Annotated in this window: 817 protein-coding genes, 13 tRNA genes, 1 other RNA gene, 5 pseudogenes and 2 riboswitches (1 of these 838 running past the window's edge); of the genes and pseudogenes, 555 read left to right on the forward strand and 281 right to left on the reverse strand. The window is 62.5% G+C overall.

Annotated elements, in window-relative coordinates; all coding sequences use genetic code 11:
- Nucleotides 1-28 precede the first annotated feature (28 nt).
- From KTJ77_RS01795 to KTJ77_RS01815, 5 genes are all read right to left on the reverse strand, one after another.
- Nucleotides 29-463, reverse strand: coding sequence for an iron chaperone (locus KTJ77_RS01795; protein WP_217336807.1), 435 nt, complete (start codon nucleotides 461-463; stop codon nucleotides 29-31).
- Between the two features lie 2 nt (nucleotides 464-465).
- Nucleotides 466-876, reverse strand: coding sequence for a VOC family protein (locus tag KTJ77_RS01800; RefSeq protein WP_217336808.1), 411 nt, complete (start codon nucleotides 874-876; stop codon nucleotides 466-468).
- A 9-nt stretch (nucleotides 877-885) separates the two neighbouring features.
- The gene (locus KTJ77_RS01805) at nucleotides 886-1,311 is read right to left on the reverse strand and encodes a helix-turn-helix transcriptional regulator (RefSeq protein WP_367948798.1); all 426 of its coding nucleotides are present in this window, start codon (nucleotides 1,309-1,311) and stop codon (nucleotides 886-888) included.
- Nucleotides 1,312-1,703: 392 nt separating this feature from the next.
- Nucleotides 1,704-2,951 (reverse strand): isochorismate synthase, encoded by a 1,248-nt coding sequence (locus KTJ77_RS01810; RefSeq protein ID WP_217336809.1) that lies wholly within the window; start codon nucleotides 2,949-2,951, stop codon nucleotides 1,704-1,706.
- Nucleotides 2,952-3,058: 107 nt separating this feature from the next.
- Complete coding sequence (locus KTJ77_RS01815) at nucleotides 3,059-3,451, reverse strand: hypothetical protein (RefSeq protein WP_217336810.1); 393 nt, start codon at nucleotides 3,449-3,451, stop codon at nucleotides 3,059-3,061.
- A 126-nt stretch (nucleotides 3,452-3,577) separates the two neighbouring features.
- Between KTJ77_RS01815 and KTJ77_RS01820 the strand changes: the two genes are divergently transcribed.
- The 4 genes from KTJ77_RS01820 (at nucleotide 3,578) to KTJ77_RS01835 (ending at nucleotide 7,948) form a co-directional block, all read left to right on the forward strand.
- Complete coding sequence (locus tag KTJ77_RS01820) at nucleotides 3,578-4,330, forward strand: demethylmenaquinone methyltransferase (RefSeq protein ID WP_217336811.1); 753 nt, start codon at nucleotides 3,578-3,580, stop codon at nucleotides 4,328-4,330.
- Between the two features lie 9 nt (nucleotides 4,331-4,339).
- Nucleotides 4,340-5,401 (forward strand): polyprenyl synthetase family protein, encoded by a 1,062-nt coding sequence (locus KTJ77_RS01825; protein WP_217336812.1) that lies wholly within the window; start codon nucleotides 4,340-4,342, stop codon nucleotides 5,399-5,401.
- 69 nt (nucleotides 5,402-5,470) lie between these two features.
- Nucleotides 5,471-6,859 carry an FAD-dependent oxidoreductase gene (locus KTJ77_RS01830; protein WP_217336813.1) on the forward strand — a complete coding sequence of 463 codons (1,389 nt, stop codon included), beginning with the start codon at nucleotides 5,471-5,473 and terminating at the stop codon, nucleotides 6,857-6,859.
- A gap of 81 nt (nucleotides 6,860-6,940) precedes the next feature.
- Nucleotides 6,941-7,948 (forward strand): alpha/beta hydrolase, encoded by a 1,008-nt coding sequence (locus tag KTJ77_RS01835; protein ID WP_217336814.1) that lies wholly within the window; start codon nucleotides 6,941-6,943, stop codon nucleotides 7,946-7,948.
- Between the two features lie 155 nt (nucleotides 7,949-8,103).
- Here KTJ77_RS01835 and KTJ77_RS01840 read toward each other — a convergent pair whose 3' ends face one another.
- From KTJ77_RS01840 to hemE, 5 genes are all read right to left on the reverse strand, one after another.
- Nucleotides 8,104-9,447: a glutamate-1-semialdehyde 2,1-aminomutase gene (locus KTJ77_RS01840; RefSeq protein WP_217336815.1), complete on the reverse strand. Its 1,344-nt coding sequence runs from the start codon at nucleotides 9,445-9,447 to the stop codon at nucleotides 8,104-8,106.
- Entirely contained in the window at nucleotides 9,444-10,418 is a 975-nt protein-coding gene (gene hemB, locus KTJ77_RS01845; protein WP_217336816.1) for a porphobilinogen synthase, read from the reverse strand. Before hemB ends, KTJ77_RS01840 begins: the two co-directional genes overlap by 4 nt.
- A 246-nt stretch (nucleotides 10,419-10,664) precedes the next feature.
- A complete protein-coding gene (gene hemC, locus KTJ77_RS01850) occupies nucleotides 10,665-11,570 on the reverse strand; it encodes a hydroxymethylbilane synthase (protein ID WP_217336817.1) in 906 nt (301 codons plus the stop codon).
- 14 nt (nucleotides 11,571-11,584) lie between these two features.
- Nucleotides 11,585-12,820, reverse strand: a complete 1,236-nt coding sequence (locus KTJ77_RS01855; protein ID WP_217336818.1) for an NAD(P)/FAD-dependent oxidoreductase — start codon at nucleotides 12,818-12,820, stop codon at nucleotides 11,585-11,587.
- Nucleotides 12,810-13,865, reverse strand: coding sequence for a uroporphyrinogen decarboxylase (gene hemE, locus KTJ77_RS01860; protein ID WP_217336819.1), 1,056 nt, complete (start codon nucleotides 13,863-13,865; stop codon nucleotides 12,810-12,812). Before hemE ends, KTJ77_RS01855 begins: the two co-directional genes overlap by 11 nt.
- A gap of 74 nt (nucleotides 13,866-13,939) precedes the next feature.
- On the opposite strand from hemE, the gene KTJ77_RS01865 reads away from it, so the two are divergent.
- From KTJ77_RS01865 to rpoC, 3 genes are all read left to right on the forward strand, one after another.
- A complete protein-coding gene (locus KTJ77_RS01865; protein WP_217336820.1) occupies nucleotides 13,940-15,121 on the forward strand; it encodes a glutamyl-tRNA reductase in 1,182 nt (393 codons plus the stop codon).
- Between the two features lie 536 nt (nucleotides 15,122-15,657).
- Nucleotides 15,658-19,152, forward strand: a complete 3,495-nt coding sequence (rpoB, locus tag KTJ77_RS01870; protein WP_217336821.1) for a DNA-directed RNA polymerase subunit beta — start codon at nucleotides 15,658-15,660, stop codon at nucleotides 19,150-19,152.
- A gap of 47 nt (nucleotides 19,153-19,199) precedes the next feature.
- Complete coding sequence (rpoC, locus tag KTJ77_RS01875) at nucleotides 19,200-23,069, forward strand: DNA-directed RNA polymerase subunit beta' (protein WP_217336822.1); 3,870 nt, start codon at nucleotides 19,200-19,202, stop codon at nucleotides 23,067-23,069.
- A 194-nt stretch (nucleotides 23,070-23,263) separates the two neighbouring features.
- Here the strand turns inward: rpoC and KTJ77_RS01880 are convergent, their stop codons facing one another.
- Nucleotides 23,264-23,893 carry a flavin reductase family protein gene (locus tag KTJ77_RS01880; RefSeq protein WP_217336823.1) on the reverse strand — a complete coding sequence of 210 codons (630 nt, stop codon included), beginning with the start codon at nucleotides 23,891-23,893 and terminating at the stop codon, nucleotides 23,264-23,266.
- 62 nt (nucleotides 23,894-23,955) lie between these two features.
- Between KTJ77_RS01880 and KTJ77_RS01885 the strand changes: the two genes are divergently transcribed.
- From KTJ77_RS01885 to eccCa, 14 genes are all read left to right on the forward strand, one after another.
- Entirely contained in the window at nucleotides 23,956-24,120 is a 165-nt protein-coding gene (locus tag KTJ77_RS01885; RefSeq protein ID WP_217336824.1) for a hypothetical protein, read from the forward strand.
- Between the two features lie 119 nt (nucleotides 24,121-24,239).
- Nucleotides 24,240-25,331, forward strand: coding sequence for a glycosyltransferase family 39 protein (locus tag KTJ77_RS01890; protein ID WP_217336825.1), 1,092 nt, complete (start codon nucleotides 24,240-24,242; stop codon nucleotides 25,329-25,331).
- 2 nt (nucleotides 25,332-25,333) lie between these two features.
- On the forward strand, nucleotides 25,334-25,804 hold the full coding sequence (locus tag KTJ77_RS01895; RefSeq protein WP_217336826.1) for a hypothetical protein: 471 nt from the start codon (nucleotides 25,334-25,336) through the stop codon (nucleotides 25,802-25,804).
- Nucleotides 25,805-25,839: 35 nt separating this feature from the next.
- A complete protein-coding gene (locus KTJ77_RS01900; protein ID WP_217336827.1) occupies nucleotides 25,840-26,505 on the forward strand; it encodes a spermidine/putrescine ABC transporter substrate-binding protein in 666 nt (221 codons plus the stop codon).
- Between the two features lie 130 nt (nucleotides 26,506-26,635).
- Complete coding sequence (locus KTJ77_RS01905; protein WP_367948799.1) at nucleotides 26,636-27,745, forward strand: serine/threonine-protein kinase; 1,110 nt, start codon at nucleotides 26,636-26,638, stop codon at nucleotides 27,743-27,745.
- 1 nt (nucleotide 27,746) lies between these two features.
- Nucleotides 27,747-34,130, forward strand: coding sequence for an Ig-like domain-containing protein (locus tag KTJ77_RS01910; RefSeq protein ID WP_217336829.1), 6,384 nt, complete (start codon nucleotides 27,747-27,749; stop codon nucleotides 34,128-34,130).
- Nucleotides 34,131-34,169: 39 nt separating this feature from the next.
- Nucleotides 34,170-35,135: a MoxR family ATPase gene (locus KTJ77_RS01915; protein ID WP_217336830.1), complete on the forward strand. Its 966-nt coding sequence runs from the start codon at nucleotides 34,170-34,172 to the stop codon at nucleotides 35,133-35,135.
- Nucleotides 35,132-36,487 (forward strand): DUF58 domain-containing protein, encoded by a 1,356-nt coding sequence (locus tag KTJ77_RS01920; protein WP_217336831.1) that lies wholly within the window; start codon nucleotides 35,132-35,134, stop codon nucleotides 36,485-36,487. Before KTJ77_RS01915 ends, KTJ77_RS01920 begins: the two co-directional genes overlap by 4 nt.
- Nucleotides 36,484-38,928 (forward strand): transglutaminase domain-containing protein, encoded by a 2,445-nt coding sequence (locus tag KTJ77_RS13660; RefSeq protein WP_217336832.1) that lies wholly within the window; start codon nucleotides 36,484-36,486, stop codon nucleotides 38,926-38,928. Before KTJ77_RS01920 ends, KTJ77_RS13660 begins: the two co-directional genes overlap by 4 nt.
- Nucleotides 38,925-40,586 carry a DUF5684 domain-containing protein gene (locus KTJ77_RS01930; RefSeq protein ID WP_217336833.1) on the forward strand — a complete coding sequence of 554 codons (1,662 nt, stop codon included), beginning with the start codon at nucleotides 38,925-38,927 and terminating at the stop codon, nucleotides 40,584-40,586. Before KTJ77_RS13660 ends, KTJ77_RS01930 begins: the two co-directional genes overlap by 4 nt.
- A complete protein-coding gene (locus KTJ77_RS01935; RefSeq protein ID WP_217336834.1) occupies nucleotides 40,587-41,495 on the forward strand; it encodes a hypothetical protein in 909 nt (302 codons plus the stop codon). It begins immediately after the preceding gene.
- A 161-nt stretch (nucleotides 41,496-41,656) separates the two neighbouring features.
- Entirely contained in the window at nucleotides 41,657-43,027 is a 1,371-nt protein-coding gene (locus tag KTJ77_RS01940) for a hypothetical protein (RefSeq protein WP_217336835.1), read from the forward strand.
- A 32-nt stretch (nucleotides 43,028-43,059) separates the two neighbouring features.
- The gene (locus tag KTJ77_RS01945; protein ID WP_217336836.1) at nucleotides 43,060-44,868 is read left to right on the forward strand and encodes an RDD family protein; all 1,809 of its coding nucleotides are present in this window, start codon (nucleotides 43,060-43,062) and stop codon (nucleotides 44,866-44,868) included.
- A complete protein-coding gene (gene eccCa / locus KTJ77_RS01950; protein ID WP_217336837.1) occupies nucleotides 44,865-48,830 on the forward strand; it encodes a type VII secretion protein EccCa in 3,966 nt (1,321 codons plus the stop codon). The genes KTJ77_RS01945 and eccCa overlap by 4 nt, the downstream gene beginning before the upstream one ends.
- Before the next feature lie 526 nt (nucleotides 48,831-49,356).
- Here eccCa and KTJ77_RS01955 read toward each other — a convergent pair.
- Genes KTJ77_RS01955 through eccD form a run of 3 tightly spaced genes read right to left on the reverse strand, consistent with a single transcriptional unit; the run spans nucleotide 49,357 to nucleotide 53,470 of the window.
- A complete protein-coding gene (locus tag KTJ77_RS01955) occupies nucleotides 49,357-50,802 on the reverse strand; it encodes a S8 family serine peptidase (RefSeq protein WP_217336838.1) in 1,446 nt (481 codons plus the stop codon).
- A complete protein-coding gene (gene eccB, locus KTJ77_RS01960; RefSeq protein ID WP_217336839.1) occupies nucleotides 50,786-52,129 on the reverse strand; it encodes a type VII secretion protein EccB in 1,344 nt (447 codons plus the stop codon). The genes KTJ77_RS01955 and eccB overlap by 17 nt, the downstream gene beginning before the upstream one ends.
- A gap of 3 nt (nucleotides 52,130-52,132) precedes the next feature.
- Nucleotides 52,133-53,470: a type VII secretion integral membrane protein EccD gene (eccD, locus tag KTJ77_RS01965; protein WP_217336840.1), complete on the reverse strand. Its 1,338-nt coding sequence runs from the start codon at nucleotides 53,468-53,470 to the stop codon at nucleotides 52,133-52,135.
- A 271-nt stretch (nucleotides 53,471-53,741) separates the two neighbouring features.
- On the opposite strand from eccD, the gene KTJ77_RS01970 reads away from it, so the two are divergent.
- The 16 genes from KTJ77_RS01970 to rfbB all read left to right on the forward strand — a co-directional run bounded on the left by KTJ77_RS01970 (nucleotide 53,742) and on the right by rfbB (nucleotide 68,168).
- The gene (locus KTJ77_RS01970) at nucleotides 53,742-54,062 is read left to right on the forward strand and encodes a WXG100 family type VII secretion target (protein ID WP_217336841.1); all 321 of its coding nucleotides are present in this window, start codon (nucleotides 53,742-53,744) and stop codon (nucleotides 54,060-54,062) included.
- A 30-nt stretch (nucleotides 54,063-54,092) separates the two neighbouring features.
- Entirely contained in the window at nucleotides 54,093-54,383 is a 291-nt protein-coding gene (locus KTJ77_RS01975; RefSeq protein ID WP_217336842.1) for a WXG100 family type VII secretion target, read from the forward strand.
- Nucleotides 54,384-54,468: 85 nt separating this feature from the next.
- The gene (locus KTJ77_RS01980; protein WP_217336843.1) at nucleotides 54,469-54,939 is read left to right on the forward strand and encodes a hypothetical protein; all 471 of its coding nucleotides are present in this window, start codon (nucleotides 54,469-54,471) and stop codon (nucleotides 54,937-54,939) included.
- Entirely contained in the window at nucleotides 54,939-56,270 is a 1,332-nt protein-coding gene (locus KTJ77_RS01985) for a S8 family serine peptidase (protein ID WP_217336844.1), read from the forward strand. Before KTJ77_RS01980 ends, KTJ77_RS01985 begins: the two co-directional genes overlap by 1 nt.
- A 10-nt stretch (nucleotides 56,271-56,280) precedes the next feature.
- Nucleotides 56,281-57,840 (forward strand): hypothetical protein, encoded by a 1,560-nt coding sequence (locus KTJ77_RS01990; protein ID WP_217336845.1) that lies wholly within the window; start codon nucleotides 56,281-56,283, stop codon nucleotides 57,838-57,840.
- Nucleotides 57,841-57,857: 17 nt separating this feature from the next.
- Nucleotides 57,858-58,163: a hypothetical protein gene (locus KTJ77_RS01995; RefSeq protein WP_217336846.1), complete on the forward strand. Its 306-nt coding sequence runs from the start codon at nucleotides 57,858-57,860 to the stop codon at nucleotides 58,161-58,163.
- Between the two features lie 164 nt (nucleotides 58,164-58,327).
- Nucleotides 58,328-59,494: a S8 family serine peptidase gene (locus KTJ77_RS02000; RefSeq protein ID WP_217336847.1), complete on the forward strand. Its 1,167-nt coding sequence runs from the start codon at nucleotides 58,328-58,330 to the stop codon at nucleotides 59,492-59,494.
- 120 nt (nucleotides 59,495-59,614) lie between these two features.
- Nucleotides 59,615-61,132, forward strand: coding sequence for a hypothetical protein (locus tag KTJ77_RS02005; protein WP_217336848.1), 1,518 nt, complete (start codon nucleotides 59,615-59,617; stop codon nucleotides 61,130-61,132).
- Nucleotides 61,133-61,164: 32 nt separating this feature from the next.
- Complete coding sequence (locus tag KTJ77_RS02010; RefSeq protein WP_217336849.1) at nucleotides 61,165-61,536, forward strand: YbaB/EbfC family nucleoid-associated protein; 372 nt, start codon at nucleotides 61,165-61,167, stop codon at nucleotides 61,534-61,536.
- A complete protein-coding gene (locus KTJ77_RS02015; RefSeq protein ID WP_217336850.1) occupies nucleotides 61,536-61,829 on the forward strand; it encodes a hypothetical protein in 294 nt (97 codons plus the stop codon). The genes KTJ77_RS02010 and KTJ77_RS02015 overlap by 1 nt, the downstream gene beginning before the upstream one ends.
- 15 nt (nucleotides 61,830-61,844) lie before the next feature.
- On the forward strand, nucleotides 61,845-62,294 hold the full coding sequence (locus tag KTJ77_RS02020; protein ID WP_217336851.1) for a hypothetical protein: 450 nt from the start codon (nucleotides 61,845-61,847) through the stop codon (nucleotides 62,292-62,294).
- Nucleotides 62,295-62,660: 366 nt separating this feature from the next.
- Entirely contained in the window at nucleotides 62,661-63,029 is a 369-nt protein-coding gene (gene rpsL, locus KTJ77_RS02025) for a 30S ribosomal protein S12 (protein ID WP_040162881.1), read from the forward strand.
- Nucleotides 63,030-63,034: 5 nt separating this feature from the next.
- The gene (gene rpsG, locus KTJ77_RS02030; RefSeq protein ID WP_147825120.1) at nucleotides 63,035-63,505 is read left to right on the forward strand and encodes a 30S ribosomal protein S7; all 471 of its coding nucleotides are present in this window, start codon (nucleotides 63,035-63,037) and stop codon (nucleotides 63,503-63,505) included.
- A gap of 77 nt (nucleotides 63,506-63,582) precedes the next feature.
- Nucleotides 63,583-65,697 (forward strand): elongation factor G, encoded by a 2,115-nt coding sequence (gene fusA / locus KTJ77_RS02035; RefSeq protein ID WP_367948801.1) that lies wholly within the window; start codon nucleotides 63,583-63,585, stop codon nucleotides 65,695-65,697.
- Between the two features lie 168 nt (nucleotides 65,698-65,865).
- Nucleotides 65,866-67,059, forward strand: a complete 1,194-nt coding sequence (tuf, locus tag KTJ77_RS02040; RefSeq protein ID WP_217336852.1) for an elongation factor Tu — start codon at nucleotides 65,866-65,868, stop codon at nucleotides 67,057-67,059.
- 89 nt (nucleotides 67,060-67,148) lie between these two features.
- The gene (gene rfbB / locus KTJ77_RS02045; RefSeq protein WP_217336853.1) at nucleotides 67,149-68,168 is read left to right on the forward strand and encodes a dTDP-glucose 4,6-dehydratase; all 1,020 of its coding nucleotides are present in this window, start codon (nucleotides 67,149-67,151) and stop codon (nucleotides 68,166-68,168) included.
- A gap of 625 nt (nucleotides 68,169-68,793) precedes the next feature.
- On the opposite strand, the gene KTJ77_RS02050 is transcribed toward rfbB, so the two are convergent.
- Complete coding sequence (locus KTJ77_RS02050) at nucleotides 68,794-70,593, reverse strand: hypothetical protein (protein WP_217336854.1); 1,800 nt, start codon at nucleotides 70,591-70,593, stop codon at nucleotides 68,794-68,796.
- A gap of 154 nt (nucleotides 70,594-70,747) precedes the next feature.
- Between KTJ77_RS02050 and KTJ77_RS02055 the strand changes: the two genes are divergently transcribed.
- The 3 genes from KTJ77_RS02055 (at nucleotide 70,748) to KTJ77_RS02065 (ending at nucleotide 72,751) form a co-directional block, all read left to right on the forward strand.
- Nucleotides 70,748-71,314, forward strand: coding sequence for a VanZ family protein (locus tag KTJ77_RS02055; RefSeq protein WP_217336855.1), 567 nt, complete (start codon nucleotides 70,748-70,750; stop codon nucleotides 71,312-71,314).
- 41 nt (nucleotides 71,315-71,355) lie between these two features.
- A complete protein-coding gene (locus tag KTJ77_RS02060) occupies nucleotides 71,356-72,168 on the forward strand; it encodes an HAD-IIB family hydrolase (protein ID WP_217336856.1) in 813 nt (270 codons plus the stop codon).
- A 76-nt stretch (nucleotides 72,169-72,244) separates the two neighbouring features.
- Nucleotides 72,245-72,751, forward strand: a complete 507-nt coding sequence (locus KTJ77_RS02065; protein ID WP_217336857.1) for a VanZ family protein — start codon at nucleotides 72,245-72,247, stop codon at nucleotides 72,749-72,751.
- 4 nt (nucleotides 72,752-72,755) lie between these two features.
- Here the strand turns inward: KTJ77_RS02065 and KTJ77_RS02070 are convergent, their stop codons facing one another.
- From KTJ77_RS02070 to KTJ77_RS02080, 3 genes are all read right to left on the reverse strand, one after another.
- Nucleotides 72,756-74,237: a sugar transferase gene (locus tag KTJ77_RS02070; protein ID WP_217336858.1), complete on the reverse strand. Its 1,482-nt coding sequence runs from the start codon at nucleotides 74,235-74,237 to the stop codon at nucleotides 72,756-72,758.
- A gap of 22 nt (nucleotides 74,238-74,259) precedes the next feature.
- On the reverse strand, nucleotides 74,260-75,426 hold the full coding sequence (locus tag KTJ77_RS02075) for a nucleotide sugar dehydrogenase (RefSeq protein WP_217336859.1): 1,167 nt from the start codon (nucleotides 75,424-75,426) through the stop codon (nucleotides 74,260-74,262).
- Nucleotides 75,427-75,509: 83 nt separating this feature from the next.
- A complete protein-coding gene (locus KTJ77_RS02080; protein ID WP_217336860.1) occupies nucleotides 75,510-76,892 on the reverse strand; it encodes a hypothetical protein in 1,383 nt (460 codons plus the stop codon).
- Nucleotides 76,893-77,038: 146 nt separating this feature from the next.
- Between KTJ77_RS02080 and KTJ77_RS02085 the strand changes: the two genes are divergently transcribed.
- Nucleotides 77,039-79,363, forward strand: a complete 2,325-nt coding sequence (locus KTJ77_RS02085) for a glycosyltransferase (protein ID WP_367948802.1) — start codon at nucleotides 77,039-77,041, stop codon at nucleotides 79,361-79,363.
- A 15-nt stretch (nucleotides 79,364-79,378) separates the two neighbouring features.
- On the opposite strand, the gene KTJ77_RS02090 is transcribed toward KTJ77_RS02085, so the two are convergent.
- The 3 genes from KTJ77_RS02090 to KTJ77_RS02100 form a co-directional block, all read right to left on the reverse strand.
- Nucleotides 79,379-81,220 (reverse strand): ABC transporter ATP-binding protein, encoded by a 1,842-nt coding sequence (locus tag KTJ77_RS02090; protein WP_367948804.1) that lies wholly within the window; start codon nucleotides 81,218-81,220, stop codon nucleotides 79,379-79,381.
- 76 nt (nucleotides 81,221-81,296) lie between these two features.
- The gene (locus KTJ77_RS02095) at nucleotides 81,297-82,037 is read right to left on the reverse strand and encodes an ABC transporter permease (RefSeq protein WP_217336861.1); all 741 of its coding nucleotides are present in this window, start codon (nucleotides 82,035-82,037) and stop codon (nucleotides 81,297-81,299) included.
- Between the two features lie 538 nt (nucleotides 82,038-82,575).
- Nucleotides 82,576-83,991: a polysaccharide pyruvyl transferase family protein gene (locus KTJ77_RS02100; RefSeq protein ID WP_217336862.1), complete on the reverse strand. Its 1,416-nt coding sequence runs from the start codon at nucleotides 83,989-83,991 to the stop codon at nucleotides 82,576-82,578.
- A 478-nt stretch (nucleotides 83,992-84,469) separates the two neighbouring features.
- Between KTJ77_RS02100 and KTJ77_RS02105 the strand changes: the two genes are divergently transcribed.
- Both KTJ77_RS02105 and KTJ77_RS02110 read left to right on the forward strand, forming a co-directional pair.
- Nucleotides 84,470-85,504: a GSCFA domain-containing protein gene (locus KTJ77_RS02105; RefSeq protein WP_217336863.1), complete on the forward strand. Its 1,035-nt coding sequence runs from the start codon at nucleotides 84,470-84,472 to the stop codon at nucleotides 85,502-85,504.
- Nucleotides 85,494-86,261, forward strand: a complete 768-nt coding sequence (locus KTJ77_RS02110) for a hypothetical protein (RefSeq protein WP_217336864.1) — start codon at nucleotides 85,494-85,496, stop codon at nucleotides 86,259-86,261. The genes KTJ77_RS02105 and KTJ77_RS02110 overlap by 11 nt, the downstream gene beginning before the upstream one ends.
- Before the next feature lie 284 nt (nucleotides 86,262-86,545).
- On the opposite strand, the gene KTJ77_RS02115 is transcribed toward KTJ77_RS02110, so the two are convergent.
- The 4 genes from KTJ77_RS02115 to KTJ77_RS02130 all read right to left on the reverse strand — a co-directional run bounded on the left by KTJ77_RS02115 (nucleotide 86,546) and on the right by KTJ77_RS02130 (nucleotide 95,688).
- Nucleotides 86,546-89,371 carry a glycosyltransferase family 2 protein gene (locus KTJ77_RS02115; RefSeq protein ID WP_217336865.1) on the reverse strand — a complete coding sequence of 942 codons (2,826 nt, stop codon included), beginning with the start codon at nucleotides 89,369-89,371 and terminating at the stop codon, nucleotides 86,546-86,548.
- Entirely contained in the window at nucleotides 89,368-90,405 is a 1,038-nt protein-coding gene (locus tag KTJ77_RS02120) for a glycosyltransferase (RefSeq protein WP_217336866.1), read from the reverse strand. The genes KTJ77_RS02115 and KTJ77_RS02120 overlap by 4 nt, the downstream gene beginning before the upstream one ends.
- Nucleotides 90,406-90,455: 50 nt before the next feature.
- On the reverse strand, nucleotides 90,456-92,045 hold the full coding sequence (locus KTJ77_RS02125) for a polysaccharide pyruvyl transferase family protein (protein WP_302180709.1): 1,590 nt from the start codon (nucleotides 92,043-92,045) through the stop codon (nucleotides 90,456-90,458).
- Nucleotides 92,046-92,316: 271 nt separating this feature from the next.
- Nucleotides 92,317-95,688, reverse strand: a complete 3,372-nt coding sequence (locus KTJ77_RS02130; RefSeq protein WP_217336868.1) for a glycosyltransferase — start codon at nucleotides 95,686-95,688, stop codon at nucleotides 92,317-92,319.
- Between the two features lie 128 nt (nucleotides 95,689-95,816).
- On the opposite strand from KTJ77_RS02130, the gene KTJ77_RS02135 reads away from it, so the two are divergent.
- Both KTJ77_RS02135 and KTJ77_RS02140 read left to right on the forward strand, forming a co-directional pair.
- On the forward strand, nucleotides 95,817-96,887 hold the full coding sequence (locus KTJ77_RS02135; RefSeq protein ID WP_217336869.1) for a hypothetical protein: 1,071 nt from the start codon (nucleotides 95,817-95,819) through the stop codon (nucleotides 96,885-96,887).
- Nucleotides 96,884-97,939 carry a glycosyltransferase gene (locus tag KTJ77_RS02140; RefSeq protein ID WP_217336870.1) on the forward strand — a complete coding sequence of 352 codons (1,056 nt, stop codon included), beginning with the start codon at nucleotides 96,884-96,886 and terminating at the stop codon, nucleotides 97,937-97,939. Before KTJ77_RS02135 ends, KTJ77_RS02140 begins: the two co-directional genes overlap by 4 nt.
- Here the strand turns inward: KTJ77_RS02140 and KTJ77_RS02145 are convergent.
- Together KTJ77_RS02145 and KTJ77_RS02150 are read right to left on the reverse strand one after the other, a co-directional pair.
- A complete protein-coding gene (locus KTJ77_RS02145) occupies nucleotides 97,934-98,902 on the reverse strand; it encodes a glycosyltransferase family 1 protein (protein WP_217336871.1) in 969 nt (322 codons plus the stop codon). The two genes, KTJ77_RS02140 and KTJ77_RS02145, sit on opposite strands and share 6 nt — an antisense overlap.
- Nucleotides 98,899-100,002 (reverse strand): glycosyltransferase, encoded by a 1,104-nt coding sequence (locus tag KTJ77_RS02150; protein ID WP_217336872.1) that lies wholly within the window; start codon nucleotides 100,000-100,002, stop codon nucleotides 98,899-98,901. Before KTJ77_RS02150 ends, KTJ77_RS02145 begins: the two co-directional genes overlap by 4 nt.
- A gap of 418 nt (nucleotides 100,003-100,420) precedes the next feature.
- Here KTJ77_RS02150 and KTJ77_RS02155 point away from each other — a divergent pair, with 418 nt between their 5' ends.
- From KTJ77_RS02155 to KTJ77_RS02330, 37 genes are all read left to right on the forward strand, one after another.
- On the forward strand, nucleotides 100,421-102,331 hold the full coding sequence (locus KTJ77_RS02155) for a DUF4012 domain-containing protein (protein ID WP_217336873.1): 1,911 nt from the start codon (nucleotides 100,421-100,423) through the stop codon (nucleotides 102,329-102,331).
- 95 nt (nucleotides 102,332-102,426) lie between these two features.
- Nucleotides 102,427-102,642 (forward strand): hypothetical protein, encoded by a 216-nt coding sequence (locus tag KTJ77_RS02160; protein ID WP_217336874.1) that lies wholly within the window; start codon nucleotides 102,427-102,429, stop codon nucleotides 102,640-102,642.
- A 692-nt stretch (nucleotides 102,643-103,334) separates the two neighbouring features.
- Nucleotides 103,335-105,194 carry an HNH endonuclease signature motif containing protein gene (locus KTJ77_RS02165; protein WP_217336875.1) on the forward strand — a complete coding sequence of 620 codons (1,860 nt, stop codon included), beginning with the start codon at nucleotides 103,335-103,337 and terminating at the stop codon, nucleotides 105,192-105,194.
- Between the two features lie 931 nt (nucleotides 105,195-106,125).
- Nucleotides 106,126-112,812 carry a VWA domain-containing protein gene (locus KTJ77_RS02170; protein WP_217336876.1) on the forward strand — a complete coding sequence of 2,229 codons (6,687 nt, stop codon included), beginning with the start codon at nucleotides 106,126-106,128 and terminating at the stop codon, nucleotides 112,810-112,812.
- Between the two features lie 402 nt (nucleotides 112,813-113,214).
- Nucleotides 113,215-123,258, forward strand: a complete 10,044-nt coding sequence (locus KTJ77_RS02175; protein ID WP_217336877.1) for a DUF5979 domain-containing protein — start codon at nucleotides 113,215-113,217, stop codon at nucleotides 123,256-123,258.
- A 584-nt stretch (nucleotides 123,259-123,842) separates the two neighbouring features.
- The gene (gene rpsJ, locus KTJ77_RS02180) at nucleotides 123,843-124,151 is read left to right on the forward strand and encodes a 30S ribosomal protein S10 (RefSeq protein WP_040162964.1); all 309 of its coding nucleotides are present in this window, start codon (nucleotides 123,843-123,845) and stop codon (nucleotides 124,149-124,151) included.
- 14 nt (nucleotides 124,152-124,165) lie between these two features.
- Nucleotides 124,166-124,825, forward strand: coding sequence for a 50S ribosomal protein L3 (rplC, locus tag KTJ77_RS02185; protein ID WP_217336878.1), 660 nt, complete (start codon nucleotides 124,166-124,168; stop codon nucleotides 124,823-124,825).
- Between the two features lie 5 nt (nucleotides 124,826-124,830).
- The gene (gene rplD / locus KTJ77_RS02190) at nucleotides 124,831-125,487 is read left to right on the forward strand and encodes a 50S ribosomal protein L4 (RefSeq protein WP_217336879.1); all 657 of its coding nucleotides are present in this window, start codon (nucleotides 124,831-124,833) and stop codon (nucleotides 125,485-125,487) included.
- Nucleotides 125,484-125,780, forward strand: coding sequence for a 50S ribosomal protein L23 (gene rplW / locus KTJ77_RS02195; RefSeq protein WP_217336880.1), 297 nt, complete (start codon nucleotides 125,484-125,486; stop codon nucleotides 125,778-125,780). Before rplD ends, rplW begins: the two co-directional genes overlap by 4 nt.
- 20 nt (nucleotides 125,781-125,800) lie before the next feature.
- Nucleotides 125,801-126,640 carry a 50S ribosomal protein L2 gene (gene rplB / locus KTJ77_RS02200; RefSeq protein ID WP_217336881.1) on the forward strand — a complete coding sequence of 280 codons (840 nt, stop codon included), beginning with the start codon at nucleotides 125,801-125,803 and terminating at the stop codon, nucleotides 126,638-126,640.
- 11 nt (nucleotides 126,641-126,651) lie between these two features.
- Nucleotides 126,652-126,933: a 30S ribosomal protein S19 gene (rpsS, locus tag KTJ77_RS02205; RefSeq protein WP_147825097.1), complete on the forward strand. Its 282-nt coding sequence runs from the start codon at nucleotides 126,652-126,654 to the stop codon at nucleotides 126,931-126,933.
- A 22-nt stretch (nucleotides 126,934-126,955) separates the two neighbouring features.
- Nucleotides 126,956-127,351: a 50S ribosomal protein L22 gene (rplV, locus tag KTJ77_RS02210; RefSeq protein WP_217336882.1), complete on the forward strand. Its 396-nt coding sequence runs from the start codon at nucleotides 126,956-126,958 to the stop codon at nucleotides 127,349-127,351.
- Nucleotides 127,351-128,103 carry a 30S ribosomal protein S3 gene (rpsC, locus tag KTJ77_RS02215; protein ID WP_217336883.1) on the forward strand — a complete coding sequence of 251 codons (753 nt, stop codon included), beginning with the start codon at nucleotides 127,351-127,353 and terminating at the stop codon, nucleotides 128,101-128,103. Before rplV ends, rpsC begins: the two co-directional genes overlap by 1 nt.
- Nucleotides 128,103-128,522, forward strand: coding sequence for a 50S ribosomal protein L16 (gene rplP / locus KTJ77_RS02220; protein WP_217336884.1), 420 nt, complete (start codon nucleotides 128,103-128,105; stop codon nucleotides 128,520-128,522). The genes rpsC and rplP overlap by 1 nt, the downstream gene beginning before the upstream one ends.
- Nucleotides 128,522-128,833, forward strand: coding sequence for a 50S ribosomal protein L29 (gene rpmC, locus KTJ77_RS13530; RefSeq protein ID WP_217336885.1), 312 nt, complete (start codon nucleotides 128,522-128,524; stop codon nucleotides 128,831-128,833). The genes rplP and rpmC overlap by 1 nt, the downstream gene beginning before the upstream one ends.
- Nucleotides 128,833-129,123: a 30S ribosomal protein S17 gene (rpsQ, locus tag KTJ77_RS02230; protein WP_217336886.1), complete on the forward strand. Its 291-nt coding sequence runs from the start codon at nucleotides 128,833-128,835 to the stop codon at nucleotides 129,121-129,123. Before rpmC ends, rpsQ begins: the two co-directional genes overlap by 1 nt.
- Before the next feature lie 35 nt (nucleotides 129,124-129,158).
- Complete coding sequence (gene rplN / locus KTJ77_RS02235; protein ID WP_217336887.1) at nucleotides 129,159-129,527, forward strand: 50S ribosomal protein L14; 369 nt, start codon at nucleotides 129,159-129,161, stop codon at nucleotides 129,525-129,527.
- A 2-nt stretch (nucleotides 129,528-129,529) separates the two neighbouring features.
- Nucleotides 129,530-129,889, forward strand: coding sequence for a 50S ribosomal protein L24 (gene rplX, locus KTJ77_RS02240; protein WP_217336888.1), 360 nt, complete (start codon nucleotides 129,530-129,532; stop codon nucleotides 129,887-129,889).
- Nucleotides 129,889-130,479 carry a 50S ribosomal protein L5 gene (rplE, locus tag KTJ77_RS02245; RefSeq protein WP_217336889.1) on the forward strand — a complete coding sequence of 197 codons (591 nt, stop codon included), beginning with the start codon at nucleotides 129,889-129,891 and terminating at the stop codon, nucleotides 130,477-130,479. The genes rplX and rplE overlap by 1 nt, the downstream gene beginning before the upstream one ends.
- Before the next feature lie 157 nt (nucleotides 130,480-130,636).
- Complete coding sequence (gene rpsH / locus KTJ77_RS02250) at nucleotides 130,637-131,035, forward strand: 30S ribosomal protein S8 (RefSeq protein ID WP_217336890.1); 399 nt, start codon at nucleotides 130,637-130,639, stop codon at nucleotides 131,033-131,035.
- Nucleotides 131,036-131,041: 6 nt separating this feature from the next.
- The gene (gene rplF, locus KTJ77_RS02255; RefSeq protein ID WP_217336891.1) at nucleotides 131,042-131,578 is read left to right on the forward strand and encodes a 50S ribosomal protein L6; all 537 of its coding nucleotides are present in this window, start codon (nucleotides 131,042-131,044) and stop codon (nucleotides 131,576-131,578) included.
- A 2-nt stretch (nucleotides 131,579-131,580) separates the two neighbouring features.
- Complete coding sequence (gene rplR / locus KTJ77_RS02260) at nucleotides 131,581-131,940, forward strand: 50S ribosomal protein L18 (RefSeq protein ID WP_217336892.1); 360 nt, start codon at nucleotides 131,581-131,583, stop codon at nucleotides 131,938-131,940.
- Between the two features lie 20 nt (nucleotides 131,941-131,960).
- Nucleotides 131,961-132,638, forward strand: coding sequence for a 30S ribosomal protein S5 (gene rpsE, locus KTJ77_RS13535; protein WP_367948806.1), 678 nt, complete (start codon nucleotides 131,961-131,963; stop codon nucleotides 132,636-132,638).
- Nucleotides 132,638-132,823 carry a 50S ribosomal protein L30 gene (rpmD, locus tag KTJ77_RS02270; protein WP_147825084.1) on the forward strand — a complete coding sequence of 62 codons (186 nt, stop codon included), beginning with the start codon at nucleotides 132,638-132,640 and terminating at the stop codon, nucleotides 132,821-132,823. Before rpsE ends, rpmD begins: the two co-directional genes overlap by 1 nt.
- Nucleotides 132,823-133,377, forward strand: coding sequence for a 50S ribosomal protein L15 (rplO, locus tag KTJ77_RS02275; RefSeq protein WP_217336894.1), 555 nt, complete (start codon nucleotides 132,823-132,825; stop codon nucleotides 133,375-133,377). Before rpmD ends, rplO begins: the two co-directional genes overlap by 1 nt.
- Before the next feature lie 92 nt (nucleotides 133,378-133,469).
- The gene (gene secY / locus KTJ77_RS02280; protein WP_217336895.1) at nucleotides 133,470-134,807 is read left to right on the forward strand and encodes a preprotein translocase subunit SecY; all 1,338 of its coding nucleotides are present in this window, start codon (nucleotides 133,470-133,472) and stop codon (nucleotides 134,805-134,807) included.
- A complete protein-coding gene (locus KTJ77_RS02285) occupies nucleotides 134,804-135,409 on the forward strand; it encodes an adenylate kinase (RefSeq protein ID WP_217336896.1) in 606 nt (201 codons plus the stop codon). Before secY ends, KTJ77_RS02285 begins: the two co-directional genes overlap by 4 nt.
- A 3-nt stretch (nucleotides 135,410-135,412) precedes the next feature.
- Nucleotides 135,413-136,258, forward strand: a complete 846-nt coding sequence (gene map, locus KTJ77_RS02290) for a type I methionyl aminopeptidase (RefSeq protein WP_217336897.1) — start codon at nucleotides 135,413-135,415, stop codon at nucleotides 136,256-136,258.
- A gap of 8 nt (nucleotides 136,259-136,266) precedes the next feature.
- Nucleotides 136,267-136,968, forward strand: a complete 702-nt coding sequence (locus KTJ77_RS02295; RefSeq protein ID WP_217336898.1) for a thioredoxin domain-containing protein — start codon at nucleotides 136,267-136,269, stop codon at nucleotides 136,966-136,968.
- A gap of 524 nt (nucleotides 136,969-137,492) precedes the next feature.
- Nucleotides 137,493-137,714, forward strand: coding sequence for a translation initiation factor IF-1 (gene infA, locus KTJ77_RS02300; RefSeq protein ID WP_116648310.1), 222 nt, complete (start codon nucleotides 137,493-137,495; stop codon nucleotides 137,712-137,714).
- Between the two features lie 57 nt (nucleotides 137,715-137,771).
- Nucleotides 137,772-137,888 (forward strand): 50S ribosomal protein L36, encoded by a 117-nt coding sequence (gene rpmJ, locus KTJ77_RS02305; RefSeq protein ID WP_071644008.1) that lies wholly within the window; start codon nucleotides 137,772-137,774, stop codon nucleotides 137,886-137,888.
- A 138-nt stretch (nucleotides 137,889-138,026) separates the two neighbouring features.
- Complete coding sequence (gene rpsM / locus KTJ77_RS02310; RefSeq protein ID WP_217336899.1) at nucleotides 138,027-138,404, forward strand: 30S ribosomal protein S13; 378 nt, start codon at nucleotides 138,027-138,029, stop codon at nucleotides 138,402-138,404.
- Nucleotides 138,405-138,431: 27 nt separating this feature from the next.
- Complete coding sequence (gene rpsK, locus KTJ77_RS02315; protein WP_217336900.1) at nucleotides 138,432-138,830, forward strand: 30S ribosomal protein S11; 399 nt, start codon at nucleotides 138,432-138,434, stop codon at nucleotides 138,828-138,830.
- Between the two features lie 117 nt (nucleotides 138,831-138,947).
- Nucleotides 138,948-139,928 (forward strand): DNA-directed RNA polymerase subunit alpha, encoded by a 981-nt coding sequence (locus tag KTJ77_RS02320; RefSeq protein ID WP_217336901.1) that lies wholly within the window; start codon nucleotides 138,948-138,950, stop codon nucleotides 139,926-139,928.
- 43 nt (nucleotides 139,929-139,971) lie between these two features.
- On the forward strand, nucleotides 139,972-140,508 hold the full coding sequence (rplQ, locus tag KTJ77_RS02325) for a 50S ribosomal protein L17 (protein ID WP_217336902.1): 537 nt from the start codon (nucleotides 139,972-139,974) through the stop codon (nucleotides 140,506-140,508).
- A 43-nt stretch (nucleotides 140,509-140,551) separates the two neighbouring features.
- Complete coding sequence (locus tag KTJ77_RS13540) at nucleotides 140,552-140,680, forward strand: hypothetical protein (protein ID WP_302180710.1); 129 nt, start codon at nucleotides 140,552-140,554, stop codon at nucleotides 140,678-140,680.
- 202 nt (nucleotides 140,681-140,882) lie between these two features.
- Nucleotides 140,883-141,914, forward strand: a complete 1,032-nt coding sequence (locus KTJ77_RS02330) for a GNAT family N-acetyltransferase (protein ID WP_217336903.1) — start codon at nucleotides 140,883-140,885, stop codon at nucleotides 141,912-141,914.
- A 54-nt stretch (nucleotides 141,915-141,968) separates the two neighbouring features.
- Here the strand turns inward: KTJ77_RS02330 and KTJ77_RS02335 are convergent, their stop codons facing one another.
- Nucleotides 141,969-142,805, reverse strand: a complete 837-nt coding sequence (locus tag KTJ77_RS02335; RefSeq protein ID WP_217336904.1) for a MaoC/PaaZ C-terminal domain-containing protein — start codon at nucleotides 142,803-142,805, stop codon at nucleotides 141,969-141,971.
- Between the two features lie 195 nt (nucleotides 142,806-143,000).
- On the opposite strand from KTJ77_RS02335, the gene KTJ77_RS02340 reads away from it, so the two are divergent.
- From KTJ77_RS02340 to KTJ77_RS02355, 4 genes are read left to right on the forward strand one after another with little or no spacing between them, the layout of a single operon-like run.
- Nucleotides 143,001-144,161 carry an acyl-CoA dehydrogenase family protein gene (locus KTJ77_RS02340; protein ID WP_217336905.1) on the forward strand — a complete coding sequence of 387 codons (1,161 nt, stop codon included), beginning with the start codon at nucleotides 143,001-143,003 and terminating at the stop codon, nucleotides 144,159-144,161.
- Between the two features lie 5 nt (nucleotides 144,162-144,166).
- Entirely contained in the window at nucleotides 144,167-144,778 is a 612-nt protein-coding gene (locus tag KTJ77_RS02345; RefSeq protein ID WP_217336906.1) for a MaoC family dehydratase N-terminal domain-containing protein, read from the forward strand.
- A 3-nt stretch (nucleotides 144,779-144,781) separates the two neighbouring features.
- On the forward strand, nucleotides 144,782-145,870 hold the full coding sequence (locus KTJ77_RS02350) for an acyl-CoA dehydrogenase family protein (protein ID WP_217336907.1): 1,089 nt from the start codon (nucleotides 144,782-144,784) through the stop codon (nucleotides 145,868-145,870).
- The gene (locus tag KTJ77_RS02355; protein WP_217336908.1) at nucleotides 145,867-146,268 is read left to right on the forward strand and encodes a MaoC family dehydratase; all 402 of its coding nucleotides are present in this window, start codon (nucleotides 145,867-145,869) and stop codon (nucleotides 146,266-146,268) included. Before KTJ77_RS02350 ends, KTJ77_RS02355 begins: the two co-directional genes overlap by 4 nt.
- A 775-nt stretch (nucleotides 146,269-147,043) precedes the next feature.
- Here the strand turns inward: KTJ77_RS02355 and KTJ77_RS02360 are convergent.
- Nucleotides 147,044-147,952 carry an SDR family NAD(P)-dependent oxidoreductase gene (locus tag KTJ77_RS02360; protein ID WP_217336909.1) on the reverse strand — a complete coding sequence of 303 codons (909 nt, stop codon included), beginning with the start codon at nucleotides 147,950-147,952 and terminating at the stop codon, nucleotides 147,044-147,046.
- A gap of 266 nt (nucleotides 147,953-148,218) precedes the next feature.
- Between KTJ77_RS02360 and KTJ77_RS02365 the strand changes: the two genes are divergently transcribed.
- The 10 genes from KTJ77_RS02365 to KTJ77_RS02410 all read left to right on the forward strand — a co-directional run bounded on the left by KTJ77_RS02365 (nucleotide 148,219) and on the right by KTJ77_RS02410 (nucleotide 160,143).
- Nucleotides 148,219-148,641: a Zn-ribbon domain-containing OB-fold protein gene (locus KTJ77_RS02365; protein WP_217336910.1), complete on the forward strand. Its 423-nt coding sequence runs from the start codon at nucleotides 148,219-148,221 to the stop codon at nucleotides 148,639-148,641.
- Nucleotides 148,638-149,822, forward strand: a complete 1,185-nt coding sequence (locus tag KTJ77_RS02370; RefSeq protein WP_217336911.1) for a lipid-transfer protein — start codon at nucleotides 148,638-148,640, stop codon at nucleotides 149,820-149,822. The genes KTJ77_RS02365 and KTJ77_RS02370 overlap by 4 nt, the downstream gene beginning before the upstream one ends.
- Nucleotides 149,822-152,041 (forward strand): acyl-CoA dehydrogenase, encoded by a 2,220-nt coding sequence (locus KTJ77_RS02375; RefSeq protein ID WP_217336912.1) that lies wholly within the window; start codon nucleotides 149,822-149,824, stop codon nucleotides 152,039-152,041. Before KTJ77_RS02370 ends, KTJ77_RS02375 begins: the two co-directional genes overlap by 1 nt.
- Entirely contained in the window at nucleotides 152,038-152,631 is a 594-nt protein-coding gene (locus tag KTJ77_RS02380; RefSeq protein WP_217336913.1) for a PaaI family thioesterase, read from the forward strand. Before KTJ77_RS02375 ends, KTJ77_RS02380 begins: the two co-directional genes overlap by 4 nt.
- A gap of 111 nt (nucleotides 152,632-152,742) precedes the next feature.
- Nucleotides 152,743-154,395 carry an ABC transporter substrate-binding protein gene (locus tag KTJ77_RS02385; RefSeq protein ID WP_217336914.1) on the forward strand — a complete coding sequence of 551 codons (1,653 nt, stop codon included), beginning with the start codon at nucleotides 152,743-152,745 and terminating at the stop codon, nucleotides 154,393-154,395.
- A 77-nt stretch (nucleotides 154,396-154,472) separates the two neighbouring features.
- Entirely contained in the window at nucleotides 154,473-155,429 is a 957-nt protein-coding gene (locus KTJ77_RS02390) for an ABC transporter permease (RefSeq protein ID WP_217336915.1), read from the forward strand.
- Nucleotides 155,422-156,516, forward strand: coding sequence for an ABC transporter permease (locus KTJ77_RS02395; RefSeq protein ID WP_217336916.1), 1,095 nt, complete (start codon nucleotides 155,422-155,424; stop codon nucleotides 156,514-156,516). Before KTJ77_RS02390 ends, KTJ77_RS02395 begins: the two co-directional genes overlap by 8 nt.
- Before the next feature lie 8 nt (nucleotides 156,517-156,524).
- The gene (locus KTJ77_RS02400; protein ID WP_217336917.1) at nucleotides 156,525-157,499 is read left to right on the forward strand and encodes an ABC transporter ATP-binding protein; all 975 of its coding nucleotides are present in this window, start codon (nucleotides 156,525-156,527) and stop codon (nucleotides 157,497-157,499) included.
- A 2-nt stretch (nucleotides 157,500-157,501) separates the two neighbouring features.
- A complete protein-coding gene (locus KTJ77_RS02405) occupies nucleotides 157,502-158,491 on the forward strand; it encodes an ABC transporter ATP-binding protein (RefSeq protein ID WP_217336918.1) in 990 nt (329 codons plus the stop codon).
- Nucleotides 158,488-160,143, forward strand: coding sequence for an AMP-binding protein (locus KTJ77_RS02410; RefSeq protein ID WP_217336919.1), 1,656 nt, complete (start codon nucleotides 158,488-158,490; stop codon nucleotides 160,141-160,143). The genes KTJ77_RS02405 and KTJ77_RS02410 overlap by 4 nt, the downstream gene beginning before the upstream one ends.
- A gap of 72 nt (nucleotides 160,144-160,215) precedes the next feature.
- Here the strand turns inward: KTJ77_RS02410 and KTJ77_RS02415 are convergent, their stop codons facing one another.
- Nucleotides 160,216-161,022, reverse strand: a complete 807-nt coding sequence (locus tag KTJ77_RS02415) for an enoyl-CoA hydratase/isomerase family protein (protein ID WP_217336920.1) — start codon at nucleotides 161,020-161,022, stop codon at nucleotides 160,216-160,218.
- A gap of 40 nt (nucleotides 161,023-161,062) precedes the next feature.
- On the opposite strand from KTJ77_RS02415, the gene KTJ77_RS02420 reads away from it, so the two are divergent.
- The 11 genes from KTJ77_RS02420 to glmM all read left to right on the forward strand — a co-directional run bounded on the left by KTJ77_RS02420 (nucleotide 161,063) and on the right by glmM (nucleotide 174,175).
- On the forward strand, nucleotides 161,063-162,202 hold the full coding sequence (locus KTJ77_RS02420; protein ID WP_217336921.1) for a steroid 3-ketoacyl-CoA thiolase: 1,140 nt from the start codon (nucleotides 161,063-161,065) through the stop codon (nucleotides 162,200-162,202).
- The gene (locus tag KTJ77_RS02425) at nucleotides 162,199-163,011 is read left to right on the forward strand and encodes an SDR family NAD(P)-dependent oxidoreductase (RefSeq protein WP_217336922.1); all 813 of its coding nucleotides are present in this window, start codon (nucleotides 162,199-162,201) and stop codon (nucleotides 163,009-163,011) included. The genes KTJ77_RS02420 and KTJ77_RS02425 overlap by 4 nt, the downstream gene beginning before the upstream one ends.
- Before the next feature lie 17 nt (nucleotides 163,012-163,028).
- Complete coding sequence (locus tag KTJ77_RS02430) at nucleotides 163,029-164,681, forward strand: class I adenylate-forming enzyme family protein (RefSeq protein ID WP_217336923.1); 1,653 nt, start codon at nucleotides 163,029-163,031, stop codon at nucleotides 164,679-164,681.
- Between the two features lie 250 nt (nucleotides 164,682-164,931).
- Nucleotides 164,932-166,548 (forward strand): AMP-binding protein, encoded by a 1,617-nt coding sequence (locus KTJ77_RS02435; RefSeq protein ID WP_217336924.1) that lies wholly within the window; start codon nucleotides 164,932-164,934, stop codon nucleotides 166,546-166,548.
- A gap of 15 nt (nucleotides 166,549-166,563) precedes the next feature.
- Nucleotides 166,564-167,397 (forward strand): IclR family transcriptional regulator, encoded by an 834-nt coding sequence (locus KTJ77_RS02440; protein WP_217336925.1) that lies wholly within the window; start codon nucleotides 166,564-166,566, stop codon nucleotides 167,395-167,397.
- A 23-nt stretch (nucleotides 167,398-167,420) separates the two neighbouring features.
- Nucleotides 167,421-168,263, forward strand: coding sequence for a tRNA pseudouridine(38-40) synthase TruA (gene truA, locus KTJ77_RS02445; protein ID WP_217336926.1), 843 nt, complete (start codon nucleotides 167,421-167,423; stop codon nucleotides 168,261-168,263).
- Between the two features lie 41 nt (nucleotides 168,264-168,304).
- On the forward strand, nucleotides 168,305-169,000 hold the full coding sequence (locus KTJ77_RS02450) for an endonuclease/exonuclease/phosphatase family protein (RefSeq protein WP_217338291.1): 696 nt from the start codon (nucleotides 168,305-168,307) through the stop codon (nucleotides 168,998-169,000).
- A 248-nt stretch (nucleotides 169,001-169,248) separates the two neighbouring features.
- Nucleotides 169,249-171,585: a fibronectin type III domain-containing protein gene (locus tag KTJ77_RS02455; RefSeq protein ID WP_217336927.1), complete on the forward strand. Its 2,337-nt coding sequence runs from the start codon at nucleotides 169,249-169,251 to the stop codon at nucleotides 171,583-171,585.
- 253 nt (nucleotides 171,586-171,838) lie between these two features.
- Nucleotides 171,839-172,285: a 50S ribosomal protein L13 gene (gene rplM, locus KTJ77_RS02460; RefSeq protein ID WP_217336928.1), complete on the forward strand. Its 447-nt coding sequence runs from the start codon at nucleotides 171,839-171,841 to the stop codon at nucleotides 172,283-172,285.
- 25 nt (nucleotides 172,286-172,310) lie between these two features.
- Nucleotides 172,311-172,796 (forward strand): 30S ribosomal protein S9, encoded by a 486-nt coding sequence (gene rpsI, locus KTJ77_RS02465; protein ID WP_147825068.1) that lies wholly within the window; start codon nucleotides 172,311-172,313, stop codon nucleotides 172,794-172,796.
- Between the two features lie 17 nt (nucleotides 172,797-172,813).
- On the forward strand, nucleotides 172,814-174,175 hold the full coding sequence (glmM, locus tag KTJ77_RS02470; RefSeq protein WP_217336929.1) for a phosphoglucosamine mutase: 1,362 nt from the start codon (nucleotides 172,814-172,816) through the stop codon (nucleotides 174,173-174,175).
- A 119-nt stretch (nucleotides 174,176-174,294) separates the two neighbouring features.
- Here glmM and KTJ77_RS02475 read toward each other — a convergent pair whose 3' ends face one another.
- Nucleotides 174,295-175,248 (reverse strand): Ppx/GppA phosphatase family protein, encoded by a 954-nt coding sequence (locus KTJ77_RS02475; protein ID WP_217336930.1) that lies wholly within the window; start codon nucleotides 175,246-175,248, stop codon nucleotides 174,295-174,297.
- 150 nt (nucleotides 175,249-175,398) lie between these two features.
- Between KTJ77_RS02475 and coaA the strand changes: the two genes are divergently transcribed.
- The 9 genes from coaA to KTJ77_RS02520 all read left to right on the forward strand — a co-directional run bounded on the left by coaA (nucleotide 175,399) and on the right by KTJ77_RS02520 (nucleotide 183,026).
- Complete coding sequence (coaA, locus tag KTJ77_RS02480) at nucleotides 175,399-176,346, forward strand: type I pantothenate kinase (protein ID WP_217336931.1); 948 nt, start codon at nucleotides 175,399-175,401, stop codon at nucleotides 176,344-176,346.
- A gap of 125 nt (nucleotides 176,347-176,471) precedes the next feature.
- Nucleotides 176,472-178,322 carry a glutamine--fructose-6-phosphate transaminase (isomerizing) gene (gene glmS, locus KTJ77_RS02485; protein WP_217336932.1) on the forward strand — a complete coding sequence of 617 codons (1,851 nt, stop codon included), beginning with the start codon at nucleotides 176,472-176,474 and terminating at the stop codon, nucleotides 178,320-178,322.
- Between the two features lie 2 nt (nucleotides 178,323-178,324).
- A complete protein-coding gene (locus KTJ77_RS02490) occupies nucleotides 178,325-178,711 on the forward strand; it encodes a holo-ACP synthase (protein ID WP_217336933.1) in 387 nt (128 codons plus the stop codon).
- Nucleotides 178,695-179,819, forward strand: a complete 1,125-nt coding sequence (gene alr, locus KTJ77_RS02495; RefSeq protein WP_217336934.1) for an alanine racemase — start codon at nucleotides 178,695-178,697, stop codon at nucleotides 179,817-179,819. Before KTJ77_RS02490 ends, alr begins: the two co-directional genes overlap by 17 nt.
- A complete protein-coding gene (gene tsaE / locus KTJ77_RS02500; protein ID WP_217336935.1) occupies nucleotides 179,816-180,286 on the forward strand; it encodes a tRNA (adenosine(37)-N6)-threonylcarbamoyltransferase complex ATPase subunit type 1 TsaE in 471 nt (156 codons plus the stop codon). Before alr ends, tsaE begins: the two co-directional genes overlap by 4 nt.
- A gap of 28 nt (nucleotides 180,287-180,314) precedes the next feature.
- On the forward strand, nucleotides 180,315-180,923 hold the full coding sequence (tsaB, locus tag KTJ77_RS02505) for a tRNA (adenosine(37)-N6)-threonylcarbamoyltransferase complex dimerization subunit type 1 TsaB (protein WP_217336936.1): 609 nt from the start codon (nucleotides 180,315-180,317) through the stop codon (nucleotides 180,921-180,923).
- Nucleotides 180,920-181,405, forward strand: a complete 486-nt coding sequence (gene rimI, locus KTJ77_RS02510) for a ribosomal protein S18-alanine N-acetyltransferase (protein ID WP_217336937.1) — start codon at nucleotides 180,920-180,922, stop codon at nucleotides 181,403-181,405. The genes tsaB and rimI overlap by 4 nt, the downstream gene beginning before the upstream one ends.
- Nucleotides 181,402-182,469 (forward strand): tRNA (adenosine(37)-N6)-threonylcarbamoyltransferase complex transferase subunit TsaD, encoded by a 1,068-nt coding sequence (tsaD, locus tag KTJ77_RS02515; protein WP_217336938.1) that lies wholly within the window; start codon nucleotides 181,402-181,404, stop codon nucleotides 182,467-182,469. Before rimI ends, tsaD begins: the two co-directional genes overlap by 4 nt.
- A 29-nt stretch (nucleotides 182,470-182,498) precedes the next feature.
- Nucleotides 182,499-183,026 carry a hypothetical protein gene (locus tag KTJ77_RS02520; protein ID WP_217336939.1) on the forward strand — a complete coding sequence of 176 codons (528 nt, stop codon included), beginning with the start codon at nucleotides 182,499-182,501 and terminating at the stop codon, nucleotides 183,024-183,026.
- 216 nt (nucleotides 183,027-183,242) lie between these two features.
- On the opposite strand, the gene KTJ77_RS02525 is transcribed toward KTJ77_RS02520, so the two are convergent.
- Entirely contained in the window at nucleotides 183,243-184,430 is a 1,188-nt protein-coding gene (locus KTJ77_RS02525; RefSeq protein ID WP_217336940.1) for a class I SAM-dependent methyltransferase, read from the reverse strand.
- Between the two features lie 19 nt (nucleotides 184,431-184,449).
- On the opposite strand from KTJ77_RS02525, the gene KTJ77_RS02530 reads away from it, so the two are divergent.
- The 4 genes from KTJ77_RS02530 to KTJ77_RS02545 all read left to right on the forward strand — a co-directional run bounded on the left by KTJ77_RS02530 (nucleotide 184,450) and on the right by KTJ77_RS02545 (nucleotide 187,693).
- Complete coding sequence (locus KTJ77_RS02530) at nucleotides 184,450-184,596, forward strand: hypothetical protein (RefSeq protein ID WP_217336941.1); 147 nt, start codon at nucleotides 184,450-184,452, stop codon at nucleotides 184,594-184,596.
- A gap of 67 nt (nucleotides 184,597-184,663) precedes the next feature.
- Nucleotides 184,664-184,960, forward strand: coding sequence for a co-chaperone GroES (gene groES / locus KTJ77_RS02535; protein ID WP_217336942.1), 297 nt, complete (start codon nucleotides 184,664-184,666; stop codon nucleotides 184,958-184,960).
- A 366-nt stretch (nucleotides 184,961-185,326) separates the two neighbouring features.
- On the forward strand, nucleotides 185,327-186,256 hold the full coding sequence (gene rarD, locus KTJ77_RS02540) for an EamA family transporter RarD (protein WP_217336943.1): 930 nt from the start codon (nucleotides 185,327-185,329) through the stop codon (nucleotides 186,254-186,256).
- 150 nt (nucleotides 186,257-186,406) lie between these two features.
- Nucleotides 186,407-187,693, forward strand: coding sequence for an ABC transporter substrate-binding protein (locus tag KTJ77_RS02545; RefSeq protein WP_217336944.1), 1,287 nt, complete (start codon nucleotides 186,407-186,409; stop codon nucleotides 187,691-187,693).
- A gap of 303 nt (nucleotides 187,694-187,996) precedes the next feature.
- Here the strand turns inward: KTJ77_RS02545 and KTJ77_RS02550 are convergent, their stop codons facing one another.
- From KTJ77_RS02550 to KTJ77_RS02565, 4 genes are all read right to left on the reverse strand, one after another.
- Nucleotides 187,997-188,749, reverse strand: a complete 753-nt coding sequence (locus KTJ77_RS02550; protein ID WP_217336945.1) for an ABC transporter ATP-binding protein — start codon at nucleotides 188,747-188,749, stop codon at nucleotides 187,997-187,999.
- Nucleotides 188,746-189,627, reverse strand: coding sequence for an ABC transporter ATP-binding protein (locus KTJ77_RS02555; protein ID WP_367948891.1), 882 nt, complete (start codon nucleotides 189,625-189,627; stop codon nucleotides 188,746-188,748). Before KTJ77_RS02555 ends, KTJ77_RS02550 begins: the two co-directional genes overlap by 4 nt.
- 223 nt (nucleotides 189,628-189,850) lie before the next feature.
- The gene (locus KTJ77_RS02560; protein ID WP_217336946.1) at nucleotides 189,851-190,834 is read right to left on the reverse strand and encodes a branched-chain amino acid ABC transporter permease; all 984 of its coding nucleotides are present in this window, start codon (nucleotides 190,832-190,834) and stop codon (nucleotides 189,851-189,853) included.
- 1 nt (nucleotide 190,835) lies between these two features.
- The gene (locus KTJ77_RS02565) at nucleotides 190,836-192,173 is read right to left on the reverse strand and encodes a branched-chain amino acid ABC transporter permease (protein WP_217336947.1); all 1,338 of its coding nucleotides are present in this window, start codon (nucleotides 192,171-192,173) and stop codon (nucleotides 190,836-190,838) included.
- Between the two features lie 407 nt (nucleotides 192,174-192,580).
- Between KTJ77_RS02565 and guaB the strand changes: the two genes are divergently transcribed.
- Both guaB and KTJ77_RS02575 read left to right on the forward strand, forming a co-directional pair.
- Entirely contained in the window at nucleotides 192,581-194,083 is a 1,503-nt protein-coding gene (gene guaB / locus KTJ77_RS02570) for an IMP dehydrogenase (RefSeq protein WP_217336948.1), read from the forward strand.
- 455 nt (nucleotides 194,084-194,538) lie between these two features.
- The gene (locus tag KTJ77_RS02575; RefSeq protein WP_217336949.1) at nucleotides 194,539-196,242 is read left to right on the forward strand and encodes an ATP-binding cassette domain-containing protein; all 1,704 of its coding nucleotides are present in this window, start codon (nucleotides 194,539-194,541) and stop codon (nucleotides 196,240-196,242) included.
- Here the strand turns inward: KTJ77_RS02575 and KTJ77_RS02580 are convergent.
- Nucleotides 196,239-197,111, reverse strand: coding sequence for an EamA family transporter (locus KTJ77_RS02580; RefSeq protein WP_217336950.1), 873 nt, complete (start codon nucleotides 197,109-197,111; stop codon nucleotides 196,239-196,241). The two genes, KTJ77_RS02575 and KTJ77_RS02580, sit on opposite strands and share 4 nt — an antisense overlap.
- Nucleotides 197,112-197,149: 38 nt before the next feature.
- On the opposite strand from KTJ77_RS02580, the gene KTJ77_RS02585 reads away from it, so the two are divergent.
- From KTJ77_RS02585 to KTJ77_RS02615, 7 genes are all read left to right on the forward strand, one after another.
- Complete coding sequence (locus KTJ77_RS02585; RefSeq protein WP_217336951.1) at nucleotides 197,150-197,659, forward strand: MarR family winged helix-turn-helix transcriptional regulator; 510 nt, start codon at nucleotides 197,150-197,152, stop codon at nucleotides 197,657-197,659.
- A 70-nt stretch (nucleotides 197,660-197,729) separates the two neighbouring features.
- The gene (locus KTJ77_RS02590) at nucleotides 197,730-198,035 is read left to right on the forward strand and encodes a DUF2277 domain-containing protein (RefSeq protein WP_217336952.1); all 306 of its coding nucleotides are present in this window, start codon (nucleotides 197,730-197,732) and stop codon (nucleotides 198,033-198,035) included.
- 25 nt (nucleotides 198,036-198,060) lie between these two features.
- Nucleotides 198,061-199,179 carry a GuaB3 family IMP dehydrogenase-related protein gene (locus KTJ77_RS02595; RefSeq protein ID WP_217338293.1) on the forward strand — a complete coding sequence of 373 codons (1,119 nt, stop codon included), beginning with the start codon at nucleotides 198,061-198,063 and terminating at the stop codon, nucleotides 199,177-199,179.
- Nucleotides 199,180-199,998, forward strand: coding sequence for an SURF1 family protein (locus KTJ77_RS02600; protein ID WP_217336953.1), 819 nt, complete (start codon nucleotides 199,180-199,182; stop codon nucleotides 199,996-199,998). It begins immediately after the preceding gene.
- An 81-nt stretch (nucleotides 199,999-200,079) separates the two neighbouring features.
- The gene (locus KTJ77_RS02605) at nucleotides 200,080-200,562 is read left to right on the forward strand and encodes a DUF3817 domain-containing protein (RefSeq protein ID WP_217336954.1); all 483 of its coding nucleotides are present in this window, start codon (nucleotides 200,080-200,082) and stop codon (nucleotides 200,560-200,562) included.
- Entirely contained in the window at nucleotides 200,559-202,139 is a 1,581-nt protein-coding gene (gene guaA, locus KTJ77_RS02610; protein WP_217336955.1) for a glutamine-hydrolyzing GMP synthase, read from the forward strand. Before KTJ77_RS02605 ends, guaA begins: the two co-directional genes overlap by 4 nt.
- Nucleotides 202,140-202,273: 134 nt before the next feature.
- Nucleotides 202,274-203,491 (forward strand): glycosyltransferase, encoded by a 1,218-nt coding sequence (locus KTJ77_RS02615; protein WP_217336956.1) that lies wholly within the window; start codon nucleotides 202,274-202,276, stop codon nucleotides 203,489-203,491.
- A gap of 54 nt (nucleotides 203,492-203,545) precedes the next feature.
- On the opposite strand, the gene KTJ77_RS02620 is transcribed toward KTJ77_RS02615, so the two are convergent.
- Entirely contained in the window at nucleotides 203,546-204,553 is a 1,008-nt protein-coding gene (locus KTJ77_RS02620) for a Bax inhibitor-1/YccA family protein (RefSeq protein WP_217338294.1), read from the reverse strand.
- Nucleotides 204,554-204,687: 134 nt separating this feature from the next.
- Here KTJ77_RS02620 and KTJ77_RS02625 point away from each other — a divergent pair, with 134 nt between their 5' ends.
- On the forward strand, nucleotides 204,688-205,698 hold the full coding sequence (locus KTJ77_RS02625; RefSeq protein ID WP_217336957.1) for a glycerophosphodiester phosphodiesterase family protein: 1,011 nt from the start codon (nucleotides 204,688-204,690) through the stop codon (nucleotides 205,696-205,698).
- A gap of 117 nt (nucleotides 205,699-205,815) precedes the next feature.
- Here the strand turns inward: KTJ77_RS02625 and KTJ77_RS02630 are convergent, their stop codons facing one another.
- Both KTJ77_RS02630 and KTJ77_RS02635 read right to left on the reverse strand, forming a co-directional pair.
- Nucleotides 205,816-206,205 carry a hypothetical protein gene (locus KTJ77_RS02630; protein WP_217336958.1) on the reverse strand — a complete coding sequence of 130 codons (390 nt, stop codon included), beginning with the start codon at nucleotides 206,203-206,205 and terminating at the stop codon, nucleotides 205,816-205,818.
- 11 nt (nucleotides 206,206-206,216) lie between these two features.
- On the reverse strand, nucleotides 206,217-207,827 hold the full coding sequence (locus tag KTJ77_RS02635) for a PspC domain-containing protein (RefSeq protein ID WP_217336959.1): 1,611 nt from the start codon (nucleotides 207,825-207,827) through the stop codon (nucleotides 206,217-206,219).
- A 114-nt stretch (nucleotides 207,828-207,941) separates the two neighbouring features.
- Between KTJ77_RS02635 and KTJ77_RS02640 the strand changes: the two genes are divergently transcribed.
- The 4 genes from KTJ77_RS02640 to KTJ77_RS02655 are packed head-to-tail and all read left to right on the forward strand — an operon-like array spanning nucleotide 207,942 to nucleotide 213,272.
- On the forward strand, nucleotides 207,942-209,150 hold the full coding sequence (locus tag KTJ77_RS02640; protein WP_217336960.1) for an ATP-binding protein: 1,209 nt from the start codon (nucleotides 207,942-207,944) through the stop codon (nucleotides 209,148-209,150).
- Nucleotides 209,147-209,809, forward strand: coding sequence for a response regulator transcription factor (locus tag KTJ77_RS02645; RefSeq protein ID WP_217336961.1), 663 nt, complete (start codon nucleotides 209,147-209,149; stop codon nucleotides 209,807-209,809). Before KTJ77_RS02640 ends, KTJ77_RS02645 begins: the two co-directional genes overlap by 4 nt.
- A gap of 59 nt (nucleotides 209,810-209,868) precedes the next feature.
- On the forward strand, nucleotides 209,869-210,801 hold the full coding sequence (locus KTJ77_RS02650) for a hypothetical protein (protein WP_217336962.1): 933 nt from the start codon (nucleotides 209,869-209,871) through the stop codon (nucleotides 210,799-210,801).
- 41 nt (nucleotides 210,802-210,842) lie between these two features.
- On the forward strand, nucleotides 210,843-213,272 hold the full coding sequence (locus tag KTJ77_RS02655; RefSeq protein WP_217336963.1) for an ATP-dependent helicase: 2,430 nt from the start codon (nucleotides 210,843-210,845) through the stop codon (nucleotides 213,270-213,272).
- Here KTJ77_RS02655 and KTJ77_RS02660 read toward each other — a convergent pair.
- A complete protein-coding gene (locus KTJ77_RS02660) occupies nucleotides 213,269-214,006 on the reverse strand; it encodes a MerR family transcriptional regulator (RefSeq protein WP_217336964.1) in 738 nt (245 codons plus the stop codon). The genes KTJ77_RS02655 and KTJ77_RS02660 overlap by 4 nt on opposite strands.
- Before the next feature lie 353 nt (nucleotides 214,007-214,359).
- Between KTJ77_RS02660 and KTJ77_RS02665 the strand changes: the two genes are divergently transcribed.
- The 6 genes from KTJ77_RS02665 (at nucleotide 214,360) to KTJ77_RS02690 (ending at nucleotide 218,852) form a co-directional block, all read left to right on the forward strand.
- The gene (locus tag KTJ77_RS02665; RefSeq protein WP_217336965.1) at nucleotides 214,360-215,457 is read left to right on the forward strand and encodes an SseB family protein; all 1,098 of its coding nucleotides are present in this window, start codon (nucleotides 214,360-214,362) and stop codon (nucleotides 215,455-215,457) included.
- Nucleotides 215,458-215,507: 50 nt separating this feature from the next.
- On the forward strand, nucleotides 215,508-216,533 hold the full coding sequence (locus tag KTJ77_RS02670) for a DNA polymerase domain-containing protein (RefSeq protein WP_217336966.1): 1,026 nt from the start codon (nucleotides 215,508-215,510) through the stop codon (nucleotides 216,531-216,533).
- Between the two features lie 90 nt (nucleotides 216,534-216,623).
- Entirely contained in the window at nucleotides 216,624-216,992 is a 369-nt protein-coding gene (locus KTJ77_RS02675) for an LPXTG cell wall anchor domain-containing protein (RefSeq protein WP_217336967.1), read from the forward strand.
- A complete protein-coding gene (locus KTJ77_RS02680; protein WP_217336968.1) occupies nucleotides 216,989-217,366 on the forward strand; it encodes a YchJ family metal-binding protein in 378 nt (125 codons plus the stop codon). Before KTJ77_RS02675 ends, KTJ77_RS02680 begins: the two co-directional genes overlap by 4 nt.
- A gap of 79 nt (nucleotides 217,367-217,445) precedes the next feature.
- Nucleotides 217,446-217,910 carry a hypothetical protein gene (locus KTJ77_RS02685; protein ID WP_217336969.1) on the forward strand — a complete coding sequence of 155 codons (465 nt, stop codon included), beginning with the start codon at nucleotides 217,446-217,448 and terminating at the stop codon, nucleotides 217,908-217,910.
- A gap of 27 nt (nucleotides 217,911-217,937) precedes the next feature.
- The gene (locus KTJ77_RS02690) at nucleotides 217,938-218,852 is read left to right on the forward strand and encodes a rhodanese-related sulfurtransferase (protein WP_217336970.1); all 915 of its coding nucleotides are present in this window, start codon (nucleotides 217,938-217,940) and stop codon (nucleotides 218,850-218,852) included.
- 72 nt (nucleotides 218,853-218,924) lie between these two features.
- On the opposite strand, the gene KTJ77_RS02695 is transcribed toward KTJ77_RS02690, so the two are convergent.
- The 3 genes from KTJ77_RS02695 to KTJ77_RS02705 are packed head-to-tail and all read right to left on the reverse strand — an operon-like array spanning nucleotide 218,925 to nucleotide 221,063.
- Nucleotides 218,925-219,974, reverse strand: a complete 1,050-nt coding sequence (locus KTJ77_RS02695; RefSeq protein ID WP_217336971.1) for a class I SAM-dependent methyltransferase — start codon at nucleotides 219,972-219,974, stop codon at nucleotides 218,925-218,927.
- 26 nt (nucleotides 219,975-220,000) lie between these two features.
- Complete coding sequence (locus tag KTJ77_RS02700) at nucleotides 220,001-220,666, reverse strand: TetR/AcrR family transcriptional regulator (RefSeq protein WP_217336972.1); 666 nt, start codon at nucleotides 220,664-220,666, stop codon at nucleotides 220,001-220,003.
- A 22-nt stretch (nucleotides 220,667-220,688) separates the two neighbouring features.
- On the reverse strand, nucleotides 220,689-221,063 hold the full coding sequence (locus tag KTJ77_RS02705; RefSeq protein WP_217336973.1) for a hypothetical protein: 375 nt from the start codon (nucleotides 221,061-221,063) through the stop codon (nucleotides 220,689-220,691).
- Nucleotides 221,064-221,353: 290 nt separating this feature from the next.
- On the opposite strand from KTJ77_RS02705, the gene sucC reads away from it, so the two are divergent.
- Nucleotides 221,354-222,520: an ADP-forming succinate--CoA ligase subunit beta gene (sucC, locus tag KTJ77_RS02710; protein WP_217336974.1), complete on the forward strand. Its 1,167-nt coding sequence runs from the start codon at nucleotides 221,354-221,356 to the stop codon at nucleotides 222,518-222,520.
- A 31-nt stretch (nucleotides 222,521-222,551) separates the two neighbouring features.
- On the forward strand, nucleotides 222,552-223,454 hold the full coding sequence (gene sucD, locus KTJ77_RS02715; protein ID WP_217336975.1) for a succinate--CoA ligase subunit alpha: 903 nt from the start codon (nucleotides 222,552-222,554) through the stop codon (nucleotides 223,452-223,454).
- A 469-nt stretch (nucleotides 223,455-223,923) separates the two neighbouring features.
- Here the strand turns inward: sucD and KTJ77_RS02720 are convergent, their stop codons facing one another.
- Complete coding sequence (locus KTJ77_RS02720; protein ID WP_217336976.1) at nucleotides 223,924-225,321, reverse strand: NCS2 family permease; 1,398 nt, start codon at nucleotides 225,319-225,321, stop codon at nucleotides 223,924-223,926.
- A 57-nt stretch (nucleotides 225,322-225,378) separates the two neighbouring features.
- On the opposite strand from KTJ77_RS02720, the gene KTJ77_RS02725 reads away from it, so the two are divergent.
- The 8 genes from KTJ77_RS02725 to KTJ77_RS02760 all read left to right on the forward strand — a co-directional run bounded on the left by KTJ77_RS02725 (nucleotide 225,379) and on the right by KTJ77_RS02760 (nucleotide 235,856).
- A complete protein-coding gene (locus tag KTJ77_RS02725; protein ID WP_217336977.1) occupies nucleotides 225,379-225,828 on the forward strand; it encodes a nitroreductase family deazaflavin-dependent oxidoreductase in 450 nt (149 codons plus the stop codon).
- Between the two features lie 172 nt (nucleotides 225,829-226,000).
- Nucleotides 226,001-227,404, forward strand: a complete 1,404-nt coding sequence (locus KTJ77_RS02730) for a DUF6350 family protein (RefSeq protein ID WP_217336978.1) — start codon at nucleotides 226,001-226,003, stop codon at nucleotides 227,402-227,404.
- Nucleotides 227,405-227,413: 9 nt separating this feature from the next.
- The gene (gene purN, locus KTJ77_RS02735; RefSeq protein ID WP_217336979.1) at nucleotides 227,414-228,019 is read left to right on the forward strand and encodes a phosphoribosylglycinamide formyltransferase; all 606 of its coding nucleotides are present in this window, start codon (nucleotides 227,414-227,416) and stop codon (nucleotides 228,017-228,019) included.
- A gap of 11 nt (nucleotides 228,020-228,030) precedes the next feature.
- Nucleotides 228,031-229,638 (forward strand): bifunctional phosphoribosylaminoimidazolecarboxamide formyltransferase/IMP cyclohydrolase, encoded by a 1,608-nt coding sequence (gene purH / locus KTJ77_RS02740; RefSeq protein ID WP_217336980.1) that lies wholly within the window; start codon nucleotides 228,031-228,033, stop codon nucleotides 229,636-229,638.
- A 172-nt stretch (nucleotides 229,639-229,810) separates the two neighbouring features.
- Nucleotides 229,811-231,340: an AlkA N-terminal domain-containing protein gene (locus KTJ77_RS02745; RefSeq protein WP_217336981.1), complete on the forward strand. Its 1,530-nt coding sequence runs from the start codon at nucleotides 229,811-229,813 to the stop codon at nucleotides 231,338-231,340.
- Entirely contained in the window at nucleotides 231,337-231,831 is a 495-nt protein-coding gene (locus KTJ77_RS02750) for a methylated-DNA--[protein]-cysteine S-methyltransferase (protein ID WP_217336982.1), read from the forward strand. The genes KTJ77_RS02745 and KTJ77_RS02750 overlap by 4 nt, the downstream gene beginning before the upstream one ends.
- A gap of 405 nt (nucleotides 231,832-232,236) precedes the next feature.
- The gene (locus KTJ77_RS02755) at nucleotides 232,237-234,060 is read left to right on the forward strand and encodes an ABC transporter ATP-binding protein (protein WP_217336983.1); all 1,824 of its coding nucleotides are present in this window, start codon (nucleotides 232,237-232,239) and stop codon (nucleotides 234,058-234,060) included.
- Nucleotides 234,057-235,856, forward strand: coding sequence for an ABC transporter ATP-binding protein (locus tag KTJ77_RS02760; protein ID WP_217336984.1), 1,800 nt, complete (start codon nucleotides 234,057-234,059; stop codon nucleotides 235,854-235,856). The genes KTJ77_RS02755 and KTJ77_RS02760 overlap by 4 nt, the downstream gene beginning before the upstream one ends.
- A 340-nt stretch (nucleotides 235,857-236,196) precedes the next feature.
- Here KTJ77_RS02760 and KTJ77_RS02765 read toward each other — a convergent pair whose 3' ends face one another.
- A complete protein-coding gene (locus KTJ77_RS02765; protein ID WP_217336985.1) occupies nucleotides 236,197-237,045 on the reverse strand; it encodes an endonuclease domain-containing protein in 849 nt (282 codons plus the stop codon).
- A gap of 283 nt (nucleotides 237,046-237,328) precedes the next feature.
- Here KTJ77_RS02765 and KTJ77_RS02770 point away from each other — a divergent pair, with 283 nt between their 5' ends.
- Nucleotides 237,329-238,048: a hypothetical protein gene (locus KTJ77_RS02770; protein WP_217336986.1), complete on the forward strand. Its 720-nt coding sequence runs from the start codon at nucleotides 237,329-237,331 to the stop codon at nucleotides 238,046-238,048.
- Nucleotides 238,049-238,106: 58 nt separating this feature from the next.
- Here KTJ77_RS02770 and KTJ77_RS02775 read toward each other — a convergent pair whose 3' ends face one another.
- Nucleotides 238,107-238,562, reverse strand: coding sequence for a GNAT family N-acetyltransferase (locus KTJ77_RS02775; RefSeq protein ID WP_217336987.1), 456 nt, complete (start codon nucleotides 238,560-238,562; stop codon nucleotides 238,107-238,109).
- A 326-nt stretch (nucleotides 238,563-238,888) separates the two neighbouring features.
- Entirely contained in the window at nucleotides 238,889-240,448 is a 1,560-nt protein-coding gene (locus KTJ77_RS02780) for a L,D-transpeptidase family protein (RefSeq protein WP_217336988.1), read from the reverse strand.
- A 183-nt stretch (nucleotides 240,449-240,631) separates the two neighbouring features.
- Between KTJ77_RS02780 and KTJ77_RS02785 the strand changes: the two genes are divergently transcribed.
- From KTJ77_RS02785 to nagB, 7 genes are all read left to right on the forward strand, one after another.
- Nucleotides 240,632-242,671 (forward strand): family 20 glycosylhydrolase, encoded by a 2,040-nt coding sequence (locus tag KTJ77_RS02785; RefSeq protein WP_217336989.1) that lies wholly within the window; start codon nucleotides 240,632-240,634, stop codon nucleotides 242,669-242,671.
- 78 nt (nucleotides 242,672-242,749) lie between these two features.
- Nucleotides 242,750-243,934: an ROK family transcriptional regulator gene (locus KTJ77_RS02790; RefSeq protein WP_217336990.1), complete on the forward strand. Its 1,185-nt coding sequence runs from the start codon at nucleotides 242,750-242,752 to the stop codon at nucleotides 243,932-243,934.
- Between the two features lie 56 nt (nucleotides 243,935-243,990).
- On the forward strand, nucleotides 243,991-245,271 hold the full coding sequence (locus tag KTJ77_RS02795; RefSeq protein ID WP_217336991.1) for an extracellular solute-binding protein: 1,281 nt from the start codon (nucleotides 243,991-243,993) through the stop codon (nucleotides 245,269-245,271).
- 75 nt (nucleotides 245,272-245,346) lie between these two features.
- Nucleotides 245,347-246,354, forward strand: coding sequence for a carbohydrate ABC transporter permease (locus KTJ77_RS02800; protein ID WP_217336992.1), 1,008 nt, complete (start codon nucleotides 245,347-245,349; stop codon nucleotides 246,352-246,354).
- Nucleotides 246,351-247,274 (forward strand): carbohydrate ABC transporter permease, encoded by a 924-nt coding sequence (locus KTJ77_RS02805; RefSeq protein ID WP_367948807.1) that lies wholly within the window; start codon nucleotides 246,351-246,353, stop codon nucleotides 247,272-247,274. The genes KTJ77_RS02800 and KTJ77_RS02805 overlap by 4 nt, the downstream gene beginning before the upstream one ends.
- On the forward strand, nucleotides 247,274-248,188 hold the full coding sequence (locus KTJ77_RS02810) for an ROK family protein (protein ID WP_217336993.1): 915 nt from the start codon (nucleotides 247,274-247,276) through the stop codon (nucleotides 248,186-248,188). The genes KTJ77_RS02805 and KTJ77_RS02810 overlap by 1 nt, the downstream gene beginning before the upstream one ends.
- A complete protein-coding gene (gene nagB / locus KTJ77_RS02815) occupies nucleotides 248,181-248,960 on the forward strand; it encodes a glucosamine-6-phosphate deaminase (RefSeq protein ID WP_217336994.1) in 780 nt (259 codons plus the stop codon). Before KTJ77_RS02810 ends, nagB begins: the two co-directional genes overlap by 8 nt.
- On the opposite strand, the gene KTJ77_RS02820 is transcribed toward nagB, so the two are convergent.
- The 9 genes and pseudogenes from KTJ77_RS02820 to KTJ77_RS02855 all read right to left on the reverse strand — a co-directional run bounded on the left by KTJ77_RS02820 (nucleotide 248,957) and on the right by KTJ77_RS02855 (nucleotide 257,588).
- Nucleotides 248,957-249,397 carry an NUDIX domain-containing protein gene (locus tag KTJ77_RS02820; RefSeq protein ID WP_217336995.1) on the reverse strand — a complete coding sequence of 147 codons (441 nt, stop codon included), beginning with the start codon at nucleotides 249,395-249,397 and terminating at the stop codon, nucleotides 248,957-248,959. The genes nagB and KTJ77_RS02820 overlap by 4 nt on opposite strands.
- On the reverse strand, nucleotides 249,394-250,755 hold the full coding sequence (locus KTJ77_RS02825; RefSeq protein WP_217336996.1) for an FAD-binding oxidoreductase: 1,362 nt from the start codon (nucleotides 250,753-250,755) through the stop codon (nucleotides 249,394-249,396). Before KTJ77_RS02825 ends, KTJ77_RS02820 begins: the two co-directional genes overlap by 4 nt.
- Nucleotides 250,752-251,117: a YrdB family protein gene (locus KTJ77_RS02830; protein ID WP_217336997.1), complete on the reverse strand. Its 366-nt coding sequence runs from the start codon at nucleotides 251,115-251,117 to the stop codon at nucleotides 250,752-250,754. The genes KTJ77_RS02825 and KTJ77_RS02830 overlap by 4 nt, the downstream gene beginning before the upstream one ends.
- A 9-nt stretch (nucleotides 251,118-251,126) precedes the next feature.
- Nucleotides 251,127-253,058, reverse strand: a complete 1,932-nt coding sequence (locus KTJ77_RS13550) for a sigma-70 family RNA polymerase sigma factor (RefSeq protein WP_217336998.1) — start codon at nucleotides 253,056-253,058, stop codon at nucleotides 251,127-251,129.
- Between the two features lie 460 nt (nucleotides 253,059-253,518).
- Complete coding sequence (locus KTJ77_RS02840; protein ID WP_254367338.1) at nucleotides 253,519-253,953, reverse strand: hypothetical protein; 435 nt, start codon at nucleotides 253,951-253,953, stop codon at nucleotides 253,519-253,521.
- Between the two features lie 111 nt (nucleotides 253,954-254,064).
- A pseudogene (locus KTJ77_RS13665) lies at nucleotides 254,065-254,145 on the reverse strand (zf-HC2 domain-containing protein); the annotation flags it as partial.
- Between the two features lie 25 nt (nucleotides 254,146-254,170).
- Nucleotides 254,171-254,725 carry a sigma-70 family RNA polymerase sigma factor gene (locus KTJ77_RS02845; protein WP_217336999.1) on the reverse strand — a complete coding sequence of 185 codons (555 nt, stop codon included), beginning with the start codon at nucleotides 254,723-254,725 and terminating at the stop codon, nucleotides 254,171-254,173.
- A gap of 167 nt (nucleotides 254,726-254,892) precedes the next feature.
- The gene (gene nagA, locus KTJ77_RS02850; protein WP_217337000.1) at nucleotides 254,893-256,062 is read right to left on the reverse strand and encodes an N-acetylglucosamine-6-phosphate deacetylase; all 1,170 of its coding nucleotides are present in this window, start codon (nucleotides 256,060-256,062) and stop codon (nucleotides 254,893-254,895) included.
- A complete protein-coding gene (locus KTJ77_RS02855; RefSeq protein ID WP_217337001.1) occupies nucleotides 256,047-257,588 on the reverse strand; it encodes a family 20 glycosylhydrolase in 1,542 nt (513 codons plus the stop codon). Before KTJ77_RS02855 ends, nagA begins: the two co-directional genes overlap by 16 nt.
- Nucleotides 257,589-257,644: 56 nt before the next feature.
- Nucleotides 257,645-257,726: riboswitch (ZMP/ZTP riboswitch) on the forward strand.
- A 32-nt stretch (nucleotides 257,727-257,758) separates the two neighbouring features.
- On the opposite strand from KTJ77_RS02855, the gene glyA reads away from it, so the two are divergent.
- Nucleotides 257,759-259,033 (forward strand): serine hydroxymethyltransferase, encoded by a 1,275-nt coding sequence (gene glyA, locus KTJ77_RS02860; RefSeq protein ID WP_217337002.1) that lies wholly within the window; start codon nucleotides 257,759-257,761, stop codon nucleotides 259,031-259,033.
- A 2-nt stretch (nucleotides 259,034-259,035) separates the two neighbouring features.
- Complete coding sequence (locus KTJ77_RS02865) at nucleotides 259,036-259,917, forward strand: bifunctional methylenetetrahydrofolate dehydrogenase/methenyltetrahydrofolate cyclohydrolase (RefSeq protein WP_217337003.1); 882 nt, start codon at nucleotides 259,036-259,038, stop codon at nucleotides 259,915-259,917.
- Between the two features lie 122 nt (nucleotides 259,918-260,039).
- Here KTJ77_RS02865 and KTJ77_RS02870 read toward each other — a convergent pair whose 3' ends face one another.
- A complete protein-coding gene (locus tag KTJ77_RS02870) occupies nucleotides 260,040-260,867 on the reverse strand; it encodes an IclR family transcriptional regulator (protein ID WP_217337004.1) in 828 nt (275 codons plus the stop codon).
- Nucleotides 260,868-261,122: 255 nt separating this feature from the next.
- Here KTJ77_RS02870 and KTJ77_RS02875 point away from each other — a divergent pair, with 255 nt between their 5' ends.
- From KTJ77_RS02875 to KTJ77_RS02910, 8 genes are all read left to right on the forward strand, one after another.
- Nucleotides 261,123-262,130, forward strand: coding sequence for an ABC transporter permease (locus tag KTJ77_RS02875; RefSeq protein WP_217337005.1), 1,008 nt, complete (start codon nucleotides 261,123-261,125; stop codon nucleotides 262,128-262,130).
- On the forward strand, nucleotides 262,123-263,040 hold the full coding sequence (locus KTJ77_RS02880; protein WP_217337006.1) for an ABC transporter permease: 918 nt from the start codon (nucleotides 262,123-262,125) through the stop codon (nucleotides 263,038-263,040). Before KTJ77_RS02875 ends, KTJ77_RS02880 begins: the two co-directional genes overlap by 8 nt.
- A 39-nt stretch (nucleotides 263,041-263,079) precedes the next feature.
- The gene (locus tag KTJ77_RS02885; protein WP_217337007.1) at nucleotides 263,080-264,681 is read left to right on the forward strand and encodes an ABC transporter substrate-binding protein; all 1,602 of its coding nucleotides are present in this window, start codon (nucleotides 263,080-263,082) and stop codon (nucleotides 264,679-264,681) included.
- Between the two features lie 69 nt (nucleotides 264,682-264,750).
- On the forward strand, nucleotides 264,751-266,031 hold the full coding sequence (locus KTJ77_RS02890) for a M20 family metallopeptidase (protein ID WP_217337008.1): 1,281 nt from the start codon (nucleotides 264,751-264,753) through the stop codon (nucleotides 266,029-266,031).
- A gap of 23 nt (nucleotides 266,032-266,054) precedes the next feature.
- A complete protein-coding gene (locus tag KTJ77_RS02895; protein WP_217337009.1) occupies nucleotides 266,055-267,002 on the forward strand; it encodes a DUF1177 domain-containing protein in 948 nt (315 codons plus the stop codon).
- Between the two features lies 1 nt (nucleotide 267,003).
- Nucleotides 267,004-267,843: an ABC transporter ATP-binding protein gene (locus KTJ77_RS02900; RefSeq protein WP_217337010.1), complete on the forward strand. Its 840-nt coding sequence runs from the start codon at nucleotides 267,004-267,006 to the stop codon at nucleotides 267,841-267,843.
- Complete coding sequence (locus KTJ77_RS02905) at nucleotides 267,840-268,685, forward strand: ABC transporter ATP-binding protein (RefSeq protein ID WP_217337011.1); 846 nt, start codon at nucleotides 267,840-267,842, stop codon at nucleotides 268,683-268,685. Before KTJ77_RS02900 ends, KTJ77_RS02905 begins: the two co-directional genes overlap by 4 nt.
- On the forward strand, nucleotides 268,685-269,353 hold the full coding sequence (locus tag KTJ77_RS02910; RefSeq protein ID WP_217337012.1) for an AroM family protein: 669 nt from the start codon (nucleotides 268,685-268,687) through the stop codon (nucleotides 269,351-269,353). The genes KTJ77_RS02905 and KTJ77_RS02910 overlap by 1 nt, the downstream gene beginning before the upstream one ends.
- A 62-nt stretch (nucleotides 269,354-269,415) precedes the next feature.
- Here the strand turns inward: KTJ77_RS02910 and KTJ77_RS02915 are convergent, their stop codons facing one another.
- Nucleotides 269,416-269,970 carry a hypothetical protein gene (locus KTJ77_RS02915; protein ID WP_217337013.1) on the reverse strand — a complete coding sequence of 185 codons (555 nt, stop codon included), beginning with the start codon at nucleotides 269,968-269,970 and terminating at the stop codon, nucleotides 269,416-269,418.
- Nucleotides 269,971-270,123: 153 nt separating this feature from the next.
- Here KTJ77_RS02915 and KTJ77_RS02920 point away from each other — a divergent pair, with 153 nt between their 5' ends.
- Nucleotides 270,124-271,494 carry a short-chain fatty acid transporter gene (locus KTJ77_RS02920; protein WP_254367341.1) on the forward strand — a complete coding sequence of 457 codons (1,371 nt, stop codon included), beginning with the start codon at nucleotides 270,124-270,126 and terminating at the stop codon, nucleotides 271,492-271,494.
- Between the two features lie 69 nt (nucleotides 271,495-271,563).
- On the opposite strand, the gene KTJ77_RS02925 is transcribed toward KTJ77_RS02920, so the two are convergent.
- The 6 genes from KTJ77_RS02925 to KTJ77_RS02950 form a co-directional block, all read right to left on the reverse strand.
- Nucleotides 271,564-272,367 carry an HpcH/HpaI aldolase/citrate lyase family protein gene (locus KTJ77_RS02925; protein WP_217337014.1) on the reverse strand — a complete coding sequence of 268 codons (804 nt, stop codon included), beginning with the start codon at nucleotides 272,365-272,367 and terminating at the stop codon, nucleotides 271,564-271,566.
- Entirely contained in the window at nucleotides 272,352-273,137 is a 786-nt protein-coding gene (gene hpaH, locus KTJ77_RS02930; RefSeq protein ID WP_217337015.1) for a 2-oxo-hept-4-ene-1,7-dioate hydratase, read from the reverse strand. The genes KTJ77_RS02925 and hpaH overlap by 16 nt, the downstream gene beginning before the upstream one ends.
- Nucleotides 273,138-273,542: 405 nt before the next feature.
- Nucleotides 273,543-274,679 (reverse strand): 3,4-dihydroxyphenylacetate 2,3-dioxygenase, encoded by a 1,137-nt coding sequence (hpaD, locus tag KTJ77_RS02935; RefSeq protein WP_217337016.1) that lies wholly within the window; start codon nucleotides 274,677-274,679, stop codon nucleotides 273,543-273,545.
- Between the two features lie 22 nt (nucleotides 274,680-274,701).
- A complete protein-coding gene (gene hpaE, locus KTJ77_RS02940; RefSeq protein WP_217337017.1) occupies nucleotides 274,702-276,198 on the reverse strand; it encodes a 5-carboxymethyl-2-hydroxymuconate semialdehyde dehydrogenase in 1,497 nt (498 codons plus the stop codon).
- 7 nt (nucleotides 276,199-276,205) lie between these two features.
- Complete coding sequence (locus tag KTJ77_RS02945; RefSeq protein ID WP_254367342.1) at nucleotides 276,206-276,901, reverse strand: GntR family transcriptional regulator; 696 nt, start codon at nucleotides 276,899-276,901, stop codon at nucleotides 276,206-276,208.
- Complete coding sequence (locus tag KTJ77_RS02950) at nucleotides 276,891-278,357, reverse strand: fumarylacetoacetate hydrolase family protein (protein WP_217337019.1); 1,467 nt, start codon at nucleotides 278,355-278,357, stop codon at nucleotides 276,891-276,893. Before KTJ77_RS02950 ends, KTJ77_RS02945 begins: the two co-directional genes overlap by 11 nt.
- 155 nt (nucleotides 278,358-278,512) lie before the next feature.
- Between KTJ77_RS02950 and KTJ77_RS02955 the strand changes: the two genes are divergently transcribed.
- Nucleotides 278,513-279,895, forward strand: coding sequence for an MFS transporter (locus tag KTJ77_RS02955; protein ID WP_217337020.1), 1,383 nt, complete (start codon nucleotides 278,513-278,515; stop codon nucleotides 279,893-279,895).
- Between the two features lie 60 nt (nucleotides 279,896-279,955).
- Here the strand turns inward: KTJ77_RS02955 and KTJ77_RS02960 are convergent, their stop codons facing one another.
- From KTJ77_RS02960 to KTJ77_RS02975, 4 genes are all read right to left on the reverse strand, one after another.
- Complete coding sequence (locus tag KTJ77_RS02960; protein ID WP_217337021.1) at nucleotides 279,956-280,474, reverse strand: DUF2165 family protein; 519 nt, start codon at nucleotides 280,472-280,474, stop codon at nucleotides 279,956-279,958.
- Nucleotides 280,471-280,659 carry a DUF4177 domain-containing protein gene (locus tag KTJ77_RS02965; RefSeq protein ID WP_217337022.1) on the reverse strand — a complete coding sequence of 63 codons (189 nt, stop codon included), beginning with the start codon at nucleotides 280,657-280,659 and terminating at the stop codon, nucleotides 280,471-280,473. Before KTJ77_RS02965 ends, KTJ77_RS02960 begins: the two co-directional genes overlap by 4 nt.
- A 67-nt stretch (nucleotides 280,660-280,726) precedes the next feature.
- Nucleotides 280,727-282,403: a thiamine pyrophosphate-binding protein gene (locus KTJ77_RS02970; RefSeq protein WP_217337023.1), complete on the reverse strand. Its 1,677-nt coding sequence runs from the start codon at nucleotides 282,401-282,403 to the stop codon at nucleotides 280,727-280,729.
- A 192-nt stretch (nucleotides 282,404-282,595) separates the two neighbouring features.
- Entirely contained in the window at nucleotides 282,596-283,270 is a 675-nt protein-coding gene (locus tag KTJ77_RS02975) for a hypothetical protein (RefSeq protein ID WP_217337024.1), read from the reverse strand.
- A gap of 381 nt (nucleotides 283,271-283,651) precedes the next feature.
- Between KTJ77_RS02975 and KTJ77_RS02980 the strand changes: the two genes are divergently transcribed.
- The gene (locus KTJ77_RS02980; protein WP_217337025.1) at nucleotides 283,652-285,100 is read left to right on the forward strand and encodes a glyceraldehyde-3-phosphate dehydrogenase; all 1,449 of its coding nucleotides are present in this window, start codon (nucleotides 283,652-283,654) and stop codon (nucleotides 285,098-285,100) included.
- A 105-nt stretch (nucleotides 285,101-285,205) separates the two neighbouring features.
- Nucleotides 285,206-286,243 (forward strand): crosslink repair DNA glycosylase YcaQ family protein, encoded by a 1,038-nt coding sequence (locus KTJ77_RS02985; RefSeq protein WP_217337026.1) that lies wholly within the window; start codon nucleotides 285,206-285,208, stop codon nucleotides 286,241-286,243.
- A 4-nt stretch (nucleotides 286,244-286,247) separates the two neighbouring features.
- Here KTJ77_RS02985 and KTJ77_RS02990 read toward each other — a convergent pair whose 3' ends face one another.
- Genes KTJ77_RS02990 through KTJ77_RS03000 form a run of 3 tightly spaced genes read right to left on the reverse strand, consistent with a single transcriptional unit; the run spans nucleotide 286,248 to nucleotide 290,276 of the window.
- Nucleotides 286,248-287,393, reverse strand: a complete 1,146-nt coding sequence (locus tag KTJ77_RS02990) for an MFS transporter (RefSeq protein WP_217337027.1) — start codon at nucleotides 287,391-287,393, stop codon at nucleotides 286,248-286,250.
- A 38-nt stretch (nucleotides 287,394-287,431) separates the two neighbouring features.
- Complete coding sequence (locus KTJ77_RS02995) at nucleotides 287,432-288,832, reverse strand: DUF2079 domain-containing protein (RefSeq protein ID WP_217337028.1); 1,401 nt, start codon at nucleotides 288,830-288,832, stop codon at nucleotides 287,432-287,434.
- A 7-nt stretch (nucleotides 288,833-288,839) separates the two neighbouring features.
- Entirely contained in the window at nucleotides 288,840-290,276 is a 1,437-nt protein-coding gene (locus KTJ77_RS03000) for a helix-turn-helix domain-containing protein (protein WP_217337029.1), read from the reverse strand.
- A 118-nt stretch (nucleotides 290,277-290,394) separates the two neighbouring features.
- Here KTJ77_RS03000 and KTJ77_RS03005 point away from each other — a divergent pair, with 118 nt between their 5' ends.
- Nucleotides 290,395-292,278, forward strand: coding sequence for a phosphoenolpyruvate carboxykinase (GTP) (locus KTJ77_RS03005; protein ID WP_217337030.1), 1,884 nt, complete (start codon nucleotides 290,395-290,397; stop codon nucleotides 292,276-292,278).
- Nucleotides 292,279-292,630: 352 nt separating this feature from the next.
- Here KTJ77_RS03005 and KTJ77_RS03010 read toward each other — a convergent pair whose 3' ends face one another.
- Complete coding sequence (locus tag KTJ77_RS03010; RefSeq protein ID WP_217337031.1) at nucleotides 292,631-294,040, reverse strand: HNH endonuclease signature motif containing protein; 1,410 nt, start codon at nucleotides 294,038-294,040, stop codon at nucleotides 292,631-292,633.
- Nucleotides 294,041-294,503: 463 nt separating this feature from the next.
- Here KTJ77_RS03010 and KTJ77_RS03015 point away from each other — a divergent pair, with 463 nt between their 5' ends.
- Genes KTJ77_RS03015 through KTJ77_RS03025 form a run of 3 tightly spaced genes read left to right on the forward strand, consistent with a single transcriptional unit; the run spans nucleotide 294,504 to nucleotide 297,135 of the window.
- Nucleotides 294,504-295,445, forward strand: coding sequence for an ATP-binding cassette domain-containing protein (locus tag KTJ77_RS03015; protein WP_217337032.1), 942 nt, complete (start codon nucleotides 294,504-294,506; stop codon nucleotides 295,443-295,445).
- Nucleotides 295,442-296,317 (forward strand): ABC transporter permease, encoded by an 876-nt coding sequence (locus tag KTJ77_RS03020; RefSeq protein WP_217337033.1) that lies wholly within the window; start codon nucleotides 295,442-295,444, stop codon nucleotides 296,315-296,317. The genes KTJ77_RS03015 and KTJ77_RS03020 overlap by 4 nt, the downstream gene beginning before the upstream one ends.
- Nucleotides 296,314-297,135 (forward strand): ABC transporter permease, encoded by an 822-nt coding sequence (locus tag KTJ77_RS03025; RefSeq protein ID WP_217337034.1) that lies wholly within the window; start codon nucleotides 296,314-296,316, stop codon nucleotides 297,133-297,135. The genes KTJ77_RS03020 and KTJ77_RS03025 overlap by 4 nt, the downstream gene beginning before the upstream one ends.
- A 76-nt stretch (nucleotides 297,136-297,211) precedes the next feature.
- Here the strand turns inward: KTJ77_RS03025 and KTJ77_RS03030 are convergent, their stop codons facing one another.
- The 3 genes from KTJ77_RS03030 to ribD all read right to left on the reverse strand — a co-directional run bounded on the left by KTJ77_RS03030 (nucleotide 297,212) and on the right by ribD (nucleotide 301,143).
- Nucleotides 297,212-298,657 carry an MFS transporter gene (locus KTJ77_RS03030; protein WP_217337035.1) on the reverse strand — a complete coding sequence of 482 codons (1,446 nt, stop codon included), beginning with the start codon at nucleotides 298,655-298,657 and terminating at the stop codon, nucleotides 297,212-297,214.
- A gap of 176 nt (nucleotides 298,658-298,833) precedes the next feature.
- Nucleotides 298,834-300,054 carry a GTP cyclohydrolase II gene (gene ribA, locus KTJ77_RS03035; RefSeq protein ID WP_217337036.1) on the reverse strand — a complete coding sequence of 407 codons (1,221 nt, stop codon included), beginning with the start codon at nucleotides 300,052-300,054 and terminating at the stop codon, nucleotides 298,834-298,836.
- 57 nt (nucleotides 300,055-300,111) lie between these two features.
- Nucleotides 300,112-301,143: a bifunctional diaminohydroxyphosphoribosylaminopyrimidine deaminase/5-amino-6-(5-phosphoribosylamino)uracil reductase RibD gene (gene ribD / locus KTJ77_RS03040; RefSeq protein WP_367948808.1), complete on the reverse strand. Its 1,032-nt coding sequence runs from the start codon at nucleotides 301,141-301,143 to the stop codon at nucleotides 300,112-300,114.
- A 249-nt stretch (nucleotides 301,144-301,392) separates the two neighbouring features.
- On the opposite strand from ribD, the gene glpK reads away from it, so the two are divergent.
- Nucleotides 301,393-302,907: a glycerol kinase GlpK gene (glpK, locus tag KTJ77_RS03045; RefSeq protein ID WP_217337037.1), complete on the forward strand. Its 1,515-nt coding sequence runs from the start codon at nucleotides 301,393-301,395 to the stop codon at nucleotides 302,905-302,907.
- A 22-nt stretch (nucleotides 302,908-302,929) separates the two neighbouring features.
- Here glpK and KTJ77_RS03050 read toward each other — a convergent pair whose 3' ends face one another.
- From KTJ77_RS03050 to trpS, 3 genes are all read right to left on the reverse strand, one after another.
- On the reverse strand, nucleotides 302,930-303,802 hold the full coding sequence (locus KTJ77_RS03050) for an Fpg/Nei family DNA glycosylase (protein ID WP_217338299.1): 873 nt from the start codon (nucleotides 303,800-303,802) through the stop codon (nucleotides 302,930-302,932).
- A gap of 134 nt (nucleotides 303,803-303,936) precedes the next feature.
- On the reverse strand, nucleotides 303,937-304,515 hold the full coding sequence (locus tag KTJ77_RS03055; protein ID WP_217337038.1) for a GNAT family N-acetyltransferase: 579 nt from the start codon (nucleotides 304,513-304,515) through the stop codon (nucleotides 303,937-303,939).
- 2 nt (nucleotides 304,516-304,517) lie between these two features.
- Nucleotides 304,518-305,528, reverse strand: coding sequence for a tryptophan--tRNA ligase (gene trpS / locus KTJ77_RS03060; protein ID WP_217337039.1), 1,011 nt, complete (start codon nucleotides 305,526-305,528; stop codon nucleotides 304,518-304,520).
- Between the two features lie 54 nt (nucleotides 305,529-305,582).
- Between trpS and KTJ77_RS03065 the strand changes: the two genes are divergently transcribed.
- A complete protein-coding gene (locus KTJ77_RS03065) occupies nucleotides 305,583-306,068 on the forward strand; it encodes a hypothetical protein (RefSeq protein WP_217337040.1) in 486 nt (161 codons plus the stop codon).
- Nucleotides 306,069-306,181: 113 nt separating this feature from the next.
- On the opposite strand, the gene KTJ77_RS03070 is transcribed toward KTJ77_RS03065, so the two are convergent.
- The 6 genes from KTJ77_RS03070 to sdhC all read right to left on the reverse strand — a co-directional run bounded on the left by KTJ77_RS03070 (nucleotide 306,182) and on the right by sdhC (nucleotide 311,786).
- Nucleotides 306,182-307,021 (reverse strand): exodeoxyribonuclease III, encoded by an 840-nt coding sequence (locus tag KTJ77_RS03070; protein WP_217337041.1) that lies wholly within the window; start codon nucleotides 307,019-307,021, stop codon nucleotides 306,182-306,184.
- 9 nt (nucleotides 307,022-307,030) lie between these two features.
- Nucleotides 307,031-308,218, reverse strand: coding sequence for a YihY/virulence factor BrkB family protein (locus KTJ77_RS03075; protein WP_217337042.1), 1,188 nt, complete (start codon nucleotides 308,216-308,218; stop codon nucleotides 307,031-307,033).
- A 92-nt stretch (nucleotides 308,219-308,310) separates the two neighbouring features.
- Nucleotides 308,311-309,072, reverse strand: a complete 762-nt coding sequence (locus KTJ77_RS03080) for a succinate dehydrogenase iron-sulfur subunit (protein WP_217337043.1) — start codon at nucleotides 309,070-309,072, stop codon at nucleotides 308,311-308,313.
- Nucleotides 309,072-310,871, reverse strand: coding sequence for a succinate dehydrogenase flavoprotein subunit (sdhA, locus tag KTJ77_RS03085; protein WP_217337044.1), 1,800 nt, complete (start codon nucleotides 310,869-310,871; stop codon nucleotides 309,072-309,074). The genes KTJ77_RS03080 and sdhA overlap by 1 nt, the downstream gene beginning before the upstream one ends.
- 19 nt (nucleotides 310,872-310,890) lie before the next feature.
- Complete coding sequence (locus tag KTJ77_RS03090; RefSeq protein WP_217337045.1) at nucleotides 310,891-311,352, reverse strand: succinate dehydrogenase hydrophobic membrane anchor subunit; 462 nt, start codon at nucleotides 311,350-311,352, stop codon at nucleotides 310,891-310,893.
- Nucleotides 311,352-311,786, reverse strand: a complete 435-nt coding sequence (sdhC, locus tag KTJ77_RS03095; RefSeq protein ID WP_217337046.1) for a succinate dehydrogenase, cytochrome b556 subunit — start codon at nucleotides 311,784-311,786, stop codon at nucleotides 311,352-311,354. The genes KTJ77_RS03090 and sdhC overlap by 1 nt, the downstream gene beginning before the upstream one ends.
- 224 nt (nucleotides 311,787-312,010) lie before the next feature.
- Between sdhC and KTJ77_RS03100 the strand changes: the two genes are divergently transcribed.
- From KTJ77_RS03100 to KTJ77_RS03135, 8 genes are all read left to right on the forward strand, one after another.
- Entirely contained in the window at nucleotides 312,011-313,126 is a 1,116-nt protein-coding gene (locus KTJ77_RS03100) for a mannose-1-phosphate guanylyltransferase (protein WP_217337047.1), read from the forward strand.
- Between the two features lie 153 nt (nucleotides 313,127-313,279).
- On the forward strand, nucleotides 313,280-314,398 hold the full coding sequence (locus KTJ77_RS03105; RefSeq protein WP_254367344.1) for a BMP family protein: 1,119 nt from the start codon (nucleotides 313,280-313,282) through the stop codon (nucleotides 314,396-314,398).
- 97 nt (nucleotides 314,399-314,495) lie between these two features.
- Entirely contained in the window at nucleotides 314,496-316,007 is a 1,512-nt protein-coding gene (locus KTJ77_RS03110; RefSeq protein ID WP_217337049.1) for an ABC transporter ATP-binding protein, read from the forward strand.
- Nucleotides 316,004-317,455 carry an ABC transporter permease gene (locus KTJ77_RS03115; protein ID WP_217337050.1) on the forward strand — a complete coding sequence of 484 codons (1,452 nt, stop codon included), beginning with the start codon at nucleotides 316,004-316,006 and terminating at the stop codon, nucleotides 317,453-317,455. The genes KTJ77_RS03110 and KTJ77_RS03115 overlap by 4 nt, the downstream gene beginning before the upstream one ends.
- Nucleotides 317,452-318,717 carry an ABC transporter permease gene (locus tag KTJ77_RS03120; RefSeq protein WP_367948809.1) on the forward strand — a complete coding sequence of 422 codons (1,266 nt, stop codon included), beginning with the start codon at nucleotides 317,452-317,454 and terminating at the stop codon, nucleotides 318,715-318,717. Before KTJ77_RS03115 ends, KTJ77_RS03120 begins: the two co-directional genes overlap by 4 nt.
- 10 nt (nucleotides 318,718-318,727) lie before the next feature.
- Nucleotides 318,728-319,129: a cytidine deaminase gene (locus KTJ77_RS03125; RefSeq protein WP_217337051.1), complete on the forward strand. Its 402-nt coding sequence runs from the start codon at nucleotides 318,728-318,730 to the stop codon at nucleotides 319,127-319,129.
- Nucleotides 319,126-320,418: a thymidine phosphorylase gene (locus KTJ77_RS03130; protein WP_217337052.1), complete on the forward strand. Its 1,293-nt coding sequence runs from the start codon at nucleotides 319,126-319,128 to the stop codon at nucleotides 320,416-320,418. The genes KTJ77_RS03125 and KTJ77_RS03130 overlap by 4 nt, the downstream gene beginning before the upstream one ends.
- Nucleotides 320,419-320,443: 25 nt before the next feature.
- A complete protein-coding gene (locus KTJ77_RS03135; RefSeq protein WP_217337053.1) occupies nucleotides 320,444-321,559 on the forward strand; it encodes an adenosine deaminase in 1,116 nt (371 codons plus the stop codon).
- Between the two features lie 60 nt (nucleotides 321,560-321,619).
- Here the strand turns inward: KTJ77_RS03135 and KTJ77_RS03140 are convergent, their stop codons facing one another.
- The 8 genes from KTJ77_RS03140 to KTJ77_RS03175 all read right to left on the reverse strand — a co-directional run bounded on the left by KTJ77_RS03140 (nucleotide 321,620) and on the right by KTJ77_RS03175 (nucleotide 330,467).
- Nucleotides 321,620-322,573, reverse strand: coding sequence for an SDR family oxidoreductase (locus tag KTJ77_RS03140; protein WP_217337054.1), 954 nt, complete (start codon nucleotides 322,571-322,573; stop codon nucleotides 321,620-321,622).
- Entirely contained in the window at nucleotides 322,570-323,526 is a 957-nt protein-coding gene (locus tag KTJ77_RS03145; RefSeq protein WP_217337055.1) for a bile acid:sodium symporter family protein, read from the reverse strand. Before KTJ77_RS03145 ends, KTJ77_RS03140 begins: the two co-directional genes overlap by 4 nt.
- On the reverse strand, nucleotides 323,523-324,821 hold the full coding sequence (locus KTJ77_RS03150; protein ID WP_367948810.1) for a flavin-containing monooxygenase: 1,299 nt from the start codon (nucleotides 324,819-324,821) through the stop codon (nucleotides 323,523-323,525). Before KTJ77_RS03150 ends, KTJ77_RS03145 begins: the two co-directional genes overlap by 4 nt.
- Before the next feature lie 117 nt (nucleotides 324,822-324,938).
- Nucleotides 324,939-325,667: a TSUP family transporter gene (locus tag KTJ77_RS03155; protein WP_217337056.1), complete on the reverse strand. Its 729-nt coding sequence runs from the start codon at nucleotides 325,665-325,667 to the stop codon at nucleotides 324,939-324,941.
- Nucleotides 325,667-326,284, reverse strand: a complete 618-nt coding sequence (locus KTJ77_RS03160; protein WP_217337057.1) for a GNAT family N-acetyltransferase — start codon at nucleotides 326,282-326,284, stop codon at nucleotides 325,667-325,669. The genes KTJ77_RS03155 and KTJ77_RS03160 overlap by 1 nt, the downstream gene beginning before the upstream one ends.
- Before the next feature lie 35 nt (nucleotides 326,285-326,319).
- Nucleotides 326,320-327,771 carry an MFS transporter gene (locus tag KTJ77_RS03165; RefSeq protein ID WP_217337058.1) on the reverse strand — a complete coding sequence of 484 codons (1,452 nt, stop codon included), beginning with the start codon at nucleotides 327,769-327,771 and terminating at the stop codon, nucleotides 326,320-326,322.
- Nucleotides 327,772-327,966: 195 nt separating this feature from the next.
- A complete protein-coding gene (locus tag KTJ77_RS03170; RefSeq protein WP_367948811.1) occupies nucleotides 327,967-329,637 on the reverse strand; it encodes a phospho-sugar mutase in 1,671 nt (556 codons plus the stop codon).
- The gene (locus KTJ77_RS03175; RefSeq protein ID WP_217337059.1) at nucleotides 329,634-330,467 is read right to left on the reverse strand and encodes a purine-nucleoside phosphorylase; all 834 of its coding nucleotides are present in this window, start codon (nucleotides 330,465-330,467) and stop codon (nucleotides 329,634-329,636) included. Before KTJ77_RS03175 ends, KTJ77_RS03170 begins: the two co-directional genes overlap by 4 nt.
- 115 nt (nucleotides 330,468-330,582) lie before the next feature.
- On the opposite strand from KTJ77_RS03175, the gene KTJ77_RS03180 reads away from it, so the two are divergent.
- Together KTJ77_RS03180 and KTJ77_RS03185 are read left to right on the forward strand one after the other, a co-directional pair.
- The gene (locus KTJ77_RS03180) at nucleotides 330,583-332,034 is read left to right on the forward strand and encodes an NAD(P)H-quinone dehydrogenase (protein WP_217337060.1); all 1,452 of its coding nucleotides are present in this window, start codon (nucleotides 330,583-330,585) and stop codon (nucleotides 332,032-332,034) included.
- Nucleotides 332,035-332,038: 4 nt separating this feature from the next.
- Nucleotides 332,039-332,899, forward strand: coding sequence for a hypothetical protein (locus tag KTJ77_RS03185; RefSeq protein ID WP_217337061.1), 861 nt, complete (start codon nucleotides 332,039-332,041; stop codon nucleotides 332,897-332,899).
- Between the two features lie 71 nt (nucleotides 332,900-332,970).
- Here the strand turns inward: KTJ77_RS03185 and KTJ77_RS03190 are convergent, their stop codons facing one another.
- Together KTJ77_RS03190 and KTJ77_RS03195 are read right to left on the reverse strand one after the other, a co-directional pair.
- Nucleotides 332,971-334,737 carry a biotin carboxylase N-terminal domain-containing protein gene (locus KTJ77_RS03190; RefSeq protein WP_217337062.1) on the reverse strand — a complete coding sequence of 589 codons (1,767 nt, stop codon included), beginning with the start codon at nucleotides 334,735-334,737 and terminating at the stop codon, nucleotides 332,971-332,973.
- A gap of 78 nt (nucleotides 334,738-334,815) precedes the next feature.
- Nucleotides 334,816-335,463 (reverse strand): nucleoside triphosphate pyrophosphatase, encoded by a 648-nt coding sequence (locus KTJ77_RS03195; RefSeq protein WP_217337063.1) that lies wholly within the window; start codon nucleotides 335,461-335,463, stop codon nucleotides 334,816-334,818.
- Nucleotides 335,464-335,544: 81 nt separating this feature from the next.
- Here KTJ77_RS03195 and KTJ77_RS03200 point away from each other — a divergent pair, with 81 nt between their 5' ends.
- The 5 genes from KTJ77_RS03200 (at nucleotide 335,545) to KTJ77_RS03220 (ending at nucleotide 340,584) form a co-directional block, all read left to right on the forward strand.
- Nucleotides 335,545-336,228: a CoA pyrophosphatase gene (locus KTJ77_RS03200; protein WP_217337064.1), complete on the forward strand. Its 684-nt coding sequence runs from the start codon at nucleotides 335,545-335,547 to the stop codon at nucleotides 336,226-336,228.
- A 159-nt stretch (nucleotides 336,229-336,387) separates the two neighbouring features.
- Nucleotides 336,388-337,635: a class I SAM-dependent RNA methyltransferase gene (locus KTJ77_RS03205; protein ID WP_217337065.1), complete on the forward strand. Its 1,248-nt coding sequence runs from the start codon at nucleotides 336,388-336,390 to the stop codon at nucleotides 337,633-337,635.
- A 42-nt stretch (nucleotides 337,636-337,677) separates the two neighbouring features.
- Complete coding sequence (locus KTJ77_RS03210) at nucleotides 337,678-338,352, forward strand: response regulator transcription factor (protein WP_217337066.1); 675 nt, start codon at nucleotides 337,678-337,680, stop codon at nucleotides 338,350-338,352.
- On the forward strand, nucleotides 338,309-339,532 hold the full coding sequence (locus KTJ77_RS03215) for a sensor histidine kinase (RefSeq protein WP_217337067.1): 1,224 nt from the start codon (nucleotides 338,309-338,311) through the stop codon (nucleotides 339,530-339,532). Before KTJ77_RS03210 ends, KTJ77_RS03215 begins: the two co-directional genes overlap by 44 nt.
- Complete coding sequence (locus tag KTJ77_RS03220) at nucleotides 339,529-340,584, forward strand: hypothetical protein (RefSeq protein ID WP_217337068.1); 1,056 nt, start codon at nucleotides 339,529-339,531, stop codon at nucleotides 340,582-340,584. Before KTJ77_RS03215 ends, KTJ77_RS03220 begins: the two co-directional genes overlap by 4 nt.
- Nucleotides 340,585-340,939: 355 nt before the next feature.
- Here the strand turns inward: KTJ77_RS03220 and KTJ77_RS03225 are convergent, their stop codons facing one another.
- Together KTJ77_RS03225 and KTJ77_RS03230 are read right to left on the reverse strand one after the other, a co-directional pair.
- Nucleotides 340,940-341,158 (reverse strand): acyl-CoA carboxylase subunit epsilon, encoded by a 219-nt coding sequence (locus KTJ77_RS03225; RefSeq protein WP_217337069.1) that lies wholly within the window; start codon nucleotides 341,156-341,158, stop codon nucleotides 340,940-340,942.
- Complete coding sequence (locus tag KTJ77_RS03230) at nucleotides 341,155-342,744, reverse strand: acyl-CoA carboxylase subunit beta (protein ID WP_217337070.1); 1,590 nt, start codon at nucleotides 342,742-342,744, stop codon at nucleotides 341,155-341,157. Before KTJ77_RS03230 ends, KTJ77_RS03225 begins: the two co-directional genes overlap by 4 nt.
- Nucleotides 342,745-342,861: 117 nt before the next feature.
- Here KTJ77_RS03230 and KTJ77_RS03235 point away from each other — a divergent pair, with 117 nt between their 5' ends.
- The 24 genes from KTJ77_RS03235 (at nucleotide 342,862) to KTJ77_RS03350 (ending at nucleotide 370,686) form a co-directional block, all read left to right on the forward strand.
- Entirely contained in the window at nucleotides 342,862-343,635 is a 774-nt protein-coding gene (locus KTJ77_RS03235) for a biotin--[acetyl-CoA-carboxylase] ligase (RefSeq protein WP_254367345.1), read from the forward strand.
- 63 nt (nucleotides 343,636-343,698) lie between these two features.
- Nucleotides 343,699-344,244: a PH domain-containing protein gene (locus KTJ77_RS03240; protein ID WP_367948812.1), complete on the forward strand. Its 546-nt coding sequence runs from the start codon at nucleotides 343,699-343,701 to the stop codon at nucleotides 344,242-344,244.
- A gap of 125 nt (nucleotides 344,245-344,369) precedes the next feature.
- Nucleotides 344,370-345,503 (forward strand): 5-(carboxyamino)imidazole ribonucleotide synthase, encoded by a 1,134-nt coding sequence (locus KTJ77_RS03245; RefSeq protein WP_217337072.1) that lies wholly within the window; start codon nucleotides 344,370-344,372, stop codon nucleotides 345,501-345,503.
- A gap of 127 nt (nucleotides 345,504-345,630) precedes the next feature.
- Nucleotides 345,631-346,098, forward strand: a complete 468-nt coding sequence (purE, locus tag KTJ77_RS03250; protein WP_217338304.1) for a 5-(carboxyamino)imidazole ribonucleotide mutase — start codon at nucleotides 345,631-345,633, stop codon at nucleotides 346,096-346,098.
- 44 nt (nucleotides 346,099-346,142) lie between these two features.
- Entirely contained in the window at nucleotides 346,143-347,513 is a 1,371-nt protein-coding gene (locus tag KTJ77_RS03255; RefSeq protein ID WP_254367347.1) for an LCP family protein, read from the forward strand.
- Nucleotides 347,514-347,535: 22 nt separating this feature from the next.
- Nucleotides 347,536-348,636 (forward strand): glycosyltransferase, encoded by a 1,101-nt coding sequence (locus KTJ77_RS03260; protein ID WP_217337073.1) that lies wholly within the window; start codon nucleotides 347,536-347,538, stop codon nucleotides 348,634-348,636.
- A 79-nt stretch (nucleotides 348,637-348,715) separates the two neighbouring features.
- On the forward strand, nucleotides 348,716-351,175 hold the full coding sequence (locus tag KTJ77_RS03265) for a VCBS repeat-containing protein (RefSeq protein WP_217337074.1): 2,460 nt from the start codon (nucleotides 348,716-348,718) through the stop codon (nucleotides 351,173-351,175).
- Nucleotides 351,176-351,264: 89 nt separating this feature from the next.
- Nucleotides 351,265-352,191 (forward strand): ABC transporter permease, encoded by a 927-nt coding sequence (locus tag KTJ77_RS03270; RefSeq protein ID WP_217337075.1) that lies wholly within the window; start codon nucleotides 351,265-351,267, stop codon nucleotides 352,189-352,191.
- A gap of 8 nt (nucleotides 352,192-352,199) precedes the next feature.
- A complete protein-coding gene (locus KTJ77_RS03275) occupies nucleotides 352,200-352,928 on the forward strand; it encodes an ABC transporter ATP-binding protein (RefSeq protein WP_254367348.1) in 729 nt (242 codons plus the stop codon).
- Nucleotides 352,925-354,850, forward strand: coding sequence for a DUF6541 family protein (locus KTJ77_RS03280; protein WP_217337077.1), 1,926 nt, complete (start codon nucleotides 352,925-352,927; stop codon nucleotides 354,848-354,850). The genes KTJ77_RS03275 and KTJ77_RS03280 overlap by 4 nt, the downstream gene beginning before the upstream one ends.
- 32 nt (nucleotides 354,851-354,882) lie before the next feature.
- Nucleotides 354,883-355,614 (forward strand): glycosyltransferase family 2 protein, encoded by a 732-nt coding sequence (locus tag KTJ77_RS03285; RefSeq protein ID WP_217337078.1) that lies wholly within the window; start codon nucleotides 354,883-354,885, stop codon nucleotides 355,612-355,614.
- A gap of 5 nt (nucleotides 355,615-355,619) precedes the next feature.
- A complete protein-coding gene (locus KTJ77_RS03290) occupies nucleotides 355,620-356,000 on the forward strand; it encodes a DUF2304 domain-containing protein (RefSeq protein ID WP_217337079.1) in 381 nt (126 codons plus the stop codon).
- Complete coding sequence (locus KTJ77_RS03295) at nucleotides 355,997-357,220, forward strand: glycosyltransferase family 4 protein (protein ID WP_217337080.1); 1,224 nt, start codon at nucleotides 355,997-355,999, stop codon at nucleotides 357,218-357,220. The genes KTJ77_RS03290 and KTJ77_RS03295 overlap by 4 nt, the downstream gene beginning before the upstream one ends.
- Nucleotides 357,217-357,828: a DapH/DapD/GlmU-related protein gene (locus KTJ77_RS03300; RefSeq protein WP_367948813.1), complete on the forward strand. Its 612-nt coding sequence runs from the start codon at nucleotides 357,217-357,219 to the stop codon at nucleotides 357,826-357,828. The genes KTJ77_RS03295 and KTJ77_RS03300 overlap by 4 nt, the downstream gene beginning before the upstream one ends.
- Nucleotides 357,825-358,922, forward strand: coding sequence for a DegT/DnrJ/EryC1/StrS family aminotransferase (locus tag KTJ77_RS03305; RefSeq protein ID WP_217337081.1), 1,098 nt, complete (start codon nucleotides 357,825-357,827; stop codon nucleotides 358,920-358,922). The genes KTJ77_RS03300 and KTJ77_RS03305 overlap by 4 nt, the downstream gene beginning before the upstream one ends.
- Nucleotides 358,919-359,905 carry a Gfo/Idh/MocA family protein gene (locus tag KTJ77_RS03310; RefSeq protein ID WP_217338307.1) on the forward strand — a complete coding sequence of 329 codons (987 nt, stop codon included), beginning with the start codon at nucleotides 358,919-358,921 and terminating at the stop codon, nucleotides 359,903-359,905. The genes KTJ77_RS03305 and KTJ77_RS03310 overlap by 4 nt, the downstream gene beginning before the upstream one ends.
- Before the next feature lie 112 nt (nucleotides 359,906-360,017).
- Complete coding sequence (locus KTJ77_RS03315) at nucleotides 360,018-361,715, forward strand: ABC transporter ATP-binding protein (RefSeq protein WP_254367350.1); 1,698 nt, start codon at nucleotides 360,018-360,020, stop codon at nucleotides 361,713-361,715.
- Between the two features lie 8 nt (nucleotides 361,716-361,723).
- Nucleotides 361,724-362,803: a glycosyltransferase gene (locus KTJ77_RS03320; RefSeq protein WP_217337083.1), complete on the forward strand. Its 1,080-nt coding sequence runs from the start codon at nucleotides 361,724-361,726 to the stop codon at nucleotides 362,801-362,803.
- Nucleotides 362,800-363,927, forward strand: coding sequence for a glycosyltransferase family 1 protein (locus KTJ77_RS03325; protein WP_217337084.1), 1,128 nt, complete (start codon nucleotides 362,800-362,802; stop codon nucleotides 363,925-363,927). The genes KTJ77_RS03320 and KTJ77_RS03325 overlap by 4 nt, the downstream gene beginning before the upstream one ends.
- 3 nt (nucleotides 363,928-363,930) lie before the next feature.
- Nucleotides 363,931-365,112, forward strand: coding sequence for a hypothetical protein (locus KTJ77_RS03330; protein ID WP_217337085.1), 1,182 nt, complete (start codon nucleotides 363,931-363,933; stop codon nucleotides 365,110-365,112).
- Entirely contained in the window at nucleotides 365,109-366,179 is a 1,071-nt protein-coding gene (locus KTJ77_RS03335) for a glycosyltransferase family A protein (protein ID WP_217337086.1), read from the forward strand. Before KTJ77_RS03330 ends, KTJ77_RS03335 begins: the two co-directional genes overlap by 4 nt.
- Before the next feature lie 72 nt (nucleotides 366,180-366,251).
- Nucleotides 366,252-367,319 (forward strand): non-hydrolyzing UDP-N-acetylglucosamine 2-epimerase, encoded by a 1,068-nt coding sequence (gene wecB / locus KTJ77_RS03340; RefSeq protein ID WP_217337087.1) that lies wholly within the window; start codon nucleotides 366,252-366,254, stop codon nucleotides 367,317-367,319.
- Nucleotides 367,320-367,412: 93 nt separating this feature from the next.
- Nucleotides 367,413-368,705, forward strand: coding sequence for a nucleotide sugar dehydrogenase (locus tag KTJ77_RS03345; protein ID WP_217337088.1), 1,293 nt, complete (start codon nucleotides 367,413-367,415; stop codon nucleotides 368,703-368,705).
- 58 nt (nucleotides 368,706-368,763) lie between these two features.
- Complete coding sequence (locus KTJ77_RS03350) at nucleotides 368,764-370,686, forward strand: DUF6541 family protein (protein ID WP_217337089.1); 1,923 nt, start codon at nucleotides 368,764-368,766, stop codon at nucleotides 370,684-370,686.
- A gap of 17 nt (nucleotides 370,687-370,703) precedes the next feature.
- Here the strand turns inward: KTJ77_RS03350 and KTJ77_RS03355 are convergent, their stop codons facing one another.
- Both KTJ77_RS03355 and KTJ77_RS03360 read right to left on the reverse strand, forming a co-directional pair.
- Nucleotides 370,704-371,669 (reverse strand): glycosyltransferase family 2 protein, encoded by a 966-nt coding sequence (locus KTJ77_RS03355; RefSeq protein WP_217337090.1) that lies wholly within the window; start codon nucleotides 371,667-371,669, stop codon nucleotides 370,704-370,706.
- Nucleotides 371,662-372,105, reverse strand: a complete 444-nt coding sequence (locus KTJ77_RS03360; protein WP_217337091.1) for a GtrA family protein — start codon at nucleotides 372,103-372,105, stop codon at nucleotides 371,662-371,664. Before KTJ77_RS03360 ends, KTJ77_RS03355 begins: the two co-directional genes overlap by 8 nt.
- A 193-nt stretch (nucleotides 372,106-372,298) precedes the next feature.
- On the opposite strand from KTJ77_RS03360, the gene glf reads away from it, so the two are divergent.
- Nucleotides 372,299-373,435: a UDP-galactopyranose mutase gene (glf, locus tag KTJ77_RS03365; RefSeq protein ID WP_217337092.1), complete on the forward strand. Its 1,137-nt coding sequence runs from the start codon at nucleotides 372,299-372,301 to the stop codon at nucleotides 373,433-373,435.
- A 66-nt stretch (nucleotides 373,436-373,501) separates the two neighbouring features.
- On the opposite strand, the gene KTJ77_RS03370 is transcribed toward glf, so the two are convergent.
- Nucleotides 373,502-375,415 (reverse strand): glycosyltransferase, encoded by a 1,914-nt coding sequence (locus KTJ77_RS03370; protein WP_217337093.1) that lies wholly within the window; start codon nucleotides 375,413-375,415, stop codon nucleotides 373,502-373,504.
- A 129-nt stretch (nucleotides 375,416-375,544) separates the two neighbouring features.
- Here KTJ77_RS03370 and KTJ77_RS03375 point away from each other — a divergent pair, with 129 nt between their 5' ends.
- Nucleotides 375,545-376,333, forward strand: a complete 789-nt coding sequence (locus tag KTJ77_RS03375) for an ABC transporter permease (protein ID WP_217337094.1) — start codon at nucleotides 375,545-375,547, stop codon at nucleotides 376,331-376,333.
- Nucleotides 376,333-377,088: an ABC transporter ATP-binding protein gene (locus KTJ77_RS03380; RefSeq protein WP_217337095.1), complete on the forward strand. Its 756-nt coding sequence runs from the start codon at nucleotides 376,333-376,335 to the stop codon at nucleotides 377,086-377,088. The genes KTJ77_RS03375 and KTJ77_RS03380 overlap by 1 nt, the downstream gene beginning before the upstream one ends.
- Nucleotides 377,089-377,129: 41 nt before the next feature.
- On the opposite strand, the gene KTJ77_RS03385 is transcribed toward KTJ77_RS03380, so the two are convergent.
- The 4 genes from KTJ77_RS03385 to KTJ77_RS03400 are packed head-to-tail and all read right to left on the reverse strand — an operon-like array spanning nucleotide 377,130 to nucleotide 381,483.
- Nucleotides 377,130-377,723 carry a hypothetical protein gene (locus tag KTJ77_RS03385; protein WP_217337096.1) on the reverse strand — a complete coding sequence of 198 codons (594 nt, stop codon included), beginning with the start codon at nucleotides 377,721-377,723 and terminating at the stop codon, nucleotides 377,130-377,132.
- A 13-nt stretch (nucleotides 377,724-377,736) separates the two neighbouring features.
- Complete coding sequence (locus tag KTJ77_RS03390) at nucleotides 377,737-378,708, reverse strand: glycosyltransferase family 2 protein (RefSeq protein ID WP_217337097.1); 972 nt, start codon at nucleotides 378,706-378,708, stop codon at nucleotides 377,737-377,739.
- A gap of 40 nt (nucleotides 378,709-378,748) precedes the next feature.
- Nucleotides 378,749-380,050, reverse strand: a complete 1,302-nt coding sequence (locus KTJ77_RS03395) for an O-antigen ligase (RefSeq protein ID WP_217337098.1) — start codon at nucleotides 380,048-380,050, stop codon at nucleotides 378,749-378,751.
- Nucleotides 380,047-381,483 carry an O-antigen ligase gene (locus KTJ77_RS03400; RefSeq protein ID WP_217337099.1) on the reverse strand — a complete coding sequence of 479 codons (1,437 nt, stop codon included), beginning with the start codon at nucleotides 381,481-381,483 and terminating at the stop codon, nucleotides 380,047-380,049. The genes KTJ77_RS03395 and KTJ77_RS03400 overlap by 4 nt, the downstream gene beginning before the upstream one ends.
- A 231-nt stretch (nucleotides 381,484-381,714) precedes the next feature.
- On the opposite strand from KTJ77_RS03400, the gene KTJ77_RS03405 reads away from it, so the two are divergent.
- The 3 genes from KTJ77_RS03405 to KTJ77_RS03415 all read left to right on the forward strand — a co-directional run bounded on the left by KTJ77_RS03405 (nucleotide 381,715) and on the right by KTJ77_RS03415 (nucleotide 386,337).
- Complete coding sequence (locus tag KTJ77_RS03405; RefSeq protein WP_217337100.1) at nucleotides 381,715-382,032, forward strand: WhiB family transcriptional regulator; 318 nt, start codon at nucleotides 381,715-381,717, stop codon at nucleotides 382,030-382,032.
- A 76-nt stretch (nucleotides 382,033-382,108) separates the two neighbouring features.
- Nucleotides 382,109-384,952: a glycosyltransferase gene (locus tag KTJ77_RS03410; RefSeq protein ID WP_217337101.1), complete on the forward strand. Its 2,844-nt coding sequence runs from the start codon at nucleotides 382,109-382,111 to the stop codon at nucleotides 384,950-384,952.
- Entirely contained in the window at nucleotides 384,949-386,337 is a 1,389-nt protein-coding gene (locus KTJ77_RS03415) for a DUF5719 family protein (protein WP_217337102.1), read from the forward strand. The genes KTJ77_RS03410 and KTJ77_RS03415 overlap by 4 nt, the downstream gene beginning before the upstream one ends.
- A gap of 24 nt (nucleotides 386,338-386,361) precedes the next feature.
- Here the strand turns inward: KTJ77_RS03415 and KTJ77_RS03420 are convergent, their stop codons facing one another.
- A complete protein-coding gene (locus KTJ77_RS03420; RefSeq protein WP_217337103.1) occupies nucleotides 386,362-386,784 on the reverse strand; it encodes a hypothetical protein in 423 nt (140 codons plus the stop codon).
- Nucleotides 386,785-386,869: 85 nt separating this feature from the next.
- Here KTJ77_RS03420 and KTJ77_RS03425 point away from each other — a divergent pair, with 85 nt between their 5' ends.
- From KTJ77_RS03425 to KTJ77_RS03435, 4 genes and pseudogenes are all read left to right on the forward strand, one after another.
- On the forward strand, nucleotides 386,870-387,076 hold the full coding sequence (locus KTJ77_RS03425) for a DUF3499 family protein (protein ID WP_217337104.1): 207 nt from the start codon (nucleotides 386,870-386,872) through the stop codon (nucleotides 387,074-387,076).
- A gap of 121 nt (nucleotides 387,077-387,197) precedes the next feature.
- The gene (locus KTJ77_RS13560; RefSeq protein WP_302180711.1) at nucleotides 387,198-387,329 is read left to right on the forward strand and encodes a hypothetical protein; all 132 of its coding nucleotides are present in this window, start codon (nucleotides 387,198-387,200) and stop codon (nucleotides 387,327-387,329) included.
- Between the two features lie 396 nt (nucleotides 387,330-387,725).
- A pseudogene (locus tag KTJ77_RS03430) lies at nucleotides 387,726-388,160 on the forward strand (ABC transporter ATP-binding protein); the annotation flags it as partial.
- A gap of 74 nt (nucleotides 388,161-388,234) precedes the next feature.
- A complete protein-coding gene (locus KTJ77_RS03435; RefSeq protein WP_254367352.1) occupies nucleotides 388,235-389,089 on the forward strand; it encodes an ABC transporter permease in 855 nt (284 codons plus the stop codon).
- Here KTJ77_RS03435 and KTJ77_RS03440 read toward each other — a convergent pair.
- Nucleotides 389,086-389,901 carry an RDD family protein gene (locus tag KTJ77_RS03440; protein ID WP_217337107.1) on the reverse strand — a complete coding sequence of 272 codons (816 nt, stop codon included), beginning with the start codon at nucleotides 389,899-389,901 and terminating at the stop codon, nucleotides 389,086-389,088. The genes KTJ77_RS03435 and KTJ77_RS03440 overlap by 4 nt on opposite strands.
- A 16-nt stretch (nucleotides 389,902-389,917) precedes the next feature.
- Between KTJ77_RS03440 and KTJ77_RS03445 the strand changes: the two genes are divergently transcribed.
- Both KTJ77_RS03445 and KTJ77_RS03450 read left to right on the forward strand, forming a co-directional pair.
- The gene (locus KTJ77_RS03445; RefSeq protein WP_217338308.1) at nucleotides 389,918-390,910 is read left to right on the forward strand and encodes a stage II sporulation protein M; all 993 of its coding nucleotides are present in this window, start codon (nucleotides 389,918-389,920) and stop codon (nucleotides 390,908-390,910) included.
- 78 nt (nucleotides 390,911-390,988) lie between these two features.
- Nucleotides 390,989-393,547, forward strand: coding sequence for a helix-turn-helix transcriptional regulator (locus KTJ77_RS03450; RefSeq protein WP_217337108.1), 2,559 nt, complete (start codon nucleotides 390,989-390,991; stop codon nucleotides 393,545-393,547).
- Nucleotides 393,548-393,559: 12 nt separating this feature from the next.
- On the opposite strand, the gene KTJ77_RS03455 is transcribed toward KTJ77_RS03450, so the two are convergent.
- Complete coding sequence (locus KTJ77_RS03455) at nucleotides 393,560-395,017, reverse strand: NAD(P)/FAD-dependent oxidoreductase (RefSeq protein ID WP_217337109.1); 1,458 nt, start codon at nucleotides 395,015-395,017, stop codon at nucleotides 393,560-393,562.
- A 321-nt stretch (nucleotides 395,018-395,338) separates the two neighbouring features.
- Between KTJ77_RS03455 and KTJ77_RS03460 the strand changes: the two genes are divergently transcribed.
- The 3 genes from KTJ77_RS03460 to KTJ77_RS03470 all read left to right on the forward strand — a co-directional run bounded on the left by KTJ77_RS03460 (nucleotide 395,339) and on the right by KTJ77_RS03470 (nucleotide 402,102).
- Entirely contained in the window at nucleotides 395,339-400,069 is a 4,731-nt protein-coding gene (locus tag KTJ77_RS03460) for a choice-of-anchor G family protein (protein WP_217337110.1), read from the forward strand.
- Nucleotides 400,070-400,141: 72 nt separating this feature from the next.
- Complete coding sequence (locus KTJ77_RS03465; RefSeq protein WP_217337111.1) at nucleotides 400,142-400,897, forward strand: DUF5819 family protein; 756 nt, start codon at nucleotides 400,142-400,144, stop codon at nucleotides 400,895-400,897.
- A complete protein-coding gene (locus KTJ77_RS03470) occupies nucleotides 400,894-402,102 on the forward strand; it encodes an HTTM domain-containing protein (protein WP_367948814.1) in 1,209 nt (402 codons plus the stop codon). Before KTJ77_RS03465 ends, KTJ77_RS03470 begins: the two co-directional genes overlap by 4 nt.
- Nucleotides 402,103-402,157: 55 nt before the next feature.
- Here KTJ77_RS03470 and KTJ77_RS03475 read toward each other — a convergent pair whose 3' ends face one another.
- The 8 genes from KTJ77_RS03475 to KTJ77_RS03510 form a co-directional block, all read right to left on the reverse strand.
- Nucleotides 402,158-402,913 (reverse strand): aquaporin, encoded by a 756-nt coding sequence (locus KTJ77_RS03475; RefSeq protein ID WP_217337112.1) that lies wholly within the window; start codon nucleotides 402,911-402,913, stop codon nucleotides 402,158-402,160.
- A gap of 137 nt (nucleotides 402,914-403,050) precedes the next feature.
- Entirely contained in the window at nucleotides 403,051-404,499 is a 1,449-nt protein-coding gene (locus KTJ77_RS03480; RefSeq protein ID WP_217337113.1) for a catalase, read from the reverse strand.
- Nucleotides 404,496-404,951, reverse strand: coding sequence for a Fur family transcriptional regulator (locus tag KTJ77_RS03485; protein ID WP_217337114.1), 456 nt, complete (start codon nucleotides 404,949-404,951; stop codon nucleotides 404,496-404,498). The genes KTJ77_RS03480 and KTJ77_RS03485 overlap by 4 nt, the downstream gene beginning before the upstream one ends.
- A gap of 59 nt (nucleotides 404,952-405,010) precedes the next feature.
- Nucleotides 405,011-406,318, reverse strand: a complete 1,308-nt coding sequence (locus KTJ77_RS03490) for a DUF58 domain-containing protein (protein WP_217337115.1) — start codon at nucleotides 406,316-406,318, stop codon at nucleotides 405,011-405,013.
- 1 nt (nucleotide 406,319) lies between these two features.
- Complete coding sequence (locus tag KTJ77_RS03495) at nucleotides 406,320-407,306, reverse strand: MoxR family ATPase (RefSeq protein WP_217338310.1); 987 nt, start codon at nucleotides 407,304-407,306, stop codon at nucleotides 406,320-406,322.
- Nucleotides 407,307-407,308: 2 nt separating this feature from the next.
- Nucleotides 407,309-408,505, reverse strand: a complete 1,197-nt coding sequence (locus tag KTJ77_RS03500; RefSeq protein WP_217337116.1) for a DUF4350 domain-containing protein — start codon at nucleotides 408,503-408,505, stop codon at nucleotides 407,309-407,311.
- Nucleotides 408,502-409,164: a DUF4129 domain-containing protein gene (locus KTJ77_RS03505; protein ID WP_217337117.1), complete on the reverse strand. Its 663-nt coding sequence runs from the start codon at nucleotides 409,162-409,164 to the stop codon at nucleotides 408,502-408,504. The genes KTJ77_RS03500 and KTJ77_RS03505 overlap by 4 nt, the downstream gene beginning before the upstream one ends.
- Before the next feature lies 1 nt (nucleotide 409,165).
- The gene (locus tag KTJ77_RS03510; protein WP_217338449.1) at nucleotides 409,166-410,509 is read right to left on the reverse strand and encodes a hypothetical protein; all 1,344 of its coding nucleotides are present in this window, start codon (nucleotides 410,507-410,509) and stop codon (nucleotides 409,166-409,168) included.
- Between the two features lie 125 nt (nucleotides 410,510-410,634).
- Here KTJ77_RS03510 and mtrA point away from each other — a divergent pair, with 125 nt between their 5' ends.
- From mtrA to raiA, 5 genes are all read left to right on the forward strand, one after another.
- Nucleotides 410,635-411,315, forward strand: coding sequence for an MtrAB system response regulator MtrA (gene mtrA / locus KTJ77_RS03515; protein WP_217337118.1), 681 nt, complete (start codon nucleotides 410,635-410,637; stop codon nucleotides 411,313-411,315).
- A gap of 1 nt (nucleotide 411,316) precedes the next feature.
- Nucleotides 411,317-412,999, forward strand: a complete 1,683-nt coding sequence (gene mtrB / locus KTJ77_RS03520; RefSeq protein WP_217338311.1) for an MtrAB system histidine kinase MtrB — start codon at nucleotides 411,317-411,319, stop codon at nucleotides 412,997-412,999.
- Entirely contained in the window at nucleotides 412,999-414,720 is a 1,722-nt protein-coding gene (locus KTJ77_RS03525; RefSeq protein WP_217337119.1) for an LpqB family beta-propeller domain-containing protein, read from the forward strand. Before mtrB ends, KTJ77_RS03525 begins: the two co-directional genes overlap by 1 nt.
- 91 nt (nucleotides 414,721-414,811) lie before the next feature.
- Nucleotides 414,812-415,480: a phosphoribosyltransferase family protein gene (locus KTJ77_RS13670; protein ID WP_217337120.1), complete on the forward strand. Its 669-nt coding sequence runs from the start codon at nucleotides 414,812-414,814 to the stop codon at nucleotides 415,478-415,480.
- Nucleotides 415,481-415,591: 111 nt separating this feature from the next.
- Entirely contained in the window at nucleotides 415,592-416,254 is a 663-nt protein-coding gene (gene raiA, locus KTJ77_RS03535; protein ID WP_217337121.1) for a ribosome-associated translation inhibitor RaiA, read from the forward strand.
- A 136-nt stretch (nucleotides 416,255-416,390) separates the two neighbouring features.
- Here the strand turns inward: raiA and KTJ77_RS03540 are convergent, their stop codons facing one another.
- Nucleotides 416,391-417,707, reverse strand: a complete 1,317-nt coding sequence (locus KTJ77_RS03540; protein WP_217337122.1) for a hypothetical protein — start codon at nucleotides 417,705-417,707, stop codon at nucleotides 416,391-416,393.
- A 67-nt stretch (nucleotides 417,708-417,774) separates the two neighbouring features.
- Nucleotides 417,775-418,341 (reverse strand): PadR family transcriptional regulator, encoded by a 567-nt coding sequence (locus KTJ77_RS03545; protein WP_217337123.1) that lies wholly within the window; start codon nucleotides 418,339-418,341, stop codon nucleotides 417,775-417,777.
- A gap of 178 nt (nucleotides 418,342-418,519) precedes the next feature.
- Here KTJ77_RS03545 and secA point away from each other — a divergent pair, with 178 nt between their 5' ends.
- Together secA and KTJ77_RS03555 are read left to right on the forward strand one after the other, a co-directional pair.
- Nucleotides 418,520-421,303, forward strand: a complete 2,784-nt coding sequence (gene secA, locus KTJ77_RS03550; protein ID WP_217337124.1) for a preprotein translocase subunit SecA — start codon at nucleotides 418,520-418,522, stop codon at nucleotides 421,301-421,303.
- Nucleotides 421,304-421,442: 139 nt separating this feature from the next.
- Entirely contained in the window at nucleotides 421,443-422,669 is a 1,227-nt protein-coding gene (locus KTJ77_RS03555) for a pyridoxal phosphate-dependent aminotransferase (protein WP_217337125.1), read from the forward strand.
- Nucleotides 422,670-422,690: 21 nt separating this feature from the next.
- Here the strand turns inward: KTJ77_RS03555 and KTJ77_RS03560 are convergent, their stop codons facing one another.
- A complete protein-coding gene (locus tag KTJ77_RS03560) occupies nucleotides 422,691-423,134 on the reverse strand; it encodes an Rv3235 family protein (protein ID WP_217337126.1) in 444 nt (147 codons plus the stop codon).
- 124 nt (nucleotides 423,135-423,258) lie between these two features.
- Between KTJ77_RS03560 and KTJ77_RS03565 the strand changes: the two genes are divergently transcribed.
- Nucleotides 423,259-423,858 (forward strand): hypothetical protein, encoded by a 600-nt coding sequence (locus KTJ77_RS03565; RefSeq protein ID WP_217337127.1) that lies wholly within the window; start codon nucleotides 423,259-423,261, stop codon nucleotides 423,856-423,858.
- Nucleotides 423,859-423,884: 26 nt separating this feature from the next.
- On the opposite strand, the gene KTJ77_RS03570 is transcribed toward KTJ77_RS03565, so the two are convergent.
- Complete coding sequence (locus tag KTJ77_RS03570) at nucleotides 423,885-424,163, reverse strand: helix-turn-helix domain-containing protein (RefSeq protein WP_217337128.1); 279 nt, start codon at nucleotides 424,161-424,163, stop codon at nucleotides 423,885-423,887.
- Between the two features lie 99 nt (nucleotides 424,164-424,262).
- Between KTJ77_RS03570 and KTJ77_RS03575 the strand changes: the two genes are divergently transcribed.
- From KTJ77_RS03575 to KTJ77_RS03585, 3 genes are read left to right on the forward strand one after another with little or no spacing between them, the layout of a single operon-like run.
- Entirely contained in the window at nucleotides 424,263-424,865 is a 603-nt protein-coding gene (locus tag KTJ77_RS03575; protein WP_217337129.1) for an SAF domain-containing protein, read from the forward strand.
- Nucleotides 424,866-424,867: 2 nt separating this feature from the next.
- Nucleotides 424,868-426,100, forward strand: coding sequence for a P-loop NTPase (locus KTJ77_RS03580; RefSeq protein ID WP_217337130.1), 1,233 nt, complete (start codon nucleotides 424,868-424,870; stop codon nucleotides 426,098-426,100).
- Nucleotides 426,101-426,104: 4 nt separating this feature from the next.
- A complete protein-coding gene (locus tag KTJ77_RS03585; protein ID WP_217337131.1) occupies nucleotides 426,105-427,592 on the forward strand; it encodes a PAS domain-containing sensor histidine kinase in 1,488 nt (495 codons plus the stop codon).
- Nucleotides 427,593-427,655: 63 nt separating this feature from the next.
- Here the strand turns inward: KTJ77_RS03585 and KTJ77_RS03590 are convergent, their stop codons facing one another.
- Nucleotides 427,656-427,904, reverse strand: coding sequence for a WhiB family transcriptional regulator (locus tag KTJ77_RS03590; RefSeq protein ID WP_121060093.1), 249 nt, complete (start codon nucleotides 427,902-427,904; stop codon nucleotides 427,656-427,658).
- A 240-nt stretch (nucleotides 427,905-428,144) separates the two neighbouring features.
- Between KTJ77_RS03590 and KTJ77_RS03595 the strand changes: the two genes are divergently transcribed.
- Nucleotides 428,145-428,600 carry a histidine kinase gene (locus KTJ77_RS03595; RefSeq protein WP_217337132.1) on the forward strand — a complete coding sequence of 152 codons (456 nt, stop codon included), beginning with the start codon at nucleotides 428,145-428,147 and terminating at the stop codon, nucleotides 428,598-428,600.
- Nucleotides 428,601-428,663: 63 nt separating this feature from the next.
- Complete coding sequence (locus KTJ77_RS03600) at nucleotides 428,664-428,936, forward strand: HPr family phosphocarrier protein (protein ID WP_217337133.1); 273 nt, start codon at nucleotides 428,664-428,666, stop codon at nucleotides 428,934-428,936.
- Here the strand turns inward: KTJ77_RS03600 and KTJ77_RS03605 are convergent.
- A complete protein-coding gene (locus KTJ77_RS03605) occupies nucleotides 428,933-430,855 on the reverse strand; it encodes a transcription antiterminator (protein ID WP_217337134.1) in 1,923 nt (640 codons plus the stop codon). The two genes, KTJ77_RS03600 and KTJ77_RS03605, sit on opposite strands and share 4 nt — an antisense overlap.
- Nucleotides 430,856-430,999: 144 nt before the next feature.
- Between KTJ77_RS03605 and KTJ77_RS03610 the strand changes: the two genes are divergently transcribed.
- From KTJ77_RS03610 to KTJ77_RS03635, 6 genes are all read left to right on the forward strand, one after another.
- Nucleotides 431,000-431,305, forward strand: coding sequence for a hypothetical protein (locus tag KTJ77_RS03610; protein ID WP_217337135.1), 306 nt, complete (start codon nucleotides 431,000-431,002; stop codon nucleotides 431,303-431,305).
- On the forward strand, nucleotides 431,302-431,586 hold the full coding sequence (locus tag KTJ77_RS03615) for an HPr family phosphocarrier protein (RefSeq protein ID WP_217337136.1): 285 nt from the start codon (nucleotides 431,302-431,304) through the stop codon (nucleotides 431,584-431,586). Before KTJ77_RS03610 ends, KTJ77_RS03615 begins: the two co-directional genes overlap by 4 nt.
- Nucleotides 431,583-433,268 carry a phosphoenolpyruvate--protein phosphotransferase gene (gene ptsP, locus KTJ77_RS03620; RefSeq protein WP_217337137.1) on the forward strand — a complete coding sequence of 562 codons (1,686 nt, stop codon included), beginning with the start codon at nucleotides 431,583-431,585 and terminating at the stop codon, nucleotides 433,266-433,268. Before KTJ77_RS03615 ends, ptsP begins: the two co-directional genes overlap by 4 nt.
- On the forward strand, nucleotides 433,265-434,824 hold the full coding sequence (locus KTJ77_RS03625) for a PTS mannitol transporter subunit IICB (RefSeq protein WP_217337138.1): 1,560 nt from the start codon (nucleotides 433,265-433,267) through the stop codon (nucleotides 434,822-434,824). The genes ptsP and KTJ77_RS03625 overlap by 4 nt, the downstream gene beginning before the upstream one ends.
- A 73-nt stretch (nucleotides 434,825-434,897) precedes the next feature.
- Nucleotides 434,898-435,332 carry a PTS sugar transporter subunit IIA gene (locus KTJ77_RS03630; RefSeq protein ID WP_217337139.1) on the forward strand — a complete coding sequence of 145 codons (435 nt, stop codon included), beginning with the start codon at nucleotides 434,898-434,900 and terminating at the stop codon, nucleotides 435,330-435,332.
- Nucleotides 435,329-436,474, forward strand: a complete 1,146-nt coding sequence (locus KTJ77_RS03635; RefSeq protein ID WP_217337140.1) for a mannitol-1-phosphate 5-dehydrogenase — start codon at nucleotides 435,329-435,331, stop codon at nucleotides 436,472-436,474. Before KTJ77_RS03630 ends, KTJ77_RS03635 begins: the two co-directional genes overlap by 4 nt.
- On the opposite strand, the gene bcp is transcribed toward KTJ77_RS03635, so the two are convergent.
- The 3 genes from bcp to aroA are packed head-to-tail and all read right to left on the reverse strand — an operon-like array spanning nucleotide 436,471 to nucleotide 439,397.
- Nucleotides 436,471-436,953 carry a thioredoxin-dependent thiol peroxidase gene (gene bcp, locus KTJ77_RS03640; protein ID WP_217337141.1) on the reverse strand — a complete coding sequence of 161 codons (483 nt, stop codon included), beginning with the start codon at nucleotides 436,951-436,953 and terminating at the stop codon, nucleotides 436,471-436,473. The two genes, KTJ77_RS03635 and bcp, sit on opposite strands and share 4 nt — an antisense overlap.
- A gap of 45 nt (nucleotides 436,954-436,998) precedes the next feature.
- Nucleotides 436,999-438,057 (reverse strand): ribosome small subunit-dependent GTPase A, encoded by a 1,059-nt coding sequence (gene rsgA / locus KTJ77_RS03645; RefSeq protein WP_217337142.1) that lies wholly within the window; start codon nucleotides 438,055-438,057, stop codon nucleotides 436,999-437,001.
- Nucleotides 438,054-439,397: a 3-phosphoshikimate 1-carboxyvinyltransferase gene (gene aroA / locus KTJ77_RS03650; RefSeq protein ID WP_217337143.1), complete on the reverse strand. Its 1,344-nt coding sequence runs from the start codon at nucleotides 439,395-439,397 to the stop codon at nucleotides 438,054-438,056. The genes rsgA and aroA overlap by 4 nt, the downstream gene beginning before the upstream one ends.
- Before the next feature lie 164 nt (nucleotides 439,398-439,561).
- On the opposite strand from aroA, the gene KTJ77_RS03655 reads away from it, so the two are divergent.
- The 5 genes from KTJ77_RS03655 to KTJ77_RS13360 all read left to right on the forward strand — a co-directional run bounded on the left by KTJ77_RS03655 (nucleotide 439,562) and on the right by KTJ77_RS13360 (nucleotide 443,184).
- Nucleotides 439,562-440,227: a sigma-70 family RNA polymerase sigma factor gene (locus KTJ77_RS03655; RefSeq protein WP_367948892.1), complete on the forward strand. Its 666-nt coding sequence runs from the start codon at nucleotides 439,562-439,564 to the stop codon at nucleotides 440,225-440,227.
- Nucleotides 440,220-440,462: a zf-HC2 domain-containing protein gene (locus tag KTJ77_RS03660; RefSeq protein ID WP_217337145.1), complete on the forward strand. Its 243-nt coding sequence runs from the start codon at nucleotides 440,220-440,222 to the stop codon at nucleotides 440,460-440,462. Before KTJ77_RS03655 ends, KTJ77_RS03660 begins: the two co-directional genes overlap by 8 nt.
- 78 nt (nucleotides 440,463-440,540) lie before the next feature.
- Nucleotides 440,541-441,377: an aldo/keto reductase gene (locus KTJ77_RS03665; protein ID WP_217337146.1), complete on the forward strand. Its 837-nt coding sequence runs from the start codon at nucleotides 440,541-440,543 to the stop codon at nucleotides 441,375-441,377.
- 7 nt (nucleotides 441,378-441,384) lie between these two features.
- Nucleotides 441,385-442,200, forward strand: a complete 816-nt coding sequence (locus KTJ77_RS13355) for a thioredoxin domain-containing protein (protein WP_254367354.1) — start codon at nucleotides 441,385-441,387, stop codon at nucleotides 442,198-442,200.
- A gap of 9 nt (nucleotides 442,201-442,209) precedes the next feature.
- Entirely contained in the window at nucleotides 442,210-443,184 is a 975-nt protein-coding gene (locus KTJ77_RS13360; protein WP_254367355.1) for a hypothetical protein, read from the forward strand.
- On the opposite strand, the gene KTJ77_RS03675 is transcribed toward KTJ77_RS13360, so the two are convergent.
- A complete protein-coding gene (locus KTJ77_RS03675) occupies nucleotides 443,181-444,764 on the reverse strand; it encodes a phospholipid carrier-dependent glycosyltransferase (RefSeq protein WP_217337147.1) in 1,584 nt (527 codons plus the stop codon). The genes KTJ77_RS13360 and KTJ77_RS03675 overlap by 4 nt on opposite strands.
- 22 nt (nucleotides 444,765-444,786) lie before the next feature.
- Here KTJ77_RS03675 and rsmI point away from each other — a divergent pair, with 22 nt between their 5' ends.
- From rsmI to KTJ77_RS03690, 3 genes are read left to right on the forward strand one after another with little or no spacing between them, the layout of a single operon-like run.
- The gene (rsmI, locus tag KTJ77_RS03680) at nucleotides 444,787-445,614 is read left to right on the forward strand and encodes a 16S rRNA (cytidine(1402)-2'-O)-methyltransferase (protein WP_217337148.1); all 828 of its coding nucleotides are present in this window, start codon (nucleotides 444,787-444,789) and stop codon (nucleotides 445,612-445,614) included.
- Nucleotides 445,615-445,653: 39 nt separating this feature from the next.
- Nucleotides 445,654-447,228: a methionine--tRNA ligase gene (gene metG / locus KTJ77_RS03685; RefSeq protein WP_217337149.1), complete on the forward strand. Its 1,575-nt coding sequence runs from the start codon at nucleotides 445,654-445,656 to the stop codon at nucleotides 447,226-447,228.
- A 41-nt stretch (nucleotides 447,229-447,269) separates the two neighbouring features.
- Nucleotides 447,270-448,139: a TatD family hydrolase gene (locus KTJ77_RS03690; protein WP_217338312.1), complete on the forward strand. Its 870-nt coding sequence runs from the start codon at nucleotides 447,270-447,272 to the stop codon at nucleotides 448,137-448,139.
- Between the two features lie 35 nt (nucleotides 448,140-448,174).
- Here the strand turns inward: KTJ77_RS03690 and KTJ77_RS03695 are convergent, their stop codons facing one another.
- Nucleotides 448,175-449,461, reverse strand: coding sequence for an MFS transporter (locus KTJ77_RS03695; RefSeq protein WP_217337150.1), 1,287 nt, complete (start codon nucleotides 449,459-449,461; stop codon nucleotides 448,175-448,177).
- 135 nt (nucleotides 449,462-449,596) lie between these two features.
- Between KTJ77_RS03695 and rsmA the strand changes: the two genes are divergently transcribed.
- The 7 genes from rsmA to KTJ77_RS03730 all read left to right on the forward strand — a co-directional run bounded on the left by rsmA (nucleotide 449,597) and on the right by KTJ77_RS03730 (nucleotide 457,303).
- A complete protein-coding gene (gene rsmA, locus KTJ77_RS03700; RefSeq protein WP_217337151.1) occupies nucleotides 449,597-450,454 on the forward strand; it encodes a 16S rRNA (adenine(1518)-N(6)/adenine(1519)-N(6))-dimethyltransferase RsmA in 858 nt (285 codons plus the stop codon).
- A gap of 104 nt (nucleotides 450,455-450,558) precedes the next feature.
- A complete protein-coding gene (locus KTJ77_RS03705; RefSeq protein ID WP_217337152.1) occupies nucleotides 450,559-451,620 on the forward strand; it encodes an aldo/keto reductase in 1,062 nt (353 codons plus the stop codon).
- Nucleotides 451,617-452,555: a 4-(cytidine 5'-diphospho)-2-C-methyl-D-erythritol kinase gene (locus tag KTJ77_RS03710; RefSeq protein ID WP_217337153.1), complete on the forward strand. Its 939-nt coding sequence runs from the start codon at nucleotides 451,617-451,619 to the stop codon at nucleotides 452,553-452,555. Before KTJ77_RS03705 ends, KTJ77_RS03710 begins: the two co-directional genes overlap by 4 nt.
- Before the next feature lie 102 nt (nucleotides 452,556-452,657).
- Entirely contained in the window at nucleotides 452,658-454,463 is a 1,806-nt protein-coding gene (locus tag KTJ77_RS03715; protein WP_217337154.1) for an ABC-F family ATP-binding cassette domain-containing protein, read from the forward strand.
- A 141-nt stretch (nucleotides 454,464-454,604) separates the two neighbouring features.
- Complete coding sequence (locus KTJ77_RS03720) at nucleotides 454,605-455,516, forward strand: MetQ/NlpA family ABC transporter substrate-binding protein (protein ID WP_217337155.1); 912 nt, start codon at nucleotides 454,605-454,607, stop codon at nucleotides 455,514-455,516.
- Between the two features lie 81 nt (nucleotides 455,517-455,597).
- Nucleotides 455,598-456,641, forward strand: a complete 1,044-nt coding sequence (locus tag KTJ77_RS03725) for a methionine ABC transporter ATP-binding protein (RefSeq protein WP_217337156.1) — start codon at nucleotides 455,598-455,600, stop codon at nucleotides 456,639-456,641.
- Nucleotides 456,641-457,303, forward strand: a complete 663-nt coding sequence (locus KTJ77_RS03730; RefSeq protein ID WP_217337157.1) for a methionine ABC transporter permease — start codon at nucleotides 456,641-456,643, stop codon at nucleotides 457,301-457,303. The genes KTJ77_RS03725 and KTJ77_RS03730 overlap by 1 nt, the downstream gene beginning before the upstream one ends.
- Before the next feature lie 161 nt (nucleotides 457,304-457,464).
- Here the strand turns inward: KTJ77_RS03730 and KTJ77_RS03735 are convergent, their stop codons facing one another.
- Nucleotides 457,465-458,442, reverse strand: a complete 978-nt coding sequence (locus KTJ77_RS03735; protein ID WP_217337158.1) for a pseudouridine synthase — start codon at nucleotides 458,440-458,442, stop codon at nucleotides 457,465-457,467.
- A gap of 35 nt (nucleotides 458,443-458,477) precedes the next feature.
- Entirely contained in the window at nucleotides 458,478-458,981 is a 504-nt protein-coding gene (locus tag KTJ77_RS03740) for a MarR family transcriptional regulator (protein ID WP_217337159.1), read from the reverse strand.
- 68 nt (nucleotides 458,982-459,049) lie between these two features.
- On the opposite strand from KTJ77_RS03740, the gene KTJ77_RS03745 reads away from it, so the two are divergent.
- From KTJ77_RS03745 to KTJ77_RS03770, 6 genes are all read left to right on the forward strand, one after another.
- Nucleotides 459,050-459,121 (forward strand) — tRNA-Gln (locus KTJ77_RS03745).
- 1 nt (nucleotide 459,122) lies between these two features.
- On the forward strand, nucleotides 459,123-460,586 hold the full coding sequence (gene glmU / locus KTJ77_RS03750; RefSeq protein ID WP_217337160.1) for a bifunctional UDP-N-acetylglucosamine diphosphorylase/glucosamine-1-phosphate N-acetyltransferase GlmU: 1,464 nt from the start codon (nucleotides 459,123-459,125) through the stop codon (nucleotides 460,584-460,586).
- On the forward strand, nucleotides 460,561-461,595 hold the full coding sequence (locus KTJ77_RS03755; RefSeq protein WP_217337161.1) for a ribose-phosphate diphosphokinase: 1,035 nt from the start codon (nucleotides 460,561-460,563) through the stop codon (nucleotides 461,593-461,595). Before glmU ends, KTJ77_RS03755 begins: the two co-directional genes overlap by 26 nt.
- Before the next feature lie 83 nt (nucleotides 461,596-461,678).
- Nucleotides 461,679-462,191, forward strand: a complete 513-nt coding sequence (locus KTJ77_RS03760) for a hypothetical protein (protein WP_217337162.1) — start codon at nucleotides 461,679-461,681, stop codon at nucleotides 462,189-462,191.
- Nucleotides 462,191-463,048, forward strand: coding sequence for an FAD:protein FMN transferase (locus tag KTJ77_RS03765; protein ID WP_217337163.1), 858 nt, complete (start codon nucleotides 462,191-462,193; stop codon nucleotides 463,046-463,048). The genes KTJ77_RS03760 and KTJ77_RS03765 overlap by 1 nt, the downstream gene beginning before the upstream one ends.
- Nucleotides 463,045-464,583: a ferredoxin--NADP reductase gene (locus tag KTJ77_RS03770; protein WP_217337164.1), complete on the forward strand. Its 1,539-nt coding sequence runs from the start codon at nucleotides 463,045-463,047 to the stop codon at nucleotides 464,581-464,583. Before KTJ77_RS03765 ends, KTJ77_RS03770 begins: the two co-directional genes overlap by 4 nt.
- Here KTJ77_RS03770 and KTJ77_RS03775 read toward each other — a convergent pair.
- Together KTJ77_RS03775 and KTJ77_RS03780 are read right to left on the reverse strand one after the other, a co-directional pair.
- Nucleotides 464,577-466,073 (reverse strand): sensor histidine kinase, encoded by a 1,497-nt coding sequence (locus KTJ77_RS03775; protein ID WP_367948815.1) that lies wholly within the window; start codon nucleotides 466,071-466,073, stop codon nucleotides 464,577-464,579. The genes KTJ77_RS03770 and KTJ77_RS03775 overlap by 7 nt on opposite strands.
- Nucleotides 466,070-466,795, reverse strand: coding sequence for a response regulator transcription factor (locus KTJ77_RS03780; protein WP_217337165.1), 726 nt, complete (start codon nucleotides 466,793-466,795; stop codon nucleotides 466,070-466,072). Before KTJ77_RS03780 ends, KTJ77_RS03775 begins: the two co-directional genes overlap by 4 nt.
- 158 nt (nucleotides 466,796-466,953) lie before the next feature.
- Between KTJ77_RS03780 and KTJ77_RS03785 the strand changes: the two genes are divergently transcribed.
- Nucleotides 466,954-468,273, forward strand: a complete 1,320-nt coding sequence (locus KTJ77_RS03785; RefSeq protein ID WP_217337166.1) for an FAD-binding oxidoreductase — start codon at nucleotides 466,954-466,956, stop codon at nucleotides 468,271-468,273.
- 39 nt (nucleotides 468,274-468,312) lie between these two features.
- On the opposite strand, the gene gndA is transcribed toward KTJ77_RS03785, so the two are convergent.
- Both gndA and KTJ77_RS13565 read right to left on the reverse strand, forming a co-directional pair.
- Complete coding sequence (gene gndA, locus KTJ77_RS03790) at nucleotides 468,313-469,767, reverse strand: NADP-dependent phosphogluconate dehydrogenase (RefSeq protein WP_217337167.1); 1,455 nt, start codon at nucleotides 469,765-469,767, stop codon at nucleotides 468,313-468,315.
- Nucleotides 469,768-469,893: 126 nt separating this feature from the next.
- Nucleotides 469,894-470,016: a hypothetical protein gene (locus KTJ77_RS13565; RefSeq protein ID WP_302180712.1), complete on the reverse strand. Its 123-nt coding sequence runs from the start codon at nucleotides 470,014-470,016 to the stop codon at nucleotides 469,894-469,896.
- Between the two features lie 200 nt (nucleotides 470,017-470,216).
- On the opposite strand from KTJ77_RS13565, the gene KTJ77_RS03795 reads away from it, so the two are divergent.
- Together KTJ77_RS03795 and pth are read left to right on the forward strand one after the other, a co-directional pair.
- Nucleotides 470,217-470,834: a 50S ribosomal protein L25/general stress protein Ctc gene (locus KTJ77_RS03795; protein ID WP_217337168.1), complete on the forward strand. Its 618-nt coding sequence runs from the start codon at nucleotides 470,217-470,219 to the stop codon at nucleotides 470,832-470,834.
- Nucleotides 470,835-470,895: 61 nt separating this feature from the next.
- Nucleotides 470,896-471,480: an aminoacyl-tRNA hydrolase gene (gene pth, locus KTJ77_RS03800; protein ID WP_217337169.1), complete on the forward strand. Its 585-nt coding sequence runs from the start codon at nucleotides 470,896-470,898 to the stop codon at nucleotides 471,478-471,480.
- Between the two features lie 63 nt (nucleotides 471,481-471,543).
- On the opposite strand, the gene KTJ77_RS03805 is transcribed toward pth, so the two are convergent.
- Nucleotides 471,544-472,269 carry a DUF4190 domain-containing protein gene (locus KTJ77_RS03805; RefSeq protein WP_217337170.1) on the reverse strand — a complete coding sequence of 242 codons (726 nt, stop codon included), beginning with the start codon at nucleotides 472,267-472,269 and terminating at the stop codon, nucleotides 471,544-471,546.
- A gap of 139 nt (nucleotides 472,270-472,408) precedes the next feature.
- On the opposite strand from KTJ77_RS03805, the gene mfd reads away from it, so the two are divergent.
- From mfd to hisS, 5 genes are all read left to right on the forward strand, one after another.
- Nucleotides 472,409-475,906: a transcription-repair coupling factor gene (gene mfd, locus KTJ77_RS03810; protein ID WP_367948893.1), complete on the forward strand. Its 3,498-nt coding sequence runs from the start codon at nucleotides 472,409-472,411 to the stop codon at nucleotides 475,904-475,906.
- 38 nt (nucleotides 475,907-475,944) lie between these two features.
- Entirely contained in the window at nucleotides 475,945-476,550 is a 606-nt protein-coding gene (locus KTJ77_RS03815) for a gamma carbonic anhydrase family protein (protein ID WP_217337172.1), read from the forward strand.
- A 79-nt stretch (nucleotides 476,551-476,629) separates the two neighbouring features.
- Nucleotides 476,630-477,790 carry a Na+/H+ antiporter NhaA gene (gene nhaA / locus KTJ77_RS03820; protein WP_217337173.1) on the forward strand — a complete coding sequence of 387 codons (1,161 nt, stop codon included), beginning with the start codon at nucleotides 476,630-476,632 and terminating at the stop codon, nucleotides 477,788-477,790.
- Nucleotides 477,791-477,815: 25 nt separating this feature from the next.
- Nucleotides 477,816-478,412 (forward strand): MazG family protein, encoded by a 597-nt coding sequence (locus tag KTJ77_RS03825; RefSeq protein ID WP_217338314.1) that lies wholly within the window; start codon nucleotides 477,816-477,818, stop codon nucleotides 478,410-478,412.
- Between the two features lie 85 nt (nucleotides 478,413-478,497).
- A complete protein-coding gene (gene hisS, locus KTJ77_RS03830; RefSeq protein ID WP_217338315.1) occupies nucleotides 478,498-479,751 on the forward strand; it encodes a histidine--tRNA ligase in 1,254 nt (417 codons plus the stop codon).
- A gap of 175 nt (nucleotides 479,752-479,926) precedes the next feature.
- Here the strand turns inward: hisS and KTJ77_RS03835 are convergent, their stop codons facing one another.
- Nucleotides 479,927-480,400, reverse strand: coding sequence for a DUF4442 domain-containing protein (locus tag KTJ77_RS03835; protein ID WP_217337174.1), 474 nt, complete (start codon nucleotides 480,398-480,400; stop codon nucleotides 479,927-479,929).
- Nucleotides 480,401-480,501: 101 nt separating this feature from the next.
- Here KTJ77_RS03835 and KTJ77_RS03840 point away from each other — a divergent pair, with 101 nt between their 5' ends.
- From KTJ77_RS03840 to KTJ77_RS03910, 15 genes are all read left to right on the forward strand, one after another.
- On the forward strand, nucleotides 480,502-480,852 hold the full coding sequence (locus KTJ77_RS03840; protein WP_217337175.1) for a GntR family transcriptional regulator: 351 nt from the start codon (nucleotides 480,502-480,504) through the stop codon (nucleotides 480,850-480,852).
- Nucleotides 480,853-480,860: 8 nt separating this feature from the next.
- Entirely contained in the window at nucleotides 480,861-481,859 is a 999-nt protein-coding gene (locus KTJ77_RS03845; protein WP_217337176.1) for a hypothetical protein, read from the forward strand.
- A gap of 47 nt (nucleotides 481,860-481,906) precedes the next feature.
- On the forward strand, nucleotides 481,907-482,917 hold the full coding sequence (locus tag KTJ77_RS03850) for a DUF1648 domain-containing protein (protein WP_217337177.1): 1,011 nt from the start codon (nucleotides 481,907-481,909) through the stop codon (nucleotides 482,915-482,917).
- 31 nt (nucleotides 482,918-482,948) lie between these two features.
- The gene (locus KTJ77_RS03855) at nucleotides 482,949-483,614 is read left to right on the forward strand and encodes an O-methyltransferase (RefSeq protein WP_367948816.1); all 666 of its coding nucleotides are present in this window, start codon (nucleotides 482,949-482,951) and stop codon (nucleotides 483,612-483,614) included.
- A gap of 100 nt (nucleotides 483,615-483,714) precedes the next feature.
- Nucleotides 483,715-484,995 carry a phosphopyruvate hydratase gene (eno, locus tag KTJ77_RS03860; protein ID WP_217337178.1) on the forward strand — a complete coding sequence of 427 codons (1,281 nt, stop codon included), beginning with the start codon at nucleotides 483,715-483,717 and terminating at the stop codon, nucleotides 484,993-484,995.
- 48 nt (nucleotides 484,996-485,043) lie between these two features.
- Entirely contained in the window at nucleotides 485,044-485,649 is a 606-nt protein-coding gene (locus KTJ77_RS03865; RefSeq protein WP_217337179.1) for a septum formation initiator family protein, read from the forward strand.
- A 16-nt stretch (nucleotides 485,650-485,665) separates the two neighbouring features.
- Nucleotides 485,666-486,184, forward strand: coding sequence for a DUF501 domain-containing protein (locus KTJ77_RS03870; RefSeq protein ID WP_367948817.1), 519 nt, complete (start codon nucleotides 485,666-485,668; stop codon nucleotides 486,182-486,184).
- Nucleotides 486,181-487,548: a S8 family serine peptidase gene (locus tag KTJ77_RS03875; RefSeq protein WP_254367357.1), complete on the forward strand. Its 1,368-nt coding sequence runs from the start codon at nucleotides 486,181-486,183 to the stop codon at nucleotides 487,546-487,548. The genes KTJ77_RS03870 and KTJ77_RS03875 overlap by 4 nt, the downstream gene beginning before the upstream one ends.
- On the forward strand, nucleotides 487,541-488,953 hold the full coding sequence (locus tag KTJ77_RS03880) for an NAD(P)/FAD-dependent oxidoreductase (RefSeq protein WP_367948818.1): 1,413 nt from the start codon (nucleotides 487,541-487,543) through the stop codon (nucleotides 488,951-488,953). Before KTJ77_RS03875 ends, KTJ77_RS03880 begins: the two co-directional genes overlap by 8 nt.
- A 79-nt stretch (nucleotides 488,954-489,032) precedes the next feature.
- A tRNA-Leu gene (locus KTJ77_RS03885) sits at nucleotides 489,033-489,105 on the forward strand.
- 56 nt (nucleotides 489,106-489,161) lie between these two features.
- On the forward strand, nucleotides 489,162-489,776 hold the full coding sequence (locus KTJ77_RS03890; protein WP_217337181.1) for a rhomboid family intramembrane serine protease: 615 nt from the start codon (nucleotides 489,162-489,164) through the stop codon (nucleotides 489,774-489,776).
- A gap of 87 nt (nucleotides 489,777-489,863) precedes the next feature.
- Nucleotides 489,864-490,433, forward strand: coding sequence for a hypothetical protein (locus tag KTJ77_RS03895; RefSeq protein ID WP_217337182.1), 570 nt, complete (start codon nucleotides 489,864-489,866; stop codon nucleotides 490,431-490,433).
- A 128-nt stretch (nucleotides 490,434-490,561) separates the two neighbouring features.
- Complete coding sequence (locus KTJ77_RS03900) at nucleotides 490,562-491,776, forward strand: alanine racemase (protein ID WP_217338319.1); 1,215 nt, start codon at nucleotides 490,562-490,564, stop codon at nucleotides 491,774-491,776.
- A complete protein-coding gene (locus KTJ77_RS03905) occupies nucleotides 491,773-493,086 on the forward strand; it encodes a D-arabinono-1,4-lactone oxidase (RefSeq protein WP_217337183.1) in 1,314 nt (437 codons plus the stop codon). The genes KTJ77_RS03900 and KTJ77_RS03905 overlap by 4 nt, the downstream gene beginning before the upstream one ends.
- Before the next feature lie 83 nt (nucleotides 493,087-493,169).
- Nucleotides 493,170-493,739, forward strand: coding sequence for a LemA family protein (locus tag KTJ77_RS03910; protein ID WP_217337184.1), 570 nt, complete (start codon nucleotides 493,170-493,172; stop codon nucleotides 493,737-493,739).
- A gap of 43 nt (nucleotides 493,740-493,782) precedes the next feature.
- Here the strand turns inward: KTJ77_RS03910 and KTJ77_RS03915 are convergent, their stop codons facing one another.
- Nucleotides 493,783-495,018: a winged helix-turn-helix domain-containing protein gene (locus tag KTJ77_RS03915; protein WP_367948819.1), complete on the reverse strand. Its 1,236-nt coding sequence runs from the start codon at nucleotides 495,016-495,018 to the stop codon at nucleotides 493,783-493,785.
- A 44-nt stretch (nucleotides 495,019-495,062) separates the two neighbouring features.
- Here KTJ77_RS03915 and KTJ77_RS03920 point away from each other — a divergent pair, with 44 nt between their 5' ends.
- Entirely contained in the window at nucleotides 495,063-496,238 is a 1,176-nt protein-coding gene (locus KTJ77_RS03920; protein WP_217337185.1) for an AI-2E family transporter, read from the forward strand.
- Nucleotides 496,235-497,464: a threonine ammonia-lyase gene (gene ilvA / locus KTJ77_RS03925; protein ID WP_217337186.1), complete on the forward strand. Its 1,230-nt coding sequence runs from the start codon at nucleotides 496,235-496,237 to the stop codon at nucleotides 497,462-497,464. Before KTJ77_RS03920 ends, ilvA begins: the two co-directional genes overlap by 4 nt.
- Nucleotides 497,465-497,527: 63 nt before the next feature.
- On the opposite strand, the gene greA is transcribed toward ilvA, so the two are convergent.
- Complete coding sequence (gene greA, locus KTJ77_RS03930) at nucleotides 497,528-498,019, reverse strand: transcription elongation factor GreA (RefSeq protein ID WP_217337187.1); 492 nt, start codon at nucleotides 498,017-498,019, stop codon at nucleotides 497,528-497,530.
- A 78-nt stretch (nucleotides 498,020-498,097) separates the two neighbouring features.
- Nucleotides 498,098-498,490: a DUF4307 domain-containing protein gene (locus tag KTJ77_RS03935; protein ID WP_217337188.1), complete on the reverse strand. Its 393-nt coding sequence runs from the start codon at nucleotides 498,488-498,490 to the stop codon at nucleotides 498,098-498,100.
- Between the two features lie 64 nt (nucleotides 498,491-498,554).
- Here KTJ77_RS03935 and KTJ77_RS03940 point away from each other — a divergent pair, with 64 nt between their 5' ends.
- Nucleotides 498,555-498,818, forward strand: coding sequence for a hypothetical protein (locus KTJ77_RS03940; RefSeq protein ID WP_217337189.1), 264 nt, complete (start codon nucleotides 498,555-498,557; stop codon nucleotides 498,816-498,818).
- A 61-nt stretch (nucleotides 498,819-498,879) separates the two neighbouring features.
- Here the strand turns inward: KTJ77_RS03940 and KTJ77_RS03945 are convergent, their stop codons facing one another.
- Entirely contained in the window at nucleotides 498,880-499,608 is a 729-nt protein-coding gene (locus KTJ77_RS03945; RefSeq protein WP_367948820.1) for a hemolysin III family protein, read from the reverse strand.
- A gap of 67 nt (nucleotides 499,609-499,675) precedes the next feature.
- On the opposite strand from KTJ77_RS03945, the gene KTJ77_RS03950 reads away from it, so the two are divergent.
- From KTJ77_RS03950 to KTJ77_RS03960, 3 genes are all read left to right on the forward strand, one after another.
- Nucleotides 499,676-500,461 (forward strand): isoprenyl transferase, encoded by a 786-nt coding sequence (locus KTJ77_RS03950; protein ID WP_217337191.1) that lies wholly within the window; start codon nucleotides 499,676-499,678, stop codon nucleotides 500,459-500,461.
- 39 nt (nucleotides 500,462-500,500) lie between these two features.
- Entirely contained in the window at nucleotides 500,501-501,622 is a 1,122-nt protein-coding gene (locus KTJ77_RS03955) for an aminotransferase class V-fold PLP-dependent enzyme (protein WP_217337192.1), read from the forward strand.
- A 330-nt stretch (nucleotides 501,623-501,952) separates the two neighbouring features.
- A complete protein-coding gene (locus tag KTJ77_RS03960; RefSeq protein ID WP_367948894.1) occupies nucleotides 501,953-503,227 on the forward strand; it encodes a PhoH family protein in 1,275 nt (424 codons plus the stop codon).
- A 217-nt stretch (nucleotides 503,228-503,444) separates the two neighbouring features.
- On the opposite strand, the gene KTJ77_RS03965 is transcribed toward KTJ77_RS03960, so the two are convergent.
- Genes KTJ77_RS03965 through xseA form a run of 7 tightly spaced genes read right to left on the reverse strand, consistent with a single transcriptional unit; the run spans nucleotide 503,445 to nucleotide 510,013 of the window.
- Nucleotides 503,445-504,104, reverse strand: a complete 660-nt coding sequence (locus KTJ77_RS03965) for a response regulator transcription factor (protein WP_217337194.1) — start codon at nucleotides 504,102-504,104, stop codon at nucleotides 503,445-503,447.
- The gene (locus KTJ77_RS13365) at nucleotides 504,101-505,774 is read right to left on the reverse strand and encodes an ATP-binding protein (RefSeq protein WP_254367358.1); all 1,674 of its coding nucleotides are present in this window, start codon (nucleotides 505,772-505,774) and stop codon (nucleotides 504,101-504,103) included. The genes KTJ77_RS03965 and KTJ77_RS13365 overlap by 4 nt, the downstream gene beginning before the upstream one ends.
- A 25-nt stretch (nucleotides 505,775-505,799) precedes the next feature.
- Nucleotides 505,800-507,206: an aspartate ammonia-lyase gene (locus KTJ77_RS03975; RefSeq protein ID WP_217337195.1), complete on the reverse strand. Its 1,407-nt coding sequence runs from the start codon at nucleotides 507,204-507,206 to the stop codon at nucleotides 505,800-505,802.
- An 18-nt stretch (nucleotides 507,207-507,224) separates the two neighbouring features.
- Nucleotides 507,225-507,830, reverse strand: a complete 606-nt coding sequence (locus KTJ77_RS03980) for a carbonic anhydrase (protein ID WP_217338322.1) — start codon at nucleotides 507,828-507,830, stop codon at nucleotides 507,225-507,227.
- Nucleotides 507,831-507,862: 32 nt separating this feature from the next.
- Nucleotides 507,863-508,495: a DUF4245 family protein gene (locus KTJ77_RS03985; protein WP_217337196.1), complete on the reverse strand. Its 633-nt coding sequence runs from the start codon at nucleotides 508,493-508,495 to the stop codon at nucleotides 507,863-507,865.
- Nucleotides 508,495-508,725: an exodeoxyribonuclease VII small subunit gene (locus tag KTJ77_RS03990; RefSeq protein ID WP_254367359.1), complete on the reverse strand. Its 231-nt coding sequence runs from the start codon at nucleotides 508,723-508,725 to the stop codon at nucleotides 508,495-508,497. Before KTJ77_RS03990 ends, KTJ77_RS03985 begins: the two co-directional genes overlap by 1 nt.
- Before the next feature lie 28 nt (nucleotides 508,726-508,753).
- Nucleotides 508,754-510,013, reverse strand: coding sequence for an exodeoxyribonuclease VII large subunit (xseA, locus tag KTJ77_RS03995; RefSeq protein WP_217337198.1), 1,260 nt, complete (start codon nucleotides 510,011-510,013; stop codon nucleotides 508,754-508,756).
- Nucleotides 510,014-510,088: 75 nt separating this feature from the next.
- Between xseA and KTJ77_RS04000 the strand changes: the two genes are divergently transcribed.
- Together KTJ77_RS04000 and KTJ77_RS04005 are read left to right on the forward strand one after the other, a co-directional pair.
- Entirely contained in the window at nucleotides 510,089-511,117 is a 1,029-nt protein-coding gene (locus tag KTJ77_RS04000; protein ID WP_217338323.1) for a 4-hydroxy-3-methylbut-2-enyl diphosphate reductase, read from the forward strand.
- Complete coding sequence (locus KTJ77_RS04005; protein ID WP_217337199.1) at nucleotides 511,117-511,650, forward strand: DUF6264 family protein; 534 nt, start codon at nucleotides 511,117-511,119, stop codon at nucleotides 511,648-511,650. The genes KTJ77_RS04000 and KTJ77_RS04005 overlap by 1 nt, the downstream gene beginning before the upstream one ends.
- Nucleotides 511,651-511,724: 74 nt before the next feature.
- On the opposite strand, the gene fbaA is transcribed toward KTJ77_RS04005, so the two are convergent.
- Nucleotides 511,725-512,753 carry a class II fructose-bisphosphate aldolase gene (gene fbaA / locus KTJ77_RS04010; protein ID WP_217337200.1) on the reverse strand — a complete coding sequence of 343 codons (1,029 nt, stop codon included), beginning with the start codon at nucleotides 512,751-512,753 and terminating at the stop codon, nucleotides 511,725-511,727.
- 188 nt (nucleotides 512,754-512,941) lie between these two features.
- Between fbaA and glpX the strand changes: the two genes are divergently transcribed.
- Nucleotides 512,942-513,934 carry a class II fructose-bisphosphatase gene (glpX, locus tag KTJ77_RS04015; RefSeq protein ID WP_217337201.1) on the forward strand — a complete coding sequence of 331 codons (993 nt, stop codon included), beginning with the start codon at nucleotides 512,942-512,944 and terminating at the stop codon, nucleotides 513,932-513,934.
- Between the two features lie 184 nt (nucleotides 513,935-514,118).
- Nucleotides 514,119-514,316, forward strand: coding sequence for a UDP-N-acetylmuramyl pentapeptide phosphotransferase (locus tag KTJ77_RS04020; RefSeq protein WP_217337202.1), 198 nt, complete (start codon nucleotides 514,119-514,121; stop codon nucleotides 514,314-514,316).
- A gap of 218 nt (nucleotides 514,317-514,534) precedes the next feature.
- Here the strand turns inward: KTJ77_RS04020 and KTJ77_RS13370 are convergent, their stop codons facing one another.
- From KTJ77_RS13370 to KTJ77_RS04040, 5 genes and pseudogenes are all read right to left on the reverse strand, one after another.
- Nucleotides 514,535-515,005, reverse strand: a complete 471-nt coding sequence (locus KTJ77_RS13370; protein ID WP_254367360.1) for an endonuclease domain-containing protein — start codon at nucleotides 515,003-515,005, stop codon at nucleotides 514,535-514,537.
- Nucleotides 515,006-515,218: 213 nt separating this feature from the next.
- Nucleotides 515,219-515,356 (reverse strand): annotated as a pseudogene (locus KTJ77_RS13675) (type IV toxin-antitoxin system AbiEi family antitoxin domain-containing protein); the annotation flags it as partial.
- 128 nt (nucleotides 515,357-515,484) lie between these two features.
- On the reverse strand, nucleotides 515,485-516,684 hold the full coding sequence (locus KTJ77_RS04030; protein WP_217337204.1) for a M20 family metallopeptidase: 1,200 nt from the start codon (nucleotides 516,682-516,684) through the stop codon (nucleotides 515,485-515,487).
- A 173-nt stretch (nucleotides 516,685-516,857) separates the two neighbouring features.
- A complete protein-coding gene (locus KTJ77_RS04035; protein ID WP_217337205.1) occupies nucleotides 516,858-518,186 on the reverse strand; it encodes a DNA recombination protein RmuC in 1,329 nt (442 codons plus the stop codon).
- A gap of 63 nt (nucleotides 518,187-518,249) precedes the next feature.
- The gene (locus KTJ77_RS04040; RefSeq protein ID WP_217337206.1) at nucleotides 518,250-518,849 is read right to left on the reverse strand and encodes a 3'-5' exonuclease; all 600 of its coding nucleotides are present in this window, start codon (nucleotides 518,847-518,849) and stop codon (nucleotides 518,250-518,252) included.
- Between the two features lie 111 nt (nucleotides 518,850-518,960).
- Here KTJ77_RS04040 and KTJ77_RS04045 point away from each other — a divergent pair, with 111 nt between their 5' ends.
- The 3 genes from KTJ77_RS04045 (at nucleotide 518,961) to KTJ77_RS04055 (ending at nucleotide 522,466) form a co-directional block, all read left to right on the forward strand.
- A complete protein-coding gene (locus KTJ77_RS04045; protein WP_217337207.1) occupies nucleotides 518,961-519,704 on the forward strand; it encodes a class I SAM-dependent methyltransferase in 744 nt (247 codons plus the stop codon).
- Nucleotides 519,705-519,790: 86 nt separating this feature from the next.
- Nucleotides 519,791-520,864: a redox-regulated ATPase YchF gene (gene ychF, locus KTJ77_RS04050; protein WP_217337208.1), complete on the forward strand. Its 1,074-nt coding sequence runs from the start codon at nucleotides 519,791-519,793 to the stop codon at nucleotides 520,862-520,864.
- A 402-nt stretch (nucleotides 520,865-521,266) separates the two neighbouring features.
- A complete protein-coding gene (locus KTJ77_RS04055) occupies nucleotides 521,267-522,466 on the forward strand; it encodes an MFS transporter (RefSeq protein ID WP_217337209.1) in 1,200 nt (399 codons plus the stop codon).
- Nucleotides 522,467-522,760: 294 nt separating this feature from the next.
- On the opposite strand, the gene KTJ77_RS04060 is transcribed toward KTJ77_RS04055, so the two are convergent.
- Nucleotides 522,761-522,955 (reverse strand): hypothetical protein, encoded by a 195-nt coding sequence (locus KTJ77_RS04060; protein WP_217337210.1) that lies wholly within the window; start codon nucleotides 522,953-522,955, stop codon nucleotides 522,761-522,763.
- Between the two features lie 555 nt (nucleotides 522,956-523,510).
- Here KTJ77_RS04060 and KTJ77_RS04065 point away from each other — a divergent pair.
- Nucleotides 523,511-524,008: a tetratricopeptide repeat protein gene (locus tag KTJ77_RS04065; RefSeq protein WP_217337211.1), complete on the forward strand. Its 498-nt coding sequence runs from the start codon at nucleotides 523,511-523,513 to the stop codon at nucleotides 524,006-524,008.
- A 172-nt stretch (nucleotides 524,009-524,180) separates the two neighbouring features.
- Here the strand turns inward: KTJ77_RS04065 and KTJ77_RS04070 are convergent, their stop codons facing one another.
- From KTJ77_RS04070 to KTJ77_RS04080, 3 genes are all read right to left on the reverse strand, one after another.
- On the reverse strand, nucleotides 524,181-524,456 hold the full coding sequence (locus tag KTJ77_RS04070) for a tetratricopeptide repeat protein (protein ID WP_217337212.1): 276 nt from the start codon (nucleotides 524,454-524,456) through the stop codon (nucleotides 524,181-524,183).
- 3 nt (nucleotides 524,457-524,459) lie between these two features.
- Complete coding sequence (locus KTJ77_RS04075; RefSeq protein WP_217337213.1) at nucleotides 524,460-524,975, reverse strand: hypothetical protein; 516 nt, start codon at nucleotides 524,973-524,975, stop codon at nucleotides 524,460-524,462.
- 85 nt (nucleotides 524,976-525,060) lie between these two features.
- Complete coding sequence (locus KTJ77_RS04080) at nucleotides 525,061-525,342, reverse strand: cupin domain-containing protein (protein WP_217337214.1); 282 nt, start codon at nucleotides 525,340-525,342, stop codon at nucleotides 525,061-525,063.
- Between the two features lie 303 nt (nucleotides 525,343-525,645).
- On the opposite strand from KTJ77_RS04080, the gene KTJ77_RS04085 reads away from it, so the two are divergent.
- Nucleotides 525,646-526,164, forward strand: coding sequence for a hypothetical protein (locus KTJ77_RS04085; protein WP_217337215.1), 519 nt, complete (start codon nucleotides 525,646-525,648; stop codon nucleotides 526,162-526,164).
- Between the two features lie 63 nt (nucleotides 526,165-526,227).
- The gene (locus tag KTJ77_RS04090; RefSeq protein ID WP_254367362.1) at nucleotides 526,228-526,470 is read left to right on the forward strand and encodes a hypothetical protein; all 243 of its coding nucleotides are present in this window, start codon (nucleotides 526,228-526,230) and stop codon (nucleotides 526,468-526,470) included.
- Between the two features lie 83 nt (nucleotides 526,471-526,553).
- Here KTJ77_RS04090 and KTJ77_RS04095 read toward each other — a convergent pair whose 3' ends face one another.
- Nucleotides 526,554-526,895 carry a YciI family protein gene (locus tag KTJ77_RS04095; protein WP_217337216.1) on the reverse strand — a complete coding sequence of 114 codons (342 nt, stop codon included), beginning with the start codon at nucleotides 526,893-526,895 and terminating at the stop codon, nucleotides 526,554-526,556.
- A gap of 162 nt (nucleotides 526,896-527,057) precedes the next feature.
- On the opposite strand from KTJ77_RS04095, the gene KTJ77_RS04100 reads away from it, so the two are divergent.
- Together KTJ77_RS04100 and KTJ77_RS04105 are read left to right on the forward strand one after the other, a co-directional pair.
- Nucleotides 527,058-528,254, forward strand: a complete 1,197-nt coding sequence (locus KTJ77_RS04100) for an MFS transporter (RefSeq protein WP_217337217.1) — start codon at nucleotides 527,058-527,060, stop codon at nucleotides 528,252-528,254.
- Between the two features lie 110 nt (nucleotides 528,255-528,364).
- Nucleotides 528,365-528,928, forward strand: coding sequence for a HEAT repeat domain-containing protein (locus KTJ77_RS04105; RefSeq protein ID WP_367948821.1), 564 nt, complete (start codon nucleotides 528,365-528,367; stop codon nucleotides 528,926-528,928).
- 4 nt (nucleotides 528,929-528,932) lie between these two features.
- On the opposite strand, the gene arfB is transcribed toward KTJ77_RS04105, so the two are convergent.
- The gene (gene arfB / locus KTJ77_RS04110) at nucleotides 528,933-529,376 is read right to left on the reverse strand and encodes an alternative ribosome rescue aminoacyl-tRNA hydrolase ArfB (RefSeq protein WP_217337218.1); all 444 of its coding nucleotides are present in this window, start codon (nucleotides 529,374-529,376) and stop codon (nucleotides 528,933-528,935) included.
- 54 nt (nucleotides 529,377-529,430) lie between these two features.
- Between arfB and KTJ77_RS04115 the strand changes: the two genes are divergently transcribed.
- The 3 genes from KTJ77_RS04115 (at nucleotide 529,431) to KTJ77_RS04125 (ending at nucleotide 532,253) form a co-directional block, all read left to right on the forward strand.
- Entirely contained in the window at nucleotides 529,431-531,095 is a 1,665-nt protein-coding gene (locus KTJ77_RS04115) for an ABC-F family ATP-binding cassette domain-containing protein (RefSeq protein WP_217337219.1), read from the forward strand.
- Between the two features lie 115 nt (nucleotides 531,096-531,210).
- Nucleotides 531,211-531,696, forward strand: coding sequence for a hypothetical protein (locus tag KTJ77_RS04120; RefSeq protein ID WP_217337220.1), 486 nt, complete (start codon nucleotides 531,211-531,213; stop codon nucleotides 531,694-531,696).
- 38 nt (nucleotides 531,697-531,734) lie between these two features.
- A complete protein-coding gene (locus KTJ77_RS04125) occupies nucleotides 531,735-532,253 on the forward strand; it encodes a hypothetical protein (protein ID WP_217337221.1) in 519 nt (172 codons plus the stop codon).
- Here the strand turns inward: KTJ77_RS04125 and KTJ77_RS13570 are convergent, their stop codons facing one another.
- Complete coding sequence (locus KTJ77_RS13570) at nucleotides 532,254-533,204, reverse strand: NADP-dependent oxidoreductase (RefSeq protein WP_217337222.1); 951 nt, start codon at nucleotides 533,202-533,204, stop codon at nucleotides 532,254-532,256. It abuts the gene before it with no gap.
- Between the two features lie 109 nt (nucleotides 533,205-533,313).
- On the opposite strand from KTJ77_RS13570, the gene KTJ77_RS04135 reads away from it, so the two are divergent.
- Together KTJ77_RS04135 and KTJ77_RS04140 are read left to right on the forward strand one after the other, a co-directional pair.
- On the forward strand, nucleotides 533,314-533,889 hold the full coding sequence (locus KTJ77_RS04135; protein WP_217337223.1) for a hypothetical protein: 576 nt from the start codon (nucleotides 533,314-533,316) through the stop codon (nucleotides 533,887-533,889).
- Between the two features lie 104 nt (nucleotides 533,890-533,993).
- Nucleotides 533,994-535,892, forward strand: a complete 1,899-nt coding sequence (locus KTJ77_RS04140; RefSeq protein ID WP_367948822.1) for a heavy metal translocating P-type ATPase — start codon at nucleotides 533,994-533,996, stop codon at nucleotides 535,890-535,892.
- Nucleotides 535,893-535,895: 3 nt separating this feature from the next.
- Here KTJ77_RS04140 and KTJ77_RS04145 read toward each other — a convergent pair whose 3' ends face one another.
- Nucleotides 535,896-536,534, reverse strand: coding sequence for a 1-acyl-sn-glycerol-3-phosphate acyltransferase (locus KTJ77_RS04145; RefSeq protein WP_217337224.1), 639 nt, complete (start codon nucleotides 536,532-536,534; stop codon nucleotides 535,896-535,898).
- A 122-nt stretch (nucleotides 536,535-536,656) separates the two neighbouring features.
- On the opposite strand from KTJ77_RS04145, the gene KTJ77_RS04150 reads away from it, so the two are divergent.
- Entirely contained in the window at nucleotides 536,657-537,055 is a 399-nt protein-coding gene (locus KTJ77_RS04150) for an MmcQ/YjbR family DNA-binding protein (protein ID WP_217337225.1), read from the forward strand.
- On the opposite strand, the gene KTJ77_RS13575 is transcribed toward KTJ77_RS04150, so the two are convergent.
- On the reverse strand, nucleotides 537,048-537,176 hold the full coding sequence (locus tag KTJ77_RS13575; RefSeq protein ID WP_302180713.1) for a hypothetical protein: 129 nt from the start codon (nucleotides 537,174-537,176) through the stop codon (nucleotides 537,048-537,050). The genes KTJ77_RS04150 and KTJ77_RS13575 overlap by 8 nt on opposite strands.
- Before the next feature lie 257 nt (nucleotides 537,177-537,433).
- Here KTJ77_RS13575 and KTJ77_RS04155 point away from each other — a divergent pair, with 257 nt between their 5' ends.
- From KTJ77_RS04155 to KTJ77_RS04190, 8 genes are all read left to right on the forward strand, one after another.
- Entirely contained in the window at nucleotides 537,434-538,285 is an 852-nt protein-coding gene (locus KTJ77_RS04155; RefSeq protein WP_367948823.1) for a sulfurtransferase, read from the forward strand.
- Between the two features lie 147 nt (nucleotides 538,286-538,432).
- Entirely contained in the window at nucleotides 538,433-540,067 is a 1,635-nt protein-coding gene (locus tag KTJ77_RS04160; RefSeq protein ID WP_217337227.1) for a TIGR04028 family ABC transporter substrate-binding protein, read from the forward strand.
- The gene (locus KTJ77_RS04165; protein WP_217337228.1) at nucleotides 540,067-541,038 is read left to right on the forward strand and encodes an ABC transporter permease; all 972 of its coding nucleotides are present in this window, start codon (nucleotides 540,067-540,069) and stop codon (nucleotides 541,036-541,038) included. The genes KTJ77_RS04160 and KTJ77_RS04165 overlap by 1 nt, the downstream gene beginning before the upstream one ends.
- Entirely contained in the window at nucleotides 541,035-541,946 is a 912-nt protein-coding gene (locus KTJ77_RS04170; protein ID WP_217337229.1) for an ABC transporter permease, read from the forward strand. The genes KTJ77_RS04165 and KTJ77_RS04170 overlap by 4 nt, the downstream gene beginning before the upstream one ends.
- Nucleotides 541,943-543,574: an ABC transporter ATP-binding protein gene (locus KTJ77_RS04175; RefSeq protein ID WP_217337230.1), complete on the forward strand. Its 1,632-nt coding sequence runs from the start codon at nucleotides 541,943-541,945 to the stop codon at nucleotides 543,572-543,574. The genes KTJ77_RS04170 and KTJ77_RS04175 overlap by 4 nt, the downstream gene beginning before the upstream one ends.
- A complete protein-coding gene (locus tag KTJ77_RS04180; RefSeq protein WP_217337231.1) occupies nucleotides 543,571-544,605 on the forward strand; it encodes a putative FMN-dependent luciferase-like monooxygenase in 1,035 nt (344 codons plus the stop codon). The genes KTJ77_RS04175 and KTJ77_RS04180 overlap by 4 nt, the downstream gene beginning before the upstream one ends.
- Nucleotides 544,602-545,189 (forward strand): CMD domain protein, encoded by a 588-nt coding sequence (locus tag KTJ77_RS04185; protein WP_217337232.1) that lies wholly within the window; start codon nucleotides 544,602-544,604, stop codon nucleotides 545,187-545,189. Before KTJ77_RS04180 ends, KTJ77_RS04185 begins: the two co-directional genes overlap by 4 nt.
- Nucleotides 545,186-545,800: an alkylhydroperoxidase domain protein gene (locus tag KTJ77_RS04190; protein ID WP_217337233.1), complete on the forward strand. Its 615-nt coding sequence runs from the start codon at nucleotides 545,186-545,188 to the stop codon at nucleotides 545,798-545,800. The genes KTJ77_RS04185 and KTJ77_RS04190 overlap by 4 nt, the downstream gene beginning before the upstream one ends.
- Before the next feature lie 54 nt (nucleotides 545,801-545,854).
- Here the strand turns inward: KTJ77_RS04190 and KTJ77_RS04195 are convergent, their stop codons facing one another.
- Entirely contained in the window at nucleotides 545,855-547,003 is a 1,149-nt protein-coding gene (locus KTJ77_RS04195; RefSeq protein ID WP_217337234.1) for an AI-2E family transporter, read from the reverse strand.
- A 164-nt stretch (nucleotides 547,004-547,167) separates the two neighbouring features.
- Here KTJ77_RS04195 and KTJ77_RS13580 point away from each other — a divergent pair, with 164 nt between their 5' ends.
- The gene (locus tag KTJ77_RS13580) at nucleotides 547,168-547,293 is read left to right on the forward strand and encodes a hypothetical protein (RefSeq protein ID WP_302180714.1); all 126 of its coding nucleotides are present in this window, start codon (nucleotides 547,168-547,170) and stop codon (nucleotides 547,291-547,293) included.
- 58 nt (nucleotides 547,294-547,351) lie between these two features.
- Here KTJ77_RS13580 and KTJ77_RS04200 read toward each other — a convergent pair whose 3' ends face one another.
- Complete coding sequence (locus KTJ77_RS04200; protein ID WP_217337235.1) at nucleotides 547,352-548,893, reverse strand: MDR family MFS transporter; 1,542 nt, start codon at nucleotides 548,891-548,893, stop codon at nucleotides 547,352-547,354.
- 231 nt (nucleotides 548,894-549,124) lie between these two features.
- On the opposite strand from KTJ77_RS04200, the gene KTJ77_RS04205 reads away from it, so the two are divergent.
- Together KTJ77_RS04205 and KTJ77_RS04210 are read left to right on the forward strand one after the other, a co-directional pair.
- Nucleotides 549,125-549,757 carry a DUF1345 domain-containing protein gene (locus KTJ77_RS04205; protein WP_217338327.1) on the forward strand — a complete coding sequence of 211 codons (633 nt, stop codon included), beginning with the start codon at nucleotides 549,125-549,127 and terminating at the stop codon, nucleotides 549,755-549,757.
- 64 nt (nucleotides 549,758-549,821) lie between these two features.
- Nucleotides 549,822-551,879, forward strand: a complete 2,058-nt coding sequence (locus tag KTJ77_RS04210) for an ABC transporter ATP-binding protein (RefSeq protein WP_217337236.1) — start codon at nucleotides 549,822-549,824, stop codon at nucleotides 551,877-551,879.
- A gap of 77 nt (nucleotides 551,880-551,956) precedes the next feature.
- On the opposite strand, the gene KTJ77_RS04215 is transcribed toward KTJ77_RS04210, so the two are convergent.
- Complete coding sequence (locus KTJ77_RS04215; RefSeq protein ID WP_217337237.1) at nucleotides 551,957-552,940, reverse strand: glycosyltransferase family 2 protein; 984 nt, start codon at nucleotides 552,938-552,940, stop codon at nucleotides 551,957-551,959.
- A gap of 98 nt (nucleotides 552,941-553,038) precedes the next feature.
- Nucleotides 553,039-553,124, forward strand: a riboswitch (glycine riboswitch).
- Nucleotides 553,125-553,257: 133 nt separating this feature from the next.
- Here KTJ77_RS04215 and gcvT point away from each other — a divergent pair.
- From gcvT to gcvP, 3 genes are read left to right on the forward strand one after another with little or no spacing between them, the layout of a single operon-like run.
- A complete protein-coding gene (gene gcvT, locus KTJ77_RS04220; protein WP_217337238.1) occupies nucleotides 553,258-554,364 on the forward strand; it encodes a glycine cleavage system aminomethyltransferase GcvT in 1,107 nt (368 codons plus the stop codon).
- Nucleotides 554,361-554,729, forward strand: a complete 369-nt coding sequence (gcvH, locus tag KTJ77_RS04225) for a glycine cleavage system protein GcvH (RefSeq protein WP_217337239.1) — start codon at nucleotides 554,361-554,363, stop codon at nucleotides 554,727-554,729. The genes gcvT and gcvH overlap by 4 nt, the downstream gene beginning before the upstream one ends.
- Nucleotides 554,726-557,617 (forward strand): aminomethyl-transferring glycine dehydrogenase, encoded by a 2,892-nt coding sequence (gene gcvP / locus KTJ77_RS04230; RefSeq protein ID WP_217338328.1) that lies wholly within the window; start codon nucleotides 554,726-554,728, stop codon nucleotides 557,615-557,617. Before gcvH ends, gcvP begins: the two co-directional genes overlap by 4 nt.
- 182 nt (nucleotides 557,618-557,799) lie before the next feature.
- Here the strand turns inward: gcvP and KTJ77_RS04235 are convergent, their stop codons facing one another.
- Both KTJ77_RS04235 and KTJ77_RS04240 read right to left on the reverse strand, forming a co-directional pair.
- Nucleotides 557,800-558,735: a hypothetical protein gene (locus tag KTJ77_RS04235; protein ID WP_217337240.1), complete on the reverse strand. Its 936-nt coding sequence runs from the start codon at nucleotides 558,733-558,735 to the stop codon at nucleotides 557,800-557,802.
- Between the two features lie 261 nt (nucleotides 558,736-558,996).
- The gene (locus KTJ77_RS04240) at nucleotides 558,997-559,779 is read right to left on the reverse strand and encodes a CPBP family intramembrane glutamic endopeptidase (RefSeq protein ID WP_217337241.1); all 783 of its coding nucleotides are present in this window, start codon (nucleotides 559,777-559,779) and stop codon (nucleotides 558,997-558,999) included.
- 318 nt (nucleotides 559,780-560,097) lie between these two features.
- Between KTJ77_RS04240 and KTJ77_RS04245 the strand changes: the two genes are divergently transcribed.
- From KTJ77_RS04245 to KTJ77_RS04255, 3 genes are all read left to right on the forward strand, one after another.
- Entirely contained in the window at nucleotides 560,098-561,900 is a 1,803-nt protein-coding gene (locus tag KTJ77_RS04245; protein WP_217337242.1) for an ABC transporter family substrate-binding protein, read from the forward strand.
- A 178-nt stretch (nucleotides 561,901-562,078) separates the two neighbouring features.
- Nucleotides 562,079-563,614, forward strand: coding sequence for an ABC transporter permease (locus KTJ77_RS04250; protein ID WP_217337243.1), 1,536 nt, complete (start codon nucleotides 562,079-562,081; stop codon nucleotides 563,612-563,614).
- Complete coding sequence (locus KTJ77_RS04255; protein WP_217337244.1) at nucleotides 563,614-564,711, forward strand: ABC transporter permease; 1,098 nt, start codon at nucleotides 563,614-563,616, stop codon at nucleotides 564,709-564,711. The genes KTJ77_RS04250 and KTJ77_RS04255 overlap by 1 nt, the downstream gene beginning before the upstream one ends.
- 7 nt (nucleotides 564,712-564,718) lie before the next feature.
- Here the strand turns inward: KTJ77_RS04255 and KTJ77_RS04260 are convergent, their stop codons facing one another.
- A complete protein-coding gene (locus KTJ77_RS04260) occupies nucleotides 564,719-565,324 on the reverse strand; it encodes a PH domain-containing protein (protein WP_217337245.1) in 606 nt (201 codons plus the stop codon).
- Nucleotides 565,325-565,362: 38 nt separating this feature from the next.
- On the opposite strand from KTJ77_RS04260, the gene KTJ77_RS04265 reads away from it, so the two are divergent.
- The 8 genes from KTJ77_RS04265 (at nucleotide 565,363) to KTJ77_RS04300 (ending at nucleotide 573,560) form a co-directional block, all read left to right on the forward strand.
- A complete protein-coding gene (locus KTJ77_RS04265) occupies nucleotides 565,363-567,129 on the forward strand; it encodes an ABC transporter ATP-binding protein (protein WP_217337246.1) in 1,767 nt (588 codons plus the stop codon).
- Between the two features lie 131 nt (nucleotides 567,130-567,260).
- A complete protein-coding gene (typA, locus tag KTJ77_RS04270) occupies nucleotides 567,261-569,171 on the forward strand; it encodes a translational GTPase TypA (RefSeq protein ID WP_217337247.1) in 1,911 nt (636 codons plus the stop codon).
- A gap of 72 nt (nucleotides 569,172-569,243) precedes the next feature.
- On the forward strand, nucleotides 569,244-569,951 hold the full coding sequence (locus KTJ77_RS04275; RefSeq protein ID WP_217337248.1) for an AzlC family ABC transporter permease: 708 nt from the start codon (nucleotides 569,244-569,246) through the stop codon (nucleotides 569,949-569,951).
- Nucleotides 569,948-570,262 carry an AzlD domain-containing protein gene (locus KTJ77_RS04280; protein ID WP_217337249.1) on the forward strand — a complete coding sequence of 105 codons (315 nt, stop codon included), beginning with the start codon at nucleotides 569,948-569,950 and terminating at the stop codon, nucleotides 570,260-570,262. Before KTJ77_RS04275 ends, KTJ77_RS04280 begins: the two co-directional genes overlap by 4 nt.
- Nucleotides 570,263-570,302: 40 nt before the next feature.
- A complete protein-coding gene (locus tag KTJ77_RS04285) occupies nucleotides 570,303-570,674 on the forward strand; it encodes a histidinol dehydrogenase (RefSeq protein WP_367948824.1) in 372 nt (123 codons plus the stop codon).
- Between the two features lie 9 nt (nucleotides 570,675-570,683).
- Nucleotides 570,684-571,001, forward strand: a complete 318-nt coding sequence (gene fdxA, locus KTJ77_RS04290; RefSeq protein WP_217337250.1) for a ferredoxin — start codon at nucleotides 570,684-570,686, stop codon at nucleotides 570,999-571,001.
- The gene (gene dapC, locus KTJ77_RS04295) at nucleotides 570,998-572,107 is read left to right on the forward strand and encodes a succinyldiaminopimelate transaminase (RefSeq protein ID WP_217337251.1); all 1,110 of its coding nucleotides are present in this window, start codon (nucleotides 570,998-571,000) and stop codon (nucleotides 572,105-572,107) included. The genes fdxA and dapC overlap by 4 nt, the downstream gene beginning before the upstream one ends.
- A 157-nt stretch (nucleotides 572,108-572,264) precedes the next feature.
- Nucleotides 572,265-573,560, forward strand: a complete 1,296-nt coding sequence (locus tag KTJ77_RS04300; RefSeq protein ID WP_217337252.1) for a citrate synthase — start codon at nucleotides 572,265-572,267, stop codon at nucleotides 573,558-573,560.
- 57 nt (nucleotides 573,561-573,617) lie between these two features.
- On the opposite strand, the gene dapD is transcribed toward KTJ77_RS04300, so the two are convergent.
- Nucleotides 573,618-574,553, reverse strand: a complete 936-nt coding sequence (gene dapD, locus KTJ77_RS04305) for a 2,3,4,5-tetrahydropyridine-2,6-dicarboxylate N-succinyltransferase (RefSeq protein WP_217337253.1) — start codon at nucleotides 574,551-574,553, stop codon at nucleotides 573,618-573,620.
- 57 nt (nucleotides 574,554-574,610) lie between these two features.
- On the opposite strand from dapD, the gene dapE reads away from it, so the two are divergent.
- The 3 genes from dapE (at nucleotide 574,611) to KTJ77_RS04320 (ending at nucleotide 577,127) form a co-directional block, all read left to right on the forward strand.
- Entirely contained in the window at nucleotides 574,611-575,681 is a 1,071-nt protein-coding gene (gene dapE, locus KTJ77_RS04310) for a succinyl-diaminopimelate desuccinylase (RefSeq protein WP_217337254.1), read from the forward strand.
- Nucleotides 575,669-576,880 (forward strand): hypothetical protein, encoded by a 1,212-nt coding sequence (locus tag KTJ77_RS04315; protein ID WP_217337255.1) that lies wholly within the window; start codon nucleotides 575,669-575,671, stop codon nucleotides 576,878-576,880. Before dapE ends, KTJ77_RS04315 begins: the two co-directional genes overlap by 13 nt.
- A 73-nt stretch (nucleotides 576,881-576,953) precedes the next feature.
- A complete protein-coding gene (locus tag KTJ77_RS04320) occupies nucleotides 576,954-577,127 on the forward strand; it encodes a DUF3117 domain-containing protein (RefSeq protein ID WP_147824742.1) in 174 nt (57 codons plus the stop codon).
- 59 nt (nucleotides 577,128-577,186) lie between these two features.
- Here KTJ77_RS04320 and KTJ77_RS04325 read toward each other — a convergent pair whose 3' ends face one another.
- Nucleotides 577,187-577,819 (reverse strand): O-methyltransferase, encoded by a 633-nt coding sequence (locus tag KTJ77_RS04325; protein WP_217337256.1) that lies wholly within the window; start codon nucleotides 577,817-577,819, stop codon nucleotides 577,187-577,189.
- A gap of 70 nt (nucleotides 577,820-577,889) precedes the next feature.
- On the opposite strand from KTJ77_RS04325, the gene KTJ77_RS04330 reads away from it, so the two are divergent.
- Nucleotides 577,890-578,294 (forward strand): twin-arginine translocase TatA/TatE family subunit, encoded by a 405-nt coding sequence (locus tag KTJ77_RS04330; RefSeq protein WP_217337257.1) that lies wholly within the window; start codon nucleotides 577,890-577,892, stop codon nucleotides 578,292-578,294.
- A gap of 82 nt (nucleotides 578,295-578,376) precedes the next feature.
- Here the strand turns inward: KTJ77_RS04330 and KTJ77_RS04335 are convergent, their stop codons facing one another.
- The 4 genes from KTJ77_RS04335 to KTJ77_RS04350 are packed head-to-tail and all read right to left on the reverse strand — an operon-like array spanning nucleotide 578,377 to nucleotide 582,102.
- Nucleotides 578,377-579,150 carry an isocitrate lyase/phosphoenolpyruvate mutase family protein gene (locus KTJ77_RS04335; RefSeq protein ID WP_217337258.1) on the reverse strand — a complete coding sequence of 258 codons (774 nt, stop codon included), beginning with the start codon at nucleotides 579,148-579,150 and terminating at the stop codon, nucleotides 578,377-578,379.
- A 51-nt stretch (nucleotides 579,151-579,201) separates the two neighbouring features.
- Nucleotides 579,202-580,329: an Mrp/NBP35 family ATP-binding protein gene (locus KTJ77_RS04340; protein WP_217337259.1), complete on the reverse strand. Its 1,128-nt coding sequence runs from the start codon at nucleotides 580,327-580,329 to the stop codon at nucleotides 579,202-579,204.
- Entirely contained in the window at nucleotides 580,316-580,843 is a 528-nt protein-coding gene (locus KTJ77_RS04345; RefSeq protein WP_217338330.1) for a DUF1003 domain-containing protein, read from the reverse strand. Before KTJ77_RS04345 ends, KTJ77_RS04340 begins: the two co-directional genes overlap by 14 nt.
- Entirely contained in the window at nucleotides 580,843-582,102 is a 1,260-nt protein-coding gene (locus KTJ77_RS04350) for a CBS domain-containing protein (protein WP_217337260.1), read from the reverse strand. Before KTJ77_RS04350 ends, KTJ77_RS04345 begins: the two co-directional genes overlap by 1 nt.
- A gap of 67 nt (nucleotides 582,103-582,169) precedes the next feature.
- On the opposite strand from KTJ77_RS04350, the gene KTJ77_RS04355 reads away from it, so the two are divergent.
- The 5 genes from KTJ77_RS04355 (at nucleotide 582,170) to KTJ77_RS04375 (ending at nucleotide 586,883) form a co-directional block, all read left to right on the forward strand.
- Nucleotides 582,170-582,793, forward strand: coding sequence for a general stress protein (locus KTJ77_RS04355; RefSeq protein ID WP_217337261.1), 624 nt, complete (start codon nucleotides 582,170-582,172; stop codon nucleotides 582,791-582,793).
- Entirely contained in the window at nucleotides 582,790-583,449 is a 660-nt protein-coding gene (locus tag KTJ77_RS04360) for an alpha/beta family hydrolase (RefSeq protein WP_217337262.1), read from the forward strand. The genes KTJ77_RS04355 and KTJ77_RS04360 overlap by 4 nt, the downstream gene beginning before the upstream one ends.
- Before the next feature lie 268 nt (nucleotides 583,450-583,717).
- On the forward strand, nucleotides 583,718-584,992 hold the full coding sequence (locus KTJ77_RS04365) for a glycine betaine/L-proline ABC transporter ATP-binding protein (protein ID WP_217337263.1): 1,275 nt from the start codon (nucleotides 583,718-583,720) through the stop codon (nucleotides 584,990-584,992).
- The gene (locus tag KTJ77_RS04370; protein ID WP_217337264.1) at nucleotides 584,992-585,882 is read left to right on the forward strand and encodes a proline/glycine betaine ABC transporter permease; all 891 of its coding nucleotides are present in this window, start codon (nucleotides 584,992-584,994) and stop codon (nucleotides 585,880-585,882) included. Before KTJ77_RS04365 ends, KTJ77_RS04370 begins: the two co-directional genes overlap by 1 nt.
- Before the next feature lie 98 nt (nucleotides 585,883-585,980).
- On the forward strand, nucleotides 585,981-586,883 hold the full coding sequence (locus KTJ77_RS04375) for a glycine betaine ABC transporter substrate-binding protein (RefSeq protein ID WP_217337265.1): 903 nt from the start codon (nucleotides 585,981-585,983) through the stop codon (nucleotides 586,881-586,883).
- 61 nt (nucleotides 586,884-586,944) lie between these two features.
- On the opposite strand, the gene KTJ77_RS04380 is transcribed toward KTJ77_RS04375, so the two are convergent.
- Both KTJ77_RS04380 and KTJ77_RS04385 read right to left on the reverse strand, forming a co-directional pair.
- Nucleotides 586,945-588,351: an aminopeptidase P family protein gene (locus KTJ77_RS04380; protein ID WP_217337266.1), complete on the reverse strand. Its 1,407-nt coding sequence runs from the start codon at nucleotides 588,349-588,351 to the stop codon at nucleotides 586,945-586,947.
- A gap of 12 nt (nucleotides 588,352-588,363) precedes the next feature.
- On the reverse strand, nucleotides 588,364-589,404 hold the full coding sequence (locus KTJ77_RS04385; protein WP_217337267.1) for an endonuclease/exonuclease/phosphatase family protein: 1,041 nt from the start codon (nucleotides 589,402-589,404) through the stop codon (nucleotides 588,364-588,366).
- A gap of 74 nt (nucleotides 589,405-589,478) precedes the next feature.
- Here KTJ77_RS04385 and KTJ77_RS04390 point away from each other — a divergent pair, with 74 nt between their 5' ends.
- Nucleotides 589,479-590,345, forward strand: a complete 867-nt coding sequence (locus tag KTJ77_RS04390) for a PHP domain-containing protein (protein ID WP_217337268.1) — start codon at nucleotides 589,479-589,481, stop codon at nucleotides 590,343-590,345.
- A gap of 66 nt (nucleotides 590,346-590,411) precedes the next feature.
- Entirely contained in the window at nucleotides 590,412-591,296 is an 885-nt protein-coding gene (locus KTJ77_RS04395) for a DUF817 domain-containing protein (RefSeq protein WP_217337269.1), read from the forward strand.
- 4 nt (nucleotides 591,297-591,300) lie between these two features.
- Here the strand turns inward: KTJ77_RS04395 and KTJ77_RS04400 are convergent, their stop codons facing one another.
- Nucleotides 591,301-592,749, reverse strand: coding sequence for a DEAD/DEAH box helicase (locus tag KTJ77_RS04400; protein ID WP_217337270.1), 1,449 nt, complete (start codon nucleotides 592,747-592,749; stop codon nucleotides 591,301-591,303).
- 479 nt (nucleotides 592,750-593,228) lie between these two features.
- Between KTJ77_RS04400 and KTJ77_RS04405 the strand changes: the two genes are divergently transcribed.
- Nucleotides 593,229-593,942, forward strand: a complete 714-nt coding sequence (locus tag KTJ77_RS04405; protein WP_217337271.1) for a ferritin-like fold-containing protein — start codon at nucleotides 593,229-593,231, stop codon at nucleotides 593,940-593,942.
- 279 nt (nucleotides 593,943-594,221) lie between these two features.
- Nucleotides 594,222-595,742 (forward strand): HNH endonuclease signature motif containing protein, encoded by a 1,521-nt coding sequence (locus tag KTJ77_RS04410; RefSeq protein ID WP_217337272.1) that lies wholly within the window; start codon nucleotides 594,222-594,224, stop codon nucleotides 595,740-595,742.
- Between the two features lie 243 nt (nucleotides 595,743-595,985).
- On the opposite strand, the gene KTJ77_RS04415 is transcribed toward KTJ77_RS04410, so the two are convergent.
- Nucleotides 595,986-596,210 (reverse strand): DUF3107 domain-containing protein, encoded by a 225-nt coding sequence (locus tag KTJ77_RS04415; protein WP_217338331.1) that lies wholly within the window; start codon nucleotides 596,208-596,210, stop codon nucleotides 595,986-595,988.
- A 329-nt stretch (nucleotides 596,211-596,539) separates the two neighbouring features.
- Here KTJ77_RS04415 and KTJ77_RS04420 point away from each other — a divergent pair, with 329 nt between their 5' ends.
- Together KTJ77_RS04420 and KTJ77_RS04425 are read left to right on the forward strand one after the other, a co-directional pair.
- Nucleotides 596,540-599,785 carry an ATP-dependent DNA helicase gene (locus KTJ77_RS04420; RefSeq protein WP_217337273.1) on the forward strand — a complete coding sequence of 1,082 codons (3,246 nt, stop codon included), beginning with the start codon at nucleotides 596,540-596,542 and terminating at the stop codon, nucleotides 599,783-599,785.
- On the forward strand, nucleotides 599,782-603,180 hold the full coding sequence (locus tag KTJ77_RS04425) for an ATP-dependent DNA helicase (RefSeq protein ID WP_217337274.1): 3,399 nt from the start codon (nucleotides 599,782-599,784) through the stop codon (nucleotides 603,178-603,180). The genes KTJ77_RS04420 and KTJ77_RS04425 overlap by 4 nt, the downstream gene beginning before the upstream one ends.
- Here KTJ77_RS04425 and KTJ77_RS04430 read toward each other — a convergent pair.
- A complete protein-coding gene (locus tag KTJ77_RS04430) occupies nucleotides 603,177-604,568 on the reverse strand; it encodes a phosphotransferase (RefSeq protein ID WP_217337275.1) in 1,392 nt (463 codons plus the stop codon). The genes KTJ77_RS04425 and KTJ77_RS04430 overlap by 4 nt on opposite strands.
- A gap of 62 nt (nucleotides 604,569-604,630) precedes the next feature.
- Between KTJ77_RS04430 and nudC the strand changes: the two genes are divergently transcribed.
- Together nudC and KTJ77_RS04440 are read left to right on the forward strand one after the other, a co-directional pair.
- Nucleotides 604,631-605,518: an NAD(+) diphosphatase gene (gene nudC / locus KTJ77_RS04435; protein ID WP_217337276.1), complete on the forward strand. Its 888-nt coding sequence runs from the start codon at nucleotides 604,631-604,633 to the stop codon at nucleotides 605,516-605,518.
- Nucleotides 605,515-607,221, forward strand: a complete 1,707-nt coding sequence (locus KTJ77_RS04440) for an ATP-dependent helicase (RefSeq protein ID WP_367948825.1) — start codon at nucleotides 605,515-605,517, stop codon at nucleotides 607,219-607,221. Before nudC ends, KTJ77_RS04440 begins: the two co-directional genes overlap by 4 nt.
- Nucleotides 607,222-607,977: 756 nt before the next feature.
- Here KTJ77_RS04440 and KTJ77_RS04445 read toward each other — a convergent pair.
- Nucleotides 607,978-609,426: a zinc-dependent metalloprotease gene (locus KTJ77_RS04445; RefSeq protein WP_367948827.1), complete on the reverse strand. Its 1,449-nt coding sequence runs from the start codon at nucleotides 609,424-609,426 to the stop codon at nucleotides 607,978-607,980.
- A gap of 127 nt (nucleotides 609,427-609,553) precedes the next feature.
- Here KTJ77_RS04445 and KTJ77_RS04450 point away from each other — a divergent pair, with 127 nt between their 5' ends.
- Nucleotides 609,554-610,711, forward strand: coding sequence for a PDZ domain-containing protein (locus tag KTJ77_RS04450; protein ID WP_367948828.1), 1,158 nt, complete (start codon nucleotides 609,554-609,556; stop codon nucleotides 610,709-610,711).
- 128 nt (nucleotides 610,712-610,839) lie between these two features.
- Nucleotides 610,840-613,788, forward strand: coding sequence for a UPF0182 family protein (locus KTJ77_RS04455; protein ID WP_217337279.1), 2,949 nt, complete (start codon nucleotides 610,840-610,842; stop codon nucleotides 613,786-613,788).
- Between the two features lie 444 nt (nucleotides 613,789-614,232).
- On the opposite strand, the gene KTJ77_RS04460 is transcribed toward KTJ77_RS04455, so the two are convergent.
- Nucleotides 614,233-614,306: transfer RNA gene (locus KTJ77_RS04460), tRNA-Met, on the reverse strand.
- Nucleotides 614,307-614,422: 116 nt separating this feature from the next.
- Between KTJ77_RS04460 and KTJ77_RS04465 the strand changes: the two genes are divergently transcribed.
- Nucleotides 614,423-615,220, forward strand: a complete 798-nt coding sequence (locus tag KTJ77_RS04465) for a carbon-nitrogen hydrolase family protein (RefSeq protein ID WP_217337280.1) — start codon at nucleotides 614,423-614,425, stop codon at nucleotides 615,218-615,220.
- Nucleotides 615,221-615,240: 20 nt separating this feature from the next.
- On the opposite strand, the gene KTJ77_RS04470 is transcribed toward KTJ77_RS04465, so the two are convergent.
- Genes KTJ77_RS04470 through KTJ77_RS04480 form a run of 3 tightly spaced genes read right to left on the reverse strand, consistent with a single transcriptional unit; the run spans nucleotide 615,241 to nucleotide 618,375 of the window.
- Complete coding sequence (locus KTJ77_RS04470; protein ID WP_217337281.1) at nucleotides 615,241-616,341, reverse strand: hypothetical protein; 1,101 nt, start codon at nucleotides 616,339-616,341, stop codon at nucleotides 615,241-615,243.
- On the reverse strand, nucleotides 616,338-617,111 hold the full coding sequence (locus tag KTJ77_RS04475) for a hypothetical protein (protein ID WP_217337282.1): 774 nt from the start codon (nucleotides 617,109-617,111) through the stop codon (nucleotides 616,338-616,340). Before KTJ77_RS04475 ends, KTJ77_RS04470 begins: the two co-directional genes overlap by 4 nt.
- Nucleotides 617,112-617,169: 58 nt before the next feature.
- The gene (locus KTJ77_RS04480) at nucleotides 617,170-618,375 is read right to left on the reverse strand and encodes a pyridoxal phosphate-dependent aminotransferase (protein WP_217337283.1); all 1,206 of its coding nucleotides are present in this window, start codon (nucleotides 618,373-618,375) and stop codon (nucleotides 617,170-617,172) included.
- 96 nt (nucleotides 618,376-618,471) lie between these two features.
- Between KTJ77_RS04480 and KTJ77_RS04485 the strand changes: the two genes are divergently transcribed.
- The 3 genes from KTJ77_RS04485 to KTJ77_RS04495 are packed head-to-tail and all read left to right on the forward strand — an operon-like array spanning nucleotide 618,472 to nucleotide 622,785.
- A complete protein-coding gene (locus KTJ77_RS04485; RefSeq protein WP_217337284.1) occupies nucleotides 618,472-620,064 on the forward strand; it encodes a S1C family serine protease in 1,593 nt (530 codons plus the stop codon).
- A 40-nt stretch (nucleotides 620,065-620,104) separates the two neighbouring features.
- Nucleotides 620,105-621,361, forward strand: coding sequence for a CDP-glycerol glycerophosphotransferase family protein (locus KTJ77_RS04490; RefSeq protein WP_217337285.1), 1,257 nt, complete (start codon nucleotides 620,105-620,107; stop codon nucleotides 621,359-621,361).
- Entirely contained in the window at nucleotides 621,358-622,785 is a 1,428-nt protein-coding gene (locus KTJ77_RS04495) for a CDP-glycerol glycerophosphotransferase family protein (protein ID WP_217337286.1), read from the forward strand. Before KTJ77_RS04490 ends, KTJ77_RS04495 begins: the two co-directional genes overlap by 4 nt.
- A 29-nt stretch (nucleotides 622,786-622,814) precedes the next feature.
- Here the strand turns inward: KTJ77_RS04495 and KTJ77_RS04500 are convergent, their stop codons facing one another.
- Nucleotides 622,815-623,843, reverse strand: coding sequence for a glycosyltransferase family 2 protein (locus KTJ77_RS04500; RefSeq protein ID WP_217338333.1), 1,029 nt, complete (start codon nucleotides 623,841-623,843; stop codon nucleotides 622,815-622,817).
- Between the two features lie 115 nt (nucleotides 623,844-623,958).
- On the opposite strand from KTJ77_RS04500, the gene KTJ77_RS04505 reads away from it, so the two are divergent.
- Nucleotides 623,959-625,242 carry a CDP-glycerol glycerophosphotransferase family protein gene (locus KTJ77_RS04505; RefSeq protein WP_217337287.1) on the forward strand — a complete coding sequence of 428 codons (1,284 nt, stop codon included), beginning with the start codon at nucleotides 623,959-623,961 and terminating at the stop codon, nucleotides 625,240-625,242.
- Here the strand turns inward: KTJ77_RS04505 and KTJ77_RS04510 are convergent.
- Nucleotides 625,239-626,204, reverse strand: coding sequence for a hypothetical protein (locus KTJ77_RS04510; RefSeq protein WP_217337288.1), 966 nt, complete (start codon nucleotides 626,202-626,204; stop codon nucleotides 625,239-625,241). The genes KTJ77_RS04505 and KTJ77_RS04510 overlap by 4 nt on opposite strands.
- 21 nt (nucleotides 626,205-626,225) lie before the next feature.
- A complete protein-coding gene (locus tag KTJ77_RS04515; RefSeq protein ID WP_217337289.1) occupies nucleotides 626,226-626,918 on the reverse strand; it encodes a phosphocholine cytidylyltransferase family protein in 693 nt (230 codons plus the stop codon).
- A 345-nt stretch (nucleotides 626,919-627,263) separates the two neighbouring features.
- Here KTJ77_RS04515 and KTJ77_RS04520 point away from each other — a divergent pair, with 345 nt between their 5' ends.
- From KTJ77_RS04520 to KTJ77_RS04530, 3 genes are read left to right on the forward strand one after another with little or no spacing between them, the layout of a single operon-like run.
- Entirely contained in the window at nucleotides 627,264-628,691 is a 1,428-nt protein-coding gene (locus tag KTJ77_RS04520) for an ATP-binding cassette domain-containing protein (RefSeq protein WP_367948829.1), read from the forward strand.
- Complete coding sequence (locus KTJ77_RS04525) at nucleotides 628,667-630,223, forward strand: hypothetical protein (protein ID WP_217337291.1); 1,557 nt, start codon at nucleotides 628,667-628,669, stop codon at nucleotides 630,221-630,223. The genes KTJ77_RS04520 and KTJ77_RS04525 overlap by 25 nt, the downstream gene beginning before the upstream one ends.
- 38 nt (nucleotides 630,224-630,261) lie before the next feature.
- Nucleotides 630,262-630,525 (forward strand): DUF3039 domain-containing protein, encoded by a 264-nt coding sequence (locus KTJ77_RS04530; protein ID WP_217337292.1) that lies wholly within the window; start codon nucleotides 630,262-630,264, stop codon nucleotides 630,523-630,525.
- Between the two features lie 63 nt (nucleotides 630,526-630,588).
- Here KTJ77_RS04530 and KTJ77_RS04535 read toward each other — a convergent pair whose 3' ends face one another.
- Nucleotides 630,589-631,917, reverse strand: coding sequence for a nicotinate phosphoribosyltransferase (locus KTJ77_RS04535; RefSeq protein ID WP_217337293.1), 1,329 nt, complete (start codon nucleotides 631,915-631,917; stop codon nucleotides 630,589-630,591).
- Nucleotides 631,918-631,989: 72 nt separating this feature from the next.
- On the opposite strand from KTJ77_RS04535, the gene murI reads away from it, so the two are divergent.
- The 5 genes from murI to KTJ77_RS04560 all read left to right on the forward strand — a co-directional run bounded on the left by murI (nucleotide 631,990) and on the right by KTJ77_RS04560 (nucleotide 635,570).
- Nucleotides 631,990-632,832 (forward strand): glutamate racemase, encoded by an 843-nt coding sequence (gene murI / locus KTJ77_RS04540; RefSeq protein WP_217337294.1) that lies wholly within the window; start codon nucleotides 631,990-631,992, stop codon nucleotides 632,830-632,832.
- Nucleotides 632,825-633,556, forward strand: coding sequence for a ribonuclease PH (gene rph / locus KTJ77_RS04545; protein ID WP_217337295.1), 732 nt, complete (start codon nucleotides 632,825-632,827; stop codon nucleotides 633,554-633,556). The genes murI and rph overlap by 8 nt, the downstream gene beginning before the upstream one ends.
- Nucleotides 633,553-634,152 (forward strand): RdgB/HAM1 family non-canonical purine NTP pyrophosphatase, encoded by a 600-nt coding sequence (rdgB, locus tag KTJ77_RS04550; protein WP_217337296.1) that lies wholly within the window; start codon nucleotides 633,553-633,555, stop codon nucleotides 634,150-634,152. Before rph ends, rdgB begins: the two co-directional genes overlap by 4 nt.
- A gap of 151 nt (nucleotides 634,153-634,303) precedes the next feature.
- Nucleotides 634,304-635,221: a cation diffusion facilitator family transporter gene (locus KTJ77_RS04555; protein ID WP_217337297.1), complete on the forward strand. Its 918-nt coding sequence runs from the start codon at nucleotides 634,304-634,306 to the stop codon at nucleotides 635,219-635,221.
- Between the two features lie 52 nt (nucleotides 635,222-635,273).
- Nucleotides 635,274-635,570 carry a hypothetical protein gene (locus tag KTJ77_RS04560; RefSeq protein WP_217337298.1) on the forward strand — a complete coding sequence of 99 codons (297 nt, stop codon included), beginning with the start codon at nucleotides 635,274-635,276 and terminating at the stop codon, nucleotides 635,568-635,570.
- 27 nt (nucleotides 635,571-635,597) lie between these two features.
- Here KTJ77_RS04560 and KTJ77_RS04565 read toward each other — a convergent pair whose 3' ends face one another.
- Nucleotides 635,598-638,000, reverse strand: coding sequence for an ATP-dependent DNA ligase (locus KTJ77_RS04565; protein ID WP_217337299.1), 2,403 nt, complete (start codon nucleotides 637,998-638,000; stop codon nucleotides 635,598-635,600).
- A 45-nt stretch (nucleotides 638,001-638,045) separates the two neighbouring features.
- On the opposite strand from KTJ77_RS04565, the gene KTJ77_RS04570 reads away from it, so the two are divergent.
- Entirely contained in the window at nucleotides 638,046-638,870 is an 825-nt protein-coding gene (locus KTJ77_RS04570) for a Ku protein (protein WP_217337300.1), read from the forward strand.
- 75 nt (nucleotides 638,871-638,945) lie between these two features.
- Here KTJ77_RS04570 and KTJ77_RS04575 read toward each other — a convergent pair whose 3' ends face one another.
- Together KTJ77_RS04575 and KTJ77_RS04580 are read right to left on the reverse strand one after the other, a co-directional pair.
- Complete coding sequence (locus tag KTJ77_RS04575; RefSeq protein WP_217337301.1) at nucleotides 638,946-639,677, reverse strand: DedA family protein; 732 nt, start codon at nucleotides 639,675-639,677, stop codon at nucleotides 638,946-638,948.
- Between the two features lie 45 nt (nucleotides 639,678-639,722).
- Nucleotides 639,723-639,804: transfer RNA gene (locus KTJ77_RS04580), tRNA-Leu, on the reverse strand.
- Between the two features lie 132 nt (nucleotides 639,805-639,936).
- On the opposite strand from KTJ77_RS04580, the gene KTJ77_RS04585 reads away from it, so the two are divergent.
- The 7 genes from KTJ77_RS04585 (at nucleotide 639,937) to KTJ77_RS04615 (ending at nucleotide 644,457) form a co-directional block, all read left to right on the forward strand.
- Nucleotides 639,937-641,067 carry a CpaF family protein gene (locus KTJ77_RS04585; RefSeq protein WP_367948831.1) on the forward strand — a complete coding sequence of 377 codons (1,131 nt, stop codon included), beginning with the start codon at nucleotides 639,937-639,939 and terminating at the stop codon, nucleotides 641,065-641,067.
- Nucleotides 641,068-641,101: 34 nt separating this feature from the next.
- Nucleotides 641,102-641,965, forward strand: a complete 864-nt coding sequence (locus tag KTJ77_RS04590; protein ID WP_217337303.1) for a type II secretion system F family protein — start codon at nucleotides 641,102-641,104, stop codon at nucleotides 641,963-641,965.
- Nucleotides 641,962-642,909 carry a type II secretion system F family protein gene (locus tag KTJ77_RS04595; RefSeq protein WP_217337304.1) on the forward strand — a complete coding sequence of 316 codons (948 nt, stop codon included), beginning with the start codon at nucleotides 641,962-641,964 and terminating at the stop codon, nucleotides 642,907-642,909. The genes KTJ77_RS04590 and KTJ77_RS04595 overlap by 4 nt, the downstream gene beginning before the upstream one ends.
- A 124-nt stretch (nucleotides 642,910-643,033) precedes the next feature.
- The gene (locus KTJ77_RS04600; protein WP_217337305.1) at nucleotides 643,034-643,213 is read left to right on the forward strand and encodes a hypothetical protein; all 180 of its coding nucleotides are present in this window, start codon (nucleotides 643,034-643,036) and stop codon (nucleotides 643,211-643,213) included.
- Complete coding sequence (locus KTJ77_RS04605; RefSeq protein ID WP_217337306.1) at nucleotides 643,213-643,587, forward strand: TadE/TadG family type IV pilus assembly protein; 375 nt, start codon at nucleotides 643,213-643,215, stop codon at nucleotides 643,585-643,587. The genes KTJ77_RS04600 and KTJ77_RS04605 overlap by 1 nt, the downstream gene beginning before the upstream one ends.
- Nucleotides 643,559-644,002 carry a TadE/TadG family type IV pilus assembly protein gene (locus KTJ77_RS04610; protein ID WP_217337307.1) on the forward strand — a complete coding sequence of 148 codons (444 nt, stop codon included), beginning with the start codon at nucleotides 643,559-643,561 and terminating at the stop codon, nucleotides 644,000-644,002. Before KTJ77_RS04605 ends, KTJ77_RS04610 begins: the two co-directional genes overlap by 29 nt.
- 44 nt (nucleotides 644,003-644,046) lie before the next feature.
- Complete coding sequence (locus KTJ77_RS04615; protein ID WP_254367364.1) at nucleotides 644,047-644,457, forward strand: hypothetical protein; 411 nt, start codon at nucleotides 644,047-644,049, stop codon at nucleotides 644,455-644,457.
- A gap of 28 nt (nucleotides 644,458-644,485) precedes the next feature.
- Here the strand turns inward: KTJ77_RS04615 and KTJ77_RS04620 are convergent, their stop codons facing one another.
- Nucleotides 644,486-644,770, reverse strand: coding sequence for a hypothetical protein (locus KTJ77_RS04620; protein ID WP_217337308.1), 285 nt, complete (start codon nucleotides 644,768-644,770; stop codon nucleotides 644,486-644,488).
- A gap of 142 nt (nucleotides 644,771-644,912) precedes the next feature.
- On the reverse strand, nucleotides 644,913-646,163 hold the full coding sequence (locus KTJ77_RS04625; protein WP_217338335.1) for an MFS transporter: 1,251 nt from the start codon (nucleotides 646,161-646,163) through the stop codon (nucleotides 644,913-644,915).
- 144 nt (nucleotides 646,164-646,307) lie between these two features.
- Between KTJ77_RS04625 and prfB the strand changes: the two genes are divergently transcribed.
- The 4 genes from prfB to smpB all read left to right on the forward strand — a co-directional run bounded on the left by prfB (nucleotide 646,308) and on the right by smpB (nucleotide 650,124).
- Nucleotides 646,308-647,420 carry a peptide chain release factor 2 gene (gene prfB, locus KTJ77_RS04630; protein WP_217337309.1) on the forward strand — a complete coding sequence of 371 codons (1,113 nt, stop codon included), beginning with the start codon at nucleotides 646,308-646,310 and terminating at the stop codon, nucleotides 647,418-647,420.
- Between the two features lie 105 nt (nucleotides 647,421-647,525).
- The gene (ftsE, locus tag KTJ77_RS04635; protein WP_217337310.1) at nucleotides 647,526-648,644 is read left to right on the forward strand and encodes a cell division ATP-binding protein FtsE; all 1,119 of its coding nucleotides are present in this window, start codon (nucleotides 647,526-647,528) and stop codon (nucleotides 648,642-648,644) included.
- The gene (gene ftsX, locus KTJ77_RS04640) at nucleotides 648,641-649,552 is read left to right on the forward strand and encodes a permease-like cell division protein FtsX (protein WP_217337311.1); all 912 of its coding nucleotides are present in this window, start codon (nucleotides 648,641-648,643) and stop codon (nucleotides 649,550-649,552) included. The genes ftsE and ftsX overlap by 4 nt, the downstream gene beginning before the upstream one ends.
- 95 nt (nucleotides 649,553-649,647) lie before the next feature.
- The gene (smpB, locus tag KTJ77_RS04645) at nucleotides 649,648-650,124 is read left to right on the forward strand and encodes an SsrA-binding protein SmpB (protein WP_217337312.1); all 477 of its coding nucleotides are present in this window, start codon (nucleotides 649,648-649,650) and stop codon (nucleotides 650,122-650,124) included.
- A 45-nt stretch (nucleotides 650,125-650,169) separates the two neighbouring features.
- Here the strand turns inward: smpB and KTJ77_RS04650 are convergent, their stop codons facing one another.
- The 3 genes from KTJ77_RS04650 to KTJ77_RS04660 all read right to left on the reverse strand — a co-directional run bounded on the left by KTJ77_RS04650 (nucleotide 650,170) and on the right by KTJ77_RS04660 (nucleotide 653,802).
- Nucleotides 650,170-651,636, reverse strand: coding sequence for an MFS transporter (locus tag KTJ77_RS04650; RefSeq protein ID WP_217337313.1), 1,467 nt, complete (start codon nucleotides 651,634-651,636; stop codon nucleotides 650,170-650,172).
- A 35-nt stretch (nucleotides 651,637-651,671) separates the two neighbouring features.
- Nucleotides 651,672-653,027 carry a M20/M25/M40 family metallo-hydrolase gene (locus KTJ77_RS04655; protein WP_217337314.1) on the reverse strand — a complete coding sequence of 452 codons (1,356 nt, stop codon included), beginning with the start codon at nucleotides 653,025-653,027 and terminating at the stop codon, nucleotides 651,672-651,674.
- A gap of 106 nt (nucleotides 653,028-653,133) precedes the next feature.
- Nucleotides 653,134-653,802: an SIMPL domain-containing protein gene (locus KTJ77_RS04660; RefSeq protein ID WP_217337315.1), complete on the reverse strand. Its 669-nt coding sequence runs from the start codon at nucleotides 653,800-653,802 to the stop codon at nucleotides 653,134-653,136.
- Nucleotides 653,803-654,035: 233 nt separating this feature from the next.
- Between KTJ77_RS04660 and ssrA the strand changes: the two genes are divergently transcribed.
- Nucleotides 654,036-654,403: a transfer-messenger RNA gene (gene ssrA, locus KTJ77_RS04665) on the forward strand.
- A gap of 383 nt (nucleotides 654,404-654,786) precedes the next feature.
- Here the strand turns inward: ssrA and KTJ77_RS04670 are convergent.
- Complete coding sequence (locus KTJ77_RS04670; RefSeq protein WP_217337316.1) at nucleotides 654,787-655,374, reverse strand: hypothetical protein; 588 nt, start codon at nucleotides 655,372-655,374, stop codon at nucleotides 654,787-654,789.
- Between the two features lie 180 nt (nucleotides 655,375-655,554).
- Here KTJ77_RS04670 and KTJ77_RS04675 point away from each other — a divergent pair, with 180 nt between their 5' ends.
- Both KTJ77_RS04675 and KTJ77_RS04680 read left to right on the forward strand, forming a co-directional pair.
- Entirely contained in the window at nucleotides 655,555-655,971 is a 417-nt protein-coding gene (locus KTJ77_RS04675) for a hypothetical protein (RefSeq protein ID WP_217337317.1), read from the forward strand.
- Nucleotides 655,972-656,018: 47 nt separating this feature from the next.
- Nucleotides 656,019-656,696, forward strand: a complete 678-nt coding sequence (locus KTJ77_RS04680) for a hypothetical protein (RefSeq protein ID WP_217337318.1) — start codon at nucleotides 656,019-656,021, stop codon at nucleotides 656,694-656,696.
- Between the two features lie 32 nt (nucleotides 656,697-656,728).
- Here the strand turns inward: KTJ77_RS04680 and KTJ77_RS04685 are convergent, their stop codons facing one another.
- Nucleotides 656,729-658,717 (reverse strand): BTAD domain-containing putative transcriptional regulator, encoded by a 1,989-nt coding sequence (locus tag KTJ77_RS04685; protein ID WP_217337319.1) that lies wholly within the window; start codon nucleotides 658,715-658,717, stop codon nucleotides 656,729-656,731.
- Between the two features lie 110 nt (nucleotides 658,718-658,827).
- On the opposite strand from KTJ77_RS04685, the gene KTJ77_RS04690 reads away from it, so the two are divergent.
- Nucleotides 658,828-659,370 carry a hypothetical protein gene (locus tag KTJ77_RS04690; RefSeq protein WP_217337320.1) on the forward strand — a complete coding sequence of 181 codons (543 nt, stop codon included), beginning with the start codon at nucleotides 658,828-658,830 and terminating at the stop codon, nucleotides 659,368-659,370.
- Here the strand turns inward: KTJ77_RS04690 and KTJ77_RS04695 are convergent.
- The 3 genes from KTJ77_RS04695 to KTJ77_RS04705 form a co-directional block, all read right to left on the reverse strand.
- Nucleotides 659,367-661,442 (reverse strand): heavy metal translocating P-type ATPase, encoded by a 2,076-nt coding sequence (locus tag KTJ77_RS04695; RefSeq protein ID WP_254367591.1) that lies wholly within the window; start codon nucleotides 661,440-661,442, stop codon nucleotides 659,367-659,369. The two genes, KTJ77_RS04690 and KTJ77_RS04695, sit on opposite strands and share 4 nt — an antisense overlap.
- 249 nt (nucleotides 661,443-661,691) lie before the next feature.
- Nucleotides 661,692-662,261: a hypothetical protein gene (locus KTJ77_RS04700; RefSeq protein ID WP_217337321.1), complete on the reverse strand. Its 570-nt coding sequence runs from the start codon at nucleotides 662,259-662,261 to the stop codon at nucleotides 661,692-661,694.
- The gene (locus KTJ77_RS04705; RefSeq protein ID WP_367948832.1) at nucleotides 662,258-663,079 is read right to left on the reverse strand and encodes an inositol monophosphatase; all 822 of its coding nucleotides are present in this window, start codon (nucleotides 663,077-663,079) and stop codon (nucleotides 662,258-662,260) included. Before KTJ77_RS04705 ends, KTJ77_RS04700 begins: the two co-directional genes overlap by 4 nt.
- A gap of 92 nt (nucleotides 663,080-663,171) precedes the next feature.
- Here KTJ77_RS04705 and KTJ77_RS04710 point away from each other — a divergent pair.
- Both KTJ77_RS04710 and KTJ77_RS04715 read left to right on the forward strand, forming a co-directional pair.
- Nucleotides 663,172-663,244: transfer RNA gene (locus KTJ77_RS04710), tRNA-Lys, on the forward strand.
- Between the two features lie 183 nt (nucleotides 663,245-663,427).
- Nucleotides 663,428-663,503 (forward strand) — tRNA-Lys (locus KTJ77_RS04715).
- A gap of 118 nt (nucleotides 663,504-663,621) precedes the next feature.
- Here the strand turns inward: KTJ77_RS04715 and KTJ77_RS04720 are convergent.
- Together KTJ77_RS04720 and KTJ77_RS04725 are read right to left on the reverse strand one after the other, a co-directional pair.
- Nucleotides 663,622-665,049: a hypothetical protein gene (locus tag KTJ77_RS04720; protein ID WP_217337322.1), complete on the reverse strand. Its 1,428-nt coding sequence runs from the start codon at nucleotides 665,047-665,049 to the stop codon at nucleotides 663,622-663,624.
- Complete coding sequence (locus KTJ77_RS04725; protein ID WP_367948833.1) at nucleotides 665,028-665,648, reverse strand: ATP-binding cassette domain-containing protein; 621 nt, start codon at nucleotides 665,646-665,648, stop codon at nucleotides 665,028-665,030. The genes KTJ77_RS04720 and KTJ77_RS04725 overlap by 22 nt, the downstream gene beginning before the upstream one ends.
- Before the next feature lie 159 nt (nucleotides 665,649-665,807).
- On the opposite strand from KTJ77_RS04725, the gene KTJ77_RS04730 reads away from it, so the two are divergent.
- The 13 genes from KTJ77_RS04730 to KTJ77_RS04790 all read left to right on the forward strand — a co-directional run bounded on the left by KTJ77_RS04730 (nucleotide 665,808) and on the right by KTJ77_RS04790 (nucleotide 678,644).
- The gene (locus KTJ77_RS04730) at nucleotides 665,808-667,082 is read left to right on the forward strand and encodes an alanine racemase (protein WP_217337323.1); all 1,275 of its coding nucleotides are present in this window, start codon (nucleotides 665,808-665,810) and stop codon (nucleotides 667,080-667,082) included.
- Nucleotides 667,082-668,650, forward strand: coding sequence for an amidohydrolase family protein (locus KTJ77_RS04735; RefSeq protein ID WP_217337324.1), 1,569 nt, complete (start codon nucleotides 667,082-667,084; stop codon nucleotides 668,648-668,650). Before KTJ77_RS04730 ends, KTJ77_RS04735 begins: the two co-directional genes overlap by 1 nt.
- A 57-nt stretch (nucleotides 668,651-668,707) precedes the next feature.
- Nucleotides 668,708-669,088 (forward strand): RidA family protein, encoded by a 381-nt coding sequence (locus KTJ77_RS04740; protein ID WP_217337325.1) that lies wholly within the window; start codon nucleotides 668,708-668,710, stop codon nucleotides 669,086-669,088.
- 192 nt (nucleotides 669,089-669,280) lie between these two features.
- Nucleotides 669,281-670,504: a substrate-binding domain-containing protein gene (locus KTJ77_RS04745; protein ID WP_217337326.1), complete on the forward strand. Its 1,224-nt coding sequence runs from the start codon at nucleotides 669,281-669,283 to the stop codon at nucleotides 670,502-670,504.
- 4 nt (nucleotides 670,505-670,508) lie between these two features.
- Nucleotides 670,509-671,273, forward strand: a complete 765-nt coding sequence (locus tag KTJ77_RS04750) for an ABC transporter ATP-binding protein (protein WP_217337327.1) — start codon at nucleotides 670,509-670,511, stop codon at nucleotides 671,271-671,273.
- Nucleotides 671,270-671,992, forward strand: coding sequence for an ABC transporter ATP-binding protein (locus KTJ77_RS04755; protein ID WP_217337328.1), 723 nt, complete (start codon nucleotides 671,270-671,272; stop codon nucleotides 671,990-671,992). The genes KTJ77_RS04750 and KTJ77_RS04755 overlap by 4 nt, the downstream gene beginning before the upstream one ends.
- Entirely contained in the window at nucleotides 671,989-672,867 is an 879-nt protein-coding gene (locus KTJ77_RS04760) for a branched-chain amino acid ABC transporter permease (RefSeq protein WP_217337329.1), read from the forward strand. Before KTJ77_RS04755 ends, KTJ77_RS04760 begins: the two co-directional genes overlap by 4 nt.
- Nucleotides 672,867-673,979, forward strand: coding sequence for a branched-chain amino acid ABC transporter permease (locus KTJ77_RS04765; protein ID WP_217337330.1), 1,113 nt, complete (start codon nucleotides 672,867-672,869; stop codon nucleotides 673,977-673,979). The genes KTJ77_RS04760 and KTJ77_RS04765 overlap by 1 nt, the downstream gene beginning before the upstream one ends.
- The gene (locus KTJ77_RS04770; RefSeq protein WP_217337331.1) at nucleotides 673,979-675,487 is read left to right on the forward strand and encodes a class I adenylate-forming enzyme family protein; all 1,509 of its coding nucleotides are present in this window, start codon (nucleotides 673,979-673,981) and stop codon (nucleotides 675,485-675,487) included. The genes KTJ77_RS04765 and KTJ77_RS04770 overlap by 1 nt, the downstream gene beginning before the upstream one ends.
- A 77-nt stretch (nucleotides 675,488-675,564) precedes the next feature.
- Nucleotides 675,565-676,155, forward strand: coding sequence for a TetR/AcrR family transcriptional regulator (locus tag KTJ77_RS04775; protein ID WP_217338339.1), 591 nt, complete (start codon nucleotides 675,565-675,567; stop codon nucleotides 676,153-676,155).
- Nucleotides 676,148-676,900 (forward strand): 3-hydroxybutyrate dehydrogenase, encoded by a 753-nt coding sequence (locus KTJ77_RS04780; protein ID WP_217337332.1) that lies wholly within the window; start codon nucleotides 676,148-676,150, stop codon nucleotides 676,898-676,900. The genes KTJ77_RS04775 and KTJ77_RS04780 overlap by 8 nt, the downstream gene beginning before the upstream one ends.
- Nucleotides 676,897-677,802, forward strand: coding sequence for an alpha/beta hydrolase (locus tag KTJ77_RS04785; RefSeq protein WP_254367365.1), 906 nt, complete (start codon nucleotides 676,897-676,899; stop codon nucleotides 677,800-677,802). Before KTJ77_RS04780 ends, KTJ77_RS04785 begins: the two co-directional genes overlap by 4 nt.
- 368 nt (nucleotides 677,803-678,170) lie before the next feature.
- Nucleotides 678,171-678,644 carry an SRPBCC domain-containing protein gene (locus KTJ77_RS04790; RefSeq protein ID WP_217337334.1) on the forward strand — a complete coding sequence of 158 codons (474 nt, stop codon included), beginning with the start codon at nucleotides 678,171-678,173 and terminating at the stop codon, nucleotides 678,642-678,644.
- On the opposite strand, the gene KTJ77_RS04795 is transcribed toward KTJ77_RS04790, so the two are convergent.
- Nucleotides 678,641-679,420, reverse strand: coding sequence for an IclR family transcriptional regulator (locus KTJ77_RS04795; RefSeq protein WP_217337335.1), 780 nt, complete (start codon nucleotides 679,418-679,420; stop codon nucleotides 678,641-678,643). The two genes, KTJ77_RS04790 and KTJ77_RS04795, sit on opposite strands and share 4 nt — an antisense overlap.
- A gap of 131 nt (nucleotides 679,421-679,551) precedes the next feature.
- Here KTJ77_RS04795 and KTJ77_RS04800 point away from each other — a divergent pair, with 131 nt between their 5' ends.
- Genes KTJ77_RS04800 through KTJ77_RS04810 form a run of 3 tightly spaced genes read left to right on the forward strand, consistent with a single transcriptional unit; the run spans nucleotide 679,552 to nucleotide 682,160 of the window.
- Nucleotides 679,552-680,322 carry a CoA transferase subunit A gene (locus tag KTJ77_RS04800; RefSeq protein ID WP_217337336.1) on the forward strand — a complete coding sequence of 257 codons (771 nt, stop codon included), beginning with the start codon at nucleotides 679,552-679,554 and terminating at the stop codon, nucleotides 680,320-680,322.
- A gap of 3 nt (nucleotides 680,323-680,325) precedes the next feature.
- The gene (locus KTJ77_RS04805; RefSeq protein ID WP_217337337.1) at nucleotides 680,326-680,979 is read left to right on the forward strand and encodes a CoA transferase subunit B; all 654 of its coding nucleotides are present in this window, start codon (nucleotides 680,326-680,328) and stop codon (nucleotides 680,977-680,979) included.
- Entirely contained in the window at nucleotides 680,976-682,160 is a 1,185-nt protein-coding gene (locus KTJ77_RS04810) for an acetyl-CoA C-acetyltransferase (RefSeq protein ID WP_217337338.1), read from the forward strand. Before KTJ77_RS04805 ends, KTJ77_RS04810 begins: the two co-directional genes overlap by 4 nt.
- 57 nt (nucleotides 682,161-682,217) lie before the next feature.
- Here the strand turns inward: KTJ77_RS04810 and KTJ77_RS04815 are convergent, their stop codons facing one another.
- Complete coding sequence (locus KTJ77_RS04815) at nucleotides 682,218-682,460, reverse strand: hypothetical protein (protein ID WP_217337339.1); 243 nt, start codon at nucleotides 682,458-682,460, stop codon at nucleotides 682,218-682,220.
- Between the two features lie 75 nt (nucleotides 682,461-682,535).
- Between KTJ77_RS04815 and KTJ77_RS04820 the strand changes: the two genes are divergently transcribed.
- The 10 genes from KTJ77_RS04820 to serA all read left to right on the forward strand — a co-directional run bounded on the left by KTJ77_RS04820 (nucleotide 682,536) and on the right by serA (nucleotide 693,433).
- Nucleotides 682,536-683,963, forward strand: a complete 1,428-nt coding sequence (locus KTJ77_RS04820; protein WP_367948834.1) for a trehalose-6-phosphate synthase — start codon at nucleotides 682,536-682,538, stop codon at nucleotides 683,961-683,963.
- 1 nt (nucleotide 683,964) lies between these two features.
- Entirely contained in the window at nucleotides 683,965-684,720 is a 756-nt protein-coding gene (gene otsB / locus KTJ77_RS04825) for a trehalose-phosphatase (protein ID WP_254367366.1), read from the forward strand.
- 185 nt (nucleotides 684,721-684,905) lie between these two features.
- Nucleotides 684,906-686,612 (forward strand): dihydroxy-acid dehydratase, encoded by a 1,707-nt coding sequence (gene ilvD, locus KTJ77_RS04830; protein ID WP_217337341.1) that lies wholly within the window; start codon nucleotides 684,906-684,908, stop codon nucleotides 686,610-686,612.
- Between the two features lie 47 nt (nucleotides 686,613-686,659).
- Nucleotides 686,660-688,462 (forward strand): acetolactate synthase large subunit, encoded by a 1,803-nt coding sequence (locus KTJ77_RS04835; protein WP_217337342.1) that lies wholly within the window; start codon nucleotides 686,660-686,662, stop codon nucleotides 688,460-688,462.
- Nucleotides 688,463-688,464: 2 nt separating this feature from the next.
- Complete coding sequence (ilvN, locus tag KTJ77_RS04840) at nucleotides 688,465-688,974, forward strand: acetolactate synthase small subunit (protein ID WP_217337343.1); 510 nt, start codon at nucleotides 688,465-688,467, stop codon at nucleotides 688,972-688,974.
- A gap of 28 nt (nucleotides 688,975-689,002) precedes the next feature.
- Nucleotides 689,003-690,028 (forward strand): ketol-acid reductoisomerase, encoded by a 1,026-nt coding sequence (gene ilvC / locus KTJ77_RS04845; protein ID WP_217337344.1) that lies wholly within the window; start codon nucleotides 689,003-689,005, stop codon nucleotides 690,026-690,028.
- Between the two features lie 89 nt (nucleotides 690,029-690,117).
- Complete coding sequence (locus KTJ77_RS04850) at nucleotides 690,118-690,846, forward strand: copper homeostasis protein CutC (protein WP_217337345.1); 729 nt, start codon at nucleotides 690,118-690,120, stop codon at nucleotides 690,844-690,846.
- Nucleotides 690,847-690,855: 9 nt separating this feature from the next.
- On the forward strand, nucleotides 690,856-691,311 hold the full coding sequence (locus KTJ77_RS04855) for a hypothetical protein (protein ID WP_217337346.1): 456 nt from the start codon (nucleotides 690,856-690,858) through the stop codon (nucleotides 691,309-691,311).
- Nucleotides 691,308-691,682: a hypothetical protein gene (locus KTJ77_RS04860; protein WP_217337347.1), complete on the forward strand. Its 375-nt coding sequence runs from the start codon at nucleotides 691,308-691,310 to the stop codon at nucleotides 691,680-691,682. The genes KTJ77_RS04855 and KTJ77_RS04860 overlap by 4 nt, the downstream gene beginning before the upstream one ends.
- Before the next feature lie 158 nt (nucleotides 691,683-691,840).
- Entirely contained in the window at nucleotides 691,841-693,433 is a 1,593-nt protein-coding gene (serA, locus tag KTJ77_RS04865; protein ID WP_217337348.1) for a phosphoglycerate dehydrogenase, read from the forward strand.
- Nucleotides 693,434-693,479: 46 nt separating this feature from the next.
- On the opposite strand, the gene KTJ77_RS04870 is transcribed toward serA, so the two are convergent.
- Genes KTJ77_RS04870 through KTJ77_RS04880 form a run of 3 tightly spaced genes read right to left on the reverse strand, consistent with a single transcriptional unit; the run spans nucleotide 693,480 to nucleotide 695,846 of the window.
- Complete coding sequence (locus KTJ77_RS04870; protein WP_367948835.1) at nucleotides 693,480-694,577, reverse strand: sensor histidine kinase; 1,098 nt, start codon at nucleotides 694,575-694,577, stop codon at nucleotides 693,480-693,482.
- Nucleotides 694,570-695,241: a response regulator transcription factor gene (locus tag KTJ77_RS04875; RefSeq protein WP_217337349.1), complete on the reverse strand. Its 672-nt coding sequence runs from the start codon at nucleotides 695,239-695,241 to the stop codon at nucleotides 694,570-694,572. Before KTJ77_RS04875 ends, KTJ77_RS04870 begins: the two co-directional genes overlap by 8 nt.
- Nucleotides 695,242-695,297: 56 nt before the next feature.
- Nucleotides 695,298-695,846, reverse strand: a complete 549-nt coding sequence (locus KTJ77_RS04880; protein ID WP_217337350.1) for a TetR/AcrR family transcriptional regulator — start codon at nucleotides 695,844-695,846, stop codon at nucleotides 695,298-695,300.
- A gap of 72 nt (nucleotides 695,847-695,918) precedes the next feature.
- Between KTJ77_RS04880 and KTJ77_RS04885 the strand changes: the two genes are divergently transcribed.
- The 8 genes from KTJ77_RS04885 to KTJ77_RS04920 all read left to right on the forward strand — a co-directional run bounded on the left by KTJ77_RS04885 (nucleotide 695,919) and on the right by KTJ77_RS04920 (nucleotide 704,635).
- Complete coding sequence (locus KTJ77_RS04885) at nucleotides 695,919-697,460, forward strand: MFS transporter (protein WP_217337351.1); 1,542 nt, start codon at nucleotides 695,919-695,921, stop codon at nucleotides 697,458-697,460.
- A 25-nt stretch (nucleotides 697,461-697,485) separates the two neighbouring features.
- Nucleotides 697,486-698,532: a 3-isopropylmalate dehydrogenase gene (locus KTJ77_RS04890; RefSeq protein WP_217337352.1), complete on the forward strand. Its 1,047-nt coding sequence runs from the start codon at nucleotides 697,486-697,488 to the stop codon at nucleotides 698,530-698,532.
- A 40-nt stretch (nucleotides 698,533-698,572) separates the two neighbouring features.
- Nucleotides 698,573-699,661 (forward strand): branched-chain amino acid aminotransferase, encoded by a 1,089-nt coding sequence (locus KTJ77_RS04895; protein WP_217337353.1) that lies wholly within the window; start codon nucleotides 698,573-698,575, stop codon nucleotides 699,659-699,661.
- Between the two features lie 68 nt (nucleotides 699,662-699,729).
- Nucleotides 699,730-700,497: a fumarylacetoacetate hydrolase family protein gene (locus KTJ77_RS04900; protein WP_217337354.1), complete on the forward strand. Its 768-nt coding sequence runs from the start codon at nucleotides 699,730-699,732 to the stop codon at nucleotides 700,495-700,497.
- Nucleotides 700,494-701,723, forward strand: coding sequence for an MFS transporter (locus tag KTJ77_RS04905; protein ID WP_217337355.1), 1,230 nt, complete (start codon nucleotides 700,494-700,496; stop codon nucleotides 701,721-701,723). The genes KTJ77_RS04900 and KTJ77_RS04905 overlap by 4 nt, the downstream gene beginning before the upstream one ends.
- Nucleotides 701,724-701,935: 212 nt before the next feature.
- Nucleotides 701,936-703,447, forward strand: a complete 1,512-nt coding sequence (gene gltX, locus KTJ77_RS04910; RefSeq protein WP_217337356.1) for a glutamate--tRNA ligase — start codon at nucleotides 701,936-701,938, stop codon at nucleotides 703,445-703,447.
- A gap of 71 nt (nucleotides 703,448-703,518) precedes the next feature.
- Nucleotides 703,519-703,590 (forward strand) — tRNA-Gln (locus tag KTJ77_RS04915).
- A gap of 58 nt (nucleotides 703,591-703,648) precedes the next feature.
- Nucleotides 703,649-704,635 (forward strand): diaminopimelate dehydrogenase, encoded by a 987-nt coding sequence (locus tag KTJ77_RS04920; RefSeq protein WP_217337357.1) that lies wholly within the window; start codon nucleotides 703,649-703,651, stop codon nucleotides 704,633-704,635.
- 6 nt (nucleotides 704,636-704,641) lie between these two features.
- Here the strand turns inward: KTJ77_RS04920 and KTJ77_RS04925 are convergent, their stop codons facing one another.
- Both KTJ77_RS04925 and KTJ77_RS04930 read right to left on the reverse strand, forming a co-directional pair.
- Nucleotides 704,642-705,994: an HNH endonuclease signature motif containing protein gene (locus KTJ77_RS04925; protein WP_217337358.1), complete on the reverse strand. Its 1,353-nt coding sequence runs from the start codon at nucleotides 705,992-705,994 to the stop codon at nucleotides 704,642-704,644.
- 274 nt (nucleotides 705,995-706,268) lie between these two features.
- The gene (locus tag KTJ77_RS04930; protein ID WP_367948836.1) at nucleotides 706,269-707,159 is read right to left on the reverse strand and encodes a site-specific DNA-methyltransferase; all 891 of its coding nucleotides are present in this window, start codon (nucleotides 707,157-707,159) and stop codon (nucleotides 706,269-706,271) included.
- A 67-nt stretch (nucleotides 707,160-707,226) separates the two neighbouring features.
- On the opposite strand from KTJ77_RS04930, the gene KTJ77_RS04935 reads away from it, so the two are divergent.
- Both KTJ77_RS04935 and KTJ77_RS04940 read left to right on the forward strand, forming a co-directional pair.
- Nucleotides 707,227-708,222, forward strand: coding sequence for a hypothetical protein (locus tag KTJ77_RS04935; protein ID WP_217337360.1), 996 nt, complete (start codon nucleotides 707,227-707,229; stop codon nucleotides 708,220-708,222).
- Complete coding sequence (locus KTJ77_RS04940; RefSeq protein WP_217337361.1) at nucleotides 708,222-708,716, forward strand: hypothetical protein; 495 nt, start codon at nucleotides 708,222-708,224, stop codon at nucleotides 708,714-708,716. Before KTJ77_RS04935 ends, KTJ77_RS04940 begins: the two co-directional genes overlap by 1 nt.
- On the opposite strand, the gene KTJ77_RS04945 is transcribed toward KTJ77_RS04940, so the two are convergent.
- Entirely contained in the window at nucleotides 708,676-709,584 is a 909-nt protein-coding gene (locus tag KTJ77_RS04945; protein ID WP_217337362.1) for a phosphotransferase, read from the reverse strand. The two genes, KTJ77_RS04940 and KTJ77_RS04945, sit on opposite strands and share 41 nt — an antisense overlap.
- Entirely contained in the window at nucleotides 709,584-710,222 is a 639-nt protein-coding gene (locus KTJ77_RS04950; RefSeq protein WP_217337363.1) for an MBL fold metallo-hydrolase, read from the reverse strand. The genes KTJ77_RS04945 and KTJ77_RS04950 overlap by 1 nt, the downstream gene beginning before the upstream one ends.
- Before the next feature lie 157 nt (nucleotides 710,223-710,379).
- Here KTJ77_RS04950 and KTJ77_RS04955 point away from each other — a divergent pair.
- A tRNA-Glu gene (locus KTJ77_RS04955) sits at nucleotides 710,380-710,452 on the forward strand.
- A 489-nt stretch (nucleotides 710,453-710,941) separates the two neighbouring features.
- Here the strand turns inward: KTJ77_RS04955 and KTJ77_RS04960 are convergent.
- The 3 genes from KTJ77_RS04960 to KTJ77_RS04970 form a co-directional block, all read right to left on the reverse strand.
- Nucleotides 710,942-711,346 (reverse strand): OsmC family protein, encoded by a 405-nt coding sequence (locus tag KTJ77_RS04960; protein ID WP_217337364.1) that lies wholly within the window; start codon nucleotides 711,344-711,346, stop codon nucleotides 710,942-710,944.
- Nucleotides 711,347-711,583: 237 nt separating this feature from the next.
- The gene (locus KTJ77_RS04965) at nucleotides 711,584-712,714 is read right to left on the reverse strand and encodes a DUF4349 domain-containing protein (RefSeq protein ID WP_217337365.1); all 1,131 of its coding nucleotides are present in this window, start codon (nucleotides 712,712-712,714) and stop codon (nucleotides 711,584-711,586) included.
- Entirely contained in the window at nucleotides 712,711-713,268 is a 558-nt protein-coding gene (locus KTJ77_RS04970; protein ID WP_217337366.1) for a sigma-70 family RNA polymerase sigma factor, read from the reverse strand. Before KTJ77_RS04970 ends, KTJ77_RS04965 begins: the two co-directional genes overlap by 4 nt.
- 324 nt (nucleotides 713,269-713,592) lie before the next feature.
- On the opposite strand from KTJ77_RS04970, the gene KTJ77_RS04975 reads away from it, so the two are divergent.
- Nucleotides 713,593-714,690 (forward strand): TerC family protein, encoded by a 1,098-nt coding sequence (locus tag KTJ77_RS04975; RefSeq protein ID WP_367948895.1) that lies wholly within the window; start codon nucleotides 713,593-713,595, stop codon nucleotides 714,688-714,690.
- Between the two features lie 54 nt (nucleotides 714,691-714,744).
- On the opposite strand, the gene KTJ77_RS04980 is transcribed toward KTJ77_RS04975, so the two are convergent.
- Nucleotides 714,745-716,019, reverse strand: a complete 1,275-nt coding sequence (locus KTJ77_RS04980; RefSeq protein ID WP_217337368.1) for an O-acetylhomoserine aminocarboxypropyltransferase/cysteine synthase family protein — start codon at nucleotides 716,017-716,019, stop codon at nucleotides 714,745-714,747.
- 269 nt (nucleotides 716,020-716,288) lie between these two features.
- On the opposite strand from KTJ77_RS04980, the gene leuC reads away from it, so the two are divergent.
- From leuC to KTJ77_RS05015, 7 genes are read left to right on the forward strand one after another with little or no spacing between them, the layout of a single operon-like run.
- Complete coding sequence (gene leuC / locus KTJ77_RS04985; RefSeq protein WP_217337369.1) at nucleotides 716,289-717,740, forward strand: 3-isopropylmalate dehydratase large subunit; 1,452 nt, start codon at nucleotides 716,289-716,291, stop codon at nucleotides 717,738-717,740.
- Between the two features lie 3 nt (nucleotides 717,741-717,743).
- Nucleotides 717,744-718,355, forward strand: coding sequence for a 3-isopropylmalate dehydratase small subunit (gene leuD / locus KTJ77_RS04990; protein WP_217337370.1), 612 nt, complete (start codon nucleotides 717,744-717,746; stop codon nucleotides 718,353-718,355).
- A gap of 10 nt (nucleotides 718,356-718,365) precedes the next feature.
- A complete protein-coding gene (murA, locus tag KTJ77_RS04995; protein ID WP_217337371.1) occupies nucleotides 718,366-719,727 on the forward strand; it encodes a UDP-N-acetylglucosamine 1-carboxyvinyltransferase in 1,362 nt (453 codons plus the stop codon).
- 9 nt (nucleotides 719,728-719,736) lie between these two features.
- A complete protein-coding gene (locus KTJ77_RS05000; RefSeq protein ID WP_217337372.1) occupies nucleotides 719,737-720,480 on the forward strand; it encodes a 1-acyl-sn-glycerol-3-phosphate acyltransferase in 744 nt (247 codons plus the stop codon).
- The gene (locus KTJ77_RS05005; RefSeq protein WP_217337373.1) at nucleotides 720,470-721,597 is read left to right on the forward strand and encodes an NAD(P)H-dependent glycerol-3-phosphate dehydrogenase; all 1,128 of its coding nucleotides are present in this window, start codon (nucleotides 720,470-720,472) and stop codon (nucleotides 721,595-721,597) included. The genes KTJ77_RS05000 and KTJ77_RS05005 overlap by 11 nt, the downstream gene beginning before the upstream one ends.
- Complete coding sequence (locus KTJ77_RS05010) at nucleotides 721,503-722,597, forward strand: D-alanine--D-alanine ligase family protein (protein ID WP_217337374.1); 1,095 nt, start codon at nucleotides 721,503-721,505, stop codon at nucleotides 722,595-722,597. Before KTJ77_RS05005 ends, KTJ77_RS05010 begins: the two co-directional genes overlap by 95 nt.
- A gap of 3 nt (nucleotides 722,598-722,600) precedes the next feature.
- Nucleotides 722,601-722,924 (forward strand): DUF4190 domain-containing protein, encoded by a 324-nt coding sequence (locus KTJ77_RS05015; protein ID WP_217337375.1) that lies wholly within the window; start codon nucleotides 722,601-722,603, stop codon nucleotides 722,922-722,924.
- A gap of 131 nt (nucleotides 722,925-723,055) precedes the next feature.
- Here KTJ77_RS05015 and KTJ77_RS05020 read toward each other — a convergent pair whose 3' ends face one another.
- Nucleotides 723,056-723,532, reverse strand: a complete 477-nt coding sequence (locus tag KTJ77_RS05020) for a DUF3515 family protein (protein ID WP_217337376.1) — start codon at nucleotides 723,530-723,532, stop codon at nucleotides 723,056-723,058.
- A 31-nt stretch (nucleotides 723,533-723,563) separates the two neighbouring features.
- On the opposite strand from KTJ77_RS05020, the gene thiL reads away from it, so the two are divergent.
- A complete protein-coding gene (gene thiL / locus KTJ77_RS05025) occupies nucleotides 723,564-724,535 on the forward strand; it encodes a thiamine-phosphate kinase (RefSeq protein ID WP_217337377.1) in 972 nt (323 codons plus the stop codon).
- Here thiL and rsmD read toward each other — a convergent pair.
- Nucleotides 724,523-725,080 carry a 16S rRNA (guanine(966)-N(2))-methyltransferase RsmD gene (gene rsmD, locus KTJ77_RS05030; protein WP_217337378.1) on the reverse strand — a complete coding sequence of 186 codons (558 nt, stop codon included), beginning with the start codon at nucleotides 725,078-725,080 and terminating at the stop codon, nucleotides 724,523-724,525. The genes thiL and rsmD overlap by 13 nt on opposite strands.
- 107 nt (nucleotides 725,081-725,187) lie before the next feature.
- Here rsmD and KTJ77_RS05035 point away from each other — a divergent pair, with 107 nt between their 5' ends.
- The 6 genes from KTJ77_RS05035 to mutM all read left to right on the forward strand — a co-directional run bounded on the left by KTJ77_RS05035 (nucleotide 725,188) and on the right by mutM (nucleotide 730,282).
- Nucleotides 725,188-727,329, forward strand: coding sequence for an ATP-dependent DNA helicase RecG (locus tag KTJ77_RS05035; protein WP_217338342.1), 2,142 nt, complete (start codon nucleotides 725,188-725,190; stop codon nucleotides 727,327-727,329).
- Between the two features lie 18 nt (nucleotides 727,330-727,347).
- Nucleotides 727,348-727,845, forward strand: coding sequence for a pantetheine-phosphate adenylyltransferase (gene coaD, locus KTJ77_RS05040; protein ID WP_217337379.1), 498 nt, complete (start codon nucleotides 727,348-727,350; stop codon nucleotides 727,843-727,845).
- A gap of 126 nt (nucleotides 727,846-727,971) precedes the next feature.
- A complete protein-coding gene (locus KTJ77_RS05045) occupies nucleotides 727,972-728,466 on the forward strand; it encodes a DUF177 domain-containing protein (RefSeq protein WP_217338343.1) in 495 nt (164 codons plus the stop codon).
- Between the two features lie 2 nt (nucleotides 728,467-728,468).
- Nucleotides 728,469-728,678 carry a 50S ribosomal protein L32 gene (gene rpmF, locus KTJ77_RS05050; protein WP_105668338.1) on the forward strand — a complete coding sequence of 70 codons (210 nt, stop codon included), beginning with the start codon at nucleotides 728,469-728,471 and terminating at the stop codon, nucleotides 728,676-728,678.
- A 26-nt stretch (nucleotides 728,679-728,704) separates the two neighbouring features.
- Entirely contained in the window at nucleotides 728,705-729,382 is a 678-nt protein-coding gene (rnc, locus tag KTJ77_RS05055) for a ribonuclease III (RefSeq protein WP_254367602.1), read from the forward strand.
- A 9-nt stretch (nucleotides 729,383-729,391) separates the two neighbouring features.
- Complete coding sequence (mutM, locus tag KTJ77_RS05060; RefSeq protein WP_217337381.1) at nucleotides 729,392-730,282, forward strand: bifunctional DNA-formamidopyrimidine glycosylase/DNA-(apurinic or apyrimidinic site) lyase; 891 nt, start codon at nucleotides 729,392-729,394, stop codon at nucleotides 730,280-730,282.
- Nucleotides 730,283-730,288: 6 nt separating this feature from the next.
- Here the strand turns inward: mutM and KTJ77_RS05065 are convergent, their stop codons facing one another.
- Nucleotides 730,289-730,663 (reverse strand): nuclear transport factor 2 family protein, encoded by a 375-nt coding sequence (locus KTJ77_RS05065; RefSeq protein WP_217337382.1) that lies wholly within the window; start codon nucleotides 730,661-730,663, stop codon nucleotides 730,289-730,291.
- 107 nt (nucleotides 730,664-730,770) lie between these two features.
- Here KTJ77_RS05065 and KTJ77_RS13585 point away from each other — a divergent pair, with 107 nt between their 5' ends.
- Complete coding sequence (locus KTJ77_RS13585; protein WP_217338344.1) at nucleotides 730,771-730,890, forward strand: zinc finger domain-containing protein; 120 nt, start codon at nucleotides 730,771-730,773, stop codon at nucleotides 730,888-730,890.
- A 29-nt stretch (nucleotides 730,891-730,919) separates the two neighbouring features.
- Here the strand turns inward: KTJ77_RS13585 and KTJ77_RS05075 are convergent, their stop codons facing one another.
- Both KTJ77_RS05075 and KTJ77_RS05080 read right to left on the reverse strand, forming a co-directional pair.
- Nucleotides 730,920-731,312, reverse strand: a complete 393-nt coding sequence (locus tag KTJ77_RS05075; protein ID WP_217337383.1) for a DUF4260 domain-containing protein — start codon at nucleotides 731,310-731,312, stop codon at nucleotides 730,920-730,922.
- On the reverse strand, nucleotides 731,309-731,938 hold the full coding sequence (locus KTJ77_RS05080) for a TetR/AcrR family transcriptional regulator (protein WP_217337384.1): 630 nt from the start codon (nucleotides 731,936-731,938) through the stop codon (nucleotides 731,309-731,311). Before KTJ77_RS05080 ends, KTJ77_RS05075 begins: the two co-directional genes overlap by 4 nt.
- A gap of 822 nt (nucleotides 731,939-732,760) precedes the next feature.
- Here KTJ77_RS05080 and KTJ77_RS05085 point away from each other — a divergent pair.
- From KTJ77_RS05085 to KTJ77_RS05095, 3 genes and pseudogenes are all read left to right on the forward strand, one after another.
- Nucleotides 732,761-733,342, forward strand: coding sequence for a hypothetical protein (locus KTJ77_RS05085; protein WP_217337385.1), 582 nt, complete (start codon nucleotides 732,761-732,763; stop codon nucleotides 733,340-733,342).
- A gap of 203 nt (nucleotides 733,343-733,545) precedes the next feature.
- Nucleotides 733,546-733,830, forward strand: coding sequence for a hypothetical protein (locus tag KTJ77_RS05090; protein ID WP_217337386.1), 285 nt, complete (start codon nucleotides 733,546-733,548; stop codon nucleotides 733,828-733,830).
- 328 nt (nucleotides 733,831-734,158) lie between these two features.
- A pseudogene (locus tag KTJ77_RS05095) lies at nucleotides 734,159-734,674 on the forward strand (integrase core domain-containing protein); the annotation flags it as partial.
- Nucleotides 734,675-734,737: 63 nt separating this feature from the next.
- On the opposite strand, the gene KTJ77_RS05100 reads toward KTJ77_RS05095, so the two are convergent.
- Both KTJ77_RS05100 and KTJ77_RS05105 read right to left on the reverse strand, forming a co-directional pair.
- Nucleotides 734,738-735,826, reverse strand: a complete 1,089-nt coding sequence (locus KTJ77_RS05100) for a GNAT family N-acetyltransferase (protein ID WP_217337387.1) — start codon at nucleotides 735,824-735,826, stop codon at nucleotides 734,738-734,740.
- A 9-nt stretch (nucleotides 735,827-735,835) separates the two neighbouring features.
- Nucleotides 735,836-736,096: a hypothetical protein gene (locus KTJ77_RS05105; protein WP_217337388.1), complete on the reverse strand. Its 261-nt coding sequence runs from the start codon at nucleotides 736,094-736,096 to the stop codon at nucleotides 735,836-735,838.
- 400 nt (nucleotides 736,097-736,496) lie between these two features.
- On the opposite strand from KTJ77_RS05105, the gene smc reads away from it, so the two are divergent.
- From smc to KTJ77_RS05125, 4 genes are all read left to right on the forward strand, one after another.
- Nucleotides 736,497-740,003, forward strand: coding sequence for a chromosome segregation protein SMC (gene smc, locus KTJ77_RS05110; protein ID WP_217338345.1), 3,507 nt, complete (start codon nucleotides 736,497-736,499; stop codon nucleotides 740,001-740,003).
- A 19-nt stretch (nucleotides 740,004-740,022) separates the two neighbouring features.
- Nucleotides 740,023-740,895 (forward strand): signal recognition particle-docking protein FtsY, encoded by an 873-nt coding sequence (ftsY, locus tag KTJ77_RS05115; protein WP_217337389.1) that lies wholly within the window; start codon nucleotides 740,023-740,025, stop codon nucleotides 740,893-740,895.
- A 101-nt stretch (nucleotides 740,896-740,996) separates the two neighbouring features.
- The gene (locus tag KTJ77_RS05120; RefSeq protein ID WP_217337390.1) at nucleotides 740,997-741,497 is read left to right on the forward strand and encodes a DUF2004 domain-containing protein; all 501 of its coding nucleotides are present in this window, start codon (nucleotides 740,997-740,999) and stop codon (nucleotides 741,495-741,497) included.
- 186 nt (nucleotides 741,498-741,683) lie between these two features.
- Nucleotides 741,684-742,082 carry an HU family DNA-binding protein gene (locus tag KTJ77_RS05125; RefSeq protein WP_217337391.1) on the forward strand — a complete coding sequence of 133 codons (399 nt, stop codon included), beginning with the start codon at nucleotides 741,684-741,686 and terminating at the stop codon, nucleotides 742,080-742,082.
- A 9-nt stretch (nucleotides 742,083-742,091) separates the two neighbouring features.
- Here KTJ77_RS05125 and KTJ77_RS05130 read toward each other — a convergent pair whose 3' ends face one another.
- Nucleotides 742,092-742,616 (reverse strand): DUF5067 domain-containing protein, encoded by a 525-nt coding sequence (locus KTJ77_RS05130; RefSeq protein ID WP_217337392.1) that lies wholly within the window; start codon nucleotides 742,614-742,616, stop codon nucleotides 742,092-742,094.
- A gap of 193 nt (nucleotides 742,617-742,809) precedes the next feature.
- On the opposite strand from KTJ77_RS05130, the gene KTJ77_RS05135 reads away from it, so the two are divergent.
- Nucleotides 742,810-760,272, forward strand: coding sequence for an SdrD B-like domain-containing protein (locus KTJ77_RS05135; RefSeq protein ID WP_217337393.1), 17,463 nt, complete (start codon nucleotides 742,810-742,812; stop codon nucleotides 760,270-760,272).
- Nucleotides 760,269-760,709 carry a hypothetical protein gene (locus KTJ77_RS05140; protein WP_217337394.1) on the forward strand — a complete coding sequence of 147 codons (441 nt, stop codon included), beginning with the start codon at nucleotides 760,269-760,271 and terminating at the stop codon, nucleotides 760,707-760,709. Before KTJ77_RS05135 ends, KTJ77_RS05140 begins: the two co-directional genes overlap by 4 nt.
- Here the strand turns inward: KTJ77_RS05140 and lipA are convergent.
- Both lipA and lipB read right to left on the reverse strand, forming a co-directional pair.
- Nucleotides 760,706-761,692, reverse strand: a complete 987-nt coding sequence (gene lipA / locus KTJ77_RS05145) for a lipoyl synthase (protein WP_217337395.1) — start codon at nucleotides 761,690-761,692, stop codon at nucleotides 760,706-760,708. The two genes, KTJ77_RS05140 and lipA, sit on opposite strands and share 4 nt — an antisense overlap.
- Nucleotides 761,689-762,324, reverse strand: a complete 636-nt coding sequence (lipB, locus tag KTJ77_RS05150) for a lipoyl(octanoyl) transferase LipB (protein ID WP_217337396.1) — start codon at nucleotides 762,322-762,324, stop codon at nucleotides 761,689-761,691. The genes lipA and lipB overlap by 4 nt, the downstream gene beginning before the upstream one ends.
- Nucleotides 762,325-762,455: 131 nt before the next feature.
- Here lipB and KTJ77_RS05155 point away from each other — a divergent pair, with 131 nt between their 5' ends.
- The 6 genes from KTJ77_RS05155 (at nucleotide 762,456) to trmD (ending at nucleotide 766,818) form a co-directional block, all read left to right on the forward strand.
- Nucleotides 762,456-763,037 (forward strand): TetR/AcrR family transcriptional regulator, encoded by a 582-nt coding sequence (locus KTJ77_RS05155; RefSeq protein WP_217337397.1) that lies wholly within the window; start codon nucleotides 762,456-762,458, stop codon nucleotides 763,035-763,037.
- A gap of 55 nt (nucleotides 763,038-763,092) precedes the next feature.
- Entirely contained in the window at nucleotides 763,093-764,649 is a 1,557-nt protein-coding gene (gene ffh / locus KTJ77_RS05160) for a signal recognition particle protein (protein WP_217337398.1), read from the forward strand.
- Nucleotides 764,650-764,859: 210 nt separating this feature from the next.
- Nucleotides 764,860-765,297 (forward strand): 30S ribosomal protein S16, encoded by a 438-nt coding sequence (gene rpsP, locus KTJ77_RS05165; protein WP_217337399.1) that lies wholly within the window; start codon nucleotides 764,860-764,862, stop codon nucleotides 765,295-765,297.
- Nucleotides 765,298-765,302: 5 nt separating this feature from the next.
- Nucleotides 765,303-765,533: an RNA-binding protein gene (locus KTJ77_RS05170; RefSeq protein WP_217337400.1), complete on the forward strand. Its 231-nt coding sequence runs from the start codon at nucleotides 765,303-765,305 to the stop codon at nucleotides 765,531-765,533.
- Nucleotides 765,533-766,126 carry a ribosome maturation factor RimM gene (gene rimM, locus KTJ77_RS05175; protein ID WP_217337401.1) on the forward strand — a complete coding sequence of 198 codons (594 nt, stop codon included), beginning with the start codon at nucleotides 765,533-765,535 and terminating at the stop codon, nucleotides 766,124-766,126. The genes KTJ77_RS05170 and rimM overlap by 1 nt, the downstream gene beginning before the upstream one ends.
- Nucleotides 766,127-766,128: 2 nt before the next feature.
- Nucleotides 766,129-766,818, forward strand: coding sequence for a tRNA (guanosine(37)-N1)-methyltransferase TrmD (trmD, locus tag KTJ77_RS05180; protein ID WP_217337402.1), 690 nt, complete (start codon nucleotides 766,129-766,131; stop codon nucleotides 766,816-766,818).
- Nucleotides 766,819-766,898: 80 nt separating this feature from the next.
- Here the strand turns inward: trmD and map (KTJ77_RS05185) are convergent, their stop codons facing one another.
- A complete protein-coding gene (gene map / locus KTJ77_RS05185) occupies nucleotides 766,899-767,681 on the reverse strand; it encodes a type I methionyl aminopeptidase (RefSeq protein ID WP_217337403.1) in 783 nt (260 codons plus the stop codon).
- Nucleotides 767,682-767,770: 89 nt separating this feature from the next.
- Between map (KTJ77_RS05185) and KTJ77_RS05190 the strand changes: the two genes are divergently transcribed.
- From KTJ77_RS05190 to KTJ77_RS05245, 12 genes are all read left to right on the forward strand, one after another.
- Entirely contained in the window at nucleotides 767,771-768,262 is a 492-nt protein-coding gene (locus tag KTJ77_RS05190) for an MFS transporter permease (protein WP_254367368.1), read from the forward strand.
- Nucleotides 768,263-768,438: 176 nt separating this feature from the next.
- Nucleotides 768,439-768,786 (forward strand): 50S ribosomal protein L19, encoded by a 348-nt coding sequence (gene rplS, locus KTJ77_RS05195; RefSeq protein WP_217337405.1) that lies wholly within the window; start codon nucleotides 768,439-768,441, stop codon nucleotides 768,784-768,786.
- 115 nt (nucleotides 768,787-768,901) lie between these two features.
- Entirely contained in the window at nucleotides 768,902-769,669 is a 768-nt protein-coding gene (lepB, locus tag KTJ77_RS05200; protein ID WP_217337406.1) for a signal peptidase I, read from the forward strand.
- Nucleotides 769,666-770,325, forward strand: coding sequence for a ribonuclease HII (locus tag KTJ77_RS05205; protein ID WP_217337407.1), 660 nt, complete (start codon nucleotides 769,666-769,668; stop codon nucleotides 770,323-770,325). Before lepB ends, KTJ77_RS05205 begins: the two co-directional genes overlap by 4 nt.
- Before the next feature lie 184 nt (nucleotides 770,326-770,509).
- Nucleotides 770,510-770,983: an OsmC family protein gene (locus KTJ77_RS05210; protein ID WP_217337408.1), complete on the forward strand. Its 474-nt coding sequence runs from the start codon at nucleotides 770,510-770,512 to the stop codon at nucleotides 770,981-770,983.
- A gap of 74 nt (nucleotides 770,984-771,057) precedes the next feature.
- Nucleotides 771,058-771,387: a DUF2469 domain-containing protein gene (locus KTJ77_RS05215; RefSeq protein ID WP_217337409.1), complete on the forward strand. Its 330-nt coding sequence runs from the start codon at nucleotides 771,058-771,060 to the stop codon at nucleotides 771,385-771,387.
- 93 nt (nucleotides 771,388-771,480) lie between these two features.
- Nucleotides 771,481-771,843, forward strand: a complete 363-nt coding sequence (locus tag KTJ77_RS05220) for a YraN family protein (protein WP_217337410.1) — start codon at nucleotides 771,481-771,483, stop codon at nucleotides 771,841-771,843.
- Nucleotides 771,840-773,351, forward strand: a complete 1,512-nt coding sequence (locus KTJ77_RS05225; protein WP_217337411.1) for a YifB family Mg chelatase-like AAA ATPase — start codon at nucleotides 771,840-771,842, stop codon at nucleotides 773,349-773,351. Before KTJ77_RS05220 ends, KTJ77_RS05225 begins: the two co-directional genes overlap by 4 nt.
- A complete protein-coding gene (gene dprA / locus KTJ77_RS05230) occupies nucleotides 773,348-774,502 on the forward strand; it encodes a DNA-processing protein DprA (RefSeq protein ID WP_217337412.1) in 1,155 nt (384 codons plus the stop codon). Before KTJ77_RS05225 ends, dprA begins: the two co-directional genes overlap by 4 nt.
- A 253-nt stretch (nucleotides 774,503-774,755) precedes the next feature.
- Nucleotides 774,756-775,712: a hypothetical protein gene (locus KTJ77_RS05235; RefSeq protein ID WP_217337413.1), complete on the forward strand. Its 957-nt coding sequence runs from the start codon at nucleotides 774,756-774,758 to the stop codon at nucleotides 775,710-775,712.
- Between the two features lie 59 nt (nucleotides 775,713-775,771).
- Nucleotides 775,772-776,671, forward strand: coding sequence for a tyrosine recombinase (locus KTJ77_RS05240; protein WP_217337414.1), 900 nt, complete (start codon nucleotides 775,772-775,774; stop codon nucleotides 776,669-776,671).
- Between the two features lie 138 nt (nucleotides 776,672-776,809).
- Entirely contained in the window at nucleotides 776,810-778,276 is a 1,467-nt protein-coding gene (locus KTJ77_RS05245) for an MATE family efflux transporter (protein ID WP_217337415.1), read from the forward strand.
- Here the strand turns inward: KTJ77_RS05245 and KTJ77_RS05250 are convergent.
- The 3 genes from KTJ77_RS05250 to KTJ77_RS05260 are packed head-to-tail and all read right to left on the reverse strand — an operon-like array spanning nucleotide 778,268 to nucleotide 781,094.
- Complete coding sequence (locus KTJ77_RS05250) at nucleotides 778,268-779,020, reverse strand: ABC transporter ATP-binding protein (protein WP_367948837.1); 753 nt, start codon at nucleotides 779,018-779,020, stop codon at nucleotides 778,268-778,270. The two genes, KTJ77_RS05245 and KTJ77_RS05250, sit on opposite strands and share 9 nt — an antisense overlap.
- Nucleotides 779,021-779,040: 20 nt before the next feature.
- Nucleotides 779,041-780,111: a putative F420-0 ABC transporter permease subunit gene (locus tag KTJ77_RS05255; protein ID WP_217337417.1), complete on the reverse strand. Its 1,071-nt coding sequence runs from the start codon at nucleotides 780,109-780,111 to the stop codon at nucleotides 779,041-779,043.
- Nucleotides 780,108-781,094, reverse strand: a complete 987-nt coding sequence (locus KTJ77_RS05260) for a putative F420-0 ABC transporter substrate-binding protein (protein WP_217337418.1) — start codon at nucleotides 781,092-781,094, stop codon at nucleotides 780,108-780,110. The genes KTJ77_RS05255 and KTJ77_RS05260 overlap by 4 nt, the downstream gene beginning before the upstream one ends.
- Nucleotides 781,095-781,319: 225 nt before the next feature.
- Here KTJ77_RS05260 and KTJ77_RS05265 point away from each other — a divergent pair, with 225 nt between their 5' ends.
- The gene (locus KTJ77_RS05265; RefSeq protein WP_217337419.1) at nucleotides 781,320-782,315 is read left to right on the forward strand and encodes a TIGR03557 family F420-dependent LLM class oxidoreductase; all 996 of its coding nucleotides are present in this window, start codon (nucleotides 781,320-781,322) and stop codon (nucleotides 782,313-782,315) included.
- Between the two features lie 54 nt (nucleotides 782,316-782,369).
- Nucleotides 782,370-783,398, forward strand: a complete 1,029-nt coding sequence (gene fgd / locus KTJ77_RS05270) for a glucose-6-phosphate dehydrogenase (coenzyme-F420) (protein WP_217337420.1) — start codon at nucleotides 782,370-782,372, stop codon at nucleotides 783,396-783,398.
- A 51-nt stretch (nucleotides 783,399-783,449) separates the two neighbouring features.
- Here fgd and KTJ77_RS13680 read toward each other — a convergent pair whose 3' ends face one another.
- From KTJ77_RS13680 to KTJ77_RS05285, 4 genes and pseudogenes are all read right to left on the reverse strand, one after another.
- Entirely contained in the window at nucleotides 783,450-783,584 is a 135-nt protein-coding gene (locus KTJ77_RS13680) for a BBE domain-containing protein (protein WP_367948896.1), read from the reverse strand.
- A gap of 742 nt (nucleotides 783,585-784,326) precedes the next feature.
- A pseudogene (locus KTJ77_RS13395) lies at nucleotides 784,327-785,718 on the reverse strand (LLM class flavin-dependent oxidoreductase); the annotation flags it as partial.
- Nucleotides 785,719-785,726: 8 nt separating this feature from the next.
- Nucleotides 785,727-786,644 carry an LLM class flavin-dependent oxidoreductase gene (locus KTJ77_RS05280; RefSeq protein ID WP_217337421.1) on the reverse strand — a complete coding sequence of 306 codons (918 nt, stop codon included), beginning with the start codon at nucleotides 786,642-786,644 and terminating at the stop codon, nucleotides 785,727-785,729.
- Nucleotides 786,645-786,735: 91 nt separating this feature from the next.
- On the reverse strand, nucleotides 786,736-787,290 hold the full coding sequence (locus KTJ77_RS05285; RefSeq protein ID WP_217337422.1) for a M23 family metallopeptidase: 555 nt from the start codon (nucleotides 787,288-787,290) through the stop codon (nucleotides 786,736-786,738).
- 284 nt (nucleotides 787,291-787,574) lie between these two features.
- On the opposite strand from KTJ77_RS05285, the gene rpsB reads away from it, so the two are divergent.
- From rpsB to KTJ77_RS05325, 9 genes are all read left to right on the forward strand, one after another.
- Entirely contained in the window at nucleotides 787,575-788,432 is an 858-nt protein-coding gene (gene rpsB, locus KTJ77_RS05290; RefSeq protein WP_217337423.1) for a 30S ribosomal protein S2, read from the forward strand.
- A gap of 35 nt (nucleotides 788,433-788,467) precedes the next feature.
- A complete protein-coding gene (gene tsf, locus KTJ77_RS05295; RefSeq protein ID WP_217337424.1) occupies nucleotides 788,468-789,295 on the forward strand; it encodes a translation elongation factor Ts in 828 nt (275 codons plus the stop codon).
- A gap of 96 nt (nucleotides 789,296-789,391) precedes the next feature.
- Complete coding sequence (pyrH, locus tag KTJ77_RS05300; RefSeq protein WP_217337425.1) at nucleotides 789,392-790,111, forward strand: UMP kinase; 720 nt, start codon at nucleotides 789,392-789,394, stop codon at nucleotides 790,109-790,111.
- Nucleotides 790,112-790,167: 56 nt separating this feature from the next.
- Nucleotides 790,168-790,722, forward strand: coding sequence for a ribosome recycling factor (gene frr / locus KTJ77_RS05305; protein WP_217337426.1), 555 nt, complete (start codon nucleotides 790,168-790,170; stop codon nucleotides 790,720-790,722).
- Nucleotides 790,723-790,726: 4 nt separating this feature from the next.
- Nucleotides 790,727-791,743, forward strand: coding sequence for a phosphatidate cytidylyltransferase (locus KTJ77_RS05310; RefSeq protein WP_217337427.1), 1,017 nt, complete (start codon nucleotides 790,727-790,729; stop codon nucleotides 791,741-791,743).
- Nucleotides 791,743-792,303, forward strand: coding sequence for a DivIVA domain-containing protein (locus tag KTJ77_RS05315; protein ID WP_217337428.1), 561 nt, complete (start codon nucleotides 791,743-791,745; stop codon nucleotides 792,301-792,303). The genes KTJ77_RS05310 and KTJ77_RS05315 overlap by 1 nt, the downstream gene beginning before the upstream one ends.
- 89 nt (nucleotides 792,304-792,392) lie before the next feature.
- The gene (locus tag KTJ77_RS05320) at nucleotides 792,393-793,043 is read left to right on the forward strand and encodes a transglycosylase SLT domain-containing protein (protein ID WP_367948838.1); all 651 of its coding nucleotides are present in this window, start codon (nucleotides 792,393-792,395) and stop codon (nucleotides 793,041-793,043) included.
- A gap of 9 nt (nucleotides 793,044-793,052) precedes the next feature.
- Nucleotides 793,053-793,337 (forward strand): hypothetical protein, encoded by a 285-nt coding sequence (locus KTJ77_RS13400; protein ID WP_254367369.1) that lies wholly within the window; start codon nucleotides 793,053-793,055, stop codon nucleotides 793,335-793,337.
- Nucleotides 793,334-794,047, forward strand: a complete 714-nt coding sequence (locus KTJ77_RS05325) for an alpha/beta hydrolase (protein WP_217337429.1) — start codon at nucleotides 793,334-793,336, stop codon at nucleotides 794,045-794,047. Before KTJ77_RS13400 ends, KTJ77_RS05325 begins: the two co-directional genes overlap by 4 nt.
- 2 nt (nucleotides 794,048-794,049) lie before the next feature.
- On the opposite strand, the gene KTJ77_RS05330 is transcribed toward KTJ77_RS05325, so the two are convergent.
- Nucleotides 794,050-795,108 (reverse strand): AI-2E family transporter, encoded by a 1,059-nt coding sequence (locus KTJ77_RS05330; RefSeq protein ID WP_217337430.1) that lies wholly within the window; start codon nucleotides 795,106-795,108, stop codon nucleotides 794,050-794,052.
- A 155-nt stretch (nucleotides 795,109-795,263) separates the two neighbouring features.
- Between KTJ77_RS05330 and KTJ77_RS05335 the strand changes: the two genes are divergently transcribed.
- Complete coding sequence (locus tag KTJ77_RS05335) at nucleotides 795,264-797,114, forward strand: glycosyl transferase (protein WP_217337431.1); 1,851 nt, start codon at nucleotides 795,264-795,266, stop codon at nucleotides 797,112-797,114.
- Nucleotides 797,111-798,034, forward strand: coding sequence for a tetratricopeptide repeat protein (locus KTJ77_RS05340; RefSeq protein WP_217337432.1), 924 nt, complete (start codon nucleotides 797,111-797,113; stop codon nucleotides 798,032-798,034). The genes KTJ77_RS05335 and KTJ77_RS05340 overlap by 4 nt, the downstream gene beginning before the upstream one ends.
- 108 nt (nucleotides 798,035-798,142) lie before the next feature.
- Here KTJ77_RS05340 and glgB read toward each other — a convergent pair whose 3' ends face one another.
- The 3 genes from glgB to glgX form a co-directional block, all read right to left on the reverse strand.
- The gene (gene glgB / locus KTJ77_RS05345; protein WP_217337433.1) at nucleotides 798,143-800,281 is read right to left on the reverse strand and encodes a 1,4-alpha-glucan branching protein GlgB; all 2,139 of its coding nucleotides are present in this window, start codon (nucleotides 800,279-800,281) and stop codon (nucleotides 798,143-798,145) included.
- Nucleotides 800,278-802,242, reverse strand: coding sequence for a maltotransferase domain-containing protein (locus KTJ77_RS05350; protein ID WP_367948897.1), 1,965 nt, complete (start codon nucleotides 802,240-802,242; stop codon nucleotides 800,278-800,280). The genes glgB and KTJ77_RS05350 overlap by 4 nt, the downstream gene beginning before the upstream one ends.
- A gap of 181 nt (nucleotides 802,243-802,423) precedes the next feature.
- Nucleotides 802,424-804,496, reverse strand: a complete 2,073-nt coding sequence (gene glgX, locus KTJ77_RS05355) for a glycogen debranching protein GlgX (RefSeq protein WP_217337435.1) — start codon at nucleotides 804,494-804,496, stop codon at nucleotides 802,424-802,426.
- Between the two features lie 91 nt (nucleotides 804,497-804,587).
- Between glgX and KTJ77_RS05360 the strand changes: the two genes are divergently transcribed.
- The 4 genes from KTJ77_RS05360 (at nucleotide 804,588) to KTJ77_RS05375 (ending at nucleotide 813,133) form a co-directional block, all read left to right on the forward strand.
- A complete protein-coding gene (locus KTJ77_RS05360) occupies nucleotides 804,588-805,748 on the forward strand; it encodes a cysteine desulfurase family protein (RefSeq protein WP_217337436.1) in 1,161 nt (386 codons plus the stop codon).
- A gap of 68 nt (nucleotides 805,749-805,816) precedes the next feature.
- Nucleotides 805,817-806,911, forward strand: a complete 1,095-nt coding sequence (mnmA, locus tag KTJ77_RS05365; protein WP_217337437.1) for a tRNA 2-thiouridine(34) synthase MnmA — start codon at nucleotides 805,817-805,819, stop codon at nucleotides 806,909-806,911.
- Nucleotides 806,912-807,037: 126 nt separating this feature from the next.
- Nucleotides 807,038-809,368 carry an NAD-dependent DNA ligase LigA gene (gene ligA, locus KTJ77_RS05370; protein WP_217337438.1) on the forward strand — a complete coding sequence of 777 codons (2,331 nt, stop codon included), beginning with the start codon at nucleotides 807,038-807,040 and terminating at the stop codon, nucleotides 809,366-809,368.
- Between the two features lie 78 nt (nucleotides 809,369-809,446).
- Complete coding sequence (locus tag KTJ77_RS05375; RefSeq protein ID WP_217337439.1) at nucleotides 809,447-813,133, forward strand: hypothetical protein; 3,687 nt, start codon at nucleotides 809,447-809,449, stop codon at nucleotides 813,131-813,133.
- Nucleotides 813,134-813,197: 64 nt separating this feature from the next.
- On the opposite strand, the gene KTJ77_RS05380 is transcribed toward KTJ77_RS05375, so the two are convergent.
- Nucleotides 813,198-814,898, reverse strand: a complete 1,701-nt coding sequence (locus tag KTJ77_RS05380) for a long-chain-fatty-acid--CoA ligase (RefSeq protein WP_217337440.1) — start codon at nucleotides 814,896-814,898, stop codon at nucleotides 813,198-813,200.
- Nucleotides 814,899-814,953: 55 nt separating this feature from the next.
- On the opposite strand from KTJ77_RS05380, the gene gatC reads away from it, so the two are divergent.
- From gatC to KTJ77_RS05410, 6 genes are all read left to right on the forward strand, one after another.
- Entirely contained in the window at nucleotides 814,954-815,253 is a 300-nt protein-coding gene (gatC, locus tag KTJ77_RS05385; protein WP_217337441.1) for an Asp-tRNA(Asn)/Glu-tRNA(Gln) amidotransferase subunit GatC, read from the forward strand.
- Nucleotides 815,250-816,767 carry an Asp-tRNA(Asn)/Glu-tRNA(Gln) amidotransferase subunit GatA gene (gene gatA / locus KTJ77_RS05390; protein ID WP_217337442.1) on the forward strand — a complete coding sequence of 506 codons (1,518 nt, stop codon included), beginning with the start codon at nucleotides 815,250-815,252 and terminating at the stop codon, nucleotides 816,765-816,767. Before gatC ends, gatA begins: the two co-directional genes overlap by 4 nt.
- On the forward strand, nucleotides 816,767-818,284 hold the full coding sequence (gene gatB, locus KTJ77_RS05395) for an Asp-tRNA(Asn)/Glu-tRNA(Gln) amidotransferase subunit GatB (RefSeq protein WP_217337443.1): 1,518 nt from the start codon (nucleotides 816,767-816,769) through the stop codon (nucleotides 818,282-818,284). Before gatA ends, gatB begins: the two co-directional genes overlap by 1 nt.
- Nucleotides 818,285-818,367: 83 nt before the next feature.
- Complete coding sequence (gene dinB / locus KTJ77_RS05400) at nucleotides 818,368-819,624, forward strand: DNA polymerase IV (protein WP_217337444.1); 1,257 nt, start codon at nucleotides 818,368-818,370, stop codon at nucleotides 819,622-819,624.
- 49 nt (nucleotides 819,625-819,673) lie between these two features.
- The gene (locus KTJ77_RS05405; protein WP_217337445.1) at nucleotides 819,674-819,994 is read left to right on the forward strand and encodes a hypothetical protein; all 321 of its coding nucleotides are present in this window, start codon (nucleotides 819,674-819,676) and stop codon (nucleotides 819,992-819,994) included.
- A gap of 16 nt (nucleotides 819,995-820,010) precedes the next feature.
- Nucleotides 820,011-820,553: a hypothetical protein gene (locus tag KTJ77_RS05410; RefSeq protein ID WP_217338347.1), complete on the forward strand. Its 543-nt coding sequence runs from the start codon at nucleotides 820,011-820,013 to the stop codon at nucleotides 820,551-820,553.
- Here the strand turns inward: KTJ77_RS05410 and KTJ77_RS05415 are convergent.
- The 8 genes from KTJ77_RS05415 to KTJ77_RS05450 form a co-directional block, all read right to left on the reverse strand.
- Nucleotides 820,550-821,035 carry a DUF2017 family protein gene (locus KTJ77_RS05415; protein ID WP_217337446.1) on the reverse strand — a complete coding sequence of 162 codons (486 nt, stop codon included), beginning with the start codon at nucleotides 821,033-821,035 and terminating at the stop codon, nucleotides 820,550-820,552. The genes KTJ77_RS05410 and KTJ77_RS05415 overlap by 4 nt on opposite strands.
- Nucleotides 821,032-821,334 carry an ATP-dependent Clp protease adapter ClpS gene (gene clpS / locus KTJ77_RS05420; RefSeq protein WP_254367612.1) on the reverse strand — a complete coding sequence of 101 codons (303 nt, stop codon included), beginning with the start codon at nucleotides 821,332-821,334 and terminating at the stop codon, nucleotides 821,032-821,034. The genes KTJ77_RS05415 and clpS overlap by 4 nt, the downstream gene beginning before the upstream one ends.
- Nucleotides 821,325-821,675: a metallopeptidase family protein gene (locus KTJ77_RS05425; protein ID WP_217337448.1), complete on the reverse strand. Its 351-nt coding sequence runs from the start codon at nucleotides 821,673-821,675 to the stop codon at nucleotides 821,325-821,327. The genes clpS and KTJ77_RS05425 overlap by 10 nt, the downstream gene beginning before the upstream one ends.
- A gap of 67 nt (nucleotides 821,676-821,742) precedes the next feature.
- Nucleotides 821,743-822,369: a LysE family transporter gene (locus KTJ77_RS05430; RefSeq protein WP_217337449.1), complete on the reverse strand. Its 627-nt coding sequence runs from the start codon at nucleotides 822,367-822,369 to the stop codon at nucleotides 821,743-821,745.
- 64 nt (nucleotides 822,370-822,433) lie between these two features.
- A tRNA-His gene (locus tag KTJ77_RS05435) sits at nucleotides 822,434-822,509 on the reverse strand.
- A 39-nt stretch (nucleotides 822,510-822,548) separates the two neighbouring features.
- On the reverse strand, nucleotides 822,549-823,172 hold the full coding sequence (gene orn, locus KTJ77_RS05440) for an oligoribonuclease (protein WP_217337450.1): 624 nt from the start codon (nucleotides 823,170-823,172) through the stop codon (nucleotides 822,549-822,551).
- Between the two features lie 112 nt (nucleotides 823,173-823,284).
- Nucleotides 823,285-823,357 (reverse strand) — tRNA-Arg (locus KTJ77_RS05445).
- Nucleotides 823,358-823,377: 20 nt separating this feature from the next.
- Nucleotides 823,378-823,629, reverse strand: a complete 252-nt coding sequence (locus tag KTJ77_RS05450) for a DNA mismatch repair protein (RefSeq protein WP_217337451.1) — start codon at nucleotides 823,627-823,629, stop codon at nucleotides 823,378-823,380.
- Nucleotides 823,630-823,753: 124 nt separating this feature from the next.
- Here KTJ77_RS05450 and msrA point away from each other — a divergent pair, with 124 nt between their 5' ends.
- The 5 genes from msrA to KTJ77_RS05475 all read left to right on the forward strand — a co-directional run bounded on the left by msrA (nucleotide 823,754) and on the right by KTJ77_RS05475 (nucleotide 827,766).
- Nucleotides 823,754-824,278, forward strand: a complete 525-nt coding sequence (gene msrA, locus KTJ77_RS05455) for a peptide-methionine (S)-S-oxide reductase MsrA (RefSeq protein ID WP_217337452.1) — start codon at nucleotides 823,754-823,756, stop codon at nucleotides 824,276-824,278.
- 146 nt (nucleotides 824,279-824,424) lie between these two features.
- Nucleotides 824,425-824,880 (forward strand): single-stranded DNA-binding protein, encoded by a 456-nt coding sequence (ssb, locus tag KTJ77_RS05460; protein ID WP_217337453.1) that lies wholly within the window; start codon nucleotides 824,425-824,427, stop codon nucleotides 824,878-824,880.
- A gap of 99 nt (nucleotides 824,881-824,979) precedes the next feature.
- Nucleotides 824,980-825,504, forward strand: a complete 525-nt coding sequence (locus tag KTJ77_RS05465; RefSeq protein ID WP_367948839.1) for a hypothetical protein — start codon at nucleotides 824,980-824,982, stop codon at nucleotides 825,502-825,504.
- Nucleotides 825,505-825,611: 107 nt separating this feature from the next.
- A complete protein-coding gene (ettA, locus tag KTJ77_RS05470; RefSeq protein WP_217337454.1) occupies nucleotides 825,612-827,291 on the forward strand; it encodes an energy-dependent translational throttle protein EttA in 1,680 nt (559 codons plus the stop codon).
- Nucleotides 827,284-827,766 carry a thioesterase family protein gene (locus tag KTJ77_RS05475; RefSeq protein ID WP_217337455.1) on the forward strand — a complete coding sequence of 161 codons (483 nt, stop codon included), beginning with the start codon at nucleotides 827,284-827,286 and terminating at the stop codon, nucleotides 827,764-827,766. Before ettA ends, KTJ77_RS05475 begins: the two co-directional genes overlap by 8 nt.
- A 54-nt stretch (nucleotides 827,767-827,820) precedes the next feature.
- Here KTJ77_RS05475 and KTJ77_RS05480 read toward each other — a convergent pair whose 3' ends face one another.
- Nucleotides 827,821-828,690 carry an acyl-CoA thioesterase II gene (locus KTJ77_RS05480; protein WP_254367616.1) on the reverse strand — a complete coding sequence of 290 codons (870 nt, stop codon included), beginning with the start codon at nucleotides 828,688-828,690 and terminating at the stop codon, nucleotides 827,821-827,823.
- 98 nt (nucleotides 828,691-828,788) lie between these two features.
- Between KTJ77_RS05480 and KTJ77_RS05485 the strand changes: the two genes are divergently transcribed.
- Nucleotides 828,789-829,487 (forward strand): hypothetical protein, encoded by a 699-nt coding sequence (locus KTJ77_RS05485; RefSeq protein ID WP_217337457.1) that lies wholly within the window; start codon nucleotides 828,789-828,791, stop codon nucleotides 829,485-829,487.
- Here the strand turns inward: KTJ77_RS05485 and KTJ77_RS05490 are convergent.
- Complete coding sequence (locus KTJ77_RS05490) at nucleotides 829,484-831,154, reverse strand: FAD-binding dehydrogenase (RefSeq protein ID WP_217337458.1); 1,671 nt, start codon at nucleotides 831,152-831,154, stop codon at nucleotides 829,484-829,486. The genes KTJ77_RS05485 and KTJ77_RS05490 overlap by 4 nt on opposite strands.
- Nucleotides 831,155-831,361: 207 nt before the next feature.
- Between KTJ77_RS05490 and tdh the strand changes: the two genes are divergently transcribed.
- Entirely contained in the window at nucleotides 831,362-832,405 is a 1,044-nt protein-coding gene (tdh, locus tag KTJ77_RS05495) for an L-threonine 3-dehydrogenase (RefSeq protein ID WP_217337459.1), read from the forward strand.
- Nucleotides 832,406-832,407: 2 nt separating this feature from the next.
- Complete coding sequence (locus tag KTJ77_RS05500) at nucleotides 832,408-833,592, forward strand: glycine C-acetyltransferase (RefSeq protein WP_217337460.1); 1,185 nt, start codon at nucleotides 832,408-832,410, stop codon at nucleotides 833,590-833,592.
- Nucleotides 833,593-833,652: 60 nt separating this feature from the next.
- Here KTJ77_RS05500 and KTJ77_RS05505 read toward each other — a convergent pair whose 3' ends face one another.
- The 3 genes from KTJ77_RS05505 to pepN form a co-directional block, all read right to left on the reverse strand.
- The gene (locus KTJ77_RS05505) at nucleotides 833,653-834,114 is read right to left on the reverse strand and encodes a globin (protein WP_217337461.1); all 462 of its coding nucleotides are present in this window, start codon (nucleotides 834,112-834,114) and stop codon (nucleotides 833,653-833,655) included.
- Nucleotides 834,111-835,274, reverse strand: coding sequence for a mechanosensitive ion channel family protein (locus KTJ77_RS05510; protein ID WP_217337462.1), 1,164 nt, complete (start codon nucleotides 835,272-835,274; stop codon nucleotides 834,111-834,113). The genes KTJ77_RS05505 and KTJ77_RS05510 overlap by 4 nt, the downstream gene beginning before the upstream one ends.
- A 101-nt stretch (nucleotides 835,275-835,375) precedes the next feature.
- On the reverse strand, nucleotides 835,376-837,922 hold the full coding sequence (gene pepN / locus KTJ77_RS05515; protein WP_217337463.1) for an aminopeptidase N: 2,547 nt from the start codon (nucleotides 837,920-837,922) through the stop codon (nucleotides 835,376-835,378).
- A gap of 167 nt (nucleotides 837,923-838,089) precedes the next feature.
- On the opposite strand from pepN, the gene KTJ77_RS05520 reads away from it, so the two are divergent.
- The 4 genes from KTJ77_RS05520 to KTJ77_RS05535 are packed head-to-tail and all read left to right on the forward strand — an operon-like array spanning nucleotide 838,090 to nucleotide 841,710.
- Nucleotides 838,090-838,575: a ribose-5-phosphate isomerase gene (locus tag KTJ77_RS05520; RefSeq protein ID WP_217337464.1), complete on the forward strand. Its 486-nt coding sequence runs from the start codon at nucleotides 838,090-838,092 to the stop codon at nucleotides 838,573-838,575.
- Entirely contained in the window at nucleotides 838,575-839,576 is a 1,002-nt protein-coding gene (locus KTJ77_RS05525) for an Fpg/Nei family DNA glycosylase (protein WP_217337465.1), read from the forward strand. The genes KTJ77_RS05520 and KTJ77_RS05525 overlap by 1 nt, the downstream gene beginning before the upstream one ends.
- Before the next feature lie 8 nt (nucleotides 839,577-839,584).
- Nucleotides 839,585-840,226 (forward strand): FMN-binding negative transcriptional regulator, encoded by a 642-nt coding sequence (locus KTJ77_RS05530; protein ID WP_217337466.1) that lies wholly within the window; start codon nucleotides 839,585-839,587, stop codon nucleotides 840,224-840,226.
- Nucleotides 840,223-841,710: an amidohydrolase gene (locus KTJ77_RS05535; protein WP_217337467.1), complete on the forward strand. Its 1,488-nt coding sequence runs from the start codon at nucleotides 840,223-840,225 to the stop codon at nucleotides 841,708-841,710. The genes KTJ77_RS05530 and KTJ77_RS05535 overlap by 4 nt, the downstream gene beginning before the upstream one ends.
- A 194-nt stretch (nucleotides 841,711-841,904) precedes the next feature.
- Here the strand turns inward: KTJ77_RS05535 and KTJ77_RS05540 are convergent, their stop codons facing one another.
- Entirely contained in the window at nucleotides 841,905-842,390 is a 486-nt protein-coding gene (locus tag KTJ77_RS05540; protein WP_217337468.1) for a Dps family protein, read from the reverse strand.
- A 137-nt stretch (nucleotides 842,391-842,527) separates the two neighbouring features.
- Entirely contained in the window at nucleotides 842,528-842,953 is a 426-nt protein-coding gene (locus KTJ77_RS05545; protein ID WP_217337469.1) for a DUF1761 domain-containing protein, read from the reverse strand.
- A gap of 105 nt (nucleotides 842,954-843,058) precedes the next feature.
- Here KTJ77_RS05545 and KTJ77_RS05550 point away from each other — a divergent pair, with 105 nt between their 5' ends.
- Nucleotides 843,059-843,598: a gamma carbonic anhydrase family protein gene (locus KTJ77_RS05550; RefSeq protein ID WP_217337470.1), complete on the forward strand. Its 540-nt coding sequence runs from the start codon at nucleotides 843,059-843,061 to the stop codon at nucleotides 843,596-843,598.
- 56 nt (nucleotides 843,599-843,654) lie between these two features.
- Here KTJ77_RS05550 and KTJ77_RS05555 read toward each other — a convergent pair whose 3' ends face one another.
- From KTJ77_RS05555 to KTJ77_RS05565, 3 genes are read right to left on the reverse strand one after another with little or no spacing between them, the layout of a single operon-like run.
- Nucleotides 843,655-844,467 (reverse strand): amino acid ABC transporter ATP-binding protein, encoded by an 813-nt coding sequence (locus KTJ77_RS05555; protein ID WP_217337471.1) that lies wholly within the window; start codon nucleotides 844,465-844,467, stop codon nucleotides 843,655-843,657.
- Nucleotides 844,467-845,282, reverse strand: coding sequence for an amino acid ABC transporter permease (locus tag KTJ77_RS05560; protein WP_217337472.1), 816 nt, complete (start codon nucleotides 845,280-845,282; stop codon nucleotides 844,467-844,469). The genes KTJ77_RS05555 and KTJ77_RS05560 overlap by 1 nt, the downstream gene beginning before the upstream one ends.
- Nucleotides 845,283-845,339: 57 nt before the next feature.
- Nucleotides 845,340-846,164, reverse strand: coding sequence for a transporter substrate-binding domain-containing protein (locus KTJ77_RS05565; RefSeq protein ID WP_254367371.1), 825 nt, complete (start codon nucleotides 846,162-846,164; stop codon nucleotides 845,340-845,342).
- A 223-nt stretch (nucleotides 846,165-846,387) separates the two neighbouring features.
- On the opposite strand from KTJ77_RS05565, the gene KTJ77_RS05570 reads away from it, so the two are divergent.
- Nucleotides 846,388-847,377, forward strand: a complete 990-nt coding sequence (locus KTJ77_RS05570; RefSeq protein ID WP_217337473.1) for a malate dehydrogenase — start codon at nucleotides 846,388-846,390, stop codon at nucleotides 847,375-847,377.
- A 4-nt stretch (nucleotides 847,378-847,381) separates the two neighbouring features.
- On the opposite strand, the gene KTJ77_RS13685 is transcribed toward KTJ77_RS05570, so the two are convergent.
- From KTJ77_RS13685 to KTJ77_RS05580, 3 genes are all read right to left on the reverse strand, one after another.
- The gene (locus tag KTJ77_RS13685) at nucleotides 847,382-848,008 is read right to left on the reverse strand and encodes an AMP-binding protein (protein WP_367948840.1); all 627 of its coding nucleotides are present in this window, start codon (nucleotides 848,006-848,008) and stop codon (nucleotides 847,382-847,384) included.
- Nucleotides 848,005-848,394, reverse strand: a complete 390-nt coding sequence (locus KTJ77_RS13690) for an AMP-binding protein (RefSeq protein WP_367948841.1) — start codon at nucleotides 848,392-848,394, stop codon at nucleotides 848,005-848,007. Before KTJ77_RS13690 ends, KTJ77_RS13685 begins: the two co-directional genes overlap by 4 nt.
- A gap of 184 nt (nucleotides 848,395-848,578) precedes the next feature.
- A complete protein-coding gene (locus KTJ77_RS05580; RefSeq protein ID WP_217337474.1) occupies nucleotides 848,579-851,128 on the reverse strand; it encodes an MMPL family transporter in 2,550 nt (849 codons plus the stop codon).
- A 99-nt stretch (nucleotides 851,129-851,227) separates the two neighbouring features.
- Here KTJ77_RS05580 and KTJ77_RS05585 point away from each other — a divergent pair, with 99 nt between their 5' ends.
- Entirely contained in the window at nucleotides 851,228-851,854 is a 627-nt protein-coding gene (locus tag KTJ77_RS05585; protein ID WP_217337475.1) for a TetR/AcrR family transcriptional regulator, read from the forward strand.
- 486 nt (nucleotides 851,855-852,340) lie between these two features.
- Here KTJ77_RS05585 and KTJ77_RS05590 read toward each other — a convergent pair.
- Nucleotides 852,341-852,414, reverse strand: a tRNA-Gly gene (locus KTJ77_RS05590).
- A gap of 201 nt (nucleotides 852,415-852,615) precedes the next feature.
- Between KTJ77_RS05590 and KTJ77_RS05595 the strand changes: the two genes are divergently transcribed.
- From KTJ77_RS05595 to KTJ77_RS05625, 7 genes are all read left to right on the forward strand, one after another.
- Nucleotides 852,616-852,692: transfer RNA gene (locus KTJ77_RS05595), tRNA-Pro, on the forward strand.
- Nucleotides 852,693-852,757: 65 nt separating this feature from the next.
- Nucleotides 852,758-854,206 carry a trigger factor gene (gene tig / locus KTJ77_RS05600; protein WP_217337476.1) on the forward strand — a complete coding sequence of 483 codons (1,449 nt, stop codon included), beginning with the start codon at nucleotides 852,758-852,760 and terminating at the stop codon, nucleotides 854,204-854,206.
- 72 nt (nucleotides 854,207-854,278) lie between these two features.
- Complete coding sequence (locus KTJ77_RS05605; RefSeq protein WP_217337477.1) at nucleotides 854,279-854,803, forward strand: tetratricopeptide repeat protein; 525 nt, start codon at nucleotides 854,279-854,281, stop codon at nucleotides 854,801-854,803.
- Between the two features lie 42 nt (nucleotides 854,804-854,845).
- The gene (locus KTJ77_RS05610) at nucleotides 854,846-855,430 is read left to right on the forward strand and encodes an ATP-dependent Clp protease proteolytic subunit (protein ID WP_217337478.1); all 585 of its coding nucleotides are present in this window, start codon (nucleotides 854,846-854,848) and stop codon (nucleotides 855,428-855,430) included.
- A gap of 26 nt (nucleotides 855,431-855,456) precedes the next feature.
- Nucleotides 855,457-856,122: an ATP-dependent Clp protease proteolytic subunit gene (locus KTJ77_RS05615; protein WP_217337479.1), complete on the forward strand. Its 666-nt coding sequence runs from the start codon at nucleotides 855,457-855,459 to the stop codon at nucleotides 856,120-856,122.
- A 139-nt stretch (nucleotides 856,123-856,261) separates the two neighbouring features.
- Nucleotides 856,262-857,530: an ATP-dependent Clp protease ATP-binding subunit ClpX gene (gene clpX / locus KTJ77_RS05620; protein ID WP_217337480.1), complete on the forward strand. Its 1,269-nt coding sequence runs from the start codon at nucleotides 856,262-856,264 to the stop codon at nucleotides 857,528-857,530.
- A 4-nt stretch (nucleotides 857,531-857,534) separates the two neighbouring features.
- Entirely contained in the window at nucleotides 857,535-858,764 is a 1,230-nt protein-coding gene (locus KTJ77_RS05625; RefSeq protein ID WP_217337481.1) for a benzoate/H(+) symporter BenE family transporter, read from the forward strand.
- Here the strand turns inward: KTJ77_RS05625 and KTJ77_RS05630 are convergent.
- Both KTJ77_RS05630 and KTJ77_RS05635 read right to left on the reverse strand, forming a co-directional pair.
- The gene (locus KTJ77_RS05630; protein WP_217337482.1) at nucleotides 858,761-859,258 is read right to left on the reverse strand and encodes a GyrI-like domain-containing protein; all 498 of its coding nucleotides are present in this window, start codon (nucleotides 859,256-859,258) and stop codon (nucleotides 858,761-858,763) included. The two genes, KTJ77_RS05625 and KTJ77_RS05630, sit on opposite strands and share 4 nt — an antisense overlap.
- Before the next feature lie 55 nt (nucleotides 859,259-859,313).
- A complete protein-coding gene (locus KTJ77_RS05635; RefSeq protein ID WP_217337483.1) occupies nucleotides 859,314-861,365 on the reverse strand; it encodes a M3 family metallopeptidase in 2,052 nt (683 codons plus the stop codon).
- A 104-nt stretch (nucleotides 861,366-861,469) separates the two neighbouring features.
- Here KTJ77_RS05635 and KTJ77_RS05640 point away from each other — a divergent pair, with 104 nt between their 5' ends.
- From KTJ77_RS05640 to KTJ77_RS05650, 3 genes are read left to right on the forward strand one after another with little or no spacing between them, the layout of a single operon-like run.
- Nucleotides 861,470-862,075: a helix-turn-helix domain-containing protein gene (locus tag KTJ77_RS05640; RefSeq protein WP_217337484.1), complete on the forward strand. Its 606-nt coding sequence runs from the start codon at nucleotides 861,470-861,472 to the stop codon at nucleotides 862,073-862,075.
- Complete coding sequence (locus KTJ77_RS05645; protein ID WP_217337485.1) at nucleotides 862,072-862,269, forward strand: hypothetical protein; 198 nt, start codon at nucleotides 862,072-862,074, stop codon at nucleotides 862,267-862,269. Before KTJ77_RS05640 ends, KTJ77_RS05645 begins: the two co-directional genes overlap by 4 nt.
- Nucleotides 862,266-863,558: an MFS transporter gene (locus tag KTJ77_RS05650; RefSeq protein ID WP_217337486.1), complete on the forward strand. Its 1,293-nt coding sequence runs from the start codon at nucleotides 862,266-862,268 to the stop codon at nucleotides 863,556-863,558. Before KTJ77_RS05645 ends, KTJ77_RS05650 begins: the two co-directional genes overlap by 4 nt.
- A 3-nt stretch (nucleotides 863,559-863,561) precedes the next feature.
- Here the strand turns inward: KTJ77_RS05650 and KTJ77_RS05655 are convergent, their stop codons facing one another.
- From KTJ77_RS05655 to KTJ77_RS05665, 3 genes are all read right to left on the reverse strand, one after another.
- On the reverse strand, nucleotides 863,562-863,777 hold the full coding sequence (locus tag KTJ77_RS05655; RefSeq protein WP_217337487.1) for a hypothetical protein: 216 nt from the start codon (nucleotides 863,775-863,777) through the stop codon (nucleotides 863,562-863,564).
- Entirely contained in the window at nucleotides 863,777-866,371 is a 2,595-nt protein-coding gene (gene valS, locus KTJ77_RS05660) for a valine--tRNA ligase (protein WP_217337488.1), read from the reverse strand. Before valS ends, KTJ77_RS05655 begins: the two co-directional genes overlap by 1 nt.
- A gap of 193 nt (nucleotides 866,372-866,564) precedes the next feature.
- Nucleotides 866,565-867,218: a pentapeptide repeat-containing protein gene (locus KTJ77_RS05665; RefSeq protein WP_217337489.1), complete on the reverse strand. Its 654-nt coding sequence runs from the start codon at nucleotides 867,216-867,218 to the stop codon at nucleotides 866,565-866,567.
- A gap of 54 nt (nucleotides 867,219-867,272) precedes the next feature.
- Between KTJ77_RS05665 and KTJ77_RS05670 the strand changes: the two genes are divergently transcribed.
- From KTJ77_RS05670 to ndk, 9 genes are all read left to right on the forward strand, one after another.
- Nucleotides 867,273-868,040 (forward strand): aspartate dehydrogenase domain-containing protein, encoded by a 768-nt coding sequence (locus KTJ77_RS05670; protein WP_217337490.1) that lies wholly within the window; start codon nucleotides 867,273-867,275, stop codon nucleotides 868,038-868,040.
- A 78-nt stretch (nucleotides 868,041-868,118) separates the two neighbouring features.
- Complete coding sequence (locus KTJ77_RS05675) at nucleotides 868,119-869,738, forward strand: ABC transporter substrate-binding protein (RefSeq protein ID WP_217337491.1); 1,620 nt, start codon at nucleotides 868,119-868,121, stop codon at nucleotides 869,736-869,738.
- Nucleotides 869,739-869,774: 36 nt separating this feature from the next.
- On the forward strand, nucleotides 869,775-870,734 hold the full coding sequence (locus KTJ77_RS05680) for an ABC transporter permease (protein WP_254367372.1): 960 nt from the start codon (nucleotides 869,775-869,777) through the stop codon (nucleotides 870,732-870,734).
- Complete coding sequence (locus KTJ77_RS05685) at nucleotides 870,731-871,543, forward strand: ABC transporter permease (RefSeq protein ID WP_217337492.1); 813 nt, start codon at nucleotides 870,731-870,733, stop codon at nucleotides 871,541-871,543. The genes KTJ77_RS05680 and KTJ77_RS05685 overlap by 4 nt, the downstream gene beginning before the upstream one ends.
- Nucleotides 871,540-873,084 (forward strand): ABC transporter ATP-binding protein, encoded by a 1,545-nt coding sequence (locus KTJ77_RS05690; protein WP_217337493.1) that lies wholly within the window; start codon nucleotides 871,540-871,542, stop codon nucleotides 873,082-873,084. The genes KTJ77_RS05685 and KTJ77_RS05690 overlap by 4 nt, the downstream gene beginning before the upstream one ends.
- Nucleotides 873,085-873,547: 463 nt before the next feature.
- Entirely contained in the window at nucleotides 873,548-876,880 is a 3,333-nt protein-coding gene (gene ileS, locus KTJ77_RS05695; RefSeq protein ID WP_217337494.1) for an isoleucine--tRNA ligase, read from the forward strand.
- Entirely contained in the window at nucleotides 876,877-878,238 is a 1,362-nt protein-coding gene (locus KTJ77_RS05700) for a folylpolyglutamate synthase/dihydrofolate synthase family protein (RefSeq protein WP_217337495.1), read from the forward strand. Before ileS ends, KTJ77_RS05700 begins: the two co-directional genes overlap by 4 nt.
- A complete protein-coding gene (locus KTJ77_RS05705) occupies nucleotides 878,235-878,609 on the forward strand; it encodes a DUF4233 domain-containing protein (protein ID WP_217337496.1) in 375 nt (124 codons plus the stop codon). The genes KTJ77_RS05700 and KTJ77_RS05705 overlap by 4 nt, the downstream gene beginning before the upstream one ends.
- Before the next feature lies 1 nt (nucleotide 878,610).
- A complete protein-coding gene (ndk, locus tag KTJ77_RS05710) occupies nucleotides 878,611-879,027 on the forward strand; it encodes a nucleoside-diphosphate kinase (protein ID WP_217337497.1) in 417 nt (138 codons plus the stop codon).
- 58 nt (nucleotides 879,028-879,085) lie between these two features.
- Here ndk and KTJ77_RS05715 read toward each other — a convergent pair whose 3' ends face one another.
- Entirely contained in the window at nucleotides 879,086-879,679 is a 594-nt protein-coding gene (locus tag KTJ77_RS05715) for a vitamin K epoxide reductase family protein (protein ID WP_217337498.1), read from the reverse strand.
- Between the two features lie 729 nt (nucleotides 879,680-880,408).
- On the opposite strand from KTJ77_RS05715, the gene KTJ77_RS05720 reads away from it, so the two are divergent.
- Complete coding sequence (locus KTJ77_RS05720) at nucleotides 880,409-882,667, forward strand: Rne/Rng family ribonuclease (protein ID WP_254367621.1); 2,259 nt, start codon at nucleotides 880,409-880,411, stop codon at nucleotides 882,665-882,667.
- Between the two features lie 63 nt (nucleotides 882,668-882,730).
- Here KTJ77_RS05720 and KTJ77_RS05725 read toward each other — a convergent pair whose 3' ends face one another.
- Nucleotides 882,731-883,003, reverse strand: a complete 273-nt coding sequence (locus KTJ77_RS05725) for a DUF4031 domain-containing protein (protein ID WP_217337499.1) — start codon at nucleotides 883,001-883,003, stop codon at nucleotides 882,731-882,733.
- 295 nt (nucleotides 883,004-883,298) lie between these two features.
- On the opposite strand from KTJ77_RS05725, the gene rplU reads away from it, so the two are divergent.
- The 10 genes from rplU to KTJ77_RS05775 all read left to right on the forward strand — a co-directional run bounded on the left by rplU (nucleotide 883,299) and on the right by KTJ77_RS05775 (nucleotide 890,269).
- Nucleotides 883,299-883,607 (forward strand): 50S ribosomal protein L21, encoded by a 309-nt coding sequence (rplU, locus tag KTJ77_RS05730; protein WP_217337500.1) that lies wholly within the window; start codon nucleotides 883,299-883,301, stop codon nucleotides 883,605-883,607.
- Between the two features lie 18 nt (nucleotides 883,608-883,625).
- The gene (gene rpmA, locus KTJ77_RS05735) at nucleotides 883,626-883,877 is read left to right on the forward strand and encodes a 50S ribosomal protein L27 (RefSeq protein ID WP_147824485.1); all 252 of its coding nucleotides are present in this window, start codon (nucleotides 883,626-883,628) and stop codon (nucleotides 883,875-883,877) included.
- Nucleotides 883,878-883,940: 63 nt separating this feature from the next.
- Nucleotides 883,941-885,443: a GTPase ObgE gene (gene obgE, locus KTJ77_RS05740; protein WP_217337501.1), complete on the forward strand. Its 1,503-nt coding sequence runs from the start codon at nucleotides 883,941-883,943 to the stop codon at nucleotides 885,441-885,443.
- The gene (proB, locus tag KTJ77_RS05745; protein WP_217337502.1) at nucleotides 885,440-886,267 is read left to right on the forward strand and encodes a glutamate 5-kinase; all 828 of its coding nucleotides are present in this window, start codon (nucleotides 885,440-885,442) and stop codon (nucleotides 886,265-886,267) included. Before obgE ends, proB begins: the two co-directional genes overlap by 4 nt.
- Nucleotides 886,264-887,526 carry a glutamate-5-semialdehyde dehydrogenase gene (locus KTJ77_RS05750; RefSeq protein ID WP_217337503.1) on the forward strand — a complete coding sequence of 421 codons (1,263 nt, stop codon included), beginning with the start codon at nucleotides 886,264-886,266 and terminating at the stop codon, nucleotides 887,524-887,526. The genes proB and KTJ77_RS05750 overlap by 4 nt, the downstream gene beginning before the upstream one ends.
- A gap of 50 nt (nucleotides 887,527-887,576) precedes the next feature.
- Entirely contained in the window at nucleotides 887,577-887,798 is a 222-nt protein-coding gene (locus KTJ77_RS05755; protein ID WP_217337504.1) for a hypothetical protein, read from the forward strand.
- Nucleotides 887,799-887,807: 9 nt separating this feature from the next.
- On the forward strand, nucleotides 887,808-888,404 hold the full coding sequence (gene nadD, locus KTJ77_RS05760; RefSeq protein ID WP_217337505.1) for a nicotinate-nucleotide adenylyltransferase: 597 nt from the start codon (nucleotides 887,808-887,810) through the stop codon (nucleotides 888,402-888,404).
- The gene (locus KTJ77_RS05765; RefSeq protein WP_217337506.1) at nucleotides 888,401-889,756 is read left to right on the forward strand and encodes a hypothetical protein; all 1,356 of its coding nucleotides are present in this window, start codon (nucleotides 888,401-888,403) and stop codon (nucleotides 889,754-889,756) included. Before nadD ends, KTJ77_RS05765 begins: the two co-directional genes overlap by 4 nt.
- The gene (gene rsfS, locus KTJ77_RS05770) at nucleotides 889,756-890,133 is read left to right on the forward strand and encodes a ribosome silencing factor (RefSeq protein ID WP_217337507.1); all 378 of its coding nucleotides are present in this window, start codon (nucleotides 889,756-889,758) and stop codon (nucleotides 890,131-890,133) included. The genes KTJ77_RS05765 and rsfS overlap by 1 nt, the downstream gene beginning before the upstream one ends.
- 63 nt (nucleotides 890,134-890,196) lie before the next feature.
- Nucleotides 890,197-890,269, forward strand: a tRNA-Ala gene (locus KTJ77_RS05775).
- Nucleotides 890,270-890,402: 133 nt separating this feature from the next.
- Here the strand turns inward: KTJ77_RS05775 and KTJ77_RS05780 are convergent.
- From KTJ77_RS05780 to KTJ77_RS05805, 6 genes are all read right to left on the reverse strand, one after another.
- Nucleotides 890,403-891,584: a low temperature requirement protein A gene (locus KTJ77_RS05780; protein ID WP_217337508.1), complete on the reverse strand. Its 1,182-nt coding sequence runs from the start codon at nucleotides 891,582-891,584 to the stop codon at nucleotides 890,403-890,405.
- A 135-nt stretch (nucleotides 891,585-891,719) separates the two neighbouring features.
- Entirely contained in the window at nucleotides 891,720-892,601 is an 882-nt protein-coding gene (locus KTJ77_RS05785) for an SDR family oxidoreductase (RefSeq protein ID WP_217337509.1), read from the reverse strand.
- Nucleotides 892,602-892,669: 68 nt separating this feature from the next.
- Nucleotides 892,670-893,620 (reverse strand): DNA topoisomerase IB, encoded by a 951-nt coding sequence (locus KTJ77_RS05790; protein ID WP_217337510.1) that lies wholly within the window; start codon nucleotides 893,618-893,620, stop codon nucleotides 892,670-892,672.
- A gap of 14 nt (nucleotides 893,621-893,634) precedes the next feature.
- A complete protein-coding gene (locus tag KTJ77_RS05795) occupies nucleotides 893,635-894,156 on the reverse strand; it encodes an FHA domain-containing protein (protein ID WP_254367373.1) in 522 nt (173 codons plus the stop codon).
- A gap of 95 nt (nucleotides 894,157-894,251) precedes the next feature.
- Nucleotides 894,252-894,761 (reverse strand): FHA domain-containing protein, encoded by a 510-nt coding sequence (locus tag KTJ77_RS05800; protein WP_254367374.1) that lies wholly within the window; start codon nucleotides 894,759-894,761, stop codon nucleotides 894,252-894,254.
- 137 nt (nucleotides 894,762-894,898) lie between these two features.
- Complete coding sequence (locus KTJ77_RS05805; protein ID WP_217337511.1) at nucleotides 894,899-896,770, reverse strand: DEAD/DEAH box helicase; 1,872 nt, start codon at nucleotides 896,768-896,770, stop codon at nucleotides 894,899-894,901.
- A gap of 210 nt (nucleotides 896,771-896,980) precedes the next feature.
- Here KTJ77_RS05805 and KTJ77_RS05810 point away from each other — a divergent pair, with 210 nt between their 5' ends.
- Nucleotides 896,981-898,639: a DEAD/DEAH box helicase gene (locus KTJ77_RS05810; protein ID WP_217337512.1), complete on the forward strand. Its 1,659-nt coding sequence runs from the start codon at nucleotides 896,981-896,983 to the stop codon at nucleotides 898,637-898,639.
- Nucleotides 898,640-898,682: 43 nt separating this feature from the next.
- On the opposite strand, the gene KTJ77_RS05815 is transcribed toward KTJ77_RS05810, so the two are convergent.
- The 7 genes from KTJ77_RS05815 to KTJ77_RS05845 all read right to left on the reverse strand — a co-directional run bounded on the left by KTJ77_RS05815 (nucleotide 898,683) and on the right by KTJ77_RS05845 (nucleotide 905,197).
- A complete protein-coding gene (locus KTJ77_RS05815; protein ID WP_217337513.1) occupies nucleotides 898,683-899,351 on the reverse strand; it encodes a DNA alkylation repair protein in 669 nt (222 codons plus the stop codon).
- Nucleotides 899,348-900,148 carry a 3-methyladenine DNA glycosylase gene (locus KTJ77_RS05820; protein ID WP_254367624.1) on the reverse strand — a complete coding sequence of 267 codons (801 nt, stop codon included), beginning with the start codon at nucleotides 900,146-900,148 and terminating at the stop codon, nucleotides 899,348-899,350. Before KTJ77_RS05820 ends, KTJ77_RS05815 begins: the two co-directional genes overlap by 4 nt.
- A gap of 106 nt (nucleotides 900,149-900,254) precedes the next feature.
- A complete protein-coding gene (locus KTJ77_RS05825) occupies nucleotides 900,255-900,887 on the reverse strand; it encodes a YigZ family protein (RefSeq protein ID WP_217337514.1) in 633 nt (210 codons plus the stop codon).
- Between the two features lie 73 nt (nucleotides 900,888-900,960).
- On the reverse strand, nucleotides 900,961-902,628 hold the full coding sequence (locus KTJ77_RS05830) for a cytochrome bc complex cytochrome b subunit (protein ID WP_367948898.1): 1,668 nt from the start codon (nucleotides 902,626-902,628) through the stop codon (nucleotides 900,961-900,963).
- 17 nt (nucleotides 902,629-902,645) lie between these two features.
- Nucleotides 902,646-903,707, reverse strand: a complete 1,062-nt coding sequence (locus KTJ77_RS05835) for a ubiquinol-cytochrome c reductase iron-sulfur subunit (protein WP_217337515.1) — start codon at nucleotides 903,705-903,707, stop codon at nucleotides 902,646-902,648.
- Between the two features lie 38 nt (nucleotides 903,708-903,745).
- Nucleotides 903,746-904,546: a c-type cytochrome gene (locus tag KTJ77_RS05840; RefSeq protein ID WP_217337516.1), complete on the reverse strand. Its 801-nt coding sequence runs from the start codon at nucleotides 904,544-904,546 to the stop codon at nucleotides 903,746-903,748.
- Between the two features lie 21 nt (nucleotides 904,547-904,567).
- Entirely contained in the window at nucleotides 904,568-905,197 is a 630-nt protein-coding gene (locus tag KTJ77_RS05845; protein ID WP_217337517.1) for a heme-copper oxidase subunit III, read from the reverse strand.
- A gap of 195 nt (nucleotides 905,198-905,392) precedes the next feature.
- Here KTJ77_RS05845 and trpD point away from each other — a divergent pair, with 195 nt between their 5' ends.
- On the forward strand, nucleotides 905,393-906,460 hold the full coding sequence (gene trpD, locus KTJ77_RS05850) for an anthranilate phosphoribosyltransferase (protein ID WP_217337518.1): 1,068 nt from the start codon (nucleotides 905,393-905,395) through the stop codon (nucleotides 906,458-906,460).
- Between the two features lie 51 nt (nucleotides 906,461-906,511).
- On the opposite strand, the gene KTJ77_RS05855 is transcribed toward trpD, so the two are convergent.
- A complete protein-coding gene (locus KTJ77_RS05855) occupies nucleotides 906,512-907,435 on the reverse strand; it encodes a 5'-3' exonuclease (RefSeq protein ID WP_254367376.1) in 924 nt (307 codons plus the stop codon).
- A 51-nt stretch (nucleotides 907,436-907,486) separates the two neighbouring features.
- Here KTJ77_RS05855 and KTJ77_RS05860 point away from each other — a divergent pair, with 51 nt between their 5' ends.
- The 5 genes from KTJ77_RS05860 (at nucleotide 907,487) to uvrB (ending at nucleotide 912,940) form a co-directional block, all read left to right on the forward strand.
- Complete coding sequence (locus KTJ77_RS05860) at nucleotides 907,487-907,849, forward strand: TraR/DksA C4-type zinc finger protein (protein WP_254367377.1); 363 nt, start codon at nucleotides 907,487-907,489, stop codon at nucleotides 907,847-907,849.
- A 48-nt stretch (nucleotides 907,850-907,897) separates the two neighbouring features.
- Nucleotides 907,898-908,404: a GNAT family N-acetyltransferase gene (locus KTJ77_RS05865; RefSeq protein ID WP_217337519.1), complete on the forward strand. Its 507-nt coding sequence runs from the start codon at nucleotides 907,898-907,900 to the stop codon at nucleotides 908,402-908,404.
- A 223-nt stretch (nucleotides 908,405-908,627) separates the two neighbouring features.
- Nucleotides 908,628-910,079 (forward strand): 30S ribosomal protein S1, encoded by a 1,452-nt coding sequence (rpsA, locus tag KTJ77_RS05870; protein WP_217337520.1) that lies wholly within the window; start codon nucleotides 908,628-908,630, stop codon nucleotides 910,077-910,079.
- Between the two features lie 113 nt (nucleotides 910,080-910,192).
- Nucleotides 910,193-910,864 carry a dephospho-CoA kinase gene (gene coaE, locus KTJ77_RS05875; RefSeq protein ID WP_217337521.1) on the forward strand — a complete coding sequence of 224 codons (672 nt, stop codon included), beginning with the start codon at nucleotides 910,193-910,195 and terminating at the stop codon, nucleotides 910,862-910,864.
- 9 nt (nucleotides 910,865-910,873) lie between these two features.
- Nucleotides 910,874-912,940 carry an excinuclease ABC subunit UvrB gene (uvrB, locus tag KTJ77_RS05880; protein ID WP_217337522.1) on the forward strand — a complete coding sequence of 689 codons (2,067 nt, stop codon included), beginning with the start codon at nucleotides 910,874-910,876 and terminating at the stop codon, nucleotides 912,938-912,940.
- A gap of 98 nt (nucleotides 912,941-913,038) precedes the next feature.
- On the opposite strand, the gene KTJ77_RS05885 is transcribed toward uvrB, so the two are convergent.
- Nucleotides 913,039-913,266 (reverse strand): hypothetical protein, encoded by a 228-nt coding sequence (locus KTJ77_RS05885; RefSeq protein ID WP_254367378.1) that lies wholly within the window; start codon nucleotides 913,264-913,266, stop codon nucleotides 913,039-913,041.
- Between the two features lie 43 nt (nucleotides 913,267-913,309).
- On the opposite strand from KTJ77_RS05885, the gene KTJ77_RS05890 reads away from it, so the two are divergent.
- From KTJ77_RS05890 to whiA, 6 genes are all read left to right on the forward strand, one after another.
- Nucleotides 913,310-913,765, forward strand: a complete 456-nt coding sequence (locus KTJ77_RS05890) for a MarR family winged helix-turn-helix transcriptional regulator (protein WP_217337524.1) — start codon at nucleotides 913,310-913,312, stop codon at nucleotides 913,763-913,765.
- 176 nt (nucleotides 913,766-913,941) lie between these two features.
- Nucleotides 913,942-916,191, forward strand: coding sequence for a 5'-nucleotidase C-terminal domain-containing protein (locus KTJ77_RS05895; protein WP_217337525.1), 2,250 nt, complete (start codon nucleotides 913,942-913,944; stop codon nucleotides 916,189-916,191).
- 138 nt (nucleotides 916,192-916,329) lie between these two features.
- Nucleotides 916,330-919,314: an excinuclease ABC subunit UvrA gene (gene uvrA, locus KTJ77_RS05900; RefSeq protein ID WP_217337526.1), complete on the forward strand. Its 2,985-nt coding sequence runs from the start codon at nucleotides 916,330-916,332 to the stop codon at nucleotides 919,312-919,314.
- Nucleotides 919,314-921,176 (forward strand): excinuclease ABC subunit UvrC, encoded by a 1,863-nt coding sequence (gene uvrC / locus KTJ77_RS05905; protein ID WP_217337527.1) that lies wholly within the window; start codon nucleotides 919,314-919,316, stop codon nucleotides 921,174-921,176. Before uvrA ends, uvrC begins: the two co-directional genes overlap by 1 nt.
- Nucleotides 921,177-921,202: 26 nt before the next feature.
- Complete coding sequence (rapZ, locus tag KTJ77_RS05910) at nucleotides 921,203-922,075, forward strand: RNase adapter RapZ (RefSeq protein WP_217337528.1); 873 nt, start codon at nucleotides 921,203-921,205, stop codon at nucleotides 922,073-922,075.
- Nucleotides 922,076-922,134: 59 nt separating this feature from the next.
- On the forward strand, nucleotides 922,135-922,746 hold the 5' portion of the coding sequence (gene whiA / locus KTJ77_RS05915; RefSeq protein ID WP_217337529.1) for a DNA-binding protein WhiA. It continues 363 nt past the right edge of the window; 612 of the gene's 975 nt are visible here — the first part of the coding sequence; its start codon is at nucleotides 922,135-922,137; the stop codon falls past the right edge of the window.

The following is a 922,746-nucleotide window of genomic DNA, read 5'->3' on the forward strand; positions in this document are numbered from 1 at the left end:
GTTCCGGTGCCGCTGTCAGCGGATCACCTCAACTGATCGCCTTCTTCACGAGCGCGATGATCTGCTTTTCGACCGCGGGGGTGATGTCGGTGACGGCGTAGCTGGTGGCCCAGAAGGTGCCGTCATCGAGGTTCGTGTTGTCTTGGAATCCGAGCGTCGCGTAGCGGGCCTCGAACTTCGCTGCGGGCTGAAAGAAGATCATGACCTTGCCGTCGCGTGCGTACGCGGGGAAGGAATACCAGGTCTTCGGGTCAAGCTCGGGGGCGTGCTCGGAGACGATCGCGTGGATCTTCTCGGCGAGTGCGCGGTCGGGCTGCGGCATCTCTGCGACTTTGTCGAGGAGATCTTTCAAGCCCGCCTCGCGTTTACCCGCGTTGCGCGCCTGGCGCTTGAGTTCTGCCGCACGTTCTTTCAGCGCTTTCTTCTCGAAGTCGCTCAGGACGTCGCTTGATTTTTCAGCCATGATTAACCTTTCTGCTGCATGCGGATGAGGTTGCCTGCGGGGTCGCGGAACGCGGCGTCACGAACGCCGTAATCCTGATCGATGGGTTCTTGTACGACCTCGGCACCCAGCCCGGCGATGCGCTCGAAGTCAGCATCGAGGTCGTCGCTCGCGAGGTTGATGGAGAAGTAGCTTCCCTTGGCGATCAGTTGCTCGATCATGGCGGCCTCCTCTTCGGTGAGGCCGGTGCCAGACACGGTCGCCGGGTGCAAAACGATGGCGGAATCTTGTCCGGGTGCGCCGACGGTAATCCAACGCATATCGGCGTAGCCGACATCGAGGCGAACCTCGAAACCGAGCACGTCACGGTAAAACGCGAGCGAGGCTTCGGCGTCGGTGTGGGGGAGGAAACTGGTGTGAATGGTGATGCTCATGAGGCCACGCTACGACCGGGTGAGCGGTGCCGCTTCTTGATTCCTGATCGGTCTGCTGACATGTTTTGCGATGCACGGGAGCATGCCAGGAATCACACTCGCCCCGCGCTCGCGGTAGGCGCTCGGTGAGACGCCGACGAGTTCGGTGAAGCGGGTGCTGAAGGTGCCGAGCGAAGACGAACCGACCGCAAAGCAGATCTCGGTGACCGACATTTCGGTCGTGCGCAATAGGCTCATCGCTCGCTCAATGCGGCGCGTCATCAGGTACGAGTAGGGACTCTCGCCGAAGGCCAGCTTGAACTGGCGACTGAAATGCCCCGCGGACATGAGGGCGCCACGCGCGATTTGTTCCACGTCGAGCGGCTGCGCGAAGTCCCGATCGATGCGGTCGCGTGCACGGCGCAACAACACGAGGGTCTCGAGGTCGGCGGTCACGTCGGTAATCGTCGCACGATCCGCCAGCGCTGACCAGTGTCCCCGCGGTATGTGGCGAGCCACTTTCGTCCCAGCCCTGTGGTTCCGCACCCCTGGTTCCGAACCTCTCTGTCCGCACCCGTGGTTCCGCACCTCTCTGTCCGCAACCCTGGTTCTGCGCCTCTGGTTTCGAAACTCCCGGACCGCACACCCGCAAAAGTCCTTTTGTGCACGACCGCCTGTGCCGATGGTAGCGAAATAGGGGCGTGTCGAGGCGTTTTGCGATTTTCATCGTGCAGAACAGGACTGGTTCGTGCAGAGCAAGGCTCGCTCGGACGGAACCAGTGGCCGGAACCATGGGGGCAGAATTATGGGTACGGAATCGGGTGGGCGCTCGTGGGGCGAGCCTTGACCTAGGCGATGGCGTCGATGATGGGGCGGAACTTTACTCGGGTCTCGAGCATTTCCTTCTCGGGGTCGCTACCCGCGACGATGCCGGCGCCAGCGTGGGCGGTGACGCTGATGTGGTCGGCGGTGGTCTCGAACTGGGCGCAGCGCAGGGCGATGGCCCACTCGCCGTCGCCTGTCGCGTCGATCCACCCGACCGGGCCAGCGTAGCGGCGGCGATCGAACGGTTCGATCTCACGAATGACGTCGAGCGCAACCGCCGTTGGCGTGCCAGCCACCGCGGCGGTCGGGTGTAGAGCAGCGACGAGGTCGAGGCTCGACTCGCGCTCACCGAGCGTTGCTTCGATGTCGGTCGCCAGATGCCACACGTTCGGAAGCTTCAACATGAACGGATGCTCGCTCGCGGCCAACGCGGTGGTGTGCGTGGCGAGCGCGGCCGTCACGCTTGCGACGGCGTAACGGTGTTCGTCCTGGTCCTTTTGCGATGTCGCCAGCGCCGTCGCAGCGGCGGTATCGGCATCCGCATCAGCGCCGCGTGAAGCTGTACCCGCGAGCACGCGCGCGGTGAGCGTGCCGTTGGACACGGTGACGAGCGTCTCGGGCGACGCGCCGATTAGGCCATCGACAGCGAAGTTCCAGCAGTCCGGATACCCCGCCTGCAGCGCCCGCGAGAGGCGACGTAAATCTGCGTCGGCAGGAATGGTTCCGACGATGTCGCGCGCCAGCACCACCTTGCCAACGGTTCCGGCGGCGATCGCCGCCAGTCCCTCGCGAACGGCCTGCTGGTAGCCGTCGGGCGTCAACATGCCCGGCCCGAGTGTGGCCGGCCAGTAGTTGCCAAACGCGGTCTCAACGGGCGCGAACGACTCAGCGCCGTCAGGCGTAATCGTGGTCACCCACGCCGCGTCGCCACGCTGGCCGACGATCACACGCGGCACAATCAGCGTGCTCGTCGCCGCGGACTCATCGTCAAACGCGATCGCCCCGAAGGCCACAAGGCCCGAGCCCGCGACACCAACAGCGTCGTCAATGGTGGCGCCAGAAACATAGTCGCGCCACTGCTGGGCGAGATCGCGCGTGCGAGTGGCGCCCGAAGCGGTCAGCGTTGCGGCAACGCCGAATCCGACAAAACCATCGCCGCGCCGCCACCACGCGAGGGGGGTGTCGGGGGAGGTAAACGTGAGAAGCTCATCAACCCGTTCCGTTGGCCGAGAAACGACGCGCACGAGGGGAGGCGGAACCACAGAAGTCACCCATCTAGCCTACCGTTTGGCAGCCACCGGAGCTGGGCAGGTGTGGCCCTGTCTCGCCACGCACGCTTAGCGCGGGGGGCGGCGCCACGCCCGCTAAACGTTGGGCGCTACCGCCACGACGCGATGAGCTCGGTGAGCTCCACGACAAAGTCGGGGGCGTCTTGGCCGCACCGGTACGTCGACAGCGTGTCTGTGGTTCTGTCTGACCACACCCACGACAGATCCGTCGTCGTGCCACCCGTGCAGCCGTCGCTCCGGTCGTCGGTGCTCTCGCCGGCATGGCCCTCCAGCAGTGCCTGGAACTCGGCCAACCGCGCCGGATCCTTTTCCACCTGCTCAGACGAGTCGAAGTTCGGCACCGCTTTGGACTGAGAATGCGTCATCTCGGTGATTGTGGTTCCGGATGGTGGCGTCTGTTGCGCGCACCCGCCGAGAGCCATGGCGCTGACGATCACCAGCGCCGCAAGAATCTTCCGCATGGTGCCCCCTTGCCGTTGCATGGACTCAGCGTAGGGTACGACGGCGGCGCCACAAGATGCGGGCGGTGATGTTCAGCAGCCCTGCTCCCAGCGGCGAAAATCTCGCGCATTCAGGCACACCGGAGGCACACCCCATAGACTCGACGGGTGACTCCAGAGCCCAATCGCGCCGACCTCGGCAAGGACCCCGCCCGCGTCAGCGGCATGTTCGACCAGGTTGCCGCCAACTATGACCGCACCAACTCGGTGTTGAGCCTCGGGCAAGACAAACTCTGGCGCATCGCGACGGTCAAGGCCATTGACCCGCGCCCGGGCCAGAAGATTCTTGACCTCGCCGCTGGCACAGGTGCCTCCTCCGTCGTACTCGCAAAGAGCGGTGCCGAGGTTGTCGCTGGTGATTTCTCGCGCGGCATGATTGCCGAGGGCGAGCGCCGTCACGGTCACATCGCCAACCTCACGTTCGTTGAGGCCGACGCCATGAAGTTGCCGTTTGCCGATGATGAGTTCGACACCGTCACTATTTCTTACGGACTCCGAAACGTTGCGGAACCACGGGTGGCGTTGAAAGAAATGCTGCGGGTTACGAAGCCGGGCGGCATGCTCGTCATCGGTGAGTTCTCGACTCCGAGCAACCCCGTCTTCCGCGCGCTTTACCGTTTCTATAACGACATGATTCTGCCTGTTGTGGCCAGGTTCGTGTCGTCGAATGCCGAGGCGTACGACTATCTCAACGAGTCGATCGCGACGTGGCCCGATCAGAAGAAGTTGTCAGCGTGGATTCGTACCGCGGGATGGGTCAACGTCGCCCACCGCGATCTCACCTTTGGAATCGTCGCGCTGCACCGTGCGACCAAACCGTTCGCCGAACATGACGCGAACGATCCCTCCCGCAACGGGTAGTCTGGACTCGTGACTCCGAGCCCCTCCGCGCCCGGTTCCCGTGTAGCGAACCGCCTTGGCCTGAGCGACCGCATTTTCGTTGGGCCGCGCTCACGAAAGCTTCTCGCCGCTATCGAAGATGGGCTCGACCGCGTCGAGGCTGAGCTCGCCTCCGACCTGCGGATGACCGACCGGCTTGCCGACTCCGCCAGCCGCTACCTGCTCGAAGCCGGCGGAAAACGCCTGCGTCCGATGCTCGTGTTGCTGACTGCTCAGTTGGGTGACGGAACCACGGATGGCGTTATCGATGCCGCCAAAGCTCTCGAGATGACGCACCTGGGTTCGCTCTATCACGACGATGTCATGGACTCATCTGACAAGCGCCGCGGCGTACCCAGCGCCCACCAGGTGTGGGGCAACAACGTTGCGATTCTCACCGGAGACCTGCTGTTTTCGCGCGCGAGCCAGCTGATGTCCAAGCGTGGCGAGCGCGCGATGCAATTGCAGGCTGACACGTTTGAACGCCTTGTCATCGGTCAGATGCACGAGACCGTCGGTCCTGAAGAAGACGATGACGACATCGAGTTTTACCTGCAGGTACTTGCCGACAAGACCGGCTCCCTCATCGCTGCGGCAGCGCAGTGCGGCATCATTTTCTCGAACGCGCCAGAAGAGCTAGAAGCGGCCGTCGTTGAGTTCGGCGAAAAGGTGGGCGTCGCCTTCCAACTGCAAGACGACGTGATCGACCTGTCGGCAGACCCGGAGAAGACCGGGAAGGTTCCGGGAACCGATCTGCGGGCGGGCGTTGTCACGATGCCGTACCTGCTGCTCGCCGCCGCAACGGATGCGGCGTCAGCCGACCTGAAGGCGCGCATTGATTCTGGCGTTGCAGAGATCGCGGCCGGTGCAGACCCAGCAATTCTTGATGCAGCTCTGGAAGAATTGCGTACGCACAACGTCACCAAACAAACCACGGCGCTCGCTCGCCAGTGGTCAGATGAGGCTGTTGCTGCGCTGAGTGTGCTCCCTTCTGGGGCAGTACGCGAGGCACTCACTCGCTTTGCCGACGCTGTTGTGGACCGTTCGGCCTAGTTAAACTCCCGCGGGATGCCCTCCCGCGTCCAGAACTCGTGAGCAGTGCTCACCGCAGGAAGGAACCGAATGACCAAGCTCAGGCTTGCGATCGTGGGCGCTGGCCCCGCTGGCATCTATGCCGCCGATATCTTGCTGAAGGCGGAGCGTAAGTTCGATGTCTCGATCGACCTCTTCGAGGGTCTTCCCGCACCATACGGGCTGGTTCGCTACGGCGTCGCCCCTGACCACCCGCGGATCAAGGGCATCATCAACGCTCTGCGCGACGTGCTTGACCGCGGTGACATTCGCCTGTTCGGCAACGTGCATTTCGGAACCGACATCACGCTCGATGACCTAAAGAAGCATTACAACGCGGTCATCTTCGCGACCGGCGCCGTGCGCGACACGTCGCTCGACATTCCGGGCATCGACGCCGAGGGTTCTTTCGGCGCCGCCGACTTCGTGAGCTGGTTCGACGGGCACCCCGACGTACCGCGCGACTGGACCCTCGACGGCGAATCGGTTGCCGTTATTGGCAACGGTAACGTTGCGCTTGACGTCGCTCGCATGCTGGCAAAGCATGCAGAAGATCTCCTCGTCACCGAGGTTCCGGACAATGTATTCCAGGGGTTGCAGAAGAGCGCCGTCACCGACGTGCACGTCTTCGGACGCCGCGGCCCGACATCGGTGAAGTTCACACCGCTTGAGCTGCGCGAACTCGGCGAGCTACGCGACGTCGACATGGTTGTGTACGACGAAGACTTCGAATATGACGAGGCCGCAAAGACCGCCGTTGCCAGTAACAAGCAGGTCATGGTGATTGACCGTGTGCTGCAGTCATGGCGCAAGCGCCCCGGCGTGAACAACGCAGGAGGCGAGGCGTCGCGCCGTCTGCACCTGCACTTCTACGCGAAACCCATCGAGGTCAAAAAGGACGAAAACGGTCGCGTTTCTGGATTTGTCTATGAGCGCACGCGCCCGGACGGCGAGGGCGGCGTTGTCGGCACGGGCGAGCTGCGTGAGGTTCCTATTCAGCAGCTTTATCGTGCGATCGGCTACTTCGGTTCGCCGCTTGCGGGTGTGCCGTTTGATAAGAAGCACGGTGTGATTCCGAACCACGAGGGCCAGGTGCTGCGCAAGGAGTCCAACGAACGGGTTCCTGGCATGTATGCCACCGGTTGGATCAAACGCGGACCCGTCGGTCTCATCGGCCACACGAAGTCGGATGCGATGGAGACCGTGCGACACCTGATCAACGACCAGGGGTCCTGGTGGCACCCGGAGGATCCGACGGAAGAAGCCGTCACCGCGTTGCTGGAAAGTCGCGGCGTCGCATGGACCGACCTCGACGGCTGGCACCGTCTCGACGCGCACGAAGTGAGCCTCGGCGAACCGCACGAGCGCGCCCGCGTCAAGGTGGTTCCGCGTGATGAGATGGTGACCGTCTCCCGCGACGTCACCCGTCCCACCAAGTAATTTCCTGCGGCGCCTCATTGCGCGCCGTAAACCGAGTGTCGCCCGGAGCATGCTCCGGGCGTTTCTCGTAGGGTCGAAGTCATGTGGGACTGGAAGCCGGATATTCTCGGCGCGCCGTTTGAGCAGACGACGTTGCCGCTGGGTGACGACAACGAAGGCGAGGTTGTCGCTACGTTGGTGCGTTCGCTGGCCGCTCCTGCGACATGGTGGCGCACTCTGTCGGGTGATAGGCGGGCCTTGACCGACATCGACGTGCTCTACGTGCACGGGTGGAGTGACTACTTTTTTCAGCGCAGGCTCGCGAAGTTCTGGAACGAACGGGGCGCAAACTTCTATGCGCTTGACCTGCGCAAGTATGGTCGTTCTTTGCGGCCAGGGCAGACCGCGGGATACGTGTCTGATCTCGGAACCTACGACGAGGACATCGCCGCCGCTCTCGCGGCCATGGGGTGGAAGACTGACCGCGCTCGCGGTGATCGCCGTCTCGTGCTGATGGGGCATTCAACCGGCGGGCTCACCCTGTCACTGTGGGCGGCTCGGCACGCGGGGCTGGCGTCGGCGATCATTTTGAATTCGCCATGGCTTGAACTGCAGATCACCGGTATTACACGGCAGGCCATCGCCGCGTTCGTGCAGCTGACCGCGCGGGTGCGGCCGATGGATGTCGGCCCGCAGCTTGACCTCGGGTTCTACTCCCGGGCGCAACAGGAGGTGGCCCACGAGGAAGATCCGTACGAGATCAATCTCGACTGGCGTCCGGACCGGGCAATGCCGATACACGCGGGCTGGATGAGCGCGATCGTGAATGGCCAGCATGCGGTTGAAGCCGGACTCGGTATCAACGTGCCGGTCTGCGTTTTGCTTTCGCAGCGGACGTGGATCGGCGTGCGCTGGTCAGAGGAAGCGAAGAGCGCAGACACGGTGCTCGTCGTTGATGATATTGCCAAGGCTTCGCTGAAACTGGGTCGCTCGGTCACCGTGGAGCGCATCGACGGCGCCTTGCACGACATCTTTCTGTCGGCAAAGGATGCCCGCGAAGACGCCTACGCCACTCTTGGCCGCTGGGTCGATCACATGCTCGTCGACTAAGGCTCTGGTTCCGGTGTCGTGACAGCCAAGCTTTGTCGCGAGAGCGACACTTTGTCGCGAGAGCGATAGATTTCGCACCGTTTCGTATGGTTCTCACGACATTTTGTCGTTCTCGCGACATCGCGGTGGGGCGTGGCGCCCCCGGTGCCGGGGAACTACGCGGGTTCGGCCTCAGCCGCCGCGCGCGCCGCAGCGGGGAGCGCCTCGATAATCTGCTCGACCGCGGCGTCATCGTGTGCCGCGGTCAGGAACCATGCTTCGAACACGCTGGGTGGTAGCGATACCCCCTGCTCGCGCATCGCGTGGAAGAACGCCGGGTAGCGCCACGACTCCTGGTCACGGGCGTCGTCGTAGTTCGTGATGGTTCCGGATCGGAACGCCACCGAAAACAGGTTGCCCGCGTGCGAAATGAGATGCTCGACGCCCTCGTCCTCGAGCGCTTCGCTGAGCGATGACGCGACAACGGCGGCCGCGTGGTTGACGCGCTCGTAGACCGCGTCGTCAGCGAGACGCAGCGTCGCGATGCCAGCGGCAACGGCGAGCGGGTTTCCACTGAGCGTTCCGGCTTGGTAGACCGGGCCGAGCGGGGCCAAGTGGTCCAAGATTTCCGCACGGCCGCCGAGCCCTGCCAGCGGCATACCGCCACCAATCACCTTGCCGAACGTCACGATGTCAGCGCGCCAGGTAGCGCCGTCGGCCTGCTCAAGACCCCACCATCCGGCGGGGCTGACCCGAAAGCCGGTGAGCACTTCGTCCAGAATCACCAGTGCGCCGTGCGCGTGCGCGGTGTCGACGAGAAACTCGTTGAAGCCATCAGCCGGAACCAAGATGCCCGCGTTTGCGCCGGCGGCTTCGGTGATGATCGCCGCAATCTGGCCCGGATACGCGGCGAAAGCTGCCGCCACCGCCTCGCGATCGTTGTAAGGCAACACCAGCGTTTGCGCGGCGATGGGCGTCGGAACGCCAGCGGAACCAGGGATCGCGAGGGTCGCGAGTCCGGAGCCAGCGTCAGCAAGCAGGCCATCGGAATGACCGTGATAGTGACCGGCGAACTTGATAATGAGGTCTCGCCCCGTGACACCGCGCGCGAGGCGCACCGCCGTCATGGTGGCCTCGGTTCCCGTCGAGACGAGTCGGAGCTTATCGATGGCCCGCGCGCCGTTGACGGTGAGACGGTCAATGACGAGTTCTGCCAGCTCGGCCTCGGCGGGCGTGGACGCGCCAAACGACAGCCCGCGCGCCGCCGCCTGCTGCACCGCCTCAACGACATCGGGGTGTGCGTGCCCGACGAGCGCCGGACCCCACGACGCGACCAGATCCACATAGGCGTTGCCCTCGACATCCCACACATGCGGGCCCTGCGCCTTGACGATCGCGAGCGGAGCGCCACCCACCGACGCGAAGGCGCGCACCGGTGAGTTGACGCCACCGGGGATCACGGCGCGGGCGCGGGCCGCGGCCTGTTCGTTCGTCAGCGGAATGGAGTTCAGCGTGGTCATCGTGCCCACCTTTCTGCGACCTCGGCCGCCCAATACGTCAAGATTGCGTCGGCACCGGCGCGACGAATCGAAATGAGTGACTCATCGATAGCACGCTCGCGGTCGATCCACCCGTTCGCCGCGGCAGCTTCGATCATCGCGTACTCGCCAGACACTTGATACGCCCACACCGGAACCGGTGAGGTGGCCGCCGCATCTGACAGCACGTCCAAATAGGGCAGCGCCGGCTTCACCATCACAATGTCAGCACCCTCGGCAACGTCGAGCGCGACTTCGCGCGCACCTTCGCGACGATTGGCCGGATCCATTTGATACGACTTCCGGTCGCCGACGAGACTCGAATCCACGGCCTCACGGAAGGGGCCGTAAAACGCCGACGCATACTTGGCTGCATAGGCGAGGAGCGCGACGTCGGTGTGCCCGGCCGCATCGAGAGCGGCACGCAGCGCGGCCGTCTGCGCGTCCATCATGCCCGACAGTCCGAGCAGAGCGGAACCAGCTTCCGCCTGCGCGAGGGCCATCGCGATATACCGCTGCAGCGTCGCATCGTTGTCGACACCACCGTGGGCATCAAGCACGCCGCAGTGTCCGTGGTCGGTGAACTCGTCGAGGCACAGGTCGGTCTGCACAACGAGGGCGTCACCCACTTCGCTCGCTGCTATCCGCGTCGCAACCTGCAGGATGCCGTCGGCATCGCTCGCCCCTGTTCCGTCTGCGTCCTTATCGAGGGGAACACCAAACAGCATGACGCCGCCGACGCCCACCTGCGCCGCATGATTCAATGCCGCGCGAAACGAGTCGAGGCTGTGCTGCACGACACCCGGCATCGACGACACCGGTGTGGCCGCCGTCGCACCCTCGCGAATGAACATGGGCAGGATCAGCTGCTCAGGCGTGAGGCGCGTCTCGCTGACGAGACGGCGCCACGCGGGCGTCGCCCGCAACCGACGCGGACGAATCGGAAGAGTCATGAGCTTTCTCCTTGGGGGTGTGGTTGAGGGGCGGGGCGTTGGCCGTTGCGTGGGCCGCGTGAGGCGCCCGGGTAGAAACGGGCAGTGCCTGCGTGCGGTGTTGGATTGAGTGTTGATCGTTGAGCGAGGACGTGGAGCGCATGCGCCGCGCCGTGCCGTGCCGTGCCGCGCCGTGCCGCGCCGTGCCGTGCCGCGCCGGGCCGGGGCGTTTCGTCTCGACGCGCGCTCAACATGCCAGGGGCGGGGTCAGCGGCGCCGCATCGGGGCCAGGTCGGCGGCACCCTGTGCGAGCAACTCGGCCGCCACCACGTCGGCCGCGATTGTCGCCGCATCGGGGTCATCGACGGGCACCGCGTGTGAGGACGACGCCGAGCGCGTGCCATCGAGGCTGTAGACGGTGGCATCGAGAAACAGCAGGCCGTCTTCGATGAATGCGTGGGCGCCGAGGGGTGCAGCGCATCCGGCGTCGAGTCGTGCGAGCAAGCCGCGTTCCGCATCCGCGGCCATGCGTGATTCACGGTGATCGAGCTTCGCAGCGATCGCCTCGTTGCCCGTCGGAACCTCGACCGCAAGCGCCCCCTGGCCCGGGGCGGTCGGCCATGAGCTGAGCGGGAAGTACTCGGTGATGCGGTCGGCGTAGCCCACCCGCTGCAGGCCGGCGGCCGCCAGCACGATCGCGTCGAGACGCCGCTGCGGATCATCGGTGGTGAGGCGCTCCAGACGTGTGTCAACGTTGCCGCGAATGTCGACGAGCGTGATATCTGGGCGCACTGCCAACAGTTGCGCGTTGCGGCGCGGCGACCCGGTTCCGATCTTCGCGCCAGCGGGCAGCTCCGCCAACGTCAGGCCGCTCGCTGAACACAGCACATCACGGGCATCGGCGCGAGGAGGAACAGCGGCAATCGACAACTGCGGAATCTCGACCGTCGGCAGATCCTTATAGGAGTGCACGAGCAGATCGACCTCGCCACGCAACATCGCGTCGCGCAACGCATTGGCGAAGATGCCCTGGCCGCCCACTTCCAGCAGCGAGCGCGTAGAAATGTCGCCCTCGCTCGTGATCAGCACGAGCTCGGCACCAATCTGTTCGGCGATCATGCCCGCCTGCGCGACCGCGAGCTTGGAGGCGCGGGTTCCCAACCGGTACGTCATTGTTTCTTCCTTCATCACGGTGCGGTGAGTATGTCTGTCGCGGTACGCCTGGCGTGAGCGATGACGGCGGCGAGACCCGTGCCCGCCACCGCTTCACCCACCCAGCGCATGGTTCCGCGGTCGCGTTCGGCTAAAGGCGTGGCACGTGCCCAGCGGCGCTCGAGTACGGTGTGCACCACTTCGGGCGCCGAGCCCATCAGTGCGGACGCGTCGTTCACGGCCTTGGCCAACGGTTCTGCTGTCGCGCCGTCGTACGACAGCCGCACGACCTGCCTGCCCGAAAACGCGCGTGACACCCACGACCATTTCGCGCTCACGTGGGTAAGAGCGCGGGCAGAAACATTGCTGGCACCGCGTGTGACGAGCACGCCGGTGCCGCGCGGGGCTTCAGCCCACGCCGGAGCGGATGCCACAACGGTCACCAGCGTCACGTCGCGGGTGCGCGCGCCAGCGGGAGGCGCAGCCATGATGACGTCGCCGCGATGCGTAGCGCCGCCGAAGGCGACGTCGCTGGGGGAGACATCGGTGGCGGTAACGCCGCGATGAATCTCGACGCCGGCAGCTGCGGCGCTCGCGGCCAGCGCGATGGGCAGGGTGTGCATGCCGCCGCGGAGGCTCGCGACAGCGGAACCAGCGGGTGCGGTGCGCCGAATCTCACGAATCGCGCGCGCCAGCGAACGGCTCGAGCGTGACGCAAGGGCCGGGTGCGCCGCCGCGATCGCGAGGTCTTGGGGGTCTGTGGAGTGCACGCCGCGGGTGATCGGGCCGACGAGGAGGTCGGTGACGCGGCTGCCCATGCGTGCGGTGACGAGATCGCCGAACGTGGTGGCGTCGGAACCAATGCGGCGCGGGAGAATCACATCGGCCCAGGCGCGGGCGGCACCGATCACGCCAATCGACGCGCGCACGTCGGCGGCGAAGGGGGAGGAGGGAACGCCCAACAGCCCCGTTGCTGGCAGCGGCGTCGTGGTTCCGTCTTCGCGGTAAATCCACGCGGGTGCGTCCAGCGGCGAGATGATGCGGTCGGTTAAACCCAGCTCATCGATCAGGTCAGACACCGCGCTCGTGCGTGTCGCGAACGACTCCGCTGCGGCATCGAGCTGGTGGGCTTCGACGTCAATCGCCGTGACCTGGCCGCCGGTGCGTTCTTCGCGTTCAATGACGTGCACGCGGCGACCGCCGAGTGCAAGATCGCGCGCCAGAGTGAGGCCCGCGACGCCACCGCCCACGATGAAGATGTCAGAGGGCATGAACGTGCTCGACAATGCGCGTGAGCAGCGCCGGATTCGTGTCGGGCGTCACGCCGTGACCGAGGTTCACAATGTGCGAGCGTGCGGTGCGGCCGCGGGCAACGACGTCGTTCACGTTGTTGCGAATCGCGTCCCATCCGGCGCCGAGCACGGCCGGATCAATATTGCCCTGCACTCCGGCGCGATCGCCGAGCACGGCGGCGGCCTCGTCAAGCGGCGTTCGCCAGTCGATGCCGACGGTGTGCGCGCCGAGGTCAGGAATCAGATCGAGCATGTCGCGCATGCCGAGACCGAAGTGGATGCGCGGAACCTCGAGGTCGTCGAGCGCGGAGAAGATCGCCGCCGAGTGCGGTGCGACGTGCGTCGCCCAGTCGGTGCGCGAGAGGGAACCGGCCCACGAGTCAAACAGCTGCACGACGCTGGCGCCGGCCTCGACCTGCGCGCGCATGAACTGTGCGGTGGCGTCTGCGCACCAGCTCAGCAGCGCACGGAAGGTTGCCGGATCGGCCTTCATCAGGGCGCGAGCGCGCGCCTGGTCTTTCGACGGGCCACCCTCAATGAGGTACGACGCCAGGGTGTACGGCGCGCCACCGAAACCGATGAGCGGCGTGGAGCCGAGTTCGGCCGTGATGATCGCGATCGCCTCACGAATCGGCGTGAAGTCGAGACTGTCGAGCGCGGGGAGTGCGGCGACGTCGGTGGCGGTCCGTACGGGCTTCGCAAACACCGGCCCGCGGCCCGACACGATCTCCACGTCGAGCCCGGCGACGAGCGGCGGAATCACAATGTCGCTGTAGAACACCGCGGCGTCAACATCATGACGCCAGACCGGCTGCAGCGTGATCTCCGCAGCCAATTCGGGCGTGAGGCATGCCTGGAGCATTCCCGTGGTTCCGCGCACCTGGTGATACTCAGGCAGCGACCTCCCCGCCTGGCGCATAAACCAAATCGGAGGTGTGGCTTGCTTCTCGCCGCGGGCGGCAAGAACGACGGGGGCAGACGACGTGCGGCCGTCAACGAGGGGATGCGCAGGTGCAAGGGGCATGTAAAAGAGGGTATCGTCTGATGAAGTTCAGAACATCAGATGATTACCAGGAAAGTCTGTGAGGGTAGGCGATCGTGCTGTTATGTCTCACGGCAAATCACCGCAATACGGAGTTCGATGTGCTCGATCGCGTCGCCCGTTCGGTCGATGCCGCCACCGCTTCCGCCTTCGCCGCGCATGCCGATGTTCGGGGTGCCGTCGTGCTTGCCACGTGCAATCGATTCGAGGCGTACCTCGATGTTTCTGATGACGCCGAAGCGCCCGAGAAAATCGGAACCACGGCGCTGGCTGCGCTGTTGGATGACGGTGCCGAGTTGGCTGCGTCGGTCACCGCGCTCAGCGGCGATGACGCGATTCGACACCTGTTCTCGGTGAGCTCGGGGCTCGAGTCCATGGTGATGGGCGAAGACGAAATTTCTGGTCAGGTGCAGCGTGCGCTGGTCGCGTCGCGTGAGGCGGGAGCCGTCACCGGGCATCTGGAGCAGGTGTTTCAACGAGCGGCCACCGCGAACCGAGCGGTTCGGGCGCGCACTGATTTGGCGGCGTCGGGGCGCACGCTCGTGCGCACGGTGCTCGACATGCTCGAGTTGCGGGTCGCGGACTGGTCGCCGATTCCGGTGCTGATCGTCGGAACCGGATCGTACGCCGCCACCACGATTCAGTCGTTGCGTGCGCGGGGCGCTGAGAACCTGCGGGTGTTTTCGGCGACGGGGCGGGCTGCACGATTTGCCGAGAAGTTTGGTGTGACAGCAGAAGATGACTTGCCCGATGCGATTTCGCGGGCGCGCATCGTGATCACCTGCACGTCGCGGTACACCGTCACGGTCGACCAAATCATCGACGAAAAGAATCGCCTCATCATCGATCTCGGTTTACCCCGCAACGTTGACCCCGCCGTGGGGGAGTTGGCTGGTATCGAACTCATCGACCTCGCCATCATTGGCAAGAATGCCGAGCTGCCTGAGCTCGCTGATGTTGCCCGTGACGTCGTGGGTGCGCATGCCGCGACCTACCTCGCGCACCGCGCCGCGGTTCCGGCGATTGTCGGATACCGCCGCCACATCGCCGACGCGCTCGCGGCAGAACTCACCCGCCTGCCCCATGGTTCCGGGCATTCCGACGACATTGAGCGCGCACTCCGCCACTTCGCTGCCGTCCTGGCGCATGGGCCGTCAGTGCGCGCGCGGGAGTTCGCCGCAGCCGGCCGCCTCGATGAATACGAAGCCGCCCTCCGCATCGTCTTCGACCTGCCGTAGCCGCAGCCTTCGCGTGGTTCCACTTGGGCGAACCCATCACGCCGGTTCGCTCCGTCTCGGTCGCTTCGTCTCGACGCGCCGCGTCCTCGCTCAACCACCGGCGCAAAAAATCCTGTTCTGCACGGTCGAAACGCGGGCTCGACGCGACACGCCGTGTTTTGGCCGTGCAGAACACTTTTGGTCGTGCAGAACAGGGAAAAGTGAGGGCGTGGAACCACGCGGCGGCGCGTCGACGGAGCGAACGGAACCGGAAGTCTGGCGCGGAAAGCCGCGGGCGGAACCATGAGTGCGGCCGCAGAAGCGGGGGTGCGGAACCATATACACCGACACTCAGCAAACCCTCGGCATTGGGGGTGGACATGTCGAATAACGGTGTGTATTGTTGATAGTTGCGCTCACTTCCCCCTGCCCTCATATGGTGGTCGGCAGAATCTGTGTCTCCGTTTGCGAGAACGGTGCAGGTTTTGGGAAGAGATGAGCACCACCCTACGACAAGGAATCACGAGACCCCGCCGGGTCCCCTGGAGGTAATTCCCTTGGCAGCTGCGCGCAACGCATCCACCACCACACCCAAGAACGGACGCGGAGCTTCCCGCCTCTCGTTCGCCAAGATTTCTGACACCCTGACGGTTCCCGACCTGCTTGCTCTGCAGGTCGAATCGTTCGACTGGTTGGTCGGAAACGAGAACTGGAAGGCCCGCGTCGCTGAGGCGCAGGCTGAGGGACGCACCGACGTTCCCGAGATCTCGGGTCTTGAGGAGATCTTCGAGGAGATCAGCCCCATTGAAGACCTGAGCGAGACCATGCAGCTCTCGTTCACGAACCCGTACCTGGAGCCGGAGAAGTACTCGATCGACGAGTGCAAGGAGCGCGGCAAGACGTACGCCGCGCCTCTCTACGTCGAGGCCGAGTTCATGAACCACCAGACCGGTGAGATCAAGACCCAGACGGTCTTCATGGGCGACTTCCCGCTGCAGACCAGCAAGGGTACGTTCATCATCAACGGTACCGAGCGCGTCGTCGTTTCGCAGCTCGTCCGTTCCCCCGGTGTCTACTTCGATCGCACGCCTGACAAGACGAGCGATAAAGATATCTTCTCCGCTCGTATCATCCCGAGCCGTGGTGCATGGCTTGAGTTTGAAATCGACAAGCGCGACCAGGTGGGCGTGCGTGTTGACCGCAAGCGTAAGCAGTCGGTCACCGTATTCCTCAAGGCCCTCGGCCTGACCAGCGAAGACATCCTCGCTGAGTTCGCCGGCTTCGACTCGATCGAAGAGACGCTGTCGAAGGACACGATCCTCACGAAGGAAGATGCGCTCCGCGACATCTACCGCAAGCTTCGTCCGGGCGAGCAGGTTGCTGCTGAAGCTGCCCGCGCGCTGCTCGACAACTTCTACTTCAACGCTAAGCGTTACGACCTGGCAAAGGTTGGTCGCTACAAGATCAACCAGAAGCTCGGCCTGGACACTCCGGCAACCGAGTCGGTACTGACCGTTGAAGACATCGTTGCCACCATCAAGTACCTGGTTCGCCTGCACCACGGCGACACCTCGTACCAGGGTGTTCGCAACGGCAAGCCTGCTGACATCACGCTGGCAACCGACGACATCGACAACTTCGGTAACCGTCGTATCCGCGCCGTCGGCGAGCTCATCCAGAACCAGGTTCGCACCGGTCTTTCCCGCATGGAGCGCGTCGTTCGCGAGCGCATGACCACGCAGGACATCGAGGCCATCACGCCGCAGACGCTCATCAACGTGCGTCCGGTTGTGGCTGCGATCAAGGAGTTCTTCGGAACCTCGCAGCTGTCGCAGTTCATGGACCAGAACAACCCGCTCGCGGGTCTGACGCACAAGCGTCGCCTCTCGGCCCTCGGCCCTGGTGGTCTGTCGCGTGAGCGTGCAGGTGTTGAGGTTCGTGACGTTCACCCGTCCCACTACGGCCGTATGTGCCCGATTGAGACGCCTGAAGGTCCGAACATTGGTCTGATTGGTTCGCTCGCATCGTTCGCGCGCATCAACGCATTCGGTTTCATTGAGACCCCGTACCGTCGTGTTATCGACGGCAAGGTGTCGGCAACGATCGACTACCTCACGGCTGCTGAAGAGCAGGACTACGTGGTGGCACAGGCAAACGCAGTCCTGAAGAAGGACGGCGCGTTCGCTGACGCCCGCGTGCTTGCTCGTTCGGGCCGCGACGGTGAGGTTGACCTCTTCCCGGCTGACGAAATCGGCTACATGGACGTTTCGCCGCGCCAGATGGTGTCGGTTGCAACGTCGCTCATTCCGTTCCTCGAGCACGACGACGCGAACCGCGCCCTGATGGGTGCCAACATGCAGCGTCAGGCTGTGCCGCTGCTTCGCTCCGAGTCGCCGCTCGTCGGTACCGGTATGGAGGGCTTCACCGCTATTGACGCTGGTGACGTTGTTACCGCTGACAAGGCCGGTGTGGTCTCCGAGGTTTCGGCTGACCGCGTTGTCGTTCAGCTCGACGAAGGCGGAACGCAGGAGTACTACCTCCGCAAGTTCGACCGTTCGAACCAGGGCACGTCGTACAACCAGCGTGTGATTGTTTCGCAGGGTGAGCGCATCGAGGCTGGCGAGGTCATCGCTGATGGCCCGGCAACCGAAAACGGTGAGCTCGCACTGGGTAAGAACCTCCTCGTCGGCTTCATGACGTGGGAAGGCTACAACTACGAAGACGCGATCATCCTCAGCCAGGACCTGGTGAAGGACGACACGCTCTCTTCGATTCACATCGAAGAGTACGAAGTTGACGCCCGCGACACGAAGCTCGGTAAGGAAGAGATCACCCGTGACCTTCCGAACGTTTCGCCTGAGCTGCTGAAGGACCTCGACGAGCGCGGCATCATCCGCATCGGTGCCGAGGTTCGCCCCGGTGACATCCTCGTCGGTAAGGTCACGCCGAAGGGCGAGACCGAGCTGTCGGCTGAAGAGCGCCTGCTGCGCGCCATCTTCAACGAGAAGAGCCGCGAAGTTCGCGACACCTCGCTGAAGGTTCCGCACGGTGAGCAGGGCACCATCATCGCGGTGAAGGAATTCAACGCGGAAGATGGCGACGACGAGCTCGGCTCGGGCGTCAACCGCCGCGTCGTGGTCTACATCGCCCAGAAGCGTAAGATCACCGCAGGTGACAAGCTCGCTGGTCGCCACGGAAACAAGGGTGTTATCGCCAAGATTCTCCCCGTGGAAGACATGCCGTTCATGGCTGACGGAACCCCGCTCGACATCGTTCTGAACCCGCTCGGTATTCCGGGTCGAATGAACTTCGGTCAGGTTCTGGAAACCCACCTCGGTTGGATCGCCAGCCGTGGTTGGAAGGTTGAAGGCACCCCCGAGTGGGCAGCGCACCTTCCGGAGCAGGCGTTTGAAGCGGCTCCCGGAACCAAGGTGGCAACGCCGGTGTTCGACGGTGCAGAAGAGCAGGAAATTGCTGGTCTTCTCGACTCCACGTTGCTGAACCGCGACGGTGTTCGCCTGATCGACTCGACCGGTAAGGCTCAGTTGTTCGATGGCCGTTCGGGTGAGCCGTTCCCGGCTCCGATCTCGGTCGGTTACATGTACATCCTGAAGCTGCACCACCTTGTCGATGACAAGATCCACGCGCGTTCGACGGGTCCGTACTCGATGATCACGCAGCAGCCTCTTGGTGGTAAGGCGCAGTTCGGTGGACAGCGCTTCGGTGAGATGGAAGTGTGGGCCCTTGAGGCCTACGGTGCGGCATACGCACTCCAGGAGCTCCTCACGATCAAGTCGGATGACATCCTTGGCCGCGTCAAGGTGTACGAGGCGATCGTTAAGGGTGAGAACATCCAGGAGCCGGGTATCCCCGAGTCCTTCAAGGTCCTCATGAAGGAAATGCAGTCGCTCTGCCTGAACGTCGAGGCTCTCGGCGCAGACGGTCAGCCTGTCAACCTCCGTGAATCGGACGACGAGGCATTCCGCGCAGCGGAAGAGCTCGGCATCAACATTTCGACCCGCTTCGAGTCGGCATCGATCGACGAGATTTAATCTCGCCGACCGTCCACACGATTTAAAGAACCGACACAGGAGAAGACGTGCTCGACGCACCTACTTTTGAAGAGCTTCGCATTGCACTGGCGACCGCTGACGACATCCGTAAGTGGTCGTTCGGTGAGGTCAAGAAGCCCGAAACGATTAACTACCGCACCCTGAAGCCCGAGAAGGACGGTCTGTTCGGTGAGCAGATCTTCGGCCCCTCGCGCGACTGGGAGTGCGCATGTGGCAAGTACAAGCGTGTCCGCTTCAAGGGCATCGTTTGTGAGCGCTGTGGCGTGGAGGTGACCAAGAGCTCCGTTCGTCGTGAGCGGATGGGTCACATCGAGCTGGCAGCGCCTGTCACCCACATCTGGTACTTCAAGGGCGTTCCCTCGCGCTTGGGCTACCTGCTGGACATGGCGCCGAAGGACCTCGAAAAGGTCATCTACTTCGCCGCTTACATGGTCATCTCGGTTGACGAGGATGCTCGTCACCGCGACATGGCAACCCACGAGGGTGGCATCCGTCTCGAAATGAAGACGATCGCCGACCGCCGTGACGCGACGGTCAACGACCGTCTCGCGAAGCTGGAAGAGGAGCTCGCTGCTCTCGAGGCTGAAGGTGCCAAGGCTGACGCCAAGAAGAAGGTCAAGGACGCAGCCGAGAAGGAAATGGCTCTCGTTCGCAAGCGTGCGGACGAGCAGGTCAACCGTCTCGAGCGCGTTTGGGATGAGTTCCGTACCCTCGAGGTCGGTCAGCTCAAGCCCGAAGATGACGTCTTCCAGGAGCTGCAGGACCGCTTCGGTCAGTACTTCGAGGCCTACATGGGCGCGGAGTCGATCCAGAAGCGCCTGGAGGCATTCGACCTGCAGGCTGAGGCTGACAGCCTCCACCTGCAGATCTCCGAGGGCAAGGGTCAGCGCAAGATCCGTGCGATCAAGCGCCTGAAGGTTGTCAACTCGTTCCTGATGACCGGCATGTCGCCTGCCGCCATGGTTCTTGACGTGGTTCCGGTTATTCCGCCTGAGCTTCGCCCGATGGTTCAGCTTGACGGTGGTCGCTTCGCAACGAGTGACCTCAACGACCTGTACCGCCGCGTGATCAACCGCAACAACCGCCTCCGTCGCTTGATCGACCTCGGTGCCCCCGAGATCATCGTCAACAACGAGAAGCGCATGCTGCAGGAAGCTGTCGACGCACTGTTCGACAACGGCCGCCGTGGTCGCCCGGTGACGGGTACCGGTAACCGTGCCCTCAAGTCCCTGAGCGACATGCTCAAGGGTAAGCAGGGTCGTTTCCGTCAGAACCTGCTCGGTAAGCGTGTTGACTACTCGGGCCGTTCGGTCATCATCGTTGGTCCGCAGCTGCAGCTGCACCAGTGTGGTCTGCCCAAGCAGATGGCTCTGGAGCTGTTCAAGCCGTTCGTGATCAAGCGTCTGATCGACCTGAACCACGCTCAGAACATCAAGGCAGCGAAGCGCGCCGTTGAGCGCACCCGCCCCGAGGTGTGGGACGTTCTGGAAGAGATCATTCGTGAGCGCCCGGTCCTGCTGAACCGTGCACCTACGCTGCACCGTCTCGGTATCCAGGCGTTCGAGCCGCAGCTCGTTGAGGGTAAGGCTATTCAGCTGCACCCGCTCGTCTGTGCAGCCTTCAACGCTGACTTCGACGGTGACCAGATGGCTGTTCACCTGCCGCTGTCGGTTGAGGCGCAGGCTGAGGCACGCGTGCTGATGCTCGCATCGAACAACATCCTGAAGCCGTCTGACGGCCGCCCGGTCACCCTGCCTTCGCAGGACATGATCATTGGTCTGCACCACCTGACCACGGTCAAGGCTGGCGCAACCGGTGAAGGCCGCGCGTTCGGTTCGGTTGCCGAGGCGATCCTGGCTAAGGACGAGGGCACCCTCGACCTGCAGGCTAAGGTCCGCATCCGCATCCCGGGCATGACGTTCCTTGAGGGTGAAGCACCCGAGCGCTACGAAGAGCACGGACTGATCGACGCATCGCTCGGTCAGATCATGTTCAACGACACGCTCCCCAAGGGCTACCCGTTCGTTCGCGAGCAGGCAGACAAGGGCAAGCTGAGCCAGATCGTCAATAAGCTCGCCGAGGAATACCCCAAGGTTGAGGTTGCTGCATCGCTTGACCGCATCAAGGACGCCGGTTTCTACTGGGCCACCCGTTCGGGTGTCACCGTGGCGCTGAGCGACGTTCTTACGCCCCCGCGTAAGAAGGAAATTGTTGCGGAATACGAGAAGAAGGCCGCAAAGATCACCGGCCAGTTCGAAAAGGGTCTGTTGACCGATGATGAGCGTAAGAAGGAGCTCATCGAGAACTGGACGAAGGCTACCGACGAGGTTCAGGCCGCTATGCGCGAGAACTTCCCGGAAGACAACACGATCAACCGCATGGTCTCCTCTGGTGCCCGTGGTAACTGGCTGCAGATTCGTAACATCGCCGGTATGCGTGGTCTGGTGAACAACCCGAAGGGTGAGATTATCCCTCGCCCGATCATCTCGTCCTACCGCGAGGGTCTGTCGGTTGCTGAGTACTTCATTGCAACCCACGGTGCTCGTAAGGGTCTGGCTGACACCGCTCTGCGTACCGCAGACTCGGGTTACCTGACGCGTCGTCTTGTCGACGTTTCGCAGGATGTCATCATTCGTGAAGACGACTGTGGCACCTCGAAGGGTCTCGAGTTCGTCATCGCTAAGGCTGACGCAACGGGCACGCTGGTTCGCGATGAGAACGTTGAGAACTCGGTGTTCGCTCGTACCCTGTCGGCTCCGGTTGTCACCGCCGATGGCAAGACCATCGCGGAAGTGGGCGACGACGTGGGTGACGTACTCATCGACCGTCTCGTTGAGGCGGGCGTTGAGACCATCAAGGTTCGCTCGGTTCTGACGTGTGACTCGGCTGTTGGTGTGTGTGCACAGTGCTACGGCCGTTCGCTCGCAACGGGCAAGATCGTTGACATCGGTGAGGCCGTTGGCATCATCGCTGCTCAGTCGATTGGTGAGCCCGGTACCCAGCTGACGATGCGTACCTTCCACACCGGTGGTTCCGCATCTGCTGATGACATCACGCAGGGTCTTCCCCGTGTGCAGGAGCTCTTCGAAGCTCGTACCCCGAAGGGTGCGTCGCCGATTGCTGAGGCAGACGGTCGCATCACGATCGAGGAGACCGAGAAGCAGAAGAAGGTCATCCTGACGCCCGACAACGGCGACGAGCCGGTTGTTTACCCGGTGCTGAAGCGTGCAACGCTTCTCGTCGAAGACGGCCAGCACATTGCTGTCGGTCAGCCGTTGCAGCTCGGCACGCTTGACCCCAAGGAGGTCATGCGTGTTCAGGGCGCTCGCGCCGCGCAGAAGTACCTCGTTGGTGGCGTGCAGGGCGTTTACCGCTCGCAGGGTGTGCCGATTCACGACAAGCACATCGAGGTCATCGTGCGTCAGATGATGCGCAAGGTCACGGTTGTTGACCACGGCGACACCGATCTGCTGCCTGGTGAGCTCGTTGACGCACGTCGTTACCGCGACCTCAACCGTGCGGCCGTCGGCGAGGGCAAGCGCCCCGCATCGGGTCGTCCGGAGCTGATGGGTATCACGAAGGCGTCGCTTGCGACCGAGTCGTGGCTGTCGGCTGCATCGTTCCAGGAGACGACCCGCGTTCTGACGCAGGCCGCCATGGAGGGCAAGAGCGACCCGCTCGTTGGCCTCAAGGAGAACGTCATCATCGGTAAGCTCATCCCGGCTGGTACGGGTCTGTCGAAGTACCGCAACATCACTGTTGAGGCGACGGAAGAGGCAAAGAGCGAGCGCTACCCGAACCGGATCTTCGCATCCGACGGCGCGTACAGCGAAGCTGACCTGAGCTACACGGAGTTCGACGGTTTCTCGACCGACGGATTCACGACGTACAACTAAGCCCTACTGCTTGTAAGGCTGGGGCCCTCACCTTCGGGTGAGGGCCCTTCGTCGTTCCCGGGGTGCGGAACCCCGAGTGCGGAACCCGGGGTGCGGAACCACGAGTGCGGGGCCGGGGTGCGGAACCCGGGGTGCGGAACCACAGACACCGCGGAACCACGCCATCGCACCCGCACAGAAAGTGCGGCGCGGAGTTACATGCCGGGGCGGCGCAGGTCGAAGCGCGTGTCAGCGGCGAGGCCGTAGTAGGCGGAGGGACCGCCTGCGCGCATCACGGGGTTGGCAGCGGTGATGTCGTACACGCCATCACGCACCGTCGCGCGCGCGACGTGCACGCGCACGGCCTGCCCGATCACGAACCAGCTTCCGGCGCTGGCACCATCGCGGTCGAGCAGCGGAACGATCTGCGTCACAACGCATTCAATCGACACCGGACTTGCTGCGACGCGATCAGGTCGCACGACCTCACTCGGCAACGAGTCCACACCGGCCAACTCAAACTCGTCGACGGCAGGCGGAACAACCGCCGACGTTTCATTCATGACCTCAGCGAGTTCGCGGGGCACGAGGTTCCACGTGAACTCACCCGTCGCTTCCGCGTTCGCCAGCGAATCAGACCGCCCGTTTGAGGCGAAACCCAACAGCGCAGGGGAGGCAGCCAGCATCGTGAAGAAGCTGAAGGGTGCGAGGTTGCGGGTGCCATCGGCGGCAACGGTTGACATCCAGCCAATCGGACGCGGCGCAATAAATGACTTGATCGGGTCGTGTGCGAGCGGGTGTCCGGAGGCAGGGTCGTACGAGTAGAAGTCGGAAGCTGAGGACATGACTCCAGCGTAGATGCGAGTGTTGCGCGCAATCTGAGCGCAGGAGGCGTACCGTGTGAGCCATGACACGCGTAGCTGGCCGAAATGCGATCGCCGCATGGGTCGTCGGCGTGCTCTGCAGTGCGATCGTCGTCGCGATCATCGTGGTTTCGATGCCACTGTGGGGAGACCTTGGCGCCATGATCGGCGACTGGTGGGAGTCCAACGCGCCGTTCCGGGCTGAGTAGAACGCCCCACGAACCCGCGAATCTGCCCACTTCCGCGTGTTTTCGCGGCATGCCTCCCGAAAGTGACGAATCGCGGGGCTACTCTGGGCACGCACATTCATGCGCGCAAGGAGATTCTCATGAGCGACAACAAGACCCCTGAGCCGGAATTCGGTGAGCCGGTTGTAGAGCCCACATCCGAGGCCAACGTCGTCGACCGCGCAAACGAAGCGCTCGCAGACGCCCAGGCCGCTCGCGATGAGGTCGCTGGCAACGATGTCGCCGACCCAGCCGATGTGACACGCCCTGACGTGCCTGCCGATGCCGCAGCGCCCGCCGATGAGGCTGCTCCTGCCGCCCCCGCCGACGCTGACAAGCCGGCCGAGGATGACTTGGATTGGGCTGCCCTCGACGACGTGATGGCTACCGAGGCTGCCGCGAAGGCCAACGGAACCACAGAATCCGCCGAAGCAGAAGCAGCGGCAACCGAGACGGACGCCACGGCCGCCAACGCTGCGGAGGCAACCACCCCGGCGAAGCCGGCCTGGTACGACAGCCCCGAGGTTGCCGAGTCCACGGCCAACCTGCCGCAAGAAGTACAGGACGTCACCGAGGTTCCGCTCACGCCGCCTGTCGCCGTTGATGACCCGGTGCTGACGGGCACCGCGCCCGCGCAGCCCATCTTTGTGCAGGCGCCCGAGCCGCCGCTGGTTCGTGGCAACCGCGGAGCTGCCGGCCTCATCGGTCTGCTCGCTGCCGTCGTCTTCGCACTCTTCTACCTCGCCGCTCGACTGCTGTTCAGCGGCATCAACGTGCTCGACACGACGGCACTGCTCGATGAGACACTCGCGCAGCTTGCCAGCTTTGCGTTCTGGGTTCCGGTCGTCGTGTTCTACCTCACCTTCTGGCTGCTCGGCGCCTTCATTAACCGTGGCCGCTGGGCATACTGGGTGATTTTCGGTCTCTTCGTTGGTCTCGCGTCTTACGCCGGCCATGTTCTGGGCGAAGTCATCCAGGCGGGTCCGTGGACCATCTCGCTGAGCCAAGCGGCAACGATCGCGCGCGATCAGCTGGTCGCTCCGGCCGCCATCGTCGCTCTCGTGATCGGCCGTGAACTTCCGGTCTGGTTCGGTGGCTGGATCGCCAAGCGCGGCCGCAAGGTCACCGCATGGAACAACGAAGCCCAGGAAGAGTACGAGCGCACGCTCGAGGCTGGCCCGCAGCTCGACTAATCATGACCACAAACGACGGCCCCCCGAGCCCGCCGAGCTACACGCTCGCGGCGTTGGGGGCCGTCGTTTTTGCGTCGCTCATCATCACAGGCGACGCCATCACGAGCGTTCTCACCGAGACCAACCCGATCGAGGTGCCAAACGCGAGTCCGCTGATTCCGGTGGTGGGTATCGCTGCGGCCGTCGTGGTCTGGGCGATCGTTGTGATTCGTGGCATCAGCCGCCGGGGGAGCATCGGAACCGCGACGATCGCGGCGCTGCTGGCGAGCCTCGCGTATTTGGCCGGGCTGTTCATCTCGAGCTTGGGCTCTGGCATCGCGGCAACCGCGGTCGTCACAGGCATCATCATGAACGGGTACATCCTGGTTGTCGTCATCGCGGGCGTCGTGACGGCAGCCGCCACCCTGGCCCTCAGCCGCGCCAGCGGCAAGACCCCGCAGTGGCCGTGGGAAAACGAGACCGACGACGAATAACGCGGAATGCGGCTGATGGGGCTTACGGTGTGAACGTGGAGCGATCGCTCGAGACTCAGGTGAGTCAGGCCGTTGATGCCTGGCTGGCGTGGCTGCCCCGCTGGCAGCCCGCGACTCATCGCGGCCGCGTGGCCCCCTGTCGTCGCTGCTTTGGCTCACCCATCCTCGCCGCCGCTGGGTTAGGCGCTGACGTTCCGCACGCCGTGCAACACGGCCTCTCGACGCGCATCAAGACGATCGTTGACCGCGCCGTGTCTGCCTACACCGAACGCAATCTGCCCATGCTGCAGGCAGAACTCGACCACCAGGCTGCCCGTAACCGCGCCCGCCGCTACCGGCCGAGCGACGACCTTGACCCGGAGTTTGACGGTCTGCCGCTTGACCCGGAGCCGGAACCCGGTGCTCCCTTCCTCTTCACGATTGCCGGTCTCGCCGACGAAGCCGATCAGGAGGTTCCGGCTCTTCCCGCGCTTTCTGCGGAGGCGAAGCAAGCGCTGCGCCAAGAGGTGGGTCTTGCCGATGACTACGCCAATATGATCGGTCGGGAGATTTGCAGACTGCTCTATCCGCACCGCCTGCGGTTACGTACCGCGATCGCAGAATATGTGGAGCCCCAGATCGAAGCGATGCTCGCAGAGCTGTCGCTGACGCTTGATGCACCGTTTGATCCGGGCGACGGAACCTCGCCGCTGACGCCGTAAAACTGCGAACTGTCAGTACTTTCCCGTCTTCGCGCGCGCCTGCAGGCTGTTACGATTGCTGTCGTTCTTGTGTTTTTGCAGGCGCAAAGAACAACGCTGACCGGAGGGGAGACTGTTGGCCAAGCGAGTCGTGTCTGCTCCACCGGTTCTGGCGGGGCTGACTTTTGTGCGTCCGCTGGGATCGGGCGGTTTTGCCGACGTCTTTTTGTACGAGCAGGCGATGCCGCGGCGCGAGGTCGCCGTGAAGGTGTTGCCAAGCAACGTTGCCGACGCTGAGCTCGTGCGCATGTTTAACGCGGAAGCCGACGTTTTGGCTCGGCTGTCAGCGCACCCGTCGATTGTCACCGTGTACCAGGCCGGGATCTCCGCCGATGGCCGTGCCTACATCGTGATGGAGAACTGCCCAGGCGCGCTCTCGCCGCGCTACCGCACCGAGAAGATTCCGGTTGCCGAGGCCATCTCCATCGGGGTGAAGATGGCGTCAGCGATCGAGACCGCCCACCGTGCCGGTCTCGTGCACCGCGACATCAAACCAGGCAATATTCTCACCACGGCATTCGGTGCTCCGGTGCTCGCCGACTTCGGTATCTCCTCTTCCCTCGCGCGGTCAACGCCCGACGGCATGATGGCGATGAGTGTGCCGTGGACGGCACCAGAGGTGATCGCCGAGCAGACCAGCGGTGACATTCTTTCTGAAGTGTGGAGCCTCGGCGCCACCGTGTATTCCCTCCTCGCCGGGCACAGCCCGTTTGAGAAGACGGAGCCGGGCCAGAACACCCGCGAACAGTTGCGCAAGCGCATTCTCAAGGCGTCGTATGTGCCGATCACGCGCGCCGATGTTCCGCCCGCGCTGCAACAGGTGCTCGAGGGGGCGATGCGCCGAAATCCGCGCGACCGCTTCCAGACCGCGCTCGCGTTTGCCGAAGCACTGCGCGAAGTTGAGCATTCGATGGGGCTCTCCCCGACACCGCTCGAAGTCGCAGACGACGTGTGGGCGGCACCTCCCGTCGACTTCGCCAACGACAGCCCGCGCGATCACGTGCGCGTGCAGGTTGCGACCCCCGTCACCCGCAAGGTGCGTCAGAGCACCGGCATGCGCGGGCATCAACGTTCAGAAGACAGCGAGTTTGTGCCTCTGCGCAATAAGGGCTCGCGCGCAGCGGTGTGGATCGCGGTGGGTGCTGTGGCGCTCATGGCAGCCGGAATCACCGCAGGCATTGTGATTGCGGGCATGTTCTAATATGAAGCGCAGTACAGCAATCGGCTCGATCTCGGCGATCGCCGCTGTCGGCCTCATTGCCGGCATCAGCGTGGTCTGGCCAGGACTCGACGCTCAGGATGCCCCGCCCGCCGAGACCGCCGTGTGGGCGTTGCAGACCGGCGACGGACACCGCTACGCCCGCGTGAACACCGCGGTGGGCGAACTCGATACTGTGCGCCGCGTCACCAACCCCTCCTCGATCGCGCAAACCACCGGTTCCGCCTTCGTCTTCGCAGACGGCAAAGTCGCGCGCATCAACGAGGCCCTGCCCGCAAACCTCGATGACGAAGCGCTGGCCGAAGCCGGCGTCATGCCTGCGGGAACACAGGACGCCATGACGTCAGGCGCCTGGGTCGCGTACCGCACTGATGCGGGGGAGGTCCTCGCTGGCGTCCTCTCCACCGGCCTCGTCGAAGAAGTGTCGCCGTACGTCGGACAAGAAGAGCCGACTCCGGAACCATCAGAAAGTTCTGACAGCGACGACGAAGAAGAAAAAGACTCGGGCCCGGAGTACAAGGCCGACGCGATTGCGTTGAATGAAGACGGCCTCGTGTTCTCCTACTCGCGCGTCGACGGCGCCGTGCTGACGTTTGATTCACGCGAGCGTGAAGTGCTTTCGATCGACCCGGTTGAGGATGCGGGCGATGCCCCGTTGCTGACCGCGGTTGGTTCGGACTGGTTCTTGTATAACCCGGAGACCGACGAGGTCTTCCGATCGGGCAGTGACACGCTCACCGTGGAAACACTCGGCGACGCCGTGCTGTCGCGCTCGATGACGTCAGGCGACACCGCGTACATCGCCGATCAGGGCGGCCTCATTAGCCTGCCTGTTGCCGAGGGCGACGCAGAGCGCCTCGTCGGCGGCGCCGACCGTGATCTCGGTGTGCCTGCCCGCCCCCTGGCCCGCGATGGCGTGGTGTACGCCGCCTGGTTAGGACTTGACTCCGGAACCCTGTGGCGCTCGGGCGAGGGCGAAACTTCCCTCGATTACAACGGCGTCACGCTTGATGAGCAGCGTCGCCCGGCTTTTCTCACCAGTGCCGATGCGATGATCCTCAACGAAACCCGCAAGGGCTGGGTGTGGACGATGCCGGATGGAGCGCTCGTTCCTTCCAGTCAGGACTGGTCGCTGGGTGCCGATGACGCCGATAACACTGTGCCGAGCGACGAACAGGCGACGGTTGTCGTCGACCCGAAGCCGCCCGTTGCTGTCAACGATGCGTTTGGTATTCGCGCGTCGACGCTGACGGCGTTGCCCGTCATCCTCAACGACCACGACCCGAACGAAGACGTGCTCAGCGTTGATCCGTCGAGCATCGTGCAGCCCGACCCGGCTTTCGGGACCGTCGCCCTGACCGATGACGGCGGCCGCCTCGTGGTCAAGACCACGGCAGAAGCTTCTGGCAGTGCGACGTTCAGCTACCGCCTCACCGACGGAACCTCGACCGAGGGCCTGTACTCCAACGTCGCGACCGTCACCCTGACGATCATGGCAGATGAGGCGAACGCTGCGCCGGAATTCTGTGGCGTTGACCGTTGCTTGGCATCGTGGCCGGAACCTGAAGTCTCGCCGGGAGGCACCGTCGCTACGGCAGTGCTGAACGGCTGGGTGGACCCCGATGGCGACCCATTGCTGTTGCTGGCCGTCAACAACCCCTCCGGCATTGGTTCCGCCGCCATCACCCCCACGGGTGAGGTGGTTTACCAGCACCACGATTCGTCGTCGTCAGAGACGACTGATGTAGACCTCGAGGTCATCGTCTCGGATACCCGCGGCGCCACCTCCGCCAAGATTCTGACCGTGCGCGTGGCCCCCGCGCCGAAGCTGCTCGCCGAGTCGTTCACGACGCTCGACGCGTTCGGCAATGACATTTCCATTGACGTTGCCCGCCATGTCACAGGCACGGTCGGCAGGCTCGCGCTCACCGACGTTCGGGTGATGGATAGCGAGAAGGCGACGGTCAGCGCCTCGACGACCGGAACCGGGTTCGACTTCACCGCCCAGGAGCCTGGTACCTACCGGGTGTCGTACACCGTCACCGACGGCCAGTCGACGGCGAGCGCGACGGCACGCATCACGATGCTGGCCGCCGATGCTCCCGCGCAGTTGGCTACCGCCCCTGTCGTGGCCTTCGTACGTCCGCAGGAAGACACCACCGTCAACGTTTTTGACGCGGTCTCCAACCCCACTCGCCGGGTGCTGCTGTTGAACGATGTCGTCGGCGTCGCCGCCACCGGCGCGCGATTGCAGGTAGACACGGTCGCGCAGCAGTATTTGCGAGTCAGCGGAACCACGGCAACGGGCGAAAGCGGAATGCTCGGCAAGGTGACGTACGCCGTTGGCGACGGAACCGAAGACGTCGGCGCGAACATTCAGGGTGAAGCCACCGTCTTCCTGTTGCCGCCAGCGCAGGATGTTGCCCCGATCGCCGTTGATGACGCGGTCGTGGTGCGCGCAGGATCCCAAATCGACATTCCGGTTTTGCTCAACGATGTTGCCGCAGCCGGTGCCGGTATTTCGCTTGACCCGGGCAGTGCAGTCTCCTCGACAGACAAAGCCCTCGCCTTCGCGTCGTCATCGCAAATTCGTTATCTGGCACCGAAGGAGCCGGGCACCTACGGCATCGAATACACGGTGTACACCACCGGTTCGCCTTCGCTTGCCGACACCGCGACTGTGACCGTGACCGTGCTGAGCGAAGACCTGAACCGCGCACCGCGCCCGAAGATGCTTGAGGGCCGTGTGCTCGCGGGCTCAGCCGTCACGATTCCGTTCGACGCGTTTGGTGTCGACCCGGACGGTGACAACGTCGCGCTGGAGAAGATCGTGACGCAGCCGTCGGCCGGCACCGCGTCGATTTCCGCTGACGGTGCCGGAATCACGTACACGAGCGCGCTCGGTAAGCCTGGCCAGTACTCGTTCACCTACAGCGTGGTGGATGCCGCTGGCGAGTCAAGCACGGGGATTGCCCGCGTCGGCGTGCTCAACGACCGTGCGAACCCGAGTCCCATCACATACACCGATTACGTGCAGGTGCAGGCGGGCGAATCGTCGAAGGCGTTCGTCACCCCGCTCGGCAACGACTTTGACCCGACCGGCGGTGTCATGACCGTCACCAGCGTGGTTCCCAACCTCGCTGAGCAGCTCGATGACGGCTCGCCCAACCCGGAGTACGAGCGCTGGAACTCGCAAATTGTCTCGCAGAAAGACAACGTCCTGGAGATTGCGGCCGGCGCTAACCCCGGCACCATGTCGTTCATCTACAGCGTCGAAAGCGCGTCAGGCAACACCGGCCGCGGACTCATCGTCATCAAGGTGGTGCGCGAGCAGGTGCCCTCGTACCCGGTCGTCGCTGACACCGTGCTGACCACGGAAACGCGCGACAAATTCGTCGGCGGCGTCGATGTGCTCACCGGTCGCGTGAACTGGGGTGGTGGCGACATCGCTGGCCTCACGGTTGACCTGTGGGGTAAGCCTTCAGGCGTCAGCATCAGCGGACGTGAGATCCGGGGTGAACTGCCCGAGAAATCGCGCATCATTCCGTTTGAAGTGACCGGAACCACGAGCGATGGCACCGCGGTGACCACCTACGCGTTCCTGCGCGTGCCTGGCAAGAAGGACACTCCGCTGTCACTGCGCGCCAGCGCCGTCGCACAGGTCGTGGAAGAGAAAGCGACCGTGTCATTCAACATGGTCGACCTCGTCGGTGTGCCGCGCGACGCGAAGCTGGAGGTCGACACTGCGGTGGCATCCAGTGGTGCTCGCGCCGAAGGTTCCTGCACGCTGACAGGCGGAACCACGGTGCAGTACTCGGCTGGAAAGGGCGCGCCGTTTACGGACTCATGCACGGTTCCGGTTCGCCTGAAGGGTGATGACGACTGGACGTTCCTGTCGGTTCCGATCATCGTCACGCCGCTCGCCCCGGTGCCTGAGCTGCGCCCAGGTGCGATGACCGTGAGCCCGGGCGAGACGGCCACGTTTGATCTCACCTCGATGACGGTGTGGCAGGGCGAGAACGACAACGCCAACACGGTCTGGGCGGTAGACGGAACCTCAGCTGACTTCCGGATCACGCAGTCAGGTGCGTCGGTGACCGTGACCGCGGCAGATACCTCTGTTCCTGGCCGCGAGTCGGCCGTCCTTGTGCTCATTACGAGTCACGAGTCGGTTGCGCCCGCACGTCTCGTGCTCCGTGTCGGCCCCGCACCTGAGACAGCGCCGCGCGGTGGCACGACCTCGATTCAGTGCTCGCAGGCCGAGGGCAACTCGTGCACGGTGCCCGTTGTGGGCGCTCCTGGCGAGATCAACCCGCTGCCTGGCACCCCGCTCGTGTTGCAGAGCGTGACCTCGACCGCATCGTGCGCGGGTGTCACGTTCAGCGTCGCGTCGGCGACGTCGGTGACGGCGTCCTGGACGGGGGATGCTCCCGGGGCCACGTGCCGCACGAGCTTCACGCTGAAGGATGCGCAGGGTCGCCTGACGACGGGCGAGCGCAATGGTTCCGTCACCCTTGATCTGCAGGGATACCCGCTGGCCCCCGCGGCGATCAAGCAGGCAGGGTACGACGACGGCATCGTGCAGTTGCGCGTTGACCCCGGTGCTGCCCGCTCCGCGTATCCCGCCGTTACCGGCTTCACCGTGACGCGGAACGGTGCGGTTGTGGCCACGTGTGCCGCAGACGGCACGTGCCCGCCGATTGCGGCACCAAACGGTGAATCGCGTATCTACGAAGCGGTGTCAGTGAACGCCGTCGGAACCTCGAAGACCTCGGTGTCAACGACCGCGTGGGCGTATGACCCGCCGGCAAAGCCGGAGACGTTCACGGCGACGGCAATTCCGACGCAGGGCCAGGGCCACATGGTGCGCCTGGAGTTTACCGGCGTTGATCCAGAGACCGGCCGCATCGAGGTGTCCAGCCCGAAGGGTGACAAGGTGTCGATCCCGGTTTCCGGTGGCGGCGTGGTTTCGCTCGCGAGCTACCGAGTCGGCACCAACGAGGCGGCACAGATTACCGCGAAGCCATTCTCACGCTTCCCGATTCCTGCTGGTCTCGAGGGTTCCACCTCGGGTGCAGAAATCTCAACGAACGGTAACGGCATCGGCTCCCCGTTGAACCCGGTGATTTCCGCGACGAGTACCGCAACAGCGAACGACACCGCGACGATTGACGTCGAGGTAGGCGCGCAGCCTAACGGCTCGCCTTCCACGATTTGGTACGGCGTTTCCTGGACGAACCAGCAGTGCACTCCGTCGCAGCAGGGCAAGCGGTTCAGCATCCCTGGTCTTCAGGGTGGTGCCGAGTACACCGTCACGATGTGTGCCGAGGCGCGCGTTGGCGAGGAGGTCTTTGGCTCATCGACGGCATCGACGACGCTCGTGACCAAACAGTCAACGGCGCCGCCGGTCGGCTACGAGTTTGTTGTTGACCCGCGTGGCTCGATGCAGTCGGGCGAGCGCTCGGCGCTGTGGACGATCAAGGATGACCCGACATCATCCGCGACTGTTCCGAACCGCAACGAGGTCGTCATTTCAGGGCTGCCGAGCAGCATCGTTGGCGCTGACCCGAACATCACCGTGTTCTACCAGCACGAGTCCACCGGCGCGCGCACCGATACCGCGAAGGCGGTTCCGGCAGCCGGATCCGCCCCGTACCAGGTGCAGGCGAGCTGGGGCGTCACCGCATGTGTGGGTAACACCACGTTCGGGTTCGAAAGCAGTTCGACAGATAACAAGGCGACAACGTCGGTCACGAAGCTGACGTACTACAACGAGCGTGGCCGCAAGATCAACGATGTGCCGCCAAACAATGTCGTTCCGCCGCGCGCCGCCTCCGTCAAGGTGGAGCACACCACGACGTGGGATGGCGCGGGCTGGGGGCTCAACAGCATTTCCGGTACCTTCACCGAGGAGTGCGAGCCCGAGCCAGAACCAGAGCCGACGCCGGAGCCCACTCCGACCGTTGACCCGTCGGAGCCGCCTGTCGATCCCACCAACCCGCCTGTCGACCCGAGCGAACCGCCCGTTGACCCTACCGAACCGCCCGTTGACCCTACCGAACCGCCAGCCGAGTCGGGCGGGGCATCCCCGAGCGCCGAGCGGGCACAGCAGTCAGTGACGCGCGGCCAGGGTGCCGCGTCCACCGACGCACCCGAGTCAGCGGTGGTGCCAGACGCGGCGCCGACCGACAACGTGGTGCCACCGACAGTGGCCGATGAGCCGGTGACGGAACCAGAGCGCGTGATGGATGCACCGCTGGCAGATTCTGAGGCCCCCGCTCTCGGCGCAGCGGTGACCACCGGTTCCGGAGCACCTGGCGGCACCGGGCCACCGGACGAATCACCGCCCCAAGCGCCACGCCTCTAGCTCGGCCCTCGTTTCAGATCTCCATTAGCAAGGACACACATGACCATCTCGCAAGAGCAGGCCACCTGGTTCGCCCAGTCGTTCGCACAGCTCGGCGACAACGTCGAGCACGCGGTGCTCGGCAAGCGCCCCGTCATCGACCTCGTGCTTGTCGCGATGTTGAGTGAGGGTCACGTTCTTCTCGAGGACGTGCCAGGAACCGGTAAGACGTCGCTGGCGCGTGCGCTTGCGCAGTCGGTGCAGGGCAGTACGACCCGTATTCAGTTCACGCCTGACCTGTTGCCTGGCGACATCACGGGTATCACCGTGTACGACCAGAAGACGGGTGAGTTCGAATTTCACGCCGGCCCCATTTTTGCGAACATCGTGCTGGCCGACGAGATCAACCGCGCGAGCCCCAAGACCCAGGCGGCGCTGCTTGAGGTCATGGAAGAGGGCAACGTCACTGTTGACGGGATTTCGCGTGCCGTTGGTGTTCCGTTCCTGGTGATCGCGACGCAGAACCCGGTGGAGCAGGCCGGAACGTATCGCCTGCCCGAGGCCCAGCTTGACCGCTTCCTGATGAAGACGTCGCTTGGGTACCCGGACCACGCATCCACGCTGCGCATTCTGGGCGGCGGAGCGACGGCGATCAAGCAGATTTCTCCGGTCGTGACGCCGCAGACGTTGGTGTCGATGACGGATCTCGCGAAAGACGTCTATGTGGACGCTCTCGTGCTTGATTACGTTGCGCGCATTGTGGACGCGACCCGTTCGGCCGACCAGGTGCGCCTTGGCGTATCGATTCGTGGTGCGCTCGCCCTGACGCGCGCGACGCGTGCTCGTGCCGCGTCGCAGGGGCGCACCTACGCGACACCGGACGACGTCAAGGCGCTCGTTATTCCGACGCTCGCGCACCGCCTGATTCTTCAGGCGGAAGCGGAGTTTGACGGTGTGACGGCAGAAGCCGTGCTCGGTCAGGTGCTGCTGGAGGTGCCGCCGCCCACGCAGCGTGAAACCGCATGACCCTCAACGAACTCAGCGGGTCGCACTCACACTCCCGCACAGCCACGCACACTCGCACCAAGGTCCGCCAAACGCAGCGGAGCCCGATGGTGCGTTTCGTGCTGGGTATGACCCGGTTTGGCCAGCGGGTCAGCGCGGTCTACACGACCGCGCGCGATGAGATCAGCCGGTCGGTTACGACGGCAGGGTGGCTTGTGCTGGCCGTCGCCATTGGCGGCACGGTGCTTGGGTGGATCTTTGGCTGGGTGGAGTGGCTCGTCGCTGGCATCATCGCCGTGGTGTTGCTGCTGTTGAGCGTGCCCTTCCTGTTTGGTGCACGCGCGTACGATGTCGCGCTCGAGCTGGAACACGAGCGCGTTGTTGCCGGCGGCAGTGTGCCCGGACGACTCACCGTACGCAACAAGAGTTCGCGGATGGCGCTGCCGGGCAAGCTGGATCTGCCTGTGGGGGATGGCCTGCTTGAGCTTGAGGTTCCGATGCTGCGCGCCGAGCACCACACGGTGCATGAGGTCGATATTCCGACCCCGAAGCGGGGGATCATCACGGTCGGCCCGGCCACGGCAGTGCGCACCGACCCGATCGGCCTGCTGCGTCGTGAACACGAGTGGGAAGACCGGCACGAAGTGTACGTGCACACGCGCATTGTTTCGATGCCGTCGACGAGTGCCGGCTTGGTGCGTGATCTCGAGGGAAATCCAACAACGCGCCTCGTGGATGCCGACATGTCGTTCCACGCGATCCGCGAATACATGCCGGGTGATTCGCGTCGTCAGGTGCACTGGAAGTCGACAGCGAAGACCGGCAAGCTCATGGTGCGCCAGTTCGAAGAGTCACGTCGCTCCCGCATGGCCGTTGCCGTTTCCGTAGCCAAGAGTGACTACGCGACGGAAGAAGAGTACGAAATCGCGATTTCGCTTGCCGCATCACTCGGCGTGCAGGCACTCCGCGACGGTCGCGAGCTTGACGTCGTGGCCGGTGCAGAAATCCCCCGTGTGGTGCGTGGTCGGCTGCGCGCCATTCGCCAGCTGGGTGCGTTTACCCCTCGTGGCCTGCTCGACGAATTTTGTGCTGTCGACAGCCTCGACAACACGATGTCGCTAGAAGACGTGTGCGCGTTGCAGGCAGAATCCAACACCGGCCTGTCTGTCGCCTTCGTCATCTGTGGTTCCCAGACGGGGCTCGAACGCCTGCGTCGTGCGGCTCTCGCCTACGATGCGGCCACTGCCGTGATCGGTGTCGTGTGTGATGAAACCGCCCACCCGAGGGTGCGTCCGGTCAGCGGTCTCACGATCATGACCGTGGGCCTGCGCGAAGATATGCCGCAACTGCTCTCCCGGGGAATGAAGTCGTGACGAAGCAGAGCATGATTATCGGGTCCGCCTACGTCGCCGTGATGGTGGCGCTGGCAGGCGTTGCCGCCTGGCCGATCTACGCCAGCGCCTGGTATGTTCTCGCGATTGCCGTCAGCGCACTCGTGGGTGCAGGCATCGCCGTGCTGTCGATGCTCGTGAAGTGGAACGGCTGGCTCATCACCCTCATTCTGCTGTCGGCAAGCTTCGCCGTCGCTGTGACGCTGGGGGTTCCGGAATACTGGGTTGGCGGAACCATCGTGCCCGATGGTCTGCGCGAAGCCGCGCTGGGTTTCGTCACCGGTTTTAAGGATCTCGCCACCTCGCCCCTGCCTGTGGGCACGTATCGCAACCTGCTGGTTCCGGCGATTGCTGTCTTTACTGTGGGCACATTCGTTGCCGTCCGCTTCGCTTTTGTCAGCGGGCGTCGTGCGGGGTTCACGGTTGTCGCCGTCGGCGCGATGTTGGCATTTGGCCTATTGTTTGGCCGTACGTCGGTGTCGTCGCCGCTGTCACTCGGACCCCTCACGATCACGTCACCGGTAGAAACCGGCATTGGCATTCTCGGAGTGCTTGGTGGCATGTGGTGGCTCGCGTGGCGTGCTCGCGATGAGCGCCGTCAATCGATCGCGCGTGCGGCTGCCGCCACCGGTATTCGTGGTGCGCGGCAGAGTACCGGCGCCTATCTGCGCCGTGCCGGGCTCGCCGCCGCGATGGTCGTCGTCGCGGTTGGCGCCGGGGCGATTGTGACGCCGATCGTGACGAACACGAGCACGCGCGACGTGATTCGTTCGGCCGTGGGGCCTGAGATCGCCATCGCGCAGGCCCAGACGCCGCTGGCCGGATACCGCACGAACTTCACGAATGACAACGTCTCGTCTGTGCTGTTTAGCTACACGTCGACGGGCGCGGTACCCAGCCGCATTCGCCTGGCCACGTTGGGCGCATACGACGGAGAGTCGTATCGCGTCGATATCGGCCCAACGAATCTGTATGAGCGAGTGCCTTCCACGCTTGAGGGTGTCAGCGGAACCACGTCGACGGTTCGCTTTGAGATTGGTGCGTTGCGCGGCATTTGGTTGCCGACGTTTGGCACGCTGCAGAGCGTCGAGTTTCAGGGTGCTCAGGGCCCCGAGCTGGCGGATGGTTTCTACTACAACCAGACGGCTGGCACGGGTGTGGTCACGCGGGGTGTCGATGAGGGCAATTCGTATGTTGTGACCGCGGCTGAGCCGAAGACGATCGACCTGGTGGAGGCGACGTCGCCGGGGGCGAACCCGCGGGTAGCCCCTCCCGAAAGTCTCATTGCGTGGCTCGATGCTCGGGATGTGCCGTCGACAGGTGCGGGCTTGGCAGATGCGATTGAGACGCTGCGTGCGCGCGGATACCTGAGTCATGCGCTGCTGTTGCCGGAAGGGGACACAGCGGAGTGGATGGCGCTGTTGCCCGACTACGCCGGCTTCCAGTCCAGCCCCGCCGGGCACTCTTTGGCGCGTATCGATGAGATGTTTACCCAGCTGCTTGAGCACGAGTCGCAAGTGCAGGGCATCACCAACGCGTCGCTCGTTGCCGCAATTGGCGACGATGAGCAGTTCGCCGTGGCGAGCGCGCTGATCGCTGAGCAACTCGGATTCCCAGCGCGCGTCGTGGTGGGCGTACGCACGTCGAGCGATTCGCTGCCTTCGTGTGATGGCGAATGTCTGGCATCAGATCTTGCGGTGTGGACCGAAGTGCAGGATGCCTCAGGCATCTGGATTCCGATCGATGTGACACCGCAATATACGGAGCCGATCGACGTGGAGTCGCGCACGCAGCGTGATCCGGAAAACATCACGGATGTGCGTCCGGATGAGGTCACTGAAGTGGCACCGCCAGATCCTGACCAGCATGAATCTGATGACACCCCGCCGAATCAGGAAGACACCGTTGACACGACGGTGGTGACCTCGGTCATGCGCTGGGTGGGCGTTGGCGTTCTCGGCCTGCTTGTACTGCTCACGCCATTCCTCACGATTTTGTTCGCCAAGGTTGCTCGTCGCAAGGAGCGTGCGACGGCACCAGATGGTGCTGAACGCATGATCGGCGGCTGGGAAGAATACGTTGACGCCGCCGTCGATGCGGGTCTTGTCTCACCGACGACGCATACTCGTCAGGAGCTCGCCGAGGAGTACCAGACGCCTGCAGGTGTGCTGCTTGCCGCGCAGGCTGACCATGCGCAGTTCTCCAACGCCGTCATCAGTGAAAATGAATCCAATGAGTTCTGGGAGATCGTTGCGGCGGAACGCCGTGCGTTGACCCAGGATCTGGGATGGTGGCGTCGCGTGCGTGCGGCTCTATCGTTGAAGTCATTCGTACGTCAATTGGGCACACCCGTCCGATTGGCTCGGTCCCGGTCTGTTGAAAGGGGAAAGCGCACGACTCGTCGTGGGCGAAGCACCTCATGATCCCCAACGATTACGGAATGATCGTCATGATCTACGCGATCTGTCTCGTCGTACTCCTCATGGTGTATGTCTGGTCGAGTCTCGCGCTTTCCGCTGTTTTCCGTAAGGCAGGAGCGCCCGCAAACCACGCGTGGATTCCGGTGATGAACTGGTTCACGTTGGCCAAGATCGGTGGCCGGCCGGAGTCGCCCTGGCTCCTGTTCGTGCCCTTCTACGGCATTTACGTGTTGTATTTGTTCGTCGCTAGTGTGTCGAACCGCTTTGGTCGCTCGAACGGCTTCGGACTCTTCGGCACCATCCTTTTCCCGGTCTGGGCCTCCATCCTGGGGTGGGGTTCCGCGCGCTGGATGGGTGCAGTTGCTACGCCCAGCGCGCCGTCGGCCGCGTGGATGAACCCGCAGCAGGACGCAATGTCGGCGCACCCTGACCAGCTGAGCTGGCTGGATCAGAGTCGCTCGAGCGTCGCGGCTGTTCCGCCGCCGCCCGCAGCTGAACAGTCGCCTGCCGGTCAAAACACGTGGGATCCGTTCGCCCCGCTCGGCGGCTCGCTGCGTGCGGAGCAACCGGTGGCTCAGATTCCGGCTCCGCCCGCGCCGTCGGCGGCATCTGCGTCGAATGATGCTGTCGCCCCGTCGTTCGTTCCGCCAGCGGTGTCAGCGCAAGCGCCTGCGCCCGCCGCTCAGCCCGCCGCCCAGCCGGTTGCTCCGGTGATCCCGCCGGTTCCGCCCGTCATGCCGACGACCTTCGGAAACCCGGGTTCCACGCGGATGCACGAAGACTCGGAAGTGGTTGCCCAGGCCCGTCGCGCTCAGGCGATGACGCCGCCTCCGCTGCCGCCTCTGCCGGAAAGTTTCGACGTTCCCGCCCCGCCCATTGTGGTTCCGGCTGCGCCTGCGATCATTCCTGCTCCGCCCGTGCCGCTCAGTGGTTCCGTCCCCGTTGTCGAAGGCACGTCCTTCGAGGACTCGGAGTGGATGCAGAACAGCCTCAGTACCGGGATCGCGAATGTGGCGACGCCGGTGAGTGCCAGTGACAGTGTCAGCACGCAGGAGGTTGAAGACGACGTGTGGGCGCCGCGATTGCGTCGTACCGAGCTCGAGGGTGACGACGTCAGTGACCCCGCGGAGTCGGTGTGGTCGAATTCGGCGTCGGTCTCTGCCATCTCGGCGATTGAGTCGTCGGTGGAGGTCAGTGCGGTGGCTGCGGTGCCGGATGCCGGTACGCCGCGCGCCGCCCGCACCTCCGTTTCTGCGCACCACGCCAACGCCGGGGTGCCCTCGGATGAGGGGATTGACGATCAGACGATTGTCGCCGCGCGTCGACGTTCCACGTGGAACCTTCAGCTTCCTGTGGGTACGAGTGTGGCTCTGACCAGCGACTATGTGATTCTCGGACGCAAGCCCGATGATGAGCCGGAGTTTCCGTCTGCGCAGCTGATTTCGGTGGCAGACGGCACCCGCACGATTTCCAAAACCCACGCGGTGCTGGCGCTCGTCGATGGCGCCTGGACGATTACGGACCTCGGCTCGACCAACGGTGTCGTCTTGATCGACGAGTCTGGCGCCGAGCGGGAGCTTGCGCCGCACCAGCCGGCTGTGCTGACCACGCGCTTCCTGCTGGGTGATGCCGAACTGCGCATTGAGGCGGCTAGCGAGTAAATGTCGGATTCTGTCGGTCCTCGCCGTCGCTCGACGCATCTGTCGAGCGACGCTCTCGCCGCGGCGGAAGACCTGGAGTCGACGGTGATGTCCAGCCGTCGCGCTGCGGAACCAGCGGCTGCGGATGAGGACGACGTCGACGAGTCGACGGTGATCGGGTTGCGTCGTTCGGTGGCTGCGGATCCCGTTGCGGGCGATGACGATGAGGACGATGTCGACGAGTCGACGGTCATCGCGCAGCGCCGTGCCGTAGTTGCTGAGCCGGTTGCGGCTGACGACGACGGTGAGTTCGATGAGGCCACGGTGGTGACGCGACGGCGTTCTGCCGTTCGGCAGCCGCCCGTCGAGGCTCACCAAGCCACTGACCAGGACGATGACCTTGACGCCACGCAGATGGGTGGTCGCCGGGCAGCTCGCCTCGCCGCACAGCAAGAGGCGGCGGCCGAAGAGCTGGAACCGACCGATCCGGGGCAGCGTCGCGCGCAGGCTGCGCCCGTCGATGACGTGACCGCGGTCAGCAAACGCAAGACCGGGCTCGAGGCGACGATCAAGTCCCTTCGCAAGCCGAAGATCAATCCGCCCGCGAAGATCGAGACGCTGTCGCTGGCGAGTCGTCGCACGACGCAGATTCTTGACGACGGCGGTCAGCCCGTTTCACGTGAGGCGTTCACGCCGGAGGAGGCGATCCTCAAGGCGCCGTATAAGCCTCGGAAGCAGACCATCATCCCGGTGGTGCACCTGGACCGTCAGCTCGACACCCGCCCGCCGAAACCCTTCGCAGAAAGCATGACGGCGCTCGCGCGCCAGCGTGCTGCGGCTCGTCGACGCGTCACGCTCATGGCGATTGTGGGCGGTGGAACCATGGTGCTGTCTGTGGGCGGAATCATCGCTCTTTTGATGCTCGGTTAGACCGCCCTCAGAAAGGCTTTTTGCCACGGTGCGATGCAGATCGGGGTGCTAGGGTCTTTTTTGTTAGGTTCCGGTATCGCAGGGCGCTTTGGTGCCACCGTGGATCAGCTAGGGGGATCGGTGTCTTTTGTGAACCGTACGGTTGGCATGGACTGGCGCTGATGACCACCCTGATCTCTGACTCCGAGCAGCGGCGCATTTGTATTCGCATGGGCGATCAGCGCCGCGACATCATTGCGCCCGAATCGATGTCGCTTATTGATGTGCTGCGGGCAAGTGGCGCGACGATGCGCACGTCAGAACGGATCTATCGCGAACGATCTGGCGATTTTGTTGATCCACGCAGTGCACTTGGCACGCTGAACGATGGTGATGTCGTCGCGATTGTCGATACGCGGGTGGCTCCCGCCCAACGTCGTGCACGTCACCAGAAGGAGGCGGCGCTCGGCAATGCGGTGTTTGCGTGGTGGCTCATGGCGATTGCCGGGCTCATTGGCGGCGCCATCTTTTTCTTCGCCCCGGTCACGCAGCCTGCCGGGTGGATGAATGCGATCTTTGTGGCGTTGGTGGCTGCCAGCGTGGTCAGTGCGGTGCTGTACGTGCGTCGTCACCGCACAGATAAGGTCGCCCGTGGTGCCGTCGCGCTCGGACCCGCGGCTCTCGTGGCCGCCTGGGCGGTGACGCTGTCTTCTCCTGCAGAATTCAGTCCGATCGTCACCCTCATCACGGTCGCCATTGTGGAAGCCGTGTACTTCTCGCTCATCGCCGTGCTCGCGCGGTATACGGCCGAACGGGCCCAGCTGAACTCGCTGGGTGCGGTCGCGGTGGGTGTGGCGCTCGTGCTCGTTGCCGTGCTGGTTTTGAACCTGCGCGATGTCGTCGCGGCCTGCGTCATTGTGGGCGCTGCACCGCTCGTGCTGCGGGCGTTGCCGACGACGATGATGCATGTTCCGCCCGGTGCATTCATTGACTTCGCCGAGCATCAAGAAGCACGGTTTGCGGTGCGCGAGGTGATTCCAGCCGCGATTACGACGGTGGATGTGGATCGCGTCACCGACCTCGTCGCTCGTTCGACCGCTCGCATGCAGGTCATCACGATGGCCACCTGCGCGCTCGTCGTGATGTGTATTCCGTTTGTCGTGGTTCCGTTGTCTTCCGAACCGCTGATCGAGATGATCGGGCGACTCGTCCTGGTCGGCTGTGTGGTGTTGGCGCTGGCGCTAGGCGCCCGCCGCTTCTCGTCGCGCGTGCTGAAAGCCGTCGTGCGCGCGACCGCATTCTTTGTCGGCCTCATCACGATCGTTGTGGTGTTCGCCGGATTGTCAGAGGTGGCACGCTGGAGCGTTGCCATCGGGTTCTTGCTGGGGTGTGTGGCTATCGCGGCGTCCGTGATTCTGCTCGCGCGTGGTGCGCGCAGCGTCTACTGGTCGCGGTTTGCGGACATCGTGGAGGGCATGGCGTTGGTCTTCGCGCTGCCCGCTGCTTTCGTCGGTGCCGGACTCATCCAGGCCGTGCAGGGGGCGATGAACTAATGCAAGCTCAGGTGTGTTGGCAGTGTGGGTCGATGTTGCGACCCGGAACCGTGACGTGCCCGGTGTGTGGTGTGCAGCAGCGAGAAGCGGCGGCCCCCGTCGACATGCAGGGCGGTTATCCCGGTTATGCACGCACCGGCGTCGCGATGAATCCAGTTGTCGTGCCGCAGAACGTTGTACCCGGTGTGGCGCCGTTGGCCGGAGCGGCGCATGCTCCCCAGGCACCGTATCAACCCGGTGCGTCGAATATGCAGGTGCCGAGCGCCCACCAATCGCAGAACACCCCGGGCGGTGGCGGCCGGTCTGCCCAGCGCATCGTGTCGATGTACGCGCTCGGTGATGCATTCGTCGGCACCCCGGCGGGTGTCGGCGCGCGCATTCTTTCTCTGCTGATTGACCTGTTCGCGATTGCGGGCGTCGGTGTCGGCGCGTGGCTACTGTCGTCGTCGTGGCTGCTCGGTGTGATTGCGGGCCTCGAGGTTGCGATCATCTTCATGGTTGCGCAGGCGCGCACAGGTGCGTCGCTTGGCAAACTCGTCACCCATACGCGGGTGTCGCGGGCGGATGCACCGCAGTCGCCAGGTCTCGTGCGCTCCGGTGTGCGAGCGGCGGTGACCGGTGCGGGCGCGCTCCTGGCCGCAGTGGGTGCGGTAGCTGTTGAACTGTCAGCGCTCGCGGATTCGTCGGGCAAGCGTCGTACGATCGCCGATCGCGCTGCTCGTACCGTCGTCGTGACGATTCCGACCGAGCAGGCTCGCATCGAGGCAGAAGAAGTGGCGCAAGAGTCTGCGCATTCGGAATACCTTGCGACGCTGTCTGGTGATGGCATGGATCTCGGAACCATGGCTGCGGACTCCGCGCCTGCTGCGGGCTCCGGTTCTGCCGCGGGTATGCGCGTCATTGCGCAGTCTGCTGGGGGAGTCGCGCCGGAACCGGACGCTGGCGCGCGTGGGATGGGTGTGCGCTCGTCTGATGAATCGGCGGTTACGTCGGAGCGAGCGGCTGCGCCCGAACCGGTCGTTGCGCCGGAGCCAGCCGGCTCTGTGCCGTCGCTGCGTCGGAGCGCACCTGCGGCTGTGCCGGCCGAGGTTCCTCCGGTACCTTCTCACATGTCACCCGTACAGTCGGGCGGTGTCTCCGCACCGATTGCGGGTGTGAACCCGTCCGCTCAGACTGGCGGCGTGGTTCCGCCGGCACACCCTGGCGTGGTTCCGCCCGCTCAACCGAGCACCGTGGTTCCGTCCGCTCAGTCGGTGGCGGACGCTCCGGGTATTTCCGCCGACGGGGTGTCGGATGACGCGCCTGCTCCGGGGCCGCGTCGCACGCGCTCTGGCGTGCGGGATTCGGCCGTTGGACAGTCGCCTCACGCCCAGCCTGCTCAAGCGGCCGCTAGCTCCACGCCAAAGCCCTCCAATTCTGATGAGCCTGCCCCCGGCCCTCGTCGCCGTTCCGGTGCGGCGTCGGAGGAACCTTCGGGAATCGTGCGTCGCGGTGCGGCAGGCACGGTGTTGACGTTTGACACGGGTCAGCGTGAGATCGTGGCTGCCTACAGCACCGTCGCGCTGGGGCGTGCGCCGAGCGCGACTGGCGGCGAAGATCAGCTGATCGTGGTGACGGATTCGTCGACGACGATTTCGAAGAACCACGCGCGCTGGGAAGAGGACCGTAGCGGAGTATGGGTCACTGATTTGGGTTCCACGAATGGCACCGAACTGATTTTTGCCGATGGTCGCACCGCGGTGTTGACCCCTGGCGTACGTACGTCGGCTCAGGGGGTGGCGCGGATTCGCCTCGGTGACCGCACCTTCACCATGAGCCCGCTGAACGGAGATTCCGCATGAGTCGTGGTTCTCGCCTGACCCCGCCCCGGGTGCCATCCGGCAAGGTGACGCTGGAGGCGCCTCCTGAGCTTCAGGAGAAGGAGGGCGCTGGCGGCCTGATGACGTCGCTGTTGCCGATGGTCGGTAGCCTCGGCGCCGTCGTCATGGTGGTGACGATGAACCCCAATGGGCGTGGTTTCCTCATGGGCGGCGTGTTCCTGCTGTCAGCGCTGGGCTTTGTCGCGGCAAACGGGTGGCGGCAGCGGTCGCAGCGTAATGCTGAGGTCTTGACGGCTCGTCGTGAGTATCTCGCGTACCTGGGTGAGCTGCGCGAGACGGTGCGCACGGCTGCTGATCAGCAGCGTCGGCACGGCAACTGGGTGTCGCCGGATCCCTCGACGCTGACCTTTTTGGTTGAAGAGGGTGCGCGAGTGTGGGAGCGGTCGTCGACGGATGACGACTTCTTGCTGAGCCGCATCGGAACCAGTGACCAGCCGCTCTGCCTCGCGCTCGAGGCACCGCCACTGCCGTCGCTCGCGTCACTTGATCCGGTGGCGGCGTCTGCCGCGCACCGACTCATGCTGACGCACGAAATGCAGAAAGATCTCCCCGCAGGAATCACCCTCACCGACTATGCGCGCGTCGAGGTCGTGGGCAATGACGAAGACGCGATTCGTTCGCTCGTGCGGGCGATGACGGTGGGCGTTGCCACGTTCCATGCGCCCGATGACGTGCTCATCGCGGTCGTCACGAATCCGGCATATGCGGATCAGTGGGAGTGGATGAAGTGGCTGCCCCATGTCGCTTCGCCGCGGGTGCGCGACAAGGTGGGCGCGGCCCGCATGATCGTGTCGTCGTTTGATGAACTGCGCGAGCTGCTGCCAGCTGATATTTCTGACGCTCCCCGCTTTGCTCCCGATGTTCGTCAGCCGCGGCATGTCATCGTGCTCGTTGACGGCGTCCCCATTCCGCACAATGAGCCGCTCATTGGTTCCGACCCCCTCGCTGGTTTCACCGTGCTGGAAATGCCTGCCACGTGGGACACGCTGGAGGATCCGCGGCGGATGCGCATCGCGTTCTCGTCGACGGGTAAGGAACGCGGCGTTGAACTGGTGCGCGTGCGTGCGCGCGCAGAGTTTGTCGCGCCCGATGCGATGTCGCTTGCGGAGGCGGAGGCCACTGCGCGTCGCCTGCTGCCGCTGTACTCGGCGGAACCAGCTGCCGCGGGTGACGATCAGCGGATCGTTGGTCAGGCAGAGCTGACTGATCTGCTGCGCATGCCTGATGTGCGTGAGATTGACTTTGATAAGGCGTGGGCGCGTCGGCCGAAGCGTGACCGCCTGCGTGTGCCGATCGGTCAAACCACGGAGGGTGCGCCGATCTATCTGGATCTGAAAGAGGCAGCCGAGCAGGGAATGGGGCCGCACGGTGTGCTGATCGGTGCCACGGGTTCCGGCAAATCTGAGGTGTTGCGCACGCTGCTGCTTTCGCTTGTGTTGACGCACTCGCCCGAACAACTCAACCTGGTGCTCGTCGACTTCAAGGGTGGTGCGACATTCTCCGGCATGTCCGACATGCCCCATGTGTCTGCCGTGATCACGAACCTCGGTAGTGAAGTGGGTCTGGTTGATCGCTTCCAGGACGCCCTGACGGGTGAGGTAGTGCGTCGCCAGGAGCTGTTGCGTGCCGCGGGAAACTTCGCGAACGTCAACGACTACGAGAAGGCGCGTCGCAATGGTCGCACCGACCTTGCCCCGTTGCCTGCGCTGCTGATCATCGCGGATGAGTTCTCCGAGCTGTTGGCGGCGAAGCCGGAGTTTGTGGAGAGCTTCATCAACATCGGTCGCGTGGGGCGCTCGCTGCAGATTCACTTGCTGTTGGCGTCGCAACGTCTGGAAGAGGGCAAACTTCGTGGTCTCGATACGTATCTGTCGTACCGGATCGGTCTACGTACCTTCTCGGCGGCGGAGTCGCGCACGGTGCTTGGTGTGCCCGATGCCTACACGTTGCCGCAGGAACCGGGTGTCGGCTATTTGAAGTCGGATACCGAGACGATGACGCAGTTCCGTGCCGCGTATGTTTCTGGCCCGCCGAAGACCGTGATGAAGCATGGCAAGCAGGAGGACGAGGTCGTTCGCGACTACTCGCGCGATGTTGCCCTGTTTACCGCGGGCGCCCAGCCGCTGGATATCGACGAGGACAGTGAATCTGGCCCGGTCGTCGTTCAGGGGCCCACCGAGGAGCGTGCGACGATCGACATCGCGGTGTCGATGATGGCCGGTCGCGGTCCGCTTGCGCACAAGGTGTGGTTGCCGCCGTTGAAGGTGCCTGCAACGCTTGATCATTTGATGAGCGATCTCGCGGTTGATCCTGCGCTTGGACTTATTTCGCCGACGTGGCGCGCACGTGGTTCCCTCACGGTTCCGCTCGGCATCGTGGATATTCCACTCGAACAGCGTCGTGAGCAGCTGACGGTTTCGCTTGCCGGTGCGGGCGGAAACATGCTCATCGTCGGTGGTCCGCTCAGCGGTAAGTCGACGCTGCTGCGCACGATGGTTGCGTCGCTCTCGCTGACGGCGACGCCGCTGGAAGTGCAGTTCTATGTGCTCGACTTCGGTGGCGGAAGTTTCATCGGCTTGCGCGATATGCCGCATGTTTCTGGTGTCGCGATGCGTACCGAAGAAGAGGCGGTGCGCCGTGTCGTCGCCGAGGTGGAGGGCGTGCTCAACGCGCGCGAAATTTACTTCCGTGACAACGGTATCGACTCGATGGATACGTATCGTCGCCGTCGCGCTGAGGGCAAGGTCGACGATGGCTTCGGCGATGTGTTCTTGATCGTGGACGGTTGGGGCACGCTGCGGAGCGAGTTTGAGATTCTTGAGCAGCGCATTCAGGGGATTGCCGCTCGTGGTCTTGGTTTCGGTGTGCACATCATCGTGACGGCGAACCGCTGGATGGAGATTCGTGCGGCGCTGAAGGACTCGATTCAGACGCGCATTGAGTTGCGTCTCGGTGACCCGACAGACAGTGAGATCGATCGAAAGATCGCCGTGAACGTGCCGGCGAACGCGCCGGGTCACGCACTGACCTCGACGAAGTTGCATGCACTCACCGCCCTGCCTCGCATCGATGGTGATCAGCGCCCGGAGACGTTGGCTGATGGCATCGAGAACCTCGTGGCTCGAATGAGTGAGGCATGGCAGGGTCAGCGCGGGCCGAAGTTGCGTCTGTTGCCGACGATGATCTCGTTGGACGAGGTACGTGCACTCACGTCGCCGGATGATCCTCGCATTCTGCTGGGTGTCGAAGAGACGGCACTCTCGCCGTTCGGTCTGGATTTGCGCAACGAGTCGCACCTGTTTTTGTACGGTGATTCGGGTTCGGGCAAGTCGTCGTTCTTGCGTGGTGTCGCGCACGAGATCATGCATCAGTACACGCCGGATCAGGCCAAGATCTTCATGATCGACTACCGTCGTGCGAACCTCGGTGAGGTGCCGCCTGAGTACCTGGGTGCGTACCTGACGTCACACGACATGGCGACGAGCGGGATGCAGGAGTTGGCTGCGTTCTTCCAGTCACGTATGCCTGGCCCAAACGTCACGCCGGAGGAACTACGCAATCGATCGTGGTGGAAGGGCGCTGAGGGCTTCATCCTCATCGACGACTACGATCTGGTTTCGACGAGTCAGGGCAACCCCGCCGCTGTTCTCCAGGGGCTGTTGGCACAGGCTAGTGACCTTGGTTTGCACGTCGTGGTCGCGCGTCGATCGGGTGGTGCTTCACGTGCGTCGTTCGACCCGATTCTGCAGCGATTCACCGATTTGGGCGTCACCGGAATCTTGCTCAGTGGTTCGCCGGAAGAGGGCGGTCTCATCGGCCGCGTCAAGCCTGTTCCGAGTGAACCTGGTCGTGCGCAGGTGGTTAGCCGCGATGCCGGCCACTTCGCGGCTCAGCTGGCGTATGTTCCGGGTCAAAACGGCTAACTCTTGGGCGTCGCTTATTTGACGTTGCGCGCGGGGGAGTGACGGCCCTTCTCGGCTGAGGCGTTGCTGGTGTGTGCGGCGGAGTGCTCCGGCGGGTGTTGCTGGTGTGTGCGGCGGAGCGGGGGATGGCTCCGGGGATATCTCCGGGCCGCCCATGCGGGCGGCCTGCCAGACCCGCCAATATCCCCTCCGCCATCCCCCACTCCTTCGAATGTTGGCTTACGTTGCCGAGAGGTCTGGGTTGGGAGCGAGGGGGCGCACCGTTGGCGCTTCGCGCAAAGAGTGCGCCTGGTTGCGGGTTGGGTGCGCGTTGTTGCGGGTCGAGTTGGATGCGTTATGCATCGTGAAATACGTTATGTCGCGTGAATTTGGGGGAACTCTGCGGCAGACGGGGTGACGGTGTTGCTTAACGTCGTGGACGGGCCGGAACCGCGGTGTTGCGTGGCTCGGCTAAGGTGTCAGCCACCGAAGTGTGAGGCCACCGGAGCGTGCAGCCACACCTCGCACCCCCCCACCCCTAACGCAGTTAGGGCTTTGGGCGGGTGGCGCGATTGCGGAACGCCACGACAGAGCCGACCAGCGCCAGCGCGCCGAAGGCGCTTACCCCGACGAGAAGAACGCGATCCAGATCGAGGGCGTGTTGGTTTCCTGGAGGTGCGACCGAGATCGGATCCTGCGGAGCCGTCGTCACCGGCGCCTCGAAGAACGGGGATGCCGGGCCTCGAGTATCGGGACCGACGATCGCGGTCAAAGCCTGGAACGGCTGCACCATGCCCCAGCCCGAAACGTCCGTACGCTGGTCTGGGTTGCCGCGCAGCGCGGTCGCCGTCAAACGGTACGCCCACTGCTCAGGAGTCTCGTTCGGATACGCGGAAGCTACCAACGCGGCCACTGCGCTGGCGTATCCGGTTGCGTAGCTCGTCGCGGGCGCATCGCTCGCATACACGCAGTCGCCGGTGTTGAGGCCGAGGGTCAGCACGTTTTGTCCGGGCGCGGCGATATCAACGTGCGCACCGTGCACGCTCGCATCCGTCACCATATTCCCGGGCACCGACGCTGCCGTCACACCCAGCGCGCCCGGCGACGCAGCCGGATACCGCAGCTGCGTGGTTCCGCCAGCCGACAGATCCAGATCACCCTTCACATTGCCCGCGCTCGCGACAACGAGGCTGCCCTTATCCGTCGCGTACGCCACGGCGCGATCGATGTCGTCAGACGCCGCCTCAGAAGAAATCGCGACGCTAATAATCTCGGCGCCCGCATCCGCCGCCGCGCGAATCCCGGCGACGAGCCGACTTGTCACGAGCCCATGTCCGGCCTCGGCAGTGCGCTCATCGGTGCCCGCGTACACGCGCACCGGCAAAATCTTCACATTGGGCGCCAGCCCCACGAGCGTCGACGACCCAGAAGGCCGCGCCGCAATCTGCCCCGCAATCGCGGTGCCGTGCCCGTACAGGTCGGTCCAGCCGTTCGCATCCGTGCCGTCATCGACGAGATTGATGCCCGGCAACAGGGCCTTCTCAAGGCGGGGGTCGGAACCATTGACGCCGGAATCGACGACGGCAACAGTGACGCCGGAACCACGAGAAACCGTCCACGCAGCGTCCACTTGCATGGTCGCGAAGGTGGGCATGCCGGAATCGAGCAGAATGTACGACGGATTGCCCTCGTGGCAGGAGTCGCCTTCGGCCATCGGACGCAAAGTGTCCGCGAGCGTAGCCGACTCACGCGACAGATCAGCCGATTCACGCGACAGATCAGCCGCCGCTGCGGGAGCCGCGCTCAGCGCAATCATCGCCCCCACGGTCAGCGCCGCAGCCGTCCCCCGAGCCCGAAACCACCGCACGCCGCGGGAGCGGAAATACCCACGCACGCCGCCGAACTGGAACGCACTGGCCGCACCGGGCACGAACGCACCGGGCACGAACCCGCGAAACCCGAACGCGCCGGGCACGCTACTGAACCGAGCCATCGCTGCGCGCTCCGGCGGCGGTTTGCGTCAGATCCGGGCCACCGTGAAACAGCTGAATCCAGGGCGCAAGCGCGACGCCCACGTCTTCCGTAACATAGCCAAGTTTCGCCAAAATGTCAGCGTCGGCACCGGGCACCGCGTAGCTCGTCGCAGTCGAGTCGATGAGCAGCGTCACCGCGCCCTCTTCCTGACCGAATCCGGCGACGTTCACGAGCGCACCCATCGACGGCTCAACAATCGTCTGACCGGTCAGGTCTTCCGCCGACGCGCTCACCGACGCCAGCACCGAGCTCGCCGCGCCGTCCACATCAACCGTGAGCGCACACGGCGCTTGGGTCGCAGGCAGCATCGCAAACGTGGCGCGCGGCCAGTCGGCAGACGTGACCGGATTGTTCGAGTTGGGCATCGATGAAATTGCTTGGCTGTCCACCTCAAACGTGCGCTCAGCCGAGTACGACGAACCCTGCTGGTAGAGCGCAAACGCCAACGGCGACAGCTCAGCAAGCGACCCATCCTTGAGCACCAAAAAGCGCATTGACGCGTCGGTAGTCGTCGTGTAAATCACGTCGCCAACCCGCAAATCCGAGTCGCGCAACTTGTCGCCGGCACCTGGCGTCGTCAGCGGCGCGAGCGCATCGCCCTCTTCAAAAAGGTTCAGCCATGTGCTCGTGACAACGTGCTGGGGTGCGGAACCAAGACCAAGGTCGCGCAGGATGGCATCGGCATTCGATGCCGGAACCTCCATGCGCAGCCGACCCGAAACCACAAAGTAGCGCCCGTCCAGCGTGACAACCGCGGCCTCATCGACGCCCGTCTGCTTGGCAATCGGTTGCGAAAGAATGCGGGTGTCGATCGCGCCATCGGCGGCGACACAGGCGGTCCAGCCGGTGTTCACAAGTTTGCCGGGCGACGGAACCGTGTCTGGCGCTCCGGGAATACCGATCGTGTCGCGTACGGGCACGCCGGTCAGCAGCCCCCCGCTCACCACGATGGGGTCTGCGGACGCATCGGGTTCGAGCAGCAGCCGCGCACTCGCGATGTTCAGAATCGGCCACAGCTCATCGTCGATCGTGATGTATCGCGAACCCGTCGACTGGTCGATGATGAGTTTGCCGTTTCCCCAGTCAGAAGGAAGGCCCTTTTGCATCATCCCGATGAATAGGCCCACAAGCAGCACGAGGATCGAAAGCGAGACTCCCGCCACGACCCCGCGCAGCGGCTTTGCGGGTTCCAATTCGCGTCCGCCTGGCGCACCGCTGACGAACGCGGTCAGCAATCGGCGGCGGGAGAACGCCTGGGCGTCAAGAAGATCACTCTTGCTCGCCACGCGTTACACCAGCCCCGACGCGATCATGCCCAGCGGCAGAATGCCGGCGAGCACAATGATTTCGGCCGTATCAGCGAGTCGAGCCAGCCGCAATCGGGCCCGCGGCGACAGCACCGTAATCACGATGGTCGCGCCCGCAACGCTGGCAAGCACAATGAGCATCACAGGAATCAGCCCGGGCTGCGACAGCGCCGCAACGATCGCGGTCACGGCGATACCGAGCGCCCCCAAGACCAGCAGTACAAGCACATGCGAGCGCGCAAAGCTCATGCGCGCCGGAAACATCAGTCCGACAAACGCAAATGCACACAGCAGCACAGACCAGCCGTTGCCGGTCGCCACAAGCGGCGTCGCCATCAGCATGGCCAGCCCCAGCGCGCAGCGCAGCGCCGTCAGTGACTGGTGGCCGGTTGCCGTCTTCTTGTACACGGTCTCGGTATTGATCGGCACGGGGTCGGCGAACACTTCAGCATCGGTGTGCGGCGAGATCACGCGGATCTGAGTGGAACCAAGAGCAAGCCACGGCAGGGCGTTCGCCAGCACGGCGGTGACAGCGAGCATCACGGTGTACGACGCGAACGCCGATGACGGCCACATCGCCGCCGCCACACCCGCGAGTCCGACGGCGCCGCCGGTGATGAGCGGAACATATTGCACACTCGGGCGCTGTGGACTCAGTGCCAGCGCAGCCGCGCCGCCCAGCACCGCGCCGCCGCCAGCGGCAGCCATCGGCCAGCCCCAGAAGCCAGCGGAATCCGGAACCGCGAGATAGGCAGTGAGAGCGCCGAAAGCGGCGGCGGCAAGACCGAGTGCGCGCCCCGCTTCACCCTCTCCCATACGAGAGACGAACGCGCTGACGGCAAGTAAAAGCACAAAGCCGCTGCCGCCGATGATGAGGGGGAGGAGTTCGCCACGGCCGCCCGTCAACAGCAGCACGGCGCATACCGCGACAAAGCTGAGGCTGATGGCGAGCGCGGTGCGCGAGTTGTCTTTCGCGCTCCAGGGCTGCTGGGCGCTGGTGACATCGAGCACGGCTTCCACGATGTCGTCGTAGACGCGCGGCGTTGCTACCAGCCCGCCACGGCTCAGCGTGAGGACGTCGCCGCTTTCCACGTCTTGATCACCGGCGCTCATCGCGGGCTTTAGCGGGGTTCCGTCAACCCGTTGTAAGACGTACCCGGTGGTCGTGATTCGCGCGTCCAACAAACCGAGGTTTCGCGCGAACGTTGGCATCACTTCGATCAGTGGCACCTGGCGCGGAATAGCCACGTCGAGGCGTCGGCCTTCGCCCACCACCGAAATGCGCAACAGGTCGGTCGGTGCAGTTTGCGCCTTAGCCACGCGGAGTCCCCTCTTCCCATGGTTTTCGCGCGGATCTGCGAGCGCGCGAACGTACCGTGCACCACAATACCTATGCTCTTCCCCGCCCGCCACGAAAGCGGGTTTACCCGGTCAGCTACCTGAACGCGAGCCGTGAAAGTCGCAACATGAGTGAACTCTAAGGTTGCAGGCTTGGCTCTTGCCATGCGCGCCCCGTATCGTTTTGCCTGTCAGACGACAAGCTGCGCTCGCTCGCGGTCTTGTCTTCGGGGATATTGAGGGGATGTTCAAAATGGTTGAACGCATTTCTGCCGAGGCGGGAGCGCTTGTTGCTGGTGCACAGGCGGCCGTCGAAGCTAAGCAGGAGATTGTCCAGCGTGTAAACGCTGTCCAGGCTGCGTCCGGTGCCACCCGTGGTGCATGGTCAGGCCCGGCCGCTCAGCGCTACTACGCGCTGATTGACAACTGGGAGATGGAAGCGAAGAAGATCGCCAACATTCTCGACCAGCTCGAAGACTCGCTGCGCCGTACGGCAGGCGACCAGGCAACCGCTGATGAGTCCTTCCAGGGCACGATCGGTAACCTGAGCTCGATGATGGGCGGCGCGTCCTAAGGGGCGCCCGGAGAATAAGGAGAGATTCTGATGGATTCATTTTCCGTAAACCCGGCCGCGCTTGAGACGCTGGCAGCTGAGATTCGCAACAACGACCGTCGCATCGACCAGGCTCTCGACGAACTGAAGAGCAAGGTCGACAAGCTGAGTGCTGCGTGGGATGGTGACGCGAAGGCTGCGTACGCCAACGCTCAGGCACAGTGGACGAAGTCGATCACCGCGATGAACCTGCTTCTGGCACGTATCTCGACGGAGACGACCAACATTCAGCAGGGCTACCTGCAGCAGGACCGCGCATCGGCAGGTCGCTTCGGCGCCTGACTCGCTGAGTCACTTTTTACCGGTGGGGCGGGCGCTGTTGCGCTCGCCCCACCGTGCGTCAAGAAAGATTTTGAGGGGATCTGAAATGGCACACCAAATTTCGTTTAATCCGGATTCCGTTCGCGCGGCGATGAACAATCTCCTGGTGGAGATGGACAACGGCGGCGAGGGTTCGCTCAACAACATGCCGACGAACGTGCGTCGGTACACGATCAACGGTCAAGAAAACTCCAACGGTGGTATCGAATCTCTGACGAACCTCCGCACAAAGTTGCACGTCTCGTTGTCGGCTCGCTCGACCGAGGCCGCCGCTCTTCAGAGCGACCTCGTGGCAGCGCTTGACGCGCTTGAGCTGATCATTGCCGACCTCAACGCGCGCGAAGACGACCAGTCGCTCAAGTCGGCGCACCTGCTCGAAAACGTGCAGCAGTTCGTGACGACGTCGATGGCTGACTCCACGGCAGGCGGCGCAGGCGGCGGTTCCAGCAACCCCACTCGCGACGAGATCAATGCGGCCGGCGGTTTTGAGACCGGAGACGGAAACATTCCACGTTGATGTCGACAACGCATCAGCGCTCATCGATCCCTTCACAACGCACCCGGTTGAGCGCTCTCACCCTGACCGTGGCTTTTGCCGCGGCGCTCGTTGTACCGTCGGTGAGCGCTCCTGCGCCGGCAAACGCTGCCATTGACGCCACCGGCTGGTGGTACCCAGCGATGGGCGTTGACGATGCGCACGCAGCGGGCTGGACAGGCGAGGGCGTAAAGATTGCGGTCATCGAATCGCATTTCAACCCTGATGCCCCCGCCGTCGCGGGTGCAAACGTGTCGGTGAACCAAAGCTTTGAGTGCGGTGGCACTCCTGGGGTGACCACCGAAACGAGCGACGACGCGTTGCACGGCGTCGGTGTCGTGCAAATGCTTGCCGGGCCGTTTGGGCTCGACGGTGACGTTGGCGGGATTGCTCCGAAGGCCGCAATTGAGGTCTTCACGCTCGGCGGCCCTGACTGCCTGCTGACCGACATTGACTCGAATGATCAGTCGCCCCTCGGACGCGCGATCATTGGCGCTGTCGATGCTGGCAACGACATCATTTCGATTTCCTACGGCCAAACCCCGTTCTCGGGAGACTACGAAGCGATCGCCTATGCGATTGCCCACGACGTCGTGGTGGTGTCGTCGTCACCCAACAAACTTGACCAGCAGCACTTGCTCTACCCGGTCGGCGCGAACGGCGTGGTGTCGGTTGCCGCGGTTGCGGGAAATCTCGATCTGCTCGACGACAACGGCACAGCCGTCATCACTCCAGAGATCACGGTTGTCGCACCCGGGATCAGCGTCGGCACCGTCGGCAAGACGGGGGACTGGTCGGGGCTGTCAACATCGAATGGCTCTTCGGTCAGCGCCCCACTCGTTGCTGGTGCTCTCGCCCTCACGAAGCAAAAGTTTCCTGATGCGACGGGCAATCAGCTCATTCACGCGCTCATCAACTCGACGGCGAGCGCGCAAAACAATCTGGGCCGCGACACAGTCAACGGCTATGGCTACGGCCTGATTTCGCTTGCCGCTCTGTTGATGTCCGACCCGCTGTCGTATCCGAACGAAAATCCGTTGATGGATAAGTCGTTTGGAATGCCAACGGAAGCCGATGTCGCCGCGGTGAAGGGGATCACGCCGCCGCCGACGAAAGAACCCACCGAGAGCGCGTCGCCGCAGCCGTCAAAGACGGCAGATGGCGGCGATGAGCAACCATCGACTCCTGGCGAGGTCGTCAGCGACGGCCCCGGGGCATTGCCCTGGGTGATTGGCGGCGCAATCATGGTGGTCGGTGTGGGGATCATTGTTTTTTCTGTCATGAGGTTCCGGCGCGACGCCGGACGGTCTTAAGGGGGCTGTGATGTCACAGGGCATGTGGGAACAGAAATTAAGGGAACTGGCGTGGTGGAGCGTTGATGTGCGACTCACGCACAACCAGCGCATCTCGACCGCGCTCGACGCGCTTTCGCGAGAGCTCGCCAACGCGATTCCGGACGATCTGAAGGGCGATGTCCGCGTCGCCGCTGACAGGGCGATGGAAGACGTTCGTAAGAAGGCGATTGCCCTCGCGACCCGTCTGAACACGGTGGACTCGACGGTCACCAACGCCAACGAAACGCGCCGTGATCTTGCTCAGCGCGGTATCGCAGCGCTCGACAACTATCCGAGCCAGATGGAGCCCTGGCAGGAAGCTCTTGTGCGTGGTGCCGTCACCGGCGCCACGATTTCATTCGGCCCGCTCTCCTGGATCGCAGGAGAGGGCGCAGCACGGTCGATCAACAACTACCTGGCAAAGGCTCGCGAAGCTGAGGCGCAAGCTCAAGTTCGCAAGATTAGCGACGCTATGGATCGCTATACCTTCGACGGCGCCGCACCGGGCAGCCCCGACAACGCCGATCAGAACGACCGGGAAGACCGTGGCGGCCCGGGAGGCCCCTCGTCGTACGACATGATCCCGGGTTCAAGTGAGAACCCTTTGAGCGGAATCGGCACACCGCAGGGCCCGACCGGCATTGGTACACCGCAGGGACCGAACGGGATCGACATTGCGGAGCCGTACTACGGCCCATTCATCACTCCGACCCCGGTCGATCCGGTCGACCCCTCGAACCCCACACCGTGGGTACCGTGGACTCCCAACCCCGTCGACGGCGTACCCCCGGTCAACCCCGGACCATTCACCCCAGGCGGCCCGTACGTTCCCGGCGGTCCAGATATTCCCGGTGGTGGAACCTGGACTCCTGACGACCCGACAGGCGGCGGCTCAACAAGCTGGCCACGACCAGGCGGTATCACTCCAGGCGGCCCGGGTGGCGCTTTCCCCACAACACCAGGCGGTGGTGGCGGATACGGCGGTGGCGGCGGATTTGCCGGCGGTGGTGGCGGTAGCGCCCTCGTCGGCGGCGCAGGCGGCGGTGTTGCGCTCGGTGGTGCCAAGCTGATGGCTGGCACCCGCACGGGTGCAGGTCTCGTCGGTGGCATGGGTAATGCCGGTGTGGGCGGCGGCATGATGGGTGGCGCCGGCGGCGCTGCCGGATCCACCCGTGGCGGCTCAGCTCGCGGTGGCGTCGGTGGCGCCCGCGGTCTCAGCGCAGGTGGTGGGGGAGGCGCAGGTGGCGCTGGCCGTGCCGGTGCCGGTGCCGGAACTGCAGGACGCGCCGGAACCACGGGTGTCATGGGCGCCGGTGGTGCGGGCGGCGCAAGCAATGGTTCCGGAACCAAGGGCGGCGCTGGCCGCGGCGGTTCCGGAATGATGGGCGGCGGCGCTGGGCAGGGTTCCAACTCTGACAAGAAGCGTCGCGGCGTCGGTATGGGCGGCAGCCTCATCGCCCCCTCCCTTGACGCTGATGACGAGATCGATGCACGTTCGCAGGCCGCTGAGGCCGGCGGTCGCGCTGCTCCTGTCGACGTCAACGAGTAACGAGACGGGGCTCTCACATGCGCGGCACCATCATTCTCAATGCCGATGTTTTGCGTAGTCAGGGTCGGTCGCTGGCGGCACACGCCAGCGACCTCGGCTCGGCCGCATCCCAAGCCCAGGTCGCGATGCCTGCGACCGCGTTTGGGTTACTGAACTCCTACCTGCCGGGCCCGTGCAACGCATTGGCCGGGCAGTCGGCTTCGCTCCTGAGCGCGGCATCTGACCTGCTCGACGCGATGGGTCAGGGCGTCGACGGTGTCTTGAAGGCGTTCGAAAATATCGAAACTGAAGCCTCCGCCGTGCTCGACGGATACGAGCCGTGAGCTCGGCAAGCGAGCAGCAGGTCGAGGCAAGAACGCTTTCTGTCCGCAGGCGGGCATCGGCGCTTTTCGCGAGCATCGCGTGCAGTATTGCTCTTTTCGCGCCTGCGGTGAACGCTGGAGGTGCAGCGCATGCTGCTACCGATGGTGATTGGTGGTATTCAGCGATGGGGGTCGCCCAGGCGCACGATGCTGGGTGGACAGGCGCCGGCGTCAAAGTCGCGGTGATTGACGGGCAGATAAACCCAGATTCCCCAGGGCTGGCGGGTGCGAATCTCACGGTTGTTGATGCGTTCCTGTGCTCGGGAACAACGGCTGTGACGACTGATGCCGCGTATGGACCTCTGCACGGTACCCATGTTTCGCAGGTGCTTGTTCGTCCGGACGGAGCGAATGGGGGAGTCGGCGGCATCGCCCCCAACATTGAGCTGACCTTCTATGCCCTGGGACAGCCCAACTGCCAGGATCCATACGTCGACGGAAAGAACGGGATGGGCCGGGCCATTGTGGCGGCCACGGACGCCGGAAACGACATCATTTCGATCTCCATGGGCGCGGAGACTGGCACCGGACAATACGAGGCCCTTGCTTATGCGCTCGCGCATGACGTCATGGTGGTGTCATCATCCCCGAACACTGACGAAGACATTGGATTGGTTTTCCCAATGCTCGCGAATGGCGTCGTTTCGGTGGCCGCCGTGTCAGATTCGCTCGACCTCATGTCTGACAACGGCAAGCCTGTTGTTACGGAGGAAGTGACGCTCGTGGCTCCCGGAATCGACGTCCGTGTGATCGGAACGGACGGCGACGTTACCGCCGATGGGATCACGCGGGGAACATCATTCGCCGCGCCGTTGGTTTCGGGGGCGTTGGCGCTTGCGAAAGAGAAGTACCCGGAGGCGACGGGTAATCAGCTCATTCAAGCGTTGATTTCGACCACGGTGAGTGCACAGAACGGTGTGCCTCGCGACACCGTCGGCGGATACGGCTACGGGGTTGTTTCGCTGCAGGGGCTGCTGTCGTCAGAGCCGCTGTCGCTCCCCGATGAGAATCCGCTGATGGACAAGTCATGGGGCGAACCGACCCAAGCCCAGATCGACGCGCAGCGCGACGGAGAGGGCGATGCCACACCGACGCCCTCCCCCGAACCCAAAGCCAGTGAAGAACCCAAACCCAAACCCAAGCCAACGAGCACGGCCAGCAGCAGTGAGCCCAGCACACCTGACGCACCCGTGCCGTGGCCGTTGATTGCGGGCGGGGGTTTTGCCGCGCTCGGTGTGGCCGTGATCATTATTTCTGTCATGAGGTTCCGGCGGGGTGCCGGTCAGTCTTAAGGGGGCTGTGATGTCGCAGGGCAAGAAGAAACAGAATCGAATCGATTACGCGCGGTGGGACGCGAATTACCACCGCATGCGCGGACACCGAATCTCCGCGGCGCATGATCGGTACGAGCCGTGAGCTCGGCGAGCGCGATCGCAGGGAGCCTGCGAAGCGAATCCTGGGCGGGCGGAGCGCCGCGTTCAGGCGGCGACGCTTGCGCCAGCATTCCGGGATTCGCGGGGATGGCGCTGCAGTATGTGCAGCCACTGAACACCTGGTTCAATGATCTTCTTGGCGACCCGGCAGCCGTCGCCGGGTTCGCGTCGGGTTGGCGCAACGTCGAGGAGCAAGCGCGTAGCGTCGCCAGCAAGCTGACGGCTGACAAAGCGAAGCTTGCCGACTTGGACGGTCGGTCGATCCGTAAGCTCCGTGAGCGTTACGACGATCTCGACCCGATCATCACCGACACCGCCGAGTGGAGTGGGGCAGCCGCAGCCGCCCTGCAGGTCGCGTCGACAATCGTCACAGCGGTGCGTCAGTTCATCTGTGACTTCCTGGTGCAGCTGAAGCGCTTTTGGGATGAGCTGTTCGAGTGGGGCTGGAACCCCATCGACAAGCTCGACAACCTCTGGAAGTTCGCCGACGCGGCCTGGGATCTCGTGCAATCGGGTCAGCGCCTGCTGGAGACGATGTTCACCGCGCTTGAGCAGCTGGGCACCTTGCTCAACAAGCTGCAGCCCCTGGTGATGGAGGCGCTCAGCGAGATCCGGCTCATCCTCGCCGCCATTGTGAACACGATTCCGGTCGTCGGCGGCTCGATCAGCGACATGCTGCAAAACGATCCTGACGTGGAAGAGCTTGACCCCGGCATCCTCAACAAGGAAGGCGCTGAGGCGTATAACGAGATGATGGACCGCGGCGAGGTCAACGGGCTCGTCGATCTGCTTGATCAGAATGGCCTCATCGACAAGATCAGCGGTGGTGAGTCCACCGCCATCAGCGTGCAGACGATCCAACGACCAGATGGTTCCACCTATACCCTCGTCAACCTTCCCTCGACGTTGGACTGGGCAGGTATTGATCTGCCGTTCACCACCGACGGTGGGCCGATCAATGACTGGGACGGCAATGTCGCTCAGGTGCTGTTTGATAACCCGGTGCTGCGCACGCAGTACGAACGTGCCGTGATGGATGCGCTGCGCGACGCGGGCGTGCAGCCCGGGTCGGATGTGGTGTGGTCTGGCTTCAGTCAGGGCGGCATCATGGCGGGCAACCTGGGCTCGGACTCGCACCATGGGTACAACACCGTCGGCATTGTGACCAACGGGGCGCCCATCGACCACTTTGACATTCCGAGCAACATTCCGGTGCTGCAGGTGCAACACGCGCTTGACCCTGTGCCGGTTCTTGACGGCTCCTACGTTCCCAACTATGGTCCGAATGTTGACTGGGTGTACGGCAATGTCGTGACCGCTGACGGCGTGGATTTTGCGCCGCACAACGCGGGCACCTACAGCGACACGTTGCAGCAGTACATTAATCAGGGTGGGCAGTTCACCAACGACTGGTCGTTCTTGAACGGTGAGATTGTCGAAACCTACGTCGGCCACACCGGCGAAGGTGACTACCGAACCCAGCCGACGACAAAGTAGTTCCGAGTTCGTGAAGATTGTGACGATGCAAAATGATTGATGACATCTCGGAACAGGTGCAGGCGGCTCGCGAGCGCGTCTACGGCCAGGTTGAAGCGGCCCGCGCGCGACACTCGGCGCTGCGCGAGGCCATCGACGAAGTGCGAAACCTGACCGCGACGGTGCGCTCGCCTCGCGGTGAAGTCTCGGTCACCGCCGCGATGAGCGGCGCGGTGACCGACGTTCGTGTGCACCACGATGATCTGGATGCGCGCACGCTCAGCACCCTGCTCACGCAGACGGTTGCGCGTGCGCAGCAGGCGGTGCGTGACCAGGCAGCTGATCGCATGACGGCCGTTGCCGGCGCCGACTCCACTATCATCGCCGACCTGCGCATGCCGCTGGCTCGAGCCGGAGGGATCTAATGTTTACCGACCTGCACGTCGAAACCGCTCCGATACTCGACACGGCTGTGGAGTTTGAATCCACTGCGCAGCGCATGAATGAAATTGCCGACCGCTTTCAACAACGTCGCACCGAGCTTTTGCAAAGCTCCGCGGGCGCGGCGTCGGAAGCGGCGGGGCTCGATATGCAGCGCTCGATCGATGCGCTGTACATTCGTGCTGGCAAGCTCACTCGTAACGCTGGCGTCCTTCGCAAACTGGTAGCGCTGTATGACCAGGCTGATCTCGACGGCGCCCGCTCGTTCGGCCCGTAGTTGCGAAAGGCACTTGTGAAACGCCCCTCACGCCGCGCCGCGGCATTCGCCACCCTCACCGCGGTTGCCGCCCTTGCGCTCTCCGCGTGCGCAGGTGGTTCCGGAACCACGGAGGCGGCGGCAGCCGTGCACCAGCAGGTTGTTGACTCGGGTGCGTTCGTCGACGTGGACATTTCGAAATCGATCGAGAAGAACTCGAACGTGATTTTCGCGTGGGTGAAGGTCGACGAAGAGATGACAGGGTCGCAACTCTCGGTGATCATTACCGCCGTCGGCACGGCCACCGCGAAAGACAACGGGTGCGTTGTGGAGATCGTCGCGAAGCGCAACGATGCGAACGAGTCCAAGGTTCACCTGCGTGACGCGGCGCGCGAACTCGGGCTCACGCAGTACCTCACTCGCAACGACTACAGCATTGAAATGCCGTGCCGCGACGCCCGCGACTTCGCTGAGGCAAACGGCTAAGTGCTCGCTGGGCCGACACGGATGCAGGTGAGCGGGGGAATGTGGGGCGCGACACGCGGAAGCGACGGAATCGAGGCCGTCTGCGTTTGACCGCGTGGCAAAAACCCGCGTATCATTGATCGGGTGTGCGCTCGCGCGCGTCGTGAGTTGTGTCTCGGCACGGATCAGGGCAAAACGCGAAACCACACATCTCTGGGAACGGCTTGCAAACAGGCCACCCCCACGGCATATCCACCACAGAGACCGTGCAGATATTCTGCCCGGTCGGCGGATTAGCGTGAAGCCCCTCGACACGAAGCGTAAAACTTTCTCACTGCGGGGACGAGACCACGATGCTGTCACCGTGCAGCAAATATAGGAGAAGAAGTGCCAACTATTCAGCAGTTGGTTCGCAAGGGACGTACGCCGAAGGTCACTAAGACCAAGGCTCCCGCCCTGAAGGCGAACCCGCAGCAGCGCGGCGTGTGCACCCGTGTGTACACCACCACCCCGAAGAAGCCGAACTCGGCGATGCGTAAGGTCGCTCGTGTGAAGCTCTCGAACGGTACGGAAGTTACCGCGTACATCCCCGGTGAGGGCCACAACCTCCAGGAGCACTCGATGGTGCTCGTTCGTGGTGGTCGTGTGAAGGACCTCCCCGGTGTCCGCTACAAGATCGTCCGCGGTGCACTCGACACCCAGGCAGTCAAGAACCGTAAGCAGGCTCGTAGCCGCTACGGCGCGAAGAAGGGCTAAGGAATATGCCTCGTAAAGGTCCCGCGCCCAAGCGCCCCGTAGTAAACGACCCGGTATACGGTGCTCCGATCGTCACGTCGCTCGTGAACAAGATCCTCGTCGACGGCAAGAAGTCGCTCGCTGAGGCTATTGTCTACGGCGCCCTCTCGGGTGTCGAAGAGAAGAGCGGCCAGGACGCTGTGGCAACCCTCAAGAAGGCGCTCGACAACGTGCGCCCCACGCTTGAGGTTCGTAGCCGCCGCGTTGGTGGTTCGACGTACCAGGTTCCGGTTGAGGTCAAGCCGCACCGTGCAAACACCCTTGCACTGCGCTGGCTCGTTTCGTACGCAAAGGGTCGTCGTGAAAAGACGATGACTGAGCGTCTGCGCAACGAGATCCTCGACGCTGCGAACGGTCTGGGTGCCGCTGTTAAGCGTCGCGAAGACACGCACAAGATGGCTGAGTCGAACCGCGCGTTCGCTCACTACCGCTGGTAACCAGCACCTTCGTTCCGCCCCTGGCATTCGCTGGGGGCGGAGCGATCCACATACGAACCTGACGTAAGGAAGAACCCGTGGCACAAGAGGTGCTCACTGACCTGAACAAGGTCCGCAACATCGGCATCATGGCTCACATTGATGCTGGAAAGACGACGACCACCGAGCGCATCCTGTTCTACACGGGCGTCAACCACAAGCTCGGTGAAACCCACGATGGTGGCGCGACCACTGACTGGATGGAGCAGGAGCAGGAGCGTGGCATCACGATCACGTCCGCTGCTGTGACGTGCTTCTGGAACGGCACCCAGATCAACATCATCGACACCCCCGGTCACGTTGACTTCACGGTTGAGGTGGAGCGTTCGCTCCGCGTTCTCGACGGTGCTGTCGCTGTGTTCGACGGTAAGGAAGGTGTCGAGCCGCAGTCTGAGACCGTTTGGCGTCAGGCTGACAAGTACGACGTTCCGCGTATCTGCTTCGTCAACAAGATGGACAAGCTCGGCGCTGACTTCTACTTCACCGTTGACACCATCATCAACCGCCTGAAGGCGACCCCGCTGGTTATCCAGATTCCGATCGGTTCGGAAAGCGACTTCGTTGGTGTTGTCGACCTCGTCGAGATGCGCGCCCTGGTTTGGGCTGGCGACTCGAAGGGTGACGTCACCATGGGCGCTAAGTACGACGTCCAGGAGATCCCGGCTGACCTCGCAGAGAAGGCAGCGGAATACCGCGCCAAGCTCCTCGAAACGGTCGCTGAGACTGACGACGCACTGCTTGAGAAGTACTTCGGTGGCGAAGAGCTCACCGTTGCAGAGATCAAGGGCGCAATCCGCAAGCTGACCATCTCGTCGACCGTTTACCCGGTGATGTGTGGTTCCGCGTTCAAGAACCGCGGTGTTCAGCCGATGCTTGACGCTGTTGTTGACTACCTTCCTTCGCCCCTCGACGTGCCTGCTGTTGAAGCACACGACCCGAAGAACGAAGAGATCGTCATCGAGCGCAAGCCGTCGAAGGAAGACCCGTTCGCAGCTCTCGCGTTCAAGATTGCTGTTCACCCGTTCTTCGGTCGCTTGACCTACGTTCGCGTGTACTCGGGCCACCTTGACTCCGGTGCTCAGGTCATTAACTCGACCAAGGGCAAGAAGGAGCGCATCGGAAAGATCTTCCAGATGCACGCCAACAAGGAAATGCCTGTCGAGTCGATGACGGCTGGTCACATCTACGCTGTGATTGGTCTGAAGGACACCACGACCGGTGACACCCTCTCGGACCTTTCGGCTCCGGTTGTTCTCGAGTCGATGACCTTCCCTGAGCCCGTCATTGAGGTTGCTATTGAGCCCAAGACGAAGGCTGACCAGGAGAAGCTCGGTACCGCTATCCAGAAGCTCGCTGAAGAAGACCCGACGTTCCGCGTCGAGCAGATTCAGGAGACCGGTCAGACGCTCATCAAGGGTATGGGTGAGCTTCACCTTGACATCCTCGTTGACCGTATGAAGCGCGAGTTCAAGGTCGAGGCAAACGTTGGTAAGCCGCAGGTTGCTTACCGCGAGACGATCAAGAAGGCGGTCGAGAAGCACGACTACACCCACAAGAAGCAGACGGGTGGATCGGGTCAGTTCGCAAAGATCCAGTTCACGCTCGAGCCGCTTGAGGTTGAAGGCGACAAGACGTACGAGTTCGTCAACGCTGTCACCGGTGGTCGTATCCCGCGCGAGTACATCTCGCCGACCGACCAGGGCTTCCAGGACGCAATGAACGTGGGTGTCCTCGCGGGCTACCCCATGGTCGGCGTCAAGGCAATCCTCGTTGATGGTGCTTCGCACGATGTTGACTCGTCTGAAATGGCGTTCAAGATTGCCGGATCGATGGGCTTCAAGGAAGCTGCTCGTAAGGCAAACCCGGTGATCCTCGAGCCGATCATGGCTGTTGAGGTTCGTACTCCTGAGGAGTACATGGGTGACGTCATCGGCGACATCAACTCGCGCCGTGGCCAGATCTCGTCGATGGAAGACGCGCAGGGCGTCAAGGTCATCCGCGCACAGGTTCCGCTTTCCGAAATGTTCGGATACATCGGTGACCTGCGCTCGAAGACCTCGGGCCGTGCTGTCTACTCGATGACGTTCTCGAGCTACGCAGAAGTTCCGCGTAACGTTGCGGACGAAATCGTTCAGAAGGCAAAGGGCGAGTAATCGCCTGTCGGGGGCGTGTCGGTAACGCCGCGCCCCCGGTGCCCCTGAATTTATAACTTCACAGAATCAGTGGGATCTTTCCCACTACACTGAAACCATCCCCTTGTAGACAACCGGTCGCAATCCAGCGCCCCGGACGATCTACACGAATGTCCTTAGGAGGACCTAGTGGCTAAGGCCAAATTCGAGCGGACCAAGCCGCACGTAAACATCGGAACCATCGGTCACGTTGACCACGGTAAGACCACGCTTTCGGCTGCAATCTCGAAGGTTCTGGCTGACACGTACCCGTCGGCCACGAACGTTCAGCGCGACTTCGCAACGATTGACTCGGCTCCGGAAGAGCGTCAGCGCGGTATCACGATCAACATCTCGCACATCGAGTACGAGACCCCGAAGCGCCACTACGCGCACGTTGACGCACCCGGCCACGCCGACTACGTCAAGAACATGATCACCGGTGCTGCTCAGATGGACGGCGCAATCCTCGTGGTTGCTGCTACCGACGGCCCGATGGCTCAGACGCGTGAGCACGTTCTGCTCGCCAAGCAGGTCGGCGTTCCGTACCTGATGGTTGCACTGAACAAGTCGGACATGGTTGACGACGAGGAAATCCTGGAGCTCGTTGAGCTTGAGGTTCGTGAACTCCTCTCGAGCCAGGGCTTCGACGGCGACAACGCCCCCGTCATCCGCGTTTCGGCTCTCGGCGCCCTCAACGGCGAAGAGAAGTGGACGAAGGCAATCCTGGAGCTCATGCAGGCTGCTGACGACAACATCCCCGACCCCGAGCGTGACCGCGACAAGCCGTTCCTCATGCCGATCGAGGACGTCTTCACGATCACCGGTCGTGGAACCGTTGTTACGGGCCGTGCAGAGCGTGGAACCCTCGCGATCAACTCTGAAGTTGAGATCGTTGGTATCCGTGCAACGCAGAAGACGACCGTTACGGGTATCGAGATGTTCCACAAGCAGCTCGACGAGGCTTGGGCTGGCGAGAACTGTGGTCTCCTCCTCCGTGGCCTGAAGCGCGACGACGTCGAGCGTGGCCAGGTTGTTGTGAAGCCGGGCTCGGTTTCGCCGCACACCAACTTCGAGGGCACCGCCTACATCCTTTCGAAGGAAGAGGGTGGCCGCCACAACCCGTTCTACACGAACTACCGCCCGCAGTTCTACTTCCGTACCACGGACGTGACCGGCGTCATCTCGCTGCCCGAGGGCACCGAAATGGTTATGCCTGGTGACACCACCGACATGTCGGTCGAGCTGATCCAGCCGATCGCTATGGAAGAGGGCCTCGGCTTCGCTATCCGTGAGGGTGGCCGCACCGTTGGTGCTGGTACCGTCACCAAGATCAACGCGTAATTTCGCTTAACTGATCTGCGAGGGCCCCTGGGAAACCAGGGGCCCTCGTACGTTTACACACTAGCCCTTCCTGTCAGAAGATAAACACCATGAGTCACCTCCTCGTCACCGGTGGCGCCGGCTTCGTCGGTGCGAACTTCGTGCATCACGTGCTCGCGCACACTGACCATCGGGTGACGGTGCTCGACAAGCTCACCTACGCAGGCAACCGCGCTTCTCTCGCGGGCCTCGACCCGACGCGTTTCACGCTTGTCGAGGGTGACATCAACGACGCCCCACTCGTCGACCAGCTCGTGGCCGGCACTGACGCCACCATTCACTTCGCAGCTGAGTCGCACAACGATAACTCGCTGACAAACCCGCGTCCCTTCGTCGATACCAACATTGTTGGCACGTACACGCTGCTCGAGGCCGTGCGAAAGTATGACGCGCGCCTGCACCATGTCTCGACCGATGAGGTCTTCGGTGATCTCGAGCTCGGCAGCCCGGAGCGGTTCACCGAGTCGACCCCCTACATGCCCTCATCACCGTATTCGTCGTCTAAGGCCGCCAGCGACATGCTTGTGCGAGCGTGGGTGCGTTCGTTTGGCGTGCGTGCGACGATCTCGAACAGCTCGAACAACTACGGCCCGTTTCAGCACGTAGAGAAGTTCATTCCTCGGCAGATCACCAACGTCCTACGCGGCATCAGACCGAAGCTCTACGGTGACGGTCGCAATGTGCGCGACTGGATTCACGTCGACGACCACTCCGCTGCCGTGCTTGCGGTTCTCGAGCGGGGTCGCGTGGGGGAGACCTACTTGATCGGCGCAGAAGGTGAGCGGAACAATAAGGACGTCGTCGAGACGATCCTGGAAGAGATGGGTCACCCCCGCGACGCCTACGATCGCGTCACCGACCGCCCGGGTCACGACCTTCGATACGCGATCGACTCCACGAAACTCCGCACCGAGCTGGGCTGGCAGCCCCGATTCACCAATTTCACTGCCGGCCTTCGCGCCACGATCCAGTGGTACCGCGACCACGAGCCCTGGTGGGCTCCCATGAAGATCGCTTCCGAGCTTCGCTACGCTGCGCACGAATTGCGGCTCGATGATATGACCGGGTGAACCGGGCATAGTAGCGCTGACTTGGGAGCCGAACGGCCCTGGATGCGGCCGACAAACCAGTCGAGAAGATTGGTTCGACCGACATGGAACCGCGCCTCGGACTCCACGCACCTTTGAGGCTGATGCACCCCCAGGATCAACGCGCAATTTCAATTTCACTGACCTACCGCAACAATAGACCTGGCACCCGACGGCTCCGTAGGGTCCAATCGCGCCTTTCCTCAGGAAGCTAGGCAACGCGCGCTCCCGGGAAACCCCAATGCAACGTCTCTCCCCAGCCTGGGGCCGAGGAGAGACGTCGCGAGGGATCATGTATGGAAATAAGCGCCATCCCTCGCGGTATCGGCGGACGCGGCGAATCGCCAGAAACGCATGAAATAGTGCGCCGACACCTCAAGTCTACTGAACCACCTCGCACAGGAGAACCAGAAAGTACGGCATCACGGTGGAACGGATGGCTCTGACCAGGCTGTCGCCGGGGTAAGAGGCGGGATCCATAGATTGGAGCGGATATCGAAGGGGACCCGGCTACTGTCCTGCAGAGTTACCCACGAAATGCTGGGAACGTCACGGACGACTTGTCGTCATTTCATCGACGGTGGACCGCTGGCGCAGGCCACCGCAGTTAACTGAATAGCGTGTAAAGCACCACTGGCTTGATAGGGGAATCTTTCGCGGCTCCCGTGAGTGAGTACTTCTTTGTCTGGAGGCGCCACAGGGCGTTAGCGTATACCTTCTCATAAATTGTGTGAAGCGGTCCGGAATCAAGAACATCGAGACCCTTTCGACCAAGTTCCAGCACCGTTTCGGGCGTTTGCGGTAAATCTAGGCCTCGACGTCGCGCGATATTCAACATGAACTCCGGTGGGCCGGCAGGCACATCATCGGGGGTGCCATACACGTGATACGGGCTAAGCCGAGTAGCGTCAACCGGGCCACCAAGTCGTGAGAGGCGTCCAGCTACGTACTCAGACGAAAGATCCTTGGATTCTCTTCCAGGTTTGCCCCGGTCGTACGGCATCGCTGCGAGGTCGGGGACCAACGCTATACAAAGGTCATTGATAATCGACTTTTCATAGTGAGTCGGAAACGGAAGCTCGTTTACTTCGGAATAGGCGAGAGCCACTAGGCGGCTCTGCACGAGGGGGGTGAATCCGAGCATCTGCATCGTGCGAGTCCCCCCGCCGTGCAACGCATACCGATAGTTCATGTAGTGAAGCTCAGAAGCCTCCCTGCTGTTAGCATTGACGCCAACGGCTTCCAGACCTTTCAATCCCTGGTTGCGTAGTGCAGTTGCGACCAGGGGGTTGGGTGCTGTCAGAGAATCAACTATCTCTGCCCAGGAGCGCCACTCATAGTTCCCGCGGATCACCTCGCCGCCCAATCCGGTCAGATTGATGTGCTTAATCTGGTGTCGAACTGCTCGCGGTCTAGTGATGTAGTCATAGGTGCCCATGTCTGACAGCGTCCACATCATGAATGGAGTCGATTCAAACTTACGGTCCGACAGCCGGCCGGCCGTTGATTTTCCGTTGAGCGAGAAATTGAAACGCTCGGCTAGGCGCCTGGCGACTTCGTAATCGTCTGCGTGGATCGGCTGCGTATTTTGAGTATTGATTTGCATGTCGCCTGCAACTCCCGCCGCGATCGCACCCGCAAGCGGCACTCGTGAGTCGTAGCCGCCCGACAAACTTAACGCTGGCTTCCAATCGCCGAGCTGCATAAGCGTTGCCATCAACCGCGCAATGTTTTCAGCGCCACTTTTCAGCGCGTCTCGATAGGTTTCGCCTCTCCGAAGGTCCAATCCATCCAGTGCGAGGCCTTCAGTCGTGACTGATAGCGTTTCCCCAAGCCTGACAATTAGTCGTTGACGTCCGGGCACAAAGCCGATCTCCTCGACGAATGTCTCTGGGCTAATTTGCTGACCTCCGTACACGCCGAGTAACGACCGTGCCAGCAACACCTCGTTGTTTGGCGTGATTGGATCGCCCATGTGTTTGCGTAGGTCGACTAGAGCCAGCATCGAGTCGGAGACCGCCACATAGCCCGGGCCCTGCGTGTGTAGTAGCGGTAGTCTGCCGAATGAGTCCCTAGAGAACGTGACTGCGCTTGCATTCCAGTTCACGCGGAGGAACTGCCCGTCCCACGGTTGGTCAGTTTCGCTGTGGCGATCCACAAAGTTGAGCCACCCAGCGAGGCCGAACACGACGGATCCGGCGTTGTGATCGACCAAGTTCCCTTTGAAGAAGGTCCTCGACGGCAGATCGAGGCTCTGCCGCAGATCATGGGTAACAACCGTCATGGCGAATTCAGGTGAGGCTTGGACGGTGGTCACCTCGGCGCGCACACTGCCGTTCAGCCCCAGCCATGTCTGAACGCGTGACCTCGCACGCTCGGCCGCGAAAATAAAGATATAGTTCGACAACGGTCGCCCCTCGGATAGATCGACTCCTCTCCCATATTTTACGGATGTGATACCGCCACTAAAACGATGAAAACGCTAGATTCTCTGCGCAGCGAAAGAAGGATTTGGGAACCACCTTTTAGCATGGAGTTTCACTCGAGCCGAGAGGGCCAACATGACCGATGCGATTACCCAGAGCCTGCCTGGCACTCGCCGGGCGCCCAATGGTGGCCCGCGACCACCACAGAGTCATCTAAGGGTCTGGATCGCATGGCTGGGCCTCCTGGCTTACGGGGCGGTCGTCGCCGTCGTTACTTTGAGCCCAACGCCACTTGATAGCGGCTACCGCGGCGCAATTGACAAGGTGCTCGCTGTTCTCCACCGCAACGGCTTACCCGAACGCATCGACTATCCTGAGGTCGAGTTTGCCGCGAACATTCTGATGTTCATCCCCATCGGCTTTTTCATCGGTTTGGTGTTGCCGCGTATGGCGGTCTGGGCCGGGATCCTCGTGCTGCCAGCATTGTCGGGCGCAATTGAGTTCATCCAGGGGCAGCTGCTCGCCGAGCGCTTCGCGACCGTCAACGACATGATCGCCAATACGATCGGCGGCTGGACTGGACTGCTGGCCGCCATCCTCATCCGAGCCATCGTTCACGCCCGCGACGTGAAGGTCATTGCGCGCGCCACATGGGATCAGAGGCATGATGGCGGACGGAGTGCACAATTACATGCCCGGTGAGGCGGTTAAACTAGTTGTTCGTTTTGCTTGAAAGGTTCCGCATGCAAACCCCGAGATTGGTCGCATTTGACCTTGACGACACGCTCGCTCCGTCCAAGACTCGAATGGACCCTCGCATGGCAAAGGTGCTACGCGAGCTGGCCGATCGGGTTGAGGTGGCAATCATCTCGGGAGGGCAATGGCAACAGTTTCAGACTCAGGTGATTGATCAGCTACCAGAACTGTCGCTTGAAGCTCGCGGCAGACTTCACCTGATGCCAACGTGTGGCACGAAGTACGTTCGTCACAACGGAACAGAATTCGCAACCGTGTACGCCGAGAACCTCACGGACGATGAACGGGATCGTGCCAAGCAGGCGTTGCGTACTGAAGCGCTACGTCTCGCGATGTGGGAACTAAAGCCGGCGGGCGACGTTATCGAGGACCGTGGTTCCCAGATCACGTTCTCCGCTCTCGGGCAACAGGCTCGCCTTGAGGATAAGCACGCTTGGGACCCGACCGGGGCGAAGAAGGCTGCGCTAAGAGACGCCGTCGCGCGTGCTCTCCCAGACCTTGAGGTGCGTTCGGGCGGTTCGACTTCGATTGACATTACCCGCAAGGGAATCGATAAGGCATTCGGAATGGCTCGCCTTGTCGAGGCAACCGGTATCGCTCTGGACGAAATGCTCTTCTTCGGCGACCGACTCGACGAAGGTGGGAATGACTACCCCGTGCTCGAGATGGGCGTCCGTTCGATCGCCGTGGAAGGTTGGGAAGATACGTTGGCAAAGGTCGCAGCGCTCGTGGATCAGATTGACCCAGTTGGCAAAAGCGCTGCCCTCGCCGAGGGCGAGTTGATCGGAGATCGCGGATAGATATCCGTCGCACTGCTTCCATCAGCTTCACCCGTGCTGTTGGGGTAGCGGCCGAGGCATTGTGAAGCCAAAAATCATGTTGGAGAACGAGGAACCTAGCGATCCGTCTTGGGCCAGCCCAATGAAGTCACATAGACGCGTAGTCATCGAACGGTCAACGTTCGCCGGCTACTTTGCATTGATCCTGATTGTCACCATGTGGCCCAAGCCGGTCACGGAAGGGGCAAGCGAGGTCATCATCGAAGAGGTCTTGCGCGCGTCCCGAGAGGCTGGGGCACCGGAGAGTTTCAACTTCAACGCGCTCCAATTGGCGGCGAACGTAGCGATGTTTGTGCCATTCGGTGCGCTGCTTGCAATGACCCTCACACGCAAGGTCTTCTGGATTGCAACGGTTAGCTCGTTCTTGCTGTCCTCTTCGATCGAAGCAATACAACAAGTGTTCCTGCCCGAGCGTCAAGGAGACCCTTGGGACGTGTTGATGAACACCATGGGCGGTGCTATCGGTGCCACGGTGACGGTCCTTATCCGGATGCGTACACAGAGGAATGTGTCGAAGGGGGTAGCCACTTTTCAGGGGCGCTAAGCGGTCAACCCGCGGTGGTTCCCGGGCGCAATACTGCTTTGAATGTACGGAACAGGATCTGGATGTCCTGTGCGAACGACCAGTTCTCGACGTAATAGAGGTCGAGGCGGATTGAGTCCTCTGCGGAGAGCGAGGAACGCCCGGAGACCTGCCACAAACCGCTCATCCCGGGCTTCACGAGGAGCCGTCGCTCAGTGCCGTTGTTGTATAGCTTCACTTCGTCGGCGCGTTGTGGTCGGGGGCCGACCAAGCTCATATGACCGCGCAAGACGTTGATGAGCTGGGGCAGCTCATCAATCGAGTGGCGACGCATGAAGGCCCCGGCTTTTGTGACGCGCGGATCGTTATTGACCTTTTGGAATGGCTGCGCTCCAGTACCTTGGAGATCGAGCAAGCCCTTCAGCTGATCATCGGCGCCGACAACCATCGAGCGGAACTTCAGCATCGAAAAGGTCTGACCGTGCCTGCCAATGCGATCTTGTCGGTACAAGATTGGTCCGGGTCCTTCGCGGCGGATGCGGCAGGCGGTATATCCGAGGATCGGTGAAACAAGCAGTAGAACGAGTGCGCTACCGACAATGTCGAATGTGCGCTTCACAACTCGGCGATAGCCTTCCAGCCTGGGGAAATCGACGTGCACGAGTGGCAACCCAGCGACGGGTCTCGCATGGATGCGGGGGCCGGCGATATCTGTGAGCGCCGGCGCGACGACCCAGTTCATGTTGTGGTCCGCGACGGACCACCCCAGGCGGCGCATCGTGTCAGGGTCGAGATCGTCGCTACCGGCCAGAATCAGCGTATCCGCCCCGGCTGTAGCCATCGCTTCCATCGTGTTCTGCAGGCTACCGAGAACCGGTACATCGCCAATTGTCGCAGGAGCACCGCTCGGTGTAATCGCACCGGTAATGACGTAGCCGTAGTCCCGGGCGCGACGCATCGCCCGCACGACGTGCGCAACTTTAGCCTTTTCACCAACCACGACGGCGCGGTAAACGTACAACCCTTTGCTTTGTCGTTTGCGTAGCCATTGCCGCCATCCCCAACGGCCAAGGAGGAGAAGTAAAAGCCCAAACGGTATCGCCAGGATGAAGATGAGGCGTGAGATATCGATCCGGAAGAAGAATGCAATTGAAATGACGAGGGCAAACAAGAATCCCGTTGCGCTTATCACTCGCCGATATTCCAGTACGCCGTCGCCGACAATATGGCGGTCGCGTGATTCGAAACCATCTAGGCATAGCAACCACATGATGCCGATCAGCCCAAGAGGAACGACGTATGGCAATTCCGGCCCCGAGGGCCACACCAGTGTTTTGTTCCGCACGAAAATGAGGCCGAACGCTGTGAGCGTGGTTGCGACTGCCGCGATATCACCGTAAATGAGCTTTCCTGCGTAACGCTGTGCCCACGGAATCTCCCGCCGGGTGTACGCGAGCGTGGCGCGGTACTTCGCGGAGTCAGCGGAGGGGGAGTGAGGTTCGCTCATCTTTGCTTAGAGTGTCGCCAGATCAGTCGCGACCGTAGATGTCGCGCGTGTAAATCTTGTCTACCACGTCGTCCAGGTCTGCACTCGAACGGTTTGCGATGATGACATCGGCGCGCGACTTGAACTCGTCGAGGTCCGGGACAACTTCAGAATTGAAGAAATCGGCGTCTTTAAGAGTCGGCTCGTAGACAACGACCTCAACGCCCTTTGCCTTGATCCGCTTCATGATGCCCTGAATCGACGAGGTGCGGAAGTTGTCTGACCCCGCCTTCATGACGAGACGGTAGACGCCAACGGTCTTCGGCAAGCGTGAAAGAATGTCGTTAGCGACGAAGTCTTTTCGGGTACCGTTCGCTGCGACGATGGCGCTGATCAGGTTCTGCGGAACTTCCTGATAGTTCGCAAGAAGTTGCTTCGTGTCCTTCGGGAGGCAGTAACCCCCGTAGCCGAAGGAGGGGTTGTTGTAGTGCGATCCGATGCGAGGGTCGAGGCCGACACCTTCGATGATCTCCTGGCTCGAAAGTCCATGGACGGCGGCGTAGGTGTCCAGTTCGTTGAAGTACGCAACACGCAAGGCAAGGTACGTGTTGGCGAACAGTTTGATGGCCTCGGCTTCGGTTGCGCCGGTGAGGAGGATGGGGGCTTCCTTTGTGATCGCTCCTTCGATGAGCAACTCTGCGAATCGTTGTCCCACGGGGCCGCGGTCACCGACCACAATGCGAGAGGGGTGCAGGTTGTCGTAAAGAGCACGACCTTCCCTAAGGAATTCGGGGGAGAAGATGATCGTTGCGCCAGGGTGTTCGTCGCACATCCGGTTGGTGAATCCAACGGGAATGGTCGACTTGATGACGATGGCCGCGGCGGGGTTGGCTGCGAGTACGGCATCAATCACGGACTCGACCGAGCTTGTATCGAAAAACTGCGTGACATCGTCGTAGTTAGTGGGAGTCGCCACTACTACATAGTCTGCATTCTTGTAGGCCGCGGTTGCGTCGAGTGTGGCGGTGAGGTTGAGGTTATGTGTGGTGAGGTAGTCGCTGAGCTCAGCGTCTACAATCGGGGAGACCCGCTCATTAATGAGGTTTACCTTGCTCGGATCGAGGTCAACCGCAACGACTTCGTTCTTTTGCGCCAGCACGACAGCATTTGATAGCCCAACATAACCGGTCCCCGCGATCGCAATCTTCATACTTGATACGATAGTCGCTCTGGAAGCTTGGCTAGGGCGCGAAATTAGGTGCCACTTGCGGTTCGTCTCTCGTCTCGCTCGAGCTAGGTTATTAGCGTCGATGTTGCTTCGACGAAATGCTTTAGCAGCTCTGCTGCTCGCTGCATCGGAACGTTTGCGAGTCCGATTCGCATCCCACTGTCAACTTTCGAAACAGTGCCGCCGATCGATTGGGCTACTCGTTCAATATCGGCCCTAGAAGCGAGGGCTGACTTGTCGACGTTAACGGCGATGAAGATTTTTTTGCCCTTGTGGCCCATGCGAAGGCGGTAGATGACATGCGGGGCGTCGCGAAGCGGAATTCGGACGATGTTTGACGTTGACGGAAGGGGCGGGTCCGCAAGCAACGGTACGTCCGCCTCTCGCCAAAGACGAATCCAGCCCTTTATATTCGAAAGCTCATCGCTGGCGCGAGTTCGCGCGCGTAATCCCTCGTATACCGCATCGAACACCGCTGCCCGTGCGTCGGCCAACTCGCCACGCTGCAGCGAATCCAAGATAGAGCGGAACTCATGCACCGATAGAAAAGTATGATGCGGTGACAGCGCGGGGACGCTAGAAACATACACACTCAGCGGTCCAGCCTCATTCAAGCCAATCGTTGGTGGCGGCATGCCTTCCGACGCTAGCAACCGAACAAGCTGATCGAGGATTTCTTTGTCCTCAGCGTTTTGAAGAACTATAAACCTTGATGATTCGTGCCTAAGGATGTGGCGTAGGTCGGTTCGTGCGAGGAGCTTCTTATCATTGAGGCGTAACCCGACGCGATTAAGGTGCCGACTCGAGCTACTCTCCGCGGGATAGATGGGTGGATTCTCAACGACTGCAGTGGCTCCCGGGATTTCAGCGGCAAGCTTGAGCGCAGCGGTACCTCCCGCAGAACTACCAATGATGTAAAGGTCGTTGCTGTCGACTGCATAGCAAGATAGAACTCGCTCGACGATGGCGGCAATAGTTGATACGGCGTCCTGATCGGGCGTTCCGAGATACCAACCGGTTTGTAATCTGCCGGGATAAGCAACGAATGTAGGGTCGTCGATGTTGAGGGAGACACCGTCCATCCACGAATGCCAACTGACTCGCGGGAACTGAGCAGTGACCCCATCTTTCAATGCCCCGCCGCCCGCGGAGAGGAAGACGTAGAGCCGCTTCTTCGTCGAGGGAGTGCCAAACATCTCCACCATGAGGCCGTTGCCGCGTACCTGAATTCGGCGGCCCGTCACGTCACCATCCCACGTGGCGAGGTCAAAGACCTCGGGTGCTGTGGCGAGCAGTTCCCTCGAATGGAGCGCGTCGGTCGACTTGCGGTATGACTCGTACTCGGCGAAGGGGGTCGGGTCAACAGTCTCATCGGGCGAGAGTGGTCGAGTCCACGCTCCGAGTGTGACGCGGCGTTTGAAAAAAACCATAGAGATGGTCGCTTTCACTAGAAGACGGGATCAAGGCGCCAGCGACTTAGACGTGGGAATAGCGCATCGCCCCTTTGGAGACAGGATATCGTGCGATCACCACGAGAGGAGGGAGGTCGGATGGATTAAGCCATCCTTGACCTCAATCGCATAAACTCAATTCGGTGAACGCAACGCCTCTTGTGTCGGTGATCATGCCGCTCTTTAATGATGAAAAGACGCTTGCGTCGTCGTTACAAAGTGCGGTGTCGCAGACACTCCGTGACATCGAAATTATCTGTGTCGACGACGCCTCGACAGACGGCACCGTCCGCGTGATCGAAGAATTTGTGGCGCGCGATTCCCGCGTCCGTCTTGTGAGGCATAAACGTAATGGTTCAGCGTGGCAAGCCCGGCGTACCGGCATACACGCGGCCAATGCAGACTACGTTCTGTTCCTCGACGGCGATGATGAATTAGCACCAGATGCAGCTTTGCGCACGCGAGCCGAAGCTCAGGCCACCGACGCGGACCTCGTGGGATTTGGCGTAACGGTGCTTGACAAAGACGGCCGCCGTGGCGGTAGCTACGAAGGGCGACTCCAGCCTCGACACCGTCGTCTAGATGGTGAGGCTGTCCTCGCGGGGCTATTCCCAATCGATATGCCGGCCCAGGGCCAGCTGTGGAGATACCTGTTCCGCACAACTGTTTTACGCGACGCGTACGCCCGTCTTCCACAGGATCTCGTCCTGCCGCGGGTGAACGACTTGCCGCTCATGTTTCTGGTGGCCGCAGTTGCTGATCGATACGTGTCTATCGATGACAAGCTCTATCGCTATCATTTTGGGCGAGGCGGGAGCGGTCAAAACGTTGACAGCATCGAGCGTGCTGAGTTTTACGCCTCGGCCATTCGCTCGATTGACATCGCTCGTCCGGCTGTGGAAAAACTTGCCGAGTCGCCTCGTGCCTCGTCGCAGTTGCGTGCCGCTTACGAATCGGCGCGGCTGTCATTGGTCGGATATGTCGGCTCGCAGCTACTGGAGAAGAGCGAGTCCGCCGTCATCGCTTCTGCCCTTCAGCATCTGCACACACTGGTTTCAGCAACTGACCTGATTCGTGGCATGGCAAAGTTTTATCCTGGCTCTCTCCCCAAGTTGAAAGCCCACACTCCGTGGCAGCCATTAGTCGGTGAGCCGGTCCGGAGCATCATGCTGGCAACGTCATCGCTCCGTACCGGCGGCGTGACAGCGGTAATTGCCTCCCAGGCGCGTTACCTCCGTGAAGCTGGGTATCGAGTAACCGTGGTTGCGAGGAGCCAAGGTACTGACCGGGCTGCGATCCCAGATAGTGTGACGTTTCGCGAGCTGACCAAGAACGATTTGATGGGCAAACTCAGCGAGTGGGCGGAGATATGTCGGGAGCAGCAGATCGATGTCGTAATTGACCACCAGGTGCTTTACACACAATATTGGCCCGAGTTTGCCCTCATAGCCAAGGCCGAAGGGGCAGCGACGATCGGCTGGCTCCACAATTTTGTAGGTCGCCCTATCTACGATGGCACTCAGCAACTGACACGCATCGAAGAGCACAGCAACACACTGGCGCAGCTGGTGGTGCTGTCGCCCCTGGACGTAGCGTATTTCAAGCTTCGGGGCGTTGACCACGTAGCATATGTACCTAATCCGCCTTCGTCCCTCCTCCTTAACGCTGTTTCAGTAGCGAAGATACCCCCTACCGGCACCCTCAACCTCGTCTGGTGGGGTCGGCTTGAGGAGCGGACAAAACAAGTCTCGGAGCTCATCGCTGTTGGGACTCACCTCCGAGACTTGGGTGTCGATTTCCAGCTGAATGTCATCGGTCCCGATTGGGAGGATTTCACGGCCAAGAAATTCAACGCCCTTGCCCGTGGCGCGGGCGTGGGATCGCGGGTTCGTGCACTCGGGCCCCGACATGGTGCATCGCTCCTGCGAGAGATCGACAAAGCTCATGCTTTTGTTTCCACAAGCATCATTGAGGGCTACCAACTCACCATCGCGGAAGCTCAGGCGCGCGGCCTCCCAGTCTTCATGTACGAGCTTCCTTGGCTCACGCTCGTACAGAACAATGACGGGGTGATCGCTGTTCGTCAGGGCGACGCGGGTATGCTCGCCAGTAAAATCAGCAATCTTCTCAGTAACGCCGCCTACTATGATGCGTTGTCCAGAGCATCTCTGGATGCTGCCCAGCGCGCTACCGATTATGACTTTGCCGCTCTTTATGTGTCGGTCGTCACGGGCTGTTTGCCAGCACATTTTTCGCCCCAACCTACTCTGGATGACGCACGCCGACTCCTCGAACTTACGGTGTTCTTTGCGGAACGCAGCAAGTGCGGACGAAGGCCACGTGGCGCTCGACGTGTTACAACGCGGTTTTGGAGCCGGGTCGTTCCGATCGGGCGGGAAGTAGTCCGGCGGATACCGGCCCTTGGCCCGTTTGCATACCGCGTGAAAGGCTGGCTAAAGGGCCGATAGGCGACGCATTAGGAGTCAGGGAACGGTAGGATCCGGAACGACAGGGTCGGCGGCTGGCGGCACCTCGGGCGCCGGTTCCGCGCTTGCCGTCGGTTCCGGCTCTGGTGCCGGCTCTGTAGGTTCCGGGGCAGGCTCTGTAGGTTCCGGGGCTGGCTCGGTGGGCTCTGGCTCTGGTACCGGCACTGTGGGCTCTGGTGCTGGCTCCGTAGGCTGCGGGGCTGGCTCGGTGGGCTCTGGAGCTGGCTCGACGTCCGTGGGTGGCTCTGCCGGTTGCTCTTCGACGGGTTCTTCTGTCGCCAATAGTTCGCGGGTAACGGTCGCGGTGGCGCTAATCTGCTGTCCGCTTTCACTCACTGCGAACAACGTGAACACTTGAGCAGCATTCGAACAGACGTAGGGAACAGTCTGCGCCTCTACGACGGGCCCGAATGTATCACCGACTGGAACCGCGATTCCATCGTCTCCGGTGGTTGCCAGGTTGACGCCCGTCACGCCCGTAGCATCCCAACTCAGAGCGACGTCAATGACCGTTCCTGCTTCGGCGCACAACACCGTAGGGGGTGCAATGAACGCATTGATTACTGGCAACAAGGGGGTGACGGAAGGTTGAGGAGTGTTTCGATCAGCTGCGCGGAGTTCGGCGATTTCGGTACGGTCCGATTGCAACGTGATGAAAGTGATCGCCGCGCCAGCCGCCACAGCCATGACAACTGCGGCAGAAGACAGCACAATGGCGCGTGTGCGGCGTCGATTCCGATTATGTGCGGACTCGCGGAAACGTTGACGACGTGCAGCGTCTCGAGGGCTAACTGACCCGGGAATGGGTACCGCAGCTGTCGCAGTGCGTCGCGGAGACGGCGCCTGGGGCGTCGTTGTGACGGGGCGAACGGGAGCTTCGCTGGGCGTCGCTGGAACTTTATCTTTGGAGGCTGATTGAACGCGTGGTGCTGTAACGGGCTCTTTTGTTGAGGTAACCGGTGCCGGAGGGGTTTCGACGAAGGCCGCGGTGCTGGCGACTGCTTGTTCCTTTTGCGGCACCTTGGCATCGAGAGCGGCCTGTTTCGCTGCTGCGGCTTCCTTTCTTGCAATACGAGCGGCTACGCGTTTTCTACGTTCAGCAGCGGCGACCGCGTCGGCTGCTGCACCCACACCAACGCTCTTCGGGTCTTTCGCCCACTGCGAGTATTCGCCGATGACATCCTTTATGGGGCCGTCGGCACGCAGTTCGCCCTTATGGATCCAGAGGCCACGTTCACATGTCTCTTTAAGTGAGCTCGGCGAGTGGCTCACAATCATGACGAGCCCAGCCGCATCGCGCAAGCTTCTGATGCGGGCTTCACTCTTCATCCGGAATCTGCGGTCGCCAACTGCAAGTGCTTCGTCGAGCAGCAAAATGGAATGAGGCCGTGCCGAAGCGATCGCGAAGCGCAAGCGCGCGCCCATTCCCGATGAGTATGTGCGCATCGGATGATTGATAAACTCGTTAAGCTCCGCAAAGTCAGCGATTTCGTTGACTTGTGCGGCAGCTTCTTCGGCGGTGAAACCCATCGCGAGAAGACCAAGCTTGATGTTGTTCTCACCCGATAGCTCGGGCATTAGTGCTGCGTTGACGCCGAGCAAAACAGGACGATCTGCGGCGTAGATCGACCCTTGTGACGTGGGGATCAGGCCAGCCATCGCTCGGAACAGCGTCGACTTACCCGAGCCGTTGTGGCCGATAACGCCGATTGTCTCGCCCTCTCGGGCGGTGAAGCTGACACCACGTACGGCATGAACTTCATTGGTGAGTGCAGATCGCTGGCCGAAAATCTTGCCTTGACCGCCGATTGGCTTGCCACCAGCGAAAACTTTATACACGACGTGAGCGTTATCCGCGACGATCATGGAGCGTGCAGACTCTATGCGCGGCATAGGCGATGTCGCCATCGGTAGATCAGTCACTGAGCCCGTACCTTGCTTCGGCGCGCCAGAAGAAGACAGTCCCAAATATGACCATGACGATCGCCCAGACCGGGGCAGCGACCCACACGATATCGGGAGCTACGACAGACTCCATCAAGACGCTGCGGGCCATAGTGACGAACTCGTAGGTGGGAAGCATGTGTGCGATCGCAAGTAGCGTGGGGTACGCCGCCAACGCGCCGTCAATGCTGAAGAAAATGCCGGTGCCATAGAGCAACACGCGGTTGATGATCGGAACAACTTGCTGAACGTCGCGTGCGTGCGTCGACAATCTGGCTACGACGAGTGCCACTCCGAGATTGAAAATGGCCATAACCAACAAAATTGGCAAGAGCAGCAACCACTGCCATTTTATGGGTTCGCCGAGTACCAGCATCAGGACGTAGAGCAGCGCTACCACGGGGACCATGCGCAAGGCCTGCTCAATCACAACAGAGACAGGCAAGAGTATTCGCGGGAAGCCAAGACTCTGGACCAGCTTGGTGTTTCCAGTGATGGCCTTTGATCCACCACCGAAACAACCAGTGAAGAATTCGAATACGAACACGCCCACGATTAAGTACGGAACGAAATTGGCTGGTCGCGCGGGTCCCGTAAGTACAAAGGTGAAGATGGTGCCATAGACCAAGACCATTGACAACGGCTTCAGAATTAACCAGAGGATGCCAAGGCGGTTTTGGATGAGCGCGGAGAACAAGCGATATGTGGCCAATTGCCGTGCGAACCCTCGTCGCCGCCACGCATCGGAAAGGTAGGCACCCAGTCGGGGGCGTTGGCCCACTTCATACAGAGACGCGGGAGCGTCGGTCGACCGCGCTGTGTTCATCGTCCGCCCCATTCTGTCGTGTTGAGCGCATGCGTGCGCGATCTTGGCAATATTACAGCGTTGCCCCTGTGAGGGATCCGAGGACACGTGCATACGTGGGGTGGGATTGAATTCACCAACTCGGTTCGCTAGCACCCCTAAATCTTGCGAGGTAGTTGTGATGAGACTATGCGGGCATGGGTAGTGAATTCGGCCAGGTGGGGCGATGAGCGGCAAACGCGCATGGACTGGGTACATCCGTCCGGCACAGCATATGGCACCCGGCGAGGATCTGAGTGTGCCGCAATAACGTTGGGATGGCATGGACCCGACCTTCGGTCGGGTCCATGCCATCCTCAGAAATGTTTTGTCACTTCATTCGGTTGCTGGTTCACGAAATAAGAACACAAGCAATCGGATTGAAATCCGTGGTGGTAGATGAACCCTAGTCCACGATTTCGATCAGCTGATCGCGGAGCTCTTCCATAAAGGCCGTCGACCTCGCACGAAGCATCGCAACCTGGTCGGGGTCGATAGGCGCTGGGCCGGACATACCGAAAATCTCGATCAGCCGGTCGGAGTTGTGACTCGCGACCAACTCGCTGCGCCCGATGCGGGCCATGAAGTTGCGGTTCTTATTGGTAGGTACCAGCACGATTGAGGGCACGCCATACATCGTGGCGACGACAGTTCCGTGGAACTTCATGCTCGCAAGCACGGTGCATTCGCCGATCGCGCGGGAGAGCGCATCGAGGTCTTCCGAATGGATTACCTCTTTGTCGGGCACGTTGAGTGCAGGAGCATTCGCAATGTCTCTTTCCCCGACAGATCCCGTTCCGAGGATGATGTGCCGGATTCGAAAACCGCGGCTTTGCGCGTGAGCGGCGAGCTCTTCAAGGCGGGTGTAGTCGTCCGGAGTCTCCACGCGGCGCTGACGCGTTACAATTCCGAGAATTGGCTGTCCTGCCGGCTTAGAAACCTCAGGGAGCTTCAGTGAGCAGACGATGTCGGGCTCGCTGGTAACGGGCGCGGTGGGCTCGAGCTTCTCGCGAATCCAGTTCGCGCCAAAATCGTCCCTCATGCCAATCAACTTGACGTTCGGGTCCTGGAAGAAGCGTCGCAAACGGTTGATGATGTGCGGCTTCTCCTTGTGCTTCTCAGAGTCTCCGTAGATTGGCACGCCTACGCCGGCCACGAACAGGGGCTTTCGAAGGTAAGTGCGGTCGAAGTAACGAGGATCCGTGCTCCACTGTTGGACGAGATCACCGCCGCCCAGAACGATGGCTTCAACCTCGTCTACCTTCTCTTCAACGGGGCGGCTGAAGTACGGCTTGCTTTCGAGGTCAGGAATAATTCGGAGGTCAAAGTCACGCCCAAGGAACTGTTGGAAAACGTCGATGAACAGTTCGTCCCCGTAGTTTCCGTGCCCGAAGAACCCGACTAGCCCGACCGCCTTCTTCGCAACAGGGGCATCTGTTTCGCTCAACTCGGTGGTTGTGGCCGCTTGTGTCGAATGATCTGCTCGATTCGGCTCGATGCCACGGTTCAGCTGTTGCAACTCGTCGCGTAGACCAGCGACCTCGCGTCGAACGTGGTGGAGCTTTCGAGATACCTCGCTAACCTCAGCACCCAGTGCGTCTGTCGACTCCTTGCTCGCTGCGATCGTTGCAGTCTGATTCGTGGCTTGCGTGCGTCGGTAGATAAACTGAAGGCGGACCGCCACGCCGATGGCTAGCGCGAGTACTCCAAGGGTTGCGATCGCCCACTGTGTTTGCCCCGCGGCAGCGAGGGCGAACACCGCGACGGCACAGACAAGCATTCCGGCCATTGTCATGAGGTCGCGGCCAGTAAAACGTGACATTTGACTCCTTCGAGAACCAGCGCGGCGGGTCCAAGATTGATCGAGCTACGACTCGTGCCGTAGGTTCCGCAATTGACGGTCGAGACCAGCTTACAACTCTGCGACGCGTTCAAACGTTCTACTCTCGACGTGTGACACTTGGCCCCGGCGTCGCCTTTATCGGTCGCTTAACGCATAGAAGAGTGCTCAGGTGGAGGGTGGTCGAGCATGATGACGAGCTCAGCTGATCGCGAGACGCATGCAAGAGCGGAACCCTCGCCGAACCCGTGGGAATGCGCTTGAGGCGGAGTGATGGAATAGCATGGGGCGGTAACGGATCCCGCGGCTCGCATCGTACTGCAAGAAAAATGGGCCCAATCCCGAGAAAGATTGGCACAAGATGATCGCTCGCCCAGACTCGAACGCGACGGCGCCACGGTCGCCCTATCGTGGGCGGCCACGGCACACTTTCTGGAAGACCTCGATCGCGGGGCGTGATGTGTCCGACCTGCAAGGGATGTACACAAAGAAGTTCGACATCGCTCCCGAGACTTTGGTCGCAACCGCGGGCAGTTGCTTTGCGCAACATATATCGCGTTACATGCGGGCTTCCGGCTACAACGTCCTCGATGCAGAGCCAGGTCCCGAGAATCTCGGGACAGAACTACTCAATGAGTACGGATACGGCGTCTACTCCGCGCGATACGGGAACATCTATTACGTCAGGCAGCTCTTGCAGTTAGCGCGTGAGGCACTTGAGGGCTGGGAGCCGGCGGAGGTCACGTGGCAACGCGGCGACCGATGGTTCGACGCGTTACGGCCTTCCGTGGAGCCGCAAGGATTGGAAAGCCCACATCACGTCGAACGTCAGCGTGCGGAGCATCTTCTCGCGGTGAAAAGCATGCTGATGAATGCGGATGTTTTGGTGTTTACCATGGGTTTGACCGAAGCGTGGGAGCACACCGAAAGCGGTACAGTGTTTCCGACCGCGCCCGGCACTATTGCAGGCGACTATGACCCAGAGATGTATCGTTTTCATAATTTTGAGGTGTCAGAGGTCGTAGCCGACTTCGAGGAATTCCGCACGCTCGTGCATGGTGTGAATCCAGCACTGAAATTTCTACTAACAGTCTCGCCGGTGCCGCTGGCGGCTACCGCAACAGACGCGAACGTCCTTGTCGCGACCGCGCACTCGAAGGCAGTGTTACGAGCAGCCGCGGGAGCGCTGTACTACAAGTTCGATGATGTCGACTATTTCCCGTCTTACGAGATCGTGACTTCTCATGCTCCCGGGAATGAGCCGTTCGACAGTACCGGTCGCAACGTCCGATCGGAGACTGTTGAGATGGTGATGTCTTACTTCTTCTCGCAGCATCTTCCTAGCGGCGCTTACGTTTCCTCCGGCCAACATGCCCCAGCACCTGGGGCAGAGGCGAATGGAGGCTTGGACGTGAAGTCAACAAGCTACGAAGCGACTGAGGAACGGGTGTTCTGCGAGGAAGCTATCTTGGAGGCGTTCGCAAGTGAAGATTAACTTTCTCGGCAACTCACACCTAGGAACGATTGCTCCGGCATTGACAAAAGCGGGCGGCGCTCGGGAGATTTCTCACTTTATCTCGCGTACCTATGGAACAGTCGATGCAACCGTGGTGGGGCCTCAAGGGGATGCAACAATTCCATGGATTAAGCTGACGGAATCTACGCACTATGGACATACGATAGACCTCGGTGCCGCAGACGTGGCAGTAGCGGTCGGGTTCAACTTTTCGCTCGTGCAGATCGTCAAGCTCTGGGAAAGTTTTCAACCTGTCGATGCCATCGGTGATTATGGGGTTCCATCGCTTGGCGAACACATATGGGACAAGTACGTAGACGCTGCTCTCGACGCTACGTTCATGATGCGGACTCTGAAGATGCTGAAAGAGGTCGGTAGTCCGCACCTAGTCGTAATACCTCAGCCGGCACCCGCAGAATGGGTATCGACCAGGGACGGTGATAGGTTCGCGATTTACCGCGACCTAGTCAGGAACGGAGACTGGGATCGAGTCCGTGGGATGTTTGATCGCCAAGTTCGTCGACTTGAAGCTGATGATGTTCGAGTCTTCGAGCAGCCCTCAGACACGCTTACGGAGCACGGCTTTACAAAAGATGCGCTCGCGATGGGGAACCCCGCTGAAACGGCGGAGGACTCGTTCTACGCGCGTGGAGACTTCTATCACATGAACAGGACTTTCGCCGGTCACGTGGCTCCAGCATTCTACGAGTGGCTTGACGAAGCCATTCCGTCCTAGCGGAGGGGTAGCTCCTCTTTGCAGGGTGAAATTCCTGCAAAAAGGGGCGCCAAACAGGTATCCGCTGATGCCATAAACGCCCTCACGGTGCCACGATTTAGGGTCCTCCATCCGCGCCCACATCTCTGATGCGCGCGGCCCAAATACAACATACCGCGAGGGCTCTTCTTAGTTCTCAGGGGTCACCCGTTGCCAAGCGCGACAGAAACTGCACCGAATGGACGATGTGCACGTGACCGTACGTCCCGCGGGGGAGTACGGTCACGTGAATTAGCTATGGCGTTCTACTTGCGTGGCGTTATTCTGAGCAACTTGTAGGCTTTTTGGCGCGCGCGAATCGGCAGCGGTTCGCGGACTCGGATGAGTGAGTGGTTCTTTCCGGCGTGTGCAGTAACTACACGCCGGAAGACGGAGAGGCCAAACCGTTCTTCGTTACCGTCGATGCGTAGATGAGAGCGACGCATGCCGTAGGCATCTTCATACTCTAGTTCGATGGCCCAGACCCCTGTGCTGGGGAAAGCAGCCACACTCAATTCCGCTGACCAACGCCCGTCCACCCGCGTTGCGTGGCCCACAGGAATACGCGCGCGGTCATTGCTGCGATGGCGTCGTGCCATGATCCGGACGCCGCCTTCCGGCGATAGCCCCGGAGCGGGGCCAACAAGCTTTGCTGGCGCGCCCTGGTGAAGTCTTGCGTTGATGGAGGTTTTTTCGGGGGAGAATGCAGCGAGGACAACGGCGAGGTCGCCCGCGAGGATCGCGTGCCCTAGGCGCTCTTCCCAACTGTGAGGTACGAAGACCAGGGGCATGACTGGGTCGAGAAGACGGCGACGGATAATTGGCAGCGCACTTGCAAAGACTTCGTTCCGCCACGCGGCATCGCTGATGAACCTACGCCCTAGATACTTGAGCACAAGGGTATTAGCAGCAGCAGGGGGGAGGAGCGCGGACTCTTCGGCTGAGCGAATCGCGTGGATCAGAGATTCGGGGGGCATGGAGTGTGCGGATTTCTCCGCATGAGCCATGGTTCGCGCTTCGGAGAACTTTCCCTCAGCGGCTAGAGCCCATACGGCTTGATGTTCGGGCTTTATCTGCGAAAATTCGGCGTGTGGCGCCTGCGAAAGCAACGCCTTGATTTGCTCAGAAACCCTCGAGTCTTCCGCACGATCTCCCGTCCGCCGGTCTAGATACTTGAGAATGTTCTTCCAAGAATCCTGAGTGAATACCATTGACCAGTATTCGCGCTCGACTGAACGGAATCCAGACTGCTGCACCAGTGAAGCGCAGGTTGATTCTTCGAGAAAGTAGCTGACGGTGTAATCGACGGATCCTGCGGCGGAGGTCATGGAACCGGACCCGGGACGATCACGGTAAATGTATGTCTGCACCGGTGTGACGGCTACTGTCGTCGCGCTAAGCAGGACGCTCATCATTGCGACGATGTCATTTGAGCGTGGCACTCCAGGAAATGGGAAGGCGGTCCCTAGCCAGTGCTCTCTCCGGATCAAACGATTCCACACGGCTCGGTGCCGCGCTAACTGAGGATGAGTTTGGATCGAAACATTTTCGAGTGGTAAAGCATACGCATGGTTGAACCCGGTGCTTGCATCCCAAGTCGAGATTGCAAAGAACTTCAGGTAGCTACCGTTGACTATGTCGGCATTCGAGCGCCTCGCAATCGACAACATGCGGTAGTAGGCGCGAGGGGGGATGAGGTCATCGCCATCGGCAAACGCAAGATACTCGCCACGAGCAAGCTCAATTCCAGCGTCACGTGCCTGGCCGCCGCCAGCACCCGGCGATCGAATGAGACGGACCCTGCTGTCTTCCGCTGTATGCGCAACAACGCGTTCCCAAGTTCCGTCGGTTGAACCGTCGTCAACTACGATCACCTCAAGGCTTACGCCAACGGACGCCCGGATGCTCTCAAGAAGTTCATCGATGTATGCTTCGACATTGAAAGTCGGGATGACAATCGAAATATCGATCGTGCTCGTGTCGTGTTGAGTGCGGGGGGCAATTGCAGGGTGCGAAACGAACCGGTCAATAAATGCAGCGCGTGGTGTCTCGTTTTCCCGAAGTCCTAGCGATGACCAAGCAGGCGCTTGGAGCCGCGACATATCAAAGTCTGGAACGTCGGACGGGCGCATTCGCCTGGGTTGCTCGAGCGGGGTGTCTACGAGCGACGAATATCCCAATGCAATGAGAGCGAGCTGCCACCTTGGTCGGACAGGGACGTTGGCCAATGCGGTGCTTGAGAGATCCGCTACTAGGTCGCGAATGAAATTAGCGGCATCGTGCCGGTCGGCTTGGGACGCAAGTAGTTGCAGTGCTTTGCCGCACAGGACGTGTCGTTCGATAATTTGGCGCGCAAATGCCTCGCGTACTTCACGGGATGTGTTTGATAGCGCTTCCCAAATTTTTAGCTGATCAGCAACCCAATCCTTCGACATCGGAACAGTGGTGCTTTCAGAGATTCGCACATTGCAAAACACGATTGAACGAGGGAGGACGTCGATTGACTTTGCCGACGCGTAAAGGCGCGCGACGAGTAGCTCCTCATGCCATGGCTCTTCTTCCTCGACGAGAGAGCGGAGCAATTTCAGATCTACAACTTTTGTGCACAACAGATCATCCGTTATGAGCGCCGGACGATCCTGCAGTGAGATACCTTGCGCCGCGGTGTCAAGCGCGTTCTCTGCGACTCGCGTCACACGAGTCCGCGCACGTGCGATGGACTCAGCGACTCCCACGCCCATCTGTGATTCAGTCGATTGCACCGAGCCCATCAGGGCGGCGTAGCCCCCCGCCGCGGCGAGGCCATTTGAATCAGCCACAGTGACCCATCGGGCTTTGCTAGCGTCGAGGCCTGCCGCTAGTGCGAAATTTCGACCCCGTTCGCTGTCCACGCCAATCGCGCGTACCCTGCTATCTTCAGTAGCCGCGGTATGAACGACATTCGCTATATCCGGGCGTCGGTCCTGATCGAGGACGAGGACGACTTCAAACGCCAGATCACGTTCGCGTCGCATCGACCACAGTAGATCACTTACTTCGTTCGCTGACTGCGGGAGGATAACGATCACGCTGAGGCTCGGGACCGCGTTCATAGCGCCTTTCGGGAGTTCGTGGAGGTAGAGGCGAGGTCCTCGATCAGCGACACATACGCCCAAGTCATGTGCAGGGTCGAATAACGTGCCGCAAACTTGCGTGCAGAGTCACGAACTTGCGTACTTTGTGAGAGTGCCCGATTGATCGCGGTCGCAAGCGCCATAACCTGGTCGGTACCGGTTTCGTAAAAGCTGACCCATGGCTGCGCGCCATATTCCGCTACCAAATGGGCTTCAGCAGGCAGAATGCACGGTCTACCGAAGGTAGCTGAGAGTAAGACGCTACCCGAGTTCAGCACGCGTTCGTATGGGAAAACCATGACATCGCACGCGGCGAACCAGGTCGCAATGTCGGAGTCGCTGACAAAGGCATGGTGCCGAACTGTTTGCACGCCTTTTGGCAACATCTGTTCGATCACCGGAATATCCTCTGGGGGAGTTTTGCCAGCGAGTACGAGAACGAGCTCATCCACTCGCAACGCTGCTTCCTCGACAGCTTTCAAGAGGACTGGGACGCCTTTGTACCCGCGAATCTGCCCCACAAAGCCGACCACTGATGCGGATTCTGGAATCCCCAGAATGGCGCGTGCTACATCTTGAGATGGCGGTTCGGCGTAGATGCCTGCATAGCTCGCGTGCGCCAAGGTCACAAGCTTGTCGGGAGGTAAATCGTAATACTCAGACACAGCCTGGCGAGTACTGGCATTCAACTGAATGATGCGATCCGCGCGAGCGGCGAGGAGTTTGGCCAGTTCAATCTCGAGCGTCGTGTGCGGCGTGTTGTGGGCGAGGGTGTTGTGAACGGTCCACAGTATTCGTACTCCCGCATCGCGAAACTGCGTAAGTAGTCGTTCGAACCGTTGGAGCGACAGCCGTGCCTGGTGGTGGGCCCAGGCTGGGTTGAGAATCGGGCTTGTCCAATGAATATGAAATATGTCCCCATCACCCAAACCCGGCAAGGCTTGTTCGAGTGCGTCAAAGTTCTTTGAGCCTTCGACACGCCACCCTTCGGCACGTGCTCCGATGTAGAGCATGTTTAGGTAAGGATTTTGTTCCCATGCGGGGAAGACATGTATTTTTCCAGTCACGTGATTTCAGCCCCGTCCTGTGATTGGAATGCAGGAGCGATGTCTTGCTCCCTCCATAGTGGTGCGGAAGATACTCGTGGATACCGGCTGAGTGCGGTCTGAGTCACGGGTAAGTCACACACCTGGATATCGTTTGCGTATCCGTCGTCATCGCTAGCACGGATCACGATCGATTCAATCACCGCACCGTCAGCAACGTCGAATGCCAAACTGAGGTCGATGGACCACTGACGTCGGTACATCTCGAAGACGGGCAAGGCTATTTCTTGCTGCTGGCCCGAGGAATCCTGGACCACGACGGTAACTGTGGCGAGATTGTTCGACAATGTCCCTGGACGAATCGCCAACGCCATAATGCGGCGCCCCGCAACTGATCTTGCAGCCCGTACGACTGCGTGGGCGCCCTCACGGCCTAGCCAAAGCGTACGCAATAGGTGTGACGGGTCACCTCCATCGAGAGCTGCGAGTAGCATCCCATCGATGTCACTCATGTTGGAAGATGTTGTTCCGGCAGCCAGCGCAAGGCGATGGGCATGGGCCTCTGCAAAGCGTTCTTCGTATGCGGCGCGGCGGGCAGCTTCCGAATCGGAATCGATGGCATCGAGTAGTGCCGTTCCAGCGATGATGAGCTCGGCGAAATCCACATCGATGAAATTCCGGATGGCTGCCGCTTCATCGATGCGGCGATTGGTCAACGCGTCACGCCACGCGTGGATTATGGACTCGCGCTCGGCGAATACGTCCGCAGCAGGGGCGTGCACGTTTTCGTCCCAAAGATCGTGCGGGAAGCTTGCCAACAGCTTCTCAAGGTCAAGGTCCGCTGGCGCATGGCCGCCGAGCTCGATAGCCGTTGCGAGGTCGGCGGCAATGCGCTCAAGCGGTCGGCCGCTGCCCGATAGGTAATCACGGTACTTGAACACGCCTTCAGAGGGTGACGCCACGAAGCGTGCAGGAATTCCGAGGGCATCGGCTATCACGATTGCGTGTAGCGAGGAACCGACTACGAATCCGCTCTCGGCGATGGCTCTCAGCACCGTGGTGATGGGTCCTCGCGGGTCGAGAACGTTGTACTTGTTCGCGATAGCGGCCGCGGACATCGCTTCAAAATCATTGAGATTTGGAACGACCAGCAATCCACCATCACCACGACGGTTCCAGCCTTTCAGTTCGGGCATGAACCTCGGAAGCAGTAGCGCAGGATCTCCAAAAACGGCGGGCGCAATCCCTCCGTACGCGGTGACTGCGCGTGCGGAGTAGGGTCCGCGCACGGCGCGAATATCCATGGTGCCCAATTGACGGGGGAGCATCGTGGCAAGTTTGAAATTTACGCCGGTTCCCCAAATGACAGACTTCGGCGGTGCAAGGTGTAATACAGACCCGATTGTAAGCAACACGGGTGCAGGCTCCGACGAGGAATGGTGTGCTCGCGCACTGGTGGGGCCCAGAACTCGCTCGGCTAATAATGGTCCCAAGAGGTCACCGAAGTTGTTCACCAGGCGCGATCCGGACTCGTCAGCGGGCCGAAGCGGATTCCAAGTGAGGAGATCCACTCCGCCTAGCCTTGTCAGTAACGTTTCGCGAGTCATCGCTAGCGATCTTACCTGTACGGAGCGTTCCGTTCCCGCAGGTGCTGACTATCTCCGTCTCGTCGGGACGCGTGCTGGGCCTTCACCAGGCGTGCACGCTGGGGAATCGACATTTGGCGGTGCTCGATGGCTGAAATGGGGCGTGGAATAGGGACTCTCTCCAGAATTGCGACATCGTCTTCCGGTGACGCATTTCACTCGCGACTGTTATTCGTTGACCGAGTGCCCGGATGAACGCAATCGGCGATCATCTGCGAATAGGGCCGGCCCCTTAGCCCGCCGATAGGTGTGCTGGGTCATCAGGGGCAGGATCCGCTGCGAGCAACATCGCGTGAACCCTGACAGCGTCACCGGACGGGTCGAGACCATGGATCTCATCGGCTTCTGCGTCCGACAGAAGCTCGAATTGTTTGCGCGCACCCTCGTAGACGCGCGAAACAATGTCCAGCACCTGTTCTTCAACCGGTGCTTCGATCGAGTGTTTGCGCAATTCGCGACTCATGGCGAGGTACGAGAGGAAGTAGCCTCGCGCAGAGCGCGCAGGAGTTAAGGTCGTGATCGTCGAGCCGGGGCGCATCCGTCGTGCGTAGACGCTCTGACTCGTGTGAGCAGCACGGCGGGCATTGAGGAGGAGAGCAAACGTGTATGGGTTGTCTTGGTGAACGATGCTTGGGATGAAACGCGGTCCAGCCTGACGTGCGAAAGCGGTCCGCGTCATGTACATCCCGACGTGGGGCCGGTAATCATTGTTGCGACGCATATCCGACATAAGCTGGGCACCACTTCGTGTGTCGCTGTATGACTTTTTGCGCTGGTAGTAGGTCGAGTATCGGTTCCACGTCGAGTCCTCAATGTCGCCGTCCTTGAAAGGAACCGCGTCGAACAGGTACATGTCAAGTGCGTTCTCATCGGCGTGGCGCACGAAGTCGTGTAGCGCATCCTTCGCCCAGTAATCGTCGCTGTCAAGATAGATGATGTACCGACCGGTGGCTGCCTGTAGGCCCAGATTGCGGGCAACAGACTGGCCGCTGTTCTCTTGACACAAGACCGTCACGCGCGAATCCTGTTGTGCAAGATTGTTAAGAATCTGGCGCGATTCGTCGGTGGACCCATCGTCGATACAGATGACTTCAAGATTGACCCGGGTCTGGGCGAGCGCGCTTGTGACGCATACCTCAAGCCATGGCGCGGCGTTGAAAACTGGCACGACAAAACTGACATCAGGTGTATGCGACTTCTCAGGCCGTGGCGCAGAGGGCTCGCTAAAAGATTGGGCAACGCCAGGTTCCGGGAGGCGTTTTGTGCGGTGCAGCAGGCCGCGTAGTTTGCGCGGTACCGAGGTGACAGCTCGACCGATGCGGAAGGACGGCCCACTCTTGATCGATTTGAGCTCACCGATCGCGCGGTCACGCTCACGTCTGATTGACGCCGCGCTTTCCTTGCGATGGTTCCGCTCGGAATCGCCAACGTTCAGTTCGCCGTATCGAACGAGCCACTGTGTGAGAATACGGGCGTCTCTTAACGTCGGTTCAGGGGAACACCTCGGGGAGAGCTCGTCGTTGATGAGCTGAGAGAGGATCTCTTCTATGTCCAACGAGGACAACTTCTCGGCGAATCCGACGCCTTCGCGTGACAGCCTTTCGTAGCGGTCCGCGTCGCGAACTAGGCTGACCACGGCCTCGGCAAGGTTGTGCGGTTCGCCAGGGGGCGTGGTAACGATGCCTGGGTTGTCGCGCACGGTAGTGAGCCAGGGCAAGTCATACATGACAACCGGAATCCCCAGTAGCTGCGCTTCAATAATCGTGAGTTGATAGCCCTCAATTGCGCTCGCTGAGATCATGAGGTGCGTGTGTGACAGCACGTCAAGTAGGTCCTCGGGCGGAAGACCTGGCTTAAGTTCGATGAAGTCAGACACTCCTCGTTTGGCCGCACCTTTGTGCACGTCCTTGGCGGACAACGTTTTTGTTTCTGGGCCGATAAGGGTCATCCGAAAATCGAGGCCAAGGCGCTTCAGATGTGCAGCCGTCTCGATGAGGTGCATCACTTGTTTGGTGGCATGATCCAATCGCCCCCACCAAGCGATCTCAATGGGTTGGTCTGGAGCCGTGCGTGCGCCCCCACGGTCGAGGGCCAACAGGCTCAACTGGGATGGCGGGTTTGGAATGTAGTAGACGTGCTCGACGCCTTGTAACTTCCAGAATGCGACATCGGTCGGCGACAAAGTCGCGACCTTCAACAAGATATTCAGGTGCGTTGTGAGGAAAGTGATGCGTTGGTTGCCGTCAAAGAGGGGTCGTAGCGCGAAATTATGGACCCAACCAATGGTCGGAACGCCACTATCGAGAGCCGTGAGCGCGAACCATGGCCAGTTGTCGTTGTAGAGAAGGTGGTGATCGATGATCACATCGATCTCGTATTGCTGGCAGATCTCTACCCAGCGGTCTAGCCGCTCCAGGCGGTGGCCGGCGACGACGACGATATCAACGCCAAAAGGCAACTCGACTTCGTTCTCGACACGACCAGCCACCGCGATCGTGACGCGGTGCCCCGTGTTGACCAGAGCCTGGGCATGGTGTTGGAGCACAGACTGTAATCCACCGATACCGAGGTATGCCGTGTACAGCAACACGTTTCGTACGGGCTCCGTTGGTTGCACTGGCCTGGTGGCATGTGCAGACAAGGAATCAAGGGCGGAGGGCACGAAGGCCGCAGCCGCTCGCGTGACTTGCAGGTCGCCAACCTTGTCTTTCAACAATCTCAAGCAGGTCGACTGGAGATCTCCAGTCGTGTCGCGAATGCAATATTTGAGCACATTGCCGATGATGTGGAGACGCGCCGACTCATAGGTCCGCAGGAGCGCTTCTGGGTGAGTGAACCGTCCACTAATCGCACTCACTTCATCCGCGATCGCGGTGATTGGATCTATTCCACTAAGTAGGAAGTTGAAGTGGTCGACACCGTTGATGGTATGGCCACTTGTGCCACGTTGAAAGTTGTATCGGTATAGGCGGTCCGGTAGCGAAACATACTTGGTGGCGTGGGCCAGAGCGAGCAGCGTGATCGGCAGGTCGTTGGCGCGATAGTAGGTGGCGTCGCGAGTAAATCCTTCGTATGCGGCACGAAGCAGGTCCGTGGCAAAGAGATACCTCCACAGGTGGCCATTGGCCTCCTCTCCGACAGGAAACAACGACGTCACGATGTCGGTGGAATGGAGCTCTTTGTGGCGTGGTTGCAGCGCAGCTTCGAATCTGCGCGGCGTCTTCGAGTTCGCGGTGACGATCTCTACGCCGAAGCCAACGACATCCGCCTTTGCAGAGCGTGCCTTCGCCACGGTCGCCTTTACGGCGTTTGGAGCAAGCGCATCATCGCCGTCCAGGAAGAGTACATAGTCACCCGCGGCTGCGCCAATGCCGGCGCGGCGCGCTTGGAACGCGGAGGCATTCGTTGGTTGCTGAATCAGACGGATACGCGAATCGCGTGAAGCGTACTCTTCGACGATCGCAGCGGTGGTGTCCGTCGACGCATCATCAATACACAGCACCTCGAAGTCGCCCGAGGTTTGCTTGAGGCAACTGTCGAGCGCCGCCGCGACCCATTCTTCGTCGTTGAAGAGCGGAACGATGATAGAGACTGCGGGTTTCATACCAGGCCTTAGATCAAGTGCGTCGACCGTGGGAGGAAAACAACGCGATCGATGGAACTCATTAAGTCTACTGAGAGCAGTCCGACGCAACCTCGTACTGAGCAATCGGCGTATTAGCCTTGTTCGCGATGACTTCTTCACGCCCCCGCGCTACCCGCACGTTTGTGTCTCTCACCGGACCGGCTGGCAATATTGGCGATGCACTCATCCGCCGCGGCACGCTCGAGTGGGCGCAGGGCACGTCTGACGAACTCATCGCCTACGTGGGTGAAGCGCCAGACGTGTGGCTGAAGCAACTGGGTGTGCCCGACGGAACCAGGGTGTTGCGTGGCAAGAAGAGCGTTGCGAAGTGGCTGTGGCTGCTGGCGACGTCACGCCACCGTCCGGTTCTCGTGCTGGAAGCGGGGGAGGTGCCCCTCCACAAGGGAAACGGACTGCGCGAAATTGTCTTTCTCGCCGAAACGATCATCGTGCGGCTCAAGCGCGGCGTTGTCGTGCGCCCCCCACGCGGAATCCGCGGCGCCACCCAACCCTCACTGTGGTTCCACTCTCTCGCAGCCAGAGCATCACAGATCGCCCTGTGGCGTGATGCGGCGAGTGCACGGCTGGCCGGCGCAACCACGGTGGTACCCGACATCGGATTCGCCGATGTGCGCGGCGGACAGCCGTGGGGTGAACGCCACGAACTGCTCGTAAGCCTGCGCGGTGCGCGACCTATGCCGAACGCGGCATGGATTGATGCGGTCAAGACTTCTGCCCAAGAGCAGGGGCTTGCGATTCGCACCGTCGTGCAGGTGCGCGAAGACGAAGAACGCTCACGCGAACTCGCCGATGCCCTCGGCGGCACGTTCGAGCCGTGGGAGGCTGACGCGGTCACGCAAGAAGCCACACTGTGCGAACGGTACGACGGCGCGAAGCTCGTCATCAGCGACCGCATGCACGTGCTCGTGCTCGCAGCCCTCGGCGGGGCTGTTCCGGTTGAGCTCGTGCCCGAACCCACCGCGAAGATCACCGAAGCATTCGCCGCTGTCGGGCTGCAGGGCATCAGCGCCGACGCGACCACCGCTGACATGCCGGCGTTTCTCGCCGCACAGATCGAGCGGGCTGACGAAGTGCGCGAGCGCATGACAGCCGCCGCGGCGCAGCTCGTCGAGATTGAAGCGGCGATGCGCGAGACGATCCGCAAGGCACGCGCATGACCGTGCCCCGCATTCTCTTTCTCTCCCACAGCCACGCGTTCGGGCCGTTCCGGGTGGGCAGCCACCACTACGCCCGCGCGCTCGCGGCAGACGGCGCCGACGTCGTGCACCTCTCCACCCCGATCTCCTTCGCACACCGCGCTACCGGCCGCATTTCTCGCGAGACGCTCGCCGCGGTTCCGCGCGGGCCGCACGTGGACGGCGGCGTCACCCACGTGGTTCCGCGCACCCTCCTGCCCGTGCCCTACGCGCGCTTCAACGTGCGCCGCGAACTCGCACGCCACGGGCTGCCGACGCAGTATGACGCGATCGTGCTCGACCAGCCGCTGCTGTGGAGCGACGCCCTGCGCGACATGACCACGCGCCTCATCTATCGCCCCACCGACCTGTACCCCGACGGCGTCAAGCACACGCTGCAACAGCGCATTCTGGCCGCAGCCGACGGCGTGATCGCCACGTCGTCTGAAGTGCTGCACGAGTTGGGCGCGCTCACCGTGCCGTCGCTCGTGATCGTTAACGGTGTGGATGCCGCACGCTTCACCACGACCGACACCGCCGAGCGCGCGGCCGTGGCCGCGTACGTCGGCGCGCTCGACGCGCGCTTTGACTGGGCGCAGCTTGCGGCGTGGGCTGCGGCGCACCCAGACGTGCGGTTCGCTGTTGCAGGGCCCCATGGTTCCGCCCCCGACAACCTGCCGTCGAACATTGACCTGCTCGGAGCCGTCGCCTACGACGATCTGCCCACGCTCCTGCACGGCGCGCGCCTCGGCCTGTTGCCGCTGTCAGACGACCCGCTCAACGCGGGCCGCAGCCCCATGAAGCTGTATGAATACCTCGCCGCCGGTCTCGCCGTCGTCACGCGCGAGACCCCGGTGCTGCAGGCCGACCCCGCCGTCGGGCTGTACACCTATACCCATGCGGCGGACGCCGATGCGGCGTTCACTCGGGCGCTCGCGCATGTGTCGCCGAACCAGGCTGGCGTCGCCCGCGCGGCGGGGGAGTCATGGGAGGCCAAGGCTCGCACCCTGCGGGAGTTCGTGCTCGGGCTATGAGCCGAGGGCGCGCTCCAACTCGTCAGAGATGATGCTGGCGGTGCGGTTCCAGTCGTAGAGACCCGCGGGCAGTGTCACCCGGCGGCGGGCGCTCGCGGCGGTCGCGAACACCTCAGCCCACGCGGGCGCATCGGTCGCGTCGTCGAGTGCCCAACCCTTGTCGCCCACGATTTCGGCGACGGACTCGCAGCCGCGCCAGTGAATCACCGGAACCCCACACGCAATCGACTCGAGCGCCGGCAGCCCGAAGCCCTCGTCGGTTGACGGCATGACGGTGGCCACCGCGCCGCGATACAGCGCCGCGAGCTGCTCGTCGTCGACTCCCGAGATCCACTCGACGCGGTTCGTGACACCAGCTTCGGCAGCGAGGGCGTCGGCGAGCGGAACCTCGGGGCTGGGAATAACGGCGCGCAGGTGCACGCCGGGGGTGAGGGCAAGTGCCCGCACGACCACGCCCAGGTTTTTGTGGTGCCGGGTGTTGCCGACATACATGAGGTAGGGGTCTGGGGCTTCGGCTTGCGAGCCTTCGGGGGTGAACGCCGCGGAGCACCCATTGCCGGCGTTGACGACGCGCACGTTGTCGTCACGCACCCACGCGCGAATGTCGCGCGCCGACGTCTCCGACACCGTCAGCACGACACCAGCCTTGCGCACCACGCGTCGCACCGGGCCGCCGTAGTACGCGATGAATTTCGCACGCCCGGGCCACGGCGACCGCAACTGAATGAGGTCGTGCACCGTGATGATCTGCTTCGGCGCCCGCACGAGCGCGCCATAACCGGGGGAGTACACGAGGTCGTGGGCGCCCACCTGCGGCAGCGAGCGGAACGCGTCGGTCGGCGCATACGGGCTGCCGTCGAGTTCGAGCGGCGTAGCCTCCGGGTGCAAGCGCTCGAGCACTTCGCGGGCGTACCGGCCGATGCCGTGCTCGCCGCGGTAGCGGTCGTCAACGAACAGGGTCATGCGGTGCCACCGGTCTCGTGCGCGACCCACTCGGTGATGCGCTTCGTGAAGACACTCGTGTCAAACTCTTTCGCGCGGTCGATGGCAGCCTGCGGAGCCGTGCCAATCGCACGGGGCACCGCCTCTGCCAGCTCGGCGTGGTTCCACTCGTGCACCAGTGCCCCAGTCACGCCATCAACAACCGTTTCGGCGGTTCCGCCGACGGCACTTGCGACCACCGGGGTTCCGGTCGCCATCGCCTCGACCGGCATGATGCCGAAGTCTTCAATCGCCGGAAAGACGAGCGCCAGCGCGCGGACGTACAGGTCAGCCAGCACCGCGGTCGACGGATTGTGCACGAACGTGACGTGCGCCTTCTTCTCGGCGGCGAGGGCGCGCAGGCGCTCTTCGTCGGGTCCGCCACCGGCGAGCACGACGGGCAGACCCGCGGCGACGCCCGCGTCGATCGCGCGGTCGAGACGCTTATACGGAACAAAGCGTGAGACGCCGAGGAGAAACTGCTCGGGGAGCTTCGGGAGCTGGGCGCGCTCCTCACGGGTGAGGGGGCGCGGCATCGTGAACGCCGAGACGTTGACGGGAGGGTAGATGACCTGCGCTTCGCGCTCCCACGTGTTGGCGATGCGCTCGGCGATGAACTTGCTGTTCGCGGCGATCGCGTGGGGCTCGGCGGCGCGCTTGCGGTCGAGGGGCTTCAGCATGCTCGACACGGCGCGGGCCGCGAGGCCGGATCCGCGGCCGTCGAGCTCGGGGGTCCAGATGTAGCGCGCTGGGGTGTGCGCGTAAACGAGCTTCGGAACCTCGCGTGCGGGGCCAGCGAAGCGCGCCTGATGCGCGAACAGGTGGCTGCTGACGAGAACCCAGTCGGCGTCGCGGGCCGGCAGGTGGCGCCACGCGAACGGCATGAACGGCAGGGCGAGGGCCTTACTCTTACGCAGTGGGGCGCGGGCCAGCATCGTCTCTTCGACGCCCGTGAAGCGGCCATCGCTGTCATTCCACAGGCAAAAGCGCTCGGCGTCGGGGAAGGCGTCGGAGAGAACCTCAAACACGTTCTCAGAACCGCCGTGCCGGGCAAGCCACTCGTGCACCAGAATGCCTGCCACGTTTGCCCTCCGCGCTCGCGGCGGTCACCCGCACGACGCTTGGCGCGTTCAGCCGGACCGCGGCTTCAACGATGCTAGCAGGGCAGGCACTCGGCGTTTAGGCGGGCTTCACTCAGATGCGCCCCATGCGCGCCCGGTAAGATCGCTCTGACCCGAGGAGTTTCTCATTAGCGATCAAACCCCCCGCAGCCGCCGCGAAGCACGGGAGCAAGCTCAGCAGGCAGCATCCGACAACACCACCCCTGATGCTGGGCCGACGTTTGACGACCCCGTCTCTCGTGCTGTTTCTGATGGTTCCGCTTCTGGTGCTGCTTCTGATGGTTCCGCTGGTTCCGCTTCTGGGGCCGCTGGCGAAGCCGCGGGGGCGGCGGAACCACGGGTCTCGTCGCAGGATCAGTTGCGTGCCGCTTACGACGCCATGATGCAACGTGACGGTCAGCCGTTGCCGGCTGCGAAGGAAGAAGACGACATGACGAAGCCGCTCACGATTGCCGACGAGCCCGCGAAGCAGCCCACGGTGAAGAAGCGTCGCCGTCACCGCGTGTGGCCGTGGCTGGTGTTTGTTCCGCTGCTGCTGATTCTCGCCGCTGCCGGATGGGTCGCCTACACGCTCTACGGGCAGGCGATGCAGGTGCGCGACGACCTCACCGACATGAAGAAAGAGCTCGTCTCGGTCGTCGACCAGGTGAAGGACGGCGACACCGAGGCCGTTGCGGCCTCTGCCGAGAAGATCAAGACGCTCTCTGCCAGCGCCAACAAGACGGTCGATACGCCGCTCTGGGATCTCGCCGCCAAGGTTCCGTTCGTCGGCGCCAACATCGAAGCGGTCGCCGAAACCACGAAGGCCACCGACATTATCGTCAGCGAGGCGCTGCCGTCGGTGCTCGAGCTGCTCAAGACTTTTGACCTCTCCGGAATTTCAGTTGCGGGCGGTATTGATCTGCAACCGTTCCGCGAAGTGATGCCGCTGCTGCCCGCGCTGTCGGAGACGTTCGTCAAGGCGCAGGGGCACCTCGACAAGATCGACCGCGACGCGATTCTGCCGTTCGTTGAAGACAACATCGGCCAGGTCGTTGACATGGTTGCTGAGGCAACGCCGCTCATCGAGGTGGGCAACAAGTACCTGCCGACCATTCTTCCGATGCTTGGCGACGGTGGCACGCGTAACTACGCGGTGATGTTCCAGAACAACGCCGAGATTCGCTCGACCGGTGGTAACCCCGGCAACGCGGCCATTCTGTCGATCACCGACGGCAAGGTCACGATGCGTGAAGACTGGGCGGTCGTGTCGTTTGCGGCGCTCGGCTACGGTGGCACGGGTCTGCCGTACATCGAGCCGGCGGAGAAGGCGGCGCTGTTCGAGAATGACACGACGCAGTACGTGCAGAATTACTCGCGCTTCCCCGAGTTTGCCGACACGTCGTCCTACATTCAGCAGCTCTGGACTAAGGCGACCGACGAAACTCTCGACGGTGTGATCTCGCTTGACCCGGTCATGCTCTCTTACATGCTGGCTGTTGCCGGCCCTGTGGATGTTCCGGGTTATGACCGTCAGGTCACGGGCGACAACGCCGTGCAGACGCTGATGAGCGACGCCTACGAAGACTTCGGCACGGGTGCCGAGGCTCAGCTGTTCTTCGACGCTGCCGCTGGGGCGATCTTCGCGAAGGTTATGTCGGGTGACTGGGAGCCGATGGCGATGTTCGATGCCTTCGACCGTGGCAATGCCGAGCAGCGCGTCTACATGTCGTTCGTCAACCCGAACGAGCAGGCGATGTCTGCTGAGTTCGGCACCGACGGCCGCATCTACACCGACACCGCGACCACTGCGCAGGTGGGCATCTATCTCAACGATGCCGCGTACTCGAAGCTCGAGTACTACCTGTCGACGTCGATGGACGTGGCGTGTGACCCGAACGCTCGCACCGTGACAACGTCGATCACGATGACGAACAACATTCCGCACGGAAACTTCTCGAACTACACGCTGGGTGCCCGCAACGGAAACTTCGGTGTGCCGCGCACCACGATGATGCTTGACGTGCTGTCGTTTGCGCTGCCTGGCGGCGAGCTCGTCGCGACCAGCCCGGAGTACAGCGACTACTCGAGCATGGATCGTTCGGGCAATTACAACGGCCTGGATGCCCGGAACATTTTCACGACGATTGCGATGGGGGAGAGCGAGACGGTGTCGTTTACCTCCAGCGTGCCCGAGGGCGTCAACGTGCCGCTTTCGGTGCGATACAGCCCGACCACGACGCAGACCCCCGTAACCATTCAGGAGTCGTGCGTTGTCATGTTCCCCGGAACCGAGGTTCCGGCGCCGTAGTTCTGCAATTGGGTATTTACCCCGGGGCGTAACTCGGGTAAGAATGCTTGTGAAGACGCCCGCACTGCGCGGCGTAGGTACGTGAAGGGGATCCCATGGGACTCGACGACATCGTCAACAAGGGCAAAGAGCTTTTCGAGCAGAACAAGGAAAAGGTCAACGATGCGCTGAACAGCGAGCGGGCCGAAGACATTAGCGACAAGGTGCTTGACGGCGTCTCGGGCTTCGCTAAGAACGTTCTGCCCGACTCTGCCGACGCGAAGATCGATGAGGTTCGCGACAACATCGACAAGAACATCGGCAACGAATAAACGTCCCCACGACGTGAACCCCCGAAGGGCGGGTTCTAGCGGCCGCCGCAACACCTCGAGTTTGAGGAGTTGCGGCGGCCGATTCTTGTTTTTTGGGGTTTGGGTTTTTGGGGTTTGGGGTTTGGGCTTGGCGGCTGCCGCGGTTCTGAGGCTGGGGGTTGGGGGATGGTTGGGGGTTTGGGTGCTGGGGTGCTCGAACCATGGGCCAAAGGAGTGGATGGCTTGCGCGCGTATCCGCGTCTGGCCCATCCGGTTCTGAGTAAGAGGCCTTTGGCTACACAGAATTCGGTGTCCTGGACGGCTGGCCTGATGAGGGCTACTGGCGTGGGCGGCGCGATGGCTTGGATCGTTCTTGGTTCCTGCCGCCTCTGTCTCTGACGCATCGATGTGAAGTACGGTCATGCGAGGCAAGTCGCAAGTGGGGCCAGAGCGGCGCGTAGTAATGCCAGCGAGGCGGGCCCGTCGCGTTGGTGTTTCAGTCCGGCGACGGGTGTCGAGCGGGATGCTCAGAGGGTGTATTGCGCATTGGGCCGAAGCGCGGCCACATGATCCATGTGGCCGCCGGGACGATCGCCGTGGTGTCGCGGTAACTCGTCGGACTCGGCTCCTCCACAATCTCAATCCGCAGCGTCTTGTCCACATCTTCTTTCGAACCTATTTACCAATGTCGGTGGCTGGTGAGAGAATAAGACATGGCAACTTTAGGCGACATTGCGGAGCTGATTCCCACTCTTTGTGGGCATGACGCTTCCGCTGTCGCGTGCTCGTGCGGCGAGAATTCTGCCGCACATTCTGGTGGTCATGCGGGTGTGACGGCAGCGGAGTTCGAGGCGCTGATGCTGGGCATGAATGACGCGGAGATTCACGCGATCATGCAAGAGAGCGCCGCCGTCGAGCGACAGGTTGCCCTATTGCGGCAGATCGCGACGGGCATCGCATCTGCGCGGTCCGCGCGTGCGTTTGGGCATGGCGGTCTCGCCGCAAAGCGCGGACACCGCTCGGCAGTGTCGCTGGTGCAAGAGATTCTGGGGGTTTCACAGGCCGAGGCCGCCCGTCAGGTGCGGGTGAGTGAGAGCTTGGTTGATGCGACCGGAACCACGGGGCTGCCGGATGCGGTCGTCGGCGTTGGAGAACGCGAACCCGATACGCGCAGCGGCGGGCACGACGATGGTGCCGGCGGTGCAAACGGTGACGGTAGTGACGACGATGGTGATGGTTCCGGGGCTACCGGCGACGAAGCTGGCGTATCCGCGGTGTGTCAGCCGCGTGCATGGCATGAACCGCTTCGCGTCGCGTTGCGAGACCAGGCGCTGTCGAACGCGCAGTTCGACACGATTCGCACCGGACTCGGTGAACCACCCCGCATGCCCCGAGACGCTGACGGCAACCCCCTCCCGATCCTGGTGAAGAAGACTGCCGCGCCCACATGTGGTGAATGCGGCGCCGGCGATTGCGGCCACAGTGGCGGCGACGCTGGGGGAGTCTGCAATCACGACCGTGATGGCTCTAGCGATCTCATCGGCGACACCGTGATGGTCGAATACACGCCGACCGTCGAAGAAGCAGACGCATTTGATGCAGCAGCCCGCGAGGCGTGGAGTCTGGCCGCCGAGCAACTTGTTGTGGAAGCGCGTGTTCGCACGATCAAAGATCTGCTCGCGCACGCCCGATTCATGCGAGACCAACTCGACCCTGAGGGTGCCAAGCGTCGATTCGATGAGCGCTATGAGGCGCGGTCGTTTCGGATGTTCCAAACCGACACCGGCGCCACCCGCGTCATATGGACTCTCGATGACCAGACGGCACTGTTGATCGCCGCGGCCCACGATGCGGCTCTGCGCCCGCGCCGCGGCGGCCCCCGCTTCGTCGACTCGGCCGAAATTGAGAGAGCCGCCGCGCTCGCTAAAGACCCACGCACAAACGAACAACTTGCGAGCGACCTGATGACTGACATCGTGCGCGCCGGAATCCTCGCCGACGCGAAAAGCGTGTTCGGTACCCGTCAAGCGGGCGTCCGCCTCGTCCAGGTCATCGACGACCACGGCCATCGCGCACCCGTCGCATACACCGAAGACCGACTCACCGTGCTTCCCGGCGGAGTCGCCGACCAGCACCTCTGCAACAGCGAAAGCATCCACGCGACGTTTGACGCGAGCGGCAACCCGCTCAACCTCGGCCGATCAGTTCGAAAGTTCACTGCGGCGCAGAAAACCGTCCTCGCGATCCGTGATGGCGGCTGCCGGTGGCCCAATTGCGACCGTCCAGCGTCCTACACCGAAGCCCACCACATCGACCCGTGGGAAGAGGGCGGAACCACCGATATCGACCGCGGCATCCTGCTCTGTCAGTACCACCATCTCAACGTCCACAACAATAAATGGCGCATAACTCGGCAGGGTAAGGGCGATTTCACCCTTACCCACCCCGACCATCCGCCGCAGCCACTGCCCGCTCGGGCAGCCCTCGAGTATGCGTTCCAAGACATCGCTCTGCCCGATCCCCGCTTCCGACAAACCTCGTCACCACCCACACGAGAATCGGCAGCCGCATGATCACCCGCAACCCCATCGCCGCGCCACCCCGCCATCGCGCGGCCGGCGCAGTGAGCGGGTTGTTGACGCCAAGTCGGCCTTGCCGCCACCCCGCCACCCCGCCACCCCGCCACCCCGCCACCCCGCCATCGCGCGGCCGGCGCGGCGCGGCGGAGTGAGCGGGTTGTTGACGCCAAGTCGGCCTTGTCGCGACCCCGCGACCCCGCGACCCCGCGACCCCGCCACCCCGCCATCGCGCGGCCGGCGCGGCGCGGCGGAGTGAGCGGGTTGTTGACGCCAAGTCGGCCTTGTCGCGACCCCGCGACCCCGCGACCCCGTGACCCCGCCACCCCGCGACCCCGCCACCCCGCGACCCCGCGACCCCGCCACCCCGCCATCGCGCGGCCGGCGCGGCGCGGCGGAGGCGCGTAGCGGAGGTACGTGGAGTGGGACGGGGACCGACGTGCCCGCGACCTTCGCGCACTCCACCGAGCATCCGCAACTCATGAACCGCATCCGACTCTCCCTCGCACGCCGTGCACTTCACCCAACAAAATCAACGTGGGAATCAGGACGACCGATTCCATCCCCGCAACCATCGCCCTGCCTCTGTAGCACGTGGCCCCGATCCGTCATCACCAGCAAGACGGTTGCTTCGAGTTGCTTCGCAACACGATTTGGGTTGCCTGTGAAGCGCGCAAAACCTACGCAGCCAGCCCACAAAAAACGCTCAAATCTGGCCCATCGAATACCCGAATTCCTTGCGAAAGTCCTCTATCGAGGATGCAATTCTGCGGTGGTCAGACTGATTTCCTGCGGATATACGCGACAACCACTTGTTGACCCGATATAGCGAACGTATTTTCGCCGTGTCGCCGGGGATTCCTGCCTATGCCCTGGCGACCGCCGGCGAGTTCTTCGTTGACGGGTAGCAAGCGAAGGAATCCTTCCCATGTCGAACTCGCGATCTCGATGGTCACTTACACGCAACGACCGACGGACCCACAGTCCGCAGCCGGGGATACTCGACGTACACCGCCGCAGATACGGCGCCATCGTCGCAGCCATCCTCGCAAGCGGACTCATCGTCGGTGGCTTCGCGCCAGCGGCAACAGCCGCGGCCCCGCCACCGTCGTCGACCCAACCGGCCGCAAACGACACGGCAACACCATCGCCATCGCCAGATCCATCCCAGAGCGCGGATCCTTCGCCCGAGCCCTCAGGCACACCCAACCCGGTGACGACGGCAGATCCCACACCCACAGGCGCGGCACCAACGCCATCCCAGCCACCGACGGAACCTGAACCCACAGGCGCACCCGAGCCGGAGCCGACCCCAGACCCGTCACCCGAGCCAACCGGCGCCGCACCAACCGCCGTGCCACGTCCGACTCCTTCCGCCGACCCCTCACCGGAGTCGACCCCAGCCCTGCCCAGCCTCATGGCACTCCTCCCCGGCTGCGTACCCGCCGCAGGTGACCCCTGTGGCTCGATTAGCCTCTCCGTCGTCATTAACGGAGGAACTGCAACGGTCGACAACTGGACGGCAAGCGCCACCGAAGTCGAATCGACCGACTTCCACAACCTGCCAACCAACAACACGCCGATCTCCGTCGAACGTGGCTTCACGTACCAAATCGACATCTCCGCAGTCGACAACGCACTCGCCAACAAATACAGCGCAGCGCTGGCCTGCAACGAAAACAGCAACCGCGTGAGCTGGGACAGCGCGACACAACGTGTGACGTTCACCAGCAACACGAGTGACAACGGCGAGCCCCGCGCACTCACGTGCACCTACACGTTGACGGCGGCAGCATCCACGACGATCACAACCTATGTCGCAGGTGACCGCGACGGTTTGGCAGGCATCGACGGTCTTTCCGGCGCGACACTGCGCATGTGGACAGGCACCGACGCTGGCCCCGCCGCGCCCATCGCCGAGGACTGGGCACAGTGTATATCGACCGGCGCGGACGGCAAATGTGTCTTCACCGTCCCCGAGGCAACAACAACGAATGCAGGCAAACAGTTCTGGATCGTGCCCGAGACAGCACCAGTCGGTTGGCGAATCAACACCGACTTCGCGACCGGCGGCTCTGGCTCGACGATCACGAAGTATGCCGCACAGACCGACCCCATTTCAGCGGACCCGCAAGACTCGCGCGTCGACTTCATGATCGGAACCGGCTCCTCCTCCGCGCGCGCTTCTGGCGGCACCTTCGTGATGTCGCGCGACAACGTGTCACGCGACCCCGCATGTGGTGTCGACGTTGCGCTGCTGTTTGACCTGTCTGGCTCGCTCGCCGGACAGCTCCCACAGATTAAAGAAGCCGGGTCCGCGATGGTTACGGCGCTGGAAGGAACCAACTCGACAGTCGGCGTGTACACCTTCGCAAGTAACGCCCCAGCCTCCGCAGGCAGCACCCTGGCGCAAACCCAGGTCTCCACCGCCGCGGGTGCCGATGCCGTGCGAGCTCACATCGACTCGTTCTCGACCCCGACAGGCGCAACCAACTGGGACCGCGGCCTCAGCCAAATCCCCAACCTCACCTACGACGTCGTCCTCGTCATCACCGATGGCAACCCGACGTTCTACGGCGGCGAAGAGGGCCCAGGCGACTACACGAGGTTCCGCGAAGTTGAAAACGGCGCACTCTCGGCCAACGAGTTGAAAGCCAACGGAACCCGCATCGTCGCGGTGGGCGTCGGCGCCGGTATCGGTGGCCCTGCCAACAACCTGGCAGCCATCTCTGGCCCGGTCGCTGACGGCGACTACTTCCAAGAACCCACCTTCGACGCGGCGGCCGCGGCCGTGCGCAACGCAGCCCTCGGTGACTGCCTCGGCTCGCTGACCATCGTCAAGCAGGTGGTGCCGAACGGCAACGCCGGCGAAGACGTCACCGGCGCGACCCCCGCGGGTGGCTGGACATTCGACGCGGTATCGCAGACCGCCGGACTCGCCGTCGGAAACGGCGGAACCGGTGCCACGGCTCCCGTCACCGGTGCGGTGAACTTCCCACTCACCTACACAGGCGGAACCAGCACAGGCACGGTACGAGTCAACGAGCAACTGCCCGCGGGCTACGGCATCGTCACGCAGGGCGGAATGAACGCCGTATGTACGGCGACACTGCTCAACGGTGACACCAGTCCGGTGTCGGTGACCAACCAGACCGTCGGCACCAACCCTGCATTCGACGTGCCGGTTCCGGCCAACGCCTCGGTATCGTGCACGGTCTACAACAAGCCGCAACTCGTCAAGACCAGCATCACGGTCGAGAAGGTATGGACGATCAACGGCGTCGAATACTCGAACGCAGAGAACCCCTTCATGAACGAAGGGCTCACCGCATCGCTTTTGCTGGATGGCACCGCACAACCGTGGAACGTGCCGCGCGGCGACATCGATGAGGGCACCGCCGTCGAGATCAACGAGACCATGACGGCAATGCCCACCGCACTCCCGCAGTGCCGGGTGGCCGGAGTGGAACTTCGTGACTCGGGTGGTGACGTCGTCTCGATGGCGCTGCCATTCGACGTCGAGCTCGACGCCGACGCTGAAATCAACATGTACACGATCAACAACGTCGTGACATGTGGTTCGCAACTGACGCTCATGAAGACAGTCGCAAACGGTAGTGCTTCTCCGAGCGACTGGACCATGACCGCGTACGGCCCCGACTCGGCCATCGCGGGCCCGACCGGCCCGGCAGGGGTCACCGGCCCCGTCTCGCCGAACGTGCGATACGAGCTCGGTGAGAGTGGCCCGGCAACCTACGTGCAGAGCGTCGCCCCGAACGCCGTGATCACACCGCCATCGACCGGTAGCTGGGTGTGTGTTCAGCTCGACGCTCAAGGCAACGTGATTCCTGGATTCAGCGACGGCCTCAACGGCGGTGTGACGGTTCCGCTCGGCGCCAGCGTGCGATGCGCGGCGATCAACCGCACCGCATTCCTGGTGCTCGAAAAGCATGTCACGAACGACAACGGCGGCGAAGCCGGCCCCGCGGACTTCACGCTGACGGCAACGCCTGACGCGCTCGCTGGCCTCTCGGCAAGCACCGTCGTCGGCGACAGCGTCACGAGCCCCGCGAACACCATCACGGTGCGCCCGGATCACGTCTACACGCTGACCGAATCGGCGGTACCCGGATATGCCTTCAGTAAACTGCAGCAGTGGGTTGGCGGTAGCTGGGTGGATGTCGTCGCAAACCCCGATCCTGCGGGCTATCCGCAGCAGGACGACGATGGCAACTGGCAGGTGAAGGTGTCGCCGCTGGCGACCGACATCTACCGCTTCGTCAACGACGATATGGCGCCAAAGCTCACGCTGATCAAGTCTGTCGTCAATCAGTGGGGCACCGACGCAGAGCCGACCGATTGGACGCTGTACGCATCGTCCAGCGAGGGCAACTTCAACGGTCAGTCTGGCGTCACCGGCACCGTGCACGCTGGTGTCGGCTACGCGCTCAGTGAGTCGGGAGGAGCAGACGGCTTCAAACTGACCGACCTGACATGTACGTCGGGCCTCGTCGGCACCACCGTGACAGCGCAGGTGGGCGAAAACATCACCTGTATCTTCACGAACACCGCGCAGCCCGGCGAGCTGACGCTCTACAAGGTTGTCAACAACGACAATGGCGGTTCGGCGGTCGAGACCGACTGGGATGGCCTGCTTGAAGCCCGAATGGGCGATGCAGACACCCTGTACTTCGATCACAGTGAGACGCGCGAAGTCATTCCGGGAACCTACACGCTGAATGAAGGCGAGGGCTCCGCAGGCTACCTGTGGACCGACCTATCCTGCACTAACCAGCGCCCAGAAATCGCACCCGAAACGGTCGCGATCGAGACCTCACTCGAAGACCCGGTCGTCACTATCGGTGCCGGAGAGCGCTGGACGTGCTGGTTCACCAACACGTCGCAGAAGCCGCAGCTGACACTGGAGAAGGAGATCATCAACACCGGCGGCGGACTCGCAAGCGCCGATGACTGGACGCTCACCGCAATGGCCGAAGTCACCCTGATCAGCGGTACCGGAACCATGGTTTCGGAAAACATCGCAGCGATCAGTGGCGAGGCAGTCGCCGACACCCCGATCACCCTCGGTGAGATGGGTCCGAGCGGCTACACCGCGAGCGACTGGGCATGTCGTGATACCGGCAGCGGCGATCCGATCGCCCTCGATGACGCCCAACTGTGGCTCGAAATCGGTGAGGACGCCACATGCCGCATCGTGAACACGGCAATACCCGCCACCGGAACCGTCGACAAGCAGGTGACGTCGGCAGTACAGAACGAGGACGGCACGTGGACGATCGAGTACGAGATCACCGTCACGAACAACTCTGAGTTCTCCGGCTACGAATACAGCCTGTCTGACGAGTTGCAGTACGGCGAAGGCATCGACATCATCGACGCGACATGGTCGGGCAACGGTATGACCGATCAGCCATTCGCCGACGACGACACCGCAACGCTCGCCACCGACGAGGTCATTGACCCGCCGTTTGGCACCGAGGTCTACACGGTGACGGTCAACGCCGACGTGACGGCCGACGCATACGACGACGGAACCACGTGGTGCGACCCGTACGGAAGTGAGGCTGGCGGGTTCTTGAACACCGCGTACCTCACCGACGACAACGATGGTGGCGAGTCGCACGCGTGTGCAGAACCGTACACGCCGATGGTCGATAAGAGCACAGAAAACGTCGTAGACAACGGCGACGGCACCTGGACGCTCACCTACAACCTGACGGTGGTGGCGCCACTGGCACCCGAGGGTGAGACCGTGTTCTACGACCTGACCGACGAACTCAACCTGCCAGACGGTGTCGACATGGTGGGCGACGCCACCGCGACGGCCATCGGTTCCACACCCGCACCGACGAACGCATCGTTCGACGGCGAAGGCATCTGGACCATCGTCGACAACGGCAGTGTTGGTTCCGAAGCGCATATCTACCAGGTGACGGTGACGCTCAGCACGAGCGAAGAAGCCGTCAACGCACCGTGGGTATGTCAGCCGGAGGGCGAGGGCATCGCGGTCGGCAACACCGGAACCATCATCTCGGGCAACTACGAAGACTCGGATGATGTGTGCGACGTGGTGCACTACGACGACGTCTCGATTGACAAGACCGCGGGCCTGGGCGAAGACCAGACCTCGGTTGAGCCGGGCGACACGTTCGACTACGAACTGACCGTCACCAACCACGGCACGCGACCCGCGCTTGACGTTCTGGTGACAGACACGTCGATCAACGATCGCCTCGTGATCACGAACATCGCGGTGAGCGCGGGCCACACCTGGTCGTCGGTGCCAGGCTACGACGCCAATGACGTCGCGGTCATGATCGATGAGATCGGCATCGAGGAGTCGGTGACGATTACCGTGACGGTGATGTTCACGCTGCCCGAGGTGACGGATGTGCTCTCCGAAGAGGTCGATCCGCCCGCCCCTGTGCCGATTGAAGAGTTCATTAACGAAGCCTGCGTCGAGATGACGGGCGATCAGAACCCGGAGAACGACTGCGACACGGTGACCATTCCGGTTCGCGATGTCGCCGCGGTCGTCAGTGCCGTGTGCGTCGGCGACGCTCCGTACCTGCATTGGACGGTGGTGAAGTCTGAGACGCTGCGGGATGAGCCCATCAACTTCCTGTGGACGCCGAACACGCCAGGTGCGCACGAGCCGCCGAACGTGGAGCTGACGGAACCAGGAGGATCGCTCAGCTGGACTGATGAGATTGAGTGGCCAGGGTCTGCCTTTACACCCCAAGGTGTGAGTATCGACTACCCAGGATGGCGACTTCTGCGGGCCAGCGACTATGCACCAGGCGGCGGCTTCTACATCCCCGGAACCACGACGGTCATGACGCCGGAAGAGGAAGCAGACTGGGTCTTCAACGGCATGATCCTTGACCCCAGCGAGCTGGACTACGCATGGCGGCTGGACTCCACGGTGACATTCTCGGTCAACCCCGAGGTCTCGTTCACCGCGGTGTATCCGGAGGCGCTGCCAGAGTGTGCTGTGGCTCGTCACTCCGAAGTCCAGGTTGAGAAGACCGCGTCCGTCGAGAAGGCGATGCCAGGTGACACGATCAAGTACACGATCGCGGTGCAGAACATCAGTGATGACTCGGCAGCCGACGGTGTGATCATCACGGACGAGATTCCGAGCACGCTGAAGGTAACCGACGTGACGTGGCCGGGCGAAGACGATGAATCGGTGTTCCCGAACTGGGAGAGCTGTCAGATCGCCGGAGCCAACGCCCAGGGTTACGGTGGCATGCTCACCTGCACCCTGTTCGGCCCGCTCCAGCCGGTCGGTGTCGGTACGGCCGTGGCGCCCACGCTGACGCTCACCGCGACGGTGGCAGCCTCGGCTCCTGCCGGGCAAATCACCAACGTGGCCATCGTGGATTACCACACGTTCGGTGACCCTGACGATAAGGGCCGCGACAGTGACGACGCCGTGGTCACCATCGGTGCCGCAAATAAGCCGCCGACACTGCCGGCAACGGGTGAACCCGTGAACGGGCTGTGGCTGCTGCTTGGCCTGATCGGCCTGGTGGGTGGTGCCGGCCTGCTCGTGACCCGCAGGCAACGAGAGGAGCGCTCGCGGCTATAACGCCCGCACCTGAACGGCTAGTGGGGAGCGTCTCAGACGTCTCCCCATTAGCCGTTTCTGCGCGTCTGGTGCTGTCGGTCTGAGCGTTTGCGGAGCACTTCCTTCGGGTCTCCGGGAAGAGTCTTTTCCGTTGGCTGTGAGCGCTCTTCGCGGTACGGAGAAGTCGCACCCAATCTACGGAGGTCGCCACCCTGGTGTGCGGGGATTTTTGGTTCCTCTCCCGGCCTTTCCTTACATGAGAGGCCTCTCATCTCTGAACTCGTGCGGAGATCAGCACGAATCTCTTGTCGCCATATAAAGGCGCTCATACGTTCTGGGTGTCGCTTGGGAATCCTGTGCATCTTTCTGAGCGATCGCCGGCGATCTCCCACGTCAGCGAGCAGCAATCGAAGGAATCTCGTCATGTCGAACTCGCGATCTGGATGGTCAGCCAAGCGCAACCGTCGGGCAACGCACGTCCCTACCAGCAGGTGGGACAGACTCATGGGCCGCACCGGCCTTAGTCAGCGCAACGCGAGAGATGGAGCGGAGCCGGGCGGCGGCCGCGTGCATAAGTGGGCGGCGCTCATCGCCGTCGGCGCGGTCGTCTTCGGTGGCGTTGTCGCGGTCGACTCCGTCAACGCGCCACCGGCAGACGCCGCGACGATCACGGTGCCTGCCGGGCAAGACGTGCAAGCACGCATGGAGAAGCACGTCGGATACACCAACTCGCAAGCGCAAAATGGCACTGCCAACGCGACCACCGGCGATGATTATCGGTATGGCTCAGCGGTCAGTTCGACGAACTCCGGATCGATCACCAACCCCGGTGGCTCAGCAGGAACCGCGGGGGCTTCTTACTCGGATGGATACACCGCGTACATTTCAAGCGGTAGCACCGCCTGGACTGCACACGGTGACCAGAACGGTAGCGCGGGGCAGCTCGCGCTTTCCGATCAGAGCGCGCTTGGGTTCGCCCCGCGAAGCATCTCAACGGTCGAAACTGGTCAGATCTTCAACCTGGGCCGCATGGCTCACAAGAACAATCCCGTCCAGGCGACGAATCAGTGGTACCGCGGTGACATGGACATCAGGTTCCTCGAGATGGACCTGTCCTACACATGGCAGATGAATGAGACGCCCAACTTGTGTTCTGGCAACAACTGTGCGGATGACTTCACGAACTTTCTGAACCAGATCTCCCCGCAAACATTCGTGAGCAACGGCCTCACCTACACCCTGGTTATCCAGGGCTTTGTTGCGCCACAGGGGGCGAACAACTCGTGTAACGCGACGGTGACCAGCCTGGGTGGCGTGATCAACCAGTTCCGTACGGTTGAGGGCACGACCACCTACGGATGTCTCTACGCGTCCGTCGAGCAGGTTCGTCAGGTCACGATTAACAAGAACGTGGTGTCCCCGTACGCGACGGCGCCGGCGCAGACGTTCAACTTCACCAGCTCGTCGACCCTCGCGGGCTCGCCGTGGGGTAGCAACTTCACCCTGACGAACGGTCAGAGCGTCACCCGCACCTACAACAGTGGTGAAGCCATTACCATCACCGAGGGTGCACAGTCGGCTCCGTGGTCATTCACGAGCGTTGCTTGCGTTGACGGCACGGGAGCAGCCGTTCCGGGCGTCACCGTGAGCGGCCGAGCGGTCACCATTCCGCGTGGAACCACGGCGACAACGGCACAGGCCGCGCCGATTACGTGTACTTACACCAACACCTACACGCCAACGGCAACAGTCACGCTCGTCAAGCAGGTCACCTCGACAGGGCAGCAGGCTCCTGTTGCGCAGCCGGCGCACTGGACGCTGAGCGCACTCGGACAGGGCGTAGTCAGCGGCCAGACCGTATCTGGTCCTGGTAACTCCACCACGGTCACGAACCAGACGGTTATTGCCGGCACCTACCGCCTGAGCGAAGTTGCCAACAACGCAGGCACGACAGGTGGCTACGTGCAGAACGGGCCGTGGACGTGTACAAACAACGTCACGGTCAACGCGAACAACGAAATAACGCTGACGCATGGCCAGTCCACGACCTGTACGGTCAAGAACCTCTTCCAGACCGGCTCGCTTGAGATCACGAAGACTGTGACCTCACCGGCGGGCGGCTACACGCAGGGCACCGCGAAGGCGTTTACCGCGCAGTACTCCTGCACCGTCGGCGGCGGAGCACCATTTGGCGGTCAGGTGACCGTCAACCCGGCAGCCACCAACGGCAACGCCGGCTCCGTCGTGACGGTTCCGAACCTTCCCGCAGGCGCCAGCTGCACCGTGACGGAGCTGAACGCTCCGACCGGCACCTCTACCGACCTTGCCAATGGCTCGTACGTCTGGGGCGCACCGGTTGTCAACCCTGGCGCTGCCGTACAGATTCCGGCGAACTCCGCGGTGCGGGTCAACCTCACCAACGCGGTCACGCAGAACACCGGCTCGCTCGTCATTAGCAAGCAGGTCACGCCGCGCGCCGGCGTGCCGAGCACGGGCTACACCGGTGACACCCGCACCTTCGCTATTAACTACGCGTGTGTAATCGGCGCTGCAACGACGGCGTCGGGCACGGTCAACCTGGCCGCAGGCCAGAGCACGACGGTGACCGGAGTTCCGGCAACGTCGACCTGTACCCTGAGCGAGACTCTCGCGCAGCAGCCCGGCGACTTCGCCAACGCGTCGTTCCGCTGGGACGGCAACGCCTTCACACAGCCGGCGGTCATCGCGACCAACGGCCAGTCGAGCGGTTCGGTACAGAACTTCTTCACGCGTGACATGGCTAACCTGACGATCAACAAGACCGTTCAGGGTGGCGGATACACCGCGGGCGACTTCACGATCAACTACGCGTGTGCTCAGGGAGATGTTGGCATCAGCGGAAGCGTCTCGCTTGCTCACGGCGAGTCCGAGACGGTTCAGGTTCCGTCCGGCGTCTCCTGCACTGTCGCGGAGACCGCAGCTCGTCCCGACCTCGCTCCCGGATACGTGTGGGGTGACCCGACCTACACGGGTCTCACCAACGGTTCCGTCACGGCCACGGTGGCGCAGCCCGCAACCGTCACGGTCACCAACCCCACCGCGATCGGCTTCAACCGCATCTCGGTTGACAAGGAGATCGCGAACTACGCGGCTCAGGTCAGCGCAGGCACCTCGTTCGAAATCACGGTGGCATGTGATGCGCCCGCTCAGGGCGAAGCCACGAACTACACGGGTGTCTTCACCTTCACGACGCCGCTCGATGCTGCACAGCAGACGCCGTACCTGCCGATCGGAACCTCGTGCACGGTCGTTGAGACCAGCATGCCGAGCGGAAGCACGAACCTGCCAGGTGCATCGTACGCATGGTCGACGACTCCGACCTACGACCCCGCAGGCGGAACCGTCACGGTTCCGGAGTCCACGACGCCGGCGCTTGTGACGGTCACGAACGACGTCAACCGCGTCTACGGCCCGCTGTCGATCACGAAGTCGGTAGTCAACAACGCGTCGGTCGCGCTGACTGACCCCTTCACCGGCACCTGGGCATGTACGTTCGGTGGCGAACCGCACGCGAGCGGAACTTGGACGGTTCCGGCAGCGGGTGGCACAGCAACGCTGAGCGACACGACCGGCGACCACGCGGCGCTTCTCGTCGGCAGCATCTGTAGCGTTACAGAAACTGACCCGACCAACCCGGTTCCTGGTGACAACTCCTACAGCTGGGCCGTCTCCCTGCCTTCGGACATCCTGCCCGTCACGGCTAACGGCACCAGCGCGACGGTGACCAACACCATCACGCGCACGACCGGTTCGTTCTCGGTCGCCAAGAGCGTGACAGGTGGTACCGCCGGTGAGCAGTTCGCCGCCACGGACTTCACGTTCGACTACGTCTGTGACGCACCGAGCGGTCCGGACATCAGCGGAACCATTGCCGTTGCCGCCGGTGCAAGCGCCAGCGGACCGGATGGCATTCCGGCCGGCTCGATCTGTACCGTCACCGAGCGCACCGGAGGCGACCTGCCGGTTCCGGTTGACCCGTACCGCTGGGATGGTGTGACCTTCTCGACCACGGGTGCCGTTGGCACGCCGGTCGCAGACGGTATTCGCTTCACGACTCCGGCTGACGGCGCGGCGGTTGCGGTAGCGGCGACGAACAGCATTTCGGCTCGCACCGGTAGCGTCAGCGTCACCAAGGCGGTCACGCCGTTGGCAGACGGATTCACCGGAGGCTCGAACGAGATCTTCCCGATGACCCTGACCTGCACGAACCCGGCAACGGGCAATTCGGCACAGATCGGCGCAACCGAGTCGATCGCTAATGGTGGCACGGCCACCTGGAGCGATATCCCGATCGGCGTCGTATGTACGGTTCAGGAAGGCGCGATTGACGAAGGCCTGAAGGATGCTTCCTTCGCTTGGGCTGCCCCCACCTACAGCCACACGGCGGGAGTCACGGTTCTTGAATCTGACACTCCGGTCATGACCGTCACCAACTCCATGGTGCGGGTCTACGGCGAGGTCACGGTCGCGAAGTTCTTCGATGACGGCGGCTTCTCCGGAGTCGTGGCAGCAGAGCGCACCTATAGCGGTGACTGGTCATGTTCCTACGGCGGCGACGTTGTCGCAGCTGGCACGTGGAGCGGAACCGGTTCGTCTGCTGGCACCAACGCCACGCTCACCGCGACAACAGGATCGGCGACGCAGGTTCTGCTCACCTCCTCCTGCACGGTGACGGAAAACTCGCCGAGTGCACCGAGCGCGACAGATGGATCGTTCTACTGGCTTGACCCCGTTCTCGTCGGTGTGACTTCGGTCAGCCAGACGACGAGCAGCAACCAGATGACGGTGGCCAACGAAGTTGCGCGCAACACCGGATCGGTGACGGTCGCCAAGACTCTCTCCGGCCAGACCAGCGGCTACACGGGTGAGGGCTTCGCCGGGTTCCCTGTGGGTATCGCCTGTGCGCTTAACGAAGCGGATCTTCTGAACCCTGACGCTCCGAACCGCATGGTTTCTGAAGTGGCAGTCATGCCGGGCGTCGCAGCGGTACCGCTGATCACCAATGTTCCGCAGGGCTGGCTCTGTGGTGTCACCGAGGGTCCGTTCTCCGGAGGGCTCTTTGACGGCTCCTACGCGTGGGGCGACGAGAGCATCACGGTGGATGGTTCCGACACCAGCCGTCTGACGGTGGGTGAATCGCCGCGCGCTGTCGTGGTCGACAACCCCATCACTCGCGTCACCGGTGGCATTCAGATCACGAAGACAATCCCCGACGCTCTGATCGATGTCGTCAATGACGGCGCGGTCTACGCTGGCGACTACTCCTGCGTATACGCAGAAGGAACCGCCCGCGAAGAGACCTTCGCTGGCACCTGGACGCGGACAGGCACGGGCGACGCGGCGCTGACCGGTGACACCGTGTTGCCGCTCGGCACGATCTGTGAGGTCACCGAGGACGCGCCTGACGACAGTGACCTTGTCGATGCTTCGTGGTCGTGGGGTTCCCCGACGATTACGGCAGAGTCGGCAACGGTCACGGCAAACGGACCGGCTTCGTTCACCGTCACGAACACCCCGGAGCGGGTGTACGCGACGATTTCGATCACGAAGCAGCTGAACGCTCCGCTTGGTAACGGTTTCGCCAACCCCGCGTTGACGGTCGGCGGTAGCTGGACGTGTGATTACGACGGAACAACGGTGGCTACCGGCCGCTGGACGGCTCCGGCTACGGGTGGCCTCGCTACCCTTGACCCGGTCAACCCGCAGATTCCGCTCACCTCAGAGTGCCGTTCGGTTGAAGACACTCTCGACACCACCGTGTTCACCGACGCCTCGTATGTATGGGGCCCGCAACCTGCCGTTCAGTACGCTGGTGAGCTCGTTGCTGGTGAAACGGCAGGAATGACCATCGTCAACTCCGTCGACCGCGTCTACGGTCAGTTTGCGATCACGAAGCTCATCAACCGTGGTGAGGGCGTCAACGACACCGCCCCCTCGACGGGTATTGAGTACACCGGTACGTACGCATGTTCGTACAACGGTGTGGAAGAAGCGGCAAAGACGTGGAGCCTCATCGGTACCGGAACCTTCACAGCTCCTGATGCGTACTACGTCGGCACCGAGTGCCGCATCATCAGCGAGAACGATCCGTCGGCACCGGTGCCTGGTGACGACTCCTACCAGTGGGCGGGCAGCTCGTTCAGTGCCCCTGTCACGCTGAGCGCCAGCCCGGCGGTCGGAACGGCCACCGTGACCAACTCGGTCATTCGTGCTACTGGTGACTTCACGGTGACGAAGGCATTTGCCGGTGACGCTTCCGGACTCCTGGAAGCAGACTCGCAGTACACCTTCGAGTGGGGCTGTGTTGCCGACAACGGTGACACGTTCCCGGCTGACGGTGAACCGAACACCTTCGCCATCCCGGCTGGTGGTGCGTGGAGCCCAGAGATGAGCATCCCGATTGGTAGCGAGTGCACGGTCGAGGAAACGATCCTGCCCGCTGTCACCGACCCGTCCTTCACCTGGTCGACCGCGATGTCGATCACGGGAGCCACGGGCACAGCTACCGGCTCGTCGATGGTCTTCGAAACGCCAACGAACGCGGAGACGACGGTCATCGTGACCGCAACCAACACGCTGAACCGTGCGAACGGCAGCTACGCGGTGGCGAAGTCGTCTGACCCGATCAGCGGAAGCACCGTCAAGCCTGGCGACACCATCACCTACACGGTGACGGTCACGCCCGGTCCGGTGGGCTTCGTTGACAATGTGGTCGTCACCGATGACATGAGCGCGGTGCTGCCATACGCCACCCTCGACAACACCAGCATCGTCGCATCTCAGGGTGCGGCGGCAGCCTCCGGCTCGTCGCTGGTGTGGACGATCGGACGCGTCAACGTTGGCGAACCGCTCACCCTCACCTACACGGTGACGGTGAACCCCGATCAGTGGGGTGTGGAGCTGCGTAACAGCGTGTCGGCTACGGGTGAATTCCCGCCGACCAGCTGCGAGCTGTGCTCCACCGTTCACTACACGCCGGCGTGGAGCATCAACAAGAGCGCTGACCCGGCAAGCGGATCCGCGGTGGTCGGCGGTGACGTCATCACCTACGAACTGTCGGCGATGAACACCACCGCACACGCAACAGTGACCGGTGCAATGGCGACGGATGACCTGAGCGGAGTACTCGCATACGCCGACCTTGTCGAACCGTTGCCAGCCGGCCTCACCCTCAGCGGTGGTGTACTCACCTGGGCCATCCCCTCGATGGCTCCGGGCGAGACGGCAACTGTCAACTACGCGGTGACCGTCAAGGACGGCTTCGACGGAGTGACGCTACAGAACAGCGTCGAACCCGGTGATGGTGGTGAGTGTGTCGAGAACTGCACGACGACACACCTCACGCCGAAGTGGGCACTGGCGAAGTCGAGTGACCCCGCGTCGGGCTCGAAGGTGTTGCCAGGTGAGGCAGTCACGTACACCCTCACCATCACGAACACCGGTTCGATCGAGGTGCCATCGGCCATCGCAACGGACAACCTGAGCGACGTGCTCGCGCACGCTGACCTGGTGGATCCGCTCCCGGCCGGACTGACGTTGGTCGGCACGACCCTCACGTGGGATGCCGGAACGGTCGCCGTCGGCGGCGTCGAAACGGTGAGCTACACCGTGGTTGTCCACGATGACGCTCGCGGTGTGACGCTACGCAACGTGGTTGTTCCTGGAACGCCCGGTGGCGATTGCGAGGAGAACTGCACGACGGAGAACCCGGTTCCCGGCTGGTCGTTGACCAAGTCCAGCGACCCGGTATCGGGATCGTCGGTGCTGCCTGGTGACGAAGTTACTTACACGCTGACGGCTACCAACACCGGCCAGGTCGCTACCGCCGTCACCGCCGAGGACGACCTCACCGAGGTTCTTGCTCACGCCGAACTCGTGGGAGATCTGCCTGCCGGCCTGACGCTCGATGGCACGACCCTCACGTGGGATGCTGGCGAGCTGGGCATCGGTGAGACGGTGACGGTGAGCTACACGGTCGTCGTTCACGACGACGCACTCGGTGAGACGCTGCGCAACGTGGTGGTTCCCACCACACCAGGCGGCGAATGTGAAGGCCCATGCACGACAGAACACCCGGTTCCGGCCTGGACGCTGACGAAGACCAGCGACCCGGCATCCGGATCCACTGTGATGCCAGGTGATGAAATCACCTACACGCTGCTGATCACGAACACGGGCCCTGTCGACCTCGAGTCGGTGGAGGCAATCGACGACCTCAGCAACGTTTTGGATGACGCTGCACTGGTCGGAGACCTACCTGACGCGCTGACGCTCGTTGGTACCACGCTCATGTGGGATGCCGGCGCCATCGCCGTCGAAGAATCGGTAACGGTCAGCTACACCGTGGTCGTGAACGATGACGCCTGGGGTGCAACCCTGCGCAACGTCGTGACACCGGAGACGCCAGGCGGCGAGTGCGAAGGCCCATGCTCGACTGAGCACCTGGTTCCGGCGTGGTCCCTGACCAAGACCAGCGACCCGGTCTCCGGTTCGACGGTCATGCCTGGTGACGAAGTGACGTACACGCTCACCATCACCAACACGGGCCCCGTCCTGGTGGAATCGGCAACGGCCGAGGATGACCTTGCGGATGTCCTGGCACACGCTGACCTGGTGGGTGAGTTGCCTGCGGGCCTGACGCTCGACGGCACCACGCTCACGTGGGACGCTGGGCTCGTCGATGTCGAAGATTCGGTATCGGTCAGCTACACCGTGGTGATCCACGATGACGCTCGCGGTGCAACGCTGCGCAACGTGGTCGTGCCGACCAGCCCGGGCGGCGAGTGCGAAGGTCCGTGCTCGACTGAGCACCTGGTTCCGGCGTGGTCGCTGACCAAGACCAGCGACCCGGTCTCCGGTTCGACGGTCATGCCTGGTGACGAAGTGACGTACACGCTCACGGTCACCAACACTGGTCCGGTCGCCGTGTCGGTGTCGGCAGAAGACGACCTGAGCCAGGTACTGGCAAACGCCGAGCTCGTGGGCGAGTTGCCTGCTGGCCTGACGCTTGAAGGCACCACGCTCACGTGGGATGCCGGTGAGGTCGGACTCGAAGGGTCCGTCTCGGTCAGCTACACCGTGGTCGTGAATGAGGACGCTCGTGGCGTGACGCTGCGCAACGTTGTCGTGCCGACCACGCCTGGCGGCGAGTGCGAAGGCCCGTGCGTGACTGAGCACCCGGTTCCGGCCTGGACGCTGAGCAAGACCAGCGAACCCGGATCGGGAGCAACGGTTCTGCCCGGTGACGAAATCACCTACACGCTGGCGGTCACCAACACCGGTCCTGTCGCGATCGCGTCGGTCACGGCCGAAGACGACATGAGCGATGTGCTCGATGACGCTCAGCTCGTGGGCGAGCTGGCTGATGGTCTGACGCTCGAGGGCACAACCTTGACCTGGACCACCGGTGCGATCGCCATGGGTGAAACGGTGACGGTGAGCTACACGGTCATGGTCAACGAAGATGCGCGTGGCGTCACGCTGCGCAACGTCGTCGTACCGACTACGCCTGGTGGCGAGTGTGTGGATGACTGCACGACAGAGAACCCGGTTCCGGCGTGGACGCTCACCAAGACCAGCGACCCAGCTTCGGGCTCGTCGGTTCTGCCTGGTGAAGAGATCACGTACACGCTGACGGCGACGAACACCGGTCCGGTTGCTCTTGAGGCGGTCACGTCTGTCGACAACCTGGCGGATGTGTTCGCACACGCTGACCTGGTCGGTGACTTGCCTGAAGGACTGACCCTCGACGGCACGACGCTGACCTGGACGATCGGCGCCCTCGACGTCGAAGAGTCGGTGTCGGTGAGCTACACGGTCAAGGTGCATGAAGATGCCCGCGGAGCCACGCTGCGCAACGTCGTCGTCCCGGTCACACCAGGCGGCGAGTGTGTCACCAGTTGCACGACTGACCACCTGGTTCCGGCGTGGACGCTCAGCAAGACCAGCGACCCGGCTTCGGGCTCGACGGTCAAGCCGGGTACCAACATCACCTACACGCTGACAGCGACGAACATCGGCGAGGTTCTCCTCACCGGCGCTCTCGGAGTCGACGACATGAGCGGTGTGCTCGACAACGCCACCCTTGCAGGCAACCTGCCTGCCGGGCTCACCCTCAGCGGCGAGACGCTGACGTGGCAGATCCCGGACCTGGCGCCTGGCGCTACGGCCTCCGTGAGCTACATTGTCACGGTCAAGGCAGACGCAAAGGGCGTCACCATGAAGAACGTGGTGACACCGGCGGGTACGCCTGGTGGCGACTGCGTCGACAGCTGCTCGACTCAGCACAAGGTTCCGACGCCGCCGAAGCCGCTGCCGGCAACGGGTACCTCGGATGCCCTGCCGCTGGGCCTGGCTGGAGGCTTCGCACTCCTGGCCGGTGCAGTACTGCTGGTGATCCGTCGCAACCGTCGCGAAATGCAGGACTGACACGTTGCTGAACAGTCGTCGACGCGGGGAGGTGCGGGCGTCACTGTGAAGCACGAGGTGGGCGGGTAGCTCCCGCCCACCACCCCGGTTCTCCTGGCTCAGCCACCGAGCACCGGTTGTGGCGGGGGAGAGCCTCGGAAGTCTCACCCGCCACCCCCAACACCCGGGTTCCGGAACCTTGCCCCGAGGTTCCGGAACCCTCTTCTTTTGCGCGAGGCTGGGTATCGGCTGAGCGCGACACGCCCGGGTTTGCGGCATGGTTCTGCGTCTGTCAGACTATGTAGGTTCCACATTTCGGCGGCGCTTTTTGCGTGCGTACGAATCACCACCAGGGCAGTGCATAGGCGGCGTGAAAGCGCAGAGACCTAGGCCGCGGGTCGGAGAACATCACCAACCAAACTGAGCTCCTGTCGGCATGCCGTCGGGATAGGCGAGGTGCTGGGGATAAATCCCTGGTCTGATATCAAAATAGTGGTGCAGCATCGAGTCACGCGAGTGACGCGAAAGTGCCAGGCGCAGATGAGATTGCTGCGCCCAGTGCGTCCAATGCCCGAGAGGTATGACGCGGAAAGAGAGAAAAAGAGATGGCGGGACAAAAGATCCGCATCCGACTGAAGTCGTATGACCACGAGGTCATCGATTCGTCGGCTCGTAAGATCGTCGACACCGTGACCCGTGCGGGCGCGACCGTTGTGGGCCCCGTGCCCCTTCCGACGGAAAAGAACGTGGTGGCAGTCATCCGTTCACCGCACAAGTACAAGGACAGCCGCGAGCACTTCGAGATGCGCACCCACAAGCGCCTCATCGACATCATCGACCCGACGCCTAAGGCTGTCGACTCGCTGATGCGCCTCGACCTTCCTGCCGATGTCAACATCGAGATCAAGCTGTAAGGGCGGGGATCAGAATGGTTGATATCAACAACAAGGTTTCCAAGGGTCTGCTCGGCACGAAGCTCGGCATGACTCAGGTCTGGAACGAAAACGGCAAGCTCATCCCGGTAACGGTTATCGAGCTGGCACCGAACGTGGTTACGCAGATCCGTACCCCTGAGCGCGACGGCTACAACGCTGTTCAGATCGCTTACGGTCAGATTGACCCCCGCAAGGTGAACAAGCCCCTCACGGCTCACTTCGAGGCAGCAGGCGTTACGCCCCGCCGCCACGTGACGGAGATCCGCACCGCTGACGCTGGCGACTACTCGCTCGGCCAGGAGCTCACGGTTGACGGTACCTTCGAGGCCGGCCAGCTCGTCGACGTGGTCGGCACGAGCAAGGGTAAGGGCACCGCTGGTGTCATGAAGCGCCACAACTTCGCTGGTGTTTCGGCTTCGCACGGTCAGCACCGTAACCACCGTAAGCCCGGTTCTATCGGTGCTTCGTCGACCCCGTCGCGCGTCTTCAAGGGCATGCGCATGGCAGGTCGTATGGGTAACGAGCGCGTGACCGTACTTAACCTCACGGTGCACTCCATCGACACCGAGAAGGGACTCATGCTCGTTAAGGGCGCAGTTCCCGGTGCACGTGGACGCATCGTCTTCGTCCGCAACGCAGTGAAGGGTGCCTAAGTATCATGGCTGACTCCACGCTTAAGCTCGACGTTCTGGGCGCTGCTGGCAAGAAGGCCGGTTCGGTCGACCTGCCCGCCGCGATCTTTGACGTCGCAACGAATGTCCCGCTGATTCACCAGGTTGTTGTTGCCCAGCAGGCAGCAGCTCGCCAGGGAACGCACGCAACCAAGGGCCGTGGCGCTGTGTCCGGTTCGGGTTCGAAGCCGTTCAAGCAGAAGGGTACGGGTAACGCTCGTCAGGGCTCGATCCGTATGCCGCAGCACCGCGGTGGTGGCGTTGTCCACGGACCGCAGCCGCGCGACTACTCGCAGCGCACCCCCAAGAAGATGATCGCTGCTGCCCTCCTCGGTGCAATCAGCGACCGTGTTCGTGGCGAGCGTCTGCACGTTATCGACTCGTTCGGTATCGAGGGCGCACCCTCGACCAAGAAGGCTGCAGCACTGCTGAAGTCGTTCCCGGGCAAGAACGTCCTCGTTGTGCTCACGCGCGACGACGAGGTGAGCCTGCTCAGCGTACGCAACCTCGAGAACCTTCACGTTCTCGCTGTTGACCAGCTGAACGCTTACGACGTGGTCGTCTCTGACGACATCGTCTTCACCAAGGCAGCCTTCGACGCGTTTGTCGCAGCGAAGACTGGCGCTGAGGAGGTTTCGGCATGACCGCAAACAAGGATCCGCGCGACATCATCTTCAAGCCGGTTGTCTCGGAGAAGTCCTACGGACTGATCGACGAGGGCAAGTACACCTTCGAGGTGGACCCCCGCGCAACGAAGACCGAAATCAAGCTCGCCATCGAGAAGATTTTCGGCGTCAAGGTCGCGTCTGTTAACACCATTAACCGCGTCGGCAAGGCACGCCGCACCCGCTTCGGCATGGGCAAGCGCAAGGACACCAAGCGCGCCATTGTTGCTCTGAAGTCGGGCACGATCGACATCTTCACGTCGGTCGGCTAAGCGGAAAGAGGACGAAAAACATGGCTATTCGTAAGTACAAGCCCACGACCCCTGGTCGCCGCGGCTCGTCGGTTGCCGACTTCGCTGAAATCACGCGTTCCACGCCTGAGAAGTCGCTGCTGCGCCCGCTGTCCAAGACCGGTGGTCGCAACAACCAGGGTCGCATCACGACCCGTCACATCGGTGGTGGCCACAAGCGCCAGTACCGCGTTATCGACTTCCGTCGTAACGACAAGGACGGCGTCAACGCAACCGTTGCTCACATCGAGTACGACCCCAACCGCACGGCACGCATTGCGCTCCTGCACTACGTCGACGGAACCAAGCGCTACATCCTGGCTCCGAACAAGACCAAGCAGGGCGACATCATTGAGTCGGGCGCAAGCGCCGACATCAAGCCCGGTAACAACCTGCCGCTGAAGAACATCCCCACGGGTACTGTTATTCACGCAATCGAGCTCCGCCCCGGTGGCGGCGCAAAGATCGCTCGTTCGGCTGGTGTCTCGGTTCGTCTGGTTGCAAAGGACGGCAACTTCGCGCAGCTGCGCATGCCGTCTGGCGAAATCCGTAACGTCGACGCTCGTTGCCGCGCAACGATCGGCGAGGTCGGCAACGCCGAGCAGTCGAACATCAACTGGGGTAAGGCTGGCCGCATGCGCTGGAAGGGCGTTCGCCCGACCGTTCGTGGTGTCGCTATGAACCCGGTTGACCACCCGCACGGTGGTGGTGAGGGTAAGACCTCTGGTGGTCGTCACCCCGTTTCCCCGTGGGGCCAGGCCGAAGGCCGTACCCGTCACGCAAACAAGGAAAGCGACAAGTACATCGTGCGTCGCCGTACCGTTGGCAAGAAGCGTAAGTAGGAGTCAAGAAGATGCCACGCAGTCTGAAGAAGGGCCCCTTCGTCGACGAGCACCTGCTTCGCAAGGTCAGCTCGCAAAACGAAGCGGGAACGAAGAACGTCATCAAGACCTGGTCGCGCCGATCGATGATCGTGCCGTCCATGCTGGGACACACGATCGCCGTTCACGACGGTCGCAAGCACATCCCCGTATTTGTTACGGAGACGATGGTTGGCCACAAGCTGGGCGAATTCGCGCCCACCCGCACCTTCCGCGGCCACGTGAAGGACGACAAGAAGGGCCGCCGCCGCTAAGCGGGGGCGCAGAGGAGAAGAAATGGTGGAGTCCATCGCACGCGTGCGACACATCCGCGTGACCCCTCAGAAGGCTCGTCGCGTCGTTGCGCTTATCAAGGGAAAGCAGGCTGAAGAAGCCCTCGCGATCCTGAAGTTCGCGCAGCAGGCCGCTTCGGAGCCGATCTACAAGCTGGTCCACTCGGCCATCGCTAACGCCCGCGTTACCGCGGACAAGAACGGTGAGTCGCTGGACGAGTCGGATCTGTTCGTAACGAACGCATATGTGGACGAGGGCACGACGCTGAAGCGTTTCCAGCCCCGTGCACAGGGTCGCGCATTCCAGATCAAGAAGCGCACGAGCCACATCACGGTCGTGCTTTCGACGCCGGAGACAGCTGCTGCTGCTCCTGCGGCTCAGAAGAAGGCGAGCAAGTAATGGGACAGAAGGTTAACCCGTACGGCTTCCGCCTCGGTATTACGACGGACCACGTGTCACGTTGGTTCTCGGACTCGACGAAGCCGGGCCAGCGTTACGCTGACTACGTCGCCGAGGACATCAAGATCCGTCAGCTGCTGCAGACGCAGCTGGACCGTGCCGGCGTCAGCAACATCGAGATCGAGCGCACCCGTGACCGTGTTCGTGTGGACATCCACACGGCTCGCCCGGGTATCGTCATCGGTCGCCGTGGTGCTGAGGCTGAGCGCATCCGCGCTGACCTTGAGAAGCTCACCGGCAAGCAGATCCAGCTGAACATCCTCGAGGTTCGTAACCCCGAGGCTGATGCTCAGCTGGTTGCACAGGGCATCGCAGAGCAGCTCACCGCTCGCGTGGCATTCCGCCGCGCGATGCGCAAGGGCCTCCAGGGCGCTCAGCGTGCAGGTGCTAAGGGTATTCGTATCCAGGTGTCCGGCCGCCTCGGCGGTGCTGAGATGAGCCGTTCGGAGTTCTACCGCGAAGGTCGTGTGCCGCTGCACACGCTTCGTGCGAACATCGACTACGGCTTCTACGAGGCAAAGACCACCTTCGGCCGTATTGGCGTGAAGGTTTGGATCTACAAGGGCGACCTGACCAACAAGGAACTCGCTCGCGAGCAGGCTAACCAGAAGCCGTCCCGCGACCGTGGTGACCGCCCCCGTCGCGCTCCGCGCAACGCAGAGGCACCGGTCACGGAAGGAGCTTCGGCGTAATGCTTATCCCTCGTAAGGTTAAGTTCCGTAAGCAGCACCACCCCAAGCGTGATGGTGCAGCTACCGGTGGAACCAAGGTTTCGTTCGGCGAGTACGGTATTCAGGCGCTCACGTCTGCATACGTAACCAACCGTCAGATCGAGTCCGCTCGTATCGCAATGACCCGTCACATCAAGCGTGGTGGAAAGGTGTGGATCAACATCTACCCTGACCGTCCGCTGACGAAGAAGCCCGCTGAAACCCGCATGGGTTCCGGTAAGGGTTCACCCGAGTGGTGGGTTGCAAACGTCAAGCCGGGTCGCGTCCTCTTCGAGGTCGCTGGTGTTAGCGAGCAGCTCGCTCGCGAAGCCATGACCCGTGCCATCCACAAGCTGCCGCTCAAGGCACGCATCATCAAGCGCGAGGAAGGCGACGCATAATGGCGATCGGCACCAAGACGCTCGCTACTAGCGAGCTCGACACGTTCGAAGACCAGCGCCTCCTCGAGGAGGTCCGTAAGGCCAAGGAAGAGCTGTTTAACCTGCGCTTCCAGTCGGCAACGGGCCAGCTCGAGAGCCACGGTCGCATCCGCGCCGTCAAGCGCGACATTGCACGCCTGTACACCGTTATTCGCGAGCGCGAGCTGGGCATTCGTGCCACGCCCGCACCCGTTGAAGCGGCTCCCAAGGCGAAGAAGGCTAAGGCGAAGAAGGCCGACGAGGCTGACGTCGCGAAGGAGGACGCAGAGTAATGGCTGCAAAGGACGAAGCCGTACAGGCTGAAGCCGTTGTCCGTGGCGACCGCAAGGCTCGCCGTGGTTACGTCGTCAGCGACAAGATGGACAAGACCATCGTTGTAGAGGTTGAGGACCGCGTTAAGCACCCGCTCTACGGCAAGGTCATCCGTCGTACGTCGAAGGTTAAGGCTCACGACGAGACGAACAGCGCCGGCATCGGTGACCTCGTTCTCATCAACGAGACCCGTCCCCTGAGCGCTACCAAGCGGTGGCGTCTCGTCGAGATCCTCGAGAAGGCCAAGTAAGCCTTCGGGCTCGCTTGGAAATAAGGGAGTAACAAATGATTCAGTCTGAATCCCGCCTCAAGGTCGCCGACAACACCGGTGCGAAGGAACTGCTCACGATCCGTGTACTCGGTGGCTCCGGCCGTCGCTTCGCGGGCCTGGGTGACGTCATCGTCGCTACGGTCAAGGACGCCATCCCCGGCGGAAACGTGAAGAAGGGTGACGTCATCAAGGCTGTCATCGTCCGCACGAAGAAGCAGACGCGCCGTCAGGACGGCTCGTACATCAAGTTCGACGAGAACGCTGCCGTCATCCTGAAGAACGACGGGGAGCCCCGCGGCACCCGCATCTTCGGACCGGTCGGTCGCGAGCTTCGTGACAAGAAGTTCATGAAGATCGTCTCGCTGGCACCGGAGGTTATCTGATCATGGCGAAGATCAAGAAGGGTGACCTCGTACAGGTCATCACGGGCGCTAAGCCCGAGCGTGGCGGCGACCGCGGTAAGCAGGGCAAGGTCCTCGATGTCCTTGTTGAGCAGAACCGCGTCATCGTCGAAGGCGTGAACTACATCACGAAGCACTCGCGTGTTGGTCAGTCGCAGCGCGGCACCAAGACCGGTGGCATCGAAACGATGGAAGCACCCATTCACATTTCGAACGTTGCCCTCGTTGACCCCTCGACGAAGAAGACCACCAAGGTTGGTCACCGCGTTGAGGAGCAGACGAAGGATGGCGTCAAGCGCACGGTTCGCGTGCGTTTCGCAAAGAAGAGCGGTAAGGACCTCTGATGAGCAACGCAACTGCTGCGACTGCTGGCAAGATCCAGCCGCGCCTCAAGCAGAAGTACAACGCCGAGATCAAGAAGGCGATGCAGGACGAGTTCGGTTACGAAAACGTCATGCAGATCCCCGGCCTGGTCAAGGTTGTCGTAAACACCGGTGTTGGTGAAGCAGCTCGTGACTCTAAGGTCATCGATGGTGCTGTCGCCGACCTGACCGCTATCACCGGTCAGAAGCCGATCGTCACCAAGGCAAAGAAGTCCATCGCACAGTTCAAGCTGCGCGAGGGCCAGGCAATTGGTGCACACGTCACGCTTCGTGGCGACCGTGCATGGGAATTTGTCGACCGCCTGGTTTCGCTCGCACTGCCCCGTATCCGCGACTTCCGCGGTCTCTCGGGCAAGCAGTTCGACGGCAACGGTAACTACACGTTCGGTCTGCAGGAGCAGTCGGTCTTCCACGAGATCGACCAGGACAAGATCGACCGCGTTCGTGGTTTCGACATCACTGTCGTGACGACGGCGAAGACGGACGACGAGGGTCGCGCTCTGCTGCGTCACCTCGGCTTCCCGTTCCGCGCTGACGACGCTCAGGCGTAATTAGCGCGGTCTAAAACGCCGAAGATCACTCATGCTGGTTGCCTACGTGTCACAACGTAGGCAACCAGCATGAGAGGATAGATCTTTGGTATCCACCACCACAGGTCGGCTCGCGTGTAACGCGACGTCGAAACCTGGTGAACAAAGGAAATAACACATGACAATGACAGACCCGGTCGCAGATATGCTGACCCGTCTGCGCAATGCGAACTCGGCGCACCACGATTCTGTGACCATGCCGTCGAGCAAGCTGAAGACGCACGTCGCCGAAATTCTCAAGCGTGAGGGTTTCATCGCCGGATGGGAGGTCGCTGACGCACGCGTTGGTAAGAACCTCACGCTGACGCTCAAGTACGGCCAGAACCGTGAGCGTTCGATCGTCGGCATCAAGCGCGTTTCGAAGCCCGGTCTTCGCGTGTACGCGAAGTCGACCGAGCTTCCCAAGGTTTTCGGTGGCCTCGGTATCGCCATTCTGTCCACGTCCTCCGGTCTGCTTACGGACCGTCAGGCTGAGAACAAGGGTGTAGGTGGGGAAGTCCTCGCCTACGTTTGGTGATTACTTATGTCACGTATCGGACGTCTTCCCATTAGCATCCCGGCCGGAGTGACCGTTACGGTCGACGGCTCGGCAGTCTCGGTTAAGGGCCCGAAGGGCGAGCTCGTTCTCAACGTAGCTAGCCCCATCGAGGTCGCGATCGAGGAGAACCAGGTTGTGGTTTCACGCCCCGACGACGAGCGCGAATCGCGTTCGCTGCACGGACTGACCCGCACCCTCATCCACAACGACATCATTGGCGTCACCGAGGGTTACTCCAAGGGCCTTGAGGTCGTCGGAACCGGTTACCGCGTTGCTCAGAAGGGCACCTCGGTAGAGTTCGCCCTGGGCTTCTCGCACCCGGTCATCGTTGACGCACCCGAGGGCATCACGCTCACGGTTGAGGGCAACAACAAGCTCACCGTCACCGGCATCTCGAAGCAGGCCGTCGGTGAGGCTGCAGCGAACATCCGCAAGATTCGTAAGCCCGAGCCTTACAAGGGCAAGGGTGTGCGTTACGCAGGCGAGGTCGTTCGTCGCAAGGCCGGAAAGGCTGGTAAGTAACCATGGCTGTGAAGTCGAAGTCAGTCGCACGTGCACGTCGTCACGCGCGTCTTCGCAAGCACATCGCTGGTACGGCAGAGCGTCCGCGCCTCGTTGTAACCCGTTCGGCACGTCACGTGTTCGTCCAGATCGTCGACGACAGCAAGGGCCACACCCTCGTTTCGGCATCGACGCTCGAGACCGACCTTCGTGCAAACGACGGTGACAAGACCGCAAAGGCACGCAAGGTGGGAGAAATCCTCGCCGAGCGCGCAAAGGCTGCCGGTATCGAGGCAGTTGTGTTCGACCGTGGCGGTAACCGCTACGCCGGCCGTGTTGCAGCAATTGCAGACGGCGCCCGCGAGGGAGGGTTGAGCCTGTGAGCGAAAACAAGGAGACCGAAGTGACTGAAGTCACTCAGGCCGCAGCAACCGAGGTTGCCGCTGCCGAGGCGACGACCGAGCGTGAGCCCCGTGAGGCTCGCCGCGGCGGTCGCGAGCGTAACCCGAACCGTGACCGCGGTTCGCGTGACCGTGCCGAAAGCCAGTTCCTCGAGCGCGTTGTCACCATCAACCGCGTTTCGAAGGTCGTCAAGGGTGGTCGTCGCTTTAGCTTCACCGCTCTTGTCGTTGTCGGTGACGGCAACGGTGTTGTCGGCGTCGGATACGGCAAGGCACGCGAAGTTCCGCTCGCTATCTCGAAGGGTGTGGAAGACGCCAAGCGCAACTTCTTCCGCGTTCCTCGCGTAGCATCGTCGATCCCGCACCCGGTTCAGGGTGAGGCAGCAGCAGGCGTTGTGCTGCTGCGTCCGGCCGCAGCTGGTACCGGTGTTATCGCCGGTGGTCCGGTTCGCGCCGTCCTCGAGTGCGCAGGCGTCCACGACGTTCTGTCGAAGTCGCTCGGATCGTCGAACACCATCAACATCGTTCACGCAACGGTTGACGCCCTGAAGCAGCTGGAAGAGCCGCGCGCCGTCGCTGCTCGTCGTGGTCTTGACTACGACCAGGTTGTTCCCGCCAAGATCCTCAAGATCGAAGCGCGCGTGGCTAAGGCTGCTGCGGAAGCAAAGGTAGGTGCCTGATGGCTGCACGTCTCAAGGTGACCCAGATCAAGTCCAAGGTGAGCGAAAAGCAGAACCAGCGCGACACGCTGCGTTCGCTGGGCCTCAAGCGGATCGGCGACTCGGTCGTTCGTCCGGATGACTCCCAGACGCGCGGTTACGTGCGCACCGTTGCTCACCTCGTCAAGGTTGAGGAGATCGACTAATGGCTGAAAAGAAGGACGAGACCGTAGCAACGGTCGACGCCCCCGCCAAGAAGACGGCGGCTAAGAAGCCTGCCGCGAAGAAGCCTGCTGCCAAGGCTGAGGCTCCGGCCTCGCGCCCCGGCGTGCTCAAGGTTCACCACCTCCGCCCGGTTCCCGGCGCACACACCGCAAAGACTCGTGTCGGTCGCGGTGAGGGCTCGAAGGGTAAGACGGCTGGCCGTGGTACCAAGGGTACGAAGGCTCGTTACCAGGTCAAGGTTGGGTTCGAGGGTGGCCAGATGCCGCTCCACATGCGTACGCCTAAGCTGCGCGGCTTCAAGAACCCGTTCCGTGTTGAGTACCAGGTTGTCAACCTGGACAAGCTCACGGAGCTGTACCCCAACGGTGGCGACGTCACCATTGCTGACCTGGTCGCAAAGGGTGCTGTTCGCAAGAACGAAAAGGTGAAGGTCCTCGGTAACGGCGACATCACCGTTAAGCTGAATGTCCAGGTAGACAAGGTCTCGAGCTCGGCTGAGCAGAAGATTGTTGCTGCAGGTGGTTCGGTAGCCTAAGCCTTATGGCTTACGCTGAGTGACGGGCGGTCGGAGTCTCCGGATTCCGGCCGCCCGCACTGCCACCGCCTTGCTCGTCAGGAGGAATACTTTTGTTTAGCGCCATCGCGCGGATCTTCCGTACACCCGACCTTCGTCGGAAGATCGGTTTCACCCTGGCGGTCATCGCCATCTATCGACTCGGTGCACACGTTCCTGCACCGTTCGTCGACTACGTAAACGTTCAAGCCTGTATCGCCCAGAACTCCGGAGCTTCCGGTGAGGGTGGTCCGGTTAACCTCATGTCCATCGTGAACATGTTCTCCGGCGGAGCCCTGCTCCAGCTGTCGATCTTCGCGCTGGGTGTGATGCCGTACATCACGGCAACGATCATCACGCAGCTATTGCGTGTGGTCATCCCTCACTTTGAGGCTCTCCACAAGGAGGGCCAGGCTGGCCAGGCGAAGCTAACGCAGTACACGCGTTACCTCACTATCGCCCTCGCGCTGCTGCAGTCGACGACGCTTATTACCGTCGCACGCACGGGCCAGCTGTTCGGTACCGCAGGCGGTCCGTGTGCAGAGCTGCTCACGAACCAGGAGTGGTACGCCCAGCTGATGATGATCGTCACGCTGACGGCCGGAACCGGTCTGATCATGTGGTTCGCAGAACTCGTGACCGAGCGCGGCATCGGTAACGGCATGTCGCTGCTCATCTTCACCTCGATCGCTGCCACGTTCCCCGGCGCCATGGGCGTCATCTGGGCAACCAAGGGCTTCGAGACGTTCCTGCTCGTCATCCTCGTCGGCATCCTCATCGTGGCGCTCGTCGTCTTCGTTGAGCAGTCACAGCGCCGCATTCCTGTGCAGTACGCCAAGCGCATGGTTGGGCGTCGCACGGTCGGTGGCACAAACACGTACATCCCGATCAAGGTGAACATGGCCGGCGTTGTGCCCGTCATCTTCGCGTCCTCGCTGCTGTACATCCCCGCGTTGATCGCGCAGTTCAACCAGCCCGCTCCCGGCGAAGATCCGGCACCGTGGGTAACGTTCATCTCGCAGTACCTCACGACGGGTGACCACCCGCTGTACATGGCTGTGTACTTCCTGCTGATCGTCGGCTTCACGTACTTCTACGTGGCCATCACGTTCAACCCCGTTGAGGTTGCCGACAACATGAAGAAGTACGGCGGCTTCATTCCGGGTATCCGGGCAGGCCGCCCCACCGCTGAGTACCTCGAGTACGTGCTGACGCGCATCACTTTCCCTGGTTCCATCTACCTCGGCATCGTTGCTCTCATCCCGTTCATCGCCCTCGCAACAGTCGGCGCAAACCAGAACTTCCCGTTCGGTGGCGCTTCGATCCTGATCATGGTCGGTGTTGGTCTTGAGACCGTTAAGCAGATCGATGCACAGCTGCAACAGCGTCACTACGAAGGGCTCCTGCGATGACCACTGCATCCGCACGCTTCCTGATCGTCGGCCCCCAAGGTTCCGGTAAGGGAACCCAGGGAATCCGTATCGCCGAGGCATTCGGCATTCCGGTTGTCTCGACGGGCGACATCTTCCGTGCCAACATCAAGGGCGGCACCGAGCTCGGCAAGAAGGTGCAGGAGATCACCGCTCGCGGCGATCTCGTGTCTGACGAGCTGACCGGTGACCTGGTGCGCGATCGTCTGTCACAAGAAGACGCTGCTACCGGATTCCTGCTGGATGGCTACCCGCGCAATCGCGCGCAGGTGACCCACCTCGACGAGTTCCTCGGCAGCCGCGGCGAAGGTCTCGACGCTGTTATTGAGCTCGCGGTTCCGCGTGAAGAGTCGATCGCTCGTATTGCGCTGCGCGCTCAGGAACAGGGTCGTGAAGACGACACCCCCGACGCCATCGCGAAGCGTCTGGACATCTACGAGAAGGAGACGGCTCCTATCCTCGAGGTGTATGGCGTTCGTGGCATCGTAGACACGATCGACGGTGTGGGCTCGCTCGACGAGATCACCGAGCGCATTTTCGCTGCTCTGGCAGCTCGCGGCCTGACCGCTTCTGCCGACGCATAACTCGTGTTTCGTAAGTCCATCTATAAGTCGCCCGCTCAGTTGCGGGCGATGGTGGAGCCTGGCCTCATCACCGCGGCAGCCCTGGATGCTGTCGCGGAGATGATTCGCCCCGGTGTCACGACGCTTGAGCTTGACGCTGCTGCCGAAGCCGTCATCCGGCTTCGCGGTGCGGAGCCCAACTTCATGTTGGTTCCTGGCTACTTCCACACCGTTTGTGCCTCGGTCAATGACCAGGTGGTACATGGCATCCCATCAGAACGAGTTCTGCAGGCAGGCGACATTGTGTCGATCGACTGTGGTGCGCAGTTCGAGGGTTGGAACGGCGACTCGGCTCGAACGTTTATCGTTCCCGGAGACGCGAACCCGCAAGAGGTGGCGGAACGTCAGGAGCTGTCGGATGTGACGGAAGGCTCGCTCTGGGCCGGAATCGCTGCGATGGCCTCGGCTTCACGCATTGGTGAGATCTCAGCGGCGATCGAAGACTACATTGAGGCTCGCCCGTTCTCCCGAACCGGGAAGACGTTCGGCATTCTGCGCGAATATGTCGGTCACGGTATCGGTCGCAAAATGCACGAGGCCCCCACGGTTTTCAATTACCGCACGTCTGAGCGTGGCGAGGTGGTGAAGCCCGGTCTCGTGCTGGCCATCGAGCCCATGGTGACCAGCGGTTCCGAAGCAACTTTCGTGGAAGACGACGAGTGGACGGTCACGACCGTCGACGGCTCTATGGGTTCTCACTGGGAACACAGTGTCGCCGTGCACGAGAATGGTATTTGGGTACTGACGGCTGCCGATGGCGGTGCCGCGGGACTTGCTCCTTTTGGTATTACCCCGACTCCGATCAGCTAGGAAGAGACATGGCTAAGCCTCCTGTTAAGAAGACCAACTGGTTCGCCATCTGGACGAGCATTGGTGTGGTTGTTGCAGTTGTTGCGATCGCGGTTGTTGTTGTGTTCAGCAACCAGGCCGCAAACAAGCTTCCTGCTGAGAACATCCCGGCGGCTGTCGACACCGAGACCGGAGCCGTCACGATCGGTACCGGCGAAGACACCGTGTCTGTCTTCGTCGACTTCATGTGCCCGAACTGCAAGAGCTTTGAGACCAACTTCGGTGGCGACCTGCGCGACCTCGCGAAGGATGGCAAGATCTCGCTCGGTATCCACGCCGTGAGCATTCTCGACAACGCGTCGAAGGGAACGAAGTACTCGACCCGTGCGGCGAACGCCTTTTACTGCGTTGCTGACGAGAAGCCAGAACTCACGATGAGCTACATGGACGCGCTGTTCGCTAAGCAGCCGTCTGAGGGTACGAGCGGACTGACTGACGACCGTCTTGTGGAGCTCGCTTCTGGCCTCGGCGTTGACATCAAGGCGTGCCAGACCGACCAGACCTTTGCTGACTTCGTCACGAAGCAGACGCGCAACAACATGCCGCGTAACCCGCAGGACAACGGCCTGTACACGCCGACCGTTCTGGTCAACGACGAGTACACGCAGCTCAGCACGCTGACGCCGACCTTCTTTACCGACATGTTCGGTCCGGTTGCGAAGAGCGAGTAACGCGGTCGAGTTCTCGGCTTAACGGGTGGGGCATGGGTTTCCATCCCCCACCTTTGCGTTCGCCCCGTGCTGTCGTTGTCGGCTTGTCGGCTTGTAGGCTTGTCGCGAGAGCGAGAGAATGTCGCGACAGCCAGAAATTATTGGCCAATTCGTGTGGTTTTCGCGACAATCTCTGGTTCTCAGGACGCGGTCACGTGGGGTGGCGCACTGCCGCGCGACGGAACCATGCCTGGGACGGTAGGTTGGGTGGCGCAGGCAGATTGTTCCGTTTCGATGCCCGTGACGAGTGGCAGGCTTGCCGTCTTGCTCGCCGAAGTGGCCATCGCGCGGGGCGTCGCATGCCGCGCGCAGCGAAACTCACCAAATATACAGGTGATCCGCGCCATCTCGGTTTGCTGAGATGCCCTGACGGCGTCTAGTATAGATCTTTGGTGCCTTGTGCCTTTGTTTCGGCGTGTCCGAATAGGCGGGTATCGAATTCACATCCACGCAGACCGACCGGTTTGCACATTGGTAGCGAGGCTATGGCTAAAAAAGACGGTGTCATCGAGATTGAAGGCACAATTTCCGAAGCTCTGCCCAACGCGATGTTCCGCGTTGAGCTGACCAACGGTCACAAGGTGCTTGCAACGATCTCCGGAAAGATGCGGCAGAACTACATCCGCATCATCCCCGAAGACCGTGTTGTCGTTGAGCTCAGCCCGTACGACCTCACCCGTGGTCGCATCGTATACCGCTACCGCTAAGCCGGTCGAGAAGTAACACCTCGGTTATCGGGGTGAAGACAGCGAAACAGGAAAATCATGAAGGTTAACCCCTCAGTAAAGCCCATTTGCGACCACTGCCGTGTGATTCGTCGTCACGGACGCGTCATGGTGATCTGCAAGAGCAACCCGCGTCACAAGCAGCGCCAGGGCTAAGACCTGCGCGGTTCGTTCCGCTTTATAACTGAATATTTGTCATAGGTAGCATCGGAACCCGTTCGCGGGGGACACCCCGGGTGGAGGCTCGGGAATGGATGTTGCTCCATACCTCCACATACTCCACAGGAGAACCGCATGGCACGTCTTGCCGGCGTAGACATCCCGCGCGATAAGCGCGTGGTGATCGCCCTCACGTACATCTACGGCATCGGCCGTACCCGTTCGGTCGAGATCCTCAAGGCCACCGAGATCGACGAGTCGGTCCGCGTTAAGGACCTCTCGGACGACCAGCTTGTCACGCTCCGTGACTACATCGACGCAACCTACAAGGTGGAGGGTGACCTTCGCCGCGAGGTGGCAGCTGACATCCGCCGCAAGGTTGAGGTCGGATCCTACGAAGGTATCCGCCACCGTCGCGGCCTTCCGGTTCGCGGTCAGCGCACCAAGACCAACGCACGCACGCGCAAGGGTCCCAAGAAGACCGTCGCCGGCAAGAAGAAGGCCGGCCGCTAGGCCGCCCGGAAGGATTAGGAAAGAGCAATGGCTGCACCTAAGACTGCTGCGCGTAAGCCGCGTCGCAAGGAAAAGAAGAACATCGCACTCGGTGTTGCACACATCAAGTCGACCTTCAACAACACGATCGTTTCGATCACCGACCCGTCTGGCGCTGTTATCAGCTGGGCATCGTCGGGTGGCGTGGGCTTCAAGGGCTCGCGTAAGTCGACTCCGTACGCTGCTGGTATGGCAGCTGAAGCGGCCGCTAAGGGCGCTCAGGAGCACGGCGTGAAGAAGGTTGACGTCATGGTCAAGGGCCCGGGTTCGGGTCGCGAAACCGCAATCCGTTCGCTGCAGGCCGCTGGCCTCGAGGTCGGTTCGATCCAGGACGTGACGCCCCAGGCTCACAACGGTTGCCGTCCGCCGAAGCGCCGTCGCGTCTGATGGTTTTTACCGCGCCAGCCCCGGCTGGCGCGGTTCCCATCCCCGGCGCGAGCCGGTCAACTTAAAACCTCAACCGCAAGTGTCATATAGCGGGCACTTGATTGAAAGGAACACATAGTGCTTATTGCACAGCGTCCCACTCTCACCGAGGAGAAGATCGCGGAGTTCCGCAGCCGGTTCATTATTGAGCCGCTGGAGCCCGGATTCGGTTACACCATCGGAAACGCACTGCGCCGCAGCCTGCTTTCGTCCATCCCGGGCGCAGCGGTCACGAGCGTTCGTTTCGATGGTGTTTCGCACGAGTTCAGCACGATCCCTGGTGTGAAGGAAGATGTCACCGAGATCATCCTGAACATCAAGCAGCTGGTTCTCTCGAGCGAGCGCGACGAGCCCATCACGGCTTACCTGCGCAAGACGGGTGCGGGTGAAGTGACTGCCGCTGACATCTCGGCTCCGGCCGGTGTCGAGGTGCACAACCCCGAGCTGGTCATCGCGACGCTCAACGACACCGCGAAGTTCGAGCTGGAACTGACGATCGAGCGTGGCCGTGGCTACGTTTCGGCAACGCAGAACCGCAACGAGTTCGCTGAGGCTGGCCAGATTCCGATCGACTCGATCTACTCGCCGGTTCTCAAGGTTAGCTACCGTGTCGACGCTACCCGTGCGGGTGAGCGTACCGACTTCGACAAGCTGATCCTGGACGTCGAGGCAAAGCCGTCGATCGCTCCGCGTGACGCAGTTGCATCGGCTGGTCGTACGCTCGTCGAACTGTTCGGTCTCGCTCGCGAGCTGAACGTCGAGGCTGAAGGTATCGAGATCGGCCCGGCGCCGGTTGAGACCGTTCTCAGCAACGAGCTGTCGATGCCGATCGAAGACCTCGACCTGTCGGTTCGTTCCTACAACTGCCTGAAGCGTGAAGGCATCAACTCGGTCTCGGAGCTTGTCGCTCTGAGCGAGACCCAGCTGATGAACATCCGTAACTTCGGTCAGAAGTCGGTTGATGAGGTTCGCGACAAGCTCACCTCGCTTGGTCTGTCGCTGAAGGACTCGGTGCCCGGTTTTGACGGCGCCCACTTCTACGACGGCTACGAAGACTAAGTCGCACGACTTCTTTTCAGAAATTTCCCTGGAGTAAAGAGATATGCCAAAGCCCACAAAGGGCCCCCGCCTCGGAGGCGGCCCCGCACACGAGCGTCTGCTGCTTGCAAACCTCGCCGTCGCGCTGTTCACCCACAAGTCGATTCAGACGACCGAGACCAAGGCAAAGCGCCTGCGTCCGATCGCTGAGCGTCTGGTCACGTTCGCTAAGCGCGGCGACCTGCACGCACGTCGTCGCGTGCTGAGCATCCTCCGCAACCAGGACGCTACGCACGTCCTGTTCGCTGAGATCGCTCCGCTCGTTGCTGACCGCCCGGGTGGTTACACGCGCATCACCAAGATCGGCAACCGCAAGGGCGACAACGCTCCCATGGCTGTCATCGAGCTCGTTCTCGAGCCCGTCGCCAAGAAGGCCGCTGCAAAGCCGGCTAAGAAGGCAGCTGCCAAGCCTGCAAAGGAAGAAGCACCTGCTGAGGTCGTCGAGGAGACCGTAGAGGCTCCCGTCGAGGAGACCGTTGAGGCTCCCGTCGAGGCTGTCGAGACCGAAGCTGCGGAAGCAGCTGAGGGCGACTCGAAGTAATTCGCTTCATCACGAGGCCCTTCTCCTTCGGGAGGAGGGCCTCGTGCGTTTTCCGGCGCGGGTACCTGCGGACTTCGCCAGCCGTGGTTCCGGAACCAGAGCGTGCGTCCTGTGGGTCGCCAGCCGTGGTTCCGGAACCAGTACCGCTGTCTGCTGGGTCGCCAGCCGATAGTTCCTGAACCAGATCCGCGTCTTCGTGGGCACCTCCGGCCGCAAAATGCAACGGATTGTGGTGCTGGAGTGGCTGATGTGACAGATGAGCAAGGCATTTTGGTTTTCGCGATGCATTTTCACCCGACGGTGCCCGTAGAAGAACACGTATCCGTGCGCGACTATGCACCCGCACAAGCACAAGCCGCCGATAAACTGGCTACATGAGTGAACTCGAGCCGCTGTCGCAGCGCATCCAGGCGCCCACTGACCTTCCGGTCGTCGTACACGCGGCCCTCGCGGAAGTGCGCCCCGCGACAATCGACGACCTCGAGGCGCTCGTCACGCTCACGCACGCGGCCGAAGCCGTCGATCACCCGTCGTGGGCGTCGCCGCGCGAAGAGGTCGAAGATCTGCTCGAAGGCCCGATGATCGACGCGGCCGTCGACACGCTGATCGGGTTCGATGCGGCCGGTCGCGCGCTGGCTTTTGCGAGCATCATGCCGGCATCCAGCGCCGACACCCGCGTGCAGGTCTACACCAACGGCATTGTGCACCCCGAGGTGCGCACGCAGGGCATCGGAACCATGCTACTGACGTGGACGAAGGCGCGCGCACTGCAGCACCTGGCGACACGGGAGGAGACGCTGCCCGCCTGGATCGCGATGTACGCGCAGGAGCGCACAGTCGATGCGATCGCGGTGGGGCTCGACGCCGGGTTCACGGTGGAACGGTACTTCCACACCATGGAGCGCGATCTCGCCGCCGACATTCCTGACATCGCGATCGCCGATGAGTTTGAGATCGTCACCCTGACACCTGAGCTGCGCGAGCCGACGCGTCTGGCGCGCAACAATTCGTTCCGGGATCACTGGGGGAGCCAGCCGACGTCGCCCGAAAAGTGGGAGCGTTTCGTCACCGGGGAGATCTTCCGCCCTGATCTGTCGGTGGTGGCGGTAGAGCGCGGCACGACGAACGTTGTCGGTTTCACGCTCAGCTCAGTCAATGAAGACGACACCGAGCTGCAGGGTTACCGCGCCTCGTACATTGATCTGATCGGCGTCGTCCGCGAGCGTCGCGGACACAAGCTCGCGCCCGCACTGATCGCGGAGGCCTTGCGCCGTGCACGTGCTGATGGGCTCGCCAAAGCAACGCTTGATGTTGACTCGTCAAGCCCGACCGGCGCGAACACGCTGTACGAAGGCATGGGGTTCACCGCAACAGACGTCGAGGTCGCGCTCGTCATCGAGCTGTAGCCCCCACGGTCCACGATGGCGCCGAGCTGCCGCGCGCCCGAGTAGCCCCGCGCGTCACACGTACCCGATGGTTCCGTTCTTCACGACAAGCCGATCCTCAACCCACACCTGAAACAGGATGGTGTCGGGGGAGATCCAGTACTCGGTTCGCAGGGCATCGCCCGGAACCACGGGAGAGCTGAACTCGGCAGTCACTTCGCGCACCGCACGGGTATCGCCGTGGTGGAGCTGGAGTTGAGCGGCCGCGATGCCGAGGGTCGCGAGTCCGTGCAGAATCGGACGATCAAAGCCAACCTTGGCCGCGAGCGTCGGATCCGAATGCAGGGGGTTGCGGTCGCCGGTCAGGCGGTACAGCAGAGCCTGATCGGGGCGGGTCTCGTAGTTCAGGGTGCCGTGCGGCTGCTCGTGCGGTTGTTCCGGCGTCCGGGCGGGAGCCTCACCGCCGAAACCACCCTCGCCGCGGATGAGAGTGGTCGTGGTGACGGTCGCGAGCCCATCGTCGGTCTCCGCGTCATGAAGGGCCGTCTCCATCGCCACCACGGCGTGCTTGCCGGTGTCGCTGATCGACGCGAGCGAACGCACGCCGTAACCGGCTCCCGAGCGGGGGAGTTCCCCGGCGAGACGCACCCTGGTTCCGACATGCAGAACCGAGCTCATCGGAAAATCGCCCGCACGCGCGAGAGATGGGCCGCCAACGCGCGCCGACAGGATGACAGCGAACAGCGGCAGCGTCGCGGGATCAACGCCAATGGAGTTTTCTGTCGTGAACGCCAAGCCAGCATCGGTCGCACCAGCGCCGACGGCGACCGCGTACAGCATGGCGTCATCGGCCGTCCAGGTGAATGATCCGTCGCGAAACTGCTGACCAATGTTGTGCAGGTGCATTGCCATGCGGCGTCCTCCCTCATTGCGGCCCGGGCGTCACCGAGCGTCGTGACTCGATTGTGGCTGACCCAGACACGACCGCACCGATTTGTGCCACGCAATGGGAGCACGCGTTGACGGGCGTGCAACGCTGAGGTTGCCTTGGCATCGGAGCCGTATGGCGACGGCCGCATATGGCTGCACGATCAATGAGGATTACTGATGCAACTGAGAGAGACTGAGGCGCAGACACAACTGCGTCAAGAGCTTCGAAGCTACTTCGCGTCACTGCTGCCCGACGACGAGCGTCGCCTGGCCGGTTCGCAGGGTGCCAGCGGCCCGCGCTTCCGCGAAATCGTGCGCATGCTCGGCCGTGACGGCTGGCTCGGCGTCGGCTGGCCGACCGAATATGGCGGCCGCGGAATGAGCGACCACGAGCAGTTCATTTTCTACGATGAGGTGCAGCGCGCAGGCGTTCCGTTCCCGCTCGTGACCGTCAACACCGTCGGCCCGATGCTGATGAAGTTCGGCACGGAAGAGCAAAAGCAGAAGTACCTGCCCGGCATGCTCCGCGGTGAAATCATCTTCGCGATCGGCTACACCGAGCCGTCCGCAGGCACCGACCTCGCGGCCGTGTCAACGAAGGCCGTTGCCGACGGCGACAACTGGATCATCAATGGTTCCAAGGTATTCACGACCGGTGGCGACACCTCTGACTACGTGTGGCTCGCGTGCCGCACCGACCCAGACGTCCGCAAGCACGAAGGCATCAGCATCTTCATCGTGCCGTGCAGCGACCCCGGCTTCTCTGTCACCCCGATCAACACGGTGAGCGGGCTGAGCACGACGTCGACGTTCTACCAAGACATCGTCGCCACGAAGGCTGACCTGGTCGGCGAGCTCAACGGCGGCTGGGGGCTCATCACGTCGCAGCTCAACCACGAGCGTCTCGCGCTTGCCGCGCTCGGTGGTCGCTCGATTCAGCTGTACGAAACGGCTCTTGCGCACGCGCAGGAGAACGGAACCATTGAGCAGCCGTGGGTGCGCCGGGAGTTTGCCCGACTGTACGCACGCTTGGAAGCGATGCGCCTGCTCAACTGGCAGCTCGTCGACGCGGTCGCGGAAGACCGACTCACCGGTGCGGCCGCTGGTGCCGCGAAGGTGTACGGAACCGAGACCCACATTGAAGTGCAGCGCACGCTGTCGCGCATCCTCGGGCCCGAGGCGACCATTCGTCCGAACGAGCCGTTCGATGTCATGCACGGCGAAGTCGAGCAGCTCTCGCGTCAGGGCATCGTCAACACGTTCGGTGGCGGCGTCAACGACGTGTTGCGTGACATGGTGGCAACGGGCGTTCTCGGCCTGCCCCGCGGAAAGCGATAACCGACATGACTGACGCAACCGCAACCACTGACGCCGCAACCGCGCACCTGCTCTCGTTTGTCGGCGCGACGCTCATCGACAACCGCCCCGGCGTTGACGAAGTGAACGTTCCGATGATCCGCCACTGGGTTGAGGCCATGAACATGCCGTCGGCCATCCACCTCGACGCTGAGGCTGCCGCGGCGACCGGCCGCGCAACGGTCGTCGCGCCGGCCGCCATGACCCAGGCGTGGGTCATGCGCGGATACGCGGCAACGGTTGACCCCGCAAAGGCACCCGTCGACGGATTCGCCGACCTCATCGCCGCGCTCGACGCGTGCGGCTACACCTCGGTTGTCGCAACCGACTCAGACTTCACGTTTGAGCGCGAACTGGTTCCTGGCGACCGCGTGAGCTACACCGAAATCGTCGACTCCATCTCCGACGAAAAGACCACGGGCCTCGGCGTCGGACGCTTTGTCACGACCACCAAGACCTATCGTGACGCAGCCGGCGACGTCGTCGCCAGCCAAGTGTGGCGCACCCTCCGCTTCCGCCCCAAGGCGAGCAGTGGTTCCGACTCTGGCACCGCAACCGATGGTTCCGCCCCCGCCTCGACCACGCCGAAAGAAGGCTGACTCATGGATCACTTGATCGACGAAGATCTGAATGAACTCCGCCAGCTCGCCTGCCTGATCATGAAGTCGGCGACCACGCCTGCACGGCTGGTCACGCTCGAGTCGCGCGGCCAATCGCACGATGACGCCCTGTGGGCAGAGCTCGCGCAGTCGGGCGTCACGTCGGTCGCGCTGCCAGCCGAAGTCGGCGGCATGGGTTTTGACCTCACCGCGATCGCCGTCGTGCTGCGCGAACAGGGCTACCACGTTGCGCCGCTGCCGCTGTGGACGAGCATGATCGCCCACCGCCGCCTCGCCGAGACCGACCTCGACACGTTTATGCCGCTACTCGAAGCCGCCGCGACGGGCGATGTGCGCACCACGATCGCCCTCGAAGAGCGCGCGGGTGGCGACCTGTTCGCCCCGGCCGTGACGGCCGTTGCTGATGGCGCCGAGTGGACGCTGAGCGGAACCAAGATTGCGGTTCCGTACAGCGACACGGCGACACACGTGCTGGTTTCGGCCGCGACGGCGAACGGGCCCAGGGTGTTCTTGATCGACGCCGCCGCGGACGGTGTGACCTGGACGCACTCTGCTGTGACATCCCGAGGCAAGATCGGTCGCCTCGAGCTGACATCGGTTGCCGCCGTCGCGGTCGGCGCGGACGCTGAGCTCGCGACCCTCGTGCGGGAGTCGCGCATCGCGCTCGCCGCAGTGCTCGTTGGCATCGCCCGCGGTGCGCTCAAGCTTACGAGCGGATACGTCTCGGAGCGCGAGCAGTTTGGTCGGCCGATTGGCTCGTTCCAGTCGCTGCAGCACCAGTTGGCTGACGCGTCGATTGCGATCGACGCTGCCGAGCTCGTGCTCGCGCAGGCGCTGACGGAACCAGAAAACGAGTCGGCAGCCATCGTGGCGAGCTGGTGGGGTCGCACGTCGGCTGAAGACACCGTCTACCGTTGCCAGCACGTGCACGGCGGCATCGGCGTCGACGTGGACTACCCGATTCACCGCTTCTTCCTGTGGGGTCGCCAGTTCGCTCTCACGCTCGGCAACGTGGAGACAGATCTTGAGGCCCTCTCTGGCGAACTGATCCCGGGCGAGGTCGCAGCATGACCGCGCGTGCCGATATCGTCGTCGGAGAACAGCTACCCGAACTCGTGGTTCCGCTGAGCCGCACGCTCATCGTCGCAACCGCCATTGCGAGCCGCGACTACCAAGACGTGCACCACGACCCGGAACTCGCACGCGAGCGCGGGTCAGAAGACATCTTCATGAACATCCTGACGTCGAACGGCTTCGCCGAACGGTTCGTCCGCGAGTGGGCGGGGGAGGGCGCCGTGTTGCGCCGACTCGCGCTACGACTCGGTGCGCCGAACTATCCAGGCGACACCATGACGTGCACCGGGGCCGTGGTCAGTGTTTCGGACGATGGGCTGTGCGAGGTATCCGTGCGCTGCGTCAACTCACGCGGCGTCCATGCTGCGGGAACTGCGGTCGTTCAGCTTCCTTAGGCCTGAGGGGCGGATCGGCCTTCGTTCTTGGCTTCGTTTCTTGGCTTGGTTTCTGTGGCCGGGTTGCGCGGCTTCTCTTCTTGGCTTGGTTTCGTGGCTTGGTTTCGTGGCTTGGTTTCGCGGCTTGGGTTCTTGGCTGGGTTGCGGGGCTGGTTTTTTGGGGGCTGAGTTTCGACGGCGTCGCGGGGGATGGCTCCGGGAATATCTCCGGGCCGCCCTGCGGGCGGCCTGCCAGACCCGCCAATATTCCCTCCGCCATCCCCCACTCCTTCTTGGGTAGGGTGCCTTTCCGAGACGGTGGGGGTGGGGACGGGGTGACGCACCGTTGGCGGTTCGCGCAACGAGTGCGCCGATTGGATTGGGCGGGGAATGGGTGACGGGCCGTTGGCGCTTCGCGCAACGAGTGCGCCCGGATTTTGGGGCGTTATGCATCATGAAATGCGTTATGTCGCGTGAAATTGGGGGGAAACGGCCGTAGGTGGGGCGGCGGTGTTGCATAACGTCGTGGATGAGGGAGCGGAACCACGAGGTTGCGTGGCGCAGGTGCGCGGAGGCCGAGAGGTGCGGAACCACGGGGCTGCGTGGCGAAGGTGCGCGGGGGCCGAGAGGTGTGGAACCACGGGGTTGCGTGGCGAAGGTGCGCGGGGGCGATTGGGGTGCCGCTTGGGTCGCCGGCGGATCCCTGCAGCCGCCCTGTGGGCGGGCTGCAGGGGGCCAGTGTTACTCCGCTGTCCCGCTGGTTTGGGCGGGGGAGACGGGGCTGAGTTGGCTGTGGCTAGGGGTGGAGGCCGGCGGCGGACTCGAGGGCGGCGAGTTCGTCCGCGAGTGTGGGGCCGGGGGTGGGCTTGTAGGCGTCGATAGTGTCGGCCAGGGTGACGTCGTCGAAGGCCTCGCCGTCGGCGGTGAAGACGTGCTCGATCGCGGGGCGCGCAACAAGTGCCACCATCGAACCGTAAGCAACGAAGGTGCGTCCGGTGATGGACCCAGCACGGGGAGACGCGAGATACGCCACGAAACGGGCGACATGCGCCGGGTCGAGAGCATCAAAACCATCGGCTTCGGACTCGCCAAAAACACCAGCGGTCATTGCCGTGCGGGCACGCGGCGCGATCGCATTCGCGGTGACGCCATACTTGCCAAGGCTGCGGGCCTCAGCGACGGTCAACGATACGATCGCGGCCTTCGCCGCAGCATAGTTGGGCTGGCCGGCGCTACCGGTAAGCGCTGCTTCCGACGCCGTGTTGATGATGCGACCGTACGTCGCTTCACCCGTCGTCTTCGAAAGCTCACGCCAGTAGGCGCCAGCTGCACGGCCGAGCGCCGCGTGACCGCGAGCGTGCACGTTCAACACGTCATCCCACTGCTTCTGCGACATGGAGAACAACATGCCATCACGCGTGATGCCTGCGTTGTTCACGACAATGTCGAGACGACCAAACGTTGACACCGCCGTCTCAACAAGGGTGTCAGACAGATTCCAATCGCTGATGTCACCAGGGACCGCGACGGCGCGGCGGCCGAGCGCCACAATCTCAGCGACGGTCTCCGTCATGTCGCCAAGATCGGTGACCACAACGTCAGCGCCACGCTCAGCGAGCGCGACCGCTTCTGCACGACCGAGACCTGCGGCAGCGCCCGTCACGATAGCAACGCGATCGGCGAGCGGAAGAGAAGACGTAGACATGGAGCTCCTTTGCTTGTGACTACAAAATAAGAACTCCCGGGCGCGTGCGGGCATGAACTCCTACTCAGCGGCACCAACCGCGCACCCCAGCCGCTGGTTCCGCGCCGCTCAGCCACTGGTTCCGCGCCACCAGCCGCTGGTTGCGGCTGACAAGATTCCGCACTCAATAGTCCCGGTGGCCGAAACCGACCCGATTGCGCACCCCGCGCTGTGCTCTGCTGGACTCAGCCGCAGGACCGCGGCCTTCACAACGGTGTGGGAGAGATATGAACGCGCAAGCGACGGGCGTGCCAAAGCCCATCATCACGCAAGACAACTCGTTCTTCTTCGAGGCAGCGGCCGCGGGCCGACTCGAAGTGCAGCGATGCACGCAATGCTCTGAACTGCGTCACCCACCCGCACCGTGCTGCGCGTCATGCCAGTCATTCGAGTGGGACACCGTGACCTGCGCGATGCGCGGCACGCTGTACAGCTACACGATTGCGCACCGCCCGCAAGACTCGGCGTTCGAATACCCGCACGCGATCGCGCTTGTCGACCTCGAAGAGGGCGTCCGCATCGTCGCCGACGTCTTCGACAGCGACCACACCGCCCTCGTTGAGGGTGCGCCCATGGACATCGTCATCCGCGAGCACCCGCACGGAACCATGTTGCCGTCGGTTCGTATCGCCCAGGAGGTTGCAGAATGAAATCGTTTAGTGGACAGGCAGCCGTCGTTGGTATCGGCGCCACCGAATTCTCCAAAGACTCCGGACGCAGCGAATGGCGCCTCGCCGCCGAGTGCGTGAACCTCGCGCTGCAAGACGCAGGCCTCACCCCCAACGACGTCGACGGCATGGTGCTGTTCACGATGGAGAACAACCCGGAGATTGCCGTGGCCCGCGCGCTCGGCATTCCGGAGCTCAAGTTCTTCAGCCGCATCCCGCACGGTGGTGGCGCGGCAGCCGCCCCCCTTCAGCAGGCAGCCATCGCGATCGCAACGGGTGTTGCTGAAGTCGTCGTCGTGTATCGCGCATTCAACGAGCGCTCCGGCCACCGCTTTGGTTCCGGCCCGCCCCCCTTCGCCTACGTGACAACCACCGACCAGGAATACCGCAACTGGATCAACCCCTACGGACTCCTCACCCCTGCCCAGCAGGAGGCGATGTTCGCCCGCCGCTACATGTGGCAATACGGTGCGACGAGCGAAGACTTCGGTCGTGTCTCGGTGCTGAGCCGCAAGCACGCGGCGACCAACCCGAAGGCGTGGTTCTACGAGCGTCCGATCACGCTTGATGACCACCAGAACTCCGCCATGATCGCCGACCCGCTGCGTCTGCTCGACTGCTGCCAGGAGAGCGACGGCGGCCAAGCCATCGTCGTCACGAGCGTTGAGCGCGCCCGCGACCTGGTTCCGAACCCCGCCGTCATCGTGGCCGCAGCGCAGGGCATCGGCCCGCAGCAGATCTCGATGAGCAGCTACTCGCGTCGTGACATCGTCTCGATGCCCGAGGTCGAACTCGTTGCTCGTCAGCTGTGGCAGCAGGCAGGCATCACCCCGAACGACGTCGACGCCGCCATTCTGTACGACGCCTTCACGCCGATGGTGCTGTTGCAGCTCGAAGAGTATGGTTTCTGCGGCCGCGGCGAAGCGGCGGATTTCATCCGCGAAGGCAATCTCGAACTTGACGGAAGGCTGCCGGTCAACACACACGGCGGCCAGCTCGGCGAGGCCTACATTCACGGCGTTAACGGCGTCGCTGAGGGCGTGCGCCTGATCCGTGGCACGAGCGTCAACCAGCCGAACAAGCGCGTCGAGAATGTGCTCGTCACCGGCGGCACCGCCGTGCCTCACTCGGCACTCGTGTTGCGCACCGACGGAATCTCGTAATGACCCAGACGATCGGTCTCTCGGACGAACAGCACGAGATCGCCGAGATGGTAACGAGCGTCGCCGAACGCTTCGCCACCACCGCAGGCGACGTGCGGGAGCAGTCATTTCGCGACCAGCCTGCTGGGGACGAATGGCACAGCATCGTCGAGCAGGGTCTGCACGCAATCCACCTCCCGGAGAGCGCTGACGGCGCTGGCGGCACACTCCTCGATGCCGCTGTCGTTTTGGAACAACTCGCCGCGCACATTCACCCCGGTCCCGTCCTCGCGACCGTGGCCGCCAGCGCCGTCTGCGCGCTGGCGGAATCATCCGCTCACCTTCACGAGTTCGCGGCCGGAGCGACCGGTGCGGTATCGGTGGCCGAAGGACTCACCGCCGAACCGCACGCTGACGGGTGGGTGCTGAACGGAACCATCACAGCGGTCGTGGGAGCCGCCCAAGCCGAAAAGATGGTGCTGTCTGCGAAGCACGGTGACGAGCTCATCTGGGTGGTCACGTCTGCCGCAACGGCGACACCCGCCGATCACACTGATCTCACCCGCGGCGTTGCCGACATCACCCTCACCGACGTCGTGGTCACCGCCGATGACATCCTCGCTGGCATTGACCTCGAGCATGCCCGATCTATCATCGTGGCGCTCGCGGCAGCGGAATCGGCCGGTGTCGCCGGGCGGTGCGTCGCACTTGCCGTCGAGCACGCCAAGTTGCGCGAGCAGTTTGGCCGCACCCTTAGCTCTTTCCAATCAATGCAGCATCGCTTGGCGCTCATGCAGGTTCGCGCGGAGAGTGCCCGTGCGGCGGCGTGGGACGCGCTCAGTGCGCTTGACACACCGCCGAGCGACGATACCTCGACGGTGCAACGTGACCTTGCCGTCGCCGCTGCCGCCGTGACAACATTCGCGGCAGCAATTGACAATGCCGTTGAACTCGTCGTCACGCTCGGTGCGATGGGTTTCACGTGGGAGAACGACGCTCACCTCCTGTGGCGGCGCGCGCTCGCGAACGCGGCGATTGATCGCTCGAATGCCGCCTGGCAGGTGCGTCTCGGTCACCTTGCCGAACAATCAAAGCGTGAGGTTCGCCTCACCGACGACACCGCCCACCCTGAACTCCGTACTGAGGTTGCGGCTGTGCTCGCCGCTGTGGGTGGTCGTGCCCAGCGCGACAGTTCACACGCATGGCTGGCGGCTTCAGACGTCGCATGGCAGACACAGCTTGCCGACGCTGGGCTCGTCTCTCCGCACCTCCCCGCGCCGTACGGTCGTGGGGCCGACCCAAGCGAACAAGACGTCATCGCCGCCGAGTTTCGACGTGCAGGCATCACGCCACCCGACATCATCATTGGCAACTGGGTGCTGCCGACGATCATCACGCACGGTACAGCGCAGCAAAGCGAACGGTTCGTCTCTCCGACGCTCAACGGAGAAATTGTCTGGTGCCAGCTCTTCTCGGAGCCGGGTGCAGGTTCCGACCTTGCCGGCGTGGCGACCCGAGCCACGCGTGTCGACGGTGGCTGGCGTGTCACGGGGCAGAAGGTCTGGAACTCACTTGCCGACGTCGCGCAGTGGGGAGCAGCGCTTGTGCGTACCGACTCGACGGTCGCGAAGCACAAGGGTCTCAGCTACTTCCTCATTGACATGGCCTCCGAAGGCATCACGGTGCGCCCGATCCGTCAGGCGACCGGCCTTGCTGAATTCTGTGAAGTCTTTCTTGAGGATGTTTTCGTGCCAGACGATTGTGTTGTCGGAGAGCCAGGCGAGGGATGGAAACTTGCCACCACAACTCTCGCGAACGAACGATTGCGGATGGGGGAGGCCCTCGGGCACGGCGACTCGGCTCGGTTCCGCACCGTCATCGCGCAGGCAACAGACGACGAAACCCGCGCGCTTGCTCGGGCGGCCCTCGGCCGCGCTGCGGCTCGCGAGGCGGTGCTCGCGGCGCTGACCGTGCGCGGCGCGCTCCTGCGCCTGCAGGGACGTAACGCCGACAGCGAGACGAGTGTTCTCAAGGTCGCGAACATCATCGCGCAGCGTGAGGGCTCAATTGACCTGATGAGCTTCATCGACCACACCACACCCGGTCAGGCGGCGCTGACAGCGTCCGACACCCCCGGTGACGTTCTCGACCACCTGGGTTTGCCCGCCGTGCTCATGGGTGGCGGCACTCCTGACATTCAACTCGGCATCATCGCGCGGAAGGTGCTCGCCCTGCCATGACTCTCCCCACGGTGAACACTCATCCCAACTCCGAGCTGATGTGGGCGGCGCGTGGTGTTCTCGAACGGGCCGCGCTGGTCGATCTGACTGCAGAGCGATCCGCTGAGGTGATGGCAGCGCTCGCGGCCGTGCACGACCTGCTCGGGGAGCCTGAGCGCGAACGGCTCCTGCGCCGACCCTTCGACGCCGTGCAGAAGGAACGCGAACGCGGGGCTGACGCCCGCTGGTTTCCGACCGGATTCAACCCGGTGTACCCGCAGCCAGAGATGCGATTCGAAGACGACAGGGTGATCGCCAACTGGCGCTCCTCGGCCTTCGATGAGGGGCCGCCGAACAGCGTGCACGGCGGCATTAGCGCCTTCCTGATCGATGTCGTTGCCGGCGTCATGATTCAAGCGCTCGGCATTCGGGCAGTCACCGCACAACTTGATTTGAAATACCGTCACCGCCTGCCGCTCGATGCCGAAATCGAGATCGTCGCGCGCCTCGCTGAGGTCGACGGACGCAAGCACTGGGTCGATGCCGAAATCACCCATAACGGCGTAAAAGGGGTCACAGCGCGTGGCCTTTTCATCACCATTGACGTTTAAGTCTCACCCAACGGCATCGGCGTTGTACCGCCTATCCGACTCTTCATACGCTGGCGGCGCGCCGACTCCGGCGAGAGGCAATGAAGCCCACCCCCAGGAGGACAGATTCACATGAAGTCACAGACCCGTATAGGCATGGTGATGGCGGCCCTCGCCGTCACCGCGCTGGTGGCTACCGGATGCTCCAACACAGCAAGCCAGCCCCCGGCGGGAGGCAACGGTGGCGGCAACGCAACCGAAGCTCCGGCCCAGAACACCTACCCCGCAACCGTTCCTGAAATGAAGGATGGTTTCCTCAAAGCAGACGAAGGCGGCGACCCCGTCGAAGGCGGCGAACTGCGCTGGGCAGCATACGCCGAACCGCGTTCGCTTGACCCCGGCGTCACGATCGTCTCGGCAAGCACCGGCGGCGTCGAGATGCTCAACATCTACGACTCGATCACCCGTTGGGACGTAGAAAAGGGCGAGTTCGTTCCTCAGACCGCGAAGTCGGTTGAGCCGAATGCAACGTTTGACGAATGGACCGTCACACTCAACGAGGGCATCACGTTCTCAGACGGAACCGCATATGACGCCGCAGCCGTCAAGGCGAGCCAGGAGCGCTACGCTTCGATGCCCGCACCGGAAGCCGGCACATGGAAGGCAAACGTCACCGCGGTTGAGGTTGTTGACCCGCTTACCGTGAAGTACACGCTGAACAAGCCGTGGCCCGCATTCGCCGCTATCCTTTCGACCGGGCCCGGCATGGTCGTGGCCGCAGGCGTGGGCGCGGGTGAAACATTCAAGCCAATCGGCGCAGGTCCCTTCACGCTCGGAGAGTGGAAGGCAGCCGAGTCGATCACGCTCGAAGCTCGCGAGGACTACTGGGGCGGAAAGCCGCACCTTGACTCGATCACGGGTGTGTTCTTGCCTGACCCGCAGGCGACGCTCGACTCGATGGCAGCAGGCTCGGTGTCAGCGGCATTCGTGCTTCAGCCGAACTACGTACAGCAGGTTCTGGATGCTGGTTACAACGGACTGGCCAGCGGTGTCAACGGTGGAACCATCACCCTCATCAATGCTTCTGAGGGCTTCCCCGGGAACGACCTTCGAATCCGACAGGCCATCCAGCTCGCTGTCGACCCGGTCACACTTATGGACCGTGCCTTCGAGGGCGCTGTTCAAGGTGATGGCTCGGTCTTCGCTGACAGCTCTGTCTGGGCAACTGAAACCCGCGCACCAAAGGTCGACCGTGAAAAGGCCAAGGAGCTCCTCAAAGCCGCAATGGCTGACGGCTACGACGGTCACCTTGAGTACCTCGACAGCAACGACCCGGTGAGCCGCAACCGCGCTACCGCCGTTCAAGCGCAGCTCGAAGCCGTAGGCTTCACTGTCACCCTGGAGCTGACGCGCACGATCGCTGACCGCATCAAGCGCATTTCGGTCGACAAGGACTACGACATCTCTGCGTGGAGCTTGACAGCACGCGAGGCAGACCCGCTTCCGCGACTGATGTCGAACATGCACTCGACGGGTACCCAGACCTACCAGACGTACACGTCTGCAGAGATGGATGCGCTGATCGAAGAGTTCCAGGTCGCAACCACTAAGGACGCTCAGCTGGACATCATCGACCAGATCCAGCAGCAGATGAACAAGGACGTCCCGTTCCTGCCCTGGGCAAAGTTCACTGAAGTCTTCACCTGGTCTGACGATGTGCAGGGAGTCCTCGGATCCAGCGCATCGACAGTGCTTCTCAGCAAGGCCTGGGTCGACGCGAAGTAACACCCTGTGCTGCCGCCGGGCCCATCCGGCGGCAGCACACCCTATATCCGTAATGGAGCGGAGAACGGAGACGTACCATGGCCTGGCGCCGGGTAACGAATACTCTCGTAGACCTCATCATCGTGTTGTTCGTGGTGAGCCTCGGGACCTTCTTGCTGGTGAACCTGATGGGTTCAGACCCAGCGATCGCCATTCTTGGTGAGGGGTACCCCGAGGAAGAGTACGAGAAGATTCGTATTGAGCTGGGGTACTACGATCCCGCCATCGTCCGCTACTTTTCGTGGCTGGGCAGCGTCTTCACCGGTGACCTCGGCACACAGATGATGCCGCCGTACGCTCCGGTCACCGAGCGCATCGCCTCCGCGCTACCGATCAGTGTGCAACTTGCGGTGATGGGCCTCGGTATCGCCCTGCTCCTCGCCATTCCGCTCGCGATGATCTCGGCATATTTTGCCGGCGGCCGCCTCGACCGCATGATCAGCGCCGGTGCCTTCGGCATGCTGTCCATCCCGAGCTTCCTGCTCGGTCTCATCGTGATCATGGTTTTCGCGAACTGGCTTGGGTGGTTCCCGCGCGCCGAATGGGTGCGCATTACTGACGATCTCGGTCTCAACCTTTATCACGCGCTACTTCCCGCGCTCGTGATTGCGCTGGGGGAGACGGCAACGTTCACCCGCATTCTGCGCAACGACCTCATCATGACGCTGCAGGAAGATTTCATCCTGGCGGCCAAGGCCAAGGGCATGTCGCCGCTGCGCATTATGCTGAGCGACGCGCTGCGACCCGCATCTCTCTCGATGGTCACCATCGTTGGTATTTCTCTTGGACGCCTCATTGGTTCCACCGTCATTGTGGAGTATCTGTTCGCGCTTCCAGGGATGGGATCCCTCGTCATTAGCGCGGCCAGCAACGGTGACGTTGTCACCATCCAGGGCGCGGTCATGGTGATTGCCGTGATCTACGTCCTCACCAACCTCTTGATCGACTTCTCATACGGTCGCCTCGATCCCCGCATTCGGAGGGCACATGTCTGAGTCATTGACGAAAGCGACACCGCCGCGGCCCACGCCGCCGCGCACTGAGGTGGTTCGCCTGAAGAACAAGCGCACGCCACGCCCGCGCACGGTCAACCTGATCGTGGGGGTCGTGCTTGCCGCTGCGGGCATCGTCGCAGGTGTGATCGCGACGCTGCCGCTGCAGGGTCAGGGCTGGTTCCAGTTCGGCGCCTACATTCTCACCGCCATCCTGCTGTTCCAGGCGTTCGCCTACCTCGGTCGTGCCTGGCGCGGCAACGGATTTGATGCATCGCTCTGGCTCTGTGGCGCGTGGCTCGTTCTTCTCATCGGTGCGGCCGCGCTCGCTCCGATCCTGCCGTTCGGTGAATACGAGAACTCGGCTGCGACGCTCGATGAGCCGATCATGGCGCGCCCCGACCTGCTCTCGCCGAACCTGCTTGGCACGAACAACCTCGGCCTCGACATGCTCGCCCGCATCGTTTACGGTGCGCGCATCTCTCTTGTCGTTGCACTGATCGCGGTCGGCCTCGGCATGATCATCGGCGGACTACTTGGCATCATCGCCGGTTTCTACCGCAAGCTCCCCGACCGGGTCATCTCGATCCTCACCAACTCGCTGCTCGCGGTTCCGCCGCTCATCCTGCTGATCGCGCTCGCGACTGTTCTGGAACCGAACATTTGGAACCTGTCGTTTGCGCTCATGCTGATGGCGCTTCCGAGCATGGTGCGCATTGCGCGCGCCAATACGTTGACGTTCGCGCAGCGTGAGTTCGTGCTCGCCGGCCGTTCCATGGGGGCATCCAACTGGCGACTGATGTTTAGCGAATTGCTGCCCAACGTCTTCTTGCCACTCGCGTCGTACGGCATGGTGATGGTCTCGGTGCTGATTGTGGCCGAAGCCTCGCTCAGCTTCCTCGGGCTCGGTACTCCGCCGCCCACGCCCACGTGGGGAAACATGATTGCCGAGGGTGAAGGTCTGGCCTTCCAGAAGCACCCGCACATTGTGCTCGTGCCCGGCATCACGCTGTTCCTGACGGTGTTCTCGTTCAACATGCTCGGGGAGAAGGCGCGTGCGCACTTCGACTCCCGCAAGGCCAAGGTCTAGGAGCTGACATGACCGAAACTCCACTCCTGCAGGTCACCGATCTGCACACCAAGCTACAGACAGCGCGCGGCATGCTGCGTGCGGTTGACGGCGTCTCGTTCACGCTCAAGGCCGGTGAGACACTCGGCGTTGTCGGTGAGTCTGGCTCGGGCAAGAGCGTTCTGGGACGCACCGTGATGGGACTCATCACCTCGAACGCCACGTCCGAGGTGACAGGCAGTGTGCTGCTCGATGGGCAGAACATCCACGACATGTCTCCGAAGCAGCTGCGCTCAATCTGGGGTACCAAGGTCGGCATGGTCTTCCAAGACCCCATGACGGCGCTCAACCCGGTGAAGAAGGTCGGCATGCACCTCACCGAGGGGCTCCGGGCGCACAGCGGTATGAACAAGGCAGAAGCGCGTGCTGCTGCCCTCGACATGCTCGCTCGCGTCGGCATTCCCGCTCCTGAGCGTCGCTTCGATCAGTTTCCGCACGAGATGTCTGGTGGCATGCGCCAGCGCGTCGTGATTGCGATGGCGCTCGTCAACAAGCCGAAGCTTCTCATCGCTGACGAGCCGACTACGGCTCTTGATGTCACCGTGCAGCGCCAGATTCTGGATCTGCTCGACGAACTCCAGGACGAAATGGGCATGGCCACGATTCTGGTTAGCCACAACCTTGGCGTCGTCGCCGGCCGCGCTGACCGCGTGGCCGTGATGTACGGTGGCCGTTTTGTCGAGACCGCCGAAGCCGAAGAGCTGTTTGATGAGCCGCGTCACCGTTACACCAACGCACTGCTGCACGCGATTCCGCAGTTGGCAGACGCGCCACATGCACGTCTGGATGCCATCGCAGGCACGCCGCCGAACATGGTCAACCCGCCGACAGGCTGCCGCTTTGCCGCCCGCTGCCAGGCTGTACAGCCGGAGTGTAGTAACCCGCTCGATCTATTGACCGACCAGCGCACCCACCAGTGGGCGTGCGTGAATCCGGTGAGGTAATCATGCCGTTGACAGAATCGACCACGCAGAGCGTGCTCAAGCACGGTGCAAACGAGCCCGTTCTTGCCGTCGACAACCTCGTTGTCACCTTCCCTGTGCGCGGCGGACAGGTCAGCGCCGTAGCCGACGTCACGTTCGAAGTTCGCGAGGGGGAGACCCTCGGCATCCTCGGCGAGTCCGGCTGCGGAAAGTCCAGTGCCGGCCGCGCCGTCATGCAGATCCCGTCGCCGACCTCTGGTTCCGTTCGCCTCGATGGCCGGGAACTCACCGGCCTCACGCGCAAGCAACTGCGCACGGATCGTGCCGCGATGCAGATGATCTTCCAAGACCCGGTGTCGTCGCTGAACCCGCGCCGCAAGGTCAAGGATCTCGTCGCTGAAGGTCGCCGCATTCGCGGTGAGAAGGTCAGCGACGCCGAAATTCGGCAGCTCCTCACGGAGGTGGGCCTTGACCCTGACACCGTGTGGGATCGTCGCCCGCACGAGCTCAGCGGTGGTCAGTGCCAGCGCGTGTGCATTGCACGTGCGCTCATGATGCGCCCGCGCCTGATGATCTGTGACGAACCGGTGTCGAGCCTCGACGTGTCTGTGCAGGCACAGATCCTGAACCTTCTGGAAGATGCAAAGACCGAACACGCGCTCAGCATGGTGTTCATCGCGCACGACCTCGCCGTGGTGAAGAACATCAGCGACCGTGTCATGATCATGTACCTCGGCAAGGTATGCGAAGTGGTTCCGTCTGACACCCTCGTTACCGAAGCTGTGCACCCGTACACGAAGCTGCTGCTCTCGTCGGTGCCAGGTGCTGAAGACGACGTTCCGGTTCCGGCTGGCGAGTTGCCCTCGCCACTCAATCCGCCGAGCGGATGCCGTTTCCGCACGCGCTGCCCGTTCGCGACCGAGAAGTGCGCGGCTGATGAGCCCGCCCTCGAAACCATCGCGCCAGACCACCAGATTGCTTGCCACTACGCCCGGGAGTTGATGAACGCATGACGCTGTTCGCAGATGTTGTTCGAGCACGCGCCAACGACAACAAGGTCGGCCTCGTCTTTGAAGACCGATCCTGGACATGGCGTGAGGTTATCGCCGAGGCGTGTGCGCGCGCGGAGGCACTGGCCGAAATCATGCCGGTACCAGAAGGGCGCCAACGCCACCTCGGAGTTCTCCTGGAGAACGTGCCTGACTATGTGTTTTGGCTCCTCGCCGGCGCATTGAACGGCACAGCCGTGATTGGGCTCAATGCGAGCCGTTCTGCCACGGAGCTTGCCGCCGATATTCGCAATGCCGATATCGACGTGATCATCACCGAGGAGCGGCTGCGCCACCTTGTTGGCGACGTCAGCGACGCGATTGGTCACCCCGTTCTCACGATCGACGGCGACGGATATGCGCCCTGGCTTGCTGCGCACAGCGGGGCGGGCCTGCCAGATGCGACGATAGCGGGCACAGACATTGCGCTGTTGCTGTTCAGCTCCGGAACCACGGGCACGCCGAAGGCAGTGATCGTTGGGCAGGAGCGCCTTGGCACGCTCGTCACGAAGGTCGTCGACCGCATTTCGTTGCGCCGTGACAGCATCACCTATCTCTGCATGCCGCTGTTCCACGGCAATGCGATCATTATGAACCTGGCGCCCGCGCTCGTGATTGGTGCCACGGTCACGCTTGCTCGCAAGTTCAGTGCCACCCGCTTCGCGGATGATATTCACCGCTACGGCATCACGTACCTCAACTACGTGGGCCGCGCGCTTTCGTATGTGCTCAACCACCCAGCTGACCCGCGTGACGCCGACTCGACACTCGAGCTGGCATACGGAACCGAGGCTTCCGAGGCCGACATCCGCCGCTTTGGTGAGCGCTTTGGTTGTGTCGTGGTGGAAGGCTACGGACTCACCGAAGGCGTCTTCCGCATTGGCCGCACGCCCGACACCCCGCCTGGTTCGCTCGGTCGCCCCCAGGAGGGAACGGATGTGCGCGTCATGGACGAGAACACGGGTGAGGAATGCCCGCGCGCAGAGTTCACCGCTGACGGACGCCTCGCCAATCCGGAGGCTGTCGGACAGATGGTGGCCGTTGGCCTCGCGCATCTCTTCGAGGGGTACTATCACAACCCCGAAGCCGTCGCCGATCGCGTTCGCGGTGCCGACTTCTGGTCAGGCGATCTTGGTTATCGCGATGCCGATGGCTGGTTCTACTTCGCCGGACGCTCATCCGACTGGATTCGTGTTGACGGCGAAAACTTCGCCTCGGCGCAGGTCGAGCGCGTCCTTCAGCGTGCACCCGGTGTGCTGTCTGCGCCGACATTTGCCATCGCAGACCCGCGCACAGGTGACCTCGTGATGTGCGCAGTAGAGATGGAGACCGGTGCGACGTTCGACGTCGATGCGTTCGCCGCTTTCCTCGGTGAACAACCCGACATGGGGGCAAAGTGGTGGCCGGCGTTCATTCGCGTCGCCGACAAACTTCCGCTCACGGGCAGCGGCAAGATGGACAAGGCTCCGCTTCGCCGTGCTGCCTGGCAGTCTGACGACGACGTGTACATGCGCATCGGACGTACACCCGAGTACCGCCTGATGTCGGACGAAGACAAGGCCACTCTGGTTGACGAGTTCCTCGCGCACGGCCGCGCCGCGCTGCTGCCCGCCTAACGGTACGAAACACATTTTGGTCGGCGAGACACCACGTGGCGGCTGGCGTCTCGCCGACCAAAATTTTTTTCGCTAGGCGGGGGCTGAACCCGCGCGCAGGGACTGCAGGAGGTGCTGTTCGGCGCGCAGTGCGTCCGGCAGTGCCAGGGTGACCAGCGAGGCGGCTTCGCGAGCGGCGGCAACCGCGGCGACGGGCTGGTTTGCGATGCGGTCAGCGACCGCGAGGGCGGTATCGATGACGGTTCCCGGCTCCGCGACGCGCGAGATGAGGCCGAGCGTTGCTGCTTCTGCCGCACCCACGACGCGACCGGTGAGCACCATGTCCCGCGCGACCATGGTTCCGGCCGCTCGCGCCACATACTGCAGTCCGCCCATTCCGGGAATGATGCCGAGTGAAACCTCGGGCAGTGAGAACCGAGCGCTCGGATCAGCCACGATCAGATCACACGAAAGCGCGAGCTCGAAGCCGCCACCAATCGCGTGACCCGAGACCGCTGCAATCGACGGCACACCGGCATCGTGCAGACAGAGCCAACCTGACGGTGTGGAGCGCGTCGTCACCGGTGCCGTAAACACGGCCCGGTCAGCTCCTACACTAAAAGCGCGCTCTGAACCGGCGACCACAATCGCGCGGGCACCGCCAGCAACAGCGCTGGTGACGGCCTCGCGGAACTGATCACCAAACTCCGCCGTCATCGCATTCAGCGTCGCCGGACGATTCAACGTCACGAGCGCGACCGCGTTCTCCTGCGTGAGCGTAATCCATTCCCAGCGCATCTGAACTCCCTTGTTATGTGCACCCATCGTCGCGCCATGGCCACGCATTCGCGCGTTCGCTCCCACCAGCTGAGAGCGCGACAATGCGGGGGTGCGGGGCATGCCTATCGTGAGTCTCAGTTCCACGGCACAAGGAGGTCTCATGGCACGCCCTGTCATCATCGACGCTATTCGTACGCCCTACGGCAAGCGAGGCGGACAACTTAGCGGCATTCACGCGGTGGATCTGCTCTCCACCATTCAAAAGGCAGCGCTCGACCGTGTTGGCCTCGCGCCCGACGAGATCGACGAAGTCATTGGCGGCTGCGTGACGCAGGCCGGCGAGCAGTCCAACAACATCGCGCGATTTGCCTGGCTCAACGCGGGCTTCCCGACGCAGACCGGCGGCACCACGATCGACGCGCAGTGTGGTTCCGGTCAGCAGGCAGTGCACCTCGTTGCCGCACAGATCGCCGCCGGAATGAGCGAAGTCGGCCTCGCGTGCGGTATTGAAGTGATGAGCCGCGTGCCGCTGCAGTCCAACCTGGCTGACGGCCAGTTTGGTTACCCCCGCACGCCCACGTGGTCGGTCGACCTCCCCGCGCAGTACGAGGGCGCCGACCGGATCGCCGAAAACCGCGGATTCACCCGTGAGCAACTGGACGAATTTGGTGTGCGCTCGCAGCAGCGTGCCGCCCGTGCGTGGGACGCCGGATACTTTGACCGCCAGGTTGTGCCTGTCACGCTCGCCGACGGAACCGTGGTGTCGCGTGACGGCGGACTCCGCGAAACCAGCATGGCTGGGCTCAGCGGGCTTAAGTCCATCCGCGACGGTGGACTGCACACGGCAGGAACGTCATCGCAGCTCACCGACGGCGCGACGGCCGCCGTGCTCATGAGCGAGCAGCGCGCGAACGCGGCGGGGCTGGAGCCGCGCGGCTACATTCTCGCGCAGTGCCTGATCGGTGGCGAGCCCAAGTATCTGCTCGACGGACCGGTGCAGGCTGCCGAGCGCCTGTTGCAGCAGTCCGGCCTGAGCATCGATGACATCGACATCTTCGAAGTGAACGAAGCGTTTGCCGCCGTACCGATGTCGGTCGCGAAGGTACACGGTATCGATCACGATCGCCTCAACGTCAACGGCGGTGCGATTGCACTCGGCCACCCGGTCGGCTCTACAGGTATTCGACTGATCGCCAACGTGCTCGACGAGCTCGAGCGTCGTGGTGGTCGCTACGGCATGATTCTCACGTGTGCTGGCGGCGCGATGGCAGCAGGCACCCTGATCGAGCGTGCACGATGACGGCCGGACTCAGCGGCCGTATCGCGGTCGTTACCGGGGCAGGACGCATGCGTTCCATCGGCCGCGGCATCGCCCAACACCTCGCCCACGCTGGCGTTGACGTGGTGCTCATCGGCACCGGACGCGAACCTGCCCGGGGCGCGGAAGAGATCGCCGCCGACTGGCGTGACATCGAGTCGGTCGCCGACGACGTTCGCGCCGCCGGTGCGCGGGCTCTCACCGTGACCGCAGACATCTCAGACGAAGCATCGGTCAACGACATCTTCCAACGAGTCATTGCTGAGTGGGGGAGCGCCCCCACGATCCTGGTGAACAATGCGGCGGCCTCGCGAGGTTCTGACCGCGTCAGCGTTGCTGAGCTTGACGTCGCGGAATGGGACACGGTGATGCGTGTCAACCTGCGTGGCACCTTCTTGATGAGCCGTGCGTTCGTGCGCCTGGTTCCCGATGGCACCCCTGCAGGCATCATCAATATCTCGTCCATCGGCGGCAAGCTCTCTGGCCCCTTCACCGCCGCATATTCGGCATCGAAGGCGGCGATTCAGTCACTCACGTCGTCGATGGCGAAAGAGCTTGGCGCCCGCGGCATCCGTGTGAACGCGATCTGCCCGGGTGTCGTTGACACGTCCCGCCTTGGTGACCGCACTCCCGAGCAGTGGGCCGAGTACGTTTCAGCCACGATTCCGATGGCGCGAATGGGCGCGCCCGATGACATTGCCGATGCTGCGCTGTTCTTGCTGAGCGACGCGGCCAGCTGGGTCACCGGCCAGTCGCTTAACGTCGACGGCGGACAACTCACAATTCGATGACTACGCAAGGAACGACGATGACGTCACCCCGCACCAAGGAAGACATCTTCGCGGAACTCACGGCACCCGATTCGCTCTTCGAGGTGCGCACCGAGACAGTGCTCGGGCACCCTTCGCAGGTCTTTCACAACCTCACCACGACGCTCGGCGGTGTGCTGGAAGAATCCGCGCGCTACGGCGACGCGGAATATCTCGTCGCGGGCGATCTGCGCCTGAGCTATCTGGAGCACCGGGACTGGGCGCGCGCAACGGCCGCGCTGTTGCGCGATCGCCATGGCGTGGTGAAGGGCGACCGCGTCATGATTCTCGGCCACAACGGCCCGGAATGGTTGCTGGCGTTCTGGGCGATAACGTCGCTCGGTGCGATTGCCGTTGCAGGCAACTCGATGGGGGTGGGCAGCGAACTGGAACACCAGATCAGCCTCACCGAGCCCGTCGTCGTGCTCGCTGACCGCGACCTCCAGGAGCGGCTGGCTTCGTGTGACGTCGAGGGGGAGCACATCGTGTCGCTTGAGCAGACGGTTGCTTACGCTCGCACCCAATACCCTGATGCGCAGGCGATCACGGCCGACGTTGGCCTCGATGACCCGGCCGTCATCATTTTCACTTCAGGCACGACGGGGCGCCCCAAAGGTTCCGTGCACTCGCACCGTAACGTCGTGACGGCAGCGTGGTTCCACCTCTTTAGCGATGCGATGATTCGCGCTATGGGTATGGAGCGCCCGCGCCGTACCTACCTCCTGGTGTCACCGCTGTTTCACATTGCCTCGTTGCACAACCTTGCTGTCGCGCGCATCGTGACGGGCGACCGCGTGGTGATGAGTCTTGGAAAGTTCTCCGTTTCGAACATTTTGCAACTCATCGAGTCAGAACGCATCACCAACTGGGGTGCGGTGCCGACGATGATTGCGCGCGTGCTCGCCGAAGATACGTCGGCGTACGACCTCACGTCGTTGCGTACCCTGACCGTCAACTCGGCGCCGTCAAGCCCCACTCTGAAGGCGGCGTTCCGCGAACGCTTCCCGTGGCTCGCAGGCTCTTTCAGCACGACCTACGGCCTCACAGAGTCGTCATCTGCGGCAACCGTCGGCACGCCGGCAATGCTGGAAGCCGATCCGGAGTCGGTCGGAACGCCCATCGTCACGATGGAAGTTGAAATCCGCGGCGATGACGGAACCGTTAAGCCGGACGGCGAAGAGGGAGAAGTTTTCCTGCGTGGCGCGTTGGTGATGATGGGTTACTACGGCATGGGTGAGCGTGGCGGCATTGACGAAAACGGCTGGTTTGGTACCGGCGACATCGGACGCATCGAGGGCGGCGAGTTGCGCTTGCGTAGCCGACGGTCGGATCTCATCATTCGCGGTGCCCAGAACGTCTACCCCGCCGAAGTCGAGAACGCGCTTGCCGCACACCCGGAGATCGAGGAGTCGATCGTTTTTGGTGTGGACGATGAGGAGTGGGGCCAGGAGGTCGCGGCCATCATCGTGCTGACCCCGGAATCGACGCTCACGATCGACGATATTGTGGCTCATCTGGAGCAACGATTGGCCCGCTATAAGCGGCCCACCTTCATTCGACTGCGTGCCGAGCCATTGCTGCGTAACGCAACGGGCAAGGTGATCCGCAAAGACCCACTGCTGGTTGTCACAGCGGAGGACCGGGTGGCGTAGGCTCGCTCGACTTACGACGCCGACTCGCGACTCACGACGCCGCAGTTGCGTCACCGCATGCCGGAAGAACGGCGCCGCGGTTGGGTCAACCGCATGCCGAAGAATGGCGCCGCGTGGTGTTCTGTGGTGTTGGCGCGAAACAATGACATTTGGTCAGCTATTTTCGCGCGCAAACACATACGGACACTGTTCAAAATTTGTGGTCGATCTGGTGATTTGACGTTTACCAAGCAAGTGCTAGATTAGTCGCGTGGCAACGACGCCTCCGCCTCCTTTAGCTCCGCACTCCGCTCTTCACGAGCACGCAACGACTGCCGAGCTTCTCATCCGTGCGCTGAGTCAGAACCCCGACGCGGTCGCCCTCACGATCGGCGACCTCACCCTCACGCGCGCCGAGATGGCGCGGCGTATAAGCCAGTTCGCGCAAGAGTTCGCGGGCCGCGGCATCGGGCCAGGAACCCCGGTCGCTATCCTCGCCAAGAGCACGGCCGATGCGCTGCTCGCGCAGTTCGCTGCGCAGACGCGGGGTGCGCGCCTCACCCTGCTGTCTGCATCGGCCTCCACCGAAGACCTCGCCTTCATTCTCGACGACGCTGAGATTGAGGTGCTCATCGTTGATGCGGGCGCTTTCGGCGACACCATCACGACGCTGAACTGGGAGCGCCGCAGCCGCTGCCAGATTCTGACGCTCGGCGCAGCCGCCGTCGGAGATGACGTCGCACACGCATCGCGAGCGCACACGCCAACGCCGCTGTCATTCGCCGGGCGTGGCCCAGAAGGCATGAGTTCGATTGCCTACACGGGCGGAACCACGGGGCGCCCGAAGGGTGTGATCGGAACCTTCACATCGGCTGCGACGCTGATTCAGATTCAGCTGAGTGAGTGGGAATGGCCGAACCGGCCCACCCTGCTCCTGACAACGCCCCTCACGCACGCAGGCGGAACCTTCGTGTTGCCTGCCCTGCTGCGTGGCGGCCGGGTCATCGTGCTCCCCACCTTCCACGCGGCGACCGTCCTCGAGACGATTGAGCGCGAGCGCGTTGACACCATGTTTGTCGTGCCGACCATGTTGTACGCGCTGTTGAACGCTCCCGGTAGCTTCGACACGTCGTCGTTGACCACGGTCTACTACGGTGCTGCGCCCATTCTGCCTGCCCGGCTTGCGAGCGCGATCGCACGATTCGGTCCGGTCTTCTTCCAGTTCTACGGGCAGACCGAATGCGGCATGACAATCGCCGTGCTGAAACGCGAAGAGCACACTCCCAACCGGCTCACGACGTGCGGGCGGCCAGTGCCGTGGCTCGACGTTGCACTCCTGGACTCCGATGGCGCTCGTGTGGCAACGGGCGAGGTCGGCGAAGTCTGCGTGCGTGGCCCGCTTGTCGCCGCTGGCTACTGGAACCGCCCGGAACAGACCGCGGAGACGTTCCGTGGCGAGTGGCTGCACACGGGAGACCTTGGCCGCTTCGATGCAGACGGCTACCTCACCCTCGTCGACCGTTCGAAAGACGTCATCATTTCTGGTGGCTTCAATGTGTATTCCGCAGAGGTGGAAACCGTGATCGCCGCGCTGCCGAGCGTGGCTGATGTGGCCGTCGTGGGTGTGCCCCACGAGTACTGGGGCGAATCTGTCACTGCACTCGTGGTTCCGGCATCCGGTTCTCGCGTTGATGCGGACGCGCTTGTGCGAATCGTTCGTGAGCGCCGCGGTGCTGTGCACGCGCCTAAGGACGTCGTCTTCGTCGATGTCCTCCCTAAGACCCCGCTCGGCAAGGTCGACAAGGCTGCCGCACGGCGCCTTGCCGCATCGCTGCTTGCGGCACCCCACCAACCGGATGTCGGCACTATTGCCGGCGTCGCCAATTGAGTACAGGAGAATCGGATGACACAGCGCACCCTGCCCTTCGACGAAGATGTCGAACTGGATGATGCTCACGCCGACTCGCGCTCGAGCGTTATCGAACGCGTTTCGGACATTCTTGACGCGTTTAGCAAGAGCCCCGACCGCCTGCTGCTGAGTGATCTCACCGAGATGACAGGGCTGCCACGGTCGACGGCGTTCCGTCTGCTCACCCAGCTCGTTGACGTGGGCTGGGTACAGCGTGATCGCCGCGGCTACCGTCTCGGGCAGCGCATGATTGCCGTCGGTAAGAATCACGGCAACCACGGACTCATTCGTGAGGCGTCCGCACAGACGTTGCAAGATTTACACGAAGCGACCGGACTGTATATTCACCTGGGCGTGATGGAGGGGACGAGCCTCATTCACTACCTCGACAGGGTCGGTTCGATGAAGGGTGTGAGCTTTCCACCGTCGCGCGTTGGGTTCCGCTACCCGGTCGAGCGCACGGCTGCCGGCCGGTCGATTCTCTCCACGCTTGACCCCGAGACCGCAGACGCCATCCTCGCGCACCGTGAAACCGAGGCGGATATCGATATGGGTGAAGTACGTTCCGCCGTCGCGATCGCACGTCGTCGATCCGGCGTCGCGGCCATTCAGGGCGGCCTGGAATGGACCAAGGTGAACTCGGTGGGCGCACCGATTCTGGGGCCGGATGGGCCTGTCGCTGCGATCGCCGTGGCCGGTCAGAACCTGCAGATTCAGCCGCTTATTCCGCTCGTACTTGTCGCTGCCCGTCGCGTCAGCGCAGAACTGTACCCGCGCTGGTTTGAGGAGCGTCAGCGTCAGGCGCAGCGTCGTCGCCGCACTGCGTAGGTAGGCACCGATAGGCTGGATTCATGCGGATCCGGCTCGATATTGCGTACGATGGCACCCACTTTCGCGGGTGGGCGACGCAACCGGGGCTCCGTACCGTGCAAGGAACTTTGCAGTCGGCGCTGGAGCGCATCGCGGGCGGAACCATCCGGCTCGTCGTCGCCGGACGCACCGACTCTGGCGTGCATGCGTCGGGACAGGTCGCCCATGTGGATCTTGATGACGATCAGGTCGCGCGCATCATGCAGCGTCGTGCGGCCCCGGGTGAGGACCGCATTGCACAGATTGCACGCCGTATTCGCGGCGTCATCGGCGCGTACAGCGATGTTGACGTGATCGCGACGTCACGCGCGCCCGAGGGTTTTGACGCGCGCTTTTCTGCGGTGTGGCGGCGCTATGAGTACCGACTTGCCGATGAGGTCTCCGGATACCACCCGCTAACCCGTGCGTTCACGACGTTTCACAAAGCGCGTCTCGATGTTGACGCGATGAACGAGGCGGCATCGCGGCTGATCGGGCTTCACGACTTCGCGGCCTACTGCAAACCGCGTGAGGAAGCCACCACGATTCGTACGTTGCTCGAGTTTGACTGGCGGCGTGATGACGCCGGCGTGCTGGTCGCGCATCTCAAAGCCGACGCCTTTTGCCACTCCATGGTGCGCGCCCTTGTCGGTGCGTGTGCCGCGGTAGGGGAGGGCAGGCTCCAGCCCGACGACGTCGTCACGCTGCGCGATGCTGGCGCACGCACGAGCGCCTTTAAAGTGCTCGCCGCCCGCGGGCTTACGCTGGCTGAAGTCGGGTACCCGGCCGACGAACTGCTCGCATCGCGTGCCGAGCAGACACGCGCTCGCCGAGAACTTGATTAGTCCGACGCCAAGGCATACCTGTCGGGCGTAGGGTGGCAATGATGAGAGTCATTTCGTACAACCTGCGAAAGCATCGCGCTGTTGACGAGCTGCATGAGCTCGTGACCGCGCGAGGCGTTGACGTGTTGTGTCTGCAGGAATGCGACACCACGGATATTCCTGATCACATCGCGGGACTCACGCTTGCGGATGCCACCCGACTCAACAGACTTGGCCTCGCCGTCTACGCCAGGGACAGTGCGTACCGCGTGGGAGAGACGGTCTCACTTGCGCTGAAGAAGTCACTGCACGATCGCGTGCTTCGCCCGGCCCATGAACGCGTGCTCGGGGTTCGCCTGCACGATATTGACGACAACCGCGACTTCATTGTCGCTTCCTTCCATGCCGCACCCTTGACCGCGCTGAACTCCCTCCGTCGTCAGCAGATTCATGTCGCTCTTGCGGAGCTCGCGGCGCTCGGCCCGGGCCTGCCGATGCTGATGGTCGGTGACTACAACTATCCGGTTTTCAAAGAGAACCTCTCGCAGCGCATGCGCGAGGCTGGGTATGAACTCGCGATGAGTGATAGCCGTACCTACACGCGGTATCGCTTTTTCAAGGGTTACTACGACTTCGCAACGTCGGTGGGCTTTCAGATCGACGACATTAAGACGCTGCCGCAGGGCTCGAGCGATCACCTCCCGATTCAGATTGACGCTCGACTGCCGGAACGCGCGTCGCTTCCTGCCATCGTTTAGCAGCCGATCCGTCGACCCGGCTATCCGTTGATCTGTCGATCGGAACCACTCGGCGTCCGCTGAGTGCGTGGTTCCGTCGCGCCCCGGCACGCCCGTTTCGGCCTCACGACCCGCAAAAACTGACACCGAGCTATTTTTCACGGCTGTGCGTGCACATAAGCCCGCTCATTTTTCGATAGTGCGTAGGTTTGCACGTTAGCCTCGTGGGAGGAGGCCTGCCCGAGGTCTCAGTTCTGGGGAACATTGACATGCGTTATTTGGCGCGCCCTTTTGTGGCGTCATTGGCGGCAACAGCGCTTGCCGCATCAGTTCTATTGGTTCCGGCGGCGGCAGCATCAGCCGTCGCTACCGAAGGCAATGTGGCACCTGGCCGCGCTGAAGGTAGCGGCAAGTGGGGCTATGTTGGCCAGTTCGGTCAGCTGAACACCACGACCGAAGCAACGGCTGGCCAGTTCTTTTTGCCCTACGCCATCGACATTAACGGTGACACAATTGCCGTCACGGACTCCGGCCTCGCAGCGGGCGAGAACGGCTCCAAGACGATTGGCCACACTGTTCAGACTTTTACCCTTGCTGCTCGCCCTGGCTCCGTCGGTCATGGTGATTACGTGGGTAACGGCCAGTATGAGGTTGATGACACAAAAGCATCACTGATCGACCCGGGAAGCATCGTGAATCCACGCGGATTGCACTACTTCGAAGAGGGAAGTCCCCGGGGGCCTCGAGGTGTCGTTGTGAGACAAGACGACAGCCTCGTGATGGGCACGTATCAAAACGGTGCAGGCCGACTGGCAACGCGAGCATTCGATGATGCCGATCTCAGCGATGCACCCTATGACTTCGCAGGCAGCACGCAATGGAAGGTGCCTGGTTTCGTGGGAGGCGCGGTGCACGTGGACACCGACAGCCGCAACAACTTGTATGTGGCGGGCGGGACGCAGGCATCTGTCTTCGACGAGAACGGGAAGTTTTTGTCATCGGTTGGCCAGTATTTTGACGCCAACGGCAAGAACTGGAACATCATTTCATCGGCGACGGAGCGGCACGGCGACCCGAACTTCATCAACGAACTGTATGGAATTTCTGTTGTTGAGAAAGGCGACCAAACGATCGTCTTTGTTGGTGACACCGGTGTGCGCTGGGCCACCCCGCAATACCCTGCAACTATCAAGAAATTCATCGTCGAAAAGACCGGCGGAATCGTTGACGCGCGCTGGAACCCAGAAGGCTGGAAGTGGATGTTGGACTCGACGTTCGGCTCCAACGGTCAGGTGACCTACGCGAATACGTTCCGAGTCAACACAATCTTCGCGCTTGAAGCCGACAGCACGTCGAACGTTCTTCACTTCGCGACCGCTGGTTCATCGTTCCCTCCGGCGCTCGGTGCTGTCGATATGACAACGGGGCAACCGGTCGCAGCACCCACGACCATCCGTGCGTCAGATCAACAGGACTCCTGGATGCCGTATGTACGGGGCCTTTCCGTCGACGATGAAGGACTCCTCTACGCCACCACGCAGAACTCCACGTTGGCGACGAACAAACGCGCCATCGTGCAGATCTGGGGAATGACGCCCACATCGATTGCGGATACCGCCGTTGCAACGCCCACCGCCACGTCCGTGGAGCTGGCATGGGATGAGTCCACGAGGGGATACCAGCAGACGGAATTGCTCGATTACGTCGTGCAGTATCGCGCGGTCGGTGACACCGAGTGGACGATCGAGCCGGCAGCGACTCCCACGTCGACAGAGCGCACCCGCACGATCGATGACCTCGCGCCAGGTACAACGTACGAAGCGATGATCACGCCGTGGAACGAAGCGGGCTCAGGCACTCCTGCGAACATCACTTTCACGACTCTTGTGGAAAACCCGGAGCTCTCCGTGGTGAAAAAGGGCGACGGCGAGTTGGCGCCCACTGTCGATGATGCGGTTTCCGTGACCGCGGGTTCGCAGACCGCCTTCACGTATGACGTCACGAATACCGGCGATGTGCCGCTGAGTGATGTGACGGTCAGCGATGACAGAATCGCTGCAGTTTCCGCTCCCGGCGGTTTCGACGGAACCCTCGCGGTTGGCGAGACCGTGACATTCACTGCACGCGGAACCATCGCTGAGGGCGCATATAAGAACATCGCCACCGCAACAAGTGCGGAGTCTGAGCCCGCGCATGCAGAGTGGCACGGTGTAGGTGTGAAGGCTCCGGAACCGACGGACCCGCCCGTCGAGCCCACTGATCCGCCTGTGAAGCCGACCGATCCTCCTGTGGAGCCCACGGACCCTCCGGTGGAGCCGACGGACCCGCCTGTGACGCCGACGGACCCGCCGGTGAAGCCGACGGACCCGCCGGTCAAGCCGACCGATCCGCCTGTGAAGCCGACGGACCCGCCGGTGAAGCCGACGGACTCTCCGATGGTCCCCACCGAGGTTCCGGCAGCGCCCTCGTCTGACCCGACGCCAGCCCCAGCGCTACCCATTACCGGCGCGGACGGCGCAACAACAGCGCTCATGACGCTGCTCGCGCTCGGGCTTGTGCTCGGCGGCGTCGTCATCGCGGGAACGCGCCGACGCAAGACGCAATAGTCCGCGCCCCGTGGTTCCGGACCCAACCTCAAACACAGAGTGTGGTTCCGGAACCGCGGGAGCGTCGCGCGCACAGGCGTCGGTTTGGTGATCCAGCCCCGGTCACGTAAGCTATCTCATTGGTGCATGCGACTGCTCGGGTGCATCCGAACGTGAGCCCTCCACCGATGTGTTCAATCAGGTATCTGAACGAACCCTCCCGGAGTGGGATTCACGAACCTCTCCGTTCGATCCACAAGAAAGCAGCTCAATCATGACGCGCACTTTCACGCCGAAGGCTGGCGACGCCCAGCGCGAGTGGCTGGTTATCGACGCGACTGACGTCGTTCTCGGTCGCCTCGCTTCGCACGCCGCAACGCTCCTTCGCGGCAAGCACAAGGCCACCTTTGCTCCGCACATGGACATGGGTGACTTCGTCATCATCATCAACGCTGAAAAGGTCGCACTGACCGGTCAGAAGCTTCAGAAGAAGATGGCTTACCGCCACTCGGGTTACCCGGGCGGCCTCACCGCCGTCTCGTACGCCGAGCTTCTCGAGAAGAACCCGGTTCGCGCAGTGGAGAAGGCCGTTCGCGGCATGCTCCCGAAGAACACCCTGGGCCGTAACCAGCTCAGCAAGCTGAAGGTATACGCAGGTGCTGAGCACCCGCACGCCGCTCAGCTGCCTAAGACGTACGTTTTCGACCAGGTCGCCCAGTAAGCGCCGATTGACTAAGGACACACTCGTGGCGAAGATCTCTGACTCCATCGAAACTCCGCAGGAATACTCGACGTCGACCCCCGTTGACGAGACCGCGGTCGCAGCTGTGCGCCCGGTTCTCACCGTCTCCGGTGGCGCCGTCGGTCGTCGCAAGCAGGCTATTGCCCGCGTGCGCATCGTTCCTGGCTCGGGCACCATTACGGTCAACGGCCGTACGCTCGAGGACTACTTCCCGAACAAGCTGCACCAGCAGCTCATCAACGACCCGTTCACCGCTCTGAACCTTCAGGGTGCATACGACGTCATCGCTCGTATCTCGGGTGGTGGCGACTCGGGCCAGGCCGGCGCTCTGCGTCTCGGCATCGCTCGTGCGCTGAACGAGGTTGACGTTGAGAACAACCGCGCAACCCTGAAGAAGGCTGGCTTCCTGTCCCGCGACGCACGCGTCAAGGAACGTAAGAAGGCCGGTCTTAAGAAGGCCCGCAAGGCTCCTCAGTACTCGAAGCGTTAAGAAGCGTTTCGGTTACTATGCCGCTATTTGGCACCGATGGCGTGCGGGGACTCGCAAATGGTTCCCTCACCGCTGATCTGGCGCTGTCCTTGGCCCAGGCGACTGCTGTCGTCCTGGGCCAAGGCCGTTCCGCCGAGGCACGCCGGCAGGCAGGCAAGCGCCTGACTGCCGTCATTGCCCGTGACCCGCGCATTTCCGGCGAGTTTCTCGCCGCATCTGTCGCCGCGGGTCTCGCCTCCTCTGGCGTCGACGTTCTCGACGCTGGGGTGATTCCGACGCCTGCGCTCGCCTTCCTGGTGGCCGACATGGATGCTGACTTCGGTGTCATGGTCTCGGCGTCGCATAACCCCGCTCCCGACAACGGGATCAAGATTTTCGCTCACGGTGGCGTCAAGCTCCCTGACGAGGTCGAAGCGCGCATTGAAGCCGCGATGGCCGGTCCGAAGCTGCAGCCCACGGGGGGTGGCGTTGGCCGCATTCGTCGGTTTGCTGACGCTGAAGACCGCTATGTCGTGCACCTGCTGCAGTCGCTGCCGCACAAGCTCGACGGCCTGCACGTCGTGCTCGACTGCGCACACGGTGCCGCCGCAGGCGTCTCGCCCGAGACGTTCCGCGATGCCGGTGCCCGCGTGACCGTGATCGGTGCTGACCCCGATGGGCTCAACATCAACGACGGTGTCGGTTCTACCCACCTGGACAACCTCGCAGACGCGGTAATCGCACACGGCGCCGATGTCGGAATCGCCCACGACGGTGACGCCGACCGCTGTCTCGCGGTTGACGCCAACGGCAAGATCATTGACGGCGACCAGATCATGGCGATCCTGGCCGCATCAATGCACGAACGCGGCATCCTGCCTGAGGACACTCTCGTGGCCACGGTGATGAGCAACCTCGGTCTTCACCGTGCGATGGGCGAGCGCGGTATCGCTGTCAAGCAGACCGGTGTTGGCGACCGTTACGTGCTCGAAGAGATGAACCGTGGCGGCTTCGGCCTCGGCGGCGAGCAGTCGGGCCACGTCATCATGGCGAAGTACGCCACGACCGGTGACGGCATTCTCACTGGTCTCCACCTGGTCGCCGAAATGGCGCGCCAGAAGAAGACCATGGCTGAGCTTGCCGGCATTATGAAGATTTACCCGCAGATCATGATCAACGTGCGCGGCGTCGACCGCGACGGTGTCGCGGGCGACGCGGTTATCGCCGACGCCGTAGCCACCGTTGAGGGTGCGCTGGGCGACACCGGCCGTGTGCTGCTACGCCCATCGGGAACCGAGCCCATCGTGCGCGTCATGGTTGAGGCTGCCGATAAGGCAACGGCAACAGCGCACGCCAGTGCGCTGGCTGCCGTGGTGAAAGAACGACTCGCGCTGGCGTAACGCCTCGTGTGTGAAGGGCTCGTGCTTCAGCACGGGCCCTTCGTCGTTCGCAAGGTGAGCGTTCGTCGAGCGAGAGCAGAACGACCACGGTGAACGTGTCGTGGCGAAGAACGCCGCGCTCAGCGGCCAGTTAGCGCGGCCGGATCCCATGCGTTGAGCTCGGTGAAACGCAACAGCACACCCTCGCGGAGCGCCCACGGTGATGCTTCCAGCTCGTGTACATCGAGGGCGGTCATCGCCTCATGCAAAACAACGGCTCCCGCGACGATTTGGCGGGCGCGATCGGGAGTGATGCCAGGCAGGATCTCTCGTGAGGCCGTCGGCAGCTTTGCGAGCCGCGGTATCCATGAGCCCAACGACGAACGTGACAGCGTGACGCGGTCTGAACCGGCCCACCCGGTGTGCACGTCGCCGGCGAGCCTGGCAAGCGAGCGGATCGTCTTGGACGAACCAACAACGTGATCCGGAGCCGGTTGCTGGCGAAACAGCGCGGCAGCGGGGGCGAGTACGGTGCGCGCATGCTCCCGGAGGCGTTCAACGGCCGCTTCCCCTGGTGGGTCATCGGGCATGAAATCGATCGTCATGCGTCCGGCACCGAGCGGCATCGACAGTGCAATGTCCGGCACTTCCTCGCTGCCGCAGGCAAGTTCGAGGGAGCCGCCACCGATGTCGAAGCCGAGAATCTGTCCAGCCGACCAGCCAAACCAGCGACGCTGCGCGAGGAAAGTCAGGTGTGCCTCGGCCTCACCGTCCAGAACCGTGAGCTCGTGCCCGAGTGCCGCTTCGATCACGGCGATCACAGCGGGCCCATTGGTCGCTTCGCGCACCGCACTGGTAGCGGTGGCAAGCACGGTATCAACCTTTTCGGTTGCGACGATCGAACGGGCACGCGTCACCGCGTCAATGAGCGCCGTCACGCCTTCGGGGGAGATGGAACCATCGGCTTCCAGAAAGCGCATCAGCCGTACAACGGAACGGTCGCTGGTCGCGCCGAGCGGCCGTCCGCCCGGGTGAACATCTGCAATCAGCAGATGCACCGTGTTGGAACCTATATCGATGACGCCGAGTCGCACCTAGAAACAGTAGCGCGCGACGCGCGTCTCACCGAACCGCTCCCGGCAGATGGTTCCGTCTCGCGAAGATGGTTCCACATTTCTCCGCTTTACCCGCGTTCAAGTGTTACGCGCGCGAAGCGCACCCCGCAAGGGCGATAACATGACGGGGTGTCTGAAGAAGTTGCCGCCCCTGCAGCGCTAAGCCAATACCGCGATATCGATCGTGCGGATTGGGCGCGCCTCGCTGCGGGCATGACACAGCCGCTCACCGAAACCGAGATTGTGCAGTTGCGTGGCATCGGTGACCGCCTCGACATCGACGAAGTGCGCGAGGTCTATCTGCCGCTCAGCCGGCTCCTCAGCCTCTACGCCAAGTCAACCAAGCGGCTCGGTGAGGCCACGAGCGCATTCCTCCAGGAGGAAGACACCACGACGCCTTTTGTCGTCGCGGTTGCTGGTTCCGTCGCCGTCGGTAAGTCCACGATCGCTCGACTGCTCCGTGAGCTGATGAGCCGCTGGGCAGACACGCCGCGCGTCGAACTCGTGACGACTGACGGATTTCTCTACTCCAACGCCGAACTCGAACGGCGTGGCCTGATGGACCGCAAGGGCTTCCCTGAGTCATACGACCGGCGCGCGCTCATCGAATTTCTCACCGAAGTGAAATCCGGTGCTCCCGAGGCGCGTGCGCCGTTCTACTCCCACATGCGATACGACATTGTTCCGGATGCGCACGTTGTTGTGCGCCGCCCCGACGTCGTCATTGTGGAGGGGCTGAACGTACTGCAACCGGCGGCATCACCGAATGACGTCGCCGTCAGCGACCTTTTCGACTTCTCGGTCTTCGTTGATGCCGACGTTGACTACATCCAGAAGTGGTATGTCGACCGTTTTCTTGCCCTCCGCCAGGGGGCGTTCAGCAACCCGCACTCCTACTTCAACGTATTCGCTCACCTCACCGACGAAGAGGCCGAGACCACGGCCATGGGCTATTGGAACGACATCAATATGCCTAACCTCCTCGAGAATGTGATGCCCACAAAACACCGCGCGACCCTCGTGCTCCGCAAAGGTGCCGACCACTCGGTGGAGCGCGTCTCGCTACGCAAGCTCTAGCATCCGCACCATGTCGTCTCGCTGCGCTTTCAGGGCCGGGCGACGGGTGGCGAAAACTGAGTGCCTGCTGTGCGGTGGTTTTTTCATGAACGGGAGGCGGATCGTGAAACCGTAGGATAGAACGCATGTGTGGAATCGTTGGATATGTGGGCGCGCGCGACAGCCAGCCCATTCTGATTGCCGGCCTTGCCCGGCTGGAATATCGCGGGTACGACAGCGCCGGAGTAGCTGTCATTGACTCGCAGGGGCACCTCGGCATGCGTAAGCGTGCGGGCAAGCTTCAAGTGCTGAGAGACAACCTCGCTGAGTCCCCGCTCCCGGAGGGAACGACCGGAATCGGTCACACCCGTTGGGCAACGCATGGCGGCCCGACTGACGAGAACGCTCACCCGCACCTCGCCGACGATGACAAGCTCGCGCTTATTCACAACGGCATTATCGAAAACTTCGCTGACCTCAAGGCTGAGCTCGTCGCTGAAGGCTTCACCTTCCGTAGTGAAACCGACTCCGAAGTGGCTGCAGCGCTGCTCGGACGCGAATTTCGCAAGGCCGGCGATCTGCGCGAGGCGTTCCAGGCTGTTGTCGCCCGCCTCGAGGGCGCGTTCACGATCCTCGCGACGCACCAGGACGTTCCGAACCTCGTCGTCGGCGCCCGCCGCAACTCGCCCCTCGTCATTGGTCTCGGTGAGGGCGAAAACTTCCTCGGCTCTGACGTCGCGGCGTTTGTCGAGCACACCCGCCGCGCCCTGGCGATCGGTCAAGACCAGATCGTCGCAATCGAACCGCACCAGGTGACCGTCACCGACTTTGACGGCAACCCGGTTGAGGTCGAAGAGTTCGAGGTGTCGTGGGATGCTGCCGCAGCAGAAAAGGGCGGTTGGTCGTCCTTCATGGCAAAAGAAGTTTCGGAAGAACCCGATGCTGTCGCCAACACGATCCGTGGCCGCCTGAGCGACGGCAAGGTCATCATCCCTGAGCTCGAAGGCCTCGACGACCTGTTTATCGGCATCGATCGCATCATCATCACGGCATGCGGAACCGCGTCGTACGCGGGTGCGGTCGGCAAGTATGTGCTGGAGCGTTGGGCAGGAGTCCCCACCGACGTGGAGCTCGCTCACGAGTTCCGTTACCGCGACCCGGTGATTGGCGCGAACACGCTGGTTGTGTCGATTAGCCAGTCGGGCGAGACGATGGACACCCTCATGGCCGTCAAGTACGCGCGTGAGCGCGGAGCCAAGACGCTGTCGATCTGCAACACACAGGGAGCCACGATTCCGCGTGAATCGGACGCCATCGTGTACACGCACGCTGGCCCGGAAGTCGCTGTTGCCTCGACGAAGGCGTTCGTTGCACAGATCACCGCGTTGCAGCTTCTTGCCCTCCACATCGGCCGCGTTCGTGGTTCGTTGAGCGCCGCTGAAAGCGCCGCTAGCGTCGCCGAACTTGAGGCGATTCCCGACAAGATTCAACGCATTCTCGACGAGGAGCAGCCGCGGGTTGAGCAGCTCGGTCGCTGGATGGCAGACACTCGTTCTGTGCTCTTCCTCGGCCGCAACGTGGGATTCCCGATCGCCCTCGAGGGTGCGCTCAAGCTTAAGGAAATCTCCTACATTCACGCGGAGGGCTTCGCTGCCGGTGAGCTCAAGCACGGCCCCATCGCGCTCATCGAGCCGGGTCAGCCGGTCTTCGTGATCGTTCCTTCGCCGCGCGAATCGGCCCTCATCCACTCGAAGGTGGTCTCCAACATTCAGGAGATCCGCGCTCGCGGAGCACGCGTCATCGCGATCGCTGAAGAGGGCGACGCCGCGGTGTTGCCCTACGCCGATGAGGTGCTGCGCATCCCCGTTGCCGGCCCCATGTTCGAGCCCGTGCTCGCCGTCGTTCCGCTGCACATCTTTGCCATGGCACTCGCCACCGCAAAGGGACTCGACGTCGACCAGCCGCGCAACCTTGCAAAGTCGGTGACGGTCGAGTAACCGTGATTATCGGAATCGGCGTCGATCTGGTCGACATCCAACGCTTCGAGGACACCATCACCCGGACCCCGAAGCTGCGCGAACGACTGTTCACGCCGGCCGAGCGGGAGAAGCCAGCGCGCTCGCTCGCCGCTCGGTACGCCGCGAAGGAAGCGCTGATCAAGGCGCTCGGCGGCTCCGATGGCGTGTACTGGTCAGAGATTGACGTGGTGCAAGACGCTGAGGGCAAACCATCGTTTGCCCTCAGCGGTGCCACCGCTGCCACCGTCGTCAACCGTGGCATCACCGGCTTGCACGTATCGATGTCACACGACGGCGGGATGGCGACGGCGTATGTCATCGCCGAATCGACTCGCTCGGAGGGAACCTTTAATGTCCGCTCTGCCTGACGGCATTGCTCGTGAAGCGCTGATTGACGTCAGCGCGATTGCCGCGAACACGCGCCGTATTGCGCGCGTCACCGAAACTGACGTGATCGCCGTCGTGAAGGCGGACGCGTACGGACACGGTGCGGTGCGGTCGGCGCGGGCGGCCCTCGAAGGGGGAGCGACGCACCTCGGGACCGCAGACATCGCTGAGGCGTTGGAACTGCGTCGCGCTGGTGTGATGGCGCCGATCATTTCGTGGCTGCACGCACCGGGCGCGTCCTTCGACGAGGCCGCCGCTGCGCACATCGCGCTCGGTATTTCGTCGATGGATCAGCTCCAGGCGGCCGCCGCGGCGGCGACTGCTGACCGCCCGACACGCATTCATTTGAAGCTCGAGACCGGACTGAGCCGCAACGGCATCGCGCCGGGAGACTGGAACCATGTGGTCGCGGAAGCGGCCCGCTGGGAGCGGCTCGGCAAGGTCACAGTCGAGGGAATCTTCTCGCACGTCTCCAACACGTCGCTCGCCGACGACCTGGAGGCGCTCGGACGCTTCAACGAGGGCGTGGCCGCGGCTGCAACGCTGGGCGTGCACCCACAGATTCGCCACATCGCGGCGACGAATGCCGCACTCGCGCTACCCGCTGCCCGCCTCGATGCTGTGCGCATCGGTATCGGCTTGTACGGCCTGTCCCCGTTCGATGACCGCACATCGGCCGACCTCGGCCTGCGCCCCGCCATGACCCTGCGCGCCGCCGTCGCCAACGTGCGTCGCGTGCCAGCAGGCACCGGCCTCTCCTACGGGTACACGCACCGCACGACCCGCGAAACGACGCTTGCCCTGGTTCCGCTCGGCTACGCCGATGGCGTGCCGCGCAGCGCATCGAGCCGCGGAACCGTGGCAATCGCGGGCAAAACTTTCACGGTTTCCGGTCGGATTGCGATGGATCAGTTCATCGTCGACGTCGGAGATCACCCGGTCAGCGTGGGCGACGAAGCAATCCTGTTCGGCGACCCGACCCTCGGTGTGCCTTCGGCCGAAGACTGGGCGAGTGCCGCCGACACGATCAACTACGAAATCATCACGCGCATTGGGGCGCGGGTGACCAGGCGTTCGGTGTCGTCATGACACACATCGCTGGCACCCACGACGTCGCTACCGTCGACGCGATGCACGCGCTCGGTATCGAGTTCGGGCAGACGCTGAAGGCGGGCGACCTCGTCGTCATGACCGGGCCGCTCGGTGCAGGCAAGACGACGCTTACCCGGGGCATCGCCGAGGGGCTCGGTGTTCGAGGCCCCGTGCAAAGCCCGACATTTGTGATCGCACGCACGCACCCGTCGCTGGTGGGCGGTGTGCCACTCGTGCACGTCGATGCCTACCGCCTAGGTTCCGCGATGGAACTCGACGATCTCGACATCGACTTCGATGGTTCCGTCGTCATCGTCGAGTGGGGGCGCGGAATGGTCGATGGCCTCGCCGAACAGTGGTGGGATATCGAGATCGCCCGCCCCGTCGGTGTTGACGACAATGTCGCCGTCGAAGACCTCGATGGCGATGCCGCGCGCATCGTTACGATCACACGCCAGCTGTAGCGCGGCTGAGGCAAGATAACCTGGAACCATGATTCTTGCCGTCGACACCTCCCTTGGAACAGCTGTCGCCGTCGTCGCTTTAGACGGCGACGTGCGTGCGCAAGCGACGAGCGAGAACCACCTCGGGCACGCTGAGGTCATCGGAACCCTGATTGCCGATGCGCTTGAAGCCGCCGGAAACCCAGAAATCACCCACGTTGCCGCCGGTATGGGCCCGGGGCCCTTCACCGGTCTCCGCATCGGCATCGCCGCGGCACGCGCCTTCGCGCTTGCCCGCGCGGCGCACCTGGTTCCGGTCGTCAGCCACGACGCACTCGCCCTCACCGCTCTCGAAAACGGCACCACAGGCACGTTCATTATCGAAACCGATGCCCGACGCCGCGAGCTGGCATGGACAACGTACGCGGGTCTCGACGACACTGGACTACCGCAGCGGATGACGGAACCAGCACTCGTGGCGCAGGCGGAAGCGGATGAAACGCTGACGGCTGGCAAGCGCATTGTCGCGACGGAACTCTCCGGCGGCGCCCTCGGACGGGTGGCTGCCCGCGCCGTTGCGGCGGCACGCACGGTTGGCCCTGACGATGCGCTGTACTTGCGTTCGCCCGACGTCGCCGCACCGCGGGTGCAGGCATGACAGCCGAATCGTTAGACGCCGCCGTATTCCGTGACGCGACTGCGGCGGATCTCGACGCGATCATGGCGCTGGAGCGCGCCAGTTTTCCCACCGATGCGTGGAGCGAAAACATGATGGCGGAGGAGCTCGTCTCCCCGCATGGACGCTACCTTGTCGTCGAACAAGCGGGAGAGTTGCTCGGCTACGGCGGAGTGCGGGTGGTGCAGGGCTCGCACGAAGGCGACATTCAGACCATCGCGATGGGCGCAGCAGCCCGCGGGCGGGGCCTGGGCCGCGCCCTGTTGCGCGCGTTGCTAGACGCGGGCCTTGATCGCGGTGCCCGCGAGATCTTTCTCGAAGTGCGCGCCGATAACGATGTCGCCCACGCCCTGTATGTTTCTGAAGGATTCGTCGAGTTGGGGCGCCGCGCGCACTATTACCAGCCCGATGACGTCGACGCGATTGTGATGCGTCGCCACCTGCCACCAAAGGAGAACGTGTGAGTGCCGCTGAGCCCCTCATCCTGGGGATCGAAACGAGCTGTGACGAGACCGGTATCGGCATCGTCCGCGGGCGCACCCTGCTGAGCAACACGATCGCGTCGAGTATGGACGAGCACGCTCGATACGGTGGCGTCGTGCCCGAAGTTGCCGCGCGCGCGCACCTCGAAGAACTTCAGCCCTCGATTGAGGCGGCGCTCGCCGAGGCAGGCGTCACCCTGAACGATCTCGACGCGGTCGCCGTGACCAGCGGCCCGGGTCTTGCCGGAGCACTCATGGTCGGCGTGGGGGCAGCGAAGGCGCTCGCGGTCGGCCTGGGCAAGCCGCTCTACGCGGTCAACCATCTCGTCGGACACATCGCCGCTGACATTCTCGACGCCGGTGCTGAGCCGCTGGAATACCCGACGGTCGCGTTGCTTGTCTCCGGCGGCCACACCTCGCTACTGCTGGTGCGCGATCTCACGACCGACGTTGAGCTCCTCGGTGAGACCGTGGACGACGCCGCCGGCGAAGCCTTCGACAAGGTCGCGCGCCTGCTCGGCCTGCCCTACCCGGGTGGTCCGCAGATTGACAGGACAGCGATCGGCGGAGACCCGAAGGCAATCCGTTTTCCTCGCGGACTCTCGCGTGCATCTGACATGGCCAAGCACCGTTACGATTTTTCGTTCTCCGGGCTCAAGACCGCGGTCGCGCGGTGGATGGAACAGCAAAAAGCGCTGGGAGCCGAGTACGACCCCGCAGATGTGGCGGCCTCATTCCGTGAGGCTGTCGTTGACGTCCTCGTCGCCAAAGCGCTCGACGCGTGTGCCCAGTACGAGGTTCCGCGCCTCCTTCTCGGCGGCGGCGTGATCGCCAACAAGCGTTTGCGCGAGGTTGCGCTGGAGCGTGCAGCGAAGGCTGGAGTGACCGTGCGCATCCCGCCGCTGTCGCTCTGCACAGACAACGGTGCAATGATCGCGGCCCTCGCCTCCGAGCTCGTGATGAGCGGTCGCAAGCCGTCGACCCTTGCGTTTGGCGCCGACTCCACCCTGCCCGTCACCGAAATCCAGGTCGCCGAGTCGGCATGACTGGATTCCTGCGCCGCGACAATAAAGCCATGTCTTCCGACGCGGCCGAGATCGTTGCGCCCGCAGACCAAGCCCCCGAATCCGTCCAGGCTGTGAGCGGTGACGGGACAGTGGGTTCTGATGGTGGTGCCGGAACAGTGGGTTCTGGTTCCGTGCCGGGCGCGTCAGCAATCAATTCCGACGCGGAAACCGTCGTGATTGGTCGCGAAGCGGATATCGACGCCGCAGGCGAACAGCGCGCAGCGAGCGAGCCCGCCACCAGCACTGGCTCGACGCCGACCACGAAGACCCTCCGCTGGCTTCCCGCACCCTCGATTCGTAAGGGCTACGGCGGATCCGCCGTCTCGTTTGCGCTCGCCGGATTGGCAACGTCATTTTTCGTCGGCTGGGCGTTCCCGCTGGCGCTCATCGGCGTCGCGCTCGGCATTGTGGCAGTCCGCAAGCCTGAGGAGAGTAGCCGCTTGGGCGTCTGGGGTATTGCGCTGGGTATTCTCGCGACGATCTACAGCGCCGGATGGCTCTGGTGGGCAGGCACTCAGCTGCACTGGTTCGCCTAACCCGCCACGCCTTCCGTGCTCCCAACTGCGCCCACCAACTCGCGAGACTCACTTTGGTCGGCGAGACACAGCGCGGCCGCATGTTTCTCGCCGACCAAAATGTGTTTCGCGGGCTGAGGCCGGGATGGCGGAACGGCGGGTGCCGGAAAGCGACGCGGGCGCGGCCGCGTGGAGCGCAGGGCTCAGACGCGGGCGCGGCCGCATGAAGCGCAGGGCTTAGACGCGATCGGCGAGGATCGCGACGCGCTTGGAGCCTGCGCGGGTGAGGATCAGCGTTGCCGACTGCGACCCCTTGAGGTTCAGCTTCTTCCGGAACGCGGCGGGGTCGATGTCCATCCCGCGCTTTTTGATTTCCAAAGTGCCGATTTCGAGCGTTCGGAGCGCTTTTGCGAGGGTCTTCACATCGGCAGGGAAAACCTCGCGAATGCGAAATGATGACACGAACGGGCTCGTGAGCGCCGCATCCGACGTGAGGTAGGCGATGCCCTCCGCAACAGGGCCGGCTTCGAGCGAACGCGCGACGTCGCCGACAAGACGAGCACGGATAACCGAACCATCCGGCTCGTGCAGGAAGGATCCCAGTGCGCGCGGCTCTTCGTCAGGGCTATCCGCTGGTGCCGTCATCTCATGCGCATGCTCGCCGCGCACAACGAGGGCCGCGCGTCGTACCCCTGTGCGGGCGAGGGTGCCGGTCCAGACCACGAGTTCGACCACGTCACCATCGACGCTGACCCATTGCGTTTCGGCGTCCGCAGGCAGGCTGTCACGGTCGTGTGCTGGGCCGAGCTTCACGCCGATGGGGAGTTGATTTGCGAGCCCGAATACCCAGTCAAGGTGCGGCGAGTAGTCCGCGGCTGTGACTCGCTTGGTTTCGCTGTGACCTTTTGTGCGCCGAGCAGGGTCCAGCCATGCCGCTTCGATGCCGGTGAGGTCAACGTCCTCTGCGAAACTATGGCGAACCTCCGCACGGTCGCCGAACGGTGCGAGGTTATGCGCCGTGATACCTGCGGTCACCGCATCAGCGTCAACCGCGAGCACGCGCAGGCCCGCCCCGGCGAATGCGAGCGAATCTGCGCCGATGCCGCAACCGAGGTCAGCAACCGATGCCACACCTGCGGCCAGGAATCGTTGCGCGTGCCGAGCTGCGACCGGCATTCGCGTTGCCTGTTCAAGGCCCGCCTGCGTAAACAGCATGCGAGCGGCGAACGGGCCAAACTTCCCCTGGGCGCGGGTGCGCAACCGCGCCTGGGTCACGACAGCAGACGTGAGGTCGGGGGAGTGACCAGCCGCGCGCAAACGGGTGACTGCCTTCAACGCATCGTCGCTTGAAACAATCGGGCCGACCTCGTCGATGAGGTCGAGAGCCTCGCGCGAAAGCAGCGTGACGAGTTCAGACATCTCCATCCAGCCAGCCTAGTTTGCCGTGCAGCGCGGCACTGTTGTTCCGCTCGTCGCAGGTGCCCATGGTTCCGTCGGAATCCGCGACGATGGTTCCGCTCGCGTTCCGCCCAAAGCGATAACCGGAACGAAGTTGGCACTCGCGTTGCATGAGTGCCAATTGCAGTCGTAGACTTGCGTTAGCACTCACCTGGTGTGGGTGCCAATAATCTTGATTCGCCAGAAGGAAGAGGTAAACCGTGTCGGTTTCCATCAAGCCGCTCGAGGACCGCATCGTCATCAAGCAGGTTGAGGCAGAGCAGACCACGGCTAGCGGCCTGGTCATCCCGGACACCGCGAAGGAGAAGCCCCAGGAGGGCGAGGTCGTCGCAGTTGGTCCCGGTCGCATCGATGACAACGGCAATCGCGTGCCCCTCGACGTTGCTGTCGGCGACCGCGTTCTCTACAGCAAGTACGGCGGCACCGAGGTCAAGTTCGGTGGCGACGAGTTCCTCGTGCTGTCGACCCGCGACGTGCTCGCAATCGTCGTTCGCTAAGGCGCGCTTCGTACGCATTTCAAAAGGTCCACGTGATTCGTCACGTGGACCTTTTGCTATTCCCGGGATCGTGTGCGGAACCACGGAGCGTGGCCGTACGGATGTGGCTGCGGAACCAGGGGTGGAACCAGGGGCGGGCGGAACCATGGGGTGGCGGGACGACGGCTGCGGAACCAGGGACGCGGAACCAGGGGGTGGCGGGACCAGGGCAGCAGATCCAGGGCAGCAGAACCCGTGGCGCAGGAACCGACGCGGCGACGTGCACCAGGGCAGCCGAACCTGTGGTGCAGGAACCGGTGCGGCGACGGGCACCAAGGCAGCGCAACGTCGACACCGTATGTCCAACCGCGGCGATAGCCTGAGCATGTGACTTCTCCCGACGCCCGCGAGCGCAAACTCGGCTTCATCTACGGCTTGCTCGCGTATTTGCTTTGGGGCTTTCTGCCGCTGTACTTTCTCACCCTCGCGCCGACAGGTCCGTGGGAGATCGTCGCGATGCGGATCTTCTTCTCACTTGTGCTGTGCGCAATTTTGATTGCCGTCACCCGATCATGGGGGCGGTTGCGCGCCATTTTTGCGAGTAAGCGCACCGTCTGGCTGACGGTGCTTGCGGGCGTGCTCATCTACGTCAACTGGCAGGTCTTCGTTCTTGCAACGTTGACAGGCCACATTATTGAAACCGCGCTCGGATATTTCATCAACCCGATCGTCACAATTCTGCTTGGCGTTTTCGTTATGCGTGAGCGGCTCAGACCGCTGCAATGGGCGGCTGTTGGGCTGGTAGCGGTCGCCGTCGCCATCATCGTGATTGGCTATGGCGCATTCCCCTGGATCGCGCTGATTCTCGCCGGAAGCTTCGGATTTTACGGCCTCATTAAGAAGCAGATTGGTCCACGTGTTGATGCGCTCAGCGGGTTGACGCTGGAGTCGCTGTGGCTGGTTCCGATCGCCGCAGCGCAACTCATCTGGGTTGGCGGGACGGTGGGAATCACGTTTGGCAACATCAGCGTGGGCCACACGCTTTTGCTCATGTTCGCTGGGGTCGCCACCGCGGTTCCGCTTCTCCTTTTTGCCGCAGCGACGCGGCGCACCACGCTCACGGTGGTGGGCATTTTGCAGTTCTTGACGCCGCTCATGCAGTTCGCGACAGGGGTATGGATTATGGGTGAGCCCATGCCGCTGGAGCGCTGGATCGGGTTTGGTGTGGTGTGGGCGGCGCTCGCTGTTTTCATCGCCGACTCGGCGATCGCGGCGCGACGTGGGCGGGCAGTCGTCGGGGTTGAATCCACACCGTAAGCGGGTAGCAGATTCTGTGCATTGAAATGCCCCAAATAGGGGCGCAGGGGAAAACGTTAGCGCACTGAGACATTGTTAATGCGTCTGAACTCGTATTGTTGTGACACTGACCTGCACAAGGCGAGGTCAGACGAACGTAAGGATGCGTTTATGTACGGAACCCTGACCTCCCGTAAGGGCAAGGTTTTCGCTGGAGCAGCACTCGTTGCTGCTAGTGCGCTCGTACTTGCTGGCTGTAGCACCGGCGGCGGAGGCGACCCGACGACCGAGCCCACCGGAACAACCGAACCCGGAACGTCCGCCCCCTCGGGCGAAGCGCTCACGCTCAAGCTCGGCTCGCTATTGCCGCAGACGGGCTCGCTCTCATTCCTCGGACCGCCCATGGAATCGGGCGTGCTCCTCGCTGTTGAGGAAGTGAACGCCGCTGACGCGGGCATTACGATCGACTACACCCCTGCTGATGAGGGTGACACGAAGAACAAGGTCTTTGAGACCAGCATCGAGAGCCTGCGCGGTAAGGGCATCACCGCCCTCATCGGTGCAGCGTCATCGGGTGTCTCGAAGCTCATCCTTGATGGCAACGTCGAGGCCGGCATCATGCAGATCTCGCCGTCCAATACGTCGCCCGACTTCACGGCGTGGAAGGACAACGGCCTGTACTTCCGTACCGCGCCGAGTGACCTGCTACAGGGTGAAGTTCTCGGAAACCTGATCGCCGATGACGGCCACGCATCGCTCGCGGTGCTGTACCAGAACGACGCGTACGGTTCGGGACTCGACAAGGCCATCACCGAAACTTTCGAGGGTGCCGGTGGCGAAGTTGTTGAGCACCAGACGTTCAACGTTGGTGACACGCAGTTCGACGCGCAGATTCAGGCGGTCGTCGCTGCCAACCCTGACGCTGTGGCGATCGTGTCGTACGAAGAGTTCAAGGCGCTCGCGCCCGCACTTGTTTCGGCCGGAATCACCGCTGACCAGATGTATCTGGTTGATGGCAACCTGTCGAACTACGGCACCGACATGTCGATCGATCTGACCGGCGCACAGGGCACCCGCCCCGGCCCGAAGCTCGAAGACGACTTTACCGACCGCCTGCAGGCTGCATGGACGGGCGCTGGCAACAGCGAGGTGAAGGACTTCACGTACGCCGCTGAGGCTTACGACGGCGTCATCCTGACGGCGCTGGCAGCACTTGCTGCCGGCTCGACCGACGGCGCAGACATGGCAGCCAAGATGGCCGAAATCTCGGGCGGCACCGGCAAGGGTGAGAAGTGCACCGACTTTGCCGGATGTGCTGCACTGCTCGCTGAAGGCAAGACCATCGACTACGACGGCTACTCCGGAGACGTCACGTTCGACGAGAACGGTGACCCGAAGGGCGCCGCGATCGGCACCTACAAGTACGAGGCAGACAACCTGGCTACCCGTACCGACTAATCACGACACCGCAGGGAGGGGCTCAGCCGAGTCCCTCCCTTTGCGTTGCCCAGCGCCCCAGCGCTCCCGCTCACGTCTGCGAAACACATTTTGGTCCACGAGACACACGTTCCCCGCTGGTGTCTCGACGACCAAAATGTGTCTCGCCCGTTGGAAGGGGTGCTGGGTGGGAGGGAGAGCGGTGGGGCGGAACCAGGTGGCTGGGTGGGAGCGAGAGCGGTGGGGGCGGAACCAGGGGCGCGGGGGGGCAAAGGGAAGAGCCGGGCTCCGAAGGAGATCGGGAGCCCGGCTTGGTGAAGCAGGCTAGGCGGCCTCAGAGCCCAGCGTGCCGAGGTAGAGGCCAATGACCTTCGGGTCATTGAGCAGATCGCGTCCGGTGCCCTCGTAGGCGTCCCTGCCCTGGTCAAGCACGTAGCCGCGGTCACAGATCTGTAGGCATCGGCGGGCGTTCTGCTCCACCATGATCGTGGTCACGCCCGCTTTGTTGATCTCGGAGACGCGCAGGAATGCGTCGTCTTGGCGCACCGGGCTGAGGCCAGCGCTCGGCTCATCAAGCAGCAGCACGCTCGGGTCCATCATGAGCGCACGGCACATCGCCACCATCTGGCGTTCACCACCAGACAGCGACCCGGCACGCTGGCCGAGGCGGCCATCGAGTTCCGCAAAGATGCTGGTGACGAATTCGAGGCGTTCTGCGTACTTCTTGGGGGCCTGGAAGACTCCCATTTGCAGGTTTTCGGCGATCGTCAGCGACGGAAAGACGTTATTCGTCTGCGGCACAAAGGCGACGCCGCGTCTGACCAGCTTGTCGGCTTTGAGCCCGACAATGCTCTCGCCATTGACGGTGATATCGCCTTCGCGCACCTTCAGCATGCCGAAGATCGCCTTCAAAAGCGTCGACTTACCCGCGCCGTTCGGGCCGATGATGCCGATCAGCTCACCCTTGCGAGCAATCAGATTCGCGCCGTTCAGAATGTTGATGCCAGGCAGGTAGCCGGCGTGCACGCCCTTCATCTCAACAACGACATCACCATTCGCACCGGTGTTATCGGTCATTTCGACTCCTTCGTGTCAATGGTGGGGATGCGGCCAGTGACGACACCGAGGTCAATGTCCTGGTGGGCACCGAGATACGCGTCGATCACAGCCTGGTCTTCCATCACAGCATCAGGCGGCCCCTCGGCAACGATCTTGCCCTCCGCCATCACGACCACCCAATCGGCAATGTGACGCACCATGTGCATGTCGTGCTCAACGAAAAGCACGGTCATGCCACGGTCTTTCAGGTCGAGAACGTGGTCAAGCAGCGACTGTGTCAGCGCCGGGTTCACACCGGCCATCGGCTCATCGAGCATGACCAGGTTCGGGTCGTTCATCAGCGCACGCGCCATATCAAGAAGCTTGCGCTGACCGCCGGAGAGCGACGCTGCGAAGTCTTGCTCCTTCGCGTCGAGCTTGAAGCGTGCCAGCAGGTCACGCGCCTTCGCCGTGATCTCCGTCTCCTGCTTCCGCCAACGCCATGGCATGAGCGACGCCCAAAAGCCCTCGCCCTTTTGATCCTTGGCACCGAGCTTCATGTTTTCCAACACGGACAGGAGCGACAACGCCTTCGTGAGCTGGAACGTGCGCACCTGCCCCATCCGCGCCACCTTGAACGACGGCACGCCCGCGAGGCTGTGGCCGTCGTATGTCCACGTTCCGGTGTTGGGCTTGTCAAACCCGCACAGCAGGTTAAACAGCGTCGTCTTGCCTGCGCCGTTTGGTCCGATGAGCGCGGTGATCGCGTGCCGCGGAATCTCGAGGTGGTTCACGTCAACGGCCGTCACGCCTCCAAAGTTTCTGGTGACGTTATCGACGATGAGAATCGGGTCAACCTTGGGGATGCCTGGCGTGCCCGGTCCCTTCGCGAGGCCCGTCGTCTTCTGACGTTTCACAGCGACCGGCTCGGCAGCCTCACGCTCGGCGATAACCTCTTCGGGAGTTGCTTCGTGCACATCCTCTTGCTCGGGCGGAACATCGCCAGCGTCGGCCGCTGGTTGTGTCACCGCATCAACAACCGCAGCCGCTGGTTCCGGAACCACGGTGTCGGCAGTCGCATCGGGTGCGTGCACCGGAACCACGGGTTCCGGCTGCTCACCGGTGCTGTCGGGAATCTGGTTACTTGACAAAGGTCATCTCCCTCTTGTCTCCGAGGATGCCTTGTGGGCGGAAGATCACGATCAGCATCAGGGCGATACCCATCAGGAGCTGCACAATGGCCGCGCTTTGCGAATTGGCGAGCGGCAGTCCGAGGACGGGAATCACCGAGCCGAGGAAGGCGTAGACGACCCAGAACAGTACGGCACCGAGTGTGGGGCCGAAGACCGTCGCTGCGCCACCGAGCAGCAGGATCGTCCAGAGGTTGAACGTCATATCGGTGACGTACGAACCCGGGGTGACGGCAGAGGGCAACGCGTAGACGATGCCACCCATCGCGCCCATCACACCACCGATGATGAGGGCCTGCATCTTGTAGGCGAAGACGTTCTTACCGAGCGAGCGCACGGCATCTTCGTCTTCGCGGATGCCCTTGATAACGCGGCCCCAGGGGCTGCGCATCAGCATAAACACGACGATGATGCAGACGGCGAGCAGGATCAGGCCGAACAGGATGATCCACCAGCGGGCGTTGGTGTAGGTCCAGGTCCAAAAGCCCCACTTGTCTGAGGTCTGCCCGCCCATGAGTACCCACGGGTTCGCGGCCTGAAAGCCCACGTTGTAGCCGTCCAGGCCGTCGTTTGAGCCGGTGACCGAGTCGAACGCCGCGGTGTTCAGCAACAGGCGCACGATTTCTGCGGCGGCGATCGTCACGATGGCAAGGTAGTCGGCGCGTAGTCGCAGGGTAGGAATACCCAGGATGAACGCGAACAGCACTGCAGCGATCAAGCCGAGCGCCATAGCGCCGTACCAGGGGAGCCCAAACGTCAGAACACCGATCGCGTATCCGTACGCACCGAGGGCCATGAACGCGGCCATACCGAAGTTCAACAGGCCCGTGTAGCCGAAGTGCACAGCCAATCCGGTGGCCGCGATCGCGAACGCGATCGTGGTGGGTGAGAGCAAGAAGCGGAGCGAATCCGCCAACACAGCCATGAAGTCCATGTCAGCCCAACCTTTCCTTGCGGCCGAGCAAGCCTTGCGGCCTCACCAGCAAGATCACGATCAGGGCGAGCAAAGCGCCAGCGAACTTGAGGTCAGAGGGAATGAATAGCGGCGAGACCTCGACGACGATACCGATGATGATGGAACCAATGAGCGCGCCAAACGCGGTTCCCAAGCCGCCGAGGGTGATCGCCGCGAAGATCAACAGCAGCATCGAGGTGCCCATGTCAAACTTCACGCCGCGGAGGTAGTAGGCCCACAGCACACCGCCGAGAGCGGCAAGGCCACCTGCCAGCATCCACACCAGGCGCACGACAGATTCAACGTTGATGCCAGATGCTGACGCCAGCGACGGGTTGTCACTAATGGCTCGCGTGGCTTTGCCGAGGCGCGTGCTGGTCAAGAAGAACGCAACGCCGAGAATCACGACGATGCTGACGCCAGCGATGATGAGGTTGATGTACGTCGTCTTGATCGGGCCAAGCGGGAATTCGGTGACGTTCTGGCCCGGCACCTCATACACGTTGCCCTTGATCAAGATTTGATAGAACGAACGAAGCGCAATCGCGAGGCCGATACTCACCACGAGAAGCTGCACGATGCCGAGGCCCTTGCGCCGCAGCGGCCGCCACAACCCGGCATCGAGCGCGAACCCGAGCCCGACGCCGGCGAGGACGGCAGCAGCGATACCGACCCACAGCGGGGCATCCCAAATCGTGGAGACGATCATCATCACAATCGCACCCCACGACACCATCTCGCCGTGTGCGAAGTTCGACAGCCCCGTGGTTCCGTAAATCAGAGCGGCACCCATCGAAGCGAGCGCAAGCATCAGACCAAACACCACGCCGCGGAACAGGCTGTTCAGCAGCTGATCGCCGAACGACGTGGTCTCGCGGACGCCCTCGCCCAAGAAGAGGTTGACCGTCTTCTTGCCGGTGAGATCAAACGTCACGGTCTGCGATGCCGACTCGCCTTCAACGATGACGCCCTCAGGCAGGGTCGATTCGTCAACGGTGAGCGTGTACTCCGCGTTCTCAGGGACGAACAGTTCCCAGCGACCCTTGTCGTTTGTGACGGTCTCAGCGCTGAATCCGTTGCCCTCAATCGTGACGGTGATGCAGGGGAGCGGCTCATCGTTGAACTTGATGAAGCCGCTGAAGCGCCAGTCCGTCTTCTCTTGCTCTGCGGGCGGGTCACACGTCGCGGCAGCGACCGGAACCGTTGTCGCGCTCGCGGCAGTCGCCAAAGACGGTGCCACGATCACCAACCCGGCGAGAAGGAATGCGAACAATAGGATCAGCGCGCGCCACCGATGGCGGTACTGGGTTCGGGTCATTGAGTGAGACACACAACCTCCGCTTGTTGTTGGGATCTCCAGCAAACGCGTGGGCCCGATCGACAGTGATTCGGGCTGGAATGTGAGCCTATTGCGAAAAGCGGGCGAACGGGGAAGAAATATTCAGTCGTTGTCATGGTGTGACCAGCGAATTGTGCGCAGGTGACCTGGTTTTCGCACCAGCCACGGGGTTCCGGAACCAGGGTGCGGTGCACAGTCGTCGGGTGCGGCATGTTTGCCCGGGCGTGTCGCGATCAGTGGGCCCGCAGCTGGGCGGCGCAGCGGTCTGGAATAAATCGCGCGCATTGCGAATTACACTGGATAGACACGGACGACCCATCCGTGACAGGCCGCCGACGTCCCTCGCCCCGCGATAACCGCGCCATTAGCGCAGGAGGAACCTTTTCATGGAACAGAATGACCCCTTCGGCTTCACCGGCCTGACATACGACGACGTTCTCTTGCTGCCCGGTGCGACGGACGTTATTCCCAGTGACGCAGACACCTCCTCGCGATTCTCGAAACGCATCACTGTCGCCACCCCGCTGGCATCGGCCGCCATGGACACCGTGACCGAGTCACGCATGGCAATCGCCATCGCCCGCCAGGGTGGTATCGGCATTCTGCACCGCAACATGTCGATCGAAGACCAGGCCGCACACGTTGACCGCGTCAAGCGCAGCGAGTCGGGCATGATCAGCGACCCGATCACCACGACGCCGGAAACGACGATCGAAGAGGTCGACGCGATGTGCGCGAAGTACCGCATTTCGGGTCTGCCGGTCGTCGATGAAGAGGGTCGCCTTGTCGGTATCGTCACAAACCGTGACATGCGCTTCGTGCGCGGCACCGACCGCAAGACCACGCTCGCAAAAGATGTCATGACGAGCGAAAACCTCATCACCGCGCCGGTTGGTATCGCCGCAGAAGACGTCATCGCGCTGTTCGCGAAGAACCGTGTGGAGAAGCTGCCGCTGCTCGACGAGAATGGCAAGCTCGCAGGCCTCATCACGATTAAAGACTTTGACAAGAGTGAGAAGTACCCGCTCGCCACGAAAGATGAGCTCGGACGCCTCCGTGTTGGTGCCGCGATCGGCTTCTTCGGCGACGCGTGGCAGCGTGCCGAGGCGCTTCGCGACGCGGGCGTTGACGCGATCGTCGTTGACACCGCTAACGGACACTCATATGGCGTGATCGACCTCATCACGCGCCTCAAGGCTGACGAAACGTTTGCGCACATCGACATCGTCGGTGGCAACATCGCCACGCGTGAGGCCGCACAGGCACTCATCGAAGCCGGCGCTGACGCGATCAAGGTTGGTGTTGGTCCCGGATCAATCTGCACCACACGTGTTGTCGCCGGTGTGGGTGTTCCGCAGGTCACCGCGATTTGGGAGGCTTTCCAGGCCGCACGCGAAGCTGGTGTTCCGGTGATCGCAGATGGCGGTCTGCAGTACTCGGGCGACATCGCCAAGGCCCTCGTCGCCGGTGCTGACACCGTCATGATTGGTTCGCTGTTCGCCGGAACCGACGAATCACCGGGTGAGATCGTCTTCGTCAACGGTAAGCAGTTCAAGCAGTACCGCGGCATGGGCTCGCTCGGCGCGATGCAGACCCGCGGCAAGCAGACGTCGTACTCGAAGGACCGCTACTTCCAGGCAGACGTGCCCAGCGATGACAAGCTCATCCCCGAGGGTATCGAAGGGCAGGTTGCGTACCGCGGCCCGGCTGCTGCCGTCGCCTACCAGCTCGTCGGTGGCCTGCGTCAGTCGATGTTCTACGTCGGCGCTCGCACGATCGAAGAGCTCAAGGCCAAGGGTAAGTTCGTGCGCATCACGGCTGCCGGTCTGAAAGAATCGCACCCGCACGACGTACAGATCGTCGTCGAGGCTCCGAACTACCGCAAGTAGTTTTTCTGAGACGGAACCTCTCCTCGCGCCGCGAGGGGAGGTTCCGTTTTTCTGTGGTCGTTTGGTGCCGTTCTGTATGGGCTGCATCGGCTGACCGCAAAATGCATCGCGGATTTCGAAATGTCTTCCTCATGAGTCGCTCTGGTTCACTTCTGTCACACAATCCGTTGCATTTTGCAGCGGCGGGCGGAACCAGAGGGCGGGTTGGCAAGGAAAGGCTGCGGCCCGAGGTTCCGCTTTGAGGCCCGGGCCCGAGGTCCTGGCCGGCGTTATGCATCACGAAATGCGTTATGTCATGCTCATGTGCCTCACCAGTCACACTGGCACCACAATCCGATGCATAACGTCGCCGCCTGCGGGAGCTGGGGGCGAACGAAAACACCGACGAGGCGTAGCGGGCCGCTCGATGCCGCTATCCTGAAAGGCTCGCCTGCCGCGGGCGAGAGGATTACACCGTGGGATTCATCGACATCAACGCCGTGTCATACACGCTGCCCGATGGGCGGCCGTTGCTCGACGACATCACGTTTCGGGTCGGCGAGGGCAAGACCACCGCGCTGATCGGTGAGAACGGTGCGGGCAAGACGACGTTGCTACGCATCGTCCGGGGTGACCTCAAACCCGACAGTGGTGCCGTCACAATCAACGGCGGCCTGGGCGTGATGGACCAGTTCATTGGCCACGCCCGCGCCGCCGACCCGGCGAATCCACCAACCGTGCATACCCTGCTCGTTGATGTCGCGCCCGACCGCATCCGCCTCGCGGCTCGAGCGCTGGAGGCCACCGAAAACGCGCTGATCGATGATGACAGCGAGCGGAACCAGATGGCGTACGCGACGGCGATTGCCGAGTATGCAGATGCTGGCGGATACGAGTACGAAACGGTGTGGGATCGTGTGGCGACAGCGGCGCTCGGTGCCGGATTCGAGCGCGTGAAGTATCGGGAGCTGTCGACGCTGTCTGGTGGCGAGCAAAAGCGCCTCGCGCTCGAAGCGCTCCTTGCCGGCCCTGACGAAGTGCTGTTGCTTGACGAACCAGACAACTATCTTGATGTGCCTGGCAAACGCTGGCTCGAAGCGCGCCTGCGTGAAACCAAAAAGACCGTGCTGCTGGTGTCGCACGATCGTGAGCTGCTTGCCCGCGCCGCCGACCGGATCGCTACGCTCGAAGTCGGTGCCACGGGCGCGACCGCGTGGATCCACGGCGGCGGATTCAACACCTACCACGCCGCGCGCGACGCCCGCATGGAACGCCTCGAAGAGCTACGCCGCCGCTGGGACGAACAACACCTCAAGCTCAAGCAGCTCGTGGTCGCCCTCCGCGATGCGGCCAAGCGCAGCGATGAGCTGACCAGCCGCTACCGTGCGGCGCAAACGCGGCTCGCGAAGTTTGAGGCCGCCGGCCCGCCGCAAGAGAAGCCCCGCGAGCAGAACCTCGACATGCGCCTGCGCGGCGCGCGCACCGGCAAGCGATCCGTGGTCACTACCGACCTCGAACTCACCGGCTTGATGAAGCCGTTCACGACCGAAATCTGGTTTGGTGACCGGGTCGGCGTGCTCGGCTCCAACGGGTCAGGCAAGTCCCACTTCTTGCGCCTGCTGGCACGCGGCGGAACGGATCCCGACGGAACCATGGGGCACGTCACGACCGCGGGCCAGCGCGCCGCCGCGGTTGCGCACACCGGTCGAGCCGTTCTCGGCGCGCGTGTGGTGCCGGGATGGTTTGCGCAAACGCACCAGCACCCCGAGTTTGTCGGGCGCCCACTGCTTGACATTCTGCATCGCGGTGAGGATGACCGCGCCGGTATGGCGCGTGACGCGGCGAGCTCAGCGCTCAGCCGCTATGGCCTCGCGCTTCAGGCTGAGCAGAATTTTGAACAGCTCTCCGGCGGGCAGCAGGCCCGTTTTCAAGTGCTACTCCTCGAACTCGGCGGTGCCACACTGTTGCTGCTCGACGAGCCCACAGACAACCTCGACCTGGTCTCGGCTGAAGAACTGCAGGATGCACTTGAGCGGTTTGACGGCACAGTACTGGCCGTGACACACGACCGGTGGTTCGCACGCTCTTTCGATCGGTTCTTGATCTTCCGCTCTGATGGTTCCGTCGAAGAATCTGCAACGCCCATGTGGGACGAAAAGCGGGTGGAACGCGCTCGTTAGCTCGGCTGAGCCTGACGTGGCGGGCGGGCGATGGCGATGACCACGCCGGCGATGACGAGTGCGATGCCCAGGGCCTGAGTGGGGCCGAACGGTTCGCCGGCCACGATGACGCCGAGGACGACCCCAGACACCGGGTTCAGCAGTCCGATCGCACCGACGGCTGCGGCGGGCAGGTGGCGGAGGCCGGTGAACCAGGCGAAGTACGCGAGGGCCGTGCAGATCACACTGATGTAGGCGAAACCCGCGATTTCGGTGCCGGTCAGGGCGGGAGGTGCGCCCTCGAAAACGACCGCGAGAATAACGACCAGCACGGAACCAGTCATCAGTTGCCAGGATGCCAGCGTGACCGGGGCGATCGAGCCACCCCACCTAGCGGTCAACACAAAGCCGAGGGACGAGGCGGCCATCGCGCCGAGCGAGGCTGCCACACCCCAGCCGTTGACCTCGCTGAAGGACGCACCGACCATAATCGCGACGCCCGCGATGCCGGTGAGCGCGCCGGCCACCGGCAATAGGCGCGGCCGCTGACCGAGGAGTGCCCAGCCGAATAGCAGCATTCCGGCAGCGGCCGTGGACATCAGCGTTGCGGCGACGCCACTCGGCAGGGTCGCCGCCGCGACGTAGATGAGGGCGAAGAAGCCGCCGACGGTGAGAAAGCCGAGCACGAATGAACGCCAGATCCATTGCCCGCGGGGGAGTTCGCGAGAAACCAGAAACAAGATGATGGCGGCCGGAACCGCGCGAAAGACCGAACCCCAGAGGGGCGATTCGGCGGGCAGAAACTGACGCGTGACGACGTAGACGCTTCCCCACACGATGGGCGCGACCGCGGTAAGGAGGATCCAGCCGACCCGAGATTTCTGTTCCATGGAAGACATATTACTTCCTTGGAAGATATAGTGGTGCCATGTCGGATAGTCCGCGCGAGCCAGACCAGGTTGATGCCATCATGGCTGCCTGGCGTCGCGAGCGCCCGGATGTCGACCCATCGCCGCAGGGTGTGATCGGTCGCCTGCACCGGATCGCGCTTCTGCTTGACGGTCACCTCGATGCGAACTTCGCCCGCTTCGGACTCTCGCAGGGCGAGTTCGACGTGCTTGCGACGCTCCGCCGTTCCGGTGCCCCTTACGAACGCACCGCAGGGGAGCTTGCCGACCACACCATGATCACGACCGGTGGCCTCTCGAAGCGCGTCGACCGCCTCGAGGCCCGCGGCCTCATCGAGCGCACGGTCGACGCCATCGACACCCGTCGCCGCAATATCCGGCTCACTGCCCAGGGCCTGGCACTCGTCGATGAGGCTTACGCCGCACACATGGGGCTCGAGCTCGAGCTGATCAAGCACATTCCCGATCCTGAAGCCCTCGCCGCAGCCCTCCGCACCTGGGGGAGCGCCCTCCCCAATATCGATTCTTAGTCCGGTGCATGGGGCGGGCAAAGCGCCGGAGCCATTGAGGATGTCGGCGAGGCGGCGTAGCGTGCCGCACATGTGCCGCAACATTCACACCCTTCACAACTTCGAACCGGCAGCCACGAACGATGAGGTGCACGCCGCCGCCCTCCAGTACGTCCGGAAAATCGCCGGAACCACAAAGCCGTCGCTCGCAAACCAGGCGGCTTTTGACCGGGCGGTCGAGGAGATCGCTCACGCCACTCGGCACCTGCTTGAAGACCTGGTCGCGGTGCGCCCGCCCAAGAACCGTGAGGAAGAGGCGGCGAAGGCTCGGGCGCGGGCCGAAGCATCGGGCAGGTACACCGAGCGGGCGAGGGCAGGGGGTTCGGTGCATGCGTAAGCGAGGGTAGGCTTAGAGGGTGACCATGGAGATCGAGCTCGGACGCGGTAAGCGCGCTCGCCGGGCATACACGTTCGATGACATCGCCGTCGTACCCTCACGACGCACCCGCAACCCGGAGGATGTGTCGACGGCCTGGTCGATCGACGCTTATCACTTCGACACCCCGGTCATCGGTGCGCCGATGGACTCCGTGGTGAGCCCGAAGACGGCGATTGAGCTCGGCCGCCTCGGCGCGCTGGGTGTTCTCGACCTCGAGGGCCTCTGGACTCGCTACGAGACCCCGGAGCCGCTGCTCGCCGAGATCGCCTCGCTTGACGGCGAAAACGTCGTGCGTCGCATGCAGGAGCTGTACGCCGAGCCGATCAAGCCCGAGCTCATCACCTCCCGCCTCCGCGAAATCCGCGAAGCGGGCGTCGTCGTTGCCGGCTCGCTCTCACCGCAGCGCACCGCCGAGTTCTACGAGACTGTCGTCGCCGCCGGTGTCGACCTCTTCGTGATCCGTGGAACCACGGTGTCGGCTGAGCATGTCTCCTCCAGCGCCGAACCCCTCAACTTGAAGAAGTTCATCTACGACCTGGATGTTCCGGTCATCGTCGGTGGTGCTTCGACCTACACCGCAGCCCTGCACCTGATGCGCACCGGTGCTGCTGGCGTGCTCGTCGGTTTCGGCGGCGGCGCCGCCTCCACTACGCGCGCGACCCTCGGCATCCACGCACCGATGGCGACTGCTGTTTCCGACGTTGCTGCCGCTCGCCGCGACTACATGGACGAGTCAGGCGGACGCTACGTGCACGTCATCGCTGACGGTGGCGTCGGAACCTCGGGAGACATCGTGAAGGCGCTCGCCATGGGTGCTGACGCTGTCATGCTGGGTGTCGCGCTTGCGCGCGCAACCGACGCACCTGGTTCCGGATACCACTGGGGTCCGGAAGCACACCACCCCTCCCTGCCGCGCGGCAAGCGCGTGCAGGTCGAGCAGGTGGGCACGCTGGAAGAAGTTCTGCACGGGCCGACCCCTGTCGTTGATGGCACAGCCAACCTCATGGGGGCGCTGAAGAAGTCGATGGCCACGACCGGCTACTGCGACCTCAAAGAGTTCCAGCGCGTCGAGGTTGTGCTCGCGCCCTACCAAGCGCTGTAAATGACGTCTGTCGAGGCGCCCCTCTTTCCGCCGACGCTCCGCGAAGTTCTGCTGCGTCCGCGGTGGTTGGGCATTCTCGGCATCGCACTCATCGTCGCCGGCGTTTTCGCATGGCTCGGGCAATGGCAACTCGACATGGCGATCGATGAAGACCCGGTTCCGATTGAGGTGACCGAAGAGGTCAAGCCGATTGCTGACGTCGTTTCACCTGGGCAATACTTGCCGGAGCCGTACGTCGGACACCGGGTAGACGTTGCCGGATCCTTCATCGCCGACGACTTCCTCGTGGTGTCCTCGCGCCACAACGAGGGCGTCGAAGGGTACTGGGTTACCGGCCAGCTACGCCTTGCCGACACCGAGGTTCCGACCTCGCTCGCCGTGGCCGTCGGCTGGACAGACAGCCGAGAAGAAGCAGACAGCGTTGCCGCCCAGTTGAACGCCGATGCGCCGCAGGATGTCGCCCTCACCGGGCGAATCATCTCTGACGAGGGCGTGATGCCGCCGCGTGCGAGCCAGCCAATTACTGAAATGGTGCGCATGTCGCCCGCGCAATTGCTCGGCTTCTGGCATGACGCCGACGACCTCGCCGTCTACCGCCCGTATATGGCGTCAGAGAGCGCACTGGGGTCTCTCGACATGATCGTCGCGAACCCGCCAACGGAAGAAAGCTCGGTCAACTGGCTGAACATTTTCTACGCCATCGAGTGGATCGTGTTCGCTGGCTTCGCCTTCTTCATGTGGTACCGCCTGGCGAAAGACGCGTGGGAAAAAGAAGTCGAGCAGTTCGAAGAAGACTACCCGGAGATTGCGACCGCGTAGGTTTCGGCGCTGGCGAGCGGAACCCCGCTCGGCTGGGACGTATGGCCAGTGGCTTCGAGAGCAACGGTTAGGATAGAAGACATGGCTGCCCCGAAACTCGCCACCTTTCCGGCGATCCGCGGTGCACTGAAGTTCTATCAGATCGCGTCCATCATCACGGGTGTGTTTCTGCTTTTGCTGTGCGCCGAGATGATCCTCAAGTACACGCCCATCCACCTCGAGCTTTTCCTCGGTGGAAAGGGTGGCTTTCTGTGGTTAGCGCCGGTCGTGGAAACCGCTAACGGCCTGGAATCAACGGGCGACGGCATCAACCTTTCGCTCGTGATCCTGGTCGTCCACGGCTGGTTCTACGTGCTGTACCTCTTCGCATGCTTCCGCGTGTGGAGCATGATGCGCTGGGAGTTCCCGCGTTTCCTGCTGCTCGCACTTGGCGGCATTGTTCCGCTCTTGAGCTTCTTCCTGGAAGTTCGCACCGCTCGCGACGTGCGTGCCTACCTGGCGCAACGTGAAGCTGACGCGGCAGAATCAGACCAAACACCTCAGCCAATAACGGAGGCAAAGTGACCGAGACTCCTGAGACCGTGCAACGCCCGGTCCTGGTCGTCGACTTCGGTGCCCAGTATGCGCAGTTGATCGCGCGCCGGGTTCGCGAGGCGGGTGTCTACAGCGAAATCGTGCCGCACACGGCAACCGCTGCCGACATCCAGGCCAAGAACCCCGTCGGACTCATCCTGTCGGGTGGGCCGTCGTCGGTGTACGAAGACGGTGCTCCGCGCCTTGACCCTGCGGTCTTTGACCTGGGCGTTCCGACGCTCGGCATTTGCTACGGGTTCCAGATCATGGCCCAGACGCTCGGTGGCGAGGTCGCGGCGACGGGACTCCGTGAATACGGCGCAACCGACGCGGTCACCTCAACCGACGGTGTGCTGCTCGAGGGTATTCCTGCCGAGCAGAACGTCTGGATGAGCCACGGCGACTCCGTTGCCAAGGCTCCGGAAGGCTTCACCGTCAACGCCTCCACTGCGGGTGCGCCGGTGGCGGCTTTTAGCAACGATGAGCGCAAGTTCTACGGTGTGCAGTGGCACCCCGAAGTCAAGCACTCGGCACACGGTCAGAAGGTCATTGAGAACTTCTTGCACCGCGCGGTGGGCCTGGCTAACGACTGGAACAGCGGCAACGTGATCGCCGAGCAGGTTGACCGCATCCGCGCACAGGTCGGCAACGCTCGCGTGCTGTCGGCGCTGTCGGGTGGCGTTGACTCGGCCGTTTCGACCGCCCTGGTACACAAAGCTGTCGGCGACCAGCTCGTCGCCGTATTCGTTGACCACGGACTCCTCCGCAAGGGCGAGCGCGAGCAGGTGGAAAAGGACTACGTCGCCTCCACCGGTGTGCGCCTGGTCACGGTTGACGCTCGTCAGCAGTTCTTGGATGCCCTCGCCGGAGTGACCGACCCTGAGACGAAGCGCAAGATCATCGGTCGCGAGTTCATCCGCTCGTTCGAAGCCGTGCAGCGTCAGCTTGTTGACGAGGCAAAGGAAGCGGGCGAGCCGATCAAGTTCCTCGTGCAGGGCACGCTGTACCCCGACGTCGTTGAGTCCGGCGGCGGCGCAGGCACCGCAAACATCAAGAGTCACCACAACGTGGGCGGCCTTCCCGAAGACATGCAGTTCGAGCTTGTCGAGCCGCTGCGCACCCTGTTCAAGGACGAGGTTCGTCAGATCGGTCGCGACCTGGGGCTGCCCGAGGTCATCGTTGCTCGTCAGCCGTTCCCCGGCCCAGGCCTCGGTATCCGCATCATCGGTGAGGTCACGCAAGACCGCCTCGATCTGCTCCGCGACGCCGACGCGATCGCCCGCGAAGAGCTCACCGCCGCCGGTCTCGACAACGAGATCTGGCAGTGCCCTGTTGTGCTCCTCGCCGACGTTCGTTCGGTGGGAGTGCAGGGCGACGGTCGCACCTACGGTCACCCGATCGTGCTGCGCCCGGTCTCCAGCGAAGACGCCATGACGGCCGACTGGTCGCGCCTCCCGTACGACGTGCTCTCGAAGATCTCGAACCGCATCACCAACGAAGTGCGCGACGTTAACCGCGTTGTGCTCGACGTGACCTCGAAGCCCCCGGGAACCATCGAGTGGGAGTAAATGTCACGAAGAACGGCGCCGAGACTTCGGCGCCGTGCTTCGTGCTGGCCTCCAGACTGATCCCGGATCAGGATGGGGGCTTTGCTCGTGCCGTTATGCGCCGAGCATTTGATCTTCATAACGAGGGATTCCCGGTGACGGTGCTGACCGTCGACCCGGCTCCCACAGCAGCGCACGACGCGCACCGCGCCGAGTGGGTGCGCCGCGGCGAACTCCACGACGCAGCGCACATGCGAAACCTGTACGACGACCTTCGTGCTGACCCCCGCTGGCTGCGCACTGCGGCGAGCGGAACCACGGTGCCAGCTGCCGTGGAATACAACCACGTTGTTGACGCTGCCGGTCAGCGCCTGTTGTCGCTGCCGATCATCACCGGCGACGCCCGCTGGCACACCAGCGAGGCTCCCGTCATCGTGTACGACGAGGTGGGGGAAGCGCTCGGAAGCGTTGCCGGTTTTGGTGGGCTCTATCGTGCGTGGCTCAGCCACGTGGTTCCGGATGACGGCGTCGTCATTGTCGAGGCTCGCCAACTCGGCGATCTGCTGGCCTCGTGGTCGTCGCCTGCCCGGCTGATTCACACGATCCACACCAATCATCTGGAGTCGCCCTACACGCCCGATGCGCCGATCAATGCGCTGTGGTCAGGGTGGTTCGATATCGCCGGTGCGTTTGACGCGGTGGCGTGGCCGACCGAGGCGCAAATGCGAGACGTGCGTGCTCGCTTTGGCACCAAGCGTGCCGATGTGGTGGCGTCCAACGGTGTCGACATTGCGGGGTCTGCGGCCGGTGCGACTGGCAGCCGCCGCGCCGTGATGGTGAACCGTCTCGCCGCTGGCAAACGGATTGATCACGCGATTCGTGCGTGGGCAGCGGTGGTGCGCACTGTGCCCGACGCGACCCTCGACATTTATGGCGATGGGCCTGAGCGTGACCGGCTGGCGGCCCTCATCAGCGAACTCGGTCTGGACTCTGCCGTGACACTGCGCGGCCAGGTGGCTGACGTTGCGGAGTGCTACCGTGATGCCGCGTTCCTGCTGCTCACCACGGCATATGAGGGGCAGGGACTCGTCGTTGGCGAGGCCCTCGGAACCGGTACCCCTGTCATCAGCTACGACGTTGCCTACGGCCCCCGCGACGTGCTGAGCCGCGGCGGCGGCCTTCTGGTTCCGTCCGGTGATGAAGCGGCCCTGCGTGAAGCGATTCTGCGCCTGCTCCAGGACGATGAGTTGCACGCGCGCCTTGTTGCCGAGGCTCCCAGCGCGGCGCAGGTCGTCGAGCGCTCTGCCGCCAGTCGCCGCTGGGCCGACCTCGTGCGCACCGTGGCATCACGCCCCGCTGCTCGTCACCGATAGCGCCAGAAACGACGAAAGGGCCGCCAGAAGGCGACCCTTTCGCGAGAGATATTCTTAGTCGCTACCGCGCACGATGGCGATGATGCGGAGGATCTCGACGTAGAGCCAGACGACCGTCACCATGATGCCGAAGGCGCCCATCCAGCCGTACTGGCGAGGAGCACCGTTGCGAACACCCTGCTGGATGCCGTCGAAGTCAAGCACGAGCGAGTAGGCGGCCATGACGACAACCAGCACACCGATGATGACACCGAGCGGAATGCCGGCGATTTCTGCGCCACGCATGCCCCACGGGTTGGAGACGATGCCTGTCCACATGAAGACCAGGTTCAGCAGCGAGAAGACCAGGTAGCCGATCATCGCGATCATGAAGATCTTGGTGGCCTTCTTCGATGCGCGGATCTTGCCGCTTGCGAAGAGGGCGAGCGTGACGCCAACGACCGAGAGTGTAGCGAGGGTAGCCTGCACCACAATGCCCGGGAGGATGGCCTCAAAGTAGGCCGAAATACCACCGATAAACAGACCCTCAAGGGCTGCGTAAGCGAAAATCAGGCCGGGACGAATCTTCTTGCGCGAGGTGAAGATGATCACCATCGAGAGGACGAACGCGCCGAGCGCGCCGACAATCCACGGCACGAGCGAGACGTTGCCCGTGAAGTATGCGCGGCTGGCGTCAAACGTGCCGCCGAGGGTCCATACCCAACCGACGAGCGCGGTGACCAGCAGAATGCCGAACAGGCCGACCGTCTTCATGACGGTGTCTTCGACGGTCATGCGGTCGGTGTCGAGGGCGCCGGCGGAGGGAGCGGCGTACATGCCCTCCATCTGCGACTGGAAAGCAGCCTGCTGAGCGGCGTGCTGAGCCGACGACCACTGCGCCTGGTTCTGCCCCTGCTGCGCGTTCTGCGCGTTCGGGGGCGTCAACGGCTGACCGTACTGGCCCTGCTGCGGCGGGTACGTGGGGCTCGGCGCGCCCTTGGGGGCGTAGCCGGGGTAGGTCTGCGCGGCGCGCGAGTCCTGAGAGAACGCGTCGCTGTTGAAGACGGGGTTTCTGAGGGCCATGTTGTGACTCACGCTCCGTAACTTTGGTGCACAGCATTTGCTGTTCCCAACAGACTAGTCGCCGCACGGCGTCTTCTCTCGGGATTTCGGCAACTTCCCGGCATTCGTTCGCTCTCAGCGACTATGCTTCTCAGGTGCCTCGCCCCTACCCGCTCATCATCGGTCACCGGGGCTCTCCCGGCTATCGTCCGGAGCACACGCGCTCCTCGTATGACCTCGCTCTCGCGATGGGCGTCGACGCTGTTGAGCCCGACCTTGTCATGACAAAAGACGGTGTCATCGTGGTGCGGCACGAGAATGAAATCTCCGGAACCACGGATGTTGCGTTTCATCCGGAGTTCGCCGATCGCAAGACCACGAAGAAGATCGACGGTCACGACCTCACCGGCTGGTTCACGGAGGATTTCACGTGGGCGGAGCTTTCGACGCTGACGTCGCGTGAGCGTCTACCGAAGATTCGCCAAACCAGTGCCACATTTGATGGGCAGCAGGGCATCCTGCGCCTCAGCGATCTGTTGGAACTTGTTGAGCGTGCTTCTCTTGAACAGGGCCGGCGCATCGGCGTTGTGCTGGAGATCAAACACGCAACGTACTTTGAATCGATCGGCCTGGCACACGCCGACCTCCTCCCTGCCGAGTTGCGCGCCGCCGGATGGGACCAGGGCAAGCTCCCGATCTGGATCGAGAGCTTTGAGCAGACCGTGCTCACACAGCTTCGCGATTCGGGCATTAAAGCGACCTACATCTACCTGCTTGAGCACAAGGGCGCCGCGTTTGACCTTGTCGCACAAATGGGGGAGCGCGCGGTGGGATACGCCGCCCAATTCAGCCCGCGTGGCCTTGACCGTCTGGCGCACGAGGTCGATGGCATTAGCGTTGATAAGCGGGTGATCTTGTCCCCAGATCGGCTCGGCCGTTCAGCAGGCGCATCGTCGGTCGTGAGTGACGCTCATGCCCGCGGCCTCCAGGTATTCACCTGGACAGTCCGCCCCGAAAATCAGTTCTTGATTCGCCAGTTTCGGACATCGACAGACAAGAGCGCCTTCGGCAACTACGAAGGCGAGTGGGCGATTATTCGCGACTCTGGCGTCGACGGCGTCTTTGTCGACCACGCCGACCTGGGCGTCGACTTCTTCCGCCGCTGAACCTCAGCTCTGTTCCGCCGCTGAGCCTCACCTCGCGCGGACGCTCGTGAGGGCCGGAACCATCACCGCATGAAAAAGCGGGGGTGCGGTCCCGAACGCACCCCCGCTTGCGGCTCGCTAAGAGCGAGCCCGGCGCGCAGCGAAAGTCTTCTGCGCGTGCCTGATGAGCACCACCAGCGCGCTGATCACGGCGATTGCCGCGATCACCAGCACGATGTAGATGCCGACGGTGAACGGTGTGAGCGTCATCGCCCACGGGATGAGGCCATCAATGCCGAAGCCCGAGAGCAAGAACCAGATTCCGAATCCGGCCATGCCAGCTAAAACGAATCCCCACACAATCCCTGCCCAGCGTGTGCGTGGTTCCGCAACTCCCAGCGGAAGCTGGTTTGGCGCGTCAGCCGAATCGTCCGCGACGGTCGAATCGACAACCCCCGCATCGGTGTCTGCCTGCGTCACTGCGACCACGGGATCGATGGTGGGTTCCACCGATGCGTCATGTGTCATGTCGGTCTCCATCACTTCTTGATAATGATGTCGGGGGCGACGGCGTCGGCGGTGTCGCCGTCGACGGTCCAATCGGGCTGCACAATGATTTCGACCCACCCGCTGGCCTGATCGAGCGTGATCTTCTGGGTCGTCGACGCGGCATCGCTGCGATAGGTGCGGATGTCGACCGCGAACGAGTTCACGTCGCCAGAGGAGTAGGGGGCGACATCTTGAACCTGGGCATCGCCCGTCATCGAATCGGCGATAACACGCACGCTCCCGTCGTTGCCGATGGTGCCTTCGAACTTCAGATTGACGCCGGCATCAACAAAAATCATTGTGTAGCCATCGCCCTTCGTGATCGTGAGGGGTTCACGGTTTTCTTGGTACGCGTTGGCGTACACCTGGAGCCAGCCGAACGGCTGATTGACCGTCGGCATTTCGCCCGCGAAGACACCCGCGCCGTCCCACACCAGGCTCGTCGGTTTCGACGCGACAGTGGCGCCACCACCCACGACGAGCGCGACAACCGTGGCCAACGCCAAGAAACCGCTGCGGCGACGCATCGCTCCGGCAATGATCATGCCGAGTGCCAGCACCAGCGCACCGGCGAAAGCGCCGAGAGCAATAGCCGCAGGTAGTCCGTCAGGAACGCGCGCCAGCACGACGACGCACGCGGCGACACCGGCCGCGCCGACGATACCGAGGTTATAGCCGAGGCTTGCGCGCGGGTTCGATGCCCGTCGTTCCGCTCGGCGTGCAGCCATCTGCTTCAAGAAGTCACCACGCTGTGCGGCCTTTTCGACGCGGGCACGCTCGGCCGCCGAATCATCGGTTTGCTGCGCGACCAAGAATGCATCGCGATCCTTTTGGGTCTGCGCGTGCTGCTCTCGCCACAGCGCAAACTCATCAGATGAGGCGGGCCCGCGTTCGTCTGCGACTTGCCCCGGTTCATCAGCAAGCACGGCGGTATCCGCCGCCCACTCCGGCACGTTGGCGTCCGGTGTAACCGCACCCGTTGGTTCCGGAACCAGGGCGGCAGCCGCTGCATCTGCGTGCGCTGCGCGGCGGTGCCGAGCAATAACAATCACCGTGATCGCCCCGATGAGCGCGACGGCAACGGCAGCCATCGGAACCAGCAGCGACATCGCACCGTTGAAGGCGTAATCGGAATAGGTCGAATAGTACGTGATTCCGCCATCCCCGTTATCGACGGCCACCATCATCGCTGGCTGGGTGAGTGCTTGCCATGCGCGAGTAACGAGTGAAGAGAACGGAACCATCGCAAAGAAGAAGGTGGCAAGGATTCCGATCAACTGCGGCTGGAAGCGCCCCCGAAAGATCTCTTGCAGAGGGATCGAGTCGTGCTCGTCTGGAAGCAGGAGCCACAGGATTGCGTAGAGCAGAATGGCGGGAAACCCGAGGAGGGTGATCACCACGAGAATGCCGCGGATGAGGGCGGCGTCGATGCCCGTGCGATTCGCGATGCCGACGGCAACGCCGCCAATCCAACCGCGAGTGCGCACAATGTCCGCCTCGCGAATCCAATCAAAGAACACGTTGGGGCGCGGCCGGGTCGCCGCCGACGGCGGCGCGCTGGATGCCGATGGCGGCGCTGGCGGAATGTTCGGCGATGTCATACCTCTACCCTCGGTCAGAGCCGGAGTGCGCCGCTATGGGGGAACCCCCTGACGCGTCCCTGGAATCACGACAATTCGATGTTTGCGTGCGTGCGGAGTGCTTGACTGGTCATTATGAGCTTGCCGTCCGCCCGTGCGCGCCCCGCCCTGCGGCGTCCACGTGCGTGCGTGGCGACGGGGGTGTCTGCGGGACTGGCCCGGCACTTGGGCTGGAGCGTCACCGCCGTACGATTGGTGTTTGCGCTGACCGCGCTGATTGCGGGTGCCGGTGTGCTGCTGTATCTGTGGCTGTGGATCTTCGTGCCGCTCGATAGCGAACCGCATGACACGACACCGACGCGATCCGCTCCGGTGGCGTGGATCAGCGTGGGTGTTGCCGGCGCCGCACTCATCCTTTCCGGCTGGACAATCGTGTGGGGAACCGTCGGATACTCCTTCGCCGGCGCACCGGAGTGGGTCACAGCGAGTGCCGTCGCTCAGGTGGCATGCGTTGTCGCGGGGCTGTGGGCCGGATTCCTTGACGTGCATGACCCCGCACGCGGTCCCCGCCACGTTCTCGCCGTCCGGGCTAGCGCCACCGGAATCTTGCTCGTCGTCATCGTGATGTACGGGTTCGACTTCGCCGCGCGCGGCTCGTCCGTTCTGGTGTTCATTGCCGCCATCTGTGCGGTGATCGCGCTCGCGGCGGTATACGCCCCGGCACTCGTGCTGTCGCTGCGCGGTGCCACCCAGGAGCGCATCCGTCGAATTCGTGAAGAACAGCGCAGCGAAATGGCCGCGCACCTGCACGACTCCGTGCTGCAAACGCTCGCCCTCATTCAAAACCGGGCTGGCGCCTCAAGCGAGGCCGCGCGACTCGCCCGCGCGCAGGAACGTGAGCTCAGGAGCTGGCTCTACGACGGTGATGACCCGGCCGACAGTGACCTCCCCACCGACCTGCGCGACTACGCGGCCGCGCTCGAACTGGACTACCCGGTCGTCATTGACGTGGTCGCGGCTGGGGAGTCGACGGAGCGGGCCAGCGGGGAAGTGGCCGCGGCCGCCCGTGAAGCCATCTTGAACGCCGCCCGTCACGCACCCGGCCCGATCTCGGTGTACATCGAAGGCAGCGAACGTGCCGTCGATGTGTTCGTGCGCGACCGGGGCGCAGGGTTTGATCTCACTGCTGTGCCAAGTGACCGCCTCGGTGTGCGGCAATCCATCATCGGCCGCATGCGCCGAGCCGGGGGAGATGCTCGCATCCTGCGCCGCGAATCCGGCACCGAAATCCACCTCACGCTCGACTACGCGCGGGCTGCCCTTCGAAGCCAGGAGAAGTCATGACGCCACTGCGCATTGTCATCGTTGATGACCACTCGATTTTCCGGTCAGGTCTGCGCGCCGACCTCGACGACACCGTCGACGTTGTCGGCGAAGCAGCCGACGTGCCCAGCGCGGTCGCGATGATCTCGGAGACGAAGCCCGACGTCGTGCTCTTGGACGTGCACCTTCCCGGCGCAGACGGCGAATTTGGTTCCGGAGGCGAAGCCGTCTTACGAGAAGCGTTGCCACTCGCGCCCGATACCCGGTACCTGGCTCTCAGTGTCTCCGACGCCGCAGAGGACGTGGTGCGGGTGATTCGTGCTGGCGCTCGCGGATACATCACCAAGGGTGCTTCTGGCGCGGAAGTGAGTGCGGGCGTGCGTGCTGTTGCCGCCGGTGATGCCGTGTTCTCGCCCCGCCTCGCAGGTTTCGTGCTGGACGCTTTTGGCGCGGTGACCGGCGAGATTGCCGCGCAACCGGATGAGCTCGACCGGCTGTCTGCCCGCGAACAAGAAGTGATGCGGTTGATCGCCCGTGGCTACTCCTACAAGGAGGTCGCCGCCGATCTGTTCATCTCGGTAAAGACAGTTGAAACCCACGTTTCTGCCGTGCTGCGCAAGCTGCAATTGTCATCGCGACACGAGCTGACAGCATGGGCGTCAGCTCGTCGCCTGCTGTAGCGCGCGGCTGTTCTGGCTGTGTGGCAATGGGGGCGTCGGAACCTCGCTAAGATTTGGTCATGACTCTGGCCGATCAACGAGGACGACGCGCGATTCTCATCGCTGTCTCCTTGGCCGCGCTGGCAGCTGTCGTGGTGGTGTTGAGCGAAGCGATGCTGCGGGTAAACTCCAACGCTGTGTTGGCGCCGGAACGCGCTGAGCGCGAAGAACTGATGGCATGGCTCGCTCGTGGCCTGTTCGTTCTCGGCGCTGGGTGGCTGACGATCGGTATCTTCGCCGCACGCACGAGCCTGGTGCGTCGTCCTGGTGCGGCCGCCGCCCGAGCCACGTGGCTGTCGTTTTCGCGACCGTGGCGTGCTCGTGAGTCCATGCTCGGCCTGCTCGCGCTTGACCGTTGGCTTCTCGTCATTATTCCGGCCGGCCTGCTCATTGCCACGCACCTTGTTGTTGGTTCTTTTCTCTCCGTTATCCCCGTGCTCATTGCGAGTGCGGGGTGGTTTGTTTTCGGAGCGATCATCATCGTGCTGGTCTGGCCGCGTTCGTCGTGGCCGGTCATCTCCGCGGTGTCTGGCACCGCTGTGGTGTGGAGTCTTGTCATGCTTGCCGGAGTCGCGATCGCGGGGCCCGGAAACTTTTGGTTGCTGCTGTGGGATACCTCGTGGCTGCGTTTCATCGTATTGACCCTCGTGTTGGCGGTGCTCGCCTGGGCGCTGATCGCCGCAGGCGGCGCCATTACCCCGCAGATCGGCCCGCTGGCTGCTGTGGGAGCGGTGACCGCAAGCATTGGCGGAACCATCGCACTGGTGTCGCTGGTGATGGCGGTTCTCGGGCCGGTCTGGTTGGGCGCACAGTGGCAAGATGAGGCCGTCGAAGTCATGGCAGAACCGGTCGCGGTGTGGATCAACTTCGCGGCGGGCATCGTCCTGCTTGTCGGCGGTCTCGTGGTGACCTTTTACGCACGACGCGTGCGTGCCGCTTCGCAGCGTCGCTAGCGGACGGCAATGTCAGAGCTCCGGCCTAAACTGGAGTCATCATGACCGAGTCTGTGCAGCCCATTATCGTCGGCCGAAGCGCCGAGCCTTCTGCGGCTGGAGATCCGCTTCTCGACGGGCTCAACGCACCGCAAGCTGAGGCCGTGACCTATCGCGGTCAGGCGTTACTCATCGTGGCAGGCGCGGGTTCCGGCAAGACACGGGTGCTGACGCACCGCATCGCCTCCCTGTTGCGCTCACGTGAGGCGTGGCCAAGCCAGATCTTGGCGATCACCTTTACGAACAAAGCGGCAGCCGAAATGCGTGAACGCGTTGGGCACATCGTGGGCGACGTGTCTAAGGGCATGTGGATTTCGACGTTCCACTCCGCGTGCGTGCGCATTCTGCGCCGCGAGGCGCAGCAGTTTGGGTTCACTTCCTCCTTCACGATCTATGACTCTGGCGACTCCCGCGCGCTGCTGAAGCGCCTCGTGAAAGAGCACGAGGCCGATGCCTACGGGCTCACTCCTGCCAGCGTGCAGGGCCGCATTTCAAAGCTCAAGAACGAACTCGAAGACGCGGACTCGTTTGCGCGCTCCGCCAACATGAACGACCCGGTCGAGCGGAAGTTTGCCGATGTGTTCCGCGATTATCAGCGCGCGTTGCAGAAGGCGAACGCCTTCGACTTTGACGACCTGATCGGTCAAACCGTCTACCTGTTCCGCGCTTTCCCGCACGTTGCTGACGTGTATCGCCGCCGGTTCCGTCACATTCTTGTCGACGAGTATCAAGACACGAACCACGCGCAGTATTCGCTTATTCGTGAGTTGACAAAGCCGGTGGTCGGCAGCGCAGCCGAGCCATATTCCGCCGGCGGAATGATGATTTTTGAGGCAGACCAGGCACCAGAGCTTGAAGGCGCTTCACTCACCGTCGTGGGTGACTCTGATCAGTCGATCTACGCATTCCGTGGCGCTGACATTCGCAATATCAGCGAGTTTGAGCATGACTTCCCTGGCGCGAAGGTGGTGCTGCTCGAGCAAAACTACCGTTCCACACAGAACATTCTGGGTGCGGCCAACGCGGTGATCAGCAACAACTTCGACCGCAAAGAGAAGAAGCTGTGGACGGACAGCGGTGACGGTGAGAAGATCGTCGGCTTCACCGGGTATTCGCAACACGATGAAGCACAGTTCGTTGCCGATGAGCTTGAGACACTGCACCGCGGCGGCATGCCGTACAGCGAAATGGCAGTGTTCTACCGCACCAATTCGCAGTCGCGTGCGCTGGAAGAGATCTTCATCCGCTCGGCGCTGCCCTACAAGATCATGGGCGGCACGAAGTTCTACGACCGCGCTGAAATCAAAGACGCACTGGCCTACCTCGTCGCGGTCGTGAACCCGGCAGATGACCAATCGGTGCGCCGCATCCTGAACAGGCCGAAGCGTGGCATCGGTGACGTCAGCGAGACGAATATTGCGGCGTACGCTGCCGAGCACAACATCTCGTTCCGTGATGCCCTCGCAAACTCTGAGGCGCTTGGCTTCGGCCCGAAGATTCAGAACGCGATCGCACAGCTCGACGCTGTGCTCTCCGAAGCGGCGAACATTATGGTTCCGGCATCGGGCGAGATTCCGCCGTCGACGGCTGTCGCGGATGGGCTGCAGGTGCTCTTGCAAAAGAGTGGATACCTCGATTCGCTGCGGATGAGCAAAGATCCGCAAGACGAGGCGCGTGTCGAAAACCTCGATGAGCTCGTTGCCGTCACCCGCGAGTTCGCGCGCAACAACCCCGAGGGCACGTTGAGTGACTTCCTCACCGAGGTTGCACTGGTGTCTGACGCTGATGACCTCGACGACGAATCCGGTGTCGTCTCGCTTATGACGATGCACACGGCGAAGGGCCTCGAGTTTGATGCCGTCTTCGTCACCGGCGTGGAAGAAGATCTCATTCCACACCGCATTTCGGCGGGGGAGCCTGGTGGTCCGCAAGAAGAACGCCGGCTGTTCTATGTCGGTGTGACGCGTGCGCGCAAGCGGCTGTTCCTCACGCTCGCCATGACGCGTGCGCAGTTCGGCGAGGTTTCGGTGGCAATGCCGAGCCGGTTCCTGCAGGAGATTCCGGCCGACCTGATCGATTGGCGTCAGTCGCCAGGGGATGTCAACTCCCGCGGCGGCACGCAATCACGCGCGCTGAACGCTCGCCGACCAGGCGGGGGCTTCGGCGTGCAACAGCTCCCATCCGGCCGTTCCGGCGGATTCGGCCCCAAGACCACCTCACTCGAGAAATTCCCGAACCGTATTCCCTCTAAAGTGCGAGACAACGGTGCGCTTGAGCTTGCTCCAGGCGATCGTATTCGCCACGACGACTTCGGTGAAGGCCGTGTCGACCTCGTGACTGGCGAAGGCGCGAAGCGTATCGCGCACGTGCGTTTCGATTCCGCTGGCGCAAAGAAGCTGTTGATTAAGATCGCGCCGATCGAGAAGCTCTAGGCTCGACGACTGTCTTCATCAGGCAGAACCGGTGCTTGCGTGGTGTGCGCAACCGGCGGTTCCGTGAGCCGCGCAGCGGGTGTTCCCTGAAGACCAGGCTCTGGTGGCATCCCCGCCGCGCCACGCTGTTGCATGGCGCGGATGCTGAGCGTCTGGTGGGCGAGGCGGCGAAGCGCCAGGATAATCGGCTCATACATGGCCGTGCCCATCACGGCGAAGCCAATAATGTCTTTCGGGCTCATGCGTGCCATGGGTTGCAATTCACGCTGCGCCATGGTCATCGCAATGGTGCCGTAGAACGCGATGTCTTCTGCCTCCCAAAACAGGTCGGCATCCTTCACGGCTTGGATTGCGCTGTTGAGCTGCTTGACCGCAGCCGAGCGGGTGTCGTAAATGTAGTCGAGCGCGGCCAGCGCATCGCGGGCGAGCGGGTAATCGCCGTCGGCGGAATCGGGGATGTACGGCGGCAGCGCGCTGATCGCGCGGCTGAGCGATTCGGATGGATCAGGCAGTGGCGCATCCACCAGGCCAAGTATTTCCTTCACTCTCGCCATCGGCAGCGAACGCACATCGGTGAGTGCCGTGATCAGTCGGATGCGCTTGACGTGTTCGTCTGAGTATTCCGCGCGCTTCGTGCTGACGGCGGTGCCGCGGGGAAGGACGCCCTCGCGGAGATAGAACTTGATTGTGGCGATCGACACACCGGTGGCAGCGGAGAGGGCTGAGATTTGCATCGGGCTCCTCTCAGCAGGCGTGGACGGTGCGGTCATTCGCGATTCCACTTTACGATTCTTGCGCGGCTGAGCGCTAGATAGCGCTTGTATCCACCGCGCGCTAGACTGAGTGCACACCGCCAGGGACGGTGATAATCGCATAGCGGACCACGACGTGTGGGGGAGCGCTTCGACGGGGGTCGAGCGCCGCGCGCGTGCTTAGTGAGAGATCGCTTTTCGTTCGGCGCTAGGCGATATTTTCTTGGGTCGTGGGTGCCGCGTTTGCAGCGCAGCACCCACGACTTCAGGAAAGAATCCCCCGATATCTTTGCATCCGCGCCAAGCGCATTCTTTCCGCACGTTAGGCTGACTCAATGGCACTGTTCTCTCGCCGCAAGAATGACCCGTCCGATCGGACACCCGAAACCGGTGTCGTCGCCGAGGGCGCTGATGCCCCCGTCGCTGACGCCCCCGTCGCCGACGCAACCGAGTCTCAGGCTCCCCCCGAGGTTCCGGCCGAGCCGCAGGCTCCTGCCGAGGCCGTCCCGCAGGTGAACATCAGTATGACGTCGTTCGGCGGGCTCGGCTCCACGCCCACTCCGGCTAAACCTGCTTTGCTGCGCCCCGAGAAGCCAGAAGACGTCGTGCTCCCGCTCGCTCCGAGCGACCCCCCGACAAATCTGGAGACCATTTCGGGGCTGCGCGATAACGGCGTGCTGCGTGATGCACTCGCGGCACTCGGCGCAACGCCGACCGGTCCAGAACTGCTCGGCGTTACCCGTCAGCTCCTGCAGGGACACGTCTATCTTCGAGTACGTGGCGACGCTCGCGAGCAGATCGCTGCGGGCGAATCGCTCCAGCTCGGTATTGTCAGCGACGGCGACCGTCAGTTCATGCTGGCGTACAGCTCAGGTCGTTCGCTTCGTGACGCGTTCCAGAAAGACAACGACGCCAACACCAGCGCCTTTGCTCAGCCCGCGTACGCCGTGATCAACAACGTTCTCAAGGGCAACCTTGCGGGGTTGATCCTCGACAACGATTCGGCGCCGGCGCGCGCGGTTATTCCGACCGACGTGCTCAAGCGTGCGATGACGCAGGTCGAAGACGAAATGAAGCTCAAAACGATCCTGTGTGAGCCGCGTGCCGAAGACACCAAGGATAAGGTGCTTGCGGCTCTCCGCGACGCACGCCTGTGGGTTGCTGTCGGTGTTGCCAGCGAGAAGGACGGCGAAAAGCAGTACGGCATTGCCGAAGCGCACACGCGCGATGGCCGTCGCCTGTTGCAGCTGTTCACGCACCCGCTTGAGGTCGTGGCGCTGCAGCGCCCTGAGCAGCCGATGCCGTTTGGCTTCGACAAGCTGCAGAGCGCGTTCGTTGAGCATGGCAGCCTTGCCGGCGTCGTGATCGACCCGGCAGGGCCGAGCATTCGCATCACCCGCGACGAGCTCGCAGCGGTGCTCGCCGAAGCGTAACGGCACGCGTACCCCTCGCGCACGAGCGCGAGCAGGCATAGGGTCGCCGTATGGCGAGCGAACGTGTGCTTTTGACGGTTCCCGGGCCTGATGGCGTGCGCGAGATTTCGCTGTCGAGCCCGAACCGCGTGGTGTTCCCAGCCGCGGGCGTGACCAAACACGAGCTCGCGGAGTACCTGATTGCTGTCGCGGAACCATTCCTCGCGGCAAACGGCAATCGCCCGGTTTCGCTCGAGCGATTCGGTGGCGATGTCACAGCGGACGGATTCTTTTCAAAGAACCCGCCACGAGGGGCACCCGACTACGTCTCCAGCGTTGAGGTGACCTACCACTCAGGCCGCCACCATCCGCAAATGGTGCTGACCGAGATCGCGGCGGCCGTGTGGGCAGTGCAAATGAACACCGTCGTGTTTCACCCGTGGGCGTCACTCGCGAGCAATCCAGATAACCCGGTTGAGCTTCGTATCGACTTCGATCCCCAACCAGGTACCGGCTTGCCTGACGCGATCGTCGCGGCCCACGCGATGCGTGAGGTGCTCCGTGAGGCCGGGTTGACGAGCTTCATCAAGACGAGCGGCAACCGCGGCCTCCATCTGTTTGCGCCCATTCAGCCCATGCACGAGTTTCTCGATGTGCGCCACGCCGTCATCGCGGCTTGTCGTGAGTTGGAGCGGCGCTTGCCTCAGCGCGTCACATCGGCCTGGTGGAAGGAAGAACGCGGCGAGCGAATCTTCCTCGACTACAACCAGGCCAACCGCGACCGCACAATGGCGGGTGCCTATAGCCCGCGACCGTTACCCACGGCCACTGTCTCGACGCCGGTGACCTGGGATGAACTCGACACAGTCGATCCCCGCGCATTTACGGTTCGTACCGTGCCCGATCGGCTGCTGGCGGTGGGGGATCCGTGGGCGGGGTTCGCGGAGAATCCCGGAACCATTACTGAATTGCTGCGCTGGTGGGAGCGTGACGTCGACAACGGGTTGGGCGAGTTGCCGTTTCCTCCGGACTTTCCGAAGATGCCTGGGGAGCCGCCGCGCGTGCAACCCTCGCGCGCGAAGAAGTCTGCGCAATAGTGCCTCCGGCAGCGCGACGCGCCGCTTGAGGCACTGGCCGCGCGTCCTGTTGCCCGCGTACAGTGTGAGTCACTACACGAAAGGCACCTCATGAGCATCGTGACGAACATTGTGGCTGTCGACCTCGCTGTGACCGGAGCCGACCCGATGCCCTGGTGGTTGTGGGCGATCGCGGGCGCGCTCGTTGTGCTCGGTATCGTGTTTCTCCTGCTGCGCCGCCGGGGCGACGACGATGCCGATGAGGCGCTGGCAGCCCCCATCATCGCGACCGTTGACCCGGCCACCGGACAGGGCATCGCGGCGACGACCCCGGTGCCAACCGATGTGAGTGCGGATGACGCTGCCGCCCAGATCTTCAAGCCCACGCCGCCACCTGCCGATGATGCCGCAGCACCGGAGGAGCCGCCGACAGCGGATGACGGCTCCGACGGTAACGCCGGCTCCGACGCTCAGTCGTGACCGCTGCTGATTGTCCGTGCGGTACCGGCCTCCGCTACGCCGAATGCTGCGAGCCGTTTCATCGCGGCGACGCGCTCCCGCCGACGCCGCTTGCGCTGATGCGATCGCGGTACTCGGCGTTCGCGCGCGGTCTTGACAGCTACCTCACCGCAACCTGGCACCCGGGGACGCTTCAGGGTGACGTTGTCACGGACGCTGGCACACGATGGACCCGCCTTGAGATCATCGACGCGCCAGAACCAACGCCGCGTCGCGGCGTCGTCGAGTTTGTCGCGCACTACCGCGAGGGCGGGCGCGATCACGAGCTGCACGAGCGCAGCCGGTTCGTCTTTCAATCCGGCCGCTGGTGGTACCTCGATGGTGAGCACAACTAGGCGCGTATTGCCTGCATGATCGCTCGGCCCGCCTTGGCGTCAAACAGGCGACGGCATCCGACACCCGTAACATCAAAGGGTGACTTCGCGCTTTCGACCCGTTTCCGCCACCGGATCCCTCTGGGGATTGCTGGCGTCCTACTGGTTCGCTGTCGCTGCCGTGATTATCATCGTGATCGCTGTCGGCCGTTCGAATCCGATGACCGCAGTGTGGATCATTCTGCTCGCGCTCGCGGGACTCCTGCTGGCAACGGCCTTTGCGACAGGTTCCGCAATCATCGTCACCGAGCAGGAGATCATCGTGCGTCGGCGGATGCGCGCCGAGTGGAGTATTCCGGTGGCCGCCCTGACCACAATTGAAGAACACATCCCCATGCGCCCCCGTGCGCGTTCGCTCGCCGGATGGGTGTTTCGGGCCGACGGCTACCCTCAGGCGACCATCGAAATGGCCATGTTTGCGCCGCTCGACCGCCGACGGCTACGAGCGGTATTCGCCGACGTTCTGGTCTCGCCTGATTTAGGACGGCCCACTCGCGACCGATGAGGTCTCAGCGCCGCGTACCCTTAATAGGTGGCCGTTGCAAAAGTTCTCCTCTACTACCAGTTCACCCCGATCGCTGACCCTGACGCCGTGCGCCTGTGGCAGCGCGATCTGTGTGAGTTGCTCGGTCTGCGTGGGCGCATCCTGATTTCGAAGGATGGTATCAACGGAACCGTGGGTGGCGACATCGCCGCCGTCAAGAAGTATTGGCGCAAGACCCGTGATTACCCGGGCTTTAAAGACATCGACTTCAAGTGGTCAGAGGGTACCGGCCTCGACGAGCAGGGTATGTCGCTGGACTTCCCGCGCCTGTCGGTCAAGGTGCGCGATGAGATCGTCAGCTTCGGCGCTCCGGGTGAGTTGCAGGTTGATGAGAATGGTGTTGTCGGGGGCGGCGCGCACCTCACGCCTGGTGCTCTGCACAAGCTCGTTGCGGAGCGCGGTGACGACGTCGTCTTCTTCGACGGCCGCAACGCATTTGAAGCCGAGATCGGCAAGTTTAAGAACGCCATCGTTCCCGACGTGGAGACCACGCGCGACTTCGTTGCGGAGCTCGACTCGGGCAAATACGACGACCTCAAGGGCAAGCCCATCGTCACGTACTGCACCGGAGGGATCCGCTGTGAGGTGCTGTCCAGCCTGCTGGTGTCGCGCGGGTTCGGCGAGGTATACCAGCTCGACGGCGGCATCGTACGGTACGGCGAAAGCTTCGGCAATACGGGCCTGTGGGAGGGATCGCTCTACGTTTTCGATGGGCGCGAATCCGTCACGTTCGGCTCGAAGGCCGCAGTGATTTCGACATGCGCGACGTGCGACAGCGCCGAATCGCGCATGGTCAACTGCGCTGATGACGACTGCCGCAACCGCGTCGTGCAGTGTGAATCGTGCTCGAATGACGGCGTCGTCGCGCTCTGCTCACGCCACGACGAAAACGTCGCCGTCTGACACCTGGGTGCATGGTCGCCGGCTGACATTCGCGGCACCATTTGCGGACGGTGCGGGTCTACGCGACAGCGGCTACCGCCTGCGCGACAGCGTGACCGTGAACTTCGGTGTGCGACTCATCTGATCGGTCGGCCCCACGATCCGCTCTAGCGCCGTGCGATGGCGCAAGTGCGAGTTGTAGACGACGGCAAGTGAGCCACCCGGGCGCAACATTCGCGCCGCCGAGCGGAACATCCGGTGCGACATGTCTTCATCGACCGCCGCCCCGTCATGAAATGGCGGGTTGAACAGAACCATATCGACGGTGCCGTCGGCGATCGTCGCGCCCGCATCATCCTGCGTGACCGTCACGCGGGAACCGACGCCAGCGTGATCAACCGTCAGACGCGTCGATGCCACTGCTGCCCACGATCGATCCGTTGCCGTCACTCGCGCCTGCGGCAGACGCAACGCTGCGCTGGTTGCCAGCACACCGGTTCCGCACCCCAAATCGACGATGTGCTCAATGCTCCCGCGGTGCGACGCAAAGATCGCCGGAAACGCATCGAGCAACGCGCGCGTTCCGATGTCGAGCGTTGCGCCAGCGAAGGCGCCGCCGCGCGCGTAGATCGCGAATGGGACGTCCACAGACGCGTGGCGCGGGTAGGGAAGTGGTGCCCCAGGCTGCGGCCCACGCGCCCGGAGGGCCCGGGACTTCTGTCGGCCGCGGCTGGCAGAGACGTCGTGGAACCACGACTCGAGCGCTGTATTCATGCCGCGGCTCATGTGCTTGTCGCGGCCGGCGAGCGTCACGATGGCATCGGCGGTGACGCCCCCTGCCGCGAGGGACGCGATGTCGGTGAGCTCGGCAATTGACTTTGGCAACAGTCCCACGACGAGGTCGGAACCATCGAAGAGCGCAGGGTGAAGCGGGAAACGGGTGAACCCGACTGCCGGATGATCGAGAGGTGTCAGATCGTCGAAAGCGCGGACGGTGGCGCCCGGGTAGCTAGCGGCGACCGCGAGAGTCAGGGCGTCGGGGCCGATGACCGTGATGGTAGCCGCAGCCGGGCTCAGCTCTCGAGCATCATCGAGTGCGAGAGCAGCGACCGGAGCGAGCGGTGGAACCGGCGTAAGCGACATGGTTCCATGCTGTCACGAATGTGCGCTCAGCCGAGCTGTGCGCCGACGCGGCGTGCGATTTCGGCCGCGGGCATCGAGCGCGGAAACACGGCGACGACGAGGTCGTCGGCCCGGGGGTTGCTGGTGGCGTCAAGAACTCCGAAGCGCCGCATGGCGTTGTCGAGGTGCTGGCGCAACACGGAGGCAGGCACCTTATGACCGCGCAGCATCTGACGGAGCACATGGTTGTGGACAGCGGCGATCAGTGCGGAGTAGCTCACAGCGTCGACAGGGTCGATCTCGGGCAGCTGCTCGCGCAGGTATTCGTCAAAGAGGCGTTCGTAGCGGAACACAGCGACGATCTCACGTTCGCGCAGCGCGGGAATTTGGCGCACCAGTTGGTAGCGGCGGCGCGCAACGTCAGCGTTGTCACTGAAGTAGCGGAACACCAGCATGGCGCCCTCGCACACGGTTGCCCACGGGTCCTCGTGGGTTTTCGTCAAGAATTCGCGGAGCACGGTGAGGAGCCGCTCGTGGTCGGCAAAGATCACATCGTCTTTGCCGCCGAACTGGCGAAAGAACGTGGAGCGGGAGACGCCCGCTGCCTTCGCGATTTGCTCGACAGAGGTTGCTTCAAACCCCTGCTCGGCGAACAGGTCGAGCGCCGCCGCAATCACGCGGGTGGTCGCTGCCTGGGGGTCGCGCTCGGTCATCGGCTCAGCATAGCGGTGGGCGTCAGCCCAGCGGGTTTTGCGCGCGGATCTCGTTAAGCATCGCGAGCGGCAGGGCAAAGGCACCCTTGTCAAGGTTGACGAGCAGCGCGAGGTCTTGGTTCATTGCGCTGACAATGGCGCGGCCCTTCATCGGCACCGCGAACTCAGCAACGTCACGGGTCTGCTGCAGCGCAAACTCGGTCGCGGCGACAACGAGAAAATCAGTCTCGTCGAAGTTGATGGTCACCGGGCTGATCTCACCGTCTGCGGGGTCATCGGTGGAAGGCACAAAGATCGTCGCGTTCAAGAACGTGTCGAGCAGGTCGTCGTGCGCGATGGTTCCGGCTTCGGCCTGGGCGACGAGGTCGGCGAGGTCAGGAGTAGGTGCGTCAGTCATGATGCATCAATTGTCTCATTGCTTCCTCAGCGGCTCATCCCGAGGTTTCGTCGACTGCCTCGTCCCGAGGTTCCGTCGACTGCCTCATCCCGAGGTTCCGTCAACTGCCTCACCCGAGGTTCCGGAGCTGTCTCACCCGAGGTTCCGGAGCCGTGCCATGCGATTGGCGAACTCCGTGCTGATCACAACGGAAGAAATTCGGGGCACTCAGAAAGGAGTAGTAGGCTGGTAGTTGGTCGATATCTCGATATCGAGAGACTTTCATCAACCGCGCCCACGAAGGAAGCACAGTGGATCTGTACGAGTACCAGGCACGTGACCTTTTCGAGAAGTACGAGGTGCCGGTTCTCGCCGGTATCGTCGCGGACACTCCCGAAGAGGCTAAGGCCGCCGCCGAGAAGATCGGTGGAGTTGTTGTTGTTAAGGCCCAGGTCAAGACCGGTGGTCGTGGCAAGGCTGGCGGCGTTAAGGTCGCCAAGACGCCGGAAGAGGCATACGAGGCTGCTCAGGCAATCCTCGGCCTCGACATCAAGGGCCACGTCGTCAAGCGCGTCATGGTCGCACAGGGCGCACGCATCGCGCAGGAGTTCTACTTCTCTGTGCTGCTTGACCGTGCAAACCGCTCCTACCTGAGCCTGTGCTCGGTTGAGGGTGGCATGGAGATCGAGGTTCTCGCAGTTGAGAAGCCCGAAGCTCTGGCACGCGTTGAGGTCAACCCGCTGCGCGGCATCGACAAGGAGAAGGCCGTCGAAATCGCGACGGTTGCAAACTTCCCCGCAGAGCTCATCGAAAAGGTCTCAGACGTTTTCGTCAAGCTCTACAACGTTTACAAGGGCGAAGACGCAACGCTCGTTGAGGTCAACCCGCTCGTGCTCACCGAAGAGGGCGACATTATTGCTCTCGACGGCAAGGTCACGTTCGACGACAACGCGTCGGAGATCCGTCACCCCGAGCACGAAGCGCTCGAAGACAAGGACGCAGCTGACCCGCTCGAGGCAAAGGCAAAGGCTGCTGGCCTGAACTACGTCAAGCTCGACGGTGAAGTTGGCATCATCGGTAACGGTGCTGGCCTGGTCATGTCGACGCTCGACGTTGTTGCTTACGCTGGTGAGAACCATGGCAACGTTAAGCCGGCAAACTTCCTCGACATCGGTGGCGGAGCTTCGGCAACGGTCATGGCTGCCGGTCTTGACGTCATCCTCGGCGACGAGCAGGTCAAGAGCGTTTTCGTCAACGTCTTCGGTGGCATCACGTCGTGTGTTGCTGTTGCTGACGGCATCGTCAAGGCCCTCGAAATCCTCGGCGACGCAGCAGCTAAGCCGCTCGTTGTGCGCCTCGATGGCAACCAGGTTGAAGAGGGTCGCGCGATTCTCGCGGCCGCCAACCACCCACTCGTAACCCTGGCCGCAAGCATGGATGAGGGTGCCGACAAGGCCGCTGCCCTCGCCAACGCCTGATTCGGACTGAAGGAAAAAGGGACTTAAGAATATGTCGATCTTCCTGAACAAGGATTCCAAGGTCATCGTCCAGGGCATCACCGGTGGCGAGGGTACCAAGCACACCGCGCTCATGCTCAAGGCAGGCACGCAGGTCGTCGGTGGCGTCAACGCACGCAAGGCTGGCACCACGGTTGAGCACGTTGACGCAGCTGGCAACCCGGTTTCGCTCCCCGTGTTCGGCACCGTTGAAGAGGCAATGAAGGAGACCGGCGCTGACGTGTCGATCGCTTTCGTTCCGGGTGCCTTCACCAAGGCCGCCATGGTCGAGGCTATTGACGCTGAGATTCCGCTGCTCGTCGTGATCACCGAGGGTGTTCCCGTCGGCGACTCGGCAGAGGCTTGGGCATACGCGATTGAAAAGGGCAACAAGACCCGCATCATCGGCCCGAACTGCCCTGGAATCATCACGCCCGGCGAGGCTCTCGTTGGCATCACGCCGGCAAACATCACGGGCAAGGGCCCGATCGGTCTCGTCTCGAAGTCGGGCACACTGACCTACCAGATGATGTTCGAGCTGCGCGACCTCGGCTTCTCGACCGCAATCGGTATCGGTGGCGACCCCATCATCGGCACGACGCACATCGACGCACTCGCTGCGTTCGAGGCTGACCCCGAGACCAAGGCCATCGTCATGATCGGTGAGATCGGTGGAGACGCTGAAGAGCGTGCCGCTGACTACATCAAGGCGAACGTCACCAAGCCCGTCGTCGGCTACGTTGCTGGCTTCACGGCACCCGAGGGCAAGACCATGGGCCACGCTGGCGCCATCGTCTCCGGCTCGGCTGGTACCGCACAGGCCAAGAAGGAAGCCCTCGAGGCTGCCGGCGTTAAGGTCGGCAAGACGCCGTCCGAGGCTGCTGAGCTGATGCGCGCCATCATCGCTGCGCTGTAATCCACTCGGATTCTCGAACGCCCCCGGAGTTTTCCGGGGGCGTTCGTCGTTTCTGGGGAGGTTCCTCGGGGAGGTTTCTGGTTTCGTCGTTTCTGTTCCGTGGTTCCGTCATCTCCGGTCCCCGTGGTTCCGTCGCGGGGGTGCGGGTCGGGGCGGGGATGTCGTGAGAACCAGAGAATGTCGCGACAGCGATAGATTTTTCGCGTATTCATGTGGGTGTCGGTGTTTTTTGTGGTTCTCGCGACATGGTTCCGGGCAGAAGCATGCCGCACAATCCAGGGGGCGGAACCAAGGGAGGCGGAACCAAGGGAGGCGGAACCAAGGGCGCGGAACCGGGGGACGGAACCAAGGGCGCGGAACCAGGGGGCGGAACCAGGGGGGCGGAACGCTCGCGCGGGCAAATGAAAGAAGGGAGCCTCCGCCGTGTGGCGAAGGCTCCCGAATGCTCGTGCGTGAGCGAGCGTGTGATTTACGCGAACAGCGCCTCAATCGGGCCGCGTGCGAAGAAGATCACGAAGCCGGCAGCGACGATCCACATCAGCGGGTGGAGGGTCTTGGCCTTGCCAGCGAGGGCCTGAACGACGACCCACGTGACGAAGCCTGCACCAATACCGTTAGCGATCGAGTAGGTCAGCGGCATCGTGGCGACCGTGACAAAGACCGGCAGCAGCACAGCGAAGTCGCTCAGGTCGATGTTCTTGATCTGACCCATCATCATTGCGCCAACGATCACGAGCGCGGCGGCGGCAACCGAGCCGGGCACAAGACCGGTGATCGGCGTGAAGAACATCGCAACGATGAACAGCGCGCCGGTGACGACGTTTGCCAGACCGGTGCGAGCACCTTCACCAATACCCGAGGATGACTCGACGAACACGGTGTTCGAGCTCGTCGACGTGAGACCACCAGCGATCGCACCAACACCCTCAACAACAAGCGCGGACTTGATGCTCGGGAAATCACCCTTCTTGTCAGCCAGGCCCGCTTCGGTGGCGAGACCCGTCATGGTTCCCATCGCGTCGAAGAAGTTGGAGAACAACAGCGTGAACACGAGCATCACGATGGCGATCAGAGAAACCTTGGTGAAGTCGAACGAGAAGTCGACCGCGCCGATCAGGCTGAGGTCGGGCAGGCCGACAAAGCCGGTGAAGTTGAACAGGCCTTCCTGCGGGTTGATCAGGTTGATGATGCCTGCGATGACGGATCCAGCGACGAGGCCGAGCAGCAGGGCGCCCTTTACCTTGAGGGCGACGAGCGCACCCGTAATAAGAACCGTAATGACAAACAGCAGGGTGCTGATCGAAGCAATCGAACCGCCCTGGCCGAGCTCAACAGGCGGCGACGGCAGGGTGGTCGACGTGGAGAATCCAGCGTTCACAAAACCGATGAACGCGATGAAGAATCCGATGGCGACCGTGATCGCGATCTTGAGCTGCATGGGAACCGCGTCGAAGATCATCTTTCGCAGGCCGGTTGCCGCAAGCAACACGATGAGCACACCGTTGATAGCAACAAGCGCCATTGCCTCGGGCCACGTCACGTGGCCGACAACCGAGAACGCCACAAACGCGTTGATTCCGAGACCAGCGGCGAAGGCGAACGGAAGGCGAGTCACCAGACCGAACAGGATCGTCATGACACCGGCGGTCAGCGCGGTTGCCGCGCCAACAGCTTCGAACGTGAGTTCGTTGCCAGCCACGTCGGGCTTGCCCGACAGGATGATCGGGTTGAGGATAACGATGTATGCCATCGTCACGAACGTGACGACGCCACCGCGAATTTCGGTACCGACGGTTGAACCGCGCTCCGAAATGTGGAAGAAACGGTCAAGACCTGATTTCGCTTCAGTAGGCGTGCCAGTCGCCATGAAATCTCCTGTACGGGTTAGGGGATGAACGTGGCGCGGATCCGGGAAAGGAAAAATATGCCACTCACAGGAATTTACCAGCCAGGAACGTCGGAATGGGCACGTATTCAGGCAGAAGCCTTCGAATCATCGGGCGGAACCAGCCGGGGCGACATCGACGGGAGGCCGATCATCGTCCTGACGACAGTGGGCGCAAAGTCTGGTTCCCTCAGAAAAACGGCGCTCATGCGCGTCGAGCACGAGGGCAAGTACGCCGTCGTGGCGTCGCTGGGCGGTGCGCCGAAGAATCCGAGCTGGTATTACAACATTCGTGCAAACCCGCATGTCGAACTGCAAGATGTGAGCGACAAAGCTGACTATGTTGCTCGCGAACTTACCGGTACGGAACGGGATGAGTGGTGGGCGCGAGCGTGCGCGGCTTTCCCGCCGTACGCCGGATATCAGCGCAAGACCGACCGGATCATCCCGGTGTTTCTGCTGGAACGTGCGGAACCAGTAGGCAAGTAAAGCGCGGAACCTGCAGGCGAGTAGAGCACGGAACCAGCAGACAAGTAGAGCGCGGAACCTGCGGGCAAGAAACGCGCGGAACCTGCAGACGATGAAAGCGTTGGCGTAAAGATTGTCAGTCACAGCGCGGGATCAGGGGCGGGGGAGCTCTGGCCGGTAGGGTCAAATGGCCATGCACCGCTTGATCATTGCCCTCCTCGCCGCGTTTGACGCACTCGTCGCGGCGGCCGTCGGGATCGCCGCAGTTCTTGCACCGCTCACGGTGATGTGGGCGCTGTCACTCGGTGCGACCTACTGGGAGGGACTGTGGCCCGCGACGGCTGCGGTCTGGCAACTCGGTCATCACGTTCCGCAGGCCGTCGAGCTCGCGCCTGAGTATCTCGTCGCCAGCGGTATCCCGGCGGAGGGGGCGTCATTCGTCCTTTCGCTTGCACCACTCGCGTTCCTTGCCTTCACGGCATGGTCGGGTGCGCGTTCGGGCATCCGCGCCACGCGTGCCGGCGGCTGGATCACGGGATTCATTTCTGGCGCTGTGACGTTCACGCTCATCGCGGTGGTCGTTGACATCACGTCGGCTAACCCGATTGCCACGTCTGACCCATCCCTTGCAATCGTGCTTCCCGCTGTCGCATACGGGGTTCCGCTTCTTATCGGCGCGCTCGTGCGTGCGTGGATTGATGGCGACGAGGGCATCATCGATGCCCTGCACGATCGCGTCGATCAACTCCCGACGGTGTGGGCAGAGACGCCTGGGCTCATTGTGCGCGGCACGGGGGCCGTGCTCCTCGGCTTCATCATGCTCGCGGCCATCGGCGTTATCGTCTCCGTCATTACCCGTGGCAGCGACGTTATTGCGCTGTATCAGGCGTCAGGTGTTGATGCGATGGGTGCGACGATTTTCGCGCTCGCCAGCATCGCATACCTGCCCACCCTGATGGCGTGGGCGCTTGCCTGGATCGCGGGGCCAGGTGTTGTCCTCGGAACGGGCGCGTCCGTTTCCCCCGCGGCAACCCACCTGGGCGTCCTGCCGGGTTTGCCCCCGCTCGGCCTGGTTCCCGAGGTATCCCACACGTTCTTGCTCGCCGTCGTGCTGCTGCCCATTGGCATTGGTGTGCTCGCTGGCTTCATGCTGCGCTCCCGCTACACCGTCGTCGTCGGCGACGACGAACCATACCTGCCCCGTATCGTCATGACGGTCGCCGTCTCGGCGCTCGCTGCCGGGGCAGCAGCCGTGGTGTTCGCGCTCGCCAGCGGTTCGCTTGGTCCTGGACGCATGGCTGAGTTCGGCCCGCAGATTGGGCTTGCGACGCTCGCGCTGTTCGTCGAGGTTGCCGTCGGCATCGCTGTGCCCCTGCTGGTGCCGCGGTCGAGTGATGACGAGTTCGAGGGTGATGACGCATGGGGCGACGCCGACGTCGAGGCCGATTACGCGACGGCCGAACATCTTCGCGCAACCGCCCCTGCGACGGCGACGGTGCCGTCATCTGGCCTGTTGGTTCCGGAACCATCGGCAGCTGCTGAGGCTCCGCTGACGAACGATGACACAGAGACAAAGCCCATCAGCGACGCGGACTAGACTGGTCAGGTGCTAACGGTCGCCGTACTTATCTCGGGCACAGGATCCAATCTGCGTGCGCTGCTTGAAGCAGCAAGCGACGCTGATTATCCGGCTCGCATCATTGTTGTCGGTGCCGACCGCGAAGCTGACGGCCTTGCACATGCCGAGGCCTTCGGGATCCCCAGTTTTGTGGTTCCGTGGCAGGGTAAAGACCGCCGCGCCGAGTGGGGCGCTGAGCTTGCCGCGCAGCTGGCCGTATGGAACCCCGACCTCATCGTGCTCTCCGGCCTGATGCGCCTGCTGCCCGCTGCCGTTGTCAGCGAGTTCGCGCCCAACATCATCAACACCCACCCCGCATACCTGCCGGAGTTCCCGGGTGCGCACGGCGTGCGTGACGCGCTCGCTGCGCAGGTTTCGCAGACGGGCGCCAGTGTCATCGTGGTCGACGAAGGTGTCGATTCCGGTCCGATTCTCGCTCAGGAGCGCATCGCGATCCTGCCTGGCGACGACGAACATGCCCTGCATGAACGAATTAAGCCCGTCGAGCGGCGTTTGCTGATCGACGTGGTCCGTGACATTGCGAACGGTGCCATTGATTTGGCGTCGCTGAGCGAACCAACCCCGCACTCCTGAGAGGACGCACCATGGCAGGCCCCCGCCACGATTCTGCTGATTACCGTGAACGCGACGTCGTACCCGTTCGCCGAGCACTCGTCTCGGTCAGCGACAAGTCGGGTCTGCTTGACCTGGCTGCCGCTCTCGCCGACGCTGGCGTCGAGATTGTCTCGACCGGTTCGACGGCGCAGACGATCCGTGATGCTGGCCACGACGTGACCGACGTTTCGAGCGTCACCGGCTTTCCGGAGTCCCTCGACGGCCGCGTGAAGACGCTGCACCCGAGTGTGCACGCTGGCCTCCTCGCCGACCTACGCCTGGAAGACCACGAGCGTCAGCTCGGCGAGCTGGGCATCGCGCCGTTTGAGCTTGTCGTCGTCAACCTCTACCCGTTCGTTGAGACGGTCGCCTCTGGCGCCCAGGGCGATGACGTTGTCGAGCAGATCGACATCGGTGGCCCCGCCATGGTGCGCGCATCCGCGAAGAACTTCGCAAACGTTGCCATCGTCGTCTCGCCCGCTTCTTATGGTTCCGTCATCGAGGCGGTCAAGGGCGGCGGAACCACGCTCGGCCAGCGCCGTGAACTTGCGGCTCGCGCGTTTGCGCACACCGCGAAGTACGACACCGCCGTTGCCGCTTGGTTCTCAGAAGAACTGCTTAGCGACGGGTACGAGCTTCCGGAGTACCTCACGATTCAGGCGGAGCGCCTGTCGACCCTGCGCTACGGCGAGAACTCGCACCAGCGCGCTGCCATCTACACTCGTCAGGGCGGCCGCGGTATTGCGCAAGCGCAGCAGCTGCAGGGCAAGGAGATGTCGTACAACAACTACGTTGACGCCGATGCTGCGCTGCGCGCGGCTTTTGACATGATCAAACCGGCCGTTGCGATCATCAAGCACGCGAACCCGTGTGGCATCGCGGTGACGGCGCCCAACGCGCTCGACCCGATCGCATCTGCTCACTTGCGTGCCCACGAGTGCGACCCGGTGTCGGCCTACGGCGGCGTGATCGCCACGAACGGCAAGGTCACACTGAAGATGGCGGAGAACCTGCAAGACATCTTCACCGAGGTCATCGTGGCGCCGAGCTACGAGCCCGAGGCGCTGAACCTGTTCAGCAAGAAGAAGAACCTGCGCGTGTTGCAGCTACCGGAAGACTGGCAGCAGGAGCGCATGGACGTGCGTCTGGTTTCCGGTGGTCTGTTGTTGCAAGACGCCGACCGCTTCCCCGACAACATCGCGTCGGTCGCCAACGACTGGCAGCTCGTTACCGGCGAGCGTCCAGATGACGCCACGATGGAGAACCTCATCTTCGCGTGGAAGGCCTGCCGCGCGGTGAAGAGCAACGCGATTGTGCTTGCGAAGGGCTCAGCAACGGTCGGTATCGGCATGGGCCAGGTCAACCGCGTTGACTCCTGCCGCCTCGCCGTCGAGCGTGCCGGTGAGCGCGTTGTCGGCTCGGTTGCCGCATCCGACGCATTCTTCCCGTTTGCTGACGGCCCTCAGGTTCTCATCGACGCCGGCGTTTCGGCGATCGTGCAGCCCGGTGGTTCCGTGCGTGACGACGAAGTGATCGCCGCCGCTCGCGCAGCGAACGTGACGATGTTCTTCACCGGAGAGCGTCACTTCTTCCACTAAACAGTGATTTTCATTGGGCGTCTGGTCTTCTGGCCAGGCGCCCAATGGCGTTTGCGGGGCGGAACCAGGGGGAATGGGCTTCGACGGAACCAGGGATCCGGCTGTGGGGTCAAGAAACTGTCATGTCCGATTTCCGCTAGGTCGCGCTTTATGCGCGTGGCACAGTAGAGGCATGACATTCACGGCCACATTCGATGAGCGGTACCGCGCGATCAGCGCGCGCGATGCCCGCTTCGATGGCCAGTTCGTCACGGCGGTGCGCTCCACCGGGATTTATTGCCGCCCATCGTGTCCGGCGCGAACCCCGAAAGAAGCGAACGTCACGTTCTATCCCACCTCGGCGGCAGCGCATGAGGCCGGCTATCGCGCCTGTAAGCGGTGTCTGCCGGAAGCCGCGCCAGGATCCCCGGAGTGGGATCTGCGTTCCGACACCGCGGGCCGTGCGATGCGGCTCATCGCCGACGGCGTCGTGGAGCGCGAGGGCACCGAAGGGCTCGCGCGCCGCCTGGGATACTCGAGCAGACACCTTGGTCGCTTGCTGACCGCGGAGTTGGGAGCTGGCCCGCTCGCCCTCGCCCGCGCACACCGGGCACACACGGCCAGAATGCTGTTGGTCGGCACCGATCTCAGCGTGACCGATGTTGCCTTCTCGGCTGGATTCGCGAGCGTGCGGCAGTTCAACGACACCATTCGCGAAGTGTTTGACATGACGCCGGGAGCGTTGCGCGCGCGCCGCCGTGACCATGCAGATGCCCCTCCTGGGCTCATTGAGCTGACGCTTCCTTATCGCGAACCGTTCGATGCGGCCGGACTGTTTCGCTGGATGGCCGCCCGCGCAATTGCAGGCACGGAGACCGCCACCGACACGTCGTACAGTCGCGTCGTTGCGTTGCCTGGCGGACCCGCCTGGATGCGCCTCACCCTCTCCGGTACGCGCCTCGCACTCGCGGCACGGCTCACCACGCTCTCCGACCTCCGCGTGCTGGTAGCGCGCGTGCGACGCCTCTTCGACCTCGACGCTGATCCGCTCGCCATCGACGCAGCCCTTGCCCAGGTTCCGCTCGCTCAGCGACTTGTCGCCGACTGCCCCGGTATTCGCGTGCCTGGTGCGATGAGCGGTGACGAGATGCTGATGCGGGCGATGGTAGGGCAACAGATCTCGGTGCCCGCGGCCCGCACACATCTCACCCGCCTCACTGCAGAGTTGGGGGAGATGGCCGATGTCGGGCCTGAATCCGCGCGGCTGTTTCCGACGATGCGCGCGATCGCCGACCACGGAGCGACGGTCTTGCGCGGGCCCGCTGCGCGTATCCGCTCGATTGTGGAGGCTGCGCGCCGTCTCGCCGACGGCGACCTGGCGCTGACGAGCGGCGACGACTCGCACGAGCAACGCACCGCCCTCCTCGCGCTGGGTGGCGTTGGCCCGTGGACCGCCGATTATGTGCGCATGCGCGTCGTCGGCGACCCCGACATCACCCTCCCAGGCGACGTCGCCGTGCGCGCAGGTGCCCGGGCTCTCGGAGCGCCAGACGACCCCGCCGGCTTCGCGCTCTGGGCGGAACAGTTCGCCCCATGGCGCTCCTACCTCACCGCACATCTCTGGCGCGCGACAGCGCCAGAGTCAACCCGCGATATCCCACCCGCACCGAAAGCCGCATCCGCAACGAAAGCCGAAACCGCAACGAAAGCCGAAACCGCATGAGCGCCACGATTGAATTTCTTGACACCGCCGATGGCCCCTTCGGCATTCTCGCCCGCAATGGTTCCGTCATCGCCTCCGGCTGGACGGACAGCGCCGACGCCCTTCTCAATCGCCTCGCTCAGGCCCATCGCCCCGTCGACGTCGCTGAGGGTGACACGGGCGCCGCGGCCGATGCCGTGCGCGCGTTTTATGCGGGAGACCTGCAGCCGATCATGGCGGTTCCGGTGACGCAATACGGAACCACGCTACAGCAGGCCGGATGGCACGCGTTGCGCACGATCACGCCTGGCGCGCCGCTCACGTACAGCGAGTTTGCCGTGCACCTCGGGTCGCCTTCTGCCGTGCGTGCTGCCGCGTCGATTTGCGCCCGCAACGCGCCCGCGCTGTTTGTGCCGTGTCACCGGGTGCTCCGCTCCGACGGAACCATGGGCGGCTTTGCGTGGGGAGTGGCCGTGAAGCAGGCGCTACTGGCGCGCGAAGCGGCAGCCTAGCGTCCACGCGCGCAGTGGTTCCGCAGCCCGTGCGCACCGTGATTCCGAAGACCGTGCGCACCGTGGTTTCCTAGTGCGCGTGCGGGAACAATCCGCCGAAGTTCAAGGTTGCAACTGAGGTGACGGAGTTGTCGCCAAAGATAAACCTTGCGCTCAGCGAACTCACAGCTATAGTCTGGAGGGCTGTTGTGTCGACCGGCACAGCATCCCTGAGGTCGAGGAGGCCACCATGCACACGAATGCCATTATCGCGCTTGTTGCCCCGCGCCCCGGCTTCACTCGTCGCGCGCGTTAGCGAAGCGAGGCAACGCCCCGCCTGAGGCGTAATCAGGACTGCGAGCTGGTTTCGCAATGCGCCCTTGGCGCCCCGTTTGTTTTATTTAGCTTTTCAATCCCGCAAGGATCATGACTACTCCCGCGCCTTCTGTAAAGAGCTCTTTGTCGACCACGCGCGCACTGTTGCGCCTGAAACCCTTTGTCCGTCCGATCTTCGGACGCCTCATCCTCGGTGGCCTCAGCGCCCTCGGCGGCGCGGTCATCGCGCTGATGATTCCGATTCTGCTGGAGTCCGTGATTAGCGGCCCCGTCGCCGATGGCGACATGGTTGCCATCATCTGGGCATCAGCCGCCGTGCTGCTGCTTGCCCTCGGTGAGGCCCTCATGGTGTGGCTGCGTCGCTACTTCGTGCTGACGCCCTCCATGAAGGTCGAATACGACATGCGCATGTCGTTCTACTCGCGCCTGCAGCAGCTTCCGGTCTCCTTCCACGACCGCTGGGGTTCCGGCCAGCTGCTGAGCCGCATGATGCAAGACATCGGCCTCATTCGCCGGTGGCTCGCGTTCGGTCTCATCCTGTTGGTGGTCAACATGCTGACCATCGCGATCGGTGCGGTGCTGCTATTCCGCTGGCACTGGCTGCTCGGAACCATCTTCTTGCTTTCGGGTATTCCGCTGTGGATTCAGGGGTACCTGTTCGAGAAGAAGTACGGTGCGCTTTCGCGTCTGAGTCAAGACCAGGCTGGTGACCTCGCGACCCAGGTAGAAGAGAGCGTGCACGGTATTCGTGTGCTCAAGGCGTTTGGCCGCGGCAAGCACGCGCTGCACAAGTTCGCGAGCCAGGCAGAAAGCCTGCGCGAAACGGAAATCAGCAAGGCCAAGGCTGATGGTGCCATTTGGTTCTGGCTTGTCATGATTCCCAATGTCGCGTTCGGCGCCAGCCTGCTGGCTGGCGTGTGGCTGACGACGCAGGGCGCCCTGGATGCCGCCCAACTGTTCGCCTTCTTCGCAATGGCGGCGGTTCTGCGCTGGCCGATCGAGTCCATCGGTTTCCTGTTCTCCTTCATGATCGATGCCCGCACCGCGACTGACCGCGTATTCGAGGTGTTCGACGAAATCAACACCATCGCTGACCCGCAGACACCCGTCGAGATGCCGACATCGCGCGGAGAGCTGGTGTTCGACAACGTTCACTTCCGGTATCAGGATGCCGGTAGCGCCGAGCATGATCTGCTGAACGGTGTGGACCTCGCGCTCAAACCGGGCGAGACCATGGCACTTGTGGGCCTCACCGGTTCGGGTAAGACCACGCTGACCACGTTGCCGACGCGTCTGTATGACGTGACGGCTGGTCGCGTACTCCTCGACGGCGTCGACGTGCGTGACTTGCGCTTGAAAGACCTACGCCGCCACATCGCGATGGCGTTCGAAGATGCGACGCTGTTCTCTGCAACCGTGCGCGAAAACGTGCTGCTCGGTCGGGCTGAGCTTGACCCGCACAGCCCCGAGGCGGAACGCGTCATGCGGGAAGCACTCGACATCGCGCAGGCCGCGTTTGTTGACGACCTGCCCGAGGGTGTGGAGACCGTGATCGGTGAAGAGGGGATGAGCCTGTCGGGTGGTCAGCGCCAGCGATTGGCGCTCGCCCGTGCGGTCGCGGCCGCGCCAGCGGTGCTGGTGTTGGATGACCCGCTGAGCGCGCTCGATGTTGACACCGAAGCGCTGGTAGAGGCCGCGCTGCGTGAGGTGCTGCAGACCACCACCGCGCTCATCATCGCGCACCGTCCGTCGACCGTGGCGCTGGCTGATCGCGTTGCCCTGCTCGAAGCCGGGCGGGTCACGGCCGTCGGTAAACACTCCGAGCTGATGGCTTCGAGCGAACACTACCGACACGTCATTTCGAGTCTGGAAGATGAACAAGCCCGCGCGCGGGAGACGGAGGTGAACCTGTGAGCACCGTCATCGGAACCCAGGGTGAAGAACGCCTGGACTACACGAAGGCCGAGAGTAAGGCGATCCGTCGCCGCTCGATGAAGCTGCTTGGCTCGCTCGTGAGCCCGTTGAAGTGGTGGCTTGTGCTGGCCGCACTCGTGCTGGTTGTCTCCACTGCGTTCCGCGTGGCGGTGCCCGCCATCATTGCGTACGGGATTGACGTCGCGCTCCCCGCGGCTACGAAACAATCAGAATGGGCGCCGACGTGGCTGGCGTCGATTCTGCTCGTGATCGCCGGTATCGGCGGAGGTGCGTTGATCGCGGCGTACGCCGTGCTCGCCGCAAAGCTCACCCAGGCGGTCATGCTTGACCTGCGCAAGCGCATCTTCCTGCACACGCAGCGGCTGAGTCTCGAGTTTCACGAGTCGTACACGTCTGGCCGCATTATTTCGCGCCAAACGAGCGACCTGGAATCGATCCGCGAGCTGCTCGATGGTGGGCTGAACCAGCTCGTCTCGGGCCTGCTCTACGGCGGCTTCACGCTGGCCGCGCTCATGATGCTGGATTGGCAATCGGGCATGGTGCTGTTTGTCATGTTCATTCCGCTGTACTTCCTGATGCGCTGGTTCTACACCCGATCGCAGCTCATTTACCGTGAGTCGCGCGTGGTATCGGCAAAGGTGATCGTGCAGTTCGTGGAGACCATGACCGGCATCCGCGCCGTCAAGGCGTTCCGCAAGGAGCCCTCGAACGACGACAAGTTCGCCGATGTTGGTGGCCAGTACCGCGACGTGAACCTGCGCTCGATGAAGCTGTACGGCACGTTTGACCCGGGCATGATGGCGATCTCCGCGCTCGCGCTTGCCCTCGTCGTGCTGTTCGGCGGATTGCGCTCGCTCGAAATCGGTGTGCTGCTGGCCGCCGTGCTGTACGTGCGCAACTTCTTTAGCCCGCTGCAAGAGGTCGCGATGTTCTTGAACTCGTATCAGTCGGCAACAGCCGCCCTCGAAAAGGTGTCTGGTGTGCTCGAAGAGCAACCGACGGTTCCGGACCCCGTGAAGCCCATCGACCTGTGGGAAGCCCGCGGTGACCTGACCTTTGACAAGGTGACCTTCGGTTACTCCGCAGGCCGCACGATCCTGCCGAACTTCTCCCTCGATATTCCGGCTGGGCAGACGATTGCGCTGGTCGGAACCACGGGTGCAGGAAAGACGACGCTCGCGAAGCTGGTGTCGCGTTTCTACGACCCTTCCGAGGGTGCCGTGAAGCTAGACGGCGTTGACCTGCGGGCCATGCACCCGAAGGACCTGCGCCGAGCCATCGTGATGGTGACGCAGGAGGCGTACCTGTTCAGCGGCACGGTTGCCGACAACATCGCCCTCGGTAAGCCCGAGGCGACGTTCGCGGAGATCAAGGCTGCCGCCGAAGCGGTGGGCGCTGCCAGCTTCATCGAGGCGCTGCCCGACGGCTACAACACCGACGTCAACAAGCGTGGCGGACGCGTGTCTGCCGGTCAGCGCCAGCTGATCTCGTTTGCGCGCGCCTTCTTGGCTGACCCGGCGGTGCTGATTCTTGACGAAGCGACGGCGTCGCTCGACATTCCGTCTGAGCGTCAAATTCAAGAGGCACTACAGACGCTGCTCGCCGACCGCACCGCGATCATCATCGCGCACCGTCTGTCGACGGTGGCGATTGCTGACCGCGTGCTCGTGATGGAACACGGCCAGATCATCGAAGACGACGCGCCTGCCGCGCTCATCGCGGGCACAGGTAAGTTCGCCCAGCTACACGCGGCCTGGCGCAACAGCCTGGTGTAGTTCTGGGCACGAGGTCAGTGCGAGACGTTGTCTCGTGGCCGTGAGGGGCTTGAGCCTTGCGACTCAAGCCCCTCACTCATATCCCGCGCTGGTTCCGCCCCTGGGCCCGCATCCGTGGTTCCGCCCTGGTTCCGCATCCGTGGTTCCGCCCTGGTTCCGCCTTCTGATTCCCGCGCCCCACGTGGTTCCGTGCCCCACGTGGTTCCGTGCCCCACGTGGTTCCGTGCCCCCGGGAGAAGGTAAATGACGTGACAGAAGGAGATTTCGGCGCAGTTCTCCTCCTGCGACACCAATCTCCTTCAGCCACGACATGAGATCTGGCCCGATCTCGCTTCAGAGCTCAGGAAAAGGATCTGCGAGGGTGCAGATGGAACCCCGCGGCAATGGCGCGCATGATGATGCGTTCGGTTTGCGGCCAGTCACGCATAACCTGCGCATAGGTGAAACGCAGAACTGTATAACCCCGCAGGGTCAGTTCGGCGTCGTGAGCGGCATCGCGCGCACGGTCCGAGGGGCTGCTGTGATGCTCATGGCCATCGGTTTGCACGACGAGCCATTCGCCTATGAGCCCGTCGACCGGACGGCCAGCGAGCCAAACCTGTTGCCTCACGGTCACTCCGCGCCTGGCCAGCCGAGTGACGAGAAATGTCTCGAGGCCCGAGTCGGCAAGGCCCGTGCACTCCTGCGCAAGGTGCTGCGCGCGGGCGCTGCGCCATCGGACAATGCGTAATGAGGCGGTATCCAGCTTCTCCTGCCGGATCGCCGACTCCCACACAGTGAGGGCGTCATCCATTGGTAGGCACTCGGCCACATGGCGTAGGGAATCGAGGGATGATTCAATCAGATCGCCCACGCCGCACGGTGTGATCGGGGTGTTCCAATGCCGTGCGTATTGTTGCGCGCCGTGCCCATTGGGGCGCATCCATAGATGTCGTTGCGCGGTGGTTCCGGGTGGCGTCCACCAGCCTCGATGCGCGGCCGCACTGATGCAAGCAAGCCTGCCGTGATGAGTTGCGGCGCACACGAAGTCTTCATCCGCACTGTCGAGGAGTAGCCATTGTCGCTTGAGCACCGTCACGGTGCCGTCGAGGCGGCATTGGCGAATCGTTGGCGTACTAAAGCCTGCTCGAAGCGCGTGGTGTCGGTGCGCGATGCCGTTGCGTTGGGCGAGCCACATGATCAAGTCCATACCGTGATAGTCATACGTGCGGCCTCTGCGGTGGGCGCATCATCACGGATACTGAATAACCTGGCAACCGGTGGCTGATGGGGAGGAAGTAGACGGCGCGGGGCAACCCCGAGAGTAGGTAAATGACGCCGGAGGAGGAAAAATACGCCGAAATCTCCTTCTGTCACGTCAATTGCCTCCCGCCGGGACAGCGCGCGGAACCTCGGGCTGGGGGAGAGGCGGCGGAACCATTGAAAGTGCGGGTGAGACGGCCAAATGATGTGGGATGCCATAGACTCGCGCCGTGTCTATTTCAGCTCTTCAGAATCAATTGTCAACACCCTCCGGTTTCGCAGCCGCGGTGAAGGCGCCTAAAGGTCTCCTGGTTGGTGCACTCTCTTCACTCGTGGCCGCCGCGGCCTTTATGGGAATGAATCTCTTCCAGTTGGGGTCGGTCAGCGACTGGGACTGGCTTTACATCGAGCGTTACTTTCTCACCACCGAGGCCGTGCAATTCTCAGGCGGACGCGCGGGCCGTTCCGAGATGTGGCGCTTTCTGTTCGTGTGGGGGCCGATGGTCTTGATCCCGCTCGCTATCGTGCTGCTTATCCTGCATTTCGCAATGAAAGGCAGCAAGGGCGCCAAGTTGTTCGCTGACTTCCAACAGCGCGGCTGGGTCGGCCGTCAGCGTTCGCTCGGCCTGAGCGCGATCAACGGCAACCGCCCGGCACCCCTCGCGCTCATCGGCCCGGCCGCGGCACCGGACGGGTACGTTGACCAGCCGGCGCTACAGTTCGGATCCTGGATGGCAACCCTCGATAAGAAGACCATCAAGAAGCTGTCGGCAGGGGCGACGAAGGCCAACGCGATCAAGGGCACACCAGCGCCGTTGGTTCATGAGAACCTCCCTGGCGACATGATTGTCGCGGCAGAACAGAAGGGTGGCGAACTCGTCGCCGTCATTCCGCCTGCCACCGGCACCAAGGGTTACAAGGTCTTGATGATCAAGGGTCAGGAAAACTAACGTCAGCACATGAAAGGGCGGTGAGGACACCTTGTCCTCACCGCCCTTTGTTGATCGCTTAGGGTGCGCTGATCTTGGCCACAACCTCGCCGTAGTCCGTCTCGCCGATGGGGGAGAATCCGACAGACTCGAAGAAGCGCTCCGGGCCGCCCTCGCCTGCTTCGTACATCACGGTGACGTGGTCAAAGCCCTTTTCAGCAGCCACGCGGCGCAACTCGCCGACGATGAAGCGGCCGACACCGCGACGCTGATCATCGGCGTCGACGTTGATACGCCACAGCACGCTGCGGAAGTGCTCTTCCAGGGCCTCGGGGTCAAAGTTGGCGCTCACGAACGCGACAACCTCATCGCCGTCCAAGACAACGCGCTGCCATGTGGTCTGTGGGTTTACTACCGTGGCCGCGATGCCATACGAGATTGGGGCGAGAAACGCCTCCTGGCCTGGCTTGAGGCCCAGCTTGTTGACAGCGACGATGGTAGCCGCACTGAGTTCTACGAGTCGGAGGTCGGTCATGGGGACAGGCTAACGCGTAAACGAGCATCAAGGCCAAGAATTCACCGGATACTGTGCACGAGACGCACGGAGGATCTGAGAAAAGCGCCGATCTTCCGGGATAACCACAAATATCCAGATGTGAAACAATTCACGCACGCGCCCGCTCTTTTTCTCCTCTGTGCAACCTGAACGAACCGCCTCCTTGAGCTTCCGGAACCGCCTGCGCGGCCTGAGAGAGCCTGCACGGCTCGTGCGACGAATGCGACCAGATCACGCCACAGGTGCGACGAAACACCAAGGGCCGCCCCCGTGCTCGGAAAGCGGCCCTCAGTATCAACCGGTGCTTAGTCGTGCACCCAAACTTCGGTTCCGATTGGCGTCCAGTCCCACAGCCACTTGGCGTTTGCCTCACTGAGGTTCATGCAGCCGTGGCTCATCTTGTTGCCAAAGTTGTCGTGCCACCAGGTGCCGTGGAAAGCCTCATCGCCGTGGTAATACATAACCCACTTGACGTCTTTCGTGCAGTAGTCATAACCGGGCACACAACCCATGTCCTGCATCACGACGTGCGAGTTGATGCGGAACGTGCCACGAGTTGATTCGTGCGGCGGAAGACCCGATGACGTCAGCATGACGCGCACGGTCTCGCCGTTTTCCCACACATACACCGTTTGCTCGCTGACATCGACTTCAATCCAGCGCTCGAGCGTTGTTTCTTTGGGAGCCACCGTCGTTACGGTCAGCGGGTAGTGTCCGCCCTTGCCTGATTCAAGCTGCGCGGCAAACTCGGTGGCGATGTTCGAGACGTCGCCAATCGTGCGGCCCTCGACACCCTCCTTGGTGTAGATCGAGTCGGGAAGCTGTGAACCTTCGCGGTCGACCAGCTTCACGCCGTCAACCGGCTGCCGGTCGACCTTAGCTGCGAGAGTGGCAGTGAACTTTTCAATCTCCGCTTTGTCTGCCGTGATCGTCACGGTTCCGTCGTCAGCGATGGTTGGTGTGATCCACGTTGAGGCGAGTGCAGGATCGACCGGAACCGTGCGCTCGTCGCCGACGTAGAAGCCCATGTCTGCGGTGAGCGCATTGACCTCATCGGCCGCGGCCTGCGCTTCTTCGGTCGTCAAGAGTGCCGGAATTGCGACGCTCGTCACGTCGACAGCCGCTTCACCCTTTTCTGAGGCGACGGCCTTTTCCAGTGCGGCGTGCACGGTGTCGAGTGACACGCCCTCGCCGTCGGTCGCGGGTGTCACCGAGTAGTTGCCCGTTGCCTTATCGAGGGTTACCGTCGCGTCGATCGGGTCGACGTAGAGGTCGGGGAGTGCATCGCGAAGCGCAGCGAGTGCCTTCGTTTCGTCGATCACAATAGGCGCGTGAGCGGCGGCGCTGCCCCAGCTGCCAAACTTCCATGCGGGTGCCGCGCTGAAGGCCTCAGCGGCAGCGGCTTCGGCGTCAACGCTTGCGCCCAGATCTGCACCCGTGAGGGTGACAGCACCCGACGGCGTATTGAGAGTCACAGCGGCGTCGGCAACGCGAGCCGTGATCGCATTGGCAGCTGCCGACTGCGTGAGCCCGCCGACAGGCACGCCAGCGGCACTGACACCGGGAGCGATAAGCGTCATCGAGGCGATAACGAGGCCTGCGACAACACCGGCGGCTGGGATGGCGATCCACGGCCAACGGCGCTTGCGCTTCTTTGGCTCGTCGCTCGCAGGAGCCCAGGCATACACCGGAGCGCTAGCGGCAGCGCTCTCGTCTGGCGCAACGTTCGCGACTGAGCCATCGGTTCCGTCTGCGGCAGTGGTCTCGTCGGAGGCCGCCTGAACGGCTGCGGAGTCGTCGCTGACGGCTGCGTCCTCGACGGAATTCTCCGGAGCGCTGTCGCGCTCCTCATGTGCGTTGGCCAAGTTGGGCCCCCTTCATCAGTCCCCAACCCCAATCGTAAATGAGGACGCCAGCATAAAAGGCGGGATCGGATCACAGTTCTGTCGCGATTACCTCCCGACTTCCTGCGCATCGTGATTTCGCTTGCGACGTGCTGTTTCTTGCGGGTTTGTTTACCGGCTTAACTTTAGCCATACACTGGCGCCGTGACCTTGAATCTTGCCAATCTCAGCCCGTCGCTCGCACGCATCGGCCGTGTTCGTCTTTATCGCAGTGTCGCGATCGCTGGCCGCGATGGGGTGCACGACGTCGTGGTCGAGGGGCGACGTATCGTCGGCATCGGAACCTTCGCGCGCGACGAATTTCCGGAGGGAACGGTCGACATTGATGCCGCAGGCTTGACGCTGTCACCTGGACGTGCCGGGGGCGGAACCATTGCTGACGGCACGACCACACGCATCGTCTCGTCCCTGGCTGGGTCTGCAGTCTCATCCGGTGCGAGCGGAGAAATGCAGAATCTGGCAACGGCAGTTCCGCCAACAGACGGACCCGATCCGCGCGGAGTGATTCGCGAACATGCCATTGCCGACCTGGTGCTGGAAGACCTCCTTCAGAACGAGGGGGCACCTGGGCGGGTATGTGAAGTGCTCGTGGCGGGGCAGGTCGCGTATCCGGCTGGACAGCACAACGCGGGTGAGATCGTGCTGCCACTTGTCGCCCGCGACGACAGTGTGATTCCGCGCGTGCAGCGTATCGGCGATTGTGGCCACGACCGTGTTCGGTTTGGGGTGGTCACGGGCGAAGCGGCTGGCGGCGTGCGGGCGCTCCTCGGCGAGGCCGATTGCGACGGAGTATCGGTCACGACCCAGGTCGCAGCGGGGGCCGCAGAGGGGGTTCGCATTGTCGTTGCGAGCGATGGCGTTACGCTTTCAGCAGGGTCGCCCGCTGGGCTGGTGCGCGCGGCGGCTGCCCTCGACCAGCTTCGCGACGCTGACCGGACGGCACCGACTGGCCAGTGGGATGCGGACGCCCCCGCGTACTCGTGGCGCGGCCTCATGCTGGATGTCGCTCGCCACTTCCGACCGGTCAGTGACGTGGAGCGCATCCTCCTCCTGATGGCGCGTCACCGTCTGAATGTGCTGCACCTGCATCTCACCGATGACCAGGGGTGGCGCTATGAGGTTCCGGGCTACCCGCGCTTGGCGACGGTGGGCGCAACCAGAGCGGAGACGCAACGCGGGCATGGTCCGCAGAGTGCCGTTGTCATCGGGGAGCACTCGGGCTTTTACACTCGTGCAGATTTGGAACGCATCGTGGCGTATGCCGATGCGCTTCACATCACCGTGGTTCCTGAGGTGGAATTCCCCGGGCACGTGCAGGCGGCCATCGCCGCCTATCCTGATCTCGCTACTACCGGTGATGTGCCTACTACTCCGTGGCCGCGGTTCGGGCTGAACCCGCACACGCTCAATCTCCGTCCCGAAACGCTGGAGTTTTGCCGAGCGGCGATTGCGGCCCTTGTCGATGTCTTTCCATCGCGGTGGATCGGCGTCGGCGGCGATGAGGTGCCGACGGCACAGTGGGCAGCAGACGATGTCACGCGCGAGCGGATGGCTGAGCTCGGCATCGATGACGTTCATGGCGTGCAACCGTGGTTCACCTCTCAGCTCGTCAGTATCGTCGAGGAGTTCGGACGCGCACCCTTCGCGTGGGATGAGGTGCTGGCCGGCCCCATCGACCCCAGCCTGCTGGTTGGTATTTGGCGAGGCCATGTTGCCGCTCGTGCAGCGCGTCGCCGTGGGCACGATTTCATCTGGTGCTCTGATCTCGAGGCCTACCTGGATTACCGCCAGGGCGAGGGGGCAGACGAACCGATTCCCGTCGGGCCGCCCCTCACGGTGGAAGATACCTGGCGGTTTACTGTCCCCGAGGGCGCTCGCGGCGGCCAGGCAAACGTCTGGACCGAACACCTTCCCACCCGTGACCGTGTGGATTTCGCCTTCTTTCCTCGCCTTGCGGTGATCGCCGAGCGGCTGTGGGCCGGCGGGGAACCGGGGGAGTGGAACGAGTTTGCGCGCCTGCTGCCAACGCACGTGCAGCGGCTGGAGGAGTGGGGCGTCTCGTATCGACCCTTCGATGGACCTCGACCTGACCAACGCGTGCCAGGGGTTCCCGGTGTTCCACGCTCGCGAGAAGAGCGCGAACGCATCGTCGCAGGCCTCGTCGCCGACATCGGCGATGTGTAACGAATCTGTAACAGGAGAAGAGAATTTGATGATTGCTCTTGCGTTTGAGTTTGTTCGTAAGGTCTACTAACAAACATCATGATGGCATCGGAAGCGCAAGGTAGCGCAACACCACAGGCAACCCAGGTGCGGGTCGCGCAGTTTCCCACTGCACGTTCGGCTCGCTCCCGCGGCAAGGTGTTGCCGGAGCATGCCCGCAACCACAATCGATCCCTCGTGTTACAAACCCTCTTCCATGAGGGAGCGATGAGCCGTGCCGACCTGTCGCGTGAAACGGGGCTGACGCGCGTCACGATCTCTGATCTGGTTGCCGAACTCATCGATGACGGCATCGTCGCCGAAAGGGGACTGCGCGAGGGCAATCGTCCTGGCAAGCCGGCAACGCTGGTCGATATCGACCGCCCCGGACACCAGATCATTAGCATCGACCTGTCTGAGCCTGACGTCTTCCGTGGAGCGATACTCACCCTCGATGGCGAGATCGTCGTTCGCGTTGATGAGCACGGAGCGCACGGCATTACCGGCGACGCCGCACTCGGAGCCACGATCGAGCTGGCCCGCACGCTGGTTTCGCAAGCCACTGCGCCTCTGCTCGGTATCGGTATCGGCACGCCCGGTGTGGTCAACCTCGACGGCGTCGTGCTGACCGCACCAAACTTCGGCTGGCGCGATGTGCCGATGCGCGACCGCGTGCATGCTGCCACCGGTCTGCCTGTGGTCGTGGCAAATGACGCCAACGTTGCTGTGCTCGCCGAGCAGACGTTCGGTGGTGCCACCGCAGACACCCTCCTCGTCCGCGTCGGACTCGGTGTTGGTTCCGGCCTCTTGGCCGCGGGCCAGGCGATGATCGGCGGCCACTTCGCCGCAGGTGAAATCGGCCACGTCACCGTCGCAACCGACGGCGGACCCCAGTGTGCGTGCGGCAAAGTCGGCTGCTTGGAAGCGTGGCTTGCGGTGCCAGCCCTCGTCGCCCGCATCGCAGCGACTGGCGACCGCGAGGGTGTGCTTCGTGACGCAGGAGAACGCCTCGGCATCGCGTTAGCGCCCGTCATCGGCGTGCTCGACCTCTCGGAGATCGTCATCGCGGGGCCGGAAGAACTTCTGGGCGGAATCCTCATGGACACCGCGTTGACGACAGTGCGGGCACGCACCCTCGCGGGGATCCACGACGGCGTCGACATGCGGCTCTCTGAACAGGGCCCAGACATTGTTTTGCGCGGAGCAGCCGTCATGGTGCTCGCGACTCAACTTGGAGTGTTTTAGGACGCTTCGATCGGGCATAGACGCCCACCCACCCACCAAGAAACAAAGGACAAACTATGAACCGGAAGCTCGCTGCGGTCGCCACTTTTGGCGTTGCCGCTCTTGCACTTGCGGGTTGCTCCAGCGCGGCCAATGACGGCGGCAACGGCGGCGACAACGGAGGATCGGCCGAAACGGGCGAACTCACCGTTTGGATTATCGGATCGGACACGCCCCAGGACGCTCGCGACTACCTGAAGGAGACCTTCGAGGCGGAGAACGAGGGTTGGACTCTCGCGATCGAAGAGAAGACCTGGGCTGACACCAACGACGCATACGTTGCAGCACTCGGCTCGAGCGACGCACCTGACGTCGTCGAGGTCGGAAACACGCAGGCTCAGGGCTTCATCGACCAGGGTCTGCTGCTCGACATCACGAGCGAGAAGGAAGCACTCGGCGGCGACACCATGCTGCAGAGCTTCGTTGAGCTCGGCTCGGCTGATGACGCACTGTACGCCGTGCCGTACTACGCAGGTTCGCGCATCGTCTTCTACTCGCCCGAGGTTTTCACTGGCGAACCGCCTGCGACGCTGGAAGAGTACGTTGCCGCTGGTAAGGCAATGAAGACCGACACCCGCTCGGGCATCTGGGCACCGGGTAAGGACTGGTACAACGCTCTCGCATTCGTCTGGGCAAACGGCGGCGAAGTTGCTGTCAAGGACGGCGACAAGTGGGACGCACAGTTCTCCTCGCCCGAGTCGATCAAAGGCCTCGAAATGCTTCAGGACGTATACCTGAACGCGAACGTTGCTCCGGCTGACTCGAACGAAGCTGACCCGCAGGTTCCGTTCTGCCTCGGCGAGACCGGCTTCCTGTCGGCTCCGTCGTGGGTCAAGTGGTCGATCCTGGCAGCGGCTGACGCTGACAACCCGGGTTGCCCCGACACCTACGGCAAGGACCTGCAGGCTATGCCCCTCCCGGGCATGAAGGCTGGCGAAGCTGCACCGGTATTCGCTGGTGGTTCCTCGATCGCTGTTGCGTTCAAGTCGGATGCACAGGACAAGGCGAAGGCCGCTGTTGCGATCATGCTGTCGGACGGATACCAGAAGATCATGGCTGAGAACGGTCTGATCCCGGCGCTGACGACGCAGGCACAGTTCCTGCCTGACGACGAGATCACCAAGGCTTCTGCTGCGGCAACGGCGGCTTCGCGCGCTGTTCCGGCGAGCGCTAACTGGGCTGGTGTTGAGGCTTCGCTGGTCATCCCAGACACGCTGGTCAAGATCGCTCAGGGTGGCGACATCAAGCCGCTGGCTGAGGAACTCGACAAGAAGATCGAAGAGATCCTCAACAAGTAGTAACAAGCTGGAGGGGCTCCGGGGACACCCACACACATCCGGAGCCCCTTCCTTTTTTGTCAGGAAGGACCGCGCATGAGCGCCACCGTGACGCGCGCTGAAAAGGCGTCGCACGAGAAGCCCCGAACCCGAGGGGGCGAGAACATCGAGCAGCGTGCTGTTCGTGACGCTAAAGAGCGGGCGCGCAAGCGCACGCTGCGCGAAGCCGTTGGCGGCTGGGGTCTGCTGACTCCCGCACTGATTGTGCTCGGCGTCATGGTGGGATACCCCGCCGTGCTCATGGTGATTCAGTCGTTCACCAACCTCACCACGAAGAACAAAGTTCAGGGCACCATGCCCGACTTTGTCGGATTCGATAACTACATCGACATCCTGACGCAGAGTGACTTCCCGATGGTGCTGGCGCGCAGCCTCGGGCTCATGGTTGTCATCACGGCCTGCATCATGCTGCTGGGCACGCTGATCGCCGTCATCATGACGAAGCTCAGCAAGTGGTCTCGCATTATGGTTTCGGTCGGTCTGCTCCTCGCCTGGTCGATGCCGCCGCTGGCATCCACGGTCGTCTGGGGCTGGATCTTTGACACGCAGTACGGCGTCGTCAACTGGGCCCTGAACACGATCACCGGAACCAACGACTTCACCAACCACGGCTGGTTGGCGAACCCCTGGACCTTCATGGCGATCGTCGTGATCATCGTTGTCTGGATGGGTGTTCCCTTCGTCGTCTTCACCCTGTACGCCGCTCTCGGCCAGGTGCCTGGTGAAGTGTTGGAGGCTGCTGCCCTCGACGGAACCACGGGCTTGCGCCGCTTCCGTTACATCGTCTTCCCGTACCTGCGCAGTGTCTTCACGGTGGTGCTGATTCTGCAGGTGATTTGGAACCTCAACATCTTCACGCAGGTCTACGCCCTGCAAAGCCGCGGTGGTACCGCGAGCGAGACGAACGTGCTCGGCACCTACCTGTACCGCCTGGGCGCCGGTGACTACGGCATGACCAGTGCGATCGGTGTGATCATGGTGGTCATCCTGCTCACCCTCTCCATCGGCTACATCCGCAATTCTCTGAAGGAGGAGGAACAGTGAGTACCCTCACCGAAACCCTCGTGGCACCAACCGGGCAGAAGCCCGCGAAGCTGCCAGGCCAGCGCAAGCCTTCGGCGCGCAAGGTCTTCACCCGCACCGGACTCAACATCGCGGCCGTGGTGATCTTCCTGTGCAGCATCTTCCCGGTGTACTGGATGATCAACATGTCGTTGACGCCGTCCAACAAGATCATTAGCCGCACGCCGAGCCTGTTCCCCTCCGAGTTCACGCTGCGCAACTATGACACCGCGTGGAACCGCCAGGCAGCTCCCGGCCAGACCGACTTTCCGAATGCTCTGGTCACGACGACGCTGATTACGCTTGGTGTGCTGGTCGCGACGCTGATTGTCGCCTTCATCGCGTCGATTGCGTTGGCACGCTTTCGCTTCAAGGGCCGCAAGACCTTTATCGTCTCCATCCTGATCATTCAGATGATCCCTGGCGCCGCCATGATGTTCACGATCTTCGGAATGATCGATGACTGGCGTCTGCTGAACACCATGGTCGGCCTTGGCATCGTGTATCTCGCTGCCGTGCTGCCGTTCACAATCTGGACTCTCCGCGGCTTCGTCGCCGGGGTTCCGATTGAGCTCGAAGAAGCCGCCATGATCGACGGCTGCACCCGTGCACAGGCCTTCTGGAAGGTTACATTCCCGCTGCTCGCACCTGGTCTGGTGTCGACGGGTATCTTCGCGTTCATCCAGTCGTGGAACGAGTTTGTGATGGCTTTGCTCATCATGAAGGGCCAGAACCTCACCCTGGTTCCGTGGCTGTACTCCTTCCAATCGGCAACCGAAGCCACCAACTGGGGTGCGGTGATGGCGGCATCGACGCTCATCTCGCTGCCGGTTGTCGTCTTCTTCCTCTTCGTGCAAGGACGCATGACTGGCGGACTCGTATCGGGAGCAGTGAAGGGCTAATGAAAGTAGGACTCGACGTCGGCGGCACGAAGGTGCACGCCGTGGCGATCGGGGACGACAACACGATTCTTGCGGAGGCGCGCTTGGCGACCCGCACGGGTGACGACGGGGTGGTGGCATCCATTAGGGACGCCATCGCGCAGGTCGTGCCAGAAGGTTTCGTTGCTTCGTCCATCGGTATCGGAATTCCTGGCCAAATCGTGCCAGGCACGAACCGCGTGCAACACGCGGTAAACCTGGGCATCACAGACCTTGATCTAGCCGCGGCTCTGGCGCCGTACACGGCGGCTCCCGTGCGCATCGAAAACGATGTGAAGGCCGCCACGATCGGTGCGCACGCCCTGCGCGGCGGCGGTGATGCGTTGGCATACCTGAACATCGGAACCGGTGTTGCCGCTGGTCTCATGCTGCACGGCAAGCTGCACCGCGGTGCGCAGGGGATCGCGGGCGAGATCGGCCACATGAGTGTCGATCCAGCCGGGCCTGCGTGTCGGTGCGGTCAGCGCGGTTGTATCGAGGCGCTCTGCGGTGGTGGCGCGGTGACGGAACGCTGGGGACACTCAGGCACGCTGCCGATCCGCGATATTTTTGACGCCGCTGATGCGGGCAACGAGCGTGCAGCCGAACTTCGATCTGGCATTGCGCAAGGCATCGCAGCGGCGGTTCGCGTGCTGGTGCTTTCCACCGATGCTGATGCTGTCGTTGTTGGCGGTGGCGTTGCTGCTGTCGGCGACCGACTGTTCGACGATGTGCGCGCCATCTTCCGTCAGGCAGCCGAATCCTCGCCGTTTCTGCGGTCGCTGGGTTTCGATGCCAGAATGGAGACGCTACCGGCGGCGTCGCCCGCGGCGGCATTGGGTGCCGCTCTTGTCGGAGTAGCAGAATTTTCTGAAGGAGCATTGGCCCATGGCTGAAGTTGTTATTGTCGCGGACCGTGATGAGGCCGGCCGCCTGGTCGCTAATGAAATCGCGCGCCTGGTTCGAAGCAACCCGCAGACGGTCCTGGGGCTGGCAACCGGTTCCACGCCGTTGCCTGTGTATCAGGCATTGCGTGAGTCGCTCGAAGGCGTCGACGTCTCACACGTGCGCGGATTCGCCCTCGACGAGTACGTCGGTATCGACCCGGCGCATCACGAGAGCTACCGCAGCGTGATCACCCGCGAAGTTGTTGAGCCCCTTGGCCTCACCCCCGAGAACATTAACGTTCCAAACGGAGCGGTCGAGGGCATCGAGCACGCAGGCGCTGATTACGAAGAGCGCATCATCGCGGCAGGCGGCATCGATTTGCAGATTCTTGGCATTGGTACTGACGGGCACATTGGTTTCAACGAACCGGGCTCATCGTTTGCCTCGCGCACACGCGTGAAGACGCTGACGGAGCAGACCCGCTCAGACAATGCCCGCTTCTTCGACAGCAAGGACGAGGTTCCTGTGCACTGCATTACGCAGGGACTCGGAACCATTCTGCGCGCTCGCCACCTGGTGCTGTTGGCATTTGGTGAGGGTAAGGCCGACGCTGTTGCCGCGGCCGTTGAAGGCGCCGTCAGCGCGCTCGTGCCCGGCTCTGCCATCCAGTTGCACGAGCACGTCACGGTGGTCGTTGATGAGGCTGCCGCGAGCAAGCTGAGCCGTGCGGACTACTACAAGTACGCGTGGGCAAACAAGCCGGCGTGGCAGGGAATCTAACCCCGCGCTCGCAACACTTCGTTCACAGGCGCTTCTCCCCACGCAAGGGGGAGAAGCGCCTGTGTGCTGAGTGGGGCGATTGTGACGCTCGGCAGGTCGGTTAGCGTGAGCCAGCGCGCCTCGGCAATCTCGGCTGCCGCCCTGATCATGCTGATGTCGGTCAGCTGAAGTGCGAAACAGTCGGCGACGACGTCGAACCCACGTTCGTTGGCAGCCGCCGTACGGTGCACGCCGAGCGGTATGAGAAGGGCGGGATCAACGACGATGCCGAGTTCCTCAGCGAGTTCGCGCACCGCCGTCTCTGCGGGAGTTTCCCCTGCCTCCGGCTTTCCGCCCGGTTGCATGAAGGCGTCGGTGCCGCGCTTTCGCACCATCAGCGCGCGGTTATCGGCATCGGTGATGAGCACCGCGCTGACGCGAATGACAGCACCAGTCATGAGGCAAACACCTTTCCGGGGTTGAGAATGCCTGCCGGATCAAAAGCACGCATCACTCGCTGTTGCAGCTGCCATTGCGCGTCACCCAGTTCAGCTTTCAACCATCGGCTCTTCAACACCCCGACACCGTGTTCACCCGTCAGCGTCCCGCCCACCCGCAGCGCCGAGGTGAAAAGGTCATCCGCCGCTTCCCAAATATGATCCGGAACATCCTGGCCGTCAAAGACGAAGTTGGGGTGCAGGTTGCCGTCAGCTGCATGCGCAACGGTCGGAATCGTGACGCCGTAGGCGCGCTCGATGCGCGCAATTTCGTCGAACATGTCGGCGAGACGTGATCGCGGCACGGAGACGTCTTCAATGAGCGTGGTACCAAGCGTTTCCATGGCCGGGTGCATGGAGCGTCGAATGCGGAGAAGTTCGGTGCCGACGTCCGGATCGTCGGTGACAGCCACCTCAGCACCTCGAGCGGTGAGTAACGCCGCGATCGCGTCTGCCTCCTCCGTTGCCGCGACGCCATCCGTCTGAATCGTCAGTTGCGACGCGCCGACGGTCGGAGGATCGAGCTCGAGCAGTCGATGTACGGCGTCAAGCGATGTCGCGTCCATGAGCTCCATGATCGCCGGCTGAATGCCTGCGGCCGTCACGGCAGATGCTCCGGCTGCCGCGTCGCGAACCGAAGAGAATACTGCTGTCACCGTGCATGTGGTTCCGCTCACCGTGCGGCGCAGCTTCAGCGTGGCGCCCACGATGACGCCCAAACGGCCCTCAGAGCCAATCAGGAGTGACGTCAAATCGAAGCCCGCGACACCTTTGACCGTGCGCTTGCCGCAGTGGATGAGTGTGCCGTCGGCGAGGACGACATCGACGCCGAGTACGGCATCCCGGACGACGCCGTATTTCGCGCACAGGAGTCCACCAGCACCGGTGGCGATATTGCCACCCACGGTAGAAATTTCGCGGCTGGCCGGATCCGGTGCCCACCAGACGCCGTGCGGGCGCAGAGCTTCGTTGAGCGCGGCGTTGATGATGCCGGGCTCAACAACGGCGATGAGATCGTCGGGATGGACCTCGAGAACCCGGTTCATGCGGGTTAGGGAGAGGCTGAGCGCGCCTGCGCCGGTGTTCGCGCCGCCAGCAAGGCCGGTGCCTGCACCGCGCGGAACCACGGGGGTGTGCGTTTCAGTCGCGATGCGCATGATGGCTTGCACGTCTGCGACTGATTCCGGGTACAGCACCGCGAGCGGCATGCCTGATGCCGCGTGGCCTGACTTATCGGCGCGCGCATCAGCACGCGCCGCGTCGGTCGTGTCGACTCGGCCAGGCAACACCTGCCGCAACCGATCGACAACCGAAATCATGCGATGTTGCGGCGGCCTGCGACGAGGCCCGTGGCGACGGCGACAACGCCGAAAGCAATACCGATGACGGCCTGGCCCATGTCCCACCAGGCGAGGGTCGCTGCCACGAAGACGAGCAACTCAACGAGGGCACGGATGTAGGGGTGGACGCGCAAGACGGCCTTGGGCGAGACGAACAGTGCCCAGACCAGGATCGCGAGGGCGGGAGCCACAATCGCGACGACGATGTTCCACGGGAAGGCGAAGCCGAGGGCACCCCACAGCGCGAGGGTCGCGAACGCGGTCAGCCCCACCACAAAACGAACGATGTCGACGACGGAGAGCGCGGGGCGAACGTCGTTCGCCGAGGGTGTTTCAGCCATGACACCAGTTTACCCGCGGTTCAGCAGCGCATTCCATTCGTCGCCGGTGAGCGTCTGCGTTTGCTCCTGCTCACCGTCGAGGTAGCGAAAAGAGATCTCCGCGTCACCGATGCGGCGCCACGATACGAGCAGCACCGATGCTGAGCCATTGGAAATAACACTTGATGTGCCCTGGTTTCCGTCGATCACCACGGCCACTTCGCGGCCATCGGTTCCGGCGATGACGACACGAGCGATGTGGGAGCCATACAGTGTCCAGCTGTCGACCGCGGGCGTATCGCTGACGGGCGGAGAAGGCTCAGGCGTCGGATCGACTGTCGGTTCCGGGGTGGGTTCCGCTGTTGGCGTCGGTACTGGTGTCGGTGTTGGCTCCGGTGTCGGTGTTGGTGTCAGTGTTGGTTCCGGTGTTGGTTCCGGTGTCGGCACCGGCGTCGGGTCGATAGAGGGGCTCGGCTCCGGCGTGGGTTCAGGCGCCAAAGACGGATCCGGCGCGGGCGCAGAAGTCGGGGCAACGGACGGTGCCGGTGAAGCCCCTAACGGTGGAGTTGGTTCGGGCTCAGGAGACGGCAGCGGCGCCGGATCCTCGGTTGGAGCCGTCGACGGTGCCGGCTCGACCGTGGGCAGTGGTGCGGGCGATGGCACACGCGAAGGTGAGGGAGCAGTAACGCTCGACCCGGGCGGTGCAGGCTGCGGTGTGGTGCGGGGAGCCGGAACCAGCATGCGCGGCACATCACTTGGGGATGGGGAAGGTAGCGGGTCAAGTACCTGGATGACGGCGTCGCTGTCGGGGGTAGCCATGACGATGTCAGGCATTGTTTGTGCGCCAAGGACGAGCGTGTTTTCTGCGCTGGCCTCGTTCATCGTTTCCGGAGACGACGTTGCCACGACCGTCGCGGTAATAACGGCGGCGCCCGCGATGACGGCACTCGCGGCGGCAACAGACAAAACGCCGACGAAGCTCCCTGTTCCGGCCGCGGCACCGACTCCTGACGATCCGGCACCCGCATTGCCCACGACCGACATGACGGAGGCACTTCCCGCGCCTGCACCTGAACCGAGCACGGTGCCTGCACCGGATGCGAGGACGGTGCCTGGCATTGCAGGTGCGGTTCCAGACGCCAGCGCAACGAGTGAGAGGCCGCCACCCTGCAACGTGGCCAGATATCCCGTCGCTCCCGTCGCCCCCAAGGCAAGGGGGAGGAGTACAAGAGCGAGGCGTGAGGAGACATGCTTGGCTTCGCCAGCAACAATCGCGCAACGGGCGCACTCGCTGAGGTGCGCATCGATCTTCGTACGGTCGCGGGAGCTGACGGTGTCGCGCGTGTATGCGGCGAGACGTTCGATCGTCCACTGACACATCGATCCGTCATCAAGCGACTTGAGGTGAGCCGTGATCCAGGCTTCGCGCAAACCTTCGCGTGCGCGAAGGGCGAGCTGCGCAACGGCGCTCGCTTTCATGCCGAGCAGCGGCGCCGCCTGCGATGGCTTTAGTTGCTCGATTTCGGTGTACCAGAGCACCTCTTGCCAGCGAGTCGGGAGGCTGCGAAAAGCGGTGTTGGTCAGGCTGCGGTCGAGTGCCGCATCCGTTTCGGTAGCGGATGATGCGGGATCAATGACGTCAAGATCCTCAACGTTGGTCTCTGACCTGGCCCGCCCCCATGACGCCGCCGTGTTGCGAATACAGGTGAAGAGGTAGGCGCGGAAGGCGCCGTGCGGGCCGCCGCCGTGCTGGATGGCCTGGAAGATGCGCGTGAACGCTTCCTGTACCAGGTCGTCGGCATCGAGCGATGTCGTCACAGATCTGGCAGCCAGGACTCCGGCGGAGTAGTGCCGCAACCACAGTTCGCCGTAGGCCAGCGAATCGCCCGAGCGCGCGCGCTCAATAAGCGTCGCGTCGGGGACGAGCTCGGCGTCAGGCGCAGTCAGGAAGTCTTCGGTCACAGCTTTTCAATGCGTTGAATCGGGGAGCTCTTCGGGTGAGCTCAACACTCCATTTTCGCGGAAATATCCTGGGTATCCAAGGAATCCGCGCAAATGCGCGGATCGACAGTAAAGTTCTTGGAGTTCCACAGTAATGAGGGCGCGTGCGTGGCTGTGGCGAGAGAAACCATACAAACGATGTTGCAAGCAAGTGGCGCCAAGCGGTGGGGAAAAAACAATTCAAAAATTGTTTTCATTTTCGCGTTATGAATCGACCACTATCGCGTCTCTAATGGTGAGAGACCGGATGCGTTCTTCGGGGGAAGAGCGCACGACCGGACTCAGACCGGGGGACGGTTCCTGGGGAGGGCCGTATGGCAAAGTGGGGCTCGAGACATCGAGCCCCACTTCTGCATGTGGTGGTCGTGATGCCTACCGGGTCGTGATACCTACCCGGCCAGCGCAATCCATTCCGCGCCCGTCATGGTTCCGCTCGACTCGGTGCCTGTGCGGGTGCCTGGGCAGGCGGTGACGGCGATGCTTTCACGTCGTCGACATTGGGCTCGACTTGGGGGTCGGGTATCGACGGAAGATCGCTCGGAGACGGCGTCGGGGTCGCGCTCGCAGGAGGAGTCGCGGTGGCCTCCGGCTCGACGGACTGTGGGGAGGGAGCCGCGGCGACGTCGATCGGATCAGCGACCGGCGCCGTCATCATATTCGTGACGACCCCGCCGGCAGCGACCAGGCCGACGACGGTGACGGTGAGCGCGATTCTTGCGCCAACCGAAGTACCTGTTGTCGCGGCCACTGCCGCAACACCGGCGCCAGCGCTCATTCCCGTGGCAGTGACCGCGCTGGGCATGGCAGGAACAGCGCCTGCGGCCAGCGCGACAACGCTCGCGCCGCCTGTGGACACCGTGGCGAGGTAGGTTGCGGCTGCCGAACCGCCAAGTGTAAGCGGCAGCAGAGTAAAAGCTAGCCGTGAGGAAACGGAGTTGGCCTCCGCAGCGACGGCGGCACAGTTGGGGCATTCCGCGAGATGCGCCTCAATCTTGGCCTTTTCGTGAGAGGTGGAGTTATTACGTGCGTAAGCGCCGAGACGCTGAATGGTCCACTGGCAATGAGAGCCGTCGTCAGGCGTTCAGGTGGGCGGCTACCCAAGCCTCTCGCAGGCCTTCCCTCGCTCGCAGCGCAAGTTGAGCGGCAGCGGCAGGCTTCATGCCCAGGCGTGGGCCAACCTGTGCGGGCTTCAGCTGGTCAATTTCGGTGTACCACAGCACCTCTTGCCACCGCGCAGGGAGGCGTCGAAATGCCGAGAAGACCAAGACGCGATCGACCCCGGCGTCCATCTCTGCCGCGGAAGATTCCGGGTCGATGTACATGTCGAGGCCGTCAAGTGGAACCTCAGCGCGAGCGCGATCCCACGATGCGGCGGTGTTGCGGATGCTGGTGAAGAGGTAGGGGCGAAAAGCGCCTCGCGGGCCGCCCCCGCTCAGAAGGGCTTGATATGCCCGGGTAAACGCCTCTTGTACGAGATCGTCGGGGTCGATCGAGGACGTTAGGGCGCGCGCCGCGGAGACGCCTGCGCGGTAATGACGTGACCACAGTGTCGCGTATTCATCCGAATCGCCCCGACGCACATCGTCGAGGGGGAGTCCGTCTTCTGGAAGTATCGATTGCGTGCTCACAGGCGACCATCTGCTGGGGAACTGGACTTCGGGTCCGTAAACCATCCTCAGGCATTATCTCGCAGGTACCAACCTCGAGGGTGCGTACCACGCACGTGGTGGCCGCTTTCTGTGCGTGCTATCCGTGAGTGTCGTGCGCAGAACCGTGTGTGACGCGCGCGATGAAGCTAAACGCGCGTCGCGTCTGCCCACACCGCGCGCACGTTGAGATCGCGGTCGAGCAGCACGGCATCGGCGGCATAACCGGGGCGTACCCGTCCATAACGGTCGGCGACGCCGATGGCCTCAGCGGCAACGCGGGTGAGTGCATCAATCGCCGTGGCGACTGGAACGCCGACACTCACGACGTTGCGCAATGCCACATCCTGGGTCAACGTGGAGCCAGCAATTGAGTTGCCGTGCGTGAGGCGAGCGACGCCGTCGGTGACGGTGACCGCGAGATTGCCGAGCACGTAGTCGCCGTCGCCAGAACCCGCTGCCGCCATGGCGTCGGTGACGAGCACCACACGCCCAGGGGCACTCGCAAAAATCATGCGAATGAGGTCGAGGTCAACGTGGATGCCGTCGGCGATCAGCTCAAGGTACATGCGCGGGTCAGCGACGGCCGCAACGACGGGGCCGGGAGCGCGGTGGTGGATGCCAGGCATGGCATTGAAAGCGTGCGTGATGACGGTCGCGCCCGCGTCGCATGCGTCACGCGTGACGTCCGCATCGGCGTTTGTGTGACCGATCGCGGCGACGATGTCGTTCGAGACAAGCGCGCGGATCGCATCAAGGCCGCCGGGAAGCTCAGGGGCGATCGTGATCTGACGGATGACGCCGTTCGTCTCGGCGATGAGGCGCTCGATGGCGGCAGGGATTGGTTCGCGAAGGAGCGACTCTTCGTGGGCGCCCTTGTGGCCGGGGTCAAGGAAAGGGCCCTCGAGGTGAACACCGAGAATGTCAGAGCGCTCCGTCATGCAAGCCGCGACGCTTGCCGTGCGCTGCAGGAGCGTATCGAGGTCAGCCGTGACGAGCGAAATCACCGCACGGGTGGTTCCGTGCATCCGATGCATGTCGCGCGCCGCCTTGATGGCTGCAGAACCGTCATCAAACGAGTGTCCGGCTCCGCCGTGCCCGTGAATATCGATAAACCCCGGGGCGAGGAGCGCGCCGTTACCTGCGAGTTCCTGTGCGTCGATGACGGTCGTGCCGCGCTCGACGAGGTCATTCCAGCTATCGCCGGTGCCGGAAGCGACGACGCCATCGGCAGCGAGCAACACCCACGAGTCGGGTTGCAAGTCGCCGGCGTCTGCGAGTGTCGCCGAGTGGATAAGCGTTCTTACGCTGGAATCCACGAAATCTCCTCGGAGTTGTGAAAAGTGATTCCCTCAGACTGCCATGCCGATGCATGCGACGCGACTCGTGCACGGAAGGAGTCCCACGTGCGTTCCGGGGCATCCTGTGGGCTCCACGCGATCTCGGCGACGGCTGCCGCGCGAGGGAAAGCCAAGGTGAAGACGTCGTCCATGGTGCGAGCCGATTCCGTCCAGAGCGGGGCCTCGACACCAATGATGGCGCTGGCCGGAACGCCCGAAATGATGTCGGTGGGCTCCCACGTGTATGCGGATTCGACCGACGTTGGACCGTTCGCCCAGATGAGGCCGAGCGGGTGGTCTGCGGTTGGTTTCATGTCGAGGTAGCTGACGTCGGCAGGGGACAGAATGAGCGAGCCGCCGTTTGTCACGAAGGCGCGTGCCTCATCGTCGTAACCGGGCTGGGGCTGCAGGTATCCCCAGTACTGCCCAATGGTTCCGGCTGCCAACCCCGGAGCCTTACCGGCTTCGTGCCAGGCGATCGGGGTCTTGCCTGTCTCGGCGACAGCACGAGACGCCATCGCGATGAACGCTGCGAAGTCTTCGTCCGTCGTGCCGAGCGACTCATCGCCACCCAGGTGGACGTACGGGCCGGGGGTTGCCGCTGCAACCTCACGGAAGATCTCTCGAACGAAAGCGTCGGTGGCGGGGTCGTCGATCTTGAGGCTGGAAAAGCCCACGCACCATCCGACGTATGACTCGCCGTGAATGGGGAGGTCTTGCTGGAAGAGCTTCGCCGTGTCGGTGACGGAGTCCATGATGGCGGTCGGTTTGGTGAACTCCGGATAGGCCACGGTGACGGCGTGAGTGTGGCCAGGAACATCAATTTCCGGGACGACCGTCATGTGGCGCGATGCAGCATAAGCAACGATTTCGGCGTAGTCCGCCTGGGTATAGAAGCCGCCACGGTCACCGAGCGCCGCCGTGGCTGAAGCCTTCTCGGTCAACTGGGGGAATGACTCACTCTGCAGACGCCAACCCTGGTCGTCGGTCAGGTGAAGGTGGAGCACGTTGTACTTATAGCCGCTCATCGCGTCGATGTACCGCTTCACATCATCGACGCCAAAGAAGTGCCGAGCCACGTCGAGCATGACACCGCGGTACGCGTATCGAGGGGCATCAGCGATGCGTGCACCCGTAATGAACCAGCCGTCGTGGTCGTGGCTGAGGAGTTGGCGCACCGTCTGGGCTGCCCAGAAGGCCCCCGCAGACGCAAATGCTGTCACCTCAACGACACCGTCCGTCGTGTCGATGCGATAGGCCTCGACAGATAACGGAGCGTCGGTCTCCAAGCGAAACACAATGTCACCAGACGTCATGTCGGCGGAGTCTGTGACGACGAGTTCCAGACCCGTGCGTGCGGCGATCGCGTTGGCCAGGCACTGCGCTTCGCGTTGCAAGCCGGCGGGCGCAACCACGCGACTCATCCCGGTCAGATGGACAGGGGGAGCGGGTGCAAGAGATTCCGGAAACGGAACCAGGGACGGCGTCGTCGCAACGAATGTCATGTAAGGAAACCTAACAAACCTGACGATCTCCGACAAGTGAACAGGAAAGGGTATGCTTTTTTCGTCGCGACTGGCGTTCAGGTGGGTGACCACCGGGGAGCGAACACATTCCTTCGACCGCACGCCTGGGCCGATGTGTACATCTCTCAATCCTTCGTGGAGGTAACGCCGTGACCGAATCCTTCTTCAACGCTCCGCTGAGCGAGGTAGACCCCGAGATCGCAGAAGTACTTGAGCGCGAACTGGTTCGCCAGCGCTCGTACCTCGAGATGATCGCGTCGGAGAACATTGTTCCCGTCGCTGTTCTGCAGTCGCAGGGCTCGGTGCTCACCAACAAGTACGCCGAGGGCTACCCCGGTCGCCGCTACTACGGCGGTTGCGAAGAGGTCGACGTGGCCGAAGAACTCGCAATCTCGCGCGCCAAGGAACTGTTTGGTGCTCAGTTCGCTAACGTTCAGCCGCACTCCGGTGCCACCGCGAACGCTGCCGTGCTGCACGCCATCGCACGCCCGGGTGACACCCTTCTTGGCCTCGCCCTTGACCAGGGTGGTCACCTGACGCACGGCATGAAGATCAACTTCTCGGGCCGCCTCTACAACATCGTCGCGTACGGCGTTAACGAAGAAACCTCGCTCATTGACATGGACGAGGTTCGTCGCCTCGCCCTCGAGCACAAGCCGAAGGTCATCATCGCCGGATGGTCGGCATACCCGCGTCAGCTCGATTTCGCGAAGTTCCGTGAGATTGCTGACGAGGTTGGCGCCTACCTCTGGGTCGACATGGCTCACTTTGCTGGTCTCGTTGCCGCTGGCGTTCACCCGAACCCGGTGCCGCACGCACACGTCGTCTCCTCCACCGTGCACAAGACGATTGGTGGCCCGCGTTCGGGCTTCATCCTGACGAACGACGCTGACCTGGCGAAGAAGATCAACACGGCTGTCTTCCCTGGACAGCAGGGTGGTCCGCTCATGCACGTTATCGCTGCGAAGGCGACCGCATTCAAGCTCGCGGGCACCGCAGAGTTCAAGGACCGCCAGGAGCGCACACTTCGTGGTGCTGCCATCCTCGCCGACCGCCTCACCCAGGCAGACGTTGCGGGTGCGGGCATCTCGGTCCGCTCGGGCGGAACCGACGTGCACCTCGTGCTCGTTGACCTGCGTAACGCTGAGATCGACGGCAAGCAGGCAGAGGATCTGCTCGACGAAATTCACATCACCGTCAACCGCAACGCGGTTCCGAACGACCCGCGCCCGCCGATGGTGACGTCGGGCCTGCGCATCGGTACGCCGGCGCTGGCAACGCGTGGTTTCGGCGACGCCGAGTTCACCGAGGTTGCCGACGTGATCGCTCTGGCTCTGCAGCCGGGCGCAGACGTAGAGGCTCTGCGGGCACGCGTTGACGTGCTCGCGGCAGCTTTCCCGCTGTACCCCGAACTGCAGCAGTAAGCATGACCGCGCAGATTCTTGACGGCAAGGCTGCGGCTGCGGCGATCAAAGAAGAGCTGACTGCGCGCGTCGCTGCTCTTGCAGCGAAGGGCGTGGTTCCGGGTATCGCCACTGTGCTGGTTGGTGCTGATCCGGCGTCGCAACTGTATGTCGGTATGAAGCACAGGCAGTCTGAGGCCGTCGGGATGAACTCGATTCAGCGCGAGCTTCCTGCCGACGCCACGCAGGCTGAGGTGGAGGCGCTGATCGACGAGCTCAATGCCGACGAGACGTGCCACGGGTACATCGTGCAGCTCCCGCTGCCGAAGCACCTCGACACCGACGCGATTCTTGAGCGCATTGATCCTGCGAAGGATGCCGATGGGCTGCACCCGACCAACCTTGGTCGTCTTGTGCTGAATGTCAACAACCCGATCACAACGCCGCTTCCCTGCACGCCGCGTGGCGTGATCGAGCTGCTGCAGCGCAACGGTTACGACCTGAACGGCAAGCACGTGGTCGTCGTTGGTCGTGGCGTCACGATTGGCCGGCCCATGGGCCTGCTGCTCACGCGCCGTGACATCAACGCCACCGTCACGCAAGTGCACACCGGTACGCCCGACATGGGCCCGTACCTGCGGCAAGCGGACGTCATCGTGGCCGGTGCCGGTGTGAAGCACCTGATCCGTGCGGAAGACGTGAAGCCCGGCGCCGCCGTGCTTGATGTCGGTGTGACGCGCGAGACCGATCCGGAGACGGGCAAGAGCCGCGTCTTCGGTGACGTGCACCCGGGTGTTGCAGAGGTCGCTGGCTTCCTGTCGCCGAACCCTGGGGGTGTCGGCCCGATGACGGTTGCCCTGCTGATGACAAACGTGGTGGAGGCTGCTGAGCGCGCCAGCGCTTAAGACCCCGCACGCGAACGAATGGCTGCGCCCGAGCTTGGGTGCAGCCATTCGTGTTTTCCTGCGGTTTTGAGGGCGCAGCCATGATTCCGGGTGCGTCTATCGCGAGCGGCTCCCTGTGGCGTTCACTCCGTGGCGGGGGTCACGGGAACAGCATTGGGGGCCGGGATGGCCGTGGAAGACAACAGTGCGCCAATCTGGTCGGCGACCTGAAGGACAGCCGACACATGGTCCCGAATTTCGCCCAGGTTCTCACGCTTGTGCTCACCAATGCTGACTGAACCGATTGCGCGGCTACCGACGTACACAGGCGCCGCAACTGCACGGGTATTGAGGTCATATTCGCCGGCGGAATATGCCCAGCCGCGTTCAGCGACAGCCACCATTTCCGCCTCGATCGCGGTGGCGTCGTCGGCCGTGAGGTCGTTGAATTTGGCGAGCGGAATCGTGTACATCAGGGCCTGCCGCGCTGACGCTGACAGGGTGGCGAAATACGCTCGGGAGGTCGCTCCGGCGTGTGCGGGGTAGAGCTCGCCCACCATGGAATGATCGCGCATGGGGGACTCGTTCGCGCCATCCACGTACGCCACGGCGCGGACATACGCGCCGTCAGCAACCGCGAATACGGCACTGCGGCGCGTGGCATCTGCCAGTGCGGTCAAATAGGGCTCGACAAGCGCGGCCATGCCGCCGCGGCGCTCCCAGGTTGAGGCAATTCGCCATAGTGCCGGGCCGAGCCTATAGCGGCGCGTTGTCGGGTCGGCGTGGAGGAAACCGCGCGAGGCCAAAGTTGCAAGCAAACGTTGCGCTGTCGACTTGTCAAGGTCGAGCTCTCGCGCCAGTTCCATCACTCCCCAGTCAGTCCGTCGCGAAGAAAACGACAACAAAACGTTGAGTGCCCGATCAACGGTCTGTAAGACGCCGCTCGATGTTGACGATGAGCCTTCGGCCACGTGTGCTCCTTCATGTGGTCGCGAGAAAGCCTGCGCTGATCTGCACATTGCTGGTTGCGTTGTGGGCCCGTCTATCGCTGATGGCGACGGCCGTTCCCGATGCCTAAGCCTAGGGGTCGATGTGCCTGAATGGGAAGCCGTCTCATATAATGAGAAACGGTTGCGAAGTGGTCTACGCACACCCGATAGTTGCATCACGTCATAACAACGTGGCTGACACACGGCTCGAAGTAGAGCTCTGACCAAGGGAGCACAGTGCGCACCGTACTCCGGCGAATCGCCGCGATGATCCCCACTCTGCTGGGCGTCATCGTGTTGATCTTCCTCATCACACGAGTGCTGCCAGGCGATCCTGCTCGCACGCTCGCGGGAGAGAACGCGGCAGACAGTGTGGTGGATAAACTCCGCGAAGACATGGGGCTCAACAAGCCCCTGTGGCAGCAATTCTTCGACTATTGCGCTGGCCTCTTTCAGGGCGACCTCGGTTTCGCCTGGCACACAGGTCGCCCGGTGGCAGAAGACTTTGCGACCCGCTTCCCCGCCACAGTGGAACTCGCACTTGCGGCACTGCTGATCGGTATCTTGATCGGCATTCCGCTCGGCATCCTCGGTGCCATGTACCGCGGTCGCCTCGCTGACCACGTCGCCCGCGTGGTTGCCCTCGTCGGCGCTTCGATGCCGTTGTTCTGGCTCGGCCTCCTGGTGATCTCGCTGTTTTACGGAACTCTCGGATGGGCACCTGCCCCCATCGGGCGTATCGATGATTCGATGAACCCGCCCACCACAATCACGGGACTGTACGTCATCGACAGCATCCTGACCGGCGATATGGCGGCGCTCGGCAGCGTGCTCGCACACCTGTTCTGGCCGGCGATGGTGCTCTCGGTGGGCGCGATCGCGATCATTTCCCGGATGACGCGCTCAGCAATGCTCGAAGTGCTCGGACAGGACTACATTCGCACCGCGCAAGCGAAAGGCATGGGTCCAGGCAAGGTGATCGGTGGCCACGCGCTAAAGAATGCTGCTCCCTCGATCGTCACCATTGTCGGTCTTGAACTCGGACAGCTTCTGGGCGGTGCAGTCATCACCGAAACCATCTTTAGCTGGCCGGGCGTCGGTAACTACGTCGTGCAGTCCATCAACGCGACCGACTACGCCCCGGTCCAGGCGATGACGCTTCTCGCTGCCGTGATCTATCTCGTCGTCAATCTTCTTGTTGACGTCTCCCAGGGAATCTTCGACCCGAAGGTGCGAAATGCCTGACACCACTCCCACCACAAAAATGACCACCTCGACGATGGCGATCGTGACTCGCGCAAACCGCGAGCCCGGCACGAACGCATTCACGCTGTTGCTACGCAACCCGGCAGCGGTTGCCGGCGCCCTCATCATTCTGCTGTGGACAATCGGTGGCATCGTCACCATTTTCTGGACGCCATACCCGCCCAACGAGACCGGCGTCGGTCCGCTCCTCGAGGCACCGTCCGGCGCACACTGGTTTGGTACTGACAACTACGGCCGCGACATCCTCTCGCGCGTTCTCGCCGGCGCACGCGTCTCGCTATGGACCGGCCTCATCGCGGTCGCCGTTTCGGTTGTGATCGGCGTACCGCTCGGTGCGATCGCCGGTTACGTCCGCGGTGCCACCGGCATGGTGATCATGCGCATCATGGACATGCTGCTGTCGTTCCCGTCGCTGCTGCTGGCGATGGCGCTTGCCGTCGCACTTGGCCCGGGATTGAGCTCCGCCATGATCGCGGTTGGGATCGTCGGCATCCCGGAGTTTGCCCGCATCATGTACGGACAGACCACGTCGCTGCGCGAACGTGAGTTCGTTGAGGCTTCTCGTGCGATTGGCCTGCGAGACGCCGTCATCCTTTTCCGCCACATCTTGCCCAATGGCCTCGTGCCGATCATCGTGCGCTGTGCGCTCGGTATGGGGTACGCCATCCTTACCGCCGCAGCGCTGAGCTTTATCGGCCTGGGCGCACAGCCACCGCTCGCTGAATGGGGTGTCATGATCTCCGACGGTCGCGGATACATCATTTCAGGCGAATGGTGGATGACTTTCTTCCCCGGCCTCGCGATTGCGACGTCCATCCTGGGCTTCAACCTCCTGGGCGATGGCCTACGCGACGTGCTTGATCCGCGCCTTCGTACCTCCGCTCGCTGAGTTTCCCTACCCCCGCAACACCACAGAAAGAGCAGTTACATGAAGAAGATGTATCGCGCCGCGGCTGTCGTCGCGTCGTTCGCGCTCGCGCTGAGCATCGCCGGATGCGCCCCGAATGCCAACTCGAACTCGGGTTCGAATGGCGGCGACACCGGCGACAGCAGCGCTGCGTCGCAGTCGCTCACCCTGGCGTACTCCGAAGGTGGCAAGACGCTGAACCCCGCTGAGGCTAACGATGGCACCAGCGACACCCTGGTTCTTGCCGCATACGACCAGTTGGTGACCTACGGAACCAAGGAGCAAGACGGCAAGCGCGTTTCTGACACAGCGACTATCGTCCCGATGATCGCATCAGAGTGGTCGGTGGATGACACCAACACGGTCTACACCTTTACGATCCGTGAGGACATCACGTTCCACAGTGGCAAGACGCTGACCAAGACTGATGTCGTGCGTAGCTTCCAGCACATCGCCGACTCGTCCTCCGCCAGCTTCCTCTACGGCATGGCAGGAATCTCCACGGTAGAAGAGGGCGAAGGAAACACGGTCATCATCACGTTGACCGCCCCGAACCACCTCTTCCTGCAGATTCTGCCGATGTACTCGTTCTCGATGCTCGACATGGACGAAGTTGAAAAGAACGGTGGTGCCGAGTGGCTGTCCACCAACACGGCAGGTTCGGGCCCGTACATCATCAACAGCTGGGATCCGGCAACGGAAGCCAAGTTGACGCGCAATGAAGATTACTGGGGCGACGAGCCGCAGATCGACACGATCAACATGAAGTTCATCGGTGACGCGTCGAACCGTCTTCAGCTGCTGAAGAAGGACTCGGTCGATGTCGCGCTGGAGATTGCGCCGAAGGACCTGCAGGGCCTGGATGGCACCAACGGCATTACGGTGGACTCCCGCCCGAGTAACAAGATCCTGTTCTTCGCGATGAACAATAACGTGGCACCGTTCGACAACGAAAAGGTGCGCCAGGCCATCACCTACGCCATCCCGTACGACAAGCTGCTCACCGACGTCATGAAGGGCGAAGCGAGCCCCATGCGCTCGTCGGTCGCCAGCTCCACGCCGGGCTTCACCGACGCTGGCAACAACGCCACGTATGACCTCGACAAGGCGAAGCAGCTGCTCGCTGAAGCGGGCTACGCTGACGGCTTCACGTTTGACTTCACGCTGGGTTCTGGCTTCTCTGACTGGAACGACGACGCCGTGCTGATCCAGGCTGAACTTGCCAAGATCGGCGTCACGATGAACATCCAGAACATGGCTCGCGCGCAGTTCTTGGAGGCGCTAGCCGGTAAGAACGTGCAGGCCTACATCAGCCGCTGGACGTCGTTCGTGAACGACCCCGGCTACCACCTCGGTCTGCTGATGACTGACAACGGCACCAGCAACTACATGAACTACCACAACGCTGAGGTCAACGAACTCTGGGCGGCGGCGGCGACCGAACCCGATGCAGACAAGCGCAGCGAGATGTACGGCAAGATGCAGGAAATCATCAACACGGAATCCCCGTGGGCCTACCTGTACGAGTACAACATTGCCGTCGCACACAGCGATGACATTGCCGGATACACCTCGTACCCAGACGGACTGATTCGCTTCTTCCAGCTCAGCATCACCGAGTAAGCGCTCGACGCTCACGCGTCTTCTCGCATCGACAAAACGGCGTCAACAACGCCAGAAAGAAGTAATGCCATGACCACCCCCATCGATTGGGAAGCACGGGTTCTCGCCGCCATCGACGAGTCCGCCACGGAACTGCTTGACCTTGCCGGTCTGCTGATTCGCACCCCCAGCGAAAACCCCGAAGGCGACTGCACCGAGATTGCGGGCGTGATCTCGACGTACTTCGCGAACGCCGGGCTTGGTCATGAGCAGTTCGATGCCGGAGACGGACGCGTGAGCGTCGTCGCTCACACCGGCGAAAAGGGGGAGGGCGACCGTCACCTCGTTTTCGCCGGACACCACGACGTGGTTCCCGTTGGCGACACCAGCCGCTGGAGTTTCTCTCCACTCGCAGGCGATGTCGTTGATGGCTGGCTTCGTGGCCGCGGCGCTAGCGACATGAAGGCGGGCCTTGCCGGTCTCATGCACGTCTACGCGCTTCTCAAGCGCCTTGAGGTTCCGCTCGCAGGAAAGCTGTCGTTCGCTTCGGTGCCTGACGAAGAAACCGGCGGCCGCCGCGGAGCCGACTGGCTGCTTGATCAGGGTGTGCTTGAGGGAGCAACCGGCGGCATTATCGCCGAGCCAGCCGAGCGCAACCACCCGACGATCGGTCAAAAGGGCAGCAACTGGTTCCGCCTGACAATTGCGGGTAAGCCCGGGCACGGTAGCTTGCAGCCGCTGCACGGCACCAGCGCCAACCTGCTCGGAGCGCGCGCGATCATCGCCCTGCAAAAGCTGTGGGACATGACGCCCGAGGCCCCGGAAGAACTGCGCGAGCTCATCGAGTTCTCCAAGTTCTACGCTGAAGAGCGCGAAGGCTACGAAGCCGGTATTGGCGCCGTTTTTGAGAAGGTGACGCTCAACGTCGGCACTATTCACGGCGGAACCTCGACGAACGTTGTTGCTGACACGTGCGTTATCGAGTTTGATTCGCGGGTGCCGATTGGCCTCACGCGTGCACAGGTCCGCACGCGTATCGAGGAGATCCTCGACGAAGAAGGTATTGAAGCCACGATCGAACCGATCGGTTTCATGAGCGAACCGAACTGGACAGCTCCGACCGACCCGATTGTGGAGACCCTCGTTGGTTCGCTGCGTGAACTGAGCGACCCGGAGGCCGCTGGCGTGCTGCAGTGGGCGTCGTCAGATGCCCGCACGTTCCGTAGCCACGGCATTCCCGTTTTGCAGTACGGCCCTGCTGACCTCAAGACCATCCATAGCTTCGACGAGCGCGCCCTGGCCAGCGATGTGGTGCTCGCGGCCAAGGTATACGCGCTCACCGCACTCCGCTACCTCGGCCTGTCGGCCTGATACCCCCAGAAGAAAGAAGAATCATGCTGAACCATGTGCTCGATGTCGTCGATCTGCTCGACTCACCGCAGACATCTGGGGAGTTACTCGCCGCATACCTGCGCGAGCAGGGGGAGACGAACGCCACCATCGACGTCACCGTCGTTCCCGGTAAAGACGGTCTGTCCACCGACTTCATCAAGGTTGTCATTCCCGGCTCGCGCGGCAAGATCCAGGGCGGGGACGCTCCCACGCTTGGCGTCATCGGTCGCCTGGGCGGCGCAGGCGCCCGCCCCGAACTGATCGGCTTTGTCTCGGACGGAGATGGCGCGGCTGCTGCGCTCGCGGCGGCTGCCAAAATGCTGCGCATGAACGCGCGCGGCGACGTGCTTCCTGGCGATGTCATCATTGCCACTCACATCACTGGGTGGGCACCAACGCAGCCGCACGACCCGGTTCCGTTCATGGACTCGCCCGTCGACATGGCCACCATGAATGACTTCGAGGTTGACCCCGCGATGGACGCGATCATCTCGATCGACACCACCAAGGGCAACCGCACCATCAACCACCGCGGTATTGCAATCTCCCCGACGGTCAAGCAGGGCTACATCCTGCGCCCAAGCGAAGACCTCGTTGCCACGGTTGAAAAGGTCACCGGTGTTCCGGCAGTCGTGTTCGCTCTCGCGACGCAAGACATCACGCCCTATGGCAACGATCTGCACCACCTCAACTCGATCCTGCAGCCGGCGACGGCAGCCACGGTTCCGGTTGTCGGCGTTGCCATCACCACCGCGGTCCCGGTTGCCGGATCCGCAACAGGGGCAAGCCACGCCATCGACATTGAGCTGGCGGCACGTTTCTCGATCGAAGTGGCGAAGTACTTCGCCACCGGTGAGATTGCGTTCTACGACGAAGCACAGTTCGCTCTGCTGACCGGCCTGTACGGCACAGCTGAGCACCTGCAGACCCTCGGAACTGTCAAGGCCTGACATGACTGCACTGCTTCGCGTCGAAGACCTTCGTGTTCAGGTGCAGTCCCGCCGTGGCACCTCGTATCCCGTTGATGGCGTTTCGTTCGATATCGAACGTGGCGAGACCGTTGGTGTGGTGGGGGAGTCAGGATCGGGCAAAAGCCTCACGGCAATGTCGATCATTCAGTTGCTGCCGACTCGCGCGGTCAGCATGGTCGGCGGGCGCATTCTCCTCGGCGAGGACGATATGGCGACCTTCGACGCGAAGCACATGCGAGATGTTCGTGGTCGGCGGATTGGGACGATCTTCCAAGAGCCGATGACGGCACTCAACCCCGCGTTCACGGTCGGGTACCAGATCGCGGAACCGTTGCGCCGGCACCTGCGCCTCAGCCGAAAAGCGGCGAAGGCGCGGGTGCAGGAGTTGCTGGAGACCGTCGGTATTCATCGTGCCGACGAGATCGCCGCCTCCTACCCGCACCACCTCTCTGGTGGCATGCGGCAGCGTGTGATGATCGCGATCGCTATGTCGTGCGAGCCAGATCTCTTGATTGCTGATGAGCCGACTACGGCGCTCGATGTCACCACTCAGGCGCAAATCTTGGACCTCATGAACGACCTTCAGGAACGCCACGGTATGGGCATCCTGCTGGTCACCCACGACCTCGGCGTTGTGGCGCAGTCCTGCGATCGCGTCGTGGTGATGCGTCGCGGCAACGTTGTCGAACGAGGAGACGTGAACCCTCTGTTCGCGGCTCCTCAGCACCCTTACACGCAAGCGCTGCTCGAATCGATGCCGGCACGTAACGTCGGAAAAGACCGTTTGCCTGTCGTCGCTGAAGGAGGACTTGCACGATGAATGCACTGTTGAGCGTGAACGGACTCGTTAAGGAGTACCGACGCCGTGGCGCTGGCCGCAAGGCTGAGCCTTTCCGTGCCGTTGATGGGGTGTCGTTTGAGCTTGGAGCGGGTCAGACTCTCGCCATCGTTGGTGAGTCAGGGTCGGGCAAGTCGACCACCGGTCGGTGCGCGTTACGACTGGTTGAACCGACGGCCGGAACCGTGACATACGACGGCGTGGATCTCACGGCGGCGTCGCCAGCCGAGTTACGTAAGCATCGACGTGACATGCAGATTGTGTTTCAAGACACCTACGCTTCCCTCGATCCGCGGTGGACGGTCGGGCGCCTGCTGAGCGAACCTCTGATTGAGCACGAGTCGCTGTCGCGGTCAGCGCAGCTCATGCGCGTTGGCGACATGCTGGAACGCGTTGGTTTGGAAGCTGCACACGCGAACCGTTACCCGCATGAGTTTTCCGGCGGCCAGCGCCAACGTATCGGTATCGCACGGGCTTTGATGCTCAACCCGAGACTGGTTGTGTGTGATGAGCCCGTTTCGGCACTTGATGTCTCGGTGCAGGCGCAGGTGCTGAACCTGATGAAAGACCTGCAGGATGAGCTCGGCCTCAGCTACCTGTTTATCTCACACGACATTGCCGTCGTAGAGTTTATGGCAGACGAGATGATCGTGATGAAGCACGGCAAGGTTGTTGAAGCTGGCGATGCCAAACAGATCATTGGTGATCCGCAGGACCCCTACACGCGCGCTCTTATCGCCGCCGTGCCGATTCCGGACCCGACCGCTTACGTTGACCGTGCGGAACGTCGTGCCGTGATCGCCGCCGGAGTCGGGCAACTCTGATGAGTACCGTCGCGCTGATCACGATCGGCCAGGCGCCGCGCGTCGACATCTGGCCAGACATCGAAGGCCTACTCAATGCTCACACGGTGATTGAGCACGGTGCACTTGATGAGCTCTCAGCAAGCGATATTGCTCAGCTGGCGCCAGCTCCTGGTGAGGAACGCGTCGTTTCGCGGTTGCGCGATGGAGGGTCGGCCACCATGAGCGAACATGCACTGGCACCCCTCGTACAGGGTGCGGTTGATCGCGCGGTTGCCGCTGGGGCGCAGGCCATTCTGATTATGTGCACGGGAAATGTCCCCGACGTGACGGCGCCGGTTCCGCTCTACACCGCTGAGAAGCTGGCACGTGCAGGCATGGCTGGTCTCGCCGACGGACACCGTCTCGGCCTCGTGGTTCCGGAACCAGAACAGCAGGATGTGATTCACCAACGCTGGGCTGATGGCTACGGAATTGACGCCGCCATTGCCGCCGCGAATCCGTACGCCGGATCTGCGGTAGACCTCTCGGCAGCCGCTCAGCTCCTGGCTGATGCCGGTTCGCACATTATTTTTCTGGACTGTGTGGGGTACACGCAGGCGATGGCCGATGAGGTCACACGGGTCACCGGTGTGCCAGCGGTGACGGCGCGGTCTCTCGCGGTGCGACTGCTCGCCGCTGTCGTTTGAGTCATCAAAAGTGTTCGCGGCCGCAACCTGGGGAGGGAGCGGCCGCGAATGTCTCGGCAGGGTTAGAGATCTTCCATCATTCGACGCTGCTCGGGAGTGAGCCCATCTTTCAGTTCGTCACGTGCGGCACGTGTGGCGGGTGACTCGGGGGAAGGGGAGGCGGGCTGTGCCCCCGCATTCTTCTCGTTGACCGCGGACTCGGCCTTGTCGTACAGGTCGCCAGCGACCTTCTCGATGCGGTCGTCGATCATGTCATAGATAAACCATGCGGCCAGCAGAACGACCGGAGGCAGCAGGATTCCGGTGAAGAAGTCCCACGTGTAGACGCCCGAGAAAATACGCACCAGAATCCACACCACCAGGGCGACAACGAAGACAATGCCGTACTCGATCGCCTTCTGAACTCCGGCGCTCATGCTCTTGCTGGAGTTTGACGTGGCGTTCTTCAAGAACTTGGTTACTGCAGGCTTTACGAAAATCGTTGCGGCCGTGAGAATGACGGCTCCCCACAGCGCGCTCCAGCCCACATAGACGCGCGGGATAAGCGCGCCGATGAGCCACAGCACGACGACGTTGAACACATACAGCGATCCGAAGCGGACAACCCAGGTTTTCATGCCTCCATGATGGCAGTCGGGTCGACTCTTGGCTAGGGCACTCATCAACAGTCGAATACTGTCAAAAGTCAGTAATTGGCTGTGCGTATGGTCACAGCGAACATTCAGGCACGGATAGGCTCGAGAGACATCTGTAACAAAGGAGTTGCTGCTATGCACACGACGCAAGCGCGCACAGAAAAGCGCAGCTTTATGCGCCCCATCAACCGCTTCCTCGAGCGCTGGATCCCGTCGGCGCTCACGTTCGCCATCATCCTCACGCTGATCGTCGCGATCCTTGCGATGACCCTCACCCAGCAGAGCCCGGTCGAGGTTCTTACTGGTTGGGGCAACGGGCTCGCGGGGCTCCTCGCCTTCATGACCCAGATGTGCCTCGTGTTGTTGTTGGGCTACATGCTCGCCAACACGCGTCCGGTGCGTAAGCTTCTGCGTCGCGCCGCACTGGTTCCGAAGACCGCTGGCGTCGCGTACGTCTTCGTCTTTGTCGTCGCCGCGATCGCCAGCCTCTTCACGTGGGGTCTTGGGCTCGTTGTCGGCACGCTGCTGGCACGCGAGATTGCGGTGCAGGCACGCGAACGCGGAACCATGAAGGTGCACTTCCCGCTGCTGGTCGCGTCGGGTTACTCCGGCTTCGTCATTTGGCACATGGGTTACTCGGGCTCCGGGCCGCTGACGGCGGCAACGCCCGGTTCGTTCCTGGAATCCAGCCTCAACGGCAAGATCGTACCGATCACAGAGACGACGTTCTCGACGTGGAACATGCTGACCGCACTCGCCGTCATCATCGTGTGTGCCTCGCTGATGTACCTCATTCGCCCCAAAGGCAATGACCCCATCTTCGAGCTGCCAGCAAACGTCGGTTCGGAAGAACACGACGAGGCAGATGACGCCGTCGAGACGCCGGCCGACCGCGTGGACGCGTCGCGCATCCTGACGCTCGTGCTCGGAGCAATGCTTGCGGCCTACCTGATCATTCACTTCGTCCAGGGCGGTAGCCTCACGCTCGACATCGTGAACTGGTCGTTCCTGGCTCTTATCCTGCTGCTCGTGCGCAACCCGTTTGAGCTGATCCACCTCACGAAGCAGGCTGCCTCGAACGTCGGTGAGATCCTCCTGCAATTCCCGCTGTACGCAGGCATCCTCGGCATTATGTCGACGTCGGGCCTGATCCAGCTGTTCTCGGACGCCTTCGTGTCGATCGCAAACCCGACCACGTTCGGCGCGCTTGCACTGCTGTCTGCCGGTATCGTCAACTTCTTCGTCCCCTCGGGTGGCGGCCAGTTCGCGGTGCAGGGCCCGATCATGCTCGATGCCGCGAACCAGCTTGGTGTTGACCCGTCGATCGCCATCATGGCAATTGCCTACGGTGACCAGTGGACCAACATGATCCAGCCGTTCTGGGCGCTTCCGGTGCTTGCTATCGCTGGCCTGAAGATGCGTGACATTCTCGGCTACACGTTCGTGACCCTGATCGGTTCTGGTCTGGTGATGGCGGTTGCGCTGACCATCGTCAGCACGATGTAACTCGTCGCATAGATGCCTGAAGGGCGGCCGTCGGAATGATCCGGCGGCCGCCCTTCAGCGTTTGAGACGTTAGTAGGAGGTGCGCTGCTCCGCGTCGGTAGCGGGGATGAAGCGAGCTGCAAGAGCTTCGGAACCACGGGCAAGCACAGAGACATCTGCGGCGACAGCGACGAACGCTGCGCCGTCGTTCATGTACTGCTCGGCCTGCTGCGGGTCGAAAGCGTTGACGCCCACGGGCTTGCCTGCCGCCTTCACAGCCTGGAACGTGCGAGTGACGGCAGCGACGACATCGGGGTGGCTCTGTTGACCGAGCAAACCCATCGACGCAGCCAGATCAGACGGGCCAACGAAAACGCCGTCAACGCCGTCAACCGCGGCGATCTCCGCCGCGTTCTCGACGGCCTCAGCCGACTCGATCTGCACGAAAAGCGAAACATGATCGTCCGCATTCTGCAGGTACCCGTCGACGCGGTTCCACCGTGCCGAGCGCGACAGCGCCGACCCGACGCCACGCACACCGCGCGGCGCGTACCGCACGGCAGATACCACAGCGCGTGCCTGCTCGGCGTTGTTCACCATCGGCACGAGTACGTTCTGCGCGCCAATATCGAGCACCTGCTTCAGCGACACATCATCGCCATACGGCACACGCACGACGGGAGAAATCGGATAAGCCGCTGCTACCTGAAGCTGGTGCAACACCGACTCCAGCGAGTTTGACGAGTGCTCCATGTCGATGAGCAACCAGTCCACGCCGGATCCAGCGAAGATCTCGGCCACCAGGGGAGAGCCAGACACCACCCACAGACCAATCAGCGGACGCTCACGGTTCGCGAGCGCATCCGCAAACGTGGGGTCTAAACGAAGCGGCATGTAATGGTTCCCATCTGCCCGTAGTCTGCCAGCACACTATCGCCCTTCGATACCCACATCGGCCGGGTGAAGGAGCCGGCGAGAATAATCTCGCCCGCCTCGAGACGGCTGCCGTGCTGGTGGAACTTATTCGCGAGCCACGCGACACCGGTCGCCGGGTGATTCAGCACACCAGCGGCAACGCCCGTCTCCTCAATCGTTTCGTTGCGGTACAGCAGCGCCGATACCCAACGCAGGTCAATCGCGTCGGGGGCCATCGGGTTGCCGCCGAGCACCATGCCGCCGTACGCTGCGTTGTCGGAAATCGTGTCAACGATCGTGCGGCCCTCAAGCTCAATGTGCGAGTTCAACACTTCGAGGGCCGGAACCACGTACTCGGTTGCGCGCAGAACATCAAAGATCGAGCAGTTTGGGCCTTCGAGCGGCGCCTTCAGCACGAAAGCGAGCTCCACCTCGATGCGCACGTTGGAGAACGTGTCAAACGCAATCTGTGAACCGTTTTCATACACGGTGTCATCAAACATCACGCCGTAGTCAGGCTCAGTAATGCCCGTCGCCTGCTGCATCGCCCGCGACGTCAACCCGATCTTGCGCCCAACGAGTCGGCGGCCAGCGGCAATGTTCTTGTCACGCCACACGCCCTGAATCGCGTAGGAATCCTCCACCGTTGCATGCGGATAGCGCGCCGTGATCCGAGGAATCACCCCGTGGTTCCGATCGGCCTCCGCCAGTTCTTCGGCAATGGCCTCAATCTCATCCTGCGACAACATTCTTCAATCCTTCCCTAGAACTGGCGTATCGGGGGTGGTTCCGTTGCGGTTCCGCGATTTGTTGGCCGGGGCGTTGCGGTTCCGCGATTTGTTTTTCCTCGCCGTCTCCAGGCACGGGCCTGCGGCCCGCGCCCGCCAGGCCCAACCAACGTCGAGGAAAAACAAATCGCTCCACCTCCACTCGCAAGACGGCGGCGGCAGAGATAGGGGAGTGTGAATCAAACCCACACGACGTGGAGAGCACAGCGTGAGCGGATTCTTTTTCCGATTCGCTGGCTGGGCCTGGCGGCGGAGGGCCGCAGGCCCGAAGCTGGAGGCGAAACGGGAAAAGAATCCGCGGAAGCGGAGCGTCCCAACCGTTCTGATCGGCCGCGGAAGTGAAACCCCGCGGCCGATCAGAGTTGGTTAGAGCTGGTTGCCGAGCTTGCCTTCGCGCTCGTCGGCGCGGGTGTAGCTGAAGCCGTCGGCGCCGATCGTGACGGCCATCTCCGACGAGTCGGTGCGGGCGACGACGGGCTGCGGGTTGCCGTCGAGGTCGAGCACGATGGAACCGTCGGTGTACCAGGACGGAACAACGGGGTTGCCCCACCAGTCACGACGCTGGTTGTCGTGTACGTCCCACGTGACGACCGGGTTGTCGGGGTCACCGGTGTAGTAGTCCTGCGTGTACACCTCGACGCGGTGACCGTCGGGGTCGCGCAGGTAGAGGTAGAACGCGTTGGAGACGCCGTGGCGGCCGGGGCCACGCTCGATGGAGTCAGAGCGGCGGAGCGAACCGAGCTTGTCGCAGATCGCGAGAATGTTGTGCTTCTCGTGGGTAGCGAAGCACACGTGGTGCATGCGCGGGCCGTCGCCACCGGTCATGGCGGTGTCGTGCACGGTGGGCTTGCGGCGCATCCACGCGGCGTACACGGTGCCCTCTTCGTCCTGGATGTCTTCGGTCACGCGGAAGCCGAGGTCCTGCATGTACTTGACGGCGCGCGGAACATCGGGCGTGATCTGGTTGAAGTGGTCAAGGCGCACGAGTTCACCCGTAATGTGCAGGTCGTAACGCCACGACATGCGCTCCTGGTGGTCGGACTGGAAGAAGAATTCGTACGGGAAGCCGAGCGGGTCGACGACGCGCACTGAGTCGCCGATGCCGTCAACGAAACCGTTCGGTTCGCGACGTACATCGCAGCCGAGTTCGGTGAAGAAGGCGACGGCAAGGTCGAGGTCTTCCGGGGTACGCACGCGGTAGGAGAACACGCGCACGGCCGCCACATCACCCTTGCGCAGGATGAGGTTGTGGTGGATGAACTCCTCGGTGGAGCGGAGGTAGATCGCTTCGTCGTCTTCCTTCGTGACGTACAGACCGAGGATGTCGACGTAGAACTCGCGGGAAGCGGCGAGGTCGGTGACGATCAGTTCCATGTACGCGCAGCGCAGGATGTCAGGCGGCGAGCTCTGCGGCGTCGCGATCGGGTTGTCCGTTGAGATGGGGGCCTCTTGCGAAACCCAGAATCCCGACGAGGTCAGTGTCATATTGTCGCGGTGAGTCATGTCAAAGCGTCCTTGCTATGCCTTAGTTCTTGCCGAAGGTGGGGTTGTGCGGCTCGCCCAGCGTGATGTGAACGGCCTGCTGGTCGGTGTAGAAGTCGATCGAGCGGTAACCGCCCTCGTGGCCAAGACCCGAAGCCTTAACGCCACCGAACGGGGTACGCAGGTCACGCACGTTGTTGCTGTTCAGCCACACCATGCCTGCCTCGATCGACTGTGCGAAGTTGTGCGCGCGCTTGAGGTCGCTGGTCCACACGTATGCGGCCAGGCCATACTTCGTGTTGTTTGCGAGGGCGAGAGCCTCTTCATCAGTGTCGAACGGCGTGATCGCGACGACCGGGCCGAAGATCTCTTCCTGGAAGATACGCGCGTCGGGCGCGACGTCGGCGAACACGGTCGGTGCGACGTAGTTTCCGGTGGGGAAACCCTCGGGGCGGCCACCGCCGGCAACCAGGCGACCCTCGGTCTTACCAAGTTCGACGTAGCTCATGACCTTGTCGTAGTGCTCGGGGTGCACGAGTGCGCCGACCTCGGTCGACGGGTCTTGCGGGTCGCCCACCTTGATGCGCTTGGCCTGCGCTGCGTAGCGCTCCACGAACTCGTCGTAGATTTCGCGCTGCACCATAATGCGCGAGCCTGCGGTGCAACGCTCGCCGTTCAGCGAGAACACGCCGAAGATGCACGCGTCGATCGCGACGTCGAGGTCAGCGTCAGCAAACACGATTGCCGGGCTCTTGCCGCCGAGCTCCATCGACAGACCCTTGAGGTAGGGGGCCGCGTTGCTGAAGATGATCTGGCCGGTGCGGCTTTCGCCCGTGAACGAGATGAGCGGAACCTCGGGGTGCTTGACGAGGGCATCGCCCGCGTCTTCGCCGAGGCCGTTGACGAGGTTGAAGACACCCTGGGGGAGTCCGGCCTCCTCGAAGATGCCTGCCCACAGCGATGCCGACAGCGGCGTGAACTCGGCCGGCTTCAGCACGACCGTGTTACCCGTTGCCAGTGCCGGGCCGAGCTTCCACGACTCGAGCATGAACGGCGTGTTCCACGGCGTGATGAGGCCGGCAACACCGATCGGCTTACGGTTCACATAGTTCATCTGCTTGCCAGGAACCTTGAACGCGTTGTCGTGCTGTGCCACGATCAGGTCGGCGAAGAAGCGGAAGTTCTCGGCTGCACGACGGGCCTGGCCCAGAGCCTGCGTGATCGGAAGACCGGAGTCGAAGCTCTCCAGCTCGGCGAGGCGCTTGTCGCGTGACTCAACAATGTCGGCGATCTTGTGCAGAATGCGTGCGCGCTCGCGGGGGAGCATCTTGGGCCACGGGCCCTCGGTGAATGCGCGACGAGCAGCGGCAACGGCCTTGTCAATGTCGGCCTTCTTGCCGGCAGCCGCCTGCAGGTAGGTTTCGTTGGTTACCGGGTCGAGCACGTCAAACGTGTCGCCGTCTTCCGAGTCGACGAACTGGCCGTCGATGTAGTGCTGAATGCGTGCCGGAAGATCAACCGGGATGTGGCGTTCGGTCATGGTGTCCTCAGTTCTTCGGGGAATCGGTCAGGCCGCGCGCGTCGCGGTAGGCCTGAAGGGTGTGCCAGCGGTGTGCCCTGGCGGCTTCTTCGATCTCACGGGGGTCGGCACCCGTGCGGATCAAGTGGAGAATTTCGCCGTGTTCGGCGACGGAGTGACGTGCGCGTCCTGGGACGAAAGCGAACGTCGAGTCACGCAGGCCGGCGAGGCGTGCCCAGTCGCGCTGCACGAGTTCCACGAGGTGTGCGTTGGGGCATACCTCGAACAGGACCGCGTGAAACTGCTGGTTCAAGATGGTGAAAGTGTGCGGATCAAAATGATCAAGCAGCGCTTCCATCCGCTCGTTGATGGCGGCGGCGCGGGCGAGGGTTGCCTCGTCGAGCAGCGGGGCGCTCAGCGCGGTTGCTGCGCCCTCAATGATGCCAAGCGACTCCATCGTGTTGACGTAGTCTGCCGCGTTCACGAGCGTGACCTTTGCGCCCACGTTACGTTCAAACGTGACGAGTCCTTCGGCTTCGAGCCGGCGAATCGCTTCGCGCACCGGAACCACGCTCATGTCGAGCTGATCGGCGATGGTTCCGAGCACGAGCCGATACCCGGGGCCATACTCTTGACGGCTAATGCGCTCGCGAACCCATTCGTATGCGCGTTCCGATTTCGATCCGCCGCGCTGAGCGTCGATCGTCGCCAGCTCAGTTGCCATGGTCGGCCTCATAGCGTGCGCGCCACTCGGCGTTCATCGGGAACAGCCCGTCGACCGGGTGGCCGGCCGCAACCTGCTGCGCGATCCAGCCGTCTTCGTCCTCCTGGGCGAGGGCCGCATCGACAACCTCTTCGACCATGGCAGGCGGAATCACGATCACGCCGTCGTTGTCACCCACAATGATGTCGCCTGGTTGCACCGTTGTTCCGCCGCACGCCACCGTGATGTCGTGGTCAAACGGCACGTGCTTGCGGCCGAGGACGGCGGGGTGGGCGCCGTTCGAGTAGATGGGAAGACCCACGGCCTGCACCGCGTCGTAGTCGCGCACGCCACCGTCGGTAACGATACCGGCAGCCTTTGCCGCATTAGCGCGGATCGCGAGAATGTCTCCGAGTGTGCCAGAGCCCTTTTCGCCGCGCGCCTCGATGACGAGAACTTCGCCCTCGCGCACCGCGTCAAACGCACGCTTTTGCGCGTTGTAACCGCCGCCGAGAGTCTTGAAGAGGTCTTCACGGTTCGGCACAAAACGCAGCGTCTTGGCGGTGCCGACGAGCTTGGCGTCGGGGTGCATGGGGCGCACGCCGTCAATCGTGACGTTGTTGAGACCGCGCTTGCGTAGCTGCGCAGACAGCCCGGCGACGGGGGTGCGCATCAGCTTGTCGTACAGCTCCGCGCTCAACGCCGGTGCTGGTTCCGCCATGCCGGCAGCCTCGCGCGAACCCCACGCTTCAATGCGTTGCGTGTCATCCACGGCGGGAAGTGAGCCGAGGGTCGCATCAAAAGCGACCTCACCCTGCGTGACGGTGGTGACGAGCTTGCCGCTCGTGAGGGTGGTGCCCGCAACGTCGACTTCGATTTCAACGACATCGCCAGGAACCACGACGGAGGAGCCTGCGGGGGTGCCGGTGAGAATGATGTCGCCGCGCTCGAGCGTGAAGTGCTGCGAGAGATCGGCGATCAACTGCGTGAGCGGGAAGAACATGCCTGCGGAGTTGTCATCTTGCGCGATGGTTCCGTTCACCCATGCACGCACACGAATGTTCGTGGGGTCAACGGCTTTCGCATCAATGAGCTGGGCGCCGAGCGGAGTGAATCCGTCGCCGCCCTTGTTGCGAACGTTGGAGCCCTTGTCGTTGGCACGCAGGTCGTAGAGGCCGAAGTCGTTGGCCGCGGTGATCCAGCCCACCGCGTCCCACGCGGTCTCGCGCGTGAGGTTGCGGCAATCCGTGCCGATGATGACGGCAATCTCGGCCTCGAATGCGAGCAGTTCGGTGCCAGCGGGGCGCACAATCGTGCCGCCGGTGGCCGCGACCGATGACGACGGCTTGAAGAAGTAGGACGGGTGTGCGGGCTTTCGGCCACGCTGTGCAGCGCGCGATTCATACGCCAGGTGTACGGCAATGATTTTGCCCGGGCGCTGGGGGAGTGCGGCGAATCGGGGATCGAGATCCGTCATGGGGTTTTCTCCTTTTGCTCGGACTCGGCGGGCTGTCGTGAACTCGCTACCGCGAAACTCGACCTTGAGTCATATCTGAAATCGTATATCATCATCTCAAGCCCGGCAATGATTACCCGACTATTAGGCGCCGGCGAATGACAAAGGAGTCTCCCATGAGTGCAGACAACGGCTCAGCACTAACGCCCACCGGCACGATATCGAGCGCCACAGATCGCCGTCGCGTCGTTTTCGCAACCGTCGTCGGAACCGCCATTGAGTGGTACGACTTCTTCACCTATGCCGGTGCGACCGCCCTGGTGTTTGTTCCGCTGTTCTTCTCCGGAGCAGGCGAGCAGTTTGCCGGCGTCGTCGCCTTCCTCGGTGTCGGCCTGAGCTTCCTGTTCCGCCCGCTCGGTGCCTTCCTTGCCGGTCACTTCGGTGACAAGCTGGGCCGTCGCAAGGTGCTGATGATCACGCTCATCGGTATGGGTGCCGCCACCACGTTGATCGGTGTGTTGCCGACCTACGCCCAGATCGGTATTGCCGCTCCCATCCTGCTGCTGACGCTGCGCGTGCTGCAGGGTATCTCCGCCGGTGGCGAGTGGGGTGGCGCGGTCTTGATGGCCGTGGAGCACGCACCGAAGGACAAGCGTGGCCTGTTTGGTGCCGCCCCTCAGATTGGTGTTCCCCTCGGTCTGCTGCTTTCGTCCGGTGTGATGGCAACAACGCGTGCGCTGACCGGTGAGGAAGGCTTCCTGGAGTGGGGCTGGCGCGTGCCGTTCCTGCTTTCTGTTGTGCTGATCATTGTCGGTTACTGGATCCGCCGTGGCGTGGAAGAAAGCCCCGTCTTCGCTGAGATCGCAGAGCGCGCAGGTCAGACGCGCACGCCGATCGTGCAACTGCTGAAGAAGCACCTGGTGCTCGTTCTCATTGCCGCCCTCGTCTTCGCCGGTAACAACGCGGTTGGTTACATGACCACAGGTGGATACATCCAGCGCTACACGACGGACCCGACCGGAACCGTCAAGGCTGACGCGACGATCATCCTCTGGATTGTTGCCGCCTCCGCCGTCTCGTGGCTGATCTTTACCTGGATCGCTGGGTGGCTCTCCGACAAGATTGGCCGCCGCAACACCTACATCATCGGATGGATCGTGCAGCTGGTGGGTGTGTTCACGCTGTTCCCGCTTGTGAACACCGGATCGCTGATGAACATCGCGCTCGCGCTGATCTTCCTGACTGTCGGCCTCGGCCTGACGTACGGCCCGCAGGCAGCGTTCTACACCGAACTGTTCCCGGCTTCGATCCGCTTCTCCGGCGTCTCGATTTCGTATGCCATCGGTGCCATCCTCGGTGGCGCGTTCGCGCCGACCATTGCTGAAGCCATCGTGAAGACGACCGGTTCAACGGAGAACGTGACCTGGTACCTGGCAGGCATGACCGTGATCGGTTTGATCGCCACGCTGTTGCTGAAGGACCGCGCGCGCATTCCGCTCGGCCCTGACCACGAAGAAGAGCAGTCGGTCAGCCCGGTTTACGGCCTCTCGAAGGTCTAAGACAACGAAACGCCCCCCACCAGGTGAAATTCACCAGGTGGGGGGCGTTTCGCTTTGCCACTATTGCCGGTCAGATTCGTGTGCGGGAGCGGGAGCGTTCATGGCGAGCAGTGCGGCAAAGATTGCCCACAGAATCGCCAACGGCATGGCGGTGTCTTTACCGTTCCATGAGCTTGACTGCCACATCGCAAACCACTCGGAGCCGATCACGATGAACCCGATAAACCAGATCGCCAGGCCGACCGCGTAGGCGGCGTATCCCCAGGTGCGGGCGCGATCGTACGTGACGCTGTCAGCGTTACGACGCAAGAACAGGAGAACGCCACCGACCAAGCCGAGAGCAGCGAAGGTGCCCTCGGCGATGATGATGCCGATGTATCCCACCGTCCAGACCCATGGTTCCGTGATGGCGCGCCACATCAGTGCGTTTCCATCGAACGTCGTGTCCATCGATAACACGTGCTTGACGAACTGGTAATTGGAGTCGTAATCCATCAGATTTCCGAGGAAAACGAAGAGGCCGTAGAGGCCGGCACAGAACACAGTGAACGCCTGCAAGAGGCGCAGCGGATGATTCATTTCGCTACCTTTCGGGTGAACACCAGATCGAGATGAGGGTGCGACTCAGACTCAAAAGTGATCGCTTGTACAAAGGTCCACCCGGCCGCCGCGCGCACGCGAATCTCGTTTTGGTAATCGACGTCATATCGAAATCCGGCGCGAGTACGCGCCGCTGGAATCCGTACAAATTCGTACTCCTGCATGAAGCCACCTCCTGTGAGGCCACCATGGCAGGGGGAGGGGCTCTCGTCAAGAACCTCGTCAGAGCAGCTAGCGGCTGTTCTCCGAGACGATCGTTGGCGACGTGTTTACCCGGATGATCTCTTCCTGGTACGGCGCGATGATGGTTCCGGAAATCCGGCAGTCCAGCATCAGGAACTTGCGTTCACTCGGGTCGATCGTGACCCACTCGGCGAGGCGATCCAGGTCGCTGAGCGTGCGCACGACGACGCCTTCAGCGCCGACGGCCTCGGCAAGGCCCGCGAAATTGACCTCGGGGATCAGCATCGGGCCGGTGGCGAGGCCCTTGAGTCCATAGAGGTTGACTTCGGCACCATAGGCCGCGTCGTTCCAGATCACGCCGATGCCGTGACCCGCGGCAGCGCGCACGGCCGATTCGAGGTCAGCGAGTGCCATCAGGCCGCCGCCGTCACCGGAGTTCAACACGACCGTGGCCTCGGGCTTGGCGCGTGCCGCACCGACGACGCTCGGAAAGCCCATTCCAATCGACTGGTATGCCGTGCCAATCATCATGTGGCGGTCGGGGGACGCCACCGGCCAGTACATGTTGCCCCAACCGAGGAAGTGCCCACCATCGGTGACAACGACCCGGTCCTCTGGCAACAGTTCGGCCAGGCGAATCGCCAGTGAGCGGGGATCGAGGCGCCCGTCGGCTGCCTGTGCGTCGCCGGGCTCGCGCTGGAGAGCCGCGGCGATATCGACCTGCTCGCGCCACGGTTCACCGGTGCGCTCACCGAGCTGCGCCGTGATGGCGTGGGCAACGATGGCGGCATCGCCGCGGATGAAGGAGCCAACGTGCGGGTGGGTGGCGGCGGGTGCGGTGTCGACCTGAATCACCGTGGTGCCGGGGGCAAAGAGCTCACCGAAACGCATCGTGAACTGGTTCAAGCCCGCACCAAACACGACGGCAACGTCGGCCTCGCGAATGAGTTCCATCGCGCCTTCAGCCCCAAAGCCGCCGGTGACTCCCAAATCGTACTGTTGCTCAGGGAAAATACCGCGGCCGAGCGCCGTCGATGAGGTGAGTGCGCCGGTTGCTGCGGCTAGCTCGCCCAGTGCCTCGCCCGCATCCGCGAGCCACGCACCAACTCCGGCGAGGAGATACGGCTTCTTCGCGGCGGTCAGGGCAGCAGCGGCCGCAGTCACGTGCGCGTGCATGACGTCGCCCTGAATCGTGATGGGTGCAGGGCGGCGAAGTTCGGGCAACGCCGGAACCTCGCCCGCCTCGATTGCGGAGACATCGTACGGCAGTGCGAGAACGACAGGTACACGGAAGTTGAGGGCGTGCTCAATCGCAATGATGGTGGTGGCGGCAGCATCCGTGCGCCCGACGGTATAGGTGCGGGCGCCAACAGCGGCAGCAAGCGCAATCTGGTCGACGTCCCACGGGCGGGGGCCACTCGTTGGCTCATCGCCGACAACGAGCACGAGCGGGATGCGAGCTTGGGCAGCTTCGGCAAGCGCTGTGAGCGTGTTGGTGAAGCCAGCGCCGTAGGTGGCTGTGGCTACGGCCAGTCCGCCGCCTGCCCGGTAATAGGCGTCAGCAGCGACCACGCCACCCATCTCATGACGGACAGCGGTGAACGTGACAGACCCGGAGCGCTCAAGCGCATCCAAGAAGTAAGCATTGCCATTGCCCATCACCCCGAAGATGTGATCGGTGTGGGCGGCCAAAGCGTGCGCAACGTGCGCAGAAACGGTAGACATACGGCTCCTGAGACAGAAACGGAAAAAGGTGAACTGATCCGTATGTGTCTCGCGCGAGCGTCGTCAGTGGCGGTCGGCTGAGTGCCCATTTTTCGAGCACCGGGGCATGAAGCCCGGACGCTTTCACTATAGAGGATGCTGACACAGCAGAAGGGGCGCGGATCAGATCCGCGCCCCTTCATGGCAGGAAGATTACTTCTCCCAAACAACCGGGTTGTCTTCGAAGTCGGTGCCGTAGGGCTTGAACGTGGCGCCGCCAATGTCGTCGCCATCGGGGCCAGCAACGATGTAGCAGAACGTCTGCGGGGTGCCCTCGTCAAACGTGGCATCCAGCGATGACGTGTTGCACGGCTCAAAATCGCCGATGATCGACACCGTCTGCATCTTGCGGCCGTCGGCGTTGATCGCGCTCATGTCGCTGTACAACGACTGGTATGCCAGCTCGGCGCCCGCGAGGTCGACCTTTTTGGCTTCGACGGTGATGTAGTACGGCGTGAAGCCTTCGAGCTTCGCCTGGAAGTCTGCACCGACGACGGCGAAGTCATCGATCGTTCCGGCGGTAATGCTCTTCACCGTGATGCTGACCGGCTGCGCGGGAGTGTCATCTGACGGTTCCCACGAGACGATCGCTTCTTCGCCGACAGCAACCGTGGTTCCGGGTGCCGCCGTGTCACCCTCGGTGGCTGGAGCGGTCTCTTCCGGCTCTTCAGCCTTTTCAGTCTCTTCCGGCTTTTCAGACGGCGCCGACGAAGCGACCGGCTTGTCGGTCTTCTCCGGCTCCTCTGCGGGCGATGAGCTGCAACCGGCGAGCCCGAGTGCAAGCGTGAAGGCAGCGAGTGATGCGAATACCTGCTTGTTAATAGCCATGGTGATGTTTCCCCCTCAGGAATCACGAAATGAACAGCTCAACCCTCGGGGAGGAGTCTGAGCGCCCTCTGCGAATCTGCGCTGGTCGCGACCCTGAACCATGCAATTGCCGCGAATTTTCAAGGGTGTCGGCCGCGGTGAGAATATTCTCACGCGCCGCCGGGGCGGTGCATATGCGCCAACGGGGTGCGGAACGCTCGAAAACGAGTGGGTTGCGTTCGAGAAAGAACATGACTTTTTTACGAAGAATCAAAAGAGATAAACCTCACTTCCTGTTTTGGACGTCAAGGCGGGCTGCGGGAATTTACGCTGGTAGGGCGGGTGCATATCTTGGCGCTCGCCCATTCACGGCCGCGAACCGGTTGAACTGCAAGGATGCGCATGAACGATTTCGACGCCCACCAGAAGTCTTGGAACAGCAACGAAGAGCTGGCCGAGCGGATGATCCCGCACATTGGTGCCCTGCACCGCGACCGCGGCGTGGTGACATCCATTCACGGTCAGCGCCTGATGGGTCTGTCGACCACCGGCATCATCGAGGCTCACGAAAAGGCGAGCCAGCTCGGCCACAGTGAGCTCGCGCTCGATGAAACTCTCGCCGTGCTCGAGCAGATCCACGAGCTTTCGCCGCACACCGCGTCGATTGACGTGGCACGTCTTGTCAGCGAACGCCCCGCCGATGCCGAGCTTGACGCCTACCTGCGTGAGCAGCTTGCCGAGGTGCTCAACGGTTCCGAGCGCGCACCAGAGCGCGACGTTGTGCTTTACGGTTTCGGCCGCATCGGTCGTCTGCTTGCGCGCATTCTCATTTCGCACGCTGGCGGCGGCACCGGCCTGCGTCTGCGCGCGATCGTCGTGCGCAAGGGTGCAGACAACGACATTGCCAAGCGTGCTTCGCTGCTGGCTCGCGACTCGGTGCACGGACCCTTCGAAGGTTCCGTCACGGTTGATGAAGAAAAGAACCAGATCATCGCCAACGGCGTACGCGTTCAGGTGATTTACGCGAACGACCCGGCTGCGATCGATTACACGGAGTACGGCATCGACAACGCGATCGTCGTCGACAACACGGGCCGCTGGCGCGATGAGGAGGGCCTCAGCCAGCACCTCCAGTCGACCGGTGTGTCGCGTGTGCTGCTGACCGCTCCCGGTAAGGGCGCGATCAAGAACATCGTGCACGGCATCAATGACTCGTCGATCACCGACGCTGACGCAATTGTGTCGGCAGCATCGTGCACGACGAACGCGATCACGCCGGTGCTTGCCGCGATTGACGAGGCCTACGGCATTGTGCAGGGGCACGTCGAGACGGTGCACTCGTTCACGAACGACCAGAACCTGATTGACAACTTCCACAAGGGCGACCGCCGCGGCCGCTCGGCGGTTTTGAACATGGTCATCACGGAGACGGGTGCGGCGAAGGCCGTGTCGAAGGCGCTGCCGCAGCTGGAAGGCAAGCTGACCGGTTCCGCTATTCGCGTTCCTACCCCCGATGTTTCGCTCGCCGTGCTGCACCTGACGCTGGAGCGTCCGGCAGACCGCGACCAGGCGAACGACTACCTGCGTCGCGTTTCGCTGCACTCCAAGCTGCGTCAGCAGATTGACTATGTCGAGTCGGCCGAGATCGTGTCGACCGACTTCGTCGGCTCGCACCGCGCCGGCATCGTCGACGGCCTCGCGACGATCGCGAATGACAAGACCATGATTCTCTACGTTTGGTACGACAACGAGTACGGCTACTCGCGTCAGGTGATCCGCGTGCTCGAGCGCATGGCAGGCACCCACCCGGTCGTGCTGCCGCACCGCCGCGACGTGCGCCTGGAAGGCTAATTTCTGTTGTGATGGCGGTGCTCCCGAGTTTCTGACTCGGGAGCACCGCCGTTTTTGTCTGCGGAACCATTGAATAGCGTCGGAGGTGGCGCCTAGGGTGGCGACATGACCGATGTGTTGCAGCGCCGCCTGGAGAGCCATCTGCTTGGTCGGGTGCAGGGTGCGTCGCTCGTCGACACCGCCAGGCACATGATGGCGACGCAGGCTCAAGAGCTGTGGGGTGGCAAGTTTGCGCTGTCGGCGCGAACCGCCGGTGCGCCCACCGCCGCTGACGTTGATGCGGCGTTTGATCGCGGAGACCTGGTGCGCACATGGCCGTTTCGCGGCACACTTCATGTGTTGGCTGCGACCGACGTGGAGTTCGCACTGACGGTGGCCCGTGATCGCATCGTGTCACGCACAACCGCGCCACACCGCGAGAGGTTAGGGCTGGAGAACGATGACTATTCGCGTGCCGAACGCATCGTGCGTGGCGCGCTCGCTGCTGGGCCGCTGACGCGCGCCGAGGTGTTCGACGCGATGCTCGCCGGCGGGCTTGATCCTGCTGGCAACCGCGGCACGCATCTGATCGTCGCAATTGCGTTGCGTGGTGTGGTGCACTGGGGCCCGACGGTAGATCACGTGTCAGGCAGCGCCACCCAGCAACTTCTGAGACTGAACGATGAGTTGCCAGCGCAGACCCCGGTTCCGGAGCATCGTGACGCCGAAATGTACCGCCGCTACCTCCGCGGCCACGCGCCCGCGACGCCGGAAGATTTTGCGTGGTGGAGTGGGTTCACGCTGACGCAAGCGCGGGCGGCTGCCGCAGAGATTGCCGATGAGGTCGACGTGGATGATGCGGGCCGTCAGACACTTCGTGAGCCGGCGGTGGGCGTCGTTGCGGTGGTGCCGCGATCAGAGCAGTTGCTGGCGTCGTTCGATGAGTACTACATGTCGTATCGCGACCGCACGCTCACGTGCGCGCCCGAGTTCATCTCCACGGTGGGGCCGTCAAAGAATGGCAGGGTCGAGCCGATTCTGGTGCGAGACGGCGTCGTCGTTGCGACATGGAAGCGCGATCGAACCATGGTTGTGTTTGACGAGACTCTCACTGCTGGCGAGCGAGAAGCGGCGCTCGCCAGCTACCGCGAGCACATCGCATGACGCGTTAGGCGCGAGTGAGCGCGCGCCTACCCAGTACCGCGATGGCGAGGGCGATCGCGATGATGCCAGCACCGGTCAGGCTCGCGCCCGCATAACCCGAACCCATCACGAGCACGCCGCCGATGGCACCGCCTGCACCGATGCCGAGGTTACACATGGAGTTGATCCAGGCTCCCGCCATCTCTGGGTTATCTTTACCCACTCGAACCAGCATGTTCTGGTAGGTGGAGTTGACCGGTCCGAACGCGCCCGTCCACAGAAAGACAACGATCAGGAGTGGCCACAGCGCCGGGTACGCAATGGCGATACCGGCCTGCAATGCGACGAGGGTTGCAGGCACAAACACCATGAATGCGAATGGGTGGCGATCAAGGTGCGGGGCGACGAGACGGATGCCGATGAAGCCGGCGATGCCGAACGCAACGAGCGCGCCGCTGAGCCAGGGCTTGGCGAGGCCCGCGTCGAGCAGCATCGGGCTGACGTAGGTATAGAGCGTGTAATAGCCGAGAAAGCAGAGCCCGGCGAGGCCGGCCACGATGATGAGGCGGCCGCCGCCTGGCACGAATTGTTTGCCCGCCTCTGCGTCGTGTGACACGGGAGGCAGCAGAATCATCGCCATCACACCGCACAGACCCACGAGAATGCCAAGGCTTGCGAACGTGGCGCGCCAGCCGATGAGTTCACCGAGGGCGGTCCCTGCAGGCAGGCCCAACACGATGCCGATACTGGTGCCAGTCGCGACGAGCGCGATGGCGCGACCGGTTTGCCCCACCGGGGCGATGCGTGCGGCATACCCAATGACGACGGCGAAGAAGAGCGAGTGCGCGAGGCCGCCCAGCGTGCGCGCTGCAACCAACATTTCGAAAGAATCAGCCACAGCTGCCCACAAATTCGAGGTGCTGAAGATCGCGAGCGTGATGAGTAAAAGGGGCTTGCGAGCCACCCGGCGGGTGAGCCGCGTGAGCGGAACCGATGACACGGCAATGAGGCCGGCGTACATCGAGACGAGCAGGCCCGCTGTGGCCTTATTGACTCCGAACGCCGTCATGATGTCGGGCAGCAGGCCGATGGGCGCGACCTCAATGGTGATGGCGCCAAAGACTGCGATCGATAAGACGGTGAGACCGACCCAGGCAGACTTCGGCGACACGGTGCTCCTGCTGATCTGGCCGCCCAGATGCGACTGATCTAGCCTAGTCGGCAGGCCAGTTCCATATCGCCAGACGTTGTCACATGCGTGTACTCGACGCCCGGGTGCAGGTGCTTGGCGACCGCAACCACATCACCCCACTCATCGGGCGTGCCACCGCGTGCCCGGTCGATGACGAGGCAGTCAGGCGCCGGGTTCTTATTGCCGAGCCAGAACACTTCGTGATCGTCGACGAGGTAAGACATGATGCCGATATCGGTTTCTACGCTTGCACCGGCCGGAATATTGGCGATGATGGCGGCCGCGTCGTCAGCCCGTTGCGGGCGTTCCCACGCCCCCGGCTTGAGCGGGTCAGCGAGCGGAAGCTGCGGCAACAGCATGACGGCAACCGTGACGGCGACGGCGACACCATGCTTTGCGTAGCGGCGCAGGAGCGGCCTGTCGCTGGTTGCGGCGCGCTGGATGCCGTCAAGGAGCACCGCAAAGGCGATGGGCATGAGCACCGTGCTGTAGTGCCAGTCTGGACCCCAATATCCTTCGTTCGTGGAGAGAAAGCGCCATGCCAGCGTGGGGAACATGATCACCGTGAGCGGGGAGCGCAGCAAGAACCCTGCCGTGGTTGCCAACAGCAGGAGCACCGTGTGAGTTTTGGGGTCGGCAAACCACGTGTCTGGGTTCGCGAGGAATCCGCCAGGCGAAGCGTTGGAACCGTATGCCCAGGCACCATCGGGGTTCAACAAGGGCAACACGACGAAGATGGCAATCGCGAACCATGCAACGCCCCACAGTGCGAGCCACAGTCCGCGAATCGTGCGCTCCAGGTAAGCGATGACGAGACCGATCATCAGCACGGTGAGGCCCAGGTCTTCCTTCACGAAAACCAGGGGCGCTGCCCACAGCACCGCGGCCCGGTAACGCTTTTCTACGATGGCGCCGGTGGCCCCGGTGAGCAGCGGAACCGCGAGTGCGATTTCGTGAAACTGCGCTTCGACCGCGTACTGCAGACCCCAGCTGAGGCCGAAGGCGAGTCCGAGGAGGGTGCCGCTGATGCGGGAGTGGAGGACGCGGGTGGCGACCGCGGTGAACATGCCAGCGGCAACACCAAAGCAGAGCGCCTGAATGACGAGAAGCGTAAACGCGTGCGGGAAGATCGCGAAGACCGGGGTCAGCATCGCGAGGAGCGGGTGGAAGTGATCACCGAGGAGGTTGAAGCCATCACCCTTCACGCTGACGATTGGTTCCTGCCATTGCGAATACTGCTGCAACAGCTGCGTGAAGATGCTGAGATCCCACGACTTCACCGCAATCTGGTTCCACTGCCATGCGGAATACCAAATGTAGGCGGCGGACACGAAGGCCGTCACCGCCAGCGGCGCAATCCACGGCAAGAATCGGCGGGTACCCGTGGCGATCGCCTGGGCCTTGGTCGTCGTGGTCATGCCGGCATTAGCCGTTGTGGCGATCCAGGAACTCGTAGACCTCGCTGTCGTCGACGCCGGGGAAGGCACCGCGGGGGAGCGGGGAGAAAATGTGCGTGTGCACGCGGGCGCTCGGCCACGCCTTGCCCTGCCAGCGGTCGGTGAGATCCGGGTTGGCGCGTCGGCAGCACGATTCGTCTGGGCACGTCGATACCGCGCGCGACTGCGTTTCGCGGCCACGGAAGTACTTCGCGTCGTCGAAGGGCACACCCACCGTGATCGAGAAGTCTCCATCTTTGGACGAACCGGTCTGCGTGGAGCACCAGAAGGTTCCGGCCGGCGTATCGGTGTACTGGTAGTGCTCGATCGTACGGTTGGTCTGCTCGAACGCGGTGCGCGCCGAGAACTTACGGCACACAATCTGGCCCTCGACCGAACCGGTGACGTCTTCTGGAAGCGGCAGCCCGTCGTTCTCGTAGACGCGGGAGATGGCTCCGGAACCATCAACGCGCAGGAAGTGCAGCTGAATATCGAGGTGAGTGGTGGCGAGATTCGTGAGACGGAGACCCGCTGCTTCGTGGGTCACGCCGAAGGCATCGCGGAAGTCCTCAACGGCGAGGTTACGGTCCTTTTTTGCCTGCTGCAGGAAAGCGGTTGCGGCGGTCTCCGGCATGAGACAGCATGCGGCGTAGTAGTTGATCTCGAGACGCTGGCGCATGAAGTCGGCGTAGTCGGTCGGTGGCTTGTGTCCGAGGAGGCGGTGGGCCATCGCCTGCAGCGCCATTGAGCGCAAGCCGTGGCCACCGGGGATCGATGCAGGCGGCAGGTAGATGCGGCCGTTCTCGATGTCGGTGATCGATCGTGTTGACTCTGGCAGGTCGGAGACGTAGATGAGTTCGAAGCCGAGCTGCTCGGCCATCAGGCTCACGGAGCGGTGGCTAAGCGCGCCTGAGACGTGGCCAGCGAGTTTGAGTTGTTTCTCGGCGAGCTTCTCAATCTCGGGCAGGTAGTTATTCTTCTCCCGCATGCGCAGACGTTGCTCGGTGTTGGCGCGGCGGGCTTCTTCCGGCGTGGCAATGGCTTCGCGCTCGCGGCGGTGCAGCTCTTGATGCAGACCCAACACGGCTTCGATGGTTTCGTCGCTCATCGACTTTGATACGCGAACGGGCGGAATACCGAGCTGGCGGAAGACAGCAGATGTCTGTGCCTTTTCCAGTTCAATCTCGAGGGCTGCGCGGCGGTTCGGCGGTTCGCCGGAGATGAGGTCGGTGACCGCCGTCTCGGTTGCCTGCGCGATCGCCTGAAGGAGCGAGAGCTTGGGCTCGCGCTTGCCGTTTTCGATCAGGCTGAGCTGGGATCCAGCGACGCCGACTTTGGCGCCGAGTTCGTCGAGCGTGAGACCCATTTCAAGCCGGTGGTGTCGAATCCGGTGGCCCAGGGTCGCGAGTTCAATGGCGGATGGCATGTCTTGAGTATATGTAAAGAACCACGATTCTTTCACCTCCATTTTGCCGAAATTACCTCGATCAGTCACGCATTCTTGATGGAGGAGTTACATTCCGCAACCCAAGGAGAAGTTTTTTATGGCTCTTGCTGAAGCCTTCGGAGCTCGCCCGACGCGTGGAGCCCATGCGGCGCCCGCGCGTTCTTTCGGTCAGCGCCCCGAGTATTCGGGGGAAGCTTTTGCTGAGCTGGTTTCCTGGGTTGACGAGGTTGCTGCGCTCCTGAAGCCCGACGCGGTTTTCTGGGTTGACGGTTCCGAGGAAGAAAACCAGTACCTGCTTGATCTGCAAGTGAGCGAAGGCCGCCTCATCAAGTTGAATGAGGAACTGCGTCCTGGTTCTTACCTCGCGCGTTCGCACCCGAGCGATGTTGCTCGCACTGAAGGTCGTACTTTCATCGCTTCTGAGCGTGAAGAAGATGCGGGCCCCACGAATAACTGGGCTGACCCGGTTGAGATGCGCGCCAAGATGAACGACCTGTTTGACGGCGCGATGCGCGGTCGCACGATGTACGTGGTTCCGTTCTCGATGGGGCCGGTTGGTGGCCCGCTTTCGCAGATCGGTGTACAGGTTACGGACTCGACGTACGCCGTTGTTTCGATTGAAATCATGACCCGCGTTGGCAACGACGTTGTGCGTGAGATTGCCAACGGCCAGGAATGGGTACGCACGATTCACTCCGTCGGTGCGCCGCTTGAACCTGGTCAGCAGGACAAGGCGTGGCCGTACAACGATGACAAGTACATCGTTCACTACCCCGAGGCGCTTGAGGTGCACTCGTTCGGGTCGGGTTACGGTGGCAACGCGATTCTCGCCAAGAAGTGCTTCGCCCTGCGTATCGCTTCGGTTCTGGGCCGCGACAACGGATGGCTCGCCGAGCACATGTTGCTGATTCGCGTGATTAACCGCGAAGGCAAGAAGTTCCACGTTGCGGCGGCGTTCCCGTCGGCGTGCGGTAAGACGAACCTCGCGATGCTGCGCCCGACGATCCCTGGCTACACGGTGGAGACGCTTGGTGATGACATCTCGTGGCTACGCCCTGGTGACGACGGCCGCCTGTGGGCGATCAACCCGGAGGCCGGCTTCTTCGGAGTTGCTCCTGGCACTGGCGAGTCGACCAACGTCACCGCCGTTGAGACGCTGTGGGGTAACACGATCTTCACGAACGTTGCGCTTCGTCCCGACGGTGACGTGTGGTGGGAGGGCCTTACCGATGAGGCTCCGAGCGAGCTGACGGACTGGCAGGGCAACCCATGGACTCCTGACATGGGCCACCCGGCCGCGCACCCGAACTCCCGCTTCACGGTGTCGGCTGCTCAGTGCCCGCAGATTTCCGAGGACTGGGATGCGCCGCAGGGTGTGCCGCTGGACATCATTCTGTTCGGTGGCCGTCGTGCGACGAACGTTCCGCTCGTTGTTGAGGCGACAGACTGGACGCACGGGGTGTTCCTCGGCTCGACGATCTCGTCTGAGCGCACGGCCGCGGCTGAGGGTCTTGTTGGCGAGTTGCGTCGCGACCCGTTCGCGATGCTGCCGTTCTGCGGATACAACATGGCTGACTACTTCGGCCACTGGCTGAAGGTTGGCGCATCGCTCCGCTTCGACCGTGCGCCGCGCATCTTCCAGGTCAACTGGTTCCGCAAGGGTACCGACGGTCGCTTCCTGTGGCCCGGTTTCGGTGACAACTCGCGTGTCATTGACTGGATTATTCGTCGCATTGAGGGTCAGGTTGAGGCTGTGGACAGCCCGATTGGCCGTCTGCCGAAGACCGCCGATCTGAATCTCGAAGGTATCGAGGTTTCGGACCAGGATCTGGCTGAGCTGTTTGACGTGAACGCTGCGTCGTGGGCTCACGAGGCAGATCTGACGGAAAAGTTCTACGAGACGTTTGAGGGTCGCGTTCCGGCGGCGCTGACAGACGAGCTCACCGCGTTGCGCACACGCTTGGAGGCTGCCTCCGCATAAAGACTCGTGCAGGCGTCTCACCCTTGCTCCGGTGATGAGGCGCTCGCACGGAAATACGTGGCACCGAACGGGCCTTGCTCCGGTTACCGTTCGAAGCCACGGGAACGATTCGCGTCGGTGGGTCGCCTTGCTCCGGTTAGGCCCACCGACGCGAACATCTTTTTGCGGTGATGTGATGTGCTGCGGTGTGGTGCGGTGTGGTGCGGTGGTGTGATGCGTTGCGGTTGCGATGCGTTGCAATGAGATGCCGCGGGATGCGGCGGACATGCTGAGCTACGCGTGGCTGAGATCGGTGGAACATCGCCTGGCCAAAGTCAGGCGAAGGGGAGCGTGTTGTTAGGTGGCCGTGTCGTTAGGCGGCGATGTCGTATCGGGCGCGGCCGCCGAGGCGTGGGGTTTGTGTCGGGTCGACGGTGGCGGGTGGGATGATCCACACTTTCGAGGTGCGTTTCGTGCCGTCGACACGGATATTCCAGCCATTGTCATGAATACGGTGATGGCAGCTCGTGCAGAGCAGGACCCCGTTGCTGAGATCTGTTGGCCCGGTATCTCGCTGCCACCATCGGATGTGATGCGCTTTTGTCATTTGGGGTGGGAGCCCGCACATGACGCATCCGCCGTCTCGTTCGACGAGGGCGAGGCGTTGCGCCTTCGTGAAGAGTCGCTTTTCACGACCCCAGTCGAGGATTTCACCGTCGGATCCGAGGACTGCGGGGATGACACCGCCGCTCGCGGCCATTTGCCTGCAGGTGCTGATGCTGATCGGCTGATCCGTGCCATCGATCGTCGCGACACCGGTGCCGGTGGTGAGGTCATCAAGGCTCACGCGGACAATGACAGTCGCGCCCGTGAGGGGGAGTTCGTTGTTGTCGCATCCGGTGAGGTGCTCGCAGATCGCGGTGAGTGCGTCGGCTTGGAGTTGCGCGACGGTGCGACGATCGTCACCCGGCATGGTCCACCCCTCGGGAGCGTCCCCGGTGGCGGTGCCTTCGCACGTTTCACTGTGACCGGCGGCGGCGTGGGCGTTGGAGTTGCGGGCTTGGAAGGTCGCAGTGACCCAGGCTTGGATCGCATTCTTAATCGGGGCGCCCGACGCGACGTCGGTGCGGAAGTTCACGAACAAGGAGCCGTCACGTTCAAACATGGTCAGTGACCGGCTGGCACGGGCCTCATCTTCACGTGGTTCGACACCGTCGGGGTTTAGCCAGGCTTCGGCCCGGGTGACGAGTTTGCGGACGTCATCACACGACAACCCCGCAGCACCCTCCACCAGAAGAGCTTCGGCTTCACCGATCTGTTCGGTGCTGGCGTTTAGGCGGGCACGGTCAAGCATCGCGACGATCAGTGACCCGGCGGCCGCGGCAATCGTGCCCCGCTGCAGCGCGTCTTGCACTGCCGGATATTTCGGCGGCAACTTCTCACCGAGCAGGTTCGACCGCGGCGCGGTCGCTTTACCCAGTTTGGTGAGCTTTGACGCATCGCCGGTCGTGCCACCGGTGGTTGCCGCGATCAGCGTCGCCGAGTTCCGAAAACCCTGCTGCTTCGCGAGCCCATCCGGCCCCAACTCAGGACGGGATTCATGCTCGATTCCTGCAGCGACTTCCGCGCGGAGCCCGTCAAACCTTCGTTGCAATGTTCCCATCGCGGCATTCACCGCCAGTAACTGCGTGCGGGTTAAATCGGTGCCACATTCCGCATCGCACCACGCCGACTCGAGCGCCGCAACGGCTTCGAGAAGAGGGGTGAGGTGTGGATTGGTCATACCCCCATTTTAGAACACAGATTCGAATGACGCAAGGGTTTTATGAAGAAAGTTGCATTTGAGTATAGGAGCTAGGTTCTAGTGAATTTGGCAAGTTGCGGAGAGATCGCGTAAGCGAGGGCCAGAGTCGGGCGGGATCGGTGGAGCGGGTCATGGCGTCGGCAGGCGATTCCTATTTTCGATAGTTGGCACGCAGTGTCGGTCGGCAACGCACAGTGCGGAGGAGTGACGCACGGTGTCAACGAGCAGCGCCTCATGTCAGCGAGGGATTCGTCGTGCCAGCAAGCGATACGCAGTGCCGGCGAGTGGCGCACGGCGTTGGCCAGTGAAGGGGAAGTGCAGCGCCGGGCGAGCGATTCACAAACTCAACCCACGCATGACACGACGACAGCTCCCGCGGGCCAAAGCAGGCACCCACCCACATCCCGTATCCAATGTCGGTGCATCTTGGTAAGTTTTCTCCGTGCCAGAAGCAGTGATTTCAGCGCGGAACCTGCGCAAGACCTACGCCGTCAAGGGCAAGCCTGAGTTCGTCGCCGTCGACGACCTCACGTTTGACGTGGCGCCGGGCGAGTCCTTCGGCCTACTCGGCCCGAACGGAGCAGGCAAGTCGACCACAATGAAGATGATTGGCGCCGTCTCCACCCGCACGTCCGGCGACCTCAGCATCCTGGGCCTTGACCCCAATGACTACGGTCCGGAGATTCGCTCCCGACTCGGCGTGGTTCCGCAATCCGACAATCTCGACGCCGAGCTCAACGTGCGCGAAAACCTCTATATGTACGGGCGATACTTCGGATTCTCCGGAGCCGAGTGCCGGCGCAAGGCTGACGAGCTCCTCGCGTTCGCGCAGCTCGAAGAGAAGGTAAAAGCGAAGGTCGATCACCTCTCCGGCGGCATGAAGCGGCGCCTCACGATCGCACGCGGCTTGATCAACGACCCGCGCATTCTGCTGCTCGATGAGCCGACAACGGGGCTCGACCCGCAGGCTCGTCACGTGCTGTGGGATCGCTTGTTTCGTTTGAAAGAACGCGGAACCACGCTGGTGCTGACAACGCACTACATGGATGAAGCGGAACAATTATGCGATCGTCTCATCGTGGTCGACAAGGGTGCGATCATGGCGGAAGGATCACCAGCGTCGCTCATTCGCAGCTACTCGAGTCGTGAGGTTCTCGAAGTACGGTTCGGGTCTGAGAAGAACTCCGAAATCGCGCCGCATCTCGAAGGCATTGGAGATCGCGTTGAGGTGCTTCCCGATCGCGTCCTGATCTACACCAACGACGGTGACGGTGCGCTGAATCGTATCGTCGAACTCGGGCATCATCCGCTCACGTCCCTCGTGCGCCGTTCCAGCCTCGAAGACGTTTTCCTGCGTCTCACCGGACGATCGCTGATCGAATGAGTACTGACCGGTCCAGCGCCACATCGCGGGCGCAGCACCCCACCCTCGACGAACTCCGCGCCGAGGCGATCCGCGCTGCGCGCAAGCCCCGTGCATTCGGCTGGTTTTACGTGCTTGAACACATGGTGCGCGCGATGCGAGCGTACGGGTGGACGATTGTCGCCAGCGCCCTCGGTCAACCCCTGCTCTATCTGTTCGGGTTGGCGCTCGGCCTGGCGGCCCTGATCTCCACGCCTGTCGATGACGGCGGAGTCTCGGTACGCTACCTGGTGTTCGTCGCGCCCGCCCTCATCGCCGCCGCCACGATCGCGGTCGCCACCGAAGAAATGACGTACCCCGTGATGAGCGGGTTTAAATGGCGGCTCTACTTCTTCGGATTCTCCGCATCGCCCATTTCCAGCGCGCAAATCGCCACAGGCGTCGCCCTCGCACCGGCGTCTCGCATGCTGGCAGCCGCGGTTCCGTATTACCTCATCGTGTGGATCTTCGGCGGCGTCGAAACCCCCGCCACGGGGTGGCTCGCGATCGGCATCGGCGTGCTCGCCGGTCTGGCATTCGGCACACCCCTGATGGCCTACGCCGCGAGCATTGAAGATGACAAAGGCCAGTTCGCCCTCGTGCAACGATTCATCTTCATGCCGATGTTTCTCTTCTCCGGCACGTTTTACCCACTCACCAACCTGGAATGGTGGCTCGCCTGGATCGGATGGATATCACCGCTCTGGCACGCCTCCGAGCTCGGGCGCATGGCCATGTACGGCAAACCTATCGGTACCGGCATGATGTGGATCCACATCGCCTACCTCGTCATCCTCGCCGTCGGCGGGTACCTCATGGCCCGACGCATGTTCTCGAGAAGGCTCGAGAAATGACCCTGACAGAAAGCGGAACCAGAAGGCGCGCTGGCGGCGTACGGGCGCTGTGGGCAGGCAACCCGCTTGCTGTCGTGCAGCGGGGCCTCGTCGCGGCGCGCTCATCGAGCTGGGCTGTCGTGCTTTCCGGATTCTTCGAGCCGGTGTTCTACCTGGCATCGATGGGCATCGGGTTGGGGAGCATGATCGGGCTCATCACCCTCGCAGACGGCACAAAAGTCGAATATGCCGCCTTCATCGCGCCAGCGCTGCTCGCCGTCAGCGCCATGAACGGCGCGATCTACGACTCCACGTGGAACGTCTTCTTCAAACTCAACTACGGAAAGCTCTACGAGGGCATGCTTTCTACGTCCCTCGGCCCGCTCGACGTGGCCCTGGGCGAGATCATGTACGCGATGCTTCGCGGGCTGGTTTATGCCAGCGGCTTCCTCATCATCATGCAGGTCGCGGGGCTCAACCTGTCATGGACGGCCGTGCTCGCGTTGCCAGCGGTGCTCCTCATCGCGTTCGGCTTCGCAAGCCTCGGCATGGCCGTCACGAGCTACATGAAAACGTTTCAGCACATGGACTGGATCAACATGGTGCTCCTGCCGATGTTCCTGTTCTCGGCGACACTCTTTCCGATCACCAACTACCCCGAGTGGGTGCAGGGCATCATTCAGGCCTTCCCGCTCTGGCACGGTGTCGAACTCATCAGGGGGCTGACCACCGGAGCGCTGCACATGGGCATGCTCTGGCACGTCGTCTACTACCTCGTGATGATCGCGGTCGGGCTGCTGTTTACGACGAAGCGGTTGCGGGCACTGTTCCTCGACTAGCGGCGAATCTGCCCACGCATACGAATGGAGGGGCTGGTACCCCAACGGATACCAGCCCCTCCATTCGTACGATCGACTACGGCAAAGCGGCCGAAGAAACGTCGCCAGTCTCGCTGGCACCACCAGTTTCTTCTCCGGCGTCGCCTGCGAAATCGGAGTCTTTCGTCTCGCGCATCAGGATCGCGGCAATCAGCGTGAGCACCGCCATCACCGAAAGGTACACGCCGACGAGCCACGGGTTACCGCCCGCAGTGCCGAGCAACGCCAGGGCAATGATCGGAGCCAGCGCTGCACCGAGAATCGATGACACGTTGTAGGCGATGGCCGAGCCGGTGTAGCGAACGTTGGTCGGGAACAGCTCAGGCAACAGCGCACCCATCGGGCCAAACGTCAGACCCATCAGGGTGAAGCCGATGATCAAGAAGGCCAGCGTCAACCAGAACGTGCCAGCACCTGCCGGATTCTCGCGCGGCATCAGGAAGAACGAGAACGTCAAACCAAACAGCACGATGGCAGCCGTCACCCAGATCAGCGTCTTGCGGCGACCGAAGCGATCAGCCAACGGTCCGGAGATCATCGTGAAGACTCCGAAGAACACCACACCAACGATCTGCATCAGCACGAAGTCGGTGTAAGCGAAGCCCTGGCCAGGAACGAAGGTTGCGGGGTCGCCGCCCGCGGGCAACGTCTGAGGCTTCGTTCCAAACGTCAGCGTGAAGTTTGTCATGAGGTAGAACAGCACGTAGGTCGCCAGCATCAGGAACGTACCGAGAATCATCTGCCACCAGTAGCGGCGGAACGCCTCAGCGACCGGAACCTTGCGGATGGTTCCCTTCGATTCCGCCTTCTTGAAGGCATCCGACTCGACCAGCTTCAAACGCACCCACAGGCCGACAATGACCATGATGGCGCTGAACCAGAACGGAACGCGCCATCCCCAGTCCAAAAACGCCTGCGACTTCTGCATGGGGTCGTCGGAGGGGAGGGCGAAGTTGATGAACAGGAACAAACCGTTGGCGATGATGAAGCCGAGCGGTGCACCCAACTGCGGGAAGGTTCCGTACCATGCGCGCTTTCCGGCAGGCGCGTTCTCCGTCGCCACGAGCGCCGCACCCGACCACTCACCACCGAGCGCGAAGCCCTGCGCGAGACGGAGCAGGAGCAGGAGCGCGGGAGCCCAGAAACCGATCTGGTTGATCGTTGGCAGGCAACCGATGAGGAAGGTCGCGACACCCATCGTTAAAAGTGAAGCGACGAGCGTCGCCTTGCGCCCGTACTTGTCACCAAAGTGACCGAAGATCACCGCGCCGATGGGGCGAGCGATCATCGCCGCGCCGAACACCGCGAACGACGCGAGAAGCGACGCGGTGGGGTCGGAACTGGGGAAGAACAAAACGGGGAAGACCAGAACGGCCGCCGTCGCATAGGCATAGAAGTCGTAGAACTCGATCGTGGTACCGATCAAGCTCGCGGTGATGACGCGGGAGCGTGAGTTCGCAGGTTTGGTGGATGTCGTCGACATGATTCCTCTTCGAATTTCAAGTGCGTGTCGGCGTCGGACACGGCGGTGAAGGGGAACCTCAGGCACAGGGGTATTGTGCCTGGCGGCTCAACACTGCGTCACCTCATCGTCGGATTGGTGCCCGACAACGAAACAACCCTACTCCTGTCAGGCGCGAGCGCCTACTTGAGCGGCGATTACTCCGCGTCGGTGCTCGGCGGCGTTGCCGCCATAGCTGCTTCGAGGCGTCCGTCGGCGATGATGTGCCCCATGCGGTCACGCTTCGTCTCGAGGTATCCGTGGTTGTTCGGCCCCACCCCGACGACGAGCGGAACCTGTTCCACGACCGTCAGACCAAGATCAGTGAGCTGAGCCACCTTGTTGGAGTTGTTCGTGAGGAGCCGCACGTTCTGTACGCCCAAATCTTGCAGCATGGCGGCTGCCGCACCGTAGTCGCGCGCGTCGGCAGGCAAGCCGAGCGCGAGGTTGGCGTCGAGAGTGTCCAGACCCTTTTCTTGCAGGCTGTACGCGCGCAGCTTGTTGATCAGGCCAATACCGCGACCCTCATGACCGCGCATGTAAATGACGACGCCGCCGGAGGCATTAATCGCCTGCAGTGCCGCATCGAGCTGCGGGCCACACTCGCACTTTTGCGACCCAAACGCTTCACCCGTCAGGCACTCCGAGTGCACACGCACGAGCGCGGTATCGGTGAGCTCGCCAGACACGATGGCGAGATGATCCATGCCCGTCACGTGATCCTTGAACGCGAGGAAGCGGAAGGTGCCGTGATTGGTCGGAACCGTGGCCTCGGCCCGCAACGATACCCGGCGGGGTCGGGGAGTCGGTTCGCTACCGTCGGTTGCGTGCTGCCGCCGGTAAGCGACAAGATCGGCGATCGAAACGATCGGCCAGTCGCGCTCGGCGGAGAGCGCGAGGAGCTCGTCCGGGCGCAGGGTCTGGCCGTCTCGGGCCACCAACTCGGCCAGCGCGCCGACCGGGGTCAGCCCCGCGAGCTTGAGGAGATCAACTGTTGCTTCCGTGTGGCCGGCGCGAGCGGTGACGCCACCCTCAGCCGCGATCAGCGGCACCAGGTACCAAGGGCGGTGCTCCAGAGCGCTGTCGGTTGCCGCAATTGCGCGCAGCGCTTCTGCACGAATTTCAGCGTCGGCTCCGGCTGCTGGAGCCAGCGACGGCGACGTCGGGGTGAGCTTCAACACGGCAGCATGCTGCGGGCAGACAGGCAGACCGATCAAACCGCCCATCCAGTGGCCCATGCTGGCAAGCGTCTCGGTCGTAGCCGTCTCAGCTGCCAACACGACGCTGCCCTCAGACTCGCGCAGCTCGTCGTCAATGACAATGACGGGCGTGCCAGCACGAAGAGCATGAAGGGCGTCAGAAATGGGGGACAGGCTCACAGCGAGCCTCCTTTAAAGCGAAGGGTGGGCAAGGATGCGGGTTTGGTGGCGGGATTGCTAACCGGAACCATCAGCACTCGCCTCACGGGTCACACGTATCAGAATATCCTCGCCCAGAATTGTCACCTCGGGGCGGTGAAACCGCATAATGTCGGCGATCGTGCCAATTCCGATCTCATCAAGCGCGACATGGGGCCCGCCGAGGAGCGCGGGGGCGACATAGACCAGCAGTTCATCGACGAGGCCAGCGCGCAAGAAGGCGCTGGCAACGGTGGGACCACCCTCGATGAAAACGGAGTGAATGCCGCGTTCGTGCAGGTCGGCAACAATCACAGCGGGGTCGTGTTCGCGCACGTGAATCATCTCGCGCGGGTGCTGGCGCACGCGGGCGGAGGGCGGAACCTCGCGGTGGCCGACAACGACGGGTTGCGGTTGGGTGGGGAGCAGGTTGTCACCATCGCGCGCCGTCAACGCGGCATCGTCAGCCAGGATGGTTCCGATGCCCGCGACAATGGCGTCCGCTGCGGCGCGACGGCGGTGCACGTCGGCGCGGGCGGCGGCGCCGGTAATCCACTGGCTGGTTCCGTCGGCTGCGGCAGCACGACCATCGAGGGTCTGCGCCCACTTCACCGTCACGAACGGTCGACCGAGTCGTGTGCGCGTGAGCCAAGACGCGATCAGCTCACGGGCTTCACCTTCACGCAGGCCCTTTTCCACGTCGACGCCGGCGGCACGCAGCCGCTCGGCACCGCCGCCTGAGACCGCGCCCGGGTCGCTCGTGGCGTAGACAACGCGGGCGATTCCGGCGTCGATGAGCGCGAGTGCGCAGGGGCCGGTGCGACCGGTGTGGTTGCAGGGCTCAAGCGTGACGACGGCGGTCGCTCCGCGAGCCTGGCCAGCGTCGAGCTGAGAAAGTGCGTCTACCTCGGCGTGAGCGGTGCCGCTGCCACGGTGGTAGCCGGTGGCGAGCACCGACCCATCTGCGGCCAGAATGACGGCGCCCACCTGAGGGTTGACCCCGCGCGGCCCCTGGGCGGCGAGCGCGAGCGCCTGCGCCATGGCGGCGTCTTCTGCTGCAGTCGTGCTCACTGGTCCTCGTTCGGGTCGGCGTCGGCGAGCGCGAAGCGCACGCACGTTCGAGTGTATTCAACGCCGCCGACGCTCAGTCATTCCCAAACCACGCAATTATCCCGAAACACATTTTGGTCGGCGAAACACGCACGGGCCGCATGTTTCTCGCCGACCAAAATGTGTTTCGCATGCTGAGGGTGGGGGAATGGGCACGCTCGCACGGTGGCATCCGGCTAACCTCGAATGACACAGGACGATGGAGTACACGTGAGCACCTACATCATGGCGATCGACCAGGGGACGACGTCGAGTCGTGCAATTCTTTTTGACCGCAGCGGAACCATTGTGTCGTCCGGTCAGAAAGAGCACAGGCAGATTTTTCCGCGCCCAGGCTGGGTCGAACACGACGCGATGGAAATCTGGGGCAATGTTCGCGAAGTCATCGGCCAGGCACTCGCAAAAGCCAACGTGACGCGTCACGATGTCGCCACTATTGGCATCACGAATCAGCGTGAAACCGCGGTGATATGGAACAAGAACACGGGCAAGCCGATCGCCAACGCCATCGTGTGGCAAGACACCCGCACGCAAGACATCGTTGATCGGCTGGCGGCCGATGGCGGCCTCGACCGCTTTCAGGCTCAGGTCGGTCTCCCGTTAGCGACGTATTTTTCGGGAACGAAGATCGCGTGGCTTCTCGACAACGTTGCGGGTGCGCGCGCCGCTGCGGAGCGCGGCGAGCTTCTGTTCGGCACGACGGATACCTGGGTGCTGTGGAACCTCACAGGCGGCGTCAACGGCGGCGTACACGCGACAGACGTCACGAACGCCTCCCGCACGATGTTCATGGATCTCCAAACCCTGCAGTGGGATGACGAGATCTTGGCCGCGTTTAACGTGCCACGCTCGCTGTTGCCCGAAATTCGCTCGTCGAGTGAACTGTTCGGTGAAGCGTCGTCGCAGAGCTTGATGCGTGGTACCCCGATTACCGGCATTCTCGGCGACCAGCAGGCCGCCACGTTTGGCCAGGCCGCCTTCCGCGCTGGTGAAGCGAAGAACACCTATGGCACGGGCAACTTCCTCATCTTTAATACGGGGGAGGAGATTGTTCCGTCCCGCAACGGCTTGCTCACGACCGTCGCATACAAGCTCGCGTCAGAGCCTGCCCGCTACGCCCTTGAGGGGTCCATCGCCGTCACCGGATCGCTCGTGCAGTGGTTGCGCGACAATCTCGGAATCATTTCCTCATCGAGCGAAGTGCAGACCCTGGCCGACACCGTCGAAGACAATGGCGGAGCGTATTTTGTGCCTGCGTTCTCTGGCCTTTTTGCGCCGTACTGGCGACCGGATGCGCGCGGTGCGATTGTCGGCCTCACTCGATACGTCACAAAAGCGCACATTGCGCGCGCGGCGCTTGAGTCCATCGCGTACCAAACCCGCGACGTTCTCGGGGCGGTGAACGCTGACGCTGGCGTTGAGCTGAGCGAGCTGCGTGTCGATGGCGGCGCCACCGCGAACGACACCCTCCTGCAATTCCAAGCTGACATTCTCGGCGTCGACGTGGTGCGCCCTGTCGTCGCTGAGACGACCGCGCTCGGAGCGGCGTACGCCGCAGGCCTGGCGATCGGATTTTGGGAATCCCGCGAAGAACTCGCGCAGCACTGGAAACAGGATCGACGATTCACGCCGGCGATGGAACCAGAAGAGCGGGAGCGCCTGTATCGCAATTGGCAGAAGGCAATCACGAAAACGCTGGACTGGGTCGACGACGACGTGCGATGACGTGCGGTGCGCGTAACAGCGGCTACTTCAGTAGCCGCGACAGCCGCCGATCCGCAAGGATCTTGCCACCGGTCTGGCACGTCGGACAGTATTCAAGGCTGCGGTCGGCAAAGTAGACGCTCCGCACCGTATCGCCACACACCGGGCACGGCTGACCTGTGCGGGCGTGTACGGCGAAACCGGCGCGCTTGGCGTCTTTGAGTTCGGCAGGTGGCTTGCCTGACGCGTGCTCGATCGCATGGCGCAGGGTATCTTTCATGGCCGTGTAGAGCGTCGTGATGTCGTCGTCGCTGAGGGCCGCTGCCGATGCGTACGGGGACAGCCGCGCGGCGTGCAGAATCTCATCGGAGTACGCATTGCCGATGCCGCCGATCAACGATTGGTCGCGCAGCACGCCCTTAATCTGGGTGCGTCTGTCGCGGAGAATATCGGCGAAGCTCTCGCGCGTGAAGTCAGCGGCGAGCGGATCGGGGCCGAGCGTGCGGATACCGGGCACGACCTGCGCGTCACGCACCACGTACACCGCCAGCGACTTCTTGGTTCCGGCTTCTGTCAGATCAAAACCCGAACCATCGCTAAACACCACCCGCAGGGCGATCGGGGTCTTGCCTGGCTTAATGACGGCGGGGGAGATCTGCTCGGCGAAACGTAGCCAGCCCGCCTTCGCGAGATGAAACACCACATGGAGGTCTTCATCGGGGCTGAACAGCGAAATATCGACGAACTTGCCGTGGCGGGTGACATCGCGAACCACGGAACCACGAATCGCCTCGAGCGGCGGATCAAACGTCTTCAGCGCAGAAATTGCCGCCAGATTCACGCGCGTAATGCTCACGCCGCGAAGACGCGTCGCAAGAAAATCGGCGAGCGCCTGCACTTCTGGCATCTCCGGCATGCGCCCCATGATGCCACCAACTTCCGACATCCGTCAGGGTGTGCTCGGCCACTCTTACCGGGGTAGCCGGGCGCTTCTCAATCTCTTCGCGGACGCCGCGAAGCGCCCGGAAACCTGCCCGCACCCGGAGCGGCTTAACGCGCGAGGACGGGCCACGGAGTGCGCTTGCGGGCGTCGTGAAACAGCAACCCGGCAACCCACGCATCGACTCGGCCGCGCGGCGTCAGCATCGCCCCGCGCCGGAGCCCCTCGTATTGGAAGCCCAGCGCGCGAGCGGTCCGCGCCGACGCGACATTGCCGACCGCGCCGTTCCACTCGATGCGATCCAGCAGCATGCCGTCGATGGCAAAACCGTCGTCGATGACAGCGGCAGCGGCCTCGGTCATATAGCGCTGGCGTCGCGCGTCAGCGGTGATCCAGAAGCCGAGTTCTGCAGTGTCAGGAGTTGACCGTGTCAACGACACCACACCCAACAGCCGGCCCGATGCGCGGATCACCCAGTGCCGGGCGCGATCATCCTGCTCAGCCTGGGTAGCGTGCGCGACAAACCACTCCGCATCCGCCCGCTCGTAAGGCGAAGGCAGCGCCGTCCATTCCCGTAGCGTAGGGTCTTGGCAAGCGTCAACAATATCGTCGATATCGCGCGCAGAAGCGAGCGTCAACACCAAACGTTCGGTCGTGAGCGGGGCGATATCGACGGCCGAAGCCGTCACGATTAGCGTGCGCGGCGCAGCAGGCCGACCTTGTCGTACACGTCGGTGAGAGTCTTGGTCGCGACCTCTTCTGCCTTGTCGGCGTTGCGCGCGAGTACGCGGTCGAGTTCGGCCCGGTCATCAAGTAGCTCAAGCACCTTTTCGCGCACCGGACCAAATTCGTTCACGACGGCTTCGGCGACGGCCTTTTTGAAGTCACCGTAACCACGACCGGCAAACTCGTCTTCAATCGCGGGGATCTGGCGACCCGTCATGGCCGCGTAGATCACCATCAGGTTCGAAACGCCGGGCTTTTCTTCGCGGTCGTACTTCACAACACCGTCGTTGTCGGTGACAGCGCGCATGATCTTCTTCGCGGTCTTCGACGGCTCATCAAGCAACCACAGCACACCGGCATCGGTCTCTGCCGATTTTGACATCTTCGACGTCGGGGTCTGCAGATCGTAGATGCGCGCGGTGTCTTGCTGAATCATCGCGTTGGGCACCGTGAAAGCCTCGCCAAAGCGCGAGTTGAAGCGCTCAGCGAGGTCGCGGGTCAGCTCAACGTGCTGCTTCTGGTCGTCGCCGACCGGAACCACGTTTGCCTGGTAGAGCAGAATGTCAGCTGCCATCAGCACCGGGTAGGTGAACAGGCCAACGCTCGTCGAGTCGGCGCCGTAGCGCTGCGACTTGTCTTTGAACTGCGTCATACGGCCAGCCTCACCGAAACCGGTGATGGTCGACAGAATCCACGCGAGCTCGGCGTGCGCGGGAACGTGCGACTGCACGTACAGCGTCGACTTTGCCGGCTCAATGCCAGCGGCAATGTACTGAGCGGCCGTGCGGCGGGTCTTCTCCGCGAGAATCTTGGGGTCTTGCGCCACGGTGATCGCGTGCAGGTCAACGACGGAGAAGAAGGCATCGTAGGAATCTTGCAGATCGCGCCACTGCATGAGGGCACCAATGTAGTTGCCGATCTGGAGTGAATCGGCGGACGGCTGCATTCCGGAATAAAGACGCGCTTTCTCAGTCACTCGTCAACCCTACTCGTTCTGTGCGCACTGCTCACGCGCTGACATACTGTCTGCATGCCTAAGCCGCAGTCCACGATCACCATTACCGACGCTGATATGCGATCGCACGGTCGCGACGTGATGCGATATCTGATGACGACGCCCACGATGCTGATCGCGTTCGCTTTTGTCGCCCTCGCAAGCGTGGCCGCGATCGTTGTCTCGCTGATGACCAATAACGTCACCATGCTGATCGCGGGGCTTGGCATGATTGTCATCACCGCGCTTGTGCCGTTTCTGCTGCGCTCGCAGGCGAAGAAGATGCTGCGTGCGGCGGCGCCTGAGGGGTCACGTCTCGCGACGAGCATCACGGATGACACCGTATGGTTGCAGTCGCCGCTGGCCACACAGACCCTGAAACTTAGCGGCTTCCAGAAGGCGACGCTCGTCGGCGACACCCTGATCCTGCGGTTCCGTGGCTCGACGAACTATTTAGCGTTGCCTGTGCGTGCTTTCACGCCAGACGCGGTGGCAACGGCACGCGAACGCGTGGGTGCATAGCCCCGTCGCCACGTGGCCGCGTAGCCAGGTAATCGCGTGGCCGCGTAGTCGCGTCGCTACGTGGGCGCATAGCCGCGTCGGTGCCACGTAGACGCACGCGACGCTGCGCCTGCTTAGCCGAGGCGGTAGTCGACCGTGACCGGGGCGTGATCGCTCCAGCGGGTGTCCCAGCTGGGCGCGCGCCAGACCGTATAGTTTTCCACGCGTTCGGCGAGAGCGGGGGAGGCCATGTGGTAATCGATGCGCCACCCGGTGTCGTTGTCGAATGCCTTGCCGCGGCTTGACCACCACGTGTACGGGCCATCGATCTCGCCGTGAAATGCGCGGCCAACGTCCACCCAACCGAGGCCAGGCCCCGTGGTTCCGTCGACTCCCGTCACGTCGGTGCCGTGCGCACCAAAGTAGCGGTCGAAGTAGGCACGTTCGCGCGGCAAGAAGCCGGCCTTTTTGACGTTGCCCTTCCAGTTGCGAATGTCGAACTCGCGGTGACCAACGTTGAGGTCGCCGGTGACAACGGCGAGTGCAGAGTCAGCCGAAAGCTCGGGCAAACGCAGATTCATCGCGTCTAGGAACGCCCACTTCGGGTCTTGCTTCGCGGGCGTCTCAGCCTCACCGGTCGGCACGTAAGCGCTCACCACGGTGACACGCTCGCCGTTAATGTCGAAGTCGGCTTCGATCCAGCGGCCCTTCGTGTCGTGCTCGTCGAGGCCGAACGCGGTGCGTACCGCAACCGGCTCTTGGCGTGAAGCGATCGCGACGCCGGCTCGCCCCTTCGCTGTCGCCTCATCGTCGACGAGCGTCCAGCCAGGCAGAGCCTTCTCGAGCTCAATGCGAGGCGCACGCACCTCCTGCAGAGTCAGAATGTCGACACCCGCGTCGGCAAGCCACGGGTGCATGCCCTTGCGAGCTGCCGCACGAACGCCGTTGACGTTGACCGAAGAGATACGTACCATGCCACAAGCCTAGCGGCGAGGGACGACAGTGATCTTGCGTTTGCCTGACTCTTCCAGCGCCGCTTCGGCCGCTGCCACCTGTAGCCGAAGTTCTTCTGCGCGTTCAGCCCAGTGCCGCACCTGACGGGTAGCCGCAGGACGAACGTACCAACGCGCCCCAGCACGCGCGATCCGCGCTTCGCGATAGCGCACGAGTGCCGCGTCGTGCAGGGTGCGCGCTTCCAGGAGCGCCCGTTCTTCATGCGATGGCAGCACGATGGCGATATTGCGGTCTTCGGCACTCACGGCCACCCATGCGGCGGCGAGGAGGATCACCGTCATGATGAGGCGGAACCACAACAGCAGACCGATGATCACAACGAAAGATGCGAGGAGGGGATTGGATGGCGTCTTACCGAGCAGATAACCGGCACCAACCTGCAAAATCGCGAGGCTGACGCCGCCAAGGAGTGCTCCGGGCAGGATCGGCTTCGTTTTGAGATCAGTACCGACCAAGAACCGGAACAACACGATCAAGGTGAAAATGTTGATGACGCAGGCAACGGCAATGGCGAGCACCTGGGTGCCCGTGCGCAGGAGCCACTCGTTGTCGGATAAACCGATCAGGTCGAGCACAAAGTTCAGCGTGCTGGAACCGACGGTCGACAGCACCGCACCGATCAGAAGCAGGATGGCGAACCCAATAGAGGCCAGGAGGTCGCGAACCTTGAGGATCACAAAAGCGCCGGTCTCGGGCGGGAGGCCAAAGATGTCACGAACAGCCTTGCGCACGTAACCCATCCAGCCGATCGCGGTCCAAATCACGGCGAGCAGTGCGGCGATACCGGTGATCGATAGCGCGCCGGTGGAGCTGACGACAACGTCACGCACCCGATCAGGGGTGAACAGGCCGCCGCTTTCTGCGATGACACCGGGAAGATACCCGTTGATGACGTCGATCAGGCCGTTGACTGCGGTCGTGCTGGCGCCCAGCCAAAACCCGAGAATGACGAGCGCGACGTAGATGGCGGCGGCGATCGCAAAGAACGCTTGGAAGCTCGCTCCAGACGCCAAGATAAAGCCATTACGCAGAGAGAAGCGCTGGAACACCCGGACTGGGAAGGAGCCCATGACCTTCTGCGCTGTCTCCGTCGCCTTTTCCACCACAGAGGCACGTTCGTCTGCAGTGGCTGTCTCCTGGTTCCGCTCTTCGCTCACACCCCCAGCGTACTCAACGGCGACTTTTCTGCGATGCACAAAAAAGTGGGCGCCACCCGAAGGTGACGCCCACTCACATGAAGATCAGCTGATCAACGACCGCCGCGCAGGACAGCCTGCTTGACCTCGGCAATAGCCTTGGTGACCTCGATGCCGCGCGGGCATGCCTCGGAACAGTTGAAGGTGGTGCGGCAACGCCACACGCCTTCCTTGTCGTTGAGGATGTCGAGGCGCACGTTTGCGGCATCGTCGCGCGAGTCGAAGATGAAGCGGTGTGCGTTCACGATGGCAGCCGGGCCGAAGTACTGGCCGTCGGTCCAGAACACGGGGCATGACGACGTGCACGCTGCGCACAGGATGCACTTGGTGGTGTCGTCGAAGATGGCGCGGTCCTTGATGGACTGCGTGCGCTCCTTGCCCGGCGTGGTGGGGGAGTTTGCCTGCAGGAAGGGCTGAACTTCGCGGTAGGAGGCGAAGAACGGCTCCATGTCGACGATGAGGTCCTTCTCCAGGGGCAGACCCTTGATGGCCTCAACGTAGATCGGCTGCGAAATATCGAGGTCCTTGATCAGCGTCTTGCACGCGAGACGGTTGCGGCCGTTGATACGCATAGCGTCGGAACCACAAATACCGTGTGCGCACGAGCGGCGGAACGACAGCGAACCGTCGACCTCCCACTTGATCTTGTGCAGGGCGTCAAGGACGCGGTCGGTCGAGTAGAGCTCGACATCGTAGTCAACCCAGCGCGGCTCTTCGTCAACTTCGGGGTCGAAGCGACGAACGATGAACGTCACAAGGAAAGACTGAACCTCATCGGATTCGGGCGTGCTGGCCTCAGCAACTGCAGTCGACATCAGTACTTCCTCTCCATGGGCTGGTAACGCGTCACGACGACGGGCTTCCAATCGAGCTTGATGTGGTCATCAGCGTTGGACGAGTGCGGGTCGCCCGTCAGGTACGCCATGGTGTGCTGCATGTAGTTCTCATCATCGCGGTTCGGGTAGTCGTCGCGCATGTGACCGCCACGGCTTTCCTTACGGTTCTTCGCGGTGACGACAACAACCTCGGCGAGGTCGAGCAAGAAGCCCAGCTCGACAGCCTCAAGCAGGTCGGTGTTGTAGCGCTTGCCCTTGTCATCGACGTGGACGTTCTTGTAGCGCTCGCGCAGCTCTTCGATCGTCTCGAGAACTTCGCCGAGCGACTCGTCGGTGCGGAACACCTGAGCCTTCGCATCCATGTCGTCCTGCAGCTTCTTACGAAGCGTCGCAATACGCTCGGTGCCCGGGTTGGAACGCAGGCCCTCGATCATCTCGCGAACTTCCTTCGCCGGGTCTTCCGGCAGTGGAACGAAGTCAGCGGTCTTGACGTACTCAACAGCGTTGCGGCCAGCGCGCTTACCGAACACGTTTATGTCAAGCAGCGAGTTGGTTCCGAGGCGGTTCGAGCCGTGCACCGAAACACATGCGCACTCGCCCGCGGCGTAGAGACCCGGAACAACGGTGGTGTTGTCGGCGAGAACCTCGGCGTTGACGTTGGTGGGGATACCACCCATGGCGTAGTGAGCGGTCGGCATCACCGGGACGGGCTCAACAACCGGGTCAACACCCAGGTAGGTACGAGCGAACTCGGTGATGTCGGGAAGCTTAGTCTCGAGGACCTCAGCACCGAGGTGCGTGCAGTCGAGGAGAACGTAGTCCTTGTGCGGACCAGCACCGCGACCCTCGGCTACTTCCTGAACCATCGAGCGCGCAACGATGTCACGCGGTGCGAGGTCCTTAATGGTCGGTGCGTAGCGCTCCATGAAGCGCTCACCCGAGGCGTTACGGAGGATAGCGCCCTCACCGCGAGCACCCTCGGTGAGGAGAATGCCGAGGCCGGCAAGGCCCGTCGGGTGGAACTGGAAGAACTCCATGTCTTCCAGCGGGAGGCGCTTGCGCCAAATGATGCCAACGCCGTCACCTGTCAGGGTGTGTGCGTTCGACGTCGTCTTGAAGATCTTGCCGAAGCCACCCGTTGCGAAGATGACGGCCTTCGAGTGGAAGACGTGCAGTTCGCCCGTTGCCAGCTCGTATGCCACGACACCGGCAACCTGCGTTGCACCGTTTTCGTCTTCAACCGTAATGAGGTCGAGGGCGTAGAACTCGTTGAAGAAGTTGATGCCCAAGCGCACGCAGTTCTGGAACAGCGTCTGCAGAATCATGTGACCGGTACGGTCAGCGGCGTAGCAGGCGCGGCGCACAGCGGCCTTACCGTGGTCGCGGGTGTGACCACCAAAGCGACGCTGGTCGATCTTGCCGTCTTCCGTACGGTTGAAGGGAAGGCCCATGTTCTCGAGGTCGATGACCGCGTCGATGGCTTCCTTTGCGAGGATCTCAGCAGCGTCCTGGTCGACGAGGTAGTCGCCACCCTTAACGGTGTCAAAGGTGTGCCACTCCCAGCTGTCTTCCTCAACGTTGGCGAGGGCTGCAGCCATGCCACCCTGTGCCGCACCGGTGTGCGAACGCGTCGGGTAGAGCTTGGTGATGACGGCGGTCTTCGCACCCGGGCCAGCTTCGATAGCTGCTCGCATGCCTGCTCCACCAGCACCGACGATGACAACGTCGAACTGGTGGTAGTGAACGCCGTCGCGGATAACGGAATCTGAAGTATTCACGTGGTTGTGCCTAGCTTTTCTACTTGCCCGTCAGTTCTGCACATGCTTCCCACAGCGCGCCATCTTCGAAGACACCGTTGCAGGGGTCAAACGTGAAGACAACAAGCGTGCCGAGGACGATGAGCAGACCGACAGCGATCCAGATCGCGGAGACGAGCACCTTGCGGGCTGTCTTGTTCAAGACGTAGTCGTTGGTGATGGTGCGCATGCCGTTTGCACCGTGGATGAGACCGAGCCACAGCATGGCGACGTCCCACCACTGCCAGAACGGCGTGGCGAACTTGCCGCCGACGAAACCGAAGTCGATGGCAGAGATGCCGTCGCCGACCATCAGGTTGACGAACAGGTGACCGAAGATGAGAACGACCAGCACGACACCGCTCACGCGCATGTACAGCCAGCCCCACTTTTCGAGGTTGGCGCCGCCGTTGCGGGGAGCAGCCGCCGAGGAGCGGGGAGTCGCGAGAGTTTCAGCAGACATCAGTGACCTCCTCCTGCGTGCGCAAGAACGTTCGGGATGTGGCGAACGGCGAATGCGCCGACGAGAACAACCCAAATGCCAATGACGATCCAGAACATCTGCTTCTGGTACTTCGCGCCCTTGGACCAGAAGTCCACCAGGATGATGCGCAGACCGTTGATCGCGTGGTAGACGATGCCGGCGACGAGGATGAGTTCGCCGAAGCCCATGAGTGGGTTCTTGTACGTCGACATGACGGCGTCGTACGCGTCAGGAGAGACGCGAATGAGTGCAGTGTCCAAAACGTGGACAAGCAAGAAGAAGAAAATCGCGACACCTGTAATTCGGTGCAGCACCCATGACCACATACCCTCATTGCCGCGGTAGAGCGTTCCACGCGGCGTTTTTGAGGTGGTCTCGGATACCGACGGTGTCAAGCGAGCGCTTGCGGACACGTCGTCCTCCCTGATCGATGCGAGCTTTGCGGGCGCCAATGAAGCGCGAGCGTAGGTCTCTATCCTATTCCTGTAATTTCGCTGGGGGCGAATGAGGCATACCTAAACGCGGGCATAAATGGCGACAATGTGCCTGAATCGTGATCTTGATCGCGCGAAAGCTGGCGTCCCGCTTCGCGTCGTGGTGCGGCGGTGTCGCGGGAGCGACGGGCTAACCTTGCACCATGCAAGGCAAGCTCTCTGACTTTTATGCCGTTATTCCTGCCGGTGGTATCGGTAGCCGCCTCTGGCCGTTGTCGCGCGCAGACGCACCCAAGTTCTTGCACGACCTCACCGGTTCCGGGCAATCTCTGCTGCGTGACACGTGGGATCGCCTCGAGCCGCTCTCGGGCAGTGACCGGATCGCCGTCGTTACCGGCCGCGCCCACCGTGCCGCCGTCGAACACGAGCTCCCGGGAGTCGCCGACCTCAACGTCTTTCTCGAATCAGAGCCGCGTGAATCTGCGGCAGCCATCGGGCTCGCTGCCGCAATTCTGCAACGCCGCGAACCCAATGTGATTATTGGTTCCTTCGCCGCAGACCACGTTATTCAGGGCACCAACCGCTTTGAATGGGCAGTCGAGCAAGCCGTCGCCGTCGCCCGCGAGGGCTATATCTGCACGATCGGTATTCCACCGCTCGAGCCGAGCGTCGGGTTTGGTTACATCCGCAGTGGCGATGAGCTGGAGGTAAAGGGCGCTCCTGAAGCCCTCCTCGTCAGGGAGTTTGTCGAGAAGCCAGACCTGGAAACGGCGAAGCGCTACGTCGAAGCGCGCACCTACCTGTGGAACGCTGGCATGTTTATTGCTCGCGCCGACGTCATCCTCGCCGAACTTGCGAGAAATGAGCCTGAGCTCCACGCTGGGCTGATTGAGCTTGCCGAAGCGTGGGACGACCGTGACAAGCGCGGACCAGCGGTCGATCGGATTTGGCCGGAACTGAAGAAGATTGCCATTGACTATGCGGTGGCGGAACCAGCGGCTGCGGCTGGCACGCTGGCTGTGATTCCCGGGCACTTCGATTGGGATGATGTCGGTGACTTCGCCAGCCTCGCCAAGCTGAACTCGCGCGGCCGTGGCAATGACCTGGCCATACTGGGGGAGAACGCCCGAGTACTTGCCGATGCATCAAGCGGAATTCTCGTTTCACAGACCACGCGCGTCATCTCCGTAGTGGGAGTGAAAGACATTGTGATCGTTGACACTCCGGACGCGTTACTCGTGACCACAAGTGAGCACGCACAACGCGTGAAGGGCGTCGTTGACGCACTGAAACTCACCGGCAGAGGCGACGTACTCTAACGAGAAAGGCGTGCACTTCTGAGTGCTCATATGAGCAATCTGTTTCGGCTTTGTAACCTTTGCCGTCAGAGTAAGGCAACACAAGCGTCATGCGGGGTAACTTTCTGGGAGCGAACCCGTGAATGGCGCGGGCGATCAATCGCGGAGGCAACCTTGACTATTTCCACCACCAAGAAGCTTGCTGGCGGCGTCCTCGCTGCTGGCCTCATCTTCTCGCTTGCCGGTTGTGGCCAGGCGCCGGCCACCGAGCCGACGACCGGTGCAACCGACGGCGCAACGACCGAGCCCTCGGCTGCAGCAACCGACTTCCTCGGCTGCATCGTTTCGGACGCCGGCGGTTTTGACGACAAGTCGTTCAACCAGCTGTCGTTCGAGGGCCTGATGCGCGCAACGGACGAGCTCGGCGCTGAGTCGAAGTCCGTTGAATCCAACTCTGAGGCTGAGTACGGCCCGAACATCGACGGCCTCGCAGCTGAAGGCTGCAACGCTATCGTTTCGGTCGGCTTCGCTCTGTCGGCGGCAACCGTTGAGGCTGCACTGGCAAACCCCGACACCGACTTCATCCTTGTCGACGACGCCGCAGACAACGACTTCGACGGCAAGAAGGACGCCGAGAACATCAAGCCGCTGCTGTACGACACCGCTGAAGCCGCGTTCCTCGCTGGCTACCTGTCGGCTGGTTACTCGGAGGCTGGCAAGGTCGGCACGTTCGGTGGCATGGAGTTCCCGACCGTCACGATCTTCATGGACGGCTTCAAGCAGGGTGTCGACCACTACAACTCGGTCAACGGCACCAAGGTTGAGGTTGTTGGTTGGGACGGCAAGACCGGAACCTTCACCGGTGGCTTCGAAGCTAACGCTGACGCCAAGACCGCAGCATCGAACGTCATCGCTCAGGGCGTCGACGTGATCCTGCCCGTCGGTGGCCCGATCTACCAGTCGGCTCTCCAGGCAATCCAGGAGTCGGGTCGCGACATCGCCCTCATCGGTGTTGACGCTGACCTGTTCGAGACCGACCCGAACACTCAGGACTTCGTGCTGACGTCGATCCTGAAGTCGATGGACCTGTCGACCTACGAAGCAACCATGGCTTCGGCCGAGGGCACGCTCGACTTCGACGCATACATCGGAACGCTGGAGAACGGTGGCGTCGGCATTGCTGACCTGCACAACTTCGCGGACAAGGTCGATGCGGCACTGCTCGCTGAGGTTGACGCTCTCAAGGCTGACATCATTGCAGGCAAGGTCACGGTTACGAGCTACCTCGACTAAGACCTACAGATAGAGGGAGGTCGGCGCATGCCGGCCTCCCTCTCCTGTCCACAGCCGGGGATAGCCCTGGCTCAACACCGCTCACTAGGATCTGACCATGAAGCTCGAGCTGCGCGACATTACAAAGAGGTTTGGGGCTCTCACCGCCAACGACCACATCAACCTGACGGTCAACCCCGGTGAAATCCACTGTCTCCTGGGCGAGAACGGCGCTGGCAAGTCCACGCTGATGAACGTTCTCTACGGCCTCTACCAGGCTGACGACGGAGACATCCTGCTGGACGATGTCGTGCAGTCGTTCTCCGGCCCAGGCGATGCGATGGCCGCTGGCATCGGCATGGTGCACCAGCACTTCATGCTGATTCCGGTGTTTACCGTCGCCGAAAACGTCATGCTCGGCCACGAACCCAACAAAATGGGCGTGCTCGATCTGAACGCAGCCCGAGAACTCGTGCGCTCGATTTCGCAGCGCTTTGGTTTCGACGTTGACCCCGACGCTGTCGTTGAAGACCTTCCCGTCGGCGTGCAGCAGCGCGTGGAAATCATCAAGGCGCTCTCCCGCGACGCCAAGGTCTTGGTGTTCGACGAGCCCACCGCCGTGCTCACCCCGCAGGAAACGGATGAGCTGATGGCCACGATGCGCCAGCTCCGTGATGCGGGCACAGCCATCGTCTTCATCACCCACAAACTTCGTGAGGTCCGCGCTGTTGCTGACCGCATCACGGTTATTCGTCTCGGTAAGGTCGTTGGCGAAGCCAGCCCGACCGCGACAAACGAAGAGCTGGCGTCGCTCATGGTCGGCCGCGCTGTCGCGCTCACGGTCGACAAGGGCAAGGCACAACCCGGTGAGGTCGCCCTCGCCGTTCGCGACCTCACGGTCGTCGATCCCAAGGGCATCGTGCTCGTCGACGACGTGTCATTCGACGTTCGTGCTGGCGAAGTCCTCGCCATCGCTGGTGTGCAGGGCAACGGGCAGACCGAACTGACCGAAGCCATCATGGGCCTGCAACCGAAGACGCGTGGTTCCATCAACCTGAACGGCGCCGAACTTGTCGGCCGCTCCGTGCGTTCCATCGTCGAAGCCGGTGTCGGCTTCGTGCCGGAGGACCGCAAGGTCGATGGCCTCGTTTCGGAGTTCTCCATCGCAGAGAACCTGATGCTGACGCGCTCATACGGCAAGCCGTTCTCCCGCTTTGGAACCATTCGCTCGCGGTTCCTGAATGACTACGCACGCAAATCGATTGACGAGTTCGACGTGCGCACGCAGGGTCCCGACCAGGCCGCAGGCCGGTTGAGCGGCGGAAACCAGCAGAAGGTGGTGCTCGCTCGTGAGCTCGGCCACGACCTGTCGCTTTTTGTTGCCGCACAGCCGACGCGTGGCGTCGACGTCGGCTCGATCGAGTTCATTCACAAGCGCATCATTGAGACTCGCGATGCTGGTGTCCCGGTGATCGTGATCTCCACAGAACTGGATGAGGTCGCCGCACTCGCCGACCGCATCATGGTGATGTACCGCGGAAAGGTTGTTGGCATCGTGCCTGGAGATACTCCCCGTGACGCCCTCGGCATGATGATGGCCGGTATCACTCCGGAAGGAGTCAGCGCATGACCACGACCGCAACAGCCCCGCAGGTTGAAGAAACGGCGCCCAGGAAGGGTCGTTTTGACGGCGTCGGCCGCGAAATCATGATGAGCCAGTTCCCGGTGGTCCTTGGCGCATTTGTGCTCGCCGTCATCGCCGGATCCCTGCTCATCGTCTTTACGAACGAAGGCGTGCAGGCAACGGCCGGCTACTTCTTCGCCAAACCACAAGACATGCTGGCCGCCGCTGGCAACGCGATTGCCGAAGCCTACTCAGCGCTCTTCCGCGGTGCCATCTACGACTACACGAAGCCGACCTTTGCCCAGGGCATCGGTAGCCTCATGAACTCGTTGCACGAAGCAACGCCGCTGATCGCTGCCGGTCTTGGTGTCGGCCTCGCGTTCCGTGTCGGCATGTTCAACATTGGTGGCCAGGGACAGATTCTGCTTGCCGCTGCTGGCGCTGGCTGGGTTGCGACGCGCATGGAGCTGCCCGCTGGAGTCCACCTCATTGTCGCGCTCGTCGTCGGCGTCGCATTCGGCGCGCTGTGGGCGGGTATCGCAGGCATCCTGAAGGCACGAACGGGCGCACACGAGGTCATCGTGACCATCATGCTGAACCACGTCGCACGGTACCTCCTGCTGTTCGCCCTCGGCACCCAGTGGCTACTGCAGGCCATTGGATCCAGCAACGTAAAGACGGGCTACATGGCTGAGACGGCCGTGCTTCCGAAGCTGTTCGGTGACCAGTACCGCGTCACGATCGGCCTGGTCATCGTCGTTATCGCCGTGTTCTTCGTGTGGTGGCTCCTGGAGAAGTCGAGCCTCGGCTTCCGCATGCGTGTGGTGGGGGAGAACCCGGCAGCCGCACGCACCGCCGGTATCAATGTGGGCCGCATGTACTTCCTCGGCATGCTGATCGCCGGTGCCCTCGTCGGCATCGCCGGCGTGACGCTCGCCCTGTCGAGCAAGGCTCCCTTTGGTGACGGCGTCGATGCCGGTATTGGTTTCGACGCGATCACCGTTGCCCTGCTCGGTGGATCGACGCCCTTCGGTATCCTCGCTGCTGGCCTCCTGTTTGGCATGTTCCAGGCGGGCTCAGTGACGATGAAGATCGCCCAGGTTCCTGCTGAACTTGTCGACATCGTGCTGGCACTTATCGTCCTGTTCATTGCGGCTCCGCCCCTGGTGCGCGCGATCTTCGGATTGCCGAAGCCAGGCAAGCCGACGCGTGCCGAGCGCAAGGCACGCAAGCGTGCTGCTGTTGACCGCGCTAATCTCGGCGCCGCGATGGTGGCGCCCAGCGTCGCGACGATCGCCGTAGACGCCGCGGACGCCGCCGAAGAGGCGCAACCCATCGACGGCATGCCAGATGCAGACGTGATCTCGACTGATCTCGCTCATGGCAACGTTCAGCCGGTGGAGGGCGATGCGGTCGGCCTCGATCCCCTCGACGAGGAAGGATTCGACAAGTGACCAGTGCAGACATGTCGACAATTGTCGAACCGCGCACCGTCGTTGTGCGCTCCCTGAAGAACCCGATCGTGATGACCGTTGTCGCACTCGCGATCACGGCACTCGTCGTGCTGGTTCCGCGTCGGGGCGTCGCAAACTTCTGCATCCAGGTGCTCTGCTCCGGCGGCGAAGGCATCGTTGAGGTGCCGGCTGGCCCCGTCAGTATCGCGTTTGGTATTGTCATGCTCGCGATCGCCGCGTACTCGTTTGTGCTCGCCAACAAGGGCAAGAAGATGCCGATGGCGCTGACCGCGCTGTTCATTTTCTCGCTGGTTTTTGCGTTTGCAACCTGGGCAAGCTCGGGCAAGATGCTCACCGTCGTCACCCTGCTTTCCGGAGCACTGGCCCTTGCCATTCCGCTCGTGCTTGGTGCTTTGGGCGGCGTGATCGGTGAGCGTGCCGGTGTCGTCAACATCGCGATCGAAGCGCAGCTGCTTGGTGGCGCGTTTACCGCTGCGGCGGTCGGAACCATGACGGGCTCGCCCTGGTGGGGTCTGGTGGCAGCCGTGGTTGCTGGCGCGTTGATCGGTCTGGTGCTGGCTGTCTTTGCCATCACGTACTACGTCAACCAGGTGATCGTCGGTGTGGTGCTCAACGTGCTGATCGCTGGCCTCACGACGTTCCTCGTGAAGGCCTGGCTGGACCCGGCTGGCCTCAACTCGCCGCCGCTACTGCCAAGGGTCAAGATTCCGCTGCTCGGCGATATCCCGATCATTGGCCCGGTGTTCTTCGACCAGTCCGTGCTCGTCTACATCATGTTCGTCATTGTTTTCGCGGTGTCGTTCGCGATGTTCCGCACCCGCTGGGGTCTGCGTCTGCGCGCCGTTGGTGAGCACCCGCAGGCGGCAGACACTGTCGGCATTAAGGTCGCACGCACCCGCTACCTCAACGTGATGATGGCCGGTGGGATTGCCGGAATCGGTGGCGCCTACTACACGCTCGTGGTAAACCCCGAGTTCGGTGAGAACATCACCGCAGGCGCGGGCTTTATCGCCCTCGCCGCCGTGATCTTCGGTAAGTGGGATCCGATCAAGGCAACGCTGGCTGCCCTGCTGTTCGGCTTTGCCACCAACCTGCAGTCCCAACTGTCTGTGATGAACTCTGGCGTTCCCAGCCAGTTCCTCGCGATGGTTCCGTACCTGCTGACCATCTTTGTTGTCGCCGGACTCGTCGGCCGGGCTCGCCCGCCGGCAGCCTCGGGCGAGCCCTACATCAAGAACTAATCGGAGAATCATGACGGATATTGACTGGGACGAGCTGCGCACAGCAGCAACCGAAGCGATGAAGAAGGCCTACGTGCCGTACTCGCGCTACCCGGTCGGAGCCGCGGCACTGGTCAGCGATGGCCGGATCGTTTCCGGCTGCAACGTCGAGAACGCGTCGTACGGTGTCACGCTGTGCGCAGAGTGCGGCCTGGCATCGCAATTGGCGATGACCGGCGGCGGCAAGCTCGTCGCGTTCGTGTGCGTTGACGGGCACGGTGCCACGCTGATGCCGTGCGGTCGGTGCCGTCAGCTCCTGTTCGAACACGCACTGCCTGGCATGCTGCTGGAGACGGTGTCGGGTATCCGCACGATTGACGAGGTTCTGCCCGATGCCTTTGGCCCGCGCGACCTTGAGGAGTTTGGCCGATGAGTATCGAAGCATTTGACGCCGTAGACGTTATTCGCGCGAAGCGCGATCACAAGCCGATCCCCGAAGACGCGCTGCGCTGGCTGATCGACGCGTACACGCGTGAGTATGTCACCGATGCGCAAATGGCATCGTTTGCCATGGCCGTGCTGCTCAATGGCATGACCCGCGATGAGATCCGCGTGATGACCGACGCGATGATCGCATCGGGGGAGCGGATGAGCTTTGCCGGTCTCGGCAAACTCACTGTCGACAAGCACTCCACCGGCGGCGTCGGCGACAAGATCACCCTCCCGCTCGCACCGCTTGTTGCCTCGTTCGGTGTCGCGGTTCCGCAGCTCTCCGGCCGTGGCCTCGGCCACACCGGCGGCACGCTCGACAAGCTTGAGTCCATCTCGGGCTGGCGGGCGGCGCTGTCGAACGAAGAGATGTTTGCGCAGCTGGGCAGCGAGGTCGGCGCGGTGATTTGTGCGGCAGGCTCTGGCCTGGCGCCAGCAGATAAGCGTCTGTACGCACTGCGTGATGTCACCGGAACGGTCGAGGCTATTCCGCTGATTGCCTCGAGCATCATGTCGAAGAAGATTGCAGAAGGAACCGGCGCGCTCGTTCTTGACGTGAAGTTTGGTTCCGGCGCATTTATGCAAGACATTAACCGTGCGCGTGAGCTCGCGGAGACGATGGTCGCGCTCGGTACGGACTCGGGCGTTGCCACGACGGCGCTGTTGACCGACATGAACAGCCCGCTGGGCCGGGCAATCGGTAACGCGAATGAAGTGCGCGAATCGGTTGAGGTGCTTGCCGGCGGCGGACCCGCCGATGTCGTTGAACTCACGGTGGCGCTCGCTCGAGAAATGCTCTCACTCGTTGGCCAGCCCGATGCTGATGTGGAGGCCGCGCTGAAGGATGGCCGGGCGATGGACTCGTGGCGTGCCATGATTTCCGCGCAAGATGGCGACCCGGATGCAGCGCTGCCGACGCCGAATGAGACGCACACTGTCGTTGCGCCGCGGTCGGGTGTTGTCACCCGCCTGGAAGCGCTGCCTTTCGGTATTTCGGCGTGGCGTCTGGGCGCCGGACGCGCGCGTCCGCAAGACCCGGTTATTCACGCAGCTGGCATTGATCTGCACGCGCAGGTAGGCGATACGGTTGAAGCTGGTGCGCCGCTGTTCACGCTGTCGGCAAATGACGAATCCCGATTCTCTCGTGCGCTTGAATCGCTTGAGGGAGCGTGGGAGATTGGAGACACGGCAGTTGTCCGTGGTCCTCTCGTGCGCGAGCGCATCACCGCGTAAAGACTCTCAGAACAAGGGGTATCTCATGTCAATCGACCAGCACGGTGACGCCAAGTTGGAAGGCGTTTCGCTGCGGAGCCTGCCGAAGGTGTCGTTGCACGATCACCTCGATGGCGGCGTACGCCCGGCGACGATCATTGAGCTCGCCGACGAACACGGGATCACAACCCCGGCCGCTGACGCCAAGGCGCTGGACGCCTGGTTTGCGAAGCAGGGCGAATCCGGTTCGCTCGTCGAGTACCTAAAGTCGTTCGAGCTGTCGACTTCGGTCATGCAAACTGAGGCGGCGCTGACGCGTATCGCACGCGAGTTTGTTGAAGACTTGGCCCAGGATGGCGTCGTCTACGGTGAGATGCGCTGGGCACCGGAACAGCACGTGGCCGGTGGCCTCACGCTGGAGCAAGCGGTCGACGCGATTCAGGACGGCATCGAGGAGGGTGAGGACGCAGTCGCGAGCCGCGGCCACGATATTCGTGTCGGCCAGCTCATTACCGCGATGCGCCACACCGATCGCTCACTGGAGATCGCGAAGCTCGCCGTTGACTATCGCAATCGCGGCGTCGTCGGTTTTGACATCGCTGGCGCCGAAGACGGATTCTTGCCTTCACAGCACCGTGACGCGTTTGACTACCTCGCCACGAACTTCTTCCCGACCACGGTTCACGCGGGAGAAGCAGCTGGCCTTGATTCGATTCGTTCCGCACTGATCGATGGCCGGGCGTTGCGCCTCGGCCACGGCGTTCGCCTCGCCGAGGATCTTGACGTCGTCGGTCGCGACGATGAAGAGGTGCGCGTGCAGTTTGGCGACCTTGCCCGCTGGGTGCGCGATCGGGAGATTCCGCTTGAGCTGTCACCGTCGTCGAACCTGCAGACCGGGGCGATTGCTGCGTGGGGCACCGAGATGGTGGATCACCCGTTTGACCTCTTGTACCAGCTCGGTTTCGCTGTCACCGTCAACGTCGATAACCGGACGATGAGCCGCACGTCACTCACGCGCGAGCTCAAGCTGCTTGCAGACGCTTTTGAATACACGCTGGAAGACATTGAAGCTTTCCAGCTGAACGCCGCCGCTGCCGCCTTCCTCGCGGTGGAAGAGCGCGAAGAACTCATCGAGATCATCGCCGAGGGCTTCGAGAAGTAACATCATCAACAACGAAACCGGCGCCGCACCATAAGCGGGCGCCGGTTTCGTTATTTTCGATTAGCGGCGGGCAACGCCCGGGTGCGTCTGCAGATAGTGTTCAAACGCCTCGGCCGACGTGTGCGACGGCGTCAAACCAAACTGTTCGCGCAGCGCCGTGTTGTCGAGCACCGGGCGGTACCGCAAAAAGCCGACCTGAGCCGGGCCATGCACGGTCAAACGAAGCGCATGCGCGATTCTGAGGGCCAACGACAACAGACCGGCAGGCACGCGCAGCACGGGCTTGCCGAGGCGTGCGGCGATCTCCGTCACGGTGAGCGCTCCCGTTCCGGCCACGTTGAAAATTCCAGCCGGACCATCGGTCGAGGCCCGCACCATGGCGGCGGCAACGTCATCGGCCCACACAAAGACGAAGGGCGATTCAGAACCGCGGATTGCCAAAATGCGGTTGCCGTCCCACAGCGCGGTGATCTGGTTCTTCACCGTCGGACCCAAAATGGTTCCGATGCGGAAGACAACCTGTTCCAGCTGCGGATGTTCGATGCGCGCGTCGGCGAGCATGCGTTCGACGAGCGCCTTGTGACGGGAGTAGTCGAACTCGTCGCTGCCGCGGGTGGGCCACTCTTCGGTAATCCACGCGGGATTGTCGGCGTGATAGCCATAGGCGGCGCCAGAACTCGACACGACGAGACGTCGAACCCCGGCGGCGATGCACGCGTCAATCACGTTGCGGGAGCCTTCCACATCGACGCGATACTCCAGATCGGCGTCGTGGCCCGGGTTCACGATGGCGGCGAGATGCACCACGGTATCGATGTTGTACTGATCCAAAATCGGAACCAGGCTGCCAGGTGCCGTCACATCGCACGTGGCGTCAATGACACCGTCGCGCGGATGCTCAGGCAAGCGAACATCGGCTGAGATCACGGCGTCGACATCAGGATGAGTGGCCAGCGCGGTCACGACGTGAGAGCCGAGAAATCCGGAACCGCCGGTGACGAGTACGCGCGTCATGCGGTTGCTTCTGGGGCGGGAGCAAAACGAGAAGCGTCGCCCTGTGCTGAGCCCGTCTTGCGCTTGGTGTGCAGCGCCCACAGGCTCGCGACGATCAGGCCAGCGATGATGTCCCAGATTCCCCACCAGCCAGCAACGATGGCCATACCGCCCAAACCGTCGAAGAACATGAACACCAGCCCGAGGCCGAGGCCCGCGTTACGGATGCCCACTTCGAACGTCATTGCCTTCCGTTCCCGTGTGCCCAGGCCGCTGACTGCTGCCGTGCTGTAGCCGACGCCGAGGGCGACGGCGTCGTGCACGGTGACGACCAGGATGATGACGCCGAGGAATGCGATGAAGAATGACCAGTTGCCGACGAGCGCAATGACGATGAACGCGAGCAGCGCGATCAGGCTGAACCACTTGACGGCCGGCTGAACGCGCTTTGAGAACGTCGGGAACTTGGCACGAATGGCAAGGCCCGCCAGGAAAGGCAAACCGATGATCAGCACGATGTCGAGCAGCAGTTGCCACGTATTGAGTTCAACGGCACGCAGCAGCTCGTGCGCTGTGGGATGCATCGAACCCCAAAATGCGATCGACAGCGGCATGGCGACGATGTAGAGCAGGTTTCCGACGGCGGTCATCGACACCGACAGCGCGACGTTTCCTCCGGAGCGGTGGGTGAGCACTTGGGAGATATTGCCTGGAGGGCAGCACGCGACCAAGATCATGCCGAGTGCCATGGAGGGCGTCACGGGCAGAATGAGGGTCAAACCAAACGTGACCGCAGGCAGAATCAGCAACTGCGCGAGGATGGCCACGATAAACGGCTTGGGGTGCTTCGCGACGATTGTGAAGTCGCGCGGCGCGACGTCCAGCGCGATGCCAAACATGATGAGCGCGAGCACCACGTTCAGCAGAACGAGGGAGTTGGGGGAGAAGTTGAGGACAACCTCGTCGATATTCATGCGCTCACCTTCAGCGTCTGTGCCGTCGACGAAACCACGCGGCGGTAGGCGTCTTTGTTGACGTAGTAGCTCATGCGGTCCAGGCCCAGGTAGTTGTATCCGCCGGTCACATCGGGCCAGGGATCATTCATGACGCGTTCGCGGAAGGCGCGCGCCTTCTCCGGGTCTTCGCGCTCGGCGCGCAGGTATGCCGCGACCAGCTCGGCCTGCTCGGCGCGCCCCTGCCAGCCGATGCCCGACGCCTCGATCATGCCGAGCACGTACAGTCCGTTGAAGCTCGGCGGAAAGACGTTGAGGTACAGGTCCGGGCTCGCACCCGTCCAGTGCAGATCGGCGCGGTCTGCGAAAGGGTAGTCCAGCTTGTACCCGGTGGCGAGCAGAATCAGGTCGTACTCACCTGTCGATCCGTCACGAAAGTGCACCGTGGTTCCGTCGAACCGATCAATATCGGCTCGAATGCGCAGGTCGCCCTGCCCCAGGTGGTTCAGAATCAGGGTGTTGACGATGGGGTGTGATTCGTAAATCTTGTAGTTCGGCTTCGGAAACCCGAACCGCACCGGGTCGCCGGTGAAGGCCTGCAGGATGCGCTTGTCAATAAACTGCTTGATCTTTGCCGGGAGCGGCCGGCCCTGGTTCAGCGTGTCCGATGGCCGGCCAAACAGGTACCGCGGCACGAAGTAGTACCCGCGGCGCACGCTCATGTCGACCGAGCGCGCGTGGTGCACGGCGTCGACGGCAATATCGCAACCGCTGTTGCCCGCACCAATAATGAGCACGCGCTTGCCGGTGAGCTGAGTGGCCGACTTATATGCGCTGGTGTGCATGATCTCGCCGCTGAACTCGCCTCGGAACGACGGAATGTGGGGTTCAGCGAGCGTTCCGTTTGCGAGGATCACACCCGCATGGCGATGCGTGTGCTCGCCTTCCGCGTCGATAACGCTAACGAGCCATTCGGAACCATCGCGGCGCACCCGCGTGACACGGGTCGAGAAATGAAACTTCTCGTCGAGACGGAAGTGGGCGGCAAAATCACCGAAGTAGGTCTTTAGCTCACGGTGACTGGGGTAGTCGGCCGTCGAGGCCATCGGAAACTCGGTGAACTCGGTCGTGGTGCGTGACGAAATAAGGTGTGCAGACTCATACATCGTGCTGCGTGGATTTTCGATGTCCCAGAGCCCACCGACGCCGGTGGAAGCTTCATATCCCTGAAACGGAATTCGGGCTTTTTGGAGGGCTCGCGCAGCAGCAAGACCGGTGGGACCTGCGCCAATGATGGCATAGGGCAATGGGGGCACGACATTCTCCTCGCACGACGGTGTGCGCCTCGGGTGGGCAGTAGCGCCATCCTACTCAGCGAGCCCACGGGTTCCGAAGCCCGCGAGGGTTCTGAAAGGGCACGCTACCCGATGCGGCTACCCGATACCCATCAGCAACAGAATGCCGCGGATCAGAGCCACAATTCCGCCACACCATGCGATGACGATCATGGCGCGACGCGCGATCGCCGCAGGCACGAATCGGGACAGCAGTGACCCCGCAATGATGCCGAGCACCGTGGTGATGATCAGGATCGAAACATCGATCGTGTTCGTTGTGGGCAGACCGCGCGTTATCACGCTGCCGAGACTCAGGACAGCGAAGATTACCTGCACGGTGGCGGTAAAGCTGCGCTGGTTCCAGCGGTCACCGACGGCGTGCGCGGCGAGCGGCGGGCCGGACAGACCACTGGTGGCGTGCATGAATCCGGCGGCGGCGCCCGAGGCCATTGCGCCGGTACGACCGACGAACAGCCGGGAAAGAGACGGAATCTTGCCAGCGGTAAGGGCAAAGAATGCGAGAAGCGCGATGAGGATCAGGAGCCATGCTTCGTCGAGCATACGCACGACCATCGCGCCGAGCGGAACCATGGCGATGCCAGGCAGAGCGATCCAGACAAAGCGACGCCAATCGATATCGCGCCACACCATCGGTATTGCGGTGAGGGATGCGGCAAGCGCCAACAGCACGGCGATCGTGGTGCCCTCGACTGCGCCATAGATCAGCACGAGCGGGCCAAAGAGGGCAAGCACAAACCCGAGGCCGGTGATGCGCTGAATGATGGCCGCAATCAACGTCGCAACTGCGGCAATAGCCAGCGTCATCAGGGCGCTGCTGGTAGCGAATTGGCCGCCTCAAAGCGAGCGATGCGAGCGTGCAGGCCCAGTCGTACCGTTGGCCATTCATGAGGCAGGACGGAGAAAACCACGGTGTCGCGGAGTGTTCCGTCGCGCCCGATGCGATCATTTCGCAGAATGCCGTCTTGTTTCGCGCCCAGCTTTGCGATGGCGGCGCGCGAGCGCAGGTTGTGTGCGTGGGTGCGAAACTCCACCGCAATCACATGGCACTGTTCGAACGCGTGCCCGAGCATGAGGAGCTTGGCGGCCGGGTTGATGACAGTGCCACGCACGCGGGGTGAATACCAGGTGTATCCAACCTCGGTGCGCGGGGTGGTGGCGTCGATATTGCAGAGCGTGGTGGCGCCGACGACGCGACCATCTGCCCGTGCGCGAACGACAAACGGATTCATCATGCCGCTATCGCGCAGCGCGAGGCGCCGCTCGGTATCCGCAGCAACCTCGTCGGCACGTGGCACGCTGGTAAACCACAGGTCTTCTGTAATTTCGGCGGCAGCAACGGCGAGCTCCGCATTGTGAGCTTCGGTGAGGGGCTCCAGGGTGACGTGATCGGATGCAAGCGTGATGATTTCGGTGAGCAGCACCCTCCGAGCATAAGCGCGGTTGGTGGCGGCGCCGGTTACTCCTTGGGATCCCGCATTTCATTAATACTGTCTGCCATGCTCGCCGAGGCCGCACCCGCAGATCCGCTCGCCGCAGCGTTTTGGATCGGCGCGGCATCAAACAGGCCCTCACCGCCTGCGCCCGGCGCGCTGTCGTCGCTCGCCGCTGTGGTGGTTCCGCTGTTTGCCGTCATGATCTTGGCCGCCGCGGTCGCGCGGCGCCCGGCGGGGGAGAGGATAGCGATCCCCACGATGACGAACGTCAGCAGGCCGGCGGCGACCAGGAGCGTCTCGATGGCGACTATGTCGGCGAGCGGGCCGAGGATCACCATGCCGAACGGCATCGCAACGGCCATCACGATGCTGACGAATCCGAAGACTCGGCCCTGACGTTCCGGTTCCACGGTCTCCTGAATCAGCGTCATGGACGCGGTGGAGAAGAACGGTACGGCCAAGCCCACCAAGAACATGAAGGCGAAGAAGACGATGGTGTTCGGGCTGAACCCAAGGCCGATCGACAGCGCTCCGAAGACAAACGACGACACCACGATCGCACCAATCCGGTTGACCTTCGCGAAGACCGTTGCGATCAAGATGCCGCCGAGCATCATGCCGACACTGAACGCGATCTCCAGAATCGTCAGGTTGGCAATGTCGAGTGACTCGTTGCCTGTGCCGAACGTGCGCACCAGCATGAGCGGCGTGAGGTTGGACGGAGCGACGGTCAGAATGAAGACGATCGCGAATAGCACGAGCAGCCAACGCAAGAACGAGTGGGTGGCGACGTACTTCACACCATCGACCAGATCGGTCAAGTAGCCCGTTTCGGCGTCGCCGGATCGCTCCACCCTGCTGACACGCACGAAGGCCAGCAAGCCAATGCCGATGGCCGCGGTGACAACGTCGATGAAGAAGATCGGAACCAGCGCTGCGGTTGAGGAGCCTGCCGCCTGGGCAGTGATGGCAAACAGGGCGCCAGCTGCGGCCGGAACCAACAGTGCCATCGCGGAGTTGATCGACTGCAGAATGCCGTTGACGCGAATCAGGTGCGGGGCCGGGGTGATTTGCGGAATCATGGCCGACACCGCGGGTGTCTGCACGCCGGCGCCGGCAGAACGGATGGCGAGGGTGAGGAAAATTGCCCACAGCGGCGCCTCGCCGGTCATCAACAGGATGGCAAGCGCGAGGGTGGTCACCGCAATTGATGCGTCAGCGACGATGATCAGGTACTTGCGGTTGTGGCGATCAGCCCAGACGCCGCCGAAAACTGACACGATGGCCTGCGGCAAGAAACCGAAGACCGCGGCGAGAGTCATAATCCAGCCCGACTTAAACTCCAGCGTGAGGTACCAAAACACCGCATACTGCACGAGCATCGAGCCGAACAGGCTCACGGTCTGCCCCGACATGAACATGATGACTGACCGAAGCCAGCGCGTGGGCGGCGTGGTGGTGGGGGTGGCGTGCATGGGGATCCTCTGGTGCCCGCGAAATATCGCGTCGAAACTGTAACACGATATATCGCGTCTTGGTAGGGGGAAAGTAGGTCGGATACGCGCGCTGACCCCACGCGCCGACGGTCTTGATCGCACGGCCGCAACACGGCACCGAGCCCCTGGTTCCGTGGCCAAAAGGCAGCGGAACCAGGGGCTCGGCTCGCAGAACTAGGACAGTTCCGCGAGGAGCGTCCGCATCGCGGCATCCATCGCGGCAATGCGTGTTGCCGACGCTTGCGCGGAATCGTCCTTCGCGTCGAGGTATGCCTTGAGTTTCGGCTCCGTGCCGCTCGGGCGCACGATGACACGTGAGCCCGATGCCAACCGGTATCGAAGCACGTCGCCGGAGGGCACCCCGGCGGGCACGTCGAGCAAGTCTTCTGCGGTCACGACCGCGTCGTCGCCGATGTGCGTGGGAGGCGTGGCACGCAACGCAGCCATGATGCGGGAAATAATGCTCACATCATCGACGCGAATGGAGACCTGGCCGCTTGCGAAGTGACCAAACGTCTCGGCAGACTCCTCCAGCAGACCCGCCAGTGTGGTTCCATTTTCACGAGCTTCTGCGGCAAGACCGAGCAAAGCGACCGCAGCGGAGATGCCATCCTTGTCGCGCACGGTCTCCGGGTTCACCAGGTATCCGAGGGCCTCTTCGAAGCCGAACACCATGCCGGGGGCGCGGGAGATCCACTTGAACCCGGTGAGGGTCTCGTGAAAGTCCAGGCCGAAGTGTGCGGCAATCGCACCGAGGCCGGGGGAGGAGACGAGCGAACAGGCGAGCGAAGCGCCAGCGGTGGCCTGCGCGGCGCGGGCGGCGCGCCAACCCAGCAGCAGTCCGACCTCATTGCCTGTGAGTCGACGCCATCCGCCGTCAACCGGGATTGCTACCGCAAGACGATCGGCATCGGGGTCGTTCGCGATGATGAAGTCGGCGTTTGTCGCGGCGGCCGTCTCGTAAGACAGATCCATGGCGCCCGGCTCTTCCGGGTTAGGGAAAGCGACCGTCGGAAACGCGCCGTCCGGCTGCAGTTGGGCGGGCACGGTCTCTGGGAGCGGGTAACCTGCCGCCTCCAGAACGCGCTGCATGGTCTCCCATCCGACACCATGCATCGCCGTGTACACCCAGCGCATGTCGGCTGCCGCTGCGGGGGCGGGAGCAACGGCAGCGGTGGCTGCGACGTAGGCCTCAACAATTGACTCGGCGCCGATTTCGTATGCGTCAGAGCGCTCGAGGTCGGCGACCGAGAGCGTGTCAGCAACGCGTTGAATGTGTGCCGCGATTTCGGCGTCTGCGGGTGCCACGATTTGCGCGCCCTGATCGGCGCCGCCGAGGTACACCTTGTAGCCGTTGTCGTTCGGCGGGTTGTGGCTCGCCGTCACCATCACGCCGGCATCGGCGTTCAGATGACGGACAGCGAACGCAAGAACAGGCGTCGGCAGCAGACGCGGCAACAGCACCGCATGCAGGCCAGCGCCCGCAAAGATTTCCGCCGAGTCCTTCGCGAAAACATCGGAATTGCGGCGACCGTCGTAGCCGATCACCACGGTGGGGGTGCGGCCCGGGTTCTTTTCTGCGAGGTACGCCGCGAAGCCGGCGGCGGCCTGGGCGACGAGCACCCGGTTCATGCGCGCGGAACCAGCGCCCAGCTCGCCACGCAAGCCTGCGGTTCCGAAGGCCAAGCGTGTGTCGAAGCGGTCGATGATGTCGGCTTGCGCGGCCGGGTTGCCATCCATCGCGTGGTTGATGAGTTCATCAAGCTCGTGATGCGTCACATCGTCGGGGTCTTGCGCCAGCCAGGCGACGGCGCGGCGCAGTGCCGTGGTGAGATCGATCGTCACAGTGCCTCGATAATCTTTGCGAGCAGGGCCGAAATGATCGGCTCTGCGGTCTTTCCTGCCTCGATGACCTCTTCGTGGCTCAGCGGTGTTTGCTGAATGCCAGCGGCGAGGTTCGTGATGAGGCTGAGGCCGAGGATCTCCATGCCAGCCTGGCGAGCGGCAATCGCTTCGAGCGCCGTCGACATGCCGACAATGTGACCGCCGATGGCCTTTGCCATCTGCACTTCTGCCGGGGTCTCATAGTGCGGACCACGGAACTGCGTGTAGACACCCTCATCGAGCGTCGGATCGATCGTGTGCGCAATGTCGCGCAACCGCTTCGAGTACAGGTCGGTGAGGTCGATGAAGGTGGCGCCCTCAAGCGGCGAGTCTGCCGTCAGGTTGAGGTGATCGCTAATGAGCACGGGCTGACCGGGGCTCCAGGTCTCCTTGATGCCGCCGGCACCATTGGTGAGCACCATGATCTTCGCGCCGGTTGCTGCGGCGGTCCGCACCGAGTGCACAACGCGGCGAACGCCGTGGTTCTCGTAGTAGTGCGTGCGTGCACCGATCACGAGGACGTTCTTGCCATCAGGCGTACGGACGCTACGAATGGTTCCGACGTGACCCGCCAGCGCGGGGCGCGAGAATCCGGTGACCTCCGTCGCTGGAATGGTGGCGACGGTCTCACCGATGAGCTCGGCGGCCTTACCCCAACCGCTTCCGAGCGTCAGTGCGATGTCGTGCTGCTCGACGCCGGTGAGGCGGGCGATGTCAGCTGCGGCCTGTGCGGCGATCGCAAAAGGATCAGCGGCCGGGTTCTCAAGAGGGTTATCCCACGAATCAGACATTCCTCTACTCTAGGAACCCGCGCGCGTGCGCGCCAGGAGCGGCGCTCGCTCATCTGCGCGCCAGAAGGCAGGGGTGGCGTTTTTCATCGCGCTCCCGGTGAGCGAGAATAGAGGCATGTCTTCTCTCTCGTTTGAGCGCACTCAGTCCGTGGCTATTCTGGGTGGCGGCCCCGGCGGGTACGAAGCGGCGCTCGCGGCCGCGCAGCTCGGTGCTGATGTGACCCTGATCGAGCGTGCCGGAGTTGGTGGTTCCGCCGTCATCACCGACGTGGTTCCATCCAAGTCGCTGATTGCAACGGCCGACGCTGCCGTCGCCATTTCAGAGGCCTCCGACCTTGGCGTGCAGTTCTTCGCGAAGGATGCCACAGGCAAGCCGCTGAAGCCTGAAGTGGCGATCAACCTGGCGGCCGTGAACAAGCGCCTGCTGGCGCTGGCTCGGCAACAGTCTGAAGACATGCGTGCCGCCCTTGTCGAGGCCGGTGTGCGCATTATTAGCGGTTACGGTCGCCTCGAAGACGCCCACACTGTCGTCGTATCGACGGGACCGGAAGGCACCGACTTTGATCGGGTTGAGGCCGACACGCTGGTCGTTTCGGTTGGTGCTTCGCCGCGGCAGCTGGCCTCCGCGATGCCCGACGGCGAGCGCATTCTGACGTGGACGCAGCTGTACGACATGAAGGCTTTGCCTGAACACCTCATCGTGGTGGGTTCGGGCGTCACCGGTGCCGAGTTCGCTTCGGCCTACATGAACCTGGGAGCCAAGGTCACGCTGGTGTCATCGCGCGACCAGATTCTGCCATCGGAAGACCAAGACGCCGCCGCAGTGTTGGCCAAGGTGTTTACCCGGGGCGGTATGACGGTGTTGAACAAGTCTCGTGCAGACAAGGTCGAGCGCACTGACAATGGCGTGCGCGTCACGCTTGCCGATGGCCGCACGGTTGAAGGTTCGCACTGTCTGATGGCCGTTGGTTCCATCCCCAACACGGCAGGCATCGGTCTTGAAGAAGCGGGAATCCAGCTCACCGACTCCGGTCACTTGCGTGTGAACCGTGTCGGCCGTACGTCGGTTCCCAACATCTATGCGGCCGGCGACTGCACGACGCTGATGCCGCTCGCATCGGTCGCCAGCATGCAGGGCCGTACGGCGGTGTTCCACGCTCTTGGCGACATCGTCATTCCGATGGAACCACGCCGCATCACCGCCAATATCTTCACCGGCCCCGAAATTGCGACCGTCGGCTGGTCACAGGCTGATGTCGAAGCGGGCTTGATCAACGGTGTCGTGCACAAGCTGCCGCTGTCGGCAAACCCGCGCGCCAAGATGATGGGTATCAAGGATGGTTTCGTGAAGGTCATTGCGCGCGAGGGCTCGGGCACCGTGATTGGTGGCGTCATTGTGGCGCCGAAGGCGTCCGAACTGATTTACCCGATCGCCGTTGCCGTTGAACGCCGCCTCACCGTCGACCAGCTCTCCCGCGTTTTCGCGGTGTACCCGTCGCTGACCGGCTCCATCACCGACGCCGTCCGAGCGATGCACATCGTCGAACGCGACAACAGCGGCGAGTAACTCCGTGGCGTCGCTGGTGCAGCCTCCGGTGCGTTGGCCTGACGGCTGGCGCTGGCCCAGGGTCCACCAGCGCATGCTCTATATCGGCGTGGGAAGCGCCGTGGCGCTGGTACTCGGCGTGCTCTTCCGGAGCCTGCCCGTCATCCTCGTGAGCGCCCTGATTTCGTTCGTCTGCCTCGCGCTCTGGTACGAAAGTCGAGAAAAGTACCGAACGAGTCAGCTCGTCAATGCGGTCACCCTCACCGAAGCATTGGCGGCGCCGCCAGACAGCTGGGTGCACTTCTTCCGCGAGCGGCGACGCTCGATTGGCGTGCTCGTACTGATGTTTTTGATCGGTGCTGTCTTTAGCTTTGTCGGCGTGTTGACGTGGATTATTCAGCCAGCCGACTCTGTGGTGGTGGTGCGCACCGTTGGTACCGCCGCTGGTTTGCTCGGCGTGCTGTTTATCGCCACGGGATGGCGCGGCTTGGTCGGGCGCAAACGGCTGGGATCGTTTGGGGAGCGACCACTCGGCTTCGCGCTGGGGGAGAGCGCCCTCATGCTCGTCACGGTCACGGGTGTCGCGTACGTGCCCTGGACAGATATTCTCGCTGTCGAAGCCACCCAGGCCGACCGCGACTCGAAAGACGACGATCACCCCGGTGTGATGTGGCTGAACCTCACCGTTCGCCGCGCGGATGGCTCCTCAACCCCTGTCATGCTCGCGCCCATGACAAGTGAGGTGCACCCCTGGGTGACGTACGCCGCGATAGCAATGGCGGCGGCGAACCCGGAATTCCGCGCTCGTCTGGGAACCTCACGGGCGCAGGCAGAATTGGACGCCTGGCACGCCTACGCAACCGGCTCGCGCAACGCGTCGCGCTAATCCTCGATCATGACCGGAAAACACGTCGGCGCCGCCCCAAAAAGGAGACGGCGCCGAATACGCGTGCAGTCTTAGCTGATCGTGAGCAGCTGGTGTCCGGCTGACACCGTTGCGCCCGCCTCGGCATTGATCGCGCCGATCACACCATCCTTGTGAGCCTGGATGGGCTGCTCCATCTTCATCGCCTCGAGGACGACCACCAAGTCACCCTTGACAACCTGCTGGCCCTCTTCGACCGCGATCTTGATGACGGTTGCCTGCATGGGGCTCTTGACGGCATCGCCTGATGCGCCGGAACCAGCGGCGCTGGCTGCGTGCGAACGGCGGGCGGGGGGAGCGGCAACGGGGCGGCCCACGGCTTGCGTTGCCACGATGTGGTCGGGCAGGCTCACCTCGAGGCGCTTACCAGCGACCTCAACAACGACGGTGTGACGACCGGGTGCGGCTTCGGGAGCCTCCATCTCGCCATCCCAAGCCGGGATTTCGTTGACAAACTCGGTTTCGATCCAGCGCGTGAAGATACCGAAGGTACCGTCCTCCGCGGTGAATGCCGGCTCGGTGACGACCTGACGGTGAAAAGGCAGCACCGTCGGCATGCCGGTCACTTCGAACTCATTGAGCGCGCGACGGGCGCGAGCAAGCGCCTCGTTGCGGTCGCGGCCGGTGACGATAATCTTCGCGAGCAACGAGTCAAACGCGCCAGAAATGGTGTCGCCCTGGGTGACACCCGAGTCCAGGCGAATGCCCGGGCCGCCAAACGTCTTGAACGTCTTGATGGGGCCGGGCTGGGGGAGGAAACCGCGGCCCGGGTCTTCACCGTTGATGCGGAACTCAAAGGAGTGGCCGACCGGAGCGGGGTCGTCGTAGCCGAGGGTCTCTCCTGCGGCGATACGGAACTGCTCACGGACAAGGTCAATGCCGGTGATCTCTTCAGAGACCGGGTGTTCCACCTGCAGACGGGTGTTGACCTCAAGGAAGGAGATGGTTCCGTCTGCACCGATCAGGAACTCACAGGTTCCGGCGCCGACGTAGCCGACCTCCTTGAGAATCTTCTTTGACGCGTCGTACAGAATCGCGTTCTGCTCGTCGGTCAGGAACGGCGCGGGCGCCTCCTCGACGAGCTTTTGGTGGCGACGCTGCAGAGAGCAGTCGCGCGTCGAAATGACCACGACGTTGCCAGCGGAGTCGGCGAGGCACTGCGTCTCGACGTGGCGAGGCTTGTCGAGGTACTTCTCTACGAAGCACTCACCGCGACCGAAGGCGGCAATCGCCTCACGTGTGGCGGATTCGAACATCTCGGGGATCTCGTCGACGGTGCGGGCAACCTTTAGACCGCGACCGCCGCCACCGTAGGCAGCCTTGATTGCGATCGGCAGGCCCGCCTCCTTCGCGAAGGCGATCACTTCATCCGCGGTTTCGACCGGGCCCGGGGTGCCGGGAGCGAGCGGTGCGCCCACCTTCTCGGCAACGTGGCGCGCTGTCACCTTGTCACCGAGGGCATCAATTGCTTCGGGCGATGGGCCGATCCATGTGATGCCTGCGGCAATGACGGCGCGGGCGAACTCGGCGTTTTCGGCCAAGAAGCCGTAGCCGGGGTGGATCGCGTCTGCACCGGAACGGCGAGCGATCGACAGGATCTTGTCGATGACGAGGTACGTGTCGGCGCTGGTCTGGCCGTCGAGTGCGTACGCTTCGTCGGCCAGGCGGGTGTGCATGGCGTCACGATCCTGATCGGCGTAGATCGCTACCGAAGCGATCGCGCTGTCACGTGCGGCGCGGATGATTCGTACGGCAATCTCGCCGCGGTTCGCGATGAGAACCTTCGAGATTTGAGGCATGACAGCCAGCCTACCGAGCGAAAGGCTCTCTTTTTTGAGCACTCTCAATAAAGTAATGAGAAAATCGTTGAGCGGAACCTACAGTCGGTTCCAGAGGGATGGCCAGGAGATTCCGAGCCGCGTCGTGAGGGCACGAATCGTTGAGAGAGACATTCCGACCACTGTCGATGGGTCGCCCTCCACACGATCAATGAAGGGAGCACCGAGGCTGTCGACGGTGAATGCCCCCGCGACCTGGAGAGGCTCACCGGTCGCAACGTATGCGGCGATCTCTTCATCTGAAATATCGGCCACGAAGTGAACGGTGGCATCTGCCACGTCGTCAGCCGCGTCAACCACGGCCCCCTGTTGTACCAGCAGGACGCTGTGCCCAGAGTGCAGCACACCCGACTGGCCGCGCATGTGGAGCCAGCGTTCCGTAGCGGCTTCCGCCGTGTAGGGCTTGCCGAAGATCTGACCGTCGAGCTCGAACATGGAGTCGCCGCCGATCACAATGCCGGAGAAGTCAGGGTGTGATGAGGCGAGGCCAGCGGCTACGGCGGCTGCCTTCGCCTGGGCGAGTAACAGCACATGCTCTTCGGGAGTGAGGGGGCGACCGGCCTCCTCCTCAGCGACGGCAACGGCGGCGTCCTCATCGACATCGCTGGGGATTGTCAGCGGCTCAATGCCGCATTGGCGGAGCAACATGAGTCGGGCGGGAGACGTAGAAGCGAGGCAGACCTGCATGATGTCAACGCTAGCAAGGTGCCACCCGACACGGCGGGAATGGCCCTCATTCACCGGAACAGGCCTAGACTCGGTGGCGCAATGACTGACACCTCCCTGCTCCTTGGCGCTCGCGAAGAACTCACTCGCGGGCTCCGGGATCGGGGCGCATTGCGCGAACTCCCTCCGGTAAATACCGCGCAGGCGCGACGATCCGCCGTCTTGGTCTTATTCGGGTTGCGACCCGACCGTACTCACCTTGCGCCGGCCGATGCCACGGCCGCGGATCTTGACCTGCTGCTTGAGATTCGTGCAGACACGCTGCGCTCGCACCCGGGCGAAGTCTCGTTCCCCGGTGGTTCCGTCGATCCGGATGATGAAAACGCCGTCGCTACCGCTCTGCGCGAAGCAGAAGAGGAGACGGGGCTCGACGGCACCGGTGTTGAGATCATCGGCCAACTGCCTGATCTGCCGCTGTTGGCAAACAACTTTGTGGTGTCGCCGGTTGTGGCGTGGCGTACCCGCACATTGCCCGTCACGGTCATGGACAGGGCAGAAACACACGAAGTGCGCCTCACCCCGGTGGATGACCTTCTCAACCCGCAGAATCGGTTTACGTCGGTCTTTCGGCATGAGCGCGGCGACTTCCGCGGGCCCGCGTTCGACATTGGTGGCGCGACGGTGTGGGGCTTCACCGCGCTCGTCATCGACCACCTGTTCGAGGTGGCAGGGTGGACGCGTCCGTGGGACGAATCCGACCTGCGCGACATTTTCACGTTGCGCTGACCGCACCTGGTTCGATTGCTCCCATCGTTGAGCGGTGCGAGGTGAGACACCTCTCAACGCGCTCACCCGCGCCGTTTCACGACACCCGAACCGGTTGGGTGAGTACGTTTGTTCGTCACCGATGAGGTGTCATTCAGTCGGGCATGAGATTCTGTAAGGATGCACGCGCCCCAAGAACTCGACCTGACCATCTCTGACGTCGCCCACGGAGGCATCTTTGTCGCCCGCCATGAGGGCCGGGTCATCTTCGTGTCCGACGCGATCCCGGGTGAAACCGTGCGCGCCCGTGTCAGCGATGACTCGAAGGCGTCGTTCTGGCGTGCCGAGACGATTGAGGTGCTCGAGGCTTCTCCTCACCGCCAGGCACACGTTTGGTCGGCAGCCGACGTCTCAGTCTCGCCCGCGCTGCGCCCCGGCGGTGCCGAATTCGGTCACATCACACTGGAGCACCAGCGCGAGCTGAAGACAAAGGTGTTGCGAGACTCGCTCGCCCGTTTCGCGAAGATTGACTCTGATGTCAGCGTCGCAGGCGTCGGCGGTCAGGAAGATGGCACGCGGTGGCGTACTCGCGTCAGCCTGCACGTCGACGGCGCTGGCCGTATCGGCCCGTACGCGGCACGCAGCCACAACGTCATCGAGGTGAACGACCTGCCACTGGCGACCGCTGCTATCGAGCGCGCCGCAGACAAGCTGTACGGCGATACGGCTGACCGCATCGACCTCATCCAGGCGGCAGACGGACACGTGCGCGTGCTGAACCGCACGATGGACGACAAGGGTCAGCCCGTTGAGCGCCAGTCCAGCAAACGCGAAGTGCTCATCGAGCGTGTCGGTGAGCGCGAGTTCCGGGTGGACGCTGACGGTTTCTGGCAGGTGCATCACGATGCAGCGACCACGCTCGACGCGGCTGTGCGCCGGGCTCTGCAGGGTGTCGAGATTGACCCGAACGCCTGGCACCTCGACCTCTACGGTGGCGTCGGGCTCTTTGCCGCGACCGTTGCGGAACTGGGCGGTACGCGCGTCACGAGCGTTGAATCGAACGCTCGCGCGACGGAGCACGCGGGCGAGAACCTGTCGGAATGGATTGGTGCGCGCGTCGAGACCGCTCGCGTCGACCGCTACACCCGTTCGCTCCTGTCAACGGCATCCGAGCGTGAGCGCGCGCGTTTGCGTGATGGCGTCGTCGTGATCGACCCGCCCCGCGCCGGCGCTGGTAAGAACGTCGTTTCTGACCTCGCCAACCTGGCCCCTCGCGCGATTGTTTATGTCGCGTGTGACCCGGTCGCTCTCGCCCGTGACCTCGGCACGTTCGCCGAGCGTGGCTACCAACTCGCCGGGATCGAGGCGTTCGACCTGTTCCCGCACTCGCACCACCTGGAGACGGTCGCCCTGCTACAGCAGGCGTAGTCACGCCGTGCCCACGGCCATGCAACCAACTAGGCTGGCGCTGTGAAGCGCATTGCCCTGATTGATGATCATGAGTCCGTGCGGCTCGGGCTGGAAGCGGCGTGCCTGCGGGCAGGCCGCACGGTCGCTTTTTCGGGACCGAGCGTGAGCGCATACCTACAGTGGCGCACGCAGGTAGCCGAGGCGCCCGTCGATGTTGTTGTGCTTGATCTTTCACTTGGCGACGGAACCACGGTGACAGACAACGTGTCGCGCATCGTGCACGATGGTTCCAGCGTCATCATCCACAGTGTCGCCGATCGTCCTGCTGCGGTGCGTGAGGCGCTCGCGGCTGGTGCTGCCGGTGTGATCAGTAAGTCGAGCCCGATCGACGATGTTGTGTCCGCGATCAATACCGTCGCGGAAGGGTTGCCATTAGACAACCTGGAATGGGCGTCGGCAGTCGAGGGCGACATTGTGTTTGCCAATGCGCAGCTTTCGGTGCGTGAGCGTGAGGTACTGCGCCTCTATGCCGCCGGGCTGCCACTCAAGATGGTGGCTGATCGGCTGGGCATTGCCTACTCAACGGCGAAGGAAAATATCTCTCGCATTCGCTTCAAGTACGTCGACGTGGGCCGTCCCGCCCCGACCAAGGTTGACCTGCTGATCAGGGCCATGGAAGACGGCATCATTAATGACCCAAACGAGGATCACGGAGACAACGGTGGTCGCCGCTGACGGGATGCCGGGGCGTCACGAGGTCTTTGCCGCCGGTTCCTTTACAAGCAAGCGCATTGAGCGCATCGTTCAGATTGCGGCGGCCGTCGGCTCGTTGATCGTCGGTCTGCAGGCATTTTTCGCGGCGCTCGGCAGCACGGATGCCGGCGTGTGGCACGTGCCATTTGCGATTGCGATCTTCACCACGCTGTTTGCGTTCATCATTTCCTGCACCACCGGACGGCACCTGCGCCTCACGGCGATCAGTTTTGTCGCGGTATATACACTCGTGGTCGCCGCGTGGCCGTGGGTGACTGACCACGCGAGCAATCCCGGCTACACCCAACCGTGGATTTGGTACGTCACGAACATTGCCACCATGGCCGCCGTTCTCGTCATGCCGCTGCCGTGGCAGATTGCGTTCACGATCGGTCTGCCTGTGCTGTTCTTCGGCGCTCGCATGCTGCAGGTCGACTTTGCACAGGACTACTGGGCATCCAATGCTTTCGATCTCTCCTTCGGACTCTGCCTTGGGGCGATTCTGCTCATCCTGATACGCACGATGCGCGCCACCGGGCGCGCGGTGGATGAAGCGCGCGGAACCGCGCTGGCGGAGTACACGCAGGCGGCGGCTGCCGAGGCGGCCGAGTCGGAACGCATTTCCATGGCCGCCCTCATGCACGACAGCGTGATGGCCGCCCTCATTTCGGCAACCCGTGCCACCACGGATCGTGAGCGAGCGTTGACCGTGGTGATGGCCGAAGAAGCCCTCACCGGGCTCGCAGACGCAGAATCAGACGAACGCATTGCACTCGGCCGCCCCATTAGCGCCCGCGTTATTGCCGCCGACCTCGCCAATGCTGCACGCGACTATGGCATCGACCTCACGATCGCGCAGCCGCTCGACGAAGAGGTGCCTGGCCACGTCGCGCGCGCCCTGACGCTGGCAGCCACTCAGGCGATTGCGAATGCCGTTCAGCACGCGGACGGGGTGGGTCTGGACGTTGTCGTGTCGGCAACGGCAACATCGTGCGCCGTGCGGGTCAGTGACGCAGGCGGCGGCATCGACTTCACCTCGATTCCGGCGGATCGGCTGGGGATTCGGGCATCGATCTACGCGCGTATGGCAGCGGTGGGCGGAACCACAGAAATTACCTCAGAGCCGGGAAAGACCGTCATCGACATGAGGTGGCGGCGATGAACCTCACCACTCGCACAGCCCTTCTCCTCGTTGGCATCGTTTTCACTGCCTATCATGCGGCGCGCACGCTCTTTTGGACCGGGCCAGTGATGCATCCGATCCTGGTGATCATCACGGTGTGTTTTGGTGCGCTTGCCACCCTGATCGCTCTGTTTGCGGAGCCCCGAACCCCGGCAGTCGCCATCGACGCACCGCTGACGGCCGGAGGCAATGGCCCCAAGGTCTTGCCGATGTGGGCGGCAGTTCTCGCCCTTGTTGCCGCAGCGCTCACGCCCACCGCCATTGCCATCGGGGTCGGGCGAGACCACGTCGATGCGCCGTACGCCACGGGCTACATCGGCGGCATCGGACTTCTCATGACGGTCGTGATGATCCGTCGACGCGTTATGTGTGCGTTGCTGGGCGTGGCTCTCCTGGTGATTGGCTCGGTCATATGGCTCGGCCCGCTTGGCGCGTTCTCGTTCGGGCTGGTCGGCGCCATCATGTGGGTGAGCGTTGCGCAAATCATCATGCATTCCCTTGATCGCGCCTCCCGCGACACTGTGCGTCTCATTGAACTGCAGCGAGCAGCGGCCGCGTGGCAGGCCGCGCAGTCTGTGCGTCGCCGTGAGCGTCGCGTGCGCGTGCAGTTTGCGTTACAGGTGGCAGGACCCCTCCTCACCAGAATGATTGGGCAGGGCGGCGCACTGACCAGCGAGGAGCGCGCAGAAGCGCGCGTCGCCGAAGGCACGCTGCGCGACGAACTACGGGCACCGAACCTGTTGGATACGCGCGTGCGCGTCGCCATCGAGCAAGCGCGAAGGCAGGGAAGCACCGTGACGCTGCTTGACGAGGGCGGCCTGGACGGTCTGACCGAGGAAGAGCTTGGTCGAATCCGCGGCGAAATCGCTGACGCGATTGCCAGCGCGCCCTCCGCGCGCATCATCGTGCGGAGCTCGCGCCACCCAGAGATCGCGGTGACGGTCGTCGGACGCTCCGCCGCTGGTGACGGGCTGACACCGGAAGACACCGTGGAACTGTGGCAGGAGATTGCCCGCGCGACCACAAACTGATCGACTCTGCCCGAGCCGGGCAACCAGGTCGTGAAAAAGATGGGGCGGGGTGGTGCCTTGGCACCACCCCGCCGGGAGCGAGATTGTTACCCGAAAACAATCCCGCAAAAGCCGGGTAAAAATCTGGCACGTCTACCCTGGGACGTGCAGTCCGGCTAACGCATTGCGTTTGCCTCTTCAGTATGCGACGCCGCAGTCATCGGTGTCTGTAGGTACTTTGGGGGACAAAAGGGTGGATTTTGGTGTTTCCCGGGCGCGTCGCAACTCACATTCGGTGGTTCAGAGCGTGCAACGGACGACATCACCCGTCTGGCAACGGCGCGCGTTGCCTCGAGATCGCCGCTGGGGGAGAGGCCTAGCGAGCCCAGGACCCGAATCCGATGTTGCGGTCGGGAGAGCTTCTCATTTGTCGCCGTGTGCGCATCCACTCGGAAAGGCCCGGTTTGTCCTCGGTCTTTGCCGCTTCGACTTCGGCGACGTAGGTCTCAGAGATGACAGCGATGACCGCAGCCAGCTCTTCCGGCGTCGGTTCGCCGCTGGTGACCGCAATCGACAGGTCGGGGTTCTCACTCACAGCGGAATGTTTCCGTGCTTCTTCTGCGGACCTTCGACGCGCTTGCCGCGAAGCGCCCGCACGGCCTTGGCGATCATGACGCGAGTCTGTGCCGGCTCAATGATGCCGTCGATTTCGCCACGCTCGGCTGCGAGGAAAGGCGAGGTGACGTTGTACGTGTACTCATTCGCCAGGCGGGTGCGTACCGCGTTGACGTCTTCGCCCGCTTCTTCTGCCTTACGGAGGTCGTTGCGGTACAGAATGTTCACGGCGCCCTGACCGCCCATGACGGCAATTTCAGCGGTCGGCCATGCCAGGTTGACGTCAGCGCCGAGCTGCTTGGAACCCATCACGATGTACGCACCGCCGTACGCCTTACGCAGGATCACAGTGACCATCGGCACCGTTGCTTCCGCGTACGCGTAGATCAGCTTCGCGCCACGTCGGATGACGCCCGTCCATTCTTGGTCGGTGCCGGGAAGGTAGCCGGGCACGTCGACCAGGGTGACGATCGGAATGGAGAACGAATCGCAGAACCGTACGAAACGGGCCGCCTTTTCGCCAGCCTCGATGTTGAGCGTGCCCGCCATCTGTGAAGGCTGGTTGGCAATAATGCCAACGGTGCGTCCCTCGATGCGTCCGAAACCGATCACGATGTTCGGGGCAAAGAGCGGCTGAACCTCGATGAATTCGCCGTCATCAACGATGCGCCCGATGACTTCGTGCATATCGTATGGCTGGTTCGGCTGGTCAGGAATGATGCTGTTCAGCTGACGGTCTTCATCGGTGGTCTCCCACGTGAAGGCCGAAGCGTAGGTGGGCGTTTCTGACAGGTTGTTGTCTGGCAGGAACGACAGCAGGGTGCGCGCATAATCGATCGCGTCATCTTCGTCGGAAGCGAGGTAGTGAGCCACACCCGAGCGGGTGTTGTGCGTGTATGCGCCACCGAGCTCTTCCATGCCGACATCTTCACCCGTCACCGTCTTGATGACGTCGGGGCCGGTAACGAACATCTGACTGGTCTTGTCGACCATGATGACGAAGTCGGTCAGCGCGGGGCCGTACACGGCGCCACCGGCAGCCGGACCCATGATGATTGAGATCTGCGGGATCACACCGGAAGCGGCCGTATTCTTGCGGAAGATTTCGCCGTACTTGCTGAGCGCGAGCACGCCCTCCTGAATGCGGGCACCGCCCGAGTCAAGGATGCCAACGATCGGAATACCACTGCGCAGCGCAAAGTCCATGACCTTGATGATTTTGTCACCGGTGACCTCACCGAGTGAGCCGCCAAACGTGGTGAAGTCCTGCGAATAGACGGCGACGGTGCGGCCATGGATGGTTCCGACACCCGTGACAACCGAGTCGCCATACGGGCGGGACTTGTCCATGCCAAACGCGGTGGTGCGGTGGCGCACGTACTCATCGAGCTCGACGAAGCTGCCCTGGTCAAGCAGCATCTCGATACGCTCGCGCGCCGAGAACTTGCCCTTGGCGTGCTGTTTCTCCTGCGCAAGCTTCTCGGGTTCAACGATTGCCTCGTTGTATCGAGCGCGCAGATCTGCGAGCTTGCCAGCCGTCGTGAAAAGGTCGTTCGTGTCCGTCACGGAGTCAACCCTACCGGCGGGGTTGCCGCATTCGTTAGAGACAATCGACAACGACTTTACGAATCGTCTGTTCGCCCTCTCCTTTGAGCGGGTTCGGCGTAGGGTGACGTCATGGTCATGAGCACGGCAGACTTTCCGCTGACAGCGGCACACACTCCGCGGATCACGGTGGTTGAGAGCGCCGGATCGACAAACGCCGATCTTCTCGCACACAGCGCCGATGAGGCCGCGTGGCCGCATCTGTCGCTGTTGCTCACTGATGATCAACGCTCCGGACGCGGGCGCCTTGATCGTTCCTGGCAGGCGCCGGCCGGTGCGTCGCTGGCGCTATCGGTGCTGTTGCGCTCAACCGAGATTCCGGAACCAGCCCGCGGGTGGGTGCCGTTGATCGCCGGGCTTGCAATGACGGAGTCGATCGCCGCTCAACTCGGCACCGCGGTGTCGATGAAGTGGCCAAATGATGTGCTTGTTGGAGACAAGAAGGTGTGCGGGATTCTTGCGGAACTCAGTGCGAGCGGTGACGCGATCGTGGTGGGTGGTGGCGTGAATACCGCGATGACTGCGGAACAGGCTCCGGTGGAGACTGCGACGAGCTTCGCGATGCAAGGCAAGCCAGTACACCTTGACCTCCTGGTGTCGCACTACGTCGGACGGATCGCGGCCGAGCTTGACAGCCTGCGTGAATGCGATGGCGACGCGGTGGCGTCTGGGCTGCTTGGCCGCTTCACCGCGGTGTGCTCCACGATCGGCAAAGTCGTCACCATTCACCTGCCAGGCGGGACAAGCTACACGGGAGACGCGATCGGGATCGACACCGACGGGCGACTTCAGGTTGTTGTCGACGGTGAAACGCGCACGGTCTCGGCTGGCGACGTTGTGCACGTGCGCTGATAGAACACTGAACCTTGCGGCGAGGCTGAGAGCAATGTCTGTGACCTGGTTCACAATGAAATCGTGACTCAGCCCAGCATGATCAGTGGGCGGCCCTCCATGCCGCCGCCAGGTGCGCCCTCACAGGAGCACTTGATCGCGCGTTTTCGGGGGCAAATACGCCGCCTTTTCCTCAGCGCACTCGTTCTCATCGCGGTCGCAGGGCTCACCGGATATTTCACGGATAACCTGCCGGAACCATTCACAAATGTGATGCTGTGGGCGGCAGCAGGGGCCATCGTCCTGCTGCTCGTGATTGTGCCGTTCCTGGTGTGGCTGAGCCGTCGATACACGATCACCACTCGACGTGTCATCACCACGACGGGGTTGCTGATGCGTCATCGTCGCGAGCTCACACACGCACGGGGATACACCATGACCCTCACTCGCGGTCCGTTGCAACGGCTGTGGGGCGCGGGCAACATTTCGCTCTCTAATGGTGCGGAGCCCGCAATGCTGTTGCGCAACGTGCCTAACGTGCGCCTGATTCATGAAGTCCTCGTCGATCAGGTTGAGATCAACCAGATCCTCGCCCACCGCGACGCCCAGGCCCTGCCGTACAGCGTGTAGTTACCGATGGCGGAGGCCACGGCGGCCCGCCTCTACGCAACTCGCATTCTGGTTCCGCTCGCTGTTTGCGACGCACGGTGATGAGCCTTGTGATTCATGCGGAACAATAGAGAGGGAGCGAAGGAGTGTTCATGCGTGTAGGTGTCATTGGCGGCGGACAGCTGGCTCGAATGATGATTGCCCCGGCGGTGGAGCTTGGCGTTGAGATTCGTGTGCTCGCCGAACAAGAGGGGATGTCTGCGGCGCTCGCCGCGTCGGCCGTTGGCGACTATCGCGACCTCGACACCGTTCTTGCCTTCGCGCGTGACGTCGATGTCATCACCTTCGATCACGAACACGTTCCGCAGGATGTGCTGCGCGCGATGGCTGCCGCCGGGATCGCGGTACACCCCGGCGCCGACGCATTGCGCTTCGCGCAAGACAAGCTCGACATGCGCCAGCGCCTCACCGAGCTGGGCGCGCCCCAGCCAGACTGGGCGGCGGTAACCACTGCGGCCGAACTCGGCGCCTTCCTCGACGCCCATGGTGGCCGTGCCGTTGTCAAGACGGCCCGAGGCGGGTACGACGGTAAGGGTGTTCGTGTTGTTGACAGCGCGAACGGTGCCGATGACTGGTTCGCGGCGCTCGCTGAAGATGCGCATGGCGGCGCCTTGCTCGTTGAAGAGCTCGTTGATTTCACGCGGGAGTTGGCGCAGCAGGTCGCGCGCCGTCCGTCAGGGCAGGTTGTCGCTTATCCGCTCGTGGAAACGGTGCAGGAGGGCGGCGTGTGCTCTGAGGTTCTGGCACCTGCGCCGGGTGCGAGCGCTGAACTGTTGGCGCGGGCGGAGTCGCTGGGCATTGCTATCGCCGAAGGTATCGGGGTGACCGGCATGCTCGCTGTTGAGCTCTTTGAGACTCGCGACGGTCGCATTTTGGTTAACGAACTTGCGATGCGCCCGCACAACAGTGGCCACTGGACGCAAGATGGTGCCATCACGAGCCAGTTTGAACAGCACCTGCGCGCGGTGCTGGACTTGCCGCTCGGGGCCACGGCGCCGACCGCAGGTAACGCCGTCATGCTCAACATCCTCGGTGGGCCGGTGGGGGAGAGCCTGGAGTCTCGTTTTGACGCCGCGATGGCCGCGCAACCCGGAGTGAAGATTCACACCTACGGCAAGGAGCCGCGTCCTGGTCGCAAGGTTGGTCACGTGAATGCGGCTGGCCAGGACTCCGCGAGCATCTTGGCAGCAGCTCGTGCGGCCAAGGCGTTCTTCGTTTGACGATACTTTTCAGCGAATTTGCCGCAAAAGGTGCGCGCCGCACGGGCAAATTTCCAGGCCGCACGCCTAGCCTGGACAGGTGACTGAACCCTTGCACTCGTCTGTATCGCCACTCGTGGGAGTCGTCATGGGCTCCGACTCGGATTGGCGCGTGATGGCTGATGCCTCCGCTGCACTCACCGAGTTCGGCATTGCACACGAAGTTGAGGTCGTGTCGGCACACCGCACGCCGGCAAAATTGCACGAATATGGCACGAAGGCTCGTGCTCGTGGACTGAAGGTCATCATTGCGGGCGCGGGTGGTGCCGCGCACCTTCCCGGCATGCTCGCTTCGGTCACTGCCCTTCCTGTCATCGGTGTTCCGGTTCCGCTCGCTCTTCTTGACGGCATGGACTCGCTGCTGTCCATTGTGCAGATGCCCGCCGGCATTCCGGTTGCCACCGTGTCGATCGGTGGTGCGAAGAACGCCGGCCTCCTTGCCGCCCGCATTCTTGGCGCGAACGACCCCGCGATCGCTGACCGCATCGAAGCGTACGCTCGCGAACTCGAGGCCCAGGTCGAGGAGAAGAACGCGCGGCTCAAGGCGTCCCTGTGATGGCTGCCCGCGGCGGCCAGAGTGCCGCGCGCTCGACGAGGCCGATGCGATATCCGGACGTGACGAGCGAAGCGGTCATGACGCGTCGTGGCTGGTGGTTGGTGCTCCTCGGCTTTCTGATTCCGGGTTCTGCCCAGGTTCTTGCCGGTAACCGCAAGCTCGGTCGTGTCGGCTTGGCTGCCACTCTGACGCTGTGGTTGGTTGCGTTGGTTGGGCTTGGCATTTTCTTCTTCGCGCGCGATTGGCTGTTCATTGTTCTGGAGCAGACGTGGCTGTTGTACGTCGCCCGAGCGATCATGTTCGCGTACGCGATTTTGTGGCTTGTTTTGGCGGTCGATACCTTGCGCCTCGTGAAGTTTGTGCGTGCCCGTGGCGGGGCACGCTTTGGCATCGCGGGTCTCGCTGTCGTGCTGATGTTCGCCGGTACGGGTGGCGCTCTGTACGCGGCAAATCTGGTGGGTGTCACAGGGGAGACACTCGACGATGTCTTCCAAAACGGGCCCGTTGCTGAGCCTGTTGACGGGTACTACAACATTTTGTTGCTCGGTGCCGACAGTGGTGATGGCCGTGACTCGATGCGGTTCGACAGTATCTCTGTGGTTTCGGTCAACGCCGAGACCGGTCAGGTGACCATCACCGGTATTCCGCGTGACATGCCCAACGTTCCGTTTGCGCCCGGGCCGATGGCTGACCTGTACCCGGACGGGTATGAAGGCCACAGCGATGCCACGTGTGGTTGGGAAGGCAAGATCAACCAGCTCAATACTGAGCTGATGCTGTGCCGCAACGGCGCCGATTTCTACCCCGATGCGGAAGGGAAAGCGTCCACCCCTGGAATTGAGGCGACGAAGGACGCAGCGGAGGGTGTGCTCGGCATTGAGATTCCGTATTACGCGTTTATCGATATGAGCCACTTCGCGAACCTGATCGATGCTCTCGGGGGCGTCGACATCAACGTGACCGAGCGTCTGCCGAAGGGCGGCGGGCCCGCGTACGAGGGTCAGAGCGCCGACGAGTGGGCCATCGGATGGATCGAAGTCGGCCAGCAGCGCATGGATGGCGACACCGCTCAGTGGTATGCCCGCTCGCGTTACACAACTAGCGACTGGGATCGCATGGAGCGCCAGCGCGAACTGCAGGCGGCGATCCTCGCCCAGTTTGACCCGCAGACGGTGCTGTTGCGCTTCCAAGACATTGCGAAGGCCGGAAGCGATTTGGTGAGCACCGACATTCCGAAGGGGCTGCTTGCCAAGCTTGCCGGCATCGCCGAGAAATCGCAGTCGCTTCCGATGACCACGATTGAGCTGGTTCCGCCGCTCGTTGACCCCGATTACCCGGACTACGCTGCCATTCAGCAGATGATCCAGGAGACGCTGCACCCGGTCGTTCCGGACGACGAGGGTGGTGAAGGCTAGGCGGGTACGCCAGCATAGCGATATGGGTGTGACACTGCGCTTCGTTGCCGACCAACTGGTCGCGCCTACCGACAACGACCTCGCCCACGCGAGCGGCGACCTGCTGCAAGCGTTGATCGCGTCGGCACCGCGCGGATGCGATGTTGCAGCCATTGCACCGAGTGGCGACGAACATCTCGCTTCATCGTTTTCTGGGCTTCGCGAAGTGCAACCGATTGGGCTCGCCAGGCGCGAACTTGCGGCCTCCTGGCCGCTAGGTATCGCGGGGACAGTGGGCGGCGGCTTGATTCATTCTGCATCGTTGATGGCGCCGCTCGTACGCCACGACCGCGCCAACCGAGGAGACCAGACGGTCGTTACATTGTGGGATTACGACGCGTGGGAATCGAAGTCGAGCATCTCCAAGACTCAGCGTCTGTGGACGCGCGCCATGCTGAAGCGAGCCGCGAAACACGCGGACGCCATCGTGGTTCCAACGTTCGCACTCGCAGCGAAACTGCACGACTTGCACGGTTTCGGCGAACGCATTCGCGTGATAGCGGGTGCGGCTCCCTCCCACTTTGTTGTGACGAGCGATAACGCGGCGCGGCTTCGAGACCTCAACATTCCGGCATCGTTTGTGGTGGTTCCGGTTGATCGTGTTCCGGAAGAAGACATTGCCGACGCGCTCGCGGGCGCGGCTGGCGGAGTGACAGCTGAGCGGGACGTTGTTGTTGTGGGTGCCGCGGAGGGTGCGGAACCTCGGATCGCGGAGTTGGCTGCTGCTGTGGGGATTCCCGAGCGGCATATTCACGTGCGCGGGGTTCTGGACGCTCCTGACCGGGCCGCTGTAATGGCCAAAGCAGATGTGGCGGTCTTCGCGGGCTCACGCGTGGCGTGGCCGTGGCGGATCATTGAGGCGCTGCGCCTCGGGATTCCGGTTGTTGCAACCGATAGCGCGGTTCATCGGGAAGTGATTGGCGATGGCGGCATGCTTGGGGCGAACGCGGACCTGAAGGATGCCGTTGCGCATGCAGTCGGCGCGGAGGGGGAGCGACTTCGGGTGCTCTCCAACGACCGTGGACGGGCATACTCGTGGCAGAGCGCGGCTGAGCAGGTCTGGCAACTTCACGCGGAACTTTAGGTGCCGCCAGCGGTACGACACGACGTGCGGAGAGTCGGATGTGCTTGCCATCATCCGTCACATTAGCCACACTGGTCACATGCGCCCCACCCCCGCACGTGCCCGAGCGCGCTCATTTGTCGTCACTATTGTGGCCGCTTTCGCGCTTATTGTTGGTCTTCTTGGCGGTGTGTCGGTTCCTGCAGTGGCTGTCGATGTATCGGCCACCAACGTCACCTCGAATGCTGATGCCGTCAGCGGCATCGTCAAGGCCGCCGATCTGAGCAAGTTTCAGGCAGGGCGCATCATCGACGATGCTGTCTTCTATAACTCATCGACGATGACAGAAGCGCAGATTCAGACGTTCCTGAACCAGAAGGTTCCGGTCTGTCAGCCCGGCTATACCTGCCTGAAAGATTTCAAGCAAACGACGACGAACAAGTCAAAAGACCAGATGTGCAATGGGTATACCGGCGGAACGAATGAGTCGGCCGCTCGCATCATCTCCAAGGTCGCGCAGTCGTGCGGAATTAACCCGCAAGTGATCCTCGTCATGCTGCAGAAAGAGCAGGGACTGGTAACTCACGTATGGCCAAGCAGCTGGCGCTATGACGCCGCTCTTGGTCAAGATTGCCCGGACACGCCTGCGGGGTGTAGCGCCGCGTACAAGGGATTCTTCTCACAGATCTACGGCGGCATGTGGCAGATGAAGCGTTACACGAACCCGCCTGGAACGTACAACTATTTCAACTGGTATCCGGTCGGCAAGACATCGCAGGTGCGCTATAACCCGGATGCGGCTTGCGGCAGCGGCTCAGTCCGGATCGAGAACCAAGCGACAGCAAGTCTCTACTACTACACCCCGTATCAGCCAAACGCAGCTGCAATTCGAGCGGGCTACGGTGAAGGCGACCGCTGTAGCGCGTACGGAAACCGTAACTTCTTCAATTACTTCAACGACTGGTTCGGCTCGACCTTCGCGGGGAGCACCCCGCCGGTCGTGCCTCCGACAATTCCTGCCTTCGAAGCACCGACGTGGCGGTCGACCGATAAAGACGGCGCGTTGTACGCAGTGAGCGGTAGCGATGTCTGGGCATACCCGCTCAACGGCGACCACTGGGGGACGCGAGTGAAGGTCGCGAGTGGACTGAAAACGCCCAAGAGCGTGACCATGGTGGGTGACCTGACGGGTGACGGAAAACGTGACCTCGTCGTTTTGAACTCGGCGGGCGTGGTCAGCTTGTTGCCAGGCAATGGATCAGCGTTCTCGGGCACGCCGCGGGTTCTGCCCATCGATGGCAAACGAATTAACGCGATTTACGGTGCGGGTGACTTCGATGGCGATGAGCGTAGCGACATCATCACGCGAACGAACGACGGCAAGCTCGAGTTGTGGCGTGGTACCCGCGCCGGCGTCGAATTGGTCGGTGTAATCGCAACAGGGTTTGGGGGTATCAAACACATCAGCGCCGGCATTGACTTCGATGGTGATGGCAACGGCGACGTTGTTGGAGTGCGGGCCGATGGCGCTCTCATGCTGTATCGCGGCGATGGTACCGGCGGCTTTGCCTCAACTACCCAAATCGGCCAGGGCTGGGACGTCATGTCTGCCGTTGTCGTGAGCGCAGACATCACGTCGGACAAAAAGATCGACGTGATCGCCCGCAACAAGGCCGGAAACATCGTGGTCTACACGACCAACGGCAAGGGAAGCTTCGGTCCGACGCACACGTCGGGAACCGGATGGAATCCGATCAGCCACCTGGCATCGACTGGGCCTAACAGTGTCTCAGTCAGCCTTCCCGTGGCAGGCGGTGCTAGCGACTTGACGCGGGATGGCCTCGTCGATCTTGCCGCGATTACGGCGACCGGAGAATTGCGAATCTACGCATCCGATGGCAAAGGTTGGTGGAATGCTGACGTTCGCAAGATCGGTGCTGTATCCCCTCAGGGGCGAGTTTTCCCGATGGGAGACTTCGACGGCGACGACCGTTCTGACTTCGGCATGGTAGACGCCAGCGGATTGTTTTGGTTGTACTCCAGTGCCGACCTCACCCAGAAACCACGCCAGATCGGCAGTGGTTGGGCGCCCATCACCATGATCGTCGGCAACGTCGATTTTGACGGAGACGGCAACCCTGATGTTCTCGCACGCCTGGCCGATGGTTCGTTGCGGGCCTACTTCGGCGATGGCTTGGGCGGTTGGAGAGAACCAAAGCTCGTGGGCTCGGGGTGGAACATCTTTGACCAGGTTTTCTCCGCAGGCGATTTCGATGGCGATGGCACTGTTGATCTCATCGCGCGCACGAAGGACGGCGCTTTGTGGCTCTACCCGCTGGACGGTAAGGGTAGTTGGGGTACGAATTACCAGATCGGCCAGGGCTGGCAAAAAATGACCGCGGTCGTTAGTGCGGGAGACTTCAACCAGGACGGAAACGTCGACGTATTCGCGCGTACCATTACGGGTGAGCTGTTGTTGTACCCCGGAAACGGTCGAGGGAGCTGGCTCGCACCACGCGCTGCTGGCACCGGCTGGAACGGCATCACCACATTCGGCTAACGAGTCCTTCGGGCTACTCGCAGGACTCGTCCTCTAGAATTATCGGCCGAGTGCCCTCTCGTGCGCCACATATTGAATTAGAGGTTATCTTGGCCGAATCCCCGTCGCTCTTTGCGAACGTTCCGCGATCGGAGTTTGACGTCCCTGGTCGAAGCCGCGGTCTGCTCGACGTGGTGCGATGGCGATACTTGCTGAAGCTCCTGGTCCGCACGGGTGTGACGACGCGCTACCGCAACTCCGTACTGGGATGGACCTGGTCGTATGTGCGCCCAGCCGCCCAATTCCTGGTCTTCTGGGTTGTCATGGGGCTCCTCCTCGACCTCGGCCGAGGGGTGCCAAACTACGCTGTCTACTTGTTCAGCGGAATCATCGTGATCAACCTGTTCAGCGAGGCATTCAAGAATGCGACGACGTCGATTGTCGGTAATGCTCCGTTGGTGCGAAAGGTTTATTTGCCCCGCCAATTGTTCGCGGTATCCGCGGTGATTGTGGCGCTGACACACTTCCTCCCACAGCTGGGTTTGCTCGCCATTGTTTGTTTGGTGATGGGGTGGTGGGCGCAGTTCTCGCTATTGCAGATCGTGGCCGTTATCGCTGCGGTCGTTCTCACGATGCTTTTTGCACTCGGACTTGGGCTCTTCTTCGGAGCCATCAACGTGCGGTTCCGGGATTCCGAGAACATCGTCGAGCTATTGCTGATGTTGGCGACCTGGGCATCTCCGGTTCTGTACCACTGGACTATGGTTGCTGACGCAGCGCAGAAGATCGGTGCCAATTGGATCACTCAGATTTATCTGCTCAATCCGATCACGCAGGCTGTCGAACTCTTCCACTTCGCATTCTGGGTACCCGTGACTGATCTTGCGCATTCAGACAACGCGGTTATCCAGGCGAACCCGGTCGCGCCAGACATGCTCTCAAACACACTGTGGGCGTTTGTCATTGCTCTTGGTGTCTTTGCGTTGGGCCAGCTTGTGTTCCGCAAGCTTGAAGGAAGGTTTGCGCAGGACCTATGAGTGCATCGATGATTACGTCGCGACCCAGCGTCATTCTCCAAAACGTCAAGAAAACATTCACCCTTAACCACGCGTTCTCTCTGAAAGACACGATGGTTGCCCTCGTGCGCGGACGCAAACGTACGAGCTCATTCGAAGCGCTCAGTGGCGTCGACCTTGTCATCAACGAGGGAGAATCTGTTGCGATTCTCGGCCTCAACGGGTCGGGCAAGTCAACGATGCTCAAGCTCGTCTCGGGTGTCATGCAGCCTGACGAAGGCGAAGTACTGACACGCGGTCGTGTGGCTGGCCTTATCGAGGTTGGTGCTGGCTTCCACCCTGAACTCTCCGGGCGTGAAAACGTGTTCTTGAACGCCGCCATCCTCGGTATGAAGCAGCACGAGATCGAAGAGCGTTACGACGACATCGTCAAGTTCAGCGGTATCGAGCAGTTTATTGACCAAGAGGTCAAGCACTACTCATCAGGCATGTTTATGCGTCTTGCCTTCTCCGTCGCGATTCACGTCGAACTTGACGTGCTCCTCGTCGACGAAATTCTTTCCGTCGGTGACGCGCCGTTCCGCGAGAAGTGCCGGGATAAATTCCAGGAACTGATTGCGCAGCGCAAAACGCTTGTCGTCGTGAGCCACGACGCCGAAATGGTACGTGAACTGTGCACACGCGGCGTCGTGGTGCACAAGGGTCAGATCATTTTCGACGGCGACATTGACAATGCGCTCGCAAGGATCGAAGGGTGATTGCCGAGTGGGCTGGCTCTAGCTATGTGATCGCGCTTGCCGCTGGCCTCATCTTCGCTCCCGGCCTTGCGCTGCTTGCCATCGTACGAGTACGCGGACTCATGCTCGTCGCGTTTGCACCGGTCATGAGCGTCGCGATGATCAGTGTTTCCGCGCTCGTCCTAGACCTGGCTGGCATTGGGTGGACACCGGTGGCATTCGGCGCAGCCATGATCGTGATGTTCGCTGTCGGCCTCATTATGCGCTGGCTCGCGCCGATGCCGCACAGCGAGCGGGGACATCGGGAATGGTTCGTCGCAATCGCGATTGCGATCGGCGGGTTTCTCACGCTGTGGCGACTGATTGCTTATATTCAGCACCCCGATGGCATTTCGCAATCGAATGACGCGATTTTCCATCTGAACGCCGTTCGATACATTCTCGAGACTCACTCGGCGTCGGCACTCGATGTCAGCGGGTTCATCGGCGGCACCGGGTTCTATCCGGCCGCATGGCATGGGATCACTTCGATGCTCGTGCTGATCTCCGGTGCGGACATTGCGGTGGCCGCAAACGCCGTCACCCTGGTGGTCGGTGCAGCGATTTGGCCACTGGGAATTGCCTGGTTGACGAAGGTCATTTTCCGGTCCGATTCGGCCGCGGCGGCCGCTGGTATTCTCGCCGCAGCCCTCCAGACCTTCCCCATCCTGATGTTCCAGTGGGGGGTTCTGTACCCGAACGCACTGTCAACCGCAATGCTTCCGGCCGCGTTGGCTGTTGTGCTGTCGATTCCTGAGTGGCTGCGCCTTCGTGCGGATTGGCGCACCTGGCTCCTGTCGGCGCTCTTGGTCATGACCTCCGTTGGAGCAATTGCGCTTGCACAACCGGCAACGCTTCTGGCCGGCGGCCTGGTCGTATCGATCTGGTTGACCTCTCAGATCGTGCGCTCGTCCGTCCGGATCATCGTGAAGCTAGCAGCTATTGCCGTGACGTGGGGTGGCCTTGCGGTGGTCTGGTACTTCTTCGCGCATTCGACAAGCGGTAGCCACTGGGGTCCGTTCCGAGGGCGGTTGCAAGCCGGCCTCGACATTTTGACGAACGCACATATTTTCATGGCCCCGGCAATTGCCGTCAGCGTGTTCATGCTGATCGGTCTCGTTGTCGCTACGCTCACCGCAGCGAATCGGTGGGTCGTTGTTGCCTGGGCCGGTATTTCCGCGCTTTACTTTGTTGCGGCTACCGTTGGTCGCGACTTCATTCGCGTCGAATTGCTTGGCGCCTGGTACGCAGATCCGTATCGCGTCGCCGCGCTGGCACCGCTGCTCACGATTCCGCTCGCTGCATACGGCCTCGCGATCACCGTCCGCAAGGCGACAGGCTGGTGGGCCGCCCGATCGGGTCGTGAAACTTCAGATCGGTCAGACTCGTGGCTGACCGTGGGCGTCGCGTCACTCGTCATGATCGTGATCACGCTGTTGCGACCGGTCCCGATGCCAACGCTCTACGGGGAGTTCGAAACAGAATCACTCTACGTCGAAGGTGACTCAACGTATTTGTCAACGGACGAGCGTCAGATGCTTGAATCGTTGGACGAACTTTTGCCTGCTGACGCGCGGGTGATCGCAAACCCCAGCACCGGTTCTGGGTTCGGCTACATGCTGAGTGGTCTGGACGTAAACCCGAAAACATGGGCACCGCCCGTGAACGAAGACTGGTGGATTCTGGCGGAATCGTTGCGCGACGTCGCATCCGTGCCAGAAGTTTGTGACGCGTTGGCTACGTTCGGGAGCCCACAGTACGTTCTCGACTTCGGAATCGGCGGTACGGAACCAGGGCGCTATGAGATGCCGGGTATGACTGACTTTGACGGCCAGCCCGGATTCTCGAAAGTCGCCGGCGTCGGAGACGTGTCAGTGTGGCAGATCACTGCGTGCGCTGAGTAGAGTCCGCCAGCGAGCCAGGTAAGCTTGAAACGATGGAAATTGTGGACCACTCCGTTCTCATCGTCATACCGGCGTTGAATGAACAAGAGTCTGTCGCGGACGTGGTCCGCGACGTTCACGCGGCCGTGCCGACGGCGACGTGCGTGGTCATTGACGACGGTTCAACCGACGGCACGGTAGCCGCGGCTACGGCTGCGGGCGCCACAGTACTCGCGTTGCCATTTAACCTCGGGGTCGGGGGAGCGATGCGTGCTGGCTTCCGGTATGCGAGAGCTAACGGCTACGACGTGGTTGTGCAGGTCGATGCTGACGGCCAACATGATCCTCGACTCGTTCCGACGCTCGTTGCGGGTCTTGATGATGCTGACATCGTCATTGGGGCGCGGTTCGCCGGTGTTGGCGACTACGGTGTGCGTGGCCCTCGCAAGTGGGCCATGAAGACGCTGGCCATGGTGATCGGCGCCATCGCGCGTCAGAAGCTCACCGATGTCACCAGCGGATTTAAAGCTGCTGGGCCTCGTGCTGTGGACCTGTTCGCCGACAACTATCCCGCAGAGTATCTCGGCGACACGATTGAGGCGCTTGTTATCGCGGCTCGCAGTGGCATGCGTATTCGGCAAATTCCCGTAGCCATGCGTGCGCGACAGGGCGGCGAACCCTCACACGGTCCCATCAAATCTGCCGTCTACCTGGTGCGCGCGGGTGCCGCACTCCTATTGGCGATGATGCGTCCTCGAGTGACCGTCGCCGAGGTGAAATCGTGAACCCCATGACCTACGCATTCGGTATTGTTGCGGCGCTTCTGACGCTGATCGCAATTATTGAGCTTACGCGTCGTGGTACGTTGCGCGAGCGGCATGCGCTCTGGTGGTTTGTCGGCGGCACGCTCGCGTTGATTATCGCCATTTTTCCGCAGATCCTCACCAGCACGGCGCGACTACTGGGCATTTCGATTCCCACCAACCTCGCCTTCTTCGTTGCCATCGGTCTGCTGTTCCTGGTCTCGCTCCAGTACGGTGCTGAGCTCACCAGGGTGGAGGAGAAGCTACGAGCTTTGGCAGAACAGAGCGCTTTCCAAGATCGTCGTCTTGCAGACCTCGAAGCGCGATTGAATGAGAAGGCAACAGACTCAAACGAGGACGCACCGTGAGCCGCGTCGTTATCGTCACTCGTCTGTACCCGCCTGAGGTCGGTGCCGGCGCCTTTCGTCTAGGTGCGCTTGGGCGTGCCGTTGCTCGTGAAGGCTCAGAGGTCACCGTGCTGACGACACGTCCGCCCAAGCACGCGCCGCGTACCCCCGATCCGACTGACGTCACCATCAAGCGGTGGCCCGTGCTACGTGACCGCGGCGGCAACGTGAGAGGCTACGTGCAGTACGCGTCATTCGACGCTCCGGCAGCTGTCCGTTCGCTGTTCACGCGATATGACGTCGCGGTTGCCGAGTCGCCGCCGACGACGGGACTCGTGGTTGCCATCGCTTCGTGGCTCAAGCGCAAGCCGTTTGTGTACTACGCCGCGGATGTCTGGACAGACGGAGTTGCCTCCATGGGCGCGGCGCGCATTGTCGTCAGCATCATGCGGTTCATGGAACGCGCTGTGTTGCGCCGCGCGGCTGCCACAATTTCCGTTTCTGATGAAGTTACTGAGCGCCTCGTTCTGCTCGGTGCCGATCGCGACCGGGTTGCCACTGTCGGTAACGGCATTGCGACTGACATTTTTCACCCCGACGTCCCAACGCCGGACGAAGACGGAACCTATTTTGTCTACACCGGGACGATGAGCGAGTGGCAGCAGCCCGATATCTTCGTGCGTGCCTTTGCCTCGATTGCGCGGGAATACCCGCATGTTCGACTGAAGTTCTTCGGACAGGGCGCCGTTGAGGGCGCATTGCGTGACGTCGCTGACGAGCTCGTTCCTGGCCGCGTCGATTTCGGTGGCGTAGTGAGCCCGGCGGAATCCGCGTCCTGGATCAAGGGTGCTGTTGGCGCTCTGGTCAGCATCGTTCCTGGCATTGGGTATGACTTTGCCAAACCCACGAAGACATACGCGGCTGCCGCTGTGGGCACCCCCGTGCTCTTTGCCGGGCCGAACACAGGGGGTGCTCTGGTGCGCGACGCAGACCTTGGCATGTCGACCGAGTTCACTGTTGAAGCCGTTGCAGCTGCCATGCGCACGATGCTCGCTGATGAGGCCCAAGGAATCCGCGAGGCGGAACGTAAACGCCGGAGCACATGGGCGCGCGAAAACGTGTCTCTGTCTGCCGTTGCTCACCGTGTCGCCCAAGTAATCGCTCAGGTTTCCAGCTCCCGCGCGAGTAGGATGGACACCGCGTCCTCGTTGGGAACCGAAGATAGGAACACCGCATCGTGACTGCCGAATTGCCCGTCCGTATCGTAGACACGGCAGATGTAGCTAATGGTGCCAGTATCGGAGCAGGCTCCAGCATTTGGCACCTCGCGCAGGTGCGCGAGGGCGTACAGATGGGCGAGAACTGTATCGTCGGGCGCGGCGCCTACATCGGTACCGGTGTTGTCATGGGCGACAACTGCAAGGTACAGAATTACGCGCTCGTATACGAACCAGCGAAGCTTGGCAACGGTGTCTTCATCGGTCCGGCCGTTGTACTGACGAATGACACCTACCCGCGTGCGATTAACCCGGATGGAACCATCAAGAGCGCGCACGACTGGGAGCCGGTGGGCGTCACGATTGAGCAGGGCGCATCGATCGGCGCGCGCGCAACGTGTGTGGCTCCGGTAACCATCGGCGCCTGGGCGACAGTTGCCGCCGGTGCCGTTGTGGTCAAAGATGTGCCAGCGCATGCACTCGTCGTCGGAGTACCGGCGAAGCGCATCGGCTGGGTGGGTAAGGCGGGTACGCCGCTTCAACCCACTGACGAAGAAAATGTGTGGGTTTGCCCCACCACTGGCACTCGCTACGTCGAGTCCAACGAAACATTGCAAGAGGAGTCCGCGTGACTGAATTCATTCCACCCGCAAAGCCGATCATTGGTGACGAAGAGCGCGCGGCTGTTGACCGTGTTCTCCGCAGCGGGATGATAGCTCAGGGCCCTGAAGTCGCCGCCTTCGAAAAGGAGTTCAGCGACTACTTTGTGCCTGGTCGTCCGTCGGTTGCTGTGAACAGTGGTACCTCCGGTCTCCACCTTGGCTTGCTGGCTTCGGGTGTCGGTCCTGGCGACGAAGTCATTGTTCCGTCGTTCACCTTCGCTGCCACAGGTAACTCTGTCGCTCTCACGGGCGCTACGCCTGTGTTCGCGGACATTGAGCCAGAGACCTTCACGCTTGACCCGGCGTCGGTTGAAGCATCGATCACGAGCCGGACCAAGGGCATCATGCCGGTTCACCTGTATGGCCACCCGGCACACATGCGCGAACTTCGCGCAATCGCCGACAAGCACGGCATCCGCCTGTACGAAGATGCTGCTCAGGCTCACGGAGCTGCCTTGCATGGTGAGCCGGTCGGCTCTTTCGGTGACTTCGCGATGTTCTCGCTGTACCCGACGAAGAACATGACGAGCGGTGAGGGCGGCATGATCGTCGCTGCCGACGAGAAGATCGCGCGCATGGCGCGGTTGCTGCGTAGCCAGGGCATGGAGAAGCAGTACGAGAACGAGATCGTCGGTTTCAACGCTCGTATGACTGACATTCACGCGGCGATCGGCCGCGTGCAACTCACCAAGGTCGGAGCCTGGACGAAGACTCGCCAGGAGAACGCGGCGTTCCTCGACGCCAACCTGCAGGGGGTTATCGTTCCTCCGGTTGCTGAGGGTGCAACGCACGTCTATCACCAGTACACGATCCGTGTCGCGGATGACCGCGACGGGTTCGTCGCAGCGCTGAAGAGCGAGCACAACGTCGGTGCAGGCGTCTACTACCCGATTCCTAACCACCGTCTGCCGTCGCTTGCGCCGTACGCTCCGGGCCTCGACCTGCCGGAGACCGAGCGCGCCGCTCGCGAAGTCATTTCGTTGCCGGTGCACCCGTCGCTTTCGCAGAGTGACCTTGACCGCATCGTTGCGGCGGTCAACGCGGTCTCAAAGGCTGGTGCATAATGACTCTTCGCGCTGGACTTCTCGGCGTCGGGATGATGGGACGCCACCACGCTCGCGTACTGCGTGAGGTGGATGGCATCGAGCTCGTCGCGATTGCCGACCCCGGGGGAGACCCTCACAGCGTTGCGAAGGGCCTCCCGGTCCTGCCAGACGTTGACGCTCTCATCGAAGCTGGCATTGATATCGCCGTCGTGGCCGTTCCCACGCGCTTCCACGAGGAAGCAGCGTTGAAGCTTGCTGAAGCTGGGGTGCACACGCTCGTCGAAAAGCCGATCGCAGATTCTGTGGAGCAGGGCCAGCGCATGGTCGAAGCCTTCGAATCGCGCGGCCTTGTCGGAGCGGTTGGTCACGTCGAGCGCTTCAACCCGGCATTGCAGCAGATGCGTCGCCGCATCGAAGCAGGCGACCTCGGTGCTATTTACCAAATCGCAACGCGTCGACAGGGGCCCTTCCCTTCTCGAATCGCTGATGTTGGTGTTGGCAAGGACCTCGCTTCGCACGATATTGACCTCACGGCATGGGTCGTGCAGAGCGACTTCACGACGGTGTTCGGACAGACCGCGTTCAAGAGCGGTCGCGAGTACGAAGACATGATCGCGATCACAGGTCGCCTGGCAAACGGCGTCATCACGAGCCACCTGGTCAACTGGCTGAGCCCCATGAAGGAACGCCTCACCGTTGTGACGGGTGAGAAAGGCGCGTTCATCGCCGACACGTCGACCGGTGACCTTACCTTCTACGCCAACGGAACGATCGACCTCGAGTGGGAGTCGATGGCGCAGTTCCGCGGTGTTTCGGAAGGCGATGTCACACGATTCGCCTTTGCAAAGCGCGAACCACTCCGTGTAGAGCACGAAGCCTTCCGCGACGCCGTTCTGGGTAAAGAAAGCGATGTCGTTACGATGACGCAGGGTCTGCGCACCCTGCGAGTCGTTGAGGCCGCGCTGGAGTCGGCACGGACCAACAGCGTCTTCACGCTTTGAACTCGCGCCGTACGGCGAGGGACGGGACTGATCGATGAAGGCGATCTTTGAAAATTTTCGTCGAATCCTGCCGCATCTACCCGCGAGCGCAAAATCATACATTTTCCGCTTCATGGTTCTGTCCGCGTCCCTAGCACTGCTCGACGTTGCTGCGCTGATGCTGTTGGCGGCTTCGCTGAATGCAATGATTCAGGGAGCTGCTGTTCCGCTGCCGATCATTGGACCGGTCCCGCCTGACGGGTACGTCTGGATCATTCTGGCCGTTTCGCTACTGATCATTGTCAAGTCCGCACTGTCGGTGGTCTTGCAGTGGACGTCGACGCGGCGGATGGCAACGTACGAGCTCGAGATCGGTGATCGTCTTTTCGATGCGTATATTAAGGCCCCCTGGGCGGCACGCCTGACGCGCAACACATCGGAGCTCGTGCGGATGGCTGACGTTGGCATTGCCAACGTGACGGGAGGGTTCCTCCTGCCCTTTATGAGCCTGTCCACGCTTGTGGTCACGTCAGTGGCCATCATTGTTTTGCTTTTCGTTGCCCAGTGGAGCACAGCTCTGGTGACGCTCATTTACTTGGGCATTATCGGATTCGTGCTCTATTGGGGGCTGGCCGCTCGAACAATTCGCGCGGGGCAGGTTAACCGCGACTACTCGTTTAAAGTGGCGTCGCTGCTGACCGACATGGTCGGTGCATTGAAAGAAATCACGCTTCGCAACAAGTCGGCTGAAGTTGCGGCTGTTGTACACAGCAACCGTATTTTCACTGCGAAGGCGCGCGCCAACCTCAATTTCCTGGCGTCGATGCCCCGTTTCATCCTTGATTCGGCGTTGGTCGGTGGCTTCCTTCTCGTTGGCGGATTCGCGCTGTTTACGTCAGGTCCGGAGTCGGCAATCGCCGCTGTTGCCCTCTTCGGCGTGGCTGGCATGCGATTGGTGCCAGCGCTCACCGGATTCCAAGCGCTTGTCAATCAGCTGACATCGAACATTCCGCACGTGAGCGCCGTTATCGATGACATCAACTCCGCCCAGGAGTATGTAGAAAATGCCGAGAAAATCGGTCACGACCCGATTGTGGGTAATCCTCGCGAACTGGTGCTGAGCGACGTTTCCTACACCTACCCCAACTCATCTGAAGCCGCTTTGCGTTCCGTTTCGGCAACGCTCCCCATGGGATCGCGCATCGGCGTGGCCGGTACGTCGGGCGCTGGAAAGTCCACGCTGATCGATATTCTGCTCGGGCTCTTGAGCCCGAGTTCAGGGCGCATCGCTTTTGGCGAGCATCAGCTTGAGGACGTCTTGTCTGAGTGGCGTAGTCGGGTGGGGTACGTGCCACAAGACGTGTCGTTATTCGATGGCACCGTTGCGCAGAACGTTGCGCTGACCTGGGGTGATGACATTGATCTTGACCGGGTACGAGACTCGTTGCGCCGCGCGCAGCTGCTCGACGTTCTCGAGAAGCGCTTAGGCGGACTCGACGCGCGCGTTGGGGACCGCGGTATGAACCTGTCGGGTGGACAACGTCAGCGCTTGGGACTCGCACGCGCGCTTTACTCCAACCCGGTGATTCTTGTCCTCGATGAAGCAACGAGTGCACTGGACACAAAGACCGAGGCCCGGGTCATGGATGCGATCCGTGAGCTCGATGACGTCACGGTCGTGTGCGTTGCACACCGTCTGTCTACGATTCGCGATAGCGATGAGATCTGGTTCATGCGCGATGGGCAGATTCAGTCCCGCGGAACCTTTGATGACGTGGTCGCAACTGAGCCCGAATTTGCTCAGCAGGCGGCACTCGCTGGTCTGGTATGAACGCTCGCGTGCAGATCGTCATCGCCGTCCACAACGTCGAACGTCCGATCGAGCGAGCGGTTGCCTCCGCATTGGCTGCATCCTCGACAGGCGAATCGAACGTGATCGTGGTCGCCCACGGTCTTGATCCCGTACTGGTCGAAAAGAAGCTCTCGGCGTTCGACCCCAGTCGGGTCACCGTGCTGCCTTTCACGGACGGCATCCGATCGCCTTCGGGCCCTTTCAACTACGGGCTGTCGCACGCATCTGCCGAATTTGTCGGCTTGCTCGGATCTGACGACGAACTCGAACCGGGTTCCATTGACGCCGCACTTGCGCGTGCAGACCGTGATGGTGCCGACATGGTGATCTTCGCGATTGCGCATGCAGGCGGGGAAGCGATTGCGACACCGTTGGCGCGCCCATGGCGTAAGAGCCACCTGCATCCGGTCAAAGACAGGCTGTTCTCTCGCTCGGCCCCGCTCGGCATCATCCGTCGGCACTACGTCACGACGTTGGCGCCGGTCTTTGATCCACAGTTCGTGACGGGGGAGGACCTCTCCTTCTCCGCCAGGCTCTTCGCGACGGCATCGATTTCATACGCGCGCAATGCGCCTGGTTACCTCATCCACGATGACGCGAACGACCGCGTGACGGCCGCAGCTGTGCTCGACCTTTCGGTTGCGTTTGCAGCGGTGAGGGCGTTGGCGGATGAACCATGGTTTCTCGCGACGAGCGAGAGAAACCGGCGGGCTCTTGCCGCGAAGATCATGCGAGTGCAGGTGCTCGGAGCGGTAACGAAGCGTCTCGAAGACAATCGCGCGCTCACGCCCGACGAACTGACCGCGCTTCGTGAAACGACATCGACGTGGCGTGAAGTTTCGCCCGCTGCGCTCGACGACTTTCCCCGTCGCGACCGCGCTGTGATTGCGGTGCTGGAAAGCTGCGACGAGACAGCGCTGCGGGAGGCGACGGCTAGAATGAAAAATTCACCACTGATCGACCGACTCGTGCCTCTCAAGCCCTGGCGACTTTTCGCACGGGAGAGCGTGCTGCGCCGATACGTCATCTACTTTGCGCATCAAATGACACCTCGGAGGGCGTCGTGAAAAGACTCTTGATTCTGTCGTTCTCACCCATCGCCTCTGATGCTCGAGTGCTCAAACAAGTCAAGGCATTCTCGGCGCAATACGACGTTGTGACGTGCGGGTACGGACCCGCTCCTGCGGGAGTGACCGAGCACTTTGCGTTGCCTGACGACGCGCCCGTGTGGCGGTACTCGCGCCCGGCGCTTATTCTTCGGCAATACGCATACGCGTACCGCAACAACAAAGCCGTTGCCGCTGCACGCACCGCGCTGATCGGACAACAGTTTGACGCCGTCTTGGCGGATGACGTCGATGCTGTTCCGTTGGCACTTGAACTCAAACCACGCCTCGGTGTGCACGCTGACCTTCACGAGTATTCGCCACGTATGCACGAAGAAGACTGGAAGTTCCGGTGGTTTGTCCGCCCCTTCATCGAGTGGAACTTGCGCACATTTGTGCGCCGGGCAACATCGTGGACAACGGTGGGGCAGGGGATCGCGGACGAGTATCAGCGCCGCTTTGGCTTTCGGCCGAATGTCGTCACGAACGCTGCGCCCTATGTAGACGCTGCCGCACAGCCGGTGGGCGACGTTATCAAGCTCGTGCACTCTGGTGCGGCGCTACGGGCACGCAACATCGACGCCATCGTGAACGCAGTGACAGCCACGAATGCGCCGGTCACCCTTGACATGTATCTCACGCCAAATGACCCCGGCTACCTCGAAGAGCTTCGGCAGTTGGCACAAGCATCGAGCGGCAAGATCACTCTGCATGACCCGGTGCCATATGCGGAGCTGTCGCAAACCCTGAACCGCTACGACGTTGGTGTGCACCTGTTGCCAGCCGTGAACTTCAATAACCTGTGGGCTCTACCCAACAAACTGTTTGACTACGTCCAGGCGCGTCTCGGCGTCATCATCGGCCCATCGCCGGAAATGAAACGCGTCGTGAACGAACACGGACTCGGCATCGTCGCTGATGGATTCACGAGTGTTGACCTGCAAAAGGTGCTCGAAAATGACATCACTCCTGCCCGTGTGCTTGAGTTCAAGAACGCATCCGATGCGAGCGCCCGCGAGCTATCGAGCGACACACAGGTGGCCATTTGGGTCAAGGCAATTGATGACCTGATGGCACGGGGCTGACCTATGGCACTCCCCGGGGGCGCCAAGGCGCTGGCTCTTCGTGCGGCCCGCGTTATTCCTGACCCCATCTTAAAAAGGATCCTTCCTCGGCGGCTGGAGTTTGTGGTTCCGCCCCCCGTTTCGTTTGAAGAGAAGCCGGTGCGGCTCTTCATCGGACCGGTCAACTTCGCGCGCCAAGGGTATGCGTGGGCGCGCGCAGCTGAGACCCTGCCCGGTGTTGATGCCGTCGCGATGGCGTACCAGGCCGGAACCGGGTACGGGTTTGACATCGATCAGCGGGTACCCGCATCTGTCTATCTCCTCTCGCGCGGGTGGGCCAAGAAGCAACGCTCCGCGATTCTTTCGTCGGCGACGCACGTGATTATTGAGGCAGGACGCCACATCTTTGGTGACGTTTACGGAACCACGGTGGCTGAAGAAATTGCTGCGTTGCGTCGTGCCGGAATTCGGGTCGCTTTGCTGAGCCATGGCAGTGATGCGCGACGCCCCCAAGCGCATATTGATCGTGTGCCCGACTCACCGTACGCCGACTCAGAGTGGAGCGTTGTCGGACAACTTGAGAAAGAATCGGCGGCGCATCACGCGCTCATGGCCAGTTCTGGAGCCGATGTCTTCGTGTCGACGCCCGGGATGCTTGACGATGTGCCGACCGCGACCTGGTTGCCAGTGGTGATTGATGTTGAGCAGTGGCAATCATCGATCGCACCGCTCGCTGATGACGTTCCGCTTGTCGTTCACGCACCGAGTAGCCCGATCGTTAAGGGCACGCGAGCGATTGAGCCTATGTTGCGACGACTCGTCGACGAAGGACTCATCCGTTACGAGCGATTGACGGGCGTACCTGCCAAGGATGTCCCCGCCTTTTTTGCGCGTGCCGACATCGTGCTTGATCAGTTTCGCCTCGGTGACTACGGCGTGGCCGCGTGCGAAGCACTGGCATCCGGGCGACTCGTCATCGGAAACGTGACCGATGACAACCGAGCACGCGTGCAGGCGTTAGCGGGTACTGAACTGCCGATCATGCAGGCCACGATCGCTTCACTTGAAACCGTTCTTCGTGGTGTTCTTGCTGACCGTGAGGGAGCTGCTGCTCTGGCATCGCGCGGCCCAGCATTCGTGCGAAATGTGCACGATGGCACGAGGTCAGCGTCTGCGCTCGCCGATTTCTTGGGCGTTGCACGATGATCGACGTCGATGTCATTATTGCCGCGCATGATCCATCTCGCGCTGTTGATCGCGCGGTGTCTTCGGTACTTGACCACACGCGGGCGAACGTGCGCGTGACAGTGGTCTGTCACAACATTGCGCGCAGCGCGTTTGCGGGCCTGCTCAGTCCGTGGCTCACGGACGAACGTCTCCGATTTCTTGACGTTTCCGATGGTCGCAAGGATCCAAGCGGTCCGTTCAACGCCGGACTCGACGCCGCAGACGCCGAGTTCGTCAGCATCATGGGTTCGGATGATTCGCTCGAGCCGGGAGCAATCGATTCTTGGCTTGCCGTTGCTCGCAGGACCACGAGCGACGCGGTCTTGGCGCGAATCCGTCATGCACACGGCGGATTCATTTTGACGCCACCGACACGGCCCTACCGTCAGCGCAATCTCTCTGGCGTCAAAGATCGCTTGGCCTATCGCACGGCCCCGCTTGGGCTCTTGCGGAGAACAACCGTCGGCGAACTTCGGTTTCCCGCGGTTGCTGACGGGCGCCCGGGCGAAGATTTTCCATTCACCGCGGCACTGTGGTTTGCCGATACCCGCATATCGTTTGACCGAGGTGGCCCCGCGTATCTCGTTCATGATGACGCTGTCGAGCGCGTAACGACGCGGCCGCGTCCCATGCACCACGACACCGCAACACTGACACTTTTTCTCGCATCTGATGCGGCACGTCGCTTGAACCAGCGCGCGCGCCATGCGTTGGGTGTGAAAGCACTGCGCCAGAACGTGACGTCGTGGATTGCCTTGCGTCCCCTTGAACACGACTGGAGCGCACAGGACGCACAGGATGTAGCTTCTGCGATCGAGGCTCTGGTTGAGTTTGCTCCACGTGCCCTCAACGAGGTATCTCGACTCGATGCGAAGGTGCTCACACTCTGTCGATCAGGAGACCCGAATGACGTGCGGGCGGCGCGACGCCTCGTTGCCCGTCGCACGACGCCGTCACTTGACACCATCCTCCCGGCAAAGCTCAGCCGCGTCTTCGCCCGTGAAGCGCCCGTACGGTATCTGACGGCGACACTGTTGTTGCGCTAGCTCGTCACGGTGCGACAGGATCGTGCGCTGGCGGAAACCGTCGGCTGTGATGCACGCTCCTATAGTGGAAGGGTGAAGATTCTTTCTGTCGTTGGTGCTCGTCCGCAGTTCGTGAAGCTCGCACCGATTGACCGCGCAGCGAAAGCCGCCGGGGTGGAACACATCATTGTGCACACCGGGCAACACTACGACCCGCTTCTTTCGGACGTCTTCTTTACGGAGCTTGGTATTTCAGCTCCGGATGTACATCTGGGGGTTGGCAGCGGTTCGCACGGAAAGCAGACAGGGGCGATGCTCGCGGCTCTGGACGATGTGCTGCTCGAGCATCAGCCCGACTGGGTACTTGTGTACGGCGACACGAACTCGACGGTTGCCGCGGCGCTGAGCGCAGTAAAGCTACACATTCCGGTGGCGCACCTCGAAGCGGGCCTGCGGAGCTTTAACCGCCGCATGCCGGAAGAACACAATCGCGTGATGACCGATCACGCGGCTGATCTGCTCTTGGCCCCGACGCAGGTCGCGGTTGAGCACTTGCAGAATGAGGGACTGGGCGGGCGCACGGTACTCGTCGGCGATGTGATGACCGATGTGCTTTACGCCGTGCGTGACCAAATCCAGGGTGCGCCATCGCCACTCGTTTCGGAGCTCCAGCTCACACCAGGTTCGCACTACGTGGCAACGATTCACCGTGCTGAGAGCACCGACGATCCCGATCGCCTCGCCGAGATCGCTACGGCTCTCGCAAACCTTGACAAGCCTGTAGTTCTGCTCGCCCACCCCCGCGTGCTCGCAAAGGCTCGAGAGCACGGGATCGAGTTGCAACAAGGCTCACTCATGGTGCACGAACCGCTGCCTTACCACGACTTGATTGCCTCGGTGATGGCGTCGGCTGGCGTGATTACTGACTCCGGTGGGCTTCAGAAGGAGGCCTTCCTGTTGCGCGTGCCCACGACGACTGTTCGTACCGAAACGGAGTGGGTAGAAACCGTTGAGCTGGGCTGGAACGTGCTGGCATTGAGTGCGGAAGAGATTGCCGCAGCCGCGAGCCGTCCGGCACCCGCCGCAACCGACGCCGCGCCGTACGGTGATGGCAAAGCGGCAGAACGTGTCGTCGAGGTCCTGCTCCGCGGGCAACGCTGAGCCCACGACATCGACGGGTTTGGGGTTCGCGCTCGCGGGCAGCAAACGCGGGTGGCGATCTGGTGATGCTTCACGTCACTTAGAATTGAGATCATGCGTATTGCCGTTGTAGCCCTTGGAAAAATCGGCCTCCCTCTTGCCGTTCAGTTTGCAGCCTCTGGGCACGAAGTCATCGGCGTCGACGTAAACCAAAAGGCGGTTGATCTGATCAACGCTGGAGTCGAGCCGTTTCCTGGCGAAGCACACCTGCAGGAGAAGCTGACTGAACTCGTTCCGGCTGGCCGCTTGCGTGCGACGACGGATTACGCTGAGGCGATTCCCGGTGCCGACGCTGTTGTGCTGGTGGCACCGGTATTCGTACACGACGAGACGTGGGAGCCTGACTTCAAGTACATGGACGCGGCGACGCGTTCGTTGGCTGAGCACCTCACACCGGGAACCCTCGTCTCCTATGAAACGACATTGCCAGTCGGTACCACCCGTGACCGCTTCAAACCCATGCTTGAAGAGATCTCTGGTCTCACGGAAGGCGTTGATTTCCACGTCGTCTACTCACCTGAGCGGGTGCTCACCGGCCGGGTCTTTGCTGACCTGCGGAAGTACCCCAAGCTGATTGGTGCGCTGTCCGACGAGGGCAACCGTCGCGCTCGCGAATTCTACGAAGCCGTTCTTCAGTTCGACGAGCGTCCCGATCTGCCGCGCCCGAATGGTGTGTGGGACCTCGGAACCACGGAAGCATCTGAGATGGCGAAGCTTGCGGAAACGACGTATCGCGACGTCAACATTGGCCTGGCAAACCAGTTCGGCCTGTTTGCGGCAGCCAACGGCATCGATGTCTACAAAGTCATTGAAGCGTGCAACTCGCAGCCGTACAGCCACATTCACCGCCCGGGTATTGCTGTTGGCGGTCACTGCATCCCCGTCTACCCGCGCCTGTACCTTTCGACCGACCCCGATGCCGACATTGTGCGCACGGCACGACAGCTCAACGCGTCGATGCCCGAGCGTCTGGTATCTCAAGCGGGATCCCTTCTCGGTGATCTGACGGGCATGAAAGCAGTTGTGCTCGGTGCCGCATATCGTGGCGGCGTGAAGGAGACGGCGTTCTCGGGAGTATTCCCCACGGTTGCCGCGCTCCGTTCTCGTGGTGCCGACGTCTGGGTTCACGATCCGCTCTACACTGACGATGAGCTTCGCGGTCTCGGATTCGAGCCCTACCACATCGGAGACGACGCTGATCTGGTGATTCTGCAGACCGACCACGCGGACTATCGCTCGCTGAGCCCCGTTAATTTCCCGGGAATCCGGTTGCTCGTTGATGGTCGCAACGCGACCGTTGCCGAGGCCTGGGCGGGCGTTCCTCGCATTGTGGTCGGTGCTGCCTAGCAAATCTCACGAGCCGTAGCCGGTACGATCGGTTGCAACGGCGTGCTTTGGGAGATACATGACCTGGATTGAAGCGGCTCCGGTCGTCATCGTTGCACTGATTGTGGTGTTTGTGCCCGGTTACGGGGCCGCACGGATCGCCGGATTCTCTCCTTCCACCCGCCTCGCTGTGGCCGCGCCGCTGAGCCTCGGGGCCATTGCAGTGGCCGCGATCGTCAACATGGTGATTCCGTTCCGCTGGGGCGTGATCGCGTGGCTCCTCTCCGTCGTCGCCCTGTTGGCTCTGGCCGCCGGGTTGCGCTGGCTTGACCGTGGTTCTGGTCAGCGTGCCGCCGAGCGGACTCCGCTGCAATGGTGGATGTTGGTCACGATGCTGGTCGCGTTCGTTATGCTCGCGGTTCAGCTCGCACGCGTCACAGGCGCTCCAGAGAACATTTCACAGACATTTGACAACGTCTACCATCTGAACGGTGTGCGCTGGGTGGGGGAGAGCGGGTACATCGCGCCGACCCGCCAATTGCTCCCCGGCTTCTACCCGAGCCTGTGGCATGCGCTGTCGTGCACCGTCATGATGCTGACGGGTGCGAGCGTTCCGGTCGCTGTCAACGCCGTCACCATTGCCCTCGGAGCACTCGTCTGGCCGCTGGCCTGCATCGCCCTCGTGGCGCGCATCGCTGGGTGCCAGCCTGTCGCACTTGCCATTGGTGCCGTCCTCTCGGCAACGATTCCGCTGTTCCCCATGCTCATGTTGGACTTCGGTGTGCTCTACCCGAACGTTCTGTCGATTGCGCTACTTCCGTCCGCGCTCGCTGCGCTGCTCTTCGTGCTGGACATCGGTAGTAACGATCTGCCCCGGCCGGCCCTCTGGTCGCGGTGGGCGCTCCTGCTGGTTTCGATCGGAACCCTCGCGCTTGCGCACCCGAGCACCTTTATCGCGTTCTTGATCTTTGGCGGCTTCGCTGTCATCGCATGGTTGGTGCGATGGGTGCGGGGCCCTGGGGCCGAGGCGTCGGCGCGTCAGAAGAGGCTCGTCATTGCCGGCGTTATCGCGCTCGGCGTCGTCGCCCTCGGCATTTTCGTCGTTGCTCGTCCTGCCGCAGACCTGGCATTTTGGCCGCCGACGCGAACACCTGTCGAGGGCGCTGTTGATGTTCTTTCACTGGCCCTGGTTGGACGGCCAGCGCTGTGGGCGGTCGTTGCCCTTGCCGTCGCAGGGATTATCGCCATCGTCATGAAACGGCGTGATCTGTGGTGGCTGGTTGCCTCATACGCGGCCTTAGCTGCCATCTACTTTGTCTGCGTCGCCGGGCCGCACAACCGCGTGCGTGCGTTGATTAGTGGCACCTGGTACAACGACGCCAACCGAATCGCATCGCTGTTTCCGACTCTGCTCATCCCGCTGGCTGCGGTAGGCCTCATGGCCGTGACACGCTGGCTACTGAACTTTGTCCCCACATCCCAACCGCGTGCCGTACGTGTAGCTGGCGCGACGCTGGTGACCGTCGCCGTCGCTGGCATCGCGATGGTGAATCCGGCTATCGGCGTCGCAGAGCGCTCCATGGCTCGGGTGTACGCGCAGACGCCGAGCTCACCGCTTGTGAATACTGACGAGCGCACACTTCTTTCGCGACTCGACGACGTGGTTCCGGAGGGGGATGTCATTGCGGGGAGCCCGTGGACCGGCACGTCTCTGGCATACGCGCTGTCGAATCGTGAAGTCCTGCTCACCAACATTTTCGATGAGATGACACCAACGAAAGATCTCATCGTTAACAAGCTCGACCAGGCAACCGCCAACCCAGAGGTCTGCGCCGCGTTGCAGACGGAGAACGTGCGCTGGGTCCTCGACTTTGGTCCGTTGGGCGTGCATGCAGGACCCCACCCCTACCCGGGCCTCGAACAAGCAGGGCCAGACGTGCTCTCGCTCGTGGATTCCGAGGGCGAAGCGAAGCTCTACCGCATCATCGCTTGCGGCGAGTAACGGCGGCGCCGCAACGCTTACACGCGTGGTGAGAACGGCTCAAAGTTTGGTCGGTCTGGTGTCGCTTGGATGTCGAGTTGCAGACTCGTGAGGAGCATCTGTATGCCGATCATGAGCGGTAGCGCCGCCAGCATGACGGTGGCTGCCGTTGCGACGACAGAGGACGCGATCTGGAAAATGACCCAGATTGAAATGCCGACGCCGATGCCGGTCATGAGTAACCCGCCGAAGAGCAAAAGCGCGATGGGGGAGAAGGACCACAGGACGTAGCGGTACCAGATGCGCGACCAGTAGCCCACCGTGAGGCGGTTGAGCAGCTCAGGTACGACCTTTCGCAATTTGATGCTGGAAACCTCTTCGCCGTACACGGCAGGAATTGGAACATCGGTGGCCGACACTTGCAGAATGTTCAGCTTAATGAGGAGGTCGTTCTCGAAGCTGTAGCGCTCGGCAACCGAACTGAGGTCAATGCGCTTGAGTACTTCGGTGCGAACCGCCGTGTAACCGTTCTGCGGGTCAAACAGGTTCCAATAGCCGCTGGAAAGTTTTGTCATGAACGACAGCACCACGTTGCCAAATACGCGGTGCCCGGGCATTCCCTTGAATGATTCGGGGCCATAGAAGCGATTAGCCTTCGCGAACCCGTAGCCATCGTCGGTGACCTTATTCAAGAGATCGGGTAGATAGTGCGGATCCATCTGAGCGTCACCAGCCATCACGACATTGACGTCAGCTCCCAGGTCTAGGGCGGCGCGATGCGCGGTGATAATGGCACCACCAACCCCCTTATTGACCTCGTGGCGGATGAGGGTGACACGGGGATCGTTCACTGCGCGCACGGCATCGCTCGTGCCGTCGGGGCTGCAGTCGTCGACGATCACGATGTGATCAACGAAGCTTGGCATCGTGGTGATGACCTTCGCGATCATCTTTTCTTCACGGTAGGCGGGTACCACCGCCGCGATGATGGCGTTCTTATACATGCCGAGTCCCCTCGATTTTCTGTGGCGCGAACACCCAGTATCGATATACGAAGTAATTAGTGATGGTCGTGACTCCGACCGCAAGGATCTTGCCTATCAACCATCCCCACCCGATTTCATCGATGCCCCAAACGATGGCCGTCGTGATGATGGTATTGGCCGCGACCAACACGGTGTACCTCACGACACTCGGTGCGACCTTATTATCGGCGGCAAATGCCACGAAACGCTGCATCGAGTACGTCACCACAAACGACGCTAGGAAGGCGATCGCCGTCGCAGGGACGAGGTGGATGGCGAGGACCGAGGTGGCGAACCACAGCAGGGCAACATCGAACAGAAAGCAGAAGCCACCGACGGCAAGATAGCGAATAACGCCAATCGCCCACATCCGTTGCAGTGGGTTGGGAGATTTCTGGGGGGCTCGATCATCCACGAATCCATCTTGCAACGACAGGGCGCCTTGCCTGCAACTCAACGGACCCTTTGAGTGTTATTGCCAGGCTTCTCATGTGGCGGTCGAGGGGCGATGTCGCTGTTGGGCACGCCATGAGGGTGTGCAAAACCGTGCACGGGTAGAATGCTGGGGGCGCACACGCGCCCAATCTCGCAATGCAGAAAGCAGTGGCATGGATCTTCTTGTGGTGGGCTCTGGCCTGTTCGGACTCACGATCGCGGAGCGTGCAGCAGAAGCTGGTCGTAAGGTGACGATCATTGATCGTCGTCACCACTTGGGCGGTAATGCGTATTCCGAGGCGGAGCCGACGACGGGGATTGAGGTGCATCAGTATGGTGCGCACTTGTTCCACACGTCGAATGAGACGGTGTGGGAGTACGTGAACCGGTTTACGAAGTTCACGAATTATCAGCACCGGGTGTACTCGACGCACAAGAACATCGTGTATCCGTTGCCCATTAACTTGGGAACGATTAACCAGTTCTTTAACGCCGCGTACACGCCGGCGGAGGCTCGTGCTCTGATTGCGGAGCAGGCGGGTGAGTTTGATGTGCATTCGGCGTCGAACTTGGAAGAGCGTGGCATCGGTTTGATCGGTCGTCCGCTGTTTGAGGCGTTTATTCGTGATTACACGGCGAAGCAGTGGCAGACGGATGCGAAGGAGCTTCCGGCGTCGATTATTAGCCGTCTGCCGGTGCGGTACACGTACGATAACCGGTACTTCAACGACACGTACGAGGGTCTCCCGGTTGACGGGTACACGGCGTGGATGGAGCGGATGGCTGACCACAAGAACATTGAAGTCGCTCTGTCGACCGATTTCTTTGACGAGTCGCAGCCGCTGCACAAGAATGCTGTCGTTGGTCAGGTGCCCGTTGTGTACACCGGACCGGTCGACCGCTACTTTGACTACGCGGCTGGAGAGTTGTCGTGGCGCACGATTGACCTGGAAGAAGAAGTCCTCGATATTCAGGACTTCCAGGGCACGAGCGTGATGAACTATCCCGACGCGGACGTGCCGTACACGCGTATCCACGAGTTCAAGCACTTCCACCCGGAGCGGAAAGACGTATTCGCTCAGGACAAGACCGTCATCCACCGCGAGTTCTCTCGCTTCGCGACCCGAGATGACGAGCCGTACTACCCGGTGAACACGCCGACCGACCGTGAAGGTGTTCTTGCCTACCGCGACCTCGGCCAAGGCGAAAAGGACGTCCACTTCGGTGGCCGCCTCGGCACCTATCAGTACCTCGACATGCACATGGCCATCGGCTCCGCACTATCCATGTGGAACAACCAGCTCGCATAAGCGGATCACGCACGAAAAGAGGCGGGCCGGGGGAGTGAATCCCTCGGCCCGCCTCTTTTGCGCGACTTACTGCCCCTTTGTGAACGTTTCGTGCCAGCGCTCGGTCGAGGTGAGCTCTGACAGCGCAGCGCGGTACTGGCGGGAAAGCTCAGGCCAGTTGCGGCGAAGCTCAGCGTGCAGACGAATTGATTCCGGCAGCATCTGACGGAACTTTGCGCGGTCGCGGGTATAGATGACCTTTCCTGAGCCATCGGCGGCGCTGACCAGTGCACTATCAAACTCCGGTACACGCCACCATGCCGCGTCTTCCTTGCCGATTTCGACTTCCGGCTGCGTCACGTTGGCGGCCTTCGGCTTGTGGAACCAGTGATTCAGCAGGGTGCGTGCGGTAAAGATGCGGAGGGCGAGACCCGTGGGGTTCTCCGGCTTTTCGACGAGGCGCTCCACCGTATAAACACGACGGCCGAAGCGCGACTTGAGAACGGTGCCACGGTCTTTAATGACGCGCGTCTCGGCAAACTCGGACTGCAGGGCGCGGGCGGCAGGCATCGCGGTCGCGAGGTTGCCCCACATATGTTCGGGGCCGCTCAGGACATCACGGAGCGCACGCGCACGCAACTCAGCTGGGTAGTACTGCATCATCATGAGGTGCTTCAGGTCGGCACGACGGCTGTGACGAATCAGGTGCCCGCCGTGCGGTTCCGGTGAGTGCAGCAACGCCGCAACGATGCGGTTGCGGGCGTGGAAATATGCCTGCCAGTCAATCGAATCATCTTTACCCACCCAGGACACGTGCCACAGCGCGACGCCAGGCAACGACACCGTCGAGTATCCGGCAGCGCCAGCACGGATGGAGTACTCGGCGTCGTCCCACTTGATGAACGCGGGTAGCGAGAGGCCGATTTCACGAATGATGTCTTTGGGAATGAGCGTCATCCACCAGCCGTTGTAGTCGGCATCCATACGCATGTGTAGCTCGGGCGACTGGCGGAGGTTCTGCGCACCGAAGTCGTGCGGCATTACCTCTTGGTAAAGCGTGCGCCACATGAACGGTTTGCGGTCAACGACTTCGGCCCAGGCGTGCAATTTCGGTCGATCGAGAAGATCAAACATGTGGCCGCCGACGATGGTCGGCGTCGTTGCGTAGCGGCCGAAAACGATCGAACGGCGCAGTGATTCGGGCTCGATTTCAACATCATCATCGAGCAACTGCACGAAGTCGCTCTCTTCGCGCTGGAGCGTTTCATACATCGAGCGCGCAAAGCCACCGGAACCACCGAGGTTGGGCTGCTCAATGATCTGTAGCGTTTCGCCGAGACGCTCAGCGACCTCAGCGTAGCCCGCTTGATCTTTGACTTTCTGCGTGCCCTGGTCGATCAGGAAGATGCGGTCAACGAGTGCCAGTGCGTCGGGGGCATCGGCGAGTGCGGTCAGCGTCGCCACACAGTAGTCCGGCTTGTTGTATGTCGTGGTTCCGATCGAAGCTTTGCCCGTGCGCGCTGGCTCTTCTTCGGTCGTCCACTCGCCGCCCAAAAGCACGGCAGGCTTCGCGTCGGCGATAACGTCGAACCAAATCCAGCCACCATCGCTGTACTGGTTGAGTTGTAGGTCAAAGTGCGATTCGCTCGTGCCCGAAACCTCGCGGATGGCGAGTCGCTGGCGAACACCCTTGCTCGTGGAGCGGTAGACGAGGACTGTCGCGTCGCCCTCGACGCGGACGGTGAGGCGAACCTCCTTCAACGGCGTCCAGTGCTGCCAGTAGGAGGCCGGGAAAGCATTGAAGTAGGTGCCGAGAGAGACGCGGCGTCCCGCGACCACACGCACACTGGTGCGGCCCAGGATGTTGCCAATGTGTGCGCGCGATGAAACACGAACCGGCTCTTCATCGATCGACGACCAGGTTTCTGGGTCGGCGTACAGGGGCAGAAGATCAGGATCGCGGTCGAGCGGGAAGACCACGTTTTGCAAGATGTGCGTCACAGTGACAAAAATCTCCGAGAGTGAGTTTGCGGCCGCAAGAAAGCGGCCGACGTAAGCCTACTTCAGGCCCCTGGATACCCGCTGGTACGCCTAACAGGTTCCCAGCCTCGCGGCCTCTAGACTCGAACTGTGACGAGCCGCCCCCCGTTGACGAAGCAACGCCGGTACCTCCACGCGCTTCGGCTGTTGTCTGCGCGCGATCTGAAGGTGCGCTACGCAACGAGCCTGCTCGGGTATTTCTGGAGTGTTCTTGATCCGCTTGTGATGGCGGTCATCTACTGGTTTATCTTCACGCAGGTGTTCCAACGGGAGAACGTTGGGGCGGAACCATATATCGTCTTCCTCGTTGCCGGGTTGCTGCCGTGGGTATGGTTCAACCTGTCGGTCAGCGACTTCACTCGTGCGTTCCGCAAAGACGCAAAGTTGGTGCGCTCGACGAACATTCCGCGCTCTATCTGGATCGCGCGCATCATCGTGAGCAAGGGTGCCGAGTTTCTGTTCGCGCTACCTGTGCTTGCCCTGTTCGCCATGTTCGCTGGCGCAACCATTGGCTGGGGTGCCCTGCTGTTTCCCCTGGCCATCCTGATGCAGGCGCTACTTCTCCTGGGCCTCGGACTCTTGGTTGCCCCGCTCTGCGTTCTCTACAGCGACCTCGAGCGCACAACCAAGCTGGTGCTGCGGGCTCTGTTCTACGCATCGCCCGTGATCTACGGAATTAATGACCTGCCGGCACCGTTCGATCAGATCGCCGCGTTCAACCCGCTCGCCGGCATCTTCACGCTGTACCGCATGGCATTCTTCCCTGAGGAGTTCGACCTGTTTAGCGTCGTTGTGAGCGTGATCCTCACGCTCGCCCTGCTGGTGACGGGTATCGTGACATTCCGCCGCCTCGAGCGCACCGTGCTGAAGGAGCTGTAATGACTGACCCCACCAGCACAGCCATCTCTGCCATGACGATCACTGACCTTGGTGTGAGGTTCCGTCGCAACCGTCGCGGCCGACCGAGCCTGAAAGATCTGTTCGGCGGCGCGAAGCGACGGACGAAGCCGGGTCAGTTCTGGCCGCTTCGTCATGTCTCTTTTGCCGTGAACTATGGCGAAGCGATCGGTGTCGTCGGCCGCAACGGGCAGGGTAAATCAACCCTCCTCAAGCTCGTCGCGGGAGTGCTACTGCCCGACGAGGGGACCGTCGAAGTGCATGGCGGAGTCGCACCGTTGATTGAGCTCACGGGAGGCTTCGCCGCAGACCTCACCGTTCGTGAAAACGTCCGACTTATCGCGGGCTTGCACGGCATGAGCCGTTCTGAGATCGACGCCCGATTCGACGGCATCATCGCCTTTGCCGAGATCGGCGACTTCCTCGAAACCCCGTACAAGCATCTCTCCAGCGGCATGAAGGTGCGTTTGGCGTTCTCCGTCGTCTCTCAACTCGATGAGCCGATCCTTCTCGTTGACGAGGTGCTCGCAGTGGGCGACAAAGCGTTCCGCGACAAATGCTACAAGCGCATCGATGAGCTCCTTAACGAGGGACGCACCCTCTTCTTCGTCAGCCACAACGAACGCGACTTGCGCCGCTTCTGTACACGCGGCCTGTATCTCGACAGCGGGAGGCTCGTCCTTGATGGCCCGATCGCCGACGTGCTTGACAGGTACAACGCCGAACACGGCACGTAACGCCCGCGCTGGCGCAGTGCGTTACGCGTTGGTCCGCCGCGCTACTGCGCCAGGTCCAGAAGCGTGGCGAGGCTGGTGTGCGCTGATTCGAGCGCCGTCGCCGTGCGGGCAGAATCAGTGTTTCCTAGTGCCTGGTAGAGAGCATCAAGTGCTCCGCTATAAGACTCAACGGCACCCTTCCACGTGTCCGGGTCGGACGGCTTCGGGTGATCAAGCAGGCGCTGCACATCCTGCATCATTGGGCGGACGATGTCTTGAGTACCGGCAAACGAGCCCCCGTCGACGGAGACTTCAATCATTGACAGGCCGGTTTCTGCATCGGAGAGATAAGGCGCCACCGCGGCGCGGAAGTCAGCGTCATCCGGAACAGGGTCGCCTGTCGGAGTGACGGTGGGCTCTGGCTCCGGTGTTGCCGAAGCGCTCGGTGTCGCTGTCGGTGTCGCACTCGTCGTGGGGGAGGCGGTCGGCGTTGCCGTTGCAGAAGCACTCGCACTCGTGCTCGGCGTCGGCTTGGCCTCGCCCTGGAAAGGTGGGTTCACCGCAAGCAGGACAGCACTACCGGCGATGATCAGCGCAACAACGCCAATGGCGACCAGCAGGCCGATGCGACCAGAATTTCCTGCACGAGGGGACACGGAGCTCCTTGACTTACTTAGCGTCGGTGGTGAGCGGGGCAAGCGGCGGCATCGGCGTCCATGTGCGGTCGCGCGACAGCTTGCGACCGTCACGAATACCGCGGAACAGATTACTGGTTCCGCGCACCTTGCGCTCCACAATCGTGAGGCGGATCAGTTCTTTCGCAAACGTCAGGAACGAGCCGAAAGCAAAAGCAACGGGGCGGTATGTGCCGTGCTGCTTGTAGTAGTGGCGCATATATGCACGGTTACGCATGATGTAGTAGCGGTACGCGTCGCTCGAAGCGTTGAGATGACGCAGGCCCATGTCCCACTGTTTGATTTCGCGCGTGCGACGCAAGACGAAGTCGTCGACGATCACGGCGGTCGTCTTGAGGGACGCGAGCCAGCCGTACACCGTGTCATCCCAGTAGATGAAGAAGCGCGGGTCGGGAAGGCCGATCTGCTGCACGATGTCGCGGTGGATGAACATGCCCTCGAAGCAGCCCGAGTTCATCTCTTTGTACCCGGAGCTGTCGAAAGCTGCCGGAGCGAACGGAATCGGAATTCCCATCGACGGTGAAACGCGGTATTGCCAATAGAACTCGCTGCCGTCATAGTCATAGCGGCGACCCTGAATGCTCTTGAAGCGCGGTGCCCACTTGCCCATCTTGGCCAGACCGTCGGCGACGAGTTCAACATCGTCGTCCATCATCCAGATCCATTCGGAGCCCAGCTCATAGGCGACCCGCATGCCCTCGCTGAAGCCACCGGAACCACCGGTGTTTGTCTCCATACGCTGGTACACGAGCGTGGTTCCGAGCTTGTCGCGGTAGGTCTCGACGAGTTCTGGAGTGTCGTCAGCGGATGCGTTATCCACCACGACGACATAGCCCGGCTTCGGGTCCATCGCAATGACGGAGTCGAGAAGACGCGTCAGCAGGTGCGAGCGGTTGTACGTAACGACAACGATTGTTGCCGACGCCGGTTCGAATGCAGCAGACATGATTCCCAGGGTGTGGAGGGGGAGCGGAACGCCTTCGAGCCTACCCTGGCTGGATGGACGGACTCTGAGGGCGCGGCGCATCAAGCAGTTCTCGCCACGACTTCACTTGCCCGGCCCGCGTCGCACACAGCACGAACAGCATGAAACCGACGCTGGTGAGAACCGTGCTCTCTAACATCGAGTTTGCGAGCAGCGTGATCAGCACCAAAGGAGTCCACGCGTACAGGATCGACTTGCGCTGCGTCGCAATGAGCCAGGCGCGCGTGAGTGCGAGACCGGCGGCGAAGAGGAACAGCACGAGACCGACGATGCCGAGCTGAATCAACACATCGAAGAAGGCATTCAGCGCGCTGAGATGAATATCCTCGCCGGCACGGTCATTGATCGACCAGAACGGAAACTCGTTCGGCGCCCACGCGCCGAAGTAGCCCCATCCCTGCCAGGGCTGTAGCCGGCTGTAGTCGAGCAACGCGTTCCACAGGTCGGCACGCACGGCGATGTCGGTTCCTGCTCCCAGCCAGCGAATGATCTGGTGCCGGAAAACGAGACCGATGACGATCATGCCCACAACGAGGGCGGCCAAAGTGAGCTGCACGGCGTTACGTCGCTCGGGCTGCGTCGCGCGCACGATCGCCAGAGTTCCGGCACTGGCGGCAACGACACCGACCAAAACAATGGCCGTCGGGGAGAGGGAAAGACCGATGAGGGCGAGTGCCATGGCGATGCTCACGACCGCACGCGGCTTCTCTATCGATTGGGTGCGGAACTCGACGACGAACGTGACGAGGGCAATCACGCTGACCAGGCCCAACATGTTGCGGGTTTCAAAAATGCCCTGCACCGGCCCGCCCGCGGTGATGTTGCCCTGCACCCCGAGGAACTCGAAGGCAGAGTCGAAGAAGACGCCGCTGAGTAGCTCCACAACGATCGACAGTGCCAGCAAGACCCGCAACACGTCGCCGATCGCACGCACCGTTTGCAGCGAGTCGCGGATATGTGCGATCACGATGGCAAGAAAGGCGTAGCCGAGTGCGCCCCAGATGCCTATCCAAGTCAATCGTTGATCGGAAGACCAGGCGAACGACAAGCATGTCCACAGCAATATGAGCGCGATGCTCGATGGGATGAAGCGGATCCAGGCGAGTTCTGCGCGGCGAACGAACAGGACTGCCGCACCGATCAGGACAAGCCCGACCATGATCGTTGTCAGCGTTGCCGAGCCCACCAGATTTTCGATGAGCGGGCCACCAAAAGCGGTTGCGAACGCGGTGACGGCGTAAGCACGGGCGAACGCCGCTGAGTCGAGGATCTCGGCGAGAGAAAGGCTACGAGCGGCACTCATCGGCGTGTCGAGTGTCGGCGGGTGGGCGGGGCATCGCCCCGTTCGAGCGCGGCGGACTGCTCAGTCGTTCCGATGCCGACAACGGGAGCCGACTTAATTTTGAAGCTGAGCATGACGATAAACAGCCAGCCCCAGAGCATGAGCGGTGCGGACTCGGTAATGCCCTGCACGAGCAGGAGCGCCACCATGAGCACAGGGAAGATGCTGATCACAACGTAGGGGCGGTGTGAGTCCAAGTCCCAGCGGGGACGATCGACCGCGAAGAACCACGCGCGCCACGTCAACGCGAGCAACGTGGCAATGAAGATCGCACAGCCGATCCATCCCAGCTGATAAATCACGTCAATCCACATGCTGTGTGCCTGCATGACGATTTGCCCATGATCAACGAGGCCCGCCGAAATTGCCGGATCAAACGGGGGCCAGGGGCTTGCGTGCCCCCATCCGATGACCGGTCGCTGCGCGATGCGGTCACCGATCGCGGCCCAGATGTCGGCGCGCCCCGTGAGGTTGTCACTACGACCCAAGAGCCCGAAGACGAAATCACGGTACACAAGAACCAGCAGGGCGATGGTGGAACCAACACCTGCGAACACAAAATAGGCGAGTGAGCGCTGAGACGGCTTGGTCGTACGTCGCATCACGAGTACGCACGTGAGAACGGCGAGGACGCCGGCCGCACACATGAAGACGGTGGCGGAGCCTGCGCGGTACATCATGTACCCGGAGACGATGATCCAGGCGATCTGCCAGCTACGCCGTGGCGCGTTCGACAACGCGCGAATCGTGAACACCATGATCGCGATGAGGCACAGGACGCCAAGCAGATTCGCATTGCCAAGGATGCCCTGAATGCGGCCGCCGTCGAACAGGTTGTTACGTGACCAGTACCACTGTGGATCGACTTTGCCTTCTGGAGCCTCGACAAAGAAGGGGAAGATCGGGTGCTGAATGATCAGCGACACGAACAGCTCGAACACCAGCGACAGGCCAACGACCCACTTCAGTGCTGACGCGATCACGCGCATGAGTTCGCGCCAGCTCAACACGTGGACAAGGAACAGTGCATGCAGCGTGACCAGCAAGAGGCCGGTCACCGTGAGAGCGCTGGATGCTGGCCACGCTGACCACGTGATCGAAACCGTTGCCCACAACACAAACAGCAGGGCGGTCCAGGGCAGTCTGCGCCACGGGAACGGGTTTGTTTTGTGTTGCGCAACGAGGAGCGGAATCCACCATCCCAGTGTTCCCAGCGACATCAGGACGACGACGCCACCTGCACCCATGGTTCCGAGAAGGTGATTCCAAAATGGCAGCGCAAAAAACGTGAAGAGCACGAAGATCGCGTGAGCGCGAAGCATCAACCGGCGCGTCGATTCACGTGGGGGAGCCTGCGGTGGAGCGCCGACGGGGTGAAGCGAGGTGGTGGCCATGATCACTAAATCTATCGTTCAGGCATCAAAGTTCGGTGAGGTTGCCGCCGCGCCTCGCCCCAGTTCTGCGCAAGATGAGGTCGGTTTGAGCGCGACACGCCGTGTTTTCCGCATGAAGGTTAAAGAATTGGTTGAGGGTTTACTATCCGCGACTTGACCCACACGAATGACACGGGTGTAATTAGGTAGGGCACGGCATCCTGTGTCCGGGGGAAAAGAAAGGGAGAGCACATGACGGCCTACCGTTCAGGCGTTCCCGACAACTGGTTCGTTGACCCGGTCCACCTTGGTGTGCCGGGCGTCCGCAAACCATCCGATGATGACGATAACGCTCTTGCTTGGCAAACGGATGCGCTGTGTGCGCAGACCGACCCTGAGGCATTCTTCCCGGAGAAGGGCGGATCCACGCGTGACGCGAAGCGAATCTGCTCGACGTGCGATGTGCGCTCCGAATGCCTAGAGTACGCCCTTCAGAACGATGAGCGATTCGGCATCTGGGGCGGATTGAGCGAACGCGAACGTCGAAAGCTCAAACGCCGAGCAGTCTGAGTTTGCGGCGCTCGCTCCGGCGTGTCCGGCGCGTGCGCCGCTCTCATTCCCGATTCCTGCTTAGGCTGGCACTGTTATGCCCGCCCCCATTCACGCCGTTCTCGTTGTTCGCGCCGATGCGCGCGTCGAGACTCTCGCGCACCTCAAAGAAACCCTTGCGGCGATCGCCGCGCAGACTCACCCGGTTGATGCGCTGACGGTTGTGCTGTGTGGCACGCGTAAAGACATCACCGACGTTCTTAACGAATCGGGGGCGGAAAGCATCATTGCTGCGCCTGCCACGACAGGCTTTGCGGCTGCGATTGATCTTGCTTCCCGGCGCATTGCCGACGGGCGCGCGCTGTGGTTGCTCGCACAAGACACGGCTCCAGCACCTGACGCGCTGCAACACCTCGCCGCGCGTCTGGAGACGTCGCTGTCGGTTGCGGTGGTGGCGCCGAAGCTGGTGCGCGCTAACGAACCGACGGTTCTCCAATCGGTCGGTGTATCGATGACCGAGTACGGACGCGCCGTCGTCATTGGCATCGGTCAGATCGACCAGGGCCAGCACGATGGCACTGAAGACCTCCTCGGTGCTGATATTCGCGGCATGCTCATTCGAGCTGACGAGGTAAAAGTCCTGCTGCCGGATCCGGCCCTCGCCGGCGGTGACGAAGGCCTCGACATCGGCGTTCGAGCCCGCCTGCGCGAGCACCGCGTCGATCTCGCCCCGAACGCCGTCGTTGCTGTGCATGGTGACGGCGTCGCCGGCCTGCCCGCGCCGCGTAAAGCTCGAGACCGCCGCCGCATCCACTACGTCACTCGCGTGGCTCAGCTACACCGCAGGCTCACGTATGCGCCTGCGTGGGCGGTCGTCCTGCACATCCTGAGCTTCCCGTTCCTGGCGCTTGGTCGCACGGTCCAGCACCTCATCAACAAGCAGCCCGAGCGAGTGATCCCTGAGTGGGGCGGAACCATGGCTGCCGGGTTGCGATGGGGTGCGATTGCGCGTTCACGTCGCGCGCTTGCCGGATCCCGCGCTGGCTTCAAGCGCGTCGCCCCTCTGCGACTGACTCCGCGTCAGGTGAAGGCAGCTGAGCGGCAAGAAGCCAATGAAGATAACACCACCATCAAGAGTGATCTGCGGTTCTTCTCCGGCGGTGGCGCCTGGGTCGCATTGGGTGCGCTCGTTGTGTCCATCGTGCTGTTTCCTGCGCTTTTGGCATGGCCGACGATTGCGGGCGGAGCGCTACTACCGCTGCGCGATACCGTCGCCCGGCTGTGGGCTGACACGCAGTTTGGTTATGCGGGCGTGGGCATCGATGGCCCGGGGCCCGCGGATCCGTTCGCCGTTGTGGTTGCCGTCATCGGAAGCCTGTCACCGACCGCGCCTGGCGTGGCTTTCGTCGTGCTGTGGATTCTCGCCCTGCCGCTTGCGGTGATCGGTGGGTGGTTTGCCTCCACCCGCGTGACGGAACGCTCGGGTCTGGGTATCGTCGGCGCCCTTGCCTGGGCGCTGTCGCCTGTCTTCCTTTCCGCATTGATGACTCCTCGCCCGACGGCCGTGCTCGCTCACCTGCTTCTGCCGTGGCTGGCTTACGCACTGATGGCCGTGCACCGTTCCTGGGGAGCGGCGGGAGCCGCCTCGTTGCTGATGGCAGCGATCGCTGCATGCGCGCCGTCGCTTGGCCTCTTTCTCGCCGTTGCCAGCGTGATCGTCGCCGTGGTTTTCCTCGGTTTCGGTCGTGTGCGCGGTGCCGTGCGCCATCTATGGGTCATCGTCCCTACCCTGGTGTGGTTCGTGCCGTTGGCATGGCGCAACTGGACGAACGGTAATCCGCTTGCCACCATTGTTGATCCTGGCCCGGTATTCGGTGGGGCTCGTGCCGACAGCTCCTGGCTTGGCGCCCTGCTGACTGCGGCAGGATTCCCCGACGCCGATCCGGCCGGCTGGTCAAGCTTCCTCGAGACCTGGCATCTGTCCGCACTCGCACCCTTCGCGGCACTCCTCGTGGCACCGGTGCTCGTGCTCGCCCTCATCGCGCCTTTCCTCACGCGCTGGCGCGTCGGCTCGGCCCTCGTGCTGGTGGCTGCGGCGGCCACGGTCTCGGCGCTGATGGCGGCGCGCATCGCACTGTCGTTTGCGGACGCACAGGCAGCGGCCATCTGGCCAGGTGCGCTGCTCTCCGCAGCGTGGCTCAGCCTGATACTCGCTGCCCTCATCACACTGGACGCAGCACGCATCAAGTCGGCGGTGAGGTCGGTGATCGCGGTCGTTGCGACCCTGCTCATCGCGGTTGCTTCTGTTCCGCTCTTGACGGCTCCCGCACGTGGCGAAGCCGCACTGGAGCAGGGCCGCGACACCACACTGCCAGCATTTGTTGCCGCTGAGGCGCGGGAGAACCCCGATGTCGGAACCCTCATCCTGGTTCCGCAATCTGACGGCTCGTTCCTCACCCGTGTGGTGTGGGGCGGCACGAATGCGCTCGGCGCGCAGTCGACGCTTGTCAACACCCGCACGAGCGTGACGGCAGCCGATGAGAAGCTTGCCACGGAGGTCGCGGCGCTTGTGACCCCGGGGGCCGGAACCTCGGCAGAAGCGATTGGCGAGCTGGGTGTGCAGTACATCCTGGTTGCGCTGACGGTTGACGAGCCGACCGCCCAGGCAGCCCGTGAATCCGCGATTGCGTCGCTGAACGTGATGTCGGGGATGACGCGAGTCGGTGAGACTGGCAAGGGTGCGCTGTGGCGCTTTAACGGTGAACCCGCGCCTCGCACCGAGCTCACCGCGCACGACACCCAATATGTCAGGACCATGGCAGTTGCGAGTGGAATCGTAACGCTCATTGCCGTGCTGCTGGCGATTCCGACGCCCACATCGGTGCGCGCTTCCAGGCGTAAACCCCGCATCGTCGATGCACACGAAGCGGAGGACCTATGAGCACTCAACGACTGAGCCTTGCGCATCTCAGCGCGCGCCTGGTTGGCGGCCTCGTCATTGTGGCGGGCGCAACGTTCGGTGTTGCCGCCGCCGTGATGGTTCCGTTCGACGGCGTCGAAGCGAGCCGACCGGCGATTACCGCTCAGCCCGCAGCCGGAACAACCCTGCTCGGATGCTCTGGACCGCTGCTCGCGGTTGGCCGCGACGCTTCGAATGCGCAAGCCCTGTCCATTGCTGAGTCCTTCAGCTATGTGTCGTCGGCACCTGTCGGCATCCGTGAAGAGCTCGTGGCGGTCAGCAACGTCGAAAACGTCACGTCGACGATGTTTGTGGTCGACCCGGTTGATGGTGAAAGAGTCGCGGCTGCCGCGGCAGGCTCGACTCAGATTGCCACAGCTGACCTCACGGGCTTCGCCGCATACGCGTGCCAACCCGCCGCCATGCAATCGTGGATCGTCGGCGCCGACACCACAACCGGAACAACAGGGGTCGTCACGTTGACGAACCCCGGTGAAGTAACGGCAACCGTTGACCTCACCGTTTACGGCGTTGCTGGTCCGCAGAAGGTGCCCGGATCAACGGGTATTGTCGTCGCCGCCCAATCGACTGTTGCCGTGGACCTTGCGTCGCTTGCCGGTGACGAAATGGGGCCGGTATTGCGCGTTGACGCACATGACACCCCCATCGTCGCCAATCTGCAATCGGGCATCGTGCGCACCCTCGTGACCGGTGGCGTTGACGTGCAAAGTGCCGTTGCCTCGGCACAAATGCTGCAGGTGGTTCCCGGCATCGTCGTCGCAGACGCGGGGGACGGGGCTATGGAGTTCCAACGTGCTCGTTTGCTTTCACCGGAGACCACGACGACCGCAACAGTAACGTTCCGCGAGGTTGGCACGAGCGTCGAGGCCTACCGCACCACCATGGCGCTGGAAGGCGGTATTCCTGCGGATGTGGAGCTGCCACCGCTGCCTGCAGGCACATACGTGATGACTGTTACAGCGTTGCACCCCGTGGTTGCGGCCGCATGGTCAACCACCGGGTACGAAGGCGGCTCTGATTTTGCGTGGGCTACGGCTGCTCCGCAGCTCAGCGGCGGGGACACTCCGTTTGCCGTGGCGGACGGGGGCTCGCCCTCCTTGACGCTCGTAAACGCCGGTGAGACGACGGCTAGCGTCACTGTGGAGTCGCCCGCGGGTAATCGGGATTACGTCATGGAACCGGGAGAAACGATCGCGGTTGCCGTCCTCCCCGCAACGCATGGCACCATTACCGTTCACGACGGCCAGGTGCATGCCGCCATCAGCTACGCAGAGGACAACGCGACGGCAATGTACCCGGTGTGGCCGGCAGATGCTGCCGCAATGCCCGTCGTCGTGCGCCACTAAACGTCAGGTGCGCCCAGCGCGGGCCTAGTGGCGACGTTCAGGGGCGAGCTCCCACGGTTCCTTGCCAAGGTACTCTGCGGCGGCATAGATAACGGCGGATTCCACGATCATCCGACCGTGCCACTCATCGTCACGGTGCCAACGGTCGAGCCGCTCGAGCGGAACGCGGAACAGAACGATGCGCTTTTCATCTGCCAGCACTGACCAACGCGGCATTTCGCGCTTCGCGTCGAACGGGATGGTTCCGACTTCAAAGCGTACGTCTCGGAGCGCCTCGTGCGCTGAGCGCAGGTATTCACTCGTGGTAGCCACGATCACGTCGAAACGGTCGATGCGGCTTTCCAGTTGGGGCAGTGGCGGGCGCGTGAGCTGCGAGCGGCCAGCGCGACCATGGCGACCGTGACGTGACCGCGTGGGCGCGGGCGTTGAGTCGGCATCACCTGTCATGGCACCATCTTACGCGTCACGTTTTGCGGAACGCCGCAGCACTGGCCTCGGACGCGGATGAGCCTTCGCTAATGTGGGACTAATCATGCAGACCAGGTTGTGTTCCAAGGTGGGGTGTTCCCGCGAGGCAATCGCCACGCTGACGTACGACTATGCCGATCAAATGGCGGCAGTCGGTCCACTCGGACCCGCCGGAAACCCACACGCACATGACCTTTGCCTGCAACACTACGAGCGTCTGTCGGTTCCGCGCGGCTGGATGATCGTGCGCCACGAGACACTGCAGTCATAGCGAGCGCGGGGTCAGGGGGTTTCCCCCACACGTCCCTGAATCTGCGCGTCAACGCTACGCCCGGTGGCCCCGAGCCCTAGCGTCGAGACAGGTATCACGGTGGTACCGGAGGAGGCGCGACATGGTGGTCTGGCGACGCGTCATTTTTCCCACGTTGATGTTGTTGATTGGCGTCATCGCTGTCGCACTCACCAAATTTGCGTTCTTTCTGATCGCGAGCAACCCGTCAGCGTGGCACAGTCGGCGATTGTAGAACCGGTCGTGACCGTGGAAACAGGCGAAATCATCAACACGATGGCGTTGGCAGCGACGGTTATGCAAGACGCACCCGTCTCGATCCTGTCTTCAGACAACGTTGAGATTCGCGCGGTGCATGCGAGCACCGGGGCATGGGTCGAAGCAGGTCAGGTACTTCTGACCGTGCGCACTGCCGATCCGGTCCGCACTTTCGACATCACGGCGCCGGAACGAGGAACGCTGGGGGAGTTCGTCTACTTCACGGGAATGAGCCTTACCGCGGGTGCCAAGGTCGCTGACCTCACACCGCATCGCTTCCACGTCTCGGCACCGATCGCCGCGACCTCCCTCTACCGTCTCGTAAACGCTCCAGCCGACGGCAGCCTCGCTATCCCCGATGGTCCTGCTCCATTTGCCTGGCCGCACAGCGCGGGAGAATGTCTGTGTTCCGCTGTCGTATGCAACGGGAAAACCGTTCTGGAACCGCCGCGCGATTGCGGCAGACATGCTGGAGCGTGTGGGGCTCGGACACCGTATTGATCAGAGTGTTGATCGGCTCTCAGGCGGCGAACAGCAACGCGTTGCCATTGCCCGCGCATTGGTGCGCAGACCCGCGTTGATCCTTGCCGACGAACCAACAGGCGCCCTTGATATTGACACCGGTGCTGAGGTGATGAGCCTCCTCGACGAGATCGCAACCGAAACGGAGGCAGCGCTCTTAACGATCACCCACGATCTCCATGTCGCCGCCCGTGCACGCACCCACTACCGGCTCGATCATGGTGTGCTGTCGCCCGTTGACCTCACCGCCGCGTTCGCGGCCCCGACGCTGGGAGCACAAGCATGAGTTTCTCGATCGCGCCGATTATTGGCGGGACTACCGATGCATGGGGTGAGCTACGGACACACAAACGTCGAGTCATGCTCAGTCTCATCGGTATCACCATCTCCGCCGTTTTTCGTGACGACTTGGTGACAGGGCGCACGTTCCGGGAGGGCGATGCCGAGCTTCTCGCGCCACCCATCATGGTCTCGGAATTCCTCTGGACACAACTCGGGTCTCCCACCGTTGACACGCATCCGGTGGTCGAGTTGGGTGGGGACCTCGCTGGCACTTACCAGCTCGTGGGGGTTCTGAAGGCAGAGTGGGAAGGCTCAAGGGATCCGATCGTGCGCATGCTGTGGGACTTCTACCGGGAGCGCGCCGAACTTCCAGAGGGCACAACGCTCACCCGCTATGTCTGGGTCAACGAGGACTCGGTTGATGAGATTGGCCCACTTCTCGCCGCCGATCTGCGACAGGGGCTCCCCGCGGACACCACGCTGTCTGCGTATCGCAGCGACTGGATGGCGTATGGGCCGAACCCGGGCGCCTTCATCGCGCAGCTCGTCGTCGGGGGTGTTGCCGCCATGGTGTTGTTGCTCGCGGCTCTCGGCCTTGTCAATGTGCAACTCGTCGCGATGCGGCAGCGCGTGCGCGAGATCGGCGTGCGGCGTGCGTTCGGCGCCAGCCAGGCCCGATTGTTTACGACGGTTCTGCTCGAATCCCTGGTCGCAACGACGGTGGCGGGGGTGCTGGGGGTTGCGATTGTGGTTGCCGCGCTTCGTGCCGGTGTGGTCGGCCTCGTCATGCCCGGCGTGCAAGATCTCCCGCCGGTTCCGTATCTCGCTGCATTCATCGGGCTCGGCGCGTCCGTGCTGATCGGGGCGCTCGCCGGACTTGTGCCCGCTACGGTCGCCGTGCGCGTCAAAGTGATCGACGCGATTCGGTTCTAGCGAGGTTGTGTGCCTGCCAGAAGCCGAGCCGAGCGTGAGCTGCGAGTTTCGAGGGCGCGAAACTCACGATCGCGACGCACGACCATGATGCCGGTCACCGCGACCACCGGATCTCCGGGTGGAATCGGGTGCACATAGTCCCATGCCTGAGCCAGTAGCTCCGATGCGAGACGGTTGCGTGACGCCGGATTCATCACCGATGCTTCGTGGCAGAACTGCCACAGTTTTCGGGAGAGCTGATCAGGCATTCGAGAAACATCGGCAACCAGAGCCCATTCGCTAAGTTGCGGCGGCAAGACGATGTGGGAGGTCGGAACCTGGGGGGTGCGCACGCGCTCACAGTAGGTTCCCGCGGTGAGATCTCCGAGCCGTTGCGCGCGCGGCGTGAAGATGCCGACGAGCAGAGCCATGGTTCCGAACGTCATCAGAATCTCGACGACACCCACCAACGCACGCAGAAAAGCGTGCCGGAAGCCGATGGTTCCGCCATCCGCGCGCACGATGCGGCCGCCCATGATGAGTTTGCCGAGGCTACGGCCATGGGTGAGCGTTTCTACTGCGGTGGGGATGGCGACGGCGATCAGCACGATCGCCACAATCATCGCGATGCGCCACGTCTGATCATCGAGGACACCATTGTTGGCAAGCCATTGCAGCAGGAGCGCGATAGCAATGCCCTCGGCCACCATGACGAGCACGTCAATGCCAGCACCGACAGCCCGAGCGACAAACCCGAGCGGCTGCACGTCAAGCGCAACGGCTTCACCGGTGAGGACTTCGTCCTGCATGGTTGCGGTGCTCACAGTTGGCATGAGTACAGTAAATCAAATGGATCTGGATGCGTTGCGTGCGGCTCGAGCGGGGGAGTGGAACCGCCTTGAGGAGTTGGCGCGCACGAAGCGGCTGAGCGGCGCGGAAGTGGACGAGCTCGTTTCGCGCTATCGGGCCGCATCCGCTGACCTCGCTGATGCGAAGACCAGCGCGGGGCGCACCCTGCTGAGCGACTACCTGTCCACGCTGTTGAACAACACCCGCGCTCGCCTAACCGGCGCTCCGGACAATGTGATGCGCCAGATTCCCAGATTCTTCACGCTGCAACTGCCCGCGGCGCTTTATCGCTTGCGGTGGACCACGCTCGCGGTCGCGTGTGCCTTTATTGCCATTGCGGCGCTCGTCGCCTTTTGGATCTCTTCTGATCCTGCGCTGATCGCCGCGATGGGCGACCACGATGCCCTGAAGGCGTACGCGGAGAACGACTTCACCGAGTATTACAACCCGGCAGCCTCGTTCGCCGGCATGGTGTGGACAAATAACGCCTGGATTTCCGCGCAGGTTATCGCTCTCGGTATCACGGGCATTTATCCCGTCGCCGCGCTCATGCAAAACGCCGTCGGGCTTGGCCAATCGGCTGCCGTGTTGATGGAGTTTGATAGGGGCGACGTATTTCTGCTGCACATCCTGCCGCACGGGCTCCTGGAGCTCACCTGCATTTTCGTGGCTGTTGCTGCCGGGCTGCATATCTTCTGGGCATGGGTGGTTCCGGGGCCCATGACTCGGCTGGAATCGTTAGCGAAGGCCGGGCGTTCCCTCGCAACGGTTGTCGTCGGTCTTATCCTCGGCTTGGCACTCTCGGGCCTTGTCGAAGGTTTCGTCACTGGTCAACAATCCTGGCCATGGCCAGTGAAGATCGGTATCGGCGCCGTGGCACTCGGGGTCTTCCTTTTCTACATGCTGTGGTTCGGGCGCCGTGCCACACTCGCGGGTGAAGACGGCGATCTCACCGAGCATGAACGCGGTAGCACACAACTGGTTGTGGGGTAATTCAGCGGGCCGTGAATAATCCGCTAAAGTCGAAATTGCGACAAGCATCCCCCCGTGCGATTCGACACATTGTGAGCCATGGCATCCACAACACATCCTGATCTCGGGATCGCGACCCGATCAGTTCAGCGGACATCTTTTGGTGTCGACAGCGGCCTCGATAGCGACGTCCCCTTGTCATTTGGGCGATCGCAAGAGGTCGAAGAAATCGTCGCGTTGCTCTGCGGCGGCAACGACGTTGTCGTTGAGGCGGAAGACGGGTTGGGGCGCACAAACCTCGCAGTATCCGTCGAGTACGCTCTGGCCGCCCAGAACTGGCGCGTGACGGATGCCACGGGCTGGCCCCTCGTGAGCAACGAGCGTAGACCCGTGCTGGTCACGATCGATCTCGAGCGCGCAGATACATCACAAGCCGCAATCCTCGATGCGGCTCCGGCTAACCCTGCCGTCCGGTTTTTGATGACGCGTCAGCCCTCGCACCCGTTCGAAGAAGGGACGCCGTTCGAGCACGTGGCGCGGGTGCGCCGCTCTCACGTCGTGCGCCTCATGCCATTGACCCAGCCCGATGTTGACGCGCTGATTGATGAGCAGTGCTCACGCACAAGGATGAGAACGGAACCAGGGCGCATCGAGCGACTCTGGGTGTACGCGAATAGTGGTGGGTATCCAGAGCTCGCAACAGCCATCCTGCATGACTGCGATGACGCTCCTGAGGAGGCGGGAAGCCTTTCCCGCTTCTCGCGGCCTTCGATCGTCGCCGCGTCGAAGATCATCGGTGGCCTTCCCACGTCGTTGCAAGAATTGGCAGGCGCGCTGTTACCCCTCGTCGGTGTGAAGATAGCGCGCATCGCTCAGGCTTTTGATCGAGTAGAACTCGCGCTGCTGGTGCAGGCGCACATTGTGTCTGACGCCGGCGGATCCTTGATGATTCCTGCGCCCATTCAGTCGGCTCTGAGGTTGCGTAACGGAACCGATGACCGCCGCGCGCAAACTCGCGATGTTCTCGCCGATATTTGTGCCGCACATGTTGTTGAGGCGCCGTGCTCGGAGGCGGAGATCTTTGCTGCCTGCGCGGCCCTTGGCACTGATAAGAAACTGCGCTCACTTGTTCCGCTCGACTCTCAGCGTGCCATTTTGGCGACGGCCATGATGCTGGCTCGTAACCGTGGCGACTATGTGCAGGCCGCCGCGATTGCCCGCCGCATCATGACGGTCTTTCCTGGGTCGTACCCAGTCACGGTGAAAGCTGTTGCGCGAAGCGCGGCCGATCCGTTCGAGGCGCTTGCTAATCGTCTCGCGAGTAGGCGCGACCCTCAGCCTCCTGTTCCGTGGTGGCCATGGGCATTGAGCCTGCAGCTTCCCTATTTCCACGTCACTGACGGTGCCATCGAGCTCATTGACCTTGTCGCGACGCTGGTGCCAGCGGAGCAGAAGCACCGTTTCGACGCACTGTCGGAAGTGCTGGTGGCCGCCAACAGCCTCGACCAGGGCCTTGGCGAACAAGCGCGGGCACAGGCTCAGAAAGTGTTGCAACGTTCTGACGCGGATGCGGCCGTGCGCGTACGCGCCCTGCTCATCATCGGCGCCGTGTGTGCGACCCGCTTGGACCACGCCGGCTTGCGTGACGTTGAAGCGACGCTATTCAAAATGGTAGGTGAGGCTCGCCGAGGAGCAGATATCGATAGCGACCTCGATGCGCGCGCCACGATTGAGGGCATATTTGGGCTGTCGGTGTGCTTTGCCGCAGCGGGCCTGCGCAGCGATCAACGGGTTGTTCGCGCTATCGAAACGTTGGTCGTCGACACCCTCCAGCGCGGCGAGACGACGTCGTTCGGGCCGCTCGTGATGGCGTATCTTCTGGACCGTGCGGTTGCCAACGATACGGAAAGCGTCGTCAGCTCGGTGCGGGTTCTCAAAAAAGCCAAGAGCACCGTGCTGCTTGATTGGCTCGCGTCCGTCAGCGACGGTGAGCGCGCTACCGCGACGCCTGAGCATCTCACCGGGTCTCGCTTTGTTCGTTACGCGATCCAGATTGTGAACCTGTCGCTCAACTCCTTTGCCCATGGAGTCGACGCTTTCGCTGTCGCCGTTGACGAGGTTCCGGGAGCCGAGACCGCTTACCGTGCCCTCGCACGGCAATTCGCGGCCGTGTCATCTGGCGGCCCGGAAAATGCCGCCACCGGAGAGCTTCCCGTGGCTGCCGATGATCTTGAGGTGGGGTCGTTGCCATGGGCCCTAGCGGTGACGTTGGACGGGATCGTTACCCACGACATGCAACGAGTCGTGGCTGGCACCGAAATCTTGCTGGAGCTTGGTGGTGCGGAACATGTCGAACGAGTGCTGCAGTGCACCGAGCAGTACGACACCACGATCGAAACAGGGGAGCAGTTGCGCGCGTTGCAGGTGCAAGCGTCGACGTGGCAAGCCGAAGAATGCGGAGATGTCGTCCTGACGAGGCGTGAGCGTCAGGTGGCCATTCTTGCGGCACAGGGCGTGAGTAACCGTGAGATCGCCCGACAACTGTTCCTTTCTGTGCGCACCGTGGAGTCGCACATGTACCGTGCGATGCGCAAGCTCGCCGTGACGCGTGAGGGCCTCAATCTCGCGAGACTCCTGCGCATGCCGGAAGGCGCGTAGTACAGCCCGAAATCAGGAACCGCTCACGCTGAGATTGGGAGCAGGGAGCCCGTACTCATTGCGCAGGGCGTGTTGTGCGGCGTACCAGCCAGGCAGACCATGTACGCCGGGTCCTGGAGGCGTGGCGGATGAAGCCACGTAGATGCCGGGGGTGGGTGTTTGCCACGGCTTCGGACTCAGGACCGGTCGAGCGATGAGCTGACGCAGATCCACGGCGCCCGCATTGATATCGCCGCCGATGTAGTTCGCGTTGTATTGCCCCATCTCCTGCGCGGTTGTGACGTGGCTGGCAATGACGCGGTCGCGAAAGCCCGGGGCGAAACGTTCGATCTGTTGCGTGATGTCGTTGGTGACGTCGCGCGTTGACCCGTGCGGAACGTGAGCATACGTCCACACGGCGTTTGTGCCTGCGGGATTCCGTGCCGCATCAAACACGGTTGGTTGCGCGAGGAGCACGTATGGGCGTGCCGCATGGCGGCCTCGTTGTACAGCGTTCTCGGCGTCAGCGATGTCGGCACGCGATCCGGCGACGTGGACCGTCGGCGTTTGCGCGACGCGCGCATCGCGCCACGGAATGGGGCCGTCCAACACGAAATCAACCTTCGCGGCAGCGGCGCCATATCGGAAGGCGTTGAGTTTGCGGCGGTAGGAATCGGGGAGAGCGGAACCAGCAATGCGTGCGAGTGCGCGCGGTGACGTGGCAAAGATGGTGCTGCCGAAGCCCGCCAACTCGCTCATGCTGGTGATCTCGCGGCCCGTCTCAATGGTTCCGCCGTGCGCCTTCAAATCTGCCGCCATCGCCGCAGTGATGGCTTGTGATCCGCCCAGAGGTACCGGCCAACCCTGCGCGTGGCCGTAAAGCGAGAGCATGACGCCGATCGCTGCCGCCGAGAGGCTGGGGGAGTGGCCGATGCTGTGTGCCGCGACCCCAGCGAGCAGGGCCGGTGCTGCGTCCTCGCGGAAGCGGATGCGCCCCGCCAAGATTCCGAGTTCGGCAACCCGGAGCCCCACCAATACGCCGGCTGGTGTCGGGAAGCGCAGCATGGATCCGCCGAGCGCAAAGTTGGTTGCACCGTCGAGGTGGGTGAGGAGGGGCTGGAGTAAGCGACGGTAAGCCGGGCCATCTGGTCCGAGTTCGGACACCATGGCGTTGATATCTCGGTGAGCAAGGACCGCTTGACGGCCATCGAGCGGGTGCGCGTACGACACCTCAGGAACGTGAAAATCGACGCGCTTTTCCAGTTCGAACTGTTGGAAGAATGGCGACGCGAACGCCATAGGATGGATGGCGGAACAGATGTCGTGCACAACGTTCGGTAGCGTCGTTGACTGCGTCCTGGTTCCGCCGCCAATCGTGTCGGCGGCTTCGAAAACGGTGACATCTACTCCGGCCCGTGCCAGCGTGATTGCGGCGGCGAGGCCATTTGGCCCTGATCCGATGACGGCGGCGGGCTTGGTTCCACGTCGCATACGTGCGGTTCTCCTTACGTGCGCAGGGGAGCGCTCCAGCTATATCGTTGCGGGTTCAGCGTGGCGAAGCGGCCGACTCAGTAGTCGCTGCCGCCATTGCAGTATCTCCCACTCATAGTGCGGTACTGCACCGCAGCGTTTGCGGTGCGGCCAGGCTCCTGCCTGAACGGTGTTCATTGTTACGTTGCGAGCAGGCATGTCCGGATCATGCCGTTTTCGTTGTTCCAGGAGCCCATCGACGGGCCTGGGCGGCGAAGAAAATCCTGGTAAAAGGAGAAATCAGTGCACCAACCACAAAAGCGGCGCAGACGGTGGGGGAAGGTGACGACGCCTCTTTTGGCGACTCTCGTCACCGGCGCCGTCATTGCAGTACCCATGACCAATGCAGTAGCGGCGCCGGCAACCGATGCGAACAACCTCTCAGCGGCACAGGCGCAGGTGATTCGATCCACCATTTTTGAGCCTGACCTGCTGGCGTTGGGCTACAGCTACTCCGGTCTGCCGCACAATTCGGGGCAAGACGTTGGAAACATCGATCTTGGCATTCTGAGCGAACAGACTATTGAGCTCGGCGGACTTCCGATTCCGCTGATCGGTGACGAGAACACCGCGGGGCTGATTGACCTGGGCTCTCTCGGATTACTGCCCAGCTACAGTCATGCGCAGACCGGCACGCTATCCAAGGCTGCAGCAGGTGCTGTCAATAGTGATGGCTCAATTGCGATCACTGGTGCTGAAGGTATCGGCACCGATCCCGCGCGAGTTGATCTGACTCTGCTCTTCGATCAGCTTGGCATTGACGGTCTCACGGACCAAATTCTTTCGGATGCTGAACTTCGCATTGGCGTCTTGGCGTCCGCCGTACAGGAGAACGCAGGGACAGTTACAAGCGACTACAAGATTGCGGGCGCCGAGATTGACCTGCAAAGCCCCGCAGTCGACGCACTCGTTGATGGTCTCGGAGCTACGGTTCAAACTGCCGCAAACGGTCTCAACGCGATCACCGGTCCCACGGGGGCGCTGACTGAGCTGGTTGGTGAAGTCAGCCGGCTCGTTCGAGGGCTCACCCTCGGCGCGGTAGACATTGAGCCGACGGTAGCGATTGTCGGCCTCGAAACGGTTGGCCAAACGGTCGTCACGAATCTCCTGAGTCAGCCGCTCACGAACACGGATGGCACTGTCACAATCGATTTGTCGACGGGGGTCATCAGGGTCGACGTCGCGAAGATTGTTTCAGGAGTGAACGGTCTGAACGGTCTCGCCGCAAACACCGATGTCATTGGTTCTGCTTTCCTCGATGCGGTGTTGTTGGGCGTGACCGAAGCAATTTCGGGGCTAACGAACAAGGTAGTCAGCACCACTATCAGCGTGATCAACACTCTGGGCGTCAACATTAAGCTGGACGTCAGCGCGCTGGCTAACGCCATTAGTGGTACCGTGCAGATTACGGGGACCATCGGACAGTTCACTGGTACAACGGCGCCGCTGCCGACAGTCGACGTTAACCTCGCCCTCCTGGGAATCCCGTTGGCTCCTAACGTGCTGAGCGCGTTGCTCAGTGGCATTACGGGCTTCATTTCGGCGACAACGGGTCCGGCGATTCTGGGTGTACTGGGAACAATCTCGACAGCCCTGACTCCTGCGGTCGAAACGTTGATCGTGCCCGTGGTGGATACTCTGAGCCCGCTATTGCAAGCGGTCTCTGCCCTCGTGCAGTTGCGAGTAAACGACCAGCCCACTGAAGCACCAACAAACGGTGTTGCAGATCTTGCGGGAGACGCCCACACCGTGCGCGCGCTGAGCTTGACATTGCTTCCAGGCATCGTCACACAAGACGGAATTCTGAGCGTCTCGCTGGCGAACTCTACCGTTCGTGCACTCGACGAGGAGCCAGAAAGCAACCTGAATGCTTCGGCTTCGGCTGCAGCATCGGCTCAGGCGGACAGCCAAGCGAATGCTGCGGCAGAAGCCGCGGCAGTAGCGGCAGCTATGGCCGACAACACCACTGCCGCTGACGCGGCAGCGACGTCCAATGCCAATGCAGCGGCCGCATCCGCGGCAACAGCAGATGCAACGTCTGCGGCCTCGGCGGATGCGACCGCGGATGCTACGGCAAACGCTGCCGCGACCGCATCGGCCCAGGTTGCCGCTGATGCCACGGCGGTCAGTAGCTCGGCAGCTAACGCTTCGGCGGCGGCGGACGCTGACGCCGCATCGGCAGCGTCGATTGCGGCAAATGCTGATTCCTCGAACAATGCGTCGGTCGATGCAGCTGCGGATTCGGACGCGAACGCGAATGCTTCGGCTTCGGCGGCAGCTTCGGCGCAGGCTGACAGCGAGGCGAACGCGGCGGTTGAAGGAGCGGCTATTGCGGCGGCTTTGGCTGACGCAACTTCGACGGCGTCGGCTGCCGCGACCGCGAACGCGAATGCGGCCGCGGAGGCTGCTGCTTCCGTGGATGCATCGTCAACGGCTTCGGCTGATGCGACGACGGTAGCGAATGCTGAGGCTTCGGCTGCTGCGGTTGCTGCTTCGAACGCGGATGCTTCTTCGACGGCGAATGCAGCTGCTTCGGCAGATGGTTCGGCTGACTCGTCGGGTGCGATTGCGGCTCAGGCGGCGTCGACGGCTGACTCGTCGAACGATGCGTCGGCACAGGCAGCGTCGAACGCGAATGCGTCTGCGTCTGCGTCTGCGTCCGCGCAGGCTGACAGTGAGGCTAACGCTGCAGTGCAGGGAGCGGCGATCGCTGCGGCGCTTGCTGATGCGACGGCTCAAGCTTCGGCCGCTGCGACGGCGAATGCCGATGCGGCTGCGGAGTCTGCTGCGTTCGCGACTGCGTCGGCGGATGCATCGGTTGACGCGACGAGCGCGGCGAATGCTGAGGCTGCTGTCGCTGCTCAGGCTTCTGCGAATGCTGATGCGTCGAGCACGACTGCGGCTGACGCGTCGGCTTCTGGTTCGGCTGACTCGTCGGGTGCGATTGCGGCTGAGGCGGCGTCGACGGCTGACTCGTCGAACGATGCGTCGGCACAGGCAGCGTCGAACGCGAATGCGTCGGCGTCTGCGTCCGCATCGGCGCAGGCTGACAGTGAGGCGAACGCTGCGGCGACTGCTGCTGCTGTTGCTGCTGCGAATGCTGATGCGAGCACGACCGCTTCGGCTGCGTCTACGGCTGATGCGACGTCTGCTGCTTCGGCTGCGGCGAATGCTGACGCTTCGACGGCGGCTTCGGCTGATGTGACGGTTGACGCGAATGCGGCGGCTTCGGGTGCGGCGGAGGCTTCGGCTAACGCTGACAACTCGTCCAGCGTGAATGCTGATGCTTCGGCTGCGACAGCTGCTGATGCGACTGCTGCTGCCGCGGCTCAGGCCGCGTCGACGGCTGACTCGTCGAACGATGCTTCGGCTACGGCTGCTGCCACCGCGGATGCGGATGCGGATGCGGCGTCTGCTGCGGATGCTGATCTGAATGCGTCGGCGTCTGCTGCGGCTTCGGCTCAGACGGATAGTGATGCGAATGCGGCAGTGGAGGGTGCGGCGATTGCTGCGGCTCTCGCTGACGCGACGTCGGATGCGTCTGCTGCGGCTGATGTGACGGCTGCTGCCGCGGCTGAGGCTGCGGCGACGGCTAACGCGTCTGTGGATGCTTCGGCATCGGCTGATGTTGATGCGAATGCGGCGGCTTCGGCTGCGGCGACGTCGACGACGGCATCAGATGCGACGGCTACTGCGGATGCTTCTGCTGCGACGGATGCTGACGCGACCGCGTCAGCTGCCGCGGCGGTTGCGGCGAACGCGGACTCGTCTAACGACGCTTCGGCTACTGCCACCGCGGATGCGGATGCGACGTCTGCTGCGGATGCTGATGTGAATGCGAACGCTGCTGCTTCGGCTGCGGCGTCGGCGCAGGCTGACAGTGAGGCGAACGCTGCGGCGACTGCTGCTGCTGTTGCTGCTGCGAATGCTGATGCGAGCACGACCGCTTCGGCTGCGTCTACGGCTGATGCGACGTCTGCTGCTTCGGCTGCGGCGAATGCTGACGCTTCGACGGCGGCTTCGGCTGATGTGACGGTTGACGCGAATGCGGCTGCTTCGGCTGCGGCGGAAGCTTCGGCTAACGCTGACAACTCGTCCAGCGTGAATGCTGATGCTTCGGCTGCGACAGCTGCTGATGCGACTGCTGCTGCCGCGGCTCAGGCCGCGTCGACGGCTGACTCGTCAAACGACGCTTCGGCTACGGCTGCTGCTACCGCGGATGCGGATGCGACGTCTGCTGCGGATGCTGATGTGAATGCGAACGCTGCGGCTTCGGCTGCGGCGTCGGCTCAGGCTGACAGTGAGGCGAATGCTGAGGCGACTGCTGCTGCTGTTGCTGCTGCGAATGCTGATGCGAGCACGACCGCTTCGGCTGCGTCTACGGCTGATGCGACGTCTGCTGCTTCGGTTGCGGCGAACGCTGACGCTTCGACGACGGCTTCGGCTGACGTGACCGTTGACGCGAATGCTTCGGCTTCGGCCGCGGCAACGGCGGCCTCGAACGCTGACGCCACCGCTGACGCGAACTCTGCGGCTTCGGCGACTGCTGAGGCAAACGCCGCTTCGGCCGCTTCGGTTGCGGCGAACGCAGATGCATCGAGCAATGCTTCGGCAACGGCCGCTGCAGATGCTGACTCTGCTGCTGCGTCTGAGGCTACGTCTCAGACGTCGTCTGACGCGACCGCAGAGGCGAGCGCAGAGGCGTCCGCTGAGGCTACGGCTGAGGCGTCCGCGGAGGCCACGGCCACGGCCACGGCAACTGCTGATGCAAACGCGTCTGCTCAGGCATCGGCTACCGCATCCGCTTCGGCGAATGCTGCAGCCAACGTCAACGCGGCTGCCACGGCAAGCGCGAACAACAACGCCAACGGATCGAGTGCAGCAGATGCTCTGCCGCCGACTGGTTCCGAGGCGCCGTATGGGCTACTGTCGGCCGCAGGAATCCTCCTGTTGATCGGCGCAGCGCTCGGTATTTTTGCAATCCGTCGTCGCAACCTCGTCGACGCGCAATAGTATCGAAATGACCCGCGGGCGGATAGTGCGATGCGCTATCCGCCCGCACCCATGAGCCAGGAGATCCGATTAATGGCAGAGAAGAAAGCGCGACCACCGGCGTTGCGTGTCCTCCTCGTACTCGCAAGCGCATTCACCGCGTGGCACGTCTTCGCGTCCTTTCTCTGGATCGCACCCTATTCGCCGTTGCGCGAAGTGGTTCCGACCGGGGCCCTGCACAGCTACATGATCCCGATGTTTGGGCAATCCTGGAGCGTGTTCGCACCCGAGCCGATTAACGGCTCCTATGGCCTCAACGTGCGCGCTGTCGAAAAAGACGAAAGCGGAGAAGAGACCGTTACCGACTGGGTGAGCGCGACTGACGTCGAGCTCTCGATGATCCAGTACAACCTCTTCCCGCCGCGTGCAGGCATTCAGGCAGCGCAGCTCGCGAGCGAGTTCAAGGGTAGCTTCGACGGTCTCACCGATGACCACCGGGTCATCGCTGGCCTTAACTACTTCGAAGCGGACTGGGAAGCGCGCATGGAAGAGAAGATGGCCTCGTACGGCTCCGAAAAGGTCGTGACGACCTACATGCAGGACGAGCACATGATGACGGCTTACGCGACTCAGGTTGCACTCGCAATGTGGGGTGACGATGTGGTGCGCATTCAGTACCAGGTCACGCGCCAGAACGTCATCCCGTTCGCTTCTCGCAACGATCCCGCAGCGGTTCCGCCCGCCATGAAGTTTGTGGAAACCGGTTGGCGAGGACTTATCTTTAACCCCGGCCAATCGAACGAGAATTTCTCTGACGTCTTCCGAGCACAGTGGGAGAAGATTTCGTGACGAAGTCCGCCGTTAAGAAGCCCAAGTTCAACCTCTCGGTGTTCTTCCGTTCATTGGGTGGAGCTATTGCCTCCGGAACCAATGACCTACTGACAGCAGCGGGGCACGGAATCCAGAACACGTGGGCGTTCGTCGAAAGCTGGCTGCTTGATTCGAAGAAAGCCCGCTATGGCCTTGCCATCACCCGCATCCTGCTCGGTGTCTCAGCGATTGGCCTGCTGCTATCCAACTTCAGCACCCGCCTGTACTCCTTCGGTAGCGGTTCGCTGTGGAACGGGGAAGGGCTCGAAGCAAAGAGCGACTTCCCGAAGATCTGGATCTTCAGCTCGTTCCACGAGGCGATGAGCAATGACCTCGTCTACACCCTGCTGTACCTGTTGTTGCTCGCACTTGCTGTGGCCTTCACGCTGGGCTGGCGCACACGTATCGTGCACCCCGCACTGTTCATCCTCTGGGTGAGTTTCATCGAGGCCAACGACATGCTCGGTGACCAGGGTGACAACATGTACCGCATCGCGTTGTTCTGGATGCTGTTCGCAGATCCGGCAGGTCGTCTCTCCCTCGACGCGCGCCGCAAGCGCCGCAAGGGTGAGGTCGAAGACCCGCAGAAGCCGTGGACGCAGGCGGCAACCCTGCTCCACAACCTGGTTCTTGTCATCCTCACCGCACAGGTATCGTTCGTTTACGTATCGGGTGCGCTGTACAAGGCGGGCGGTGACCCGTGGTCTGGTGGATACGCGGTGTACAACCCGCTCATGACAGACCGCTTCGGCACGTGGCCCTGGCTCAGCGAGGTCGTAACGACATGGGGCCCCGCTGTCACAATCGCGGCGTGGGGCTCGATCTTGCTGCAGCTGTCGTTCCCGTTCCTGCTCCTCACCCGACCGACGCGCATTATTGGCCTGGTAGGAATCCTCGGCTTCCACATCGCGATCGCGGTGCTTATGGGGCTGCCGTGGTTCTCCCTCGCGATGATCGCGATTGACGCGATCTTTATCCGTGACCGCACCTGGCGCGCCATGACTGTGGGCTTCTTGGAGAGGTTCCGGTCATCGCAAGCCCGCATTACTGGCGAGGCGCCGCCGGGCGACGCGGCAGCGGCTGACGCTGACGCAGATGCAGACGCAGAAGCGGAGGCGGAACAAGACACCGCCCCGGCAGAAGCGGCTGGGTACCGTCGACGGTCGGCGCGAGTTTCGTCCTGACAAAAGCGAATGCCCCACGCACGACATCATCGTGCGTGGGGCATTCGTGCGTTTGTTAGCGCTTGACGTTATCGAACAGCGCCTTGTAGCTGAGGCCCGCAATGAGTGCGCCGATGAGCGGGAACACAATAAACACCCAGAGCTGCATCAGTGCGTCTGACCCGCCATAAAGCGCAGCCGCAAGCGAACGCGCTGGGTTGATCGACGCATTGTCGACGGGGATGGCCACCAGGATCAAGAGGAAGAGGGCGGAACCAATAGCCAGGCCCGCAAATGGGGTGGGGCGATCGGGGTGGGTAACGCTGATGATGACCCACACGAAAATCGCGGTAACGATGACCTCAATGATCATGGCAGCGACCATGCCGAATCCGCCAGGAGAGTGCTCACCGTAGCCGTTAGAGCCAAATCCGCTTGCCTGTGCGGCAGCGAGCCATCCTTCAGGGCCGAAGACGCCAATGGCCATCGCAGCGGTGGTTGCGAGCAGGCCCCCAACGACCTGGGCGACGAGGTATGCCCCCACATTTCGCCACTCGAATCGACCTGCCGCAGCGAGTCCGATGGTCACTGCCGGGTTGAAATGGCCTCCCGAGATGGGGCCAAACGCGTACACGCTGATGATGAGTGCGACTCCCAGGCCCAGGGCGACGGCAATGGGGATGACTCCGCCGGCTGGAGCGGCATCCGGAACCAAGAAGAAGGCTCCGAATACGCCTGTGCCCATGATGGAGAACACGAGGAGGAAGGTGCCGACCGCTTCAGCAGCAAGTTTGGAGCCGGTGGTCGGCTCGGTGGCTTTCGGTGTGCTCATGATGTTTCCCGATCTGATCTGGGATGAATGTGATGCGGCGATGTTACCGGTCACGGTTGTCTCAGAGGGAAAGGATCGCGAACAAACAGAAAACGGGCCAGGCATGTTTCCATGCCGAGCCCGTTTTCGTGCGAAGGTTATGCGCCTACGCGTGCGCGGATCTTGTCTGCGAGATTTGCGTCAACGTTTGCCCAGTACTGCAGGAAACGCTCCTTGATGCGGTCGACCGTCAGCCCGCCATACTGGCCGACGAGCGTGTCCAGGAAGCGAGCCTTCTCTTCGTCGTTAAACACATCGCGGTACAGCGTTCCGGCCTGGCCGAAGTCATCGTCCTCTGCGTGAAGTGCGTACGCCGAGCGGACGAGCTCACCATCGTTCTCCCAGCTGCCTTCACCAGCGCGAGCCGGCTCAGCTGCCGGGCCGCCATACGAGTTCGGTGCGTAGACGCGTGCGTCGGCGTCGTTGTACAGGAACTGCATGTTGCCCTGGTGCATGTAGTTGCGAACCTCGGCAGCGTGCGGCTGGTTGACCGGCAGCTGGTTGTAGTTCGTGCCAATGCGGTGACGCTGAGCGTCGGGGTACGAGAAGACACGAGCCATCAGCATCTTGTCCGGCGAGATGTCGGTTCCCGGAACCTGGTTGCCGGGCGAGAACGCAGCCTGCTCGATCTCCGCGAAGAAGTTCTTCGGGTTGCGGTTCAACGTGAACGTGCCCACCTTGATGCGCGGGTAGTCCTTCTTCGACCAGGTCTTGGTGAGGTCGAACGGGTTGAAGCGGTAGTCCTTCGCTTCGGCGTACGGCATGATCTGCACGTACATGTCCCACTTCGGGAAGTTGCCCTCTTCAATCGCGTTGTACAGGTCGCGACGGTAGTAGTCGGCGTCGGAACCAGCGATGCGCTCTGCCTCGGCCGGGTCCATGCGAACGACACCCTGCTGGGACATGAAGTGGTACTTGACCCAGAAGCGCTCGCCTTCGGCGTTGATCCACTGGTAGGTGTGCGAACCGTAGCCGTTCAGCTCACGCCACGAGTTGGACAGACCGCGGTCACCCATCAGGTACGTGACCTGGTGCGCGGACTCAGGGGAGAGGGTCCAGAAGTCCCACTGCATGTCAGCGTCACGCAGGCCCGACGCGCCGAGGCGCTTCTGCGAGTGAATGAAGTCGGGGAACTTGATGCCGTCACGAATAAAGAACGTCGGGGTGTTGTTGCCGACGATGTCGAGGTTGCCCTCGGTGGTGTAGAAACGCAGCGAGAAGCCGCGAACGTCGCGCCAGGTGTCGGGCGATCCCTGCTCACCGGCGACCGAGGAGAAACGGATCAGCGTTTCTGCCTTAGCTCCCGGCTGGAAGACTGCGGCCCGGGTGTACTGCGACACATCTTCGGTCACTTCGAACTCACCGAAAGCGCCGCCACCCTTGGCGTGGGGGTTGCGCTCAGGCACGCGCTCGCGGTTGAACGAAGCGAGCTTCTCAACCAGGTAGCGGTCGTGGAGAGCCGTCACGCCGTTGGTGCCGACGGTGAGCGAGAACTCATCGCTGGCGACCGGGGTTCCGGTCTGGGTGGTGGTGAAGTTGTCAGTCATTGCTGCTGCTGTTTCCTTTCACATTCGGAGCAAATAGCACGGAAGGTCACGGTTGCTTCAAGCACCCGCATTCCGTGGTTATCGGACGGAGTAAGACAAGGGGCGTGGCCGACGGCGCATTCGACGTCTTGCACGGAACCACATACGACGCACTGCACGTGGTGGTGGTTGTCAGCCGGTTCTGCCAGTTCGTAGAGCGCACGGTCGCCGTCTGGCAGGCTCACGCGGCGCACAAGGTCGGCCGACACCAGGTCGCCCAGCACGTTGTGCACCGATGGCAGGGCGATGCCAGGCACAGATTCACGCACCTGACTGAAAACGACATCGGCGCTGGAGTGCGGGTGCTCCGCCAGAGTGCGGTACACCGCGACGCGTTGCGCAGTGACTCGGAGGTTGGCACGGCGCAACGCGTCTTCGGCGAGTGCCGGCGTGATCTGCTGATGCCTGTGCATGTCACCCATCATATCACTAGATATGAATGATTCATAAAAAGGAATGAGTTAGGTAAGTACTACAGTCGTCCGAGCTTCTTGAGCGCGAGATAGCGATCGGCAACGCGCGGCGGGAGGTTCTCCGGTGTGTCGGTGATGGCCTCGGCACCCGCGCGCTGCATTGCCAGCGCGACCGCCGCCGCCTCTGACGCCGTCTGTTGTGCCGCAGCGGCGCGGTACACCTCGTCAATGTGTGTGCGCTGCTGAGCGATGTCGTCGAGTGCGGAGTCGGTAGCGGAACCAACAATCACGCGGGAGCGCGCGGTCACCGGCTGGAGAGACCCGAGGAATGCACGTGAGGAGTCGGGTGAATCCTGCGCGGTGAGGAGCACAACGAGCGATGGGCGTGTTGTGAGGGTGCGAATCTCGGCGAACGCGGCATCCCAGTTGGTGTCGAGAAGCTGAGCTTCGATGGGTGCCATCGCGTCGACAATTGCGGGGAGCAGGCGCGGACCATCCACTCCACTCACGCGAGCGCGTACGACCCGGTCAAACATGACGACGTGAACGTGATCGCCCGCCCGCTGGGCAAGCGCCGTCAGCAGAAGCGCGGCCTCGAGGAAAGCGTCGAGGCGGGTGCCGTCGCCAACGCGTGCAGCAGATGTGCGACCGGTATCGATCAGGATCACGACGTGGCGGTCGCGCTCAGGGCGCCACGTGCGCAGCATCGTTGTTGCGCTCCGCGCCGTCGCCCGCCAGTCAATTGAGCGCACGTCATCGCCGCGTACATACTCCCGCAACGAGTCGAACTCGGTGCCCTGGCCACGCACCTGCAGAGAGGTGTTGCCGTCCAACTCCTTCAAGCGTGCGACACGAGACGCCAAATGTCTGCGCGACGTGAATGGCGGCAACACGCGGAGGGTTCCGGTGTTCGCCATGACGACCTGACGCCCAGCGATGCCGAGGGGGCCAGCGCTTCGCAGCGCAACAAACGTGCTGCGAAGTTCGCCGCGGCGCCGGGGCTGAAGCGGGACAGAAATATGGCGCCGCTCACCGCCAGGAATACTCACCCGAGCGCGTTCGGTGGGGGCACCGGCTGTGGGTTGCCATGCGTCACGCACCGTCAGGTGTGCGGCCCGTGGGTGCGGATTTGTGATCCAGATACCTGTCGATACCGCATCCCCGAGACGCGCCCTCGTGGTTCCGTCGCGCACCAGCGTCAGCGCTCGCGCATCAACGGCACGAGCCGCATCGATTGCGGCGACACCGATGCACAGCGCGAGCCACGCGAGCAACACTGCCCAAGATGACACTCCCGCAACCGAGAGCACCATGATGGGCACGACGCCGAGGGCGACGAGTAACGGGAAGCGGCCGGTGACGTACACGTTAGAAAGGCACTCGTGTCTGTTGGAGAACGCTCGCAAGCACGCTATCCGCAGTGACGGCTTCGATTTCAGCCTCCGGGCGCAACTTGATGCGGTGTCGCCAAACCGGAACCACCATGGCCTGAATGTGATCCGGAGTGATCGCGGGGTATCCGCTCAGCCATGCCCATGCTTTGGCTGCGGCGAGCAGGGCCGTCGATGCACGCGGGCTGACGCCGACCTGGACAGATGGACTCATGCGTGTCGCGCGTGCCAAATCGACGATGTAGGTGAGCAGGTCGTCGGTCGCGTGTACGGCTGCTGCTGCTCGCTGCGCGGCATGAATCTCGTCCGCAGTGATGACCGCCTGCAGGCCTGCTTCTGCAAGCTTCGTGGGGGTGAAGCCTGCAGCATGCTTGCGAAGCACCGCGACTTCCGCATCGCGCTGCGGAACGTCGACGATCAGCTTCATCAGAAACCGGTCGAGCTGTGCTTCGGGCAACGTATAGGTGCCCTCCTGCTCGATCGGGTTCTGAGTCGCGGCGACGAGGAAGGGGTCGGGCAGTGCACGACTCACGCCATCGGTGGACACTTGGCGTTCCTCCATGGCTTCCAACAGGGCCGATTGTGTCTTTGGCGGCGTGCGGTTGATTTCGTCGGCGAGCAGGATGTTTGTGAACACCGGCCCCTCACGGAACTCGAACTCTCCGCTTTTCGCGTCGTAAATGAGCGAGCCGCTGACGTCTCCTGGCATGAGGTCAGGCGTGAACTGGATGCGCTTGGTGTCCAACCCCAACGCCGTGGCGAACGAGCGTACGGTCAGCGTCTTGGCTACTCCAGGAACACCCTCGAGTAGCACGTGGCCACGAGCCAGCAACGCAATCAGCATGCCGGTGATGGTTCCGTCTTGCCCGACCACAGCTTTGGAAACTTCATGGCGCACTCGGGCGATCGCTTCGCGCGCCGGATCCGCTTGGGCCGGATTCGACGGTGCAGGGTTCGCGTTCATGCTCACGAGGTTGTCCTTTCGGTGCGGAACGCCGCCGCGACGGCAGCTTCCAGATGAATCAGATGGTCGCTGAGATCTTGTAAACCGGCTTCGCTCGTGGGGGCGGGGCCGTTAAGGAGACTGTCGACCTGTTGGGCGTTCATGCCGAGCAGCGCGGCAACGGCGGCGGCGACAGCGGCGGGCTGCGCCGATGCGGAGAGCCCGACATGCTTCGCGAGGGTACGCATGGTGGCGGTCCTCAGGATGTGCGCGATGTGCGGTGTGTCGTGCCCCTGCGCGTAAAGCTTGGCGCGGCCTTCGAGGGTTTCGGAAATCTTGACGGTCACGGGCAAACGCTCGGTGACAAGCGGCCCAAACCGGCGCCCGCGCCAGGCGATCGCGGCAACTGCCACAAGCAGGGCGAGCACAATAACGGGCGTCACCCATGATGGTGTGAGTCCGCCCAAACTGGTGTCTTGCGGGGCCTCGCTATCGGTGTCTGCCGGTGTCGCGACATACCAGACGATGGCATCTCGTTGCGAGAGGAGGCGCAGTGCGAGGCCAGCGTTGTGTGCCTCACCGACGGTCGCATTCGTAAACGTTGTGTCGCCGTCGAGCACGTAAATCGTCTGTGCATCACGCTCAACGATGAGCAATCCGGCGCCGTCCTTGCTTTCGTAGCAGGCGGTGGCACCCGGGGCCGAAAAGAGGCCGCCAATGGTGGCCTCGCCCAGGTCGCTGACGACAGCGGCATCGCACCCCGGTTCGAGCCCGGTGCCGTCGAAGCCGTGGCGTTCAGCATCGATCGCGGTGTCGAGCTGGGTGCTGGTGGGGGAGACGAGAACAACGACGTCAGCATGAGCGATGAGTGCAGAGAACGCTTCATCGCTCAGCGCAGGCGTCGACGGAACCACGAGAGTGGCACCAGCGGATGCGTCCGCGGCCGCGACACGAGACTCGGTGCGGGTGAGGCGGATGCCGTGATCCTTGAGCACCTCGGCGACGGCCCCCGCACCGTCCGCAGCCGTGCTGTCCGGGTCGAGTCCTGGCTTCATCGGGTTGTCCAACGACGGACGAGTAAGAGCAATGACCGCACCAAGCATGAGCGCAATGAGAGCCACCGCGATCCAGAACAGGACGCGTCGTGGCCGGCCCGCGACGCGCGTCTCGTAGGGGAGAGCGGTGTGCGGCGGCGCAACCACGGGGGAAGGAACACTCATGAATGCACCGCCAGCGAAGGCAGGGTGCTGAGAGCCTGGGCGCGGCTGCGCTGGAGATCGGTATCCAGCGCGGTCAGGGCGTCATAGTCGCCGCGGGTTGCGTCGACGCGCACGTATCGCACGTTGTCAAAAATGCGCGCGCCGAGGGAGACCTGCTCGACATAGCCGGGAAAGCTCCGCGACGCCTCATGCGCGAACTGCTGGACCGTTGCACCCGGTGCCAGCACCACGATGCCACGCTCATCTAACCCACGGGCCAGCGCGCGCATGCGCAGAATCACCGCCTGGTTCCAATCACCCGCGTGTGCAGCGCCGTCGGCGGCCGCGCGCAACTGATCGGCCGTGCGTGGATCATCATCTCCAAAGAGGGCATCGGGCGTCGCGCGCGAGGTGATCGTGAAGCGCGGGCGCCCCCAGATGAAGAAGGCTGCCACGATAAGCACAACGATGACCCCGGCGACGATCCACACGATGATGGGCCCCACGGCGTCTGACGTGACCGACGAAAGTAAGTCTTGGAAGAAATCAACGACCGACGAGACCAATTTGTCCCACCAGGTTGGCTCGGGAGCCTGATAGCGCGGATCGCTCAGCTCCTTGTCAAGGAGGTCTTGCGCTTCGTCCGGGCTGGGCCAGGCAAGCGCCCGCAGCGGTCTCACGTTAGCGAGAGCCTTCCTGTTGCGGGGCATCCGGGTCGATCACGGGAAAGAACGGCTGCGGTGCGTTGTATCCGGGCGTCGCTGGCGGCGCTGCGGGCGGCGGAACCACAAACGCACCGGGAGGCGGTGCCGCAGGGGTGCTGTACCCCGGAGTGGGCGCACCGGGAGCGGCATAGCCCGACGGTGCGCCATAACCAGGTGCGGGGGATGTGGGCTGGCCGTACGGAGGTTGACCGTACGTGGGTTGGCCGTATGGAGGCTGGCCATATGTGGGCTGACCGTACACTGGCTGGCCGTAACCGGCACCAAATGGGGCGTGGTTCGGGTTGTACGCGTAAGGGTTCTCGACGGTGGGCCTGCCAGCATCACGGCTATCCGTGTAATTCTGCAGGTCGATGCTCAGGCCCTCCTTGCGCATACGAATATCGACATATGCGATTGCGACGGCGGTGGCAGATACGACCGTGCCAATGGCGCTGATCACGATGGTGACCGCAGACGGAATTATCCCGCCAATGATGGATTGCGCTAAGACGTCGACGAGCTGATCGCCGGTGGGCGCGAGCACCGGAACAAACTGTTGCGTCACCCACCCAAACACGGTTCCAGCGGCTTGACCTGCGAACCCGAAGGTCACGCTGACCAGCGCGATCACACCGAAGACTTTCCAATAGAACCCGGTGGTGAGCGACCACGAACGACGGATGCTCGCAAACACGCCGGTGCGTTCAAGAACAATAATTGTCGGGGTGAGCGAGAGCTTGACGCCGATCCAAATGACGAGCGGAACCGCGGCGATCGTGGCGAGGACCACAACCCACGCGAGTGCGTTGAGCGCAACGGTGGCGAAGATCACGACAATGACGCCGACCACGATGGCACCTCCCAGGAGAAGGGAGAAGCCTAGGATGCGCCAGATTGCCGACTTCACCTGGCGGAAGATCTCACCAAGGGTTTGCCGCTCAGCAACAACCGCTCCGCCGACTTCTGCGGCGACAACAGCCTGCACGACCGTGGAGATGACCATCGAAACGATACCGAGCAGGAAGCTGACCACGCCAATGGTTGCGAGCGAACCCAGCAAAACTTGCTCGAACTCTGGAGACTCGAACTCACGAGGGGCAAACGTGCTCAACCGCTGAAGGAGCGCAAAGGTGAGCCACATCACAATTGCCGTACTCACGATGCTCGTGACAACGGTCACACTGATCGCGAATCCGAGCAATACGCGCGGGTTATGACGCAGCGCGCTGAAGCTCTTACCGAGAACCTCGCCAAACGTCAGTGGGCGAAGAGGAATGATGCCCATCCGTGAGGCTGGACTCCATCCGAAAGTTCCTGACATGCGGTGCTCCCTACTTGAATCCGTTCCATCGTGTCACACCACTGCCGAATTTCTGTGGGTGTCTACTAACCTGGTTGTGATGGGCAGCTATGCCCTTGATCAGAATCGAAGGATGATTCATCACTATGACCTCACGCATCCTCGTCGTTGACGACGACACCGCGCTTGCGGAGATGATTGGCATTGTGCTGCGCACGGAAGGATTTCAGACGGTCTTCTGCGCAGATGGTGCCGAAGCTGTCGATGCATTCCGTTCGTCGCGGCCCGATCTGATTTTGCTTGACGTGATGTTGCCAGGCATCGACGGGATCGAGGTTTGCCGTCGGGTTCGCGCCGAGAGTGGTGTCCCGATCATTATGCTGACGGCTCGTGCTGACACCTCCGATGTTGTGGTGGGCCTCGAGGCCGGTGCCGATGACTACATTGTCAAGCCGTTCAACCCCAAAGAGCTTGTTGCCCGCATCCGCACGCGACTGCGTCCCGTTGCTAACGAGACCGCAGAAATTCTTCGTGTCGGCGATCTCGCTGTCGATGTGGCCGCGCACGAAGTGCGTCGTGGTTCCGACGCGATCGCCCTCACCCCGCTCGAGTTCGAGTTGCTTGTGGCGCTGGCGTCGAAACCGCAGCAGGTCTTCTCGCGCGAAATGCTGCTCGAGCAGGTGTGGGGCTACCACTACAAGGCCGACACCCGACTCGTGAACGTGCACGTGCAGCGGTTGCGCGCGAAGGTCGAAATCGACCCAGACAACCCGAAGATCGTGACGACGGTACGTGGCGTTGGCTACCGTGCCGGCGCCGTCGTATGACATGACCAGTGCGACGCGGTTGCACGCGCCCCGCACTGCGGGGTCGCTTCCGGCAACCTGGTCGGCGTTGTGGAAAGGTTCCGTCCGGTTTCGCACCACGGTGCTAACTGTTGCCCTCTCTGCCCTCGCCGTGATCATCGCGTGCGTATGGATGGCGCTCGCAATTCAAGACCGTCTCTACGAGGCGCGCAAAGATCAGGCCATGAACGGCGCGTTGCAGGCCGCGGCCGAAGCCCAGAGCCTCCTGGATGCGGCAAACCCGGAGGGCGACCCGGGCAAACTTCAAGAAATTATGGGCGGCGTGCAGACGCGCGTCGCGAGCCTTGCCGGTACCGACTACGCACGCATCATGCGTTCACCTGCCGAGGCATCCACCACTCTCGCGCCGGTTCCGTGGGTCACGCGTCCTTTTGAAGCCAACGCCGGCATGCTCACCGAGGGGCTCCGCGAGCGCGTCCGTGAGCAGAACACGCGACAATGGTTGCAGGCTGTCGAAATCACGATGCCATCTGGCGACCTCGTTCCTGGCATTTTGATCGGGCAGAGCTTGCGCTTTCCCGAGGTCGGCATGTACGAGCTTTACCTGGCGTACCCGCTCGATGAGGAACAACAAACGTTGCTATTTGTGCAGCGCACGCTATGGCTCGCCGCCGTAGCGCTGCTGTTCATCATCGGTCTCATTAGCTGGTTTGTGATGCGTTCGGTGACCGCGCCTATTCGGGAGGCAGCCGAAACCAGTGCGCAGCTTGCGCGGGGCGATCTCGGTGTGCGCATTGTGGTCGATGGCGAAGACGAACTGGCCACTCTTGGTCGATCGTTCAATGCCATGGCTGATTCGCTCGAGGGGCAGATTAAGGAGCTCGCCGCGCTTTCGCTCGTGCAGCAACGCTTCGTCTCTGACGTCTCCCATGAGCTGCGCACCCCACTCACCACGATTCGTCTCGCTGCCGACATGATCAATGACAATAAGTCAACGTTTGACCCCACGACGGAGCGGGCAGCTGAACTCCTGCACGCACAGGTCGAGCGATTCGAGGTCCTCCTGGGCGACCTGTTGGAGATCAGCCGATACGACGCCGGATCTGTGCAGCTTGAGATCGAGCCGACAAGCCTCGCGCATCTGGCCGAAGATGTGATCGACTCGATGCAGCAACTGGCCGATCAGCATGGTTCCAATCTCCGCCTCGTCGCACCTGGCGGATATTCGCCTGTCGACATGGATGCCCGCCGTGTTCGCCGCGTGGTGCGAAACCTCATTGGCAATGCCATTGAGCACGGTGAGGGTAAGCCGGTCGTCGTGACGGTCGATTCGAACCAGCAGGCCGTTGCGATTGGTGTACGTGACTTTGGTCTCGGCATCAAAGAAGAGCACATCGAGCACGTCTTCGACCGATTCTGGCGCGCCGACCCGTCACGAAAGCGCACCATCGGCGGCACCGGCTTGGGGCTTTCGATTGCTCTCGGGGATGCCAAACTTCACGGCGGTACCCTGACGGTGTGGAGCGACCCAGGAAACGGCTCGCACTTCGTTCTGACATTGCCGCGCGTGGTTGGCGGCGAGATCAGTGCGCTGAGCTCACCGATTGCGGCCGAAGGCGAAGATGCGGAAACGCCAATGGGCACGCTCGGACTCACGCAACCCATAGACGTGATTATTCACGCTGACCAGGAAGGGAAGCACTGATGGCACGCGCACGCGCTCTCGCGGTGGTCACCGTAGCCCTGCTCGCACTCACGGGATGCACGGGTTTCCAAAAGTCCGGAGAAGTCACCGTTGGGCTGGAGATGGGGGAGCGGCCGCCAGTCGACTTCGCGTTCACGCCAAGCGGTCCGCAGGCGGGGGCGGAACCACGGGAGATTGTGCAGGGATTCCTTGACGCCGCAATCGCCCCTGATGGCGGCTGGAAGGCAGCCAAGCAGTTTCTGTCGGAATCATTCGCCGACGAGTGGGATCCGGCGGCTGGCACCGTGGTCGATACCGCATCACGTCGCGCGCTCGTTGAGCCTGAGCCCGTCGCGGAGGCAACTCCGACGGCGGTGCCCGATGCGTCGTCCAACACGAAGATTTCGATTACCGTCACTGCGGTTGCGACAGTGGATGCCGCTGGCGTGTACACCTCGTCCGAGTCCGCGGAAATGCAATTGGATTTCGAGCTGGCCACGCAACCTGATGGTCAGTGGCGGATTATTGCGGCGCCGGATGGCGTGCTCCTTGACCGATTCTCGTTCGAGAATGTCTATGACGACTACAACCTGGCGTTCTTTGACCCCACGTGGTCGTTCCTGGTTCCGGATACCCGCTGGTACCCCGACGTCACGGCGGTGCGTGACATCGTCAATGGGCTCCTCGACGGCCCGTCCCCGTGGCTTGCAGGCGCGGTCTCGACCGCTGTGCCAGAAGGAGCTCGCGCCCTCGCATCGATTCCGATTGACGCGAACGGTGTCGCCAACGTCACATTGAGTGGCACAGACAGCATGGATGCCGACGCCATCGGGCAACTGAAACTTCAGCTCACCGAGAGCCTGAGCGGCACCCGAGCACGTGTCATCGTGCTGTCAAGCTCGACCCGCGAGCTGACAGCACCGATTGCGACGGTGACGCCGACAACGGTGAACGCGCGCGCCCTCGTCGGCACGGATGAAGGATTCGGCTACGTCACCGCGGACGGGCTTGATGCGCTCGACGACATCGACCCATCGGCGCTGGCCTTTCCGATTGCGGCGTGGGAAATGAGTGAAGCGGCTGGGCACGGTGTTGCGCTGTCGAAGTCTGGCGAGGTTGTGCGTGTCACACGCAATGTGGCGCAGAGCGTCACCGTTGACGTACGGCCCGACCTCATCGACCCCACGATCGGCCCATTCGGTGATATCTGGACGGTCCCGAGCAATGCGCCAGGCGAGCTGACCATCACGATGCCAGGCGGCGGCGCGACGCAAATTCCCGGCGCGATGGCCGAACTGACCCAGATTTCGCACATGCAACTTTCGCGCGACGGCACCCGTCTGGCCGTCGTCGGCTTGGTTGGTTCGCAAACCGAAGTCTTGGTCTACGCCGTGCTGCGCAGTGCAGACGGAACAGTGCTCAGTCTCGGAAAGGGGCATCGCATTCGCGATCTCCGCAGCGCAGACGTGAAGGGGTTGTCGTGGGTTGATGATGCGGCTCTCGGTCTCGTCCTTGCGAACGAGACAGACAGCTCGATCATCGTGCAGCCGCTCAGTGGCGCCTCATCGACCACGCGCGCCGTCGCAGACGTCGTGAGTATTGCCGGCTCCAGCGATCGGTCGACGATTTGGATTCGGACAGGTGAGGGCAAGCTCTACGCGTCACGTGGCAACACGTGGACGCTTGCGGGCTCGGGGATTCTGGTGCTCGCGCGGCAGCAGGGCCCTGGCATCCCGCGCTAGCTCGTTCCTCCCCAGCTCGGCGTGGTGCGGGGCTGTCCCCACCCCGCGTCAAACGACCGTACCTGAGCTTGGTGGACGTCACGCTTAGGACGTGGCAAGCGAACAATCGGGTGGCTGGCGAGCGGCTGCTGAGCAGGCGATGGCGATGGTCTTCGGCTCCTCGTGCGTCGTGTGCGGTGATCTCGGTGGCACCGTGTGCGCGACCTGCGAACCCGTTGTCGACCTGCAACGCCGCACGCTCCCCGGAGGTCTGACCTGTTTCTCAGGGGGCCAATGGGCGGACGACACCGCGATGCTCATGTTGGCGTTGAAAGAAGACGGCGTCACCCGTGTGGCCCGCCATCTCGCACCGCTGCTGGCGGCCGCTCATGGTTCCGCTTCCGCTTCCGGTGTAGCCGCTGCAGACGCCACCCTGGTTCCGGTGCCCACTCGCATGGCGGCGGATCGACGCCGAGGATACCGACCCGTTGAAGTGTTGCTCCGCGCCGCCGGGCTGCCCTTTCAACGCGTGTTGCGGGTGGCAAGGACGGTGCGTGATCAGCGCGAGCTCAGCCGAGATGAGCGCGTCCGCAACACGCTGGGCGCGTTCGCTGTGCGCAAAACTCGGGCCGAAGCTGGCCCCGTCATTCTGGTTGATGACGTGGTGACAACCGGTGCCACCCTGGAAAATTCCGCGCAAACACTGAGGTCTGCCGGGTTCACCGTCGTGGCAAGCATCACCGTTTTGTCGACCCCGAAACGGCTCATCAGGAACTCCTAAAAAATAATTGTCCGAATGATGGTGACACACCTGGCATGGGCGGCTACGGTGAGGGGAACAAAGGCGACAAGGTCCGCCCTTGAACCGGTGGACCGGACAAGGAGGTCAGACATGGAAACGAACATCGTCGGCGTAGGCGTCGGGATTTCGGATCGTTTTCGTGAGGTGGCTGAAGAGAAGGCAGAGCGAATTTCAAAGCTTGCTACTCGGGCCGAACGACTCGATGTCAAGGTGACTCACCATTCCAACCGACAGGGGCGGATGGACGACGAAACCGTCGAGCTCACTCTGAATGGCCGCGGCCCGCTGGTGCGGGCAGAAGCGACAGACGCAGACAAGTTTGTCGCCCTTGATCTCGCTGTCGACAAGTTGATGGAGCAGGTGCGTCGAGCCAAGCGGAAGCGCCTCGACGGTCGCCACGACGCTCGCGGCGCACACCTCGACAAGGGCACAGGCGCTTTGCACGGCATCGACGTTCGCCCCGCTTCAGTCGACGTCCTTCGCGCAGTGAAGACCGGGGAAATCCCGATCATCACGGGCAACGAAGAAGAAGAGGACTACACGCCGGTCGTCATTCGCACGAAGAAGTTTGGTGCCGAATGGATGTCCGTCGAAGAGGCCGTTGACCGCATGGAGCTTGTCGGTCACGACTTTTTCCTGTTCGTCGACGCTCGCACCGATCACCCTTCGGTGGTTTACCGCCGCAAGGGCTGGGACTACGGCGTGATCTCGCTCACCACGTTGGCACCGCCGGAGACGGTTGCCGCGTCATAGCCGCATGAAAATGGCTGAGCATTGAACTGCTCCCCGAGGGTTGGACTGATCACATCAGTTTCCACTCTTGGGGAGCAGTTTCATGTATCCACATCGTTGGTCTTATGAGGTGACACCGCGTGGTGCATTCGGGGGCTCAGTCGAAGATGTCGCCGAGAATGCCGCCGAGGATGGCCCCACCGATGAGGCCGCCCATCATGTCGCTCATGCCGCCACCCTGGTTCCGACCGCCACCGCCCCACGTGTTTTGTTGCTGCGGGCGTGAAGAATCGATGTCACGCTGAGCGAGCTGAAGAGCTTCGCTGGCGAGTTGCGCCGTACGCCGCGCCAGCGCAAGGGCTTCTTCACGGGTGTCTTCAGGAACAATCAGCCGGTCGATGTCGATGCGAAGTCGCTCGGCTTCCGCGAGCCGTGTGCGGGCGTCCGCACCAATCCAGCCGCGGTGACCAGCGATCACGCTGCGCGCAACGGCGATCTGGCGATCCGCATCGTCGACGGCGTGACGGACAGCTTCGACGGCGGGGAGGGGTCGTGCCGCGCGGTCACGTGCCTTCACAACCGCGGCATCCAACGCTTGGTTGGCGTCGCGGAGCTGCGAGAGCGACGTGAACGGGTCTGACTTGCTCCCTGCCGGCGGCAGCTGCGCAAGTGCCGCCTCGAGCGCGGACATGGCGGTGGCCACTGCGGGAGCAGACATCATGTCGCGCGCAGCAATCAGGTCGTTTCGCGAATCGGCGATGACGTCGTTAAGAGTGGATTCGGCGCGCAACGCCTGCAGCTCGTAATCCTCCACGCCATCGAGGACGGTCGCAGCGCGACGGACCGCTTCGATGGCGGTTTCCAGGGCGAGGTTAGCCTCCTCGTTGTGGCCGGCGGCGCGGCGGCGGGAAGACACATCGGCACTGTGGCGTGCGAAGGCGATGAGCTGGGTCGCTTCGTCGGCTCCGGCTGCCACTTTCGACATGGCCGTGTCGTTGTAGCGCTCGGCGAGGCGGACGATGGTGTCGCGCGCCGCTGGCACGCGGTTGTCGAGGGCGGCGGAATCCGCGTGCACACGTGCCAGCACCTCGGGGGCGCGACGGACCCGGTCGATGCGATCAGCAAGTGCGGCGGTACGCTCATCCAGAACGTCGTCGGCCCATTCGCACAGTTGCACGATGCGTGCGTTGCGGGTGCGCAACTCCTCAGGGGTGTCTGGCAGATGGTCGTGGTTCAACTGGTGAAGAGTGAAGGCCTCCTGCATGTGCGTGCGAACCGCAGTGAGAGCATCGCGGAGGTCTTTCGTGGCCTCGGCGCCGAGCTCGGCCTGCGCGAATCCGACCTCATCAGCCGCGGTGCGGATGCGCTCATCGACGGCGATCATTGCCGCTTCTGCGCGTCGGCTCAGTTCGGTATCAGCGGCGAGCTGTTCCTCTTGCTCGGCGCGACGACGTTTGCCCCAGAATCCTGCCATGAATTGATCATATGGATTCGCGCCGTTGCGTGGCTGAGGTTCGTCTTAGCGGATAGCGAACGTACCGCTATGCCACTGCCTTCTTAGGGCGACCGCGGCGCGGACGGTGCATGTCAACGGCCGATGGTTGCGATGCCCCCGTCGTTGCGGCTACTTGCGCGGCGAGCAACCATTGCACGTCGGCGTTTGCACGCTGCACGGCCGCGAGGTGGACCAGCCGTGCGAGCGAATTATCTTCAGCATCATGCACGCGGGCCGATTCAGCATGGCGCTGTTGCGCCGCGAAAAGTTCGGTGGCGATGAGGGCTTCTGCGTCAACGCCTGGGAGCGAAATGGCGAGCGAAATCTTCGCGGCCAAGTCGTCTCGCGCATGAGTGCGAGGAGTTGGGGTGTGGAACCACGACTCGCTTTCTGCGCGCCCCGCATCCGTCAGATGCCACATCACATGGCCGTGCTCATTGACAGCGCCCCGGGAAACGTAGCCATCACGTTCCAGCCGCTCCAGCGTGTTGTAGATCTGACCGACATTGACAGGCCAGCTATGCGCCGTGCGGCGTTCAAATTCGGTGCGCAATTGGTTGCCGTAGCACGGCGATTGCGCAAGGATCGCCAGCAGACTGTGCTTGATCGTCATGACGGCCCTTCTCCGGTTCCTTTATATGTATACCGGACGATGGATTAATTTCGACGCCGGAATCTCTGCTTTGAGCGTATCCAGCGCGCGCCAAGGTCACGGGCGGATAACATGGAGCGGTGTCGGCAACCCGACACACGCGGATATCCCGTATGACGCAATGGATGGAGAACACTCCGTGGCCAACCCGATTGAAAGACTGCTTCGTGCTGGTGAAGGACGAATCCTTCGCCGACTGCAGCAGGTGGTCAAGGCTGTTAACGCGCTCGAAGACGACTACGCGAAGCTGACGGACGAAGAATTGCGTGGCGAAACCGCTGAATTGCGTGCCCGCTACGAGAACGGTGAAACGCTCGATCAGCTCATGCCTGAGGCGTTCGCCGCCGTACGTGAAGCAGCGAAGCGCACGCTCGGCCAGCGTCACTACGATGTGCAGATCCTCGGTGGTGCCGCGCTCCACGCTGGCAACATCGCCGAGATGAAGACCGGTGAAGGTAAGACCCTCGTCGCAACGCTCCCGGCCTACCTCAACGCCATCGCTGGCAAGGGTGTGCACGTCATCACCACGAACGACTACCTCGCGTCGTACCAGTCCGAGATCATGGGTCGCGTGTTCCGCGCCCTGGGCATGACCACCGGTGTGATCGTGGCAGGACAGACGCCAGATGTCCGTCGTGAGCAGTACAACGCTGACATCACGTACGGAACCAACAATGAGTTTGGCTTTGACTACCTGCGTGACAACATGGCGTGGTCCAAAGACAACCTGGTGCAGCGCGGCCACTTCTTTGCCGTCGTCGATGAGGTGGACTCGATCCTCATCGATGAGGCGCGTACGCCGCTCATCATCTCCGGCCCGTCATCGGGCGAGGCTAACCGCTGGTTCACCGAGTTCGCTCGCATTGCGAAGACGCTCGAAGCGGGAGAAGACTATGAAGTCGACGAGAAGAAGCGCACCGTGGGTGTGCTGGAGCCCGGTATCGAAAAGGTCGAGGACTACCTCGGTATCGACAACCTGTACGAGTCTGCCAACACGCCGCTGATCTCGTTTCTGAACAACTCGATCAAGGCACTCGCGCTCTTCAAGCGTGACACCGACTACGTCGTGATGAACGACGAGGTCATGATCGTCGATGAGCACACCGGCCGGATTCTTGTGGGCCGTCGCTACAACGAAGGTATTCACCAGGCCATTGAGGCGAAGGAAGGTGTACCCGTTAAGGCCGAGAACCAGACCCTCGCCACGGTGACGCTGCAGAACTACTTCCGCCTCTACGAAAAGCTCTCGGGTATGACGGGTACGGCCGACACTGAGGCCGCCGAATTCATGTCGACGTACAAGCTGGGGGTTATTCCGATTCCCACGAACAAGCCGATGATCCGTAAGGACCAGCCCGACCTGGTTTACCAAAACGAGCAGGCGAAGTTCGCGCAGGTCGTCGAAGACATTGCGCAGCGTCACGAGTCGGGTCAGCCGGTTCTGGTCGGAACCACGAGCGTCGACAAGAGCGAGTACCTGTCGCGCCTACTGGCGAAGAAGGGCATCAAGCACGAGGTCCTGAACGCAAAGAACCACGCGCGCGAAGCCGAGATTGTTGCCCGCGCTGGTCGTGAGGGCGCCGTCACCGTGGCCACGAACATGGCCGGGCGCGGTACCGACATCATGCTCGGTGGTAACGCCGAATTCCTCGCAGTGCAGGCCATGAAAGCGAAGGGCCTCGACCCGGTCGAAACCCCCGACGAATACGAAGCTGAATGGGACACGGTTTACGCCGACGTGCGCGAGCAGGTTGACGTGGAAAGTGCGAAGGTCGTTGCCGCCGGTGGCCTCTACGTGCTCGGCACTGAGCGTCACGAGTCGCGCCGTATTGACAACCAGCTGCGCGGTCGTGCTGGCCGTCAGGGCGACCCGGGTGAGAGCCGCTTCTACCTGAGCCTCACCGACGACCTCATGCGCCTGTTCAAGAACGGGCTCGCCGAGACGATGCTGGCGCGCACTAACCTGCCAGAAGACGTCGCGATTGAGTCGGGCATTGTGACACGCGCGATTGCCAGCGCACAGTCGCAAATTGAGGGACGCAACGCGGAAATCCGCAAGAACGTGCTGAAGTATGACGACGTGTTGAACCGCCAGCGTGAAGCGATCTACGCTGACCGCCGTCAGATCCTCGAGGGTGACGACATTCAGGACCGCATCGGGCACTTCATCGAAGACTCGATCGAAGCCATGATCGCCTCGCACACCAGCGAAGGTCACACGGAGAGCTGGGACTTCGACGCGCTGTGGACCGAGCTGAAGACGCTGTACCCGGTGAGCGTCACGATCGAAGAGGTCGTGGCAGAAGCGGGCGGCTCAAAGGGTAAGGTCACCGCTGAGGGGCTGCGCCGTGAGCTGTTGAGTGACGCGCAGATCGCCTACGCGAGCCGCGAAGAGCAGCTGGGCGAAGCGGCCACCCGTGAACTGGAGCGCCGCGTTGTGCTGCAGGTCCTTGACCGCCGCTGGCGCGACCACCTCTATGAGATGGACTACCTGAAAGACGGCATCGGTCTGCGTGCAATGGCACAGCGCGATCCCCTCATCGAATACCAGCGTGAGGGCTTCCAAATGTTCCAGTCCATGATGGGCCAGATCAAGGAAGAATCTGTCGGCTACCTGTACAACCTCGAGGTTGAAGTTCGTCAGCCGGAGGGCGGCGAAGTCGCTCAGGTCGAAGCCAAGGGCTTGGCAGCGCCTACCCCTGACACACAGAAGCTGGAGTACTCGGCTCCGAGCGAAGACGGCGACATCGAGGTGCGCAACGACCGCGGTCAGATGCAGCAGTCCTCGACGAACCGCATGCGCCAGGCTCAGGCTCAGTCGCAGCAGCCCGCACAGGAGCGCGGTGCTTTCGGTCAGAAGGTTGAACCGGCCGAACCGCAGGCAGGGCAGAACCGCGCCGCCCGCCGCGCCAAGAAGAAGTAGCCACCAACCCGCAAAACCCCGTCTCTCATGAGGCGGGGTTTTGCCGTTGTCGGGGAGGCAGGGGCCCAATCGATAACAACTGGACAGCAGTGCGCGGGTGTGGTTCTTGGTGGCCCCGCGACGGGACTAGGGTTTATTCATGAGCCCCCTTCGACCGTTGGATCAATCAGCCAAGCTTCAGAACGTCCTTTACGAAATTCGCGGCAACGCGTTGGTGGAGGCGTCGCGGCTGGAGGCGGCCGGGCATGCGGTATTGAAGCTCAACACCGGCAACCCGGCGATCTTCGGCTTTGAGGCGCCGTACCAGATTGTGCGCGACATGATCGCGGCCGTTCCGACCGCTCACGGCTACAGTGACAGCCGCGGCATTCTTTCCGCCCGCCGCGCGATTATTAGCCGTTACGAGCAGGTTCCGGGATTCCCGCACATTGACCCCGATGATGTGTATCTCGGTAATGGTGTGTCAGAACTCATCACCATGACGATGCAGGCGCTCCTCAACGAGGGGGATGAGGTTCTCATTCCGGCGCCCGATTATCCGTTGTGGACCGCCATGACCTCGCTGTCTGGTGGTACGCCAGTGCACTACCTGTGTGATGAGAACAACGGCTGGAACCCGGATCTGGAAGACATCCGCTCGAAGATCACGCCGAACACCAAGGCGATTGTCATCATCAACCCGAATAACCCCACGGGTGCCGTCTACTCGCGGGATGTTTTGCAGGGACTCGTGGATATTGCTCGCGAACACTCGTTGCTCATCCTGAGCGATGAGATTTACGATCGCATCCTGTTCGATGACGCTGAGCACATTTCCACCGCGACGCTTGCGCCCGACCTTTTGGTGATGACGTTTAACGGCTTGTCAAAGACCTACCGAGTCGCAGGATTCCGCGCGGGCTGGGTTGTTATTACGGGGCCGAAGAAGCACGCCAAGGGATTCCTTGAGGGCGTCACGCTGCTCGCTTCGACGCGGCTGTGCCCCAACGTTCCCGCACAACACGCGGTGCAGGCCGCCCTCGACGGTGTGCAATCGATCGATGCCCTTATCGCGCCCACCGGTCGTCTTCACGAACAACGCGACGCAGCCTGGGAAGGTTTGCAATCAATTCCTGGCGTCTCTTGCGTCAAGCCTCAGGGCGCGTTGTACGCGTTCCCGCGGCTAGACCCTGAGGTGCACGAGATCCGTGACGATGCGAAGTTTATCTACGACCTCCTCGTCGCAGAGCACATTCTTGTCGTGCAGGGCACCGGCTTCAACTGGCCAGCCCCTGACCACTTCCGCCTGGTGACGCTTCCGGAGGCACGCGTGATCACAGATGCGGTCGAGCGCCTCGGAAACTTCCTTTCCAGCTACAAGCAGTAACCGCTTGCCGTTGCCCTTCTCTTAGAGGAGGGCAACGGAGCTGGCTCGCCAGCGGTGATCTGTGCCTTCGAGTCGAATCGCCAAGACGCGCGTGCGAGCAGGCATACTGACCACGATGCACGCCTCGACGACCCCATCGGCCGGTTCCATGTGGTGGATGCTGACGACCTGATAGACCGGGCGCACCGCGGCGCGCGACGTTGCTGAGCGGGCTCGTGTCGCGAGTGAAACGCGTTGCGCAACACTCAGAAATGCCTCCTGTGACATCCATCGCGCCAATTGCTCAACTTCGCGCACGCCAGCAAGACACTCGATCAGGCCGATTGCCAGGTTGCGAAGCAAGGGCTCGGGCTCTGGGAGATCCGCGGTAGACGTGGGCTGAGGCGCGAAAAATTCCGTGACGTCGACTTCGCTGAGGTGCTTTCCGCGGCGTCGCGGACCGTTACTCGCTGCAATTGCAGACATGAGTTCTCCTCTACGCGTGGGGACGCACGTGAGAGCAAACCACAACCGTCCGGCCGAAAGCCGAACATGAAAGAATCTGTGGAAAATTCTCATCTTGATGACGCAGGACGGATACGCTCGGTGCGTGAACTGGGAGTCATACTTCGCCGAGCTCGAGGGGCAATTCGCTGAGGATGCCGCGGCTGAGCGCGCTTCGGTAGACCTGGAAGCAGAACGCGTACGTCAAGCGCGGCTCGACCTGGCGACGAGGCTGCGCGCGATGGCACACGATGGTGCGTTCGTCACGCTTGCCACGGTTGGCGATCATCAGTTCAACGGAACCATGCGGGCTGCTGGCACAGATTGGTGCGGGATCGACGTCGGTAACGGCGGTATTCGCTGCGTGCGCACCGACGCGATCAAGACGATCGTGGTGCCTGATCAGGTGCTGAGGCGTAGCCTGCTCACCGTGCCAAGCGATGCTCTCGCACAGCGTGCAACGTTCGGATATGTGTTGCGCGGGTGGGCGCGGCGCAGAACGCCGGTGCTCGTGCAGTTCACAGATTCATCGGTTGCCACGGGGACGATCGATCGCGCGGCAACCGATCATTGCGACTTCGCGTTTCACGACGCACATACTCCGCGACGTGACGGTGATGTCTCGCGCTTCGCCGTGGTTCCGTTTCACACCATCGCGGCGGTGAGTCCGCTCTCGGATGACGGACGCGTTATCGGGTCGTCCTGATGCGTAGAGCACCGCGCCGTGGAGCACTACCGCGGGCGGCGACCCTCAGTTCCTCCCCATAACTCGGGGAAACTCGCATTCACCGATTGGTTCCACAGCGCGATCCGACGAGACTCTTCGCGCTGCTCATCGAGGTAGTCGCTCACGCTCGCCTCGGCGACACGCCATTGTGCGGGCGAACCCACGCGGGCGCCACGCAGAAGGCCCTCGTGGATGAGGCTGAGGACCTCATCAACCGTGAGATCGAGAAGCTCGGCAACCTGCGCAAGGGAGACGTAACGCTCAGGGGCGTTGTTGTCAGGCATGTCCCCATTATGGCGCTATCCGCACGCCCTGTTCCCGGTGTGACGCGCGCTGTGGATAACCTCCGGCGCGTGCCGCGGCATCGTGTCAGCATGACGGCTATGTCATCGAGAACGAATCGGGCGGTGTGGGCAGACGCCCGGTTTCTGATTGGCCTCGCCCTGGTCGTGGCGTCAGTTGCCGGCGTGTGGTGGGTTGTCAGCGCTGCGCGCAGCACGACCCCGGTTGCCGTTGCCGCCACCGTACTTCTGCCTGGCACCCCGGTCTCGAGCGACGACGTGCGGTGGGTCGATGTGGCGCTGGGGGAGGCAAGCGACGCGTACCTCACCTCGATGCCAGACGATGCCACCACCACGCGTCCGGTCGCTGCTGGCGAGTTGATTCCGGCGAGTGCTGTCATCGCGCGAGAGCGAAGTGAAGTGACCACGGTGGTCGTCACGAGCCCGATCGACGTCGCCAGCACGGTGACGGTCGGGAGCGCGGTGGAAGTGTGGATGTCGCCAGTAAAAGACCGCGCGTATGACGACGCGCGGCTGCTGATTGAATCGGCAACGGTGGGTGCGATTCGTGAAAGCACCGGGCTTGCGTCCGGTGGCACGGTCACGTTGGAGCTGATCGTCAATCGCGATCACGTGTCGTCCGTTCTCGATGCGCAGGCCTCGAAGGCAGCGCTGTGGGTGGTTCCGCTCGGGGGAGTGCGATAGCGATGCGCATCGTGCTTGCCCTGCCGCAGGAGCTGGCGGAGATCGCGGCCGTCGGCTTTGCCAGCCGTCCGGAAGAACTTCATCAGGCTGATGCGAGCAGCCTGGCCACGGCGGATCTGAGCGGGATAGACCTTCTCGTGGTGCAGAGCGAACCTCGCGTGCTGAACGCGGCGCTCGTGGCCGCGTGCGACCGTGCAGGCGTTCGCATCGTGCCGTATGCCACCCAGCCCACAGGGGAGCGACTGGCGGCGTCATTCGGTCTTGCTGTGCTCACATCGTTGGAGGCAGACGCCATCGTTAACGACTCCGTGCCGATTCATCTGGTCCCGGTCACCGGAGGCGTCATCGTGGTGTGGGGTCCGCATGGCTCGCCAGGACGATCTACCGTGGCAGCGAGCCTCGCGGCCGAATGCGCTCGCGGCGGGCGACGGACGGCACTCGTTGATGCTGACAGTCACGCGCCGTCGATTGCGATCATGCTCGGTCTCACCGACGACGGGCCCGGGTTTGCGTCGGCCTGCCGTTCGGCGGAGCGCCGCACGCTCGATGCCGCCGAACTTACTCGGGTCTCGCAAGAATTGTCGGTACCTGACGGCACATGCTTCGTCTTGACAGGCATTAACCGTGCAGGTCGGTGGCCCGAGCTGTCTGCACGCCGGGTCACCGCGTCTCTCGATATCGCGCGGGGGTGGGCGGAAACAATCGTGGTCGACGTGGCAGCCAGCCTGGAAGACGATGGCGCGGTGCTGAGCGATATGGACGGCCCGCAACGCAATGCGGCCACAATCGCGGCGTTACGCTCTGCTGACCACATTGTTGCCGTGGCAACGGCTGATGCGGTGGGCATCGCCCGTTTCATCCGCGGGTACGCCGAGTTGCGGGAGCTGGTCGGGTCTACGCCGATTCATGTGGTCGTGAACCGGGTGCGCTCGGCTGTTCTCGGGCTCGACGCGAAAGGGCAGATTCGCCGCGCGCTTGAACGTTTTGCGAACGTCGAGGAGATTCTCTTTCTGCCGCACGAACCCGATATCGCGGATGGGGCGTCGCTGTACAGCAGATCTATCACCGATATCGCACCAAAGTCTGCTTTTGCTGCCGGTATTCGCCGCCTCGCGAGTGACCTTTTGGGTACGCCCGAGAGCCAGCCAACCCAGCAAGCGCGGCGATCGCGCAAGCGGGTGAAGAATAATCCCGGAACCGCTGACGCGACACCCGCGCGTGCCCAACTAGGCTGAGCATGTGTCAACACTGAGCGACCTCGTTTTTGCCCAGGGCCTTGCCGACCAGGCCGATGTGGAGTGGCTGCACCGCCTTGCCGGTGACGGTCAGCTTCTTGCCGACCTTGCGATTGCCGACATTGTGTTGTGGGTGCCGACCGCTGATGATTCGTTCATTGCCGTCGCGCACACCCGCCCTGGCGGTGCGGCAACGCTGTTCTACCGCGACATCGTTGGCGAGACGGTACGCCCGCAGTGGGCAACTCAGGTGCGCGGGGCTTTCCAGTCCGCTCAAATCGTGGACTCCTCATCGCCTGACTGGTTCGAGGAGATGCCGACGCGAGTGCGCGCCGCGCCGATTGTGCGGCAGCGCCCGTCGAGCGACGCGGCACCGCGCGTTATCGGTGTCTTGACGCGTCACACCAATCTCGGCGAGGCACGCACGCCCTCGCGCCAGCAGATCACGTTTAACGCGTGTGCTGATGAGCTGTTCGAGATGATCGGCTCCGCTGATTTCCCCGATATGGATGCTCCTGCGTCACCCCGGCGTGGTGCTCCTCGCGCCTCCGATGGTCTCGTGCGCTTGGACGTTGATGGCATTGCCACTTTCGCCAGCCCGAACGCGCTCTCCGCGTTTAACCGCATGGGCTTTGACGATGAGCTCGAGGGCGAGCCGCTCGTTGAAGTGGTCAGCCAGATTGTGCCGAGCTCGCGTGAGGTCGATGAGGCCCTCCCGGTTGTTGTCACCGGCCGTGCGCCGTGGCGCGCGGATATCGAAGCACGCGGTGTGACGGTCTCCTTGCGCGCCATCCCGCTGAAGAAGAATGGCACGCGTACCGGTGCCATCATTCTGTGCCGCGATGTCACCGAGATGCGTCACCAAGAGCAAGAGCTCATCACGAAAGACGCCACGATCCGCGAGATTCACCACCGGGTGAAGAACAACCTGCAGACGGTGTCGTCGTTGTTGCGTATTCAAGCTCGCCGCACACATTCGGAGGAAGCCCGTGAGGCCCTGACTCAGGCCATGCGCCGGGTCGCTTCGATCGCCATTGTGCACGACACCCTTTCTGAAGGTCTCACGCAAAACGTCGACTTTGATGAAGTCTTCGCGCGGGTTCTCAAACTTGTCGCCGAAGTGGCGGCGGGCGCCGGAACCTCCGCACGGACGAAGTCGGTTGGTCGCTTTGGACGCCTGCCGAGCGCGTATGCGACACCTCTCGCCCTCGCGCTCACGGAAGTTGTCACCAACGCCGTTGAGCACGGCCTCGCTGGCCGCGAGGGTGAGGTTGAGATTATTGCTGAACGCACAGGCGAGGAGCTCATTGTCCGCGTCATCGACACTGGTTCCGGTCTTCCAGAAGGCACGGTTGGCCGCGGTCTTGGCACGCAAATCGTGCGTACCCTCATTCAGGGTGAGCTGAGCGGAACCATCGACTGGCGTACGGGGGAAGCTGGCGGCACCGAAGTGACGGTGAAGATTCCTATGCGTTGGATCGCGAACGGCTAGGTTGAAAGCGCTCATAAGGGAGGGCACCCAGCGGGTGCCCTCCCTTATGAGGCACGTTGTGCCTTAGGAAGCGCGGCGTGCGCGAGCGGCGCGGCGCTTCAGCGCGCGGCGTTCGTCTTCGCTCAAGCCACCCCAAACGCCCGAGTCCTGTCCGGTCTCGAGTGCGTACTGCAGGCAGATTTCGGTTACGGTGCAGCGGGCGCACACCGACTTTGCCTTTTCGATCTGATCAACAGCCGGGCCGGTGTTACCGACCGGGAAGAACAGCTCGGGGTCGACAGTGAGACACGCTGATTTGTCGCGCCAATCCATTTTGGTAGTGCTCCTTGCAAAGGGGGGAGTGTGAGCGAAGGCTCGGGATGTGCCGGGGTTATTCGGATACCCTGTGTGAAGAATGCGAGCTGAAATGCTCGCCCCACGCCGCTGTGGGAGCACACGGCTAGACCAGTTTCCCACGGGTCATCCGATGAATCAAGGGTTAATTTTTCCTCACACCTTGGATTCAGCTACTTTTCAATTTGGTTAACGTCATCGCTCCCCGACAGGAGACTCATGAAATCCCGTATCGCTGCACGAATTGCTGCCACCATTATGGCCCTGGAAGCGCTGGTGATGATGGGTCTTGCAATATTGCAGGTCGTTGAACTCGTGAAGGGCAACACCGCATCGCTGACGAGCGCGATCGCGCTGATCGTGCTGACGCTCATCATCGGCGCCGGGATGGCGGCGTTCGCGTGGGGATTGCGCACCGACCAGACCTGGGCTCGCTCCGGCGGCATCGTCACGCAGCTGATGGCGCTGGCAGTGGCCCTGGGCGCTGTCACCGGACAGTACGCGCACCCTGCGATTGCCGCGATGATTGCCGCCCCGGCCATTGTCGCTCTGATCGCTATCTTTAAAGCCTCACAACAGACCGCGGCAGCAGACCGCGCCAGGCACGCAGCAGAACAATCCGCCGAGGTCGCCGAAGCGCCTGCCGACGGCACCGAAGCACCCGACGCGCGCTGAGGTTCCGCCCGAGCATCGCCGCGCCTGTGGGACGATGCTGCGCCAAGCCATACGATGAGAGCGATGATGCAACGACGCGTACGAATCACCACGGGCCATGGCGCACATGCGCGGCCCGTGGCGGAACTTGCGCGTCTCGCCCTCGGGCATTCACGCCCCATCATTCTCACGACAGAGCGGGGCGAGCGCGTCGATCTCACCAGCATTCTGGCGGTGATGGATCTCGGGCTTAATGAGGGCGAAACGGTCGTCCTCGAAACGGCTCCCAGCGCAACCGCAGGTGCCGTGCTCGATGCGATGGCCGACGTGCTGGCGCCCTCGCAACGCCCTCGTTAGCCATCAATGACGGCGACGAGCTCATCGAGGAAAGCTTCAAACGTGCTCGCGCGCCGCACGATACGTTGCACGCTGTCACGTTCGCTAAAGACCTCGACCAGCTGCTCGAAAACGGTCTGAAACGCCGCTCGATCACTTTCGCTAAACGCCGCGAGAGCGACAACCTGAACGCGACCATCACCCCACGCGACCGAGCCATCGGCAACGCCAAAGGCAATGGCTGTACGCTGAGCGGTCATTTGAAGAGCGTGCGGTACAGCCAGCGCGTCGGTGAATGCCGTCGATGACATGCGTTCCCGCGTGATCGTGTTTTCGATGTAGTCGGTGCCGATAATGCCGGTCTCCGCAAGCAGGCCGCCGAGCTGGCGAATAATGGCTTCGCTGCCCGCATCTGGCAGGGGAAAGACGAACGCATCCGCCACCAAGTAGCGGGAGAGTTCTTCGCGAAGTCGGGTGAGGCGACGCAGGCGTCGCAGTCGCGATGCGGAGGCGGAGACGCGGTCGATGTCGGCGTCTGTCAAAAACGGTTGAATCCGCACGAAGCGCTCGCTCGTGGTTCCGGGGTCAATCGTGGTCAACACCAGATCGGTCGTAATCGATGCCCAATCGGGGTCGACTTCGGTGACGACGGTGGTGACTTCGACAGCGGAACCAAGAGAGCGGTCGATGCTGGAACGCAACAGTTCGTGAAGTTCGTAATATCCAGGGCACACGATTGTCGCGCTCAGAATGGATTCTGCCTTGCGGCTGCGCTCCAGCCTGCCACCGATGTGCATCGCAATATACGCGATTTCGTCGTCGTGGACGGGGGAGCCCAGCCGGTCGTGTAAACCGCTGGCGATCGAGACGGCGACCTCGAAAATCATCGGGTACGACGATTTGAGTGATCGGGTCAGGGGGTTGCGCGTCCACGCCTGCTCTTGTGCACGACGCAACAGGTTTTGCACGTGCAGGGCGAGGCGAAGGATAAAGGCATCGTCGACGAGGTCGACCTGGTAATCCGTTGCGGCCTGCACGACTTCGGCGCGTACCGCCGCTTCGATCTCGGGCGTCACACCGCTGCGGGCAACATCAATGCCAGAACCCTGTCCGGGCGCGACGGCACGGGTGAGCACGAGGGTTGCGAGGTGGGCGCTGTCGCCTGCGCCGAGCGACACTCCAAAGTGGGTGTCGGCGAGACGCTGAATGACGTGACCGAGCTGCGGAATGTCAGCCGTCACCGCGGTTGTGGGAGATTCGAGGGCACGACCGGCGAGAACCCGGTCGGTAGCAATTGCGATGTGCAGGAGCACGTCGGAAATCGCGAGTTCATTGACGTAGTAGCCGAGTTCGCCGAGCTCGCGCACCAATTCTGTTTTGAACGGACCGACGGCGGTTGCCGTGACGGCCGACTCAGCCAGCGCATGCCGGAATCGTTCCGGGTGGAAAGACTCTGCCGAGACCTCATTGTGCGCGAGCCGGCTGAGCAGTCTCCGCTGTGCCACCTCCGTACCGCGTAGCCGCACGATCCCGCGGTCGCGCTCCAGCGTGAGATCAACCTCGCCAATCAGCGCACGCACGCGGGCAAGGTCGGCTTCGACCGTCGCTTCGCTCACGTGCAGACGCTCGGAAAGGTCGTACACGTCGACACCGTCATCGGCATTGAGGAGCTCGCGAACCACCGTGTGCAGCCGGTCGCGGGGCGCAGAGTCGCCAGGCACGCGGATGTGTAGTGCGTCGTGGGCGCCCGGGCCCGCGCGGTATCCGGCTGGGCCCGACTGAATCGCATCACCTGCGGGTATGCGCAGATTCACCGCGGCAACGTATGAGCGCACACTGCGGGGAGTGACCCCCAACATATCGGCGAGCTCCGCCGCCGTTGCCCACTCACCGGCACGCAGGAGCGCTTGCAGGAGATGATCCTGACGCTGACGCGACATCGGGCTCCCTCCATTGCTGTTGTTGTCTCATGATGCCAGCCCTGCGCGCGTTTCGGGCACTAAGCGGACGTTCCGCAGGGGCGGAAAGGAACCTGGTGGCGACGCTCTCAGCTTTTGTTCAGACTGGGGGCAGAGGTGAGATCAATGGAGATTCTGGTGGTGTGCGGTGCCGGGGCATCAAGCACCTTTGTCGCGCGCCGGTTGCGTACTGCGGCAGCAGCGGCGGGCCTGGATTGGTCACCACGCGCTGTTTCTCGCCATGAGCTGGGTGCCGACGCCGATGTGGTTCTGGTCGGCCCACACCTCGCCGAACAGATGAGCGCGATCTCCGCGGCCTCGCACGCCGCTGTTGTGCTCCTGCCAGCCGACATTTTTGCCGACCTCGACGGCACCCGCACGCTTGCCCTCGTGCAAGCCGCGATTCATATCCCTGCGAAAGGAACATCATGACTGCCATGACGCGCACGGTCAGCATCGGATCAAGCCACGGCCTGCACGCCCGCCCCGCCAAGATTTTCGCGCAGGCGGCAAAAGAATCGGGTGTGGCTGTGACGGTCGCCAAAGAGGGCGGCAAGCCGGTCAACGCCGCCAGCATTCTGGGAATTATCGCGCTCGGTCTCAACCACGGCGATACCGTGACGCTCACCGCTGACGGCGATGGCGCTGACGCGGTGCTTGACACGCTCACCGAACTGCTCATGACCGACCATGATGAGGACCCCGCATCATGACGATCCTGCACGGCGTCGGCATCGGGCAGGGCATCGCCCACGGGCCGACGGTCCGCATGCCCGATGCTCTCCCGGCACCCGCTTCGACGCCGAGCGCGTTGACAAGCGCGGAAGAACTCACCCGCGCCGAAGCCGCCATGGCCACGGTGGTCACCGACCTGCAGGCACGCGCCGACGCCGCTGGCGGTTCTGCCCAGGAGGTGCTGGAAGCTCAGGCGATGATCGCAGAAGACCCGACCCTGCACGATGAGGTCAGTTCGCGTATTGACGAGGGGGCGACCGCTGAGTGGGCTGTTTTTGATGCTTTTGCCGGGTTCCGTGCGACGCTCGAAGCCGTTGGCGGATACCTCGGCGAGCGCGCTGCCGACCTCGATGACATTGCGCAACGCATTGTGGCAGCGCTCCGGGGCGTCGCCGCTCCCGGTGTGCCCGACCCCGGCCACCCCTTCATCCTGGTGGCGCGCGACCTGGCACCAGCCGATACCGCGCTGCTCAACCTTGATCAAGTGCTCGCGCTTGTCACGAGCGAGGGTGGCCCGACATCGCACACCGCGATTTTGGCACGCGAGAAGGGCATTGTCGCTGTCGTCGGTGCCGCCGATGCGCTCGAGATCGCAGATGCAACCACGGTGATCGTCGATGCGGCAAATGGAACCATTGCGACAGCACCGTCGACAGCGGAGCTTGCCGACGCAGAACGGCGCGAAAACGAACGACGCACAGCCGAGAGCTTGCCGCTCACCGCAGGTGCCCTCGCAGACGGCACTGCGGTTCCGCTGTTGGCAAACCTTGGTAAGCCCGCTGATGCACCCGACGCGGTCGCGAAGGGCGCCGAGGGCGTGGGTCTTTTTCGCACCGAGTTTCTCTTTCTCTCGGCGACCGAAGCACCCACTGTTGCCGAACAATCTGCGGCTTATACCGAGTTGCTTAGTGCTTTTCCCGGACGCAAAGTCGTGGTGCGGTTGCTCGATGCCGGGGCAGATAAGCCGCTGCCGTTCTTGAGCGGCGCTGCGGAAGAAAACCCGGCGCTGGGCTTGCGTGGTTTGCGTGCGCTGCGCGCTCAGCCGAACATTTTGCACGATCAGCTGACGGCGCTCGCCGAAGCGGATGCCGCCACCGAGGCGGAACTGTGGGTGATGGCACCCATGGTGACAACGGTGGAAGAAACCGCGTACTTTACAACGCTGGCTCGCGAGTTTGGACTGCGCTCGGCCGGTGTCATGGTCGAGGTTCCGGCAAGCGCGCTGCTCGCAGATCGCGTGCTGGCTCATGCGGACTTTGCGTCGATCGGCACGAACGACCTGACGCAATACACGATGGCAGCGGACCGCTTGCTCGGCTCCGTGTCGAATCTGCAGGATCCGTGGCACCCCGCTGTTCTGCGGCTCATTAGCGAGGTCGGTGCCGCGGGCTCGCGCGCATCGAAGCCGGTGGGTATTTGCGGCGAGGCCGCCGCCGATCCGCTCCTGGCCGTTGTTCTCGTTGGCCTCGGCGCCACGAGCCTGTCGATGGCGCCCAGCGCCCTCGCCGATGTTCGTCACTCCCTTGCCCAGTTCACTCTCGACGATGCCAAGCGGCTCGCCGACATCGCGCTGGCGGCCGACGACGCCGCAGGCGCGCGCTCAGCCGTGGCAGCAGCTGCGGCGTCGATTCCTCCTCACCAGAAAGAGAAGACATCATGACAACGACGTCATCGTCCATCCCCACGCAGGGTGGCGCTCGAGTTGGCGTGCAGAAATTTGGCACCTTCCTCTCGGGCATGGTTATGCCGAACATTGCGGCCTTTATCGCCTGGGGCTTCATCACGGCCCTGTTCATTCCGGACGGCTGGCTGGGAAGCAACAGCCCGGTGGCGGCCTGGCGCTGGGAGGACTCGGCGATCCTCGGCGGTGGCACCGTTGACGGTGTCGACTTCCCCGGACTCGTCGGCCCGACCATCACCTACCTGTTGCCGCTCCTGATCGCCTTTACCGGTGGCCGGATCGTCAACGGGCACCGTGGCGGCGTGGTTGGCGCTGTGGCTGCCATGGGTGTCATTGTGGGCGCTTCCGGCACCGTCATGTTCCTGGGAGCCATGATTGTCGGTCCGCTCGCCGCCCTTGTGTTGCGGTGGGTGGAGAAGCCGTGGCAGGGCAAGATTAAGCCCGGCTTTGAAATGCTGGTTGACAACTTCTCCGCCGGATTTGTCGCTTTCTTCATGGCATTGGCATCGTTCTTCTGGCTTGCCCCCGTCGTCAAATGGGTGACCGATGTGCTCGGCGACGCGGTCGGCTGGCTCGTCGAGACGGGCTTCCTGCCGCTGGCAAGTCTCGTGGTGGAACCCGCGAAGGTGCTGTTCTTGAACAACGCCATCAACCACGGTGTCTTCACACCGTTGGGTACCGAGCAAGTGCAGGAAACCGGGAAGAGCCTGCTGTTCCTGATCGAAGCTAACCCCGGCCCGGGTGCTGGCATGCTGATCGCGCTGATGGTCTTCGGTGTGGGCGCTGCGCGCGCTACCGCCCCCGGTGCGTTCATCATTCAGTTCTTCGGTGGCATCCACGAGGTGTACTTCCCGTACGTGCTGGCAAAGCCGCTGCTGATCGTGGGTTTGATCGCGGGTGGCGCGACCGGTGTGCTCACGAACATGATTTTCCAGTCGGGTCTCGTGGCACCTGCGGCTCCCGGGTCGATCTTCGCGGTCCTGATCCAAACGGCACCTGGCAGCCACATCGGCGTCATTTGCTCGGTGATCTTCTCCGCAGCCGTCACCTTCGCGGTGTGTGCCGCTGTCTTGCTCGCATCGCGCAAGCGCGACGCCGCGAACGATGCTGATGGCGACGCGCTCGCAGCAGCCATCGCGCAGACCGAGGCAAACAAGGGCAAGTCCTCGAGCACGCTGTCGAACCTGGCAGCGTCTGCCACCGCCAAGACGGCGACAGCGGCTGCCGTGGCAACCGCCCCGATCCGCCACATCGTGTTTGCGTGTGACGCCGGCATGGGCTCGTCTGCGATGGGTGCGAGCGTGCTGCGCAACAAGCTCAAGAAGGCTGGTGTTGAGGGCGTCACCGTCGTGAACCAGGCCATCGCGAACCTGGACAGCACCGCCGACCTCGTCATCACGCAGCAGCAGCTCACAAGCCGTGCGCAGCAGAAGTCGCCGAACTCGATCCACGTCTCCGTCGACAACTTCATGAACTCGCAGAAGTACGAGGAGATCATCGACATGGTGCGGGATCAGGAACCACCGGCCGAGTAAGAGCAGAGCGGTGCGGCAGGTCGATGCCTGCCGCACCGCCAACAAGCCGCATCGCACAACACAGGGAGAGATCATGAGCGTTTTGACCATCGGGCAGATTCGTATCCATGCCGGGTCTGCGTCGCAGGCCGAAGCCATGCAGGAGGCCGCTGACATCCTCGTCGCGGCAGGAGCCGTCACCACCGCGTATATCGACGCTATGCATCAGCGCGAAGCAAGCGTGTCAACCTACATGGGCAACGGTCTGGCGATTCCACACGGCACCAATGAAGCAAAAGACACCATTCTGGATTCCGGTTTGTCTGTTGTTCGATATGACGGTGGAGTTGACTGGGCAGGCGAGCCCGTCACGTTCGTGATCGGTATCGCGGGCAAGGGAGACGCTCACCTGGAGATCCTGTCGCAAATCGCGCTGCTGTTCTCCGATGATGATGACGTCGCACGTCTCACCGCCGCAGATTCCCCCGAGGCGCTCTTCGCGCTGCTGTCTGCGGTGAATGAGCAATGAAAGCCGTTCACTTTGGCGCAGGCAATATCGGTCGCGGTTTCGTCGGCTGGCTACTGCATGAGGGTGGCTACGACCTGGTGTTCTCCGATGTCGCAGCCCCCCTCGTTGACGCCATTAACGCGGTCGATTCTTACACCGTTTTCGAGGTTGGTCCGGGCGGCGTCGATCGCATCGTGACCGGTTTTCGTGCCGTGAACAGTGCGACGGACCCAGAAACGGTGGCCAGCGAAGTGGCCACCGCCGATGTGGTGACATGCGCGGTCGGACCGACAATTCTGCGCTTCATTGCCCCGGCTATTGTTGCGGGCTTGCAACAGCGGGATCCGGCACGCGACGCGTTGCACGTGATGGCGTGCGAAAACGCCATCGGCGCCACAGATCAATTGCGCGACGAAATCGCGGCGCTCGCGGGGGAGGAGGCAGGGGAGCTTCTCAGCCGTGCGGTGTTCGCCAATACGGCGGTCGATCGCATCGTGCCTGCTCAGCCCGCCAACAATGGTGTGAATGTGACGGTGGAACCATACTTTGAGTGGGCGATTGAGTCGGCTCCGTTTGGTGGTCGACTTCCGCAGATCCCCGGTGCGCACTTCGTTGACGATTTGACACCGTACATTGAGCGCAAGCTCTACACGGTCAACACCGGGCACGCGTCCACCGCCTACTTTGGCGCAGCGGCAGGCATCGAACGCATTTCTGACGCCCTGGCGGAGCCCACCATTGCGACACGAGTCGGTGCGGTGTTGGCAGAAACATCGGCGATGCTGCATGCGGTGCACGGGCTTGAGGAATCGGAGTTGGCGACCTACCGCGAGACGATTCTGGCTCGGTTTCGCAACCCCGCACTCATTGACACCGTGAACCGTGTCGGGCGGGAACCGATGCGCAAGCTCTCCCGTAACGACCGCTTCATTGGTCCTGCTGCTCAAGCCGCAGAACGTGGTCTGAGTACCGATGCGCTGCTGAGTGCCGTTTCGGCTGCGCTGGCGTTTCACGATCCACAAGACGAGCAGTCGGTCAGGCTCCAGGAGATGCTGGGCACAACGCCCGCTCCCGAACTCGTTACCACGATCACCGGTCTGGACTCCGAGCACCCACTGTACGCAGGCCTGCTCGAGATTTTCGCGGCGCGGCAGTCGGCTTAAGCGGTCGCGGTTTCGAGCCCGAGGAGCTTCACAACGCGGGCAACGTGGCCGGTCGCCTTCACGTTGTACAACGCGGTCGTGATGATGCCTTCTTCATCGATGATGAACGTCGAACGAATAACACCTTCGTACGTGCGGCCGTAGTTGATCTTTTCACCCCACGCGCCGTATGCGGTGAGCGCGGTGTGCTCGGGGTCGCTGAGCAGCGGGAAGGTGAGCGCGTCGCGGTCACGGAAGCGCCCGAGACGTTCGGCCTCATCGGGGCTGATGCCAATGACGGCGTAGCCAGCTGCAGCCAGCGCGGCTGAGTTATCGCGGAACTCGCAGGCCTGCGTCGTGCAGGCCGGGGTCATTGCCTGCGGGTAGAAATACAACACGACCTTGTGGCCGCGGTAGTCCGCGAGCGAGACGGGCTTGCCGTCCTGGTCAGGAAGGGTGAACAGAGGGGCACGGGTACCGGGTTCGAGTCGCAAAGTCACACTCTTCACCATACGGTGCCGCCCGTAGGAGTCGGCAATCGCCGCTCAGGGCTGCTGCTTGGCGCGCTCTTCGAACGAGGCAAGCAGACGGTGCAGCGAGTCGAGTCGTGCGACGCCGGCTTCGCTGAGCGTACCGGCAGCTGCCGCCTCATTGAGGGCGCAATCGTCAGCATCGGCAAGGTGCGTGCAGCCACGCGGGCACTCGTCGGCGAGTTCATCGAGGTCGCGGAACGCCCGCAGAATATTCTCCGGGTTGACGTGGCCAAGACCGAACGAGCGCACACCGGGGGTATCGATGGCCCATCCGCGGCCCTCGGCCGATTCATAGCGAAGCGACACGGTTGATGATGACGTGTGGCGGCCGCGGCCGGTGACCTCATTGACGTGCCCGGTCGCGCGGCGCGCTCCCGGTACGAGAACGTTCACCAGCGTCGACTTACCGACGCCGGAGTGACCGACGAGCACCGTGGTCTTACCGATCAGCGCACGACCAATCTCCTCAATCGGGACGTCCCCGGTCGCCGAACGGAAGACCTGCAGATTTTCGATACCGGCGAAGTGCTTGAGAAAGTCTGTCGGATCGGAGAGGTCGGTTTTGGTGATCACGAGCAGGGGAGTGATGCCGGCGTCCAACGCTGCCACCAGATACCTGTCGACGAGGCGTTCGCGTGGTTCCGGATCGGCCGCCGCGACAACGACCAGCATCTGGTCGGCATTCGCGACGATCACGCGCTCAACATTGTCGGTGTCGTCAGCGCTACGGCGAAGCAATGTGGAGCGCTCCTCAATGCCGACGATGCGCGCGAGGGTTCCTTCGTCTCCCGATGTATCACCGACGACGCGGGCGCGGTCGCCGGTGACGATGGCCATGCCGCGGAGCTCGCGTGCTCGCGACGCAATCACGGTGCGCTCCTCGTCGGTGTCCTCGCCGACCATCACCGTGTATCGCCCGCGGTCGACACCGAGAACCCGAGCGATTTGTGCGTCTGCGTGTGCGGGGCGCCGTTTCGTGCGGGGACGGTTGGCCTTGGGATTTGGCCTTACCCGAATGCGCGATTCATCGAAGTCGTCGTCATCGTCGTCGAAATCGCCAAGCCAACTCACGCTGCGTGATCTCCGTTGCCTGCCAGCATGCCCTCCCACAGTTCGCGGAACTGCGGGAGAGTCTTGGCCGTGGTGGTGATGTCGTCGATCACAACGCCGTCGACAGCGAGGCCGATGAGGGCGCCGGTTGTGGCCATCCGGTGGTCATGGTGGGCGCGCCAGATGCCGCCGTGCAGCGGTTGCGGGATGATGCGAATGCCATCCTCGAGCTCTTCTGCACGACCGCCGAGAGCTTCAATCTCACTGATGAGCGCCGCGATGCGGTCGGTCTCGTGCTGACGAATGTGGCCGATGCCACGGAACGTTGATGGCGAATTGGCCAGGGTCGCAAGACCGACCAGGTTCGGTGCCAGTTCACCCGCTGCAGAAAGGTCAAGGTCGACGCCGTTGATCGTTCCGGTGCCTGTGACCGTGAGAACGCCGCTCCGGCGGCCGACGCGCGCACCGAACTGCGGGAGGATCTCCATCAGCATGGCGCCTGGTTGCGTGGAGTGCACCGGCCAGCGTGGCACCGATACGGTGCCGCCGGTCACGAGCGCAGCGCACAGGAAAGGTGCGGCGTTGGAGAGATCGGGTTCGATCGTGATGTCTTTGCCGCGGATCGCGCCGGCCGGAACCACCCACTCGCCTGGGTTCGGTGTTTCCACACGGACGCCACGGTGCGCGAGGGCCTCAATGGTCATGTCAATGTGCGGCATGCTGGGCAGACGCTCACCGGTGTGGGTGAGGTGTAGGCCGACATCAAAGCGGGCAGCGACGAGCAGCAGGCCGGAGACGAACTGGCTGGAGCGGGATGCATCGATGCGGATCTCTCCGCCACGAATCTGCCCGTGGCCCTTCACGGTGAAAGGCAACGCCCAATTGCCGCCGTCGTCGATGTCGACACCGAGATCGCGCAATGCGCTGATCATCTCGCCCATCGGCCGGTGTAGTGCCGTCTCGTGTGCGGTGACGAACACATCGCCGCCAGCGAGACCCGCCATGGGCGTGACAAATCGCATGACGGTTCCGGCTTGACCACAATCAACGGTGGTGCCAGCCGCGAGCGTTTTTGTTGGCGTGATGATCAAATCATCGCCAAAGGTGCTGGTGCCTTCGACGAACTCAACCGTGGTTCCGAGGGCGCGGAGCGCTTCAATCATGCGGTCGGAGTCTTGAGAGTGCAACGGGGCAATGATGCGGCTGGGGCCATCAGCGAGAGCCGCGAGAACAAGCTCACGGTTGGTCAGCGACTTCGAGCCAGGTACTTCGACATGGGCGCGTAGGCGCTCGAATGATCGCGGCGCCTCATACGTGCGTCGCGCGGGGGGTGCGGGGCTCACAGCGGTGTCTTGACTCATCGCCACTAGCCTAGTGCGCACCCCTGACAACGCCTCATCTATGACGGCGAGAGTTTTCTCATCGAACGTGCATACTCCGCCGAGGGAATACTTTGTGCCATGGCGCGTTGATCCTAGTGACACGATATTCACGATCGGGCGGGAGGCGGCGTGTGAGCACACTCATGCTGAGCGACTCAGCAGTCTCTGACGATGCGAGCGATCTAGACTGGCTCGCAATGGATGAGTCAGCTATCTCCCCGAGCGCGGCCGCCGATCCTCGAACGCAGTTCGAAGAGCAGGCGTTGCCGTTCATGGATCAGTTGTATGGCGCGGCAATGCGGATGACCCGCAACCCGCAAGATGCCGCTGATCTGGTGCAAGAGACCTTCGTGAAGGCGTTCGCCTCCTGGGCTTCGTTTACCCAGGGCACGAACCTGAAAGCATGGCTCTACCGCATTTTGACGAACACGTACATCAATACGTATCGCAAAAAGCAGCGTGAGCCCTACCAGGGCACGATCGACGACCTCGAAGATTGGCAGTTGGGCGGAGCCGAGTCCACCACGGCGGCACGTTCGCGTTCCGCAGAAGCGGAAGCGATTGACCACATGCCGGCGTCGATCGTGAAAGATGCTCTGCAGTCTCTTCCGGAAGACTTCCGCTTGGCGGTTTATTTCGCCGACGTTGAAGGCTTCGCGTACCAAGAGATCGCCGAGATCATGAAGACACCCATCGGCACGGTGATGAGTCGCCTCCATCGCGGGCGAAAGCTTCTCCGCGACCAACTTGCCGACTACGCCGCTGAGCGGGGCATCCACGCGGCAAAACAAGGAGCACAGAATGACTGACTGCGGGTGCGAAAAGGCGCGTCGCGATCTCGAAGAATACTTGCGCAACGAAGTGTGCAATACCGAGGCGTCTGACATTCGCGACCACCTGGAAAACTGCGAGAACTGCCGTGATGAGGCGCTTGTCGCCCGTACGCTGACCGAAGTGGTCGCTCGTGCGTGCAAGGAAGCTGCACCTGAAGAGCTGAAGGCGATGGTGCTTGCGCGCTTGCGCGAGCAACAGACGCACTCCTAACGGACCGTGTGCACGCTGTTGATGACGGCGCGCAACATTCCTGCCCGCAGTGTCGGTTGGGCGTGCCACGATGGAGACATGACGAATGTTTCCACCCTCACCCTGAACTCCGGCCTTGAGATTCCTCAGCTCGGCTACGGCGTCTTTAAGGTTCCGGCCGAAGACGCAGAACGCGCCGTCAGCGAAGCCCTCGAAATCGGCTACCGCCACATCGACACCGCCGCTATTTACGGCAACGAAGAGGGCGTCGGCGCGGCCATCGCGAAGAGTGGCATCGCGCGCAACGAGCTGTTCGTCACCACCAAGCTCTGGAACGACCGTCACGATGGTGACGAGCCCGATAAGGCCATCGATGAAAGCCTGACCAAGCTGGGTCTCGACTACGTTGACCTGTACCTTGTGCACTGGCCCACCCCGGCACACGACAACTACGTACACGCGTGGGAGAAGGTCGTCGCCATCCGTGACCGCGGCCTGACGCGCTCGGCCGGTGTCTCCAACCACCTGGTGGAGTACCTTGAGCGCCTCGAGAAGGAGGTCGGTGTCCTGCCTGCCGTGAACCAGATCGAACTGCACCCGTTGCACCAGCGTCGCGACATCGTTGAATGGTGCGCCGCTCGCGACATCAAGATCGAAGCGTGGGGCCCGCTCGGCCAGGGCAAGTACGACCTCACCGAGATCGCCGGCGTCGCCGATGCGGCCGCCCGCACCGGAAAATCGGCGGCACAGGTTGTGCTGCGCTGGCACTTGCAGAAGGGCAACATTGTGTTTCCGAAGTCGGTGCGCACCGAACGCCTGAAGGAAAACATCGATGTGTTCGACTTCGAGCTCACGGCAGATGAGATCGCAACGATCGACTCGGCTGACAAGGGCGAGGAAGGCCGTGTTTCGGCCGACCCGCGCGAAGTAAACTAAGCACACCATGTCCCGGTTGTCGGGCACAGCAAGCCCCTACCTTCGCTCCCACGCAGACCAGCCGGTCGCGTGGTTCCCGTGGGGAGAAGAGGCTTTCGCCGTTGCCCGCGACCGGGACGTTCCCGTCCTGGTCTCGATCGGCTACTCCACCTGTCACTGGTGCCATGTCATGGCGCGCGAGTCTTTCGCTGACCCCACCATCGCCGCCATCATCAACGCGCACTTCGTTGCCATCAAAGTCGATCGCGAAGAGCATCCCGAGGTCGACGCCGCGTTCATGGCTCAGGCCTCCGCGTTCACAAGCAACCTCGGGTGGCCCCTGAACGTTTTCACGCTCCCCACTGGTTCCGCCTTCTTCGCCGGAACCTATTGGCCGCCACAGGCACACGGCGGCATGCCCGCATTTCCTGACGTGCTGCGGGCGGTAGCCCGCGCCTGGCAGGAGAAGCGGGAGAGCCTGGAGGAGACCGGAACCGCGGTGCGCGATGCACTGGTGGCGCTCGGGCAGCAGGGCGGCGCAGACGACGTATCGGCGGCCGATGTTGCGGCAGCGGCGCGCGCTCTTATCGCCACTGAAGACGCCGAATATGGCGGTTTCGGCACCTCGGGCCCGAAATTTCCCATCGCAACGGCATTGCAGTTTTTGCTGGCAGAAGGTGTCGATACCCTCGCGCCAGGAAGCCGGGACGTGGGCAGCTTCACCCTACGCGCGATGCGACACTCTGAACTGTTCGACCCGGTAGACGGCGGGTTCTTCCGCTATGCGACCGAGCGTGATTGGACGACACCACACTACGAGCGCATGCTCGTCGACAACGCGTAGCTCATCGACGTGGCGCTCGCGGCTGACGACATCGCGACTGCGGAACGCATTGGCGCGTTCCTGCGGGACGTGTTGCTGCAGCCCTCAGGAGGATTCGGTGCCGCGCAAGACGCCGAATCGATGATCGATGGGCACCCGAGTGAAGGCGGCTACTACGCGCTTACCGCCGGTCAACGACGGGCATACGAGGCGCCACGGGTCGACGAGAAGGTGATCACGGGGTGGAATGGGCTGGCGATCGGAGCCCTCGCCCGCCTCGCGCAGCGCACGGGCACGTCGATGTGGCTGAACCTTGCCGAAGATGCCGCCGCTTCGGTGATGACGCACAATCGGACGGATACCGGTTGGGTGCGCGCTTCGCTCGGCGATATCGCCTCGCGAGCGGCCGCCACGGGTGCCGACCTTGCACAGTTCGCCTGTGGCCTGCTTGCACTTGCCACCGCGACCGGAACCGTTGCGTACGCCACGGCGGCGCGCGACATCGTTGACCAATTGCGGGACGGAACCACGCCGCGGGTGTTGCATGAAGACCCCGTGCTGAGAGGGTTGGGCGTGCCGCCCGCACCGGACAGTGGCGATGGGGACGAACCCTCCGCACAGGCCGCGCTCGCGATCGCCGCCCTTCACCTCGCGAATCTTGGAGCGGGGGAGGAGTACCGTTCGCTTGCCCGCTCTATTGTCAATCAGCGGTGGCCGAGGGCGATCGCTTCGCCGCTGGCGTCCGGCTCGACACTGTACGTGGCGGCATTGCTCAGTCGCCCCGCAACGCAACTGGTCGTCATCGCACCCAGCCCCGAGGTTCCGCTCGCCACAGCTGCCAGGCGAATGCCTGCCGATATCACCGCAATCGTCACTTTGGACCAGGCGCAGGAGTTTGCTGACGCCGGCTTCACCCTGTTCGTGGGCAAAGACGCGCCTGCCCTCTACCGGTGCGAGAACTTTACGTGCGCGCTCCCCGTGACTGATGTGGAGCAGCTGGGCTAGATCCAGGTCGGAAGCCACATGTGCAGCTTCCAGAAATCACGAGGAATTTCCATCCCCGTCCACAGCGGGAAGAAGAAGATGGAAAGCGCGGTCGCCACGGCAACGAACACCACGATCGCGATGCGCCAGCGCTTTGTTGGCGGCGACGGATCCTTCGTGGTGCGGGCGAGATGCTGCATCGCCATGACGAGGGCGATCGCCAAGAACGGAACCATCACGACCGTGTAGAACTGGAAAATCGTGCGGTTGGGCAGTGCGAGCCACGGAAGATAGGTGACCGCAACTGCGGTCAGGATGATGGGGATCGTCCACGTCGGCTTGTACGCGAAGCGGTACAGCAGGTAGAACACGGCGATGATGCCCGCCCACCACAGCAGGGGGTTAGGAATCGGCGTGATCGCCTGCACGACACCTTCGGTCTCGGCGTTCCAATACATCGCCGTCGGTCGAATCAAGAACGGCCATTGCCACGCCGGACTCATGTAAGTGTGCGCGGAACTTAACCCATTGTGGAAGTCAAGAACTTGCCTGTGATAGTCGAGGAGGGCGCCGAACGCGCCACCCTCATGGCCGCGGTTATAGCCGCCCGATGTGAGAAACCAGCCCGTCCACGAGGCGAGATAGGTGAGCACCGCGATCGGGACGAGATACACAAACGAGATCGCGCCCTGGTACAGCGAACCGAGCCACCAGCGGGGAGCGCCGGTGCGGTAACGACTGAAGGCGTCGGTGACGACGAGGTAGATGCCGAATCCGGCGAGAGCGTATGCGCCAGACCATTTGACCGCTGCCGCCGCGCCGAACGCGACACCGGCGGCAACAATCCACGGCCGGTTCCACAGGATCGAGCCAATCGGTGTCCGCGCCGGATGTTCAAGGAAGCGAAGGTATGGGCGATCCAATGCGATGAAGTACACGCCCAGCACCAAGAACATGGCCAAAATGCCATCGAGCAGGGCAATGCGGCTCATCACGATGGCGACGCCATCGATCGCGACGAAGAAGCCGGCCAGGCCCGCCCACAGCACCGAACGCGTGATGCGCTTGGCGAGGAAGTAGGTCAAAAGCACCGTGATGACGCCGGCAAGGGCAACGGATGCGCGCCACCCCCACCCGTTGTCTGCGCCGAACACGGCGAGGCTTCCTGCGATGATCCACTTACCGAGTGGCGGGTGTACGACGTAGCTGGCATCGGAGGAGTAGTCCGGGTCTCCCGCAATGAAACCGGGGTTCGGGTCATCACCCCACTTCGATTCGTACCCGTGCTGCAACAGCGTGAACGCATCTTTTACGTAGTACGTCTCGTCAAAGACAAGCGTGTGCGGGTGATCGAGCCCGATGAAACGTGTGGCGGCCGCGACGGCAACGAGTGCGAGCGGAACCAAATAGTTCAGGGGCGTGTACGGCATCGGCTCCGTGGTGAGCTCAGGTTCTGGCAGCGGCTGTCGGGCGCTGCGACGCGTCTGCGGGCGCTCTTGTGCGCTGGCAAACAGCTCGTCCATGTCATCTTCCGGCACGTCAATCGTGTCGCTGACGCGCTCATTCGCCGTGGTGTCGGTGCCTGTCTCCGGGGTCGTCACCGCACCAGCCTATGCTGAGAGCGTGATCATCCTCGCTGCGACTCCCATCGGAAATCTCGCTGACGCTTCGCGTCGTCTGGTCGAAGCGCTGGAGAATGCCGAGGTGATCGCAGCGGAAGATACCCGGACCGCACAGAAGCTGATGGCCGGGCTCGGAGTCACGAACCGGCCGCAACTCATCGCGTTGCACGACCACAACGAAAAGCACAAAGCCGCCGACGTCGTCGAGCGCGCACGCGAAAGCGATGTGCTGGTGATTTCCGAGGCAGGTATGCCCACGGTGTCTGACCCCGGATACGCGCTTGTGGTTGCCGCAGCCGAAGCTGGCGTCACGGTCACCGCGATCCCCGGGCCGAGCGCCGTTATTACCGCGCTTGCCGTCTCGGGCCTGCCCACCGACCGCTTCAGCTTTGAAGGCTTCTTGCCGCGCAAGTCTTCCGAGCGCATCGCCACGTTCACGGCGGTCGCTCGCGAGCAGCGCACGATGGTCTACTTCGACTCGCCGAACCGCCTGGCCGACAGCCTGACAGATGCCGTGACAGCGCTGGGCGGAACCAGGCGCGCAGTCGTGGCGCGCGAACTCACGAAACTGCATGAAGAGGTGCGCCGTGGCACCCTCGCCGAGCTCGCGGCGTGGGCGGCCGAGGGCGTGCGCGGCGAAATCTGTCTCGTCATCGCGGGAGCAGACGCCCTCGTGGTTCCGTTTGCCGACGCGCTCGCGGCCGTACAACAGCTCGTTGCTGGCGGCGAACGACTCAAGCAAGCGTGCGCCCAGGTGGCTGCAGAAACGGGCACGTCGTCACGTGAGCTGTACCAAGCAGTTCTCGCCGCGCGCTCCGATATTTCGTAACCGAAAATACGAACGCACTCTATTGCCTAGAATCAAGGAGTGAGCGATTCGTCTTTTTATATCACCACGCCGATCTACTATCCGTCGGATGTGCCGCACATCGGCCACGGATACACCACGGTCGCCGTCGACACTCTTGCGCGCTGGCACCGTCAGTCGGGTGATGACACCTGGATGCTCACCGGCACCGACGAGCACGGGCAGAAGATGCTGCGTGCGGCTGCCGCCAACAACGTCACCCCGCAGGAATGGGTAGACCGCCTCGTCACCGAGGCCTGGTTCCCGCAGCTGGAGACGCTGGACGTTGCCAACGATGACTTCATCCGCACGACGCAGCAGCGTCACGAAGACCGCGTGCAGAAGTTCGTGCAGGCGATCTACGACCGCGGCTACATTTACGCAGGCGAGTACGAAGCGCTGTACTGCGTTGGGTGTGAAGAGTTCAAGCCTGACAGCGAAATCGTTGACGGCACCGGCCCCTTCGAGGGCCTCAAGGTGTGTGCGATTCACTCGAAGCCGCTGGAGCTGCTGCAGGAGAAGAACTACTTCTTCAAGCTGAGCGAGTTCCAAGACAAACTGCTTGAGCTGTACAAGAACGAGCCGGACTTCATTCGCCCCGACTCGGCACGCAACGAGGTTGTCTCCTTTGTGCGCTCGGGTCTGAAAGACCTGTCGATTTCGCGTTCCGCGTTCGACTGGGGCATCAAGGTGCCGTGGGACGAACAGCACGTTATTTATGTGTGGGTGGACGCCCTCCTGAACTACGCCACCGCTGTCGGCTATGGCGAAGATGAAGAACAGTTCGCCCGTCGTTGGCCGGCGTACCACGTCGTCGGAAAAGATATTCTGCGCTTCCACGCCGTGATTTGGCCCGCCATGCTGATGGCCGCGGGTCTTGAGGTGCCGCGCGGCGTCTTCGCCCACGGCTGGCTGCTTGTCGGCGGCGAAAAGATGTCGAAGTCGAAGCTCACCGGTATCGCGCCGACCGAGATCACCGACGTCTTTGGTTCCGACGCCTACCGCTTCTACTTCCTGTCGGCCATCGCGTTCGGCCAGGACGGGTCGTTCTCGTGGGAAGACCTGTCTGCCCGCTACCAGGCTGAACTCGCAAACGGTTTCGGAAACCTCGCTTCGCGCACTGTTGCGATGATTCAGAAGTACTTCGACGGCGTGATTCCGGCCGCTGCTGACTACACCGATGGTGACCTCGCCATTCAGAAGATCGTGGCGGATGCAGCGACCAACGCTGACGCTGCCATGGAGCGCTTCCGTATTGACGAAGCCATTGGTTCCATCTGGACCATCGTTGAGGCGCTGAACGGCTACATCACCGAGAACGAGCCGTGGGCGCTGGCGAAGGATGAGGCCAACAGTGCTCGCCTCGGCACCGTGCTCTACACCGCGGCTGAGGGCCTGCGCGCGCTCGCCGTGCTGTTGTCGCCTGTCATGCCGAAGTCGACAGCCAAGCTCTGGATCGCGCTGGGCGCTGCCGACTCGCTTGGCGTGCTGCAGGAGCAGCCGCTGCGTGAAGCCGGAACCTGGGGCACGCTGGTCGCCGGAACCTCGGTGCAGGCGCTAGAGCCGCTGTTCCCGCGCGTGGAGGCCACTGCGTGAGTGCGGCTGCCGCCGCTGGAAACGGCGGCACGGGTGACGGAATCTCCTCGTATGTGACGCAGCGTCGCGCCGAGGGGCGCGACCTGCGGTACCCGGAGATTCCGGAACCGTTGGCGGTGGGTGTCTATGACAACCACGCGCACCTGGAGATTCTCGATGGCGATGAGCCGCTGACGCTCGACGAGCACATGCAGCGTGCCGCCGCTGCCGGCATCATCGGTGTCGTGAACGCGGGCGGCGACATTGAGTCGTCGCGGTGGTGTGCCGAAGCCGCGGCCACGCACCCGCGCGTGCTCGCCGCTGTCGCAATTCACCCGAATGATGCGCCGCTGTACGAGCAGGCAGGCAAGCTTGACGACGCGATTGCCGTCATTGATGAGCTCGCCGCACAACCGCGTGTGCGCGCGATCGGTGAGACCGGGCTTGACTTCTTTCGCACGGGGGAGGACGGCCTGCCCGCGCAGTCCCGCTCGTTTGAGGCGCACATCGCGCTCGCGAAAAAGCACGACATTGCGATGCAGATCCACGACCGTGACGCGCACCGCGCGGTGCTCGACACGCTGATTCGCGTCGGCGCCCCCGAGCGCACGGTGTTTCACTGCTATTCGGGTGATGAGGCGATGGCGCTGGAATGTGCCGACGCCGGGTACTACCTCTCGTTTGCAGGCAACATCACGTTCAAGAACGCGCAAGATCTGCGGGACTCACTGAAGGTGACGCCGCTTGAGCGCATTCTCGTGGAAACCGATGCGCCGTTCCTGACGCCGATGCCGTACCGCGGCCGCCCCAACGCGTCCTACCTGATCCCCATCACGGTGCGGTTCATGGCGGCCGAACTCGGCATAGACGCAAACGATCTTGCCGCTCAGATCGCGGAAAACACGCTGCGCGTTTACGGTTCCTTCGACTAACACCGACCCCGCTCCACGAGCAGGGTGCGGCACGCTCAGATTGAGACAGGGGCACCTGGCGCGACGTCGGGGTCTTCGTCGGCCGGGCCGTCAGTGACGGGCTTTGCCGCAATGATCGACGAGATCGGCCGCCACACCAGCGCGAGCGTGATCGCTGCGCCGCCGAACGCGAACCACCATGGGGCGGTGGGGCCCCACACCTGGGCGAGCACGCCGCCGATGGCCTGACCGATCACGAGGCCGCCGAACACGCCGACCATGTTCACCGAGGCGATGCGGCCCTGCAGTTCACGCGGTACCAGGCGCTGGCGAACCGTCGTGGAGATGGTTCCCCACAGGAACGCGTAGATGCCGAAGAAGAACATGATGATGAGCGCGACAATGCCGTTGGTCGCGAGCGCGAATGACAGGTGCATGAGGACTTCGCACGTCAGGCAGATGCGCATCAACAGCGCGAAGGAGAACCGCTTTTCCAGCCACCCGAAGCTGAGTGACGCAAGCAGCCCACCGATCGCGGCAGCCGACGTGAGGAAACCGTAGCCAACGGGGCCCATGTTCAGGTGTTCGGTGGCATACAGCACGAGCACGCCCCACGGCGCCGCCCACGTCACGTTGAACGCCAGAATAATGATGACGAGTGTCCGCACCGGCGGGTTCTTCATGAGCCATCGCAGACCCTCGGCGATGTCGGTGTGAACGGGCTGGTGGCTCTGGGGATCACGGGTTGGTGGGGTGGCCGCGATACGAGAAATGAGCACAACGGCGAGCAGCACGCACAGCACCTGCAACAGGAAGGGCCAAAACGCCCCCATCGCGAACAGGAAGGCGCCAAGCGGCGGACCCGCGAACTGGTTCGCGACAAGATACCCGGCCTGCAGGCGGGTGTTCGCAACGCCCAGGTCGTCACTGTTCACCATCATCGGCAGGAGTGTTTGCGCGGTGGTGTCGACGAAGACCTCCGCCGTTCCGTAGAGGAACGCGGCAACCAGCACGATGGCAATATTGGCGGTTCCGGTGATCAGAAAGGCAATCAGCCCGATGACCACGACAGCGCGGATCAGGTTCGCCACGATCACGAGAACGCGGCGGTTGACGCGGTCAGCGATCGCGCCGGCATGCAACCCGAACAGCAACCACGGCAAGAACTGCAGGATCGCCCCGGACGCCACCAGAATCGGTGATGACGTCATCGACGCGATCAGCAGGGGCGCTGCCGCGAGCGCAATGCCGTCGCCAATGTTGCTCGTCCACGATGACGTCAACAGCCAGCGAAAGTCCCGCCCTAAGCGTGCGGGTGTGATCAGTTCACCGAGAGAAGCCACTGCATGATCTTATGAGACAGGGCGGGCCCGGTGTCGTGCCGCTCCACATCGTGTTTTGCACGCATGTGCCGTGCCGCTCCCGCCGTTCATACCTGCGCGAAACGAAAGCCTCCCGTCATGCGCGAGAATGGAACCATGACCGTCACTCTCCTCGGTGCTTCCGAAATCCGTCGCCTCGCCGCCGAGCTTGACGTCACCCCCACCAAAAAGTGGGGACAAAACTTTGTTGTGGACGCGAATACGGTGCGCCGTATCGTTCAGGTTGCGAAGGTGACAAGCGGCGAACGCGTCGTCGAAGTCGGGCCCGGGCTTGGCTCGCTGACGCTCGCGATTTTGGAGACCGGCGCGACCGTCACCGCCGTCGAGATTGACCCGCGCTTGGCCGCGCGGTTGCCACAGACCGCTGCCGAGCACCAGGTTCCCGACGGTGCATTGCAGATTATCCAGAACGACGCGCTGAAAGTCACCGAGCTGCCTGGCGAGCCCACCGTGCTCGTCGCCAACCTGCCGTACAACGTCTCGGTTCCGGTGCTGCTGCACTTCATGGAGACCTTCCCGACGCTTGACCGTGGTGTCGTGATGGTGCAGGCGGAGGTTGGCGAGCGACTCGCTGCCCCTCCCGGATCCAAGACCTATGGTTCCCCGTCTGTGAAGGCCGCCTGGTATGGCGACTGGAAGCTGGCAGGCAACGTCTCTCGTCAGGTGTTCTGGCCGGTGCCCAATGTGGATTCAGTGCTCGTCGGCTTCCAGCGCTCTGGCGACAAGCTCGGTACGGAACAAGAACGCAAGGCGACCTTCGCGATCGTCGATGCGGCCTTCCAACAGCGCCGCAAGATGCTCCGTCAGGCGCTCTCGTCGCTCCTCGGCGGTTCCGCTGCCTCCTCAAGCGAGGTGCTGGAGCGTGCCGGCGTTGACCCCACGGTGCGTGGTGAGCAGCTCACCGTGCACGACTACCTGCGCATCGCGCGCACGATCGCCGCACCGCTGTCGTAAGCACGACGGGCGAGCATCGGAACCACGGGGCGTGGGACAAGTCCACCGGCGTGTGCCGCGTGGTGGCGTTCACAACGGAGACATCGTCGCGCTACGGTGGGAGCATGACGCATCCTCGCCTCAATCTGAGCACACCAGACACGCACCGTCCGTATGTCGCAGCCGAGGGGCGCTTCAATAACACCTACTACCGTCGCGTTGGTAACAGCGGCCTGTACCTGCCGCCGATTTCGCTCGGACTGTGGTGGAACTTCGGCGACAACGTCCCGTTCGACAACCAGCGCGCGCTGATGCGCCATGCGTTCGACAACGGCATCTTGCACTTCGACCTCGCCAACAACTACGGCCCGCCGTATGGTTCCGCAGAGACCAACTTCGGCCGCATGATGCGCGAAGACTTTGCGCCATACCGTGATGAGCTCATCATCTCGTCGAAGGCCGGCTGGGATATGTGGCAGGGGCCGCACGGCGACTTCGGTTCGCGCAAGTACATTCTCTCCAGCGCCGAAGCATCGCTTACGCGCATGGGCCTCGACTACGTCGACATTTTCTACTCGCACCGTGTTGACCCCGATACTCCGGTGGAAGAAACCATTGGCGCCCTTGACACGCTGGTACGCCAGGGCAAGGCACTCTATGTGGGAATCTCGTCGTACTCGGCCGAACGGACAGCCGAGGCGAAGGCGGTGGCCCGATCGCTCGGCACGCCACTCGTGATTCACCAGCCGTCATACTCGATCTTGAACCGCTGGGTTGAAGGCGGCCTCACCGAGACCCTGGAGGCCGAAGGGATGGGAGCCATCGCCTTTACGCCGCTCGCCCAGGGGTACCTCACAGACAAGTACCTCGGCACGGGACCCGCTGACCGCAACGTGAAGCGCGGCTCGCTGGCCGATGACATTTCAGAAGAGGGTCGCGAAGCGCTGCGCGCGCTGAACGCGATCGCACAGGAGCGCGGGCAAAGCCTCGCGCAGATGGCGCTGCAGTGGGTGCTTCGCAACCCTGTCGTATCGTCCGCATTGATTGGTGCTTCGCGCCCATCGCAACTGGACGAAAACATCAAGGCCCTCGATGCCGCGCCGTTCGACGACGCCGAACTCGCCGCGATTGACGCGCTCAGCGACTCGATCGACGTCAACAAGTGGGCGGTGTCGTCAGACCTGTGACCATTTCTCCGACTCCCGATGCCGTGCGCGTTCGCGCGCCAGGCAAAGTCAATCTGGTGCTCGCCGTTGGTGAGCTAGAGGAAGATGGCTATCACCAACTTGCCACCGCGTTTCAAGCGTTGTCGCTGACAGAAGAGATCACGGCAACGAGTGCGGATGGCATTTCGGTATCGGTGAGCGGAACCATCGATCACGCAGGTGTGCCGCTGGATGAATCCAATCTGGCATTCAAAGCAGCACAGCTCTTGCAGGAGCGCACGGGAGTAACCACCGGGGTACATCTGAGTATTCACAAGGGTGTGCCTGTTGCTGGCGGCATGGGCGGTGGTTCCGCTGATGCGGCCGCTGCACTCGTTGCCTGCGACGCGCTGTGGGGCACGAATCTGTCCCAGGCAGAACTCCACGCGCTCGCGGCAGAACTCGGTGCCGACGTGCCGTTTAGCCTGCAGGGCGGAACGGCCATGGGCACCGGTCGCGGTGATGAGCTCAGCCCGATGCTCTCGCAGGGCCGTTTTGACTGGGTGCTCGTTACGAATGCTGAGGGGCTGTCAACGCCGCGCGTGTACGGCGAACTTGACGCCATTCGTGCGCGCCTGCGCGCCGACCTTCCCGTGGTTCCGGTGCAACCGCAACTGAGTACCAGCCTGTTTCACGCCCTCCGTGCGGGGGATGCTGTGCGACTGGCTGACGCTTTACACAACGATTTGCAGCAGGCAGCGATCGCCCTGCGCCCGGAGCTCGCCGACGTGATTGAACTCGGTCTACGCGAGGGCGCACTCGCCGGTATTGTGTCCGGCTCAGGGCCGACGATCGCGTTGCTGTGTGCGAGCCCCGAGTCTGCCATTGACGTCCAGGTTGCGATGATCGCGGCCGGATACGACAGCTTCCACGCGCACGGCCCGGTCGCTGGCACCCGCATCGTTTCAACCGTGTAACGCTCGATCGCGTCACCGGACGAACGCTAGGCGAGACGAAGCGCACGGCGGGTGGCGCCCGCATCGGTGACGCCCAGGTGGTACCGCTAGCCTGGAGAGACAATGGCGCACTTGCTTGGGGCTGAAGCCCTCCACCTAGAATTTCCGACCAAAGTCGTGTTCGACTCCGTCACCCTCGGTATCAACGAGGGCGACCGTATCGGCATCGTGGGTCGCAACGGCGACGGCAAGTCGAGCCTGCTGGCGATGCTCGCCGGTGTGCTTGAGCCTGACAGCGGTCGCGTGACCGTTCGCGGTGGCGTGCGCATTGGCGTGCTCACCCAGCAAGACATGCTCGATGATGACGAGACCGTGAGCAATGCTGTCGTCGGAGACCGCCCCGAGTACGAGTGGGCGGGTGACGCCCGCATCCGCGATGTGATTGATGGGCTCCTTCGCGACATTGCGTGGGACGCGCGCATCGGCGACCTCTCTGGCGGTCAGCGCCGCCGGGTGGCGCTTGCGCACCTGCTCAGCGGCGATCATGACGTGATGTTTCTTGACGAGCCGACGAACCACCTCGACGTTGAAGCCATCGCATGGCTCGCCCAGCACCTCAAGCGTCGCTGGCCAGCCAACTCCGGCGGCCTGCTCATCGTGACGCACGACCGTTGGTTCCTTGATGAGGTAGCCAACTACACGTGGGAGGTGCACGACCGCATCGTCGAACCGTTCGAGGGCGGCTACGCTGCGTACATTCTGCAGCGTGTTGAGCGTGACCGTCAGGCATCGACGATCGAGGCCAAAAGGCAAAACCTCGCCCGCAAGGAGCTCGCCTGGTTGCGGCGTGGGGCTCCGGCTCGCACCTCAAAGCCAAAGTTCCGTATTGATGCGGCCAACGAGCTGATCGCCGATGTTCCGGAGATTCGAAATAAGACAGAGCTCGCCTCACTGGCGGTTTCGCGCCTCGGAAAAGACGTTGTTGACCTCATCGATGCCGGTGTCAGCTTTGGTGATAAGACAGTGCTGCGCGATATCGAATGGCGTCTGGCGCCGGGGGAGCGCACCGGAATCCTCGGTGTCAACGGTGCAGGTAAATCAACCCTGCTTGGTCTGATTTCCGGAACCACGAAGCCGACCGCAGGTTCCGTCAAGCGGGGTAAAACCGTGCAGGTGCGCACCCTGACGCAGCGGATGGATGAACTCGACCCGCACCTCAACGACCCGGTACGCGTCGTCATCAGCGGCTTGCGTACGAGCTACACGTTCGGCTCGGGTTCGAAAGCGACCGAGCTCTCGCCCGGCCAACTCCTGGAGCGGATGGGATTCTCCAGCGCACAGCTCTCGACCCCGGTGAAAGACCTGTCTGGTGGGCAGAAGCGTCGCCTCCAGTTGCTGCTGATTCTGCTCGACCAGCCGAACGTGCTGATCCTGGATGAGCCGACCAACGATCTTGACACCGACATGCTCGCGGCCCTGGAAGACCTTTTGGACTCGTGGCCTGGCACCCTCATCGTCGTCTCGCACGACCGGTACTTCCTGGAGCGCGTCACCGACCAGCAGTACGCAATCCTTGGTCAGCGACTCCGGCACCTGCCGAATGGTGTTGATGAGTACCTGAAGCTCCGTGAAGCGGAAGACCGCGCCGCAGCGTCTGCCACCGCCGCGGGAGCCGCACCAGCGTCGTCAGCGGCGACACCCGCATTGTCTGGCAAACAGGCACGGGAGGCCGAAAAGGAAATGGCCTCGCTGGAACGCCGCTTCCAGAAACTGCGCAGCCAGGCGCAGACCGCCAGGGCGGCCCTTGCAGATATGGACCAGGGCGACTACCAGGCGCTTGGCAACAAGATGACTGAAATCTCCCATATCGAGGCGGAAGCCGACGATTTGGAGATGGCCTGGCTGGAGCTCGCAGAGAAGCTCGGGTAGCTCGTGACGCGGCGTCAAACGCGTGCCAGATGCAAATCGGTGACGCCATATTTCGCCGGCGTGACGCTCTGTGACACTCGATTGGAAGGGCGGCGAAAACGCTCGTACGGTTACGGAGTCCCCCAAGAGAGGTTCTGCGTCATGTCCCGCTTTTTCGGCCACCGCCGTTTCGTTTCCGCCCTTGCCGCCGTTGCCGCGGTTCCGCTCGTTGTCGGTCTTGCCGGTTGCGCAACTACGCCCGCATCTGACCCCGCTACAGACGACAAGGTCATCAAGATTGGCATCGTCAGCGACGGTGACGCACAGTGGGCGCCGTTCGTTGAGGCGGCTGCGGAAGCCGGCATCGAGGTGGAACTGGTCAACTTCGGTTCTTACGAGCAGCCCAACCCCGCGCTGACCGAGGGTGAGCTTGACCTCAACCAGTTCCAGCACATCGTTTACCTCGCGACCTACAACGTGAACGCCAAGGAAGACCTGGTGCCGATCGGTGCCACCGCTATCTTCCCGCTTGGTCTGTACTCGAAGAAGTACGAAGACGTCGCCGACATTCCCGCAGGGGAGACCGTTGCCGTTCCCGACGACGCATCGAACCAGGCTCGCGCGCTGCTCGTGTTGCAGTCGGCAGGGCTCATCGAGCTGAAGAGCGGCGGCACGATCTTCAGCGACCTCGCTGATGTCGACACCGACAAGTCGAAGGTTAAGGTCACCGCCCTGGAAGCTGCCCTCATCCCGACCTCGCTGCCTGACGTGGCTGCCGCCATTATCAACAACGACTTCGTCGCTGACGCTGGCCTGTCGTTTGCTGACGCGCTCGCTCAGGATGACCCGACCGACCCCAACGCGCTGCCGTACGTCAACATCTTCGCGGCCCGCGCCGACGACGCTGAAAACGAGACCTACCTCAAGCTCGTTGAAATCTTCCAGACCGACAAGGACGTCCAGGCGGGCCTGCAGGAGTCGTCAGGCAACGTCGCCGTGCCGCTGACCACGCCGGTCGAAGACCTCGTCGGATCCCTGAAAAAGGTTGAGGCCGACACCAAGGCACAGAAGTAATCAGGAAAGCCTGATCCCAGAGGATCGGGAAGCACACGCTTCCCGATCCTCTGAGCTGTTTAGCAAGACCCGGAGAACGAAATGTCTATCGTCACCCTCACGAACGTTTCGCGACATTATCCCGCCCGCACAACGGGCGCGGCTGATGTCGTCGCCGTCGACAATGTTTCCCTCGCCATCGAAAAGGGCGACGTCTACGGCATCATCGGATATTCCGGTGCCGGAAAATCGACGCTCGTCCGCCTGATTAACGCGCTGGAGCCGACAACGAGCGGAACCATCACCGTCGATGGCACCGACATCACGGCTCTCAGCGAGCGTGAGTTGCGCCGCGTGCGTGGCGGTATCGGCATGATCTTTCAGCAGTTCAACCTGTTTGCCGGTCGCACGGTGCGCGCCAACATCGCCTACCCGCTGAAGCTTGCCGGGTGGAAAAAGACCGACATCGCGGCACGGGTTGAAGAGCTTCTCGCTTTCGTTGGCCTCAGTGATAAAGCGGGGGCGTACCCGGAACAACTCTCCGGTGGGCAGAAGCAGCGCGTCGGTATTGCCCGTGCGCTCGCGACTCGCCCCGCGATTCTCCTGGCCGATGAAGCCACCAGCGCGCTCGACCCTCAAACCACACACGAAGTGCTCGATCTGCTGAGGCGCGTCAATCGTGAGCAGGGCGTCACGATCGTGGTCATCACTCACGAGATGGACGTCATCCAAACCCTCGCCACCAAGGTCGCCGTGATGGAGAATGGGCGCATCATCGAGCAGGGTGACGTCTTCGAGGTGTTCTCCAACCCGCAACACCCGGCATCGCAGCGCTTCGTCGGCACTGTGATCAAGGGTGTTCCGTCGCCCGCAGAGGCCGCAGCCTTGGCTGATCGGCACACCGGCCGTCTCGTGACGTTCTCTTTCCGTGACGGTGACTCCGCCCAGGCCCGCGTCTTCCTCGACCTGGCAGCAGCCGGCCTCGACTTCGAGCTGGTCTACGGCGGCATTAACGACATTCGTGGTCGCGCGTTCGGCAACCTCACGCTCGCCATCCGGGGCGATGACGCAGCCATCGACCGCACCCTCGCACTGATCGACGAACGCATGACGGTCACGGAACTCGATGAGCAGGGAGCACGCTGATGGATCGCCTGATTGAACTGCAGCCCGAGTTTTGGAAGGCAGCACTCGAAACCCTCTACATGACGAGCTTCGCGCTCGTGATGGGCGGGATTTTGGGCATGGCTTGGGGCGTCATGCTCTATGTGTCGCGTCCGGGCGGCATCATGCCGAACCGCCCCATCAGCGTGATCGTGAACACGATCATCAACTTCTTCCGCCCCATCCCGTTCGTCATCTTTATCGCCGCGATCTCACAGCCGCTCGCGCGCATGGTGATCGGTACCGGCATCGGGGTCAACGCCGGCGCGTTCGCGATCGGCCTTGCCGCGTCGTTCGCGATCGGCCGCATCGTCGAACAGCACCTGGTTTCGGTGCCGCAAGGTGTGATTGAAGCCGCACGCTCGATGGGGGCAGGGCCATGGCGAATCCTGTTCACCGTGGCGATTCCCGAAGCCCTCGGCCCGCTGATCCTCGGCTACACGTTCGTGATTGTCGCGCTGATCGACATGACGGCGATGGCTGGTCTCATCGGCGGCGGTGGGCTCGGCGCCTTCGCTCAGGTCTATGGCTTCCGTCAGTTTGAGCCCACGGTGATGTGGGCGGCAATCTTCCTCATCGTCGCCTTCGTGCACATCGTGCAGCTGCTCGGCAACCGTCTCGCCCGCAAGGTCATGCGCCGCTGAGACAGCGGCCCGGTTCCGCCGCGCTCCGCCGCTTGAGCGGAGCGCAGCGGAACCGTCCGTTCCGTCACAATGCAACGGATCGTGTGACAGAAGTGAACCAGTGTGACGGATGTGCATGACATTTCGTCATTCGCGATGCATTTTCGCGCGCGAAGTGGTGGCTAGAGAGCGGGTTGCGGAACCACGGGTGCCTCTTGGAGGGTGCGTCGCGATTGAAAGTGGCGCGGTTCGCCCGATAGCGGGTCGATGAAATCGAGTTCGCGGGCGAGCAGCTGCAGCGGGCGGGTGAAGTCGTCAGGAACCTCGGGGTGCAGCACCGGGTAAAAGCCGTCGTTGAGAATGCCGGCACCGAGCGCCGCGAGGTGCACGCGGAGCTGGTGCATGCGGCCGGTGTGGGGCTTCAACAGGGTGTGGATCATGCGCGTGCCTGCGTCGGTTCCGCGACTCTCGCCGACCCCGATCAACTCGATCAGCGTCTCTGAGTTCGCCTCCGGCTTCGTATCGACGAGCACCGTCACCGATTGCCGCACCTTCTCGATGTGGTTGCGGTACACGATCGGAAACTCGCGGCCAGCCAGTTGCGTGCCATCAAAATCATCGGGCGCGAGCGAGACCGCCTCGTACGTCTTCTGCACGATGCGGTTTTCAAACAACAGCTGGTAGGCGCCACGTGTTTCGGGTCGTGCGGAAAACATGAGCAGCCCCGCCGTTGCCCGGTCGAGGCGGTGGATGGGGGAGAGGTCGGGGTTGCCAAGCTGATTGCGCATGCGCACGAGTGCGGAGTTCTGCAGGAACTTGCCACCGGGTGTCGTCGGCAGAAAGTGCGGTTTGTCGATCACGACGAGGTCATCATCGACATGCACCAGCTCAACCTCGAACGGAATTTCCCGTTCCACTGGCGGTTCGCGGTAGTACCAAATCCACTCGTGAGAGCCAATTTTCGCGTCACGTGAGACAGCGGAACCATCGGTCGTCACCATCTCGCCGCGGTCGAAGCGGCGACGGAGAGACTCGGGGTCCATGTGGCCGAAACGATCGACAACATAGTCGGCAATCGTCTCCCACTCACCCGTCATCGGCAAGTGTAAGCGGGTAGCGCCGACCCCATCACGAACGGGAAGCGGGGAGGGCATGGCCATCCGCCCATTCTCTCAGGTGTGCGCTGTGCGAAACCTCAGGAGAGGTGATCGAACTCGATCACGAGTTTGCGAAGCAAGGTTGCCAAGCGGTCACGTTCGCTGTTTGACAGCGAGGCAAGCAAAATCGCCTCGGCATCGACAAGGCGGGTGATGGCGGCGTCCACGCGGACCCGGCCATCCTCCGTAAGCACCACAATGACGCCACGACCATCGCCGGGATCAGACTCGCGACGCACCAGCCGGCGGCCAACAAGCCGGTCGATGCGGTTTGTCATGGTTCCGCTAGACACCAGCGTCTGCTGCAGTAACTGCTTCGGGCTCAGGTGAAATGGTTCTCCGGCACGCCGGAGGGCGGAAAGCACATCCCATTCCCAGCTCTCCAAATCACTGCGGCGAAACGCCTCGCGACGTGCCCGATCCAGGTGCCGCGACAGCCGGTCGACGCGGGAGAGAACCTCGAGTGGAGAGAAATCGAGGTCGGGTCGCTGAGCGCCCCACGCGCCCACAATTCGATCAACCTCGTCGGTTTCTTCCGTCACCACCCCATTATGCGACAAAGAGAGGTGCCAGAACGTGGCAGACTGGTACCTGCGGCCCTGTGCCGCGGTCCGCGATGGTGTAATGGCAGCACGACAGCCTTTGGAGCTGTTAGGTCTAGGTTCGAATCCTGGTCGCGGAGCATGACCGAGAACAACCTCGCCATTGTTGTGCTTGCTGCGGGCCAAGGAACGCGCATGAAGTCACGCACCCCCAAGGTGCTGCACCGCATTGGTGGGCGCACCCTGGTGGGGCATGTTCTCACGACCGCTCAGCGGCTGCAGGCAACGCACGTCGAAGTCGTGGTGCGTCACGAGCGCGACCGCGTGGCGGCGTCGATCTCCGAAACCTACCCCGATGTCACGATCGTTGACCAGGACGACGTGCCTGGTACGGGTCGCGCGGTTCAGGTGGCGCTTGACGCGTTGCCCGCCGACTACGAGGGCGATGTGCTGGTGCTCTCCGGCGATGTTCCGCTGCTCGACAACGACACCCTCACCGCGTTGCTTGATGCGCACCGCTCCAGCGGAGCTGCCGCCACGCTCCTGAGCGCGATTCTCGACGATCCGACCGGGTACGGCCGCATCATCCGCGATGAGACCGGCAACGTGTCCCGCATCGTCGAGCAGAAGGACGCCAACGAAGACGAGGCCGCCGTTGGCGAGATCAACGCCGGCGTGTACGTCTTCCAGGCATCAATGCTGCGTGAATACCTGCCACAGGTGGGTATGGCTAACGCGCAGGGCGAGATGTACCTGACCGATGTCATTGGCCTGCTGCGTGGCGCGCAAAAGCGTATCTCGGCCGCCATCACCAATGACCTGCAGGTAGCGCTCGGCGTGAACGACCGCGCACAGCTCGCCGAAGCTGGCGACCTGCTGCGTCGCCGCATCATCCGCCACTGGCAGCGCGAAGGCGTCACCATCGTTGACCCCGCCTCCACCTGGATCGACGATGACGTCACGCTAGCCCCTGACGTTACGATCCTCCCCGATACTCAACTGCTGGGTGCGACGACGGTGGCCGCTGGCGCCACGATCGGCCCGGACACCACGCTTGTCGACTGCGAGGTTGGCGAAGATGCGACGGTTCGTCGTACCGATGGAACCCTCGCGGTGATTGGCGCTCGCGCCACGGTTGGCCCCTGGTCATACCTTCGCCCCGGCACGATTCTCGGTGCTGATGGCAAGATCGGAACCTTCGTCGAGACGAAAAACACCACGATTGGCGAGGGCAGCAAGGTGCCGCACCTCTCCTACGTGGGCGACGCCACGATCGGTCGAGGCGTGAACCTCGGCGCCGGCGCGATTACCGCGAACTACGACGACATTGCGAAGCACCGCACCGAGATTGGTGATGAGGTGCACACGGGATCCCACAACGTATTTGTGGCGCCCGTTAGCATTGGAGCAGGAGCGAAGACTGGCGCTGGAGCCGTCATTCGCAAGGATGTCCCAGCCGGTGCCTTGGCACTCAGCGTTGCGCCCCAGCGCAACGTCGATGGTTGGGTCGAGAACAACCGACAGGGCACGAAGGCGGCTGCCGCTGCTGCCGATGCCCGCACCTCACAGAAGGCTGCAGATGGCAGGCAAGAAGAAGACCGTTGATCTTGATCGTGAACACGACATCGCTCCCGGTGTCGAGGTAAAGAACAAGAAGCGCCTCGTTGTTGTCTCGGGTACCGCGCACCCAGAACTCGCTGCTGCCGTAGCAAAGCACCTCGGCACTGAACTCGCTCCGACCGAGCACCGTACCTTCGCTTCCGGTGAGCTTTACGCTCGTTTCGAAGTGTCTGTGCGTGGCTGTGACGTCTTCGTCGTGCAGTCATTCGAGGGTGCCGTTAACAAGCAGATCATGGAACTGCTGATCATGATCGACGCGCTTAAGCGGGCCTCTGCCAAGCGCATCACGGTCGTGGTTCCGTACTTCCCGTACTCCCGTCAAGACAAGAAGGGCCGCGGTCGCGAGCCGATTTCGGCACGACTGATCTCCGACCTGATGGACACCGCAGGCGCCGACCGCGTCATGAGCGTTGACCTGCACGCCGCGCAGATTCAGGGCTTCTTCGACGGCCCCGTCGACCACCTGTTCGCTAAGCCCGTTTTGCTCGACTACTTCGAGCGCACGCTGTCGCAGGATGACCGTGACAAGCTCACGATCGTGTCGCCCGACATGGGCCGCGTCCGCGTCGCTGACACGTGGTCAGACAGCCTTGGTGCGCCGCTCGCGATCATTCACAAGCGTCGCGACCCGAAGGTGGCCAACCAGGTTTCTGTGCACGAAATCGTCGGTTCCGTCGCGGGCCGTGTCTGCCTCCTCGTCGACGACATGATCGACACGGGCGGAACCATTGTGAAGGCTGCTGAGGCGCTGAAGGCCAACGGTGCAGAGCGCGTCATCGTCGCCGCCACCCACGCGATCTTCTCCGACCCGGCTGCTACCCGCCTGCAGAGCGAAGCGATCGATGAGGTTGTCGTCACCGATACGGTGCCGCTGCCCGCAGAGAAGTGCTTCGACGGCCTCACCATTCTTCCCATCGCACCGCTTTTGGCACGCGCCATCGGCGAGGTCTTCGAAGATGGCTCCGTCACCAGCATGTTTGATGGCGCGGCATAACTCATAGCCAAGCCATAGGGTCTGCGCGGCGTATGTTCGCGCAGACCCTTTATCTTTGACGAGACAACCTTAGGAGACCTCCCATGCCTCGACCTGCCTCGCGTACCACCGCTGTTGTCTCGTCTCTTGCTGGCGTCACCGGCGTCTTCCTGCTTGCCGGATGCGGCGCACAGGCTCCCGCTACCGAAGCCTCCGCCCCACAGCCGTCCTCATCGACCGTGGGTGAGCCGACTCAGACGACGGACTCCACAGGAGCCACGGCCGATTCCGCAGGGGGAGAGGGCAGCGGACAGAGCAAGTACACCGACGGCACCTATATGGCCGAAGGCAGCTACTCACCGCAAGCTGGCCTCATCGAAACCATCGCCGTCACGATCACCCTCGACGGCGACGTCATCACCGCTGTCGCGGTGGAGGGTGACCCGCAAAAGCCGGAGAGCGTCAAGTATCAGGGCCAGTTCATCGGCGGAATCGCCGACGTCGTCGTTGGCCGCTCGATCGACGAAATCAACGTGTCGCGTGTTGCCGGGTCGTCGTTGACGAGCGGTGGCTTCAATCAGGCAATCGACGCCATCAAGGCAGACGCGGCCGCCTGATGGGTGCCCACTGGCGGTTCGACGCGATCGGAACCACGTGGGACATTGAGACGGACACTGACCTTCCCGACGATGCACAAGAGGCCACTCGCCGCCTCATCGACGAGTTCGATCGTGAATGGTCTCGCTTTCGTCCCGACTCCCTGGTCAGCCAATTGGCGCGCGGTGCCGGCGTCGTCGATGCGCCCGCCGATACCGTCGAACTCCTGACGATGTACCAGCAGCTCTCCGACGCCACCGGTGGTAGCGTCAACCCGCTCGTTGGTGACTCGCTTGCGGCACTCGGCTACGACGGTCAGGTGTCGCTCACCGTTGGCGTTCCGCACGCAGCGCCAGCTGACTGGCAGACGATGCTTGCGTGGACGGGCGAATCATTGGCACTGTCACGACCGGCGACCATCGACATTGGGGCGATGGGTAAGGGCAAACTCGTCGACCTGACGATTCAAACGCTGGCCGCTTGGACCGAGGGCGATGTCACGGTGGACGCCTCAGGCGACCTTGCGACGCGCGGTGCCCCGATTCGCGTCGGCCTCGAGCACCCATACGACACGAGCCGAGCGATCGGTGTGATCACCGTGCAGAACGAAGCGCTCTGTGCGTCGGCCACAAACCGGCGCGCATGGGGAGACGGATTGCATCACGTGCTTGACGCGCGCACGGGGCAACCGGTGCGCACGGTTGCGGCGACCTGGGCGGTTGCTCCCGACGCCGTAACCGCCGACGCCATCACCACCGCCCTGTTTTTCGAGGGCGGGCCGGAGCTCGCGCACGCGTGGGACGTGCAGTGGGTGCGCATGTTGACGAACGGGCAGGTGGAGTTCTCGCCGCGTTGTCCTGCACAGTTGTTTACATGACAACTGCGTTGCGCGCGGTGCGAGCCCGCGTTCTCCGGCTCCTCGCTTTCACGTCAATGTACCTGCTGGTCGTGATCGCCCTCGGCGTGCTGTTCGTCGTTGCGGTGGTGCTGAGCCTCACAGGCAGCCTGGCATTCTCCCCCCTCGAACTCCTGGCGACGGCCGTGGCGCTGGCCGCAGGTGCCTTCGCCGTTGATGCGGTGACGCACCGGCTCATGAAGACGGCGCTGCGGTGGGAATCAACGCTCATCACGGTGCTGATCCTGGTGTTTGTCATGCGGCCCGCTCTTGACCCCGTTGCGCTGTTGTGGCTTGTGGTAACCGGTGCGGTCGCTGCCGTTTCGAAAGTGATCGTGGCGTGGCGTGGCCGGCACATCGTCAACCCGGCGGCGATAGCGGCAGCCGTCATGACGATCACCGGTGTGAGCCCCGCAGCCTGGTGGGTGGGCACGCCGATGCTTGCGGGCGTCGTGGCGGTGTTGGGCATCGCCATTGCGTGGCGCACAGAAAAGCTCCGCGTTGTCTTTACCTTCATCGTGCTGGCCTTGACGCTCTCCATCGCGACCACCCTGTTTGCCTATGCGCAGGCGGGCCTGGCGGTGTCCGTCGGCGATGTTGCCAGTCAACTGCTGGTCTCGTCACCGATTCTGTTCCTCGGATTCTTCATGCTGACGGAACCATTGACGCTGCCGTCGAGGCACTGGCAGCAATTGCTCGTGGCCGCCGTTGTCGCCTTCTTCGTGGGGTTTCCGTTGTCGATCGGAGTGATATCGCTCGGCGCAGATCGCGCGCTCCTGATCGGCAACCTCGTCGCATTTGCGCTCGCCGTGCGTGCGCGAAACCTGGGAAGGCTTGTGCTCACAGACACCCGCGAAGTGACGCCGCGTATTCGTGAACTCACTTTCACGGCGGAGGCCGGTGCGTCCTTTACCGCGGGCCAGTATCTCGAACTCACCCTCGCCCACCCGCATCCCGATGTGCGTGGCACGCGGCGCGAGTTCTCGCTCGTGTCTGCACCGTCTGAGCTACCCACGGTGCGCATTGCGTACCGCACATCGCCCGCCGAGCGGGGATCGTCCTTTAAGCGTGCGCTCGGTGACGCCCGGGTGGGGGACCGGATGCGTGGGAGCGGCGTCTGGGGCGATTTCACGCTTCCCGCGTGCGGGCCGCTGCTCTTTGTAGCCGCCGGAATCGGCATCACGCCGTTTGTCGCGCACGCGCGTGAACTCTCCACGCGCGGCGTGCAGCGTGACATCGTGCTCGTCTATATCGCCGCACGCGCGGCCGAACTCGCCTATCACGCTGACTTCGCTGATCACCAGGTCATCATCGTGACCCCGGATGATCCGACGCCGCTTGCCAACGAAACGTGGGCGGGAGGCTTGCGCATCACCGCAACCTCACTGCAGTCGATGGTTCCGGATCTGTCAGCCAGGCACGCCATGATCTCAGGCCCGCCTGCACTGATTGCCAGCCTGCAACCGGCGTTGGCCGGTGCGGCGAGCGTAAAAACCGACGCGTTCGCTGGCTATTGAGCCGCAGCGGCGGCCGCCGGGATGGCCGGAACCTCGGGGAGCGCCGGGAGGCGGAGGGTGAACGTTGTGGAGCCTGGCTCGCTGGCCACGGTGAGCGTGCCGCGGTGGGCCACGGTAATGGCGTGCGCGATCGCAAGGCCGAGGCCCGTTCCGCCGGTGTTTCGGGTGCGTGAGCTGTCGGCACGGGCAAAGCGCTCGAACAGCGTCTGTTGAATATCTGGCGCAATCCCCGGCCCATTGTCGTGCACGCAAACCACCGCGTCATCGCCGTCGCGTTCCACAGACAACACAATGTGGGTGCCTGGCGGCGTGTGGGTACGGGCGTTAGCCAGCAGGTTCGTCACGACCTGCTGCAGGCGACCAGCGTCACCAAGCACAAGCAACTCCGTCAGGTCGCTCGACCAATCTCCCGTATGCTCAGAACCCGCGGCTTGCGCATCGGCAATCGACTCGATCGTCAGTGGAATCAGGTCGACGGGAGCGAGCACGAGTTCCTGCCCCTCATCGAGGCGTGCGAGGAGCAGGAGGTCTTCGACGAGGCGCGTCATGCGCACCGACTGCGCCTGAATTCGTTCGAGGGCAGCGGTGGTGTTTTCGCTGTTTGACGGGTCACGCAACGATAGTTCTGAGTATCCGCGAATCGAGGCGAGCGGGGTGCGCAACTCATGGCTGGCATCGGCGACGAACTGACGCATCTTGTCTTCGTTTGCGACGCGGGCGCGCAGTGACGCGTCAACGTGATCAAGCATCGTGTTCAGCGCGCGTCCCACCTGGCCGATTTCGGTGTGGTCGTCGACGTGTTCGGCTGGCACGCGATCGGTGATGGCAACGGCGCCCTGATCGAGGGGTTGCTGAGCCACGCGACCTGCGGTGGCGGCAACGGCGCGGAGCGGACGAAGCGATGTGCGGATCGTGACGCCGATGGCGAGGGCGAGCAGAATCAGGCCGCCAAGGGTGAGTGCCGTGATCGTTGCCAGCATGAGCCCGATGGTGCGGTCGACGTCGGCGCGCGGCAGGCCGATCAAGACGACGTTGTCTTCCACGGGGAATGCGACTACACGGTATGTGCCGACAGAGTCGATCGTGAGATCCGTGGTCTGGCCGATTGTGAACGTGATGCTCGTGAACGGAGCGATCTGCTCTGCCGTGAGCACTTTTACCTCGTCATTGGCGTCGAGATAAGCGCCGGTCAGACCGGTGTCCAGATCAAGAATCAGGACGGTCCCTGGTTGCAGAAACTTGCCTGGTCCTGACGATTTCGCATCGAACGTGAGCACGGAAGCGGCATCGGGCGCTCCTGTTTGAATCGCCGCCCCAATCCATGGCTGAGCGCGGCGGGAAGACTCAGAAACGCGCGTGGTGAGCTGATCTTCCAGCACGGAGTTCAGCATCGCGGCGGTGAGCACAGCCACGACGATGAGCAGAGCAGACACGATGCTGACGACGACCGTGGTAAGCCGTGTCTGCAGCGACCACGCGCGTGGGGTCACTGCGGCGCCTTGATCATGTATCCCACGCCCCTGATGGTATGGATGAGGGGTTCACCCAGCGTGTCGACCTTCTTGCGAAGGTACGAGATATACAGCTCAACGACGCTCGAGCGGCCGCCGAAATCGTAGTTCCAGACGCGATCAAGGATCTGCGCCTTGGAGACAACGCGACGCTGGTTTCGCATCAAAAATCGCAGGAGTTCGAACTCCGTGGCAGTCAGTTCAATCGCGGTGCCTGCGCGCTCGACCTCATGGCTGTCTTCGTTGAGTGAAAGATCAGCAACACGAAGCACCGGATCTGCCTCGGCAGACATTGCTGTGCCCGAGCGTCGCATCAGTGCTCGCAAACGGGCGACGACCTCCTCGAGGCTAAACGGCTTGGTGACGTAGTCATCCCCACCAGCGGTGAGCCCGGCCACGCGGTCACCGATCGCATCCTTCGCGGTGAGGAAGAGCACCGGAACCATGTTGCCTGCTTCCCGCAGGCGGCGAAGCACCGCCATGCCGTCAAGGTCGGGCATCATGACATCGAGCACGATGGCGTCTGGGGCAAAGTCTCGAGCGACCGTCAGCGCTTCCATCCCGGAGCTCGCAGTGCGTACCTCCCAGCCCTCCATTCGCAACGCCATCGCGAGTAGATCCGTGAGCATCTGCTCGTCGTCGACGGCGAGAACACGAACCGGCGAACCATCGGGGCGGGTGAGGGCGGTAGCGGTACTCATAAAGACATTCTGCCCCCGAACCTATGTGTTTTCTATGGTTAAGGTTATGTCTTGCCTGTGAACCGGAGGCAGAGTCGTGGGGCCGCACATCAGAACGTCTCGACGCCCGCGCAACTCATGCTCTTCCGCATGGGGCGCGCGCGGAATACAGTCGCTCCATGACAATCGCGGAACTCATGTCCCACATGACGGTCCTGCAACCGGACGATGACGGATACGCGAAGGCAGCGGCATCGGTGAGCGGCGTCGGCACCCCCGACCTCATCGTTTTTCCGCAGACCCAGGAAGACGTGGAACGCGCCGTTTCATGGGCGCGCGAGCATGAGGTTTCGATCTACGTGCGTGGCGGCGGACACTCTGAGTGGGGCCTGCCTCCGGGAGGTATGACCGTGAACCTCTCGGCATTCGATGACGTCACCGTGATGCCACAGCAGCGCGCACGTGCCAGGGCGCGAGTCGGCGGGGGAGCACGATGGGGCCAGGTCGCGCGGATCCTGGCCGAGCACGGCCTGGCGCTGAGCTCAGGAGATACGGCAAGCGTCGGCGTTGGTGGGCTCACCCTGGGCGGGGGCATCGGCTGGATGACACGCGCCTGGGGTCTCGCGATCGATCAGCTGGTGGGCGCCATCATCGTCACCGCGGATGGGGTGACGCGTCACATTGACCCGGATCACGAGCCTGAGCTGTTTTGGGCGGTTCGTGGCGGCGGGGGAGGCTTTGGTGTGGTGACCGCGTTTGAGTTTGCGGCACATCCGCTCACCGAGATCGTTTTCACGCAGGCCACGGTGACTGATGCGCGGCTGGCTCTGCAGAGCGTGCGGAACCATATTGCCGCGGCACCGAGAGAGCTGACGGTGACGTACATGGATGTTCCTGCGATGGATCCGTCTGCACCAGCGGGCGCCAGCCTCACGATGGTGTGGGCTGGTTCCGACCGCGCGGCAGCGGAGGCCGCCGCCGCACCGTTGCTCACCAACGGTACGGCGAACGTGACGCATACGGTGATGGCCTACCCTGATGTGCTGATGGAATTTCCTGACGGGGATCCGACCCAACCTCACCCCGCTTTTATCGGCGGCAACGCGCTCGCGGCAGAGCTCACCGATGAAGACATCGAGCATCTGGTGAGCTTCGGGGATACGCGGCCTTCGGCGATCACGCTTCTGCGCTCGATGGGTGGCGCCGCTGGCGACGTGCCGCACGACGCGACCGCGTTCAGTTCGCGTGATGCGTTGTGGCTGGTCATGATGGGAGCATTCGACATGGGCTTCGATGACGAAGCCAAACGACAAGTTCTCGAGTCGTGTGCGGCCCTCAACGCCCATGGCGCGCTCGTCTACGGCAACTTCTCATCTCGCACAACGCCGGATGCCGCGAAGACGATGTATTCGGCGGCAACCGCAGAACGTCTGCGACGAATCAAGACGCGGTGGGATCCCACGAACATATTCTGCCGAGCGCACGTCTTCGTGGAATAAGAAGAGGCCACCCAAGCGGGTGGCCTCTTCCGTCAGAACCTAGTGGGTGTCTTCCGCTTCGATTTCGGTGCGGTCGCCCGACCACAGCGTGTGGAAGGTGCCTTCCTTGTCGATGCGGCGGTAGGTGTGTGCGCCGAAGAAGTCGCGCTGACCCTGCACGAGGGCAGCGGGCAGGCGGTCTGCGCGGATGCCGTCGTAGTACGACAGCGACGACGAGAACGCGGGCGCAGGGATTCCGGCCTGAGCTGCGGCGATAACGACACGACGCCATGCGGCCTGGCCGCGTGCCAGCGCGTCAGCGAAGTACGGTGCCGTCATCAGGACAGGAAGGTTCGCGTCCGTTGCATACGCGTCGGAGATCCGGTTCAAGAACTGTGCGCGGATGATGCAACCCGCGCGCCAAATCTTCGCGATGGCACCGAGGTCGATGGTCCAGTTGTACTCGGCAGCACCCGCACGGATCTCGTCGAAGCCCTGGCTGTACGCGACGATCTTTGATGCGTACAGTGCCTGGCGCACATCTTCGATGAACGCGTCAACGTCCGTGACCGTGAAGGTCTCGTCGGGGCCGGGGAGCGCAGATGCGACTGCACGCTGTTCCGGGTGCGACGACAGCGAGCGGGCAAACGTGGCTTCAGCGATGCCGGAGACCGGGACGCCCAGCGCGAGAGCTGTCTGCACTGTCCATGCACCGGTGCCCTTGGCGCCTGCCTGGTCGACGATCACGTCAACGAGCGGCTTGCCGGTGGTCGCGTCGATCTGGCGGAGAACTTCTGCGGTGATTTCGATCAGGTATGACTCCAGCTCGCCGGTGTTCCACTCGGCGAAAATGTCAGCGATCTCAGCGGGAGACTTACCGGTTCCGCGGCGAATCAGGTCGTAGGCTTCGGCGATGAGCTGCATGTCGGCGTACTCAATACCGTTGTGCACCATCTTCACGAAGTGGCCGGCGCCGTCGTGGCCGACGTGGGTGACGCACGGCTCACCTTCGGCAACAGCGGCAATCGACTTCAGGATTGGGCCGAGGGTGACCCACGACTCATCCGAGCCACCTGGCATGATCGACGGCCCGAGGAGCGCGCCCTCTTCGCCGCCGGAAATACCTGCGCCGACGAAGTTGATGCCCGTCTCACGGACCGCCTTTTCGCGACGGATCGTGTCGGGGAAGTAAGCGTTGCCGCCGTCGACAATGATGTCGCCAGGTTCAAACACCTCAACGAGCGAGTTGATGACCGCGTCGGTCGGGCCGCCGGCCTTGACCATGATGATCGCCGTGCGGGGCTTCTGCAGGGAATCAGCAAACTCCTGGTACGTCTGCGCGGCAACGAATCCGGCTTCCGGGTGCGTTGCAAGCAGGTCGGCCGTCTTCTCAAAGCTCCGGTTGAACACCGCAACGGTGTTCCCTTCACGACTCGCAAGGTTGCGAGCGAGGTTCGATCCCATAACAGCGAGACCGACCACGCCAATGTTTGCCTGGGCGGGAGATTCCGTCACGAGTGTGCTCCTAAACGTCGTGGGTGATGATGCCAGCGTATCGCGGTAGGGCGGGCTGGGCATGAATAATGACGCCCCAAGAAACGCCAAAAGCGCCCGGCACAGTGCCGAGCGCTTTTGTAAGCGTCAGTTCTTCTTGTAGCTACCGCGGCCGAGCACGAACAGCGCGCTCACGCTGGAAACAGCACCAAGCACGGTCATGCCCAGAATGACCCAGAGAATAATGTGAGAGACTTCAGCGCCGGTCATGGCATCCTCCTTCAGAAGTATGTGTCTAACGCTACCGTGAGATCGGGTAAGATAGTGAATCGACCTCGGCGAGGGATGCGCACAGCATCCGTTATCGACGCGGTGATGTGGCTCCTCACGGAATCCTCACGCGTCTGCGTTCGAGTCGATACCCAAAGACCACCGCACGACAGCGTCGTGCGCGCCCCAAGGAGATTCACATGTCTGAAGACAACAAGGTCGTCGCAGAGGTTCGCGAGAACTTTGGTAAGGGCTACGCACGCCGTCTGCGCGCTGCTGGCCAGATTCCTGCCGTCATCTACGGCCACGGCACCGACCCGCAGCACGTCGCGCTTCCTGGTCACCAGGTCAGCCTGATCCTGCGTAAGGCTAACGCTCTGCTTACCCTCGACATCGCGGGCAAGGCTGAGCTGGCCCTGGTGAAGGACGTCCAGAAGGACCCGGTTCGCCAGATCATCGAGCACATCGACCTCCTCGTCGTCAAGAAGGGCGAGAAGATCCAGGTCGACGTTCCTGTTCTCGTCGTTGGCGAGTCGGCACCCGGCACCATCATCAACCTTGACGCTGTGTCGATCACGCTTGAGGTCGAAGCAACGCACATCCCCGAGCACATCGAGGTTAGCGTTGAGGGTCTCGAAGACGGCCAGCACATTTTCGCTGCCGACCTGAAGCTGCCCAAGGGCGCATCGCTCATTGCAGAAGACGACGTTCTCGTTGTCGGCGTTTCGGTTCCGGCCGCTGCTGACCTGGGCGACGACGCTGACGCTGAGGCTGAAGCTCCGGCCGCCGCACCTGCTGAGGCACCCGCGGCAGAGTAATTCACTCGCTGAAGCGAGGGGGTGCGATTTTCGTGCCCCCTCGCTTGCGTAGAGGAGAGACATGGCTGAAACCTGGTTGGTTGTGGGGCTCGGAAACCCTGGCCCCCAGTACGAACACACTCGACACAACATCGGAGCGATGGTTGTCGATGAGCTGGCGCGCCGCCGGGGCGAGAGCTTCAAATCGCACAAGGCGAACGCCCGTGTTGCCGAAACCTGGACACGACCGGGTGGAGCCAAGCTGATCCTGGCCAAGCCGAACTCCTACATGAATGTATCTGGCGGTCCGGTCGCCGCTCTCGCAAAGTTCTACGGCGTTGACGCCGACCGCATCATCGTGCTGCACGATGAGCTGGATATCCCCTTCGACACCATCAAGATGAAGATCGGGGGCGGCCACGGCGGACACAACGGCGTGCGCGATATCGCGAAGGCCCTCGGAACCCCGGAGTTCTTGCGTGTGCGGGTGGGGATCGGCCGGCCGCCAGGACGACAGGATCCGGCGGACTGGGTCTTGTCGCCGTTCTCCGGTGACCAGCGCACGCAGTTACCGCTCCTCGTCGGGGACTCCGCAGACGCCGTTGAGTTGGTGGGTGAGGAAGGACTCCTCAGCGCCCAGCAGAAGTTTCATGCGCCGCGCACATAGCGATCGCCGCACACAAGAATTGCCAAGGGCCGCAGTCGTTCATGACTGCGGCCCTTGGCATTCTTAGGAGATTGTCGCGCCGGCCGTGACGGCGGCGATCGCAACACCGACTGCCCACACCATCGGACCAATGACGCCGAGGATCAGCGCGACGATACCGAGCGGGCGCCCCTTGCGTTGCGCGATGGCAACAATGCCGAGCACGATGGCAAGAATGCCCGCAATCGTGCCCAGCCACAATGAAATTTCCAGGCCCAGCACGCTGGTGCGCACGTCGGAGAAGTACGAGAGATCGATGTCGCTGATGCTCGATGAATCCAGCGGGCCGTATTGATCCTGATACTCAACGATGGCGCGCGCAGCTGGCCCGCCGGTGAAGGCGGCGACGAGGGTGCTACCGACAGTCGCAATCAGTCCGGCGATGAGGGCGACCAAGCCGAGCGTACTCTTGCCAGCCGGGCGCAAAGCCCCGACCTGTTGGCCGTACTGCGGATACTGCGGCTGCGAGTACGGCGCCGCATACGTGCCGTACGGTGACGTTTGTGGTGGGGTGTCCCACGGTGCCTGCGGCTGCGCTTCACCCCACGTTGGTGTCGCAGGCTGCCCGTAGTACGTCGGCTCGGCTTGCTGCGCAAAACCAGGCTGGGGTACGCGCGGTGCGTCATATCCGCCTGGAACCATGGGCTGCGGAGGCATCGGCGGAACCTCCGGCTGGGTCGGGCGAGACCCGGCGGCAGCGCCGGTGGCCGGGAATTGTTCGTCCGGCGAAGGGAGAGACGTCTGGCTCACGCCCCCATCCTAGGGACTGGGACCCATACGACACCAGGGACATCTGCGCGGTGCCTTCGGCTCGCCGTAGACTCTTGAGGTGAGTTTGACGGGGATTGTTCGCGCCATTGAGTCGTCTGAGGCCTTCGCCGACCTCAAAATTGTTGCGTTGACAGACGCCAATCTGTCGCTCGTCGACGGTTTGGATGCGCCTGTCCTTGCCGCAGCGCTGCTCAAGCGGATCTCGGCGGGCAAGCCCAGCGTGTTGCTCGTCGTGACGCCCACGGGTCGGCGCGCCGACGCTCTTGCCGATGCACTCGGAGATCTCATCCCGGACGCGGATGTCCGCGCTTTCCCGGCATGGGAGACTCTTCCGCATGAGCGCCTGAGCCCGAGTGCTGAGACGGTGGGGCGTCGAATTGAGACCCTCCGCGCCCTCCGCGCCTTCGATGGTTCCCGCCCGCTGATCGTGACGGCATCCGTGCGCGCGGCGTTGCAGCCGCTCGCCCCGGGGCTCGGCGAAGTTCACCCGATTATGCTGACAACCGGCGGGCGCGGCCATGATCTCGATGCGATTGTGAACGGCTTGATTGAGCTGGCGTATTCGCGTGTCGATATGGTCTCGCGCCGCGGCGAGTTTGCCGTTCGCGGTGGCATCCTCGATGTGTTTCCTGCCGTCGCCGACCACCCCTACCGCGTTGAATTCTTCGGCGACGAGGTCGAGCAGATCCGTGCGTTCTCCGTGGCGGATCAGCGCTCGCTTCCGGGCGATGTTGCAACGATTGCATTGCCAGCCAGCCGTGAGCTGCTTTTGACGCCCGCTGTCCGCTCGCGAGCTGCCGCCCTGGTTCCGGCATTCCCCGGTGTCTCCGCAATGCTGGAAAAGATGTCTGCGGGAATTCCGGTGGAGGGCATGGAATCGCTGACACCCGCGCTCATTGACGATCTGGTGCCGATCGCGGCCTACTTGCCGCGTGGCTCGGCGGTTGCTCTGGTCGATCCTGAGCGTTCCCGCGGTCGTGCAGCAACGCTTGGCGATACGAACCGAGAGTTCTTGGAGGCGGCCTGGAGTGCCGCCACCGGCGGCGCGGCGGCACCTGTCGATCTGGGCGCAGGCGACTTCCTCTCGCTTGGCGACCTGCGCACCGCCGTTTTGGATAACGGTCACGTGTGGTGGGCGCTCAGCGCTTTCGACCCCGGTGATGCGGCAGACATCGATGAGACCCGTTTTCCTGGTTCCGCCGTGCCGTCCTTTCAAGGAAATGTCGAGGGCGCAACGGGGTATGTTGCGGATCTCGTCGCCACGGGCTGGGCGGTGCTGGTCGTCGCGGAAGGTGTCGGCCTCGTCGAGCGTGGCCGCGATGTGCTTGCCGAGCGCGGAATTGCGGCGCGCGTTGTCGACGACCTGGTGGACAAGCCCGCCAGCGGAGTGGTGACCCTTGTTCGCGGCCATGCGGAGTCCGGTTTTGTCAGCCCTGAGGCGCAGTTGGCGGTGCTCACCGAAAACGAGTTCTACGGACGCACGATTGGTGGTTCCGCAGGACCGAAGCGGCTCGCTTCGCGCCGCAAGAACGTCGTTGACCCGCTGCAGCTCAAGAGCGGCGACTTCGTCGTGCACGCCACGCACGGGATCGGCCGTTTCGTTGAAATGACGCAGCGTGAAATCTCGACGGGTGGCCGCAACGCGCAGAAGAGCATTCGCGACTACCTCGTCATTGAATACGCGCCGTCTAAGCGCGGCTATCCGGGCGACAAGCTCTTCGTGCCCACCGATCAACTCGATCTCCTCTCGCGCTACGTGGGTGGCGAAGCCCCCGTGCTCAGCAAGATGGGCGGCAGCGACTGGGCACAAGCGAAGACGAAGGCACGCAAGGCTGTTCGCGATATCGCCGTTGAACTCGTCAAACTTTATTCGGCGCGCATGGCGGCCAAGGGGCACGCGTTCGGGCCGGATACGCCGTGGCAGCGCGAGCTCGAAGAAGCCTTCCCGTTTGCAGAAACGCCCGATCAGTTGCAGACGATTGATGAGATCAAGGCCGATATGGAGAAGCCGATCCCGATGGATCGCTTGCTCTCAGGCGACGTGGGCTTTGGTAAGACCGAAGTCGCTGTGCGCGCCGCGTTCAAGGCGATTCAGGATGGCAAACAGGTCGCCATGCTGGTTCCGACGACACTTCTCGTTAAGCAGCACTTGGAGACGTTCACCGAGCGCTTCGCGGGCTTCCCCGTCAAGGTCAAGCCGCTGTCGCGGTTCCAAACCGACAAGCAGGCGCGCGACACGATCACCGGCTTGATGGACGGAACCGTCGACATGGTGATCGGAACGCACCGCATTCTGACGGAGCAGGTGAAGTTCAAAGACCTCGGTCTGCTCATCATCGATGAGGAACAGCGCTTTGGCGTTGAACACAAAGACGCCCTGAAAAAGATCAAGACCAACGTCGACATTTTGGCGATGAGCGCGACGCCGATTCCGCGCACATTGGAGATGGCGGTGACCGGTATCCGTGAAATGTCGACGCTGCAGACGCCGCCAGAAGACCGTCATCCGATTCTTTCCTTCGTCGGCCCGAACAACGACAAGCAGGTCGCCGCAGCTATTCGCCGCGAGCTGATCCGCGAGGGTCAGGTGTTCTTCGTGCACAACCGCGTGCAGTCGATCCAGCGCGTTGCCGCCCACCTTGCCGAGCTGGTTCCGGAAGCCCGCATCGCCGTCGCGCACGGTCAGCTGGGTGAACAGGCGCTTGAGCAGGTGGTTGACGCGTTTTGGGAGCGCGAATTCGATGTCTTGGTGTCAACCACCATCATCGAGACCGGCCTCGACATCTCCAACGCCAACACGATCATCATCGACAAGGCAGACAAGTATGGCTTGAGCCAGCTTCACCAGCTCCGTGGTCGTGTCGGACGTGGCAGGGAACGCGCGTACGCATACTTCCTCTACGACGACGCGAAGCCGCTCACCGAGACGGCCGCCGACCGCCTACAGACGATCGCCGTGAACAACGACCTCGGCTCGGGTACGCAGGTCGCGTTGAAAGACCTGGAGCTTCGCGGGGCTGGCAACATGCTCGGCGGCGAGCAGGCCGGTCACATTGCCGGCGTTGGCTTTGATCTCTATCTGCGCATGATTGGTGAGGCTGTCGCGACGTTCCGTGGGGAAGAGACGGATGGCCCCACCGAGCTGCGTCTCGAGTTGCCGCTGGACGCGCGCATTCCCGAGACGTATATCGACAGTGAGCGGTTGCGTTTGGAGGCCTACCAAAAGCTGTCATCTGCGGCATCGCTGACCTCGAAAGAAGATGCAATCGATCTGGTCATCGACGAGTTGCAAGACCGCTACGGAACCATGCCTGCCGAGGTAAAGGGACTGATTGCGGTGGCGCGGTTGCGTCGTCGCGCGGCGCAGTCGGGTCTCGAAGACGTTGTCGCTATGGGCAAGAACCTCCGTCTTGCGCCCGCGCACTTCCCGGATTCGATTCGCGTGCGCATGCAGCGGCTCTACCCCCAGGCGAAACTTGTTGCCAGCGGTGATGCGCTCGTGGTTCCGATGCCGACCTCTGGCGGTGAGCCCTACGAATCAGAGGATTTGCTTGCGTGGGTGAACCAATTGCTCAACGCGCTGTATCCGCTGCCGGAAAAGCCCACGGAGCCGTAACACTTTCTATCGGCGCGGGAACGCGGTAGCGTCTGGCCATGCTCTACGAACACCTGGGCGTGTTGCCTCGTATTCATCCAGACGCCGTCGTGGCGCCGACCGCTGTGATTTCTGGTGACGTGGTGATTGGCGCTGACTGCCAGATTCTGCATGGTGCCGTGGTGACAAGCGAGGGCGGCCCGATCGTGCTGGGCGAGAACGTCATCGTGATGGAAAATGCGGTGATCAGAGCGGCAGCGTCTGCACCGGTGCACATTGGAGACCACACACTGATCGGGCCCGGCGCTTCGATCAGTGGGGCAACGGTGGGCAACGAAGTGTTTCTCGCCACGGGCACGCGGGTGTTCAACGGGGCGCGGATTGGCGATCGCGCGGAAGTTCGCATCAACGCCGTGGTTCATTTGCGGACGGTACTGCCAGAGGACTCGGTGGTGCCGATCGGCTGGGTGGCTGTGGGAGAACCGGTAGAAGTGCTGCCGCCACACGAACACGACCGAATTTGGGCGGCACAACGAGAACTTGATTTTCCCGGATACGTTTTCGGCGTTGATCGGGACACTCCTGACGTCATGGTGCAACTGACGGAGCGGTACGGACGTGCTTTATCGCGGCATCGCGACGACAAGCCCGTCTTAGACGCGTAGACTGTGCGAGGCTCTTCGGAGCCATGGTGTGTCGGGAAGACTGGTCGACGATTCTGTAACCCAACCCCTGGAGTGAATCGTGAGCTTGCTACGTTCTGCCCGTTTTCCCGCCGTCATGCTGCTGTGCGCGGCTGCCGTCGGCCTCATCCTGGCGAATTCGCCGCTCGGCCCGGGCCTGGGTGAACTGCGCGGTACCCACCTCGCCATTGAGGGCAGTGCCTTCGACTTGTCAGTCGGCCACTGGATTTCTGATGGCCTACTGGCGATCTTCTTTTTCACGGCGGCCATCGAACTGCGATACGAACTCACCAAGGGTGCGCTTCGCGAGCCCCGCAAGGCGATGGTTCCGGCCATCGCAGCGGCCGGTGGCGTGATCGTTCCGATTCTGGTGTACCTGTTCTTTACGAACGGCACGCAGTACGCGAGCGGATGGCCGATTCCCACAGCAACCGACATTGCATTCGCACTCGGTGTGCTGGCTGTGTTCGGTCGTGGTCTGCCAGGAGCCGTGCGCGCGTTCTTGCTCGCACTAGCGATTCTGGATGACATCGTCGGGATCATTTTCATCGCAGTGCTGTTCACCTCCGACCTAAACCCCCTGTGGTTGGCCGTCGCCGCCGGTCTTGTGCTGGTGTTCTTCGTGCTGAGCCGAGTCCAGCCCCGTACCACGACGGATGCGGCACTGCGGCAAGCTGCGCTGCTGATCATCGGCATCGCAACCTGGGGCGTTGTGTACCAGAGCGGCGTGCACGCCACGATTGCCGGTGTTGCGCTTGGGTTTGCCATGGCGCCGAAGAAGGCCGACCGTCTGCGCCACCGCCTGGAGCCGTGGGTAAACGCACTGGTGCTGCCCATCTTCGCGTTCTCGTCGGCTGCTGTGATGATCCCCGCGGTGAGCGTTGGCGAACTGAGCCCGGCGTTCTGGGGCATCCTCGTGGCGTTGCCAGTTGGCAAGATCATCGGTATTGCGTTGGCCGGTTTCATTGCGCAGAAGGCTCTCGGAACACAATCAGACAGTCACCTCGCCGTTGGCGATCTGATCGCAGCCGGAGCTCTGGGAGGTATCGGCTTCACGGTTTCGCTCTTGCTCGGTGAGCTCGCCTTTGCCGGAAACGCCGTGATTGGCGCAGAAGTCACGCTCGCAGTGCTCGCCGGGTCGATCATCTCTATGGTGTTGGCCGGAATCTTGGTAACGTGGCGAGCTCGTCACTACCGGAAGGTCGCCGCCGTTGACAGTTGATCCGCTCCGCCTCTCGGCCGACACGATGCGTGCCGTGCACGAGAAGTGTGTGTGGACGCAGCAGATGACGCATGAGGCGCTGCTGCCATATCTCATTGAAGAAGCGCACGAGCTGGTTGACGCGGTTGAGCGGGGGTCGCAAGACGACCTGCGTGAAGAACTCGGCGATTTGCTGTGGCAAGTGCTTTTTCACAGCGAGATCGCGGCGCGTGCCGGGCAATTCTCGATCGACCACGTGGCGCAAGATTTAGCAGACAAAATGATTCGTCGTCACCCGCACGTCTTCGCAGGGGAGACCGCCCAGACGCCGGAACAGGTGCTGGTGCTGTGGAACGCGGCGAAGGCCGCCGAGAAGCGTGAGCGAACGAGTGTGCTGGATGGCGTGGCTCGCTCGATGCCAGCGCTCGCGTACGCGCAAAAAGTGCTGGGCAAAGCATCATCGGTCGGTGTTGTGGCACCGGTTTTACCTTTGGCCCTGGAAAGTGAGCACGATCTGGGTCTCGCGCTGCTCGCCTTGACGGCGATGGCTCGTGAGCGCGGGTGGGACGCTGAGGCGCTTCTCCGTGCCGAGGTGCACCGCGTCGAAGATCAGGTGCGCGAAACCGAGGCCCCTCCCGCCTAAATCGCCCGGTCGCCCTGCGCGTTTTAGCCAACCATGCCAATGGTGGAAAGATAGGGGAGTGGCAACTGTGAACCCTCCTCGTGGCATGCGTGATTTTCTCCCGGCGGAAAAGGCACGTCGTGAACGTGTCCTCGCCGTCATCCGTGAGCGCTACCGCGCCCACGGATTCGACGAGATCGAAACTCCCGTGGTCGAAGATTACGGACGCTTGCACTCCGGCATGGGCGGCGACAACGAAAAGCTGTCGTTCTCTATCCTGAAGCGCGGGCTTGAAGCCAACGATTTCGTCACGTCAGAAGGAGACGTCGCCGCGCTTGCCGACCTTGGACTGCGTTTTGACCTGACGGTTCCGCTTGCCCGCTTCTACGCGACCAATCGCGGCGACCTGCCGACGGTGTTCCGGTCCATTCAGATGGCACCCGTGTGGCGTGCGGAGCGCCCCCAGAAGGGCCGATACCGACAGTTTGTCCAGTGCGACATTGACATCATCGGCGACGCATCGGCTCGCGCCGAAGCTGAGCTGATTGTTGCGACGCTCGACACCGTCGACGCACTCGGGCTCGAGGGTGCGAGCGTGCGCATCAACGACCGCCGAGCCCTCGACGCCATGCTCGACGTGTTCGGCTTCGTCGCGGACGAGCGTCCGGGCGTGCTCATCACGATCGACAAACTCGACAAGATTGGTGCCGAAGGGATTGTCGCGGAACTCCGCGAACGTGGCGCAACCTTTGCGGCCGTCGACGCGTTCGAGGCCTTCATGCGTCGCCCCCAGACGCTGGAATACCGCCCGTTTGGCGAGGGACAGATTCGCAAGGCGCTGCCAGCCGGGGTTCCTGACGACGTCATCGCGCATCTTGTGGGCATCGGCGAGGCTGTCGTTGCGGCCCGCGGCGGTGAGGCACCGCTCGTCTTTGACCCATTCCTGGTGCGTGGCATGGGGTATTACACCGGAACAATCTTTGAGCTCGCCCACCCGAGCGTCAACTATTCGCTCGGCGGCGGTGGCCGTTATGACGGCATGATCGGTCGCTTCCTCGGCCAGGACGTTCCTGCTGTGGGATTCTCGATTGGCTTTGAACGCATCGTTGACCTGCTCGAAGAGCAGACGGCCGACGCGACGCCAGCGCTCGTGCTCGTACACGACAAGAACGTCGCGGTGAACCAGCTCATTGCGCTGAAGGCCGAGCTAATTCGCGAGGGGATGCGCGTCCGCGTTGAGCAGCGCACGAAGAACCTCAATGGCCTGCTGACTCGTGCTCGGGCGGACGGTTACTCTGCGTTTGCCACCGTGAATTCTGACACCACCCGCGAGAGTCTAGAAATCAAGCAGCTCGGCTAGTCCCAACACGACCGCGCGCCGACGCGTGCAGTGGGCGGGTTGCGGGTTTGCGTGCTCGCGCGGAGCTGGTGGGTTTGCGCGTTCGCGGGGCGCGGGCGGATCCTGTCCTATTCCCGCGAAACACGGCGGGGGTGCGCGGGGGAGCGGCCGGGGGTGCGGCGGGCGGCGCGGGGTGTCAGGCGGGTGGGGAGTTGGTGACGCGCTTCTTTTCGCGCACGTAGACCTCGCGGCGTACGCGAGCGACGACATCGCCCGACTCGTCGGTGATGACCGTCTCGAACCATTCGAGCACCTTCCTGCCGCCGCGGGCGTGCTCGCGAACCTGCTGTGCGCGTTCCGGGCTCACTTCGAAAACAGCGGTGAGGGTTCCGCGCCCCGGCTTCACAAATTCGATCTCGCCCTTTGTGTCCCACACGACGTAGTCGCGGCCGAGCTGGTGCATCAACAGCATGAAAAAGTACGGGTCGGTCATCGCCGACATGGAACCACCAAAGGCGGTCTTCACGTAGTTGCGGGTGATGAGATTGACGCGCAATGTGACGACGGCGCGCGTCCAGTCATCGGAAAACTCGCGAACGCGAATGCCAGAGAACAGGTTGGGTGCCCACAGGCTCATGCCAATCGCGAGGCGGCGGGGAGTGATGCGCATGCGCACAGTGTGGCGGGTGAGAAACGCGCGAGCAAGCCGGTTGGAGAATCCACACAACGCCCGGAATGGACATACTTGTTCTAGTTGATCTATAATTGAGTATGTTCATCACCGTAAATCCGCAGAGCGACGAACCGCTGTTCGCGCAGGTGGCGAGCGCCGTTCGAGCGGAGGCGGCATCAGGTGCCCTTCGCCCCGGCGACAAATTGCCTGCCGCGCGCGAGGTCGCGGCAGCCCTCGGTATGAACCTGCACACGGTATTGCACGCATACCAGGATTTGCGTGATGAAGGACTGATCGAAATGCGGCGCGGGCGTGGCGCCATCGTCACCCAGTCGGCTGCGCCGCTCCTCGAGATCGCCGATGACATTTCCGCACTCGTTGCGAAGGCGAAGAGCCTCGGGCTCTCCGCAGAAACACTGACATCCCTCGTTAAGGAGGCAACACGATGATGACAACAATGCCAACCACAACCCTGGCTGACGCGCGCCGGCGCTTCCTGCTCGTCGGTTTTTGGGTTCCGCTTCTCGTTCTCGTGGTCGCGCTCGTCATGCAGCTGATGTGGCTGGGTGAACTACCCACCCCCGCAGCGACGCACTTCTCGGGTCGCGGTGGCCCTGACGGATTCGGACCGGCGTGGACATTCCCGGTGCTGACCGGCGTCGTCGGCATGGGGATCTTGCTCCTGTCGACGATCCCTATCCTGCTGATGGCTCGGCGCGGTCAGTGGAGCGTGTCGCCGCGGTTTCTGGCCGCCATCATCGCGGCCACGGTCATCATGTTGGCTATCGGGCTGACCCTGACCGTGAACTCGCAACGCGGCCTCACTGACGCGCGGCTCGCCCCCGACGCCGGAGTGTTTATTTTGTTGGGCGCGGCGATCGGACTCACATACGGCGTTATTGCGTGGCGGGTGCAGCCCGCGCTGACCCTGCAGGCTGAGCCGGCACCGGCGCTCACCCCAAAGATGCTGGACCGCGGTTCTGCATCGACATGGATGCAGACAGCCCGCGTCGGCGGGGCAGGATTCGCGCTGATGATTGTTGGCGTTGGCACGGTGCTCGTGATGTCGATCATCATGACCGTCACCGCACCCGACGAAGCCTGGATCATGTGGATCGTCACGGCTCTTATGGCCGTGCTGTTTGCCACGATGTTTGTTTTTCGTGTGCGCATCGACGACACCGGGTTCACGGCGCAGAGCATCGTCGGCTTTCCACGTTTTCACATTCCCCTCGATCACATCGCGGATGTTCGCTCGCTGACCGTCAACGGGATCGCTGACTTCGGCGGCTGGGGACTGCGGTACATGCCGGGCAACGGTGCTGGCATCATCCTGCGCAGTGGTGAAGCGCTCCAGATTGTGCGCACAAACGGCAAGAAGTTCACGGTCACCGTTCAAGATTCTGTGAGCGCCGCCGAGCTTCTGCTCGGCCTTCGCATCCGCGATGCGGCCTAGCCGCCGGCCGGCGACAGTTCCCATTCTCAACCAGGAAGTCACCCCCCATGACCTCGAACGACACCACCGACACCACCCTCGCGCAAGCGCGCCAACGGTTCCTTCTCGTCGGGGCGTGGGTTCCGTTGGTGATGCTTGCCGTCGCCGTTGCGCTGCAGGTGATGTGGCTGCCGCAGCTACCGGATCCGGTGGCCACCCACTTTTCCGGGAGTGGGCCGGACGGCTTCGGGCCTGCCATCACCTACCCCCTGATGACCATCGGTGTCGGAGCGCTCTTTCTCGCGATCACCGTGTTCGGGGTGCTTGCGCCGGCGGAATCCACCGGATGGGGTGCCACCGCGCGCTTCATGGGCGCGTTTATGCCCGCCATGCTGATGATGGTCCTCATCGGAACCACCTGGTCGGTGCATTCGCAGCGCGGGCTGAGCGACGCGATGCTGGCTCCTGATCCTGGTCTCTTTCTGCTGATCGGTGCGGGTGTTGGGCTGGTGTACGGCGCGATCGCATGGTTCGTGCAACCTGCGCTCACCATCGCACCGGCTGATATGCGCGAAGCGAGCGCGCGGACGATTGTGGCTGGCGAACGCGCTGCCTGGATGCGAACGCTTCGCGTGCAAGGTGCAGGCTTGTGGGTCATGGTCGCCGCGCTCGTGGTGATGATCAGCAGCGCGATCGTGACGACGCTGACGGGCTCGTCCGCCGCCTGGTGGCTGTGGACGCTCGCCGTGCTCATCGCCGTTCTTTTCGCGACGATGTTCGTCTTCCGCGTGCGTATTGATGACTCAGGATTCACGGCACGATCGATCCTGGGCTTTCCGGTATTTCGCATTCCGTTGGCGGAGATCGCCGCTGCCCGCACCCTGACGGTAAGTCCGTTGGCAGACTTTGGCGGGTGGGGATTGCGCCTTGCACCGGGCATGGGATTCGGAATTATTCTGCAGGCCGGAAGCGCGCTTCAGATTGAACGCACGAATGGCAAGCGACTCACGGTCACCATTGACGATGCTGAGCGCGCGGCCGATGTGCTGCTTGGCCTGCGCGATCGCACCACCCCTTGACCTGAGCGGCGGCACGGAGTTCTCTGGGAACGTGGACCTCACACCTGAAGCAACCGCCGCCGCCGACACCTATCTCACCGAGCTGTTGATCGCCCCCGATGCGGCGCTCGCGCATGCGCTTGCCACGCAACACAGCGCGGGGCTTCCTGATATCGAGGTGACAGCGCTCAGCGGAAAGCTGCTCAACCTGCTGATTCGGATGAGCGGTGCCCACCGCGTGCTCGAAATCGGCACACTCGGCGCCTACTCGACAATCTGGATGGCCCGTGCCGTGGGCGAGGGAGGTCACGTCACCACGATTGAAGCGGAACCACACATCGCCGCCATCGCACGACAGAATCTGGAGTACGCAGGCATCGCCGACCGCGTCGACGTCAAGATTGGCCGTGGCGCCGACATTCTTCCCACGCTCATCGGCACCGCTGCGTACGACTTGGTCTTCATTGATGCTGACAAAGAATCAAACACGCTGTACCTCGACTACGCGGCGCGGCTGGGCAGAAGCGGAACCGTTGTGATCGTCGACAACATTGGTCGCGAAGGTGAGATTGTGAGATCCGACAGCACCGACAGTAAGGTCAACGGAACCCGCGCGGGGCTGGAGATGCTTGGCGCCGACCCACGATTTGATGCGACCGCATATCAAACCGTCGGGCTCAAGGGCTGGGACGGCACGGCAATCGCGATCGTTGTGTGACCGTCCGCAACATTGCACGGCAGGAGCCAGCGTCGCTGGTTAGACTGGCCACGGACCATCGTTGCTCCACCATTCCCTTTTCCACGAACAAGGAGTTCCCGTGGCATTGATTGAGGCTGTAGGCGCTCGCGAGATTCTTGACTCGCGCGGCAACCCGACCGTTGAGGTGGAGGTTCTGCTCGATGACGGCATCGTGCAGCGCGCCGCCGTTCCGTCGGGCGCATCGACCGGCGCTTTCGAAGCGTATGAGCTTCGCGATGGCGACAAGGCTCGCTATGGCGGCAAGGGCGTGCTCAAGGCCGTCGACGCTGTTATCGACGAGCTCGGCCCGGCGATCGAAGGTTTCGAAGCAAGTGAACAGCGCGTCATCGACGAGGTGCTGAAAGAGACCGACGGAACCAGCAACAAGGGTCGCGTCGGAGCCAACGCCATCCTCGGTGTCAGCCTCGCTGTCGCCAAGGCTGCCGCTGACTCGGCTGATCTGCCGCTGTTCCGCTACATCGGCGGCCCGAACGCGCACGTTCTGCCCGTTCCGCTGCTCAACGTCATCAATGGTGGCGCGCACGCAGACACCGGTGTCGACATGCAGGAGTTCTTCCTGGTTCCGCACGGTGCAGAATCGTTCGCCGAGGCACTGCGCTGGGGCACCGAGACGTACCACGTACTCAAGAGCGAACTGAAGGCTGGCGGCTACGCAACTGGTCTCGGCGACGAGGGCGGGTTCGCCCCCGACCTGCCGAGCAACCGTGGCGCACTCGACTTCCTGATGGCTGCCATCGAGAAGGCTGGCTTCAAGCCCGGCGAAGACATCGCTGTCGGCCTTGACGTGGCATCGACCGAGTTCTACGCCGATGGCGCCTACTCGTTCGAAGGCAAGAAGCTTTCGGCTGAGGAACTTATCGAGTACTACGCAGACCTCGTCGCAAACTACCCGCTCGTGTCGATCGAAGACGGCCTGGCTGAAGACGACTGGGATGGCTGGAAGGCGCTCACCGACGCGCTCGGCTCGAAGGTGCAGCTCGTTGGCGATGACCTGTTCGTCACCAACCCGCAGCGCCTCGCCGACGGCATCAAGAAGGGCGTCGGCAACTCGCTGCTCGTCAAGGTGAACCAGATCGGTACCCTCACCGAGACGCTGGACGCCGTGAGCCTGGCTCAGCGTTCGGGTTACACCGCGATGCTCTCGCACCGGTCCGGTGAAACCGAAGACACCACGATTGCTGACCTGGCCGTTGCGACCAACGCCGGTCAGATCAAGTCCGGTGCGCCTGCCCGTAGCGACCGCGTTGCGAAATACAATCAGCTTCTGCGTATCGAAGAAGAGCTCGGTGAAGGCGCTGTCTTCGCTGGCCGCTCGGCCTTCCCGCGGTACTCGGCTTAAGCCGAGCGCGCAGGCGCTTACACGCTGAAACACAGAGAGGGGAAATCCATGGCACGACGCCCGGATTTCCCTTCTCGTGTATCGACGCCCGTAACCGGACCAGTGCGCACAGCGCCGGTTCGTACAGGCAAAGCTTCCCCAGCACGCCGTCGCGTTGATGTCAGCGATTGGCTCGGTGGTATCCGGTTCTCCGGGTTCATGGCCATCATGCTGTCCCTTGTCGTCCTTGCCGTCTTTGTCTTGGTCCCGAGCATCGGTACCTATCTCGAGCAGCGCCAACGCATTGCATCTCTTCAAGAAGCCGTCGCCGTCTCGCAGGCTGAGGTTGATCGGCTCGAAGCCGAGCGCGATCGCTGGACCGACGCCAACTACATCGCATCGCAAGCGCGAGAACGCCTCTACTACGTCAAGCCGGGCGAGGTCGTTTATCTCGTGGACAACGACATCGACGAGTCACTCCTGCCAATGAGTCATGGCCCGGTGAGCGACAAGGTTGAGAAAACGAAGGTCGATTGGATGACGAAGGCGCTCCGTTCGGTCACTGAATCGGGTCTTGCCCAGTCCGTCATGGTGCCCGAGGGTGCAACAGACACACCCGAGCCCACGGAACCGGCCGGAGAATCCGGCGAACAGACAGATTTGCCGACGCCCTGACCGGTAGCCTAGGGGAGTGACTGTGCCCCCTTTTGAACCCGTCCGCCAGGTCGACCTCGATGTCATGAGCTCGCAGCTCGGCCGGCAGGTGCGCGGCGTCGTGGGCATTGCTGCCCGCTGCGTGTGCGGTAACCCGACCGTTGTGTCGACCCAGCCGCGCCTTGATGATGGCACGCCGTTTCCCACGTTCTATTACATGAGCCACCCCGGCGCCACCGCGTCAATGAGCCGCCTCGAGGCTTCGGGCATCATGGCGGAGTATTCGGCACTCATCGAGAATGATGAAGAAGTCCGCGCCGCCTACCAGCGCGCACATGAGGCGTACCTTGCCGACCGCGCGCAGTTTGGTGCGGTCGAAGAGATCGACGGCATCTCCGCAGGGGGCATGCCTACCCGCGTCAAGTGCTTGCACGCCCTCGTCGGTCATGCTCTTGCCGCCGGCCCAGGCGTGAACCCGATCGGTGACATTGCACTTGCGGCCGCCGACTGGTCGCCCGAGGTATGCATCTGCGACGAGCCGGGTCGAGCGGCATGAAGCGTGCGCTCACGATTGTTTTCGCCGGCGCCATCGCCGCGATGCTTTCGATGGGCGCACCTGCTGTCGGCGTTGAACTCGCTAACGATCCGACGCCGACACCGTCAATCACCACGGACGCGCCATCGCCGAGCCCCACTCCGAGCGATCCGGTGCGCGCTGCTGAATATTGGCTAGACGCCTACGGAATCACTGAGGCGTGGAAGACCACCAAGGGTGAGGGCGTCACCGTTGCCGTTATCGATACCGGCGTCGCGCACACGGCTGCCCTCGACCCTGCAGTCATCGGTGGTGCCGACTTTTCCGGTGCTGGTAGCGATGACGGACGCACCCCGGTGGGAGTGAAAGATGCCAACCACGGCACGTACGTCGCCTCGCTGCTTGCCGCGCGGGCTGCCGCCGACGGAACGGGCATGGTTGGAGTCGCACCTGAATCCGACATTCTCGCGATCTCTGTCGGTTTCGGATCTAGCGCCACGGTTCCTTTCGTTGACCAGCTCGCCGACGCGATCGTCTGGGCGGTCGATGAGGGCGCTGACATTATCAACCTGTCGCTGACAACCAACCAGCTGTCCTGGGATGAAAGCTGGGACGACGCCTTCCAATATGCGTTTGATCACGACGTTGTCGTGATCGTCGCCGCCGGAAACCGGGGGAGCGGCACCTCTGTGGTCGGAGCTCCCGCTACAATTCCCGGCGTGCTGACCGTCGCGGGCGTCGATCCGGCAGGCAAGGCGAGTTTCGGTGCATCGACGCAGGGCATCACGATCGGGTTGGCAGCACCGAGTGAGAAGCTGCTGGGGATCGCCCCGGACGGAACCATGGTGACATGGGACGGAACCAGTGGTGCCGCACCGATTGTGGCTGGCGTCGCCGCGCTGGTACGTTCTGCACACCCCGATCTCGATGCCGCGAACGTCATTCAACGCCTCATTCAGACCGCCACACCCGTGCCGGGAGCTGCGACGCCTTCGCCGCTATACGGTTACGGTCTGATCGACGCGAACGCTGCCGTCACCGCGACCGGTATCACTCATGTTGACGCGAATCCGATGGGCTCGCTGGCGGAATGGGTGCGCATTTATCGCCGCGCTGATGCGCCGCAGCCACCGCAACAACAGGGCGAGGTTCCGCAGGTTCAGATTCCGGAACTTCCGCCTGTCGAACCACAGGCAGCCAAGCCGAATCCCCTGATGCCTTCCTTAGAATCCATCCGGAACGGCTCTATTCCGCTCATCGCTGTGACATTGCCTGGTATTCTAGTAGCGCTCGGCGTCACTGCTGCTGCCCGAAGCATCCGTTCGGCGCGCGAGTCGCGCACGTCGAGTAATGATCACTCAAAGGAAATATCTTCCCGTGCCTAAAATCCTGATTGTCGGTGGTGGCTACGCCGGTTTCTATACCGCGTGGAAGCTGGAGAAGCACCTTCGTAAGGGCGAGGCAGAGGTCATCATGGTTGACCCGCTGCCCTACATGACTTACCTTCCCTTCCTTCCGGAAGTTGCCGCTGGTTCCATCGAAGCCCGTCACGCGGTCGTATCGCACCGTCGTCACCTGAAGAAGACGACGATCGTTCGCGCCAAGGTGACGAACGTTGATCACGCCAACAAGACGGCAACGATTACGCCCGAGCAGGGCGAATCTTACGAACTGGAATACGACCAGATCGTCGTGACCGCTGGTTCCGTTTCGCGCACCTTCCCGATTCCGGGAATTGCCGAAAACGCAATCGGCATGAAGGCGATCGAAGAAGCCGTGGCCGTTCGTGACCGCCTGCTGAACAACTTCGACAAGGCAGCCACGTTGCCCGCCGGACCGGAGCGCGACCGTCTGCTGACCGTCGTCGTTGTCGGTGGTGGTTTCGCTGGTATCGAGACGTTTGCCGAGCTGCGCTCGCTCGCGTCGTCGCTGCTCGCGAACTACCCGCAGCTGAAGTTCGAAGACACGCACTTCCACCTCATTGAGGCGATGGGCCGCATCATGCCCGAGGTTTCGTTGCCGACGAGCGAGTGGGTTCTCAAGGACCTCGCAAAGCGTGGCGCCAACGTGCACCTCGACACGCAGGTTGTGGACGCTACCGATGGCAACGTCGGACTGTCGACCGGACAGGTTATCCCGTCGGATCTCATCATCTGGACCGCAGGTGTGATGGCAAACCCGCAGGTTGTGAAGGGCTCCGGCCTTCCCGCAGACCAGCGCGGACGCATCACCGCTGACGCAACGCTGCGCGTCATCGACGGTGAAGAGATCGTTGAAGGCGCATGGACCGCCGGTGACATTTCGGCTGTTCCTGACCTGACCGGTGGCGGTGTCGGCGGCTTCTGCGTGCCGAACGCTCAGCACGCGGTTCGCCAGGCGAAGCGCCTCGCAAAGAACCTCGTTGCCGTTCTCCGTGGCGCGCAGCCCGTCGAGTACATCCACAAGAACCTGGGCGCTGTTGCAGGCCTCGGTCTGTACAACGGTGTCTTCCAGTCAGGCAAGATCGCCCTCAAGGGCTTCGTCGCCTGGGTCGCTCACCGCGGCTACCACGGCCTGGCTATGCCGTCGTGGGAGCGCAAGTGGCGTGTGCTGTGGGGCTGGTGGCATAACCTCTGGCTCGGTCGCGACATCGCGTCGATGGAAGCTGTGCAGATCCCGCGCGCATTCTTCACCGAGTTTGCGTCGAAGCCGCGTCCGGCTGCCGCTCCCGTCGAAGCTCCGGCAGAGAAGCCTGCCGAGCCGGTTGCTGACAAGGCAACTGAGTCTGAAAAGGCTGCCGTCGGCGCTTAGTAACGCGTTCACGAAGGCGGGTGCTTTGGCACCCGCCTTCGTCGTTTCCGCCGACGTGTAGCTAGGCTAGAAACACCAAGCCCCCATAGCCCAATGGCAGAGGCAGACGACTTAAAATCGTCACAGTGTCGGTTCGAGTCCGACTGGGGGTACACGCACGCCGCTCGTCCACCCTCGAGCGCGCAATCTCATCACGTAGGCTTTGGCCATGACGATTGAGCCTCGCCCGACCGAGAAGCCACGGTCTCGGCTCGTGACCGCCGCAATCTTCGGCGGTGGCTTCGTCGCGCTGATATGGATCATCGAGATTCTCGACGCGATCACGAATCAGCGGCTCGACAACAACGGTGTGCGCCCGTGGACGGTAGATGGCCTGTGGGGCATCGTCTTCGCGCCGGTACTGCACACCGACTGGGCGCACCTCATCTCCAACTCCGTTCCAGCTTTTGTTCTAACGTTTGTGATTGTGCTGAGTTCCGGAACCACGCGGTGGCTGGAAGCGACGGCGATCGTGTGGGTGACGGCTGGTGTCGGTACGTGGCTCATCGGCGGACTCAACACCAACCATGTCGGCGCATCATCCCTCATCTTCGGGTGGGTGGCATTCCTGGTGCTTCGTGGCTTCTTCGCGAAGAAACTCAGCGAAATCGCGATCGGTCTCGTGATCGGGGCCGTGTACGGGTATCTCATTTGGGGTGTCCTCCCGACGACGCCAGGCGTTTCTTGGCAGGGGCACCTGTGCGGAGCGATTGGCGGCGTGATCGCTGCGGTTATTCTCGGCCGGCGCTCCGCAGAACAGCGCGACGCCACTGCACGCAGCTGACGCCCAGGCGCCTTCACTGCGGGGATGTCAGCGCGTATGCTCCTGGCTAGAAGTGACGCTTCCGCTCGGCGTCACGGAGAGGTCATCATGCGAGGTAGCCAACGAACGGCAGGGGTTCTGCTTGCCGTGATTGCCATCATGGTCGGTCTCGTTGCGTGTTCTGGCGGCGTCGGTCCCACGGGGCCGAAAGCGACCGAGCAGGCACAACAAAACGGTGAGGAGCCGCAGGGAGAAGACACGTCAAGCGGAACCACGACAGACGCGGGCGGGGATGCAACGTTGTCGGGTGCCTGCCTGGAGATTTCGCAGGCCATGTCGAGCGCGAGCTCAGAGATGGGCACCGCGATTCAAGACGGGCTGACTAATCCTGAAGGTGTGAAAGACGCCCTGCTGCTTCAAGCAGAAGCGCTGCAGAAGGCCGTGACAGCCACCGCCAATGGCGAGGTGAAGACCGCGCTCCAAGCAGTCGCCGATGACATGAGCGCATTTGCCGACGTTTTCCAGGGGCTACCCGACATGACGAACCCGTCATCGTGGGCGAATGATCCGGTCGCGCTGGAAAAGGTCACTCAACTCGGACAGAAATTGCAGACCGCGGGTACCGAGCTGCAGGCCTCGCTTTCCGAACTTCTCACGCTGTGTAACTACACGCCGTGACGGTGCCTGCACGCATTTGTCGGAGAACTCCTTCTCGAGCCGAGCTGTCGCGCCACGACCTGTGAGCAATCTCCTCATTCGTGCATATTTGGTGCGAATGCCTCTAGGCTGGCGACGTGCTTGACCTGATGACCCGATCGGCGGCGGCGCAAGGGTGGCGTACTCCCGAGGCATGGTGGCCCGCGCTGACCAGTGCGACGTCGCACCTTTCTGCCCCGGTGGCTGTGATTGCGCAGGATGCGCTCGCCTTCAACGCCCGCGACATGCTGGTGCGCGCTGGGGGAGTGCCGATTCGCGTCGCCAGTAAGTCGATTCGCGTCCGTGCCGTGCTCGACGCCGTCCTTGCCCTTCCCGGATACCAGGGCATCCTCGCCTTTACGCTCGCAGAAGCCCTGTGGCTTTCCGAAACTCAAGACGACATCGTGATGGGGTACCCCACGACTGATCGTGCGGCGCTCGCTCGCCTCCTTGCCGACGAAACGGCTGCGAGCCGCATCACCCTGATGATTGATGATGTCGCACAGCTCGACCTCATCGATGCGGTGGTGGCGCCGTCCGCACGTCCTGTGATCCGCGTCGCGATTGATGCGGATGCGTCGTGGCGTGCTCCCGCCCTCGGACATATTGGGGTAAGGCGGTCGCCACTGCATACGCCAGATGAGGTTGCCGCTTTTGCCGCGCGGGTGGTGAGCCGCCCCGGCTTCGCGCTCGTGGGGCTGATGATGTACGAGGCTCAGATTGCCGGGCAAACCGATGCAAGCGGCCACCAGGACGGTCTCATGCGCTGGATGAAGCGGCAATCAGGCAACGAACTGGCCGATCGTCGCCGTGCGATTGTCGCGGGCGTTCGACGCGTCGCTGACCTGGAATTTGTCAACGGCGGTGGAACCGGTTCGCTGGAATACACTGCCGCAGACGATTCCGTCACCGAGCTCACCGCAGGCAGCGGATTCTTGGCGGGCACGCTTTTTGATGACTACCAGGGGTTCCAGCCCGCACCGGCTGCGGCGTTCGCGTTCGACGTCGTGCGCAAGCCCCTCCCTGACATCGCCACCATTCTCGGCGGTGGTTGGATTGCTTCCGGCCCGCCGGTGGCTTCGCGCCAACCTCGCGCGGCATGGCCAACGGGCCTGAAAACGCTTGGCCGTGAGGGTGCGGGGGAAGTGCAGACGCCGTTACAGGGCGCACCCGCCCGTTCGCTCGCAGTCGGCGACCGCGTCTGGCTTCGTCATGCCAAGAGCGGCGAAGGGTCGGAACGGGTGTTGTCGTACCACGTCGTTGACGACGGCGTCGTGGTTGATGAGTTGTTGACGTACCGCGGAGAAGGAAAGGCGTTTTTGTGACACGACCAGGCGGACAATGGCAGAACTGGGCACGATCGGCTCGCATCCGACCGCAGCTCACGGAGTTTCCGCGCACGGCTGAGGCCGTCCAGCGGGCTGTTATTGCGGCGAAGGCGCGTGGCATGCAGATCAAGGCAGTTGGTTCCGGCCACTCCTTTACCGGCATCGCCGTTGCTCCCGGTGTACTGCTCGACCTGTCAGACCTCAGCGGCCTCGTCGCCGTCGATACGGAACGCGGCCGCGTCACACTCAAAGCCGGCACCAAGCTGCACCAGATTCCTGAATTGCTCGCGCCGTTCGGACTCGCGATGGAAAACCTCGGTGACATCGATCGACAGTCAATTTCTGGCGCGATCTCGACCGGAACGCACGGCACCGGATCTGGTTTCGGCGGAATCTCCACCCAGATCGTGGGCGCGACCCTCGTCACCGCAGAGGGCGAGTTCCGCACCATCGACGAGAACCACTCGCCCGAGTTGCTTCCGGCGGTTGCCCTCGGGCTCGGCGCGCTCGGCATCCTTGTTGACGTCACCGTGCAGTGTGTTCCGGCCTTCCTTTTGCATGCTGTCGAGCGCCGTGAGTCGATTCACGATGTGATGGCAAATATTCATGAGCGCGCGAACGCCGTTGACCACTTTGAGTTCTACTGGTTTCCGCACACCGAATTTGCGCTCACGAAGGAAAACACGCGGTTGCCTGAGGGCGATAAGCGTCATCCACTGCCGCGTGCCGCGAAGTGGCTCGATGAGACCGTACTTGCCAATGGCGTCTACCGCCTGACCTGCGGACTCGGGAGCGTGGTTCCCGCGATCGTGCCACCGGTATCCCGCATGGCTTCCCAGCTCACCGGCTCGCGCGAGTACACCGATCACTCCACTCGGGTTTTCACGCAGTCTCGCACCGTGCGGTTCCGTGAGATGGAGTACGCCATCCCCGTGGAAAACGTGCAGGACGCGTTTCGCGAACTCGCCGCTGTCATCGCGCGCAAGGGGTGGAAGATCTCTTTCCCGGTTGAGGTGCGCTTTGCGAAGGGCGATGACCGGTGGCTGTCGACCGCATACGGCCGTGATTCTGCCTACATCGCCGTGCACCGGTACTGGCGCGAAGACCCCAGCGAATATTTCTGGGCGGTGGAGACGATCATGGCGCAGTTCGGTGGCCGACCGCACTGGGGAAAGATGCACACGCTCAATGCCCAGACATTGCGCGAGCGCTATCCCCGCTTTGACGATTTTGTCGCGCTTCGCGATGAATGGGACCCGGAACGGCGCTTCCGAAACGCGTACCTTGATCGCGTCCTCGGGGCGTGAACTCGCTGAGAGTCATCCGACGCCACCTCGACAGCGCGGTGCGCGCGGATAGTATGTGAATCGATAGAAGGGGGCTCGCACTTATGTGGGAATGGCTAATTCCGGTTCTGATCGTTGTTGCGATCGTGGTTATCGGCGCAATTTACCTGTGGGCGACGTACAACGCGCTTGTCGCGCTCAACGTCCGCGTTGATGAGGCGTGGAGCGACATTACGGTTCAACTCAAGCGTCGTGCTGATCTCATTCCGAACCTTATCGAGACGGTGAAGGGATACGCGGCCCACGAAAAGGCGGTCTTTGAGAACGTCACCCGTGCGCGCGCTGAGACCCTCTCGGCAACGTCGCCGGCAGCGGCCGGCGTGGCAGAAGGTCACATGGAGCAGGCCCTGAAGAGCCTCTTCGCGGTCGCTGAGGCTTACCCGGCACTGCAGGCCAGCCAGAACTATCTGCAGTTGCAAGAGGCCATCGTTGACACCGAAGACAAGATCCAGGCGTCGCGTCGGTTCTTCAACGGAGGCGTGCGCGAACTGAACACGAAGATCAAGGTGTTCCCCAACAACCTGTTCGCACGCAGCCTCGGTTTCGTGGAACGCGAGTTCTTCGAGGTGGTGGACGGAACGGCGATCTCAGAGCCGCCTCGCGTTCAGTTCTAGAAGATTCGAGTTCGGGCCCGGTGCAAAAGCACCGGGCCCGAATTCATTCCTGCCTGTCATGGCGGGCGGCCCCAGGAAGCGCGGCACGGAGGTCAGCGGTGGCTGAGCCCCAGGAGGAGACACTGAGCGCTTCCAGCCCCTGCCATCGGGCGGCGAGACGTAACTCCTCTGCGACGGCCGGAGCGTGGCGGCGGTCTTCAGGGCATTCCCACCACGCCGATTGCACCAGCAGGGTTGATCGAGCCCTGTCTGCCTTGAGGTCGACACGACCCACGATGTCGCCATCAGCGAGGATTGGCAGCGAGTAGTACCCGAACTCACGCTTGTGCGATGGGGTGTAGATCTCAATGCGATAGTCGAAGTCATAGAGGCGCGCTGCGCGATCCCGGAACCACACCAGCGGATCAAACGGCGTCAACAGCACCGCGGGCGGGACAGAACGCGCGATTGCCGCTTCGTGGTGTCGCCACGCCATGATCGGTTTGCCGTTGCGTTGCCACCCTTCGACATATGTCGGAATCGCCGTGCCAGCGTCACGAAGGTCGGCGAGGGCTTTTGTGGCTGCGGCGACCGGAACCCGGTAATAGTCGGCGAGGTCGGCGGTTGTCGCCACCCCATACGAAGCGAGCGCGCGGCTCATGAGTTCTCGGATGGCATCGTCCTTCGCGACCGGAGCGCCACGGTGCTGCTCCGGGATGACATGTTCGGTGAGTCCGTAGCGGCGTTCGAAGCCGCGCCGGCCAGCAACCGCGACATCGCCAAACATGAACATGTATTCCAAAGCGAGTTTGACGCGGTTCCAGTCCCACCAGGGGCCGCGCGCGCCCTGGTGCGAATCGTCTTCAATCTCGGCAGGGCGAAGCGGACCGCGCGCTGCCAACTCGTCACGTACCCACTGCATGGTGGCCGCGTTTTCCGCCACCCACTTGCCGGCGGTTTCGCCGTATTTTGCCCGGTTCGCCTCCATCCGGAAGTTCCACAACGACCAATCAGCCACCGGAACCAGGGTGGCGGCATGTGCCCAATACTCGACGTAGTCGCCGTCAGCACGGAACATGAGATCGTCAAACGTGCCGGTGTCATAGGCGCCAAGGCGAGAAAACATCGGCATGTAGTGGCTACGGGAGAACACGTTGACGGTGTCGATTTGCAGCACCCCGATATCGCGCATGACTGCGTGCAAGTGCCGAGGTGATGGAGTCGCGGGTCGGCGCCGATTGAACCCCTGTGCGGCCAGGGTGATGCGTTGCGCCTGACGGCGAGAGAGAGAATCGACCACGCAGTCAGCGTAATGCGACCCTCGGACAGTCCTAGACTGAGGGAATGGCTGACGAACGGCGTAACTCCCGATTCTGGGATGCCGTGCGCGCTCGCCCACAGGTGGGGGACGGGGTAAACCCGGTACCACGTGGGTTACAGATCGCCACGGCCTACTCTTGGCGACTACTGGTGATCGGATTGGCCGCCGCTGGCGTCGTTTTCCTGGTTATCCAGCTCAAACTTCTCGTCATCCCACTACTCATCGCATTGCTGATGAGTGCGTTAGTCTCGCCTTTTTTCGACTGGCTTAATCATCGCCGCGTGCCGCGCTGGCTCTCCATCGTCATTGTCATGGTCAGCACGATGGCGATCGTCGCAGGGCTGCTGTGGCTGGCGATCTGGCAAATTGCGCGGCAATTGCCCGAGGTTCGCGCACGAACTACCGAGGGAATCCAGGCGGTCCAGCAGTGGCTGGCTGACAGCGCGCTTCAGATCAGCGCAGACGACTTCAACACCTGGTTCGCTGAGGGACTAAAGCTCCTCCAGGAGCAAGCACAGGCACTTATTCAAGGCGTGTTGGCCGTCGGCTCCACCGTGGGCCACATCGCCACCGGTGCGCTACTCGCGCTGTTCATCCTGATCTGCCTCCTCGCCGACGGTGCGGGGATTTGGCGGTGGACGCTGCGGTTGTTCCCGAAGGATGCCCGACCTGGGGTTGACGCGTCCGCCAGGGCGGGATGGAAGACCGTACGCAACTATGCGCGCACCCAGTTACTTGTCGCCACGATTGACGCCATCGGTATCGGTGCGGTCGCATTCGGCCTGGGCGTCCCCATGGCGATCCCGGTTGCCGTCCTCGTGTTCCTCGGATCCTTCGTGCCCTTCATCGGTGCGGTTGTCACCGGCGCCCTCGCTGTCTTCCTCGCGCTGGTCTACAACGGTCCCTTCATTGCACTGTGGATGCTGGTGGGCGTGCTCGCCGTGCAGCAGGTGGAGAGCCACCTCCTGCAACCGCTCCTCATGGGCGCAGCCGTCAAGGTGCACCCGCTCGCCGTTGTGCTTGCCGTTGCCGGTGGTGCCATGATCGCCGGCATCCCCGGAGCCCTCTTTGCGGTTCCGCTTGCCGCCTTTGCCAACGTTGTTGCGGTCTCCCTCGCCAGCGGATCGTGGCGAGACGGAACCGTAAATCACGCTGATTTGATTTGGAAAACCGTACCGAGAGAAAGGCGGGCCCGATGAGTCGCGGACCCGAGCTGAAAGACATCGAACACGCGGCGGAGAGCCTTGCTCCGCATATTGGCCACACGCCGCTCGAGCCGTCACAACACCTCACCGATGTCTTGGGTTCTCCCGTCTACCTCAAGATGGAAAACCTCCAGCGCACGGGATCGTTCAAGATTCGTGGCGCCACCTATCGGCTGTCCCGGCTGACCCCGGAAGAACGCGCTCGCGGCGTGGTGGCGGCCTCCGCAGGCAACCACGCGCAGGGGGTGGCGCTCGCAGCACGTGAGTTGGGTGTCGCGGCGACGATCTTCATGCCCCTTGGCGTGCCGGTTCCGAAGCTGCTGTCGACGCGTGGATACGGCGCCGAGGTGGTGTTGCAGGGTGAAACGGTTGAGACGCCACTTCGACTGGCTGCCGAGTTTGCCGAGCGCACCGGTGCCGTGCTGATTCACCCCTACGACCACATCGATGTGGTGACAGGGCAGGCAACGCTCGGGCTGGAGATCTTCGACGATCTGCCCGACGTCGACACCGTCATTATGGGAATCGGCGGCGGCGGACTGATCGCCGGAGTCGCTGCTGCACTGAAACAGCGTGCGGCCGCGGCCGGGCGCACGATTCGCATCATCGGTGTGCAGGCAGAAAACGCTTCGCCCTACCCCCAGTCGCTCATCGAGGGGCACCCGGTCGCGGTGCAGACCAAGCCAACCATCGCTGACGGTATCAACGTGGCGCGGCCTGGCGATGTGCCATTCGAGATCATCAAGGATCTCGTCGACGATGTTGTTACTGTGACCGACGACGATATCGCTCGTGCACTTCTGGTGTTGTTGGAGCGCGCCAAGGTGGTGGTGGAACCAGCGGGTGCCGTTGGAGTCGCCGCGATCCTCGCTGGCAAGATTCAGTCGACGGGCAAGACCGTGACGATCCTCTCAGGCGGAAACATTGACCCGCTCCTGTTGCAGCGCATCGTCGCGCACGGTTTGGCCGCGTCTGGTCGATACATGACGATTCGTATTCCGCTGCCTGACCGTCCCGGCCAGCTGGTGCGCATTTCGGAGATCATCGCCAACGCCGGCGCCAACGTTGTCGAAGTCATGCACACTCGCCACGGCCAAGGCATGCAGATTAACGAGGTCATGATTCAGATCTCGGTAGAAACGCGCGGCCACGAGCACCAGCAGGTAACGCTGGAAGCGCTTCGCGAAGACGGCTACGACCCGATTCTGGTCGACGACTAACCCGCGTACAAAGCGAGGAGCCCTGCACAACGAATTGTTGTGCAGGGCTCCTCGCTTTGGCTATTACTGACCCGTGTAGGTGTCGACCTTCACGACCGAAACGGCGATCTTCTTGCCGTTCGGGGTCTCAAAGGAGGTTTCTTCCCCCTCCTTGAGGCCCATGATCGCCGCGCCAAGGGGGCTCGCTTCGCTGTAGACGTCGAGCGAGCTGTTCGCACCGATTTCGCGGTTGCCCAGCAGGAAGACCTCTTCATCTCCTGCAATGACTGCCGTCACAACGGTTCCGGGTTCGACAACACCACGGCTTGCCGGTGCGTCGCCAACCGTGGCGCTCTTCAGCAGCGCCTCGAGCTGACGGATGCGTGCTTCCTGCTTGCCCTGCTCGTCTTTTGCGGCGTGGTAGCCGCCGTTTTCTTTAAGGTCGCCCTCTTCGCGGGCAGCCTCAATCTTCTTCGCGATCTCGACGCGTCCGACTGTCGAGATCTCTTCAAGCTCGGCCGCCAAACGGTCGTATGCTTCCTGGGTCAAAAAGGTGACCGTTTTTTCGTCAGCCATCACTGGCTCCTTCCATTGCGGAGGGGAGATAAGCAACAACGCCCGGCCGAAGCCCGGGCGTTATTCGTTGCCGCTATCTTAGGCAACCCAACAGCCGCTGACAAAACCCGTTGTGGCTTCGGCGACCGTTCGAATGTTTTCGTTGTGCTTTTGTGCGCGATGATCCCCGGCGGGATACGTAACCAGGCTGTAGCCGACGGCGCCGAACTCTTCGTCCAGCGCTTCAATGGCGCACACCACGTCGCGGCCAGCCGGTGCCGTGAACTGGAAGGACACCGCCGTGGTGTTGTCGTCGACGACAACGAAGCCGAGGTCATCGACGGAGACCGCGTTCATGTTCGAGGCCACAGTCGTCCACCCGAAATAGCCGACAACGGCAACGGCCACGATGCCGACAGCACCCCACGTCAAGCGCTTTTTATTGGGTGATGTGGTGCGTCCGTAACGGTCATCGAGTGCAAGGGAGGTCATGCTGTTCCTGTTCGGAGATAGGCTTGGTACCAGGCTACGCGCTGTTACCCGAAAAGAGGATTCGATGTACCTGTACTCCCTGCTTGCGGAGGTTACGCCGACGCCCACCCCGACGATGGAGGTAGACCCGGATCTGGTCACCCCTGGTCCGATCGGATTCGCGGCAATCGCGATCGTCGTTATTCTCGTCTTCCTCCTGATCGCGGATATGCAACGTCGTATCCGTCGCACCCGTTATCGCGATGAGGTGCGCGCTGAGCTCGATGCGGAAGAAGCCGCTCAGGCCGCCGGGCAGGCTCCGGAACCTGGCGGCGACGACGCAAAGTAACCGCAGATACAAAAACTGGCGATGCGCTCACGCAATCGCCAGTTTTTTATTGCGCCGACCGTTACGGCATACCGAGCGATGGGGACAACGGGTCGAGCGCGATGAGCAGACATGCCGTCCAGTGGCAGAGGAATGCCAGCACCGTACAGACGTGGAAAATCTCGTGGAACCCGAAGTGGCCAGGCCAGGGGTTCGGTTTCTTCATGGCGTAGACGATGGCGCCACCCGTGTAGAGCAGGCCGCCCACACACACCAGCACCATCATGGCGACGTTGGCGTTGAGCAGATCAACGATGTACATCATGGCGGCCCAGCCGAGAGCCAAATAGATCGCGACGTACAGCCAGCGGGGGGCGTTGATCCAAAATACGCGAAATAGAATTCCGGCGATCGCTCCACCCCACACGAGTCCGAGCAGGAGCGCACCCTTTTCGGGAGGCAAAGCCAGCATCGCAATCGGTGTGTAGGTTCCGGCGATCAGCAACATAATGTTGGCGTGGTCAATGCGCTTGAAGATGGCCTTCACCGTTGGCCGCCAATTGAAGCGGTGGTATAGAGCCGAATTGCCGAACAACAGCATGGAACTTGCCATGAAAACGGCACTGGCCCATTTTGCTCCGGTGCCTTCGGCCAACCCGATGAGGACGATGCCTGCGGCGATCGTCACCGGGAAGGTTCCCGCGTGAATCCAACCACGCCACGTCGGTTTGATCTCGACGTTGTTATTTACGGTCGCGTCTTCGAGCAGCGGCAACTGCGGGAGAGGGGCCGGAATCTGCTCATTAGTCACTCTCTGAGCGTACGGCGTTTTGTATGCCATGCACGGCACATGCCGTTTCGAGCGGTAGCGTAAGAGGGTGACCTTCGGACAGAACGGCGATGGAGCAGGGCCGCTTTATCGCCTGTATACGGCGCGCCTGCGACGACAGCTTGCGCAGCTAACCGTGCCGCACCATGTCGCCATGATGATCGACGGCAACCGCCGCTGGGCAAAGCAACTCGGATACGCCACTCCCGCGCACGGTCACCGTGCGGGAGCAGCGAAGATGCGGGAGTTTCTCGGTTGGTGTGATGACCTCGGCATCAAAGTGGTCTCGCTCTACCTGCTTTCTGCCGACAATTTGCGTAAGCGCGATGCCAAAGAGCTGGCGGATCTCATCGACATCATCGCCGAATTGGCCGATGCGCTGTCGCGCGAGCGCAATTGGCGCGTAAAAATTGTGGGGCGCACGGATATCCTCCCACCTGACCTGGCGCGCGTTCTTCACGACGCCAGTGAGCGCACACGCTCTCATACGGGTCTTCACGTCAACCTTGCTGTCGGTTACGGCGGTCGCAACGAAATTGTGGACGCGGTGCGTTCCATTCTTGCGGAGCATGATGCCAGGGGCGGAACCATTCAAGAGTTGGCGGAGAGTCTCACGCCAGAGATCATTGGCGAGCACCTCTACACCGGCGGCCAAGCTGATCCGGATCTTGTCATTCGTACCTCAGGTGAACAGCGACTCAGCGATTTCTTGCTGTGGCAGAGCGCCCACAGTGAGTTCTATTTTGTGGAGGCCCTCGGCCCAGACCTACGCGAGGTCGACTTCTTACGCGCGATTCGCGATTACGCGAGCCGCGATCGTCGTTTCGGGGGGTAGCACAACCCACCCATCACGGCGCCGTGCCAGAATGGCAGGGTGACTATCGATGAGTTCCGCGCGACCTTTGCGGTCGAGCCGGGGTACCTGAACTGGGCCGCTTTCGGCCCGCTTTCGACCACGGTGATTGAGGATGTGCGTGTTGACGCAGATCTTTACGTATCCGGTCGACAGTCAGGCATCGACCTGGTCAACGAACATGCTGCTGAAGCGCGCGACATGCTGTCGCAGCTGCTTGACGTTCCGTTGGACTGGATGACCTACCAGCCGTCGACCACGCACGGCCTGCAGCACGCCATCTACGGCATTACCTCTGGTGCGGTGATGGCGTCGACGGGGGAGTGGCCGAGCATTACGGTCGGCATCACGCGCGCCGCCGAGGCGATGGGACGCATCAGCGCGCAATTCATCACCCCTCCGGACAACATGATGACGCCCGAGGCGATTGCCGAGGCCCTGACGCCAGAGACCTCAGCGGTTGTCGTGAGCCTGGTCGATTTTCGTACCGGGTACCGAGCAGATCTCGCTGCAATCCGTGACGTGATTGGCGATGACCGGTTGCTGATCGTCGATGCCGTGCAGGGATTCGGCGTGGTTCAGGCGGACTACGCCGCCGCCGACGTCGTGACCGGTAACGGCTACAAATGGCTCAGGGCCGGACGCGGGGGAGGCTGGGCATCGTTCTCGGATGAGGCTCGCAACCGACTTGACCCGGTGCTGTCTAACGTCGCTGGCCTTGACGGCGGACTCATTCTTGACGCGGTGGGAAAGCCCGCGCCGACCGCGGCAGCCTTCCAAACCTCCGCACCCGACTTCCTGGCATGCGCGCGCCTGGTGGCCGGCCTCCAAGACGTCGTCTCGGTGGGCGTGGAGTCCATCGAAGCGGAGTTGGGTCAGCGCACCGCCGAGGTCATTGCGATCGCGGACCGCTTTGATATTGATGTGATCACGCCTCGCGGAGCAGGCCAACGCGCCGGCATCGTGGCGCTGGCACCGCGCAATGACGGCGCGGCGATGCTCGGCGCCTCTCTCGCCAACGGCGGACTCGTGACAACCACACGCTCTGGTTCCGTTCGCGTTGCCGTGCACGCCGGTACGGATGACGAGACGATGCGGATGTTTGAAGACGCGGTCGCCGCGTTCGCGCAGCACGCACACTAATTCTTGACGGTGCGTGTACTGGCAATTCTCGACGGTGCGTGCACCGGTTGCTGGCGACATGATCCGTTCATGAGAATGTCATCGACACGCTGACGAGAAGACTCGCATTCGCGTCGGGCCTCGTTTACTTTCATCTCAATAGGCAAAGCGCCTATGCGGGTCGGCTTGGAAGCGGCACAGCCCGTGTCCTTGCCGACTTGATAGCTGGGGGAATCTCCCGGGTCGGAGTCGACTGTGAACACACAAACGCGGCAAGGTACCAACCGACAGACGCACAACGCGACGGATGATTCCGTCGCGTTTGATGTTTCGGCGGGCGTTCGCACGTACATTCTGGATACCTCAGTGCTGCTGAGCGATCCGCGGGCCATATTCCGCTTCGCTGAGCACACTGTGGTGTTGCCTGTGGTTGTCATCACCGAATTGGAAGCGAAGCGGCATGACCCTGAGCTTGGCTACTTTGCCAGACAGGCCCTCCGCCACCTCGATGACCTTCGCATTGCGCATGGCCGCTTGGACTTTCCCGTTGAAGTGGGGGAGTGCGGCACGCTGAGGGTTGAACTCAACCACGCGGACGCGTCGATATTGCCTGCAGGCGTACGACTCAACGACAATGACACGCGCATTCTGGCAGTGGCTGTCCACCTTGCGCAGAACGGCGGGAACGTCACCGTGGTGTCGAAAGACTTGCCGCTGCGGGTGAAAGCGGCATCGCTCGGTATCGACGCGGATGAATACCTGGCGGAGCAAGCACTCGATTCGGGGTGGACGGGCATGACAACCCTGAATCTCTCCGGTGATGAGATGGCCGATCTTTACGAGTCTGAAGTGGGCTCACACGAAGACGCCGCAGGGATTCCGGTCAACACCGGCATGGTGATTCACTCCGAGCGTGGCTCAGCCCTTGCCCGCGTCACGGGCAACGGCTCGTATCGCCTGATTCGGGGCGACCGCGACGTCTTCGGTCTCCACGGCCGCTCGGCTGAGCAACGTGTCGCTATCGACCTGCTCCTTGACCCGGAAGTGGGCATCGTGTCGCTGGGAGGTCGAGCAGGAACGGGGAAGTCCGCGCTCGCACTCTGCGCGGGACTGGAAGCGGTGCTGGAGCGCCAGCAACAACGCAAGATTCTGGTGTTCCGCCCCCTGTTCGCGGTCGGCGGTCAAGAGCTCGGCTACTTGCCGGGTGACCAGGGCGAGAAGATGAATCCCTGGGGTCAGGCTGTGTTTGACACGCTTGGTTCCGTGGTCTCAGGCAACGTGATGGACGAAGTCGTCGAACGGGGGCTGCTTGAGGTCCTTCCGCTCACGCACATCCGTGGTCGCTCGCTGCACGATGCGTTTGTCATCGTCGACGAGGCGCAGTCGCTTGAACGCAATGTGCTGTTGACCGTCCTCAGCCGCATCGGTCAACACTCACGCGTCGTCCTGACTCACGATGTGGCACAGCGCGATAATTTGCGGGTGGGGCGTCACGACGGAATTGCTTCGGTTATTGAGACGTTGAAGGGCCACGACCTCTTCGGACATGTGACGCTGATGCGGTCGGAGCGGTCTGCCATTGCGGCACTGGTGACCGAACTGCTCGAATCCAACGAACTGACGTGAGGCGTGCTCACGAGCATGAGAAGAATCTCACGCAAATATGTATCGGAACCAGAAAATGCGCGCGACAATAGTTAACGAGGCATTCGTGCCCACCTCCCGTCTCCCCGGGAGAAGAAATGAGAGGGTAGACAACACTGTTTCGGTGAGTGTCTAAGCGGTTTCGGGTCCGCTTCCTTCGAGGCCCCTGGCACTGAGTGCCGGGGGCTTCCTCATTGGGTTACTGCCACCGGTAACCGGAACCGCGGACCGTTTCAATGCGTTCCGCTCCGAACTTGGTGCGCAGGTACCGCACGTACACGTCGACGACGTTGGAACCCGGGTCAAAGTCAAGACCCCACACCCGGCTGAGAAGCTGCTCGCGACTGAGGATCTGCCCGGCGTGACGCAAGAATTGCTCGGCGAGCGCGAACTCACGGGCCGACAGCTCCACTTCACGGCCGCTGACGATCGCACGGCGACCAATCACGTCAAGGGTGACATCACGGTGCTGAACCGTGGTGGATGTTGCAGCGAGCGAGCCCTCACGCAGACGCACACGCACGCGAGCAAGCAGCTCGTCGAACTTGAACGGCTTCGTGATGTAGTCGTTTGCACCGGTCTCAAGGCCCTCAACGGTGTCGCGGGTCGATGACCTGGCCGTCAGCATGATGACAGGCAACGACGCACCCTGGCCACGCAAATGCGTCAACACGTCAAAGCCGTCCATTGACGGGAGGCCGACGTCGAGGAGGAGGAGGTCAAAATCGCCGCTGAGAGCAAACTCCAGGGCTTCCGCACCGTCTTCGACGACGGTTGTGGGGTATCCCGCGGCCTCGAGTCCCTTGGCAACAAACGCCGAAATACGTGACTCGTCCTCTGCGATCAGGATCCTCGTCATTCTTGTTCCTCTCGCTGTTGTACAACGTCTCCAGCACGCACAGGCGCGGGCAACGTGGTTCCCCCGCCCAGCCGAAGTGGCACATGGATGGCGAAGGTTGCTCCACCACCGGGTGTCTCGCTGACGCTACACGATCCGCCGTGCGCGCGCGCAATCACATCGACAATCGCCAAGCCTAGCCCTGAGCCGCCGACCTCACGTTTTCCGGAGCCACGATCAAAACGGCGGAAGATACGATGGCGTGCGGCCGGCGGAATGCCAGGGCCATGGTCGCGCACCCACATCATCATGCTGTCGAGTGTGTGGGCGCTGCCAATCTCAATGACGGAACCCTCAGGCGTGTACTTTGCCGCGTTGTCACAGAGCGCGAGCCACGCCTGCAGGACGCGGTCAGAGTTACCGCGGATGATGCCATCGGCAACACGCGTCACTTGCCAGGTGTGTCCGGGGATCACGGAGATGAGGTCTCCCACGCGTTCGGTCAATCGCGCGATGTCGATTGACCCCATGGTGTACTCGTCACCCTCAACGGTGGCGAGCGTGTCGATGTCTTCGACGAGACGCGTCATGCGGTCAAGCTCAGATATACCGATCTCTCGTGCGGCCTGAACGTCAAACGGGTCAGAGACGTTCATCATCTCGAGGTATCCACGCACGATCGTGATGGGGGTCTTGAGCTCGTGGCGCACATCGTCGAGCAATTGCCGTTGTGCTTTGAGCGACCCCTCGACCTGATCAAATAGGTCGGCATTCGACGGGGCCTGAGTCTGTGGGGCAGGCGCCGTCAGCGGGGGAGAAGGCGCGGGAGGGACAGTGAGCGGCGGAACCATGCCGGAGGGCGCTGGAACCATGCCGGAGGGCGCTGGAACCATGCCGGAGGGCGCTGGAACCATGCCGGAGGGCGCTGGAACCATGCCGGAGGGCGGTGGCGTAAAGGTCGGTGCGCTCGTGGGCTCGGGGGCGAGCCACGCATCGCCGGCAGCGACACCACCGTTCGGCCCTGAAGTGGCTGGCAAGAGTCGCGCGAGGATGAACCAGGATACGACGCCCATCACGATAAGACAGGCGCCAACGGTGATGAGGTAGATCAAGATGCTCGCGGTCAGTGGCGCGAACTCGGCTGACAGGTTGACGACGTGCACATAGATGCCGACCTGCGCGCTATCGGCGACCTGCACAGGAATGGCGACGTAGCGGGCGGTCCCCGCTGCCGTCGTCGCGGTTCCGAAGACCGGCTCGTTTGCCGCTAGCACGTCGCTGACGATGGTTGCCACAATGTTTTCGTCTGCGGCGAGGCCGAGCGATGGCACGTGCGCTGCGCGGTACGTAGGGATACCGTCAACGATCGCAAACGATGCCGCGTTTGATCCGGGAGCTAGGCGCGCAACAGCGTCGTAGAGCGCTTCCTCGACCGAATCGAAGGTTGTGGGCGTCGGCGGGGTGATCGAAGCAGGCGGAGGCGTCACCAACACGTCCACCGGTTGCGGATCATGCGCCCCCGTTAACGCAGCAACCTGGTCGTTCAGTCTTTCATCGACGGCGTGCACAATGCGGTCTCGTTGCATTGCAAACGCGATCGAGCCGGCGAGCGTGAACCCGATCATCGCAATCGAGAGGATTGCGATGATCAGGCGGACGCGCGTCGGAACCGAACGACCAGGTTTACTCATTCTCCGATTATCGGGGAACGGGTGCTTAGCCTGCGTGTGTCATCGACAGCAGGTCGAGCTTTTGGTCGAGTACCTCTTCGGTGATCTCGCCGCGCTCAACGTAGCCGAGGTCGATGACGGCCTCGCGAACTGTGATGCCCTTAGCAACAGCGTGCTTGGCGATCTTCGCCGCTGCCTCGTAGCCGATGACCTTGTTCAGCGGGGTCACGATCGAGGGCGACATGCCAGCGAATGCGGCTGCACGCTCGAGGTTAGCCTCCAGGCCATCGATCGTCTTGTCAGCGAGCACACGCACAGCGTTGGAGATCAGGCGGATCGACTCAAGCAGAGCCGTTCCCATCACCGGGATGGCAACGTTGAGCTCGAACGAGCCAGAAGCGCCTGCCCAGGCGACCGTAGCGTCGTTACCGATGACGCGCGCGGCGACCATCAGCACGGCTTCCGGAACAACCGGGTTGACCTTGCCTGGCATGATCGACGAACCCGGCTGCAGGTCAGGGATGTGCAACTCGCCGAGACCCGTGTTGGGGCCAGAACCCATCCAGCGCAGGTCGTTGTTGATCTTCGTCAGCGACACAGCGATAACGCGCAGCGCACCTGATGCCTCGACGAGACCGTCACGGTTTGCCTGAGCCTCGAAGTGGTCCTTTGCCTCCGTGATCGGCAGCTCGGTCTCGGCTGCAAGCAGCTCGATAACCTTCTGCGGGAAGCCGAGCGGCGTGTTGATGCCGGTGCCGACCGCGGTGCCACCGAGCGGAACCTCAGCGACGCGGGGGAGGGCGGCGCGGACACGCTCGATGCCGAGGCGGATCTGACGGGCGTAACCGCCGAACTCCTGGCCCAGGGTGACGGGCGTAGCGTCCATCAGGTGGGTGCGGCCCGACTTAACGGCGTCCTTCCAGAGCACGGCCTTGGCCTCGAGAGCAACCGCGAGGTGGTCAAGCGCGGGGATCAGGTCATCAATGATGGCCTGCGTCACAGCGACGTGGACCGAGGTCGGGAACACATCGTTGGACGACTGCGATGCGTTGACGTGGTCGTTCGGGTGAACGGGCGAGCCGAGCTTGGTGGTGGCGAGGTTTGCAAGCACCTCGTTCATGTTCATGTTCGAGCTCGTGCCCGAACCGGTCTGGTAGGTGTCGACCGGGAAGTGCGCGTCGTACTCGCCGGTGGCGACGTCGTCAGCAGCGGCCGCAATCGCGTCAGCGATCGCGGCGTCCAGAACACCCAACTCCTTGTTCGCGAGGGCCGCGGCCTTCTTGATGCGAGCCAGGGCTGCGATCTGCGTCGACTCCAGTCCCTTGCCTGAGATGGGGAAGTTCTCGACGGCACGCTGCGTCTGGGCGCTGTACAGGGCGTTCACGGGGACGCGAACTTCGCCCATCGTGTCGTGCTCAATACGGTATTCGGTGTCAGCCACGATTCTCCTCATGTTTTGCTGATGGGTTGGTCAGGCGTCCGCAGTCGCGGGGCCGACGATGAAGTCGGGCACTGCCGTGCCCTCAGTAAGTCGATAGTTGGCCGCAACAATGGCGACCTTGCCGGCATTGACGGCCTCCTGAATGAGCTCCGAGGCGTTCAGAATGCCGGAGACGGTGGCACGCAAGTGGTCGCGGCCGACGGCTTCGGGCGACACCGTGTGTGGCGTTGTGCCTGTCTCTTTCATGACGCGGTGCACGGCCGGAACGATGGGCGCAATCTGGCGCCATACCTGCATCGGCAGCTCAGGCGGGTTCGGGTTTGCGCTCTCGATGGCGGCAGCAACCGCACCGCAAGCGTCGTGACCCAGCACCACGATCAGTGGAATGCCGAGAGCGGCGACGCCGTACTCAAGCGAACCCACGACGGATTCAGAGATGACCTGACCCGCGTTACGGATCACAAATACATCGCCGAGGCCCTCGTCAAAGATGATTTCTGCGGCGAGACGGGAGTCAGAGCAGCCGAAGACCATCGCGTGCGGTCGCTGCGCGGCAGAAATCTCCAGCCGATGCATCGCATCCTGGTGCGGGTGCTTTGGGGTTCCGGCAACGAATCGTTCGTTACCGGCCTGCATTTCAGCCCAGGACTGGGCGGGCGTGAGCTCTGTCACTGCGCGGCTTCTTTCAGTTCTTCAATGTGAGGGGCAAGCTTCGACGCGGTATCTTTCATCAGCTTGTCGGGGGACGAGCCGAAAATCAGAACGGTATCGATGCCCGCCTTCGTGCTGAGTGCATACGAGATGTTGCCCGCCTTTGACGGGTCGGAGAAGGTATAGGACTGCCAAGCAATGCCATCGAGCGTCACAATCTCGCCGAGCTTGCCGGTGGGAAGCTCGCGGCTAGCCCACCCCTCGTCGGCGCTGAGACCCTGCGAAACACGCAAGAAGCCCTGGCCGTCGCCTGGTGCGTAGATGATCTCCCACGTTGACGGCGCGCCATTGACCAGTTTCGCGGAGTTCACGCGCCACTCGTCGGACACCGGCGGCACCACGACGGGGTGCTTGATGTCGCGTTCGACGCGCTCGGCAATGGCGGCGACATCGATATCGGATGGCCGCTCGATCTCTCCGCGCGGAACCATGAGAACGATGATCAGGACGACACCGACCGTTGCGATGAGAGCCGCAATCAGGTTGCGCATCGTCTGGCTGCCGCGATAGATGCGCGACGACTCAGCCTTGCGTGCCGCCGTTTCGCCAGGCGTCTCGGGGCGACCGAGCTCAGCAACAACGCGCCCCATTAGTCCTCACCCGCCACGCCGCGTGCGGCATCGAGGCGCTTCTTGGCGCCGAGGAGCCACTCTTCGCAGCGCTGATATAGCACTTCGCCACGCTCCCAGAGAGCGATGGATCGCTCGAGCGTGGGTGCGCCCTGCTCGAGTTGGGCAACCACCTGAGTGAGTTCGTCGCGCGCCTGTTCAAACGATAAATCGTTGACGTCAGCGAATTCCGCGGTCTGTGCGTCGCTCATACTCTCCATCCTAGTTGCGATCTGCGGGCTAAACTTCCGCGCTCTGCCCGTGCGAGACGGCACCAATGGTTCCGTCAGCCAACTTGACGATGAGCTCGGTACCCTCGGGGGCATCGGCAGGTGCGCGCACGATGCCGTCGCCGGTGCGTTGCACGATCGCGTAGCCGCGCTCAAGGGTGCTCAGCGGGGAGAGGGCGCCGAGGGAGGCATGAAGGCGGCTGATGCGTGTTGTCTCCTGCTCAAGGCGCAGACCCGTGCGCGCATGGATGCGCGAGATGGACTGCTCGATCTGGAGCTCACGGTCCTGCAACCACCGCTCAGGGTTGGCCAGCACCGGTCGCGAATGGAGCTGCTCGATGACGTGCTGTTCGTGCTGGAGCCGACCGGCGAGACGGGTCATGATGCGCGAGCGCGCGTCGCGAACGAGCGCGAGCTGTTCTGAGACATCCGGAACCACGCGCTTGGCTGCGTCGGTCGGGGTGGAGGCGCGGAGGTCCGCGACGTCGTCGAGAAGGGGGCGATCGTTTTCGTGACCAATCGCGCTGACAATGGGGGTTTGTGCGGCGGCGACGGCGCGTAGCAGGCGCTCATCGCTGAAGCCGAGGAGGTCTTGGAAATCGCCACCGCCGCGTGCAAAGATGATCACGTCAACGGTGGGGTCGGCCTCGAGTTTCGCGAGTGCGGCCAGAAGTTGCGGCACAGACTGCTCGCCCTGAACGGCCGCGTGTTCGACGCGGAATGACACGCTTGGCCAGCGCAGTTCGGCGTTTCGCAGCACGTCTTTTTCGGCGTCTGTCGCCTTACCGGTGATGAGGCCGATCGTGGCGGGGAGGAAGGGGAGCTTCTTTTTACGTGACGGGTCGAGGAGTCCTTCGGCACGGAGCTGCTGACGCAGACGTTCCAGTTTCTCCAGCAGGTCACCGAGGCCGACGTGCTTCATGGCGGAGACGATGAAGCTTAGTTCGCCGCGCTGTGCGCGATATTCCGGCTTCACGCAGACGACGACGCGGTCGCCAGCCTTAATGTCTTGTGGAATGCGGATGCGCACGCTCGACCAGATCGTGAGGCGAATGACCGCGTCACCATTCACGTCGCGCAGGGTGGCAAACGTGCCGACGGCCCGATGGTTCCACTCGGTGATTTCACCCTCGACCCAGGGCGAGCCCAAACGCGCAATGTAGTCGCGCATATCGCGGCCCAGGTCGCCGACCTGGCAGGGCATGTCTGCGGTGGAGTCTCGTGGCCGCACCGCGGGCGTGAATGATGGGCCGCTCGCCGGGTTGGTCATGCGTGTCCTCTCGGGGCTTGATCAGTTGTTCACCGGTAGAATCGGAGGGTGACTACCTCCGCCGTGCGTCTGCCTATTCCCCGTATCCCTGGGCGTCGTGAACGACTCCAGAATATCCCGGTTGACGGGCCCAAGAAGGTTCTGCTTGCCGCTCCCCGAGGATACTGCGCCGGCGTTGACCGCGCAGTGGTGGCTGTGGAGAAGGCGCTGGAGCGCTACGGCGCGCCGGTTTACGTGCGCAAGCAGATCGTGCACAACATCCATGTCGTGACCGAGCTCGAGAAGATGGGGGCCATCTTCGTTGAGGAGGTTGACGAGGTTCCGCCGGGAGCCCACGTTGTTTTCAGTGCACACGGCGTCTCACCCGCCGTCGTGAACGCTGCCGCGGAGCGCGAGCTGAACGCGATTGATGCGACCTGCCCGCTGGTCACCAAGGTGCACCGCGAGGCCGTGCGCTTTGCCCGCGATGACTTTCAAATTCTGCTGATCGGTCACGAAGGTCACGAAGAGGTTGAGGGAACCGCGGGTGAAGCCCCGGATCACGTCACGATCGTGAACTCGCCTGATGAGGCTGACACCGTTGTTGTGCACGACCCGAACAAGGTCGTGTGGCTGTCGCAGACCACGCTCTCGGTCGATGAAACGATGGAGACGGTGCGTCGCTTGCGTGAGCGTTTCCCCAACCTGCAAGACCCGCCGTCTGACGACATTTGCTACGCGACGCAGAACCGTCAGGTTGCGATCAAGAAGGTGGCGAAGGACGCTGATCTGGTGATCGTGGTTGGTTCGGCGAACTCGTCGAACAGTGTGCGCCTCGTTGAAGTTGCCCTGGAATATGGCGCCAAGGCTGCGTACCGCGTTGACTACGTTGACGAGGTCAAGCAGGAATGGCTCGACGGCGTGAAGACGGTCGGTGTGACCAGTGGCGCCTCTGTTCCCGAGATTTTGGTGCAGGAAGTGCTCTCTGAGTTGGCTGGCGCAGGCTACGCCGACGTTGAAGAAGTTCGCACCGCAGAGGAAGACCTGATGTTCTCGCTGCCGAAGGAGCTTCGTCAAGATGCTTCTGGCCGCAAGGACGAGCGCGCGCTTGGCGGTCGTCGCTAGTGTCTGACGGTGACGGCCGCCCTCGTCCGCAGTACGGCGAGTATGCGTCAGAGACAGAGCAACGAGCTCACATTCGTGAGCCGATGCCTGAGCCCCTGGCCCCGCCGGTGGCACCGGAACAACTCACCGCGCCGGTGGCGCCGGTGGATCCGGCGCGCGCAGCACGCCAGGGTGACCGTATTGTCACGATCGCCCTGTTGGCGATTGGCGCGCTCAACGTGGTCACCTCGTTCTTCTCGTTCCTTGACTTCGCCACCATGGTGGATCGCTCATACGACATGATGGGCGTCGACGGCTCGTTCTCGAACTTTGCCGCGGGCAAGACGTGGGGATTGATCTCCGCTCTCGTCCTGGTGGCTGGCTACATTGCGACCGTCGTGATCGCCCGCGCCCGCATGAAGCAGAACAAGCGTGCTTGGTTTGTTGCCGTCGGCGGAGCCGTCGTGACGTACGTCGTGCTGATGGCGTGCATCTCGGTTCCGCTGATGTCAGACCCCGCGTTCGTGGACTATGTCACGCGGAGCGCAGGCTGAGCGCCTGAACGTGAAATAGCCCCTGGTTCCGATGACGGAACCAGGGGCTATTTTCTTCGCTACGAGTGCGGGGATTAGCCCTGCGACTTGCCGAACGAGCCGAGCTGCTTGGTGGCTTCGAGAACGCGAGCGGCCATGGCCGACTCAGCAACCTTGCCCCAGGCGCGCGGGTCGTACTGCTTCTTGTTGCCGACTTCACCGTCAACCTTGAGCACGCCGTCGTAGTTACTGAACATGTAGCCAGCGACCGCGCGGGTGAACGCGTACTGTGTGTCGGTGTCGATGTTCATCTTGACGACACCGTTGGCGACAGCGAGGGCGATCTCTTCGTCGGTCGAGCCGGAGCCGCCGTGGAAGACGAGGTCGAGAGGCTTGGCGCCGGTGCCAAACTGCGCGGCGATGCCCTCCTGGATTTCGCCGAGGAGTTCGGGCCGCAGCTTGACGTTGCCCGGCTTGTACACGCCGTGCACGTTGCCGAAGGTGAGGGCGGCGATCCAGCGACCGTTTTCGCCGAGGCCGAGTGCCTCGACGGCCTGTGCAACGTCACCCGTCGTGGTGTACAGCGCGTCGTTAGATCCTTCGTGCTGAACGCCGTCTTCTTCGCCGCCGACCACGCCGATCTCAACCTCAAGAATCGAGTTGATGGCCTTCATACGGGGGAGGAGCTCACGAGCGATCTCGATGTTTTCTGCAAGCGGCACGGCCGAGCCATCCCACATGTGTGACTGGAAGATCGGCTCACCGCCGTTCTTCACCTGTTCTTCGCTCGCCTCAAGAAGGGGCAGCAGGAAGGAGGGCAGAGCGTCCTTCGGGCAGTGGTCGGTGTGGACGGCAACGGTGATGGGGTAGCTCTTTGCAACTTCGGCAACGTAGCGTGCCATGGCGATGGCACCCGTGGCGCGCGCCTTGACCGTGTGGCCGGCGAAGTAGTCGGCACCACCCGTCGTGACCTGAAGGATGCCGTCGGATCCTGCTTCGGTCAAGCCCTGCAACACGGCGTTGATCGACTGGGAACTCGCAACGTTGATAGCGGGGTAGGCGAATCCTCCCGTCTTGGCGCGCGTGAGCATGTCTGCATACTGATCCGGTGTTGCCAAGGGCATGGAGTCTCCTTCAGAAGGGTGAAGAGGGGTCTCTCATACTCTATCGAAGCGCAGGGATATGCGCTTTCTCTGTGACGTGGGCGCGTAATCGGAACCAACTTTGTCGCTGGCGAAAGAATGGCAATTCCTTCGGCGGATCTTCTCGAAACAGACACGTTTTCTGACGTGCGCGTAGCTACTCTGGGGACATGGTGAGCCTGACGGCAGATATGTCCCCCCTTCGTCCCGACCGAAACCTCGCAATGGAACTGGTGCGAGCAACTGAAGCCGCATCCATTCGAGCGGTGCCGTTTATTGGTCGCGGTGCCAAAGAGGAAGCGGACGGTGCCGCAGTTGACGCGATGCGCGCCTTCCTGCGTACCGTGAACTTTGACGGTCGCATCGTGATCGGTGAGGGCGAAAAAGACAACGCCCCCATGCTCTTCAACGGTGAGCACGTTGGTTCCGGCCAAGGAATGCAGTGCGACGTTGCCGTTGACCCGATCGACGGTACGACGCTGACCGCCATGGGCCGCAACAACGCGCTTTCGGTGATCGCTGTTGCTGACCGCGGCACGATGCTCGACGCATCGAGCGTGTTCTACATGGACAAGCTCGTCACCGGCCCCGCGGGTGTTGGCGTTGTTGACATTCGTCTGCCGATCGGTGAGAACATTCGCCTGTTGGCCAAGGCGCTCGACAAGCCCGTCGAAGAGATGGTGGTCTCGGTATTGCACCGCCCCCGTCACGAAAAGCTCATCCAGGAAATTCGCGAAGCTGGCGCTGGCACCCGTCTGATGACCGATGGTGACGTCGCCGGCGGCATCAACGCGGCACGCCACAACGCACGTACCGACATGTGTGTCGGTATCGGTGGTAGCCCCGAGGGCATTGTCACCGCGTGCGCCATCAAGGCTCTCGGCGGTCACATCCAGGGACGCCTCTGGCCACAGACCGACGACGAGAAGCAGCGTGGTATTGATGCCGGGCTGAAGTTCGACGACCACGTCTACGGTGCCGATGAACTCGTCACAAGCGACAACACGATTTTCGTTGCAACCGGTGTCACCGACGGCCAGCTGGTTGCCGGTGTGCGCCGCGAGGGCGACTACATCTACACCGAATCGGTTGTGCTGCGTAGCGCCTCCGGAACCCTGCGCCGGGTCTCGTCTGAGCACCTCGTGTCGAAGTGGTTTGGCTGATTAACGCGTGACTTTGGGGTGATTGAGCCCCGATGAAGGGCCGAGCCTGTTGAGGCTCGGCCCTTTTTGTTGGCGAAAACGTAGCCGCTTCGTAACGTGTCTTGACGCTGACGCTCAGGTTCTCGGTGGGATGATGGAGAAGTCGCGCGAATGACGTGCGTCGTGCATCGATCGAGGTAGAACTATGGCAATCGAAGCGAGTCGTCCGGCAACGGCCGCCCACGCCGTCATTGCAGACGCTACCGACCCAGCGCGCCGTAAGGATGTTTTATTCCGCAAGCGTCGCCCCGCCGGTGAAGAGATGAGTGCCTGGTGGCCCGTCGCCGCTTTCGTCTTTGTGACCATATCCGTGGTCTCTCTCCTTAGCTTCATCCCCGGATAAGTCCGCCTTCTCGGGCCCGCTGAGCCCTGTGTCGGCCCGTGGTTCCGGTGCCGGGCCGCGGTTCCGGTGCTGGCCCGCGGTTCCGGTGCTGTATCTGCAAAATGCATTGGCGATTGCAGAATGTCTTGCTCAGGTGTCACATCAGCCACTCTGGTCACACAATCCGTTGCATTTTGCTGATCCGAACAACGGTGAAGGGCACGGAACTCTCATCGGATTTAGCGCTGCTTGAGCGCACCCAGGATGGCGCCGAGCACCTCGGGCCGCTGGTGAATCACGAGCGCATAGTCAAAGCGGAGCGTGCGATAACCCGCCTGTGCCGCGCGTGCATCCCGGAGAAGGTCCTTGTGCCGTGACCGCGAATCGGCGTGGCCGAGTTCTCCGTCGACTTCCAGGATGAGCTCGTCTATGACGAAATCGACGCGGCCGACACCCGGAACCAAGACCTGAGTTCTCAAGGTAATTCCGACGGCGCGCAGACGGAGACGCAAGATCGATTCCAGACCGCTTTCCGCGTCGGGACGTGCGAAGTCGAGCAACACGCGCAGGCGGGTAGGGACGCGCGATCGAATCCAGGCACGATCGGATCGGGAGAGAAGACGTTGGAACCAGGCGGATTCGAACGCCGCAAAGAAGGCTTCGCTGCTGAGACACTGTGCGGCATGAACCAGCGCCTCACGGACGGGCATGAAGCCGAAGGGGCGACGGATCGGCGTGCGATGAGTTACACACGAGCATTCAGGATGTGGGTGGATTCGGCTCCCAACTGGCACGTGCACGTGGTTCTCTGGCCCGTCGTAGAGCACCCACACTCCATAGTGCCGCAACGCGGTGACGCACGTCGTGGTACCGCCATGCCTCGCTGCACTCGCCATACTGCTGTCGGCTTCGAACGCGAATAGTCCGCTCCTCAGTCTCACCAAGGTCCCTGTCTCGACGGCGCGGGAGAGATCGTGGCGGCTGACTCCTTGTGACAAGAGATCCCGCGCGTAGGCAATTCCCTGCGAGCGAGTGAGCGCGTGCCGAACATCCATAGCCATACGTTGCCGCTCGTGGTGGCGACGGGTCGGCGTCTGCGGCGTATTGGGGAGAAACGAACCCCTGGGTGGGCGATGTGGAGGAAGGGCGGTGCGCCGCTGATGTCTTGGCGGTGAACCGTGGGGGCTTCCTACGCCGCGGCGAGGCGGGCGATGGCGAGTTGCGCGAGGATTCCGGCGACGCGGTCGAGCACACTGTCGTCAAAAAGAACGTGCGGGGAGTGGTTGTAAGCAAGAGTCGCCGGATCTTCTTCCGGCGGCGAACACTTCACCATCATGAATGCGCCAGGAACCTCAGCGAGCACGAACGAGAAATCCTCCGAACCCATGATGCCGTGCGGCTTAATGGTGACGCTGTCTTCGCCGTACATCTGGTGAATCTGCTCGACGGCGAAAGCATGCTCGGAGTCATCATTGACGGTCGGAATGTACTGCGTCGTAAAGGTGACGTCGGCCTCGCAACCGTAGCCCCGTGCGATGCCTTCGGCGAGGTCAGTGATCATGCCGGGCAATGCCTCGAGAGTCTCCGCCGACATTGTGCGCACCGTCGCGCCCAGCGTCGCTTGTTCGGGGATGACATTGAGGGCGTCGCCGGCGCGAAGCTGGGTGACCGAGATCACGACGGGGTCGAACACATCGAATCGACGGGTCACCATCGATTGCAACGCGACGGTGATTTCAGCCAGCGGCAGCACGGGGTCAAGAGCCGTGTGCGGTTGCGAGCCGTGGCCACCGCTGCCTCGCACCGTGATTTCCAGCTCGCTCGATCCGGCAAGAATGGTGCCTGATTTGGTCTCGACTTGGCCGAGCGGACCAGGTCCAACGTGCAGCGCATAGGCGGCAATCGGGGTCTCGCCGGTTGCATTGAGCACGCCCTCGCGAAGCATCACACTCGCACCGTTGTAGCCCTCCTCACCCGGTTGGAACATGAAGATGACGGAACCATGAAGCTGGTCGCGGCGCGCGCTGAGTAGACGCGCGGCGCCGATCAGGCCGGTGGTGTGCAGGTCGTGTCCGCAGGCGTGCATATTGCCGTTGGTGGCGCGGTAGGGAAGGTCATTCACCTCGGTGACGGGCAGTCCGTCCATGTCGCCACGCAAAAGCACGGTCGGGCCGGGGTGTGCGCCGCGCAGCAGGGCGACGACGGAGGTGGTGTCGGTGCCGGTCGAGATCTCCAGCGGGAGTCCGTCGAGTTCACGAAGAACGACGGCTTGTGTTTGGGGGAGGGTAAGGCCGACCTCGGGAATCTGGTGCAGTTCGCGCCGGATCGCGACCAGCTCGGGCAGCAGCTCGCGGGCAGCAGTGACGATCTCAGCGGAAGACGATGACATGACGCTCCATTGCGTGTCGAGGCGAAGGTTCCTGATGTCTACACCTAACACGTGCTCTGGCCCGCATGAAGTCATGCTCTCGCTGGGTGAGACGGTGCCTACGCTGATCGCCTTCGTGCAACGCTCAGTGCGTCAGCCGGGAGGTAATGTCTGATCGCCGATCAACCCCGAGGTCAGTCATTTGCGCGACGGCGGATATCGTCGGCAAGGTCGGCCAGCCATAGCCCGTCAGCTTCTGCTTCGCGAGCGGGCACGTTGTCATGGACGAATTCGGCCTCTGCGATGCCGTCACGCGCCGGGGCCGTATCGTCGAGGTTTGCGAACTCTGCCGCCACCAGGGCGCGCGGCGTTTCCGATACTTCTGCCGGTGCTGGCATTTGCGCCAGCTTGGTCGCGTCGATGCCGGGAAACTTACGAGCAGTCACGAGAACGCGCGACTCTAACGAGCCCGCGAACTTGTTGTATGCGCCGACGGTGCGCTCGATGGCCTTGCGAAGATCATCAGCGTGACCGGCGAGCGCCCCCAAACGGTCGTACAACTGATTGCCCAACGCGAAGAGTTGGTGGGCTTCGGCCGAAACCTCGTCTTGCGTCCACGTGTAGGCAACCGACTTGAGAACCGCCCACAGACTCACGGGGGAGGCCAGCGCAACGCGTTGGCGGAAGGCATAGTCAAGCAACGTCGGGTCGCTATCGAGCGCAGCTGACAGCATCGCCTCGTTCGGTAAGAAGCAGATCACAAACTCGGGACTCGATTCGAGGCCCGTCCAGTATTGGCGCTTCGCCAAGGCATCGACGTGTGACTTCACCGCACGGGCGTGCTGCGTCAGCGCGGCCGCGCGTTCGGCGTCTGAATCACGCGCTGAAGCCTCTAGATAGGCGTCAAGCGGAGCCTTGGCGTCGAGCGCGATCGCCTTGCCGCCAGGCAACCGCACGATCATGTCAGGGCGCCCCGTCGCACCCGATTCCGTCGTGATACTCGTCTGCACATCAAAATCGACGTGATGCGTCAAACCAGCCGCCTCGACGACGCGCCGCAATTGCGTCTCTCCCCAGGTTCCGCGGGTCGTCGTCGAACGCAGAGCGCTCGCCAACGTGTTTGTCGCTTGGCGAAGCGACTCATCGTTGATCTGGGCCTGACGGAGTTGCTCACCCAGCTGCCCGAACTGCTCCTGCCTGTCGCGTTCCATCGACGCCATCGCCCGCTGCATGTTGTGCAGGGTCTCGGCGACGGGGCTCAGCGCGGTCAGGACGCGAGCCTCCTGACGCTCGCGCTCGCGGTGCGCCTCTTGCTCATCGCGAGCACGTTCGGTGTATTCGCGGTACGAAGCCTCGCGTTGCATCAGTTGCTCGCGTAGCGCCGTGACATTGGCCTCACTCGCCGACAGGCGCGTGAGCAGCACGGTGTCGTCTGCGGTGACTCGGCCTCGAGCAAACCAGCCCAGGGCCAGGCCGCCCGCAAGGGCCAGTACGACGAGGAGAACGGCGATCAACGGATCCATGACATCAGTGTGCCTGGGGCCTCCGACATTGGCGGTGTGCGGGGTGGGATGACCGACGAAAACTCAGCCGAGCACAAGCGACTCAGCGAGCGTCGCAACCTGAATCTGCCCCACGCGAACGCGGGTCTTAGCAGCCAACTCTCGAATATCTGAGGCCTCAACGCGACGCGCCGCATCGATCATGATGTGCGCCGAGGCGAGGGCATCGGCAGTTGCCTCATGGTGCGAGAAATCGGTAAAGCCAGCCGCGGCGGCAGCAAATGGCAGGCGGTACGACTCCAAATCGTAAACCTGCCGGGCCACCTGCACACTGCACACGTATTCATACGGCGGGCAGAGATCACCGGTCGCTTCGCAAGCGCGCCGAATAACGGCCATATCGAAGCCCGCGTTGTGCGCCACCATCACGTCATCGCCGGCGAAATCCTCGAGAAATTCGAGCTGGTCGCTCCACCCGATGGCGGTGGTGACGTCTTCAGCGTGGATGCCATGAATCTCGACGTTACGGGGGTGAAATTCCTCGTAAGGAGCAGGCGGTTGAATGAGCCATCCGGTCTGCTCGACGATCCTTCCCGCGCGCACGCGCACGAGGCCGACCGAGCATGCTGAAGCGTTGCTGGAGTTCGCCGTCTCGAAATCGATCGCGGTGAAATCCAATGACATGTGCTGACTCTTCTCTTGCAGCACGCCCCGTGGTTGCAGGCGCGCCGCGTTCCAGTTTATCCCGCGTCTGGCGAACTGGCCGCTGTCGGAGGCCAGTGCTACGTTCGCTGCATGGCCAGTCTTGAAGAAATGTCGACGTCGTTTGGGGTGGCGTCCGCCGCATACGATGCGGGGCGTCCGGAGTATCCTGCTGCCTCGGTCGAATTCTTACTTGCTCCACTCGATGGCGTGCCGACGGTGGCAGACGTCGGCGCCGGAACCGGCAAGCTGTTGCGCTCAATTCTGCGAGTTCGTGAGGCGGAAGCGGTCGCTGTTGACCCTGACGCCGCGATGCTCCTGAAACTTGACGAGCGCACGCCAGGGGTTGATACGAGAGTCGGAACCGCGGAGCACCTTCCGCTGGATGACGCAAGTGTCGACGCGGTGGTGTTGGGGCAGGCGTGGCATTGGGTTGACCCGGTGGCGGGCTCACGCGAGATTGGGCGGGTGCTCCGGCCGGGCGGTGTACTGGGCTTGATTTGGAACGTGCGCGACGAGCGTGTGGCGTGGGTGCACGACCTCACGCACATTCTGCATGCGTCGAGCGCTGAAGAGATGATTGCGGCGGGGGAGATTCGCGTCAATGATCCGTTCGGGGCGCTGGAAGAACACATGCTCGAGTGGAAACGCGAGATGAACCGCGCCGATTTGCAGGCCATGGTGCGCTCGCGTAGCTACTTCATCACCGCCGCCGAAGCTGACCAGAACCGGATGATTACGGAGGTGAACGCGCTCCTCGACCGACTCGGAGTCGTAGGGGAGCAGACCATTGCGATGCCCTATGTGACGAAAGCCTTCCGCGCAACGCGACCCTAGGTTCCGCTCTCGGCAGCACCCGAGGTTCCGCTCTCCGACGGGGTTAGCGGCAGAACTACGCGCGAAGCCACGTAGACTTGTTGCCCGTGGCTCTTACTATTGGAATCGTTGGCCTGCCCAACGTTGGCAAGTCGACTCTTTTCAATGCGCTGACGCGCAACAACGTGCTCGCGGCGAACTACCCGTTCGCGACGATCGAGCCCAACGTTGGTGTGGTGAACCTGCCCGACCCGCGTCTGCAGCAGCTCGCCGATGTGTTCGGTTCGGAGCGCATCCTGCCTGCCACCGTTTCGTTCGTTGACATCGCCGGCATCGTGCGTGGTGCCAGCGAGGGTGAGGGCCTGGGCAACCAGTTTCTTGCGAACATTCGTGAAGCCGACGCGATCGCACAGGTCGTGCGTGGCTTCACCGACAGCGATGTTGTGCACGTTGACGGTGAGGTCAACCCGCGCAACGACATGGAGACCATCAACGCAGAGCTGATGCTCGCCGACCTGCAGACGCTGGAGAAGGCGATCGTCCGCTACGAAAAAGAGGTCAAGCAGAAGAAAGCTTCGCCCGAGGTTCTTGAGGCGGCGAACGCAGCGAAAGATGCGCTGGAGCGTGGAACCCTTCTGTCGGGTAGCAAGATTGATGTCACCCCCATTCGTGAGCTGGGTCTGCTGACCGCCAAGCCGTACATTTACGTCTTCAACGTCGACGAGGCTATCCTCACCGACGACGCGAAGAAGGCAGAGCTCGCAGAACTCGTCGCGCCGGCGCAGGCTGTGTTCCTCGATGCGAAGATCGAGTCTGAGCTCATCGACCTTGACCCGGCCGACGCGCAGGAACTGCTCGAGGCGACCGGTCAGACCGAATCAGGTATGGATCAGCTGGCGCGCATTGGCTTTGACACTCTCGGCCTTCAGACGTACCTGACGGCTGGCCCGAAGGAAGCGCGCGCGTGGACGATTCCCCAGGGCGCGAAGGCTCCGCAGGCGGCCGGTGTTATTCACACCGACTTCGAAAAGGGCTTCATCAAGGCCGAGGTCATCTCGTTCGAAGACCTGATCGCGACCGGCTCTGTCGCCGAAGCCCGAGCCAAGGGCAAGGCTCGCCTCGAAGGCAAGGACTACATCATGCGCGACGGTGACGTCGTCGAATTTAGATTTAATGTCTAATAAGGGCCTCTGACCAGGGATTTTATCTTCTCGGCCTCCGGTTGGGTTCGATGGACAGGTCCCGCTTTACCTTCAGGTGCTAAGCGTTTGTCCCGCTGACCTGGGACTTTGATCGGTCTCTGCGGAGCTCTCGCAGAGGCCGATTCTCGTTGTCGCGTTGCGGTAGCGTCTCTGGCGAGTGGCTTCGGCTGGGCAGTTCTGCGGCGGGTTCAAGTTGTTCGACCCGCGATCTCGCGGAAGGTGCGCTGACTCAAAAATCTGTCTGACTCATAAGTCGGTTATCCAACAACGCTTTGGTTCACTGGGGCAGGTCTCGTTCCGCCAGAGTGCGAGTGATTTCGTCCCGCTAGCAGCTCGCTCCCATGAGCCGCTGGTGGCGGTGCGATAGGTATTCTGGGGTGTGTGTCCCTTGGTCGTTCTTTTCGTGTCCTGTGGGGAGCGAACGCTGCGTCGAACCTGGCTGACGGTTTAGCGTTCGTCTCGATCCCGCTGCTGGCAACCTCACTTACGGACGATCCGCGCTGGATCGCCGGGCTTTCGACGCTCTACGCGCTCGTCCGGTTGCTCGTGGCTCTGCCGATCGGCGTATGGGTCGATCGTGTGGACCGCCGTTTAATCCTGATCGTCGCAAATATTCTGCGGGGAGTTGCCGTTCTCGCCCTTGCGATCTGCGTGCACCTGGACATCGGAGGTCTTGTCCTCCTCTACGCCGCTTACGCGGTCATCGGCACGCTCGAGAGCGCAGCTGATAACGCCGCGGTCTCTCTCGTTCCCGGCCTTGTCCAGAAGGGCAAGCTGGACACGGCAAATGGTCGGATCTCGGCCGCGCAACTCATAGCCGACGAATTCGCTGGTCCGCCACTCGGCGGGTTCCTCTTTGCGATCGCTGCAGCTGCCCCCGTCTACGCAATGGGCGGGCTTTGGGCAGCTGCGGGGTTGATCGCGCTTGCACTACCCGTGCATCGGGGCAGACCATCTGAGGCGGTTGCGCCCAGGGCGCGCGCCTCGGTATGGCGAGAAGCCGTGGCGGGAGCAACGTGGCTCGCGCACCACCGCCTCGTCGGGGGATTGGCATTGATTGGAGCCTTGGCGAGCATCGGCTACATGCTTCCGTTCTCCATCCTCGTCATTTTCGCTCAGGAGCAGCTGGGGGTCGATGGCGTTGGGTACGGGCTCATCCTGGCCGTGTCCGCGCTCGGTGGGCTCGTCGGCTCCTTCGCGACAGCTCGTATCCGTTCGCGGATCGGCTACCGCTGGACGATCGTTGCAAGTTTGCTCACCGGGGCCGCCTCATTGCTGGCCCTCGCTGTAACTGGCAATGCAGTGGTTGCCTCGGTGCTACTGGCGATCTATATTCTCCACGCCGTGGTGTGGGGGATCTGTGCGACGTCGCTTCGCCAGCGTCTCGTGCCAGATGCGCTCCTCGGGCGGGTCAATGCCGCGTCGCGCGTCCTTGGGTTGATCGGCCTTGCCCTTGGATCATTAATCGGCGGGCTTCTCGCTGGCGTGCATCTCGCGTTGCCCGTGGCGATGGGTGGTGCGGTGTTCGTGATCTGCGCCGGCTTTGCTCTCGCCGTCGTCCGGACCATCGATACCGACTGAACCGTATGGTTGTGCGTGGTGTGGTCTAGCGCGCGGAGGCTTCTCTGCCGCCGCTGCGAAACCGGTGCAATCAGAGGTTGCTATTTGCGGTGACGTCGTGGAGTTTAGATTCTCGAACTGAACCTTTGGCGCATGCCGCATTCCATCGGCGGCATCCTTCTCTCCAATGAGCGCTCAAAAGGGGCTCTCGCGGAGGCTTGGCGGGCCGTGAGGTGGTGGAGTTTAAGATTAACGTCTGACAGTCCCTTTGTTGAACGGCGGTACACGAGTGGCCCCCAGCCGGTCGAAACGTATTCATTTTCCTCTTGCGAGAAAACACTGGGCGATCATCGCTGCCACGGCGATGCTGGTGGTCGGCGGGTGCGCGATGTACCTGTCTTGGGGTGCGTGGGGCGTGTTCGTGGCCTGTAGCGCTCTGACGTTGGTGGGCTCGACGGCCCCGGCGTTGATGCTCCTTCCGCGGTCTGCGGTGACGAGAATGTTGGTCATGCAGGTGGCGTCTTGTGCGCTGTGGTTCATGCTCATCGGATGGGGGCTGGTCGCCCTGTTGTACCCCGCGTACACCGTCGGTTGGAGATTTCCGGGTAGAGGCGGCGGTGGCATGCGCGTGGAAGATGAGGCCGATGCATGGTGGATAGGTTGGTCCGTGCTCGGCATGGGGGTCGCCTGCGCGGCGTTGATCATCACAGTCGAGATACTCCCTCGCATCCGCCGAGCACGAGCGGAGCGGTGACTTCGAGAACGTCGTGGTCTGCCTCCTGCTGTCCGTCGAGCGTGCAGCCTTGGTATCAGCTCGAGGTGACCTTGTAGATCCAGAGGTTGGTTTGTGCGGCGACGTGGTTGAGTTTAGGTTTGCGCTTTAGTGTCTGAACAGGTGAGCATGCGTCAGCGTATTTCCGCTGGGTCTTAAACCTCCTGCATCGTTCAGAGCCATGAAGCTTGCTCGATTTTGCTCAACTAACCGTAGATAAGCAGTAGTTGCAGGCTCGTGGCGAGCACCGCGAGTGCGACGAGCCGGGCTTGGTTCGTGGAAGACTGAGCGCCATGCCTTTAGACGATGAGCTCGACCGGATCTTCGCCACCAGAGACCGGGATAACATGCAGCCGACCATCGATGCGTTGCTTCCGCTCTACGCGTCCAACCCGGGGAACGCGCGTGTGCTCTACGAGTTAGGCGGGGCATATGACACTGATGGCCAGGAAGAAGTAGCCCGGGGTTTCTACGAACGTTCGCTCGCTGCTGGATTGGAGGGTGACCTGCTCCGCCGCTGCTACGTGCAGTACGGCTCAACCCTGAGGAACGTGGGCGAATACGAGAAGTCCCGTGAGATCTTCTCAACTGCCCGGAGCCGGTTCCCAGACTCACCTTCGCTGGGCGCTTTTGAGGCAATCACGCTCCATGCCGCAGGCGACCTAGATGAGGCCATCGCGACGCTGCTGGACGTACTGGTGGAGTTCGTCCGCACACCGGACATTGAACGGTACAAACCTGCGATCAGCGGGAACGCGGCCTATATCCGCTCGCTGGATGAAAAGAGTTAGACGTTCCTGCTTAGTTCCAAGGGTGAGTTCCCCGTATTGGTAGAGCATTGTTTGCGGTGCTAATGCAACATCTAGCCGAGATTGTTGGCGCAGTTGCCAGACGTGCTATTCAAAGGTTGGTATGTGCGGCGACGCGGTGGAGTTCCGCTTTAACGTGTGATCCTGTTCCGTGTCACCGTTGTCCGACGATGGGACCTGACGGCAGCTCTTCTGCATACTCTGTGAGGGCCATTCGGTAGCCATCGAGTGTCGGAATGAGTGCGAGCAACGCCGTTGGTAAGGCGTCGCCGTGCCGACCCGCGTCGAACAACGCCAGAGCGAGGAATGCCTGCCGTGCGTCGTCGTCCACGCCACTGGGGGACTCCACTTCGAGGATCGAAACGGCTTCGTCCACAGCTCCGATGTGGCGTGGCGAGCTGGCTAGCTGGATATGCACGCTGATGCACACAGTTCAGTGACCGCGTAAGTCCCAGTCTTCGTGCCATTCAGACGGAGCGCTGCCCCACATGAGCACTACGAAGCGATGCGGTTGACTCGCTTCTGCGAGAAAGTCTGACATGCGGCCGATGGCGTGGAGCTGGGTCGAGTCGCCTTGCTCCACATCGATGGTGGTTGGGTACTCGGAGGTTCGAGACTCACCAAGACTGTGCGCCTGGTCGGCGTAATACGACGTGAGCTCTGCAGCAGACAGATCGCTCTCGATGATTAGTACCCCGAGGTATTGCATGCCGTTTCCATTGCCCACGAGCTTGCCGGCGCTTGAGTAGGAATCGACCAACTGCGTGTCTGCGGGGAGCGGAAGAGCGACCAGATCGTTCTCCACCGATTCCGCGATTGCATCGTTCTGCGTTGCAACCACAACTTGGCTGACAAAAGGGACAGCGAGGAGAGCGGCGATCACCACCACCCCAATTAGCCATCCGCGGAGCTTGTGCCGACGGGGCGCGCGAGAGCGTGGAGCGGACATGCCCGCGAGTCTAGCCCCAGCAGCATGCCACCTCCGTGTCGCAGTAGCCGAGGTTCCGCTCTCCAGGGCCTCGCCCACCGCCCGGTCACACGGCGAAGTTGAAGCGAATGTCTTTCGGCATGATGTGGATGGCTGTGAACGCGGGCGTTCCGACGATGTGGTGCACAACATCGGCCGGCACAATGAAGGTGTCGCCGGGCTGGAGGTCGTGAACGCCATCAGGCAGGGTGATCGTGCACGAGCCGGTCAGCATGACGAGTGCTGACTCGAGCGAAGCAGTGTGCCGCGGAAACTCAGTGCCGTCAGTGCCCTCCATCCGCTTGCTCATAAGTGTCGAGCCGAAACGTAGATCAACGGTCTTGCGCATGTCTTCTCCTCCGGTGATAGACCCACCGTGCCGCAGGATTCCGCTGTTCGCAAGCGGGCGCGGTCGGCGCGTGGCATGGATGTGGGAAACCAGGCCGGGACGACGCGATGATCGACCGCGTCCGCGCAGCCTGAGCGGAATACTCCAAATGCCGGTACGAGGGCGACGCGCGCCTCGAACATGAGTGGCTCGCTGGTGTAAAGGCGCACGGAATCGAAGCAATCGAGGCAGCGGCGGCTCCCCACAAGCACGTCAAATAGCCGTTCCGAGTTACCCCTGGCCCCGGCAAAGTAGGCTCGCCGAGTGGATATGACGAGCGGAACCATGACCGTGCGCTTCGGAGGAACGTCTGGAGCCGAGGCGCGGCTGCAACTGCAGCTTGCTGGCGTACAACTCAACGAACACGCAGAACTCCTTATGCGACAGGGGGCCTTCGACGCGCCGAATGAACGCTCAATCGTGGTGGTTGAGCGCTCCGTTGCTGAGCTCGGCCTCGCCGATGGCGGCACACTTCGCGAGGTCTTCGCGATAGCCGACGACCTCGGCCTTGCGCTGGTGCCGATCGAAGCAGCACCGTGGATCCGCCTTGCGACTTTCGCGCAACAGAATGCACCCGATTCTGAACTCTCCGCGCATTGCGCGCCCACGGGTTCCGTCACCATCGCCTCGGCACCGCTCACCGATGACGCGGAGTTTCCGAAGGGCTTTTACCTCCGGGTGGTCGATGACGTGGCGTGGCTGCGCGGATACCGGTGCGACGACACCTACGTGTTCGGCCCCGAGCAGGTATTCCTCTTTGCGAAACCGTCCGCAACCCCCTGAAGACGAGCGGAGAGAGACCTCGCCTTGGATCACCGACAACGCGCAGTCTCGTAGCATGGGCATATGTCCACAGCTGTCGAGTTGATCCGGGCCGCCCCGCTCGGTACGCGAATGACGGTGCGCACCCGGATTCCGGGTGGGTACACAGATGCGCTTGGATACCTCCGCAAGCGAGGCGACGATGGCTGCGTGATCGAGACACGTCGGGGCATGGTTGAGATCGCTTTTGACGACGTGCATCTCGCTAAAGCCGTCCCGCCACCGCCGCCGCGTCGCGCGCCGCGGATCGAGAGAGCGGAACCATGACTTCCGTCACGCTGCGCACACTGGCGCCTGCCGATGCGGAAACACGACAGATGAAGCGCGCCTGAGATGCCCCGAGCAAAAACTCAGTAGACGCGGCGAACTTCCTGGGGCCAGCCGCACGCTTCGGCGATTTTTCCTCCCCACATTTTTGCCGTCTCATCGTCTGCGACGTCGATGATCGTCAGCCCACCGATCCGCGCGTCCGGGGAGGTGAACGGCCCGTCGGTGACGACCAGTTCGCCGCTCGTGGCGTCGGCGCTGTATGCGCTCGCCATGTCTTCATCAACACCGGCTGCGAAAACGTAGGCGCCGGCGGCCTTGATCTCATCGACGACGGCGTTGGCGAGCGGCCCACGCGAGATAAACCACTCCTCGGAGTGATCGCCAACCCAGGTCTGGTTGAAATAGATGATGTACTGCGTCATGGTGCTCCTCATTGAACAAGCCGTGTCGGCACAAAAACTACGCCGGTGCCGACAATACGCCCAAAATCGTCGGCCATGGGTGGCCATTCGGGCTGCGTGAGAACGCCAGGGGCCAGCGGGATACCCTGAGACAGTGACGAACGCGCGCCCGGACTCTTCAGAATGAAACGACGTTTTTCGCGTCGTCGCATTTCGCCGCAAGAGACCACAGTCGCAGCGATCCTCGCCGCACTGATTTTTCTTGTGGCCTTCAATCTGCGTCCAGCGTTGACCTCAGTGGGCCCGTTGCTCCCACGAATCGGCGCTGATCTCGCGGTCAATGAAGGCGTGCTGGGGCTCCTCGGCGCCCTACCCCTCCTGGCATTTGCGACGGTGTCGCCGTTCGTGCACTACCCGGCCCGCCGGTTCGGTTTGGAACGCACGCTCCTGGTAGCGCTTTTCCTTCTTGCCGTCGGCATTCTCATCCGTTCTTTCGCGGGTACGGCAGGCCTGTGGATCGGAACCATCGTTATTGGTTCCGCGATCGCCGTCGGCAACGTCGTGGTTCCGACGATCGTTAAGCGCGACTACCCGCGCCATATCTCTCTCGCCACCGGCATCTACTCGGCATGTATCGCCGTGACCGCATCGACAGCATCGGCGATCGCGGTGCCAACCTCACTGGGCTGGGGCTGGCGCGGAGCTCTCGCGCTCTGGGCGGTGCCGGCCGTGCTCGTCGCGATGTTGTGGATCGCGCGGGCGCGCACCGATGTTCCGCTCGCCGCACCCAGCAACACGAACCTGCACGCGCGCGGAAACGTGTGGACGCAGGGTATGGCGTGGCTGGTTGCTGCCTTCATGGGCTTGCAGTCGCTGACGTTCTACTTCATGATCACGTGGCTACCGACGATCGAAACGGCCAACGGCGTGCCGCCAGCGCAAGCGGGTTTTCACCTTTTCCTGTATCAAATCGTCGGCATCGTGGCGGGGCTCGCGATCCCGCGGCTGATGCGCCGCCCTGACAGCCAGGTCGCGGCCGCCGTCACCGTCACAGTGCCGACGCTCGTCGGCGTCGCGGGCTTCCTCCTACTACCCGAGCTGGGTGTCGTGTGGGCGATCGTGATGGGGCTGGGATCGGGGGCGAGCCTCGTAGTCGCCCTCACCCTGATGAGCCTGCGCGGGCGCACGCAACACGAAACGACGCAGCTATCTGGCATGGCGCAAAGCGTCGGGTATCTGCTCGCCGCGGGTGGCCCCGCCGTTGCCGGTATCCTCGCCGAAGCAACAGGGGCCTGGCATGCGCCGCTCATCATGCTCGGCGTCTTCGGCACGCTGCAGCTGATCGTTGCCATCTTTGTTGGCAGACCCCCACGCCCATAATCTCCTCGGCATCACCGTCATGCTCGCGCAAGATATTCGCGTCTAACGTCGGGACGGAACCACGACAGCGGGCACAGGCTGCATGCATTGTGAAGACGTACAGTTGAAGGGTGTCCCGTCATTCTGCAGCCAGCTCACCCGTACCCGTCGAACTTTCTCCCGAGCGCCGGCTGGCCGCCGCCGTTGAGCGCTATGGACAGCGCGATGTGGTGACGCTCGCGCTGTCGCTACTCGCTGGTAACCATGAGAGCGAAGAGTTCTTGCTCTACGTTGGCGGTGCGCATGCGCAGGGCATTCTTGACGGTGCCCCGGTGCTGTACTGGCCCGAACTCTGGGGTGCTCGCGCCCTGCTGCACGTCTGGGACGACTCGGTTATTGATGACAGCGCTCGGGCGTTGATGATCGGTGCGCTCAGCAACTCGGCGTGGCGCGTGCGCGAGATGGCCGCGCGTCTTGTCGCGGCTCGTAACCTTGCGGCCACCACCAAGCTTGTGGCGCTGCTCGGCGACGAGGTTCCACGTGTGCGGGCCGCCGCCGCCACCGCACTCAGCACCCTAGGTTCCGCTGACCACATCGACGCCCTGCGCGCACTTCTCAAAGACCCCGAAATCGAGGTGCGCCGCGCGACGCAGCGCAGTCTGGATGCACTGCGCAAGCGCACCGCGAAGAACTGACCAGCTAATCGTGGGCTGAGGGGCGTCGCCGCTGAGCCTTCGTCTCGCCGCGCTGATGCTTTTCGGCCAGCCGTCGACGACGGGAACCATGAGTTGGCCGTGTCGCACGGCGTGAAACTTCGGGAACCAGCGCTTCGCGAAGGGAGTCTGCCAGACGTGTGCGGGCGGCGACGCGGTTTTGGCGCTGCGAGCGATGCTCTTCAGCGCTGATCGTGAGCACCGTGCCCGACAGCCGCGGCTGCAGCTGGCGTAACACCCGAGCACGCTGCGTCTCATCCAACGCTGTCGTGGTTCCGATGTCGAAGCTCAGCTGCACCCGAGAGTCGGTGGTGTTCACGCCCTGACCGCCGGGCCCGGAAGATCGCGAAAAGCGCTCATCCAGCTCGTGCGCGGCAATCGTGAGACCGCGCGGCGCACCGGGGCCGGGAAGTACTCGCAGATCATCCACCCGTCTATTCTCACGTAGTCCGGCTGGCGGCGCGCTCGATGGCAGGATTGAATGATGACCGCAACACTCGTCGCCCGGGGTATCGCCGGTGGCCATGGCCACCGCACGCTATTTACTGATCTCGATCTCACCGTCTCGCCGGGCGATGTTGTGGGAGTCGTCGGCGTGAACGGCGCAGGAAAATCAACGCTATTGCGCCTGCTTGCCGGTGTTGCCGAGCCGCAAGCCGGAACCGTTTCGCTGGCACCAGCAGACGCATTCGTCGGCTGGCTCCCGCAGGAGCATGAGCGCGTGGCCGGTGAGACCGTCGAGGCGTATATCGGCCGGCGCACCGGATGTGCGGCGGCGACCGCGGAGATGGATGCGGCGGCCGCAGCGCTCGCCGACCCCGCGCTTGCGATCGACGGTATTGACCCCGCCGATGCGTACTCGAACGCGCTCGAGCGGTGGCTTGCCAGCGGGGCGGCTGACCTTGAAGAGCGCATTCCTGCCGTGCTCGCTGAACTGGGGCTGTCGTTCGGTGATGCCGGTGCTGGTGCTGCGCTGATGACGTCGCTGTCCGGCGGTCAAGCCGCTCGAGTCGGGCTGGCAGCACTCTTACTGTCGCGGTTCGACGTTGTGCTGCTGGATGAGCCGACAAACGACCTTGACCTCGATGGCCTCGAACGGCTCGAAGCGTTTGTGCAGGGGCTGCGTGGTGGCGTGGTGTTGGTCAGTCACGACCGTGAGTTTCTCGCGCGGTGCGTGACGCGCGTGCTCGAACTTGACCTCGCGCAAAACTCCAACCGCATCTACGGCGGCGGCTACGACTCCTATCTGGAAGAGCGGGCCACCCTGCGCCGTCATGCCCGCGAAAAGTACGACGAGTTCGCGGACAAGAAGGCCGACCTCGTTTCGCGCGCCCGGGTGCAACGCGAATGGTCAAGTCAGGGTGTGCGCAACGCGATGAAGAAGGCGCCAGACAGTGACAAGCTGCGCCGCAAAGCATCGACCGAGTCCAGCGAAAAGCAGGCACAGAAGGTGCGGCAAATGGAGAGCCGCATCGCGCGGCTCGACGAGGTCGACGAGCCGCGAAAGGAATGGCAACTGCAGTTTGAAATCGCCGCAGCGCCGCGCTCTGGTTCCGTTGTCTCCACCCTCAACGAAGCCGTCATCCAGCAGGGCTCTTTCGTGCTCGGCCCCGTCTCACTGCAGGTGAATGGTGGCGATCGCATCGGCATCACCGGGCCAAACGGCGCCGGAAAGTCGACGCTTCTGCGCATGCTCCTTGGGCACCGCGCGCCCGACGCCGGTAGCGCAGCCCTGGGTTCCAACGTTCAGATTGGCGAGATCGATCAGGCGCGGTCGTTGCTAGTCGGCCCGGAACCATTGGCCACGGTTTTTGAAGGACTCGTCCCCGAGATGGCGGCAGACGAAGTGCGCACGCTGCTGGCAAAGTTCGGTCTGAAGGCCGATCACGTCACGCGGCCCGTTGACGGGCTTTCACCGGGGGAGCGCACCCGTGCGGGGCTTGCTCTATTGCAAGCGCGCGGCGTCAACCTACTCGTGCTCGATGAGCCCACGAACCACCTTGATCTGGCCGCAATTGAGCAGTTGGAGACGGCCCTCGAGTCATACGACGGCACGCTTCTGCTGGTGACGCACGACCGCCGCATGCTCGACACCGTGCGCACGAACCGCCGATGGCGCGTTGAAGCGGGGCGCGTCACTGAGTGGTGACCGGTGCCTTCGTGGTTCCGCTGGCCGCCGTCTGGCACGCTCATCCCGTCTCACGGATCAGCCGGGGGCAAGCGACTGCGACGCCCTGAGCGGGCGGCGTGACTATGCTGGGGGCATGTTCGCGCAGTATCGGTTTGCGATGGTCTGGGCCATCCCCGTCGGCGCCTTGATTGGCATCCTGGGCGCACTATTGATCGTTATCTTCAGCTTCGTTGCCGGCAATACCGCCCAGCTGAGCTGGACAGCGTGGGGGTTCGCCACGGTGATGTATGCCGCCATCGGTGCCGTCATCGCGCTCGCGGGGTTGCTGGGAGGACTGCTCACCGTCTGGCTTGCTGATCGACGATCGCAGGATGCGCCCCGGGTGTGGGTCTATGGTGGCAGCCTCGGAGCAACCGGCGGTGTGCTTGTGCTGTTTCTGCTCATCGGCGGCATCGGCGGTATCGGCGCATCAACATGGTGGGGTCTGCTGTCGTTTCTGTTGATGCCCGGGATCATCGCCGCGATTGTGACGTGTGTCGCCGCGACGATCCTGCTCGATAAGTGCCGTGCTCGCTTTGCCGCTGTCGCCGCCGACACGGCGCAAGAAGCCGCCGCCTGACGGTCTTGGCGGACGATCCGCGCGACTACGCTGGGGGCATGGGGTGGAAGCGGTACGGATTCGCAGTCGTGTGGGCGTTACCGCTGGGGATCGCGGGCGGTATCGGCATCGCCGTGGCGATGTTTCTGGTCGGTAACCGAGACCCTCAAGCAGCCAACACAGCCACAGAATTCTGGGCGATGCTGGGCCTCGGCGCGCTTGCCGGCTGTGCACTCGTACTCGCAGCCCTGATCGGCGGCACAGTTCTCGTGCTCATCGGCGACCGAAACCGACACCGCAAGCATGAGCTGGAAGTATGGGTAACCGGCGGAACCATGGGTGCGGTTGCCGGTGTCATCGTCCTGTGGCTGGCTCTCGCCATCGTGAACCGATTGACCTCGCAAGAAGACATCGCATCGCTGTTCTTCTACGTGATCTTTGCGGCATTCACCGCAGGACTCGTCGGGTACGGGGCGAATGTGCTGTTGAAAATGAGTCAGGCGCGACTCGTTCCCAAGACTCCAATCCGGCAAAAACGTCCGCGAACGCAGTTTCCTGGCCGAGGATTCCCGCAGTAGCTAAACCATCGTGATGACGATCTTGCCTGCGGTGCGGCCCGTCTCGCCCAGTCGGTGCGCGTCGGCAAGGTGCTCAAGCGGGAAAGTCGCGGCAATCGTCGCGCGCAATTTTCCGGCATCGACGAGTTCAGCAATCGAGACGAGATTGCTGCGTGACGAATCCACCAGCATCCGCACCGCGCGCACGCCGAGCTCATCGGCATCGCGGTAGAAATCGTCGGAACCAAGAGGCACGATCGAGACAACGATGCCACCGGGGCGGAGGGTGCGCAGCGAACGCAACCCGATCTCGCCGCCGAGAGTGTCAAGCACGACATCGATATCGTGCGCGAGCTCAGCAAAGTCTTGCGTTTGATAGTCGATCGTTTCGTCAGCACCCAAACTGCGCAAGAAATCGTGCTTTGCCGCACTCGCGGTTCCGATCACGTACGCACCCCGCGCCTTCGCGATCTGCACGGCAACGTGGCCCACGCCACCAGCCGCCGCATGAATCAGCACGCGCTGCCCGGGCTGAACATCTGCATATTCGACGAGTGCTTGCCACGCGGTCAGAGAAACGAGGGGAAGGGCGCCCGCCTGCACATGATCGACAGACGCGGGCTTCGTGACAAACAAGCGCGCAGGAGCCGATACATAATCGGCGTGCGAACCATGCCCGTACGGGTATGGCAACATTGCGATGACCTCATCGCCGACGGTAAATCGGGCAACACCAACGCCGACGGCTTCCACGACGCCTGAGACATCCCACCCCAGCGTGAAAGGCGGGTCTTCGACAAAACGCTTCGCCGCACGGTGCTTGAAGTCCGTTGGATTGAGACCCGCAGCATGAACCCGCACGAGAATCTCGTTGGGTCGCGGCTCGGGGCGCGCGACAGTAATGATCTCGAGAACCTCGGGACCACCAAGCGAATGCTGAATCGAAGTGCGCATGGTTGCAGGCGTAGGCATACTCCTACTTTGGCACGATCACAACGGGTCGGGCGAGTGCCGCTCAACGTATGGTGGTCAATCCCGGATGCGTTCGTGCTCGCGCTCCGCATACGGGTAGGGTGGCGCCGTGAACGTCTTCCTGACCCGCATACTGTTCGCCGTGACGGTGATCGTGCTCGTCGGGTGCGGGATCTGGCTGTACGTCGGGGTTCGCAGCGAGGCTGAGGGGATGAGCGTTCCGTTAGCCGCCGTCGGCATGCTGTGTGCTTACGTCTTCGGTCTGTTGCTGGTGTTTTTTGGATGGCGCTACGGCGAGGCGGTGGCCGACGAGGAACGGGTGTTGTTGCGCCCCGCGCTCGCCCCGCCCCGCGTCATTCCGCTGGTCGATATTCGCACCGTCACGTACTTTCGCAATCTCCTGTTGCCTTCGCGGGGCGGGGGGACGGGCGCACACCGGATCGTCCTTCACCTCAACAATGGCGCGAACGTGTTCATCTCACCGCATGGCTCTGCCGTCGCCGATCAGCTCCGAGGTCACGGCGTCGATGTCGAGGTGGTGGCTGACCCCATCACTCCTGCCCGCGCTCGTGCCCGCGTTCCTGGTTCCGCTGGCTTTGTCGAGTCTCTCAGCTGGCCGGTATTTGTGGGCGTCGGAATCGTGCTGCCCATCGCCGTCGTGACGTGGGTGTTCGTCACACGGTGACGCCGGCGGCTTGCTCGAGTCCCATAATTTCCCGGCTCATCGTGCTGGCAACCGCGTGTCAACCAGGCCAGACTGGACGCAGAGCCGGACGCTGAGGAGTCGTAGTGCGCATTGTGAAGTCGTATCCGTGGGTCATCGCGACACTTGTGGCGCTGGTGGCGACGCTGGTTCTCGAGTGGATAGACGCAAGTAGCGCCGCACGCTGGGTCGCCACGATTTTCGCTGTTGCGGTCATCGCGCGGGTGTCTGTCGGCATGGTGAAAGACCTGTTGCGCGGCCACTGGGGCATCGACATCCTCGCGCTGACGGCAATCGTTTCGACCATTCTCGTGGGGGAATATATTGCCGCGCTCATCGTGTGCCTTATGCTCACCGGCGGTGAAGCGCTCGAAGATTACGCCTCCAACCGCGCCAAGCGCAGCCTCTCGGCGCTCCTCGAACGTGCCCCGCAAGTCGCGCACGTGGTGGATGCGACGGGGAACGCCCGCGATATTCCGCTCGACGAGGTCGCGATTGGGGATCGCCTGTTGGTGCGCCCTGCGGAAGTGGTACCGGTTGACGGAACCATGACAGCTGGCGCAGGCGAGAGTAACCAGCGCGCCGACTTTGACGAGTCTTCCCTCACCGGTGAATCACTTCCGGTGACGAAGGGTGTCGGCGACAGCATCATGTCTGGCTCTCTCAACGGCCAGCGAGCTGTCATCATCGAGGCCACTGCAACTGCGCAAGACTCGCAATATGCACGCATCCTCGATCTCGTGCGCGAAGCCTCCGAGTCGCGCGCCCCGATGGTGCGTCTCGCTGACCGTTATGCGGTTCCGTTCACCGCCGTTGCTCTGCTGATCGCGGGCATCGCGTGGTGGGTATCTGGCGACCCGGTTCGGTTTGCCGAGGTGTTGGTTGTTGCCACCCCGTGCCCGCTCTTGATCGCTGCGCCCGTGGCTTTCCTTGGCGGCATGTCGCGAGCCGCAAAGGCGGGGGTCATCGTGAAATCGGGCGGAACCTTGGAGACACTGGCGAACATCAAGACCGCGGGCTTCGACAAGACCGGAACCCTGACGTACGGTCGCCCAGAGCTGCTGCGCATCCAGCCCGCTCACGCCGGCATATCGAGCGATGATTTGCTGCAGCTCGCGGCATCTGCCGAGCAGTACTCCGTGCACGTGCTGGCGGAATCGATCAAGGTAGAGGCGCTCAAGCGCGGCTTCTCATTGACGACGGCGGCGGATGCCAAAGAGGAAGCCACGAATGGCGTCACCGCACATCTTGAAGACAAACTCGTGATCGTCGGCAAGCGTGCTTACGTTGCCGAACACACCACGGGCGTGACGACCGCTGAGCTGTCGCCGGGGGAGTCGGCCGTCTATGTCGGTATCGACGGGGCGTTTGCTGGCACCCTGATTTTGTCTGACAAGCTGCGCGAGAACGCTGGCGCGACCCTGGACGCCTTGACGCGATGGGGCGTCGAGCGCCGCATGATGCTGACCGGCGACGCTGCCGCGACGGCGACGTACATCGCTCACCAGGCGGGCATCGACGAAGTCCACGCCGATCTGTTGCCGGCCGACAAGGTGCGACTGCTCATGGATGCTCAGCCCAAACCGGTCCTTATGGTTGGTGATGGTGTGAACGACGCGCCGGTCTTGGCCTCAGCAGACGTCGGGATCGCGATGGGTGCGCGCGGCGCAACGGCGGCATCGGAGACGGCCGACGTTGTCATTCTGAAGGATGACATTTCGCAGGTGGTCACCGCTGTCGCGGTCGGTCATCGCACGATGCGCGTCGCTAAAGAGTCGATTTGGGCCGGCATCGTTTTGTCAGTTGTCCTGATGCTGGTCGCGGCTTTCGGTGTGATTCCCGCCGTGATCGGCGCGCTGCTGCAGGAGGTCGTCGATGTGGTGTCGATCCTCAACTCGCTACGCGCGATGCGCCCAGGATCCAAAGAGCCGAAAGTTGTCCCTGCGGCAGCCGCGCCCGCCGTGCTCAGCGCTCGTGGCGTGTAACGACTACGGGGCAGACTCGGCGGTTTCGGGTGCAGCGGCTTCGGGGGTGCTGGTTTCGGGGGTGACGGCGGCTTCGGGGGCGAGCTCTTCACGCAGACGCGGCTCTACGCGGTGCTCCGGGCGCAGGCCCGACTTGTCAGCGTAAAACGCGCGGATCTTGTCCATGTCGGCGGGCAGATCACCGGTGAGTTCCAGCGTCGGGCCGAGACCCGTCGTCATCGTCGTGCGGTCAACGTATCCGAGCGTCACGGGCATGCCGGTCTCGCGGGCAATGCGGTAGAAGCCGCTCTTCCAGTACGAGTGCCCCTTGCGCGTGCCGTCAGGCGTTACGACCAAGCTGAAGACTTCACCGGACTTGATACGAGAAACAACCTCATCGACGAGGCCAGCGGGATTCTTCCGGTCGACCGGAATGCCGCCGAGCTTTCGCATGATCGGCCCGCGCCAGCCCGTGAACAGGCTGTCTTTGCCGAGCCAGCGCACATCGATGCGCAGCCGCCAAGAGATCGCGAGCATGAGAACGAAATCCCAGTTCGACGTGTGCGGAGCGCCCAGCAGAATGGTCGGGCGGTCGGGGGCGGGGCGCGTCACAAGCTTCCACCGTGACAACGACCAGTACACGCGCGCAAGGAATCGGGTCATCTTTCCACGCTACGACACCCGCTGAGGTCCTAAGGGCGAGATTGCGGCAATACCGATCACGATTAGCGCACGCTTTGTGATGCGTGTGCTGAGTGTCGGTGCCCGCTTGTATCGTCGTGCGCATGGCGACCCTGAGCGACGTGCGGCGAATTGCAGCTGAGCTGCCCGGCAGCGAAGAGCGCGCCACAACGGGCGGTGCAGCCTGGTTTGTGCGTAACAAGATCTTCGCGTGGGAGGGCCATCCCTGGCCGAGCATTCCAGCGGCCGCGCGCGAAATCATCGCGAACGAACTCGTTCTTGTCGTTAAAATATCCGACCAGATTGAGGCCCGCGCGTTACGGCACATGAATCCCGCCGTCTTTCTGCCCGAAACGACGAAGTGGTCGGAACCAAAGATCGCGTTCCGCATGGAGGGGATCGACGTCGACCACTTGGGGGAGTTGGTCATCGAGGCGTGGCGCCTCCAAGCACCGCAATACTTGCGCCGCGAATACGACGCCCAACACCCCGCGGTCAATTAGCCGGCTCGATAGCCTCAGCCAGATTCGCTGTCGCGGCGACCGACTCGACGTCGACAGGGTCTAGCAGACGCGACATCAACAGGCTCGCGGCGCAGCCGAGCATGACGATGGCGGCGCTCACGATCAGCAGACGGTAATCCAGCACCAATGCGAGGCCGGCACCGGTGGCGAGTGACGCAGTGGAACCCGAGCAGCGGAACCCGAGCAGCGGAACCCGAGCAACGGAACCCGAGCAGGGGCATCATGGGGGCGGAACCAGGAATGACGGATCCAGGAAGCAGGAGCGGACGGAACCAGGGGGGCCCGACATGTGACGGCGTATTGCGGCATGTGTCGTCACAAAGCGCACCGCGTCCGTGGTGGAGTGACGATGCTGGGGTGACACTCATCACTCCGGACGAACTCGTGGCCCTCAGGCAAACGGGTGCCGGAGTATGTCTGCTTGACGTGCGGTGGCGCCTGGACGAGCCCGAGGGGCGTCCGGCATATCTAGATGGCCACATCCCGGGCGCGATCTACGTCGACCTGGAGGCAGAACTTGCCGAGCGGCCAGACCCGCAGTGGGGGCGGCATCCGTTGCCCACCCACCGCAGGCTGCAGCGCGCCGCACGACGATGGGGCCTCCAGCCCGACGACATTGTGGTCATCTACGACGACCTGCAGTCGGTTGCCGCGGCTCGTGCCTGGTGGCTCCTGGTGAACTCGTCGGTCGCCGACGTGCGCATCCTCGATGGCGGGCTTCGAGCCTGGCTCGCGGCCGGGTATGACCTGGTGACGGGGGATGCGCAGCCGCCACCTGGCACTGCGATTCTCAGCCCGCTCACGGCACCGATTGTCGGTATTGATCGCGTGGATCCGCCTGCACCCGGAACCATCCTGCTCGACGTGCGTGCGCCGGAGCGGTATCGGGGCGCACCGGCGACGGGGGAGCGCGTGAGCGGGCACATTCCGGGTGCCATCAATCTGCCAACGACCACCCACCTGGATGCCGGACGGTTCCGTTCTCCTGAGGTCATTTCGCGACTGTTCGCGGCACAGGGCATCGGAGCACAGACGCAGGCCATCGCCTATTGCGGTTCCGGTATCGCCGCCACCCACACGATCTTCGCGGGCTGGCTCATCGGCCTCGACATTGCGCTCTTTCCCGGCGGCTGGTCACAGTGGCAGCACGCCCGCGGGCGCTGGGCAGTCGAGGGCGACGCCGCAGACGGTACCCGCACGCGTATCTAGTCGGCGTTTTGTGACGTGGCGTGACGACACGTTTCGCACCGTGTCACAACGTGAAACTGCGTGACTTTTTGCGTTTCGGCGAGCGAACAGTGCTCCTAGCGTGGACACCCTCGTGACAGTCACGAGATCCACGACAGGAGGACCCTCATGCCCCGCACCGCCATCCGCGCGATCGCCGGTACCGCCATGTTCGCAACGGCGTTGTCCCTCATGTCGTGCGCCTCTGCGCCGACGCCCGGTGGCGAAGCCGCCGAGGTCGGATCCCCGGTCGCCGGTGGGTCGCTGGTTTACCTCGAATATCAGCCGTACACGAACCTCTACCCGCCGCAGGGTGGCTTTTACCCGAACGGCGCGCTGCTCAACAACATCACAGCCCGACTCACGTGGCAGAACCCCGAAACACTTGAGATCGAGCCGTGGGTGGCCTCGGACTGGAGCGTAAACGCGGACGCCACGGAATACACGTTCAACCTGCGCGACGACGTCACGTTCTCGGACGGCACCGTGCTCGATGCGGCGGCCGTGGCAAAGAACTTCGATGTCTACGGTCTCGGCGACGCAGAAAAGGGCCTCACGGTTTCGGAAGCGATCAACAACTACGCATCGAGCGAGGTTGTCGATGCCGACACGGTGACGTTCCGCTTCTCCGCTCCCGCGCCCGGCTTCCTGCAGGCAACCTCAACCAACAATTCAGGGCTGCTCTCGCCGGAAACCCTCGATCGCACCCTGGAAGAGCTCGGGGCGGGCAACGCCACAGACATCATCGGTGCCGGCCCTTTCGTGGTCTCTGACGAGAAGCTCGGCACCGAAATCACACTGACGGCGCGTGAGGACTATGACTGGGCGCCGGAAAGCCTGGAGCATGACGGTCGCGCGTACCTGGATGAGGTCAAGATCCTGATCACGCCGGAAGACTCGGTGCGCATCGGATCGCTCCTTGCCGGTCAAGCCGACTACATCCGTTACGTGCAGTCGTTCGATGAGCCGCGCGTCGAATCGAGCGGATTCACGCTGTACGCACCGCAAACACGCGGCGTGAACAACTCGCTCAGCCTGCGGTTCACGAACCCGATCCTGAGTGATCTGAAGGTTCGGCAGGCGTTGGTCGCTGCCGTCAACGCACAAGAGGTGGTCGACACGGTGTTCACCGCGAACTATCCGGTGGCAACCTCCGCGCTGAGCGCGACGGCTCTCGGCTACGTCGACCACAGCGCCGACTACGCCTTCGATGCGGAACGTGCCGAGAAGCTTCTTGATGAGGCGGGCTGGACGCTCGGCAGCGATGGCATCCGCGAGAAGGACGGCGTGAAGCTCTCGCTCGACGTGTACGAGGCTAAGCCGCAACCGCAGTCGAAGCAGACGCTCGAACTCGTGTCACAGCAGTTGAAGAAGGTTGGCGTTGAGTTGAACGTGCTTTCTGGCGATGCCGGAACCTACGCGGAAGACATCAAAGATGCGCTGAAGACCCCGCTGTACCACTCGATGGTCGGACGCGCGGATTACGACGTCATCAAGAGTCAGTACCACTCGAAGAACCGCAACACGCTGCTCTCCAACGACGCCGAACTTGACCGCCTCCTGGAGGTCGTCGCTTCCGAGCCTGATGCCGCCAAGCGTGCCGAGGCGACGGCAGCCGTTCAGCAGTACCTCGTTGACCAGGCGTATGTGATTCCGCTGTTCGAAGAACCGCAGGTGTACGGTGCCGCGCCCTACGTGCACGGCATCAGCTTCGAGTCGGTTGCGCGTCCCAGCTTCTATGACGTCTGGCTGAGTGCGCACTAATGCGGTACATCACACGACGTGTCGGGCAGGCGGCGATCGTTCTGGTCGCCGCCTTCACGGCCACGTTCTTCCTGCTGCAGGCGCTGCCGGGAGACGCGATTCTGATCAAGTATGAGAACCCGGAACTCGGACTCACGCCAGAACAGATCGCCTCGATCCGTGTCGCTTACGGAGCCGACACCCCCGCGTGGGAGCAATATCTGCACACGCTGGCTGGCTACCTCACCGGCGATTTCGGCTACTCCACCCAGTACGGCACCGGCGTGCTGCGGCTCATCGCCGAAGCGCTCCCGGAAACTCTCGCGCTCGCGGGGTGGGGCTTCACACTCGCGGTCGTTCTCGCATTCGCCCTCGCGTTCCTGGCAACGCTCGCACCATTCGCGTGGCTGCGCTCGGCGTTGCACTCGCTGCCAGCGCTGCTGGTTGCCGTCCCCGTGTTCTGGATCGGAATCCTGCTCATCCAAACCTTCTCGTTCGGGCTCGGCTGGGTACCGATCATCGGAGCCGACCCCGTACAGGCGCTCATTCTGCCGGTGATCACCCTCGCGGTTCCGATCTCCGCTCCGCTTGCGCAAATCCTGTTGCGCAGCATCGATGAGGTCAGCCTGCAACCGTTCATCACGGTCATTCGGGCAAAGGGGGCGGCACCGTGGTGGGTGCTCACGCGCTCGGTGCTGCGCAACGCAATTCTGCCGACCATCACGATTGCCGGCATCCTGTTCGGCGAGCTCATCGGCGGCGCGGTCGTCACCGAGACGGTGTTCGGCCGCAACGGCATCGGACGGTTGACGGAACAGGCGGTCGCCAATCAAGACATTCCGGTGTTGCAGGGGGTGGTGCTGCTGGCAGCTCTCACCTTCGTGATCGTGAACCTCATCGTCGATCTCGTCTTCCCGCTGCTCGACCCACGACTGCGTACTGGGCGCGTCACGCGTGCCGTCATCGCACACCGAGAGGAGGCGCTCGTATGAGTACCTCCACTGTGACCTCGGCGGTTGCCGAGCAAGACATCGTTGCTCAGGCAGATGTTACGGAACAACTCGCCACCACCGCGCAACCCGCGACGACGGCGCGGCGCCGCTTTGTGGTTCCGCCCATCGGCCTCATTTTGGCAACCATCGTGCTGCTCCTCGTCGTCGCGTGGGCGTTTGCTCCCGCCCTGTTTACCGGCCACGACCCGCTCACGGGCGTGCCCGCTGAGAAGCTCCAGGCACCCAGCATCGTGCACCCCTTCGGCACCGATTCTCTCGGTCGCGACCTGCTCGCCCGCGTGATCTATGGTTCCGTCCACTCGCTCACCGGCGCGCTCATCGCCGTGCTGGTGGGGCTCGTTGTCGGCACCGGGCTCGGCGTTATCGCTGGCTCCCTCGGCGGCATCGTCGATGACATCGTGATGCGGATCGTCGATGTGCTGCTGTCGATTCCGTCACTGCTGCTGTCGCTGTCGATCATTATTCTGCTGGGCTTCGGAACCGTGAATGCGGCGATTGCCGTCGGTATCGGCTCCATCGCCGCGTTCGCGCGCCTCGTGCGCAGCGAGGTGGTGAAGGTGCGGGCCAGCGACTACGTTGAGGCGGCGTTCGGAAGCGGCGGAACCACCCTGCAAGTGCTCACGCGGCATGTGCTGCCGAACTCGCTGACGTCGGTGTTTGCTCTGGCGGCACTGCAGTTCGGTACCGCAATCCTCGCGATCTCCACCCTCGGCTTCCTGGGCTACGGTGCACCGCCGCCGACGCCCGAATGGGGCCTGCTCATCGCGGAGGGGCGCAACTACGTGGCAACCGCGTGGTGGTTGACCACCCTGCCCGGACTCATCGTTGTCGCGGTTGTGGTCAGCGCCAACCGGGTCAGCTCGGCCCTGGGAAGGAAGACCTCATGAGCCTGCTCGACATTTCTGACCTCGTCGTCTCGTACCGCGCCGGTCGCGAGCGCCGCCAGGCCCTGCACGGTGTCTCGCTCCGCATCGCGGAGGGAGAGGCAACGGCGCTCGTCGGTGAGTCCGGTTCTGGCAAGACGACGACAGCGCAGGCCGTGCTTGGCTTACTGCCAGCCGGCGCCCGGATCGACTCCGGAACCATTGCGCTCGGTGAGCAGGTCATCTCGACCTGGCCGGAGCGACGGCTGGCCACGGTGCGCGGGGCGCACATCGGCCTGATTCCGCAAGACCCGGTTTCTTCACTTGACCCGGTGCGCACGATCGGCGTGCAGGTGGGGGAGATCCTTCGCGTGCACGGCGAACGGGATCGTCCAACAATCCGCAAGCGGGTGCTGGAGTTGCTCGACCGCGTCGGCCTAGACGACCCGGTACGCCGGGCTGCGCAATACCCGCACCAACTGTCCGGCGGCATGCGCCAGCGCGTGCTGATTGCGACCGCCGTCGCCCTGCAACCACGGCTATTGATCGCCGATGAGCCGACCAGCGCGCTTGACGCCACCGTCGCCCGCCGCATTCTCGACCTGATCGATGAACTGCGCGCCGAGCAAGGCACCGCCGTGCTTCTGGTGACGCACGACCTCGCGGTCGCCGCCTCCCGCGCTGACCGCCTCGTGGTTCTCAACGGCGGGCGAGTCGTTGAAGCGGGGGCTGCCCGAGACATTCTGCAAAACCCGCAGGATGCCTACACCCGCCAACTGCTCGCGGATGCTCCGGCGCTCGCGGCAGAGGGGTTCCGGCGCATTCCGGCACCGCTGTACCTGCGCGAAGCCGCCGTCGTTGCCGCCGAAAAAGTGAATGCGATCGAGGTGAGTTCGCTGACGAAGACATTCCACACTCGTGGGGCGAGCGATTTCCGTGCGGTGGATGACGTGTCGTTTGCGGTGCGCCGCGGAACCACGCATGCGCTGGTGGGGGAATCCGGGTCAGGTAAAACCACAACGGCACGCATCATTGCCGGGTTCTTGCGCCCCGACGGTGGCACCGTCAGCGTCGCTGATCGTGACGTCACGGCGCTTGCGGGGCGAGAGCTTCGCGATTACCGTCGCACGCTCCAACTCGTGTATCAGAACCCGTTTTCGTCGTTGGATCCGCGTCAGCGCATCGCAAACATCGTGGCGGAACCACTGCACAACTTCGGGGTCGGTACGCGAACGGAGCGCACGCAGCGCGTGGCTGACCTGATCGACCGCGTTGCGCTGCCTGCTTCGGTGCTGACCCGCACGGCGGCCGAGCTTTCCGGAGGACAGCGTCAGCGCGTCGCGATTGCTCGGGCGCTGGCCGCCCACCCGCAGGTGGTGGTGCTCGACGAGGCCGTTTCAGCCCTCGACGTGACCGTGCAGGCGCGCATTCTCGAGCTCCTTGTCAGCCTCCAGCACGAGCTGGGGCTGACCTACCTGTTCATTTCGCACGACCTGTCGGTGGTGCGCTCTCTCAGCCACACGGTGTCGGTCATGCAGCGCGGTCGCGTTGTCGAATCCGGCACCACCGAGGCCATCTTTACGCAACCCACACACGACTACACGAAGGAACTGCTTGGCGCTGTTCCTTCCCGATCGGAGGTATTGGCATGACCGCTCCCACCCTCGCGTTCTTCACGCGACTTCTCGACGACGCACCGCCCGCCGAGCGCTACCGTCTCGCAACCGAACAGATCCAGCACGCTGAACGCTTCGGCGTCGGCCGCGTCTGGGTCGCGCAACACCACTTCCGTGCCGCGGAAGGCGGGCTGCCTTCCCCCTTCGTATTCCTCACGCATGCTGGCGCGCACACCTCGACCATCCGCCTCGCCACCGGCATCATCACGCTGCCGCTGGAAGATGCGGTGAAGGTGGCGGAGGATTCCGCCGTTGCCGATCTGCTCACCGGCGGGCGCATCGACCTCGGTATGGGCAGCGGCGGAACGCCCTCCTCCTTCCTGCCGTTCGGACAAGACCCGGCCAATAAGGCCGCGGTCTTCGACGACAAGCTCGCCCTGTTGCGCGGCGCCTACCGCGGCAATGAACTGCCGGGTGCGAACCACCTGTACCCGGCGGCGCCGCACCTCGATGAGCGCATTTGGCAGGCCACGTTCTCTGCGTTTGGTGGCGCTCGCGCCGGTGCCGCTGGCGATGGACTGTTGCTATCGCGCACGCAACCGCGCCCTGTTGACGCCCCGACGGCCTCGCTTGCCGACATCCAGGTTCCGATCATCGAGCAGTATCGCGGCGCTCTGCCTGACGACACAGCCCCGCGCATCACCGCATCCCGCACAGTGTTCGTCGCCGACAGCCGCGAGGAAGCGCTCCGGTTTGCCGAGATCGGATTGACGCGCGCCGTCGCCGGCTTCCGTCGCCAGGGTCAGGCGATCGTCGGAGACACCCTGGAGGACTACATCCGCGGTACCGATACGCACATCGGAACCCCGGAGCAGGTCGCCGAGTCGTTGGCCGCCGATGCAACGCTCGCGCACGCGACTGAAATTGCCTTTCAGGTGCACTCTGTCGATGCTCCGCACGAGCACATTCTGCGCTCGATCGAACTGTTTGCCACCGAGGTTGCGCCCCAGCTGGGGTGGGCCAGAACCGAACCCGCGCTCGCTGGCGCAGGGCAGGAGATTTCATGACCACCGTCGATATTGTTGACGACCTTATCGGCGCGACGCCGGAGCTTCGGGCGCTGCGCGAGCGCCGACCCGTCACGATCGAACAGCTGCAGGCGAGCTTTGACGCGCTGTTTTCCCCGGTCTCTGACGAGCACGTTTCACTCACCGAACGTGACTACATCGCCGCGTTTGCAACACGGCTTACGGCGGATGATGCCGTTGCCGAGTTCTACGCGGAGCGGGCCCTTTCGCGCGACGCGCAACGTGGCTCCGATGTTCTCGCGTACGCGGCGGAATACGCGACCGCTGGTCCATTTGGGAATTACCGGGAGGCTGGGCTCGCAGCGGAAAGCACGGACGGGGTGCGGCTTGTGCCGAACGCCGCCGATATCGCGCAGTTTGGCGAGCGATTGGCGGCGGCGCTCGCCCACACGCACCTGCTGGTGGTGCGGCCTCGGGAGGCTGATGACGCCGCGATCGCGGCATTAGTGGCTGCCGGGTGGAGCGCAGACGGCATCGTCACGCTGTCGCAACTGGTGGCTTTTCTCGCCTTCCAACAGCGCGTCATTACGGGCCTGCGGGCTATTCAGGAGGACATCGCATGACCGCCACGACCGTTGAGGTTCTGCACCACAAGGTCCACCACCCACACGCGTTCACGCGCGGGGAGGTGGGGTGGTTGCCGTGGCTGGAGCCGGTTGCGATCGACGCCCTGACGCCTCGCCACTACGAGGGTCTTGTTGATCGGGCGCGCGATCAGAGCGACTATTTTCGCCTGCTCGCACGTGACCCGGAGATTCTGCGCGCGCGCACGCTCGTCGATAAAGACATCTTCTACAACGCGAAAGATGGCCTGCCGCGTGCCGAGCGCGAGCTCGCGGCTGCTGCCGCATCGCGTATCAACGGCTGTGTGTTTTGCGCGTCGGTGCACGCGCGGTTTGCGGCGCACTTTCTGAAGGAGACGGCGCCCGTCGATGCGCTGCTGGCTGACGGGCAACTGGCCGATCTCGGTCCGCGGTTGAATGCGCTGGTGGAGGCCTCGGCGGCGCTGACCACGGTACCGACCGTGTTTGGTGCCACGGAGGTGCGGGCGCTGCGGGCAGCGGGATTCACGACAGACGAGATCGTCGATATCGTGCACTCAACCGCGTTCTTCAACTGGGCGAACCGCCTGATGCTGTCGATCGGGAGACCGGTGGCGCCCGCTGGGGAGTAAGGACGCCACCAACAAGCGGGGGCGGAACCACATGGTTCCGCCCCCGTCGTCTTGTTAAGTGGCTACGACGGTTGGTGTGACGACAAGCTCTTCGTCGGGGTCGACAAGCTTTTCGTCTTGGGCTGGGAAGACTACCTTCTGCACGATGATCAGGATGCTGGCGGCAACCGGCACGGCGACGAGTGCGCCGAGCACCTGGCCGATGGCGGCGCCACCGACGGCGGCGATCACGACGAGCGCGCCGGGGATGGAGACCGCCTTGTTCATGATGCGCGGGCTCAGCACGTACGCCTCAATCTGCATGTAAATCAGGTACCAAATACCGGAAACGATCGCTGTCAGCGGCGACGCGATGAGGCAAATGAGGGAAATGATGATTGCTGCGGTGATGGTTCCGACCATGGGGATCATGGAACCAATGAAGGCGATCAGTGCGAGAAGCGCGGGCATCGGGGCACCGATGATCAGCATCAGGATGAGCGTCAGTACGCCGTTGATGGCCGCGAGGCTGGCCTGACCGACAACGTAGCGTCCGACGGCACCGGAGACATCGTCAACGAGGCCGGAGAACTGCTGACGGTTGTAGGCAGGAACGAAGCGAGCCGCGGTGTTCTTCATGGCGCGCAGCGATGCGATGAAATACAGCGTGAGAATCAGCACGACGATTGTGCCGGTGACGGCGGATGCAATTCCGCCGGTGACCGCGCCAACGCCGCCAATGATGCCAAGAATGTTTTGAGGGTCTTGGAAGAATTTGAGGCCGTCAGTCAGCATGGAGCCAATCTGATCGCCGTAGTCGTTCTGGATCTGCTTGTACCAGTCGGACGCCATGATGTCGTTGACGAGGTTGGGGAGGGACTCTGCGAGGTTGGCGATTTGCTCGACGATGACCGGGATGATCGCGACGAGGATGCCTGCGAAGACCGCGAGGACTCCGAGAACGACGGCGGCGATGGCCGCTGGGCGCGGAATTTTGCGCTCCATCGCGGTCACGATGGGGTCAAGGCCCAGGGAGATAAAGAGCGCGATACCGATGTACAGCAGCACGGTGCCGAGCTGGTTGATGAGGCCGCCGAGCACGAGCGCGCCGATCACGCCCAGGGTGGCGAGAAAGCCCCACACAAACGGTTTGACCCGATGTTTGCCACTCAGAATTTCGTGGGCTACGCTTGGCTGCTTTGCGGTCTCGGAGCGCTTGCGCATTGTTGTTCCTGTCTCGGCGGGGTGTCGGCGCCACGCGTAATGTCGAAGGGGTCTCGATGAAGCCCACATTCATGCCGTTCGTGCCGTCACGCTAGGGTAACGCAATGCCCCAATCAATCGGGGAATTTGGCCTCGTGGGGTGAATATCGGGTTAGCATGGCCACATGACGACTCCTACTCCTGCGACGCCGGTTCAGCCTCTGGCTCCCGTGGCAGACGCACTGAACCTGCTGAACATCGAGACTGAGGCTGGCGGCTCCTGCTGCGGCGGTAGCAACTGCTGCGGCTAAGTAGCCCTCGCAAACGAAAGCGGCGGATCACACGATGTGATCCGCCGCTTTGCTGTTGTTAGAACGCGGGCGAGTCTGCGTTGGAAGTAGACGCGGACTCTGACGGCGGTGCGCCATGGCCGGCTCCGAGATCGTCGGCTGGCTTTCGTACGAGGAAAGCGAGCGCAACGATAGGGATCGAGATCAGCGCAGCCAGCAGGAATGCCGCACGCGTGCCCTCAGCGCCAGCCAATGGTTCCGCCACTCCGGTCTCGACAACTGTGGACGTCACACTTGTCATCACGGTGATGAGTACAGCCACGCCTGCGGCACCGGCGACCTGCTGAATCGTGGAGATCACGGCCGAACCGTGCGAGTAGAACTGTGGCTTCACCGACCCGAGGGCCGAGGTAAACAGCGGGGTGAACGCCATGGCCAGACCAATAGAGAGCAGCGTCTGCGCGACGACAATCACCCACGCCTCGGTCGTTGGGGTGAGCGCAGTCGCATAGAACCACAGCACCGCGCTGGTCAGCATGGTTCCGGGAACCATCAGAATACGTGGCCCGACCGCGTCGTAAATGCGGCCAATGACCGGGCCAAGGAGTCCCATCGCGATCGCACCAGGGAGCATCATCAGACCGGTTTGCTTCGCGTCGAACGGCGCCACACCCTGCAGATACAGCGGCAACACCGTGAGGGCCCCAAAGAATCCGAGCGAGAGCAGGAGCATCATCACGGTCGCGATCGTGAAGTTCTTCGACAGGAAGACTCGCAGATCAAGCAGGGCGTCGTTGATGCGCTGCAGAGAAATCTGACGCCAAATGAACAGCGCGAGGGAGATAGCACCGACCGACAGCGCGATCGTCATGGTCATCGTCGACGCCGCCTGCGCGGTGGCGATCTCGGCGGCCGATGCCGTCGGGTCAGGGTGCGCGCCGCCAACCTGCGATACGCCGTAGACCAGGCCACCGAATGCGAACGCCGACAGAATCACGCTCAGCACGTCAAGCGGTGCCTTCGAGGGCGTGCCGGTGTTCACCATGAACTTGGCCCCCGCAAGCAGCGCGAGAATGGCGATCGGCAGCACGACGCCAAAGACCCAACGCCAGCCCCACGTATCAAGAATGAAGCCGGCCATCGTCGGCCCGATTGCCGGCGCCAACGACATCACGATGCTGACACGACCCATGAAACGGCCGCGCGAGGCGGGCGGAACCAGGGTCATCGTTGTGGTCATCAGGAGCGGCATCATGATGGCCGTGCCCGAAGCCTGCACAACGCGGGCGACCAGGAGCATCGGAAAGCCGGTGGCAAGGAAGGCGACTGCCGTGCCTGTCGTGAATAGGCCCATCGCGAGCAGAAACACCTGCCGTGTAGTGAGGCGTTGCAACATATAGCCGGTCGTCGGAATGACGACAGCCATGGTCAACATGAACGCGGTTGTCAGCCACTGTGCGTCGGTGGCCAGAATGCCAAGATCATCGATCAGGTGCTTGATAGCCACACCCATCGTGGTCTCATTCAGGATCGCGACAAACGCCGCGCCAAGCAGCAAAGCGATGAGCCGCTTGTCGCGTGACGACATAGTCGTCGGGGGTCCTGCGGTGACGGAAGTCATGTGTGTATGTCTCTCGGAATGTGGCCGGGAAGCGGCGGGAACCATTGTGCGACGAGGGTCGGACATTGGCGGATGAATCATGCGCTTCAACGGATGTGAAGCAAAAAATGTTCCCTTTGCGGGCAGATGAAATTGTGACGTGCCATGATGGGCGCAGATCGACGCGGAAATCGGCAGAAGGAACAGTTTACGCAGGTGTCAGCGCTCAATCAATCAGGCGGGAGTGTGCGAATGAAAGCAACGGCACGATGGGCACGGTTGATCGTTGGCGCGCTTGTCGGCCTCGGTGTTGCGCTCCTGACCGGGCCATGGCTGGGGCTCTGGGCTGGCGTTCTGGCCGGATGGGCAGCCGCCGCTGTGACCGTCGTGACATGGATCTTGCTTGTGACGTGGCCGATGGATGGCGATGCCACTCGCGGCCACGCGACGCAGGAAGATCCCGGCCGCCGGGTCGCCAGGCTGGTCTCGACGCTCGGGGCATTGGCGAGCCTCGGTGGCGTCGTCGTGGTGCTGATGGAACGGCCATCATCAGGAACGGGCGCGCGCAGCGTGTGGATTGCGGTCATCGTGCTGCTCGCCGTGGTGTCGTCGTGGTTCCTCATTCAGGTCGACTCCATGTTGCGCACGGCGCGCATGTATTACACCGACCCGGTCGGTGGCATCGAATTTCATCAGACCGAACCACCCGCCTACACCGACTTCGCATACGTGTCGTTTGGCCTGGGGCTGACCTACCAGGTCGCCGACACCGACGTGCAACGCACCGAATTTCGCCGTGCCTTCTTGATCCAGTCACTGATCGCCTACCTCTTTGGAGCAGTCATTCTCGCCACGATCATCAATCTCATCACCTCGCTCGGATGACCGATCTTTCGCATCTGTGCGCTGGTTCCGCCTCGGTGTCTGAGGCTGTCGGTAGGGTCATCACATGAGCATGGGTGGCGGCATGGGCCGCGGTGGCGGCGGTGGTTTCCGCGGTGTCGACGCCGCGGCGCAGCGGAAAGAAAACGCGAGCGCGCCCCGCATCGAGGGTTTACGCGGTCGCATTCTCGCGCTGTTTCGCCCGTACCGCGGCCGCATCATCATCACGATGTCACTTGTCGTGGTCGGCGCAGCGATCGGGGTGATCCCGCCGCTCATCATTCAACGCATTTTTGATGATGCGCTCTTCCCACCTGCCGGGCACCCCAACATGTCTCTGCTTGGCGTGCTTGTCGCTGTCATGGTCGGACTCTTCGTTCTCGGTGCCCTGGTCGGCGTTGCGCAAACATGGTTCACCGCGACGGTCGGTAATGCGGTCACGGGCGATTTGCGCGTGAGCCTCTTTCAGCACCTGCAATCGATGGAGCTGGGGTTCTTCACGCGCACGAAGACCGGCGTTATTCAGTCGCGTCTGCAAAACGACGTGGGCGCGGTGAGCGGCGTGCTAACGAACACCGTGACGAGCATTCTGGGCAATACGGTGACGGTGATTGCGGCGCTTGTCGCCATGATCCTCATTGATTGGCGTCTCACGATACTTGCGGTCGTGCTCATGCCGATCCTCGCGCTCGTACAGCGCCGCGTTGGGCAAGTGCGGGCGCGGATCGCCGGTCAGACGCAAGAGTCGCTGAGTGAGCTCAGCGCCATTACGCAAGAGACGCTGAGCGTTTCGGGCATTTTGCTGTCGAAGTCGTTCAATCGAGAGCGCACCGAGTCTGACCGCTACCGGGCGGAGAACACCAATCAGGTGCGCCTGCAGGTGAAACGCGCGATGAGTGGTCAGGGCTTCTTCACCGTCGTTCAGGTGTTGATGGCTAGCGTGCCCGCTGTGGTGTACCTGGTGTCTGGCTGGTTGCTGGGGGCGGGGTCGCCGACGATCACCGCCGGAACCATCGTGGCGTTCACGACGGTACAGGCGCGACTGCTGCAACCACTCATGGGGCTTATGCGCGTCGCGCTCGACATTCAAACGTCGTCGGCGGTGTTCGCGCGAATTTTTGAGTACCTCGACCTCAAACCGGCCATCACCGACGCCCCGAATGCGATCGCGGTGGCTGACGCCCCCGGCCCGCTGGGCCGCGTCGCATTCCGCGACGTGCAGTTTCGTTACCCCGACTCATCTGACGACCTCGCGCCTACGCTCCGCGGCATTTCGTTCGTTGCCGAACCCGGCCAGCACGTAGCGTTCGTGGGGCCGAGTGGTGCGGGTAAATCGACCGTGCTGTATTTGGCACCGCGGTTTTATGAGGCAACCGCTGGTTCCGTGGAGTTTGCCGGAGCCGATGTGCGCCATCTCATCCACGAATCGATCATCGACCATGTCGGCATCGTGTCGCAGGAGACCTATCTGTTCCACGCGACGATTCGCGAGAACCTGCGCTACGCCAAACCCGACGCCACCGACGCCGAGGTGGAAGGGGCGTGTCGTGCCGCAAACATTCATCACGTCATTGAGAGCTTTGAGCACGGCTATGACACGGTCGTGGGGGAGCGCGGATACCGCCTCTCCGGTGGTGAGAAACAGCGCATCGCGATCGCGCGGGTGCTGCTGAAAGATCCGCCCGTCATTTTGCTGGATGAGGCAACCAGCGCGCTTGACACCGTTTCGGAACGCGTCGTGCAATCGGCCCTTGATGCGGCATCACGCGGACGAACCACACTGTCGATCGCGCACCGGTTGTCTACCGTCATTCACGCCGACATCATCCACGTGATTCAGGCTGGTCGCATCGTCGAGTCAGGCACGCACGCCGAACTCATCGCGCACGATGGGCTTTACGCGGAGCTCGCCGCGCAACAGATCGCGGCGTCCCGCATTTTGGACGATGAGTCGGGCGAGCGCGCCGATCGCGCGCCAGCCGATGACGATACGTCCGCGGCCGACAGTCTGCGCGGTTCCGCGCTGGGGCTCGCCATGGGCGTGGGCGCGACGCAGGTTCCCGGGCTCAGCGATGAGCAAGCCGAGGCCGACTTAGATACCGGAACCATTCGGGTCGACCCGTAATCGGAGCCGTTGCGCTGACCCAGAGCTTTCGCGCTCACCGGGTACTGGTGCGCGCGTTTGCCAGGCTGGCCGCAGCGCTACCCCCAGGCCACGACGCGGTCGTACACCGCGCCGAGAGTGGGAGCGTCTGGATCATTCGGGTTCGCGGGTGACTGCGTGCGCAACGCCCGGTCCGCTGGCGTGGGCGCGAGGGAACGGGCGAACTCTCCGAGCAGTGACCGTGACTCCGGAGCCAGGTCAAGAATGATCGCGAGGCGCGGGAGATCCATCCGCAAAATCTGGGTGGTCCGCGCGGCGGTTGCTGCCGGAGACGCCTTGCGAAGCACAGCGAGCCCGGCCGTCATTTGTTCGACGCAGTCGGCCAGCACACGCGGGTCTGCCTCGCGCTGCGTAATGCTGGTGCCGTCCGCTCGAATTCGCCACTCGACAAACACCTTGTCGAGGAGATCGATGCCACGAGCCGCCGCATAGAGCTGCTGCGCCACGACCTGATCTTCGTACAGCACGCCCTCCGGAAAACGGGTGCCGGTACGCGTCCAGAGGCGATGGCGACTCACTTTCGACCAGGCCACGATGTTGCCCACCACCGCCGGGTGCTCGGCGAGCGTGACGCCGGCTTGTGCGGGCGTGACCGAGGCGCGCACCCATGGCTGCACGTCACCACACGCCCACGCGCCGTCGACCTCACGAAGCCGCACATAGGTTCCGACCGCCATCTCACTGCCGGAGTTCTCGAGACTCGAAATGGCGTGCGCCAGAGCATGCGGGCGCATCACGTCATCAGCGTCCAAGAACGCGACATACTCGGTGTCAACAAGCGACAAGCCGTGATTACGTGCGGCGCCAAGGCCGAGGGAATCGGGATGCCACACGGCCTGGAACCGCGCATCGGTGTCGGCGTAATGGCGAAAGATTGCTCCCGTCTCATCAACGGATCCGTCATCGATCAGGATGGCGCGGAACCGCGGCTCGGTTTGCGCGAGGAGGGAGTCGAGCGCGGCGGGGGCGAGGGCCGCAATATCGCGCCCGGCAACGATCACGGTCACCACAGCAGGAAGCACTATTTGATCCTACGGCCGTGCCGTCGACGCGGGCGTGAGGACGGGACTGGGAGAACGCGGCGTTACCGGTATGCTGGAGCCACAATCGAACATGACCCATGGCCCGCGCGGGAGAGTCCACTACGGACACCGAAGGAGCAAGCCTCCCCGCCAATCTCTCAGGTCCGCGTACCGCGAAGGTCTGGTCACTCTGAAAAGCGATCCCGCAAGGGATCCGCCGACGGTGAAAGCGCTCACGCGTGAAACTCTCAGGCTCATGACAGAGGGGGAGTCTGGGGTACCGACCGGTGCCTTGACGACCCATTGTCGGGAGAGAGATGTCAGAGAATCGCTTCACGCCGCTGAAAGACCGTCACGAAGCCCTTGGTGCTTCCTTCACGGACTTCGGCGGCTGGATGATGCCCGTGCGCTATACGTCCGATCTTGCGGAGCACAAGGCGGTGCGCGAGTCGGCAGGTCTGTTCGACATTTCGCATATGGCCGAGTTCATTGTTGATGGTGCCGGCTCTGCCGCTTACCTTGACTACGCGCTCGCTGGCCGGTTGTCTGCAATGGCCGTCGGCAAGGCAAAGTACTCGCTGCTGCTCGCCGAAGACGGTGGCATCATCGACGACCTCATCGTGTACCGGATGGCCGACGAACGCTTCCTGATCATCTCGAACGCTGGCAACCACGACGCGGTTGCCGCTGCGCTCCCGGAGCGCGCCGCCGATTTTGATGTCGAGATCTCTGACATTTCGGACGACGTTGCACTCATCGCGATTCAGGGCCCGGAGTCCGTCGCGATTCTCGAGCCGATGACATCGCTCGTCATTACCGGCACGCCGCTCGCCGAATCGGCGTACTACACCTGGACCGAAGGTGACTTCGGTGAGGTTCCGGTGTTCATCGCACGCACCGGCTACACCGGTGAAGACGGATTCGAACTCCTGGTTCCGAACTCCGCCGCTGGCGAGTTGTGGGACGCCGTGCTTGCCGCAGGCGCTGACCGCGGCCTCGTGCCCGCCGGTCTTGCCGCCCGCGACACGCTGCGCCTGGAAGCAGGCATGCCGCTATACGGCCACGAACTCAGCCGCGAGACGGTTCCGTCGCAGTCCGGTCTTGGCCGCGTCGTTGTCGCCGCCAAGGAGTCGTTCGTCGGCAAGGAGGGCCTTGCCGCCCGCGATATTACCGACGCCCCCGTTTTGATCGCGCTGTCGGTCGAGGGCCGCCGCGCTGGCCGCGCCGGCTACGGCGTATTCCAGGGCGAAACGCAGGTCGGCGAGATTACGTCCGGCGCGTTGAGCCCGACGCTCGGCTACCCGATCGCGATGGCGCTCGTGCACCCGAGCGCGGCAGAAGCCACCGACCTGACCATTGACGTGCGGGGCACCCGCATTCCCGCAACCATCACCACCCTTCCCTTCTATCGGAGAAACTCATGACCGCTGACCTGAAGTACACCGAAGAGCACGAGTGGATCGCTGTCGACGGAGACGTCGCCACGATCGGCATCACGGACTACGCAGCTGAGCAGCTCGGCGACGTTGTCTTCGTTGAACTGCCCGCCGTTGGTTCCGCCATCACGGCCGCCACCGTTGTCGGCGAGATCGAGTCCACCAAGTCGGTCGGCGAGCTGTACGCTCCCGTCGCCGGTGAGGTCATCGAGATCAACGACGCCGTTGTTGACCAGCCCGACCTCGTCAACGCTGACCCGTTCGGTCAGGGCTGGCTCATCAAGGTTCGCTTCACGGGTGAGCTCGGCGCCACGATGGACGCCGACGCGTACGCCGCCTTCACCGGAGCATAAGCGTGACGATTTTCGCTGACCGCCACATTGGCACCACGAGCGAGACCCAAGCGGTCATGCTCGACGCCGTGGGCATCACGGCTGATGCTGGCGAACGCCCGCTTGATGCGCTGATGCGCCGCGCCGTTCCGTCGTCGATTTTTGAGAACCGCGGAACCTCGGAGGCACTTCCGGAGGCAGCCAGCGAAGCAGAGGCTCTCGCCGAGCTTCGCGCGCTCGCCGCACGCAACACCGTCAACAAGGCCATGATTGGCCTCGGCTACTACGGCACGCTGACCCCGTCGGTGATTCAGCGCAACGTGCTGGAGAACCCATCGTGGTACACCGCGTACACGCCGTACCAGCCGGAGATTTCGCAGGGTCGCCTCGAAGCGCTGATCAACTTCCAGACCATGGTCTCGGAGCTCAGCGGCATGGCAACGGCTAACGCCTCGATGCTTGACGAGGGAAGCGCCGCCGCCGAAGGTATGCTCCTGGCCCGTCGCGCCTCGAAGGTGACGTCGCCGGTGTTCGCCGTGGACTCGGGTGCATTCCCGCAGACCAAGGCCCTGCTGGCAACGCGTGCCGCTGCCGTTGGTGTTGAGCTCGTTGAGGTCGATCTCGCTGGCGGCGAGGCGCTGCCTGACGCCCTGTTCGGTGCGTTCGTGCAGTATCCGAGCGCATCCGGTCTCGTGTGGGACCCGTCGTCGGTCATCGACGCCGTACATGCGGCCGGTGGCCTTGCGGTTGTCGCCGCCGACCTGCTGAGCCTGACGCTGCTCGCATCTCCCGGTTCGCTTGGCGCGGATGTCGCTGTCGGAACCACGCAGCGCTTTGGCGTGCCGATGGCGTTTGGTGGTCCGCACGCGGGCTACATGGCCGTGCGTGCGGGGCTGGAGCGTCAGCTTCCTGGCCGTCTCGTCGGTGTTTCGCAAGACGCGTCTGGTCACCCGGCCTACCGCTTGTCGTTGCAGACCCGTGAGCAGCACATCCGCCGTGAGAAGGCGACGAGCAACATCTGCACCGCGCAGGTGCTGCTTGCCGTCATGGCGTCGATGTACGCGGTCTACCACGGCCCGAACGGTCTCCGTGCGATCGCTACCCGCACCGCGCAGATGGCATCGCAGCTCGCTAAGAGCCTCGTTGCCGGTGGTCTGGAGATTGCTCACGAAGCCTTCTTCGACACCGTCACGGTCATGGTTCCGTCTCGCGCAGCCGACATCGTCGCTGCCGCACACGCTGGCGGATACCTGTTGCACCTCGTCGACGCCGACACGGTTTCGGTGTCAACGGATGAGACCACGACGCTGGAAGACCTGGCCGCTGTGGCTGGCTTCTTCGGCGTTTCGGCTCCCGGTGCCTTTGGCTTGGCTGCGCTGGAGATTGGTAAGTTGCCTGACGCGCTGCGCCGCACGGACGACTTCCTGACGCACCCGGTGTTCAACGTGCACCACTCCGAGACCGCCATGATGCGTTACCTGAAGCAGCTCGCTGACCGCGACTACGCGCTGGACCGTGGCATGATTCCGCTCGGCTCGTGCACGATGAAGCTCAACGCTGCCACCGAGATGGCGGCGATCACGTGGCCCGAGTTCGCGGGAATTCACCCGTTCGCTCCGGTTTCAGACGTTGAGGGCTACCTTGACCTGATCACCCAGCTTGAGGGCTGGCTGGCTGATGTCACGGGTTACGACGCCGTGTCGTTGCAGCCGAACGCTGGCTCGCAGGGTGAGCTCGCGGGTCTGCTTGCGATTCGTGGCTACCACCACTCGAATGGTGATACGGCACGCGACATTTGCCTCATTCCGTCATCGGCGCACGGCACGAACGCTGCGTCGGCGGTGTTGGCCGGCATGAAGGTCGTTGTTGTTGCCACGACGGAGTCGGGTGACGTTGACCTTGACGATCTGCGCGCCAAGATCGAGAAGCACGCTGACACGCTGTCGGCGCTCATGATCACCTATCCGTCCACGCACGGTGTGTACGAGCAGGATGTGCTCGACATCACTGCGGCTGTGCACGCGGCCGGTGGCCAGGTATACATCGATGGCGCAAACCTCAACGCGCTGCTCGGCTACTCGCGTTTTGGCGATCTGGGTGGCGATGTGTCGCACCTCAACCTGCACAAGACGTTTGCGATTCCGCACGGTGGTGGCGGCCCGGGTGTTGGCCCGGTTGCGGCCAAGGCTCACTTGGCGCCGTTCCTGCCTTCGCACCCGCTCGCTCAGCGTGCGGAGCACGCGGGCGGTTACGTTTTCGAGGGTGGCCCGGTGTCGGCCGCGCCGTACGGTTCAAGCGGCGTGCTGCCGATCTCGTGGGCATACGTGCGCATGATGGGTGCCGCCGGTCTCCGTGACGCGACGGCGGCTGCCGTGCTTTCGGCGAACTATGTTGCCGCGCGCCTGCGGGAGTTCTACCCGGTGCTGTACGCGGGTGAGGGCGGACTCGTCGCGCACGAGTGCATTCTCGACCTCCGTCCGCTGAAGGAAGACACCGGCATTACCGTCGACGATGTGGCTAAGCGTCTCATCGACTACGGCTTCCACGCGCCGACGATGTCGTTCCCGGTTGCCGGAACCCTCATGGTCGAGCCGACCGAGTCGGAAGACCTGGGCGAGATCGACCGCTTCATCGACGCGATGATTCGTATTCACGCCGAAGCTCAAGCGGTGAAGGCTGGCACGTGGCCGGCCGACGATAACCCGCTGGCGAACGCGCCGCACACCGCGCACTCGGTCATCGCAGGGGAGTGGGCACACGCCTACACCCGCGACGAAGCTGTGTACCCGGTGGCATCGATCATCCGCACGAAGTACTGGCCGCCTGTCCGCCGCATCGACCAGGCATTCGGAGACCGCAACCTGGTCTGCGCCTGCCCGCCGATCGAGGCCTTCGCCGACCTCGGCTAATTCTGTCGCACCGAAGGGGTGGGCGCCGCTACGCGGCCCCCACCCCTTTCCCGTCCCCACGTGGTTCCGCCCCCACCCCGTCCGGCCCCCCACCTGGTTCCGCCCCCATTCAGTTCCGCGAAACACATTCTGGTTGTCGAGACATCAGCGCGTTCCATGTGTTTCGCGGACCAAAATGTGTTTCACCCACCAGTTGCCGCAACGGATCGGCGATAGGCCTGCAACATCGTCTGATTCTGCGGGGCGATCGGAACCATTCCTGCGGCTCGCAGGATGCGATCGAGGCGTGCGGGTGTGGTGAGGTCGCGAAACTCCCACCGTGCTACGACCGCTCCGGCACGCCGCAGAGCGTCTTCGCGCCGCTTCTCGTGGCGCAGGGCGCCGGCGGGGCCAGCCTCATGCTGGCTGTATTTGTCGTAGCCATCAAACTCGCCGCACACGCGCTGTTTGGCCCACCAGAAGTCGAGTCGCCAGGACCCTTCCGGCGTCTCCATCGGATGCTGTAGTTCGGGCGCGGGAAACCCGAGCCACTCGATGAGCGCGCGGCTGACCGATTCTCCTGGTGATTCGGAGAGAGCGCACGTGTGCTCGGAGAGCCATGCGAGAGATCGCGTACCGCGGGAGTTGCGTTGCAACCGCCAACGGCGTCGAAGCGCGGCAGGGTCGGCGCCGCCGCGCAATGCAGCGTCCCACACGGCAAGCGAGTGAGCCCGGTTGCGGACTCGCCCAAAGTCGATGGCAGTGTCGATCACGCTGGTTGCGAAACCGAACGGGGTCAGCGTGAGGGCGCGCGGATCGGCAAGTGCATGGCGCATGACATCGCCGACGAGAACAGACTTTGTGCGCTCACGATCCCACACATGAATCTTGCTCGGGGACCCGAAGAGGGGGAGTCCGTGCGCGACTATTGCTGATTCATGGCTGAGGACATCGTTGGGGTGGGTGATGCGGAATGCGCGCACGCGCTCGGCGTACTGTTCCCAAGGCGTCAGAGCCAGCCATTCAGTGGTCGGCGTATAGATTCCATGTCGCACGCGCGTGAGACCCGGCTTTCCGGAGAGACGGAGGTTTCGGTCCCCACGACCGGAGTGCAGCAACGGAAATGCTGATTGTTCCATTCCGGAAGCATCTACTGTCATCCGGCTGGCATCCGCCGCTCCAACGGCTTTGGGGAGACGTTCCGTCCCAGCTCAGCTTGTGGAGGAGCCTCATCCAAGTGCGAGACACATTCTGGTCCGCGAGACACATGGAACGCGTTGATGTTTCGACAACCAGAATGTGTTTCGCCGAAAGTAGGTGGGCACTGGGGGTGCGGAACCAGGTGGGGTGCGGAACCAGGTGGGGTGCGGAACCAGGTGGGAGTGGGATGCAAGGGAGCGTTAGGCGGTGAAGAGGGTGGGGAAGAGGGCGACGGCGATGGGGTAGCCGAAGAACGCCACGATATCGATCAGGGTGTGTGCAATGACGAGGGGCATGACGCGGCCCCAGCGTTGGTATGCCCAGCCGAACACGATGCCCATGACGAAGTTTCCGACGATCCCGGGGACACCTTGATAGGCGTGGTAGAGACCGCGCAGCGCCGCTGCGGAGAGAATGATCGTCCAGGTGCCCCAGCCGAGCCGGCGCAAGCGATCACCTAGATATCCCAACAGGATCACTTCTTCGAGCAGGCCAGCGCGCGCCGCAGACAGCAGCAGCACCGGCACGAGATACCAAGCGACATTGTCAGAAGCCTGGATCGCAATGCTCGCTCCCATTGCCCGGCCGACGATGTAGAGGCCGAGCCCGGGCAAACCGATCGCCAGACCAATCCCCAAAGCGCGCAAGAAGTCGGAACCAATACGCGAGAAGTCAAGACCGATCTTGCGGAGTGCAGATTGGCCGGGTTCCCACAAGAGGTAGATCACCAGCGCGACGATCGCGAGGTCAAAAAACACATCGAGGAGTCCGTAGACGACATCCCATACCGCATGATCATCGCGTGATGGGTTCAGTTGCGCGGTCTGCTCGCCGATCGGCGTGGTGCTGAGCTGAATGCGGATGAAGGAAATTGTTGAATAGACCGCGGAGGCGCCCAGCGATAGGCACAGCACGATGACCACTTCCCACGTCAGGCGGGTGCGCGACGCGGTGCTGGCCACGGGGAAAATCGGAGCGCTCATTGTCCTCATTGTGCCGTATACATGGCGGCGGGTTCATGAGGGTGCGCCGGGGCGTTGTGGGGGTGTGGCGGCAAAAGCGGCACCGGCATTTCCGTGAGAAACATCGATGCTCTGTGGCATCCTGCACAGCGATAACGGCGCCGACCCCGGCGTGAACGTGCAGTTTGTGAGCAAACCCCCCAATTGAGTTAAGGGTATGTAACGTTTTCCCGCGACGTTTTGACCATGCCTACCTGGCGCGCTTAGTGTTTCCCTATCCGTGTACCAGGTTTCGATCAGATTCTTGGTGCACAAAGACCCCTTGCACAGGAGGAAATAGTGTCTAACAAGACATGGCGCAAGCGCGCCCTAGCAACCACCGCGGGTCTGGGCCTTTCAGCCCTGATCCTCGCCGGTTGCACCACGCCCGGCGCAACCGACCCGACGACGAAGCCGTCAGAAGGCGGCGGCACGGGTGAGGTCGTTGACGCAACGATCACGCTGGCTGAGGCCAACGAGGTAACGTCGTTCAACGTCAACACCCCGCAGTCCAACCTCGACATCAACTCCAAGCTGTCGTACGCAACGCACGACTCGTTCGGCTACGTCAACGACAAGATGGAAGTTGTCCCCAACGAGGGCTTCGGTACGTACGAGAAGGTTTCGGACGACCCGCTGACGGTCAAGTACACCCTGAACAAGGGCCTTGAATGGTCGGACGGCGACGCGATCGACACTGACGACCTCATCTTCGGTTGGGCTGTTGAGTCGGGCTACTTCGACGACGCAACCTACGACGCAGAGGGTGCTGTTACTGCAGGTACGCAGTACTTCACGATCGCCGGTTCGACCACGGGTATCCGTGACTCGAAGATCACCGAGGTCAGCGACGACAAGCTCTCGCTCACCCTCGAGTACGACACCCCCTACGTTGACTGGAACCTCGTCTGGCTCCTCGAGCAGCCCGTTCACGTCATCGCTGAAAAGGCTGGCGTCACGGTTGAAGAGATCGTCGGCGCAATCCAGGAAAGCCCGAAGGGCGACCCGGCAGCTCCGGCAGCTCCGATCGAGCCCCTCGTGAAGGCTGCAGAGGTCTTCAACTCGGCATTCGACGTTACGTCGCTGCCGGACGACGAGTCGCTGTACCTCTCGAACGGCCCCTTCATCGTTGACTCGTGGGAGCCCACGCAGTCGATGACGCTGAAGCTCAACGAGAACTACAAGGGCACGCTGAAGCCGGCTTACACCTCGCTCGTGTTCCGCTTCATCGGTGACTCGCAGGCACAGGTTTCGGCACTGCAGAACGGCGAGGTTGACATCATCAACCCGCAGGCTGCTGCTGACACGCTGACCGCACTGCAGGCAATCCCGGCGGCAACGGTCCTCACGGGTGACCAGCTGTCGTACGACCACGTTGACATCAACTTCAAGGGCGAGTTCGCAGACCCGAAGGTTCGCGAAGCTTTCATGAAGGTCATCCCGCGTCAGCAGATCGTTGACACGCTGATCAAGCCGATCAACCCCGAGGCAACCGTCCTCAACTCGCAGGTCTACGTGACCTCGCAGGGCAAGGTCTACGAAGACTCGGTCAAGAACAACGGTTCGTCGGCATACGCTGACGTTGACGTTGAGGGCGCTAAGGCACTCCTCGCAGGCAAGACCCCCACGGTCCGCATCCTGTACAACATCAACAACCCGAACCGTGTTGCAGCATTCGAGGCGATCTCGGCTAACGCAACGGAAGCTGGCTTCAACGTCGTTAACGTCGGTGACGCTAAGTGGGGCTCGATGCTCGGTAGCGACGTCTACGACGTCTCCATCTTCGGTTGGATCTCCCCGGGTGTCGGCAACGTCTCGATCCCGCAGATCTTCGCAACCAACGGTGGCGGTAACTACAATGGCATCAGCGTTCCTGAGATCGACGAGCTGGCAAACAGCATCATGACGATGACCGAGCAGTCGGACATCGAAGCAGCCGGCCAGGCAGTTGACAAGCTCCTGTTTGACAACTACTACGGTCTGCCGCTGTTCCAGAGCCCGGGTGTCATCGCACACTCGGACCGCGTATCGGGCGTTACCTACATGGCTAACCAGACCGGTCCGATCTGGAACTACTGGGAGTGGACGGTAGCGGCTAACTAAGCCCCTCGCCTTCGACTAACACATACAAGCAGGGGGCGTCGGATTTCCGGCGCCCCCTGGCTTGTGCGTTGATTTCCATTCCCCCCCCGGTATCGGCAAATGCGGCGGCGCACCACAAGTGCAACCGCCGCACAGGGCACTCGCCTGATACCGTATGTCTCCATGAAGGGACAGCCCATTGACTAGCTACATCTTGCGGCGAATCGGGGTATCAATCCTGATTATTCTCGCCGCATCCTTCCTCATGTACACGCTTGTCGCGCTCGCACGTGACCCGCTGGAAGATCTTCGAACGAGTAACTCTCCCAACAAGGAGATGCTCATTGCCCAGCGCATCCAGTGGCTCGGCCTGGACGACCCGATTCCGGTTCGTTGGCTGAACTGGGTTGGCGGCGCTGTCCAGTGCGTCGCGCCCGGCCTGCTGGCCTGTGACCTGGGCGTGACGATCAGCAACCAGTCGGTTGCCGTTCTTCTCGGCCGCGCTATGGGTGCCACGCTCCAGCTGGTGACCGCCGCGACAATTCTGGCGATCATCCTCGGAATCGCAGTCGGTATCATTTCGGCTCTGCGTCAGTACAGTGCCGTTGACTACACGTTTACGTTCGTCAGCTTCTTCTTGTATTCCCTGCCGTCGTTCCTGATGGCCGTTGTGCTCAAGGTCTTCTTGGCCATCGGATTTAATAACTGGCTGCAATCGGGGCCATTTATTAGCTGGCCGGTGATCATCATTGGTGGCATCGTGGCGGGCCTGTTCTGGCAGGCGATTATTGGCGGTAAGAGGCAACGACGCCTCACTGTCTTCGCCGCATCGACGCTGGTGACCGGTGCCATGCTCTACGGCATGGGCGTCACCCAGTGGTTCCTCACGCCCGGCCTTGGTCCGATCCTGGCTCCGCTGCTGATCGCAGCGTTTGGTGCAGGAATGGTCATGTTGATCGCTGGTGCGCGGGCAACCTACGCCTGGAAGACGGCCGGTGTGACTGCCGCGATCATGATCGTGGCGTACTTCATCCTGATGCCGCTGTTGCCCAGCGTCACCGGAATTGGTGTTGTCGGCATTGCTGTTGCTGCGGCCGTTATCGGCGGCATCATCGGTTACATGCTGGGTGAACACGACCGGGGGCAGTCGGCGCGCATTGGCGTTCTGACGGCCTTGCTCGGCTACGGCGTTATTGTGCTTGACCAGTTCATGACGCGTTGGCCGGAATACGTCAGTCAGGCTCGTGGCCGTCCGATCGCAACCGTAGGTTCTGCAACGCCGAACCTGCAGGGTGACTTCTGGATTCACGGCATCGACACGTTCACGCACCTCTTGTTGCCGACAATTTCACTCATGCTGATCTCGTTCGCCGGCTACACGCGTTATGCGCGTGGTGGCATGCTCGAGACGCTGAACCAGGACTACATCCGCACGGCACGCGCTAAGGGTCTGCCGGAGCGCACGGTCGTTGTTCGTCACGCCTTCCGTAACTCCCTCATCCCGATCACCACGATCGTGGCGGCAGATGTCGGAGCGATTCTGGGTGGCGCCATCATCACGGAGCGCATCTTCGCGTTCAGCGGTATGGGCGCTTTGTTCAGTAAGGGGCTTGACGAATCTGACCCGAACCCGGTGATGGCGTACTTCCTGATCATTGCGATCTTCGCCATCCTGTTCAACTTCTTGGCAGACCTCGCCTACTCGGCGCTTGACCCGCGAGTGAGGGCAAAATAATGGCTAATCTCGAACCCGGCGTACCCGCACAGACGGGGCCAGCGCCGACCGAAACTATTCGTCACCTCGGCGACGATAAGGGCGTCAGCCAGGGACGGCTTGTTTTCAAGCGCTTTGTTGGCCACAAGCCCGCCATGATCAGCTTCGTGCTGCTCGTGTTGATCATTGGCTTCGCCGTCACCGCTTCGGGGGCCTTCGGCATTCAGGGCTGGTGGAAGTGGACATACACAGAGCTGTTGCCGCCGGTAGAGCAGGGGCGTCCGACGCTCCAGCTGTGGCCGTTCTCTCTCGGTGAGCACCCCTTCGGTCAAGACACCGTTGGTAAGGACTACTTCGCGATGGTGATGCGTGGCGTCGTCAACTCGACGGTTGTCATGTTCATCCTCGGTGGCGTTGCAACCTTCATCGGTGTCGTCGTCGGATCGGTCGCAGGCTATTACCGTGGCTGGGTCGACGCCGTGCTTATGCGTCTCACCGACATTGTCATCATCATCCCGATCATCGTCATTGGCGCGGTTGTTGGTGCGGCAATGGGAGCACTCGGACCGGTCGTTCTTGCCCTGTTCCTCGGCTTCTTCGCCTGGACGGGTATGGCGCGACTCGTGCGTGCGGAATTCCTCTCGCTTCGCGAACGTGAGTTCGTGGAAGCGGCCCGCGTTGCTGGCGCATCGGATGCTCGCATCATCTTCAAGCACATCCTGCCGAACGCCATGGGTATCGTCATCGTCTCCGCGACGCTGGCGATCGCTGCGGCCATTCTGTTGGAAACGTCGCTGTCGTTCCTTGGTTACGGTATTCAGGCCCCCGACGTCTCGCTCGGTAGCTTGATCAGCCGTAACGAGTCGGCGTTCCAGACGCGTCCGTGGCTGTTCTGGTGGCCAGCCGTGTTCATCGTGCTGCTGTCGTTGCTCGTCAACTTCATTGGTGACGGCCTGCGCGACGCCTTTGACCCGCGTCAGAAGAACGTTGTCTTCCGTCGCGTCAAGGAGCTTCCGGCTGACGCTGCTGCTCCGACGGCAGCCGTCAGCATGGACGTCCCTGGTGGTCCGAGTGCCTCAGACACTCCGGCCGACGTGGAGCGCCGCGAAGGCCACTGACATGTACTCAGCTGAGGAAGAAGCCCGCCACAATTGCTGCGGCGAGCACCGTGAGAACGAGCAGGGGGAGCGGTTCGATGTTGCGTCGAACCGTGACCTCGCCCGCTTCGCCGATGGCGACGCGATCAGCGTTCTTCAGTTTCTCCCAACGCTCACGGATGACGATGGCCGCGTCGCCCGAGTCGGTTCCGATGAGATCAGCGTGCCGTGGCCGTTCGCCCGCCGCGCGCGTCTCACGGTTCGCGGCTCGGCGGCCGGCCGTGTAAGCCGTGACGAGTCCGGGCGCCGGAGCCGACCACGCCGTGAACTTCTTTCCCGGCGTGTAGAGCGTCAGCGCGTGCTTGGTATCAACCAGGATGAGCGCCACCCACGGCACGAAAACGTGGTGCGTCACATTCTGGATCAGCACGCCCTCGTCGCTCACGGTGACATTCGGACGCCACAGCGCAAAGTACGCGTAAGCCACCAAGAAGACGCCGGTGGGGTAGACCCACGTCAGGCGCGAATCGCCGCTACTCGCCGCGATCACAATGAGCACGACGCTCAGAACCCACAGGATCACCGCCACAATGCGGTTGAATTGGGAATGGACAGTCGTTTCATTGCTCTTCACACTTCTATTTTCCCCTCTCGTATGGTGAGGAACACACGATGAACATGCCAGAAGAACGAAAGCGCCGCGAAGGCGCGCCCCTTTTGGAAGTTGACGGACTCTCCGTTGACTTCGCTGTTGACAACTTTTGGGTGCCTGCAGCCAAGAAGCTGACCTATGACGTGCGCCCAGGTGAAGCACTTGCGATCGTTGGTGAGTCTGGTTCCGGCAAGTCGGTGAGTTCGATGGCCCTGCTCGGCCTGCTCCCCAAGAACGCTCGCGTCACTGGTTCCGCTCGCCTCGATGGTCGCGAGATTCTGTCGCTGAAGGGCGACGATCTGCGCCGTATCCGCGGTCGCGAAATTGCCGTGATCTTCCAGGAGCCGATGACCGCGCTGAACCCCGTGTTCACGGTCGGCTTCCAGATCATTGAGACGCTCCGCATGCACTTCGGTATGACGCCGAGTGCGGCAAAGGCCCGCGCGCTCGAGCTGCTCGACATGGTTGACCTGCCCGACCCGCTTAAGGCGTTCAACTCCTACCCGCACCAGCTCTCTGGTGGCCAGCGTCAGCGCGCCATGATCGCACAGTCGATCTCGTGTGACCCGAAGCTGCTGATCGCCGACGAGCCGACCACCGCGCTCGACGTGACGGTGCAGGCCGAGATCCTCGACCTGATGCGTGATTTGCGACACCGCGTTGATGCCGCCATTCTGCTCATCACCCACGACATGGGCGTGGTGGCAGACCTCGCAGACGACATTGTCGTGATGCGCAAGGGTGAGATTGTGGAACGCGGAACCACGCAGTCGGTATTCGCGAACCCGCAGCACCCGTACACGCAACAGTTGTTGGCCGCCGTGCCGCGTTTGGGTGCTGGGCTCGATGGAGAACAGCGCATCGACACGACAGCGGCGCTCCGCGGCGACACCTCGGCGATCCGCATCGCTGAGGCTGCCGCTGAGGAAGACGCGCTGCGCGCCTCCAAGGGTGCCCCCGTTCTGGAGTTCAAGGACGTTGCCATCGACTACCCGAAGAAGGGCCGCGTGCCTGCCTTCCGCGCTGTCGAACACGCGACGTTCACGGTCTACCCCGGCGAAGTCACCGGCCTTGTCGGTGAGTCAGGCTCAGGTAAGTCGACGATGGGACGTGCAGCGATCGGTCTGCTCCCGATCGCCGAAGGTGAAGCGTCCGTCGTCGGTCACGACATCACGAACGCCAACCGCCGACTGCTCCGCGAGGTGCACAAAGACGTCGGTATCGTGTTCCAGGACCCCTCGTCATCGCTGAACCCACGTTTGCCGATTGGCCAGTCCATCGGTGAGCCGATGCTCCTTGCCGGCATCGCCAAGGGACGTGACCTTGATGTCAAGGTGCAGGAACTTCTCGATGCCGTTGAGCTTCCGCGCTCGTACCGCAACCGTTACCCGCACGAACTGTCTGGTGGTCAAAAGCAGCGTGTCGGTATTGCGCGCGCGCTGGCGCTGGAACCGAAGCTGCTGATCGCCGACGAGCCGACCTCGGCCCTCGACGTGTCGGTGCAGGCCACCGTGCTGAAGCTGCTGCGCACCCTGCAGAGCGAACTTGGCTTTGCGTGCCTGTTCATCAGTCACGACCTCGCCGTTGTTGATTCGCTTTCCGACCGCCTCATCGTGATGAACCACGGCGCGATCGTGGAGCAGGGCCCCACCGCCCAGGTGCTCAACGCTCCGAAGGACCCGTACACGCAGCGTCTCATCGCCGCGATTCCGGTTCCTGACCCTGGGGAGCAGAAGATCCGCCGTGATGCACGCGCGGCACTCCTGGCTTCCCAGCAGGCCAGCTAAGCGCGACGGAACAACGTCCACACCTGGCAAAGCCCCCGATGATCGGCCGGATCGTCGGGGGCTTTTCCCATGTCGTGTAATATAGATAGGCCCCATTCCGGGCACAAATACCCAACGCAAGGACCCTCTCCATGGCGCATGCCCTCCGTCCGGACCTCCGCAATGTCGCAATCGTCGCTCACGTCGACCACGGCAAGACCACGCTTGTCGACGCGATGCTTCGTCAGACGGGCGCCTTCAGCGAGCACGGCCACACCGAAGACCGTTCGATGGACTCGGGTGACCTTGAGCGCGAAAAGGGCATCACGATCCTCGCCAAGAACACGGCGATCACGTACAGCGGAAAGCACTCCGATGTTCCGGTGACGATCAACGTCATCGACACCCCCGGTCACGCCGACTTTGGTGGCGAGGTTGAGCGCGGCCTGTCGATGGTTGACGGCGTTGTGTTGCTCGTTGACTCTTCTGAAGGTCCGCTGCCGCAGACCCGCTTCGTGCTTCGTAAGGCACTTGAGGCGAAGCTGCCCGTTATCCTCGCGGTCAACAAGACCGACCGCCCCGACGCTCGCATCGAGGCCGTTGAGGGCGAAGCACAAGACCTCCTCCTTGGCCTGGCATCTGACCTGGTCGACGACGTTCCTGACCTTGACGTCGACGCACTGCTCGATGTTCCCGTCGTGTACACCTCCGGCCGCGCAGGTGCCGCTTCGCGCAACCGTCCGGCCGACGGTGAATTGCCAGACAACGATGACCTCGAACCGTTGTTCGACGCGATCCTCGAGCACGTGCCGGCACCGTCGTACGACGACGAGGCTCCGCTGCAGGCCTGGGTCACGAACCTTGACTCCAGCCCGTTCCTCGGCCGCCTTGCACTCCTCCGCGTCTTCAACGGCACGCTGAAGAAGGGCCAGACGGTTGCCTGGGTGCGTGCAGACGGCACCACAAGCAACGCCCGCATCACCGAGCTGATGAAGACCCGCGCGCTCGAGCGTTACCCCGCTGAAGAGGCTGGCCCCGGCGACATCGTCGCGATTGCCGGCTTTGAAGACATCACGATCGGCGAGACGATCGCTGACCCCGACGACATTCGCCCGCTGCCGATGATCCACGTCGACGACCCGGCGATCTCGATGACCATCGGAACCAACACCTCGCCGCTCGTCGGCAAGGTCAAGGGCCACAAGCTGACGGCACGTATGGTGAAGGATCGCCTCGACCGCGAGCTCATCGGTAACGTCTCGCTCAAGGTTGTCGACATCGGCCGCCCGGACGCGTGGGAAGTTCAGGGCCGTGGCGAGCTTGCTCTCGCGATCCTCGTCGAGAACATGCGTCGCGAAGGCTTCGAGCTCACCGTTGGTAAGCCCCAGGTGGTCACGAAGAAGATCGACGGCAAGGTTCACGAACCGTTCGAGCACCTCACGATCGATGCTCCTGAGGAGTACCTCGGTGCGATTACGCAGCTGCTCGCAGCGCGTAAGGGTCGCATGGAAGGTATGACGAACCACGGAACCGGCTGGGTCCGTATGGAGTTCATCGTTCCGTCGCGTGGTCTGATCGGTTTCCGCACCGAGTTCATGACCACGACGCGTGGTACCGGTATCGCCAACGCGATTTCGCACGGCTACGAGCCGTGGGCTGGCCAGATCGTGACGCGTCAGAACGGCTCGATCGTTTCTGACCGTTCCGGTGTTGTCACGCCGTTCGCCATCATCGCGCTGCAGGAGCGTATGAGCTTCTTCGTTTCGCCTCAGGACGAGGTGTACGAGGGCATGGTGATCGGCGAGAACTCGCGTAACGATGACATGGACGTCAACATCACGAAGGAAAAGAAGCTCACCAACATGCGTGCTGCTTCGTCTGACACCTTCGAGTCGATGACGCCGCCGCGTTTGCTCTCGCTCGAAGAGAGCCTCGAGTTCGCTCGTGAAGACGAGTGCGTTGAGGTCACGCCGGAAAAGGTTCGTATTCGCAAGGTTGAGCTCGATGGAAACGCGCGTGCCCGCGCTACGAGCCGCCTGAAGAAGCAGGACGCCAACGCCTAAGCGTTCGCCCTACGCAACGTGCCCACGCCACATGGTGTGGGCACGTTGCGTTTCAGTGCGAAGATAACTCTCGTGTCTGATTCCGATGTTGCTGAGGCCAACGCCCGCCGTGCGTGGCGCGATGCTATTGGTGTATCGCTCGCGACCGGTGCCTACGGTATTTCGTTTGGTGCGCTGGCCATGGGCAGCGGTCTCGATATTTGGCAGACCTGTGTGCTGAGCCTGCTGATGTTTACCGGCGGATCACAGTTCGCCTTTATCGGGGTGATCGGCACGGGCGGCCTGGCGGCAACGCCCGCCGCCATTGCGAGCTCCGCGCTTCTCGGTATCCGCAACCTGGCATACGGGATGCGTCTGTCGGCTCTCATCGGTGGCAGTAAAGCGAAGCGCATCGCGGCAGCCCACCTGACGATCGACGAATCGACCGCTGTGGCGCTGGCTCAGCAGGACACCAGGTCGCGTCGTATTGGTTTCTGGGCCACGGGCATCGGAATTTTCATCGGATGGAACCTGATGACACTCCTCGGCGCCCTGCTTGGGGATGTGCTCGGCGACCCGCGTGCCTGGGGCCTTGATGCTGCCGCCGCGGCTGCTTTCGTCGCACTACTCTGGCCGCGTCTCAAGTCTCGCCAGGCCATCGCTGTTGGGGTGATGGCGGCTGTCGTCGCCACCGCTGTTACTCCCATCGTGATGCCGGGTGCTCCCGTGTTGATCGCCGCGAGCGTCGCGGTCATTGTGGGATGGTTCAACCTCTTCGGGTCAAAGGAGGCTGTCGCATGACACTGTGGTCTGCCGTTCTCCTCGCGTGCGTTGCCTGCATGCTGCTCAAACTCGCCGGATACCTCACCCCAACGCACTGGCTGGAGGAGCCGCGTACTGCGCGCATCACCGACCTGCTCACGGTGGCGTTGCTTGCGGCGCTGATCGCGACACAAACGCTCGCGAAAGACCAAAGCATTGTGCTGGACGCGCGCATCCCCGCGGTTATCGTTGCCGCGATTTTGTTGAGCGTGCGCGCGCCCTTCTTGCTCGTCGTGCTCGCAGGTGCGGTCACGGCGGCGTTGTTGCGTCTGTGGGGCCTCGCCGCCTAACGCTCGGCTCGCACCAAACCAGCGCGAGTACGATAGCGGGGTGCAGCTCTTCTCCCGCATTCTGACCTGGCTTATGGCAATCGCGCTCGGTGCTGTCTTTGGTGCAGCTGGAACCATTGGTTACGCCGCGATGCCCTTCGGGCTTCCGCTTGGTTTCGCCGTCGGAATCATCGGCTGCGCTGCCATCCTCGTCGCGATTCGGATGATCACGGAAGACCGCATTGCCGTTGCTGCCGGAGGTCTCGGAATGATGGCAATGCTGCTCCTCTTTTCTGGTGTCGGCCCAGGCGGTTCTGTCGTGGTTCCGGATTCCATCCTGGGTGTGGTGTGGTCACTCAGCCTGACTGCGGTCATTGTGCTCATCGCTGTCTGGCCGGACGCGTCACGGCTTCGCACCCTCAACCCGAAGTAGACTGATCCTGTGACGTACGTAATTGCACTGCCGTGTGTAGACGTGAAAGACCGCGCCTGCATCGATGAATGCCCCGTTGACTGCATTTACGAGGGTGAGCGGATGCTCTACATCCATCCTGATGAGTGTGTTGACTGTGGTGCGTGCGAACCGGTGTGCCCGGTTGAGGCTATTTACTACGAAGACGACCTGCCGGAAGAATGGTCTGACTACTACAAGGCGAACGTCGAATTCTTCGATGGCGTCGGATCTCCCGGTGGCGCCGCCAAGGTGGGTGTGATCCCGAAGGACCACCCCGTCGTTTCTGTGTTGCCGCCGCAGGCATGAGCATCCGGGACCTCGCTGACTATCCGTGGGATGCTGTCGCGCCGCTCGCACAGCGCGCTCGCGAACACGCTGACGGCATCGTTGACCTCTCGATCGGTTCGCCCGTCGACCCCACACCTGTCGTCATTCGTGAAGCGCTTGCCGCAGCTACCGAGGCGCACGCCTACCCGCAGACTGTCGGCACGGTTCCGCTTCGCGAAGCGATCGTCGCCTGGTTCGAACGTCGGCGCGGTGTCACTGGACTGACTCCAGACAACGTGCTGCCCACGATCGGTTCGAAAGAACTCGTCGCGTTGCTGCCCACCCTGTTGGGTCTAGGGGAGGGCGATATTGTCGTGCACCCGCGCGCCGCCTACCCGACCTATGAGGTCGGTGCAGTTGTTGTCGGCGCGACACCCGTCGCGCAGGATAATCCGGCGCTGTGGCCGGACGGAACCAAGCTGATTTGGCTAAATTCACCTGGGAACCCCGATGGCCGGGTGTGGAGCGCCGCGGAGTTGCGCGTTGCTGTTGAGCGCGCGCGAGAGCTCGGCGCCGTCATTGCTGGCGATGAGTGCTATGCCGAGCTGGGGTGGGATGCGCCGTGGGATACCGAGGCGATTCCGTCGGTATTGGACCCGCGCGTGACGGGTGGCGACATCACGAACGTGCTGTCGGTGTACTCGTTGTCGAAGCAGTCAAACCTGGCAGGCTACCGTGCGGCCTTCCTCGCGGGGGATTCTGCTCTCGTGGAGCGTTTGCTCACCGCGCGCAAGCACCTGGGCCTGATGTTGCCGTTGCCTGTGCAGCACGCCATGGCAGTGGCGTTGGCCGATGATGACCACGTCACGGAGCAGAAGGAGCGTTACCGTGCGCGCCGTGCGGTGTTGAAGCCGGCGCTGGAAGCGGCCGGGTTCCGCATTGACCGCAGCGAAGCCGGACTCTATCTGTGGGCCACCGAAGGGCGAGACGCCTGGGAGAGCATGGAACGTCTGGTGGGTCTGGGCATCCTGGCTGGCCCCGGCGTGTTCTACGGGCCGTCCTTTGCGCAGCATGTGCGGCTGTCACTCACCGCAACGGATGAGCGCATCGCGGCTGCGGCCGCGCGCCTCCGTCACGCTTCGTAGGTGATCTCTATCGATTCGCGCGATCCTTTGCGGCGGTCAACAGTACTCTCTGACTCCTACTAGGCTGTAAATGTGTGGCTTCCATGTGAAGCCCCGACCGACCGCGTCACCGCGCGGCGAATACGACTCTCGTCGATACAGATCGCAAGGAGGCACCGTGACGGACGCGGCAACCCAGCCCGAGAAGGCCACACTGTCGATTGGCGGCACAACCGCCGAATTCCCCGTTTTGCAGGGAACAGATGGCACCCCGGCCATCGATTTTGCAACGCTCACCAAGCAGACCGGCCACACGGCGCTGGACTACGGTTTCGTGAACACGGCAGCCACGAAGTCCGCAATCACCTTCATTGATGGTGACGAAGGCATCCTGCGCTACCGCGGTTATCCCATCGAGCAGCTGGCAAAGAACAGCTCCTACCTCGAGGTGGCTTGGCTGCTCATCTACGGCGAGCTGCCCACCGCTGACCAGCTCGGTGAGTTCGACGAGAAGATTCGTCGTCACACCCTGATTCACGAAGACCTCAAGCACTTCTTCTCGGCACTGCCGCACACCGCGCACCCGATGTCTGTGCTGTCTTCGGCGGTCTCGGCGCTGTCGACCTACTACGAAGGTCAGTCCGACCCGCACAACCCCGAGCACGTCGAACTCAACACGATTCGCATGCTCGCCAAGCTTCCCGTGCTCGCGGCTTACGCACACAAGAAGAGCATCGGTCAGGCGTTCCTGTACCCAGACAACTCGCTGAGCTTCGTGGACAACTTCCTCAAGCTCAACTTCGGTGTGCTCAGCGAAGAGTACGAAGTCAACCCGATCATGTCGCGTGCGCTTGAGCGTCTGCTCATCCTGCACGAAGACCACGAGCAGAACGCGTCGACCTCGACCGTGCGCCTGGTGGGTTCCACAGGCGCCAACCAGTTCTCCTCCATCTCGGCAGGCATCAACGCGCTGTACGGCCCGCTGCACGGCGGCGCGAACGAGGCAGTTCTGGAAATGCTTGCGAAGATTCGCGATTCGGGCGAGGGCGTCAAGCGTTTCGTCGAGCGCGTCAAGAACAAGGAAGACGGTGTCAAGCTCATGGGCTTCGGTCACCGTGTCTACAAGAACTACGACCCGCGTGCGAAGCTCGTGAAGGAGTCGGCTGACGAGGTTCTTGCCGAGCTCGGCGTGAAGGACCCGCTGCTTGACCTGGCGAAGGAGCTCGAAGAGATCGCTCTCAACGACGAGTACTTCCAGTCGCGTCGCCTGTACCCGAACGTCGACTTCTACACCGGCGTGATCTACAAGGCGATGGGCTTCCCGACGCGTATGTTCACCGTGCTGTTTGCGATCGGTCGCCTTCCCGGCTGGCTGGCGCACTGGCGCGAGCTCAACACCGACCCGCAGAACAAGATTGGTCGCCCGCAGCAGCTGTACACAGGTGCACCTGAGCGCAACTACCCGGGTCTGTAAGCAGACACAACAAAGCCCCAGCAGATTGTTTTCTGCTGGGGCTTTGTTGTGTCACGGTTACGCGTGCAGGGCGTCGTTCAGGGTGACTCCGACACCGTGCCTGGCGACGGCTTCAATGGCGCCTGTCAGCGAGTTGCGGCGCAACATCAGGGCGTTCCTGCCCGAGAGGTCAGAACCCTTCATGATGACGGGGGAGCCGTCTGACTGCAGCGGCTGATCGATCATGATGATTTTGGATCCGGCGGTCACGTAGAGGCCGGCCTCCACGACGCAGTCATCGCCAAGGGAAATGCCGATTCCGGCGTTTGCGCCAAGCAGCGTGCGCTCGCCAATCGAGACGCGATGCGATCCACCGCCTGAAAGAGTGCCCATGATGGAGGCGCCGCCACCAATGTCAGAACCATCGCCGACAACGACACCCTGCGAAATACGGCCCTCCACCATCGAGGCGCCCAACGTACCCGCGTTGAAGTTGACGAATCCTTCGTGCATCACCGTGGTTCCGGGGCTCAAATATGCCCCCAACCGCACGCGTGAGACATCCGCGATACGCACGCCAACCGGAAGCACATAGTCGGTGAGGCGCGGGAACTTGTCGAGCCCCTGTACCTGGATACCAGCGGCCTGGAGGGCAGCACGACGGCTACCGACCTCGGCGGGGAGCATCGGGCCAGCGTTGGTCCATGCGACGTTAGGAAGGTGACCGAAGATGCCATCGAGGTTGAGTTCGTTCGGGCGTACCAGCAGGAGCGACAACGCCTGAAGACGGAGGTAGGCATCTTCAGTAGAAGCCGGAGGCGCTTCCAGATCGATCTCGACAATGACGGCCTCGACCGTGACGCCACGGCGGTCATCGGTGCGCCCTGCGAGCGTCAGCGGGGCCTCATGTGGCGCGCGTCCGATCGCCGGCGACGGGTACAGTGCATCGAGCACCGTTCCGTCGTGTGCCACGGTCCGCAGACCCTCACCCCAGATCCAACGTGCTTCAGTCATGGGTCAACGTTACTACCGGCGTGCGTGGTCGATTTGCGCGCTACTAGAGTGGTTCGCATGTCGACGCTTGATCTCACCGTCTCCGCTGTTCAACTCACTCGTGACATTTGCGACGTTCCCAGTGTTTCTGGTGATGAGAAGCGGCTGGCCGATCTGATGCAGGAAGCGCTCACCGCGTACCCGCACCTCGAGGTCATTCGCGACGGCGACCTCATTGTCGCGCGCACCAATCTCGGGCGGGACCGTCGCGTCATCATCGCAGGCCACATTGACACCGTGCCGATCAACCACAACCTGCCAACACAGCTGTCCGAGAGTGACGGCGTTGAATACATTTGGGGGCGCGGCACCGTCGACATGAAGGCGGGCGTTGCCGTGCAGCTGAAGCTTGCGGCAGAACTGGTGGAACCATCGGTCGACATTACATGGCTGTGGTACGACAACGAAGAGGTCGACAGCTCGCTCAACGGTCTCGGACGACTCGCACGAAACCGCCCCGACCTGATGCTGGGTGATTTCGCGATCCTCGGCGAACCATCCAACGGTGCCGTCGAGGGCGGCTGCAATGGCACCCTGCGCGCCGTTGTACGCACCCACGGCTCGCGAGCACACTCCGCCAGGGCGTGGATGGGGGAGAACGCCATTCACGCGGCAGCGCCCATCCTGGCGCGTTTAACCGAGTACACCCCGCGTGATGCGGATGTGGAGGGGCTCGTCTACCGTGAGGGCCTCAATGCCGTTGGTATCACGGGCGGTGTGGCTGGCAATGTCATTCCTGACCTGTGCGAGGTGGAGGTGAACTTTCGGTTTGCCCCCGACCGTTCGACCGACGAAGCGCAGGACTACGTGCGTGACTTCTTTGCCGGCTTCGAGGTGGAATTCACTGACCTCGCCGCCGGAGCACGGCCCGGTTTAGACGCGCCGTTGGCGCAGGAGTTTGTGGCAGCGGTGGGAGCCGAAGCGAAGCCGAAATACGGCTGGACGGATGTCGCGCGCTTCTCCGAAGCGGGCATTCCGGCCGTGAACTACGGTCCGGGTGATCCGTCGCTTGCGCACCATGATCAAGAACGCGTCGAGATTTCACAGATCGTGGCAGTCGAGACTGCGTTGCGCGCGTGGCTCGCCTAATCGCACGTTTTGACGCGCCGCGCCCCTCTGCGCTCGTGCAGGTGGCGGCGATTTACCTGGTCTCGCGGGTCATCACGCTGAGCGTGCTGTTTGCCGCTGCCTCCGCAGCTGGCCCGCAGTCTCGGTACGGTGCTGCGGCGACCGTCGGCGATTTCATCCTCGGGTGGGATGCCAACTGGTATTGGATCGTGGCTGACGTCGGTTACCCCTCCGACCTCCCGCTCTCCGATGACGGTCGACCGATGGAGAACGCGTGGGCCTTTATGCCGGTTTACGCTTACCTCGCGAAGATCGTGGCTCTGCCGTTCGGGCATTGGGTTGTCGGTGCGGCGATCGTGTCGCTTGTCGCTGGGTTCGGAGCCAGCTACGCCCTCTACGCCCTCATGCGAACACGGCTGAGCGAATCGCAGTCGCTGTGGGCGGTGATCTTCTTCGCCAATGGCCCGCTCGCCGCGCTATTTCATGTCGGGTATGCCGAAGCCCTTTTCCTGTTCTTCCTGCTGACCGCGCTGTACGTCGTCGTGACTCGGCAGTTTGCCTGGCTTTATCTCCTGATCCCCTTGATGGGATACACGCGTCCAGGCGTTCTTGCCTTCTCCCTGATGCTGGCGCTGTATGGCATTTGGCGATGGGTCAGGCGGCGCCGTGACCCGCTGCCGCTTGCGCACATTAACCACATCATTGCCACTGGACTGCTTGCCGCCGTTGTCGGTCTCAGTTGGCCGGTGATCGCAGGCCTTGCGATGGGGGATCCGACCGCGTATTTGCAGACGGAGCTGTCATGGCGACGAAACTGGTTGCCTGAGTCTTCGACGCACTTCGTACCGTTTGACGGGTGGATTCTCGGTCTGAACTTCTGGTTTGCCCAGTGGCAATTGCCTGCGTGGCTGGGGTGGACGGTTTTTGGCCTGCTGGTTGCCGGAACCATGTGGCTACTGGTGCGCGCTCGTGCCGTGCGTGCGCTGGGGATGGAAGTGCGCCTGTTTTCAGCAAGCTATCTGCTTTATCTCGTCGCGGTGTTCTTCCCACAGTCCTCGACGCTGCGATTGTTGGTTCCGCTGTCACCGCTGTGGGGCGCGCCCGCCCAGATTAAGCCGTTGTGGGGGCGGATCGCGGTGCTTGCGGGGTGCCTGATTTACCAGGCCATCTGGATTTTCGAGATGTACGCGTACGGAAACACCATCACGCGAATTCCCTAACATTTCGCTGTCGAATGGCCAGTGTCCAGGAAACCGATAAACTAGAGGTATACCAGGACGAAAGGGGCCCGCAATGGCAGCCATGAAGCCAAGGACCGGCGACGGACCGATGGAAGCCGTGAAGGAAGGACGCCTCATTATCGTGCGCGTTCCGCTGGAGGGGGGCGGACGACTCGTTGTCTCCGTCAACGATGACGAAGCCAAGGAACTGCACGAGGTTTTGAGTGGCGTCGTCAACGCCGCCTAACTTCTCATAATGCGAATGGCCGGGTGATTATTCACCCGGCCATTCGTGTATCTGTCTGCTTACTCGGACAGCAAAGTCAGTTGGAGGAGTCCCTCGTTGAGGGTGGAGAGTGCGCCGACGACCGCGGGGGATGCCTGTGTCTCCTGAATGAGTGAGCGGTATGCGCGCGTCGTTTCATCCCGCTGTACCGGGTCGGCCACCTTTCCGCCGTTGAGAACGCGGGGGATGAGTACCGTGCCGCCAGGGCGGACTAGGCGGAGCCCGTGCTCAACGTAGGCGATGACGTTTTCTGGATCGGCGTCGATCATCACGATGTCGTAGGAGGCTTCGTTCATGCGGGGCAGGACGTCCAGCGCGCGGCCCGAGATAAAGCGGGCGCGCGACGCCGGAACCTTCGCTTCGTGGAAGGACTGCCGTGCGACACCGAGGTTTTCGGGTTCGCTGTCGATGGTTGTCAAAATCGCTCCCGGTGCGCCATGCAGGAGCCAGAGTCCGGAAACGCCTGCACCGGTTCCGATCTCCACCATGCTGGTGGCGGCGGTCGCAGCGGCAACGACAGCACACTGCGCGCCGATGCCAGCGCTGATCGGGTGCGCCCCGATTTCGACTGCATGGGTGCGGGCGCGCTGAATGTGCTCGGGTTCGATAATCGACTCCCGGGCAAAGCGGGCAATAGCATCGTGTTCGCTCATGACTCCTCCATGACAAGGCTACGGGGTGCTGTCATGGCATTCGCTAAGGCGCGGCGGGTAATCTAAAGGCATGAACTTCGGGCTCTCTGCCGACAAGCTGGTCGTGATCGCGGTGATCGCGCTAATGGTCGTCGGTCCTGAGCGGTTGCCGAAATATGCGGAAGGCTTCGCACGGCTCATTAAACGTGCAGGAGAATACCTGCGTGGCGCGAAGGATCGTGTCTCCACTGAGATGGGTTCTGAGTTCGAAGACGTGGATTGGCGCAAGCTGGATCCGCGGCAATACGACCCGCGCCGCATCATCAGGGAAGCAATTCTTGATGAGGTGGTGCCCGTACCGACAGCGGGTGCAGTAGGCAGCGGTGCGCCGATGGGTGCAGGTGCCGCCGGATTCAGCGGAACCATGGCGCCGACGCGCACCGTCGCGCGCCTGGAAGCGGGGGAAATTCCCCCGTACGACAACGAAGCCACATAAGGTCCCCGCTGTCATTGCCGCGAGCATGCGTCGTGGCTGACGCCTCCCTTCCTGCGCGTCTCCCGCTGAGCGCGCGATAGCGCTAGTTCAGGGGCTTTGTCCCTTCGGGCAGGCTGTCGCCAGCGGCAACGCCAGCAGTGAGCTCCTGCAGTGCCGTCAGCGCGACGCGCTGCGACCACGGACCGTATGAGATGCGAGCCACGCCAAGCTCCTGCAGGCGGTCGCGGGAGAGTGAACCTGGCACGCCGATCATGGTGAGTTTACGAGGACCGAAGGCATCGACAAGTGCTCGCACCTGATCCTCATTCAGTTTTCCCGGCACGAAGACAACCGGCGCGCCTGCGGCAAGATATGCCTGCCCACGCGCGATCGCGTCGTCAAGAACCGCGGAAGGATCACGATCGCCCGCGCGCAGGAACGCGTCGGTGCGGGCGTTCAAGACGAACGTTATGCCCTCCTTTTCGCCAGCGTTCATAACGTCTTCCACAGCACGGGTTGCTTCCGCGAGTGGCTTCATCTGGTCTTCGATGTTTGCGCCGACGACGCCGACACCAATCGCCCGACGTACGGCCTCACCAGCATTGCCGTACCCGGCCTCGAGATCCGCGCTCACCGGGAGGTCGGTTGCCGCGACGATCCGACGGATCATGAGGAGGTGTTCTTCGAACGGAATGACCTCGCCGTCCGGATACCCGAGCGTCGCAGAAATGGAGTGACTTGCCGTCGCCAGTGCCGTGGTTCCGGGAGTCTCCGCGACGACCTTGGCGGAAATGGCATCCCACACGTTGACAACACTGAGAATGGCATCGTCTTCATGCAGTTTGAGGAGTGTGGCTGATTTCTCTTCGATCATCATGGCCACAGTCTCTCCGAACGGGCCTGGAGAAGATAGGGGGTTGCCGTGTGGCTAAGAAACTGTCATCGACAGTGACCTGCCCTCGAGGCCACGGCCCCGGCTTTTCACGAGCGTTGCCAGATTCGTAATCGCGACCGCTGCGGGGTCGTCTGGGGCCGCCAGCACCACGGCTTCACCGGTGTCGCCGCCGGTGCGAAGGGCAACGCTGAGTGGTACGCGCGTGAGTACAGCGACCTCGTGAGTGTCATCCGAAAGTGCGCGCGCAACCTCGTCGCCGCCGCCTGAGCCAAAAAGCTCCAGAACGGAACCATCGGGAAGCGTCAGCGCCGCCATGTTTTCGACGACCCCAATGATGTTTTGGCCGGTCTGACGGGCAACGAGTCCGCTGCGCACGGCGACATCGCTTGCCGCTGCTTGCGGCGTAGTGACGACGAGAACCTCGGCGTGCGGCAGGATCTGCCCGACCGAAATCGCCATATCGCCTGTGCCTGGCGGCATGTCGAGCAACAACACGTCGAGATCACCGAAATACACGTCGGTGAGAAACTGCAGCACCGTGCGGTGAAGCATCGGCCCGCGCCACGCGACAGCTCCGTTGTTGTTGCCTGCCTGTAAGAACATGCCGATCGAAATGACGCGGACGTCGTGCGCGATGGGCGGCAGGATCATGTCATCGAGTCGGGTTGGCGTTGTATTTGCCGGTATTCCCATCAACGCCGGAATAGAGAAGCCGTGCACGTCGGCGTCGATGAGGCCGACGCGGAGCCCCTGCTTGGCGAGGGCGATCGCGAGGTTCGCGGTGATGGTTGATTTTCCGACGCCCCCCTTTCCGCTTGTGACGGCGATCACCCGGGTAAGCGAATCAGGGCCAAATGGCATGACGCGCGCGTGGCGCCCGGCGCGAAGTTTTTCGGTGAGTTCCGCACGTTCGGCCGGTGTCATCACGCCGACGTGAATATCGGCTTCTGCCACCCCCGCAACGCTGAGCGCTGCGGCACGAACATCCGCCTCTATTCGCGTTGCAGCCGGGCACCCCACAATCGTGAGCACCATGTCGACGTGCGCAGTGGTTCCGTCGATCCGCACATCGCGGATCATGCCCAGATCAGCAAGCGGGCGACGAAGCTCGGGGTCGGTGACGCTGCCGACGGCCAAGCGGACTGCGTCAACGGCGCTCATGGTGCTCCTCGGTGCCGCCTGCACTCTCGTCGCGACGGTCGAGATCTTCGAGGAGAGCGCGGAGCTCTTGACGCAGCATGTCGCGGGTCATGACCTCCTTGGTCATATCGTCAATCGACATGCGCAACGCCACGACTTCGCGAGCGAGGTACTCGGTGTCGGCAAGGTTGCGTTCAGCGCGCTGCCTGTCTTGCTCAATTTGCACGCGGTCGCGGTCATCCTGGCGGTTCTGCGCCAACAGGATGAGCGGGGCAGCGTACGACGCCTGCAGCGAAAGCATCAGGGTCAGCGCGGTAAAGCCGTTTGCAGCGGAGTCAAAGCGCACGTGCGCCGGAGTGAGCGTGTTCCATGCGATCCATGCAATACAGAACAGCGTCAGCATCGCCAAGAACATGGGCGTACCCATGGCCCGCGCAATCCATTCGGTGAACCGGCCAAAGCGGTCCTTCGACTCAGCTGACGTGCGGCGGCTGGCGCGACCGAGCGGCGTCTCGAGCTGTTGTCCGCGCGCCATCACGAACGCGCTCCCGGCTGCGTCTCAGTGTCGTGTGAACGCCAGTCATCAGGCAACAGGTAGTCGAGCATGTCATCGATCGAGATCGCGCCGACGAGGCGGTGGCTGATATCGACCACGGGCAAAGACACCAGGTCGTACGAGGCGAGAATGCGCGCCACTTCAACGGCAGACGCCGACGCGAGCACCGGCTCTGCGGTGTCGTCGATGATGGAACCTAACCGCTCGTGCGGGGGATAGCGCAGCATCTTCTGGAAGTGGACGACGCCAAGCAGTCGACCCGTCGGGGTTTCATACGGCGGCAGCGTTACGAAGACGGCGGCGGCGAGGGCCGGGTGAAGCTCGTGGCGACGAATCAGTGCGAGGGCCTCGGCCACAGTGGCATCTGCCGACATGATGATCGGCTCGGTTGTCATCAGACCACCAGCCGTGTCTGGGCCGTACTGCAGCAGCGCGCGAACGTCTTCGGCTTCGTCCGGCTCCATCAGCTCAAGCAACTGCTGGAGGCGCCCCTCGGGGAGCTGAGCGAGCAAGTCTGCCGCGTCATCTGGTTCCATGGCATCCAGAATGTCGGCGGCACGCTCGTCACCGAGCTGCTCAAGAATGTGAACCTGTTCGTCTTCAGGCATCTCTTCGAGAGCATCAGCGAGACGCTCGTCTGGCAGCTCGACGGCAACACTCAGCATGCGGGCTTCTGGCAGATCAAGCAGGCTGTTTGCCAGGTCGGCAGGCTTCATATCTGACATCGACTGCACGAGGTGTTCGGCTGACTGGGCGTGACCAGGCAGATGATCCTCGCGGACCTCTTGCCACGTGGCAAATGTCGTGGGGCCCTTCGCGAACGGCGATGCGCTCGTCTTGGGCTTACGAAGGAAGAGCTGACTGACATCCCACTCACCTGAGCGGGCACGTTCAATCGCGACGTCTTCAATCGTGGCGGTGCCGGAACCATCGGCAAAAGTAATCCGGCGACCGACGAGCTCGGCAATGACGCGGATTTCGCCTGCGCGCTGCTGAAAGCGGCGCACATTAATGAGGCCAGTCGTAATGACCTGGCCCTGAGAAATAGACGTCACCCGGTTAATGGAGACGAAAACCTGCCGGCGCCCGGGAATCTCGCAGACGAGGCCGATGACGCGGGGCGGGTCAGATTTTCGGTACACGACGACGACGTCACGGACTTTGCCGAGGCGATCGCCGGAGGGGTCGAAAACGGTGCACCCGACAAGGCGCGCAACGAAAACCCTCTGAGTGCTCACGCTCCCAGCGTAGTCCTGATATCGAACTGTCAGGCAGTCACACACGGGGTCGTGAAACAATGGCCATATGAGCATGATGGGTGCAAATATCGGCAAGAACGACATCGGAGAAACGGTCGCTTCGTTTCCCGAGTACGAGGCTGCCCAGAAGGCCGCCTCCCAGCTCATCGAGGCGGACATTCCGCCACGCGACATCTCCATCGTGGGCAATGGCCTGCGCTCGGTTGAGCGCATCACCGGCCGCCTTGGTTACCTCACCGCGGCGCGCGGCGGACTCATCAACGGTCTGATGCTCGGTATCGGTGCCTGCGCGATCCAGGCCATCATCAACCCCGAGATCCCCGGGGCGGTGTATTTCGCGACGCTGTTCATCTGCATGACCATTGGTATGGCGCTGTCGTTTATGTCGTACCTCATCATGCGTCGTCGTCGTTCCTTCGCGAGCGTGATGGCGATGGTCGCCGACCACTATGACCTCACCGTCACGACCACCAGCATCCACAAGGCTCGCCAAGTGATGAACGACATTCGTGGCGTGCGTCCGCGCGCGCCGAAGGTGATCGACAACTCGCCGCCGCAGTACGGCGAGCGCCTCCCTGGCTACGGCCAGCCAGCGTCTGCAACGGCACCCGAGGTTCCGGCGCAAGAGGGTCCGACGAGCCGCCCGGCTACGGACTCGCCCTCCGCATGACGTCGCAGCAACTGGTGGTGGCGCTTCCGAAAGGCGACACCGCCATCACGCTTGATGTGGAGCGGGCCGAGAACGCCTGGGCGATGATGCCGATTGCGCACGGCGCAGGTGCGGGGATGAATCATGCCTTCTTGGTCGGCTTTGCCGAGGGGATGCGGGCACAGGGCGTCTCCACGGCACGCTTTAACTTTCCTTACTCCGAGGCGGGGCGGCGCATGCCCGGTCCTGCCGCGCATGCGATCGCGACGTGGCGCGCCGTGGTTGATGAGCTGGCGTCGGAACCTGTGCTGTGGGCTGCTGGCAAGAGTTACGGTGGGCGGATGGCGTCGATGGCTGTTGCTGACGGCATGTCCGTCGCCGGGTTGGTCTACCTGGGCTATCCGTTGCACCAACCGGGCAAACCCGAAGCCCCACGCGCCGAGCATTTGCCTGCCATCACGGTTCCGCAACTCTTCATCGAGGGTACAAAAGACGCGTTCGTTTTGCCGCATTCGCAGCTCGAGGAGATTGTCTCCGCACTGCCATCCGCGACGATTTCGTGGATCGAAGGAGGCGGGCACTCATTCGAGGTTGCAGGCAAGAAACGCGGCGCTGATGAGGTGGGCGCAGACCTCGCGCCGCTCGTTGCTGCGCTCATGCGACAGCACACCAGCTAAGTCTCGATTCGGTCTCGGAATTTGCCCAGGGCAGGAGCCATCGTTAGCGTGGTATGAGGGCGATCAGCCCAAGACCAGTCCGCGACCGGGTTCTTCTTTCGACTTTAGTGCAGTGAAGAAGCTCGGGCGTATGGTCGTTGTCTTTTGCAGCAGATCCGAAATCTGTTGCCCGAGCCGTCAGTACGGATGCTGTCGAAGCGGCCCCGTAGACAACACCCGGACGTGACCGAAACGCACACCTCGATGTTTGAGGTGCGCCGGGGGTAACGTGTCCGAAACCGCACTTGTTGCGCAGAATCTTTATAAGGTCTTTGGGAGAAATCCCGCATCAGCGGTGCGTCGGCTGAAGGCAGGGGAGAGCCGCACCGACGTCGCTGACGCCGGAACCGCAGCCGTTATTGACGCCAGCTTTACCGTCAAACGGGGCGAGATCTTCGTCATCATGGGGCTCAGCGGCTCCGGAAAATCCACCATCATTCGCATGCTCAACGGGCTGCTGACGCCAACCGATGGTGATGTTCTTGTACAGGGGCACAGCATCGGGAAATCATCGGCGAGTGAGCTGCGCGGTGTGCGTCGTCGCGCCGTTTCGATGGTGTTCCAGCACTTCGCCCTGTTGCCGCACCGCACCGTGATTGACAATGCCGCCTACGGGCTGGAAATTCAAGGCGTCGCGAAAGCCGAACGGCTGGCGCGCGCTCAGGAAATCCTTGACAAGGTCGGGTTGGGAAATCGCCCAGACGCGTTTCCTGATGAGCTGTCCGGTGGCATGCGCCAGCGCGTTGGCCTCGCTCGCGCACTGACGGCAGGCACCGACATCCTGTTGATGGATGAGGCTTTCTCCGCGCTTGACCCGCTCATCCGCCGCGAAATGCAAGAGCAACTCGTAGAGCTCCAACAGGAGCTGGGACGAACCATCATCTTCATCACTCACGACCTCAACGAAGCCATGTTCTTGGGCGATCGCATCGCCGTCATGCGTGACGGACGCATTGTGCAGCAGGGCACACCTGAAGAGATTCTCACCGACCCGGCCAACGACTACGTCGCTCAGTTTGTGCAGGACGTTGACCGTGCGCGCGTGCTGACAGCGAGCGCCGTGATGGAACCACCTCACCTGACGACACCGGTGAGCGCAGGAGTGCGTGGTGCGTTGCGTGTACTGCGCGAAGAACAGGTGAGCGCCGTGTTCGCGGTGGAGAGCAGGCGACTCGTCGGCGTCGTGACTGACCGTGACGTTATTCGTGCGGTGAAATCCGGAACCACCGATCTGCGAGCGATCGTGGAAACCAACGTTCTCACCGTCGGGCCCAACGATTTGCTCACCGACATCGTGGAAGCCGCCGTGGAAAGTCCCGTTCCGTTGGCCGTTGTCGATGAGAAGAAGCGTCTCATCGGTGTGATCCCTCGCGTGACACTCCTGGCCGCGCTCGGAAACGTGCCTGCCACGACCCGCGAGATGCCCATTATTCAAACGCCCATCGAGATGGTGGCGCAGTTCACCCCGCTTGTTGATGCCGCGACAGAAGGGGAGGCCGAGTAATGGATCTGTGGCAGTGGCTGACCGACGGGGCCCGCATTCCGCTTGGCAAGGCCGTCAAAGAAATCATCAACTTCTTGAAGGAATACCTGGGTGGCTTCTTTGACGTCGTCGCTCAGATCTTCACGTCAATCTACGACGGAGCGTCGTGGCTGTTCACCGCACCGCCTGCGTGGGTGATCATCCTGGTGCTCACAGTCCTCGCCTACTTTGCGAAGGGCTACAAACTGGCCATCGGTACGGCATTGGGCCTCGTGCTGATCATCACGGTCGCGCAGTGGGAAAACGCGATGTACACGTTGGCGCTCACCGTCGTTGCTGTCGTGATCGCCACCGCGATCGCGATTCCTGTCGGCATTTGGGCTGCCCGTTCGCAGCGGGTCTCAAACGTGGTGCGGCCGATCCTTGACTTCCTGCAGACGATGCCAGCATTCGTGTATCTACTGCCCGCCATCTTCCTCTTCAGCGTTGGGCCGGTTCCCGGCATCGTGGCGACCATCATGTTTGCCGTCGCTCCCGGCGTGCGCTTGACGGAGCTCGGTATTCGCGGTGTGGATCAAGAAGTCGTGGAGGCCGGCCACGCGTTCGGTGCCACCCCTGGTCGCATTCTGCGTCAGATTCAGCTTCCCCTTGCGATGCCATCCATCATGGCCGGTATCAACCAGGTGATCATGCTGTCGCTATCGATGTCTGTCATCGCCAGCATGGTTGGCGCTCCCGGCCTCGGAAAGCCGATCGTCGCGTCGCTGAGTTCAGTGAATGTTCCGCTCGGTTTTGAAGCGGGAGTCTCGGTCGTCGTCATCGCGATGATTCTTGACCGCATCACCGGCGCATTGGGCCAGTCCAAGCGCGCCAAAAACGCCGTGACTGCCCGCTCTGCGGCATCGGCCTAATCCATCAATCTGCCGCACGCGTACGCGTGCGGACGGCCCGCGGTCCTCGTGGGTATCCCCAACAACCGCGGCACAGCACGCGGAAGGAAAGGAAAATTATGAAGAAGCGAAACACTCTTCGCGTCCTGGCTCTGGGAGCCGTCGCGAGTATTGCTCTTGCCGGGTGCTCAAGCACCGATAGCGGCGACAACGGCGGCGACGCGAGTGCATCGAAAGACATCACGATTGGTGTCTTCAACGGATGGCCTGAGGGCGAAGCGGCGTCGTACATCTGGAAGATCGTTCTCGAAGACAAGGGGTACAACGTCGACCTCGAGTACGCCGACGCTGGCCCGGTATTCCTCGGTGTTTCCGACGGGAGCTACGACATCGCGCTGGACGGCTGGTTGCCGTTCACGCACGCCGACTACTTCACGGAGTATGGCGAGCAAATCGATGACCTCGGCGCGTGGAACACGGACGCGAAGTTGACGATCGCTGTAAACGCTGACGCGCCCGTTGACTCGCTGGCTGATCTGGCGGCAAACGCCGACCTGTTCGGCAACCGTCTCATCGGTATTGAGCCCGGTGCTGGTCTCACGAAGGCGACGCAAGACAACGTCATTCCGACGTACGGCCTGGAGTCGATGGACTACATCACGTCGTCCACGCCTGCCATGCTCGCTGAGCTGCAGACGAAGCTTGAAGCAGGCGACAACGTTGCCGTGACGCTGTGGCGCCCGCACTGGGCATATGACGCGTTCGACATCAAGGATCTTGCGGACCCGGAGGGAACGCTGGGCGCTGCCGAAGAGATCCACACCATCGCGGGAGCGGACTTCAAGACGGAATTCCCCGAGGTGCACGCATGGCTCTCCGACTTCGAGATGGACTCGGACGTGCTCTTCTCGCTAGAAAACGCGATGTACAACTCCGGTGAAGAAGACGTCACTGACTACACGGATATCGTGAAGGCGTGGATGGCTGAGAACCAGGAATGGGTTGACGGCCTGACCAAGTAGGCCGCTGAAATGGTTGAGCCCCGACGCCAGGCGTCGGGGCTCAACCATTGGGGAACGTGGCTTAGTCGCGCAGGCGCTGCACCCACGCTTCGACCTCATCGGCCGTGCGGGGGATCGCTGCCGACAGGTTGCGAACACCATCAGCGGTGACCACAACGTCGTCTTCGATGCGTGCGCCGATGCCACGGAACTCCTCAGGCACCGTCAGATCGTCTGCCTGGAAGTACAGGCCGGGCTCAATGGTAAAGACCATGCCCTCTTCGAGAATGCCCTCGTAGTACATTTCGCGACGCGCCTGCGCGCAGTCGTGAACGTCAATACCCAGGTGGTGACTGGTTCCGTGCACCATGTAGCGACGGTGCTGGCCACCGGTCTCCGAGTGCAACAGGTTTTCTGCGCTGAGCGGCTGCAGGCCCCACTCCGACACCTTCGCGGCGATCACGGTCATTGCGGCTTCGTGCAGTTCCTTGAACTTAATGCCAGGGCGCGCGATCGCGAATGCGGCGTCTGCGGCCTCAAGTACCGCTTCGTACACCTTGCGCTGCACGGGGGAGAAAGTGCCGTTCACGGGGAAGGTGCGGGTGATGTCGGCGGTGTACAGGCTGTCGACCTCGACACCAGCGTCCATCAGCACCAGTTCGCCATCGACAACCTTGCCGTCGTTGCGGGTCCAGTGCAGATAGCAGGCGTGCGGGCCGGCGGCAGCGATCGTGTCGTAGCCAACACCGTTGCCATCCATGCGTGCGCGACGGGCGAAGACACCCTCGATAACGCGCTCACCGCGGCGGTGCTCGGTGGCGGACTTCAGATCGGTGAGGACGTCGTCAAACGCAGCCGCGGTGACATCGACGGCGAGCTGCAGCTGAGCGATTTCGTAGTCGTCTTTGACGAGGCGTAGTTCAGAGACGAACTGGGTCAGCTCGTCGCTCTCGTCGACGACGAGGTCAGCGTCGCCTGTTTCGAACGTGTCAAGGTGTCGCGTTGCGACTCCGAGCGCGGCGGAAACCTGCTCGAGCGACGGTCGAGGTCCGATCCAGAACTCACCGATCGACGCGTTCGAGTAGAACTCGCTCGTTGTGCGGTCAGCGCGTTCGCGGAAATAAAGCGTGACGTCGTGGCCTTCGGCTGTCGGGTCAAACACCAAGACGGCGTCGGGCTCAGAGTGCGCGCCCCAACCGGTGAGGTGGCTAAACGCCGAGTGTGCCCGGAAAGCGTAGTCTGTGTCGTTGCTGCGCTGCTTCAGCGCACCAGCGGGAACGACCAGGCGCTTGCCAACGAACGCGGCACTCACCGCGGCGCGACGACGGGCAGCAAACGGGGCCTGCTCGATGAGTGCGGGAGCGGAATTGTCGGGCTCTGCCCATCCGGTCGAAATCGTGTCCAGGAAGCCCTGGGGAAACGGCTGCTTGCGATTGACGTTTACCGGCGCCTCTGCTTCGGTTTTCGTCGTTGATTCACCACTGGTCATGGCTCAATCCTCTCACGGTGAGACAGAGTTGGCAGGTTCCAACTGCACGATGAGGGGGCGATGGTCGCTCCCCGAATCGTCAAGCGATTTCAGAACGACTGACCCGGTCGCCACCCACTGTGACGAGGCCATGACGTGGTCGATCGGGGCGCCAGCGAGCGCGGGGTAATCGGTGGGCCATGTGCCGATGGAACCGTTGCCTGTCGCGGTCGCCGCATCGGTGCACTGACCCATCAAGCCACCCTCAGTGCCGTAGCCGGCCATGTGGTCAACGGTGGCGTTAAAGTCACCGAGCAAAATGACGTTGTCGGTAGAACACTGGTCGGCAACCCACTGCAGGTCGTGCTTCCACGCATCCATGGCGTCGAGGCGGGGAGCGACGGCGTGGACCGCGACAAAAATCGGGCCAGCGCCGTCAATCGGCATAGCGACGAGGCTCGGCACGGTTCCGGTGTTGCTTGACCCGTCTTTCGATGAGGCAATCACGGAGTAATCGCCGAGATCGGGCGAGATCAGGAGGGTGGTCTCCCACGCTTGTGGGCCGTAAGCGACCTTGTCGTTGTAGGCGACGTGATGAACCCACATCGGCGAACCCAGCACACTCATTTCTTCGGCTACGCGCTCGCCGACCTCTTCAGAAGTTTCCGGCAGCGCAATCACGTCTGCACCCATCGCGACCGCCGTCTTTGCGATCGTGCTGGCGGGCGTGGCTTCGCCTGCCGTGTTCCAGGTCATCACCCGCAGGCTGGATTCCGTTGCCTGGGGGAGACTCTCGGAACCAACTCCGCGGGTCAGCATGATGCCTGCGTTTGCGCCAGCACCGATAAAGCAGATGAGGGCGACGCTCGCGGCGAACCCGCGGATCGGCTTCGCCATCGAGAGCAACAGGGCGATCAGAGTGAGGGTCGCAAATCCGACTGCGATGGGGCCGCGAACGGCGACAAGTTGCACGAAGGGGAATGTGTTCTCGAGCTGAAAGAACTGCGGCCACGTGACGATTGCGGTGGCAACAGCCAGCACAATCGTCACCAGAACTCCGAACAACCGCAACACGCTTAAAGCCTACGCGGATGTGCCTGTGAGAACGGTCGAGAGCGCCTGTTCCTTGGCTCCGATATTGTTCAGATATGGCGAATACACAGCGATGGAACGGTCCGAGTGACCTACACCTGCATTCGTCGCGCTCAGACGGCACCCAACCGCCAGCCGAAGTGCTTTCATCCGCCTACGAGTACGGTCTTCGTACCGTGGCTCTGACCGACCACGACACGACGGCAGGGTGGGAAGAAGCGACGAGCGCCGCCCGCGATCTCGGCATGACGCTTTTGCCTGGCATGGAGTTCTCCACCCGATATCAGGGCGGCTCGACGCACATGCTTGCCTATCTATTTGACCCTGACCACGACGGAATCCTGGCCGAACGCGAGAAGATTCGCGCAGACAGGCTCTCCCGGGCCGAGCGCATCGTGCGAAATATTCGCACCGACTACACGCTTGATTGGGATGACGTGCTGGCGCAGCGCACGGAGGACGCGAGTGTCGGCCGCCCGCACATTGCGGATGCGATGATTGCCCGCGGCATCGTGAAGAGCCGCGAGGAAGCCTTCGCAGGGATTCTGCACCCGCGGATGGGATACATCATTCCGCTGTACGCGCCGGATCCGCGTGACGCGGTGCGGCTCATTGCTGACGCGGGTGGCGTTTCGGTAATCGCTCACCCGGCAGGGCGCAACCGGATGTTGCCGATGCCCATCATCGAAGAACTCATCGGTCTCGGCCTTGGCGGCGTGGAAATCGGGCACCGCGAGAACACGCCGGAGGGTAAGCGCGTGCTTCACGCGCTCGCTGAGCGTCACGACCTGATCGTGACTGGCTCCAGCGACTATCACGGTTCCGGAAAACCGAATCTGCCGGGTGAAAACACCACGAGCGATGCGAACGTGGCGCGCATTATTGATCGCGCCACGGGGATCGATCCGGTTTATCCGACGTAGGCATGGCGCGGAACCACATGGCGCTTGTCACGGGATTCCTTGCGGATAGGTGCGCTACCGTGAGGCGTGCTTCAGCCCACGCGACTTGAACAACGCATTGATGCGGCCGCGCGCCGCTGGCTCGCCTCAACACCCGCGGTCGGCTTTCGCGCCGGCCTCGTGGAGTTCGGCGTCTTTCTCGTTAAGCAAGCCTGGGCGTGCCTCTTTGGGGTGCTGTTACTGATCGCCATTGTGCTGGTGCGCACGTTCTATCCCGCTGATCTCGCGCTGACCCGCAACGATTTGCTCACTCTGATCGCCATCGGCATTCAGATTCTGATGCTTGTCGCGCGGCTGGAGGCCGGACGCGAGCTCTGGGTCATCATGATTTTCCACGTCGTCGGAACCGTGATGGAACTCTTCAAAACGGACGTGGGATCGTGGCAGTACGAAGCTGAGGGGTTTCTGCGCATCGCCGCGGTTCCGCTGTTCTCCGGCTTCATGTACGCGGCCGTCGGCTCGTATCTGGTGCGCGTGTATCGGCTCTTTGACCTCACCTTCACGCGTTATCCGCCCGTATGGCTGACAGCAATCGTCGCCACACTGATCTACGCGAACTTTTTCACGCACCACTGGATCGCCGACATGCGCTGGTGGTTGACCGCCGCCGTCGTGGCGCTGTGGGGGCCGACGGTGATGCACGCACGGTTCTGGCGCCGCCGCGTCAAGCTCCCGCTGATCGTGATCTTTGTCGGTGCCGCCGGGTTTATTTGGATTGCCGAGAACATCGCGACGGGCGCGGGGGCGTGGCTCTATCCCAACCAACTCGATGGGTGGCAGATGGTGTCGATCTCGAAACTGTCGAGCTGGTTCCTGTTGATGATCATCTCGGTCGTGCTGGTGACGCTTGTCTATCCGCCGCGGAAACACAAAACCTCCGTGCCAGCCGAAGCTGACACGGAGGTGAAGTGATAGGTTAAGCCGCTCCGCCACCCTGGGGTGCGCCGCCGCTTGAGGGGCGACGACGGCGGCGACGACGCTGCGGTGCCGGGTTGCCGTCGTGGTGCTCAGCACCCTTGCCATCGTGCGTTCCTGCGCCGTTGCGAGGCGCTTCTGCAACAGCGCCCGTGGTTCCGGCGGTCGCGCCTTCTGCGGAGTCGCCACCGCGGTTGCGGCGACGGCGCGGTGCATCGCCATCACGCTTCGGCTTCTGCGTCGCAACCGTCTGCGTCGTCGGCGCCTTGCGCAAACGACCCTTGGTTCCGGCCGGAATGTTCAGGTCGGAGAATAGGTGCGGGCTCGATGAGTAGGTCTCGGTGGGCTCAGGTTGGCCGAACTCGAGGGCGCGGTTAATGAGCGCCCACTTGTGCAGGTCTTCCCAGTCCACGAAGGTGACGGCGATACCCGTGCGGCCGGCGCGGCCGGTACGACCCGCGCGGTGCAGGTAGGTTTTTTCGTCGTCGGGGATCGTGTGGTTGATGACGTGCGTGACGTCGTCAACGTCGATTCCGCGGGCGGCAACGTCTGTTGCAATCAGCACGTCACGCTTGCCAGCTTTGAATGCAGCCATGGAACGCTCGCGCGACTCCTGGCTCATGTCGCCGTGCACAGCGGCGACGTTGAAGCCGCGGTCGCCGAGCTCGTCGACGAGCTTCTGCGCTGCACGCTTGGTGCGCGTGAAGATGACAACCTTTTCGCGACCTTCGGCCTGCAGGATGCGGGCGATGACCTCATCCTTGTCGAGCGAGTGCGCACGGTAGACAAGGTGGTTGATGTTGGCCTGCGTGAGGCCCTCGTCAGGATCAGTCGCGCGAATGTGGATCGGGTTCGACATGAAGCGGCGGGCAAGCGTCACGATGGTGCCAGGCATCGTGGCCGAGAACAGCTGCGTGTGGCGTTTGGCCGGAACCTTCGAGAAGATCTTCTCGATGTCGGGGAGGAAGCCAAGGTCGAGCATCTTGTCTGCCTCATCGAGAACAACTTCGGTTGCCTCGCTGAGGTTCAGCAGACGCTGGTTGGCGAGGTCAATGAGGCGACCAGGCGTGCCGACGACGATCTGTGCGCCCGCCTTGAGCTGGTCAATCTGACCTTCGTAAGCCTTGCCGCCGTAAATCGCGACCACGCTGGTTGCGCGGTTCGACGTCAGCAGGTCCATGTCTTCGTAAACCTGTACCGCAAGTTCACGAGTCGGAACCACGATAAGCGCCTTGACGCCTGGTTCCGGATTTGCGCCAATGCGCTGCACAACGGGGATTCCGAAGCCGAAGGTCTTACCGGTTCCGGTCTTCGCCTGGCCAATAACGTCTTGGCCCGGCATCGAGAGCGGAATGGTCTGCTCCTGAATGGGGAATGCATCTACGATGCCGCGCGCTGCGAGCGCGTCAACGATGTCCTGGTCAACACCCAGGTCAGAGAAAGTGGTCACGTAATGTGCGCCTGTCTGGCAGTGAAAGTCTGCCGCTCAGTGGTCCACGCCGTTCTCTCAGCTCCGGGCGCGGGGGTTCTCATCCAACGCAAGAACCATTCCATCGTACCGGAGGCGCGCTCTCGCCCCGGTGACCGGCCAGTTTCTGCGTGTCAGGGGTGCGCGGTGGGTGTGGGGGATCTGTGGTTCCGGGATGGGGGATGGGGCTTGTGTGGTTGCTTCTGTCGGCCGGGGTGCTGCTGCTGAGCGGCAGGGGATGGGAGATCTGTGGTTCCGGGATGGGGATCGGGGATCTGTAGTTCCGGGATCAGATGGAAGACCTGTGGGTCGGCGGGTGGTGCTCTGTGGATGCAGCGGTGGTGCTTGCGTGCGGCAGGGGTGGGGTTTTGTGATTGCTTCTGAGGGCCGGGGCGCTGCTTCTGAGCTGCAGGGGTTGCGGAATATCGGTGCTGGTTGGCAAGGGCAACTAGGCTGAACACGTGGTGAAGTGGTTCTGGCAGCGTCGGCCTGAGGGCAGACAGCTCACATTGCGGTCTCGCGGAGACTTTGGCGACGCAGTACGCGTCGATTTCGCCGAGTTGGCTCCCGATATTGATCGGTTCCTCGGGCAAGCCGCCTATCTGCAGCTCGGATACTTCGAGACCATCACCCGCCTCATTCGCGCCACTGACGATCTGGACGAAAAAGAGGCGCTATCGCGGGCGGCGGGTGCGGCGCTCACCAAGCACCGCGGCCTCACTGACCTCATTGTGGAGCGGGGCAAAGAGCCCACCGCGCTGATGTTGCCGTTCCGGGAAGAACTTGACGCGTTCCGACGCAAGACCATCGGCAAACGTCCACGCGAGACCATGCTTTCTGTGCACATTACGGCAGGCATGCTCGATGACTTCTACTTGGCGCTTGCCTCCAGCTACGGCGACACTGGTCGCCGCGTCGCTCGCATTCTTGGCGTGGATAACGACCGCGCTCAGATCGCCGAGATCATTCACCAGACGATTACGAGCGACGACGAATGGCGGTGGCTCCTATCGATGTGGGGTCGCCGTTTGGTGGGTGACACGCTCTTGGTCGCGCGTGCAGCGCTCGCCTCTGAGCGCCTTGATACCGAAGATGAGGAGCGCGTCGAGCCGGTTTTCACCGCGCTGATGGGCTCACACGCGAGGCGCATGGACGCGATGGGGCTCGCTTCGTAACACCCGGGTTGTATCGAGGCTCTAACGCTGGGCGTGCGGGTGGAATGCCGGATGCTGGTGGGACAATGGTGCCAGGTTAGGTATCGCGATGAGCAACGTTGTCCCCGCACGACCGCTGAGCACAATTTTCATCCCTCGCCGCACCTGATTGGGTCTTCTTATGTGCGCCAGGCTTGCAAGCTGAGTCGCTCTGCGAGCCTCATATGCTCGCTCAGATAAATCGCATTTAGTTTCGAGAAAATGCTTGCATCCTTCGAATATGTGTTCTAAAATGGGGGTATGACCAATCCACACCTCACCCCTCTTCTCGAAGCCGTTGCGGCACTCGAGTCGGCGTGGTGCGATGCGGAATGTGGCACCGATTTAACCCGCACGCAGCTGCTGGCGGTGAATGCCGCGATGGGAACATTGCAACGACGCTTCGACGGACTCCGCGCAGAAGTCGCTGCAGGAATCGAGCATGAATCCCGGCCCGAGTTGGGGCCGGACGGGCTCGCGAAGCAGCAGGGCTTTCGCAACTCGGCGACGCTGATCGCGGCAACCACCGGTGGCACGACCGGCGATGCGTCAAAACTCACAAAACTGGGTAAAGCGACCGCGCCGCGGTCGAACCTGCTCGGTGAGAAGTTGCCGCCGAAGTATCCGGCAGTGCAAGACGCGCTGCAGCGGGGCACGATTGCCGCGGCCGCCGGGTCACTGATCGTCGGGATGCTTGACCGTGCCCGCCTAAACGCCAGCATCGAACAGATCGGTGAGGCTGAGGCTCTTCTGGTGGAGGGTGCGGCGGGGCTCTCGTGTGATGACGTCCGCAAACTCGTCACCCGCGCCGAGGCCTGGCTGAACCCCGACGGCGTCGAACCCCGCGAAGATGAGGCCCGCGCCAGCCGGTCACTGACCATGTTTGAGCGCGACGGCTCCTTGTTCGTCAACTTCCGCACCGACGTCGCGTCGGGCGCCCCGATCAAGAACGCGATCCAAGCCTGGGTCACTGCGACCTTCCAAGCCCGCAACACCAACGCCCACGCCAACACCCACGCCAACGCCGGTCACAGTGACACGTGCGAAGGCGAAGCGTGCGAAGGTACGGGCGAAGGCACTAGCGCGGGCTCGGGCTCGGGCTCGGGTGCGGGTGCGGGTGTAGGTGCAGGGTCGGGTGCAGGGGCAACCTCTGCGGCCGGGGACGCTCCCGACGGGTGGGTGATGCCGGGTGACGATCGCCGCACCGTCGCGCAACTCCAAGCAGACGCACTCACCGCGATCTGCGAGCACCTCACCGGATGCGACAACAACGAACTTCCACTCACTGGCGCGACTGTCATTGTCCGCGTGAGCCTTGCTGACCTCACCGCCGGCACCGGAATCGCGACGATCGACGGCACGGATCAGCCGATCAGCATCAGCACTTGCAGGCAGATGGCCGCGAGCGGCGGTGTCATCCCCGCCGTCCTCGGCAGTGACGGTGAGATTCTCGACTGGGGTCGCGAAAAGCGACTCTTCACTCGGGCTCAACGCCTCGCCCTCGTGGAACGAGACGGCGGATGCGTCATGTGCGGACTCCCACCCCAAATGACAAAAGCCCATCACATTAGATGGTGGCAGCGAGACACCGGCCCAACCGACCTCAGCAACGGGGTCCTGCTCTGCACGAGCTGTCACCATCGCATTCATGACAATGGCTGGAACATCCGCGTCGACGGCACGAAACGCACGTCGAAAGTGTGGATCATCCCACCCGCCACCGTCGACCCGACACAAACCCCACGCCTCGGCGGCCGCGCCCGCTACGACATCGCCGCCTAACGGCACGAATGTTCCGGCTGCTCCACGGCATCTGCGCCGCTGCTTAAGTGTTTGCTCCGCTGCTTAAGTGTTTGCTTCGTTGCTTCAGTGTTTGCTCCGCCGCTCCGCTGCTCAGCGTCTGCACTCTTGTTTCAGAAACCGCTCCGCTTGTTGATGCGCGCCGCTGAATCGTTTCGTCGCTTATCGCCGCGCAACAGAAAGAGGCAGGCAACCATGCGGTGCCTGCCTCTTTGTAAATCTGAGTTACGCGACGAATCCAATGCGTCGGGACTCTTCGGTTCCGATCTCGACGTATGCGAGGGAAGCGGTGGGCACAATGTAGCTGCTGCCCTTCGAGTCGGTGAACGACACCGACGCCGCCTTCGACTCGAGCGCGTCGGCTACGGCCGCGCGAATGTCGTCTGCTGAGGACTCGGTTTCGAAGCTCAGCTCACGACCGATGTTGGCAATGCCGACGCGAATCTCCACGTTAAATCCCTTCGTCGCGCCCCGTCGTGGGGCCACTCGACCAGCCTAACGGTAGCGTCGACGCCCCAGGGGCGCTGAACGCTGAGGGCGAACGCGCAGATGCAGGAGAGACGCAGCAGACCGCAACCGCGACACGAGTGCGAACAGAACCTCCTCGCCTGGCGCGCCGGACGCGCAGACCCTCGATCCGCCCATAAACCGAATCGTCTGGGTGGCGACACACGGGCCCATGCCACGACATGCGGAACCAGGGGAGTGACGGGAGCGCAGGCACTGTTGTGGAGCGCGCCAGAGAGGGGGATGTCGGATGCTGCGACTACCGTGGAATCATGCTCGACCCTGTCACCTCCGCACCCGTGTGGGATTCCTCGCAAACCGACGTGCTGTCGTTGCCAACCTCGGCGAGCGCAGTGGTAATCGGCGCCCCCGGTGCAGGCAAAACTCGCGTCGTTGTCGAGCGCACGAGACGCCTGCTCGAATCTCACGAGGTTGCCGCTGATGAGGTGCTCGTGCTGACACCTTCCAGGCAAACAGCAACCCGCGTACGCGACGTGCTCGGCGTGCAGACCACGGTGGCAACCCCCGGCGCGTTGGCACGCTCGGTAGGCTCGCTCGCCTTTCAAATTGTGCGCGCCGCCGCCGCATTCGCATCCGCGCCGCCGCCGCAACTCCTCACAGGCGCCGACCAAGACCGCCTCGTTGCCGATCTGCTCGAGAGCGACGCTGACGATGAGATGGCGGGCACATTTCGCTGGCCACCATCCCTTCCGCCAGCTGCACGCGGTTCCCAAGTCTTTCGATCCGAACTCCGCGCGTTTCTTGCCGAGTGTGCCCAACTTGATGTCGGAGCGAGCGAACTCGCTGCGATCGCCGAGCGCACTACCCACGAGAGCTGGGGCGCGATCGCTTCATTCCTCGCCGACTATCGCGCCGTTCTCTCACACATGCGCTCCGCGCACCGCGAATCGGCCGAGCTCATTTCCGAGGCCGCTCAGATTGTGCGGGATGCCTCGCCTGAGGGTGGCGAACTGGGAGCGCTCGGACGACTCCGCGTCGTCCTGGTCGACGATGCTCAAGAACTCACTCGTGGCGGGCTCGATCTCCTCAGAGCGCTGCGCGGCCGTGGCGTCGCCGTTTTGGCGTTCGGCGACCCAGACATCAGTTCTGGGTCCTTCCGCGGGGCAACACCGCAATTGTTTGCCGACCTGGCGGCCGAACTCGTCACGGTGCACGTGCTCACCGGCGCCCACCGCCAGAGCGACGCACTGCAGCATGTCACGCGATCCTTGACGCAGGCGATTGGCGTCAGCGGACGAGTCGAGCACCGCAGACCCCCGGGCGAAGCACCCCAGCCCGATGGTTCCGTCATCGTCCGCCTCGCCGACAGCCCGTATGCAGAAGCCGACATCATCGCCAGAACCCTGCGCGAATGGCACGTCTTGCACGGCATCGAATGGCAACAGATGGCCGTGATTGCGCACGACACCCGCCAGGTCTCGACTCTCGAAACCGAGCTCGCGGCACGCGAAGTGCCCACCCGCGCGGCCGGAATTCAACGGCCACTCGGGCGTGAAAGCGCCGTACGTGACATTCTTCGCCTGCTCGAAATCGCGATGACCGTACCGAGCGATTGGGACGGCGAAGATCTCGCACTCGCGCTCCTTTCGCCCTTTGGCGGGCTCGATGCGGTGGGGTTGCGACGACTTCGCGCGCGGCTCAGGCATCGAGAGTTGGCAGCGGGCGGAACCATGGGAGCCGTACCGCTGTTGGCTCGCTCGCTCGCGTCGCCACTGGAGTTGAGCGTCATCGATACCCCCGAGGCGCGCGCCGCCGAGCGGCTGGCTGTCACGCTGGCACATGTGCGGGAGGCATATTTGCGCGGCGACACCGTCCACGATCTGCTGTGGCTCGTATGGGAACGCGCGCGCATTTTTGGCCGTCCTCTTGCCGAGGTCTGGCGGGAACAATCGGCGGCAACGGGGGCGACTGCAGCTGAAGCATCCCGCTCGCTCGACGCTCTGGTAGCCCTTTTCGATGCGGCCAAGCGTGCCGTGGAGCGCGCGCCAGAAGCCGGTGCCGAAGCATTCATTCGCGAACTGCTTGGCAGCGATGTGCCGGAAGATTCGCTCGCCTCACCCGCCCGTGCCGGTTCCGTCACCGTGATGACCCCGGCAACCGCGCTCGGCGCAGAATATGAGGCCGTGGTGATCGCCGGTGTGCAAGACGGGGTGTGGCCAAACGTGCGGTTGCGCGGCACGCTCCTCGATACGTGGCAGTTGGCTGGCGCCGTCGAAGCGTTCCGCCTTGACGACAAACACACCCCCACTGCGGCAACCGACCGGAGGAAGGTCGCGTTGCACGATGAACTCCGGCTGTTTGTTCGGGCCGTGTCTCGGGCACGGTCACGCCTCGTCGTGACCGCCGTTGACGACGATGACACCGGACCAAGCGCGCTGTTCGCTTTCTTGCCCGAGCCGAGCCCGAACGACGACCTCGTCGAGCATCCACTGACGTTGCGCGGTCTCGTCGCCGAGCACCGCCGCACTCTCACAAGTGACGCAGGCATCGCCGATGCGACGACCCGTCAGCGGGCGGCAGCCGAGCTTGCGCTGCTGGCGCAGGAGGGAGTCCCCGGCGCTGATCCGCAACAGTGGTACGGCATTGCGCCGCTGTCATCGACCGCGCCGCTGCGCGACCCAGAACGCACCACCATCTCGGTGTCACCATCGCGCATGAAGAACCTCCACGACTGTCCGGTGGACTGGGCAATCCGCTCGCTTGGCGGTAACACCAGCAGTTTTTCGACGGGCCTCGGAACCATCCTGCACGCTGCCATGGAGGAGGTTGCCGATGGCAACATCCAGGAGCTAACAGCATTCGTGGAGAGCCGCTGGCCCGAGCTGGAGTTCGAAGCTGACTGGATCGCGGAGAAAGAAAAGAAGTGGGCTGCCACCCTGATCGCGCGCATTGCGGCATACGAAAAGAACTTCCGTAAGAACGCCGGTGAGCGCGTCCAAGCCGAAGCCGAGTTTGAGGTGGTGGTTCCGTTCTCTGCGACAACACCAGCCGACGTTTTCGTGCGCGGCGACGAAGCCCCCGCGTTGCCCGCCGCCGTCGTCCGCGGCTCAATCGACCGCGTCGAGAGATACCCGGCCGACCGCGGTGAAGACCTGCCGATCGACCCAAACCGCGAAGGGCAAGATCGAGTCGTGATTGTTGACCTGAAAACCGGGAAGAGTGAAAAGCGGGTCAGCAACGACAAGGTGACAGAAGACCCCCAGCTGGCCGCGTACCAACTCGCCGTCCGCGCAGGTGCCGTCAACAATGTCGCTCCAGATGAGGGAGCAGGCGCGCGTCTTGTGGTGATTTCGCAGACCCTGAAAGACACCCACTATCGCATTGCGCATCAGGCTCCGATGACCCCGGAACAACAGTCGGCGTTCATCAGCCAGGTGGTGGCGAGCGCACAGACGATGGCATCGGAATCGTTTACCGCCAATATCGACACGCACTGTCAAGACGAGAGGTTCGCGGTGTGCCGCATTCACACGGTTGGTGCGGTGAGCGCATCATGACGACGACGTGGACAGGGCCGCTGTCACTGAGCGCTGCAACGATTGCGCAGGCGTTGGGATTGCCGATTCCGACGCCCGACCAGCAACGAGTCATTGAGGCGCCCCCGACACCCGCCCTCGTCGTCGCGGGTGCTGGTAGCGGCAAGACCGAAACGATGTCGGCACGCGTGGTGTGGCTCGTCGCCAATGGTCACGTGCAGCGCGACGAAATCCTCGGCCTTACGTTCACGCGCAAGGCAGCGGGTGAGCTGGCCGAGCGCATCATGGCACGCCTGGCACGTATCGATGAGTTCAAACGTCGTGGCCTGCTCGCGCACCTCCCCGAAATCGTCGAACTACGCTTTCTCGATCACGTTGAGCAGCGAGATTTTACGCGCGCTCTCGACAGCCTCGCCGACCGATACCAGACCGGCTACGGCCCGGCGAATTCTGATATCTCCGATGACATGCTGTTGCGCCCACGCGTTGCTACCTACAACTCGTTTGCCGACTCCATCGTGCGAGAAAACGCCGCACGTATCGGCCGCGATAGTGAGGCAGCGCTGTTGTCGACGGCCGGATCGTGGCTGCTTGCTCGTAGCGTCGTGGTGCGCTCGAGCGACGCCCGTCTCGCCGAGGCCGATCGCGCATTCAGCACCATCGTAAATACGGTGCAGAAGCTTGCAGGAGATGCGCTCGACCACCGCGCTGACCTCACCGCGGTGGCCAAGTACTCCGAGGCGACAGCCGAAGCACTTCGTCCCATCATCACGGCGAAAACGTCCGACCCAGCGAAGGGAATTGAAGCGCTGTCAGCGATGCCGCTGCTGGCGCGGCTGGCACAGGAATATGCCGCAGCGAAAGATGCCCGCGGCGTCCTCGACTTCGCCGATCAGGTCGCCGGTGCGCTCGAGATCATCGAAGCCACACCCGTCGTTGCAGAGAACCTGCGAGAGCAGTTTCGCGTCGTCCTTCTCGATGAATACCAAGACACATCCGTCATCCAGACTCAGCTCCTGAGCGCGATTTTCCACGATCACCCCGTGATGGCAGTCGGCGACCCGTTCCAATCGATCTATGGGTGGCGCGGCGCCAGCGCAGATAACCTCGACGCCTTCGCTGCCGCCTTCGCGCGAGAGAGCGAAGCGAGCAACTACTCGCTCATGATCTCGTGGCGCAACGACACGTCGATTCTGCGTGCTGCTAACGCGCTGCTTGACCCGTTGCGTCAGCAGAGCACCATCACTGTTGGCGAACTCGATGCCAGGCCAGGGGCGAAAGACGGAACCATCGAGTGCTGTTTTGAAGAGAGCATCGACGACGAAGCCGATGCCGTGGCCGCGTGGTTCCGCGACTCCCGTGCCGCACACCGCGCAGCTACAGGCACCGAACAAACCGGCGCCATCCTGTTCCGGGCGAAAAAACACATGCAGACGTTTGCGGAGGCGCTCAGCCGCCATGGCGTGCCACACCGCATCCTCGGTCTCGGCGGGTTGCTTTCCACACCCGAAGTGCTTGACGTGGTGTGTGCGCTGCGCGTCATATCTGACCCCACGCAGGGCTCAGCCCTCATTCGCCTTCTGGTTGGCCCGCGCTTCGCCGTTGGTGTTGCCGACATGGCGGCACTGCATTCCCTGGCCTCGACGCTGTCGCAGCGTGATGAGTCGCTCGGCAAGCTCTCTGACGACATGATTGCGAAGTTGCGGGGCTCTGCCGGTGCCGACGAACAGCTCTCCATCGTTGACGCTCTTGAGTTCATCCGCGCCGTGAATGCCGACCATGGGCTGCTGCGTGACTTCACGGTCGAAGGGCGCGCACGCCTCAAGGAGGCCGGCGCGATGTTCGAGCGCCTACGCCGCGGTGCGGGGACGTCGATTCCTGAGGTCATTCGTCAGATTGAGCTTGAACTCCGCCTCGATGTGGAACTCGCGGCCAACGAATCACGCGGCCCTGCTCGCATCGCACTGACCCAGTTGCGGGCGTTTGTCGATGAGGTGCGCAGCTTCCTGGCAGCAGATGACCGCGGCACGATTTCTTCGCTCCTGGCGTGGCTTGATCACGCAGAAGAAACCGATGAACTCATGCCGCGCACCGAACCACCCGAGCCCGGGGTCGTGCAATTGCTCACGATTCACGGTTCCAAAGGCCTGGAGTGGGACGCTGTTGCGGTGGTACGTCTCGTCGCGGACGAACTGCCCAAGACCGGCGGAACCATGGGCTGGCTCGCATTCGGAACCCTGCCGTACGTGTTCCGGGGCGACCGCGCTGCCCTGCCGCAACTCGACCTGCGAGTTGACGAAACGACCACCACCAAGGTCATCAACGATGCTGTGAAGGCTTTTAAAGAGGCGGAGCGGGATCATCAGGAGAAGGAGGAGCGCCGTCTGGCGTATGTCGCGGTGACCCGTGCACGTAGTTCGCTCATGCTCTCCGGATCCTTCTGGGGAGGGCAATCGCGGCCGCGCAAGCCGAGCCGCTATCTGGCCGAAATGTTGACGGCGCTGGGGCGAGAGGGCGACATGCCGCCAAACGAGCCCGAGGGGGAGAACCCGGCCGGAGCAGAAGGGCGCACGCTGCAGTGGCCGCTTGACCCACTCGGTAGCCGCCGCCCGCGGGTCGAGGAAGCCGCCGCCGTGGTGCGCGACGCACCCCCAGCGGAGAAAGATGGTGTGATTGCGCTCCTGCTGGCTGAGCGTGAGGCGCGCTCGCGCACTGTCAACGTCACACCGCCGACACGCATCCCCGCGTCACGGTTCAAGGACTACGTGACCGCGTTTGATGCGACGACGGCCGACGTCTTGCGGCCGATGCCCGAGCGCCCGTACCGGCAGACGCGAATCGGCACGCTGTTTCACCAGTGGGTTGAGCAGCGCTCGGGTCTGGTTGCGACGGCCACATCGCTGGACGATGGCGCATGGGAACGAGACGACGAGACCGAAATGACGACCGTGGCTCGGGAAGATGAGGAGCGCCTCAATGAGTTGCGCGCCATCTTCCTGGCAAGCGAATGGGCTGACCTGCAACCCATTGCCGTTGAGACCGAGGTCAACTACCTTTTCGAGCCAGGAGAAGGCGCGCAATCCCACATCATCATCTGCAAGCTCGACGCCGTCTATCGCCGTGATGACCGTGGCGGTCGCATTGAAATTGTGGACTGGAAGACAGGCAAGCCACCCGTCACAAAGAAAGAACGCGACGAACGCATGCTGCAACTCGCGCAGTATCGCCTTGCCTATCACAAGGCCCACGGTGTGCCGCTTGACGACATTGACGCTGCGCTGTTCTACGTCGGCGACAACCTCATTCTGCGCGAAGATCATCCGACAAGCGAGGCCGACCTCAAGAAGCGGTGGCTCGCCGCTCTCGACCAACGCGCGACTGCGGACGCCGTGGCAGAACCAGTCGCCGCAGGTTAGAGCGGGCCGGTCTTCCAGCGGTCGATGGCAGCACGGGCGGCGCGTGCCGCCTCTTCCTGATCATTCGTGATGACCGCGAGGGCTTCGGGGGAGAGCGGCTGCGTCGCGTTCGCGTCGTCGTCTTCGCTAATGGGTTCCAAACCAAACGGCAGATCTTCCGCGGGCGTCGCCGCAATTGCACCCGTTGTGTTGTCTGGCGCGTGGGGCGCACGCATGTCAGCGTCGGCTGCCATCAGTTCTTCGCGGCTCAACGCCTGCGTGTCAGGAGCAGCCGCGCGCAGCCGAGACTCGCGGGCAGGATCAACGCTGGTGTCCAGTTCTGACAGCGAGACTCCCGAGAACGCGAGTTCTTCCGGGTCATACGTGTCGGTGTGCATGGACGTGTCGCCCACGGGCGTGCGCTCAGGCAGGTTCGACATCGCAGCGAGCGCATCGTCGAGTGCGATCTTGTCGTCGAGCGGCATGAGGTCTTCTTCACGCACGTTCTCCGCGAGCGTGTCGAGCATCGCGCCGGCATCGTCCATGATCGTGTCGTCGTGAGAATCACGACCATGTAGCAGCCATCGGGCAAACTCGAGCTCGGCGTGCAGACGTGCCCTGGCACGAAGATACTCGTCACCAGCACGCGCCGCTCGGGCACGATAGGCATCGAGCACAGAGTCGGCGGCTTCCGGTGCCGTTTGCAAAAACTGGAGGTCAACCGCCGGATCGCCGATGCTCAGGCCGTGCCAGTCGATGACGCCCGACACGGTGGGCACATCATCAACGTCGCGGTAGACGAACGCAAGGGCATCCGCACCGCCCAGAGTGATCGTGGGCTGGAACTGCCACAGCGCATCGTCCTTGATCGCGTCGCGCCACCGCACCATGAGTCGCACCGGAACGCGACCGGTCGCAGACGCCTCTTCGACAACCTTTTCGAGCGCTGCGCGAACTTCTTGTGCGGTGCGAGCCGGGAGGCCAGCATTTCGCACGATTGACGTCGGAAGCGCGTGCACCTGCGCGAGCGTGGCACCGAGCGAGTGCGCGACACCGGGCCCGGAAGGAATGTGCGCAGTGTCGACCTGGTAGCCGGCAACGAAAGTGGTCACGAAGGCACGCGAGGGAGGGGTAGCGGCGGAACCAAGAAATTCCGGAATCGTGAAGTCTGCGAGGGCGCGTGCGCCGTCAGTCAGTGCGCGGAGGGCGAGTGCTTCGGTGGCGAGCTCGCTGGCCGTCGCTTCATCGGCAGGAATACGAACAACAACCGCGCGACCATCGGATAACGTCACGACCGCCGAATCATTGCGGCCGCCGGAATGAGTCGTCAGCAGCTGCACCCTCGTGGCCTCAGCACCCGGAAGGGCGGCGCTGACGGACGCGGCTAGAGTGAGAGGTGAGCGAGCCATGTCCCCAGGGTATGCGGCCAGCCGTATGTCAGCACGCGCCACTCCGGCGAGAAAGGTAGTCGATGCGTACCGAAAAGTTCTTGCCGCCGCTCGCGCGATCCGTTCTTGATCGTGCTGCCGAGCGTCGTATGCAGGATGATCTGATCGAGGCGCTCCGAGAGGACCCGGCGACGCGCGTCATCGTGATCCGCGGCGATGAGACGTTGTTCTCCACCGCAGGAACATTGGCCGCGCGATCGCCGTTCGCCGTCGACGGTGAAGCAACGTGGGGTTTCTTGGGAACAGCGAACGGTCTGAACTACCTGGTGTGTGTGCCGGCGGAGGGAACCACCGTCGACGATATCGGCGGCGAATGGGAGAGTCTGCGCGTCCGCGGCGGCGATGTTTCCGACTTCGACGCGGGGGTTTTTGTTGAGGCGCTCAGCCTCGCACGCTGGTACGTGGAAGCACCTTTTTGCGCCTTTTGTGGTTCCGCCACCACCCTCAAGCAGGCGGGGTGGATGCGGGAATGCACGTCGTGTGGGCGGCAACACTTTCCGCGCACCGACCCGGCCATCATCGTTGCCGTGGTGGACGGCGACCGCATTCTGCTCGGCAGTAATGCGCTGTGGTCAAGCAATCGGTTCTCCTGTTTTGCTGGTTTCGTGGAGGCGGGCGAGTCGCTTGAGGCCGCTGTTCACCGTGAGGTCGCTGAAGAAGCGGGCGTCGCCGTGCACGGCGTGCGCTACTTCGGTTCGCAGGCATGGCCCTACCCGCGCTCGCTCATGCTCGGCTTCTTTGCTGATGTGACGGCGGCGGATGCCGCGCACGCCGACGGCGAAGAGATTCTTGAAGTGCGATGGTTCACGAAGGTGGACATCCTGGCGTCGTATGCCGGCGAGTCCGATGTGATCCTGCCAGGCTCAGCGTCGATCGCGTACGCCCTGCTGCAGTCGTGGGCGCAGTCGTGAGCGTTCTTGACGACCTTGATGATGAGCAACGCCTTGCCGCCGGAACCCTGCGCGGCCCGGTGTGCGTCATGGCGGGTGCTGGTACCGGCAAGACACGCGTGATCACGCGCCGCATCGCGCACGGCGTTGACACAGGCGCTTATAGCCCCGGCCGCATGATGGCCGTGACCTTCACCTCGAAGGCCGCTGGCGAAATGCGCGGCCGCCTCCGCCAATTGGGAGTGCCGGGAGTTTCCGCGCGCACGTTCCACTCCGCCGCGCTGTCACAGCTCAACTACTTTTGGCCGCAAGTGTCTGGCGGCGAAAACGCGCCAAGCATTATCGACAACAAGGTTCGGCTGTTGGCGCATGCGGCCGACGGCATCGGTATGTCATTGAGTACTCCGGCCCTTCGAGACATTGCGAGTGAGATCGAATGGCGCAAGGTGCAGATGCTCACGGTCAGCCAATATGCCGCGACCGGTCGGAGCGCCGCGCACTTGTCGACCGAAGCGATGACTCGGGTGCAGCACGCATACGAGAAGTTGAAAGACGAACGCCGCCAGTTGGATTTCGAAGATGTGCTCTTGGCATGCGCGGGGATGATTGAGGCGGAACCACGTGTCGCCACCGCGGTTCGTGAGCAGTATCGACACTTCACCGTTGACGAGTACCAGGACGTCTCCCCGTTGCAACACCACCTGCTGAAGCTCTGGCTGGGGGAGCGGCGCGACATTTGCGTCGTGGGCGATGCAAGCCAGACGATCTTCTCGTTTGCGGGTGCGGACAACCGCTACCTGCTCGACTTTGGTCGGGAGTACCCCGATGCCACCGTCGTCAAGTTGGAGCGTAACTACCGTTCGGACGGCGCCATTCTTGCCGTCGCGAACGATCTGATGCGCGGACGCGAAGGCGCGTTGACTTTGACGCCAGCGGCATTGACCGAATCGCCCCTTCCCGTGGTCACGGCGTACGACACCGAGCATGACGAGGCGGTCGGTGTGGCCGTGGCGATTCGCAAGCAGATTCAGCAGGGTGTGTCGCCGTCATCGATTGCAGTGTTGTATCGCGCACAGGCCCAGTCCGCACCCCTTCTGCAGGCGCTGGCTGCGCAGGGTGTTGCGTGCACGGTCATGGGAGGGCGTCGTTTCTTCGACCTGCCAGAAGTGCGAAGCGCGGTGCTCAAACTGCGCGGTGCCGCTGTCGCCCCAAACAACCATGGCTTCCTCCCCACGGTTCGCACGGTGCTCGCAGAGGATGGTCTGACGGAGACCCCACCCGATGCAGGCGGCGCACTTCGCGATGCGTGGGAGGCTCGCCGAGCCCTGCTCCGGTTGGCCGAGGACGCACCGCCCGGAACCACGCTGTCGACGTTTGCTGAGGAGCTGCTTGCGCGCAGTAAAGACCAGCATGAGCCTGTTCTGCAGACGGTGACGCTGGCGACGATGCACGCCGCGAAGGGTCTGGAATGGGACCACGTGCACAGCGTGGGATGGTCAGAGGGCCTTCTCCCTATTGCCTATGCGCAGGGATTCGACGCCGTCGACGAGGAGCGTCGATTGGCATACGTCGCCGTTACGCGAGCTGCGCGGACGCTGGCGCTATCGTGGGCCCGTGGCGAAGGACGACAGCGTCGTTCGCCCTCTCGTTTCCTGCAGGAGATTGGCAGCCGCAGTCTGCGTGCGGTTGGTAACGCCGCACGCGTGGCGGGTTCCAGTCGGTGAGCTCGTAACTCACCGTCTCGGTTGCTGGTGGATGCGCCATCACCCGGGCAGCGGTGCGGGCGATTTCACCCCACGTTGCGGCGCCTAGCGGCGAGACGCGACGCGCAATGAGCTGGGTGGCGAGCACCGGCCACGCCGCATCGCGCGCGGTTTCGTGAAGGGCCAGGCATGACGTGCATGCGCTGATTCCTGGGGTGATGAGTGGGCCGACCATGATCGTTGAGCGCATGATCACGATCGGTAGGTGCGGGGTGTCCGTTGCCATGAGTTCGCGGCAAGAACGCGGAACCACGACATCGCGGGCGACGACCCACACCACCTCCGGATTCGCGCTATCAAACGTTGCGGTGTGCAGCGACAGCAACCCCTGCAGTGCGTCTTGCGCATCAGCATCTTCGGCTGGCGATCCTTGTGACACGATGCCCACCCGGATGGGTGCTGTGGTGACAACGATCGCAGGTGCAACGTGTGTCAGAAACTCTTCCGCTTGTGCAGCGACGCCCAGTCGAGCGCTGAGGTGTCCGAGTTCTGAGCGGGTGGTGCCATGCTCGAGTGCCATCAGGAGTTCGACCTGCCATGGCGCGGGATGCTTGATGCGCACGCTGTCGCCCACACCGAACTGCATCGTGATGTCGTCACGCCACAACGGCGGTGCGGTGAGGGTGAGGCGTTCTGAAGTCATGCCTCATGATGGCTCGGGTCGCTGTCACGATGGAGTCGCTGAGCCAATCTGTGGACAACCGCTCGTTGTCAGCCTCAGACGGGGCGCGGGCCCTCGGGCGGCTCCTCCGCACCATTCTCGTCAGCAGGCGGCTCCGTATCGCGCGGCGTGATGGTTCCGTCTTCGCCTTCGATCAGCGTGGTGTCGTCACCAGCCAGGAGCTTCGCGAGTGCGTCATCCATTTCGTCTCGCACGGGCTCGTCCCCACGCAGGCGCGCCTGCAGACGCGCAATCAGCGCCGAAGGATCGTCGATGTCGTCGGCGGTGGGCATGAAGTCGGGGTAGTCCCACAGAGCGTCGCGCGCGGCAATGCCGACCGCGTCGGTGACGGCGCGCCACATCGCTGCGGCTTCACGCAGACGCCGTGGGCGAAGCTCAAGCTTGACGAGGGCTCCGAGGGCCTTTTCCGCTGGGTTTCCCACCGCGCGGCGTCGACGCACGGCTTCGCTAATGCGCACTGCTTCAGGCAGACGTGAGGTCGCGTCGGTGGTGACCACCTCGACCCAGCCCTCGACCGTGGCCAACAGGTTCTCGAGGCGCGAGCGTGCGGCCTCCTGCTCGGGGGAGTCTGGCCGTAAGAGTCCGCCAGACTGCAGGATTTCGCCGAGCTGATCCGCCTGCGACGGATCGAAGTCGCGTGCGATTTCTTCCAGACGTTCGGTGTCGACGGCAACGCCGCGAGCAAGCTCCGTGATTTGAGAGATGACGTGGAGTCGTAGCCATTTCGCGTGCCGGAACAGGCGCGCGTGCGCGAGCTCTCTGGTACCGAGATAGAGCGCGAGCTGATCGTCAGCTACTTCGAGGCCTGAACTAAAGTCCGCAAAGTTTTGGGGGAGGATTGCTGCTTCGCCATCGGGGAGGAGCGGGAACCCCACGTCGCCACCAGCGGCCACTTCGGTGGAGAGCCGGCCGATGACCTGCCCGAGCTGGCTGGCGTAGAGCGACCCGCCGAGCGAACGCATGACGCGGCCAGCGCCAGCAACAATGCCCTTCATCTCTTCGGGGGTCTGCTCATCAAGCACCGTCATGAGCGAGCCGGTGATGCTGGTCGCAACAGGCTCGGCAAGCTCTTGCCACACAGGCATGGTGTGTTCGACCCATTCGCCACGGGTCAGCGTCTTTGCCGGCTGCGTCAGCTCGGCAATCGTGGTGGCGTCAGAAAGCCAGAGGTTGGCGAGTGAAAACGCCTGGTCGAGATCGGTGCGCTGGCCGGCCGTAATGCCGAGACCACTCTGGTTCGCGATGTGCAACGCCTGACGCTGCGCGGCGTCCCAGTTGATGACATTGCCATCGTCGGCACCGCCAGCAGCACCCATAAAGGCGCCCTGAAGGTTGCTCATCATCTGCTGCAACATGGCGGGGTCAACCGACCCGCCCGTCAAACGTTGAATCTGCTCCGGGTCGATGGCCCCCATATTGCCGCCAAAAAGCTGGCGCAGGAGTTCCTCAAAGTCTTCGGGGCCGGGAGAATCGTTATCTGCCACTTCAGCCGCCTTTCAGGAGGTTGATCAGGTCTCGTTCTACGCTAGTCCCACCGCTGTTATGCATGGCGGTTGCTCGCCGGATCCGTGTACGCCTCCCGCGAACGAGCGGCAATGGAAGGAAGAAAACGTGATCCCCACGTATGAGTCTGGGCAGCCTATTGCTGTCACCGCTGCCGCCGATGAGCAGCTGGGTTCTGCGCGCCGCCGCAAGCGCACGCTGACGGGCATCGTTGCCCTGACCGTCGCAATCATTTGCCTCTTCCTCGCGAGCCTGCTGCCTTCTGGTTTCGTCATCCGTCAGCCTGGCCCCGTCGTCAACACGCTGGGTGAAGTGCAAGACACTGACGGCAACGAGGTCGCGCTTATCGAGATGCCCGCAGACGTCGAAACGTTTGAGACCAGCGGAACCTTGAGCCTCACGACCGTGCAGATCGTTGGCAACCGGGAAAGCACGCCCAACTGGTTCCAACTCGCGCAAGCATGGTTTGACCCAAGCAAAGCCGTCGTCACAATCGATTCGGTGTTCCCACCGAACCAGACAAGCGAACAGCGTCAGGAACAAGACTCGCTGATGATGGCGAACTCGCAGCATGACGCGACGGCTGCCGCCCTCATCGAACTCGGTTATGACGTTCCGATCGAGCTGCAAATCGGCGACGTGCAGGAAGACGGTGCGTCTGCTGGCAAGCTCGAAGCGGGCGACGTCATCAACGGCATTAACGGCACACCGATGGCTTCTGTGCTCGATATGCGTGCAGAGATTGCCAAGGGCAACGGTGCCGATGTCACGGTAAACATCACGCGCGACGGAGTGACGCAAGACGTCGTGATCACCCCGGTCAAGGGCGACGCTGACGGTGAAGTGATCTGGATGATCGGTGTGAGCGCGGGCCCGGCATATGACTTCCCGTTTGACGTCACGATCATGCTGGAAAACATCGGTGGCCCGAGCGCTGGCATGATTTTTGCCCTGGGCATCATCGACACCTTGACACCGGGGGAGATGACTGGAGGCGAGTCTATTGCCGGCACCGGAACCATCAACTACGCGGGTGAAGTGGGGCCGATTGGTGGCATTCAGCAGAAGATGCGCGGAGCGCTCAGCGCTGGTGCCGAGTACTTTCTCGCTCCCCAAGCCAATTGCAGCGAAGTGGTCGGCCATGTGCCGAACGGCTTGACCGTAGTCAAGGTGTCGACACTAGACGAAGCCCGCGACGCCGTCGAGACTATTGGTGTGGGCAACGAGGTTGAGATCGCCAGCCTCCCGGCCTGCTCGGTGAAGTAAAAGCGCGGGTTGCGCCGGGCGATCGTCCACGTCGTTCTGATCGCCCGGAGGCCCTGTACTGCCGGGAGTGCGCTGAGAGCGGACGCCTACCGAGCACATGCTCAGGCGAGGTTCCGTAGGATGAAACGGTGACCACGACCTCAGCGCCGAATCCGACCGCGCCCAGCCCCGCCCGACGAGTGCTTGTCATTTCGCTCATCGTCATCGCGGCCCTGGTAGCGGGCTTCTTCCTCTTCTCCAACCTGTTCGCCGACTACCTCTGGTTCGACCAGCTCGGATTCGCGTCCGTGCTGACCACCCAGTGGATTGCCCGCGCGATCATGTTTGTTGTTGGCTTCATCGCCATGGCAGTACCGGTCGCGGTTGCCATTAATCTTTCGTACCGGTTACGACCGGTCTACGCGCGGCTGAGCTCGCAGCTGGATCGATATCAGGAGGTCATCGAGCCGCTACGTCGTCTCGCGATGTGGGGTATTCCGATCTTCTTCGGTCTCTTCGCAGGCCTCAGCGCCGCCACCACGTGGGAGACCGTGTGGCTGTTCTTCTCGAGCGTTGACGCTGGTGCGGTTGACCCGCAGTTCGGCATGGATCTGTCGTTCTACATGTTCGCGTTGCCGTTCTGGCGCGGCCTTGTCGCCTTCGCATCCGCCGTCGTGATCGTCTGCCTTCTTGTCACCGCCTTTGTGTCGTACCTGTATGGTTCCGTTCGTGTCGGCAACGGCGAACTGCGCATCTCGAAGGCTGCACGCATTCAGCTGGCCATCATCGCCGGCCTTTACCTGGCGCTGCAAGCGGTCAGCCTGTGGCTTGACCGCTACGCGACGCTGATCGAGAGCCGTGCGGGCGACCGCATCACCGGCCCTGGCTTCACCGGCGCTAATGCCGTGATTCCCGGACTCACGATCCTGTCGGTCGTCGCTGCCGTTGTTGCCGTGCTGTTTATCGTGACCGCCATTGTTGGCCGCTGGCGTTACCCGCTGATCGGTACCGCACTGCTACTCGTCACCTCACTCGTGCTCGGTATGGGCTACCCGTGGTTCGTCGACACCGTGCAGGTAAAGCCGAACCAGTTGGCGCTGGAAGAGGAGTACTACCAGCACAACATCGATATGACGCAGAAGGCGTACGGTATCGACGACCTGGAAGTCACCGACTTCAAGGCGGAGACCGAAGCGAGCGCAGGTCAGCTGCGCGCTGACGTGGAGACCACCGCGTCGATCCGCATCATGGACCCGGCGATTATTAGCCCGACCGTGAAGCAGATCGAACAGTATCGCGGCTACTACCAGTTCGCCGAGACGATGGACGTCGACCGCTACGACATCGATGGTGAAAGCCAGGACGTTGTGGTGTCGGTGCGTGAACTCAACACCGGCGCGCTGGGCCAGACTGACTGGCAGAACACGTCGATTGTGTACACCCACGGATACGGAATCGTGGCCGCTGCGGGTAACAAGCGCACGGCTGATGGCAACCCGGTGTTCTTGGAGCGCGGTATCCCCGCGCAGGGCTTCCTCTCTGACGAGAAGTTCGAGCCGCGCGTGTACTTCGGTGAGCAGTCGCCGCTGTACTCGATCGTCGGCGCTCCGAAAGGAACTGAGCCCGTCGAAATTGACTATCCGCGTGGTGGCAAGGAAGGCGAGACCGAGACGAAGACGACGTTCACCGGTGACGGCGGACCGAAGATCGGCAACTTCTTCACGAAGCTGATCTACGCGATGAAGTTCCAGTCGGAGCAGATTCTGTTCTCCGACTACGTGAACGAAGACTCGCAGATTCTGTACAACCGTGACCCCGCACAACGCGTGGCTGCTGTCGCACCGTACCTGACGGTGGACTCGGATCCGTACCCCTCGGTCGTGGACGGCCGCATCGTCTGGATCGTTGACGCCTATACGACGAGCGCGAGCTACCCGTACTCGAGCCACGTCAGCCTGTCGCGTGCGATTCAGGACTCGTCAAGCGACCAACAGCGTTTCGCGATCGACAACATCAACTACATCCGCAACTCGGTGAAGGCCACGGTTGACGCTTACGACGGTTCCGTCACCCTGTACGCATGGGATGACGAAGACCCGGTGCTGAAGACCTGGCAGAACGTGTACCCCGGAACCATCAAGCCGATGAGCGAGATGAGTGGCGAGCTGATGAGCCACGTGCGTTACCCGACCGACCTGTTCAAGGTGCAGCGCTCGATGCTCGGTGTCTACCACGTTGAGTCGGCAGCGTCGTTCTACCGCGGTGACAACGTCTGGAAGACGCCGAATGATCCGCAGAAGGATCAGGTTCTGCAGTCGCCTTACTACCTGACCATGAAGATGCCCGGTCAGGACGAGGCAAGCTACTCGATGTTCACCACGTTTATTCCATCGGCTTCGAGCCAGAACTCGCGCTCGGTGATGATGGGGTACCTCGCGGTTGATTCCGATGCCGGTTTTGAGGCGGGGAAGCCAGCGGACGGCTACGGCAAGTTGCGCCTGCTGGAAATTAACTCCGACACCACGGTTCCTGGCCCCGGTCAGGTGCAGAACTCGTTTGACTCTAACCAGGCGATTTCGTCGGCGTTGAACCTGTTGAAGCAGGGTAACTCGCAAGTGCTCAGCGGTAACCTGCTGACCCTGCCCGTCGGTGGCGGTCTGCTGTATGTGCAGCCGGTGTACGTGCAGTCCTCGGGAAGCACGAAGCTGCCGGTGCTGCGCAAGGTGCTGGTGGCGTTCGGTGATGAGGTGGCGTTCGAGGACACCCTCGCGGCGGCGCTTGATGACCTGTTCGGTGGCGAATCTGGTGCGGAAACCGGTGACGGTGACGTGACGCCTATCGACCCGACAACCCCGCCGACTGATCCGGGTACCGATCCTGATGACCAGACAGGGAGCACTCCTGACCCGAGCGCAACGCCTGACCCTGGCGCAACGGACGAGCCGGCAGCCGATAAGGACGCGCTCCTGAAGGCCGCGTCTGACGCGCTGGCTGCAAAGCAGGCTGCGCTCGAGGCTGGCGACATGGTCGCTTACGCTGAGGCAGACAAGAAGCTGACCGAGGCGATCGAGAAGCTCCTCGCGCTCGAAGCCCAGTAAGTCTGAGCAATTGTGGGCGGGCACCTCCTGGTGTCCGCCCACAGTCGTCTCTACGTGCCCGCACGCCCTGCCAGTGGCCCCTCAGTCGCGCTGGCGGTGATGCGCGTGGCCTCGTCGCGCTGCTGGAGATGCGTGCGGCCTCCGTTAGACATGGGCTTTCTCAGTTCTGCACGATCAAAATGGGTCTTGGCCTCGACACGCCGTGTTTTCACGCCGATCGAGCCTGTGGCCCGTGCATAACAGGAATGGCTCGTGCAGAACTGCATCGACTCGTGAATGGCCGCCGTCGTGTGGGGTGTTGACAAGGACGTCCTGGACCACGGCCATGACGTCCTCGAGGAAGACAACGGCCTGCACCTGCGAACCTGGTTGAGTGGGTGGGTGCTGCCAGGGAAATGCAAAAGGCTCCTGATCAGTTTTCACTGATCAGGAGCCTTTTTCTTGTTGCGGGGGCAGGATTTGAACCTACGACCTCTGGGTTATGAGCCCAGCGAGCTACCGAGCTGCTCCACCCCGCGGCACATGAAATAGCTTATCACGGGTTTGAGGTCGCAAAGACCACGGGGCCGCTTTAGGGGCGTCCGGTAGGGTGATCAGACCCCATATCGCCGCCGCCAGACAGGATGGAAACGCCATGTCGGATGATGCCGTTGGAATTGCCGTCGCGCAGTTTTCCCCGATCGCAGGCGATAACCTGCCAGCCGTCCAGGAGCTGGCGACAAAGGCAGCTCATCGGGGTGCGCGGGTCATCCTCTTTCCGGAATACACGAGCTATTTTTCGAATCCGTTCGATGATTCCCTTGTGACGCACGCGCAAACGCTTGACGGCCCGTTCATTTCAGGCGTGAAAGCCCTCGCCTCTCGCCTGGGCATCACGATCGTCGTTGGACTTTTGGAGACTGCACCGGGGGAGCGGGTCTATAACACCGCCGTCGCTGTCGGCCCTGCAGGCGTCCTCGCCACCTATCGCAAGCAACACCTCTACGACGCGTTTGGGCAGAAAGAGTCGGACTGGGTCGCACCCGGTAAGATTGAAGCGCCCCAGACCTTCACCGTTGACGGCGTGACGTTTGGCATGCAGACCTGTTATGACCTACGTTTCCCCGAAATCACGCGCACCATCGTTGACGCTGGCGCACAGGTCGTGCTGGTGCCTGCGGAATGGGTGCGCGGCCCGCTTAAGGAGCACCACTGGCGCACGCTCATCCACGCCAGGGCCATCGAGAACACCGTATACATGGCCGCAGCCGACCACATGCCGCCGCTCGGTGTGGGCAACTCCATGATTGTCGACCCTGCCGGCGTCGAGATCGCGGCGATTGGCGCCGAGCGCCGCGTCGCCGTCGCGTACGTCAGTGCCGAGCTGATCAACTCCGTACGCGAGCGCAACCCGTCGCTCAGCGCACGACGCTACCGCGTGGTTCCGCGCTAGCCACCCATTCGCGCACAGTATCAGTCAGCGGGGATGAGCGACGGCCACTCATCAAAGCGGAATGTCTCCGTGCTCGTGCCGCCGGAGTTGATGGGCTGCCATGTGACCACCGGGTCTTCAGCCCAATAGCTCGGGCTTTCCGCGCTGATCGTGATGGTCACGATGGTTGGGTCTTCAACGGATGCCGTGACCGATACCCGGACTTCGCCACCGAGACCGGAGCGCGCTGTCACGCTGCGGGGCGGCGGAATCTCGCCGTCCACAATCCAACCGCTCGCCGCTAAATGGTCATACAACGCTTCGGTTGTCGCCGAAGGGTCATCAATTGGCACCGCAACGTGCCAAGCGACGTCGAGACGGTAATCGTCGGCAAGAGCGGGATTGCTGGAAGGAGTGCGTGATCCAGCCGGTGACCATCCGTCTTCGGCAATGCACTCGCGGAGCGGCACCAGCTTCTCTTGAAGCTCTTGCCATCGTTGTTGATGAAGCTGGCGTACTTCGGTTTCGGTGAGTCCGCGAACATCCGCCCGACTGCTGCCTGCTGCATCTGTCGGCCCGTAGAGCTTGCCGAGTTCGGTGATGCCTGCGGCGCCAAAAATCAGGAGGGGCGTCGCGAGACATGCCACAGGCAGCCACCACCCCGTGTGGCGTCGGGCATTGTTGCCGACGTTCGCTGGTGTCGGAACCACGAAGATTGCGAGCAGGAGGCTGAGAACGGCGGTGCCAACGACAGCGAGCACCGAGAAAGTGAAGATCCAGCGATCCCACGTTTCCGTCACAAAAGGCAGGGCTTTGCGTATGAATGAGGGAGCGTGTGCGTTTATGGCGGGTGGCATCGCGAAGAACGCGCACGCGACACTGGCCCAGTGTGCCGTCATCACGACCATGGTGGAGGTGGGCGCGGCGGTGAAACCTCGCTTTTTAAGAATGACACGGGGGAGCCAGCCGAGCAGTCCGAACACCACGACGATCGCTGGCGACCAGACCCAGAGGATGAGGACTTCCCAGCCGCCGCCGAGGGCCAGCCTGCCGATCAGCACGACGCTGGGAACGAGCCACGCGAGCGTGCTCCAGGCGCTCCAGAACCGGGCGTTGACGCTGACCCGTGCTGACGCTGTCATGGCCTGGGCCGCAGCTTGGGCCACTGGTCGTAGCGGAAATTGGGGATGCCGTAATCGTCTGGATCAATATGTTCCCACGTCACCGCGGTTCCCTCGCTCCAGAACAGCGGGCTGCGCGCCTGGAGGCGAATGACCGGGTCATTGCTGGCATCGGTTGGTGGCAAGATTTGAGCGGTGAGCTCGACCCCATCTGCCTGTTGGTTGCCGCCGGCATCCGGCTCACCGCGCAGCTTGATCGCATCGGTCGCGCTGGCGGAGCCGAAAATTACCAGCGGGGTGACGATAAACGCAGCCAACACCCACCAGCCTGCACCAGCGCGACGCATGGTGAGAGGGGGGTCGTCCGCATTCCGCACGAGAATCGCCATGGTGAACGCGACAAGGAGGGTGAGCGCGACAAACAGCAGGGCGAACGCGTGGAACAAGGACTCCTGTTGTGCCGTCATGAACCGCACCATCGCGCTCACGATCGACGGTTGCGACCCGCTGTCGCCCACAGCGCGCATCGAGAGTAGGTACCAGACCATGCCGACCCAGTGCGCGGTGAGCACCACGACAAACAGCGTCGGCGCGGTTGTGTATTGCTTGTTTCTGAGGATGAATCGCGGCAACCATGCCAGGAAGCCGCCGAGGCCGACGATGAGCGGCGAGTAGAGCACGAGGAAGAAGACTTCCCACCCACCGCCGAGTAGAACCCTGCCTCCGATGAAGACCGCGGGTAATACCCACGGTAGCCAGCGCCACATGCTCCAAAACCGGTGGTTGAGCATATCGTCCCCTTTCGTGCGCCCCCGCGCCCGTCCCCTTGTGCGCGATGCGCGCGCCGTCCTACCGCCGTGCCAGCGTCGCCAATCTGGTGGCTGCTTCGCTGATGACCTCCGGCTTCTTGCACGCTGCGAAGCGTACGAGTGAAGCGTACTGTGAACGGTTGGTTTCGGTTGTGAAGGCGGTGACCGGAACCGCGACAACTCCGACAAGATGGGGGAGTTCTCGACAGAATACGGTGGCATCATCGAACCCGAGCGGGGCTGCATCTGCAACCGTGAAGTATGACCCGGCGGGCACCGACACCTCGAATCCGGCGTCGTGAAGGCCCGCAACCAGAATGTCGCGCTGACGTTTCATCGCGGCACGAATGTTGGCATAAAAGTTGTCGCCGAGTCGGAGGCCGGTGGCAATCGCCGGCTGAAATGGTGCACTGCCCGAGTAGGTCAGAAACTGCTTGACCGCCAGCACGGCATCGACGAGGTGTGCGGGGCCGGACACCCAGCCCACCTTCCACCCCGTCGTGTTGAAGGTTTTCCCTGCTGACGAAATCGTGAGGGTGCGCTCAGCGGCACCGGCCAGTGTCGCGACCGGAACATGCGGCACGTCAAACGTCAGGTGCTCGTACACCTCATCCGTCACGATGAGGGCATCGTGCTGGTGCGCGAGGCGCACAATCTCGGTCAATACTTCGGTGGAGAACACCGCGCCTGTCGGGTTGTGCGGATTGTTGACCAGAATGAGACGCGTGCGATCGGTGACGGCTGCCCGCAACGCGTCAAGATCAGGTTGGAATGACGGCCAGACAAGCGGAACCGTACGCAGCGTTGCGCCAGACAGCGCGACGCATGCGGCGTAGGAGTCGTAATACGGCTCAAAGACGACGACCTCATCGTCTGGCCCATCCACCAAGCCAAGGAGAACCGCCGCAAGCGCCTCTGTTGCCCCCGCAGTCACCAGCACCTCCGTCTCCGGATCAACCGTCAGCTGATAGAAACGCTGCTGATGCTCGGCAATTGCCAGACGAAGATCGGCGAACCCACGCCCGGGTGGGTATTGGTTCACACCCTCAGAAATCGCGGCGCGCGCCGCATCCAAAACCTCGGCAGGTCCGTCGGTGTCGGGAAATCCCTGACCAAGATTGATCGCTCCGGTACGGGCCGCGAGGGCCGACATCTCTGCGAAGATCGTTTCAGCAATGGTTCCGTCGGAGGCGAGGAGTCCCGCTCCTGCAACAGCACGACGCCACGAGCCTGGAACAGTAGTCATGTGGTCAGACTAAGTCATAGCCGCATCCATGCGCTGACATAGGAAAAACACAGACTCGACCGGCAATCTGAAGGAGCTTGCAGAAGGAGCAACATCATGAGCGATATGAACAATCAGGATCAGCCGGCCGCTACCCCCGCCATTCCGCCGCGCCCAGCGCCGCCGGTGACGCCACCCACTGACATGCCGACCACGCCATTGTCGCGTGACGTCGCAGACGCATTCCGTGGCGACAATCAGCCGACCACGCCGTTGGGCGCAGGCTGGACGCCACAGGCATCGGCGACGCCACAGGCATCGGCGACGGCACACCAGCCGAGTGCCTCGGCCCCGCACGCTCCTGCTGGCAATCCTGGTTCCGCTTTCGGCGTCGCGGCCAACGCGGCCCCGCCATACGCTGGCTCAGCCTTCGGCGGATCGCTGCCGCCTGGCGCTCCGCTTCCGCCGCAGTCCTCGCCTTTCGGCGAGCCAGTCGCACCGCAACCCGAAAAGAAGCCTCGTCGGCGCGCTGGTGCGACGATCGGCCTCATCACGGCAACCGCGCTCATCGCCGCTGGCGCCGGCTTCGGCGGTTCGTGGGCGTACAACACGTATATCGACGATGGCGCACGCCCGGTGACGTCAAGCGAAAACGGAACCATTACGGTCAACAACCCCGGATCCGTCACGCAGACGACGGCGATCGCTGCCGAGGCATTGCCCAGTGTCGTCACGATTAATGTCGGCACTGATCAGGCAGCCGGATCCGGCTCGGGCGTGATCATCTCAGAAGACGGCTACGTCCTCACGAACACGCACGTGGTGACGTTGGACGGCGCGACGGGCGCTGCTGACGTGCGGGTCACACTGAGCGACGGAACCATCTATCAGGCAGAAGTGGTCGGCACCGACCCCATCTATGACCTTGCGGTCATCAAGCTGAAGGATGCCAGCGGTCTTCCCGTCATTACATGGGGAGATTCCGACAAACTCAACGTCGGTGATGTCACCGTCGCGCTCGGTGCTCCGCTCGGCCTTGCCAACTCCGTGACGGAGGGGATCGTCAGCACCCTCAACCGTTCCATTAGCGTTGCCTCGTCTGCGGCTCCCTCGACTCCGGACTCGGGCGACTCGAACGACAACAACGGCTCACAGGGCGGACCCTTCACGTTTGATGTCCCAGGGCAGCAGGGTTCCACGCCGAAAGAATCCATCTCGATCGCCGTGATCCAAACTGATGCCGCTATCAACCCAGGAAACTCCGGTGGCGCATTGGTCAACGGTGAGGGTGATCTCATCGGCATCAACGTCGCCATCGCGACGGCGGGCGGAACCTCAAACAGCGCTGGCAGCATCGGATTGGGCTTCGCGATTCCGTCGAACATTGCGCAACGCATCGCTAACGAGCTGATTGAGAACGGCGAGGCCAGCCACGGACTGTTGGGCGCGAGCGTGACAAGCGCCTCGTCGATGCAGGATGCCACCACGTCGGGCGCATACATTGCCGAAATCGTGCCTGATGGTGCGGCGGATAAGGCGGGTCTACGCGAGGGCGACGTCGTGACAAAGCTCGGTGAGGCGCGCATCAGCAGCTCAACCGACCTCACCGCGCAGGTGCGTGCGTTGGCCGCAGGATCCGACACCACGCTGACCTACATGCGAGACGGTCAAACCTTTGAAGTTGACGTGACCTTGGGTTCGCTGAAGTAACGACACGGAACCTGGTGCCACCCCGCGATAGGCTCGCGGGGTGGCACCATTCTCGTTTGGCGCAGGAAACGTCGCCAAGCTCCTGCGGATTCCGCTATATGCGCTCGGGCGGGTAGCGACGCTCGCGATCCCGCGTGGGCAGCGGTGGGTCTTCGGATGCGGTGCAGGCATCGGCGATGGCGCCCTCGCGCTGTGGAACCGGGCCAAGGAGGATAACGTCGACGCCGTCTGGCTTGTCGACAGCAACCGGGATGCGGACGACGCCAAAGCGCGTGGCATTCCCACCGCTCGGAAAAACTCGTGGCGTGGTTTCTGGCTCACCGCGCGTGCCCGCGTGCTGGTCGTGACACACGGCCTCGGCGATGTGAACAGGTATGCCAACGGCGGCGCATTCATCGTGCAGCTCTGGCATGGCATCCCGCTTAAGCGCATCGGGCTGGACTCACCCGAAACAGTCAAACTTCCCTTCGGTAGCGGTTCGAGACTGTTGCGCGCACTGATGGCCAGGCTCTACCGTGGCACCACGTCGCAAATCTCCGTAATCCCGGCGGCCTCCCATCTCATTCGTGGCCGTCTCGAATCCGCATTCGGGCTTGTGGATGAGCGCGTCATCGTGACAGGTGAACCCCGAGTTGACCCGCTCAGCGCCGATGACGCCGTCACTCGTGCCGAGCGCGCTCGCGGCATTCTTCACGAACGTGTGGGTGAGCTTCCGGCCACGGTGTTGCTCTATGCGCCGACCTGGCGAGACGGCACCGATGACGTCGCGATTCCGACTGCCGCTGACTGGCGTGAGATCGTGGCTGTGCTTGAGCGCCATGATGCCGTGCTCTTGGTCCGCTCGCATCCGCTTGGGGCCGGGCGTTACGCGCTCCCGCCAGATGTTGCCTCGGAACGTGTTCACATGCTGGGCTCTGACGTGCTCCGCGACGTCACACCCGCGCTGCCGGCAGTGACGGCACTCATCACCGACTACTCGTCGATGCTCTTCGACGTTGGGCTCACCCCCTCGGCCGTTGTCTTTCTCGCGCCCGACGTTGAGGCCTACGCGCGCACCCGCGGCTTCTATGGTTCCTATCGCGATGTCGCAGGCGACGACTACGCCACAACGTGGAGTGCGGCCACCGCGCAGATCGATGAGCTCCTCTCCGACCCCGACACTCTTGCGGTGCGGCGCGAACGTGCCGCAAAACTTTCTGCGCGTGTTCATGACTTCCGCGACGGAAACAACACGCAACGTGTGTACCGTGAGATTCAACGGCGATTGACGCTCTCGCCCCGGAAAGGCACGTTATGACCTCGATTCTCGTTCGCGATACGAGTCTCGTTATTTCCGGCATCCCGACGCCGCACGCGCATGCTGAGCTGGTGGGCGCGCGTGCGCGGGTACAGGCGGCCTCGGCGAGTGACTCCGGAACCACGGAGCTGGTATTCGCGTTGACGCAGTCTCGCTGGGGTGGTTCCGTTCTTCCGCTTCCTACGGGGGAGTACCGCATCACAACCGACGCTGACCTTGCCGGTCTTACGCTGACCGACACGGCAATGGATGGCATGCGAGTGCGCGTTGCCGAGGGCATCGTCACGATTTCGGCACCGATCGACCCGGTGTACCAGTCGCCTGAGGGGCAGGGCGCACTCGAGCGTCGGTATACGGCGGCGGGCGAGCCCCTCGAAAACGCCGTGTTCTTCGAGAGTTTCTACGGCCGAAACGCCAGCTGTAACCCGCTCGCGCTCGATCGCGAGATCGCCAACCGACTGCCGGAAGTCACGCGCTATTGGAGTGTTGTTGACCGGTCGGTCGATGTGCCTGACGGCGCTATCGCCGTTGTCGAAGGCTCACCGGAGTGGTGGCGGGCACGTGGTGCATCGCGTCTGCTCATCGTTAACGACTGGCTGCGTCGCGCGTTCGCGCGTCGCCCTGGCCAGAAGGTGTTGCAGACGTGGCACGGCACACCGCTCAAGCGTCTCGCGTTGCACCGGCCAGGATTCGACCCGCGCCGTATGGTGGCGGTGATTCGTGAATCGCGTCGCTGGGACGGACTGCTCGCCCAGAACGCGTACGCTTCCCGAATTTTGAAAGCGGCGTACCGGTTCCGTGGCGCGCTGTGGACAGAGGGCTATCCTCGCAATGACGTGCTTATCTCTGGCGATGCACACGCTGTTCGCACCACGCTCGGGATCGCTCCTGGCGAGCGGGTGCTGTTGTATGCGCCGACATGGCGTGATGACCGCACCGAAATGGTCGATTTTCTCGATCTCAACGAACTTGCCCGCGCGGCCGACGCGGTGGTGCTGGTGCGCGGTCACTCGCGTACGCTCCTGCCTGGGCGCGATACCGAGGGCCCGCGCGTGATCGACGTGACGTCGTTCCCTGATACCTCGCGGCTGATTCTCGCCGCCGACGAACTCATCACGGACTACTCATCCGTGATGTTCGATTTCTCCGTGACGGGTAAGCCAATGTCGTTCCTGGTGCCCGATATTGAGCACTACCGCGGGGCGTTGCGAGGTTTCTACTTCGACCTGATTGCGCATGCTCCCGGGCCGGTCGTATCGAACCAGGCGGACCTGCATATGGCGCTCGCTAATCCGCAACGTGCGGAGCTGTTCGGGCAGCGATACACCGCGTGGCAGCACCGCTTCAACAGTCGCGACGACGGTCGGGCAGCTGAACGCGTGGTGGCGCGCCTGATTGATCAGAACTGGCTCGACGCGTCATAACAGCCCGCGCCTCTCCCGCACCCTGCGGGTTACGGCAACGGGGTGTTTCTGCCGTCCAAGCGTGAGGTGTCGACGGTTTCGCCTGCACCTCGAATCGTGCCGGCAAGGAAACCCGCGCCCCAGGACACGTGCATCGTGGGCACGACAGCCATGGTCCACAGTTTGTCTGCCAGCGTGCTGCCGCCACCCTTTGTCGTGAGCGCCATCCCGATGATGAGCACGGCGTATAGCGCGAGTGGCAGATAGACGAGTGAAGCGATGAGCGAGATGACTCCGCTCAGCACGCCGGTCAGCTGAAGAGCGCCGACAATTGCCGCAACGAAGAGCAACAGGAGAAGTGCGGGCGGGGCAAAGAAACGGATCGAATTGCGGCGGCCAAAACGGCGCACAAGTTCGGCACGCCACGTGCCGGTGGCGAAGAACTGTCGGGCAAGGCGCGTCCAGCTTTCGCGCGGCCAATAGGTGACGGACAGTTGCGGATCAAACCACACCGTGTAGCCCGCCTGCCGGAGGCGCAGGTTCAGCTCCCAGTCTTCACCACGGCGAATTGACTCATCGAAGAGTCCGACGCGCTCGATCGCCTCACGCCTCATGACGCCAAGGTACGCGGATTCTGCCTCACCCTCGGGGCCGCCGCTGTGATAGGCGCCGCCGCCCAAGCCGAGGGGGGAGTTGTAGGCGCGCGCCACTGCACGCTGGAAGGGCTTGCGGCCCTCGGCATGCATGATGCCGCCAACATTGGCAGCGCCCGTGCGGGCGAGGGTTTCAACGGCGCGCTTGGTGTAGCCGGGGGCAAGTTCGGAGTGCGCATCAACCCGCACGATCGTCGGGTACATGGACGCTCGAATGGCGGCGTTCAGCCCTTTCGGGATATCCGCCTCCGGGTTGTTCACCAACTGCACCCGCGCATCACGATCCGCTATCTTTCTCGCGATCTCGTTGGTTCCGTCGCTCGATGGCCCGAGTGCCAGGATGAGCTCCGTCGGACCATCAACATCCTGCTCAAGCGCTGATATCACGGCGTTTTCGAGGTAGTCCGCCTCGTTCAGGACGGGCATGACAAAAGTGACACCACGCTCGGGCGCGAGTTTCGGGTCGTGGGCGGGGGTGTCATCAGACTGCACCACTCGATCATGCCATGTTGAACCTGGGCGGCCTCGGTATTCTAGAGGGGTGAGTATTGTTTCTGACGCGAAAAAAGCAACTGCCCTGCTGCGTAAAGCGCTCACATCCCGCCAGGCGGTACAGAGCGTGCGACGCACGCTCGCGGCGCGTCCCAAGCCGGAACCCAAGCACTATCGCATTGGCGTGTATTTCGCCGACGGTGCCGTCAACATGTACCAAATGCGGCAGTGGTACAAGCCGCTCCAAGAGCTCGCAAAGACGCACCCCGTTGTCGTTCTCTCACGCACCGCGACAGGCGCCCGTGAACTTCTCGCTGACGACGCGCTCCCGGTTGTCTTCGTGCCGACCGTGAAAGACCTTGAGCGTTTTGTCGCATCGCAAGATCTCAAGATCGTGCTGTACGTCAACCAAAACACTCGCAACTTTCAGATGTTCCGTTATGGGCGTCGCTGGCACGTGTTCATCAACCACGGCGAGTCCGACAAGATGTACATGACCACGAACCAGTACAAGGCGTACGACTACGCGTTTATCGCGGGCCAGGCCGCTCGCGAACGCCTGAGCCGCGTGCTGTGGAACTACGACCTCGACGGCCGCACGCGTGAGATCGGGCGCCCGCAGGCCGATCACTACTCCGGAACCCTGCCGTATACGCCGGATCACCGTAAGGTCGTGCTCTACGCGCCGACGTGGGAGGGCGACCGCCCGGCTGCACACTACGGTTCCGTCCACTCGCACGGCGAGAAGATCGTCAACGCGCTTCTCGCAACCGGCGAACACCGTGTGATTTACCGTCCGCATCCGCGCTCCGGCGTGGTTTATCCGGCGTACGGTGAGGCGAATAAGCGCATCATCGCGGCGATCGCGGCCGCAAATGCGGCTGACCCGACGGCCAAGCACGTGTACGACAATAAGCCAGAACTCGGCTGGCAGCTGGCGGCCGCAGATGTCGCGATCGTCGACATTTCAGCGATGGTTTATGACCGTCTCGCTGCCGGGCGGCCGTTGTTTGTCACCCGTCCGCGCGATGAAAAGGCAGCGATCGACGAATCGGGCTATCTGTCCGATTGCGAGTGGCTAACCGTCGATAGTGCACCAGACATCGTCGCCGAGGTTGATCGGGTACTGAACGACCCGACTTCAACCGCACGCCTCGGACTCTGGGTCACCCACTACTTCGGAGACACGAGCCCCGGAGCGGCGACGGCAGCCTTCCACGGCGCGATCGAGGAACTCATGCAGACGTGGCAGGAATGCCATGATGAGCATCTGCGGGCGTCGGAAGAAGACGAGTCGGAAGACGACCCGGAAGCCGCAGAAGACGACGACTAGCGATCAGCGGAGGCGTCGTCCTGTACGTCTGTTGAAGCGTGCGTAGCCTCACTCGTTTCGACCTTCTTGCGCCCGACTCGAGAACGCACGCGTTGCGCGGTGGATTGCGCGGATCCAGTCACAGCGCTGGCAACGCGCGCGGCAGATTGTGCGGTGCGCACGACGATCGCCGACGCGTGGCTTTCGATTTTCCGTGCGCCGGGGCGCGGCGTGAGGGCATCGGGGATTGTCGAAGGGGGAACGCCGAAGGCCTTGCGTGCGCCGGTGATGACCCGGCGTCCGAGAACAAAGTTGCCACCGGCGCCAACCGCGGCACCAATACCAAAAGGCAACGCTTTACCGACAATGGACGCACTTCCGTGCGTGGCCAGACGGTGCAGGAACGCCGACTTTAGACGATCGACCGTCGGGCCAATGGCAGCCTGGGGGAGTGACTTTGTGAGCAGCTCGCCCCAAAATTCACCACGAGATGCTCCGCCGCCTCCTGCCTGCTTGGACAATTGCTTGAGGAGCGCGGTTCCTTCTGAGCCGAGGATGAGCGTCAGCACGAGCGCGCGGGCACGCTCCGGATCAGTCACCGGAATGTCGTGGAGCTCTGCGATTGACTGCGCGTACAGCGTCGTCGACTCCAGGAACCCCAGCGTTTCTGCACCCGACAGCGCGAGCGTCACCCCGGTTCCGATCACCGGAACCACTGCCGTCGCGCCAACGGCCGCACCGCCACTTGTCACCGCGGCCAGGTAGCGGCGCTCCAGGATCGTCGCGATCTCGGCGGCGCTGGCCGCCGGATAGCGCAACCGAATGCTGCGCAGGTGCGCGAGCACGACGGGTCGCTGCAGAAACAGCACTTTGTCGAGCATGCGCACAGGAAGCGGATGCTCGTCGGAACCCACGGGAGGCAGACCGCCATGCCAGGGCGCGTCTGAAGGCAACGAGTGGATCTTGTGAACGCGATCAGCCACTAGTAGCGGGCCGATCGACGATCAAACGTAAAGGTTCGCGCGTTCCAGGTCTTCGGCAAAGTCAACCTCAACCGCGTACAGGTCGGAGATGTCGAGCGGCTGAATGCGGATGCCATCTTCGGCAATTGCGAGCTCAAGGCCGCGCTCAAAGTAGTCCTGGTCATCGACGCGCTGCAACTGGCGCATGAATGCCTTCTTGTCAGCAGCCGAGACGTAGTTGATACCGACAGCTTCGCCGATACCGCCCACAACAACCTTGGACAGCTCGTTGATGTAGCCCTCGGCTGTGACGGTGTACTTGACCTCTTCGTCGCTCACCTTGGCGGTGTTGACGGTCACGAACGAACGCTCAGCTTCGATGAGTGCGATGGCGCGGCCAAGCACGCGGGGGTCAAAGACGACGTCGCCGTTCATCCACAGCACGCCCGACTTGCCGGTTGCGGCAAGTGCACGCAGCAGGCTCTTCGAAGTGTTGGTCTGGTCGTAACGCTCGTTGTGAACGTAGGAAACGTGGGGGAAAGCTTCGACGATGGTTTCGGCGCGGTAGCCGACGACGGTCGTGATGTGTGCGTCGCTACCAAAGGCGGCACGAATATTGTCGTGCTGCTGCTGCATGATGCTGCGGCCGTCGTTGAGCTCGGTCAGCGGCTTCGGAAGGGAACGCCCGAGGCGCGAGCCCATGCCTGCTGCGAGGATAACGGTTTGAAGAGTCACTGCGAATGCTCCTTGGTGAGGATGTACTTGCCGGAGATTTCCGGCTCGACACACCTTCGTGCCTGTTACAGATTAGCGAAGCCTCGGTAAACAAACCTGAAAATTGCCGTTGACGTTGTGGAACCGTAACACCTGAGCGTCCGCTGGGAGCGCGGAATTCCGGGGGGTTGCGCTCGAACTCTCTCCGCCTCCTTGGTAGGTTGGTACGGGTACGGCCGCGCTCGGGACAGCGGCTCACCCAAGGGCAGGGGGAAGACGATGAGCCACGGGGACGCCAGCGTGCCGCCGCATAAACCAACGACTGAGAAGCCGGCCGATTCGCCATCGCTCACGAAGAAGCCGGCAGTGAAAAAGCCTGCCGCTACAGCGAAGAAGTCTGCCGCGAGTACAGCGAAGCCTGCCGCCGGTGCGAAAAAGCCCGCGGCGGCTGCGAAGAAGCCGGCGACCGGCGCTACCAAGAAGCCTGCGACCGGCGCTACAAAGAAGCCTGCGACCGGCGCTACAAAGAAGCCTGCGGGTAGCACCGCAGCTAAGCGCACGACGAAGACCCGAGCGAAGACTGCCGGGCAGAAGGCATCGACCCCCACAGTGGCACCAACTGCGCCGGAACGCCTCGCGACCGCTGCACAGAACGCGCAGGTAGCCGCCGACCTTGTGACCGTGCCTGCGATCGACCACAGCCCTGACCTGACGCTCGGGGGCGTCGACGCTCCCGTCGAACTCCCCGTCGTAGACGAGGCCCCCAACGCCGATGACGTCGCCGCAGCTCCGACGGCTGAAGACGATGCCACCGTCGATGAGGTTCCTGCGGCCGAAGACGTTCCTGCACCCGACGATGCCGCTGCGACCCACGAAGTGTCATCCGGTGACGATTCGCTGCCGGTGATCGTCAGTGAACAGACGACAGAAGGCGTCGCGGAAACAGACGTGCCTGCAGAGGCCGAGCAGTCCCAGCAGGCGGCGGTGATGGTTCCGGTAGCCGACGCTGTGGCGACAGTGCCGAAGCAGCCTGAAAAGATTGCGCTGCAGGTGTCGTCTCTCACGAAGTCGTTCGGAGGACAGCGCGTTGTCGATGCAATCGACCTCACCGTCCCCGCTGGCACGTTTTACGGCATTGTGGGCCCGAACGGTGCCGGTAAGACGACCACCCTGTCGATGATCGCCGGACTCTTGAAGGCTGACGATGGCGCCATCACGGTGGACGGGATCGACGCGCGCCGCGACCCGCGGGCAGCACGTCGACTCATTGGCGTCCTTCCTGACCGCCTCCGCACATTTGACCGCCTCACCGGCAAACAATTGCTGTCGTATTTCGGCGCGCTCCGTGGACTCCCGAGCCGTACGATCGATCAACGCGTCGCCGACCTCGCCCGTGCTTTTGACCTGACAGAAGCACTTGGCCGCGTGGTCTCTGACTACTCGGCTGGCATGACGAAGAAGGTCATGATGGCGGGCGCATTGATTCATAGCCCGCGCTTGCTGATTCTTGATGAGCCTTTTGAATCCGTCGACCCGGTCTCATCGGCTGTCATCCTGGACATTTTGACGGCGTACGTCAACAACGGCGGCACGGTGATCCTGTCGAGCCATGGCATGGACCTGGTGGAACGCGTCTGCTCGCGTCTTGCGGTGATTGTTGCCGGTCAGGTGTTGGCTGAGGGAACCATTGAAGACGTGCGTGGCGGTGTCACGCTGGAGCAGCGCTTCGTCGAGTTGTCAGGCGGCGTGAGCGATGCGGAGGGCCTGGAGTGGTTGCACACGTACTCCGCCTGAGGCTTGCGCTCCTCTTCGGAGGGCTACGTGGTTCCCGCCGCGAGCTCATGCGGCTCGTGCTGGTGACGATCGCGATGCTTGTGCTCGCGGGCGCGGCAATCGTTGGGTTGCTCGCCGTGCGCGGCGAGGCCCTTTCTTCTGCACTCATCGTCGTGGGCGGAAGCGTCCTGCTGGGGGCCGCATCATTGGCGCCTGCAATGGGCGGAATTGAAGATCAGCTCGACCCCCGCAAGTTTGCGGTCTTCGGTTCTTCTGCAGGTGCTGTTGCGTGGTCCACGATGCTGGCGTCCGTGATCAGCATTCCGATCGCTATTCTGATTGCTCTTGCCGTCGTCGTCGCAGGCAACGCGATGGCTGCTGGTGCGCCTGGCGCGGTCGCGATTATCTTCACGATCGCCGGAGTGGTGACCTTTCTCTTCATGGCCCGCACCAGCATGTTGCTTGGCACTCTGTGGCGTGCGCATCGTTCACGTGAGGTGACGCGCACGTTCGTCGTTGTCGCCCTGATTCTCGTGGTTCCGGTCGCGATCTTCCTGGCATCGCTGGAATGGGGCCACGGTGTGCCGCCGGCATTCGCGCAGGTCGCTGACATCGCCAGTGTGACCCCGTTCGGAGCCGTCTGGGCGGTGCCATTTGCGGTGGCCTCCGGGCATCCGCTGACACTCTGGTACATCCTGATTGCCGTCGCAACGCTCGTCGTATGCGCGTACGTGTGGGATGTGGCTGTCAGTGCCGTCATGCACACCGTTGATAAGCCTTCGAGCGTGCGCGAACGCGCTGGCATGGGCTGGTTCTCCGTCTTTCCCCGCACCGCTGCCGGGGCTATCGCCGCACGCAGCATGGTCTACTGGTTCCGCGACCGACGTTACGTCGCCAACCTTGTTGTGGTTCCGATCGCCGCCATTGCGGCATCGTTGCCTTTGCTGATCGCCGGTGTTCCGCTTGGCGTTGTCTTGCTTCTTCCGGTGCCGATCATGGCGCTGTTCTTCGGGTGGATTCCACACAACGATGTCGCCTACGACTCGACGGCGGTGTGGATGCACGTCGTTTCCGGCGTGCGAGGAATTGCCGACCGCTCAGGGCGGCTCGTACCGATCATCGTGGTTGCGGTGCCGATTCTGGCCATCGCGATTCCGTTGGCGATCGCATCGTACGGGCGCTGGGCGTTTGCGCCCGCTCTCGTCGGCGTCTCCGCCAACCTTTTCCTCGCGGGGCTCGGCCTGTCGTCGATCTCAAGTGTCATTGCTCCTTACGGTGTTTCGCGACCGGGTGACAGCCCCTTCCAACAGCCCCAGCGTGCGGGCTCGGGTGTCGGCTCGCAGGCGCTGGTGCTGCTCGGAACAATTGCTGCCAGCATCCCGAGCATCATGCTGGCATTCGAGGCGCTGACCGGCGACATCGATAAGGCGAACACGGCGATGTGGGTCGGTCTTGGCCTCGGCGCGCTCGTGTTCGGGCTCGGCCTTTTGATTGGTGCCGTGCTTTTCGACCGCCGTGGCATGTTGCTGATGGAGTTCGCGGAAGCGAACTGAGCGCGCCGAGCGGTTCCGCACGGTTTAGAATCGACTGCATGAGCACGCCCTTAGATTCCCCCGACACCGGTGGCACCGCGCTTCTTGACCGCGAGCTCGAAGAGCTGCTGAAAGAAGAGACGATCGAACCGGGCGATCACGAACGGTTCTCGCACTACGTGCAGAAAGAGAAGATTCTGGAATCGGCGATCACCGGCAAGCCGGTGCGAGCGCTGTGCGGCAAGAAGTGGACACCGGGTCGTGACCCGGAGAAGTTCCCGATTTGCCCGCAGTGCAAAGAGATCTATGAATCCTTGCTGTAAGCAGGCAAACGCAAGAGGGTGGTTCCACGGCGGAACCACCCTCTTGCGTTTGTGCTGTCGCGTTTAGTCTTCTGCGTCGCGGTAGACGGTCGGAATAGCCGGGTCGCTCTTGCTGAGCGCGAGGCCGCGAACGGGAAGCTCTTCGCGCACGCGGGCGTGGTGCGCGCGGGCCAGTTCGACACCTTCAACGCCTTCGTACTGTGCGTCGAAGTCTCCGCCCTCGGCGAATGTCACCTGGAGGGCGCGGGCATCAGGCACATCGGCCGCTGTGGCAACCTTTTCGAAGCCGTCCGAGACGATGACGAGTTCGCTCGTCGCCTTGCCGAACTCCAGCGTGCGAAAAGCTGCCTTACGGCCGCCCTTGGACGCCTTGTCGAGTGAGGCCTTCGCAACGCCGACCCAGCCGCCGTCCGCGCCCTGGCGCGCGACGAGCTTGTAAACCATGCTGGCGGTGGGGTAGCCGGAACCGGTAACAACGGACGTGCCGACGCCGTAGGCATCGACGGGGGAGGCGGCGAGGGATGCGATCGCGTACTCATCGAGGTCGCTCGTCACCGTGATCTTCGTGTTGGTGGCTCCGAGGCTGTCCAGCTGCTCACGGGTTGCCTGCGCGACGGTGGGGAGGTCACCTGAGTCAAGGCGTACGCCGCCGAGCTCAGTGCCAGCAACGCGAATCGCGGTCTCCACGCCCTTCGCAATGTCATACGTGTCGACGAGCAGCGTGGTGTCGACGCCGCTACTGGCGATCTGTGAGCGGAATGCATCTTCTTCGCTGTCGTGCAGGAGCGTCCATGCGTGTGCGGCGGTGCCCATCGTGGGAATACCCCAGCGGCGCTGCGCTTCGAGGTTGCTCGTTGCGCCGAAGCCGACGATGTATGCGGCACGGGCGGCGGCGACCGCGGCCTCCTCCTGCGCGCGGCGTGCGCCCATTTCGGCGAGGGGTCGGTCGCCTGCGGCGATAGACATGCGGGCGGCGGCGGTGGCGACGGCGGAATCGTGATTCAGCACGCTGAGCGCGATCGTCTCCAAGATCACGGCCTCAGCGAACGTGCTCTCGATCGTGAGGATCGGGGAACCGGGGAAGTACAGCTCGCCCTCGCGGTAGCCGCTGATGCGCCCGGTGAAGCGGTAGTTCTCCAGGTATTTGATGGTTGCGTCACTGACGACCCTGTGGTCTTTCATCAGGCGCAGCTCTTCGTCATCGAAGCGGAAGTTGCGAAGCAGTGAGATCAGGCGCCCGGTGCCTGCGACGACGCCGAAGCGGCGGCCACCGGAGAGGCGACGCGAGAACAGCTCGAAAACGCATGACCGCTGGGCGGTTCCGTCTTGCAAAGCTCCGTCGAGCATGGTGTATTCGTAGCGGTCTGTGTACAGCGCAGTCGATGCGGTCATGACGAAAACTCTACCGATATCCGGGCCCGCCCCGCGGTTCCACATCGCAAAGCGGCGTAGGCTGGAGCCATCATGAATGACGCGCCGATCGGAATCTTCGACTCTGGGGTGGGCGGTCTCACGGTGGCGCGTGCCGTCGGTGACCAGCTTCCCGGCGAATCCCTCATCTACATCGGAGACACCGCACGCACGCCGTACGGGCCGAAGCCGATCGCCGACGTGCGACGGTACTCGCTGGAGATTCTTGATTCTTTGGTCGACCAGGGCGTGAAAATGCTGGTGATTGCCTGCAACACGGCCTCAGCCGCCGTGCTGGCCGACGCCCGTGAACGCTACGACGTTCCGGTTATCGAAGTGATTGGCCCCGCGGTGCGGACCGCGATGTCAACGACCCGCAACGGCCGGATCGGTGTGATCGGAACGGCCGGAACCATCTCCTCTGGCGTCTACCAAGACATGCTGGGTGTCAACGCGAACCTCACGATTCACGCGCAGGCCTGCCCGCGGTTTGTGGAGTTTGTCGAGGCGGGGATCACGCATTCGCCCGAGCTTCTCGCCGTGGCTGAGGAGTACCTCGCACCGCTTCGTCACGCCGACATCGACACGCTCGTGTTGGGGTGCACGCACTACCCGTTTCTGAAGGGTGCGATCAGCTACGTGATGGGGCCGAACGTGTCGCTCGTTTCCAGCGACGTGGAGACGGCAAATGACGTGTATCGCCAGCTCGTGTCGCGTGATCTGCTCGCCAGCACCGAAGCGGTTCCGTCCCGCTCGTACGAGGCAACCGGAACCTCAGCCGAAGACTTTCTCGCCCTCGCGCGGCGACTCATGGGCCCGGGCGTCAACGACGTCAAGCTCGTGCAGACCGGCGCGATTTCTACCGTTACCACCGACCCGAAAGCTTCTCATGTCTGACATCGTCCGCGCCGATGGGCGTGCCACTGACCAGCTGCGCGAAATCACGATCGAACGTGGCTGGAGCGCTCACGCCGAAGGCTCTGCTCTGATCAGCTTCGGCGGCACCAAGGTGCTGTGCACTGCATCGTTCACGAACGGCGTGCCGCGCTGGCTCGTTGGCAAGGGCAAGGGCTGGGTCACGGCCGAGTATGCGATGCTGCCGCGCGCCACGAACAGCCGCAACGACCGCGAGGCTGTTAAAGGCAAGATTGGCGGCCGCACGCACGAGATTTCGCGTCTCATCGGTCGCGCCCTGCGTGCCGTCATCGACACAAAGGCGCTCGGCGAGAACACGATCGTTATTGACTGCGATGTGCTGCAGGCGGATGGCGGAACCCGGACTGCGGCCATCACCGGGGCATACGTTGCGCTGGCTGACGCCATTGAGTGGGGCCGCGAAAAGGGCTTCATTGGCAAGAAGTCGACGGTGCTTTTTGACTCGGTGGCAGCCGTGTCTGTCGGCATCATCGACGGCGAGCCGATGCTTGACCTCGCGTACGTCGAAGATGTGCGCGCCGAGACCGACATGAACGTTGTCGTCACCGGCCGCGGCCTGTTCGTTGAGGTGCAGGGCACGGCGGAGGGCGCTCCGTTCGATAAGAGCGAGCTTGACCGTCTCCTTGACCTCGGCGTCGCCGGCTGTGCGACGCTGCGTGAAAAGCAGCTCGAGACGCTGGCATGAGCCGCGTCGTTCTCGCCACCCACAACCCGCACAAGGTTGTCGAGTTCGCGGCGATCGTGAACACGCACCGGCCCGACCTTGAGGTTGTCGGCTACGACGGCCCCGAGCCGGTCGAAGACGGTGTCACGTTTGCCGAGAACGCTCTGATTAAGGCGCGCGCGGCGGCAGCACACACGGGGCTTGCCGCCTTTGCTGACGACTCCGGCATCAGTGTTGACGTGCTGGGTGGTGCTCCGGGAATCTTCTCGGCGTACTGGGCCGGCCACGCGAAAGACGCGGTTGCGAACCGTCGCCTGCTGCTGGATCAGCTCTCTGACGTTGTGAAACCGGAGCAGCGTCGGGCGCAGTTCCGCTCGACGATCGCGCTCGTGTTGCCTTCTGGTGAAGAGTTCACGGTTGAAGGCGTCTGGCATGGCGCTCTGGCAACCGAAGAGCGCGGCGAGAACGGCTTTGGGTATGACCCGGTCTTCGTTCCCGACGTTGACGGTCGGCCCGGAACCCTGTCGGCAGCGGAGATTTCCGCTGAAGAGAAGAACGCGCAGTCGCACCGCGCCCGCGCTTTCGTCAACCTGGTTCCGCTTCTCGAACGCATCTAATTTGTGACGTTACGGAACCCGCGCACTCCGGTGTGCGGGTTCCGTCGTCTTTGGGGTGCGGACGGAGAACCAGGGCGCTATTGAGAATCGCAATCATTCCCGACTAGGCCGAAGTGGCGCCCAGGCTCCCAGAACATGCCACGCTGGAGGCATGCACGACCACGCCCCTGCCGGAATCCGCGGCGCCAGCAACAAGAAGCTGTTGGCGCTGTCGCTATCGATCACCGCGACCATCATGGTCGTGCAGATTGTGGGCGCGATTCTGTCGGGGTCGCTCGCGTTGCTCGCCGACGCTGCGCACATGTTTGCCGACACGAGTGCGTTGATCATTGCGTTGATCGCCAGCATCGTCGCGCAGCGCCCGGCCGATGACCGGCGCACGTTCGGTTATCAGCGTGCTGAAGTGGTGGGCGCGCTGATCAACGGCGTGCTACTGTCGGCGCTGGCGATCTGGGTGGGTGTTGAGGGCATTCGCCGTCTGATCGAGCCCGGTGAGGCCGAAGTGTCAGGCACCCTGATGCTGATCGTTGCCGCGGTTGGTGCCGTCGCCAATGGGGTGTCGATGTGGCTGTTGTCGCGCGCACAGCGTGGTTCCATCAACGTGCGCGGCGCGTACCTCGAAGTCATGGGCGACCTGATTGGTTCCGTCGGCGTCATCGTTGCGGCCATCATTATCGTGACAACGGGCTTCATGCCTGCCGACGCGATTGCTTCGCTTTTCATCGCCGTGATGATCGTGCCCCGCGCTTTCATGCTGTTGCGGGAAGTGATGGCGGTGTTGTTTGAGAGCGCGCCGAAGGGCATGAGTGCGACGCAAATTCGCGAGCACCTCCTCACGTATGACGGCGTGCGCGCGGTGCACGACGTGCACATTTGGCAGCTCACGCGCGGCGCTCCCGTGTTTACCGCGCACGTTGTTGTTGACGCTGAGCTCATCGAGCGCGGTGAATCCGCCGACCTTCTCGGCCGCCTGCAGACGTGCCTCGCCGACCACTTCGACGTCGAGCACTCTACGTTCCAGCTCGAACCCGCTGGCCACGACGAAGACGCCGACACGATTCATCACTAGCGCCACGCGCGAGGGGTTGCCGTCGCCGACGGCTATTTGGCATCATTCAGCAATGAGCGACGCCGCCAAGCCTCCCCGTAACCTTCGCCCCTGGTTCGCGCTGGGTGCCGTCATCGCGGCGGTCGTCGCGGGTGTGTTCGGCTTCATCGGTGACGGTGTCGAGAGCGAAGCATCCGGATTCGCTGGCTGGATCATCACCTACGCCCACACCCTCGTCTGGGTTCTCCTGGCACTGGCGCTCACGGTCGCGGCGATTCACAAGAAGTGGAGCCGCGCGGCCGGCACCATCGCGGTCACCGCGGCCGTTGTCTACGGCATCTTTCTCGTCACGCTCTTCACTAACGGCTAAACGCCGAGGCGATTGACGCCTCGGCGTTTACGTTTCGCGGGTGATGTCGGCGGGGTCCCGGTCGTCACGGAGGCCGCGCCAGCGGGCGTGGCGGAGATGAGCGCTCGGGCTCCACTCGGCAAACTCGACTTCGGCGACGCGTTCGGGTCGAAGCCAAATCGCATCGGACGCGTCGGCGGGCGGAACATCGACGAACGGATTCTCGTCGGTCACGAGGGGCGCGAGGGTGTCGATGAGACGCTTCAACTGACGCTCGGTGAGGCCGGTGCCAACGCGCCCCGCATAGTGCAGCCCCTCGGGTGTCTGCACACCCACCAGAAGCGACCCGATGGTTCCGGAGCGCGCTCCCTTGCCCGGGCGTAGCCCGCCCACGACGACATCCTGGGTCAGCGTGAGCTTCAGTTTCAGCCAGTCTTCGGTGCGTTGGCCCGGTCGGTAGATCGATCGCGGATCTTTCACCATCACGCCCTCAAGCGCCATGTCGCGAGCGGTCGCGAGGGCCGCGGCAAGATCGCTGAAGACGGGCGGAACCTGCACACTGTCGCCGGAACCCGTGGCGAGCGCTTCGAGGTGCGCCCGCCGCTCGCGCAGGGGAGCGGTGGTGAGATCGCCCTCGTCGGCCAGCGCGTCAAACAGAAGATACTGCACCGGAGTGCGGCGCTGTTCGCGCGCGATATCGGTGGCCGACGTCAGGTGCATGCGGTTTTGCAGGAGCGAAAAGCTGGGCCGATTGTTCTCATCGAGCGCGACAATCTCACCGTCAACGATCGCGGTGGGGGAGGCGAAGACGATCGCGCCGCGGGCGGTCAGCTCGGGATAGCGATCGGTGATGTCGGTGCCACTGCGGGCGTAGAGCCGCAGGCGATCGTTTTGCCAAATGCCTAGCGCGCGCACGCCATCCCACTTGAATTCGACCCATGGTTCCGCTTTGCTCCGGCGCACGAGCGCGGCAGCCAACCCTTCGGTGCCCGCAGTCGCGAGCATCGGGCGGGGTGCCGTGACCGGTGCATCGGCATCGACCCGGCGCTTCGACACCGGCGCGGTGGAAGGTTGCGGCGTGCCGTCGGCCATCGTTTTCGCGCGATGGCACAGCCACGTGGATTTCGGCCCGCTGCCGTTCGTGCGCACCAGCACAATGCGCGACGTCTGCGCCGGCCCATCATGATCAGAGTGCAGGGTGACGATCACCTCATCATCGCGCCACTTTTCGGTTTCGTAGGTGCCTGAGTCCCAAATCCACATCCGCCCGGCGCCGTACTGGCCGCGCGGAATGGTTCCTTCAAACTCGGCATATTCGATCGGGTGATCTTCGGTCTGAATCGCGAGCACGTTCGTCGCCGCGTCATGCGGAAGACCCTTCGGTACCGCCCAACTCGTCAGAACGCCGTGGCGCTCCAGACGGAGATCCCAGTGCAACCGCGTCGCATGATGCTCATGAATCACGAAGCGCGTGCCGATAGCGGGGCCGTCGACGGAACCATCGGGCAGCGGCTCGGGGGTCTGCCCCCGATTGCGCATGGAGAGGTAGGCGGCGAGGCGATGCGGCGGCGGGTCAAGGGTCGCGAGTGGGTCGGGCTGGCTGAGCCGTTCCAGCACCTCATCGAGCGTGAGTTGCGCGAGGCCGGGCGCGGCGATCTCATCCCACGTGCGGGGAGCAGCGACGTAGGGCAGGAGTGTGCCGCGCAGGGAATATGGCGCGATGGTGGTCTTGGAGGCGCTGTTCTGGCTCCAATCAAGAAACACCTTGCCGTCGCGGCTCGCCTTGGCCATCGTGCTGACCACGAGGTCGCGGTGGTCAGCCTCGATCGCCTGAGCGAGTGCGTGCGCGAGCGCAGAAATCTCGTCACTCGTCTGGCTACCGGTGAGCGGCGCGTAGAGATGAAGGCCCTTGGAACCACTGGTAACGGGAAAGAGTTCGAGTCCCATGCCGCCGAGAATGTCGCGGGCGAGCCCCGCAACGAAGGCACATTCGGCAAGCCCTGTGCCAGGGCCGGGATCCAGGTCAAGCACGAGACGGTCGGGGTTGCCGCGCGAGCCATCGGGCGCGAACCGCCACTGCGGAACGTGAAACTCGAGGCTCGCCATTTGGGCCAGTGCGATGAGAGTTGCCCGGTCTTGCACGAGCGGGTAGGCCTTCTCGCCGCCGGAGTGGTCAATCCCGCGCGTCGTAATCCACGATGGTGCTCCTGCCTCGAGCTGCTTGGTGAAGAACGGCTCTTCGGGGGCGGCGATGGTTCCGACTCCGTTAACCCAGCGCTTGCGCGTGACGGGGCGGCCAGTCACGTGCGGCACCAGGCGATCGGCAATCAACGAGTAGTAGTTGAGAACCTCGCCCTTCGTGGTTCCGGATTCCGGGTAAAGCACCTTGTCGAGGTTCGTGAGACGCACACGGCGACCGTCGACTCTGACGGTCTGCTCTGCCTGGCCCACACCATGAGGGTAGCCCTGGACGGCTTTCCCGTGTGTACTTATCCCATGAGGTCAATTTGGAAGGGCGCGATCACGTTCGGTCTGGTGAATGTTCCTGTCAAGGTCTATTCCGCGACGGAAGACCACGACGTGTCGTTGCACCAGGTGCATGCGGCTGACGGCGGGCGCATTCGCTACCAGCGCGTGTGCGAACTCGACGGCGAAGTGGTTCCATTCGCCGACATCGACCGCGCGTACGACGACGGTGAGCAGACCGTCATTTTGACGAAGGACGACCTGGCGTCGTTGCCGGCAGAAAAGACGCGCGAAATCGATGTTCTCGAGTTCGTGCCGAGCGAGCAGGTCGACCCAGTGACCTTTGACCGGCCCTACTATCTGGAGCCCGATTCGGCGTCGCCGAAGGCTTATGTGCTGTTGCGTGAGACATTGAAGCGCACGGATCGTACCGCGATTGTGCGCTTCACGCTGCGGCAGAAAACGCGGCTCGCGGCGCTACGGGTACGGGGCGACGTGCTGATGCTGCAAACCCTGCTGTGGGCGGATGAGGTGCGCGACGTGTCGTTTCCCTCGCTCGATGGCGAGGTGAAGATTTCGGACAAGGAGCTGGAGCTATCGGCCTCCCTTGTCGACGGATTCTCCGCCGACTTCGAGCCGGAAACGCACGTCGACGAATACCAACAGGAGCTGCGCACACTCATCGCCGCGAAGCTCGAATCGGGCGATGCGGTCGACACCGATGCGACCTTCGGGGTGGCGGAGCACCCAGGCGGCGAAGTGATCGACCTCATGGAAGCGCTACGGGCCAGCGTGGAACGCACACGTGCGGCACGCGAAGAGGGCACACCGAAGAAGAAGAAAAAGGTCGGTTAACGAGGCGGAATTACGGGTGAAGCACTTACGTGACTGCCTGGTTCCGCCATCTCGCCCAGTACGCAGGCAGGACGCCTATTCGGCGTCGGTAGTCGGCGCCTCGGAGAGCGGCGCGACGTCAGCCTGGGCGGCCTCTTCCGCGCGTTCCTTCGCCATCTTTCGACGCTCTGCGAAGTAGTGCCATGCGGTCACAATGATGGTCGACGCCACCGCTCCGAGCAGAATGACATCGATGTATTCGGTCACGAAGTCACCAAGACCAGGCACGAATCCGATGCCGTAGCCGATCATCGTGAGGCCGAAGCCCCAGAGCACAGCGCCGATGAAGTTGTAGAGCGAATATCGACGCCAGGGCATGTGACCGATGCCAGCAGCAACCGGGGCGAACGTGCGCACGACAGGCACCCAGCGGGCCAGAATCACGGTGAGACCGCCAAAGCGCTCGAAGAATGCGTTGGTGCGTTCAACGTTGCGTTTACTGAACAAGCCTGAGTCTTTACGTTCAAAGATGGCCGGGCCACCTTTGTGCCCGATGAGATACCCGACTTCGCCGCCGACAAAGGCGGAGAGGCCAATCAGAAGAGCGACCCACCACACGCTCATGCCGAAGACACCGTTTGGTGCGATATCACTCGTGTGTGAGAGCAGGCCTGCCATGATGAGCAGGGTGTCACCAGGAAGGAGGAACCCGACAAGCAAGCCGGTCTCAGCAAACACGATGAAGCACACCACGAGCAAGGCCCAAGGCTGCGAGCTCATAATGATCTCAGCCGGGTCAAGCCACGGAATCAGTGAAAAATCGTGCACCGGTTTCCTGTCGTCATTCAATGGGCAAGGGCCGTATCGCGTCTGTGCGGAAGGTGGGACTTGAACCCACACGCCGTGAGGCACAGGAACCTAAATCCTGCGTGTCTGCCAATTTCACCACTCCCGCGCGAACAATAGTCTAGAGGGTCGGCGTGGGTGGTGTGCACCATTTTGGCAGAAAACTTGGACACTGTGTGTATTCTCAGGGATGCTGTGGAAAGTTTGCACGGCGCGTCGTCACGAGCGTCACAATGCTCGCGTGACAAGTGTGACCGCGACAGTGGCAGAACGGGTGCGTGATCGCCTGCGCAGTGAGCAGTCGAATCCCGCCGATGACCCGCAGCGCGCCTCAGATATTGCGCAGGACGAGGTGCGGTGGCACAACGATATGGCGCTCGCTCGCGGATGGCGGGTGCTTGACGATGAGGCACGTGCCGTGCGCGAGGTGCTTGCCGTGGTCAGCGGATTCGGCCCGCTACAGCCGTATTTCGATGATCCAGAAGTAGAGGAGATTTGGATCAATTCTCCGACGGCTATTTTCATTGCGCGAAACGGAACCCCGACCCAGCTGGATCTGGAACTTACCGAAACAGAGGTGCGCGACATTGTCGAGCGCATGCTCCAGGCAACAGGCAGACGTGTCGATCTGTCACAACCCTTCGTGGATGCTTCGCTGCCTGACGCCCGCGTGCACGTGGTCATTCCAGACATCACACGTAAGCACTGGTCAGTGAATGTACGAAAGTTTCTCAGCCGGTATCGCTCCCTCGATGGGTTGGTGGAGACCGGCTCCCTGCCTGCCGATGTCGCCCGCCGCCTCGCGAAGGCGATGCGCGAAGGCGCGTCCGTCATCGTTTCTGGCCCGACGCACGCAGGAAAGACCACGATGCTTGGCGCGCTGATCGCCGCATGCCCGCGGGAGCATCGCATCATCACCGTCGAGGAAACCTTTGAACTCGCGATCGAGGCACCTGACGTTGTCGCCATGCAGGGGCGTCAGCCGAGCCTTGAGGGTACGGGAGAAGTGACGCTTCGCCGACTTGTCAAAGAAGCACTGCGAATGCGCCCTGACCGCATCGTGGTGGGGGAGGTGCGCGACGCCGAAGCACTCGACCTGCTTCTTGCGCTCAACACGGGTGTTCCCGGCGCGTGCACGGTGCACGCCAACTCTGCCGATGAAGCGCTCAACAAGATCGCCGCACTCACCATGCTTGCCGGCCGCAATGTGGAGCGCGGCTTTGTATTACCGATGCTTGCCGCAAGCGTCGATCTCGTGGTGCACTGCGTGCGCCGCGCTGATGGTTCCCGTCGCGTCGCTGAAATATTGGCACCCACCGGGGTAGATGGCGACGTGATCGTATCGAAATCGCTGTATCGGAGTGGGCCATGACGGCTCATATGCGTTCGTTTCAACGGAGGACGCCATGACCTGGCTCTGGGGACTCATACTGGGAGCTGGGCTTCTCCTTGCCGCATCGCCCTGGTTATGGCCGTCGCCGCCTGAGCCCAGGGCTCGCGTCCGCAGCTCCGGCCCGCTCGTTGCGCTAGCGGCGGAGGCCGGAACCCCACGCCTCGGCCCCGGACTCATCGTTCTGTTGAGCTTGGCAAGCGCCATCGTCGCGGGCGCTGTCGCACTGGTGCTGACTCGGCTCGTCGTTGTTGCGCTGGTGGCCGCGGTTGCAGGGCTTGCGACTCCCATCATGCTGCTGCGCGGTGCCAGGCAACGGAGGCTCCAGTCGCGACGCGCGCTCTGGCCCGATGTCTGTGACCTCCTGGTCGCTTCGACACGTTCAGGCATGAGCCTGCCTGAGTCCGTCGCCAGCCTTGCCGACGTCGGACCAGACCTGTTGCGCCCCAGCTTTCAACGGTTCCGCTCTGATTTTGCCGCCTCCGGTCATTTCGACAGCAGCATCGCGCGGCTCAAACACGAGCTGGCGGACGCGACAGCGGATCGCATTATTGAAACGCTGCGCATGGCCCGCCAGGTCGGCGGCACCGAACTACCGCAGGTGCTTCGCGCATTGTCGGCCGCTGTGCGTGCTGACGTTGCGGCCCGCGGTGAGGTCGCGGCGAAGCAGTCGTGGGTGCGTGCCGCCGCGATCATCGCTGTCATCGCGCCGTGGGCCATCCTCGGGCTGCTGAGCCTTCGACCCGAAGCCGCCCGCGCGTACGCGACGCCAGGCGGCTTCGTGCTGATCATCGCCACCGCGGTGATCTCCGTTGTCGCTTATCGGCTGATGAGTCGTATTGGCCGGCTGCCGGAACCGCGGCGGTGGTTTGGATCATGACCCCGGTGATGACGGCGGCCGTTGCCGTGCTCTTGGGCGGAACGCTCGGTATCGGACTGTGGAGCCTGCTCGCGGCGATTCCTCGCTGGGGAGCGGAACCATTGGTGCGACGGATCGCGCCGTACGTTCGCGACGTGTCAGACCCGCAAGGCACGTCGCTCCCGACGGTGGCACCCACAGACCCTGCGGCGTTTCTGGTGCGTGCTGCCCGCCGCATATGGGCCGGATTCGTGGCGCTCGTAGCGCGCGTATGGGGAGTTTCTGATGCCCTTTCTGCACGCCTCGGTCGTGCCGGGTGGCAGATGACGGCAACCCAATACCGGGAGCGTCAGTTGGGGGTGGTGGTCGTAGCGGCGCTCGTGGGAGCACTGCTGGCCGTCGTCGCACGCCTCGCGGGCAATACCTCACCCGCGGTGATCATTCTGCCGATTCTGGCGGCGGGAGCAGCGGTGCTTGGTGCGGAGTTCTTGCTGTCTCGCGCCGTCTCGCGTCGTCGGGCACGAATTGATGACGAACTGCCGACCGTTCTCGAGTTCTTGGCCCTGTGCCTGTCGGCCGGTGAAGGCCTGTTAGATGCGATTCGCCGCACCGCTGGCGTCGGCGTGGGTGATCTGTCGGCAGAATTGCGTGGCGTGGTACTCGCTGTCGGAACCGGGTCGCCGTTGGCGGATGCGCTCGCGGCATTCTCGGCACGCGTTGATGTGCCCGGGGTTCAACGTGCGGTTGATCATCTTGTCGCGGCGCTTGAACGCGGTGCTCCGCTCGCGGCGGTGCTGAAAGATCAAGCAGCAGACGCGCGGGAAGACCACAAGCGTGCGTTGCTCGAAAAAGCCGGGCAAAACGAAGTCCTCATGCTGGTTCCGCTCGTGTTTCTCATCCTGCCGCTCTCCGTGGTCATCGCGGTATTTCCAGGCATCGCACTGCTGGGCACTGGGTTTCAGTAGCAGGCGCGCTGGTGCGACCGTCACAGCGGCAGGAGGGGCGGGAGCGGCGGGAGCGGCGATGGCGATCCGCAACGCCTGTGGAGAACTTCGGCCGTACCATCCCGGTCACGCGCACAATTTCGTCATGTCGAAGTTCACTCGCGCGATACAGCGCAAACTTTACGATCAGACCGGGGACGTGCCAGGTTGGGTCCTGGTCACACTGATGACTGCTGCTCTCGTCGTCGCACTGTGGTTCTTGGCCTGGCCGGCTTTCGAAGGACTCTTCAATGATTCGATCGAGAACATGACCAACGTCGGCTAATGAATCTGAGATCCGAGCGCGGCTCTGCGCCCGCTGAGTTCGTCATGGTCGGGCTACTCCTGGCCTTTTTGACGCTCGCGATCGTGCAGCTGGCGCTCGGGCTCTATATCCGCAATGTGGTGCACGATGCTGCGATCGACGGGGCATTTCATGCCGCGTTGGCGGACACCTCGCTCGCCGACGGCGAGCAACGTGTCATGACGGTGGTGTCGCGAACGATTAACGTCGATGTCGTGCAAGCGGTGTCGGCGAGCGAGAGCAACGGAACCATCACCATGACCGTGAGCGCAACTCTCCCGTTGCTGGGGTTGTGGGGCGTGCCATATGGGATGGAGTTCAGTGCGCATGCGCCGGTTGAAACGCTTGATCGCTGATCAGCACGGCTCGGCTTCTCTCGAGTTCATTGGTGCTGGCACCCTGTTGCTGGTTCCGCTTGTGTACCTCATCATCGCGCTTGCCCAGATTCAGAGCCACACCTTTGGTGTCGATGCGGCCGCGCGCTATGCAGCCCGCGTGCTCGCGCAAAATCCCGCGGCCATAGAGTCGGTGAGCGGCAATGTCGCCGTGATCGCCCAGCAATATGGTTTGCGAGCCGATCACGTACAGGTGGCGGTTACCTGTGCGGATCCAGGGCCCTGCCCAGTCCCGGGTGCTCTCGTCACAGTCACCGTCACGGCGTACTCGCCTCTGCCGCTGATGCCAGACTTCCTCACGATTTACGGCGGAGCATCGGTAAGTGTGACAGCATCGAGCACTCACCGCGTTTCGGACTATGAGGTCACGCCATGAGCGTGCGCGCCGGAATGCGTTCGTGCGCTCGCGGTGGCAGGTTGATGCGTGACGAGACCGGGTCGATTCTGCCTTTGGTGCTCGGGTACGCGATGATCGCGATTGCACTCATCATCGTCACCACCGCCGTGACCAGCGTCTACATCACGCAGAAGCGAATTGACGGAATTGCGGCGGCCGCCGCGCTCGCCGGCTCGGATGGATTCACTCTCACGGTGGTTGGGGATTCCGCGGTAGCGACGCTGTCAGATGAGGATATTTGGAACCAGGCTACGACCGTTGTGGAAGCGTCTAGCGGTGACGTGGTGCTGGTGAGTGCGCGCACCGACGATGGCGTCACCGCGATCGTCGAGGTGAGCGTGCAGTGGCATCCGCCTTTGGTGTCCATGCTGCTGCCTGAGGGTTTCACGCTGACCTCCACCGCAACGAGTCGCACCGCCCTTGACTCCGATTGAGGCAGCGATATCGCTGAAACCTCCTGCGCTATGCGGATACAGCGAACAGGTACACCAGGAGGACGTAAATGCGGGGCACGACTGTTGCGATGAGAACGCCACCGGCGCCAAGGAAGCCCACAATGGCGAGCATGGCGCCGCGTCTTTCCTCTCCCGCTTTGAGGGCGCGACGCGAAGCAAGCGCCAACGTCACCGCTGCCAATGCCACAATCGTTGCGGGCAACCAGAGGTTAACGAGCACCACAGCCACAGCGGCGAGGACGACGCTCGCGAGTGCGGTGCGGTCGAATCGTGTGGCGGTTGTCGTTGACACGTTTCCCCTATCTGACGCGTGTGAGGTGAACCCGTTTCGATTGCTGGACACGCTACTACACGCTCGCGTGGGGTGCCGGAACCAGACGGGCACGGCATCTTCAAGCAACAAGCCGCGCAGATGGCGCGGCTAGTAGCCCGGACTACTCGCGTCCCTCGGGGCGGGGGACGAAGCGCGGAATGTAGCGGGCGAAGCCGATGGAACCAAAGATGCCCAGCACGCCCATGGCGGCTGCCGCGAACGGAAGTGACGCGGCGGCGGTGATCGCCGTGATGAGAAGCGGAGCGACAGTGGCGCCACCATCGGTCATCATGCGCCATGAGCCCAGGTAAGGAGCGGGGTCGTGCTGCGGAGCGGTATCGGCGCCCAGCGTCAGCAGAATGCCGGAGGAAAGACCGTTGCCAACACCGAGCATCATCGCGAACGCGCCAAACCACATCGTGGCTTCCGAGAGATCATGCGTCAGCGACAGCGCAAGGAAGCCCGCGGCCATCAGCACGGTGGCAGGAAGAGCGGCCCACAGTCGCCCGAACCGGTCCATCACCTGACCGCTCGCATAGAACAGTGCGAAGTCGATGGCGCCCGATATGCCGACGATCAACGCGATCGATTGCGCATCCAAGCCCAGGGAGACACCCCAGAGGGGGAGGAGCGCCTGACGCGCGGAACGAAGACCGGACAGCGACGCCGCCGTGAGGCCAAGGCGGAACAAAACCGCCCGGTGTGTCAGCATCGTGCGGAAGATGCCCTCATGAGCGGCGACGGTCGGGATGCTTCCGGTCGAAATCAGCTCCCCGGTGTCAGCATCATCAGCCGGTTGTTCCTTGACGACCCGCGGTTCCGGCGCGCTCGCGGCAGCAACCTTCTCCGGGTCAGGGCCAAATGTGACGAGTGCGATCACAGCGAGCGTGCAGGCGATGAAAAACCAGATCGACGCATATTCGGTGCCGAAGAGAGATAGCAGTGCCGCGGTCGCGAACGGGCCGATGAACATGCCGAAGCGAAAGGAACCACCAAGCAAGCTGAGGGCGCGGGCGCGGAAGTGAAGCGGAACGCGCGTTGTCATGAACGCGTGACGTGCCAGTCCGAAAGCGGAAGCCGAGAAGCCAATGATGAGTGCCGACAGCATCAGCATGCCGACACTCGGTGCCAGCATCAGTACCAGGGTTCCCGCGAGTGTGACCAACGACGACGCAATCATCGTCAGCCGCTCACCGAACCTCCCCACCGCCCAGCCCGCAGGGAGGTTGCCGCATAACTGGCCAATAACCAGTGCCGTGACGACGAGCGAGGAGGCAGCCAAATCGGCGCCCATTTTTGTCGCGAGCACGGGCAACAGCGGAATCACCGCACCCTCGCCTAAAGCGAAGAGAATTGTGGGGCCGTAGATCATCGGCGCGAACCGCTTGAGAATGTCTCCGGTGCCTGCGCTGTCGCTCACGTGTTGATCCTCACTGCCGACCCGGTGGTTCCGTCAGCTCCACTACAGACTATTGTCGAACGCACCCGGCTCGGTGGGCGGTAGTCTTGATAAGTCATGCTCGAACTTGATTTGTCTTCAGAAATCGCCGCGGTGCGATCCACGTTCTCCGACATCCTTGCCGTTGTCGACGTCGACGCGCTCCAGGCTGAAATTGCGCGCCTCAGCGAGGCTGCCGGTGCGCCCGACCTCTGGGACAACCCCGAAGAAGCGCAGAAGGTCACCAGCGCGTTGAGCCACCGCCAGTCGGAACTCGCCCGAGTGAGCGGCGTGCAGCGACGCCTCGATGACCTTGAGGTGCTGATCGAGCTGGCCAACGAGATGGACGACGAAGACTCCGCCGAAGAAGCTCGCAAGGAGCTTGTCGAGCTGACGCAGGCGATCAACCAGCTTGAAGTTCAGACGCTGATGGACGGCGAATACGACGACCGCGGCGCGGTGGTCACGATTCGTTCGGGCGCTGGCGGCGACGACGCCACCGACTTCGCAGAAATGCTGCTGCGCATGTACTTGCGCTGGGCGGAACGCCACGGATACAGCACCAAGGTGATGGATATGTCGTACGCCGAGGGTGCAGGCATTAAGTCGGCCACCTTCGAAGTCACCGCTCCGTACGCTTACGGCACGCTGTCGGTCGAAGCCGGTACCCACCGCCTCGCCCGCATCAGCCCGTTCGGCAGTGCCGACAAGCGGCAGACAAGCTTTGCCGCCGTCGAAGTTATTCCGGTGATGGAGGAGGCCGTCGAGGTCGACATTCCGGAAAACGACATTCGCGTTGATGTCTTCCGCTCCTCGGGCCCCGGTGGACAGTCCGTGAACACCACAGACTCCGCCGTTCGCTTGACCCACATTCCCACCGGAATCGTGGTGTCGATGCAGAACGAGAAGAGCCAGATTCAAAACCGCGCTGCCGCGATGCGCGTTTTGCAGACGCGCCTGCTGTTGCTTCAGAAAGAAGCCGAGGCTGCGAAGAAGAAGGAGCTCGCCGGAACCATTACGGCCAGCTGGGGCGACCAGATGCGTTCGTACTTCTTGTACGGTCAGCAGCTCGTGAAAGACCTCCGCACCGGCTTCGAACACGGCAACCCGGCAAACGTATTCGACGGCGACCTCGATGGTCTGATCTCCGCCGGAATCCGCTGGCGCAAGCGCAAGGACGACGACGACTAATCCGCCTACCTGCGGCAATCGCTTCGTCTTGTGCAGACAAATGATTCGGCGCGGTTGAGTGTCGCGCATGAATAGACCCACAACGCGGCTTAGGCTCAACAAGCCATGATCCGCTTTGAAAATGTCACCAAGCGCTACCGCGGTACGGCGAAACCCGCCCTCAACGATGTCAGTTTCAACGTTGAACGCGGCGACTTCGTCTTTCTCGTCGGTGCCTCCGGCTCGGGTAAGAGCTCGTGCCTTCGTCTCATCATGCGTGAAGACGTTGCGTCCAACGGTCAGATCCACGTGCTGGGTCATGACCTCAAGCGCATGTCGAGCCGCAAGGTTCCGTACTTCCGCCGCCAGATTGGTTCCGTCTTCCAAGACTTCCGTCTGCTGTCGTCGAAGACGGTCTTTCAGAACGTCGCTTTCGCCCTGCAGGTGACCGGAGCCTCTCGCGCCCTCACCCACACGAACGTTGAGCGTGTGCTTGAACTTGTGGGCCTCACCGGCAAAGAGAAGCGCATGCCTACCGAACTTTCCGGTGGTGAGCAACAGCGCGTCGCGATCGCGCGCGCGATCGTGGGGGATCCTAAGCTTCTGCTCGCTGACGAGCCGACCGGAAACCTCGACCCGGCGACGTCAACCGAAATTATGCGCTTGCTTGCACGCATCAACGCGACCGGAACCACGGTCGTGATGGCAACGCACGAAGCTGGTTTCGTCGACCAGATGAAGCGTCGCGTTATTGAACTGAAGTTCGGTGAGCTGATGCGCGACGAAGAGCACGGTGGCTACGGCGATACGTCGGCCATTCCTCGCCTTGTGCCCGTCAAGGCGCGCGGCGAAGCCTCCGCTGAGGCGCTCGATGCGATGCGCAAGGTGCAACGCGAAGTTGCGACCGGCTCAAGCGCAGGACTTGCTGTTGGCGCAACCGCCGTTGCCGCCGCAGCCGTGGTTCCGAGTACATCCGAAGAGGCCGACGTCGAAGACGTGAAGTCTGATGACGAGACTCCGGCTCTCACCACGCCAGCGGATGTTGACGATGCGGCTCAGCTCGAAGAGGCCGCGACGAGCGCCGAGGATCCTGCGACGGAGGACGCCACGCACGGCGTGACATCTCCGCGTCCGCTCACGCGACCGATCGTGATTCCCGAGATTAACGTCGCCGAACTGGGTGTGGCCGACCGCCTCGGGCTGAGTGATTTTGACGACGATGATGAGGTTGGTCCGACGTCATGAGAGTAGCTCTCGTTCTCTCGGAGGTTCTGCAGGGCCTCCGCCGCAACATCTCCATGGTCATTTCAGTGATCCTGGTGACCTTTGTGTCGTTGACTTTCGTGGGTGCGGCCGTGCTGATGCAGTCGCAGGTGTCGAACATCCGCGACTACTGGGAACAGCGCTCACAGGTCGCGATCTACATGTGCGCCTCGGGATCGACCACGCCGACATGCGTCGACGGCGTCGCAACCGAAGAGCAAATCGACGCCGTCACGGCGTCTCTCGAGGGGGAGACCCTCTCGCCCCTGATCCAAACATTCACGTTTGATAGCCAGGAAGTTTCGCTCGAGAAGTTCCTTGAGCAGTACCCGGACTACGAGGGCTTCGTCGACGCCGCGTCGATGAACGCGACCTTCTGGATCAACCTGAAAGACCAGACGAAGACCGATGTCATTTACGAAGCGTTCAGCGACACGGTCGGTATCGACGAGGTGAAAGACCAGCTGAAATACCTGGATCCGCTGTTCCAGACACTGACGGTCGCCACCTACATCGCGATCGGTGTCGCGGCCCTGATGCTCATTGCGGCCGTGCTGCTGATCGGAACCACCATCAAGTTGTCGGCATACGCGCGGCGCAAGGAGATTGGCATCATGCGTCTCGTGGGCGCGTCAAACCGCTTTATCCAGACGCCGTTCATTCTGGAAGGTGTGGTCTCCGCCCTCATCGGAACCCTGCTCGCCGGCGTCGCCGTCGTGCTTGGCGTGAAGTTTGGTGTCGAGGGATACCTGCGTAATCGCCTCAACCTCGGTGGAGAGTGGATCACGGTCAACGACGCTTTGCTCGTGGTTCCGGTACTTATCGGTATCGGTGTCGTGCTGTCTGCGCTGTCTGCAGGCTTCGCGATTCGTCGCTGGCTCCGCACTTAAGCTGCGTGCCACTGGCAGCAGGCGCGCTTTCCGGTGCTGCGCGCTGATAGACTGACAGGCTCTGTATGCGTGTGCAGAGCTGAAGGAGTGATGACATGGTCCGCGAGCGCGGTGAGAAGCTGATCGCGACCAACCGTCGCGCCCGGCACGAGTACAACGTTGAAAAGACTTACGAGGCTGGTCTGGTTTTGACCGGTACCGAGGTCAAGTCGTTGCGCCAGGGGCGCGCAAACCTCAGCGATGGCTACGCGTACATTGATGGCAATGAGGTGTGGCTCGATGCCGTGCACATTCCGGAGTACTCGCAGGGTCACTGGACGAACCACGCGTCCAAGCGCGTGCGTAAGCTCCTGCTCAACCGCGACGAAATTGTGAAGATTAGTCACGCGATTTCCGCTGGGGGCTACACCCTGGTTCCGCTCAAACTGTACTTCTCTGATGGCCGCGTGAAGGTAGAAATTGCCATCGCCAAGGGTAAGAAAGAGTATGACAAGCGTCAGACGCTACGTGAACGTCAGGACACTCGTGAGGCCGAGCGCGCAATGCGTACCCGCAATCGCATGGGTGAGTAGACGTTAGCTTTTCCGGCCCGACACGACACCGTGTCGGGCCTTTACTTATGCCAGGATGTCGTCGGTTTCGTCGTCATTCTCGTGCGCCCGAGCCGGGTCTTGGAACGCGTTCTTCGGCACGAACAGCAACGTTGCCGCGGCAACGAGGGCGGTAACCCCGCAGATGATCCACACGGTCATGTAACCGCTCAGGCTGCCGGCGGTTTCTGAGCCGGAACCACCCGCAACCTGCTGAAGCAGAGCGATGCCAAAAATGCACGAAGCGATGGCGCCACCCACGGTTTTCACCGAGTTCGTGAGGCCGGTGGCGACACCGGTCTGCGTGGGGGGAGCGGCCGCTGCCGCTGCCGACGGCAGCGCGGCAACCAGAGCTCCCGAGCCGAGACCTGCGAGCACCATGTTCGCGACAACCTGCACATATGTCTCATGGAACGGGACGAACAGCAGGAAGCCGATACCCACCAGAATTGACGCCAGCATCAGAGTGAATCGTGGTGTCATGCGTCGCGCAATAATCGGGTAAACCAGCGCGCCGACGATCATCGCAATCAGATAGATCCCGATGATCAGTGACGTCGCAAACCCCGTGGTTCCGAGCCCGTACCCGACTTCAGCCGGATCCGTGCGTGCAAACGTCGACAGGGGCGCCTGCGCGCCAAGCACGGAGACACCAAACAGGCCAGCCGTGAGGAACACCGGTGCCAGCGTCGGTGAGCGGAACATGCGCACGTCTATGATCGGGTCATCGTGCTTGAGCTCCCACCGTACGAACGGAACAATCAACGCGACACCGAGAACGACGACGCCCCAGGCGAGGGGACTGTCGATGCCCTGGCTACGTAGCATCGCGAGACCGCCCGTGAAGGCGATGAGCGCAATGGAGACAAGCGTGAGACCGACGGTGTCGAGACGTCCGCCTGTCGGGTGGGGTGACTCTTTCACACCAAACAGAATGACGAAGAAGCAGATCGCGACGATGATACCGGGAATCAGGAGCACTGTCGTCAGGGGAAGGGTGTCGACGAGCTGTCCACCGACGAGCGCGCCGGTGATCGCCCCGAATTCGAGCGCTGCGACCAGGATTCCCGCTGATTTCATGGTGACGCTTGAGCGTTGCCCCATCGCACGAGCCCGCGACCAGATCAGCGCGATTTCCAGGGGGAGCCAGACAACGTAGAACCCCTGCAACGCCCAGATCGCGAGGAAGACGGGAAACGACGTGGCAAAGGGCAACGCGAGCGATGCCACGGCCGTCAGCGCGGTGGAGATCAGGAGCATGCGCTTGTGACCGACCATGTCGCCGAGCTTTGCGAATGCCGGAACCACGAGTGCGGAGAGCATAAGCTGAGCGCCTTCGAGCCAGTTGACATCGGCATCGTGCACGTTGAGGGCACGCGCGATATCGGTCAGCATCGGGGTGTAGTACCCCTGCAACACGCCGCTCGTGAATTCAACAAACGCAAGGTAGCCAACGACGCTCGCAAGAGCACCGAGGGAAATGGCGCGTGACATGGGGCTCCTTCGCTCCTATTCGGGTGACACTGACACTATCGCCCGGCGGGCAACGCGGTGATCAAGGCGCGGTGGAACTGTTCGCCGCGTTCGAGCTCGGCGATGTCGATGAACTCGTCGACGCCGTGAATCGCTGCGCGCTGTGCGGTCGACATGAGCAGCGGCGCAAAGCGATACGTCGCGGGGGAGAACGTGTGGAAGTGGCGCGAGTCGGTGGCGGCGAACACGACATAGGGCACGGCGATCGCATCCGGGTGGCTCGCGCGAAGAGCCGTCGCGATCGCAGCGAACTGGTCGTTGTCGGCAGAAGACTCGGGCGACGGGTCGCTTGCCGCGACCACCTCGATCGTGATGAGCGGGTCATTGATGCGCTTGCGGAGGCGTCGGAGGGCCGACTCGGTGGTCTCTCCGAGCGCGATACGGAGATTGACGGTAGCCGCGGCCTGCGAAGGCAACACATTATCGGCGGTACCGCCCGAGAGCATTGTCGGTGCGACAGTCGTGCGAACCATCGCGGCCGGCTCGCCGCCGAGTTTTGCGAAGATCCGTGCGGTGACCGGCGGTAACGCTGCCAGAGCTTTCAGCGCAAAGGCCGATGGGCCGGTCACGCGGTTCGCGAATGTGCTTAGCATGCGGCTGATGGCCCGCGGCGATCGTGCTGGAAACGTTGACGGCGTGAGCCGGTCAACCGCGCGTGAGACGCGCCCAACCGCAGTCAACGGGGGAGGGAATGAGGCGTGGCCACCCTCACCCCGCGCCGTGAGACGGACGGTCATGAGGCCCTTTTCACCGACTCCGATCATTGCGGCCTGACCCTTCACCATCGGCAGTGGGTCAACGACAACGGCACCGCCCTCATCAATCACGAGCCATGGCACGATCTGGCGGCGCTGCAGTTCTTCAGCGATCGCGACGGCGGCGGATCCGAAGGTTTCCTCATTACCCCCGAACGAAAGGTAGACGTCGCGGGCAGGAGTGAAGCCCGCCGCAAGCAGGTTCTCGACCGCTTCCAGGATGACAAGCAAGGGTCCCTTGTCATCGAGAGTTCCACGTCCGAAGACCTTGCCGTCAGCAATCTGGCCGGCAAAAGGTGGGTAGGTCCAGTCGTCGGATTCATCGACCGGAACCACGTCAAAGTGCGCCATGAGAATGACGGGCTGCGCTGCGGAGTTGTTGCTTCGCCACCGGTAAAGGTGGCCCAAATCGTGCAGCTTTTCATGCTCGAGGGTAGCCGCCGTGAGGGGATAGAGCTCGGCGATGAGGTCAATAAACCGGTCGAAATCAGCCGGGCCGCGGGCTTCAAGTTCAGCCGAGACTGTCGGCAACTGGATCATGCGGCTCAGGCGCTCTGCGGAGCCGGGGCGAACGGCGATCTTCGGAGTTTCGGGCATGCTCTCACCCTAGAGCCCGCAGCACCGCCTGTTGAGCGCGGACGCGCAGAGTGGAACCAGGCCGACCGGTGCACGCGCAGCGATCAGGACGAAACGCCCGATGTGGCTAGCTCGCGACGAAGCGTGCCTCGACCGTGGCCGAGACTTCGATCTCTTCGGGTTCGAGGGTGAACGACGGCATCGCGCTGTCGGCCATGGCGCCGCGTGCCGACGCCATCATCATCGGGGCCGGAGCCTTCATCATCATCTCGCGAGACATCATGCCGACGTCAGCAATTTGCTGTGCCTGCACGGTTGCCAAGCCGAGGGCCTCGGCGTATGCCGTCGCCCGGTCGATCGCCACCTGAACGGCCCCCTGGGCCACTGCCTTTTCGGTATCGCGCTCGACGTCGGCGGTGAGCTTCCAGCCGATTCCCGCGATCGCGACGCCGTCGCGTTCGGAAGCGCGTGAGACCCATTCGCTGAGTGCGGAGAAATCTTGCCACTCTGAGACAAGCTGAATTGATGCGTGGTGCACGAGGGGGAGCTGCTTGCCCTTGTCGTTCCACGGACGATCTGCCCAGACGGAAACGCGTTCACTGTTCCACTTGGTGATTGCTCCGCTGGCTGCGGCGGCGCGCAGCTCATCTTGAATGACCGCACCGAGCTGCTGGGCATTTTCAACGACCTCCGCACGGCTCGGACCGTCGAAGCGCACAGCCACCTGTGCAACACCGAGTTCGGCAGCGACAAGCATGCGGTGCTCGCCTCGAACGTTGATGACGACGTCAGTCATGGGGCCTCCTCAAGGCGGTGAACTGCAGTGAGCATAGCGCGCAGGGCCGACAATGGGGCCCGCAAAAGTACGCACTCCGGTTCTGGCAATATGCTCGACTGCCCAGCCGTGGTTCCGCGCTATCGGCGAATAGATTTGGGCCGCTAAGTGTTGTAGTCTGTAATGCTCAGCCACTTCGTGGCGAGCTTTGGTAACTCAACAGTGTGACAGTGGCCATTCCGCAAGGAACGCACGGGGATGATCGGTTTCGACATTGCTTGCGAATCTGCGAGAAGCGGGCCAAGGATGCCGGGTTATCTTGTGAACGCTCCCGGCAAAAACTAAGTGCAGATGCAAAGCGCACTGACTTCGCCCTCGCTGCATAAGCGAGCCCGATAGTCCGTCAGACCGTAGGCGACCCCGCTACGGACTCTGGCGTCATTTAGGGGTCTAGCTACACGGAGGAGTCTGGACTCCGTGCGGGACATTCACAGACTGGGCTTGTCGACTTAGGTGTTTGTGACAAAGGTCGGAGCCGAGTAGAACGCTTTCACAAACTGCGCCCGGAGAAGCCCCAGAGACTCAGTGATGGACGGGGGTTCGATTCCCCCCATCTCCACAAACCGCTGTCACCAGTTGAGGAAGCCCCTCGATCCTTTCACCGGGATTGAGGGGCTTTTCTTTTTCTGAGCACCGGAGACGTGGACATGCTTCAATTCGCTTTGCCCTCGCGAGGCGGGAGGGAAGGAACGTGGATCGGTTTCTGCGCGCGCGTACGCTCTTCGACAACGATTCGAGCCTGCGTTTCACCTGTGGCTTTATACCCATGACGGCGGCGGCCAAGGGCTCGGCCCCAACGCTTTTCCTTCTCCGTCTTCTCGCGCGGCAACGGTGCAACGGTTCCGCCCTCGTTGTCCCAACGTTCGGTTCCCTTACTGTCCGACCCCCGGCCGGTGCTCTGATTTCTTCTCATGCTCGGACGCTACCCGTACTCCCTGTGCGACCTCACAGGCCCGGGTGCGGAGGTAGGGTCTCGACACTCGAAACGTAGCCGGCAAGAGGCGTCACGGTGAGACGAACCGTGGTTCCGGGGCGCAGGCTCGTGCGCAGCGCTCGCTTTCGCACCGTCCATTGCCGCTGCCCACTGGTGGTGGACAGGACGACTTCCGTGCGTACCCGGCGGCGATCAATACCTTGGCCGCGCGCGAAAATCACGTGCTCAAGCTGTTCAGGCAGGAAGTCCAGAAATCGGCGGTCGCTCATGCTCATGACCGTGCCGACAACCGTGCGACTCGTCAAGAGATCGAGCACGCCGATGACGATGCGCACCGCGCCAAGCAGTGCGACGATCGCGGCCGAGACGAGGACGATGACCGCCGTGCCGGAGAGATATCGCAGTGCTTGTGCGTTGTCCTCATCGGCGCTGAGGAGGCGCATGGCGAAGACCAGGAAGAAGATGCTGATCGCGATCTGAACGGCGCCTCGGAGGATCAGTGACAGCGGCGAATAGCCTGACCACGGCCGCAGCGTCATGCCCAGGGTGCGTGACCAGCTGTTCGCTGTTTCCGTGATCCCGGCTTCTGAACTATGCATGCGATACACCCTTCTCGCGGACAGCGCGGATGGAAGCGCGCCTTCTGTCTGGCGACGATACGGCGGCATCTGTCAGTTTTCTGTGTGCCTCGACGGTGCTCACTGTAAGAAAGTTGACAACCGCATGTTTAGCGTTCGTAGTACCGGTGCACACACCGGATAACGCCTTGAGGAGAAAATATGCGAAAACGTGTGGCCCACCTGTCAGCCGTCGTCACCATTGCGGTAGCCATGCTCCTGACCTCCTGTAGCGGTAACGCTGCCGGCGAGAATCAATCGGACACTGCGGCCGTGCCGGGAGCTTCGCAAGCACCGGATTCCGCGAACGATAAGTCGCCTGCACCGCAGGGCGACTATGCGTTCGGTGCCGGGCGAGAGGACATCGCCCGAGCCATCGAGAAAGCATTTTCCAGCCAGAACGCCAAGGCGACGTGGGAAGACGACCTCTTCGTGCTCAGCCTCGACGGTGACGCGGAAGGTGCCATGGCTGGGTACATGCAGTGTCAAACCCTCACGCACCTCCTCAACGAGGACGACGTGACGGCGATTCAATTTCCGAACGGGACGGTGATGTGCGTCGACGCTCTGGCCGAGTAGCCGTCAGCATCGCCCCGTGGCTTGCGTGCGTCGCCGCGTTGGGACTGGTGGCGACGACAGTTGGGTGCGCCGACACCGCAGGCTCCACGCCGAGCCTTTCCCCGACGGCCGTAGCGGGTGGTTCCGCCGCCGCCCCTCAGCCCACGGCGACGACTGACCAGGCGACACCCTCACCATCGCCAACAGAAACAGCGGTTGAGCAAGCCGCACCTGCCTGTTTGATCGGGACGTGGAAACTCCGCAACGAATCCTTTCAAGCGGCCCTTACCGAGATCATGCTGGGCGCGGCTGACATGCCGGCAGACATTCGGGCTGCTGCCACGATCACGCTGTCTGGTTCCAGCTTCATTCGCTTCGATGGCACCGATATTTATGGGGCGTGGCAAGACGACTTCACCATCCAGATGGCTTTTGACGGCCATCAGGCCACGCACACGATCTCCTCATCAGATGTGGCCACATATGAGGCCGATGACAACTACCTCTGGGTCACCGACTTCCAACAACTGCACTGGGAAGCAGAAATGAACCTCGACGGCATGGTGTCGGTCTCGGCCGAGTCAGAAAACCCCGTCGCGAGCATCAACTTCTTCGACTACAGCGGACACGGCCCCGCATTCGATCGCGAAATGGTCGACGGTGCCGCGAAATACGACTGCAGCGCCGAAACGCTCGTGCTACATGCCGACGGGGGAATGACGGCTGATTTCTCCCGGGTTCCGTAGCCGGGCGGAACCATGGGCTGACGACGCGCGCACTACACGGAATCGGAGTGCATGACCCCGAGTGATGCCATGAGCTCGCGATACTCGTTGCGCGCAGCTTCCGCCTGCCCGAGATAGCCCAAACGCGTCAGTGCATCGATCACACCCTCGTGTGCACGTTGGTCGTAAGGGTCGTAGGAGAGCAGGCGCCGGTAGATCGCGAGTCGCGCATCGTGCTCATCATCGTCATGGAGAAGTTCTGCTAAGCCGTGCGCTGTCGCGAAGAAAGCGAGGTGAACCTCACGGCGCAGATCTGCCGCCCACACTTCTTGGAGGTCTTCATGCATGGGTTCGCCACTGAAGCGCTCGAGAATGCTGCTGAGCTGATCACGTTGGCGTGATCGCGCCGTGGCGGCGTCGATTCCGGGCGTTGGGATGAGGGCGGCTGAAGCGCTGGCGAGGAAGGTTTCGACATCGATGTCGATGAGGTCTCGCTTGAGTCGAATAAGGCCGTCACGGTGCTCCACATAGGCGTCGCGTGGTAAGCGAGAATGCGGGTCAAGAGCGCGGCGCACGGCGGTCGCCGCGACGGAGAACCGGTTAGCGAGAAGGTGCGGCGCTGTTCCCGGCCACAGCATGTCCATGACGGTCTCTCGGCTGATCGGCGCGCCACGCCTGGCCACGAGAATCTTCAGGAGTGCCCGAGCCTTGCGCGATTGCCAGCGAGCAACGATGCCATCACTTGAGGTCACAGAGAACTCATCGAGCACGGCGATCCGGGGTTTTTGGGCGTCGAGCGCTGCCGGAGGCGGTTGCGGGTGAATCATGTCCAGCGTGCGTGAGGCTAAGCCCTCGACACCAGGCAAGTGCAGAGCACGCGCGGTTGCAGCCGCTTCTTCTGCGAGCCGGGAGGCCTCTTCCGCGGCGTGCTCTTCGCCGGTCTGCAACAGCAAATCAGCCAACTCACGCTGCGCCTCGGCGAGCCACGGGTGTGCTCCCGTGCGCGCCGCCACATCGCACGCCTGTCGCATGTACATGACGGCAACGTCATGCTGGCCAAGAGCAATCGCAGTCAGCGCCAACGGGCGCGCGACCGTTCCCCAACAGGTCACACCGAGGCCGATGGTGACGAGCCGGTCGCTGAAAGGAACGAGCGCATCGTGGAGTTGCTTGGCGATCGAGTGGACGCCCAACTCGCTGGCGACGTCAGCCAGAATGCACGCGGTCGCCAGCCAGTTGCGATCAACCGGAAGAGTATCGATCGTCGCGAACGATTCCACCAGCGCACGTGCCGCGCTTCGTCTGCCCTGACGTAACCAAATCCAAGCCAGGCTCGCAGCCCAAATGGGTTCGTGTGGTGCGAGCTGACGCGCCTTCAAAAATGCCGGCTCGAGATCGGTCGCGCGCCCCTGCGCCCAACGAATGATGGCCAACTGTCCGACAAGCACGGTCTCCGCATCGGGGTCGGCCTCCGCGAGGGCGAGTGCATACGCTTCGTTGGCTAATCGTTCTGCATCAGGCAGACGACCATCGAGGGTTGCTTGCAGACACCGGAACCAGGTGGCTTGTCGACTGGAGTCAAGCCACCCGAATTGCGACATCAGAGGGCTGACTGGGCTCAACGCCTGATCGAGCTGAGTCACCATGCCAAGTTCGGTGAGGGCCGCCAGGTGGAGAAGATAGGCGATGGGCACAAACTCGGCTTCACCGGAGTCCTGTGCGGTTTTGAGGATCTCTGTCGTCATTTCCAGGCGGCGCGGTGTCGATTCACACGATAGATCAACGATGCAATCTGCCATTAATGACCATGCCTGCGAGATGATGTCGGCGGCCTTGTCTGCCGCGATGGAAGCGTGTGAAGCCGCTTGCTGGGCGACCTCGGGCTCGGTGAAGATGCTTGCGGCCGCGACGATCGCATGTAAACGGGTTTGCGCAGCAAAATCTCGCTGGTCGACGCGACTGAGCAGGTGTTGCGTGATCTGCTGTTGCTCGAATACATGGGTGCCCGAGAAATGCAGCGTGAACTCCACCGGTGAGGACATGCCCCCAACATAGCCGAGCCGCAACCGCGCTTTAAGGAGACTGTAAGCGCGACAGCTAGCGTGAGGGCAGGCTACGGATGCATGGGGCGCCGAGCGGAGAGGCCATTTGTATGTTGCGTAGGAGCATTGTGTTGTCGGGTGTCGTTGCAGCAACGCTGTTGTTCGCTGGATGTGCGGCGGGGGAGCAGCCACCGACGAAGAACCCCGAGCCGCAAGCGACCGCTGGTGACCCGAAGACTGGTTCCGATGATTCGAAAGCCGATTCCAACACCACGCAAACGACAGCTGAGGGCGAGGCGACATTCACGGTGAACGACCGCGAGTTCACCGTCGCATTGGCGATGTGCTCGGTTTACCCGAGCGGCGAGATCCTGATGCATGGCCCCGCACAGGAGACCGACTCCGACGTTGTTGGATACTTCGACGGCGATGTCTCCCAGCTCGACGGTACGAGCTTTGGCACGTTCCGCATCAATATCGGTTCCACCGGAAAATTCCAGTCGTCTGACGATTTCTACGCGTTCGGCAACGCCATGGGCGGATCGATGGAGATCACCGAACTCGGTTCCAGCTACCAGGTCGTTGCCGCGGCGTGGGATGGCAACGGTAGCGACCTCGGTGAAGCCGACATGGTGTTCCGCTGCGCGAACTAGGCCGCGGAACGCGCGAAATGTGTGAGATCGATGCGCCGCAGCAACTGAGCGTTCGCGGCGACCACGACGGTTGACAGCGACATGAGGATTGCGCCGAGCCACATCGGCATGTCAATGCCCCAGCCAGAGAGCACGCCAGCAGCGAGCGGGACCGCAATCAGGTTGTATCCGGCTGCCCACCACAGGTTCTGCTTCATCTTGCGATAGCTCGCGCTCGACAGCGCAATCACCGACAGCACAGCGCGCGGGTCATCGCTCGCGAGGATCACTCCGGCGGAACCAATAGCGACGTCGGTGCCAGTACCGACGGCGAGGCCGACGTCGGCTTGCGCGAGCGCGGGGGCATCGTTGACGCCGTCGCCGACCATCGCCACTCGGTGACCCTCGCTCTGGAGCTCCTGAACTTTCGCCGCCTTGTCTTCTGGGCGCACACCGGCAAATACGCGGTCGATGCCGAGATCCGCCGCAACCGACTCGGCGACGGCGTGCGCGTCTCCGGTGATCATGACGACGGTGATGCCGCGGTCGTGCAATGCCCGCACGGCATCGTGTGACTCGGGGCGAATCTCGTCGGCCAAGCGGAGGGCACCTGCGACACCACCGTCGACGATGACGTGCAAAACAATCGCGCCCTCTGTCACCCACGCGTCGGTGTCGCTGAGGGGGCGCAGGTGCTCTTGCTCGAGCAGGTAGGGGCCACCGACCTGAACGGTTTCGCCATCGACGTGCGCGCGCACGCCCACCGCAGGGGAAGAAGAGAAGTCAGCGGATGACGGAACCATCAGCTCGCGTTCGGCCGCGGCACGCACGATCGCGCGAGCCAGGGGGTGCTCGGAGTCATTCTCAGCACCGGCGGCGAGAGCCAAGAGCCGGTCTTGTGTCATGGTTCCGGTCGTCAGAACAGCGGTCACCGCAGGCGTTCCCTTGGTGAGTGTGCCGGTCTTGTCGAAGATGACGGTGTCGATCGTGCGCATGCTTTCCAAGGCGAGGCGGTCTTTGACGAGAATGCCGCTGCGGGCAGCCTTTTCGGTCGCGATTGACACGACGAGCGGAATGGCGAGACCGAGAGCGTGCGGGCAAGCGATCACCAGGACGGTGACGGTGCGGATGATGGCATCTTCTGGCGACCCAATGATGCTCCAGACGATTGCGGTGACGACGGCCGCGGCGAGAGCGAACCAAAACAGCCACCCGGCGGCACGGTCGGCGAGCCGCTGCGCCTTCGACGATGATGCCTGCGCGTCGGCGACGAGGCGACGGATGCCGGCGAGAGCCGTGTCGTCTCCAACAGCGGTGATCCTCACGCGCACACCAGAATCGGTGGCGACGGTGCCTGCGACAACGCGATCGCCCACATCGCGGCGCACGGCCATCGATTCGCCGGTAATCATGGATTCATCCATCGACGCGGAGCCCTGCACGATGTCGCCGTCGGCGGGCACGCGTGCGCCGGGGCGCACCACGACAACATCGCCCGCGCTGAGTTCGCTGGGGGATACCGTCGTGATGTCGTCGCCATCGACACGCTCAGCCTCGTCGGGCAGGAGTGCCGCGAGTGAGTCCAGCGCTGACGTCGTTTGTGCGAGCGATCGCATTTCGATCCAGTGACCGAGAAGCATGATGACGATGAGGAGGGCCAGCTCCCACCAGAACTCAAGTTGGTGACTCAGGATGCCCAGAGTCGCACCCCACGACGCGACAAACGCGACCGTGATGGCGAGACCGATCAGCAGCATCATTCCGGGTTTGCGCGCCGTGATTTCATCGATGGCGCCGGTGAGGAACGGTGCACCACCCCACACATACATGACGGTGCCGAGGATCGCTGGAACCCAGGTGAGGGAGGCGGGTATGGAGTAGCCGATGATCATTGCGAACATGGGCGACAGCGCAATCGTCGGAATTGCGAACGCGAGCATAATGAAGAACAGGCGGCGGAATTTCTCGCTGTGCCCCGCATGGTCGCCATGGCCCGAGTGCCCGTCGTGACCCGCATGCCCGTCGTGACCCGCGTGCATGGTGTGAGCGTCATGGTTCGCGTGGTGCGCACCGTGCGTTTCGTGATCTGCCATCGCGCGGTGTGCGCTCACGTGGGGCTGCGCGCCCGCATGGTGGCTCATCGGCGTGCTGTGGTGATCGTGGCTACTCATGAGAGTTTCTCGTCTCCGGGGGTTCGTTCGACCGTGTCAGCTCATGCAACACCATACCCCCCGGGGGTATTCCGTACAAGACTGAAATCTCACCTTGATCAGCACGATTGGACGCATCAAGAGAAAGGCCGCCGACGTGAGTCGACGGCCAAAAGGCAGGTGATTACCGCGTCAGCGCGGCCACTGCAGGAGTACCAAGCCCTGCTTCGTGTCTGCGTAGCTCACCGAGCCCTCGACGAACTTGTAGGTCATGCCGTAGCCGTTTTCGTCGACGACAGCGGAACGGTCCCCGGCCGTGATGTAGACGACGTCATCCTTCACTTCGCGCGTCCAACCCTGAGCTACGAGCGCGTCCTGCATTGCCGTCGCCGTGGCGTCGTCGATGGGTGACCACGCGTAAATCTGGACAGACTCGCTCGAGTGTGATGCATAGTCGCCCCACGTGCACTGGATGCTGTCAGGCAGCGGAGCATCGACACCGAACAATTGCGACTGCTGGTAACTCCAGCCCATCTCCTCAAACTGTGTAACGAGCGTCGCGGGGAGAAGGTTCTCGCACGTCGCAGCCTCGGGGTCAGCCGTCGGCTCGGGGGGAGCGGTGTTGGAGCCGGTGCCTGGCTGTGCGGTTATGGTCGGTGCCGGAGCGCTTGTCGACGTCGCGGGCGCTGGCGCGGGGGACGAGCATGCCGCTAGTGCTCCGGCGAGGAGGAGAAGCGTGGCCGTGCCCGCGGTGCGCTTCATGACGCGATCGTGCTTCCGCCGTGCAGAAACGTGAGGTATGTGTCGTGCAGTACACCGTTCGTCGCCAGCGAGGACTGCTTCGTGATTGATTCTTCGCCGTCGAAGGCGGTCATGCGGCCGCCGGCTTCGGCGACGATCGGAACCACGGCTGCAATATCGTAGGGGGCAACGCCGAACTCTGCGACGAACTCGAGACGCCCCTCGGCCAGTTGCATATACGGCCAGACGTCGCCGTATCCGCGGTCGCGCCACACCGCGCGGGTGAGCCGGATCAGGTTATCCAGCTCGCCTGCTTCGTCCCACTGCTGGATGCTCTGAAAGCTGATGCTCGACTTTTCCAGCGCGGAGACGTCGGAGACGTGAATCTGTCGGGATTCTGCCCCCGGAGTGTTCGTCCACGCACCGGATCCCGTCGCAGCCCACCAGCGTCGGCCAAGTGCGGGCTGGCTGACGACGCCCACCTGCGGCACGCCGTCGACAGCGAGGGCAATGAGAATGCCCCACATTGGCAAACCGCGCATGAAATTGTGCGTGCCGTCGATGGGGTCGATGATCCACTGGCGGGAGCCGGTGCCTTCTGTGCCGAACTCCTCACCCAGAATGCCGTCGTTCGGGCGCTCGGCCGAAAGGATGTCGCGGATGGCGCGTTCGGTGGCGATATCTGCGTCCGTCACGAAGGTCGCGTCGGCCTTCTGATCGATGGCGAGGTCGGCAGAATTGACTCGTGCCATGGCGACGACATCGGCGGCATCAGCAATACGAAGGGCGAGCGCGAGATCATCGGCGAACAGCGCGGAAGCGGCGGTGGGGGAGGTCACGAATCAAGGGTATCCTGGCGCAACTGTCTCGATTCGCGCACACGCGTGAATCCTGGTAATGTCTTCTCTCGGCGCCGAAACGCGCATGCCACGCACCTCTAGCTCAATCGGCAGAGCAACTGACTCTTAATCAGTGGGTTCCGGGTTCGAGTCCCGGGGGGTGCACGGATTAGCTCTGAAGACTCTCGCCAGTATTCAGAGCTTTTTCATTTGTGCCAGCGGGTTTGACCGCCGCACGCATCGGCGCGCGACACGCGCGAATTGTGCGAATGAAGTCTGGCTTTACCAGCGTTTTTTTCGCACCACGTGTGCGCGCTGTTAGGCTCATCTGGTTGCAGAAATGCGCATGCACCTCTAGCTCAATCGGCAGAGCAACTGACTCTTAATCAGTGGGTTCCGGGTTCGAGTCCCGGGGGGTGCACCATCGTAAGGCCCTCGCGAAAGTGAGGGCCTTTCTGCGTTTTGCTTGGCGATCCGGGTGACGTGTGAATCACCCGGGAACAGCCTGAGCGTCTCCGTTTCGTCGCTTCTGGCCGGGTCGGCTACGCGCGGTTTCGCCAACGGACCACCAGGAGCGCAAGCGCGATGAGGGGCGCCCACACGAAACGCAATAGATCGGCCCCGAGCGCCGCCGGCACCAGGGCAAGGCTGAGGGCAACGGCAAAACCTGCGCCCTGGAGAGCCCAGCCCAGACGAACGAGCGCGGCGAGATCACCCACCGGGGTGGGAACCGGCATGATCAGAGCAATCGGGGCTGGGGGAGTGAGAGCCGCGAAGATGCGGGCGAGCAGGCTCGCCACGCCGACCACGAGTGCCACTGACCACCCGATGCCACCGCCAACCAAGCCCGCGGTGCTTGCCACGACAACGACAATGGTCGGGAAGATCGCGTGAAGCGCCACCAGTGTGACGTCGGAGATGCCGTAAACGGCGGTCGTGCGCACCGCGAGTGCCGCCTGGCGCACGCCGGTCATGCACGCGCCGAGTCCGGCGTAAGCCAGCACCGCGGCAGCGGTCACGCCCCACGCCGACGAGGCGACGCTTGCGAGCGCGAGTGCGGCGACGAGCAACGCGACACCACGAATGAGGCGCGCAGGTGTGCGCAGCGCGCCCACCATGGCCGCGACGGAATAGGTCATCCACGGTGCGATACGTGGCACCGCCACGAGCCGTCGTCCGCCCTGCGGGACTTCGTGCGCTGCATCGGCGACGGTTCCGGAATCCATCAGGACCACGCCAACCGCCGTGGCGTCACGACGCACAGACGCCGCAACGATGGCCTGCGGGTGCAGCCCATCAAGAAGCCGCGGCATAAGGCTCACCGCGAGCACGGCGAGCACGACAAGCGGGAGCGCGCCAACCGGCTCCGCAAAGACGAAAACCGGAGGCGACATGACGATGACGGCGACCGCCACCGCAACTAGCGCCCCGGACGACACGTTACTGACGAGTGCTGACCGTTGCGCCGCGACAGCGAGGGCAGTGGCGATCGTTGCGGTCGATGCCGCAGAAGCCACTGTCCACGCGAACGTCGCTCCGCTACTGATCCCGACGTTCCACAGCACGCCCTGGCACAGCGCCGCGACCGCGACGGCGGCAAGAACGGCGATGAGCCACCACCGCACGACCGGTCCGCGCAACGACACTGACAATGGTGCAACGCTTTCGCTCAAGACACGTGCGAGAAAAGCGGGTCGCACGGCGGGCGACGCCCACGGTGCGCAGGCCGCCGCCATCAGCGCGAGAGCGCCTGCCACGGACAACGGGCCAAAAGTGGGGGATGAGAGCGCGGCGATCATCGCGGGCTCGGAAAGGAGAAGCCACGCTGCGCGCATAATCGGAACCAACACGATGACGCTGACAAGCACGCTGGCGTACACGAGATAGGCGATGTCGCCCGTCGTGCGGCGAGCGCGGACACGCCACTGACGAAGTGTCGCACGTACCGCTAATCGGTCTGATCGAGCCATGTCACCATGTTCGCCGCGGCCGCGACATCGTCAGCATGCGTCGCCATCACAATCGTGGTTCCGAGCGCCTGGCGATCCCGCAACGCAGCCACCAGAAGCGCCCGCCGTGAGGCATCAAGACGCTGCTCCGGTTCATCGAGTAAGAGAATCGTGCTCGGCCGCACGAATCCGGTCGCCAGCGCAAACAGTTGCCGCTGGCCGCTCGAAAGTTCGTGCGGGAACCGCCGCGCGAGGCCGTCGATGCCCCACCGGTCAAGCTCGACGAGAGCGCGCTCATGTGGGGCAGGATCTCGCCATGAGGTCGCAATCAGTGTGAGGTGTTCGTGCAGCGTGAGATCGGGAGCGACAATCGGCGGGGCAAGAAGCGCGGCAACCTGTTGGCGGAACCATGATTGACGGCCGTCAGGTTGGCGGCCGTCGACCGTGACGGTTCCGCTTGTCGGGCGCTGAATGTCGGCGAGCAGGCTTAACAGGGTGCTCTTGCCCGCGCCATTCGCGCCGCGAATCGCGTGCCACGATCCGGCCTCGATCACCAGCGTCGTTGGCGGAAGTAGCGTCACCTCATCGAGTACCACGCTGGCTTGCTCAATGAGGATCACACGGTCACCCTGTCATGTGACGACATGAATTGCCAATGAGGGGCAAAAACCTGTGGCCAGTGTTCAGCGTGGGTGTGGCGCTCGGCTAGGGTAAAACGCGTGTGGATTCAACATTTCGTTGCTGTGCGCCAGTAGGCGTGCCCGAAAGGACCACCACCCATGACCGTTGCTGAACGTTCTGCAGCGCTTGTTCTTACGGCCGAAACCAAGGGCGTTCCTGTTCGCGCCCACGGACTCACGGTTGGCGATTTCTTGGCCACCGGGCCGCGTCTCAGCGAGTTTTGGACGCCGATTGTCGCGATCGACGGCGAGGCGCTCGCACACAACGCGACGACAATCTCGACGTGGTGCCGCCAGCAGGGGATCGCTCTCATGCCGCACGGCAAGACCACGATGGCACCACAGCTGTGGCAGCGGCAACTCGATGAGGGAGCGCTCGGCATCACGCTCGCCACGATGGGGCACGTGCGTACGGCACGCAATTGGGGTGTTGCGAACATCCTGCTGGCAAACTCGGCGATCGACGCTCGGTCGCTCGCATGGCTTGCCGGTGAACTTGCCGACCCAGACTTTCGCTTCACGTGCTGGGCAGATTCGCTCGCAACGATTGACGCAATGGAACGTGCGCTGCACGGCGTGACGCTTCCGCGTACCATCGATGTGTGTGTTGAACTCGGCGGCGCGCATGGTCGTACAGGGGCCCGCTCGTTTGACGATGCCGTTGCGATCGCGCAGCGCGTTGCCGAATCGTCTGTGCTGCGTCTGGCAGGCGTCGCGGGATACGAGGGTGCGCTTGGTCATGACCGCGCCGATGCCACGATTGCCACAATCTCGAGCTGGCTTGAGCAGCTGCTCGCGCTACACGATGCGTTGCGCGAGCTTTACACGCCGGGCCCCGTCATGGTCAGTGCCGGCGGCAGTGCCTATCCCGACCTTGTCGCCGACGTCTTCGCGCCCCGTACGGCCGCCGAGCCCGACGTGGACTGGGTCATTCGTTCTGGCGCGTCGCTCACCCACGATGACGGTTTCTACCGCGGAATTTCGCCGTTCGACGAGTCCGCCAGTGCCGGTGCACCACGCCTACGATCAGCATTGCTGGGCTTCGCACGCGTCGTTTCACACCCAGAACCCGAACTCGCCCTGCTCGATGGCGGCAAGCGGGACTTCCCCTTCGATGAGGGGCTCCCGATTCCGCGCGGGGTACGGAGTGATCTCAGTTCGCCTGAGCGGGCATCGGGCGATCTGGCGATTACCGCGCTCAACGACCAGCACGCGTTTGCGCGGGGCGCAGGCGCGACCGCGCTCGCGATCGGAGACGTTGTGCGGCTGGGCCTTTCGCACCCGTGCACGGCGTTCGACAAGTGGCGGTTCATTCCAGTTGTGGAATCCGCTGAGTCCGATCTCGTTGTCGACCTGATCGCGACGCTGTTCTGATGGTCGCGCACACGCTGCTTTCGGGCGGCTCCGTTGTTACTCGCGACGGTATTTCTGTTGCCGACGTGCTGATCGATGGTTCCGTCATTGCCGCGATCGGCGCTCCAGGAACGCTCGTCGCAGACACGGTGCTCGACTGCACGGGCCGGTTCATCCTGCCCGGCCTCATCGACGCGCACTCGCACGCTGAGGCGGTCGTTTTCGATGCCGCGGTGCAAGACGCCCTCCTCGCGCAGGGCATCACGACCGTCATCGGCGGGCAGGATGGGGTGTCGTTTGCGCCCGGTGATGGCGTGTACGCGACCGAGTATTTCGCCGCAATCAATGGCACCCACCCGACGTTTACCGGTGGTTCCGTCGCCGACCTGCTGGCGACCTACGACGGCACCACGCCGCTGAACGTGGCGTACGCGGTGCCTGCCGGAACCATTCGCGCCGCGGTATGCGGACGAACGACGGAACCAGCGACTGCTGAGCAACGCGCGGCCATGGTCGAGATGGTGGCGCAAGGCATGGCACACGGGGCCGTTGGGCTTTCGACCGGGCTGGACTACGTTCCGGGAATCTTCCAAGCGGCAGACGAAATTGCATCGCTCGTGGCGCCGGTCGCTGCGGCAGGCGGCGTCTACATCAGCCACATGCGGGGCGGCTATGAGGCTAATTCCGCCGCGGGAATTCACGAAATTCGTGACATCGCGCTCGCCAGCGGCGCGGCCGTGCACGTGTCACACTTCCACGCTGATCCGCCGCTCGTGACGGCACTGATGGATGAGCTCACCGACGCCGGTGTGCGCGCGAGCTTTGACCTGTACCCGTATTCGCGCGGGTGCACGCTGCTCGGCATGCCGCTGTTGCCGCCGGAACTGTCAAACGAGCCGGTTGAGCGGGTCATGGCTGTGCTGTCTGATGCCGATGAACGCGCGCGACTGCGTGCGGACTGGTTTCCCGAGGTTGACCGCAAACCGAGTCTCGGCCCCGAGTGGCCGCACATGGTGACCCTCGCCCACCTGGACAGCCCCGATTACGCGTGGGCGCACGGTCTCACGATCGCGGCAGCGGCCGAGCGTGCCAGTGTTGACGCGATCGAGTTCACCCTGGATGCACTGCTCGCTACGCGCCTCCGCGCGAACGCCGTGATGGCAGTGCAGTCGCCTCGACCCGACGACGAACTCGCCGAGATCTTCGCCGACCCGCGCCACCAGGGCGGATCCGACGGCATCTTCATCGGCACCCACCCGCACCCGCGGACCCGTGGTTCCTTCGCCCGCTACCTTGGCACTTTCGTGCGCGAGCTGCAGAGCTGGACATGGCCGGAAGCAGCGGAACGTCTCGCCGCGGCTCCGGCAGAAACCTTTGGGCTCGGCAAGCGCGGACGCATCGCAGAAGGCTGGATCGCCGACCTCATCATCGTTGACCCCGACCGCGTCGCAGCGGGCGCAACCTACGACGACCCCAACCAGCTCGCGCGCGGCATCGACGACGTCTTCGTCGCCGGTGTGGCCGTGCGCCGCGCGGGAGAGGTGACCGGCGCGACGCCCGGTCGCGGTCTCCGCCACGCGCGCGACTGACACTCCTCCCACCCCGATCGTGCGCTTCGCGCGAGCCCACCATCCGAAAGGAATCCCATGCCCAAGCAGGCCATCAAGACTCAGAACGCCCCGCAACCGGTCGGCCCGTACAGCCAGGCCGTTGAAGCCAACGGCTTCGTCTACACTGCGGGTTTCGGCCCGCAGGATCCCGCCACCGGCGCGGTCGCCGACAACGTTGGTGAGCAGACCCGCCAGGTTCTCCGCAACATCCAGGCGGTGCTCGCCGAGCGCGGTCTCACGCTGAACGACGCCGTCAAGTCGACCGTGCACCTCGCGACGCTCGCTGACTTCGCTGAGTTCAACGAGGCCTACCAGGAGTTCTTCTCTGAGCCCTACCCGGCACGCACCACGGTCGGTTCGGAACTCGCAAACATCCTCGTCGAGATCGACCTCGTCGTCGCCGTCCCGCAGGCGTAAACGCACGCATTCTCGGGCCCGGTCGTCATGACCGGGCCCCTTTTTCGTGTTCGCCCCACCGGGCGATCAACGACCGGCATGTGCCGGGAAATCTTGTCGCAACTCTTGACGATGTCCGCAAAGTTTCCTATCGTTACTAAAACCTGAATCAGCTTTCAGGTTTACTTCCTTCCAATGGCGAAAGGCAATCACATGCGCAAGTCCAAGAAGTTGATCTTTGGGACGCTGCTGGCGACAGCAGCCGTCCTGCTGGCGGCGTGTGCGCCCCAGCCCGGCACCCCGGCACCGGGTGGCAGTGGCGACGCTGGCACGGGTGAGCCGAGCGGCCCGGCAGAGGTCTCGGTTGGTATTGTTACGAGCGAGACGGGCCCACTCGCGGGCTACGGCAAGCAGTACCTCGACGGCTTCAAGGCGGGTCTTGACTACGCCACCGACGGCACCGGCGAGATCGACGGAACCAAGATCGTCGTCACATACAAAGACGATGCCGGCGACCCCGACAAGGCTGTCACCGCTGTCAAGGAACTGATTGGTTCCGGAACCAACATCATCGCCGGCTCCGCATCCAGTGGTGTCGCCGTGGCCGTTGCTGAGCAGGCAGCGCAGAACAAGGTGCTGTTCATCTCGGGCCCGGCCGCTGCTGACGCACTGACCGGCATCAACGACTACACGTTCCGCTCTGGCCGTCAGTCGGCGCAGGACGTCGCCACCTCGGGCGCCTTCCTCGACGATATTTCTGGCAAGAAGATCACCGTTTTCGCACAGAACAACGCATTCGGCCAGGGCAACGTTGCAGCCGTCACCGCGATCCTCGGTGCCAAGGGCGCAACGGTCGACTCGGTTCTCGTTGCAGAAGACGTCACCGAGTTCACGCCGTTCGCCCAGCAGGTGTTGCAGGGCAACCCTGACCTCGTCTTCGTGGCATGGGCAGGCGCAACGTCGGGCGCAATGTGGCAGGCGATGAGCCAGCAGGGTGTTCTCGAGACGATCCCGGTCGCTACCGGTCTCGGCGACGCGGCAACGTTTGGCGCGTACGGCGAGGCAACCGAGAAGATCAGCTTCCTGAACCACTACTTTGCGGGCGCAAACGACCACAAGGTCAACAAGGAAATGATCACGCGCGTTGAGGCTACCGGCGGCACCCCCGACCTGTTCACCCCGGACGGCTTCAACGCCGCCCTCATGATCGTCGAAGCTATCAAGACCGGCAAGGGCGACGTTGACGCGATGGTTGCCGCTCTCGAAGGCCTCACCTTCGAAGGTCCGAAGGGCACCACCACGGTTCGCGCTGGCGACCACGCACTGATCCAGGAGATGTACCAGGTCAAGCTCGTCGCGAAGGACGGCTCGTTTGTTCCTGAGCTCATCGACACCGCCGATGCCGACGCCGTAGCTCCGGCAGAAGTGAAGAAGTAACAGCATGACCGCTCCAGTCCCTCCCGCACTCGACGTTCAGGGCGTGGGCCTGCAAATCGGTGGTGCGACGATCCTCAAAGACGTCAACCTCACCGTGGCACCAGGCTCCCTGGTCGGCGTCATTGGCCCCAATGGCGCAGGCAAAACAACGTTATTCAACGCGATTTCCGGTGTGATCCGCCCCACGGCTGGTCGCATCCTGAAAGACGGAATCGACATCACCTCGATGTCTGTCCCGCAGCGCGCGCGGGCGGGACTGGGGCGCACCTTCCAAACCTCGAGCCTCTTTCCGGCGCTCACGGTTCTGGAAAATGTGCGCATGGCGGCACAGGTGAGCCTCGGCGGCAACTACTCGCTGCTGCGCTTCCCCCGTGCCAACGATGAAGCCACGATTCGGGCAAAAGAAACGCTCGAACTCGTCGGCCTCGCGCACAAGGCCAAGCACCGTGCCGGCGACATCTCTCACGGTGATAAGCGCAAGCTCGAAATTGCCGTGTTGCTCGTCACCGACTCCTCGCTCGTGCTGCTTGACGAGCCGATGGCAGGCGTGGGCTCGGGCGATGTGCCCGGCCTCGTTGACAACATCCGCACGATGCACGCCGAAAAGGGCTGCACTGTGCTCATGGTCGAACACCACATTGACGTCTTGATGGATCTCGTTGATCTCGTCGCCGTCATGTACTTCGGTTCGATCATCGCGGTGGACACTCCCGCCGCGATCATGGACAACCCGCTCGTACAGAGCGCTTACCTCGGAACGGCCGCATGAGCGACTCGATTCTCACTGTCTCCCACCTTCGCTGTTCCATCAACGGCCAGCAGGTCGTCGAAGACGTCTCCTTCACCGTTCCCGCCACCGGCATCACGGCTGTTCTCGGTCGCAACGGCGTCGGTAAGACCAGCTCGTTACGCGGCATTCTCGGACTCATTCAGCGCAGGGGCGAAGTCACCCTTGCGGGGGAGCGCATCGATCATCTCCCCACGCACAAGATCGTGCAGCGCGGCGTCGGCTACGTTCCCGAAGACCGCGAGGTGTTTGCGGCGTTGACCGTCGCCGAGAACCTCGCCCTCGCCGAGCGCCAGAAGAGCCCGCGGCACGAGCTGGTCGCTGAACTCTTTCCCGACCTTGTGCAGCGGCGCGGCCAGCAGGCAGGCACACTCTCGGGCGGCCAGCAGCAAATGGTTTCTGTCGCTCGCGCACTGCTCAACGACAACCAGATTCTCCTCGTTGACGAGCCCACCAAGGGTCTCGCGCCCAAAATCGTCACCGAAGTCACCGAGGCCCTGCGCATTGCCGCAGCCACGGTTCCGATTCTCCTCGTCGAGCAGAATCTCGACGTGGTGCGCGCACTTGCCGACGACGCCATCGTGATCGACAGCGGACGCGTCGTTTACACCGGCAAGGCCACAGACATTTTGAACGACGAAGACCTGACGAAGCGCCTGCTCGGCGTGCACGCAGGCGGCCACGGGGAGGGCATCGCATGAGCATTCTCGTCCTGACCCTCATCACAGGTATCGGCCTCGGCGCCCTGTACTTCCTGGTTGCCAGCGGCCTCAGCCTCATCTACGGCCTGATGCACGTGCTGAACTTCGCGCACGGCGCCTTCCTCACGCTCTCTGCCTTCGTCGGCTGGGAAGTCGCGCGCCGCATGAACACCGAATCGTGGGGCGGCTTCATCACCTCGATTCTGGTGGGCGCTCTCGTCGGTGCTCTGTTTGCCACCATCACCGAGTTCGCGCTCATCCGTCCGCTCTACGAACGCCACATCGAACAGGTGCTCGTGACTGTCGGCCTCAGCTTCGCCGCGATCGCGCTGTTCGAAGGCATTTGGGGCACGGACCCGATCTACATTGCGGGCCCCAGCTGGTTGAAGCAAACCACCGAAGTGCTCGGCGCAAAGATTCCGAACACCTACTGGATTCTGATGATTGCCGCAGCTCTCGTGCTGATCGCGCTCGTGCTGTTCCTGCGCAAGACGCGCTACGGAACCATCATTCGCGCTGGTGTAGAAAACCGTGCGATGGTGACGGCGCTGGGTATTGACGTGCGTAAGTCGTTCACGATTGTCTTCGCAATCGGTGGTGCCGCTGCCGGTATCGGTGGCGTGCTCGCCGCGCACTACTCCGGCTATGTTTCCGCACACCTCGGCCAAACCCTGCTGATCTTCGCCTTCATCGTCACCGTGATTGGTGGCCTGGGTTCACTCGCAGGCGCCGCCATCGCTTCGGTGATCGTCGCCGTGCTGCAGCAGGTCGCCAACACCTACCTCAACGGCACGGGCGACTTCATCGTCGCAATCCTGCTCGCCGTGGTGCTGCTCGTTCGCCCGCGGGGCCTGATGGGAAAGAAGGCTGTCTGATGACTACGCAGACTGAAACTCCGCGCGCGGCCGCACCGTCGACGCGATCACTGCGCACGTTCCTTCCCGTCGCTATCGGCGTCGTGGTGGTTGTGTTCGCGGCACTGTTGCCGCTGCTGAACCTGCAGATCCCCGGCATCCTCCCGGACGCCACCTACATGCCAGGATCGCTTGCGCTCCTCAGCCTCTGCATGGTGTTCGCGGCCCTCGCGCTGTCGTACAACATGCTGCTCGGTACCGCAGGCATGCTGTCTTTCGGTCACGCCCTGTACTTCGGTGCTGGCGCGTATGGCCTCGGCATCATCCTGGAAAACCTGGGGATCCCGTTGTTCCCCGGCGTCTTCCTCGCGCTCGTCGGTGGTCTCGTGATCGCCTTCGTGACCGGTGCGATTGCGATGCGGGTCTCCGGCATCCCGTTTGCCATGGTGACCCTCGCGTTCGCGCAGGCTGGTTCCGTGTGGGTGCGCCGCAACCAGGAGATCACCGGTGGTGAAGAGGGACTGCAACTGCCAACCGAACACGTTCCTGACGCTCTCGTCGGCGTGATCAACACCCGCAACCTGTACTGGGTGATCCTCGCGATTCTCGTGATCGTGTACCTCGTGTCGCTCTGGGTGGACAGCTCACGCCTGGGAGCTGTCGCACGAGCGACGCGTGAAAACGAACTGCGCGTGCGTGTTCTCGGACTCAGCCCGTACTGGGCCAAGCTCGGCCTGTTCTTGATCGCCGCAGCGTGCGCATCGCTCGCCGGCGTCGGCTACATGCTGCTCCAGTCCGGAACCCAGCCGCGCGCGATCTCCGCAGACCTTACGATTACCGTGCTTGTCATGGTGGTGCTCGGCGGAGTTGGCTTCCGCTGGGGCGCGATTGTTGGCGGCGTGATCTACACGCTGCTAGACCAGCGACTCACCGTTCTTGCTGGTTCCGAAGCCGTGCAGTCACTGCCAGACATCTTGCGCATCCCGCTGTCTGAACCGTTGTTCATCCTTGGCGTACTGTTCATCCTTGTGGTGATGTTCTTGCCTGGCGGTATCGCTGGCACCGTTGACAAACTGACGCGTCGTCGCGATCAGCATCGTGACGTTGCGCTTGAGTCGGTGACGGCTGACTAATGTTTGCTCACACTCTGGGGCGCTGGATCGCCGATCGGGCGGCCACGCAGCCCGACGCGATCGCGGTGATCGATGGCGGTGTCACGGTGACGTACCGCGACCTGTTAGCGCGCATCGATGCCCTGGCCGCACGCCTCTCGGCTGGCGGATACGGTGTGGGCGATCGCATCGCGACGATTGCAGGCAACTCGACCGATCAGATCGTGTTGTTCTTCGCCTGTGCGCGCACCGGCATGGTTTATGTGCCGTTGTCATGGCGGCTGACCGTCGCGGAGCTCGCTGATCTGCTGCACCGTGCACAGCCGGTCTTGGTGGTCATTGACGACGAGCATGCCACCGTAGCGACCGAAGCGCTCCGCGCCCGTGGTTCCGTCACCCCGATGGTGGGCCTCGGAACCGCGGGGATTGAAACGCATGTTCCGCGCCGGTTCGCTGGCACTGTAGAGCAGCGCGACGTGCGTGATGACGATGCGTTGCTGGTGATCTTCACGTCGGGGAGCGAGTCTGCCCCCAAGGGCGTCGTCCTGACACACGCGAACTGTTTCTGGACGAACCTTGCGCTCGCGAGCGCCGTGCAGATCACGAGCGACGACGTGGTACTGACGATCTTGCCGCAGTTCCACGTCGCTGCGTGGAACTGCCAGCCGTTGCTTGCGCTCTGGCGTGGGGCAACCCTCGTGCTTGAGCGCTCGTTCCAGCCGGGGCGCGCGCTGCACCTCATTGCCGAGCACCGGGTGACGACGATGATGGGTGTTCCGACGCACTACCGACTGCTTTCTCAAGACCGTGGTTTCGCGAGCGCTGATCTCACTTCGGTGCGGGTGGCGCTCGTGGGCGGCGCGACGATGCCCGACGATCTCGCGGTGGCATGGCGCGAGCGTGGGCTGGCGCTGGTGCAGGGGTACGGGCTGACCGAAGCCGGGCCGAACGTCGCGTGCGCTCGCGCTGGCGATGTCGGCCTGATCGGACGACCCTACGCGCACGTCGATGTGATGCTGGCGGATCCGCTGACCGGCGGGGAGTTGGCAGGGCCAGCAACGGGGGAGTTATGGGTACGCGGGCCGAGTGTGTCGCCTGGATACCTGAACGATGCGGAAGCGACAGCGCGCACGATGAGCGGCGACTGGCTGCGCACTGGCGATGTGGCTGAGCGTCTGCCTGACGGGCAGCTGCGCATCATCGACCGCGTGAAAGACATCTTTATTTCGGGTGGCGAGAACGTATCGTCGGCCGAGGTTGAGCGAGCGTTGGAGAAGCATCCGCAGATCGAGCGCGCCGGTGTCGTCGGTATTCCCGATGAGGTGTGGGGCGAGCGAGGCCTGGCGTTTATCGTTGCCAGCGCGCCGATCAGCGCCGATGAGGTTCTTGCACATGCACGAACCCTGCTGGCTGGTTTCAAGGTTCCGGTGCGGGTGGAGTTCGTCGCTGAACTTCCCACGCTTTCTATTGAAAAGCTCGCGCGTACACAGTTGCGTGACCGAGCCCGAGCGATTGTGGGGATGCTGTGATCGCTGACCTGGAAGAAGGCGCGACAGTCTCAAACGCGACCGGAAAGCCGCTGACCAAGCGTGGCGAGGCCACCCGAATGCGGCTGCTGGAAGCGGCGGAACACGTGTTCGCCGAGCAGGGATACCACGAAGCCTCGATCGTAAAAATAACGGAGCGCGCAGGCATCGGCCTTGGCACGTTCTACCTGTACTTCGACAGTAAGCAGACGATTTTTGAGGCGCTCGTGATCGACCTCAACCGACGCGTCCGTCACTCGATGGCGGAGGCGATGGCCGGGGCTCCCGACCGCATTGCGGCTGAGCGCGCCGGGTTTGCAGGCTTTTTCCGCTTCACGGCCGAGCACCCCGCTCTGTACCGCGTGGTGCGCGAGGCCGAGTTTGTTTCACCCGAAGTTCTGCGCCTGCACTACACCCGCATTGTTGAAGGCTACGAAGCGGGCCTTGCTGCGGCGAAAGAAGCCGGCGATATTGACCGGCGGCTCGACCCGGAAGTGACCGCATGGGCACTCATGGGCATGGGCGAATTGATCGGCATGCGCTTCCTGCTCTGGGAGCGGGACGAAAACGGCCAGCCGCCTGCACAACTGGACGATCGCGTCTTTGCCGCGATGACACTAATGATTGATAACGCGCTCGCACCGCGTCGAGAGGGGAACGATGATGACTGAACAAGATCTGGCCGGAAAACGAGCTGTGGTCACCGGAGGCGCAAGCGGCATTGGGCTCGCGTGTGCCGAAGAGTTCGCACGCCGCGGCGCCCACGTTGTCATCGCCGACTTCAATGCGGAAGCAGCGAACCAGGCGGCAGACGCGCTCGGCGGTGAAGCGTGGGTCGTTGATCTCAGCGACACGAAGGCGCTCGACAACCTCTCACTGCAGGCGGACATTCTCGTCAACAACGCAGGAATTCAGCGCGTCGCACCCATTCACGAGTACGACCCTGACACGTTCCGCCTGATCCAGTCGTTGATGGTGACGGCTCCCTTCCTCCTGATCCGCGCTGTGCTGCCAGGCATGTACGAACGTGGCTGGGGACGCATCATCAATATTTCTTCGGTGCATGGCATTCGCGCGAGCGCGTTTAAGTCGGCGTATGTTGCCGCCAAGCACGGTCTCGAAGGACTCTCCAAAGTGGCGGCGCTGGAGGGCGGCCCCCACGGCGTCACCAGCAACTGCATCAACCCGGCCTATGTGCGCACCCCGCTCGTGGAGAAGCAGATCGCCGACCAGGCGAAGGTGCACGGCATCACGGAGGCCGAAGTCGTCGAAAAGATCATGCTGACCGAGCCGGCCATCAAGCGCATGATCGAGCCCGCCGAAGTTGGCTCGCTTGCCGGCTGGCTCGCGAGCGACAATGCCGGCATGGTCACCGGATCGTCGTACGTCATGGATGGTGGATGGAGCGCACGATGAGTCTGCAACACACGTACTCAGCCGTCGCGGTTCCGGTTTCTGGCGGCGACCTCGCCGTGGGAATCTGGGAACCCGTCGGCGAAATCACTGACACGATCGTGGCGATTCATGGCGTGACGGCCTCGCACCTCGCCTGGCTCGATGTGGTTCCCACTCTTCCAGGCGTCCGCATTGTGGCACCAGACCTGCGTGGTCGTGGGCGAAGCAATGGCATTGAGGGGCCTGCCGGAATGGCAGCACACGCCGCTGACATCATCGCGATGATGGATGCGCTTGGGCTGGAAAAGACCATGTTGGTCGGCCACTCGATGGGCGCTTTCGTCTCCGTTGTGACCGCGTATGTGCACCCCGAGCGTATTTCGCGCATCGTGCTCGTTGACGGCGGATTGCCGTTGGAAGTGCCCGTTGGCCTTAACGCTGAAGCGCTGGTCAAGCACATCCTCGGCCCGACGGCTGCGCGACTCGAGATGCGCTTCGCGTCGGTCGATGAGTACCTCAAACTGTGGCGCGCGCACCCGGCCTTTGCGGATGCGTGGACGCCCGAGCTGGAACGCTACCTCGCCTATGACCTGGTGCCTGATGGTTCCGGCGCCCTTCGCCCCGCCACCAGTTTTGCCGTCACCGTGGATGACACGGTCGATCTGAACACCGGATCGCTACCGCGTGAAGCAATCGCGGGAATCTCGGTTCCCGCCGTGTTTGTGTGGGTGCCGCGGGGGCTGCAGAACGAGACGCCCGGCCTGTACTCGCCCGAGCAGATCGCTCGACTCGAGGAGTCGTTGCCGACGGTGCGGTTCCGCTTCGTTGAGGACCTCAACCACTACACCGTGGTGATGTCAGAGCGGGGCGCATCAGCCATCGCCCCGATCATCGCGGCCGAACTCGCGGAGCTGCACCTCTAACCTGGCGTCCCGCCTGAGCCTTGTCTCGCGTCGGAGATGCTGGGGCCAGAGTGACACTTTCGCGGCGTGTCTGGTGTCACACGGCGACATCTCCGACGCGGGACAAACGCTCGCGCGGGTTCCCGGCGCTGCAAGCGCGGGCTTCCGGCGCTGGTGGCGCGGGTTTTCGGCGCCGGTGGCTTGGGTACCAGGTGCGGGCAAGTGCGGGTGTATCGTTGCGCGGCGTCGGAAGTGTTGTCGGACGTCGGAAGACACGCCGCCGAATCGCCACATGCGTCACATGGCTTCCGACGTGGGGTGACGGTTCGGCGGGACAGCGGAACCGGCAGGGCTTACGCAGGACCGGCTGCACCGCGTACTTTTGCCGCATGACAAGCACACAACTGACCGAACTTTCCTTTTCCGTCTCGGGGCGTGTGGCACGACCCGTCGCCGTGGTATACGAAGCCGTGGCCGATCCCGATCAGCTGTCGAGCTATTTCGCGACCGGTGGCGCGCAGGGACGATTGGAACCAGGATCTGACGTCACGTGGGACTTCGCCGATTTTCCCGGTCGCTTTCCGGTCGCAGTCGTCGAGGCCGAGAAGCCGCGGCGCATCACGATTGAACGGGAAGCCCAGCACGCCACCGGCGGTGCCGGAACCACGCGCGCAACGTTCGAGTTTGCATCACTCGACAATGACACCCGCACGCTCGTGACGATTACCGAGGCTTCGTGGCTCGCAACGCCAGACGGCGCGAAGTCAGCCTTCGGCAATTGCGAAGGCTGGACAGGCATGCTCATTGCCATGAAGGCGTGGGTTGAGCATGGCATCAACCTCCGCGCCGGCTTCTACCGCTAGCGCCCGCTCGCGGCGAGGGCGGCGGTGAGTTGATGGGCGTGTGACAGCAGGTCGCGGCCGAGGCGGGGGAGTCGGTCAGGGCCAAAGCGGAACCCGACGCCGGTGATGCTGAGCGCCCACTCCGGGCGGCCCTGCGCGTTGAAGACCGCGGCGCCGAGGCCATAACTTCCGTTCACGATCAGCCCCGGGTTGACCGCGTAGCCACGGTCACGCGTCTCCTGAATTCGCTTGCGGATGGAGGTAGCGGAATGCGGGCGCCCAAAGTGCTCGCTGAGCTTGGTCTGGCGCTCCAGATAGGTGTCAATTTCGTCATCCGGCAGAAACGACAGAATCACCAAGCCGGCCGAGGCGACGCCGAGCGGAAATCGCACCCCCTCGCTCAGCACGAACGAACGGATCGGAAAGCTTCCGTCTTCCCGCAGTAGACACACGGTCTCATCACCGCGCTGTACAGACAAAAACGCGCTCTCTTCAGTGCGAGTCGCGAGTGACTTCACAATGTTGTGAGCGAGCGCAGGCACGTCATATCGCGACGCCGCGACCGTCCCCATGAGGTAGAGCTCGGGCCCGGGCAACCACAGCCCGGTCGCATCCTCACGGTCAACGAGCCCCTCAGCCTGCAGCGCCGTCAACAGGCGGTGCGCGGTGGGGCGCGTCAATTCCGTGTGCTGCGCAATGTCTTGGGTCGTGACACCCGTGGTTCCGGCCGCCGTCACTCGGCGCAACACCGCCGCCGCGCGGGCGATCGCCTGGGCTCCGGGAACTGTCGCTGCCATGCCTCCATGCTACGCCTCGTGTCCACATGGTGGACAAAACTGACCATATTGTCCACATCGCGACCGCCCGATTGAACCGTACGCGCGCGAAGCGCAGGGTGGAAGTAACACCGTTCGACAAGGGAGTGAACATGATCAATAAAGAGGTGTCAAGCGCGGCTGAAGCCGTCGCAGACATTTCAGACGGCGCCAGCATCGCTGTCGGTGGTTTCGGTCTCTCGGGCAATCCGATCGCCCTGATTGAAGCTCTTCTCGCACAGGGCACGACCGATCTCAGTATCGTGTCCAACAACTGTGGCGTTGACGACTGGGGCCTGGGCGTTCTGCTCGGTGCCAAGCGCATTCGCAAGATGACGTCCTCCTATGTCGGTGAAAACAAAGAGTTTGAACGCCAGTTCCTCTCCGGTGAGCTCGAGCTTGAGCTCACCCCGCAGGGCACGCTCGCCGAAAAGCTTCGTGCTGGTGGTTCCGGTGTTGCAGCCTTCTTCACCCAGACGGGTGTCGGCACGCAGGTCGCTGAGGGTGGTCTTCCGCGTAAGTATGCGGCTGACGGAACCATTGCTGTTGCGTCGCCGAAGAAGGAAGTGCGCACGTTTGAGGTCGGCGGCAAGAGCGGCGAGTACGTTCTTGAAGACTCGATCACCACGGACTTCGCTCTCGTACACGCCGCCGTCGGCGACCGCCACGGAAACCTGGTCTTCAACAAGGCCGCGCGCAACTTCAACCCGCTTGCCGCTATGGCTGGCCGCATCTGCATCGCGCAGGTCGAGCGCCTCGTCGAGCCCGGCGAGCTCGACCCCGATTCAATCCACCTCCCGGGTGTCTTCGTACACCGCGTCGTTGAGGTCGGTACCGACATTGACAAGCGGATTGAGCGCCGCACCGTTTCGGAAGGGGCATAAATCATGGCTTTGACGCGTAACGAAATGGCTGCTCGCGCAGCACAGGAACTCTCAGACGGCTCGTACGTCAACCTGGGTATCGGTCTGCCGACCCTGGTTCCGAACTACGTGCCCGCAGACGTCACCGTCGTTTTGCAGTCGGAAAACGGCATCCTCGGAGTGGGCCCGTACCCAACCGAAGCGAACGTTGACCCCGACCTCATCAACGCTGGCAAAGAGACCGTCACGACCCTTCCGGGATCGGCGTTCTTCGACTCCGCGCTGAGCTTCGGCATGATCCGTGCCGGAAAGATCGATGCCGCCATCCTCGGTGCCATGCAGGTTTCGGCTCACGGTGACCTCGCCAACTGGATGATCCCCGGCAAGATGGTCAAGGGTCCAGGCGGCGCGATGGACCTCGTGCACGGCGCAGGCATCGTGATCGTCTTGATGGAGCACGTCGCCAAGGACGGATCTGCCAAGATCGTTAATGAGTGCTCGTTGCCCCTCACCGGCAAGCGCGTCGTCAACCGCATCATCACGGATCTTGCCGTGATCGATGTCACTGACGAAGGACTTGTGCTGGTGGAGGTTGCTCCCGGTGTCACGGTCGATGAGGTCATCGCCGCGACGGAGCCGACGCTCATCATTGCACCCGAACTCAAGGAATCAGCATGAACGCCACCGATGTCGTGATCGTTGCAGCGGCCCGCACCCCGCAGGGCCGCCTCAAGGGGCAGCTTGCCTCGTTTACCGCTCCCCAGCTCGGATCCCTCGCGATCCGTGGCGCGCTCGAACAGGGCGGCATTGACCCGAAGGCCGTCGACGCCGTGCTCGTCGGTCAGGTTCTCGCCGCTGGCGCTGGCCAGAACCCTGCTCGCCAGGCTGCCATTGGTGCTGGCCTCGGATGGGATGTTCCCGCCGGAAGCGTCAACAAGGTCTGCCTGTCTGGTCTCACCACGATCATCGACGCCGCGCGCACGATTACGCTCGGCGACGCTGAGGTGATGGTCGCGGCGGGTATGGAGTCGATGACCCGCGCACCTCACTTGCTGATGGGATCTCGCGACGGCTACGCCTATGGTTCCATCGAGGTCCTCGACCACATGGCCTACGACGGACTCACCGACGCGCACGACCGCGAATCGATGGGCACCTCCACTGAGCGCCTGAACCCGAAGTACAACATCACGCGTGAAGAGCAGGACGCCGTTGCGGCGCGCTCGCACCAGCGGGCCGCGGCAGCCGCCGAGGCTGGCGTTTTCGACGCCGAACTCGTGCGCGTCGAGGTTCCGCAGCGCAAGGGCGACCCGATCGTGCTGACGCGCGATGAGGGCGTTCGTCCGGAGACCACGACGGAGACCCTCGCTGGCCTTCGCGCGGCTTTCGCAAAGGACGGAACCATCACCGCGGGGAACTCGTCACAGATTTCTGATGGCGCATCCGCCGTTGTGCTGACGACCCGTGCGCGCGCCGAAAAGGAAAGCTGGAACATTCTGGCCACCGTCGGTGCAAGCGGTCAGACGGCCGGCCCCGACAACTCCCTGCACGAGCAGCCCGCCGACTCGATCGCGGTGGCCTTGGAGAAGCAGGGCATCACCGCGGCCGACCTCGACTTCGTGGAAATCAACGAAGCGTTCGGCGCGGTCGTCGTGGCATCCCAGCGTGCGCTCGGCCTGTCCGACGACGTCGTGAACATTCACGGTGGCGGCATAGCCCTCGGTCACCCGATCGGCGCCAGCGGCAACCGCCTCGTCGTACACGCAGTGCACGAGCTTGCGCGCCGTGGGTCCGGAACCGCGGTCGTCGCGCTGTGCGGCGGTGGCGGCCAGGGCGATGCCCTGGTGCTGACGCGCTAAGAAGCCAAAACAATGCCCGCCCAGGTTTTAACCGGGCGGGCATTGTCGTGTATGGAATTAGCGGTAACGCTTCAGGAGCTTGCGCTCTTCTTTCGACTGTTCGGGGTGCGCCACAACGACGCCGTGAGCGGCGCGACGGTTTTCGCTAAATATGCCGATGGACATCGCAAGTGTGAGAGCCCACGACAGCCAGGCGATCGCGGTGCGCCACGTGAAGGTCTGGCCGCGCATGCCCTTCAAGAGCGCGATCGCGCTCAACACCACGGACAGGACGCCGGTGCCGGAGAAGTACTTTCGCATGCGACTACGCTACCGCCAGCTGGGACGGTTAGGGTGTAATCAACCCGCGAGACCGACCCCGAAGGCAGGAGCAGCGTGCCGAAATCTTCCCTTTCCGAGCTTGTGATTGTTGCGAATCGACTTCCCGTAGACCGGGTTGTCGACGCCGACGGTGAAGTGCATTGGCACACGTCGCCCGGTGGGCTCGTGACAGCACTGGAACCAGTGATCCGGGCCGCCAAGGGGGCATGGGTTGGGTGGCCAGGTGCAGCAGATATCGAGCTCGAACAGTTTGAAGTCGACGGCATGACGCTCATCCCCATGACACTCAGCGCAAGCGACGTGGCGCTCTATTACGAGGGATTCAGCAACGACACGATTTGGCCGCTCTACCACGACGTCATTGCGCCGCCGCGCTATCGCCGTGTGTGGTGGGAAGCGTACGAGCGCGTTAATCGTCGCTTTGCCGAGGCCGCAGCGGCGGCTACGGCACCCGGCGGAACCATCTGGGTGCACGACTATCAGTTGCAGCTGGTTCCGCGGATGGTCCGTAATCTCCGCCCCGACGTCACGATCGGCTACTTCCACCACATTCCATTCCCGGCATACGGGCTGTACTCGCAACTCCCGTGGCGCAGACAGGTTCTTGATGGCTTGCTTGGCGCCGATGTCATCGGCTTCCAACGCGTCGCAGACGCCGGCAACTTCTTGCAGGCCGTGCGGCGGCAGCTGCCGTACCCCACACACAAGTCGCGTGTCACGGTAACCGATACGAACGGCATTGACCGCTCCGTCACCGTCAAACCTTTCCCCATCTCGATTGACGTCGCCGAATACCAGGCCATCGCGAAGCGTCCAGACGTCATGGCGCGTGCGGCAGAGATTCGTGAAGAACTCGGCCATCCGCGAGCGATCCTTCTCGGCGTGGACCGACTCGATTACACCAAGGGCATCCGTCACCGGCTGAAGGCTTTTGGCGAACTCCTGGAAGACGAAGATCTGTCGGTCACCGACGCGACTCTCGTGCAGGTAGCCAGCCCCAGCCGTGAGCGTGTCGCCGCATACATGCAGTTGCGCGACGAAATCGAGCTGACCGTTGGTCGCATCAACGGTATTTTCGACACGACAGGCCACACCGCGATCCGATACCTGCACCATTCGTACCCTCGCGACGAAATGGTGGCGATGTATCTTGCCGCCGACGTGATGCTCGTCACGGCCCTCCGCGACGGCATGAATCTTGTCGCGAAGGAATATGTGGCTGCGCGCGGAAGCAACGGGGGAGTGCTCGTGCTGAGCGAGTTTGCGGGTGCCGCCGATCAACTGCAGGGCGCGCTGTTGATTAACCCACACGACATCGACGGCATGAAGGAAGCGATTATGGCCGCGATCGATATGCCGCACGCGGAACAGACTCGACGAATGCGCGCGATGCAGCGACGCCTAAAGCGCGACGATGTCGCTGCTTGGGCCGAGGCTTTCCTGCACGAGTTACACAGTCACGTGCGAGAGCACAATGAGTGATATGCAGAGCCTCGCCAGGACGCCCGTGCTCCTGGTCGCGTTGGACTTTGACGGAACCTTAGCTCCACTGGTTGACGTACCATCCGAAGCCCGGATGGGTGGGCGAGCGCGCGCCGCGATCGATCAACTCGCCGCCCTGCCCGATACGCACGTCGCGCTCGTATCGGGGCGGATGTTGGCCGATCTCCGGCTCGTGAGTGAGACCCCACCCGACTCACGCATCCTGCTTGCCGGATCCCACGGTGCGCAACTGCACGTGCCGGCCGGCCACGAGGTTGCACACGATGCTCCGCCCAGCGCAGATATTGCCACGTTGAGTGCCGACCTCGCTGACCAGCTGAGCATCCTCGAGAACGTATGGGTGGAACGCAAGCCGTACGGATTCGTCGTGCACACCCGGCTTGCTGATGAACGCGGCGCGACCCGTGCGCACGCGATTGTCGACGGGTTCGCCCGTGAGCGGCTCCAGGGCTGGCGGCGCCGTGGCGGCCACGATGTGGTGGAATACTCCGAACGGCCGGAGGGGAAAGACGGTGCTATCCGCGCGCTTCGTGACGCGGTGGGGGCCACCGCCGTGCTGTTTGCCGGTGACGATGAGACAGACGAGGACGCGCTGCGGGCACTGCAGCCAGGTGATCTCGGCGTTCGCGTCGGTTCCGGAGTGACGGCAGCGACCATGCGGGTCGAGAACGCGACCGAAATGGCCGAACTGCTTTCCCGGCTCGCCGAGCTGCGCACGCGCAATCTGTCGTCATGATTGAGCGGTCGCATTCGCTGACAGTTTTGATCGATTAATACGAACGGAATCGCACACTCCGCTCGGTCCTTCCGGTGTCGATGCACATAAATGCTGACAAAACGCTGATGTTGTGCACAGATCCGCGAGAACACGCGGATGTCACGCGGTTCGAAGCACCCTGGCATCCGGAATAGACTCGGCATATGTCTGCTTCTGAGAACATCATCGACATCAAACCTCGCAGTCGAGTGATTACTGATGGCATTGAGGCCACCACATCGCGCGGCATGCTTCGCGGTGTCGGCATGGGAGACGCCGACTGGGATAAGCCCCAGATTGGTATTGCGTCGAGCTGGAATGAAATCACGCCGTGCAACCTCAGCCTCGACCGTCTGGCGCAGGGTGCCAAAGAGGGCGTGCACGCGGGCGGCGGATACCCGCTGCAGTTCGGAACCATTTCGGTCTCTGACGGCATTTCCATGGGTCACGAGGGCATGCACTTTTCGCTCGTGAGCCGCGAGGTTATCGCCGACTCTGTCGAAACCGTCATGATGGCGGAGCGCCTCGATGGTTCCGTGCTTCTCGCCGGTTGCGACAAGTCGATCCCCGGCATGCTGATGGCCTCGGCACGACTCGACCTCTCCAGCGTCTTCCTGTACGCCGGCTCGATCGCACCCGGTTGGGTCAAACTCTCTGACGGCACCGAAAAGGAAATCACGATCGTTGATTCCTTTGAGGGCGTTGGCGCCTGTGTCGCAGGCAAGATGACGCCGGAAGACCTCAAGCGCATCGAGTGCTCGTTTGCCCCTGGTGAGGGCGCGTGTGGCGGTATGTACACCGCGAACACGATGGCTTCCGTTGCAGAAGCCCTCGGTCTCAGCCTTCCTGGTTCCGCTGCTCCGCCTTCGGCAGACCGCCGCCGCGACTACTTCGCGCACCGTTCGGGCGAAGCTGTCGTTAACCTGCTGCGCCAGGGCATCACGACCCGCGACATTCTCACGAAGGAAGCGTTCGAAAACGCCATCGCCCTGGCGATGGCGCTGGGTGGTTCCACCAACGTCGTGCTGCACCTGCTGGCAATCGCTCGTGAAGCTGAGGTCGAGCTCAGCCTGCACGACTTCAACCGCATTGGTGACAAGGTTCCGCACATCGCCGACATGAAGCCGTTCGGCAAGTACGTCATGAACGACGTTGACCGCCACGGTGGCATTCCCGTCATCATGAAGGCCATGCTCGATGAGGGTCTGCTGCACGGTGACGCACTCACCGTGACGGGCAAGACGCTCGCCGAGAACCTGGCTGACCTGAACCCTGACCCGATCGACGGTGAGGTCATTCACACCCTCGACAACCCGATCCACGCCACCGGCGGTCTCACGATTCTGCACGGCTCGATGGCTCCGGAAGGCGCCGTCGTGAAGTCGGCCGGATTCGACGCGGACGTCTTCGAAGGCCCCGCACGCGTGTTTGACCGTGAGCGTGCCGCCATGGACGCGCTGGCCGCAGGCGAAATTGCAGCGGGCTCCGTCGTCGTGATTCGCTACGAGGGTCCGAAGGGCGGCCCCGGTATGCGCGAGATGCTGGCGATCACGGCGGCCATCAAGGGCGCCGGGCTCGGAAAAGATGTACTACTCTTGACAGACGGACGATTCTCAGGCGGCACAACCGGCCTGTGCATCGGACACATAGCACCCGAAGCGGTGGACGCAGGTCCTATTGCTTTCGTGCGCGATGGTGATCTTATTCGGGTCGATATCGCAGCTCGCTCTCTCGATCTACTCGTTGACGAGGCCGAGCTGAGCTCCCGCCGTGAAGGCTGGGAGCCACTTCCCCCGCGCTACACCCGTGGCGTTTTGGCCAAATACTCAAAGCTCGTACGTTCTGCCGCTGAAGGCGCTGTCACGGGCTAACGGCCCCAAGACACCTCACTCGCATACGAAACGCAAGGATCATTTTCATGCCCGACGCCTCCGCATCGGCCGTGCCACGGCCCCCTGCTCGCACCGCTTCTGCGCCCGTGCTCTCGGGTGCTGAAGCCGTCGTCCGCTCGCTCGAACTGATTGGCGTCACCGACGTCTTCGGTTTGCCAGGCGGAGCCATCCTCCCGGTCTACGACCCGCTGATGGACTCTTCCGCTATCCGTCACATCCTGGTGCGCCACGAACAGGGTGCTGGTCACGCTGCCGAGGGCTATGCCTCCGCCTCGAACAAGGTGGGTGTGTGCATCGCAACCTCTGGTCCTGGTGCCACCAACCTGGTAACGGCTATTGCTGACGCCTACATGGACTCGGTGCCGATGGTTGCGATCACCGGACAGGTGTTCTCGACCCTGATGGGCACCGACGCGTTCCAAGAGGCTGACATCGTCGGCATCACGATGCCGATCACGAAGCACTCGTTCCTGGTCAAGACCGCCGAGGAGATTCCGGCCGCCCTTGCGGCAGCCTTCGAGATCGCCTCAACGGGTCGACCTGGCCCCGTGCTTGTCGACATCACAAAAGACGCGCAACAGGCTGAAGTTCCCTTCATCTGGCCGCCGAAGATTGACCTGCCTGGCTACCGTCCGGTGACGAAGGCGCACGGCAAGCAGATTCAGGCAGCAGCGCAGCTCATCGCTGACGCAAAGAAGCCGGTGCTGTACGTCGGTGGCGGCGTTATCCGCGCGAAGGCCTCGCAAGAATTGCTGACGCTCGCCGAGTCGACTGGTGCCCCGGTTGTGACGACGCTAATGGCGCGCGGTGCGTTCCCCGACTCGCACGAGCAGCACCTCGGCATGCCTGGCATGCACGGCACGGTTCCTGCTGTGCTTGCGCTGCAGGAATCTGACCTCATCGTGGCGCTCGGCGCTCGCTTTGACGATCGCGTGACCGGCAAGGCATCGCTGTTCGCCCCCAACGCGCAGGTCGTGCACGTTGACATTGACCCCGCCGAGATCTCCAAGATTCGCGTTGCCGATGTTCCCATTGTCGGTGACCTTGGTGAGGTTCTCGTTGACCTTGACGCGGCTTTCCGCGGCACGGTCGGCGCCACCAAGCCGGACATTTCCGACTGGTGGTCATACCTCGATGGCCTGCGTGACGAGTTCCCGCTTGGCTACGCTGAACCGAGCGACGGACTGATGTCGCCGCAGAAGGTCATCCAGCGCATTGGCGAGTTGACCGGTCCTGAGGCGATCTACGCCGCGGGTGTCGGCCAGCACCAGATGTGGACAGCACAGTTCATCAAGTACGAGCGTCCGAACTCGTGGTTGAACTCGGGTGGTGCCGGAACCATGGGCTACTCCGTTCCGGCAGCTATGGGTGCGAAGGTGGCAGAGCCCGACCGTGTCGTGTGGGCCATTGACGGTGACGGTTGCTTCCAGATGACCAACCAGGAGTTGGCGACCTGCGCAATCAACAACATTCCGATCAAGGTTGCCGTCATTAACAACTCGTCGCTCGGCATGGTGAAGCAGTGGCAGACGCTGTTCTACGACAGCCGCTACTCCAACACCGAGCTGAACACGGGTGCGGGCAGCATCCGCATTCCGGACTTCGTGAAGCTGGCAGATGCCTACGGCTGCCTCGGCATTCGCGTGGAGAAGGAAGAAGACATCGACGCCGCGATCAAGCTGGCGCTGGAGACGAACGACCGCCCCGTCGTCATCGACTTCGTGGTGTCGGCAGACGCAATGGTGTGGCCGATGGTTCCGCAGGGAGTAAGTAACAGCTTCATCCAGTACGCGCGTGAGCACGCGCCCAGCTTTGACGAGGAGATCTGATCATGTCGAGCCACGTGCTGAGTCTCCTCGTTGAGAACAAGCCCGGTCTGCTGACGCGTGTCGCTGGCCTCTTTGCCCGCCGCGGATTCAACATTGAATCCCTTGCCGTGGGCGTGACCGAAGTACCCGGTCTTTCGCGCATCACCGTCGTCGTTGACGTCGAAGAGTTGCCGCTGGAGCAGGTCACGAAGCAGCTCAACAAGCTGGTCAACGTGATCAAGATCGTGGAGCTAGAAAACGCTGCCTCGGTGCAGCGCGAACACATGCTGATCAAGGTGCGCGCTGACAATCAGACGCGCTCCAACGTGCTGGAAGTTGTCAACCTGTTCCGCGCCCAGATCGTTGACTACGCGCCTGACGCGCTGGTCGTTGAGGTCACGGGCGACAAGGGCAAGGTCGACGCACTGCTTCGCGCACTGGAACCGTTCGGCATTAAAGAACTCGCTCAGTCCGGCCTGTTGGCCATGGGCCGTGGCGGCAAGAGCATCACAGAGCGCGTTTTGCGCGGCTGAGAAAACCTAAGAAACAAGGAGTAAAGAAGTGACCGAACTCATCTACGACGCAGACGCAGACCTGTCGCTGATTCAGAGCAAGAAGGTTGCGATTGTCGGCTACGGCTCGCAGGGCCACGCACACGCACAGAACCTTCGCGACTCGGGCGTCGAGGTTGTCATCGCGCTCAAGGATGGCTCGAAGTCGATCGCTAAGGCTCAGGAAGAGGGCTTTGAGGTCAAGAACGTTGCTGACGCAACCGCGTGGGCTGACGTCATCATGATCCTGGCTCCTGACCAGCACCAGCGTTCGATCTACAACGACTCGATCAAGCCGAACCTGGCTGCGGGCAAGACGCTTGCCTTCGCGCACGGCTTCAACATCCGCTTCGGTTACATCGAGGCTCCCGAGGGCGTTGACGTGATCCTCGTCGCTCCCAAGGCTCCCGGTCACACGGTGCGCCGCGAGTACGTTGCTGGCCGTGGCATTCCCGACATCGTTGCGGTGGAAAAGGACGCATCTGGCAAGGCATGGGACCTCGCGTTCTCGTACGCCAAGGCCATTGGTGGTACCCGCGCAGGTGTCATCAAGACGACGTTTACGGAAGAGACCGAAACTGACCTGTTCGGTGAGCAGGCTGTTCTCTGCGGTGGTGTTTCGCAGCTCGTGCAGTACGGCTTCGAGACCCTGACCGAGGCTGGCTACCAGCCGCAGATCGCGTACTTCGAGGTGCTTCACGAGCTCAAGCTCATCGTTGACCTGATGTGGGAGGGTGGCATCGCCAAGCAGCGCTGGTCGGTCTCCGACACCGCTGAGTACGGTGACTACGTTTCCGGCCCGCGCGTCATCGACGAGCGCGTCAAGGACAACATGAAGGCTGTCCTCGCTGACATCCAGAACGGCGCCTTTGCAAAGCGTTTCATCGACGACCAGGACAACGGTGCAACCGAGTTCCAGGCTCTGCGCGAAAAGGCAGCACAGCACCCGATCGAGGCCACCGGCCGCGACCTGCGTGCGCTGTTTGCCTGGAAGCAGCAGGACGCTGACTACGTTGAGGGTTCGGCAGCTCGCTAAATCTGAATAACGGGAGGCCCGGTGCGTGAGCACCGGGCCTCCCGTCGTTGTGCGGACAACCCCACCAATCGCGACCGCATATTCGTAGAATGTCCCACGTGACATTGGTGGAAATTGCCGTGCAAGACGCGGCTGGTGTTCGGGCCGCACTCAACAACGGTGCGGATCGTGTCGAACTGGTGCAGGCGCTGTCGACCGGCGGGCTCACGCCATCGGCTGGGCTCGTGGACGCCGCGATTTCTGCGGCAGGTGGCGACGGCTCGCGGATCTGCGTATTGGTGCGACCGCGCCCAGGCGGGTTTGTTTACACCGCTGAAGAAGCGGCGATCGTGTGGGACGACATTCGCCGGCTCGTGCAACAGGGTGTGGGTGGCGTCGTGATTGGCGCGCTCACTCGTGACGGACTCGTCGACGTTGACGTCGTGCAGCGCTGGCAGGAGGCCGCCGCCGACAAAGAATTTGTGTTTCACCGCGCAATTGACGCATCGGCTGACCCGGACGCGGTGTTCGACACCCTTCTTGGCCTCGGCGTCCACCGTGTGTTGACCAGCGGTGGCACGCCGCGCACTATTGATGGCGTTGGCAGGCTATCCCGTTTCGTGCAACGCGCTGGCACCGCTCTTGAGGTGATGGCAGGCGGCGGGCTCGGGGTCGAGGACATCGCCGCGGTGCGCGCGAGCGGCGTCCACGCTGTTCATCTCTCCGCTCGCATGACGGCTGATGATGACGCCCCCACCGGTCCAGGTGGCGGGGGAGCGGGCTATGACATCACCGACGCCGGTATCGTGATCGCGGCTGTGGCAGCCGCGCGACAGTAGGCTGGATGCATGGCAACCAACCCCGAGCATGACGACGACGCTCTGTCCTGGGAAGGCGATGAGTCGCTCACCGCATCGCCCCAGCTCCAGCGTGGCTGGACCGCGGTCGGAAAGGGCAGTGAAAAGGTCGAGGTCATCGGTGAACCGACCGACGAACCCGCACCGTCCGGCATGTCCAACGCGACGTTGATCGGTCTCGGCATCGCTGGCGGCATCTTTGTGCTCTACACAATCGGGTGGATCATTGGCGGCGTGCGGCTTCAGCCGGACGGCGAGCTGTTGGCGGCCGGAACCATTCAGTATGGGATTGCGGCATGGGTTGCCGCAGCAGCACCGGCAGCATGGTTTGCCGCGGCGATGTACCTCACTCGGTCGTCGAAAGCGTGGATCCGGTTTGCGTGGCTCATTGCCGGCGTCATCGTGCTGGTTCCGTGGCCGTTTGTCATGGGAGGGGTCGGCGCATGACCGACATTGCGGAGAACTCAGACCACGTGCTGAAGACTCGTTCGCCGTTGTGGATGATGGCGACGGTGACCGGCGTCTTCGGCCTGGCGTTTGCGTATACGGTGTTCAGCGCCATTGGTGCGCTCATGCAGCAAGCAGGCGGCGCTTACGCGCTGACGGCAACCGGCTGGACCGTCTTGATCGCCGCCATTGTGGTTCCAATTCTCATCTTCGTCGCCGTCGTGGCTTTCGGTATCCGCCGCACCATAGGCGAATATGTGTTGCTATTGCTCGCCGGGTACGCACTGGCGCAGGTGTACTGGATAAATACGCTGTCACTCATGTTGACTTCGGGATGTTCGTTTGTGAGCGGTAATCCGTTCTGCGGCTAAATCGGTTTTTCGAAAGAACCGCGGAACTTACTCGCCGTCATGAACGTCACATGAACAAGACGGCATGCGCACAAGAGTAGGCTGGCCCTTGAGCGTCCCGATGATGTGCGGCGCACGACCTTTCCCCCTTCGCGTTAAAGCACTAAAGGATAGTCCCTGTGTCGAAGCCTGTCGTCCTCCTTGCCGAGCAACTTTCACCAGCCACCGTTGATGCGCTTGGTCCTGATTTTGATGTGCGTGAGGTGGACGGTACTGACCGTCCGGCCCTCCTCGCCGCCCTCGCCGATGCCAACGCCGTTCTCGTGCGTTCGGCAACGCAAATTGATGCCGAAGCACTCGCTGGTGCCCCGAAGCTGAAGGTTGTCGCCCGTGCGGGTGTCGGCCTCGACAATGTTGACATCAAGGCAGCGACCGCCGCCGGCGTCATGGTCGTTAACGCTCCGACGTCGAACATCGTGTCGGCCGCTGAGCTGACGGTGGGCCACATCCTTTCGCTTGCCCGTCACATTCCGGCTGCGCACGCATCGCTTGCCGCCGGCGAGTGGAAGCGTTCGAAGTACACCGGTACCGAGCTGTTCGAGAAGACGCTCGGCATTATCGGTCTCGGCCGTATTGGTGCACTCATCGCGGCACGCATGCAGGCTTTCGACATGCGCGTCGTCGCATACGACCCCTACGTCACGAGCGCTCGCGCGCAGCAGCTGGGCGTCGAGCTCGTCAGCTTTGATGAGCTGCTCGAGCAGAGCGACTTCATCACGATCCACATGCCGAAGACGCCGGAAACGACGGGCATGATCTCGACCGATCAGCTCGCGAAGATGAAGAAGAGCGCCTTCGTCATCAACGTCGCGCGCGGCGGCCTCATCGACGAAGACGCGCTGTACACGGCACTCACCACGGGTGAAATCGCCGGCGCTGGCCTCGACGTTTTCGTTTCCGAGCCGCCGACAGACAAGAAGCTGCTCGACCTGCCGAATGTCGTGGTCACCCCGCACCTGGGTGCATCAACGGACGAAGCTCAGGAAAAAGCTGGCGTCTCAGTTGCTCGCTCCGTGCGCCTCGCCCTCGGCGGCGAACTGGTTCCGGACGCTGTCAACGTCGCTGGCGGTGCCATCGACCCGTACGTTCGCCCGGGTATTGCCCTGGTCGAAAAGCTCGGTCAGTTCTTCTCCGCGCTCGCGAAGTCGCCGCTCACGAGCCTCGATGTCGAGGTACACGGTGAGCTCAGCGGCTACAACGTTGATGTGCTGAAGCTGGCAGCGCTTAAGGGCGTCTTCACAAACATCGTGAGCGAGAGCGTCTCGTACGTGAACGCTCCGCTGCTTGCTGAGCAGCGCGGCGTTGAGGTGCGTCTGCTGGTTGATGACAAGAGCGACGAGTACCGCAACGTCATCACGCTGCGCGGTGCGCTGTCTGACGGCTCGCAGCTCTCGGTTTCCGGAACGCTCACCGGCCCCAAGCAGATCGAAAAGCTGGTTGGCATCAACGGCCACCCGGTTGAGCTGCCGATCGAGAAGTTCCACATCGTCATGCTGTACACCGACCGCCCCGGTATCGTCGCGGTTTATGGTCAGAAGTTCGGCGAGGCTGGCATCAACATCGCCGGTATGCAGATTGCTCGTACCGAGGCTGGCGGCCAGGCGCTGTCTGTCCTGACGGTTGACTCGCCGGTATCGGATGATCTCCTCGACGAGGTACGCGCGGCAATTGACGCCGACGTCTTCCGTCAGATCGAGATCACCGAGTCGTAATTCGGGAAGGAATCCCTCGCACTTCGGTGCGGGGGATTTCTCGTTTCTACCCTTCGGCGAAGCGCGCGGTGACGGTGAGACCGCCCTCCGCGCGCGGCTGCAACACGAGTGAGCCGCCGTGCACACGCACAATGGTCGCGCTCAGAGCGAGCCCGAGCCCCGCGCCCGTGTCGTCGCGCGCGGTGGTGCGCTCGCCGCGAGCAAATGGTTCCGTCAACGTCGCAACGATGTGCGGCGAAAGCTGCGCGCCGGTGTTTACGACGCGCAGTACCGCGGCAGAATCGTGTACCGCAACCTGCACGAAGACCCGCTTCTGGCGGTGCGTCGGCGCGTTATGCGCGATGGCGTTGTGAATCAGGTTGCTGGCGAGTCGGTCGAGCAGCCCCGCGTTGCCCAGCACGTGCGTGGGGTGCAGATCCGTTTCCAGCGTCACACCCTGCTTGTCGGCAATGAGCTGCAGCACTTCGAGCGCTTCTTCAACGATGAGGGAGAGATCAACTGACTCCATGTCGGGCTTCACACTGTCGAGCCTGGCGAGCAGGAGGAGCGCGTCAGCCGATGAGGCCGCTCGGTCGTTCAACAATTGCAACTGGGTAAAGACCGCGGTGGCATCACGCTCGGGATCAGCCTGTGCAACATCCAAAACTGACCGGGTGATCGCGAGGGGAGTGCGCAGCTCGTGAGAAGCGTTCGCGGCAAAACGCCGCTGCGCGTTGACGGTGCTCTCGACTGAATCCAGCATGCTGTCAAAGGCATCGGCAACGTCACGAAACTCGTCCCTCGGCCCCGGCAACGCGACGCGCTTTGATAAATCCCCCCGGCTAACGCCGTGCGCCACCGTGGCGATCGCGGTGAGCGGCTGCAGAATGCGTCCGGCAAGAAACCAGCCGCCGACAAATGCGAGCCCGCTGATCGCGAAAAACGCTGTCGTCGCAATCGGCATGAAGACTTCCATAATGTCATCGCGGCCAGGCATCCACATGCCGCTATCGAGGGAGTAGTTGCCCGTTGGTAAATACCGCAGCACCCACAGCGCCGTCACGACCCACAACGCGCCGCTGGAGATCACGGCGACGGCGGTGATCACGAGGGTGAGGCGGACGCGCGCGGAGAGCCCGGGAACGCGCCGGATCGACTCAGCCACGAGGTTCCGCCGCCATCCGATACCCCACACCCGCGACCGTCTCGATCAGGTCGGGCTCACCCAGGCGCTTCCGTAGTGCAGAAATCGTGATGCGTACCGCGTTGGTGAACGGGTCAGCGTTTTCGTCCCACGCCCGCTCGAGGAGCTCCTCAGCGCTCACCACACCGCCACCTGCCGTCACAAGCACCTCCAGCACGGCAAACTGCTTTCGTGTGAGCGCAACGTACCGATCGTCGCGATAGACCTCGCGCCGGAACGGGTCGAGGCGCAACGATTGCCACTCCAAGACCGGGGGAGTGGCGGCGGCAGAGCGGCGAGCAATGGCGCGCAGGCGAAGGATGAGCTCGCGCATGGCGAATGGCTTGGTGAGGTAGTCATCCGCGCCCAGCTCAAAGCCGGTGGCCTTGTCGTCGAGGCGATCGGCGGCCGTCACCATGATAATGCGGGTGGCTGGCTGGTTTTCGGTCACCCAGCGCGCGACATCGTCACCAGAGACGCGCGGAATGTCGCGATCCAAGACGATGGCGTCGTAATCGTTGATGGTGAGCGCCTCAAGCGCAGATTCTCCGTTATACGCGACGTCGGCGGCGATCGCCTCAAGCCGGAGGCCATCACGCACAGCGCTCGCCATCACACGTTCGTCTTCGACAATCAACACTCGCACGATGCGAGCCTACGAGGTTGGGCCTATCGCTGGCGTATGAAAACTCGAGAGCAGCGTCAGGCAGCGGGCGATTGCACGCCAGCAGCGGTGGTCACCATGGTGATGAGCGCTTCCATGTCGGCAATTTCGGGCACGGAACCAATAGTGAGGGCGTTGTTGAAGTACACGCCGTCAGACACCAGGAGGATGAGCTCGAGTCCAACCTCGCTCTCGACGAAGGGTTTGAGAGCGTCATGCCACGTCACGCGCAGGCGGCGAATGGCTTCGACGGACAGGGCGGAACCATTGGAGGCGAGGCGGCCGACCGCCGTGATGGCACGGTCTAGTTCGTCGCCCGTTTGCGCGGATGATCGAATAAACGCTGCGGCCACCCCGGAGGGGTCGGCCAGCATCTCGTCCATATCGAGCGCGACAAGATGATCCATGCGCTCGATGAGCGCCTCCTCGAGCGCGATCTTTGAGGCGAAGTGGTACAGCAGTCCACCCTTGGAGACGCCGGCTTCTGCGGCCACACGATCCATGGTTGCGGCGCGTTCGCCCTCAACGAGGAGAACGTGTTCGAACGCGTCGAGAACCTTTTCGCGGGCGAGGGGAGGGCGGCTCATACCTTTATCCTTCCATGCATCTGTATTCTGATACTATACCGGCTAGACGGTTCAGTAACTTAGAGGATTTTCATGTCAGTCGACACCCACGCACTCCGCACCGACAGCGCCACAGGCAAGGTGAGCTGGCGAGGGTGGGTCGCGCTCGCCGTGCTGATGCTGCCGGTGCTTTTGGTGTCTGTCGACAACACCGTGTTGAGTTTCGCGCTGCCAGAAATCGCTATTCACCTCGAACCCACCAGCACCGAACAACTCTGGATCATTGATGCCTACCCGCTCGTGCTGGCGGCGTTGCTGGTGACGATGGGCACGATGGGAGACCGCTTCGGTCGCCGCAAACTGCTCCTCATCGGTGCCACCGGCTTTGCCGCAATCTCCGTGGTCGCCGCCTTCTCCACATCAGCAGGCATGCTGATCGCCGCGCGCGCCGCAATGGGCTTCTTCGGCGCGATGCTGATGCCGTCGACGATGTCGCTGTTGCGCTCGATCTTTACGGACCGTGACCAGCGCCGGCTGGCTGTCGCTATTTGGGCGGCGGGCTTCTCCGCTGGCTCCGCCCTGGGCCCCATCGTCGGTGGCATTCTGCTCGAGCACTTCTCGTGGGGTTCCGTCTTCCTGCTTTCCGTTCCCGTGCTGGTGCCGCTGCTGATCTTCGCGCCCATGCTGGTTCCGGACACGAAAGACCCGAACCCCGGTCGCCTCGACCCCATCAGCATTGCGCTCTCGGTCGCCACGATGGTTCCGATTGTGTTCGCGATCAAGGAAGTCGCGGTGCAAGGCTTCTTCCACCCGGTTTCGCTTTTGTTCGTTGTTGGCCTGATCTTCGGATGGCTCTTCGTGCGCCGCCAGTTGCGCCTTGAAGAGCCGATGCTCGATATGGCCCTGTTCCGGATGCCGGTGTTCTCGGGTTCGATCATGGTCAACCTGTTGAGCGTGATCGCGCTCGTTGGCTTCCTGTACTTTGTGGCGCAGCACCTGCAACTCATCGTGGGGCTCAGCCCGCTCAACGCCGGCCTCGCCCTTGTGCCGGGACTGGTGGTGATGATCATTGCGGGTCTTGTCGTGGTTCCGATCTCCGCACGTGTGTCGCCGCACATCCTGATTCCCAGCGCCCTGGTGTTTTCGGTCATCGGATACGTTGCCGTCGCGTTTGCCACGGATGAATCTGCCGTTACGACCCTCATGCTCGCGTTCGTGTCGCTCGGCATCGGTATCGGCATGGCCGAGACCGTGTCAAACGACCTCGTCCTCGGTAGCGCACCTGCCGCGAAGGCGGGCGCGGCAAGTGCTGTCTCTGAAACCGCCTACGAGCTGGGGGCGGTACTCGGAACCTCGATTCTGGGTGGCATTCTGACCGCGCTGTATCGCTCGAGCATGATCGTTCCCGACGGTGTGCCTGTGGCCGTCGCTGACGCCGCGCGCGAGACGCTGGCTGGCGCCGTGCTGGAAGCAGAAAAGCTGGGCGGAACCATGGGTAACGATCTGTTTGCTGCTGCGGCGCACGCGTTTGATTCGGGTGTGACGGTGACGGCGTTGATCGGCGCCGGCCTCATCGTGATCGCAGCAGTAATCGCGGGGACTACGCTGAAGGGTAATGCGCCCGCATCGGAGTGAGGCGCCCACCCCTCTAAGGAGAGCAATGTCGCGCGTCGTCAAGCTGGCTGTTATTCCCGGTGACGGAATTGGCCCCGAGGTTATCGCCGAGGCCGAAAAGGTTCTCGCCGCGGTCACCGCAGACTCGGGCGTCACGTTCGACAAGACGCGATTCTCGCTGGGGGCTGCGCGCTACCTAGAAACGGGCGACACCCTGACGGACGAAGACCTTGCCGCGATTTCATCGCACGACGCGATTCTGCTGGGTGCCGTTGGCGGCGTTCCCGGTGACCCCCGCCTGAAAGACGCCAACATTGAGCGTGGTCTGCTGCTGAAGCTGCGCTTCACCCTCGACCACTACGTCAACCTCCGTCCGTCACGGTTGTACCCGGGCTTCAGCGGTCCGCTCGCAAACCCCGGTGACATCGACTTCGTCGTTGTGCGTGAAGGCACCGAGGGGCCTTACGTCGGTAACGGCGGCGCCATTCGCGTGGGCACGCCGAACGAGGTGGCCAATGAGACCAGCGTCAACACGGCTTTCGGTGTCGAGCGCGTGGTGCGATTCGCTTTCGCGCAGGCACAGAAGCGTCGTAAGAAGCTGACGCTTGTGCACAAGACCAACGTTCTCGTGAATGCCGGTGGCCTGTGGCAGCGCATCGTGAACGAGGTGGCGCCGGAGTTCCCCGAGGTCGCCGTAGACTATCTCCACGTCGACGCCGTGACAATCTTCATGGTCACAAACCCGTCCCGCTTTGACGTCATCGTCACCGACAACCTCTTCGGTGACATTGTGACCGACCTGGCAGGTGCCGTAACCGGCGGTATCGGCCTTGCGGCATCCGGAAATATCAACCCGGATGGTGCCTTCCCCTCGATGTTCGAGCCCGTTCATGGTTCCGCACCCGACATCGCAGGCAAGCAGCTCGCTGACCCCACAGCTGCCATCGGATCGATCGCGCTTCTTCTTGAACACCTCGGCCTCGACGCCGAAGCTGCTCGCGTGACTCGCGCGATCGAGGAAGACGTCGCACACCGCGGCGACGCAAAGCGAACCACAGCCGAAATCGGCGACGCCATCGCTTCGCGCGTTTAGGCGTAACCTAGATAACGCAATTCACTCACTAGGAAGTGACATGACGACACAATCTGCTCCCTCCCTGGAGTTCCAGGTCACGCGCAACCTTGCTCCCAAGACGGATGCCGAGCGCGCGGAGATCCTGAAGGATCCGGGATTCGGTAACTATTTCACCGACCACATGGTCGACATCTGCTGGTCAGAGAACGGTGGCTGGCACCGCCCGCGCGTGCAACCGTACGGGCCGATCGCTCTTGACCCTGCGGCCTCGGTGCTGCATTACGGTCAGGAAATCTTCGAAGGCATCAAGGCCTACCGTCACGCTGACGGCAGCATTTGGACCTTCCGTCCCGACCAGAACGCGCAGCGCCTGCAGCGCAGTGCGCGCCGCATGGCGCTTCCGGAGCTTCCGGAAGAGTACTTCCTGCAGTCTCTGAAGGAAGCCATCAAGGTCGACGGTGCGTGGGTTCCGTCTGGCGATGACCAGAGCCTGTACTTCCGGCCCTTCATGTTCGCGAAGGAGGCGTTCCTGGGTGTTCGCCCCGCGAAGAAGGTCGCGTACTACCTGATTTCGAGCCCTGCCGGCGCCTACTTCACCGGTGGCGTGAAGCCCGTCAACATCTGGCTGAGCGAAGACTACGCTCGCGCAGGCAAGGGTGGCACGGGTGCGGCGAAGACCGGCGGCAACTACGCGGCATCGCTGCTCCCGCAGGCAGAGGCTTATGAGAAGGGCTGCCAGCAGGTTGTCTTCCTCAATGAGCACGGTGACGTCGAAGAGCTTGGCGGCATGAACGTGATCTTCGTCTACAAGGACGGAACCGTTGTCACCCCGAAGTCAGACTCGATTCTCCCTGGCATCACCCGCGCATCCATTCTGCAGCTCGCAGAGGACCGCGGGCACAAGGTGGAGAGCCGCCCGGTTTCGCTGAAGGAATGGCGCGATGGCGTCGCCTCCGGCGACATTGTCGAGGTGTTCGCGTGCGGTACGGCCGCCGTGGTTACCCCGATCGGCCTGCTCAAGGGCACGGACTTCGAAGATGTCCAGCCGACGGGCGAGTTGGCATTGTCGCTGCGTGAAGAACTCACCGACATTCAGTACGGCCGCCGCGAAGACAAGCACGGCTGGCTTTACCGCCTCGACGCGTAACACGGTGACGAAGACTCCGCACAGAAGTGCGGAGTCTTCGTCGTTTCTCGGAGCGATAGGCTGGGGTGGTGAGGATTGCACGCTTTAGCCACAATGACGCGATCAAGTACGGCATCGTCGATGAAACCGATCTCGTGGTGCTCGCCGGTGACCCGATGTTCGCCGGATTCGAGACTACGGGGGAGCGGATTCCGCTCGCTGACACCGCGCTCCTGGCGCCAGTCATTCCCCGCTCCAAGGTGGTGTGCGTCGGCCTCAACTACGTCGATCATGCATCCGAGGTTGCCATGGAAGCGCCGGTGGAACCGCTGCTTTTCTTGAAGCCGAACACCGCAGTGGTAGGCCCGGGCGACGCGATCGTGCGCCCCAAGCAATCCCAGCGCACCGAGTTCGAAGGTGAGCTGGCGGTCGTGATCGGCCGCATCGCGAAAAACGTCTCAGCCGACAATGCTCTCGACTATGTGTTCGGCTACACGATCGGAAACGATGTTTCTGCTCGCGACCTTCAGTTTGCTGACGGCCAGTGGGCACGCGCCAAGGGTTTTGATACGTTCTGCCCGCTTGGGCCGGCGATCGAGACTGACTTTGACCCGGAGACGGCGCGCATCACGACCTCGCTGAACGGCCAGGTCAAGCAGGATGCCCCGCTGAGCGACATGATTTTCTCGGTTGCCGAGATCATTGCGCACGCATCCGCAGCATTCACGTTGCTGCCCGGTGACGTGATTCTGACAGGAACTCCTGCCGGGGTTGGCCCGTTCGTCGCCGGCGACAAGATTGAGGTCGCCATCAGCGGCCTCGGCACACTGCGCAACACAGCACGCGACGCCGCATGACCACGGCGCTTGCTGTTGATGTTTCCCGCATCCAGCGCCGCACCGTCGGCATTCTCGCGACGGGCCAGGTGCTTAGCGGGGTTGGCTTTGGTGCCACCGTTTCGCTCGGTGCGCTCCTCGCCGCAGACATTTCCGGCAACGACGCGTTCTCTGGGCTCGCAACCGCTTCGGTGACGCTCGGCGCCGCGATCTGTGCCATTCCGCTGGCTCGGATGGCAGCCAGGCGCGGTCGCCGCATGGCGCTCACACTCGGCAACCTGCTTGCCCTCGTCGGCATCGCCACGGTGATTACCGCAGCGGGGATTCGCGTTTTCCCGCTTCTGCTCGTCGGCATCTTGATGATTGGCGCAGGAAACGCCGGCAACCTGCAGTCACGCTTCGCCGCAACCGACCTTGCCTCAGCGAAGCGTCGCGGACGCGATCTCTCCGTCGTCGTGTGGGCCACCACCGTGGGCGGCGTTGTTGGCCCGTTGCTGCTGACACCGGGTGAAGCGATCGGTGCGGTGCTGGGTATGCCGAAAAACACCGGCGCCTACGTGTTCTCCCTCGTCGCTGCCGCGCTGGCATTTGTGCTGTATCTGCTTGCGCTGCGGCCAGACCCACTGAAGCTCGCCCAACAGATGGAATCCAGCGGTGCCGCCAAGGCGGGCCTCCAGGTGTCGGTCGATCAGCCCCGCATTGCGCGCTACGCCATCTTTGCTGTGGCTGGCTCTCACGCTGTGATGGCGAGCGTCATGGCGATGACTCCGGTGCATCTCGCGCATATGTCGCCCGAGAATGTGACGACCGTCGTCGGCATCACGATCGCGCTGCACGTCGCGGGAATGTACGGTCTTTCACCGGTTTTCGGTATCTTGGCTGACCGCGTTGGCCGCGTACCCGTCATTCTCCTCGGTCAGGCTTTGCTCGCTGCCGCGCTCATCGTTGCGTTCTTCGGTAGCCACAGTGAGGGTGGCGTGATGGCGGCGCTCATTCTGCTGGGACTGGGGTGGAGCGCGGCAACCGTGGCAGGTTCCGCTCTCCTCACGGAAGTGACCGAAACCTCAAAGCGTCCGAAGCGTCAGGGCATCAGCGACTCGCTGATGAGCCTGTGCGCGGCCATCGGCGCGGTGCTTGCCGGTCTCGTGCTGGCTGCCGTGGAATACCGCGGGCTCGCGCTTGTTGCCATGGGCGTCGTGGTTGCGGTGATTGCACTGTCGCCGCTCGCCCTGCGTCGCCAGAAGTAGTCACTGCAAGATAGCGGCCCTCGGCTCCGATGCCGCCCTGACGTCGCGAACATCCGGCAAGAATCAGCACGCCGATCGCCGCTGCTGTCGTACCAGCCAATCGTCTCATGGTGCTTCTCCTCGATCCGATGGTTCCACTTTGCGCCATTATCGGGCGTTTGCGCCAGGGGAGAGGCAGAAAGTCAGCCGAGACAGGCGTAAAATGGATCGCGATGTCTAGCGCACCTGATTCTCGTACCACTACCGTCACCGGAGCCGACGTTCGCGTTCGGTTCTGCCCGTCGCCTACCGGCCTGCCGCACGTCGGCATGGTTCGCACGGCGCTCTACAACTGGGCGTACGCGCGCCACACCGGGGGCAAGCTGATCTTCCGTGTCGAAGACACCGACGCTCAGCGTGACAGCGAGGAAAGTTATCGGCAGCTCGTTGACGCGCTGACGTGGCTCAAGATCGACTGGGATGAGGGTGTTGAGGTTGGCGGACCGCACGAGCCGTACCGTCAGTCGCAGCGCGCTGACATCTACGCAGGCGTGCTGGAGAAGCTGATCGCTTCGGGCGCCGTGTACGAGTCGTACTCGAATGCCGAGGAAATCGACGCACGTAACGAGGCGGCAGGCCGCGCCAAGCAGCTCGGTTACGACAACTACGACCGCAACCTTACTGAGGAGCAGAAGGCGGCGTTCCGTGCTGAGGGCCGTGAGCCCGCGTACCGCCTGCGTGTTCCTGACCAGGACTTCACGTACGTTGACCTGATTCGTGGCGAGGTGACGTTCCCTGCCGGATCCTTCCCGGACTTCGTGATTGTGCGTGCGGGCGGTCACGCCCTCTACACGTTCACCAACCCGGTTGATGACGCTCTCATGGGCATCACGCACGTGATCCGCGGTGAAGACCTGATGCCGTCGACGGCTCGTCAGCTCGCGCTGTACGGTGCGCTGATCGACGCTGGTGTGACGACGTTTGTGCCGCGCTTCGGCCACATGCCGCTCGTGCTGGGGGAGACCGGCAACAAGAAGCTTTCCAAGCGCGACCCGCAGGCAGACCTGTTCCTGCAGCGCGACAAGGGCTTCATCCACGAGGGTCTGCTGAACTACCTGTCGTTGCTCGGCTGGTCGATTGGCCCCGACCGCGACATCTTCTCGCTGGAAGAGCTCGTTGCGGCCTTCGACATTGCCGATGTCAACCCGAACCCGGCTCGCTTCGACCAGAAGAAGGCCGAGTCGATCAACGGTGACCATATCCGCATGCTCGATGTCGAAGACTTCGCTGAGCGCACGGTGTCGTACCTGACGGCTGCTGGCGTTATTGGTAACGAGCCGACCGCTGAGCAGCGTGAACTGATTTCGGCTGTCGCGCCGCTCGTGCAGGAGCGCGTGCAGTTGCTCGGTGAGGTTCCGGGGCTCGTGGGCTTCTTATTCACCGACGAGATTGACTACGCAGAGGATGCCCTCAAGGGTCTGCCTGCAAACTATGTCGACGTGCTTGAGGCGAGCGCTGCTGCGCTTGAGGGTGTCGATGCTGGTGACTTCACGGCAGCGAACATTCAGGCTGCGCTGTCGGCTGCGCTGATCGATGGTCTCGAGTTGAAGCCCCGTGTGGCTTATGGTCCGCCGCGCGTTGCGATCAGCGGACGCCGCATTTCGCCGCCGCTGTTTGAATCGATGGAACTGCTCGGCAAGGAGCGCACTTTGGCGCGTCTGAAGGGGCTCGCGACTCGCGCGTGATTCCACTCAGTTTGGTTGGTGGCCGCATCTCGGGTAATGTATTTCCTTGGTAAGACACCAACCAAAAACCTTGGGGTATGGTGTAATTGGCAACACGGCGGTTTCTGGTTCCGTTGTTCTTGGTTCGAGTCCAGGTACCCCAGCAAGTAGAAAAGACCCGCGGATTTCCGCGGGTCTTTTGCTTTGCGGCAGGATGAGAACATGAGCGAAAACATTCGAATCGGCATCGCTGGCTATGGCAACTTGGGGCGCGGCGTTGAAGTCGCGATCGAGAAGAACCCCGACATGAGTCTGGTCGGAATCTTCAGTCGTCGAGAACCCTCGCAGGTCACGCCGTTGCGCGAGACGACGCCGGTCTTTTCGATGGACACGCTCGCCGATCGCACCGCCGACATCGATGTGCTGATTCTGTGCGGTGGTTCCAAGTCGGACCTTCCTGAGCAAGGGCCAGCGCTTGCCGCGCTGTTCAACACCGTTGACAGCTTTGACACGCACGCACGTATTCCCGAGTACTTCGACGCTGTTGATGCGCCTGCGAAGGCCGCTGGTAAGACGGCGTTGATTTCGGCCGGGTGGGACCCCGGAATGTTCTCCATCAACCGTCTGTACGCGCAGTCGCTGCTGCCTGACGGTGAAACGTACACGTTCTGGGGTCGTGGTCTCAGCCAGGGCCACTCGGATGCGGTGCGCCGCATTCCCGGTGTCGCGGGGGCTGTGCAGTACACGATTCCCTCCGACGCCGCGATGGACGCGGTGCGCAGCGGCGCCCGCCCGACGCTCGCCACCAACGAAAAGCACACCCGTGAGTGCTTTGTGGTGCTCGCTGATGGTGCTGACGCCGCCGACGTGGAGCGCGCGATCGTCACGATGCCGCACTACTTCGACGAGTACGACACCACCGTGCACTTCATCTCGGCCGATGAGCTGGCGCGCGATCACAGCGCGATGCGTCACGGTGGCGTTGTGGTTCACAGTGGTGAGACGAGTGACGGAACCTCGCAGGTCGTCGAGTATGGGCTGACACTTGCGAGCAACCCCGAGTTCACCGCGAGTGTGCTCGTGACGTACGCGCGCGCTGTTTACCGTCTCAGCGCCCAGGGTCAGCATGGCGCCGTCACGGTGCTCGACGTGGCGCCCTCGCTGTTGTCGCCGAAATCTCCTGCGACCCTGCGTGCTGAACTGCTCTAGGGGCTGTTAGGCGGCGATGTCGTATCTGGCGCGGCCGCCGAGGCGTGGGGTTTGTGCCGGGTCGACGGTGGCGGGTGGGATGATCCACACTTTCGATGTGCGTTTGGTGCCGTCGACGTGGATGTTCCAGCCATTGTCATGAATGCGATGGTGGCAGCTCGTGCAGAGCAGGACGCCGTTGCTGAGATCTGTTGGCCCGGTATCTCGCTGCCACCATCTAATGTGATGGGCTTTTGTCATGTGGGGTGGGAGTCCGCACATGACGCATCCGCCGTCTCGTTCAACGAGGGCCAGGCGTTGAGCCCTCGTGAAGAGTCGCTTTTCACGTCCCCAGTCGAGGATCTCTCCGTCGGATCCGAGGACTGCGGGGATGACTCCACCGCTTGCGGCCATTTGCCTGCAGGTGCTGATGCTGATGGGCTGGTCGGTGCCGTCGATCGTGGCGACACCGGTGCCGGCGGTGAGGTCATCAAGGCTCACGCGGACAATGACGGTCGCGCCCGTGAGCGGGAGGCCGTTGTTGTCGCATCCGGTGATGTGCTCGCAGATTGCGGTGAGGGCGTCTGCTTGGAGTTGCGCGACGGTGCGGTGGTCTGCTTCTGTGTCGTCTGCAGTATCGCCGTCGTTCGTTCGTGCTTGGAATGTCGCCGTCACCCATGCGTCGATGGCTGCCTTTACCGGAGTGCCCGAGGCGACGTCGGTGCAGAAGTTTATAAACAGTGAGCCGTCGCGCTCGTACATTGTGAGGGAGCGGTTCGCTCGCGCTTCTTCTTCCCGCGGCTCGACGCCGTCAGGGTTCAGCCAGGCTTCGGCGTGAGTTACGAGCTTGCGCACCTCGTGGAGCGTCAGCCCCGATGACTGCTCTACGAGGAGCGCCTCCGCCTCGGCTACGCGCTCGACAGTCGTGTGCAGTCGCACCCGATCGAGGAGGCCGACGATGAGTGAGCCTGCATCGGCGGCGATCGTGCCGCGATGGATTGCGGCTTCAACGGCCGGATACTTTGCAGGCAGCCGCTCGCCCAGCAGATTCGAGCGTGGTGCGGTCGCTTTGCCGAGCTTCGTCAACTTGGCCGCTTCGCCCGTCGACCCGCCCGTTGTCGCGGCAATCAGAGTCGCTGAATTGCGAAACCCCTGCTGCTTCGACAGGCTGTCTGGCCCCAGTTCGGGTCGCGACTCATGATCAATCCCCGCCGCGACCTCCGTGTGCAACCCGTCGAGCCGGCGTCGCAAGGTGCTAATCGCCGCGTTCGCAGCCAACAACTGTTCGCGGCTCAGATCGGCCCCACAGTCAGCGTCATCCCACGCAACCTCAAGAGACGCGACGGCCTCAAGAAGCGGGGTGAGATGTGGATTGGTCATGCCCTCATTGTAGTACACATATACTAGTCGCGCAATATTTTTCTCGAAACTTTGTACTAATGCATTGATTCGAGACATGCTCTGTTCATCACCCGCGAGGCTGGTGCGCCGCCTGCCGTCCGCAACCAGTGGCCAGCAGTCTGTAACCCGCGACGCGCGCGACGGCCCCTTAGCCGGCCGCCGGTGGCCGGCCGCCCACCATCAGCAAATTGCTGTCGAGCAGATGGGTGCCCCGCAGCTGCATCATGTAACCCACAGTGCCACCGAACGACACCTACGCGCGGCGCTGGGCTCCGCCCGGGTACTCGACAAAGTCGATTGGTGCAGCCGACCCGTCGCCGAGACGCTTTGCCATCACCGAAATGGCCTCCGCGTTGTTATCAACCAGCACGAAGCGGCGGCCCAGCTTCGCAGCAACGGCACCCACGGTTCCGCTGCCGGCAAAGAAGTCGAGCACCCAATCGCCCTGGTTGCTTGATGCCTGCACAATGCGGCGCAGCACGCCCTCGGGCTTTTGCGTTGCGTAGCCGGTCTTTTCGCGACCGGTGGGGGAGACAATCGTGTGCCACCACACATCCGTCGGGAGCTTGCCGTTGGCGGCGTTCTCGGCGCTCACGAGCGTCGGCGCCATGTAGGGCTCGCGATCGACCTCAGCGCTGTTGAAGTGATAGCGCTTCGGATCTTTCACGTACACCAGAATGTTGTCGTGCTTTGCCGGCCACTTCGACTTCGTGCGTGCGCCGTAGTCGTAGGCCCAAATGATCTCGTTGAGAAAGCAATCCCGACCGAAGAGCGCGTCGAGCAACACCTTCGCGTAGTGCGATTCGCGGTAGTCGAGGTGCAGGTAGAGCGTTCCGGTCGGCGCCAGCAGTCGCCACGCCTCTTCGAGCCGCGGTTCGAGAAACGCCCAATAGTCCTCAAAATCGTCGTTGAATGTCGACACGGTCTTGCGCACGTTTGTGTACGACGATCCGCGAAATCCGACGCGGCTGCCGCCGGTGTGCCGCAAAGACGACACGTTCGTGCGGGTCTGCTTCTTGCCTGTGTTGAACGGCGGATCCAGGTAAATCAGCTGGAAGGACTCGTCTGGCAGCGTGCGAATCAGCTCGAGATTGTCGCCGTGAATCACGAGGTTGGGAGAGTTCTCGGTCCACACGCTAGTCACCGAACCCATTCTACGGATGCCGGGACGTTGCCCGCCTGTGAGCGACGGGTATGAGTAGGGTGAGGGCATGTCTGCGTTGAGGCCCGACGAAGAAGCCGAGCTTGGCCGCCTTGCTCGGCAACTCTTTGCCCGGGGGGCAGAACACGACGAGGCCGCCGCGGCACGCTACGCGCAGCTGGACAGCCGCCGGCGGGCAGCGGCTGGGGCGGTTGCGCCCTCAGTGGCGTCAGCCGGAGCGCACATGGCGACCACCACCGCTCCAGAAGCCGCGTCGGTATCGCGTGCCGTGGTTCCGGAACCATTTGCTGGCGCAGGTGGGCGGCTGACGGATCCGTCATCGATGCCACAGACGCGGCCAGGCCCGCACGCCGATGCGTCAAAGACAGCCGCATCGGGCGCTTTCGCACTGGTCGCGGAAGAGACCTCGCGAGCCGATGAACAATACGCGGCGATCCCCGAGCTCGGTGAGCTGATGCGCGCAGAGCAGGTGGTTCCGCCTCGAGTGCGCGATGCGGTGGCGCCCAGTGCCGTGGTGGCGAGCGTATCTGACAAGCAACCTGCGCGCGCTCCGCAACAGCCGCGCTCCTATCGAAAACAGATCCTCTCCGCGGCTGTCGGATTCGCGTTGGCAGGGCTCGTCGTGGGTGTCGTGCATTTCGTGACCCAGCAACGGCCTCTCGTATCGGGCACGGCCGTGCCGATCACGTTGGAGCAGATGCCTGAGATGGGCGAGTACGCCGAGCAGGAGATTCGTACCTTGACTGCCGACGGTGGCACCATTCTGCAGGCAGAAGGGGTGCCCGACGTCTCGATGATTGTGGTGGAGCAGTCAAACGGCATGACGTGCGCGTATCTGTGGCCCAAAGAAGACGCAGTCAGCGAAGCGTTCGCACAGACGTGTGCAGAAGAATACGGCCCCATCGTGTGGGATTATCCGTTGGAGTTGCTCAGGGATATTCCCCGGCCACAGGCTTTCGCAGACCTGGAATTTCTTCGCATTATTGTGAAGGATCGCGAGTTCTCCGTGTGGAATGCCGCGCCGACCGAGCGGAGCCACTACTGATGCGCCGATGGATGCGAGAACGGGTCAGCCTCGTGTGGCTTGGTGTGGGGCTTGCCGCGGGCGCGCTGGCATTCGCCGTGCTGCTTCCCGCTGCCATCTCGGCGCTACAGCCGCATCCGGCCGCAACCTACGCCTCCCGCGAGCTCTCCCGCGACGAGCTGATGGAGTTTTTGCGTGATGACGGCGTCATGGCACCCGAGACCACCACGTCCTCAGCCCGCATCATTGAGGGTCCTGACGCTTCGATGTTGGTCATTTCCGATCCGGACTTCCTGCAGGATTGCCTGATGCGCGTCCAAGACCAGGGGTTGGACTACCTCGGGTGCGCGCGCACCGGGTGGCCGCTCGTCCTGACCGTTCCGGTGCGAAGCTTTACCGTCGAGGCCGACGTGGTCAAAGAGGTCGAAGACGCTGGTGCCAGGGGCCTCATGCTGATCTACCACGAGGGCGATCTCACGGTGTGGCCGACGGGTCCTGCGCCTGCTTCTCGATGAGGATTTCGCCGATCGTTTCGGTCGCCAGGGCGGCATAGTCGGGGCGATCATCGCTGGCGACAGTGAGCGTCACCGCAATGGCCGCAGCCCAGCCGCGTGCGCGCACCCAGGTCGCGTCGTCGACGTGCGGCGATGCCCTGATGAACTCTTCGCGGCCGTCGGCGTCAAACACAATCCACGCCGCCGCCAGGTCATAAGCCGGGTCGCCAGCGGTCACGTCGCCAAAATCGACGAGCGCGACCAGGCGATCATTCCCGACCACGATATTGCCTGGATGCAGATCGCCGTGCACCCACACCGGCACGTGCGGCCATGCCGGGGCAGCGAGAGCATCCGCCCACGCATGGGCAATCGCCGCCGGAAACGATGCCGAGGCCATCCGCGCACGCATCGCCTGGTCGCGCGTTTGCAACGACTGCCCGCGCACCGGGTTAAGCGGCGCATCGTCGTCAGCAGGCACGTGCAGGAGCGCGAGTGCTTCGGCAAAGTGCGCAGCCCATGCTGTTCGAGCGGCGCGGGGCTGGTGCAGGGCGGCGGAACCAGCAAACCATGGAACCACAGACCACGGTCGCGCAAATGGTTCCGACGCAGGCAAAGCCGCAAGTGGTTCCGGAACCTGCACGCCGGTTGGGCGCAGGAGCTTGGCGATGCGGGGCAACACCAACTGCTCATGGGAGATCAGGGGGACGGCGATTTCTCGACGCGGCAGTCGCACGGCGCGCGTGGTTCCGAGTCGCCACATTTCGTTGTCCCAGCCGGCGAAGGCGAGAGCCAGTGGGTCTTCGGCGCCATCGAGATTCGCGTTGCGCAACAGCGTGCGAACGAGATCTTCGGTGATGACGACGTCTGCGGCGGGGGAATCGGCCATTACAGGTCGATGGCTTCGCCAGGTGCGAGCGGCAGATAGTGGCCGCCGCCCTGCTGGGTCGCCCAATCAAGCCGGTCGTGGTGCATGCCTCGGCCGATGTCGGAGAGCGTCATGTCGTGCGTGCCGAAGCAATATTGCGGTGTGACATCAAGGACGAAGTCCATGGCGTCGCCGATCTTGAGCCACGGTGCGCCGAGCGGGGCAGCCAACACCATGACATCGCGATCGCCTGGCAACGCATACGAATCACCCGGGTAGTAAAACTGGTCGTTGACGAACACGCCGACGTTGCCGATCGTTGGAATCGACTCGTGAATCACCGCGTGCGTGCCGCCGAAGAACTCGAGTGTGAAGTCGCCGTGCGTGATGGTGTCGCCAGGGGAGACGGCAATCACGTTGACGCCAGGCACCGTGGTGGCAACGGCAGATGGTCCGTAGATCGGAACATCGGGATTGCTCTCGCTGATGCGCTGCAGGTTTGCAGGGGAACAGTGGTCGGGGTGCACATGCGTGACCACCACGGCGGCGATGTTCGTGAAGTCGGTGAAGGAGGTGAGGAACCCGCCAGGGTCGATCACCAGCCGAGATGAACCCTCATCAATCGTGACGGTGGCGTGCTCGTATTTGGTGATGCGCATATATCGATCAAACCCCGTCATTGCGCGGGAGGCAAGCGCCCGACACGCGCGGCGCACGTAAAATCAGAGGTCGATTTTGTGCGACTGTGGCAACCATGCCATACTCGTATAGTTGTCGCGAGACGGAAGGCCGAAAAAGCCTCGAAATCTCACATACGGCCCCATCGTATAGCGGCCTAGTACGCCGCCCTCTCACGGCGGTAACGCGGGTTCGAATCCCGCTGGGGTCACAACACCAAAAACCCTCGACTTTAGTCGGGGGTTTTTGCGTTGCCTGGGGACGGTTGTACGGCTTCGGCTTATGGGCCGAAACGTCGGCTTGTCGGCAGAAACGTCGGCTTGTCGGCAGAACGTGTGGATTGGCTCGGCCGTGTTGTCCGACATCTCGACCCGGGCGTTCCGCGTTCCAAATCAGCCGGGCGCAAAACCGCGCTGTGCGCGAGCCTTCCCAGTTAGGCTTGAGCCTCCGCAGTTGTGCATGAACATTCCCTGTTCTGCACGACCGAAACAGTCTTCAGGCCCGACACGCCGCGTTTTTGCCCCGATCGAGAACGTCGCTCAGGCATAACTGGAATCACTCAGGCATAACTGGAATCGCTCGGGCATAACTGGAATCACTCGGGCAAAGCTGGAATCGGGAGTGGCAGGAGAGATTGGCCGTGTATGTCTGGAGGCAGTCGCCGAAACCGCACTAGTCACGTCTGGAAGCGCGGTGGGGATTAGCCAGCGTAAGGTTCGGCGTGTACGCGTACGGTGTCGGCGGAGCGGAGGAGCTTCGACACCGGACAGCGCGCGTGAGCGGCCGCGAGGACTCGCTCCGTTTCTGCAACATCGGCGCCCTCAACCGACAGATAGGCGTCGACCTCAAACACGTAACCCACGTCGGGCAAGAGATCGTGCAGCTCCGCAGTGACCCGCACGGCGGTGCGCGTCGCTCGTTCCACGATGACCTGCGCAGTTGAGTTCAGGCACGTGGCCCAGGCCAACGCCAGCAGCTGTTCGGGGTTGGTCGTTGCGGCATCAAAGTCCGATGCGAGCGGCGATGAAATGGCAACTTCCATCCCACCCAGGATGCGGCTCGTGTCACCGTCGTTACGTGCTTCTGTCGCATACCTCATCGCCATACCGTCAGCCTACGCGCGAGACGGAACCACACCGCCTGCGGACGCGAGACCGAACCATGTAATCGCGTGAGACGGAACCACCGCGCCGACTCTAGACAGAACCACCAGCGTCGACTCGAGGCGGAACCACCAGCGCCGGGGCGACAGCGCCAACAGAAGGGGCCCTCTCGGAGCGAGATTCCGAGAGGGCCGGTGGAATGGGGTTCGCACTGGTCCCGGCAGCGCGAACCCCGGTCTTTATTCGTTGTCGGCGCCGACCGGCGTCTGTGACGCACGAGCCTTCGAACGGCTCGAACGACGCGCCCGAACGACGAGCCAGATCACGAGGCCGATGACTCCGAGAACGGCAAGCCAGGGGAGTGCGAAGCCGAGGGCTATGATGATGCCGTTGAAGGCAGCGACGAGGCCGTTCCAGCCGGCGAGCAGGCCGTCGCCGAAACCATTCGGGTCGGCGTCAACCGGGGCACTTTCTGCGCGAAGGTCAACCGAGATCGTCGACATTGCAACCTGATCGGTCAGCGAGTCCAGTTGCTGCTGGAGTGACTCCAGCTCGGCCTGACGCTGGCTGAGGGCAGCCTCGGCGGTGATCAAGTCACCTACAGACCCTGACTGCTTCATCAGCTCTTCCAGCCGAGCAACGCTGGCCTCAAGCGACGACACGCGCGCCTTTAAATCAACGCTCTGCTGCGTCACGTCATATCGGTCAATCGTCGTCGCAGTGACCGTGCCGATCGCCTCCAGCTGAGTCAACGCGTCGTTGACCGATGCTTCCGGAATCCGCACCGTGATCCACCCATATGTCGGCGTCGTTGGCGCCGAGGCCTTCGCCGGGTCGAACTCATACCCGTAGCCATTCGAACCGACGTTTTGCGACGCGACATAACCGCTCAGAGCCGTCGTCACCGTTGTCACATCAGCGACAGCCTTCTCAATATCGGCAACGGTGAGCGAAATGCTCGCGCTCGTAATGACCTGCGGTTCGATCGCGGTCGATGCCGTCTTGCCGATACCGGTGTCGGTGGCGTACGCGGCGGAGCCGTCGCCCATTTCGGCGGTCGCAGCTTCCGGCATCGCGGAGTCGCGATCCGCCGCGCCGCCGGCCATGTCAGGAACGCCGCTGACCGCGGAATCGCTCGTGCTGGTTCCGCCGACATTCAAGAGAGACGGAACCAGGGCGGCGCCTGCCACAACAACGGTTGCGGCAGCTGCCGACCACAGGATCGTGCGCGAACGCTTGCGCTTGCCGCGAGCGACAGATGCCGTGCGCTCTTCGCTAATGCGCTGAAAGACACCGTCTTCCATGCGAGCGATCGCGTCGTTGCTGAGTTCTGGGAGAACGATAGGGGTTCGGGTCGCTTCCTTGTTCATGAGATTTCCGATTCACTTACAGCTGTCCGCAGGCGTGTGCGTATGCGGGAGAGGCGATTGCGGACGGTTCCTGATGTCACCTTGAGCTCCTCAGCGGCTGCGGCGTATGCGTAGCCTTCGGTCGCGCAGAGCCGGAAGATTTCTCGATCCAGTTCGGTCAGGATGGCAAGCTCTTTCAGGATCGTTTCGGCGTAGTCCCGGCTAATGACCTGGTCTTCGACGTTGATCGTTGACGGAGTCATTTCATCCGCTTCACCGCTGCGGTGGGCTTGTTCACGCCGGCGCGAACGCAGGCGGTTTGACGCTTGATAGCGGCAAATGGTCGCAAGCCACGGCAACAGTGAGTCTCCTTCCAACACGAACCCTGGGAGCTTCTTCCAGGCAACGACGAACGTTTCTTGGGCAATGTCTTCGGCATCGGCAACGTTCTTCAATAGACCGTGCGCGATCCAGTAGACCGGCCGCACATGGCGCTGGTACAGCTCGCGGAAGGCGTATTCGCCTCCGCTTGCGGCCCGGGCGACCAGGTCGGCGTCTGTCGTTGTGGTGTCCACAGCTTTTCCTTGTCTCGCGGAGCTGTCTCTCACTATCTGGTGTGCGCTCTGAAGCGATCGTCTCAGAAACTTTTCGGTCGTTGTGTACGACGCGTGCAGAGTTCCCAGGCCCAGAGGCGGTAGTCTTGTCGAGCGAAGGGGAGTATCCCATCAATGCACATTCGTCATCACGAGCATCGCTCCGGGTGTGCGCCGCGTCACGCGGGGGAGAGACTTTCGATCCCTTGACGTATCTTCCGGAAGGCATTCATGGTGCTCGTAAATTCTCTGACAGTCCTCGCAGCTGGCGGAGGTGACGACACAGCGCAGGCAGGCGCGTTCGCGATTCCACTGTGGTTTGAAGTCGGATCCCTGGTCGTTCTGTCGCTTATTCTGCTGGCAGACCTGCTGCTGATCATCAAGCGACCCCACGTTCCTTCCGCGAAGGAATCAACGCTCTGGGTCGTCTTTTACGTCACGCTCGCGTTGATCTTCGCGGCGGTTCTCGGGCTCATCGCCGGATGGGACTGGGCCGGACTCTTCGTTGCCGGTTGGGCAACCGAGTACAGTCTCTCGATCGATAACCTGTTCGTCTTTGTGCTGATCATGACCCAGTTCCGCGTGCCCCGCCGCCTGCAGCAAGAAGTGCTCATGGTCGGCATCATCATTGCGCTCGTGCTTCGCGCCGGCTTCATTTTCCTCGGTGTGACGCTCATCAACGCGTTCTCGCCGGTCTTCTACATCTTCGGCGCCTTCCTGCTGTGGACCGCATACAAGCAGGCCTTCGACACCAGTTCTGACGACGAAGAGGCCAAGGAAAGCAAGATCATCACCTTCTTGCGTCGTCGCGTTGAAATTACCGACGAGTTCGACGGCGCCAAACTCCGCACCGTCGTGGATGGCAAGAAGCTCTTTACCCCGATGCTCGTCGTTTTCGTTGCGATCGGTCTCACCGACCTGATGTTTGCGATTGACTCGATTCCGGCAATCCTCGGCATCACGCACGAGTTCTTCATCGTGCTGACGGCAAACATCTTCGCGCTTATGGGTCTGCGCCAGCTGTATTTCCTGCTTGGCGGCATGCTCGAGAAGCTGCGCTACCTGCACCTCGGTATCGCAGTGATTCTGGCGTTCATTGGTGTCAAGCTGATCCTGCACGCGCTGCACGTCAACGACCTGCCGTTCCTCAACAACGGTGAAGGATTCAACGTTCCCGAAGTGGAGACGTGGATGTCGCTGACGGTGATCTTCGGATCGCTCATCGTTGCGACCATCGCGAGCCTCATCGCCTCGCGTCGCGACGAGCGCCGCGCGCCGAAGACGTCGGTCACGCCGGCCGCCGGAGCATCGGCCGTGGCCGCTGGCGAATCGAAGCTCAACGAATCAACGGTGAGCCCGAACAACGCTGACACAGATAACGGCGAAGACTTCCTGAAGCGATAAGTCCTCACCAAAAGAAGGCCTCCTCTGCGCAGAGGAGGCCTTCTTTCATTTCGGCTACAGCACCCGATCGAGGTCGGCGATCAGGTCGTCGAGGTCTTCCAAACCGATCGAGACGCGAAGGGTTCCCGGGTAGACGCCGACCTCGGCGCGCTCTTCGGGAGTGCGAAACGCGTGCGATGTCGTCTCCGGGTGCAACACGAGCGAGCGCACATCACCCAGATGCGTCATATGTGTGAAGGTCTGCACGGTGTTGACGACACGGGCGGCGGAGTCACGTCCGCCGCGCAGCGTGAAGCTGAACACGGAACCATACCCGCGGGGCAACAGCGTCTGCGCGAGTTCGTGAGAGGGGTGCGTTGGCAGGCCCACGTAGTCCACGGACTCGACGGCAGGGTGCTGCTGCAAGTACTGCGCGATGACGAGGGCTTGGCGCGACTGTTCCCGCACGCGCAGGCTGAGCGTCTCAACACCCTGTCCGATCAAGAACGCGTTGAGGGGCGAGAGCGTCGGTCCGAGCCGCGGGGCAACACTCTCCTTTGCGTAACCGGTGAATGTGCTCGCGCCATACTTCTCGGCGAAGCTCGCACCACCCAGGCGGCTCTTCGCCACCAGGTGCGGGAAGCGGGCGCCATGCACGACCGCATCAAAGGTTCCGCCGTCAACGATCACGCCGCCGATCACCGAACCCTGCCCAGACAAGAACTTGCTGGTCGAGTGTACGGACAGCGCGGCGCCGTGCTCCAAGGGGCGGAACAGGTAGGGCGTTGCGAACGTATTGTCGATCACGAGCGGGATGCCGTACTCGCGGCCCAACGCGGCGACAGCCGCCACATCAAACAGCAGGTTGGCGGCATTAGAAATAGATTCGCCGAACAGCACCTTAGTGTTGTCGGTAATTGCCGCACGCCACGCTTCTGGGTCTGCAATGTCATCAATGAAGGTCACGCTGATGCCGAGCCGGGGGAGGAGATCAAGGAAGAGCCCGCGCGATCCCTCATAGATGTGCGTTGAGCTGACAATGTGATCGCCGGCACCGGCGAGTGCAAGAATCGCCGTCGACACCGCGGCCTGACCGCTGCCGACCAGCAGCGCTCTGGTTCCGCTCTCCAACGCGGCGAGCTTCTCCTCGACAGCATCAATGGTGGGGTTGCCGGTGCGCGTGTAGCCGTAGCCCGTGCCCTCGCCAAAATGGGCGACGCCCTCTTCAAAACTGTCGAACGTGAAGCCAGCCGTCAGATGAATGGGCAGGGCGCGCGGCGTTGCGGGCGCTGCGGTGGTTCCGACGTGTACCTGGCGCGTCGAAAACCCGAGAATCTTCTGATCGGTCATTGTGCTCCTTGAAACGATGAGGACGACACCAGATTGACACTGCCGGTGTCGTACGCGCTGGCATATGTACTCCTGTTACGGCGCGGGCGCGTTCTCGCCGTGTGTCTGCACGTTAAGGCGCGCACGAAACCCCTTTCTAACGGTGGTAGCCTGACGGTGTGCGTGGCGCGATCCTCCTTCTTAGTCGCCGCGGCGAGTCCTAGTTTCTGCTGGCCTCCTCGTCGCGGAGTTTCGCTACGGCCCACACACAATGTTTCTTGGAGATCTGCATGAGCACCGCTGCCATTTCCCGTCCCCAAACTCTGGCCGAAAAGGTCTGGGACAACCACCTCGTCGTCAAGGGTGAAGAAGGTCAGCCTGACCTGATCTACATCGACCTTCACCTGGTACACGAGGTGACGAGCCCGCAGGCCTTTGATGGCCTGCGCGCCGAGGGGCGCCCCCTTCGTCGCCTTGATCTCACGATCGCGACCGAAGACCACAACACGCCGACACTCGACATCGACAAGCCGATTGCCGACCTGACCAGCCGCACGCAGATCGAAACGTTGCGTCGCAACGCCGCCGAGTTCGGCGTGCGCCTGCACTCGCTTGGCGACAAGGAGCAGGGCATTGTGCACGTCGTTGGCCCGCAGCTTGGCCTCACGATGCCGGGCATCACGGTCGTCTGCGGCGACTCGCACACGTCAACGCACGGCGCTTTCGGTGCCATGGCATTCGGTATCGGAACCAGCGAGGTCGAGCACGTCATGGCGACGCAGACCCTTCCGCTGAAGCCGTTCAAGACGATGGCGATCAATGTTGAAGGCGCGCTGAAGCCGGGCGTTACCGCGAAAGACATCATCCTCGCGGTGATCGCGAAGATCGGAACCGGTGGTGGCCAGGGCTACGTGCTTGAGTTCCGCGGTTCCGCCATTCGTGCGCTCTCCATGGAGGGCCGCATGACGATCTGCAACATGTCGATTGAGGCCGGTGCACGAGCTGGCATGGTCGCTCCCGACCAGATCACCTTCGACTACCTTGAGGGCCGCGACCACGCCCCCAAGGGGCAGGACTGGGACGACGCGGTCGCGTACTGGAAGACGCTGCCCACCGATGAAGGCGCCACCTTTGACGCTGAAGTCTTCATCGACGCCGACATGCTGGAACCGTTCGTGACGTGGGGTACCAACCCCGGACAGGGCGCCTCGCTGTCTGACGTGGTTCCGAACCCCGCAGACGTCGCAGACCCTAACGAGCGTGCCGCGGCTGAGCGCGCGCTCGAATACATGGATCTGACCCCCGGAACCAAGCTGAAGGATGTTGCCGTCGACGCCGTATTCATGGGGTCATGCACGAACAGCCGCATCGAAGACCTGCGCGCTTTTGCGTCGGTCATCAAGGGCCACAAGAAGGCCGACGGTGTTCGCGTCATGGTGGTTCCTGGTTCCGCGCGCGTGCGTTTGGAAGCCGAAGCAGAAGGTATCGACAAGATCGTCGAGGAGTTCGGCGCGGAATGGCGATTTGCTGGTTGCTCCATGTGCCTCGGTATGAACCCCGACCAGTTGGCTCCCGGCGAGCGGTGTGCGTCAACGTCGAACCGAAACTTTGAAGGACGCCAGGGCAAGGGCGGTCGCACGCACCTGGTCTCGCCGCTTGTCGCTGCAGCGACCGCGATTCGCGGCACGCTGTCGAGCCCGAGCGATTTGGAAGCTACCGTCACCGAGATGGCAGAGGTGTAAGACATGGAAAAGTTCACAACCCACACCGGAATCGCCGCTCCTCTGAAGCGTTCCAACGTTGACACCGACCAGATCATCCCGGCCGTCTTCCTGAAGCGTGTCACCAAGACCGGCTTCGAAGACGCCCTGTTTCACGGATGGCGCCAAGACCCCGAGTTCGTGCTCAACCAGCCCGAGTTCCAGGGCGCGTCGATTCTCGTCGCGGGGCCTGACTTCGGCACCGGCTCCAGCCGTGAGCACGCCGTCTGGGCGTTGCGCGACTTCGGGTTCGCTGTCGTTCTGAGCCCGCGATTTGCCGACATCTTCCGCGGAAACTCGGGCAAGCAGGGCCTACTGACCGGCATCATCTCCGAGGCAGATCTGGAAAAGATCTGGGCAGAAATCGATGCCAACCCTGGCTGTGAAATGACGGTAAATCTCCAGGAGCGTACCGCCACGGTGGGCGCGCTCAGCGTCTCATTTGAAATCGACGATTACACTAGGTGGAGGCTCCTGGAGGGACTCGATGACATCGGGCTGACTCTCCGGAACGAAGACAAGATCGCCGCCTACGAGGCGAAACGAGAATCCTGGAAGCCCCGCACCTTGCCGGTGCAGGCTTCGCCCGCACAGTGAGGCACGCAGTATGACCCTGAACAACGTTTCGTCGTCCGGAGCACCCAGTTCAGGGGATGAGGAAATCCTCGCCATTCGCGGCGGGCAACCGCTGTCAGGACGCGTTTCGGTCAAGGGCGCGAAGAACCTCGTCACCAAGGCGATGGTTGCTGCGCTCCTTGGCGAGACCGCGTCAGTCCTTCGTGACGTCCCCGACATCTCCGATGTTGCCGTCGTGCGCTCTTTGCTTGAGGTGCACGGGGTTGCCGTGTCGGAAGGGCCGGAAGAAGGCTCGCTGCTGCTTGACCCGGCAAATGTCGAGTCAGCGCATTTCGAAGAGATTGACGCGCATGCGGGTTCTTCGCGTATTCCGATTCTTTTCTGCGGTCCGCTGTTGCACCGTCTCGGTCAGGCATTCATCCCTGACCTCGGTGGCTGCCGTATTGGCGACCGTCCGATCGACTTCCACCTTGACGCCCTGCGCAAGTTTGGTGCCGTCGTTGAGAAGCAACCGAGTGGAATCCGCCTGTCGGCGCCCAACGGTCTGCGCGGAGCCAACATTCACCTTCCGTACCCGAGCGTCGGCGCTACCGAGCAGGTCCTGCTGACGGCAACGCGTGCAGAAGGCGTCACTGAGCTGAAGAACGCGGCCATCGAACCGGAGATCATGGATCTCATTGCGGTACTGCAGAAGATGGGTGCGATCATCTCGATCGAGCCCAACCGCGTCATTCTGATTGAGGGCGTCAAGAGCCTGCGTGGCTACGACCACCGTTCGATCTTTGATCGCAACGAAGCCGCAAGCTGGGCAGCAGCAGCACTCGCGACCAACGGTGAAATCTTTGTCGAGGGTGCGCGTCAGCCCGACATGCTCACCTTCCTGAACGTGATTCGTCGGATGGGTGGCGACTTCGATGTGCGCGAAGACGGCATCCTGTTCCGCCGCGACGGCGACATGCGCGCTGTCACGGTTGAGACCGACGTGCACCCTGGCTTCATGACGGACTGGCAGCAGCCGCTCATCGTGGCGCTGACGCAAGCGCACGGCGAGTCCATCGTGCACGAGACCGTGTACGAAAATCGCTTCGGCTTCACTAGCGCCCTGAACCAGATGGGTGCCAACATTGTTGTGCACCCGCACGGTCTTCAGGATGGGCCACGTCGCGTGCCGCGTCGCATGCTCGAGCAGGCGGCCGTTGTCAACGGCCCGACGCCTCTGCACGGTGCCGACATTGTGGTTCCGGATCTCCGTGGTGGCTACAGCCACGTGATTGCGGCGTTGACGGCCGAAGGCGAATCCGTGGTGCGCAACATTGGCATCATCCGCCGCGGCTACGAGAAGTTCCTCGACAAGCTGACCGGGCTTGGCGCTGACTTCGACGTCGTCGGTTAATCTGACCTGATGTCCGTTTCACCGGAGAAGAGCAAGCTGAGCTGGTTTTGGCCACTTTCGGCCATCGCGGTTCCGCTTGTCGCGCTCGTCACCAAGACCAAGCGCCTCGGTGCGCTGCCCAAAGACGGTGCGTACGTGCTGGCACCGAACCATATGTCTGAGTTTGACCCGCTCATCGTTGCCGTCTCGGTATGGCGGATGGGGCGAGCGCCACGATTTATGGCGAAAGCCAGCCTGTTTAAGATTCCGGTTGTCGGGTGGATTCTGCGCGTGACGCAAATGATTCCGGTGCAGCGCGAATCGACAAGTACCGGCGCACGACAGACGCTGGATGCCGCCGAGAACCTGGCGGCAACCGGACGCGGCGTCATCGTCTATCCCGAGGGCACGCTGACGCGTGATCCTGATCTCTGGCCCATGCGCGGAAAGACGGGCGCCGTGCGTCTGGCTCTCGAGGCCGGGGTGCCGCTGATTCCGGCAGCCCACTGGGGTGCCGAGAAGATCATGCCGCGCTACGGAAAGTTCTCGTTGTGGCCGTTGCGTAAGAAGTCGATCTTCATCGTTGGAGAGCCGATCGATCTCTCCGCGTTCGAAGGTCGAGAGCGCGAGCCACGCGCACTGGCCGAAGCGACTACTCTGCTGATGAACGAAATCGCAGCGCTCGTCGCGCAGCTCCGCAACGAAAAGGCCCCAGCCGAGCGGTGGGATCCCAGCAAGCACAACCAGAAAGAAACCGGCAATTATGAGTCGTAAGCCCATGGCAGCGCCGAAGGTCGCAGTCATCGGCGCCGGAAGCTGGGGAACCACGTTCGGCAAGATTCTTGCTGACGGCGGTAGCAACGTCACGATGTGGGCGCGGCGACCAGAGCAAGCTCTGGAGATTCGCGAAAGCAAGCGCAACAGCCAGTATCTGCCTGGCATCAACCTGCCGCGCTCGATGACGGCAACGCCGCATCTGTCGGAGGCGCTGGAAGGCGCTGAACAGATCTTTCTCTCCATCCCGAGCCAAACGGCCCGCGAAAACCTGAAGGCAATTCGGCCCCTTATCGCTGGTTCCGACGCCCCCATCATCAGTCTGATGAAGGGGGTCGAGAAGTCATCGGGGCTGCGGATGAGCCAGGTGATCGAGCAGGAGCTGCAGATCGATCCGGCACGCATTGCCGTCGCATCAGGGCCGAACCTGGCGCTGGAGATTGCTCGTGAGCAACCCACCGCTGCCGTGATTTCATCGACAAGCCGCGAAACGGCAGAAGCTGTCGCGCGATTGGCGAGCAACAAGTATTTCCGCACATTCGTGAACACCGACGTGACCGGTACCGAGTTCGGCGGGGTTCTGAAGAACCTCATCGCCGTGGCCATCGGTATCGTCGACGGTGTCGGCTACGGCGAGAACACGAAAGCGTCGATCATTACGCGCGGTCTCGTCGAGATGACCGATTTCGCGGTCGCGTATGGCGCTGAGCCGGAAACCCTGCAGGGCCTTGCTGGCCTTGGCGACTTGATCGCCACATGCCAGTCGCCGCTGAGCCGCAACAACACCGCGGGGCGACTGCTCGGCCAGGGCTACAGCATGAAAGACGTTGTAAAGCAGATGAACCAGACGGCGGAAGGTCTCGCCTCCGTCGCGCCGGTGCTGCAGCTGGCGAAGGAGGTCGGCGTTGATATGCCGATCGTTCGCCAGGTGAAGATGGTTTTGGACGGGCAAATGAATCCGCGCGACATCGCGCCGCATTTGACCACCGATGACGACACCCCGAAGGGGGAGAGGACGCAGTATGGCCAAGCAGGTGGTGGCGGTGCTCTTCGGCGGGCGCTCAAGCGAGCATTCGATCAGTTCCGCGACGGCGGGCGGAGTGCTTCGGGCGATTGATCGCGACCGGTTCACGGTCATCCCGATCGGCATTACCCGCAACGGAACGTTTGTCCTTGAAGAGGACAACCCGGAAAAGTTTCAGCTCGATTCGGCAAACCTGCCGGAGATCGTTGACAACGGCACCCGCATCATTTGGCCTGAGGGTGCTGACGACCGCACCCTGAGCGTTCGCGAGGCAGACGGCGCGGTGCGTGAACTTGGCGAGGTTGACGTCGTGCTGCCGATTCTGCACGGTGTGCATGGCGAAGACGGAACCATGCAGGGCTTCCTCGATATTCTGGGGCTCCCGTACGCTGGCGGCGGCGTTCTTGGTTCCGCCATCAGCATGGACAAGCACTTCATGAAGATTGCACTGGCGGCCGCCGGAATTGCGGTTTCGCCCGGTTTCACCACCACAGCGCGCGAGTGGAACCAGGATGCCGCGGGCGTGCGTGCGCGCGCGAGTGCGTACCCGCTGCCGATCTTCGTGAAGCCTGCACGCGCCGGCTCCAGCGTCGGCGTTTCGCGTGTCAGCGACATGAGCGAGTTCGATGACGCAATGAGCATCGCATTGGCGGAAGACTCGAAGGTGCTCGTAGAGCAGGGTATTACGGGTCGTGAGGTTGAAGTCGGCGTGCTCGAGGGGCGCGGTGGCGCTCCGGCGCGAGCGTCCCTCGCAGGCGAGATCGTGCTCACCACGCGTGCGTTCTATGACTTTGAGGGCAAATACCTCGGCGGCGACGGTGTGGATGTCGTGTGTCCTGCCGCCATCACCGATGACGAGATGCGTTCGCTTCAGGAGACAGCGGTTGCCGCATTTGAGGCTGTCGATGGCATCGGACTCGCGCGCGTTGACTTCTTCCTCACCGAGAACGGTCCTGTGGTGAACGAACTCAACACGATGCCCGGATTCACACCGATCTCCATGTTCCCGAAATGCTGGATCGCATCGGGCATGACGTACGCTGAGCTTATTACCGAGCTGCTCGACACGGCTTTGGAGCGTACTGAGGGGTAGCGCATGGCAAGCGATTTTGAGACGCCGTTGACACCACCTGCACAGGCCGTGACGCACCAAAACGGCCCCCAGGTTCCGATCGCTCCTCAGAAATTTGCGTCGCCCGCAGGCACCTACTTCGGTGAATCCGCCTACCCGGTACCGCAACAGCACCCGCAATCCGCGTATCAAATCGTCAACGTTTACCAGAATGCTCCGGTGGTGCGCCCCACCAACGGCATGGCGATCGGATCCCTGGTGACGGGATTCTTCGGGATGTTCCCGGTGTCAATTCCGCTCGGGATCACGGCGCTCAATCGGATCAAGCAGACCGGAGAGCCTGGTTGATGGCAAGCCATCACCGGAATCGTGATGGGCAGCTTTCATGCGCTCATGTTTGCGACCATGACACTGCCTGCGCTCATCATCGCGCTCGGAACCTAGCCCTCACGCGCCTACGGCACCGTGCTGAGCGGTCTTTAGCGCGGCGAGCACTTTGCCGTGAGCGGAAGGTCTTGTGCGGCCTTACTGATGCGCGAGAGCACTTCGACCGAGCTGACAACCTCGCTGTTGAAGTACACCTGAATCGCGGGCTCTCGACCGAAAACCGTCATGCGATAGAACGGGGCATCAGAATCGTCGATCAGCCAATCGAAGCCCTGGTGTGACTGGCAAGGCAACTCACTTGCCACCGGCACGTCGACACCGCAGGAAAAGTAGATCGAGACCGGATTGCCCCAAGCCGCGGTTGATTGTGCGTCTGTCCACACCCGTTCAAGTGAGGCGTTGGCCTCGTTGGCGGCGATGGAATCGGGAAGATTCACCATGACGTTCGCACACAGCGGGTTATTGGCGTCCGCAGCCGGCTCAAGCGCGATAGTGGGTGAGCAACCGACGAGCAGGCTGGCGGCGAGACCGATGGCAGCAAGGGCCGCTGAGCGGCGGGGAATACTCACACCTCCAGCCTAAGCCCGATAGCGTGGAGGGGTGACCGAACTGATTGGCGACCTCACCGAGTCCGACATCCTGCGGCGGATTCTGGCGCGCACACCGGGCGCCAGTGGCGCGATCGTCGGCCCGGGGGATGACGCAGCCGTGCTCGCCCTGCGTGGTGACCTCGTTGCTACAACCGACACGCTGGTACACGGGCCCGATTTCCGTCTCGCGTGGTCAAGCGGGTTCGATCTCGGCTACAAGGCCGCAGCCGTGAACCTGGCCGACGTCGCCGCGATGGGGGCCCGTCCGACGGCGCTCTTGGTCGCTCTCGCGATCCCGGCGACCGTGCCCGTCAGCCTCGTCGAAGACATGGCAGACGGGTTCGCTGCCGCTTGCGCCGCGCTTGCGCCTGGTTGTGCTGTTGTCGGCGGCGACCTCACAGTGTCTGCAACGTTGACGATCGCCGTCACAGCGCTCGGCGACTTGGAAGGCCGGGCTGCGGTCCTCCGCTCCGGGGCGCGCCCAGGCGACACCGTGGCGCTTGCCGGCCAACAGGGCGTCGCCGCCCGCGGACTGTCGACCCTGTTTCGTCGATTCACCGATGCCGACGGTGTGCCGACACCCCTCGACCTTGACCAACTGACCGACGATGAACGGTCTGAGGTCATCGCCCAGTTGCGCCCGGAACCACCGGTTGGGTTGGGAATTGTCGCGGCGCTTGCCGGTGCGACGGCGATGATGGATGTCTCCGACGGTCTCGTTCTGGACGCGCGCCGCATGGCACGTGCCTCAGGAGTCACGATGGGGATTGACTCAAAAGCGTTCGAGAACCCGGCATCGGCGCTGGAGGGCGGGGAGGATCACCCGTTGCTCGCCACCTTCTCAGGTGCGGTACCCGACGGGTTTCGGCCTATTGGTCGGGTGACCGAGGTCGGCGACGAAGCTGTCCTGGTCGATGGCCGGCCATACGATCTGCCAGGCGGATGGGACCCTTACCGGGACTGGGACGCTCAGGCAGGCTGACCCCACCACACCGTGGTGTCGCCGTAGGTTTTCTCCCGCATTGCGTCCAAGCCGGCACCTGCCCAATCCGGGCCGGGGGAGCGTTTCGCGCGCTCAACGATGACGATGGCCTCTTCGCTGAGCCGATCGGCCAACAACACCAGCACCGCGTTGAGATCAGCATCTGCGATGTCGTACGGGGGGTCTAAGAAAACCAGATCCCATGGCGAGTGCGCACTTTTCAGAAAAGTGGCCGCGGCCACGGCATGGACGCGGGCGAGCGGGGCACCAGATTTGGCGACTTTGGCCGCATTGGTTGTGGCCACTTTGGCTGCCTGCCCGGCTTTTTCCACGAGGTCGACACTTGCGGCACCACGGCTTGCGCACTCGAGCCCGAGGGCACCGGACCCAGCGAACAGGTCAAGCACGCGCGCGCCAGCGATGGCGTCGACGGAGTCGAGGGCCCCCAGCAACGATTCGCGCACACGGTCAGACGTCGGACGGGTGCCGGAACCAGGAACGTCGAGTGAAAGTCCGCGTGCGGAACCGGCAATGATCCTGGTCATCTCACCAGCCTATCGCCGTGCCCAGTCCTGACGACCGCACCCACAGGTTCCGCTCTCTCCGAGGCAATGAGGGTGACCGCCATTAGGCTAAATGCGTGCGCTTCGTGATGGAATCTCGGTTGGATGGAGCCGTGGGCGGCAAAACCGCAACCGTGCTGCGGCGGGCCTTCGGCATGCACACCGTGGGTGACCTTCTCGCGCACTACCCGCGCCGATACGCGATGCACGGCGAGCTCACGCCAATCCGATCACTGCCTGTTGGTGAGCAGGTCACGATCATTGCCGAGGTGAAGCGCGTCACTGAGCGCCGCATGCAGGCGCGCAAAGGCATGATTCTTGAGGTTGTGATCGGCGACGGCAATGGGGAGATGAGCCTGACGTTCTTCAACCAGCAGTGGCGTGCAAAAGATCTCACTGTCGGCAGGCGCGGCATTTTTGCGGGCAAAGTCGGCATGTACAAGGGCGGGTTGCAGTTCTCGCACCCTGACTACGAACTTTTTGATTCTGCTGTCGAGATTGAGCCGGAACGGTGGGCAAATACACCGATTCCGATTTACCCGGCGACCTCAGCCATGGCGAGCTGGCAGATTCGGCGATCTATCGATCTCGTACTGGATGGCATTGACGAGAATGTGCCTGATCCGATTCCGGAACCACTGCGTACGTCAGAGGGTTTGCTGCCGGCGTATGACGCACTGATGGGGATTCACCGACCAGAATCTCTTGCGCAAGCCGAAAAGGCGCGCGAAACGCTTCGTCTTCAGGAGGCGCTGGTGCTCCAGACGGCGCTTGCGCAGCAGCGCGTCGCGGTGCGTGCGCTTGAAGCGACCCCGCGGCAGGCCGGCGCGCTTCTTGAGCGGTTTGACCGCGCGCTGCCGTTTGAGCTGACGCATGACCAGGAGGCCGTGGGGGAGCAGATCGCGCACAGTCTCGTGGCACCCTGGCCGATGAACCTGTTGGTACAGGGCGAAGTGGGGTCAGGCAAGACTCTCGTTGCATTGCGTGCCATGTTGCAGGTTGCGCAGTCGGGCGGGCAATCCGCCCTCATCGCACCCACCGAAGTGCTCGCCGCACAGCACCTGCGCTCGATCGCAAAGGCGCTGGGGCCGGAGCTTGCGCCACTTCTGATGCCAACGCTTTTGACGGGGCAGATGTCGGCGCCTGAGCGACGCAAAGCTGCGCTCCGGGTCGCGTCAGGGCAAGCGCTGATCGTAATCGGCACGCACGCGCTGCTGAGTGACAAGACCACGTTTGCAGACCTTGGGCTCGTCGTGGTGGACGAGCAACACCGGTTCGGGGTGGAACAACGAGAGACGCTGCGAGCCAAGGGCAGTGCGCCGCACGCGCTTGTGCTCACGGCAACCCCGATTCCGCGCACCGTCGCCATCACGGTTTTCGGAGACCTCGAGGTCGCGACGCTACGCACGATGCCCGCCGGTCGCGCGGGAATCTCAACGTTTGTCGCCCCGGTGGCAGAGAAACCTGCCTGGTTTGGTCGGGTGTGGGATCGCGCGACAGAAGAGGTCGCCAAGGGACACCAGGTGTTTGTGGTGTGTTCCGCAATCGATACCGAACAGGCGACGACGGAAGCCGAGGGGGAGGAGGCGCCGCCGCTGGAGGGCGAAGCGCAGCGTCCGCGGTGGGGAGTTGTGCAGGTGGCAGCCACGCTCGCGACGCTGCCCACCTTTGCCGGTGTGCGCGTCGAGATCCTGCACGGCAAAATGCCTTCGGAAGAGAAGGACGCGATCATGCGGTCGTTCGCGGCAGGCGACATCGATGTTCTCGTTGCCACAACCGTGATTGAGGTGGGCGTTGACGTGCCGAATGCCTCGACGATGATCATTTTGGATGCTGACCGGTTCGGTGTTTCACAGCTTCACCAGCTTCGTGGGCGCGTTGGCCGTGGCAGCGTCCCCGGGCTGTGCTTGCTCGTCACCGAGGCCAACCAGGGGACGCCAGCACGTGCGAGAGTCGATGCCGTTGCGGCAACGCTCGACGGCTTTGCGCTGGCTGAAGTCGACCTGGAACTGCGTGGTGAGGGTGACGTTCTCGGCGATGCGCAGTCAGGGGTGCGGTCATCGCTTCGCCTGTTGCGCGTTATGAAAGACCAGGCGGTCATCGAACTTGCTCGTGACGTGGCCGAGAAGATTCTCGCGGACGATCCGATGCTGACCAAGCACGCTGGGCTTGCCGATGCATTGAGCCGTCACATGACGCAGACGGAACGCGCGGCGCTGGCTAAGACGTAGTGTCGCTAGGCTAAAGACATGAGCTCACGTATCGCCGTCGTTCCGGGGTCGTTTGACCCGCCGACGCTCGGTCACCTAGACGTTATCCGCCGCGCAGCTGCGCTGTACGACGAACTGCACGTGCTTGTGGTCCACAACCCTGACAAAGAGGCTATGCTGCCCATCGCTCAGCGCCTCAGTCTGCTCGAACAGTCGATCAAAGAAGACGACATGGGTGGCAACGTCATTGTTGGGTCCTGGAGCATGGGTCTTCTCGTTGATTACGCCACCGATGTGGGAGCCGGGGTCCTGATTAAGGGCATCCGTTCTCAATTGGATGTCGCATATGAGACGCCGATGGCCATCGTGAACCGCCACCTCGCGCAGATTGAAACCGTGTTCTTACTTCCTGACCCGTCGCACGCGCTCGTTTCGAGTTCGTTGGTGCGCCAGGTCGCAGGTCTCGGCGGCGACGTGTCACCGTTCGTTCCGCCCGCGGTGGCGAAGTTCCTCGACACCGGTGCCCGCGACATCTGAGGCGCGGCGCCCGACCAACACACAGCCGCGCATCAGCGCGGCGCGATACGATTGACGATTGTGAAGACCAAGAAGCCAGGCCCGTTCGCGATTAATGTTCGAGACATCATCCACCACCCAGGGGAGATGCGCGAGCACGAGTTGACGATCCCGCTCACTGAAAAGTGGGGAGAGGGAATTGTCGCTATCGAAGCGGGCACTGACGTCGAAATTGACGTTCGGCTCGAGTCCGTTCACGAGGGGATTTTGGCAACAGCTGAGATCCACTCGGTGTTCGATGGAGTGTGTGGGCGATGCCTCACAGACCTGTCGGAGAGTGTCGAAGTCGAGATCCAGGAACTTTTCGCGTATTCTGGTGACGAAGCAACTGACTTTGAAGTTCAAGACGACCACGTGGATCTTGAAATTGCGGTCAGGGATGCGATTGTCCTATCGCTTCCGTTTCAACCGGTGTGTCAGCCGGATTGCCCCGGCCTTGATCCGGTCACGGGTGAGCGACTGACGGAAGCGCCGATTGAGCGTGCCGACGCGCCAACCGATCCTCGGTGGGCTGCGCTTCAAGGATTCACAGACCAGGCCAGCGGAGCACACTCTGCTGAGCAAAACACGGAAGAGAGCTAGTCATGGCAGGTAACCCCCCCAAGCGGAAGGTCTCCCGCTCAAATACTCGTTCACGTCGTGCGCAGTGGAAGGCAGCTCCCATCGCGCTCGTCAAGACGATTGAGAACGGCAAGGTTGTTTACAGCCGCCCGCACCAGGCCAAGGTTGTCACCGACTCGCAGGGCACTGAGCTGTTCCTCGAGTACAAGGGTCGCAAGGTCGCTGACGTTTAATTCGTCTCGGATGACTTGTGAGTGATTTGATCACCATCGCACAGAAGCTCGGCGTCGATATCGACGCCGAGCTTCTGTCGCTTGCACTGACACACCGTTCGTTCGCTTACGAGAACGGCGGCATTCCGCACAATGAGCGACTCGAGTTTCTCGGTGACTCTGTGCTGGGCCAGGCGACCACCGTGTTGCTTTACACTCGCCACCCCGACCTTGATGAGGGTGCGCTTGCGAAGCGCCGCGCATCGGTCGTGTCGACCGTCGCACTCGCCGAGGTTGCCCGTTCCATCGGTCTCGGCGAGTACATTCGCCTTGGTCGTGGTGAAGAGCAAACCGGCGGGCGTGACAAGGATTCAATCCTTGCCGACACCACCGAAGCGCTCATTGGTGCCACGTACCTTTCGGCTGGCCAAGACGCGGCAACCGCACTCGTGCACCGCCTCATCGAGCCGTTGCTGGCTGATCCCGATCGATACGGCGCCGCCATCGATCCGAAGACCGCGCTACAGGAAATGGCAGCGCGCGTCGCACAGTCGGTTCCTGTCTACACGATCGAAGGAACCGGACCTGACCACGACCGTCGCTTCTACGCGACCGTCACCGTTGGTGACGTGGTGTCATCGGGTGAGGGAACCAGCAAGAAGACAGCGGAGATGGCCGCGGCGCTCACCGCGTGGCACGTTCTGAACGACCGCTTGGCGAAGTAACGCGTTCCGTTGCCTGAACTTCCCGAAGTCGACGTCGTTCGCGCCGGACTCGCGCCTGCCGTCATTGGCGCCCGTGTGACCTCTGTCGAGGTGCGCGATGTGCGTGCTCTAACGCGCCATGTCGGAACCAGCGCTGACTTTGAAACGCAACTCACTGGTTCCGTCATTTCGGAAGCAGCCCGCCGCGGAAAGTTTCTCTGGCTGCCGATTTCTGATGATCGCGCCGTCGTAGGTCATCTCGGCATGAGTGGCCAGATTCTGCTCCGCGAGGCGGGAGCGCAGGCGGAGCGGCATGAGCGCGTGCGCATCATGATCGATCATCCGGTGCACGGGGAGCTAGCCGTGGTGTTTGCTGACCAGCGCACATTCGGATCCCTGGCGATCGACCACATGGTTCCGACCATCGATGGCGCTCCTGCCGGCTGGGGCACGACGCTGTCGATGATTCCCTCCCAGGTCGCGCATATTGCACGCGACCCGCTTGACGATGCGTTCGACGCGGGCGCGTTTCGTGCCGCACTTGCGAAGAAGGCCTCTGCTATCAAGCGGGTGCTGCTCGATCAGACCGTCGTGAGTGGCATCGGCAATATCTATGCAGACGAGTCGTTGTGGGCCACGCGCCTGCACCCCGAGCAGCCGGCGAACACGCTTTCTGCACGCAAAGTCACCGAGTTGCTTGGCGCCGTTCGCGCTGTGCTGCTGAAGGCGCTGGCGGAGGGCGGAACCAGCTTCGACGCCCAGTATGTCAACGTGAATGGGCAGGCTGGTTACTTTGCGCACTCGCTCAACGCTTATGGCCGGCAAGGGAAGCCATGTGACCGTTGCGGAAACGCGATCGTGCGCGAGAGCTTCATGAATCGCGGTTCGCACTTCTGTCCGCGGTGCCAGCGGCTGCGGTGAATATTATCAGGCGCGCTCGGGGCGAGTTCCTGCTGGAGCAGTCTGTGCAACATCGGTCCACACCTCGGTCATCACCGTGATGAGATCGTCTGCGGTCTCGACAAAGGTTGCGCATTCGAAGTGGTCGAGCCCGGTCTTGCCGATGGCTGTTACGTGTGAGCGACAGGCGGCTGCATGTGCGTCGCCGACAAGATCGTGAATGACGAGATGATCAAATCCTGGGTACTCGGCGTTCACGGCAATCCATTCGGCGCGGTTAAAGGACTCACCGGTGTGTACGTACCGACAAATGAAGTCGGGGTGAAGGAATTGACTGAGATCTGACCAGCGGCGCTCGTCAATAGCGCGCATGAGGTTTCTGAGTAATTCTGGCGCAGACATGCGCTTATTGTATTCGGGTCCGTTTTGATGAATCGTTCTTACGTGGTCGGATACAAGGGGCAGGTCAACGTCAGAAAGTGATGTAGACGGGGTGCTTCGCACGCTCGCTGCACACGTACGGTCGCGGGGGAGAACCATGTGCCCGCTGCAGGGCTACGATGAAGCGCATTCCGTTTGCGGGGCGATCCTCGACCTTCTGCCCTCAGTGCCAGCGCAAAAAAGTATGAGTTCAAATCGATTGATCTCGGGTCTTCGCTCATCGCGTTACAGTTTTGGCTGGTCCAATCGTACCCAGGTGCGTGTTCTGGAATGAATCGGAGTGTTTCAAGCCATAACCAAGCGCTCTGTCGACGCCAATATGGAATGCCCAGCTGCAAGCAAGAATCACAAGCCATGCGATGTGGTTTCCAGATGCCGCAAGCAATGCGTAGACAGCGCCGAGCGATGCCGGCACCAGGTACGTGTGCCCGAGATTGTAGAGATTCGCGCCCCAGGTGGTGTTCTTGAGGTATCCGATCATTGACGCGTCAAACAATAAGAACAATACGAGTGGCCACCACCAAGCGTGACCCTGCGTGATCAGCAACACTAAAGCGAAGATCGCGATGGAGCCTGACTCAACACGTTGAAATGTAGTGGGTGAGATCATGGTGATTTCCTATCGACTGAGTTTGGTAAGGAAAGTGCATGTCGGTCACCCCGGTACTGCACCGCATCGAGTGCTGCGTGCACCGACTGCCTGATTAGACGGTCATCTATACCTGGGAGCCCAGGAATGATCGCGCGCATCATGAGGGGCGCTGTGAGTAAATCAGTGACCCAATCGACATCGCGCGGGAGCTTGATTTCTCCGCGATTTGTGGCGCGCTGCAGGATGCTTTGGAGCGCTTCTCGGCGAGGTGCCTGGAACTGTTCGATGAACGGCATTGCGTGGTCTGGTGTCGAGCTAACCTCGGCAAGCCAGCCTGGGAGGCCGCGAGTTATGAGGGGCGCACTGAACAGTAAACGTTGACGTCGCTGGAACTCAGCGAGGTCTTTCACAAGTGATTCGGTGTCGATGTCGTCGAGGTCATGATCCAGAGCTTGGAGGGCGTGAGGCACGACATCCGCGAGTCGGCGGAAGCGCCGATAGAACGCGGGCTTGTTCGTTCCTGCGCGCTCGACGACTTGATCAACAGTCACTTGTGAATAGCCGTGCTCAACGACGAGCTCTGACGCTGCTTGGATGATGCGATCGTCGGTCTCGGTTCTTCGCGGGCGTCCTAGATTCGTCATAACGTTACTCAGAGTAACGTATATCTTAGGTTCCTGAAATCATGAGAGATGCTTTCCGCAGCTAGCGGCAGGCAGGAGCGCTCGGCGCATCTGAGGTTCGCGACACCTGAGACAGTTCAGCCAGCAGCGCCCGAACCATGCTCGCACTAGAGTGCGATGCGTTTGACAAAGTCGGACGAAATCGACACATGAGCGTAAGTAGGCGATCCGCGGATATCTTCGTGCGGGCGACAAATACAGCGCCCTTCGTGAACTCATCTAGCTCGGCGACAACCTCGCGTCCGAGCATGGCCTTGTGCGCGGTGTGCTCGGCCTCGCTGAACCGGAGCTGACTGGTGATCGTGCCTGGGATGCAGCGCTTACGGCTCTTGTGGACCTTCGTCTCGGTGAAGAGGGGCTCCCAGCTCCCGCGTGGGCTGTTGCCCCGAATCGGCGGCTCAGGACGCCTCGCACCCTGGATGTGGATCCTGCAGATCCGATTCCAGGACCCGACGATGTACCTGTCGAGTTCCTCGACCGTGGAGTTCTTGTTTGGCGCGACACTCTGGCAAGTGTCTGATGGCTGATGCACTCGATCGTGAGGACATCATCTCCAGGCTTCGCGATCTCGTGGCAAAGGCAACGGTCATCGAGTGCTTTTCATGATTTGAATGGCCCGGCTGATTCTTGTTGAGATCTGCCCACTTTTTGCAGGGAAGACGACGTTGCGCATGTGCCTCAGCGGCAGGCAACGCAGGTCCAGTACGCTGGGCGGATCAGCCACACGGATTGAAGAGGGAGCTACCAGTGCGAATCAAAGCGGTGCAGGATCCTCTCGGCGTTATGGAGAAGAACGACGCACGGTTTCGCCTGGTGCTCTTTGCCGATGAGACTCTCGCCATGACCGCCTACGACATTGCCGACACATCAATCGAGAACGCGCTGGAAGCGGCTTACGAGATTTCGCATGGACATCAGGTGATGTGGGGTTTGGCGCTGCTGGATGCTTCAGCTTCTGGTGGTCTCACCTGGATTTCCGGCACGAACTACACGCACAAGCCGACGACTACCCGCCAGTGGCAACATCGTCGCACGATGCAAGACCGATACCTGATGGCCAAGAGCGGGTCAGCCGCTCCTGTGCTTCTGCCGACCGGGCTACGTCTCATCCGTATGTTTGGCGAATGGGCGACGTGCTGGGGTATCTGGGAGAGTTTCACCGACAACTACCCTTGTGACCCTTGCGTCCTCGGTGTTTCCGCCGCTCTGACCGATGACCTGTTCGCCTGGAATGAGACGTACAACGGCCGGCAAATCGACGATCCCGTATCCCAAAGCTGGAGGACGACGGGGGAATTGCTTTATAAACGACTGCAAGCTGAACTCGACGGCGTCGCCGAAGTCCGGCCCGAGTTCTTGTTCTGAGGACAGTTCGTCGGCCGCGTTTCGGCGGAGGACGGCCTGCGCGCGACGAGCACGGATCACTGTTTGACTCGGCCACATGCCGAGCAAGCGACGGCCGCCGAGCCGGTGTGTGATCGTGCGTCCGCTCGGCGCGGCTGGCGTGCTCTCCTTGTCATTACCGATTTCGGCTCTCGCTATGCTGAAGCGATGGGGAGTGCGCGCGTATGACCAAGAGTGGGGAGAGTTCGCGGGGCGCTCATCGGGCGTCACGCATCAGTGCCGCAGGCAAACACGGTCTGCGAGTGTTCGGCGGGTTCTTCGCCGCGGCGGTGCTCTTCTTCGTTGTCACCTTCGGGCCGTACAAGTCCGTTAGCGGGAGCCGTGAGCTGCCGATGCCCGAGTGGATCATGCTCCTGCCGACATTGATTGCGCTCGGGGCGGGGGTCACTACGGCTCTGATCGTGATGGTCGTCGACCTCGTGCGTGATCGTCCGTTAACTCGAGAGTAAAGCTCCAAAGCGGTCCGGCGCTCGCTTGCAGGTGAGGAAACGACGTTTTGAGCGCACCGGTGGTGCCGCAGTCACGCAGCCTCCAGGTGATCGAGTAGCGCTGTGACGCTGATATATAAGGGATGACGTCTGGTGTGCGCGTCGGATGCTTCGCGCCCTGAATTTGTTCACGATTGCAGCGGCGATGAGCAGCGTCGGTAGCCCGATCAAGAACGCCAAAAACAGAGTGATCGGAGCGAAATAGAGCAAGCCGTAGACCTGGAAAGGCAAGCTCATCATGAACGAAATGCCGATGGCAAAGAGAACGAACCAGCCGCTTGCGCGACCTGTCCCCGATGGCGGCGGGCATCGGATGATGGGTCGCACGATCGGGAACCGGAACAACAAGAAGAAGGGCCGCGGGTACTCGTTCCTCCATCATGCTGTCGATGATCACTCCCGACTGGCCTACTCCGAGATCCTTGGCGACGAACGCAAAGAGACCGCGTCAGCGTTCTGGGAGAGAGCGAGCGCGTTCTTCGCCGACGCGGGCATCACCGTCCGAGAAGTCCTAACTGACAATGGCTCCTGCTACCGATCACGCGCGTTCGCGACAGCGCTCGGCCCCGATATCAAGCACCGCTTCACGAGGCCCTACCGGCCCCAGACGAACGGGAAAGTCGAACGCTTCAACCGCACCCTCGCCCAGGAATGGGCCTACGCCCGGACTTACGCCAGCGACGAAGCCCGAGCAGTGGCCTATGACACCTGGCTCCATCACTACAATCACCACAGACCCCATACCGGCATCGACGGCCAAACACCCTCAGACCGCGTTCACAACCTCACTGGGAACTACATCTAGCGCCACCCTAGGATGTCGCGGATCGTTGGGGGCAACGCCGTCGCGCCGCTCCCAACGATCCAATTACGAAAGAACTTTCTTCCACGCCCCGATGTGGGCGGCGGGATAAAAGCCGAGCTCTTCATTGATGGACAGCATCGGACGGTTCTCCTCCGCGTTCCACGTGATGATGCGGGGCGATTCGGGCGCCAGCTCGCGAAGGCGCAGAATGCCTGCCGACTTCACGAGCGCACCGAGACGGTGGCCACGGTGATCGCTCAGCACGAGAGTGTCGTTCTGGTGTGTGGTGAGCGTGTGATCCAACGGAATATTGAGTTCGTTGAACGCGCACAGTTCACCAGTCACGCGGTGGCGAGCAGCCGTCACGAGCTGGGTGCGTTCGCCATCGAGAATGCGTGATTCCATTTTGCGGAGGCGCGCGTCATCCCACGACTCTTCGTCGAACTCCATATCGGCGCTCGGCGCGTCGGTCACCATCCGTTCTTTCATGAGGCAGTAGCCCGCGACGAACTCCGCGGGTGTCGGCAGCATCCACTGCACAACCTCGTAATCAGACGCCGCGACGCGTGCTTCACCACCGATGCGGTGAACAGTCGACAGATCTCCCTGCAGATCGAACAGGCTTTTGCGCTCCACCTGCTCGAGCGAATAGCCATGCCGCATGTAGAACCGTGCGATGTGATCTTTCGGCACATATCCGAAGCCGGTCGGTGGCTCGATGCGTGGCTCATCGCTTGCGGGATGTTCCGCCCACGACTGCAGAGACGTACGACCCGCGTCGCGGGCGATCTGCTCCACGACTTCGTATGCCGCCGATCCGTAGCCCTGTCCCCAAACATCTTGGATCAACTCGATGATCCAGAAGGCAACGTGCGACTCGCCTTCGAGGGGGAGGTCGACGCCAGCGCGACCGACGACGACCCCGTCCACCTCGATGAGCAAGAAGTGACGCTTCGTATACTCGTCCGCCCAGAAGTTCGGCAGGAGTTCAGACGCGGTCATGGCTTCGTCGTCGCTGCCGGAGATTTCGCGGTAGATGCGGTTGCGCACGTCCACCATGGCGAGAAAATCGGTGGCATCGTCGTTGTCGACACTGGCGGGGATGATGTACGGGCGAACGGTGAGCCCGGCAATCTTTGTCTTCGTGTTCATGCTGTCTCCTCAAACGTGCAGCAGGTGCAGATAGTGGTCGGTGCGTGCGGCAACTTCACGGCGTTCGCGGTCATCGCGAAGTCGAAGCTGATGCGCACGAGCGGCGTGATCGATGGGAGTCGGGAGGTGCGAGAGCAACCAAATGGCTACCCGCACCGATGCCCGGCGGGTGAATGTGAGTTCGCGCAGAGGCGCGGTTGTGGTCGGCAACGCCTGCAGATGGGCAGTTTCGTGCACATCGAGGCGACGCGAAACGAGAGTCGTAGACACGACGGATCCTTACGGTTGATGGGAGCGAAATGCTCGAAGCGGAACCAGAAAGCAGGTTCCAGAGGGGAAGTGACGAGATATCGTCAGAGCGCACGAAATAGAATCGTGCGCAGAGTGGCCGGAGCGGGGGCAGAGCCCTCTCGCGTTAGTGAGCCGGACGCGGTGTGATTCCGCGAACGGGGGAGACCACTCCTGCAGATACAGGGGCCAATGCGGCGATGCCGGTGGTGTTCATAATCATGGGTCTCTCCTTTCATTCGTTGAACCGAGAATCGACACTAGCGTGATCTCTCAGGTTGCGCAATACCCCGGGCGTGTCGCGCATGTTTCCGCGGTTTCTACCCGGCCGAACCGTGCTCATCGGATAACGTAAATGAGGCACAATAACACGGGAGGACGAATGCACCTGAAGAGCGTCACGCTCAAGGGCTTTAAGTCGTTCGCGCAGCCGACCACTTTTGCCCTCGAACCGGGAGTGACCGCAATCGTCGGCCCCAATGGTTCCGGCAAATCCAACGTCGTCGATGCTCTCGCCTGGGTCATGGGTGAGCAGGGCGCGAAAACTCTTCGCGGCGGCAAGATGGAAGACGTCATCTTCGCCGGAACCTCGACGCGCGGCCCACTTGGTCGTGCCGAGGTGCAACTCACCATCGATAACTCCGATGGCGCGTTGCCGATCGAATACGCCGAAGTGACGATCAGTCGCACGCTGTTTCGCAACGGTTCGAGCGAGTACGCGATCAACGGTGACACGGTTCGCCTGCTTGATGTGCAAGAACTTCTGAGTGACTCGGGCCTTGGCCGTGAAATGCACGTGATCGTGGGGCAAGGCCGCCTGGACACTGTTTTGCAGGCCACGCCTGAAGACCGGCGCGGCTTCATTGAAGAAGCGGCAGGCATTCTGAAGCACCGCAGGCGCAAAGAAAAGACGCTCCGCAAGCTTGAGGCGATGGAAGCGAACCTCACCCGTTTGAGTGACCTCGCAGGTGAGATTCGGCGTCAGCTCAAACCTCTGGGTAAGCAAGCCGAGATTGCTAGGGAAGCGGCGACGATTGCTGCCATGGTGCGCGACGCGAAAGCGCGACTTTTCGCCGACGATCTGGTGACACTGCGCACCGCATTGGCCGATCACGCCCGCACCGAACAGGAGCGGTCGGCCGAGCGCATGGTGTTGCAGGATCAGGCCACCACAATGCGCACGCGCATGGAACATTTGGAGCGCGCTCAAAACACCGAGGCCGTCGACCGTGCCCGCAGTGTGCTGTTCGCACTCGAACAGGTTCAGGAACGACTGCGAGGTCTGTACAGCCTCGCCAACCAGCGACTGTCGTTACTCGGAGCGGAAGAAGACTCGGTCGGCACGCCGATCACGGTCACGCAGGCAGACGTCGATGAGGCCAAGAGCGAGATCGCGCGCATTTCATCTGGGCTCGGCGAAGCGAAAGATTTGGCGGCCGAAGCAGTCAAGGAGACCATTCGCGCTCGCGCTGAACTCGACGCTCTCGACGTTGATATTGCCGAGCAGAGCGCCCTGGTCAGCGAACACGATATGCGCATCACCAAACTCCGCGGCAAGGCAGACGCGGCAGCGTCCGCGCTCGCGGCGGTGCGCGGCGCGGTGCTGCGCCAGCAAAACGCGATGGATGCCGCCGAAGCCCGCCGCGTTGAGGCTGCCGAAGCCGCCGAACTCCTCGAAGACGCAGAAGCTCCCGATGGCTCCACCGCCGAGCACACCGCGCGCTACGAAGCCGCCCAGAAAGCAACCGTCGCCGCCGAAGCAGATCTGGAAGGTCTGCGCGAACGCCTGCACGCCGCTGAGCGTGAGAAGGACTCCCTGGCAGCCAAGGCGTCTGCGCTGGGGTCTGCCCTCGCAGTACGTGGTGGTGCTGCGGCCCTTGCCTCCCGCGGCGGGCACGGTGTTGTCGGCATTGTGGCAGACAGCATGAAGGTGAAGGCCGGGTACGAAGCGGCGATCGCTGCCGTGCTCGGTAGCGTTTCCGAAGGCTTGCTCGTGCATTCAACGCCCGATGCGGTGACGGCGGCAGAACAGGCTCGCACGGAATCGCTTGGCGTGGTCGACATCGTGATCGCCGATGCGCCGGTGGCTTTGCCCGCGCTGCCGAAGGTGAAAGGAATTACACACGCGCTCGATGTTGTGAAGGCACCTGACGGTGTTCGTGGCCTTCTCGCCTACGTCGTCATCGCCGAAGACCTCGACGCCGCGCTCGCGGCAGGTGGTGCGTTTGAAGCCAGTGTGACGGGGTTCCCCGTCACGATCGTGACTCGTGCGGGCGCGGTCTGCACCGAGCAGATGATCCGTGCCGGTAGTGGCGAAACATCGCGCCTCGAGCTTGCCGCCGAGCGAGACGCCGCCGTCGAACGTCTCTCCGAGGTGACCGTGATCGTCGACGCCCTGCGTGAGGGTCTGGAAGACGCTAAAGATGCCGTTGAGAAGGCGCGCCGCCATGCCAAAGATAGCCTGCGCACACTCCGCGAGTTTGATGCAGCGGTTGCAACCCATGCCGAACACGTGAACCGCATCACGATGCGGCACGAGGCCGCAGTCGCTGAGACCGAGCGCCTGCAGACGGGTCTAGCGCAGGCGCAATCGGCTGTTGCAGAAGCCGAGGGTAAGGCTATCGCTGCCACCAACGAGCTCAACGGCGCGCTGGAAGCTCCACGCCCGATTCTTGATGCTTCCGCGCGCGACGGATTGCTCGCGTCTTTGGATGAGGCGCGCGAAACGGAAGTACGCACGCGCCTTGAGGTAGAGACGCTGCGCGAGCGCGTGCGCGCCGCCGAAAGCCGCGTTTTAAACCTCGAGAATCAGCGCGATCGCGAGCGCGAGGCCGCGGCCGAAGCGGCGCGGCGTGCCGTGATCCGCCGTGCCCAGCGGGATGCAGCACAGGGCGTTGCGAGCGAGCTGCCAGACGTTCTTGACTCGGTCGACCGTTCCGTTTCCCAGGCGCGTGTAGCCCTGGCCACTGCCGAAGCGGAACGCGCGGCACAGTCACAAGAGCTTGTCGAGATTCGTACGCAAGAGAAGACGCTTCGCGATCGCCTCAGCGCCCTCACCGAAAGCGTGCATGGCATCGAGCTGCAAATGCATGAGAAGCGCCTCCACGTTACGAGCCTGCTGGAGCGGGTGCACAGCGAACTGAGCCTCAGCGAAGAAATTCTCATCGCCGAGTACGGGCCCGAAACGCTTGCTCCCAGCGACGATGCCGACGCCGAAGAAGGCATCGCGTTTGATCGCCGCCAGCAGCAGCGTCGTCTTCAAGAGGCCGAACGCAAACTGAACCAGTTGGGCCGAGTAAACCCGCTCGCCCTGGAAGAATTTGCGGCGCTTGAACAGCGCCACAGCTTTCTCAGCGACCAGTTGCACGACCTCACCGAGACCCGAAAAGACCTGCTTTCCATCAGCGAAGAGCTCGATGGTCGCATGCAGGTCATTTTCGCGGCAGCGTTCGAAGACACCAAGGTGGCCTTCGGTGAGGTCTTCCCCGTGCTGTTCCCGGGCGGAACTGGTTCCATCTCCCTCACCAATCCCGACGACATGCTGAACACGGGTATTGAAATCTCCATTCGCCCCGTCGGTAAGAAGATCGAGCGCCTTTCGCTGCTCTCTGGTGGCGAGCGCTCTTTGGCTGCGGTGGCGCTGTTGACCGCAATCTTCAAGGCGCGTCCCAGCCCGTTCTACATCCTCGATGAGGTAGAGGCGGCGCTTGACGATGCCAACCTGGGACGTCTCCTTGGCGTTTTTGAACAGCTTCGCGCTTCGTCTCAGCTCATCGTGATCACCCACCAAAAGCGCACGATGGAAATCGCCGACGCACTGTACGGCGTATCGATGCGCCAGGACGGTGTTTCCGCCGTCGTCGGCCAGCGCATCGTTCAGCCTGCCTAGACCTCGGTAGGCTGATCTCATGGCGGAAAGTAAGTGGTCACTCGGGCGCGCGCTGCGCAGCGTCTTTAGCAAGCCCACGATTGACGAATCGACCTGGGAAGATATGGAGACGGCGCTACTCACGGCCGACTTCGGCCCAGACGTCACCGAGCGCATCATTGACGAGTTGCACGAAAAGGTTGACCGGTTCCACACCACCGACCCCCGCGACCTCAAGCGCATGCTCGTCGAGACGCTGGAAGAGCACTTTGCCAAGTACGACACCACGCTGAAATTGACCGAGCGGCCCGCTGTCGTGCTTGTCGTTGGCGTGAACGGCGTGGGCAAGACCACAACGATCGGTAAGTTCGCTAAGTTCCTGGTGCGCTACGGTCGCTCCATCGTTGTCGGCGCCGCCGACACGTTCCGAGCCGCCGCCGTTGAACAATTGGCGACGTGGGCGGACCGCGCGGGTGTTGCCATCGTGAAGCCGCAGCAGGAGGGGCAAGACCCCGCATCGGTCGCCTTCCAGACCATCGAGTATGCGTTGCAGAACGGCACCGAGATCGTCATTGTCGACACCGCTGGGCGTCTGCACACCAAGGGTGGGTTGATGGACGAACTCGGCAAGATCCGACGCGTCATCGAGAAGCAAGCTCCCATTAGCGAGGTTCTTCTGGTGCTTGATGCGACGACGGGGCAGAACGGCGTTATGCAGGCAGAGGCATTCCTGCAGCATGCTGGCGTTACAGGCCTGGTGCTGAGCAAACTCGACGGTTCAGCCAAGGGCGGTTTTGTGCTTGCTGTGCAGGAGCGCACCGGAATCCCTGTGAAGCTTCTCGGGCAGGGAGAGGGAATCGATGACCTCACCGGTTTCACTCCGCACGTATTTGCGCAGTCACTGGTCGACTAATTCGACGGGCGTCATCCCGCGATACAGCGGGAGCGCCCTACATTTCTATGAGTTCCGTGGAGGGTCTTTTCTCCGCGCGCAGAGACTGGTTGTATAGCGATATGGCGATTGAGCACGACTTCTTCGGACTCCTGGAGTCCGGCCCCGACGGGTCAATCTTCTGGTCGGAAGCGCTTGAGTTCGGTGACCAGTACGTCACCATTGATCTCACCGCGCCCGATCAAGATGATGTCTCATCTGATGCCCTGGACGTCGCCGCCGCGATGATTCGCTCGCTTGAGTCGATAGATCTCACTGCCCGTGAGGCCATGATCTCCGAGCTCTCCGACCGCACAAGCGAGGTCACCGAGTTTCTGCTTCAGCAACAGGACGAACTCGGCGAGAGCCTGCACGAAGTGCTTATCGAGATGTCTGGTGATATTCACATCGACATGATTCGTTCGCTTCGCCTCATGAGTGTCACGATTCTTGCTGACGAACACGGCGGCAAAGACCCTTTCTGCGTGCTGGAGTATGCACTCGATCCAGACGCCATGGACGACGTGCTATTCGTCAACCTCGCAAGCGACGGTTCCATTCTGTCCGTCACCAGCGCGGAATAGCATCGGACGCGGCGTCGCTATCGGTGCGGCGCCTGACAACGTGCCCCAGCGTGGCGGTAGCGGTGCCGCGTTGTGACGCCCGCATGCATTAGGTTTGGTGCACGCCAAGACCCACTGTTATCTCATATACCAGCGGGTTCCGGTGATGAACGTTGTTCTGTAGCGGCTGCGTTGGGGGAACTAAGTATGAACGGTCTCGGGGGAGCGCGTGTCAGTAAGCGGGAATTCATCAAGCGCGTCGCGCGGCGCGCGGGCGTGCCGACGCGAGTCGCAGCGCTTGTTTATGAGGCTACCGTCGAGGAGATTCTCGACACAGTGTCAGACGGCAAGCGTCTGACACTGACCGGATTCGGTAAGTTCTTTCTGCAGCGTCACAAGGGGCATCGGGTGACGACGATTGGCGACCGGGCCGAGGGTGCGACAGATCTCGGTGAGATCGCCGACTATAGCGTCTTAAAGTTCTCCGCGACGCGCGCTGTCAACAAAGACGTTGGTTATCGGCTCAGTCGACGAACAGAGCGAATTGCGACTGACACTGAGCAACGCACGGCACCGACGGGGCCACACCCGCACGCAGCACCCTAGGGACATCGACTATTGAATCGGGTAAAGTGCCGAACCGATCTGGTTCAGAACAGCATCTGATGCGATGAGTTCGACGGGTGTCTCGGCATCAAGGAGTGTGTAGGAGACCGCGTTCGCGACGGTTTCTCCCTCGGCTATCACCGTCGATTGGTTATTGGCGAGGCTGCCGTCAGGAACCATGCCGAGTGTGAGTTCACTCGGCGCGCCCGTGCCCTGGTCTTGGATCACACGGAAGTGAGTGAACCAGGCGGTGAGCGGGTTCACTTCCTGTCCGGTGAGATTCGTTGTCTCATACCAGAAGGCGAGCACGGGGGCTTCGCCATACTCGTTGCCCGTCTCGCCGGGCAGGATCACTGAGGCGCTGGTAATCTGTATACGGAGATGCGGCGAAACGAGAGTTCCGTCTTGGAACGTCGTCGTACCTACTCCGAACTCAGCCTCGACTTCACTGACGGTATGTTCACCGTCTTGCGAGGCGTGTTCCGCAGGTGTGCACCCGGCGAGTGCCAAGAGCGCGATTCCGAGTGCAGCCACGCCGGTGGCGATCCTGGGTTTGCGAGTTCGCATATGCATCTCCTGCGACTAAAGGGTCAGTGCGGTCCATCTAGGTTACGTCGGAATGTTTATTTCCTGCTCGTAAACGAGCAGACTCCGCAGTCCAAAGTTACGCTGGATGGAACACATACTTGCGCACGTTCGGCGTGCGCGGCTATAAGAAGGGCATTTCGTGAATCTCACGCGGATCCTCACGGGATTTCTGGCGGGTTTCCTCGCCACCGCCATGATCGTCACTGATGTTGTCGCCACGAGCGACTTCGCAGTTGCGAACACCGGCCAGACTCCGTCAATCATGCTGAATGGCACGGTTGATGAAAACGCTCCGGGATTTCTGACGCCAAAGTCGGTCATGCTCTCGTCTGGTTCGGAAACGCGGGTGAACTACCGCGTGGTTCCGAGCTACTCGACGGGGCAGGCGTCCGGGGTGCGCGTGAGCCTGTTTATGCCCTCCCTCGAGCACGTCGACGGTGAGTACCGTGTCGTCAATCGCGACGAGGAACCCACTCCCATGGGTATCGAAGGCCGTGCGAGCAGCGGCGGTGAGTGGATTATTGTCTCTGACACCGTGGTCAAGGGCGGCCCGCTCGTGCTTGAGTACGAAGGAGACCTACGTGCGGGTGCAAACCCGGGCTTCGACGTCTTCATCAAGACGTATAACGACGGTACCGATGGCCCGTACGGCAGTGTGCCCGAGGGAACCGCGTTTGAGGTTAACGGTTTCGTTTCTTACGAGATGTTCGACCAGCAGGAGGGCACGAGCTGGTCGGCCCCTGGGTACCTCGATGACGAATCGCGCGTCGCCGTGGTCTCGTCGGATCTGCAATGGGAACCCACGATTGACCCGTACGTCGCTGACGGCGGTAGCCCAACGGTTCCGATGTGGGATCGCTACCAGTATTTCGACTATCTGTACACGCTGGAGAACACCTCCACGAATGCGGCATCAAACGTCGACGGCTACTCGGTGACGTTTGATATCGACACTACTGACAACATCAACGGCATCATCCCGAGCGACCTGAACGCCTTCATTTACGGTGAGGGCGGCACGCCGATTCCGAATGATAATCCGACTCTGACCGAGGGCCAGTTTGTCGGTGTGCCAGGCGAGGGTGGCGTGCTGATCTACGACGTCACCGACTGGGACGGTGAGAGCGAGCTCACCGACCCGATTCCTTACGCATACTCGGGTGCCGGAATGATCGTCATCGATCGCGAGCATGGCGACGACAAGCAGGGGCTCATTCCCGGTCAAAAGCGAACCTATATGGTTTCGCTCCCGATGAGCAGGCAGGGCTTCCCGAACCTGCCGACGAACTTCAAGGTTGTTGCGATCACGAACGTGCTGTTCGCGAAGACGGCGAACTGGACGAAGACTCGCACGGTTATTCGTGAGGTTGTGAACCCGACGTATGGCTTTGACTTCTCTCACAAGGCGAAGGAGTCTCCGACGATCTATGGTGTTGAGACCTACACCGAGATCAGCGACGTTAGGAACACCTCGAACGCGCCGATTTTCAACCCGTCGATGAAGTACTCCGTTCCTGAAGACTTCACCGCTGATCGTGTGGTTTTTGAGTTCAGCCCCGCAGAACTTAAGCGGTTCACGGACGTGGCCGCGGGTTACATCGTGCTCGAGGGTAAGGACCAGGTAGAGAAGCTGGTTCCGTTGACCGGTGTCGTGGGGGAAGCAGACGCGCTTACGCCTGGCAACACGACGGTGACCTTCGACGTGTCGAAGATGCCGGAGAATTGGAACCGAGAGCTCGTGTTCTTGGACTTTGCTCAGCAGATGAACGCTGGGGCGACGCTGCCACTGGAGATTCGCGTTTACGGCAAGCCGCTCGTCAAGGGGCAGATGACTGTTCCCGCGGTAGCGACGTACATCGAGCGTTACGCGAACAACGAAGATTACACGCAGGACACGACCTATGCGGAGGTCGAGCACCATGTGCAAAAGGACGCCGTGTTCACGGTGGTTTTGCCGAAGGAGCTGAACCCGTCGGTTGATGTCATCGGTATCTACGGTGATCGCCGCACGACCGGAACCACACAGGTTCCCTACGAAGCGCCGCTCCAGGCCGAGTACCAGCTGTCGACAGGTGATGTGGTTTCGCCGGAGTTCACGTACACAATTGACACGCTTGACCCCACGAAACCCGCGGGGGAGCTGGCTGAAGCCAAGATCACGCTGACGGATGCGCTGCTGGCAGCGGCAACCGATGTGACGATTGCTTTCGTTGACAAGGACGGCAACGAGGTTGTGTCCAATGACCGCGAGGTTGTTATCGAAGATATCGAGCTCGATAGCATCGCGAAGATCGTCATCTCGGGTACCGACCTGAATCTCGCATCGCTCGTGACGATTGCGGTTGTTGACTACAACAACGCGCTGGACATGGGCGCGAAGCAGACGCTGCGTGGCACGTTTGAGGGCAAGCAGAACCCGCCGTACACGGAGACCAAAAAGGCAACGAAGAACAACATCGTCGAGGTTCGCGAAGCCAAGACCACGACCGAGGTCGAAGGTCTGAACCAGCCGACCAATGGCGCCGGCGCTGGCAACAGCTACGACCAGTGGGTTGACCGCAACTGGTACTGCTCCACGTCCGGCTGTGGTTCCAAGGTGGACTACACGCTTGATCAGGGCTATAAGTCACTCGGTGGTTTCGCATCGTCGATCACCCGCCCCACTGCCGTGTACGACAACAACGACGAGACCACGGTCGTTGACGTTGCTGTTCCGCACGAGCAGTTCGACATGTACTACATGAAGATCCGCGAGGATCTGAAGCCGTTCATCCAGGACGTGCAGATTTTCCGCATGATCGATGGCGAAGAGACGCTGTGGAAGACGGTTCCGGGCACCGACTGGGTGGCGAACACCACAGAGGGGAACTTCTGGCGTATCGCGACTGCTCAGCCGGGTATGGCAGACGAGGATCTGTTCACGACCCAGGACGCTGCCGATGCGGCCGGTCACCCGTACTACAAGGATCCGTTCGCTTCAGACGTTGCCCCGGAACAGCCGGTCAGCAAGATCAGCGTGACGCTGAAGTTTGATCGCGAGGGCGCCAACGCTGCACCCCAGCTGCCTGGAACCACGAGCCGGGTGATTGAGTATATGGGCCGCTTCTACTCGACCTCGGAAGAAGGACGTGAGGCGACCTCGCAGACTTCAGCCGACACCATCGGTGTGAAGAACCCGATCACCCGCGTGCACACAGCGAACCCGATTTACTCGATGGTGAGCTACCCCTTCGCACAGTCCCGTACCGGGGCGGAAGACACGACTGGAACGGCCAAGAAAGTCATCCCGCTCGGTCAGGAAGGGCATTACCTCGCCAGCATCTGGAACGTGAACAACGCGTCCTGGTACATCTACAACGGCCACGGACCGGATGTTTACGCACCGGTCTGGACCGAGTTTGATGAGTGGTTGTACCACTACGACCCGTCATCGTTCCACGACAAGATGTCGTACGAGTTCGTTTATCCAGCGAACCCGAAGACGGACGCAGATTACAACTTCGAGGTCACTGACATCGAGTTGAAGTCCACCAGCACGATGCAGTACCTGACGGGCTTGAAGGTCGACTACAAGGCGGGCGGCAAGAACGAGTCCGTGACTCTCGCGGTCGACGATGTTCTGCGTGACCAGCTTCTCGCGCAGCCGCAGTTGCGCATTGTGTACGACAACTCTCGCGAGGTCGGTTTCCACCAGACCGACGCTGGCACCTTTGCGGTGTCGCTCGGGGAGGGGAACTACCCGACCAAGTTTGAGGCAACGTTTGACGAGATCAACGGCTTTGGTGACAACACGGCTGAACTGCAGGGTGTGAAGGGTGACAACCTCGGTCTGAACCTTAATGAGGTCGATGTTCGAGTCGGCGGCATCGTGAACGGCAACAAGGATCTCGTTGGCACGACGAACCTGTACCGAATGCCGAATGACTCGGACCGCAAGCTCATGCACACGTCGTCCGCCACCCTGTTGGGTTACACACCGAAGCTCGGTGCTGCCATGGACATGAAGTTCGACGCACTGTCGCTGCATGACTACCAACTTGATGGCATCACGTCGAACACGACGACGGTCGAAGCCGGCATGCGCAACGTGTCCGAGGCCGACATCTCTGGTTTCACGATGACCGTGAAGCCTGACGCCGCGATGCGTTCGGAGAAGCTGGAAATTCCGGCTGAGGTGTTCAACGGGCAGTGGGAGACCACAAAGGTCACCCTGAACGACACGAAGAGCGATGTCGAGATCGACCTATCGCTTTTCACGTTGAACGAGGATACGGGTCGGTATGAACTCGACATCCGTGCTCTATTTGACAACGGAACCCTCGAATCCGGCACGTTGGACGTCACCTTCGGTGGCAAATCAACACTGGTGGTTCGCGCGCTGGCGTCGGTGACGGTGGAGTTCGCTGCGAAGCTCGACGATGCAGGCAAGCCCGTCACGCGTATGTGGGGTTCGCTCGCGCGCGATCGTGACGAGACGCTTCCCGCACGCATGATTGACGGCAGCTACGTCTTTATTACCGGTGACTGGGTTGACGAGACCGCAACTGGTGCGGGACTGGACTCGAAGCCTTCGTTCCGGGACGAGGGCGTGAAGGTGGATGCTGGCACGGGTCGATACACGACGTTCGTGGCAAGCGGAGCTGATATCAAGACCCCGCAGCGTTTCACCACGCCCAACAGTGGCTCGAACTCGAACGCCAAACCGAGCTACACCGCGAACTACAGCAACGCTCCGTATCTGCGTCACCGGGTTGCATCGCTTGACCTACTTGGCATGCACCTGAACGAGGATCTGACCCAGGCGTCAGGCAACCTCTACTCGTTCGACGCAGACACGAACGGCCAGTTGTTGCGTACTGACCTCGTTGTCGGTGACACCACGAAGGTGCTGTACGAGTTGCGTAATGACGCCAACGTGGGTTCTGGGCTGAACCCGGTCTTCGACCCGAGTGCGCACTTCACGGCACCGGCCGGTTTGAACATCACGGGTGTGGAGGTTGTTGGCCCTGACAGCCAGGCGACCCTCAAGCAGCTGATCGCAGACGCCGGGAAGGCATTGGTTGAGGCTGACACCGACCAGTTCACCATTACGGAGGGCCCGAACCCGCTGAAGCTGAAGAGCGTCGTCTTCAACGACGTGATCCTCGCGGAGCAGGAGTCGGTGTTCGTGCTGGTGGAATACACCGCAGTCAACGACTACTCAGACAAGCTCACGGATACCCAGAACAAGGCGGTAGCGCCGTACTCGTACGCGCGCCCGGCGTTCCAGCACCACATCCAGAACTACGTAGTGGAGGGTGTTTCCGGCAGTGGGTTGACCGCTCACTCGAACGTGACAGCGGACTACGACAAAGACGGCACGGCTGAGAACCTGGCACGAGTTTCGGCTCCGTATAAGTACGCGCAGGTGGACGAGATTGCTGTCGTGAGCAAGTTCGACTTGGAGAGCGCTTCTGGCACCCCCATGACACTCACAATCGGCGAGATGAGTAACCAGACTCGTCACGACAACACCAACATGACCGTTGACGTGACGCTCGACACTCGCGCCCGCGGGTTTGTGCTCACTGAGCTTCCGGCCCCGACGTATCCGGAGGGTTTCGACGGAGAGTTCGCCGCGCCCAAGGTGCTCATCAAGGTCGGCACCGACTGGGTAACCTTCGACGCAGACAAGCACGATCTCGCAGATGTCAACGAGCTCCGGATCGACTATGGCATCGTGTCCGGCTCTGACGGCGATCCCAAGGATCCGACCTTCAACGTGCCCGCGTTCGAGATCCACGGTACTGGCTACTGGCAGAACTACGGTGGCGCAGCCACGAAGAGCTCGCAGATCACCACGAAGTCTGTCATCACGTTGACGCATCACGATGGTGCAACTGAGGGCAACCCGGCTGTCGCGACGTACACGCATAACACGTCGGCGACGAGCACGATCTTCAAACCGCTTCCGGTGGTGGAGTTCAACGTGCAGTCGTTTGACACCCGCGGTGAGGCGGAGGCTCCGTACACGACCCAGTCCGCGGCAGCCGTCGGCAAGGTGACTTATGAGCCGGGCGACCCTGTGCATCTCAAGTTGACCGCACGCAATAACTCGGCTGATGCGAAGACGAACACCGGCTACGGCAAGGCCCCGCTGGTTGACCCCGTCATCTTCGACAAGATTCCGGAGTACATCTCCACCGACCTGTCGACGTACATCACGGACGGCAAGCTTGACGTTGCGGCCGCGGTTGCCGCAGGCGATCTGATCGTCAACCACTACGACGAAAACGGCGACCTTGTCGAGCGTGCGAAGCTTCCGACGGTGACTGTGGAGTCCGTGAAGGGTCTTGACGTTGCAGGTGACCAGACTTTCAAGAACGATCGACCGAACGATCAGTACGGCCTATTGTCATCGAAGGAACCGCTCGATACGGGAGTGAACCCGGCCAGCGAGATTGAGTTCCAGGTGTTCGAGTACCAATTCGCTGATGACCTTGGTCGTGGCGAGCGAGTCGAGATTGTCTACTCGGGTCAGATCCGGGAAGAGAATCTGCCGTACGCGAAGTATGCAGACGGCCGCACGGTGTTCGCGCCGCTCCTGGGGTGGTATATCGGCAACGTTCCTACTGCGCCAAACTCACACCAGTACGACATGGATATGGCGTCACTTCTGCACGATGCGGGTATCTCCGGAACGCGGAGCTACGAGACCACGGCCGACGAGTTCTTGATGAACTCGGCAGCATGGCAGGCCGGAGGCGTGGACGCGCGCCGCAATCCGCGGAACTCGAGTGGTGCGCTTGACACGTACTACGACGCATCGGCGAACACGATGTACAGCCACAAGGCGTACATGCAAGAGAGCGCGGACAACGCGTTGTTCGAAGCGACGACGGGTACCGCACGTGATGACGTGTTCGGCTTCGTGAGCACGGCACGTGTGAACGACGGCACGGTCACGCACGACGAACGCATCATGTGGGCTCAGGATGCGTTGCATCTGACTCGCGCGTGGCTCTACGGTGCCAGCGAGATGCTCCCCGGGGTGGAACGCAAGGCTCCGACCGGACTGTCTGATGCGAACTTCTATGAGCACGACGGTTCTCTTGAGGCGCCGTACTATGTGACCCCTTACACGACGGACAACTACACCTACGCCGTGCAGCTGCACGAAGAGTTCACCGTGCGCATGCACGCAGCCAACCTCGGTGACCGTCCGATTGAAAGCGGTATCGAATACCTTGAGATACTTCCGATCGGAGTGAACCCGCTCGACGAGAACGGTGACCTCATCGGCATCACCGCATTCAACGGTGACGGCACCGAGATCGATCCGAGCCGCGTGACGGTGACGGTCGTGCAGACTCCTGAGAAGGACGCCGGCTATAAGGCTCCGGCGCAGTCGCAAGAGGCCGGCACGTTCGGTGAGGACGACATTGAAAACGCGGTCCCTTATGTTCTGAAGATTCAGGTCGCAGGGGAGCTCGGAGGGATGTTTAAGGCGTCTTCGTCGACGGAGAAGTCCAAGTACCAGCACGTTGACGTCTCCGTACGCGTGGACGGTGACGCTCCGAAGCTTGTAGACGGCAAGCGCTACTGGCACGACGAGCTGACGGTCACCACGATCGCTCCCGAGCGTCACCTGGCGATTTACAGCGAAGAGTATGGCGCGTTCGATGTTGCGCCCAACATCTACAACACCGCTAAGTTCCCGAACGACGGGATGCCCCAGGGCGTCGATGTGACGGATCTGCGTTGGAGCTACAACAGCCACAGCTCGTACTACTCGTTCGAGCCGTACGGCATGTACATTCGTGGCCTGAACGCTCAGGGTACGACGACCACCGTCGATGGTAAGCCGGCTCTCGTTACGGGTGACCAGATCGCGATGCGGGCGGCTTCGTTGCGTGTGTGGAACGACGTTCAGAAGGACGCCGACACCTACGTTCCGGGCTATCCGCAGTCAGTGCAGGACTTCACCGTCAATCTCGGCGAGCAGTTCACGGTGCATGCCACGGTGGAGAACCAGCAGGTCGAAACCGACGCGAGCTTCAACCTGACCAGCGGCACCTATGATCTGCTGTCGAACCAGACGCAGACCACCGGTGGTGCACGCGGTTCGTGGTTTGACCCGACGGTGACCGTCGCCCTGCCGTACGGCGTGGTTCCGGTGCTCGAGGACGGCACGATCGCCCGCTACCGCGGAGACGTTGCTGGCCAGCAGAACGTGCAGTTCGCGGCTGCGATCAATGACGTCACCTACAAGACCTCAGTCTTGGCTGCGGACGTATCGGAGCACCTTGATGTCAAGGTTGAGCGTGTCACGAGTGATGAGGGTGAGCGCTTCGTCCTGTACTTCACGGTGAAGGACACCGCGGAGGCGCAAGCTGCTCTGCACGAGATTCAGTTCGGCAAGGCGCTGGTCGTTTCGCCGCGCGTTGCTGTGATCGATGTACCCGCCTACGGCGAGAACGCTGACGTGATCGCTGACCACGAGAAGTACCAGCAGATCATCACCCTCGCACACAGCGAACGTGGGGCGTTTGACCCGGTGGTCACACCCCTCTACAAGACGGGTTCGACACCAGCCGGCCCGACAGCGGACCGTGCGCGACTGGACTCGACCGGTACGAACGGCGTTCTGAAGATCACCGAGCGACTGATCTCTGAGACGAAGCGTTTCCTGCAGACTGACGATGTTGCTTTGCACACCAACGGCGACTGGAATGTGGATGCGGCTTCGCTGCTTCCCCAGCAGGTTCCGGCGTCGGAAACGAACGCTGGAGCTTGGGGTGGTACGCAGCTTGCTGTGCGCCAGCCGACGATCGTCAACTCAACGAAGGTCGGCCCGTACGCAGACGGCCCGATGTCGGAGGTGTTCCTCGCGGATGCCGCTGGTCGATTCTGGATTTCGACGCAGATCGACAACCGTCCGGCGCCGAACAGCGATCCGTACGAGCGGTTCAAGGACGCCGGTGACGTGGTCAACTCGCGCTTGCTTGTGACCACGCAGCTCACGAGCTTCGCTGAGAAGACGAAGGCGGTTCGCCTGATCGTTGACGGCGAGGTGCTCGATCGCTCAGAGTTCGAAGCCCTCGGCTACACGGTGGAGGCCGTGACCTCCGATGAGCGTGAAGGTGCTGCTGAGCGTCAGACCGTCCAGTGGATGATCACCACGCCCGCAGGGGAGAATGGAACCAAGGGCCTGTTCACCTCTGGCAGCTCGATATCGATCGTGCACCAGTACGAGCTCGTTGACGGTTTCACCGATGACGACTTCGAGAACAAGGAGCCGTGGAACGACCCGTCGCTCACGATTGACGCGTACGTGTCGCTCCTCACCGACGACCGTACCCTCATCGAGGGTGGCCAGCACAAGGACGACTTCATTGTCCAGCCGGTCGAGGCGATGCACTATGAGACCAAGGTCGTAGAAGCCGACGGCTCGGTAGATATCGACCTTGACGGTGAACGGGTGAGCTATTTCGCTCATAACCCGGCTCGCATTGAGATCGCGAAGCCCTCGGGAGAAATCCGTGTGAACACGACACGTCCACGCATGGAGTACTCCAACGGTATGACCGGTGACACGTACTTCAACTCGGTCGACACGATCGAGTACCTCACCACGCTCGCGAAGAACACCGGCTCAGGTCTGAACGAGATGGTGGTCGAGCACATCCTGCCGACCAACGAATCCAACGACGACTCTGTGCAACTGTCGAAGGATCCGTCGACGACAACGCTGTTGTACGTGACCTCTGGTGTGTGGGAGCTTCCGGCTTCGACGCTTGAGCGTCTCACGTCGGCGGGTAAGTCTGTTGATGACGTCTTCGAGACGGAGGTCTTCATCTCGGCAGAACTGGCAGAGAACGGCTACGAGGGTGGCGAGTGGGTATCGCTCGGCACCAGCAGCATCACGACGAACACCAAGTACGACGTGCCCGCTGAGCACAAGATGGGCCAGCACAAGGTGCGCGTCGTTGTCCGTTCGCTTGACCGCGACTACCTGGTTCCGTCAGGTATCCGTTTGGCTGTCGATGCTGATCCGACCAAGGACGGATCGCAGGAGGTCACGGAAACAGACCCGGAAAACAAGAGCACCACGGCGTACCCGGCAGGTGTCACCGACAACTCGGTGAAGATCGGCATGCGTGCGACCTCCGACCGCAAGGCAACCCAGTTCATCTGGGACACCGCGCAACTGTGGGGCAACTACGTCGCTGACGCGCACCTCAAGCTCGACCAGAGCGATGCACGTGCGTACCTGACGCCGTCGCGCCCGGTGGTGAACGTTTACCACGATGCGCTCTATTACCGGTCGGACGCAAGCAAGCCGCAGAACGAGCGGTACGGCTGGTCGGAGAACACCGCGATCAAGCCGGACGTCTCGCCGCACTTGAAGTTCCGTGGCGAGCTCGTGAACGCCGATGAGTCGATGTGGGATGTTGACGCTGAGGGGGACACCTACTCGGAGGACGTTCTGATCAACCCGACGATGTCGTTTGAGCTGCCAGCGGTAATGAACGTGAGTGACAATTTCACGTACGTTCCGAACAAGGACGTCACCGCGGGGCACCCGTTGAACGATGCTCACCGCACGCGGTACCCGCTGACGGACGACAACGCGTACCTGTGGACGTGGAAGCTCGTGCGTGCAGACGGCATGGAGGCAAGTGCTGATTCCTACGTCGATCACACGCGGATTCACACCGGCTCGTGGAACGGTATGGACCGCAACGTTGTGACCGTTTGGTTCGACGGGCAGGTGTTCCCCGGCGACAAGATCGTTGTCGATTTCATCGGCAAGATCGATGCCTACACGCCAGGTGCTGCGTCGGACGACCTGAAGTCGAAGGTCTACGCGACCAACAACACCGGGCTCGTGCAGCCGTTGAACTCCATGTGGAACAACGGCAACCGCCTTGGTTACACGACGGACCGCTTCGACGTGGATGACAACAAGCTGCTGAACGACCGACTGGTGTTTGCCGAGCGTGTGCTGTTTGAGTACGAGACGTACGACAACTTTGGCAAGCGCAAGGTCGCATACTCCGACCTCAACAGGGCCGGAACCGTCTGGCCACAGATCACACCGGTCCGCGAGGGTGGCGAGTTCAACTTCCAGGTGTCGCTTGATAACACGAAGGAAGCGGCTGACACTCCGTACCCGTACCCGATCATGTATGACGTGCTGCCGTTCGAGGGCGACACCGCGATCATGAACGAGAACGTCGCGCGAAACTCCAAGCAGTCGGCGCTCCTGGACCTCGACAGCATCCAGCTGAGCGTTGAAGGTACTGAGAACCGCGTGTACAAGCCGAGCGAGTACACCGCGTATGTTGGTCCGTTCACGAAGCAGAGTGGAACCATCGTTCCGGCTGACATGGTGAAGCACGCTGACGCGGGCTCCGAGGCATTCTTCGATGCACTCGGCACACCGGGCAAGGCCTCTGCCGCTCGTGACGCGCATTTCGTCACCGTGGCTGACTTCAAGGCCGCGGCCGCGAAGGATCCGTCGCTGCTTGCACAGGCTCGTACGTTGCTGGTGATGTTCAACAGCTCGTCGGCGTCACTGCCTGGACAGAGCAAGCTGAAGCTGGATTACGACATGCAGGTTCCGTTGAACGCCCCGGCGTTCCTCGAAACTTGGGAACGGGGCGATTCGCCGAGCGACTACGCCCAGTGGAACTCGTTCGTGGGTACGCAGCGCAAGCCGAACTTCAAGCCGCAGGAATCCAATAACGCCGGTGCTTTTGTGACCGAGCGTGCCGGTTCCGTCTCGATCGGCAACTATGTCTGGCATGACGCGAACTACAACGCGAAGCAGGACGAGGGCGAACAGTTCGTGGACGGCAACGGCCGCACGCTGCTCCGCCCGTCGATGGATATTAACTTCGACGGCACGATCGACGACCCGGGTATCAACGGGGTCGAGGTCACCCTGCTGACGCCTAACGGCAACCTGGTTGACGTGCTTGGTAACGCGATTGTTCAGTCGGGCAAGGACTGGGTCGTTATTAACGACGAGACAGGTGAGATCTATGAGGACGACCTCGGTCAGACGACGATCTCGGAGGGGCCGCTGAAGACCACGACGCGCACGGACGTGAACGGCTTCGCTGGCTACTACGTGTTCTCTAACATCGCCCCCGGTGACTACCGCGTGATGTTTGAGTTCCCCGCAGAGTACGAGCGCTTCGGCGTTACGACGCTCGAGGTTCTCTCGGGCGCCGGTGTTGAGGTTTACGAACCCGGTGAGCAGGCGGGTATTCCCGCGGGTGACACCAAGGGTGCACTGGTAGCAATCACTGCCCCCGAGTCGGTTAAGACGAGCACGTCGGACGATGTCCGTATGGGCTTCGACCTGGGTGTCGCCGAGATGATTGATTTCGGAGGTAAGGTCTGGAACGACACGAACCGCAACGGAACCATCGACGCCGGTGAAGCAGGGATGGGTGGCTACAGCGTCTACCTGCAAGACATGGCGGGCAACCAGGTTCCTGATGAGAACGGTGACCCGTTTGTTGCGACAACGCAGGCTGACGGCTCGTACGTCTTCACGCTGCTGCCGCGTGAGCGCCAGTACCAAGTGCAGGTTGTGCACCCCGATGGCGTCTATGACACCGGTATCCCGGTCACGCCGATTACGCACAGTCACGACCCGTTTGAACTTGTCGATGACAACGACGGTGTCTTGACCAAGAAGGGCACTGAGCGTCTCGTCAAGACGAACCCGCTCGGTTTCGACCTCGAAGGTCTCTACGCGAGCTCCTTCGCTGAGCGCCTCTCGGTGAACGTCGGTTTCTACCACCGGCAGGAGACAGCGGTCATTGGTAACCGCGTCTGGGATGACCTGAACCGTGACGGCATCCAGGATGCGGGCGAACCCGGCATCGTGGGTCAGAAGCTCACGCTCGAGCAGTTCGAGCAGGCTGGCGACAAGTGGGTCAAGAACGAGGCCTTTACGGCCGAGATCGTTTCCGGCGCTGACGGGTACTACTTCTTCCGTGACGTGCCGGTATTCCGTGAGAACGGGAATGAGCTGATTGAGCTTCGCTACCAGGTGGTTGTTGGCGCTGACGACATGTCGGCGGGTTACACTTTCGCACCGACACATCAGGGTGGGCGCAAGGATCTCGATTCGGACTTCTTCTTCGAGACGGGCACCATGCACCAGTCGGCGACGACCGGGGAGAACTTGATCTCCCTTCTCGAAACCGAGGGTGACGAGAAGGTACCTGTCGACGACATCACCATCGATCTCGGACTGATGGCTCACGACACAGGTGTGGTTGCTGGCGAGGTCTTCATCGACAAGCTGAAGGATGGCATCAAGACTGACGACATGCTGGGTGACGAGCGATACAGCGTTACGCTCCAGCAGAGTGTGGACGGTGTGACCTGGTCTGACCTCGCCTCCCAGTCGACGGTGAACACTTACCGGTTCGAAGATCTAGCCATCTTCGACGATGCGTCGAAGCGGCCGTTCCAGTACCGCACCGTGGTGACCGAGATCCCGCTGTGGCTCACGATCACTGCGCACAACGCCGGCGATGATGACACGGTCGATAGCGACTTCGTCGAATCAGCCCGCGGTGCAACGTACACGGCTGTGTCGGACGCATACGTTCTCGGTGAACTGCTCCAGGGGCAGTTCTTCCCGATCGACACTCGAGAGTCGGTGGATCAGGAAGAGGTCGATCTTGGACTGGTCGAGCCGCTCTCCGTCGTAGGCGGCACGATGTGGAACGATGCGAACGCGAACGGTATCCAGGACGCTGGTGAAGCGCCTGTCGCTGGCAAGACGGTCACCCTGTGGGAGCTCGTCGACGCTGATTGGGTGAAGGTTGCTCACCAAAAGCTTGATATCGCTGGTCTGATCGGCAGTCGCCTCCAAGGTGGCGCTCTCACGACAACAACCGATGAGAACGGTGAGTACCGCTTCGAGGTCAGCCCGCTGCATTACGAGGATGACTCGGCCGCGAACTTCCTGGCTCCGCGCCTCTATCGTGTGACGGTAGAGCGTGAAGCTGGTCAGGAATGGTCACCTCTCAACATCGGCGACGACCGTAACGTGGATAGCGACGTCATCACACCGGCGACCGAGTTCGGTACCCAGATGACGGGTGTCACGAACGTGTTCTCGATCCTTGATCACGAGAACGGAATCGCTGACCCAACAACCAAGCGTGACGACGTCCAGATGGACATCGGTGTGACCGGCTACGAGACCGAGGTCTTGATCGGCGGCCGCGCTTGGGATGATGTGAACGCTAACGGCGTCCAGGAGGACGCCGAGGAGATCATCGCTGGTCAGGTCATCACCCTGTGGGAGAGGATCGACGGCGAGTGGGTCGTTGCTGAGGACGTGAACGGTCACAGCACGAAGACCACCGGCAAGGACGGCCGCTACGAGTTCACGGTGAACCCGACGCACTACGACGTTACGCACCCGGGCTTCCTGATAGCGCGCGAGTACCGCGTGAGCGCAGAGCGCCTCGGCAACCAGCAGTGGTCGCCGTTGAACGTCGGCGAAGACCGTGCACTCGATAGCGACGTGACTGGCAACGTGTTGGGTGACAACCCGCAGCTTCGTGGCCACTCGGGTCTGTTCTCAATCGTCGACCTCGACGTGAACACCGGCTGGGCGAATGCGGCCTCCTTCCGCGACGACCTCGAGATGGATCTGGGTCTCACGACCTACGCCACCTCGGTGATCGTCGGCGGCCGTGTCTGGGAGGACACGAACGTTGACGGCCTGCAGACGGAAGGTGAAGAAAGCACCGTTGGTCAGGTTGTCACCCTGTGGGAGAAGGTCGACGGCGAGTGGACGATCGTTGAAGACCTGCAGGGCGACAGCACGCAGGTGACTGATGCTGACGGTCGCTATGCGTTCGAGGTGGCGCCGACGTACTACGAGGAGGAGCACCCGCTGTTCCTGCAGCCCCGTGAGTACCAGGTGTCCACCGAGCGACTCGGTAACCAGGTGTGGACCCAGCTCCACGCGGGTGATGACCGCACGATTGACAGCGACGTACGTGGAAACGCGCTTGATGATACCCCGCAGCTGCGCGGTTACGCTGGCGAGTTCCAGATCATTGACACGGCGGGCACCCAGGTTGATGTCAGCACCGTGCGTGACGACGTTGAGGTAGATATGGGTCTCACGACCTACTCCAATGAGGTCGTTATTGGCGGCCGTGTTTGGGAAGACACGAACGTTGACGGCATCCAGGTGGACGGTGAAGCGAGCATCACCCACCAGGAGGTAACTCTCTGGGAGAAGATCGACGGCGAGTGGAGCATCGTTGAAGACCTCCATGGCGAAAGCTCACAGGTCACGGATGAGGATGGCCGTTACGAGTTCACCGTGGCGCCCACCTACTACGAAGAGGAGCACCCGCTGTTCCTGCAGGCTCGTGAGTACCGCGTCACCAGCGATCGTCTCGGATCGCAGGTGTGGTCGCCCTTGGGCGAAGGAGAGGACGTCACACTCGACAGCAACGTGCACCAGAACGTGGGTAAGCCCGAGCTGCTGGGCATGACGGACCAGTTCGTCATCATCGATCAGCCGGGTGCACAGGTGGACGTATCCACCACGCGCAACGACGTCGAGATGGATCTCGGTATCAAGTCCTACGCGGAATCGATCGTGATCGGTGGCCGCATTTGGGAGGACGCGAACGTCGACGGACTGCAAGATAATGGTGAGATCAACACAGTTGGTCAGACAGCGACGCTGTGGGAGAAGGTCGACGGCGAGTGGGTCGTTGCTGAGGACCTGAACGGCGTCAGCTCAACGGTCACCGGTGACGACGGCCGGTACCAGTTCACGGTTGCTCCGACGCACTATGACGAAGAGCACGCCGGTTTCATGACGCCGCGCGAGTACCGTGTCACGAGTGATCGCCTGGGTAACCAGGTGTGGTCGCCCGCCCTGGTCGGTGACGACGCGATGGTAGATAGCAACGTTTATGACAATGCACCGGGCGCCAAGCCCGTATTGCGAGGTGTCACCGACCAGTTTGTGGTCATGGACGCAACCGACGGTCGGGTTGACGTGAGCACCATCCGTGATGACGTGGAGATGGACATGGGTGTGAAGACCTATGGCACCTCGGTTGTCATTGGCGGTCGTATTTGGGACGATTCGAACCTTGATGGCCTCCAGGATGATGAAGAGCTCAGCATTGCTGAACAGGTCGTCACCCTGTGGGAGAAGATCGACGGCGAATGGGTCATCACGGAAGACCTGAACGGCGACAGCTCGAAGGTCACCGGCGGCGACGGCCGGTACGAGTTCACGGTTGCTCCGACGCACTATGACGAAGAGCACGCCGGGTTCATGAAGCCGCGTGAATACCGTGTCACGAGTGATCGTCTGGGCAGCCAGGTGTGGTCGCCCGCCCTCGTCGGTAACGACGCGATGGTGGACAGCAACGTTGTAGGCGACGGTGAGAATCCGGTGCTGCGTGGTTACTCGAACGAGTTCGTCATCATTGACGCGCCCGAGGGCGTTGTTGATGTAAGTACCATCCGTAATGACGTTGAGATGGATATGGGTCTCAAGACCTATGGCAGCTCGGTTGTCATCGGTGGTCGTGTCTGGGACGACGTCAACCTTGATGGCCTGCAGGACGAGATCGAAGAGAGCGTTGAGGGTCAGACGGTCACGCTGTGGGAGAAGGTTGACGGCGAGTGGGTCATTGCTGAGGACCTGAACGGCGACAGCTCGAAGGTCACCGGCGGCGACGGCCGGTACGAGTTCACGGTTGCTCCGACTCACTATGACGAAGAGCACGCCGGGTTCATGAAGCCGCGTGAATACCGTGTCACGAGTGATCGTCTGGGCTACCAGGTGTGGTCGCCCGCCCTGGTCGGTGACGACGCGACGATCGACAGCAATGTGACTGGCAACGGCAAGAAGCCGGTGCTGCGCGGATACTCGAACGAGTTCGTCATTATCGACGTGGTTGACGGTCAGGTCGACACCGGCACGCTCCGCGACGATGTCGAGATGGACATGGGGCTTACGACTCACGAGCACCTCGTGAAGATCGGCGGAATCGCTTGGGAAGACGCGAACGAGGACGGCGATCATGAGGACGCAGAGTCCCGGTTTGCTGACCGACAGGTCACGCTCTGGGAGCGCGTCAACAACGAATGGGTGATCGCCCAGGACGTCGATGGCGAATCTGTATGCATGACGGACGACCAGGGTCGTTACGAGTTCGTGGTCGCGCCGACCCACTACGACGAAGCGCACGAAGGCTTCATGAAGCCTCGCGAATACCGCACGACAATGGTCATGCCCGAGGGTTACCGCTTGAGTACTGGCGAGACCGTTACGACGGCGTGGATCGACAATGAGGCTGTGACAATCGCTGCGGTGCTCACGACGGTTGATGAGGCTGGCGAGATAATCATTACCGAGCTCACGGACGACATGGAGTTGAACTTCCCGTTCGTCTTCGTGCCGGAAGCATCCCTGCCCGCCACTGGTGCACAGGTGCTCACCTGGGGCGTTGGGGGAGGACTAGCAATCGCTGCCATCGGCATCCTGCTGCTGTTCGTCGCTCGTCGCCGTAAGCAACAGGAAGCGGAGCGCGTATGAACACGGAACAAAACCGCGACGCGTCGGTAGATGCTCGGGCTGCGGAGGCGACAGGCGCCCCCGCAGCCCGAGCGGGCGGCCGCCTGCCGCTTCTGCGGTGGGAGCCGCAGCTGGCAGCCTTTCTTGCCCTGTCGTTAGGCGCCATCGGCGTCACGATGGTTGGCCCAGCTGCATCAGATGGACTGACCTCATACGAAATCGCGGGCGAACAGATCACGTCAAATGTCGTGATCACAGACGAACCAGCCGGGATCTATCTGTATCTCCCGGTGAACGCCGACATCGACAATGTCGTGTTCGAATCCGAGAACCCTGCGTTCGCGCAGCAACTGCGAGAACGTCTCGCACATCTCGACACGTTTATACCTGGTGAGCACGTCGTCGAGCTTGGCGAGATCACCGTGCACGTCATTATCGACGGCATCGACGAAGACTAGACGGCCTGCACGAACTCGGCTTTGTCTGCGAGGTGACGCAACTGCTCCGGAATCTCGCGACCCTTCGACACCATCGAGCGCGCCCACAACCGCCCCGCACGGTACGAGGAACGCACGAGTGGTCCGGCGAGCACGCCGAGAAAGCCGATGCGTTCGGCTTCTTCTCGAAGCGCAATGAACTGCTCAGGCTTCACCCAACGGTCAATCGGCAGGTGTCGTGGCGATGGGCGAAGGTATTGCGTGAGAGTGAGGATGTCGCAGCCAGCCTCGTGAAGATCATGCATAGCCTGCACGATTTCCTCGTCGGTCTCGCCCATGCCCAGAATGAGGTTTGATTTTGTGATCAACCCCGCATCACGAGCCATGGTCAGCACCCCGAGGGAACGTTCGTATCGGAACGCCGGGCGGATGCGCTTGAATACGCGCGGAACCGTTTCGACGTTGTGAGCAAAAACTTCCGGACGCGAATCAAAGACCTCGGCAAGAAGATCCGGATTTCCGGAGAAGTCTGTGGCGAGAATCTCGACACCGGTGCCGGGATTCATCGCGTGGATCTGGCGCACTGTCTCCGCGTGCAACCACGCACCCTCATCGGGAAGATCATCGCGGGCAACACCGGTGACTGTCGCATACCGCAGCTGCATGCGCACGACGCTCTCCGCGACACGACGAGGTTCGTCTCGGTCGTAAGCGGCAGGCTTACCCGTGGCGATCTGACAGAAATCGCAGCGTCTGGTGCATTCCGCTCCACCAATGAGGAACGTCGCTTCGCGGTCTTCCCAGCACTCGTAAATATTGGGGCACCCTGCCTCCTGGCAGACGGTATGCAGATTCTCGTCTTTAACCAGGGCCCGTAGCGAGAGATATTCCGGCCCGGTGCGCGCCTTCGTCTTTATCCACTCAGGCTTGCGTTCGATCGGGGTCTCGGCGTTGCGTACCTCGAGGCGAAGGAGTTTGCGGCCGTCGGGGGCGGTGGTGGTCATGCCAGGACTCCTGTGAACTCACGCTCGAAGGCGCGTGTGATGGTTTCGGCGAAGTGAGCGGGGGAGAGCGTGACGCCGGTCTCGCGCTCGATGGTGGTGACGCCAGCGTCGCGAATGCCGCACGGCACGATGTTGTTGAAGCCGTCCAACGTGTTGGAGACGTTGATGGCGAACCCGTGCATGGTGACCCCGCGTTCGACGCGCACCCCAATGGCCGCAATCTTGTCTTCGCGACCATTGTCGGTGAGCCAGACTCCGCTACGACCAGGCACCGTGGTTCCGGCAACCCCCACGTCGGCAAGCGCATCAATCATCATCGTCTCCAAGCGCCGCACATACGCCACGACGTCGACCGGGTCATCTAACCGCAGGATCGGATAGCCCACGAGCTGGCCTGGTCCGTGCCACGTGATCTTGCCACCGCGGTCTACGTCGACGACGGGGGAGCCATCGCTCGGACGTTCCGATGGTTCCGTCCGCTTACCTGCGGTATAGACGCTCGCGTGCTCGAGCAAAAGAAGGGTGGCGGGCAGGTCGCCGGCGACCACGGCGGCGTGCGTGCGCCGCTGTAGCTCCCAGCCTGCGGTGTATTCGACGTAGTTCGGGGCAAACCCGGCATGCTGAACGCGCATATCTCCTCTTTGTTAGACTCGGTATAACAACTTCGAGGGAAACGTTACACGACAACGACGCGCGCGTGACGTTCAGCACAGTGGGTCGCTTCGTGTGTGCTTCGAGATGGCGTGCGCAATAATCTGGGGTTATGGAACCACTGAGCAAGCAGGGGCGCCCGAAGGCGTCATCGAGAGAAACGCTCTCCGAGGCTGCGTGCGAGCTGTTTCTCGAAAAGGGGTACGACGCCACGAGCGTGAGTGACATTACAGCCCGTGCGGGTGTGAGTCGCAGTAGCTTTTTCAACTACTTCGCGGCGAAGAGCGATGTCATCTGGTCAGGTTTTGACGAGCGTGTCGAGCGCCTGGTGTCCACGCTGTCAATGAGCGGCGGGGGAGATGCTTCGTCGGATATTCGTGAGGCCATTCTCGCTTTCGCCGATGGTTTCGCCCCTGATGCGCTCGCGCTCGTGATGTCCAATGCGACCGCGATGGATGCGGAGGCTGACCTCGAGCGCGAAGGATCTTTGCGCATGGTTCGCATCGCAACGGCCATGTCGATGCGACTTGCTCGTGCTAACCACACCGAACTTCAGGCGGCGATCCTGGGCGCTGCGTATGCCGGGGGAATGCTCGCTGCCACCCACAGGTGGGCGCTTGACGGCTCCGGCCGCGCGCTGTTGAGCGACCGTCTCGCTGAGGCTGTCGCCGCCGTTGAGGCGCTCGCTGCATAGCCGCGCGGTGCCGTGTCAGCGGAGTCGACTCGATCTCGCGTAAACTCGGATCATCATGGCTACATTTGGCACGCTGTCTGAGCGTCTCACCGAGACTTTCCGTAACCTCCGCACCAAGGGCAAGCTCACGCCCGCTGACGTTGACGGAACCGTTCGCGAGATTCGTCGCGCCCTGCTCGACGCTGACGTCGCGCTTGAGGTCGTGAAAGAGTTCACCGCGAAAATTCGCGAGCGTGCGCTCGGCGACGAAGTCAACCGCGCTCTCAACCCTGCACAGCAGGTCGTGCAGATTGTCAACGAGGAGCTGATTGGCATCCTCGGCGGCCAGCAGCGGCGCCTGGAGTTTGCGAAGACCCCGCCCACAGTCATCATGCTGGCCGGCCTGCAGGGTTCCGGTAAGACGACGTTCGCCGGAAAGCTTGCCAAGATGCTGGCGAAGGACGGCCACACGCCGTTGCTGATCGCCGCCGACCTGCAGCGTCCGAACGCCGTCGGTCAGCTGACGGTTGTCGCTGAGCGTGCCGGTGCGGCAATTTTTGCTCCGGAACCAGGCAATGGCGTGGGTAATCCCGTGAAGGTTTCGCGCGACGGTATCGAATACGCCAAGCGTCACCAGCACGACATCGTCATCGTGGACACCGCCGGTCGACTCGGTGTGGACGCTGAGTTGATGAAGCAGGCCGCTGACATCCGCAAAGAAGTGCAGCCAGATGAGGTGCTCTTCGTCATTGACGCGATGATCGGTCAAGACGCGGTCAATACGGCAAAGGCCTTCCAGGAGGGCGTTGACTTCACGGGTGTCGTGTTGTCGAAGCTTGATGGTGACGCCCGCGGTGGTGCCGCGCTGTCGGTGGCAAGTGTCACTGGCCGCCCGATCATCTTTGCGTCCACGGGTGAGGGCCTTGACGACCTCGAAGCTTTCCACCCCGACCGCATGGCGAGCCGCATCCTCGACCTCGGTGACATTCTCACCCTGATCGAACAGGCACAGCAGGCGTTCGACGAGGAAGAAGCGCTCAAGGTCGCGGAAAAGCTCGCGACCGACCAGTTCACCCTTGAAGACTTCCTTGAGCAGATGCAGCAGTTCAAGAAGATGGGCTCCATGAAGAAGATGCTGGGAATGCTTCCCGGCATGGGAAACATGAAGCAGCAGCTTGAAGACTTCGACGAGCGCGAGATTGACCGCACTGAGGCGATCATCCGCTCCATGACGCCTGCTGAACGTCGCACGCCCAAGTTGCTCAATGGTTCCAGGCGTCTGCGCATTGCCAAGGGTTCGGGCTCGACCGTTACCGACGTGAATGCGCTCGTGCAGCGCTTCGAGCAGGCCGCGAAGATGATGAAAACGGTTGCCCGCGGTGGCATGCCGAACATCCCCGGTATGGGCCCCGTGCCCGGTGCACGCCCTGGAGCTTCTGCCAAGCGTGGTAAGAAGGGCGCCAAGAAGCAGGCACCCCGTTCCGGAAACCCGGCAAAGCGCGCGGCAGAAGCAGCTGGCCTGGCACAGGGCGACACGCAACCGACCGGCTCCGGTTTCGGGCTTGGCGGCGCGGGCAAGATGCCTAGCGAAGCAGATCTCGCCGAGATTCAGAAACTTCTCGGCAAGAACTAATCTGCTCTCGTTCCTGCGGAAAGTGCGACACGGCCGGGCCCTGCGGGCGTCGCTGGTCGAAACTCCCGCTGGAGTCTGGCAGAATAGAACCTTGGATCACGCTCTCGACCCTCTATCCAGGGCGGCGATCCACCATAGAGCTTCCGCCGGGTGTGCACCCCACGCTCCGGGCGATCAGTTCGTCTTCCTCAAACACATCTCTGGAGAATCGTGTCTGTCAAGATTCGTCTCAAGCGCATGGGCAAGATCCGTGCGCCTTACTACCGCATCGTTGTCGCTGACTCGCGCACCAAGCGCGATGGCCGCGTCATCGAAGAAATCGGCAAGTACCACCCGACCGAGCAGCCTTCGTTCATCGAGGTCAACTCGGAGCGTGCGCAGTACTGGCTCTCTGTCGGCGCTCAGCCGACCGAGCAGGTCCTCGTGCTCCTGAAGCTCACGGGCGACTGGGGCAAGTTCAAGGGCGACAAGGACGCTAAGTCGACCGTTCAGGTTGCTGGCGAGAAGGCTGCTTTCGAGGCTCCGGCTGAGAAGAAGTCTGTCATCAAGCCCAAGGCTGAAAAGAAGGCTGAAGCTCCTGCTGAGGACGCTCCCGCCGCTGACGCTGACGCTGTAGAGGCCCCCGAGGCCGCAGCAGACGCCGAGTAATCGTCGTGCTGGCTGCCGCGCTCGAGCACATCGTCAAGGGGATCGTTGATCACCCAGATGAGGTGCGTATCAACGCCTCAACGTCGTCACGAGGAGACCTCCTCGAGGTGCATGTGCACCCTGACGACCGGGGCCGCGTAATCGGGCGCGGCGGCCGTACCGCGAAAGCGTTACGGACGCTCATTTCCGCTCTGGCCGACAACCGTCGCGTTCGCGTCGACGTTGCAGACGACTGATGTCTGAGGGTCAGAAAAACCAGCTTCGCGTCGGCCGCCTTGTTAAGGCACATGGCCTGAAGGGCGCTTTCAAGCTGGAGCTCTACACAGACAACCCTGATGCGCGTTTCGTTCCGGGTGCTGTCTTTACTCTTCAGGTGCCTGAGTCTTCGCCGTGGCACGGCAAGACCGTCACCGTCCGCGAGTTCCGTTGGATGAACTCGCATGCCGTCCTCTTCCTTGACGGGGTCGAAGACCGTAATTCTGCGGACGAACTCGTTCGTGCCATCCTGTGGATGGATGACTCGCAAGACGAGCAGGAAGACGACGCCTGGTATGACCACCAGCTCGTCGGACTCGACGTCGTGCGCGATGGTGCCGTCATCGGCCGCGTTGCCCGCCTCGAGCACATGCCAGCGCAAGACCTCCTCATCGTGAAGGTCCAAGACCGCGAGGTGATGGTTCCGTTCGTGACGGCCATCGTTCCTGAGGTGAACATCGCCGAGGGGCGCGTCACGGTGACGCCGCCTGCAGGCCTGTTCGAAGACATCGGTGACGACGCAGCGTCCGAGGGCGCGAGCGACAACGCCGCCGAAGCGCACGCAGAGGACTAATCATGCGGATCGACGTCGTTTCGATCTTCCCGTCGTTCTTTGACGTTCTTGACGTCTCGCTTTTGGGCAAGGCGCGTGCCGCAGGCATTATTGACGTGCGCGTGCATGACCTTCGTGACTGGACGTACGACCGGCATCGCACGGTCGACGACACTCCGTATGGCGGAGGTGCAGGCATGGTGATGAAGCCGGAACCATGGGGCGAAGCGCTCGATGCGATCGTCGCGGATTCTCAGGTGCGGCCGACCTTCATCTTCCCGTCACCCGCTGGCGAGGTTTTCACCCAGGCCAAGGCCAGGGAGCTCGCGACCGATGAGCACCTCGTATTCGGCTGCGGCCGCTATGAGGGCATCGATGAGCGCGTCTTTAACTACGCTGCCGAACTCGGCTCCGTGCGCCTGATGAGCCTTGGCGACTATGTGCTCAATGGCGGCGAGGTCGCGTCGATGGCCATGATTGAAGCAATCGGGCGCCTCATTCCCGGTGTTGTCGGCAACCCCGCCAGCCTGGTCGAAGAGTCGCACGAAGATGGTCTGCTTGAGTACCCGTCGTACACGAAGCCGTCCGTGTGGCGCGACCGCGAGGTTCCGCCGATTCTGCTGAGCGGCAACCACGGTGCCATCGCAACGTGGCGCCACGAGCAGCAGGTCGAGCGCACACGTCAGCGTCGCCCCGACCTGTTGAGCGACTAAACGCTTCTTCTCCTCGAGGAGATACGAAAAGCGGAACCACGCAGCTGCTGCCAGCGCATGGTTCCGCTTTCGTTTTTGTCTTAGTCGACGCCCAAGAAGGAACGGTCGGTGAGCACGATCGGGCCGTCGTCCGTCATCGCGACGGTGTGCTCGCAGTGCGCACCACGCGAGCCATCGGCTGAGCGCAGCGTCCAGCCATCCTGGTCGGTGTAGATCTCATCGGTGGTCTGCAAGAACCACGGCTCGAGCGCGAGCACGAGGCCAGCGCGCAGCGGGTAGCCGCGACCAGCCTTGCCCTTGTTAGCGACGTGCGGGTCGCCGTGCATCGTGCGGCCGACACCGTGGCCACCGAAGTCGGTGTTGACGCTCAGGCCCTCGGCGTGTGCGATTTCGCCGATGGCAGCCGAGATGTCACCGATGCGGTTCGTCGTCTGGGACGCCTCGATCGCGGCGGCGAGTGCGCGCTGCGTGGTGTCGATCAGCTTCAGGTCTTCTTCGCGCGGCGTACCAACGATGAAAGAGATCGCAGAGTCTGCAACCCAGCCATCAACGGCGACGGCGAAGTCCAGGCTCACCAGGTCGCCATCGCGGAGGACGTAGTCGTGGGGGAGTCCGTGCAGAACGGCATCGTTGATCGAGGTGCAGATGACCTTAGCGAAGGGGCTCGCACCAAACGACGGGTGGTAGTCGATGTAGCAAGATTCAGCGCCGGCCTTGCGGATCATGTCGTGTGCACGCTTGTCGATGCTGAGGAGGTTCGTGCCGACCTTCGTTTCGTCTCGGAGGGTCGCAAGAACCTCGGCTACGAAACGCCCCGCGGGGCGCATCTGCTCAATCTCGGCTGGCGTGCGCAATTCGATCATGCTTCTATTCTCTCGCGGAAACTGAGTAGTCGATGACGGTTACCCATGACTGGGCCCTATCACCACTAAGACCGGCGTACGATCTGGCTATGGCACTTCGTCGCGCGTTCTACCGGTGGCTCCTCCCGGCGGCCTTCGTGTTGCCGCTGTGGCTCCTCGTCGGCTATATGGTTTTCCAGGCCAATGTGTGGGCGATCCTGTGGCTACTGTTCCTGGCAATGCCAGCAGTGTTCGTCGGTCAGTTGATCTTCACCCTGATGGTGCGCTCACGGCCCTCTGTGCGGCGCAACCGTGCCGTCTCAACTCTTGATATCGCGGCATTCGGCACGTGGCATGTGCTCACGATTCTGGTTGGCCTGTACTCCGAATGGTTCCCGCTGTTCCTGACCCTCTCGATCATCGCGGGCATCGGCGTCTTCGTGTCGAGCATGTGGCAGCTCTGGCAAGAAGCCACCGGCGCACGGTACGAGACCCCGATCGACGGCATCTTCCCCGGCACCCGTTCAGCCGCTCCCAAACCTGCCCCAGCCACTGGTTCCGTTGACGGCGTCTTCATCGTCACCGAAAAGCGCGAACCCTAATTTCACTTGGCCGCTGATACGTGGCAGAATAAAGAGCTGTGCCGTGACCATGCACGTTTCGACGTGCCCACGCAGGTGCTCTGCCTCAGGGGAGTAGCCGGCCGTAAGGTGCACGAGAACGTAAATGAAAACCCCTTATGCAGGAGACCTGACGCGACTGCAGAATGTGATCTATCATGCAGATCCTTGACGCCGTTGACTCGGCATCGCTTCGCTCGGACATTCCCGAGTTCTTCCCCGGTGACACCGTAAAGGTTCACGTCAACATCACGGAAGGTTCGCGCTCGCGCGTTCAGATCTTCCAGGGTATTGTCCTTGGCCGCTCGGGTGACGGCATCCGCGAGACGTTCTGCGTCCGCAAGATCAGCTTCCAGGTTGGCGTCGAGCGTACCTTCCCGGTGCACTCGCCGGTTATCGAGCGCATCGAGGTTGTTACCCGCGGTGACGTTCGTCGCGCCAAGCTGTACTACCTGCGCGAACTGCGCGGTAAGAAGGCAAAGATCAAGGAGAAGCGCTCCAACTAAGCGCCTCTTTGAGGAAACCCCGCGGAACACTCCGTGGGGTTTTCTTTTTCCCAGTCAGGATGTGTCAGGCTGTCAGATACGGTCTGTCTGCAGAAGCCCCACCCGATAGGACACCATGACAAGCGAGTTTGCTGACGCGCATATGTCGCGCCGCGATGCTCGACGCCACCGCACCTCAACGAAGCGGAAGGGCGGTTGGGGAGTTTTCTTTCGCGACCTCGTCGTCATCATCCTGGTGGCGCTTTTGGTGTCATTTTTGGTGAAGACCTTCGTCGTGCGGTCGTTCTACATTCCGTCAGGTTCGATGGAGAACACGCTGCAGGTGCAAGACCGCATTCTGGTTGATGAACTCACGCCGCGTTTCACCGGATACGACCGCGGTGACGTTGTTGTCTTCCGCGATCCAGGTGGGTGGCTCCAGGGCGTGTCTGTGCCCAAGCCAGACCGCGGCCCGATTGCCGAGGGCGTGGACTGGGTGCTGTCTCTTGTCGGGCTCTCCGCACCGGACTCCTCCGAGCACCTCATCAAACGTGTGATCGGCTTGCCCGGGGACCATGTGGTGTGCTGCAACGAGTTGGGGCAGACGTCGGTGAACGGCGTACCGTTGGATGAGTCTTCCTACGTACGTATGACGCCGGGGCCCGATCGGCCCGAGTACAAATACGACGTTGTGGTTCCGGCTGGCTCGCTGTGGGTTTTGGGTGACAACCGGAACAACTCGCAAGACTCCCGTTTCCACCTCGATGAACCAGGGGCTGGCTTCGTGCCGCTTTCCGACGTTGTCGGCCGTGCGTTCTTGCGCACCTGGCCGTTTGACCGCTTCGGAGGGCTCGGCGCAAGCGATACCGCCTTCATCGGTGTGCCTGATCCGGTCGCAGAATGACCCCTGTGGTTCCAACTCTCGAGCGCGAAGCCTCTCTGCTCGAGCAGTACCCCTTCATCATCGCGTGCGACGAAGTCGGTCGCGGCGCAATCGCCGGACCAGTCGTCGTCGGCGCATCAATCGTGTATTCCTCGCACCTGGAGTCCGAGATCCCTGAGGGACTCCGCGATTCGAAGCTCATCGCCGAGAGCAAGCGCCACGATGTGGCCGAGCGGGCGCGGAACTGGGTGAGCGGCTCTGGGCTCGGCTGGTCCAGCGCGCTGGAGGTTGACCAGATCGGCATCATGCGCTCGCTCGGTACCGCAGCGCTGCGTGCCATGGAAGCGCTAGCCGCCGAGACTGGCGTCGACCCGCGTGATGGCGTCGTCTTGCTCGACGGTAACTATGACTACATTCAGCCGGCCGGTGGCTGGGGGATGACGGTCATTCCGGTGATTAAGGGTGACCGTGATTGCGCTTCTGCTGCCGCAGCCTCCGTGCTGGCCAAGGTCGCGCGCGATGACTACATGGTCGAAATTCATGCCGAAGCGCCCGCGTATCAGTGGGAGCGGAACAAGGGCTACGGTAGCGCTGAACACCGTGCCGCGATCGTGCAATTTGGCATCACGCCCCACCACCGCGCCTCGTGGGCGTTTGAAGGCAACACGCTCTTTTAGCCTCGGGGTGGTTCCGCTTCTCCGCACTCGTGCGCCCACTCAGTCGCCTCCTTCTCTGGTTAGATTCAACGAGCTTTTGACTTAACGCCTGATCCAATACTTATTTTTTGTCATGACATAAGTACTTAATTTCTGCCAGAATCAAAGTCGACTTGCCCACCACCTGGCGCAGAAAGGGGCCGCAATGCACGCGGCCGCTCGCACACGCCCCACCGCCGCTGACTGGAACGAGACTCTCGAAGCCGTCTGCGTTGCGGATGACAATACGGGCGTGCGAAAGCTCAGCATCCGTGACTTTCACTTCATCGGTGATGGTGGGGCTGACATTGGCGGCTGGGATTTGGGACCATCGTCACCCGAGTACCTGCTGGGCGTGATTTCGACGTGTCTGACTCACACCATGCTGTGCCTCGCGGCCTGGCGTGGCATCAGCCTCGATCGCGTCGAGGTTCGTGTCTCCGCAGATAACAACGACGCGCGCTTCTTCGGCATCGAGACAGACACGCCTCCGCCTCCGCACAATATTCGCATTCACGTGGACCTAGAGTCGTCCACGCTGTCGGAGCAGGCACGCGCCGACTTCATTCTCGAAGCCGAGGCAACGTGCCCCATCGTTCAGGCGCTGCGGCAACCGACCGATGTCACCGTCCATTTCTAGGCGAACGGGAGAGGCCCACACCAAAGCACAAGGTTTCGCTCTTCCGCGCCGCCCGGGCATAGGATGGGGGAACCATGGATGAGGATGCTTTCGACGACTACGACCGCGAACTAGAGCTCGCGCTGTACCGTGAGTACCGCGATGTCGTCGGTCAGTTTCAGTACGTCATTGAGACCGAGCGTCGCTTCTATCTCGCGAACGCCGTTGACGTCGTGCGGCGTGACTCTGCCAACGACTTCTACTTCGAGATCACGATGACCGACGTGTGGGTGTGGGACATTTACCGTGCCGATCGGTTTGTGAAGTCGGTGCGTGTGCTGACATTCAAGGACGTCAACATCGAAGAGCTGTCGCGTCACGACATTCAGATTCCTGACGACCTCGCCCTGGACGGCGAGAAGTAGAGTTCTTTCCCTAACAACGGGTGATTTTCGCTCGTTATCCACCGCGACTGGTTTGCGGTTCTTTGGAGTGCCCATGTGCCGCAGAGTCGGTGCATGGCAGCGAAAGATGATCTGGGTAGACGCGGTGAGCAGCTCGCGGTCGAATACCTGACCGAGCGGAACCATGTGGTTGTCGACCGCAATTGGCGGTGCGCAGAAGGAGAACTCGACGTCGTAACGGTCTCCGGCGACATGGTGGTCGTCGTCGAGGTGAAAACGCGCAGGAGTATGGCGTTCGGTGACCCGCTCGAGGCCGTTGACGCGCGGAAACGCTCGCGTCTGTGGCGTCTGGCACGGGCATGGGGCGTCGCCCACCCCGAGATCCTGCGGGGGCGCAGCGTCAGGCTCGACATCATCGGTATCACGGGTGGCGAGTCGACGGGATTCGATCTGGCACATTTGGAGGATGTGCGATGAGCGTCGTGCGTACGTGGGCAATCGCGTTGAACGGTATTACCGGTGCGATCGTCGAGGTGGAAGCCGACCTCTCGTCGCACACGCCAGGGTTCGATCTGATTGGTCTTGCAGACAAGGCTCTCGGTGAGGCCGTGCGGCGCGTCAGCAACGCGTGCGCGAACTCGGGGTTGCCGCTGCCCAGGCGGCGCATCACGGTGAATCTGTCACCTGCAGCATTGCCGAAACGCGGTTCCGGTTTTGACGTGGCGATTGCCATGGCAGCGATTGCTACAGAACACGAGGTGTCGTTGGAGTCGTTGCAGCGCACGGTGCACATCGGTGAGCTTGGCCTCGACGGTCGGCTCCGTCCGCTTCCTGGAGTGTTGCCTTGCGTCATAGCGGCGCGTGACGGTGGATTCGACCGCGTCATCGTCCCCTACGGAAATCGAGAAGAAGCGTTGCTTGTTCCCGGAATCGAGGTTGTCGGTGCTGTCGCATTGAGCGATGTCGCTGCCGCCCACGGCGTCGAATGTGAAACACACCTGTGGGAACCGATTGCCGCGCCAAGCCCGGAGCCCGCCGTTGCGGCGCCTGGAGATTTGAAAGACGTTGTTGGCCAACGCGATGCGGTGGAGGCGCTGATCGTGGCTGCGGCCGGCGCGCATCACGTGGTGATGAGTGGGCCACCCGGTGCGGGCAAGACCATGCTGGCGTCACGTCTGCCTGGCATACTTCCGGCACTGACGCATGAGCAAGCGATTGATGTCGCCTGTATCCGTTCGTTGACCGGAGCCCCGCTTTCAACCCTGCCCTCGATTGTGCCGTTTGAAGCTCCGCACCACACGGCAAGCGTGGTCGCACTTATTGGCGGCGGAAGCGGCATCATTCGCCCAGGGGCGATTGCACGAGCCGCCCACGGGGTGCTCTTTCTCGATGAGGCGGCGGAGTTCCCGACCGCCGTGCTCGACGGACTTCGCCAGCCATTGGAATCCGGGAGCATCACGATTCATCGTGCAGGGGCGACGGCAACATTTCCCGCACGATGTCAGCTCGTGCTCGCAATGAATCCCTGTCCGTGCGGCAACTACGGGGTGCGGGGCGCTGAGTGCGTATGCCCTCCACAGGCCATCAGGCGATATCAATCTCGGCTATCTGGCCCCGTTCGCGACCGCATCGATATCGAGTTGCCGATGCGGCGGGTGACGTCCACAACTTTGGCTCCCACGGTGACCACTGGTGAAGCGCGTGCGCGTGTCGCAGAGGCTCGCGACCGGGCTGCACACCGGTTACGGGAGACACCCTGGCGCGTCAACGCCGAAGTCGCCGGAACTTACTTACGACGTGAACCCGTTGTCGCGGGTGCACGCGACGCCCTCGATCGTGCGCTCGAGCGTGGCCAGATCACGCTGCGCGGGTATGACCGCTCGATGCGTTTGGCGTGGACTCTGGCTGACCTTGATGGGGCCGACAAACTGAGCGCCGCGCATGTTGGTCGCGCGCTTCTCTTAAAGCAGGGAATGGCAGCATGACGGATGAAAGACGACAGGAAGCCGCCGCGCGCGTGGCACTGAGCCTTTTGACGGAGCCGGGAGACGCCGACATGGGCGCCTTGGTGGCAACGTATGGGGCGTCCCAGACGATGGAGATCATCCGGTCAGGTACTGCGCCGGCAGAGATGCCCACCAGAACGTGGAAGGCGGCCATCGTGCGCTGGGCGCCTCGCCTATCCGTTCTCGATGGGCACGATCAACGCGAACGCGCGCGTCGAGCCAACGCACGATTGGTGATCCCGGGCGATGAAGAGTGGCCGGACGCACTCGCAGAACTCGGCGTTCACGCACCACTCCTGTTGTGGGTCAGGGGAGAGCCCGCACTGTTGTCGAGTGAACAGTCGGTCGCGCTCGTCGGGGCACGCGCAGCTACCGGTTATGGCGAACACGTTGCCAGCGAGTTTGCGGATGCCCTCGCCGGACGCGGCGCGTCCGTCGTTTCTGGCGGTGCCTACGGAATCGACGGCGCGGCACATCGTGCGGCGCTCGGAGCAGGCGGGCACACGGTCGCCATCATGGCGGGTGGTGTGGATCGTCCGTATCCGGCTGGGCACGCGCACTTGCTCGCGCAGATCGCGCGTACCGGCGCAGTCGTGAGCGAGCTACCGCTGGGCGTCACGCCTTCGCGTTGGCGGTTTTTGAGCCGAAACCGTGTGATCGCCGCGCTGTCCGACGTCACGGTTGTGGTTGAGGCGGGGTGGCGCAGTGGCTCCCTCAATACAGCCGGGCACGCGGCGAGCCTCGGACGCCCGTTAGGTGCGGTTCCGGGACCAATTACCTCACCCGCGTCGATGGGGTGTCATCGGCTCCTTCGTGAGTTCGATGCGGTGTGCGTCACGACGCCAGAAGAGGTACGTGAGCTTGCGGGGTGGGAAGACCCGGTCGAAACCCGCGAGCGCGGCGCGGATGGTGATGCGGGAAGCGCCACGAATCGCCTCATTGATGCACTCAGCGTTCGCGCGGTACGGGATATCGACACCATCGCGCGCCGCACGGGGCAAGCTCGCGATGAGGTACAGGCTGCAATCGGCCTGCTCTTGCTCGATGGAACCGTGATTGCTGCAGACGGCGGCTACCTTTTGGCCACCGTTCCGCAGGGCAGGGACGCCACTGCACGAGACCACAGCTGACGGTCCGCCCGAGCTGCTGCCGGTGCCGCGTCGCAGTTTCGACCGCGTCGTTGGCCTGCGCGTCATTGACGGCGTCGGCGCAAGAGCAACACCGGGTAAGGAGGTTCCCGTTCGGGTCGGTCAGCCAGGCACGCTGCACGGGCTGACGACAGCCCAGATCGTGCGAAGGGAAGAAAGACGATGGGAGGGTCCTCCGCTAGGGTGGGGAGACCAATGAAATGGTGCCTGACCCACCCAGGAGAATCTGACGCTTATGTCTTTGCAGGACCCTTCGACCTATTCGCCCGCAGATATCGCGAACCCTGCGCTTGATGACGCCACGCTGCGCCATATCGCGCAGTACCGTCCCGACCTGCGTGGCGTCGTTTTGCAACACCCGTCGTGCTCGCCTGCACTGGCGCAGTTGATCCACGCGAGCGCCGCACCGCAGCAAGCTCAAGCGGCTCCCGGGGTGCCCGCGGTTCCGCAGGCACCCGCCGGGTTCAACCTTGGCCAGGCAGCCGTCTCGACTCCGCCACAGCAGTTCGGTGGTCATCCGCAGCAGTTCGGCCAGCACACGCCCCAGACCCCTCAGCCTGCCTACGGCCAACCCTCTTACGGGCAGCCCGGCTACGCTCAGGCGCAGTACGCGCAAGGTCAGCCTGCCCAACATCCGCAAGCTGTCGCATGGGCGCAGTGGTTCCAGCAGACGACCGGGCGCCAGCCCGCGGCGGCTGACTACCGAAGCGCTGTGGCCGCTGGTCATTTGCCCCACGATGCGCTGCGAGGCCTGTCTGGTGCCGCACTACCGGCCGGACTGCCCGCACACCTCGGTGCCCTCGGAAAAATGCTCCTCCTGGTTCCGCTTGGCGCGCTCATCGCAATCATCGGGACGTTCCTGCCCGTAGTAAGTATCTCGGCATTCGGAGAGAGTTTCAGCTTCAACTACTGGGTGGCAGACGCGGATGGTCCGATCATTCTGGTCTGCTCGGTGCTCGCGGTCGTCGCGGCAGCCGTGGCCATCGTGAAGCCAGCGAAATGGTCGTACATTCTCGCTGGTGTCATCGCTATTGTCAGTCAACTGCTGCTGTTTGTCTCGGCGTTTGCGGCGTTCGTCAATGCCGCTGACCTGGATATTCCGCTCGGCCCTGCACCCTTCATCGTCTTGCTCGGTGCCATCATCGTGACAATCGGTGCCATCTTTACGCTGGTGTCGGCGCGCAAGCTCTGACACCGGCGCCCTCGGCCTGGCGCCACGCGGCGCCCCGTCCTGTGCCGCATCATAGAGTCATGAGGCTCGATGATGCGGCACAGGCGTTCGACGAGCACCTCACCAGGGTGCGACGACTATCTCCTGCGACGACCCGTGCGTACGCTGCCGACCTGCGCGATCTGCGAGCGCACCTCGACGACGACGACATCACGCTGATCGACGTCGATACCCTTCGCGACTGGCTTTGGAGCGCCACCCAGCGGGGCGATGCTCGCTCCACGATTGCGAGACGGACAGCGACGGTGCGTACCTTTTTTGCCTGGGCGCTGGAAAATGGGCATGTCGCAACTGATCCCACACTGCGACTTGTCACGCCAAAGAAGGCGAAGACGCTGCCAGCCGTCGCGACAGCGGCGAGCCTCGACGACGTTCTGACTGGCTTACGCATCGCGGCCGCCGACGGTGATGCGATCGCTTTGCGTGACCACGCCATGCTTGAGCTGCTGTATGCAGCAGGTATCCGCGTGTCCGAGCTATGCAACCTCGATGTCGACAGTATTGATCGGGAACGCGCCACGGTGCGCGTCTTGGGCAAGGGATCGAAGGAGCGCGTTGTGCCTTTTGGCCTGCCAGCGCGTGATGCGATTGACGCATATCTGACACGCGCGCGGCCCACCTTGGTGGCGCGGGGGAGCGGAACCTCTGCACTATTTCTCGGGGCGCGCGGCGGAAGACTTTCGCCACGCGCGGTGTATGCGGTCGTCTCGCGGGAGATCGCACCGGTAACCGGTCGCGAGCACGTTGGTCCGCACACCCTGCGTCACTCGGCGGCGACTCACCTCATTGATGGCGGCGCGGATTTGCGCGCAGTGCAGGAGATCCTCGGCCACGCGAGCCTGGGCACAACCCAGATCTACACGCATGTCTCCAGCGAGCGCCTTGCCGCCGTGTACAAGCTCGCCCACCCGCGCGCTTAAAAGGCAAGCGGCTCTCGGCGGCTGGCTCTCCTGGTTCCAACTCTGTGCCGCATTCACAGCCATCGAACCGATTCGATAGAATGTCGGACGGCGCCGCATTCGACGCCTCACACCCGCTGCACCCGTGAGAGTTTTTGCATGGCTACTCCGTTGACGACCGGCCGCCCTTGGCGCGTCATCCTTGCGTTTTCTGTACCGCTATTGCTCGGCAATATCGTGCAACAGCTGTACCAATTCGCTGATGCTGTTGTCGTCGGCCGCTATCTCGGCGTTAACGCTCTCGCAGCCGTGGGAGCGACGGGTGCTCTGCTGTTCCTTCTGCTTGGTTTTGCGTGGGGCATGACGAGTGGTTTTGCCATTCCCACTGCCCAGGCGTTCGGTGCGGGTGATGCCCGTGCGGTGCGACGTTCCGTCGCCGCAGGCGCGCTCCTGACTGCCGTCGTGAGCCTCATCATTTCGGTGGCAGGACCGCTGACGGCGGAGCCAATACTCGTGCTTCTGCAGACGCCACCCGAGCTTCTCGCCGAAGCCACGATTTTCACCCAGATCAGCTTCCTCGGTGGGGCAGCGACCATGTTCTTCAACTTCCTCGCCGCGATCATCCGGGCCATTGGCGACTCTCGCACACCCCTGGTTTTTCTCACACTGGCGTGCGCACTCAATGTCGGCCTCGTCATTGTGATGGTGGGGCCGCTTGGGTGGGGCGTAGGCGGCGCAGCCATGGCGACAGTGATCGCGCAGGCGATTTCGGTCGTGCTCTGTATTGACTACGTGCGCCGCCGCGTTCCTGATCTCCGCGTGCAACGAGACGACTGGCGCGTGACCCGCGCAGAGCTCGCCGAGCACTTGCGCCTTGGACTGCCCATGGGGTTCCAGGCGTCGATTATCGCGATCGGCACACTGACCGTTCAGGTAGCGCTGAACACGCTGGGCACGGATGCGGTTGCCGCGTATACGACGGCCGCACGCGTTGACGGTCTTGCCTCAGCGCTCCTGGCTTCGCTCGGCCTTGCCGTGTCGATGTACACCGCACAAAACATCGGGGCGCGGCGTCCCGACCGCATTCGCCGCGGCATCACGCAAGCGGTGTGGATGGCAATTATCGCCTCTCTCGTGCTGGGTGCCGTTGTGATCGCATTCGGTGTGCCGCTCGTGCGCCTGTTCGTCGGCGATGGCTCAGAAGAGGTCGTAGAAATGGCCCACCTGATGCTCATCGTGAATGGCACGACGTACTCCATCCTCGGAGTGTTGTTCGTCGTGCGCGGCGCGCTACAGGGCTTGGGTCAAGCGCTCATTCCGACGATCACCGGCATGATCGAACTCGTCATGCGCGTCGTCGCCGCTCTCGTGTTCGGCTCCTGGTTCGGCTACCTCGGTGTCACTTTGAGTAACCCGATGGCGTGGATCGGTGCTGTCGTTGTGCTGGTACCTGCCTACATGGTGGCGCATCGCAAGCTCGCCGATATGAAGGTCGACCCGGTAGAAATGACGTTGACAACGCCGATCCCGGTAATTGGTCCGACCGACAGTTCGCTCGTCGTTGACGCCGTCGTCACTCAGCCTGTGATGGTAGTGCGGCCGCGGGTCGGCCGCCGCTCAAGATAGCGCCGGAAAGACCAGTAACGGGCGATCGCTCCCTGGTCGATTGACGATATCCAGATCAATATCCCAGACGTCCGCGATGATCTCCGCGGTGAGAACATCGCGCACCGCTCCCGCCGCGGCGACCTGGCCGTTAGCGAGGACGACAACGTGGTCGGCAAACGCGGCCGCGTGATTGAGATCGTGCAACGCGGCGATGATTGTCGTGCCTGTTTGCGACAGCTCATGGAGCAGACGCATGGTGTCCCACTGCGCGCGAACATCGAGGTGATTTGTCGGCTCGTCTGCCAGCAGAAGCGTCGGCTGTTGTGCGAGTGCACGCGCGAGGTTCACCCGTTGCCGCTCACCGCCTGAGAGCGTGGCCACATCGCGGTCGGCGAGTTCCATCGCGCCAGCGGCGACGAGACTTGCGGCGATCACGGCGTCATCGTCAGCGGTGGTCGCGAGCCACCCCTGATGCGGTACGCGGCCAAGAGCGACGACATCGCGGCCAGTCAGCCCCTGAGCCGCTGCCCACTCCTGCTCAATGAGTGCGATGCGTTGAGCCCGTTGGCGACGACGCATCGCACTCAATGGTTCCGCACCCAATGCCATCTCGCCGCTGTCCTGCCGCAGGGCGCCAGCGATGAGACGCAGCAGGGTACTCTTTCCGGAACCATTAGGGCCGAGCAGCGCCGTCACCGCACCAGAAGGCGCCGTAATGTCGACGCCGTCGACGATGAGACGATGCGAGCGCGTGAACGTCACGCGCTGTGTGTGCAGGGCACTCATCGCCGCTGACCTCGCATTCGCATCATCAGAATCGCGAACACCGGGCCGCCGATCAGCGCCGTCACGATGCCAACCGGAAGCTCCCGCGGATCAAACATCGTGCGTGCCACCGTGTCTGCCCAAACCATGAACACGGCGCCAGCGAGAAAAGACAGCGGTAAGACGATGCGGTGAGCGGCACCGACGACGGCTCGTACCGCGTGCGGCAGGATCAGGCCGATGAACCCGATGGAACCACTGGCTGACACGAGCGCACCGGTCAAGAGCGCGGTGACGACGAAGAGCGTGAGACGTAAGCGTGGCACCGCAACTCCCAACGCGGTTGCCGCCGTATCGCCGAGTACCAGGGCGTCAAGCGATCGTGCTGAGGCGAGCAGAGGCACCGCACATATCGCGACCGCGAGGCCAACGAGCGCGGCATCTGCCCAGTTTGCGCCTGCCATTGAGCCGAGCAACCACGCGAGCATCTCGCGGTAGGTGTCGTTGCCCGCGCTCCAAAAGATGACAAGGCTGGTGAGCGCGGAGAGCACTGCAGAGACGGCGAGGCCGGCGAGAATGATCGTGGTGGGGGAGAACGCGCCCGCTGCGCGAGCCAGTGCGAGCGTGAGCAACAGTGCGAGAAGGGCGCCGGCAAACGCCGCGAAGGGGAGGGCTATGCTCGCGCCCAGCACCAGCACGAGCACCGCGCCTGTGGAGGCACCGGACGAGAGGCCAAGCAGGTACGGGTCGGCGAGCGGGTTGCGCGTCAGCGACTGCATCACCGCACCCGCCACGGCGAGCCCGCCGCCCACAGCTGCGGCGGTGAGAACGCGCGGCATGCGAGATTCCCAAACGATGGCGTCTCTGGTGAGGGAAAGGACGGGATCGCCACCGGTGAGGTGAGCCCAAATCGTCCCCATAACTTCACTCGGTTGCAGGTCAGCAGGGCCAAACAACACCGCGGCGACGATGGAGACAGGCAGGGCCAGCACCAACACGATTGCCGTCAGAAGTGTCGCAGCGCGGCGGGTTGCTTGCGGCTGAGGTGGCGCGGGCGTAACGCCTGCGGTGGTGAGTGCCGACGTCATAGTGCGTCAAGCTGCGCCACGATCGACGCCACCGCATCGACGTTGCGCACGCCCGCCTCCGCGGCCGCAAAATCCAGCGTCACAAAGCGCTCGTTGATAACGGCATCGAGCGTTGACATCACTGGATCAGCTTTCAGTAGTGTGATCTTGTCTTCGATCGTGTTCCCTGGGGAGGCGATCAGAATAATGACATCGGGGTTCTTTTCGGCGACCGCTTCCCACGACGTTGAGGTCCACGTGTCTTTAACATCGGCGAAGATATTCGCGACACCCGCAGCCTTCATCAGCATGGCTGGCGCGCCGATTCCCGCACCGACGTATGGTTGCTCGCGGCCAGACGAGTACCAGAGCGCCGTGAGCCCCTCACCGTTCGGCACGATCGCGTCGAGTTGCGCTCGCTGGCGGGCGACTAACGTCTGGGCTGCTTGTTCGGCGCCGAAGATGTCGCCAGCCTCCAGAAAGGAATCAAACACCACATCAAACGTCAGCGGGTTCGGCATGTACTCGACTGCCTTGCAAGCGGAAGGCGCCACATAGGTTCCGATACCGAGCTGCTCAAGTGCCGCACGCTCGCCAACGCCATCAGCCGAAAAGTTTGACTCCCAGCCCGCAAAAACGAAGTCTGGCTCCAGATTGAGAACAGCCTCATGCGACGGTAGCCCCTTCGACAACACCGGAACCTCGGAGGCTGCGGCTGCGTATGCTGCGGGCACGTCGCCATCGAGGTAGGCAGTTGCGATCATTCGATCTTCGAGCCCCAAAGCCAGCAGGAGCTCGAACGTTGTCGACTTGATCGTCAGAATCCGCTCCGGCTCGGTGCCTTCGGCAACCGTGGTCCCGCAGTTGTCAACCGTAGTCGCGGCGGACGCACTCGCGGTGGGCGATGCGGTGATTGGCGTCTCTGTCGAGGAGCACCCCACCACGGTCATGCCCATGATTACGAGAGCGGCGACGGATGCGGCACGACGGGAGCGCGGGAACATGATTCTCCTGAGAACGAACTCGAGTGAGCGCACGACAAGCGCCGGTGTCGTCGTTCAATGCAGAACCACTGGTCAGCCAAGGCGGGCTGATGATTCCATTCTATGAACGCTCGCGCGTGGTGGGGCGTGAACGCAGGCAACAAACCGAACCAATCGCAACGGTTGCCCTACGCTGAGATCGACACATCTGTGCGCGACGACGCCGTGCGCAGGGGAGAAGGAGCCATGCCAAAGACGACACGCGCTCACTTCGTCGCCGCGCTCGAGCAGCTCGCACCCGCAGAGGCGGTAGCTGTTGCCGCGCTTGCAGACGATTCGGGCTTCGCCGGTGCCGTTGTCTTTGACCGTTATCAGCCATGGCTGCCTCAACAGGGCGAAGCATCGTTCTGCTGGACGGTCGCTGGCGCGATCGCGACGCAGATTTCCGGTGCCGTGACGGTATCCGCTGTGCCCGGCTACCGCATGCATCCCGCGGTCGTTGCGCAAGCCAGCGCCACGGTGGCGGCGCTGGTGCCTGGTCGCCACACCCTGCAGTTATCGTCTGGCGACGCGATTGATGAACACATCACCGGAACCTACTGGCCAGAAGCGCACGAACGTGCGGCCCGTCTTTTTGAATCTGCCGATATCGTTCGAAAGCTGTTTGCCGGTTCCGGTCGTGGCGGCGATATTCGGCACGCTGGCGCACACTACCGCGTGGAATCCGCGCGCCTGTGGACGATGCCTGCCATCGCGCCCAGAGTTCAGGTGTGGGCAGGCGGGCCCGTGACCGCGCGGCGAGCCGGACGCGAGGGTCTCGGAATTGTGATGCAAGCGGGCCCCGCAGATCGCATGATGACCCTGCTCCGCGCTTTTCGTGACGGACAGCGTGAGGGACGGCACACCGACACGGAGGCAACCGTCTACGCCCAACTGTCGTGGGGCGCAACCGACGATGAAGCGATGGCCAACGCACTGGCGGACTGGCCGATGGCGGGCCTGCGGTTTCCGCGAGGCGACATTCGCTCACCTTTTGATGTGGCACAACTGGCGCGCACGGTGACGGCCGCCGACATTGCCGAGCGGATTCCTGTTTCTGCCTCGCCAGATGTGCACAGGCGGCACCTGGAGTCGCTGCGTGACATGGGCTTCGATAACCTGCACGTGCACAACGTAGGCCGCAATCAGCGCGAGTGGATCGCGACCTTCGCCGAACACATCGCACCATCCCTGCAGGGGTAGCGGGATGCGGGGCAGATTGATCGCCGTGAACTCAATGAAGAGATGGAGCAGAACATGGTGAAACTCGGATACAAGGCGTCCGCCGAACAGTTTGGGCCGCGACAGCTGGTTGACTACGCCGTTATGGCCGAGCGATACGGTTTCGAATCGGTCGCCGTCAGCGATCATTTTCAGCCTTGGCGATACACCGGTGGCCACGCACCGTTCGCGATCGCGTGGGCGGCTGCTGTTGGTGAGAACACCTCGACGATTCGAATCGGAACCAGTGTCACGACGCCGACTTTCCGGTACAACCCCGCGGTTCTTGCGCAAGCATTCGCGACTCTCGGTGTTTTGAATCCAGATCGCGTCTGGCTCGGCGTGGGTAGCGGTGAGGCTCTCAACGAGATCGCCACGGGCTGGAGCGGTACGGGGGAGCCTCAATGGCCCGAGTTTCGGGAGCGATTCGCCCGCCTCCGCGAATCAGTGCGACTGATGCGCGCGCTGTGGACAGGAGAACGCGTGAGTTTCGCGGGCGACTACTACTCGACAAATGACGCCTCGATTTACGACGTACCTGCCGACGGTATTCCGGTCTACATCGCGGCAGGCGGTCCGACCGTCGCGAAGTACGCTGGCCGAGCGGGGGACGGCTTCATCGTCACCTCGGGCAAGGGTCGTGAACTGTACACTGACCAGCTCGTTCCAGCGATGAAAGAAGGGCTGAGCCTCTCAGGTCGCACGATGAACGATATCGATCGCATGATCGAGATCAAGATCTCGTACGAAGAGACAGCGCAGAAGGCCTTGGAGAACACGAAGTTTTGGGCGCCCTTGTCGCTATCGAAGGAACAGAAGCACGACATCACCGACCCGGTCGAGATGGAACGGGCGGCTGACGCGCTTCCGATAGATCAGGTCGCGAAGCGATGGATCGTCGGCACCGACCCGGAACAGATCGTCGCGCAGGTCAAGGACTATGTCGGCTGGGGCTTCAACCACCTCGTGTTTCATGCGCCCGGTCATGATCAGGAGCGTTTTATGCAGCTCTTTGCCCGCGACCTTGCGCCACGCCTGCGTGAGCTTCAGACGCCTGCGGCGTAACGAAAAGTGGGGAGGAAACTATCGATCCCTCCCCACTTGTCTGGCAGAGCGCTACCCGCGTACCTCGTCAGGCAGCAGGTTGAAGTTGTCCCGGAACACATTGGTCGGGTCGTACTGCCGTTTCAGCTTTCGCAGACGCTCGAGATGCGCAGGCGGGAATGCGTCGTTGAGCCGCGCGGTCTTGATCGGTCTCGAAGCTCAGGTAGATGCCCGCAAACATATGCCGCATGGCATCCCATATCGGATCAATCCGCTCGCTGGACGATGACATGGCGAGCACCGAGAACTGCGCAGTGCGATGCGCGAATGCCGTCTCCTCGGGGGCGAGATCGGCCGTCGCGCCGCCAAGCGCTCGAATCTGGAAGAACGATGTGGCACCGCGCAACAGGAGTTGCTCGGCGGCCGTCGCGAACTCTGGCGTGATGTGTTCCAGCAGGCCAGAGCGTCCGGTGGGTTCGCCTCGGCCACGGTGCCCGATCCGCGGCTGGGCACTGACGAGCGCGTCATAGTCAAGCAACATGGCCTGTTGACCTACGAGCGGCGCGACATCCGCGAGACGTTGTAAGCGCTCCAGAATCGTGTTCGGGTCATCCGAAGCCACCACATTTGAGGTCTGCGCAATGACCCGCCCGTCCTGGGGCGGCCCCATCATGAGGAAGCTCGTGGTGTCGCGCGGTGAAGCTTCCACGGCGGCGCCCCATCGCACTAGAAAACCGGCGACGTCATCCGTCACGTCGTATTGCAGCTGACCGAAGCCAATGGTTGTGATCTCATCCACCTGAAATTCAAACGCCGTCACGACGCCAAACGCGAATCCGGCGCCGCGCATCGCCCAAAAGAGGTCGGGATGCTCTGTCGCACTGGCGCCGAGGATGTTGCCGTTCGCGGTGACCACATCGACCGCGCGCACGTGGTCAATCGTGAGTCCGTGCGCCCTGCTCAAGAATCCGATGCCCCCTGCCGTTGACAAGCCGCCCACGCCCACGCCGCCGAAGTCGCCGGAGGACAGCGCCCAGCCGTGTGTGCGCAGAACGGCGGTGACCTCGCCCCAGCGGGCACCGGGTTCAACACGAACGAGACGCTCCGCCTCGTTCAGAACGTCGATGGCGCCCATCCGACTGAGATCGATCACAATGCCACCGTCGTTCGTCGATCGGCCGCTGAAACCGTGACCGCCGCTACGCACGGATAGCGCGACGGACTGCTGCTGAGCCCACAGCACAGCGTCGGCCACCTGTGCCGCGTTCTCCGGGTGAAGGACGAGTCCTGGCGTGCCGCCGCGCAAGTATGTTGAGCGCACATTGCCGTACGAAACATCGCCAGGCTCCACAGCGCCTGGCAGGAGGGAGTCAGGGATTTTTCCGTATGCGATGCCGCTACGACGCTTGGCACGCACAGCCAGCGGCACAACGGGCTGAAGAGAGGTCTCCCGAGCCGCACGCTCGGCGGCGACGGCAGTCGTGACGGCCGGAACCACGTGGGTGGCGAAAAGCTCGAGCCTCACCGGGTCATCGCTCGACAGCAAGAACGTGGAAACGCCATCATCGAGCGCAAGGGTTGTCATTCGCTCGACCCACGACTCCCACTGACCAGAGAATGGTTCCGTTTCGACCCCGGCGAACGTGTCGCCAAGGTTGACGATGCGACGAATCTCACGGGGATCCCGGCCGACGCTACGTGCCGCCTCATCAATGACATGGTTGCCTTTGGCGAGCAGGGGGATGCCGTTCTCTCCTCCTGGCACAATCCATCCATCTCCCAGTCGTCCGGTGAGATCAAGCATGCGCTGCTTACCAGCGCCGACGGCAATGGGGATGCGGTGCGCGGGTGCTGGCCCTGGCTCAATGCCGGTCACCGCGTGATGCTTGCCCCTCAGATACAGCGGGCGGCCGGTGCTGAGATCCCAGACGCCGCGCATGACCTCGATCGCCTCCTCCAACGCCGCTACGGATTCGCCGGCGGAGAGCCGCTCGACACCCATCGCGACCATGGCATCCCAGAAGGCGCCTGCGCCTACCGCGAGTTGTGCGCGGCCTTGCGATAGCAGGTCCAGGCTCGCGGCCGACCGTGCCATGACGGAGGCCACGCGCATCGGCACATTCAGCACGTGGGGGGAGAGGGAGATGCGGGAGGTGGCACCCGCGATCCAGCTCAACAGCGTCCACGTTTCGTGAAAGCGCGGCTGGTAGGGGTGATCTTGCACCGTGACGATGTCTAAGCCGAGCGCTTCTGCCTGCTTTGCCAGGGCGACGGGGGCGAGCGGGTCGTCATTCAGCGGCGTGATGCTGACCCCGAACTGCAGCGGGTGACCGTAATCCACGACGCCCCTTACAAACCGCAGGTGTTGGATGACGAACGCTCGGCGGCGACAAGGTCTCGTGTCATCGGAGCGACTTCTTGACCGAACTGCGCGATCGCCCGCGGGTCGTCGCCAGCCAGGATGAACCCGCTCATCCCATACTGCAGGGCCATGGCGGCGAGTTGTTCCGCCCACTGTGATGGCGGGCCGACGAGCAGTTTTCCGGAACCCTGATCAGCAAACTGCCCATTGATATTGATTAGGCGCCGGATGTCATTCGGGTGTCGTCCCGCTTTCACCGCAGCCTCGTCGATCACCGCATTTGAATCGGTGAGTTCGTCGAGGCTACGCATGTAGCCAAGTGACGGCAACCAGCCATCAGCCTTACGGCCAACCAGACGCAGCATGCGCGGCTTGAGCGCCCCAATCCAGATCCCGATGTTGTGGGCGGGTGCCGGACCGCGCTTTGCGCCAACCACGCGGTGGTGGTTGCCTTCGACAACGAGTCGGTTTGGGTTCGTGGCATCCCACACACCGCGAATGATGTCGATGCCCTCCTCCAATGCGGTGACGGACTCACCGGGGGTGAGTCGTTCGCCGCCCATCGCGACAATCGGATCCCAGAAACCACCAGCACCAAGCCCCAGTTCAACGCGACCGCCGCTCAACAGGTCGAGGCTGGCTGCGGCGCGCGCCAATACAGCAGGGCCACGCAGCGGCAGGTTGATCACATTGCCAGAAACATGAATGCGCTCGGTTTGCGCCGCCACATAGCTCAACAGTGTCCAGGTGTCCAGAAACGAGGCCTGATAGGGGTGGTCCTGGAAGGTGGCAAGATCGAGCCCCGCTTGTTCCGCAAGCTGGGCCAGTTGCACGGCGCGGTGCGGCACCTGATTGGTCGGCGTTAAGAAGGTGCCGAACAGGAGATCGTGTCCGTAGTCGCTCATGAGATTGTCGCCGCTTTCGATCCGAGGAAGTGTATTCACAAGAATTGAACGCATTTGCCGGAGAAATTTTCCCGCTTCGTGCCGACTCAGCCTAATCCTCACAACACGGCAGCAGAATGGGGCGCGTGATCCGGCGAAGTAGCGACGCCGGATTGACATACTCGCCATCGACGCGCACGCCCCAGTGCACGGACCCGACCGGCGTGTGCCCGCCCGTGGTGAGCGTGCCAACCTGATCCCCAGCGCGCACCACGTTGCCAATGTCCACGTTCGCGAGCACAGGTTCCAATGTTGAGACGTATCCGTTGCCATGGCTGATGGTCAGGAGCGGGCGATCAGCCACCGTGCCAACCCAGGCAATGGTTCCGCTCATGGGGGCAAAGACCTGGCCGTCGGCGTCGCTCACATCGATGCCGCGGTGTCCGGGCGCATAGTCATGTTCGGGCTGTACATACGGGGCCGTCACGGAAACCGGTGGCGCGACCGGCCATTGCCAGCCGGCAGCCGATAATGATGAGTGCGGAACCAGGGAAAGCGCGGAAGCGCTGGCGGGCGGCCCCGCGACAGTAACCATGAGCAGGACGGCGAGAGCCAGTCCGCCTCCGGGACGTGCGTGCAAGCGTGACGTGGGTGTTGCGGTGGTCATGTCATCACAATGCGTCGTTTCTGGGTGCGGGGGAGAGGCCCTGCTTGATTGGGAACAATTTCGCCCAATCAAGCGGGTGTGGAGGAATCCTGCTGAGCCACGCCCTGCTATGCTGGTTGAGCACCTCGCTTTGTCGGGGTGACTTCGCGTGCCCAGTGCGTTTTTACGTGGCACATTCCCAACGGTCCTTTTCAAGGTGGGAGTGTGTGCAGGGCGCCAGGAATTGAGCATCCGCTCGCATAACCGCAATCGGCGCTTCTGCGCCATAAACAAGGGAGAACGGCATGGCCGTTGTAACCATTCGCCAGCTGCTTGACGCTGGTGTGCACTTCGGACACCAGACGCGTCGGTGGAACCCGAAGGTAAAGCGCTTCATCCTGACGGAGCGCTCGGGCATCCACATCATCGACCTTCAGCAGTCGCTGGCCTACATTGACCGCGCATACGACTTCGTCAAGGAGACGGTCGCACACGGCGGCACCATCCTCTTCGTTGGTACGAAGAAGCAGGCTCAGGAAGTTATCGCTGAGCAGGCATCGCGCGTTGGCCAGCCCTACGTGAACCAGCGCTGGCTGGGTGGTCTGCTGACCAACTTCCAGACGGTTTCCAAGCGCCTCGCTCGCATGAAGGAGCTCGAAGAGCTCGACTACGAGACCCCGGCTGCATCGGGCTTCACCAAGAAGGAACTCCTTCTCAAGAAGCGTGAGCTCGACAAGCTGCACAAGTCGCTCGGTGGTATCCGTAACCTCACCAAGACGCCTTCGGCGATGTGGGTTGTTGACGCAAAGCGCGAGCGCCTTGCAATCGACGAGGCCAAGAAGCTTGGCATCCCCGTGATCGGTATCCTCGACACGAACGCTGACCCTGACGACCTGCAGTACCCGATCCCGGGTAACGACGACGCGATCCGTTCGGTTGGCCTGCTCACGCGCATCATCGCCGACGCTGCTGCTGAGGGTCTGATCCAGAAGCACCAGCCGGCTGACGCACAGGGCGACGCTGAGCCCCTCGCTGAGTGGGAGCGCGAGCTTCTCGAGCAGGGCACCGAAGCTGAAGCTTCGGCTGCTGTTGTTGCTGAGCCCGCCGCTGAGGCTGAGCCGGCCGCTGAGGTCGCTGCAGAAGCAACCGAAGAGTCCAAGTAACTTTCCGCCTACACGAAACAGAAGGAGCCACACACATGGCCAACATTTCTATTGCGGACATCAAGGCGCTGCGCGAACAGCTCGGCACCGGCATGGTCGACACCAAGAAGGCTCTCGAAGAAGCTGAGGGTGACCTCGAAAAGGCGACGGAGATCCTGCGCCTCAAGGGCGCCAAGGGTAACGCGAAGCGTGCTGACCGCTCGACGAGCGAAGGCCTCGTGGCTTCGCGCGAAGTAAACGGCAAGGTCACGCTGATCGAGCTCGCTTGCGAGACCGACTTCGTCGCAAAGAACGAGAAGTTCATCGCACTGGCTGACACCGTCGTTGACGCTGTTGCCGCTGCTGGTTCGGAATCGCTTGAGGCGGCTCAGGCAGTGACCATCGACGGCAAGACCGTTGCTGACGTCATCTCTGAGGCTGCCGCCATCATCGGCGAGAAGATCGAGCTGCGCCAGGTGCGTACCCTCTCGGGCGACAAGTTCGAGGTTTACCTGCACAAGACCAGCAAAGACCTGCCTCCGCAGATCGGTGTTGTTGTCGCCTACTCGGGTGACGACGCTGACACCGCCCGTTCGATCGCTCAGCACATTTCGTTCGCGAACCCGTCGTTCCTTTCCAAGGATGACGTTCCCGTCGACGAGATCGAGAAGGAGCGCGAGATCGTTACCAAGATCTCGCTCGAAGAGGGCAAGCCTGAGGCTGCTCTCCCGAAGATCGTTGAGGGTCGCGTTAACGCCTTCATCAAGCAGGTCGCACTGCTTGAGCAGGACTACGCAAAGGACAACAAGCTGTCTGTTGCAGCGGTTGCGAAGGACGCCGGCATCACGGTGACCGACTTCGCCCGCTTCAAGGTCGGCGCGTAACACCTATTCAAGGGCCCGGATCGATATATTCGATCCGGGCCCTTCTTCACGCGTCCAACCGGGCGTTAGAGATTCGAAGCGATGAAAGGAGCCGACATGGCTACCGAAGAAACCGGACGCCGTCGCGTCCTGCTGAAACTTTCTGGCGAAGCCTTTGGTGGTGGCCAGCTCGGTGTTAACCCCGACGTGGTGAGCCAGATCGCTCGTGAGATCGCTGAGGTCGTAGATACCGTTGAAGTCGCCATTGTGGTCGGCGGCGGCAACTTCTTCCGCGGCGCTGAGCTCAGCCAACGCGGAATGGACCGCGGTCGTGCTGACTACATGGGCATGCTCGGAACCGTCATGAACGCGCTCGCGCTGCAAGACTTCTTGGAGCAGGCGGGCGCCGCCACGCGCGTGCAGTCGGCTATTCAGATGACGCAGGTGGCGGAGAGCTATATTCCGCTGCGTGCCGAGCGTCACATGCAGAAGGGCCGTGTTGTGGTCTTCGGTGCGGGCGCAGGCCTCCCGTACTTCTCGACCGACACGGTCGCCGCGCAGCGTGCGCTCGAAATCGGTGCCGACGAGGTTCTCGTTGCTAAGAACGGTGTGGACGGCGTGTACTCCGCCGACCCGCGCATTGACCCGACCGCCATCAAGCTTGACCGCGTCACCTACCAGGACGCCCTGAAACAGGGCCTCAAGGTCGTCGACTCCACCGCGTTCAGCCTCTGCATGGACAACAAAATGGACATGCGCGTGTTCGGCATGGAGCCGGCAGGCAACGTCACTCGCGCGTTGCTCGGCGAGCCCATCGGCACTTTGGTCACAAGCTGACCTTTCCACGACCACTAGACTGAGAACTTGATTCTTCCTATCCGATTGGAGCACGCATGATCGCCGACGTGATTGCTGAAACCCGTGGCCGCATGGAGCGCGCTGTCGAATCAGCGAAGGAAGACTTCGCCACAGTCCGAACAGGCCGCGCTAACCCGCAACTGTTCCAGAAGATCCTTGTGGACTACTACGGAACCCCGACGCCGTTGGCGCAGCTTGCCTCGCTCAACAACCCGGAAGCGCGCACGATCATCGTGACGCCCTACGACAAGTCGGCGCTGAAGGCCATCGAAGATGCCATCAGCTCCATGCCGAACCTGGGAGCAAACCCCAGCAACGACGGAAGCATTGTGCGTGTCACGATGCCTGAGCTGACTGAAGACCGCCGCAAGGAGTTCGTCAAGCTCGTGAAGTCGAAGGGCGAAGACGCGAAGGTACACGTTCGCGGCATCCGCCGTAAGGCGAAGGACGAACTGGACGCGCTGAAGAGCGAGGTCGGTGAAGATGAGGTCGCCCGTGGCGAAAAGGAGCTTGATGCTCTCACGCGCGCACACACCGACCTCATCGACGAAGCGCTGAAGCGCAAAGAGGCCGAGCTTCTCGAGGTCTGACGTGATGAGCGCCGATCCGCAGGGCGATGCGCTCGAGTCACCGCTCGACGCACAGCACGATGCCCCATCAGGTTCCGAAAGCAAGCTCGGAGCCCCGCTTGAGGCGCGTCGTGCTGAGTTTCGCGATCAGGTCGCGATCGCGCGTGAGCATTTCGAAGAGGTAAACGAAAAGATCAAGCAGCGGACCGGTCGCGATCTCATCCTCGCGGTCCTGTCCGGGCTTGTGCTCGCCGGCGTCGTGCTTGGTGCGTTGCTCTTTGTGCCAACGGTGTTTGCGGCGATCGTGATCGTTGTCAGCGGTTTGGCAACGTTCGAACTCGCGCGTGCCTTTGAAACCGGTGGACGCAAGGTCGATGTGTGGGTGCAGATCGTCGCTGCCGTCGCCCTGGCCGCAACCGGATACTTCGGCACCGCGCTCTGGCAGCTCTGGGTGATGACCTTCGCGGTCGTCGCTGTTTTGATTGTGTGGCGCATGGTCGCACAGATGGCGGCGCGTGATGGCCGCACATACGGCGACGTTCTTGCCGATATTGCTGCCGCCGGCTTCATTCCGATTTACGTTCCTTTCCTGCTCGCTCTCGTCCTCGTACTGCAACACCAGACGAACGGTGCTGCCTGGATCCTCACGTTCATCATTGTCGTGGTCTCTGCTGACACCGGGGCATACGCCGTCGGTGTTTGGATCGGTAAGCACCCGATGGTTCCGCGTGTCAGCCCCAAGAAGACCTGGGAAGGTTTTGCCGGTGCGGCAACTGCGGCGGTCATTGCCGCGACATTGCTCGCCTACTTCGTGCTGGATCTGCCCCTGTGGGCAGGCATCGTTATGGGCCTCGTCATTCTGATCACGGCGACGCTGGGTGATTTGGGGGAGTCGCTCATCAAACGTGACCTCGGAATCAAAGACATGAGTTCGTGGATTCCCGGACACGGCGGGCTGCTTGATCGGCTTGACTCGTTGTTGCCATCTGCCGTCGCAACTCTTGCGCTGTGCTATTGGTTGACACCCCTGGTAGGTGCGTGATGGCTGGTTCCGTTTTTCCTGTGACGGCTGGTCGTGAAAAGGGCTATGAGCAGCGCGCGGTTGATGCCTTCCTTGCGCAGGCTCGAGCCGCTTTCGAGCGCCGAGAAGGCGCGCCCGAGGTCACTTCGCAAGCAATCCGTGAGGTCGCGTTTCCGCTGGCCAAAGAGGGCTACTCGATTGCCCACGTAGACGGCGCACTCGGACGTATTGAAGATGCCTTCGCCGCCCGTGAACGCGAAGCTGCGATGCGACGCGAAGGCGCACGGGTGTGGGTGGATCAGGCGCGGGAAGCCGCGCAGGACATTCTGGTGCATCTCGCGCGTCCCAAGAAGCAACGTTTCGCACGCACGTCCGTGCTCACCTACGGTTACCGGGTCGATGAGGTCGACATTGTGATGGACAAGCTGACGGCGTTCTTGGAGCGCGGGCATCTTGTCACCGTGGAGCAGGTGCGCGCGGCGGCATTCCGCATGCAGCGACGTGGATATCGCGAAGAGCAGGTCGATGCTCTGCTTGATGCCGTTGTCGACGTCATGCTGGCGGTCACGCCCACACGCTGATGGCTTGTTCAGGTAGGCGTGGGTAGACTGAGAACACTGTGACCCATCGCAAAGACCTCCGAACGAACCGCGCTTCCCAGAGTGTTGACGTGCAGTTCACGCCGCGGCCTCGCCCAACGACGGCCGTGAAGCCCTCCCGTAAGCGCGCCCTTGCGTCGATGTTTGCGGTTATGGGTGTCGTCGCCTTTGGCGGCGCATTCGCGATTCCCGCAGGCGCAGCTCTCGCCGGTTCCGCACCCGTAGCGCAACCCGCAGACTCGTCGCTTTACGATGCCGCTGTCGCCGGTGCGCAACAGATGACCGTTGATGACGTGGTGGTTGTCGCCGCGATGGATCGCTCCAGCAGCTCTTATGAGGCGTACGTCACACCAACGCCAACCCCGACACCGACCCCCACGAAGTCCGAGTCTCGGAGCTCGTCATCGGACTCGGGCTCAAGTTATTCGCCGCCGTCATACTCCGGTGGTGGCTCGAAGGAAGACTGGCTGGCAGCCGCAGGCATCGCATCAGGCGACTGGGGCTACGTCGACTACATTGTGAGCCGCGAGAGCGGATGGAACCCCAACGCCACGAACTCAAGCTCGGGCGCATGTGGTCTCGTGCAGATTTATCCGTGCAGCAAGGTAGACAACGGGTACGACCCTGTCCAGAACCTCTCATGGGCCAACGGCTACGCTACCGGCCGCTACGGTAGCTGGGCTGGCGCCTACGAGTTCTGGATCAACAACCACTGGTGGTAATCGGCCACTATGCCTCGCTCTAATCGCCGTCGTCGCGAAAACACGGACGACGATTCATTCGAACGCTTTCTTGGCGGTATGAAACGCACCGAAAGCCGGCGCGGCCTGGAATATTACGTACAGCCGGTATCACCGGCCAAAGCGCTCAAGGAATACACCTGCCCTGGGTGTTCGCAGACGGTTCCGCTGGGCATCGCCCACCTGGTTGTGTGGCGCGCGGATGGCATCATGGGCGATGCGGCAGACCTCGCTGCACGCCGACACTGGCACACCCACTGTTGGAGGATGAGTTGACCGAAATTCGGGGCCCACGGGAGCTTCCTGCCCGCCGAGAAGACATTGAGCTGCACACGGCTGATGGTCTTACTCTCGTTGGCGAACTCGCGCTTCCGCTGTACGCCGAGCCGGTCGCGACGCTTGTGACGCTGCACCCGTTGCCCACGCACGGCGGCTTCATGGATTCGCATATCCTCCGCAAGGCAGCCGCGCGGCTTCCCGCACTCGCTGACCTCGCCGTACTGCGGTTTAACACCCGCGGAACCACGTCGCCGCGTGGAACCAGTGAGGGTGCGTTCGATGGTGGTGTGGCTGAAGAACATGATGTCGCTGCGGCGATGCAGTTTGTCGCAGATCGCGCTCTTCCTAACCCCTGGCTCGTTGGCTGGTCTTTCGGTACGGAACTTGCGCTGAAGTATGGCCGCTCGCACGCGATCAACGGCGCCATTTTGCTTTCGCCTCCGCTGCACCGTGCCAGGGCAGATGAGGTGGCGATGTGGGCAGGAGATCAGCGCCGGCTGGTCGCCCTCATTCCTGAGCACGACGACTACCTCAAGCCCGCTGAGGCTGCCGAACGTTTCGCATCGGTTCCGACGATCGAACTGATCAATGTCGCCGAAGGCAAACACCTGTGGGTGGGTGAGACGCAGACCAGGCGCGTCCTCGATGAGATCGTTCGCACCGTGAATCCGGCCGCACTGCCGCTGCCGACCGAGTGGACTGAGTAAGCTCAGCGCTCGTTTTGTTGCGGGATGATCACCTGGCGGTAGATGATCAGGATGCTCGCCGCCACCGGGATAGCGATCAGCGCACCAAGCAGGCCGAGGAGTGCGGCGCCAGCAAGCGCGGCGATCACGACGACCGCACCGGGCACAGACACCGCGCGGTTCATGATGCGTGGTGAGAGGAAGTACGCTTCCACCTGCATGTAGATGAAGTAATAGATCGCCGCCGCGATCGCCGCTTGCACGGAGCCAACCTCGGGGATGAGGCAAGCGAGAACGATCAGGATCGATCCGGTCAGGGTACCCACGAGCGGAATCAGGCTGGAGAAGAAGGCGACAACGGCAAGCACCGTGGCGAATGGCGCTTCAATGATGTTGAGATAGATGAACGACAGAATGCCGTTGATCATGCCGAGGCTGACCTGTCCGATGACGTAGTAGCCCACCGAGTCGGTGATCTGGTCGCTGAGGTCGGCGAAGCGTTCGCGCTTGGACGCCGGAACCAGCTGGTTGACGGCTGCCTTGAGATGTGGGGTTGAGGCGGTCAGATAGATCGTCAATATGAGCACGATGAACGCGCCGGTCACACCGCCCAAGATATTGAGACTGAACTGCCACACTTCGCTCGCGTAGTCCTGAATGTTGCTGAGGACGAAGCTCTGCGCCTCTTTGAAGACGAGCTCCACGTCGAAGTTCGGCAGGCGCTCCTTTGCCCACGCGAGGAAGTCCTCGTAGGCACCCTGCTGGTTGAGCTGGTTAATGAGGCTCGTGACCTGTTTTACGAGCTGAGAGATCTGCTCGACGATGATCGGCAAGACGATCAACACGACGCCGACGAAGAGGCCGAGAATTCCCATCACCGTCAGCGTGACGGCCAGCCAACGGGGGAGGCCGCGGCGTTCGAAGAACGACACCACGGGGTCAAGACCAAGGCTCAAGAACAGCGCGGTGCCCACATAGAGCAGGATCGTCGAGAGCCCCTGCACCGCCAAGATAATGAGCAGGCCAACGCCGACGCCCAAGGTGGCAACCAGGGCAGTGCGGAAGGGATTGTGAATCTTCACCGGACTCCTCATAGAACTCAGCCAAGAGTAGCCCGATCAGCACTCTTCAGCCGGATGCTTGCGCATGTCGGGGCAACTTTCAGTCATGTTCGCTAACCTGAAATGTCGAGAATGAAGCGGCCGGCGTTTGGCGTGGCCGCGGAGGAGTCCATTTCGTGCGATTTTTATTGGCCGTTGTGTCGTTCTGCCTGGCGCTTTTGTGCGCCGCGGTTGGAGTCGGCCAGCGCACCCTGTGGCTCGGCCCGAACAGCCACCAAGAGCAGTTTCCTGTCGAAGCGAGTGAGAAGTACACCCTGGTTGACGCTGCGGTGCTTGGATACCTCCCCGGCGGGCAGACGCTCATCGCGCGTGGCGAAGGCGATCTGTTTGCGGCATACGGTCGTACAAGCGACATGGTTGCGTGGCTTGCCGATGCGTCGTACAACCACGTTGTGATTGACAAGGTTGACGGAGAGAAGAAGATCGTCTCGACCGTTGTCGACGCGGTTGTCGTCCCGGAAGAAGAAGCCGAGCCCACCGAGGAAGTGCCCGCAGAAGAGGCACCCGCAGAGGGCGAAACCCAGGACGTGCCTGGGCGCAACCCAGCTGGTTCCGACCTCTGGATAGCCGAGTTCGTCGACACTGACTCCCTCATCCAGACCTTCAACCTGCCGAGCGACATGAGCGTTCTCATCTCGGCAGACGGAACCAAACCAGCGCCAGCTGACATCTCGGCCAAATGGACTCTCGACAACACGACGCCGATGGCAGGACCTCTCATGGTGGCGGGCGGCATCTTCGCGCTGATTGGTGTTGTGCTTTACATCCTCGGTATCCGTCACATGCGACGTAAGCGCGGCCCGCGTCGTCGCGGACTCCCGCCGCTCCCCGTCACGGAACCACTGAGCCTGGCCGAAATTGAAGAGGCGGAAGGTAAGGGTGTGATTTCTTCGACTCCGGAGAAGACCGAGCGTCGCGCGCTCGTGGCGCTGCCGCTTTTCCTCGTTTCTGCGCTCGTGCTCTCCGGGTGCTCGCCCGATGTATGGCCGCAAACCGGAGACCAAACTCCGACTCCGACACCGACCCCGACGGTGATCGCTCCTGAGGGTCAGAAAGCACCGGTCTTGTTGGAATCGCAAGCTACTCGCGTTCTGACCGAAATTTCGGAGGCAGCAGCTGCTGCTGACAGCAGCCTCGACGCCGCGGTCGCCGGTGAGCGCCTGAGTGGACCCGTGCTTGAGGCGCGCTCGGTTAATTACACGCTTCGTGCGGCGATCGCTGAGTACGCCGCACCGTCGGCTGTTCCCGCAAACTGGACCATCCTGCTGCCACAGGCTGCTGACACCTGGCCACGCTCCTTCCTGGCGATCTATAAGGATGATGCCGACACGACGATTCCGCCTGTCATCATGATGGCGACACAGGCCACACCGTGGGACAACTACAAGCTCATATATGCCGGTCAGATGGAGGCGGCAGCGGTGGTTCCCGGGCTTGCCCCGGCAAACATTGGTGCCACCCTTGTAAACCCTGACAACCAGTTCCTGCTGGTTCCGCCGCAGGATCTCGCCGCCATGTACGTCGACATCATCGAGAACGGTGAAAACAGCGAATACGCCGAAATCTACGATCTTGCTGGCGACCAGTTCCGCGGCCAGCTTCTGACGAAGCGCCAGGAGAGCCTCGACGCGTTTAACCAGACCGCCGCAGGAACCGGTGAGATGACGTTTGCTTCCGAACCGGGTGCGGAAGCCCCCGTCGCGTTGGCAACACTGGACAGCGGCGCCATCGTCGCGGTCACCGTCAATGACACCGAGTCGCCGCGGTCGATCAACACGGACGCCGTGATTCGCATCGGTGAAAACCCGGTGCTGACCACGCTCACCGGCGTCACCGAGGCCGCAACAGGCTTCAAGACGACGTACGGCAACCAGCTCTTCTTCTACGTTCCTGCACAGGGTTCTACCGAGCAGATTCGTCTGCTCGGCTACTCCTCGTCCATCCTGAAGTCTGAGGTTCTTCCATGAGTGATCAAGCCCCCGGAGCCGTCTTGCGCGGAGCCGTCGACCTGTCCAGCCTCCGTAACCGCTCGAACCAGCCTGCGACGTCTGCAGCGGAAAACTCCGGTGCGCCCTCGTACATCGTGGATATCACGGATGCGACGTTCCAACAGGTTTTGGAGATTAGCCGCGGAGTCCCCGTTGTCGTCGACATGTGGGCCGGTCGCAGTGAGGCAAGCACGGAGCTCAGCGCGATCCTCGACAAGGTTGTCACCGAGCTTGCCGGACGTTTGCTATTGGCCAAGGTCGAGATCGAGCGCAACCCGCAGATTGCTCAGGCCTTCCGTGCCCAGTCGGTTCCGCTCGTCGTTGCCCTCATCAACGGACAGCCGGTACCGCTGTTTTCCGGCGCGACCACTGAAGAGCAGGTACGCGCCACGTTTAACCAGCTGTTTGAGCTCGCCACTCAGCAGGGTGTGACTCAGGTCTTGGGCGGCGCGAAGGCCGATGATGAAGAGCAAACGGAACCAGAGCTTCCGCCCCTGCATCAGGAGGCTTTCGTCGCGATCGAAGCGGGCGACTACGCCGTCGCCATCGAGGCATACGAGAAGGCGCTCGCTGAGAACCCGCGTGATGAAGAAGCGCGTGCTGGCCTTGGCCAGGTGAAGCTTCTGCACCGTGCACAGAGCCTCAACCTGCAGGAAGCTCGTGCTGCTGCTGCCGCGAACCGGCTTGACGTGCAGGCGCAGTTGAACATCGCCGATCTTGATCTCGCCGGTGGACACGTTGACGACGCTTTTGGGCGCCTGCTCGACCTGTTCGCTGAACTGCCAGCCGATGAGCGAACTCCGGTGCGCGAGCGCCTCCTCGAGCTGTTTGGCCTTGTCGGGGATGCGGACGCCCGCGTCATCCGCGCACGCAGCCGGTTGACGTCGCTTCTGTTCTAAGGCTCTGGGGCCGGTCACGGCCTGTCACCGCGGGCGCTCTCCTCTCGAGGGGAGCGCCCGACTGGTTTTGGCCGTGAAACGCTTCAGGCGAAACGCGTCGGCTGAAGCCTACTTCTCCGGTCGCTTTCCGCCGTAGCGCAACCAAAGGGTTCCGAGCGGTGGCAATGTCACGTACGCGCGCCCATTCTCATCAGCGCCAACGGCACCGAAGTTGCCGATCCCGTCGCCGCCGTACGTCGTCGCATCGGAGTTCAGCACTTCGTACCACGCGCCACCGTGGGGCAGGTCAAGGGCGAGCTGCGCAATAGTCACTCCGGAGAAGTTGGAAACGCTCACGACCGTGCCATGCGTCGTGATGCGGGCGAACGCGATGACATCAGGGTTCTCGCTCGGCGCTCCCAGCAACCGAAACGCTGTGGCATCGCTATCGCGAAGCCACAGCGCGTCGAGCTCGCGGTACGTGCGGTTCAGATCGCCGATGAAGCCGGCGAGCTTTTGGTGCGCGGGCTGCTCGAGCAAATACCAATCAATCGCACGCGCCTCAGACCACTCCGACATCTGCCCGAATTCTTGCCCCATGAACAGGAGCTGTTTGCCAGGGTGTGCCCACATGTAGGCCAGGTAGCCGCGGGTTCCGGCGAGCTGTTGTTCGTGCGAGCCTGGCATGCGTGTCAGAAGCGTGCCTTTGCCGTGCACAACTTCATCGTGGCTAATGGGCAGGACGAAGTTCTCGCTGAACGCGTAGGCGAACGAGAAGGTCATATCGCTGTGATGGTGACTGCGGTACATCGGATCAACGCCTACGTAACGTAGCGAGTCGTTCATCCAGCCCATGTTCCACTTGAACCCGAAGCCGAGACCGCCCCGGCTTGTGGGGGCGGTAACGCCGGGGAAACTGGTGGACTCTTCCGCGATCATCGCAATGCCCGGGTGCTTCTTGTAAGCGGTCGCGTTGACCTCCTGCAGAAACTGAATGGCCTCGAGATTCTCCCTGCCACCATGAACGTTGGGCTCCCACTCGCCGTCTTCGCGGGAGTAGTCGAGGTACAACATCGAGGCCACGGCGTCGACGCGGAGACCATCAACGTGGAACTCCTCGATCCAGTACAGCGCGTTTGCGACCAGAAAGCCGCGCACCTCACGGCGACCGTAGTCGAAGATGTACGTGCCCCAGTCTTTGTGCTCACCTCGACGCGGGTCGGGGTGCTCGTAGAGGGCTTCTCCGTCGAAACGGCCGAGCGCAAAGGCATCCTTAGGGAAGTGCCCGGGTACCCAGTCCATGATCACGCCGATGTCGGCCTGGTGCAGGCGGTCAATAAGGTATCTCAGGTCGTCAGGGCTACCGAACCGACTGGTCGGCGCGTAGTAGCCAGACACCTGGTATCCCCAGGAGCCGCCGAACGGGTGCTCAGCGAGCGGCATGAACTCAACGTGGGTAAAGCCGAGCGACGTCACATAGGGAATGAGTTCGTCGGCCAGGGTGCGGTAGGTGAGTCCTGGGCGCCAGGAACCAACGTGCAGTTCGTAAATTGCCATGGGTTGCTGAGACGGTTCGCGGCGCGCTCGAGCGTTCATCCAATCGCTGTCATGCCATGCGTACGCCGTGTCGGTCACGACGGAGGCGGTGGATGGCGGAACCTCGGCAGCGCGAGCCATCGGGTCTGCTTTCAGCGCCCAATCGCCACGTTGCGACTGAATCTCGAACTTATACGTGGTTCCGACGCCGAGCGCGGGAATGAACAGCTCCCAGACGCCGCTGGAGCCGAGCGAACGCATTGCGTGCAGGCGGCCGTCCCAGTGGTTGAACGAACCCACGACGCGCACTGCCCGCGCGCGCGGTGCCCATACGGTGAATGAGACACCGTCCACTCCGCCACTGTGCGTAACGTGAGCGCCAAGCACGCGCCACAGTTCTTCGTGCCTGCCTTCGCCAATCAGATGCAGGTCGAGCTCACCAATTGTCGGCGCGTGTCTGTAGGGGTCATCGGCGCGTGACGTATGACCCGCGTACGTGGATTCGAGCTGGTATGCCGTGGTGCCTGCGGGAACGACGCCGTGCCAAATGCCATCGCTCCAGTGGCTGAGCGCAACGCGTGCGCCGTCGTTTAGGACGACAGCGACGGCATCAGCGAGCGGGCGGAGGGCGCGCACGACAGGCGTGGAACCATTGGTGTGCAGGCCGAGAACCTCATGCGGCGCGTGCCAACGGCCCTCGCCGACGGCCTGGAGAATTTCACTTTCATTCATCGTTTCACCCACAAAACATGTGCCGGCTGCGTGAACGCGTCAAGCCGGACGTAGTTATGGTCGCTCCAAGTCCACGTGGCTCCGGTGAGCAAGTCAACGACCGGAAACTGCTCCCCAGGCGCAATGTCGAACGCGGTGGTGTCGAGGTGCACCATGGTCTCACGTACCGAGTGCGGGTCGACGTTGACGACGACGATGATGGTGTCGTCTTTTCCGTTGGGGCTGAGTGCAGCGTCGATGTGCTTTGAGTACACCAGGATGGCGTCATCGTCAGACGCGTGTGCCCGGAACGAGCGCAACTGACTCAGCGCAGGATGAGCATCCCGGATACCGTTCAGCGTGCGCAGGAGCGGTGCCAACGAATCACCAGACGCTTCGGCAGCATCGAAATCGCGGAGCTTGTACTCGTATTTCTCGCTGTCGATGTTTTCTTCCGCTCCCGGGCGCGCCACCGACTCGAAGAGTTCGAATCCGGCGTACACGCCCCAAGTGGGCGCCGCGGTCGCAGCGATGATTGCGCGAATCGCGAATGCTGCCCGACCGCCGAACTGGAGGTACTCGGTAAGGATATCGGGGGTGTTCACGAACAGGTTGGGCCGCAGATAGTCCGCGGTTTCGGTAGCCAGCCCGGTGAGAAACTCTTCCAGCTCGGTCTTGGTATTGCGCCATGTGAAGTAGGTATAGCTCTGCTGGAAACCAGCGGCTGCGAGCGCCCGCAACGGTGCAGGACGGGTAAACGCCTCGGCAAGAAACACGACGTCAGGGTTCTGCCGAAGCACCTCGGCAATGAGCCACTCCCAAAACTGCAGCGGCTTCGTGTGCGGGTTGTCGACACGGAAGATCGTCACGCCCTGCGCAATCCAGTGCCGAACCACGCGGAGCACTTCGGCACGGATGCCATCTGGATCGTTGTCGAAGTTGATCGGGTAAATGTCCTGGTACTTCTTTGGCGGATTCTCCGCGTACGCGATGGTTCCGTCAGGCAACGTGGTGAACCATTCCGGGTGCTCAGTGACCCACGGGTGGTCGGGCGCAGCCTGGAGGGCGAGGTCGAGGGCAACGTCGATGCCTTCGCCTCTTGCCGCCGCAACAAAAGCACGGAAGTCAGCCATGGTTCCGAGATCCGGATGCACGGCGTCGTGGCCGCCTGCGGCTGATCCGATCGCCCAGGGCGAGCCGGGATCCGCTTCAGTCGCAACGAGGGTGTTGTTCGGCCCCTTGCGGTTGATCGTGCCGATCGGGTGGATCGGGGGCAGGTAGACGACATCGAAACCCATTCCGGCGACGGCAGGAAGCCGCTTTTGAGCGGTTGCGAAGGTTCCGGAGGCGATTGATCCGTCGGCGCGTCTGGTAGCGCCCTCGGAGCGCGGAAAGAATTCATACCAGCTGCCCACGCCTGCGCGTGCCCGCTCAACGAGGAGCGTGCGGGGAGCGTCAACGGTGATGAGGGACATCACCGGGCGAGCAAAGAGCATGGCAGCCAGGTCGGGATCATCGACGACGCCGAGAGCGGCAGTCGTATCGGCATCGCTTGATCGCAGAGTTTTGATGGCCGCTGTGAGAAGCGCCTTCTCGGGTGCGGGGTGTTTGCCCTTCGCGACCGCACGTTCCAGGACGAGGGCGCCGGACTCCCGCATCACGGCAATATCGACGCCCGCGGCCAGCTTGAGGTGCGCGGCGTGCTGCCAGGTTAAGAAGTCATCGGCGAACGATTCAAACTGAAACGTCCACACGCCCTGCTCAAGCGGGGCGAGAAGAACCTGCCAGCGGTCAAGACCTGTTCCGGTGTTCTGCAAGCGATGCAAGCTCTGCGCGCCGCTCGGCGACGTGAGCCGCACCTGCACGCCGATGAGATCGTGGCCCTCACGGAAAGCGGTGGCGCCGAAGGGAATGACTTCACCCACATAGCCCTTGGGGCGGTACGCACCGGGTGCAGCGGGAACGACGTCACTGAGCGGAATGCGACCGCTGACCGTGTTGCGCTTTTTCTGCCACGCTGAGGCGGGCCGAAGGGGAATCGGTCGGGAACTACGGATGGGAGTAACGCTCTCAAGTGCGGACACGCCTTGAATCTACCGCCCGAATGCATCGCGTGGGTATGCCCGGTGTTACGTGCGTGTCACTGCGTTGCAAACACTGGTGTCACTCTGCGGCGAACAGGTGCATGGCGGTACCGCGCAACGGAACCAGGTCGCCTGCCACGAAAGTTGTGCGGTCAGTCAGAGGCGATTCTTCCTCGCTCGACCACAGCGAGCGGAAACGCGTCACACCAGCCACCGTGGGCAGCACGACGTCGATGGGCGACTCCTTGCCATGCACGATCAGCAGAATGCGGTTGTGTGGTTTGCCCGCGACCGGAGTCTCTGCAGCGAAATATTGCAGGGTGCGGTGCTCTGGATCATGCCAACGGTCGCTTGCCATGGTTTCGCCGTGTTCGTCATACCAGTCCATCTCGCTGGATCCGGGTACGTGCCTGCCGAGCTCGGCAAAGCGCGCCGGTCGCAGCGCGGCATTTTCGCGACGAAGGCGGATGAGGGTGGCCACATGCGCACGCAGATCAATCTGCCACTGCGCCAACTGCCACGACAGCCACGTGAGTTCTGAATCATGGCAGTAGGCGTTGTTGTTTCCGCGTTGGGTACGCCCCGTCTCGTCGCCCGCGGTAATCATGGGAGTGCCAGCCGAGAGCAGGAGCGTGCCGAACAGGTTCCGCATGGCTTTGCGGCGCAGCGCGCGAATCGTGGGGTCATCGGTGATGCCTTCAGCGCCATGGTTGAACGAACGATTCGTATCGGCGCCGTCGCGGTTGTGTTCGCCATTGTCGAGGTTGTTCTTTGTCGAAAACGACACCAGATCGCGCATCGTGAATCCATCGTGTGCGGTGACGAAATTCACGCCAGCGAGGGGGCCACGATCCGGAGCGAAAGTGTTCGACGAGCCGGCGAGACGGGTCGCGAACCCTCCAATACCGGCCGGAGCGACGCTGGCACGGCGGGCGTAGTCGATGTCGCTCAGCCAAAAGTTGCGGACACGGTCGCGGTAGCGGTCATTCCACTCTTGCCAACCGTCACCAAATGCACCGGTCTTCCATCCGTCAATACCCACGTCCCATGGTTCCGCGATGAGCTTCGTGGTCTTCAGTACCGGGTCAGCCAGGATCGCCTGCAGGAGGGGATGCTCCGCCGTGAAGGCGTGTGTCTCGTCGCGGCCGAGGGAGGTAGCCAGGTCAAAGCGGAACCCGTCGACCTGAACCTCCTCTGCCCAGTACCGCAGCGAGTCCAGCACGAGGCGTGCGGCGGCCGGAGTCGCGGTGTTGAGGGTATTGCCGCACCCGGTGGTGTCGACGTACTCACCGCTGTCGGGGAGCTGTCGATAGTAGGCCGCATCATCCAGGCCACGCAGACTCGACGTCGGTCCGCCAGGGCCTTCTTCCGATGTGTGGTTGTAGACGACGTCGAGAATCACTTCGAGACCCGCCTCATGCAGTGACTTCACCATCTGCTTGAACTCTCGCAGCACAGCGGATGGCCCCTCGCGCCGTGCCGCAATCGTCGCGTACGGCGCATGCGGGGTGAAGAAGTTCAGTGTGTTGTAACCCCAGTAGTTCGCCAACCCCAACTGCAGCAGTCGTGGTTCCGACATGAACTGATGCACGGGAAGGAGCTCAACGGTCGTGATGCCGAGCGAGTGGAAGTGTTCGATCATCGCCGGATGCCCAAGACCCGCATACGTTCCGTGCAGAGCCGCAGGAACATCAGGGTGACGCTTACTCAAACCTTTCAGATGCCCCTCGTAGATGATGGTCTCGTCGAGGGGAATGAGCGGCTTCACCGCGTGGCCCCAGTCAAATGCGGTATCCACCACAACGCTGCGAAAATCGTCGTACCCGTGACCCTGAACGAGACCGCGCGAGTACGGATCAATCAGAAATTGGTTCTTGTCGAAGCGGGAGGTGTCGGAACCATCGGCACGGAAGGCATAGTGGGTGCCGACAGTGAGGGCATCCGTCGTGACTTGCCACACATCATCATCGCCACGCTGTAACGGAATCGCCTGCGTCACCCAGTCGAGGTCGGCCTCGTTGAAGATGACGAGCTCAACAGCCGTCGCGTTCTGCGACCAGACGCGTACCGTCGCGCCGCCTGCGGCGAGCGTCACTCCGAGTGCGTTGAGCTTGGGGGAGAGGAGGCCCGGTGGGGGCACGTCGGTCGCCATGCGATACAGCATAGGTGCAAGCGCTTGCCGCACCGCGTCACCTGACGGGTAGGTTCGCGCCGTGGGGGTCAGACAGTGACAACATAGAAGGATGACGGTGTACCTCGATCACGCGGCGACAACGCCGCTCCGCTCAGAAGCTCGCGACGCGTGGCTGGCGGCGATCGATACCGTTGGTAATCCCTCGTCGATTCACCGCTCAGGCCAGGCAGCGCGCCGGTTACTGGAAGACGCGCGTGAGCGTCTGGCAGCCGTGCTGGGGTGTGACGCGATTGAGGTGGTGTTTACTTCGGGCGGAACCGAAGCCATCAACCTTGCGGTCAAGGGGCTGTGGTTTTCGCGCGCCGCTGAACGCAACGTCGTTGTCCTTCCCGATGGCGAACATCACGCGACGCTTGACGCCGTGGAGTGGCTACGCACGGGAGAAGGAGCCACCGTGCGCCCTGTCGCCCTGGATCGGGTCGCCCGGATTCCGGTCGATACGTTTGCGAAGGCGCTCGCGGCAGATGTTGCGGTAGCAACCGCAATGGTCGCCAACAATGAGGCCGGAACCATTAACGATGCCGTGGCGCTCGCGGCGGCTGCCACCGATGCTGGCGTGCCGCTTCATCTCGACGCTGTCGCCTCTTTCGGGCACTGTGATCTTCCTTTTTCATCACTGGCACGTTCGGCCGCAGGCGGCGCGCACCTCATGAGTATCTCCGCGCACAAGATTGGCGGGCCGCCCTCGATTGGTGCGCTCGTGGTGTCTCGCAAGGCGACTATTACGGCGTTGCATCACGGCGGGTCGGCCCAACGCGGGTTGCGGGCAGGCACGCCCGATGCCCCGTCGGCTGCGGCCTTTGCCGCGGCTGCTGAGGCCACATTTGACGAGCGGGTGAAGGAAGATTTCCGACTCCGCGAGCTTCGAGACGCACTCATCTCCGGCATCGGCTCCGTGGTTCCGGAATCTGAGCTCCTCGGCGACCCCGACGATCGACTTCCTGGCAACGCGCATTTCCTGTTTCCCGGCGCCGCGGGGGAGTCCATGCTTTACCTCCTGGACGCGGCCGACATTGCCGTTTCTACCGGGTCGGCGTGCCAAGCCGGAATTGCGGAACCATCGCATGTCGTGCAGGCGATGGGTCGGACCGAGGCGGAAGCGCGGAGCGTTTTGCGGATGACCGTTGGCCGCACCACGACGCCTGCCGATGTCGATGCCGTCATCGCGGCCGTTGGTGACGCATACCGGCGGGCATCCGGTAGGCGATAGCCGCGTCACAGTCGTCCGTGTTTGGCGTTCCTGCGCCTCCCAGGTTCATCGGTCGTAAACTGGTACCTATGCGTATTTTGGCTGCCATGAGTGGTGGAGTGGACTCTGCCGTTGCTGCGGCTCGTGCGGTAGAAGCCGGACACGAGGTTGTTGGCGTACACCTGGCGCTTTCGCGTGCAGGCGGCACGCTACGCACCGGCTCTCGCGGGTGCTGCACTATTGAGGATGCGATGGACGCGCGTCGCGCTGCCGACAAACTCGGCATCCCGTTCTACGTGTGGGATTTCTCCGAGCGTTTTCGCGAAGACGTGATCGCCGACTTCGTTTCTGAGTACCAGGCCGGGCGCACACCGAACCCGTGCATGCGCTGCAACGAGAAGATTAAGTTTGCGGCGCTGTTGGAGCGTGCCATTGAGCTCGGCTTCGATGCGGTCTGCACCGGCCACTACGCCAATCTCGTTGAGGGGCCAGGCGGCCTGGAACTGCACCGCGCAGCCGACAACGCGAAGGACCAGTCGTATGTGCTAGGCGTGCTGACTACCGAGCAGCTGGCGCACACGTACTTCCCGCTGGGCTCGACGCCGACGAAGGCTCTGGTGCGCGCGGAAGCTGCCGAACGCGGGCTCACCGTCGCGCAGAAGCCCGACAGCCATGACATTTGCTTCATCCCTGATGGTGACACGAAGGGCTGGTTGGCCGAGAAGGTCGGCACCGCCACCGGCGACATCGTTGACCGCGAAGGCAACGTTGTTGGCTCGCACGAGGGCGCGCACGCGTACACCGTTGGTCAGCGCCGAGGCTTGCACCTGGGCGTGCCCGCCGCCGATGGCAAGCCGCGCTTTGTGCTTGAGGTTCGACCGGTGTCGAACACGGTCGTGGTTGGCCCGAAGGCTGCTCTCGCGACGGCGCTGATCGCCGGTGCGCGCTACTCATGGGCGGGTGCAGCGCCGGTTGAGAGCCAGTTCCGTTGTCACGTGCAGATTCGCGCGCATGCGGAACCTGTTCCCGCGCTCGCTGTCGTCACCGATGGTTCCGTCACCGTCACGCCGGATGAGCCGCTTGACGGTGTCGCTCCCGGGCAGACCGCCGTGCTGTACCTCGGTACCCGTGTGCTCGGTCAGTTCACAATTGACCGCACCGAGTCTGCCGTTCCCGTCGGTTAACGCCGCCTGCTCACACGAGTCGCGCGTGCGTCACGAGCGTCGAGACGGAGCTGTCGAATTGCCGTTCGCTCAGCGCCACGAGCGTCACTCTCGCCCAGTGTCCGATGCACGGCCTATCGTTGATGTGTGAATGGTTCTGAGCACACGACGCCCACTGACCTCGCCACGGCTCGCACCGAGGCGGAGCGGCTCACGACGCTGATCCTCGACGCGCGCGACCAGTACTACGGCGCCGACCGGTCGCTCGTGGCCGATGAGACGTACGACGCGTGGATGCATGCGCTCGAGGCCATCGAACGCGCGTTCCCCGAGCTTGCGGGGCAGGACTCGCCTACGCAGACGGTCGGAGCGGCAGAGAACAGTATGCTTACGCCGGTCGAGCACGCCGAGCGCATGCTGAGCCTGGACAACGTCTTCTCGCTTGATGAGCTTTCTGACTGGATGACCAAGACGAAAGCCGCAGCTGCCGGTTCCGTTCGTTGGCTGACTGAGCTGAAAATCGACGGCCTCGCGATCGCTCTGCGATACGAAAACGGCGTGCTGACGTCAGCGGCCACCCGCGGGGACGGTCGCGTCGGTGAAGATGTCACGGTGAATGCCTTGCGGGTTGCGGGCATCCCTGCGCGTTTGGCGGGCACCGGACACCCGCCGATTCTCGAAGTGCGCGGCGAGGTCTTCCTTCCGGTCGTCGAGTTTGAAGCGCTCAATGCGCTGCAAGCTCGCATGCGTGAGACCGTTATCGCCGACCTTATCGAGCGCCGCGGGTTCACGACCGAGGCCGCCGAAAAGTCTGCGGAACGTCGATTTGCCGCGTTCGCCAACCCCCGCAATGCGGCGAGCGGCGGCTTGCGCCAGCAGCTGGAGAAGAAGGAGGGCCTCGAACTCGAGGCCGGTGAAGCGCGGTTGAAGTCGCTCCGCCTGTACGTGCACGGCATTGGCGCGTGGCCGGAACCGCCGGTTGCGTCGCAGAGCGAAGTGTATGAACTGCTCGCCACCTGGGGCTTGCCGACGAGCCCGCACTACCGCACCTTCGACTCCAACGCTGACGTCGCGGCCTTCGTCGCAAACCACGGTGCCAATCGGCACGCCATCGAACACGAGATCGACGGCATTGTTGTCAAGGTTGATGATCTCGCGATGCATGCTGAGCTCGGTATGACGAGCCGCGCCCCGCGCTGGGCGATCGCCTACAAGTACCCGCCAGAAGAGGTGCAGACCCGCCTCCTCGACATCGTGGTCTCAGTCGGACGCACTGGCCGTGCAACGCCCTTCGCGGTGATGGAGCCGGCGCATGTTGCCGGTTCGGTGGTGCGTCAAGCGACATTGCACAACCAGGACGTCGTGAAATCCAAGGGTGTGCTGATCGGCGACATGGTCGTCTTGCGTAAGGCGGGTGATGTCATTCCCGAAGTTCTCGGCCCGGTGGCAGAACTTCGCGACGGTACCGAGCGCGCATTCGTGATGCCGCGCGAATGTCCTGAGTGTGGCGCCGAACTTCGCCCGGCCAAGGAGGGTGACATTGATCTTCGTTGCCCGAACTCGCGCTCATGTCCGGCGCAGGTTCGCGGTCGCGTTGAGCACATCGGATCCCGTGGTGCCCTTGATGTCGAGGGTCTTGGGGAGGTATCTGCAGCCGCGCTGACTCAACCTATTCGCCCAGAGCATCCTCCGCTTGACACTGAAGCTGCTCTGTTCGATCTCACGTTGCGTGATCTTTTCCCGATCGATCTGGTCGTGCGAGACAGCGAAACTGGTCTCGTGAAACTCAAAGACGATGGCACCGAAGACACCCGGTCGCCCTTCCGTCGTCAGCGCAAGAAGAATGATCCGATATTCGATCCTCACGGAAAGTTCGACGGCACCGCAGACTACATCGTTTCGGCAGCAGCCACCCAGTTGCTGGCAGAACTCGAGAAAGCCAAGACAAAAGACTTCTGGCGCTTCCTCGTCTCACTCAATATCCGCCATGTCGGCCCGGTGGCAGCACGCGCTTTGGCGCAGTGGTTTGGCTCGATCGAGGCGATCCGCGCAGCCACGCGTGAAGAATTGGCGTCTGTCGAGGGCGTGGGTGGCATCATCGCCGACTCGCTGATCGACTGGTTTGCCGTCGACTGGCATGCTGACATCGTCGCGCGCTGGCAGGCCGCTGGAGCCCAGCTCTTCATTCCTGGACATGCCGGTCCTGGTGCCGCCGTTGTGGAAGACGGGGTGCTTTCTGGGTTCACGGTGGTCGCGACGGGTTCACTCGACGGGTACACCCGTGACGGCGCGCAGGAGGCAATCATCAAGGCTGGGGGCAAAGCCGCATCAAGCGTCTCGAAGAAGACTGACTTCGTCGCGGCAGGTCCTGGAGCTGGCTCAAAGCTTGCGAAGGCTGAGGAACTGGGGCTTCGAATTCTCGACGCCGCACAATTCCACATTTTGGTGACACAAGGTCCCGCGGCTCTTGACGCGTAGGAGGCCACAGCAGGCATAACCCCACACCTAGTATAGAGTTAGTGAAAACATGGACTCTATTTAGGTTTGATGAGATAATTGTCGTTCTATCCTGCTGCTTCCTCCCGCGGTCACCGCGCGATCGCACTGCTTGTTGCTTCCTCACTATTTCTTGCAGTGACGGCATCGATACCTGTTGCTTCTGCGGCACCCCAGCCGCTCGCCTTTGACGTCGAAGGCGGTGAATCAACGAGCTTCGTGGTTCCCGAAGGTGTCACGTCGCTGACGTTCACGGTGGCAGGCGCTGCCGGTGGCTCCGGAGGTTCCGGATGGTCGACCATGCTCAGTGAGGGCGGTGCCGGAGCCGAAGTGAGTGGCACGATCGCGGTCCGCCCCGGAAACGTCGTGACCCTCCAGTCGGCCGAAGCTGGTCAAGAAGGCACCGGACGCATAACCGGTGTGAACGGATCGGGTGGAGCCGGTTACTCTCCTGGCGGATCGGGTGGCCAACCTCTGACCAGCCAAGCATCGGGTTCCGGCGGTGGTGGTGGCGGATCAAGCGCGCTCGTTATTGACGGCGTACCCGTGGCAGTCGCGGGTGGCGGTGGCGGTGGTGGTGGCACCGGATACGAGTCCCGGATGTGGCAGGCGCCCGATCTGCAACGCGGAGGCAATGGCGGGAGCCAGTCTGGCGGTGTGAGTGCAGACGGCTCGGGTGGTGGCGCTGGTGGGGCTTTCGGGGGTGCCTCGTCTGCAAACGGAACGGACGGCTCGGGCGCGTCAGTGGGCGCTACCAATGGCGGTGGAGGCGGCGGTGGGGGCGGCCATGTTGGCGGTGTCGGGGGTGCTCACGGCTTTGGACGCTGGTCGAATGGCTTCGAAGAGCATAATTGGGCGGCTGGCGGAGGCGGCGGCGGTGCCGGAACCTCGATGATCGCACCAGAGGTCACCGCCGTAAACCGGACGCTCAGCACCGCACACGAGGGAGCTGTATCAGTTACCTTGAACGCACGCGCGGCACTGGACGTCACCGTGCCCGAGACGATCCATCGGCACGAGCCCTTTACGGTCGACGTCAAGGTTGATTTCATCGAGCAGCCTCGGAGTTACGCCGGGCGCTTCGAGGTCGTCTGGGAGGGCGGTGCAACTCAGACATTCGAAACAAGCGATGCCCGCGCGACAACGAGCGTAACTCTCACCCCGAGTGGAGCGACCGCAGCGCCGCTGTCGATTGTCTATGTTCCAACCGATGCGTCTGATAGCCGCGCCAGCTACGCTGCCGACATGCCCGTGACGCTGTATCCGGTGCAGGTCAATCTCAGTATCGCGGATATTGAATCCGGGTGGCTGTTCTTGCAGCGTGATCATGATCTGACCGCCACCCTCATAGCCGACAGCCCCGCTCCGTTGGTAGGAACGATGCAGTACCGCGTCGACGGAAACGTGGTCGGTTCGCTTCCCGTTGAGGGGCCGGGCGAATATTCCTTGGCGTGGCGGCCCACCCAGAAATCGCACACCTATAGCCTGACGGCATCGTTCGTGCCGCACGCGGATAGTGCATACGCGGCCGCGTCTGGCTCCTTGCTGGCAAGCTTTCAGGCGGCATTTCCGACGGTCAACGTTTCTGTACCCACCATGATTCGCATGGGGCAACGGCCGATGCAGAGTGCCTACGTCGCGCACGCCGACGGCACGACTCCCGGCGGCAGGTTCACCACGACATTTACGAACACGTCAACACAACGTGGGTACGAAGTATCGGTTCCTGTCAGCGGCAACAACGTTGCGTTCGAGACGCCACAACTTCCCGTTGGTGAGTACTCCGTATTCGCGTATTACGCATCCGGGTATGAGCTCTCGCAACCCGGGTGGGCCTATGCCAACATGCGGGTAGAAAAGGTGCCCACCTCAGTATCGATCGCTACGACCGAGACCTGGTATCCGGTTCCGACGGCGGAGATTCGCGCCGTTGTCACAAACGATGACTCGGATGATGGGCGCTCGCCCGCGGGATCGATATCGTTCGACGTCACAGCTTCTGGGACCACAACAACGGTCCAGGGCTCTCCGTTGCCTGGCGGCGACCCCGGAACGACGGTCTACCTCGCGCGTTTTCCGAGCCCCGCCACCGATGAGATCATCGTGACCGCTGACTTTGTGGGTGACGCCATATTCGCGTCGTCGGAGAGCGGAGAAACAACGCTTCACGGTGGTGTGTGGCCGATGTCAGCATTTGGTGCGCTTTCACAGCAGAGTTCGACGTCGAACTCTCGCGGCGTGACCTATACCGTGATGGTCGAACAAATCATCTCGGATGCGCCGCCATTTTCCGGAACCGCGCGACTGCTCATCGACGGTGTGCTTACCGGACATACTTTGCCAATCACGAACGGCAAAGCCACCCTTAACCTCCCGAGCGCGCTCTCCGTGGGAAGCTACCGCGTCGCGGCCCAGGTGGACTTGTCGGCAAGCGGATATGGAATCACCACGCTTGATGCGTCGGTATTCACCGTCAACCCGATTGGCACGACAACGTCGCTCAGCTTGCCCGCCACGTTCACGGAAGGCGTTCAGACAACAGTAGGAGCTTCCGTGACAACACGTGATGGCTCCGAACCCGACGGCAGCGTTGTCTTCGAAGCCGCTGGGTGGAGAGACACGGTTCTCGTGGTCGATGGTCGTGCGACGACCACCCTTGTGCCGGTCGTCGGCATGACCTCGATCACGGCAACATTCGTGCCGAGTTCGGAAGGATGGGGAGGCAGTACCGCATGGACTGCAGTTGACGTCATACCGGATGACACGGGGGCCAATAGCAACGCCGACGCAGACTCCGAGGCAAACGTGGATGCGGGCGCTGACGGTGGTACACAAGCCGGCGCCGACGGCGCTTCCAGTGAGGCTGATGCAGATGTTGACGATGGGGCCGCTGCTGGCGCGGGCGCTGATGTGAATGGGAGTGCGGAGGCGGATGTTATGGCTGGCGCCGACGCTAACGCGGGTGCTGAGGCGGATGTTACGGCTGGCGCCGACGCTAACGCGGCGACCGAGGCGAACGCCGGCGCTGACGCTGATGCTGATGTGGACGCAGGCAGCAGCGTAGAGGCCGACTCGAGTGCCGGCGTAGAAGCGAACGCGAACGTAGATGCGAATGCGAACGTAGAAGCCGACTCCAGTGGCAGCGCAGAAGCGAACGCGAACGCGAACGCGAATGCGAACGTGGAAGCCGACTCCAGTGCCGGCGTGGAAGCGAACTCAGACTCCACCGCCAGCGTAGAGGCGAACGCCAACGCCGATGCGAACGCAAACGTGAACGCGAACGCAAATGCAAACGCGAACGCGAACGCGAACGCGAACGCGAACGCAAACGCGAACGCAAACGCAAACGCGAACGCAAACGCAAACTCGAACGTCGAGGGCAACGCCGATGCCGATGTGAACGCCAGCGCCGGAGCCGATGGCGCCGCGAGCGACGCACACACCGACGCCGATGGTTCCGCTGGAGGATCGGTTCCGGGTACGCCCGATGCTGACGTCGATACCGCGGCCGACAGCTCCTCAGAAGACACCGCGGCGAGCTCCGACGGCTCACAATCTCTGTCGGGTGCATCGGCTGATTCGGCTGCATCACCAGGGCCGACTGACACCGAAGCTAGCGGGTCAGATGCCGCGCAGCTCGCCACGACGGGGCAGTCGCTCTCGTCAGGTTGGTGGGCCGCCGCGCTGTTGCTCCTGCTCGCTGGGTCGCTTGTGCTCACGCGATCACGACGACAGCACCAGTCATAGCGAACAAACGACGGGTGGGTGTGTGACTCTCATCACGCACCCACCCGTCATTTGTCTTACGGGGCTAAGAAGCTAGCTGCTCAAGAATTGTCTGCTTGACCTGTCGACGCAGGACCTTGCCAATCATCGACTTTGGCAGCTCCTCCACAATGAAGTACTGGCGCGGAACCTTGTAAGGCGTCAAGATCGTGCGGCCGAAATCACGCAGCACTTCGGTATCGATGAGCGCGCCCGGCTCCAGCACGATGGCCGCGACAACCTCTTCACCCGAATGGCTACTGGGCAGACCCACAACGGCGACGTCGGCGATGCCGGGGTACTGGCGAAGGACGTTTTCCACCTCGGTTGGCGCGACATTGAACCCGCCAGTGATGATGAGTTCTTTGATGCGATCAACGACCGTCACAAAGCCGTCTTCGTCCATGCGCACGATGTCGCCGGTGCGGAACCAGCCGTCAACAAATACGGCTTCCGTTTCCTCCGGCTTGCCGTAGTAGCCGCTGAAAACCTGCGGGCCGCGCACGATGAGTTCACCTTCGGAGCCCGCAGGAACATCGACCATAGGGTTCTCCGGGTCGACGATGCGCACTTCCGTACCTGGCAACGGCAACCCGATGGTTCCGGTCTTCCGGTTCTCGGCAACCGGGTTGACCATGAGTACGGGGGAGCACTCGCTCAGGCCGTATCCCTCACACAGGTACCCGCCTGAGGCCGCTTCAAATGGTTCCACCAGCTCCACACTCAGTGGCATCGCGCCCGAGACGCCGATGGCGACGCCCTCAAGTGACACGCCCTTCTCCTTGGCTCGAGCCAGGAGGCGTTCTGCGATCGGCGGAACCAGCGGGAAGAGGGTTGCGGGGCGCTTTTTCACGACGTCGAGCACCATGTCGGCGTCAAACTTCGGGAAGAGCACGAGGCGTGCGCCCATTGACATCGCGAACGTGACACACAGGGTGAGGCCGTACGCGTGGAACATTGGCAGAACGGCGTAGAAAACGCAGCCCTCGCCGCGGGGCACCGAGGGCGTCCAAGCCTGCGCCTGCATTGCGTTCGCAATCATGTTGCGGTGCGAGAGCGCTGCCCCCTTCGGGGAGCCGGTTGTTCCGGACGTGTACTGGATGATCGCGAGATCATCCGTCTGTGGGCGCGTCCACGAGCTCTGCAGGCGGCCAGACGAGGCCAGCACATCCCACGAAATGGTGTCTTCGACGGGGGAGAAGAGGGCATCACGTGACTGGCGAGCCTTCGCAATCGGCAGCCGAAGCAACGCGCGAGTCTTCAGCGGCATCGACTTAGTGATGTCGACCGAGATGAGCGTTTGTACCGCGATGTCATCAGGGAAGTCTTGGACGGTAGCGACGACCTTATTCCACACGATGGCGGTCTTCGCGCCGTGATCTTCAAACTGCTTGCGCAACTCGCGCGGCGTGTACAGCGGGTTGTGCTCGATAACGACCGCGCCGAGACGCAACACCGCGTAGAACGCGACGATGTGCTGAGGGCAATTCGGCAAGATCAACGCCACGGGGTCTCCCGCGCTCACACCCTGCTCACGTAAGCCTTCGGCCGCGCGTTCGATCGCTTCCAGCATCTCCGCGTACGTGATCGACTTGCCGAAAAACTCCAGTGCGGGCGCGTTGGGGTACTCGCGCGCGGATCGTTCGACAACGTCGAAGAGCGATCCGGTGACGTCTCCGAGGTCTTCGGGAACGCCTTCAGCGTAGCTAGCGGTCCACGGACGAGGGGGATTAAATGTGTTTGACACGAAAACAGCCTAAACGCCGACGGGGACGGCGCTCTAAACGAACTAGACTGGCGGGGTGTCTGAAATCACTCCCGATCTTGTCCGCCACCTCGGCGTGCTCGCCCGGATCCAGCTGACCGACGAAGAAGTAGAGCGCCTCACCGGCCAGCTCGATGTCATCGTTGACAACATTGCTAAGGTGTCGGAGGTTGCTACCCCCGACGTCCCCGCAACGAGTCACCCGATTCCGCTCGAGAACGTCTTCCGCCCCGATGTGCCGCAGGCGCCGCTGACGCAGCAGCAAACACTGCAGAATGCCCCTGACGCCGAAGACGGCCGATTCGTCGTGACCGCGATTTTGGGAGAAGAACAGTGAGCGATCTGATTCGCCTGACCGCGGCAGATCTCGCAACGAAGCTCGCCGCTGGCGAGGTTTCGGCTGTTGAGGCTACCCGCGCACACCTTGACCGCATCGCCGCCGTTGATGGCGATGTTCACGCGTTCCTGCACGTCAACGAAAACGCGGAAGCAATCGCCGCTGACATTGACCGCCGCCGCGCTGCCGGTGAGCAGCTGCATGAGCTGGCCGGTGTGCCGCTCGCGGTGAAAGACGTGCTGGTCACCACCGACATGCCGTCGACCTCAGGATCCAAGATCCTTGAGGGCTACATGTCGCCGTACGACGCCACGGTCGTCGCACGTGCACGTGCGGCTGGTCTCGTCGCCATTGGTAAGACCAATATGGACGAATTCGCGATGGGCTCCTCGACTGAACACTCGGCATACGGACCGACGCGGAACCCGTGGGATCTGGAGCGCATTCCTGGCGGTTCCGGTGGTGGCTCCGCTGCTGCCGTTGCCGCATTCGAAGCGCCCCTGGCTCTTGGTTCCGACACGGGTGGTTCCATCCGCCAGCCCGCACACGTCACCGGAACCGTTGGCCTCAAGCCCACCTACGGTGGCGTGAGTCGCTACGGTGCAATCGCGCTGGCGTCCAGCCTCGACCAGATCGGCCCGGTCACCCGTACCGTGCTCGACTCTGGTCTGCTGCACGACGTCATCGGTGGCCACGACTTCAACGACTCCACGTCGCTGACCACCGAGTGGCCGTCGTTTGCCGCTGCCGCGCGCGAAGGCGCGACCGGTCAGGTTCTCAAGGGCCTCAAGGTCGGCGTCATCAAGGAGCTTCCGGACAGCGGCTTCCAGGCCGGTGTCTCGCAGTCGTTCCGTGAGTCGCTGGCGCTGATGGAGGCGCAGGGCGCCGAGATCGTTGAGATCAGTGCCCCGCACTTCGAATACGGTGTTGCTGCTTACTATCTGATTCTTCCGGCTGAGGCATCGAGCAACCTGGCGAAGTTCGACTCCGTGCGCTTCGGCATGCGGGTCACGCCTGAGGGCGGCGCAACGGTTGAGAACGTGATGGCTGCCACCCGTGCTGCCGGCTTCGGTGATGAGGTTAAGCGCCGCATCATCCTCGGCACCTACGCGCTGAGCTCGGGCTACTACGACGCCTACTATGGCTCGGCACAGAAGGTTCGCACGCTCATCCAGCGAGACTTCGACAACGCATTCGCGCAGGTCGACATCATTGCGACCCCGACGGCTCCCACCACGGCGTTTAAGTTTGGCGAGAAGGTCGGAGACCCGATTCAGATGTATCTGAACGACGTCGCCACGATTCCGGCAAACCTGGCGGGCGTACCAGGCATGACACTGCCAAGCGGTCTGGCGTCAGATGACGGTCTGCCCGTTGGTATCCAGTTCTTGGCTCCGGCGTTTGAAGACGCCCGCCTGTACCGCGTTGGCGCGGCGCTGGAAGCGCTGCTCGTCGACCAGTGGGGCGGCCCGCTGCTTGACCGCGCACCCGAGCTGAACGGAGGCGCACGATAATGGCTGCTGAAGCGCTGATGGATTTCAACAAGGCTCTCGAGCTGTACGAACCGGTTCTCGGTTTCGAAGTTCACGTTGAGTTGAACACCGCGACGAAGATGTTCTCCTCGGCCCCGAACCCGGCCAACGAGGCCAACCACGACGCCGCCCCCAACACCCTGGTGGCGCCCGTCGACATGGGTCTGCCTGGAGCGTTGCCGGTCGTGAACGCCGAGGCCGTTGTCTCATCGATCAAGCTGGGCCTGGCGCTCGGCTGTTCGATTGCCGAGACCTCGAGCTTCGCGCGTAAGAACTACTTCTACCCCGACCTCGGGAAGAACTACCAGATCTCGCAGTTCGACGAGCCGATCGCCTTCGAAGGCTCGGTTCAGGTTGAACTGGGCGACGGCACGCTTGTCGACATTCCGATTGAGCGCGCCCACATGGAAGAAGACGCCGGGAAGCTGACGCACGTCGGCGGTTCCACCGGTCGCATCCAGGGTGCAGACCACTCGCTGGTTGATTACAACCGCGCTGGCGTGCCGCTCGTCGAGATCGTCACGAAGGTCATCTACGGTGCGGAACACCGTGCGCCAGAACTCGCGAAGGCGTACGTCGCGACGATCCGCGACATCGTGCTGTCGCTGGGTATTTCGGAAGCTCGCCTCGAGCGCGGAAACCTGCGTTGCGATGCCAACGTCTCACTGCGCCCGCGCGGCCAGGAGAAGCTGGGCACCCGCACCGAGACGAAGAACGTCAACTCAATGCGTTCGGTCGAGCGTGCGGTTCGCTACGAGATCCAGCGTCAGGCTGCGATTCTCGCCGCGGGCGGAACCATCATCCAGGAGACGCGTCACTGGCACGAAGACACCGGTGAGACCTCGCCCGGTCGCCCCAAGTCTGATGCCGACGACTACCGCTACTTCCCGGAGCCGGACCTGGTTCCGGTCGCTCCGTCGCGTGAGCAGGTCGAAGAGCTGCGTGCCACGCTGCCCGAGGCTCCTGTTGCGCGTCGCCGTCGCCTGAAGAACGAATGGGGCTTCACCGACCTTGAGTTCCAGGATGTCGCCAACGGTGGCATTGTGGCCGAGGTGGAAGCCACGATTGCTGCCGGTACGACGCCCGCCGCAGCCCGCAAGTGGTGGACGGGCGAGATTGCTCGCCTGGCCAACGCCCAGGAGCGTGACATCGCCGACATCGTGACGCCGGCAAACGTCGCCGCGCTTCAGGCGCTCGTCGACGCTGGCACCCTCACCGACAAGCTCGCCCGCCAGGTGCTCGAAGGTGTTATCGCCGGCGAAGGCACCCCGCAGGAGGTTGTCGACGCTCGTGGCCTCGCCGTTGTCTCTGACGACGGCGCGCTGATTGCCGCGATCGATGAGGCGCTCGCGTCGCAGCCTGACGTGCTCGCGAAGATCCGCGATGGCAAGGTGCAGGCAGCCGGCGCTGTGATCGGTGCCGTCATGAAGGCAATGAAGGGCCAGGCCGACGCCGCGCGTGTGCGCGAACTCGTGCTGGAGCGCGCCGCACAGGCGTAATCCTTTCGGCAAGCGGGGCGTCTGGGTGACGCCCCGCTTGTTGTTTGTACCGCAGTGTCGGTGGCGTAACGGAGAATGGAACCATGGGCAGGGGAGACGGATCAAACCGGGTGTTTTCGCTCCCGGGCGATGATGACTCCGGAACATCGATCCTGCACGTCGACATGGATGCGTTTTATGCGTCCGTCGCGATTCTTGATGATCCATCGCTCGCGGGCAAAGCGATCATTATCGGCGCCCCTGAGGGCCGTTCGGTCGTCTCTAGCGCCTCCTATGAGGCCCGTCGCTTCGGCGTGCGGGCGGCGATGCCCATGGGGCAAGCGATTCGGCTGTGTCCGCACGGCGTGATCGTCACGCCGTCTTTTCATCGTTACGTTGAGGTCTCAAAACAGGTGATGGAGATCTTCCAGCGGTTTACTCCGTTGGTCGAGCCGCTATCAATCGACGAGGCTTTTCTTGACGTGTCTGGTGCGCGCCGGCTGTGGGGGAGCCCTGGGCAGATCGCGGCGCTGATTCGAGAGACGGTAGAGCGCGAGGTCGGGATCACCTGCAGCGTGGGGGTCGCGGCGACGAAGCACGTGGCGAAGATGGCATCGACGCTGTGCAAACCCGATGGCATGCTGTTTGTGCCTGAGGCACAGACGCTGAGCTTCCTCGGCCCGCGTTCGGTTCGTCAGATGTGGGGAGTCGGGCCGAAGGCCGCAGAAGCGCTGGAGAACCGCGGCATCCGTACCATTGCAGATGTCCGCGCGACACGGACAGCAGCGTTGAATCGCGCGCTTGGGCCCGCCATGGGCAACCGCGTGCGTGAGCTTGCGCATGGCGTCGACGAGCGCATCGTGGTGACGGAGCACGCCGAGAAGAGCATCGGTCATGAAGAGACGTTCGAGCGTGACGTTGCCGATAAAGAACAGCTGCGCAGCGAGCTCTTGCGGCTGGCAGATCGCGTCGGTATTCGTCTCCGCAAGGCCGGTGTTGAATCACGCACGATCGCGATCAAGGTGCGGTTTAACGACTTCAGCACACTCAGTCGTTCGCAGACGCTTCCCGAGCCCACCGACGTCGGCATGCGCATCGCAGATGCGGCACGCGACCTGTTTGAGACGATCGATCTGGTAGCCCCGGTACGACTCATCGGAGTGCGCGCTGAGAAGCTGCAACCCAAGGGCGGTTCCGCGCTCGCGCTGTGGGACGACGATAAAGACTGGCGGCGCGTTGACGATGCCCTGGACGACGCGGCGGAACGCTTTGGATCCGGGGCGGTCACCCGAGCTGCGTTCTTGGGGCGCGGCGACCGGTACGCAGCCCCGCGCGCTCCCAAACTGGATGAGCGCGGATAGTCCGGCAACCAACCTGTTCTGCAGCGCGTGAGCGCGCTACGGTGGTCATATGCCTAACATCGCACTTGAACTCGGCAAACTGTCCTCCTCGATCGGCGTGAAGAGCGTCTACGGCGAGCAACAGGACGTCGATGGCGTGAAGATCATTCCCGTCGCTATGACGTGGCACGGTTTCGGTGGCGGCTCCGACGACACGGGCTCTGAGGGCGGTGGCGGTGGTGGTACCGCGATTCCGGTCGGGGCATACGTGCGCTCCGGTGACTCCATTCGTTTCGAACCGAACATTATCGCGCTTCTCGCCGTTGCGGTTCCGTTCGTCTGCGTAGCCGGACGCGCCCTGGCCCGCATTATTCGTGCTCTCAAGAAGTAGCGACGCCGTCGACGTTGTGCTGAGCCGCGCCGTTGACGAAATCCTTCGCTGGCCGGGAGTCCAGTCCGGATCTGCGGTGATCCTGATCGATGGGAGATCCGGGGCAGGAAAGACCTCACTCAGTATGCGGTTGCGAGATGCATTACCAGGAGCGAGCGTGCTCGCGTTGGACAGTGTGTATCCAGGGTGGGACGGACTCCGTGCCGGCGCCGATCAGGTTCTCGACCGCGTGCTGCGTCCGCGTGCGGCGGGGCGAGATGGAACCTACACCGGGTGGGACTGGAACCGTGACGTTCCTGCCGATGACCACGTGGTTCCGGCTTCGGGTCCGCTCATTGTGGAGGGTGCGGGGCTTCTCACTGAGGAATCTGCTGGGCTTGCCGATGTGCGGGTCTGGGTTGAAGCGAGTGATGAAGAACGCAAACGCCGGGCTCTCGATCGTGATGGCGAAGCATATGCGCCGCACTGGGAGCGCTGGTCACGCCAAGAAGAGCGACACATCGCCGACCATAGTCCGCACCGTCTTGCAGACATCGTGATCGAGGTTCCGGCGGGTTAGGAGTCGGTGGCCTCGACGAGCATCTCAAGCCGGTATGCCAGCCAGTCGTATATCGCTAGGGTCGGATTCTCGTCGTCGTGCTCAGCGTTGTGCTCGTCAGCGGTGTCGAGGCCGAGTCGAGTAGCGAGGACGAGGCGCAGCGCCGCCAGCGTGCGCATCCACGCCAACACATCGTCATCGCTCAGGGAGACCTCGAGCGTGCCGCGAGGATCTTCATCCACCGCAACTGATGTGTCTGAAGGACCTGCCGAAAGCGTTGCAAGCACGGCGGTTGCGTCCCGTGTGCGCTGGGAGAGGAGATCGTCGGAGGTTAGTCGCCGAAACTCGGCGGCGGCGGCAGCATCGCCGCGGTAGGCGATCGGCGAAAGTCGCTCCATCGCCGGGTCGGCCAGATCGGATTCCTCGTAGAGCGCGATGAGTTGCGTCACGAGGTCGGTGAGGACGTGCACCTCGCCGTCAAAGAAGGTGATTGTCGTGCTCATACCTGCGCCTGGTCTACCGTCGCCCACAGCCCGTAGCCGTGCATCGCCTGCACATGAAGCTCCATCTGCTCACGAGCGCCAGAAGCGACCACAGCGCGACCTTCATGATGAACAGCGAGCATGAGTTCGTCCGCTTTTTCCCTGGAGTATCCGAAGTAGTCGCGAAAGACGCGAGAGACGTACGACATCAGATTGACCGGGTCATCCCATACCACCGTTTGCCATGGCGCCACCGGCTCGACCGCAATGTCGCGATCAAGGTCAATATCGGGAAGGGCGATGGCACTCATCATGCCCAGCCTAGTTCGTGAAGGCGCGCATCATCGATGCCGTAGAAGTGTGCAATTTCGTGCACAAGTGTGGTGTGTACCTCATCGCGCAATTCGTCTTCGGTCTCGCACGCAAGCAAATGCGCCATGCGATAGACGATGATGCGGTCTGGAAGGTCTCCCATGCCGTAGCGGTCGCGTTCGGTGAGCGCGAGGCCGTCGTACAAGCCAAGCAAATCCGTTGAGCCGTCTTCGCTGTAGTCCTCCACCACGAAGATGACGTTATCGAGGCCATTGACCATGTCTTCGGGGAGACGATCGAGTTCGTCGCTGACGAGTTCGTCGAACGCATCAGCGTCCATCTCCATCATGATTCCGTTCTCTCACTTGATAGCCAGTATGTCAGCGACCAGCCCGTCGCGGACGCGCAGCTGGGGATCAGTGGACGATGGCGAGAAGTGCCGCAACGGCGATGAAGAGGGCTCCGAAGATGCGGTTGAGGAGTTTCTGGCCCGATGCGGTGGCGGTGAGACGCCGGAACGGACGAGCGGCGACGGCGAAGAAGAACCACATCACGAGAACATCAACCACGATCACCGTGATGATTAAGACCAGATACTGGGGGAGCGGGTCGCGGTCAAGGCGAATGAACTGCGGAACGAACGCGAGGAAAAAGACGATGGCCTTCGGGTTGAGGATGTTCACCCAAAAGCCGCGCCGCAGCATCGACCAGCCGCTTTCGCGCGTGCGACGCGACTCGACGCTGGCGTCTTCGTCTGCAACGCGAGCAAAGATCAGGCGCAGACCCAGGTAGACAAGGTAGGCGGCGCCAGCGTAGCGAACTATCTCGAAGAGCACGGGGGAGTTGGCAATGAAGACACCGACTCCGGCCGCGACGATAACGACATGAACGATGAGCGCGAGCTGCTGGCCGGCGATGCCCCAGATGGAGCGGCGCCATCCTTCGTTGATCGAGTTCGTCATCGTGTTCACGGCCCCGGCTCCGGGTGTGAGACTAATAACGATCGTCGCAAAGAGCAGCGTTGCCCAGAGCGTCCATGTCATGCGTAGCCCTGCAATCTCGAGAGAGAAAGAGGATGCCGCACGTCGTCTGACGTGCGGCATCCCTTGGGGTGAGTAACGGGGCTCGAACCCGCGACCTCCTGGACCACAACCAAGCGCTCTACCAACTGAGCTATACCCACCATGTGTTCCGAACAAGCGGAAGCAACCTGACTATTCTGTCATAGATTTTGAGTGAACTTTGCCACGACGGCTTCGGAAGCCTCGCGCGCCTCGACACTTGTCGGACCGGGGTCAGCAACGAAGACGGCGCGACGGTAATACTCAAGCTCGCGGATCGATTCCAGAATGTCAGCAAGTGCCCGGTGGCCGCCATCTTTTGCAGGAGCCTGGAAATATGCGCGCGGGTACCAGCGTCGCGAAAGCTCCTTGATGCTCGACACGTCAACATTTCGATAATGCAGAAAAGAATCGAGCTGCGGCATGTACTTTGCAAGGAACATGCGGTCAGTGCCGATGGTGTTTCCGGCGAGCGGAGCCTTCATTTCCTGGGGCACGAACTGACGGATGTAGGCCAGTGCGCGCTCTTCTGCCTCGGCAACAGAGATTCCATCCGGGATTTCTGTGATCAGCCCACTCGTGGTGTGCATGTTGGTGACGAACTCACCCATGTTCTCAAGCGCAGCATCGCTCGGTTTGATGACGAGCGAAAGACCCGGGTCGAGAATGTTGAGATCGAAGTCTGTGACGACGATCGCGATCTCGGCAAGCTCATCGATGCTCAGATCAAGACCGGTCATTTCGCAGTCGATCCATACGAGGCGGTCGTTCTCGCTTGAACTCACCCTGGCTACCTTCAATCCGTGAGGGCGGCGCTGATATGGCACCGCCGTTTATTTGGGCGGAAGCTGGTGCGCGGAGGGTCCGCAGCGCCGTCAGTCGCTTGCGCTCGCTCAGCCCCCCAGACACGATTCGAACGTGTGACCGGCGGATTAGAAGGCCGCTGCTCTATCCACTGAGCTACTGAGGGAAGTACTTCTAGACTACCGGTCATCGCGAGTGCCGCAGGCAAATGAGAGCCTCATCGGGCGACCAGAACGCGCCAATGCTTCGGAACGTCGCCGTCGGAACGTGGAATCGCATGGCGTGATATCGCACGCCGAGAGACTCAGGCAGCGCTTGGATGTTGCCGAGTACGAAGTTTCGTGTGTCCGTGACCCGCCACAGTCCGGCGCCGACGCCGCGAATGATCTCCAGGTGATGCACGGTGATTTCGAGCGGCTGAGTGATGAGTGCGTTCATGTCTTCCTCCTGATCTGGGTGCACCGGCCTGCGCTTGATTGCGACTGTACGGTGGGCCTCGGACATTGGCCCTAACAGCGCAGAATCGGCGTAGCGTTAGAGCAACACAACGGAAGGGTGTTTCGTGGAAACGTATGTTTTGGCCGGCGGTTGCTTTTGGTGTCTCGACGCGGCCTATCGCGCGCTGAACGGTATTTCGGAGGTCGTTTCCGGCTACATCGGCGGCCAGACTGTCAACCCGACCTACGAGCAGGTGTGTACGGGTGCGACGGGGCACGCGGAAGCCGTCGCGGTGACCTTTGATCCGGAAGTCATTCCTGGTTCCGTCATTCTCGATGCGTTTTTCACGATGCATGACCCGCGTCAGCTGAACCGCCAGGGCAATGACATCGGCACTCAATACCGTTCTGCAATGTTCCCGACGTCGCCGGAACAAAAGGCTGTTTTCGATGAGGCCCGCATCCGCGCTGCCGGTCTGTGGGATGGCGAGATCCAAACGACCATGGAAGAGGCCACGGAGTTTTACCGGGCAGAGGACTACCACCAGGATTTCTTCGCGAAGAATCCCACCCAGGGCTACTGCCTCGCCGTTGCGGTACCCAAGGTGAACAAGGTGCGCGCCGGGTTTAGTCAGTACATCAAGCGATAACTCTCCACAGCTGACGCCTTCGCTCGGGTTTTCCCCAGCGGAGGCGTTTGCTGTTTCCCGATGGTGCAAGCGGGGCACAGTAGCCATTGATCCGGCGCCGTTTCGGGCACGTGGGCGCCGGATCCCCACTACACAGAGGAGAAACAATGTCAGACACCATCACCGTCATCGGCAACCTCGCCGAAGACCCCATCCTGAAGAACATGGCGACAGGAATAGATGTCGTCAATCTTCGAGTCGCGAGTGCGCAACGCTGGTACGACAAAGCGAATGAGAAGTGGGTTGAGGGTGAGCCCAACTGGTTCACCGTTGCTGCGTATCGTTCGCTGGCCGTGCATGCGGCCGCGTCGCTGCACAAGGGCGACCGCGTCATCGTGCACGGAAAGCTTCGCGTGCGGCACTGGAAAGACGGAGAGCGTCGCGGGGTCAACGTCGAAGTGGACGCCGACGCGCTGGGGCCTGATCTGCGCTGGGGCCAGAGCACGTTCGTGCGTGAAACACGGCCAGAAAACGCTGAGGCATCGGCTGCACCTGATGTGCAGGCAGAAGAGTCATTTCCGGATTCCGTCCCACAGGACGAACTGGAACCGGCACCGTTCTGAGCTGCCGCGAGAGACCCATTCGCGGATATCGGGCAGAGAATCGGGCGTCGGGGGAGTCGTACCCAGCAAATCTGTGGCCTCGGGCCATAGACTCGGCGTGTGAAATCCCTGGCGCTCCGATCCCGCACGACCGTCGCCGTTGCCGTCATGGCTGCCAGCGCCTTTATGCTGACCGCGTGCACAAGCAGTACCGCTCCTGGCGACTCAACATCGGCGGCACCGACGCGCACACCCGATGTCGGAGCCCAGCATCCGGTGGTCCCTCCGGTGGTACCCACGCCTGACCCGGCTGCCGTGTTCGTGCCTGGCGGCACGGCTGAGGAGAACCTGCCCATCTTCACGAAGGTTGTTCTCGATCAGTGGGCGGCAGGTAGCGGAACCCGCAGCGCGGCATATATTGATGCGCTCGTTGCCACCGGATTCGATCTTGCCGCGATGGAAACGACGGCGAGCAAGACGACGCTCGGCAACGACGTCGAGAGCCTACAGTTCTCGGTTCTGATCCAGGGCACTTGTCTGGTCGGTCAGGTTGGCGCGTCCACGGGCGACCCGGTCGCGGTGCTGCTTCCTGAGCTGAAAGACGGCGGCTGTCTTGTGGCGGTCACGCCGCAACCCGGAACCTGACATCACGTGGTCGCGGCCACCACACGCTCAGACACCAGCCGGTAGGCTAGAGGCAGACTTCGCCTCGCATTCGAGGCACATCCCATCCCTTTTAGAACGGGAGCCTCATGGCTGAATATATCTACTCGATGGTTCGCGCACGCAAGGCGGTGGGCGAGAAGCTCATCCTGGACGACGTGACCATGTCGTTCTTGCCTGGCGCCAAGATCGGTATGGTCGGCCCGAACGGCGCCGGTAAGTCCACGATCCTCAAGATCATGGCAGGTCTTGACACTCCCTCCAACGGTGAGGCAGTTCTCACGCCTGGGTACACCGTCGGCATCCTGATGCAGGAGCCCGAGCTCGACGAGACGAAGACCGTGCTCGAGAACATCGAGGCCGGTGTCGCGATCAAGGGCAAGCTCAACCGCTTCAACGAAATCTCAGCGCAGATGGCTGACCCTGATGCCGACTTCGACGCATTGCTTGCCGAAATGGGGTCGCTCCAGGAAGAGATCGACGCTGCAGACGGTTGGGACATCGATTCCCAGCTTGAGCAGGCTATGGACGCCCTGCGCACGCCGCCGTCTGACGCTGAAATCAAGCACCTTTCCGGTGGTGAAAAGCGCCGTGTTGCACTGGCCAAGCTCCTCCTGCAGAAGCCTGACCTGCTGCTTCTTGACGAGCCCACAAACCACCTGGACGCGGAGAGCGTGCAGTGGCTCGAGCAACACCTGCAGAAGTACCCAGGCGCTGTTATCGCGATTACACACGACCGGTACTTCCTTGACCACGTCGCCGAGTGGATCGCTGAGGTCGACCGTGGTCGCCTGATCGGCTACGAAGGTAACTACTCGACCTATCTCGAGAAGAAGCGTGAGCGTCTTGAGGTTCAGGGTAAGAAGGACGCGAAGCTTGCGAAGCGCCTTTCTGAAGAACTCGACTGGGTTCGCTCGAACGCGAAGGGCCGCCAGGCAAAGTCGAAGGCACGTTTGGCTCGCTACGAAGAGATGGCGACGGAGGCTGAGCGCACCCGCAAACTCGACTTCGAAGAAATCCAGATTCCGGCTGGTCCCCGCCTCGGATCGATCGTGATCGAGGCGAAGAACCTTCAGAAGGGATTCGACGGCCGCTCGCTCATCTCGAACCTGTCGTTTAGCCTTCCGCCGAACGGCATCGTCGGCATCATTGGCCCGAACGGCGTCGGTAAGACCACCCTGTTCAAGACGATTGTCGGCCTCGAGCCGCTGGACGGCGGCGAGCTGAAGATCGGTGAAACGGTCAAGCTGAGCTACGTTGACCAGTCACGCGCCAACATCGACCCGAACAAGACGCTGTGGGAGGTCGTATCTGACGGTCTTGACATCATCACCGTCGGCAAGACCGAGATTCCGTCGCGCGCCTACGTTTCGAAGTTCGGTTTCAAGGGGCCGGACCAGCAGAAGAAGGCCGGCGTTCTCTCCGGTGGTGAACGTAACCGCCTGAACCTCGCGCTGACGCTGAAGGAGGGCGGCAACGTCCTGCTTCTTGACGAGCCGACAAACGACCTGGACGTTGAAACCCTGTCGAGCCTCGAAAACGCCCTGCTCGAGTTCCCCGGTTGTGCTGTGGTCATCACGCACGACCGTTGGTTCCTCGACCGCATCGCAACGCACATCCTTGCGTACGAAGGCACCGACGAAAACCCGGACCAGTGGTACTGGTTCGAGGGCAACTTCGACTCCTACGAACAGAACAAGGTGGAACGCCTTGGCGCTGATGCTGCCGCTCCTCACCGTTCGACGCACCGCAAGCTGACTCGTGACTGATCAGCAGCGTTTGCACATCCCCATCCATGTGCGGTGGGGCGATCTTGACGCGTACAACCACGTCAACAATGCGGCGATGCTTAAGCTCCTCGAAGAAGCACGAGTACGTGCGTTCTGGGAGCCGCTGCCCGGTGAGGACGGCCCGACAACGGCTGTCCTCACGCCGGGCATTGACACGGGCCTACTCACCCTCATCGCACGGCAGGAGATCGAGTATCTGCTGCCCGTTCCATACCAGCGTCGTCCGCTCGACGTGCAGATGTGGTTCGGCCACATCGGCGGCTCCAGCCTCGAGGTCTGCTACGAAGTGTGGTCACCCCGTGGCGATGAGAACCAGGTGATGTACGCCAAATCGACAGCCATCATTGTGCTCGTTGACGCGGGAAGCGGACGCCCGCTGCGCCTGACTGATCAGATGCGTGAGGCCTGGGAACCGTACGTCGGCGAACCGATCGCCTACAAGCACCGTCGGTAACGATAAACACGAGAGGGCACTGTCATCATGACAGTGCCCTCTCGTGTTTGTGGCCTAGTTCCAGCTGATATCCGGAGTACCATCGGGCACCCGGATCATGATTTCTTGCGCGACGCTCGCGACGAGGGCGCCATCGCGACTGTAAATGCGGCCCTGAGCGAGTCCTCGGCTATTGATCGCATTGGGGGAGTGCTGCACATACAGCAGCCACTCGTCGACGCGGGCATCACGATGCCACCACATGGCGTGGTCAAGGCTCGCAATCTTGAGTCCCTTCGTCATCCACGGAACCCCGTGTGCACGCAACACGGAATCCTGAATAGATGAATCGCTCAAGAACGCGAGGCCGGCACGGTGTAACCACGGGTCATCAGGCAGGCGCTTGCGTGTTTTCACCCAGACCGCGTTCGTCGCGGTGCGTTCGCCCGTCACCGCAATCTGAATAGGGGATGTGACATAACGCTGCTCCAGCGGCGTCGCCATGAAGAAGTCGCTCCAGCTACGGCCGAGCTGCGCGGCGATCACGTCAGCCGAGTTGGGAAGATCTTCCGGGTCCGGAATTCCCGCAGGCATCGGATCTTGGTGTTCCACTCCGCGATCTTCATCTTGGAATGAGGAGATCATGGAGAAGATCGGAACCCCCTCCTGAAACGCCTGCACGCGTCGCGTTGAAAACGAACGGCCATCGTGAATGCGATCGACCGAGAGCGTGACGTTGGAGGTGGCATCGCCTGGACGCAGAAAGTATCCGTGCATCGAGTGCACGTGTCGTGTGTCTGGCAGTGTGCGAGACGCAGCGACGATCGCCTGCGCAAGCACCTGGCCGCCGTAGATGCGGCCGTGCGGCATCGGAAGCGTCGTGCCCGTGAAGATGTCTTCTGTAGTGCGCGCTGACATATCGGTGAGGTCGAGAGCTTCGACCATCGCCGTTACCGGGTCGGTCGCGGGTGTTGTATTCGTCACGCGTCTCCTTCTGCATCGATCCCGCCCGAGGCGTGAGACCATCTTGATAGTTTAGAGGGGTGGCCCAATTTCTCTCACTCGTTGACGCAGCTTCGGCGAAGGATCTGCTCATTTTTGCGGGCCGAGCCGCGCGTGTCGGCGCCGACGGAGTGCGCATGGCAGCACGCAATGGTGTCATGACCGTTCAGACCGCAACGCTTTCTGCGCAGGGACTGCTTGATGCCACACCGACAGTTCTGGCGATGCGTGTCATGGCGGTTGACCCCGAACTTGTCTGTGACTTCGTTGTCGCACCCGACGCTCTCAGCGCAGGGGCTGCGCCAGAAGATATCGCCCTCCCCGAGAGCGCTCTGTCATTACCGTGGGCAGGAATCGCGCCACCGGCAACGGGGTGGGAGTACGTCGGCGACGTATCCCCGCTTGTCATGCGCAGGCTCGCCACCGATGGCATCGCCGACGTCGCTGACCTGGTGCCAGCCGACTCCGGCGAAGACGTCGTGCGCAAGGTTCGCGCAGCGGTGTGGGGGCCGATGAGCGACGAACTTTTCGATGCGCCCCGAGGCGTCGCCTTCACCGCCGATGCCCTCGGTTTCTTGCGCGACGACGACCCCGTCCACGTTTTCCGCGTCGAACGTTGGACCCGTTTCAGCATGTCGCGCGGCCACGTCCTCAGCCGCGGTCCCGCTCGTGTCGGACTCACTCCTGTGCGAACGACCGGTTCGGCAACGGCATCCGCCGCATCTGGGTCACTCGGTTAGCGACTCGAATCTGCTGCCGCACGGCCAGCCTGGCGTCCTGAGAATAGGCAACCACCGACAAACGTGCCCTCAAGCGCGCGATAGCCGTGCACGCCGCCGCCACCGAAGCCGCTCGCCTCGCCTGCCGCGAACAAACCGGGAATAGGGTTCCCATCCGCAGACAACGCCTGCCCATTGAGATCGGTTTCAATGCCGCCAAGCGACTTACGCGTCAAAATGTGCAGTTTCACTGCAATCATCGGGCCCGCCGCCGGATCCTGTAGGCGGTGCGGTGCCGCGGTACGAATGAGCTTGTCACCGCGGTATGCGCGTGTCGCGCGCAACATCGCAATTTGTGAGTCCTTCGTGAAGTCGTTCTCCATTTCGCGGTCGCGCGCTTCGACTTCGGCGATCACGCGCGCCGGGTCAAGCGCCTCGCCGCCAGGCAGAGCTTGCATGCCCGCAACGAGACGCTCCAGCGTCGGCTCCACGACGAAATCCGCGCCCTGATCCATGAACGCCTGCACGGGACCGGTCGCGCCCTTTGCGAGGCGCGACTTGAGCAACAGACTGATGTCTTTTCCGGTGAGATCCGGGTTTTGCTCCGACCCGCTGAGTGCGAACTCTTTCTCGATGATGGACTGCGACAACACAAACCAGCTGTGATCGTGACCCGTGGTGCGCAGGTGCGCGAGGGTTCCGAGGGTGTCAAAGCCAGGGTAGAGCGGAACAGGCAACCGGCGACCGGTGGCATCCAGCCAGAGCGATGAGGGTCCAGGCAGGATGCGAATGCCGTGCGACGGCCACACCGGATTCCAATTCTGGATGCCTTCGACGTAGTGCCACATGCGGTCGGAGTTGATGAGGTGCGCGCCGACATCGGCTGAGACACCGTGCATGGAACCATCAACGTAGGCGGGGACGCCGGTGATCATGTGCTCGGGGGCGGTACCGAGACGTGCGGGCCAGTTGCGGCGCACGAGGTCGTGATTGCCGCCGATCCCGCCAGAAGCGATGACAGTTGCGCGTGCCTCGATTTCGAACTGCCCGACGACATCACGGTTTGTCGCCATACCGCGTTCGGCATCGGAGGCCAACAACACATCGCCGCGTGCACCTGTCACAGCACCGTTGGTGGTGACGAGTTCGGTGACCTTGTGGCGGGGGAGGACGGTCACGAGCCCATCCTGTTCCGCATCCTGCACGGCAGCCTCAAACGGTGCGACGATCCCTGGCCCTGTTCCCCAGGTGATGTGAAAGCGCGGTACCGAGTTGCCTGGCCCGAGCGCGCCGTAACCGCCCCGTTCCGCCCAGCCCACCACAGGGAAGAAGCCGACCCCGAGAGACTTCAACCACGAGCGTTTCTCACCGGCAGCGAACTGGAGGTATGCCTCCGCCCACGCCCGCGGCCACTGGTCTTCTGCGCGGTCAAAACCCGCGGTTCCGAACCAGTCCTGCCTGGCAAGTTCCAGGCTGTCCTTAATCCCCATACGGCGCTGTTCAGGTGAATCGACGAAGAAGAGTCCGCCGAAAGACCACCAGGCTTGACCACCGAGGTTGGTGAGCGGCTCCTGATCGATGATCGTCACACGGCGTCGCTGCAAAAGTGCTTCGCGAGCTGCGACGAGACCGGACAGGCCCCAACCAACAATCAGGACGTCGGTTTCGTGGATGCGTGCGTCGGGCACGGCGCCTCCTCTTTGAGTCGATCCGTCTATCACGGGTGCTGGTGTTGACGTTATCGTGCCGTTGTCACCATGTCACCACGCGACGCGCAGATCTCGTGACGGTTGCACCGGACGCAACACGGTGTGCAGGAATAGGATTGTGGGTGGTGCCGGGCCTACCGGCCATGAGTGCACCGTGTCCCGTTAAACTCTCAAAAAGAGGTGGCAATGAAGGCCCTTCGCAAAACCGCGCCTGGCGCAGGTTTCGAACTTCTCGACATTCCTGACCCTGAAGTGGGTCCGGCCGACGTCAAGATCCGGGTGCTTCGCACCGGAATCTGCGGCACTGACCTGCACATTCTGAAGTGGGATGAGTGGGCGGCTGATAACATCGCTGCGCCGCTTACTGCCGGCCATGAGTTTGCGGGCGAAGTGGTCGAAATCGGCCCTCTTGTCCACGACATTCAGGTCGGTGATCTGGTCTCAGGTGAGGGACACATCGTGTGCGGAATGTGCCGCAATTGCCGTGCGGGCCGTGCACACATGTGTATTCGTACGAAGGGCGTCGGACTCCACCGCGATGGCGCTTTCGCCGAGTACATCGTCATCCCAGGCAAGAACGTCTGGGTTCACCGCACCGACATCGACCCAAATATTGCCGCGATTTTCGACCCGCTCGGCAACGCGGTACACACCGCACTCAAGTTCGGTGTGGTCGGTGAAGACGTGCTTGTCACGGGGTGTGGCCCCATTGGGTTGATGTCGATCGCCGTTGCCCGCCATGTTGGTGCCCGCTTCATTACTGCGACCGACGTCTCGCCCGCGCGGCTTGAGATGGCGCTGGCGATGGGTGCTGACGCGGCAGTCAATGTCGCCAACGACCGCGTGAAAGACACGCAGAAGTCGCTCGGTATGCGCGAAGGCTTCGACGTCGGCTTCGAAATGTCTGGCTCGCCCGCCGCACTGCAAGAAATGATCGACAACATGAACCACGGCGGCCGCATTTCGATGCTGGGTCTGCCGTCATCGCCTTTTCCCATTGACTGGGGCAAGGTTGTCACGCACATGCTGACGCTGCAGGGTATCTACGGTCGAGAAATGTTCGAGACCTGGAACTCTATGAGCGCGATGCTGCAGACCAGCGAGGTGCTGCGCGAACGCATCGCCTCCATCATCACCGAGCAGTTCCCGGCCTCCGAGTGGCAGGCAGGTTTTGACGCCGCAGCCTCGGGCGGCGTTGGCAAGGTCATCCTCGACTGGACGGAAATCTAAACATGTACACGACAGTTCGCGACCAGTTCCGTGCCGAGCTCGATGAGATCGACGCGGCTGGCCTCACCAAGCACGAGCGGGGTATCCGCGGCCCGCAGGGCGCCACGGTCGACGTCAATGGTTCCGCCATTCTCAACTTCTGTGCCAACAATTATCTCGGCCTCGCCAACGACCCGCGCATTGTCGCAGCCGCACGTACGGGCCTCGATGAGTGGGGCTACGGCCTCGCCAGCGTGCGCTTCATTTGCGGCACGCAGGAACAGCATTTGGCCCTCGAAGCGAAGCTCAGTTCGTTCCTCGGCTACGACGACACCATCCTGTTTTCGTCGTGCTTCGACGCGAACGGTGGCGTGTTCGAGTCGCTGTTTGGTGCAGAAGACGCCATCATCTCCGACGAGTTGAACCACGCGTCGATTATTGACGGCATCCGGCTGTCGAAGGCCCAGCGCTTCCGCTACAAGAACCGCGACATGGCTGACCTTGAGGCGCAGCTGCAGCAAGCCTCGTCTGCCCGCCGCACCATCATCGTCACCGACGGTGTGTTCTCGATGGACGGCTACATTGCGCCGCTCGCTGACATTTGCGACCTCGCAGACAAGTACGGCGCACTCGTGTTCGTCGACGACTCGCACGCCGTGGGATTCGTCGGAGCCAATGGTCGCGGCACGCCGGAGTACTGCGGTGTTGAGGGTCGTATCGACATCACGACCGGAACCTTCGGTAAGGCACTCGGCGGAGCATCAGGCGGTTATGTATCGGCTCGCCAGGAGATCGTTGACCTGCTGCGTCAGAAGGCACGCCCATACCTGTTCTCCAACACTCTCGCTCCTGCGATTGTTGCCGGAACCATGACGGCGCTGGATCTGCTCGCCGAGTCTGGCGAACTGCGCGAGACGCTCGTGCACAACTCCGAACGGTTCCGCACGGCGATGACTGACGCTGGCTTTGACCTGCTTCCTGGTGAGCACGCGATTGTTCCGGTCATGTTTGGCGACGCTGTCGTTACGGCGAAGATTGCCGCGGCTCTGCAGGAGCGTGGCGTGTACGTCACAGCGTTCAGCTTCCCCGTGGTTCCGCGTGGTGCCGCACGTATCCGTGTGCAGCTGTCGGCAGCGCACACCGACGATGAAATCGACCGCTGCGTTGCTGCGTTCGTCGCAGCGCGCGATGAGGTTCTCGGCGCTTAGAGTGCAAAAAATATCCCCCGAACGCGTCCGACGCGTCCGGGGGATATTTATTTGGCTGGTTCAGCCGTTTGACACGAGCCCGCCGAGCGAGCCGGTCTCACGGATTCCGGCATTCGGCCCGATCTGCGCGGGCGGGGTGTCTTCAAACGTGTTGACCATCGCGTGTGCGGCGCGGGAGAAGTAGTCCCACATCATTTCGTCGTGCATGGGGGAGAGCTGCACCTCATCCATTGCCGCGCGCATGTGCTTCAGCCAGCGGTCGCGGGCATCGGGGTTCACATGGAACGGGATGTGACGCATGCGCAGGCGCGGGTGGCCACGCGTCTCGCTGTACGTTGAGGGGCCGCCCCAGTACTGCTCGAGAAACATGCGCAGACGGTCTGTCGCTGGCCCGAGGTCTTCCTCCGGGTACATCGGCTTCAGCACCTCGTCACCCGCAATACCGCGATAGAACGCGTCAACGAGCCGCTGAAAAACGTCGTGACCGCCGACCTGATCGTAGAAGCTGGTGTCGTCGGTCATGATGTTCCATCCTGCGGGGGATCTTGGCGCTCGGCGGGAGGCGAAGAAGGGCGTTCTGGTTTCGCCTTAGGGCCGGCTGTCGGGTTGGGTTTGGTGATCGGCTGCTGCGGCGTCGCGTCTGCGGCCTTCTGCTTCTTGCGGGCGCGCCAGGTGGGGCGAGCGGAACCAGCGTGCGGTATCGGGGTAGGACGCGTCTTGGGCGGATTCGCGCCACGCACCCGGTGTGCGCCATCCGCGCCTTCAAGGAGCACAGCATCAAGAGCAGGCATGGAAACGTCCATGTCTGCCATGGCCGTCTGGAGCCGCCGCAGCAACTCCTGAGCGACGTCATCGCGTGCAGCCGCGCGTGTCCGGATCACAAGACGAAGCACTTGCGATTCGGCACCGACCGATTCCAGCCCCCATGTCTCTGGGCGCTCCAGGATGCGGGAGCGCCACTTCGGATCCTTCATCAGATCTGTGGCAACTTCGAGCATGCGGGACTCAACAGCATCGACGTCGGCATCAAGGCCGATTGCGAGGTCAACGACAACGCGAGCCCAGCCCATCGACATATTGCCGATCCGAAGAATTTCACCGTTACGCACGTACCAGAGGGTTCCGTTCACATCGCGTACGTGGGTGACACGCACGCTGACGTGCTCAACGACGCCGGTAGCGAGCCCGAGGTCGACGACGTCGCCGATACCGAGTTGGTCGCCTGCGACGATAAAGATGCCGTTGAGGACGTCACGGACGATATTCTGTGCGCCAAAACCGAGGCCAGCGCCGACGGCTGCGGTGAGGAGCGTGAGCGACCCCAGAATGTCTGGGTTGACGGCCTGCACGATAAGCACAAGGGCAACGACGAAAATCGTGACGTTGACGATCCCGTGCAAGATGGTGCCGAGCGTACGGGTGCGCTGCACGACACGCATTGCGACGACGGGGGAGCGATCCAATGCCTGAGTGTCGTCAACATTGGCCTTTGTTTTTGCTCCCACCACAATGTGGCGTACGACGCGACGAATCACGAACTTCAGGAGCCAGGCGGCAACGAGACAGCTGACGATGATGATGGCGATGGCAATCGCATCTGCGCCCGCTTCGACGAACCACGCGCCAATCTTTCCCCACACATCGGTCGGTTCCGGCGCGGGGTCTGCGAAGGGGCGGATCATGGACACATTCTATCCAGCGCGGCTTTGATGCGCCTGGAAGCGGGGGAGCCAGAAATGACGAAGGGGCCAGCCACATGGCCCGCCCCTTCGCACATGAGGTGTTACTCGGCGTCGCGCTCCTGCACGGCGAGCGCCCGCTCGACACCAGCGAGGTTCTCCTGGACGAGACGGCGCAGGGCCGGAGCCGCTGACGCGTTCTCCTTCAGCCAGTTGCGCGTCGCCGTCAACAGCTCTTCGTTTGCGAGAGCCGACGGGTACAGGCCCGTGATCAGGTAGTTCGCGATCTGGTACGTGCGTGACTCCCAAATCGGGAGCAGGCTCTCGAAGTACGCGGGGATGAACGCGACAAGGTCCTCACGCGTCGTCGGGTTGTTGAATCCGACGGCCGCTGCCCGAACGATCGTGTTCGGCAGGTCGGCGTTGGCGACAAGCGAGTCCCATGCGGTCTGCTTGGCCACGTGACCGGGGAGGGACGCCTTCGCCTGGGCAGCGAACTCGCCACCCTTGGCGGTGTTGTCGGCTGCCAGCGCCTCGTCAATCACGGCGGCATCGACGGCGCCGCCGGAAGCGAGCGCGACGAGCAACGCCCACGACAGGTCGGTGTCGATCTCGAGACCTTCGAAAGCGATCTCGCCCGCACGGATCTGCGCAACGCGAGCGAACTGTTCCGGTGTCGCGGCAGCCGATGCCGTCGCCTGGACAAACTGCAGCTGATTGTCAGAACCGGCTGCGGCTTCCTGCGCGAGGGCAAACAGTCCGTCGCCGACGCGGGCGCGCGTGGCGTCGCGGTCTTCCGGCGTGACGTAGCTGTTTGCCGTCAGAAGGAGCTGCTGCAACGTGGTGCGAATCGTCGTCGACTCGGTCTCGCGACCGATGTTCTTCAGCACGAGGTCGATGTAGTCGCTTGCCGCGGATTCGGCGTCGCGGGTCATGTCCCACGCCGCGCCCCAGACAAGCGAGCGGGCCAGCGGGTCACGAATCTCGCCGAGGTGGTCGATCGCCGTCTTCAGCGAGCGCTCGTCCAGGCGAATCTTCGCGTAGGCGAGGTCATTGTCGTTCAGCAACACGAGGTCAGGCTGCGCCAGTCCCTTGAGCTCTTCCACCTCGGTGCGGTCGCCGTCAACGTCGAGCTCGGCGTAGTGCACGCGCTCGAGGCCGTTCGTCGTCAGATCGTAGAATCCGACGCCCAGACGGTGCGGGCGAATCGTCGGGTAGTCAGCAGGAGCGGTCTGCGTAATCGCAAAGCGGGTGATGGTTCCGGTGCTGTTGGTCTCAATCAGCGGCGTCAATGTGTTGACGCCAGCCGTCTCCAGCCACTTCTTCGCCCATGTGCCCAGCTCGCGACCGCTCGTGGCCTCAAGCTCAGTCAGGAGGTCGGGCAACTCGGTGTTGGAGTACTCGTGCTTCTTGAAGTAGGCGGCAACACCGGCGAAGAACGCTTCAATACCGACCCAGGCAGCGAGCTGCTTGAGTACGGAACCACCCTTGGCGTAGGTGATGCCATCAAAGTTGACCTGAACATCTTCCAGGTCGTTGATGTCGGCGACAATCGGGTGCGTCGACGGCAGCTGGTCCTGACGGTACGCCCACGTCTTTTCCATCGCGTTGAACGTGGTCCACGCTTCGGTCCACTCGGTGGCCTCAGCGGTGGCGATCGTCGATGCCCACTCGGCAAACGATTCGTTCAACCACAGGTCGTTCCACCACTTCATGGTGACCAGGTCGCCGAACCACATGTGTGCGAGCTCGTGCAGGATCGTGACGACGCGACGCTCCTTGATGGCGTCGGTGACCTTGGAACGGAACACGTACGTTTCGGTGAACGTCACGGCGCCGATGTTCTCCATCGCGCCAGCGTTGTACTCCGGAACGAAAAGCTGGTCGTACTTTGCGAACGGGTACGGGTAGTCGAACTTCTCCTCGAAGTATGCGAATCCCTCGCGCGTCTTGTCGAAAATGTAGTCGGCGTCCATGAACGGCCACAGCGACTTACGGGCGTACACGCCGAGCGGAATGACGCGACCAGCCGCGTTCGTGAGCTCGGAGTGCGTCGACTCGTACGGTCCAGCGATCAGCGCGGTGATGTACGACGACATCTTCGGCGTCGGCTCGAAAGTCCACGTTGCGACGCCATCGCCTGCGGGAACGGGCTCGGGAGTGGGGGAGTTGGAGATGACCTTCCACGCAGCAGGGGCGGTCACGGTGAACGTGAACACGGCCTTGAGGTCGGGCTGCTCGAAGACGGCGAAGACGCGGCGGGAGTCCGGAACCTCGAACTGCGAGTAGAGGTACACCTCGTTGTCGACGGGGTCAACGAAGCGGTGCAGACCCTCACCCGTGTTGGTGTACAGGCAGTCAGCGACGATGCGAAGCTCGTTGTCTGCGGCCAGGTTGTCGAGGGCGATCCGTGAATCTGCGAACGCGGTGGCCGGGTCAATCGATGCACCGTTCAGGGTGATCTCCAGCACATCGCGTGCGATCAGGTCGATGAAGGTCGAGGCGCCTTCTGTCGCGGTGAAACGAACGACGCTCGTGGAGCGGAAGACCTCGGCTCCTGTCGTCAGATCCAGCGCAATGTCGTACGACTGGGTGTCGACGACCGCGCGGCGCTCCTGTGCTTCGATCCGTGTGAGGTTCTCTCCAGGCACTGAATGGCTCCCGTGGTTTGGATGATGGGGGAACGAGTCATTTCTGCTCGCAGCACCGACGCTGCTGGCGGCGGCACCAAAAAGTCAGCCTACGCCAGCGTCGCGTTTCGTGCGGGAAAGACGGGCGGAAGGCTTCGAGACGTGGGCAGAATGAATAGACTTGACCAATGCGCATTCACATCGCCACCGATCACGCCGGTCTCGACTTTTCTACCCAGTTGCAGGAGCACCTGCGCAGCCTCGGTCACGACGTGATCGATCACGGTCCGATCGAGTATGACGCCGTCGATGACTACCCCGCGTTCTGCATTCGTGCTGCCCAGGGCGTCGTAGCCGACCAGCAGGCTGGCGTTGAGGCGCTCGGTGTCGTCTTCGGTGGTTCCGGCAACGGAGAGCAGATCGCCGCCAACAAGGTGGAAGGCATTCGTGCGGCGCTGGTGTGGAACCTTTCCACGGCAGAACTGGCGCGCGAACACAACAACGCAAACGTCATCTCCATCGGCGCCCGCCAGCACTCGTTTGACGAGGTCGTGTCGTTCATTGAGCTCTTCATTAACACGCCGTTCCCTGGCGACGAGCGCCACGTGCGCCGTATTGCGCAGATCGCAGACTTCGAGCGCGACGGCTCACTTCTTCCTGACCCGCGCGCGTAATGCCCGAGGGCCATTCCGTTCACCGCATCGCGCGGCAGATCGAACGCAACTTCGTCGGAAGCACCGTCACGGCTTCCAGCCCACAGGGGCGCTTTCATGAAGGCGCCATGGTGCTCAATGGGCGCGAAGTGCGGGCAGCCAAAGCGGTAGGCAAGCAGATGTTTGTCGAGTTCGACGATGCGATCTGGTTGCGCGTCCACCTCGGCCTTTACGGTGCGTGGGATTTTGCCGGCGAGATTCTGATGGACGCCACCATCGCGTCAGCAAATGGTCGCATGGGTCAGACCAATCAGCGCGGCACCGATATCGACAGCACGATCTTCGACGACGCAGGCGAGAACTCTCTGGCCTCGATCGGCGCACCCCGCAAGACGCGGGTCAATGTGCGCATGAGCGAGCAAACGAAGGGGCTTGGTGACGACGAGCTGGCTGAATGGCCGCCCCCGATCGTTGGCACGGTTCGCCTGCGGTTGCTCACCGAGAGCGTCTGTGCCGATCTGCGCGGCCCGACGGCGTGTGAAATTCAGACACCCGATGAGGTCGCGGCGTCGATCGCGAAGCTTGGGCCCGACCCGCTGGTGGGAGACACCGGTGAGGGCGAAGAGCGTTTTGTGGCCGCCGTCAAGCGGCGCAATGTCGCCATTGGTCAGCTACTGATGGACCAGAGCATTGTCAGTGGCATCGGCAATGTGTACCGTGCAGAGATGCTGTTTCGCGCGGCGCTTAACCCGCACACGCCTGGCAAAGCCGTGCGCGAAGACACGCTACGCGCCATGTGGCGCGACTGGGTCAATTTGCTCAGCATCGGCGTTGAAACCGGCCAGATGATGACGATGGACGATTTAGACCCGGAGGCGTATCGTCGAGCGATGGCCCACCGTGATGACCGGCACTGGGTCTATCACCGCGCGGGGTTGCCTTGTCGCGAATGCGGAACGGAAATCGTGTTGGAAGAGATGCAGGCCCGCAAGCTTTACTGGTGCCCGCGCTGCCAGGCCTGAGGAGAGCCATGCGTCAAAACCCGAGCTTTGCGATGGCTGACATCGCCGAAATGCGCCGCATCATCGCGCGCAACCCCTGGGCGACGCTGGTGAGCGCAACCGACGATGGCGTCGTGGCTTCTCACTACGCCGTGCTCCTGGATGACGAGCGAGATAACCTCACTGTCGTCGGACACGTCGGCAAGCCCGATGACTTCATTCATGGTCTCGGTGAGCGCGAACTGACCATCATCTTTCAAGGGCCGCACGGATATATCACGCCACGGTGGTACGGCGAGGTGGCAGCTGTTCCAACCTGGAACTACGTCGCAGTACACCTCACCGGTGTGCCAGAGCTGCTGACCACGGAGGAGAACCTGGTCGTGCTCGACAAGCTCGTCACCCATTTCGAGAGCGCGGAACCGGACCCCCGCCTGATGTGGGAAGCGCCGAACGACGCCGGCTTCGTGACCCGGATGGAGCGCGGAACCATGGGCTTTCGATTGACGCCGACGAAGATTGTCGCGAAGCGCAAGCTGAGCCAAAACAAACCAGATGAAGCCGTCGACACCATCATTGCTGAGCTTTCTGGTTCCGGCGCCTACGCCAATCGCCCGCTCGCTGCCGAAATGAAGCGCGCACACGACGCCATTCGAGAGGCACGCGCATGATCGCTTTGGGAACGCACCCCGTCGCCGTGCGCAACGTTCGTATCGCCGGTCCCACCCGTCAGTATGTCCCATTTGATGATGTCTGCGATGTGGTTATCAACGGCGGAAAGATTGTGGACTTCGCCCCCGTTGGCGCACTGAAGCACCATGGGCCGGTATGGGATGCCGAGGGATCCTGGGTGATGCCTGGCTTGTGGGATCACCACATTCACTCCACGCCGACTGCGTTAGCGGCCATGCGTACCGATGTTATGTCGGCCATGACGGCCGGTGAGGCAGCCGCCATCATGAGTAAGGTCGTCCCGGCAGCGGATGGGCGCCGCATCGGCGTGCGGATGCGTGACGGATTGTGGCACGACCGGCCCACCTTGGCGGTTCTGGACGAGGCGAGTGGGCACGTTCCGACGTACATCGTCAATATGGACCTGCATAGCGTCTGGATGAACTCCGCTGCTTTCCTGCGCGAAGGAATGATCGCCACGGAAAGCGGTCTGGTGCGCGAAGATGTCGCTTTTGACGTCAGTCGTCGGCTTGGTGAGCTCGACGCTGATGTGCTTGACGCCGCCGTTTCTGAGGTCGCTGATCGTGCCGCTTCGCGCGGTGTTGTCGGAATGATCGACTACGACTTCGGGTGGAACCTGGCGCCGTGGGTGCGCCGAGCGGCAGACGGATTCGACGCCGTACGCGTGCAGTTTGGCGTGTACCCGCAAGATCTCGCGCGTGCGATCGCGCATGGTATCGCGACGGGTGATGCCATTGACGAACTCGGACTCATCACCGTCGGGTCGCTCAAAGCGATCTCCGATGGTTCCCTTGGTACCCGCACGGCAGCGTGTTCGCACCCGTATCCAGACGAGACATCCGGCCACATGGCGATCACGCCAGCGGATCTTGTTGAGCTGATGATGATTGCGACCGGGAGCGGGTTCGCGTGTGCAATTCACGCGATTGGCGACGTGGCGAACTCGCACGCGCTTGACGCTTTCATGACGACAGGCGCGTGGGGCTCCATCGAACACGCGCAATTGGTGTCACGGGTCGACCTACCCCGCTTTGCTCGCGCAGGTGTCTCCGCGAGCGTCCAGCCAACGCATGCCGTTGATGATCGCGATCTCGCTGATCGTGAGTGGGCAGGGCAGCCGAGTGCCGCCTACCCGTTGCGATCCCTGCACGATGCCGGCGCCAACCTGCTTTTTGGTTCCGATTCTCCGGTCGCGCCGCTGGATCCGTGGCTGGCGATGGCGAATGCCGTGGACCGTACGGCCGACGAGCGTGAGCCCTGGCTGGAATATGAGCGTCTCGATGTTGCGACGGCGGTGGCAGCGTCAGTCGGCGGGTCACAGCACGAACCGCTGATGGAGATTGGCGCAGACGCTGACCTGGTGTTTTGTGCCCAGGATCCGTACGCTGCCAGTGGCAAGGAGCTACGCAGCATGGTCGTGAATGCGACCCTGCTCGGAGGTCGGTTTACGCACCTCGGCTAGCGCGCCACACCACCCCGCTCACCCTCATTACCCGCCTCCCTGGTTCCGCCCCCGCGCGACCGGGCGAAACACATTTTGGTCGGCGAGAAACATGCGGCGCGTTTGTGTTTCGCCGACCAAATTGAGTTTCGCGAGGTGGGGGTATGCGAAAGCGGGCGCCTCCTGGAGGAAGCGCCCGCTTTCGATGCGTCAGATTAGGCTGCGACGTGTGCCGTGAGGAACCAGCGGTCCTTTTCGAGGCCGCGGCGAATCTCGATCGCAACGTCCTGGCTGGTCAGGTCGACCTCGTCGAGGCCATCGATGGCTTCCTGGGTCTGAGCCAGAATCACATCGATGTCCGCGACAACAGCGTGGATCATGTCGACGGAGTTGGCGAACGCGGCAGGAACAGCCGTCTCGCCCGCTTCGGCAGCGACGACGCTGGCGCGAGCGTCGACCGGGAGGCCAAGCGACACGATGCGCTCAGCGGCGGTGTCAGCCCACTCCATGGCGTGAGCAACGACCGTGTCAAGCAGTTCGTGAACGCCGACAAAGTTCGCGCCACGGACGTGCCAGTGCGCTTGCTTGCCGTTCAGTACGAGCGCCTGCAGGCTGTGCACGAGCGGCGTGAGGAACTGTGCGGAACCTGCGGCAACCGTCGGGTCGCTGGCGGTCGTTGCGATGGTCTTCGACGTGGTCATGAGGTCCTCCTCGGAGCGGTTGGTCTGTGTAACAACATCTAAATTACTCTTCTCATTCCCGGGCGCAAGCAAGCTGAGGCTGGGCTAACTCCCTGATAAAACGCGATAATTAGGTGAGGCTAAGCGAAGAAAGTTCGTTAACCGAGGGCGGGCGGCCAGACACCGATGATGAGGGCCATCACGACGACGGTGACAAGTTCGTGGGCAATGTTCATGATCGTCAGTGCACTCGGGCGTCCTTCGAAGGCGTCGTGCGTGATGAAGCGAGCCGCGGTGAATCCGGCCCACAGGAGGATGCCGGTGACAAGCGCCGCGATCAGGTAGCTTCCCTGGTAGAAATGATGCGCGATGGTGGTTGCGCCGGCGAGTACCCAGGCCGACAGAAAGCTCACCACGAGGGTGACCAGAATCGGAACGACGGCGCTGGCTCCGGAACCGAGGGTTACCTTCGCGAGTTTCATCCACTTGTCGCCAAAAACTTTTGGGGTGTACCAAACGGTGCCGACGACCATCGTCGACAGCGTCGCAAGGATGACGGCCCAGTAGTTAATTTCCGGAACCATAGTGTGCTCCTTTTTCGTAGCGTTGAGTGAATGATGGCGTACGCATGCCGTCGCCAACAAGAGGCCCGCTTGGGTAGATTCGCCCGCTCGCCATAGAGTCAGGGCATGACGATTTCACCTGATGCTTCGGTTCTGCCCGTCTCTGGCATGACTCCCACGATTGCTGAGTCAGCATTTGTTGCTGCCGGAGCGCGCCTGATCGGCGACGTGCGGTTGGCGGCAGGCTCGAGCGCCTGGTTCAACGCGGTCCTTCGTGGTGACAGCGCGTCGATTACCGTCGGCGCTCGAAGCAACCTGCAAGACAACGTCTCGGTCCACGTCGATGCGGGTCACCCCGTCATCATCGGCGAAGACGTGTCAGTTGGTCACAACGCGGTTGTGCACGGCTGCACGGTGGAGGACGGTTCGCTCATCGGCATGGGGTCCGTCATCCTGTCGGGAGCGGTGATTGGTGCGGCCAGCCTGGTCGCCGGGGGAGCAGTGGTGCTGGAGGGAACCATCGTGCCGCCCGGATCCCTCGTAGCTGGTGTGCCCGCTAAGGTTCGTCGAGAGCTGAGTGATGAAGAAAAGGAGCGGCTCCTGAAGAACGCAGCCGTGTACCTTGTCCACTCCGCCAATCACGCAGAAACCGTCAACGACGCCTGATCCCACGAGAACGATAGAAGGCGGGCCCGACGAGATCGGGCCCGCCTTCATCACGTCTACGCGTCGTCCTGAATTGCCCTCACGCTCGCGGTGTCGCGGGACACTTCAACGTGCGTCGGGTCGAGCACGCGGCGCAGGAAGTCTTGTGTGCGTGGCTCCCGCGGATTACCGATCAGGTCGTTCGGGTGGCCCTGCTCGACGACGACGCCGCCGTCCATAAACACCACGTGATCGGCAACCTCGCGAGCGAACGCCATTTCGTGCGTCACGACCACCATGGTCATGCCATCGCGAGCAAGCCCACGCATGATCGCGAGCACGTCGCCAACGGTTTCTGGGTCAAGTGCCGACGTCGGCTCATCAAACAGCATGAGCTTCGGATCCATCGAAAGCGCGCGCGCAATGGCAACGCGCTGCTGCTGACCGCCGGAGAGCTCGACAGGGTAGCGCGACTCAAGGGAAGCGAGGCCGACGGCGGCGAGGTGCTGGCGTGCCACTTTTTCGGCCTCGGCGCGTGAGCGCTTCAGCACCTTTTCCTGTGCGACGGTGCAGTTCTGTAGCACTGTCAGGTGCGGGAACAGGTTGAACTGCTGAAACACCATGCCGACCTGTGCGCGCATCGCGTCAACGTCGACATCTGCATCCGTGGCGTCGAAGCCGGCGACGTGAATGGTTCCGCCGTTGGGTTGTTCTAACAGGTTGATGCAGCGCAGCAGCGTGGATTTACCGGACCCAGACGGGCCGATGAGACACACGACCTGGCCCTGACGGACGTTGAGATCAATACCCTTGAGGACTTCGTTTGATCCGTAGGCCTTGCGCAGGCCAGTGATCTGCACACCGGCTGGGGCGATAACGGGGATGGTCATCACTTTTCCTTTCGCGACAGGCGCTGGGAGTTCTGTTCGCTGCGGCGCTCGAACCAGCGAGCGAGCATGCTGAGCGGAACCGTAATAACCAAATACAGCAAACCGGCGACTACGAAGGCGGTCGCGCCACCACCGTATGTAATCATGCCGTCGCGGCCGATCTTGGTGATGTCATAGTTGATTGCCTGCATGCCGAGCACGTAAACCAGCGACGAGTCCTTCGTGAGCAGAATGACTTCGTTGGTGAGCGGCGGCAACACGATTCGGAACGCCTGCGGGATCACAATCGTGATCATCGCGCGTGTGTGAGACATGCCGAGGCTGCGCGCGGCTTCGATCTGTCCCTTGGGAACAGCCTGCAAGCCGGCACGCAGGGTTTCTGCCATGTAGGCGGCGGAGACCATGCCGAGCGCGACCATGACGGTCGCCCAGAGGGGGAGCTTTAGTCCCTGGAAAGCGATCGGCAGCAGGAAGCCTGCGCCAATCAGAACGAGCAGGGCGGGAATTCCGCGGAAGAACTCGATGTAGACGGTAGCAATCCACTGATACGGCTTAAACGTTGCCATCTTCATCAGCGCGAGAATCAAGCCCAGGGTGAGGCCGAATATGAACGATGTCACCGTGTACAGCAACGTGTTGAACAGGCCCGGGAACAGAATCGTCGGGAACAGTTTCGGGATGACGTCGAAGCGGAGGAACGAGTCGGCCACGCCTGCCCAGTTGATGGTGAACGCGAGCCCGAGGATGACGGCAACGCCAATCGCGCCCTGAATCCAGAGGCTCCGTCGCCTCCGCTGAGTGGCGGTTAATGCCATGAGGGCACCTTTCGATGAGTGGGCCGGCCCGCATGTCGCGAGCCGGCCCGAAACAACTTACTTACCCTCGAACCACTTTGCTTCGAGCTTGGCGAGTTCTCCGCTGTCCTTGAGCTTCTTGATCGTCTTGTTGACCTCAGCCAGGATTTCCGCGTTCTTGCCCTTCGGTACAATAATGCCGAGGTTCTCTTCCGTCGGAATATCTTCGACGACGAAGAAGTTGTCGTTGCCCTTGATAGCGAACTTCAGAACGGACTGGTTGCCGAGCGAGGCAACCGTGTCGCCCGCCGTCAGCGCCAGGATCTGCTGACCCGAGTCTTCGTACTCGGTCGGGTCCAGACCCTTGTCACGGGCGTAGGTTGCGCCGGTCGTTGCCGCCTGCACACCGACGGTCTTGCCCTTGGCATCGTCGAAGGACTTAATTCCGGAGTCCTTCGACGCCACGAGAACCAAAGCGTCGTTGTAGTACGGCTCCGAGAAGTCGACGTTCTGCTTGCGCTCATCGTTAATCGTGATCGACGATGCAGCAATGTCGCAGTCGGTACCGAACAGACCCGACGTGATTGCTTCGAACGAGGAGTCGACGACAGCCAGTTCGAGGCCCATGTCATCGGCCACTTGGCGCGCGATGTCAATGTCGAAACCGACCGGCTCGCCGGTTGCTTCGTCAAGCATTTCGAACGGCTCGTAGGGAATGTCGGAGCAGACGGTCAGCTTGCCGTCAGTCACGGTCTTGATGGCGCCGTCGACGTCGCCACCATTGGCGTCACCCGCGGTGCCACCACAAGCGGACAGGGTCAGGGCTGCGGTAGCGGTCAAGCCCAACAGCGCGATTCGGGAAATACGGCTCTTCATAAGAACACCCATCTGTGCACGAGTCATGTGTTGCGTAAGTGTATCCGCACGTCGTCTCGAACTCATTACGCCACGTGGCTCGTGTGTTCTGTTTGTGATAATCGCCTGATTTACCCGCATCTGAGTGAGTTCACGATGGTGATATGTACAACCTCAGCATCGACGTGAGTGTGTGAGTGAGCGGCCTGCCATTCTGAGTCGGGGAGCCGAGGGTACCGAGGTGAGACCCGGGCTGCGTTACGGTAGCGGCATGACCACTACGGAGATCCCCACCATCGCCGTCACCGGTGCCGCCGGTCAGATCGGCTACAGCCTGCTGTTTCGGATTGCCGCCGGCGGCATCTTCCGTCACCGTCCTTTCCGTCTGCGTCTGCTGGAGATTGAGCCCGCACTGCCCACGCTCGAAGGCGTCGTGATGGAGCTTCAAGACGGCGCATTCCCTCTCCTGGCTGGTATTGAGATCGGCTCAGACCCGCGCCAGGTTTTCGATGGCGCGAACCTCGCGTTACTGGTGGGTGCGCGACCGCGCGGGCCCGGCATGGAGCGTGCCGATCTGCTCCAGGCAAACGGTGCGATCTTCACCGAGCAGGGGCGCGCGTTGAACGAGGTCGCCGCCGATGATGTGCGTGTGATCGTGACCGGTAACCCGGCGAACACAAACGCGTTGATTGCCCAGCGAAATGCCCCCGACATTCCAGCGGAGCGGTTCTCAGCGCTCACCCGACTCGACCACAACCGCGCGATTTCCCAGGTGGCTGCTAAGACCGGGGCGGCGGTGCGCGATATTTCTCGCGTCACCATCTGGGGTAACCACTCGGCATCGCAGTTTCCCGACCTCGCGCATGCTCGCATCGGCGACGAGATGGCGACCACCGTTATCGGTGACGACGCGTGGATCGAAAACGATTTCATCCCCACCGTTGCCCAGCGCGGCGCGGCCATTATCCAAGCACGGGGCTCGTCTTCCGCCGCATCCGCAGCCTCAGCAACTGTTGATGCCGCACGCGACCTGATTCATGGTTCCGCTGTCGACGACTGGGTCTCTATGGCGGTTCCCTCTGACGGTTCGTACGGCGTTCCGCCCGGCCTCGTGTCGTCGTTCCCGGTAACCACGGCGGATGGCGACTGGACGATTGTTCCCGACTTGGAGATTAGCGATTTCGGACGTCGGCGCATTGATGCGTCAGTCGCCGAGCTTCGTGACGAGTACGAGGCGGTTTCGAGCCTCGGTCTCATCTAGTCGGTCACCGGTTGGCGTCTTGTGCACGGAGATCTTTTCGCAAGATCTTTCCGGCACTGGACTTCGGTACAGCGTCGATAAACTCAACGGCGCGCACCTTCTTGTGCGGCGCAACGTTCGCGGCGACGAAAGCCATCACGTCATCGGCGGTCAGGGCGCTGTCTGCACTTCGCACGACGAACGCTTTCGGCACTTCCTGGCCATCAGCCGCATTGACACCGATGACGGCCGCGTCGCTAATCTCCGGGTGCTGCAGAAGGAGCGCCTCGAGTTCGGCCGGAGCGATCTGGAATCCGTTGTATTTGATGAGCTCTTTCAACCGATCGATGATCGTGTAGTAGCCGTCACGGTGGACCGTGGCAATGTCGCCGGTGTGTAGAAAGCCGTCTTGATCCAAGACTGCCGCTGTCTCATCCGGGCGATTGAGGTATCCGAGCATGACGTTCGGTCCACGTAGCCACATCTCGCCGGGGTCAGTGAACCCATCGGCATTGAACTCTGTAAGTTCAGCACCGGTTTCTGGATCGATGAGCTTACACTCCATGTTCGGCACGAGTGTGCCGATTGAGCTGACCGGGCTCGTGGCGTCTTGAGCGGAAATCATATGCGAGACCGGGCTCATCTCCGTCATGAAACGATACCCGCCGCGTCGGCCGCCGCTTGAGCTTGGGGGAGGAGTGGTGAGATCGTCAATAGCCAGTCAGCGCCCGCGTCAGTCAGCTGAGACGTAATCTCCCGTTCGGTATATGTAGCGTTGATCGTGGTAACCGTGGCACCAGCGCGTAGAGCGCCATGAAATGCGGTCACGAATCCGGTGGTGTTCGGGCACAGAAGCCCGATGACCGTGCTCGTGGTGACGCCGCGTACAGCGAGGGCGCCAGCAAACGCGTCGATATTGGCCGCCAGCTCAGCAAAGGTTATTTCCGTTCCGGTCGACGGATCAATAAGCGCGATTCGTTCACGATCGGTGGGCGTCAGGTTCGCAAAGAGAAAGTCGTACAACCTGACAGCGGGCACGTCGACAGGGGGCAGAGGGCTGACAAACACAGAATCTCCGTTTCGCAACGCGGCATCACCGCTCCCAGCGTCGTTGCCGGTGACACCATCACATCACGATTTGGCCCTCAACAGGGTGTGATGAAAGCACATATGCCACTGTCTGCAATGTGCACGCAGACAGTGGCATATGGCGGTAGCTGTGCTAGCTGTTCAGGGCGAGTTCGCGTTCTGAATCGGGGTCGTTCGCCTCGTCATCGGCGTCGGTCTTCGGCGCTGAGTGGGTGCGTTCCAGCGAAGCGCCCTCAACATCGACATCCGGCATGATGCGGTCGAGCCAGCGCGGCAGCCACCAGGCCGACTTGCCGAGCGCCGTCATGATGGCGGGCACGATCACCATACGCACCACGAAGGCGTCGAAGAGTACGCCGATCGCCAGGCCAAAGCCGAGCGGGCGCACCATCGTGAGGTGGCTGAACACGAAGCCGCCGAACACCGAGATCATGATGATCGCGGCAGCGGTGACGACGGCACGGCCATTGCGAAGACCGGCAACGACGGCTTCGCGTGCGGGCACGCCGTGCACGAAGGCCTCACGCATGCCGGAAACCAGGAACAGCTGGTAGTCCATGGCAAGACCAAACAGCACGCCCATGATGATGATCGGCGCGAAGCTGAGCACGGGGGCGGGGGAGTGCACATCGAAGATCGAAGCCAGCCATCCCCACTGGTAGATCGCGGTGACGGCACCCAGCGCTGCGAATAGCGAGAGCACGTATCCGGCGGTTGCGATCACCGGAACCAGGATGGAGCGGAACACCAGGATCATGATGATGAGCGACAGACCAATCACCACGACAAGGTAAACAGGCAGCGCGTCCTGGAGCTTCTCCGAGACGTCGATGTTTCCGGTCGCCTGGCCGGCGACGCCGAGCGTTGCATCTTCGGTGAGGTCGAGTCCTCGCAGAGTGTGAACGAGGGTTTCAGTTGCTTCGCTCGTGGGGCCATCGGTCGGAATGACCTGGAATGCGAAGACCGTGCTGTCGGTGGAAACGGCCACCGGGGCGACAGCGGCAACGTCGTCTTGCGCGCCGAGCTGCGTTCCGATGCTGGCCTGCGTTGCGAGCTGAGCAGCCTCATCGATGGGCTCATCAAACGTGGCGACAACCAGGAGGGTGCCGTTCTGTCCTGCTCCAAATTCGTCGGCGACGATGTTGTACGCCTGGTACTGGGTCGATTCCACGGGCTCCGAGGAACCATCCGGCAGGCCAAGACGCATCGAGAGGGCCGGGATGGCAATCATGAGCAGGGCGGCGACACCCACCGTGGCGGCCACGAGCGAGCGGCCAACGCGCATGGCCTTGAGCGGTCGCTGCGTCGTCGTTTCTACGCCAATCAGCGCGCGCTTGCGCTTGGAGAGCACACGCAACTTCATGAGGCCGAGGAGTGCGGGGGTAAAGGTGATCGACACGAGCACTGCGATGGCAACGCAGGCTGCGGCGACAATTCCCATGACACCAAGGAAGGGGATGCCCGTGACAAGCAACGCGGCAAGGGCAACGATCACCGTGGTGCCGGCAAAGACAACCGCGTTACCTGCGGTTCCGTTGGCCAGACCGATCGACTCTTCGACGTCGATGCCCTGCATCAGCTGGCGGCGGTGTCGGTTGAGTATAAACAGTGAGTAGTCGATGCCAACGGCAAGACCGAGCATGACGCCAAGAACCGGGGTGACCGATGCCATGTCAACGACGCCGGAGAACGCGAGGGATCCGGCAACGCCAACACCGACACCGACGATGGAGCTCAACAGTGGGGTCACGGCGGGAAGGAACGCCCGCATCATGATGATCAGAACGAGCGCAGCGATCAGCACGCCCACGATCTCACCGACACCGATCAAACCGTCCACGCTCATGGTGATCGTTGCCGAGTAGTCGATTGACACACCGCTAATGGTGGCGCCATCGAGAGCTTCGCGCACGTCGGCCTTCAGCTCGTCAGGAAGCGTGTAAACCATTTCGTCGAACTGGACCGCGCCCATCGCGGTCGTCCCACTCTCCGACACCATCGACAAGTTTGCGCTCAGATCGACGAGCGTCTGCCCATCAGCGACGGTGGACTGCTGAGCTGCCAGCTCCGTGGTTCCGGTCTCAATCTGCGCGCGACCCGCATCAATCTTTGCCTGCTCTTCGGCAAGCCCCGCGAGCTGCGCGTCGAAGACCGGCTGCGCCGCGGGATACGTGCCGTCTGCCTGCGCCGCGGCAATGGCGGCCTCGAGCTGCGCGCGACCCGCATCGAGCTGTGCTTGGCCCGCATCGAGTTGCGTGGTGGAGGCATCGAGCTGAGCCTTGCCCGCATCGATTTGTGTCTGGCCGTCGGCCAGCGCGGCCGCCTGTTGCGCCCGGAGCTGTTCCACCGCGAACGGGTCGGTGACGCCGGCAACACCCTCGAAGCTCGCAATGTTGCTCAGCAGTGCGGCAATGTCGGCCTGCTGGGTTTCGGTGAATGCGGAACCATCGTCGGTCGCGAAGACCACGGTCGCCGATGCTCCGGTGAGCTCTGGGAATGTGTCTGCGAGCTGGTCGCTGACGCGTTCGGTTTCGGTATTGGGGATCGAGAAACTGGTGGCGAGCGCGCCACCGAATGCGAGGAATGCCCCGCCTGCGAGGCCCAAAATAACCAGCCAGCCAACAATGACAGCCCACGCCCGGCGCGCGCTGAAGCGCCCGAGTCGGTAGAGCAATTCCGCCATGAGTGATCCTTCGTGTGAGTGGACGACACAGGTGCTTCCTCGAACCCAGAATCAACACTATCCAACAGTTGTCGGAAAAGTTTTGTCGAGGCGAGACATTTGAGCAAACTCCCGGTTTCGGCGGATGACTCTGCGAAGATCGAGGGTATGGACCCCCGGATCGCACGTAGTCGCGCGGTGCTGCACGATGCCATCATTCAGCTCGCGGGGGAGCGCTCGCTCGATGAGATCACCGTCGCGGACATCACGACGCTGGCTGGCGTTAACCGCTCCACGTTCTACCAGCACTACTCCGACAAGGGCGCGCTGCTCGCTGATGCTCTGCAGGTTGCTGTTGACGAAGCAACCCAGGCGCTACGTGAGATGGAGCTTGCCGAACCCACCGATCCCATGCCGCCCGCGCTACTGACCTACCTCACGCACATTCGCGATCACGCGCAGCTATATCGTCGCGTGCTCGGTGATCACGGCTCGGGTGTTGTGGCTGCACAGTTGCGTAGCCACATTGGCGGGATCGCGATTGAGGTGGTCACGCGCGTTGTGCCGGCCGGTGCCTTCACCATTCCCACCGATGTCGTCGGTGAGGCTTACGGAGGCACAGCGCTCGGTGTCGTCACCGCGTGGCTGCGGCACGATCCGTTGCCGGATGTTGACGTTGCCGCCGAATGGCTCTGGGCAATGGTCGTTGGCACGTTTGTTGCTGACCCACCACCGCAGCGGCCGTAACCGGTGTTGCACACCCGAATGCGCTGACAGCGGAATTGACCACGACTGTGCGTTCGGCGATTGCCAGCCAAAGGGCGTCGATGGCTGCGTGACGCAGGCGGCTGACCTTGCGGACGTAGACGGCGTTGCCAACGACACGCGCGACGCCGCTCACGCACGCGAGGCCGCTCACGCACGCGACGTCGCTCACGCACGCGGAGATTCAGTTATGCATGAGCCACTTCAGTTATGCATGAGCCAAACGCCCAAACAGCGTGAAAACACGGTGTGTCGAGGGTAAATCGCCGGTTCACTCATGCAGAACTGAAAACGCTCATGCATAACTCGGCAGCGGGGCCGGCGATGCGGCGGAACGTCTGGCATGCGGCTTCGATGGCGAGTCGTTGGACTGTTCTTCCTGCGACATGAGACCCCGATCGACACGTGCGGCGGGCGGAACCAGTGCCGAGAATGAGAAAAACTCCCGTGTTGAGGCGGGAGTTTTTGTGGAGGGGCTGACGAGAATCGAACTCGCGTCATCTGTTTGGAAGACAGAGGCTTTACCATTAAGCTACAGCCCCGAACGGCGAATTTACGCGGTTTTTCAAGCTTATCGCGTTCGGTGTTCATTGGAATGAACGTGTCTACACTAGCGGATAATTTCGGATGCCAATGACGCTTTGGGGATTTTTTTACCCACCGCGTGTCGACGCGGCACAGAAGACCAAATACTTCGGTTAGACTTTCGGGGGTCGTTTCCGTGCGTTTGTGCGCAATAGTTCCGGGGCGTAGCTCAGCTTGGTAGAGCGCCCGCTTTGGGAGCGGGAGGTCGCAGGTTCAACTCCTGTCGCCCCGACCAACGACCATCCAGAATCTTCACCAGCGCATCTGCGCGTGAAGAACCAACAAGGAGAACGAACAAGCATGGTGAACAGCACCGTCGAGAAGCTGAGCCCCACGCGGGTCAAGCTGCGCATCACGGTCACGCCGGAAGAGCTCAAGCCTTCCGTTGCACACGCGTACGAGCACATCGCTCAGGACATCCAGATCCCCGGCTTCCGCAAGGGCAAGGTTCCGGCTCCCATCATCGACCAGCGCGTTGGCCGCGGTGCTGTTATCGAGCACGCCGTTAACGAGGGTCTTGACGGTTTCTACCGTCAGGCTGTCAACGACAACGAGGTTCGCGTTCTTGGCCGCCCGTCGGCTGACATCGTCGAATGGCCGTCGGAGAAGGACTTCTCTGGCGACCTGGTTGTCGAGGTCGAGGTTGACGTGCGCCCCGAGTTCGAGCTGCCGGCACTTGCCGACATCAAGCTCGTTGTCGACGCTGTTGCTGTCAATGAGAACGCTGTTAACGAAGAGCTCGACCGCCTGCGCGGCCGCTTCGGCACGCTGGTCACCGTTGACCGCGCTGCGAAGAAGGGTGACTTCGTTGAGCTGAACCTGGTCGCAACGATCGACGGCAACGAGATCGACCGCGCCGAGGGTGTTTCTTACGAGGTTGGCTCGGGCGAACTGCTTGAGGGAACCGACGAGGCTGTTGAGACGCTGACCGCTGGTGAAGACACCACGTTCCGCTCGAAGTTGGTCGGCGGCGAGCACGCTGGCGAAGAGGCAGAGGTTGCTGTCACCGTTGTTGCTGTCAAGGAGCGCGAGCTTCCGGCAGCAGATGACGACTTCGCTCAGATGGCTTCGGAGTTCGACACCATCGCTGAACTGCGCGACAGCCTGCAGGCACGCGTTGCCGAGCAGGGCGTCTTCACTCAGGGTGCTGCCGCTCGCGACAAGCTCATCGAGGCTCTCCTCGAGAAGGTCGAGATCCCGGTTCCGGCCGCTCTCATCGAAGACGAGGTGCACCAGCACCTCGAGGGCGAGAACCGCCTCGAAGACGACGCACACCGTGCAGAGGTTACCGAAGCAAGCGAGAAGCAGTTCCGCACGCAGATGGTTCTCGACGCTGTTGCGGAGCAGTCCAACGTTCAGGTTGGTCAGGACGAGCTGACGCAGTACGTCGTGCAGTCGGCTGGCCAGTACGGTATGGCTCCGCAGGAGTTCGCCGACATTCTGCAGCAGAACGGTCAGATTCCGGCACTCGTTGCTGAGGTTGCTCGTAACAAGGCACTCGCGATTGCTCTTGGCAAGGTCTCGGTCGTCGACACCGACGGCAAGGCTGTTGACCTGAGCGGCTTCGCTGCCGTTGAGGACGACGCTGACGAGGCTGAGGCCGAGGCTGAGAAGCCCGCGAAGAAGGCTCCTGCAAAGAAGCCCGCCGCGAAGAAGTCGGCCGCGAAGAAGGACGAAGCGGCTGACGCAGACGAGAAGCCTGCGAAGAAGCCCGCTGCAAAGAAGGCTCCTGCCAAGAAGGCTGAGTAATTTTGAGCGAAGGGCCGACGATCTTGTATCGTCGGCCCTTCGTGGTTTCGGAACATCGGAAGAAGTGAGCACATGGCAATCGATAAATGGGATGAGCAGATCGCTGCCGTCTGGGAAGATGACGCTCTAACCGACGAACAGCGGATCCGCGTGATCGACGAGATGGCTGCGGCGCTTCCCTTCAACGATCCCCGCGGCCTGTTTGAACGCGGTGGCGCCCGTGACGCGGCGGGCCACGAGAACGATGCGATTCCGCTCTATCTTGCGGCGCTTCGCGGCGGTCTTCCCGAGTTTGAACGCGCGCAAGCGATCATCCAACTCGCCAGTTCATACCGCAACGTTGGAACCCCGGAAGAAGCCGTGCGATTGCTTGAATTGGAACTCGCCAATCCGGAAGCGATTCTGCGCCCGGAGACGGCCGTTTTTCTCGCGCTTTCCTACGCTTCGGTCGGCGAATCGCATCGGGGCTTGGCGCTGCTCATGCGAACGATTGCGCCGACGCTGACGATGTATCAACGTTCCGTCAACGCGTACGCCGATCATCTCGACGCGACACCTGATATGCCGACGGCGAACACGGGCGAGACGGGCCTGTGACGCCGGTAGATTCGAATCACCATCAAGGAATTGGGAGCACTCATGGCTGAACCCCTCATGGCGACCAGCGTCTTCGACCGGCTGCTGAAGGATCGCATTATTTGGCTCGGATCCGAAGTTCGCGACGACAACGCAAACGAGATCTGCGCCAAGATTCTGCTTCTTGCTGCGGAAGACTCGCAGAAAGACATTTACCTCTACATCAACTCGCCGGGTGGTTCCATTACCGCTGGCATGGCGATCTACGACACGATGCAGTTCGTGCCGAACGACATCGTCACGGTGGGCATCGGCATGGCCGCCTCAATGGGCCAGCTGCTCCTCACGAGCGGAACCAAGGGCAAGCGTTACATCACGCCGAACGCCCGCGTTCTGCTGCACCAGCCGCACGGTGGCTTCGGCGGAACCGCCAGCGACATCCAGACGCAGGCTGCGCTCATCCTCAACATGAAGAAGCGCCTGGCAGAGATCACCGCGGCTCAGACCGGCAAGTCCGTTGAGCAGATCAACGAAGACGGTGACCGGGACCGCTGGTTCACGGCAGAAGAGGCCCTCGAATACGGCTTTGTCGACCACATCCGCGAGCACGCGACCGATGTGGCTGGCGGCGGCGGCACCGAGAAGTAACGGCTGAGAGACGAAGGAATCGAGTAATGAACACTCCCTCATACGGTGGCCACTCCGGCCTGCAGATGCCGTCGAGCCGCTACATTCTGCCGCAGTTCGAAGAGCGCACGGCCTACGGTTACAAGCGCCAAGATCCCTACAACAAGCTGTTTGAAGACCGCGTGATCTTCCTCGGTGTGCAGGTTGACGATGCGTCGGCAGACGACGTTATGGCGCAGCTGCTTGTGCTGGAGAGCCAAGACACCGACCGTGACATCACGATGTACATCAACTCGCCCGGTGGCTCGTTCACGGCGATGACCGCGATCTACGACACCATGCAGTACGTGGCACCCGACATTCAGACGGTCGTGCTCGGTCAGGCCGCATCGGCCGCATCCGTGCTGTTGGCAGGTGGCGCACCGGGTAAGCGACTGGCTCTGCCCAACGCTCGCATCCTGATGCACCAGCCCGCTGTCGGTGAAGCCGGACACGGTCAGGCCTCCGACATCGAGATTCAGGCTGCTGAGATCATGCGTATGCGCACGTGGCTCGAAGAGACCATGGCTAAGCACACGGGTCGCTCGGTCGAGCAGGTTCACAAAGACATTGACCGCGACAAGATCCTGTCGGCTCAGGAGGCGTTGGACTACGGCCTGGTTGACCAGGTGCTGACGACGCGCAAGCGCAAGCCGCAGGCGCTCACCGCGTAATCATCGTGCATGATGGCCTCGAGATTTTCTTCTCGGGGCCATCATCATTTCGACGGGTTGCGCGTTACACGCCGAATATCCGACCCGATGTCGGTTGTAGCGTTTAGGCTCGAAGTGTCAGTAAACGAAGGAGAATTCGATGACACGTCTCGGTGAGAGCGCCGATCTGTTTAAGTGCTCCTTCTGCGGCAAGAGCCAGAAGCAAGTGCAACAGCTGATTGCTGGCCCCGGCGTCTACATTTGCGATGAGTGCATCGAGCTCTGTAACGAGATCGTCGAAGAGCGCATGGCCGAAGCGGCCAACGGCGAAGTGGTCGAGTTTGACCTGCCCAAGCCGCGGGAGATCTTCTCCTTCCTAGAGGAGTACGTCGTCGGGCAAGAGCCCGCGAAGCGTGCTCTGGCCGTCGCCGTCTACAACCACTACAAGCGGGTGCGCGCACGCGGAACCTTGCAGGCGGCAGAAGACAAAGCTGAAGATATCGAGATTGCCAAGAGCAACATCTTGATGATCGGCCCGACCGGCTGCGGAAAGACCTACCTGGCGCAAACTCTCGCAAAGCGGCTCAACGTGCCGTTTGCTGTCGCAGACGCGACCTCGCTCACGGAAGCCGGCTACGTCGGCGAAGACGTCGAGAACATTCTCCTCAAGCTGCTGCAGGCCGCCGACTATGACGTGAAGCGTGCCGAGACGGGCATCATCTACATTGATGAGATCGACAAGATTGCCCGCAAGGCAGAGAACCCCTCGATCACGCGTGATGTCTCGGGCGAAGGCGTGCAACAGGCGCTACTGAAGATTTTGGAAGGAACCGTCGCATCGGTTCCGCCGCAGGGCGGCCGTAAGCACCCGCACCAAGAGTTCATCCAGATCGACACCACCAACGTGTTGTTTATCGTGGCTGGCGCATTTGCCGGTCTGGAAGACATCGTGTCGTCGCGTGTCGGCAAGCACGGTGTCGGCTTTGGTGCACCGCTGCACCACAAGGGCGAAGACATGGATTTGTTCGCCGAAGTGTTGCCAGAAGACCTGCACCGCTTTGGGCTCATTCCCGAGTTCATCGGCCGACTGCCGGTTGTCGCATCGGTCGCACCGCTCGACCAGCGCGCGTTGATGGAGATCCTCACGGTGCCACGCAACGCCCTGGTGAAGCAGTATCAGCGCATGTTTGAGCTCGATGGTGTTGCTCTCGAGTTTGAAGAAGACGCACTGTTGGCGATCGCCGACCTCGCGGTTGACCGTAAGACCGGTGCCCGTGGCTTGCGCGCAATCCTCGAAGACGTTCTCGGACCCATCATGTTTGAGATTCCGTCAGCCGACAATGTGCAGAAGGTGATCGTCACCCATGCTGCCGTCGTTAACGGAGACGCGCCGACACTGGTGATGAAGCAGAAGCGTAAGAGCGCGTAATCAGGTGACCACGTCACCCGAGGCAACGAAGCCTCTCGTGCTCGCGCCGGTGCTTGCTGGCATCAGCGGTGCCCTGGCCGGGTTTGCGTCGTCGTTCGCGATCGTGATGGCCGGTGCTGTCGCGGTGGGTGCGACGCCAGTACAGGCGGCCTCAGGCTTGCTCGTGGTCAGTCTCGTACAGGGCATACTCGCCATCGTCTTGTCGTCGACGTCACGTTGGCCGATCTCCATCGCATGGTCGACGTCCGGCGCCGCTGTGCTCGTCAGCGCTGGTGCTGTGACGCAAGACTTTGCCACCGCGATCGCGGCGTTCATCGTGGTCGGCATCATGATTGCCCTCACCGGGTTCTGGCCCTGGCTGTCTCGCGTCATGACCAGCATTCCGGCACCGATTGGTTCCGCCATGCTCGCGGGCATTCTGCTGCCGATCTGTCTCGCTCCTGTGCACGCTTCGATGGCGTACCCCGCCCTCGCGTTGCCGCCCATCATTCTCTGGCTGGTGCTGTCGCGCTTTGCACCCCGCTGGGCGGTCGCCGCAGCCGTGCTCCTCACCGTGGTGCTCGTCGTGATCAACGCGGGCCCAACGTGGGCAGAGGGGGCGAGTCTCGCACCTCGCCTGGAATGGCTCCTGCCGTCGTTTGCCGACCCGCTCGCGATTATTTCGCTTGCGATTCCGATGTATATCGTGACGATGGCGGGGCAGAATATTCCCGGATTCACCGTGTTGCACACATATGGCTACGCTCCGGCGCCTGCGCGCCAGATCATGCTGACAACAGGAATCGCGAGTGCGCTGTCGGCCCCGTTCGGCGCGCAAACGGTGAACCTGTCGGCGCTGTCTGCCGCGATCATGGTGGGCGACGAGCATACACCCCGTGAGCGGCGCTGGATCGCGACGGTCACCGCCGGTGTGGTTTACATCCTGCTGGGGCTCCTGGCGAGCGTTGCGGGTGCACTGATCGCCGCGAGCCCCTCGATTCTCATTGAGTCGGTTGCCGGGCTGGCGCTTCTGACGGTACTGGTCACCGCAATGATGAGTGCCCTCGAAGATGCGCGCGGCCGGTTAGTTGCGATCGGAACCTTTGCCGTTGTCGCGTCAGGCATGACCGCTTTCGGCTTTGGTTCGGCCGTGTGGGGTCTCCTCGTCGGCGCCACCATGTGGCTCGTTTTCGTCACGAGCGCACGTCGGGCCCACACCGCTGAGCGGGGCCCGACGCACCCCGGCGACGATTAGGGCTTGAGCGGCAGGATCAGGTCCGTTCGCATACTTTCTGGTGCGGTGGTGCTGGGGTCGCTCACGTACGCCTCGATCCAGACTCCGCGCGGCTCCGCTCCGGCACCAGACAGGAGCTTTTGCCAGCTCGCCCCCATTCCCTCGTAATTGCCGACGTGGCTGAGTACGGCCGCCGGGCCTGCGGGAAGGGCCGACGTGTGAATGCGTCCGGCGGGGGAGTCGATCGCGTTTGTCGGGGCACCCATCGCGGGAAAACCCACCTCAAGATCGAACTCGCCCTGTGGGTCGCCGTAGTACACGGCGTAGGCCGGACCGACCGCGATAAACTGGCCCGCCGACATTGCGCGCCCGAGAGCGGCGAACGAGCTGTCAAAGATCGTGCGCAGGTCGGCGATCGTGGCACCGTTATGGCGGATCACGACCATCAGCTCAGCTTCGAGTACTTCCTGCGTGATGTCTGCATACCCGGTGGGGGACAGCGGCGGAATAGACATCTGTTGCTCCTTCGTGTGTGGGGTGTGAGTACTCGCGCGCTCACACCCCAGGGGATTACTCGGTGTCGAGCCCGCGGCGCTTCAGCAACGGGGCAATGTCGGCGTCACGGCCACGGAAATCGCGATAGGCCTCGAGCGGGTCCTTCGACCCGCCGACGCCCAGCAGGCGCTCACGGAACCGGTCACCGTTGGCGCGGGTGAGGCCACCGTTCTCCTTGAACCACTCGACGGTGTCGGCATCGAGCACCTCGCTCCAAATGTAGGAGTAGTAGCCAGCGCTGTAGCCGCCGGAGAAGACGTGCGCAAAGTACGTCGACGCGTAGCGCGGCGGAACCACGGGGTTGTCGAGCCCGATATCGGCCAGCGCCGCTGCCTGGAAGGCAGCAACATCCGTGACAGCCTCGGCGTCGGCGGCCGACAGCGAGTGCCACGCCTGGTCAAGCCACGCGGCCGCGAGGTATTCGCTGGTCGCGAAGCCCTGGTTGAACGTCTCCGACTCCGCCATGCGCGCGACAACCCCCGCGTCCAGCGGTTCGCCAGTCTCGATGTGGCGAGCGTAGTTGTTCAGCACTTCGGGCCACATGATCCACATTTCGTTGACCTGGCTGGGGAACTCAACGAAGTCGCGGAACACATTCGTGCCAGCAAAGTGCGGGTACGTGGCGACGGCAAACAGTCCGTGCAGGGCGTGCCCGAACTCGTGGAACAGCGTGTTGACCTCGTCGAGCGTCAGCAGCGTCGGGCCCGACGCGGGCTTGGGCACATTGAGGTTGTTCAACACGACCGGCTTCGTGCCACGCAAGTGCGACTGCGACACGAGGTGGTTCATCCACGCGCCGCCGCGCTTCGAGTCGCGCGTGTAGAGGTCAAGGATGAACAGGCCGAGGGCGGAACCATCCTCGTTGAAGACCTCGAAAGTGCGGGCGCCTGGGTGGTACGTCGGAAGATCCGGACGCTCGGTAAACGTGATGCCGTACAGCTTCGTGGCCGCGTAGAACACGCCGTCGTTGAGCACGCGCTCCGCCTCAAACCAGGGGCGGAGCGCGGCGGTGTCAACGTCGTACTTCTCTGCACGCACCTTTTCGGTGTAAAACGCCCAGTCGTGCGCTTGCAGGGCGAATGGTTCCGCTTCGCTCTTATCGATGATTTCTTGCAGCGCCTTTTGCTCCGCCCGTGCGTTGCGCGCTGCCGGAACAGCCAGCTCGCGGAGGCGGGTGTGCACAGCTTCGGGGGAACCGGCGGTTTCGTCCGACGTGATGTAGGCGGCGTGCGAGGCGTAGCCGAGAAGCTCGGCGCGCTCAGCACGCAAGCGCACGATCTCGAGGAGAACGTCGTTGTTGCTGTTTTCGCCCGTCGTCGCGCGTGCCCGGGACGCGGCCATAATGCGCTCTCGTGACGTGCGATCAGTCAGCGTCTCCAACAGCGGATGACCCGTGAACAGCGGCAGGGAGAGCAAGAAGCCCTCTTCGCCACGCTCCGCAGCCGCAGCTCGGGCAGCTTCCAGCTCACCTGCGGACGCGCCAGCGAGAGCGGACGAATCGGTAAAGTGCGGGGCGAGCGCGTTGGTGTCGTTGAGGAGGTTCTTTTCGAACGCCGTCGTCAGCGAAGCCAAGCGAGCGTTGAGCTCTTTCAGTCGTGTCTTGGCGTTGTCGTCGAGGCCGGCACCCGAGTGCGTCATTTCGGCGTAGCGACGCTCGATGAGGTAGCGCTGTTCTGGTGTGTACTCCCGCTCGTCGCTCGACTCCCACACGGTCTTAACTCGCGAGTACAGAAACGCGTCGAGCATGATGGCGTCGTTGTGGGCGGCGTACAGCGGCGCCAATTCTTCTTCGACCGCCTGAATTTCAGCGGTCGCGTCTGCTGAGCTCACGGTGTAGAACGCGTTGGTCACATACTCGAGAAGCTCGCCCGCGCGTTCCCATGCTTCGAGCGTGTTCTCGAACGTGGGCATCGAGCGCACGCGTGTGATCGCGCTGATCTGCTGGAGCTGTTCGGCAAAGGCCGCCTGGAACGCGGGAATGTAGTGTTCCGGCTTGATGGCCGAATAGTCAGGAATCCCGTAGGGGAGTGATGACGGAGTCAAAAGCGGGTTGTCAGTACCTGTCATGGCGAAAGCCTATCGAGGGTGCGGTCTGGTGTGCAGTAAACATGCAAAGAAAATATTGCAAAGAAATGCTTGCAAAGGTTTCCTTGCAAGTGCATACTGGACGCATGACCTCGAATGAACAGCCCCAGCGCGAAGAGCGCGTCCTTGATGCTTCGGCACTGAAGGCGCTGTCGCACCCGCTGCGGTTGGAGATCTATGACCTCCTCAGCCAGTACGGCGCGCAGACCGCGAGCTCTCTCGCCGAGCACGTCGGCGAGAGTTCAGGAGTGACCAGCTACCACCTCCGTGAGCTCGCGAAGCACGATCTCATTCGTGAGGTTCCGGGTCACGGAACGGCGCGCGAGCGCTGGTGGGAGCGCCCGCGCGGTGCTGTGGCGATGGGTTCTCCCGAGGCCAGCGTCACGCCGGCAGGCAAGCTGGCCACCTCGATCGTTATCGAGGAGTTCTATCGCCGCCGTCACGAGCAGCTCATCGCCTTTCTCCGCGAGACCGCGGACGTCAAAGACGACGACGAGCTCACGGCGCTTTTGACAACATCGACTGCCGCTCTCACAGACGCTCAGTTCTTCGAGATGGCAGAAGCGGTATCGAATGTGATCTCCGAGTATGTGGAGAAATACCGCGACCAAACAGGTGACGGCGTGCGGCGATTCGCGATCCGCGCTGACATCTTCCCGCTTCCCGCTTTTGATTCCTCGGAGCACTCATGACCACCATGATCTCGCCGCGCGCTGTGCCGCGTGCGGCGAGCACCTTTGACCGTTTTCTTCTCGCTTCTTCGGCAGCCCTGGTCGCCATGGTCGAGCACCGTCACGACCGCGCGCGCCTGATGCGCCTTGAGGCTGCTGTTCAGGCCAGACGCGACGGCGCTGCTTTCCGCCATGTCGGACTGCTGCCACGATGAGCCGCAATCCCGATGAGGGCGGAACCGCAGCTCACGCGGTGAAGCCGCCGCTTGGTTCCGCCTTCGCACGGCTCTGGACGGCTGCGGCCTTCTCCAACCTTGCCGACGGCCTCGGCCGCACCGCTGTTCCGCTGATCGCCACCACGCTCACGCGCGACCCGCTGGCCATCGCCGCGCTCGGAGCGGTCGCGTTCTTGCCGTGGCTGATCTTCGGATTGCCCGCTGGCATGATCGTTGACCGCTTTGACCGGCGCTACATTATGGCGTTCGCCAATACGCTGCGTGGCGGTGTTGCGCTCGTGCTGGCGATTTTGGCCACCACCGGAACCTTGAGCATCGTGAGCCTTTTGGTGGCGACGCTGGTCTTTGGGCTGGGGGAGACTCTGTTCGATAACGCGACGAATGCCGTCGTTCCCGCTGTGACACCGCCGAAAGCGCTGGATCGCGCGAACGGTTTCATGCAGGCAGCGCAGATCACGATTGACAGCTTTTTGGCCGCCCCGATCGCCGGCATTCTGTTTGCGGTGTCGCTTGCGTTGCCCGTCTGGCTCGGTGCCGCAGCCTTCATCATTCCGGTGGTGCTTGCGGTGTTCTTGCCCATCAGCGCGGCGCGGCCGCTGATCGCTGATCACGAAGACGCCCCCACAGGCGCTGGCGCTGGTGAAGCGCTGCGCTACCTATGGCACACGAAGTACCTGCGCACCATGACGCTGTACACGACGGTTGTTGGTTCCAGCCTGTCGTTCGCGCAGGCCGCAACCTTTCTCTACTTTCTCGACGAACAACACGTGCCAGAAGCTGTCATCGGTTTTGTGATGAGCGGCATCGGGTTGGGTGCACTGTTTGGCTCAATCGTTTCGCCGCGACTCGTCGCGCGATTCGGCCGCGGCGCCGTCATGTTCTGGACGAACATTGCGTGCGTCGTCGCGATGGCTGGCGTCTGGATTGCGCCGGAGCTGATCACCGCGATGGTCTCGTACGCCGCGTTTGCCGCCTGCGTGTCGATCTGGAACGTGCCGTGGGGTGCGTTGCGTCAGACCATCATTCCGAACCGTCTGTTCGGGCGGGTACTCGGTATCATCCGCTCGGTGACGTGGGGCGTCATGCCGATTGCGACCCTGATCGGGGGCCTTGTGGCACGGGAAGATCTGCGTCTGCCGCTGATCATTGGCGCGGGCATTCAGCTCGTCGCCACGCTGCTGTGGTCGCGAGTGATCCTGCGCGCGACAGACTACAACGAGCCTATTCCGGGGCCGAAACGTCAGACGCTTAGCTCCACGGCTGGGTGACGCTTAGCTCCACGGCTGGGTAATGACCTCGTCATCCGCAGTGATGAGCACTTCGTAGCCGCTGTCAATCTCGGCGCACGGACGACCCTCAAGCCACGTCAACGTCCACATCGCTCCGGCCGGCGCTCCAGCGTCGACCGCGGCGATGGCGCCGCGCAGGGCGTCAGGAACGGAACGCGGAGGTTCCGAGCCTGACGCCCAACGCGTGCCGAGCTGCATTACGCGTCTTCCGCCGGGGTGAGCTCGATCGAAACGATGGCGAGTTCTTCGCCTTCGACGACCTCAAGCTCAGCGATGCGGCCCACAGCGCGCAGATCTTCAACAGCAGCGGTGAGCGCCGGCAGAGTGGCGGCCGGGGCCGCGATAACCGCACGGTCAACGGTCGTCTTCTGCGAGGCCTTCGCTTCGGTCTTCGCGCGGCGAATACCGATCAGCGCGGCAGACGCTGTCTCTAGAACGCTCGGGTCGCCTGCCGTCTCACGCGAGAGCGGCCAGGTGGCAGCGTGCACGGAACCCTCGTTGAACCACGACCATGCCTCTTCGCTGGCGAAGGCGAGAACCGGTGCGAGCAAACGCAGCAGCGTCGACAGTGCGATGCGCAGAGCAGCAACCGCTGAGGCGCCGGCGGCGCCACCGGCGTACGCGCGCTCCTTCACGAGCTCTAGGTAGTCATCGCAGAACACCCAGAAGAAGCTCTCGGTCACTTCGAGCGCACGGGCGTGGTCGTATGACTCCAGTGCCTTCGTTGCCTCGGTGACAACGCCGTCAAGCGTAGCCAGCATCGACAGGTCCAGGGCCTCGGTCACGGCGTCTTCAGCAGCGTCACCAAACGACAGCACGAACTTCGCAGCGTTGAGAACCTTAATCGCCAGGCGGCGACCGATCTTCACCTGCGTCGGGTTCTGCGGGTCGAACGCGGCATCCGCACCCAGACGGCTGGACGCGGCCCAGTAGCGCACAGCGTCGGTTCCGTGCTGGTTGAGGATGTCTGCCGGGGTGACAACGTTGCCCTTCGACTTCGACATCTTCTTGCGGTCGGGATCGACGATGAAGCCGGAAATAGCGGCATCAGACCACGGCGAGCGGCTGTCTTCGAGCGCCGAACGCAGCATGGTCGAGAAGAGCCACGTGCGAATGATGTCTTGACCCTGCGGACGCAGATCAAACGGAGCCACGAGGTTCCACAATTCGTCGTCGCGCTCCCAACCGCCAGCAAGCTGCGGGGTGAGCGACGACGTCGCCCACGTGTCGAATATATCGATTTCGCCCTCGAAGCCGTTCGGCTGGCCGCGCAGGCTCTCGTCGTAGCCGGCCGGAGCGTCGCTTGACGGGTCAACAGGCAGCTGGTCAGCGGTCGGCACGATGACGCTGTCGTAGTCGCGCTCACCGTTTTCGTCGAGGCCGTACCAGACCGGAATCGGCACGCCGAAGAAGCGCTGACGTGAAACGAGCCAGTCGCCCGTGAGTCCGCCGACCCAGTTTTCGTAGCGCACGCGCATGAAGTCGGGGTGCCAATTCAGCTCTTTGCCGAGCTCAACGAGGCGGTCGCGCAGATCAGCGTCACGAGCGCCATTGCGCAGGTACCACTGGCGCGTCGACACGATCTCAAGCGGGCGGTCGCCCTTTTCGAAGAACTTCACGGGGTGCGTGAAGGGCTTGGAAACCTCGAGCAGTTCGCCGGTCTCCTGCAGCTTCTCCACGATCGCCTTGCGACCAGAGAAGACCGTCTTGCCAGCAACCTGCTCGGTGTAGAACGCGATGGCGTCAGCCGACTCGATGCCTGCGGGTGCCTCGGGCAGGAAGCGGCCGTCAAGACCGAGAACGGTGCGGTTCGGCAGGCTCTCGCCATCGTTGGTGCGAAGCTCGCGCCACCAGATGATGTCGGTGATGTCACCAAACGTACACACCATGGCGATACCGGAACCCTTGTCCTGCTTGGCCAAGTGGTGGGGGAGAACCGGAACCTCGACGTCGAAGAACGGGGAGCGTACGGTCGTGCCGAAGAACGGCTGGTACCGCTCATCGTCGGGGTGAGCCACGAGGGCGATGCACGCGGGGAGGAGTTCAGGACGCGTGGATTCGATCACAATGTCGCCGGCCGGGCCGTGGAAAGCGATCTTGTGGAACGACGCCTGCTGGTCGCGGTCTTCGAGCTCGGCCTGGGCGATCGCCGAGCGGAAGTCAACGTCCCACAGGGTGGGGGCCAGGTCTTGATAAGCCTCGCCGCGTTCCAGGTTCTTGAGGAAGGCGAGCTGCGATGTGCGGATCGTTTCGTCGGAGATGGTGCGGTAGGTCTGCGTCCAGTCAACGCTGAGACCGACCTGACGGAAGAGCGATTCGAACTGCTTCTCGTCTTCGATCGTGAGCTCTTCGCACAGCTCGATGAAGTTGCGACGGCTGATCGGCAGCTGGGCAGCTGCCTTCGACGACTTGTTGTCGCCACCGCGGAACGGCGGCTCAAAGCCCGCTTCGTAGGGGAGTGAAGGGTCGCACCGCACACCGTAGTAGTTCTGCACGCGGCGCTCGGTGGGCAGGCCATTGTCGTCCCAGCCCATCGGGTAGAAGACGTTCTTGCCCTGCATGCGCTCGAAGCGTGCCTTGACGTCGGTGTGCGTAAAAGAGAACACGTGACCGATGTGCAGGCTGCCAGATGCGGTGGGCGGCGGCGTGTCGATCGAGTAGACACTGTCGCGGCCGTTGGCGACGGCGGCGGTGCGGTCAAAGCGGTAGACGCCGGAGTTTTCCCAGGCTTCACCCCATTTCGCTTCGAGGCCTTCGAGGGCGGGCTTGTCGGGAATCTGCGCGTCAGCCATGGGCATCTCCAAGCGATATAGGCGGCACCGTGTGAGCGTGCCTGATGTGAACTGATCTCCAGGATACCAGCGCGGCACATGTCGGCTTCGCCGTGGTCGCCGGCTGTTGGCTTCGCAGTGACCGCCGGCATCGGCTTCGCAGTGACCGCCGGCATCGGCTTCGCCGTGGCCGCCCCAGTTGACGCGGGAATTCTCAGTCGGAGACGCGAATACCTGCCGCCGTCGCGAGGGCGATGGCCGCGTTTTGGGCTTGAGCCAGTGAGATCGTCATGCCACGCAGCGCGGCCATGTCGGTGACTCTGGCAAAGTCGAGTCCTCGCAAATCAACATGCTGCGCGGTGCACTCTCGCGGGTCAAGTTCGCCTGCGGTGCTTTCGACAAAGCGCAGGCGGTTGATCTTGGCGACGGGAAGATCAAGGGTGTCGATGTGGCAGCCGCGGATGTCAACGTCGCGCACCGACGCGCGACCAAACGTCAGATAGTCGATACGCACGCCATCAAATTCGACAGCATCGAGCCCCGCTTCCGTGAGATCGAGGGTGCCAATGCGCCCGCCCACGAAGCGCACTCGGCCAAGGTGGGCGCCGCGCAATTGCATCGAGCCCACGCGCACGTCGCGAAACTCAACGTCCGTGATGTCCGCAAACTTCAACGTCACGACATCGCAACTCACACCGCGGAACACGGATTCGCGAATGGTGCTGCTGGTTCCGTCGACCGCCTCAAGCGTTGTGAACTCGACTTGCTCGTAGAGCCCGTGCGGACGCAACTCGGTGGCCTCAGCAAAGGTGTGAGGCAGATCAGGTGCATCCGCGCGTGGGGGAGTGAGAGCAGAACGTTGAGCCACCGTTCCACGCTACCCGGAAGGGCCGACGGTGCGGCCACGGCCTAGTCTGGCGGCATGGCTTTTCGCATCGTGATCCTCGGCAACGGTAACCTCGCTCGGCACCTTGCCGACGACCCGACGCTGGACATCGTTGGCGTTATCGGGCGCGGTGACGAGTTGCCGCCGGTCGCCGACTATGACCTGCTCGTCGAAGTTGCCGCTCCTGATGCGGTCGTGGAACGCGTCGTTCCTGCGGTTGAAGCCGGTGCGACAGCGTTGATTGTCAGCGTGGGGGCACTGGCTGACGCCGATATTCGTGACCGCATTCGTCGGGCTGCTGGCCGTGCCGTGGTGACATCGGGTGCCGTTGGCGGGCTGGATTTTGTGCGTGCGCTCGCTTTGAGCGGTCGGGTAGGCGCCGCGCACATCGCGTCAAGCAAGCTACCAGGCACGCTTATCCAGCCGTGGATGGGCGCCGAACTCGTGGCGCGACTTCGGCGGGGGGATGAGCGGATCGTGCTGGCGAGCGGAACCGCGGAGCATGTCGCCTCGCTCTTCCCGCGTTCCGCAAACGTTGCGGTTGCCGTCGCGCTGAGCGCAGACGCGTGGGAGCGCACAACGGCCGAGATGATCGCTGATCCGGCGGCCACGAACACAACGCACGTGATCACCGCCACCGGCACCGCTGGTTCCATCACGTGCGAAGTCTCGAACCTGCCCTCGCCTGCCCAGCCGCGCTCCAGCATGGTGGTTGCCTCCGCGATCATGAGGTCGATTGCTGCTATTGCCGCTCTTCGTGGTGACACGACTCGACCTGTGCGCGACCTCCTATCGATCATCTAGGACTTTGTGAACGGCGTCTAACAACGGAAAACTCCGGTACGCTTTTATGTATCCCGCTCTTTCCGCAAAGGATCCCCTATGTCTCTTCGCCGTGCCCGCCGTGCGCTGATCGCCACCGCAGCTATTTCTCTTTTCGGGCTGACGCTCAGCGCATGCGCCTCTGGCGACGCGGGTAATGGTTCCGCATCTGGCGGTGAAGTGGTCTGGGCAATCGAAGGTGCAAACCTCTCAGACAGCCACATGGACCCGCACACCAGCCAGCTCGATGTCAGCTCAATGGTGCAGCGCCAGATTCTCGACTCCCTTGTGTGGCAGAACGCCGATGGATCTTTCTCGCCCTGGCTCGCGAAGGAATGGACGGTGTCGGACGACGGCCTGACCTACACGTTTACGCTTCGTGATGACGTGACGTTCCACGATGGTGAGAAGTTCACCGCGGAGTCGGTCGAGGCCAACTTCGAGCACATCGTTGACCCGGAAACCAACTCGGCGCAGGCGGCAAGCATGTTGGGCGGTGAATGGTACGCAGGCACGAAGGTGATCGACGAATACACCGTCGAAGTCAGCTTTACGCAGCCGTATGCGCCATTCCTGTCGGCGGCCAGCACGCCTCTGCTCGGCTTCTATTCGACGAAGGCGCTGGAAGCCGGAACCGAGAAGCTGAAGGCGGGCGCGCCAGACGTCAACATCGGAACCGGGCCGTTCGTGCTGACCGAGTTCATCCCGAATCAGGAGATTGTCTACAGCCGCAACGACGACTACGCGTGGGGGCCGCAGGGTCAGAATGCGCCGAATATCGAGACGTTGCGCGTTGCGCTTGTCTTGGAGTCGAGTGTACGAACGGGCATGCTGAATTCGGGCGAAGCGCAGATCGCGAGCGACCTGCCGCCGAGCGCCGTGGCAAACCTCGCAGACACCGTGACGGTCGAATCGAAGCCGGTGCCTGGGCTGCCATACTCGCTGTACCTGAACGAGAAGTACGGCGTCCTCGCCGACCAGCAGGTTCGAGAGGCGATCTCGATCGGCATCGACATCGACACCGCCGTTGACACCATTTTTGACGGACAGTTTGAACGCGCTTGGAGCATTCTGAGCCCATCGAGCCCTGGGTACGATGCGTCGCTCGAAAACACGTGGGCGTTCGACCCCGAGGCCGCCGCCGCCCTCCTCGACGACGCCGGTTGGGCCACGATGGACGCCGACGGCTATCGCACGAAGGACGGCAAGCGCCTGTCGGTGCGGTGGATCGCGTGGACTCCGATCGCCGATGAGAATAAGGCTCTTGCCGTTGCCTTCCAAGCGGACCTGAAGAAGATCGGCGTCGAACTGATTCGCGGAGAGTTGGAACCCGCCGCCTATAACGAGCAGTACGGCCCGAAGACTTTCGACATCACTGACTGGGGCTTCTCCGGCCCCGATTCCGACCTACTGCGTAACCACCTGCACACTGATGGCTTCCAGAATGCGTCGCAGGTCAGTGACCCGGCACTGGACGCTCTGTTTGAGCAGGCCATCGCGACGAGCGATACCGACGAACGCAACGACGTCTACACGCAGGTTCAGCAGTGGAACGCCGCAGACAACGCGATCATCCCGATCTATGTCCCTGCGCTGATCTCGGCAACAGACCCGTCGATCAGTGGCTTGGCATTTGACGTGTACGGTCGGCCGCTCTTCTACGACGTCACGCTGAACTAGGTTCGGGCAGCGCTTCGGCGCACCAGAATGATTCGTATGACATCGCCACGCAACGCCATCGCCGCGGGTGTTCTTCGGGCACTCCTGATGGCGTTGTTTGGTGTTCTCATTGTGTGGGCGGCGGCGACACTGGCGTTTGTCGTCACCAACGTCTTGCCAGGCGATCCGGTTGGCGTCATGCTCGGCCCGCAGGCGCAGATCTCGGAGGAAGCAAAAGCTGCCCTGCGTGAGGAGCTCGGTCTCACGCAGCCGATATGGAACCAGTACCTCACGTATATCTCTGCGCTATTGCGGGGGGATATGGGGGAGTCGCTGCAACTGCGTATGCCCGTTGTCGATGTCATCGGCCGCCAATTTGGTGCCACCCTGCAGTTGACGGGTCTCGCGCTTGCGTTCGCACTCGCCATCGCGGGCATGGTCACTTTCTTCGCGCGTGGCAGCCGTTCGCGCAGGATTGCGGCTACTGCCGAACTCATCGTGTTGTCCGCGCCCGTCTTTTGGATCGGCTTGCTCCTGCTGACCATCTTCGCCTTTGGATTGGGATGGTTTCCGGTCGCAGGCTCCCGCGGGCTCGCGTCTCTCGTCTTGCCTGCGCTGACACTGGCACTGCCATGCGCCGCGCTCATCGGGCAGCTTGTGCGCGACGGCGTTGAAGAGGCAGAACAACAGCCCTTTGCACTCACCGTGCGTGCCCGCGGCGCAAGCGACGTGCGTCTCCTGGCGCGCCACACCCTCCGACACGGGTCGCTCGGTGCCCTGACGATGGCTGGCTACCTTGTCGGCTCGCTGCTCGGTGGAGCCGTGCTCGTCGAGACGGTGTTCGCGCGTCAGGGCGTCGGCCGCGTCGCGCTGACCGCGATCATCAACCGCGACCTGCCCGTGATCGCAGGAGTCATTGTGCTGAGCGCGTTGATTTTCACAGTGATTGCGATCCTCTCCGACGTCGTGATGACGGTTCTTGACCCGCGCCTGCGCGGCGGAGGCCCGCGTTCATGATTCTCCTTCGGAAACCCACCGCGCTCCTTTCCGTCGTGTTTCTTGCGGTTGTGCTCCTCGCGATGGTGGCGCCGCAGCTGCTTACCGACCGAGATCCGCTCGCGGTTGATCTCGCTGTCGCCCTGCAGCCGCCGTCCCTTGAGCACCTGTTCGGGACAGACCAGACCGGCCGAGACGTGTTCACCCGTGTCATCTATGCGGCCCGGACATCCGTCGGCGTCGGACTCATCGCGACCGGCACCGCCCTCGTCGTTGGACTCATCGTCGGCACACTGATTGGGCTCGCGCCGCGCTGGTTGGACGCCGTGTTGATGCGTGCCGTCGATCTACTCCTGGCCGTTCCTGAGTTCGTGCTCGCGCTGATCATTGTGGCGGTGCTTGGCCCGGGCCCCGTCAACATTGCTTTCGCTGTCACCCTCTCCGTGGTTCCGGTCTATATCCGCCTCGCCCGCGTACACACGCGTAGTCTCCGTCACGCAGAACACGTGACGTCCGCGCGGTTGCTTGGCATCGGTTCCGTGCGCGTGCTGTCGCGTCACGTTCTGCCTACGGTGCTGGCACGATTGTCGGTGCTGGCCACGATCGGCGTCGGCACGGCGATTCTTTCTGCCGCCGGGCTGAGCTTTCTCGGCCTTGGCGTAACCGAACCGACTCCGGAGTGGGGACTCATCCTCTCCGGCGGCCGCAACGAACTGGCGACCGCCTGGTGGATCGCCGTCTTCCCTGGCCTTGCGATCACCGCTGTCGTCATCGCGACGAGCGTGCTCGGTCGCACGCTACGCCGCCTGACAGAAGGGGGTGCAGAATGAGGGCCGTTGATGTGCAGAACCTGACCGTGAGGTTCGGTGACATCACGCGTGTTCGCAACGTTGACCTCCACGTGGAGTCAGGAGAGATTCTCGCCGTTGTGGGCGAATCGGGTGCAGGCAAGTCTCTGCTTGTCTCGGCGCTGCTGGGGCTGACGCCGGCAACAGCGGTCACGACGGCCACAGCCCTCTCCATCGGCGGCGTCGACCTGACCCGCGCATCGGAGGCAACGTGGCGCGCCGTGCGAGGCAAGCAGGTTGGTTTGGTTTCGCAAGACGCGCTCAGCTCATTGGACCCGTTGCGCCGCATCGGCGCAGAGCTCGCTGAGCCGCTTGAGATTCACCGCATGGGTTCGCGTGCTCAGCGGCGTACCCGGGTGCTGACGGCGCTGAATGATGTGGTGATGCCGGAACCATCTGTGCGGGCGCGGCAGTATCCGCATGAGTTGTCTGGTGGGTTGCGTCAGCGCGCTCTCATCGCATCGGCCCTCGTCGCCGACCCGCCCCTCCTGATCGCGGATGAGCCCACGACCGCGCTCGATGCGACCGTGCAACGCCACATCCTCACGCTGCTGCGCACCCTCGCCGACCAGGGCCGCGCGATCATCTTCGTGAGTCACGACCTGAGTGCGGTCGCCCACATCGCCGACCGCATCATGGTGATGCGTGCGGGCGCAGTCGTGGAACAGGGACGAGCGGGTGAGCTGATGGCATCACCGCAACACGAGTACACGCGCGAACTGATCGCCGCGTCGACATTTGCCGTCGAAAGCGCGGCCCCTGAACGCGGCGACGTTGTGCTCGAGGCTCGCGGACTGTCCGTCGCTTTTGGCGGTCGGGTGGCGGTTAACGACGTGAGTTTTGTATTGCGGGCCGGAACCACGCTGGGCATTGCGGGGGAGTCAGGCTCAGGCAAGTCCACGGTCGCGAATGTGGTGATGGGCTCGCTCTCGCCAGCCCAGGGCCAGGTGACCCTGCTTGATCGTGGGTGGACGGCCGGTTCGGAAGCATCGCGTCGGTCGCGTCGCGGGCTAATTCAGCTCGTGGCGCAGAACTCGCGCGCTTCGCTCAATCCGCGCTGGAGCGTGCGGCGTACATTGGCTGAAGCATTGCGCGCCGCGGGAACGCCCGTCAATGACGCGGCGATTGCCGGGCTGCTTGTCGATGTTGACCTGCCAGCCGACGTGGCGAAGCGGCGACCGCGCCAGCTATCTGGTGGGCAAGCGCAACGCGTGGCGATTGCTCGCGCCCTCGCCATGAACCCGCGCATTCTCGTGTTGGATGAGCCGCTCAGCGCGCTCGACGTGTCCGTGCAGGCGCGCATTCTCGAGCTGCTGCGCCGCCTGCAACAGCAACGCGGCCTTGCCATGATCTTCATCTCGCATGACCTGCGCGTTGTCGCCGGCCTCGCGCACGACCTGATTGTGATGAAAGACGGCGCTGTCGTCGAACACGGTGACACCCGCACAATTTTCCAGAACCCTGCGCACCCCTTCACCCGCGAGCTCCTCGCCGCAGCCGCCCTCACCCCGCGTCACCCCTAGCCCCGCGCCCCGCCCCGTGGTTCCGCCCCGTCCCGGCGTCGCCCCTTCACGCCGTGTCGCCCCAAAATCCTGTTCTGCACGATGAAATGGGGGTGCACGCGCGACACGCCGGTGTTTCAAGCGCCGCACTGACGCTCATCGTGCAGAACAGGAAAAGGCACAGGGGGAGCGGCTCGGAACCACGGGGGCGGGCGCCGGGATCAGGGCAGGAGGAGGGTGCGGGCGAACGCGTCCCACCGCCCGAAAGATTCCGCGTTAGAATGGCTGAACACACTGTGAGCCGGCTATCACCGGGGAGTGCTCGGAAGAACAGGCGCAAGTCTCAGTAGAACCGAGCGGGGCAGGCCCGTCATCGCCGTAGACGAGTGGTTCGTTGCCCTCCGGGTATGCGAGCAATGCGGGGTGGTACCGCGGTCGCCAGATCGTCCCTGCAGGAGCCAAACTTCAAGCCCTGCGAGAGACCATGACCTATCCTCGTTCCTCATTCGGACCCGCGGCCGACGCCGTTGTGCCCAGCCCACGCTTTCCTGAGATCGAAACGTCGATCCTGGAGTTCTGGGAGCGTGACCAGACGTTCCGCGCCAGCATCGAGCAGCGCGAGGGCCAAGAGGAGTGGGTCTTCTACGACGGCCCGCCGTTTGCCAACGGCCTGCCGCACTATGGCCACCTTCTCACCGGGTATGCAAAAGACCTCTTCCCGCGCTTCCAGACGATGCGCGGTAAGAAGGTTGATCGCGTCTTCGGTTGGGACACCCACGGTCTGCCGGCCGAACTCGAAGCGATGAAGCAGCTCGGGATCACCGAGAAGAGCGAGATCGAGTCGATGGGCATCTCGCAGTTCAACGCGAAGGCCCGTGAATCGGTTCTGGCCTACACGCAGGAGTGGCAGAACTACGTCACCCGCCAGGCGCGTTGGGTCGACTTCGATAATGGCTACAAGACGCTTGACACCTCCTACATGGAGTCGGTCATGTGGGCGTTCAACACCCTGTACGACAAGGGGCTCGCGTACGAGGGCTACCGCGTTTTGCCGTACTGCTGGCGCGATGAAACGCCGCTGTCTGCACACGAACTGCGCATGGACGATGACGTTTACAAAGACCGTCAGGATCCCTCCGTCACCGTCACTTTCCCGCTGGTAGGGGAGAAGGCGGAACGATTGGGTCTCGCTGGTGTGCGAGTGCTCGCGTGGACGACGACCCCCTGGACCCTGCCGACCAACCTGGCACTCGCTGTCGGCCCGGAGATCGACTACGTCGTGGTTCCAGCCGGCCCAAACGGCGCAGCCGACTCCGAAGGCGGCACGTACCTCATCGCCGATGCGTTGCTGGGCAACTACGCGAAGGACCTCGGCTACGAATCGGCCGATGACGCCCGCGCCGCTATCTCCCGCACCGTTGTTGGTTCCGACCTCGCCGACGTGCACTACGAGCGCCTCTTCGACTACTACGCCGACGCCGAGACGTACGGCACCGAGAACGCTTGGCGCATTCTCGTCGACGACTATGTTTCGACGGCAGACGGTACCGGAATCGTTCACCAGGCTCCGGCCTACGGTGAAGATGACAAGCGGCTCGCTGATGCAGCCGGCATTCCGACGATCCTTTCGCTCGATGACGGTGGCAAGTTCTTGCCCGCCGTTACCGACGTTGCCGGTGAACTCTGGATGGAGGCGAATACGCCGCTTATTCGCCTGCTGCGTGCGGCCGGTCGTATGATGCGCGAGCAGAGCTACGTGCACAGCTACCCGCACTGCTGGCGCTGCCGCAACCCTCTCATCTACAAGGCTGTCTCGAGCTGGTTCGTGCGCGTCACCGACTTCCGCGACCGTGCAATCGAGCTGAACGAGGACATCACGTGGGTGCCTGACAACGTCAAGCACGGCCAGTTCGGTAAGTGGCTTGAGGGCGCGCGCGACTGGTCGATCAGCCGCAACCGCTACTGGGGTTCGCCGATTCCGGTGTGGAAGAGCGACAACCCGGAGTACCCGCGCGTCGACTCGTATGGTTCGTTCGCGGAGCTGGAGCGCGACTTCGGCCGTCTACCGCTCAACGAAAAGGGCGAGGTCGACATGCACCGCCCGTACATCGATGAGCTGACGCGCCCGAACCCCGATGACCCGACCGGGAAGTCGACGATGCGCCGCATCGAAGACGTGCTTGACGTCTGGTTTGACTCCGGCTCAATGCCGTTCGCGCAGGTGCACTACCCGTTTGAGAACCAGGAATGGTTCGATGAGCACTCGCCTGCTGACTTCATCGTCGAGTACATCGGCCAAACGCGTGGCTGGTTCTATGTCATGCACATCCTGTCGACCGCGCTGTTTGACCGCCCGGCCTTCACCGGCGTGAGCTGCCACGGTATCGTGCTCGGCTCCGACGGGCAGAAGATGTCCAAGTCGCTGCGCAACTACCCGGATGTCTCCGAGGTCTTCGACCGTGATGGTTCCGACGCTATGCGCTGGTTCCTGATGTCCTCGTCTGTGCTGCGCGGCGGCAACCTCGTCGTCACGGAGGAGGGCATCCGTGCCGGCGTGCGCGAATTCATGTTGCCGCTGTGGAGCTCGTGGTACTTCTTCGCCACCTACGCTAACGCGGCGCAGACCGGCGGTTACGAAGCATCATGGCGCACCGACTCAACCGACGTGCTCGACCGCTACATCCTCGCCCTGACCGGTGACCTCGTGCGCGGCGTTGCCGAAGATCTTGAGGGTCTGGACTCGACAAGCGCGACCGAAAAGCTTCGCGACTTCAGCGACGCGTTGACCAACTGGTACATCCGCCGCTCACGCGATCGCTTCTGGGTTGGCACCACCGACGATGCGACGTCGCGCGAGGCATTCGACACGCTGTACACCGTGCTCGAAACACTCACCCGCGTCGCCGCTCCGCTCATCCCGCTCGTTTCCGAGCAGGTATGGCAGGGTCTCACCGGCGGACGCAGCGTGCACCTGCAGGACTACCCTGACGCCGACGTCTTCCCGGCAGCCGAAGACATTCGCGCCGCGATGGATGCCGTGCGCGATATTTCATCGACAGCCAACGCGCTGCGCAAGCAGCACAAGCTGCGCGTGCGTCTGCCCTTGCAGTCGCTGACGGTGGTGACAAGCGGAACCACGGGGCTGGCACAGTTTGAGTCGATTCTGCGAGAAGAACTCAACGTCAAGACCGTGCAACTTGTCGAAGCCGTTGAAGGCATCGGTGCACAGTACGGCATCACGCAACGCCTCGTTGTGAATGCTCGCGCTGCCGGGCCGCGTCTCGGCAAGCAGGTGCAGCAGGCCATCATGGGTGCAAAGAACGGTGACTGGAGCGAAACTAACGGTGTCGTCACCGCTGGTGGCCTCGCTCTGGTCGAGGGCGAGTACGAGCTCGCGCTGGAAGCCGGCGGCGTCGCAGAAGGCACAGCGATCGCGCTCCTTCCCGGTGGCGGTTTCGTGCTGCTTGACACCGTCACGACGCCTGAGCTGGAAGCCGAAGGAGTCGCACGCGACGCCATCCGCGTCGTGCAGGAGGCGCGCAAGAATGCTGGCCTCGAGGTCAGCGACCGCATTGTGCTCGCGCTGAACGTCGCTCCTGCGCTGGCCGATGCGCTGACCACGCACGCCGAACTGATTGCCGCAGAAACGCTGGCCGTCGGTTTCGCTGTGCAGCCGACTGAGAACATCGGCGAGCTGGTGAAGACGGTGACCAGCCCCGGCGACGGCGTGTTCCGTAGCGGAACCATGGCCCTTGGTTCCGACAAGGCGGCCATCGTCGTGACCATCGACAAGAATCTGCAGGGAGATGCTGCGTGAGTGACATCAAACGCGCTGACCGCGTGTACGCCGAACTGCTCACTCGTCAGGGGGAGCAGTGGGTGCAACCGCGTGTCGAGCGCACCCGCCGAGTGCTCGAACTCATGAATGACCCACAAAAGACCTACCGGGTCATTCACCTGACCGGAACCAACGGCAAGACATCGACTGCGCGCATCGCTGAGAGCCTATTGCGTGCGCACGGTCTGCGAACCGGCCTGTTCACCAGCCCGCACCTTGTGCGGTTCACGGAGCGCATGATGGTCGATGGCGAGCCAGCCAACGACGGTGCCGTGGCTGACGCCTGGGACGAGATCGAACCGTTCGTTGACATGGTGGACGCCGAATTGGCAGCCGTTGGCGACGCGCCACTCACGTTCTTCGAACTGCTGACGATCCTCGCTTTTGTGGTCTTTGCAGACGCCCCCGTGGACGTCGCCGTGATCGAAGTAGGTATGGGCGGTGCATGGGATTCCACGAACACCGCCGATGGCGATGTGGCTGTGATCACGCCGATCGACGTTGATCACGCTGCGCGCCTTGGCAACACGATTGCAGAGATTGCCACGGTCAAGGCCGGAATCATCAAGGAGGGCGCAGCTGTTGTCTCGGCGCGCCAGACTCCGGAAGCCGAGGCCGTGATTCGTGCTGTGGCCGCGGAGAAGGGTGCCACCGTCGCATTTGAAGGCGCGGACTTTGCTCTGGTTTCGCAGCGCCTTGCTGTGGGTGGGCAACAGATCACCGTGCGCGGACGCGCAGGCAACTACCAAGACGAATACCTGACCCTCTACGGCGCTCACCAGGGCTTCAACGCCGCGCTCGCGATTGCCGCCGTCGAGTCACTCATTGGTGACGCAACGAACCCCATTGCCGAAGACATCGTCGCCGAAAGCCTGCAGGAGGTGACCTCACCGGGACGCCTGCAACTGATTGGGGTCGAACCGACCGTCCTCGTCGATGCCGGCCACAACCCGCACGGTGCCCGCGCGCTCGCGACAGCGTTGCGCGAGTATTTCGACTTCGATGAGTGGGGTCTCGTGATCGGTGTTCTCGAAGACAAGGATGCGGTGGGCATCGTCGACGCACTGCGGGAGATTCCCGCGCATGTGTTCGTGACAGCGCCGACGTCTGACCGTGCTGCCGACGCCGATCGCCTCGCGGACGTCGTCGAAAACGCCGACCTTCCGGCAACCGTTCACGCCACGCTTGACGATGCGGCCGAGGCTGCCCGCGACTGGGCGGCGCTTTCGCCCCGTCGTGCCGTCATCATTGTTGGTTCCGTTGTGCTCGCAGGCGAAGCCATTGCCCTCGCCGAAGAGCAAAACTGGAAGCCGTCTGCGGGAGGTGCCACCTCATGAAGAAGAGCTACCCCCTTGCCGCACGCCTTGGCGCCGTGATTCTGGGCTTCGAGTCGATCATCATGTTCCTCGGTGGCCTCTTCATCTTTGGAATGAAGGCCACTCCCGACGGCATTGAGCCGTGGTGGGGAATCGTCGCTGGCGGTGTTATGACCATCGTCATGATCGTCGCCGCCGGGCTTTGCCGTTTCCAGTTCGGCATCGTGCTGGGCTGGATTCTCCAACTTGTCGTCCTCGCGGGCGCATTCCTCAACCTCGCGTTCGTCATTGTGGCCGCCGTATTCGGCGGCCTGTGGGCGTATGCGATGATCACGTCGGCACGAATCGCCCGCCAGGCTCCCCGTGCCGCTCAACATACAGAAGGTGACTGATATGGCAACCGAAGAGACACTCGTCCTCGTTAAGCCCGATGGTGTCGCACGCGGCCTGACCGGTGCAATCCTTGCTCGCATCGAATCAAAGGGCTACGCACTCGTCGACCTCAAGCTCGTCGAGCCCGACCGTGCGCTGCTCGAGCAACACTACGCAGAACACGAGGGCAAGCCCTTCTACGAGCCGCTGCTCGAGTTCATGATGTCCGGACCGTCTGTGGCAATCCGCCTTGCAGGTAACCGCGTCATCGAGGGCTTCCGCTCGCTGGCCGGAACCACGGACCCCACCACCGCTGCCCCCGGAACCATCCGTGGCGATTTCGGTCGCGACTGGGGACTGAAGGTTCAGCAGAACCTCGTGCACGGCTCCGACTCGGTTGAGTCGGCACAGCGTGAACTGGGTATCTGGTTCTCGTAAGGAGACGCGAAAGGCGCCGCACCCTGATGGGGCGGCGCCTTTCGCTTTGGGTTGCCGACTAAACGAACAACACGTTGAGCAGGTCGAGGCGCACCTGCGCCATGACGGCGACGGCGACGTAGCTGACGACGGTGAACAGGGGAGTCCAGCTCATCAGCTTGTCGCCGAGGTCTTTCAGACCGTCGCCGAACACACCGATTCGCATGACGTGGAATGTGACAGCCCAGAACGATGGAATGACAACCGCCCACGTCACCATGCACCAAGGGCACAGCGTGCCGAGTTCAAAGATGCTCTGCGTCATGAGCCAGATAACAAAGCCCTGAGCGAAGACGAATCCGGTCCAGAACAGGAACCAGAACCACTTTGCAAAACGTGCACCCGCCAGGATGGCGACGCCAACAACGATGGGCGCAAACCACATGGTGAGACCGAGGAGCGGGTTTGCGAAGCCGAATACGGAACCTTGTGCAGACTCCAGGTTTGCCTTGCACTGCACGAGGGGTGAGATGTCGCAGTTCAGAATGGCGTCTGGGTTTTGGAGCAGATGGAAGCGCTCCAAAGTGAGCTGGAACGCGGCCCACCACCCAATGATTCCCGCGACGATAAGCCACAAGGCGAACACGGTCGGACGGTTGCGCTGTTCGGTCATGTGACCAGTATTCCATTTGCGTAATTGGTCCCGGCCGTGAAAACTACGCACGAATACTGCACACTGGCCCTGTTAGTGCGATAATGGACTCAGAACTGCATCTCGGCCGCGCCGAGACCGTGGTCCAAGAAGACTTTGGGGGCACATGATGCCCTCGCGATCCGAGCCTAGAGCCGATCGCATGCCGATAGAGTTCGCGGTACCGCAGGTGCGGAGCCGCACGAGAGAATTGCCGGGCAGCGCGCGGAGTTGCCCGCAGGGAGTGCGCCAGCAATGGCTGATCAGAATAATGAAGACCACGCTACCCACAACGACGATGCACCTCTCGAGCCGACCACGGCTCCTGAAGGTGCAGGCACGGTCGTAGACGAGACGTCTGGCGAGGCAGCACCTGCCGCCGACACGCCGACCGCCGAAGCACCTGCCGCCGACACGCCGACCGCCGAAGCACCTGCCGCCGACATTGTCGTGCCGCCGATGCCGCCGTTGCCGGAGATTGCCGACGATGCTGCTGCCAAGGTAACCAACACTCCCGAGAGCCCTGCTGATGCTGGTGTCTCGACCGTGGTTCCGGAACCATCAGCTGACGATGCCCAAGCCGGGGGCGTAGCAACTCCCGCTGACGGCACGCTCGACGACTCGCTGGCTGAACAGGCACCCACAGATTCACGGGCCGAGGAGAACGCAGCCGAGGCTCCCGCTCCGACCGCCGACGCTCCCGCTGAACAGATGCCCGCCGATGCTCCGGCCGACAAGACGACCGTTGAGGCCGCGGCTGATGACGCGCCGGCCGACGGAACCGCGGGAGACGCCGCGGGGGAGAAGAACGCCGACGCGTCCGAGGCTGCTCAGACGCCTGAAGAGCCTGCAGCACCCGCTAAACCGGAACCCGTAACCGCGGTATCGCTGGGATTGTTGCCTGAGACGTTCGTGTCGCAGGTGTCGACGGCATTGCACTTTTATGCTCCTGAGTTCGTCGTGTTGCCCGCGTTGCCGACTCCGCACCACGACGAAGAATCGTCGAACTCGCGTCGTCGCCGCCGCCGTGGCGGTTCGAGTGACGTCGAAGAGGCACAGGTGACGCCGCCTGCTCGTCGTCAGCGTGCCGTTGAAGTGATCACCGAACCGCAGCGCATTAAGGGCTCGACCCGTCTTGAGGCGAAGAAGCAGCGCCGCCGGGATGGTCGCGAGGCCGGTCGCCGTCGCACTGTTGTGACAGAAGCCGAGTTCCTCGCACGTCGTGAGGCCGTTGACCGTCAGATGATCGTGCGCTCGAAGTCGGGTCGCATTCAGATCGCTGTTCTGGAAGACAACGTGCTTGTTGAGCACTACGTTGCCCGCAACCAAGATGCATCGCTGATCGGTAACGTCTACATCGGTCGCGTGCAGAACGTGTTGCCGTCGATGGAAGCCGCATTCGTTGACATCGGCCGCGGCCGAAACGCCGTGCTGTACTCCGGCGAGGTGGACTGGGACTCGGTTGAGACCGGCAACCAGCCACGTCGCATCGAACTTGCCCTGAAGACCGGCGACAAGGTTCTCGTGCAGGTCACGAAAGACCCGGTCGGTCACAAGGGTGCTCGTCTGACGAGCCAGATCTCATTGCCTGGCCGCTACCTGGTGTACGTGCCCGGTGGCGCCATGAACGGCATCTCTCGCAAGCTTCCTGACACGGAGCGTGCACGCCTGAAGCGCATTCTCAAGGAGGTTCTCCCGGAGTCGAGCGGCGTCATCGTGCGTACCGCTGCTGAGGGAGCAACCGAAGAGCAGCTGACCGTTGACGTGCAGCGACTCACCGCGCAGTGGGAGCACATCGCGAAGGTTTCCGAATCGGGCCAGGCCCCGCAGCTGTTGCACTCCGAGCCTGACCTGCTCGTCAAGATTGTTCGTGACGTCTTCAACGAAGACTTCACGAAGATGATCATTCAGGGCGATGAAGCGCAGCGCACGATCGAAAACTACCTTGCAGGCGTCGCTCCTGACCTGCTGGAGCGTGTGGAACGCTACGACGGCGACGCAGACCCGTTCGACTCGTTCCGCATCACGGAGCAGATCGAAAAGGCTCTTGATCGTAAGGTGTGGTTGCCTTCCGGCGGTTCGCTTGTGATCGACCGCACCGAAGCGATGACGGTCGTTGACGTTAACACCGGCAAGTTTGTCGGCTCGGGCGGAAACCTCGAAGAAACCGTCACCAAGAACAACCTTGAGGCCGCAGAAGAAATCGTTCGCCAGCTTCGACTGCGCGACATCGGTGGCATCATCGTCATCGACTTCATCGATATGGTTCTCGAGACCAACCGTGATCTCGTCTTGCGCCGTCTCGTTGAATGCTTGAGCCGCGACCGTACGAAGCACCAGGTCGCCGAGGTTACCTCGCTCGGCCTCGTGCAGATGACGCGAAAGAAGCTCGGCCTCGGCCTGCTGGAGACCTTCAGCGAGCCGTGCGAGGTATGTGCTGGCCGCGGCGTGGTCGTGCACCACGACCCGGTCGTGAAGCACCGCTCCAACTCGTCGAGTGGCAGCAACTCGAACCAGAACCGTCGTCAGCGCGGGAATAACAACGCCAACCAGAACGCTGGCGGCAACCCCGGTGCCGCCAGCTCTCCTGCAGCGGCAAGCTCGTCGGCCGCGCCCGTGACCGGCACCCACATCATTCCTGAGGGTGCTAAGACAGCCCTGGCGCAGATTGCTGCCTCGACGAAGGTACCGAGCGCCACGGAACCGGCCAATGACACTCAGACGGATGCTCCCGTCGAGCGTGCGAAGAAACCGCGCAAGAAGAAGCCGGCCGCTGACACCCAGCGTGACACGCGCACGAAGTCGGAGAAGGAGCAGCTTCTCGAGTCGGTGCTTGACGCATTGCCTGAACCAAAGGCACCAGGACAGGGCCGTTCCCGGTCGCGTCGCGTGACGACGGCAGCACTTACAGGCACACCGGTGTCCACGACCCCGGTCATTGACGCCGCGCCCGAATCTGTAGCGGAGTAATCCGTTCCACACACAGAACCGCCCATCGGCCTTCGAAGCCGGTGGGCGGTTCTGTGTTTCTCCTCAGCGGCCGCGTCGTTCGCGCATCGTCACACGCAAGCCGGAGGCGATGAGACGGCGAGTCAGCTCATGACTGTCGACAAGCGACGCGCCGTCATCGATGAGCTGCTGCCAAATTTCTTCCGGAATGTCGTAATGGTCAAAATCGAACCCTCGTCGGGGAATTCTGTGACGCGCGGCGAACTCGTGGAGCTCGTCCAGATTGTCATCACTGATCAAATGTGCCCATAACCGGCCGTGTGCAGGCCAACGGGGCGTATCGACGAGTATGCTCACTGTTAGATGTTAGGTCTCACACTGTGAGATCGAGCATTCGTCTACCGGCGTTGCGGTGGTTCCCGTGTGGGTGCCGCTGGGAGTCGCCTGCGACACGCCACCCTGGTTTTGCTGGGTGGGGCATGTATCAGGTAAAGTAGACCCTTGGTGCGCATACCGCGTCGTCCGCCCAGGCGGCGTCGAAAGACTTGCAGCCGCACCACCTCCTTGTGAGGGCCTGATTTTCGGGTGATGCAAGCAGAGTCTTTTACGACATTTCGGAGCAATTCAGCTCCCTAACGAAACAAGGTGTGAAGTGGTTTACGCAGTTGTGCGCGCCGGCGGACGTCAGGAGAAGGTGGAAGTTGGCACCATCGTGCAGCTCGACCGTCTCAAGGCAGCTCAGGGTGAGAAGATCGAACTGCCCGCTGTCCTGCTCGTTGACGGCGAAGCCGTAACGACCGACGCGGACAAGCTCGCGAAGGTTAAGGTCACCGCTGAGGTTCTTGGCAACCTCCGTGGCCCGAAGATCGTCATCCAGAAGTACAAGAACAAGACCGGCTACAAGAAGCGCCAGGGTCACCGTCAGGACCTGACTCGCGTCAAGGTCACCGGCATCAAGTAAGCCAAGGAGAAACACGAGATGGCACACAAAAAGGGCGCAAGCTCCACCCGTAACGGTCGTGACTCCAACGCACAGCGCCTCGGCGTGAAGCGTTTCGGCGGCCAGACTGTCAACGCAGGCGAGATCCTCGTCCGTCAGCGCGGCACGCACTTCCACCCCGGCGCAAACGTCGGCCGTGGTGGCGATGACACGCTCTTCGCTCTTGCAGCGGGCGCTGTCGAGTTCGGCACGAAGGGCGGCCGCAAGGTCGTCAATATCGTCGCTGAGTAACACTCAAGCTTCAGGACAGGGGCGGGCTTCGGCTCGTCCCTTTCCATTTACCCGGAGGAAATAATGGTTTCGTTTGTCGACCAAGTAACGCTGCACCTGCGCGCGGGCAAGGGCGGTAACGGCTGCGTCTCCGTTCGCCGGGAAAAGTTCAAGCCGCTCGCAGGCCCTGATGGCGGCAACGGTGGTGACGGCGGTGAGATCGTCTTGGTCGCTGACCCGCAGACCACCACACTGCTTTCGTATCACCACGGCCCACACCGCAACGCTGGAAACGGCGGATTCGGAATGGGCGACCACCGTTCCGGCGCCGCAGGGGAGAGCCTCGAGCTTCTCGTTCCTGTCGGCACGGTTGTCAAAGACCCCTCGGGCGAAGTTCTCGTTGACCTGGTTGAGCCCGGAATGCGATTTATCGCTGCCCCCGGCGGCCAGGGCGGTCTCGGCAACGCGGCGCTTGCGACGCAGAAGCGCAAGGCGCCTGGCTTTGCGCTCCTCGGAACCCCTGGCTGGGACGGCGACGTCGTTCTCGAGCTCAAGACGGTTGCTGATGTGGCACTCGTTGGCTACCCGAGTGCAGGAAAGTCAAGCCTGATCGCCGCACTGTCTGCAGCACGGCCCAAGATTGCTGATTACCCCTTCACGACGCTGCACCCGAACCTGGGCGTCGTGCAGGCAGGCGAGTCGCGCTACACCGTGGCCGATGTTCCCGGCCTCATCGAAGGTGCCAGCGAGGGCCGCGGACTCGGTCTCGAGTTTCTACGTCACGTTGAGCGGTGCTCCGTGCTCGTCCACGTTCTCGACTGCGCCACGCTCGACCCGGGCCGCGACCCGCTCAGCGACCTCGACATCATCCTCGCCGAGCTCGAGGCCTACCCGGTGCCAGACGGACAGGTGCCGCTGCTCGAGCGCCCACAGCTGATTGCCCTGAACAAGGTTGACGTCCCCGACGCCAAGGAGCTTGCGGAGTTTGTGCGCGGCGATCTGGAAGAGCGCGGATTCCGCGTCTTCGAGATCTCGACGATTGCCCACACGGGTTTGCGCGAACTGTCCTTCGCGATCGCCGAGCTGGTCGGAGCGCACCGCGCATCTGTCGCTGAAGAGCCGACTCCGCAGCGTGTCGTATTGCGGCCCCGAGCCAAGGGCCAAGGCGATTTCCACGTTCGTATCGACGGTGGTAGCTACGGCAACTTCTACCGCATCATCGGCGAGAAGCCCGAGCGCTGGGTCATGCAGACCGACTTCCAGAACGACGAGGCCGTGGGCTACCTTGCCGAGCGCCTCGACAAGCTGGGCATCGATAACGCGCTGTTCCGTGCAGGTGCGGTGCCAGGTGCAACCGTGATCATTGGCGAAGGCGATGGCATCGTCTTTGACTGGGATCCCTCGATCTCATCCGCAGCCGAGGTCATGGTCTCGCCGCGTGGTTCCGACCCCCGTGTCGACCCGAACACACGCCGCACGACGTCGCAGCGCCGTGAGCAGTACAAGAAGACGATGGACGCGCGTACGTTCGAGCGTGCTCTGGAAGAGGAGCGACGCTTGGCACGTGAGGAGGACGAAACCGAATGACCGCACAGACGCGAGCAGACATCGCCACAGTACGTCGCGTTGTCGTTAAGGTCGGTTCGTCTTCGATCTCTGGTGAAGAGTCGTGGCGCATCCCCATGCTCGTGCATGCGCTTGCCGACGCTCACCGCGCAGGCATTGAGGTCACGCTGGTTTCTTCCGGTGCTATCGCCACCGGCATGCCCTACCTGAACCTGGAGAGCCGTCCTTCAGATCTGGCGACTCAGCAGGCAGCTGCTGCCGTCGGCCAGAACGTCTTGGTCTTCCGCTACCAGGAAGCACTGCGCCCGTTCCACATCGTGGCCGGGCAGGTTCTTCTCACCGCTCATGACCTGGAGAATCCGACGCCGCGGTCCAACGCACGCCGCGCGATGGAACGCCTGCTGAGCCTGCGCATTATGCCGATCGTCAACGAGAACGACACGGTGGCAACGCACGAGATTCGGTTCGGTGACAACGATCGTCTTGCGGCCCTCGTTGCGCGATTGATTGGTGCGGACGCGCTCATTCTGCTGAGCGATATCGAGTCGCTCTACACGAAGCCGCCGCAGGAGGAGGGTGCTGAGCCCATCGACACCATCCTGCCGACGGACGATCTGTCGCAACTGCAGTTTGGTTCCGCGGTCGTCAACACGGTCGGAACCGGTGGTGCGGCCACGAAAGTATCGGCAGCCCGGTTGGCGGCGGCGTCCGGCATCGGGGTGCTCGTGACGAGCGCTGACAACGTTGCCGCCGCGCTCAAGGGCGAGGCCGTTGGTACGTGGTTCGCGCCAGCGGATGTTGAGAGCACGCCACTCACTGGCGCAATCGATATGGTTGAGGCGTGACCGAAAACTTCCCGCAGGAGCTGGTACAGCGCCTGGTTGCCGCCAAGGATGCCTCCCGTGAGGTTGCTCGCCTGACGAGTGGCCAAAAGACGACGGTATTGAACGCCATCGCTGATGCGTTGGAGTCGTCGAGCGCGCGTATCGTTGCCGCGAACAAGAACGATCTCGACAGGGGCGTGGCCGATGGTATCGGCGATGGCCTTCTTGATCGTCTCCGTCTCGACGAGGGGCGCATTGCGAACCTCGCAGCCGCCGTTCGCGATGTCGCGAAGCTGCCCGATCCCGTCGGCCAGATTGTTGGCGGGCACCGTTTGCCTAACGGCGTCGCCCTCGAGCAGGTGCGCGTGCCGTTTGGCGTCGTTGGTGCCATTTATGAGGCGCGTCCGAATGTGACCGTTGACATTGCTTCCCTCGCACTGCGCTCAGGCAACGCTGTGCTGTTGCGCGGTGGTTCCGCCGCGCGCGACAGCAACACCGTGCTCGTCGCCATCATGCGTGAGGCACTCGCATCGGCTGGAGTGACGGCCGACGCGATTGGTTCCGTCGATGACTTTGGCCGTGAGGGTGCTCGTGCCCTGATGAAGGGGCGCGGCTACGTCGACGTTCTCGTGCCCCGTGGTTCCGCTTCGCTGATCGAAACCGTCGTTACGGAATCGACGGTTCCGGTTATCGAGACGGGGGCTGGCAACGTGCACATTGTGCTCGACGAGTCGGCGCCGCTGGACTGGGCGCGCGACATCGTGGCAAACGCGAAGACCCAGCGTCCGAGTGTGTGCAACGCCGTCGAGACCGTGCTTGTTCATCAAGCGGCAGCGGAGCGCCTGATTCCCACGGTGGTCACGGCACTGCAGAGCAATGGCGTGACGGTGCACGGCGATGATCGCGTGCGGAACCTGGCCGCAGACGTTGTGCCTGCCACCGCGGAGGATTGGGGCACCGAATACCTCAGCCTCGACCTCGCGATGAAGGTTGTTGACTCGCTTGATGAAGCGCTTGCGCACATCCGTCAGTACTCGACCGGTCACACCGAATCGATCATCACGACCGACCTGCACAACTCCGAGCGCTTCCTCGCGGAAGTCGATTCGGCCGTTGTCATGGTGAACGCGTCAACTCGTTTCACCGATGGTGGCGAGTTCGGCTTCGGAGCCGAGGTCGGAATTTCAACCCAGAAACTTCACGCTCGTGGCCCCATGGGGCTCAGCGAGCTGACCAGCACGAAGTGGCTCGCGCGCGGCGCGGGACAGGTTCGCGCATAACGAACTAGACTGAGAATAACCTCTCAGAGATCACCTGATCGGAGTTATCAATGACCATCGCATCCGCGATCCTCACGACCGCCGCAGAAGGCGGCCACGACCCGCTCGCCGTCATGATGCAGACCTTCCCGGCCTTCATCATCGCGATCGGCATTTTCGGACTGCTGGCGCTCGTCGTCGCTTCCTACCGCAACGTCTCAAACCGTCACGCACCGAAGGCAGAACAGTACGCTGCTCGCCACGGTGGCGACGCGCACGGAGCAGGTCACTAGGTTTTCTTGATGACGCAGACGCGGCCTCCTCGTATCGGGGTGATGGGTGGGACATTCGATCCCATTCATCATGGTCACCTGGTAGCAGCGAGTGAGGCCGCTCACTCTTTTGACCTCGATGAGGTCGTTTTCGTGCCAACCGGGCAACCGTGGCAGAAATCTGGAGTGAGCAATCGCGAGCACCGGTATGAAATGACCGTCATCTCGACCGCGTCGAATCCTCGATTTACCGTGAGCCGCGTTGATGTTGATCGTGAAGGCCCGACCTACACGATCGACACGCTGCGCGACCTCAAGGCACAGCGCCCTGACGCCGATCTGTTCTTCATCACCGGAGCAGACGCCGTCGCACAAATTCTCAGTTGGCGCGATCACGACGAACTGTGGGATCTTGCCCACTTCGTCGCGGTCTCACGTCCAGGGCATGTCCTCAGCACCGAAGGACTTCCCAGCGAACGTGTGAGTCAATTAGAGATCCCCGCAATGGCAATTTCATCGACAGACTGTCGCGAACGAGTACAAAGAGGACACCCTGTGTGGTACCTCGTTCCTGACGGTGTCGTGCAATACATTGCAAAGCATCACCTTTATCGGAGCACCGAATGACCCCCAGCGACCAGTCTGCAGACCAGCAGCTGACGCGCCGTCAGCTACGCGAAATCCGGATGACCGGCGCTACGCCTATCGTCACGGCAGAGGCTGCCGCCGAAGCGTTGGCACAGTCTGCGCCGACGCCGGAACCAGCAGAGAATGCTGAGACAGCTCCGGCTGTTGAACAGGCGGCACCTCAAGAAGTAACCCCGGTCGTCGAGACGCCCGCAGAGCCGCCGTTACACCTACCACGCGCGGCTGAACCCATTGCCGAGACCCCTGCGCCCATCGCCGATGCGGCTGTCGATCTCGGCGTTCGTGCACGCACGAGGCGGCAGGCGCGCGCTCAAGAGCGTATCCGCACGAACTCGATTCCTGTGCTCACGCCCGAAGCCGCAACCCCGCCGGCATCCGAGGATGAGCCGCCAGTAACCACTCAGGCTCCTTCAGAAGCAACACCTGCGGCTACAGACAGTGCACCTGCGGTTTCTGAAGCGGAACCCGTGGTTCCAGACGCCGCACCTGCGGTTTCTGAAGCGGAACCCGTGGTTCCGGAGGCCGCACCTGCGGTTTCTGAAGCGGAACCCGTGGTTCCGGAGTCGGAACCCGTGGCAGAAGTAGAGCCTGTAGTTCCGGAATCCGCACCTGCGGTTCCTGAAACAGAACCTGCGGCAGAAGCAGAGCCCGTGGTTTCGGAATCCGCACAGGCGGTTCCGGAAGCAGAGTCGGTGACCATGGATGCGGAATCTGCAGCAGACGCAGAAGACGCACAATCACAGTGGGCACCGCGCGCGGCTACGGGTGCAGCATCGATTCCGATGTCTGACCCCGCCGAAGCGAGTGACTCATCGCTGTCGGCAGCGACGACCGCGGCGGCTGACGAAGCCCCGGTTGTTCGAGCTGACTTTGGTTCCGAGATGCTGTCACAGGCCGAAAGCTTCGACGATCTGCTGGTGCGCAGTTCGACGTCGTCAGGTAGCGCGGGCTCAGCAAGCATGCTGATTCTGCCGGTAGATGTTTCGCTTTCGCCGCTGACGGCACCGGTAACGTCGACAGGTCAGGTGATTCTGACCGGCACGTTCGCGTTGCCAGAAGGGCTCGGTTCGCAGGGCCACGCGCCCGGCGTCGCGGACGGAAAAGATGTTGACGCTGTTCTAATTGACGGCGAGCTCGCACCCCAATCTTCCCCCACCCCCATTGCCGCCACAGCGGCTGTGAGTCAAGCAAAGACGCCGGTCGAGATGATTCGCCCGCCGTCCCCTGAAAAGAGCAGCAAATTGGTCGTGGCACTCGCCATTACCGCCGGCCTGCTCTCATTGGCTGCTATTGGCTTCACCATCTATGTCGTAACGACCGGAAAGTTCTAATGACGACCTCCCAGACCACGATCGACATGGTGTCGATCGCAGCCCGTGCCGCCGATGCAAAGGGCGGCGTCGACATCGTCGCGCTCGACGTATCTGAGCCGTTGCCGTTCGTCGACGGTTTCGTAATTGTCACTGGCCGCAACGAGCGCCAGGTTGCCGCTATCGCGGACGAAGTTGAAGAGAAGATGCTTGAAGCTGGCTACAAGCGCCTGCGCCGCGAGGGCCGTGCTGACGCTCGCTGGGTGCTGGAAGACTTCGGCGACATTGTCGTGCACGTCTTCCACGAGGAGGAGCGTATGTACTACTCGCTCGAGCGTCTCTGGAGCGATTGCCCGACCATCCCATTTGAATTACCGACTCCTGTCGAAAATTCCTAATTTGGTCATAACCACCATTCAGCATGTAGTAGGCTGGATGAGTTGCCTCACAAGGGCAACAGAGGGTCTGTGGCGCAGCTGGTAGCGCACCTGCATGGCATGCAGGGGGTCAGGGGTTCGAGTCCCCTCAGATCCACAACAACAAGAAGAGCGTCTCGCACGAGGCGCTCTTCTTCGTTTCTCGCACGCGTAAGGTAGGGACGATTGCTGAGGGTCGCCCTGCTCGCAGGTCGCCGCGCGACCACGCTCGATGACGTCGGCGTCGCCGCTCACTCATACCGCGTGGCGTCGTGAGACGCGCGCTCAATCGGCGAACGCCACACGAGTACCGCCACCACGCCCACGAGAATCCCGGTGGTAACGGCGAAGGGCACGGGGAGCAGGGGATCCGCCAGAATGAGAACGACGGCGAGCGGAACCACGGTATTGACCCAGACGTCCGCATTGCGGCGGATAGCGAGCAGCCACACGCCAAGAACGAAGACCGCGAGCGGGATCGTGTACGCATAGGCGGCCCAGGGGGTCCCGACCTCACTGTGTCCGGTCAGGACATCGATCTCGAGCTCAATGCCAGCGGAAAACGCTCCCGCTGCGGCGAAGATGAAGTAATGGCCGTAGCCATAGATCAGTGAGTTGCGCATGCCCCCGATCGCGTGATGGTGCGGCGGCCAGAAATAGATCCACCACAGTGCCGCCGTTGCAATCAGTGTCAGCAACGCCGTTCCGACGAGCGATCCGAGTCGCTCGCCGCTCTGCAATGCGGCAATGATCGCGTTGGACGAAGCCAGCAGACTTTCGCCGAGCAAGATCAGCGTAAACAAGCCGTATCGCTCGGTGATGTGATGCGGATGCCACGGCGTGGTTCCATTTTTCTCTGCCACAACAGGTACAGACACCTCCGCGAGGATCAGGACCACGACGACGATGGGGAAGATTGCAGTCGGCAACAGAAGAGACGCTAGCCAGAGGAGCTGCACGACGGCGATGCCCGCCGCATACGCGAGCGTCGTGCGCCGTAGGATCGGGGTGCCGCGAGACGCGCGGAGCCATTGGACGAGCATCGCTGCACGCATGACAACGTACGCGTAGATCGAGATCGTAAAGTTGCCCTCGTTGAATGCTGGGCCGATGCCGGCGGCGAGCACGAGAACGCCACTCATCTGCACGATCGTGATGAGCCGATAGAGCCAATCGTCAGTGTCGAAGGAGGTCGCGAACCACGTGAAGTTCATCCACGCCCACCAGATCGCGAAGAACACGACGGCATAACTCATGATGCCGTCGAGCACATGCGCAGCAGCGAGCGCGTGATGCAGGTTCGCGGAGGCGATGCTGACGGCGACAACGAACACCAGGTCGAAGAACAACTCAAGGCTTGATGCCGGGCGGAACGCCTCATGTGGATCACGTGGGCGCATTGGCGTGAGACGGAATCGCGGTGATCCTTGCATCGTTTTCCCCTTGTTCCGGCTAACCACCGTGCGAGTCGCCGGAGGCGAGCATAGTCCTGTGCAGGACTCGGAACCAAGGGGCCCTGTGGCAAAAGCGCGGCGCGACATCCGTCGCGCCGCGCAAAACGCGATCGACTAGAGGTGCTTGCCGCCTGTCACCGCGAGTACGGCTCCGGAAACGTACGATGCGTCCTCTGATGCCAGATAGACGTAAGCTCCCGCGAGTTCAGCGGGCTGGCCGGCGCGGCCTAGCGGCGTATCTTGCCCGAAGGAAGGAAGTTTATCTGGCCAATCGGTGGCGGGAATGAGCGGTGTCCAGATGGGGCCAGGAGCGACAGCATTGACTCGAATTCCTGACGCGCCCTGCTCGCTGGCCAGTGCTCGGACGAAGGCGACCTGAGCCGCCTTCGTCATCGCATAATCGAGGAGCTCAGGAGACGGGGAAGCGGATTGGATTGAAGAAGTCACAATGACGGAACTACCGGGCGGCATGAGCGGAAGGGCGGTACGTGCCATCCAGAACGGTGCATAAAGGTTCGTCTTCATCACTCGATCGAACTCGATGGTGCTGAAGGCAGCTTGCTCATCGCGGCTGCGTTGGTACCCGGCGTTGAGCACGAGAATATCGAGGCCGCCCAATGCATCGAATGCGTCCCGCACCACCTTCTCGCTCGTCGCTTCATCAGTGATGTCGCCGGGCAACGATACTGCAGTGCGCCCGGTGGCCCTCAGCACCTCAAGGGTGTCGTCAGCGTCGTCTTGCTCTTGCGGCAAATGGCTAATCGCAACATCCGCCCCCTCTCGCGCATACGCGATAGCGACCGCGCGGCCGATGCCGGAGTCGCCACCGGTGATCAGCGCTCGGCGGCCGGTCAGGCGGCGCGCGCCCCGATAAGAATCTTCACCGTGATCGGGCCGTGGGTTTGTTTCACTGACAAGCCCGGGTTGGGTGCCGGTATCACGGGGGAAACCGTCGGAGTAGTACTTCGTGCGGGGGTCCACGATCGATTCAGTCATACCCCGACGTTAGGGGCGGGCGAGATTAGTGGCGAGGGGGTTGACAGCTCTCGAGAGCGATGCGAGGACTACGCTTCGAGAAGTTTTCGTAGGCCGGTCACGCCGGCCCGCCGACCACCAGCGATCACTTCGCCCCGTTCGTACGCCTCAAAGAGCCGTGGATCTATGTAGCTCGAGCGTGCGACGCTCTCGGTATTTCCTAACGCCGTGGCGGCCGCTCGCACGGCCTCGTGGATGGCTGCTGCGTGCGCTTTGGCGTCATCCTGAGCGCCATATTCCGCCAAGGAACGCGCTGCTTCTAACGTGCCATGCAACGTGCGAAAATCTTTTGCGGTGAACTCACCGCCGGTCCGTTCCCGCACATCGGCGTTAACCTCGGGTGCCCGCAAAGGATGCCAGCCGGCATCATCATGCCACGCGAGGAGCCGCCGACCGGGGCCGCGAGCCGTCAGCAGACGGAGCACGGCGGCAAGATCCGGGTCGTGGAGCTCGGAGTCCCACCGCAGGCCTCCCTTTGCCCGAAACCTCAGCCCGATATCAGCGTCAGCAAGGCGAACATGGCGACAGCGAAGGGTTGAGACACCGACGGTCTTGTGGGTGTGCTCGTACGCTTCCGATCCGATGCGGACGAGCGCAGAATCAAGAATTCTAAATGCCGCAGCGAGGACAACCCGCCGTTCGGTGGTTCCGCGGCGCAAATCCTTGGTCACGCCCTGTCTCGCCCTTGGCAATACATCGGCGAGATCCAGTGCACGCGCGAACTTTTCTTCTGCCGCAGCCGCAATCCACGACGGGTGGTATCGGTATTGGGTGCGACCATCGGCGTCGACGCCGATGGCCAACACCTTGGCATCAGGGGAGTGAGCGATGTAGACATCGTTCCACGCGGGCGGAATCACGAGATCCCGGAACCGTTGAAGTTGCGTTTCTGAGGTGATGCGGGTGCCGTCGGCGGCACGGTATTCGAAACCGCGCCCGCGCCGGATTCGCCGTATCGCGTCCGCACCGACCGCGGTCATGTGTTGTTCCGTGACTAATCGTCCTGGACTTCCCACCCAGCACGTGGCTGTGTGGTTCCGTCACTGTAGTCGGGCCGTTTCGGCTGCGGCGGCTGGTCTGACAATTCGCCACCCACGCGCCCGCCAAACGGGCGGCCATGGTCGGCATATTCGTCGCGTTGAAAGACGAATCGCCACGCTCCGGCCGTGAAATGCGCACCGTGGCGCAGGGTTTCGGTGTTGTCTCCAGGCGCGGTGGCGCTTGACGTCGGGTTGGCGTTCATTTCGCCTTCGCCATGGAGGGTCACGACATACTCGTCACGATCGTCGTGCGTAATCGTCGCGTGCAGCGATTCCATGTCAGGAAGCGTCAACGTACACGTCGGTGAGGAGCCGATCGTCGTTACTTCGTCGACGAGCTCATAGGTCATTCTTTCTGGCTCATTGGTGATGAGAAGCCGCGGGTGTCCTGCACCACGTTCGGCATGGGTCGTCGTTGCCGGGGGAGTTGAGCGCACCGTTTGGTCGCTCATGGCGCCATGCATTCGTTCGTTCATACCCGCAGGCTAGGCCAGTTTGCGCGCAATCGTGAGCCCCTTGACAAGCCAGCAGGACGCCCGCTCAGTCAGGTGCGGCGCCGACGGGGGCGGAACTAGTCTTTCGGGGCTTGCGGCTCCTCCCGGTGAGCGTAGTCAGGTCGTTGGGGTTGCGACTTCTGCATTGAAGCCCAGCCGCCCTCGCGGCCACCGTACGGGCGTCCGTGGTCGGCGAACTCGTCTCGTTGAAAAACGAATCGCCACGGGCCCGCTGTGAAGGTGGCTCCGGAACGGAGAATTTCACTGTCTTCACCGCGAGAAACCGGGTCGATGTGCAGGTTCGCATTGGTTATGCCTGCGCCGATCATCGTCAGCACGTACTCATCACGCTTGTCATGGGAGATGGAGGCATGTGACTGATCGATATCGGGCAAGACGATCGTCGACGTTCCAGACGAACCAATCGTGGTGAGATCAGCCGTGAGGTCGAAGACGTATCGGATGTCGGGCTCGCGCGTCACCAGCAGACGAGGGTTTCCTGCGCCCCACTCTGCGTGCGTGGTGGTGGGCACGGGGCCAGTGCGTATGTGCTGTTCAGTCATAGCGCCGTGCAATTTTTCGTTCATGCGCGCATGATACGCCTGCGTTGCCTACGCATCTAGCCCCGCTGGTGCGGGCACGTGCCGCCACCGCGCCGCCGGAAAAGAGCTGGGGGCTCTCACCGAAACGGTGAGAGCCCCCAGCCTGTTAACGATCGCTGTGTTTAGCGGTCGGTGTGCTTGTGGCGCGGCTTGCGAGTCGGACGCTCGTCGCCGTTGTTTTCGTAGCGCGGACGTTCGTCGCGGTTCGAACCTTCCTTGCGGAATCCACCGTCGCGGTCATCACGACGTGGGCGATCGTTGCGGTAACCGTCGTCTTCGCGACGGCGCCCAGCCGGACGACCACGGTCGGGCTTGATCTCGATCAAACGACCCGAGATACGAGTATCGCGCAGCTTGTCAAGCGTTCCTGCAGGCAGCGTGGTCGGCAACTCAACGATGGAGAAGTCTGGCTTGATCGCGATCGCACCGAAGTCATCGCGGCCGAGTCCACCTTCGTTTGCGAGGGCACCGACGATCTGACGCGGTTCGACACGGTGACGACGACCGACCTCGATGCGGTAAGCGGTGAACGCACCCGAGTTGCGCTCGCGACGCGGTCGCGGCTCTCCGCCATCGCGGTCACGGGACTTCTTGCCACGCCCTTCAACGCGCGCGAGTTCTTCGCGCATGCGTGCGTCTTCGGCGTCGTCGAGCAAGAGGGGAGTGTCGCCCTGCGCGACAATGGCCAAGGCTGACGCAACGTCAGCCTCGGGCACATCGTGGTTGCGGACATAGTGCGCGATGATGTCGCGGAACTTGTTCATCCGCTCGGTTTCGGCGAGAGCGGCCGTAATCGAGTCGTCAAAACGTGCCAGGCGCGTGTTGTTGACATCTTCACTCGTCGGAAGCTGCATTTGCGTCGGCTGTTGGCGCGTCGCCTTCTCGATGTGACCGAGCAGGTAGCGTTCGCGGGGCGTGACAAAGCTGATGGCATCGCCCGTGCGGCCGGCGCGACCGGTGCGACCAATGCGGTGCACGTAGGACTCGGTGTCGGTCGGGATGTCAAAGTTCACGACGTGGCTGAGACGCTCAACGTCGAGACCACGCGCGGCAACATCGGTCGCCACCAGGATGTCGAGCTTGCCGTCCTTCAGCTGGTTGACGGTGCGCTCACGCTGAGCCTGAGCGACATCGCCGCTGATGGCAGCAGCCGAGTATCCGCGTGCACGAAGCTTTTCGGCGACGGTCTCGGTTTCGCCGCGCGTACGCACGAAGATGATCATGCCGTCGAAGTTCTCGACTTCGAGGATGCGCGTCAGCGCATCAAGCTTCTGCTGGTGCGAGACGATGACGTAGCGCTGGGTGATGTTGGTGTTGGTCGTGGTCTTCGACTTGACCGTGATCTCTTGCGGCTCACGCAGGTAGCTCTTCGAGATGCGGCGGATCTGTGACGGCATGGTCGCGGAGAACAGTGCGACCTGCTTGTCGGCGGGGGTCTCCGCAAGAATCGTCTCGATGTCTTCGACGAAGCCCATCTTCAGCATTTCATCGGCCTCATCGAGGACCAGGTACTTGAGCTGTGAGAGATCAAGCGTGCCCTTGTCGAGGTGGTCCATGATGCGGCCGGGGGTGCCAACCACAATGTGAACCCCACGGCGGAGTGCCGACAACTGCACGCCATAGCCCTGACCGCCGTAGACGGGGAGCACGTGCACGTTCTTCATGCGTGCGGCGTACGCTTCAAAAGCCTCAGAGACCTGGAGCGCGAGTTCGCGAGTCGGCGCCAGGACGAGGGCCTGGGGTGTCTTCTGGGAGATGTCGAGGCGCTGCATGATCGGCAGAGCGAATGCGGCAGTCTTGCCTGTTCCGGTCTGTGCCATGCCGACGACGTCATGGCCCTCGAGGAGAATCGGGATTGTTGCCGCTTGGATCGCGGAGGGTCGTTCATAACCCAGGTCGCGGATCGCGGCAAGAACGGGCCCATCGAGGCCGAGATCAGCGAAGGTGACCTGTTCCTCGTGAGTTTCGGGAGCGGTGTCTTCTGTTTCCTTCACCTACCAAGCGTACCGCCTCTACCCGTTGACACCAGTCGCTCGGACAGTCAGTGGTAGTGTTAGCAGGTCTTGCACACGAATTCATCCCGAAATGTGCTGCAAGCAAGGCCGCTGAGCTGATTGATTTCTTCTACCGCGGCGATCGGAGCTAGAGCTGCTCCACCGCCTGACGGTGAATGACGCCGTCGCGTTCTCATGCTCAGAAAGTACATGTCTATTCAGACTACCCAGACCTCTTCGTCGTTCGCCGACCTCGGCGTCCCCGCGACGATTGTCAATGCCCTCATCGCGGAGGGGCGCCCCACGCCGTTCCCCATTCAGGAGTCCACCCTCCCGTCGACCCTTGCTGGCGTTGACGTTCTCGGCCGCGGACGCACTGGTTCCGGCAAGACTCTCGCATTCGCGATTCCACTTGTCGCTCGCCTCGGATCCCTTCGTGCAGGTGAAAAGCGTCGTGGCCGTCGTCCTGCGGGCCTCGTGTTGTCTCCGACGCGCGAACTGGCGACGCAGATTGCCGCCACGATTGAACCCCTTGCTAAGGCTGAGGGCCTCAAGGTCACGACGATCTTCGGTGGTGTGTCCCAGAAGCGTCAGGAAGATGCCCTGCGCGACGGTGTCGACATTATCGTGGCGTGCCCTGGTCGTCTCGAAGACCTCATGAAGCAGGGCTATGTGCACCTCAATGAGGTCTCGATCAGCGTGCTTGACGAAGCTGACCACATGGCAGACCTCGGCTTTCTCCCCGGCGTGACCCGTATCATGTCGGCCACCCACCCCAACGCACAGCGCCTCCTGTTCTCGGCGACGCTCGACAATGGTGTGGACAAGATTGTGAAGCGATTCCTGCGCAACCCGGTCGAGCACACGGTCGATGAGGCGAATGCACCCGTCGTCGACATGACTCACCACCTGTTTGCCATTGAAGACCAGGATTCGAAGAACGCGATTGTGAAGGCGCTGGCTTCTGGCTCGGCGCGCCGCATGTTCTTCATGCGCACCAAGCACCAGGCAAAGAAGCTCGCAAAGCAGCTCACCGCGTCGGGCATTCCCGCTGTCGACCTGCACGGAAACCTGTCGCAGGCCGCTCGTGATCGCAACCTTGCTGCCTTCTCCTCCGGCGAAGTGAAGGTTCTTGTGGCCACCGATGTGGCCGCTCGCGGCGTGCACGTTGATGGCGTTGACCTCGTTGTGCACGTTGATCCGCCCGCCGAGCACAAGGCGTACCTGCACCGTTCCGGTCGCACGGCGCGCGCAGGCAACTCGGGTGACGTCGTGACGCTGATGCTTGAAATTCAGCGCAAGGACACACTCGACCTGCTGAAGAAGGCGAAGATTAAGGTCACACCGCAGCGTGTCACCGCATCGTCAGAGGCCGTCGTTGCCATGGTCGGCGAGGTCGCCCCACGCGTCGCACCGCGGCCAGGCGGTCCTGGCGTCGGCAACCAACCGCTGCAGACGGCGCCGACAGGCAAATCGCAGGGCGCCAATGCGCAGCGCAAGCGTCAGGCTCGTGAGCAACGTGCCACAAACGGAACCACGTCGCGCCCTGCGCGCACGCGGAGCGAGGGTACGTCGGCACGCCAGGACGATGGTCGTGCCGATGGCGAGCGGACGCAACGCCGTCAGCGCGCAGCACAAACGGGTGGCCGGAATGAGCCGCAGCGTCACCGTACCGAGTCACGCTCGTACGGCGAGAGCGCTCGGCACACTGATGCGCCGCGCACGAGCGGGGGAGCGTCACGTCAGGGCAGTGGTCGAAACCACGCTGAGAGCCCGCGTCATGGTTCCGCTCCTTCGCAAAACAGCGGTCGGCCTGCCGGTCAGCGACGCCGTGCTGGCCGCGCCAGCGGTGCCCCGACCAGTCGATAACGATGGCAAATAGGTTGAGCCCGGCCAGATGGCCGGGCTCAACCTATTTTTCGCCTTCGCGACGACGGACGATCTCGTTAATCCACGTCGGTGCGAATGGCGAGGTGCAGTTTGGGGGAGTCGGGTAGTCCTTGAGAACTTCGAGCCGTTCGCCAATCTCAAGCGCCCGCGCTCGTAAATGCGGGTGATGGATCCCGATGGTGGCGAGCGTCTCGTTCATATTCCACTGCAGGGTGCCAGACGCGGACGCCATTTCGCCCTCGATCTGGTCAAGCAACGCCTCCAGATCAAGGCCCGCGGGCTTCTTCACGACGCGATCGGTCGTCAGCGCCCACCCTGCGGCACGAACGTGGGCATCAGAGTCGGCGAACCAAGCGTTACGCAGTTCTGACGCGAGCGGAGACTTCTTCGCGATGTAGTTGACCAGCCAGTCCGTTGTTTTCGGGGTGCGCGACTCCCGCAGCATGCGATCGAGCTCGGCGGTGGTGTACTCCTTGGGGCGACTGATCAGTAACGCAACGAGGCGTGCAGGCGTGATGTCGGTGTCCCACAGTTCGCCGGCCAGCGCACGGTTCATGCCGATGCGTTTCGCCAGCGCGCGGAGCTTCGAGAGGTTGACGCCGTGATCGTCTCCGTGGCGTTCGTTGATGGCGCGCGCCTTGGGATCTTCCAACGTGGCTAGTTCATCAAGCACATCCTGCACGGTGGTCATGCCGTCTCCTCAAAGGTGGTCACTGCTGAAATCATGGCTTCGCGAAGCGCTTCAGCACGTGCTGCGAATTCACGTTGACGTTGCACATACTCAGCCTTGCCAGCCGGGGTTTCTACCGCAACAGCCGGATAGCCCCATGCGGTGATGTCGTATGGCGATGCCTGCATGTCGAGCAGGCGAATATCTCGTGCCAGCTCAAACGAATCAAGCAGGATATGCCCGGGCACGAGTGGCCCCAGTTTCAGCGCCCACTTATAGAGATCCATGCCGGCGTGCAGGCACCCGGGCTGTTCCATCGCCAGCTGCAGTTGCCTGGTGGGGGCGACGGAGTTTCGCGGTATCGCTTCGGGTGTAAAAAATCGGTAGGCGTCGTAGTGCGTGCATTTCAGATCGGCGGCCTCGACGACCGCATCGGTGCCTGCTTGCCCCAGACGTAAGGGCGCAGCGTGGCGATGTTCATCTTGACGGTAGACCATGGCCCACTCGTGCATGCCAAAGCAATCGAAACGGCCTGGCCTGGTCGCCGTAGCGCGCAGGAGTGACACCACGTGCTGCACGCCGCCGCCACGCAACTCCGCGAACGCTGCCGTATCCAGCCGCGTGGTTCCGTCGGCATCCGTGACATACCAGCGCATTTCGGCACGGGACGTGTTCGCGCCATCGGCCAACGCGACGCCGACTCCTGGGTGCCACTTGCGCATGACCGTCGGCTTGTACGAATAGTAGGTGAACAGAAAGTCCCAGACTGGATGCTTCTCATGACGCAGGGACCGCGCACGATGGGCGGCGGTGAGCATATCGGCACGCTCGTGATGCGCGCGTTCCAATGCCGTCCACGTATCCCGTGGCAGCACCGTCTCTGATCTCACCGAAACAACACTCACTGTTCTATTCTCGCAGTGATTATTGCGCGTTGACCCAGCGCGAACCACCGGGTTCCGGAACCACGGAACCAGCGCTGAGAGCCGCAAGAATACCGGCGAGAGAGTCAGCGGTAGCACGGTCAGAACCCACCGTGAGCGATACGTCTGTGCCCCAGACCGAGTCGATAATGGTGAAGCCGCGACGGCGGAGGTCAGCTTCGACGGCACCGGCCGACGCGAGGGGGAGCGCGACGTGCTGTTCGATCATCAGTTCGCGTCGGATAGTCGGCGCAACGTCGAGCGCAGCACGCACCGCATCTGAATAGGCTCGGATGAGCCCGCCAGTGCCGAGGAGTGTGCCGCCGAACCAGCGGGTGACGACGGCGACAACATCGCTGACGCCAGAGCCATTCAGCACATCCAGCATGGGTGCGCCAGCCGTGCCGCTAGGCTCGCCGTCGTCGCTCGAGCGCCGGAGCGATCGGTCAGGGCCGATAACAAATGCGAGGCAATGGTGGCGCGCGTCGTGAAACTGCTCTTTGGTTTGCGCCCAAACAACGCGCGCGTCAGCGTCACTTGTCACCGGCGTGAGGGTGCACAGAAATCGTGAGCGCTGTACCTCGATCTCCGCCGTCGCCTGGGCAGCGAGAGCGGTGTACTGAGACGGGGTCACGACAATCCTTGGTTCGGGGGAGATGGGAACCAGAAGGGCCCCGATCCGAAGATCGGGGCCCTTCTGGCATTACTTAGTGCTTGCTGTCTGTGCCAGCTTCGACCTCACCGGTTTCGCCGTGACCGGCAACACCGTGTGCGTGGTGCGAAGCAGCTTCGTCGAGCTCAGCCTGCGTGACCGGTGCGAGGCGGTCTTCGAAGAACCAGCGCGACAGTGCCGCACGGAACTTCTGCATGGCCGGGATCCGGCCCTTGTCGTTCGGGCGAACAACCAGGGGCTCGTAGGTCTCGTAGTCGACCAGCTTGACCATTTCGTACTCGTCCACCGGCTGGTGAACTTCGATGTACTCGCCACCCGGGAGGCGGACGATGCGGCCCGACTCGTAACCGTGCAGGGCAATCTCGCGGTCCTTCTTCTGCAGTGCGATCGCGATGCGCTTCGTGATGAAGTACGCGAGGATCGGGCCGAGGAAGAGGAGAGCCTGCAGTGTGTGGATGACGCCTTCCATCGTGAGGTGGAAGTGCGTTGCCATGAGGTCAGACGATGCTGCCGCCCACATGACTGCGTACATCGTGACACCGGCTGCACCGATAGCGGTACGAGTTGCTGCCTGACGCGGGCGCTGAGCAATGTGGTGCTCGCGCTTGTCTCCCGTGATCCACGCCTCGATGAAGGGGTAGAAGAGGACGAGCAGGATGAACACACCGATGATCGCGACCGGGATCAGGATTCCGAGCGAGAGCGTGTGGTTGAACAGCACGACATCCCAGTTCGGCGGAGCCAGACGCAGCATACCGTCAGCAAAACCGATGTACCAGTCAGGCTGGGTACCAGCAGAAACCGGCGACGGGTCGTACGGGCCGTAGTTCCAGACCGGGTTGATCTGGAAGAGCGACGCGATCAGCACGATCACACCGAACGTGATGAACAGGAAGCCGCCCATCTTCGACATGTACACGGGCATCATCGGGTAGCCGACGACGTTGTTGTTCGAGCGACCGGGGCCGGCGAACTGCGTGTGCTTGTTGACGATCATGAGCACGAGGTGAAGACCGATGAGGGCGATCACCAGTAGCGGCAGGATCAGGATGTGCAGCGTGTACAGGCGGCCGACGATGTCAGTTCCCGGGAACTCGCCACCGAACAGCAGGAACGAAGTCCAGGTTCCGATGACGGGGAAGCCCTTGATCATGCCATCGATGATTCGCAGACCGTTACCCGAGAGCAGGTCGTCGGGGAGCGAGTAGCCGGTGAAGCCTTCTGCCATCGCGAGGATGAAGAGAACAAAACCGATGACCCAGTTGAGCTCGCGCGGCTTGCGGAATGCGCCGGTGAAGAAGACGCGGAGCATGTGCACACCGATACCAGCAACGAAGATCAGGGCTGCCCAGTGGTGGATCTGGCGAACCAGAAGGCCACCGCGGAGGTCAAACGAGATGTAGAGCGTCGACTCCATGGCCGCCGACATCGGAATTCCCACCATCGGCGCGTAGGCACCCGTGTAGTGAGTTTCGACCATCGAAGCGTCGAAGAAGAACGTCAGGAAGGTTCCGGAGAGGAACACAACCACGAAGCTCCACAGCGCAATCTCACCCAGCATGAACGACCAGTGGTCGGGGAAGATCTTGCGACCGAGCGCCTTGACGAAGCCGGAGAGGCTCGTGCGCTCATCGAGGTAGTTGGCTACGCCACCGACGAACTTGCCGCCGAGCGGAGCCTGCTTCTCGCCCTTGTCAATCACAGGGCTGTTTGCGGTACTCAATGACGCTCCCAGAAGCTCGGGCCGACGGGCTCGGTGAAGTCGCTACGTGCCATCAGGTAGCCCTCATCGTCGACGGTGATGGGCAGCTGCGGAAGCGGGCGTGCCGCCGGTCCGAAGATAACTGCCGCGTGGTTAGTGATGTCGAACTGCGACTGGTGGCACGGGCACAGCAGGTGGTGCGTCTGCTGCTCGTACAGAGCAACGGGGCAACCGACGTGCGTGCACACCTTCGAGTAGGCGACGATGCCGTGGTACGACCAGTCCTTGCGCTCGGGCAGCTCGTTGAGCTTGTCCTCGGGAACGCGAACCAGGAGAACGATGGCCTTGGCCTTCTCCTCGAGGTAGCCGTCCGAGTGCGGGATCTCCGACAACGGCTGGGGGATCACGTGAACAACGGAACCATAGGTGAGATCCGATGCCTTGATGCGCTCACCAGACGGGTCGTGAGCAAGGTACATGTCCTTGTCCCACATCGTTTCCTTCAGCAGTGCGACGGGGTCAACACCGTGCGGAGCGAGGCCGCGGAAGAGCGTGATGCCCGGGATGACGCTGGCAACGATCGCTGCGATGAGCGAGTTGCGGATCATCGCACGGCGGCCGAAGCCACTCTCTTCGTTAGCGTCCGCGAAGTCCTGGATGGCAGCCGCGCGAGTCTCTTCTGAGCCGCGGGTAGCGTGGCGCTCCTCGGTGAACTCCTTGTCACTCATCAGCGCCTTGGACCAGTGAATGGCACCAATACCGATGGCAAGGAGGGCGAGTGCGATGCCGAGACCGATGTACAGGTTGTTCGCGCGCACAGCGGCGATCGGGTTGACCTGATCTTCGATCGGGAACAGCATGTAGGCGGCTACCGCCCAGATGCTGCCGGCAAGCGACAGGTAGAAGAGCGAGTAGACGGTGCGCTCGGCACGCTTCTCAGCCTTCGGATCCTTGTCGGTCATTCGCTCGCGGTGCGGCGGCAGACCGGGGTTGACTGCAGGGTCATCGACCTTGACGGCGATGCCCGATGAAGGCTGGTAGCTGTGCTCCAGCGCCTTCGGGTCATCCACGTGAGTCATTGTGCTCCTCGTATCTCAAGCTTAAAAATGAACCTGCGTTAGTTGGACTTCGCGGTGATCCACACCGTGAGTGCAACGAGCGCGCCGATTCCAAAAATCCAGACGAACAGACCTTCAGACACTGGGCCGAGCGATCCGAGCGTCATCCCACCGGGGGACGGCTCATTCTGCATGTAGAGAATCGCGGAGATGATGTCGCGCTTCTCGTCTTCGGTCAGGGTCATGTCATTGAAGACCGGCATATTCTGCGGGCCGGTAACCATGGCGGCGTACAGGTGCAGCGCCGAGGTGTTCATCACGGACGGAGCGTACTTGCCCTCGGTCAGTGCGCCACCGGCACCAGCAACGTTGTGGCACATGGCGCAGTTGATGCGGAAAAGCTCAGCACCGGCTGCGATGTCGCCACCGCCGTCGAGAATGCTGTCATCCGGGAACGTGGCGCCGCCACCCTCCTGCTGGACCCAGGCGGCGACGGCAGCAATCTGCTCGTCGGTGAACTGCGGAGCCTTCTGCGGTGCCTGCGGTGACTGCGCCTGCATCGGCATACGGCCGGTTGCCATCTGGAACTCGACAGCGAGCTCACCGGTGCCGACAAGGCCCGGACCGTTCTCGCTACCTTCAAGGTTCATGCCGTGGCACGTTGCACAGTTCGCCTGGAAGAGCTTCTTGCCGTCGTCAACCGTCAGCTCGGTCGCTACCGTCGACGACGGTGTTGCTGCCATGGCTGCGGATGCGCCAGCGTATGCTCCACCGGTCAAAAGCAGGCCGATGCCGATCAGGGCAACAGTGGCCATGCGGCTGCGGCGGCCGCCAGCGCGGGTCTTCTTCTCGCGTGACATATCGAGTTCAGCTCTGCTTTCTTACTTGAGGAAGTAGATGACGAGGAACAGGACGATCCAGACCACGTCGACAAAGTGCCAGTAGTACGACACGACGATTGCGGTGGTGGCTTCCTTGTGACGGAAGTTCTTCACTGCGTACGCGCGTCCGATGACGAGGAGGAAGGCAATAAGACCACCGGTCACGTGCAGAGCGTGGAAGCCCGTCGTGATGTAGAAGGCCGAAGCGTAGGAGTCAGCCTGAATAGGCAGCCCCTCGACGACCAGCGTGGTGTATTCCCATACCTGACCGGCAACGAAGATCGCGCCGAGTGCGAAGGTGATCCAGAACCACGGAACCATTCCCATACGCTTCTTGCCCTCGGAGATTCCGGAGTAGGGCTGGAAGCGCTCTGCGGCGAAGACACCCATCTGACAGGTGAACGAAGACGCCACCAGGATCAGGGTGTTTACCGTCGCGAACGGAATGTTCAGGAGTTCGGTACGGGCCGCCCATAGCTCGGGAGAAGTACTCCGAAGCGTGAAGTAGATGGCAAACAGGCCAGCGAAGAACATAACCTCGCTACCAAGCCACACGATGGTACCGACCGAAACCGGGTCTGGCCTCTTAACTGTTTTTGCCGCCGGGGCATGCGTCACTGTGCTCGTCACCCTTCCATTATGGCTGATAACCGAGCGTGTTTTATGCACTCGGCCGTATCAAACTGAGTTCGAGTGAACTTAGGGCATCCTTACAAGTGCCTGGGAACCTGCCTTGTATCAGGCACATTCACGCTGTGAGCCGCGGAATGACACATGACGTTACCGACGCACTGTCGGCGTGTCGAGGCTCGCTAATATTGAGTAATGTTCGACGAGATCTCGTGGCCCCATGTTCTGACCACCCTTTTAGACCGCAAGGATCTCAGTGTGTGGGAGTCCACCTGGGCGATGCGCGAGATCATGCAAGGCCGCGCGACAGAGGCACAGCTTGGCGGTTTTCTCATCGCGCTCCGTGCCAAAGGCGAGACCGTTGATGAGATCGTCGGCTTCCGCGATGCGATTCTGGAATCAGCGCTCGATCTTCCGGTGCCTGCCGGCGTGCTCGACATTGTGGGTACGGGCGGCGATCGATACGGCACCGTCAACGTTTCGACAATGGCGTCCATTGTGTGTGCGGCCAGTGGGGTCCCCGTGGTGAAGCACGGCAATCGCGCCGCCACGTCTTCTTCTGGTGCGTCGGATGTGGTGAGTGCCCTTGGCGTCAACCTGAATACGACACCGGAACAGGTCGCCGAGGTGTTGGAAACCGTTGGCCTTTCATTTGTCTGGGCTGCAGCGTTTCACCCGGGGTTCCGTTTCGCTGGCCCAACGCGCTCCGAGCTTGGCGTGCCGACCGTCTTCAATATCCTTGGCCCCCTGTGTAACCCCGCCCGTGCGGAAGCGAATGCCGTCGGCGTTGCGCAGCTTGACCGTGTGCCCCTTATTACCGGTGTGTTCCGCACCCGAGGCGCCACCGCGCTGGTGTTCCGCGGCGACGATGGCCTTGATGAGCTCACGATCACGGGTCACAGCAGAATTTGGGAAGTGTCTCGTGGAGACATCCACGAGCACGACCTTGACCCGCGCGACCTCGGCTTCGCATATGCCTCGATTAACGACATCAAGGGCGCAGACCCCACCTACAACGCGCAGGTTGTGCGCGACGTTCTCTCGGGCGCCGAGGGTCCTGTCCGCAATATCGTGTTGTTGAATGCCGCGGCAGGAATCGTTTCGTACCGGCTATCGCACGACCCTTCCCAGGTGCAGCGCTCGATGGTGGAGCGACTTGCCGAAGGCCGAGATCAGGCGGCGGCAGCGATCGATAGCGGTGCTGCGGCAGCCAAACTTGATGAGTGGGTGCGTGCCACGCAGTCGTACGCGACTGTCAACTAGCCCGAGCTCCACAATGCTGGCCGAGAGTCGTTGCACTCTCGGCCAGCATTGTTATCCGCGTAAAGCAATCGCTGCGGCGAAACGTTCCCACGCAGAGGTATATGCCCACTGATCGGCGAGCGCGGCCGCGCGCTGTGCTTCGTCTGAAGACAAGGGGGAGAGGGGAGCCGGAGGGAGTGTCACGTTGACGTCTTGCGCGACTCGCACCACGGTGGGTGCGACATCCAGATATTCGGCTGCTGCGACTATCTTCTTCGCCACACCAGCTGACATGCCTGTCCCTTCTGCCGCGGCAACGCGAATGGCATGCAAATCACCGTGGTTTTGCAGGAGCGTCGCCGCGGTTTTCTCGCCGACCCCTGGCACTCCGGGAAGCCCATCAGACGCATCGCCGCGCATCGTCGCGAAGTCCGCATACTGATCTGCGCGCACCCCATACTTCCCTTGGACGACGTCGTCAGTGACAATCTCAAGGTTGCTCATACCGCGCGCGGTGTAAATCACCCGCACGTCTCGCGAGTCGTCAACCAACTGGAAGAGGTCGCGATCGCCTGTCACGATGTCGACGTGGCGGTCCGCGAGTGTCGCAAGAGTGGCGACGATGTCATCTGCCTCATAGTCCGCGTGTCCAACGATGGGGATGTTGAGCGAAGTGAGCATGTCGCGAATGATGGGAATTTGAGTTTGGAGAGGGTCAGGAACCTCTTCAACGTCAGCGCCGCCGGCAACTTCTGTAACGACGCGGTGCGTTTTATATGTCGGAATCAGGTCGACGCGCCATTGCGGGCGCCAATCGTCGTCCCAGCACGCGATGACGGTGTCCGGCTGGTAGAGCGTCACCAGTTTGGTGATGATGTCCAGCAATCCACGTAGCGCGTTGACACTGGTTCCGTCAGCCGCCTTCACTGAATCTGGCACCCCGTAAAACGCTCGGAAATAGAGAGAAGCGGTATCCAGAAGCATTGTGCGTGGCATGGCGTCATTGTGCCATGCGACAACGTCTGTGGGGCACCGTAAAGTGAACGCATGGCGGAGTCCAGGCAACAGCAGTTCCACGCCCTCCTCGAAGAGAAGCGCGCAGAAATCCAACGTGCGCTCGACGCGGCTGAGCAGTCGCTGGCGATGGTCGCACAGTCGCGTGATCAGGCCGGGGGAGATGACGAGCATGATCCCGAGGGTGTTCCGCTGTCAAGCGAATGGGCCCGAGTTGATGCGGTCGCCGCGGAGGCTCGTGCGCGGCTCGATGAGGTTGACGCGGCGTGTGCGCGGCTGGAGCGCGGAACCTATGGGTTCTGTCGGATTTGCGGTGAAGCGATCCCGCTCGAGCGACTGCGGATTCGACCGTACGCGGATGTCTGCGTGCCGTGCGGCTCACGGCCGCGCAGGTAATGAACCGTGGCGGCAGGAGCGGCGTCCAACAGACCATAGGCTGGATTCATGCTTCCCGTTACCCTGACCGATGGTGCCATCCTGCGCGAAGCGCGCCTCGATGACGCCGCAGCGTTGCTCGCCCACATTAAAGATCTTGCCGAGTACGAGCGCGAGCCTGACGCTGTCTTGAACACGACCGAGGCGATTGAGGCGACCTTCTTTAGTGAGAATCCCCACGCCTTCGCGCACGTGGTCGAGCGCGATGGTTCCGTTGTCGGCATCGCCATTTGGTTCTTGACCTATTCCACCTGGACGGGCACTCACGGTATCTGGTTGGAAGACCTGCACGTGTATCCCTCCGAGCGTGGTCGTGGGTACGGTAAGCAACTCATGGCGTCCGTCGCTGCTGTTTGCGCCGAACGGGGGTATCGCCGCATGGAGTGGACGGTCTTGAACTGGAATGAGCCGGCAATTGGCCTGTATCGATCGCTGGGGGCAGCCCCGATGGATGAGTGGACAACGCAACGTTTAGTCGGGGACGCTCTCGATTCGCTCGCGGCCACGCTTTCCTAGGCGACGCCCTGCTTTTGCCCCGTTCGGGACTGCATGCCGCGCGTGTCGTTTAGCGGGGTAATTCTGATATGCTGAGGTGTCATCTTTGTGACTCAACACGAGTTACGAAATGTATGACACAAAAATCCATTTGCTTTTGCGCCTGAGGTCGCGTGCGTCAAACCACGCCATCGTTGACGGAGCCGGAGCCCGAGCTTCCAATCCAACAAGGACAACCCACTACATGACTAACGCAACCGCCCCGGCCACCAAGCAGGTCGCCATCAACGACATCGGATCTGCTGAGGACTTCCTGGCCGCGGTCGAACTGACTATCAAGTCTTTCAACGACGGCGACATCATCGAAGGAACGATCGTCAAGATCGACCGCGATGAGGTTCTCCTCGATGTCGGCTTCAAGACCGAGGGTGTTATCCCCTCGCGTGAACTGTCGATCAAGCACGACGTTGACCCTAACGAGGTCGTTTCCGTCGGTGACCTGGTCGAGGCACTTGTTCTCCAGAAGGAAGACAAGGAAGGCCGCCTGATCCTGTCGAAGAAGCGCGCACAGTACGAGCGCGCTTGGGGCGACGTGGAGAAGATCAAGGAAGACGACGGCGTCGTCACCGGTTCTGTCATTGAGGTTGTCAAGGGTGGTCTCATCGTTGACATCGGACTCCGTGGCTTCCTCCCGGCATCGCTCATCGAGCTGCGCCGTGTTCGCGACCTGACGCCGTACCTCGGCCAGGAAATTGAAGCGAAGATCCTCGAGCTCGACAAGAACCGCAACAACGTTGTGCTGTCGCGCCGTGCTCTGCTCGAGCAGACGCAGTCGGAGACCCGCACGCACTTCCTTAACAACCTGCACAAGGGTCAGGTTCGCAAGGGTGTTGTTTCCTCGATCGTTAACTTCGGTGCGTTCGTTGACCTCGGTGGCGTTGACGGTCTCGTCCACGTTTCCGAGCTGTCGTGGAAGCACATCGAGCACGCTTCTGAGGTCGTCGAGGTTGGCCAGGAGGTCACCGTCGAGATTCTTGAGGTTGACCTTGACCGTGAGCGCGTCTCGCTGTCGCTGAAGGCAACGCAGGAAGACCCGTGGCAGGTATTCGCACGTACCCACGCAATCGGTCAGGTTACCCCCGGTAAGGTCACCAAGCTGGTTCCGTTCGGTGCATTCGTGCGCGTTGCCGACGGCATCGAGGGTCTCGTTCACATCTCCGAGCTCTCGGGCAAGCACGTTGAGCTTGCTGAGCAGGTTGTTTCGGTCGGTGACGAGGTCTTCGTTAAGGTCATCGACATCGACCTCGAGCGTCGCCGCATCTCGCTGTCGCTGAAGCAGGCTAACGAGTCGGTTGACCCCTACGGCACCGAGTTCGACCCGGCTCTGTACGGCATGGTTGCTGAGTACGACGAAAACGGCGAGTACAAGTACCCGGACGGCTTCGACGCTGAGTCGGGCGCTTGGAAGGAAGGCTTTGACGCCGAGCGCGAGAAGTGGGAGCAGGACTACGCTGCTGCCCAGGCTCGTTGGGAAGCTCACAAGGCTCAGGTCATCAAGGCTGCTGAAGCAGAGGCTGCTGCTCCCGAGTTCGATGCAGGCGCATCGTCCTTCTCGAGCGACTCCGCTGCTGCCGGCACGCTGGCTGACGACGAGGCACTCGCGGCTCTCCGCGAGAAGCTCTCGGGCAACGCTTGATCTAACGATCAACTGACGGGGCCGGAACCTTTTGGTTCCGGCCCCGTTTTTTCTTTCGTTGCGGAGCCAAAACGGCGCGAGACTGCGGTGCTGGCTCTGGCAGGATGTTGCGTATGTCTCTTATTGCGCTCACCGGCGGGATCGCATCCGGAAAGTCCTCGATCGCTCGGCGCTTCGCTGAACACGGTGCGGTCGTGGTGGATGCCGACGCTGTTGTGCGTGAGCTGCAGGAGCCAGGAACCCCGGTGTTAGCAGCCATGGTTGCCGAATTCGGTGCCGACATTCTGGATGAGTCTGGCGCGTTGAAGCGCGCCGAGCTCGGGGCCAGGGTCTTTGGTTCACCCGAGAAAGTGGCGGCTCTCAATGGCATCGTGCATCCCGCGGTGCGGGCCGAAACGGAGCGGCGCTTCGCTGAGGCTATCGCTGCGGATCCTGATGGTGTCATCGTCTACGACGTTCCGTTGCTTGTTGAAGCGCGAGCAAGCGACCCGTGGGATTTGATTATCGTGGCGCATGCGCCGGCAGCAGAGCGCATTGCTCGTCTCATTGAATTCCGAGGGATGAGCGAAGACGAAGCACGCGCCCGCGTCAGCTCGCAGATTCCAGACGAGCAGCGTCTGGCTATTGCTGACGTGGTGATTGACACGACGGCCTCCCTTGATCAGACGCTCATGGAGGCGGATCGCGTGTGGAACGATCTCCGCCCACTGTTACGTGCGGCTCGAGAGCGGCGTGCAGTCTCCGGTACTGCCGCTCCCGCGTCCAGTGTCGGAGGTCACGCGTAGGCTGGTTGCATGCAACCAACGCGCGCCGTCCGTCCCTTCGAGGTCATCAGCGAATACGAGCCGTCAGGTGATCAGCCGCAGGCCATCGCACAGCTCGCGGCGCGCATTAACGCAGGTGAAACCGACGTCGTGCTCCTCGGCGCTACCGGTACAGGTAAGTCGGCAACAACCGCCTGGCTTGTCGAGCAGGTGCAGCGCCCCACGCTCGTGCTCGCGCACAACAAGACACTCGCAGCGCAGCTCGCCAACGAGTTTCGCGAGCTGATGCCGAATAACGCCGTCGAGTACTTCGTCTCGTACTACGACTATTACCAGCCAGAAGCGTACGTCCCGCAGACAGACACTTTTATTGAAAAGGATTCGTCTGTGAACGCGGAGGTTGAGCGCCTGCGCCACTCTACGACCAACTCGCTGCTGTCGCGCCGCGACGTGATCGTGGTGTCGACCGTGTCATGCATTTATGGTCTCGGTGCCCCTGAGGAGTACCTGCGCGCCATGGTGGCGCTGCAGGTGGGGGAGCAGTACGACCGTGATGCGTTGATCCGCCAATTCATTTCCATGCAGTACAACCGCAACGACGTTGACTTCTCGCGCGGCAATTTCCGTGTCCGCGGCGACACGATCGAGATCATTCCGGTGTACGAGGAATACGCCATTCGAATCGAAATGTTCGGCGACGAGATCGAAGCCCTGTACCGGTTGCACCCGCTGACGGGTGATGTCATTGACAAACTGGATTCGGTTCCGATTTTCCCTGCCTCCCACTACGTCGCGGCCAACGACGTCGTACAGCGTTCTATCAAGACGATTGAGGACGAGCTGGCAGAGCGTCTGAAAGAGTTCGAAGGCCAGGGCAAGCTGCTCGAAGCGCAACGCTTGCGGATGCGCACCACGTTTGACCTTGAGATGCTGCAACAGCTGGGCTTCTGCTCAGGCATCGAAAACTACTCGCGTCACATGGACGGACGCCAGCCGGGGGAGCCGCCACATACGCTGCTTGACTTCTTCCCCGATGATTTCCTGCTCGTAATCGACGAGTCGCACGTCACCGTTCCGCAGATTGGTGCGATGTATGAGGGCGATGCGTCGCGCAAGCGCACACTTGTCGAGCACGGTTTTCGTTTGCCGAGCGCCATGGATAACAGGCCGTTGCGCTGGGACGAGTTCAAGAACCGCGTCGGCCAGACGGTGTACCTCTCGGCAACCCCTGGCAAGTACGAAATGGGTATCGCAGACGGCGTCGTCGAGCAGATCATCCGACCAACCGGCCTTGTCGACCCGGAGATCGTGGTTAAGCCATCCAAGGGGCAGATCGATGACCTGCTCGAGCAGATTCGCATTCGCGTAGAAAAAGATGAGCGCGTGCTCGTCACGACGCTCACGAAGAAGATGGCGGAAGAACTGACCGACTTCTTCCAAGAACACGGCGTGCGGGTTCGCTACCTGCACTCCGACGTTGACACCCTGCGCCGCGTTGAGCTGCTGAGCGAGTTGCGCGCAGGCGTCTACGACGTTCTGGTCGGTATCAACCTTCTTCGCGAGGGTCTCGACCTGCCCGAGGTGTCACTGGTCGCGATTTTGGACGCTGACAAGGAGGGCTTCCTGCGCAGCGGAACCTCGTTGATCCAGACAATTGGGCGTGCGGCTCGTAACGTTTCCGGTGAGGTGCACATGTATGCCGATCGGATCACGGATTCCATGGCGAAAGCGATCGAAGAGACCGAACGTCGACGCGAGAAGCAAATCGCATACAACACGGAACACGGCATCGACCCGCAGCCGCTGCGCAAGAAGATCGCCGATATCACCGATGCGTTGGCGCGCGAAGGCGCAGACACAAAAGCGATGCTCGCGCGCTCAGGCGGAGGCAAGCGCAAGTCGCCGACGCCGCGATTGGGCCGCGAAGGGATCGCTGCTGAAGGTGCAACCCAACTGGAAGAGACGATTGCCGACCTGACCGAGCAAATGCTCACGGCGGCACAGGAGCTCAAATTTGAGCTGGCTGCGCGGTTGCGCGATGAAGTTCAAGACCTCAAGCGTGACCTGCGTCAAATGGAGAAGGCCGGGCACGCGTAGGAGGGTGTCGCAGTCGCGGAGGCGGAGCCGTTCAGGCGTAACTGGTGCGGTGGAGCGGCTTTGGCGTAGCTGGTGCGGCGGAGCGGCTCAGGACCCTGTTATGACGGGCAGTGCATAAGAGGTTTCGGGCCCGAACGGTCGAACTCATGCTCGTTCATCGGGTGACCACACAACGGGCACGCCTTCGCGACGGAAGACTCGACGGGCGTGCTCTCATACGGGCCGACAGAGGCGGGGCCAGCGAACTTGATCAGGCGCGAGTTTAAGAACGAGTACAGACCCCCGGCCTCGCGGATGCGGACACTGAGCGGCTTCTTATCTGGCATAACCCTTAGTGTACTAAACATTAGGGTCGTATAGACTCCAATCATGACGATGTCCCGCGACGAGACGCTCGCCCTCGATAGCCAGCTGTGCTTTGCACTCGTGACGGCAGCGCGCAACGTCGTCTCGGTCTACCGGCCAATCCTCGAGCCGTTGGGGCTCACGCATCCGCAATATCTCGTGATGTTGGCGCTTTGGGAATCGTCACCGCGCACCCTCAACGACCTCGCTGATGCGTTGGCAATGGACCCGGCGACGGCGTCTCCGCTGGTGAAGCGTCTCGAGTCGATGGGCTTCGTTGCCCGCCAGCGCAGTGCGACCGATGAGAGGCGGCTCGATATCGCCGTCACCGCGGAGGGTGCGGCGCTTCGAGAACGGGCGTTAGAGGTTCCGCCCGCCGTCGTCGAAGCCACCGGAATGTCTTTCGAAGACATTGCGTCGCTACGCGAGTCCCTGCGCCCGTTTGCTGGCAAGAAATTCTCGGCGCTCCCGCGCGATTGATGAGACATCCCTCATGAAGCGCGGGCGGCGAGACGTCATTCGCGCGCAATTCCTCGTGCCATGCACGCGCTGCCGATGAGAACTCTCTCAGGCTGAGTCGTTCTGTCGCTGGTGTCCATATGCTCGCGCGAGGGACGGCTTTTGCCGCGCCCGCTCGAAGGAAGGGACTCATCCGAATGTCTTCATCATCCGTGCGGCGTCGCCGCGTCGGTCTCGCAGCCGTAACCACGGTGGCGCTTGCGTGCGGTGGCGCACTCGCTGCCGTGCCGGCAGCCGCGGCCGACCCCGTCACCATCAATCTGGTGACGTTCAACGATTTCCATGGCCGCATTGAGAACGACCCGTTCAGTGCAGCAGCGGGAATCGCGGCCCTTGCCGGGGCCATCGACCAGGTGCGAGCAACGAACCCGAATACGGTTGTCGCTGCGGCTGGCGACCTGGTGGGCGCGTCAACCTTCGCGTCCTTTATTCAAAACGACGAGCCGACGATTGCGGCGCTGACCGCCGCAGGCCTCGACGTCAGCTCAGTGGGCAACCACGAGTTCGATCAGGGCTGGGGAGATTTGCGTGATCGCATTCAGCCAGCAGCGGGCTGGCAGTACATTGCCGCGAACCTGCACCGGCTCACCGGCGAGCCAATCATGCCCGAGTACTACACCCAAACTTTTGACGGCGTGACGATTGGTTTCATCGGAGCCGTCACAGACGAACTCCCGTCGCTGGTGAGTCCCGCTGGCATCGCTGACGTGGTTGTGGGCGATGTGGCCGACAACGTCAACCGCGTCGCCGACGACCTTCGCGACGGCGACCCATCCAATGGTGAAGCCGACATCGTTGTGCTCTTGGTGCACGAGGGTGCCGCGAACACCACGATCGAGGCGGCAACGGACCCATCCTCACCCTTTGGCCGCATTGTGACGCAGGTCGACGCTGATGTCGACGCGATCGTGTCAGGCCACACGCACTTGGCGTACAACCACGTGATCGACGGCCGACCCGTGATTTCGTCAGGGCAATACGGAGAGAAGTTCTCCAATCTGCAGATCGTCGTGGATTCTGAGACAAAACAGCTTGTCTCGATGCTGAACGAGACGTTCGCGCTGAAAACCGGGCAGACGCTCAACTACCCGGAGAACGAAGCCATCAAGAACGACCTCGTCGCTCCGGCATCCGCCTACGCGTTTGAACGAGGCAAGGTCTCGCTGGGCTCCATCGCAGCCGACTTCAACAGGGCAAAGCAGGCGAACGGAACCACGGAGAACCGTGGCGGAGAGTCGACGCTGGGCAACTGGGTCGCAGACGTGCACCTGTGGGCTGCTCAGCAGCAGGTGCCAGAGACGCAGATTGCCTTTATGAATCCCGGCGGTCTTCGTGCTGATCTGCGCTACGCGTCTTCGGCTGACTACGACGCCGACGGCAACGTGACATACAAGGAGGCGGCTGACGTTCAGCCGTTCGCAAACGGCCTCGTGACGCTGTCGCTCACTGGCGAGCAGATTCGCACCGTTCTTGAACAGCAGTGGCAGCCGGCGGGAGCATCCCGACCTTTCCTGAAGCTCGGTGTGAGTGAGGGTTTCCAGTACACCTTCGACCCGACGGCGCCGGTCGGGCAGCGGATCACGTCGATCACCTTGAACGATGTCGAGCTTGACCCACAGGCGACCTACGGCGTCGTGGCTAATGCGTTCCTTGCGAGCGGAGGCGACAACTTTGGTGCCTTCGCGGACGGGACAAACCGTGCGGAATCCGGCGTGAGCGACCTGCAGGCCGTTGTGAACTGGTTTGTTGAGCATCCGGTCGCTGAAACGAATCTGGCTCAGCGCGCCGTCGGCGTTCAGACCAGCGCGCCGGCCAGCCCTGACGGCTTTGTCGCGGGGGAGACGGTCACTCTCACGTTGTCCGGTCTCGAATTCTCCTCGACGGAGCAGGTTGCCGGCACCGTCACTGCGACGCTCGGAACATCCAGCGTCACGACCGACATCACCCGTACTGTTACGGCAACCGATGACCTCACGGGGCAGGCGACGGTTTCGCTCGTGGTTCCCGCCGACGTCAGTGGCGCCGTCTCCATCGCGATCACGACCCCGACCGGAACGTCCGTGCAGGTTCCGATTGTGGTCAAAGAGCCGATCGTGAAGATCGATACGACGACGATCGTCTTCGCTAATCGTGTGCTGGCAAAGTCGAACCAAAAGGTCAAGGTCACCGCGCTCGTCGTGGCCCAGGGCACGAAGGCCGGCGGAACCGTGACGCTGTACGACGGTACCGCTGCTGTCGGTAGTGCCAGCGTCGACAAGCACGGAGTCGCCAAGTTCACGATCGCGAATCTGACGGTCGGCATGCACAAGTTGACGGCCGTTTACGAAGGCACTGACGCGCTGAACGGCTCGACGAGCTCGGCATGGCCGGTGTACGTCTGGCGCTAATCGCACACGCGTAGTCCATGAGGCGGTGGACGAAGGAGCCGTGGTTTCTTCGTCCACCGTTTCGCGTTGACAGCGTCGTTTCCTGGCAACAGGTGCAGGAGCGACGCCAGTGTCGGAGGCCACGCCTAGACTTGACGGGTGCCCATTGTCTCGCTTCCGAACTCGTCCAAACTGACCGTCCGCGGTGCTCGCGTCCACAACCTGCAAAACGTTGATCTCGACATTCCGCGCGACGCCATGGTGGTCTTCACCGGCCTGTCTGGTTCCGGCAAGTCCAGTCTCGCGTTCGACACCATCTTTGCCGAGGGGCAGCGTCGCTACGTCGAGTCGCTGAGCGCTTATGCGCGCCAGTTCCTCGGGCAGGTTGATCGTCCTGACGTCGATTTCATCGAGGGTCTGAGCCCGGCGGTGTCAATCGACCAGAAGTCCACGAACCGTAACCCGCGCTCGACGGTCGGCACGATCACCGAGATCTACGACTACATGCGTTTGCTGTGGGCGCGCATTGGTGTGCCGCACTGCCCGGAATGTGGTGAGGTGATTCAGCGTCAGACCGTTCAGCAGATTGCTGACCAACTGATGAATCTGCCTGAGCGCACGCGCTATCAGGTTGTCGCGCCTGTCGTGTCGCAGAAGAAGGGCGAGTTCGTCGACCTGTTCCGTGAGCTCGGTGCCAAGGGGTTCAGCCGCGCGATGGTCGATGGCGAGATGATTCAACTGGCGGAGCCGCCCACCCTGAAGAAGAGCTACAAGCACGACATCGCCGTCGTTATCGACCGCCTGGTCGCGGGCCCAGGAATCCTGAGCCGCATCACGGATTCGGTGGAAACGGCGCTGGGGCTGACGAACGGCATCGTGCAGGTCAACTTTGTCGATGAAGAGGGCGATGCGGCGTGGCAGTCGTTCTCCGAGAAACTGGCATGTCCTAACGGCCACCCCGTCCAACTCACCGAGATCGAGCCCCGTACGTTCTCGTTCAACGCGCCGTTCGGAGCCTGCCCCACATGTTCGGGTCTTGGCACTCGCATGTCGGTCGATAGTGAGCTACTGCTCGGCGATGTCGAGCTGTCGATCCGCGATGGCGTCGTGATCCCGTGGACAACGCAGGGCAAGGGGCTCTTCCAATACTACGAGCGCCTTCTGGAAGGTCTCGCACGCGACTTGGACTTCTCCCTCGATACACCGTGGAACCAGTTGAGCACCGAGGTGCAGGAGGCCGTGCTGCACGGCGAAAACTATAAGGTCACGGTGAAATGGAAGAACCGTTACGGCCGTGAAATGCGCTATGCCTCCGGCTTCGAGGGTGTGGTTCCGTACATCGAGCGCCAATACCAGCAGGCGGAGAGCGACACGCAACGACAGCGCTGGGCAGAGTACCTCCGCGAGGTTCCGTGTGCCGCCTGCAACGGCGACCGCTTGAAGCCCGAAGTGCTGTCGGTACTCATTCACGGCCACTCGATCGCCACGACGACGCGCCTCAGCCTCGCCGATGCTCACGACTTCTTCGAAAAGCTGCAACTGAACGACCGCGAGGCAAAGATTGCCGCGCAGGTGTTGCGCGAAATCCGGGTGCGCCTGCAATTCCTGATTCAGGTGGGGCTCACGTACCTCAACCTGTCGCGCTCGGCCGGATCGCTATCGGGCGGAGAAGCGCAGCGCATTCGGTTGGCGACTCAGATCGGTTCCGGCCTCACCGGTGTGCTTTACGTTCTGGATGAGCCCAGCATCGGGCTGCATCAGCGTGACAACCGCCGCCTCATTCAGACCCTTGTCACCCTCCGCGACCTCGGCAACACGCTGATCGTTGTCGAGCACGATGAGGAGACCATCGAGGCGGCAGACTGGATCGTTGACATCGGCCCGGGCGCTGGCGTGCACGGCGGCACTGTCGTGCACTCGGGGCCGTATGCCGAGCTGCTGGCTGATACCAACTCGATGACAGGCGACTACCTTTCTGGGCGCCGTTCGATTGCGCTGCCCGACAAGCGCCGCCCGATCGATCCGGATCGACAGATTTCCGTTGTCGGCGCGCGTGCCAACAACCTTCGCGATGTGACAGCTGACTTCCCCCTCGGCGTCTTCACCGCGGTCACCGGCGTCAGTGGTTCCGGCAAATCGTCACTCGTCAACGACATCCTGTACCGAGTTCTCGCTGGCCGCCTCAACGGTGCGCGCACCCTGCCTGGTAAGCACTTGCGTGTCACGGGCCTGGACAACCTCGACAAGGTTGTGCACGTCGACCAGGCACCGATTGGTCGTACGCCGCGCTCGAACCCGGCAACCTACACCGGCGTATTTGACCGCATTCGTACGCTGTTCTCGGAGACGACCGAGGCGAAGGTGCGTGGCTATCAGCCCGGCCGTTTTTCGTTCAACGTCAAGGGCGGCCGTTGCGAAGCGTGCTCGGGTGACGGAACCATCAAGATCGAGATGAACTTCCTGCCTGACGTGTACGTGGCGTGCGAGGGCTGCCAGGGCAAGCGCTACAACCGCGACACCCTCGCCGTGCACTACAAGGGCAAGAACATTGCAGAAGTGCTGGAGATGCCGATCGCCGAGGCGGCCGAGTTCTTCGAACCGATCCAGGCGATTCACCGCTACCTGAAGACGCTGGTTGATGTCGGTCTCGGCTACGTTCGCCTTGGCCAATCTGCGACGACCCTGTCAGGTGGCGAAGCGCAGCGTGTGAAGCTCGCGACCGAACTCCAGCGCCGCAGCAACGGGCGCAGTATCTATGTGCTGGATGAACCCACCACAGGTTTGCACTTCGAAGACGTCCGCAAGCTTCTCGAAGTGCTCAACGAACTCGTCGACAAGGGCAACACGGTTGTCGTCATCGAACACAACCTGGATGTCATCAAGTCGGCTGACTGGGTGCTCGATCTCGGCCCTGAAGGTGGGTCAGGCGGTGGCATGATCATGGCGACAGGGACGCCGGAAGACATCGCGCTTTCTGAAGAAAGTCACACCGGTCATTTCCTCAGGGAGATCTTCGCGAAGGCGGGCGTTGACCCGGCGACGGCACCACGCCCGAAGTTCGTGAAGAAGAAGGCGGCAGAACCGGTGAAGAAGACCGCGGCGAAGAAGAAGACATCGGCGGCACGGGCCAAGAAAGCCAGCTAATGGCGACCGATCTGCCCTACAAGCCGAAGCCGGGGGAGATACCGACCAACCCGGGTGTCTACCGGTTCCGTGATGCGGCCGGGCGTGTGCTCTACGTCGGAAAGGCGAAGAGCTTACGGCAACGGCTGTCGAACTATTTCGCGCCGCTACACACGTTGCACGAGCGTACACGGCGGATGGTGACGACAGCTGCGAGCGTGGAGTGGACCGTCGTCGATAGCGATGTCGATTCTCTCCAGTTGGAGTACATGTGGATCAAGGAGTTCGATCCACCGTTCAACGTGCGGTACAAAGACGACAAGTCCTACCCGTACATGGCGATCACGCTCGCCGATGAAGCACCGCGCGTCATTGTGACGCGCAACCCGAAGATTCGCGGGGCAAAGTACTTCGGTCCCTATCCGAAGGTGTGGGCGGTGCACGACACGATCGATCAAATGATCAAGGTGTTCCCCATCCGCACGTGCTCGGATGCCGCCTACAAGCGCGCAATGCAGTCGGGCAAGCCGTGTTTCCCCGGTCAGATTGGGCGGTGCGGTGGGCCGTGCTCAATGAAGGTGACGATTGCGGAACATCGCGCCATGGTGGATGACTTCGTCGCGTTTATGTCTGGGGGAGACTCTCGTTTCACCAAGAAGCTGACCGCGCAGATGCAGGACGCTGCTGCCGCAATGGACTACGAGGCAGCCGCAAAGTACCGTGACCAGTTGGCCTCGATTGAAGCCGTGCTCAGTAAGAGCGCGTTGGTCCTACCCGCCGACGAAGACGCGGATCTCTTTGGAATTGCCGAAGACGAGCTCGCCGCCGCCGTGCAACACTTCATCATCCGTGGCGGACGCGTGCGCGGCGTGCGATCAACAACCGTCGAAAAAGAGATCGACATCAGCGGAGCAGAGCTTGTTGATCAACTGCTACAGCGCGTCTACGGCGACGCAACCGCGGAGTCCATTCCCAAGCGTGTGCTGGTTCCGTCGCTTCCTGAGGATGCCGAAGAACTTGAGCAGTGGCTGCGTGCTCGTCGCGGGAAGTCCGTGCAGTTAAAAGTCGCCCAGCGCGGGCAGATGGCCGACATCATGAAGACCGCGACTCTCAATGCGTCGCAAGCGCTCATGCTCCATAAGACGCGCAGGTCAGCCGACTATGTTGCCCGGTCGCGCGCGCTCACCGATCTGCAAGAAGCGCTCGGCCTGGAAACGGCGCCGTTGCGCATCGAGTGCTACGACATTTCGCACCTGTCAGGCACGAATGTTGTGGCCTCGATGGTCGTGTTCGAAGACGGGCTCGCACGGAAAGACCAGTACCGCTCGTTCAATATTGCGGAGACGACGGACGATACCGACTCGATGTACCAAGTGCTCACGCGGCGCCTCGCGCGCCTCGACGATGAGGCGGAAACAGTCGACGAAGCCGGAAATCGGAAGCGCTTCTCTTATCCGCCGCAACTGCTCGTTGTTGACGGCGGCCAGCCGCAGGTGGCGGCAGCCGCACGCGCTCTCGCTGACGCAGGGCGCACCGATATTGCGCTGTGCGGAATTGCCAAAAGACTCGAAGAGATCTGGCTTCCAGGCGATGACTACCCGGTCATTCTGCCGCGCACGAGCGAAGCCCTTTATCTGATTCAACGCTTGCGCGATGAGGCGCACCGTTTCGCCATCACCCACCAGCGCAAACGCCGTAAACGTGACATTACGACGGTGCTTTCCGAGGTTCCTGGACTCGGCGAAGCACGCATCAAAGCGTTGCTGCGGCACTTTGGTTCCGTCGCGGCGCTCAAGAACGCGAGCGCTGATGAGATCACTCAGGTTCCAGGCATCGGGCCGAGTCTGGCAGAAACCGTGAGCGAGCACCTCAAAGGTCGCTAGGCTTACACCAGCGAGAGGAGCACAGCGTGAGCACGTCAGACGAGGGCCAGGTCCTCATCGTCACGGGAATGTCGGGGGCAGGGCGCTCGACAGTAGCGAACGCGCTGGAAGACCTGGGATGGTACGTGGTCGACAACCTCCCACCGCAGATGTTGCGCCCACTGCTCGACTTCTCGAGCGCAAGCGGAACGTCCTTCCCACGCGTGGCCGTCGTCATCGACGTACGCGGAGGCACGCTCTTTGCGGAACTGCCTGAAGTCCTCCAAGAGTTGCGCAGACGCGGTGATACCCGACTGGTGTTTCTGGACGCGTCTGATGACGCGCTTGTGCGCCGATTTGAAGCCGTGCGCCGCCCGCACCCGCTGCAGGGTCATGGCACGCTGGTTGACGGCATTCACGCCGAGCGTGAGCGCCTCAGGCTGGTGCGGGAGAGCGCAGACGTGCTCATCGACACCACCAACCTGAACATCCACCAGCTGGCGAACACGGTTTCTGACACTTTCCGTGCCGCCGATTCAGCCAAGCACGATGTCACGGTGATGAGCTTCGGCTTCAAGTACGGACTCCCGACGGACGCCGACTTCGTCGCCGATATGCGATTTTTGCCCAACCCGTTCTGGAACGAAGAGCTACGGCCCTTCACCGGAAAAGACGAGGCCGTGTCTGAGTACGTGCTCGGACAACCCGGCGCAGCAGAGTTCATCAGCAACTACGCGGCGGCACTACGTGCCGCGATTGATGGCTACCAGCGCGAGAACAAACGTCACTCCGTCATCGCCGTGGGATGCACAGGCGGCAAGCACCGTTCGGTCGCAACGTCTATCGAGTTGGCGAAACGCTTGGCAGAAGTACCAGGGATTGCTGTGCGAGTGAAGCATCGCGACCTGGGGCGAGAGTAGGATAGAAGTTCCGCCCTTTTTGCGCGTTCCCGACTTTTTACTGAAATAGAGGTACCCCAGTGGCACTGACCGCCGATGTCAAAGGCGAACTCGTCCAGATTCGCGACCCGCGTGCTTCGGTACGCGTCGCGGAGCTGACGAGCATCCTGCGTTTCGCTGGCGGACTGCACTCGATTGCTGGCCGTGTTGCGGTTGAAGCTGAAGTCGATGCCGAAGTCCTCGCGCGCCGTGTGGCTCGTGATCTTGTTGAAATTTATGCCGCCCGCCCGGAGATCGTTCCGGTGCAGGCATCCGGTTCGCGTTCAGGCAACCACTGGGCAGTACGCGTGATTGAAGGCGGCGAGACGCTTGCTCGTCAAACCGGCCTGCTCGACCAGCGTCGTCGTCCTGTGCGTGGCCTGCCGAACCGCCTGACCACCGGTACCCGGGAAGATCTTGCTGCAATCTGGCGAGGCGCGTTCCTTGCCGCAGGCACACTGACGGAGCCTGGTCGTTCGGCCGCCGTCGAAGTGAGTGCCCCGTCAGGTGAAGCTGCGATGGCCCTGGTCGGTGCCGCACACCGGATGGGCATCGCAACGAAGGCCCGCGAAGTGCGTGGCGTACCCCGCGTCGTGGTTCGCGAGGGCGAATCGATTCGCGCGATTCTGGCAGCGATGGGCGCGGTGCGTACC

Source organism: Microbacterium sp. NC79 (assembly GCF_019061125.1).
Taxonomy (GTDB): Bacteria; Actinomycetota; Actinomycetes; order Actinomycetales; family Microbacteriaceae; genus Microbacterium.

Excerpts from the sequence above, each read along its gene's own strand:
- KTJ77_RS01795 (WP_217336807.1), bottom strand. The coding sequence starts at position 463 with ATGGCTGAAAAATCAAGCGACGTCCTGAGCGACTTCGAGAAGAAAGCG.
- KTJ77_RS01800 (WP_217336808.1), bottom strand. The coding sequence starts at position 876 with ATGAGCATCACCATTCACACCAGTTTCCTCCCCCACACCGACGCCGAA.
- KTJ77_RS01815 (WP_217336810.1), bottom strand. The coding sequence starts at position 3,451 with ATGCAACGGCAAGGGGGCACCATGCGGAAGATTCTTGCGGCGCTGGTG.
- KTJ77_RS01830 (WP_217336813.1), top strand. The coding sequence starts at position 5,471 with ATGACCAAGCTCAGGCTTGCGATCGTGGGCGCTGGCCCCGCTGGCATC.
- KTJ77_RS01835 (WP_217336814.1), top strand. The coding sequence starts at position 6,941 with ATGTGGGACTGGAAGCCGGATATTCTCGGCGCGCCGTTTGAGCAGACG.
- KTJ77_RS01840 (WP_217336815.1), bottom strand. The coding sequence starts at position 9,447 with ATGACCACGCTGAACTCCATTCCGCTGACGAACGAACAGGCCGCGGCC.
- hemB (WP_217336816.1), bottom strand. The coding sequence starts at position 10,418 with ATGACTCTTCCGATTCGTCCGCGTCGGTTGCGGGCGACGCCCGCGTGG.
- hemC (WP_217336817.1), bottom strand. The coding sequence starts at position 11,570 with ATGACGTACCGGTTGGGAACCCGCGCCTCCAAGCTCGCGGTCGCGCAG.
- KTJ77_RS01855 (WP_217336818.1), bottom strand. The coding sequence starts at position 12,820 with ATGCCCTCTGACATCTTCATCGTGGGCGGTGGCGTCGCGGGCCTCACT.
- hemE (WP_217336819.1), bottom strand. The coding sequence starts at position 13,865 with ATGCCCCTTGCACCTGCGCATCCCCTCGTTGACGGCCGCACGTCGTCT.
- KTJ77_RS01880 (WP_217336823.1), bottom strand. The coding sequence starts at position 23,893 with ATGTCCTCAGCTTCCGACTTCTACTCGTACGACCCTGCCTCCGGACAC.
- KTJ77_RS01885 (WP_217336824.1), top strand. The coding sequence starts at position 23,956 with ATGACACGCGTAGCTGGCCGAAATGCGATCGCCGCATGGGTCGTCGGC.
- KTJ77_RS01890 (WP_217336825.1), top strand. The coding sequence starts at position 24,240 with ATGAGCGACAACAAGACCCCTGAGCCGGAATTCGGTGAGCCGGTTGTA.
- KTJ77_RS01895 (WP_217336826.1), top strand. The coding sequence starts at position 25,334 with ATGACCACAAACGACGGCCCCCCGAGCCCGCCGAGCTACACGCTCGCG.
- KTJ77_RS01910 (WP_217336829.1), top strand. The coding sequence starts at position 27,747 with ATGAAGCGCAGTACAGCAATCGGCTCGATCTCGGCGATCGCCGCTGTC.
- KTJ77_RS01915 (WP_217336830.1), top strand. The coding sequence starts at position 34,170 with ATGACCATCTCGCAAGAGCAGGCCACCTGGTTCGCCCAGTCGTTCGCA.
- KTJ77_RS01920 (WP_217336831.1), top strand. The coding sequence starts at position 35,132 with ATGACCCTCAACGAACTCAGCGGGTCGCACTCACACTCCCGCACAGCC.
- KTJ77_RS01930 (WP_217336833.1), top strand. The coding sequence starts at position 38,925 with ATGATCCCCAACGATTACGGAATGATCGTCATGATCTACGCGATCTGT.
- KTJ77_RS01935 (WP_217336834.1), top strand. The coding sequence starts at position 40,587 with ATGTCGGATTCTGTCGGTCCTCGCCGTCGCTCGACGCATCTGTCGAGC.
- KTJ77_RS01940 (WP_217336835.1), top strand. The coding sequence starts at position 41,657 with ATGACCACCCTGATCTCTGACTCCGAGCAGCGGCGCATTTGTATTCGC.
- KTJ77_RS01945 (WP_217336836.1), top strand. The coding sequence starts at position 43,060 with ATGTTGCGACCCGGAACCGTGACGTGCCCGGTGTGTGGTGTGCAGCAG.
- eccCa (WP_217336837.1), top strand. The coding sequence starts at position 44,865 with ATGAGTCGTGGTTCTCGCCTGACCCCGCCCCGGGTGCCATCCGGCAAG.
- KTJ77_RS01955 (WP_217336838.1), bottom strand. The coding sequence starts at position 50,802 with ATGGCTCGGTTCAGTAGCGTGCCCGGCGCGTTCGGGTTTCGCGGGTTC.
- KTJ77_RS01970 (WP_217336841.1), top strand. The coding sequence starts at position 53,742 with ATGGTTGAACGCATTTCTGCCGAGGCGGGAGCGCTTGTTGCTGGTGCA.
- KTJ77_RS01975 (WP_217336842.1), top strand. The coding sequence starts at position 54,093 with ATGGATTCATTTTCCGTAAACCCGGCCGCGCTTGAGACGCTGGCAGCT.
- KTJ77_RS01980 (WP_217336843.1), top strand. The coding sequence starts at position 54,469 with ATGGCACACCAAATTTCGTTTAATCCGGATTCCGTTCGCGCGGCGATG.
- KTJ77_RS01985 (WP_217336844.1), top strand. The coding sequence starts at position 54,939 with ATGTCGACAACGCATCAGCGCTCATCGATCCCTTCACAACGCACCCGG.
- KTJ77_RS01990 (WP_217336845.1), top strand. The coding sequence starts at position 56,281 with ATGTCACAGGGCATGTGGGAACAGAAATTAAGGGAACTGGCGTGGTGG.
- KTJ77_RS01995 (WP_217336846.1), top strand. The coding sequence starts at position 57,858 with ATGCGCGGCACCATCATTCTCAATGCCGATGTTTTGCGTAGTCAGGGT.
- KTJ77_RS02000 (WP_217336847.1), top strand. The coding sequence starts at position 58,328 with ATGGGGGTCGCCCAGGCGCACGATGCTGGGTGGACAGGCGCCGGCGTC.
- KTJ77_RS02010 (WP_217336849.1), top strand. The coding sequence starts at position 61,165 with ATGATTGATGACATCTCGGAACAGGTGCAGGCGGCTCGCGAGCGCGTC.
- KTJ77_RS02015 (WP_217336850.1), top strand. The coding sequence starts at position 61,536 with ATGTTTACCGACCTGCACGTCGAAACCGCTCCGATACTCGACACGGCT.
- rpsG (WP_147825120.1), top strand. The coding sequence starts at position 63,035 with ATGCCTCGTAAAGGTCCCGCGCCCAAGCGCCCCGTAGTAAACGACCCG.
- rfbB (WP_217336853.1), top strand. The coding sequence starts at position 67,149 with ATGAGTCACCTCCTCGTCACCGGTGGCGCCGGCTTCGTCGGTGCGAAC.
- KTJ77_RS02055 (WP_217336855.1), top strand. The coding sequence starts at position 70,748 with ATGACCGATGCGATTACCCAGAGCCTGCCTGGCACTCGCCGGGCGCCC.
- KTJ77_RS02060 (WP_217336856.1), top strand. The coding sequence starts at position 71,356 with ATGCAAACCCCGAGATTGGTCGCATTTGACCTTGACGACACGCTCGCT.
- KTJ77_RS02065 (WP_217336857.1), top strand. The coding sequence starts at position 72,245 with ATGTTGGAGAACGAGGAACCTAGCGATCCGTCTTGGGCCAGCCCAATG.
- KTJ77_RS02070 (WP_217336858.1), bottom strand. The coding sequence starts at position 74,237 with ATGAGCGAACCTCACTCCCCCTCCGCTGACTCCGCGAAGTACCGCGCC.
- KTJ77_RS02075 (WP_217336859.1), bottom strand. The coding sequence starts at position 75,426 with ATGAAGATTGCGATCGCGGGGACCGGTTATGTTGGGCTATCAAATGCT.
- KTJ77_RS02100 (WP_217336862.1), bottom strand. The coding sequence starts at position 83,991 with ATGTCACGTTTTACTGGCCGCGACCTCATGACAATGGCCGGAATGCTT.
- KTJ77_RS02115 (WP_217336865.1), bottom strand. The coding sequence starts at position 89,371 with ATGAACGCGGTCCCGAGCCTCAGCGTGATCGTTATCCTCCCGCAGTCA.
- KTJ77_RS02120 (WP_217336866.1), bottom strand. The coding sequence starts at position 90,405 with ATGCTCTACATCGGAGCACGTGCCGAAGGGTGGCGTGTCGAAGGCTCA.
- KTJ77_RS02125 (WP_302180709.1), bottom strand. The coding sequence starts at position 92,045 with ATGACTCGCGAAACGTTACTGACAAGGCTAGGCGGAGTGGATCTCCTC.
- KTJ77_RS02130 (WP_217336868.1), bottom strand. The coding sequence starts at position 95,688 with ATGAAACCCGCAGTCTCTATCATCGTTCCGCTCTTCAACGACGAAGAA.
- KTJ77_RS02135 (WP_217336869.1), top strand. The coding sequence starts at position 95,817 with ATGACTTCTTCACGCCCCCGCGCTACCCGCACGTTTGTGTCTCTCACC.
- KTJ77_RS02140 (WP_217336870.1), top strand. The coding sequence starts at position 96,884 with ATGACCGTGCCCCGCATTCTCTTTCTCTCCCACAGCCACGCGTTCGGG.
- KTJ77_RS02145 (WP_217336871.1), bottom strand. The coding sequence starts at position 98,902 with ATGACCCTGTTCGTTGACGACCGCTACCGCGGCGAGCACGGCATCGGC.
- KTJ77_RS02155 (WP_217336873.1), top strand. The coding sequence starts at position 100,421 with ATGATGCAACGTGACGGTCAGCCGTTGCCGGCTGCGAAGGAAGAAGAC.
- KTJ77_RS02160 (WP_217336874.1), top strand. The coding sequence starts at position 102,427 with ATGGGACTCGACGACATCGTCAACAAGGGCAAAGAGCTTTTCGAGCAG.
- KTJ77_RS02165 (WP_217336875.1), top strand. The coding sequence starts at position 103,335 with ATGGCAACTTTAGGCGACATTGCGGAGCTGATTCCCACTCTTTGTGGG.
- KTJ77_RS02170 (WP_217336876.1), top strand. The coding sequence starts at position 106,126 with ATGTCGAACTCGCGATCTCGATGGTCACTTACACGCAACGACCGACGG.
- KTJ77_RS02175 (WP_217336877.1), top strand. The coding sequence starts at position 113,215 with ATGTCGAACTCGCGATCTGGATGGTCAGCCAAGCGCAACCGTCGGGCA.
- rpsJ (WP_040162964.1), top strand. The coding sequence starts at position 123,843 with ATGGCGGGACAAAAGATCCGCATCCGACTGAAGTCGTATGACCACGAG.
- rplC (WP_217336878.1), top strand. The coding sequence starts at position 124,166 with ATGGTTGATATCAACAACAAGGTTTCCAAGGGTCTGCTCGGCACGAAG.
- rplD (WP_217336879.1), top strand. The coding sequence starts at position 124,831 with ATGGCTGACTCCACGCTTAAGCTCGACGTTCTGGGCGCTGCTGGCAAG.
- rplW (WP_217336880.1), top strand. The coding sequence starts at position 125,484 with ATGACCGCAAACAAGGATCCGCGCGACATCATCTTCAAGCCGGTTGTC.
- rplB (WP_217336881.1), top strand. The coding sequence starts at position 125,801 with ATGGCTATTCGTAAGTACAAGCCCACGACCCCTGGTCGCCGCGGCTCG.
- rpsS (WP_147825097.1), top strand. The coding sequence starts at position 126,652 with ATGCCACGCAGTCTGAAGAAGGGCCCCTTCGTCGACGAGCACCTGCTT.
- rplV (WP_217336882.1), top strand. The coding sequence starts at position 126,956 with ATGGTGGAGTCCATCGCACGCGTGCGACACATCCGCGTGACCCCTCAG.
- rpsC (WP_217336883.1), top strand. The coding sequence starts at position 127,351 with ATGGGACAGAAGGTTAACCCGTACGGCTTCCGCCTCGGTATTACGACG.
- rplP (WP_217336884.1), top strand. The coding sequence starts at position 128,103 with ATGCTTATCCCTCGTAAGGTTAAGTTCCGTAAGCAGCACCACCCCAAG.
- rpmC (WP_217336885.1), top strand. The coding sequence starts at position 128,522 with ATGGCGATCGGCACCAAGACGCTCGCTACTAGCGAGCTCGACACGTTC.
- rpsQ (WP_217336886.1), top strand. The coding sequence starts at position 128,833 with ATGGCTGCAAAGGACGAAGCCGTACAGGCTGAAGCCGTTGTCCGTGGC.
- rplN (WP_217336887.1), top strand. The coding sequence starts at position 129,159 with ATGATTCAGTCTGAATCCCGCCTCAAGGTCGCCGACAACACCGGTGCG.
- rplX (WP_217336888.1), top strand. The coding sequence starts at position 129,530 with ATGGCGAAGATCAAGAAGGGTGACCTCGTACAGGTCATCACGGGCGCT.
- rplE (WP_217336889.1), top strand. The coding sequence starts at position 129,889 with ATGAGCAACGCAACTGCTGCGACTGCTGGCAAGATCCAGCCGCGCCTC.
- rpsH (WP_217336890.1), top strand. The coding sequence starts at position 130,637 with ATGACAATGACAGACCCGGTCGCAGATATGCTGACCCGTCTGCGCAAT.
- rplF (WP_217336891.1), top strand. The coding sequence starts at position 131,042 with ATGTCACGTATCGGACGTCTTCCCATTAGCATCCCGGCCGGAGTGACC.
- rplR (WP_217336892.1), top strand. The coding sequence starts at position 131,581 with ATGGCTGTGAAGTCGAAGTCAGTCGCACGTGCACGTCGTCACGCGCGT.
- rpmD (WP_147825084.1), top strand. The coding sequence starts at position 132,638 with ATGGCTGCACGTCTCAAGGTGACCCAGATCAAGTCCAAGGTGAGCGAA.
- rplO (WP_217336894.1), top strand. The coding sequence starts at position 132,823 with ATGGCTGAAAAGAAGGACGAGACCGTAGCAACGGTCGACGCCCCCGCC.
- KTJ77_RS02285 (WP_217336896.1), top strand. The coding sequence starts at position 134,804 with ATGACCACTGCATCCGCACGCTTCCTGATCGTCGGCCCCCAAGGTTCC.
- KTJ77_RS02295 (WP_217336898.1), top strand. The coding sequence starts at position 136,267 with ATGGCTAAGCCTCCTGTTAAGAAGACCAACTGGTTCGCCATCTGGACG.
- infA (WP_116648310.1), top strand. The coding sequence starts at position 137,493 with ATGGCTAAAAAAGACGGTGTCATCGAGATTGAAGGCACAATTTCCGAA.
- rpmJ (WP_071644008.1), top strand. The coding sequence starts at position 137,772 with ATGAAGGTTAACCCCTCAGTAAAGCCCATTTGCGACCACTGCCGTGTG.
- rpsM (WP_217336899.1), top strand. The coding sequence starts at position 138,027 with ATGGCACGTCTTGCCGGCGTAGACATCCCGCGCGATAAGCGCGTGGTG.
- rpsK (WP_217336900.1), top strand. The coding sequence starts at position 138,432 with ATGGCTGCACCTAAGACTGCTGCGCGTAAGCCGCGTCGCAAGGAAAAG.
- rplQ (WP_217336902.1), top strand. The coding sequence starts at position 139,972 with ATGCCAAAGCCCACAAAGGGCCCCCGCCTCGGAGGCGGCCCCGCACAC.
- KTJ77_RS02330 (WP_217336903.1), top strand. The coding sequence starts at position 140,883 with ATGAGTGAACTCGAGCCGCTGTCGCAGCGCATCCAGGCGCCCACTGAC.
- KTJ77_RS02335 (WP_217336904.1), bottom strand. The coding sequence starts at position 142,805 with ATGGCAATGCACCTGCACAACATTGGTCAGCAGTTTCGCGACGGATCA.
- KTJ77_RS02340 (WP_217336905.1), top strand. The coding sequence starts at position 143,001 with ATGCAACTGAGAGAGACTGAGGCGCAGACACAACTGCGTCAAGAGCTT.
- KTJ77_RS02345 (WP_217336906.1), top strand. The coding sequence starts at position 144,167 with ATGACTGACGCAACCGCAACCACTGACGCCGCAACCGCGCACCTGCTC.
- KTJ77_RS02350 (WP_217336907.1), top strand. The coding sequence starts at position 144,782 with ATGGATCACTTGATCGACGAAGATCTGAATGAACTCCGCCAGCTCGCC.
- KTJ77_RS02355 (WP_217336908.1), top strand. The coding sequence starts at position 145,867 with ATGACCGCGCGTGCCGATATCGTCGTCGGAGAACAGCTACCCGAACTC.
- KTJ77_RS02360 (WP_217336909.1), bottom strand. The coding sequence starts at position 147,952 with ATGTCTACGTCTTCTCTTCCGCTCGCCGATCGCGTTGCTATCGTGACG.
- KTJ77_RS02365 (WP_217336910.1), top strand. The coding sequence starts at position 148,219 with ATGAACGCGCAAGCGACGGGCGTGCCAAAGCCCATCATCACGCAAGAC.
- KTJ77_RS02370 (WP_217336911.1), top strand. The coding sequence starts at position 148,638 with ATGAAATCGTTTAGTGGACAGGCAGCCGTCGTTGGTATCGGCGCCACC.
- KTJ77_RS02375 (WP_217336912.1), top strand. The coding sequence starts at position 149,822 with ATGACCCAGACGATCGGTCTCTCGGACGAACAGCACGAGATCGCCGAG.
- KTJ77_RS02380 (WP_217336913.1), top strand. The coding sequence starts at position 152,038 with ATGACTCTCCCCACGGTGAACACTCATCCCAACTCCGAGCTGATGTGG.
- KTJ77_RS02385 (WP_217336914.1), top strand. The coding sequence starts at position 152,743 with ATGAAGTCACAGACCCGTATAGGCATGGTGATGGCGGCCCTCGCCGTC.
- KTJ77_RS02390 (WP_217336915.1), top strand. The coding sequence starts at position 154,473 with ATGGCCTGGCGCCGGGTAACGAATACTCTCGTAGACCTCATCATCGTG.
- KTJ77_RS02395 (WP_217336916.1), top strand. The coding sequence starts at position 155,422 with ATGTCTGAGTCATTGACGAAAGCGACACCGCCGCGGCCCACGCCGCCG.
- KTJ77_RS02400 (WP_217336917.1), top strand. The coding sequence starts at position 156,525 with ATGACCGAAACTCCACTCCTGCAGGTCACCGATCTGCACACCAAGCTA.
- KTJ77_RS02405 (WP_217336918.1), top strand. The coding sequence starts at position 157,502 with ATGCCGTTGACAGAATCGACCACGCAGAGCGTGCTCAAGCACGGTGCA.
- KTJ77_RS02410 (WP_217336919.1), top strand. The coding sequence starts at position 158,488 with ATGACGCTGTTCGCAGATGTTGTTCGAGCACGCGCCAACGACAACAAG.
- KTJ77_RS02415 (WP_217336920.1), bottom strand. The coding sequence starts at position 161,022 with ATGCCCCGCACCCCCGCATTGTCGCGCTCTCAGCTGGTGGGAGCGAAC.
- KTJ77_RS02420 (WP_217336921.1), top strand. The coding sequence starts at position 161,063 with ATGGCACGCCCTGTCATCATCGACGCTATTCGTACGCCCTACGGCAAG.
- KTJ77_RS02425 (WP_217336922.1), top strand. The coding sequence starts at position 162,199 with ATGACGGCCGGACTCAGCGGCCGTATCGCGGTCGTTACCGGGGCAGGA.
- KTJ77_RS02430 (WP_217336923.1), top strand. The coding sequence starts at position 163,029 with ATGACGTCACCCCGCACCAAGGAAGACATCTTCGCGGAACTCACGGCA.
- KTJ77_RS02440 (WP_217336925.1), top strand. The coding sequence starts at position 166,564 with ATGACACAGCGCACCCTGCCCTTCGACGAAGATGTCGAACTGGATGAT.
- truA (WP_217336926.1), top strand. The coding sequence starts at position 167,421 with ATGCGGATCCGGCTCGATATTGCGTACGATGGCACCCACTTTCGCGGG.
- KTJ77_RS02450 (WP_217338291.1), top strand. The coding sequence starts at position 168,305 with ATGAGAGTCATTTCGTACAACCTGCGAAAGCATCGCGCTGTTGACGAG.
- KTJ77_RS02455 (WP_217336927.1), top strand. The coding sequence starts at position 169,249 with ATGCGTTATTTGGCGCGCCCTTTTGTGGCGTCATTGGCGGCAACAGCG.
- rplM (WP_217336928.1), top strand. The coding sequence starts at position 171,839 with ATGACGCGCACTTTCACGCCGAAGGCTGGCGACGCCCAGCGCGAGTGG.
- glmM (WP_217336929.1), top strand. The coding sequence starts at position 172,814 with ATGCCGCTATTTGGCACCGATGGCGTGCGGGGACTCGCAAATGGTTCC.
- glmS (WP_217336932.1), top strand. The coding sequence starts at position 176,472 with ATGTGTGGAATCGTTGGATATGTGGGCGCGCGCGACAGCCAGCCCATT.
- alr (WP_217336934.1), top strand. The coding sequence starts at position 178,695 with ATGTCCGCTCTGCCTGACGGCATTGCTCGTGAAGCGCTGATTGACGTC.
- tsaE (WP_217336935.1), top strand. The coding sequence starts at position 179,816 with ATGACACACATCGCTGGCACCCACGACGTCGCTACCGTCGACGCGATG.
- tsaB (WP_217336936.1), top strand. The coding sequence starts at position 180,315 with ATGATTCTTGCCGTCGACACCTCCCTTGGAACAGCTGTCGCCGTCGTC.
- rimI (WP_217336937.1), top strand. The coding sequence starts at position 180,920 with ATGACAGCCGAATCGTTAGACGCCGCCGTATTCCGTGACGCGACTGCG.
- KTJ77_RS02520 (WP_217336939.1), top strand. The coding sequence starts at position 182,499 with ATGTCTTCCGACGCGGCCGAGATCGTTGCGCCCGCAGACCAAGCCCCC.
- KTJ77_RS02525 (WP_217336940.1), bottom strand. The coding sequence starts at position 184,430 with ATGGAGATGTCTGAACTCGTCACGCTGCTTTCGCGCGAGGCTCTCGAC.
- KTJ77_RS02545 (WP_217336944.1), top strand. The coding sequence starts at position 186,407 with ATGTACGGAACCCTGACCTCCCGTAAGGGCAAGGTTTTCGCTGGAGCA.
- KTJ77_RS02550 (WP_217336945.1), bottom strand. The coding sequence starts at position 188,749 with ATGACCGATAACACCGGTGCGAATGGTGATGTCGTTGTTGAGATGAAG.
- KTJ77_RS02560 (WP_217336946.1), bottom strand. The coding sequence starts at position 190,834 with ATGGACTTCATGGCTGTGTTGGCGGATTCGCTCCGCTTCTTGCTCTCA.
- KTJ77_RS02565 (WP_217336947.1), bottom strand. The coding sequence starts at position 192,173 with ATGACCCGAACCCAGTACCGCCATCGGTGGCGCGCGCTGATCCTATTG.
- guaB (WP_217336948.1), top strand. The coding sequence starts at position 192,581 with ATGGAACAGAATGACCCCTTCGGCTTCACCGGCCTGACATACGACGAC.
- KTJ77_RS02580 (WP_217336950.1), bottom strand. The coding sequence starts at position 197,111 with ATGGAACAGAAATCTCGGGTCGGCTGGATCCTCCTTACCGCGGTCGCG.
- KTJ77_RS02585 (WP_217336951.1), top strand. The coding sequence starts at position 197,150 with ATGTCGGATAGTCCGCGCGAGCCAGACCAGGTTGATGCCATCATGGCT.
- KTJ77_RS02590 (WP_217336952.1), top strand. The coding sequence starts at position 197,730 with ATGTGCCGCAACATTCACACCCTTCACAACTTCGAACCGGCAGCCACG.
- KTJ77_RS02595 (WP_217338293.1), top strand. The coding sequence starts at position 198,061 with ATGGAGATCGAGCTCGGACGCGGTAAGCGCGCTCGCCGGGCATACACG.
- KTJ77_RS02600 (WP_217336953.1), top strand. The coding sequence starts at position 199,180 with ATGACGTCTGTCGAGGCGCCCCTCTTTCCGCCGACGCTCCGCGAAGTT.
- KTJ77_RS02605 (WP_217336954.1), top strand. The coding sequence starts at position 200,080 with ATGGCTGCCCCGAAACTCGCCACCTTTCCGGCGATCCGCGGTGCACTG.
- KTJ77_RS02620 (WP_217338294.1), bottom strand. The coding sequence starts at position 204,553 with ATGGCCCTCAGAAACCCCGTCTTCAACAGCGACGCGTTCTCTCAGGAC.
- KTJ77_RS02630 (WP_217336958.1), bottom strand. The coding sequence starts at position 206,205 with ATGACACATGACGCATCGGTGGAACCCACCATCGATCCCGTGGTCGCA.
- KTJ77_RS02635 (WP_217336959.1), bottom strand. The coding sequence starts at position 207,827 with ATGACATCGCCGAACATTCCGCCAGCGCCGCCATCGGCATCCAGCGCG.
- KTJ77_RS02640 (WP_217336960.1), top strand. The coding sequence starts at position 207,942 with ATGAGCTTGCCGTCCGCCCGTGCGCGCCCCGCCCTGCGGCGTCCACGT.
- KTJ77_RS02645 (WP_217336961.1), top strand. The coding sequence starts at position 209,147 with ATGACGCCACTGCGCATTGTCATCGTTGATGACCACTCGATTTTCCGG.
- KTJ77_RS02650 (WP_217336962.1), top strand. The coding sequence starts at position 209,869 with ATGACTCTGGCCGATCAACGAGGACGACGCGCGATTCTCATCGCTGTC.
- KTJ77_RS02655 (WP_217336963.1), top strand. The coding sequence starts at position 210,843 with ATGACCGAGTCTGTGCAGCCCATTATCGTCGGCCGAAGCGCCGAGCCT.
- KTJ77_RS02660 (WP_217336964.1), bottom strand. The coding sequence starts at position 214,006 with ATGCAAATCTCAGCCCTCTCCGCTGCCACCGGTGTGTCGATCGCCACA.
- KTJ77_RS02665 (WP_217336965.1), top strand. The coding sequence starts at position 214,360 with ATGGCACTGTTCTCTCGCCGCAAGAATGACCCGTCCGATCGGACACCC.
- KTJ77_RS02670 (WP_217336966.1), top strand. The coding sequence starts at position 215,508 with ATGGCGAGCGAACGTGTGCTTTTGACGGTTCCCGGGCCTGATGGCGTG.
- KTJ77_RS02675 (WP_217336967.1), top strand. The coding sequence starts at position 216,624 with ATGAGCATCGTGACGAACATTGTGGCTGTCGACCTCGCTGTGACCGGA.
- KTJ77_RS02695 (WP_217336971.1), bottom strand. The coding sequence starts at position 219,974 with ATGTCGCTTACGCCGGTTCCACCGCTCGCTCCGGTCGCTGCTCTCGCA.
- KTJ77_RS02700 (WP_217336972.1), bottom strand. The coding sequence starts at position 220,666 with ATGACCGAGCGCGACCCCCAGGCAGCGACCACCCGCGTGATTGCGGCG.
- KTJ77_RS02705 (WP_217336973.1), bottom strand. The coding sequence starts at position 221,063 with ATGACTGACGCACCTACTCCTGACCTCGCCGACCTCGTCGCCCAGGCC.
- sucD (WP_217336975.1), top strand. The coding sequence starts at position 222,552 with ATGTCGATCTTCCTGAACAAGGATTCCAAGGTCATCGTCCAGGGCATC.
- KTJ77_RS02720 (WP_217336976.1), bottom strand. The coding sequence starts at position 225,321 with ATGGCGACTGGCACGCCTACTGAAGCGAAATCAGGTCTTGACCGTTTC.
- KTJ77_RS02725 (WP_217336977.1), top strand. The coding sequence starts at position 225,379 with ATGCCACTCACAGGAATTTACCAGCCAGGAACGTCGGAATGGGCACGT.
- KTJ77_RS02730 (WP_217336978.1), top strand. The coding sequence starts at position 226,001 with ATGCACCGCTTGATCATTGCCCTCCTCGCCGCGTTTGACGCACTCGTC.
- purH (WP_217336980.1), top strand. The coding sequence starts at position 228,031 with ATGGCAGGCCCCCGCCACGATTCTGCTGATTACCGTGAACGCGACGTC.
- KTJ77_RS02745 (WP_217336981.1), top strand. The coding sequence starts at position 229,811 with ATGACATTCACGGCCACATTCGATGAGCGGTACCGCGCGATCAGCGCG.
- KTJ77_RS02750 (WP_217336982.1), top strand. The coding sequence starts at position 231,337 with ATGAGCGCCACGATTGAATTTCTTGACACCGCCGATGGCCCCTTCGGC.
- KTJ77_RS02755 (WP_217336983.1), top strand. The coding sequence starts at position 232,237 with ATGACTACTCCCGCGCCTTCTGTAAAGAGCTCTTTGTCGACCACGCGC.
- KTJ77_RS02765 (WP_217336985.1), bottom strand. The coding sequence starts at position 237,045 with ATGGACTTGATCATGTGGCTCGCCCAACGCAACGGCATCGCGCACCGA.
- KTJ77_RS02775 (WP_217336987.1), bottom strand. The coding sequence starts at position 238,562 with ATGACCGACCTCCGACTCGTAGAACTCAGTGCGGCTACCATCGTCGCT.
- KTJ77_RS02790 (WP_217336990.1), top strand. The coding sequence starts at position 242,750 with ATGATGGCATCGGAAGCGCAAGGTAGCGCAACACCACAGGCAACCCAG.
- KTJ77_RS02795 (WP_217336991.1), top strand. The coding sequence starts at position 243,991 with ATGAACCGGAAGCTCGCTGCGGTCGCCACTTTTGGCGTTGCCGCTCTT.
- KTJ77_RS02800 (WP_217336992.1), top strand. The coding sequence starts at position 245,347 with ATGAGCGCCACCGTGACGCGCGCTGAAAAGGCGTCGCACGAGAAGCCC.
- KTJ77_RS02810 (WP_217336993.1), top strand. The coding sequence starts at position 247,274 with ATGAAAGTAGGACTCGACGTCGGCGGCACGAAGGTGCACGCCGTGGCG.
- nagB (WP_217336994.1), top strand. The coding sequence starts at position 248,181 with ATGGCTGAAGTTGTTATTGTCGCGGACCGTGATGAGGCCGGCCGCCTG.
- KTJ77_RS02820 (WP_217336995.1), bottom strand. The coding sequence starts at position 249,397 with ATGACTGGTGCTGTCATTCGCGTCAGCGCGGTGCTCATCACCGATGCC.
- KTJ77_RS02825 (WP_217336996.1), bottom strand. The coding sequence starts at position 250,755 with ATGATTTCGGTTGTCGATCGGTTGCGGCAGGTGTTGCCTGGCCGAGTC.
- KTJ77_RS02830 (WP_217336997.1), bottom strand. The coding sequence starts at position 251,117 with ATGGCTGAAACACCCTCGGCGAACGACGTTCGCCCCGCGCTCTCCGTC.
- KTJ77_RS02855 (WP_217337001.1), bottom strand. The coding sequence starts at position 257,588 with ATGACATTCGTTGCGACGACGCCGTCCCTGGTTCCGTTTCCGGAATCT.
- KTJ77_RS02865 (WP_217337003.1), top strand. The coding sequence starts at position 259,036 with ATGACCGCGCAGATTCTTGACGGCAAGGCTGCGGCTGCGGCGATCAAA.
- KTJ77_RS02880 (WP_217337006.1), top strand. The coding sequence starts at position 262,123 with ATGCCTGACACCACTCCCACCACAAAAATGACCACCTCGACGATGGCG.
- KTJ77_RS02885 (WP_217337007.1), top strand. The coding sequence starts at position 263,080 with ATGAAGAAGATGTATCGCGCCGCGGCTGTCGTCGCGTCGTTCGCGCTC.
- KTJ77_RS02890 (WP_217337008.1), top strand. The coding sequence starts at position 264,751 with ATGACCACCCCCATCGATTGGGAAGCACGGGTTCTCGCCGCCATCGAC.
- KTJ77_RS02895 (WP_217337009.1), top strand. The coding sequence starts at position 266,055 with ATGCTGAACCATGTGCTCGATGTCGTCGATCTGCTCGACTCACCGCAG.
- KTJ77_RS02900 (WP_217337010.1), top strand. The coding sequence starts at position 267,004 with ATGACTGCACTGCTTCGCGTCGAAGACCTTCGTGTTCAGGTGCAGTCC.
- KTJ77_RS02905 (WP_217337011.1), top strand. The coding sequence starts at position 267,840 with ATGAATGCACTGTTGAGCGTGAACGGACTCGTTAAGGAGTACCGACGC.
- KTJ77_RS02910 (WP_217337012.1), top strand. The coding sequence starts at position 268,685 with ATGAGTACCGTCGCGCTGATCACGATCGGCCAGGCGCCGCGCGTCGAC.
- KTJ77_RS02915 (WP_217337013.1), bottom strand. The coding sequence starts at position 269,970 with ATGAAAACCTGGGTTGTCCGCTTCGGATCGCTGTATGTGTTCAACGTC.
- KTJ77_RS02920 (WP_254367341.1), top strand. The coding sequence starts at position 270,124 with ATGCACACGACGCAAGCGCGCACAGAAAAGCGCAGCTTTATGCGCCCC.
- KTJ77_RS02925 (WP_217337014.1), bottom strand. The coding sequence starts at position 272,367 with ATGCCGCTTCGTTTAGACCCCACGTTTGCGGATGCGCTCGCGAACCGT.
- hpaH (WP_217337015.1), bottom strand. The coding sequence starts at position 273,137 with ATGTTGTCGCAGGATGAGATTGAGGCCATTGCCGAAGAACTGGCGGAG.
- hpaD (WP_217337016.1), bottom strand. The coding sequence starts at position 274,679 with ATGACTCACCGCGACAATATGACACTGACCTCGTCGGGATTCTGGGTT.
- hpaE (WP_217337017.1), bottom strand. The coding sequence starts at position 276,198 with ATGACCGAACGCCACATCCCGGTTGATCTTCCGGCACGCATTCAGCAC.
- KTJ77_RS02945 (WP_254367342.1), bottom strand. The coding sequence starts at position 276,901 with ATGGCAACTGAGCTGGCGACGATCGACGCTCAGCGCGGCGGATCGAAA.
- KTJ77_RS02950 (WP_217337019.1), bottom strand. The coding sequence starts at position 278,357 with ATGACGGATCTCGATCCCCGATTCGCCGCACTCCCCCAGCGCCCGGGC.
- KTJ77_RS02955 (WP_217337020.1), top strand. The coding sequence starts at position 278,513 with ATGAGTGCAGACAACGGCTCAGCACTAACGCCCACCGGCACGATATCG.
- KTJ77_RS02960 (WP_217337021.1), bottom strand. The coding sequence starts at position 280,474 with ATGAATCATCCGCTGCGCCTCTTGCAGGCGTTCACTGTGTTCTGTGCC.
- KTJ77_RS02965 (WP_217337022.1), bottom strand. The coding sequence starts at position 280,659 with ATGCAGGAGTACGAATTTGTACGGATTCCAGCGGCGCGTACTCGCGCC.
- KTJ77_RS02970 (WP_217337023.1), bottom strand. The coding sequence starts at position 282,403 with ATGTCTACCGTTTCTGCGCACGTTGCGCACGCTTTGGCCGCCCACACC.
- KTJ77_RS02975 (WP_217337024.1), bottom strand. The coding sequence starts at position 283,270 with ATGGCTATTAACAAGCAGGTATTCGCATCACTCGCTGCCTTCACGCTT.
- KTJ77_RS02980 (WP_217337025.1), top strand. The coding sequence starts at position 283,652 with ATGAACGATTTCGACGCCCACCAGAAGTCTTGGAACAGCAACGAAGAG.
- KTJ77_RS02985 (WP_217337026.1), top strand. The coding sequence starts at position 285,206 with ATGACCGATGTGTTGCAGCGCCGCCTGGAGAGCCATCTGCTTGGTCGG.
- KTJ77_RS02995 (WP_217337028.1), bottom strand. The coding sequence starts at position 288,832 with ATGACCACGACGACCAAGGCCCAGGCGATCGCCACGGGTACCCGCCGA.
- KTJ77_RS03000 (WP_217337029.1), bottom strand. The coding sequence starts at position 290,276 with ATGCCATCCGCCATTGAACTCGCGACCCTGGGCCACCGGATTCGACAC.
- KTJ77_RS03005 (WP_217337030.1), top strand. The coding sequence starts at position 290,395 with ATGGCTCTTGCTGAAGCCTTCGGAGCTCGCCCGACGCGTGGAGCCCAT.
- KTJ77_RS03010 (WP_217337031.1), bottom strand. The coding sequence starts at position 294,040 with ATGACCAATCCACACCTCACCCCTCTTCTCGAAGCCGTTGCGGCGCTC.
- KTJ77_RS03020 (WP_217337033.1), top strand. The coding sequence starts at position 295,442 with ATGAGTACTGACCGGTCCAGCGCCACATCGCGGGCGCAGCACCCCACC.
- KTJ77_RS03025 (WP_217337034.1), top strand. The coding sequence starts at position 296,314 with ATGACCCTGACAGAAAGCGGAACCAGAAGGCGCGCTGGCGGCGTACGG.
- KTJ77_RS03030 (WP_217337035.1), bottom strand. The coding sequence starts at position 298,657 with ATGTCGACGACATCCACCAAACCTGCGAACTCACGCTCCCGCGTCATC.
- KTJ77_RS03050 (WP_217338299.1), bottom strand. The coding sequence starts at position 303,802 with ATGCCGGAGATGCCAGAAGTGCAGGCGCTCGCCGATTTTCTTGCGACG.
- KTJ77_RS03065 (WP_217337040.1), top strand. The coding sequence starts at position 305,583 with ATGCCTAAGCCGCAGTCCACGATCACCATTACCGACGCTGATATGCGA.
- KTJ77_RS03070 (WP_217337041.1), bottom strand. The coding sequence starts at position 307,021 with ATGGTACGTATCTCTTCGGTCAACGTCAACGGCGTTCGTGCGGCAGCT.
- KTJ77_RS03080 (WP_217337043.1), bottom strand. The coding sequence starts at position 309,072 with ATGTCGACTGCAGTTGCTGAGGCCAGCACGCCCGAATCCGATGAGGTT.
- KTJ77_RS03090 (WP_217337045.1), bottom strand. The coding sequence starts at position 311,352 with ATGTCTGCTGAAACTCTCGCGACTCCCCGCTCCTCGGCGGCTGCTCCC.
- KTJ77_RS03100 (WP_217337047.1), top strand. The coding sequence starts at position 312,011 with ATGCAAGGCAAGCTCTCTGACTTTTATGCCGTTATTCCTGCCGGTGGT.
- KTJ77_RS03110 (WP_217337049.1), top strand. The coding sequence starts at position 314,496 with ATGAAGCTCGAGCTGCGCGACATTACAAAGAGGTTTGGGGCTCTCACC.
- KTJ77_RS03115 (WP_217337050.1), top strand. The coding sequence starts at position 316,004 with ATGACCACGACCGCAACAGCCCCGCAGGTTGAAGAAACGGCGCCCAGG.
- KTJ77_RS03125 (WP_217337051.1), top strand. The coding sequence starts at position 318,728 with ATGACGGATATTGACTGGGACGAGCTGCGCACAGCAGCAACCGAAGCG.
- KTJ77_RS03130 (WP_217337052.1), top strand. The coding sequence starts at position 319,126 with ATGAGTATCGAAGCATTTGACGCCGTAGACGTTATTCGCGCGAAGCGC.
- KTJ77_RS03135 (WP_217337053.1), top strand. The coding sequence starts at position 320,444 with ATGTCAATCGACCAGCACGGTGACGCCAAGTTGGAAGGCGTTTCGCTG.
- KTJ77_RS03140 (WP_217337054.1), bottom strand. The coding sequence starts at position 322,573 with ATGACGCGCGTACTCGTCACCGGCGGTTCCGGATTTCTCGGCTCTCAC.
- KTJ77_RS03145 (WP_217337055.1), bottom strand. The coding sequence starts at position 323,526 with ATGAATATCGACGAGGTTGTCCTCAACTTCTCCCCCAACTCCCTCGTT.
- KTJ77_RS03155 (WP_217337056.1), bottom strand. The coding sequence starts at position 325,667 with ATGACGCTGGCTATTGCCGCAGTTGCGACGTTGATTGCGGCCATCATT.
- KTJ77_RS03165 (WP_217337058.1), bottom strand. The coding sequence starts at position 327,771 with ATGCACGCCACCCCCACCACCACGCCGCCCACGCGCTGGCTTCGGTCA.
- KTJ77_RS03175 (WP_217337059.1), bottom strand. The coding sequence starts at position 330,467 with ATGTCTGATTCGTGGGATAACCCTCTTGAGAACCCGGCCGCTGATCCT.
- KTJ77_RS03180 (WP_217337060.1), top strand. The coding sequence starts at position 330,583 with ATGTCTTCTCTCTCGTTTGAGCGCACTCAGTCCGTGGCTATTCTGGGT.
- KTJ77_RS03190 (WP_217337062.1), bottom strand. The coding sequence starts at position 334,737 with ATGCCTCAAATCTCGAAGGTTCTCATCGCGAACCGCGGCGAGATTGCC.
- KTJ77_RS03195 (WP_217337063.1), bottom strand. The coding sequence starts at position 335,463 with ATGCAGGTCTGCCTCGCTTCTACGTCTCCCGCCCGACTCATGTTGCTC.
- KTJ77_RS03200 (WP_217337064.1), top strand. The coding sequence starts at position 335,545 with ATGACTGACACCTCCCTGCTCCTTGGCGCTCGCGAAGAACTCACTCGC.
- KTJ77_RS03205 (WP_217337065.1), top strand. The coding sequence starts at position 336,388 with ATGCACGCGCCCCAAGAACTCGACCTGACCATCTCTGACGTCGCCCAC.
- KTJ77_RS03215 (WP_217337067.1), top strand. The coding sequence starts at position 338,309 with ATGACCCAAACGAGGATCACGGAGACAACGGTGGTCGCCGCTGACGGG.
- KTJ77_RS03220 (WP_217337068.1), top strand. The coding sequence starts at position 339,529 with ATGAACCTCACCACTCGCACAGCCCTTCTCCTCGTTGGCATCGTTTTC.
- KTJ77_RS03235 (WP_254367345.1), top strand. The coding sequence starts at position 342,862 with ATGAGCACGGCAGACTTTCCGCTGACAGCGGCACACACTCCGCGGATC.
- purE (WP_217338304.1), top strand. The coding sequence starts at position 345,631 with ATGGGCTCCGACTCGGATTGGCGCGTGATGGCTGATGCCTCCGCTGCA.
- KTJ77_RS03255 (WP_254367347.1), top strand. The coding sequence starts at position 346,143 with ATGCGATATCCGGACGTGACGAGCGAAGCGGTCATGACGCGTCGTGGC.
- KTJ77_RS03260 (WP_217337073.1), top strand. The coding sequence starts at position 347,536 with ATGGGTGTGACACTGCGCTTCGTTGCCGACCAACTGGTCGCGCCTACC.
- KTJ77_RS03265 (WP_217337074.1), top strand. The coding sequence starts at position 348,716 with ATGCGCCCCACCCCCGCACGTGCCCGAGCGCGCTCATTTGTCGTCACT.
- KTJ77_RS03275 (WP_254367348.1), top strand. The coding sequence starts at position 352,200 with ATGATTACGTCGCGACCCAGCGTCATTCTCCAAAACGTCAAGAAAACA.
- KTJ77_RS03285 (WP_217337078.1), top strand. The coding sequence starts at position 354,883 with ATGGAAATTGTGGACCACTCCGTTCTCATCGTCATACCGGCGTTGAAT.
- KTJ77_RS03290 (WP_217337079.1), top strand. The coding sequence starts at position 355,620 with ATGACCTACGCATTCGGTATTGTTGCGGCGCTTCTGACGCTGATCGCA.
- KTJ77_RS03315 (WP_254367350.1), top strand. The coding sequence starts at position 360,018 with ATGGTTCTGTCCGCGTCCCTAGCACTGCTCGACGTTGCTGCGCTGATG.
- KTJ77_RS03330 (WP_217337085.1), top strand. The coding sequence starts at position 363,931 with ATGGCACTCCCCGGGGGCGCCAAGGCGCTGGCTCTTCGTGCGGCCCGC.
- KTJ77_RS03335 (WP_217337086.1), top strand. The coding sequence starts at position 365,109 with ATGATCGACGTCGATGTCATTATTGCCGCGCATGATCCATCTCGCGCT.
- KTJ77_RS03345 (WP_217337088.1), top strand. The coding sequence starts at position 367,413 with ATGCGTATTGCCGTTGTAGCCCTTGGAAAAATCGGCCTCCCTCTTGCC.
- KTJ77_RS03350 (WP_217337089.1), top strand. The coding sequence starts at position 368,764 with ATGACCTGGATTGAAGCGGCTCCGGTCGTCATCGTTGCACTGATTGTG.
- KTJ77_RS03355 (WP_217337090.1), bottom strand. The coding sequence starts at position 371,669 with ATGTATAAGAACGCCATCATCGCGGCGGTGGTACCCGCCTACCGTGAA.
- glf (WP_217337092.1), top strand. The coding sequence starts at position 372,299 with ATGGATCTTCTTGTGGTGGGCTCTGGCCTGTTCGGACTCACGATCGCG.
- KTJ77_RS03380 (WP_217337095.1), top strand. The coding sequence starts at position 376,333 with ATGACTGACCCCACCAGCACAGCCATCTCTGCCATGACGATCACTGAC.
- KTJ77_RS03390 (WP_217337097.1), bottom strand. The coding sequence starts at position 378,708 with ATGTCTGCTGCATTCGAACCGGCGTCGGCAACAATCGTTGTCGTTACG.
- KTJ77_RS03395 (WP_217337098.1), bottom strand. The coding sequence starts at position 380,050 with ATGAGTGCCGCTCGTAGCCTTTCTCTCGCCGAGATCCTCGACTCAGCG.
- KTJ77_RS03400 (WP_217337099.1), bottom strand. The coding sequence starts at position 381,483 with ATGGCCACCACCTCGCTTCACCCCGTCGGCGCTCCACCGCAGGCTCCC.
- KTJ77_RS03405 (WP_217337100.1), top strand. The coding sequence starts at position 381,715 with ATGACGGCCTACCGTTCAGGCGTTCCCGACAACTGGTTCGTTGACCCG.
- KTJ77_RS03410 (WP_217337101.1), top strand. The coding sequence starts at position 382,109 with ATGCCCGCCCCCATTCACGCCGTTCTCGTTGTTCGCGCCGATGCGCGC.
- KTJ77_RS03415 (WP_217337102.1), top strand. The coding sequence starts at position 384,949 with ATGAGCACTCAACGACTGAGCCTTGCGCATCTCAGCGCGCGCCTGGTT.
- KTJ77_RS03420 (WP_217337103.1), bottom strand. The coding sequence starts at position 386,784 with ATGACAGGTGATGCCGACTCAACGCCCGCGCCCACGCGGTCACGTCAC.
- KTJ77_RS03425 (WP_217337104.1), top strand. The coding sequence starts at position 386,870 with ATGCAGACCAGGTTGTGTTCCAAGGTGGGGTGTTCCCGCGAGGCAATC.
- KTJ77_RS13560 (WP_302180711.1), top strand. The coding sequence starts at position 387,198 with ATGGTGGTCTGGCGACGCGTCATTTTTCCCACGTTGATGTTGTTGATT.
- KTJ77_RS03435 (WP_254367352.1), top strand. The coding sequence starts at position 388,235 with ATGCTCAGTCTCATCGGTATCACCATCTCCGCCGTTTTTCGTGACGAC.
- KTJ77_RS03440 (WP_217337107.1), bottom strand. The coding sequence starts at position 389,901 with ATGCCAACTGTGAGCACCGCAACCATGCAGGACGAAGTCCTCACCGGT.
- KTJ77_RS03445 (WP_217338308.1), top strand. The coding sequence starts at position 389,918 with ATGGATCTGGATGCGTTGCGTGCGGCTCGAGCGGGGGAGTGGAACCGC.
- KTJ77_RS03450 (WP_217337108.1), top strand. The coding sequence starts at position 390,989 with ATGGCATCCACAACACATCCTGATCTCGGGATCGCGACCCGATCAGTT.
- KTJ77_RS03455 (WP_217337109.1), bottom strand. The coding sequence starts at position 395,017 with ATGCGACGTGGAACCAAGCCCGCCGCCGTCATCGGATCAGGGCCAAAT.
- KTJ77_RS03465 (WP_217337111.1), top strand. The coding sequence starts at position 400,142 with ATGGCAGAGAAGAAAGCGCGACCACCGGCGTTGCGTGTCCTCCTCGTA.
- KTJ77_RS03475 (WP_217337112.1), bottom strand. The coding sequence starts at position 402,913 with ATGAGCACACCGAAAGCCACCGAGCCGACCACCGGCTCCAAACTTGCT.
- KTJ77_RS03480 (WP_217337113.1), bottom strand. The coding sequence starts at position 404,499 with ATGACTGACAACTTCACCACCACCCAGACCGGAACCCCGGTCGCCAGC.
- KTJ77_RS03485 (WP_217337114.1), bottom strand. The coding sequence starts at position 404,951 with ATGCACAGGCATCAGCAGATCACGCCGGCACTCGCCGAAGACGCGTTG.
- KTJ77_RS03495 (WP_217338310.1), bottom strand. The coding sequence starts at position 407,306 with ATGAACGCGAACCCTGCACCGTCGAATCCGGCCCAAGCGGATCCGGCG.
- KTJ77_RS03500 (WP_217337116.1), bottom strand. The coding sequence starts at position 408,505 with ATGAGTGTTCCTTCCCCCGTGGTTGCGCCGCCGCACACCGCTCTCCCC.
- KTJ77_RS03510 (WP_217338449.1), bottom strand. The coding sequence starts at position 410,509 with ATGTCAGGAACTTTCGGATGGAGTCCAGCCTCACGGATGGGCATCATT.
- mtrA (WP_217337118.1), top strand. The coding sequence starts at position 410,635 with ATGACCTCACGCATCCTCGTCGTTGACGACGACACCGCGCTTGCGGAG.
- mtrB (WP_217338311.1), top strand. The coding sequence starts at position 411,317 with ATGACCAGTGCGACGCGGTTGCACGCGCCCCGCACTGCGGGGTCGCTT.
- KTJ77_RS03525 (WP_217337119.1), top strand. The coding sequence starts at position 412,999 with ATGGCACGCGCACGCGCTCTCGCGGTGGTCACCGTAGCCCTGCTCGCA.
- raiA (WP_217337121.1), top strand. The coding sequence starts at position 415,592 with ATGGAAACGAACATCGTCGGCGTAGGCGTCGGGATTTCGGATCGTTTT.
- KTJ77_RS03540 (WP_217337122.1), bottom strand. The coding sequence starts at position 417,707 with ATGGCAGGATTCTGGGGCAAACGTCGTCGCGCCGAGCAAGAGGAACAG.
- KTJ77_RS03545 (WP_217337123.1), bottom strand. The coding sequence starts at position 418,341 with ATGACGATCAAGCACAGTCTGCTGGCGATCCTTGCGCAATCGCCGTGC.
- KTJ77_RS03555 (WP_217337125.1), top strand. The coding sequence starts at position 421,443 with ATGAGCCCCCTTCGACCGTTGGATCAATCAGCCAAGCTTCAGAACGTC.
- KTJ77_RS03560 (WP_217337126.1), bottom strand. The coding sequence starts at position 423,134 with ATGTCTGCAATTGCAGCGAGTAACGGTCCGCGACGCCGCGGAAAGCAC.
- KTJ77_RS03570 (WP_217337128.1), bottom strand. The coding sequence starts at position 424,163 with ATGCCTGACAACAACGCCCCTGAGCGTTACGTCTCCCTTGCGCAGGTT.
- KTJ77_RS03575 (WP_217337129.1), top strand. The coding sequence starts at position 424,263 with ATGTCATCGAGAACGAATCGGGCGGTGTGGGCAGACGCCCGGTTTCTG.
- KTJ77_RS03580 (WP_217337130.1), top strand. The coding sequence starts at position 424,868 with ATGCGCATCGTGCTTGCCCTGCCGCAGGAGCTGGCGGAGATCGCGGCC.
- KTJ77_RS03590 (WP_121060093.1), bottom strand. The coding sequence starts at position 427,904 with ATGGATTGGCGCGACAAATCAGCGTGTCTCACTGTCGACCCCGAGCTG.
- KTJ77_RS03595 (WP_217337132.1), top strand. The coding sequence starts at position 428,145 with ATGAAATCCCGTATCGCTGCACGAATTGCTGCCACCATTATGGCCCTG.
- KTJ77_RS03600 (WP_217337133.1), top strand. The coding sequence starts at position 428,664 with ATGATGCAACGACGCGTACGAATCACCACGGGCCATGGCGCACATGCG.
- KTJ77_RS03605 (WP_217337134.1), bottom strand. The coding sequence starts at position 430,855 with ATGTCGCGTCAGCGTCAGGATCATCTCCTGCAAGCGCTCCTGCGTGCC.
- KTJ77_RS03610 (WP_217337135.1), top strand. The coding sequence starts at position 431,000 with ATGGAGATTCTGGTGGTGTGCGGTGCCGGGGCATCAAGCACCTTTGTC.
- KTJ77_RS03615 (WP_217337136.1), top strand. The coding sequence starts at position 431,302 with ATGACTGCCATGACGCGCACGGTCAGCATCGGATCAAGCCACGGCCTG.
- ptsP (WP_217337137.1), top strand. The coding sequence starts at position 431,583 with ATGACGATCCTGCACGGCGTCGGCATCGGGCAGGGCATCGCCCACGGG.
- KTJ77_RS03625 (WP_217337138.1), top strand. The coding sequence starts at position 433,265 with ATGACAACGACGTCATCGTCCATCCCCACGCAGGGTGGCGCTCGAGTT.
- KTJ77_RS03630 (WP_217337139.1), top strand. The coding sequence starts at position 434,898 with ATGAGCGTTTTGACCATCGGGCAGATTCGTATCCATGCCGGGTCTGCG.
- KTJ77_RS03635 (WP_217337140.1), top strand. The coding sequence starts at position 435,329 with ATGAAAGCCGTTCACTTTGGCGCAGGCAATATCGGTCGCGGTTTCGTC.
- aroA (WP_217337143.1), bottom strand. The coding sequence starts at position 439,397 with ATGAGTCAAGACACCGCTGTGAGCCCCGCACCCCCCGCGCGACGCACG.
- KTJ77_RS03655 (WP_367948892.1), top strand. The coding sequence starts at position 439,562 with ATGCTGAGCGACTCAGCAGTCTCTGACGATGCGAGCGATCTAGACTGG.
- KTJ77_RS03660 (WP_217337145.1), top strand. The coding sequence starts at position 440,220 with ATGACTGACTGCGGGTGCGAAAAGGCGCGTCGCGATCTCGAAGAATAC.
- KTJ77_RS03665 (WP_217337146.1), top strand. The coding sequence starts at position 440,541 with ATGACGAATGTTTCCACCCTCACCCTGAACTCCGGCCTTGAGATTCCT.
- KTJ77_RS13355 (WP_254367354.1), top strand. The coding sequence starts at position 441,385 with ATGTCCCGGTTGTCGGGCACAGCAAGCCCCTACCTTCGCTCCCACGCA.
- rsmA (WP_217337151.1), top strand. The coding sequence starts at position 449,597 with ATGACCGTCACTCTCCTCGGTGCTTCCGAAATCCGTCGCCTCGCCGCC.
- KTJ77_RS03705 (WP_217337152.1), top strand. The coding sequence starts at position 450,559 with ATGACGCATCCTCGCCTCAATCTGAGCACACCAGACACGCACCGTCCG.
- KTJ77_RS03715 (WP_217337154.1), top strand. The coding sequence starts at position 452,658 with ATGGCGCACTTGCTTGGGGCTGAAGCCCTCCACCTAGAATTTCCGACC.
- KTJ77_RS03720 (WP_217337155.1), top strand. The coding sequence starts at position 454,605 with ATGTCCCGCTTTTTCGGCCACCGCCGTTTCGTTTCCGCCCTTGCCGCC.
- KTJ77_RS03725 (WP_217337156.1), top strand. The coding sequence starts at position 455,598 with ATGTCTATCGTCACCCTCACGAACGTTTCGCGACATTATCCCGCCCGC.
- KTJ77_RS03730 (WP_217337157.1), top strand. The coding sequence starts at position 456,641 with ATGGATCGCCTGATTGAACTGCAGCCCGAGTTTTGGAAGGCAGCACTC.
- KTJ77_RS03735 (WP_217337158.1), bottom strand. The coding sequence starts at position 458,442 with ATGGCCATGCCCTCCCCGCTTCCCGTTCGTGATGGGGTCGGCGCTACC.
- glmU (WP_217337160.1), top strand. The coding sequence starts at position 459,123 with ATGACCGAGAACAACCTCGCCATTGTTGTGCTTGCTGCGGGCCAAGGA.
- KTJ77_RS03755 (WP_217337161.1), top strand. The coding sequence starts at position 460,561 with ATGGCAGGCAAGAAGAAGACCGTTGATCTTGATCGTGAACACGACATC.
- KTJ77_RS03760 (WP_217337162.1), top strand. The coding sequence starts at position 461,679 with ATGCCTCGACCTGCCTCGCGTACCACCGCTGTTGTCTCGTCTCTTGCT.
- KTJ77_RS03765 (WP_217337163.1), top strand. The coding sequence starts at position 462,191 with ATGGGTGCCCACTGGCGGTTCGACGCGATCGGAACCACGTGGGACATT.
- KTJ77_RS03770 (WP_217337164.1), top strand. The coding sequence starts at position 463,045 with ATGACAACTGCGTTGCGCGCGGTGCGAGCCCGCGTTCTCCGGCTCCTC.
- KTJ77_RS03780 (WP_217337165.1), bottom strand. The coding sequence starts at position 466,795 with ATGAGTACCGCTACCGCCCTCACCCGCCCCGATGGTTCGCCGGTTCGT.
- KTJ77_RS03785 (WP_217337166.1), top strand. The coding sequence starts at position 466,954 with ATGACAATCGCGGAACTCATGTCCCACATGACGGTCCTGCAACCGGAC.
- KTJ77_RS13565 (WP_302180712.1), bottom strand. The coding sequence starts at position 470,016 with ATGACCGGCGCTGAAGTCTCTCACATTATTCTCTGGGTCATTCTGGGC.
- KTJ77_RS03795 (WP_217337168.1), top strand. The coding sequence starts at position 470,217 with ATGTCTGAAGACAACAAGGTCGTCGCAGAGGTTCGCGAGAACTTTGGT.
- pth (WP_217337169.1), top strand. The coding sequence starts at position 470,896 with ATGGCTGAAACCTGGTTGGTTGTGGGGCTCGGAAACCCTGGCCCCCAG.
- KTJ77_RS03815 (WP_217337172.1), top strand. The coding sequence starts at position 475,945 with ATGCTCTACGAACACCTGGGCGTGTTGCCTCGTATTCATCCAGACGCC.
- KTJ77_RS03825 (WP_217338314.1), top strand. The coding sequence starts at position 477,816 with ATGCGTGCCGTGCACGAGAAGTGTGTGTGGACGCAGCAGATGACGCAT.
- hisS (WP_217338315.1), top strand. The coding sequence starts at position 478,498 with ATGCGTGATTTTCTCCCGGCGGAAAAGGCACGTCGTGAACGTGTCCTC.
- KTJ77_RS03835 (WP_217337174.1), bottom strand. The coding sequence starts at position 480,400 with ATGCGCATCACTCCCCGCCGCCTCGCGATTGGCATGAGCCTGTGGGCA.
- KTJ77_RS03840 (WP_217337175.1), top strand. The coding sequence starts at position 480,502 with ATGTTCATCACCGTAAATCCGCAGAGCGACGAACCGCTGTTCGCGCAG.
- KTJ77_RS03845 (WP_217337176.1), top strand. The coding sequence starts at position 480,861 with ATGCCAACCACAACCCTGGCTGACGCGCGCCGGCGCTTCCTGCTCGTC.
- KTJ77_RS03850 (WP_217337177.1), top strand. The coding sequence starts at position 481,907 with ATGACCTCGAACGACACCACCGACACCACCCTCGCGCAAGCGCGCCAA.
- KTJ77_RS03865 (WP_217337179.1), top strand. The coding sequence starts at position 485,044 with ATGGCACGACGCCCGGATTTCCCTTCTCGTGTATCGACGCCCGTAACC.
- KTJ77_RS03875 (WP_254367357.1), top strand. The coding sequence starts at position 486,181 with ATGAAGCGTGCGCTCACGATTGTTTTCGCCGGCGCCATCGCCGCGATG.
- KTJ77_RS03890 (WP_217337181.1), top strand. The coding sequence starts at position 489,162 with ATGACGATTGAGCCTCGCCCGACCGAGAAGCCACGGTCTCGGCTCGTG.
- KTJ77_RS03895 (WP_217337182.1), top strand. The coding sequence starts at position 489,864 with ATGCGAGGTAGCCAACGAACGGCAGGGGTTCTGCTTGCCGTGATTGCC.
- KTJ77_RS03900 (WP_217338319.1), top strand. The coding sequence starts at position 490,562 with ATGACCCGATCGGCGGCGGCGCAAGGGTGGCGTACTCCCGAGGCATGG.
- KTJ77_RS03910 (WP_217337184.1), top strand. The coding sequence starts at position 493,170 with ATGTGGGAATGGCTAATTCCGGTTCTGATCGTTGTTGCGATCGTGGTT.
- KTJ77_RS03920 (WP_217337185.1), top strand. The coding sequence starts at position 495,063 with ATGGCTGACGAACGGCGTAACTCCCGATTCTGGGATGCCGTGCGCGCT.
- ilvA (WP_217337186.1), top strand. The coding sequence starts at position 496,235 with ATGAGTCGCGGACCCGAGCTGAAAGACATCGAACACGCGGCGGAGAGC.
- greA (WP_217337187.1), bottom strand. The coding sequence starts at position 498,019 with ATGGCTGACGAAAAAACGGTCACCTTTTTGACCCAGGAAGCATACGAC.
- KTJ77_RS03935 (WP_217337188.1), bottom strand. The coding sequence starts at position 498,490 with ATGACCTCCCTTGCACTCGATGACCGTTACGGACGCACCACATCACCC.
- KTJ77_RS03940 (WP_217337189.1), top strand. The coding sequence starts at position 498,555 with ATGTACCTGTACTCCCTGCTTGCGGAGGTTACGCCGACGCCCACCCCG.
- KTJ77_RS03965 (WP_217337194.1), bottom strand. The coding sequence starts at position 504,104 with ATGACGAGGATCCTGATCGCAGAGGACGAGTCACGTATTTCGGCGTTT.
- KTJ77_RS13365 (WP_254367358.1), bottom strand. The coding sequence starts at position 505,774 with ATGAGTAAACCTGGTCGTTCGGTTCCGACGCGCGTCCGCCTGATCATC.
- KTJ77_RS03975 (WP_217337195.1), bottom strand. The coding sequence starts at position 507,206 with ATGAGGAGAATCGTGGCTGACACCGAATACCGTATTGAGCACGACACG.
- KTJ77_RS03980 (WP_217338322.1), bottom strand. The coding sequence starts at position 507,830 with ATGCAGGCCGGTAACGAACGATTCGTTGCCGGAACCCCAAAGCACCCG.
- KTJ77_RS03985 (WP_217337196.1), bottom strand. The coding sequence starts at position 508,495 with ATGGGGCGCGTTGTTGCTGAGCTCGGTCGCCCCGAGACGCCTGGCGAA.
- KTJ77_RS03990 (WP_254367359.1), bottom strand. The coding sequence starts at position 508,725 with ATGAGCGACGCACAGACCGCGGAATTCGCTGACGTCAACGATTTATCG.
- xseA (WP_217337198.1), bottom strand. The coding sequence starts at position 510,013 with ATGACCAACCCGGCGAGCGGCCCATCATTCACGCCCGCGGTGCGGCCA.
- fbaA (WP_217337200.1), bottom strand. The coding sequence starts at position 512,753 with ATGCCCTTGGCAACACCGGATCAGTATGCAGACATGCTCACGCGCGCC.
- glpX (WP_217337201.1), top strand. The coding sequence starts at position 512,942 with ATGGTGAGCCTGACGGCAGATATGTCCCCCCTTCGTCCCGACCGAAAC.
- KTJ77_RS04020 (WP_217337202.1), top strand. The coding sequence starts at position 514,119 with ATGGCAATCGAAGCGAGTCGTCCGGCAACGGCCGCCCACGCCGTCATT.
- KTJ77_RS13370 (WP_254367360.1), bottom strand. The coding sequence starts at position 515,005 with ATGCCCGTCCGTGAGGCGCTGGTTCATGCCGCACAGTGTCTCAGCAGC.
- KTJ77_RS04030 (WP_217337204.1), bottom strand. The coding sequence starts at position 516,684 with ATGTCATCGTCTTCCGCTGAGATCGTCACTGCTGCCCGCGAGCTGCTG.
- KTJ77_RS04035 (WP_217337205.1), bottom strand. The coding sequence starts at position 518,186 with ATGGATCCGTTGATCGCCGTTCTCCTCGTCGTACTGGCCCTTGCGGGC.
- KTJ77_RS04040 (WP_217337206.1), bottom strand. The coding sequence starts at position 518,849 with ATGTCATTGGATTTCACCGCGATCGATTTCGAGACGGCGAACTCCAGC.
- KTJ77_RS04045 (WP_217337207.1), top strand. The coding sequence starts at position 518,961 with ATGGCCAGTCTTGAAGAAATGTCGACGTCGTTTGGGGTGGCGTCCGCC.
- KTJ77_RS04060 (WP_217337210.1), bottom strand. The coding sequence starts at position 522,955 with ATGACCAACATTCTCGTCACCGCAGACCGCGGAAGGAGCATCAACGCC.
- KTJ77_RS04065 (WP_217337211.1), top strand. The coding sequence starts at position 523,511 with ATGCCTTTAGACGATGAGCTCGACCGGATCTTCGCCACCAGAGACCGG.
- KTJ77_RS04075 (WP_217337213.1), bottom strand. The coding sequence starts at position 524,975 with ATGTCCGCTCCACGCTCTCGCGCGCCCCGTCGGCACAAGCTCCGCGGA.
- KTJ77_RS04080 (WP_217337214.1), bottom strand. The coding sequence starts at position 525,342 with ATGCGCAAGACCGTTGATCTACGTTTCGGCTCGACACTTATGAGCAAG.
- KTJ77_RS04090 (WP_254367362.1), top strand. The coding sequence starts at position 526,228 with ATGTCCACAGCTGTCGAGTTGATCCGGGCCGCCCCGCTCGGTACGCGA.
- KTJ77_RS04095 (WP_217337216.1), bottom strand. The coding sequence starts at position 526,895 with ATGACGCAGTACATCATCTATTTCAACCAGACCTGGGTTGGCGATCAC.
- KTJ77_RS04100 (WP_217337217.1), top strand. The coding sequence starts at position 527,058 with ATGAAACGACGTTTTTCGCGTCGTCGCATTTCGCCGCAAGAGACCACA.
- KTJ77_RS04115 (WP_217337219.1), top strand. The coding sequence starts at position 529,431 with ATGACCGCAACACTCGTCGCCCGGGGTATCGCCGGTGGCCATGGCCAC.
- KTJ77_RS04120 (WP_217337220.1), top strand. The coding sequence starts at position 531,211 with ATGTTCGCGCAGTATCGGTTTGCGATGGTCTGGGCCATCCCCGTCGGC.
- KTJ77_RS04125 (WP_217337221.1), top strand. The coding sequence starts at position 531,735 with ATGGGGTGGAAGCGGTACGGATTCGCAGTCGTGTGGGCGTTACCGCTG.
- KTJ77_RS13570 (WP_217337222.1), bottom strand. The coding sequence starts at position 533,204 with ATGCCTACGCCTGCAACCATGCGCACTTCGATTCAGCATTCGCTTGGT.
- KTJ77_RS04145 (WP_217337224.1), bottom strand. The coding sequence starts at position 536,534 with ATGACCCGATTCCTTGCGCGCGTGTACTGGTCGTTGTCACGGTGGAAG.
- KTJ77_RS04150 (WP_217337225.1), top strand. The coding sequence starts at position 536,657 with ATGGCGACCCTGAGCGACGTGCGGCGAATTGCAGCTGAGCTGCCCGGC.
- KTJ77_RS04160 (WP_217337227.1), top strand. The coding sequence starts at position 538,433 with ATGCCCCGCACCGCCATCCGCGCGATCGCCGGTACCGCCATGTTCGCA.
- KTJ77_RS04165 (WP_217337228.1), top strand. The coding sequence starts at position 540,067 with ATGCGGTACATCACACGACGTGTCGGGCAGGCGGCGATCGTTCTGGTC.
- KTJ77_RS04170 (WP_217337229.1), top strand. The coding sequence starts at position 541,035 with ATGAGTACCTCCACTGTGACCTCGGCGGTTGCCGAGCAAGACATCGTT.
- KTJ77_RS04175 (WP_217337230.1), top strand. The coding sequence starts at position 541,943 with ATGAGCCTGCTCGACATTTCTGACCTCGTCGTCTCGTACCGCGCCGGT.
- KTJ77_RS04180 (WP_217337231.1), top strand. The coding sequence starts at position 543,571 with ATGACCGCTCCCACCCTCGCGTTCTTCACGCGACTTCTCGACGACGCA.
- KTJ77_RS04185 (WP_217337232.1), top strand. The coding sequence starts at position 544,602 with ATGACCACCGTCGATATTGTTGACGACCTTATCGGCGCGACGCCGGAG.
- KTJ77_RS04190 (WP_217337233.1), top strand. The coding sequence starts at position 545,186 with ATGACCGCCACGACCGTTGAGGTTCTGCACCACAAGGTCCACCACCCA.
- KTJ77_RS04195 (WP_217337234.1), bottom strand. The coding sequence starts at position 547,003 with ATGCGCAAGCGCTCCGAGACCGCAAAGCAGCCAAGCGTAGCCCACGAA.
- KTJ77_RS13580 (WP_302180714.1), top strand. The coding sequence starts at position 547,168 with ATGACGACTCCTACTCCTGCGACGCCGGTTCAGCCTCTGGCTCCCGTG.
- KTJ77_RS04200 (WP_217337235.1), bottom strand. The coding sequence starts at position 548,893 with ATGACTTCCGTCACCGCAGGACCCCCGACGACTATGTCGTCACGCGAC.
- KTJ77_RS04205 (WP_217338327.1), top strand. The coding sequence starts at position 549,125 with ATGAAAGCAACGGCACGATGGGCACGGTTGATCGTTGGCGCGCTTGTC.
- KTJ77_RS04210 (WP_217337236.1), top strand. The coding sequence starts at position 549,822 with ATGAGCATGGGTGGCGGCATGGGCCGCGGTGGCGGCGGTGGTTTCCGC.
- gcvT (WP_217337238.1), top strand. The coding sequence starts at position 553,258 with ATGTCAGAGAATCGCTTCACGCCGCTGAAAGACCGTCACGAAGCCCTT.
- gcvH (WP_217337239.1), top strand. The coding sequence starts at position 554,361 with ATGACCGCTGACCTGAAGTACACCGAAGAGCACGAGTGGATCGCTGTC.
- KTJ77_RS04235 (WP_217337240.1), bottom strand. The coding sequence starts at position 558,735 with ATGGAACAATCAGCATTTCCGTTGCTGCACTCCGGTCGTGGGGACCGA.
- KTJ77_RS04240 (WP_217337241.1), bottom strand. The coding sequence starts at position 559,779 with ATGAGCGCTCCGATTTTCCCCGTGGCCAGCACCGCGTCGCGCACCCGC.
- KTJ77_RS04255 (WP_217337244.1), top strand. The coding sequence starts at position 563,614 with ATGGCTAATCTCGAACCCGGCGTACCCGCACAGACGGGGCCAGCGCCG.
- KTJ77_RS04265 (WP_217337246.1), top strand. The coding sequence starts at position 565,363 with ATGAACATGCCAGAAGAACGAAAGCGCCGCGAAGGCGCGCCCCTTTTG.
- typA (WP_217337247.1), top strand. The coding sequence starts at position 567,261 with ATGGCGCATGCCCTCCGTCCGGACCTCCGCAATGTCGCAATCGTCGCT.
- KTJ77_RS04280 (WP_217337249.1), top strand. The coding sequence starts at position 569,948 with ATGACACTGTGGTCTGCCGTTCTCCTCGCGTGCGTTGCCTGCATGCTG.
- dapC (WP_217337251.1), top strand. The coding sequence starts at position 570,998 with ATGAGCATCCGGGACCTCGCTGACTATCCGTGGGATGCTGTCGCGCCG.
- dapD (WP_217337253.1), bottom strand. The coding sequence starts at position 574,553 with ATGACTGAAGCACGTTGGATCTGGGGTGAGGGTCTGCGGACCGTGGCA.
- dapE (WP_217337254.1), top strand. The coding sequence starts at position 574,611 with ATGTCGACGCTTGATCTCACCGTCTCCGCTGTTCAACTCACTCGTGAC.
- KTJ77_RS04320 (WP_147824742.1), top strand. The coding sequence starts at position 576,954 with ATGGCAGCCATGAAGCCAAGGACCGGCGACGGACCGATGGAAGCCGTG.
- KTJ77_RS04325 (WP_217337256.1), bottom strand. The coding sequence starts at position 577,819 with ATGAGCGAACACGATGCTATTGCCCGCTTTGCCCGGGAGTCGATTATC.
- KTJ77_RS04330 (WP_217337257.1), top strand. The coding sequence starts at position 577,890 with ATGAACTTCGGGCTCTCTGCCGACAAGCTGGTCGTGATCGCGGTGATC.
- KTJ77_RS04335 (WP_217337258.1), bottom strand. The coding sequence starts at position 579,150 with ATGATGATCGAAGAGAAATCAGCCACACTCCTCAAACTGCATGAAGAC.
- KTJ77_RS04340 (WP_217337259.1), bottom strand. The coding sequence starts at position 580,329 with ATGAGCGCCGTTGACGCAGTCCGCTTGGCCGTCGGCAGCGTCACCGAC.
- KTJ77_RS04345 (WP_217338330.1), bottom strand. The coding sequence starts at position 580,843 with ATGGCGCGCGGACAACAGCTCGAGACGCCGCTCGGTCGCGCCAGCCGC.
- KTJ77_RS04355 (WP_217337261.1), top strand. The coding sequence starts at position 582,170 with ATGAGCATGATGGGTGCAAATATCGGCAAGAACGACATCGGAGAAACG.
- KTJ77_RS04360 (WP_217337262.1), top strand. The coding sequence starts at position 582,790 with ATGACGTCGCAGCAACTGGTGGTGGCGCTTCCGAAAGGCGACACCGCC.
- KTJ77_RS04370 (WP_217337264.1), top strand. The coding sequence starts at position 584,992 with ATGGATCTGTGGCAGTGGCTGACCGACGGGGCCCGCATTCCGCTTGGC.
- KTJ77_RS04375 (WP_217337265.1), top strand. The coding sequence starts at position 585,981 with ATGAAGAAGCGAAACACTCTTCGCGTCCTGGCTCTGGGAGCCGTCGCG.
- KTJ77_RS04380 (WP_217337266.1), bottom strand. The coding sequence starts at position 588,351 with ATGACCAGTGGTGAATCAACGACGAAAACCGAAGCAGAGGCGCCGGTA.
- KTJ77_RS04390 (WP_217337268.1), top strand. The coding sequence starts at position 589,479 with ATGGCGAATACACAGCGATGGAACGGTCCGAGTGACCTACACCTGCAT.
- KTJ77_RS04410 (WP_217337272.1), top strand. The coding sequence starts at position 594,222 with ATGACCAATCCACACCTCACCCCTCTTCTCGAAGCCGTTGCGGCACTC.
- KTJ77_RS04420 (WP_217337273.1), top strand. The coding sequence starts at position 596,540 with ATGCTCGACCCTGTCACCTCCGCACCCGTGTGGGATTCCTCGCAAACC.
- KTJ77_RS04425 (WP_217337274.1), top strand. The coding sequence starts at position 599,782 with ATGACGACGACGTGGACAGGGCCGCTGTCACTGAGCGCTGCAACGATT.
- KTJ77_RS04430 (WP_217337275.1), bottom strand. The coding sequence starts at position 604,568 with ATGGCTCGCTCACCTCTCACTCTAGCCGCGTCCGTCAGCGCCGCCCTT.
- nudC (WP_217337276.1), top strand. The coding sequence starts at position 604,631 with ATGCGTACCGAAAAGTTCTTGCCGCCGCTCGCGCGATCCGTTCTTGAT.
- KTJ77_RS04465 (WP_217337280.1), top strand. The coding sequence starts at position 614,423 with ATGTCGGATGATGCCGTTGGAATTGCCGTCGCGCAGTTTTCCCCGATC.
- KTJ77_RS04470 (WP_217337281.1), bottom strand. The coding sequence starts at position 616,341 with ATGACAGCGTCAGCACGGGTCAGCGTCAACGCCCGGTTCTGGAGCGCC.
- KTJ77_RS04475 (WP_217337282.1), bottom strand. The coding sequence starts at position 617,111 with ATGCTCAACCACCGGTTTTGGAGCATGTGGCGCTGGCTACCGTGGGTA.
- KTJ77_RS04480 (WP_217337283.1), bottom strand. The coding sequence starts at position 618,375 with ATGACTACTGTTCCAGGCTCGTGGCGTCGTGCTGTTGCAGGAGCGGGA.
- KTJ77_RS04485 (WP_217337284.1), top strand. The coding sequence starts at position 618,472 with ATGAGCGATATGAACAATCAGGATCAGCCGGCCGCTACCCCCGCCATT.
- KTJ77_RS04495 (WP_217337286.1), top strand. The coding sequence starts at position 621,358 with ATGACCTCGATTCTCGTTCGCGATACGAGTCTCGTTATTTCCGGCATC.
- KTJ77_RS04500 (WP_217338333.1), bottom strand. The coding sequence starts at position 623,843 with ATGCCCGTCCTGAACGAGGCGGACTACCTCGAAAACGCCGTGATATCA.
- KTJ77_RS04530 (WP_217337292.1), top strand. The coding sequence starts at position 630,262 with ATGAGCACGCCCTTAGATTCCCCCGACACCGGTGGCACCGCGCTTCTT.
- KTJ77_RS04535 (WP_217337293.1), bottom strand. The coding sequence starts at position 631,917 with ATGACCGCATCGACTGCGCTGTACACAGACCGCTACGAATACACCATG.
- murI (WP_217337294.1), top strand. The coding sequence starts at position 631,990 with ATGAATGACGCGCCGATCGGAATCTTCGACTCTGGGGTGGGCGGTCTC.
- rph (WP_217337295.1), top strand. The coding sequence starts at position 632,825 with ATGTCTGACATCGTCCGCGCCGATGGGCGTGCCACTGACCAGCTGCGC.
- rdgB (WP_217337296.1), top strand. The coding sequence starts at position 633,553 with ATGAGCCGCGTCGTTCTCGCCACCCACAACCCGCACAAGGTTGTCGAG.
- KTJ77_RS04555 (WP_217337297.1), top strand. The coding sequence starts at position 634,304 with ATGCACGACCACGCCCCTGCCGGAATCCGCGGCGCCAGCAACAAGAAG.
- KTJ77_RS04560 (WP_217337298.1), top strand. The coding sequence starts at position 635,274 with ATGAGCGACGCCGCCAAGCCTCCCCGTAACCTTCGCCCCTGGTTCGCG.
- KTJ77_RS04570 (WP_217337300.1), top strand. The coding sequence starts at position 638,046 with ATGAGGTCAATTTGGAAGGGCGCGATCACGTTCGGTCTGGTGAATGTT.
- KTJ77_RS04590 (WP_217337303.1), top strand. The coding sequence starts at position 641,102 with ATGACCTGGCTCTGGGGACTCATACTGGGAGCTGGGCTTCTCCTTGCC.
- KTJ77_RS04595 (WP_217337304.1), top strand. The coding sequence starts at position 641,962 with ATGACCCCGGTGATGACGGCGGCCGTTGCCGTGCTCTTGGGCGGAACG.
- KTJ77_RS04600 (WP_217337305.1), top strand. The coding sequence starts at position 643,034 with ATGTCGAAGTTCACTCGCGCGATACAGCGCAAACTTTACGATCAGACC.
- KTJ77_RS04605 (WP_217337306.1), top strand. The coding sequence starts at position 643,213 with ATGAATCTGAGATCCGAGCGCGGCTCTGCGCCCGCTGAGTTCGTCATG.
- KTJ77_RS04610 (WP_217337307.1), top strand. The coding sequence starts at position 643,559 with ATGCGCCGGTTGAAACGCTTGATCGCTGATCAGCACGGCTCGGCTTCT.
- KTJ77_RS04615 (WP_254367364.1), top strand. The coding sequence starts at position 644,047 with ATGCGTGACGAGACCGGGTCGATTCTGCCTTTGGTGCTCGGGTACGCG.
- KTJ77_RS04625 (WP_217338335.1), bottom strand. The coding sequence starts at position 646,163 with ATGATCTACGGCCCCACAATTCTCTTCGCTTTAGGCGAGGGTGCGGTG.
- prfB (WP_217337309.1), top strand. The coding sequence starts at position 646,308 with ATGCTCGAACTTGATTTGTCTTCAGAAATCGCCGCGGTGCGATCCACG.
- ftsE (WP_217337310.1), top strand. The coding sequence starts at position 647,526 with ATGATCCGCTTTGAAAATGTCACCAAGCGCTACCGCGGTACGGCGAAA.
- ftsX (WP_217337311.1), top strand. The coding sequence starts at position 648,641 with ATGAGAGTAGCTCTCGTTCTCTCGGAGGTTCTGCAGGGCCTCCGCCGC.
- smpB (WP_217337312.1), top strand. The coding sequence starts at position 649,648 with ATGGTCCGCGAGCGCGGTGAGAAGCTGATCGCGACCAACCGTCGCGCC.
- KTJ77_RS04650 (WP_217337313.1), bottom strand. The coding sequence starts at position 651,636 with ATGTCACGCGCCATTTCCCTCGGTGCTCTTGCGAGCGTCGTTGGCTAC.
- KTJ77_RS04655 (WP_217337314.1), bottom strand. The coding sequence starts at position 653,027 with ATGCCCGAAACTCCGAAGATCGCCGTTCGCCCCGGCTCCGCAGAGCGC.
- KTJ77_RS04660 (WP_217337315.1), bottom strand. The coding sequence starts at position 653,802 with ATGACTGACGTCGTCATCAACGTTCGAGGCGAGCACCGCATGCTTGTC.
- KTJ77_RS04670 (WP_217337316.1), bottom strand. The coding sequence starts at position 655,374 with ATGCATAGTTCAGAAGCCGGGATCACGGAAACAGCGAACAGCTGGTCA.
- KTJ77_RS04675 (WP_217337317.1), top strand. The coding sequence starts at position 655,555 with ATGCGAAAACGTGTGGCCCACCTGTCAGCCGTCGTCACCATTGCGGTA.
- KTJ77_RS04685 (WP_217337319.1), bottom strand. The coding sequence starts at position 658,717 with ATGTCCTCACCGGTGGAGTTCACGCTGCATTTCTCGGGCACCCATGTA.
- KTJ77_RS04690 (WP_217337320.1), top strand. The coding sequence starts at position 658,828 with ATGTTGCGTAGGAGCATTGTGTTGTCGGGTGTCGTTGCAGCAACGCTG.
- KTJ77_RS04695 (WP_254367591.1), bottom strand. The coding sequence starts at position 661,442 with ATGGCAGATCACGAAACGCACGGTGCGCACCACGCGAACCATGACGCT.
- KTJ77_RS04700 (WP_217337321.1), bottom strand. The coding sequence starts at position 662,261 with ATGAAGCGCACCGCGGGCACGGCCACGCTTCTCCTCCTCGCCGGAGCA.
- KTJ77_RS04720 (WP_217337322.1), bottom strand. The coding sequence starts at position 665,049 with ATGGCTCGATCAGACCGATTAGCGGTACGTGCGACACTTCGTCAGTGG.
- KTJ77_RS04730 (WP_217337323.1), top strand. The coding sequence starts at position 665,808 with ATGACCGTTGCTGAACGTTCTGCAGCGCTTGTTCTTACGGCCGAAACC.
- KTJ77_RS04735 (WP_217337324.1), top strand. The coding sequence starts at position 667,082 with ATGGTCGCGCACACGCTGCTTTCGGGCGGCTCCGTTGTTACTCGCGAC.
- KTJ77_RS04740 (WP_217337325.1), top strand. The coding sequence starts at position 668,708 with ATGCCCAAGCAGGCCATCAAGACTCAGAACGCCCCGCAACCGGTCGGC.
- KTJ77_RS04745 (WP_217337326.1), top strand. The coding sequence starts at position 669,281 with ATGCGCAAGTCCAAGAAGTTGATCTTTGGGACGCTGCTGGCGACAGCA.
- KTJ77_RS04750 (WP_217337327.1), top strand. The coding sequence starts at position 670,509 with ATGACCGCTCCAGTCCCTCCCGCACTCGACGTTCAGGGCGTGGGCCTG.
- KTJ77_RS04755 (WP_217337328.1), top strand. The coding sequence starts at position 671,270 with ATGAGCGACTCGATTCTCACTGTCTCCCACCTTCGCTGTTCCATCAAC.
- KTJ77_RS04760 (WP_217337329.1), top strand. The coding sequence starts at position 671,989 with ATGAGCATTCTCGTCCTGACCCTCATCACAGGTATCGGCCTCGGCGCC.
- KTJ77_RS04765 (WP_217337330.1), top strand. The coding sequence starts at position 672,867 with ATGACTACGCAGACTGAAACTCCGCGCGCGGCCGCACCGTCGACGCGA.
- KTJ77_RS04770 (WP_217337331.1), top strand. The coding sequence starts at position 673,979 with ATGTTTGCTCACACTCTGGGGCGCTGGATCGCCGATCGGGCGGCCACG.
- KTJ77_RS04775 (WP_217338339.1), top strand. The coding sequence starts at position 675,565 with ATGCGGCTGCTGGAAGCGGCGGAACACGTGTTCGCCGAGCAGGGATAC.
- KTJ77_RS04780 (WP_217337332.1), top strand. The coding sequence starts at position 676,148 with ATGACTGAACAAGATCTGGCCGGAAAACGAGCTGTGGTCACCGGAGGC.
- KTJ77_RS04785 (WP_254367365.1), top strand. The coding sequence starts at position 676,897 with ATGAGTCTGCAACACACGTACTCAGCCGTCGCGGTTCCGGTTTCTGGC.
- KTJ77_RS04790 (WP_217337334.1), top strand. The coding sequence starts at position 678,171 with ATGACAAGCACACAACTGACCGAACTTTCCTTTTCCGTCTCGGGGCGT.
- KTJ77_RS04795 (WP_217337335.1), bottom strand. The coding sequence starts at position 679,420 with ATGGCAGCGACAGTTCCCGGAGCCCAGGCGATCGCCCGCGCGGCGGCG.
- KTJ77_RS04800 (WP_217337336.1), top strand. The coding sequence starts at position 679,552 with ATGATCAATAAAGAGGTGTCAAGCGCGGCTGAAGCCGTCGCAGACATT.
- KTJ77_RS04805 (WP_217337337.1), top strand. The coding sequence starts at position 680,326 with ATGGCTTTGACGCGTAACGAAATGGCTGCTCGCGCAGCACAGGAACTC.
- KTJ77_RS04810 (WP_217337338.1), top strand. The coding sequence starts at position 680,976 with ATGAACGCCACCGATGTCGTGATCGTTGCAGCGGCCCGCACCCCGCAG.
- KTJ77_RS04815 (WP_217337339.1), bottom strand. The coding sequence starts at position 682,460 with ATGCGAAAGTACTTCTCCGGCACCGGCGTCCTGTCCGTGGTGTTGAGC.
- otsB (WP_254367366.1), top strand. The coding sequence starts at position 683,965 with ATGCAGAGCCTCGCCAGGACGCCCGTGCTCCTGGTCGCGTTGGACTTT.
- ilvD (WP_217337341.1), top strand. The coding sequence starts at position 684,906 with ATGTCTGCTTCTGAGAACATCATCGACATCAAACCTCGCAGTCGAGTG.
- KTJ77_RS04835 (WP_217337342.1), top strand. The coding sequence starts at position 686,660 with ATGCCCGACGCCTCCGCATCGGCCGTGCCACGGCCCCCTGCTCGCACC.
- ilvN (WP_217337343.1), top strand. The coding sequence starts at position 688,465 with ATGTCGAGCCACGTGCTGAGTCTCCTCGTTGAGAACAAGCCCGGTCTG.
- KTJ77_RS04850 (WP_217337345.1), top strand. The coding sequence starts at position 690,118 with ATGTCCCACGTGACATTGGTGGAAATTGCCGTGCAAGACGCGGCTGGT.
- KTJ77_RS04855 (WP_217337346.1), top strand. The coding sequence starts at position 690,856 with ATGGCAACCAACCCCGAGCATGACGACGACGCTCTGTCCTGGGAAGGC.
- KTJ77_RS04860 (WP_217337347.1), top strand. The coding sequence starts at position 691,308 with ATGACCGACATTGCGGAGAACTCAGACCACGTGCTGAAGACTCGTTCG.
- KTJ77_RS04880 (WP_217337350.1), bottom strand. The coding sequence starts at position 695,846 with ATGAGCCGCCCTCCCCTCGCCCGCGAAAAGGTTCTCGACGCGTTCGAA.
- KTJ77_RS04885 (WP_217337351.1), top strand. The coding sequence starts at position 695,919 with ATGTCAGTCGACACCCACGCACTCCGCACCGACAGCGCCACAGGCAAG.
- KTJ77_RS04890 (WP_217337352.1), top strand. The coding sequence starts at position 697,486 with ATGTCGCGCGTCGTCAAGCTGGCTGTTATTCCCGGTGACGGAATTGGC.
- KTJ77_RS04895 (WP_217337353.1), top strand. The coding sequence starts at position 698,573 with ATGACGACACAATCTGCTCCCTCCCTGGAGTTCCAGGTCACGCGCAAC.
- KTJ77_RS04905 (WP_217337355.1), top strand. The coding sequence starts at position 700,494 with ATGACCACGGCGCTTGCTGTTGATGTTTCCCGCATCCAGCGCCGCACC.
- gltX (WP_217337356.1), top strand. The coding sequence starts at position 701,936 with ATGTCTAGCGCACCTGATTCTCGTACCACTACCGTCACCGGAGCCGAC.
- KTJ77_RS04920 (WP_217337357.1), top strand. The coding sequence starts at position 703,649 with ATGAGCGAAAACATTCGAATCGGCATCGCTGGCTATGGCAACTTGGGG.
- KTJ77_RS04925 (WP_217337358.1), bottom strand. The coding sequence starts at position 705,994 with ATGACCAATCCACATCTCACCCCGCTTCTTGAGGCCGTCGCGTCTCTT.
- KTJ77_RS04935 (WP_217337360.1), top strand. The coding sequence starts at position 707,227 with ATGTCTGCGTTGAGGCCCGACGAAGAAGCCGAGCTTGGCCGCCTTGCT.
- KTJ77_RS04940 (WP_217337361.1), top strand. The coding sequence starts at position 708,222 with ATGCGCCGATGGATGCGAGAACGGGTCAGCCTCGTGTGGCTTGGTGTG.
- KTJ77_RS04945 (WP_217337362.1), bottom strand. The coding sequence starts at position 709,584 with ATGGCCGATTCCCCCGCCGCAGACGTCGTCATCACCGAAGATCTCGTT.
- KTJ77_RS04950 (WP_217337363.1), bottom strand. The coding sequence starts at position 710,222 with ATGCGCATCACCAAATACGAGCACGCCACCGTCACGATTGATGAGGGT.
- KTJ77_RS04960 (WP_217337364.1), bottom strand. The coding sequence starts at position 711,346 with ATGGCGATGAGGTATGCGACAGAAGCACGTAACGACGGTGACACGAGC.
- KTJ77_RS04965 (WP_217337365.1), bottom strand. The coding sequence starts at position 712,714 with ATGAACAAGGAAGCGACCCGAACCCCTATCGTTCTCCCAGAACTCAGC.
- KTJ77_RS04980 (WP_217337368.1), bottom strand. The coding sequence starts at position 716,019 with ATGACCGATCAGAAGATTCTCGGGTTTTCGACGCGCCAGGTACACGTC.
- leuC (WP_217337369.1), top strand. The coding sequence starts at position 716,289 with ATGAGCACCGCTGCCATTTCCCGTCCCCAAACTCTGGCCGAAAAGGTC.
- leuD (WP_217337370.1), top strand. The coding sequence starts at position 717,744 with ATGGAAAAGTTCACAACCCACACCGGAATCGCCGCTCCTCTGAAGCGT.
- murA (WP_217337371.1), top strand. The coding sequence starts at position 718,366 with ATGACCCTGAACAACGTTTCGTCGTCCGGAGCACCCAGTTCAGGGGAT.
- KTJ77_RS05000 (WP_217337372.1), top strand. The coding sequence starts at position 719,737 with ATGTCCGTTTCACCGGAGAAGAGCAAGCTGAGCTGGTTTTGGCCACTT.
- KTJ77_RS05005 (WP_217337373.1), top strand. The coding sequence starts at position 720,470 with ATGAGTCGTAAGCCCATGGCAGCGCCGAAGGTCGCAGTCATCGGCGCC.
- KTJ77_RS05010 (WP_217337374.1), top strand. The coding sequence starts at position 721,503 with ATGGCCAAGCAGGTGGTGGCGGTGCTCTTCGGCGGGCGCTCAAGCGAG.
- KTJ77_RS05015 (WP_217337375.1), top strand. The coding sequence starts at position 722,601 with ATGGCAAGCGATTTTGAGACGCCGTTGACACCACCTGCACAGGCCGTG.
- rsmD (WP_217337378.1), bottom strand. The coding sequence starts at position 725,080 with ATGACCAGGATCATTGCCGGTTCCGCACGCGGACTTTCACTCGACGTT.
- KTJ77_RS05035 (WP_217338342.1), top strand. The coding sequence starts at position 725,188 with ATGGAATCTCGGTTGGATGGAGCCGTGGGCGGCAAAACCGCAACCGTG.
- coaD (WP_217337379.1), top strand. The coding sequence starts at position 727,348 with ATGAGCTCACGTATCGCCGTCGTTCCGGGGTCGTTTGACCCGCCGACG.
- KTJ77_RS05045 (WP_217338343.1), top strand. The coding sequence starts at position 727,972 with ATGCGCGAGCACGAGTTGACGATCCCGCTCACTGAAAAGTGGGGAGAG.
- rpmF (WP_105668338.1), top strand. The coding sequence starts at position 728,469 with ATGGCAGGTAACCCCCCCAAGCGGAAGGTCTCCCGCTCAAATACTCGT.
- KTJ77_RS05065 (WP_217337382.1), bottom strand. The coding sequence starts at position 730,663 with ATGTCTGCGCCAGAATTACTCAGAAACCTCATGCGCGCTATTGACGAG.
- KTJ77_RS05075 (WP_217337383.1), bottom strand. The coding sequence starts at position 731,312 with ATGATCTCACCCACTACATTTCAACGTGTTGAGTCAGGCTCCATCGCG.
- KTJ77_RS05080 (WP_217337384.1), bottom strand. The coding sequence starts at position 731,938 with ATGACGAATCTAGGACGCCCGCGAAGAACCGAGACCGACGATCGCATC.
- KTJ77_RS05085 (WP_217337385.1), top strand. The coding sequence starts at position 732,761 with ATGGAGAAGAACGACGCACGGTTTCGCCTGGTGCTCTTTGCCGATGAG.
- KTJ77_RS05090 (WP_217337386.1), top strand. The coding sequence starts at position 733,546 with ATGACCAAGAGTGGGGAGAGTTCGCGGGGCGCTCATCGGGCGTCACGC.
- KTJ77_RS05100 (WP_217337387.1), bottom strand. The coding sequence starts at position 735,826 with ATGAACACGAAGACAAAGATTGCCGGGCTCACCGTTCGCCCGTACATC.
- smc (WP_217338345.1), top strand. The coding sequence starts at position 736,497 with ATGCACCTGAAGAGCGTCACGCTCAAGGGCTTTAAGTCGTTCGCGCAG.
- ftsY (WP_217337389.1), top strand. The coding sequence starts at position 740,023 with ATGGCGGAAAGTAAGTGGTCACTCGGGCGCGCGCTGCGCAGCGTCTTT.
- KTJ77_RS05120 (WP_217337390.1), top strand. The coding sequence starts at position 740,997 with ATGGCGATTGAGCACGACTTCTTCGGACTCCTGGAGTCCGGCCCCGAC.
- KTJ77_RS05125 (WP_217337391.1), top strand. The coding sequence starts at position 741,684 with ATGAACGGTCTCGGGGGAGCGCGTGTCAGTAAGCGGGAATTCATCAAG.
- KTJ77_RS05140 (WP_217337394.1), top strand. The coding sequence starts at position 760,269 with ATGAACACGGAACAAAACCGCGACGCGTCGGTAGATGCTCGGGCTGCG.
- lipA (WP_217337395.1), bottom strand. The coding sequence starts at position 761,692 with ATGACCACCACCGCCCCCGACGGCCGCAAACTCCTTCGCCTCGAGGTA.
- lipB (WP_217337396.1), bottom strand. The coding sequence starts at position 762,324 with ATGCGCGTTCAGCATGCCGGGTTTGCCCCGAACTACGTCGAATACACC.
- KTJ77_RS05155 (WP_217337397.1), top strand. The coding sequence starts at position 762,456 with ATGGAACCACTGAGCAAGCAGGGGCGCCCGAAGGCGTCATCGAGAGAA.
- ffh (WP_217337398.1), top strand. The coding sequence starts at position 763,093 with ATGGCTACATTTGGCACGCTGTCTGAGCGTCTCACCGAGACTTTCCGT.
- rimM (WP_217337401.1), top strand. The coding sequence starts at position 765,533 with ATGTCTGAGGGTCAGAAAAACCAGCTTCGCGTCGGCCGCCTTGTTAAG.
- trmD (WP_217337402.1), top strand. The coding sequence starts at position 766,129 with ATGCGGATCGACGTCGTTTCGATCTTCCCGTCGTTCTTTGACGTTCTT.
- map (WP_217337403.1), bottom strand. The coding sequence starts at position 767,681 with ATGATCGAATTGCGCACGCCAGCCGAGATTGAGCAGATGCGCCCCGCG.
- KTJ77_RS05190 (WP_254367368.1), top strand. The coding sequence starts at position 767,771 with ATGGCACTTCGTCGCGCGTTCTACCGGTGGCTCCTCCCGGCGGCCTTC.
- rplS (WP_217337405.1), top strand. The coding sequence starts at position 768,439 with ATGCAGATCCTTGACGCCGTTGACTCGGCATCGCTTCGCTCGGACATT.
- lepB (WP_217337406.1), top strand. The coding sequence starts at position 768,902 with ATGACAAGCGAGTTTGCTGACGCGCATATGTCGCGCCGCGATGCTCGA.
- KTJ77_RS05205 (WP_217337407.1), top strand. The coding sequence starts at position 769,666 with ATGACCCCTGTGGTTCCAACTCTCGAGCGCGAAGCCTCTCTGCTCGAG.
- KTJ77_RS05210 (WP_217337408.1), top strand. The coding sequence starts at position 770,510 with ATGCACGCGGCCGCTCGCACACGCCCCACCGCCGCTGACTGGAACGAG.
- KTJ77_RS05215 (WP_217337409.1), top strand. The coding sequence starts at position 771,058 with ATGGATGAGGATGCTTTCGACGACTACGACCGCGAACTAGAGCTCGCG.
- KTJ77_RS05220 (WP_217337410.1), top strand. The coding sequence starts at position 771,481 with ATGGCAGCGAAAGATGATCTGGGTAGACGCGGTGAGCAGCTCGCGGTC.
- KTJ77_RS05225 (WP_217337411.1), top strand. The coding sequence starts at position 771,840 with ATGAGCGTCGTGCGTACGTGGGCAATCGCGTTGAACGGTATTACCGGT.
- dprA (WP_217337412.1), top strand. The coding sequence starts at position 773,348 with ATGACGGATGAAAGACGACAGGAAGCCGCCGCGCGCGTGGCACTGAGC.
- KTJ77_RS05235 (WP_217337413.1), top strand. The coding sequence starts at position 774,756 with ATGTCTTTGCAGGACCCTTCGACCTATTCGCCCGCAGATATCGCGAAC.
- KTJ77_RS05240 (WP_217337414.1), top strand. The coding sequence starts at position 775,772 with ATGAGGCTCGATGATGCGGCACAGGCGTTCGACGAGCACCTCACCAGG.
- KTJ77_RS05245 (WP_217337415.1), top strand. The coding sequence starts at position 776,810 with ATGGCTACTCCGTTGACGACCGGCCGCCCTTGGCGCGTCATCCTTGCG.
- KTJ77_RS05255 (WP_217337417.1), bottom strand. The coding sequence starts at position 780,111 with ATGACGTCGGCACTCACCACCGCAGGCGTTACGCCCGCGCCACCTCAG.
- KTJ77_RS05260 (WP_217337418.1), bottom strand. The coding sequence starts at position 781,094 with ATGTTCCCGCGCTCCCGTCGTGCCGCATCCGTCGCCGCTCTCGTAATC.
- KTJ77_RS05265 (WP_217337419.1), top strand. The coding sequence starts at position 781,320 with ATGCCAAAGACGACACGCGCTCACTTCGTCGCCGCGCTCGAGCAGCTC.
- fgd (WP_217337420.1), top strand. The coding sequence starts at position 782,370 with ATGGTGAAACTCGGATACAAGGCGTCCGCCGAACAGTTTGGGCCGCGA.
- KTJ77_RS05280 (WP_217337421.1), bottom strand. The coding sequence starts at position 786,644 with ATGAGCGACTACGGACACGATCTCCTGTTCGGCACCTTCTTAACGCCG.
- KTJ77_RS05285 (WP_217337422.1), bottom strand. The coding sequence starts at position 787,290 with ATGACCACCGCAACACCCACGTCACGCTTGCACGCACGTCCCGGAGGC.
- rpsB (WP_217337423.1), top strand. The coding sequence starts at position 787,575 with ATGGCCGTTGTAACCATTCGCCAGCTGCTTGACGCTGGTGTGCACTTC.
- tsf (WP_217337424.1), top strand. The coding sequence starts at position 788,468 with ATGGCCAACATTTCTATTGCGGACATCAAGGCGCTGCGCGAACAGCTC.
- pyrH (WP_217337425.1), top strand. The coding sequence starts at position 789,392 with ATGGCTACCGAAGAAACCGGACGCCGTCGCGTCCTGCTGAAACTTTCT.
- frr (WP_217337426.1), top strand. The coding sequence starts at position 790,168 with ATGATCGCCGACGTGATTGCTGAAACCCGTGGCCGCATGGAGCGCGCT.
- KTJ77_RS05310 (WP_217337427.1), top strand. The coding sequence starts at position 790,727 with ATGAGCGCCGATCCGCAGGGCGATGCGCTCGAGTCACCGCTCGACGCA.
- KTJ77_RS05315 (WP_217337428.1), top strand. The coding sequence starts at position 791,743 with ATGGCTGGTTCCGTTTTTCCTGTGACGGCTGGTCGTGAAAAGGGCTAT.
- KTJ77_RS13400 (WP_254367369.1), top strand. The coding sequence starts at position 793,053 with ATGCCTCGCTCTAATCGCCGTCGTCGCGAAAACACGGACGACGATTCA.
- KTJ77_RS05340 (WP_217337432.1), top strand. The coding sequence starts at position 797,111 with ATGAGTGATCAAGCCCCCGGAGCCGTCTTGCGCGGAGCCGTCGACCTG.
- glgB (WP_217337433.1), bottom strand. The coding sequence starts at position 800,281 with ATGAATGAAAGTGAAATTCTCCAGGCCGTCGGCGAGGGCCGTTGGCAC.
- glgX (WP_217337435.1), bottom strand. The coding sequence starts at position 804,496 with ATGGCGACCGACGTGCCCCCACCGGGCCTCCTCTCCCCCAAGCTCAAC.
- KTJ77_RS05360 (WP_217337436.1), top strand. The coding sequence starts at position 804,588 with ATGACGGTGTACCTCGATCACGCGGCGACAACGCCGCTCCGCTCAGAA.
- mnmA (WP_217337437.1), top strand. The coding sequence starts at position 805,817 with ATGCGTATTTTGGCTGCCATGAGTGGTGGAGTGGACTCTGCCGTTGCT.
- gatB (WP_217337443.1), top strand. The coding sequence starts at position 816,767 with ATGGCTGCTGAAGCGCTGATGGATTTCAACAAGGCTCTCGAGCTGTAC.
- dinB (WP_217337444.1), top strand. The coding sequence starts at position 818,368 with ATGGGCAGGGGAGACGGATCAAACCGGGTGTTTTCGCTCCCGGGCGAT.
- KTJ77_RS05405 (WP_217337445.1), top strand. The coding sequence starts at position 819,674 with ATGCCTAACATCGCACTTGAACTCGGCAAACTGTCCTCCTCGATCGGC.
- KTJ77_RS05415 (WP_217337446.1), bottom strand. The coding sequence starts at position 821,035 with ATGAGCACGACAATCACCTTCTTTGACGGCGAGGTGCACGTCCTCACC.
- KTJ77_RS05425 (WP_217337448.1), bottom strand. The coding sequence starts at position 821,675 with ATGATGGAGATGGACGCTGATGCGTTCGACGAACTCGTCAGCGACGAA.
- KTJ77_RS05430 (WP_217337449.1), bottom strand. The coding sequence starts at position 822,369 with ATGACATGGACGCTCTGGGCAACGCTGCTCTTTGCGACGATCGTTATT.
- KTJ77_RS05450 (WP_217337451.1), bottom strand. The coding sequence starts at position 823,629 with ATGAACGCACTCATCACTCAGCCGCTCGAAATCACCGTGCATCACCTG.
- ssb (WP_217337453.1), top strand. The coding sequence starts at position 824,425 with ATGTCAGACACCATCACCGTCATCGGCAACCTCGCCGAAGACCCCATC.
- ettA (WP_217337454.1), top strand. The coding sequence starts at position 825,612 with ATGGCTGAATATATCTACTCGATGGTTCGCGCACGCAAGGCGGTGGGC.
- KTJ77_RS05480 (WP_254367616.1), bottom strand. The coding sequence starts at position 828,690 with ATGGTCGAAGCTCTCGACCTCACCGATATGTCAGCGCGCACTACAGAA.
- tdh (WP_217337459.1), top strand. The coding sequence starts at position 831,362 with ATGAAGGCCCTTCGCAAAACCGCGCCTGGCGCAGGTTTCGAACTTCTC.
- KTJ77_RS05500 (WP_217337460.1), top strand. The coding sequence starts at position 832,408 with ATGTACACGACAGTTCGCGACCAGTTCCGTGCCGAGCTCGATGAGATC.
- KTJ77_RS05505 (WP_217337461.1), bottom strand. The coding sequence starts at position 834,114 with ATGACCGACGACACCAGCTTCTACGATCAGGTCGGCGGTCACGACGTT.
- KTJ77_RS05510 (WP_217337462.1), bottom strand. The coding sequence starts at position 835,274 with ATGATCCGCCCCTTCGCAGACCCCGCGCCGGAACCGACCGATGTGTGG.
- KTJ77_RS05520 (WP_217337464.1), top strand. The coding sequence starts at position 838,090 with ATGCGCATTCACATCGCCACCGATCACGCCGGTCTCGACTTTTCTACC.
- KTJ77_RS05525 (WP_217337465.1), top strand. The coding sequence starts at position 838,575 with ATGCCCGAGGGCCATTCCGTTCACCGCATCGCGCGGCAGATCGAACGC.
- KTJ77_RS05530 (WP_217337466.1), top strand. The coding sequence starts at position 839,585 with ATGCGTCAAAACCCGAGCTTTGCGATGGCTGACATCGCCGAAATGCGC.
- KTJ77_RS05535 (WP_217337467.1), top strand. The coding sequence starts at position 840,223 with ATGATCGCTTTGGGAACGCACCCCGTCGCCGTGCGCAACGTTCGTATC.
- KTJ77_RS05540 (WP_217337468.1), bottom strand. The coding sequence starts at position 842,390 with ATGACCACGTCGAAGACCATCGCAACGACCGCCAGCGACCCGACGGTT.
- KTJ77_RS05545 (WP_217337469.1), bottom strand. The coding sequence starts at position 842,953 with ATGGTTCCGGAAATTAACTACTGGGCCGTCATCCTTGCGACGCTGTCG.
- KTJ77_RS05550 (WP_217337470.1), top strand. The coding sequence starts at position 843,059 with ATGACGATTTCACCTGATGCTTCGGTTCTGCCCGTCTCTGGCATGACT.
- KTJ77_RS05555 (WP_217337471.1), bottom strand. The coding sequence starts at position 844,467 with ATGACCATCCCCGTTATCGCCCCAGCCGGTGTGCAGATCACTGGCCTG.
- KTJ77_RS05560 (WP_217337472.1), bottom strand. The coding sequence starts at position 845,282 with ATGGCATTAACCGCCACTCAGCGGAGGCGACGGAGCCTCTGGATTCAG.
- KTJ77_RS05565 (WP_254367371.1), bottom strand. The coding sequence starts at position 846,164 with ATGACTCGTGCACAGATGGGTGTTCTTATGAAGAGCCGTATTTCCCGA.
- KTJ77_RS05570 (WP_217337473.1), top strand. The coding sequence starts at position 846,388 with ATGACCACTACGGAGATCCCCACCATCGCCGTCACCGGTGCCGCCGGT.
- KTJ77_RS13685 (WP_367948840.1), bottom strand. The coding sequence starts at position 848,008 with ATGACGGAGATGAGCCCGGTCTCGCATATGATTTCCGCTCAAGACGCC.
- KTJ77_RS05580 (WP_217337474.1), bottom strand. The coding sequence starts at position 851,128 with ATGGCGGAATTGCTCTACCGACTCGGGCGCTTCAGCGCGCGCCGGGCG.
- tig (WP_217337476.1), top strand. The coding sequence starts at position 852,758 with ATGGTGAACAGCACCGTCGAGAAGCTGAGCCCCACGCGGGTCAAGCTG.
- KTJ77_RS05605 (WP_217337477.1), top strand. The coding sequence starts at position 854,279 with ATGGCAATCGATAAATGGGATGAGCAGATCGCTGCCGTCTGGGAAGAT.
- KTJ77_RS05610 (WP_217337478.1), top strand. The coding sequence starts at position 854,846 with ATGGCTGAACCCCTCATGGCGACCAGCGTCTTCGACCGGCTGCTGAAG.
- KTJ77_RS05615 (WP_217337479.1), top strand. The coding sequence starts at position 855,457 with ATGAACACTCCCTCATACGGTGGCCACTCCGGCCTGCAGATGCCGTCG.
- clpX (WP_217337480.1), top strand. The coding sequence starts at position 856,262 with ATGACACGTCTCGGTGAGAGCGCCGATCTGTTTAAGTGCTCCTTCTGC.
- KTJ77_RS05630 (WP_217337482.1), bottom strand. The coding sequence starts at position 859,258 with ATGTCTATTCCGCCGCTGTCCCCCACCGGGTATGCAGACATCACGCAG.
- KTJ77_RS05635 (WP_217337483.1), bottom strand. The coding sequence starts at position 861,365 with ATGACAGGTACTGACAACCCGCTTTTGACTCCGTCATCACTCCCCTAC.
- KTJ77_RS05640 (WP_217337484.1), top strand. The coding sequence starts at position 861,470 with ATGACCTCGAATGAACAGCCCCAGCGCGAAGAGCGCGTCCTTGATGCT.
- KTJ77_RS05645 (WP_217337485.1), top strand. The coding sequence starts at position 862,072 with ATGACCACCATGATCTCGCCGCGCGCTGTGCCGCGTGCGGCGAGCACC.
- KTJ77_RS05650 (WP_217337486.1), top strand. The coding sequence starts at position 862,266 with ATGAGCCGCAATCCCGATGAGGGCGGAACCGCAGCTCACGCGGTGAAG.
- KTJ77_RS05655 (WP_217337487.1), bottom strand. The coding sequence starts at position 863,777 with ATGCAGCTCGGCACGCGTTGGGCGTCAGGCTCGGAACCTCCGCGTTCC.
- valS (WP_217337488.1), bottom strand. The coding sequence starts at position 866,371 with ATGGCTGACGCGCAGATTCCCGACAAGCCCGCCCTCGAAGGCCTCGAA.
- KTJ77_RS05670 (WP_217337490.1), top strand. The coding sequence starts at position 867,273 with ATGGCTTTTCGCATCGTGATCCTCGGCAACGGTAACCTCGCTCGGCAC.
- KTJ77_RS05675 (WP_217337491.1), top strand. The coding sequence starts at position 868,119 with ATGTCTCTTCGCCGTGCCCGCCGTGCGCTGATCGCCACCGCAGCTATT.
- KTJ77_RS05680 (WP_254367372.1), top strand. The coding sequence starts at position 869,775 with ATGACATCGCCACGCAACGCCATCGCCGCGGGTGTTCTTCGGGCACTC.
- KTJ77_RS05685 (WP_217337492.1), top strand. The coding sequence starts at position 870,731 with ATGATTCTCCTTCGGAAACCCACCGCGCTCCTTTCCGTCGTGTTTCTT.
- KTJ77_RS05690 (WP_217337493.1), top strand. The coding sequence starts at position 871,540 with ATGAGGGCCGTTGATGTGCAGAACCTGACCGTGAGGTTCGGTGACATC.
- ileS (WP_217337494.1), top strand. The coding sequence starts at position 873,548 with ATGACCTATCCTCGTTCCTCATTCGGACCCGCGGCCGACGCCGTTGTG.
- KTJ77_RS05705 (WP_217337496.1), top strand. The coding sequence starts at position 878,235 with ATGAAGAAGAGCTACCCCCTTGCCGCACGCCTTGGCGCCGTGATTCTG.
- ndk (WP_217337497.1), top strand. The coding sequence starts at position 878,611 with ATGGCAACCGAAGAGACACTCGTCCTCGTTAAGCCCGATGGTGTCGCA.
- KTJ77_RS05715 (WP_217337498.1), bottom strand. The coding sequence starts at position 879,679 with ATGACCGAACAGCGCAACCGTCCGACCGTGTTCGCCTTGTGGCTTATC.
- KTJ77_RS05720 (WP_254367621.1), top strand. The coding sequence starts at position 880,409 with ATGCCCGCCGATGCTCCGGCCGACAAGACGACCGTTGAGGCCGCGGCT.
- rpmA (WP_147824485.1), top strand. The coding sequence starts at position 883,626 with ATGGCACACAAAAAGGGCGCAAGCTCCACCCGTAACGGTCGTGACTCC.
- obgE (WP_217337501.1), top strand. The coding sequence starts at position 883,941 with ATGGTTTCGTTTGTCGACCAAGTAACGCTGCACCTGCGCGCGGGCAAG.
- proB (WP_217337502.1), top strand. The coding sequence starts at position 885,440 with ATGACCGCACAGACGCGAGCAGACATCGCCACAGTACGTCGCGTTGTC.
- KTJ77_RS05755 (WP_217337504.1), top strand. The coding sequence starts at position 887,577 with ATGACCATCGCATCCGCGATCCTCACGACCGCCGCAGAAGGCGGCCAC.
- nadD (WP_217337505.1), top strand. The coding sequence starts at position 887,808 with ATGACGCAGACGCGGCCTCCTCGTATCGGGGTGATGGGTGGGACATTC.
- KTJ77_RS05765 (WP_217337506.1), top strand. The coding sequence starts at position 888,401 with ATGACCCCCAGCGACCAGTCTGCAGACCAGCAGCTGACGCGCCGTCAG.
- rsfS (WP_217337507.1), top strand. The coding sequence starts at position 889,756 with ATGACGACCTCCCAGACCACGATCGACATGGTGTCGATCGCAGCCCGT.
- KTJ77_RS05780 (WP_217337508.1), bottom strand. The coding sequence starts at position 891,584 with ATGCAAGGATCACCGCGATTCCGTCTCACGCCAATGCGCCCACGTGAT.
- KTJ77_RS05785 (WP_217337509.1), bottom strand. The coding sequence starts at position 892,601 with ATGACTGAATCGATCGTGGACCCCCGCACGAAGTACTACTCCGACGGT.
- KTJ77_RS05790 (WP_217337510.1), bottom strand. The coding sequence starts at position 893,620 with ATGACCGCGGTCGGTGCGGACGCGATACGGCGAATCCGGCGCGGGCGC.
- KTJ77_RS05795 (WP_254367373.1), bottom strand. The coding sequence starts at position 894,156 with ATGAACGAACGAATGCATGGCGCCATGAGCGACCAAACGGTGCGCTCA.
- KTJ77_RS05800 (WP_254367374.1), bottom strand. The coding sequence starts at position 894,761 with ATGAACGAAAAATTGCACGGCGCTATGACTGAACAGCACATACGCACT.
- KTJ77_RS05810 (WP_217337512.1), top strand. The coding sequence starts at position 896,981 with ATGTCTATTCAGACTACCCAGACCTCTTCGTCGTTCGCCGACCTCGGC.
- KTJ77_RS05815 (WP_217337513.1), bottom strand. The coding sequence starts at position 899,351 with ATGACCACCGTGCAGGATGTGCTTGATGAACTAGCCACGTTGGAAGAT.
- KTJ77_RS05820 (WP_254367624.1), bottom strand. The coding sequence starts at position 900,148 with ATGCTCACCGCCGCCCATCGTGCGCGGTCCCTGCGTCATGAGAAGCAT.
- KTJ77_RS05835 (WP_217337515.1), bottom strand. The coding sequence starts at position 903,707 with ATGACTCACGTGGATGACCCGAAGGCGCTGGAGCACAGCTACCAGCCT.
- KTJ77_RS05840 (WP_217337516.1), bottom strand. The coding sequence starts at position 904,546 with ATGTCACGCGAGAAGAAGACCCGCGCTGGCGGCCGCCGCAGCCGCATG.
- trpD (WP_217337518.1), top strand. The coding sequence starts at position 905,393 with ATGTTCGACGAGATCTCGTGGCCCCATGTTCTGACCACCCTTTTAGAC.
- KTJ77_RS05855 (WP_254367376.1), bottom strand. The coding sequence starts at position 907,435 with ATGCCACGCACAATGCTTCTGGATACCGCTTCTCTCTATTTCCGAGCG.
- KTJ77_RS05860 (WP_254367377.1), top strand. The coding sequence starts at position 907,487 with ATGGCGGAGTCCAGGCAACAGCAGTTCCACGCCCTCCTCGAAGAGAAG.
- KTJ77_RS05865 (WP_217337519.1), top strand. The coding sequence starts at position 907,898 with ATGCTTCCCGTTACCCTGACCGATGGTGCCATCCTGCGCGAAGCGCGC.
- rpsA (WP_217337520.1), top strand. The coding sequence starts at position 908,628 with ATGACTAACGCAACCGCCCCGGCCACCAAGCAGGTCGCCATCAACGAC.
- coaE (WP_217337521.1), top strand. The coding sequence starts at position 910,193 with ATGTCTCTTATTGCGCTCACCGGCGGGATCGCATCCGGAAAGTCCTCG.
- uvrB (WP_217337522.1), top strand. The coding sequence starts at position 910,874 with ATGCAACCAACGCGCGCCGTCCGTCCCTTCGAGGTCATCAGCGAATAC.
- KTJ77_RS05885 (WP_254367378.1), bottom strand. The coding sequence starts at position 913,266 with ATGCCAGATAAGAAGCCGCTCAGTGTCCGCATCCGCGAGGCCGGGGGT.
- KTJ77_RS05890 (WP_217337524.1), top strand. The coding sequence starts at position 913,310 with ATGACGATGTCCCGCGACGAGACGCTCGCCCTCGATAGCCAGCTGTGC.
- KTJ77_RS05895 (WP_217337525.1), top strand. The coding sequence starts at position 913,942 with ATGTCTTCATCATCCGTGCGGCGTCGCCGCGTCGGTCTCGCAGCCGTA.
- uvrC (WP_217337527.1), top strand. The coding sequence starts at position 919,314 with ATGGCGACCGATCTGCCCTACAAGCCGAAGCCGGGGGAGATACCGACC.